Here is a 915,527-nt window from a genome sequence, read left to right as displayed (position 1 = left end):
AGCCCAGCGATCCGGCAGCGGTGAGGGAGATCGCCCACCCGTCGGTTTCCCGGCGGAGGCTGGCGCGGAGCATGAGCACTTCGCCGGCGACGATGAAGGCATCGAGCGTGGCGGGCCACGCCCATTGGCGGGTGGGGGAAGTCCCGAGGCCGTGACGCCCCGCAACTTCGGCGAGGTGGGCGTAGGAGAGCCAGAAACCCGCGGCGGTGAGAGTGACGATGACGCAGCCTGCGATAGCCAGGGCGTACCGCTCGGCGGTCTGCGTGCGGTGGGAGGTGGTGGTCAAGCGGGTGGTGCTCCAAAGGGTGGGGGCGTTCAAGCGGCGGGGGAATTGCGACGGCGGCGGTCGGGCCCGTCGAGGATGACCCGGTGGGTCATCTCGGAGAGGCGGGAGGCGACGCGGTCGCCGAGGGCGGTGCGGAGCTTGGGGATGGGGAGGTTCGTCGTGAGCAAGGTGGGGCGCAGGTACTCGTACCGGTGGTTGATCAGCCGGTAGGTCAGCTCCTCCGTCCACTCGCTGCCCTTGGCGGCGCCGAGGTCGTCCAGGACCAGCAGCGGGCAGCGGGCCAGGGTGTGCAGTTCACGTTCCGCGTCGAGTCCTGGGCGCGGCCTCAGGCGGGCGTACAGGTCGGCGGCGGTGACGGCTTCCCAGCGCAGGCGGACGCCGGCTGCGAGCAGGCTGCGGACGGCGCCGTAGGCCTGGTGGGTCTTGCCGGTGCCGGTGGGGCCGACGATCAGCAACGACGGGCCCTCTGCGATGCCCCGTGTGCCGGATGGGCCGGGGCGCCCGGCACACGCGATCTCGTCCACCCAGGCGGCGACCTCGGGGTGATCGGCGAGGGCCTGCCGGTAGCGCGGGGGGATGCGGGCGTCGGCCAGTTGCAGGGAGGTGACCGGTTGGGGCGCGGGGTCCGGTTCCTGCGAGTCCATGACGGACGGGTCCATGCCCCGGCGGCGCAGGATCCCCGCCATGGCCCGGACGACGTGGTCGGCGGGCTGCGGGAGGGCGGTGGTGATCAGAGGGAACCTCCGTAGGCGGCGGCGACGTCGGTGGGGTTGGTCCAGGGGCGGTGGGTGACGGTGGGTGCTGCGGGCTCCGCATTCATGACCTCGTGTACGAGGCTGGGCAGGGTCTTCGGGTGGAGGCCCTTGGCCCGGTGGCGGTCGAGACCGGCTCGTACGTGGGCGGGGTCGATGCCCTCGTCGAGGAGCTTCTTGGCCTCCTGCCCGAGTTGGCCTAGCACGGTGGAGGGAGGGCGGTGCTCGCAGGCCGCGGCGTACTCGGTGATGAGGTCCTTCGCCGAGACGGTCTGGGGCGCGGGGGCGCTCGCGCCCCCCAACGGAGTAGTTCCTAGATCCCTGTTCCTAGGTCCTAGATCCGGACGCTGAGGGCTCACGTCAGGTTCGGTGAGCCCTCCCGCAACCGGCTGTGAGGACTCACTGAACTGCCTTTGACCTGCGGAGTCCCTGCTCATGGCGGCCTCACTGCATGCTGCCTGACCCCTCCTGGAGGCCTCCGTGACGGTTCCGTGTACCGGCGGTGAGGGCTCACGCGGGACGCCGAGGTCGTGGTGCGGGCAGGACGGGATCCTGCTGATGCTGGGGCGGTTGATCTTCTGGTGGAGGGCGAACGCTACGACGTGCAGGTACTGCCTTCCGTCCCCGCCCTCGTAGCGGCAGATCAGGCCGGCGGCGTCGAGCTGCGTCAGGTCGTCCTCGACCTCCACCGGGCCGTGTTCGCGGCGCAGTGACCACAACTGTCCGGCGATGACGGCGGACTGGTCGCGGATGCGGCCCTTATCGTCGGCTTGGGTGAGCAGGCCGAAGAAGGTCCGCTCGGCGCTCAGCGACACGGCCGCCAGGGACTCGGAGGCGAAGGCCTCGGGCTTGATGGTGCGGATACGGGCGATGGAGGTCGACCGCCTTTCGAAATCGGGGTAGGGAAACCGACGGGGCCGGGGTGCGTGGACAACACAGCCACACCCCGGGTCCAGAAGTCCAGGCCTGACTCAAGCGGCCGTGAAAGGTCTTCCGGACGCACGACCGTAAACCCGAAACCCCGGTCGGTGAAATCGCCCGCGATATTCGATGTCGGGCCGGGATCGCTCACAGCAGACGGGGAATCCCTTCCCTAGCCTCCTGCGGGCAAGCTACAACACACCAATGCCGCCACGCCCTCTCGAAATCGGACCCGCCGGACGCGCCGCCGCCCACGCCATCGAACGCACCCGCGTGGCCCGTGGCTACTCCCAGCGCCAGCTCGCCGCCCGGGTCACCGCACTTGGTCGCCCCATGACCTTCACCGCGCTCTCCCGCATCGAACGCACGGTACGCCGCTGCGACATCGACGACCTCGTCGCCATCGCCGCAGCCCTCGGAGCGCCGCCGCACGCGCTTCTCGCTGCTTCGTCGAGCCACCCCGAGTCGCTGAGGGTGGGCGGAATATAGCCGACGATCCCCGGTTTCCGAAACCGGGGATTCTCCGCACCATTGGTGGTCCCTGGAGGCCGCTGCGCCCGTGCGTGGCCAGTGGTCTATTTCCCCGTCCCCTTCGTAAGGAACTTCGCTTGTCCGTCGTCGATCCGATTTCCTCTGTCGGTTCCCCCGAATTTCGCCACCGTTCCACCGTCGGCCGTGCGTTTCTCGGGGTCCAGGAAACGGCCGCGTATCTCGGCATTTCACCCAAGACGCTTTACGTCTGGCGTCACCGACGGCAGGGGCCGCCCAGCTTCCGGATGGGCGCCCGCGGGCGGGTGACGTACAGGGTCGACGCGCTCGACGCGTGGATACGTGCGCAGGAGCAGGCGGACTCCCGCTCCAACCCCGACCTCAACCCCGTGAGCGCCGCACCGCAGCGGCGCGCTGCCTACTCGGTAACCGTCTGACGGCTTCCGGCCGACCGTCCCGAACCCCTAGCTGCAAGGAAACACTTGGCCGGCTATATCGAAGACCGCTGGATCAACAAGAAGAAGGACCCCGTCACCGGCAAGCGCGAGCGCACCGCCCGGTACGGCAAGGGCAGCCGCTACCGGGTCGCGGGCATCCCGGGTGTCCGGGGCATGTCGTTCGACACGCTGGAGGACGCCAAGGCGTGGCTCCGCAGGGCCGGCACCGACAGCGAACGGGGCGAGTTCGTCGACCCGCGCGACGGCTCCATCACCGTCGCCGACTACATCGCGCGCCACTGGCAGGCGGGCGTGCGAGGAGCACCGGGCACGGTCAAGCGGGTGGACGAGCGTGTGCGCCTCCACGTACTCCCGCACATCGGTGACGTCGCGCTGCGGGACGTCACCGCATCGGTCCTGCGCGGCTACGTCGCCACGCTCGAAGCCGAGTGCGCACCGCGCTACGCCCGGCAGATCCTCACCACCCTCTCGAACGTCTTCGAGACGGCGATCGACGACAAGCGCCTGGTCCGCAACCCGATGCGTGCCAAGTCCGTGCGCTGGCCCAAGGCCCCGGAGGACCAACGGGAGGCTTGGCCGCTGGAGACCGCGCAACGGGTGCGGGGCGTCATCAACCAGCGGTACCAGATCGCCGTCGTCGTCGCCCTCGGGTGCGGGCTGCGTCAGGGGGAAGTCTTCGGGCTGTCGCCGATGGACGTCGACTTCGGGCGCGGCCTCATCCGCGTCCGCCGACAGGTCCAGCTCCTGTACGGCCGCCTGTACTTCACTCTCCCCAAGGGCGGTAAGACCCGGGTCGTCGACATGCCGCCTTCGGTGGCCGCCGAGCTGCGCGCACACTTCCTGCAACACACGGCCGTCGAAGTCGAGCTGCCCTGGGGCGGCCCCGAACCCGACCGGGAGAAGCGCTCCTACCCGCTGGTCCTGACCACGACCTACGGCAACGCGATCCGCGCCAACGTCTTCAACGACGAGGTGTGGAAGCCCGCCCTCGCGAAGGCCGGCGTGATCCCCCTGAGGGAGAAGGGCCAGCGCTGGAAGGCCTCCCGCAAGGACGGCTTCCACGTACTCCGACACACCTACGCCTCCGTGATCCTCGAGGCGGGTGAATCCGTCGTCACCCTCGCCCGATGGCTCGGCCACTCCAGCCCGACCATCACCCTCGACCACTACGCCCACTTCATGCCCGAGGCCGGCGGCAAGGGCCGCGCGGCAGTCGATGCGCTGCTCGGTGTGGCCCCTCAGTACGTCCCAGACGACCTTGCCCTTGCTTGAGAACGGGTGGCACAGCTCATGCTGTGCCACCCGTTCTCGTTGGTGGGTCAGGATCTGCGTCTCATGCCGCTCGACGCCAGGGCAGGCGGGGGCGCCGCGAGGGCAGTCTGAGCAGTTCGTGCAGGGCCTTGCCCTTGTGGGCCCATTGGTCGAGTCGGTCGCGGTCGACCCAGTGGACTCCGTGGCGGTCGCCCCAGGCCATGGCGTCGCGCGTGAAGGAGCCGTTGGTGACGACGACCGCGTGGTCCGCCCTGTGCGCGGGGCCTGCCGTGCCCTTCACCTCGTACATCACCGACGAGCCGACCTTGCCGCCGACGCGGGTGTGCTTCGCCTGCACCACGATCCGGCCGAGGGGGATCAGGACGCCGATCACGTCCGCGGCCTGGTCTCCGCCCCGGCCCACTTTCGTGGCCGCCCAGCCGTCGCGGACGAGGAGATCGCGCAGCGCGTACTCGAACTGCTGGTCGTCCATTTCGTCCAACTCGGCCAAGGTGATGCGCAGACGAGCCAGCCTCTCGCTGTCCGCGCGGTTCCGGCGGGAGCGCCGTAGCCCGAGGCAGACCAAGCCGGTGGCGAGGGCCAGACCGATCAGGATCAGCAGCGGCCAGCTCTCGGCGGCCCTCGCAAGGAGGCGCGATGCGGCCTGTGCCAGGGCGACTGCGAGAGCGAGGGCAACGGCTGCCGCACCCAGGACGTCTGCGGTACTGCGCGGTCGCCACCGGATGCTTCGCCGCCGCCGGGCCGTCACTGCCCGCCCGCCGGCGCGGAGACGCCGGGCTTCGGCACGGGCTGCTGCTCGGCGGAGCTGTCGCCGAACCCGAAGATCTGGCCCCAGAGCCACACCACCGCACACAGGCCGGCGATGGCCCAGACGCTCAGGCCCTTGGCGGACTTCGGGCCCGGCTTGCGGCGGAGGTGGCTTCGTACGCGCACGTATCCGTCCGGAACCTTCGGCATGCCGAATCCCTCCCCATCGGTCCGCGCCGTGCGGACCTCCAGATCGGTTGTAGCGGCGGCCACTGAGAGAAACTGATGCACCGTCATGATCGTGTGGGTGACAAGAGTGCAAGTCGGCCATGTCTTCGGGAATGTCCGGCCGGCTGCACAGCCTGCTGGCCTGCGCCGCAGCTTTTCGGTCGTGTGCCACGCTGTGGAATCGCAGGGTGTGCCGAATGGCCATTTCCCGCGGAGCGCGGTCAGCGATGACTGCGCCGGGCGCCGCCCCCGTTGAGGTGACGACGCCGAGTCCGGGCGACCCCTTGCCGCACATTCTCCCCAGATTCTCCCCACGGTGCCTCTGGGGACGTCATTCGAGGTTCGCTTGCGCTAAGTCGATCAAGCTCGTGCAGTGGTTCGCTACAGCCAGTCGCGCTTCTTGAAGATGACGTACAGGCTCGTACAGACCACCGCCATCAGCATGATCGCGAAAGGGTAGCCCGCTGCCCAGTGCAGTTCCGGCATGGTCTCGAAGTTCATGCCGTAGATGGTTCCCACCAATGTGGGAGCAAACAAAATGGCAGCCCATGAGGAGATCTTCTTGATCTCCTCGTTCTGTTCGAAGCCGGCTTCGGCCAGGGCGCGCATTTCGGCGTTCTGTTGTTGGGAGACCAGGGTGGCGTTGACCGTCAGGATGTCCGTCAGGGCCTGGCGGAAGCCGTCGACGCGTTCGCTGGTGTGGGTGACGTGGTCGGCCACGTCGCGGAGGTAGCGCTGGAGTTCCTCGTCCGTGCCGTACTTCGCGAAGCCGGCCATCAGGCCGTGGAGCATGCCGACCAGGGGGCGGGTGGCGCGCTGGAACTCGACCATTTCGCGGGAGAGTTCGTAGATGCGGCGGGAGACCTCCGGTTCGCCGCGGAAGACCTCCGTCTCGATCTCGTCCATGTCGTTCTGGACGCCCGCGACCACCGGCGCGTAGCCGTCGACCACCGCGTCGAGGATCGCGTACAGGGCGGCCTCGGGACCGAGGGAGAGGAGCTCCGGGGTCTCTTCCATGCGCCGGCGGACCGCGGAGAGGTCCGGGGCGGCGCCGTGGCGGACCGTGATCAGGAAGTCCGGGCCGACGAAGATGTGCAGCTCGCCGAACTCGACCTCCTCCGGGGCGTCGAGGTAGCGCGCAGCACGCAGGACGACGAAGAGGGTGTCGCCGTAGCGTTCCAGCTTGGGGCGCTGGTGGGCCTCGAGGGCGTCCTCGACGGCGAGCTCGTGGAGGTTGAACTCGGCGGCGAGGGAGTGGAGCTCGGGCTCGGTGGGGCGGTGCAGGCCGATCCAGGCCATGCCGTCGGGCTGGTCGCGCAGCTGGCGGAACGTCTCCGCGAGGGTCGCGGGGGAGGCGATGCGCCGGCCGTCGCGGTAGACGGCGGAGTCGATCACGCTGCGGTGGTTCGGAGGAGGGGCCGGCGCCGGCGCGGGTTTCGGGCCGGCCGGCGGGGAGGCGGGTGGCGTGGCGGGCGGGGGAGTGGGGCGGCGCCATCCAGGGCGTTTCCCGGACGGCGAGGGGCGGCGGTCTGGGCGCTCCGACATCGCAGGTCAGCTCCCGGTCGAAGGTGTCTGTCGCACGTGTTGTCGAGCGTGTTGTCGAGCGTGCATTTCGGGCGATCGAAGGATATCGGGCCCCTTGTCGAGGACCGTATCTGTCCGCAACCGGGGGTAGCTTGCTGTCCATGGCCTCCCGGACCGCGCATCCCGTACTCGGCACCCGTTCCGTCAACCGTGCCACGCTCGCCCGCCAGTTGCTCCTGAGCCGCGCCGCAACGTCCGCGCAGGACGCCGTCGCGCACCTGCTCGGGCTCCAGGCGCAGAACGTGAAGCCGCCCTACTTCCAGCTGCACGCCCGGCTCGCCGGATTCCGGCCCGCCGAGCTCGCGGAGCTGATGGAGTCCCGGCAGGTGGTCCGGATGGTCACCATGCGGTCCACCATCCACACCCACACCGCGCACGACGCGCTGACCCTGCGGCCGCTGGTCCAGGGCGCCCGGGACCAGGAGGTCAACTACTTCCGCAAGGGCCTCGTCGGAGTGGACCTGGAGCGGCTCGGCGAGCTCGCGCGGGCGTTCGTCGAGGCCGAACCCCGCACGATGGGCGAGATCCGCGAGGAGCTGCTCACGCAGTGGCCGGACGCCGATCCGCAGGCCCTGGCCGTTGCCGCGCGGTGCCGGCTCCCGCTCGTCCAGGTCACGCCCCGGGGGGTGTGGGGACGCAGCGGGCAGGTACGGCTCACCACCGTGGAGCAGTGGCTCGACACGCCCGCTGCACCCGCCGCAGCGGCCCCGCAGGCCGTGGACGACGTCGTACTGCGCTACCTCGGCGCCTTCGGGCCCGCCTCCGTCAAGGACATGCAGGTCTGGGCCGGGCTGACCCGGCTGAAGGAGGCCTTCGAGCGGCTGCGCCCGCAGCTGGCCGTCTTCCGCGACGTGAACGGCGTCGAGCTGTTCGACCTGCCCGACGCGCCCCGGCCCGACGCCGACACGCCGGCACCGCCCCGCTTCCTCCCGGAGTTCGACAACCTGCTGCTCTCCCACGCCGACCGCACCCGCGTGGTCGCCCCCGAGATCAAGGGGCGCACCTGGACCGGGAACCAGTCCCACTGCACCCTCCTCGTCGACGGGTTCCTCGCCGGGCTGTGGCGGCTCGAGGAGGGGACGCTGACCGTCGAGCTCTTCGGGAAGGCGTCGAAGGAGGACAAGGAAGAGATCGTGGCCGAGGGGGAGCGGTTGATCGCCGACATGACGGACCACGGCGGCCGCGCGTCCGTGCGCTTCGGGTCAATCAGCGGCTGACGCCGCTCTGGTGGGGCGTACGACAGGCACGGCACGATGCCTCCCATGACGCACAACAGCCCCGAAAGCCCCGAGAACGCCGGCACCGGCTTCATCAACAGCGACGCCACCGCCGCGTTCCTGGCCGCACGCGACTTCCTGCTCGAACGCCGCGGCGACTACGAAGCCGCCCACGCCGGCTTCACCTGGCCGCGGCCCGAGCGCTTCAACTGGGCCCTGGACTGGTTCGACCGCATCGCCACCGGCAACGCCGCCGACGCCCTGCGCATCGTCGAGGAGGACGGCACCAGCCGGTCCGTCTCCTTCGGGGAGCTGGCCGTACGGTCCGACTCCGCCGCCAACTGGCTGCGCGACCAGGGCGTCGCGGCCGGCGACCGCGTCCTGGTCATGCTCGGCAACCAGCGCGAGCTGTGGGAGGTCATGCTCGGCGCGATGAAGCTGCGCGCCGTCGTCATCCCCGCCACCCCGCTGCTCGGCGCGGCGGACCTGCGCGACCGCATCGAACGCGGCCACGTACGGCACGTCGTCGTGCGCGCCGAGGACGCCGGCAAGTTCGACGAGGTCCCCGGCACCTACACCCGGATCGCCGCCGGAGCGGACGTACCCACCGGCTGGCGCCGGCTCGAGGACATGTACGGGGCCGACGCGCACTTCCGGCCGGACGGCGAGACGCTCTCCACCGACCCGCTGATGCTCTACTTCACCTCCGGGACCACCGCCCGCCCCAAGCTCGTCGAGCACACGCACGCCTCGTACCCCATCGGGCACCTCTCCACCATGTACTGGCTCGGGCTGCGCCCCGGCGACGTGCACCTGAACATCGCCTCGCCCGGCTGGGCCAAGCACGCCTGGTCCAACCTCTTCGCCCCGTGGAACGCCGGCGCCACCGTGTTCGTGCACAACTACACCCGCTTCGACGCCGAGCGGCTGATGGCCGAAATGGACCGGCACGGCGTGACCACCTTCTGCGCCCCGCCCACCGTCTGGCGGATGCTGATCCAGTCCGACCTCACCAAGCTCCGCACCCCTCCGCGCGAGGCCGTCGCCGCGGGCGAGCCGCTCAATCCCGAGGTCATCGAGAAGGTACGCGAGGCCTGGGGCGTCACCATCCGCGACGGTTTCGGCCAGACCGAGACCACCCTGCAGGTCGGCAACTTCCCGGGGGTCCCCGTCAAGCCCGGCTCGATGGGGCGCCCGGCGCCCGGGTACGAGATCGTGCTCCTCGACCCCGTCACCGGCAAGGAGTCCCCCGACGAGGGCGAACTCTGCGTGGACCTGCGCAGCCGGCCCGCCGGGGTGATGACCGGCTACCGGGACGACCCGGAGCGCACCGCCGAGGCCATGGCGGACGGGCTCTACCGCACCGGCGACATCGCCTCGCGCGACGAAGCCGGGTACCTCACCTACGTCGGGCGCTCGGACGACGTCTTCAAGGCCTCCGACTACAAGATCAGCCCGTTCGAGCTGGAGAGCGCCCTGCTCGAGCACGAGGCCGTCGCCGAAGCCGCCGTCGTCCCGGCCCCCGACCCGCTGCGGCTGGCCGTACCGAAGGCGTACATCGCGCTCGCCGCAGGCTGGGAGCCCGGGCCGGAGACCGCACGGGCGCTGTTCGCGCACTCCCGCGCGGTGCTGTCCCCGTACAAGCGGATCCGCCGGATCGAGTTCGCGGAGCTGCCGAAGACCGTGTCGGGCAAGATCCGCCGGGTGGAGCTGCGGGAGCTCACCGCGGCCGGCTCGGGCGCGGAGTACGACGAGGCCGAGCTCGGCTGAGCCCGGCCCTCGTACCGCCGGGGGCGGCCGACCACGGGTCGGGCCGCCCTCCGTACGGTCGGAGCTAGGCCGGCAGCTGCGCCTCGATCGCGGCGATGACCTCGGGGGACTCGGGCTCGGTGCGCGGACGGAAGCGCGCCACGACCTCGCCGGCGGGGGAGATCAGGAACTTCTCGAAGTTCCACTGGATGTCGCCCGTCTCGCCGTCGGCGTCCGGGGTCTTCACCAGCTCCTGGTACAGCGGGTGCCGGTTCTCGCCGTTGACCTCGGTCTTCTCCAGCATCGGGAAGGTCACGCCGAAACCGGCCGCGCAGAAGGTCGCGATGTCCTCGGCGTTGCCGGGCTCCTGTTCGCCGAACTGGTTGCAGGGCACGCCGACGACGGTGAAGCCCTTCTCCTCGTACTTGAACTGCAGCCGGGCCAGTCCCGAGTACTGCGGGGTGAGACCGCACTGCGAAGCGGTGTTCACCAGCAGGATCGCCTTGCCCTTGTGGGCCGCCAGGCTGGTGGGCTCGTCGGACAGGGTGGTCAGCGGGATGTCGTACAGGCTCATCGGGCTCTCCTCGGCAGGGAAAGGGGCAGGCCCGCAGGCAGGCAAGCGGGCACGCACGCAAGCAACCAACGGATACGGATGTGTGTTCCGAGCCTACGTCCTGCCCGTGCAGGGCTGATCGGCAAGCCGCCCCATGCCGGGCCCCTGGCTGGGTACCTGACTGCGGCCCTGACTGCGTCCCTGACTAGGCCCCCGAACCCACCAGCCGGTCCGCCGGGTCGTTGACCGGCTGCGGCATGCCCGTGAGATCCATGACGAAGAGCGGTATCCCGAGGTCGTCCGCGCGCGAGCGGGCGTCCTCCGTATACCCCGCGAGCGCGAAGTAGACGCTGGTCGCGGAGGCCGTCAGGCCGTTCAGCCAGACGCACTCCACGGCCCGCAGTCCGGCCGGAGCGGTGGTCGGGTCCACCTGCGCCACCAGCCCGGGGGCCCGCAGGTCCACGGCCGCGGAGGGGATGGGCCGACCGTCGGGCTGGCGGACGTCCTGGAAGCCGAGCCACCGCAGGTACAGCGCGGCCGCGGTCACCGCGTCCCGGGCGGTACGGATGGTCACCGGGCGGAACGCCGGCCGCGGCACCGGCGCCGCCGAAGGCTGCCCGGGGGCCGGGTCCGACCCGGCCGCCCCGTCGCCCCGGGCCGACCCCTCCCGGCCCGGTGCGCCCGGTGCGCCTGCCGTGCCCGGCCGCCCCGGACCCGCCTCCCGGGCGTCCCCACGTGCGCCGGGCCGCGGAGGCAGCCCGTCCCGCAGGCCGGTCCCGGGCGCGAACCCGCGCCACGGCCCCGTCTCCCTTCCCGTCTCGGGCTCCACCGGGTGCACCGGGATCCGCACCACCGTCCCGCACGAGGCGCATCCCAGCTCGGGATGCGGCCACTCGCTCACCCGCCCGCACGCCGTGCACCGCACCGCCGCCCAGCTCTCCGACCAGGTGCGGTGCGTCAGCGGCACCGGCGGCGCCGCGAGGTCCAGGGGCGGGGTGACCGGGCTTCCGCAGGCGCACGGGAAGACCGGGGCGGCGTAGCCGTTCTCGCGCAGGCACGCCGGGCAGCGCACCGGTACCGCTTCCGCCATGAGTGCTGCGCCCCCTCCGTCGCTGTGCGTAGGTCCATGCTCCACCACCTGCCACCGGCGGGCGGGCCTGCCCTCGATTTTCCCCCGAGATTCGGCCGGGTCCCGGTGGTTCGTACAACTCGCTTGTGCGAGACGCGGCATTTGGTGTGTTCCGGGGTGCGGAAGCTCCTTGACGTGCGGGGACTGGCCGCTTAGCTTGTTCCGTATAGCAGAACAAAACTTCCGGATTGTGGAAACGCCCCCGGGAAACAGTCTGACCGCCAGACCCGCAGGAGAACTCGATGCCTCGTATGACAGCCGCCGCCGCTGCAGTGGAGATCCTCAAGCGCGAGGGCGTTTCGCAAGCGTTCGGCGTGCCCGGCGCTGCGATCAACCCGTTCTACCGCGAGCTCAAGAACGTGGGCGGCATCAACCACACCCTCGCCCGCCACGTCGAGGGCGCCTCGCACATGGCCGAGGGCTACACCCGCACCAACGCGGGCAACATCGGTGTCTGCATCGGTACGTCCGGCCCCGCCGGCACCGACATGATCACCGGCCTGTACTCGGCCATTGCGGACTCCATCCCGATCCTGTGCATCACCGGTCAGGCTCCGGTCGCGAAGCTCCACAAGGAGGACTTCCAGGCCGTCGACATCGCCTCGATCGCCAAGCCGGTCACCAAGGCCGCGACCACGGTCCTCGAGGCCGCGCAGGTCCCCGGCGTCTTCCAGCAGGCGTTCTACCTGATGCGCTCCGGCCGTCCGGGCCCGGTCCTGATCGACCTCCCGATCGACGTCCAGCTGACCGAGATCGAGTTCGACCCCGACCTGTACGAGCCGCTGCCCGTCCACAAGCCGGCCGCCACGCGGAAGCAGGCCGAGAAGGCCCTCCAGTTCCTGCTGGAGTCCGAGCGTCCGCTGATCGTCGCCGGCGGCGGCATCATCAACGCCGACGCCTCCGACCTGCTGGTCGAGTTCGCCGAGCTGACCGGCGTCCCGGTCATCTCCACGCTGATGGGCTGGGGCACCATCCCCGACGACCACGAGCTCGCCGCCGGCATGGTCGGTGTCCAGACCTCGCACCGCTACGGCAACGCGACGTTCCTCGAGTCGGACTTCGTCCTCGGCATCGGCAACCGCTGGGCCAACCGCCACACCGGTTACAACCTGGACGCGTACCTCGGCGACCGCAAGTTCGTCCACGTCGACATCGAGCCCACCCAGCTCGGCAAGATCTTCGCCCCCGACCTCGGCATCGCCTCCGACGCCAAGGCCGCGCTGGAGATTTTCATCGAGGTCGCCAAGGAGCTCAAGGCCGAGGGCAAGCTGCCCGACTTCAGCGCCTGGGTCGCCTCGCACCTGGAGCGCAAGGCCACGCTGCAGCGCCGTACGCACTTCGACAACATCCCCATGAAGCCGCAGCGCGTCTACGAGGAGATGAACAAGGCCTTCGGCCCGGAGACGCGTTACGTCACCACCATCGGCCTTTCCCAGATCGCCGGCGCGCAGATGCTGCACGTCTTCAAGCCGCGCCACTGGATCAACTGCGGCCAGGCCGGCCCGCTCGGCTGGACCATCCCGGCCGCGCTGGGTGTCGCCACCGCCGACCCGCAGACCCCCGTCGTCGCCCTCTCCGGCGACTACGACTTCCAGTTCATGCTGGAGGAGCTGGCGGTCGGCGCGCAGCACAAGATCCCGTACGTCCACGTCCTGGTGAACAACGCCTACCTCGGCCTGATCCGTCAGGCGCAGGGCGGCCTCGGCATCAACTTCGAGGTCAACCTGGAGTTCGAGAACATCAACACCCCGGAGCTGGGTGTCTACGGCGTCGACCACGTCAAGGTCGTCGAGGGTCTCGGCTGCAAGGCGATCCGCGTCACCGACCCGAACGAGCTGGGCGCCGCCTTCGAGGAGGCCAAGAAGCTCGCCGCCGAGTACAGCGTCCCGGTGGTCGTCGAGGCCATCCTGGAGCGCGTCACCAACATCTCGATGAGCAAGACGGTCGACATGAGCGACGTCACCGAGTTCGAGGAGCTCGCGACCGAGCCGGGCCACGCCCCGACCGCGATCCGCCCGCTGGCGGTCTGAGCCCCAGGCCCACAGTAGCGGCTGCACGTTACGGCCCCCGTCCCTCCACGAGGAGGAACGGGGGCCGTTCTGCATGCCCCACGGGGCCGCCCCTGGCCTCCGTACCCTCCGTGCTGCTGCTGCCGCAGGGCTTCGGCATGCCGGCTTTTCCGATGGACGGATCAAGGGCCTCGTGGCGCAGCACGACGCACGACCGGGCAGGGTCCGTGGACGCCGGCCATGCCGGCCATCGTGCTCACATCCGCGAGAACCAGGCCCTGTTCGCCCCGGCGGGCTTGCCCACCTGATCCTCGAAGTCGTCGCGTACGCGGCCGACGAGGCGCAGTGCACCGGCGGGGCGTCGTACGGTCTACGGTCACGCTCCACGGCCGACGGCTCGGTGTCAGTGGCGGACGAGGGCCGGGGCACCGACACCCGGCTCGACGCGCACGGCCGGCCGGTCAGGAAGCCGATCACGGCGACGAAGGACCTCCGGTTCTTCGCTCACCCCGACGGGCAGATCCTGCCCGCCGGACGCCCGCGGCGCGGCATGTCCGTCGTCGCGGCGCTCAGCCGGACCCGCCTCGGACGGACTGGCCGCGCTCACCACGCACTCGCCACGCACCGGCCGTACCTGTCGGTCCCCATCATCGACCACCGGGCATGACAAAGCGCCGAGTCACGGGACCGTCCGTGACTCGGCGCTTTGGGTTTGACCGCCCGACGGTACGAGGCTGGCGCGACAGGACATTCGCATCGCCGGGCGGAGTTGGAGTGGCCTCGGGCAGAGCCCGACGGCCGGAGGCCGGCGCAGCCGGCCCGATGCCCGCGCAGCGGTGCGAGGACGGCGTCCAGAAGAGGACATTCGCATCGCCGGGCGGAGTCGTTGGGGAGGCTGTCCTCATATACAGGGGACCCTGTGCGTGGCCCCTGTGTATGAGGAGTGGCTGGGACCGCGACGGGCGGTGACGAGAGCTTCGGCTTCGTCTCCCTCAGGTCAAGAGACGGGCCTCGGCCCCCATTACCACCGCACTGGCTCACACGCCCGTCGCGGTCCTCGTCCGGCCCTTACCGCGTACCACCCCTCATCCGGGTCCGCGGTTCGGGCTCGGCACCCGGGACCTGACCTCCCGCCAGGTCCCCGGTGCAGCTATGGGCTCAGGCGTCGCGCAGGGCGCGGACGGCCTCCTCGACGCGCTTGCCGTAATCGGCGTCCGCGGCGTGGAAGTGAGCCAGGTTCTTCTCGATGACGTCCTCGAGGGTGACCTGAGACAGGCCGCCGGCGATGTTCGCCACCAGACGCTGCTTCTCGGCCTCCGACATCAGGCGGTAGAGCTCACCGGCCTGGAAGAAGTCGTCGTCCTTGGTGTGGGCCGGGGCCTCGTGGGTGCCCGTGTAGCCGGAGACGGCCTTCGGGGCGCCCAGCGCCAGACCGGTCTCGGCCGGACCCTGGTACGAGTTGGGCTCGTAGTTCTTGTCGTGGCGCGAGCCGTTGCGCAGCGCCATGACGCCGTCGCGGCCGTAGTTCTCGGCCTTCGTCGCCTTCGGGGCGTTGACCGGCAGCAGGGTGTGGTTCACACCGAGGCGGTAGCGCTGGGCGTCGGCGTACGCGAACAGGCGGCCCTGGAGCATCTTGTCCGGCGAGGCGGTGATGCCCGGGACGAAGTTGTTCGGGGAGAACGCAGACTGCTCGACCTCGGCGAAGACGTTGTCCGGGTTGCGGTCGAGGACCAGGCGGCCCACGCGCTGCAGCGGGTAGTCGCTGTGCGGCCACACCTTGGTCAGGTCGAACGGGTTGAAGCGGTACTCCGCGGCCTCGGCGGCCGGCATGATCTGGACGTACAGGGTCCAGCTCGGGTTCACACCGCGCTCGATCGCCTGGAGCAGGTCGGTCTGGTGGCTGTTGCCGTCCTTGCCCGCGAGCTCGGCGGCCTGCTCGGACGACAGGCAGCGGATGCCCTGGTTCGTCTTGAAGTGGTACTTGACGAAGAAGGCCTCGCCCTGCTCGTTCGTCCACTGGTACGTGTGGGAGCCGTAGCCGTTCATGTGCCGGTACGAGGCGGGTATGCCGCGGTCACCCATCAGCCAGGTGATCTGGTGCGTCGCCTCGGGGGCGTGCGCCCAGAAGTCCCAGACGTTGTCCGGCTCCTGCTTGCCCGTGAACGGGTCGCGCTTCTGGGAGTGGATGAAGTCGGGGAACTTGATCGGGTCCTTGATGAAGAACACCGGGGTGTTGTTGCCGACGAGGTCGTAGTTGCCCTCTTCGGTGTAGAACTTCAGCGCGAAGCCGCGCGGGTCGCGGACCGCGTCCGCGCCACCCAGCGAGTCGGCCACGGTGGAGAACCGCAGGAAGGTCTCGGTCTTCTTGCCGACCGTGTTCAGGAACGCGGCGCTGGTGTACGCGGTGACGTCGTCGGTCACCTCGAAGTAGCCGTACGCGGCCGAGCCGCGGGCGTGCACCACGCGCTCCGGGATGCGCTCCCGGTTGAAGCGGGCAAGCTTCTCGAGCAGCTGCTGGTCCTGGATCAGCAGCGGGCCACCGACGCCGGCGGTGGCGGAGTTCTGGTTGTCGGCGACCGGGGCGCCGGACTCGGTCGTCAGCGTGCGCTTCGACATGGTGACCTTCCGTACGGGAACCTGCTGACGGAAAGCGTCTCCCGTCATGCGGAACAGCCTAATTTCAGGCCGAACGCAGCGTCAACAGTTTGTTGAACAAAGATGGAGAGAGGTGATCCGGACGGTGCCGGCGCTTGGGCGCGACAGGACAGGTGTCAGCACCGGCACCATCCGGAAACTCAGGCCCCCCGGAGGGGGAGGAGCGGCGGCCCGGCGAGCGGGCCGCGGGCTCAGATCTGGGCGCCGGAGAGGCGCTCGACCGCACGCAGCAGGGCCGAGTGGTCCAGGCCGCCGTCACCCTGGGCGCGCAGCGAGGCGACCAGCTGGGCGACGACCGCGCCGACCGGGAGGGCCGCACCGACGTTGCGGGCGGCGTCGGTGACGATGCCCATGTCCTTGTGGTGCAGGTCGATGCGGAAGCCGGGCTTGAAGTCGCGGTTCAGGAAGTTGTCCTTCTTGCGGGTCAGGACCGTGGAGCCGGCCAGACCGCCGTTGAGGACGTCCAGGGCGGCCTGGAGGTTCACGCCCGACTTCTCGAGGAAGACCACGGCCTCGGCGCACGCCTGGATGTTCACCGCGACGATGAGCTGGTTGGCGGCCTTCACCGTCTGGCCGGAGCCGTGCGGACCGCACAGGACGATGACCTTGCCGAGCGCCTCGAGGATCGGCAGCGCCGCGTCGAAGTCGGCCTTCTCGCCACCCACCATGATCGACAGGACGGCCTCGATGGCGCCGGCCTCGCCGCCGGACACCGGGGCGTCGATGACGCGGATGCCCTTCTCGGCAGCGTTCTTGGCGAGGTCGATCGAGGTCTGCGGGGTGATCGACGACATGTCGATGATCAGCGCGCCGGACTTCGCGTTCTCGAGGATGCCGTTCTCGCCGTACGAGATGGCCTCGACCTGCGGGGAGGCGGGCACCATCGTGATGATGACGTCGGCGTCCTTGACGGCCTCGGCGATCGAGCCGGCGGCGGTGCCGCCGGCGGCGGCCAGGCGGTCCAGCTTGTCCTGCTCCAGCGTGAAGCCGGTGACCGAGTAGCCGGCCTTCAGGAGGTTCTCGGCCATGGGGGAGCCCATGATGCCGAGCCCGATCCAGGCGATCGACGGGAGCGCAGTGGGGTTGCTCATGATGAGGGTCCTTCTCTTAATGCTTTGTACGAAAAGTGCGTGACGTGCCTGGCTGATCGCCTGGACTTTGTCCGCCTACTGGGCGGCGCGGGCCTCGGCCGGCAGCCACGCGAAGGAAGCGGCGGCGTCGGCGGCCTTGTACTCCAGGCCTACGTAGCCCTCGTATCCGGCCTTCTTCAGCTGGTCGAGCAGCTCCTCGAGGGGCAGCTCGCCGGTGCCGGGGGCACCGCGTCCGGGCTTGTCCGCGATCTGGACGTGCCCGGTCTTGGCGGCGTACTTTTCGATGACCTCGGAGAGGTCCTCATCGTTCATCGCCAGGTGGTACAGGTCGAGCAGGAACTTGGCGTTCCCGAGGCCGGTGGCCTCGTTCACCTTGTCCACTACCTCGATGCCGGCCGGGGCGCTCACCAGCGGGTAGAGCGGCGACTCGGGCTTGTTGAGGGTCTCGATCAGGAGGATCGCGCCGACGCGGTCCGCGGCCCGGGCCGCCACGACCAGGTTCTTCAGGGCGAGCTCGTCCTGGACGGCCGGGTCCACACCCTCGACGCGGTTGCCGTAGAGGGCGTTCAGCGCCTTGCAGCCGACCGAGGCGGCGAAGTCCGCAGCCACGTTGATGTTGGCGTTGAAGCGCTCCGACTCCTCACCGGGAACCGATACCGCACCGCGGTCCGGGCCCGGCAGCTGGCCGGCGTAGAAGTTCAGGCCCACCAGCTGGGTCCCGGCGTCCTCAAGAGCCTTCTTGAGGGCGTCGAGCTCCGCCTGAGCGGGGGTGGGGGTCTCGATCCAGGGCCACCACAGCTCGACCGCCGTGAAGCCCGCCGCGGCGGCAGCCGCGGGACGCTCCAGAAGCGGGAGTTCCGTGAAGAGGATCGAAAGGTTCACATCGAAGCGCTGGTCCGTGTATCCCATGAGGGGTGTGCGCTCCTTCCGTATTGCGGAAGTTAGTTTCTGCTTGATGGAAGACTGCATGGGGCTTGTCGCAGATGTCAAGTGCGAACTGCCGAAAAAAGCCGACTGGGAGGTAGCTTGACCAGCGTGCGATTGAGAGTGGAGTTCACGACCGAGCCCTTCGATCTCGAAGAGGCCCCTGCCCATGCCGTGGCCGCTCGCGAGGTCATCCAGAAGGCCCAGCTGGACGCGGTGGACGTCGGTCCGTTCGGCAATACCGCCGAGGGTGACGCCGACGAGGTGCTGGCCGCGGTGGCCGCGCTGCTGCGCGACTCGCTGGAGTCCGGGGCCACGCGCGTCTCGCTCCAGGTCAACGTGATCGGGGAGGACACCCCATGACCGAGCCCCGCGACCACCCGTTCGTCACCGCGGTCAAGCCGTTGGTCGACGCGATGGGTGGCGAGCTGATGGATCCGGCCCAGGCGCTGCCCGACGATGTCGTGCTCAGCTGGGAGGGTGAGGACCTGCTGGCCGTGCGCCTGCCCCAGTTGTCCGACTCGCTGGACCACATCCTCGCGGCGCTGGAGCGCCGCCACGGCGTACCGTTGTCACAGCTCGACCGGAAGTCCAAGCAGGACATCGTCCGGATACTGGAAGCGCGCGGCGCCTTCTCCGTCCGGCACGGCGTGGAGACGGTCGCGGGCGCCCTGGGCGTAAGCCGCTTCACGGTCTACAACTATCTGAACAGGGAAAACCCCAACAAGAACAGCAAGGCGTGAAGCCTGCTTGACCCGCTGTGACGAGCCGCCGCCCAATTCACCCGGGCGGCGGCTTTTGTGTACGGGAAGTTTCAACAAAGTGTTGACGCCGTGTTGTCGAGGGCGTTAGCTATGCGCAGCCCGTCAAAGCAACAACAGGCCACGGAGGCCTACCGTGACTTCGAGTCCGACCCCGGGTCTCACCCGGTTCAACGCCTTGGACGACAGCGCGGCCACGGCCGAGCTGCACGAGGTGTGCGCCAGTTCGGCATGGGGGAGCAAGCTGCTCGCCCAGCGCCCCTTCGCCACCGCCGACTCCCTGTTCTCCGCGAACGAGGCCGCCATGGCCGAGCTCACCGCCGAGGACCTGGCCGAAGCGATGGCAGGCCACGCGCCGATCGGCCGGCCGAAGCCGGGAGACCCGACCTCCGCCCGCGAGCAGCGCGGCATGGCCGGAGCCTCGGAGGAGCTCAAGAACGAGCTCCTCGAACTGAACCTGGCGTACCAGGAGAAGTTCGGCCACGTCTTCCTCATCTGCGCCACCGGTGCGACCGGTGAGTTCATGCGGGACGCGGTCAAGGTCCGGATCGACAATTCGCCGGAGCAGGAGCGGGAGATCGCCCGCGGCGAGCTCGTGAAGATCAACCGGATCCGTCTGACCCGCCTCGTCGAACTCGCAGAAGAAGGAGCGTGAGCATGAGCACCGCGACCACCGCGTCGGTGTCCACGCACATCCTGGACACCAGCATCGGACGCCCCGCCGAGGGCGTCGCCATCTCCCTGTCCGCCCGTGCCGGGCTGGACGGCGAGTGGGCGGCCCTGGGCGGCTCCGCCACCGATGCGGACGGGCGCTGCAAGGACCTGCCGGCGCTGCCGGAGGGCACCACCCACGTACGTCTCGACTTCGAGACCGAGACGTACTTCGAGAAGAAGCAAGCCGAGGCGCAGCAGGACGCCCCCCGCGTAAGGGACAGCGGTGCGTTCTTCCCCGAGGTCACCATCACCTTCGCGGTGAACCCGGGCGAGCACTACCACGTACCGCTGCTGCTCAACCCGTTCGGCTACTCCGTTTACCGAGGGAGCTAGCATGGCCACGATTCTGGGCCAGAACCAGTACGGCAAGGCAGAGAACCGCGTCGTCAAGATCACGCGGGACGGCGACACCCACCACATCAAGGACCTGAACGTCTCGGTCGCCCTCTCCGGCGACATGGACGACGTCCACTACTCCGGCTCGAACGCCAACGTCCTTCCGACGGACACCACCAAGAACACGGTGTACGCGTTCGCCAAGGAGTACGGCATCGAGTCCGCCGAGCAGTTCGGCATCCACCTGGCGCGCTGGTTCGTGAACAGCCAGGAGCCGATCCAGCGTGCGCGCATCCGGATCGAGGAGTACGCCTGGGACCGGATCGCCACCTCGGACGCCAACTCCAAGTTCATCGGCTCCGACGAGGTGAACCACTCCTTCGTCCGCAAGGGCATGGAGACCCGCGTCACCCAGATCACGTACGACGGCCAGAACTGGGAGGTCATCTCCGGCCTCAAGGACCTGATCGTCATGAACTCCACGAACTCGGAGTTCTGGGGTTACGTGAAGGACAAGTACACGACCCTGCAGGAGGCGTACGACCGCATCCTGGCCACCCAGGTGTCGGGCCGCTGGCGCTTCAACTGGTCGGACGACGAGCAGCGGATGCCCAACTGGGAGAAGTCCTACGCCGAGACCAAGAAGCACATGCTCCAGGCGTTCGCGGAGACCTACTCCCTCTCGCTGCAGCAGACCCTGTACCAGATGGGTTCGCGCATCATCAACCACCGCTCGGAGATCGACGAGGTCCGCTTCTCGCTCCCGAACAAGCACCACTTCCTCGTCGACCTCGAGCCGTTCGGGCTCAAGAACGACAACGAGGTCTACTTCGCCGCGGACCGCCCGTACGGTCTGATCGAGGCCACGATCCTTCGGGACGGCGCTGACGCCCGCATCCCCGTGGACATGACCAACCTCTGACACGGCACGCGCGTCCCGGGGCTCCGCAGTGGCCCCGGGACCGCGCGACACGCTTCAACTTCCTGAATCGGCACCCGGACGCACAACGAGGGACGGCAGTACTGTCAGCTGTCGAGGTCCCCCGCCTCCGGCACTCAAATCCCCTGGGTCCTGCCGTGCCCCCACCGCCACTGAAAGCACGAGGAAGTCCCATGGCAGCATCGGCAGCGCATGACGGCGCCGTAGAGCGCATCGTCATCGAGAACTGTGCGATTGCGACCGTCGACGCGAACGACACCGAGTACGCCTCGGGCCACGTTGTCGTCGCCGGCAACAAGATCGAGTCCATCGGTGCGGGCAAAGCCCCCGAGAACCTCGACAATGTGGTCCGCCGCATCGACGGCACGGGTCACCTCGTCACCCCGGGTCTGGTCAACACGCACCACCACTTCTACCAGTGGATCACCCGCGGTCTGGCCACCGACCACAACCTCTTCAACTGGCTCGTCGCGCTGTACCCGACGTGGGCGCGCATCGACGAGCAGATGGCCTACACGGCCGCCCAGGGCTCCCTGGCGATGATGGCCAAGGGCGGCGTCACCACCGCCATGGACCACCACTACGTCTACCCCAAGGGCTCCGGCGACCTCTCCGGCGCGATCATCCGCGCCGCGTCCGAGATGGGCGTCCGCTTCACCCTCGCCCGCGGCTCCATGGACCGCAGCAAGAAGGACGGCGGCCTGCCCCCGGACCACGCCGTCGAGACCCTCGAGGGTGCGCTCGCCGACACCGAGGCGACGGTCAAGAAGCACCACGACCACTCCTTCGACGCGATGACCCAGGTCGCCGTCGCCCCCTGCTCCCCCTTCTCGGTCTCCACCGAGCTGCTCAAGCAGGGCGCCGAGCTGGCCCGCCGCCTCGGTGTGCGCATGCACACGCACGGCTCCGAGACCGTCGAGGAAGAGCAGTTCTGCAAGGAACTGTTCGGCATGGGCCCGACCGACTACTTCGAGTCGACCGGCTGGCTCGGCGAGGACGTGTGGATGGCGCACAGCGTCCACATGAACGACTCCGACATCGCCGCGTTCGCCCGCACCAAGACCGGCGTCGCGCACTGCCCGTCCTCCAACGCCCGTCTGGCCGCCGGCATCGCCCGCGTCCCGGACATGCTCGCCGCCGGCGTCCCGGTCGGCCTCGGCGTGGACGGCACCGCCTCGAACGAGTCCGGTGAGCTGCACACCGAGCTGCGCAACGCGCTGCTGATCAACCGGCTGAACCCGGTCCACCGCGAGGCCGCCCTCAACGCGCGCCAGGCCCTGCGCCTCGGTACGTACGGCGGCGCCCAGGTCCTCGGCCGCGCCGACAACATCGGCTCGCTCGAGGTCGGTAAGTGCGCCGACCTGGTGATGTGGAACCTGAGCACCCTGGCCCACTCGTCCATCGCCGACCCGGTCACCGCGCTGGTCTTCGGCGCGGCCGCCCCGGTCACCCTCTCCCTGGTCAACGGCAAGCAGATCGTCGAGAACAACCGACTGCTCTTCGCCGACGAGGACGCCATCGCGGTGTCGACCCGGGAAGAGGCCCAGCGCCTCGCGCGGATCTCCGCGCAGGGCTGATCCCCACGGAGTCCGGCCGGGGGGGACGGCCCCCGGCCGGCGGTCGCGGACCCGAGCGGGGTCCGCGGCAGCCGTTCCCGGGAAGCGCCCGAGGATTTCCGAGGGCGCCCCCGGGGGCGGTGACTCGTGCCACTGCTTCTGGAACGAATCGGGCGAATCGTTTCTGCATGCCTTCACACAACTGAACACGAGATCGACTCGCACAGCTTTCGCACCACCTCCAAGACACCCACGTCCCTGCCGACGTGTTACCCGACCGGAGGAAGCCGTGGCCAAGACGCCCAGGTTTCGAACAGATGCTGTCGCAGTACCGGAGGAGAAGCACCCGGTCGACGAGACCCTGCCTCCGCTGAAAATGTTCACGAGCGGCCTCCAGCACGTGGCCGCCATGTACGCGGGTGTCGTCGCCCCGCCCATGATCGTCGGCCCTGCCGTCGGACTCTCCGCCACCGAGACCGCGTTCCTGATGGGCGCCTCGCTCTTCACCGCCGGCCTCGCCACCCTCCTCCAGACCCTCGGCTTCTGGAAGGTCGGCGCCAAACTCCCCTTCGTCAACGGCGTCTCGTTCGCCGGTGTGACCCCGATGATCGCCATCGGCAAGGGTGAGGGCGCGGACGCCGTCCCCATAATCTTCGGCGCGATCATCGTCGCCGGGCTCGTCGGGTTCCTCGCCGCCCCGTACTTCGGGAAACTCGTCCGGTTCTTCCCGCCGGTCGTCACCGGCACGGTCATCACCCTGATCGGCGTGTCCCTGCTGCCGGTGGCCTTCAACTGGTCACAGGGCGGCAACCGCACCGCCACCGACTACGGCTCGATGAAGAACATCGGCATGGCCGCCGTCACCCTCGTGATCGTGCTGCTGATGCGCAAGTTCCTGCGCGGCTTCCTCCAGCAGATCTCCATCCTGCTCGGCCTGGTCGCGGGTACGCTGATCGCCCTCCCGCTCGGTATGACCAGCTTCGACGCCGTCAGGAACGCCTCCCTCGTGGGCTTCCCGACCCCGTTCCACTTCGGCGCCCCGCAGTTCCAGGCCGCCGCCATCGTCTCCATGTGCATCGTCATGCTCGTCTGCATGACCGAGTCCACCGCCGACATCCTGGCGCTGGGCAAGATCGTCGGCCGCCCGGCGGATGCGAAGACCATCGAGGGCGGGCTGCGCGCCGACACCCTCGGCAGCGCGCTCAGCCCGCTGTTCAACGGCTTCATGTGCAGCGCCTTCGCGCAGAACATCGGGCTCGTGGCGATGACCAAGGTGCGCAGCCGGTTCGTCGTCGCCGCCGGCGGCGGCATCCTGATCCTGCTGGGCCTGTGCCCGATCGCCGCCTCCGTCATCGGCGTGGTCCCGCTGCCGGTCCTCGGCGGCGCCGGCATCGTGCTGTTCGGCTCGGTCGCGGCCAGCGGGATCCAGACCCTGGCCGGCGCGGCCATGGAGAAGGGCGAGAACGCCCTGATCGTCGCCGCCTCGGTGGGCATCGGCCTGATCCCGATCGCGGCACCGGACTTCTACCACGCGTTCCCGAAGGACCTGCTGGTCGTCCTGGACTCGGGCATCAGCACGGGCTGCGTGGTGGCCATCGCGCTCAACCTGGCCTTCAACCACTTCGGCGCCCGGCGCGGCGCGGCTGCCGCTCCGGAACCGGTGGCGGTGCACTGACCCTACGGAGGGCCGGCCCACTACGGCGGTGCGTACGCCACCCACTGCGGGTGTGGCGTACGCACCGGCCGTCTTTCCCCACCCGCCCGGGCGGGGGAGTCAGCCGGCGGCGCCGGGGGCCGGGGGTGTCCAGAGCATCAGGTTGCTCATCAGCTCGGCCTGCTCGATCGCGTCGTCGAGCGCGTGGTGGGTGTGCCGGCGGCGGGAAAGCAGCTGCTTCGGCATCCGCCCCTTGACGGCTGCGCGCAGCGGCACCTGCGCCTTCGCCGCGTACAGGGTCTTCATGTCGAGGCAGCCGGAGTGCCCGAAGGGGCTGTCGCCGCCGAACCGGATCAAGTACCAGTACAGGAAGGTCCAGTCGAAGGAGGCCGGGTAGCCGCACATCACGGGCTGGGCCCCCGTCTCCGCGGCGACCTCGCGCACCCAGGCGCGGAACTCGGCCATGGCCGCCGCGGGTTCGGCGCCCTCCCGCACCAGCCGGTCCCGGTCGAGGCCGCTGACGGCCAGCGCCTCGGGGACGTACGCGTCGCTGATCGGCCGGAGTTCGCGGTAGAAGGTGTGCTGCTCGGGGTCGGCGGCCGTATACGAACCGCCGTCCTGCCGCCCCGCGACGGCGGCCCCGAAGCTGATCATCGAGTACGGGCCGGGGATCGGGCCGTCGGCCTCGATGTCGACGGAGATGTAGAGGCTGGGACGTACGGTACGGGTCGGCATGATCCGGGATCATGCCAGCCCGCGGCGCTGTGATCATCCGGATTTTCGGTGTCCAGGTTGCCGGGTGGCCAGGTGGCCGGCGGGCCGCGGGGCGGGGGTCGTGCCAGGTCCAGGGGGTTCGGGGCATGTCACGAGAATGCGTGGCATGCCCCGGGGGCCGGGGCCCGGCGCAATGGAGGGCATGAACCGGGCGGACCCGCCGTCCGGAATTCCGGAAGCAGGACAGCCATGGCTGCCCTGAACCCCCTGCGCAAGGCGATCCTGGTCGCGGTTTCCGCCGCGGCCGTGCTGATCGGTGGCGGATCGGCCTACGCCGCATCCAGTGCCGCCTCCCTGGCCGACGACCCCTCGGGAGCGAAGCTCCTGCGGAACACGTCGAGGCCGTGGCGAAGGAGGCGCTCCGGCTCTACCCGCCGTTGTGGCTGCTCGAGCGGACCGTCGACCGGCCCACCCGGCTCGCCGGCTACCCGCTGCGCCCCGGCCAGCGGGTGGCCGTCAGCCCCTTCGTGCTCCAGCGGGACCCGCGCCACTACGACCGGCCGGCGGCGTTCCGCCCCGAGCGCTGGACGGAGCGCCCCGCCACCCCGTTGCCCAAGTACGCCTTCATGCCCTTCGGCGGCGGACCGCGCACCTGCCTGGGCGCTCACTTCGCGATGGTCGCGATGGTCACCGCCACCGCCACCGCCACCGTCGTCGCCCGGCACCGGGTCACCCGTGCCGAGGGCACCACGCCCGTGTTCAGCACGCGCACCATCCTGCAGCCCGGCGGCCTCACCCTCGACGTCGCGGCCCGCACCCCGGTCCGCCACCCCCAGGGGGTGTCCGGCTAGCGCGGCCTGGTCATGCGGGCCACGATCCGTACGACCGTGCGGCGGCTCGCGAACCGCCCGCTGAGGGTCATGATCCGGTTCAGGGCCCCGGAGACCACGCTCGGCGGCGGGTTCTTGCGGTCCAGCGCCTTCAGCGCGGTGCGTACGACCTCCTCGGAGGTCTGCATCTTGGTGCCGCTGGCGGCGTCCTCGGTGCCGACCACGTCGAAGAACTCCGTCCGGGTCGCGCCCGGTGACAGCGCCAGCACGCGCAGCCCGTTGCCCCGGGACTCCTGCCAGAGGGCCTCGGTGAAGCTGAGCACGAAGGCCTTGGTGGCGCCGTAGACGGCCATGTTCGGGACGGGCTGGTAGGCGGCCGAGCTGGCGACGTTGACCAGTACGCCCTCGCCGCGGCGGCGCAGCGTGCCGATGAAGGCCCGGCTGATGTCGACGACGGCCATCACGTCGAGGCCCACTTCCTGGCGGAGCCGCTGCGGGTCCTCCTCGTGGAAGGGCCCGTACGTGCCGAATCCGGCGTTGTTGATGACGCTGGAGACCGTGATCCCGCGCCGTTCCACCTCGGCGGCCAGCAGTTCACCGCACCCTTCGACGGCCAGGTCCATGGCGATCACTTCGACGCTGACGCCGTGCGCCGCCGACAGTTCACCGGCGAGCGCCTTCAGCCGGTCCTCCCGGCGGGCGACGAGCACGAGGTCGGAGCCCCGTGCGGCCAGCCGGCGCGCGAACTCGGCGCCCAGGCCCGAGCTGGCGCCGGTGATCAGGGTGGTCCGGTCTCGGTAATCGACCGCGTTCACAGTGGCTCCTGCTCATGGGGGGACATCGTCTTGCCATCACTGTATGCCCGCTTGGCAGTGACTGCCAAGCGGGCAGTGGGAGCAAGGCTGGCGGTCCGCCTATATGCTGGGCGGATGGTGACCACCGCAACGCAGCCGAGCCTGTGGGACCGCTCCCGGCAGGCCGTGGTCGCGAGCATCTTCGGCACGGCCATGCGGCTCTTCGCCGAGCAGGGCTACGAGGCCACGACGATCGCGCAGATCGCCAAGGAAGCGGGCATCTCCCAGCGTTCGCTGTTCCGGTACTTCGGTACCAAGGAGGACATCGTCTGCGGCGAGCAGGAAGAGCTCGGCGAGCTGCTGCGCGCGACGGTGGAGGCCCAGCCCGCCACCGCCACTGCGTGGGAGGCCCTGCGAGCCGGTTTCGAAGTGCTCGTGGACGCGCACGGCGACCCCGCGCAGCTGCTGGAGATCACGGCACTGATCTTCGACACCCCGTCGCTGCGCGCCCGGTACACCCAGAAGCGGCTGCGCTGGCAGGAGCTGGTGCTGCCCGCCGTCACGGCCCGCATGGCGGAAGGGGAGGGCCTGGTCCCCGGCGTACGCGCCGCGGCGGTCGTCGCGACCGTCTTCGCCTGCGTGGACGCCGCCACCGAAGCCTGGGTCCGCAGTGGCGGCAGCGCCGACCTGGCGGCCCTGTACGACGAGGCACTGGCCGCCGTACGGGGCTGATCGAACGCGAAAGGGCGCCCGCGGAGCTCTCCGCGGACGCCCCGCACGGCACGCATGTCCCCGTCAGGGGGTGGGCGTCAGGAACATGCCCGTCTGGTCCGCTCCGGCGGTGTTCTTGCAGCCGGCGGCGGAGTTCGCGGGCTGGGCGACCGCCAGGGCCAGGCAGCGGCCGACGGCCAGCTGGCCGAAGTAGTTCGGGTGCATGGACTCCTGGACCGGCCCCTGCGTCTCGCTGCTGTCGATCCAGCGCGCCCACTCGCTCGTCTTCGCCGAGGCGGGAGCCGAGGTGGTCACCTGCTGGCTGGCCTTCGCGCACACCTCACGGCCCTGCATCATGTCCCGCAGGTCCAGGAACTGCACGCCCTTGGCGGCGGCAACCCCCTTGAGGCGACCGGCGATCTGCGGCACGAGCGAGTCGCGCGCCCAGTCGGAGTCCCGGTTCCAGAAGGGGCAGCCGCCGGTGTTGAGGCGGCTCCAGTCGCTCTGCGTGTACCGGTTCTCGGCGCCGCGCGGGATGGGTGACGGGTAGGACTGCAGCACGATCCGGTACGAGGAGTCGGTGTACCCGGCGGTCCGCATCACGGCGCGGATCTCGTCCACGGACTTGCCGACGTTCGCCATGACGCCGTCGATCTTCTGGTCGACCCCGTACTGCTGGTCGTCGTAGCAGTACGAGTTCCAGATGACGAAGTCGAGGGCGCAGTCCTTGATGATGTCGGCGAAGCCGAGGTCGTTGCCGCCGATGGACAGCGCGATGACCTTGACGTTGTTGGCGGCGGCCACGGCGGCCAGCTGATCGGCCTGCGGGGCCTCGCCCTTGAAGGGCACGCCGCCGTTGGAGGCGCGGAAGACGTTCTCGGAAATCGCCCCGGAGCAGGCCAGGTTCACGGCCACGTCGGCGATCGCCCCGGCGCTCTTGACCTCGGCGGAGTCGGAGCGGTGGCACCCGCCGGCGGTGGTGCCGTACACCTTGGCGGGGTCGTAGGTGCTCCCGGAGACCCACGCGCGGTCGGTCCCGGTCCGGTTCCCGCTGTTGGTCAGGCTGTTGCCCTTCCAGCGGCCGGCCTCGCCGGAGATGTAGCTGTCGCCCATGGAGACCACGGCGGTGGGCCCGGTCCCGGGACTGGCCACGGAGGTCCCGGCGGAGCCGGCGACCAGCGCACTGACGGTGAGCGGCAGAACCAACCCGCCCCCGGCGAGTCGTCGCACTCGACTGCGGGCTGGGTCCTTGCTGGCGTTGCGGAATCCGATCACGGCGGAACTCCTGCGGTCGGCCATGGCGAAGCCGGAGCGAACTCCGGCGCATGGCTGGGGAAGTGGGGGTACCGCCGGCCGGTGGCATCGGAAAGGTGACACGGCGCGCGTTGTTACCGCTAGGTACAGGAAAGTTACGATGGAGTAACAACCGATCGATCGGTCGGCCCGTCAGCCGCCGCGCCGCCCCGTCCCGCCCCTGGCCGGATTGCGCCGTTCCCTCGGCGGCCGTTCACGCTCACCCTGTGAACAGAAGCGCAACCAAGGCGGTCAACGGGGGAGCCACCATGGTCGAGCCGCTCTACGTACCCGTCCTGCCGATGCGCCGCGGCCCGCTCGCGGCGTACTCCCGGCTGGCGCCGTTCCTGCAGGCGGCCGTCTCACCGCTGTGGACGATCCCGCTGCGTACGAATCCGGCCGGACCGCCCGGACCGCCCGGCGCCGTCGTCGCCGCCCAACGGGCCACGCCCGCCTGGGTGGACGCCCGGCACCTCGAGGGTGCGCCGCGCGCCGTCACGGAGGGGCTCTGGCCGTACCTGCTCCACACGCCGCTCCGGCCGGTCACCGGCCCGGGCCGGCCCGACTGGCAGCAGTCCGGTTGCGCGGACTTCGCCCGGGCCTGCGGGAACGGCCTCGGGCTGCGGGTCCGTGCGGCCGACGCCTCCACGGAGCAGGGTGCCGAGGAGGTGCGCCGGCTCGTCGAGCGCCTGGCCGGTTGGGACCTCGCCCGGGACCTGCCGGTGGACCTGCTGCTGGACCTGGAGGCGGTCACCGAGGAGGACCACCAGGCGGACAAGTGCGCCCTGCGCGCCCTGGAATTGCTCGGCCCGCTCACCCGATGGCGCTCGATCGTGCTTCTGGCCGGTTCCTTTCCGCCCACCACGCCCGAGCCGTCGGGGTGGGGGCCGATCGAGGCGCAGCGACACGACTGGGACGTCTGGCACATGGTCCGCCACGCCCGGCCGGAGCTCCCCGTCGACGTCACCTACGGGGACTACGGCGCCCACCACGCCTTCGCGGCCGACGCCGGCGCGGGCGGCGGCGCGCCCTGGGGCGTCCTGCGCTACACGACGGACCGTACGTTCCTGCTGGCCAAGGCGCCCACGATCGGGGACGGGCATGCCGAAGAGGTACGGGAGATCGCCCGCCGGATGATCGCCGAGCCCGAGTTCCGCGGAGCCGGGTTCAGTGAGGGTGACCGCTGGCTGCACGCGTGCGCCACGGGTACGGGAACCCCCGGCGTCGGCAACGCCGAGTCGTGGATCCGGGCGGGCCACAGCCAGCACCTCGCCTACGCGGCATGGCGATTGAGCGCCTGAGGCACGAAACGGCTCCGCCCCCGGGCCTGGTGTGGCGCGGAGGCGGAGTGGGGTCGGCTGCTGTGCGAATCAGTCGACTTCCGGGGTCAGCCCACGAGCTGGTCGTAGGCCGGGAGGGTGAGGAAGTCCGCGTAGTCCGCGTCCAGGGAGACCTGGAGGAGGAGGTCGTGGGCCTGCTGCCACTTGCCGGCCGCGAAGGCCTCCTCGCCGATCTCGGCGCGGATCGCGGCCAGTTCCTCGGCGGCGATCTTGCGGGTGAGGTCGGCGGTGGCCGCCTCGCCGTTCTCGAAGACGACGCCCGCGTTGATCCACTGCCAGATCTGCGAGCGCGAGATCTCGGCGGTGGCCGCGTCCTCCATCAGGCCGAAGATGCCGACCGCGCCCAGGCCGCGCAGCCAGGCCTCGATGTAGCGGATGCCGACCTGGACCGCGTTGCGCAGGCCCTCGTACGTCGGTCGGGCGTCCAGGGAGTCGATCGCGATCAGCTCGCCGGGGGCGACGGAGACGTCCTCGCGCAGGCGGTCCTTCTGGTTCGGCTTCTCGCCGAGCACCGCGTCGAAGGACGCCATCGCGATCGGGACCAGGTCGGGGTGGGCGACCCACGAGCCGTCGAAGCCGTCGCCCGCCTCGCGGTCCTTGTCGGCCTTGACCTTGTCGAACGCGACCTTGTTGGCCTCCGCGTCCTTGCGGGACGGGATGAAGGCGGCCATGCCGCCGATGGCGTGCGCGCCGCGCTTGTGGCAGGTGCGGACCAGGAGTTCGGTGTACGCCCGCATGAACGGGGCCGTCATCGTCACCGCGTTGCGGTCCGGCAGGACGAACTTCTCGCCGCCGTCACGGAAGTTCTTCACGATGGAGAAGAGGTAGTCCCAGCGGCCCGCGTTCAGGCCCGCCGCGTGGTCGCGCAGCTCGTAGAGGATCTCCTCCATCTCGTACGCGGCCGTGATGGTCTCGATCAGGACGGTCGCGCGGACCGTGCCCTGCGGGATGCCGACGTAGTCCTGCGCGAAGACGAAGATCTCGTTCCAGAGGCGCGCCTCCAGGTGCGACTCCGTCTTCGGCAGGTAGAAGTACGGGCCCTTGCCGAGCGAGATGAGGCGCTTGGCGTTGTGGAAGAAGTACAGGCCGAAGTCGACCAGGGCGCCGGGGACCGGACGGCCCTCGACCTGGAGGTGGCGCTCCACCAGGTGCCAGCCGCGCGGGCGCATCACGACGGTCGCCAGCTGCTCGGCGGGCTTCAGGGCGTACGACTTGCCCGTGCGCGGGTCCGTGAAGTCGATGCGGCGCTCGTAGGCGTCGATGAGGTTGAGCTGGCCGAGGACGACGTTCTCCCAGGTGGGGGCCGAGGCGTCCTCGAAGTCGGCGAGCCAGACCTTGGCGCCCGAGTTCAGGGCGTTGATGGTCATCTTGCGGTCGGTCGGACCGGTGATCTCCACACGGCGGTCGTTCAGCGCGGCCGGGGCCGGCGCGACCTTCCAGTCGCCCTCGCGGACCTGTGCGGTGTCCGGGAGGAAGTCGAGGTGGGAGGTGCGGGCGATTTCGGCGCGGCGCTCTGCGCGACGGGCGAGGAGCTCGTCACGGCGGGGCGTGAACCGCCGGTGGAGCTCGGCCACGAACGCGAGGGCCGCCTCGGTCAGGACTTCGTCCTGCCGGGGCAGGGGCTCGGCGTCGACGATGGCCAGCGATGACGGCGCTGGTGCGGACATATCTGTCACTCCTTCAGCGGCGGTGCCTGGCGGCCGCGGGGAATGCTCGCGCAGGACGGCACGCAGTGCCGCCGGGTGTGGAGAGTTCCGGGATACGGTCGCGGGCGCCGTCTGGGGGTTCAGGGCGCTTCTGACCAGTGGATAGTAATTTCCTTATGGTGGAAGTTCAATGGTTTGTTGATGTCGAGATTCTCCGAGTCGACAGACTCTGGCGCCCGGTGGCCCTCAGTGCCACCTTCGTCACTGCCCGCTCAACTGCTGCTCGACCTCCGCTCAAGCCAGTCGTGCCAGGTCGGGCGGGGTGTCGATGTCGAAGGCCTCGGCGACGTCCCCGCACTCCACCAGCGTGAGCTCGTTCGCGTGTTCTGTCAGATGGACCCGCGCGCCCTTGTCTCCCGTCGCCGTCGCCGCGATGTCCGCCCAGCGGTCCGCTCCGAAGAGCACCGGATGGCCGCGCTCCCCGCCGTAGGCCGCCGCGACCAGGCTCGCGGGGGAGCGGTACGCCTCCCGGACCCGCGCCACCGCCGAGGGGCCGATGCCCGGCTGGTCCACCAGCGAGACGAGGGCCGCCGAGGCGCCCGTACCGGCGAGCGAGGCGAGCCCGACGCGCAGGGAGGAGCCCATGCCCTCCGCCCAGTCGGGGTTGTCCACGACCACGCAGCCGGTCAGGTCCGCCTGCTCGCGGACCTCGCGGGCGCCGGCGCCGAGCACCACGTGCAGCGGACCGCAGCCCGCCTCGCGCAGCACCCGTACCGCGTTCTCCACGAGCGGGCGCCCGCGGTACGTGAGCAGGGCCTTGGGGCGCCCGCCCAGGCGGCGCCCGCCGCCGGCCGCGAGGAGCAGGCCCGCGATCACGGGGTCAGGGGTCCGGGGGGTTGAGGTCGAGTCTGCGTGGGTCGGCATGTCAGCGATTCTCGCCCCTGCGGGCCGGTGCGTGGCCGCCGCGCCAGCAGGCGTCGTACGGAGGCCAGGGCGGGCCCGAGGCGCAGCGGCTCGGAGATCCGGTTCTCCAAGGCAGCCGCCAGGGCGCGTTCGGCGCGGTCGGTCAGTGGGGTCGGCGTGCTCGGCATGGGTGGTCTCCTTGCCAATCGGGGGCCAATACCGCGAGTCTGGACCCTGATTGGCCTGGCAGGCAGAGCCAATCAGGGGAGGTTGGCATGGCAAACGGGCGAGTCGTCCGGACGGCGGACAGAACCATCGGCAGCCGCCAGCTCGCGGCCCTGCTGCCTTCCGAGGTGCTGGCGCGCCCCGGCTACCGGTCCCTCGCCGACGCCGTGCGGACCCTGATCCTCGACGGCCGGATCGCCCTGCACGTACGGCTGCCCGCCGAGCGCGAGCTCGCCGAGGCACTCGGCGCCAGCCGTGCCACCGTCACCGGGGCCTACGACCTGCTGCGCGAGAGCGGTTACGTCCGCAGCCGGCGCGGATCCGGCACCTGGACCGAACTCCCCGAGGGCCACGGCCCGGTCGGCGCGCACCTGCTGGTCGGCTCCGGCGGCTACATCGCCGACGGCGATCCGGGGATCGACCTGGCCATCGCCGCCCTGGGCGCCCCCGAGGAAGCCCTCGGCGAGGCCCTCGCGTGGGCCGCGCCCCGGCTGCCGGGCCTCGCCCGGAGCCCCGGCTACAACCCCTTCGGGCTGCCCGACCTGCGCAGCGCCGTCGCCGAGCGGTTCACCCGGCGCGGGCTGGCGACCCGGCCCGAGCAGATCCTGGTCACGGCCGGTGCGCAGCAGGCGTTCTCGCTGGTCGTGAGCCTGTTGTGCCGGCCCGGGGACCGGGTGGTGACCGAGAACCCCACGTACGCGAACGCCCTCGACGCCCTGCGGCACGCCCGGCTGCGCACCGGGTCGATCGCCGTCTCCGACGCGGGCTGGGACATGGAGATCGCCGAGTCCACGCTGCGCCAGACCGTGCCGAGGCTGGCGTACGTGATCCCGGACTTCCACAACCCGACGGGCCTGCTCATGCCTCAGGAGCAGCGGCTGCGGCTGCTGTCGGCGACGCGGCGGACCGGGACCTGGCTCGTGGTCGACGAGACCATCGCCGACATCGCCCTGGACGCGCCGTCGCCGCCACCGCTGGCCTCGCTGGCATCGGGGGGCGGGGCGGACCACGTGGTGACGATCGGCTCGCTCAGCAAGACGCACTGGGGCGGGCTGCGCGTGGGGTGGGTACGGGCCACCGCGAAGATGATCACCGAGCTGACGGCGGTGAAGGTGGCCGCGGACATGACGGGGTCGGTGCTGGACCAGCTGGTGGCGCTGCCGCTGCTGGAGGGGCTGGAGCGGACCCTGCCGGCGCGGCTCGCGCAGTTGCGGGGGCAGCGGGAGGCGCTGGTCGCTGCGCTCGAGCGGCACACTCCGGAGTGGTCGTGGCAGGTGCCGCCGGGTGGGCTGTCGCTGTGGGTGGACCTGGGGGAGCCGGTGAGCTCGGCGCTGGCGGAGCGGGCCGGTGCCTGCGGCGTGCACATCGGGCGGGGGGCGCGGTTCGGGGTGGCCCCCGGGACGTTCGAGCACCGGCTGCGGATTCCGTACACGTTGTCCGCGGACCGGCTGGACGAGGCCGTGCGGCGGCTGGCGGCCGCGTTCCATGACGGGGTTCCGCTGGCCCCGGCGGTGGAGCGGCCGCACTGGGTGGCCTAGGGGGTGTCTGACGGATCAGGGTCGGACGGCCCGGGCCGGCTTGCGGAAGCTCCGGAACCAGGCGTTGGACGCCGGGCGGAACATCAGGAACACGGCCGTGAGGACGGCCGCCACGTGGACGGCCCGGCTGGCGCCGAAGACCAGGTCGAGGGCGTCGGCCCCGTCGAGCGCAGCCGCGACGGATCCGCCGTCGAGGAGGTGCCCGAGGGGCTGGGCGACCATGGAGGCGGTGCCGAGGACACCGAGGCCGACGGCGAGGGTGATCCGGGCCCAGCGGGCGCCGGTGCGCATACGGCGGGCGATGAGGACGGCGGCGGTGAACACGGTGAGGCGGACGGCGAGCCCGACGCCGATCCCGGCGGCTCTCTGGTCGGCAGTCGGTACCCCGTATGCAACCGGGCGGACACACCGGGCACCCGCCTGCCGTCCGGTGTATCCGCCCGGGGGAAGGCCCCACCCGCCCCACCCCGCTCCACCCCACCCCGCCGGGTCCCGCCGGGCGGGGGGCCGGCGGGGTGGCTACGGGGTGCGGATCAGGCGGCGGGTCGCGGCCGTGGCCACTGCTGACGTGCGGGAGTCGACGCCGAGCTTTGCGTAGATGTGGACCAGGTGGGATTTGACCGTGGCCTGGCTCAGGAAGAGCTTCTTCGAGATCTGCTGGTTCGACAGGCCGTCGGCGACCAGCTGGAGCACCTCCAGCTCCCGCTTCGTCAGCGCCTCCGCGGGGGTGCGCATGCGGTCCATCAGGCGCAGCGCGACCGCCGGGGCCAGCGCCGACTGGCCCGCCGCCGCGGTGCGGACCGCCGCCGCCAGCTCCTCCGGCGGGGCGTCCTTCAGCAGGTAGCCCGAGGCGCCCGCCTCCACCGCCGCCAGGATGTCCGCGTCCGTGTCGTACGTGGTCAGGACCAGGACCCGGGGGGCTCCGGGCCGGCCGGTGATCGCCGCCGTCGCCGCCGAGCCGTGCATGCCCGTACCGAACTGGAGGTCCATCAGGACCACGTCCACCGGTTCCGAGGCGGCCAGTTCCACCGCCCGCTCGGCGGTGGCGGCCTCCGCGACCACCGCGAAGTCCGGCTCGGTGTCGAGCACCGCGCGCAGCCCGGCCCGGACCACCGGGTGGTCGTCGGCCAGCAGCAGGCGGATCGTCATCAGGATGCCTCCAGGGGCAGCGGCAGGGTGACGGCCACGGCGGTGCCCTGGCCGGGGGAGGACTCGACCGTGAACAGGCCGCCGAGGGTCTCGGCGCGCGAGCGCATGGCGGGGAGGCCGAACCCGCCCTCGCCGGTGGGGGCGCAGGAGGGGTCGAAGCCGGTGCCGTCGTCCACGACGTCCAGGGTCACCGAGGCGTCCATGAAGGTCAGGGTGATCTCGGCCCGGTCCGCGCGGGCGTGGCGCACCACGTTGGCCAGCGCCGACTGCGCGATGCGGAGCAGGGCGACTTCGTACGGGGTGGGCAGGACCCGGGGCGCGCCGCTCAGGCAGAACCGCACGCGCGGCCCCGGCGCGGCCGTGCACAGCCGCTCCAGCGCGGCGGCGAGGGAGCCGTGTTCCAGGTCGGGAGGGGTGAGCGCCCGTACGAAACGACGCGCCTCGGCGAGGTTCTCCTGAGCCGCCTCCCGGGCCCGGCCGATGTGTTCCAGGGCCGGGGCGTCCTGCGGAAGCGACCGCTCCGCCGCGCGCAGCAGGAGCTGGATCGAGGACAGGCCCTGCGCCAGGGTGTCGTGGATCTCCCGGGCCAGGCGTTCCCGCTCCGCCAGGATCCCCGCGTCCCGCTCGGCCGCGGCCAGCTCGGCGCGGGTGGCGATGAGCTCCTCGATCAGCTCGCGGCGGCGTTCGCTCTCGCGGTACAGCGCCTGGTAGCCCAGTACGGTCGCCACCGCCACGGCCCCGCCGAGCAGCGGCCCGAGGAAGGCCCCGGGCGACACCGCGCCGCTCTGCGCGTGCGCCAGGAAACCGCCGATCGCCGCGCACGCCGTCACCGCGACGGCGGCGACGCCCCAGCGCAGCCGTAGCAGGTGCAGCTCCAGGAAGTACAGCGGGAACGCGATCCACAGCCCGTCGGGGGAGACCACCAGCAGCGTCGCCCAGGCCGCGCCCAGCCCGGCCAGCCACACCGCCCCGGCGCGCTGCGAGCGGTGCACCGCGGGGGTCAGTACGCCGGCCGCGTACACGGCGGCCAGCACCGCGCAGGCGGCGACCACCCAGCCGGCCCGCGGCGCGGAGTCGGTGACGGCCCGCCCGGCGGCCAGCGCGAGCAGCCCGAACAGCAGCGCGTGCAGGCACAGGCGCAGGATGCGCGAGACGGGGGTGAGAGGGCGCGGAGCGGGGGATCGCGGAGGAGCAGCCATGGCCCGACCAGCCTAAGCGCGGCCCTGCGCCTCCCGGTCAATCGAAAGTTTGATGTCCGGATGCGTCGTTCGATACCAGGATCACTACCGTGGCGCGATGCCCCGGGCCCGCGCCGGAGACCAGGGTGGGGATCATGTTCGTCGCATGGAGAGATCTACGGTTCGCCAAGGGCCGCTTCGCCCTCATGGGCTCGGTCGTACTGCTGATCACGCTGCTGGTCGGCCTGTTGTCCGGGCTCACCGCCGGCCTGGCCCGGGAGAACGTCTCGGCCGTCACCGGCCTGCCCGCCACCCACCTGGCCTTCGCCGCGCCGACGGGGGAGCAGAAGGTGTCCTTCACCAACTCCCAGGTGCCCGAGAAGGCCTGGCAGGCCTGGCGGGCGCAGCCCGGTGTGAAGTCGGCGCAGCCGCTCGGCATCCGCACCACCAACGCGGCGGCGGGTGAGCGCACCGCCGCCGTCTCCGTGTTCGGCGTCGACCCGGCCGGCCCCCTCCCGCCGCGCGGCAGCGGCCTCGCCCAGGGGCAGGTGGTCCTCACCGAGAAGGCCGCGAAGGAACTCGGCGGCCTCGCCGCCGGCGGCAAGCTGAAGATCGGCCCGCTCGATTTGACCGTGGCCGCCGTCTCCGGCACCGCCGCCTACAGCCACACCCCCGTCGTTTGGGCGGACCTGGGTGACTGGCAGCGCATCGGCAACCCCGGCACCTCCCTCGACACCCTCGCCACCGTGGTCGCGCTCGACCTCGCCGGGCCGGCGGACCTCGCCGCCGGTGACGCGGCGGCCGCCACCAAGGCCAAGACCATTGACGAGGCGCTCGGCGCCATAGGGTCCTACCAGGCCGAGAACGGCTCGCTCCAGCTGATGCGCGGCTTCCTCTTCGTCATCTCGGCCCTGGTCATAGGGGCCTTCTTCACCGTGTGGACGATCCAGCGCAGCGGGGACGTCGCCGTGCTGAAGGCGCTGGGCGCCTCCACGCCGTACCTGCTGAAGGACGCGCTCGGCCAGGCCGTGATCATGCTCGCGATCGGCACCGGCCTCGGCACGGCGCTGGCCGCCGGGTTCGGCGCGCTGATCAGCGGGGGCGACGTGCCCTTCGTCCTCGACACCGCGACCGTCCTCGTGCCGGCCGCGATCATGATCGTGCTCGGTGCGCTGGGTGCGGCCCTGTCCATCCGGCGGATCACCGCCGTCGACCCCCTGACCGCCCTAGGGAGCGCCCGATGACCCTCCTCGTGCACGACGTCACGCTCACCTATCCGGACGGCGAGAGCCGGCTCACCGCCCTCGACCGGGTCCGGCTGGACGTACCCGCGGGCACGCTGACCGCGGTGATCGGACCCTCCGGTTCCGGCAAGTCCAGTCTGCTGGCGGTCGCGGCCACGCTGGTCACCCCGGACTCCGGGCAGGTGGTGGTGGCCGGCCAGGACACCGCGCGGCTGAGCGCGGCCGAGAAGTCGGCCCTGCGCCGCGAGAAGATCGGCATCGTCTTCCAGCAGCCGAACCTGCTGGCCTCGCTCACCGCCGCCGAGCAGCTCCAGGTGATGGCGCACCTGTCGGGCCGCCCGTCGCGGACGCTGCGCCGCCGTGCGCTGGAACTGCTGGACGCGGTGGGCCTGGCCGACAAGGCCGACAAGCGCCCCCACCAGCTCTCCGGCGGCCAGCGCCAGCGCATCAACATCGCCCGTGCGCTGATGAACGAGCCTGCCGTGCTCCTGGTCGACGAGCCCACGAGCGCCCTGGACCACGAGCGCGGGGCGGCCGTGCTCGACCTGCTGGTCACGCTGACCCGCGAGCGCTCCACCGCGACCGTCCTGGTCACCCACGACCACGCGCACCTGGAGCGGATGGACCGGACGGCGACGATGACGGACGGCCGCCTGACGGAGTCCGAGACCGAGACGGTCCCGGCCGCCTGAGCCGCTCCGTACGCCAAGGCCCCGGCCCCGCGCATCAGCGGGGGCCGGGGCCTTGGCGTACGTACGGGGGGACTCCCGCGCCGGAACCTACGCGGGGTTCTGGCTCTGCAGGGCCACGGACAGGTCGGCGGCGACGTTCTGCAGGATCGGCACGAACGACTCGGCCACGGCCTCGGTCACCCGGCCGGCCGGACCCGAGATGGAGATCGCTGCGGCGGTCGGCGAGTTCGGCACCGACACGGCCAGGCAGCGGACTCCTATCTCCTGCTCGTTGTCGTCGACCGCGTAGCCCACCTTGCGGACCTGCTCCAGGGCCTCCAGGAAGCCCTCCGGCGTGGTGATGGTCTTCTCGGTCGCGGCCGGCATCCCGGTGCGCGCCAGCAGCGCCCGTACCTCTTCCGCGGGGGTGTACGCGAGCAGCGCCTTGCCCACACCGGTGGAGTGCGGCAGCACGCGGCGGCCGACCTCGGTGAACATGCGCATGGAGTGCTTGGACGGCACCTGGGCGACGTAGACGATCTCGTCCCCGTCGAGCAGGGCCATGTTCGCCGTCTCGCCGGTCTCCTCGACCAGGCGGGCGAGGTACGGCCGGGCCCAGGTCCCCAGCAGGCGCGACGCGGACTCGCCGAGGCGGATCAGCCGGGGCCCGAGGGAGTACCGTCGATTGGGCTGCTGCCGGACGTAGCCGCATGCCACCAGGGTGCGCATGAGGCGGTGGATGGTCGGCAGCGGCAGACCGCTGGCGGTGGAGAGCTCGCTGAGGCCGACCTCGCCCCCGGCATCGGCCATGCGTTCGAGCAGATCGAAGGCGCGCTCAAGGGACTGAACGCCACCGCTGGCGGCGGTGGGCTTCGCGGAAGCGTCGGTGGTGCTGGCGCTGGACGTCGGCACGGCGCGGTCCTTTCGGTGCTGGCAGGCAAGGAAGCAGCCTACCGGTCGGTCGGCGTCGGCCCTAGAGCCGGGTCGAAGCCGTCCCCGCCGGTCAGAGGGGGTTTGTCCGGGTGGCGGACGTCCTCGGGAAGTTACCCGACCGCCCCCGGTGGTGATAGCTACATTCTGGATAGTGAAATCTTAATTCCATCCTGTGGAAACATCCAATTGCGACACCGGTGTGTCAGTGCTCTGTCCGGGCGCTCTTGACTGGCTCCGGATCGGCGGCGAGACTCCGTCAACAGAACGTTGAATTTCGCTCTGTGGAAGTAGATGGGGAGGTTCCGGCGTGTCCGACGACGTGGAACTGGTACTGCGCTCGACTCGCGTCATCACCCCCGGGGGGACGCGCGCCGCTTCGGTCGCCGTCGCCGCCGGGAAGATCGTCGCCGTACTGCCGCACGACGCCGAGGTGCCGGCCGGCGCCCGGCTCGAGGACTTCGGCGACGACGTCCTGCTCCCCGGCCTGGTCGACACCCACGTGCACGTGAACGACCCGGGCCGCACCGAGTGGGAGGGCTTCTGGACGGCCACCCGCGCCGCCGCGGCCGGAGGCGTCACGACGATCCTCGACATGCCGCTGAACTCCCTGCCGCCGACCACCACGGTCGACCACCTCCGCGTCAAGCAGGAGGTCGCCCGCACCAAGGCGCACGTGGACGTCGGCTTCTGGGGCGGCGCCCTGCCGGACAACGTCAAGGACTTGGCGCCGCTGCACGACGCCGGCGTGTACGGCTTCAAGTGCTTCCTGTCGCCCTCCGGCGTCGACGAGTTCCCCGAGCTCGACCAGGAGCAGCTGGCCACCTCCCTCGCCGAGATCACCGGCTTCGGCGGCCTGATGATCGTGCACGCCGAGGACCCGCACCACCTCGACTCCGCGCCGGCCGTCCCCGGGCCCAAGTACGCCGACTTCCTCGCCTCCCGCCCGCGCGACGCCGAGAACACCGCGATCGGGAACCTGATCGCCCAGGCGAAGCGGCTGAACGCGCGCGTCCACGTCCTGCACCTGTCGTCCTCCGACGCGCTGCCGCTGATCGCCGCCGCCAAGGCCGAGGGCGTCAAGATCACCGTCGAGTCCTGCCCGCACTACCTCACCCTCACCGCCGAGGAAGTGCCCGACGGCGCCAGCGAGTTCAAGTGCTGCCCGCCCATCCGCGAGGCCGCCAACCAGGACCTCCTGTGGGACGCGCTCGCCGACGGCACCATCGACTGCATCGTCTCCGACCACTCGCCCTCCACGGCGGACCTGAAGACGGACGACTTCGCCACCGCGTGGGGCGGCATCTCCTCCCTGCAGCTCGGCCTGCCGGCGATCTGGACCGAGGCCCGGCGCCGCGGACGCACCCTCGAGGACGTCGTGCGCTGGATGTCCGCCGCCCCGGCCGCCCTCGCGGGCCTCGCCGACAAGGGCGCGATCGAGGCCGGCCGCGACGCCGACTTCGCCGTGCTGGCCCCCGAAGAGACCTTCACCGTGGATCCCGCGGAACTGCACCACCGCAACCGGGTCACGGCGTACGCGGGCAAGACCCTGCACGGCGTCGTGAAGTCCACCTGGCTGCGCGGTACGCAGATCGCCGACCACGGCACCCCGACCGAGCCCACGGGCCGACTCCTCGAAAGGCAGAACTGACCAGTGGCGATTGAATCCTTCACCGGTAACGCGAACCCGTACGGAGGCGGCGACCCGTACGCGGACTACCGCACCGCGGACTTCCCGTTCACCCAGTACGCGAACCTCGCCGCCCGTGAGCTGGGCGCCGGTGTCACCTTCGCCAACGACGAGTTCTTCGCGCAGCGCGAGAACCTGCTCATCGCCGAGGCCGCGCACTTCGACCCGGAGCACTTCGGCCACAAGGGCAAGATCATGGACGGCTGGGAGACCCGCCGCCGCCGCGGCGTCTCCGCCACCCAGCCCTGGCCCACCCCCGAGGACCACGACTACGCGCTGGTCCGCCTCGGCGCCCCCGGCGTGATCCGCGGCATCGTCGTCGACACCGCCCACTTCCGCGGCAACATGCCGCAGGCCGTCTCCATCGAGGGCACCAACTGGGAAGGCGCCCTCGCGCCCACCCCGGAGGAGCTCCTCGGCGGCGACGTCAAGTGGACGACCCTGGTCGCGCGCACCCCGGTCGGCGGCCACGCGGCCAACGGCTTCGAGGTCACCGCCGAGCAGCGCTTCACGCACCTGCGCGTCAACCAGCACCCCGACGGCGGCATCGCCCGCCTGCGCGTGTACGGCGAGGTCGTACCGGACCCGGCGTGGCTGGCCACCCTCGGCACCTTCGACGTCGTCGCCCTGGAGAACGGCGGCTCCGTCCAGGACGCCTCCAACCGCTTCTACTCCCCGCCGACCAACACCATCAACCCGGGCCGCTCCCGCAAGATGGACGACGGCTGGGAGACCGCGCGGCGCCGCGACAACGGCAACGACTGGATCCGCTACCAGCTGGTGGCCGACTCCGAGATCCGCGCCGTCGAGATCGACACCGCCTACCTCAAGGGCAACTCGGCCGGCTGGGCCTCGCTGTCCGTCAAGTCCGGCGAGGAGGGCGAGTGGACGGAGTTCCTGCCGCGCACCCGGCTGCAGCCCGACACCAACCACCGCTTCGTGCTGGACACCCCGGCGGTCGGGACCCACGTCCGGATCGACATCTTCCCGGACGGCGGCTTCTCCCGCCTGCGCCTGTACGGCTCGCTGACGGAGGCCGGCGCGGCCGCGCTGACCGCCCGCCACCAGGAGCTGGGCGGCTGACGCCGTCCCCGTGACTGCCCCGGGGGCCGACACCCCCGGGGCCCGCACGGCCCGATGGGGCGCACCGCAATCGGTGCGCCCCATCGGCGTATCCCGTGGGCGTCACGCCGCGTGGCCGCCGTCCACCGCGAACTCGGCGCCCGTCACATAGGCGGCGTCCGGGCCCGCGAGGAAGGACACCAGCCCCGCCACCTCCGGCGCGCTGCCGAAGCGGCCGAGGGCCGTCAGTGCGCTCTGCGCGGCGGCGTGGGGGCCGTCCGCCGGGTTCATGTCGGTGTCCACCGGGCCCGGATGCACGAGGTTCGCGGTGATGCCGCGCCCGCCGAGCTCCCGCGCCAGCGCCTTGTTCAGGCCGGTCAGCGCGGCCTTGCTCATCGCGTACAGGGTGCCGCCCGGACCGGGGACCCGCGCGGCCATGCAGCTGCCGATGGTGACGATCCGGCCGCCGGGGCCCATGCGTGCGGCCGCGGCCTGGGTGGTCAGGAACACGCCGCGCACGTTGACCGCCAGTACCCGGTCCACATCGGCCAGGGTCAGGGCGTCCAGCGGCCCGAGTACGCCGATGCCCGCGTTGTTGACGAGTGCGTCGATCCGCCCGAGGCCCCGTACGGTCTCCTCCACCGCGGCGACCGCCTGCGCCGGGTCGCCCACGTCGGCCCGGACCGCCAGGGCGCGGCGGCCGAGCGCCTCGATCTCGCCCACGACCTCGGCCGCGGCCTCCGCGCCGCTGACGTAGGTCAGCGCGACGTCGATGCCGTCCTGCGCCAGCCGCAGGGCAGTGGCCGCCCCGATGCCGCGGCTGCCGCCGGTCACCAGTGCCACCACCGCGTCGTTGGTGCCCATGGTCTTCTCCCTCGTCTCGGTCCGATAAGTCGTTGCGGGTTCAATGAAATAGGGGGAGGGGTGCGGGCGCTGGCGGGAATCGGACCTCGCGTTCGCGCGCGCCGCCCCGATGAGTTCCGGGGCTGCCGGGAGTCTGAACCCGTGCAGGGGAACCCGCACAGGAGAGACCGGACGCAAGGAGCGCAAAGTCATGGGCAAGCTGACCCTCACCACCTTCGTGACCCTCGACGGAGTGATGCAGGCCCCCGGCGGGCCCGAGGAGGACCCCGGCGGCGGGTTCGCGTACGGCGGCTGGCTGACCCCGTTCTACGACGAGGGCGTGGGCGCGTTCACCACCGAGCTGTTCGACCGGGCCGGGGCCTTCCTGCTCGGGCGCCGGACGTACGAGATCTTCGCCGACTACTGGCCGAAGAGGACCGACCCCACCGACCCGATCGCGAGCCGGCTGAACGGCCTGCCCAAGTACGTGGCCTCCACCACGCTCAAGGAGCCGGCCTGGGCGGGGACCACCGTCATCGACGGCGAGCAGCTCCAGAGCGAGATCGTGCGGATCAAGGACGGGCTGGAGGGGCACCGCGAGCTCCAGGTCCACGGGAGCGGGCAGTTGGCCCAGTGGCTGCTGGTGCGGGACCTCGTGGACGAGCTGAACCTGGAGGTGTACCCCGTGTTCCTGGGCGCCGGGCGGCGGCTGTTCCCGACGGGCGGGCTGCCGACGGCCTACGAATTGACCGCCTCGCGCACGACGCCGAACGGCGCCGCCATCCTCACGTACCGCCCGACGGGCCGGGCCACCTTCGCCGCCTTCGACTGATCCCGCCCGCGCCGGCCGGGGCCCGGGCGGGCCCCCGGTGCAGCCCGCGTGAAACCGCTCGACCGCCATGATCGGCTCGGGTACGGTGAGCCGCGCCCGAGGGAGCCGCCGCAGTCTCCACCCGCTTCACGCCGATGGAGAGTCCCTGGTGAGCTCGTCCGCCCTCCTTGCACGCACTGCCGCCCCCCGCCGGGCCTGGTTCGCCGATCTGCCCGTCCTGGCCGTCGCCGTCGTCTGGGGCGGCAGCTATCTCGCCGCCAAGGGCATCACCACGGGCCACACCGTGATCGCCGTCCTCGTCCTGCGCTTCGCGGTCGTGCTGCCCGTGCTCGCCGTCGCCGGGTGGCAGCGGCTGCGGGCGCTCACCGCCGGGCAGCTGCGCGGCGCGGGCCTGCTGGGGCTCGTACTCGGCGGGATCTTCCTGCTGGAGACCTACGGGGTCGTCCACACCTCCGCCACCAACGCCGGGCTGATCATCAGCCTGACCATGATCTTCACCCCGCTCGCCGAGGCCGCCGTACGGCGCAAGGCCCCGTCGGGCGCCTTCCTCGCGGGCGCCGCGGCCTCCGTCGCCGGGGTCGTCCTGCTCACCCAGGGCGCCGGGTTCACCGTCCCCGGCCTCGGCGACCTGCTCATCCTCGGCGCGGCGCTCGCCCGGACCCTGCACGTCCTGCTGATGGCGCGGATCAAGGCCGTCCAGGACGCCGACTCGCTGTCGCTGACCACCGTTCAGTTCGGCGGCGCCGTCCTCGTCTTCGCCGTGCTGGCCGCCGTGCCCGGCACCGGGGACGGCCCCTGGGCGGCCGCCGCCGGATTCGGGGCCGCCGAATGGGCGGGGCTCGCCTTCCTCTCCGTCTTCTGCACGCTCTTCGCCTTCTTCGTGCAGATGTGGGCCGTACGCCGCTCCTCGCCCTCCCGGGTCAGCCTGCTGCTCGGCACCGAACCCCTGTGGGCGGCCGCGGCCGGCATCGCCATCGGCGGCGAACACCTCGGCCCGGCCGGCCTCGCAGGCGCCGCCCTCGTCCTCGGAGGCACCGCCTGGGGCCGCCGTGCCGTGACCGGATGATCCGGCACGCGTGACCGGAAATCGCCGGGCCCCGTACTGAGCAGTCACATTAATGTGACTGCATGCCACAACCGGACATCAGCGTGAGCGACGCAGACTTCCACGCGGACCCCTACTCCTTCTACGCCCGGCTGCGCGCGGCGGGACCGGTGCACCAAGTCGAGGTCACGGCCCCCGAGTACGCGCCCACCTTCCTGGTCGTCGGCTACGAAGAGGCCCGCCACGCCCTCAACCACCCGGGTCTGTCGAAGAACTGGATCAGCAGCGCAGTCCTGCCGGGTGTCGCGACCACCCCCGCCAACAGCAACATGCTGGAGGCCGACCCGCCGCACCACACCCGGCTGCGCCGCCTGGTCGCCCGCGAGTTCACCGCCCGCCGCGTGCAGGCCATGCGCCCCCGCGTCCAGCAGATCACCGACGATCTGCTCGACGCGATGGCGGACCGCCCGCAGCGCACCGCCGACCTGATCAAGGCCCTGGCCTTCCCGCTGCCCATGACCGTCATCGGTGAACTCCTCGGCGTCCCCGACCTGGACCGCGAGCGCTTCAGCTACTGGTCCAAGGAGGTCCTCGCGCCCACCTCCGTCAACCCGAGCACCACCGCGCACCAGAAACTCGGCGACTACCTCGCGGAGCTCGTCGAGGCCAAGGCCAAGGACCCCGGCGAGGACCTGCTCAGCGCGCTCATCCGGACCCGGGACGAGGACGGCGACGCGCTGTCGCCCGACGAGCTGATCGGCATGGCCTTCCTGCTGCTCATTGCCGGCCACGAGACCACCGTCAACCTCATCTCCAACGGCACGCGCGCCCTGCTGGCCCACCCGGACCAGCTGGCCGCCCTGCGCGCCGACTACGACGGCCTGCTCGACGGCGCGATCGAGGAGATGCTCCGCTACGACGGCCCGGTGCAGAACACCACCTACCGCTACGCCCGCGAGGACATGGAGATAGGCGGCACCGCCGTCCCGGCCGGGGCCACCGTCCTCGTCTCGCTGGCCGGCGCGGACCGCGACCCCGTGCGGTACGAGGCCCCCGACACGTTCGACGTCCGGCGCGCCCCGCAGGGCCACCTCGCCTTCGGGCACGGACTGCACTTCTGCATCGGCGCCCCGCTCGCCCGGATGGAGGGCCGCATCGCGATCCGCGGCCTGCTGGAGCGCTTCCCGGACCTCGCCGAGGACCCGGCCGGGGAGGCCCCGACGTACATCGGGGGCAGTCTGATCCGGGGCGTGACCCGGCTGCCGGTGCGCTGGTAGCCGCCGTCCGTGTCCGATTCCCTCCCGCACCCCTGCCCGGGGGGCCTACAGGTCCGGGAGCTCCGTCATCCGGACCGGGCGGCGCTCCCGGCGCGACAGCTCGCAGGCCTCCGCGATCCGCAGCGCGGCGAGCGCCTCCCGGCCGTCGCACGGGTTGGGGCCCTCCCCGCGCACCAGCCGGACGAAGGCCGCCAGCTCCGCCTCGTACGCAGGGCCGAACCGCTCCAGGAACCCCGTCCACGGCTTGCTCGCCGGGGGCGGTCCCTGCGGTTCGGTCGAGGCGATCGGCGTACGGTCGTCCAGCCCGGAGGAGACCTGGTCGAGCTCCCCGGCCAGCTCCATCCGCACGTCGTATCCGGCGCCGTTGCACCGGGTGCCCGTACAGGTGGCCAGGGTCCCGTCGTCCAGGGTGAGGACGGCGACGGCGGTGTCCACGTCGCCGACCTCGCGGAACATCGCCGGACCCGCGTCGGAGCCGGTCGCGTAGACCTCCGCCACCTCGTGCCCGGTCACCCAGCGGACCATGTCGAAGTCGTGCACCAGGCAGTCCCGGTACAGGCCTCCGGACGTCGCCAGGTACGCGGCGGGCGGCGGCGCCGGATCGGCGGTCATCGTCCGTACGGTGTGCAGCCGGCCCAGGGCTCCGGAGCGCACCAGCTCGCGCGCGGTGCGGCAGCCCGCGTCGAAGCGGCGCATGAAGCCCAGCTGGAGCACCCCGTCCACGGCCGTCACCTCGCGCAGCACGGCCAGCGTCCGCGCGAGGTCGGTGGCCAGGGGCTTCTCGCAGAACACGGGGAGTCCGCCGCGGACCGCCCGCAGGACCAGCTCCGCGTGCCCGTCGGTGGCGCAGGCCACGACCACGGCGTCCACGCCCCACTTGAAGACCTGCTCCACGGAGGGCGCGGCGGTCGCCCCCAGCCGGTCGGCGACGCGCGCCGCCCGCGCGGGATCGGCGTCGGCGAGCAGCAGCGAGCCGGCGTCCGGGTGGCGGGCCAGTGCCGCCGCGTGGAAGGAGCCGATCCGGCCCGTTCCGATCACCCCGATGCGCATGCACTCAACCTGACCCCGTCAGGGGTGGCTGTCAATCTGCCCGGAGGGGCCATCGATGGCAAAGTTGGCCCAGATCGCCTGGAAGGCCCCGATGACCGCACATGGTCCACTGTGGCGGATACTGAGCGGCTGGAACCGTAATGACCGCTTTGACAGCAGCAGACCGCAGATGACACAGCACGAGGGAAGGGCACGCAGACGTGGCTAGGGTTCGGACAGGGGTACGCGTCGTGGGCGCCGTGCTCGCGACGGTACTGGGAGCCTCCCTCGTGGGCTGCAGCAGTACGGGCGGCAAGCGTGCCGAGGAGCGGGCGAAGGCCGCCCAGGCGGGCCGGCCCGCGGTGTCCACCCCGCGCTGGACCTTCGCGATGGTCACCCACGCGGGCGACGGCGACACCTTCTGGGACATCGTCCAGAAGGGCGCCAAGGAAGCCGCGGCGAAGGACAACATCAACTTCGTCTACGCCCACGACGACCAGGCACAGCAGCAGGCCCAGTTCGTGCAGAACGCCATCGACCAGAAGGTCGACGGGATCGTGGTGAGCCTGGCCAAGCCCGAGGCGCTCAAGGACGTCGTCGCCAAGGCCGTCAAGGCCGGCATCCCGGTGATCACGGTCAACTCCGGGTCCGAGCAGTCCGGCGCGTACGGGGCCCTGACCCACATCGGCCAGGACGAGACGATCGCCGGCGAGGCGGTCGGCACCGAGCTGACCAAGCGCGGCAAGAAGAAGGCCGTCTGCGTCCTGCACGAGCAGGGCAACGTCGGCCACGAGCAGCGCTGCGCCGGGGCGAAGAAGACCTTCGGCGGGGTCATGGAGAACCTGTACGTCGAGGGCACCAACATGCCCTCCGTCCAGGCGGCAGTCCAGGCGAAGCTCCAGGCCGACCCGTCCGTCGACGCGATCGTCACCCTCGGCGCCCCCTTCGCCCCGACCGCGATCAAGGCGAAGGACGCGGCGGGCAGCAAGGCCGAGGTCGACACCTTCGACCTCAACGCGTCCGTCGCCCGAGACCTCAAGTCCGGCGCCCTCGGGTTCGCCGTCGACCAGCAGCCCTACCTCCAGGGCTACGAGGCCATCGACCTGCTCTGGCTGTACCGCTACAACGCGAACGTGCTCGGCGGCGGCCGCCCCGTACTCACCGGACCGCAGATCGTGACGGCCGACGAGGCCGCCAAGCTGGAGGAGTTCATCAAGCGGGGCAGCCGATGAGCACGGCAACGGCCGTCGACGAGCGGCTCGCCCCGACCTCCCTGGTCCGCAAGCTGCTCGGCCGCCCCGAGCTGGGCGCGGTCGTCGGCGCGGCCGCCGTCTTCGTCTTCTTCTCCTTCGCCGCGCCCAGCTTCCTGCAGGCCTCCAGCCTGAGCACGATCCTGTACTCGGCCTCCACCATCGGGATCATGGCCTGCCCGGTGGCGCTGCTGATGATCGGCGGCGAGTTCGACCTCTCCGCCGGCGTCATGGTCACCACCTCGGCGCTGGTCAGCTCGATGTTCAGCTACCAGATGACCGCCAACGTGTGGGTGGGCGTCGGGGTGTCCCTGCTGGTCACCCTGGCCATCGGTTTCTTCAACGGGTTCATGCTGACCCGCACCAAGCTGCCGAGCTTCATCATCACGCTCGGCACCTTCCTGATGCTGACGGGCCTGAACCTCGGCTTCACCAAGCTGATCAGCGGCTCCGTCTCGACCAAGACCATCGCCGACATGGAGGGCTTCTCCTCCGCCCGCGCGCTCTTCGCCTCGCAGTGGAACATCGGCTCGGTCACGCTGAAAGTCACCATCCTGTGGTGGCTGGCCCTGGTCGCCGTCGCCACCTGGATCCTGCTGCGCACCCGCGCCGGAAACTGGATCTTCGCGGTCGGCGGCGGGGCGGACGCGGCCCGCGCGACCGGCGTCCCGGTCGTCAAGACCCGTATCGGCCTCTACATGGGCGTCGCCCTGTGCGCCTGGATCTCCGGGCAGCACATCCTCTTCTCGTTCGACGTGGTCCAGTCGGGCGAGGGCGTGGGCAACGAGTTCCTCTACATCATCGCCGCCGTCATCGGCGGCTGTCTGATGACCGGCGGCTACGGCTCGGCCGTCGGCTCGGCCGTCGGCGCCTTCATCTTCGGCATGACCAGCAACGGCATCGTGTACGCCCAGTGGAACCCGGACTGGTTCAAGTTCTTCCTCGGCGCGATGCTCCTGCTGGCCACGCTGCTCAACGCATGGGTCCGCAAGCGGGCGGAGGCGAAGTGATGACCCAGACCGTGTCCAAGACCGCGGGCGGCGAGGCTCCCGCGTCGGCGCTCGTGAAGATGACCGACGTCAGCAAGTACTACGGGAACATCCGCGCGCTCCAGGGGGTCTCCCTGGAGGTCCACGCCGGCGAGATCACCTGTGTCCTCGGCGACAACGGCGCCGGCAAGTCCACCCTCATCAAGATCATCGCAGGGCTGCACCGGCACGACGCCGGCAGCTTCGAGATCGAGGGCGAGGAGACGGCGCTCGCCAACCCGCGCGCCGCCCTCGACCACGGCATCGCCACCGTCTACCAGGACCTGGCCGTCGTCCCGCTCATGCCCGTGTGGCGGAACTTCTTCCTCGGCTCCGAGCCCACCAAGGGCCGCGGCCCCCTGCGCCGCCTCGACGTGGAGTTCATGCGCGAGACCACCCGCGCCGAGCTGCTGCGCATGGGGATCGACCTGCGCGACGTCGACCAGCCGATCGGCACCCTGTCCGGCGGCGAGCGGCAGTGCGTGGCCATCGCCCGCGCCGTCTACTTCGGCGCGAAGGTCCTCGTCCTCGACGAGCCCACCGCCGCCCTCGGCGTGAAGCAGTCCGGCGTGGTCCTCAAGTACGTCGCCGCCGCCCGTGACGAAGGCCTCGGCGTGGTCCTCATCACCCACAACCCGCACCACGCCTACCTGGTCGGGGACCGTTTCGTGCTGCTCAAGCGCGGCGCCATGGCCGGCAGCCACACCCGCGACTCGATCACCCTGGACGAGCTCACCCGGCAGATGGCGGGCGGCTCCGAGCTGGACGAGCTGAGCCACGAACTGGAGCGGGTGGCAGAATCAGGACCGGACCACCCGTCCGGAGCAGCCGATCCGGCGTCCGGCACCACCGCACCCTGAGGGACGACACGACTCGATGAGCACGTACCGGGACTTCACGCTCACCCACCGGGGGTCCGCGCGAGGCACCGTCCTGCGGACCATCGGGACCCGTGAGCGCCGGTCGCACCTGACCGCCCCGCGCGTCCCGACCGTCGGCATCGACATCGGCGGCACCAAGGTGATGGCCGGCGTCGTCGACGCCGACGGGATCATCCTCGAGAAGATCCGCACCGAGACCCCGGACAAGTCCAAGAGCCCCAAGGTCGTCGAGGACACCATCGTCGAGCTGGTGCTCGACCTGTCCGACCGGCACGACGTCCACGCCGTGGGCATCGGCGCGGCCGGCTGGGTCGACGCCGACCGCTCCCGGGTGCTGTTCGCACCCCACCTGGCCTGGCGCGACGAGCCGCTGCGCGACGCGCTGCAGTCCCGGCTCGCCGTCCCGGTCATGGTGGACAACGATGCCAACACCGCTGCCTGGGCCGAGTGGCGCTTCGGGGCCGGGCGCGGCGAGGACCACCTCGTCATGATCACCCTCGGCACCGGCATCGGCGGCGCGATCCTCGAGGGCGGCCAGGTCAAGCGCGGCCGCTTCGGGGTCGCCGGCGAGTTCGGCCACATGCAGGTGGTCCCCGGCGGCCACCGCTGCCCGTGCGGCAACCGCGGCTGCTGGGAGCAGTACAGCTCCGGCAACGCCCTGGTGCGCGAGGCCCGCGAGCTGGCCGCCGCCGACTCCCCGGTCGCGCACGAGATCATCGCCAGGGTCGGCGGCAACGTCTCGGAGATCACCGGGCCGCTCATCACCGAGCTGGCCCGCGAGGGCGACGCCATGTGCGTCGAGCTCCTCGAGGACATCGGTCAGTGGCTCGGCGTCGGCATCGCCAACCTCGCCGCCGCCCTCGACCCCTCCTGCTTCGTCATCGGCGGCGGCGTCAGCGCCGCCGACGACCTGCTGATCGGCCCCGCCCGGGACGCCTTCCGGCGCCACCTCACCGGCCGCGGCTACCGCCCCGAGGCCCGGATCGCCAAGGCCCAGCTCGGCCCCGAGGCCGGCATGGTCGGAGCCGCCGACCTGGCCCGGCTCGTCGCGCGCCGCTTCCGCCGCGCCACGCGCCGGCGCGTCGAGCGGTACGAGCGCTATGCGCAGTGGGGCCTGATCGACTCCCCGGCCACGGCGGAGCGCAGGGCGGCCGAGGCCAAGGCCGCCGAGGCCGAGGCCGCGGATCTCAAGGCCTCGGATCCCCAGGCCGCGGACCTCCCCGAGGGGGGCGCGCAGTGACCCCGCCCTCCCTGCCCCGCCAGGCGCCGGCCCCCGACGAGGGCGGCACCCCCGCCGCCCCCCTGCCGGTGGAGGACCGGCGGCACGTCGTCCGGCGCCGCTGGATCACGGCGATCATCATCCTGCTGCTGGTCGGCGTGCCCGCCGGCTACCTCGCCGTGTCCGCGCAGCAGAGCCGCGAGAGCGGCCGCGACAAGGCCGCCAAGGTCGGCGCGACCAAGGTGCGCCCCGGCTGGCCGTCCAAGGTGCAGCGCAGCATCTACGAGGTGCCGATCCCGCCGAAGGCCTGGCGGGTCGGGTTCCTCGAGACCAACAACTGGCGCACCAGCCGGCTGTACGTGCAGTTCGCGGTCACCCCTGCCGACCTGGACGCCTTCCTCGCCGAGGTCGGCACCAGCCGCGCCGAGCTGAGCCGCGAGGTATCCGTCGGGGCGCACGACGCCGCGGTCGCGGGCTGGAGCTGGGGCCCGCAGAACTCCTGGTACGGCACCACCCTGGAGCAGCCGAACCCGCGCCCGACCCGGGACGTCACGGTCGACCTCACGGACCCGGAGAAGCCCCGTGTCTACGTGGTGTCCACGGCGACCCCGTAGCCTGACTAGCCTGCTCCCATGAAGCTCACCAAGCGGCTGCACTCCTGTGTCCAACTGGAGAAGGACGGGCGCGTGCTCGTCATCGACCCGGGCGCGTTCAGCGAGCCCGACGCGGGGCTCGGGGCGGACGCCCTGCTCGTCACGCACGAGCACCCCGACCACTTCGACGAGGGCCGGCTGCGGGCGGCGCTCGACGCGAACCCGGCCGCCGCGCTGTGGACCCTGCGCAGCGTCGCGGAGCGGCTGGCCCCGGCGTACCCCGGCCGCGTGCACACCGTCGGTCACGGGGACGCCTTCAGCGCCGCCGGGTTCGAGGTCCAGGTGCACGGCGAGCTGCACGCCGTGATCCACCCGGACATCCCGCAGGTCACCAATGTCGGCTACCTGGTGGAGGGTTCGCTCTTCCACCCCGGCGACGCGCTGACCGTGCCCGAGGTTCCCGTGGACACCCTGATGCTGCCGGTGCACGCGCCCTGGAACAAGGTCGCCGAGGTGATCGACTACCTGCGCGAGGTCAAGCCGCGCCGGGCCATCGACATCCACGACGCCTACCTCTCGGACATCGCCCGGCCGATCTACGACCACGCCCTGGCGGCCCTGGGCGGCACCCACCACGGGCGGCTCGCCGCCGGGGACGCCGCCGAACTGTGACTGTCGGAGCCGGGCGGTAGGTTGGACGGCATGCGTATCGCCACGTTCAACGTCAACTCGATCACCGCCCGGCTGCCGCGCCTGCTGGCCTGGCTGGAGAGCTCCGGCACGGATGTCGTGTGCATCCAGGAGACCAAGTGCTCCGAGGCGCAGTTCCCGTACGAGCAGCTGCGCGAGCTGGGCTACGAGGCGGCCGTCAACGCCACCGGCAGGTGGAACGGGGTGGCCCTGATCTCCAAGGCCGGCCTGGACGACGTGGTCATGGGCCTGCCCGGCGGCCCCGACTACGAGGGCGTCCAGGAGCCCCGGGCGATCTCCGCCACCTGCGGCGGGGTGCGCCTGTGGTCGGTGTACGTGCCGAACGGCCGCGAGGTCGAGCACGACCACTACGGCTACAAGCTGGACTGGTTCCGCGCGCTGGCCACGGCCGTCGCCGAAGACGCGGCCGGCCCGCGCCCGTTCGCCGTGCTCGGCGACTTCAACGTGGCCCCCACCGACGAGGACGTCTACGACCCGGCGGTCTTCGCGGGCCTGACCCACGTGACCCCCGCCGAGCGCGCCGCCCTGGAGGCACTGCGTGCCGCGGGGCTCTCCGACGTGCTGCCGCGCCCGCTCAAGTACGACCGCCCGTACACGTACTGGGACTACCGCCAGCTCGCCTTCCCCAAGAACCGCGGCATGCGCATCGACCTGGTCTACGGGAACGAGCCCTTCACCAAGGCCGTCACCGATGCCTACGTCGACCGCGAGGAGCGCAAGGGCAAGGGCGCCTCGGACCACGCCCCCGTGGTCGTGGACCTGGCGCTGGACGCCTAGGCGGACGGATCCCGCGCGCCCTGTGGCCAGCGCGGGATCCTGGTGCCAGGCTGGGCGGTATGAACATCCCCTTCCTGGACAACTGGCTGAACCGGCACGAAACGGAACGGGGTGCGGGGCTCGCCGCCGCCCTCGCGGAGGACCCCGAGGGCGTCAACGAGTTGTTCTCGGAGTGCGAGATGCTGCGCGTCCACGCGCGGGCGGCCGGGCTGGAACTCGACGAGAGCCCGGCCTCGTTGGAGGCGCTCGACCAGCTGATGCCCCGCTGGCGCCGGGACCCGTTGGTCGTGCCCTGGCTCGGCAACGACGCGGGCCTCTACCTCGGGACGGTGATCATCCGGACCAAGCTGGGCTCCGCCTGGCAGGTGTGGCCCAACGGCCAGCCGGTGATCCGCCTGGCGTCGGGCCGCGAGCTGAACGTGGTGGAGTCGGGGGTCTCCTGGGCGATGACGGGATCCCCCGAGCTCTCCCAGGCCTACGCCGAAGCCACCGAGGGCTGAGCCCTTCCGCGGGATCCGTGGTCTGTTTCATCACCGCGTGGGCTTTATGCCGTCTTTAGGCGTGTCGAGGCGAAGTGCTCTTCAGCGGCTGGATAGTTTGCGCTGACCTCGAGATTCCGACAGGTGGGCAGGGCAGCGCATGGCCGTCGATCCGTTGATCGAGCTGCGGGACGTCAACAAGCACTACGGAGCGTTGCACGTTCTCCAGGACATCAACCTCACCGTCGGCCGCGGGGAGGTGGTGGTGATCATCGGCCCGTCCGGTTCCGGGAAGTCGACCCTGTGCCGGACCATCAACCGCCTGGAGACCATCGAGTCGGGCACGATCAGGCTCGAGGGCAAGCCGCTGCCCGACGAGGGCAAGGAGCTGGCCGCGCTCCGCGCCGACGTCGGGATGGTCTTCCAGTCCTTCAACCTCTTCGCGCACAAGACCGTCCTCGCCAACGTCTCGCTCGCGCAGGTGAAGGTCAGGAAGCGCAAGAAGGACGAGGCCGACCAGCGCTCCCGGGAGCTGCTCGCCCGCGTCGGCCTCGCCGACCAGGCGCCGAAGTACCCCGCCCAGCTCTCCGGCGGCCAGCAGCAGCGCGTCGCCATCGCCCGCGCCCTGGCCATGAACCCCAAGGCACTGCTCTTCGACGAGCCCACCTCCGCCCTCGACCCCGAAATGATCAACGAGGTGCTGGAGGTCATGCAGCAGCTCGCCGCCGACGGCATGACCATGGTCGTCGTCACCCACGAGATGGGCTTCGCCCGCTCCGCCGCCAACCGCGTCGTGTTCATGGCCGACGGCAGGATCGTCGAGGACCGGACACCGGAGGCCTTCTTCACCGCCCCGGAGAGCGAACGGGCCAAGGACTTCCTCTCCAAGATCCTCAAGCACTGAGGGCGGGCCGATGAAGGGAACCCGCGGCGCGCGGCCGCGCGCCCGCCTCCTGCTCCTCGTCGCCGCCCTGCTGGCGGTCACGATCAGCGACAACCGCAAGAAGCAGGTCGGCTTCGCCGGCCCGTACTTCACGGCCGGCCAGTCCCTGCTCGTCCGCAAGGACGAGAAGGACATCAAGGGGCCCGAGGGCCTCGCCGGCAGGAAGGTCTGCTCCGCCGCCGGCTCCATCCTCCTCGGCTACGCGGCCAAGGTCCCCGACGAGCTCAAGGTGGTCGGCAGGCCCTTCTCCCAGGAGCCCTACGGGATCGGCGTCCCGCGCCGTGACGGCGCCCTGCGCTTCGCCCTCGACGACGCCCTGGAGGCGAACGAGAAGAACGGCAACTGGAAGAAGGCGTACGAGGAGTTCCTGCACGCGGGCAAGCTGATCGCCTCGAACCTCGACTACGATCTCCCGTTCATCCCGGTCGTGATGATCATCTCCCCGATCTACATCGGGATGTGCATGCTGCTCTCCTGGTTCGCCGGCTGGGTGGCGCGGTTCGAGCGGCGCAGCCTGAAGACCGAGGTGGTCGACGTCGCCGAGGCCGAACCCGGAACGGTGCTGCCGGGCGGTCCACGGTAGCTCCGAAGAGCCGCCCCGTCCGGCAGCAGCCGCAGATCACTGCTCGCGCAGAGGTACCGAGACGTACGAGGGATCGGTGCGCGGCGAGGAGAAGGTCAGCTGTGCGCCGGTGGGGTTGTGCTCGATGTAGAGGGGGTCGACGGTGTCGATCACGAGGGCGAGCCGGTGGCCCCCGGGCACGTCGCAGGCGGTGGAGAACAGCTCCAGGTCCACGCCGAAGGCCTGGCCCCGGGGCTTGTCGTGGAAGGTGTACGGGGCGTTGCTGACGAGCTTGCCGATGCCGAGCGGGCCGACGTCGTAGAGGTACGCGACGAAGGTGCCGTTCGAGGCGGTGGGGGTGACGGTGGTGTGCAGCTTCACCGTTCCGCGGATGCGGCGGTCCGCGTCGTGGCGCGGCGACTGCCAGACGGCGGCGAAGGCGCGGGGCAGCAGCGGGATGGAGGCGGTCGGGGGCGCCTTGACGAACTGGTCGAGGATGCTGGAGAGGAAGATGACGCCGCCGTCGGCGCCCGAGTCGACGCCCGCGAAGAGGTGCTCGCCGTCGGCGAGCGCGAGCTTCTCGACGCCGCCGGAGCCGACCGACTTCCAGTCGGGGTAACCCTCGTAGCCGTCGTTGCTGCGGGACTTGATCTGCACCGGGGCCTCGGTGTCGACACCGTTGCGCTCGCCCTTGAGGTAGCGGTCGAACCAGCGGTGGGCGTTGGTCCACGTGTCGTTGGGCAGCCCGAGCAGGCCGGTTCCCTCGGCGGTGGCGTGGTCTCCGGGCCGGAACTCCAGGCGCTTGGGGCCGGTCAGCTTCTCGTAGAAGGCCGCGTACTGGTTGGGCGGGAAGATGGTGTCGCCCCAGGCGTTGCCGAGCATGATCGCGGCGCCGTTGGCGTTGATCTCGTCGATCTGCTCCACGGCCGAGCGCTTCTTGCCCCACTCGATCATCTGCGCCTCCCGGTCCAGCCGGGAGCCGAGGAAGTCGCCCAGGACCTGCCGGAGTTCGGGGCCCGGACGGCCGGTGAGGTAGCCGGCGCCGCCGAGCATCGCGGCGGCCTGGAGGTGCTGGGTGCGGCCCGAGTAGATCGACTCGATGAGGTCGGCCCAGCCGCTGAGCGCGACCACGGCCTTGATCCGGGGGTCGTGCGCCGAGGCCAGCAGGCTGATGCCCGCGCCGTACGAGACCCCGCCCAGGCCGATGTGGGCGGCGTCGGCAGGGGTGTTGGCCAGCGCCCAGTCGATGACGGCGGAGACGTCGGCGGTGTCCGGCGGGCCGGCCACCTCGATCTCGCCACCGGAGAGCCAGAAGCCGCGGGAGGTGTAACTGACCACCACGTAGCCGTCGTCGGCGAGTTTCCTGGCCTGCGCGATGTATTCGATCTGCGGCATGCCCCAGCTGGTGGGGAGTACGACCAGCGGGTATTTCCGGCCGGGCTGGGCGCCCGCCGGGGTGAACACGTTGCCCTTGAGGGTGATCCCGCCGGAGCCGGGGATGTCGTGGAAACGCAGCTCCGTCGAGGCGTCGGCCGCGGCTGCGGCAGCAGGTGCGGGCGCCGCCTGGGCCTGGTGGGGGGCCAGGCCCAGGGCGGTCGCCGCCAGTACGGCCACCACGGCAGCCGCGGCGGGGGTGGTGCGGACGGTACGGACCATCAATCGCTCCTCGCGTGCGCCGGTGTCAAAGTGACCCGACGGTAACGGAGGGGCTTACCGGAGGTAACCCATCGGTAAGTTACGCGGTGGTAACGATTGAATATGTGTCAAGTGCGGGGATCAGCCGTTCTGGGGAGTGCCGCCCGCGCCGCCGGCCAGGGCGCTCTTGGCCTTCCACTCGTCCCAGGACAGGTTCCACTCGCCGTAGCCGTTGCCGATCTCGGCCTTGCCCTTGGAGCCGTCGCCGGTGACCTCGACCAGGTCGCCGACCTGGGCCATGGCGAAGAGTGCCTTCGCGTCGGAGTCGCTCATCCCCACGCAGCCGGAACTGGCGTTGGCCCGGCCGAAGTTGCCCGCGTTCCACGGTGCGGCGTGGATGTACATGCCCGACCAGGTCACCCGCATCGAGTAGTCGACCATCTTGTCGTAGGAGTCGCCCAGGCCCACCGTCTGGGAGTCCATCCGGATGGTGCCCTCCTTGGACATCAGCACCATCTTCCCGGACCAGGAGGCCTTCTGGCCGCCGGGCGTGCCCGCCGAGACCGGGATGGTCTTCACTGCCTGGCCGTCCTCGGTCACCGTCATCTTCTTGGTGTCGAGGTTCACCTCGAGCCGGCGGTCCTTGCCGATCTTGAATGCGGTGTCGTAGTCCTTGACGAACATCCCGCCGCCCTGGCCCGAGTCCACCCCGTTGAGGTTCATCTCGACCTTGACGTCGGTCCCGGACTTCCAGTACTCCTTCGGCCGCCAGTCCACCCGGTCGTTGCCGGTGTAGTCCTTGAACCAGCCCCAGGAGCCCTCGGTGTTGTTCGAGGTGGTGACCTTCAGGTGCTTCTCGACCTCGGCCTTGTTCTTCACCGGGTTGTCGAACACGATCGAGATCGGCTGGGCGACGCCCACCACCCCATTGGCCTTGCCCGGGTTGATCGTGACCTTGTTCACCTTGTCCGCGGCGGTCGTCTTGAACTGGGCGCTCGCGCTCTGGCTGTCCGTGTTCTGCGCCTCGACCTTGTAGTCCGTGCCCGGCGAGGCGTTGCGCTCCGACGTCCACGACTTGCCGTCGTCGGCTATCTTCCCGGGCAGTTCACCGCCCTTGCCGTCGGACACCTTCACCAGGGACAGCTTCCCCTCGGCGAGGGTCACCTTCACCGGCTCGCCGGGCTTGGCCTGATCGCCCGTGAGGTTCACGGATATCGCCATGTCCGGCTTCTTCTTCATCTCCGCCGCGCCGGACCCGCTCCCGCCGTCCTTCCCGCTGCCCGAGCCGCCCCCGCAGGCGGTCAGCGCGGCGGCCATGAGTGCGGTCCCGGCCAGCATGGCGTGGCGACTGCGTGCGATACGGCGTGTGCGGCTCAACGAAACCCCTCCAAGTAATGATCGTCCGCAAAAGGAGATGCGAACGGCACGACTGTAGGTTGCGTAATCCGCCGAAAAGATCCGACTTTCGGTTGTGACGTGCACCGCAGCGAAACGGTCATCGTCCGGTCACAATCGCCGCGCGCTTCGGTCATGGACACCTGTGAGAGTCCTGTGCATCCCGCATCCGCATCCGCATCCCGGGTTCCCGGACGTACAGGAAGGCCGATCCGTCGTGTGCGCACTGCTCGTGACCCCCGCCCAGCGACACCAGTCCCCGGACCAGGAGCTGAGCGTGCGTCCGCTGTCCGTTCCGGAATACCAGGCCTTCCTTTCCAAGAACCGGAACGCGAGCTTTCTCCAGTACCCGTCCTGGGCCGGGGTGAAGGACCTTTGGCGCTCGGAAAGGGTCGGATGGCACTACCCCGACGGGGAAATAGCCGGTGCCGGGCAGGTCCTGTACCGGCAATTCCCGGGCACCCGCAAATACTTCGCCTACCTCCCCGAGGGCCCCGTCGCGGACTGGTCCGACCCGGACGTCGACCGGTGGCTGGACCCCTTCAAGCGCCATCTGCGCGCGGCCGGCGCCTTCGCCGTCCGGATCGGGCCCACGCCCGCCTACCGCCGCTGGGACGCCGCCGCCGTCAAGTCCGGCACCGGAGCGGGCCGGCAGATCTCCGACGTGCTCGCCACCGAGGTCGACCCGGTCGGCGCCGCCCTCGCCGATCGGCTGCGCACCCGCGGCTGGAAGCGCTGCGGCGGCGAGGACGACGGCGACGCCCAGCCGCGCCACGTCTTCCGCGTGCCCCTCGCCGGCCGCTCCGTCGACGAGCTGTGGTCGGGCCTCAACCAGGAGTGGCGGCGCAACGTGCGCAAGGCCGAGAAGTGCGGCGTGGAGACGATCCTCGGCACCGCCGCCGACCTGCCCGACTTCTACCGGCTGCTGCGCATCACCGAGGAGCGCGACGGCTTCCGGCTCGGCCGCTCACTCGCGTACTACCAGCAGCAGTACGAGGTCCTCAACGCCGAGTCGCCCGGCCGGATGCGCCTCTACCTGGGCATCCACCAGGGCGAGATCCTCGCCGCGCACACCATGATCGTGGCCGGGCGCCGGGTCTGGTACCAGACCGGCGCCTCCGCCGACCACCGCCGCGAGGTCCGCCCCAGCAACGCCCTGCAGTGGCGCATGATGCGGGACGCCCACATCCTCGGAGCGGACGAATACGACATGCGCGGGGTACCCTCCACCCTTGACCCCGGCGAACGTTCTTTCGGGCTGCTGCGCTGGAAGCTCGGCACCGGCGGGCAGGTCGTCGAAACGCTCGGCGAGTGGGAGATCCCGATGGACGGATACGCCAACACGGCGCTCCACAAGGCGTTCCAGGCCTACCTGGCCCGCCGGTGACGGCCACCGACACGAGAACGGCCCCCGGCCCGTCCGCCGACGCCGCGCCCCGGCCGGCACCGGCGAAGACCTCCGTGCTGCGCAGCGGTGCGCTCATGGCGGCCGGCTCGATCGTCTCCCGCGCCACCGGCTTCGTCCGTTCCGCCGTCGTCGTCGCCGCGCTCGGCACCGAGCTGCTCGGGGACGGCTACGCCGTCGCCAACACCGTCCCGAACATCCTGTACATGCTGCTCATCGGGGGCGCGCTCAACGCCGTCTTCGTTCCCGAGCTGGTCCGGGCCGCCAAGGAGCACGAGGACGGCGGGGCCGCGTACACCGACCGGCTGCTGACCGCCTGCACCGCGGCGCTCGTCGTCCTGACCGCCGTCGCCGTGCTGGCCGCACCGCTGATCGTGTCCACGTACACGCCCTACACCGGGGCCCAGGCGAGCACCACCGTGGCTCTGGCCCGGTACTGCCTCCCGCAGATCCTCTTCTACGGGCTGTTCACCCTGCTCGGCCAGGTCCTGAACGCCCGCGGCCGGTTCGGCGCGATGATGTGGACCCCCGTCCTCAACAACTTTGTGATCATCGGCGTCTTCGGGCTCTTCCTCTACGTGTCACACGGCTCCGCCGCCGGTCTCACCGCAAGCGAGACCCGGCTGTTGGGCCTCGGCACCACCGCCGGCATCGTCGTCCAGGCCCTCGCCCTGCTCCCCTCGCTGCGCGCTGCCCGCTTCCGCTGGCGCCCCCGCTTCGACTGGCGGGGCCAGGGCCTCGCCCGTCCGCTGCGCAACGCGGGCTGGCTGGTCATGCTCGTCTTCACCAACCAGATCGCCTACTGGGTCGTCACCCGGCTCTCCACCGCCATCGGGTACCGCGCCGTGCTGGCCGGCCTCGCGGGCGGCGCCGGGTACAACGCCTACAGCAACGCCTACCAGCTGTGGATCGTCCCGCAGGGCATCGTCACCGTCTCGCTCGTCACCGCCCTGATGCCCCGGATGAGCTCCGCGGCCTCCGACGGCGACCTCTCCGGCGTGCGCCGCGACGTCTCGTACGCGCTGCGCTCCAGCGCGGCCCTCGTCGTCCCCGCCGCCGCGCTGTTCGCCGCGCTCGCCCCCTGGATCGTGGGCAGCGTCTTCGGGTACGGGCGTACCGGCGCCGCCGACATCGAGGTCATGGCGGGCATGCTCGTCGCCTTCGCGCCCGGCCTGATCGCCTTCTCCGGGCAGTACGTCCTCTCGCGCGCCTTCTACGCCCTCTCCGACACCCGGACCCCGTTCTTCCTGAACCTGGTCATCGCCGGCCTGTGGGCCGCACTGTCGGCCGCCGCCTACGTCCTGCTGCCGCTGCGCTGGGCCGTCACCGGCATGGCGGGCGCCTACTCCGTCGCCTTGTTCGCGGGCCTCGCGGTCACCGCGTACACCCTCGCCCGGCGGCTCGGCCCGCGCGCGGGAACCCGTACCGAGCGGCGAACCACCGCGGTCCGCACCCACCTGCGGCTGCTGGCCGCCTGCCTGCCGGCGGCCGCCGCCGGATACGCGGCCGCCCGGGCCGCCGACGGCCTCGGCGACTTCGCCGCGGTCGGCGCGGGAACCGCGGCGCTCGCGCTCGTCGTCGTCCTGCTCGCCAGGCCGCTGCGCCTCACGGAAATCACCGACCTGCTGGACTCCCTGCGGCGGAAAACCGCCCGTTAGCAGGAGAGCAACCCCTCAACCACCTTGGACGACGACCGGATGCCACGCGTACTGCTGATCGAGGACGACCCTTCCGTCAGGGAAGGAGTGGGCCTCGGCCTGCGCCGCCGCGGCCACGAGGTGAGCGCCGCCGAGACCGGCGAGGCGGGCCTCGCGCTGATGGGCAGCTTCCTCCCGGAGCTGGTACTCCTCGACCTCATGCTGCCCGGGATGAACGGCGTGCAGGTCTGCCGCCGCATCCGCGAGACCAGCCAGCTCCCGATCATCATGCTGACCGCCCGCGGCGACGACTTCGACATAGTCGTCGGCCTCGAGGCCGGCGCCGACGACTACATCGTCAAACCCGCCCGCACCGAGGTCATCGAGGCGCGCATCAAGGCCGTGCTGCGCCGGCTCGGCGCCCCTTCGGGCAGCCGTCCCGAGGTCGAGTTCCACGGCGAGCTCGCCATCGACCGCGCCGGCCTGACCGTCGCCAAGAACGGCGAACGCGTCCCCCTCGCCCCCAGCGAGATCAAACTCCTGCTGCACCTGTCGGCCTCCCCCGAGCAGGTCTTCTCCCGCCAACAGCTCCTCGAGTACGTGTGGGACCACAGCTACCACGCCGACGCCCGGCTCGTGGACGCCTGCGTACGCCGGCTGCGCACCAAGGTCGAGGACCCCGACGGCAGCCCCCGCTACATCCAGACCGTGCGCGGCTTCGGCTACCGCTTCGGACCGCTGTGAGGCGCATCGCGCCGCTCGGGCTGCGCACCCGGCTGATCGCGGCCTTCCTGCTGGTCGCCGCGATCAGCGCGGTGACCACGGCCGCGCTGACCTACCAGCAGGCCCGCACGGCGGTCCTCAAGCAGAGCCAGGACACCGCGGTCATCACCCTGCGCGATCTCGTGGGCACCCAGCCCCTCGACCTGCCGCTGGACCAGGCGCAGCTCCAGCGCATCGTCAACGAGGTGGGCAAAAAGGGCAAACCGAATCCGTGGAACGTCTTCGCCGAGTACGGCACCCTGCGGGCCTCCAGCACCACCGCGCCCACCTCCACCGTGGTGACCGAGCAGCTCCGCCGCCAGGTGACGGCCCATCCGCACGGCGCCTTCCAGCGCGTGACCGACTCCTCCGGCACCCCCTACCTCACCGTCGGCATGCCGGCCGTCTTCCTCCACAACGAGACCCGGGAACCCACCGGCCTGGTCATCTTCGCGACGATGCGCCTGACCACCGAGGGGAAGACGGTCGACGCCATGGTCGAAGCCGCCAAGCGCGGCGCCGTCCCCGGCCTGGCCATCGCCGTCGTCCCCGCCCTGCTCGCCGCGCGCAGCGTGCTGCGTCCCGTACGGGACATGCGGCGCGCCGCCCAGCACCTGGGCCACGGCCGGCTCGACACCCGCATCGAGGTCCGCGGCGCCGACGAGCTCGCCGGACTCGCCCGTACCTTCAACGAGACCGCCCGCGCCCTCGAACAGTCCGTGAACGAACTGCGGGAGGCCGAGATCCGGGCCCGCCGCTTCGCCTCCGACGTCTCCCACGAGCTGCGCACCCCGCTGTCGGGGATGCTCGCCGTCACCGAGGTCCTGGACGAGGACGCCGAGCGGCTGGACCCCGACACGGCCGCCGCCGTGCGCCTGGTCAGCGCCGAAACCGGCAAGCTCGCCGTCCTCGTCGAGGACCTCATGGAGATCTCCCGCTTCGACGCCCGCGCCGCCGAGCTCAACCTCGACGACGTGGACATCGCCGAGGCCGTGCGCAAGACCCTCGAGCTGCGCCACTGGGACGACGAGCGGGTGGTCACCGACCTGCCGTCGCAGGTCCGCGCCCGGCTCGACCCGCGCCGCTTCGACGTGGTCCTCGCCAACCTCGTCGGCAACGCCCTCAGGCACGGCGGCGCCCCGGTCCACGTCGGTGTGCGCACCGAACGGCGGCCCGGCGGCCCCCGGCTCCTGATCGAAGTCGCCGACAGCGGGCCCGGCATCGCCCCCGACGTGCTGCCGCACATCTTCGACCGGTTCTTCAAGGCCGACGCCGCCCGTACCCGCTCCGCGGGCAGCGGCCTCGGCCTCGCCATCAGCCTGGAGAACGTCCGGCTGCACGGCGGTACCCTGCGCGCCGCGAACGGGCCCGCCGGGGGAGCGGTGTTCACCCTCGACATGCCCCTGGAGGCCGGCGCATGACCCGGGTGCGGACGGCCGCGGCCGCCGGCGCCGCCCTGCTGCTGGGCGGACTGCTGCTCACCGGCTGCGGGATCAAGCCCACCGGGGTCATCGAGAGCGGCGACGCCGCGAAGGTGGTCTTCCCCGACCCCCACACCAAGGGGACGGTGTACTTCGTGACGTCCGACGGGCGGCTCTTCCCCGTACCCGAGCGGGAGCAGCCCGCGGAGTCGCCCGTATCCGTCCTCATGCGGCTGCTCATCGGCCCCCTCGACAAGGAGAAGGCCGCAGGCCTGGAGACCCGGGTGCCCGCGCCGGCCGACAGGAAACCCCCCTTCGGCCTCTCGTCGAGCATCGTGTCCGAGGAGGTCATGGAGGTCCGGCTGCCGTTCGCGGTCGCCGGCCTGTCCGAGACGGCCCGCCGCCAGCTCGTCTGCACGGCGGCCTCCGTCGACCCGCAGTACGCGGTGGTCCTGCGCGGCCCGGACACCTCGGTCGGACCCGCCCGCTGCAACCTCGGGAACTGACCACCCCCTTGCGGCGGGGCGGGTGCTCCCGCCACCGTGGCCCCATGGATCCCGCCGCGTACGTGCCCGACGTCTTCGACCCCCGGATCTACGGCGCCGGGATCCCGTACGAGAGCTACCGGCTGCTGCGGGACCGGCACCCGGTCGCCTGGCAGCCCGAGCCGGAGATCCAGGGCTGGCCCGCCGGCCCCGGCTTCTGGGCCGTCACCCGGCACGCCGACGTGGTCCGGGTGCTGCGCGACCACGCCACGTACTCCTCCTGGCTCGGCGCGACCCAGATCCGCGACCCCGACCCGGCCGACCTGCCGTTCTTGCGGCGCACCATGCTCAACCAGGACCCGCGGCGCAGCGCCGGCGACCACGGGCGGCTGCGCCGGCTGGTCTCCCGCGCCTTCACCCCCGCCCGTGTCGACGCCTTCGCCGGCCGGGTCCGCGAACGGGCCCGCACCCTGCTCGCCACCGCCCGCGCGAAGGCCGAGGACGGCGCCGCCGACCTGGTCCGCACGGTCACCGACGAGTACGCGCTGCTCAACCTGACCGACCTGCTGGGCGTCCCGGCCGCCGACCGGGGCCTGCTGCTGGAGTGGACCGTACGGATCATCGGCTACCAGGACCCCGAGGACGCGCCCGCGCCCCTGCTCGGCCCCGACGGAAAACCCCTCAACCCGCGCTCCCCGGCGCTGCTCGGCGAGATGTTCTCGTACGCCCGGGAACTGGCCGCCCACAAGCGCGCGCACCCCGGCGACGACGTCATGACCGCGCTCGCCGAGGCCGGACTGGACCCGGCCGAGCTGGAGATGTTCTTCTTCCTGCTCACCGTCGCCGGCAACGACACCGTACGCAGCGCCGCCCCCGGCGGGCTGCTGGCCCTGGCCCGCGACCCGGGCGCGTACCGGCTGCTCGCCGAGGGCCGGACCCCGCTGCACACCGCGGTGGACGAACTGCTGCGCGTCCACCCGCCGGTGCTCAGCTTCCGCCGCACGGCCGCCGTCGACACCGAGCTCGCCGGGCAGCCGATCCGCGCCGGGGACAAGGTGGTGGTCTTCCACGCCTCCGCCAACCACGACGAGCGCGCCTTCACCGACCCCGGACGCCTCGACCTCGCCCGGACGCCCAACCCGCACGTCTCCTTCGGGGACGGCCCGCACGTCTGCCTCGGCGCCCACTTCGCCCGGCTCCAGCTGCGCGTGCTCTACGAGGAGTGGCGCGCGGCCATGCCGGCCCCGGAACTCGCGGGCCCGCCGCGCCGGCTGGTGTCGAACTTCATCAACGGGATCACGCGGCTGCCGCTGCGGGTGTCCGGGCCGGCCGGGTGACGTCCGCCAGCAGCTCGACCACGTCCGGGCCGTACGCGTCGGAGTTGTTGACCTTCAGCACCACGCAGAAGGAGTCCCCGCGGTAGCGGCGCGCCAAGTCCTTGTGGTGGCGGGCCAGGTAGCGGGCGCCCGCCTGGTTGCTGATCGCGGTCTGCCCGGAGACCAGGAACACCGGCCGGCTCCCGGGTCCGGTCGTCAGCCGGGCCAGCAGCACGTGGTCGATCTGGCCCTTCTGCCAGCGGTACGTCTCCTCGCCGACGCGGATCGCCCCGCGGTCCGGACCCGGCTCGGTGGACACGTCGACACGGACGCCCGGCAGCATGGAGGCCAGGTGCGCCGCCGTCCGGGCATTGGACACCGGCCCGCCCACGCAGAACTCGGCGCGCTCGCCGAAGCCTTGCCGGACGGAGTCGTGCGAGACGATCTGGAGATTGGCCCCGCAGTCCTTGATCAGGGCGGATATCTCCAGCAGCGCGAACGCGTCGTTGCGGTGCACCGACCCTTCGGTGCCACCCATCTGCCGGTTGACGACGAAGAGGCAGTCGGAGCCGGTGGGCAGGCCGAAGAAGGCCTGCTTGCGGCGCAGCGTACGGCGCCACAGATAGGTCCGGGTGAACCAGCCGAAGCCGCCGCTGATGGCGGTGGCCACCACGCCGAGCACGATGTTGCGCACGTCTTCGTTCATGGGCCGGATGCTAGCCCGCACCGGGTCTTCCTGACGCGGGGGGTGCGGTGAAGTTACAGTGCCGAGTTCAGGCCTGTCCGGTGGGGTCCGACAGGCCGTCTACTGGAGGTTCGGATGCGTCGTCCCGCCACACGTCAGTTAGCGCTCGTCGCCCTCGCCGCAGCGCTGGTGTCCACCGGCGCCGCCGCCCCGCCGTCAGAGGCGGCGGCGTCCGCGGGGGGCACCCCCGCCAAGGTCCCGGTCGCCGCCGGCTACGGCGGGGCCGTCGCCAGTGTCGACGCCGACGCCTCCGCCGCCGGCATCGCGGTCCTGCGATCCGGCGGCAACGCCGTGGACGCCGCCGTCGCGACCGCGGCCGCGCTCGGGGTGACCGAGCCGTACTCGGCAGGCATCGGCGGAGGCGGCTACTTCGTCTACTACGACGCCAAGTCCCGCCGTGTGCAGACCATCGACGGCCGCGAGACCGCCCCCGCCACGGCCACCGCCGGCCTCTTCCAGGAGAACGGCGTCCCCATCCCCTTCGAGCAGGGCCAGACCAGCGGCCGCTCCGTCGGCGTCCCCGGCACCCCGGCCACCTGGAAGAGCGCCCTCGACGCCTGGGGCACCCGCCCGCTCGGCCAGCTCCTGAAGCCCGCCGAGAAGCTGGCGCGCGACGGGTTCACCGTCGACCCGACCTTCCGGGCCCAGACGGAGCTCAACCAGGACCGCTTCAAGGACTTCCCCGACACCAGGAAGCTCTTCCTGCCGGGCGGCGACCTGCCGGTGGTCGGCTCCACCTTCAAGAACCCCGACCTGGCGGCCACGTACGCGGAACTCGCCCGCAAGGGCACGGGTGCGCTGTACCGGGGCCCGATCGCCGAGGACATCGTCCGGGCCGTCCGCAAGCCCCCCGTGGACCCGGCCGCCACCCGGATCGTCCGCTCGGGCGATCTGACCACCGGCGACCTGCGCGCGTACGAGACCAAGCGCCAGGCCCCGACGCAGGTGAGCTACCGGGGCCTCGACGTGTACAGCATGGCGCCCTCGTCCTCGGGCGGGACCACCGTCGGCGAGGCGCTCAACATCCTCGAGCGCACCGACCTGTCGAAGCTGTCCGAGACCCAGTACCTGCACCGGTTCATCGAGGCCTCGCGGATCTCGTTCGCCGACCGCGGCCGCTGGGTCGGCGACCCGGCCGCCCAGAACGTGCCCACGCGGGAGCTGCTCTCGCAGCGGTTCGCCGACTCGCGCGGCTGCCTGATCGCCCCGGACCGGACGCTGACCAGCCCGCTGGCCCCCGGCGACCCGCGTCACCCGGCGGCCTGCGGGGGCTCCGGCCAGGCCGCCCCGACCACCTACGAGGGGGAGAACACCACGCACCTGACGGTCGCCGACCGCTGGGGCAACGTCGTCTCGTACACCCTGACCATCGAGTCCACCGGCGGCAGCGCGATCACCGTCCCGGGCCGCGGGTTCCTGCTGAACAACGAGCTGACCGACTTCTCCTTCGCCCCGGCGGCCCCCGGCGTCCCGGACCCGAACCTGCCCGGCCCCGGCAAGCGGCCGCGCTCGTCCATGTCCCCGACCATCGTGCTGGAGCACGGGCGTCCGGTGCTCGCGGTGGGCTCCCCGGGCGGGGCCACCATCATCACCACCGTCCTGCAGACCCTGACCGGGCACCTGGACCGGGGGCTGCCGCTGGTCGACGCCATCGCGGCGCCGCGGGCCAGCCAGCGCAACCAGACCACCACGGAGCTGGAGCCGGGTCTGTGGAACAGCCCGCTGCGCGCCGGGCTGGAGGCGCTGGGCCAGCGGTTCCGGCAGAACCCGGAGATCGGCGCGGCAACCGGGGTCCAGCGGCTCCCGGACGGGCGCTGGCTGGCCGCCGCCGAGACGAGCCGGCGGGGCGGGGGCTCGGCGATGGTGGTCCACCCGCACGGCAAACCGTAGGCGTCACAGAGCGGTGAGGATCCTCGGGCCGTCGGCGGTGATCGCGACCGTGTGCTCCGCATGTGCGGCGCGGCTGCCGTCGACGCTCCGCAGGGTCCAGCCGTCCCCGTCGCACCGGTAGTCGTCCGTACCGCCCGCGATCAGCATCGGCTCGATCGCGAGCACCATGCCGGGTCGCAGCTTCATACCGCGCCCCGGCCGGCCCTCGTTGGGCACGCCGGGGTCCTCGTGCATGCTGCGGCCGATGCCGTGGCCGCCGAACCCGTCCGGGACGCCGTAGCCGGCGGAGCGGCACACGGTGCCGACGGCGTACGCGATGTCCCCGATCCGGTTGCCGGGCCGTGCGGCGGCGATGCCGGCCGCGAGGGCCGCCTCGGCGGTCTCGATCAGCCGCAGGTCCGCCGGGCGCGGCCGGCCGACGGTGAAGCTGACCGCCGCGTCCCCGACCCAGCCGCCGAGCTTCGCCCCGCAGTCGATGCTGACCAGGTCCCCGTCGCGGAGCCGGTAGCCGCCGGGGACGCCGTGCACGATCGCGTCGTTGACCGAGGTGCAGATCACCCCCGGGAAGGGCACCGGCGCGAACTCCGGCCGGTAGCCCAGGAACGGCGAGCTCGCGCCGGCCCCGTCCAGTACCCCGCGGGCGACCTTGTCCAAGTCCAGCAGGGACACCCCCACCCGGGCGGCCTGCCGTACTGCGGCCAGGGCCTGGGCGACGACCCGGCCCGGGGCGCGCATTGCTTCGATCGACTCTTCCGTCTTCAGTTCCACCATGCCAATAACTATACCGGTATATCTATCCCGGTATAACTTTCACGGGATAGTTATTGGGGGAGCGGGTAGGATGCGGGCATGGTCCGCACCCCCCTCACCCCCGAAGAGCGCGAGCGCGGCGAGCGCCTGGGCGCACTGCTGCGCGAGGCCCGCGGCGGCCGCAGCATGGTCGAGGTCGCGGCGAGCGCCGGGCTGTCCGCCGAGACCCTCCGCAAGATCGAGACCGGCCGGGCGCCGACCCCGGCGTTCTTCACCGTGGCCGCCGTGGCCGAGGCGCTCGGGCTGTCCCTGGACGAGGTGCTGCGCCGCTGCGCGTTCGTCCCCGCCTGACACCTTTTCCGGCCTTCCTCGGCCTCCTCGGCCCGCGGACCTGCGGGTTCTTTCGGGCGGGCCCGGCGGGCCGAACGGCCCAATCGGTGGTGGGAGCGGTCGGGCGCGGGGCAAGCGTGAAGGCGTGTCAGCCTCGAACGCTTCCACACGACTCGTTTTCGGACTCCTGGGCACCCTGCTGGCGGCGGGTCTGCTGCTCGCCGTCTGCGCAGCGCCGCAGGGCCGGGCCGATGCCAGTTTCCGGCTGACGCGACCCTCCGCGACGACGGCGCCGGACAGCCCTTAGGCTCCGCGGATGACTCTCGATGAGCTGGACCGGGGCAAGTACGTCAGCCTCACCACGTTCCGCAAGGACGGCACGCCCGTCGCGACGCCCGTGTGGGCGGTGGCGGACGGCGGTGAGCTGTACGTCTGGACGCGCACCGACTCGTGGAAGGTGAAGCGGATCCGCAACAACGGGCGGGTCACGGTCAGCCCCTGCGACGTGCGGGGACGGGTCGCGCAGGGGGCGCCCGTGCTGGAGGGCGAGGCGCGGCTGCTGGACGAGGCCGGGCTGAAGCGGGTGCGCAAGCTGATGCTGCGGAAGTACACCTGGCAGTTCTGGGGGCTGGACGTGCCGGCGGCGGTGTTCCGGCTCGGGAAGCGCCCGCACACCGCGATCGCCGTCAAGCTTTGAGATTCCCGTAGCCCGCCCGTAACACCGGTGGGATCCAATGCCGGCATGGAGACCGCGACTTCGCTGGTGATCGGTCAACTCTCGGGCTACTTGCGCGGGTTGACGCAGAGGCTCGATCCGGGGGCAGGTTGGTACGGGGAGTTCCTGCGCCGGGATCCGGAGGGTCTGCGGGCCTGTCTGGACGGGGCCGCGATGCCGCCGTGGGACGTGGTGGAATCGCTGCTCGGCGACCTCGCGGAGGCCAGGGGCGCCGAGTCCGCGCAGCGGGAGACGCAGTACGCGGCCCGGCTGCGGGCCGCGGCCGTCGCGGTGTGGGACCGGCTGCCGGGCGGCGCGGAGGAACTGCGGACCCTGCTGGCCTCGGCCGCCGACCAGCGGGCCGTCTCGGAGGCGGCGACCCGCACCCTGACGGCCCGCCTGGCGACGACGACGGACCGCACCGAGGCGGAAACGCTGACCCGGGAACTCGCCTGGACCCGCGACGACGCAGCCAGGGCGGCCGCCCGCCAGCAGGACCTGACCTCCCGCCTGACGGCCTTGTCGACGCCCGCCCCCGACCCCGCCCCGTCCGGGCAGCCCGCCTCCGGCCGGGGCGGCGGCGGCCGGTCCGTCGAAGCCGCAGCCGAAGCCGAAGCCACGGGTCCGGGCCAGGCGCCCGAGGCATGGGCCGGGGTCGGGGACGGCGGGCCGTTGCCCGGGGTGCCGCGACAGCGGGAGGCGGGGGAGGACCGGGAGGCGGAGCCGCCCGTCGGGAGGGCCGAGGGGCGGTGGCTGCGCGGGGCACGGCGGGCCGGCGGCGCCCGCTACGCGGGCGCCGCGGCCCCCGCCGCCTCCACCCCGCCCGCCGTGCTCCCCGACACGGCCGCCGTGCCACCCCGCGGCGCCCGCTTCGGCCGCCCCGACCCCGGGCCCCACGCTCCCCGTGGCACCATCGGCCGAGCCCGGTTCGCCCCGCCGCGGCCGGATGCACCGTCCGTCGGCGAGGACCCCTTCGGCCAGGACCCCTTCGGCCAGGGCCCCTTCGGCCAGGGCCCCTTCGGCCAGGGCCCCTTCGGCCAGGGCCCCTTTGCGCCGACCGGTCCCGACGTGCAGCCGCCCGACCTCGCAGACCGCCCCGCGCCGCCGGAGCGGGAGGCGCAGTCCGCCGCGCCGGAGGCGGCCCTGCAAGGCGGTGGGATCGCGGGCGTGGTCGGGCAGTTGGGGGCCCTGCGGGCCCAGGGGCGCAGTGGCGAGGCGCATGCGGTGCTCTGCGAGGCCGCCGCCGGGCCCGCCGAGTGGCTGCCCCGGTTGGCCGCGGAGCTGGTGCGCGCCGGGCTCGGTGCGGACTGGGCCACGCTGCTGTGGGAGGCGGCCTCGCTCCCGCCCGAGCGGCTCGCCGCGGCCGCCGCCGCCCTCGGCGAGGCCGGCCGGCACGCCGACTGCGAGACCCTGCTGCGCCAGGGCGCGGCCCGCCCCGCCGCCGAGATCGCCGACGCCGCCCTGGCCCTGGCCGCCGCCGGCCGGATCCACGAGGCCGACGCCCTGCTCGGCGCCTTCGTCAAGGTCCGTACCGCGGAGGAGGCGGTCCGGCTCGCCCGCCGCGATCCGCAGTGGTTCACCCCCCGGCTGCTCCGGGCCGCCGAGGCCCTCTCCGCCGCGCATCACCGTGACCTCGTACACGCCCTGCGGGTTGCGAAACCGCCCGCCCACTGAGCGGATTCGACCGTTCGCTGTCCTAGCTTGATCGACTCACCCAACCGTGCACGGCGGTCTTGCCCCACGGTGTGACGAGGCCTACGTTCTACTCCCTACGCATATCGTCTACGTGCGTAGAACTCGGCGTTCCCGTCGCGAGGAGCAGCTCATGGCCCAAGTCGTCCGCGCCGCACTCGTCCAGGCCACCTGGACCGGAGACACCGAGTCGATGATCGCCAAACACGAGGAGCACGCCCGCCGGGCCGCCGCCCAGGGCGCGCAGATCATCGGCTTCCAGGAGGTGTTCAACGCCCCGTACTTCTGCCAGGTCCAGGATCCCGAGCACTACCGCTGGGCCGAGCCCGTCCCCGACGGCCCCACCGTCCGGCGCATGCAGGCGCTCGCCCGCGAGACCGGCATGGTCATCGTCGTACCGGTCTTCGAGCTCGAGTCCGAGGGCTTCTACTACAACACCGCCGCCGTCATCGACGCCGACGGCAGCTACCTCGGCAAGTACCGCAAACACCACATCCCCCAGGTCAAGGGCTTCTGGGAGAAGTACTACTTCCGCCCGGGCAACCTCGGCTGGCCCGTCTTCGACACCGCCGTCGGCCGCGTCGGCGTCTACATCTGCTACGACCGCCACTTCCCCGAGGGCTGGCGCGCCCTGGGCCTGGCCGGGGCCCAGCTGGTCTACAACCCCTCCGCCACCCACCGCGGCCTGTCCTCCTACCTCTGGAAGCTGGAACAGCCCGCCGCGGCCGTCGCCAACGAGTACTTCGTCGCCGCGATCAACCGCGTCGGCCAGGAGGAGTACGGCGACAACGACTTCTACGGCACCAGCTACTTCGTCGACCCCCGCGGCCAGTTCGTCGGAGAGGTCGCCAGCGGCAAGGACGAGGAACTCCTCGTCCGGGAGCTCGACTTCGACCTGATCAAGGAGGTCCGCGACCAGTGGGCCTTCTACCGCGACCGCCGCCCCGACGCCTACGGAGGGCTCGTACAGCCGTGACCGACCCGATCCCCCTGCACAGCCGCCACCAGGCCGTCATGCCCGACTGGCTCGCCCTCTACTACCGCCGCCCCCTCGAGCTCACGCACGGCGAGGGCCGCCACGTCTGGGACGCCGACGGCAACCGCTACCTCGACTTCTTCGGCGGCATCCTCACCACGATGACCGCCCACGCCCTGCCCGAGGTCACCAAGGCCGTCTCCGAGCAGGCCGGCCGGCTCATCCACTCCTCCACCCTGTACCTCAACCGCCCGATGATCGAGCTGGCCGAGCGGGTCGCCGCCCTGTCCGGCATCCCCGAGGCACGGGTCTTCTTCACCACCTCCGGCACCGAGGCCAACGACACCGCCCTGCTGCTCGCGACCGCGTACCGCCGCTCCAACCAGATCCTGGCGATGCGCAACAGCTACCACGGCCGGTCCTTCTCCGCCGTCGGCATCACCGGCAACCGCGGCTGGTCCCCGACCAGCCTCTCGCCGCTCCAGACGTACTACGTCCAGGGCGCCGTGCGCACCCGCGGACCCTTCGCGCACCTGAACGACGCCGAGTTCACCGCGGCCGCCGTCGCCGACCTCGAGGACGTGCTCGGCCAGGCCCGCGGAGGCGTCGCCGCCCTCATCGCGGAGCCCATCCAGGGCGTCGGTGGGTTCACCGCCCCGCCCGACGGGCTGTACGGGGCCTTCCGCCGGGTCCTCGACCGGCACGGCATCCTCTGGATCAGCGACGAGGTGCAGACCGGGTGGGGCCGCACGGGCGACCACTTCTGGGGCTGGCAGGCCCACGCCCAGAACGGGCCGCCGGACATCCTCACCTTCGCCAAGGGCATCGGCAACGGCATGTCCATCGGCGGGGTCGTGGCCCGCGCCGAGGTGATGAACTGCATCGACACCAACTCCATCTCCACCTTCGGCGGCTCCCCGGTCACCATGGCGGCCGGCGTGGCCAACCTGGCGTACCTGCTGGAGCACGACCTCCAGGGCAACGCCCGCCGCGTCGGCGGCCTGCTCCTGGAGCGGCTGCGCGCCATCGCCGCCACCGTGCCCGCCGTACGGGAGGTCCGCGGCCGAGGTCTGATGGCCGGGCTGGAGCTGACGAAACCCGGCACCGACGAGGCCGACCCGGACGGGGCCTCCGCCGTCTTGGAGGCCGCCCGCGAAGGCGGCCTGCTGCTCGGCAAGGGCGGCGGGTACAACACCAGCGTGCTGCGCATCGCGCCGCCGCTGTCCCTCACCGTCGCCGAGGCGGAAGAGGGCGCCGAGATCCTCGAACGGGCCCTGCACAGCATCGTGTGACCGGGAGGCGCCGCACATGTCCATCCGCACCCTCATCCGCGGCGGCCTCGTCATCACGGCCGCCGACGAGCTCCATGCCGACGTCCTGGTCGAGGACGGCCGGGTGGCCGCCCTCGCGGCCCACGGCTCGGCGGCCGCCGAGGCCTGGACCGCCGAACGCACGATCGACGCGAGCGGGAAGTACGTCATCCCCGGCGGGGTCGACGCCCACACCCACATGGAGCTGCCCTTCGGCGGGACCGCCGCCTCGGACACCTTCGAGACCGGCACCCGGGCCGCCGCCTGGGGCGGCACCACCACCATCGTCGACTTCGCCGTGCAGAGCATGGGCCAGGCCCTGCGCCAGGGGCTCGACACCTGGTACGACAAGGCCGACGGCAAGTGCTCCATCGACTACGCCTTCCACATGATCCTCTCGGACGTCAACGAGGGGACCCTGAAGGAGATGGACCACCTGATCGGGGAGGGCGTCACCTCCTTCAAGCTGTTCATGGCCTACCCCGGCGTCTTCTACAGCGACGACGGGCAGATCCTGCGCGCCATGCAGCGGGCCTCCGGCAACGGCGGGCTGATCATGATGCACGCCGAGAACGGCATCGCGATCGACGTCCTGGTCGAACAGGCCCTGGCCCGCGGGGAGACCGATCCCCGCCACCACGGCGAGGTCCGCAAGGTCCTCCTCGAAGCCGAGGCCACGCACCGGGCGATCCAGCTCGCGCGCGTGGCCGGCTCCCCGCTGTACGTGGTCCACGTCTCGGCCGAGGAGGCGGTCGCCGAGCTCGCCGCCGCCCGCGACAAGGGCCTGCCGGTGTTCGGGGAGACCTGCCCGCAGTACCTGTTCCTGTCCACCGACAACCTCGAAGAGCCCGATTTCCAGGGCGCCAAGTACGTCTGCTCCACCCCGCTGCGGCCACGCGAGCACCAGGCCGCCCTCTGGCGGGGCCTGCGGACCGACGACCTCCAGGTGGTCTCCACCGACCACTGCCCGTTCTGCTTCCGCGGCCAGAAGGAGCTCGGCCGCGGCGACTTCTCGAAGATCCCGAACGGGCTGCCGGGCGTGGAGAACCGGATGGATCTCCTCCACCAGGCCGTCCTGGACGGGCACATCAGCCGCCGCCGCTGGATCGAGATCGCCTGCGCGGCCCCGGCCCGGATGTTCGGCCTCTACCCCCAGAAGGGCACCATCGCGCCGGGTTCCGACGCCGACATCGTCCTCTACGATCCGCACGCCGAGCAGGTCATCTCCGCCGAGACGCACCACATGAACGTGGACTACTCGGCGTACGAGGGCAAGCGGATCACCGGGCGCGTCGACACCGTGCTCTCGCGCGGCGAACTCGTCATCGACCGGCGCGAGTACACCGGCCGGGCCGGCCACGGGGTGTACATCCCCCGCTCCACCTGCCAGTACCTCTAAGGAACCGTGATGGACTTCGGCCTCGTCCTCCAGACCGACCCGCCCGCCTCGCAGGTGATCAGCCTCATGAAGCGGGCCGAGCGCAACGGCTTCCGCTACGGCTGGACCTTCGACTCCGCCGTGCTGTGGCAGGAACCGTTCGTCATCTACAGCCAGATCCTCGCGAACACGCAGAAGCTGCACATCGGCCCGATGGTCACCAACCCGGGCACCCGCACCTGGGAGGTGACCGCCTCCACCTTCGCCACCCTCAACGACATGTACGGCAACCGCACGGTGTGCGGGATCGGCCGCGGCGACTCCGCGATGCGGGTCGCCGGGCGCAAACCGAACACCCTGGCCCGGCTCGGCGAGGCCATCGACGTCATCCGCGACCTCGCGGAGGGCCGGGAGGCCGAGGTCGACGGCAACCCGCTGCGCCTGCCCTGGATCCGGGACGGGAAGCTCCCCGTCTGGATGGCCGCGTACGGGCCGAAGGCGCTGGCCCTGGCCGGCGAGAAGGCCGACGGGTTCATCCTCCAGCTCGCCGACCCCTACCTCACCGAGTGGATGGTCGGCGCGGTCCGCGAGGCCGCCGAACGGGCCGGCCGCGACCCGGACGCGGTCACCATCTGCGTGGCGGCGCCGGCGTACGTGGGCGAGGACCTGGCCCACGCCCGTGACCAGTGCCGCTGGTTCGGCGGGATGGTCGGCAACCACGTCGCCGACCTGGTCGGCCGCTACGGCGAGCACTCCGGCATGGTGCCGGACGCCCTCACCGAGTACATCAAGGCCCGCCAGGGCTACGACTACAGCCACCACGGCCGCGCCGGGAACCCGTCCGCCGACTTCGTGCCGGACGAGATCGTGGACCGCTTCTGCCTGCTCGGCCCGCCCGAGGCCCACATCGAGAAGCTGCGGACCCTGCGCGACCTGGGCGTCGACCAGTTCGCCGTGTACGACATGCACGACGCGAAGGAGGCCACCATCGACGCGTACGGGCAGCACGTGATCCCGGCGATCAACGGCTGACGGATTTCCGGCCCGCGCCGGGGGAGCCACCAGGAACGCCCCCTGCACCGCTGACGGTGCAGGGGGCGCCGTCATGTGTGAAGCGCACGACAATTGCTTTGTACTCGAGAGCGCCTGGATGTTTGATCACTCAGACGAGTGATCCGGTCCCGGGCGACCCCCGGGACGCTTCCGGGAGGAAACTTGAGTACAGCCACCGAGCCCCGCCACCGCACGGGCTTAGGCACGGACGGCATCCGTTACGTCCACACGCTCGGCCCGCAGGGGACGAACCTCGAAGCCGCCGCCCATGAATGGCTGCGCCGCCGGGGCATCGCGGGGGAGGTCGCACTCCACGCGTCGCTCGAGGAAGCCCTCGAAGCGGTGCCCGACGACGGGGAGCACGCGCTCGCCGCCTGCGCCGTCTATCCGGCGTTGCACACCCTGACCTTCGGCAACCTGCACCGGCTGCACATGGTCGACAGCTTCATCATGCCGACGCACAACATGGTCCTGGCCAGCACGGGAACGGACGCTCCGCTGACCGTCTCCACGCACCCCGCCCCGGTGGGACTGGTCCCGCCGCAGGCCGAGTCCCGGCTGGTGCTCAGCAATTCCCAGGCGGCCATCGACTGCGCCGCCGGCCTGAGCGAGGGCTGCATCACCACGATCGTCGCGGCCGAGCGGCACGGGATGCGCGTGTTGCGGGACTTCGGCCCGGTGCCCATGGTCTTCACCATCCACCAGGTGCTCGCAGCGGGCGCGCGGCCGGACACCGCGGGAGCAGCGCTGTGACGACCAGTGCCCCGCTGAGTGCCCCGATCGGTGCCGCCTCGCGCAACGAGGCGAAGGACCTCACCGGATCCCTCATCCCCAAGGTCAACCGGTTCCGCCTCCGCCAGGCCGACGACGGCACGGTGACGGCCCCTCAGGCAGCCGATCGCGCACTTCTCGCCGAGATCCGCGACGAGGCGAACGCCTGGTACGCCCGTAACGGGCGGGCCCGCCAGGGCGAAGCCCTCGTGGCGGACGTGGACGGCTGGATCGCCGCGGGCCTGGACACCGTGCCCGACTTCGCCCGCTCCCGGGACGCGCTCGAGCCGCCCGCGGACGGTGAGCACGTGTTCTTCCTGGCTCCCGCGCAGACCACCAACAGCGTGCCGCCCGTCGGCAAGCGCCTGGACTGCTTCTTCGCACTGCGCAGGGAACCCGCCGCGCTGCCGCAGCTGGCCACGTCCTTCCCGCATCCCAGGAACAACTGCCAGTCCCTGGTGCTCATCGCGGGCAGCCACGGCTTCGCGCACGGCAACTGCATCGTGTTCTTCCCCGAGAACGTGGCCGCGTCCGACAAGGTCGAAGAGCAGCCGTACGCGATGTTCTTCTACAACAAGATGCGGAAGATCCACGAGACCTACGCCCTGCCGGGAGCCGAGGCGGTCCTCACCGCCGAGTCCGTCCCGCGCGCCTCGTCCGGCCTGGCCCCGGACGTCTGCTTCGAGGCCCGTGCGATCTGGGGATATCTGCACGACTCCATGCACTACCAGGGCCGCTGGCCGTTCGACCAGCACATCACTCTGAAGATGAACTGGTTCGTCGGGCTCCTGGAGGAGACCAAGGTCGACGCCAAGACCGCCCTCGCCTGCGCGGACGGCGGGGTCCCGTTCGCTCGGGAACAGATCGCCATGATCCTGCTGGAGCGCGTCTTCCGGTACCCGCAGGCCGACGACGCGACGCGCAACTTCGACTCGGGCACCGGCGTCTTCCTCTACTCCTGGCTGCGCGCCCACGACGCGCTGACCGGGTCGCCCGAGGCCGGCGGCCTGCTCCACCTGGACTGGGACAAGACCCTCCACGCCCTGCGGGAGTACGTCGCCACCGTCGAGCGGCTCGAGGACCACGTACGCACCGACGACGAGTACCGGGCCGCGGCCAGGGAACTCGTCCGTGCGTACCTGCCCGCGGGCGAGGCCAAGCAGCGGTTCCGCTTCACCGAGGACCAGAGCGTCCTGCTGCGGGCCAAGCAGACGCTGGCCGGGCTGCCGCCGCTGCGGTTCGCGGACGCGGAGTGGTGAGTCTGCGTCATGAGCGGTGAGCGTCGTGGGAGGGGCCGCCTCGGTACCCCTGCCCTGTCCTGCCTGATGGTGCTGCTGCTGGCGACGGGATGGGTGGTCTCCGGCAAGCTGGTCAGCGACACCCCGCCGCTCGCGGTGGCGGCCGGCCGCACCGCGGCGAGCTTCCTCGTCATCAGCGCGATCTCCGCGCTGCGGCCCCGGACATGGACCGCGATCCGGGTCACCGGCGGCCGCCGCGGGGCCGTGGTGCTGCTCGCGTTCCTGGGCTTCTTCGCCTACTACACGGGCACCCTGCTGGGCATCGACCGGATGGGTGCCTCCAGGGTCGGCCTCGTGGTGTCCCTCCTCCCCTGCATCACCTTCGTGATCGGCATCGTCGCGTTCCGGGAACAGGCGGGCACCCGCCGGGTCCTGGGAACGCTGCTCGCCGTCGCGGCGGCCCTCGGCTACGCGCTGGAAGACGGCCCGGCGCGCGGCGACGCCGGAACCGGAGTACTCGTCGCCGGGGTCCTCTTCGCCCTCGCCGGCACGTTCGCGTACGCCCTGTACGGCTACGTCTACCGCAAGCACATGTCCGACGTCCCGCCGCTGGCCGCCCTTCCGGCGGTCACCGGCGCGGGCACGGTCATGCTCGGGGCGGCCGCGGCCGTATGGGTCCCACTGGGCGACATCAGCGCCGCCCAGTGGGCCGGGGTCGCCGTGCTGGGCGCGGTACTGACGGCGCCCGTCTTCGTCATCTCCCATGAACTGATCCTCCGCAAGGGCCCCCTGTTCACCTCCTCCGTCGCACTGGTGGTGCCGTTCCTGGTGCGCCTGGGGGAGTGGGCGTGGGGTGAGGCGGACGCTCCCGGCCCCGCCTCGATCCTCTTCCTCGCACTCTGCTCGGCGGGCGTGTGGATGACCGTCGCCCCGGTCCGCGTGCAGGCCGTGGAGGAAGACCGGCCCCTGAGCCCGACCCAGACCGAAAGAAGCACATCGTGACAGAGCCACACCCCCCACGCCCCACCGTCGTCCTGGTCTACCAGCGCACCTCGCTGCCCTGGATCTTCGAGGGCGCGCAACGGGCCGGGATCGACATCGTCCTGGTCCCGCGCCCCGACGAGTCCGTCTCCCCGGACCGTCTGCCGCCCGCCGTGGTGGAACTGCTCCCGCTGGACGTGGAGGGGGATCCCGCCAAGGCCCTCAGCGTCCTGAAGCAACGCCACGAGAGCGCCCCGTTCGACGGCATCACGACGCTCTACGACCCCGCGGTGCCCTTCGTCGCCGACGTGGCCGAGGCCCTCGGCCTTCCGGGTCTGGGCCGCGAGACGGCCCGGGCCGTGCAGGACAAGCGGATCATGCGCCGCCGGCTGGCCGAAGCGGGCCTGAACGTACCCGGCTTCGTCACCGTGGACGACCCGGGCACGTGGACCGACGCCACCCGCCTCACGTTCCCGGTGGTGGTCAAGCCGGCCAACGGCTTCTCCAGCCTCGGGGTGACCAAGGCCGACAGCCCGGAGCAGCTCGCCGCCGTGGTGGACGAGGTGTGGGAGGTCTGCCGGAACAGTCTGAACCGCGTCGCGGGGCTCGTCGTCGAGGAGTACCTGGACGGCCCGGAATTCGCCGTGGAGTCCCTCGCGCACCGCGGCGAGGTCCAGGTGCTGTCCATCGGCTACAAGGGCGAGCCGACCGGCCCGCACTTCGAAGAGGGCGTCTACCGGGCGCCGGCCGCGCTGGCGCCCCACGTCCAGGAGGCCGTGGTGCGCGAGGTCGTCGCCGCCCACTCGGCCCTCGGGGTGAGCGACGGGCCGACCCACACCGAACTGCGGCTGCGCGGCGGCGAGCGTCCCTACCTGCTGGAACTCGGCGCCCGCATCGGCGGCTCCGGCGTCTCCCACTACATCGCCGGACACGTCACCGGAGCCGATCTGGCCGCGGACGCCCTGCGCGTCGCCGCCGGGCTCGGCCCCGCCCCCCTGCCCGGACCGCCGGCGCAGCCGGCCCGGGCCACCGGTGCGGCCGCCAACTACATCGTGCCCTGCGGTGGCTCCGGACGGATCACCGCCATCCACGGCCTGGACGAACTGGCCGCGGACCCCCGGGTGGACCACATCGTCCAGATGCTGCATCCGGGTGACGTCGTACGGCCCTACCCCGAGTTCACCGGCTATCCGGCGTTCGTCCTCTCCCACCACCCCTCCACCGAGGACGCCGAGGCGTTCCACCGCACCATCGAGGAGATCGTCCGCATCGAATACGCACCGGTGGAGGGCGCGCAGTGAGCGCTCCGGCTCTCGACGACCGTGACGGTCACATCTGGCTGGACGGCCGGTTCGTCCCCTGGCGGGACGCCCGCCTGCACGTGCTCAGCCACGGTCTCCACTACGGCGGCGGTGTCTTCGAAGGAGAACGCGTCTACGACGGTCACGTCTTCAAACTGACCGAGCACTCGCAGCGGCTGCACGACTCGGCGCGTGAACTGGGCTTCGACATCCCCTTCTCCGTCGCCGAGCTGGACGAGGCGACGCTCGAACTCGTCGCCCGGCAGGGCATCGGCGACGGCTACGTCCGGCCGGTGGCATGGCGGGGCAGCGAGCAGATCAGCGTGGCCGGTGCGGGCACCTCCGTCCATGTCGCGATCGCCACGTGGGAGTGGCCGCACGTCTTCTCCGCCGGGGCCAGGAACAGCGGCATCCGGCTGGGGACCTCGCGCTGGCGGCGCCCGGCGCCGGACACCGCGCCCGTCCGGGCCAAAGCGGCCTCCCTGTACAACATCTGCACCCTGGCACGGGACGCCGCCGACGCCGCCGGCTTCGACGACGCGCTGCTCCTGGACTACCGGGGACTCGTCGCGGAGGCCACGGGAGCCAACCTCTTCCTCGTGGCGGGGGACGAGCTGCACACCCCCACCGCGGACTGCTTCCTCGCGGGCATCACCCGGGCGACCGTGCTCGATCTCGCGCGCGAGGCCGGAATCCGCGTCGTCGAACGTCATGTCCGGCCCGAGGAGCTGGGCGGGTTCGACGAGTGCTTCCTCACCGGCACGGCCTACGAGGTGCAGCCCGTCCGGTCGATCGACGCGCACGAGTACCGGGTGGGCAGGACGACGACCGCCCTGATGGAGGCGTACACCGAGCTGGTCCACTCGGCCGGCCGGGCCGCCGCTCTGCGCTGAGTGCTGCCGGGGCCGGCCGGGCAAGGTCCGGCCCCGGCGAGCCCGCCGCCCGAGCGGCGCGCGCCGCGTCCCGTCCGGTCACGATCACCTCCGTGCGCTGCGTCCTCGACGAGAGCGGCGTGCCAAAACGCGGCAGGTGGACCCGCATGGGCCACACTCGAGGGCGCACGGGCCCGAATACATCAAGCCCCGCAGGGGGTATGACTACAGCCACCGCGGGGCGCGTGACCCGGATCCCCACCGACCTGAAGGGGCGTGCGCACATGCCGGACCACACGAGCGGCGACACCGCGGACCGCGTCGAGCTCGCTCCCGGCGAGGTCCCCTCCGACGGCCGCTTCGCCAATCCCGACCTGCTGCCCGTACCCGTCGAGGCCAGGCGCTGGACGACGTACAACTTCACGGCCCTGTGGGTCGGCATGGCGCACAACATCCCCTCCTGGCTGCTCGCCTCCGGGCTGGTGGCCCTGGGGATGGACTGGAAGCAGGCCGTCTTCACCATCGCGCTGGCCAACCTCATCGTGCTGGTCCCGATGCTGCTGACCGGGCACGCCGGCCCCAAGTACGGGATCCCGTTCCCGGTGCTGGCCCGGGCCTCGTTCGGGGTGCGCGGGGCCAATCTGGCCGCGCTGATCCGGGCCGCCGTGGCCTGCGCCTGGTTCGGGATCCAGACCTGGATCGGCGGGTCGGGGATCTACGTCCTGCTCGGCGAGATCTTCGGGGGCTGGTCGGAGGCGGAGAAGATCGCCGGGCAGCCCTGGCCGCTGTGGCTGTGCTTCATCCTCTTCTGGGCCCTCGAACTCGCGATCATCTACCGCGGGATGGAGACCCTGCGGCGCTTCGAGAACTGGGCCGCGCCCTTCGTCATCGTCGGCGCGCTCGTGCTGCTGGTGTGGATCGGTGTGAAGGCGGGCGGGTTCGGCGAGCTGCTCGACCAGCCGTCCAAGCTCGGCTGGGGCGAGGACTTCTGGCCGGTCTTCTTCCCGTCGCTGATGGGGATGATCGCCTTCTGGTCCACGCTCTCGCTCAACATCCCGGACTTCACCCGCTTCGGTGCCGGCCAGCGCTCCCAGATCCTCGGACAGACGCTGGGGCTGCCGACGACGATGACCCTCTTCGCACTGCTGTCGGTATTCGTCACCTCCGGCTCGGAGGCGGTGTACGGGACCCCGATCTGGGACCCGGTGGAGCTGGTCGCCAAGGCGGACAGCACCTTCGGGCTGCTGTACGCCCTGGTCACGGTGCTCGTGGCGACGATCTCGGTGAACATCGCGGCCAACGTCGTCTCCCCGGCGTACGACCTGGCCAACCTGGCCCCCCGCGTGATCAACTTCCGCAGGGGTGCGCTGATCACGGGCGTGGTCGGCGTACTGATCATGCCGTGGAAGCTGACCTCCACCCCCGAGCTGTACATCTTCACCTGGCTCGGCCTGGTCGGCGGCCTGCTCGGCACGGTCGCCGGCATCCTCATCGCGGACTACTGGATCGTGCGGCGCACCCGGCTCGCGCTGCCCGACCTGTACCGGGAGGGCGGCCCGTACTGGTACACGGGCGGCTGGAACTTCCGGGCGCTGGCGGCCTTCGCGGTCGGCGGGGTGCTGGCCATCGGCGGTTCCCACTCCGCCCCCGGCAAGGGACCCTTCCCCGAGGAAGGCCTGATCCCCCTCCTGAAGCCGCTCGCGGACTACGGCTGGGCGGTGGGCGTGGCCTCGTCCCTCCTCCTGTACACGGCCCTCATGCCCAGGGAACACCCCGACCGCTGACGCCCCGCCCCTTGCCCGTGGCACCCCGAGTCCACCTGGAGTCCAGCCGGCGGACGCCGATTGTCGGTGGGGTTTGTCAGCCGGGCGTGGTGTGATGGGGGCATGATCGAAGAGTTCCTGGCCCAAGACCTGTCCGCAGTGGAAGAAGCGGTCCGCAAGGCGGCGGCGGTCGAGATCATGCCGAGATTCCGGCAGCTCGCCGAGCACGAGGTGGACCAGAAGAGCGGTCCGCACGACCTGGTGACCGTCGCCGACCGCAAGGCCGAGGAGCACCTCACGGCCTCGCTGACGCACCTGCTGCCCGGCTCCGCCGTGGTCGGCGAGGAGGCCGTGCACGCCGACCCGACCGTGTACGGGGCGCTGCGCGCCGACGCGCCGGTCTGGATCGTCGACCCCGTCGACGGCACCCGGCAGTTCGTCGCCGGCGACCCGGCCTTCTGCACCCTGGTGGCCCTGGCCCACCGCGGGGAGATCCTCGCCTCCTGGACCTTCGCCCCGGCGCTGGACGAGCTGGCGACCGCCGTGCGCGGGCAGGGCGCGTACGTCAACGGCGAGCGGATCCACAGCGGTTCGCCGGAGCCGGGCGCCGCGCTGCGCGTCGCCATGGCCCACCCGCTGTACACCTCCGACCAGGACAAGCGGACCCTGGCCCGCCTCGACGTGCCCGGGGTCGCCGCCCGGCCCTGCGGCTCCGCCGGTCTGGAGTACCTGAAGGTGGCCCGCGGCGAGATGGACGGCCTCGCCTTCACCTGGCCCTCGGCGTGGGACCACGCGGCCGGCCTGTTGCTGGTCGCCGAGGCGGGCGGCGCGCAGAGCACCGTCGCCGGGGTCCCCTTCCGGGTGGACCGGGACAACGAGCTGCCGTTCGCCGTGGGGCGCGACGAGGCCACGACCGCACGGATCCGCGACCTGCTGCGCGGGGCGTAGCACGGTCCGACCGGGCCGCGGCCGGGGCCCTGGTGGACGGGCCGAATATCCTGGAGGCGCAGCCGCCGCCGGACGAAGGAGTCTCAAGGTGCCGTCGATTCTCGATGCGGTCGTGGTGGGGGCGGGGCCCAACGGGCTGACGGCCGCCGTCGAGCTGGCCCGGCGCGGCTTCTCGGTGGCCGTGTTCGAGGCCGCGGAGACGGTCGGCGGCGGGGCCCGTACCGAGGAGCTCACCCTCCCGGGCTTCCGGCACGACCCCTGCTCGGCCGTGCACCCGCTCGGCATCGGCTCGCCGGTGTTCGCCACCATGCCGCTGAAGCGGTACGGCCTGGAGTGGCTGCACGCCCCGCTGCCCATGGCGCACCCGTTCGACGACGGCACGGCAGCCGTGCTCTCCCGCTCCGTCTCCGAGACGGCGGCCTCCTTCGGGCCGCGCGATGCGGGCACGTACCGGCGGCTGGTGCAGCCGTTCCTCGGCAAGTGGGACACCCTCGCCCGGGACTTCATGTCCCTGCCCTCGACCGCCCTGCCCCGGGACCCCGTCACCCTGGCCCGCTTCGGGCTCGCCGGACTGCCGCCCTCCACCTGGCTGCTGAACCGCTTCCAGGACGAGCGGGCGCGGGCGCTGCTCGCCGGGCTCGTCGCGCACGTCATCGCCCCGCTGGGCGGGATCGCCACGAGCGCCGTCGGCCTGGTCTTCGCCCTGGCCGCACACGCCAACGGCTGGCCGATGCCGCGCGGCGGCTCGCAGGCGGTCCCGGACGCCCTCGCCGGATACCTGCGCGACCTCGGCGGCACGATCCACACCGGCTTCGAGGTCAAACGCCTCGACGACCTGCCGCCGGCCCGGGCGTACGTCTTCGACACCTCGCCGACCGCGCTCGCCCGGATCGCCCGGCTGGGGCGCGTGTACGACGGCTACCGGTACGGCGCCGGCGTCTTCAAGATCGACTACGCCCTGTCCGGGCCCGTGCCCTGGACCGCCGAGGCGCCGCGCCGGGCCGGCACCGTCCAGATCGGCCCGCGCGCCCGCGACATCGACGCCGCCCTCCAGCTCGCCACGGGCGGGCGCGCCCCCCGCAACCCCTTCCTGATCACCGCCCAGCCCAGCCTGGCCGACCCCGGCCGGGCGCCCGAGGGCAAGCACGTGTTCTGGGCGTACGGGCACGTCCCCGCGGGCTGGGGCGGCAACCTCACCGACGCCGTGGAGCGCCAGATCGAGCGCTTCGCCCCCGGCTTCCGCGACCTGGTGCTGGCCCGCGCCACCGCCGGCCCGCCGGAACTGGCCGCCCGCAACCCCAACTACATCGGCGGAGACATCGCCTGCGGCGCCGCCTCCGGGATCCAGCTGCTGCTGCGGCCCAAGCTGTCCCTGTTCCCGTACACGACGGCCCACCCGGCCGTCTTCCTCTGCTCCTCGGCGACCCCGCCCGGCCCCGGCGTGCACGGCATGTCCGGGCACAACGCGGCCAAGGCGGTGTGGCGCCACCTGCGAAAGGCCTCCTGATGGTGCGCATCACCCTCGTCCAGGGCGACATCACCGCCGAGCACGCGGACGCGATCGTCAACGCGGCGAACTCCTCGTTGCTCGGCGGCGGGGGCGTGGACGGCGCCATCCACCGGCGTGGCGGCCCGGAGATCCTGGACGCGTGCCGGGCGCTGCGCGCCTCCCAGTACGGCAAGGGCCTCCCGACGGGCCGGGCCGTGGCCACGACGGCGGGCCGGCTCCCGGCCGACTGGGTGATCCACACGGTGGGCCCGGTCTGGTCCCGGGAGGAGGACCGCTCGGAGCTGCTGGTCTCCTGCTACCGCGAGTCCCTGCGGGTCGCGGCCGAGCTGGGCGCCCGTACGGTCGCCTTCCCGGCGATCTCGACCGGCATCTTCGGCTGGCCGATGGACGACGGCGCCCGGATCGCAGTGGAAACGGCCCGCGCAGCCGCGGCGCCGCCCGTGGAGGAGGTCCGCTTCGTCCTCTTCGACGAGAAGGCGTACGCGACTTTCGAGGCGGCCCTGGGGTAGGCGGGCTTCCTCCGGCGGAAGTGGCCGGGGGTGTCGGTGGAGGTCGCTAGGCTTCTGGGATGAGCCTTGTCGACGCGCCCACCGAGACCCCCGATGCCCTGCAGGTGCTGCACCGCGTCTTCGGATACGACTCCTTCCGCGGTGAGCAGCAGCAGATCATCGAGCACGTGGCCGGTGGTGGCGACGCGCTGGTGCTGATGCCGACCGGCGGCGGCAAATCGCTCTGCTACCAGATCCCGGCGCTGGTCAGAGCCGGTACGGGCGTGGTGATCTCGCCGCTGATCGCGCTCATGCAGGACCAGGTGGACGCCCTGACCGCCCTCGGGGTGCGGGCAGGGTTCCTCAACTCGACGCAGGACCCGTACGAGCGGCAGGCCGTCGAGCAGGCCTTCCTCGCCGGCGAGCTGGACCTCCTCTACCTGGCCCCCGAGCGGCTGCGGACCGAGGGCACGCAGCGGCTGCTCGACCGGGGCACGGTGTCCCTCTTCGCGATCGACGAGGCGCACTGCGTCGCCCAGTGGGGCCACGACTTCCGGCCCGACTACCTCGCGCTGTCCATGCTGCACGAGCGCTGGCCCAAGGTGCCGCGGATCGCGCTGACCGCGACGGCGACCGAGGCCACGCACGCCGAGATCGCGGCCCGGCTGGGCCTGGCGGAGGGGGACGCCCGGCACTTCGTGGCCAGCTTCGACCGGCCGAACATCCAGTACCGGATCGCTCCCAAGAACAACCCGACGCGGCAGCTGCTGGAGCTGATCCGCTCCGAGCACGACGGGGACGCCGGGGTCGTCTACTGCCTCTCGCGCGCCTCCGTGGAGAAGACGGCCGCGTTCCTGGTGGAGAACGGCATCGACGCGGTCGCGTACCACGCGGGCATGGACGCCCGTACGCGCGCGGCGAACCAGGCGCGCTTCCTGCGGGAGGACGGCGTCGTGGTGGTGGCCACGATCGCGTTCGGCATGGGCATCGACAAGCCGGACGTGCGCTTCGTGGCCCACCTGGACCTGCCCAAGTCGGTCGAGGGCTACTACCAGGAGACCGGCCGCGCCGGCCGTGACGGCGAGCCGGCCACGGCCTGGCTCGCGTACGGCCTCCAGGACGTGGTGCAGCAGCGCAAGATGATCGAGGGCTCCGAGGGAGACGAGACGCACCGCCGCTCGCTGGCCGCGCACCTCGACGCGATGCTCGCGCTCTGCGAGACGGTCGAGTGCCGCCGGGTGCGGCTGCTGGCGTACTTCGGGCAGGCGGCGGCCGGGCCGTGCGGGAACTGCGACACGTGCCTGACGCCGGCCGAGTCCTGGGACGGCACGGTCGCGGCGCAGAAGCTGCTGTCCACGGTGTGGCGGCTGGCCAAGGAGCGCCGGCAGAAGTTCGGTGCCGGTCAGATCATCGACATCCTCCAGGGCAAGAAGACGGCCAAGGTCATCCAGTTCGACCACGACGGCCTGTCGGTCTTCGGGGTGGGGGCGGATATGAGCACGGCGGAATGGCGCGGTGTCGTACGCCAGCTGCTGGCCTCGGGGCTGCTGGCGGTCGAGGGGGACTACGGGACGCTGGTGCTCACGGACGCCAGCGGCGAGGTGCTGGGCGGCCGCCGCAGCGTGCCGATGCGCAAGGAGGCGGCGCCGGCCGCGGCGTCCCGCAAGTCCTCCGGCTCGGGCTCCGGCTCCGGGAAGGCCGGGCGGGTCCCGGTCGACCTGCCGGCGGCGGCCGTGCCGGTCTTCGAGGCCCTGCGCGCCTGGCGGGGCGCGACGGCGAAGGAGCAGGGCGTGCCGGCGTACGTGGTCTTCCACGACGCGACGCTGCGGGAGATCGCGACCCGGCTGCCCGCCACCGCCGAGGAGCTGGGCACGATCAGCGGCGTGGGCGAGGCGAAGCTCGCCAAGTACGCCGAGGGGATCCTCGACACCCTGGCCGAGAGCGGTGCCACCGCGGCCCCGTCGTCCCCGCCCCCGCCCCGGGCGGCAGCGCCGGAGCCCGCAGCCCCGCACGCCGACGAGGAACCGCCCTTCGACTTCGACGAGACGGACCCGCCCTGGGACGACTGGGAGTAGCCCGAGCCGCAGGCCGCGGGAGGGGGAGCCGGTCTGAGGATCACGCCGCGTCGGCGGTGCCGTCCTCGTCCGGGTCCTCGTCCTCGGCCTCCTCGGCGTGCGCGGGGCACGGGGGGCACAGGCGCGCGTACTCCGCCATCACCTCCTCGACCGTCTCCCTCTGCTTGCGCTCGCACGCCTTCCTGCGCATCTCCTCCTTGCAGACGAGCTCGGCGCGGGCGCCCTACAGTACGGCGATCGCCTGCCAGCCCTTGAGCACGCACAGCAGCGCCCGGCACAGGCAGTCGACGAACTCGGAGACCGTCTCGAAGCCCCGCCACGCCTCCGTGATGCGGCGCAGCAGCACCAGCAGGCGCGCGTAGAGGCGTACGACGTCCTTGCCCAGGACCGCGTCGCAGACGTCCGCCAGCAGCTGGGCCGCCTCGGTCCTGATCTTCGCGGCGCGTTCGGGCAGCGCCGTCAGCTCGCCGTCCAGGGCGGTGAAGCAGGCCGCGGCCTTCAGGGTGTCCGCCGTGTACCGGGCGATGCGTGCCGAGAGCGTCGCGACCGTGTCGTCCCGCCCGACCGTGTCGTCGAACTCGCACCCGCAGTCGTCCACGCAGCAGCCCCAGCCGCCCTGGCACCTGCGGATGTCGTCGAAGACCTTGTCGACGGCCTGCTGCAGACAGTGGCGCTGCTCGTGGGTGACCCGGCAGCGGATCTGCTCACGGACCTTGCCGAGCGTCGCCGCCGCCTCGTCCAGATCGGTCTTCGCGGCCAGCCGGGCCGTCGTGTACTGGGTCCGGGCGCTGTTGAACTTCTCCTGGAACTCCCGCAGCTGGGGCAGGTGTTCCTGGGTGACCTCGGCCCGGCGCTGGATGCCCGCGGCGACGCAGGCGAGTTCGTCGATCGCGCCGGGATCGCAGCCGCCGGTGCCGGTCGGGGGGTGGTGCGCGGTGCTGCTCATGGTGGGCTCTCCTGGGTGAGGGGGCAGGCGCACCCGAGTGTGGGCCGGGCGGTGTCACCGGTTCGTCGCCCGGCCATCGCCGCCGCCGGCCCGCGCAACGCCCCCGTGACGGGAGGGGCCGCAGCATCGGCCCATGGCTGGATACCGGGCACTCGCCGCCGTGGGGCGCAGCGTCGTCGCGCTGCTCAACCGGCGCTTCGCCGAGGAGATCCCCGCGGGGCGCCGCCCGGAGGCCGTCCTCGCCGGGCCCGTCGACTTCGACAAGGTGGACACCCCGGGCTCCGTCATCCGCAACCCGGCGGTGTCCGTCTACTGCTACCGGCTGAGCATCGACCGCGAGACCCGGCCCGCGCTGGCGGCGATGGCGGCCCAGGACGGGCTGCCCCGGCTGCCGTTGCGGATGCACCTGATGATCGCCGCCTGGGACCAGTTCGTGGAGGCGGAGCTCGAATGGCTGGGGCTGGTCGCCCGGGTCCTGGAGAGCGAGGGCCTGCTGACCGGGCCGCTGCTGCACCCGAGCGGGGACTGGCTGGCCGGGGACTCGGTGCAGATCGTCCCCGACGAACTGGCGATGGACTCGATGAGCGAGGCCTTCCAGGCGATGACCACCGACTACCGGCTCTGTCTGCCGTACGTCGCCCGGGTCATCCGGATCGACGGGCCGGCCGGGACCGCCGCGGGCGAGGTCACCGTCGTCACCGCCGGGACGGCGCCGGAGCCGCTCCGATGACGCCGGGAACCGGCGGTTCCGGCGGGCCGGACCGGCGGATCACCGTGGAGGCGGGCCGGGTCGACGTACTGCACCGGCTCGCGCTGGCCGTCCGGCCGCTCGACGCCAGGAGCCGCGCCGCCGCCGGGCCGGGACTGCGCGTGGGGTACGAGGACCACCCCGCCCCCGGGCGCCGACAGCGCGGGGAGGACCTCGTCCGGCCGCTCGAAGGGCACGGCGCCACCGGATTCGTGCTGCGCCACGCCACCGCGGGCAGCCTTCCCGCCGCCGTCACCGTACGCGTCGACGACCCCGCGCGCCGCTGGATACCGCGCCGTTTCGCCGTACCACTGTGGACCCGGGCCGAACTCTCCGGCTCCGACGAGCAGCCGCCCACCGCACCCCATGTCCGCGCCGACGCCCGGCTGCTGGTCCCCTGGCTGCTGCCCGGCCCCGGCTACCCCGTACCGGAGGGCACGACCGGGCTGCGGTTCCGCGTCACCCGCCCGGACCCCGGCGGGACCCCCGTGCGCTGGCCGCGGGTGGACGCCTTCGGGCCCGGGGGCGTCCCGCTCGGCTGGGCCCACGGGGACGAGCACGGCCAGGTGCTGCTGCTGATCGACGGGGTCGGCGTGCTCACGTACCCGGCGCCCTCCCGGTTCGCCGTCGCGCTGCGCACGCACGCCCCGGACCCGCCGGCCGACCCCGGCACGGATCCGGCGGCCGGTCCGCCGGCCGATGCGCTGGCCGGACTCGTCGCCGAGCCCGTCGTCCGCAGTGCCAACCCGCCCCGCCCGCAGGACCTCGACAACGAGGTGCTCCGCGGCACCACCCGCCCCGCCGGGTACCGCACCGCCGCCGCGGACACCGTCCGCACCCTCACCGTCGGCCGGGTGGTCCGCGCCGCCGACCTGCCGCACACCCCCGCCTGACCCGTGACCGAGGAGACCCGTACATGCCCGAGTACCTGACCCCCGGCGTCTACGTCGAGGAGACCAGCTTCCGCTCACGGTCCGTCGAGGGCGTGCCGACCAGCACGTTCGCCATGGCGGGGCGCACCGCCTACGGCCCCGTCCCGTACATCCTGCCGGGCGGTCCCACCGTGCTGCCCGGGCCGGCGCTGGTCACCAGCTTCACCGAGTACGAACGGGCCTTCGGCGGGCTGAAGATCGGCGAAGACGACTGCCAACTCGCCCTCGCCGCCCGCGCCTTCTTCGCCAACGGTGGGCGCAGGCTCTACGTGTCCCGGGTCTTCCCCTTCGTCCGTACGAGCGCCGCCGAGGACGCACCCCCCGCCGTCGACGCCAACTTCGCCTCCCTGGCCGTCCCCGCACAGGGCACCCCACTGCTGTACTGGCGGGCCCGCTGGCCGGGCTCGGCAGGCGCCAGGATCTCCGTCACGGTGACCTTCCGGCGCGGCAAGAACATCCTCGTCGCCGGCAGCGACGGAGCGCCCCGGCTCACCGGCGTGCAGCAGGGCGCCGCCGTGGAGGTCGTCCAGCTGAGCGGCGGGACGGTGCCGTCCCCCGCCGACGACACACCGCCGGTGCCCGACAAGGTCAGGACCGTCATCCGGCGCGCCGACGGAGTCCTCGGGTACCTGAAGGGACGCAGCGAGTTCGAGCCCGTCGCCGCCGGAACCGCCGCCTTCCACCTGACGCTCGCCGTCACCGTACGCCTGGACGACCGCGTCGACGTCTACAACGAGCTGGAGCTCGACGACCGGCACCCGCGCTCGGTGGGCCACGTACTCCAGGCCGCCGACCCGGCCGACGAGTTCTCCCTCGTCTGGCTGGACACCGTGCAGCCCGCGCCCGGAGCGCCCCCGCCGACCCCCGGCGCCCGGCTCGCCGCCCTCCTCACCCTCGGGCAGCCCGGCGCCCACCTGACCCAGGGCGGCGACGGGCTCGAGCTTTCGGCGCAGGACCTGGGCGGCAAGGAGGCCAACCCGGACAGCCTCACCGACCCCGCGCGCGGGCTCGGTGCCCTCGCCGAGATCGACGACATCGCCATCGTCGCCCTCCCGGACACCGTCAGCCTGAAGGCCGACGCCCAGAAGACCGCGGTGGACCTCCTCATCGGACACTGCGAGCGGCTGCGCTACCGGATGGCGATCGTCGACCCGCCCCGCGACAGCTCGATCTCCGAAGTGCGCCGGTTCCGCGCCCAGTTCGACACCAAGTACGCCGCCCTCTACTACCCCTGGGTCCGGATCACCGACCCGAGCCGCCGTCCCGACCCGGGCGCACCGTCGCCGGTCCTGGAGGTACCGCCCTGCGGGTACGTCGCCGGCATCTACGCCCGCAGCGACGTCGAGCGCGGTGTGCACAAGGCCCCGGCCAACGAAGTCCTCCTCGGCGTCAACGACTTCACCGCGAACGTGACCTACGACCGGCAGGCCGTCCTCAACCCGGAGGGCATCAACGCCCTGCGCTTCTTCGAGGGCCGGGCCCGGCGCGTGTGGGGCGCCCGGACGATGAGTTCGGACCCGGAGTGGAAGTACGTCAACGTGCGCCGGCTCTTCATCTACCTGGAGCACTCCATCGAGAAGTCCACCCAGTGGGCGGTGTTCGAGCCGAACAACGAGCGGCTGTGGGCCTCCGTCCGGCAGACCGTCGAGGACTTCCTGATCGCCGTCTGGCGGACCGGCGCCCTGATCGGCACCAAGCCCGAGGAGGCCTTCTTCGTCCGCTGCGACCGCACCACCATGACCCAGAACGACCTCGACAACGGGCGGCTGATCTGCCTGATCGGCGTGGCACCCACCTACCCCGCCGAGTTCGTCGTGTTCCGCATCGGACAGTTCACGGCCGACGCGCAGCGCAGCTGACGCCGACCCCGGCACTGACGGGCCCAGAAGAGCGGGAGAGCACGCATGGCCACGCGCAACAACCCCTACGGAGCCTTCAACTTCCTCGTCAAACTCGGCGACACCGCCGGCGAGGACCAGATCGCCGGCGGCTTCTCCGACTTCAGCGGAGCCGGCAACGAGGTGAAGTTCTCCGAGTACCGCAACGGCAACGACCCCGAGAACCACGTCCGCAAGATCGCCAACACCAATACGACGAACGACGTCACCGTCAAGCGCGGCATCATCGGCGACCTGCGCCTCTTCAACTGGATCAAGGCCACCCGCGAGGGCGCGTACGACGCCCGCACCGTCACCGTCACCCTGCACGACGAGGGACGCCGGCCGGTCTGCGCCTGGGTGCTGCGCGCCGCCCAGCCAAAGAAGTGGGTCGGCCCCACCCTCACGGGGAAGGGCGGCGGGGAGGTCGCGATGGAGGAGCTCCACCTCGTCGCCGAGCGCATCGACTTCCAGTCCCTGTGAGCCCCGCCGGATTCGCCGGACTGCGCCTCGGGGCGCCCGGGGTGTACCGCGACGCGCGCCGGGCGGCGGCCTCCTTCCGGCCGGTGCGGCTGGACGTCGCCGGGTTCGTCGGCGTGGCACCCCGCGGGCCCGTCGACGAGCCCGTCGCCGTCGCCCGCTGGAGCGACTACCAGCAGTACTTCGGCGGCTTCGAGGGGCCCGGGCTGCTGCCCCACGCGGTACGGGCCTTCTTCGCGCAGGGCGGGGTGCGGGCCCACGTCCTGCGGGTGGCGCCGCTGCCGCGGGCTCCGCATCCCGCCGCCGAGGAGGCCTGCGCCCTGCACCGGATCACGCTGGCCCGCGCGGACGCCCCCGGCGCCGGCCCCGGCAGCGCGACGCCCTGCGAGATCGGGCTGCGCGCCCGGAACGAGGGGAGCTGGGGCGGGCGGCTCTCGGTGCGCTGGGAGTTCACCGGCGCCGGGCAGTTCGAAGCCGCGGTCACCGGCCGGGACCTGGCCCTGCCCGAGGGGCGCACCCCGCCGGCCGGCTCCGTACTGCGCGTACGGGGCGCCGGGCTGCCGCCCGCCGGGAGGTTCTTCCGCATCCTCGAACTGGCCGAGCGCCAGGACGCGTCGGGGCAGCGCCGCCGGGTCGCGGTCCTGGACCGGCCGCCGGGCGGTGACGGCGGCGTGGTCGGAGCCCGGCCGCCGACCGTCGAGGCCGAGCCCGTCACCGCCACCGTCACCGTGGCCGACGGCGACCCCGCCCACCCCCGCCGGGAGCGGTTCGCGGAGCTCGGGCTGGGCCCCGCGCACCCCCGGTACGCCGCCTCCGTACTGGCCGCCGAATCCCTGCTGGTGGCCCCCGACGGGCCGTGGCCCGCAGCACTGCTCCCGCCGGACGCCTTCCTCGGCTCCGCCCTCTCCCGCCCCGTCCGCCCGGGCGCCGATCGCTACGAGGGCATCGGCGCGGACAGCTTCGAGGGGCCGGTCCCCGTCGAACTGCTGCCCGTCGGCGGCGCCGAGAGCGTCGAGGACCCCGGATCCCCCGTGGCCTTCGGCACGGACCGGATGGCACTCGTCCCCGAGGTCGGGCTGCTCTGCGTACCCGATCTGCTGTGGCAGTACGGCGAGGCCCTCCCCACCACCGAGACCCCGCCGCGGGACGTCGGAGCCCGCTTCGCGCCCTGCCCGCCGACGTCCGCCCCCATGACCCTGCACCCGGCGCGCCCGCGCGGCCTGCTCCTGGACAGTGCCGCCCAGCTGCCCGAGATCATCCGGCGCCAGCAGCGGCTCGTCGCCCTCGCGGAGCGCCAACGGCGGTTCGTCGCCCTCCTCGACGTGCCGCCGGGTCTCCCCGTCCGCGCCGTCGCCCGCTGGCGCGCCGCCTTCGACAGCTCGTACGCCGCCGCGTACCACCCCTGGCTCGGCGTCGTCGAGCCCGACGACCCGGACCGCCTGGCCGTGCAGGTCCCGCCCTCCGGGTTCGCCGCCGGGATCATCGCCGCGCGCGAGCGGAGCCTCGGACTGCCCTGGGGCCCGGCCAACGCACTCGCCGCCGGCGCCGTGACGGCGGTGCAGCGGCTCGGCGACGCCGACTGCGACGAGCTGCACCCGCTCGGCATCGACGTGTTCCGCGCCGAACGCGACGGCTACCGGCTCGCCTCGGCCCGCACCCTCTCCCGGGACCCCGACTACGTGCAGCTCAGCGTGCGCCGGCTGATGACCATGCTCCGGCTCGTCCTGGACCGGCAGGCGCAGGGGCTGGCCTTCGAACCCCACACCCCGCAGCTGCGCGAGGAACTGCGCGGAGCCGTCGTCCGGCTGCTGCGCGGCCTGTACCGGAACGGGGCGTTCGCAGGCGACAGCGAGGACGAGGCCTTCTTCGTACGCTGCGACGAACGCCTCAACCCCGGCTGGTCGCAAGGGCTCGGACGGCTGGTCGCCGAGATCGGCGTGGCCCCCGCGCACCCCCTGGAATACCTCGTCCTGCGGATCGCACAGGACGCCGACGGCGCCGTGGCGGTGACATGAGGTGAGCGTGCCCGAGCTCGTGCAGACCTTCAGGTTCCGGGTGCGCCTCACGCGCAGCGCCACGCCCGGCCGGACCGCCGAGCCCCCTCCCGTCATCCCCCGGCCGCCCTCCGAGGCCGCCGCGCCCGGTCCCGCGGCGGTCGGCCCCGGCACGGCGGACCGGGCCCCCGACCGGCTCGGCGACGGCGGGTTCCAGGAATGCGCCGGACTGGCCCTGGAGGCGGACGTACGCGAGTACCTGCAAGGCGGCGCGAACGACGAAGTGGTGCGCCGGGTGGGGCGGGTCAGGCTCCAGCCGCTCGTCCTCAAACGGGGCATGCTCATCGCCGCCGACGGGGGGAGCGCCGACACGAGCCTGTGGGACTGGCTGCACGGCATGGTCGCCGGCGGCGCCCCGGTCCCGCGGTACGACGGCGACGTGGAGGTGCTCGACCCCGCGGGCCGACGGGTCGTCGCGCACTGGACGTTCGTCCGGGGCCTGCCGCTGAAGATCACCGGACCGACGCTCAACGCCCGTACGGGGGAGATAGCCGTGGAGGAACTGCACATCGCCCACGAGGGCCTGCGCCTGGAGCGGACCCCGTGACGGCCCTGGTCCACGCCACCCTGCAGCGGCTCACGGTCACGGCCCAGCCGGGGAAGGACCAGCCGCCGCTCGTCAAGGAGGCGGCGGACAGCCGGCCCCTCGCCGTCCAGTTCAACCCGGCCACCCTGCGGATCAGCCGCAACAACAACGTGGACCGGGGCGGGGCGACGACGAGGAACCAGAAGGTCCAGCATCCCGCGCAGGAGGGCTCGACCCTCACCTTCGACCTCGAATTCGACACCGCCGAACAGCGCGGCGGCGGACAGTACGTCGACGTACGCCGCTGGACCGCCCTGGTACGGCAGTTCGTCGAACCCCCGGCGAAGACCTCCGACCCGCCGCCCGCCGTCCGGTTCGTCTGGGGCACGCTCCGCTACAACGGCATCGTCACGCAGGTCACCGAGGAGCTCGACCACTTCGCGCCCGACGGGACCCCGCTGCGGGCCAAGGTCGGGGTGACGATCGTCGAGCAGAACTTCGCGTACCAGGCGCACGACGAGGGCCCCGGCACCCGCGACGCCCGGACCGCCACCGAGGCCGGCGAGGGGCGCACCGGAGCCGCGCCCGGTACGTCCGGCACCAGCCGGCCCCGGCAGGTCGTCCAGGCCCAGGAGGGGGAGTCCGCCCAGCAGCTGCTGTCCCGGCTCGGGCTGGACCCGGCCGCCTGGCGCGGCGCGATGAGCGGGCTCGACAGTCCGCTGACCCTGGCGGCGGGTGCCGCCGTCCAGCTGGGCGCGGAGGTCTCGGCGGGATTCGCCGCAGCGGCCGGGATCAGCCTCTCGGCAGGCTTCGCCGGGGACGCCGCGCCGACCTCCGCCGGGGGCCTGGCCGCGGCCCTGGGCGCCGGCGGCGGGTCCGGGGCGGATCCGGCGCCGGCCGGGTTCGTCCTCAGCGCCGGGGGCGGGATCGCCGCGTCGGCGGACATCGTGGCGGGCGCCCGAGTGGACTCCGCCACCGCGCGGGCCCGGCAGAGCTTCGAGGTGCCGACCGCGGCAGCGGGCCCTCCCGTACGCGAACCGACCCGCCCCGGACCGGCCCGGTACGCCCCGCCACCGGTCCCCGACCGGCGCTCCCTCGGCTACGGCCGGGGCATACCGCTGCGGGCCCGCGCCGACCCCGCGACCCTCGCGGAGGTCCGGGCCGGCGGCGCCCGCAGCCTCGCCGACCGGGCCCGGCGCGAGGAGATCCCGCCGCCCGACCCCGCAGCCGCCCCCTGGGAGCGGCTGCCGCCCGCCGCACCCGGCCGGGCCGCCGCCGACTGCGACACTCCCCGGCAACGCGGCCGTGACGCGGGCCCGACCACCCTGAGGTGGACACCGCGAGGAGGCCCGCCATGAGCGTGTACATCGGAGAGCTGCACACCGACGTCGTGCCCGCGGGCGGCGCCGCCCCGCCGGCCCCCGCTGCGGACCGGGCCGGCGGCACGTGGGCGGCCGCCGAGCACCACCGCGAGGCCTGCGAACGGGCCGCCTGGCTCGCCGCCCGCGTCGCCGCAGAGGGCTTCGATGACTGAGCCGGCGATCGCGGTCGTCTCGCCCGTCTTCGAGGTGGGCGGCGCACTCGTCAGGGACCTCGCGCGGGACTGCGTACGCCTGGAGGTCGCCGAAGGCGTCGAGGGACTGCGCACGCTGCGCGCGCACTTCCTCGCCGTCGGCGCCGGGGCCAAGGGCCCGCAGGACAGGCTGCGGCACCTCGACGGGTCCACGGTCGGCCTCGGCAGCGCCCTCAGGGTCGCCCTCGGCCCGCCCTCGCGCCAGCGGTACGTCTTCGAAGGCGTCGTCTCCGGCCTGGAACTCCTCCTCGGCGACGGAGAACCGCCGCTCGTCCTCGTCCACGCCGAGGACGCGCTGATGCGGCTGCGGATGACCCGCCGGATGCGCACGTACCACGACACCACCGACGCGGGAGTCGCCGAGGAGGTGGCGCGCGAGCACGGGCTCGGCGCCGACGCGGACGTCCCCGGCCCCCGCTACGACGTCGTACAGCAGCTCAACCAGAGCGATCTGGCCTTCCTGCGGGAGCGGGCCCGGCTCGTCCAGGCCGAACTGTGGGCCAGCGGCCGGACCCTGCACTTCCGCCCCCGCGGCAGCCGCGGTTCGACCCCGCAGACCCTCGTCTACGGCAGCGAGCTGATGTCGGTCCGGCTCGCCGCCGACCTGGCCCACCAGCGCAGCGAGGTCGTCGTCACCGGCTACGACGCCGACCGCCGCGAGGTCGTCGACGAACGGGCCGGCCCCGAGGTCGTCGAGGCGGAGACCGCCGCAGGCCGCACCGGGGCCGGACTCCTGGCCCGGGCACTGGGGCCCGGCACCAGCCTGCGCGTCCGGGAGGCCGCCCTGACCGCCGAGGAGGCCGGAACCTGGGCGCGCGCCGAAATGCTGCGCCGCGGCCGCCGGTTCGTGACCGTCGCGGGCACCACCAACGGCAGCCCCGATCTCGTCGTCGGGGGCAGGCTCACCCTGCGCTCGGTCGGCGCGCCGTTCGAAGGGGACGGGTACTACGTCACCCGGATCCGGCACACCTTCGACGCGGACCGCGGTTTCCGCACCCGCTTCGACGCCGAACGCTCCAGCCTGAACGAGGTGGTGTGATGTCCCTGCCCGCTCCCGCGGACGGTTCCGCCCCCGGATACTTCGGCGTCTACCCGGCGTTCGTCACCGACATCGTGGACGAGAGGCGGCTCGGCCGGGTCGAGGTGCGCTTCCCCTGGCTCGGCAGGGACGGCGACCGCGACGTACGCGCCTGGGCCACGCTCTGCTCCCCGTACGCCGACGACGAGCAGGGCCTGCTGGTGCTGCCCGAGGTGGGCAGCCAGGTCGTCGTCGCGTTCGAGGCGGGCAACCCGCGCCGCCCGTACGTACTCGGCGCGGCCTGGAACGGCCGCACCGCGCTGCCGCACGGGCCGGAGGACGCCAACAACCTGCGCGCCCTGCGGTCGAGGGCCGGCAGCCGGCTGGAGTTCGACGACTCCCGGGGCGCGGCCAAGGTGCGGATCACCATGGCGTCCGGCCACGAGGTGACCCTCGACGACGCCACCCAGCAGGTGACGATCCGGCACAGCGGCGGCTGCGTGGTGCGGCTGACGCCGACCGCCGTGGAGGTCCAGGCGAACGTGTCCGTCGACGTCAAGGCGCCCGTGGTGGCGGTCAATGCCCCGCTGGCCACCTTCAGCGGCCTGGTGAAATGCGGAACGCTGGTCACCGAGCAAGTGGTGATCTCCCCGGCCTACACCCCCGGCGCCGGGAACATCTGGTGAGCGCCGCAGCCGCAGCCGCGGCCGCAGCCCCCGACGGGCACGGCTTCAAGGTCCTCGCTCCCTGGTACGCCTGCGAGCGCGGGCACTTCGACCGCTTCGACCCCTCCGCGCACCCCCCGGCGCTGCAGAAGTACGCCTCCGCCGAGTTCGTCCGGGCGCTCGTGGCGGATCCGCGCGACTCGCTGCAGTTCGACCCCGAGGAGGACGTCTGGTCGTACCCGGTGCCCGTCGCCCTCGCCGACCGCGGCCCGGGCCGGGCCCGGTTCGCCACCCATCAGCTGGTCCGCACCCGGCTGCGCAAGCTCTACCAGCCCAGCCACGAGCGGTTCTACGCCGTCGTCGTCGAGCTCTTCTGCGACCGGCCCGGGCTGCCGCGCCCGCAGTCCGCGCAAGGCCTCGAGGTGGGGTTCGTGATGCGCCGGCGGCACGTGGAGATGAGCGCGCCGCCGAAGGTGCTGCGCACGCTCTCCCGCAGGCTGACGTCCGAGCTGCTGGCGGCCGGAGGGCAGGCGGGCTCGGACACGGGCCCGTACCTGTCGCAGGCGCAGGACGTGCTGTGGGCCGACCTGGCGCACCGTACGGCCTTCGAGGAGGAGAACCGCGAACTCCTGGCCCGGGTCGACCTGGAGAAGGAGACCCAGGCGTGGATGGCCGGGGCCGCGGGCGGGCAGTGGCGCAGGCTCGGCGAGCCGCCGCCTTCGGGCCGGCCGGACGACCGGGAACAGGAGCTGCCCATGTGGCGGCTGCCCGCCCGCTCGGGCGACTGCCGGCACGGAGCGCCGCCGCCGGAGCGGTCGCTGTGGTTCGGGGTGGTGCCGACCGCGTCCGCAGACCACGACGACCGCGGCGCCCCCAAGCTCGACGACCGCTCCGTCTACGAACTGCACTGCTTCGTACGGCGCACCCCGCGGCCCGGCCACGAGCACTGTCCGCCGCAGATCTCCTGGAGCAAGCCCACCGAGCCCTTCCGGCTCGCCTCGTTCTTCGACCCCGAGGGCACCAAGAACCGGAAGATCTCCATCACCATGCCCGACTTGCGGGCGGTGGCCGCCCGGGCGGCCGCACCGCCCGGCGCCGGCGGGGTCGCGATCACCAGCCCGCCCGGCTCGCAGCTGTCCTTCGATCCGGGCGGCGGCACGCCGAGCGGCGGCTCGGTGGCCGGCACCGTCCCGCGGACCTGCACGTTCGCCCTCGAGATCTTCATGATCGTGGCGTTCTTCGTGTTCAGCATGTTCCTGCCGATCGTGGTGTTCCTCTTCCAGCTGTGGTGGCTGCTCGCCCTGCGTTTTTGCCTGCCGCCCTCGCTGGAGGCGGCCGCCGCGCTGAAGGCCTTCTTCGACGGCACCAGGACCCTGGCCGACATGGGGCGGGCGGAGACGGACGCCTTCGACGAACTCCTCGGTGCCAAGGGCGCGGGCGCCCGCCTCAAGGACGCGAGCGACGCCTTCGCCCAGGACGACCTCGACGACCTGGTGGACCTGGTCACCCCGCCCGCCACCGCTCCCGTCCCGGCAGCGCCCCGACCGCTGCCGCCGGTCGACGACCCGCTGTGCGAGGGGGGATGAGATGGCCGCTCCGGCGCCCGCGGCCCGGGAACCGGCCCGCGCTCCCGTCCCCGCTGCGCCCGCACCTGCACCCGCGGGGCCCGCGCCCGCGACCGCCCCCGGAAAGCTCGCGGACGAGCTGTCCCGCGTGGTCGCCGCGCCCGACGTCCCCAAGGAGGAACTGGCCCTGCAGGGCGGGGCGCCGCTCGCCGTGCCCGCACCGGTCGAGGAGTACCTGGACCGCAAGGGGGCCGCGGGCGGGCCCGTACGCGTCCGCCTCGGCCACATCGCGGCCGGGGCCGTCCACCTCCGCAAGACCGGCCAGGGGATCGTCACCGGTCCCGGGAGCGGCTTCCAGCCGGTCCCGCTGCTGCACCCGCTGCTGCTGCCGCTGCGCACCCGGGGCATCGAGCCGGTGCTCGCGCTGCGCGTCCGCGACGGCGTACCGGAGGGGCACGCCTCGGCGAAGGTGCAGGGCATGACCCTCGACGGCGCCCGGGGCCTGTTCGACACCCTGCAGGGCTCCGCCGAGGCACTGGGCTGGCACGGCGTGGGCGGTCTGCGCCTGACGGGGGTGGAGAACGAACTGCGGGGCGCGACGCTCGTCGTGAGGGCCGGCGGGATGTCCTTCACGCTGGGAGGCTTCCTCAGCGCCTCCGGGAGCCTCGGCCTCGCGAACGAGCTGGTCACGTTCGATGCCGTCGCGAAGGGAACGGTGGCCGGGCTCGGCTCGGTGGAGGTGCCCGTGCTGCGGGGGCCGGACGGGGCGCTGTCCGGGAAGGCGCTCGTGGACGTGGCGCTGCGCGGGTTCACGGGGCAGGTGACGGCCGCCTTCGCGGCGGGGATCGTCGACGTACGCGGAACCGTGCGGTACGCCAACGACCGGTTCGACGGCCAGGTGACGCTGCTGGCCACCGACGCCAAGGCGGCGAAGGAGCTGACGGACAGCCAACTCCCCGCGCAGGTCACGTCCGCGAAGGGGGTGACCGGTGAGGCGGCCGGTCCGGACGCGACGCAACCCGCGGGCCCGCGCCCCGGCCCCCGGGTGGTGGCGGGCTGGGGAACCGTCCACGTCCGGCTGGCGGACTGGCTGAGCGGCGAGGCACTGGTGGTCGTCGACCACCACGGCGACGTCACCGTCGTGGGCAAGATCCTGCCGAAGATGGACAAGCCGCTCTTCGAGCAGAGGGACTTCCTCAAACAGCTCGCGAAGTTCGAGGTCCGCGCGGCCTACGGCATCCCGCTGGTCGGGAACGTCTTCCTGTTCGCCGGCATCGGCCTCGAAGCGATCGCGAAGATCGGCCCCGCGACACTCGACAAGTTGGAGCTGACCGGCACCTGGTCGACCAGGCCGGAGGTGCTCAAGAGCTTCGGCCTGACCGGCACCCTCAACATCTCCGCCTACGCGGGCCTGCGGCTCAAGGCCGAGGGTGGCGCGGGCGTACAGCTCGTGGGCCACGACATCAAGGCGGGCATTGCGCTCACCGCACTCGCCGGAGTGCGCGGCTACGTCGAAGCCACCCCGGTGATCGGCTACCGGGAGGTCGCCGATCCGAAGGCGGGCAAGCACGGGGAGTTCTTCCTGGCCGGGCACATGGAGATCGCGGCCCAGCCCTTCCTGGGGCTCGGCGGCGAGCTCTTCGTCGAACTCGACAGTCCGTGGTGGTCCCCGGCGCCGGACAAGCGCTGGAACTGGCCGCTGGCCCAGCTGGAATACCCGCTGCCGGGGGAGTTCGGCGTCGGGGCGGACGTCGAGCACGTCCTGGGCTCGGGGAAGGTCCCCGAGATCACCTTCGGCGAGGTGGACTTCAGCCCGGACAAGTTCCTGACGGACCTGGTCGGCGACCACGTCCCGGCCAAGTCGGCCAAGGACGAGCAGAAGAAGGGCGTCTGGAAGGACCCCGGCACCCCGACGGCCCCCGCCAAAGCCCTGGCCAAGGCCCCCGCCAAAGCCCCCGCGAAGGCGGCCCCCACTCCCGCCCCGGCCAAGGACCAGCCGGCCAAGGACGGCCACGCGGTTCCGCCACCGGACAAGAAGGACCGCTGGCTGACGGGCCTGCAGGCGCTGGGCACCCTCGCCGAGCGCTCGCACAAGGACCCGTACGACGAGACCGAGCTGCGGGACGCGCTGGCCGGGATCAGGAAGAAGCACGGCTTCACCGTCCTCGACGCCGAGTTGGAGGCGGACAAGTGGCAGGTCACGGCCGGGATGAGTCCCAAGGTGAAGGCGGCGAAGGTCGACGCCGCGCCGAAGAAGGCGAAAGAGCCCGGGGAGGAAGGCGTCGACCGACGCGTGCAGAGCAAGAGCCACCCCCTGTACAAGGACGAGTACCTGCCCGCGTTCAAGGGAGGCCGGCACCAGGAGTTGAAGAACGGCAAGAGGAACTTCGCCGGCACGGAGATCAACCACATTCCGCCGTACGGCGTCTACTCGAAGATCAGCGACCTCTCGTTCGGCCAGGGCCCGGCGATCCAGATGGACAAGATGGACCATCGAGGGCTGAGGGACCGCTGGGGCAACTGGTTCCATCCCCGGGTCGCGAGCACCGGCTCCTGGGACGAGGCCAAGGATCACCGGGCCGACCAGCTGCGTCTGATGAAGCGCAAGAAGTTCAACGCCGCCGTGGAGAAGGACATCGACGACATCGAGTCGAAGTTCGGCAAGAAGTACGACAGTGCCATCGCGCAGCTGAAGCCGAAACTCCGCGAGGAGGGCTGGTGGAAGTGACCCCTGCCAGGGAGACGCCCCGGTGACGGTCCCTGCGGACCATGGACGCCATGGCAGCATCTGACGCCCTGACATCCCTCCCCGGCGGCCGCGGCCCGGCGGCCCTGTCCGCCGGCGAGGCCCGGCTCGGGACCGGGGTGCGGTTCCCGTTCCGGCCCGGAAACGGCGGCGGAAGCGGAGGCGGAAGCGCCGGCGGGCTCGGGTGGGTCGCGGGGGCCGCCGCCGTCCGGCAGTCCGTCGAGACGATCCTCGACACCGAGCCCGGGGAGCGCATCATGCGCCCCACGTTCGGCTGTGGACTGCGACGCCACCTCATGGCCCCCAACACCCCCGCCACCCGCACCGCGATCGCCGCCGAGATCGCCGAGGCGCTCACCGCCTGGGAGCCCCGGATCCGGGTCACCGAGGTCGCCGTGACCCCGGGGGAGGAGCCGGCCCTGGTGTGGATCGACATCGCCTACGTACACCTGCTCGACCTGAGCCCGGCCAACCTCGTCTACCCCTTCTACCTGCGGTAGAGGCCGGGTGACGACGGTATGCCGCTGATCGGCCCCATCCTCGACGACCGCACCTTCCAACAGCTCCGGGACGAGCTGGTCAAGCGGATCCCGGTCTACGCACCCGAGTGGACCGACCACAACGCGGGCGATCCCGGCATCGCCCTGCTCGAACTCTTCGCGCACCTCGGCGAGTCACTGCTCTTCCGCTTCAACCAGATCCCCGACGCCACCAAGGCCGCCTTCCTGCGCCTGCTCGGCGTCCGCCCGCGCCCCGCGCTCACCGCCCGCACCCTCCTCGTCCTGCAGACCGAGCGCCCCGAGGGCGTCCAGGTGCTGCGCGGCGCCGAGGCCCGGGCCGGTGCGGTGGCCTTCGAGACCGACAACGAGGTCGTCGCCTGGCCCCTGGAGACCCTCGCCGTCGGCAAGACGCCCGCCCCCGGGGCCTCCGGCTCCGCCGAGAGCCGGCGCCGGCAGAACGCCGTCGCGGCCCTGCCGAAGGACGAGCGCAAGCGGGTGGCCTCCGGGGCTGCCGTCTCCTTCTACGTCACCACCGCCGTCCCCACCGACCCTCTGGACCCCGACCAGCCGCCTCTCGACGTCAGCACCACCCTCGACCGGTCCCTGTGGATCGCCCTGCTCGCCAAGGACACCACCGACCCCCGTCTGCTGGCCGGCCGGACCGTCTTCGTGGGCGTGGTCCCCGACGAGCGACTCCCGCGCCCCTACGACCTGCGCGCCCGTGACCCCCACGACCCCACCCGGCTGCGGGCCGGCGACCTCGTGAGCGCCCCGCCCGGCTTCCTCTGGGAGCTGTGGAACGGCCCCGCAGCCCCCACCGCCTTCACCCCCCTCGCCGTGCTCGGCGACACCAGCCGCGGTCTCACCACCACCGGCGTGGTCTCCGTCGCCCTGCCCGCCGCCTTCCCCGCCCACCCCCGGGGCCGCGCCGGCAGCGGCGGCCTGCACAGCCCGCCGCCGCTCGACGACGAGAAGACCGCCGGCCGGGTCCTGGGCTGGCTGCGCGTCCGCCGCCCCGCAGGCGAGAACGACGCCATCCACCGCATCCGCTGGGTCGGCGTCAACGCCGTCGGCGCCGTCCAGGCCCGCACCGCCGCACCCGAACTCCTCGGCACCGGGACCGCCGACGCCGGCCAGGTCCTGCGCCTCACGCAGCGCCCCGTCCTCGCGGGCAGCGTCCGGCTGGAGGTCGAGGAGGCAGACGGCTGGCAGCCCTGGACCGAGGTCGAGGACTTCGCGGGCAGCGGCCCCTTCGACCGGCACTACACCCTCGACGCCGACGCCGGACTCGTCCGCTTCGGCACCCGCTGCCGGCTGCCCCAGATCGGCGAACGCATCCGCGTCCTCGCCTACCGGCACGGCGGCGGCTCCGCCGGAAACGTCCCGGCGGGCGCGATCGGCGCGCTCACCGGCGTCGCCGGGATCAAGGTCACCAACCCGCTCCCGGCGGCCGGCGGCGCCGACGCGGCCTCCCTCGCCGACGCCCTCGACGCCCTGCCCGCCGAGGTGCACCGCCGCGACCGGGCCGTCACCTCCGACGACTTCCGCTCCCTCGCCCTCGAAGTCCCCGGCGTACGGCGCGCCGAGACGCTGCCCCTGCTGCACCCCGACACGCCCACCCAGCCCGCCGCGGGCGTCGTCAGCGTGCTCGTCTTCCCCGCCGAGGACCTGCGCGACCCCGGCGCCCCGCTGCCCGACCTCGCCCTGCTGCGCCAGGTGGCCGCGTACCTCTCCCCCCGGCGCCTGGTCACCACCGAGCTGTACGTCATCCCGCCCACCTACGTGGACATCGCCGTGTCCGTGGGCATCCGGACCCGGGACGGCTACCAGCCCGACGCGGTGCGCCGATGGGTCGAGCTGATCCTGCGCCAGTACCTCGCCCCGCTGCCGCCGTACGGGCCGGAGGGCGCGGGCTGGCCCCTGGGCAGGGCCGTGCGGCGCGCCGAACTCGAGGCCGTCGCCGCCCAGGTGGAGGGCCTGGAGTACCTGGAGGACGAACTGCTGCTGGCCCGGCGGACCGGTACCGCGTGGACCCCGCTGCCGCTCGTCCCGCTGAACCCGTGGGAGGTGCCCCGGCTCGCCGAGATCACCGTCGTCACCGGCAGCCCGCTGCCCGTCGGCGCCGGCTACGGCTCCCCGCCACCGCCCCCCGGCGACCCCGTCGTCGTACCGCTGCCCCCGGAGGTGTGCTGATGTACGGCGACCGCGCGATCGGCGTCCTGGCCGACCCGGACCAGTGGCTGCGCTGCCGCCACGAGTCCACCGCCCTCCTCGACGAGGGCGGGGTCGGCCTCGCCTGGGAACCCGAGCCGGAGTCCGGGCCCGACCCGGGGACGGCCGTCCACGGACCCGCCGGGCTCGCCCTCGACCGCTGGGGCCGCGCCTACCGCTCGTACCCGCGCGCGGGACGCGTGGAGGTCCTTCCGCCCGGTGGCGGCGAGGGCGCGCCCCACCACCGGCCGGGCACCCTCTGCGTTCCGCGCGGCCTCGCCGTGGACGGCGCCCAGCGGCTGTTCATCGCCGAATCCGGCGCCGGCGCCGTCCACGTGGTCGACCTGTGGGGGGAGCGGCTGCTGCGCCGGGTCCCCGTCCGCAGCGCGGACCGGCCGCACCGCCGCCCCCTCGACGTCACCGCCCACTGCGGGGCGGTGGCCGTCCTCGTCACCCGGCCCGCCGGAATCGTGCTGCTCCAGGGGCGCCGCGGCCCGCTGCGCGGACCCGTGCTGCACCCCCCGCCCGGCAGCGACGGCCTGCGCCCCACCCGGATCGCCGACCACGCCGGACACCTCCACGTGCTGTGGACCGGCGCGGCCGGCGGGCACGCCGTCGTCGCCCGCGCCGACGGCACCCGGCCGCTCGTCGTCGGTGACGCCACCGACCTCGATCTGACGGCCGACGGGGCGCTGGTGGTGGCCCGGGCCCCCGGGCAGCCGTTCCGGCGGTTCCGTACGGCCGGCGGCGCCTGGGCCGAGATCGAGCCCCTGCGGGCCCCCGGCTACGACGGCGGCGCCGTGACCGTCGACCCCCAGGGCCGCGTCGCGTTCACCACCGCCGACGGCCTCGCCCGCACCGCCGGTCCCGCCGCCCGGTACACGCCCGCCGGGAGCGTCATCGGCTACCGCCTCGACGCGGGCGAGTACCGCACCCGCTGGGGCCGGCTGTTCCTCGACGCCTGCATCCCCCCCGGCACCGAGGTCCGCGTCAGCTTCCTGACCACCGACGAGGACGGCGTCCCCGACCCGCTGCCCTGGTCTGCGCCCGTCCGCGGCCCGCGCTCCGTGCGCCATGCCGACCAGACCCCGCCCCTGCCCTCCCGCGCCCTCTACGCCGAACGGCTGCCGCCCTCCGCGCCGCTGTTCCGGCGACCGACCGGCCGCGAACTGCCCTGGGCGCAGATCGACCCCGAGGACGGGTTCGAGACGTACGAGGCCCCCGTACAGGCCCCGCCCGGCCGCTACCTGTGGATCGTGCTCCGGCTCGCCGGCACCCTGCGGCTGAGCCCCCGCATCCGGGGCCTGCGCGTGGAGCGGCCCGGACACCGCCTGTCCGCGGCGCTCCCCAGGGCCTGGAGCCGGGACGAGGCCGACGCCGCGTTCCTGCAGCGCTTCCTCGCCCCCGCCGAAGGCCTGCTGCACGACCTGGACTCGCGCGCCGCCCTGCGCACCCTGCTGCTCGACCCGCGGGCCACCCCGCAGGAGGCCCTCGGCTGGCTGGCCGGGCTGCTCGGCCTGGCCCTGGACCGGCGCTGGCCGGTGGGCGCCCGGCGCGAGCTGATCGCCCAGGCGTACGACCTGTTCCGCATCCGCGGCACCGTCGCCTGCCTCGAACGCATCCTGCGGCTCTACCTCCCGCTGCCCATCAGCGTGGTGGAGCACTGGCGGCTGCGCGGACTCGGCGGAGCCGTGCTCGGCGCCGGACCCGGCGGGGCCCCCGCACCGGCCGTGGGCGGAGCGGCTCGTACCTCCGGGGCGCTGGGCAGGTTCACCGTCGGCGGCACCCGGCCCGGAGAGGACGGCTACACCGCCACCGCACACCGGTTCAGCGTGCTCATCCCCGCCGATCCGAGCCCGGTCCAGCTCGACGTGGTCCGCGCCATCGTGGAGGCCCACAAACCGGCCCACACCCTCGTCGACATCTGCCCGCTCGGCGCGGGCATGCGGATCGGCCGCACCCTGCACCTCGGGCTCACCTCCGTCGTCGGGCCGGGCGCTGCCTGGGGGCCCGCCGTCGTCGGCCGGGTCCGCGTCGGCGAGGACGGCATCGTGGGCGTGCCCGCCGCCGGCTCCCGCGTCGGCGAGAGCACCATCGCCGGGGCGGTGCGCGTCGGATGAACGGCCCCACCGTGGTCATCGACCGGCTGTCGGCGACCCTGCGCCCCGACCCCGCCGAGGCGCCGCCCGCAGCGGACCGGCTGCGCGGACCGCTGCGGCACGCGGTCGGCGGCGCCCTGGAGACGGCCCTGCGCGGCCTGGCCCTGCCGCCCGGGCACTGGTGCCTGGCCCGGCTCGACCTGACCCTGGACCTCGACCTGGCCCGCCCCGATCCGGCGCTCGCACGGGACTGGTCCGAGGCGGTCGCCGCCGCGATCGAACGGACCGTACGCGAGGGCCGCGCGGCCGCGCCGGGCGCTCTCGTGCACTACCGGCACGACGTGGAACTGCTCGCCGACGCGGTCGCCGGCCTCGCCGCCGGGCGCCGCGAACGGCTGTGGGCCTGGCGGCAGACCGGCATCCTCCGCCCCGGCGACCCCGCCCCGGAGGCGGCGCCCGGCCCGGCGCTGCTGGCCGCCCTGGAACGCCACCCGCAGCATGCCGCGGCCGCAGTGCTCCGCGCCGCCGAGGACTGCGGGCTCGCCGCGCTGGACCGGGCCTGGGGGCAGGACGGCTGGCAGCGTCTGGCCGCCCTCGTCGCCGGCCGGGACCCTGCCGCGCAGGAGCCCGCCGGCCCGGCGCCCGACCCCGGGACCCGCGCGCTCGCCCGGGCCCTGCTCGCCGGATCGCGGCTGGCCGCGCTGGTCCGCGAGAGCCGGCTGCGCCCCGCCGCACCGGTCTCGGCCGCATGGGCCGTACTGCTCCTCGCCGAAACCGACCCGGCATCGCTGCACCGGCCCTCGGCCCGCCCCGGGCTGTGCGGGCTGCTGGCGGACGGCCTGCGGACCCTCGGCGGCGGCCCCGCCCACACCGGCCCCGAACCGGCGCTGCGGTCACGGGACGTGCCGGAGGCCGCCGAGCCCGCCGGGTCCGGTGAGCAGGCCCCGGCGCTGCCCATCGACGGCCCCGAGTCCCCGCCCGGCCGGGACGCGCCGCAGGAGCCGCCCGCCGCCGCCCCGCGCCGCGTCGATGCGGCAGGGACTGCCCCTGTGCCGGACGCCCCCGCGGCCGGTGGCCCCGATGCGCAGGGCCCCGTACGGGTACCCCGGCAGGAGGGTGCGCCGGCGCAGGAGCCGGCCGCCGATCCGGTGGGCGGCGCGGCCACCGGCTGGGCCGGGCTGCTGTTCCTGCTCGCCGCGGCGGCCGAGACCGGACTCCCGGACCGCGTCCTCGACGAACCGGCCCTGGCCGCCCGGCCGTTGCCCTGGGTGCTGCATGCCACCGCCCGCGCCCTGAGCGGCCTCGCACCCGCGGACCCCGCCGCCCTCGCCCTCGCCGGGCTCGGCCCCGGCCGGGCCGCCGGGCTCCTGCGCGCCGCCCCGGCAACCCCGCCCGAACAGGCCGCCGTGGACGCTCTCGCCGCCGACTGGGCCCGGGCCACCGCCGCCCGCCTCGGCGACGGGCAGTACGCGGACGACCCGTTCGGCGCCGTCGCCGCGGTCGCCCGCCGCCCCGGCCGGATCACCGCCGAGACCGGCTGGATCGAGGCCGAACTCGCCGTCGCCGACACCGACCTGGCCGTCCGACGCGCCGGGCTGGACCTCGACCCGGGCTGGGTCGGCTGGCTCGGCGTGGTGGTGAGGTACCGCTATGTCTGAGCGCATCAGCCGCGACCTCTCCCGCCGGGCCGCCACCGTCGCCGTCCGGGTGGCCGAGCTGCTCGAAACCCTGTGCAGCGAGGAGGCGGCCGGCGGGTCCGCCGCGTTCCTGCGCGACTGGGCCGCGAGCGCCGCGCACCGCGCCGCAGCCGCCCCCGGCACGCGCCCCCCGGCCTTCACCCCGCTCGACCGGCTCGTGCACCGGTTCGGGCTCGGCTCCCTGGAGACCGAGCTCGTCCTGTTCGCCGGGCTCCCCGAGGAACACGAGGGCCTGGCCCGGACGTTCCGCACCATGAACCCCGGCGGCGCCCCGCACCCCAGCGTGGGCCTCGCGGGCCTGCTGATCGACTGCGCGGCCCGTACCGGAGCCGAAGGCGGGGTACAGAGCCACGCGCCGGACCGGGTCGCCCTGCGCCGCCTGCTCCACGAAGGCCCGGCCGTACGGGCGGGCGTGCTCGCCCTCACCGGCGACGGCCCCTTCCACGAACGCTCCCTGACCCTGGCTGACGGCCTGTGGGAGGCCCTCCACGGCTACCCCGCCCGGCCCGCGGCGCTGGAGGAGGCCGATCCCGGCCCGCCGGTCGCCGGCCTCGACTGCTGGCTCGACCTCCCCGAAACCGTCGGGGCCGTCGCCGCCCTGCGCTCGCGCGAGCCCCGCATGCTGCTGGTCGCCGCCCGTGACGAGACCGTTGCCCTCAGCCGCTGCGCCGCCCTCGCCCGCGCCGCCGGACTCGGCCTGTTCGCCGCCCGGACCCGCCCCGAAGACCCCGGCGCCATGGGGCTGCTGGGCCTGCACGCCGCCGTACGGGACGCCGTGCCGCTGCTGGTGGTGCCCGCCCCGACGGGCGGGGCGGGCCCGGTCACCCCCGCCGCCGGCCGGATCCCCGGCCCGCTGCTGGTCTGCGCCGCGCCGGGCACCGTACGGCCCGGGCCGCAGCGGCCCGTACTCACCGTGCCGGTCGGGCCGATCGGCACGGCGGACCGGCGCACCGCCTGGCGGGCGGCGCTGCCCGGAGCACCGGAGCGCGCCCCCGAACTGGCGGCGCGCCATCCGCTCGACCCGGCGCTCACGGCCCAGGTGGCCCTCGATGTGCGCAGCCGCGCCGGGCTGGCCCCCGACACCGAGGAGGCCGGGGCCGGCCCGGACGTCTCCGGCGCCATCCGGGCCCGCGCCGGAGCGCTGCTGCCCTCGGGCGTCGACCTGGTCAGCCCGGACGCCCGCTGGCCGCGGCTCGTCCTCGGCGGCGAGGCCGACGGCCAGCTGCGCGACGCGGTGGCGCGGCTGCGTCACCAGGCGCTGGTCCTGGACGACTGGCGGCTGCGGGAGGCCGCCCGGGCCGCCCGCGGCGTACGGCTCCTGCTCACCGGGCCGCCCGGGACCGGCAAGTCGCTGGCCGCCGAGGTGCTGGCGACCGAGGCGGGCCGGGACCTGCTGGTGGTCGACGGCTCCGAGCTGGTCTCGAAGTACATCGGGGAGACGGAGAAGAACCTCGCCGCCTGCTTCGAAGTGGCCGAGCGCACGCAGGCGGTGTTCCTCCTCGACGAGGCCGACGCCCTGTTCGCCACCCGTACGGAGGTCTCCGAGGCCAACGACCGGTTCGCGAACATGGAGACCGCCTACCTGCTCCAGCGGCTCGACCGGTTCGACGGGCTGGCCGTGCTCACGACCAACCTGCGGCAGAACATCGACGCCGCGTTCATCCGCCGGATGGACTTCGTCGTGGAGTTCCCGCTCCCCGACGAGGCCGGCCGGTACCGGATGTGGGAGCTGCACCTGCCCCGCGCCCTGCTGCACCCCGACGTGGACCTCGCGGGGCTCGCGCAGTACTACCCGGTGCCCGGCGGCTGGATCCGCAACGCCGCGATCGGCGCGGCCTTCCGGGCGGCGGACGACGGGGGAGCGGTCCGCCAGGGCCACCTCGTCGAAGCGATGCGGCGCGAGTACGGGAAGGCGGGCCGCCCCTTCCCCGGGGAACCGGCCGTCCCGGGCGGCGCCGCCGCGGACCGGCGGGCCGCGCGGGCCCTCGGTTCGGCCCGCGACCCCGCCCCGGACTCGGTGCACGACTTCCCCGCCCCGGCGTTCGACCGGCGTACCCAGAAGGAGAGCTCATGACGGCGCTCGGCTCCGGCAGCACCCCGTGCGGCTGCGGCGGCGGGTCCGCCCCGGACCTGCCCACCGGCCCCGGGCACGGAGGCGGGCCGTGCGACCCCGGCCCCTGCGGCGGGGACGAGCTGCCCGTCAACCCGTTCCTCGCGCTGCGCGTGGCCTTCGGGATGCTGCTCGGCGAGGACGACTTCCGCGTCCTGATGGGCAATCCGCGCGGCAAGCTGATGCTGCACAACGCCTGGCTGCACGGCCCCGGTGTCGTCCGGGGGCTCGGGATCGCCCGCGACGGCGACGAGCTCAGGGTGCTCCCCGGGCTGGCCGTCGACGGGCTCGGCCGTGAGCTCACGCTGGAAGCGGCCTGGTGCGTCTCGCTGACGGCATGGGCGCGGGACTGGATCGAGGCGAACCCGCCGCAGGACGATCACCCGCCCCGCGGAACACCTGCGGACGCCGAGCCCGACCCACCCCGGCGGCGCACCGTCGAGGCCTGGATCCTCGCGGAGTTCGCGTCGTGCCCGGACCGGCCGGTGCCCGCGCTGGCCGACCCGTGCGACGTCACGCGCCGGCACGACGACTTCTCCCGGATCGTCGAAACCGCGCGGATCACCATCCGCTCCACCGCCCCCGCACCGTGGCGTCCGTACCACCGCGTACGGGTCCTCCTCGGCCTCGACGAGGCCGCCCCGGGGGACACCGCCGGCCGGGAGGCGCTGCGGGAGGCCGCCGAGGTGGCCCGGGTCCCGGCGCACCTGCGGGCGCCGGCCCTCCTCGCCGCGTTCCGCCGGCTGGCCGCCGCCGATGCCACCGCACTGGAGCCGGAGCGGGCGGAGGGCGACATGTGCCCGCCGTGGGCGCCGGTGACGGAGGACCACGCCCCCGTCGTCCTCGCCCGCCTCACCGTCGAACTCACCGAGTACGACGGGTGCGTACGGGTCGAGCAGGTGCGCGCCGACCCGTCCGCACGGACCGCGGTCCTGCCCACCACCACCGTCCAGGAGCTGGTGTGCGGCCTGGCGCCCGGGATCATCGGCGCCGCCGCCGAGGCGGATGCGGGAGGCCCGCGCCTGATCCGCGGGTCCCTCGCCTGGAGCCGCGAGTACACCGTGCTGAGCTTCGAGGTCACCGCTCCGCTCGCGCAGGGCTCCGCCGAACCGGAGGGCATCGAGATCACCTCGCTCTCCGACGCCGGACGGGGCTGGGCGACGGACGAGGTCGCAGGGATCCGTGTGTCGGCCGACGGCCGCCGGGTCAAGGTGGACCTCGACCAGCGGCCCGCGTACGAGACGGTCCGCATCCGCGTCCGCGGCACCGGGCCCAAGCCGCTGTACGGCGTGCACCCGCGCGCGCCCTTCGCGGGCCTGGAAGGCGGCCCGCCGGGCACCGCCGACGAGGGGAACGACGCCGTCGTCACCGTCCATCTGCCGCGCCAGGCGGCCCCCGGGAGGACCGAGGAATGACGATCAGCGAAGGCACCGCCGCGCCGGCCCCGCCCGCCGGCCCACCGACCGCGCCGCCCGCCACCCCGTCCGCCACCGCCGACGGCGGGATCGACCGCCTGGACGCCTTCGACGGGCTGTTCCTGCGCGCCGAACACCTGGGCCGCATGCAGGACTACGCCCGCGAACTCGCCCTGGCCGTGGGCGCGGCCGGCGGCCCCGGAGTGGTCGAGGGCTACGAGGTCAGCGTGCAGGACGGCACCCTCCGTGTCGGTGGCGGCCTCGCCGTCTCCCCGGAGGGGCGCCCGCTGCGCTCGGAACGCCTCGTCACGCTCCCGCTCACCGGTCTGAAACCCGGCCTCGACGGGTTCTGGTGGGTCGAGGTGGCCCCCGACTCCCGGCCCTACGGCGACGCCCCGGTGCAGGGCGGCTACTGCGACGACCCGTGCGCGGGTACGGGCACCACCCGGCGCCCGTACGTCTCGGAAGGGGTGCGGATCCGGCTGACGGAGGGCACCGAGCGGGGCCTGGACAACCAACTGCCCGCCTCCCGGCGCAACTTCCTCGCCTCGCGGATCTTCGCGGCCGAGCGTACGGCGCACTCCCCGTGGCCGTACGGGACCGGCAGCGCACATCTGCCGCTCTCCTGGACCCCGCCCTCCGCGAGCCCCGGACTGCCGAAGACCGTCCGGCTCGCGGTGCTCCTGCGCGACCCCGGCAGGCCCGACGGGTGGGAGGTCGACATCTGGGCCGCCCGTCGCGACCGGGCCGCGGCGCCGCCGTACCGGTACTGGCAGTCACGGCTCGGCATGCGGCCCTGGGACGCGTACACGGCCCAGATCCTCCAGTTCCAGGACCAGTTGGTGCAGGTGCTGGGCGCTGCGCAGGCGCCCGCGGCCGATCTGGGGGCGCTGCTGGAGCAGTTGGCCCTCATCGGCGAAGAGCAGTTCCTCAAGAGCCACACCAAGGACCAGCTCGGCCAGGAGGTCGCGCGGCTCATCACGGGCCTCGGCGAGGGCGCCCTGATCAGGCCGGCGGCCGCGGGCGCGGGCCCGTACACCCTGGAGCAGCTGGGCATCGCGGAACTGCCGCCCGCCGGGTACCTGCCGTTCACGCCCGAGCCGGAGCAGCGCGCCGCCGTCGGCGGGATCCGCGCGCTCCTGGGGCAGCAGGTGGACCTGAGGTACTGCTCGTGCGCGCTCGCCGATGTCGCGCAGGCCGTGGAGGAGGCGCAGCACCGCGACCGCATCCGGCTGGCCGAGCCCGTCGGCGTGGACGTCCTGCTGCCCGTCGACGACCGGCAGGTCCCGGTCGGGAACTGGGTCGCGTTCGTCAGGAGGGAACAGCGCCACTGCTACGACCCCGGGGGCGGCAGCGACCGGCGGGGCGGGGAGAGCGCAGTGAACGCGGAGAGCGAGGAGACGGATGAAAAATAGCACTCGGTGACTGCTCGGTGACGGTGCGCGCATAGCATATGCGTCGGACTTCTATGCAGGAGGACCGCCTATGAACCAGCAGTTCCTCGAGTCACCGGTCCGTGTCCCCGGGCAGGGGGAGGCGCCCACCCTCCACCTCCTCGGCGGCCCGCGCGTCGTCCATCAGGGGAGATGGCTGGACGTGCCGGAAGGCGGCAAGCGACTGCTCGCGTTCGTCGCGCTCAACGGCGGCCGGGTCGAGCGCCGCCATGCCGCGGGCACGCTGTGGCCCTCCGGCGACGACCTGAGGGCTGCGGGGAACCTGCGGTCCGCGCTGTGGCGGCTCAAGGCCGCAGGCATCGACCTGCTCGACTCCGACAAGTGCTCGCTCGCCGTGCGCGAGCACACGGTGGTCGACCTGTACGTGCTGTACGGCTGGGCCGGGCGGCTCATCGGCGGCACCGCCACCAGCCAGGACCTCTCGGTGCTGAAATGGCGTACCGACGCGCTCGATCTGCTGCCCGGCTGGTACGACGACTGGGTGCTGCTGGAACGCGAACGGGTCCGCCAGCGGCTGCTGCACGCACTGGAGGCGCTGAGCCGTGAACTGGCCCGCGTCGGCCGCCACGCCGAAGCGGTGGAGTCCGCGCTGGTCGCGGTGAGCGCCGAACCGCTGCGCGAAAGCGCCCAGCGGGCCCTGATCGAGGCCCACTTGGCGGAGGGCAACCTGATCGAGGCGATGCGCACCTACGACACGTACCGCGACCTCGTGAAACGCGAACTGGCCGTGGAGCCGGGATGCGAACTCTCCGGCCTGATACGCAACTTCTGCCGCTCCGCCACCCGCACCCGCGAGGCGGTGGCCGCCCGGGTGCGCCACGCCTGATCCAGGGCCAAGCTGGAGGCATGAGCGACGACCGGCCCGGCCGGCGCAGTACGGAACTGCGGCTGGCCCTCGCGATGCGCGGCGGGGTCAGTTGCGCCGTATGGACGGGCGGGGCCTGTTGCGAGACGGCGGCGCTCCGGGCGGCGGCCGGGCGGCAGCCCGCCCCGGAATCGGGCGTCTACGCAGGGCTGCTGGACTCGTGCGGATACGAGGACGTCGACATCGACGTCCTCGTCGGAACCGGCGCAGGGGGGATCAACGGCGTCCTGCTGGCCTGCCACCTCGTGTACGGAATGCCCTTCGGCCGGGGCGTACGGGACCTGTGGCTGCGCCTGGGCGACCTCGAAGGACTGCTGCGCCGCTCCACCCCCTTCCACGTGCCGGCCTCGCTGATGCGGGGCGACGAGGTCCTCTACAAGGAGCTGCGCGGTGCGCTGGGCCGGCTCGTCGACGAGGCCCCGCAGGACCGGCGGCCGCCCGCCTCGCTGAGGCTCGTCCTGACGGCCACCCGGCTGCGGCCGCGCCGCGACCTGCTCCGGCCCGCCCTCGGACGGCCGCTTCCGGTCGGGCGCTCCCAGGCCTGGTTCCGCTTCCGGCACCGCGGCGCCCTGACGGACTTCCCCGACGACGTCACGGGCGCGGCCCGGGAGACGGCGCTGGACCGGCTGGCGTACGCGGCGCGGACCTCCGCCTCGTTCCCGGGCGCCTTCGAACCGGGCCGGGTGTACGTCGGGAACGGCGCCCAGCCCTTCGAGGACCCGCCCCGGGTGGACATGCGCGGTGTCAGCAGCGAGAGCGGCCACCCCGACGAGGACCTGAACGGCTGCGCCGAACTCGTGGACGGCGGGCTGCTGGAGAACATGCCCCTCGCCTGGGCCGTACGGGCGGTCGCCGGGGCCCCGGCGGCCCGCAAGGCCGACCGCCGGCTGCTGTTCCTCCGGCCGGTGCCCCCGTTCCCGCCGCCTCCCGGACCGGCCGGCGGCCGGGGCTTCACCCGGCTGGTGCGGACGGCCGCGAAGTCCCTGGCCGTGAAGGCCGGCTCGGAGTCCCTGCGCGAGGACGCCCTCGCACTGCGGGCCGCCGAGGCCGAGGCCGAGCAGCAGCGGGCCGTCCTCGCCGTTCTGCCCCCGACCCTCACCGAGCTGTACCACGCGGCGATGGCCCGGCTGGACCCGTACGCCCGCGCGGCCGGCCGGGCGGAGGCGCAGCGCCTGATCCGGCTGCTGGCGGACCCGGCGGAGGTGACCGGCCCGGACGAGCTGCCGCTGCCCGTGGGCCCGGGGCCGCTGGAGGCGCTGGACGGCAGCGCCGCGGAGGGCCCGGCGGCTCTCTTCGCCCGGCTGCGCCGGGCGTCGGACGGCCTGGCGGTGGCGCCCGGCACGCTGCCCGGCCCGGGGTACTCGCCGCTGGCCCTCGCGCGTACCGTACGGCTGCTCACGGACTGGCTGACGGCCTACGAGTCCGGTGCCGGCCCGGTGTACGCAGAGCTGGTCGAGGCGTACCGGACACAGCTCTTCGCCTGCCGCTCCGCCGTCGCCGCCCTGACCGCCGCCCGGGACCGGCTGCTGCTCGGCCGCTACCGGGCCGCCCTGTCCCCGGGGCTGATGCCCAGCGATCCCGCCGCCGCGTACGGCGAGGCGACCCGCCTGCTGGGCGCCCTCATGCCACCCGTGCCCCCGCCCGGGGCCGCGCCCGCACACTGGGAGACCTGGACGGCGAACCTGGCGACGGCGGTCTGCGCCGGCTCCCTGCCCGAGGTCCCCGCGACCGGTCCTGCGGCGGTCCCCGAGGGCTTCGGACACCTGTGGGAGCGCCTGGCGGACCTGGGCCAGGAGATCGGCCTGGACCTGAGCCCCGACGTCGACGGCTACGAGGCGCTCCACGCCGCCGCCCGCGGCGCCGGCCCGCCGATGGCCGAGGCGCTGGCGTACGCCGAAGTGCTGCTCGGCCCGCTGCGCCCCGACCCGCTCGCCGGGGGCGCCGACATCGGCTTCCACACCGTCTCGGCGGCCGAGCCCAGCTGGGCCACGCGCACGGTACTGCCGCAGGTGGCCCCGGACTGCCCGCAGGACCTCGTCGGTGCCAAGCCCAGCGGCAATCGGCCGAACGACCTCGCCACGCTCCTCAGCGCCCGCCGGCGGATGAGCGACTGGACCTGGGGCCGCCTCGACGGGGCCGCCGCCCTCGTGTCGGTCGTCGCCACCGACGAGCGCCTCCACGACGCCTTCGGGGACCCCGCGGACCTCACGGCCCTCGGCGAGGAGATCGCCGGGGAGATGGCACTCGGCCCGCCTTTCACGGAGCTCTGGGCGCAGGACGTCACCGCCCGGCCGGACGTGGCCCCCTGGGACCGGGTACGGGACGTGCTCACCGCGGTCCGCCAGCACGAGGTCCTCGACGAGGAACTGCCGCTCCTCGCCGAGCTGCACCGCAAGGGCTTCCGGGGCGGCAACCGGCCCCCGGACTCCCCGCCGAACCCGCCGGGCCTGCCCACACGGGCCGCGTTCGACGCAGCCCTGGCGTCCTTGCGCGAGATCGGCGCCGAGGACGCGGGCCGGCTGCTCCGGGCACGGGATCCGCGGCGGGCGGTCCTGCGCACCGGGCTCGTCGCCTGGCAGGCCCTCCAGCCCACGGGCCGGGCCGGGGCCCGCCTGGTGCAGGGCATCCTCGGCGTGCTGAAACCGCTGGTCTGCCTCCCGGTGCTGGTCGGGGTGCTCGCACCCGTACCGGCCCTGGGCGCGGCCGTGCTGCTGTGGACGGGCGTCGCCTTCTCCACGGGCCACTGGTCCTCGCTCCCGGGCCACGTCCCGGTCTGTCTGTACGCCATGGTCGCCCTGGCGGCACTCGTCCGGCAGCGCATCCGGCCCGCCCCGCTGCGCGTCCCCGCCCTCCTGGTCGCGCTGGCGGGACCGCCCGTCGCCCTGTGGCAGCTACGCGGCCTGCACACCCCGGACGTGGGCGACGGCGCCCGCACCCTGATCGTCGGGGCCGCGTTCGCCCTCGCCGCCGCGGCCGTGCTGTACGTCGGCACGGACCGGTGGGCGTTGCTGCCCGGGGCCGCCGCCGTCGCGGGAGTGATCGCCGGCCTCGTCCAGTTCGGCCGCCCCGGCCTCGGCGGCTGGTGGGCCGCCCTCATCCTCTGCGCCGTCCTGTCCTGGGTCACCTTCGTCCTTCCGTGGCTGTACCCGCGGCCGCCCCTGGCCGGATCCGGGTCCGCGGGCCTGCACACCGGCCGACGCAGCGCCCCGCGCCGATCGCTCGGATAGGGTGAATCGGTAGGAATCAGGCCCCCCGGGGTGAGGTCGGTGCGGTGGACACATACCAGTCGACGAGCGAGGTCCCGGATCAGCCGGCCGCGGCTGTCGGGTACGCCGGTGTGCTCCGGGAGCTGCTGCCGATCGCCCTGTGGCGGGAGGACGCCGACGGACTCATCGTCGAATGGTCGCTCGCCGCCCAGGACCTGCTCGGCCACCGCCCCGAGGACATCCTCGGCCTCCCCGGCACCTCCGTCCTCGTCCCCGAGACCAACCACGACCTCGCCGACGACCTGACCCGGCGCGTCCAGGCGGGTGAGACCGTGGTCGGCACCCTCCCCGTGCGCCACCGCGACGGACACCGCGTCACGATGGAGATGTGGATCGTCCCCGCCATCGACCCGCAGGGCCGTACGGGGGCCATGCTGATCGCCGTGGAGACCTCCGAGGTCCTGCGCATGCGGGACTCGCTCGCCGCCCTCCAGAGCCTGTTCACCCAGTCGCCCATCGGCCTCGCCACCCTCGGCCCCGACCTGCGCTTCCTGCGCGTCAACGACGCACTGGCCCGGATGAACGGCGTCTCCGCCGCCGATCACCTCGGCAAACGGCTCACCGAGGTCGTGCCCGGCGTCAACGCCGTCGCGCTCGAGGCGACGATGCAGCAGGTCATGGACCGGGGCACCGCCGTCGTCGACGTCCGCCGCACCGGCCGCACCCCGGCCGACCCCGAGCACGACCACACCTGGTCCTGTTCCTACGCGCCGCTCCTCGACGGCTCCGGACGCCCGCTCGGCGTGATCGCCTCCCTCATCGACATCACCGACAGCCAGCAGGCCCAGGTCGACGCCGAGCGGGCCCGCCGCCGCTTCGCCCTCCTCGCCGAGGCCGGCACCCGCATCGGCACCACCCTCGACCTGGACCAGACCGCCCGGGAGGTCGTGCAGGTCCTCGTACCCCAGCTGGCCGACTCGGCCGACGTACAGCTGCTGGAGGCCGTCCTCGCGCCCGACGACGCCGCGGCCACCCACCAGGGCATGCTGCGCCGCATCGCGGTCGAGTTCCCCGACCCGGACGCCCCCACCGCCCGGCTGGCGCCCGGCCAGACCTTCCAGATCCCCTCGGAGTCCGTCTACGAGCAGGTCATCGCCGAGGGGCGGCCCATGAACCTGTACTTGTCCGACGTGCACGCGCTGCTCCCCGACCCGCGCGCCACGGAACTGCGCGACTACCTCGCCACCCTCGGCTCCGCCCGGCTGATCCCGCTCGTCGCCCGCGGCACCGTGCTCGGCGCGGTCACCGTGACACGGGTGCGCGGCCGCGAGCCCTTCGACGAGCAGGACTGCGTACTCCTCGACGAGGTGGTCGCCCGCGCGGCGCTCAACATCGACAACGCCCGGATGTACACCAACCAGCGGCGGGCCGCCCTGACCCTCCAGCGCAGCCTGAGCAACAGCGCCCTGCCCGAGGTCACCGGCCTCGAACTCACCGGCCGCTACCTGCCGGCCAGCGACCACGACGTCGGCGGCGACTGGTTCGACGTCATCCAGCTGCCCGGCGGCCGCACCGGCCTGGTCATCGGGGACGTCATGGGCCACGGGATCCACGCCGCCGCCGTCATGGGGCAGCTGCGCACGGCCGTACGCACCCTCGCCCGCCACGACGTCTCCCCGACCCGGCTGCTGCGCTCGCTCGACGCCGCGGTCGCCGACCTCGGCGAGGACGAGATGGCGACCTGTGTCTACGCCGTCCACGACCCGGCCACCGGCGGCTGCACCATCGCCCGCGCCGGACACCCGCCGCCCGCCGTGGCCACGGCCGCCGGGGAGGTCACCTTCCTCGACGGCCCTCCCGGCACCCCGCTGGGCACGGGCGGGCAGGAGTTCCGCACCGAGGAGGTCGCCCTGCCGCCCGGGAGCCTGCTCGTCCTGTACACCGACGGGCTCATCGAGGCCCGCGACCGCGACCTCGACCAGGGCATGGCCCAGCTGGGATGGGCGCTGCGCGACGCCGGGCAGCCGCTGGACCGCCTGTGCGACGGGATCCTGGCACGCCTGCTGCAGGGGGCCCCGCAGGACGACGTGGCGGTCCTGCTCGCCCGTACGGCGGCCTCCCGGCCCCGCTGACCGGCCGCCGTACCCGGCCGGAGCCGGAGCCGGAGCGCCCGCGCCCGGGTCACCAGGCCAGGTCCTCCAGCGACTCCAGGTCCATCACCGGCGCCGCGGGATCCGGACCGCCGGTCAGCGGAAGCTCGGCCCAGATGACCTTGCCGCGCTCGGTGTACCGGGTGCCCCAGCGCTCGGCGTACTGCGCGACCAGGAACAGGCCGCGGCCGCCCTCGTCGGTGGTGGCCGCGTACCGCAGGTGCGGGGAGGTGCTGCTGCCGTCGGAAACCTCGCAGATGAGGTTGCGGTCGCGCAGCAGCCGCACCCGGATGGGCGGGGTCCCGTACCGGATGGCGTTGGTGATGAGCTCGCTGAGGATCAGCTCGGCCGTGAACGCGATGTCTCCCAGCCCCCAGGCGGCGAGCTGCGCCGAGCCCGCATTGCGCACCCGGGAGACCGCAGCCGGGTCGGCGGGAACCTCCCACTCCGCGATCCGGTCCGCCTCCAGCCGCCGGGTGTCGGCGATCAGCAGGGCGATGTCGTCGCTCGGGGACGGGAACAGCAGCGCGGCCAGCACGTCCGCGCAGACCTGCTCGGGGCTGCGGCCGGGCTGGGCGAGCGTCCGGGCCAGCAGGTCGAGGCCCGTGTCGAAATCCCGGTCGCGGTCCTCCAGGAGGCCGTCCGTGAACAGCACGAGCCGGCTCGACTCCGGCAGCAGCAGCTCGGTGGCCTCGAAGGGCATGCCGCCCACTCCGAGCGGCAGCCCGGCGGGCAGCTCCGGGAACTCCACGCCCCCGTCGGGCCGGACCAGGGCCGGTCCGGGGTGCCCCGCGCTCGCCATCGTGCAGAGCCCCGAGACCGGGTCGTAGACCGCGTACAGGCAGGTGGCGCCCGTGACGCCGGCCGGCTCGCCCGCCCCGTCCCCGGCGGCCCCGGCGGCCCCGGACTCGTTCTGGTCGATCCGGTGGATCAGCTCGTCCAGGTGCCCCAGCAGCTCGTCGGGCGGCATGTCCAGGGTGGAGAAGTTGTGCACGGCGGTCCGCAGCCGGCCCATCGTGGCCGCCGCGTGCACCCCGTGCCCGACGACGTCCCCGACGATCAGTGCCACGCGGGCGCCGGCGAGCGGGATCACGTCGAACCAGTCCCCGCCCACCCCCGCTTTTGCGGGCAGGTACCGGAAGGCCACCTCCACCGCGCTCTGGTCCGGCAGCACCCGGGGCAGCAGGCTCCGCTGGAGGGCCACGGCCGTCGCGTGCTCCCGGGTGAAGCGGCGGGCGTTGTCGATGGAGACGGCCGCCCGCGCCCCCAGCTCCTCCGCGAACGAAAGGTCCTCGTCGTCGAAGGGCTCCGGGGTGTCGGCGGCCCGCCAGAAGTTCGCCATGCCGAGGACCACGCCGCGGGCCTGGAGCGGCACCGAGATCAGCGAGTGCAGCCCGTATCCCAGCGCCTGGCGGGTTCCGGCCTCGTCCTGCGCCCGCCAGCCCATCGCCGCGTTCAGATCGGCCGCGAGGACCGCGTGCCCGGCGTCCAGGGCCGCCGCCATCGGAGCCGTGGGCACCTCGAAGCGGATGACGTCGCCGACCGGCTGCAGGGGCTGGTCCGTGCGGACCCCGCTCATCGCCGCCCTGCGCATCTGCGAGTACATGCCGGTGGCCGGTGAGGGCTCCTCGCCCTTCAGCACCGGCTCCAGCAGTTCCACGGTGACGAAGTCGGCGAACCGGGGGACGGCCACCTCCGACAGCTCCTCGGCGGTCCGCACCACGTCCAGCGTGGTCCCGATCCGCACCCCCGCGTCGTAGAGCAGCTGGAGCCGCTCCCGGGCCACTTCGGCGCGGCCGGAGAGCGAGGCGAGCTCGGTGGTGTCGCGCAGGGTCATGACGCTGCCGGACGGGTGCCCTCCGTACGGCTTGGTCGGGCGGACGTTGACGGCGAGGAGCCGGTCGCCCGCCAGGTGCACCTCGTCCGTCGCGACCCGCCCCGACACCAGCAGCGAGGTGGTGCGCGGGTCGAGGCCCAGCTCCCCCACATGGCGCCGCTCGGCGTCGGGCGGCAGGTTCAGCAGCCGCCGGGCCTCGTCGTTGGCGAGCAGCAGCCGCTGGTCGGCGCCGATGATCAGGACGCCTTCGCGCACCGCGTGCAGGACCGCCTCGTGGTGTTCGTTCATCCGGGCCATCTCGAGCTCGCCCAGGCCGCGGGTCTGGCGCCGCAGCCGCCGGCTGACCAGGGCCGCGCCGCCCGTGCCGAGCAGCAGGGCGCCCACCGCCGCGCCGAGCAGCAGCGGCAGCTGGCCCTCGACCACATCGGTGACGTTGGCGACCTCGATGCCGGTGCCGACCAGGCCGACGACCGCCCCGCTCGCATCCCGTACGGGGACCACGGCGCGGACCGCGTCGCTCGGCGAACCCTTGAACATCTCGGTGAAGGAACGCCCGCCGACGGCCCGCGAGAGGTCACCGGTGGCCCGTTTGCCGATCAGCTCAGGCCGGGAGTCGGTGTAGCGGACCCCGTCGGGTGTCATCACGGCGATGAAGTCGACGCCCGCGGCCCGCCGGGCGGAATCCGCCAGGGGCTGCAGCTCGGCCGTCGGGTCCGCGCTCTTCAGGGCCTCGGGAAGGCCCGGGGCGTGCGCGAAGGCCTCCGCGGCCGCGAGGGAGCGGTGGCGCGCATCGCGCTCGGTGTCGTACCGCTCTTGGAACACGAGGGCCAGTGAGGCGGCGGCGATCAGCAGCACCACGATGACCGCCTGGAGCGCGAAGACCTGACCGGCGACGCTGCGGGCCCCCAGGGAGAGGCGCGGCGGCAGGCCCGGGTCGCGCCCGGTCGGCTGCCGGGGCGGGGATCCCCTGGGTCGACCCAAACGTCCGGTCATGAGCCATTTCTAACACTGTCACCGGGATTTGGGCGGTGCTGCTGCTGTGGCGGTCGCCGCACTGCGGTACGCACGGGGGCTGAGGCCCACGTACGAGGTGAAGTGCTGGCGGAACGTGACCTCGCTGGCGAAGCCCGCGCGCCGGGCCACTTCCGCAACCGGATGGTCCGTGCGCTCCAGGAGCTTGCGGGCCTCGTCCAGGCGGTGGCCGAGGAGCCAGCGGTGCGGGGTGGTGCCCGTGGCGGCGACGAAATGCCGGGCGAAGGACCGCGGCGACATCCCCGCCCAGCCCGCCAGCGTGGCCACGGACAGCGGCTCGCACAGATGGCGCAGGGCCCGCTCCCGTACGGCCGCCAGGGCCTCGGCGGTCCGGTCCGCCGCCGGGGTGGGCCGGTCCAGGTACTGGGCGTGGCCGCCGGTGCGGAACGGGCCCGTCACCATGGACCGGGCGATGGCGGCGGCGGCCTCCGCGCCGTGGGCCTCCCGTACGAGGTGCAGGCAGAGGTCGATCCCGGAGGCCACCCCCGCGGAGGTCCACAGCCCGCCGTCCTCCACGTACAGCGGGGCATCCTCGACCAGCACGGAGGGATGGCGCGCGGCGAGCTGCGGAGCCAGCCACCAGTGGGTCACGGCCCGGCGGCCCGCCAGCAGGCCCGCCTCCGCCAGGATGAACGCCCCGGCGCACAGTGCGGCGACCGGCACGCCCCGGGCGTGCGCGTCCCGCAGGGCGGCGAGGAGCGGCTCGGGCGTCGGGGCGGCGGGATCGTCCAGCGCCGGGACGACGACGAGATCGGCCTCGGCGAGCCAGTCGAGCCGCCGGTCCGGGGCCAGGGTGAGCCCGCCGGGCAGCGTGATCGGCCCGGTGTCCACTGCACACCGGCGCAGCTCGAAGCGGGGCACGCCGAGATGGCTGCGGTCGGGGCCCCAGACCTCGGTGATGACGGCGAGGTCGAAGCTGCGGATCCCGGGCTGGACGACGACGGCGACACGATGCATGCTGCCATTCTGGCAGGATCCCATCGGTTCGGGTCCCGGTTGCCGCTGTCGGCGCGACGGCGGGCCGAAGACCATGGAGCCATGACGAAGAACGAGACCGCACTCGCCCCGAACGCCGCCCTCCTGGTCATCGACGTACAGAAGGGCTTCGACGACGCCTCCTTCTGGGGCCCGCGCAACAACCCGGCCGCCGAGGCCAACATCGCCCGCCTGATGGACGCCTGGCAGGAATCCGGCCGCCCGGTGGTGCTCGTCCAGCACGCCTCGCGGTCGGCCGGCTCGGTCCTGGCCGCCGACCGGCCCGGCCACGCCTTCAAGGACTTCGTGGCCGACCGGGCGGGCCGGGCGTCCCTGCTGGTCACCAAGACCGTGAACACCTCCTTCTACGGCACCCCGGACCTGGCAGCGTGGCTCACCGCCCAGGGCATCGGCCAGCTCGTGGTCTCCGGGATCCAGACCAACATGTGCGTCGAGACCACCGCGCGGATGGCCGGGAACCTGGGCTACGACGTGCTCGTCCCGCTGGACGCCACCCACACCTTCGACCTCGAGGGCCCGGACGGGCTCCGGCTGACGGCCGAGGAGCTGGCGACCGCCACCGCCGTCAACCTCCAGGGCGGCGGCTTCGCCCGCGTGGTGACCACCGCTCAGCTGCTCGCCGCCTCCGGGGCGCCGGCCCAGGTCACGGCGTAGTACCGCAGCCGCTCGTCCTCGGCGACGAGCCGCATCCCGGCCGCGGCCATGACCCGGTGCGAGGCGGCGTTCTCCCGGTCGGCATCGCCCGCCGCCCCGGCGGCCCCGTGGGCGCGGGCATGCTCCAGCAGCGTCCGCAGGGCCTCGGCGGCGTAGCCGCGACCGCGGGCGCCCGGGACCAGCCCGTACCCGACGGTCACCACTCCGGCCGCGTCGGCGGGGCCGTGGAACCCGGCGCCGCCGATGACCAGCCCGTCGCCACGCCGCCGGATCTCGTACGCACCGAACGGCGCGGGATCCCCGCTCTCCGCCAGCACCCGCAGATACCGCCGGGCCCCGGCCCGGTCCCCGTCACCGGGATACCCCTGCGCCCACCGGCACCCACGCTCCGGCACCCCGGCCAACACCCCCAGGGCCCGTGCCGCATCCAGAGCCACCAGCACGAGCCGCTCACTCACCAGCTGATCCATTCCCCACGGATTACCACCCCGGCCACTCGCCCCGCACGCGGGTTTCCGGGTCCGGGGCGGAGCCCCGGCAGCGGCGCCGCACCGGCATCCCCGCACGGCACCCCCGCACCGGCGCAGGCCGGAAACGCCGAGGCCCGGCGCCCCCACTCGGGGGCCGCCGGGCCTCGCGTGGCCGACCGCAGGTCAGAGGACCTCGGCGGCAATATTGGCCGCGACCCGCTCCAGCAGCGGACCCGCGTTCGGGATGGACTTGGCCGGGTCGGGCTCCAGGTCCGTCAGCGCGTACGCCTTGCGGATGCCGGCCGCCTCCAGGGCCTCCTGGCCCAGCAGCAGCCGCCCGCACACCGCCACGACCGGCTTCCCCGCCGCCCGGGCCGCCGCCGCGACACCGGCCGGGGCCTTGCCGTGCAGGGTCTGCTCGTCCAGCGAGCCCTCACCGGTGATCACCAGCGTCGCCCGCTCCAGCGCCGGAGCGAACCCCAGCACCTCCAGCATCAGCTCGATACCGGGCCGGAACGACGCGCCGATCAGCAGCGCCCCGTACCCGATGCCGCCCGCACCACCCGCACCCGGGGCGGCGGCCAGCCGGCCGGCCTTCTCGCCGATCGACTTCTCCAGCACCACCGCGAAGTGCGCCAGCGCAGCGTCCAGCGTCGCCACGTCCTGCGGCGACGCCCCCTTCTGCGGGCCGTAGACCGCGGGAGCGCCCTTCGGTCCCGTCAGCGGGTTGTCCACGTCGCTCGCCAGGACGAGGTCGACCTCCGCGAAGCGCGGGTCGATCCCGGACAGGTCGGCGGACGCCAGATCCGCGAGCGCGCCGCCGCCCGGACCGACCGGTTCACCGTTCGCGTCCAGGAACACCGCACCCAGTGCGGCCAGCATCCCCGCACCGCCGTCGGTGGTGGCGCTGCCGCCCACACCGAACACGATCGAGCGCGCCCCCGCGTCCAGCGCGGCCTTCAGCAGCTCGCCCGAGCCGTACGTGGTCGCCGTCAGCGGGGCGAACACACCCGCCGGCAGCAGCTGCAGCCCGGAGGCCTCCGCCATCTCGACCACGGCGGTGCCGTCGCGCAGCGCGAAAGCGGCCGTGACCTGCTCGCCGAGCGGCCCGGTGACCCGTACCTCCCGGCGCTCGAACCCGGCCGCCACGGCGGCCGCGACCGTGCCGTCGCCGCCGTCCGCGACGGGGAGGGTCTCGATCTCCACGCCCGGTACGGCCTTGCGGAGGCCCGCCGTCACCCGCTCCGCGACCTGAACGGCCGTGAGCGAGCCCTTGAATTTGTCCGCGGCGATGAGCACGCGCGCGGTCTCAGTTACTGCTCCGTCCGTCACCTTGCTAATCCCTTGCTATCGAACAGTGCAGTCGCGCCCCCATGAGCGTATCCGGAGGATCCTCCTATGCCCATGGGTGGCCTGGGTCACGCCCGGCACGCCATGCCCCTAAATACGGATATACGCCTGCATAGTGTGGCCGCATCGGCGCGGATTCACTGGAAGACGCCCCTCCGGAAGGTCCGGACCGCGGACCGGACCGCGCCGTCGTCACCATCGGGGTGATCGCCGTGCCGCCCGTCGTCGCCTGGGCAGCGCTGGGCCAAGGACTCCTTCGACACGGCTCCGAGCACCGCGCCGGCCTGGGTGCCGGCGGACCTCGCCGGGCTGTTCGTGCCCGCCGCCGACGATTCCGAGCCCGAGTTCACGAACCTCGCGTCCGCGAGCGGCATCGCCGGCCTCGCCCTCGCCTACGCCGCCTTCCGCAAGCGCAGCGGGACGCGGTGAAGGCCATGGTCGGCGACGCCGTCACCGAACGGGGCCCGTCCCGCCACCCCGCCTCCGCCGCATCGCCGACTCCGGAGGCGTGATCCGGGGTGGGCGGCGGCCCGGGTCACGGCAGCCGGTAGACGGCGGTCGTGCCGTTGTCGAACACCTGCCGGGCCAGCTCGCGCAGACGCGGTGACTCGTAGCCCGTCGGCCGGTGGACCACCACGTAGCGGACGTGGTACCGGTCGTGCAGCGTGCGGAGCTTCGCCTCCGTGGGGCGGTAGACGGCGTCCTCGTTGAGGGCGAACAGCTCCTGGTCCCAGAACGGGCCGTCGTAGGCCGTCCCGCCCCTGGTCAGTGCGACGGCACGCGGCGCGTACGCCCAGCCCTCGATCAGCACCGAACGTTCCGAGTAGCCGCTGAGCCACTGGGACCGCTTGTTGTCGCAGGCGGACCCGTTCGCGTAGTTGTCGAACTCCCAGCAGTGGCTGTTGGTGACCAGCACGTCCGAGGGGTCGCTGTGCGCGCGGATCCAGCGCGCCGCCTCGACCTGTGTGCGGGGCAGCACCCAGGAGCCCACCCAGGCGACCTCCCTGGACTGCAGGACATCATGGGCGAGACCGGGAGCGCCCGCAGCGAGGGCTGCGGTCAGCAGGACGATGCCGCCCCGGCCGCGCAGCGCGGGCCGGGCTCTGCCGACGAGCCACCACAGGGCGCCGCAGACCAGCGCGATCAGAGCCAGTGCGGCGGCCGCACCGAGGGCGGCGAGCAACAGGGAGTACGACGTGGTGGCGCCGCTGTCACCGCAGAGGCGCTGGACGTATCCCGCCCAGGCGTCCGAGTAGCGGTAGATCGCGACGGTGAGCAGGGCGATGAAGGCCGACGTGCCGACAGCGAGCGCGACCTTGGCGCGGGGGGACAGCGCGGCCCGCTCGAACGACTCGCAGTAGCCCCAGGCGGAGAGCATGACGCCGAAGGGCAGGGCGGCGATGGTGAAGTAGCTGGAGTTGTAGCCGTTGACGGTGAGATACGCAGCCGGCCCGGCGACCGCGGCACCCAACAGGAACCATTGCACCGGTTCCAGCCCGAACTTGCGGCGCCGGAGCAGCGGGATCATGCCCAGCAGCTTCACGTGGTGGTTCAGCACGAAGGCGCCGAGGGTGGCCGCGACGACGAGCGCCTGGAACGCCATCGGGCGGGCGTGGTCCGGGTCGGCCCAGTAGCTCTGGACATTGCCGAACGGATCGATCTCGAGGCCGTAGCTCTCGAAGTTGAAGATGACCGCCGTGGCGAAGACCTGGGCACCGGCGAGAATCGCGCCCAGTCCGACCACGGTCCACGGGATGCGGCGGGTGCCGATCAGCATCGTGAGTCCGGCGACGGTGAGTCCGGCGAGGGTGACGGGCAGCGTGCTCGCCTTGGACGCGCTGGACGCGAGGGCGAACAGTGCGGTCAGGATGAACACTCCCGGACCGAACAGCGGGGCCGAGCCGCGGGCTCTCGCGTCGGCTCCGTCTTGGCCGTTCTCGTTCCGACGCAGTGCGTCGCCGACGACCCCCAGCAGCGCGATCAGGAGCGGCTGGCTGTACGCCAGGGAGATGCTCGACCAGAACATCAGCCGCACCGCCGGAGCCCCGAAGGTCCACGTGTTCACGTTGTTCGGGTACATCGCCGTGAACTCGCCGACAGCGAAGACCAGGACCGCGGCCAGCGGGCCGGCCCAGGCGCGGCCCGTGAGGCGCCGGGCAACCACGGCGGTGATCACCATGGAGAGCGCGGCCAGCGCGGGAACCACGAGCCGTGACTCGACCACCGGCAGGTCGATGTGTCCGACCATGTCGGTCATCGCCATGTGGGCGAACGAGAACCAGTGGTAGTACAGCGGTTCGCCGGCGGCCTGCGGCACGGTCAGCGGGGCGTGCTGCTTCGCGTTCGCGGCGAGCGACAGCATGTACGGCATGTCGCCGAAGATCCGGGTGGTCTCGCCGGTCGGCAGGACCGGGAACCGCGACAGGAACACCTGGTGGAAGTACGCACTGCTGAGCATGACGGCCCCGGCGACCGACCAGGACCAGCCGAGGGAGGCGGTCCGGTAGCCGCGCGGCCGCCAGTGCCGCCGCAGCCGCGGTACCGCCGCGAAGGGGATCACCACGGCGAGCGGCCAGGCGACGGCGATCGACTGGGCTCCGAGGGTGACGAGGAGAAACCACGCGACGAGTTCCAGGACCAGGCCGGTAACGGCTCCGTACGCGAGGTCCTCGAGCAGACTGAACGGCCGCCGGCGCAGCGCCCGGAACACGAGGGTGCCGGGGAGCAGCACGCCCCAGAGCGCGTAGCCGGTGTAGCGCGCGACATCGCCGACCGAGGTGTCGGCGATCAGCAGGAGCACGACCAGGAACAGATAGGCGGCCGTTCCCGGCAGGAACCGCCAGAACGCGTGTACGGCCGCCCGATCGCCCCCGTCCGGTGGGGTGGATCCGCCGGGCTGCCGCCCCGAGAAGGCGAGCCGCTCGGGTGCAGCGCTGTCGGTTGTTCCCATGCCGTTGGTATTCCTGCCTGCTGTGCGTCGGCTGAGCGGCCGTGGATCAGGCCGCGTACTCGGAGGTCCGGGGGGTCGGCGCGGAGGCACTGTCCTCGGCCGAGTCGTAGCCGACGAAGTACGCGGGCCGGGCCTGGACGGCCGAGTAGATCCGACCGATGTACTCACCGAGCAGGCCCACGCAGATGAGTTGGACGCCGCCGATGAAGAGCATGCCGATGAACAGCGACGACCAGCCGGGCACGGTCGAGCCGAACGTGTACTGCAGGGTGGTGTAGATCGCCAGGCCGAAGCAGACGAGGAAGCTCATCAGGCCGAGCCAGGTCGCGAGCCGCAGGGGGCTGGCCGAGAAGTTGGTGATGCTGTCGAGAGCGAGCCGGACCATCTTGGACAGCGGGTAGTGGGTGCTGCCGGCGACCCGCTCCTCGCGGACGTAGACGACCTCGCCGCTGCTGAACCCGAGCCACGGCACGAGGAGACGGTAGACCGGCTGGTGCTCGGGCAGGGACTTCAGTGCGTCGACGGCGGCCCGGCTGAGCAGGCGGAAGTCACCGGCCTGATTGGGCATGTTCTTGCCGACGAGCTTGCGCATCAGCCAGTAGTAGGCGCCGGCCGTGCGCCGCTTGAAGAAGGTGTCGGTGCCGCGGTCGCCGCGCACGCCGTAGACGATGTCCAGGCCCTTCTCGCGGGCGAGCGCGAACATCTCGGAGATCTTCTCCGGAGGGTCCTGGAGGTCGGCGTCGATGCTGACCACGTAGTCGCCGAGGGCCCGGTGGATTCCCGCCGTCAGTGCGGCCTGGTGTCCGGAATTGCGGGCGAAACGCACGATGCGCAGCTCAGGCCAGTCCTGGCGTATCTTCTGCATGATCACCGGGGTGGCATCGGTGCTGCCGTCGTCGATGCCAACCACCTCGTAGCTGACGCCGAGACCGTCCAGAATCGGACGCAGGCGTGCCACGGTCAGCGGCAGTGCCTCCTGCTCGTTGTAGATCGGGATCACGACCGACAACACGGGAGCCGGAGTGGTGACCTCGTCGCGTGCCGAGGCTGCTGCGTTGTGCATGGCTGTTCGCCTGTCCCCAATATCTGAGAGCGAAAGATCGTCGGCGTCACGCCGACGATCTGACCGGTCGAAATGCGGCCGGTCGCAAAGTACGGCCGGACCGGAGGGTTGCACACCGGCTCCCGGCGTGCCCCCGGGGCCGCCGGTACTGAGACGCAAGGAACCCGGATGAGCGGCCAGAATATCAGCTAAGTGCGACCATCATTTGACCGCCTGTATGCCGGATGATTGCCCAAATGCCAGGGGCGGTCACGGGATTTCCCGGCATCCCCGGGCCCTCGCCGAGATGATCCGGGTGGGCGGGGCGGCTGGGTAGGGTGGCGTCGTGACCACCACGGATGACTACGCCACGTACATCGCGAGCCTGCCCCGGGTGCTGGCCGGGGCCGCCGCGCTCTACCGGGACGCCGAGGGGCGGGTGCTGCTCGTCGAGCCGAACTACCGTGAGGGCTGGGCCCTGCCCGGCGGCACCATCGAGTCGGACCTCGGCGAGTCCCCGCGGGCGGCCGCGCGGCGCGAGAGCGCCGAGGAGATCGGCCTCGACCTGCCGCTCGGCCGGCTGCTCGCCGTCGACTGGACGCTCGGCGAGGGCCGCCCGCCGCTGGTCGCGTACGTGTACGACGGCGGAGTCCTGGACGAGGCGCAGCTCGCCTCGATCAAGCTCCAGGAGGAGGAACTGCTCTCCTGGCGGCTGGTCGAGCCCGCCGAACTCACCACGTACCTCCTCGGATCGCTCGGCCGGCGCACCCGAGAGGCCTACCGGGTCCTCGAGTCCGGCGAGGGCGCCGCGGAGCTGGAGAACGGCACGCGCCCGGTCTCCCCGTGACACCGGGCTTACTTCGAGCAGGACAGAATCCTCTGATGATCACGATGTACGCCTGGCCCAGCACCGCCGACGGGCCCGACGCCCTGCCCATGGTCCACTTCACCACGGAACAGCAGGAGGGCGGCGAGGTCACCGCCGAGGGGACGCCGGTGTGGCTGTTCGACACCGCGATACGCGAGGGCGGCTGGGCCCAGTTCACCGATTTCGAGGGCTGGTCCGTCCCCGCCGCCGGCTGGCAGGCTTTCTACCGCCGTGAGGACGACCTCCTCGCCGTGACCGGCCCCGGCGCCTGCGAGGGCTGGTACCAGGGCAACCTCGGCGCCGACGCCGACTGGGTGGCGGCGGCCACCGCCCAGCAGAGCGTGGTCCTGCTCGCCGCCCCCGTCCAGCACCCCTCGCTCTACGGCTACGCGGTGGAGGCGGGCGCCGCGTTCGCCCTGCTCGTCCCGCTCGCGCTGGTCTGATCCACGCCGGTCCGGTCTACAGCGTCGTCGCGCCGGCCTCGAAGGCCAGCAGCTGCACCTTGCGCTCGACGCCGCCGCCGTAGCCGGTCATGCTGCCCGAGGCGCCGATCACCCGGTGGCACGGCACGATGATGCTGACCGGGTTCTTCCCGTTGGCCAGGCCCACCGCGCGCGAGGCGTTCGGCTTGCCGAGCCTGGCCGCCAGCTCCCCGTACGACCAGGTCTCGCCGTACGGGATCCGTACGAGCTGGTCCCACACGCTGCGCTGGAACGCGGTGCCCTCCAGCCGGACGGGCACGTCGAACTCGGTGAGCTCCCCGGCGAAGTACGCGGTCAGCTGCCGTGCCACCTCCGGGAACGGCTCCTCGGTCGCGGCGACCCGCTCCCCGAAGGACTCCTCGGCGGGCCGGTGCCGCTGCCCGGTCATGTACAGGCCACTGAGGACGCCGCCCGTGGCGACCAGGGTGAGCGGGCCGTAGGGGCTCTCGACGACGGTGTGCTGCTTGGTGCTCATGGCCTTCATGGTGTTCGTGGTGCTCATGACCGGATGCACTCCTCAGACGGGCAGGTGGTTGATGGGGTGGGCGTCGGTGGCCCACAGGTACTGCACGGCGTACGCGCGCCAGGGCCGCCAGCCGGCCGCCCGGGCGGTGAGCGCCACGGGCGTGGACGGCAGCCCGAGCTCCTTCGCGGCCCGCCGGACCCCGAGGTCGGACGGCAGGAAGGCGTCGGGGTCGCCCAGCGCCCGCATCGCGATCACCTCGGTGGTCCACGGGCCGAACCCGGGCATCGCGTTCAGCTGCGCGCGGGCCGCCTCCCAGTCGCTGTCGATGCCGAGCGGGAGGGAACCGTCGGCCAAAGCGCCGACGAGGGTGGTGAGGGTGGTGCGCCGGCTGGCCGGCAGGGCCAGGGACTCCGGATCCAGCAAGGTCAGTGCCTGCGGTGACGGGAAGAGGTGGGTCAGCCCGCCCTCGGGATCGGGGTCGGCCACCGGCTCCCCGTACGAGGTGACCAGCCGGGCGGCGTGCGTACGGGCCGCCGCGGTGGACACCTGCTGGCCGAGCACCGCCCGTACGGCGAACTCCGCCGCGTCGACGGTACGGGGCACCCGGCGCCCGGGGGCCTTGTCGACGAGCGGGGCCAGCAGCGGGTCGGAGCGCAGCTGGTCGTCGACGGCCTCGGGGTCGGCGTCGAGGTCGAGCATCCAGCGGCAGCGGCTGATGGCGATGGTGAGGTCGCGCAGGTCGGTGAGGGCGAGCTGGCAGCCGATATGGTCGGGCTGCGGGGTCAGTGTGACGACCCCGGTGCCGTACGGGAGCCGCAGCGTCCGGCGGTACGCGCCGGAGCGCCACTCCTCGACGCCGGGGACGGCGGTCGCGGCGAGGTGGCCGAAGAGGTTGTCGGGGTTGAGCGGGGCCCGGAACGGCAGGCGCAGGCTGATGGTCCCGGGGACCCGGGGGACGTGCCGGTTCGCCTTCCCCGCCCGCAGGCGCAGCTCGCCGGGGGAGAGGGCGAAGACCTCGCGGACGGTCTCGTTGAAGGTCCGGATGGAGGAGAACCCGGCGGCGAAGGCGACGTCGCCCATGGGCAGCCCGGAGGTCTCGATGAGCAGCCGGGCGGTCTGGGCGCGCTGCGCCCGGGCCAGGGCGAGGGGCCCGGCGCCGAGCTCGGCACGCAGCTGCCGCTCGACCTGGCGGGTGGAATACCCCAGCCGCGCCGCGAGCCCGGGCACGCCCTCGCGGTCCACGACGCCGTCCTGGATGAGCCGCATGGCCCGGGCGACGGCGTCGGCGCGGGCGTTCCACTCGGGGGAGCCGGGTGAGGTGTCGGGCCGGCACCGCTTGCAGGCCCGGAACCCGGCCTGCTGGCAGGCGGCGGCGCTGGGCAGGAAGGTCATGTTCTCGACCTTGGGCGGCACGGCGGGGCAGCTGGGGCGGCAGTAGATCCCGGTGGTCCGCACGGCGGTGAAGAACCACCCGTCGAAGCGGGCGTCCTTCGACTGCACGGCCCTGACGCAGCGCTCGGTGTCGGTGTACATGGATCCAGGATTCCGGCCCGCTCCCTGCGGGGCTGGCGATTTTCCGACATCAAGCGTATCCGTCACCGCTGGGTCACCACTCCCGTCCCCGCCCCGCGCGCCCGGCGGGGCGGGGACGGACGCCGCGCAGCGGTGCAGGCGGCCGGGCTCCGGGGATGCGGAAGGGCCCCCGGGGTGTGTACCCCGGGGGCCCTTCCGAAAAGCAGCGGTCGGCGCTACGGCAGTTGCGACGCCGCCCGCGCCTCGCGGCGGTTGTGGCGGAACGTGTTCGCGCGACGGGTCGTCGCGAACAGCGGAATCGTGGCCGCCAGGGCGATCTGCAGCGCGCAGCCCGCCTGGAGCAGCAGCTGCCCGCCCGGGGCGTCGAACGCCCAGGCCGCCAGCAGGCCCATGGCCCCGATGATCCAGCTCAGCATCGCCACCGCGAGGACACCCCGCGGCTTCGGGTACTCGACCCGGCTCACCATCAGCCACGCCACCCCGATGATCGCCAGCAGCGTCGGGACGAACGGCAGCTCGAGCAGCACGATCGAGACGACCGTCAGCGCGCCGAAGGGGCTCGGCATGCCCTGGAACATGCCGTCCTTCATCGTCACGCAGCTGAATCTCGCGAGTCTGAGCACCACGGCCAGCAGTACCACGATCGCCGCCAGCGCCGACATCTTCTGCACCGCGTCGTCGGCGACCATGCCGTACACCAGCACGAAGTACGCCGGCGCCAGCCCGAAGCTGATCAGGTCGGACAGGTTGTCGAGCTCCGCGCCCATCGGCGAGCTGCGCAGCTTGCGGGCCACGATGCCGTCGAAGAGGTCGAAGACCGCGGCGAGCAGCATCAGTATCACTGCCGTCGCGGCGCTGTTGCGGGCCATGCCCGACTCGCCGCTGCCGGTGAGGTGCGGGATGAGGATCCCGGTGGTGGTGAAGTACACCGCCATGAATCCGCAGGTCGCGTTGCCGAGGGTGAGGGTGTCCGCTATCGACAGCCGCAGCGAGAGCGGCATGTCGTCCTCGGCGGACTCCTCCTCGGCGGCCTCGGGTACCCACCCACCCGACGGTGTGGTGGGAGTCTCAGGGTCAGTCACGGTCAATTCGGGTCACCCCCGCGGTGGTGGCCTGCCCGACCTCGACCGCGACCTCGACACCCTCGGGGAGGTAGATGTCGACACGGGAGCCGAAGCGGATCAGACCGATGCGTTCGCCCTGCTCCACCTTGGTGCCGGCCGGCAGGTACGGGACGATGCGGCGTGCGACGGCGCCGGCGATCTGCACCATCTCGATGTCGCCGAGCTCGGTGTCGAAGTGCCAGACAACGCGCTCGTTGTTCTCGCTCTCCTTGTTGAACGCCGGGACGAACCCGCCGGGGACGTGCTCCACGGACGTCACCGTGCCCGCGAGGGGCGCGCGGTTGACGTGGACGTTCAGCGGGCTCATGAAGATCGCGACCCGGGTCCGTCCGTCCTTCCACGGCATGATGCTCTGCACCACACCGTCGGCGGGCGAGATGACACGGCCCTGAGCGATCTCGCGCTCGGGGTCGCGGAAGAACCACAGCATGCCCGCCGCGAGAGCGGTGGTGGGCACGGCCACTGCCGCCCAGCGCCCGGACTTGCGGGCCCGGGTGAGGCTGAGCGCAGCGGTGGCGACGGTCGGCAGAAGCCACGGCGATGCTCCGCGTGCGAGACGTCCACCGAGGATGCCGACGCGAGGTGCAGAGGTTTGGCTGTGGGGCATGGATGACCTTCGTAGCGGGTGATTGCCGCGCCGCAAACAGGGGGACGGGACGGCGGCTTTACTGGAATGCTATCGGTTGCACGCAACAACTGGGCAAGCCAGAAGCCGAGTCGATGGCCGCAGGCCAGTGACTGCCAGTGATTCTTTTGCGACGAGCCCATGGAGGATCCGCCGCAAAAGGGACTTTCAGCCCTGGAGTCGGTACTCCTCGAGAAGGCGCCGTCCGATGATCATTTTCTGGATCTCGGCCGTCCCTTCACCGATCAGCAGCATCGGTGCCTCGCGGTAGAGGCGCTCGATCTCGTACTCCTTCGAGAATCCGTAGCCGCCATGGATACGGAAGGCGTCCTCCACCACCTCTTTGCAGTATTCGGAGGCGAGGTACTTCGCCATCCCTGCTTCGAGGTCGTTTCGTTCCCCGGAGTCCTTTTTGCGTGCTGCGTTCACCATCATCGCATGGGCGGCCTCGACCTTGGTAGCCATCTCGGCCAGCTTGAACTGGATGGCCTGGTGCTCGGCGATCGCCTTGCCGAAAGTGTGACGTTGCTGGGCATACGAGACACCCAGCTCGAACGCACGCTGAGCGACACCGCAGCCACGCGCCGCCACGTTGACGCGGCCGACCTCGACCCCGTCCATCATTTGGTAAAACCCTCGGCCGGTCTGGCCTCCGAGGACCCGATTGGCCGGAATGCGCAGTCCGTCCATGATGAGCTCGGTCGTGTCGACGCCCTTGTAGCCCATCTTGTCGATCTTGCCCGGGATGGTCAGGCCCGGACGGACCTCACCGAAGCCCGGCTCCTTCTCGACGAGGAAGGTCGTCATCGACTTGTGCGGGGCCGTGCCCTCGGGGTGGCCTTCGTCACTTCGCACGAGGACCGCCACCAGCGTGGAGCTGCCGCCGTTCGTGAGCCACATCTTCTGGCCGTTCAGGACGTACTCGTCGCCGTCCTTCACCGCCTTCGACGTGATCGCCGACACATCGGAGCCCAGCCCCGGCTCGGACATCGAGAACGCGCCGCGCACCTCGCCCAGCGCCATGCGGGGGAGGAAGTGGTCCTTCTGCTCCTGCGTGCCGTGCTGCTTGAGCATGTACGCCACGATGAAGTGGGTGTTGATGATGCCCGAGACGGACATCCAGCCCCGCGCTATCTCCTCCACGCACAGTGCGTAGGTGAGCAGCGACTCACCCAGGCCGCCGTACTCCTCGGGGATCATCAGCCCGAAGAGGCCGAGCTCCTTGAGGCCGTCGACGATCTGCTGCGGGTACTCGTCACGGTGTTCGAGCTCCGTCGCGACCGGGATGATCTCCTTGTCGACGAACTCCCGGACGGTCTTGAGGATCTCCCGCTGGACGTCGGTGAGCCCGGCGGTCTGGGCGAGTCGGGCCATGGCTACTTCCCCTGTTCCTTCAGCTGCGGGCGGCCGGGCTGCTCGCCGCCGCGCTCCTTGATGTACGTCTCGGTCGGGACCATCACCTTGCGCCGGAAGACGCAGACGAGGGTGCCGTCCTGCTTGTAGCCCTTGGTCTCCACGTAGACGATGCCTCGGTCGTTCTTCGACTTCGACGGGGTCTTGTCGAGGACCGTGGTCTCGCCGTAGATGGTGTCGCCGTGGAAGGTCGGCGCCACGTGCCGCAGGGACTCGATCTCCAGGTTGGCGATGGCCTTCCCGGAGACGTCCGGCACGGACATGCCGAGCAGCAGCGAGTAGATGTAGTTGCCCACGACGACGTTCTTGCCGAAGTCGGTGGTGTTCTCGGCGTAATTGCTGTCCATGTGGAGCGGGTGGTGGTTCATGGTCAGCAGACAGAAGAGGTGGTCGTCGTACTCGGTGACCGTCTTTCCGGGCCAGTGCTTGTAGACCGCCCCGACCTCGAACTCTTCGTACGTGCGTCCGAACTGCATCGGGATCAGGCCTCCGGAATCTCGAACTTGGTGGTGCGCTGCATGCCCGCCGCGCGGCCCTTGCCCGCGATGACCAGGGCCATCTTTCGGCTGGCCTCGTCGATCATCTCGTCGCCGAGCATGGCCGAGCCCTTCTTGCCGCCGGCCTCGGAGGTGCACCAGTCGTACGCGTCGAGGATCAGCTCGGAGTGGTCGTAGTCCTCCTGGGAGGGGGAGAAGACCTCGTTCGCCGCGTCGACCTGGCCCGGGTGCAGCACCCACTTGCCGTCGAAGCCCAGCGCCGCCGCCCGGCCCGCCACCTCGCGGTACGCGTCCACGTCGCGGATCTGGAGGAAGGGGCCGTCGATCGCCTGGAGGTTGTGCATGCGGGCCGCCATCAGGATCCGCATCAGGATGTAGTGGTACGCGTCCGCCGGGTAGCCGGGCGGCTGCATGCCCACGACCAGGGACTTCATGTTGATCGAGGCCATGAAGTCGGCCGGGCCGAAGATGATGGTCTCCAGCCGCGGCGAGGCGGCGGCGATCTCGTCGACGTTGACCAGGCCCTTGGCGTTCTCGATCTGCGCCTCGATGCCGATCTTGCCGACCTCGAAGCCCATGGTCTTCTCGATCTGGGTCAGCAGCAGGTCCAGCGCCACGACCTGCTGGGCGTCCTGGACCTTCGGCAGCATGATGCAGTCGAGGTTCTGGCCCGCGCCCTCCACGACCGTGATGACGTCGCGGTACGTCCAGTGCGTGGTCCAGTCGTTGACGCGCACGACCCGGGTCTTGCCCGTCCAGTCGCCGTTGTTCAGCGCGTCCACGATCGTGTGGCGGGCGCCTTCCTTGGCGAGCGGGGCGCAGGCGTCCTCCAGGTCGAGGAAGACCTGGTCGGCCGGCAGGCCCTGGGCCTTCTCCAGGAAGCGCGGGTTCGAGCCCGGCACCGCGAGGCAGGAGCGGCGCGGCCGAAGGCGGTTCACGGGAGACGTGGGCGTGGTCATGCGGGGACCTCCAGAGGGTCGAGCTTGTTCGCTTTCCGGATCTCGTCGACGATACGGCCGATGATCTCCGTGATACCGAAGTCCTTGGGTGTGAAGACGGCGGCGACTCCGGCCGCCTTGAGGGCGATGGCATCGGCGTTCGGAATGATGCCGCCGAGCACGACGGGGATGTCACCCGCCCCCGCCGTACGGAGGCGTTCCAGCACGTCCGGCACGAGCGCGCTGTGCGAACCGGACAGGATGGACAGTCCCACGCAGTGCACGTCCTCGGCCAGCGCTGCCGACGAGATCTCCTCGGGCGTCAGCCGGATGCCCTGGTAGACCACCTCGAACCCGGCGTCGCGGGCCCGTACGGCGATCTGCTCGGCGCCGTTCGAGTGCCCGTCCAGGCCGGGCTTGCCGACCAGCAGGCGCAGCCGTCCGGAGCCCAGGTCCTCGGCGGTACGGGCGACCTTCTCGCGGACGAGGGCCATCGGCGTGCCCTCCTCGGCGGTCACGGCCACCGGGGCCGAGGAGACCCCGGTCGGGGCGCGGAACTCGCCGAACACCTCGCGCAGCGCATTCGCCCACTCGCCGGTGGTGACACCGGCACGAGCGCACTCCAGCGTGGCCTCCATCAGGTTCTCGGTCCCGGCCGCGGCCTCCTTCAGCCGGTCCAGGGCCTGCATCACCGTCGGGAAGACGAACGGGTCGCCGTTCCCCTGGCGGTCCGAGGACTCCTGCCGCTCCTCGCGCCAGCGGACGATCCGCTCCACGGTCAGCGCCTCGACGGCCGGGTCGACCGTCATGATGGCGCCGTCCAGATCGGCCGTGAGCGGGTTCGGCTCGGTCTGCTCGTAGCAGTTGACGCCGACGATCTTGTCCTCGCCGGCCTCGATCCGGGCCCGCCGCTCGGCGTGCGAGGAGACGAGCTGGGACTTCAGGTACCCGGACTCGACGGCGGCCATCGCGCCGCCCATCTCCTGGATCCGGTCGATCTCGGCCAGGCAGTCGGCGACCAGGGAGTCGACTTTGGCCTCGATGACGTGGGATCCGGCGAAGATGTCCTCGTACTCCAGCAGGTCGCTCTCGTGCGCCAGGACCTGCTGGATGCGCAGCGACCACTGCTGGTCCCAGGGCCGGGGCAGGCCCAGCGCCTCGTTCCAGGCCGGCAGCTGCACCGCGCGGGCCCGGGCGTCCTTGGAGAGGGTGACCGCCAGCATCTCCAGCACGATGCGCTGGACGTTGTTCTCCGGCTGCGCCTCGGTCAGCCCCAGGGAGTTGACCTGGACGCCGTAACGGAAGCGGCGCTGCTTCGCGTTCTCGATGCCGTAGCGCTCCTGGGTGACCTTGTCCCAGATGCGGCCGAAGGCGCGCATCTTGCACATCTCCTCGACGAAGCGGACACCCGCGTTCACGAAGAACGAGATACGGGCGACCACTTCGCCGAAACGATCCTCCGGGACCTGGCCCGAGTCGCGCACCGAGTCCAGCACGGCGATCGCGGTCGACATCGCGTACGAGATCTCCTGGACCGGAGTGGCCCCGGCCTCCTGGAGGTGGTACGAGCAGATGTTGATCGGGTTCCACTTCGGGATGTGGTTGACCGTGTACGCGATCATGTCCGTCGTCAGGCGGAGCGAGGGCCCGGGCGGGAAGACGTGCGTCCCGCGCGAGAGGTACTCCTTGACGATGTCGTTCTGGGTGGTGCCCTGGAGCAGGGCGATGTCCGCGCCCTGCTCCTCGGCGGCCACCTGGTAGAGCGCCAGCAGCCACATGGCGGTGGCGTTGATCGTCATCGAGGTGTTCATCTGCTCCAGGGGGATGTCCTGGAACAGCCGCCGCATGTCGCCCAGATGGGAGACCGGGACCCCGACCCGGCCCACCTCGCCGCGGGCGAGGATGTGGTCGGGGTCGTAGCCGGTCTGCGTCGGAAGGTCGAACGCGACCGACAGGCCGGTCTGGCCCTTGGCGAGGTTGCGGCGGTACAGCTCGTTGGACGCCTCGGCCGTGGAGTGGCCGGCGTACGTCCGCATGAGCCACGGACGGTCTTTCTGGCGCTCTGTCATCTCAGGCTGTCCCTTTGGCCCTTGAACGATCTCAGACGGGTCGGGCGAATCAGATGTTGCGGAAGCGGTTGATGGCTTCCAGGTGCGTCGCGCGCATCTCGTGGTCGCGCACGCCCAGGCCCTCCTCGGGGGCGAGGGCGAGGACGCCGACCTTGCCCTGGTGGAGGTTGCGGTGGACGTCGTACGCAGCCTGGCCCGTCTCCTCGAGGGAGTAGACCTTGGACAGCGTGGGGTGGATCTTGCCCTTGGCCACCAGGCGGTTGGCCTCCCAGGCCTCGCGGTAGTTCGCGAAATGCGAGCCGATGATCCGCTTGAGCGACATCCACAGGTAGCGGTTGTCGTACTCGTGCATGTACCCCGAGGTCGAGGCGCAGGTGGTGATGGTGCCGCCCTTGCGGGTGACGTACACGCTCGCGCCGAAGGTCTCGCGGCCGGGGTGCTCGAAGACGATGTCGATGTCCTCGCCGCCGGTCAGCTCGCGGATGCGCTTGCCGAAGCGCTTCCACTCCTTGGGGTCCTGGGTGTGCTCGTCCTTCCAGAACTTGTAGCCCTCGGCACTGCGGTCGATGATCGAGGTCGCGCCCATCGCCCGGCAGATCTCCGCCTTCTGCGCGCTGGAGACCACGCAGATCGGGTTGGCGCCGCCGGCCAGCGCGAACTGGGTGGCGTACGAGCCGAGTCCGCCGCTGGCGCCCCAGATCAGGACGTTGTCGCCCTGCTTCATGCCGGCGCCGTTGCGGGAGACCAGCTGGCGGTAGGCGGTGGAGTTGACCAGGCCGGGGGAGGCGGCCTCCTCCCAGCTCAGGTGGCCGGGCTTGGGCATCAGCTGGTTGGACTTGACGAGTGCGATCTCGGCGAGGCCGCCGAAGTTCGTCTCGAAGCCCCAGATGCGCTGCTCGGGGTCGAGCATCGTGTCGTTGTGGCCGTCCGAGGACTCCAGCTCGACCGACAGGCAGTGCGCGACGACCTCGTCGCCGGGCTTCCAGGAGTTGACGCCCGGTCCGGTGCGCAGCACGACGCCCGCGAGGTCGGAGCCGATGACGTGGTACGGGAGGTCGTGGCGCTTGCTCAGGTCGCTGAGCTTGCCGTAACGCTCCAGGAAGCTGAAGGTCGACACCGGCTCGAAGATCGACGTCCAGACCGAGTTGTAGTTGACCGAGGAGGCCATGACGGCCACCAGGGCCTCGCCCGGGCCGAGCTCCGGCACCGGGACCTGGTCGAGGTGCAGGGACTTGCGCGGGTCCTTCTCGCGGGTGGTGAGCCCCGCGAACATCTCCGCCTCGTCCTTGTGCACGGTGATCGCGCGGTACGAGTCGGGGAGCGGCAGGGCCGCGAAGTCGGCGGCCGTTGCGGCCTGCGACTGGATCGCGTCCAGGATGTCCTTCACGGTGTGCCTCCGGCGAGCGCTGAGGGTGCGCTGAGGGATACGCGGGTGCGTGGAACGGGTGTGGTGTGAGGTGGTGCTGGTGTTGCGAATGCCGTCGGTCCGGCGGAGCTGTGGTGCTGGCGACGCCCGTGGTGGGGCGTGCGGTGCCTGGTGACGCAGGCATCCGGGGCGCGGTTCGTGCCGAGTGGGCGTGGACCGCGGGGACATCCGGACGAGATTCAACGTATGGCACCCCGTGTCACTCAGCAAGGCACCGCGTGCCAAAACTTTCTCTCATTTGCCTATTGACCTGCGCAGATGAGCGATGATCGATCAGAGTTACCGATGAGTAGGGGCAAGTCGGACAAACAAAAGCGGCCGCCCCCGGAACGGGGACGGCCACTGTGATGTGTGTGACTCGGAGGATGTGACTACTGCTTGTTTCTCAGTGCTTCCTCGATGGTCCGCATGACCTCGTCGAGCGGGGCGTCCGTACGGGCCACCGCCACCAGCACCTCGCCCTGCGTACGGACCTCCGCCGGCGCGGCCGGGGCCGGCGCCGTGCTCAGGGTCCGGCCCGCGCCGATCCCCGTGCCGAAGGTCTTCCGCACGATAGAGAAGGCGTGGTCCAGCTGCGCCTCCACGTCCCCCTGGCCGCCGGCCCGCAGCCAGCGCCGCAGCACGTGGTTGTGGGCCGTGACGACCGCCGAGGCGGCCACCTCGGCCAGCAGCGGGTCGTCGTTGCCGTCGTGGTGGTCGGTCTCGTCGAAGTGGGCCAGCAGATAGCGGGTGAACAGCCGCTCGTAGCGGGCCACCGAGGCGATCTCCCGCTCCCGCAGAGCCGGCACCTCGCGGGTCAGCCGGTAGCGCTCCACCGACACCGCCGGCGAGGCGGCGTACATCTTCATGACTTCCTTGATCCCGCGGCACACCGTGTCGAGCGGGTGCTCGTGCGCCGGGGCCACGTCCAGTACCGCCTCGGCCCTGGTCAGGGTGTCGTCGTGGTCCGGGAAGATCGCCTCTTCCTTGGACCGGAAGTGCCGGAAGAAGGTCCGGCGCGCCACCCCCGCGGTCGCGGCGATCTCGTCGACCGTCGTCGCCTCGTACCCCTTGGTCGCGAACAGCTCCATCGCGGCGGCCGCGAGCTCACGGCGCATCTTGAGCCGCTGCGCGGCCGCCTTGGTGCCGGCCGTGCTCTCCGGGTTGTCGGAGGCCGTGGCGGTGCGGGGCGAGGTCTTGGCGGGCTGGGACATGGATCGAAAGTACTTCATTTGCGCAGGGGAGCGCGCCTGAGGGGGGTGGGACGGGGGTGGATGCGGGGGAGAGCCCGCACTGGGCTCGGAAGGTACGGCCTGCCGTGAGGGTCCGGCAGACCCGAGCAGCCCTCCCCACGCATCCGGCTCTTGGGGCACCTGGCCAGGGCGCTGCTTACCGGCGGGCGTACTCACGGAATCCGCGGCCGGTCTTCCGGCCCAGGCAGCCCGCCGCCACCAGGTGCTCCAGCAGCGGGGACGGGGCCAGTCCCGGGTCGCGGAACTCCTTGTGCAGGACCTTCTCGATCGCGAGCGAGACGTCCAGGCCGACGACGTCGAGGAGCTCGAACGGCCCCATCGGGTAGCCGCCGCCCAGCTTCATGGCGGCGTCGATGTCGTCGAGGCTGGCGTAGTGCTGCTCGACCATCTTCACGGCGTTGTTCAAGTAGGGGAACAGCAGCGCGTTCACGATGAAGCCGGCCCGGTCCCCGCAGTCCACCGGGTGCTTGCGCACCTTCGTGCAGATCTCGCGGACCGTGGCGTGCACGTCGTCGGAGGTCAGGACGGTCCGGACGACCTCGACCAGCTTCATCGCCGGCGCCGGGTTGAAGAAGTGCATGCCGATCACGTCCTGCGGACGCGAGGTCACGCGGGCGACCGCGATCACCGGCAGCGAGGAGGTGGTGGTGGCCAGCACCGCGCCCGGCTTGCACACCTTGTCCAGGGCCGCGAACAGCTCCTGCTTGACCGCCAGGTCCTCCGCGACGGCCTCGACGGCCAGGTCCACGTCGGCGAACGCGTCCAGCGAGCCCGCCGGGGTGATCAGGGCCAGCGTCTGCGCGGCGCCGTCCTCGGTCAGCCGGCCCTTGGACACCGCACGGCCCAAGGACTTGCCGATCGCGGCCTTCGCGGCGTCCGCCTTCTCCTGGCTGCGGGCGGCGAGCACCACCGCGAAGCCGGCCTGCGCGAAGACCTGCGCGATACCGCTCGCCATGGTGCCGGAGCCGGCCACGCCGACCGAGCTGACGGGACGGCCCTCGCCGAGCCGGGCCCCGTCCAGCGGGGTCTGCGCGTCACGGACGATCGTGGAGCTGCCCGGCTCCTCGTACGTGTAGAACCCGCGCCCGGACTTCTGCCCGGTCAGGCCGGCCTCGGCGAGGTGGCCCAGGATCGGGGCAGGCGCGTGCAGCCGGTCGCCGGAGGAGGAGTACATGGCCTCCAGGACGGTCCGGGCGGTGTCCACGCCGATCAGGTCGAGCAGCGCGAGCGGGCCCATGGGCAGACCGCAGCCGAGCCGCATCGCCGCGTCGATGTCCTCGCGGGAGGCGTACTTCGACTCGTACATCGCGGCGGCCTGGTTGAGGTAGCCGAAGAGCAGGCCGTCCGCCACGAAGCCGGGGCGGTCGCCGACCGAGACGGGCTCCTTGCCGAGCTCGCGGGCCAGCACGGTGACCGCCTCGACGGCGGTCGGGGCGGTGAGGACGCTGGAGACGACCTCGACCAGCTTCATCGCCGGCGCCGGGTTGAAGAAGTGCAGACCGAGGACGCGCTCCGGGCGCTGCGACTCGGCCGCGAGCCGGGTCACCGACAGGGCGTTGGTGCCGGTCGCCAGGATCGTGTCGGGCCGGACGATCGCGTCGAGCTCGCGGAAGAGGCGCTGCTTGAGCTCGTAGTCCTCCGGGACGACCTCGATGACGAGATCGGCGTCGGCGGCGGCGGTCAGCTCGGTGAAGGTGCGGAAACGGGCCAGGACGCCCTCCCGCTCCTGCTCGGTGATGCGCTCGCGGGTCACCGAACGGGCCGTGGCGGCCGCGAGGGAGGCGGTGGCCCGGCGGGTGGCGGTGTCGCTGATGTCGATGCCGATGACCTCGCGGCCGGCCCGGGCGAGGACCTCGGCGATGCCGGTGCCCATCGTGCCGAGGCCGACGACGGCGATGGTCTGGAGGGTGTACTGACTGGACGTGGACGGAAGGTCCATCGCGGGACTCCAGTGGAAGAGGGTGACGACTGAGGGCGGCGCGCGGCGCACGACGCGCGGCAGGGATCCCGGCCCCGGGGAAAAGCGGGGCGTAGGGAGCGGCGGACCCTGTCCCGGGGCCACGCCGTACACGAGAAGCATTCGAGGCGGCCGGGGTGCACGAGGTAGGTGCCGTGCCCGGAGTGCCCGATGTGCCTGAAGTACCCGACTGGGGTACTGAACTGCGGTACTGAACCGACTGGTACGGGGCGGCTGCGTCACCAGGCCGGCCTCGTACGTTGAAGGGAGCGTAACCCGCCGGTAACTGGCGCGCCAGAGCGCGGAGATGTGACCTGTACCGCCCAAATGTACCGATCATCGATCATCGATCAGCCATCTCCGGAAACCCGCCCCGGCGGCGCCCCCAACCGCCCTAGGGTGGCCTGGTGAACGACGTGCTGGAGCGCCTGCGAACGGAATCCGGGCAGTCCCCTCCGTACGAGGAGCTGCTCGCGGCCGACCCCGACGCGCTGGCGGCCTCCCTGACCTCCGCCGGGCTGCCCCTGTGGGCCCGCGAGCTGGCCGCGTACCGCCTCGGCCTGGCCGGGGACCGGCGGGCCTTCGAGCCGCTGGTGCTGCTCCTCAACCACCGGGACCCGCCGCGCTGCGCGGCCGCCGCCGAGGCCCTCGCCGTACTGGGGGACCCGCGCACCGCCCGCGCGGCGGCCGCCCTCGCGACCAACACCCTGCGCACGGCCTACGCCCTCCAGCCCGTACGGCTGCTCACGGCGCTGCGCGCCCCCGAGTCGGCGCCGGTCCTGATGGCCACCCTGGCCCGGCTGCTGTCCCCGCACGACCCCTACTGGCGGGTGGCCCTGGCCTGTGTCGAGGGGCTCGGCGCCCTCGCCGACCCCCGGTCCCGCGAGGTGCTGACCCGGGCCCAGTCCCATCCGCGCCTCGCCGTGGCGGCGACGGCCGCGCTGCGCGCGCTCGGCTGACATGATCGACCGTATGAGCGAGCGCAACGACCACCACATCACCCGCCTGGCCGCACCGGAGGGTGTCCACCCCGGTACGGGCTACAGCCATGTCGCCTGGGGCACCGGGCGGTTCATCGCCGTCTCCGGACAGTGCGCCTTCGACGAGCAGGGCGAGGTCGTCGGGCCGGGCGACGCCTCCGCGCAGGCCCGCCAGGTGTTCGAGAACCTACGGCGCTGCCTGGCCGCGGCCGGGGCGACCTTCGACGACGTCGTCAAGCTGACCTACTTCGTCACGGACGTCGCCCACCTCCCGGCGGTACGGGAGGCACGCGACGCCGTCATCCCCGGCGACCGGCAGCCGGCCTCCTCGGCCGTCCAGGTCGCCGCCCTCTTCCGGCCCGAACTCCTGCTGGAGGTGGAGGCCTTCGCGGTGCTGCCGGTGCCTGCGGCCCGGCAGGCCGGGTCAGCGGGCTGAAGACGGTTCGTCGTGCACGCGGAGGGCGGCCTCGCGGCCCGCGAGGTCCGGCTGCCGGGGCACCAGGATCACCTCGGGCCCGGCCGAGGCCGTGGCCGGCGCGGCCGGGGTGTCCGGCGCGGCCGGGATGGCAGGCGTGGCCGGCGTGGAGGGCCGGCGGCGCTCCGCCGCCTGCTGGACCCGCCGGCCGAGACGCTGCGCCGGCAGCTCCACCAGGCGGTACATCAGATGGCTCGCGGCCAGCAGCACGGCGAGGAAGATCCCCGTCCAGGCGAACTTCCCGAGCGTCGACGAGGGCATCGGGGGAACCCCGAGCAGCGGCCCGAGGGTACGCAGCAGCGGGAAGTGCAGCAGGTACAGCGAGAAGCTGATCGCGCCGAGCCAGGTCAGCACCTTCGGGAAGCGCCGGTTGCGCAGGAGGAAGCCGAGGCCGAACAGGACCCAGGCCGCGAGGTACGAGAGCGAGAAGGCCTTCCAGCCCGAGGTCCAGGTGTGCGCCTGGATCCCGTTCCGGTTGTACAGCCATCCGACGAGCACGCCCGCGGCGACCACGAACCCGCAGGCGATCAGGGCCGGGGCCCGGCGGAGCTGGCCGTGCTGCGCCCGGTAGAGGGCGGTGCCGGCGAACATCGTCGCGGGGATCAGCAAGGTCTCGAACGTCACCGCCCGGCTGTTCAGCGTGAGCAGCACCAGGCCGAGCCCACCGAGCAGCAGTGCGCCCGCCCCGGTCAGCTTCCGGTTGCCGCTGAGCACACCCCAGAAGCCCAGGAGGAAGACCGGGGTGACGATCAGCAGGAGCTGCCGGACCGAGCCGAGCTCCGTCAGCAGCAGCTGCGGGGCCAGGGCCGTGCCGATCGCCAGCGCGGCGCCGGCGAAGGCCGCCGCGATCACGCCGCTGTGCCGGTGCAGGCCACGGGTGAACAGCATGGTGACGAGGAAGTAGAAGACCATCTCGTAGCAGAGCGTCCAGGTGACGTTCATGCCGTTGCGGACGCCGAGCAGGTCCTGCAGCATCATGCCGTTCGCGACCAGTGAGGCGAGGTCGTCACCGGTGCGCAGCAGCGAGGTCGAGCCGTCTGCGGCCGGCAGCATCGCGATCGAGGCCGCCAGGGCGACGATGAGGGCCGGGTAGATCCGGAAGATCCGGCCGATCCAGAAGGCCCGGACGTCGCCCCGGCGCTCCAGCGAGGCCGGGATGATGTAGCCGCTGACGATGAAGAAGAGCATGACCCCGAACACGCCGAGGTCGAAGTTCCGCCGGATCAGCCCGCCGAACGGCAGCATCCGCAGTACGTCGAAGTGGTGCATGGCCACGACCAGGGCGGCGAAGCCGCGCAGCGCGTCGAGCCAGCCGAGCCGCGCACCGGTGGCGGCCGGAGCCTGGGTGGTCTTCCGCCGGGCGAGGAGGGGTATGTGCTGCTTCACCGCAGGCACCCTAGCTCATCCCCGGCCGGCCCGTCCCCGTTCACCTCGGCGTCGGGGACTGGCCGGGCGGTGCCGGGACGGATCCATGATGAACTCGGGCGAATCGGCGCCCTGGTGCTCAGACGGATCGGTGGACCGGCCGGCCCGCGACCCGGCCGGTCCGCGACCCGGCCGGTCCGCGACCCGGCCGGTCCGCGACCCGGCCGGTCCGCGACCCGGCCGGTCCGTATGCCGCCGCTAGCCGCGGAAGCCCAGCAGGCCGTGCAGCGCCGTGCCGCCCGCCGACGGGGGCACCGCGCGGGTGGCCGTGGTCGGCTTCGGAGCCGGCTGGGCGGGGCAGGTCGCGTCCGCGACGCCGCCCGTCCGCAGGTACGCCGCCACCTTCTCGTCCAGGCACTTGTTGCCGCTGAGCGCGACCCCGTGGTTGCCGCCGCCCTCCTCGACCACCAGTGCCGAGCCCTTCAGCTTCCCCTTCATGCTCAGAGCTCCCCCGAACGGGGTCGCCGCGTCGTCCGTCGCCTGGAGGAGCAGGGCCGGCGGGAGGTCGGCGTTGGTCACGTCCGGTGCCACCAGGGGCTCCGTCTGCCAGAACGCGCACGGCGCGTTGTACCAGGCGTTGTTCCAGGTCATGAACGGCGCCTTCGCATGCGTGCGCCACATGTCCGTGCGCCACTGGTTCCAGTCCTTCGGCCAGGCCGAGTCGCGGCACTGCACCGCCGTGTACACGCTGTAGCTGTTGCCCGCGGACGGCTCCACCGCCCCGAACCGCTCGTACGCCGCCACCAGCGGCTTCGGGTCCCCGGCCACCGCGTACGCCGAGAAGGCCTCGGCGAGGACCGGCCAGTAGCCGTTGTAGTAGCCGCCCGGCATGAAGGTGTCCTCCAGCTCCGACGGGCCCACCTTGGCACCCGCCGGTGTCGCACGCAGGGCGTCCCGCATCGCGTACCAGCGCTCCTCGACCCCCGCCGGGTCACTGCCCAGCTTGTACTTCTCGTCGTACTGGGCCACCCAGGCCAGGAAGGCCTTGTGGCGGGCGTCGAAGGCCTGGTCCTGCGCGAGGTTGTCCTCGTACCAGACCCCGCCCGGGTCGACCACGGAGTCCAGGACGAGGCGGTGCACCCGGTCCGGGTGGAGTTTGGCGTACACCGCGCCCAGGTAGGTCCCGTACGAGTAGCCGAAGTAGCTGACCTTCGTCGCGGCGAGGGCGGTGCGCAGCACCTCGATGTCACGGGCGGCCGAGACGGTGCCGATGTAGGGGAGCACGTCCGCGTGCTTGGTCTGGCAGGACTCGGCGAAGGACTTCACCCGCTCCAGGTTGGCCTGCTCGGTCTGCAGGTCGCGCGGGACGGAGTCCGGGCGTACGGGGGTGAAGTGGCCGGGCCCGCAGTCGAGGGTGGGCTCGCTCTTGCCGACGCCCCGGGGGTCGAAGCCGATCACGTCGTACTGCGCGGCCACGTCCTTGGGCAGCGCGGAGGCGATGAACCCGGCCAGGGCCCGGCCGCTGCCGCCGGGCCCGCCGGGGTTGACCAGCAGCGGGCCCTGGGACTTGGCGGCGGTGTGCGGGACCCGGGTCAGGGCCAGGGAGATCTGGCGGCCCGCGGGGTGCTCGTGGTCCAGCGGGACCTTGAGGGAGGCGCACTGCAGCGTGGGGTAGCGCTGGGTCGCACAGCCGGTCCAGCGCAGCGCGGTGGGAGCGGCGGCGGCGCGGGCCGGTGCCGCGGCCGTCGGCGTGGCGCCGGCGGGGCTCGTGACGACGGCGGCCACGGTCGCGGTGGCGATCGAGAGCAGGACGGCGGCGCGCTTCGTGAAGGGGCCGCGCTTCTTCGCGGGGTGCAGCATGGGGCCTCCCAGCCGAGGGTTCTGGGCGGAATCGTCCCGGAAACCGTGCCTGGAAGGCGGGATTGGGCTGCTGATTGGCCCGATGTGATGAGCTTTCAGCGGCCGTACGAGGTCACAGCAGGCTGAGCTGCGTGGGAACGGCGGGCGCGGGCTCGGCCGGACGTTCGGGAACGGCGATCCTGCGGGCTGCGGCCGGCCGGGAGGGGCCGATGCCGAATTCCGCCGCGAGCTCGTGGACTTGCCGGGTGATCTGCCGCTGGTACCAGGTGGGCGCGTACGAACCGCCGGCGTACATCCGCTCGTACCGTTCGACCAGGTGGGGATGGTGGGCCCGCAGCCATGCCGTGAACCACTCGCGGGCGCCCGGCCGCAGATGGAGTACCAGGGGTGTCACGGAGGTCGCCCCGGACCCGGCGACCGCCCGCACGGTGGCCCGCAGCTGCTCGGGGGAGTCCCCGAGGAAGGGAATCACCGGGGCCATCAGCACCCCGCACTCGATCCCGGCGTCGGTGAGGGCCCGTACGGCGGCCAGCCGGGCGGCGGGGGAGGGCGTGCCGGGTTCGACGGTCCGCCACAGGGCGGTGTCGGTGAAGCCGACGGATACGGAGATGCCGATGTCGGTGATCCCGGCGGCCCGCTGCAGGAGGGGGAGGTCGCGCAGGATCAGCGTCCCCTTGGTCAGGATGGAGAAGGGGTTGGCCCGCTCGGTCAGGGCCTCGATGATCCCGGGCATCAGCCGGTAGCGGCCCTCGGCGCGCTGGTAGCAGTCGACGTTGGTGCCCATGGCGATGTGCGCACCGCTCCACCGGTTCGAGCCGAGTTCGCGGCGCAGCACCTCGGGGGCGTTGGTCTTGACGACTATCTGGGAGTCGAAGCCGAGCCCGGTGTCGAGGTCGAGGTAGCTGTGGGTCTTGCGGGCGAAGCAGTACACGCATGCGTGGCTGCAGCCGCGGTACGGGTTGACCGTCCACTCGAACGGCATCCGCGAGGCCCGGGCACCCGGTTGAGCACCGAGCGGGCGCGGACCTCGTGGAAGGTGATCCCGCGGAACTCGGGGGTGTCGAAGGTCCGCGTGACGACGGAGCCGGCCCCGAAGAGCGCCCCTGCGTTCGCCGTGGTCCCGGATCCGTCGGTCAGATTGTCCCAGCGCATGCGCGCCTCCCTCGGTAGCTCGGCCCGAGAATAGAACAAACGTTCCCATGATCGTGCGGACGTCGCAGCGGGCGGTCCGTGCCACGGGTGGCGGGGACGCCACCCCGGTCCTGGTGTTCCGGACGGGTGGGCCCGTCCGGCTCCTCGGGGAAGTGCGGACAGCGCGCAGTGCGATGCCGTCCGGCAGGCCCGGAGCTCCTGCGGGACGGCATCGTTGTCACAGGGGCGTGGAAAAGATCAGGGCTACGCCCACTTCTTGTCCACCTTGATGGTTCCGTCCGCTCGCTTCACGGCCTTCCAGCCGTCGACGTGCTCGCCCTTGTCGGGGCGGTTCTTGTTGCTGTGCGGGGTGGCGTCGAAGTCGTCGTTGAACGTGACCTCGGCGCCGACCGGCTCGTTCTTCAGCAGTTTCTCCGCGACCTGCTTTGCCTCGTAGGAATTCATGTGGGTTCCCTTTCGTTGGCGGATCACGTCGGCGGGCGTCGGCTACTGGTTCGCGAGCCTGAATTGCAGCTCTCGGATTTCTGGGAACAATTCCTTGTTCATGCGGTTGAGCGCCTGCAGGGCGAGTGAATTTCGCTGCAGACTCCTCACCTGGTCGGCGCGCGTGTCCGGGGGGTCCGGCTTGTTGCGCCGGAACATCCCCCGGGGCTCCGGAGCGGGCGGAAGGAGCCTGGCGACAGCCGCGGCGATGCTGCTCTCGTCATCGTGATCGCCGCGCTCGACGGCGGCGACGAAGGTCGGCGCCAGGGCATTCGGAGTTGCGGCGCCATAAGCGCCGGAATCGGCTGGCCCATCGGAAACGCCCGTGCCGTCTGCTCCTTCTTGCGGCGCGCAGGGTGTGTGCGGCGACCGGCGAACGGGCGGCCTACGTCGGCGGGCGCATGCGGAAGTTGTACGACGGGGGGAGCGGGCGGTCCGTCACCCGGGTCCAGACCTCCGAGAGGATCTCGTCGCCCTCGCGGAGGTCGGGCAGTTCGAAGCCCTCCTCGAACACCCGGCGGGCCGCGCCCACATGGCCCTCCGCCGCCAGCAGGCGGGCGGCCAGCAGGCGGAACCGGCCCTCCTCGCGGAGCGCCGGCCGCAGCCGGTCCCACACCGCCCGCGCCGCCGGCAGGCGGCCGGCGGCCAGCTGGGCCGTCATCGCCTCTCGCCCCAGCGCGGACTCCGCGGCCGTCCACGGCTCGCCGCCCCGGCTCTCCTCGGCCAGGTCCGCGAAGGCCTCGGCGAACCGCTGCGCCGCCCGCGCCGGGTCGCCGGCCAGCGCGTCCGCCACCGCCAGGCAGCGCAGCAGCGGCCACCGCGAGGGTGCCAGCGCCAGCCCGCGCTCCCAGCTGCGCACCGCCTGGGCCACATCGCCCGCATGCCACTGCGCCACGCCCAGGTGGTACTCGGTCACCGGATCCGCCGGGGCGGTCTCCAGCATGTCCCGCCAGTGCGGGGCGACCAGGCTGGGCCCCGGCGGCGCCACCCGTCGCGGGGCGGGGAAGACCCCGGTGCGCCACAGCTCCAGCCAGGGCGCCTGCGCCTCGCCGAGCCCCGCCTCCTCGAACGGGGTGCCGGGCAGCTTGTGCCCGCCGCACAGCACCTCCAGCGCGCCCCACCCCGAGCCCGCGGCCAGCCGTTCCCCCGGTTCGGTGTCGGCCGCCCGGCGCCACGCCTCGTACGCCTCCTCGACCCGCTCCCGGGGGAGGGCCGTCGACAGGGCCTTCTCGGCGGAGGACCGGGCCGCCGCCCAGTCGGGGCCGTGCACCGACGCCGGGTCCGCGGCCAGCGGCCCGTACGCCTCCAGCCAGCTGAACTCCGCCCCGGCCTCGAGCCGTACGTGCTCCAGCTGGGTCCGGGCGAGGCCTGCCTGGATCTCGGCGTAGCCGCCGGTCCCGGGCTCGGTCAGCCACTCCTGCCAGCGCCGGCCGCCCTCCCCGGCGCCCCAGACGAACAGCTTGCGTCCGCGCAGCCGGGCCGTGGACGTCTGGACGAGCCCGCGCCCCTCCGCGTCCAGCGAGGCGATCCAGGGCCGGGCCTCGTCCGGGACCTCGTAGAAGAAGTCGGCCGGGTACGTGCTGCGCAGCGGGTACGTGCGGTCCTCGCCCTCCCATTGCGGTACGGGGATCCGCCGCAGGGCCCGCTCGTACCCGAAGTGCCAGGCTTCGTCGGCGGGGGCGAGCACCCGTGTGCCGGGGTCCTCCGGGACGGCGATGTTGGACCACCAGTACACGGGCGCGGGCCGCTCGTGCGGATTGCGGATGCGGACGCCGACGTACAGGAACTCCGATTCCGCCGGCAGCCACAGGTCCACCTGGAACGGCAGGTCGCGCAGCCGCTCCCACTCCCACAGCCGGACCATCACGCCCCCGTCGGGGGCCGGTACGAGCGCGGCGTGCAGCGGGGCGCAGGAGAGGGTGGTGTGGCCGGTCGCGCCGATGTTCCACTCGATGCCGCCCGAGAACCAGGCGCCGTTGAGGGCGAAGTTCGCGGGCTGGAACACCGGGTTGCGGTACAGCAGTTCACGGCCGGTGGGCAGGTGCACGACGGAGTGGACGCGGCCGCCGAGTCCGGGCAGCACGGTGACCCGCAGGTGGGCGTTCTCGATGACGACGGCCTCGAACTCGCGTTCCTGCCTGCGCCGTTGGTATCCGTCCAGCAGACGTACGGGCAGCAGTGAGCGCAGCGGCTCGTAGCCGATCTGCCGGGCCATGTCGCGCGGCAGTCCCTCGCGCGAACGCTCGTCCAACGCGTGCGCGTCGGCGGGGGCGCGCAGGACGGGCAGCGGGTTCTCGGGCCCCAGGGAGGCTGCGGGCAGGGTCAGTACGGCGCGGCGGACGGTGGTGGCCATGCAGGAAATGGAACACGCCACGGCGGCCGGTGCACAGGGGTTCCGCGGATCACCACCGGTCAGGATTGCGCAAAGCCCTGGCCGGAGCGTTACCCGAACGCCCCCACGACGAGGTCGGCGAGCAGCGCCCCCGCCCGCAGGCCCGGATCCAGGTCCGGGTCGTAGATCGTGACGTTGAGCCCGACGCACCGCGGGGATCCCACCAACACGGCGAGCAGCTCGGCCAGTCGCCGGGGGCCAGTCCGCCGGGATCGGGGCTGTCGACGGCCGGCATCACGTCAGGATCCAGTACGTCGGCGTCCAGGTGGACCCAGAACCCGGAGGTGTCCGGCGGATGCAGCCCGTCCAGCGCGGCGCGCGCCACCGGGGCGGCGCCGCGTGCCCGGATGTCCCCCACCGTGGCCGCGGAGATCCCCGCCGCGCGCAGCTCCGGCAGGTCCTGGTCGCCGTCCCGCAGCCCGAAGAGCCGTACGTCCTCGTCCCGGAGGTAGGGGCCGAGCCCCTCCAGGTCGGCGAGACCGGCCTGGCCGCGGCCGGTGGCGAGGGCGAGCTCCTCCCCGGCGGCCGCCCCGACGGGCCCGTTGACGGCCTCGTTGCCGGGGTGGCGGAAGTCGGCGGAGCCGTCGATCGCGGCCAGCCCGTACCGGCCGAGGCGGCGCATGGCGAGAGAGGCGCCGAGCTGGATCGAGCAGTCCCCGCCGAGGACGACGGGGAACTCCCCGTCGCGCAAGTGCGTTTCGATCCGGTCGGCGAGGGCGACGGTGTACGCGGCGAGGGGGCCGGCGTGGAAGACCCCGTCGCCCTCCTTCCAGCTGCCGCGGTCGTAGCGCGGCGGCACCACGACCCCGCCCTCCCGCGCGCCGAGCCGGCTCAGCAGGCCCTGGTCGCGCAGGGCGCCCGCCAGTTTGTAGACACCGGGGACGGTGCCGGGCGCGGACGGGCGCAGACCCAGGTTGGACGGGGCGTCGAGGAGCACCAGGCTTCGCATGCCTTCATCCTGCGCGATCGGCGTCCGGACCACACATTTCGGCGGTGATCGCCCAGCGCTCGTGGTCGCGCCAGGCCCCTTCGACGAAGAGGAAGTCCGGCGAGAACCCCTCCAGCCGGAACCCGGCCCCGCGCACCAGCGCGAGGGAGGCGGCGTTGCCCGGCTGGATGTTGGCCTCCAGCCGGTGCAGTCCCAGGCCGCCCTCGTCCTCGGGGGTGAAGGCGTACCCCACGACCAGCCCCAGCGCCTCCCGGAACAGCCCGCGCCCGGCGGCGTGCGCGAAGGCGCCGTAGCCGAGCGCCCCGCAGTCGAAGGCGCCGCGGACGATGTTGTTGACGTTGACGAACCCGGCGATGGCCCCGGTGGCGCGCTCGCAGACCAGGAACCCCGCCCTGCTCCCGCCCTCGATCAGGCGCGTCGCGTACGGCTCGTACTCCTCGATCGTCGCGGGCGGTGACAGCCACGGGCGGTGGAGGTGCCGGCTCTCGTGCACGTGTGCGGTGAACTCGGGGCCGTCGGCGAGCCGGAACGGCCGCAGGCCGACGTGCTCGCCCTCGCGGAGGTACGCGGAATATGACATCCGCCCAGGCTATGAGGTGTGACAGGATCCCCGGCGTGATCACCGACACGGACACCGAAGAACTGCTGCGCGCGGCGGTACGCAACAACGCCGAGTGGTGCGCGGCGGTCAGCGGTGGCGGCTCGTTCGCGGCCGGCGCATGGACCAGTGCGCGCCGCACCCCGCCCTACTACCCCGACGGCATGACCCTGACCCGGGAGGCCTCGGGGGACGCGCTGCTGGCCGCGATGGACACCGACTCCCCCGGCTGCTCGGTCAAGGACAGCTTCGCCGATCTCGACCTGGCCCCGGCGGGCTTCGAGGTCCTGTTCGGAGCCGAGTGGATCCACCGCCCGCCGGCCGCCCCAGCTCCCGGGGCCTGCGCCCTGACCTGGTCCCGCGTCGCCGACGCCGGGGAGCTGGCCGCCTGGGAGGCGGCCTGGGGCGGCGGGGAGAGCAGCGGCCTGTTCCACCCGGGCCTGCTCACCGAGGAGATCGCCTTCTTCGCCGGCCGGTCCGCCGAGGGCCGCATCGTCGCCGGCGCCGCGGCCAACCGGACGGGCGCCGACAGGACTGGCACGGTCGTCGGCCTCTCCAACGTGTTCACCGCGGACGGCACCCCGGACGACGAGGCCTGGGCGGGCGCCCTCACCACCGTCGCGGACCTCTGGCCCGGCCTTCCGGTCGTCGGCTACGAGTCAGGTGAGGACCTGGCCACCGCCGTCCGCCACGGCTTCGCCCCGCTCGGCCCGCTCCGCGTCTGGCTGCACACGGCGTAGCCCTCCGGCCCTGCCGAAATGGTCGATTCCGCCCGTGCCGGCACCCTGCATCCCTCGCGGCACGGCTGAAGGGACCGGCGCTTCAGCTGGAGGACCGGCGCCTCGGCTTGTGTCGCAAACTCGCCCCCCGACCTCTCCCTGGTGTCGAACTCGCCATGTCACCCTACGAGTTGCGACCCGTCACACCAACGGGAGTCAGCCGAGCCGGGGGGTAGGCCATGGACGAACGCACGTACAGACGTGACGCTTTCATCTCGTACAGCCATCAGCAGGACGTTCCACTCGCCGAGGCGCTGCAACGGGGCCTGCACCGGCTCGCCCGCCCCTGGACGCGCCGGCAGATCGTCAGCGTGTTCCGTGACACCACCAGTCTGGCCGCCGCCAGCGACCTCGGTGCAGCCATCCTCCACGAGCTGGGCCAGTCCAGGTACTTCGTCTACATCGCCTCGCCGGCGGCCGCACAGTCGCGCTGGGTACGCGCCGAGATCGAGTTCTGGCTGGAACACCGCCCCATGGACCACTTCCTCATCGCGGTCAGCGACGGGACGATCGCCTGGGACCCGGACGCCGGCGACTGGGACTGGTCGCGTACGACCTGCCTCCCGGACGTGCTGAGGCGAAAATTCGCCAAAGAGCCGCTCTGGGTGGACCTCACGGCCATCCGCAAGGCCGAGAGGTACTCCTTACGCGACGCCCCGTTCCGTGACACCGTCGCCGCCCTCCTGGCCCGCATCCGGGGGCTCAGCAAGGACGAGGTCGACAGCGAGGACCTCCGTCAGCGCCGCACCGCGGTCCGCATGCTCCGCGGCGCGGTCACGACCCTCTCCTTCCTCCTGGTGACCTCACTGATCGCCGGGCTCTTCGCCTGGCAGCAACGCAACGAGGCCCTGGCCCGCGCCCGTACCTCGGCCTCCCTGGCCCTCGCCGCCCGTGCGCTGGAGATGGCGGCCACCGACCCGCGCAGGGCCGCGCAGTACGCGCTGTACTCCTACGAGACCGAACCGACCGGCGAGGCCGCCCAGGCCCTGGCCCGGGCGGTCGCCGCCAACGACAAGGTGTCGCAGCACATGCAGGGCGGGAACGGCGCCGTGGCCGACTGGCGGGGCGCGGGCAGCATTCCCGCGACCAAGGTCGCGGTGAGCCGGGACGGAAGCACGATGGCCTACTACTCGGCCTTCGACCCCGACGAGAAGGGAGTGGGGGACCGGCACGTCCACCTCTACGACATCCGGGCCCACAAGCCCCTCACGATCATCGACGGCGAGGACTGGCCGAACAGTGGCGGCCCGCTCGAACTGAGCGCCGACGGCCGGCTGCTCGCCAAGGCGGTCTGGCCGAACCGGATAGAGCTGTGGGGCGTGCCCGAAGGCCGGCTGCTGCGGACGATCGCCGCAGGCAACCCCGACGGACTGCCCAACGCCCAGATGGGCTTCCGGGCCTTCGCGCTGTCCCCGGACGGCCGCAGGCTGGCCGCCGCCTTCCACTCCATGCCCGTGGGAGATGACGTGCGCATCACCGTCTGGGACACCGGCACCGGCGCTCCCGTCAGTGAAGGGCGCGCCGCCACCGTCTGGGCCGAGCTCGCCTTCCGCGACGCGAACGAGCTCGTCTACGTCGACGGTGGCGCGAAGACGGTGCGCACGCTCGCCCAGGACGGCAACGCCTGGAGTGAACCGCGCGAACTCGCCGGATACCCCACGACCGAAGCACGCGAGAACGGGGTCCGCCTCACCATCCTCTCGCGGGACGGGGACATGGCCTACGTGGCAGGCGACGACGGCTGGGTCATGGGGGCGAAGGACGGGGACACGGACGAGCTCTGGGACCTGGCCGGCGGCCGGAGGCTGGCGGCCGTCCCCATGGGCGACATCCGGATGACCGACCTGCCCCGGGACAACAACGCGATGGTGGTGGGAGACACCAAGCGGGGAGTCGCCCTGTACGACGCCGCCCTGCGCCAGCGGCGCGTCCTCGGCTCCTTCGCGTTCCCGGCCCTCAGCATCTCGACGTCCGGCGACGGGACCTGGGTGGCCGCGGGCACCCAGGACGGGGCGGTATCCCTGTTCTCCACCGCGAGCCTCCAGGGTGGCGTCGACGTGCCCAACGACGACCGGATCAAGGCCGACGAGCTCACCCCGGACAAGCACCTCGCCTTCCGGAGCAAGGAGGGCGGTACGGACCTCTGGTCGGTCACGGAGGCGGGCGTGCAACGGCTCGGACACATCAACACCTCCGTCGTCCGGGACAAGACCACCAACGACTCCGTGATCGCCAACGGCGACGGCACCCGGGTCGTGGTGGAGAAGGCGGGCACCCTGACCCTCTGGGACCCCAAGACCGGACTCCAGATCGGCCCGCCGGTGACGGACAGCCCGGTGAACCTGCCGCTGTACTTCCTCCCCGACGGCATCCACCTCGTGGGCGCGGGCAACGGGGCGGTCACCGTGACCGACACCAGAACCTGGAAGGTCGTCCAGGAACTCCCCGGCACCAGCGGTGCCGGTGACATCACGTTCAGCGGGGACCGTACGACCCTGGTCATCGGCGACACCAGAGAAGTCACCGTCTTCCGGGTATCCAAGGGGAACCGCCTCAAGAAGGTGCGGAAGACGGCCGCGGTGATGAAGGGCAGCGCCGTCGTCAGCCGGCGCGGGGACAAGGTCGCCACCATCGACGGCGACAACCGCATCACCATCCTGGACGTCGCATCCGGCCGGGTGGTCCAGAGCAGCGCGGTCGCCATCAAGGGCGGTCAGCGGAGCATCGTGTTCAACGGCGACGCCCGCTTCGTCGTCCAGGTCGTCGGCACGGGAAGGGACGCCACCTTCCAGTTCTGGGACGCGCAGACCGGGGAGTCGCGCGGTACCTGGGCCGTGGAGACACAGGTCGTCGGCGACAAGGACACCGTGGAGATGTTCACCGCCTCCGAGGGCGGGATCCTCACCTTCGGCGCCGACGGATCCCTCATGCGCCGCACGATCGACATCGCGGCGTGGCGCCAGGTCCTGTGCAAACTCGTCGCCGACCCCCTCCCCGGGCCCGAGTACGACCGCTACCTCAAGGGGCTGGACGTCACCCTGCCGTGTGGCCGCCACGCCGAGGCATGAGCATCCGGGGAGACTGCCGGTTCCATGCCGTTCAGCGGTCTCCCCGGGCCCGTCCGAGTCCCGCGCCGGGCTTCAGCACCAGCTTCGGTACGTCCGTCCGGTCGATGCCGAACACCTGGACGTACAGGGAGAGTTCCGCCTCCAGTGCCCGGATCATGGTGTCCGCCCGCCGGAAGCCGTGGCCCTCGCCCTCGAAGGCGACGTACGCGTGCGGGACCGGGCGCCCCCGGAGGGCGGCCAGGAAGCGCTCCGCCTGGGCCGGCGGGCAGACCGGGTCCTCCAGTCCCTGGAGCAGCACGAAGGGCGCGGTGATCCGCCCGGCGCGGGCCACCGGTGAGCGCTCGCGGCAGCGTACGGGCAGGGTCTGCGGGGGGCCGGCCAGGCCGTCGATGTAGCGGGACTCCAGGTCGTGGGTCTCCTCGGCGAAGCCCAGCAGGTCCAGCACGGGGTAGATGATCGTCCCGCAGGCGTACAGGTCGGTGGCGGCCAGCGAGGCCGCCGCCGTCCAGCCGCCCGCGCTGGCGCCCCGGATGGCGAGCCGGTCCGGGTCGGCGGTGCCCTCGGCGGCCAGCGCCCGGGCCACCGCCGCACAGTCCTCCACGTCGACGACGCCCCACTGCTCGCGCAGCCGCTCGCGGTAGGCGCGTCCGTAGCCGCTGGAGCCGCCGTAGTTCACCTCGGCCACGCCGATGCCGCGCGAGGTGAAGTAGGCGATGTGCAGGTCGAGTACGGGCGGCACGTGGTCGGTGGGGCCGCCGTGCGCCCACACCACGTACGGGGGCAGTTCGTCGGCCGGGGCCCGGCGCGCGGGGTGGTGCGGCGGGTAGACGTGGGCGTGGATCTCCCGGCCGCCCGGGCCGAGGAAGGTGCGGCTCTGCGGTTCCGGGTAGTACGAGGGGTCCACCGGGTCCACCCCGGCCGCGCCGACCACCCGGGCGTGCCCGTCCCCGGTGTCGAGTTCCACCACCTCGTAGGCGCTGCGCGGGCTGGCGGCGACCCCGTAGACGCGGCTGCCGTGCGCGGCGAGCGTCGGCTGCCAGGCCGTCCACGGCCCTGCGGCGTCCACGAGGTCGCCGCTCTCCGGATCGAGGATGCCGAGCACCGAGGAGCCCTGGCCGTGCAGGACGGCGAGGAGCCCTCCCGGAAGCGGGGCCAGCCAGCTCAGCCCGGGCTTCCACAGCGGGCCGCCGAACTCCTCCTCCCGCGGGCACAGGTTGACGGCCTCGCCGGTCGCCGGATCCACCCGGTACGGGTTCCACCAGCCGCTGCGGTCGCTCACGGCGAGCAGGGCCCCGCCGGGGGTCCACTCCACCTGGGCCACGGACTCCTCGGGACCGCCGAGCACGGTACGGGCCCCGGTCAGCGTCCCGTCGGCCGCGATGCCGGCGAGGCGCACCTCGGTGCCGTCCCACGGCATCCGGGGGTGGTCCCACACCAGCCAGGCGGCGTGCAGCCCGTCGGGGGACAGCCGGGGTCCGGTGGTGAACCGGTGCCGGTCGTCGGTGAGTTCGCGTACGAGGGACCGGTCCTCGGCGGCCGAGCCGTCGAGCGGTACGGATGCCAGCACCCGGCGCACGTCGGTCGGCGCAGGGCCGGTGAACTCCTCGAGCACGCACCAGACCTCACCGCCGCGCAGCACGGGGTCGGCCCAGCGCAGCCCACCGCCGACCGCGGAGACGGGAGTGAGGGGCCGCGGGGCGGGGCCGCCGGGCGCGTCGGGCTCGTACCCGTACATCCGCTGGTCGGCGAAGTGGACGAACACCACCAGGGGCCCGCCCGCGGGCCGTTCGGTGCCCGCCCAGGGCCGGCCGCCGTACTCGGTGACGCGGCTGCGGACGTTCCAGGGGGCGGGCAGCACCGAGGCCTCGGGGCCGCCGTCGGCGGGCCGGCGCACCAGGGTGCGGCGGCCTCCCTCGGCCGGCCGGGGCTCGGTCCACCACACCTCGGGGCCGATGGTTCCGAGGTACTCGGGCCGCCCGTCGAGCGAGGCGGCGACCGCCGCGTCGATGGGCGAGGGCCAGCTGCCGTAGGGTCCGGTCGGGACCGCCATCACCGGCTCCCCCTCACAGGGTCCGCAGGGCGTGGTCGAGGACGCGCACGCCGAAGTGCAGGGCATCGACGGGGACCCGCTCGTCCACGCCGTGGAAGAGGGCCCAGTAGTCGAAGCCGGGCGGAAGCTTCAGCGGGGAGAAGCCGTACCCGGTGATCCCGAGGCGGGAGAACTGCTTGGCGTCGGTGCCGCCCGCCATGCAGAACGGCACCACGTGGCCTTCGGGGTCGAAGCGCTCCACGGACTCGCGCAGGACGGCGAAGGTACGTCCGTCCACGGGGGCTTCGAGGGCCGCCTCGCGGTGGTGGAACTCCCAGGTGACGTCGGGGCCGGTGAGTTCGTCGAGGGTGGCGATGAACTCGGCCTCGCTGCCGGGCAGCATCCGGCCGTCCACGTAGGCGGTGGCCGTTCCCGGGATGACGTTGAGCTTGTAACCGGCGCTGAGCATGGTCGGGTTGGCGCTGTTGCGTACGGTCGCCTCGACGAGGAGGCCGGCCGGGCCGAGCTTGCCGAGGACGGCGTCGAGGTCGAAGCCGCGGGCGCGGGGGTCGACCGACAGGCCCTGGAGGGCGGCGAGCTGGGTGATGCAGGCGGCGACGGTGGCGGTGAGCCGGACGGGCCAGCGGTATTCGCCGATCCGGCCCACGGCGGCGGCGAGCCGGCTGACGGCATTGGCCCGGTTGGGCTTGGAGCCGTGGCCGGTCGTGCCGTGGGCGGTCAACTTCAGCCAGGCGGTGCCGCGTTCGCCGGCCGCGATCGGGTAGAGGGCCTGACCGGGGCCGTTGTGCAGGGTGAAGGCGCCGGACTCGCTCAGGCCCTCCGTGCAGCCCTCGAAGAGGTGCGGGTGCCGGTCGGCGAGGAATCCCGAGCCGTCGACCGCGCTGTCCTCCTCGTCCGCGGTGTAGGCGATCACGATGTCGCGGCGCGGCCGCCAGTGCTGCCCTCTCTCGGCTGCGCGCGCCCAGGCGCGTACGACGGCCAGCACCATCGCGTCCATGTTCTTCATGTCGACGGCGCCGCGGCCCCAGACCACCCCGTCGCGGATCTCGCCGGAGAAGGGGTCCACGCTCCAGTCGGCGGCCTCGGCGGGGACCACGTCGAGGTGGCCGTGGACGAGCAGGGCCTCGGCGGCGGGGTCGGTGCCCTCGATCCGGGCCACCACGTTGGTGCGGCCGGGTGTGCGTTCGAGCAGGACCGGCTCGAGGCCGGCTGCGGCGAGCCGCTCGGCGACGTACTCGGCGGCGGGGCGCTCGCGGCAGTCGCCGCCGCCGCGGTTCGTGGTGTCGATGCGGATCAGGTCGGAGGTGAACTCGACGGCTTCGTCGAGTGCCACCCGGTCGACGGGGGACTCGTCGGCGGAGGGCTCCCCGGTGGGGCTCTCCCCGGCCGGGCGCTGGGGGGTGACTGCGGGCATGTCAGCCATACTGCTCCTCCACGGCTGCCGAGACGACCGTCGTGACCGCCTTGAAGGTCCGGATCCCCTCGTACATCGTCTCGCTGGTGTACGCGACCCTGCGTTCCCCGGAGCGTTCGACGCCCGGGACGACGGTGGCGGCCATCGCCAGGTGCTCGGCGTCGAACTCCAGCTCCACGGTGTACGGCCCGCCGGGCACGGGTTCCCGGCGTACGGCGAGGGCCGCGGCCTCCTTGGCGGCGGCCCGGATGTCGGCGGCGGTACGGGCCGGGGTGCGGCAGACGGCGGCGTAGCGGGAGACGTGGTCCTTGACGGCGACCTTCACCGCGTCCGGCGCGTAGCCGTCGGCGTCGACGCAGGTCAGGTCGTCGCCGGTGACGAGGACAACCGGTACTCCGTACTCGGCGACGACGTGGGCGTTGAGCAGTCCCTCGCCGGCGCGGGTCCCGTTCAGCCAGACCCCGGTGATGGAGTTGGCGAGGTAGGTGTGGGCGAGGACGCCCGGCGTTCCGGCGCCGGTGTGGTAGCCGACGAACGCGATGCCGTCGACGTCGCCGTGCTGGACGCCCTCGACCATGGTGAGGGACTTGTGGCGGCCCGTGAGCATCTCGGCGCGCTCGTCGAGCTGTTCGAGCAGCAGGTTGCGCATGGTCCAGTGGGCCTCGTTGACGAGGACCTGGTCGGCGCCGCCGTCGAAGAAGCCGAGTACGGCCGCGTTCACGTCGGAGGTGAACAGGTGGCGGCAGCGCTCCCACTCGGGTGTGCCGGGCAGGACGTCGGCGGGCCAGGTGACGCCCGTGGCGCCTTCCATGTCGGCGGAGACGAGGATCTTCATCGGGCCCCCCGGGCGGTCGGCTGCCACGGCGCGGCCGACACGGACGGAGCCGTCCACGCAGGCTTCCACCCTAGCCGCCCGGGCCCGCTCCGGCCGGGGGCCACGCCCGGGCGCCGGCCCCCCGGTGACATCGGGCGACGCCCGGAGGGTCCCCGGCGCCGCCGCCGGGAGGTCACGCCGGGGCCGGGGGCTCACCTCCGCCGGGAAATCCACCCGATCCGGTGAGCCCCCCGGCGTGGCCGGCGGGGCAACGGCCTTGCTCAGCCCTCGACTTCGGCGGCCAGGTTGGCCAGCAGGGTGTCGTAGATCCGGCCGAGGCCCTTGGGGGCGAAGGTGCGCTCGAAGAAGCCTCCGATGCCGCCGGCGCCGTTCCAGACGGTGGTGACCACGGCCTTGGACTTGCCCTCGCCGGCCGGGGTGACGACCCAGGTGGTGACCATGGTGGAGTTGCGGTCCTTCTCCACGAGCTGGCCGTCGGTGGGCTCGGTGACCTCCAGCAGGCAGTCGCGCACGCGCTTGCTGGTGGCCTGGAGCTTCCAGTGGACGAGGGTGCCCTCGCCGTCGCCGCCCTCGCGCACCTCGTACTCGCTGAAGTGCTCGGGCAGCAGCTTCCCCCGGGTCCCGGTGTAGTCCGCCAGCGCGTCGAACACGGTCTCCGCGTCGGCCGCGATGATCCGCTCCGTGGTGGCCTCGACCTGCGCCATAGCTGTTCCTCCAGCAGTTGTGTCCGCTCTTCGCGGCAAGCCAACCACCTCCGGGGCAACGGCCCAAATCCGGGTCAGAGGTGACGATCAGGCACGGGCCAGGATTTCGCCGTTCAGGACCGAGAACCAGGCGTCCGGGGCCGTGCCCCAGCGCTGCCAGGCCTCGGAGATGGCGGACAGTTCGGCCGCGGTCGCGTGGCCGCCGCCCGTCGCGCGGGAGGCGTACGCCGAGGCCGTCGTACGGTCCGCCCACAGCGAGGACCACCACGCCGTCTCCTCGGGAGTGGCGTAGCACCAGGCCGTCGCCGACGAGGACACCTCCGTGAAGCCCGCCGCCCTGGCCCAGGACAGCAGGCGGCGCCCGGCGTCCGGTTCGCCGCCGTTCGCGCGGGCCACCCGGCGGAACAGGCCCTGCCACTGGTCCAGGCCCGGCTCCGCCGGGTACCAGGTCATCGCCGCGTAGTCCGCGTCGCGGGCGGCCACGATGCCGCCCGGCCGGCACACCCGCCGCATCTCGCGCAGCGCCTGCACCGGGTCGCCGACGTGCTGCAGCACCTGGTGGGCGTGGACCACGTCGAACGAGTCGTCCGGGAAGTCCAGCGCGTGGACGTCCGCGACGGCGAAGGTGACCGCCCCGGCCAGGCCGCGCTGCGCCACGTACTCCGCGGCCTGCTCCAGGACGTCCTGCGCGGCGTCGACCGCCGTCACCCGGCCGCCCGGCGCGACCAGTTCCGCCAGGTCCGCCGTGATCGTGCCCGGGCCGCAGCCCACGTCCAGGACCGACATCCCCGGCCGCAGCTCGCCGATCAGGTAGGCCGCCGAGTTCGCGGCGGTGCGCCAGCGGTGCGAGCGCAGAACGGATTCGTGGTGCCCGTGCGTGTAGACAGCTGTTTCCCTGGCACTCATGACCCGACTCCTCCTCGTCGTTGAAGCGATGTGATCACCGTAGGGGATGGGTTCGGGATATGAGACCTGTGTTTTGACATGTGGACAACCCTCTTGTGCTGCAAGGGAACCGGGCGGGACAGTGGCAGGGAAATGCAGGTGCGAGGACAGTGGGCTCCAGGGGAGGGATCCTCTGGCCGAGGACGGTGGGAGCCATGCCGGACACGCTGCTCGAGCACCACGCCGAGGCCCTGCGGCTCTTCGGCGAGCGGGTGCGCGCCGTCGCGGACGGCCAATGGGACGCCCCGACCCCCTGCACGGAATGGACCGTGCGCGACCTGGTCAACCACGTCACCGGCGAGCAGCTCTGGATCCCGCCGATGGTCACCGACGGGCGCACGGTCGAGGAGATCGGCGACGCGTTCTCCGGCGACGTGCTCGGCGAGGACCCGGCCGGCGCATGGGAGCGGGCGGCGGGCGCCGCGCACGCCGCATTCACCGCGCCCGGCGCGCTGGACCGCACGGTCAGGCTCTCGTACGGGCCCGCGCCGGGCCGGGCCTACTGCGCGGAGCTGACCGCCGACTGCGTCGTGCACACCTGGGACCTGTCGCGGGGCATCGGTGCCGACGACCGGCTCCCGGACGGCCTGGTCGAGTTCGCCCTCAAGGAGGTCATGCCGTACGCCGACGGGCTCGCGGCCGGCGGGATGTTCGCCGCGCCGCTGGACGTGCCGGCGGGCGCGGACGCCCAGACCCGCCTACTGGCCCTGGTGGGCCGAGAGGGCTGAGCCTCCGCGTCGCCCGCCGTCGCCCTCCGGCCCCCGGCGGGCGACAACAGGCGTAGCCCCGCAAATAACCGTATAAAGGGCATGGTCGGTCGGCGGGACGTACGGAGTCGGCAGCACGTACGGAACGGGGAAGGCAGGGCGGCGAGGTGTCGGGGATGCAGCGCACGGCGGAGGGCCGGGGTCCGGTCCGGTACGGGCCGCCCGCGCCCCAGCCCGGCCTGCCCGTGCTGCCCGAGCTGACCGCCGTGATCGCCGCGGCCGCCGAACGGTCCGCCCCCGAACCCCCGGGCGGCGGCGAGCCCGTACGCGAGGCCGCGTGCCGGCACTGGGGAAGGCGAGGGCTGCCCACCGAGCCGGAGAACGTGGCCGCCGGGCCCGGCGCACCCGCCCTGCTGCTGGCGCTGCTCGGCGCGTACGGGGGCGACGTCATGCTGCCCCGGCCGTGTCCCGCCTGGTGGACACCGCAGGTCCGGCTGCTGGGACGGCGGGCCTACCACGTGCCGACCCCGGCCGAGTGCGGGGGCATCCCGGATCCGTACGCCCTGCTGGAGACCGTACGGCGGGTGCGCGTCGAGGGCGGCGACCCGCGGGTGCTGCTGCTGTCAGTCGCCGACGACCCGACGGCGACCGTGCCCCCGCCCGAAATGCTGCGCGAGGCCTGCGAGGCCGCCGGGGACGCCGGGCTGTTCGTCGTCAGCGACGAGAGCTGGCGCGACACCGTCCACCGGCCGCACGACACCTTCGTCCTGAGCCCGGCCGAGATGCTGCCCGACTCGGCCGCCGTGCTCCTCGACCTGTCCGGTGCGCTGCTGCCCGCAGGGTGGCCCGCCGCCGTGGCCCGCTTCCCCGGCACCCCGCGCGGCACCTGGCTGCGGGCACGCACCCTCGACATCCTCACCGCGACCGGAGCCCTGGTCGCGGGCCCGGTCGCCGGGGCCGCGGCGCACGCGCTCGACGAGCCCGACGCGGTCGCCGGGCGCGCCCATGCCGCGGCCACGCTGCACGGGGTGGTCGCCGCCGCGGCCCACCGGGAGCTGCTGGCCGTCGGGGCCCTCGCGCGGCCGCCGCAGGCCGGGCGGCACCTGTACGCCGACCTGACCCCGCTGCGCGCCGGGCTGGCGCGCCGCGGGGTCCGCGACGCCATGGAACTGGAGGACTACCTGGGAGGCCGGCTCGGCGCACCCACCCCCGGCGGACAGCGCTTCGCGGACGACCTGGGCGCGCTGCGGGTCCGCCTGTCGACCGGTCCGCTGCTCGGCGCCACCCCGCAGGAGCGGCTCGCCGCACTCACCGCGCGCGACCCCCTCGCGCTCCCGCACATACGGCGCTCCCTGGACCTCCTCGGATCGGTCCTGGCCGGGCTGGCTTCCTGACCGACTTGCGCCGACCGACGCGACGAGCCCGCTGTGCGGTGAACGGAGAGCTCTTGATGAGGGACGAGACGCACACCCCGACGGCCCCCGGCCGGGCAGACCCCGCGGCGAGCGCCCGGGCTGCCGCGGTACGGCCCGGCCCCGCCGCCCCGCGGCCGGCGCCCCGGCCCGCGTCCCGGGGGAGCTCAGCCCCCGGCTCCGGTTCCGGAGATCGCGGTGTGCCGCGGGCGTTGGGGGAGGTACGCAGCTGGCCGCGCTCCTTCGCCGATCGGCTGACCACGCCGCTGCCCGGGGTGCGGGCCTTCGCCCGCCTCGCGCGCGAGGGCGCGTTCCGGCCCGGCCCCGACGGGCTGCGGGGCATCCCCGACCTCCCGTACGCCCCCGCCCCGCTGCCCGCGGCCGGCGCCGGGACGCTCTGCGCCACCTGGGCGGGACATGCCAGCTGGGTGCTGCGGGTCGGCGGGCTGACCGTACTGACCGACCCCGTCTGGTCCCGGCGCATCCTCGGCACGCCGGCGCGGATGACCCCGGTCGGGGTCCGCTGGGAGGAACTGCCGCCGGTGGACGCGGTGGTGATCAGCCACAACCACTACGACCACCTCGACGCCCCCACCCTCAAGCGGCTGCCCCGGCACACCCCGCTCTTCGTCCCGGCCGGTCTGGCCCGCTGGTGCCGGCGGCGCGGCTTCACCCGGGTCACGGAGCTCGACTGGTGGGAGTGCGCGGAACTGGGCGGCGTACGTTTCGACTTCGTCCCGGCGCACCACTGGTCCAAGCGGTCGCTGCTCGACACCTGCCGGACGCTGTGGGGCGGCTGGGTGCTGACCGACACGCGGGCCGCGACGCCGAGGAGCGTGTACTTCGCGGGCGACACGGGGTACGGGCACTGGTTCGGGGAGATCGGGCGGCGTCATCCGGGGATCGACCTGGCCCTGTTGCCGATCGGCGCGTACGCGCCGAGGTGGTGGCTGAGCGATGTCCATGCGGATCCGGAGGAGGCGGTTCAGGCTTGCCTGGACGTGGGGGCGCGGCGGATGGCGCCGATGCACTGGGGGACGTTCGTGCTTTCCGCCGAGCCGGTGATGGAGCCGTTGCAGCGGGTGCGGGAGGCGTGGGGCCGGGCCGGGCTGGCTCGGGCGGACCTGTGGGACCTGCCGATCGGGGGCTCCCGGGCCCTCTAGCCCGGCAGGCTGCAGAGGGCGGTCAATGGCTGCGCAACCGGCGCCAGAGAGCGGGAGCCGTGCTGATCAGGAGGGTGAGGGCCACCGCCAGGGCCACGCCCTTCCAGGGTTCCGAGAACAGGGAGCCGCCCAGGATGCCGATCAGGCCGTACGTCGCCGCCCAGGCCAGGCACGCCGGGGCGTCGCCGCGGGCGAACCGGCGCAGGGGGAGGCGGGCCAGCAGGCAGGCCAGCATCACAGGGATGCGGCCCGCCGGTACCAGCCGGGAGACCACCAGGACCAGGACCCCGTGTTCGTCCAGCTTGCGCTGCGCCTGCGCAAGGCGCTCGGGCGTCGCCCGCCCGCGCAGCGTCTCCAGCCAGCGCGAGCCGTTGCGGGACGCCACGCCCCGCTGCCCCAGCCAGTACAGGGCCACGTCCCCGGTGAACGCGGCCACCGCCGCCACCGCGAACACCAGCAACAGCCCGAAGGGCAGTGACTGGTGATGGAACGCCACCACCGCTGCCGTGCTCACCAGCGCCCCCGTCGGGATCACCGGCACCAGCGCCCCCAGTGCCACCAGTACGAACAGCGCCGGGTAGCCCACCGCCTGCTGCGTCGTCTCCGGCGGTACCTGGCCGGCCCCGGCCCCGGCCCCGGCCCCCACCCCCGCCGCCACCAGCTCGCGCCACGTCACGGCAGCCGCACCCGCTCGCCGTGGTCCGGCACCCGTACCGTCACCTTCGGTGCCAGCTGCCGGGCCCGCCGTACGAACTCCTCGCCCGGCGCGTGGAATTCGTGCGGCCGCACCGCGTCCAGTCCGATGGGCCAGTACGTCCCGTAGTGCACCGGCACCGCCGCCGCCGGGGCCAGCGCGGCCAGTGCCTGCGCCGCCCGGCCCGCGTCCAGGTGCCCCGGCCCCAGGTACGGGCCCCAGCCGCCGACCGGCAGCAGCGCCACGTCCACCGGCCCGACCTCCTCGGCCATTGCGTCGAACAGCCCGGTGTCCCCGGCGAAGTACGTCCGCGCCGCGCCCTGGACCACGTACCCGAGCGCCGGCGTGAGATGCGGCCCGAACGGCAGCCGCCGCCCGTCGTGCCGCGCACTGACCGCCCGCACCCGTACGCCTGCCCGTACGCCGACCTCGTCGCCCGGAGCCATCTCCGTGACCGCCAGCCCGCGCACCCCCGCGACCCGCGCCAGCCCCGGCACGGCCCGGGGCGCCCCGCGCGGCACCAGCAGCCTGGTCCCGGGCGCCAGCCGGGCCAGCGACGGCAGGTGCAGATGGTCGGCATGCAGGTGGGACACCAGCACCGCGTCCGCCTCGGCCGCCTCCGGCGGGGGCGGCGCCCCGCGCCGTCGCCGCAGATGCGCCAGCCGCCGGGCGAACAGCGGATCCGTCAGCAGCCGCACCCCGGAGTCCTCGACCGTGCACGTGGCATGCCCCCACCAGGTGATCTCCACCGGCACCCGGCCTCCCCGTCGCTCGTGCGTAACCGGCCCCTTGGAGCCTAGATCCTGCCCCGCCCCCGCGCCCGGAACCGGAGGCCGCCGCCCCCTCCTCCCGGGCGGCGGATCGGAGTAGGGTCGGGCGGCATGGATGAGCTGCGCGTGGCCGCGATCGCCAGCCTGGCCCCGCTCGAGGATCTGGACACCGACCCCTTCGCCGTCGACACCCGGAGCCAGCACGCCATGTGCGCCCGCTGGGCCGCCGGCCAGGGCTACGTCGTGACGAGGGAGCTGCTCTTCTACGGGCTGCGCGCCGACCACTGCGGGCTCTGGTGCGACGTCGAAGCCGGCCAGGTCGACCTGTTCGTCGCCCCCAACCACCGGGTCCTGGCCCGCGCGCTGCGCTCCGTCGAGGAGTTCACCGCCGAGTGCGAGCGGCGCGGAGTACGGCTCGAGACCGCCGGGCTCGCCGAGCCGCAGTACACCTCCGCCATGAAGGCCGAGGTGCACCGCCGGCTGTCCATGCCGACCGCCGGCTACGACGGCACGTAGGCTCCCGCCCGACGGCCGCGCGCCCCGGCTCCCGGCGCCGTGCGTTCCGTACGTCCGTGCGCCACCCCCGTCATCCGGCCCCCGCCGCCGCCCTGTGCGACGCTGGAGGGTGCGGCGCGGACCGCGGGTCCGGGGGAGACACGAGGCGGTACGGCGTGGGGCGAGGACGGTGGCGGACCACGGGCAGCGCCCTGGCACGGGTGATCACCGTCTGGGCGGTGTCCACCCTGACGATGCTCGCGCTGGCCGGCATCCTCCCCGACTTCCGGCTGCAGTCCGGCGACGGCGACAGCCTCACCGAGATCGGTCTGACCGCCGCCTGGGGCGCCGGGGCCTTCGGCCTGCTCAGCGCGCTCGTGTGGCCGGTGCTCGTCCGGGCCCTGCTGCTGGTGCCCGCGCTGGTGCTCGGCCTGCTCGTCTTCTTCCTCAACGGCTCGCTGCTGCTGCTCGCCCTCAGCCTGATCCCGTCCGGCCGCGGCGAAGTGGCCCCGGAGACCGCCGTGGTGGTGGCCGCGGTGATGTCCGCCGTCGCCTCGGCGACCTCGACCGCGCTCGCGGTGCGCGACGACGAGGCGTACCGGCGCAGGCTCTACCGGCTCGCCGACCGCCGCCGTCGGCGTACGCGGCACGACGGTGCGCCCGGCGCGGTCGCGGCCGCCCCCGGACTGGTCTTCCTCCAGCTCGACGGCGTCGGGTACGAGGCCCTGCGCCGCGCCGCGGGCAGCGCCCTGATGCCCACGGTGGCCGGCTGGCTGGAGGGCAGCCACCGACTCACGTCCTGGCGCACCGACTGGTCCAGCCAGACCGGCGCCAGCCAGCTCGGCATCCTGCACGGCTCCAGCTTCGACGTGCCCGCCTTCCGCTGGTACGAGAAGGACACCGGCGAGGTGATGGTCTGCAACCGGCCCACCAGCGCCGCCGAACTCCAGCGCCGGGCCATCGCCCGCACCGGGGACGGCGGGCTGCTGACCCTCGACGGGGCGAGCCGGGGCAACCTGTTCAGCGGCGGCGCCGACCAGCTGGCCCTCGTCCTGTCGGTCTCGGCGCGGCGGGGCCGGGCGAACCGTTCCCGCGCCGGCTACTTCGCGTACTTCTCCGACCCGGCCAATGCCGTCCGCACCGCGCTCTCCTTCGTCGCCGAGGTCGTCCGGGAGATCTGCCAGTCGCTGCGGGCCCGGCTGCGGGGGGAGCGGCCGAGGGTGGCCCGGGGCGGCCTGTACCCGCTGATCCGGGCCTTCGCGACGGTGGTCGAACGGGACGTCGTCGTGGCGGCGGTGATCGGCGACATGCTCGCGGGGCGCGCCGCGATCTACGCGGACCTGGTCGCCTACGACGAGGTCGCGCACCATTCGGGGCCGCACGGCCGGGACACCGACCGGGTGCTGGCCCGGCTCGACCGGAGCCTCGCGCTGATCGCGCGGGTCGCCGAGCACGCACCCCGGGAGTACCGGATCGTGCTGCTGTCGGACCACGGCCAGAGCCCGGGGGAGACCTTCCTGAGCCGGTACGGGCTGACGCTGAAGGACCTGGTCCGCGCGGGCTGCGGGCTGCCGGTCTCCCGCCGGGCCGGCCGCACCCGCAGCGGCGCCGAGGCCCGCGCGGCGGTGCTCGCTGCCCTGCACCGGCCGGTGGAGGAGGGCGCCGAGGCCCACCCCGGGCGGGGCCCGGACCCGGTGGTGCTGGCCTCCGGCAACCTCGGGCTGATCTCCTTCCCGGACGTACCGGGCCGGGCCTCGCGGGAGCGGATCGAGCGGGCGCACCCCGCCCTGCTGGCGACCCTGGCCAACCACCCGGGCATCGGGTTCCTGCTGGTGGACGGGGAGGTGCTGGGCCCGGGCGGGGCGGTGGCCCGCCTCGACGAGCCCGGCGCGGCGCAGGAGCTGCTGGCCCGGTTCGGACCGGGCGCGGCGCAGGCGGTCCGCCGGACCGACGCCTTCCCGCACGCGGCCGACGTGATGGTGAACTCGGCGTACGACCCGCGGACCGGGTCGGTGCACGCCTTCGAGGAGCAGATCGGCTCGCACGGAGGCCTGGGCGGGGAGCAGGGGCACCCGTTCCTGATGTGGCCGACGCAGCTGTCGGAGCCGGACCCCGACCTGGTGGGTGCGGAGGCGGTGCACGAGGTACTGCGGCGCTGGCTGCGGGAGGCGGACGGGCCCCAGGTGCCGCTGACCGCATCCGCGGAGGATCCACGGCCGGAGGCCGGTTCGAGCGGAACCTTTCCTTCCGCAAGGGCCTCCGTGCAGGACGAAAACCATTGATTTGGTGCGGCTTTGGGCTTGCCCGACGATATGTCGACCTGTCCAGCATATGAAACACCCGAGGCGTACCACCCGTGAGCTCCACCCTGCGCGCCCCCGCACCCGCCCCTGCCGCGACACCCGCACCGGCCGAGGAGGCGGCGAGCCCCCACGCCCGGCGCTTCGGCCTCCCGGTCGCGACCTGCCTGGTCATGGGCAACATCGTCGGCGGCGGGATCTTCCTGCTGCCCGCCTCCGTGGCGCCGTTCGGCACGATCAGCCTGGTCGCCTTCGGCGTGCTCACCGCCGGCGCGATCGCCCTCGCCCTCGTCTTCGGCCGGCTCGCGCAGCGGCTCCCGCAGACCGGCGGCCCGTACGTCTACGCCCGCGCCGCGTTCGGTGACTTCGCCGGCTTCCTCGCGGCCTGGAGCTACTGGATCACCGCCTGGGTCTCGAACGCGGCCCTCGCCGTGGCGGCCGTCGGCTACCTCGCCGTGCTCTTCCCGGCCATCGGGGACCACAAGGCGGCGATGTGCCTGGCCGCCCTCCTCGTGCAGTGGCTCCCGGCGCTCGCCAACCTGGCCGGCACCCGGTACGTCGGCACCGTCCAACTGGTCGCCACCGTGCTGAAGTTCGCCCCGCTGCTGCTGGTCGCGGTGGGCGGGCTGTTCTTCTTCGACCCGGCGAACCTCGGGCCCTTCCAGGCCACCGGCCAGAGCCCCGTCGGCGCGGTCTCCGCCGCCGCGGCGATCCTCCTCTTCAGCTACCTCGGCGTCGAGTCGGCTGCCGTCAGCGCGGGCGAGGTCCGCGACCCGGCCCGCAACGTCGGCCGGGCCACCATCCTGGGCACCGCCGGAGCGGCCGTCGTCTACCTGCTGGGCACCCTCTCCGTCTTCGGCCTGGTCTCCCACGAGAAGCTGGTCTCCTCCGAGGCCCCCTTCACCGACGCCGTCAACGCGATGTTTTCTGCAGACGGAGGGGCCGGGGGTACGTGGGGCGGCACCCTCGTCGCCTGCGCGGCCGTGATCTCGATGCTCGGCGCCCTCAACGGCTGGACCCTGCTCAGCGCCCAGACCCCGTACGCCGCCGCCCGCGACGGGCTCTTCCCGAAGGTCTTCGAGACGAAGAAGCGGGGCGTCCCCGTGGCCGGCGTGCTCGTCACCGCCGTCCTCGCCTCCGGCCTGACGATCTACAACTACACGCTGGGCTCGGACGGGGTCTTCGAGGTCCTGGTCCTGGTCACCACCTTCACGGCGACCGTCCCGTACCTGCTCGCCACCGCCGCGCAGATCTACTTCCTGCTCTCCGGGCAGTCCGAGCGCGTCCACCGCGGCCGCCTGGTCCGCGACGGCGTCCTCGCCGGCCTGGCCTTCGCCTTCTCGATGTGGCTGGTCGCCGGCTCCGGCTACGCGGCCGTCTACCAGGGCGTCCTGTTCCTCTTCGCGGGTGTCCTCGTCTACGCGGCGATGTCCGCGCGAAAGCACCGAGCCGGGCACCGGGTCACCGCCTGACCTGCGCGGTAGTTTGGAATGAGAGAAGAAGACGAGGACAAGCAGGGGGCAGTGAAGGGGTCGCCATGTCCGCGATCAGAGAAAGCATCGACATCTCCCGCAGTCCCGAAGACGTCTTCGACTACGTGACGGACCCCACGCATCTGCCGGAGTGGCAGAGCAGCGCCGTCTCCGCCCGCCCGCTCGACGGCGCTCCGCTCCACGTCGGTTCGAAGGTCAGGGTCACCCGGCGCATGGGCAAGCGCAGGTTCCCGATGACCATGGAGGTCAAGGAGCTCGACCCGCCGCGCAGCTGGCGCCTCCAAGGTGTCGACGGACCCGTACGCGGCGATGTACGCGGGACCATCGAACCCCTTGACGGCGGAAGGCGCTCGCGCGTGACCCTCGACCTCGACTTCGAGGGCCACGGCATCGGCAGGGTCATGGCGCCGCTCGTGGTCAAGCCGTACGCCCGCAAGGAGATGCCGCGCAACGAGGAGAAGCTGAAGCACCTGCTGGAGAACTGAGACACCCGGCCACCGCCCCGCGGCGGAAAACCGGATGCTTCGGGGTACGTGGTGCGCCCACACTGGGCGCGCCACGTACCCCACCCCTGAGGACCGCTTCTCGTGCAGGCCGCCGTCACCGTCACCCCCGCCCAGATCCCCGAACTGCTGCTGGGCCTCGCCACCGTGCGGCCCGTGTTCCTGTGGGGGGCACCCGGAATCGGCAAGTCCTCGCTGGTGCGGAAGTTCGCCGACTCCCTCGGCCTCGAGTGCGTCAGCCTGCTCGGCACGCAGCTCGCGCCCGAGGACCTGATCGGCGTACCGCAGATCCGTGACGGCCGGTCCGTGTTCTGCCCGCCCGAGGCCATCGCCCGCGACGAGCCGTACTGCCTGTTCCTCGACGAGCTCAACGCCGCGACGCCGGACGTCCAGAAGGCCTTCTACTCCCTCATCCTCGACCGCCGGATCGGCAGTTACGAGCTTCCCGCCGGCTCCATCGTGATCGGCGCGGGCAACCGGGCCACCGACAACGCGCTGGCCCGGCCCATCGCCTCCGCGCTGGTCAACCGGCTCAGCCACGTACACCTGCAGGCCTCCGCGCAGGACTGGCTGGTCTGGGCCGGGGAGAACGGCATCCACCCGTGGATCACCGACTACCTCACCGACCGCCCCGACCACCTGTGGTCCGCGCCGCCCAAGACCGAGGAGCCCTTCTCCACCCCGCGTTCCTGGCACATGCTCTCCGACGCCCTGCACTCCTTCGGGACCGGCCTGGACGAGCAGACCCTCAAGGTCGTCGCCCACGGCACCCTCACCCCGGCGCACGCCGTCTCCTTCTGCGGCTACGCCAAGATCGTCCGCCACACCTTCGGCATCGAGGCGATCATCAAGGGCGATGCCTCCTGGCCCACCCGCCCCGCCGACCGTGATCTGCTCTACTACCTCGCCGAGGCCTTCCGGGGCCGCCTGGTCAAGGAGCTCCCGGAACGCAAGGAGCACGTCTCGCCCGCCGTCCGGCAGACCGCGTACCGCGCGAAATCCCTGCTCGTACAGCTCGCCGAGATCTCCGTGGAGGTCGCCCAGACCGTCATCGCCGACGACGCCGACGGCCTGCCGGTGCTGCCCGCCTGGTTCCTGGTGGAGGCCGCCCGCGACATGCCGCGGCTGGTCGCGGCGCGCCGGTGAGCCGGTGAGCCGTACGAGCCCGCCCCGAACCCCCGTGGGCGCGCCCGCGCCCGAAGCGAGCCCGGAAGTGATCCACCTGTGACCCGCAGGAAGAAGCCCGCCGCCCCCGACCCGGCCACCCTCGCCTACGAGGCCGGACGGGCCGCGATCCGGCAGAACCCGGCCCTGGGCGCCCTCTCCGCCACCCACTGCCGCGACCCCCGGTGCGCCTCGTGCACCTCCGCCGGGCTCGCCCTCGTCACCTCCAACGGGGTGGTCCACGCCCATCCCACCCGCCGCGCAGAACCGCAGGAGTGGGCCTGGGCACTGGCCCACTGCCTGCTCCACCTCGGCTTCGGCCACGTACCCGCCGCCAAGGGGGAGGACCGCCCGCAGCCCGCCCCCGCCGAACTCGCCGCCCGGTGCGTCGTCGTCAACCGCTTCCTGCTGACGTTCCCCGTGGGCCGCGCCCCCGACCACCTCCCCGCCGAGTACCCCGGCGGGGACGAGGAGCAGCTCGCCGCCCGCTGGCGCCGCGACGGCGTCCCCGCCGCGTACGCGGACTGCGGGACCTCCGGCGGGCAGCCCGACCAGGTCCTGGTCGGCTGGCGCACCCTGACCACCGACGTTCCCGACTGGGAGACCTCGTTCGCGCACGCCCTGACCCGCAGCGTCTCCGCCGCCATGGACGTGGCGGGCGGCCGCCGCGACCGGATCACCGGGGAGCGGGTCCGGCAGCACCCGTGGGACCGGGCCCTGAACTGGTTCGTCTCCTCGTACCCGCTGCTCGGCGGGCTCGCCGCCGGCCTGCGGATCGTCGCCGACGCCGAGCTCGCGCGCGCCCAGGACATCGCCGTCGCGGCCGTGAGCGCTAGCGCCGGGGAGATCTACGTCAACCCGCTGCGTACGTTCACCGACCCGGAGTGGCGCTTCGTCCTGGCGCACGAGATGCTGCACGCCGCCCTGCGCCACGGGGAGCGCTGCGGAGCCCGCGACCCGTACCTGCACAACGTGGCCGCCGACTACGTGGTCAACGGCTGGCTCGTGGAGATGGGCGTGGGCGAGATGCCCGAGGGGCTGCTGTACGACCCGGAGCTGAAGGACCTCTGCGTCGAGGAGGTCTACGACCGCATCACGACCGACCTGCGCCGGCTGCGCCGGCTGTCGACCCTGCGCGGCAAGGGCCTCGGAGACGTCCTGGGCGAGGCGCTGCCCCACGCGGGCAGCCTCCCGTACACCGATCTGGACGATTTCTACCGGCGCGGCCTCGTCCAGGGCTTCGACCTGCACACCTACGGGGAGCGCGGACTGCTGCCCGCCGGGCTGGTCCAGGAGATCCGGGCGCTGGCCCATCCGCCCGTCCCCTGGGACGCGCAGCTCGCCCGCTGGTTCGACGAGTACGTGCCGAGGCCCGAGCCCGTACGGACCTACGCGCGCCCGGCACGCCGCCAGGCCTCCACCCCGGACATCCCCCGGGCGGGCCGGTACTTCCCGCCCGAGGAGATCGCCCGCTGCACCTTCGGCGTGGTCCTCGACACCTCGGGGTCGATGCCCGCCGCCCTGCTCGGCAAGGCGCTCGGCGCCGTCGCCTCGTACGCGGAAGCCCGCGACGTACCGGCGGCACGCGTCGTGTTCTGCGACGCGGCGCCGTACGACGCGGGCTATCTGCCCCCGACCGACATCGCGGGCCGGGTGAAGGTGCGCGGGCGGGGCGGAACCGTGCTCCAGCCCGCGATCGACCTGCTCCAGCGCGCGGAGGACTTCCCTCCGCAGGCCCCGGTGCTGGTGATCACGGACGGGTGGTGCGACACCCTGCGGATCCGGCGCGAGCACGCCTATCTGGTTCCGCAGGGTGCGTCCCTGCCGTTCACGCCCAAGGGGCCGGTCTTCCGACTGGTTTAGTCGAGGTAGTCGCGCAGCACCTGCGAACGCGACGGGTGGCGCAGCTTCGACATGGTCTTGGACTCGATCTGGCGGATGCGCTCACGGGTGACCCCGTACACGCGGCCGATCTCGTCCAGGGTCTTCGGCTGGCCGTCGTTCAGGCCGTAACGCATCGAGACGACGCCCGCCTCACGCTCGGAGAGCGTGCCCAGGATCGACTGCAGCTGCTCCTGGAGGAAGGTGAAGCTGACCGCGTCGGCCGGAACGACCGCCTCGGAGTCCTCGATGAGGTCACCGAACTCGCTGTCGCCCTCCTCACCCAGGGGGGTGTGCAGGGAGATCGGCTCGCGGCCGTACTTCTGGACCTCGATGACCTTCTCGGGGGTCATGTCGAGTTCCTTGCCCAGCTCCTCCGGAGTGGGCTCACGGCCGAGGTCCTGGAGCATCTGGCGCTGGACGCGCGCCAGCTTGTTGATGATCTCGACCATGTGGACGGGGATGCGGATGGTGCGCGACTGGTCGGCCATGGCACGCGTGATCGCCTGCCGGATCCACCAGGTCGCGTACGTGGAGAACTTGAAGCCCTTGGTGTAGTCGAACTTCTCCACGGCGCGGATCAGGCCGACGTTGCCCTCCTGGATCAGGTCCAGGAAGAGCATGCCGCGGCCGGTGTAGCGCTTGGCCAGCGAGACCACGAGGCGGAGGTTGGCCTCCAGCAGGTGGTTCTTGGCGCGGCGGCCGTCCTCGACCAGGATCTCCAGCTCGCGCTTGAAGGCGGGCTTGTGGTCCTCCTCCTCTTCGAGCTTGTACTCGGAGAAGAGGCCCGCCTCGATGCGCTTGGCGAGCTCGACCTCCTGCTCGGCGTTGAGGAGCGGCACCTTGCCGATGAGCTTGAGGTAGTCCTTGACGGGGTCGGCGGTGGCGCCGGCCACCATGACCGTCTGCGCCGGGGCGTCGTCCTCGTCGTCGTCGGACAGGACGAAGCCCTGGGCGCCGCCGGCCTTGGGGGCCTCCTCCTCGACGTCGTCGACGAGGTCCTCGGCGGCCCAGTCCTCGCCCTCGGCGGCCGGGGTCTCGCCCTCGTCGGCATCCTTGGCGCTGGTCTTCTTGGCCGCGGCGGTCTTCTTCACCGCGGTCTTCTTCGCGGCGGTCTTCTTGACCGTCCGCTTCTTCGGCTCGGCGGCGGCGTCGGCCGTCACCTCGTCCTCGGCGGCCGCGGCCGGCGAAGCGGATATCGCCGCCGCGGTGGCGGTGGCCGGGCTGGTGGCCGAGGCCTTGCGCGCACCGATGGGGCGCGGCGCGGCGGCCGCCTTCTTGGTCACGGTGCGGGCAGGCGCGGCGGCCGCCTTGCGGGGCTTCTTCGCGGCAGCCTTCGTGGCGGGGGCGGCGCTGACGTGCAGCGCGACACCCTCCTCGTCCAGGACCTGGTTCAGGCTGCGCAGGACCCGCTTCCACTGGTCCACCGGGATGCGGCCGGCCTCGAAGGCCTGGCGCACGTCGTCACCGTTGATGTGACCCTGCTCGCGGCCGCGCTCGACGAGCGCGACGAGGGCCTCCGATTCGGCGATCTCCGGAGGGAACGTACGGGACGGGCTGAGCGACACAAGGAGCCTCTCGTTGCGAACAGATAAGGAGTGGGCGGGACATCATCGCGCGGACTCGGGAAACAGACCCGAGGGGGGTCTGTATTCCGGGGCCGCGCGAGGACACCTGTCGGTTCATCGCATGCCCGAGTCGATTCGTTACGCGCTGAATTGAGTGACCTGCGCCACGCTGTGGGCGCGCAACCATTCGACCGTGGATCCGTCCGCGCCCGCGCACCCCTCCCGTCAGCCCGTTTTGCGGGCTTCGATGAGGAAACGGGCGGTGTGCGCCACGAACGGACCGTCACGTTCGATCTGTTCGTGGAGCTCGCGCAGCCGGTCCCGGTACTGCCCGACCGTGAAGCCGGGCACCATCCAGATCACCTTCCGGAGAAAGTAGATCACGGCTCCGATGTCGTGGAACTCCGTACGCAGTCTTTCCGACCGCAGATCGACGACCTCGAGGCCGGCCTTGCCGGCGTCCGAGACGGCATCGTCGGGGTGCCGGCCGCGCCGGACCTCCTCCGGCTGGGGCCCGAGGAAGTACTCGACGAGCTCGAAGACGCTCGCCGGCCCGACCTGCTGCGAGAGGTACGTACCGCCAGGACGCAGGACCCGGGCGATCTCCTCCCACCAGATGGTCACCGGGTGCCGGCTGGTGACCAGCTCGAAGGCCTCGTCGCCGAAGGGCAGCGGCGGCTCGTCGGCGTCCGCGACCACCACCGCGCCGAGCGGGTGCAGCAGCCGGGTCGCCTTCGCGATGTTCGGTGGCCAGGACTCGGTGGCGACCATCAGCCGGGGCAGGGTCCCCGCCCCGGCGAGCACCTCCCCGCCGCCGGTCTGGATGTCGAGGGCGGAGGCGACGCGGGCCAGACGCTCGCCCATGAGTCTCTGGTAGCCCCAGGAGGGGCGCTGCTCGGTGGCCCGGCCGTCGAGCCAGGAGAAGTCCCAGCCGTCGACGGAGACGGACTCGGCTTCGGCGACGAGATGGTCGAAGGTGCGCGTCATGTCTCGATCGTCCCAGGCCTGGCGCCGGTGATCCACCGGTTTGACCGGATCTCGGGCCCCCGGGGCCGCCGTGCACTGCGGACACGCCGACCAGGTCCATTAGAGTGGGGACGGGCCGTGACTGGCGTTCGGGTGGATCACCACCGGGGAGCGGCCCGGCGCACCTCCCGTGCGCCCGGCGTACCGCGGGTACGCCGACGTGCCGCGCGCCTGGGCGAACCGCGATTCCGCAGCGACGCTCAGGAGACCCCATGACGACTGCCCAGACTGCCACCGCACCCGCCCGGCTCATGGACGGCACCGCCCTCGCCCGCCGCATCTCGGAGCGGACCGCCGTCCTCGCGGCGAAGATCACCGAGCGCACCGGTACCGCTCCCTGCCTCGCGACCGTGCTGGTCGGCGAGGACCCGGCGTCCGTCACGTACGTACGGATGAAGCAGAACCGCTGCGCCAAGGCCGGGATCACCTCCCGCCACGTCGAGCTGCCGGCCGAGACCACCACCGAGGAGCTCGTCGCCGCCCTCACCGCCCTGTCCGAGGACCCGGAGATCAGCGGCATCCTGCTGCAGCACCCGGTCCCGCACCACATCGACGAGCGCGCCGCCTTCGAGGCCATCGCCCCCGGCAAGGACGTCGACGGTGTCACCATGCACTCCTTCGCCGCCATGGGCTTCGGACTGCCGGGCTTCGTCTCCTGCACCCCCGGCGGGATCATGCGCCTCCTCGCCGAGTACGACGTGGACCTGACCGGCAAGCACGCCGTCGTCGTCGGCCGCAGCGCGATCCTGGGCAAGCCGGCCGGCATGCTGCTGCTGGAGCAGAACGCCACCGTCACCTACTGCCACTCCCGCACCGTCGACCTGCCCTCGATCGTGCGCCAGGCCGACGTGCTGGTCGCCGCCGTCGGCAAGGCCGAGTTCATCCGCGGCGAGGACATCAAGCCGGGCGCCGTCGTCCTGGACGCCGGCTACAACGAGGGCAACGTCGGCGACGTCCACTTCGAGTCGGCCGCCGCCCGCGCCTCGCTGATCACCCCGGTCCCCGGCGGCGTCGGCCCGATGACGATCGCCGTCCTGCTGGAGCAGACCGTCCAGGCGGCTGCGGCACAGGCCGGACTGGCGCTCGCGGAGCTCTGACCACCGGATACGGGAACGCGCCGTACGGGAGACGCCCCGGGCCCTTCGGCCCGGGGCGTTCCGCGTTCCGGCGGTGTCCGGATTCCTGCGGCCGGAGCCTGCCGGGCTCCGGGGAACGGGCGGTATCTTTTTGCGCCGGGGCGCGCGATGACACGTGCAACACGTTTCCTGGGGGAACTGCCGATGGACCTGTTCACGCCACTGGAGCTGCCCAACGGCACCGCCCTGCCGAACCGCTTGGCGAAGGCGGCCATGGAGGAGAGCCTCGCCGGGTCCGGCCAGCTGCCGGACGAGCGCATCGAACGGCTCTACCGCCGCTGGGCCGGGGGCGGCGCCGGACTGCTGATCACCGGGAACGTGATGGTCGACCGCCGGGCGCTGACCGCGCCGGGGACGATCGTCCTCGACGCCCGCTCCCCGCTCGAGCCCTTCCGGCGCTGGGCCGCGGCCGCGTCCTGCGGCGGCGGCCGGGTCTGGATGCAGATCAACCACCCCGGCCGGCAGGTCGGCTCGGAGATGCCCGGCACGGCCTGGGCGCCCTCCGACATAGGGGTGAGCCTCGGCAAGCACACCAAGCGCTTCGCCCGGCCCACCGCGATGACCGAGGCCGACATCGAGGCCACCGTCGCCCGGTTCGCGGTCACGGCCCGGCGGGCCGAGGAGGCCGGCTTCCACGGGGTGCAGATCCACGCCGCGCACGGCTACCTCCTCAGCCAGTTCCTCTCCCCGCTCGTCAACCGGCGCACCGACCGCTGGGGCGGCAGCCTGGAGAACCGGGTCCGGCTGCTCACCGAGGTCGTCGGCGCCGTCCGCGCGCAGGTGGGCCCCGGCTTCGCGGTCGGGGTCAAGCTCAACACCGCCGACTTCCAGCGCGGCGGCTTCGACACCGAGGAGGCGGCGCAGGTCCTCGCGGTCCTCGGCGGCCTCGGCGTCGACCTGGTCGAACTGTCCGGCGGCAGCGTCGAGAGCCCCGCGACCCTGGGCCGCACCGCCGATCTGCGGACCCTCGAACGGGAGGCGTACTTCCTCTCCTTCGCCGAGCAGTTCCTGGGTGCGGCCACGATGCCGCTGATGCTGACCGGCGGGATAGGCCGCCGGGAGACCGCGCAGAAGGTCCTGCAGCGCGGTGTGTCCGTCGTGGGGCTCGCCTCGGCCCTGGCGTTCCGCCCCGACCTGCCGGCCCGCTGGCGCGCCGGGGAGGACGTACGGGTGATCGTGGAGCGGCTGCGCTGGAAGGACCGGGACCTGGCCGGCGCCGGGCTGCTGGCCTTCGTACGCTTCCAGCTGCACCGGCTGGCCCGCGGTCTGGAACCGCGCCCGGAGGCCTCCCCGCGGGCGGCGTTCGCCCTCGAGCAGCTCCAGCACTGGCGCCGGGTGCGGGCGTACGGGGCCTGGCTCGCCCGCAACCCCGAGCCCGAGGACGCCCTCGCCGGCTGAGCCGGCCGCCCGCGCCGACCGCTCACAGGCGTGCCGGGTCCCGTCGTACGGCCGCCACGATGGGGGAGGCGCGGAACTCCCGGGCCAGCGCCGCGAGCGGCCGGGAGTCCAGCCGGTACGGCTCGGGCAGTCCCTGATCCGCCCCGGCCGGGTGCTCCCCGGCGCCGTCCGTGACCGCCGGGCCGAGCGCCTCCGCGGCTTCGGCGGCCTCGGCCGCCTCCCGGCGCCGGCAGGCCGCGGCGAGCATGGCCGCGTCGGCCACGACCGAAGCCTGCGACGCGCACATGCCCTGGCCGAGCGCCTCCTCGTACGCGGCGCCCCGTACGGCCGGGTCGAACCAGCGGCCCAGCGCCAGGATGCCGTCGTCGATCACCGACTCGCGGTGGATCAGCCGGATCCCGATCGGCGACCACCAGGTCAGCGGCACGGTCGTCACGCTCGACGCGGCGAAGCCGCGCAGCGCCTTCCACAGCGGGTGCAGCCGCCGGTACCGGCTGAAGTCCCGCCAGGCCGCCGAGCCGCCGACCAGCGGCACGATGAACCCCGACCCCACCATCAGGGCCGCCGCGGAGGCGAACGGCGGGGCCACGTACGTGGACAGGCCGTCCCAGTCGCGGCCCGCCCAGCGGGCGCCCACCGCCGCCCACTTCGTGACCAGGTAGCCAAGGTCCAGCACCCCGCCGAGCACGATCAGGGCCAGTCCGGTGCGCAGCGGACGCAGCGAGGGGCGCACGCGCAGCAGCCACTTCCAGCACAGCACGGTGAGCGTCGAACTGCCCACGGTGTGCGCGAGCAGGTAGCAGACGATCATCTCGCGCAGCCAGGGCGTGTTGGCGTAGTACGTGTCCAGGTCGCGCAGCCGCTCCACCGGCGCGTCGCCGATGGCGAAGAGGACGACGATGAGCAGCGTGACGGCCCCGAACGCGGCCACCGTCAGCCGGGTCGCCCGGCGCACGACCGCCGGCGGGCCGCCGCCCCACTGCAGGACCAGGACGATGCACGACCCCGAGAACGCGGTCAGCACGCTGTACACCAGCGGGGCCGAGAAGTTGACGATTCCGGTGAGCCGGTTGACCGCGGCGATGGTCGGCGGAGCCGCCAGGAACATGACCATGCAGCCGACGACGAGCAGGGTGCACACGGCCCGCATGAGCGGCTGGTCCCAGCCCCGGCGCAGGGTCGGCGCCTTGATCAGCAGCGCCAGGATCATCACCGACCCCGGTACGTACAAGATGAGACCGTCGGTCATCGCGCCTGGCCGACGGGACCGACCGGGCCGACGGGACCGACCGGGCCCGCCGGGCCGACCGGGTCGACCGGGCCGGATCCCTGGTCGAGCCCCGCGACGGCCCGCTCGGCCGCGGTCAGCGGCGGTGCCTTCAGTGCGCCCCGGTCCGAGGCGCGCAGCACGTGCCAGACCACCGAGGGCCGCAGCCAGTACGTGGGCGGGCTGCTCATGGTGATGACCTGGAGGAACGCGGCGGTCAGTGCCTCGCGCGTGGTGGCCCCGGTCATCAGCCGGCTCACGTATGCGTTGAGCAGCCCGGCGCCGGCCCGCGGCTTCATGCCGGTGGCCCCGGGGTACAGGATGTCCTGCGAGGTGGCGAGCTCCCAGGCGGTGGCCACCTGCGGGACCAGCGCGCGCTGCGCCTCGCGGCCGAAGCCGGGATGCGCGAGGCCCTTGGCGCGCATCAGGGCGCGTACGGCCAGCAGGCCCTGGGCGGCGACCGTCATGCCCTGTCCGTACAGCGGATTGAAGGTGGCGACGGAATCGCCGACGGCGAAGAAGCCGTCGGGCAGGTCCGCCTTCTCGAAGTAGACCCTGCGGTTGGCGGTGCCCTGGGTGACGGCGACGTCGGTGAGGGGCTTCCTGCCCTCGAGGAGCTCGCCGACCACGGGATCGCGGATGCCCTTGGCGAACGGGATGAACTGCTCGGGGTCGCCGGTCGGCTGGCCGCCCCGGGTGCCGGACAGGGTGGCCTGCCACTGGCCGTTCTCGATGGGCACGATCGTCGCCGTCTGGCCGGGTACACAGACCCGCGGATCGGACTGCACGTTGACGATCGGGAAGCCCATCTCGTGGGCTCCCGCGGGGGCTTGGAAGATCCGCGTCGCGTACACCAGGCCGGAGTCGACCTGAGCCTGTCTGATCCCGCCGACCCCGAGCTCGTGCAGCCAGGCCCGGGCCCGGGAGCCGCGCCCGCTCGCGTCCACCACGAGGTCGGCGGTCAGCAGCCGGCCCGCGCCGTCGGGGGTGTCGACGCGGACGCCGGTGACGCGGGCCGCCGTACCCTCCAGGGCCTGTACGCGGCTCTGCTGGAGCGTGGTGACCCCGGGCAGGCCGGTCACCCGGGCGCGGACCACCGCGTCGAGGAGGTCGCGGCTGCACGAGATGTTGAACTGCTTCTCCCCGCAGCGCGGGATCCAGCCCTGGGCGGTCTTGGTGACCAGGTCGGTGGGCAGGCTGCGGCGGATCGCGCCCGCCGCCGTCCAGTCGTCGGTGATGCCGGGGAGTATCTTCTCGATGGCGCGGGCCCCGCCCGACCACATGACGTGGACGTGCCGGGCCTGCGGGAGTCCGCGCCGCGACGCCGGGCTGTCGGGCAGCGTGTCGGCGTCGATGATCGTGACCGTCGCGTGCTCGGCGAGCACGGCCGCAGCGAGCAGGCCGGCCATGCTGCCGCCCACGACGACTGCGTGGCGGGGCGGGGAAGAGTGGGTCATCGTGGTGCTCTCTGTCAGGGCCGTGCGGGGGCAGCGGCACGTGAGGTGCATCGACGGGGAAGGCGGTGATCACCGGGGCGTCATCGGTACGCCGCTGGGGCGTGCACTCAACGGCCCCAGCCGAGCGAGGACTTGATGCGCTCGATCGCCTCGGGGAACCGTTCCTCGCGGGGTCCCGGCAGGTACGCCTTCAGGACCTGGCCGAGGTACAGGCCGAAGGTCTCGGCCCGGATCTCCGCCGGATCCTCCCGGTCGGCGCGGGCGGCCGCCTGCCGGACCACGCTGCCCAGTCCGGCCTCCGAGTGCAGCAGCTCGGCGAGATCTCCCCGGTGCCCCGTGAGGCGGGCCGCCACGGCCATGCCCGGACCGTGGCTGTCACACGTGCCTTCCTCCAAGTGCCATAACTCGTGGCAGGCGATGACGAGTTGGTGCTCCGGCCGGGTGCGCTCCTCGATGACGAGCAGGTCGCGCTCTTCCATCTCCAGCCACAGCCCGCTGGCCGTGTCGGGCGGGAACCCGGCGAAGCGGAACTCCACCGGCCGGCCGCCGCGCCGGCGGCCGTACGCGGCGCACAGGCCCCCGATGATCTCGGCGGCATCGGCCGGCCGCGCCAGGCGCGCATCCGCCAGCAGATCTCCGCCGAGTTTCCGCATGGTCCGTGTGGTCCTCATGGCGCTCCCCCCTCGGCAGCCTTACGGTCGTCGGGCACCGCCGCGTGGAGCGGGCGTTCGCCGCCCGCGCCCGGGCGCCCCAGCCGGCCCTCGCGGGCCAGCAGGTCGTCGAGGTGGTCGGCCAGCGACTTCCAGCCCGCCGGAGAGAGCCGTCCGGCCCGCGTGACGATGCTCCGTACATCGTGCGCCCGCAGGACGGCGAGCATCGGGTTTTCGGCGTTCTGTCCGGCGGTTTCCAGCTCGTGCTCGATCTCGGAGAGTGCGGTGGTGAGCGCCTCGGTGTCGTCGGCTAGTAAGAAGCCGCCGTCGACCCCGTAGAAGCGCTGGATCCCGGCGGCCGCCGCGAGGTTGGGCAGGCCCTCACCGCGCGCGACACGGGTCAGCGACTGCCCGGAAGCGTCGAAGGAGTGGGCGATGGCCGCGAGGGAGTGGGCCTGGCCGTCAGCGCGCAGCCGGGTGCGCCGCAGGTGCTCGAACCGCTGGTGCACCTGGGCCTTCAGCGGGAGGCGGGGAGGTGCGCCGTCGAGGGTGAGCCGGATGTCGTGCGGGGTCATGCCCGTCAGGTACGAGAGGTGCTCGAGGTCGGCCGCGGCGGCCGCGCCGGTGGTGGCGAGGGCGTGTTCCACCGCGCACTGGCTGTCGGCGAGGAGGAAGCCGGCGTAGACCCCGAAGAACCGCTGCACGCCCGCCGCGTGGCCCAGCCGGGGCATCCCGGTGCCGGCGTTGAGGGGGCCCAGCGAGGCGCCGGGCGCCTGGAAGTCCTCCGCGATGGCGGCGAGGGACCACTCCCGGCCGTGCTTGTCGCGGCGGGTGGCCCGTAACCGCAGGAAGCGCCGGTGCACCCGCCGGCACAGCGGCACTTCGGGCGCGGTTCCGGCCACGACCCGGGGGACGAGCGCGGGTTCGACCCCGCAGAGGCGGCTCAGCCGCTCCGGGGACAGCACCTCGGCCGGGTCCCGGCCGCTGCGCTCCGCCAACCCCGCGACGCGCGCCCAGGCCGAGGCCAGGTCGGGTCGGGCGGCGGCTGACACCGTGAGGTTCTCCGTATGTCGACAGGACGTTCGAGAGCTTCAGCTCTGTGCAGCGTAGCCCGCAGCCCCCCGGCGAAACAGGCGATCCCCCACCTTTCTTGCGATGTGAGTCAAAGAAGGTTGGCACGACCGCCGCCGGGACCGGCATGACCCCGGAGGTAATCGACTCCGGTGCGGGCCGCGGAGGAGAGTGGAGCCATCGGGTTCCGGGGCCGCGCACTCGGCCTCGGAACCCGTCTCCACCAGCGCATTCGCGTGCGCGGCAGCTCGGCCGCGCCCCGCTCCCGACCCTCGACGGAGGCTGATCCGCCATGTCCGCAACCCTGCTCGGCAGCGTCGCCCGCACCACCGTCCCGCAGACGGCGCTGCGCCGCTTCCTCGCCCTCGACTCCGTGGTCACCACGGCGAACGGCCTCGCGTACGCCGCCTTCTCCGCCCCGCTCGGCCGGTTGCTCGGCGTCGGCCAGGCCACCCTGCTCGAACTCGGCCTGTTCCTGACCCTCTACGGGGCCGGCGTCGGCTGGCTGGCTTCGCGCCGCCGTCCGCCGGTCTTGGCGGTGAAGGGCGTCATCGAGGCCAACTGCGCCTGGGTGGCCCTCAGCCTGGTCTCGCTCTTCCTCTGGGAGGCCCCCACCACGGCCGGCCTGGTGTGGATCCCGGCGCAGGCCCTGACCGTCGCGGGCTTCGCCCTCCTCCAGCAGCTGGCACTGCGGCAGACGGCCTCAGGGCCCCAGTGAGCGCAGGTACTTCACCGTCGCCGCGTCGGCCGGCAGCAGGGTCTCGATGGCCAGCTCGGCGACGGTCACGTCCATCGGCGTGTTGAACGTCGCGATCGAGGACACGAAGGACAGCAGGTGCCCGTCGTGCTCGATCACCAGCGGCAGCGCGATGTACGGGACGGCCTCCTCGGGAGCGACGTCCCCCGGCCGGTCGGCGACCGGGTAGGCGGACACCTCCTCGTACAGCGCGCGCAGCGGCGCGGAGCGGGCCAGCGCGATCTGCCGCTCCATCTGCGCCAGCAGATGCCCGCGCCACTCCGCGAGGTTGCGGATCCTGGGGGCCAGGCCCTCCGGGTGCAGGGTGATCCGCATGGCGTTCAGGGGCGGGGTCAGCAGGTGCTCCGGCAGGCCGTCCAGCAGCATCGCGATGCCGCGGTTGGCGGCGACGACCTGGTAGGTGGCGTCCACGACCAGCGCCGGATACGGCTCGTAACCGGTCAGCAGCCGCTCCATGCCCTCGCGCAGCCCCGCCATGGAGGGGTCGTCCAGCGGGGTCTGCCCGTAGTGCGGGGCGTAACCCGCCGCGAGCAGCAGGGCGTTGCGCTCGCGCACCGGCACGTCGAGGCGGTCCGCGAGGCGCAGGAGCATCTCCTCGCTCGGCCGGGACCGGCCGGTCTCGATGAAGCTGATGTGGCGGGAGGAGGAGTCGGCGCGGCCGGCCAGCTCCAGCTGGCTGATGCCGCGCCGCTCGCGCCAGGTACGCAGGAGGGCTCCGACGGGCGGGGTGGTGGTCATGCCCACGACGGTAGCCCAGAGGGGTCAGCCCAGGTCGAAGGCGTTGCGCAGGCCGAGCCGGTAGCGCCACAGGTCGTGCCGCTTGAAGGACTCCACCTCCGGAGCCCGGTACATCGGCAGGACTGCGCACCGCTCGGCCTTCGAACCGTCCCTGTCCAGGAGGGCGTTGACCGCGGCCCGGGCCGAGGCGTTGGCGCCCTCCATCGTCGCCAGGTCGATGTCGACGGCCACGTAGTCCCCGCTGAGGAAGAAGTTGGGGACCCGGGTGTCCGCGCTCGGCCGGTTGTGGAAGGTGCCGGTGGGGTGGATCAGCAACTGGTCCTGGTTGGTCGGGTTCGGGGTGCCGAGTCCGTCCACCCCCGGGTCCAGGAACCAGGAGTGCAGGGTGCGGTCCGTCAGCAGCGTCCTCCCGGTGTCGTTGAGGGAGGCCTTCAGCTGCGCCCACACCTCGCGGGCGACCTCGTCGCGGGTGCACTGCTTGGCCGTCTTCCCGTACAGGATCCCCTGCTTGTCCCAGTCCGAGATGTCCACCGACAGGCAGTCCACCGCCACCCCGTCGCCGTAGTCGGCCGGGAAGTCGCGGGCCGGCCAGTGCTCGGCCTGCTGGATCGCCGTCAAGGACCAGGGTGAATCGATGCAGTTGAGGTGCCCGTGGACGAGGGGTGCGCGCTCGGTGAGGTAGAACTGGATGCCGGTCATCCAGTCGGTCTCCAGCCGGTCGCAGCGGCCCAGCATCGGGTCCGCGGCCCGCAGCCCCGCACTCCAGGTGCGCCGGGCGTGCTCGACCGGCAGCGCGCTGACGTAGTGGTCGGCGGTGACGGTCTGCCGGGCCCCCGCCGGGTCCAGGACGGCGACCCCGCTCACGCGGCCGTTCCCGTACTGCACCTCCTGCACAGTCCAGCCGATCCTGAACTGCACACCGAGGGAGCGCAGATGGGCCTCCCACGGGTCGATCCACGCCTCGTTGGTCGGCAGGTTGAGGATCCGGTCCGGCGGCCCGTCCGCGCCGCGCCCCAGGGCGTTGAAGACGAAGGCCTCGCCCAGGGCGCCGACGGTACGGGTGGACGCCTCCTCGGCCTTGGTCGCGACGATGTTGCGGGTGATGCCCACGGCGAGGATGCGCTGGTACTCGTTCGACATCCGGGCGGCCCGTACGAACTCCCACCAGGGGGTGTGCTCCCAGACCTCGTTGCGGCGCTCGTCGCAGCTGGTGAGGAAGACCAGCACGCGGTCGACGAAGTACGCGGTCTCGTGCGGCGGCAGCCGGACGAGTGACTGCAGGATGCCGGTCAGGGCGCGGCGGATCTCGTCGGGCGTCAGCTCGGCGGGGGAGTGGCCGGGCCAGGGGATGGGCGCGCGCAGGTCCTCGCGGCCGCCGGCCCGGGCGAACATCATCTCGGGCGGGGCGACGAGGTTGTCCCACACGCCGTGGGCGTTGCCCGGGAAGGGGATGCGCCGCATGGTGTCGGGCAGGTTGTGGTAGATGCCCGGGATGAAGCGGAAGCCGTGCTCCGCGGGCAGCGGCCGGCGCCCGCCGCGGGCGCTGCCGGGGACGTCCATGCTGCGGGCCTTGCCGCCGAGCGCGCGGCGCTCGTAGACGGTGACGGCGTAGCCGCGCTCGGCGAGTTCGTGGGCCGCGGTGAGCCCGGCGACCCCGCCGCCGAGGACGGCGACGCGGCGGCCGGTGGCCTTCGGTGCGGGGGACTGGGCCTGGGCCTGGGCCCGGGCGGGAGCGGCCAGGGCCCCGGATGCCCCCAGCGCCCCGGCGGTGGCCGCCGCCCCCGCGCCCGCGATGAACGTGCGCCTCGAACTGCCCGTGCGCGTCATGAGGAAGCCCCTTCGGATTCGTCGGCAGGCTGTGCAATACCGGCGGTTGCATTACCGGCGGTAACAGTCACGTCCGGCGCAGGAGCATAAGGGCGACGCCGTGGACCCGGAAGGCGCTGAAATACCCACACGCACTATGGCGCGAAACGTTTCCTCCGGTGTGCGCTGTGGGAACCTTGACCCCACGTCAGAAGTCGGGCCCGAACGGTGAAGGAGCATGCCGATGGCAGACGAGCCGCTTTCGCAGAAGGAGATCGAGGACCGGTTGCGGGAACTCCCCGGCTGGGCCTTCGAGGACGACCGGATCAGCCGCACCTACCGGCTGGGCACCCACTTCGCGGCGAGCGCCCTCGTCGCCCACATCGCCGCGGTCCAGGACGAGTTGAACCACCACTCCGACCTCACCCTGGGCTACAACACGGTCCGGGTGTCGGTGAACACGCACAGCGCCGGCGACTCCGTCACCGGCGCCGACTTCGCGCTCGCCGAGCGGGTCGAAGCCCTGGCCCCCGCCCACGGCGCGAGCTGACACCGGCGGCCGGGGGTCACGGGCGTGTGCCCGTGCCGGGGAGGACCGGCTCCAGGCGCCACCACTGCGACGGCGAATCGGTGTCCTCGCACTGGCGGGCCCGGCCCTCCTCGTCCCCCTCCAGCGGCAGCCCGCTGATACAGGCGATCAGGGACACCACACCGGGATCGTCGAGGTGCTCCTCGACGATCCACTCCTGCGCGCCGAACGCGTTCGGCCGCCACACCTGGACCCGGGTGCCGCTCTCCGTCGACGCGTTCGCGACGTCGAGCCGCTTGTCGTTGTGCACGCTGACGACGTGGACGATCCCGCCGCCGCTGTGCACGGGCGAGATCCGCCACTGCCGGGCGGCCGGGGGCGCGGCCGGATCCTCGGGCCCCAGGTGCACCCGCGTGCCGCCCTCCAGCTGGAGCAGCAGACCGCTGGCGACGTTACGGATCAGGTAGACCCCGTCGGGCAGGCTCATCCGCGGCTCAGACGTCGAAGACGGCCGGGTCCGGCCCGATCCGCCCGGCCGAGGAACCCCTGCCCAGCGCGTCCAGCGCGGCGAGATCGTCGGCGTCCAGCTCGAAGCCGAAGACGTCCAGGTTCTCCCTGATCCGCGACGGGGTCACCGACTTCGGGATCACGATGTTCCCGAGCTGCAGGTGCCAGCGCAGTACCACCTGGGCGGGGGAGCGCCCGTGCCGGGCGGCGGCCTCGGCGACGGCCGGAAGCGTCAGCAGCTCCTTGCCCTGGCCGAGCGGGGACCAGGCCTCGGTCGCGATGCCGAGCCGGGAGTGCAGGGCGCGCAGCTCGGGCTGCGGGAAGAGCGGGTGCAGCTCGATCTGGTTCACGGCCGGGACCAGCGCACTCTCGGCGCCGAGCCGCTCCAGGTCGGCCGGGCGGAAGTTCGACACGCCGACTGCGCGGGAGCGGCCGCTCTCCGCGATCTCCTCGAAGGTCTTCCAGATCGTGAGGAAGTCGTCGCGCATCGGGCGCGGCCAGTGGATCAGGTACAGGTCGAGGTGGTCGAGGCCGAGCTTGGCGAGGGAGTCGTCGAGCGCGCGCAGCACGTCGTCCCGCTTCCAGGTCCGGGAACGCCCGTTCCACAGCTTGGTGGTGACGAAGAGCTCCTCGCGCGGTACCCCGGAGGCGGCGATCGCCTCGCCGGTGCCGGTCTCGTTGCCGTAGGCGGCCGCCGTGTCGATGCTCCGGTACCCCGCCTCCAGCGCGGCCCCGACCGCCTGCGCGGCCTCGGAGTCCGGGATCTGGAAGACTCCGTACCCGAGCTGGGGCATGAGCGTGCCGTTGTTGAGCCGGATGGCGGGGACGTCGTTCACGTCTGGCTGTTCCCTCGGATCGACGGACTGGGTACGAGGGGCGACAACCCGCCGCCCCGGCGAGCGTATTCCCGCCGTGGCGGCGCACCGGGGCCGGACACACCGTCAGGACGTCCCCAGATAGGCCTCCCGGACGAGCGGATCGGCACGGACCTCGGCGGGGGTGCCCTCGGCGAGGACCGTGCCGAGGTCCAGGACGACCACCCGGGTGCACAGGTCCATCACGAAGGCCACGTCGTGCTCCACCAGCAGCACCGCGCACCCCTCCTGCCCGGCCAGCCGCCGCACGACCGCCGCGAGCTGCTCGCGCTCGGGCGCCGACAGCCCGGACGCGGGCTCGTCCAGCAGCAGCACGCGCGGCGGATCCGCCACGGCGCGGGCCAGCTCGACCATCCGGGCCTGACCGACCGGCAGCCCGCCCGCGTACGCCGCTCCCAGCGCGCCGATCCCGCAGGAGACGAGCACCTGCTCGCCCTGCTCTCGACGCTCCCGCTCCCGGCGGCGCCGGGCCGGGGAGCCGAGGAGGTCGGCGGCGATCCCGCCCCCGCCCCCGCGCCACTCCTGCGCGACGAGCACGTTGTCGGCCACGCTGAGCTGCCCGAACAGCTGCTGCCGCTGAAAGGTCCGGCGCATCCCGTGCCGGGCCCGCCAGACCGGGGAGCGCCGGGTGATGTCCGCCCCCTCGAGCAGCATCCGCCCCTGGTCGGGCCGCCGGATCCCGGACAGCACGTCGAACAGCGTGGTCTTCCCGGCCCCGTTCGGCCCGATCAGCCCGCACACCTCGCCGGCACGGACCCCGAGGTCCACCCCGGTGAGCGCCTTCACGCCGCCGAACCGGACGCTGATCCCGGCGCCCTCCAGGACGTAAGGCCCCGTCATCGCGCCATCCCCAGATAGGCCGCGGTGAGCCGGTCGGCCTCCACCTCGGCGCGCGGACCGCACCAGGACACCCGGCCCTGGGAGAGGTACGCGACGGTGTCGGCGACACCGAGGATCCCGGCGGCCTTCTCCTCGACCAGCAGCAGTGCGGTCCCGGCGTCCCGCAACTCGGTCAGCAGCGCGTACACCTCCTCCACGACGCGGGGAGCGAGCCCCAGCGAGGGCTCGTCGGCGATCAGCACCTCGGGCGGGCGCTGCAGCAGCGGCGCGAGGGCCAGCATCTGCTGCTCCCCGCCGGACAGCGCCCCGGCGGGGACGCCCCGCCGCTCCCCGAGCCGGGGGAACCGGTCGTAGACGGCGGTCCGCGCGTCCGCCTCGCGGAGGTACAGGGCGAGGTTCTCCTCGATGGTCAGCGCCGGGAAGATGCCCCGCCCTTCGGGGGCGAGCAGCACCCCGGACCGGGCGCGCCCCACGGCCCGCTCGCGGGTGACGTCCCGCCCGCGTACGAGGACCGCTCCGTTCACGGCGTCGACCAACCCGGCGGCGACGCGGCACGCGGTGCTCTTCCCGGCCCCGTTCGGCCCCAGCACGGCGAGGATCTCGCCCTTCCGGACGGCGAGATCGACCCCGTGCAGTACGAGGCCCCCGTCGTACCCGGCGGTGATCCCGCGCAGCTCGAGGGCGGCCGCCGCCCGGTCGTGCCCTGCGGGGCCTTCCCCCACCCCGCCCCGGACCCCGTACGTGCGCTGCGCGCCCACGGCCTCGGACGCAGCCCCGGCGGCTCCCACGGGCTCGGCGACACCGGCACTCCCCGCGGGCTCGGCAGCACCGGCCGCCCCGTCACCCCCGCCGGAGGCACCGGCCCGCCGCTTCGCCAGCCGCACCGGAACGGCGGCGCAATACCCGTCCGGATCGTTGGCCAAGGCCAACCCCGCCAGGCCGAACAGGATCACCGGCAGGTGCGCGGACTGCGTCACGTAGTCGGACAGCAGCCGCGGGGCCACCGCGAACACCACCCCGGCCACCACCACGTACTGCGGCCGGCGAACCCCCGCGGCCACCGCCACCGCCAGCCACACCAGCCCGGTCATCGCCGTGAAGTCCGTCGCCGTGATCCGGGTGTTGTACGACGCCACCAGCACGCCCCCGAACCCGGCCAGCCCCGCCGACAGCGTGAACAGGAGCAGCTTCGTACGCAGTACGGACACCCCCGAGGCCAGCGCCGCCGCCGGCGCCGAGCGCACGGCCAGCGCCGCCCGCCCCGACGGCGAGTTCCGCAGGGCGCTCAGCCCGGCCGCGCACACCGCGACGACCACCACCAGCGCCACCCCCAACGCCCGGTCGTCCCCCAGGTCCACCGGTCCGAACACCGGCCGCGGGACCGACCACCCGGAGTCCCCGTTCCGCAGCCACCGCAGCTGGAACAGCACCTGGTCCGCGAGGAACGCCAGCGCCAGCGTCGCCAGGGCCAGCGTCCGTCCGCCCAGTCGCAGCGCCGGCAGTGCGACCAGCGCCCCGAGCACCGCAGCCACGCACGTCCCCACCGCCAGCGCCGCCACGAACGGCCAGCCCCGGCTCATCAGCAGCCCCGCCACCAGCGCGGCCCCCGTCACGAACGTGCCCTGCGCGAGCGACACCATCGCCCCGAGCCCGGTCACCACGGTGAAGGACATGAACACCAGCCCGAGGGCCAGCCCCTGCGCGAGCAGTCCGCTCCAGAACGGGGTCGTCACCGTGTAGAAGGCCACGCACAACACCCCTGCGGCCGCTGCCCACACCCCCCAGCGCCGTCCCCACGAGGCCCCCGCCAGATGGTCCACGGGCGCCGGGTCCACGGCCGCGGTCCCCGCCGTACGGGTCCGCCGGGTCAGTACGAGCAGCCCGCCGAACAGGATCAGGAACGGCACCGCCGTCCGGAACCCGGTGATCCCCTCGGCGAACGACGCGTACCCGGCCACCAGGTTCTGCAGGACCCCCAGCCCCAGGCCGCCCGCGAACGCGAGCGGTACGGACGCGAACCGCCCGAGCACCGCCGCCGTCGCCGAGACGAACAGGAACAGGGTGAAGTCGTGCGCCGACAGCCCCAGCAGCGGCGTCGCCAGGACCCCCGCCAGCCCCGCCAGCGCGGAGGCGATCATCCACGCCGCCGACGACAGCCGGTCTGCGCTGATCCCGCGCAGCTCGGTCAGCGAGCGGTTGTCGACGGCCGCCCGCAGCTGCAGCCCCAGCCGTGTGTGCCGCATCAGCACCCACAGGGCCACGGCCACGACCGCCGTCACCACCCAGGTGATCAGCTGGTCGGAGTCGATGCCGACGCCCTCCGCGAGCTGCCAGGATTTCGCCGGGCTCGGCCCCACGCCGGGCAGCCCGAACTGGTTCTCCGCGGGTTCCACGGGCGCGCCCGCATCCCCCAGCAGCTCGACGGCCCACAGCCCGGCCGCCGGCAGCGCGACCAGCAGCCCGATCGTGGCCACGATCTGCGCGGTCTCGCCGACCTGCGCCAGCCGCCGGAACATCAGCCGGTCCAGCCCCCACCCGAGCCCGGGGGCCAGCACGCACACCACCAGCAGGGCCGCGGGGACCGCCGGCCACCCCAGCCCGGAGTGCACCTCGTAGAAGGTCAGCGCGCACAGGTAGGCGGTGGCCCCGTGCGCGAAGTTGAACAGCCCGGACGCCGAGTACGACAGCACCAGCCCGGTGGCGAGCAGTGCGTACAGGGCTCCGGAGACCAGACCGCTCAGGACGAAGACGAGTAGATCTCCCATGGGACCGGGCCTACTTGAAGGGGATCGGCGCGTGGCACTTGAACGGTACGGAGACCTCGTACGCCCCGTTCTTCAGCTGGACCAGTGCGCCGCAGCCGAAGCTGTCCTTCTGCCCCTTGGGCTCGGCCCGGTCGCCGACGAGGGTGCCGGTGTCGGAGAAGCTCTGCGCGGCGTTCTGGAAGTGCGTGACGGTGAGGTCCTTGCCCGCCTTCTGCGCGATGGACACGAACAGGTCGGCGGACATGTACCCGGTCAACATGTGCATGTTCAGGGGCACTTCCTGGCCACCCGAGGCGGCCTTGATGTCCGCCTTGAACTGGGCCATGGCCGGGCTCGCCGACTCGAAGGGCTCGAACTGGAGCAGGACGTGCACCCCCTCGAGGGCCTGCTTGGTGGCGTCCTTGGCGAGCAGCCCCGGGTCGTAGTCGGTGGGGTCGGAGAGCAGGCCCTTGTACCCGGCGCGCTTGAGCGCGGTGAACAAGCCGATGTTGTTGGGCGTCTGCATGACCGAGACGACGGCGTCGGGCGCCTTGCCGTCGTTGCCGGCGAGGATCTCCTTCACGTACGCCGACCAGTCGCTCGGCACCGCCGTCGCGGGTACCGAGGCCTTGGCGTAGGAGACCGTGAACCCCGCGCTCGTGAAGCCCTGCTGGAAGGTGCGGATGCCGAACTTCCCGGCGTCGCTGTCGGTGGCGATGACCGCGACCGACTTGCCCTTGGCCCCGCCGAGGATCCGGGCGATGCCCTCGGGCCAGGTCTGGTTCAGGGTGCCGCCGGGGGAGGGGACCAGGCAGCCGTTGAACCCGTAGATGTACTTGGGACCACAGAAGGAGGGCAGGGTGCCCCAGCCGAAGGTGGGGACCTTCTCCTGCTCCAGGAAGTCGGCGCCGGAAAAGGTGACCGAGCTCATCGGGGAGATCGCGAAGACCTTGTCCTGCTGGACGAGCTTGCGGGCGGCCGCCATGTTCTTGGCGGGGTCCTGGCCGTCGTCCTCCGCGCCCAGGTACTCGATCGTGCGCCCGTGGATCCCGCCCTCGGCGTTGGCCCTCAGGTACCGGGCCTTGGCCCCGAGGTCGGTGTCCTTCTTGCTGTAGCCGCTGGCGCTGGTCATGGAGACGATGCCGCCGACCTTGATCGACCGGTCGGTCACCCCGCGGAAGTTGGCGGCAGTGCCCGCGTCGGGCTTGCCGGGGGAGCTGCTGTTGGAGGCGGAGTTGCAGGCGGAGACGAGCGCCAGGGCCGCCGCCGCGGCGGCCAGGGTGCGGATCGGTCGCAACATGTGTGGGATCCCCTCCGGTCGGAATCCCCGCATTCTGTGGGCGACCTGACGGATCGTCAATATTGCTGACGAAGTGAAGTGACGCATCGTCAGTCAACTGGTGCCGGGCCCGTCAGGGCTGGTAGAGGGCCGCCACCTCCATCGCGTACGCCTTCTCGATCGCCCGCCGCTTCAGCTTCAACGAGGGCGTCAGCAGTCCCTGTTCCTCCGTGAACTGCTCCGCCAGCACCCGGAAGGTGCGGATCGCCTCGGCCTGCGAGACCAGGGTGTTCGCAGCCACCACCGCCCGCCTGACCTCCGCCGTCAGATCCGGGTCGTGGACCAGCTGCGCCGCGGGCATCTGCGGGCGGCCGCGCATCGACAGCCAGTGCGCGATCCCCTCCATGTCCAGTGTGAGCAGGGCGGCCACGTACGGCCGGTCGTTGCCCACCAGCACGCACTGCGCGACCAGCGGATGCGAACGCACCCGCTCCTCGAGCGCGGTCGGCGAGACGCTCTTGCCGTTGGAGGTCACCAGGATCTCCTTCTTGCGCCCGGTGATGGTGAGGTACCCGTCCTCGTCCAGCCGCCCCAGGTCGCCGGTCGCCAGCCAGCCGCCGCGGAGTACCTCCTCCGTCGAGCGCGGGTCGTTGAGGTACCCGCTGAAGATGTGGCCGCCGTGCAGCCAGACCTCCCCGTCGTCGGCGATGTGCACCGTGCTGCCCGGGATCGGCCGGCCCACCGTGCCGTACTTCGTCGCGCCCGGCGGGTTCGCGGTCGCCGCCGCACAGGACTCGGTCAGCCCGTAGCCCTCGAACACCGTGATCCCGGCCCCGTCGAAGAACAGCCCGAGCCGGCGCGACATCGCCGACCCGCCCGACATGGCGTGCCTGACGCGGCCGCCCATCGCCTCGCGGACCTTCCCGTACACGAGCTTCTCGAAGAGCTGGTGCTCCATGCGCAGCGCCGCCGAAGGGCCCGGCCCGGTGCCGAACGCCTTCTGCTCGCGCGCCTCCGCGTACCGCACGGCCGCCTCGACGGCCCGGTCGAAGGGGCCCGTGCGCCCCTCCGCCTCCGCCTTGCGGCGAGCCGCCGCGAAGACCTTCTCGAAGACGTACGGGACCCCCAGTACGAACGTCGGCCGGAACGCGGCGAGGTCCGGCAGCAACTCGGCCGCCGCCAGCACCGGCTGGTGCCCGAGCTTCACCCGCGCCCGGACGGCCGCCACCTCCACCATCCGCCCGAAGACGTGGGCGAGCGGCAGGAACAGCAGCGTGGAGGGCTGCTCACCCGGCCCGGCCTGGAAGACCGACTCCCAGCGGGCCACCATCGTGTCGGCCTCGTACATGAAATTGCCGTGGGTGAGCACGCAGCCCTTGGGGCGCCCGGTGGTCCCCGAGGTGTAGATCACCGTGGCGACGGCGTCGGGCGTGACCGCGGCACGGTGCCGGTGCACCAGGTCCTCGGCGACCCCGCGGCCGTCCGCCACGAGCGCCTCGACGGCCCCGGCGTCGAGCTGCCACAGCCGCCGCAGGTGCGGGAGCCGCTCGATGACGGACCCGACCGTCATGGCCTGGTCCTCGTCCTCGACGACGCAGGCGGTGCAGTCGGAGTCCTGCAGGATCCAGTGCACCTGCTCGACGGAGGAGGTCGGGTAGACGGGGACCGGCTGGGCGCCGATCGCCCACAGGGCGAAGTCGAACAGCGTCCACTCGTACCGGGTCCGGGACATGACGGCGACCCGCTCCCCGAACCGGACCCCCTGGGCCAGCAACCCCTTCGCCAGCGCGAGCACCTCGGCGGCGAACTCCGCGGACGTCACGTCCCGCCAGACCCCGTCGGTCTTGCGCCCGAGCACCACCCGGCCGGGATCCTCGAGGGCATGCCGGAAGACGGCGTCGGCGAGCCCGCCGACGGGCGCCGCAACAACGACTGGTGGGACGGTGATCTCGCGCATGCCCCGCTCCTCTCCGCGCAGCGCGGCGACGCTACCCCCACGCCTCCCCACGGTTGATCACCGTGAGAAGACCTCCACAAGACCTCCCCAGGGAGGTGGGGAAGGGCCGGCCGGAGGTGCGGAAGGGGCGTCAGGGGGAGACACTCCCCGCGGCGACGGCCCGGAAACGCGCAGCGCCCCGCCGATCGTGCACCGGACGGGAGACGGCGGGACGGGAGACGGCGGGACAGGAGGCAGCGGGGCGGTCCTCAGCGGTTCTCGGCTGCCGGCCCGCCCGGGACGAAGGAGTCCAGCGCCGCGTCGAAGTGGCTCCGCGCCTCCGCGAGCCGGCCGACGGGCGCGGACACCCACACGTCGTACATGCGCCCGTTCTCGTCCCAGCAGACGTCGAAGGTGTGCCGGGCGCCTTCGGCAGCGGTGAACCCGTTCCAGGTGAACTCCCAGAGGGCGGCGGGCAGTCCGTTGTGGGTGGTCGGGACGACCGTGCCGTCGCGGTAGCCGGGGTTGGTGGCCGGGCCGCTCGCGTGCGAGAGCCGCATGACGGCGACCGGCCCGTCGGACACCGCCGGCTTCACCTTGACGCCGATCCGGAACGCCCCGTCCGGCGACGTGTAGAAGACCCGCTCGGCATCGGTGGAGCGCTGGAAGCCCTCGGGCACGGCGAGGCCGAAGCCCGCAGGGTCGGACACCGACCGGTACCCGGCGGGCGCGGGCCTGGCGGCCGCGGGCACCGACGGGGGCGCAGTACGGGCGGGGGCCGCCGTCGGCGAGAGGGTCTGCGCGGGCTTGGCGTCGGCGGCGCCGGCGGAAGCCCGGCTCCATCCGGAGGCGGTGGCGGCGGGCGCCGCCTCCCCTCCGCCGTCCGCCGACCGTCCGCCGAGCTGCGAGGTGACGGCCACGGCGCCGGCGACCGCGACGGCGAACAGCGCGGCGAACAGCCCCGCCCGCAGAGCGGGCCGGGCCCGCCGGGCCGGGGCGGCCGACTGCGGGACGTGCTCGGTCGGCGAGTAGCCGACCGCGGCGCCCCCGCCGGATGCGCGCCCGGTCGGCGGCGCGGTCACCGGACCCGGTGCCGGTACCCGGTCGGCGACGACGACGGGGACCTTGCCCGTGCTCACGTACGCCGACAGCAGCCGCTCGGCCTCCGCCGCCCCCATCCGCCGTTCCGGGAGGCGTTCCAGCAGGCCGCGGATGACCGGAACCAGCGGCCCCGCCTGCGCCGGCGGCCGGATCTCGTCGTACACGACGGCGTGCAGGACCCCGCCGAGCGAATCGCGGTGGAAGGGCGAGCGACCGGTCAGCGCCGCGCACAACAAGGCGCCGAGCGACCACAGGTCGGACTCGGGTCCCGCGACGGCTCCCTGCATGCGCTCGGGCGAGGTGTACTCGGGCGAGCCGACGAACGCGCCGGTCTCGCTGATGGTGGTGGACCCGGCGAGCCGTGCGATGCCGAAGTCGGTGAGCACCACCCGCCCGGTCCCGGCCTCCATGAGGACGTTGGCCGGCTTGACGTCCCGGTGGAGCACCCCGCGCGCGTGCGCCGCGGTCAGGGCGCCGAGCAGGGCCAGGCCGGTCCGCGCGGTCTCGGCGGGGTCCAGCGGGCCTTCGGCGCCGAGCCGGTCGGCCAGCGAACCGCCCTCGACGAGTTCCATGACGATGTGGGGGCGCCCTTCGTGCTCCACGACGTCGTGCACGACGACGACGTGCGGATGCCTGACCTGCGCGACGGTCCGGGCCTCCCGCAGGGCGGCCCTGGAGTCCGCGCCCCCGTCGACGTGGAGCTCCTTGACGGCGACGGGACGCCCGAGGAGCTCGTCGCAGGCCCGCCAGACGGTCCCCATGCCGCCTCTGCCCAATCGCTTCTCCAGGCGGTACCGCCCGGCGATCACGATGCTGCTGTCCGGTCCGTCGTGCGACACGTTGCTTCCCCTCCGACCCCGTGGCGCCCCATGATGCCGCACCACCGGATCCGCCCCCGCCGCCCGAGCCGGACGACGCGGAGCCACCGCACCCCCAACGCAAAAAACCCCACCTAAGTGGGGTTCTTGCTCTGTGTCCGAGGGGGGACTTGAACCCCCACGCCCGATAAAGGGCACTAGCACCTCAAGCTAGCGCGTCTGCCATTCCGCCACCCGGACCGGTGGTCGGCCCCGGTTTCCCGCGGCGACAAGGACAACAATAGCAAAGGATCGGGGTGCTTCCGACCAGGTATTCGGGCCCGGGCCGCTCGCTGACCTGCAGGCATGTCCCCGAGGGGGTGGCGAGACTGCGCGTCTCGCGGGTCAGCGGGCCGCCGCGGTGCGCTCGGCCCTCAGCCAGTCGTCGTTGTGCTGCCACGCGTAGAGGGTGGTGCCGTCCATGTAGGCGTAGTACAGACCGCAGCGCGCGGTGGCCTTCTCCCGGGCGTCCTTCGGGAACCAGTCCTCCGCGAACGGGACCTCCTGCGCGTGCGGCCGCGGCTCCGTCGTGCACGGGGTCGGGAGCCGCTCGTCCGGCAGGGTCGCCGTCAGCAGGCGGTCGCCGCCCGTCGTCTTCATCGCGTACTGCACCGACGTCGCGTCGTCCGCCAGCCAGCGCGGGACCGAGGCCCGTGCCGTCTTCGCCTCGGCGCCCGTCGCGTACGTGCCCGTCTCCTGGTGGCGGTTCCCGTACCAGTCGGCCGCGGCCGGGAGGGCGACCACGGTCGCGAGCCCCACGGCCGTGACGACTGCGGCGGTGGTCAGGATGACGGACCTGCGGATCATGCGGCGTTCGCTTCCCTCGGCGGCGGATGGCGTGCGTGCCTTCATCCTCCGGCCCCGCCCCGGGCCGGCGCGTCCCTCCACCGGGCGGGATCCGCGTACGTCTCAGGTCGTACGGGCCCCGGCGCGCCCGGATGCCGATACGCGCTGGACACCACGGGCCCCGAGGCGGTCGGATGAGCGCCGCACGTCTGCATCCAGGGGGGTCACGCATGGAAACACCGCACCGCGTCAGCACGTTGGAGCTCTTCTTCGACCTGGTCTTCGTCTTCACCATCACCCAGCTGACGGTGCTGCTGGCCGACGACATCAGCTTCCGGGGCGCCGGCCAGGTTCTGGTGATCTTCACCGTGCTGTTCTGGATGTACGGGGGCTACGCGCACCTGACCAACCAGGTGCCGCCCGACCGCACCGTGCGCAGGGTCCTGCTGATGCTGGCCATGGGGGCGTTCCTGGTGTGCGCGCTGGCGGTGCCGACCGCGTTCGGGGCCGGCGGGGTCGCGTTCGGCCTGGGGTACGTGTTCGTCGTCCTCGTGCACAGCGCCCTGTACACGCAGGCCCACGGCTCCGGCGTGCTCTGGTTCGCGTTGCCCAACCTGCTGTGTGCGCTGTCCGTGCTGGCGGCCGGGTTCTTCGACGGGCCGCCCGCCTGGGGGCTGTGGGTGCTCGCCCTGCTGATCCAGTTCGCCGTGCCGCAGCTTGTGCAGAGGGTGGCGGCGAGCGGGGCGGAGCCCGCCGAGGCCGCGTCCGCGGTGACGACGGTCAGCGACCAGCTGGGCGGCATGAGCGCGGAGCACCTCGTGGAGCGGCACGGACTGCTGCTGATCATCGTCTTCGGCGAGTCCGTGATCGCGATCGGCATCGGGACCGGCTCGCTGCCCCTGTCCGTGGGGATCGCCGGGGGTGCCTTCCTCGCGCTCGCCGTCGCGTCGGCGCTGTGGTGGATGTACTTCGTCCGCGACGAGGGCCGGGCCGAGGAGGTCTTCGCCGAGACGGCCCCGGAGAAGCGTTTCAAGCTGGCGATGCTCGCGTACTACTACGCCTTCCTGCCCATGCTGCTCGGCATCGCCGCCTTCGCGGCCGGCGTCAAGAAGACCATCGGACACCTGGGCGAGCACCTGCACACCGGCCCGGCGCTCGCCCTGGCCGGCGGGATCGCCCTCTACCTGGCCGGGGACCTGGCCTTCCGGGCCGTGCTCGGGATCGGCCCGGCCCGGTTCCGGGCGGCGGCGCTGGTACTCGTCCTGGCCACCGTCCCGGTCGGCACGGCCACCGCCGGGCTCTGGCAGCTGCTCGCCCTGGTCGTCGTACTCCTGGCAGCGCTGGGAGCCGAGGTCCGCTGGACCCCGGGCTGCCCGGCGGGGGCCGGACGGCCTACGGGCAGCGGATGACCTGGCCCGCGTACGAGAGGTTGCCGCCGAAGCCGAACAGGAGGACCGGAGCGCCGGTGGGGATCTCGCCTCGCTGGACCAGCTTCGAGAGCGCCATCGGGATGCTGGCGGCCGAGGTGTTGCCGGAGTCCACGACATCGCGGGCGACGACCGCGTTGACGGCGCCGATCTTCGCGGCGAGCGGCTCGATGATCCGCAGGTTCGCCTGGTGCAGGACGACGGCGGCCAGCTCCTCGGGAGCGACCCCGGCCTTCTCGCACACCTTGCGGGCCAGCGGCGGGAGCTGGCTGGTGGTCCAGCGGTAGACGGACTGGCCCTCCTGGGCGAACACCGGCGGGGAGCCCTCGATCCGCACCGCGTGGCCCATCTCCGGGAGCGAACCCCACAGGACCGGGCCGATGCCGGGCTCCTCGCAGGCCTCGACCACGGCCGCGCCCGCACCGTCGCCGGTCAGCACGCAGGTGGTGCGGTCGCTCCAGTCGGTGATCTCGGTCATCTTGTCGGCGCCGATGACCAGGGCGCGGGTGGCCGAACCGGCCCGGATCGCGTGGTCGGCGGTGGCCAGGGCGTGCGTGAACCCCGAACAGACCACGTTGAGGTCCATGACGGCCGGGCTGCCGCCCATGCCGAGCTTGGCGGCGACGCGGGCGGCCATGTTGGGCGAACGGTCGATCGCGGTGGAGGTGGCCACCAGGACGAGGTCGATGTCGTCGGGGGACAGACCGGCGCCGGCGAGGGCCTTGCCCGCGGCCTGGAAGGCCAGCTCGTCCACCGGTTCGTCGGGGCCCGCCATGTGCCGGGTCTTGATGCCGACCCGGGAGCGGATCCACTCGTCGTTGGTGTCGACCATCGCCGCGAGGTCCTCGTTGGTGATCACTTTCGCGGGCTGGTAGTGCCCTAGCGCCACCACGCGTGAACCGGTCATGGGCGGGGTCCCCCCTACGTCGGAAGTCAGGATCACCCAGCTTGACCTGCTACTGGTGGGTACATGTGCACGTGACCCAACAGGATTACCTGCCCTGAATTTGGAGATTCCGGAGGATCTTCCTGCCGGGAGCGCCGCAGAACGCCGATCCGGGAGAATGGGCTCGTCAGCTGCACGACGAGGTGCGCGACGAGGACAGAACGGGCGGGCTGATCACCATGGGACGGGTCACCGAGCGCCGTCGTGTCATCCGGGTGCGGAACGGGGTGACCGGGGTCCGCCCGGACACGCTGGTCGCCGAGGAGCCGCTGGAGATACGGCTGAACGGCAAGCCGCTGGCCATCACGATGCGCACCCCCGGCGACGATTTCGCGCTGGCGGCGGGCTTCCTGGTGAGCGAGGGGGTGCTCGGTTCCGCGTCGGACGTACGGGCCGTGACCTACTGCGAGGGGGCGGCGGAGGACGGCTCGAACACCTACAACGTCGTCAACGTGCAGCTCGCGCCCGGGGTCCCGGTGCCGGACATCACGCTCGAACGGAACGTCTACACCACCTCCTCCTGCGGTCTGTGCGGAAAGGCCAGCCTCGACGCGGTGCGCACGGCGACCCGCTTCCCCCTCCGGCGGAGCGCGGCCGAGGACACCGTACGGATTCCCGCCGAGCTCCTCTGCGAGCTGCCGGACCGGCTCCGCGCGGCGCAGAAGGTGTTCGACCGCACCGGCGGCCTCCACGCGGCGGGGCTGTTCTCCCCACAGGGCGAGCTGCTGGACCTGCGGGAGGACGTGGGCCGGCACAACGCCGTCGACAAGATCGTCGGCCGGGCCTTCCAGGCAGGCCTGCTCCCGCTGGCGGGCGCGGTCCTGCTGGTGTCCGGCCGGGCTTCCTTCGAGCTCGCGCAGAAGACGGTGATGGCGGGCATCCCGATCCTGGCCGCCGTCTCGGCGCCGTCCTCGCTGGCGGTGGACCTGGCGCTGGAGTCGGACCTGACGCTGGTCGGCTTCCTGCGCGGGCAGAACATGAACATCTACGCGGGCGAGGAACGGATCACGCTGTAGCGGTTCCCCGGGCGCTCCCGCGGCCCGCCCCGTCCTGCGATCCGGTGCCCTGCGGTCAGCGGCCCCGGCGGGTGCGGCGCTTCGCTTCCGGCCTGGGCGCGGGCTCGGGCGGGTCGATGCGGTGCAGGTCCAGGGTCGCCGGGAGCGGGGTGACGCCCGGGCCGCCGGATTCCGCCCAGGCGATGACCTCGTCGGTCGCGGTGTCGTCCAGGGCCCAGCCGAACCAGGTCGCCCGGGCGCCCCGGCGGCGGGCCTCGGTGGTGGGCTGGACCACGATGACGTTGGCCTGCGCGCACGGCCCGAGGCAGTCGCTCGTACGGACGGCCAGCCGGCCCCCCGACGCCGCCGCGGCCTCGCGCAGCCGGGCCAGCTGGCCCGCGTGGTCCGAGCCGGGGTTCTTGCGGGGGTCCCCGCAGCAGCAGCCCCGGCAGACCACGAGGGTGCAGGGGCGTTCGGCGTGGGCGGCGAGCGGGCGTATCCAGGTCACCGCCGCACGTTACCGGCCCTGCGGCGCGGGGTGTTGGAGCGTCGGCGAGACCTCCACCACATGTCCGGCGGGCAGTTCGGCGCCCTCCGCGGACTCCGGGTCCCGGGCGCGGCGGCGCGCCAGCACCGCGCACACCATCAGCTGCATCTGGTGGAACAGCATCAGCGGCAGCACCGCGAGGCTCGCCTGCGCCCCGAACAGCACGCTGGCCATGGGCAGTCCGGCCGCGAGGCTCTTCTTCGACCCGGCGAACTGGATGGCGATCCGGTCCGCGCGGCCGAACCCGAGCCGCTTCGCCCCGTACCAGCTGACCAGGAGCATGACGGCGAGCAGTACGGCCTCCACCGCCAGCAGGGCGCCCAGGCGCGGGACGCTGACCTGGTGCCAGATCCCGGCGGCCATGCCCGCGCTGAAGGCGGCGTAGACGACGAGCAGGATCGAGCCGCGGTCGACGAAGCCGAGCGCCTTCTTGTTCCGGACCAGGTAACCGCCGACCCAGGGGCGGAGTACCTGGCCCAGCAGGAACGGCAGCAGGAGCTGCAGGACGATCTTGAGGAGGGAGTCGAGGGAGAACCCGCCCGCGCTGTTGCCGAGCAGGCCGGCGGCGAGGAGCGGGGTGAGGAGGATGCCGGCGAGGCTGGAGAACGAGCCCGCGCAGATCGCCGCGGGGACGTTGCCGCGGGCGATCGAGGTGAAGGCGATCGAGGACTGGATGGTCGAGGGGACCAGGCACAGGAAGAGCAGCCCGCTGTGGAGCGGGGGCGTCAGGAGGGTGGGGACCAACCCGCGGGCGGCCAGGCCGAGCAGCGGGAAGAGGACGAACGTGCAGGTCAGCACGGTCAGGTGGAGCCGCCAGTGGCGCAGACCGTCGAGGGCCTCGCGGGTGGACAGCCGGGCACCGTAGAGGAAGAAGAGCAGGGCCACGGCCCCGGTGGCGGCGCCCTCGGCGACGGAGCCGGCCGGCCCGCGGGCGGGCAGCAGCGCGGCGAGGCCGACGGTGGCGAGGAGGGCCAGGACGTACGGGTCCAGGGGCAGCCGGGTAGGTATCTGCGGGCGGCGCATGTACGGGCTCTCTTGCTGTCGTGGTGGCGGCGGGGCGGGAGCGTGTCCCGGTGCCCGCTCATCGTGACGCTCCCGGTGGTGATCGGGAAACCCGTACACCGCACTGACTGTCATTTCGGATCGTGATGGCCGTGGCAGCATGGAGCCATGCCCGCCATGTACGACCCCGTCCAGTTGCGCACGTTCCTCACGGTGGCCCAGACGCTCAGCTTCACCCAGGCCGCCGGGCGGCTCGGCGTCCGGCAGTCCACGGTCAGCCAGCACGTACGGCGGCTGGAGGAGGCGACGGGGCGGCAGCTCTTCCTGCGGGACACGCACAGCGTGGAGCTGACGGAGGACGGCGAGGCGCTGCTGGGCTTCGCCCGCACCATCCTGGAGGCGCACGAGCGGGCGGCGGCCTACTTCACCGGGACGCGGCTGCGGGGGCGGCTGCGGTTCGGGGCGTCGGAGGACTTCGTGCTGACCAGGCTGCCGGAGATCCTCGAGGGCTTCCGGCACGAGCATCCGGAGGTGGAGCTGGAGCTGTCGGTCGAACTGTCCGGGACCCTGCACGAACGGCTGGACGCGGGACGGCTCGACCTCGTCCTGGCGAAGCGGCGCGGGCCTGGGGACGAGCGGGGCCGGCTGGTGTGGCGGGACCGGATGGTGTGGATCGGGGCGGAGGGGCTGCGGGTGGACCCGGACCGGCCCGTGCCGCTGATCGTCTTCCCGCCGCCGGGGATCACCCGCGCCCGGGCGCTGGAGGTGCTGGAGCGGGACGGGCGGGGGTGGCGGATCGCGTGCACGAGCGGCAGCCTGAGCGGGCTGGTCGCCGCGGCGCGGGCGGGGCTGGGCGTGATGGCGCACACGCGGGGGCTGATCCCGCCGGGGCTGGTGCGGGTGCCGGGGCTGCCGGAGCTGGGGGCGGTGGAGTTCGCGCTGCTGCGGGGCGGGCGGAGCTCGCAGGCGGCGGAGGCGCTGGCGGCCGCGATCCTCTCGGGCGCGGACCGCCTGACCCGCCCCGCCTGACCCGCCCCGCCTGACCGGGGGCCGGCCCCCCGGACCCCCGCGCCTCGCACGCCGCCGGGGCCGAGAACGAGCCGCCCGGACCGCGGGTCAGGTGCCCAGGACCAGGAGGCCTTCCGACTGGGGGAGGACCCCCGGGGTGAGGGGGGCGAAGGTGAGGGGGAGGGCCAGGCGGGGTGGGCCGGATTCCGGGAGCGGGTCGAAGAAGTAGGCCGCCTCCGCCGCGGTGTCGCTGACCAGGTGCGGACCGGCCGGGGACGGCGTGGCGCGGCTCAGCGGGGTGCGGAAGAGGCTGCGGAGGTGGCGGAGGGTCTCCGGAGTGACGTGCGGCGGACGGGGGAGGGGGGCGGGGGCCGGCGGGATGTCCTCGGCGTCCGGGGCCCGCGCGGCAGCCGGCGCGTCCGGGGGGATCGCTCCCGACAGGAGCAGCGCCAGGAGCACCGGGACGGCCTTGCGGCGCAGGGCCTCCGTGGCCTCGGGCAGCCGGTGGGCGCGGTTCGCGGGCAGGGAGAGTGCGAGGCTGCCCGCCGCGTCGCCGGTGGCGATCGGGACGGCCGAGCAGACGACCCCCGGGGAGTACTCGCGCAGGTCGAAGACCGGCGCGCCCGGAGCCAGCGCGTCGAGCGCGCTGAACAGCACCCGGCTGTCGGTGATCGTCTGCGCGGTGAGCCGGGCCGGCCGGTACCGGGCGACATGGTCGCGGCGGCGGTCGTGGTCGAGCTGCGTCAGCAGGCACTTGCCGACGGCGCTGGCGTGCGCCGCCGCCTTGAAGTCCACCCACTCCTGCACCGGCGGAGCCCCCGGCCCGTCGGCCATCTGGGTGATCCTGACCTCCCCCTCGGCATACCGGCTCAGGTACACCGCGGCGCCCGCGCTGTCCCGGGCCAGGGCCAGCGTGCGCTGCAGCTGACCTGCCAGCCCGCTGCCGCCGGGGGCGGCGAGCCGGTCGAGGGCGGGCCCGCGCGCGTACACGCCCGCGCCCGGGCGGTACGCGTACTCCTCCTCGCACAGCATCGCCAGCAGCGGCCGCAGTTCCGCCTCCGCCAGACCGGCCTCCCGCCCCAGCTGGCCCGCCCGTACCCCCAGCGGATGCTTCTCGAGGACCCGTACGACGGCCAGCGCGCGCCGCGCCTGCGCCAGGGCCTCGCTCGTCCCGGCCCGGACGCGGCCGTCGCGCCCCGCCGACGCCAGCGCAGGATGCCGCAGCGGGCCGGCCCCCAGCCGGGTCCGCGCCGGCGACTGCGCCACCACCGGCGGCGCGGGCCGGAACGCGTCCAGCGCCGACGGCAGTCCCGGCCTCGGCAGCGGCACCGGGCCCAGATCGGGATCGTCGAGCTGGTCGACGTAACGCAGGACCGTCGCCTGCGCGCACAGCCGCACCTCGCGCAGATCCCGCCGGCCGCCCGGCCGGAAGCCGCGCCGGCCCAGCTCCCGCGCCCAGACCCGGGCGTCGTGGTGCTCCCCGCGCCGGGAGTGGTCGAGGAACAGGCAGTACGCGGCCGACGCGGTCCGCGCCCGCCCGGAACCGGCGGCGAACTGCCACCAGAAGCGGGCCCCTTCGCGCAGCCCGGCCAGGTGCAGCAGGCAGCCGAAGACGACCGCCCCGGCCAGATCGGTGTGCCCGCTCTCGACGAAGGCCTTGAGCTGCGCCTCGGCCTTCGGGGTGCACACGGCGGCCAGGCAGACGGCCTTCAGATCGCGCCGGGCCCGTTCGGAGTCGAGCGGGCAGTCCCGCGCGGGGTCGCTCCATCCGTACGCCCGGCGCCGGGAGGGCGCCGCGGCGGCCTGCCCCCGGGCGGCGCGCAGCAGCCGCGCCTCGGCCGCGCCCAGGTCGTAGTGCGGGTACCGGTCGCGGACCCCGGCCCGGGTCAGGAACTCGGCCAGGGAGCGGCGGGTGGCGTCGCCGCCGCGCTCCTCCTTGCCCTCGCGCCGCCTCATGATTCGGCGGAGGTGTCGAGCAGGCGGGCGAGCCGCCGGTGGGCCTGGCCGAGCTGCGAGCGGACGGTGGCCTCGTCGACGCCCATCACGGAGGCGGCCTCCCTGGGGGTGCACTGGAGCCCGTAGCGCAACAGCACGGCGTCGCGCTGGCGCTCGGCGAGCCGGGACACGGCGGAGTAGAAGCGGATGGTGTCGGTCAGCACCTCGTACTGGTCGGAGTGGGCCTCCTTGAGGGCGGCTTCGAAGGCGCTGATGTCCATCGGTTCGGGCCAGGTGCGGCGCCGCTGCTGCCGGTCGACCAGCCGTTGCTTGAGGATGGTCCAGGCGTAGGCGTCGAGCCGGTCCATGTGGAGCATGCGTAACCACTCGTTCATGATCGAGTCGAAGGTGGCGTCCACCGCGTCCTCGGCAGCCGTGTCGGAGCCCAGCTGCAGGTACGCGAAACGCATGTACGAGGGCCGCCGGTTGGCGTGGAAGGCCCAGTACGACAGGCGTGCCGTCGGATCCCACTGACTCATGGGCGTCGGCCGCCGCCGCCGGCTGGGCAGTCCCACGGCCCCACCGGACTCCTCTGGTCCGCCATCGCTCACCGTTCCACCTCACCTCATCCCCTGTGCGCGGACAGCCTGGCAGTTCGGGCGCACCCGGGGGGCGCAGAAGAAAGACGTCGAAGGATTACGTTCGGTGATGATCGGCGCGTGACCGACTTCGACCGCCCGCGGGCCCACTGCGCGCGTACGCATATGCCGGGGCCAAGCCGGTCCGCCATGCACCGGCGTACGCCCCGTGACCAGCCCGGACGACCGTCCCGGCGGGCCCTCCCGGCCGAACCACGGACACCGGTCCGCGGTGATCCGGTCCGGCTGTAGCATGGGCCCACTGCGAGGGCCGTGACGGAGAGGTCACTTCCCTCGCTTTTGCGTTACGTCCACCCCGAAGAAATGCGGCCCGTGGCCTTTCGGCGGTTCGATACGATGAACCGCATCACAATCCGTCACGTCACGTTGTCACCGCATAGATGAAATGGAGCATCCGAGGATGGCTCGACACCTGATCACCAGCGCGCTTCCCTACATCAACGGGATCAAGCACCTGGGCAACATGGTCGGGTCGATGCTTCCGGCGGATGTGTACTCCCGGTACCTCCGCCAGCGCGGCCACGACGTCCTCTACATCTGCGCCACCGACGAGCACGGCACCCCCGCCGAGCTCGCCGCCAAGGAGGCCGGCGTCTCGGTCGCCGAGTTCTGCGCGCAGGCGCACGACGCGCAGAAGGCGGTCTACGACGGCTTCGAGCTGTCCTTCGACTACTTCGGCCGCAGCTCCTCGCAGCAGAACGCCGAGATCACCCAGCACTTCGCGCGGCAGCTGCAGGAGAACGGCTTCATCGAGGAGCGCGCGATCCGGCAGGTCTACTCGCCGGTCGACGGCCGCTTCCTGCCGGACCGCTACGTCGAGGGCACCTGCCCGCACTGCGGCTACGACAAGGCCCGCGGCGACCAGTGCGAGAACTGCACCCGCGTCCTGGACCCCACCGACCTGATCGAGCCCCGTTCGGCCATCTCCGGCTCCACCGAGCTCGAGGTCCGCGAGACCAAGCACCTCTTCCTCCTCCAGTCCAAGCTCCAGCACGAGGTCGAGGCCTGGGTCGCGGAGCACGAGGAGGAGTGGCCGCAGCTGGCGTCCTCCATCGCCCGCAAGTGGCTGACCGAGGGCCTGCACGACCGCGCGATCACCCGCGACCTCGACTGGGGCGTCCCGGTCCCGGCCGACACCTGGCCCGAACTGGCGGCCGACGGCAAGGTCTTCTACGTCTGGTTCGACGCCCCGATCGAGTACATCGCCTCCACCAAGGAGTGGGCCGACGCCGACCCGGCGAACCGCGACTACAAGTCCTGGTGGTACGAGGCCGAGGACGTGCGCTACACGCAGTTCATGGCCAAGGACAACGTCCCGTTCCACACGGTGATGTTCCCCGCCACCGAGCTCGGCACCCGCGAGCCCTGGAAGAAGGTCGACTACGTCAAGGCCTTCAACTGGCTGACGTACTACGGCGGCAAGTTCTCCACCTCGCAGAAGCGAGGCGTCTTCACCGACCAGGCGCTGGAGATCCTCCCGGCCGACTTCTGGCGCTACTTCCTCATCGCCAACGCGCCCGAGTCCGACGACTCGTCGTTCACGTGGGAGCACTTCGCCGCCACCGTCAACAAGGACCTCGGCGGCACGCTCGGCAACTTCGTCAACCGCGTGCTGACCTTCTCCCGCAAGAAGTTCGGCGACGAGGTCCCGGCGGGCAGCCCGGCCGGCGAGGCCGAGGCCAAGCTGGGCCGGCAGATCGCCGAGCTCCTGGCCGAGTACGAGGGGCACATGGAGTCCCTCCAGTACCGCAAGGCCGCGGCCGCGCTGCGCGCCCTGTGGTCGGCGGGCAACGCGTACCTCGACGAGAAGGCCCCCTGGCTGGAGGTCAAGACCGACCTGGAGGGCGCTGCGCTCACGCTGCGCACCGCGATGAACCTGATCCACCTCTACTCGGTGGTCTCCGAGCCGTTCATCCCGGCCTCGGCGCGCGCCATGCGCTCCTCGTTCGCGCTGGCCGACGACACGGCCACGTGGGTCACCCCGGAGCAGGCCGAGTCGCTGGACGCGGTCCCGGCGGGCACGCCGTTCACCGTGCCGCCGGTGCTCTTCGCGCGGGTCACCGAGGAGGACCTGGAGTCCTACCGCGAGCGCTTCGGCGGTACCGAGGCCGGCTGACCTCCCCGTCCGAGCCGAGGGGCGCGACCTTCCGGGGCCGCGCCCCTTCGCCGTACCCGTGCCCCGTACGCGGGGCGGTAGGGGAAACCCGACCCCGAACTGTCCACCTGGGTGGGCAGACCCGGCCGGGTGCGCGCGGCTGGAATGGGCCCATGACCCCTTCCCGTAGTGTCCGCACCGCCCTTCAGGCGACCGGCTGGCTCGTGGCGGCCGCCTGGGCGCTGTCCTTCCCGCTCTTCTCCTCACTGGAGCCGCACCGGCTGTGGGGCTGGTGCGCTGCGGCCGGCTACCTGTGCGCCGCGGCGCTCGCCGTCCGGCGGCCGCGGGCCGCCGTCACGGCCGCCCTCCTGGGAGCCGTCGCGGTCCCGCTGCTCTGGCTGGTGCTGACCGGCCGGGGGCAGTCCGAGGTGATGGTCGTCGAACGCTCAGGACGGCTGCTGCTGGAGACCGGGCGGATGTACGTGGACCGGCCCGCGGCAGTGGACGAGTACACGCCGTACCTGCCGGGCATGGCGGCCCTCGGCATCCCGCACACGGTGCTGGGACGGCTGGGCGACGCCCGGATCTGGTGCGCGGCGGTCCTGTTCGGCGGGATGTGGGCGGGGCGCCGCCTGCTCGGCGGGGCGCGGTCGCCCCTGCTGCCCGTGCTGGTGGCCTCGCCGGTGGTGGCGCTGCCGCTGGCGGTGAGCGGCGTGGACCTGCCGCTGGCCGGGCTGTGCTGCCTGGCGCTGGCGGCGGCCGCGGCGGGGCGGCCGGTCCTGGCGGGAGCGGCCCTCGCCGGGGCGTGCGCGCTGAAGTGGACGGCGCTGCCGGCGGTCGCCGTGGCGGTGGCCCTGCTCGCGGCCTGCCGGGGCGGCCGGGCGGCGGTGCGCTGCGCTGCGGTGGCGGTCCTGGGCACGGCCGCGCTGGTGCTGCCGAGCGCTCTGCTCCAGCCGGCGGAGACGGTGCGTCAGGTGTTCGCCTTCCCTACCGGGCGTGCGGAGGTGCCCACCCCGGCGAGCAGCCCGCTGCCGGGACATCTGCTGGCCGAACTGGGCACCTGGGGCTGGTGGCTGACGGTGGCTCTGCTCGCGGTGGGCGGCCTGGCGGTTGCGCTCTCGCTGGCGGTGCGGCCGCCGCGCACGCTGGTGGCGGCAGCCGACCGCCTCGCGATCGGCCTCACGCTGGCCTTCCTGCTGGCCCCGGCCGGGCGCTTCGGCTATCTGGCGCTGCCGGTGCTGCTGGTGGTCTGGGCGCGGTCGGTGACCGCCCCGGGGTTCTCCCGCATCGTGGCCGGCTCCGCGGGGCAGTACGTCAGGAGCGGAGCCGAGGCGAAGTCCGCGAACGCGTAGTTCCTTCCGCCCCGGAGGGTCAGCCCTCCGCGCCGCGCAGGTGGGCCAGCACCGCCAGCACGCGCCGGTTGCCCTCGGTCGGGTCGAGGTCCAGCTTCATGAAGATGCTGCTCGCGTGTTTGACGACGGCCGCCTCCGTGACGAACAGCCGGGCCGCCAAGGCCTGGTTGTTGAAGCCCTCGGCCATCAGGGCCAGCACCTCGCGTTCGCGCGGGGTGAGCCGGGCGAGGGGCCGGTCCGCCGCCTGCCGGCCCAGCAGGACCCGGACCACCTCGGGGTCGATGACCGTCTGGCCCCCCGCGACCCGTTCGAGGGCGTCGAGGAACTCCGCCACCTCGCCGACGCGGTCCTTGAGCAGGTAGCCCAGCCCGGCCGGGCCGCCCGCCGCCGTGCCTGCGGTGAGCAGCTGGGTCGCGTACGCCGTGGCGACGTACTGCGAGAGGACGAGCACCGGCAACGAGCCGTCCCGGGAGCGCAGTTCGAGGGCGGCGCGCAGGCCCTCGTCACGGAAGCCGGGCGGCATCCGGACATCGGTGACGACCGCGTCGGGCCGTTCGGCCTCCACCGCCCGGATCAGCTCCTCGGCGTCCCCGACGGCGGCGAGGACGCGGTGGCCGCTGCGGGTGAGGAGTTCCGTCAGCCCGGCCCGCAACAGGACGGAGTCCTCCGCGAGGATCAGCCGGAGCACGGCACCTCCACCCGGAGTTCGGTCGGACCGCCCACCGGACTGGACACCACCAGCCTGCCCTGCAACATCGCCACCCTGTCCGCGAGACCCGCCAGGCCCGCTCCCGCGCCGGGATCCGCCCCGCCGCGGCCGTCGTCGGTGACGGAGAGAGTCAGCCGGCCCCCGTCGACCTTACCGGCGATCCCGATGTGCGAGGCGCCGCTGTGCTTCGCCGCGTTGGCCAGGGCCTCGGTGACGGTGAAGTACGCCGTGATCTCGACCGGTTCGGGCAGCCGGGGCACGTCCAGGTCCACCGTCACCGGCACGGGGTGGCGCAGCGCGACCTCCGCGACGGCCGCCCCGAGCCCGTGGTCGGTGAGCACCTGCGGGTGGATCCCCCGTACGAGGTCCCGCAGTTGCTCCAGGGCCAGCCGCGCCTCGCCGCGGCCCCGGGCCACCAGCTCGGCCGCGTCGGCGGCCTGCGGCACCCTGCGCAGCTCCAGCTCTGCGAGACCGAGGGTCATGCTGAGGGCGACCAGCTGCTGCTGGGCGCCGTCGTGCAGATCCCGCTCGATCCGCCGCCGTTCGGCCTCGAAGGCGTCCACGAGGCGGACCCGGGAGCGGGTCAGCTCCAGTACCCGGGCGTCCTCCTCGCGCGCCCCGAGCAGCAGCCGCGCGGTCTTCACCTGGGCTCCCGCGAGGAGCGCTCCCGCGTACGCGGCCAGCACGAGCCCGGCCAGTCCGACGGCGGTACCGCCCAGGGCTTCCAGCGGGCCGGAGACCGGCCTGCCCGGGATCAGCATCACGGTTTCGGGGGCGAGGGCCCACACGACGACGGGGCTCGACACGAGGATCAGCGAGAAGGCGAGCAGCGTGACGACCCCGAAGCCGGCCGCGGCGAACACCGGTCCGAGCAGGGCCGCGTAGCCGAGCTCCCGCCACGTGGCCCGCTCGCGCAGCCGGGTCCGCAGCCAGGCGGCGGCGGCCGCCCCGGCGAGCGAGACGTGCGGATCCGGCACGGGGGCGGGCTCCACCCACCGCAGCCGCCACCGCTCGAACTGCCCGAGCGGCACTGCGCCGGCCACGGCGCCGAGCAGCAGGAGCAACCCGATCCCGGCGACGGCCAGCAGCACCCCCAGCCCGAGGAGCAGCGCCAGCGCGAGGAGGACCCCGTACCCGAGGAGGATCCCGCTGCCGAGGTACGACCAGCAGCGCCACGGCCACCAGGAACCGAGGAAGCGGACCGGCCGCTTCAGCGCCACCCAGACGGCGACCGGCGGCTCGGCGGCGGTTTCGGACACGCGGGACATGCGGTCAGCGTAGGGGGTCTCGCGGGTGCAGTGGCGGAACGGGCCGGGCGGGTGAATGATCTTATGGGGGCAGGAGCCCGTACGCGGACGCCTGGCGCCCTACGGAGGTCATCATGGATGTGCTCGTGCTCATCGGCCGTCTGCTGTTCATCGGCCTCTTCGCCTCTTCCGCGGTGAACCACCTGACGAACACGAAGGCGATGGCCGGATACACCGCGTCGCGCGGAGTGCCGTTCCCCGCTCTCGCCGTCGTCGTCAGCGGGCTGGTCCTGCTGGTCGGCTCGGTGAGCGTGGCAGTCGGCCTGTGGGCCGACATCGGGATGCTCCTGCTCGCCGCGTTCTGCTTCCCGACGGCCGTTCTGATGCACGGCTTCTGGGCCGAGAAGGACCCGCAGGCCAAGATGATGGATCAGGTCCACTTCTTCAAGGACGTGGCACTGGGCGGCGCGGCCCTCGTCATGTTCGCGTTCTTCGCCTACGCCGGCCACGACCTCGGGCTCATGGTCACCGGCCCGGCCCTCTCCATCGGCTGAACCGGCCGGCAGGTCCGCCGAGCGCGCTTTCGACGGCGGGCCGTCACCCGTGTCTCGGCGATCTTGACGCGTCTGCGGCGTGTCGAAGCGCCGTTGTGATCGTTTCTTCAGCCGAGACCCTCACAACGGGAGGACGCGCGGTGACCGCTTGGCAGTACTTCGCCGGAGCAGGCCTGGTGGCGGCCCTCTGCCCGCTGCAGGGCCAGGTGGCGGTCGCCGATGTCGGCACAGGCATCGCCCAGGGGCACGGCACCACCGCCGGTGTCGGCCAGGCCGACGGCGACGGCGCCGGCGGCCCCGTCGCCACCGGCACCGGCGACGGGGTTCCGCGCGACGCCTGCGTTCCGGCCGGGCAGCCGCGCCCGCCCGCCGCCACGCCCCCCACCGCCCCGCCGGCCGCGGTCCGGCCTCCCGTACGGGCCGTCCTGCCCGGGGCCGCGCGGCCGACCGTGCACCACCCGGGGCAGGGCCCCGCGCCGGCGGTCCCCGCCCCCGCGCCGGCGGTCCCCGCCCCCGCGCCGGCGGTCCCCGCCCCCGCGCCGGCGGAGTCGCCCCCGCCGGCGGCGGAGGCAAGGGCCGCGGCGGCGGAGCCTGCGCCGCCCGCGCCGGGTCCCGGGGAGGTGGCGGAGCCGGCGCCGGCCGGAGCACCTGCCCCGCCCCGGGCCGCAGCCGTGGCCGCGCCCGTGAGCGCCTTCCACGTGCGTCCGTACCACTCGATCGCCCTGGAGCGGCGCGGCCCGGGCGGCATGTCCACCGTGATGCTCATGGTCGTCGTCACCACCCCGGCCGTGCTCGCCGCCGCCGCACTGCGGCCGCGTTCCAAGAGCCGCGGCTGACCCCGCCGCCCTGCACCCACCCACCGATCCACCAACGGGAGAACCCTCGTGTCCGAATGGCTGGTCCTGGCCGTCGCCATGGCGCTCGTCTGCGCCCTCGTCCTCGCCTGCACCGCGTTCCGGCACCGCCGGGTCGCGGAGGACGAGGACACCAGCGAAACCCCCGACGTCATCGAGTACATGACGATGATGGTGGGCGTGGTCTACGCGATCGTGCTCGGCCTGGCCATCGCCGGCGTCTGGGAGGCCCGCGGCGCCGCCGAGGACAGCGTGCGCCGCGAGGCCCAGTCGCTGTACGAGGTCACCCAGCGCGCCGACGTCTACCCGGCCCCGGTCCGCGACCGGATCCGCGGCGAGGTGGACGCGTACGTCTCCCACACCGTCGCCGTGGACTGGCCGCTGCTGACCTCGGGCGAAGGCGCCTCGCCGCAGGGCGCCGCGCTGCTCGGCAAGCTGCGCACCGACGTCACGCACCAGAGCCCGGCGAACGAGCTGCAGGCGCAGGCCTACCAGCCGCTGCTGGACCACATCGCGGCCGCCGACGACGCCCGCCACTCGCGCATGCAGGCCGACGAGTCGACCCTGCCGAGCGTGGTCTGGTTCGGGCTGCTGGTCGGCGGGGTGGTCACCGTGGGGCTGATCTTCACCCTGCAGATCCGCAGGTCCGGACGGGAGCTGCTGCTGGCCGGTCTGTTCAGCGCGCTGATCGTGTTCCTGCTGTTCATGGTGTGGAGCTTCGACGCACCCTACGGCCGGGAGGGAATCGATTCCGCGGGCCCGTTCCAGGACCTGTTCCCGAAGGTGGCGCTGGCCGCGGCCGAGCGCTGACGCCGCCGGCCGGAAACGGGCGGGCCGGCTCAGGCCGGTCCGCCCCCCGTCAGCGCGACCTGTCGGCGTACGGCCGCCACCACCGGCGAATGCCGCAGCGCGTGGGAGATCCGTACGAGGTCGCGCGCGCTGCCGAGGGTGTCGAGGACGCTCTCCTCGCTGGCCCCGATGACCGCACCCTCCGGGTCCGCCGAGCGGGCCTGGACGGCGGCCGCGACCATCGCCGCGTCGGCGACGGCGCGGGCCGTCTCCTCGTCCGTGCCGTCCGCGAGGGCCCGCGCGTACGCCTCCTCGCGACGGCTCAGGTCGAAGTACGGGCCGAGGTGCAGGAATCCGTCGTGGATGTCCGACTCGCGCTGGATCACCCGCAGTTCGGCCGGGGCCCACCAGGACATCTGCACGCAGGGCGTGCCGCTGGGGGCGCCGATCTGCACCTCGTGCCAGAGCGCGCCGAGCCGCCGGTACGTCGTCCAGGTCTGCCAGCTGTCGGAGAGCCGCTGGCACAGCAGGGGCAGTACGAAGCCGATCGCGCTGATCAGCGCGCCGATGGAGGCGAGCGGCGGGGCGATGAAGGTGCTCAGGCCGTCGAGGTCGTGGCCGGCCCAGCGGGCGACGACCGCGGAGATCTTGGTGGCGTCGTAGCTGAGGTTGAAGATGTAGCCCGAGACGATGATCATCAGGCCGATCCGCAGCCAGCCGTGCACCTGGAGGGACCAGCGCCAGCACATGGCCACCATCACGACGGCCGCCACGAGGTGGGCCGTCAGGTAGAGGGCGATCATCTGCCGGATGTACGGGGTGTTGGCGTAGTAGGTGTCGAAGTCGCGCAGCCGCTCGACCGGGGTCTCACCGAGCAGGAAGAGCACCACCAGCACCACGACGACCGCGGCGTAGCCGAGCATCCAGCGGCGCGAGATGCGCCGGGTCACTTCGGCCGGGCCGCCGCGCCAGTTCACGATCAGCACCAGGCAGGCGGCGCTGAACAGGGTGATCAGGCAGTAGACGAGCGGTGCGGAGAAGTTGGCGACGCCGGTCCAGCGGTTGACCGCCTCGATGGTGGGCGGAGCGGCGAAGGTGAACACCGATCCGGCCAGGATCAGCAGGGCACAGACCGACCGCAGAAGCGGGTCGCGCCAGTTGTGCCGCAGCGCCGGCAGCTTGAAGGCGAGTGAGACCGCCAGGGCGGCTGCCGGTATGTAGTAGTCCTGGCCGTTCAACGGTCGTTCCTGTGCCCCCGGTATCCGAGCGAGGCCTCGATGCGGCCCGCCAACTGGTCACGCTGTGCGGGCGCCCGATGGCTCGCGGAACCGGCGAGCCAGGTCCGACAGCGGCTGCCCAGCAGTAAACCGAACGTCTCCGCCTCGGTCTCCTCCGAGACGTCGGCGCGCGTGCGCGCGGCGACGCGCCGGACCGTCTCCCCGAGGTCGGCCCCGTCGCTCAGCAGCCGGGCGGCGACGGCGGCTCCGTCGACGTGGTGGCTGCAGTGGCCGGCCTTCATGTGCCACAGCTCGTGGCCCAGGATGACCAGCTGGTGGTCCGGTGCGGTGCGTTCCTCGATGACCACCAGATCGCGGTCCGCCATGTCGAGCCACAGGCCGCTGGCCGTCCCCGGCGGGAACGAGGCCATCCGGAAGTCCACCCGGCGGCCGCGGTGCCGGCTCATGCCCTCGCAGAGGGCGGCGTAGAGGTCCACGGGTTCCACGGGCGCGGTCAGCCGGAGCCCGGCCACCAGTTCGCCGCACAACCGGCGCTGCTCTCTGCCTATGCTCACCGTTCTCCCCGTCGGCGCGGATCCGGATCAGGACTCAAGGATCAGACCCAGACTCTCGACTGGGTCATCATTCATTCGGTTTGACGCTTTCGAGAAGCATGTCCAGCCATTCGGTCACCTTGTCCCGGTGCTTGTCGCTGGGCAGTTGGGCGGCGCGCCAGGCGATGCCCCGGACGCCGTGGTTCTGAAGGAGTCTTGCCAGTGGATCGCCGGTCGAAGCCGCCGGGGCGGGTACGGTTTCGCGAGCACGGCCCGCGTAGTCCTGGAGCAGCTGCTGCTCGGTGCGCTGGAGCGCGTCGGTGAGGGCGTCGGCGTCGTGCGCGGTGAGGAACCCGGCGTGGACGCCGAAGAAGCGCTGGATCGCGTCGCAGTGCTCCATGGTGGGCCTGCGGTCACCGTTGATCAGGGCGCCGGCCTGCTGCCGGGACATGCCGGCGCCGTCCGCGATCTCCTGCTGCGTGTAGCGGCGTCCGTTGGGTTTCAGCCGGGTGCGCCGGAGCAGGTCGAGGCGCTGGAGGAAGCGGGTCTGCAGGCAGGGCTCGCCGGCGGGACGGCCGTCCAGCAGGGTCCTGACCACGTCGGCGGGGACGCCGGAGGCCTCCGAGAGGCGGCGAAGATCGAAGACCTTGTTGAGGTCACGGCCCATCTTGCCCGCGAGTTCGGCGACGCGCGTGACGGTGGCTGCCAGGGGCGCGTTGGCCACTGCGACGGGAGCCGGGAAGCCGTCTGTCACCAGTGGTTCTCCTAGATCGCGGCGGGTCGGTGCGGGCACATGGTCGGCTTTTGGAATCTAGCCGAGGAGCCGCCGCAGGGCCAGAACTTGCCACAGCTGTGGCGGGAATGAGCTGTCAAGAGGCTGGAATTGCCACGATAGTTGACACTCGAATGAAGTCGGTAGCAGGATCGCCACAGGCAATTGAAGATCCAGACCGTGAAGAGGGGGAGCTCTCGGTGCCACATCTCGCAGCGGTGGGCCCGTCCGATGGCCTCGCCCGAGCCGGTGAGGAGCGCCTGGCGGGCGAGGAGTCCGCACGCGGCGCAGTGCGGTCGGAGCGACGCAAGGAGATTTTGCGCCAGCGGCGCGAGGAGCTCGGCCTGAGCCAGGAAGACCTCGCCGCCCGGCTCCGTATCAGCGTCCGCGCCTACGGCAACTGGGAGCGCGGCCTGGTCAAGGAGTGGACGGACCGTAAACTGCTCGCCCTGGCCGAGGCCTTGGAGATGAGCGAGCGGCAGTGCTTCTGGCTCTTCCGCGTCATGGTCGACCGCGACCCGCCGCCGACCTGGCGGGCGGCCGAGGAGAGCCGGCTGCCCCAGGACCCCGCCCAGCGCGACTACCTGTGCGACTACGCGGCCCTCATGGAAGCCGTGCCCTACCCGAGCTTCCTGGTGGACCACCGCTGGGACGTGGCGCTCACCAACTCGGCGTTCGACAAGCTCTTCCAGTCGGTGCGCCCCCACCCGACCGCCCTGCCGGACGACAACTTCCTGCGCTTCGTGCTGTTCCACCCGGACGCCGCAGCCGTGCTGGAGGACCACGAACCCGCCTGGTGCGTCCCGCTGCTGGCCCAGTTCGCGAACGCGCTCGCCGCCGCTCCGGAGGACGAGGGCCTGAGCAGCATCCGCCAGGAGGTGGCCCGCGACCCGTTCATGGAAGCGGCCTACCGCTACGGGGTGCCGCACTGGCTGAGCACCCACGGGGCCGACGCCGCCGAGCGCGACGGGGCCGTACGGACCGTGCGCCACTGGGACCCGCGCTGGGGGCACGTACGCTGCCGGCTCGTGGCCGAATCCAGCCGGATGCTCGACGGGATGGGCCTCACCCGGATCACCATGATCCTGTCGGCGCCGCAGGGCGCCGCGGCGGGCCCGGTCCCGGGCGCCGCCGCCCCGCTCCACCAGGGGCCCCGGCTGCGCGCCGTCCCGTCGCTGGAGGACTGAGCCCCCGCCGCGCCGCCCGGCAGGGGACACTGGAGCCCTCCAACAGGTGTCGATCACGTGTCGCGGAGCGGATGCCACGGATCGTGGCACCGATCGTGGCACGGGTGAAGGGCGGTAGGGCGTGCGGCTGACCATCCTCGGCGGGGGCGGATTCCGGGTGCCGCTCGTTTACGGTGCACTGCTCGGCGACCACGCCGAGGGCCGGGTCACCCAGGTGACGCTGTACGACGAGGACCCCTCCCGGCTCGGCGCCATGGCCCGGGTGCTCGCCGACCAGGCGGCCGCCACCGGAGCGCCCGACGCCCCGGCCGTCACCGCCACCGGGGACCTCGACGAGGCCCTGCGCGGGGCCGACTTCGTCTTCTCCGCCATCCGCGTCGGCGGCCTCGAGGGGCGCGCCGCGGACGAGCGGGTCGCCCTGGCCGAGGGCGTGCTGGGCCAGGAGACGGTCGGCGCGGGCGGGATCGCGTACGGCCTGCGGACGGTACCGGTCGCCCGGGAGATCGCCCGCAGGATCGCCCGCAGCGCCCCCGAGGCCTGGGTCATCAACTTCACCAACCCGGCGGGGCTGGTCACCGAGGCCATGGCCGAGGAGCTCGGCGACCGGGTGATCGGGATCTGCGACTCCCCGGTGGGGCTCGGCCGGCGCGTCGCCCGGCTGCTCGGCGCCCGCCCCGAGGACGCCTGGATCGACTACGTCGGCCTCAACCACCTGGGCTGGCTCCGCGGACTGCGCATCGGCGGCCGTGACGAGCTGCCCCGGCTGCTGGCCGACACCGGGGCGCTGGAGTCCTTCGAGGAGGGCCGGCTGTTCGGGGCCGAGTGGCTGCGCTCGCTCGGCGCGATCCCCAACGAGTACCTGCACTACTACTACTTCAACCGTGACACAGTACGGGCGTACACGGAGGCCCAGCAGACCCGCGGCGCGTTCCTGCGCGACCAGCAGCGCGGCTTCTACGCCGAGGCGGGCCGCGCGGACCGGCCGGCCGGGGCGGCGCTGGCCGCCTGGGACCGGACCAGGGCCGAGCGGGAAGCCACGTACATGGCCGAGAACCGCGAGGCGGCGGGCACGGGCGAGCGCGACGAGAGCGATCTGGAGTCCGGCGGGTACGAGAAGGTCGCGCTCGCGCTCATGCGGGCCATCGCCCGGGACGAGCGGGCCACGCTGATCCTCAACGTCCGCAACCGCTCGACCCTGTCCGTGCTCGACGCGCAGGCGGTCATCGAGGTGCCCTGCCTGGTCGACGCGAACGGCGCCCACCCGGTGGCCGTGGACCCGCTGCCGCTGCACGCGGTGGGCCTGGTGACCTCGGTCAAGGCGGTCGAGCGGGAGGTCCTCGCGGCCGCCGCGAGCGGCTCCCGGGCCGAGGCCGTCAAGGCCTTCGCGCTGCACCCGCTGGTGGACTCGGTCGGGGTGGCGCGCCGGCTCCTGGACGGCTACGCGGCGGAGCACCCGGGGCTCTCCTACCTGCGCTGATCCCGCGTTCGGGAGCGCGCCGGAGGTCCCCCGTACGGCCCAGTGCGCATGCGGGCGGGTGGGGGCGCTGTGAGAGTGCGAGATGTGACCACTGCCCCCGCCGAAGCCTCCGCCGCAGTCGCGGCGCCTCCTGAGCTCGACCGGCGCCGGCGCAACGTCGTCTTCGGCACGATCATGCTGGGCGTGCTGCTCGCGGCCCTCGACCAGACGATCGTCGGCACCGCTCTGCCCACGATCGTGGCGGATCTGGGCGGCGGGGACCACATGTCGTGGGTGGTGACCTCGTACCTGCTCGCGGAGACCGTCGCGACGGTGCTCGTGGGCAAGTTCGGCGACCTCTTCGGCCGGAAACTGATCTTCCAGATCTCGGCGATCGTCTTCATCACCGGCTCGTTCCTGTGCGGCCTGGCGAGCAACATGTCCCTGCTGATCCTGTGGCGGGGCGTCCAGGGCGTCGGCGCAGGCGGCCTCATGGTCACCTCCATGGCCCTGATCGCCGACGTGGTCCCCTTGCGCGAACGCGGCAAGTACCAGGGCGCGATCGGCGCCGTCTTCGGGGTCGCGACCGTCATCGGGCCCCTGCTCGGCGGCCTGTTCACCGACCACCTGTCCTGGCGGTGGGCGTTCTACGTGAACGTCCCGATCGCGATCCTGGTCGTGATCGCGGCGGCCCGGACGATCCCCTCGGTCCGGGCCGCCGGGGGGACCCGCATCGACTACCTGGGCATCGCCCTGGTCGCGGTGGGCTCCAGCGCGCTGATCCTGGCCACCAGCTGGGGCGGGAACGAGTACGCCTGGGGCTCCGCGACGATCATCGGGCTCTTCGTGCTCGGCGTGCTGGCCCTGGCCCTGTTCTGCCTGGCCGAGACGCGGGCGGCGGAACCGATGCTGCCGATGCGGCTGTTCCGGAACCCGGTCTTCACGGTCTGCTCGGTGCTCAGCTTCGTGGTCGGCTTCGCGATGCTCGGCGCGATGACGTTCCTGCCGACGTACCTGCAGTTCGTGGACGGGGATTCGGCCACGGTCTCGGGCGTACGGACCCTGCCGCTGGTGATCGGCCTGCTGATCGCGTCCGTCTTCAGCGGCAACGTCACCAGCAAGACCGGGCGGTACCGGATCTTCCCCATCGTGGGCTGCCTGGTGATGGGGATCGGCCTCTACCTGCTGTCCCGGATGGGTCCGCAGACCGGGGCCTGGCTGGAATCCCTGTACATGTTCGTGCTCGGCACCGGGATCGGCCTGTGCATGCAGGTCCTCACGATCGCCGTCCAGAACACCGTGGACTACGCCGACCTCGGCACCGCCACCTCGGGCGTCACGTTCTTCCGTACGCTCGGCAGCTCGTTCGGCACCGCCGTCTTCGGCACGATCTACGCCAACACCCTGGGCCCCGAACTGGAGAAGGCCGTCGCCGAGGCCGCCCGTGCCACCGGGGGCGATCCGGCGCAGCTGGCGGAGGCGGCCCAGAGCCCCAAGGGCGTCCACGGGCTCGACCCGGCGGCGGCCGGGCCGATCGTCGAGGCGTACGCGCAGACGCTGCACACGGTGTTCCTGTGGACCGTGCCGGTGGCCGGGATCGGCTTCGTCGTCGCGCTCTTCCTCAAACAGGTCCGGCTGCGCGACACCGTCCGCGCGGCGTCCACGGACATGGGCGACGGCTTCGCCTCACCGGCCACGGCCTCCGGCGACTCGGCCAAACTGCTGGAGCTGGCGGTCGGCAAACTCGTCCGGAACATGGGCCCGGAGACGGCGCGGGCGATCGTGAACGCCTCGGACACCCGGCTGGACGTGGCGGGTGCCTGGGCGGTGATGCAGGTGGAGCTCATGACCCGCACCGTCGGGCACGCCAGCCTCGGGCTCGTCGCCTCGCGCCGCTCGGTGCCGCCGGAGGTCCTGCTGCCCGTCTTCGACCGGATGATCGAGGAGGGCTACCTGACCCGCGAGGGCACCTTCTTCACGCTCACGGCGGCGGGGGAGCGGGAGGCGGCGACCATCTCCAAGGCGTGGGGCGACTGGCTCGGCGACCAGCTGGAGAAGGACCGCGGCCGCCCGCGGAGCGAGGAACTGCGGGCGGCGGCCGACGCGATCGCGAAGCGGCTGCTGGCCGAGGACCTGCGCGAGGGCCACTTCGCGCGGAAGGCCCCGGCGGGGGTGTGATCCGTTGCCTCCTCCGGCAGCGGGGTGAACGCCCCGTTCAGAGCCCGGTGCGTCCGCTGGTGATGCGGCTCCACAGGGAACGGGTCGCGCCGAAACCGCTCTCGTGCACCCAGACGTGCGTGCAGGACGGGCACTGCAGGTGCAGCAGGCTGCCCGTGTTGGACAGCAGGTAGCGCCAGTGGTCGGAGCACGTGCGTTGCTGCTCGCACGGGGCGCACCCGCGACTGTCGTCGCAGCTCGGACAGGTCACCCACGCGCGGCGCCCGAGGTCCGCCTGCGGGTCAAGCGGCAGCATGGCCGCCCCCGCGCGAGGGCAGTACGCCGGCCGCGACCAGGTCGTCGTACACGCGCTGCTGCTCCTCGTCGAGGCCGGAGTACAGCAGGTCGTACGCCGCCTCCTCGCCGCGCAGTACCTCGATCGGGTCCCAGTCGGAGCCGAGGGCTTCCATGACCTGGGCCCGTCGGAGCACCTCCTGCGCGGTGAGGTCGACGGTGAAGTCGACCAGCGCCGGGGTGCCCGGGCCGGTGGGGGGTGTGGGGTGGTGTGGGGCCATACGTCTGAACTTAGGTTTGCCTTCTTTCTTGTGGCAAGAGGGGGTGGGAGATGTCACAGCAGGTCGCCGGGCCCTGCGGGCGGGTCCTACGCCGTCGGGCCCTGTGCCGTCGGGTAGTCGTACGACGGGACGGGCGGCAGGGTCGGCCCCAGTTCGGGGCGCCAGGCGCGCAGGACCGCGGTCGAGGGCGCGTACAGGGCGTCCGGGATCCCGTCCGGGGCGAACCACTGCCAGTGCAGGATCTTGTGCGGCTCCGTGACCCTGGGGGTGCCCTGGGCGGCGGTGGTGACGGCCCCGGCGGTCAGGCGGGTGACCCCGGCCCTCGGGGAGAGCTGGACGGTCAGGATCCGGATGTCCTCGGGAGCCACCCGCAGATCCGTCTCTTCGGCCAGTTCCCGGGCGGCGGCCTGCTCGAAGCTCTCCCCGGGGTCGACCTTCCCGCCGGGCAGCTCCCAGCGGCCGTCGTGCGCCTGCCCGAGGAGCACCCGGCCCTCGGGGTCGGCCACGACCAGCCCGACGCCGACGACGGCATTGGGCTGCGGGACGGCCCGTGCGGGGCCGTCGGGCCGGTCGTTCGGCGTCGTCATCACTCTGCTCCGGTTTCCTGCTGCGGTGGGGTGGTGGGTCTGGCGCGTACGTGCATCCGCTCGCCCTGGGGTCCGAAGAGGCTCAGGAACTCGGCGGGCTGCGGACCCGCGTTGAAGAAGGCGTGCGGGGTGCGGGTGTCGAATTCGGCGGCCTCCCCGGCGCCGAGCACGAGGTCGTGCTCGCCGAGCAGCAGCCGCACTTGCCCCGAGAGCACGTACAGCCACTCGTAGCCCTCGTGGACCTGCAGCTGCGGGTCCACGAGCGGCCCCGGCAGGGGCGGCAGGATCTGCTTGAACGCGTGCACGCCGCCGAAATTGCGGGTGAGCGGCACGTACGTACAGCCGTGCCGGACGAAGGGGCGCGGACGGATCCGCGGATCGCCCGTCTCCGGGGCGCCGACCAGCTCGTCCAGGGCGACGCGGTGCGCCTTGGCCAGGGGAAGCAGCAGCTCCAGGGTCGGCCGGCGCTGCCCGGACTCCAGCCGGGAGAGGGTGGACAGCGAGATTCCGGTGGCCTCGGCGAGCTGGGCGAGGGTGCTGCCGCGCTGCAGGCGCAGGGCGCGCAGCCGTGGCCCTACGGCGTTCAGCACGTCCGCGAGTTCCTCGTCGTCCTGCTGCCGCTGGTCGTCCCGCCCGCGGTGCGGCTGTTCCTCGGTGGCCATGACTCAATTTGCCGGTTCGGCAAGAGCATTTGTCAAGCGGGCGGGTCCGGCCACACCCTCACCGGTATGGACGAAGCAACCGGGAGAGACGTGCAGACGAGCTTCTTCGACGTGGTGGTCGTGGGCGGCGGCACCGCCGGACTCGCAGGGGCGCTGACCCTGGCCCGCGCCCGCCGGTCGGTGCTCGTGCTCGACTCCGGCAGCCCCCGCAACGCCCCGGCCGCCCACCTGCACGGATACCTGGGCCGGGACGGCGCGAGCCCGGCGGAGCTGCTGGCCGTGGGGCGGTCGGAGGTCGCCGGGTACGGGGGCCGGATCCGGTCCGGGACGGCCGGCACCGTACTCGCCGCCGACCGGCTGCCCGGGGGCGGCTTCCTGGTCCGGTGCGCCGACGGGGCGGCGGTCCGGGCCGGCCGGCTGCTGATCGCCACCGGTCTGGTGGACGAGCTGCCGGAGATCGCGGGGCTCCGGGAGCGCTGGGGGCGGGACGTGCTGCACTGCCCGTACTGCCACGGCTGGGAGGTGCGCGACGAGCCGCTCGCGGTGCTGGCCACCGGCCCCGTCGCGGTGCACCAGGCGCAGATGTGGCGGAACTGGAGCGACCGGGTCACCCTGCTGTCCCACACCTGGCCGCTCACCGGCGAGGACCGGGAGCTGCTGGCCGCCCTCGGCATCGCGGTGGCGGAAGGCGAGGTGACCGGCCTCGAGATCGCGGACGGCCGGCTGGCCGGGGTGGCCCTGGCCGACGGAGGCACCGTGGCGTGCACGGCCCTCGTGGTGGGGCCGCGGTTCACCGCCCGCGCCGGGGTGGCGGCGAGCCTGGGACTGCCCGTCGCCACCGTGGAGCGGTCCGGGGTGGCGGTCGGCACCTGCCTGGAAGCGGATCCGGCGACCGGGGCCACCGCGCTGCGGGGCGTCTGGGCGGCCGGGAACGTGGCCGGTCCGATGGAGCAGCTGGCCGGCGCGGCCGCGGCCGGCGTGCGTGCGGCCGTGGCGATCAACACCGACCTGATCGAGGAGGAGACCCGGCGGGCCCTCGAGGCCCACCGCGCGGGCCGGAGCGTGGGCGGGGCGTAGCGCATCGGACAGGTGTGCGGGTTTCGGTCAGGGCCCGTCCGTGCAAGCTCTGAGCGGTCTGATCTTCGTACCGTTCATCGGCTCAGAGGCTCGGGGGGCACGCAATGGCACATGTGCTGGTCATCGGCGGAGGTGTCGGAGGGCTGGCGACCGCGCTGCTCGCGGCGCGGCACGGACACACCGCCGAACTGTTCGAACGGGACACGCGCGCCCCCGGAGCCGCACTCGACCGGGACTTCTTCGGCTGGCACCGGCCCGGCGTCCCGCAGGCCACCCAGCCGCACGCCCTGCTCGGCGCGGCCCGCACCGTGCTCCGGGACGAACTGCCCGACGTCCACGCGGAGATGCTGCGGCTCGGCGCCCGCGAACGGCACGAGCTGGACTGGTTCGAGGTCCGCCCGCCCGAGCGGCCCGGCGACGAGGACCTCGTGATGCTGCAGGCCCGGCGCATCGTGCTGGAGAGCGCGCTGGCCACGGCCCTGCGCGCCGAACCGGGGGCCGTCATGCACCACGGGGAGCCGGTGACCGGGCTGACGACGACCGGGCCGGCGACGACCGAACCGGCGACGACCGGGCCCGGAGCTGCGGCGGTCCGGGTGACGGGCGTGACCACGCAGGCCGGTGCATACGCGGCGGACCTCGTCGTGGACGCGGCCGGCCGGCGCGGCGGCGTCGAACGGCTGCTGGCCGCGGCGGGCTGCCGCCCGGCCCTCGTGGAGCGGCACCGTACGGGGCTGGCGTACTTCTGCCGCTGGTACCGGCTGCCCGGGGGGCTGGAGGAGGGGCCGCGCCGGCCCTGGGCGGTGACCGGCGGCACCTTCGCCGGGTGCGCGGTCTTCCCGGCCGACAACCGGGTGTTCGCCGTGACCCTGTTCGTCCACACCCGGGACACCACCCGCTCGGCGCTGCGCGACCCCGCCGTCTTCGAGGCCGCCGCCCGGGCCTTCCCGCCCGGTGCGGCCTGGCTCGACCTGGGCGCCGAACCGCTGTCCGGCGTACTGGCCACGGCGAGCCTGGACAACCGGTGGAGCGCGCTCGTCGACGAGCAGGGGCCGGTGGCCACCGGACTCGTACCCGTCGGGGACGCGATCACGCACACCAACCCGACGCTGGGGCAGGGCACCTCGCTCGCGCTGTGGGCGGCGCGCAGGGTGGCCCGTACGGCGCACCAGGACCCGGGGTCGGCGCGCTTCGCCGCCGAGTACCACGCATGGGCGGTGCGCACCCTGAAGCCGTGGTTCGACTTCCAGGTGGTGGCCGACGCGGCCATCGGCGAACGGTTCGCGACCCGGGCGGGGCGGACGGGGACGGCCCGCGAGGTCGCCGCGCTGTTCGAGTGCGCCCTGGAGGATCCGGAGGTGATGCGGGCCCGGGCGCGGGTCCGGCACCTGGCCGAGCCGCCGGAGCGGGCGTACGCGGACCCGGAGGTCCGGGCCCGGGTGGCGCGCTGGCTGGCGGCGCGGCCGCACTACGCACCGCACGCGGTGGGCCCGGACCGGGAGGAGTGGGAGAAGCTGACGGCGGGGTCCTGAGGGGGCCCCGGCGCCGGGAGAGGGGAGGCCTACGCGCCGGCGGCCGGGCCGAGGACCTCGGCGAGGTCGTAGCCGACGACCTCCTCGAGCTGGGCGTACGTACAGCTCTCCGGTACGCGGTCGGGCCGCCAGCGGCGGAACTGGGCGGTGTGCCGGAAGCGGTCGCCCTCCATGTGGTCGTACGCCACCTCGCAGACGCGTTCGGGGCGCAGCGGCACCCAGGACAGGTCCTTCTTGCCGGTCCAGCGGCTCTGTGCGCCGGGCAGCCGGGCGCTCTCGTGGGCGGACTCCTCGGCCCAGGCGGCCCACGGGTGACCGGTGGCGTCGTCCATCCGCAGCGGGGCGAGCTCGTCCACCAGCTCGGCGCGGCGCTTCATGGGGAAGGCGGCGCAGACCCCCACGTGCTGGAGGGCGCCGCCGGTGTCGTACAGGCCCAGGAGCAGCGATCCGACGATCGGACCGCTCTTGTGGAAACGCAGACCCGCGATGACGACGTCGGCCGTACGCTCGTGCTTGATCTTGAACATGAGACGGGCATCGGGCCGGTAGGGGAGATCGAGCGGCTTGGCGATCACCCCGTCGAGCCCGGCGCCCTCGAACCGCTCGAACCACTCCTGCGCGAGCGAGGGGTCGGTGGTCGCGGGCGCGAGATGAACGGGGGGCCGAGCGGTGGACAGGGCGTCGGTGAGGGCGGTGCGGCGGTCGGTGAGCGGGGTGTCCAGGAGCGCCTCGTCGCCGAGCGCGAGCAGGTCGAAGGCGACGAAGCTGGCGGGGGTCGTCCGCGCCAGCATGTCAACACGGGACTGCGCGGGATGGATCCGCTCGGTCAGCCGGTCGAAGTCGAGCCGCCCGCCCTGAACGATGACGATCTCGCCGTCCACCACGCAGCGGGGCGGCAGGCTCTCCTTGAGTGCGGTCACCAGCTCGGGAAAGTACCGGGTCAGGGTCTTGCCGGTGCGGCTGCCGATCTCCACCTCGTCGCCGTCACGGTGCACGATGGCGCGGAAGCCGTCCCACTTGGCCTCGTACTGCATGCCCGGCGGGATCTTGGCCACCGACTTGGCGAGCATCGGCTTCACGGGCGGCATCACGGGCAGATCCATGTCTTAGATTCTGCGGTGGTACGCCCCGGCCCGCCCGGTATGCGCACCTGGCCGGGCCCGCCTACCGTGGCGCACATGGGTGCATCCGGTAATGCGATCGAGCTGGACGCGGGCGGTCGGACGGTGCGGCTGTCCAGCCCGGACAAGGTGTACTTCCCCGAGCGGGGCCTGACGAAGCTGGACGTGGCGCAGTACTACCTGGCCGTGGGCGACGGGATCACGCGCGCCCTGCGCAACCGGCCCACCACCCTGGAGCGCTACCCCGAGGGGGTGCAGGGCGAGTCCTTCTTCCAGAAGCGCGCCCCGAAGAACCTGCCCGACTGGATCCCCACCGCCCACATCGAATTCCCCTCCGGGCGGACGGCCGACGAGATCTGCCCGACCGAGCCCGCAGCCGTGCTGTGGGCGGCCAACCTGGGCTGCCTGACCTTCCACCCCTGGCCGGTGCGCCGCGAGGACACCGACCGGCCCGACGAGCTGCGCATCGACCTGGACCCGCAGCCGGGCACCGACTACCACCACGCGGTGATCTGCGCCCACGAGCTGCGCGACGTACTGGAGGACCTGGGCCTGCGCGGCTGGCCCAAGACCTCGGGCGGGCGCGGCCTGCACGTCTTCGTTCCGATCGAGCCGCGCTGGACCTTCACCGAGGTCCGGCGCTGTGCGATCGCGATCGGCCGGGAGCTGGAACAGCGGATGCCCGGGAAGGTGACCACGGCGTGGTGGAAGGAGGAGCGCGGCGAGCGGATCTTCGTCGACTACAACCAGACCGCCCGCGACCGCACCATCGCCTCCGCCTACTCCGTACGCCCCCGCCCGCACGCCCCGGTCTCGGCCCCGCTGCGCTGGGACGAGATCGACTCCGCCGAGCCCCGCGACTTCGACATCACCACCATGCCCGCGCGCTACGCCGAACTCGGCGACCTGCACGCGGACATGGACGACCACGCCTTCGCCCTGGACGCCGCCCTGGAACTGGCCGACCGCCACGAACACGACCACGGCCTGGGCGACATGCCGTACCCGCCGGACTACCCGAAGATGCCGGGCGAACCGAAGCGCGTCCAGCCGAGCCGTGCGAAGCACGAGGACTGAGCCCGCTGTCAGAGGCGGGTGCCATGCTCGTAGTGAGGACGGAAGGAGTACGGGTCATGCTCACGACGGACTACAAAGACGGCTCCCCGAACTGGGTCGACCTCGGCACGCCCCACCTCGACGGCGCCGCCGGGTTCTACACCGGGCTGTTCGGCTGGGACTTCCGGCCGGGCGGCGAGGAAGCCGGCGGATACGCGATGTTCCACCTCGGCGGCAAGACGGTGGCGGGCGCCATGGCCGTCGCGCCGGAGGAGGTCCGGTCGGCCTGGACGCTGTACTTCCAGAGCTCCGACGCCGACGCCACTGCGGCCGCCGTGGTCGAGGCGGGCGGCACGGTCGCGGTCGAACCCAGGGACGTCATGGGCCTCGGCCGGATGGCGATCTTCGCCGACCCTGCGGGGGTCACGTTCTCGATCTGGCAGCCGGGCAGGATCGAGGGCCTCGGCGCGGTGACCGACGTCGGCACCCTGTGCTGGACCGAGCTGTACACGGCCGACGTGCAGGCGGCCGCGGCCTTCTACGGCTCGGTCTTCGGCTGGGAGATCAGCGAGATGCCCTTCGAAGGCGGCTCGTACACGGTGGTCAAGGCGGCCGGCACGCCCGACGAGGCGGCCTTCGGCGGCCTGGTCCCGATCGGCTCGGACCCGGTGGAGGACGCCGAACGCCCCTACTGGACCCCGTACTTCGAGGTGGTCGACTGCGATGTGACGGCGGCCAGGGCCGAGGAGTCGGGCGGCAAGGTCCGGCTGTCGCCGGTGTTCATGGAGGGTGTCGGCCGCTTCGCGAAGCTGGCGGACCCCTACGGTGCGCGGTTCGCGGTCATTGCCAGCGCTCCTGCGACAGGGGCCTGAGGCCCTGCGGAGGTCCCGGAGCGAGCCGGTGTTGATCAGGCGTTGATCGGACGTCCATCGGCGGCCGTGAGGATCTCCGGCATGTCGATGAACACCGCTACCGCCACCACCGCCACCACCGCGCCCGCCTGGTACGACCTCGCCCTCTGCGCCCAGACGGGCCCGGGCTTCTTCTTCCCGGAGCCCGGCTCGTCCCTGAGGGACGCGAAGCGGCTGTGCGGGGCGTGCGAGGGCCGTGTGGCATGCCTGGAGTACGCCCTGGCCAACGACGAGCGCTTCGGCGTCTGGGGCGGCCTCTCGGAGTCGGAGCGCCTCGCCCTGCGCCCGCGCAGCTGACCGTGCGCGAGGGCTGCACAGGCCCGACGGCCGGGCAGCACGAAACCCGGGCAGCACGAAACCCTGGCAGAGTACGGCTCTGCCAGGGTTTCGGTGACGGGCTGAGGGCCCTGGGCCGTCAGGCCTTGCGGGCCGCGATGCGGGCCGCGCGGGCGGCAAGGCGCTCGTCGAACTTGCGGGCCTCGGAGTCCAGGCCGTTCATGAACAGCCCGAGCTCCTCCTGGGCCTTCTGGCCCTCGGGGCCGAGACCGTCGATGTCCATGATCTTCAGGAAGCGGATCACGGGGCTCAGCACGTCGTCGTGGTGGATCCGCAGGTTGTAGACCCCGCCGATCGCCATCTGGGCGGCCATGCGCTCGAAGCCGGGCATGCCGTGTCCGGGCATCCGGAAGTTGACCACGACGTCGCGCACGGCCTGCATCGTCAGGTCCGGGGCGATCTCGAAGGCGGCGCCCAGCAGGTTCCGGTAGAAGATCATGTGCAGGTTCTCGTCCTGCGCGATGCGGGCCAGCATCCGGTCGCAGACCGGGTCACCGGACTGGTGGCCGGTGTTGCGGTGCGAGATGCGGGTCGCGAGCTCCTGGAAGGCCACGTACGCCACCGAGTGCAGCATCGAGTGCCGGTTGTCGGACTCGAAGCCCTCCGACATGTGCTGCATGCGGAACGCTTCGAGCTTGTCCGGGTCCACGGCGCGCGAGGCCAGCAGGTAGTCACGCATCACGATGCCGTGGCGGCCCTCCTCGGCCGTCCAGCGGTGCACCCAGGTGCCCCAGGCGCCGTTGCGCCCGAAGAGCGTGGCGATCTCGTGGTGGTAGCTGGGGAGGTTGTCCTCGGTCAGCAGGTTCACGACCAGCGCGATCTTGCCGATGTCGGTGACCTTGGACTGCTCCGGGTCCCAGGCCTCGCCGTCCTCGAAGAAGCCCGGGAAGTTCCGGCCGTCGCTCCACGGGACGTACTCGTGGGGCATCCAGTCCTTGGTGACCTTCAGATGGCGGTTGAGTTCCTTCTCGACCACCTCTTCCAGCGCGTACAGCAGCTTGGCGTCTGTCCACGCCTCCGAGCTGCCGAGGTGGGGAGAGGTGATCGTCACGGGTGCTCCTGGGGACAAAGCGAATTACCTACGGTTCCGTAGCCTACGAATCCGTAGGTTAAGCGGAGCGTGAGGAGCCGCCAAGCCCCAGGCGTTCATATGCCCGGTTACATCCGGTTATCTATGCAGTTTGTAGGCGTGCTGGAAGGGCGCCGGGGAGCGAAAGTCACGCCGACAGGTGGTCCCCGGCACCTTCCTTGACGGCGGGGACCACCGCGCCCGTCACTCGTGCCAGAGCGTCTCCCGCACCTCCTCGGCCGTGGTCGGCCGCATCTCGCCGTCCAGCAGCAGCCACCGCGTGATCCCGATCGACTCCAGGAACGGCACGTCGTGGCTCGCGACCAGCAGTGCGCCCTCGTACGACTCCAGCGCGCCCGCCAGCTGCCGCACGCTCGCCAGGTCCAGGTTGTTCGTCGGCTCGTCCAGCATCAGCAGCTGCGGAGCCGGCTCCGCCAGCAGCAGCGCCGCCAGCGCCGCCCGGAAGCGCTCGCCGCCCGACAGGGTGCCCGCCGGCCGGTCCGCCCGGGCGCCCCGGAACAGGAAGTGCGCGAGCCGCGCCCGGATCAGGTTGTTCGAGGCCTGCGGCGCGAACCGCGCCACGTTCTCCACCACCGAACGGCTCTCGTCGAGCACGTCCAGCCGCTGCGGCAGGAACCGCGTCGGCACATGGGTCAGCGCCTCGCCGGACGCAGGCGCGAGCAGGCCCGCGATCGTGCGCAGCAGGGTCGTCTTGCCCGAACCGTTGCGGCCCACCAGCGCGATCCGCTCCGGACCGCGCAGCTCCCACTCACCGGCAGCCCTGGCCCCGTGCACCAGGTGCACATCGCTCAGGGTCAGGACCCGGCGTCCCGGCGGGACCTGTGTGGCGGGCAGCTTGATCCGGATCTCGTCGTCGTCCCGGACTGCCTCCACCGCCTGGTCCAGCCGCTCCTTCGCCTGAGCCAGCTTCTCGGTGTGCATGATGCGGTGCTTGCCGGCCGACTCCTGGGCAGCGCGCTTGCGGGCGCCCATGACGATCTTCGGCTCGCGCTTCGAGTCGTACATCTTCTGGCCGTACCGCTTGCGCCGCGCCAACTTCATGTGCGCGTCGGACAGTTCCCGCTTCTGCCGCTGTACGTCGGCCTCCGCGACCCGGACCATCCGCTCGGCCGCGTCCTGCTCGGCGGCGAGCTGCTCCTCGTACGCCGTGAAGTTCCCTCCGTACCAGCGGACTTCGCCGTCGTGCAGGTCGGCGATCTGGTCGACCCGCTCCAGCAGCTCCCGGTCGTGGCTGACCAGGAGCAGCACCCCGGACCAGGACTCGACCGCCGCGTACAGGCGGCGCCGGGCGCGCAGGTCGAGGTTGTTCGTCGGCTCGTCCAGCAGCAGGACGTCGGGCCGGGCGAGAAGCAGGGCCGCGAGGCGCAGCAACACGCATTCACCGCCGGAGAGTTCGCCGACCGTACGGTCCAGGCCGATCCGGGCGAGGCCGAGCTGGTCGAGCAGGGCCAGGGCCCGCTCCTCGACGTCCCAGTCGTCGCCCACCGTGGTGAAGTTCGCCTCGGTGGCCTCGCCCGCCTCGATGGCGTGCAGGGCGGTGCGGACGGCGCGGATGCCGAGCGCCTCGTCGACGCGCAGGGCGGTGTCGAGGGTGACGCTCTGGGGGAGGTGGCCGATGGTGCCGGCCACGGACAACTGGCCGTCGGACGGGGTCAGTTCACCCGCGACGAGCTTCAGCAGGGTGGACTTCCCGCAGCCGTTGAGCCCGATGAGGCCGGTACGGCCAGGGCCGACGGCCAGGTCGAAGCCCTCGAAGACGGGGGTGCCGTCGGGCCAGTCGAAGGACAGGGCGGAACACGTGATGAAAGCAGGGGTATGGGACACGGAGGCCTCCAGGTTGCGTGAGTGGTGCGTGCAACGCGGGGAGACAGCCGACGGCCGGGTGGGTCGGTGTCTCGGACCTCAGAAGTCCAATGTCCTGCTCCGTTTCGACGGCGATGGGGCGTCTACGAAGCTACGGGCGGCCTGAGCCGCCCGCAAACGAATTAAGCGCGGGGGAGCGGGCGGGGAGGAGGCGTGGGCCGGCCGGCCCTCAGTGCGGGTCGCGCATCAGCTCGGCCAGGCTGTGGTCCATGTCGAGGTACAGGTGCTCCAGACCCGGCGGGACGACCGTCGCGGCCCGTTCCAGGAACCGGTGCAGTTCGGCCGTCAGCATCAGCACGATCGCCACGCCCTCGGGCGCGTGGAACTCGATCGTGGTCCGGTCGATGTCGTACGGCCGCACCCGCACGTCGCCGCACCCCGTCGGGCGGTCCAGCCCCGATTCGAGGAGCTCGCGGGCGAAGGTCCACGAGACCTCGATGCCCTCGAGGGTGGCGGGGGCGGGGAAGGCCATGCGCACGGCGAAGGGATCCGCACGGTCGTAGCAGAGCGTGACGGGTACGGTCTCGACCTTCGGGGCGGTGGCGACCAGACGGGCCTGCACGGCCTGCTCGATAACAGTGATCAAGGCTCGCTCCCTTGCGGCGGATCTGCTGCCGGGCGTGGGTGGAACCCGGCAACCGGATAGACGCCGGAATCGGCAAATCCGTGCACGCGAACTGACGTGAGCTGTGTCACCGATTGGCTGGAACGCGTCCGTTTGATTGCACAGAGTGACGGCGTGGGTCGGTGGGAGCGGGTGCGCGCCAAGGGGACTCAGTCGCTGCCGCACGCTCCGGAGTGGTCGCAGAACGGCTGGTTCCCGCTCACTCCACAGGCGCAAAGCATGGCCCTGGTCTCCCTGCGGACGCTCCCGTCGGGCGTCGTCACGCGCAGATCGCCGCGCATCACGAGCTGGCCGGCGGGCGACCGTACGACGGTGGTCGGCCGGTCCGGCTCCTCGGCCGGCCCGTCGTCCGCGAACCGGTACTGCAGCGCGCCCGAGGGGCAGCGGCGGATCACCTCGGCCACCCGCTCCGGCTCGGCCCCGTCGGGCTGCACCCACGGACGCTTCCCCGAGTCGAACACCTCGGGCAGTCCGCCCACGCACTCGGCGGCGTGCAGACACCGGCCGGTGTCGTACGTGACGGTGATGCGCTTGCCGTCGTAGGCCTTGGGTTCCTTGGATGGCATGGCCCCAGCCTAGGAACGCGGCGGCCCGGACGCACCCTGGACGCCGGATCCGGGGTGCATTAGCTTCCGGCGCCATGAGACTTCTGGGAGTTGGCATGGCCACGGCGGCTCTGACGGTGGGGCTGCTGGCCGGCCCCGCGTACGCGCAGGACGTGCAGGAAGTGCAGGGGTACGGCGTGGAGGGGTACGGCGTGCAGGGGCACGACGGGCAAGGGTTACGGGGCGTGGGCTGGGCGCTGAAGGAGACCGGCAAGGACTCCCGCTTCCGCGGCCTGGCGGCGGTCAGCCGCTCCACGGCCTGGGTGGCCGGCTCCAAGGGCACGGTGCTGCGCACCGTGGACGGCGGCCGCAGCTGGCGCGACGTCTCACCGCCGGGCGCGGTCGCGGAAGGCCTGGAGCTGCGCGACATCGAGGCCTTCGACGCACGGCGTGCGGTGGCCCTGTCCATCGGGGAGGGCGAGGCGTCACGGGTGCTGCGCACCGAGGACGGCGGCGCCACCTGGACCGAGACCTTCCGCAGTCCCGACCCGCGCGCCTTCTACGACTGCCTCACCTTCTTCGACTCCCGGCACGGGCTGGCCGTGAGCGACCCGGTGGACGGCAGGTTCCGGATCCTGTCGACGGACGACGGCGGCCGGAACTGGTCGGTGCTGCCGAGTACGGGCATGCCGGAGGCCCTGCCGGGCGAGGCGGGCTTCGCCGCGAGCGGCCAGTGCCTGGTGAGCGCGGGGTCGCGCGACGTCTGGCTGGCCACGGGCGGCGGCGCGGCCGCCCGGATCCTGCACTCGGCGGACCGCGGCCGCACCTGGCGGGTCGCCGAATCGGGCATCCCGGCGGGCGACCCGGCCAAGGGGGTCTTCGCGCTGGCCTTCCGCGACCGTACGAAGGGCTTCGCTGTCGGCGGCGACTACCGCACCGGCGAAGCCTCCCCGCAGGCCGCGGCCGTCTCGGCGGACGCGGGCCGCACCTGGCGCCCGGCCCCCACCCCGCCGCCCGCATACCGCTCGGGCGCGGCCTGGCTCCCGCACCTGCACGACGCGGCCCTGGCGGTGGGCCCGACCGGCACGGACGTCACGACGGACGGCGGCAGGAGCTGGCGGCCGCTCGCGGCCGGCTCGTTCGACACCGTCGACTGCACGGGTGACGGGGGCTGCTGGGCGGCGGGGGAGAAGGGGAGGGTGGGGAGGCTGGAGGTCGGGCTTTGAGCCCGACCTCCGAGTCGGGCGGGGAGCCCGGCTTCGAGTCCGGCAAGGAGTCCGGCTGGAAGTCCGGCTGGAAGTCCGGCTGAAAAGGGTTCTGACGGTTGATCAGGGGTGTTGGGGGTTCCGCGGGTTGTCCTGCGCAGTGTCCTGGGGAGTGGTGAACAGGTCCATTCCCGGGTACTGGCCGGTGACGAAGCCCGCTGCCTTGTACACGGGTTCGCCGTCGGAGCTTGCGTGCAGCTGGATGTAGTGGATCCCGTTGCCGTTCAGCCAGGCGGTGAGCCCGTCGACTATCCGCCGGCCGTGGCCCTGACCGCGGGCGCCTTCGTCGGTGACGATCCCGTCGAGGTAGCCGCGCCGCCCGTCGGTCCACCGGGGACTGGGCAGGTGGTACGTGATCCAGGCCATGCCGGTGGCCAGCAGGGGCTCGCCGGGTGCTCCGCCGACGACCAGGCAGTGCACGTCTGGGCGTTCGCTGATCCGCTCGAGGAACCACCCGCGGGCAACATCCCGCCAGGCGGCATCGAACGGCCCGGGGTCAACCCCGAGGGCGGCAAGAGCCACGGCCCGAAGCCGGACCAGCTCGGGTACGTCGGCGGGGGCGGCGGGGCGGGGTGCGTGGGGTGCATGGTGCATGGGTGGCTCCAGGGGTTGTCGGGGTTCGTGCGCTCGGGGTCGGAGGGAGTCGATCGGGATGGGGGCGTGGGGCGGGGTCTGCCGACTCGGGGTCGGTGTGGGTACGGGGGCGTCCCGTCAGTCCACTGTCCTTCCGTGTCGTGCCGGTCCCTCAAGGGCGCTCCTCCTTCGTCGTCGCGTCGCTTCGCGATGGCCTTCGGCCACCCTTGACCGACCGACCCGCCCCGGAATGCCAACAGACTGCCGGGACGCCCCCGAAGGATGGCCGGGGGGTTCGGATACGGATGAGGGCCCCTCAGAGATGCCGAGCAGGAGCCCCTGTCCATCCGCACCCCATTCCCCCGGACCACCGAGGTGGAGCGGGATGGGGCCAGGGGGAGGCCACAGTCCCTGAAGGGCCCATAGACACCCTTTCCGGACCCGGGCAGGGTCAACCTGCACCAGACAGCGGCCAGATGACCACGCCGGTAGGAGTGGGCCCGCAGGCGCCCCAGATCGCTACGCGCTCCTCATCTCTCGGCGTCCGGCGGCCGTCTGGGGTTGGGACTGCAACGGAGCGGGGGTGCGGTCGGTCTGCGCCGAACGGGTCGACGATGTGGTGGGACGACGTTGCGGCCTGGGCATTTCGGGCGAGCGCCATAGGGTGGCCGTCGTTTGCAGGGGACGGAAGAACGGACGTTCATGGCGTACGAACTGCGGGATCGCGCGATCTTTCGTGCCACCTCGACGTCTGGCACCACCGCCACTCACGACCTCGGCCTGCTCGTGCTGCGGCTCGTCGTCGGCCTCACCATGGTCGGCCACGGCACCCAGAAGCTCTTCGGCTGGTTCAAGGGCCCGGGCCTCACCGCGACCGGCAAGGGCTTCTCGATGAGCGGCTATCCCGCCGGGGATGCCATGGCCGTCATCGCCAGCCTCTCCGAGATCCTGGGTGGCCTCGGGCTCGCCCTGGGTCTGCTCACTCCGCTCGCCGGCGCGGCTTTGACCGGTACCTTCATCAACATCCTCGCCGTCCGGGGCTTGAGTGCCTACTTCCCCCCCAAGGGTGTGGAACTCGAGTCGGTGCTCTTCGCCGGGGTCGTCGCCCTCACCCTCACCGGGCCGGGCCGCTTCTCCGTCGACCACTTCCTCCCCGTCCTACGCGAGTCGCGGCCCCGGTACTCCGTCCTCGGACTGCTGCTGGGAGCCGTAGTGGGTTTCGTCGTCCTCCTCATCCGCGACTGACCCCAAGGCGTCGGACGGAGTCTGCTGCCGGATTCCTCAACCTCCTACTCCGGCACGCGCCCATTCGGCTCTCGACCAGCCCGCCAAATTGGAACAAACAGCCCATAGTCGCCCCTCCAGGGAACAGGTGCCGGTCCTGGGCGGCGTATGGCAGCCCAGACGGCCGCCGGACGCCGAGAGATGAGGAGCGCGTAGCGATCTGGGGCGCCTGCGGGCCCACACCTACCGGCCTGGTCATCTGGCCGCTGTCTGGTGCAGGTTGACCCCGCCCGGGTCCGGAAAGGGCTTCCTTTGGGCCCTTCAGGGACCATGGCCTCCCCCTGGCCCCATCCTGCTCTTGCTCGGTGGTCCCGGGGAATGGGGTGCGGATGGACAGGGGCTCCTGCTCGGCATCTCTGATCTGGGTAGGTCGGAACCCGAACCCCCCGGCCATCCTTCGGGGGCGTCCCGGCAGTCTGTTGGCATTCCGGGGCGGGTCGGTCGGTCAAGGGTGGCCGAAGGCCATCGCGAAGCGACGCGACGACGAAGGAGGAGCGCCCTTGAGGGACCGGCACGACACGGAAGGACAGTGGACTGACGGGACGCCCCCGTACCCACACCGACACCGAGTCGGCAGACCCCGCCAGACCTCGCTCCCGATGGGCCCTATGACGCCGACCAGGCGCCGCCCCGCCCAACCCCTAACCCCTAACCCCAACCCCAACCCCAACCCCCAACCCCAAAACCCTTAAACCACCGGATTCTCCCGAACCCCCGCCAGGTCCCCCGACGTCCTCGTCGCGATGAACTCCGTGATGCTGTACTCGCAGACGCCGGCCAGCGTGAAGGGGTCCTCTGCCGCGATGCGTTCGATCTCCGCGCGCGAGACCCCGGCTGCCAGGATGATGCCGCCGTCGCGCGGGACCTTGCGGCCCGAGGCGAGGAAGACGCCCGATGCGTAGTAGCCGTCCAGCCAGGCGATGTGCGCGTCCATCTCCTCTTCGACGGCTTCGACGGGTGCGGTGTAGGTGAGTTCCATGACGAACATGATCGCCAGGCTACTCTCGAACCATCATGACGAGCGTGAAGACCCCCGCCGACGAGGCCGAGGCCCGGGCGATACAAGACGAACTCCGCCATCACGTCGTGCTCGACGAGCCCGGTCCGCCGCCCGGACGCGGGCTCGTCGCGGGCGTGGACGTCGCCTACGACGACGAGCGCGACCTGGTCGCCGCCGCGGCCGTCGTCCTCGACGCCGCCACCCTCGAGGTCGTCGAGGAGGCGACCGCCGTCGGGCACGTCAGCTTCCCCTACGTGCCCGGGCTCCTCGCCTTCCGGGAGCTGCCCACCGTGCTGGCCGCGCTGGATGCCCTCACCGCCGCCCCCGACCTCGTCGTCTGCGACGGTTACGGGCTCGCCCACCCCCGCGGCTTCGGCCTCGCCTGCCACCTCGGGGTGGTCACCGGGCTGCCGAGCATGGGCGTCGCGAAGAACCCGTTCACGTTCACCTACGAGGAGCCGGGCGCCCTCCGCGGCGACGCCGCGCCGCTGCTCGCGGCCGACGGCGCCGTCGTCGGGCGGGCGCTGCGGACGCAGGACCGGATCAAGCCGGTGTACGTTTCCGTCGGCCACCGGGTCTCGCTGGACAACGCCTGCGCCCACGCCCTCGCGCTGAGCCCCCGATTCCGGATCCCGGAGTCCACCCGCCACGCCGACTCCCTCTGCCGACGGGCCCTGCGCGAAGCCGCCTGACCCCCGACACCCCCCGACACCCCCCGCCCCCCGCCCCCCGACACCACCCCGACCCCGCCCCCCGGCCGGCTCAGCGCACCGCGGCCACCCGGAACCGGATGCCCGCCTTCTGGAGCCGGTCCAGCAGGGCGTCGCCCATCGCCACCGCCGTGGTGAGCTGGCCGGCCCGTTCGGGCAGGGCGTCGTACGCGAGGCACAGCGCCGACTCCGCCAGCATCTTGGCGGTCTCGCCGTAGCCCGGGTCGCCGCCCGAGACCTCGGTGAACACGCGGCGGCCGCCGCCCTCGCCCACGAAGCGGACCGTGAACCAGCTGCGCGCCCGGCGCTCCGCGTCCGGGCCGCGGCCCGGCTCCCAGCGGCTCATCAGCCACCGCCGCGCCGCCGGGAGCTGGGCCAGGGCCACCGTCGCGCCGATCGCCGCCGTACCGCCCACGGCGACCGGGAGGTGCTTCACCGAGGCGTACTGCCGGTAGCGGAAGTCCGGCCCGTACCGCTCCAGCGCGGCCGCCGAGCGGGTCACGATCCGGGCGTCCAGGGTCGGCAGCGGCAGCGCCCACGCCCCGGTCTCCCGGCTGAACCGCGGGGCGCCCAGGGGTCCCCGTACGCGCCGTTCCAGCAGCCGGGGCTCGTGCAGCCGGCGCTCGTGCGCCGCGGCCAGGGTCTGCGGCCCGCGGCCCATGATGGTGAGGGCCGAGGCCAGGGTGCCGCCGGAGAAGACCGCGTTGGACCGCATGAACCCGTCCACCCGCAGCGGCACGCCCTGCGGGAGCTGTCCCACCGTGAAGTACGCGCCGAGGTCGGCCGGGATCGAGTCGAAGCCGCAGGCGTGCACCAGCCGCGCACCGGTCTCCCGGGCCCGGGTGTCGTGCTCGACGTACGTCCGGTCCACGAACTCCGGCTCGCCGGTGAGGTCCACGTAGTCCGTGCCCTCCGCGGCGCAGGCGGCGACCAGCTCCGCCCCGTACAGGACGTACGGCCCGACCGTCGTGGCCAGGACCCGCGTGGAGGCGGCCAGTTCCCGTACGGCCCGTGCGTCCCCGGCGTCCGCGCGGAGCAGCGGCAGCGACGCGCAGCCCGGGTCGAGCGCGGTCAGCCGCTCGCGCAGCCGCTCCAGCTTGCCGAGGTCGCGGCCCGCGAGGGCCCACCGGCAGCCGGCGGGGGCGTGCGCGGCGAGGTACTCGGCGGTCAGTGCCCCGACGAACCCGGTCGCACCGAAGAGCACCACGTCATAGGCCCGGTCGCGCAGGCGCTCACTGCCCGCGGCCTCGTCGGCCTGCCGAACCACTTCGTTCATCACGGCTCCTCTCCGTTCCCCCGCTCGTGTCGGTCGCTGAGGCTAGCGCGCGGCGAGGGTACGAAGAACAGCGCCCCGGGGGCGGCCTGGACGGCCGATCCCGGGGCGCTGCGCCCTGCGCACGAACGGCGGGTCAGTTGTCCTGGTACATGCCGAAGACGTCGACGATGAGGTCGGTGTCGCCGTCGCTCTGGTTCCAGAAGTCGACGACGCCGGTGCCGCCGGTGCTTGCCTGGACCAGGTTCGGGACGGTCTTGCCGGTCGTCCAGTTCAGGGTCGAGGAGGTGGGTGGTGCCGGCTGGCCCGCCGCGTTGTTGTCGTACTCGTCCAGTGTGTTCGGGTCCGGGGCGACGGCGAGGAAGCCGCTGTCCCTGGTGTTGGTCACCGTGGCGTTCAGCACGAAGCCGGTGACGCCGGAACCGGGTTCGGACATGCCCGCGTAGATGTAGTCACGGCCGGCCAGGGGGCCGTGGGCCGGGTCCTGGGGGTCGCGGGTGTCGATCATCCGCTCCGGAGCGAAGGGCAGGTAGGAGCCCTTGCTCTGCGGGCTGTAGTAGCCGACGACGTCGACGATGACGTCGGCCGGGTTCCAGCCGCCGTTGCGGACGTTGATCCTGCCGTCGGGGCCGACCGGGACGATCACCGAGTTGGCGATGGTCTGACCGGTCGTGAAGTTCACGTTGGACGCGGTCGGGGCCTGCTGGCCGCTCGGGTAGACGGTCAGGTGGCCGTCGCTGCGCGGGTTGGTGACGGTCACGTTGAGCGCCACGGCGGTGACGCCGGAGGCCGGCACCTTGCCCAGGCCGGTGATCTGGGTGCCGAAGGACCCGTATCCGGCGAGCTGGCCCTTGGCGGTGCCGGTGCCGCTGCGGGTGTCGACGAAGCGCTGCGGCGCCAGCGGGGTGTAGCCGCTGGAGGCGGTCTGCGTGAAGTAGCCGGTGACGTCGGCGATGAGGTCGACCGGCTCCCAGCCGCCGTTGTACAGGTTGACGTAGCCGTTCTCGCCGACCGGCACGATGACCAGGTTCGGGACCGTCTGGCCCGGGACGAAGTTGACGTTCGAGGTGCTCGGCTTCTCGTCGCCGTCGGCGAAGGCGGTGACGTGGCCGCCGCTGGTGGTGCCGGTGACGGTGACGTTGAGGACCACCGCGGTGACGCCGGCGGGGATGGAGCCGTTCCCGCCGATCTTCAGGTGGGCGGAGGTGTACGGGGCGACCTTGGCGGCCTTCGCGGCGCCGGTGCCGTTGCGGGTGTCCAGCAGACGGGTCGGGCCGTACGGGGTGTAGTCCGAGCCCGCGGTCGTGAACGCCACCTCGTTGGTGACCGAGGTGTTGGCGGCCTGGTCCGTCACGGTGACCTTGACGGTGTAGGTGCCGAGCTCCGCGTAGGTGTGTTCGGAGGCCACGAGCTGGGTGCCGGAGGCCGAGGCGGTGGTGGTGGCCCCGTCGCCCCAGGCGATGGTGATGTCGAGCGGCGTGGTGGCGCTGGTGACGGAGCTGTCCAGCTCGATCGCGTGCGCGGAGGTGGCGAACGCTTCCAGGCCGACCGCGAGGGTCGGGTTGGCGGCGTCGGCGGTCTCCGCCATGGCAGCGGCCGCGAGCTTGCTCTTGGGGCTCGGTGCGCTCTGCCGGATCGACCGGTCGGCCGGGCTGGAGAACTTGGCGGTGTTCTTCAGGCCGGCCTGCGCCAGGTCGGGCTGGCTGATGCCCTGGGTATCGCCGGAGTCGGTGCCGGCGGCGTGGGCCATGCCCGGTATGAGAGAAATGCCGGCCGCGAAGACGGCGGCGGATGCTGCGAGTCGGCGGTAGGACACCGAGCCCCCTAGGTTCCGTGAGCCCTTGGCCAGGGCTGAAAGCTCGCTCAGATTACATAGCTCGTCGGCTTCCGCTTAATGCCCCCCATCCTTGTCTTCCCGCGCCTGCGGCAAGAGTTTCGAAAGCGGCACGGAAGGTGCATTTGGCTACTGTGATCAGGCGTTTTATGTTCTCCGGCCAGTTGTCCGGGTAGGCCCCGAAAAGGCCGACGGCGGGACTGATGTCGTCGTCATTCCGGTTCCGGTAACCGATGGCGCCGACGGGGGATCCGATGGCGCCCGTGCGAAGGCCGTGGTCCACTTCCCGGTCCGTGTCGGGGGGCGGCGCTAGCGTGAAGGCCGAGTGTCCGTGCGAGCGGGCGGCTGCGGTGACGGGAGGCGTCGATGAAGGCTGCGGTGCGCAAGTGGGAGGCGGTGCGGGAGTTTGCCCGCGGGCTGCCGGAGGCCGTGGAGGAGTTTCCCTGGGGTCCGGAGGACTGTGTGGTGAAGGTCAACAAGAAGATCTTCGTCTTCCTGGGCAACGCGGACGGCCCGCAGCCGCCCGGGCTCTCCGTGAAGCTCAAGGACGAGGCGCTGCACGGCCACGCCATGACCGCGCCCGGGGCGGAGCCGACCGGGTACGGGCTGGGGAAGGCGGGCTGGGTCTCCCTGCCGCTGGGGGAGCAGGGGGCGCCCTCGCTCGAGGTGCTGTGCGAATGGGTGGAGGAGAGCTACCGGACGGTCGCCCTGAAGCGGCATCTGAAGGAGCTCGACGCGCGAAACGAGTCAACCGGCTAAGCGCTTGCTCTTGTGCTGAGTGGAACGCGTTCCTAGCATCACTGGTGTTACATCAGTTGTGTCACACAGTTGGCGGCAGTGGCGGCAGTGGCGGCAGTGGCGGCAGTGGCGCCAGGGATGCTGGGGGCTCGATGGCAGTGACAGGGAACGTGCCCGGCAACGGCCCGCTCGCGGGCGTGCGCGTCGTCGAACTGGCGGGCATCGGCCCGGGCCCGTTCGCCGCCATGCTCCTCGCCGATCTCGGTGCGGACGTCGTACGGGTGGACCGTCCCGGCGGCGGCGGGCTCGCGGTCGACCCCGCGTACGACATCACCAACCGCGGCAAGCGGTCCGTTCTGGTCGACCTGAAGTCCGCCGAGGGCCCCGCCCTCGTGCTGGACCTGGTCGAGCGGGCCGACGTGCTCATCGAGGGCTTCCGCCCCGGGGTCGCCGAGCGGCTCGGCGTCGGCCCCGCCGACTGCCACGCCCGCAATCCGAAGCTCGTCTACGGCCGGATGACCGGCTGGGGCCAGGACGGCCCGCTCGCGCACACCGCCGGGCACGACATCGCGTACATCGCCGTCACCGGCGCCCTCGGCATGATCGGGAACCCGGGCGAGCCCCCGGCCGTCCCCGCCAACCTCGTCGGGGACTACGCGGGCGGCTCGCTCTACCTCGTCATCGGGGTCCTCGCGGCCCTGCAGCACGCCCGTACCCCGGGCGGCACCGGCCAGGTCGTGGACGCGGCCATCGTCGACGGCACCGCCCACCTCACCGCCATGATCCACGGGATGATGGCGGCCGGCGGCTGGCAGGACCGGCGCGGGGCCAACCTCCTCGACGGCGGCTGCCCCTTCTACGGCACGTACGAGACCTCCGACGGCCAGTACATGGCGGTCGGAGCGCTCGAGCAGCAGTTCTACGACACCTTCGTGGAGCTGCTCGGCATCGAGGACGGGGCCCCGGCCCGCAAGGACACGGCCCGCTGGGGCGAGCTCCGCGAGACCGTCGCCGCCCGCTTCAAGTCCCGTACTCGGGAGGAGTGGACGGCCGTCTTCGAGGGCTCCGACGCCTGCGTCGCGCCCGTACTGTCCCTGCGCGAGGCCCCGCAGCACCCGCACCTCGCCGCTCGCGCCACTTTCACCGACTTCGGCGGGATCACCCAGCCCGCCCCCGCGCCCCGGTTCTCGGCCACGCCGGTCGCGGTGGCCTCGGGCCCGGCGCAGCCGGGGGCCGACACCGGATCAGTGGCCCGCGACTGGGACGTGCCGGGCCTGACCGCGAAGGGCGAGGGCGCCTGATGGAACTCTCCATGATGCTCGACTACTCCGGGGACCCGCGCCGGGCCGCCGACGAGGCGGCGGCGCTGGAGGCGGCCGGGCTCGACGCCGTGTGGGTCGCCGAGGCCTGGGGCTTCGACTCCCCGACGATCATGGGCTATCTGGCGGCCCGCACCGAGCGGATGAAGATCGGCTCCGCCATCCTGAACGTCTACTCCCGCACCCCCGCCCTCGTCGCCCAGACGGCGGCCGGGCTCGACGCCATGTCCGGCGGCCGGGCGCTGCTGGGCCTCGGCGCCTCCGGCCCGCAGGTCGTCGAGGGCTGGCACGGCAAGCCGTACGACAAGCCGCTCGGCCGGACCCGCGAGACCGTCGAGCTGTGCCGGCGGATCTGGCGCCGCGAGACGATCGACCACCACGGCATCACCGACATGCCGCTGCCGCCCGAGAAGGGCGGCCGGCACGGCAAGCCGCTGAAGATCCTCACCCGGCCGGTCCGCGACGCGATCCCCGTGTACATCGCGTCGCTCGGCCCCGCGAACGTACGGATGACCGCCGAGATCGCCGACGGCTGGCTGCCGACCCTGTTCCTCCCGGAGAAGGCCCACGCGGTGTGGGGGAGCGCCCTCGCCGAGGGCGCGGCCCTGCGCGCCCCGGAGCTCGGCCCGCTGCAGACCGTGGCGGGCGGGCTGCTCGCGATCGGCGAGGACGCGGCCGCCGTACGGGACCTGGCGCGCCCGCAGATCGCGCTGTACGTCGGCGGGATGGGCGCGGTCGGCAAGAACTTCTACAACGACCTCGCCGTCGCCTACGGCTACGAGGAGGAGGCCCGCAAGATCCAGGAGCTCTACCTCTCCGGCCGCAAGCGCGATGCGGCGGCCGCCGTCCCGGACGAGTTCTGCGAGCTCATGACGTTGTGCGGGCCGGAGGGTTACGTACGCGAGCGGGTCGAGGCCTTCCGGGAGGCGGGCGTCACGATGCTCAACGTCACACCCGTCGGTGCCGAGCCGGCCCGGCTGATCGAAACCGTCAAGAGCTGGCTCTAGGGGGCCCCGATGCAACGCCGCATCTTCGACGCCGACCACGAGGCGTTCCGCGAAACGGTCCGCACCTTCCTCACCAAGGAGGTGCTGCCGCACTACGAGCAGTGGGAGAAGGACGGCATCGTCAGCCGTGAGGCCTGGCGGGCCGCCGGCCGGCAGGGCCTGCTGGGCCTGGCCGTCCCGGAGGAGTACGGGGGCGGCGGGAACACCGACTTCCGCTACGCGGCCGTGATCGCCGAGGAGTTCACCCGGGCCGGGGCGGCGGGGCTCGCGATCGGCCTGCACAACGACATCATCGGCCCGTACCTGACCTCGCTGGCCACGGAGGAGCAGAAGCGGCGCTGGCTGCCCGGCTTCTGTTCCGGCGAGACGATCACGGCGATCGCGATGACCGAGCCCGGCGCGGGCTCCGACCTGCAGGGGATCCGGACCGGCGCCGAGGACCGGGGCGACCACTGGGTGCTCAACGGCTCCAAGACCTTCATCTCCAACGGCATCCTGGCCGACCTGGTGGTCGTGGTCGCCAGGACCACCCCCGAGGGCGGGGCGCACGGCCTGTCGCTGCTGGTGGTCGAGCGCGGCACGGAGGGCTTCGAGCGCGGCCGCAACCTCGACAAGATCGGCCAGAAGGCGCAGGACACCGCCGAGCTGTTCTTCCATGACGTACGCGTCCCCAAGGAGAACCTGCTCGGCGAGCTCAACGGCGCGTTCGGCCACCTGATGACCAACCTCGCGCAGGAGCGGATGGGCATCGCGATGGCCGGCATCGCCGCCGCCGAGCACCTGCTGGAGATCACCACTGCGTACGTGAAGGAGCGCGAGGCCTTCGGGCGGCCGCTCTCCAAGCTCCAGCACATCCGCTTCGAGATCGCGGAGATGGCCACCGAGTGCGCCGTCACCCGCACCTTCCTGGACCGCTGCATAGTCGACCACTCCAACGGCGAGCTGGACCACGTCCACGCCTCGATGGCCAAGTGGTGGGCGACCGAGCTCCAGAAGCGCGTCGCCGACCGGTGTCTGCAACTGCACGGCGGATACGGCTACATGAGCGAATACCGGGTCGCCCGGGCCTTCACCGACGGCCGCATCCAGACCATCTACGGCGGCACGACCGAGATCATGAAAGAGATCATCGGCCGCTCCCTCCTCGGCTAATGCACGGACCCCTCCCCGAAAGGCTTGACCAGTGAGCACCGAAGCTTACGTATACGACGCGATCCGCACCCCGCGCGGCCGCGGCAAGTCCAACGGCGCCCTGCACGGCACCAAGCCGATCGACCTGGTCGTCGGCCTCATCCACGCCCTGCGCGAGCGCAACCCCGGCCTGGACCCGGCCACCATCGACGACATCGTCCTCGGCGTCGTCGGCCCGGTCGGCGACCAGGGCTCCGACATCGCCCGGATCGCGGCCATCGCCGCGGGACTCCCGGACACGGTGGCCGGCGTACAGGAGAACCGCTTCTGCGCCTCCGGCCTGGAGGCCGTGAACCTGGCCGCCGCCAAGGTCCGCTCCGGCTGGGAGGACCTGGTCCTCGCCGGCGGCGTGGAGTCCATGTCCCGCGTGCCGATGGCCTCCGACGGCGGCGCCTGGTTCAACGACCCGATGACCAACTGGGACACCGGCTTCGTCCCGCAGGGCATCGGCGCCGACCTGATCGCCACCATCGAGGGCTTCTCCCGGCGCGACGTCGACGAGTACGCCGCCCTCTCCCAGGAGCGCGCGGCCACCGCCATCAAGGAGGGCCGCTTCGCGAAGTCCGTCGTCCCGGTGACCGACCGCAACGGCCTGGTCGTCCTGGACCACGAGGAGTTCGTCCGCCCGGGCACCACCGCCGACACCCTGGCCAAGCTCAAGCCGTCCTTCGCGGACATCGGCGACCTCGGCGGCTTCGACGCCGTGGCCCTGCAGAAGTACCACTGGGTCGAGAAGATCGACCACGTCCACCACGCGGGCAACTCCTCCGGCATCGTCGACGGCGCCTCGCTCGTCGCCATCGGCACCCGCGAGGCGGGCGAGCGAAACGGCCTGGCGCCCCGCGCCCGGATCGTCTCCGCCGCCGTCTCCGGTTCCGAGCCCACCATCATGCTCACCGGACCCGCCCCGGCCACCCGCAAGGCCCTCGCCAAGGCCGGCCTGACCATCGACGACATCGACCTGATCGAGATGAACGAGGCCTTCGCCGGCGTCGTGCTCCGTTTCGTCAAGGACATGGGCATCTCCCTCGACAAGGTCAACGTCAACGGCGGCGCCATCGCGCTCGGCCACCCGCTCGGCGCCACCGGCGCCATGCTGCTCGGCACCGTCATCGACGAACTGGAGCGCCAGGACAAGCGCTACGGCCTCGTCACCCTCTGCGTCGGCGGCGGCATGGGCGTCGCCACCGTCGTCGAGCGTCTCTGAACCCCGTCCTGCATCCCCCAGACCTCCTCCCCGACACGGAAGCAGCGAGAAAAATGAGCGAGTCCACCACGATCCGCTGGGAACAGGACGAGACCGGCGTCGTCACCCTGACCCTCGACGACCCGAACCAGTCCGCCAACACGATGAACCAGGCCTTCAAGGACTCCATCGCGGCGATCGCCGACCGCGCCGAGGCCGAGAAGGACTCGATCCGCGGCATCATCTACACCTCCGCCAAGAAGACCTTCTTCGCGGGCGGCGACCTCAAGGACATGATCCGGCTGCGTCCCGCCGACGCGCAGATCGCCTTCGACACCGGCACCGAGATCAAGCGCTCGCTGCGCCGCATCGAGACCCTCGGCAAGCCCGTCGTCGCCGCCATCAACGGCGCGGCCCTCGGCGGCGGTTACGAGATCTGCCTCGCCTCCCACCACCGCGTCGCCCTCGACGCCCCGGGCTCCAAGATCGGCCTGCCCGAGGTCACCCTCGGCCTGCTCCCGGCCGGCGGCGGCCTCACCCGCACCGTGCGCCTGATGGGCATCGCCGACGCGCTGCTCAAGGTCCTGCTCCAGGGCACCCAGTACAACCCGCAGCGCGCCCTGGACAACGGCCTCGTGCACGAACTGGCCGCCACCCCCGAGGAGATGCTGGCCAAGGCCCGCGCCTTCATCGACGCCAACCCCGAGTCGAAGCAGCCGTGGGACCAGCCCGGCTACAAGATCCCGGGCGGTACGCCGTCCAACCCGCGCTTCGCCGCCAACCTCCCGGCGTTCCCCGCGAACCTCAGGAAGCAGCTGAACGGGGCCCCGTACCCGGCCCCGCGCAACATCCTGGCGTGCGCCGTCGAGGGCGCCCAGGTGGACTTCGAGACCGCGCTGACGATCGAGGCCCGCTACTTCACCGAGCTGGTCACCGGACAGACCGCCAAGAACATGATCCAGGCGTTCTTCTTCGACCTCCAGGCCGTCAACACCGGCCGCAGCCGCCCGCAGGGCATCGAGCCCCGCAAGGTCACCAAGGTCGCCGTCCTCGGCGCAGGCATGATGGGCGCGGGCATCGCGTACTCCTGCGCCCGCGCGGGCATCGACGTGGTGCTGAAGGACGTCACCGCCGAGGCCGCCGCGAAGGGCAAGGCGTACTCCGAGAAGCTGCTCGACAAGGCCGTCTCCCGCGGCCGCAGCACCGAGGCCCAGCGCGCCGAGCTGCTCGCCCGGATCACCCCGACCGCCGATGCGGCCGACCTGGCCGGCTGCGACGCCGTCATCGAGGCCGTCTTCGAGGACACCTCCCTCAAGCACAAGGTGTTCCAGGAGATCCAGGACGTCATCGCCCCCGACGCGCTGCTCTGCTCCAACACCTCCACGCTGCCCATCACGGGCCTCGCGGAAGGGGTTGCGCGCCCCGAGGACTTCATCGGACTGCACTTCTTCTCGCCCGTCGACAAGATGCCGCTGGTGGAGATCATCAAGGGGGAGCGCACCGGCGACGAGGCGATCGCCCGCGCCTTCGACCTCGTACGGCAGATCAACAAGACCCCGATCGTCGTCAACGACTCGCGCGGCTTCTTCACCTCGCGCGTCATCGGCCAGTTCATCAACGAGGGCGTGGCGATGGTCGGCGAGGGCGTCGAGCCCGCCTCCGTCGAGCAGGCCGCGGCCCAGGCCGGGTACCCGGCCAAGGTGCTGTCCCTGATGGACGAGCTGACCCTCACCCTCCCGCGCAAGATCCGCAACGAGACCCGCAAGGCCTTCGAGGCCGAGGGCCGCGCCTGGACCGCTCACCCCGCGGACACGGTCATCGACCGGATGGTCGACGAGTTCGGCCGCCCGGGCCGCAGCGGCGGGGCGGGCTTCTACGAGTACGACGAGAGCGGCAAGCGCGCCGGCATCTGGCCGGGCCTGCGCGAGCACTTCGCCAAGCCGGACGCGGAGATCCCGTTCGAGGACATGAAGGAGCGGATGCTCTTCTCCGAGGCCCTGGACACCGTGCGCTGCCTCGACGAGGGCGTCCTGACCTCGATCGCCGACGCCAACATCGGCTCCATCATGGGCATCGGCTTCCCGGCCTGGACCGGCGGCGTGATCCAGTACATCAACGGCTACGAGGGCGGCCTGTCGGGCTTCGTCGCCCGCTCACGCGAGCTGGCCGCCCAGTACGGCGAGCGCTTCACCCCGCCGGCCTCCCTGGTCGAGAAGGCCGAGCGCGGCGAGACGTACAGCGACTAGTAGGGCTTGGTCAGGTCGGGGCTGGGGTGGGTATGCCGCGTTGACAGGTGGGGCAGACGCCGGTCCATGTCGCGAGGAGGGTCTGTAGCTCGCGGACGATTCGGTAGAGGCTCAGGCCGGCGCCGTGTCTTTTGGGGCTTGGGCCAGTCGTTGCAGGGTGCAGAAGGCATGCGCGACGGAGACGAGGGTGACGTGATGGTGCCAGCCGTTCCAGGTGCGGCCCTCGAAATGGGCCAGGCCCAAGGCCTGCTTCATCTCGCGGTAGTCGTGCTCGATGCGCCAGCGGAGCTTGGCCAGGCGGACCAGGGTGGTCAGCGGGGTGTCTGCGGGCAGGTCGGACAGCCAGAACTGGACCGGCTCGGCCTGGCCGGCGGGCCATTCGGCCAGCAGCCAGCACTCGGGCAGTTCCGGGCCGTCAACGGCCTGCCGGGTCTGGCGCCCGGCAGGCCGGATCCGCAAGGTGACGAACCGCGAGTACATCCGCTTGAAGCCACTGCGGCCCGTGCCGGGCCGGGAGCCCTCACGCCACTGCACCGGTTTCGCTGCCTTCCGGCCCGCCGCGATGACGAGCTGTTTCACCGACCGCGGCGGGTCGGGGTACTTCGCCACCGGCGGGCGCCCGGTCCCGGAGTACGGTTCGGCGACTGGCACGGCTTCGCCGGGCTGGGCGGAGAGGGTGGTGGAGATGCCCACCACGTAGTTGAGGCCGCGGGCCTGCACGCCGTGCCGGAACGCCGCCGCGTCACCGTATCCGGCGTCCGCGATGGCCAGCGGCACCTCGATGCCCCACGAGCGGGTCTCGTCGAGCATGTCGAGTGCGAGCTGCCACTTCTCCACGTGCCCGATGTCGTCGGGAATGCCGCAGGCGGCGCGGCGGGCGACCTTGTCCGGGTCCGCCTTCACGGACTCGGGCGCCCAGTTTTCGGGCAGGAAGAGCCGCCAGTCGACCGCCGCTGAGGCATGGTCGGAGGCCAGGTGCAGGGACACGCCCACCTGGCAGTTGGTGACCTTGCCGGCAGTGCCGGTGTACTGCCGGGACACACACGCCGAGGCGTTGCCGTCCTTGAGGAACCCGGTGTCGTCGACGACCACCGCGGTGGGTCGGATCGCCTTTTCCATCCTCCAGGCCAGCCGGGCCCGCACATGCGCCGGATCCCAGGGGCTCGTAGTCACGAAGTGGGCCAGCGCCTGCCGGTTCCCGTCCTCACCCAGCCGGGCAGCCATCGGCTCGACCGACTTACGCTGCCCGTCAGTGAGCAGACCCCGCAGGTAGACCTGCCCCCACCGACGCTGGTCGTTTCTCGCGAACGGCTCGAAGACCTCTGCCGCGAAGTCCTCCAACTCGGCACGTACGGATGCGATTTCCTCCGGTGTCACACGTCCTCAACGCCACACCAAACCCCCAGGACACGCAACACCAGCCCCGACCTGACCAAGCCCTACTAGTGCGGTGACGCGGAAGGCGGGCCGGTTCCTTCCCGGCCCGCCTTCCCCGCCGCGGCAGCGGTTCAGGGCAGGGTCCAGAACTGCCGCGTCACGAGGTAGAAGACGAGGGCCCAGAAACCGAGCGCCGCCGCGACGGTGCCGAGGCCGACGAGGTTGGTCCGCAGCGGCGGCGCGTCAGGTGCGGGCCACAGCCACCGCTTCAGCAGCCGGTTCACGTAGTACGGCATCGTGAAGAAGCTCATGGCGACGCTCGACAGCAGGTTGCCCACGAGCAGCCCGATCCAGATCGGCAGTTTCAGCGGGGACAGGGCGAGCGCCAGTAGCACGACGGTCGGGTAGAGGCCCACCCAGACCGCTATGGCGGTCTTCGTCTCCGATGGCGGCGGCGCTTCCCTGCCGTTCTCCTCGAACGCGAACCAGCTGCCGAACGAGTTCTCGATCGTGCGCAGCTTGAAGTCGCTGAACTTCTCCCCCTCGGCAAGCATCTGCCGCCGCTCCTGCGACGTCAGCCAGGCCTCGAGGTGTTCGGCGTTGTCGTACCGGTACAGCGTGGTCCATTCGTCCTGGAGGCCCTCGATCGGGCGGAAGATCTCCGTGCCGCGGAAGCCCGGGAACTTGCCCTCCTCCTCGCTCATGGCGCGCTGCCACCGGAGGAAGTCCTCGACGTGGTCCGGGTGGACCCGGTGGGTCACCACGACGGTCACGAGCTGGTCCGTGGGCTGGGTGCCGCCGCTGATCACCTGCTGGGTCCCGGGGCCGTCGAAGAACTTCCGGCCGGCGTCGAGGAGCCGTTGCCGGGTCGCGCCGTTGATCCACGCCTGCAGATGGGCCAGGGAGTCGAACCGGTAGACGACGACCCAGTCGGGCTGCAGGTCCGTCGGCGGGGTCACCTCGGCGCCCAGGTGCCCGGCGTACCGTGAGGCGGCGGCGTTGACGTCCTCCTGCCACTTTTCGTACTCCTGGTCCATGCCGGGCCGGACCTTGTGGCCGATGATGACCGTGGCCGCGGCCTCCGTCTGCTGTCCGGTGGTCATCGTCTCGGGCCCGGCCGGGCCGACTGGCTCTCACCCAGCCGGCTGTAGATCCGCTCCGGAGTGAGGGGCAGCTCGCGGTAGCGGACGCCCGTGGCATCGCGGAGCGCGTTCGCCAGCGCGGGCGCCACCGGGTTGATGCAGCACTCCGCCATCCCCTTCGAGTGCATGGCCCCGACGGAGTCGGCGGAACTCACCAGGAGCAGGTCGGTGCGCGGTACGTCGGCATAGGTGGGGATCCGGTAGTTGCGCAGGTTCGGGTTGACCATGACCCCGTCCGCGTCGACGCGGAAGTTCTCCGTCAGGGCGAATCCGATGCCCTGGGCGACACCCCCGTCCACCTGCCCGCGTACCTGCTCGGGGTTGATGAGTACGCCGGCGTCGGCCGCGTGGACGCTGTAGAGGATGCGGATCTCCCCCGTCACCCGGTGGACGGCGATGCGGAACCCGTGGGTGTTGGAGGTGACGCTGCGCGGTGACCCGTAGGCCTTCCGGGCGGCGGTGAACCGGATGCCGCGGGCCCGGGCCAGGGCGACGAGCTCGGCCAGGGGGACGCGGTCGTCCCCGCAGACGACGTGCTCGTCGTCCATCGAGCACATCACGACGTGGACACCCGTGTGCGCGGCGGCGAACTCCAGGATGCGGTCGCGCACGGCGTTGGCCGCCCGCAGGACGGCGTTGCCCGCCACGAAGAGTCCCGCGCTCGCGAAGGCACCGGTGTCGAATCCCGTGCGGTCGGTGTCCGACTGCACCAGGCGGATCCGCGACGGTGTGGTGACCAGCTGGTTGGCTGCGATCTGGACGTGCGCGGTCGAGGTGCCCTCGCCGAACTCGACGGTGCCGATGGCGAGTTCGTAGACCAGGTCGTCGCCGAGCGTGAGCCAGGCCTCGGAGATGTGCTCGGTCGGAGGCGCGGTCTCGTGCAGGGAACTCGCCACGCCGGTGCCCACGAGCCACCCGGGGCCGGGGGAGGGCCGGTCGGCCGTCCGGGCGAGCGCGCCGGCCACGAGGTCGATGCACTTGGCGAGCCCGTCCTCGTTGAACATCACGTCGTCGGGGCCGTCGTGCAGGGCGACGAGCGGATCGCCGGGGCGCACGATGTTGAGACGGCGCAGTTCGAGCGGATCCATGTGCAGGGCGATGGCCAGTTCGTCCATCGCGCACTCCACCGCGAAGGCCGGCTGGGTCATTCCGTACCCCCGCAGGGCGCCGCTCGGCACGGTGTTCGTGTAGACGGAGAAGGCGTCGTACTTCTTGTTGGGGCAACGGTAGATCATGACGGCGGAGCCGCCCGCGTACAGGGTCTCCCCGCCGTGGTTGCCGTAGGCGCCCGTATCGGAGACGTTGCGGACCTGGAGCGCGGTGAGCGTGCCGTCGTTCTTCGCGCCGAGCTTGACCGTCAGCTTCATCGGGTGCCGGGGCGAGGCCGTGGTGAACTCCTCCTCGCGCGTGAACTCGAAGCAGGCGGGCCGCCCGGTGTCCAGGGTGGCGAGGGCGACCAGGTCCTCGGAGATGACCTCCTGCTTGCCGCCGAAACCACCGCCGACGCGCTTGCAGAACACGCGGAGCTGGTCCGGGCGCAGCGCGAACAGGTAGGCCAGTTTGACCTTCGCGATCGACGGCGACTGCGAACTGGTGCGGACGTTCAGCCGGCCGTCCTCCATCCAGGCGATCGAGCCGTGGGTCTCCAGGTGCGCGTGCTGCACGCGCGGTGAGAAGTAGGTGCCCTCGTGGATCACGTCGGCCGCCGCGAACCCCGCATCGACGTCACCGATGTGCGAGTGCATCTCCAGCAGGAGGTTGTGCACGGAATCCCGGACGAACGGATCCTCCGAGCCGTGCAGTTGGGGCGCCCCGTCGGTCATGGCCTCCTCGGGGTCGAAGACCGCGGGCAGCACCTCGTACGCGACCTCCAGCCTGCGGCAGCCCTCCTCGGCCGCCCCGACCGTGTCGGCGAGGACGACGGCGACGCGCTGTCCGACGAAGCGGACGGTGTCGTCGAGGATGTAGGTGTCGTCCGGATCGACGAGGTGGTCGGTGTGGATCGCCGTGGTGAACCGTCTGCGCGGTACGTCCTGCCAGGTGTAGACGCGTTGCACGCCGGGGACCGCGAGCGCCGCGGTCTTGTCGATCGAGACGATCCGGGCGTGGGCGTGGGGCGAGTGCAGCACCTTGAGGTGCAGCATTCCTTCCATGGCGGTGTCCATCGTGAACTCGGCCCGACCGGTCACCACATCCTCGGCCGCGGGCGCGCCGACGCTCGTTCCCACGGCCTTGCCGGGAGCTGCCGTCTGCACGTTGGTGACGCCCTTGACGGCGTCCTCGATCCCCCGATAGCCGGTGCAGCGGCAGAGGTTGCCCTTCAGGGCCCGGGGCAGGTCCGCCTTCTGCTCCTCCGTGAAGGTTGCCGATGTCATGATCATTCCTGCGGTGCAGAAGCCGCACTGGAAGCCGGGGGCGTCCCGGAACCCGCGTTGCACGGGATGCAGGTCGCCCGGGGATCCGAGACCCTCGATCGTGGTCACCTCGTGGCCTTCCGCGCGGAAGGCCGGGGTGATGCAGCTGTGCACCGCAGTGCCGTCCAGCCATACGGTGCACGCACCGCAGTCGCCCGCGTCGCAACCCTTCTTGACGCCGAAGTGTCCGAGCGTGCGCAGGAAGGTGCGCAGGCACTGGCCGGGTGCCGGTTCGGCGTCGAAGCTCCGTCCGTTCACGAGGTAGGTCATGCCGGGCCCCCAGCGATGAGTTCGCCGCGGATCTCTTCGGCGAAGTGACGTGTCAGGTGGCGGCGGTGGTCGGGTGTCCCGTTGGGGTCGTCGAACCACACGTCGGCGGGGACGGCGTCGATGCTCTGCCGCAGGGTGTGGGCATCGGGCATGGTTTCGAAGGCGAACCGCACCGGCCGCGTGGTGCCCGCGGTGACGGTGAGCAGCAGATCGCTCCTTCCGGGCGTGTTGGTGCCGATGAGGAACACGGTCGAACGGCCGAGGCGGGTCAGTGCGAAGCGGCGGTGCGCGGGCCGTTTGCGCAAGGCGTGCGCCGGGACGTCGATCCGGCGCAGTACCTCCCCGGGCGCGAGGACGTTGCGGTTGTTCCCGGTCACGAAGTCGAGGGCGTCGACCGTGCGTACGGACCCGTCGGGGGCCCACAACTCGTACCGCGCCTCCAGCGCCACCGTGAGCGTGATCATCGGACCGGCCGGCAGTGACATGCAGATGTTTCCGCCCACGGTAGCCGCGTTCCAGACCTTGAACGAGGACAGGAACGCCTCACAGGCCGTCGGGATGAGGGTGCCGGCGGTCCATTCGGCCGGGGCTGCGAAGGCGTACAGGTCGCGGATGGTGCACGTAGCACCGATCTCGAGGCCCGCGTCGCTCGGGACGAGGGGCTCCCAGGGCAGCGACGTCAGGTCGATCAGGCGGCGCAGGCCGGGCTGCTCCGCGGAGTACAGCCAGGTGCCGCCCGCGAGCCAGGCGTCCCCGTCGCGCCAGTCGGAACCCGGCTGGTCGGACGGCCGCCGCACGACTTCGGTGATGGTGTTGAGGTCCACGGGAACAGAGCTCCCTCACGAAGACGATCGTGAACTGCTCACGGGTGGACCGGCCCGGCACGGAGCTTCTCTTTCCACCGTACCCACAGCGGACCGGACCCGCTCGGCGGGGCCCGGTCATCCGGGGTGCACTACGCGCGGGGCTGCTCGTCCGAGACGAACGCCGCCCGCAGTTCCTCCTTCAGCGACCGCTGGAACGCGGTCACCAGCGCCTGCACCACCATCGGCTGCATGTGCGCCGACAGCGCCTTCATCGACTCCACCCGCTCCGGATCGCTCTCGCCCTCCGTGAACGGCCCCCACACCTCGTCCCGGAACAGCGCCGTCAGCTGGTGCGCCGCCGTCCGGGCGTGCTCCAGCAGCACCTTGCGCGCCACCAGGATCGTCTCGTGCGAGATCGGCACGTCGAGCAGCGCGACCCCGAGCCGCAGCAGCCCCACGTCCACCCGGAAGCCCACCGGGGCCGGCGCCAGCACGTTCATCGCCGTCAGCCGCCGGATGTCCGTGTCCGTCAACGTACGCCCGGTCCGCTTCTCCAGCTCCTCCCGCGACACCTCCTGGGGCGCGTCCGGAGCCCAACTGGACACCATCGCGCGGTGGATGGCCAGGTCGTGCGCGCTCAGGTCGTCGGGCAGCGCGTCCAGATAGCGCTCGATGGCGGACAAGGTCATGCCCTGGTGCTGCAGTTCCTCGATCAGCGCCAGCCGGGACAGGTGTTCCGGCCCGTAGTGCCCCACCCGACGAGGGCCGATCACGGGAGGGGGCAAAAGCCCGCGCGTGCTGTAGAAACGAACGGTGCGCACGGTGACGCCCGCCCTGGCCGCCAGCTCGTCGACTGTGAGCATCGGCTCGGGTGCCTGGTCGGCCATCGTCTGCGCCTCGCTCTCTGCTCCACAGCTTGGGTTCAACAGTATTGCTGTCGCACCAACGATGTGAAACGGCCAGGAGCTGCCCATGACCACGAAACTGCGACTGCCCGGACGACCCGAAGAGCTCACCCTCCCCGCGCTGCTGGCACGCAACGCCGCCGAGTACGGGGATCTCCCCGCCCTCTCCTGGCGCGAGGGCGACGGCTGGACGACCCTCAGCTGGACCGAGGTCCGCCGCAAGGTAGCCGTCCTCGCCTCCGGATACGCCGCCCTCGGCGTCGAACGCGGCGAACACGTCCTGATCATGATGGGCAACCGCCCCGAGCACTGGCTCAGCGACCTCGCCCTCGTCCACCTCGGCGCCGTCCCCGTCACCGTGTACGGGACCTCCGCGCCCGAGCAGATCGCCCACATCGCCCGCCACAGCCGGGCCCGGGTCGCCGTCCTCGAGGGCGCCCGCGAGCTGGCCCGGTGGGAACCGCTGCTCGCCGACGGGCAGGTGCCCCTGGAGCGGCTGGTCGTGGCCGAGGCCGCCGATGCGGGTACGCACCACACGTACGGCTCCCTGCACGCGAGCGGCGCCCGTACGCACCACCCCGACGCCTTCGAGAAGGCCTGGCAGGAGACCCGCCCCGAGGACCCGCTGACCGTCGTCTACACCTCCGGCACCACCGGAGACCCCAAGGGCGTCCGGCTGACCCACCGCAACATCATGCTCCAGTCCGTCCGCCTCGACCGGCGCGTTGACCTGCCCGAGCACGCCGAGCACATCTGCTACCTGCCGTTCGCGCACATCGCCGAGCGGATCCTCGGCCTCTACCTGCCGCTGCTGCGGGCCGCCCACGTCCGGCTCGTCGCCGACCCCGCCGCCGTGGGGAGTGCCGTGCGCGAGCTGCACCCCGTGCAGTTCTTCGGCGTGCCCCGGGTGTGGGAGAAGCTCGCCGCGTCCGTACGGGCCGTGCTCGCGCAGCTTCCGGCCGCGCAGCGGGACGCCATCGAGGCCGCGAACGACCTCGCCCGCGCCCGGGCCGGCCACCGCGAGCGCGGCGAGCAGATCCCGGCGGCGCTCGAAGCCTCGTACGCCCGGGCCAAGGAGCAGGTGCTGGACCCGCTGCTGGGCCTGGCCGGGCTGGACCGGCTGCAGTGGACGGCCAGCGCCACCGCGCCGATGCCGATCGACGTGGTGCGGTTCTGGGCGGGCTGGGGGATCACCATCATGGACGCCTGGGGGCTCACCGAGACCTCGGGTGTGTGCACGGTCAACAGCCCGGACGGGTTCCGGCTGGGCTCGGTGGGACGCCCGATCGAGGGGCTGGAGCTGCGGCTCGCGCAGGACGGGGAGATCCTCACGCGGGGCGGGACCGTCTTCGGCGGCTACCTGCGGCCCGACGGTTCGGTGGAGAGCGCGCACGACGCCGAGGGCTGGTTCCCGACCGGGGACATCGGCCGGCTCGACGAGGAGGGGTTCCTCTGGCTGACCGACCGCAAGAAGGAACTCATCATCACCTCGAACGGCAAGAACGTCTCGCCGGCGCTGGTGGAGAACACCGTCAAGGAGCATCCGCTGATCGGCCAGGCCCTGGTGCACGGCGACGGCCGCTCCTACCTCGTCGCCCTGCTGGTGCTTGACGGCGAGCTGGCCCCGGCGTGGGCGGCGGCCCGCGGCATCGAGGCCGGCCCGCTCGCCGATCTCGCGGTCCACCCGGCCGTACGGGAGGAGATCGCCCGCGCGGTCGCGGCGGCCAACGCCCGGCTCAACCGGACCGAGCAGATCAAGCGGTACCGGCTGCTGACCGAGGAGTGGGGCCCCGAGTCCGGGGAGCTCACCCCGTCGCTGAAGCTGCGCCGCCGAGTGGTCCGGGAGAAGTACGGCGCCCTGATCGACGGGCTGTACGAGGAGCCGTACGAGGAGCCGTACGCGGACGCCCACGAGGGCCCGTCCGCGGGCTCGCCGGACACCGCGTAGCCCGCGTGGCCCCGTCCGGTGGGCGCAGCGCCGCCCACCGGACGGGGGCGGGAGGATGCCGGAGCCGCCTCGCGACGACCGGGCTGCGTACGGAGGCGGACCCGCGGGTGCCCGTCGCGCGGGGGCACCCGCGGAGCGCGGAACTACCGGCCGATCAGCGGGTAGTGGTCGGAGAGGTTGGTGTACGTGTACGAGGTGCCCCAGCTGGAGACCGTCCAGGGCGCCGACTGCTCCTTGACCACGTTGTTCTCCCAGCCCGCCGGGCGGGCGTTGCCCTTGCGGTAGAGGACGTAGTCCAGGTCCTCGCGCGGGTCGGTCGGGTAGCGGTAGTTCGCGATGGAGTTCAGCGCGGTGTCGAAGGAGTACGGGTGACCCGTGCGCGAGTCGGAGTTCGCCAGGTCGGCATTGGCGAGCATCGACGCGAACTCGGGGGTGCGGGAGTCGACGTTCATGTCCCCGGCGACGATGACCTGCTCGTTCGCAGGGATGTTCTTGCCGTCCAGGAAGGCGTCCATCGCCTTGAACTGGCGGGCGCGCATGTCCGCCGCCTCGCCCGCGCCGCAGCCCGGGTCGGTGGACTGCGCGTGGGTGCCGACCACGTGGACCTTGGTGCCGTTGACGTCCAGCACGACGTAGGCGAAGCCCTTGTTGGACCACCAGTCGGCGCCGCAGGCGTCCTTGTAGACGACCTGCTCCTTGCGGATGATCGGCCACTTGCTCAGGATCGTGACGCCGCCGTCCTCGGGGGTGGTGGAGGAGTAGGCGCCGCCCGTGGCGTCCCAGCCGCTCTTGCTGCGGCCGACGACCGGGGTCTGGTACGGGTACTGCGCCGAGGCGTTGGACTTCAGGGCGTCCGAGGCGCCGTTGTCGAAGGCTTCCTGGAGCACGACCACGTCGTGGCCCTGGAAGTAGGACGCCTTGGGGATCTCCGAAGCGCGGTGGTCCTGACCCCAGTTGGGGTAGAGGTTCTTGCTCATCAGGAACACGTTGTACGTGAGGACGCTGAGCCGCGGGGCCGCGGCGCTCTCCGCGGCCGAGGCGGCCGGCGCGCTGGTGGCGGCCAGCGCGCCGACGGCGATCGCCGCAACGGCCGTGGCGGCGGCCCGATTGCGGCGGAGCTTTGTGTGCAGCATGAGGTCTCCATCATTCCTGCAGGGGGAGATCGACTCCGTCATCCAAGCAGCCGCGGTTACCTCTGGGTAACACCCGTGACAAGACTTTCTGTCCGGGAGCGGACGTCTGGCCTCGCATACTGGAACCATGAGAGAAAAGCGCCCCGATCCCGTGCCGCCGGCGCCCGGCGGGGTGCTCTGGACCATCTCCGGCGACGTCCGGGCCCTGCTGATGCTGCCCGCCGCCTTCACCATGCAGGTCGCCCACCCCGCGATCGGGGCCGGCGTCGACGAGCACTCGGTCTTCCGCACCGACCCCTGGGGGCGCGGCGAGCGCTCGCTGCGCTCCGTCCAGCTGTGGGTGTACGGCGGGGAGGAGGCCGCCGAGGAGGGCCGCCGGGTGCGCCGCCTGCACAAGGAGATCCAGGGCGTCGACACCCGGGGCCGGCCCTACCACTCCCTCGACCCCGCCTGCTACTCCTGGGTGCACGCCACCGGTTTCCCGATCTACCTGTACGCGGGGCGCTACCTGCTGCGCCGCTTCACCCCCGCCCAGGAGCGGCAGCTGTACCGGGAGTGGCTCCAGGTGGGCCGGATCCTCGGGGTCCGTGACCGGGACATGCCGCAGAGCATCGAGGAGTACTGGGTCTACTACCGCCGGATGCTGGCCGAGGAGATCGAGCCGACCAAGGTCGCCCGCGAGCTGGTCGCCACGGACGTGCCGCTGCCCCGGCCCACGGGCGGCTCCCTGCCGGTGCGGCTGCTGCTGCGGCTCGCCTGGCCGGTGCTCCGGGCGGCGTTCCTGCACTTCCGGGCCTTCGTCACCGTCGGGTACATGCCGCCGGACGCGCGCGCCGCCATCGGGCTGGAGTGGAGCCCGGCCCAGGAGCGCAGGCTCCGGCGGTTCAGCACGGCCGTACGGCTCCTCGTACCGCTGCTGCCGGAACGGCTGCGGTACCTGCCGGTCGCGCGGGCGGCGCGGGAGCGGTGGCGCGCCGGCACCCTGTGACGGGTACCGGCGCGCGGGTCCCCGTACGACCGCGAACCGTCGTACGGCCTGGAATCAGTGCTCGTGGATCGTGTTCGTCTCGGCGATCTTCTTCCAGGACTTCGGCTCCACCTGCTTCGCGGCGGGGGCCGTGAGGGACCGGGCGGCCGAGGGCGAGGCGGCCGCGGGCGCGGCGAAGGCCGGCTTGCCCGGGGTGTACAGCCAGGTCTCGAACAGCTGGGCCAGCGGCTTGTCCGACACCTTCTCCGCGTACCGGACGAAGTCCCCGACCTTGGCGTTGCCGTAGGCCCGCTCGGTCGGCCAGCCCTTGAGGATCCGGAAGAACTTCTCGTCGCCGATCTCGTTGCGCAGCGCCTGCAGGGCGATCGCGCCGCGGTCGTAGACGGCTCCGTGGAACTGGTTGTCCGGGCCCGGGTCGCCCGGCTTGACCTGCCAGAACGGGTCGTCCGCCGCGCGCAGCCCGTACGCCCAGTCGGCGAGCTCCTGCGCGGTGCCCTCGCCCTCCTTCTCCGACCACAGCCACTGGCTGTAGCGGGCGAAGCCCTCGTTGATCCAGATGTCCTTCCAGCCGTCGACGGACACGCTGTCGCCATACCACTGGTGGGCCAGCTCGTGCACGACCACCGAGACGTTGGCGCCGTTCGAGAACTGCTTCGGGCTGTAGAACGGCCGGGTCTGCGTCTCCAGCGCGAAGCTCGACGGCACGTTCGGCACGTAGCCGCCCAGCGCGTTGAAGGGGTACGGCCCGAAGACCCCCTCCAGCCACTCGGCCACCTCGCCGGTCCGCTCCACGCTCGCGCGGGCCGCGCCCGCGTTGTCGCCGAGGTCCTTGCTGTACGCGTTGAGGATGGGCAGGCCGCTCGCCGTCTTGTCGGTGGTGACGTCGAACTTGCCGATGGCGAGGGTGGCGAGGTACGTGGCCTGCGGCTTGTTCGAGCGCCAGTTGTACCGGGTCCAGCCGAGCCGGGAACTCTGCGACTGGAGCACGCCGTTGCTGATGGCCTGGGTGCCGTCGGGGACGTTGACCGAGATGTCGAACGTGGCCTTGTCGAGCGGGTGGTCGTTGCTCGGGAACCACCAGACGGCCGAGTCGGGCTCCTGCGCCGCGACACCGCCGTCCGGGGTGCGCTGCCAGGCCGACCAGCCGTCGATCTTGAACTCCGAGGGCTTTCCTGCGTACTTGACGACGACGCTCGCCGGCTTGTCCTTCTGCAGCGGCTGGGCGGGGGTCACCTCCAGCTCGTGGTCCCCGGAGGTGGCGAACTTCGCCTTGGTGCCGTTGACCCGGATCTCGCTGACCTTCAGGCCGAAGTCCAGGTTGAAGCGGGAGAGGTCCTGCCGGGCGGTGGTCAGCAGGGTGGCGGTGCCCTCCAGCAGGTCCGTCTTCGGCTGGTACTGCAGGCGCAGGTCGTAGTGGGACACGTCGTATCCGCTGTTGCCGCTGGCCGGGTAGTAGGGATCACCGATACCCGGGGCCCCTTGGACCGAACTCGCCGCCGACGCCGGGATCACCAGCAGGAGGGAAGCGGCGAGCACGCTCGGGGCGATGACTTTGCGGTGCACGAAGAGCTCCAAGTGGTAGGGAGTCAGTTCCGATCAAGGCCTTGTCGTCCGACCGTATTCACGCCTGACCCCCCACGTCATGTCCATGGCCCCTGCTGTCACACGATCGCCATTCGGCCGTCACGGACCGGCGGCCCCACCGGGCCCGGGCGGTGGCGCAGCCGGGTCCCACCGTCCCCGAAGAGCCGGATCGGGGTGCGCGAACCGCCGGTTCCCGGGGCGGCGAAGTGCCGAAGAAAGGCCAGAAAGTGCATGCGGCCGGATGCCGTTCGGCCCCTAGAGGCCGTTCAGCTTCGACGGTGTCGCGAGGAACTGGTTGCCGATGCCGGTGTCGTTGCGGGCGAAGAGGCCCGAGGCGCCGCGCAGTGCGGTCTTCTCCGCTGCCAGGCGGCCCATCAGGTTCTTCACCTGCTGGTCCCAGGTGTCCGCCACCTTCTTCAGGCCGGCGGCCGTCTCCCAGCCCTCGAAACCCTTCTGGGCGGTGCCGGTGTCCGCGTCCGCGTGCTCGGCGGCCTTCTTGGTGTTCGGCTCCAGCTCGGTCTCGATCGTGCCCGCCGCGGCCTTCTTCTGGGCCGGCGTCGAAGCGAAGTCCCCGGACCCGCCCGGAACGAACGGCCCCATCGGCCCCTTCGGCCCCTTCGGCGCGGCCGGTCCCGCCGGCGTCCCCGGCTCGACCGGCACGTGGTTCAACCGCATGCCGACCTGAAGGTCCGCCACCTGGTCCCCGTCAACTGACATGTTCACGCCTCCCCGTTGGCATCGGCTCGATCTTATGCACGGCAGCCGTCCACCGGCCATGCGCCCCTTTCCGCCCGCACGTTTCCTTCACGGTCCGGCGGGCGACCCGGGCTACCCGACATACTGAGCGGTCGGTAACCTGACCCGTATGACGATTCCTGCGCGCGCCGCCCGCACCTGCTGGCATACGGCGATCAACCCGCTGCACGCGACCATCTACTTCTCGCCCGACCTGGGCAAGGAGTTCGCCGCCCTCGGTGTCACCGAGCGGTCCGCCGTGAATCTCGCCTCGCGGTCCGCCGCCATGGGCGCCGTCGGGGCCGGGACGGTCACCGCCACCTTCTACAACTACCGCCACGACTTCGTCGCCCGGCACCTGCCCGCCGTCTGGGACACGATCACCCCCGGGCAGGCCCTCGACGCCCGGCTGCGCGCCGCCGACAGCACCCTGCGCCGGCTGCTCGGCGACGAGACCGTCGAGTCCCCCGAGATCGCCGAGGCCGCCGACCTCGCCCTGCGCGCCACCGAGGGCTGCAGCCGGCACGCCCGGACCCTCTACGCCGCCCACGCCGACCTCCCCGTACCCGAGGAGCCGCACCTGCGCCTGTGGCACGCCACCACCCTGCTGCGCGAGCACCGCGGGGACGGCCACCTCGCCGCCCTGCTCCTCGCCGGGCTGGACCCGCTGGAGGCCCTGGTCAGCCACACCGCCACCGGCCGCGGCATGACCCCGAAGTGGATCAAGGCGATCCGCGGCTGGGAGCAGTCCGACCTCGACGCCGCCGCCGACCGGCTGCGCGGGCGCGGGATCCTCGACGCCGACGGTGAGCTCACCGAGGAGGGCAAGGCCGTACGCGAGCGCCTCGAGACCGACACCGATCGCCTCGACGCAGCCCCGTACGAGCACCTCGGCGCGGACGGCCTCGCCCGGCTCGCCGAACTCGGCGGCGGATTCGTCATGAAGGCCTTCGCCGCCGGCGCCTTCCCCGCCGACGCCTTCGGCAAGGCCTGAGGGAGCGGGGCGCGGGCCCGGGCGCGGGGCTCCCGGACCCCGTCACCGCCACCTGCCACAATTGGCAGCCTTCCAGTGCAAACGAAGGCAGGCGGGACCCGATCGTGACGATGTCCATCGAAGGCAGGATCGCCGAGGAGCTCGGCGTACGGGAGCGGCAGGTCAAGGCCGCCGTCGAGCTGCTCGACGGCGGCTCCACCGTGCCGTTCATCGCGCGCTACCGCAAGGAAGCGACCGAGATGCTCGACGACGCCCAGCTGCGCACCCTCGAGGAGCGGCTGCGGTATCTGCGCGAGCTCGAGGACCGGCGCGCCGCGATCCTGGACTCCGTACGGGAGCAGGGCAAGCTCGACGCCGAGCTGGAGGCCCGGATCAACGCGGCCGACACCAAGGCGCGGCTGGAGGACATCTACCTCCCGTTCAAACCCAAGCGGCGCACCAAGGCGCAGATCGCCCGCGAGGCGGGCCTCGAGCCGCTCGCCGAGGGCCTGCTGGCCGACCCGTCGGTGGAGCCGGCCGCCGCCGCGGCCGCGTTCGTGGACGCCGCCAAGGGCGTCGCGGACCCGGCAGCCGCCCTGGAGGGCGCCCGCGCCATCCTCACCGAGCGGTTCGCGGAGGACGCCGACCTGATCGGCGAGCTGCGCGAGCGCATGTGGGGCCGCGGCCGGCTCGCCGCGAAGGTCCGCGAGGGCAAGGAGGAGGCGGGCGCGAAGTTCGCCGACTACTTCGACTTCGCCGAGCCCTTCACCGCGCTGCCCTCGCACCGCGTCCTCGCCATGCTGCGCGGCGAGAAGGAGGACGTCCTCGACCTCACGCTGGAGCCCGAGGACCCCGAAGACGCGGCGACGCCCGGACCGTCCGCGTACGAGGGCATGGTCGCGCGCCGCTTCGGCGTTGCCGACCGCGGCCGCCCCGGCGACAAGTGGCTGGCCGACACCGTCCGCTGGGCCTGGCGTACGAAGATCCAGGTACACCTCGGCATCGACCTGCGGATGCGGCTGCGCGCCGCCGCCGAGGACGAGGCCGTCCGGGTCTTCGCCGCCAACCTGCGGGACCTGCTGCTCGCGGCCCCGGCCGGCACGCGGGCCACGCTCGGCCTCGACCCGGGCTTCCGTACCGGCGTGAAGGTCGCCGTCGTGGACGCCACCGGCAAGGTCGTGGCCACGGACGTGATCTACCCGCACGTCCCCGCCAACAAGTGGGACGAGTCCCTCGCCAAGCTGGCCCGCCTCGCGAAGGAGCACGCGGTCGAGCTGATCGCCATCGGCAACGGCACCGCCTCGCGCGAGACCGACAAGCTCGCCGGGGACCTGATCACCCGCCACCCCGAGCTGAAGCTCACCAAGGTGATGGTGTCCGAGGCGGGCGCCTCCGTGTATTCGGCCTCCGCCTTCGCCTCGCAGGAACTCCCGGGCATGGACGTGTCGCTGCGCGGCGCTGTCTCCATCGCCCGCCGCCTCCAGGACCCGCTCGCCGAGCTCGTCAAGATCGACCCCAAGTCGATCGGCGTCGGCCAGTACCAGCACGACCTCTCCGAGGTGAAGCTCTCGCGCTCGCTCGACGCGGTCGTCGAGGACTGCGTGAACGGCGTCGGCGTGGACGTCAACACCGCCTCCGCGCCCCTGCTCTCGCGGGTGTCCGGCATCAGCGGCGGACTCGCCGAGAACATCGTGGCCCACCGCGACGCCAACGGCCCCTTCCGCAGCCGCAAGGCGCTCAAGGACGTGCCCCGGCTCGGCCCGAAGGCGTACGAACAGTGCGCGGGCTTCCTGCGGATCCGCGGCGGGGACGACCCGCTGGACTTCTCCAGCGTGCACCCCGAGTCGTACCCGCTGGTCCGGGGCATGGCGAAGACGGCCGGCAGCGAGGTGGCGTCCCTGATCGGCAACACCGGCGTACTGCGCTCGCTGCGGCCGGAGCAGTTCGTCACCGAGGCCTTCGGCCTGCCGACCGTGACGGACATCCTGCGCGAGCTGGAGAAGCCGGGCCGCGACCCGCGGCCGGCCTTCAAGACGGCCACCTTCAAGGAGGGCGTCGAGAAGATCGGCGACCTGGCGCCCGGGATGATCCTGGAGGGCGTGGTCACGAACGTGGCGGCGTTCGGCGCGTTCATCGACATCGGCGTCCACCAGGACGGGCTGGCCCACGTCTCGGCGCTGTCGAAGAACTTCGTCAAGGACCCGCGGGACGTGGTCAAGCCGGGCGACATCGTCCGCGTGAAGGTCCTGGACGTGGACATCCCGCGCAAGCGGATCTCGCTGACCCTGCGGCTGGAGGACGAGGCCGACGGCTCGGCGGGCGCACCCCGCCAGCGCGAGGACCGCCAGGACCGGCGCGGCGGCGGCCGTCCCCCGCAGCAGCGCGGAGGCGGCCAGGGCGGCGGCCAGCGCCAGGGCGGCGGCGGCCAAGGCGGCCAGGGCGGCCAGCGTCAGGCCGGCGGCCAGCGTCAGGGCGGTCAGCGTCAGGGCGGCAGCGGCTCCCCGGCCCCGGCCAACAGCGCGATGGCGGACGCCCTCCGCCGCGCCGGCCTCACCGGCGCCCCGGAGGACCGCCGCAAGCGGTAGACCGGCGCCCGGCTCCCCCGGCCGTTGCGCCGGGGGAGCCGCGGTGCGGACTTCCCGCAGATCGTCAACTCCGGGCCACCGCGCGGGAAATATGGGATTCTGCGATCCCAGACCATCCGCGAGCGGGGGAGTGGCACGGACGGATGAAGCAATGGCTGGCCGACCGGGGCGTCCACTACCTGTTCCTGCTCTTCTCCGCAGTCCTCGGTGTGGCCGTCGCCGTCGTCTCCGTATGGGCGGACGGGGCCCAGGGGGCCGACAAGCGGCAGTGGGCCCTCATAGCCGGCGTCTCCGCCTTCGGCGTCGTCCTGATCACCCACTTCGAGAAGCGCCTGGTGGAGAGGGGCAAGAAGCGGGCCGAGGACCGGGCCATCCGGGCGGAGGCGGGGATGGCGCAGCTGTACACGACGACGCTGCGCCCCTTGAGCGAGAAGATCAAGGCACTGGCGGAGTCGTACGCGGACGCGGCCCCGCTTCCGTCCTCCCTGCCCTCGCAGACGGTCTCCGACCTGGACGACCTGCGCAAGGACGTCCTCGACGAGGTCCTGGCAGGAGCGGTCGACCTCACGGCTCCTCCGCTGGGGCCGAGCTTCCTCCCCCGCGCGCGGTGCAGTTTCTACCTGTACGACGCCGCCACGGGCGGTTTCACGCTGGAGGCCAGCTATCCCGGGTACCGGCCGCCCAGGAACGTCATCGACCCGGTCGGCGCCGCGCACATGAAGAACGAGATCCTCGGGGGCGGCGGCAAGACCTTCAGGATCGACGGCGACCAGGTGACGCGGTCCTACCTCATCCCCGCAGGCACGGGATACGAAGCGGTCATCGCCGTCCCCGTCATTCACGGCACCCGGGAGATAGGCGTACTCTCGGTCGACGCACCCCGCTTCGCGGACTTCATCGATCCGCACGTGACGCTCATGGAAGCGCTCGCCCGCATCCTCGCCGCCTCCTACGCACTGAAGTAAGGGAGGCTTCCGATGGTCTCGCCGGATCCAGGCGAATCCCGCCGGGCGCCGACGCCAGCACCCGGGCGGTCCGACGAACACCCCATGCCCCCGCACCTGGAGGGCGTCGGTTCCGAGAACTGGCAGCGGCTGCTGGAGAACGAGCGCGTCCGCCGAGCCGCCCTCGACGCGGCACGCCGTCACGTGGAGGCCGAACTGGCCCGTCCGCGCGAGCGCAACCTGTCGAACCTCTGCGTCACCGCCGTCGCGGCGGTCGTGTTCGGCGTCATCGCCGTCGCCCTGTTCGCCACGGGCTTCGGGCAGTGGAGCATCTTGCCCCTGGCCCTGCTCGTACCGGCGTTCCTGCTGGCCCTGCGCTACGCCCTGCTGGTGCTCCGCGCCGGCACGCAGGGCCAGCCCTAGGGGGTTTTGCAGACAACGGCGGGCGCCGGACCGGGTTCCGGGGTGGCCGAATCGGCACCCCACCAGGGCAGCTGCCTTGCGAACTCCCGTACAAGATCTGTAGGCATGGTGGAACGCCCGTTCGCCGACTGGTGAGCGGGCTTCCGTTTCTCCCCTCAGGACCCCACTCCCAGAGGCCGCCTTGAAGGCACAGGACGCCATGCCCATGCCCACGCACGCCTACCGACGCTGCCCGCGAAAGGGTCCGAAGAGGGATCACATGCCCCACTCGCAACCCAGCCTCCGTAAACGCTGCGAGAAGATTCTCGGCCATCTGGATCTGACGCATCCGTTCTCCCTCGAAGGGCTGTGCAACCGGATCGCCGAGCAGCGGGGCCGCCCCATCCGCCTGCACCCGCTCCCCAAGGAGGCGGCGGAATCCGGGGTCTGCGGGCTGTGGGTGGGCACCGCCACCGTCGACTACGTCTTCTACGAGGCCCAGACCACCCCGCTCCACCGCGAGCACATCGTGCTCCACGAGCTCGGGCACATCCTGTTCGGCCACCACTCCCTGGAGGCGGAGGACACCGACGGGCAGGCCCCGGTCGTCCTCGGCCGCACCAACTACACCACCAGCCAGGAGCGGGAGGCGGAGCTGCTCGCCAGCATGATCCGCATCCGCACGACGGGCCCCTGCCCGCAGTCCGCAGCCGCCCCCCGCGGCACCCTCGCCCGGCTGGAATCCGCCATGGGCTACGGGCGGGGGGACCGTGGGCGCCGCTGAACTCACCGCCGTCGGCGACTGGCTCGCCGTACCCAGCGTGGTGTGCCTGTGGATCGCGGTCCTGCTGCGCGCCCCGGCCGCCCTGCGCTCCCCGCAGCAGCGCGGCCTGTGGCTCGCCGTCGCCACCGCCGCCGCGGCGATGACCCTGAACCTCCCGGACGTCGTCACGTACGCGATGCGCGACCCGCACTACGCGCACACCGTCGGCCTCGTCCGCAACCTCATCGGCGTGCTCTCCGCGGGCACCGTGCTCTACTTCGTCGCCGCCGCCACCCGCGGCCGGGTCCTCCAACTCGCCGCCTGGACGGGCACGGCGGGCTGGCTCACCGTCCTCGTGGTGCTGGACACCGCCGCACCCGCGCACGGCACGCACACCATCCCGCCGCAGGGCGATCCCGTCCCCTCCCTGGCGTACTGGCTGTTGCTGATCTCCGCGCACCTGCTCGCCAACACCACCTGCGTCTCCCTCTGCTGGCGCTACAGCCGCCGCAGCGAGAGCAGGGGTCTCGCCGCCGGGCTGCGGCTGTTCGGCCTCGGCACCGCGCTCGCCGGCCTGTTCTGGTTCGTGTACCTCCTGAAGGCCCTGTTCGGCAGCACCTGGGCGATGCCCGCCCTGCCGCTGATGATGAACCTGCACGGCCTGCTGCGCGCCGCCGCGATCCTCGTGCCGACCCTGTTCGTCCTGCGCCGCACGAGCGCCGACATCGCCACCGCCTGGCGGCTGTGGCCGCTGTGGCACGACCTGGTCCAGGCCGTCCCGCACGTCGCCCTCACCAAGCCGCGGGCCGGCCGGGTCGTGGAGCTGCTGTGGCCGCCGGTCCCGCGCAACCTGCTGGTGTACCGCAAGGTGATCGAGACCCGCGACGCGATCCTGATCCTCGGCGAGTACGTCGCCCCGGGCGTCCCGGAGCTCGCCCGCAGCCATGTCACCGGGCACGGCATCCCCGAGCAGCGGCGCACCGCGGCCGCGCTGGCCTGCGTACTGAAGGAGGCGCGGCAGGCGAAGCTCGCCGGACGGCCCGGACAGCCGGGCCAGGACGCGGACTGGGAGCTGCCGGCCGCGATGCAGACCTCCGCCGAGGGCGGCGACCTGGACGAAGAGGCCCGGTTCCTGGTCGACGTGGCGCAGGCCTACGGCTCTGCGGCGACCACGGACTTCACCGCGGAACGCCTGAACCCCGTGTAGGGCCTCAGGACTTGAGGCGCTGGACCCTGGACCCTGGACCGGACCCCGGACCCCGGACCCCGGACTCCGGACCCCGGACCCCGGACAACCGTAGGAAGTGACGTTCTCTTGACCACCGTTCTGATCACCGGGGCCAGTGCCGGACTCGGCGCCGCCTTCGCCCGCGGATTCGCGGCCAAAGGCTGCGACCTCGTCCTGGTCGCCCGCGACAAGGACCGCCTCGAAGCCGTGGCCCGCGAGCTCGGCCGGGAGTTCGGCACGAACAGCGAGGTGCTGCCCGCCGATCTGCTGGACGAGGCGGACTGCACGGCCGTCGCCGAGCGGCTGGCCGACCACGACCGGCCCGTGGACATCCTGGTCAACAACGCGGGCTTCGGGCTCCCCGCGCCGTTCCCGTACAGCCCGGTCGAGGACGAGGAGCGGATGCTGGACCTGCTGGTGAAGGTCCCGCTGCGGCTCACCCACGCCGTGCTGCCCCGGCTGCGCGAGCGCCGCCGGGGTGCGGTGGTGAACGTCTCCTCGGTGGCCGGACTGCTGCCGACCGGGACGTACGGGGCCGCCAAGGCCTGGGTCACCGCGTTCAGCGAGTCCCTGCGGGTGGACATGGCGCCCTACGGGGTCCGGGTGCTCGCGGTGGTCCCCGGGTTCACCCGCACCGAGTTCCAGGCGCGGGCCGGGATGGACGTCAGCGCCCTGCGCGAGGCGGTGTGGCTCGAGCCCGAGGCCGTGGTGGCCAAGGCCCTGCGGGACCTGGCCCTGCGCCGGCCGGTGAGCATCACCGGCCGCCGCTACCGGGCGTACGCGCTCGCCGCCCGGCACCTGCCGCGCGGCTTCGTCGCCGAGAGGCTGCCCCGAAAGCGCCGGGCGCCGCAGCAGTAGGGACGCCCTAGAGCTCGGTGACCTTGCCGTCCGCGACCTCCAGGCGGCGGGTCACGTGCACCGCGTCCAGCATCCGGCGGTCGTGCGTGACCAGCAGCAGGGTGCCCTCGTACGCCTCCAGGGCCGACTCCAGCTGTTCGATCGCCGGAAGGTCCAGGTGGTTCGTGGGCTCGTCCAGCACCAGCAGGTTCACCCCGCGGCCCTGGAGCAGCGCCAGGGCCGCCCGGGTGCGCTCGCCGGGGGACAGCGTCGCCGCCGGGCGCAGCACGTGCACGGCCTTCAGGCCGAACTTGGCCAGCAGGGTCCGGACTTCGGCCGGCTCGGTGTCCGGGACGGCCGCGCAGAAGGCCTCCAGCAGCGGCTCGTCCCCGAGGAAGAGCCCGCGCGCCTGGTCCACCTCGCCGATCAGCACACCCGAACCGAGCGTGGCCGCACCCGAGTCGGGCGCCAGCCGGCCGAGCAGGACGGCGAGCAGCGTGGACTTGCCCGCGCCGTTGGCGCCGGTGATCGCCACCCGGTCCGCCCAGTCGATCTGCAGGCTGGCCGGGCCGAAGGTGAAGTCCCCGCGCCGGACGGCCGCCTCGTTCAGGGTGGCGACGACCGAGCCGGAGCGCGGAGCCGCCGCGATCTCCATGCGCAGCTCCCACTCCTTGCGGGGCTCGTCGACGACCTCGAGCCGCTCGATGGCGCGCTGCGTCTGGCGGGCCTTGGCGGCCTGCTTCTCGCTGGACTCGCCGCGCAGGTTCTTGCCGATCTTGTCGTTGTCGCTCGCCTTGCGGCGGGCGTTGCGGACGCCCTTGTCCATCCAGTTGCGCTGCATCTGGGCGCGGCCCTCCAGGGCCGCCTTCTTGCCCGCGTACTCGTCGTAGTCCTCGCGGGCGTGCGTACGGGCCCGCTCGCGCTCCTCCAGGTACGCGTCGTAGCCGCCGCCGTAGAGGTTGATCTGCTGCTGGGCCAGGTCCAGTTCGAGGACCTTGGTGACGGTCCGGGTCAGGAACTCGCGGTCGTGGCTGATCACGACCGTGCCGGCGCGCAGGCCCTTCACGAACTGTTCGAGGCGCTCCAGACCCTCCAGGTCCAGGTCGTTCGTCGGCTCGTCGAGCAGGAAGACGTCGTAGCGGGAGAGCAGCAGCGAGGCGAGGCCCGCGCGGGCCGCCTGGCCGCCGGACAGCGCGGTCATCGGCAGGTCGAGGCTGACGGCGAGCCCGAGCTCGTCGGCGACCTCCTGGGCCCGCTCGTCGAGGTCGGCGCCGCCGAGGTCCAGCCACTGGTCCAGCGTCGTCGCGTACGCGTCGTCCGCGCCCGGGGTCCCGTCGACCAGGCCCTGGGTCGCCGCGTCCAGCGCCGCCTGGGCGGCGGCGACGCCGGTACGCCGGGCCAGGAATTCCCGTACGGACTCCTCGGGGCGCCGTTCCGGCTCCTGGGGCAGGTGGCCGACGGCGGCCGTGGGCGGGGAGAGCCGCAGCTCACCGGTCTCGGGCGTGTCCAGTCCGGCGAGCAGGCGCAGCAGGGTGGACTTCCCGGCGCCGTTGACGCCGACGAGGCCGATGACGTCGCCGGGCGCGACGACGAGGTCGAGATCGGCGAAGAGCGTGCGCTCACCGTGCGCGGCGGTGAGGTTCTTGGCGACGAGGGTTGCAGTCATGGTCCGTCGATCCTATCCGCGCCCCTCCGCGCCGCCGGACCGTGGCCGTAAAGGTGGGATGGACGTCATTGCGGCCATCGGCCCGGGCGTCACACCATGGGGTCATGTCGTTGCGAAACGTGCTCGTCGTCCTCTACGACGGCGTGCAGAGCCTGGACGTGACCGGGCCCGTGGAGGTGTTCGCCGCCGTCGCCCGCTTCCCGGGGCGGGCGGGTGACGGGTATGCGATCCGCACGGTGTCCCCGGACGGGGCGCCCGTACGGACGAGCAGTGGGCTCACGCTGGTGCCGGACGGGGACCTGGCGAGCGCGAGGCCGGGGCCGGGGACCACCGTGCTGGTGCCGGGAGGCCAGTACCGCGGGGATTTCGAGCCGCGGCTCACCGCATGGCTGCGCGCGCACGGGGGAGGCGCGGAGCGGCTGGTCTCCGTCTGTACGGGCGGGCTGCTGCTGGCCGAGGCAGGGCTGCTGGACGGGCTGCGGGCCACGACGCACTGGTACGTGTGCGAGCAGATGGCCCGGGACTACCCGAAGGTGACGGTCGAACCGGATCCGATCTACGTACGGGACGGCCGCGTGGCCACCTCGGCCGGGGTCACGGCGGGGATCGACCTCGCGCTGGCGCTGGTGGAGGAGGACCACGGCCGGGAGCTCGCGCTGGACATCGCGCGGCACCTGGTGGTGTTCCTGCGCAGGCCCGGGAACCAGGCGCAGTTCAGCGCGCAGCTGGCGGCGCAGACCGCGCAGCGGGATCCGTTGCGGGAGGTGCAGCAGTGGATCACGGAGCATCCGGGCGCGGACCTGAGCGTGGAGTCCCTGGCGGCGCGGGCGCGGCTCTCGCCGCGGCACTTCGCGCGGGCCTTCCAGGCGGAGACGGGGGTCACGCCCGGCCGCTACGTGGAGCGGGTGCGCGTGGAGCATGCGCGGCGCCTCCTGGAGGACACGGGGGACGGGGTGGCCCAGATCTCCCGCGCCTGCGGCTACGGCACCCCGGAGGCCTTGCGCCGGGCGTTCGTGAAAGCCCTGGGCCAGCCCCCGGCCGAATACCGCCGCCGCTTCGGTCCCGACCACACGTAGATCACCGCTCGGCAGGTACGCCGCCGCCCAGCAGCTACGCCGCCACGCAGCAGCTACGGCACCACGCAGCAGGTACACCACCACCCAGGAGGAAACATGCAGATCGCAGTCCTGCTCTACGACCGGTTCACCGCGCTCGACGCCATCGGGCCCTTCGACACCCTCGGGAGGCATCCCGACGCCGAGGTCGTGTTCGTCTCCGAGCGGCCCGGCCCGGTGCGGACCGACAACGGGGCGCTCGCGCTCGTCGCCGACAAGGGGCTCGACGAGGTGACCCGGCCCGACATCGTCATCGTGCCCGGCGGGCCCCACCCCGAGCTGCAGATGGAGAACGCGGCCGTCGTCGACTGGCTGCGCACCGTCGACGCCGCCACCACCTGGACGACCTCCGTCTGCACCGGCTCGCTCCTGCTGGCCGCCGCCGGGCTGCTCGAGGGGCGGCGGGCCGCAAGCCACTGGCTCTACCTGGACCGGCTGCCCGCCTTCGGCGCCGAGCCCACCGGCGAGCGCGTCGTGTACGACGGGAAGTACGTCACCGCCGCCGGGGTGTCCTCCGGCATCGACATGGGCCTCGGCCTCCTCGGCCGCATCGCCGGGGACGAGTACGCCCAGACCGTCCAGCTCATGACCGAGTACGACCCCCAGCCGCCCTACGACGCCGGCTCGCCGGACAAGGCCCCGGCCGAGATCGTGGCGCGGCTGCGCGCGGTCAACCCGCTCTACCCCCGGTAGTCCAGCCGAACGACGGGGTGCGGCGTTCCAGGAACGCGGCGACGCCCTCCGCGGTGTCGCCGCTTCCGGCCGCCTGCTGCGCCCAGTACGCGTCCCGGTCCGTCCGCCCGTCCGCGAACTCCTTGGCCGCGGCCTGGGTCAGCTGCGAGCGGGTGGTCAGGATGCGGGCGAAGTCCGCGACGCGCTTGTCCAGTTGCCCGGCCGGCAGCAGCTCGTTCAGGAAGCCCGCGCGCAACGCGTGCTCGGCGTCGATCAACTCGGCCGAGAAGAGCAGGTACTTGGCCACCGCCGGGCCGACGAGCGCAGCCAGCCGGCGGGTCGAGGACGCGGGGTAGACGATGCCCAGCCTCGCCGGGGTCACCCCGAACGACGCCCCTTCCTCGGCGAAGCGCAGATCGCAGGCCGCAGCCAGCTGGCTGCCGCCGCCCACGCAGAATCCGCGGATCGCCGCGAGCGTCGGCTTCGGGAAGGCGGCCAGGGCCTCCTCCGCCGCCACGGCCAGCGCCTGCGGGTCCTCGTCCCCGGCGAGTGAGGAGATGTCGGCCCCCGCGCAGAAGGTCGGGCCGGCCCCGGTCAGGACGAGCACACGTACGGCCGGGTCGGCCGCGAGCCCGTCCAGCAGCTCGGGGAGGGCCCGCCACATCGCCGCGGTCATGGCGTTGCGCTTGGCGGGATGCGAGATGACGACCGTGGCGACCCCGTCGGCGACCGTGTGCAAGAGCGCTGCGTCCATGCGCCGGATGCTATCCCGGTGGGCCGAACCTATGATCAAGGGGAGTCCGTCCAGAGAGTGCTGAGAGGTGGCACGACCATGGGCGCAGACCGTTCCGCGGCCGGGACCGGCGCCGAGGCCAAGGACAAGAAGCAGCTCGAGCGCAGTTTCGGGCTGCTGGCCGTGCTCGGGGTGCTCTTGGTGGTGGCCGGGCTGGTGGGTCCGTGCTACGCCGCCTTCGCCACCCTGACCACGATGTTCCTCTTCGGCTGGCCGGGCAACAGTCTCTACGTGATCGGAACGTTCTTCTCCCTCGCCCTCCTGTTCGACGGGCTGAGCCTGCTGGTCCTGGGCATGAGCGCCCGGCGCATTCTGGGCTTGGTCAGGGAAGACGAGGTCCTGGCGGCCGCGGGCGGGGTGGGTGTCGCGGCCGAGAAGGGTCCCGCAGAAGATCAGGAACAGTCGCACAACTGACGCTGTCATACGCCAACGGTCAGAAAGCGTCCGATTGGCGCTGACTTCTGGTCAGGGGTCCGGTCCGGACCAGCCCGTTCCCCACTCTGGACGCGTGGAGACGATCGAGCGTGAAGACGGGGGCCGGAAGATGGATGTCAGCGGGAGCGTCCCGCCAGCCAAGGAGGGCGAGCCGGGGGCCCCGGCCGGCCCCCTCGCGTACGAAGGCGTGTGGCGGTTCACCGTGCCCGCTGTAGAAGAATCCGTTCCCCAGGCCCGTCGCGCCGTCCGCGACCTGCTCGGCCGCCAGGGCGTCCCGGCCCACCGGGACCTGGTGTACTCCCTGCTGCTGATCGTCTCCGAGCTGGTGACGAACTCGGTCCGGCACGCGGCCCTGCTCTCGCCGGAGGTCGCGGTCGAGGTCGCCATCGGCCGGGAGTGGGTGCGGGTGGCCGTCGAGGACAACCACCCGTACCGCCCCAAGGCGCTGGAGGCGGATTTCGGCCAGACCGGCGGCCGGGGCCTGCTCCTGGTGCGCGAGGTCACGCGTGAGTCCGGCGGGGTCTGCGACGTCGAGCACACCTCGACGGGCGGCAAGGTCATCTGGGCGGCCCTCCCGCTCACCACGCCGACCACGCCGGCTGCGCGGACCCCCTCGGTCTGAGCCGCCCCGAGGCCGGGACCCCGGGGTCCGGGGCCGGCCGTCGCCGCGGCGTACGGGCTACCAGCCCGCGGCCTCACCGGTCAGTTCCCGGATCGCGGGCCGGGCCGCATCCAGCACGGTCATGAACCAGGCGGAGAAGGGCGCTTCGGCGTGCCGCTTGGCCAGCTCCTCGGCGGTGACGAACGCGGTGTCGCCGACCTCCTCGGGGTCCGGCTGCAGCTGCGCCTGTGCCAGTCCCACGAACAGGTGGTTGTACTCCTGCTCCACGAGACCCGACGCGGGGTCCGGGTGGTTGTAGCGGACGGTCCCCGCCTCCGCGAGCAGCGAGGGCGACAGGCCCAGCTCCTCGTGGGTCCGCCGGGCCGCCGCCGCGAACGGCGACTCCCCGGGGTAGGGATGGCCGCAACAGGTGTTCGACCAGACGCCGGGGGAGTGGTACTTCCCGAGGGCGCGCTGCTGAAGCAGCAGGCGGCCCTGCTCGTCGAAGAGGAACACGGAGAAGGCCCGGTGCAGCAGACCGGGCGCCTGATGGGCGGAGAGCTTCTCCGCCGTGCCGATGGTGTTGCCGGACTCATCGACCAGTTCGAGCATGATCGGTTCCTGAGTGCCGGTGCCGGGGGACGCGGTGTTCGCGGCGGTGGCTGGTGTGGTCGGCATACCCATCCTTCGCTTCGGACTTCGGCCTTCAGTCTGCCGTACAAAAGAGGCTTGTCCCCACTTCGGCGATCCGCGCATGTCTGCCCCCGCCGCGTGGTAAGCGGCGAGAGGCAGATCACACGAGCGGTCAGATCCCGAAGGGTGCCGGGTACGCGATCGTGCCCTGCGGGACGCGCGCGGATGCGTCCAGCACCAGCGCCATCATCGCCTCGTCGGGAACCTCGAACGGCGCCCGGATCCCGTACCGCGAAGCCGGTACGAAGCCGAAGCGCGGGTAGTACGCGGGGTGCCCGAGGACCAGGACCAGCGCCTCCCCCCGCTCCTTCGCCGCCGCGAGCAGAGCCCGGACGACGGAGCTGCCGGCGCCCGAGCGCTGGTGCTCGGGACGGGCCGCGACCGGAGCCAGGGCGAGGGCCGGGACCCCGTCGACCTCGCAGCGGGTCAGCAGGGCGTGCGCCGCCACCGAGCCGTCCGGGCCCTCGGCCACGTACGAGAGTCCCGGCAGCCAGGAGGAGTCCGTGCGCAGCGCGTCGACGAGATCCGCCTCCAGCGGGGTCTCGAACGCCGCCAGGTTGACGGAGCGTACGGCGGCCGCGTCGGCCGCGGTCTCGGGCCGGGTGCGCCAGACGCTGTCTGTCCTCTCGGTGCTGTCGGTGTTGTTCTTGTCACCGTGGTTCTTGTCACCAGTGGTGTCGGTCAACGTGAACCCTTGGGGAAGGGGCTCCGGCGGACGCGGCGGATCGGTGTGATCGGGCCTGGCCGGACGCCCGGCGGTTTGTGGTATCTGGACGTGATCGTCAATGATGATCGCGCCAGGGCCCGAGGCCCCGGATTATTCGGCTTATCGGGGAGTAAACGGGTGGTGAACCCCGGCTTCCTCTCATCCGATAGCCTCTGCCGACGTGCCGCCGCCCCCAACAGGCGGCCGTCCAGTGTTCGCTGCAAGGAGTGAGTTCGTCTGTCGACCGTCATCCTCACCGGCCTGCCGGTCCCCGGATCACCGCTCACGGACGAGCTGCGCTCCCTCGGCTTCGACGTCCGCCCGGCCGCCGGCCCTGAAGACACCGCCACGGTGCTGGCCGGCGTACCCGCCGACCAGCGCGTCGCCGTCGTCGACAGTGCCTTCGTCGGGCACGTCCACGCGCTGCGGCTCGCGCTGACCGACCCGCGCTTCGACGCCTGTGCCGTGACCGGCGCCCTCGCCGTCCAGCCGGGCGCCCGGGCGGCCCTGGACAAGGCAGCCTCCCTCCCGGCGGAGGGCGACGGCCCGTACGCGGACCGGCTCGCCGCCGCCGTCGAGGCCGCCGGGACCACCGTCCAGCGCCCCGAGCTCGGCACTCTGGTCGCCGCCGTCCCCGCCACCGACGCGGAGCGCGCCGCGGCGGACGCCGCCGTCGCCGCCGTCGACGACGAGGCCGTGCGCCTGCGCACCGCCGTGAAGTCCCGCGACGGGTTCTTCACCACCTTCTTCATCAGCCCGTACTCGCGCTACATCGCCCGCTGGTGCGCGCGCCGCGGTCTGACCCCGAACCAGGTCACCACCGCCTCCCTGATCACCGCGCTGATCGCGGCCGGCTGCGCCGCCACCGGCGAGCGCTGGGGCTACGTCGCCGCCGGCGTGCTCCTCCTCGTCTCCTTCGTCCTGGACTGCACGGACGGGCAGCTCGCCCGCTACTCGCTGCAGTACTCGACGATGGGCGCCTGGCTCGACGCGACCTTCGACCGCGCGAAGGAGTACTCCTTCTACGCGGGCCTCGCCCTCGGCGCGGCCAGGAACGGCGACGACGTCTGGGCCCTCGCGCTCGGCGCGATGATCCTCATGACCTGCCGCCATGTCGTGGACTTCTCCTTCAACGAGGCCAACCACGACGCCACGGCCAATACGAGTCCCACCGCGGCCCTGTCCGACAAGCTCGACAGCGTCGGCTGGACGGTCTGGGTCCGGCGGATGATCATCCTGCCGATCGGCGAGCGCTGGGCCATGATCGCGGTGCTCACCGCGGCCACCAGCCCCCGGATCGTGTTCTACGCCCTGCTCGTCGGCTGCGCCTTCGGCGCCCTCTACACCACCGCGGGCCGGGTGCTCCGCTCGCTGACCCGCAAGGCCAGGCGCACCGACCGGGCCGCCCAGGCGCTGGCCGACCTCGCCGACTCCGGCCCGCTGGCCTCGGTCGCCGCAGCGCTGGCCAAGGGACGTCCCGTCGCCCCGCTGCTGATGACCCTCGCCGCCGCCGTGCTGATCGTCGGCGGCGCCCTGCGCAGCGGGTTCGGCGCGCCCTGGCTCGTCGGGACCGCGGTGTTCTACGCCATAGCCACCGGCGCGGCCGTCTCCCGCCCCCTCAAGGGGGCACTGGACTGGCTCGTCCCGCCGCTGCTGCGGTGCGCCGAGTACGTGACCGTCCTGGTGCTCGCTGTCAAGGCGGACGTCCCCGGAGCCCTTCCGGCTGCATTCGGACTGGTCGCGGCGGTCGCCTACCATCACTACGACACGGTCTACCGCATCCGCGGCGGCTCCGGCGCACCGCCGAGGTGGCTGGTGTGGACGATCGGCGGACATGAGGGCCGGGTCCTGCTGACCGTGGTCCTGGCCGCCGTCCTGCCCCGTGACGCGTTCCCCGTCGCGCTCACGGCCCTGGCCGTGTTCGTGGCACTCGTGGTGCTCGTGGAGAGCATCCGCTTCTGGGTCTCCTCCGGGGCACCCGCCGTACATGACGAAGGAGAACCAGCATGATCGGCCTTGTACTCGCTGCCGGTGCCGGACGCCGCCTGCGTCCCTACACCGACACCCTGCCCAAGGCCCTCGTGCCCGTCGGCCCCGAAGGCGACGAGGAAAGCCTGACCGTGCTGGACCTCACCCTCGGCAACTTCGCCGAGGTCGGCCTCACCGAGGTCGCGATCGTCGTCGGCTACCGCAAGGAAGCCGTCTACGCGCGCCGGGAGGCCCTGGAGGCCAAGTACGGCGTCAAGATCACGCTGATCGACAACGACAAGGCCGAGGAGTGGAACAACGCCTACTCCCTGTGGTGCGCGCGTGACGTCCTGAAGCAGGGCGTGATCCTCGCCAACGGCGACACCGTCCACCCGGTCTCCGTCGAGCGGACGCTGCTCGACGCCCGCGGCAACGGCCAGAAGATCATCCTCGCCCTCGACACGGTCAAGAACCTGGCCGACGAGGAGATGAAGGTCGTCGTCGACGGCGCCAAGGGCGTGCAGAAGATCACCAAGCTCATGGAGCCGTCCGACGCCACCGGCGAGTACATCGGCGTCACGCTCATCGAGCCGGAGGCCGCCGAGGCGCTGGCCGAGGCGCTGAAGACCACGTTCGAGCGCGACCCCGACCTGTACTACGAGGACGGCTACCAGCAGCTCGTCAACGACGGCTTCGTCATCGACGTGGCCCCCATCGGCGACGTCAAGTGGGTCGAGATCGACAACCACGACGACCTCGCCAAGGGCCGGACGATCGCATGCCAGTACTGACGAGGCTCATCCCCTCCCCGGTCGTCGTCGACATCACCCGCGGCGCCATGGACGACCTGGCCGGCCTCCTGGCCGACCAGCGGATCTCGGCGTCCGGGAAGCTGGCGATCGCGATCAGCGGCGGCTCCGGCCAGGTGCTGCGCACCAAGCTGGAACCCGTACTGCCGCACGCCGACTGGTACCCGGTCGTCGACGGCACCATCGATTCCGCCGTCAAGCTCGCCGACGACATAAAGGGCCGTCGCTACGACGCCGTCGTCGGCCTGGGCGGCGGCAAGATCATCGACGTGGCCAAGTACGCCGCGGCGCGGGTCGGGCTGCCCATGGTGGCCGTCGCCACCAACCTGGCCCACGACGGCATCTGCTCGCCGGTGGCCACGCTCGACAACGACAACGGCCGCGGCTCCTACGGCGTGCCCACGCCGATCGCGATGGTCATCGACCTCGACGTGATCCGCGAGGCCCCGGTGCGGTTCGTCCGCTCCGGCATCGGTGACGCGCTTTCCAACATCTCGGCCATCGCCGACTGGGAGCTCTCGCACAAGATCACCGGGGAGCCCGTGGACGGCCTGGCCGCCGCCATGGCCCGTACGGCCGGCGAGGCCGTCCTGCGCCACCCCGGCGGCTGCGGCGACGACGACTTCCTCACGGTCCTCGCAGAGTCCCTGGTGCTCACCGGCATCGCCATGTCGATCAGCGGCGACACCCGGCCGGCGTCCGGCGCCTGCCACGAGATCAGCCACGCCTTCGACCTGCTCTACCCCGGACGCTCCGCGCTCCACGGCGAGCAGGTCGGCATCGGCGCCGCCTTCGCGATGTACCTGCGCGGCGCCAAGGAACAGTCCGGGCTCTTCGTCGAGTCGATGCGCGGCCACGGGCTGCCCGTGCTGCCCGCCGAGATCGGGTTCAGCGTGGACGAGTTCGTCGCGGCCGTCGAGTACGCCCCCCAGACCCGTCCGGGACGCTTCACGATCCTGGAGCACCTCAATCTGTCCGCAGCCGAGATCAGGGACGCTTACGCCGACTATGCCAAGACCATCCGTAGCTGAACTCCGGCCCGTCGTTCACCCGCCGGGCGTCAAGGACCGGCGCAGTGGCGAGCACTGGGGCGGTCGCCTGTACATGCGCGAGATCTCCCTGCGCATCACCCGCGTCCTGGTGAACACCAAGGTCACGCCCAACCAGCTGACCTACGTGATGACCCTCGCCGGTGTCCTGGCCGCCCCGGCGCTGCTCGTGCCGGGCATCTGGGGCGCCGTCCTCGGCGTGGTCTGCGTCCAGATGTACCTGCTGCTCGACTGCGTCGACGGCGAGGTCGCCCGCTGGAAGAAGCAGTTCTCGCTCTCCGGGGTCTACCTGGACCGGGTGGGCGCGTACCTCTGCGACGCAGCGGTCCTCGTCGGCTTCGGCCTGCGCGCCTGCGACTTGTGGGGCACCGGGCGGATCGACTGGCTGTGGGCCTTCCTGGGCACCCTCGCGGCCCTCGGCGCCATCCTGATCAAGGCCGAGACCGACCTGGTCGGCGTCGCCCGCCACCAGACCGGCAAGGAGCCCGTCGCGGAGGCCGCCGCCGAGCCGCGCTCCTCCGGCATGGCGCTCGCCCGCCGGGCGGCGTCCGCGCTGAAGTTCCACCGGCTCGTCCTCGGCATCGAGGCCTCGCTGCTCATCCTGGTGCTGGCCGTCCTGGACCAGATGCGGGGCGACCTGTTCTTCTCCCGGCTCGGCGTCGCCGTGCTCGCCGGCATCGCCATGCTCCAGACGGTGCTGCACCTGGTGTCGATCCTGGCCTCCAGCAGGCTCAAGTGACGACGCCGATGCGGCTGGGCGCCGTGATCATCACCATGGGCAACCGGCCCGACGAGCTGAAGGCGCTCCTCGACTCGGTGGCCCGCCAGGAGGGCGACCCGATCGAGGTCGTCGTCGTGGGCCAGGGCGTCCAGGTCACCGGGCTGGCCGACCTGCCGCCGGGTGTGCGCACCGTGGACCTGCCCGAGAACCTGGGCATCCCCGGCGGCCGCAACGTCGGCATCGAGGCCTTCGGCCCCGGCGGCCGCGAGGTCGACGCCCTGCTCTTCCTCGACGACGACGGGCTGCTGGAGCGCACCGACACCGCCGAGCTGTGCCGCCAGGCCTTCGCCGAGGACCCCCGGCTCGGGATCATCAGCTTCCGGATCGCCGATCCGGAGTCCGGCGAGACCCAGCGCCGGCACGTGCCGCGGCTGCGCGCCGCGGACCCGATGCGCTCCTCCCGCGTGACCACCTTCCTGGGCGGCGCCAACGCCGTCCGCACGGAGGTGTTCGAGCAGGTCGGGGCGCTGCCGGACGAGTTCTTCTACGCGCACGAGGAGACCGATCTCGCCTGGCGTGCCCTCGACGCAGGGTGGCTGATCGACTACCGGGCGGACATGGTGCTCCTGCATCCGACGACCGCCCCCTCCCGGCACGCGGTCTACCACCGTATGGTGGCCCGTAACCGGGTGTGGCTCGCCCGCCGTAACCTGCCTGCCCCGCTGGTCCCGGTCTACCTGGGCGTCTGGCTCCTGCTGACGCTCCTGCGCAGACCGTCGGTGCCCGCGCTCAAGGCCTGGTTCGGTGGGTTCAAGGAGGGATGGACCACTCCCTGCGGCCCCCGGCGCCCCATGAAGTGGCGTACGGTCTGGCGGCTGACCCGGCTGGGCCGACCGCCTGTCATCTGACGCGCTCGCGTCTGAGAACATACGTGGTCACGGAACACGCGTGCCCCCGGAACATGCATGATCACGGGCCGAGCGCCCCAGGCCCGATGCCACCTTCTGCCGCATCTTGAAGACGGAAAGTTTCAACTTGTGAGTGACACAACCCAGGATGGCGCCCTCGCCACGAGCAAGCCGCCGTCCGAAGACGCGGGGCTGACCCCCGCGGAGCTCGCCAGGAAGTACGGTCTGTCCGTCAGCGGTGCCCGGCCGTCCCTGGTCGAGTACGTGCGGCAGCTCTGGGACCGGCGCCACTTCATCATGGCGTTCTCCCGGGCCAAGCTGATGGCCCAGTACAGCGAGGCGAGGCTCGGCCAGATCTGGCAGGTTGCTACTCCGCTGCTCAACGCGCTGGTGTACTACCTGATCTTCGGTCTGATCATGAACGCGGGCCGGGGCATGGAGAAGGGGGTCTACATCCCCTTCCTGGTGACGGGCATCTTCGTCTTCACCTTCACCCAGAGCTCGCTGATGGCGGGAGTCCGGGCCATCCCCGGCAACCTCGGCCTCGTCCGCGCCCTGCACTTCCCGCGCGCCTCCCTGCCGATCTCCTTCTCGATGCAGCAGCTCCAGCAGCTGCTGTACTCGATGATCGTGGTGCTGGTCGTCACGGTCGGCTTCGGCAACTACCCGAGGCTGTCGTGGCTGCTGGTCATCCCGACCCTGGCGCTCCAGTTCGTGTTCAACACCGGCCTCGCGCTGGTCTTCGGGCGGATGGGTTCCAAGACCCCGGACCTCGCGCAGCTGATGCCGTTCATCACGCGTACGTGGATGTACGCCTCGGGCGTCATGTTCTCGATCAGCGGGGCGCTCGAGGACAGGCACGTGCCCGCGTGGGTCACGGACGTGCTCCAGTGGAACCCGGCAGCGATCTACATGGACCTGGTCCGGTTCGCGCTGATCGACGACTACGGGCGGGAGAACCTGCCGCCGCACGTCTGGGCCTTCGCCGTCGGCTGGGCCGTCGTGATCGGCCTCGGCGGTTTCGTGTACTTCTGGAAGGCTGAGGAGCGTTACGGCCGTGGCTGAGATCAACCGGGGCAACGTCCCCACCGTCATCGCCGACGACGTGCACATCGTCTACCGCGTCAACACCGGCAGCGCCGGCAAGGGCAGCGCCACTGCGGCGCTGAGCAAGATAATGCGCCGGGGCAAGGGCGATGCGCCGGGCGTCCGCCGGGTGCACGCCGTGCGCGGCGTCAGCTTCACCGCGTACCGCGGCGAGGCCATCGGCGTCATCGGCTCCAACGGCTCCGGCAAGTCCACCCTGCTGCGCGCCATCGCGGGCCTGCTGCCCTGCGAGTCCGGCAAGGTCTACACCGACGGCCAGCCCTCGCTGCTGGGTGTCAACGCCGCACTGATGAACGACCTCACCGGTGAGCGCAACGTGGTCCTCGGCGGTCTCGCGATGGGAATGAGCCGCGAGCAGATCCGGGAGCGGTACGACGACATCGTCGACTTCTCGGGCATCAACGACAAGGGCGATTTCATCTCCCTTCCGATGCGCACGTACTCCTCCGGTATGGCCGCGCGCCTCCGCTTTTCCATTGCGGCGGCGAAGGACCACGACGTTCTGATGATCGACGAGGCCCTGGCCACCGGTGACCGCAAGTTCCAGGTGCGTTCCGAGGACCGCATCCGCGAACTGCGCAAGCATGCCGGAACCGTTTTCCTGGTGAGCCACAACAACAAGTCCATCCGCGACACCTGCAGCCGTGTGCTGTGGCTGGAGAAGGGTGAACTGCTGATGGACGGGCCCACGGAGGAAGTCGTCTCGGCCTACGAGAAGGCGACCAGCGCCTGACCGTGCTCTTCGCCGGCCCCCGTCGCCCACGGCGGCGGGGGCTTCGCCATGCTGGGAAGCCCGAAGCCGACATTCGGTAGCGGAGTGAATACCCGAGAGGCTGCCGCGGCGTTGTACAGCGTAAGCTGGAGCAGGCCTCAATCGCGGTCAGAGGGGACGATTCCCCGCAGGTGAACGGCCTGGGGTACCCCGGGGAAAGTCCGGCGGCGTGTCCGAAATAGGATGTATTGCGTCGGCAGTGTAGAACGGGAGACGTGACGGCAATGGCTACGGGAATTCTCCGGCCCCCAGGCATTACGGCCGTCTCCCGCGCGGGCGGCGGGCGGTGACCCCCGGGCACGGTATCCGGCCACGGCGGGACGCGGCCCCCACAGCCCTCGACGCCCACGCGCGCGCCACACTCGGCAAGGCACGGACGGAGAACTTCCCCGTCGCCCCGTCCTTCCTCCCGCGCGCCTGGCGCGACGGCCTGACGGCGGTGTACGGGTACGCCCGCCTGGTCGACGACATCGGCGACGGCGACCTCGCCCCCGGCGGCCACGACGCCGCGCTCCTCGGCCTCGACCCGGCCGCGGCGGACGACCGGCTCGCGATGCTCGACGCCTTCGAGGCGGACCTGCGGCGCGTCTTCGGCGGCTCCGACGGCCCGCCGCGCCACCCCCTGCTGCAGGGCCTGCGGCCCGTGGTACGCGCCCACGGCCTCACCCCGGAGCCCTTCCTCGGGCTCATCGAGGCCAACCGCCAGGACCAGCGCGTCACGCGCTACGAGACGTACGGCGACCTGCTCGCGTACTGCGAGCTCTCCGCGAACCCCGTCGGCCGCCTCGTGCTGTCCCTCACCGGCACCAGCACCCCCGAGCGGATCCGTCGCTCCGACGCGATCTGCACCGCCCTGCAGATCGTCGAACACGTACAGGACGTCGCCGAAGACCTCGGCCGGGGCAGGATCTACCTCCCGGCCGAGGACATGCGCCGCTTCCACGTGGCCGAGGCCGACCTCAAGGCCCACCACGCCGGGGCGTCCGTACGGTCCCTGGTCGCGTTCGAAGCCGAACGCGCCCTCGGCCTCCTGAATGAAGGCACCCCGCTCGTGGGTAGCGTGCACGGCAGGCTCCGGCTGTTGCTCGCGGGCTTCGTGGGAGGAGGGCGCGCCGCCCTGCGAGCCGTCACCGCCGCCGGCTTCGACGTACTCCCCGGCCCGCCCAAGTCCACCAGGAGCGGCCTGCTCCGCGAGGTGGCCGCCGTCCTGCGCCAAGCGCCGAGAAAGGGGTGAGCCCGACCGTGGAGGGTTCCGCACACACGTCCGCACCGTCCGCACCGGTCCTGGCGGCCTACAGCTACTGCGAGGCCGTCACCGGTTCGCAGGCGCGCAACTTCGCGTACGGCATCCGGCTGCTGCCCTCCGACAAGCGGCAGGCGATGTCCGCGCTCTACGCCTTCTCCCGGCGGGTCGACGACATCGGCGACGGCACGCTGGCCCCCGAGGCCAAGCTCGTCCGGCTCGGGGAGACCCGCGCGCTGCTCGGCCGGATCCGGGCCGAGGAGATCGGCGAGGACGACACCGACCCGGTCGCCGTCGCCCTCGCCCACGCGGCACGCCGCTTCCCGATCCCGCTCGGCGGCCTCGACGAGCTCATCGACGGCGTCCTGATGGACGTCCGCGGCGAGACGTACGAGACCTGGGACGACCTCAAGGCCTACTGCCGTTGCGTGGCCGGAGCCATCGGGCGGCTCTCGCTCGGCGTGTTCGGCACGGTGGACACCGGAGGCCTCGGCGCAGCCGACGCGGCGCGCGCCGACGAGTACGCCGACACCCTCGGCCTCGCCCTCCAGCTCACCAACATCCTGCGCGACGTCCGCGAGGACGCCGCCAACGGGCGCACCTACCTGCCCGCCGAGGACCTCGCCAAGTTCGGCTGCTCGGACGGGTTCGGGAGCGACCGGATGCCCGCCGGGGCCGACTTCCCCGGCCTCGTCCACCACGAAGTCCGGCGCGCCCGCGCCCTGTTCGTCGAGGGCTACCGGCTGCTGCCCATGCTCGACCGGCGCAGCGGCGCCTGCGTCGCCGCCATGGCCGGCATCTACCGGCGCCTCCTCGACCGGATCGAGCGGGAGCCCGAGGCGGTGCTCCGCGGCCGCGTCTCGCTGCCCACGCACGAGAAGGCGTACGTCGCCGTGCGCGGCCTGTCCGGCCTCGACGCGCGGACCATCTCGCGCCAGAGCACGCGGAGGCGCGCGTGACCCGGCCGATGCCCTCGCCCGCCGCGCCCGTCGCGGACGCAACCCCCGTCCGGGCGGCCGCGTCCCTCCGGGCGGGCACCGCAGGCCACGACACCGGGGAGGGCTCATGAACGGCAGCGACAACCGCGCCGTCGTCATCGGAGGCGGCCTCGCCGGAGTGACGGCAGCCCTCGAACTCGCCGACGCGGGAGTGCAGGTCACCCTGCTCGAAGGCCGGCCGCGGCTCGGCGGGCTCGCGTTCTCCTTCAAGCGCGGCGAGCTCACCGTCGACAACGGCCAGCACGTCTACCTGCGCTGCTGCACCGCCTACCGGTGGTTCCTCGACCGCGTCGAGGGCGCCGCCCTCGCACCGCTGCAGAACCGGCTCGACGTACCCGTGCTCGACGTCGCCCACCCCGGCGGACCGCGCCTGGGCCGGCTGCGCCGCGCCGCCCTGCCCGTACCCCTGCACCTGGCGGGCTCCCTGGCCCGCTACCCGCACCTCTCGCTCGCCGAGCGCGTGAGCGTCGGCCGCGCCGCCCTCGCGCTGCGCCGGCTCGACCCCGCCGACCCGGCGCTGGACGGCCTGGACTTCGCGACCTGGCTCGGCCGGTACGGCCAGAGCCCGCGCACCATCGAGGCCCTGTGGGACCTCGTCGGCATCGCCACGCTCAACGCCACCGCCGACCGGTCCTCGCTGGGCCTGGCCGCCATGGTCTTCAAGACCGGCCTGCTCTCCGAGAACGGCGCCGCCGACATCGGCTGGGCGTCGGTCCCGCTCGGCGACCTGCACGACACCCTCGCCCGCAAGCAGCTCGACGCCGCCGGCGTACGCACCGAACTGCGCACCCGCGTGACCGCCATCTCCCGTACGCAGGACGGGAACTGGCGCGTCGACACCGAGGGCGAGTCCCTCGACGCGGGCACCGTCGTCCTCGCCGTCCCGCAGCGCGAGGCCCACGGACTGCTGCCGCCCGGCGCGCTCGCCGACCCGGACAAGCTCCTCGACATCGGCACCGCGCCCATCCTCAACGTCCACGTCGTCTACGACCGCAAGGTGCTCAAGCAGCCCTTCTTCGCCGCGCTCGGCTCCCCGGTCCAGTGGGTCTTCGACCGGACCGACGCCTCCGGGCTGCCCGACGGCGGCCAGTACCTGGCCCTGTCCCAGTCGGCCGCCCAGGACGACATCGACGAGCCCGTCTCGGTGCTGCGCACCAAGTACCTGCCCGAGCTGGAACGGCTGCTGCCGGCCGCGCGGGGCGCCAAGGTACGGGACTTCTTCGTCACCCGGGAGCGGACGGCCACGTTCGCCCCCACCCCCGGCGTCGGCCGGCTGCGCCCCGGTGCGCGGACCGACACGCCGGGCCTCTACCTCGCCGGTGCGTGGACCGCCACCGGTTGGCCCGCGACCATGGAGGGCGCTGTCCGCAGTGGACTGAGCGCGGCGCACGCCGCGCTCGCCGCACTCGGCCGCCACCGGGAGCACCCCCTGCAGGAGGCGGCATGACGACCACCAGCACGACCCCAGCAGCACGTACAGGAACCAGAGGAGAGCCAGTGAACCCGGGGAACCCGGCTGTCGAGAACACGGATGCCGGCAACGGCGCAGCCGGAGGGGGCGTGGAGAAGGCGGACACGCTCGCACTCCTGGAGCGCGGCCGCGCGCTGTCGACCCCCGTGCTCCGCGCCGCGGTCGACCGGCTCGCGGCGCCCATGGACACCGTCGCCGCGTACCACTTCGGCTGGATCGACGCCCAGGGCAACGCGGCCGACGGCGACGGCGGCAAGGCCGTCCGCCCCGCCCTCGCGCTGCTCTCCGCCGAGGCCGCGGGAGCCGCGGCCGAGGTCGGCATCCCCGGCGCGGTCGCCGTCGAGCTCGTCCACAACTTCTCGCTGCTGCACGACGACCTGATGGACGGTGACGAGCAGCGCCGCCACCGCGACACGGTGTGGAAGGTGCACGGCCCGGCCCTCGCGATCCTGGTCGGCGACGCGCTGTTCGCCCTCGCCAACGAGGTCCTGCTGGAACTCGGCACCGTCGAGGCGGGCCGCGCCGCGCGCCGGCTGACCACCGCCAGCCGCAAGCTCATCGACGGCCAGGCCCAGGACATCTCCTACGAGCACCGCGAGCGCGTCAGCGTCGAGGAGTGCCTGGAGATGGAGGGCAACAAGACCGGCGCCCTGCTCGCCTGCGCGGTCTCCATCGGCGCCGTCCTCGGCGGCGCCGACGACCGTACGGCCGACAAGCTGGAGGAGTACGGCTACCACCTCGGCCTCGCCTTCCAGGCCGTCGACGACCTCCTCGGCATCTGGGGCGACCCGGAGGCCACCGGCAAGCAGACCTGGAGCGACCTGCGCCAGCGCAAGAAGTCCCTGCCGGTCGTCGCCGCCCTGGCCGCGGGCGGACCCGCGTGCGAGGAGCTCGCGAAGCTGCTCGCCGCCGACGCCAAGAGCAACGATTTCGAGAACTTCTCGGAGGAGGAGTTCGCGGCCCGCGCCGCGCTCATCGAGGCCGCGGGCGGGCGCGAGTGGACCGCCGAGGAGGCCCGCCGCCAGCACGCGATCGCCATCCGCGCGCTGGACGACGTGGACATGCCGCAGCGGGTGCGCGAACAGCTCGTCGCCCTCGCCGACTTCGTCGTCGTGCGCAAGAGGTGATCGCCACCCGAGCAGGGATATGACTCGCGAGTCGCCGGCCGGCGCCAGCTGACAGCAGCGCCCGGCCGACGGCATACCCCAGCACAGCAGAGGACAACTGCCACGTAAGGGGAAGCCATGACAGCGACGACCGACGGCGCCGGTACCCCCGGCGCCGACCCGGGTTCCACCACGCCGGACACGGTGCAAGGTGCGCAGGAGGCCGCTGCGCGGGCCACCCGGCACCTGCTGGCGCGCCAGGACGCGGCCGGGTGGTGGAAGGGCGACCTGGAGACCAACGTCACCATGGACGCCGAGGACCTGCTGCTGCGGCAGTTCCTCGGGATCCGCGACGAGGCGACCACACAGGCCGCCGCCCTCTTCATCCGGGGCGAGCAGCGCGAGGACGGCACCTGGGCCACCTTCCACGGCGGACCGCCCGAACTCTCCGCCACCATCGAGGCGTACGTCGCCCTGCGGCTCGCCGGCGATGCGCCCGACGCCCCGCACATGGCCCGCGCCTCGGCCTGGGTCCGGGCCCACGGCGGGATCGCCGCCGCCCGCGTCTTCACCCGGATCTGGCTGGCCCTGTTCGGCTGGTGGAGCTGGGACCACCTGCCCGAACTCCCGCCCGAGCTGGTCTTCCTGCCGCCGTGGGTGCCGCTGAACATCTACGACTTCGGCTGCTGGGCCCGCCAGACCATCGTGCCGCTGACCGTGGTCTCCGCCAAGCGCCCCGTCCGCCCCGCCCCGTTCGCCCTCGACGAGCTGCACACCGATGCGCGCCGGCCGTATCCCCCCGTCAACCGTCCGGCCCCGCTGGTGAGTTGGGAGGGCCTGTTCCAGCGGATGGACAAGGCCCTGCACGTCTACCGGCGGTTCGCCCCGCGCCGGCTGCGCAAGGCCGCGATGGACACCGCCGCCCGCTGGATCATCGAACGCCAGGAGAGCGACGGCTGCTGGGGCGGGATCCAGCCGCCCGCCGTGTACTCCGTCATCGCCCTGCACCTGCTCGGCTACGACCTCGCGCACCCGGTGATGCGGGCCGGCCTGGAGTCCCTGGACCGGTTCGCGGTGTGGCGTGAGGACGGCGCCCGGATGGTCGAAGCCTGCCAGTCCCCGGTCTGGGACACCTGCCTCGCCGCCATCGCCCTGGCCGACGCGGGCCTCGCGCCCGACCACCCCGCCCTGGTGAAGGCCGCCGACTGGATGCTCGGCGAGGAGATCGTCCGCACCGGCGACTGGGCGGTCCGCAGGCCCGGACTCGCCCCCGGCGGCTGGGCGTTCGAGTTCCACAACGACACCTACCCCGACATCGACGACACCGCCGAGGTGGTCCTCGCCCTGCGCCGGATCCGGCACCCGGAGCCGGCCAGGGTGGAGGCGGCCATCGCCCGCGGGGTCTCCTGGAACCTGGGCATGCAGTCCGGGAACGGGGCCTGGGGCGCCTTCGACGCCGACAACACCAGTCCCTTCCCGAACCGGCTGCCGTTCTGCGACTTCGGCGAGGTCATCGACCCGCCGTCGGCGGACGTCACCGCCCACGTGGTGGAGATGCTCGCCGTCGAGGGCAAGGCCGCCGATCCGCGGACCCGGCGCGGCATCGCCTGGCTGCTCGCCGAACAGGAGCCCGGCGGCGCCTGGTTCGGCCGCTGGGGCACCAATTACGTGTACGGCACCGGGTCGGTGGTCCCGGCCCTGACGGCCGCGGGCTTCGCCCCGGGGCATCCCGCGATCCGGCGGGCCGTGCGCTGGCTGGAATCCGTACAGAACGAGGACGGCGGGTGGGGCGAGGACCAGCGCTCCTACAAGGACCCGGAGTGGGCCGGGAAGGGGGCCTCGACCGCTTCGCAGACCGCCTGGGCGCTCATGGCGCTGCTCTCGGCGGGGGAGCGGCACGGCAAGGCCGTCGAGCGCGGCATCGGGTACCTGGTGGAGACCCAGCGGGAGGACGGCTCCTGGGACGAGCCGTACTTCACCGGCACCGGCTTCCCCTGGGACTTCTCCATCAACTACCACCTGTACCGGCAGGTGTTCCCGCTCACCGCGCTCGGCCGCTACCTGTACGGAGAACCCTTCGCGCCCGGGGAGGCCTGATGGCCTCCGCCGACCGGGCCGACGGGCCGCTCGACCCCGAGCCCCCGCCCGAGCCGCCGCCCGCAGAGCCGCCCGCCCCGCTGCTGGTCGCCTGCGCGCTGCGCATCGAGCAGGCGGCGCTGCGCAGCGGCGGCGGCCGCGGGGCGGCCCGCCCCGAACCGGGCTACGACGTGCTGCGTACGGGCATGGGCCCGCGCGCCGCCGAGCGGGCCGTCGGCCGGGCCCTCGCCGAGCCGGGGCTGCGCCGGGCCCCCGTCCTCGCCACCGGGTTCTGCGCCGGGCTGGTCCCCGGCATGAGCCCCGGCGACCTGGTCGTCGCCGAGGAGACCCGGGATCCGCGGGGCACCGTCGGCTGCGCCGGCACCGCCCTGCTCGCCGAGGCACTGGCCCGGGCCGTTCCCGGCCGGACCGTGCACACCGGCGCACTGACCGGATCCGACCATGTCGTCCGCGGCCAGGAACGCGCCCAGCTGCGCGCAACCGGCGCCGTCGCGGTCGACATGGAGTCCGCGGCCACCCTGTGGACGGCCACCCGGGCCGCCGAAGATGGCTGGAACCGTCCGGTTGCGGCCGTCCGGGTGATCGTGGACGCTCCGGAGCATGAGCTCGTCCGTATCGGCACGTTCCGCGGTGGAATATCGGCCTTCCGCGTACTGCGTGCCCTACTGCCCGCGTTTCATGACTGGCACCGTTCTTTGCTGCTCCCCAGGAGGTGAGCCAGATGGCCATGCCACTGCGACAGTCCATCAGGGTCGGGACGTATCTTCTCGAACAGAAGCTCCGCAAGCGTGAGAAGTTCCCGCTGATCGTCGAGCTGGAACCGCTCTACGCCTGCAACCTGGCCTGTGAGGGGTGCGGGAAGATCCAGCACCCGGCCGGCGTGCTCAAGCAGCGCATGCCGGTCGCCCAGGCCGTCGGCGCCGTCCTGGAGTCGGGCGCGCCCATGGTGTCCATCGCGGGCGGCGAGCCCCTGATGCACCCGCAGATCCACGAGATCGTGCGGCAGTTGGTGGCCAAGCGGAAGTACGTTTTCCTGTGCACCAACGCGATGCTGCTGCGCAAGAAGATCGAGAAGTTCACCCCGTCCCCGTACTTCGCCTTCGCCGTGCACATCGACGGGCTGCGCGAACGGCACGACGAGTCGGTCGCCAAGGAAGGCGTCTTCGACGAGGCGGTCGCCGCCATCAAGGAGGCGAAGCGCCGCGGGTTCCGGGTCACCACCAACTCCACCTTCTTCAACACCGACACTCCGCAGACGATCATCGAGGTGCTCAACTACCTCAATGACGACCTCAAGGTCGACGAAATGATGATCTCGCCCGCCTACGCCTACGAAAAGGCCCCCGACCAGGAGCACTTCCTGGGCGTCGAACAGACCAGGGAACTCTTCAAGAAGGCATTCGCCGGCGGAAACCGGGGGCGCTGGCGGCTCAACCACTCCCCGCTCTTCCTCGACTTCCTGGAAGGCAAGGTCGATTTCCCCTGCACCGCCTGGGCCATTCCCAATTACTCCCTCTTCGGCTGGCAGCGCCCCTGCTACCTGATGAGCGACGGCTACGTGCCGACGTACCGGGAACTGGTCGAGGAGACCGACTGGAGCAAGTACGGCCGCGGAAAGGACCCGCGCTGCGCGAATTGCATGGCGCACTGCGGCTACGAGCCCACCGCCGTCCTCGCCACCATGGGCTCCCTGAAGGAATCCCTGCGTGCGGCCCGGGAGACCGTCTCGGGGAACCGGGAGAAGAAGTGACCGGGTTCGACCTCCGCGCCCTGCTGGACCAGCGGGGCGGGGAACGGTACGAGCTGCACACCAAGCACCTCAACCACCAGCTGCCGCGGATGCTGCACACGATCGGCTTCGACAAGGTCTACGTACGGGCCGAGGGCGCGCACTTCTGGGACGCCGACGGGAACGACTACCTGGACATGCTGGCCGGGTTCGGCGTCATGGGCCTGGGCCGCCACCACCCGGTGGTCCGCCAGGCCCTGCACGACGTCCTGGACGCGCAGCTCGCCGACCTGACCCGGTTCGACTGCCAGCCGCTGCCGGGGCTGCTGGCGGAGAAGCTGCTCTCGTACAGCCCGCACCTGGACCGGGTCTTCTTCGGCAACAGCGGCACCGAGGCCGTGGAGACCGCCCTGAAGTTCGCCCGGTACGCCACCGGGCGACCGAGGGTCCTCTACTGCGACCACGCCTTCCACGGGCTGACCGCGGGTTCGCTCTCGGTCAACGGGGAGGGCGGGTTCCGCGACGGCTTCGCGCCGTTGCTGCCCGATACGAAGATCGCGCTGGGGGACCTGGCCGCCCTGGAGCGGGAGCTGAAGCGGGGCGACGTCGCCGCCTTCGTCGTCGAGCCGATCCAGGGCAAGGGCGTGCTCGCGGCCCCGCCCGGGTTCCTGCTCGCGGCGCAGGAGCTGCTGCACCGGCACAAGGCGCTGCTGATCGCGGACGAGGTGCAGACGGGGCTCGGCCGGACGGGAGATTTCTACGCGTACCAGAACGAGCCGGGCGTGGAGCCGGACCTGGTGTGCGTGGCCAAGGCCCTCTCGGGCGGCTATGTGCCGGTCGGTGCGACCCTGGGCAAGGAATGGATCTTCAGGAAGGTCTATTCGTCCATGGACCGGGTACTGGTGCACTCCGCCAGCTTCGGGTCCAACGCGCAGGCGATGGCCGCCGGGCTGGCGGTGCTCTCCGTCATGGAGGACGAGTCGGTGGTCGTCAACGCCCGCGCGATGGGCGACCGGCTGCGCGGGCGGCTCGCGGCGCTCGTGGACGAGTACGAGCTGCTCCACGAGGTACGGGGGCGCGGCCTGATGATCGGCATCGAGTTCGGGCGGCCGTCCTCGCTGGGGCTGCGCAGCCGGTGGACCATGCTCCAGGCGGCCCGCAAGGGGCTCTTCGCGCAGATGGTCGTGGTGCCGCTGCTGCAGAAGCACCGGATCCTGACGCAGGTGTCCGGCGACCATCTGGAGGTCATCAAGCTCATCCCGCCGCTGATCGTGGACGAGGGTGACGTCGACCGGTTCGTCGGCGCCTTCCGCGCGGTCATGGACGAGGCGCACGGCGGGGGCGCCCTGATGTGGGACTTCGGCAGGACGCTGGTGAAGCAGGCCGTCGCCGGCGGCTGACGGCCTGCTCCACGGCCGGTTCGGGCCGTCAGTCGAGCAGCTGCTCCCGCAGCCGGCCGAGGGTCTCGGACGAGAGTCCGAGGCCCTCGGCGAGGTACCGGTCGACCCCGCCCCAGTGCGCGTCGATGGTGTCGAAGGCGGCCGTGAGGTACTCGGCGCGGGCGTCGAAGAGCGGGGCGAGCAGCTCCATCACCTCGGGGGAACGGGCCTCGGGGGTGTCGCCGGTCCGGCGCACCCGGTAGCGGCGGTGCGGAGCGTTGGACTCCAGGTAGTCCGCCACGATCGCCTCGCGCTCGACGCCCAGCGCGAGCAGGGTGACGGCGATCGAGAGGCCGGCCCGGTCCTTGCCGGCCGCGCAGTGCATGAGCGCCGGAATGCTGTCCTCGGCGAGGGCGTGCACGACCCGGCCGTGCTCGGCGGTGCGGTGCTCGACCATCGAGCGGTACGAGTTGGTCATCCGGGCGGCGGCCTTCCCCTCGCCCAGGATTCCCCGGAGCTGCTCGAGGTTGCCGGCCCGAACCATCTTCCAGAATTCTTTCCCGTCGGCCGGATCCGACAGCGGGATGTTGACGTTCCGCACGCCGGGAAGCTCGACGTCGAGTCCCTCCAGGGCGTGGTCGGCGCCGTTGCGGAAGTCGAAAATCGTGTGGAGGCCGAGCGATGCGAGGAATTCTGCATCGGTTTCGGTGGCATGTGCCAGATGTCCGCTACGGAACAGTTTTCCCGGCTTGACCCTCCGCCCGTCGATGGTCGGCAAGCCGCCCACGTCGCGGAAGTTGCGCACTCCGGCCAGCTCGGGCTCCGGTACGGGCTCCGTCCGCGGGAACTGGGGTATCTGCTGGGTCACGGGAACTCCTCCGCGTCGTCGTGGGATGTCCGAATTACGCTGCTTGGGAGCAACTTGCCATAGCTGGATGCGAGATCGGGCGCAGCCCCGTGAGCCAGATCATACGGTGACCGTGAGTGCCTGATCGCCGAAGTCGAATGGCCCGGCCGGAGCGGTTGTTGGCGGCCGGTAATGGACGCAGGGTGACCGGAATTCCCTCGAACTCCCCGGTCTGTGAATCCGTGGGGAAATTCGTGGCTTGTTCGGGATGGCTCAACTCGATTACCTTCGCGATCGATCCGGATGGACCGCCGAATCCTGCCGCCGTCCGGAAACCGCACCCGACTATTCACGCGCGCGGCAGGAGCGGGGGAACCAGGTAAGCCGCTGTTCCCGATCTTTGTATCGGCGCAGCTCGGGGTGAAGCCGTGCATGTTCCGTTCATGTGCTGCCGGACATCTCCAGTCCGAACCCGACAGCTCACCTCGCAGGCGACGGAGAGGAATTCGCCATGCCTGCAAAGGGTAAGCACCGCCGTCCCAAGTCCCGTTCCGTGGCGCGCGGCTTCGCCGTCGCAGGCACCGGCGGTGCGGCCCTCGCGCTGCCGCTGCTGGGCGCCGCCGGGGCTCAGGCGGCCGGCGCCCCGGCCGCCGCCCCCGCCTCGGCTCCCGTGCAGGCACCGCAGGTTTCGGCGGCGCTGCAGGCCGCGCCCGCTGCCGCCGCGCAGTCCGCGCCGGCCGTCTACACCGTCGTGCCCGGCGACTACCTCTCCAAGATCGCCCACGACCGCCACCTCCCGGGCGGCTGGCAGCAGCTGTACGCCGACAACCGCGAGGCCGTGGGCACCGACCCGTCGCTGATCCACCCCGGGCTGAAGCTGACCCTCGGTGCGCGGGGCGAGGCGGCGCCGGCCGCGCAGGCTCCGGCCCGGGAGTCCGCCCCGGCCCCGGCGAAGAAGTCCTCGGCCCCGGACTCGGCCTCGTCCTCCGCCGGCAAGGGCTCCGCGGACGCCGCACCGGCCCCCGCCGCCCCCGCGGCCGCGGCCGCCGCCGCACCCGCCAAGAAGAGCACGGCCGCCGGGTCCGCCGCCGGTACGGTCACGGCCGCCGGCTTCGTCGCCCCCGTCGGCGGCGGGATATCGACCCAGTACAAGACCCCCGGCGCCATGTGGTCCAGCGGCTACCACACCGGTGTCGACTTCATCGCGAGCTCCGGCACCACCGTCCGGGCCGTGGGTGCGGGCACCGTGGTCTCCGCCGGCTGGGCCGGCGCGTACGGCAACGAGGTCGTCATCCGGCACGCGGACGGCAAGTACTCCCAGTACGGCCACCTGTCCCAGCTCTCCGTCTCGGCCGGCCAGAGCGTCACCGCCGGCCAGACCATCGGCCTCTCCGGCTCCACCGGCAACTCGACCGGCCCGCACCTGCACTTCGAGATCCGCACCGGCCCGTCCTACGGCTCGGACATCGACCCGCTGGCCTACCTCCGCACCAAGGGTGTGAGCATCTGACGGCTCCCGCCGTCGGAGAGAGGCAGCCGGACTCGTGAGGCCGGGACCCGAGGGGGGTCCCGGCCTCACGCTTTGCTATTCCGCACCGACCAGGTGGTATAGATCACGGTCCGTCAACCCCTTCCTACGATGGCGTAGGTCACGCCCTGGGGTGAAGGATGTGTTCTCGTGGCAGCGACGAAGACGACACTCAAGACCATCGGCTCGTACGCGGCGATCGGGGACAGCTTCACCGAGGGTGTGGGGGACCCGGGGCCCGGCGAGACCTTTCTCGGCTGGGCGGACCGGCTGGCCGTACTCCTGGCCGATCAGCGCGAGGAACACGAATTCCGGTACGCGAACCTGGCCGTGCGGGGGCGCCTCCTCGACCAGATCGTGGCCGAACAGGTCCCGCGGGCCAAGGAGCTCGCACCGGACCTGGTGAGCTTCTGCGCCGGCGGCAACGACATCATCCGGCCCGGCAGTGACCCCGACGACGTGGCGGAGCGGTTCGAGGCGGCCGTCGCCGACCTCACGGGAGCCGTCGGCCACGTCATGATCACCACCGGCTTCGACACCCGCGGCGTGCCGGTCCTCAAGCACCTCCGGGGCAAGGTGGCCACGTACAGCGCCCATGTGCGCGCCATCGCCGACCGCTACGACTGCCCGGTGCTCGACCTCTGGTCGCTGAAGTCCGTACAGGACCGGCGCGCTTGGGACGACGACCGGCTGCACCTCTCGCCCGAGGGGCACACCCGGGTCGCGCTGCGCGCCGCCCAGGTGCTGGGGCTCGAGGTGCCGGCCGACCCCGACCAGCCGTGGCCGCCGCAACAGCCGCGCGGCTCCGTGGACGTGACGCGGGACAACATCCAGTGGGCGCGGGAGCATCTGGTGCCGTGGATCGGGCGGCGACTGCGCGGGGAGTCCTCCGGGGACCACGTGGAGGCCAAGCGTCCGGACCTGCTGCCGCTCTAGGCTCCAGAGCGGTGCGGGAGGGGCGGAGCAGTGGAAAAGGGGCAGGGGCGGAACAGGGGAGAGGGAGGGGCGGGAGGACCGGGTAGGAGGAGGGGAACGCGCGGCGGAATCCTTCGGGGCCGGTGCGCGTTGGCATGGTGATAGACCGGAAACCAGTACGGCCTCTCTCAGGCCGTCCGCCCCATCCGCCCCACCCTCCCAGGAGGCGCCTTGACCGGCTCCCGTCCCCTGCGTCCACGGCTGCGCGCCCTGCGGCCCGAAGCCTTCGGCGCGGATGCGTCCGGCGCACGCCTGGAGCGGATCCACCGCTCGCCGAACTTCGCCGACGGTGTCTTCCAGAACCCGGTCGGGGCCCGGACCAGGCCCTCCGGCTCCATGCTGGAGTTCGCCAAGATCTACTTCCGCAAGGAGCAGCGGATCCGGCGGAACCCCGGAGCTCCCATCCCGGTCTACCCGACGACCCTCGCCGAGCTGGCGAAGCCGCCGGTCAGCGGGCTGCGCCTGACCTGGATGGGGCACTCCGGCGTACTCGCGGAGATCGACGGGCGCCGGGTGCTGTTCGACCCGGTCTGGGGTGAGCGGTGCTCGCCCTTCCCGTTCGCCGGGCCCAAGCGGCTGCACCCCGTACCCGTACCGCTGGCCTCGCTGGGGCCGGTCGACGTCGTGGTGATCTCGCACGACCACTACGACCACCTCGACCTGCCGACCATCAAGGAGCTGGCCGGTACGGACACCGTCTTCGCCGTCCCGCTCGGCGTCGGCGCCCACCTGGAGCGCTGGGGGGTGTCGCCGGACCGGCTGCGCGAGCTCGACTGGAACGAGAGCACCAAGGTCGCGGGGCTCTCGCTGACGGCCACCCCGGCCCGGCACTTCTGCGGGCGAGGTCTGCGCAACCAGCAGAACACCCTGTGGGCCTCGTGGGTCGTCGCGGGCGACGAGCACCGGATCTTCCACAGCGGCGACACCGGCTACTTCCCCGGGTTCGGGGAGATCGGCGCCGAGCACGGCCCCTTCGACGCCACGATGATCCAGATCGGGGCCTACTCGGAATACTGGCCCGACATCCACATGACCCCCGAGGAGGGCATGCGCGCCCACCTCGACCTCCAGGGCGGGATCCCGCACGGCACGATGCTGCCGATCCACTGGGGCACCTTCAACCTGGCCCCGCATCCGTGGGACGAGCCCGGCGAGGGCACCGTGGCCGCGGCCGAGGCCATGGGGGCGGCGATCGCGCTGCCGATCCCGGGCCAGCCGTTCGAGCCGGGCGCGGCCGGTGTACCCGCCGAACCGTGGTGGCGGCCCTTCGTCCTCGGCGCATCGCCGGCCGGGCCGGTCGACGGTCCTGCGGCCATGCCCCGGCTCGAGGCGGGGGGAGCGACAGCGGCAGCCGCACGGGTGACATCGGCGGCGGTCGACGGCCAGGAGAAGCCGGAGTCCGTCGGCTCGTAACGAACCACATCGAGCGGTGGCACGGCCGTCGCGGAGGACAGCGGGGTGGTGCGTCGCAGGCGGTGGTCGGGAACGTGCGCCCCCGGCGGATTCGGGCTGTCGTACGAGCGCTCCATCGGGAGCGGGAAGCAGGCCGGTCAAGTTCCCCAACTGGCTGTCAGGGGCGGGATCGTGCGGTCTAGCGTGGGTATCCGGTGATCAACGCCGGGCCCCGGAACCCCGTGGGGCCCGGGCCCCACGTAGAGGACGCCGATGTCCGGACTCCGCGCCGCCCGCCACGCCCCGTCGAGATACGCCGTCACCGGTCCCGGCCGGCAGATACGCCCCCAGCTGGTCCGCGCTGCCCTGCTGCCGACGCTCGCCGCAGCGCTCAGCGGAGCCGCCGCGGTGATCTTCACGCTGCAGCTCGGCGGGGGCGCGGGGGAGCGGGACGCCCGGCTGTGGCCGGTCCTGGCCGGCTGCGCCCTGCTCGTCGTCGGCGCGCTGGCCGCCGCCCTGCTCGGGGCCCAGCGCTCCGCCAAGGCCGTCCGGGACCGCTGCGAGGCCCTGCGCCGCTCCAGCGTGCGCGGCCGCCAGGAGCTGCGGACCGCCGCCGAGCGGCTGGAGCGGGGCGAGCCGCCGGTCCGCCAGGTCCGCGGCGGCCCGACGGGACCGCCGCCCGGCAGCGACCCGGCCCGGGTGGACGAGTTCTGGCTGCTCTCCCAGGAGCTGCGGGGCGCCCGAGAACAGGCGCACACGACCCTCGTACGGCTGGCCGGCCCGGCCGCGCCGTCCGACAGCGACCGCAAGGTCGAGGTCTTCGTCAACCTCGCGCGCCGGCTGCAGTCGCTCGTGCACCGGGAGATCTCGCTGCTCGACGAGCTCGAGGACACGGTCGAGGACCCCGACCTCCTCAGGGAGCTCTTCCACGTGGACCACCTCGCCACCCGGATCCGCCGCCACGCGGAGAACCTGGCCGTGCTCGGCGGCGCCGCCTCCCGGCGCCAGTGGACCCGGCCCATCGACCTGAGCGAGGTGCTGCGCTCCTCCGTCGCGGAGGTCGAGCAGTACACGCGGGTCAAGGTGGTGCCCCCGGCGGGCGGCACCGTACGCGGCCACGCCGTCGCCGACGTCGTGCACCTGCTGGCCGAACTCGTCGAGAACGCCACCGTGTTCTCCGCCCCCGACACCGACGTGGTGGTGCGCGCCGAGCGGGTCACCGCGGGCATCGCCGTCGAGGTCGAGGACCGCGGGCTGGGCATGCCGGCCGCGGAGCAGCACCGGATGAACGCGCTGCTCGTCGACCCCGACCAGATCAGCGTCCGGCACCTGCTGGCGGACGGGCGGATCGGCCTGTTCGTGGTCTCGGCGCTGGCCCGCCGGCACGGGATCGCCGTCGAGCTCAAGTCCAACATCTACGGCGGCGTGCTCGCCGTGCTCGTGCTGCCCCAGGAACTGCTGGGGGCGGAGGCGCCCAGCGCCGCCGACGCGCTCGGCGGCTCCCGTGCCACCTCGTGGGGGACCGGGGAAGGGGGCGGCATGCCCCCGCTGGAGCCCGTACGGGTGGCCGTGCCACAGCCGAAGCCGGAGCGGCAGGCGCCCCCGGAACCGGAACCGGAGCCGGGGCTCGAGCCGGCACGGCAGCCGCGACGCGAGCCGGCCCCGCGACGGGAGCCGCAGCCGCAGCCCGGGCGGGCGCCCGAGCCGGCTGCCGCCCGGCCCCCGCAGGCCGCACCGACGTGGGCGGCTCCGCCCGCGCCGCGCCCGGACACGCGTTCGCGGCCCGGGACGGTGCGGCAGGAGACGGAGCGCTGGGAGCCGGGGGAGACTCCGGCCGCAGAGACGACCCTGGGCCTGGACCTGGGTCTGGCGCCGCCGGCACGGGTCCGGGCACCGGTCCAAGGACCCGTCCCGGCACCGGTCCAAGGACCCGTCCCGGCACCGGTCCCGGCCCCCGCCCCCGTGGTCCCGTCGCCCGTGCCCGTGCCCGTGACGGTGTCCGTACCGGCCGCCCGGGCGGACCCGGACCGGCCGCCCCTGCCCCGCCGCCGGGCCCAGCACCACCTAGCCCCGCAGCTGCGGGACGCACCCGCCCCGCGGCGGGCCGACCCACCCGAACAACCCGTGCACGACCCGGGTCTGATGGCCGCCTTCCAACGGGGCTTCGGCCTCGCCCGGTCGGAGAACCAGCCATGACCCCGACCTCTCACCTCGGCAAGGAGCGCACCACCATGGGCGGCGAAGCGGCGACGAAGACCAGCCGGCTCTCGGATCTCGACTGGCTGCTCAGCGGCCTGGTCCAGCGGGTCCCGTACACGCGCAGCGCGGTGCTCCTCACCGCGGACGGCCTCGTCACCTGCGTCCACGGCCTCGACAACGACAGCGCCGACCACCTGGCGGCACTGGCGTCCGGGCTGTACTCGCTCGGGCGGAGCGCCGGATCCCGGTTCGGGGACGGCGCGGAGGTCCGGCAGGTCGTGGTCGAGCTCGACACCGCGCTCGTGTTCGTGTCGGCCGCCGGGGCCGGCACCTGCCTGGCGGTCCTGGCCGACCGGGAGGCCGACGCGGGAGTGCTCGGCTACGAGATGGCGATGCTGGTCAAGAGCGTCCGGCCGTACCTGGCGGTCCCGCCGCGGCGGCCCGCCGGCGACCCGGAGTGATGCGCGCCGCCCGCGCCGCGTACGGCATGGGGGCCCCGCGCGACACGCCCTGGCTCGACGACTCGGCGGGCCGGGTGATGCGCCCGTACACGGCCAGCGGCGGACGGACCCGCTCCGCCGTCGCACTCGACCTGCTGTCCCTGGTGACCGCGACGGGGGTGCGCCCGCGCGGCCCCCTCGGCACGGAGCACACCCTGGCGCTGCGCCTTTGCGCGGGCTCCGCGGCCGTCACCGTCGCCGAGGTGGCCGGACAGCTGCGGCTGCCGGCGGTGGTGGTGAAGGTGCTGTTGTCCGACCTGATGGAATACGGGGCCGTCACGGCGCAGGCGCCGCGGTTCCCTGGCGGCGGATACCTCGCCGCCGACGACCAGAACCTGCTCCGGGCGGTGCTCGATGGCCTACGCCGAAGACTGTGACACCCGTCCCGCGCCCGTCCTGCCCGCGACGCTGAAGATCCTGGTCGCGGGCGGGTTCGGGGCGGGCAAGACGACCTTCGTGGGCGCGGTGAGCGAGATCGAACCGCTGTGCACGGAGGAACTGCTCAGCGGGCTGAGCGAGGGCCCCGACCCGCTCGACGGGATCGAGGCGAAGACGACGACGACCGTCGCGCTCGACTTCGGCCGGATCACACTGGACGAGCGGCACGTGCTGTACCTCTTCGGTACGCCCGGGCAGCAGCGCTTCTGGTTCCTGTGGGAGGAGCTGTGCGCGGGCGCGCTCGGGGCGGTGGTGCTCGCGGACACCCGCCGGCTCGCCGACTGCTTCGCGGCCGTGGACTTCTTCGAGCGGCGCGGCATCGGGTTCATCGTCGCCGTCAACGAGTTCGACGAAGGCCACCGCTACACCGCCGACGAGGTCCGCGAGGCGGTGGGGCTCGGGCCCGACGTGCCCGTCGTACGGTGCGACGCGCGGCTGCCGAGCTCCGGGACGGGGACCCTGGCCGCGCTGGTCCACCACCTGCTCTTCACGGCGGCGACCGACAGGTCGGCCAAGTCAGCGATTTCAGCGAATTCTTGGGATGGGGGGAACCCGCGATGACGTACTACGAGTCGACCGGACACCTGCTGCTCACGCCGGTGGACCGGGAGGCGCCCGTCCGCACCGTCCGGCTGCGCGAACTGGGCCTGGGGGAACGGGCGGACACGGAGCTCGACGCCTTCGCCCGGCAGATCGCCGACGTACTGCAGGCCCCGTACGCGGGGGTCAACTTCATCGGGGAGGAACGGCAGTTCTTCGCCGGTCTGCACCACGCTCCGGACGCCCCCGCGAGCGGGTACCCGGCGCGGGTGCTGCCCCGGGACCACGGGTACTGCCCGCATGTGGTGGTGCGGCGCCGGGCGCTGGCCCTGGAGGACGTACGGGACTTCGCGCGCTTCGCGGGCAACGCGGTCGTGGACGAGAGCGGGGTGCGCTCCTATCTGGGTGCGCCGCTGACGGACCGGCAGGGGATCGTCCTGGGCACGGTGTGCGCCGTTGACCTGGAGCCGCGCAGGTGGGGGACGGCGGGTCTGGCGACCGCCAAGTCGCTGGCGGCCGAGCTGCTGGAGATCATCCACACACGCGAGGACGGCCTGCGGGCGGGGTAGGGATCCTGCGGCCCGGGGCGGCTGTCAGTGGCGGGCGCTACGGTCGACGACATCGGTATCGGTATCGGTATCGGCGTCGGCGTCGGCGTCGGCGTCGGCCCGGGGGCCGGACCGGTGGCCGGAGAGGAGTCCAGGGATGTCCGTGACCGCGGAGGACGTCCGTACCACCGCGCTGTCGCTCCCCGACAGCAGCGAGAAGCTCGCCTGGGGCATGCCCACCTTCCGGGTGGGCGGCAGGATATTCGCCGCCCTCGGCGAGGACGACACCTCGATCGGGGTGAAGTGCCCGAAGGAGGACCGCGCGGAGCTGATCGCCGCCGAGCCGGAGAAGTTCTTCCTCCGGGAGGGCCACGACGACAACTACGCCTGGCTCCGCGTCCGCCTGGCAGCGGTGGAGGGCGCCGCCGAGCTGCGCGCGATCCTGGTCGACTCCTGGCTCCAGGCGGCCCCCCGACGCCTGGCCGCGGCCCACCCGGAACTGGCGGTGGACTGACGCGGGACTGCCGGGGGCCTCACCGGAGGAAGGCGCTGATCCGCTCGCGGAGGGAGTGCGGATCCAGGCCGTGCGCGGCGGTGTGCTCCTCGAGCGTGCCGTAGCGGCGGAGCTCGGCGCGGCCGACGCCGAGGCCGAGGACCCGGTGCGGGACGTCCGAGAGGGCCTGGGCCGCGGCTGCGGTAGAAGTGCCCGCCAGGTACGGCTCGACGAGGACGACGTCGGTCGTGGCGCGGCCGACGGCCTCGCGCAGGGCCGCGTCGTCGAAGGGCCGCACGGTGGTGGCGTACAGCACGGTCACGTCCAGGCCCGCCGTCGCGGCGAGGACGTTGTCCAGCAGCGGGCCGACCGCGACGACGACACCGGCCTCGGCACTGCCCTCCCGTACGGTCCGCAGCCGCAGGCCGTCCACCGGGCGCGGGGCGGCGTTCGACTGCTGGGAGAGCCGGACGTACACCTTGTCGTCCCCGGCGGCGTACGCGTGGCGCAGCAGCGCCTCGGCCTCGTCCGGGTGCCCCGGCACGTGGACGGTCCAGCCGTCGAGGGTGTCCAGCAGGGCCACGTCCCCCGGCGCCATGTGGGTGAACCCGCCGGCCGGCCAGTCGTAGCTGGCGCTCGCGCTGACCAGGACCCCACCGGTGCCCTGGTGCCCGAAGTCCAGCTTGACCTGCTCGAACGGCCGTTCCACCAGGAAGCTGGCGAAGGTGTGCATGATCGGCCGCAGCCCGGTGAGGGCCAGCCCGCCGCCCACTCCAATGAGCAGCTGCTCCCTGATCCCCACGTTGATCACCCGTTCCGGGTGGCGCTGCCGGTCGGGCCGGAACCCGTCCATGGTGATCTCGGCGAGCACGAGCGCCAGCCGAGGATCCTCGTCGAGCGCGCGCGAAGTGACGGAGACGAACCGCTCCCGCATGGTGTCCACGAATGGCCCCTTCTACTGCTTCTTCTCGACCCGGGCGATGACGGCGTGCGGCCGGCCCGGATGCGGTGTGGTGAAGGCGGCGTGCAGCGCCGCGTGGTCCCGGCCGTCGACGGTCACCGCGGACCAGCCGGCGGCCTCGAAGCGGGAGGCGATCCCGCCGCGCCAGCCGTGGGTCGCGGAATCGTTGTCGATCACCACGGTGTGCAGCTGCTCCAGCCCGGCCGCTCCGGCGTACGCGAGGGCCTCGTGGTTGCTGCCCTCGTCGAGCTCGGCGTCCCCGATCAGCACCCACACCGCCGGCTCGTCCAGCCCCTGTGCCCGCAGCCCGAGCGTGCTGCCGACGGCGAGCGGCAGCCCGTGCCCCAGCGAGCCGCTGCCGATCTCCACTCCGGGGATCAGGGTGCGGTCCGGGTGGTGCCCCAGGGGGGACTCGTACGCACCGAAGCCGCTCAGCCAGTCCACCGGGAAGAAGCCCTTGGCGGCGAGTACGGCGTAGTACGCCATCGGCCCGTGCCCCTTGGAGAGCAGGAACCGGTCCCGCCCGGGCTCCTCGGCGCTCGCCGGCCCGACGCGGAGCACCCGGTCGTAGAGCACCCAGAGCACGTCGAGGGTGGAGGTGGCGGCGGGCCCGTGCTTCTCGGCCCCGGTCATGAGCGCCATGAGCCGGCTCAGATCCTCGTAGCGGAACCCCGTGTCCGCGGTTGCCTGTGTCATGCACCGATCGTGCAACCTCAAGTCAGGTTGAGGTCAAGCGGCTCCTCGGCGCGACCGGGCCGCCGGTAAACCTGCGCGACCACCCCGCGAAGTGCGGTATTGTTCTCCTGCGCGTTCAACCAGGGGAAACCCCAGGTCAGCGGGCATCGGGACGTGGCGCAGCTTGGTAGCGCACTTGACTGGGGGTCAAGGGGTCGCAGGTTCAAATCCTGTCGTCCCGACCATGCTTTAAGCAGGTCGGAGGCCGTTCTCTCATCCATGAGAGGACGGCCTTTCGTGCGTCCGGAGCCATGGTGGTCGCAGTGTGGTCGCACACCCGGTTCGGGGTTGGTTCGCCATGATGCTGTACGCGGGCGGGACGGGGAACCGGAGCCAGTGGAGGGCTTCGCGGAGGCGCTGGATGTGGTCGCGTGGTGGTCGCAACCATGCCGGGCGGTCTGCACGCGTGCTGGCCTTCTCGGCTCCGGTCAGCGTGTGGTCGATGGTGTCGACGGCTTCGCGGGCTGCCTGCAGGGTGAGGTGGCTGTAGATGTTCGCGGTCGTCGACAGGGTGGAATGCCGCAGCGTCTTGGAGACCACGGTCAGAGGCACGCCCGCGGTGCCGGCGGCGGGCACGACGGGAATCGGGATCTCGAAGCGGACCGTCCCGTAGGTGCTGACAATCGCCTCCGACATCGAGGTGCTGGCGCGGTTCGGCCGCGCCCTCGCCGACCCGATCCGCTGCCGCATCCTGCTCGCCCTGTGTCAGGCTCCGGCCCATCCCGCCGAGCTGGCCGACGCGCTGGGCATCTCCCGGACCCGGCTGTCGAACCACCTGGCCTGCCTGCGCGAGCGTTTGGTCCCGAGGCCGTCGACGATCACCGTCTCCGGTCGTCTCGCCGGTACAGCGGCCAGGTCCGGCTCCGCCTACCCCGCGCAGCGGTACTCGCAGCGGGCCGGCGGCACCAGCTCAAGGCCCCGGGCCGTCGCCTCGGTCTACGGACGGCCGTGGCGCTCGACGGGTTGCGGGTGTGGCCGCCGTCTGTTCGTCGGTCAGGCGGGCCCGCCAGTCGCTGACGTAGTCGTCGGGCATGGACGCCAGGCGGGCAATTTCCCCGTCGCTGCGCCCATCGGACCAGGCCAGGATCCGTGTCACGGTGCGGTTCCGTGCCGCGCGGAAGTCCTTGAGCATGTTCTCGAGGCGTTCGACTTCCTCGGCTTCGCGGACGAGCTGCTGGTCGATGGCGGAGCGTTCCTCGGCGCGCAACCGGCGCAGATGGGCGTCCAGGCCCGTCAGGACCAGACCCTCCTGGTGCGCGGAGTTCTGGAACCCTTCGGCCAAGGCCGCCAGCACGCAGTCGGGGACGTCGGCGAGGGTGGCCCCGGGGGGCTTGGCCGCCTCCCAGGTGCCCCGACCCGCCTCTGTCGTCTCCAGCCAGACGCGGGCGTCTGTCGGAACACGGTCGCCGCACGCCTGCGCGCGGTAGGCGTACAGGGCGGCACGGTGGCCGTAGAAAGTGAAACCGTCCTCGATCTGCCGGTCGGCGGCGCGGCACATCCGCCCCGGTACACCGCCATAGCCGCTCTCGGGACTGTAGTCGGCGTAGGCATCGAGTTCCGCGTCCGTGGCCAGGCCCCAGGAGGGATCGCACAGACCGGGGTTCATGGCGAGGAACGCGCCGACCTCGACACGCCAGGCAGGGATCGGTGTCGTGCGCAGCCTCGGCCAGCGGAGATCGCCGGAGGGATCGAAGGTGTGGGTCGCGGCCTGCTCGATGTCGTCCCAGGCGGTGGCGGCCTCGGCCGACCACTCCAGTTCGTCGCCCGGTCCGATGCGGTGGATGGAGTCCACGAGCCGCTGCACGGCGGGGAGTATGCGCAGGGCGAGCGCGTGCAGTTCCTCAGCGGTGAAGAAGCGCCAGGAGCAGCCGCGCTGTTCGTCATGGGCCAGGTGGCCGAGCAGCTGCACCATTATTCCGGAGGCCGGGACGGCCCCGTCGCCGAGTGCCCTGCGGGGGAGGCCGGGGAGCTGGCTGCCGAGGTCTTCGGACGGGGCCCGCCAGTCGATGTCGCCGAACCATACGGCGCCGTCGCGTGCGTCCACTGCCAGCCACTGGTGGTAGCCCGCACCCGGGCCGTAGCGCTGCTCCTGCTGCTCGGCGTGCTCGTCGTGCCATACGTACTCGCCCGGAGGCGGGTCCAGCTCCACGGCCATGAAGCCGTCCTCGGGGCGGTAGCCGGTGAGGACGCGGGCCGTTCGCGGCGCACTGTCGGCGGCGGTCATGAGGGGTTTCCTCTCGCTGGAACGTCAACCGCCGCAAACGTAGGCCGCCCGTCACACAATAGTTTAACTTTCAGCCACCGCGTCCGGTAGTCGGACAAGCCGGGAGACCTGGCGTCGCCACCCGGTCTACGCGCGTGCGGCCGCCGTCAACTTGGCGCATTTCACGTGGGTTCACGCTCCGTTCGCCTCCGGTAGCCGCCCGCCGCAGCCTCATGCGAGCGCGGCCAGCGCTTGCGCGGCGAGCATCTGCTCCAGGTCCAGGACGGCGCGCGGGGCGTGCCGGGTGTCGATGCGGACGGCGTAGATGAAGCGCGTCAACTGCGGCTCGGCCAGGGGGCGGGCCACGACCTGGGTGTTGGCGCGGGGCAGGGCGAGTTGCGGCATGACGGCCACGCACAGGCCTGCGGCCACGAAGCCGAGCACGGTGTTGAAGTCGTCCCCCTCGTATTGCAGGCGGGCCTGGAAGCCAGGCGTCTTGGCCATCTGGGAAAGCAGTTCCAGGCGCAGTGCGGCCTCCGGAGCCGCGATCCAGGTCTCGGACGCGAGGCTGGCCAGGTCGATGACCTCCCTGTCGGCCAGGCGGTGGTGTGCCGGGACCACGGCCACCACCGGATCCCGTGCGACCAGCGTCCGGCGCAGCATCCGGGGTGGCGGGACGGGGATGAAGTCGTAGTCGTAGCTGAGGGCCAGGTCCATGTCCCCCCGCTTGAGCCGGTTGTAGCAGGCCTCGGGTTCCAGTTGGCCGAGGCTGACCTGCAGGTGGGGGTAGGCCGCGTGGAGTTGGGCCAGCGCTTGCGGAACGATGCTGGTGGCGGCCGAGGCGAAGGCGCCGAGGCGGATCCGTCCGGCCGTACCCGCGCGCATGGCGTCGAGTTCCACCGATGCCGTCGCCAACGCGTTGCGGACGCCCTGCTCGGCGTCGAGAAGGACTTCGCCGGCCGGTGTGGCGCGCACGGGCCGGCGCTCCAGCACTCTCAGGCCCGCGCGGCGTTCGAGTTCGGCGATCTGCTGGGAGACCGCGGGCGCGCTGTAGCCGAGCTCGCGTGCGGCGGCGTTGAAGGAGCCGTGCCGCACGACGGCTTCGAGGGTGGCGAGCAGGCGGGGGTCGAGTCCGTGCACGGAGTTAAGGCTCACTTATCTGTCGCGAAGATGTGTTTTCTTGTGATTGCGGATGAACGCCAGCAGGATTCTGCTCGCGGCAAGAAAAACGCAAGCCCACGTTGCCGGGGCGTGACCGCCGCTCCCCTCGCCGTCGCGGTGCCCCTCCGCCAGTGCCCCGTCCGTCTTCTGCCGCAGCCCGCCGCGGCCGGGGACGTCTGCCGGCGCGGGTGTGGATCCGGCCGTCGACGATCACCTCGCATGCCCTGAAAGGAAGTGGTATGCCCCAGCCACCACTCATCGGACTCACCACCTACCTGGCCGACGCCCAGTGGGGCGAGTGGGACCTGCCCGCCGCGGTGCTGCCCGCGGCCTACGTCGGCTGTCTCCGGGCGGCGGGCGGCCGCGCCGTTCTGCTGCCGCCGGACGCGCCGGAGGCCGCGGCCGATGTGGTCGAGCGTCTGGACGCGGTCATCCTGACGGGCGGTGAGGACCTGGATCCCGCCCTGTACGGTGCGCTGCCCCACCCGCGCACGGGGCCGCCGGTCCGCGAGCGCGACCGGTGGGAACGCGCTGTGCTGGTCGCCTGCCTCGCCCGCGACACACCCGTGCTCGGAGTATGCCGGGGAATGCAGCTGATGAACGTGCACGCGGGCGGCACCCTCATCCAGCACCTGCCCGACAGCGTAGGACACGACGGCCACAACCCCTACCGGGGCCACTTCTGCGCCCACGCCGTCACCACCGTGCCGGGGACCCGGATCGGCGCCCTCCTGCCGGGGACCCGCGAGGTCGCCACGCATCATCATCAGGCGGTGGATCGCCTGGGCGCCGGGTTCATCGTGGCCGCCCGTGCGGCGGACGGCACCGTCGAGGCGATCGAGAGCTCCCGGCACCGCTTCGCCGTGGGCGTCCAGTGGCACCCGGAGATGGGTGTCGACGCGCCGGTCGTGCACGCCTTGGTGGCGGCTGCGAGTTCCGCCGCGAGCGCCGAGCCAGCTCGGGTGGCCGGCCGGAAGGTGCGCCCGGTACGAAGCCCGCCGGGCCCGATTTTCCCGACACAGGTGTCTTGACACCCTCCTGGCGCAGCCCGCAAGATCGCAGCGTGAACCTGTCAGACAGCCAGACAGGTGGCGTACCGCGGCGCGTAAGCGCGATGGAAGCGGTCTACGGCCACCTGCGCAGCGCCATCGAGCGCGGTCAGTACGTCGTGGGCGACAAGCTCCCCTCCGAAGCCGAGTTGTGCCGGAGCCTCGAGGTCAGCCGGCCCGTGTTGCGGGAGGCGCTCCGAGCTCTCCAGGCCATGGGCCTGACCGTCTCCAGGAGCGGCAAGGGCACGTTCGTCCTGGCGAACACGGTCGAGGACCCCACCTTCGGCGACTACGCCGCAAGCGACCTGCTCGAGGTGCGCCGGCACGTCGAGATTCCGGTCGCCGGGTACGCCGCGCTGCGCCGCACCCCGGAGGACCTGGACCATCTGGGCCACCTGCTCGACCGGATGGAGCAGGAGACCGACACCACCGCGTGGGTGGCGATGGACACCGTCTTCCACCTGGCGGTGGCCGAGGCATCCCGCAACCCCGTCTTCCGCCGCGTCATCGAGGAGATCCGCGACGCGCTGGCGCGTCAGTCGACCTTCCTCAACGAGCTCGGCGGCCGGCGCGAGCAGTCCAACTGCGAGCACCGGGCCATCCTCGAAGCGCTGGTCGACGGTTCCGAGCACGACGCGGTGGAGGCCATGTCCCACCACCTGCTGCGGGTCGAGACGACCCTCACCGACATCGTGCGCCCCCAGCGCACGGACACTTCCACGGAAGGCAGACCCGAGGCGTGAGCGAGCAGTTCCTCAAAGACGAGAAGCGCCCCACGGCCCGTCATGTCGACGCCGGGGACACCGGCTACAGCAAGTCCTTGAAACCCCGGCACGTCAACATGATCGCCATCGGGGGTGCGATCGGCACCGGGCTGTTCCTCGGCGCGGGCGGGCGCCTCGCCGAGGCCGGGCCCTCCCTGTTCGTCGCCTACGCCGTCTGCGGCGTGTTCGCGTTCCTCGTCGTGCGCGCGCTCGGCGAGCTCGTCCTGTACCGGCCGTCCTCCGGCGCCTTCGTGTCGTACGCCCGGGAGTTCCTCGGGGAGAAGGGCGCGTACACCGCGGGCTGGATGTACTTCCTCAACTGGGCGACCACCGGCATCGCCGACATCACGGCCGTCGCCACGTACACCCACTACTGGCACCTGTTCTCCGATGTCCCCCAGTGGGTGATCGCCCTCATAGCCCTGGCCGTGGTCCTCACCGTGAACCTCATCTCGGTGCGGATCTTCGGCGAACTGGAGTTCTGGTTCGCCATCGTCAAGGTCAGCGCGCTGGTGGTCTTCATGGGGATCGGGATCTTCCTCCTGGTCACCCGGCATCCCGTCGACGGCGCCGTCCCCGGCTCTGCTCTGATCACCGGCAACGGCGGGATCTTCCCCAACGGCCTGCTGCCCATGCTGCTGATCATCCAGGGGGTCGTCTTCGCCTACGCCTCCGTCGAGCTGGTCGGCGTCACGGCCGGTGAGACCGAGAACCCCGAGGAGATCATGCCGAAGGCGATCAACTCGATCATGTGGCGTGTGGGCCTCTTCTACGTCGGCTCGGTCGTCCTGCTGTCGATGCTGATGCCGTGGAGCAGCTACAGCGCCGGCCAGAGCCCGTTCGTGACCGTGCTCTCCCACATCGGTGTGCCGGCGGCCGGCGGCGTGATGAACCTGGTCGTCCTCACCGCCGCCATGTCCTCGCTCAACTCCGGCCTCTACTCCACCGGCCGCATCCTGCGCTCGATGGCCGTCAACGGCTCCGCCCCGCGCTTCACCGCCCGGCTCAGCCGCACCCAGGTGCCCTACGGCGGCATCCTGCTCACCAGCGGCATGTGCGTCCTCGGCGTCGGGCTCAACTTCGTCGTTCCGGCGGATGCGTTCGAGATCGTGCTCAACCTCGCGGCCATCGGCATCCTCGCCACCTGGGGCATGATCATGGTCTGCCACCTCTTCTTCTGGCGGAAGACCCGTGACGGCGAACTGACCCGTCCCTCCTACCGCCTGCCCGGGTCCCCGTGGACCGAACTCGTGACACTGGCCTTCCTCGCCTCCGTCCTGGTCCTGATGTACGCCGACGGAGGAGCGGCGCGCACCACCGTGCTGTGCGTGCCACTGATCGCCGCGGCGCTGGTCGCCGGCTGGTACGCCGTCCGCGGCCGCGTGGCGCGCGCCGCCGCGAAGAGCGAGGGCTGAGCCGGGCGGCGGACGCGGCCCGTCCCCCGGGCCGGGCCTGCCGCCGGCCACCCCGGTCAGCAGCAACCCACCACCACACGAGGCAGTGATGCGCAGCAGTCTCCTCGCGGACGCGCCCGCGATGCGCGAGCCCCAGCATGCACCCGTCGCCCACGTCACCCGGGGCGGCGTGATCGAGGGAGTCCACTACGGATCCGTCGTCGTCCTCGGCGGTCATGGCGACGTCCGGTTGAGCATCGGAGACATCGAGGCCGCCTGCTACCCGCGCTCAGCCCTCAAGCCGGTCCAGGCCCTCGCCATGGTGCGGGCCGGGCTGCCGCTCGACGGCGCCCTGCTCTCCCTCTCGATGGGCAGCCACTCCGGCGAGGCGCACCACCTCGCAGGTACCCGGCTGATCCTCGAACTGGCCGGCCTCACCGAGGACGACCTGCGCAACGTCCCCGACATGCCGTACGCCCCCGCGGTCCGGGATGCCTGGGTGCGCGAGGGCCGCGGGCCTTCCCGGCTCGCCCAGAACTGCTCCGGCAAGCACGCGGCGATGCTGTACCTGTGCAAGCTGGCCGGCTGGCCCCTGGAGAGCTACCTCGACCCGGGCCACCCGCTACAGAGGGCGATCGCCGAGGTCGTCGAGGAACTCACCGGCCAGCACATCGCGAACGTCACCGTCGACGGCTGCGGAGCCCCGCTGTTCGCAGTGTCCCTGCACGGCCTGGCCCGCGCCGCCGCCCGCATCGCCACGGCCGGTCCGGACACCGCCGGGCGCCGGGTGGCGGACGCGCTGCGCGTCCACCCGGAGATGGCCTCCGGCACACGGCGAGACACGGCCCAGCTGATGCGCGCGGTGCCCGGGCTGCTGGCCAAGGACGGCTTCGAGGGCGTCCAGGTGGCCGCGCTGCCCGACGGCCGGGCCGTCGCAGTGAAGATCGCCGACGGGGCGGACCGGGCGCGCATCCCGGTCACGGCCGCAGCCCTCGCCCGGGCGGGAGTCGACCCGCGGCTGCTCGCCGGGTTCGAGGGCGAGCCGATGACCGGCGCGGCCGACCCGTCGGCGGCATCCAGCCGGTGGCGGCGCTGAACCCGCCCAGCGTCCCCGCCACCGCCTGACTCCAACCCCTTTCACCACTTTGACCCACACACCTCAGGAAGAGGGCCGCACACCCATGACCGCCGCCACCCGCAGCGAACACGACCTGCTCGGAGACCGCGAAGTCCCCGCCGACGCCTACTGGGGCGTCCACACCCTGCGCGCCACCGAGAACTTCCCCATCACCGGGACGCCCATCTCCGCCTACCCGCACCTGATCGACGCCCTCGCCGCCGTCAAGGAGGCCGCAGCCCTCGCCAACGAGGAACTCGGCCTGCTGGAGCCCGCGAAGGCAGCCGTGATCGTCGCCGCCTGCCAGGAGATACGCGGCGGCAAGCTCCACGACCAGTTCGTCGTCGATGTCATCCAGGGCGGCGCCGGCACCTCGACCAACATGAACGCCAACGAGGTCATCGCCAACCGGGCGCTGGAGCTGCTGGGCCACGCCAGGGGCGAGTACCGGCACCTGCACCCCAACGAGGACGTCAACCTCGGCCAGTCCACCAACGACGTCTACCCGACCGCCGTGCGGATCGCGACCGTCTCCGCGGTGCGCGGCCTGCTGGACGCCATGGCCGTCCTCCAGGCCGCCTTCGCCCGCAAGGCCGCCGAGTTCCACGACGTGCTGAAGATGGGCCGCACCCAGCTGCAGGACGCCGTGCCGATGACGCTCGGGCAGGAGTTCTCCGCCTTCGCCGTCATGCTCGACGAGGACCGCAGCCGGCTCGCCGAGGCCGTCGAGCTGATCCTTGAGATCAACCTCGGCGCGACCGCGATCGGCACCGGCCTCAACGCCCCCGCCGGATACGCCGAATCGGCCCGCCGCCACCTTGCCGACATCACCGGGCTGCCCCTGGTCACCGCGGCCAACCTGGTCGAAGCCACCCAGGACTGCGGCGCGTTCGTCCAGATGTCCGGTGTACTCAAGCGCATCGCCGTCAAACTGTCCAAGACCTGCAACGACCTGCGCCTGCTGTCCTCCGGGCCGCGCGCGGGCTTCGGCGAGATCAACCTGCCGCCGGTGCAGGCGGGTTCGAGCATCATGCCCGGCAAGGTCAACCCGGTGATCCCGGAGGTCGTCAACCAGGTCGCCTTCGAGGTGATCGGCAACGACATCACCATCACCATGGCCGCCGAAGCCGGACAGCTCCAGCTCAACGCCTTCGAGCCGGTCATCCTGCACTCTCTGTCGAAGTCCATAACCCACCTGCGCGCGGCCTGCCTCACCCTCGCCGAGCGCTGCGTGGCCGGCATCACCGCCAACACCGAGGTGCTGCGCGCCACCGTAGAGAACTCCATCGGCCTGGTGACCGCCCTGAACCCGCACATCGGGTACACGGCCGCCACCGACATCGCCAAGGAAGCCCTTGCCAGTGGCCGGGGTGTGGCCGAGCTGGTCCTGGAGAGGGGCCTGCTGCCGGCCGAGAGGCTCGCCGCCCTGCTGCGGCCCGAGGTGATCGCGGGAACCGGCGCGGCTATGGCCTGACACGGGTCCGCTGTCGGCTTACCGGCCGCGTGCGACTCCGGCGCTGCTCCTCACTCCGGCCGTGCCCAGCCGTGGTGCGGAGGGCGGCGGTGGCGGGATGGTGGCCGTTCCCGCTCCACGGCGATGCGCTGGGCGCGGCCGCCTGCGGGTGCGCGGACTCGTCCGAGCGGACGGCGACGACGTAGTCCAGCCCGCGTTCCGTGGATCTCGGCTTCCCGCAGTCGGGCCTGCAGTGCGTCGATCTCGGTGCGGAGGTCCTCGGCCAGGCCCGGGCGGCGTCCTGCTGGATGCCGAGCGCGTCGAGCAGGGGGTCGATGTTCACGCTGCCATCGCCTGCGCATCGCGCCAGGTGGGGGTGTTCGCGTCGGTGAGCCGGCGGGCCATGACGTGGGTCATGGCCCAGTAGACGCGGGAGGCGAAGGAAGCCGGGCGGTGCTCGTAGTCGCGGACCAGGCGCAGGTGCAGTATCAGGATCCCGTAGGTCTGCTCAACCCTCCACCGCTTCGGCTGCGGAACGAACCCTGTCTCCTGCGGGTTGCGTTCGACGATCTCGACATCGATGCCCATGCCGGATCCGTGCGCGACGACCTGGTTCTTGAAGCCCTGGTCGACCAGGGCCTTGCGGACGGTGCCGCCAGCGTGCTCGGCAACCCGGTCCAGCAGGGCGATGCCCACGGCGTTGTCGTGAGCGTTCGCGGCCAGCACGATGACGGCGATGACCAGCCCGAGCACGTCCACGGCCAGTCCCCGCTTGCGGCCCGGCACCCGCTTCGCCGGATCCCGGCCGGTCGTGGTGGCGGGGACCCCGGCAGCCGCACGGACACTCTGCGTGTCCAGAACCACCAGGGTCGGGTCCTCTAATCGATAAGTCGCTCGGGTGCGACTTGCGTTCACTCACCCCGCCACCCCAGCAGACCACCGGCTGCGGACCAGCGCCTGGTTCTGAGGCGAGCCAGTGGACTAGACCCCTTGAAGAAGAACTTCTGCTTGATGGTCTCCAGGGATGCTGCAACCACCCTGCGGAGTGCCGGCCAGCACACATGCCACGACTGCCGCGACGACGTCCCGGCGCACAGCGCGCTGCAGGGGGAAGCCAAGGGCTGCTGCGTCTGTCCCCAGTCTGACGAGGCCATGCGTACTGCAGCTGTGCCCTCGTGCCACGTCGGGAGGCAACGCCTTGTACGCGTCTGCCGTGGCTCATGACTACGATGACCGCCGGGCCCGTGCCGGTATGGACGCCGGACTCGAACCTGCGACGCCAGGGCAAAGGGTATTGCCCCCTGTGCCGGTGAAGACGGGCGACCGGGGCCTCGAGGCGAGCGACGACCTCTTGACCGTGGCGGACCTGCCGGCCCGCGACGACTTCGACTGGTGGGGCAAGTGCGGGCGACTGTGCCGCACGCCGGCTGCCGACAGTCAGCTCTCCGACCACCGCCCTGCCCGCCGGCTGCACGACATGGCACGGCAGCTCGACGACGAGTGTGCACACCCGCCCCCGGTCGACGCGGAAACCCTGACCGAGCGCCTGGAAGGGCTCGCGGACCGGGAGCCAGACGGGCATGGAGCCTGCGACTGGGACGGCTCCTGGCTTCGACGGCAAGCCGGCGAGGCCGCCCCGGACCGGGTCAGGACTTCGGCACGGTGTTGATGTAGTCGGTGCCGGCGCTGTAGAAGCCGTCCACCGTTTTCTGGACGTCCGCCTGGGACACGGCCTCACCGGCCTTGTAGTAGAACCAATTGATCTTCATTTCCCAGGCGCGCGGACCACCGGTGAAGGCGTGATCGATGAACCAATTGCTGAAGTGCACGTCCATCTTCTCGCGCGGGACGTACTTGCCGGAGCTGGTGAACAACTCCTTGCCGTCCAGGGAATAGATGACCTTTCCGTTCACGGCGGTGATCATCATGATGTGCCAGCCCTCGAGGCTTTGCTTGAGCGTGTGGCTGACCCGGTCCGGCGGATCGGCCTTGTACCAGCTGACGGTGTCGAGTTGTGAACCCACCGAACCCCAGCCGCCGTTGGGGAGGTACTCGAAGTCGAGTTCGCTGTAGTCGGCCGAGGAGTCCGACGGGGAAATCGGAAAGAAGGTCTGCACGACGTGGTCGCCGTTGCGACCGCTCGTGGGCTTGTTGCTGAAGTGGACCCGGGCGGCGAAGGTCCCCGTGAAGAGGTTCTTGCCGGTGCTCTGCACCTCGACCTGCCGGGTGCCCTGCTTGGTGCCGTCGGTGGAGGCCTCCAGCCGCATGGCCCTGCCCCCCTGGGCGGTCGTGTCGGAGAGGAAGCCGGCGCCGGCGGTGGACCAGGTGTCCTTGATCCCCGGGCCGCCCCCACCAGTGCGGACCTCCCAGCCGTGGGCGGTGAGCGCGGGGTCGTCGGGGCCGCTGTAGTGGAAGTTGTCGAACAGGGTTCCCGGCGGTCCGGACGGGGTCGGCGAGGCGCTGGGGGCGGGCGCGGCGGCATCGTCCCCGGGACCGCCGGAACACGCGGCGAGTACGCACAGGAGGGCGGGCAGCGTGAGCGCGGTCCACGCGCGGCGACGAGGACTACGGCGGGGCTGGCTCACACGGGCTCCTTGGGGCGTAGAGGCGGTACCCGGACACGCCCTTTGCGCAAAGATCAATTGCTGATCGGATCAGGGGGCCATCCTAAGGTCATCAATAGTCGGCAGACGCGGACAGGACTACCGGCGGGTACTGCCAATTGTCATTTCGATCCGATCACGGTGCCTGGGCAGATCGCGCCAAATGCATATATCGAGCCCAAGTCGATTCGCGCCGGTGCACTAGCGTTCGCCCTGCCATCCCGCGGTCTACGTACCCTGCACTGAAAGGCTTCGCAAGGTGCGCCCAGTCATCACTTCCATCGAACGCGGATCGGCGCACCAGGCACAGCCCGAAATGTTCGAGTCGAGCTTTGAGGAGCCCGCTCCCGCACCGGTGTTCGTCGACCAGTCGGGTCTGCGCGGCCGTTTGCTGCGGGGCTTCGGCTGGCCGGTCTCCGTGATCGGCGCGGTCCTGGCGGTCGCCATGGGCAGCAGTCTGATCGGTGTGCAGGCGGACGCCCCGGCGATGGGCATACCCGCGCAGCCGTCGCGGCCGCCCGCCCCGTCGCCCTCACCCGTGCCGTCGCAGTCGCCCACTCCGTCGTCCGCGTCGTCCTCCCCCCGGACGGCCACGCGGTCTGCGACACCCCGGACGAAGACCCCGGCCGCCACATCGGGCCGCACCTCCACGCCGTCCCCATCGAAGCCCATGACCAACACGCCGCGTGGGGCAAAGGCTTCGGGCCAGCCGGCCAAGCACCCCTGATCGTCCGCACCACCCATCTCCAGGAGCGTCATTGTCCCGCCACCAGCGCCGCCGGCAGTCCCTGCTGAGGCCGCGCCGACTGGCCGCGCCGCCGCTGCGCTTCTTCATGCCGCTGTCCCTGCTGGCCTGCCTGCTCGCGCTCCTCGTCCTGCGCGGCCTCGCCACCAACGAAGCGTTCCACGACTCCCGGATCGCGATCTCGGTCGACAAGACGACCGTGCCGGGCAACCTGCTCAAGGGTGGTCCGATCATCGACGCGCGGGGCACCAAGAACGCGCAACCCGTGAGCCATCACATCCCCGACCGCACCGCGGTCCTGAGCTTCGACGACGGCCCCTCGCCGGAGTGGACTCCGAAGATCCTGGAGGTGCTCGCCGCCCGCAACGTCCGTGCGGACTTCTTCGTGACCGGCGCCATGACCACGCGCAACCCGGAGCTGATCCGGCAGATCGTCGCGGGCGGCCATGAACTCGGCGTGCACACCTTCACCCACCCCGATCTGGTGTACCAGTCCCACGCCCGGATCAGCTGGGAGCTGGCGCAGACGCAGCTGGCGCTGGCCGGCGTCGCGGGCGTCCACAGCGCGCTGTTCCGGCCGCCGTACTCCTCCGACGCCTCCGCGATGGACGACTGGAACTACCCGGTGATCAAGTACGTGGGCGCGCGCGGCTACCTCACCGCGTTCATCGACCGCGACACCGACGACTGGAAGCGTCCCGGCGTCGAGGCGATCGTCAAGGCGGCGATGCCGCCCAAGCCCGGTGCGGGCACGCTGATCCTGCTGCACGACGCGGGTGGCGACCGCACCCAGACCATCACCGCCCTCGGGCAGATCATCGACAGGCTGCAGGCCCAGGGCTACCGCTTCACCACCATCTCCGACGCACTCGGCGCCTCCCGCGCCACCGTGCCGGTGCACGGGTTCCAGCTGTGGGCGGGCAAGGGATTCATCTGGGCCACCCAGGTCGCCGTGCTCACCCTGCCGGTGCTGGTCTGGCTGCTGGCCCTCGTCGGCTTCCTCAACTTCGGCCGGTTCGCACTGATGCTCGTTCTCGCACCGATCCATGCCCGCCGCTCCAAGCGGCGGGACGCCTGGGGGCCGCCCGTGACCGAGCCGGTCACCGTACTGGTCCCGGCCTACAACGAGCGCGAGTGCATAGCCAACACCCTCAACTCGCTGGCCGCCAGTGACCACCCGATCGAGGTGATCGTCATCGACGACGGCTCCACGGACGGCACCGCGGACATCGTCGAGGAGATGGACCTGCCGTTCGTCCGGCTGATCCGCCAGGTCAACGGCGGCAAGTCCAGCGCCCTCAACACCGGCATCGCGGCCGCCTCGCACGACATCATCGTGATGATGGACGGCGACACCGTCTTCGAGCCGTCCACCGTGCGCGAGCTGGTCCAGCCCTTCGGCGACCCGGGGATCGGCGCCGTGGCGGGCAACGCCAAGGTCGGCAACCGCGACAGCCTGATCGGTGCCTGGCAGCACATCGAGTACGTCCTCGGCCACAACCTGGACCGCCGGATGTACGACATGCTGGGCGTCATCCCGACCATCCCCGGCGCGGTCGGCGCCTTCCGCAGGGAGGCCCTGCACGGGGTCGGCGGCATGAGCGACGACACCCTCGCCGAGGACACCGACATCACCATCGCGGTGCTGTGCGACGGCTGGCGGATCGTCTACGCCGAGCGCGCCCGTGCCTGGACCGAGGCTCCCGCCAGCCTCCAGCAGCTCTGGTCCCAGCGGTACCGCTGGAGCTACGGCAGCATGCAGGCGATGTGGAAGCACCGCGGCGCGGTGACCTCCCGCGGCCCGGCCGGGCGCTTCGGCCGGCTCGGGCTTCCGCTCGTCGTGCTGTTCGGCGTGATCGCCCCGCTGCTGGCGCCGCTGGTCGACCTGTTCCTGCTGTACGGCGTGCTGTTCGGGGACGCCCCGATCACCCTCACCAGCTGGGGCGGCTTCATCCTGCTCCAGGCCGCACTGTCCTGGTACGCCTTCCGGCTCGACCACGAGAAGCCCTGGCACCTGATCAGCCTGCCGATCCAGCAGCTGGTCTACCGGCAGCTGATGTACGTCGTCCTGCTGCAGTCCGCGATCACGGCGATGACCGGTGGCCGACTGCGCTGGCAGAAGCTGCGGCGCACCGGCGAGGTCGCCTCTGCACCCGTGGAGGCCTGACCATGACCGCATCCGTCGAGTCCGGGCGCTCCTACGACACCGTCCAGTTGAGAGTCCCCGCCGTTCTGCGACAGGAGCCGCAGCAGGAGCCGGAGCCGGAGGCACCGTCCGAGCGCAAGGGCGGCCGGGACCGCTATTTCGACCTGCTGCGCGCGCTGGCGCTGGTCCGCGTGGTGTTCTACCACAACTTCGGCTGGTTCTGGCTGCCCCTCGTCTTCCCGTCGATGGGCGTGATGTTCGCGCTGGCCGGCGCGCTGATGACCCGCTCGCTCAGCCGTCCCGCCCTCGGAGTGATCCGCGGGCGACTGCGCCGCCTGCTGCCGCCGATGTGGCTGTTCGGCGCGATCATGATCACCCTCCAGATAGTCGACGGCTGGGGCCCCGACTCCGAGGGCCACCCCAACTGGTGGTGGAGCAAGCTGGCGTTCTGGATCCTGCCGCTGAGCACCCCGCCGTACGGGGAGGAGCTCGCCGGTTTCTCCGGTCTCCAGCACCACGTGGAACAGACCTGGGCCGCGCAGGTCATCGTCCCGCTCTGGTACCTCCGGGCGTACCTGTGGTACGTCCTGTTCTCGCCGCTGATGCTCTGGGCCCTGCGCAAGTTCCCGGTGGTGACGCTGTTCACGCCGCTGGCGGTGGTGATCGTCATGAACACGTTCTTCGTCGACCAGGACTTCCTCTACGGCCGGGTCTGGGAGACCGCCAACGACTTCACCATGTTCGGCTCCTGCTGGATCCTCGGCATGGCCCACCAGGAGGGGCTCCTCAAGAAGATCCCTCAGTACGTGGTGCCGTCCATCGCGCCGCTGATCATGGTGGCCGGATTCTGGTACCTGCAGAGCCGGCCGGTCGATCCGACCGAACCGACCGACATCGAGGCCTGGCCGATCGCCCAGGCCCTGTGGTCTCTCGGCTTCGTTGCCATCCTGCTCCACGTCAGCCCGTCCTGGAAGCAGTGGCCCAGGCCGCTGGAACGCTGGAACGGCCTGGTCAGCCTGCTCAACGCACGCGCTGTCAGCGTCTACCTCTGGCACCAGGTCGCGCTGGTGGTCGCCGTCCCGCTGATCGACCCGCTCTGGGGCGTCCCCTTCGTCTACAGGAACCTCCAGTGGCTGCTGGCCAGCCAGTGGTTCACGCTGCTGGTGGCGATCCCGCTGGTCGGCCTGCTGGTGCTGACCTTCGGCTGGGTCGAGGACGTGGCCGCCAAACGCTCGCCGCGGCTCTTGCCGTACCCGCGCCGTCAACGGGGCAGGCGCCGCGCCGCCGACTGACGCGGGCTGCGCCCGCGGCACGAGGAGTCCGCGGAGGCCGTTCTCCGATTCCCGGGAGGACGGCCTCTTCGTGTTCCCGGTGCGCGGGGTCAGGCGCGGATCTCGAAGCCTTCCAGGGCCTCGGGCTGTTCCTCGTGGCGCTGGACGCGGGTCACGTCGGCGCCGTTCGGGCCTCGGTGGGCCCACTCGAGCATGCGGGCGACGGCGGCCTCGGGGCCCTCGAACACCGCCTCGACGGTCCCGTCGGGGAGGTTGCGCACCCAGCCGGCGACCCCGAGGCCGAGGGCGGTGCGGCGGCAGGTGTCGCGGAAGAAGACGCCCTGCACCACGCCGTGGACGATCACTCGGCTGCGCACTCGTTCCATGGGCCGACCATAGCCGTGAGGGCGCCGATCGGCACGGAACGTGGTCGGGACGTCACCCAGTGGCGCTCCCGCAAATCTTCACGCGGTGAAAGTGGAGGGGGTGGCTCCCGTTACATCCCCACCCGATGCGGGGGGCGCGGCCTCCGCGAACGGTGATGGTTTGGGTGGGTTCGGGGTGTGGGGGTGAGGGGGCGTTTCGTTTTGTTACTCGATCTTGTGGAGAACCCGTGACGATCCGTCGAATCAATCGGAAAGCCCGCCGAGTGAACGGTCACCTGACGCGAGACGGGGCGTCAACGCGGTTGGCCGGGTGACCCGTTCGCGTGCTTACATCTGCCCACCGAAGTGAAGTTCGGGAGTGGTCGGACCGCCTTGTCGCAGACCGCCCACGCCATTTGAGAAAAATTCAGACAACTGAAGGGTGCGCACATCATGCGTAACGACATCGAGACCCGTGAGATCGCCGACGACGAACTGGACGCGGTTTCCGGCGGTGTCAGCATTTCCGGTGGCCTCCTCGGCGCCGTCACCGGCGACGTCTTCCACGTCGTGAACACCGTGACCTCGCTGGACACGGTCCACGGCGCGCTGGCCCTGCCCGGCCAGGTCGAGGGCATCGTCGGCGTTCGCGCCGGTGTCGCCGGCCTCTGAGCCGAGCCGGCCGGAAGTGCGCGTGAACCCCGGGACGTCATCGTTCCGGGGTTCACGGGTGCCCGTTGGAAAACGCAGAACGCAAACGCAGGACACAGAACACAGAATGCGCAACGCAGGCGAGGGATAGGTCGTGCAGTTCCGTCAAAAGGCGCTCTCCAAGCTGCAATCGCCCGAAGAACTCGATCTGCCCGTACGTTTCGCCCGCCCGCAGGGCCGACTCGTTCTCGCCGTCACCGTCGTCGTCATGGCTGCCGCGGCATTCTGGGCATTGACCGGATCGGTCTCCTCCAAGCTGAGCGCACCCGGCATCCTCACGCATGCCGAGGGCAGTTATCTGCTGCAGAGTCCGTTCGCCGGACAGGTCACCCATGTGCTCGCCCAAGAAGGCCAGTTGCTGTCCCCCGGCGCGCCGCTGCTCCAGCTCACCACGGACCAGGGGGAGCGGACCGTACGCGTGGTCGCCGGAGGGCGGGTGACGACCCTGGTCGCCAAGACCGGCTCGGTCGTCACGACGGGCGCGGACGTCGCGACCGTGGAACGCGTCAAGAGCGCGGACGACCCGCTGGTGGCCGTGCTCTACCTGACCGGTGGCAGCGGAGCGGAGATCCGCGTGGGCGCCCCGGTCGACCTGACCGTCCAGTCCGCCCCCCAGCAGCAGTTCGGCGTGCTGCGCGGCCGCGTCAAGGAAGTCGGCCGCGCGCCCCAGACGCAGGCGCAGATCGCCGGCTTCCTCGGCGATCCCCGCCTCGCCGCCCAGTTCGCCGGCCAGGGCAACCCCGTCGCCTTGCTCGTGCAGCTCGAACGCTCGTCCGCGACCACCTCCGGCTACCGGTGGTCCTCCGCGGGCGGGCCCCCGTACCCCGTCGACTCCACGACACCGGTCACCGGAGCCGTCCACCTCGCCGCACAGCGCCCCGTCGATTGGCTGCTCCCGTGACCGTGCCGCAGCACACCTCCCCGAACCGGCCCCGCTCCCGGCCCCCGGCCACCCGGGTCCCGGCGGGCGGCCGGCGGCGCCGCCGGCCGGCCGTCCCCAAGGGCCGCACGCCCCGTACCGTACGCACGCCCACCGTGCTGCAGATGGAGGCGGTGGAGTGCGGCGCCGCCGCGCTGGCCATGGTGCTCGGTCACTTCGGCCGCTTCGTGCCCCTGGAGGAGCTGCGCATCGCCTGCGGGGTGTCCCGGGACGGCTCCCGCGCCGGCAACCTCCTCAAAGCCGCCCGCGGTTACGGGCTGACGGCCAAGGGCATGCAGATGGACCTGGCCGCGCTCGCCGGGGTGAACCCGCCGGCCATCCTCTTCTGGGAGTTCAACCACTACGTCGTCTACGAGGGCATGGCCCGCCGCCTCGGCCGCCGCGGCGTGTACATCAACGACCCGGGCAAGGGCCGCCGGTTCGTCCCCATGGAGGAATTCGACACCGGCTTCACCGGCATCGCGCTCGTCTTCGAGCCCGGCCCGGGCTTCCGCCGCACCGGCCGCAAGCAAGGCGTCATGAGCGCGATGCCGGCCCGTCTGCGCGGCATGTCGGGCACGATGCTCGCCGCCGTGGTCTCCAGCCTCCTGCTGGTGGCCGTCGGTGCGACGGTGCCCGCGCTGAGCCGTACGTACATCGACATGTTCCTCATCGGCGAGCAGACGTCCCTGCTGGGCGTGCTGTTCGCCTCGATGGCGGCGGCCCTGGTGCTCACGGCCGTGCTCACCTTCGTGCAGCAGGCCAACCTGCTGCGCGGCCGCATCATCTCCTCGACGCTCGGCAGCGCCCGCTTCCTGCGCCACCTGCTCCGGCTCCCCGTCAGCTTCTTCAGCCAGCGCAACCCGGCCGACCTGGTCCAGCGCCTCCAGTCCAACGACACCGTCGCCGAGACCCTCGCCCGGGACCTCGCCGCCGCGGGCGTCGACGCCGTGGTGGTCGTGCTCTACGCGGTGTTGCTGTGGACGTACGATCCGCAGCTCACCGGCATCGGAGTGCTCATCGCGCTGCTCAACATCGCGGCCGTGCGGATCGTGATGCGGGTACGGGCCACCGGCACGCAGAAGCTGCGCGCCGAGAGCGCCCGGCTCACCAACACCTCCTACAGCGGCCTCCAGCTCATCGAGACGATGAAGGCCACCGGCGGGGAGAACGGCTTCTTCCGCCGCTGGGCCGGCCAGCACGCGGTCACCCTCGACGTGCAGCAGCGGCTCGGCGTCCCCAGCGCCTGGCTGGCCGTCGTCGCGCCGACGCTGGCCGCGCTCAACAGCGCGCTGATCCTGATGATCGGCGGCCTGCGGGCGGTGGAGGGGCACCTCTCGGTCGGCCTGCTCGTCGCCTTCCAGGCCCTCGTGACCAGCTTCACCGCGCCGATCACCCGCCTGGGCGGCGTGGCCGGCCGGATCCAGGACTTCGCCGCCGACGTCGCCCGCCTGAAGGACGTCGAGAACTTCCCCGTCGACCCGCTCTACCTCCGGCACGCGCGGGGCGAAGCCGCCGCCGGTACGCGCCGGCTCAAGGGGCACGTGGAGCTGGACGGCATCACCTTCGGCTACAGCCCGCTGGACGCACCCCTGCTGAAGGACGTCTCGCTCGCGGTCGGCCCCGGGCAGCAGGTCGCGCTCGTCGGCGGCTCCGGCAGCGGCAAATCCACCGTCTCCCGGCTGATTTCCGGCCTGTACACCCCCTGGGCGGGCGCCATCCGCATCGACGGGATGCGGCTGGAGGACATCCCGCGCGGCGCGCTGGCCGCCTCCGTGTCCTTCGTGGACCAGGACGTCTTCCTCTTCGAGGGGACCGTCCGCGACAACGTCGCGCTGTGGGACCCCTCCATCCCGGACGAGGCCGTCATCGCCGCGCTCCAGGACGCCGCCGTGTACGACGTGGTGGCGCGCCGCGCCGGCGGCATCCACAGCCGCGTCGAGCAAGACGGCCGCAACTTCTCCGGCGGCCAGCGCCAGCGCCTGGAGATCGCCCGCGCCCTGGTGCGCCGTCCCAGCGTCATGATCCTGGACGAGGTGACCAGCGCCCTGGACGCGGCGACCGAGCAGATCGTCATCGACAACCTGCGGCGCCGCGGCTGCGCCTGCGTGGTGATCGCCCACCGGCTGAGCACCGTGCGCGACAGCGACGAGATCGTCGTGCTCGACCGGGGCACGGTCGTGGAACGCGGCCGGCACGAGCACCTGATCGCCGCGCAGGGCGCGTACGCCCGACTGGTGAAGGAGCACTGAGGTGACATCCCCGCACCAGACCCACCAGACCTACCAGACGTACGAGCCCCACCAGACGTACGAGCCCCACCCGGCCCCCGTGCCGCCCGCACCCGATCCGGTCGTGGCGGCCCTCGGCGGCCTCGGCACGCCGGTCGACTGCACGGGCCTGCGCAGCCTGTCGCTGGAAGGCCCGCTCGTGCTGTGGCTCGTCGTGCGGGGCGAGCTGGACCTGTTCGCCGTCGATGCAGCCCAGGCGGGCCACTGGCACTTCCTGGGCCGGCTCGGGTCGGGCACGCTGCTCCTGGGCCCCGCCGAGGGCCCCGCCCACACGCTGACCGGGCGCCCGCTGCAGGGCTGCGTACTGCGCCGCATCGAGCTGCGCGAGCTGTACCGCCCCGAGTACGGAGCCCACGGGGCTCCCGTGGGCGGATCCTGGGGGTGGCACGCCGATCCCTGGCAGAACGGGTTCGCCGAGGCGGCGCCCAGCCCCCTCGAGGACGCCTTCGCCCGCGGCATCGGCCGCGGTCTGCACGTGCTGTACCAGGCGCCGCTGGGGGGTCGCGCCACCGCGGTCCCCGGCGGGCCCGACGAGGACATCCTGTGGATGCAGATCCCACCGGGCAGCGTGCAGTACGGCGCCGTGTACGAGACCCACGACGGCTCGGCCGGCATGTCCGCACCCGCCGGCACGCTCCTCGTCGACGGGGCCGTGTGGCAGGGCATGGTGGACCAGCAGTACCGGCTGCTGGACGCCCTGGACCGCTGGATCGAGCAGGACGAGCGCGCCCACGAGGACCGCACGGCCGCCGGCATCGAGGCCGGAGAGGCCGCCCGCACCCAGGCGGACCGCACCCTGCTCGCCTCCATCGGCCGCTCCCGCAGGGGCTCCGGCCGCGATGCCGGCCACGACGCGACGTTCGCCGTGTGCCGCCTTGTCGCGGCCGAGGCCGGCATCGCGCTGACCGAGCCGACCGGCGGCGGCGCCGCGGCCGCCGAGCGGACGGACCCCGTCGAACGCATCGCGCTGGCCTCCCGGATCCGCACCCGCGCCGTCCAGCTCGGCGGGCGCTGGTGGCGGGAGAACAGCGGACCCCTGGTGGGCCGGCGCGCGGACGACGGGACCCCCGTCGCACTGCTGTGGCGGCGCGGCCGGTACGAGGCCGTCGACCCCGCCACCGGCGCGCGCGAACGCCTCGGCCAGGGCAGCGCGGACGCCCTCGAGCCGCACGCCGTCATGTTCTACCGCCCGCTGCCCGACCGGAAGCCCGGCCTGCTGCACCTGCTGCGCTTCAGCGTGCGCGGCAGCGGCGCGGACCTGCGCAGCCTCGTCGTGGGCGGGCTGGGCGCGGTCGGCCTCGGCGCGGTCGTCCCCGTGGCCACCGGCCGCGTGCTCGGCTCGTACGTCCCGCACGCCGAGGAGAGCCTCATCGTGCAGACCGCTCTGGCGCTCATCGCGACCAGTGTGGTCTCGGCCGCCTTCATGCTGCTGCAGAACATCTCCCTCCTGCGCACGGAGGGCCGTATCGAGGCCACCTTGCAGCCGGCCGTATGGGACCGGTTGCTCCGGCTGCCGGTGACGTTCTTCGCCGGCCGCTCCACCGGGGAACTGGCCGGCGCGGCCATGGGCATCAGCTCCATCCGCACCGTGCTGTCCGGCATCGTCTCGGTGTCCCTGCAGGCGGGCACCGTCGGCACGATCAACCTCGTGCTGCTGCTTGTCTACAGCGTGCCGCTGGCGCTGGCCGCCGTCGCCATGCTGCTCGGCATCGCCGTCGTCTTCCTGGGCCTGGGGCTGTGGCAGCTCCGCTACCAGCGGCAGCTGATCAGGATCGGCAACAAGCTCGACAACCAGGCGTTCCAGACCCTGCGCGGGCTGCCCAAACTGCGCGTGGCCGCTGCCGAGAGCTTCGCGTACGCCGCGTGGGCGCGGGAGTTCGCCCGTACCCGCGAACTGCAGCAGCGCATCGGCCGGATCAAGAACGTCGTCACGGTGCTCAACGCGGTCTATCTGCCGCTGTGCACACTCGTGATGTTCATGCTGCTGGCCGGACCGGCCCGCGGCAGCATGTCCGCCGGCGAGTTCCTGACGTTCAGCACCGCCGTGACGATGATGCTGTCCTCGGCCACCCAGCTGACCGGCGCCCTCCTCTCGGCCGCCGCCGTGCAGCCGATGTTCGAGCAGGTCAAGCCGCTCCTCGCGGCGACCCCCGAGGTACGCGGCGCCAGCATCCGGCCGGGCGAGCTCAGCGGCGCCGTCGAGGTCAAGAACCTGTCCTACCGGTACGCCGAGGACGGACCGCTCGTCCTGGACGACGTGTCCTTCCAGGTGCGGCCCGGTGAGTTCGTCGCGGTCGTCGGGGCCAGCGGCTGCGGCAAGTCGACCCTGCTCCGACTGCTCATCGGTTTCGACCGGCCCGCCTCCGGCAGCGTGCTGTACGACGGCCAGGACCTGGCCGCACTGGACCAGGCAGCCGTGCGCCGCCAGTGCGGTGTCGTCCTGCAGAACGCGCAGCCGTTCTCCGGCTCGATCCTCGACTGCATCCGCGGCTCCGGCGCGTACTCCCTCGAGGAGGCGGCGGAGGCCGCCGCTCTGGCGGGCCTCGCCGAGGACATCAAGGCCATGCCCATGGGCATGCACACCGTGCTGTCCGACGGCGGCGGCACCGTTTCGGGCGGCCAGCGCCAGCGGCTGATGATCGCGCAGGCGCTCATCGGCAAACCGCGCATCCTCTTCCTGGACGAGGCCACCAGCGCGCTGGACAACGAGGCCCAGCGCGTGGTCATCGAGTCCACGCGCGCCCTGCGCGCGACCCGCATCGTGATCGCCCACCGGCTGTCCACCGTCATGGACGCCGACCGCGTGATCGTGTTGTCGGACGGACGGGTCGCCCAGCAGGGTCCGCCCGCCGAGCTGCTCGCCGATACGGCGGGCCTGTTCCACGAGCTGGTCCGCCGCCAGGTGGGGTGACCGTCGGGCCGGGTGCCCGGATCCACGGTCAGCCCTGTGCCGGAGCCCGGGCGGCAGCCGGTGCGGGCGCCGCAGCTGCGGCCCGGGCCGGATCGGCCGCGTGCGCCGGAGCTGCATCCGGGGACCGTGCTCCGGCCCGATCGCCGGCCGCCGGGAAGCCGGCCTCCCCGGGCAGGGCGAAGACGCGCAGGAAGACCTGCGAGAGCGGACCGATGGCCAGTGCGTAGGCCACGGTGCCCACGCCGGCCGTGCCGCCCAGCAGGACACCTGCCGCGAGGACCGTGAGCTCGATCCCGGTCCGCACCAGCCGCAGCGACCGCCCGGTCCGCCGGTGCAGTCCGGTCATGAGGCCGTCGCGGGGCCCCGGCCCGAAGCGGGCGGCGATGTAGAGGCCGGTCGCGACACCGTTGAGGACGATGCCCGCCGTCAGTACGGCGGCCTGCGCGAGCGCGGCGTGCAGGTCCGGCATCATCGCGAGCGTGGCGTCCATGGACAGGCCGACGGCGAACACGTTCGAGACGGTGCCCAGCCCCGGCCGCTGCCGCAGGGGCACCCACAGCAGCAGGACCAGCGCCCCGACGGCCACGGACACCGTGCCGATGCTCCACCCGGTGAGCTCGGCGAGCCCCTGGTGGAAGACGTCCCACGGGTCCAGCCCCAGACCGGCGCGGACCAGGAGCGCCGAGCTCGCGCCGTACAGCGCGAGCCCGACGTAGAGCTGCAGGAGTCGACGCGTGAGACGCCGCGCGGGGCGGGCGGGGGCGAGGGACACCGGTGGAGCCTTTCCGGGAGCCAAAGACCGAACAGGCCTCACGATGTGGCATCCCCCGAGCGGCCGGACAGGGCCAATCCAACCTAAGTGGCCTTACTTGGGTGGCTTCGGTTCCGGTGCCCTGCCGACCGGTCCCCCTCGTGAGAACAGGCACATTTTTGCCCCGGTTAGTCCGAATTGGTGAATGCTGGTTCCCGGTCCACCCCGACGTACCAGCGCCACCGGCACCGGCAGAGACGAGAGACATGCGACGCGTACACCGCCTCACGATCAACCGGCGGACAGCCCTCCCCCTCGTGGGCGGCGCTGCCGTCCTCGGCTTCGGCGGCCTCTACCTCACCGGTCTGGCCGTGGCGGGCGACGCCATCGCCGACGGCACCCACGTACGAGGGATCGACATCGGCGGCATGAGCCGTACGGAGGCCCAGGCGGCCCTCGACCGCACGCTCGGCCAGGCCGCTGCCGCCCCGATCGAGCTGCGGATCGGCGACCGCACCGAGAAGGCCGCCCCCGCCGCCTTCGGGCTGTCCCTGGACACCGCCGCCACCGTCGACCGCGCCGCGCAGGCCGGAGCGGACCCCGTCACCGTGATCGGGCGGCTGCTCACCCCGGCCGAGGACCGCGAGGTCGAGCCCGTGATCCGTACGGACGGCCCGACGAGCCCGGCCGACGTCGACCGGATCGCCGCCGCCGGACGGCAGGCCCGTGACGGCGACGTCACCTTCGAGGGCGGCACCGCCAAGGCCACCGCCCCCGTCACCGGAATCGCCGTGCGCGCCGACCAGGCGGCCGACACCGTCCGCGCCGCCTATCTGCGCCCGCAGGGCGGTCCGGTCGCGCTCCCCGTGGACCAGAAGCCGCCCGCGGTGGGTCAGCAGGAGACCGCACGGGCCCTGAAGGAGTTCGCCGAGCCCGCGATGTCCGGCCCGATCACCCTCACCGTGGCCCAAAAGCCCGTGATCCTCACCCCCGCCGTGCTCGGCCGGCACCTCGCGGTCGAGCCCGACGCCCGCGGACGGCTGGTTCCCAAGCTCGACGCCAAGGGGCTGCTGGCCGAGCCCGCGGTCGCCCGGCAGGTGGCCGCGGCCACCAGTCCGTCCCGCGGGGCCACCTTCCGCGTCGATTCCGCCGGCCGGGCGGTCGTCGCCCAGGACGGGCGCTCGGGGATCCAGGTCACCGAGAAGGCGTTCGCCGACGCCGTCGTCCCGCTGCTGACGCGCTCGGGCGCCGCCCGGAGCGGTGTGGTCGCCGTGAAGACGGTCCAGCCGCGGCTGACCGCCGAGAACGCACAGCGCCTCGGCATCAAGGAGAAGGTCTCGTCCTTCACCGTCAACTTCCCCGCCGCCCCGTACCGCACCACCAACATCGGCCGCGCCGTGGAGCTGATCAACGGATCCGTCGTACTGCCGGGCGAGACGTGGAGCTTCAACAAGACGGTCGGTGAGCGGACCAAGGAGAACGGCTTCGTCGACGGCATCATGATCAACGACGGCCAGTTCGTGAAGTCGCCCGGCGGCGGGGTCTCGGCGGTCGCGACGACCATGTACAACGCCATGTTCTTCGCGGGCGTCAAGCCGCTGGAGCACGGGGCCCACTCCTTCTACATCGAGCGGTACCCCGAGGGCCGCGAGGCCACCGTCGCCTGGGGCACCCTCGACCTGCGCTGGAAGAACGACTCCGGCCACGCGATCTACGTGCAGGCCGAGTCCACCGACACCTCGGTCACCATCAGCCTGCTCGGCACGAAGAAGTACGACGAGATTCGCGCCACCCACGGCCCGCGGACGAACGTCACCCCGCCGGCCAAGCGCACGGGCTCCGGTCCGACCTGCGAGGTGCAGACCCCGCTGGAGGGCTTCGACGTCGCCGTCGACCGGGTCTTCGTCCAGGGCGGGCAGGAGGTCAAGCGGGAGACCTACCGTACGCACTACACCCCGCGCGACGAGGTCACCTGCGATCCGCAGACCCCGGCGAGCCCGGCCGCCCCGACGCCCCCGGCCGCCCCGACGCCCCCGGCCGGCCAGGCGACCGCGACCCCGGCCCCGGCCGCGCCGAAGCCGGCCCGCGCCTGACGGACCGCCGCCGACGGGGCCCGGACGGCCGGGCCCCGTCGGCGCCGCCGTGCCCCCGCTAGACGAGGGGGGAGGCCGGGCGGGCGCGCCACGACTGCGCGGGATGGTGCACGACCGACGGCAGGTTGCGGTCCCAGTGGGCCCGCCGGTGCCGGGCGGAGTGCGGAGCCCGGGGCACGTGGGCCGTGCGCGCCAGGATGACCAGGGCGGCCGTGAGGGCCGCCAGTTCTATGTGGTCCGGGGTGCCCCGGACCACCCTTATCCGGTGCCGGCGTATCACCAGGACACCGGAAGGGTCTTGGGCCCGCGGATCAGCGCGCCGGCCTGCCATTCGATCTGCTCGCGCGGCACGGCCAGGGCCAGGCGCGGGTAGCGGTCGAGCAGCGTGGTGACGATGATCTCGGACTCCATACGGGCCAGCATCGAGCCGACGCAGTGGTGGGGCCCGTTCCCGAAGGCCATGTGGGCGATGGGACCGCGGTCGAAGTCCAGCGTGTCGGGGTTCGGGAAGACCTCGGGGTCGCGGTTGGCCGCCAGGTACGAGGAGTACACCGTCTCGCCCGCCTTGACCGTGACGCCGGCGATGTCCACGTCCCGCGTGGCGATCCGCGGGAGGCCCACTCCGCTGCGGTGCGGGATGAAGCGCAGCAGCTCGTCGACGGCCTGGGGGATCAGCTCCGGCTCCCTGCGCAGCCGTTCGAGGTGCTCCGGATGGGTGAGCAGGGCGAAGACCATGTTGGCGCTGTTGTTGCGTACCGCGTGCGCACCGCTCACCAGGATCGCGGTGGCGATGGAGACGGCCTCCGGATCGGTGATCTCACCGGCGTCGGCGGCCGCGGCGAGGACCCCGGCGAGGTCGTCGCTCTGCTTCTCCCGCCGCATGGCGAGCAGCGCGACGACGCACTCGCGCACCGTCTTCAGGGCGTCGGTGCTCTTGTCGGGCGCCGGGCCGGGGGTCATGATCACGTTCGCCCACGAGGTCATGTTCTTGCGCATGTCCTGCGGCATCCCCAGCAGGTCGGCGACGGCCGCGAGCGGGAACGGGCCGTGCAGGTGCTCGACCAGGTCCGCCGGCGAGCCGTGCCGCTCCATGCCGTCCAGCAGGCTGTCGGCGGTCCGCTGCACGGTCGGCCGCAGCTTCTGCATGCTCTTGCCGGTGAAGGCCCGTGCGACCACGCGGCGCATGTCGTTGAGGCGCGGCGGGTCGGCGTAGTTCATGGACGCCTGCTGCGAGGCGATGGCGTGCGGGGAGGAGGCGGTGATCGTGCGGCCGACCAGTTCCTGCCTGCTGAAGCGCGGGTCGGTGGTGGCCGCCTTCACGTCGGCGTAGCGGGACATCAGCCAGGCGCTGCCCTGGCCGTACGGCAGCTGGATCCGGGCGGCGCGTTTGTCCCGCAGGCGGTCGTGCAGGAACGGGTCGAAGTCGAGCGCCTCGAAGTCGTCCAGGTTCCAGCAGTGCACCGGTTCGCCCGAGACCGGGTCCGTGTCCGGATCGAGGGCCGTGTGCGGGTCTGACGTCATGGTTCATCTCCCTGCGTGGATGTCACCCCCCAAGGCGCGATTCCGCGGGAAATCGGCACAGCCATCCCTTCCCTCTCGTCACACGCTCCGCTGCCTCCACGGCGCAGCGTCACCGGATTGGCTCATGTCCCCAACGCCGTAGTCCCGCGCGCGCATCGGCCAAAGGTCCGTGAGGCTGTGTCAGACACGAAAGGAGAGCCACCCATGGCGACTCTGTGCAGGCCAACGGTGTGCGTGCCCGAGCACGTGATCACGATGGAGCAGACCCTGGATCTGTGCCGTTCGGTGCACGCGGACCATCCGCAGCTCGACCTGGCGCTGCGTCTGATCCGCAACACCGGCGTCGCGAAGCGGCACATCGTGCGCCCCATCGAGGAGACCCTCAAGCACCCCGGTTTCGAATCGCGCAACGCGGTGTACGAGGTCGAGGCCAAGGAACGGGTCCCGGCGGTGGTGCGGCAGGCGCTGGAGGACGCGCAGCTGCGTGCGAAGGACATCGACATGATCATCTACGTGTCGTGCACGGGCTTCATGATGCCCTCGCTGACCGCTTGGATGATCAACGCGATGGGCTTCAGGACGGACACCAAACAGCTTCCCATCGCCCAGCTGGGCTGTGCGGCGGGCGGGGCGGCGGTCAACCGGGCCCACGACTTCTGCACCGCCTACCCCGAGGCGAACGCGCTGATCGTGTCCTGCGAGTTCTGCTCGCTCTGCTACCAGCCCAGTGACCTGGAGGTCGGCAACCTGCTCTCCAACGGCCTGTTCGGCGACGGCGTCGGCGCCGCCGTGGTCCGCGGCAAGGGCGGCACCGGCATGGAACTGCACCGCAACAGCTCGTACATCATCCCCCAGACAGAGGACTGGATCATGTACGACGTCAAGTCCACCGGGTTCCACTTCAAGCTCGACCGGCGGGTGCCCGGGACCATGGAACCGCTCGCCCCCTCCCTCAAGGAGCTCGCGAAAGCCCATGGGTGGGACGCCGCCGCACTGGATTTCTACATCATCCACGCCGGTGGGCCCCGCATCCTGGATGACCTGAGCAAGTACCTCGGTGTGGCACCCGAGGCATTCCGCTTCAGCCGGGCCACACTGACCGAGTACGGCAACATCGCCAGCGCCGTCGTCCTGGACGCACTGCGCCGAATGTTCGACGAGAACGCCACCGCCGACGCCGCGCGGGGCCTGCTGGCCGGTTTCGGCCCGGGCATCACCGCAGAGATCTCGCTGGGCAGCTGGACCTCGGAACGAGGGACCGGGTGAGGGAGGAATCCGAAGAATGCTGAAGGACGGCCCCGCAACCTCAAGGCCACCCATCACGCACTGGCCCACCCCGGCTCTGGACGGGGTCGACTTCGACCCCGTCCTCGCCGAACTGATGCAGGCGGGTCCGATCACCCGGATCCGCCTGCCGAACGGAAGCGGCTGGGCCTGGCTCGTCTGCCGGTACGACGACGTGCGCATGGTGGCCAACGATCCCCGGTTCAGCCGCAAGCTCGTCGCGGAACACGATGTCACCCGGCTGGCCCCCCACTTCATCCCCGCACCGGGCGCGGTCGGGTTCGAGGACCCGCCCGACCACACCCGGCTGCGGCGCACCGTCGCCGCGGCCTTCACCACCAGCGGGGTGGAGTCCCTGCGCACCCGGGCCAAGGAGATGCTCGACGCCCTCGTCGACGGGATCCTGCGCGACGGCCCGCCCGTGGACCTGACCGAGCGCCTGCTCGCGCCCTTCCCGCTCGCCGTCGTGTGCGAGCTGATGGGCGTCCCGGAGGCCGACCGGCCCATGGTCCACGAATGGACCAGCCTGATCCTCTCCTCGGCCCAGGGCGCCGAACGCAGCGAACAGGCGAAGAACGACATGTGCGCCTACCTGGGCGGGCGCATGCGCAGCGGGGAAGTGGCCGGCGGTGACAGCGTCATCGGGCTCCTCGTCAAGGCCGTCGAAGCCGGCGAGGTCACCGCCGAGGAGGCCACCGGACTCGCCCTGCTCATCCAGATCGGGGGCGAGGCCGTCACCAACAACGTCGGCAACATGGTCTACATCCTCCTCACCCGGCCGGACCTGATGGAACGGATGCGGAGCGAGCCCGGCCTGCGGCCCTCGGCGCTCAACGAGCTGCTGCGCTACATCCCGCACCGCAACGCCGTCGGCCTCTCCCGGATCGCCCTCGAGGACGTCACCGTGGCCGGCCAGCTCATCCGGGCGGGCGAAGCCATCTACGTCTCCTACCTCGCGGCCAACCGCGACCCGGAGGTCTTCCCCGACCCCCACGAGCTGCACCTGGACCGCAACCCCAACCCGCACGTCTCCTTCGGGTACGGACCCCACTTCTGCCCCGGGAACATGCTGGCCCGCCTCGAGTCCGAACTGCTCGTGGACGCACTGCTCGACCGCTTCGCGGACCTGCGCCTCAGCGTCCCCCCGAGCGAGCTGGGCTGGCGGCCCGGTGCCCTCATCCGCGGGCCCGAAGGTCTGCCCGTGACCTGGTCATGACCGCGCACATCGCCCGCGACGGGCTGCTCGTCCCACCGGGTCACGGCCGCAAGCTGCACACCGACGCCCAGCAGGTCACGTTCAAGGTCACCGGGGAGCACTCCTCGGTGGCCTCGAGCTTCGAGGTCGTCGTACCGCCCGGTTTCGACGTCGGGGCACACCTGCACACCCGGAGCGAAGAACTGTTCTACGTCCTGGAGGGTGAACTCGACGTCATGGCCTTCGAGCCGCGCGTGCGTTCCGGGGACGACTGGAGACACTGGGAAGCGCTCGACGGACGTCAGGTCGTCCGTGCCACGCCCGGAACCGTCATCGTGGTTCCGCCCGGTTGTCCGCATGCCTTCGCGAACCCCACCGGCGAACCGGCCCGGATGTTCTTCCAGGCCTCACCGCCGCCCGATCACGAGCGGTACTTCGAGGAGCTCCTCGAGCTGCTCGACACGAGCGCCACCCCGGATCCCGCAGCGGTCCGCGAACTGCGGATGCGCTACGACATCGAACAGCTCACGCCCCTGCGCCACGAGCTGTCCTGACGACCGACCCCGCACGACATTCCCACCCAACACCATGCTCGGGAGCAAAATCGATGCTGCGCACTCGCCGCACCCTACGCACCGCCTCGTACACCCTGGCCGGCACGATCGCCGTCGCCGCCTCGTTCGTGACGGGCCCGGCCCAGGCGGCCGAACCCCTGCCGTCCCACTGGTGCTACGTCAACGGTGTCGAGGCCCCGCCCGGACAGGAGGTACGCGGCACGTCGGCCGACGACACCATCCTGTGCGAGAACGACGTCGAGAACGCGATCATCTACGGCGGTGGCGGCAACGACAACATCCGGGTCAAGGGCATGCTCATCGACGCCCAGGTGCTCGGCGGCGAGGGTGACGACACGCTCCAGGTCAACAACCTCTCCCCGCGCAACGGCAACGCGTCGGTGCGCGGCGGTGCGGGCAACGACACCATCATCACCGCCCTCGTGGTGGGCACGGCGGCGCACGGGGCCTCCGTCTACGGCGACCACGGCGACGACAAGATCACCACGGGCAGCGTCATGGGCCAGCCGGGCGAGTACGAGCGCGGCGGCGGCCAGGTCTTCGGCAACGACGGCAACGACCTGATCCGCACGGGCAACATCGACCTCGGCGGCCGGGTCCTCGGCGGCAGCGAGAACGACATCATCGAGCCCAAGTCGGTGGGCGCGGAGTCCGCGGGCATCGTCCAGGGCGGTCCCGGCAACGACACGGTCCGCGGCCTGAACGACAGCGTCCTGACGATCGGCCCGGGCTACGGCCAGGTCGACGGCGGGATCGGGACCAACTCCTGCCGGGTGAAGCACTTCTCGACCGGCGACCGGGTCCGTAGCTCGATGGCCAACTGCCTGATGGCCGACGGCACCCCCGTGGCCCCGGTCACTCCCGCCAAGCCGGCCTCGCAGGCGGCTCCCGTGGCCCCCGCCAAGCCGGCCTCCCCGGCGGCTCCCATGGCCCCCGCCAAGCCCGCCTCCCCGGCGGCTCCCGCGGCCCCCGGCGCCCACTCACCGCGCTGACGGGCGGCGGCCCCCGGGCGCGCCGTGTGCCCGCTCCATGGACAGGCCGCCGGGAAGCAGGAGCAGGGTCAGCACCGCGCCGACGACGAAGATCGCCGCCGATGCCGTGAAGACCGTGCGGTAACCCTCCAGGGCAGCCCGCGCCATCAACTCCGGCGCGGGCTGCCGGCCCGCCAGGGAGCGGGTGACGGCTCCGGCGGCAAGGGTGCTCATCAGCGCCGTGCCGACGGAGCCGCCCGTCTGCCGCATGGCGTTGACCGTCGCGGAGCCGACACCGGCGTCCCGCGGGTCGATGCCCGCCGTGCCGAGGTTCATCGCGGCGGCCGTGATCAGGCCCATGCCCAGCCCCGTCGCCACTTGGCCCGGCAGGACGTCGACGACGTAGGAGCCGGTCGCCGTCAGGTTCGCCAGCCAGGCCATGCCGCACGCCGACAGCAGCATCCCGGTGACGATGCGCGGACGCCCGCCGATCCTGCCGAGCAGCCCCATGTTGCTGCCGATCGCGCCGATCATGGTGCAGCCGGACATCGGCATGAAGGCCAGGCCGGTCAGGGCCGGGCTGTAACCGCGGGTGTGCTGCAGGTAGTACGTGAGGAACAGGAACACCCCGAACATGCCGACCCCGGTGATGAACACGGACGCGAGCGCCGTGCCCCGGACCCGGTCGAGCACGATACGCAGCGGCAGCAGCGGGTGTGCACTGCGGCCCTGCCACCAGACGAACGCGGTGAGCAGGACGGCGCCGGTGGCCAGGAAACCCAGGGTGTGCACGGACTGCCAGCCGTGGGAGCCGGGCTTGGCCAGGCCGTAGACCAGGCAGAACAGCCCGGACGAAGCCAGCAGCGTGCCGGGCAGGTCCAGTCGGGGAGGGGTGGTCGGGGCCGGCCGCTTGAGCAGCAGCACACCGCCGACGACGGCGACGGCGGCGAAGAGCAGGTTCACGTACATCGTCGCGCGCCAGCTCAGGTGCTCGGTGAGGAATCCGCCCAGCAGCAGCCCCACGGCGCCCCCGGACGCGGCGAGCGATCCGAACACGCCGAAGGCCTTGCCGCGTTCGGCGGGGGCGGAGAACGTGGTGGTGAGCAGCGAGAGCGCGGCCGGAGCCAGCAGCGCCGCGAACACGCCTTGCAGGGCGCGGGCCGTGACGAGGACCCCGAACGTGGCGGCGGCCCCCCCGAGGGCGGAGGCCGCGGCGAATCCGATCTGCCCGAGGAGGAAGGCCCGCCGCCGCCCGAACTTGTCGGCGAGCCGCCCGCCGAGCAGCAGCAGGCTGCCGAAGGTGATCGCGTACGAGGTCACCACCCACTGCCGCTGGTCGTCGGAGAACCCGAGGCCGGCCTGGGCCGAGGGCAGGGCGATGTTCACGATGGTGGCGTCGAGGACGACCATGAGCTGGGCGAGGCCGATGACGCCGAGGATCCACCACCGGCGCGGATCGGGCTGTGCGGCGGCGTCGGCGACGGCTGGAGTGGTACTGGTACCGGGGCGGGTCGGCTCTGCGGACATGGTGGTGCTCCATGGGTTCCGCTCGTTCTCGCTGGCGAGAGTGCGTGCGCGTATGCGTGTGCGTGGACTGTCTGGTTCGACGATGCGCGAGCCGGCCCCGTCGCCCACGCGCCACGCCACGATGCCGTCCGGATGGAGCAGCGAGCGTTCGTTTCTGCTAGGCCTTCTCCGGCTTGCCGGAGGGATCCTTCTTCCTCTTCCGCGGGGTGCCGGCGGGGCGGCCGGCGTGGAGTTCCAGCGGGCCCGTGCCCTCGGTGCGGGCGCGCAGGCAGGCCTCGATCTGGCGGCGCAGGGACGGTTTGACCAGGGCGCGCAGCTCCCCGGCCGGCACCGCTCGCCAGCGGAGCAGCTCGAAGGGGGCGAGCCGGATCCGGCCCAGGGCGGCGCCGTCCAGGACCCCGCCGTCGTAGAGGAAGCGGATGCGGGCCGGATAGCCGGGCTTGTGCGCCCAGTTCACGCCGAGCAGCCGGCCCGGCTCGAGGTCGAGGCCGAGTTCCTCGTGCACCTCCCGGCGGGCGGCGGCCCGCGGGGTCTCGCCCAGGTCGCTGTCGATCCCGCCGCCCGGCAGGTTCCAGCGGCCCGGCCTGCCGTACGAGGGCTCCACCAGCAGGATCCGGCCGGCGGAATCGGTGAACAGCACGCTCGCCGCGGTGAGGGCCTTGGGGCGGGCGGCCCGGTGGCTCGCGGCGTCGAAGGAACCGGCGTGTTCGAGGGCCGTACGCCGCGCCGGGTCCAGCCCCGCCGACGAGCCGGGCTGGGCCACGCCGTCGACGAGGTGCGCGAGGGAGCCGGAGTGGAGGGCGTCCAGGCCGGCGCGCAGCCGGGGCGCGATCCGGGCGGGCAGCGCCGCGTACGCCTCCTGCGGGGGGAGCCAGCGGGCGGCGGCGATCTCGCCGTCCGCGAAGGAGATCGCGGCGGCCTGCTCCGGCGAGAGCGGCCCGACGAGGTGGACGTGGGCGATCAGGGAGCGGCCGAGGGAGCCGGGCCGCCGGGAGTCCACGGCCAGCAGCCGGCCGACCGGCACGGAGAGGTCCAGCTCCTCCTTCAGCTCGCGGGCCAGCCCCTCCTCCGGGGTCTCGGTGTCCTCGACCGTGCCGCCCGGCAGTTCCAGGTCCGCCTTGTACGAGGGCGTCAGTACGAGGACCCGCCCGTCGGTGTCCAGCACGATGCCGGTGGCGGCGACGAGCGGGGACGGCCGGGCGGCGTAGTACGCGCGCACCGCATCGGGGGAGGGGTGGTCGGACGGGCGGTCGGGCACGGCGGGCTCCTGTGGTCGCGCGGAGGTACGGGGGGATCCGTGCCCCGCGCGCAGGCCCGCCGCAGTCCGCGGTCAGGCCCGGGCCAGGAGCATCCCGCCCATCGTGACCATGGTCGCCGCGACGAGCCCGTCCAGCACCCGCCAGGCCGAGGGGCGCGCCAGCAGACCGCCGAGCAGCCGGGCGCCGTAGCCGAGCGTGCCGAACCAGATCAGGCTGGCCAGCCCGGCCCCGATGCCGAAGGCCCAGCGCAGGTCGCCGCGGTCGGCGGCGAGGGATCCGAGCAGCAGCACGGTGTCCAGGTAGACGTGCGGGTTGAGCCAGGTCATGGCCAGGCAGGTCAGCACGGCCCGGCGGCGGGACCCGGCGGTGGCGCCGCCGGTGTCCAGTGCGGCGCCCGGGGTGGGGCGGAGCACCCGGCGGGCGGCGAGGAACCCGTAGCAGATGAGGAACCCGCCGCCGGCGATGGCGACCGCGGTCAGGGCGGCCGGCCAGGCGGTGACGAAGGCGCCGACGCCCGCGACGCCGAGGGCGATGAGGACCGCATCGGAGAGCGCGCAGATCGCGACCACGGCGAGGACGGCCTGCCGACGGGCCCCCTGTCGCAGGACGAAGGCGTTCTGTGCGCCGATGGCGACGATGAGGGAGAGTCCGGTGCCGAAGCCGGCGAGGGCCGCCGCGATGATGCCGTGTGTCATGTCTTCGACCGTAGGCAGCGGCATGGTTTCAGTACAGCTAAAGATTTTTACGTACCCTTAGCGCTCGTGATGGACGAGCTTCCCCTGGACCAGGTACGGACCCTCCTCGCCGTCGTGGACGAGGGCACCTTCGATGCGGCTGCCGCTGCCCTGCACGTGACCCCGTCCGCCGTCAGCCAGCGGGTCAAGGCGCTGGAGCAGCGGACCGGGCGGGTGCTGCTGATGCGGACGAAGCCGGTCCGGGCGACCGAGTCCGGACAGGTGGTGGTCCGGTTCGCCCGGCAGCTCGCCCGGCTGGAGCGGGACGCGCGGGCCGAGCTCGGGATGGCGCAGGAGTCGGGCGGCCCGGTGCGGCTGCCGATCGCGGTCAACGCGGACTCGCTCGCGACCTGGTTCCTGCCGGCGCTCACGCAGGTGCCGCAGGATCCGCCGGTCTTCTTCGAACTGCACCGGGAGGACGAGTCGCACACGACGGCGCTGCTGCGGGAGGGCCAGGTCATGGCGGCGGTCACCTCCTCGCCGGACCCGGTGGCGGGGTGCACCGTACGCAGGCTCGGACTGGCGCGGTACCTGCCGGTGGCGAGCCCCGGGTTCGTGGCGCGCCACCTCGCGGCCGGGTCGCTCGAGGACGGTCTGCGGGAGGCACCGGTGATCGTGTTCGACCGGCGGGACGTGCTCCAGGACGTGTTCGTACGGTCGCTGACCGGCGATCAGGACGCCGGGGCCGGGCCGCTGCGCCACCACGTGCCGACCTCGGAGGGGTTCTGCGACGCGGTGGCGGCCGGGCTGGGCTGGGGACTGGTGCCCGAGCCGCAGGCGGAGCCGCTGGTGCGCGCGGGCGGGCTGGTGCTGCTGGTGCCGGGGCGGCCGCTGGACGTGCCCCTGTACTGGCAGCAGTGGAAGCTCGACTCCCCGGCGCTGTCGACGGTGGCGGAGGTGATCGCGGCCTCGGCGGCCGAGGCACTGCGCCAGGACGGGACGCGGCACCCGTAAGCTGCGGCCATGGAGTCCTACACGATCGGCCAGGCTGCGCGGCTGCTCGGCGTGAGCGTCGACACCGCCCGGCGCTGGGCGGATGCCGAGCGGTTCCCCACCCGCCGGGAGGGCACGCGGCGGATGGTGGACGGGCCGGACCTGGCCGCGTTCTGCGTGGAGGCCGCCCAGGAGGGCGCCGACGCCGAGGACGCCCCGTACACCTCGGCGCGCAACGCCTTCCCGGGCATCGTCACCGCCGTCAAGCTCGGTACCGTCGACGCCCAGGTCGAGATCCAGGCGGGTCCCCACCGCGTCGTGTCGCTGCTGACCCGGGAGGCGGTGGAGGAACTCGGCCTCGAGGTGGGGGCGCGGGCCGTGGCCCGGGTGAAGTCGACGAGCGTGTTCATCGACAGGGTCTGACGGGGCCCGATCGGCGACGGTGGCAGACTGGCCGCTGATCCGCCGAAGGGAAGTACCCCGTTGTCCATGTTCAGCAACTTGCGCCGGGCCGTGCGTCGCGGCTACAGGCGGGCCGTCGACCTGAGCCACCCGTCCCGCTCCCCGCTCGGCAGCGCGGTGGTCAACTGCGTGGTCTACGTGGACGGTGCACGGCAGGACGGCTGCGCCGAGGCCGAGGAAGCGCTGCGACGGGTCCGCAAGACGGGCGACGGGTTCGTCTGGATCGGCCTGCACGAACCGGCGAAGGAGGAACTCGCCGGGCTCGCCGAGCTGTTCGGCCTGCACCCCCTCGCCGTCGAGGACGCCGTGAACGCGCACCAGCGCCCCAAGGTGGAGCGGTACGACGACATACTGTTCTCCGTCTTCAAGACGGTGCGTTACGTGGAGCACGAGGAGCTCACCGCCACGAGCGAGGTCGTGGAGACGGGCGAGCTGATGGCGTTCACCGGCGACGACTTCGTCATCACCATCCGGCACGGCGGCCACGGCACGCTCGGCCCCGTCCGCGAGAGCCTGGAGGCGACGCCGGAGCAACTGGCCAAGGGCCCGTCGTCCGTTCTGCACGCCATCGCCGACCACGTCGTCGACGACTACGTGGCCGTCACGGACGCGGTGCAGAACGACATCGACGCCGTCGAGACCGCCGTCTTCAGCGAGTACGGTGGCCGCGGCGACGCCGGCCGCATCTATCAGCTCAAGCGCGAACTGCTGGAACTGCGCCGGGCGGTGGCCCCGCTGAGCCGGCCGCTCCAGCACCTGGCCACACAGCCGATACCGGTCATCCCGCCGGACGTCCGCGCGTACTTCCGTGACGTCGCGGACCACCTGACCCGGGCCACCGACCAGATCGGCGCGTACGACGGCCTGCTCGACTCCATCCTGCAGGCGCACCTCGCGCAGGTGACCGTCGCGCAGAACGAGGACATGCGCAAGATCACGGCGTGGGCGGCCATCGTCGCCGTGCCGACCATGGTCTGCGGGGTCTACGGCATGAACTTCGACAACATGCCCGAGCTGCACTGGACGTACGGCTATCCGATCGTGGTCGGCGTCATGGCCCTCGCCTGCTACGCCATTCACCGGGGCTTCCGCCGCAACGGCTGGCTCTGAGCCGCGGGTTGACCACCGGCCCCCTCCGCACGCGTGGCGTGCACGGGTATTGAGCTGTCCCGAGCTCTGGTAGTAAAGTTTCCTAACGAAGTTGGGTAAGCCTCAACTCCCCCATGGAGGCCTTGTGTTCACCCCCCACCGCAAGAGAATGGCCATCGGCGCCCTGCTCGGCAGCGCCCTGCTCGCCGTACCGGTGACCGCCCACGCCACCGCGGCACCCGCCCCCGCTTCCGCCCCTGCTTCCGCCGCCGTGTCGGCCGCGGCCGTCGGACTCGACGATCCGGCGAAGAAGGACATCGCCATGCAGATCGTCTCCAGCGCGGAGAACTCCTCGCTGGACTGGAAGGCGCAGTACAAGTACATAGAGGACATAGACGACGGCCGCGGCTACACGGCCGGCATCATCGGCTTCTGTTCCGGCACCGGCGACATGCTCGACCTCGTCGAGTACTACACCGACGTCAAGCCGGGCAATGTGCTCGCCAAGTACCTTCCGGCCCTCCGTCAGGTCGACGGCACCGACTCGCACAAGGGCCTCGACCCGAACTTCACCAAGGACTGGGCGAAGGCGGCCCAGGACGGCGAGTTCAAGAAGGCCCAGGACCACGAGCGCGACCGGGTCTACTTCAACCCCGCCGTCAAGCAGGGCAAGTCCGACGGGGTCGGCACGCTCGGCCAGTTCATCTACTACGACGCCATCGTCATGCACGGCGACGGCACCGACTCCACCAGCTTCCGCAACATCCGCAAGCGGGCCCTGTCCAAGGCCAAGCCCCCGGCGCAGGGCGGCAACGAGACGACCTGGCTCAACGCCTTCCTCGACGCCCGCGTCTGGGCGATGAAGCAGGAGGAGGCGCACAGCGACACCAGCCGTGTCGACACCGCGCAGCGGGTCTTCCTCAAGAAGGGCAACCTGAACCTCAACACCCCGCTCGACTGGAAGGTCTACGGGGACCCGTTCCACATCGGCTGAACCGGTCGGTGCGTCCACGGCGTCCACGTCCCGTGCCCGGCCCCCGGCCGGCGCGGGACGTCCGCGCGTGCGGCGGCCGGTTCAGGTCGCAGAGCCGTAACGATGTGGGCGCGGGCGGGCCCGCTCCGGGAGTTGCGGGGCCCCGCGCGTGCCGGCCCGGAGCGGATCAGGGGACTCTCCAACCTCACAAATAGGGCCCCGTCACCCCTGTTTCGTCACCCCGTGTGACCTGACACGACCAGTGGGTCCCCAATGGCTCCCGGTACCGGTGTTTTTGGTCGATGGACCCCAGGAAAGCGGTACTTCCGGCGACTTGAGAACTGGCTTGACCGCCACATAAGCGGGGCATAAGTTCTGCCTCGGCTTGCTCCAGCAGGACGGGCCGACGAACCGTCCTCAGGGGGGACCCATGCACTACTACACCGACGTCCTGAAGAAGTACACCGTCTTCTCCGGCCGCGCCCGCCGGCAGGAGTACTGGATGTTCACCCTCTTCAACCTGATCGCCCTGATCATCGTCGCCGTCCTCGACAACGCGATCGGCACCTACCCGCTCCTCTACGCGATCTACGCGCTGGCCGTCTTCCTCCCGGGCCTGGCCGTGGGTGTCCGCCGCCTGCACGACACCGGCAAGTCCGGCTGGTGGATGTTCATCGCCCTCGTCCCGCTGATCGGCGGCATCTGGCTCCTCGTCCTCATGGCGACCGAGGGCCAGCCGCAGCCGAACCAGTACGGCCAGAACCCGAAGGCCGTCCAGGCCTGACCAGGCCCGCAAGCCTGAGCGTCTGAATCACCCGAGCGCCGCCCCCGGCTGGAAACAGCCGGAGGCGGCGTTTCGCCGTTCCGCGGGGTCGCGGAGGACCGGGGTGACGCGCGTCTCCTCGAGAACTCGGGGAGGGGGCTGTCCGGACCGGCCCGATCACGAGATATCTTGATGTCGAGCAATGTTGCAGACGAGAGACGCAGACTGTGGAGCGGAGCATCCGGTGACTGACTCGACCATCATCTACACGCACACTGACGAGGCCCCGGCCCTCGCGACGTATTCCTTCCTGCCTGTGATCCAGGCCTACGCGTCGACGGCCGGTGTGAATGTCGAGACCCGTGACATCTCCCTGGCCGGTCGCATCATCGCCAGCTTCCCGGAGCACCTCGAGGAGGGCCAGCGGATCGCCGATGCCCTCGCCGAGCTCGGCGAGCTGGCGAAGACGCCGGAAGCGAACATCATCAAGCTGCCCAACATCTCGGCTTCGATCCCGCAGCTGAAGGCCGCGGTCGCCGAGCTCCAGGGCCAGGGCTACGCGCTCCCGGACTACCCGGACGACCCGAAGACCGACGAGGAGCGCGAGATCCGCGCCCGCTACGACAAGGTCAAGGGCAGCGCCGTCAACCCGGTCCTGCGTGAGGGCAACTCCGACCGCCGCGCCCCCGCCTCGGTCAAGAACTACGCCAAGGCCCACCCGCACCGCATGGGCGCCTGGAGCCCCGAGTCGAAGACGAACGTCGCCACCATGGGCGAGAACGACTTCCGCTCCACCGAGAAGTCCGCCGTGATCGCCGAGGCCGGCACGCTCCGCATCGAGCACGTCGCCGCCGACGGCGCGACGACCGTCCTGCGTGAGTCCGTACCGGTCCTGGCCGGCGAGGTCGTGGACGCGTCCGTCCTGCACGTCGACGCGCTGCGCACCTTCCTGGACGCGCAGATCGCCCGCGCCAAGGCCGAGGACGTCCTGTTCTCCGTCCACCTCAAGGCCACGATGATGAAGGTCTCCGACCCGATCGTCTTCGGCCACGTGGTCCGCGCGTTCTTCCCGAAGACCTTCGCGAAGTACGGCGAGGTCCTGGTCGCCGCCGGCCTGTCCCCGAACGACGGCCTCGGCACCATCCTCAACGGCCTCGACGGCGTCCCGCACATCGGCGCCGAGATCAAGGCCTCCTTCGAGGCCGAGATCGCCGAGGGCCCGGCCCTCGCGATGGTCGACTCGGACAAGGGCATCACCAACCTGCACGTCCCGTCCGACGTCATCGTCGACGCCTCCATGCCGGCCATGATCCGTACCTCCGGCCACATGTGGGGCCCGGACGGCAACGAGGCCGACACCCTCGCGGTCCTCCCGGACAGCAGCTACGCGGGCGTCTACCAGGCCGTCATCGACGACTGCCGCGCGCACGGCGCCTTCGACCCGTCCACCATGGGCTCGGTGCCGAACGTCGGCCTCATGGCCCAGAAGGCCGAGGAGTACGGCAGCCACGACAAGACCTTCGAGATCGCCGCCGCGGGCACCGTCCGCGTCGTCGACGCCGCGGGCAACACGGTCCTGGAGCAGGAGGTCGCCGCCGGCGACATCTTCCGCGCCTGCCAGACCAAGGACGCGCCGATCCAGGACTGGGTCAAGCTCGCCGTCACCCGCGCCCGCGCCACCGGCGTCCCGGCCGTCTTCTGGCTCGACGAGGGCCGCGCGCACGACGCGCAGCTGATCGCCAAGGTCAAGACGTACCTCGCCGACCACGACACCGACGGTCTCACCATCGAGATCCTCTCCCCGGTCAAGGCCACCGCGTACTCCCTGGAGCGCATCCGCCGCGGCGAGGACACCATCTCGGTGACCGGCAACGTCCTGCGCGACTACCTGACCGACCTGTTCCCGATCCTGGAGCTGGGCACCAGCGCCAAGATGCTGTCGGTCGTCCCGCTGATGAACGGCGGCGGCCTCTTCGAGACGGGCGCCGGCGGCTCCGCCCCGAAGCACGTCCAGCAGCTCGTCAAGGAGAACTACCTGCGCTGGGACTCCCTCGGTGAGTTCCTCGCGCTGGCCGTCTCCTTCGAGCACCTCGCGACCACCACCGGCAACGCCCGCGCCCAGGTGCTGGCCGACACCCTGGACCGCGCGACCGGCACCTTCCTCAACGAGGACAAGTCGCCGAGCCGCAAGCTGGGCGGCATCGACAACCGCGGCAGCCACTTCTACCTCGCCCTGTACTGGGCGCAGGAGCTGGCCAAGCAGACCGACGACGCCGCGCTGGCCACCGCGTTCGAGGCGCTCGCCAAGACGCTGGGCGAGCAGGAGGAGACCATCGTCGGCGAGCTCATCGCCGTCCAGGGCTCCCCGGCCGACATCGGCGGCTACTACCAGCCCGACGCCGCGAAGGCCTCGGCGGTCATGCGGCCGTCCGCGACCTTCAACCAGGCGATCGCGACCCTCGCGTAAGGCCCGGATGTCCTGACGGGTCCGCCCCGGTCGGCAGTCGCCGACCGGGGCGGACCCGTCTGCGGACCCGGCCGGTGGAGGAGTGGAAGCGGGTGGCCTGGCCCCCTGGGGGCCGTCCGGATCAGAGGCGGTGGACGCGTTCCCCCTCGAAGGCCAGCGGCGAGCGCCCCGCGGCCAGGATGCGCAGCCCCGGGGCGGCCGTGAGCAGGCGCCGCAGCCAGGCCAGCGCCTCCGGTGCGAGGTGTTCGGTGCCGTCCAGGACCAGCAGCATGTCCCGCTCCGCGAGCCACGAGACGGCGTCCGTCGTCCCGTAGGGCAGGAACGGCATGCCCGGCACGCAGCCCAGCGCGGCCGTCAGTTCGCGGACGCCGAAGGGCCGGCACAGCATGACGACGGCCGCGCCGTCGCAGAAGTTGGACGAGAGCCGCTCGGCGATCTCCCGCACCAGCCGGCTCCGCGGCTCCCGGAACCGCCCGGTGATGGTCAGCAACCGCCCCCGCCGGACGGCGGTCAGCAGCTGCGACAGCTCGTCGGACGTCGCTGGAAGCGTGCCGGTCCGGCCTGGATCCCTCATCGGCACGATGCCCCCCATTGCATGCGTGTCCCATGCGCGGCCAAGGGTTCATTCGCGCCGCGTAGCGATGATTATGCGCCAGTTCTGCCGGATGGCCAGGGGAATGTCGGATTCCGGATAAGTTGTACACGCGGCGCGCTTTTGTCCATACAGCCAGGTGGGGCCCCGTGACGAGCGCCGACGACCGTCCTGTGGTCGGATGCTGATCATGGGTCATGACCACGGAGCTCCCCCGGCGACCGCCGGAACCGTCAGCGGGACCTTCCGGACCCGCCTGCTCTGGACCATCGGCATCAGCGCCACGATCACCCTGATCCAGGTCGTCGGCTCCGTGCTCTCCGGCAGCCTGGCCCTGCTCGCCGACGCCGCGCACAGCCTCACCGACGCCGTCGGCGTCTCCCTGGCGCTCGGCGCCGTCACCCTCGCCCAGCGCGCCCCGACCCCGCGCCGCACCTTCGGCTTCTACCGGGTCGAGATCTTCTCGGCCGTCCTGAACGCCGTACTGCTCCTCGCCATCTTCGTCTGGGTCCTCTACACCGCCGTTCGCCGCTTCAGCGAACCCGTCGAGGTCAAGGGCGGGCTGATGTTCGGCGTCGCCGTTCTGGGCCTGGCCGCCAACGGCGTCGGCCTGTGGCTGCTGCGCGACGCCAAGGAACACAGCCTCAACCTGCGCGGCGCCTACCTCGAGGTGCTCGGCGACGCCCTGGGCTCCGTGGCCGTGATCATCGGCGGCCTCGTCATCCTGCTCACCGGATGGCAGGCCGCCGACCCCATCGCCTCCATCGTCATCGGCCTGCTCATCGTCCCGCGCGCCTACGGACTGCTGCGCGACGCCGCCCACGTCCTGCTGGAGGCCACCCCGCAGGACATGGACCTCGCCGACGTCCGCCGGCACCTCCTGGCGGAGCCGGGCGTACTGGAGGTGCACGATCTGCACGCCTGGACCGTGACCTCCGGCATGCCCGTCCTGACCGCGCACGTCGTGGTCGCCGCCGAGACCCTGCGCGGCGAGGAGCACGGGCGGCTGCTCGCCCGGCTGCAGGCCTGCGTCGGCGACCACTTCGACGTGGCCCACTCCACCCTCCAGCTGGAACCGGAGGGACACGCGGAAGACGAACGGGCCGTGCACACCTGACCGCAGCCGTCCTCACGCCCACCCGGCCCGGTGCGGTGCCCGGGGCAGCGCACCGGCGCCCGCCGCCACCACCGGATCGGTCCGCCGCGCGTGGTGCCGTTTCAAGTCCTCCTCCCGGTAGCGCCGGGTCTCCGCGTGCCAGGTGGAGATCCCGGCGATCCACTGCTTGAGCTCGTCCGCGTACCGGTCCAGTGCCTCCCGCGCCGCCGCGTCCAGCCCGAAGTCCCGGTACATGGCGGGGAACTCCTTCTCCAGCACGTGCTCGAACTGCTTCATCCGCGAGGTCATCAGATCGTTCACGACCCCGAGCGCCGTCCGGTAGTCGCAGCCGAAGAAGGTCTCCGTGACGACCAGCATGTTGAGCAGCTCGCCCTCGTACTCCACCTCCTTCTGGTACGAGTACACGTCGTTCATCAGCGCCGAGTAGTCGAAGGCCGCCGCCTCCAGCGACTGCATCGCGGCGCTCCCGTAGACCTCCTGCGGTACGACGTCCATGTGGGCCATCCGGGCCAGCGAGGCCGTCATGGGAGAGCCGAAGGTCACCCGGCGCATCTCCAGGTAGTCCACCGGGTCCGGCACCCGGTGGGCCGCCTGGTTCTCCACCTCCCACAGCCAGCTGTCGAGCACGGCGTCCATCGCCGCCCGGAACATGCGCCGCCCGGCCGGCGCCATCGGCGTGATCGTGCGCAGCCAGACGTCGGCGAGCCCCCGTTCCAGCGCGTTCACCGGGGGAGCGGTGGGCACCCCGGGCTCCAGCGGCATGAGCGCGCGCAGCCGGGCGTCCTGGGCCCGGGCCCCGGCCAGGTCGCGGGTGGCGCCGAAGCGGATCGGGTAGAGGTCGTCCGCGTACGTGCCCCAGCTCAGCCAGGCCGCGCTGACATCGAGGTCCGCGGCCGAGGCCTTCGGGTCGATGCCCGCCGAGCAGAGCGCGAAGTCGAAGTCGACGGCCTTGTCCTCCCACCACAGGCCCTCGTCGAACATCCCCATCGCACGGTTCCACTCCACCAGCCGCCCGCGGGCGCCCTCCAGGTGCGGGTTGAGCCGGTTCGGGTACGGCAGGTAGAACTCCGGGATCACGGACGGGCCCACCGGGTGCGGGGTGCGGGTGTGCCGCCGGAGTCGGTCCGCGCCGCCGGTGATGCCCAGCAGCGCCTTGAGGCCGGAGGTGGCGCTGCCCAGCCCGGAGGGTCCGGCGGGCAGGCCGGACCGCCGGTTCATGTAGCGGCTGGAGCGCAGGTGCCATTCGTGGCCGCCGGACTGCCAGTCCTGCAGCCCGCGGGCGTACGTGAGCACCGCCGCGACCTGTTCCGGGGTCAGGCCGGCCCGCGCGAACATCGGGGGCAGCTCGGCGAAGAAGGTGTGCTCGAACTGCTGGAGGCGTGAGGTGAGCAGCCGGTTCAGCTGATCGGCCGCCTCCTGGGTGGTGCACCCGAAGAAGGTCTCCAGCACCAGCACCCCGTTGCTGAGTTCGCCCTCCTTGCCCACCTCCCGCTCGTACGAGAACAGGTCGTTGCGGAAGTGCACCGAGTCCGCGAAGCAGTCGCGCAGCACGCGCAGCGGCCGCTCGGCGGAGACGGCGGCGGGCACTTCGGCGCCCACGGCGTGCTCGACGAGCCCCGCCGACCAGGGCGCGCCGCCGACCTTGCGGCGCTGTTCGACGTACTCGACCGGATTGGCGACCCGGCCGATGCTGATGTTGTCGAGCTCCCACAGGGACTCCACGAGGAGATTGCGGGTGCTGGTCGAGAAACGGGCGATCCAGTCCGGCGAATGCCCGGGCACGGTCCGGGCCCACAGGTCGGCGAGCCCCGCCTCCACCGGGTTGCGGGGCTCGGGGGCCCGCGCGTTCACGTCGTGTCCGGGTGGGCCGTCGGGCATGAACAGGGCCAGCCGTTCCAGCGCGGTGTGCCCGCCCGCCCGGTCGCCGGGGCGCTTGAAGACCTCCAGGAACCAGTCGTCGAAGAAGAACACCCACACGTACCAGTCGGTGACGAGCGAAAGCATCGAAGCATCGCACTCGGGGTGGGTGTAGGCGCACAGCAGTGCGTAGTCGTGCGCCTCCAGGTCGGCCTGCTCCCATACGCCGGAGCCCTCCAGCATGCCCATGCCGCGGGCCCAGTCGAGGGCGTGCGCGCGGGCGCGGGCCAGGTGCGGATTGAGGCGGGCGGGGTGCGGGACGTAGAACTCGGGCAGTTCGAAGGGCTGCGCGCTCCCTGTGCTGCTCATGCGGCCGCCGCCCTCAGTCGTCGAAGCGCGAGATCTCTACGTTCTCCAGCACCCCGACGGCGTCGGGCACCAGAATGGCCGCCGAGTAGTACGCGGTGACCAGGTAGGAGACGATCGCCTGCTCGTTGATGCTCATGAACCGGACGGACAGGCCCGGCTGGTACTCGTCCGGCAGGCCCAGCTGGTGCAGACCGATGACCCCCTCGTTGTCCTCGCCGGTACGCATGACCAGGATCGAGCTGGTCCGCTCCTTCGTGACCGGGATCTTGTTGCAGGGCAGCAGCGGCACCCCGCGCCACGAGGGCATCGAGTGCCCCTGGAACTCGACGGAGGCCGGGTACAGCCCGCGCCGGCTGCACTCGCGGCCGAACGCGGCGATCGTGCGCGGGTGCGCGAGGAAGTACTGGGAGCCGCGCCGCCGGCTGAGCAGCTCGTCCATGTCGTCCGGGGTGGGCGGGCCCGTGCGGGCGTAGATCCGCTGCTCGTAGTCGGCGTTGTGCAGCAGCCCGAACTCCGGGTGGTTGACCAGCTCGCTCTCCTGGCGCTCCTTGAGGGCCTCGATCGTCAGCCGCAGCTGCTGCTCCGACTGGTTCATCGGCTGGTTGTAGAGGTCGGCGACGCGCGTGTGGACCCGCAGCACGGTCTGGGCGACGCTCAGTTCGTACTCGCGGGGGCTCAGGTCGTAGTCGACGTACGTGCCGGGCAGCATGACCTCGCCGGTGTGGCCGGCGGACAGGTCCACCGCCTCGCTGCCCTTGCGGCCCACGCGCTCCGCCTCCAGGTAGGCCTCGGCGTGCCGGCGCAGGGCGGGGGAGCGGTTCAGCGCCTCGTCCCAGTCACCGCGGTTGTACGTCATGGTCACCACGTCCGTCTGGGCGCGGGCGGTGAACTCCCAGCGGGCGTCCGGCAGCGGGTGGTGGCCGAAGTGGTCGCCGTCGCTCAGGACGCCGAGGCTCGCCTCCTCCCCGTACGCGCTCTCGCCGAGCCGCTCGATGCGGCCGTGGGCGATGAGGTAGATCTTGTCGACGGGTTCGCCGCGGCGGACGATCACGTCGCCCTTGCGGAACTCCTCCTTGACGAACCGGTCCGCGATCGACTTGACGACCGCGTCGTCGGGGAAGTGCCGGAGCATGCCGAGCTCGCGCAGCATGGGCGGGATGACCCGGAGTTCGGTTCCGGTCTTGACGAAGCTGATGCGCCCGTCGCCGAGGGTGTAGCTGACCGTGCGGTTGACCCGGTAGGTGCCGCCGCTGGTCTGGACCCACGGGAGGATCTTCAGCAGCCAGCGGGAGCTGATGCCCTGCATCTGCGGGGCGGACTTGGTGGTGGTGGCGAGATTCCGCGCCGCATCGGTGCTGAGGCTCTGGCGGGCGTTGCGGTTCGGGTGTGCGGCGGCGCTCTCTTCGGTCGTCGGGTCGACAGACATGACGGAACGTCCTCTCGGTCGGTCTTCCTGGCTCCGGATGCGGCGTCGGTGACTGTCCTGCGCAGCGGCCCGGGTGAGGGTCGCGCACGTCGCGTACGTCGCGTACGGGGGCGATCGGAAGGAGTGATCCCGCTTGTGCGTGATCCGCTGTGCTCCCGCACGCCACGCACACCCGGTGTGACCGGGTGCCACCGTGTGCACACGTCTTAGTTAGAGGCAGGGCGGCCCCACCCGGTACACGGGCCCCTGTCCCACCCTGTTGAATCTCCGACCGTGTTGAAGCGCTGGACACACGTACGAGTTGGGCGGTTCTGGATGGCGAAGCGTGAACCCAACGGACAACTCCGCACCCTCCTCATCGAAGCCCGCTGGAGCGGGCAGGACTTCGCACGGGCCGTCAACGGCATCGCAGCCGAGGCCGGCCTCACCCTCAGCTACGACCGGACCTCCGTCTCCCACTGGCTCGCGGGCACCAGGCCGCCCGCCCACGTCGTCGACCTCGCCGCCGAGGCGCTGAGCCGGCGCACCGGGCGCCGGATCGCCGCCGCCGACACCGGGCTCGCCCGGCCCGCCGGGGCGAGGGCGCGGGAACGCCCCGGCGGGGGGACGCACGCGGACGTCCTCGGCGCGGCCGCGCTGGCCGGGGCGGAACCGCCGCACTGCGGGCCGGACCTCGGGGTCGGTGCGCTGGGCGAGATCCCGGTCTACTCCTCCGCGTGGCGGCCGCCGGAGGAGCAGCAGCCGGCCCGTCCGGGGCGGACCGGCTCGCGGGCCGGGGTACGGACCGGGGCGCGGGGCGGGGTACGGATCGGGCAGGACCACGTACGCGCCGCCGAGGCGGTGCTCCCGGTCTTCCGCAACGCCGACATGATGTTCGGCAGCGGGCTCGCCCGGCCCGCCCTGACCGCCTACCTCGCCACCACCGTCGCCCCGTGGCTGCGCGCCGAAGCGCCGCCCTCCGTACGCCACCTGCTGCTCGGCGCCACCTCCCGGCTGGCCTACACCGCCGGGTTCCTGTGCTTCGACAGCAACCAGCACGGGGTGGCCCAGGCCTACTACCGGGCGGCGTTGCGGCTGGGCCGTGAGGCCGGAGACCCGCAGTGCCACGCGCCCGTGCTGCGGGCGATGAGCGTGCAGGCCCACCACCTCGGCCACCGCACGCAGGCACTGGAGCTCGCGGAGGCGGCCGCGCGGGAGGCGGGGCGGCTGCCGACGCTCCAGGCGGCGTTCGTCACCGGGCAGCTCGCCGTGGCGGAGGCCGCCTGCGGGGACCGGCGGGCCGCCGTCTCCCATCTGGCCGGCGCCCAGCGGCTGCTGGACCGCTCGGAGGGGCAGAGTGCGCCGATCGGCGACTACCACCAGGCCGCGCTGTGCCACCAGCAGGCGGAGGCGCTGGCCGCGCTGGGCGACGGCCGGGGAGCCATCGCCGCGCTCGGCGCCTCGCTGCGCCACCGGCCGGCGGCGGAGCGCCGCGCGCGGGCGGTCACGGCGGCCCGGCTCGCCGAACTCCACCTGGGCCAGGGGCACCTGGAGCGGGCCTGCGCCGCCTGGCACGAGGTCCTGGACGTCGTACCGCAGCTGGAGTCGGCCCGGGTGACGGACGCGTTGCGCCGGATGCGGGGGCGGCTGCGGGCCGTGCGCGCGAGCGGGGTCGTACGGCCGCTGCTGGAGCGGGTGGCCGCGGGAACGTGACGGGGGCCTCCTCGTACATCCGTTCAGAGCTTCAACCGCGTCGGATTTTCAACAGGGCCGGCGCCGGGGCGGCTACCCGTGCGCCGGGCCCGCATCGCACTGTCATGCCATGCAGAAGCATCCGCCCGCTGCCGACCCCGCCCACCCGCCCGACCTGTCCGCCCTGGCCGACCGGTCCGCCCTGCCCGTCCTGTCCGCCCCTCCCGTACCGTCGCGTGCGGCACTGCTGGCCCGGCTGCGCGGGGGGCCGGGCGGCCCCGGCACCAGCACCCTGCGCATCCGTCCCGCCCTCCCGCCCCCGGCGCCGGCCGCCGTGCCCTTTCCGACTCCCGCAGCGGCAGCGACCCCCGCGGCGCCCGGGCGGTCGCGGGGGAACCCCGCCGTCCCCGAGCTGTACTGCCCGCCCCCGCAGCGCGACGACCCGGCCCTCGCCGAGACGGTCGAGGACCGGCTCATCGCCTGGGCCGAGGAGACCGGGATCTACGCCGGCCGGCTGGACGACGTACGGGAGCTCTCGCTCGGCCGGTACACGATGCTCACGTACGCCCACGTCGAGGACCCGGACCGGCTGCTCGCCCCCGCCAAGTGCACCCTCGCCCAGTGGGCCACCGACGACTACTACTGCGACGACGAGAGCGCCGGCGCCGTCCCTCTGCAGATCGCCACCCACCTGTCCCAGGCCCTGGCCGCCATCGACCCGGCCCATCTGCCGGCCCGCTACGCACCCCGGCTGGAGCAGGCCATGCGCGCCGACCCGGTCCTCGTCGCGCTGCGCTCCAGCACCGCGCACCTGTCCCGGTACGCCACCCGCTCCCAGCTCACCCGCTACCGGCACGAGATGGCCGCGCTGTTCTCCGGCTACACCGCCGAGGCGGGCTGGCGGGTCTCCGGGCGCACCCCGCCCGTCTGGGAGTTCCTCGCCGTCCGCCAGGACAACAGCTTCATGCCCACCATGGTGATGCTCGACCCGGCCGGCGGCTACGAGCTGCCCGTCGAGGCGTACGCCGACCCGCGCGTGCGCGGCGCGGTCCTCAAGGCCGCCTCCGCCAGCGTCATCGTCAACGACCTCTACTCCATGCACCGCGAGGACGAGAGCGCGGCCGTCAACTACAACCTGCCCGCGCTGATCGAGGCCGAGGAGGGCTGTTCGCGGGCCGAGGCGGTCCGCCGCTCCGCCGACCTCCACGACGAGCTCGTACGCGCCTTCGAGGAGGAGTCGGCCCTCCTCGCCGCGGCCGGATTCCCGCCGCTGATCCGCTTCCTGGCCGACGTATGGGCCTGGCTCGGCGGAAATCTGGAATGGCACCGCACCACCGCCCGCTACAACTCCGCGGGCCGCGACCCGGCCCGGGACGACAGCCCGACGCACGGTCAGGAGCACGGCCCGACGCACGGCCCGACGCACGGCCCGACGCACGGCCCGACGCACGGCCCGACGCACGGAGGGACCCCGGCATGACCACCCCCGAAGCCCCCACCCCCGAGGCCGAAGCGGCGGCCCGGCAGGCCGCCCTCAGCACCGCGGCCGCCCGAAACCTCGCGACCACCACCAAGTCCGTCCCCCAGATGCAGGGCATCAGCTCCCGCTGGCTGCTGCGCGTACTGCCCTGGGTGGACGTCACCGCGGGCACCTACCGCGTCAACCGGCGCCTGAGCCACGCCGTGGGCCGCGGCCGGGTCTCCTTCGTGCAGACCGGCGCCGACGACGTGCGCATCCTCGCGCCCACCCTGGGTGAACTCCCCACCCTCAAGGGCTTCCAGGACCAGGAGGTCCTCGAGGACCTCGCCGTCCGCTTCGTGAAACGGGACCTGCGCGCAGGCGACACCCTGGTCGAGGAGGGCGCGCCCGTGGAGGAGGTCTTCGTCATCGCCCACGGCCGCCTCGAGAAGCGCGCCCAGGGCAAGTACGGTGCGCCGGACGTCCTCGGCGTCGTCGCCGACGGCGACCAGCTCGGCGACGACGCCCTCGGCCGGCCCGAACCGCGCTGGGACTACTCCGTACGGGCCGCCACCGCCGGAACCGTGATGGTGCTGCGCTGGCGCGCCTTTCAGGAGGTACTGGAGCGCTCCGCCGCCCTGCGCACCCACCTCGAACAGTACGTGGAGAACGGCCGCCGCCCGGTCAACCGGCGCGGGGAGGCCGACATCGAGCTCGCTTCCAGCCACGCGGGCGAGGCCCTGCTGCCCGGCACCTTCGTCGACTACGACCTCAGCCCGCGCGAGTACGAACTCTCCCTCGCCCAGACCGTCCTGCAGATCCACACCCGCGTCGCCGACCTCTACAACGATCCTATGAACCAGTTCGAGCAGCAACTGCGCCTGACCGTCGAGGCGTTGCGCGAGCGCCAGGAGTGGGAGCTCGTCAACAACCGGGAGTTCGGGCTGCTCCACAACGCCGCGTACGAGCAGCGCATCAACACCTGGTCCGGGCCGCCCACCCCCGACGACCTCGACGAGCTGGTCACCATGCGCCGCGGCACCAAGGTGCTGCTGGCCCACCCCAAGGCCATCGCCGCCTTCTTCCGCGAGTGCAACAAGCGCGGGCTCGTCCCCGACTCCGCCGAGGTCCAGGGCAAGTCGGTGCCCGCCTGGCGCGGGATCCCGCTGCTGCCCTGCGGCAAGATCCCGATCGTCGGCGGCCACACCAGTTCGATCCTCGCGCTGCGGACCGGCGAGGAGCAGGAGGGCGTCATCGGCCTGCGCCCGACCGCGATCCCCGAGGAGTACGAACCCGGCCTGAACGTCCGCTACATGGGCATCGACCAGCGCTCGATCATGTCCTACCTGGTCAGCGCCTACTACTCGGCGACCGTCCTCGTCCCCGACGCCCTCGGAATCCTGGAGAACGTGAACGTCGCCGCCGCCCGTTCCTGACCTCCGGCCGGCCCGGGGCCGGTTGCCGCCCCGTGCCCCTGCGAACGGTTGTCCGGAAGCCGCCGATCGGCTCTACTGCTGTGCAGGTCCCGCAACCGGGGCACAGTGCAGGGGGAGGGCATCCACGATGAGTTCGCACCGCCGCCGCCGGGGGTTCCGGGGCCGGCCGCTGCTGACCCTGCTCGCCGCCGCCTTCCTGCTCGTCGGCGTCTGCGCCGCCACCGGCATCGCCTGGGACCCGTTCGCCCGTGCCTCCGGCCAGGACGGCGCCGCCGCTTCCGCGATCGGCACGCCCTGGTCCGCCGGCACCGGCACCGGCTCCGGGAGCCCCACGCCGGACGCCACCGGCCAGGCCCCGCCCGCCCCCGGCGGCAGCCCGGGCGGTGAGGACCAGAGCCCGGGCAGCGCTGCCGGCGCGGGGGACGCCGACGGTCAACGGCCCGCCGGAGCCCTGCCCTTCGACCTGCCCGCACCGGCCGCCCTGCGTACCGGCGGCGCGGGCAGGAAACTGGTGTTCGCGCACTACTTCACCCCGTACCCGCTCTCGCTGGACAACGCGAGCGCCGACGCCGACTACTACACCCGCAACTACCTGGACCCGGGCGGGGAGAACGGCAAGCACGAGCGGTACGGCGGCCTGCTGCGCGACCGGCCGCTGCCCGTACGGCCCAAGGGCGGCAACTGGGAGCGTGCCAACCTCGAGCAGGAGGTGCGCACCGCCCGCGCCGCCGGGCTCGACGGGTTCACGCTCGACATGCTCTCCCTGTCCGGGCCGAACCGGGACCGCGCCCACCTCCTGATGGAGGCCGCCCATGCGGTCGACCCCGCGTTCAAGATCATGCTGATGCCGGACATGACCTCGCTGAACACCGACGATCCCGGCGTGCTGGCCGACGCCGTCGCCGCCCTCGGCAAGGCCCCCGCCGCGCACCGCCTCGGCGACGGCCGGCTCGTCGTCTCCCCGTTCAAGGCGGAGGCGAAGGACGTCGCCTGGTGGACGAAGGTCCTCGACCTCCTCAAGAGCCGGCACGGCATCCGCACCGCCTTCGTCCCGACGTTCCTCGACTTCGACGCCAACAGTGCACGGTTCGCGCCGATCAGCCACGGCTTCTCCGAGTGGGGCAGCCGCAGCTACGTCGGCCAGGACAGCGCCACCCGCGACGTGCAGCGGGCCCACGGCATGGGCAAGATCTGGATGCAGCCCGTGTCGGTCCAGGACGCCCGCCCCAACCAGGGCATCTACGACGAGGCCGGCAACACCGCCACGCTGCGCTCCACCTGGACGCACGCCATCGACGACGGCGCCGACTGGGTGCAGCTCACCACCTGGAACGACTACTCGGAAGGCAGCCAGTTCGCGCCCTCGCTGCACAACGGGTACGCCTACCTGGACCTTTCCTCGTACTACCTGACCAAGTTCAAGACGGGCAGCTGGCCGGAGATCGTCCGCGACACGCTGTACGTCTCCGCGCGCACCCAGTTCGCCGCGGCCGACCCCACGGGCAGCCAGTCGCTGGTGATGTCCCTGCGCAAGGGCAGCGCCGCACCCCGCGACACGGTGGAGGTGCTCAGCTTCCTGACTGCCCCGGCGACCGTCCGTACGGCGGTGGGCACGGCCCGGGACGAGCACGAGGCTCCGGCGGGCATCCATTCCGCGCTGCTCCCGCTGCGCCCGGGCACCAGCTCGGCGGTGGTGGTCCGCGACGGCAAGCCCGGCGCGGAGGTGAAACTGCCCTACGCGGCGGACCGCACGGTGAAGGTCCAGGACCTGCAGTATTACGCCGTCACCAGCGGGCGGGACTAGGGCGGAACGAGCGGGTACCGGCCACCTTCACGGTATTGGCCCTTCCGGGCGTCCGGGGGCGGCCCGCATCATGCGGGCAACCGCACACCACCCCTCGGAGGATCCGTGACCGACCCGACCACCCCCGCCGCGCCGTTGCGTCCTGCCGGGCCCGCCGTGTTCCCGGGGGGACCCGGGCTGTTCCGGCTGGACCCGGAGATCGCCCACCTCAACCACGGGTCGTTCGGCGCGGTGCCGATCCCCGTGCAGGAGGCCCAGGCCGCCCTGCGCGAGGAGGCGCACGCCGATCCCGACGCCTTCTTCATCGGAGCCGCGGACCGGATCGCCGGGGCCCGCGCCCGCATCGCACGGCACTTCGGCGCCGACCCCGACGGCATCGCCTTCATCGCCAACGCCACCGAGGGCGCCAACCTCGCCCTCGACGCCGTCCCGTTCGCCGACGGCGACGAGATCCTGGTCACCGACCACGGCTACGGCACCGTCGTCGCGGCCGCCGCCCGCCGCGCCCGGGTCACCACCGTCGCCCTGGACCCGAACCTGCCCGACGAGGACGCCGTACGCGAGACCGTGCTGGCCGGGCTGACGCCCCGTACCAAGGTGGCGCTGTTCGACCACATCAGCTCGCCCACCGCCCGGCTCATCGCCTCGCCCCGGCTGCTCGCCGACCTGGCCGCCCGCGGGGTCACCACCGTCGTGGACGGGGCGCACGCCCCCGGCATGGTCGCGGACCCCCTCGCCGGGGGCGCCGACTTCTGGTTCGGCAACCTGCACAAGTGGGGGTACGCACCCTCCGGCAGCGCCGTCCTCGCCGTCGCCCCCGGACACCGGAGCCGGGTCCGGGCGCTCGTGCCCTCCTGGGAGGACGCGGACGGGTTCCCCCGCTCCGTCGAGAACCGCGCCACCGCCGACTACACCGGCTGGCTCGCCGCCCCCGAGGGCCTGGACCTCCTCGACCGGCTCGACGCCGCGAAGGTGCGGGCCCACAACAGCGCACTGGCCGCCCACGGCGCGGCCCTGCTCGCCGAGATCCCCGGGATCACCCCGCTCCCGTACACCGAGGGCCTCGCCATGCGTTCCCTGCGGCTCCCGCCCGGCACCGCCGAGACCTACGAGGGCGCGCGCGCCCTGCGCGAGCGGATCGCGGCGGACCTGGGCATCCGGGTCCTGATCTGGCCGTGGCCGGGCGGCGGAGGCGTCCGCGTCTGCGGGCAGGTCTACAACCGGCCCGAGGAGTACGAACGCCTCGCCGCCGAGCTTCCGGCCTACCTGTAGGGGTGCTCAGCCGCGCCGGAGCAGATACGTGTCCATGATCCAGCCCTTGCGGGCGCGGGCCTCGGTCCGGAGTTCCTCGATCCGGCCGGAGACCTCCGCCAGCTTCCCCGAGACCAGGATCTCGTCCGGGGTGCCGACGTAGGCGCCCCAGTAGATGAAGAGGTCCTGGTCGAGGTGGGCCGTGAAGGCGTGGCGCGCGTCCAGCATCACCACCACGTCGTCCACGTCCTGCGGCCAGCCCTCGGCCAGCCGCCGCCCGGTGGTGATCTGGACCGGCCGGCCGACCCGGTTCAGGTTGGTCCGGTGCCGGGCCAGCAGCGAGGAGATGCTGCTGATGCCGGGCACGACCTCGTGCTCGAACGCCACCCGGCCCCGCTCCAGCACCTCGTCCAGGATGGCGAGCGTGGAGTCGTACAGCGAGGGGTCGCCCCAGACCAGGAACGCCCCGGTCTCGCCCTCCGCCAGGTCCTCGGCGATGAACCGCTCGAAGATCTCGGCCCGCGCGCTGCGCCAGCCGTCCACCGTCGGCGCGTACTGGTCCGGGGTCCGGTCCCGGTCCGGGTCGCGGCCCTCCACGAGCCGGTGGCCGGGGCGGGCGTGCTCGTCGAGCATCGCGCGCCGCAGCCCGGTCAGATCCGCCTTCTCCTCGCCCTTCTCCAGGATGAGGAATGCGTCCGCCGCGCCGATCGCCTTGACCGCCTGGAGGGTCAGGTGGTCCGGGTCGCCCGCGCCTATGCCGATCACTGAGAACTTCTTCACGCCGCTATTCTGCCCGTCATGCGTGCCGCCCTGTTCGTCACCTGCGTCAACGACGCGCTGTACCCCCGGACCGGCATCGCCGTCGTACGCCTGCTGGAGCGGCTCGGCGTCGGCGTGGACTTCCCGGCGGCCCAGAGCTGCTGCGGCCAGCCGCAGTACAACACCGGCTACCGGCGCGAGAGCGAACCGCTGCTGCGGCGCACCGCCGCGGCCTTCGCGGGGTACCCGTACGTGGTCACCCCGTCGGGTTCCTGCGCCGCGATGGTCCGCGCCCACTACCCGCGCATCGCCCGCCTGGCGGAGCAGGAGGGGCGGGGCTCCGGGCTGGTGGCGCAGGCGGAGGACCTCGTACCGCGCGTCTACGAGCTGACCGAGTTCCTGGTCGATGTACTCGGGGTGACCGATGTGGGCGCGTACTTCCCGCACGCCGTCACCTATCACCCCTCTTGTCATGGCTTGCGGGGGCTCGGGCTGGGGGACCGCCCGCGGCGGCTGCTGGCCGCCGTCAAGGGCCTGGACCTGGTCGAGCTGCCCGGCGCCGAGGAGTGCTGCGGCTTCGGCGGCACCTTCGCCGTGAAGAACCCGGACGTGTCGGCGGCGATGGGCACCGACAAGATCGACAGTGCGGTGGGGACGGGCGCGGACGTGCTGTGCGGCGCCGACAATTCCTGCCTGGCCCATCTCGGCGGGATCCTGCACCGCAGGGGGGACGCGATGCGCGCCCTGCACCTCGCCGAGATCCTGGCCTCGACGGAGGAGGAACCGCTGCGATGACGGGCACGTTCGTGGGGATGCCATCGTTCCCCGCCTTCCCCGCCTTCCCGGAGGCGGCGCGGGAGGCCGTCGGGGACGGGGTGCTGCGCGCCAACCTCCGGCACGCCACCCACACCATCCGCGACAAACGGGCCCGGGCGGTCGCCGAGCTGGCCGACTGGGACCGGCTGCGCGCGGCGGGCAAGGCCGTCAAGGACCACACCCTGCGCCATCTCGACCGCTACCTGCTCCAGCTGGAGGAGTCCGTGACGGCCGCCGGCGGCACCGTCCACTGGGCGGCCGACGCGGACGAGGCCAACCGGATCGTGACCGGGCTGGTGCTGGCCACCGGCCACCGGGAGGTGGTCAAGGTCAAGTCCATGGCCACCCAGGAGATCGGCCTCAACGAGGCCCTCGAGGCGGCGGGGATCGCCGCGTACGAGACCGACCTGGCCGAGCTCATCGTGCAGCTCGGCCACGACCGCCCCTCGCACATCCTCGTCCCGGCCATCCACCGCAACCGGGCCGAGATCCGGGAGATCTTCGCGGCGGAGATGGGCCGCTGGGGCCGCCCCGCGCCCGATGGCCTCGGCGACGACCCGCGCGAGCTCGCCGAGGCCGCCCGCCTCCACCTGCGCGAGAAGTTCCTGCGCGCGAAGGTCGCGGTCTCCGGCGCCAACTTCATGGTCGCCGAGACGGGCACCATGGTCGTCTTCGAATCCGAGGGCAACGGCCGGATGTGCCTCACGCTGCCCGAGACCCTCATCTCGGTGGTCGGCATCGAGAAGGTGGTGCCGACCTTCCGGGACCTGGAGATCTTCCTCCAGACGCTGCCGCGCTCGTCCACGGCCGAGCGGATGAACCCGTACACGACGATGTGGACGGGGCTGGGCCCTTCGAGAGGGGCGGACGGCGACGGCCCCTCCGCCTTCCACCTCGTCCTCCTCGACAACGGCCGCACCGACACCCTCGCCGACGAGGTGGGCCGCCAGGCGCTGCGCTGCATCCGTTGCTCCGCGTGCCTGAACGTCTGCCCGGTGTACGAGCGCGCCGGCGGCCATGCGTACGGCTCGGTCTACCCCGGGCCGATCGGCGCCATCCTCAGCCCCCAACTGCGGGGTACGGGCAGTGAGATCGACGCCTCGCTGCCGTACGCGTCCACCCTGTGCGGGGCCTGCTACGAGGTCTGCCCGGTCGCCATCGACATCCCCGAGGTCCTCGTCCACCTGCGCGAACGGGTGGCCCAGGGCGGCCCGGTGACCCGCGAGGGCGTCCGCGTGCGGATCCGCCCCGCGCACGGCCACACCGCCGAACGGGCCGCGATGCGGGCCGCCCGCCTGCTCCTGGACCGCCCGGCCGCGCTGCGCGCGGGGGAGCGCCTCCTGGCCCGGGCCCGGCGGCTGCGGCCGCGCCGGCTGCCGGGCCCCGGCCGTGCATGGACGGACGCCCGGGACCTCCCCGAGCTCCCGCCGGAGCCGTTCCGCGACTGGTGGGCGCGGGAGCGGGGAGGGCGGGCATGAGCAGCAGGGACCGCATCCTGGGCCGGATCCGCCGGGCCGTGGCGGACGGCGCCCCGGACCCCGCCGTCCCCCGGGACTACTTCCAGGTCCACGGCACCCGTACGCCGGCGCAGACGGCGGACCTCCTCGCCGCGAACCTCGCCGAGTACCGCGCGAAGGTCCACCGGGTGGACGAGGACGGCCTCGCGCCGCTCCTGATGCGACTGCTGGCCGCGCGGGGCGCACAGACCGTGCTCGTGCCGCCGGCCCTGCCCCCGTACTGGCTCTCGGCAGCCGACCCGACCCGCATCCACGACCGGGCCGTGTCCACGGCGGGCGAACTGGACAGGGTGGACAGTGTGGTGACCGGCTGCGCGCTGGCGATCGCCGAGACCGGCACGATCGTCCTCGACGGCGGCCCCGAGCAGGGCCGTCGCCGCATCACCCTCGTCCCCGACCACCACATCTGCGTGGTCCGGGTGCCCGGCCAGGTGGTCGACTCGGTCCCGCAGGCCCTGCGCCGCCTCGACCCGACGCGGCCGCTGACCTGGATCTCCGGACCCTCCGCCACCAGCGACATCGAGCTCGACCGGGTGGAAGGTGTGCACGGCCCGCGCACCCTGGAGGTGGTCCTGCTGACCGGACCAGCAGAATGAGTCCCATGCCCGCTTACATCGCCCTCACCGCGCTCGTCGTCCACGACTACGACGAGGCCATCGACTTCTACACCCGCGCCCTCGGCTTCACCCTCGTCGAGGACACCGCCCGCCCGGACGGCTCCCGCTGGGTCGTGGTCCGCCCGAACGGTGCCACCGAGGCGGCACTGCTGCTGGCCCGCGCCAAGGACGAGGCCCAGCGCTCCCGGGTCGGGGACCAGACGGGCGGCCGGGTCGGCTTCTTCCTGTACACGGACGACTTCGCCCGGGACCACACCCGGATGACGGCGGAGGGCGTCCGCTTCCTGGAGGAGCCGCGCCACGAGACGTACGGCTCGGTGGCCGTCTTCGAGGACCTCTACGGCAACCGCTGGGACCTCCTCGAGCCGGCGTAGCCGTCGCCGGGCCCCGGCCGCCCGCAGCGGCACCACCGGCGAGCCCGGCCGGGGTCAGACAGGGTCCGGGCCGTCCGGCGGCGCGGCGAGCCGCGGGGCCTCGGCCGCCGCATCGACGGCCGGCCCGGCCTCAACCCGCCCGGCCAACTCCCGGGCCCAGCGGACCAGCCCCGGCACGTCGATCCCGTAGGGCTCCCGCGCCCGGCCGACTCCGGCGCTCGACCCCGCCCCGTCCCCCGTGTCGGGCCCGGCCAGGGCAGTGGCCCCGCGGCGCAACAGGCGGGCGCCGCCGACGGCGTTTCCGCGTGCGGCGTGCGTGAGGCCGACCGCCAGCTGCGCCAGAGCCCGCCACAGCGGTGCCTCGGCCGGCGGGCCGGACTTCCAGGCGTCCTCGAACACCTCGTGCGCATGGAACGGCATCCCGCCGTCCAGCAGCCGCTGCGCCTCGACCAGCGTCTCGGCGGGCGTCCGCACGACCCCCTCGGGCTGCCGCTCCACCCCCTGCGCCCCGTAGGGCAGCGGCCGCCCCAGCCCGTCCCGGGGCCGCGCGCTCCGCGCCCGCCCCTCACCGTCCCGATCCCGTCCGTTCACCGGGCCATCCTCCCTCCCGCCGGAAACCGGTGCATGCGCACCCCTCCACGTGGGGTAATGTTCTGCATGTGCCGCAGGGACGGGGGAAACCCCAGATCAACAGCACAACGGGACGTGGCGCAGCTTGGTAGCGCACTTGACTGGGGGTCAAGGGGTCGCAGGTTCAAATCCTGTCGTCCCGACCAGAGGTTCGCCTCGTGGTCGCATTTCGGAGCCCTGTCTCACTACGGTGAGGCAGGGCTCTTGCGCGTTCTCTGCGGCTGTCGTATCACCTTTCGTCACAGACCGGGAAGCGCTCAGCCAGGCTGACGGGGACGGCCTTGGGCGGGCTTGGGCGCTCGGCCCGCAGCGCCGACCGTCTCCACGTGCGGAGGTACTCCCCGGCCGGCCGGGGTGGCTTAGGGGGTGTCGTCAAAGTCCCTCCCCCAGCTACCGCTGGGAGGTGCCCCCAGGCCGGCGGGGTCTGGCACGCGCGCTCGCGGCGTTGTCGTCGGTCGACGACGCGAGCGTCGCCTCCTCCCCCTGCCTTCGGCGGGGGGACCCCCACCTCCGCCTTGCGATCACACGCACCAGACCCCGCCGGCCCCGCCCTCACGGGCGGACGACGCTACTTTGACGACACCCCCTAGGACGGTCCCGACGCGGTCCCGGTACCCGCCGGGGAATCGGCCTGGTGCGGCACCCGCACGGTGATCAGGTCGCCTGCCCCCGCCACCTCGTTCAACGCCTGGGCCAGCGACAGCAGCACCTTGCGCACGGACTCGATCTCCGCCCGCAGTTCGGCAGCCCGCCCCCACCGGCGCTCGTGCGCGACCGGATCGACATGGCTGCCACGCCCCGCCTCGTGCGCGGTGAGCAGCGGGTGCCACTTGCTGAGTAATGGCCTGATGGACAAGTTCAGGACATTCACCGCCAGCGCTCCGAAGGTCACCTTGCCAGGTGCCACGCGGGGTGCCACCGCCGGCCCGTACCGGCGCAGGATCTCTCGTGTCGTCGCGAAGACCGTGTACAGCGACGACAGCGCCTCCCGCAGCAGCCCTTCGTCTTCGCCGAGCTCAACGACGGAGATACGGGTGGCCAGTTCGACGTACAGCTCCCAGGCGGCCTGCCGTTCGAGGTCCACGGGTTCCCACACGCCGCTGATCTCGCCGACGAACGGGATGGTGAGCTTGACCGTGATCTCCTGCGGCGCGAACCCGCCACCACCGCGCCGCCGCCCCAACCTCTGTCGCAAACCCATCCCCGCAACCTTCCCGTGGCAAGAACTCCGCATGCCACTCTACGAGTTGCGAGGTCGAGTGCGGGGCGTCAGGGGGGGGACGATCTTGAAGTGCGATGCCTTCGTCTCCCACAGCCATCGGGCGGACGTTCCGCTGGCGGAGGCACTCCAGAAGGGACCGCACGGCATCCTCAAGGGCCTGGACATCACCGCGCCCTGCAGCCCCCACAAGGAATGAGTACATGCAACGCGACGCCTTCATCTCGTACAGCCACAAGGCCGACGTCCCCCTGGCCGCTTCCGTCCACAAGGGACTGCACAAGATCGGCCGTCCCTGGCAGAGCCTGCGTGCGCTCAACGTCTTCCGGGACACCGACAGCCTGGGCGCGAGCACCGATCTCCCGGGTTCCATCCTGAAAGAGCTGGAGCGGTCCCGGTACTTCATCTACATCGCCTCTCCCGAGGCGGCGGCCTCGCGCTGGGTCCGCGAGGAGCTCGTCTTCTGGCGTGACCACCCCGAGGCCGAAGCCCGTGGCCGGTTCCTGATCGCGCTCAGTGACGGCGAGATCCATTGGGACGAGGCAGCCGGCGACTTCGACTGGGTTCGCACGACCGCCATTCCCGCCGAGGTATTGCGTGGCGTGTTTCGCACCGAGCCGCTGTGGGTGGACCTACGGAGGTTTCGCGCGAGCGAGCCGGCCGAACGTGCCTTGAAGCCGGGTGAGTTCCGCGGCAAGGTGGCCACCCTCGCGGCCGCGGTCCATGGCTGCACCAAGGACGAGCTGGAAAGCGAGGACCTGCGCCAGCAGCGCAGGAGGAACCGCACCAAGAACGCGGCGCTGGCCCTGCTGGCGGCCCTCGCCGTAGCCACCACGAGCGCCTTCTTCTACGCAACTGCGAAACGCGAAGAGGCCCTCGCCCGCGCCCGTACCTCCGCCTCCCAGGCCCTCTCGGCCCGTGCGGTGCAGATCGCTGACATCGACCCGCGCAAGTCCGCCCAGTACGCCCTCTACGCCGACCAGGTCAAGCCGACCAGCGAGTCCGCCCAGGCCCTGGCCCGGGCGGTGGAGGCCAACGCCAACGCGGCCCGGCACTTCCAAGGCGGCTCGGGCGTTGCCGCCGACTTCGTCGGGTCCGGCGGCAGCAGCAGCCCGACGCGGGTGGCGGTGAGCCGCGACGGCAGCACGTTCGCCTACTGCACAGGATGGGACGCCGACGCCCCGAAGGGTGAGCAGCAGCACATCCACCTCTTCGACATTCGCTCCGGCAAGGACCTGCCGGTGCTGCAGGCGAAGGGCTTACCACTCGGTGGCGGTGTCTTCGAACTCAGCGCCGACGGCGGGCTGCTCTTCATGGAGCGCTCGTTCAACGTGATCGACGTGTGGGACGTACGACGGGGGAAGCTGCTCCGCGAGATCGTCGCGAGCAAGGGCGAGGACCTCGCAGGCGCCTTCATGCACCTGAAGGCCTTCGCGCTGTCCCGTGACGGGAGCCGGATGGCCGCGGCCTTCCACGAGCCGAACGTCGACGCTCTGCGCATGGCGGTCTGGGACACGGCATCCGGCGCCGAGCTCAGCCGTTCCGACGCCGGCTCGGATGCCGTCACGCTCTCCTTCGACGACGCCGGCAAGCTGCACGCCTCCCCCAGGGCCGAGCCCCCGACGTCCGGTGCAGCCCTGATCACCGCCCCGACGCCCGACAACCGCCAGATCCTGATCGGCGCCGAGAACGCGACCGTCGCCGTCTACGACACCCAGCGCCGCAAGCAGCGCACCCTCGGTTCGTTCGGCTTCCAGGTGCAGAGCCTCTCCGCTTCCGGAGACGGCATGTGGGTTGCCGCCGGATCCGACGACGGCGCGGTGTCCCTCTTCCGCGGGAGCGCCCCGACCGTCCGAACGCTCCCCAATGACGACGGACTCAGGCCCGCCGAGCTGTCCGATGACGGCCGGGTCGGCTTCCGCAAGAACGCACAGGGCGGTACTGATATTTGGCTGCTCACCGATCCGAATACCGGCCCGATCAAGGCCGGCAGCCTCCTCCACGGGGCCGAGGCCTTCACGGCTTCTCGTGACGGCCGCCGCGTCGTGTTCGCGGACAGCGCGGGCAGCCTCTCCGTCTGGGACGGCCCCACCAGCGGGAGCAAGGAGCGCACGCTCAGCGCCAAGGGCCCCTACCTCTACAACGGCAAGGGAACGCACACCATCGAGACGGTGGGCGACGACCAGCATGTCGTGGGCGTCTGGCCCCAGGGGGTCATGGTGGTCGACCTGCGCACCATGGAGGTCAGCCAGGTGCTGACGGACAAGAAGGGCATCGACCGGCTCGCGGTCAGCAAGGACGCCAGGGTGCTGGCAGCCACCGACGTCTTCGGCACGGCCACCGTGTGGCGCTGGACCGCAGACGGCAAGCTGCGGCACGTCCGCGAGACGAAGGTCACCGGCCAGAGGATCGACGATGTCGTGGTGAGCGACGACGGGTCGAAGGTGGCGGTGGTCGACAGCGACTCCCGCACCTCCGTCCTCGACGTGTCCGACGGCACTGTTGTCACCGCTTCCGTCGTGGCCCGAAACGCCCACACTCGCGCCGTGTTCAGCCCGGACTCCCGGCTCGTCATGCAGGCCTCCGACACCGACACGGAGAGCCGCCTGAACTTCTGGGACGCGGCGACCGGCGACACGCTCGGCTCCTGGCCGCTGGGCGGACCCGGTTTCGTGCGGATCTTCCCCGTCCCCGACGGCGGCCTGCTCACCCTCACCGCCGACGGCTCCCTCACCTGGCGCGGCATCGACATCACCACCTGGCGCCGCACCCTGTGCGCCCTGGTCCCGGACGAGCTCTCCGGGCCCGAGTACGAGCGCTACCTGAGCGACCTGGACGTCAGTGCCCCCTGCCGCCGCTAGGCACGATGCCCTGCGATGCCACTTACGTGAGGGAGGAGTTCGCGGGAGACCGTCGTCGCCCGGGTCGCGTCCTGGCCGCATGACGAGCGGGCGATGAGCCGCTTGGCCGGCGGTGGTGGGATTCGGCCGTTCCCTGGGTGGCGGGTCAGGGGCTTCGGGTGGGTGGTGGTGGGGGCGGACGCGTGCGCGGACTGGGGTGGCGGGGGCTGCTCGGGGCACGTGGGATTGGTGACGGGGCTGCGGGTTTCGGCCAGATCGGGGAGGGCCAACCCGCCTGCTGCGTCCGGATCATGACCTGCTGTCAAGAGCCGTGCACATAGACGCTAAGATTCCGGGCCGTTGTCATATGATCATTCGCTTTCGATCGTTTGAGGGTTCTGATGGTTCGCGTGGGATCGTCGCCCGGAAGTCCAGGGCCCACCTCACCCGTCGCATGGGCGCTGCCCGCCCTGCTGACCGCCGCTGCTGCGGCGATCGCCGTGGCGCAGGTGTCCGCACCTGCCCGCACCCCCGTCGCCTGGATCGGCGCCGTGGCCTTCGTGGCCGTTGCCCTGTCCTGCGGTGAGGCCGCCCGGCGCGGCAAGGCGGTGGCCGCGCTGCGGCTGACGGTCGCCGCGCACGAGGCGGCCCTGCACCGGCAGCAGGCCGAGACCGTGCGGCTGGCGCAGGAGCTGCTGCCCGATGTCGTGGAGCGGCTGCGCAAGGGGGAGTTCCCCGAGGAGGTGCTCGCCTCCCTGGAGGAGCCCGACATCCACGGGCCCGGCCTGACGCCGGAGTTCAGGGCGGCGCACCACGCCGTGCTGCGCTCGGTGCTCGACGCCGTCGTCGCCGAGGAGGACCTGCGCGACTCCGCGCAGCGGGCCTTCGTCAACATCGCCCGCCGCGTCCAGGCCATCGTGCACCAACAGGCCCAGGAACTGCGGGAGATGGAGGACCGGCACGGCCGCAGCCCGGAGGTGTTCGGCGACCTGCTGCGGCTCGACCACGGCACGGCCCTCATCGGCCGTCTCGCCGACTCCATCGCCGTACTCGGCGGTGCGCGGCCCGGCCGCCAGTGGAGCAAGGCCGTCCCGCTGTACAGCGTGCTGCGCGGTGCCATGTCGCGGATCATCGACTACCAGCGCGTCGAGCTCCACTCGGTCTCGCAGGTCGCCGTCGTCGGACCGGCCGTCGAGCCGCTCATCCACGCGCTCGCCGAGCTTCTGGACAACGCCACCCGCTACTCGCCGCCGCAGACCAAGGTCCATCTGACCGCCGTGGACGTGAACTCGGGCATCGCCGTCGAGATCGAGGACGGCGGCGTGAGCATGAGCGAGGAGGCCCGCAAGCGGGCCGAGCGCATGCTCCGCCAGGCGCAGCAGGGCATCGACCTCACCGACCTCGGGGAGACCCCGCGCCTGGGCCTCGCCGTGGTCGGCCGGCTCTCGCAGGCGTACGACTTCCAGGTCTCGCTGCGCGCGTCGGCGTACGGCGGCGTACGGGCCGTGCTCGTCATCCCGCAACAGCTGATCACCACCGCGTCCGCCGCGACCGGCGTCGCCCACGGCATCGGCACCGCCTCGGGCCCCCGCGCCGCCCTCCCGCCGGCGCCGGCCGGCGCAGCCGTGACCGGGGCAGCGGTCGCAGACTCCGGAGTACCGGCTGCCCGCCCGGTCACCGGCCCCCGGATGCCGGCAGCCGCCGACGAGGTGCCCGCCGTGACCGAGCGGACCCCGAACGGCCTGCCGCAGCGCCGCCGCAAGACCCGCGCCGTGGCGCCGGAGCCGATCGCCACCGGGGACCGGATCACGGCAGCGGCCGAGGCGGCCGCGGACCGCGCCGGATACGGGTACGGAGCCGTGCCCGCGCCCGCGCCCGACCCCCAGCCCGAGGTACAGCCCGGGATGTGGCTCGCCGCCTTCCAGGGCGGCCTGTCGGGGGACAGCCAGACCGCCGCGAGCCAGACCACCGCGAGCCAGACCACCGCGAGCCAGACCACCGCGAGCCGGAGCGGCGCAGCAAGCCAGAACACAGACGCCTCGCCGGCCTCGGCGAGCAAGGGGGAACAGCCATGAGTCAGCAGCAGACCAATATGGACTGGATGCTCAAGGACCTGGCCGAGAGCGTTCCGCAGACCCGCCACGTCGTCGTCCTCTCCGCCGACGGCCTGCGCATGGCGCAGTACGGCGCGGAGACCGACACCGCCGACCGGCTCGCCGCAGCCTGCGCCGGACTGCAGAGCCTCGCCGGAGCCGTCGCCTCCGAACTCCCGGGCAGCAGCGGGCGGATGCGGCTCGTCGTCATCGAGATGGACGGCGGCTTCTTCTACCTGATGGCGGCCGGTGCCGGCGCCTTCCTCGCCGTGCTGGCCGACGAAGGCGTCGACGCGGGCCTGATGGGCCAGCGCATGCGCGACCTCGTCGCCCGGATCGGAGAACACCTGAGCAGCCCGCCGCGCCGCGACGGGCAGCCGGCGTGAGCAACCCCGGCGGGGACTGGGAGGACGGCACTCCCGAGCGGCTCTACGTGATCACCGGCGGCCGCAGTGGGGGGTTAGTCCCCACCCACGTCGACCTCGTCACGCTGATCATCGCCAAGTCGGGTCCCAGGCCCGGGATGCAGCCGGAGCACGCGGCGATCATGCGGCTGTGCCAGTCGCCGCTCTCGGTGGCCGAGATCTCCGCGTATCTCGGCCTGCCGGTGAGCGTGGTCACCGTACTCCTCGGTGACCTGCTCGCCGCCAAGCACGTGCTCTCCCGCCCACCCGTCGCACCCGCCAAACTCCCGGACCTGGCACTGATTGAGGCAGTCATCGATGGACTTCGAAAGCTCTGACCGGGCCACCGCGCCCCGGCGCGAGGACGCGCTGCCGGCCACGGCCGCCGCCGCAGTCAAGGTGGTGATCGTGGGCGGCTTCGGGGTCGGCAAGACGACCCTCGTCGGCTCGGTCAGCGAGATCCGGCCGCTCACCACCGAGGAGACGATGACCCAGGCCGGGGTCGGCGTCGACGACACGGCGGGGGTGGAACGCAAGACCTCCACCACCGTGGCCATGGACTTCGGCCGCATCAGCATCAACGAGGAGCTGGTGCTCTACCTCTTCGGCACGCCGGGCCAGGAGCGCTTCTGGTTCCTGTGGCGCGGCCTGTTCGAGGGCGCGCTCGGCGCGGTGGTCCTGGTCGACACCCGCAGGCTGGAGGTCAGCTTCGACGTGATCGGCCGGCTGGAAGAGCGCGGAGTACCGTTCGTGGTCGCCGTCAACTCCTTCCCCGACGCGCCCGAGCACCCCCTGGAGGAGCTGCGCGCCGCCCTCGACCTGCCCGCGTCTGTACCGCTCGTCTTCTGTGACGCCCGGCGGCGCGACTCCAGCCGCGACGTCCTGATGACGCTGATGCGCTACCTGCACTCCCTCGCCGCGACCCCGGAGGCACTGTGAGCACCACCCCCGTCCCCCAGCCGGGTGCGGCCGCCCCGCCGCCCGGCTGCCCGGCCCACCGGCTCTACGGGCCCGAGGCCGAGGCCGACCCCATGGGCCTGTACGAGAAGCTGCGCGCCGAGTACGGCGCGGTGGCGCCCGTCCTCGTCCAGGGCGACCTCCCGGCCTGGCTGGTGCTGGGCCACCGCGAGAACCTGGACGTGGCGCGCACCCCGTCCCGGTTCGCCCGCGACCCGCGCCACTGGCGGGACCAGCAGGAGGGAAACGTTCCGGCCGACCACCCCCTGACGCCGATGACCGCATGGCAGCCCGTGTGTCACTTCGTCGACGGCGTCGAGCACGAGCGGCTGCGCGGAGCGATCACCGAGTCCCTGGAGCGCTTCGACCGCCGCGGCGTCCGCCGGTACGTGAAGCGCTTCGCCGACCAGCTGATCGACGCCTTCGTCGAGTCCGGGAAGGGTGACCTGGTCGCCGCCTTCGCCGAGCCGTTGCCGATGCTGGTGATGACCCAGCTCGTCGGGGCGCCGGAGTCCTACGGCCCGCGTCTCGTCGAGGCGGCCCGCGACATGATCCAGGGCACCGAGACGGCCGTCGCGAGCTTCGAGTACATCTCGGTCACCCTCCGGGAACTCGTTGCACGCAAGCGGGAGGTGCCCGGCCGGGACTTCACCACCTGGTTGCTGGAGCACCCCACGGCGCTCGGCGACGAGGAGATCGTGGAGCACCTGCGGCTGGTGCTGATCGCGGCCTTCGAGACGACCGCCAACCTGATCGCGAACACCCTGCGCGTGGTGCTCACGGACCGCCGCTTCCGCGCGAACCTCTCCGGCGGGCACATGACGCTGCCGGACGCGCTGGAGCAGGTCCTGTGGGACGAGCCTCCGCTCATGACGGTCCTCGGACGCTGGGCCACCGGTGACACGGAGCTGGCCGGAACCCGGATCAAGGCCGGGGACATGCTGCTGCTCGGCCTGGGGGCGGGCAACGTCGACCCCGAGATCCGGCCCGACGCGACCGAGCCCGTTCACGGCAACCGCTCCCACCTGGCCTTCAGCAGCGGCCCGCACGAGTGTCCCGGGCAGGACATCGGCCGGGCCATCGCGGACACCGGCATCGACACCCTGCTGACCCGGCTGCCTGACCTGGAGCTGGCCGTCCCCGAGGACGAGCTCCAGTGGAAGTCCTCGCTCATGTCCCGCCACCTGGTGGCGCTGCCCGTACGGTTCACCCCGCGCGGCAGCACCGTCACCGGGTCCACGCCGGTACCCCGGCCGGCCGCCCAGCCGCCCCGGACGGCGCCGACGGCCGTCCCCGCCGCGGGGGAGCGGCCGGCGGGCCGGGCCTCCTGGTGGGCGCGCCTGCGCCGCCGCCGCTGACTTCAGCGCGACGAGTCGTCGAGCTGCTGCCACCACCAGGCGAGAGCCGGGATCGGCAGCGGCTCGGTGCTCGGGTCGCTGGGCGTGTCGCTCCAGGTGATGTCGAACGAGGCCCCCTCGACGGGAAGCGCGTTGCGGTTGCGCGGACTGGCGTATCGTGGCGCCCGGTTGTGGTACTCGGTGTCCCCCGACACCCAGTGCTCCACGGAGACGAGGTGGCGCGCGAGCTGCTCGTCGGCGTTGCGTGCCAGCTGCTCGCGCAGTCGGACGAACAGCGTCACGGACCGGTCCCGTAGCGCATACGCGGCGGGCAGCGCCTCGGCGGGCGTACAGCCGTGGTGCCGGGCCAGTACGTTGAGCAGGTTCTGCTCCAGCGGCTGGTGGTGGTCGTCCTTGTTGTACGAGAACACGTCGTTGTCGCAGGCGACGATGAACCCGGCGGCGTCGGTCAGAGCCTGGACGGGCGCGGAGTACAGCACGTCACCCGGTACGTGGATCCCGTTCGCCACATCGCACCAGGTCAGCAGGAACCGGGTCGCGCCGACCGATATGCGTGTCGATGCGAAGTCGTTGAGGCTCGGCATAATGCCTCGCTCATCGGTCGCCGTCTGCGCGGCGGCGCCGAAAATCCAGTCCCGCAGGCCCTCGGTGAGGCGGTGGAGCTGCTCCGAGGTGAGTATCGACCGGGTGCGTGCGACCAGGTCGTCCAGTGCGGCCGTGTGCGGTCCCGGCGCAAGGAGGCCGGAGCCGGGCACCTCGAGCGTACGGATCAGCCGGGCCCCGTGGTCGGCGACGGCCGCCGTACGAGCGGCACCGGTGTCCGAGTCCTGCCAGTCGTCGGCGGCGAAGGCCCAGTAGCTCCACTGGGCGAAGAGCAGCATCGTCTCCACGTCGCCGTAGGGGAGGATCCGGCTGACGAGGTCGGAGCTGCGCGTGGCCAGTCCCCAGGCGCGCTCGGTGGCGTCCGGGTAGAGGCCGAAAGCGTCGATCCAGGCGATGGAGCGCTCTTCGAGCTCGGCCGCCTTGGGGTGGATCAGGCCCCTCTCGAACGGCCAGTAGAACGGCGGCAGCTGCCAGCCGATGCGGGAGGGGCGGGTGTTCTCGCCGTACGCGGGTGCCATCGTCAGCTGCCCCCGCCGAGACGGAACAGCAGGAGCCGGGTCTCCAGCGCGTGGTCGCGCCAGATGCGGAACAGCTTGCCGTGTGTGATGGCGGACTCCCGGAGCCGCTCGCACGACCAGTGGGACGGGGTGCCGCAGCCTTCCGCACGGTCCAGTTCGGCGGTGTTCCAGGCCATGGACTGGACCCAGAACTCGGCGACGCGGTCGGTGACGTCCTCGTCCTGCTCCAGTTCAAAACCGGCCGCCTCGGCGGCGGCCAGGTACTCGGTGAGGGTGCCGAGGCGCGTCTTGTAGTAGCCGTCGATGAACTCGGTCCACTCGGGCCGGCAGATGAAGTGCTCCTGGATGCCGAACCAGCCGCCGGGCTTCAGCGACCGGGCCACGACCTGGAAGAGCCGCTCGCGGTCCATGTAGCCGGAGCTCTCGTTGGCGTACGCGGCGTCGTACTTCCGGTCGGCGGTGAACGCGTGCACGTCGGCCAGGAGGGGGGTGACGCGGTCGCCCACGCCCGCCTGGCGGGCGAAGTCCTCGATCACGGGTATGTGATCGGCCGCGACGGTGAGCCCTGTGACCGTCGCACCGTGCTCCTGGGCCCAGTAGAGCGACCCGCCGCCGACTCCGCAGCCGATGTCGAGGACGCTGCCGGGGGGTGTGGTGTACGCCCCCCAGCTGCGGGCGGCGTGCTCGACGATGGCCTCCTGGGACTCCACGATGCGGCGCTTGAGCACGCGTTGGGTGACCGTGGTGTTCGGCGTCGCCCCGGGGGCGAAGAGGCCCATGTGGAAATGGACCCTTGGTCCGGGGCCGTACTTGTGGAGGATTTCCACGGTCTTGCGGCTGTAGTAGAGCGGAACTTGGCTCTCGTCGAACTCCTGGCCACCAGCGGGGGTCTGGATGACAAGGTTGCGGTCCATCGGTTCTCCGGTCATGCGGTCGCGTGGGGGTGTCAATCGGCCGCCCCACTCTGCCCATAAGCGATCGATAAAAGTCCTCGTTCACTTGGGTGATGAGCATAACCACAGCTGAAACGGCACCAATTCAGGCCATTTGATGTCACGTCAGATCATGACCACGCGTGAATGGCCGGATATCGTCAGGCGTTCAGCGCGGCGATGATCTCCGCGGTCGTGCTGACCTTGCCGATGCGCGGGAAGATCTTGCCGAACGAATGGGCGTGGGACGCGGGGTCCGTGTCGGCCGTGGCGTCCTCGGCGAAGACCAGGGAATAGCTGTGCTCCCAGGCCGTACGCGCGGTGGACTCGACGCCGACGCTGGTGGAGATGCCGGCCAGGACGATCCGGTGGATGCCGCGGCGGCGCAGCTGGAGGTCGAGCTCGGTCCCGGTGAAGGCGCCCCAGTGGCGCTTGGTCACGACGACGTCGCCGAGGGCGGCGAGCTCGGCCGGGATCTCCGAGAAGGCGGCGGGCGGCGCGGTGGCCGGGCCCGGGCGGTCGACGTCGGTGGTGGGCAGGTCGCCGCCATCGGGCGACCAGGCGACCCTGACCAGCACCACCGGGAGCTTCCGGGCGCGGAACGCTTCGGCGAGAGTGATGCCGTTCGCGAGGATCTCGGCGGCGGGCCGGGTGGTGGGCAGCGCCAGGATGCCCTGCTGGAGGTCGATCAGGACCAGGGCGGTGCCGTCGTCGAGGGTCGGGCGGGTGCGGTCGGCTGTGGCGGTCACGGGATCTCCTCGGGTGGATCCGGGCGTCACGGGTCAGGCCCATGAAACCCGGGTCGCACCTTCCCGGCCGCCTGGTCCGTGCCGACCGGCGTGGCGGCGGCCGGGCGGTCCCCGCCCCTAAAATGGGAACATGAGTACGAATGCCGGGGAGTCCCGGCCCTCCCTGACCCCGGCGCTGACCGGGGCGGAGCTGACGCGCTGGTACTGGACGCTGGCCGAACTGTCCTCGCTCGCGCGAGAGATGGGCCTTTCCGCTGGGGGTGGAAAGGTCGCGCTGACGGCCCGGCTGGCCGCGGCGCTCGACGGGCTCCGGCCGCCGGAACCGGTCCGGGCCCGGCGCCGCAGCACAGGGCGGCAGCTCACGGCCCCCGTCGACGGGGACACCGTGATCCCGGAGGGCCAGCGGTGCAGCCAGGTGCTCCGGGAGTACTTCGTCCGGGAGATCGGGCCCGGATTCCATTTCGACGCCTTCATGCGGGACTACGTCGCCCGGCACGCGGGACACACCCTCGCCGAGGCCGTCGCCCACTGGCACGGCACCCGGGCCCGGGCGGCCGAACCCCAGGAGGTCGCCGCCCAGTTCGAGTTCAACCGCTTCCTGCGCGACTGGCACGCCCGCCACCCGGAGGGCACCCGGCCGCAGGCCCTGGCCGCCTGGCAGGCCCACCGCGCCCTCCCGAAGGGCTGACCCCGGGCGGCCGGGCCGCCCTTCAGGGGCCCGGCCGCCCTTCAGGCGCCCGGCGCGGGTTCCGGCAGCCGCCGGGCCAGGGCCCAGGCCAGCAGCGGGAGAACGGCCAGGGGGAGCAGGGCCGTCCGTACGGAGGTGGCGTCCGCGAGGGCGCCGATGAAGGGGCTCGCCACGCCGCCCACGCTGACCGTCAGGCCGAGGGTGACCCCGCTCGCCGTGCCCATGCGGGCCGGCAGGTAGTCCTGGCCCAGTGTGACCTGGAGCGAGAACGGCACGTACAGGGCGGCGGCCGCCAGTGCCGCGCAGACGTACACCAGGGGCAGCGGCAGGAAGAGCACGCCCGCGACGGCGGGGGCGGCCGCCGCGTACGCCCGGCGGACGGTGGTGACCCGCCCCCAGCGGGAGGCCAGCCGGCCGCCGAGCAGGGTGCCGCCAGCGCTGCCGGCGAAGAGGGCGAACAGGGCCACCGCCCCCGCGGTTTCACCACCGCCGCGCTCGCGTACGTACAAGGCGATGAACGTGCTCAGCCCGATGAACGCGACGGACCGGACGACCACCACGAGGGAGAGCCGCAGGAAGGCCCGGCGGTCCTCGGGCCCGGCCGACGCGTGCGCGCCTCCCGCCGCCTGCGATGCCTCCGGTCCGGCCGTACGGTCCGGCGCCGGCCGGGGGAGGTTCAGTACGACTCCGAGCGCCGCGGGGACGGCCAGTAGCCACCAGCCCGCCGGGCCGGGCACCGACAGGGCCCCCACGACGAGCAGCGGCGCACACGCGAAGCCGATGTTGCCGCCGAGCGCGAACCAGCTCATCGCCGCGTGCCCGGGGCCGCCCGCGCTCGTGCGGACCAGCCGGGCGGCCGCCGGGTGGTACGCGGCCACACCCAGCCCGGACAGGGCGACCGCGGCGACGGTGGCCGGATAGCCGGCGTCCGCGCCGACCAGGGCGATGCCCAGCCCGGCGGCGGCGGTGCTCAGCGGGATCAGCCACGGCATCGGGCGGCGGTCGGTCAGCGCCCCGAACAGCGGCTGGACCACGGAGGACAGCAGCGAGGCGGCCAGCACGACGCCGGAGGCGGCGGCGTAGCCGTACGCGCGCTCCGAGACCAGGAAGGGGACCAGGGCCGCGACGGCGCCCTGGTAGACGTCCACGCAGGAATGCCCGGCCGCGTGGGCGGCGATGCGGCGCCGCCGTGCCGGAGCGGTCCCGGCGGCGGTTCGTCCGGTGGTTGCGGTGAGCTGCCCTGCAGCGCTTTTCGATGGGTTCACCGGTCGAGAATCTCCGGTGTCGGGGGCGGCCCGCTTCCGATAAATTGCCGGGTGATGCAGAAAATCCGCCACACTCCCCGGGCCGCGACCAGCATCCGCGAGCTCGACACGGGCGTCGGGATCGACCCGCACCGGCACGACGACCACCAGATCGCCTACGCCGGTTCCGGCGTGCTGTCCATCACCACCGACGCCGGTACGTGGGTGGCGCCCACGACCCGCGCGCTGTGGATCCCGGCCGGGACGGTGCACGAGCACCGTGCGTACGGGCGGACCGACCTGCACTCCGTCGGGCTGCCGACCCACCTCAACCCGCTGTCCCTCGACACCCCCGCCGTGATCGCCGTCGGACCGCTGCTGCGGGAGCTGATCCTGGCCTACACGCGGGCCCCCGAGGACGGCAGCCCCCAGCGCCGCCGGATGCTCGGGGTGCTGCTCGACCAGCTGCGGGCCTCGCCGCTGCAGCCGCTGCACCTGCCCGCGCCCGCCGATCCCCGGCTGGCGGCGGTGTGCGCCCTGCTGCACGCCGATCCGGCGGACTCCCGCGGCCTGGCCGCGCTGAGCGCCGCGGCGGGCGCCGGGGCGGGCGAGCGGACGCTGAGCCGGCTGTTCCGCGCCGAGCTGGGCATGACCTTCCCGCAGTGGCGCACCCAGCTGCGGCTGCACCGGGCGCTGCGGCTGCTGGCCGTCGGCACCCCGGTCACCGCGGTCGCGCACCGCTGCGGCTGGTCCTCCGCGAGCGCCTTCATCGACGTCTTCCGGCGGGCCTTCGGCCACACGCCGGGAGCGCACCCGCGCGGGCTGTGAGCGCGGGGTGTACTACGCGCGCCCGTACCGGAGCCGTACGACGCCGAAGCCTTCGAGGGAGACCGAACTCATCAGAATGATCTTCCGCATGCCCGCCCACGCTCCATACTGGCCGGTGTGAAGACCGAAGAAGCCGTCGATGACACGGTCCTGCTCGCCACCGATGGCCGGACGGGGCTGATCACACTCAACCGTCCCAGGGCCCTCAACGCCCTCACCCACCCCATGGTGCTGCGGATCGACGAGGCCCTGCGCGCCTGGGAGCAGGACCCCGGCGTCGACCAGGTCCTGATCCGCGGCGCCGGCGAACGCGGCCTGTGCGCCGGCGGGGACATCCGGGCCATACACGACGACGCCAAGGCCGGAACCACCGCTTCCGCAGACTTCTGGCGCGACGAGTACCGGCTCAACGCCCGGATCGCCCGCTACCCCAAGCCGTACGTCGCCCTCATGGACGGCATCGTGATGGGCGGCGGCGTCGGCGTCTCGGCCCACGGCAGCGTCCGCGTCGTCACCGAGCGCTCCCGCGTCGCCATGCCCGAGACGGGCATCGGCTTCGTCCCGGACGTCGGCGGCACCTACCTGCTCGGCCGCGCCCCCGGCCTGCTCGGCACCCACCTCGCGCTCACCGGAACGGCCGTGGGCGCCGCCGACGCGCTGCTGTGCGGACTCGCCGACCACTTCGTGCCCGCCGGCCGGCTCCCGGAACTGACTGGGGCCCTCTCCGGAGCGCCCGCGGGCGAGGTGCTGGCGCAGTACTCCGGGACCCCCGCCCCCGGGGAACTGGCCGACCGGCGCGACTGGATCGACCGCTGCTACGCGGCGGACACCGTCGAGGAGATCGTCGAACGGCTGCTGGCCGAGGGCGATCCGGCCGCCAAGGAGGCCGCCGAGACGCTCCTGGCCAAGTCCCCGACCTCCCTCAAGGTCACCCTCGCCGCGGTCCGCCGGGCCCGCGCCCTGGGCCCGCTGGAGCAGGTGCTGGTCCAGGAGTACCGGGTGTCCTGCAACGCCCTGCGCGCGCCCGACCTGGTGGAGGGCATCCGGGCCCAGGTCGTCGACAAGGACCGCAACCCCCGGTGGTCCCCGTCCGCGCTCGCCGATGTCTCCGACGCCGACGTGGAGCGGTTCTTCGCCCCGCTCGGCGCCGCCCGCGAACTCCGGCTGCCCTGAAGGCCGTCGGAGCGGGCCTGACCGGCCGGCGCGCTCAGCGGTATCCGGTCACGTCCGCCGGGAGGCCCGGGTCCTGGACCTCGACCAGATACCGCCAGGCGTCCGGCCGGCTCCCGTCGAGGTCCGTGAACCCGTAGACCCGGGCCAGCTGCCCGCTGGAGAGCGACTGCCCGTTCCAGCGGGAGACCTCCGGGTCCGCGGCCAGCGCCGCGACCGCCCGCCCGACGTACGACGGGGTCTCGGAGATGGCGAAGTGCGGGACCTTGGCCAGCGCGTCCCGCCAATTCGCTTCGCTCACGCCGAAGTTGTCCAGCATCATCTCCGAGCGCAGCCAGCCCGGCGTCAGTGCCACCGCCGTCGCGCCACGCGTCCCCAGCTCGTGCCCGAGGGCGAACGCCATCCGCAGGACGGCCGACTTGGCGAGGTCGTAGAAGAACGAGACGCGGTAGTTCGCCGCGTTGTACCCGGCCGTGCCGTCCGTCATCTCCACCACCAGCCCGCCCGGCGTGCGCAGCATCAGAGGCAGCGCGAAATGGCTGGTGACGGCGTGGGTCTCCACCGCGAGCCGCAGGATGCGCAGCCCGTTGTCCAGGTCGTGCTCCCACACCGTGCTGTCCCACTCGAAGAGCCGCTCGCCGCCCCAGATGTCGTTCACCAGCACGTCCAGGCGCCCCTGCTCGGCGTCGATCCGCCCGACCAGCGCCTCCACCTGCGCCGGCACCAGGTGGTCCGCGACCACGGCGATGCCCTGCCCGCCCGCCGCCGTGACCAGCTCCGCCGTCTCCTCGACGGTCTCCGGCCGGTCGTACTCCGAACGGCTGCCGCGCGTACTGCGCCCCGTCACGTACACCGTCGCGCCCTGCGCGCCCAGCTGGACCGCGGTGCCCCGGCCCGCGCCCCGCGTCGCCCCGGCCACCAGGGCGACCTTGCCTTCGAGAGTCCGCCGTGCCTCCGCCATGGGCCGACCCTACGCCGCGACGGCCCGCCGGGCACGGAAGCGCGGACGCGTGCCGCTGGCCGGATCGGCGGCCTTTCGGGCACCTCGTCCGGCGGGATACGACTGAGCCGCCGAGCCACGTCCTGGACCAGGGAGACGTCCGACCGATGACCACAGCAGACATGACCAGCTTCGACGACGTCTACGTGCTCCCGGACCCCCGCGGTTACTTCACCGCTCTCGGGCCGTACGGATACCAGACACCCGCCCACGCCCAGCCGGTGTTCCGCGCCCTGGCCGGCGAACTGGAGGCCGGACGGCGGACGATGCTCGACCTGTGCTGCTCGTACGGGATCAACGCGGCCCTCGTGAACCACGACGTGACCCTGCCGGCGCTGTACGCGCACTACACCTCGCCCGAGGCGGCAGGCCTGACCACCGCCGAACTCATCAGCCGAGACCGCGACTTCTACGCCGCCCGACGCCGTCCCGAGACCGTGCGGGCCATCGGCATCGACGTCTCGCGCCCCGCCGTGGACTACGCGGTGGCCGCCGGCCTGCTCGACGAGGGGTACTGCGTGAACCTGGAGAGCGCGGAGCCGGGGGACCGGCTGCGGCGCTCCGCGCCCGGCGTCGGCCTGATCACCATCACCGGAGGCACCAGCTTCCTCACCGAGCGCACGTTCGCCCGGCTGCTCACCGCCGTCGGCCGGCCGGTGCCGGTGGCCGCCTTCGTCCTGCGCACCCACGACTACCGGGCGATCGCCGCCTGCCTGGAGTCCTACGGGCTCACCGTGGAGCGCGCCGAGCGCACGAACCCCCAGCGGCGCTTCACGGATCCCGGAGAGCAGCAGCGTGCGGTCGCCGCCGTCACGGCACTGGGCGAGGACCCGGCCGGGAAGGAGTCGGCGGGCAGCTTCCACACCCGCTTGCACCTCGCCCGGCCGGTGTCCGCGCCGGTCAGAACCAGGTGAGGGTCAGCGCGAACGTGGTGCTCGCGCTCGCCCCGGCCGAGTCGGTGGCGGTGGCCGTCACCTGCACGGTGCCGCTCGCCCACGGCTTGCCGCTGATGCGGCCGGTGTCCGCGTCGATGGTCAGTCCCCACGGCAGACCGGTGGCGGAGTACCGGATCGGCGGCCTGCCGCCGCTCGCGGTGAGCCGGATGGTGCAGGACTGGTTGAACTTGCAGCTTTGCGGGCCGGGGTCGGCGAGCTGCAGGGCGCCGGCCGTCGGAGTGGGCGTCGGGGTCGGGGTCGGAGTGGGCGTGGGCGTCGGTGTGGGCGTCGGTGTGGGCGTGGGTGTGGGGTCCGTGGAACCGGCGAACACCTCGCTGATCGGCTGCACGTTCGCCGCGTTCCCCGCGTGCGTCGCCGTACCGAACAGGTCCTCGAAGGTGCGCAGCAGATGGTGGTGGCTGTAGGCGGTGGCGTACTTGCCGGCCTTGACGTTCGCCCCGGAGAACACGGTCGCGATCTGGTTGGAGCCGAGGTAGTTGTCCTCGTCCCACGTCAGCACCAGCAGGCTGTTGTTGGCCTTCGCCCACTGGGCGTAGGCGTCGATGTTGTTCTTCGTCCAGGTGTCTCCCGTGTTGACCGAGCACGAGTGCATGTCGTTGCACTGGTTCGGGACGACGAACGACAGGTTGGGCAGCGCCGCGAAGTTGTTCTGCGGGAACTGCGCCCAGGTCTTGCCGGTGCCCAGCGGAACGTTCTTGAAGGCGAACCACGGATTGTGCTTCTGCGCGTACTGGCCGTTCGTGCAGGCCGTGGACCCCTCGGCCGGCAGGTCCTCGTTGTACGTCGCGAAGGTCTTCCCGGCCGCGATCAGCTCCTGGCCGAGGTTCGCGGCGGTCATCGACTGCGGGGTGTAGCAGCCGTCCCCGGTGATGCCCTGGGTGGCGCCGGAGAACAGGTTGAAGTAGTTCGGCTGGCTGGGGTGAGTCAGCGCCTTCATGCCGGTCAGACTCGCGCCGCCGTTCGCCAGCTGGTTGATGTACGGGGCGTTCGCGCTGCCGATGATCTCGCCGTACTGCTTGTTCTCGTAGACGACGACCACCACGTGGTCGTACGCCGGCAGCCCCGCGGCGGCGGTCGCCGGCCGGGTCGTCTGCGTACTGCCGTCCGCCGCCTGCGAGTTGGCCACGGTGAACGCGCCCAGCAGGCCGAGCGCGCCGAGTGCGGCCACGAGAGCGGACCTGCGGGTCCTTCGTCTCGCGACGGCCTTGGGTGAGGGCATGAGCGGTTCCTCCTCGGGATCGGTGGTTCATTCCTCCCGCCGGGCCGCACCGGCCACGGCGATGTTCAGGAAGCGGGGTACCGGCCGTCCCCGGCCGCGGAAGTCCTCCGCGACCGCGGCCCGCACGGCCGCCAGACGCTCTTCGGGCAGCAGCACCAGGACGCTCCGCCCCGGCCGCGGCCCGGGCGGCCCCGGGGACCAGGCGCTCAGCGCCCCCGCCCGGCTGGCGCAGGCCACCGCCTCAGCCAGCGCCGCCCGCAGGTCCGGGTGGTGCGGATCCGTGCGTACGGCCAGCAGCACCAGCCGCGCGTTCGAAGCCGCCGGGTCGAAGGCGACGTACCGGTGCGGCCGCGCCGGATCCCGGCCCGCCAGCAGCGCCTCGCCCGGCCGGGCGAAGAACACCGCCCGGCGCAGCGCCTCGTCGCCGTCCGGCAGCGCGCCCGCCAGCAGCCGGGCCAGCTGCGCACGGTCCGGGTCCGTGCCCGGCGGCGTGTGGGCGTCGACCACCGCGAGCGCCACCGCGCAGTCGGCCGGCTCCGCGGTGGCCAGCCCGGCGGCGGCCGTGAGGGAGCCCTGCACGTGCAGATCGGTCCCGCCGCGGCCGTACCCGGCCCGGGCCAGAGCCCGCAGCACCGTGTACGGCCGGGCGGCCCAGGCGGGCATCGAGGGCGCCGGCCCGGACAGCACCAGAGGAACGTCGCAGCTGTCGGCGGGGTGCCCCAGGGAGCTGAGCCGCACCAGGCCGTCGCTGCGCGGCGCCGCGGCGACCGCCACCGGCCAGCCGGCCGCCGCCACCAGCCCCGGCGATCCGAGGCGGAAGGCGTACGGGGCGCTCCAGACGGCCGCCGGGGGCCGTCCGTGAGCGGCCTCCAGAGCGTAGGCGACGAGCCGGAACAGCGGGTCGGCGGTGGCCCGCCGGGCGATGTCCTGTCCGGCGACGTCCTGGCCGGCGGGGGCGCCGGTTCCGGCCTGCCCGCCCGGTCCGTCGGTGCGGGCGGGGGCCGCGGTCACGGTCCCTCCCTGCGGGCCAGCATCCGGTAGGCGTTCCCGCCGTCCGTGCGGCGGACCGCGGCCGTGCGCAGCGCGTCGAGCACCGCCGCGCCGGCGAAGCAGGGCAGCGCCGCCACCCGTACGGCACCGGCCAGGGCCCGGCTGCGCGGCGTGGCGGGGGGACCCCACGGGCGGTCCGGATCCGGGGCCAGCCGCGTCGCGGTCAGCGCCACCGCGCCGAAGAAGTCGTTGCCCTGGTGGGCCGCGCCGTGCTCCTCGGCCAGGACGGTGAACCCCCGGTCGGCCAGCGCCTCCCGCAGGTTCGCGGCAGGGATCAGGTGCTGGTGCTGCGGCTGGAACCAGGGCAGCCAGGCCGGTCCCAGCAGCCGCGCCATCCGCGAATCCGGATCGGGGAGTTCGATGGCCAGGTGCCCGCCGGGGGCCAGCACCTCGGCCGCCGTGTCCAGTTCGGCGAGCGGGTCCCGGGTGTGCTCCAGGTAGTGGTACATGCTGACCACCTCGTACCGGCCGGCCAGCTTCGCCGCGAACTCCGGGAACTGGCCCTGGAATCCGGTGGCCACCCAGCCGCGCCGCTCGGCCTCGAGCACCCCGTCGCCCATGTCCAGCCCGTCGAAGCGGGTACCGGGCCACACGGCCCGGGCGGCGTTGCAGAAGTGCCCGTGCCCGGTGCCGACGTCCAACCAGGAAGCAGGAGCCCCGTACGGGCGGAGCATCTCGGCGCGCGCCCGGTACGACGCGCCGAGCCGGCCGAAGACCGTGCCCGCGCCCTCCCCGCCGCGTCCGTCGTAGAAATCGCGGTAGTAGAACTCCAGTCCCTCCAGCGTCAGTCGGGGGTTCTGGAAGACGTGCCCGCAGTCCCCGCACTGCTCCAGGGCGAACCGGCCGGGCTTGCCCTGGAGCAGGTCGGGCACCCGGACCCGGACGGTGAGCTGCCGGGACCCGCACCAGGGGCAGTCCGGGCGGCGCGGTTCGAAGAACCGGTCGGTCCCGTCGGCCAGTTCGGCCCGGTACGAGGCCGCCCGCGCGGTGTCCGCCGCGCCGCGCGGCGTACGGGCGGCCGCGGCGGCCGTACGCAGGCCGGCTGCGAGGGAGTGCACCGGCCGGGCGGCGGTCGCCCGGGCCAGGTCGGCGGGGCGCAGCGGGGCGCCGCGCCCGCCGAGGGTGAGGTACGGCTGGAGCCAGTACAGCCCGGCCGCCGCCGCGCCCCAGCGGCCCTGGCGCAGTACCGCACCCGCCAGCACCGCCAGCCCGGCGAGCTGGGCGGCGGCCAGCGCACCCGGCGGCAGCCCCTGGGCCCGCAGCTCGGCGACCCGGCCCTGGCCGGTGGTGTCGCGGCCGGGGCGCCCGGAGCTCAGTGCCGGGGCGACCGCCAGGCCGGTGGCGTCGGCCGCGAACTCCTTCAAGCGGCGCACGAGCGCCTGGAGTTCCGCAGGATCGCGCCGGGGCGTGTCGGGATCCACCCCGGCCCGCGCGAGCACCTCCTCGGCCACGAGCAGCGCATACCCGGCGCCCCGCCCCTCGCCGAGCCGGTCCTGCCGGTAGCCGGCCGGGTCGACCAGGCGCAGCAGCCCCAGGGCGCGCTCGGCGGCGAGATCGGCCGGCATCAGGTCCAGCACCCGCAGCCCCTCCCGGTCGGCGTACGCACAGGCGGTCAGGAACGTCGCCGCATCGGGTTCCACGCCCTGCGCGGTCAGCAGCCGCCACCCGGCGGCACGCGGCAGACCGGCCGATGCGGCCGGGGCGATCGGGGGCGCGGGCAGCACCGGGAGGGCCCGCAGCCGCCGCCGGGCGCGTACGGTGCCCGCACCGAGCGCGGCCAGCAGCACGGCGGAGGTCCACGGGACCCCGCGGAGGGCGAGCCGTGGCGTCGGCACCGGGGTCGTCGGACGGATCAGGGATGTCACAGCAGCTTCTCCAACCGGTCGGCCGCGGCGGAGGCTCCGCCCGCCGCGGCGAAGGAGGCCTGGATCCGCCGGGCGGCCCGGCGGGGGCCGGGGTAGTCCAGCACGGCCGTGAGCGCGTCCCGCAGTTCCTCGCTACGGGTCCTGCCGAAGCGGACCCGCACCCCGGCCCCGGCCCCGACGACCTGCCGGGCCACGATCGGCTGGTCGTCCCGGATCGGCGCGACCACCAGCGGAAGCCCGTACGCGAGCGCCTCGCAGACGGTGTTGTGGCCGCCGTGGCAGACCACCGCGTCCAGGTGGGGGAGCAGGTCCAGCTGCGGCACCCGCTCCATCAGCAGCACGTTCCCGGGCACGGCCCCGATCAGGGCCGCGGGCGCCACGAGCACCAGCTGCACCTCGTCCGCCAGCCGCTCGGCGGCGCCCAGCACCGCCCCGTAGAACCGGCCGCCGGCTTCCTGGTTGAGGGTGCCCAGCGACACCAGGACCCGGCGGCGCTCCGGGTCGAGCCGCTGCCAGGGGAAACCGGGCGGGTGCGGCCGGGTCCCGAAGGCGGGGCCGACGAACGCGTAGTGCGGCGGGAAGCCGTCCTGCGTGCCGATGAGCTCGGGGGTCGAGAACACCAGGACGAGGCGTTCGGAGAACCGCGGGTCCCAGCCCGCCCCGTCCTCCCCCTCGGCTCCGTTCGCGCCCGCCTCGGCCTCCGCCTCCGCCCCGCACTCGGTGAGGAACCCCGAGATCTGCTCGTCGACCCACTCCCCGACCTTCGGGAAGTCCGCGAACGGCCGGGTCAGCTCGGCGGAGGTGCTCGCGGAGGTGACCCAGGGGATCCCGAGCCGGCGCGCGACCACCGGCCCGGCGAGGGCCTGTTGATCGGCGACCATCAGGTCCGGCGCGAAACCGCGCACCGCATCCGTCACCCCCGGCACCATCGCCCGGGCCAGCGGCACCAGCGCCTCCTCCCACAGGAAGCGCAGCGCCCCCACCCCGCGCAGATCCCGCCAGCGGTCGTGCAGCGCCGCATAGCCGCCGCCCGTCTCCTCGCCGGCCGGCAGGATCCGGGCGTGCGCGGGCAGCAGCCGGGCCAGCGCCCCGGCCGGCCCGGCCCAGGCGACCTGGTGCCCCCGGGCGGCGAGTTCGGCCCCGACGGCCACGGTCGGATTGACGTGTCCGGCCAGCGGCGGCACCGTGAAGAGCACCCTCATGGCACCAGCGCTCCCGCCCGCGCGGCCGTCACCGCGGCCGTGGCTCCGAGATGGGCCAGCACGGCCTGACGCAGGGCCCCGCTGCTCTCCTTCAGTACGTCGTGCCCCAGCCCCGGCAGGATCCGCAGTGTGGTGCTCGCCTGCGTCGCGTGCCGGGCCAACTCCTTTGCTCCCGGGACGAGTTCGGAGTGCTCCCCGCATACGATCAGGAGTGGGCAGCGCAGCCGGGCGTAGTCGGCGGGAGTGAAGGTGCGGCTGGCCGCGATGTCGTCGATCAGGCTCGTCCGGTTGAGGAGCTCGTCGGCGATCGCCGTCAGATGGGCGGCCTTGCGCAGCCTGAGGCCGAGCAGCTCGGTGGGTACCGCACTGCCCTCCAGGCTCAGGGCGGCTGCGGACAGCGTGTCCACCATGTTCTCCACCCAGGCCCCGCTGAGCGGGGGCTCGAGCAGGGTCAGCCCGGCGACCAGGTCCGGCCGGTCGAGCGCGGCGTGCAGGGCGAGCGTGCCGCCGTGGCTGTTGCCGACCAGGTGCACGCGACGGTGACCCAGTCCCAGCGCGCCGAGCAGCGCGAGGAGGTCCCGTACGGCGGTGCGGCTGTCGTAGCCGGTGGCGGGGCGTTCGGTGCGGCCGTGGCCGCGCAGGTCGTAGAGGACCACCTCGTGGCCCGCACGGGCCGTGGGGAGGGCGAGGGGGCAGTAGAAGGAGGAGAGGTTGTCGACGACCAGTCCGTGCAGGAACACGACGACGGGCTCATCGGAGCGGTCGGTACGGTCGCTGCGGGTCCCGTCCGGGCCGGCGGCCGGGAGTCGCTGGACGTGGAAGCGGAGCGAGTGCGCGTGGACGAAGGCCATGGCGGGCTCAGCCGGCCGAGGCGGTCGGCGCGGCCGCCGCCCGGGCGAGTGAGGCATGGGTGACCCGGCCTATGTGCGTGACCAGTTCACCGACCGACATGGCGAGGATGGCGTCCATGTCCTTCTCGGCGAGGAAGCCCATGAGGTCGACCTCGGCGCCGTAGCGATGGTGGAGCAGCTCGGCGAGGGCGACGAACTCGATGCTCTCCAGGGCGAGATCCTCGTTGAACCTGGTCTTCATCGTGACCTCCTCGGCAAGCAGGAACTCGTCGCCGACGATCTCCACGAGCATGCCGGTGATCTCGGCGAGGATGTCAGTGGCCATGGCTGGTCTCCGTGAGGGTGATGGGGACGGGGGTGCGGCCGGGCGCCGCGGGGTGGGCGGTCCAGGCGACGACGTGGCCGTCGGGCAGGAGGGACGTACGGACGGCGTACGGATGCCCGTCGGGGGACAGCACCCGCAGCCCGCCGGAGCCGGGGTCGTCCACCGTCCGCCAGGCGCGCGGACGGCCTCCGAGGCCGCTGCCCGCAGCCTTGGCCGCGGCCTCCTTGGCGCACCACAGAGCGGTGAGCGCGCCCGGCAGGCCGGTGCCCTCGCGGGCGGACAGGGTCTCGGCCAGGGCGAGTTCGTCCGGGGCGAGTGCGATCCGGATCAGGGCGTCGGGGTCGGCGGTCACCGGCTCCACGTCGATCCCCACCGCCAGGGAGCGGTGGGCGACGGCGACGGCGATCCGGTCCTTGTGGGCGAGGGAGAGCCGGAAGCCGCGGGCCAGGGCACCCCCGGGCACCGGTCGCCCGTGGGCGTCGTTCCCGACGGGGACTTCGGCCGGGAACACCGGCCCCGCACCGCCGTCCCACAGCAGCTGCCGCAGCGCGTCCTTGGCCGCGATCCGGCCAAGGAGCCACGGCGCCCGGGCACGGGGAGGCAGCTGCTCGTACGCCGCCCGCTCGGCGGCACCGAGGTAGCGGCGCATGACCAGTTCCTGCGACGCGGGGTCGGTCCACCGGCGCCGGGTCAGGCACCATCCGGCGGGCTGCGGTTCGCCGATGCCGCACACCTCGGGGGTGAACTTCATCGGCCAGACGCGCTCGTCGGCGCCGAAGCGGCGGTACGTCCAGCCCTCGATCCGGGCCCACACCTCACCCGTGGTGCGGCTGAGCTCGAGGTCGCCGCGCACGGTGACGTCGCGCACCTCGCGGATCCGGGCGGTGGCGGAGACCAGCTCGCCGGCGGCGGGCGGTGGCCCGAAGAACCGGATGCGGTCGACGGTGGCGGGGAACACCAGTCTGTCCACGGGCAGTTCGAGCTGCATCCAGTGTCCGAACAGCTGACCGGCGGCGTCCAGCAGCGCCCCCGGGTCGGGCAGGGCCCGCAGCACGCCGCGGATCCCGTCGGCGCCGACGGTCCGGACCTCTTGGACGCCCGCGAAGCGGGGGCCGTGGAACATCCACCGGTCCCGGTACAGGGCCTCGGCGCTGACGGGCGCGGGGCGCGGATCCTGCAGCGGGGTGGTGTCGGGCGGGGGCGGCTGCCCGTGGCCCGGACCGAGCAGGACGACGACGGAGGCGTACGGGCCGAGTCCGATCCGGATCCGCCCGGGCCCTTCGCCGCGCACGCTGACCTCGACGTCGACGGCCGGTGCGGCGGGGAGCCACCGCAGGGCCCGTACGTCGTCGTAGCCGACGAGGGCGGCGCCGGGCGGGGCGTGCCGGCGGGCCGCGTCGGCGGCCAGCTCCAGCATGGTCGTCATGGGCACGACGGGGAACCGGTCGGAGTCCTCGGGCCAGCCGTCGGGCTGCAGGTACACGCAGTGGTCGCGGACGTAGGGCAGGGCGTCGAGGGACACCCGGAGCCGGTCGTTCCCCGAACCGGCGGCGGACCCCCCGCGCGGGACGGGCACGGCCGTGCCCTGACGCATCCCGGGCAGCGGGCCCGAGGCCTGCGGGGCGGGGGGCCCGGGCGGCGGACCGGCAGCGGTGCTGCGGGCCGACCCGCGTACGGTCGACCACGCCTCGGTGACGGCCTGCGCGGCCGCGCGGGTGTCGGCGAGGACGGTGTCCAGCGCGGACAGCATCACCGGCCGATCGACCCCCACCGGCCGATCGACCCCCTCCGGCCGGGCAGCCAGACCGCCCAGGGCGATGCGGGCCCGCTCGCCGAGCCGGACCAACGGCGACCCGAGGTCCAGCGCGACGGCCCGGCCCGCGGCGGGCCGGCCCGGGGCGGTCCGTGTTGCGGCGGCCGGGTCCGGAGACAGGCTGCCCCAGTGCGGGGCGTGGCCCTCGGTCCAGAGTGCGGCGCACATGCGGCGCAGGGCGGGCAGGCCCGCGAGCCGCGGGGAGGAGGTGGCCACCGACAGGTGGGGGCGGTCCCGGAGGGTGTCCTCGACGAAGCCGGGCAGGCTGCCCGGGCCCAGCGCGACGAAACTCCGGACGCCCGCGTCCTCGTACAGCCGCAGCGTCAGCTCCCGGAAGCGGACCGGCTCCAGGAGGTGCCGCACGACCAGGTCCCGGACGGCGTCCGCGCCGGCGGGGAAGGGCGCGAGCGTCGTCGCCGACCACACCGCCGCCGCCCCCGCCCGCACCGGCAGCCGGTCGAACGCGGAGCGGACCTGCCCGAGGTACGGCTCCCACATAGGCGTGTGGAAGCCGGAACGGAACGGCAGTTCCTGGCCGAGCACGCCCTGCGAGCGCAGCCGTTCCAGAACCCGGCCCACCCCGGCGGGATCCCCGCAGACCACCGACTGGTGGGGGCAGTTGTCATGGCTGACCACCACCCCCGCCACGCCGTGCAGCGCCGCCTCCGCGCGCGCCGCCCCACACCCGAGCGCCGCGTAGACGAGGTCGGGGACCTCGAGCGAATCCGGCCGCAGCGAATCCAGGAAGGAGTCCGCCGCGTCCTGCGGGTACATGCCGGCAGCCACCATCGCCGCCCACTCGCCCAGGCTGTGGCCCGCCAGCACATCGGCCTCGATGCCCAGTTCCGCCAGGACCCGGGCGAAGAAGCGCCCCGCGGCGATCGCGTCGAGGGCGCGCTCCATCAGCTCCCCGCCCCGATTCAGGCGTGGCGCGGGGAGGCCGAGCCGCTCCGCGACATCGTCCACGACCGGCGCGAACTCCGGTTCCAGGCCCGGGAACAGGAAGGCCACCCGGCCGCCCAGGGGCTCCGGTGTGAACCAGACGTCCCCGCGGCCCCGCCAGGCCCGGCCGCGGGCCACCGCCTTCGCAGCCAGCGCGAGCCGCTGCGGTGTCGGCCCGACCACGGCCAGCCGGCACGGCCCGTCACCCGCGGGTCCGGCTCCTGCAGCTGCGGCCCCCGCCCCCGCGGCGAGCAGCTCCGCCAGCTCCGCCGGACCCTGCGCCGCGAGCAGGAGTACGTCGTCCCGCCCGCCCGGGGCGACCACCGGCGCGGCCGCGGCGCCCAGCGGCAGGAAGCGGCGTACCGGTGGTGCCGGGCGGGCGGCACCCGGAGCCTCCTCCAGCAACACGTGCGCGTTGATCCCGCCGAAGCCGAACGCGTTGACCCCCGCCCGGCGCGGCTCCGGCCCGCGCTCCCACGGCTCCGCCCGCGTGATCGGACGCATCCGGGTCCGGGCCAGGTCCGGGTGCGGATCCGTCAGGTGCAGGGTCGGCGGCAGCGTTCCCTCGTACACCGCGAGCGCCGCTTTGATGAGCCCGGCCATGCCGGAGGCCTGCATCGTGTGCCCGAGCATCGACTTCACCGAGCCGAACCCGACACCGCCCGGCCCGGCGGTCTCCGGCGGACCGAACACCTCGGCCAGGGTGTCCAGTTCGGCGGCATCACCGACCGGGGTCCCCGTGCCGTGCGCCTCCAGCAGGCCCAGCGCACCGGGCGCCCGCGGGTCCAGACCGGCCTCGCGCCAGGCCCGCTCCAGGGCCCGTACCTGGCCGGCGACCAGCGGGCTCATCAGGCTCGCGGCCCGGCCGTCCCCGGCCACGCCCGTACCGCGGATCACCGCGTAGATCCGGTCGCCGTCCCGTTCCGCGTCCGCCAGCCGCTTCAGCAGCACCACCCCGGTCCCCTCGGAGAGCAGGGTCCCGTCGGCCAGCCGGTCGAACGGCCGGATCCGCTCGCTCGGGCTGAGTGCCCGCAGCTGGGTGAACACGCTCCACAGCGTGGCGATGTGGCAGTGGTGCACGGCCCCCGCGACCACCGCGTCGCAGCGCCCGCCGGCCAGCAGCCCCACCGCCTGGTCCACCGCCAGCAGCGAGGAGGCGCAGGCCGCGTCGAGCGTGTAGGCGGGGCCGCTGAAGTCGAGCCGGTTCGCCGTCCGGGCGGCGGTGAAGCTCGGCACCAGCCCGATCGAGGCGTCGGGCCGCTCGGGTCCCAGGGCGTCCTGGAAGGCGGCGCGCACCGCGGCGATCCGCTGCTCGCCCAGGTCGGGCGCCAGCTCGCGGAGGGTCTGCGCCAACTGGTGCGCGGTACGGACCCGTTGGTCCAGCCGGGCGGTGGCCACGCCCATGAACCCGCCGCGCCCCAGCACCACGCCGATCCGCGAGCGGTCGGCGGGCAGCCGGTCCTCGCCGCCCGCGTCGGCGATCGCCTCGGCCGTCGCGTGCAGGGCCAGCATCTGGTCCGGCTCGGCCCCCTCCACGGCGGCCGGCATGATCCCGAACCGGGTCGGGTCGAAGGCGGCCAGGCCGTCGATGAAACCGCCCCGCCGGCAGTAGAACCGGTCGCCGGCCGCGGGGCCGGCCGAGCTGCCCGGGTCGTAGTACACCTCCGGATCCCAGCGCCCGGGCGGTACCTCGCCGATGGCATCCGTACCGGCCAGCAGATTGCGGCGGTACGCGGCCAGGTCCGGTGCGCCCGGGAACACCGCGCCCATCCCGACGATCGCCGCGTCGGTCGGCCGCGGGCCCCGCCCCGCCCCGTGCGTGCGCTCACTCATCGCCCTCGCCCTCCCGGGCCGTCAGGACCACCTGTACGTCGGTTCCGTGCGCCAGCTCGGCGAGGAACGCGGCGGTGGCGGCCTCCGCGGAGAGCAGTGGGACCCCGCGCCGGGCGTACGCGCGCTCCAGCTCCGGCGTGACCATCCCGCCCGCCTCCGCGGCCCAGGGGCCCCAGTCGACGGACAGCACCCGGCCCGGCAGGAACGCCGACCAGGCGTGCGCCAGCGAGTCGAGGGCGTCGTTGGCCGCGGCGTAGTCCGTCTGGCCGCGGTTGCCGTACACCCCGGAGACACTGCCGAACAGGGCCAGGAACCGCGGCGCGGGCCCCGGTCCGTGCTCGGCGGCCGCGGCCGCGAGGTTGCGGGCGCCGGTCACCTTCGTGGTGAACACCTCGGCGAAGGCGGCCGGCTGCTTGTCGCGCAGGAGCCCGTCGTGCAGCACCCCGGCGCCGTGCACGATGCCGTCGAGCCGGCCGTGCCTCTCCCGTACGTCGGCCACGACGGCCCGTACAGCCTGCTCGTCGGTGACGTCGGCGCGGTGGTAGCGGACGGAGGCCGCCACGGCGTCGAGTGCGGACAGGGTGGCCCGTACCTCGCGCTCGGCGAGGATCCGCGAGGCCGCGGCCTCGATCTCGGCGGGCTTGCGCAGGCCGTCGGCGATGAGGGCGGCGCGCAGCGCGACGCGGTCGGTCGCCTGGGCGAAGCGGTCCGCCCCGGCGGCGGGCAGCGGTGTACGTCCGACCAGCTCGACGTGGCATCCGGTGGCGCGGGCCAGCGCGAGGGCGGTCCGGGCGGTGATCCCGCGGGCCCCGCCGGTCAGCAGGACCACGGACCGGGCGTCGAGCGGCGGCGCCCCGTCGCCGGAGGCGGCGGCCAGGGGAGCGGGCACCGGGCGGCGGGTGATCCGGACCCCGTCGGCGGTGTAGCCCACGGAGGAGCCGTCGCCGTGCACGTCGCCCAGCTCGGCCAGGAGCTGCGCGGCGACCCGCTCGGGGTCCTCCTTGGCGCCGACCTCCACGGCGCGGATCAGGCTGCCCGGGAACTCGAGGGCCGCGCTGCGGGCGAAGCCGTGCAGACCGGCGCCGGGGGTTCCGCCGGGTGTGGTGGCGAGCACGAGCCGGCGGACCCCGCCGGTCAGTGCGCGCTGCAGTGCGGGGAACGCGCCGGGCAGCACCGGCTCTGCGCCGGCCCGCAGCCCGGAGAGGTCGACGATCCCGTCGAGCCCGGCAGCGCCCTCGGCGTCCGCCTCGGCGAGGACGCGCACCTCGGCGCCGTGCCCCCGCAATGCCGTGCCGAGCGCGGCCGACACCCCCTGTCCGTCGTCGACCACCCCGACCCGCAACCCCCGCAGCGCCTCCGGCTCCACGACCACACCGGCCACGGTCACGTCCTCCACCCGCAACCGCCGCACCGCGCCCGCCGCGGGGCCTGCGGCGGCCCGGCCCCCCGGGTCCCCGTGGCCGGGCCCCCTGCCCGCCACCGGCCCGCTCACCCCGGCCGCGATCCCGCGGGCGGCGGACCCTCCGGAACCGGCCGGGCCGGCCCCGGTCCGCCCGTGGGCGGCGGAACCTGCGGGTGCGTGTGCGCCGCCCGTCACGGGCTCGCCGGACCGCGGTGCACCCGCCATGCCGTGCGCCGCCGAACCGGCGGGCTCGGCCGCGCCGGAGAGGGCGCCGGCTGTGGGCCCGGCCGGTCCGGATGCCGCCGGCGCGTGGCCGCCGCCGTCCACGCCCGCCCGCTCGGCGGCGCTGCCCGCGCGGCCGTGGGGCGGATCCGCCGCGGGCTCCCGGGCGGCCGCCGGGCCGGCTGCACCCGCCGTGAGGCCGTCGGCCGGGGCTGCCGTGCGGGACGTGACCCAGTCGACGATGCCGCTCAGGGTCTTGAGGCGGGAGAGTTCCTCGACGGCGGACTCGGCGGAGCCGTCGGGGTCCTGCGGGAGTCCGATCCGGTCGGCCAGGGCGCCGATGATCTCGACGCGCTTGATGGAGTCGATGGACAGGTCCGCCTCCAGATCCAACTCGGGGCCGAGCATGTCGTGCGGGTAGCCGGTGCGGGTGTGCACGATGTCCAGGACCACGTCCATCACCTCCTCGGCGGACCTGGGCCCGGCATCCGATCCGGCGTCGTGGGCCAGCTGACCGCCCGCGGCGGCCCGGCCGTTGGCCGCCGGCACCGGAGCTGCGCCCGCGTCGGCCCGGAGCCCCGGGGCGGCCCGGCCGGGCAACCCCGTGCCGTGCGCGGGAAGCGCGTCCAGCGCGGCCGGCCACGGGCGCTCGGGAGCCTCGGCCGGCGGCCGTGGCGCAGGCGAGCCGGCGCCCAGGAAGCCCAGCAGGACGTCCCGTTGGGCCTCGACGAGCTCCCGGGAGCCGCGCAGGTACGCGAGGACCGCCTCCTCGCGGCGGTCCGCCGGGGCCGGGGCCGGCGCCGCCGGGGCCACCCGACGGGCCGGCTGCAGGCCACCCGGCACCGGGGTGCCGTCCGCGGTGCGGACGAGATGGCCGTCGACCAGCCAGCCCGGCCGCCGCGGGGCCCGCTCCGGCAGGCGCGTGCCGCGGCCGCGGAACAGGGCCTCGGGGGCCACCGGCACGCCCGCCGCAGCCAGTTCCGCCAGCGCGGTGACCAGCCGGGACAGCCCGTGCTCGCCCGGCACGTCCAGCGGGACCACCGTGTGCGGCCGGTCGCGCAGGATCCGGCCCAGCAGGCCGGAAAGGACCCGCCCGGGCCCCGCTTCCACGAACGTCCGGACACCGGACGCGTACATGGCCTCCACCTGCTCCACGAACCGGACCGGCTCCGCGACCTGGCGCGCGGCAAGGCTTCGTACCGCCTCGGCGCCGGCGGGGTACGGCCCTGCCGTGGTGTTCGACCAGACCGGGACGGCGGCGTCGGCAACCGCCGTCCCGGCCAGCTCTGCGGCCAGTGCGGCGGCCGCCCCCGCGACCACCGGGCTGTGGAACGCGCACGCCACCTCGATCGGCTCCGCCGAGAGCCCTGCCGCCCGCAGCGCCGCCACCGCCTCGGCCACGCAGTCCGCCGGGCCCGAGATCGCGCACTGCCGCGGCGCGTTGTGGTTCGCGACCACGCACCCGGACCGCTCCGCGATCTCCCGTACCTCCTCCGGCGCTGCCGTGACCGCCGCCATGGACCCCGGATCCGCCCCCGCGGCCGCGAGGATCGCCTCGGCCCGGCGCGTGCTCAGCCGCAGCAGGCTCTCCGTGTCGTACACCCCGGCCGCCCACAGCGCGGTGAGCTCCCCGTACGAGTGCCCGGCCACGCACTCCGGCCGTACCCCGAGCGCCCCGAGCAGCAGGTGCGCCGCCGCCCCGGCCAGCCCGAGGGCCGGCTGGGCGACCCGGGTGTCGGTGACCGCCGCCCGCTGCGCCGCCCGCTCCGCGGCACCGAACGCGCCCGGCGGGAACACCGCCGAGACCACGGACCGCGGAGCCGTCTCCAGCAGCTCCCGCAGCGCCGGGAACGCGATGAACAACTCAGCCAGCATTCCGGGGCGTTGGCTGCCCTGTCCGGGGAACAGGAACGCCACCTTTCCCGGATCGGCCGCGTCCTCCCGTACGTGGACCCCCTCGCCCGCGGTGAAGCCCCGGGCCCGCTCCAGCCGGGCCACGAGCTCGTCCAGGTCCCCGGCCACCACCGCCACCCGCACCGGGCCCGAGCCCTGCCCCTCGGCGGCGGTTTCCGCCGCGAGGTCCCGCAGGGCCCACGGCCGCCCGGCCGCCTCGTTCTCCTCCAGCCGGGCCGCGAGCCGGGCCATCGCCCGCCCCGCCGCCCGCCGGTCCTCGCCGCGGAAGCAGAACAACTCGGCGGGCCACTCCTCCAGCCCGTGCGCGGCCTCCTCGGCGCCCCCGTAACCGGCCAGCACCGCGTGGTAGTTGGTGCCGCCGAAGCCGAAGGCGCTGACCCCGGCGATCCGCCGCTCGGCGGGAACCGCCCACGGCCGTGCCTCGGTGGGGAAGGCGAAGGGGCTGCTGTCCGCCTGCCAGGCCGGGTTCGGCGTGTCGATGTGCAGGGTCGGCGGCCGGACACCCGTGTGGACGGCCCGGGCGGCCTTGATCAGCCCGGCCAGCCCCGCCGCGCACTTGGTGTGCCCGAGCTGCGATTTCACCGAGCCCAGCGCACACGATCCCGGGGCCGCACCGGATGCGGCGAACAGCTCGGTCAGTACGGTCAGTTCGGTGCTGTCGCCGACCACAGTGCCGGTGCCGTGCGCCTCGATCAGCCCCACCTCGCCGGGGGTGATGCCCGCCCGTGCGTAGGCCCGCTCCAAGGCCCGCCGCTGGCCCTCCGGCCGGGGCGCGGTCAGGCCGAGGGAGCGCCCGTCGCTGGCCGCCCCGACCGCCTTGATCACTGCGTAGACGCGGTCGCCGTCGCGCTCCGCGTCGGCGAGCCGCTTGAGGACCAGTGCGCCCACGCCCTCGCCGAGCGCGATCCCGTCGGCAGACGCGTCGAAGGGCCGGCAGCGCCCGCTCGGGGACAGCGCCCGCACCGAGGAGAACATCAGGTAGTCGTTGATCCCGTTGTGCACGTCGGCGCCGCCGCACAGCACCATGTCGCTGTCACCGTCGCGAAGTTGGCGGCAGGCCAGGTCCAGCGCGGCCAGCGAGGAGGCGCAGGCGGCGTCGACGGTGCAGTTCGCGCCGCCGAGGTCGAGCCGGTTGGCGACCCGGCCCGCGATCACGTTGGCGAGGATGCCGGGGAAGGAGTCCTCGGTGAGCCGGGGCAGCTGCTCGTCCAGTCCGGGCGGGAGCTCGCCCAGGTAGGCGGGGTGCAGGGCGCGCAGCCCGTACGCCCCTGCCAGCTCGGTACCGGCCTCGGCGCCGAAGACCACCGAGGTCCTGGAGCGGTCGAACTCCCGGTCCCGGCCGTACCCCGCGTCCCCGAGGGCCCGCGCGGAGATCTCCAGGGCCAGCAGCTGGACCGGCTCGACGGCGGCGAGCGAGGCCGGCGGGATGCCGTGCGCGAGGGCGTCGAACGGCACCGGGTCGAGGAAGCCGCCCCAGCGCGAGGGGGTGCGCTCGCCGGCCCGCGCCGGGTCGGCGTCGTAGTACAGCGCCGGGTCCCAGCGCTCGGGCGGCACCTCGGTCACCGCGTCCTTCCCGGCGAGGATCCGGGCCCAGTAGGCGGCGAGATCCGGGGCTCCCGGGTAGGCGCATGCCATGCCGACGATCGCGATGTCCAGCGGATCGGCGGCGGGCTCCCCGGGAGCCGTGCCACCCTGCCCGGCGGCCGCCAGCTCGGCGGCGCGCCGCTCCAGCAGCTCGGTCGCCCCCTCGGTGACCTGGGCGTGCAGGGCGGCGACCGTGGTGGTCCCGGTCCGCAGGGTCGCCGCCTGGCCGAGCATGAACAGCCCTTCCGCGTACTGCTGTTGTTCGTCGACCCGCTCCAGTGGCGCCGGAGCCGCCGCGCCCCGCCGCAGCCCCTTGCTCGCGATCCGCAGCCGCCCCAGGTTCAGCCGCTCCAGCTCCTCCCACACGACGCGCGCCTCGGTCCCGCCCTCCACGAGCCGCTGCCGGGTCGCCTCGAAGGCCTCGGCGTACGGAGTGGCCGCGCAGCGCGTGGCGTGCCCGGGCGCCGTGTGCAGCAGGACCGTCTCCGTGCACTCGACCGCGGCCCGCTGGAAGCCCGGCAGCACCGCGCCCGCAGCCACCGCCTCCTCCGTGAACAGGTAAGCGGTCCCCATCAGCACCCCGATACGCGCCCCCCGCCCGGCCAGCGGCGCGGCGGCCGCCACCGCCATCGCCGCGGAGCGCGCGTCGTGGATGCCGCCCGCGAACAGCACGTCCAGGGCAGCCGGTTCGGGACATCCCAGGAGCAGCTCGATCTGCTCCTCCCACAGCGCGAACGAGGTGCGCGGCCCGACGTGGCCGCCGCATTCCAGCCCCTCGAACACGAACCGCCGCGCCCCTTCGGCGAGATACCGCTCCAGCAGCCCCGGCGAGGGCACGTGCAGATGCGTCGTGGTCCCGGCCGCCTCCAGCGGCGCCGCCTGGGCCGGGGTGCCGCCGGCGATGATCGCGTGCGGCGGCCGGACCTCGGCCACGGCCGCCAGCTGCTCGCGGCGCAGCTCGGGCGGGGCGAAGCCGAGCAGTCCCACGCCCCAGGGGCGGTCCCCGAGCCGCTCGGCCGTCTCGGCGAGCAGTTTGCGTACGTCCGCGCCGTCCATCACCGCGAGCGCCAGGTACGGGACCCCGCCCTCGGCGGCCACCGCCTCGGCGAAGGCGGCCTGGTCGCTGACCCGGGTCATGGGCCCCTGGGCGACGGGGCGCGGCCGCAGCAGCGGCCGGGTGCGCACCGCGGCCCCCAGATGCCCGGTGACGGCCGCCCGTACGGCCTGGAGCACCCCGCCCGTCGTCCGGTACCGCGCGGCCAGCCGGGCCGCCGAGGCGCCGTCCTGGCCGACGGGCAGCAGCTGGGTCCGCAGGTCCCGGGCTCCGAGCAGGGCGGCGGCAGGCCCCTCGGGCGGGGTCAGATCGGGCCGCGCGTACACCCGGTGCCCGTCGTGCAGCCGGGTCTCGGAGCCGTCCATCGCCCGAAGCGCGGCGGCCACTTCGGCGGGCAGCGCGGCCTCGCCCTCGGCGGTCAGGGCCAGTTGTACGTCGACCAGCACGCCTGCGGCTCCGCCCGCGACGGCCGCGGCCGCCGTGTGCGGCCCGATGCCGCCCCGGGCGAGCACGGGCACCCCGAGTCCGGGCCCGGGGCCGGCCAGCAGCTGCTGGAGCAGGACGAAGGTGGTGGCCCCGCCCACCCGGCCGCCGGCCTCGTGCCCCTTGGCGACGAGCGCCTCCGCCCCGGCGGCCACCGCGATCAGGGCCTCCGCCCGGCCGGTGACCTCGGCCCAGGCGCGCCGCCGCCCGCCCTCGGACCACGCGGCCATCTGCTCCGGGGTGTGCTGTGCGGGGTCGGCGAGGAGCACCGTGTCCACCTCGTCCGGCAGTTCCTCGGGCCCGAGCGGGCATCCGGCGGGCACCCGCACCCCGTACGGGCGCCGGCCGCCGAGCCGGCGGGCGAGCTCCGCGAAGCCACGGCGGGCGGCATCGGGATTCCGGCCGAGGTCGAGCAGTCCGAGGGCCCCGGCCCGTTCGGCGGCGATCACGATCCGCGGATGCGGTTCCTCGAACGGGCTGACCGCGACGACCAGGTCACGGGTGGCGGCGGATCGCGGGGGCTGGGGGGTCACGAGCGCTCCTCTGGTCGGTGCTGTGTGACATGTCGCAATGCGGGTCAGTGCACTCCGGCGCACATCAGCGTGCCCGCGGGGCGCACGGGGAGCGCACGGAGGGCGCACAGGGGCCGGACGGGGCCCGACGCGGCGGTACGGGGGAGTGCGGGGGGTGCGGGCAGTACGGGGAGTGCGGGGCGCGTGCGCTGGTCGTGCCGTGGGGGGGCGTGCGCGGGCGGGGGTCTCCCGCCGGGTGGCGGTGGTCGGGCCGCCCGGGCGACCCGACCACCTGCACAGGCGGGTTTGAACAGTGGTCAACTTCCCTGATGCCGCGATGCATCGTGCGGTGGCCGCCGTGCACTGTCAACGGTCATGCGGAGTGCGCCGTTTCGCCCCTTCGGCCCCGACGGCCACCCCGGAACGCGGCCCGGCCGGTCCCACGGCGACCCCGCCGGGGCCGGTGGCCTGCGCCGATCCCGCTCGCGCGGGGCCGACCCCGGCGCGCCCGCCGACGTACCGCACCGGGCCGGGCTCATGCCGCACCGGCATACCTTGACGCCGACCGTGCATGAAACCGGCCACGGGGGTGGGCATTTGTTCACCCCTGCAACCCTTACGGGTGAGGCATGGCGAGGTTACCGTCCGGTCATGACCCCCACCCTCGCGCAGCTTCGCTACTTGGTGGCCGTCGCGGACTGCCGTTCCATCACCGGCGCTGCCGCCTCGGTCTTCGTCGCCCAATCCGCCCTGTCGCGGGCCATCCAGGCCATGGAACGCGACCTCGGAGTCGAACTCCTCGCCCGTCGGGGCAGGGGCGTGGACCTCACGCCGGAAGGGGCCCGGGCCGTGCGGCTCGCCCGTACCGTCCTCGACGCGGTGGAGGCGATCGACGACATCGGGACCGCGCACGGCGGCGGCGTCCGGGTCGTCCTGACCCTCGTCACCACCCCCACCCTGGCCCTGGACCTGGCCGCGGACCTCGTGCCGGCCTTCACCGAACGGCACGCCGGAGTGGACATCCGGCTCCAGCAGCACGACAGCCGGGAGGCCCTCGTCCAGGAAATCACCACGGGAAGGGCCGAGTTGGCCCTGGTGGACCTGCCGGTGGACAAGGAGCTGTCCACGCACCACATCCAGGAGCGCGAGGTGGTGCTGATCTCCCCGATCGGCTGCAGACTGCCCGACCCGATGCCCTTCAGGCTGCTCGACGGCCTTCCCATGGTGCTGCCGACCCCGGGCGCCGGCCGGCGCACCGAGATGGAGGCCATGTTCAGCTGCCTCGGAGTGCGCCCCGTGCCGTCCCTCGAGGCCGACGAACGGCTCGCCTGGGTGACGGGCGTGACGGACGGCCGCGGCTCCGTCATCTGGTACCGGGACGTGGCCGTGCGCGCCTTCGGCGACCGCGCGGAGATCCGCTCCTTCTCCCCGCCCCTGCTGCGCCCGGTGGGGCTCGCGCACGCCCGGCGGCCGCTGAGCCGCGCGGCCCGGGCGTTCATCGCGCACGCCCGGCACAACTCGCCCGTACGGGAGCCCGCGCGCTGACCGAAAACCACCGTCAGGTGTCGGCAGCCATGCCCGCTCGGCATTGAACCATGTTCAAAGAGGTGTCCGCCGGCCCTGGCGGCACTGCCTGACGTCCCATCACATTGTGTGCATGTCCCGACTCCTCACGCCCCCACGGGCCGCCGCCCTCGCGACCGCGGCCCTCGCCACGCTCCTCCCGACGGCCGTCTGGATGGCCGGTGCCGCGGCCGCCCCGGCCGGCCTGCCCGCATCCGTGTCCGGGCCCGCTCCCGCCGCGGCCCTGGCTCCGGAGAAGAAGTGCACGCTCCCCGCCGGCCTGGCCGAGCTCAGCGGACTCGCCATGAGCCGCAAGCACCCCGGCGTGTTCTACGCCGTCAACGACAGCGGCAACACCAACCAGGTCTTCGCCGTCGACTGCACCACGGCGACCGGCCGGCTCCGGGCCACGTACACCGTCTCCGGCGTCGGCAACACCGACTGGGAAGGGCTGGCCCTCGGCAGGGACGCGGCCGGTCTTCCGGCGATCCTGGTCGGCGACATCGGCGACAACTTCAGCGGGCGCGCCGAGATCACCGTGCACGCCTTCGCCGAGCCCGACCAGCTCGCCGATGCGACCGTCACGCCGGTGACGTACCGCTTCGCCTACGCGGACGGCAGGCACGACGCCGAGTCGCTGCTGGCCGACCCCGTCACCGGCCGGCTCTACGTCGCGAGCAAACTGATCGGCGCAGCCGGTCAGTTGTACAAGGCCCCGCTGCCCCCGCTGACCGGTCAGGTCAACACCCTCACCGCGGTCCGCCCGGGGCCGGTCTTCGCCACCGACGGCGCGTTCTCGCCGTCCGGTGCCTCGTACACCCTGCGCAGCGGCGGGCCGCTCGGCGCCAACACCGCGAGCGTGTACGACACCGCGGGCGCCAAGCTCGCGGACGTCGCCCTGCCCGCCCAGTCCCAGGGCGAGACCGTCACGTACGCGGACTGCACCAGCCTGCTCGTCGGGTCGGAGAACGACACCCAGATCTGGCGCGTCCCGCTGCCCCCGGAGGCCACCCCCGGCTGCGGCACCATGCCGACGCCCACCCCCACCCCCACGCCGACTCCGACTCCGACGCCCACCCCCACCATGACCCCCACCCCGACGCCCACCCCCACGTCCGGTCCGGGCGATCTGAAGCTCGCCGACCCCGGCCCGCAGACCTGCAAGTTCAACCAGTCCTGCACCATCCGGCTCACCGCCACCGGCGGCAAGCCGCCCGTCCGCTTCACCGCCGCCGGCCTCCCGTTCGGTCTGGCCCTCGACGCCGCCTCCGGCCGTATCACCGGCAAGCCCTGGGGCAGCGGCACCGTACAGGTCACGGTGACCGCCACCGACTCCGGCGGAGCCACCGCGAGCGCCGCTTTCCCCCTCACCCTCACCTGGTTCTGACCCCGGAACCCGGACGGAGCGGACTTGTACAACCCGGTCCGCAGGCCGCACTGTTGGCCGAGTTTCGTCCATACGGTCAGGAGAGCCAGCTTGTCACCCGACAACGCACCCACGCCCGCGTACGTCATCGACCCCGCCGGCGGCTGCCCGCACGCCCTCAACGCCCGGCTGCGCGCCCAGGGCAGCGTGGCGGACGTCGTCCTGCCCGGCGGGGTACCCGGTGCGGTCGTCCTCGGACACGAAGCGCTGAAGGAGTTCCTCGCCCACCCCGACGCGGCCAAGGACGCCCGGCACTTCCCCTCCCTGCACGACGGCACCATCCCCGCGCACTGGCCGCTGCGGGCTTTCGCCAACGCCCAGGGCATGCACACCTCCGACGGCGCCGACCACCGCCGGCTGCGCTCCCTGGTCGGCAACGCCTTCACGGCCCGCCAGGTGGAGCGGCTGCGGCCGCGCATCGAGGAGCTGACCGCCGGACTCCTCGACGACCTCGGCCGTGCGGCGGCCGAGGCCCCCGACGGTGTCGCGGACCTGCGCACCCACTTCGCCCTGCCGCTGCCGATGAGCGTCATCTGCGAGCTGCTCGGCGTGGACCCCGAGCACCGTGGCCGGCTGCACCACCTGTCCCACATGGTGATCATCGCCACCGACACCACCCCCGCCGAGGCGATGGCCGCCGTACGGGAACTCGTCGAGCTGATGGGCACGATAGCCGCCGCCCGCCGCGAGACGCCGGGCGACGACCTGACCAGCGCGCTGATCGCCGCCCGCGAGGGCGACGGCGACCGGCTCAGCGAGGCCGAACTCATCGGCACCATGCGCCTGATGCTCGTCGCCGGCCACGAGACCACCCTCAACCTGATCAGCAACGCCGTGCGCGCCCTGTGCACCCACCGCGACCAGCTCGCACTGGTGCAGGAGGGGAAGGCCACCTGGTCCGACGTGGTGGACGAGACCCTGCGCTGGGACGGGCCCGTCAGCTGGTTCCCGTTCCGGTACCCCGTCCGCGACCTCACCGTCGACGGGACCGTGATCCCGCAGGGCACCCCGGTCCTCGCCGGCTACACCGCGGCCGGCCGCGACCGGGCCGTCCACGGCCCGGACGCAGACCGCTTCGACATCACCCGCCCCACCGCCGCCCGCAACCTCTCCTTCGGGCACGGCGCGCACTACTGCGTAGGCGCCCCGCTCGCCCGACTCGAGGCCGTCATCGCCCTGGAGCGGCTCTTCACCCGCTTCCCGGACCTCGACCTCGCCGTCCCCGAGCCCGAACTCCCGCACCAGCGCAGCTTCATCGGCAACAGCGTCGACTCCCTGCCCGTCCGCCTGACCAGGGGGTAGCTACCGGCCGTCGCCGGGCGGCGGGAGCTCCGCGCTCAGCCAGCCCAGCGCATCCGGGTACATCCCGGTCCAGGTCTGGAAGTTGTGGCCGCCGGCCGGGCGGACCAGGGTCCTCACCCGGACCCCGCTGCCCGCCGCGGCCCGGCCGAAGGCCTCCAGCTGCTGCGGCGGGCTGTCCTTGTCCTGCGCCGAGGTGGCCAGGAACAGCCCGACGTCGGCCCCCTTGGCATGCCGGACCAGCCACAGGGGGCTGTTGCGCTCGCGCAGGGCCGGGTCGGCCAGCACCTCCGGATCCCCGGCCAGCGGATCCGGGTCCAGGGCCGCGCCCGCCCGGAACACCTTCGGGTACTGCAACGGCAGCTTGGCCGCGCAGAACCCCCCGGTCGACACTCCCATCACCCCCCACCCGTGGGGCTCGCGCAGGGCACGGAAGTTCTTCGCGACCAGGTCCGTCACGTCCTCCGCGAGCCAGCTGGCCACCTTCCGCGTCGGCGTGTTGCTGCAGTCCGTGTTCACCCCGCCCGGGTAGATCTCCGGGACCACGACGATGAACGGGTGCGCCGCGCCCAGCCGGACCAGCTGCTCCAGCGCGCCCGGCATGCCGCCCAGGTCGAGCCAGGTCCGGGGCGAGCCCGGATACCCGTGCAGCAGCATCAGCACCGGGAAACGGGTCTTCTCCGCACCCCGGGCCCGGTACTCGGGCGGAGTCCACACGATCACCTGCCCGGCGAGTTTCGAATGCGAGCCGCGGAAGTAGGTGGTCTGCGTGCCGTCGGCGCCCTGCGTGAACTTGGCCCGGCCCAGCGGCGGCCCGGTCATTGCCGAGGAGTCCTGCACGTTCTCCGTGCCCAGCAGGTCGTTCCAGGAGGAGTAGAGCCCGTAACTGCCGTTGATCCAGGTCGCGATCACCGCGATGGAGGTCAGCTGGCACAGCGCGATCATCAGCACCCGCACGGGCCACCGCACCCACCCCGGCCCCGGGACCCGGTTCCACAGCAACAGTGCGGCCAGCATGGCGAGCGCGGTGACGGCGATCAGAGTGACGAGGAACGACGGACTGGTCAGCTCCACGAGGGCCGGCTCCTGACGTGCGGATCGGTCTCCCGGGATGTCGTTTCCCGGGATGTCCGCATCATGCCTTCCTCCCCGGCCCCGGCCGGACACGCACCGACACCGAGTGCCACCCGGTCGCCCCGTCGGGAACGGTCCCTGCGCGCACGCCCGTCTGGACGGCGCCCGTTCCGTCCGTGCAGCGGACCTCCAGCGTGTGCCGGCCGGGCGTCGCCTCCCACACCCACACCCACTGCCGCCAGGTGTCCTTGCCGTCCGCCGCCCCCAGCCGGGCCTCCTGCCACGGGCCCGCGTCCACCCGTACCTCGACCCGCGAGATCCCGCGGTGCTGCGCCCACGCCACCCCGGCCACCGCCACCCGCCCCTCCTCCGGCTCGGCGGACGGGCGCGGGGTGTCGATCCGGGACTGCGTCTTGACCGGGGCCTGCTGCGCCCAGGACCGGCGCACCCAGTACGCGTCGTACGCCGCGAACGTCGTCAGCTCCAGGTCGCGCAGCCACTTGCACGCTGAGACGTACCCGTACAGGCCCGGTACGACCATCCGTACCGGGAAGCCGTGCGCGAAGGGCAGCGGCTCGCCGTTCATCCCGACGGCGAGCAGCGCGTCCCGGCCGTCCATGACCGTCTCGACGGGCGTGCCGATCGTCATCCCGTCCACCGACCGCGCCACCAGCTGGTCGGCCGGGCCGCCCTGCGAGGGCGGCCGCACCCCCGCCTCGCGCAGCAGGTCGGCCAGGCGTGCGCCGAGCCAGCGGGCATTGCCCGCGTACGGGCCCCCGACCTCGTTCGACACGCAGCACAGGGTGATGTCGTGCTCGACGAGGGGGCGGGCCAGCAGCTCCCGCAGCCCGAATTCGAGCGGGGTGGAGACGCCGTCCCCGTGGATGCGCAGCCGCCAGGTGTCCGCGTCCACCCGGGGGACGACCAAGGCGGTGTCCACCCGGTAGAAGTCCCGGTTGGGTGTGATGAACCGGGAGATCCCGGGCACCCGCAGGTCCGCGCCCGGCGGGACGGGCGGCGCGGGCACGGCCGGCTTCGGCAGGACCAGGTCCGCCCGGGACGCCGTGGCCCCCGCCGAGCCGTACGCGCCGAGCCGGCGTCCCGCGTACCCGATCCCGGCCGAGGCCACGAGGGCCGCGGCGACCAGCCGGCCGAAACCGCGCCGGTCCATCGACCAGGCCCCGCCCGGCGGCGCGCCCACCGGACGGGGTCTGGTCAGCGCGCGGACCAGCAGCAACAGCACCCCGGCGGCGGCCAGTCCGCCCACCAGCGACGGCAGCGCATCGCGCCAGGTCGCCTCCGGCCGGCTGAGCGCGGCCACCGCGCCGACCAGCCCGAAACAGCCGGCGAGCGCGATACCGGCGGGCAGGTGCCGTACGGCGAGCACCCCGGCCAGGGCGGCGACCGCACCCAGCACGACGACGATCCCGAGGGCCAGCAGCAGTTTGTCGGAGGTGCCGAACTCCCGGATCGCCCATTCCTTGACGCCGACCGGCGTACGGTCGACGACGGCTCCGCCGACCGCGGTGACCGGCGAGGCCTCCGGCCGGACGGCCGCCGAAGCCAGCTCCGTCACGGCCAGTCCCGCGCAGGCGGCGACCAGCCCGCAGACGGCCCCGCCCAGGATGCGGCGGCGCCGCCCCAGGTCTGCCTTCACACGGGTCATGCGCAGTCACCGTCCGCCGCGAAGCCGGATGCCGGGTGCCGGACACCGGGTGCCGGGTGCCGGTACGGGAGGGGCCCCGCCCGCCGGTTCCAGTGTCACTCCGACCCGGGCGGTCCTGCGCCCGGCCGCGCCCGTTCGGCCCCGTTCGGGTCAGTGCACCGGCGCCGGCGGCACCCAGCGCCCGGTGCGCGGCGCCTTCACCCCGTACTCCGCCTTCAGCTCCGCCGGGATGGCGTGGTGCATGACCCGGCCCCGGGTCAGCGCGGACAGCTCGAAACCGGCGAGCAGCGAGCCCGCCTTGTCGAGCGCCCATTCCGCGAAGGGGCTGCTGTCCTCGATGCTCTCCAGCAGCCCCAGGAACACCGGGACGGCCTTGGCCGCCGAGTCCCAGGGGCTGCGCGGGACCTCCAGCCAGTCGCCGATGGTGTCGCCGACCAGGTAGCGGACGGTGGCCGGGACCATGGGGTCGAAGAGCGTGCCGGGGACCACGTCCTCGTACAGCCGCAGCAGCTGCGCGTTCAGGGCGGCGCCCTCGGGGGAGGGGCCCAGATGGCGCAGGAGGTAGAGGTCGCAGTACGCGCGGGCCTCGGCGAGGTTCTCCGGTACGGCAGACATGTCGCAGCCCAGCAGCGCGGCCACGACCCGCCAGGCGTAGTGGTACGCCTCCGCGCCCTCCTCGCTCATGTGGATGCCGAGCCGGTGCATGGCGTCGAGCACCAGCAGCGAGAAGAACGTATGCCCGGCGATCATGTCCTCCTGGCAGATCGGCAGGCCGTCCCGCTCGACGTCCCAGTGGCCGCCGTGGCGCAGGTGGTGGCGCACCGCCGCGTGCAGCAGCCGGACCTTCTGCGCGGCCGGGATGAACTTGCTGCCCTCCGCGAAGGAGTCGGTCCGCATGAGGTACGTGACGAACTGGCCGGTGTTGGCCATCCGCCGGGAGGGGTACGCGAGCGAGTGCGTCGAGGAGAGCAGCCGGGCCATCCGGGGGACGGCGTAGCTGACGGGCATCGCGGCGAAGGACAGGCCGGTGTTGATGTGGGCGGCGTTGTCCATGAAGAACAGCCGGGCCTGTTCCATGACGTCCCAGTCGACCCACGCCGGGGGCACGGCGGTGGCCTCGAAATAGGCGCGCGCGGAGGCCGGGAGCCGCTCGGGGAGCGGGTCCCCGGCAGTGGTGAAGAACCGCATGAGCGTGTTGAAGTCGCCCACCTCGCCCCGGTGGAACAGGGCGGCGACGGTCTCGTCGGCAAGCGGATCGCCCTGCACGGACAGGGCGTCGAGGGCGGCGTCGTCGTAACGGGGCCACGGTGAGGCGGTGTTGGGGGTGGTCACTTCACTGGTCCTTCTGGTCGGTTCGGGAGCGCGCGCTACAGCGAGCGCTACAGCGAGCGCTACAGCGAGCGCTCGGCGGCGGTACCGGCCAGCTCGCACAGCGCGGACCGCGCCTCCGCGGGCATCGGTACGGCGTCCAGGGCGGCGGCGGCCCGGGCGATGCGCTCCCGGATCATGTCCTCGACCTGTCGGCGGGCCCCGCAGCGGTCCATCAACTCACGTACGGAAGCCGCCTCTTCCTCGCCGAGATCGGGCCGGCCGACCAGCTTGGCGAGCAGCCGCCGGTCGTCGGCTCCGGCCGCCGCGAGGGTCAGGGCGAGCAGCGCGGTCGGTTTGCCGTCCCGCAGGTCGTCGACGTTCGACTTGCCGGTCCTGGCCGGGTCGCCGAAGGTGCCCAGCAGGTCGTCGCGCAGCTGGAAGGCCTCGCCGAGCGGCAGCCCGTACGCGGAGAAGGCGTCCAGCAGGGCGCGGGAGCCCCCGCCGAGGGTGGCGCCCAGGTGCAGCGGCCGCTCGACGGTGTACTTGGCCGTCTTGAAGCGGGCCACCTCCAGCGACTCCGCCACCTGCGGCTCCCGGGCCGGCTGCGCCCGGGTGCGCAGCACCTCGAGGAACTCGCCCGCCATCGTCTCGCGCAGCAGCGTGGACCAGAGCGGCACGGTCCGGGCCAGATAGGCGCCGGGCAGCCCGCAGGAGCTGAAGACGTGTGCGGCGTATCCCATCAGCAGGTCGCCGAGGATCATCGCGAGGGCGGTGGAGCGCTGTCCCGCGGCGGCGAAGGCGGCGTGCGCGGTGAGCCGGCCGTGCCGCATCAGGCTGTCGTCGATGATGTCGTCGTGGGTGCAGGCCGCCGCGTGGACGAGCTCCATCGCGGCCGCGGCCCGGATCACGCCCTCGCAGTCGGGCTGTCCCGCCGCCCGCCACCCCCAGTACAGGTACGCGGCCCGGATCCGCTTGCCGCTCGCCAGCGAGCGGCGCAACTGCTCGGACAGCGGGAAGAGCTCGACGTGCAGCCCGAGCAGCGCCTGCTCCTCTTCGTCGGCCAGCCGGACCAGCACCTCGTCGATGCGCTCCTTGAAGCCGGTGTGGTCATGCACGGGGGTGGCCCTCGCCGGCGACCCGCTCGGCGGCCCGCCGGGCCATGGTCTCCAGGTGGTTCTCCGCTCCCGCGCCCGACCGGCGGGTGGCCAGCTCGCCGCGCTTGCGCAGCTCCACGACCCCGTCGGTGAGCAGGTCCCGCAGGTCGGCCCGGCGCAGTACGTCCTGGGCCCGCTCGGCGGACTGCCGTAACTGGTCGAGGGCCAGATCGGCGACCCCGGCGGCGAGGAGCGTCAGCAGCTCGAGGGTCACGGGCGGGGTGCCGGGCGCGGGGTTCTCCGGTCCGGGCGCTGACGGCTCCGCCGGCTGAGCGGGCCGCCCGGGCTGTGCGGGATGCCCGGTCTGTCCGGGCCGTTCGTGTCCGGTCTGGGACATGCGCGGTGCACTCCTGCTGGCGTCGGGCCGTCACGGCGTCGGAAGGGGCGGCCGCCGGATGCTCCGACGGCCGCCCCTGATCGTTCCGGGCCAGTCAACCGAGTGCCCGTCCCGTGCGTCGAACCGCAGGAGGATTTCTCCCTCGCACGAGTACCGGGATTCCCACGGGCGGGTGATGATCAGCGCATGATCCGACCGTCACCGAGCCGGGTGGTGTAGCCGGTCACCGGGCGGCCCCCTCCCAGGACTTCAGGGCGGCCGAGACGGCCGTGGCCAGGGTGTGCGGATCCCCGCTCGGGCCGTTCGCCCCGCTCGGGTGGCGGGTGGTGCGCCGGGCCCAGTCCTCCTCGTACGCGTGCCAGTCGATCTCCCGCGGCACCGCCCGCCGGACCAGCGACTCCTCGAGCGTCTCGAAGTAGGCCGCCCAGCGGGGCGCGTACAACTCCCCGATCAGCCCGTTCCATTCGCGGTTCGCGTAATCGTGCAGGAAACCGCCCTCGCTGGTGCTGCGCCGGCCCCACACGCTCAGGATCGAGCGGGCGTCGTACTCGTACCGGTCCTGCTCGGCCTCGTCAGCGCCCCAGGAGCGGGCCGCGGACAGCCAGTTGCCGAGCAGGAAGTTCGGATCGGAGCCGGTGACCGCATCCAGCTGCCGCTCTCCCTCGGCCCATTGGCGGGTCAGCTCGCGGAACCGGGTCAGGTCCTTGTCCTCGTAGGCTGCCTTGATCTTCGGCAGCAGTACCCGAGAGTGGTTGGCGAGGGCCTGCCGGGCGGTGTCCACCAGGTCGAAGCGGTAGGCGCTCGAGCCCCGCAGCTTCGGATCCACCTCGAGCAGGTGGTCCAGGGCCCGGCGGACCGAATCGGCCGGGTAGCGCATCGACTTGGGGCTCCAGTACGCCGCCCCCACCGCGCTCAGGCCGGGCCGGGCGGTGAACAGGCTGTCCTGGGACTCCGACCACAGGCCCGAGGACGTGCTGTACGGACCCGTACGCAGCTCCTCCCAGGCGGCCGCGGCCGCCTTGTCGGGCCGCCCGTACCGGCGGCCCGCGAAATCGGCGAACCACGTGCGCTGGTCGATCGCCCCGGGCTCCCAGGCGAGGTCCGTGAACAGGTCGAAGGCGGCCGGGTTGGTGCCGGTGGCCTCCGGCAGGTAGGCGATGCCCTTCAGCGCGCTGTTCGGCTTGGCCCGCCAGGGGCCGAACCGCTCGATCCACACCGAGGAGTTGGCGCCGATCGTGGTGTGGCCGCCGAAGTTGTAGATCGTGCCCATCGCGTACGGGGCGCCGCCCCAGCGGGCCTCGCGGTCCAGGCGGTTGTACCGGTCGGACAGCCCGTCGAGGATCAGCAGCTTCGAGGTGTCCACCCCGGCGAGCAGCTCCGCCTTCGGGCTGTCCTGCCAGCCCAGCACCGCCCACATCGCGTCCGGGTGCGCGGCGTGCAGCGCCGACTGGACGGCGCCGGCCGCCGCCTTCACGTCGACCCCGCCCGTCTTCCCGCCCTCGTGCAGCGGGCTCATCCGGTACATCGTGCTGTCCCCGAACACGGCACGCTGCTCCGCGTAGTACGCGGCGGCCAGCTTCGCGAACACCGGCGAGGACGGGTCCAGCCAGTCTGGCCGGTCGAAGCCGGCCCAGTCGCCCTGGGCCACCGTCGTCGCGCCCGGGTTGCGGGCGGCGAACCCCGGCGGCACCGTGCCGAAGTAGCCGGGCAGGACCGGGGTCATGCCGAGCCCGCGCAGCTGCTCGGCGATCTTCCCGCCGAGCTCGGCACGCTCCTGCATCAGCCGCTCGGAGACCGGGCCGCCGAAACCGGACAGGTTCTGCAGCAGCCACCAGCTCTGGTGGCCGGGGGCGGGGATCCACTCGCGCAGCTCGGCGGCGGAGTAGCCGAAGTCCTGGAGCGCCCGGTAGTAGGGGTACTCGGCGCCGGCCTGGACGAACACCTCGTTGATGCCGTGCAGGGCGAGCAGGTCGATCTGCCGCTGGTGCTGCTCGAAGGTGCGGTACGCGCCGGAGTAGCCGTCGTCGGTGTCGTTGAGGGCGTACCGGTGCGGGACGAGGGCGCTGCGGGTGACCGGCGCGGGCACGGCGGGCAGCCGCGCCGGCAGCATGCCGATGCTGTCGCCGGGCCAGCCGATGTCGGCCCCGGCGACGTGCTGGAGGTACCAGCCGACGCCGGTCAGCAGGGTGGCGCCGGTGGACCCGCGTACGGTGATCGCGCCGGCCGGCCCGGACACGGTGAACGTGTCGGCTCCGCCGGCCGGATCGGGCACGAGGGTGAACTGGCCGGCGTGGCGCGGCAGCAGCCGTTCCAGCGCGGCCCGCGCGGGCCCCGCGTCGAAGGGCCGGGGCTTCGGCGCGCCGGGGGAGCCTCGGTGTGCCGAAGCCCCGCGCGCATGGTCCGGTACGGGGGCCGACGCACCGGTCAGGCCGTCCGGTACCGGCGCGCGGCCTCGTACGCCGGCCACGTCGGCCGTCCCGGCCAGTGCGGGGGAGCCGGCGCCGAGCAGGGCCACCAGGGTGGCGAGGGCGACTCGACGGCGCAGCTGTGCGCGCCGCCGGTGCCGGGGCGGGGAGTTGGTCATCCGATGAGTCACCGATCCGTGGTCTGGTCCGGGTCTGATCCGGGCTCCGTCCCGTGCCGGGTCCCGTGGGTCCGGTCGTGCTGCGTGCCGCGGCGTGGGCCGGCGGCCCGGTGGGTGGTCGGGGCAGCCGACCGGGTGGGTCCCCGGACGGCAGCCCCGACGGGTCGTCAGACCGGCAGGGACCAGGCCTGGTCGACCCGGTGGTCGCCGCAGTCGGTCAGCCGCAGCCGCTCGGCCGGGGCGTCCGGGGTGGCGGCCGCGGCGGGAGCCGTCAGGCACATCCCGCTCACGTCCTCGACGAGGGCTCCGTCCCGGCGTTGCGTCCAGCGCTGGCCCGGCTCCCCGGGCGCGCAGCCGGCCAGTTCGACCAGGCCTTCCTCGCCCGCCGACAGGCACTTGCCGGTCAGGCGCACGCTCGCCTCCGGCCCGAGCACCCAGCGCTGGTCGGCGCCCGCGGTGCACGGAGCCAGGACCACCGCGCCGACTCCGCTGGTGTTGGCCCCGTCGGCGCACTTGGCGCCGTCACCGGTGATCTGCCCGGTGGGCGCGGCGGCTGCGCAGCCGTCGTGCGGGGTGAGCCGCCAGACCGCGGTGTCGTGCGCGGCCAGCGTCCCGGTCAGCGAGGTCGAGACCTCGGTGGTCCTGCCGCTCCACAGGTCCTTGGCGTCGACCGTGCAGGAGTACAGGCCGATGTCGGAGAGCGGTACGGAGATGTCCCGGGTGCTGCCGGACCGGTTGAGCACGGCGACGGCGCGGTCGCCGTTCGCCAGCGGCCGGGCGAGCACCTCGAAGGTGGCGTTGGCGGAGAGCACCGCACCCTGGCGGCCCATGGGGTCCTGGTCGAGTGCGATCAGGTCGGTGTTGCCCAGGGCGGCCAGCCCGGCCGGGGTGAGCTTCGAGACGTCGGAGGACAGGATGAACGGGGCCGCCATCATCGCCCACAGGCCCACCTGGCTGCGGCTCTCGGCCTCGGTGAGCCCGGGGGCTCCCGCGAGCAGGAAGTCGGGGTCGTTCCAGTTCCCGGGGCTCGCGTACCGGCCGAGCCAGCGGTTGTATCCGTAGTTGCCCAGCACCGAGCTCCACCGGGAGGTTGCCGGAGCGGCCGCGTTGTAGACCTTGATGTCCTTGCCCTCGCGCCACAGCTGGCCGGTCTCGCCGACCCAGCCGAGGACCTTGTGCCAGTCGGAGCCGCCCCATTCGCCCTGCTGGAAGTAGGCGGGGGCGGAAGCCGAGAGCACCATGTCCCGGCCGCTCGCGCGCAGTCCTTCGGCGACGGCGTTGTACGCGTCGCGGTACGCCTGCTCCTTGGTCTTCCCGGGCGGCACCCACAGGTTGCAGCCGTCCATCTTGACGTAGTCGACCTTCCACGACGCGAACTGCCGGGCGTCCTGGGCGTAGTGGTCCGGGCCGCCGCCGTCGGGGGAGCCGCTGCCGGGGTAGCGCTCGCAGGTGAGGGAGCCGGCGTCCTCGTAGATGCCGAACTTGAGCCCCTTGGCGTGCAGGTACTCGCCGAGCCAGGCCATGCCGTGCGGGAACTTCTGCGTGTCGACGACCAGGCTGCCGTCCGCGTCCCTGCTCCTGGTCATCCAGCAGTCGTCGACGGTCACCGTGTCGTAGCCCTTGGCGGCGAGGCCGCTGGACACGAGTGCGTCGGCGTTCGCGACCACCTTGGCCTCGTCGATGTCGCACATGTAGTGCGCCCAGTTGTTCCAGCCCATGGGCGGGGTGAGTGCGAGCGGGCTGTCCGAGGTCGCGTAGGGCTCGGCCGCCGCGGGGGCGGGGGCGAGGCAGAGGGCGAGCAGGGCGGCCGCGGTCAGGCAGGGGAGCGACGCACGCAGGCGAGGCGGCACGGAGACTCCTTGAGGTGGGCTGCAGTGCGCTCAGTGCAGCGGTGCGACTACCCGCTGTCAACATAAGTCGATGGTTATGGCTCAATGACCAGCAATATGGCCGTAGTCGACGTCACACGATCGGGGAGGGGTGGCGGCGATACGCTGTATGTTCCACCGTCTGATACGATGTATCTCATGCCGAGGAGATCAGCCGCCCTGGACCGCGCGACACCCGAGGCGATCGCCGTCGCCGCCCTGCGCCTCCTCGACGAGGAGGGGCCGGACGCGCTGAGCTTCCGTGCCCTGGCCGACCGGCTCGAGGTGTCGCACGCCACCGTCCAGCGCCGGTGCACCGACCTCGCCGGACTGCTCGACCTGTGCACCGAGCACCTCGCCGGGCAGCTGCCCGAGATCCCGGCCGGGACGGGCTGGGCCGAGGCCGCCGAGGCGCGCTTCACCGCCCTGTACCGGCTGCTCGTCGCGCACCCCGGGCTGCTCGTGCTCCGCGGCGGCCGCCCCTGGCTCGGCCGCCGGCTGCTGGCCCGGCTGGTCGAGCCCGCGCTCGCCGACAGTGTGGCCGCCGGGATGACCGCCGCCGAGGCGATGACCGCCTACCGCCGCATGTACCTGCTCACCCTCGGCAGCGCCGCCTTCGTGGACCACCGGGATCCGGCCGGAGCCACGGCCGCATCGCGGGCGGCCCTGGCAGCGCTGGATCCGGAGCGGTTCCCCGTGCTCTCGGGCGGGCTGGCCGACGTACTGCCCGCCCTGACCGACCACGAGGTGTACTACGGCGCCCTGCGCCAGCTGATCGAGGCCAACCGGCCCGCCGCCGTCTGAAGGGGACCCCCGTCATGCAACAGCAGCTCGACTACGCCGCCGTACGCGCCGCCGCCGACCGGATAGCCGGGTCGGTCCGGCCGGTCGGCGTCGTACCCGCCACCGAGGGCCTCTGGTACGCGCTGGAGTACCTCCAGCACACCGGGTCCTTCAAGGCCCGCGGCGCCCGCAACTTCCTGGCCGCCCACCGCGAGGCCGGCACCCTCCCGGACGCGGGCGTCACCATTGCCTCCGGCGGCAACGCGGGCCTCGCCTGCGCCTGGGCGGCCCGCGCGCAGTCCGTCCCCGCGACGGTGTTCCTGCCCGCCAACGCGCCCCGCGTGAAGGTGGAGCGGCTGCGCGGCTACGGGGCCGAGGTGCGGTTCCACGGCGACCGGTACGCCGAAGCGCTGGCCGCGTGCGAGGAGTTCGCGGCTGCCAGTGGCGCCCTGAGCAGCCACGCGTACGACCACCCGCTGATCGCGGCGGGCGCGGGGACCCTGCTGGACGAGATCCGGGCCGGGCTGCCCGGGCTCGACACCGTGGTCGTCGCGGTGGGCGGCGGCGGGCTGTTCGCGGGGGTCGCGGCCGCGGCGCGCGAGCACGGCGTACGGGTGATCGCGGCCGAGCCGGAGAACTGCCGGGCCCTGAACGCGGCGTTGGAGGCGGGCCGTCTCGTCGACGTCGCCGTGGACTCGGTCGCCGCGGACTCCCTGGGCGCCACCCGGGTCTCGGCTGCTGCGCTGGCCGCCGCGCAGGAGAAGAACGTACGGTCCGTCCTGGTCCCGGACGCGGCGATCACCGGGGCCCGGCGCGCGCTGTGGGAGGAGCACCGGATCGTGGTGGAGGCGGGCGCGGCCACGGCCCTGGCGGCCGTACGGAACGCGCCGGAGGCGATGGGCGAGCGGGTGGCCGTCGTCCTGTGCGGCGCCAACACCGACCCCGGGGACCTGACGGCCCCCGCGGAGTGACGGCCGGGGAGCCGGCTGGCCGGCGGGCCGGGGGGCATACACGGGTGACGGGGCCGACCTCGAACGACGATCGTTGTGAACGCCGAAGACTTTGGAGGACAGCGCACGGTCCCCGTGGCTTGCGAAGGTCTGGGTGTCAAGAAGACCGGCAAGGTACGGAGGAACGGACGTGGCACAGCGCAAGGGCTGTCTGATCGGCTGCGGAGTGGTGCTGGTGCTCGGCCTCGCGGCCGTTGCGGCACTCGTCTTCGGCGTCGGGAAGGTCGTCGACGCCGCCGGCAGGACGATGCTCGAACCCGGCGTCTACCAGTCGGTGAACGTCGGCGACCCGGAGGACGCGGTCCGCGCCAAGATGCCGTCCGGCGAGAGCTTCATCAAGGGCGCCCTGAAGTCCGGCGGCCCGGCCGAACCCGAGGGCGCCGTCTGCTCCTGGTACATATCGGCCGCAGAGAGCAAGGGCGGCGAAGAGACCGTGTTCCGCTTCTGCTTCAAGGACGGAAAACTCGCCGAAAAGGTCGAGTACCGGATGAAGTAGGGGGAACGACGCCACCGGAGCCGCCACCGGAGCCGCCGCCGGGGCCCGGTGGCGCTCCGATTTTGGCGAGCCCGTTGGTAAACCGCATTAGTGCGCCGTCTCTCGAACCGCCGATAAGAAGTCAACATCTGACGTCGGAGCAGGTTCGTTATCGAATCGATATCGCCCTGGGCCGGTTAATGACTAAAGCGCATTAGCCCAGGCCGTTGGGGTGTTGACTTCGTGACTTCCGTCTGCCTGCCGGGTCGCCGGCACGATTGCGGACCTACGGGTACCCGCCCATCGGGACATTGGCCGCATTGACGCGATCGCGATGTGGGGTCAGCGTGGGCTGCGCGCTCCGGCAGTGAGGCCGGAACTCCCCCTGAAGGTGGCGACGATGACCCGTTCGAACGCGACCCGTACAGCCATCGCCACGCTCGTGGCCGGCGCGCTCCTCTCGGTCTGCGGCTGCGGCGTGAGCGGAGGGGCCGCAGATGTGCCGGAGGCGAAGAAGAGCGGCAAGGTGGCCGGCGAGATCGCCTTCCGCACCCTCCAGCTGAAGCCCAAGTTCACGGCGTACGTCCAGGGCGTCATCGACGCCTTCGAGAAGAAGTACCCCGAGGTCAAGGTCAGATGGGAGGACGTGCCCGGCGACGGCTACAACGAGAAGCTCGTCGCGGACGCCCAGGCCGGGGCCCTTCCCGACGTGGTCAACCTCTCCACCGACTCCTTCCAGCTCCTCGGCGACCGCGGCCTGCTCGCCGACGTCGCCAAGCTCGACCCCGAGGTCGCCAAGGAGTACGTCCCCGGGGCGTGGGAGCAGTTCAAACTCCCGGGGAAGGGCGACGGCGTGTACGCGTATCCCTGGTACGTGACCCCGGAGATCCTCACGTACAACAAGGACCTCTTCGAGAGGTCCGGACTGGACCCCGCACAACCGCCCACGAGCGTCGAGCAGTTCTTCGACTACGCCGACAAGATCGCCGCCGCGTCGGGCGGCCGGTACTCCGCCTTCATGGCCGACCCCAAGGGCCGGCTGCCCGGGGACTGGCAGAAGATGGGCGTGCCGATCCTGAACGAGAAGCAGGACGGGTTCGTGTTCGACACGCCCAAGGCGGTCGAGTGGGTCGAGCGGATGAAGGACCTGTACGCCAAGGGCGCCATGCCCAAGGAGTCCCTCCTCAAGTCCGACGACATCAACCAGCTCTACGGCGGCGGCAAGCTCGTCTTCGGCCCCGGCTCCCCGGGCTTCGTCAAGGACATCAAGCAGAACGCCCCGCAGGTCTACGCCGGCACGCAGGTCGCGGGGGCCGTCACGGGCAAGCTCGGCCACATCGGCATCTACGCCCAGTCGCTCGGCATCAGGAAGGACACCGAACACCTCGATGCGGCGAGCGAGTTCGCCAAGTGGGTGACCAACGGCCCCAACCAGGTGGAGTTCTCCAAGAACGCGACCATCTACCCGTCCAACGCCCAGGGCCTCGCCGATCCGCGCTTCGCGGACCGGGGCGACGGCAAGGACGCCGAGACGGTCGCCCGCGCGGTCGGCGCCGAGCAGCTGAAGAGCGCCGCCCTCGACGCCAACACCCCGGTCCAGTGGACGAACCAGGTCGGTGACGCGGTCGTCCGAGAGGTGCAGAAAGCGATCCAGGGCGAGCAGGACCCGAAGACGGCCGTGCGCAAGGCCCAGGAGGAGGCGAACCAGCTGCTCGCCAAGTCGGCGCAGAAATGACGCGCACCGCCAGGGCGCGCCGCAAGGCCCTCGCGGCCATGGAAGTGGAGACCGGGCTGGTCCACCGCACCTGGTGGACCCCCTACCTCTTCCTCGCCCCCGGCCTGCTGATGGTGGCGCTGTTCAGCCTCTGGCCGTTCGTCAACACCGTCATCCTCTCCTTCACCGACGCCCAGATCCTGCGGGGCGGCACCTTCGTCGGCTTCGACAACTACACCCGCGCGTTCGCCGACCCCGACTTCTGGACCGCCACCGGCAACAGCGTGCTGTACCTGGTCGTCGTCGTACCCTGCCTGGTCCTGCTGCCGCTCGCGCTGGCGGTCCTCGTCCAGGCGAAGATCCCCGGCATCGGGCTCTTCCGCTCCGCCTTCTACACCCCGGTGATCGCCTCGGCCGTGGTCGTCGGCCTGATCTGGCAGTGGGTGCTGCGCAGCGACGGGCTCGTCAACACCGTGTTCCGCAATCTCAGCATCGTCTCGGAGCCGATCCCGTTCCTGACGGACAGCACCATGCTGCTCGTCTCCGCGATGATCGTGACCGTGTGGAAGGGCCTCGGCTACTACATGGTGTTCTACCTCGCCGCCCTCGGGAACGTGTCGCCGTCGCTTCACGAAGCGGCCGCACTCGACGGGGCCGGCCCCGTCCGCCGGTTCTTCAGCATCACCGTCCCGCAGGTGAAGCCGATGATGCTGCTGGTCGCCACCCTGTCGGCCATCTCCGCGCTGCGCGTCTTCACCGAGATCTACATCCTGGGCGGCGAGAGCGGCGGCCCCGGAGGAGGCGCCCGTACCCTGCCGTTCCTCATCCGGCAGGTCGGCCTCGGGTTCTCCGGAGAGACGGGCTACGCCTCCGCCATCTCGATCCTGCTCTTCCTGCTGACCCTGGTCTTCAGTCTGCTGGGCCGCCGCCTGTCGAAGGGGGACGAGAGTTGAGCGCCCCGGCACGCACCGGCGCCGACCGCAGGCGCCGGCGGCTCGGGCTCGCCGCCCGGTACGCCACGCTGGTCCTGATGCTCGTCGTGATGCTCGGCCCGATCGTCTGGCAGTTCCTGACCTCGATCCGCGGCCGTACCGAGAACGTGTACGACGGGGTGCTGCCCTCGCAGCCCACCCTCGACAACTACGTCCTCGTCGCCCACTCGTTCCCGCTGCTCCAGTACGTCGGCAACACCCTCGTGGTGGCCGCCCTCGCCATCACCTCGAACGTGCTGTTCGCCGCCATGGGCGGGTACGCCCTCTCCCGGGCCGGGTGGAAGGGCCGCAAGAGCGTCTTCACGGTGCTGGTGGCCACGCTCATGTTCCCCTTCGAGTCCGTGATGATCTCGATGTTCCTGACCGTCCGCGAGATGGGCCTGGTCGACACCCTCGTCGGCGTGTGGCTGCCCGGCGCCGTCTCCGTCCTCAACATCATGGTCATGCGCTCGGCGTTCCTCGCCGTGCCCAAGGAGCTGGAGGAGTCCGCCGTCCTGGACGGCGCCAACGAGTGGACCCGGTTCACCCGGCTCTTCCTCCCCGCCGCGAAGGGGGCCCTGGCCGTCGTCTGCATCACCAGCTTCATGGGCGCCTGGGACGACTTCCTCTGGCCCCTCCTGGTCCTCACCAACAGCGACCACTACACGCTCCAGCTCGGCCTGAAGACCCTGGCCGGTGCCAGCACCACCAACGACCAGCGGATCATCGCCGCCGGCGCGATGGCGGCGCTCCTGCCGATGATGCTGCTCTTCTTCGCCCTCCAGCGTTTCTTCTTCAAGGGAGTGGGCGAGGGAGCCGTCAAGACCTGATTCCTGCCGTCACGCGACCGACCTGCCGTCACACGACCCCTCCCTCCTTTGGAGCAGCCGTCATGCACGACGACCGCAGCATCACCGAACACCGCTTGCGCCGGGTCCTCAAGGAGCGCATCAAGCCCGCCGTCCACTCCCGTGCGGTCCCGCTGGAGATCGGGCGCTGGGAGGCCCCGGGCGAGCCCGTGCCGGTCGCCGAGGGTCTGGCGGCCCCGTACGGGCCCTGCTCGATCGGTGAAACGTGGGGCCCGGCCTGGGGCACCACCTGGTTCAAGGTCACCGGCTGCGTCCCGGCCGACTGGGCGGGCCGTACGGTCGAGGCCGTCCTCGACCTCGGCTTCGACCGGATGATGCCCGGCTTCCAGTGCGAGGGACTCGTCCACCGGGCCGACGGGAGCGAGGTCAAGGCCCTCAACCCCTACAACGACTGGGTGCGCCTCGCCGACTCCGCGGCCGGCGGCGAGCAGGTCGAGTGGTACGTCGAGGCCGCCTCCAACCCCGTCCTCGTCGACCACTCGGTGACGTACGAGGGCGACCGGCAGACCAGCGGCGAGCAGCCCCTCTACCGGCTCGCCCGGATGGACCTCGCCGTCTTCGAGACCGAGGTCTGGGAACTCGTCCAGGACCTGGAGGTCCTCTACGACCTGATGATGCAGCTCGGCGAGGCCGACGCCCGGCGGTACGAGATCCTGCGCGCCGTCGATGCCGCCCTCGACGCGGTGGACCTGGGGGACGTCCCCGGGACGGCGGCCGCCGCCCGCGCCCGGCTCGCCGGGGTGCTCGCGGCTCCGGCCAACGCCTCCGCGCACCGGATCAGCGCGGTCGGCCACGCCCACATCGACTCCGCCTGGCTGTGGCCGCTGCGCGAGACGGTCCGCAAGGTCTCGCGCACCGCGTCCAACATGGTCAACCTGATGGACGGGCACCCCGAGTTCGTCTTCGCCATGTCGCAGGCGCAGCAGCTCGACTGGATCAAGACCCAGCGGCCCGAGCTCTTCGAGCGGGTCAAGAAGAAGATCGCGGACGGGCAGTTCGTGCCGGTCGGCGGCATGTGGGTGGAGTCCGACACCAACATGGTCGGCGGCGAGGCGATGGCCCGCCAGTTCCTGTACGGGAAGAAGTTCTTCCTGGACGAGTTCGGCATCGAGACCCGCATCGTCTGGCTGCCCGACTCCTTCGGGTACACGGCCGCGATGCCGCAGATCGTCAAGCTCTCCGGTTCGAAGTGGTTCCTGACGCAGAAGATCTCCTGGTCGCAGGTGAACAAGTTCCCGCACCACACCTTCTGGTGGGAGGGCATCGACGGCACCCGCGTCTTCACCCACTTCCCGCCCGTCGACACGTACAACAGCGACCTCGGCGGTGCCCAGCTGGCCCACGCCGCCGGCAACTACCGGGAGAAGGGGCGTGGTTCACGCTCCCTGGCCCCCTTCGGCTGGGGCGACGGCGGCGGCGGCCCCACCCGTGAGCACCTGGCCCGGGCCAGGCGGCAGCGCGACCTCGAAGGCTCCCCGCGCGTGGAGATCGAGCGGCCGGACGCCTTCTTCGAGAAGGCGCACGCCGAGTACGCGGACGCGCCCGTGTGGGCCGGCGAGCTGTACCTGGAGCTGCACCGCGGCACCTACACCTCGCAGGCCAAGACCAAGCAGGGCAACCGGCGCAGCGAATCGCTGTTGCGCGAGGCCGAGTTGTGGGCGGCCACCGCCGCGGTGCGGGTGCCGGGGTACGGGTATCCGTACGAGGACCTGGAGCGGATCTGGAAGACCGTGCTGCTCCACCAGTTCCACGACATCCTGCCCGGATCGTCCATCGCCTGGGTGCACCGGGAGGCGCGCGCCACGTACGCGGCTGTACGCGAGGAACTGCGCGGGATCACCCTGGCGGCGCAGCTGGCCCTGGCGGGGAACGGCACGGCGGAGCTCGTCTTCAACTGCGCCCCGCACGCCCGGCGCGGCATCCCCGCGGGCGGCGCCGGTCTGCCGGAGGCGGCGGGGCAGCCCGTCACCGTGGAGGAGCGGCACGGCGGCGGCCATGTCCTCGCCAACGGGCGGCTGTTGGTGGAGATCGACGGCCGCGGACTGATCGTGTCGGCGTACGACCTGGAGGAGAGGCGGGAGGCGGTGGCTCCGGGGCAGGCCGCGAACCTGCTCCAGATCCACCCCGACTTCCCGAACATGTGGGACGCGTGGGACATCGACGCGTTCTACCGCAACAGCGTGACCGACCTGGTGGCGCTGGACGCGCTGGAGGTGGTGGAGGCAGGGCCGGAGGCGGTCACGGTCCGGGTATCCCGCTCCTTCGGCCGCTCGGAGGCGGTCCAGTCGATCACCCTGCGGGCCGGGGCCAAGACGGTGGACATGGTCACGGAGGTGGACTGGCACGAGACGGAGAAGTTCCTCAAGGCCGCGTTCCCGCTGGACGTGAAGGCCGAACGGTCCGCCTCGGAGACCCAGTTCGGGCACGTGTACCGGGCCACCCACACGAACACCTCGTGGGAGGCGGCCAAGTTCGAGATCTGTGCGCACCGGTGGATCCGCGTGGCGGAGCCGGGGTGGGGCGCCGCGGTCCTCAACGACTCCACGTACGGCCACGACGTGACCCGCGACGTGCGGCCGGACGGCGGCCAGACCACCACGGTCCGCCTCTCCCTCCTGCGGGCTCCGCGCTACCCGGACCCGGAGACCGATCAGGGCGCCCACACCCTGAGGTTCTCGCTCGCGCCGGGGGCGGAGATCGGGGACGCGGTGCGCGAGGGCCATGCGCTCAACCTGCCGGAGCGGGTGGTGTCCGGGGCGGGCCCGGTCGCCCCGCTGCTCACACTGGACAACGACGCGGTGGTGATCGAGGCGGTCAAACTGGCCGAGGACCGCAGCGGCGACGTGGTCGTCCGCCTCTACGAGTCCCTCGGGGGCCGGGCGACGGCCGTCCTGACGGCGGACTTCCCGCTCTCGGCTGCGGTCGAGAGCGACCTCCTGGAACGCCCCCTGTCGGGCACTGCGGTCGGCGCCCCCACCCGGGCGGGCGCGGTCCCCCTGACCCTGCGCCCGTTCCAGATCGTCACGGTCCGCCTCCACCGCCGCTGATCCGCACCGGGCCCCGGTCCGCTCACCCGGCCCGGGACCCGGCCGCCCAGTCCCCGGCGATGCGCGCCGGGTCCCGCTTCCCGCCTCATGCGGTGAGGAAGGCGGCGACGGTCGAGGTGAACTCCTCGGGCGCCGCCGCGTGGATGAGGTGGCCGTACGGGAGGGTGATCAGGCGGGCGTCGGGGATGCGGGCGGTGATCTCGTCGAAAGAGGCGGCCGCGAGGTGGCTCGTGGGGCCGCCGTAGATGACGAGCGTGGAGGCGGTGATCCGCTCCAGGCCGGCCAGCCACGCCGGATCGGGCCGGTCCAGCTCCGCTCTGACGGCGAGCACCATCGCCCAGTCGAAGTCCAGCTCCCCTTCGGGCCGTACGGGGGCGGCGGACTCGCGGGGGAGCGGCGCGGGGGCGTCCTCCAGTACGAGCCGGCCGACCCGGTGCGGCTGCTCCGCGGCCACCAGGTACGCGACGACGCCGCCCAGCGAATGCCCGACCAGGTCCACCCGGTCCAGCCCCAGGGCGTCCAGGAAGCCCAGGACGTCGTCCCGCATCAGCTCCGGCGAGTACTGCGCCGGCCGGTCGCTCAGGCCGTGCCCGCGCAGGTCGAGCGCGTACACAGGCCGGTCCTGCGCGAGTGCGTCCCGTACGCGCGCCCAGTCCGCGGCGCGCTCGCCGAGCGCGTGCAGCAGGACCACGGGCGGGGCGGCCCCCGCCCCCGCCGCCTCGTAGGCCAGCCGGACTCCGTTCACCGTCACGGTGAGGTGTTCTGCCATCCGGCCGAGGGTACGGGCGACCGCGCGCAGCGGCGTGGACGGGGTCGCCTTCCCACGGAGGCCCTCGGCGCTGCGGTCGCGGGCGTGAACTGCGCCACAGCCCTCGCCGTGCCGGGCCCCCGACCCCGGGAAATTCCGGCCCGGCAGGCGCACCGCAGGCCCCCACCCGGTTATGCACCTAGTTGCAAAACCCTGGCCTCCTCGCTAGAACAGGTTCATCACCCCCGCGCGAGGAGGCACACCCCGATGAGTCCGCAGAGTTCCCAGAGCCGGTACCCGCACCTGCTGAGCCCCCTGGACCTCGGCTTCACCACCCTGCCGAACCGCGTGATCATGGGCTCGATGCACACCGGCCTCGAGGAGCACGAGGGCGGCTTCGAGCGCCTCGCCGCCTTCTACGCCGAGCGCGCCCGCGGCGGCGCCGGTCTGATCGTCACCGGCGGCATCGCCCCGAACGACGCCGGCCGCCCCTTCGAGGGGGGATCGCGCCTCACCACCGAGGAGGAGGCCGCCGAGCACCGGGTGATCACCGAGGCCGTGCACGCCGAGGGCGGGAAGATCGCCATGCAGATCCTCCACTTCGGCCGCTACGCCTACCACAAGGACCTGGTCGCCCCCAGCGCCCTCCAGGCCCCCATCAGCCCCTTCGTCCCGAACGAGCTGAGCGACGTCCAGGTCGAGCGCACCGTCGAGGACTTCGTCCGCGCCGCCCGCCTCGCGAAGCTCGCCGGTTACGACGGCGTCGAGATCATGGGCTCCGAGGGCTACCTCATCAACGAGTTCATCGCCGCCGCCACCAACAAGCGCACCGACCGCTGGGGCGGCGCGTACGAGAACCGCGTGCGCTTCCCGCTGGAGATCGTCCGCCGTACCCGCGCGGCCGTGGGCGAGGACTTCATCCTCATCTACCGCCTCTCCATGCTCGACCTGATCCCCGGCGGCTCCACCCTCGACGAGGTCGTCCGCCTCGCCAAGGAGATCGAGGCGGCCGGCGCCACCATCATCAACACCGGCATCGGCTGGCACGAGGCCCGCATCCCCACCATCGCGACCTCCGTCCCGCGCGGCGCCTACACCTGGGTCACCAAGCGGCTGATGGGCGCGGTGAGCATCCCGCTCGTCACCAGCAACCGCATCAACACCCCGGAGATCGCCGAGGAGCTGCTCGCCGACGGCCGCGCCGACCTGGTCTCGCTGGCCCGCCCCTTCCTCGCCGACGCCGACTTCGTCGCCAAGGCCGCCGCCGGCCGCTCCGAGACCATCAACACCTGCATCGGCTGCAACCAGGCCTGCCTCGACCACACCTTCAGCGGCAAGATCACCAGCTGCCTCGTCAACCCGCGCGCCTGCCACGAGACCGAGCTCGTGCTCTCGCCCACGCAGCTGAAGAAGCGCGTCGCCGTCGTCGGCGCCGGCCCGGCCGGACTCGCCTGCGCGGTCTCCGCCGCCGAACGCGGCCACGCCGTCACCCTGTTCGAGGCCTCCGGCCACATCGGCGGACAGCTCGACATCGCCCGCCGCATCCCCGGCAAGGAGGAGTTCGAGGAGACCATCCGCTACTTCGGCACCCAGCTCGCCGCACGCGCCGTCGACGTCCGGCTGAACACCCGCGCCGACGTCGAAACCCTCCAGGGCTACGACGAGGTCGTCATCGCCACCGGCGTCACCCCGCGCACCCCCGACATCGAGGGCGTCGACCACCCCAACGTCGTCAGCTACCTCGACGTGCTGCGCGACGGCGCCCCCGTCGGCGAGCGCGTCGCCGTCGTCGGCGCCGGCGGCATCGGCTTCGACGTCGCCGAGTTCCTCACCGACAGCGGCGAGGGCGCCTCCCAGGACCCCGAGACGTACTTCCGCCACTGGGGCGTCGACACCTCGTACACCGGCCCGGGCGGCCTCACCGCCCCCGAGCGGCCGGCGCCCCCGCGCCAGGTCCACCTCCTCCAGCGCAAGACCACCAAGGTCGGCGCCGGTCTCGGCACCACCACCGGCTGGATCCACCGCGCGGAGCTCAAGCACCGCGGTGTCGTCTCGGTCGCGGGCGCCACGTACGACCGGATCGACGACGAGGGGCTGCACATCACCGTCGGCGAGGAGCAGCGGCTCGTCCCCGCCGACACGGTGGTGCTCTGCACCGGCCAGGAGCCGCGCCGCGACCTGTACGAGGCGCTGCTCGCGGCCGGCGGCAGGCCGCACCTGATCGGCGGCGCCGACGTGGCCGCCGAGCTGGACGCCAAGCGGGCGATCCGCCAGGGCACCGAACTGGCCGCCGGTCTCTGACCAAAAGGGATTGTGGCGGTCCGGCCGGACCGCCACAATCGCCCGGTGACGATCTCACCCGCAGACGCAGACAAGATCCTTTCCGACAACTTCGCGCCCTGGGTGCTCGCCCTCGGACTGACCGTCCATGAGACCGGCGAGCGGCACGCCGTACTGCGGCTGCCCTGGTCCGAGGCGCTGGCCCGGGACGGCGGCGGCCTGTCCGGGCAGGCCCTGATGGCTGCCGCCGACACCGCCACCGTCATCGCGATCTCCGCCGCGCGCGGGGCGTACGGGCCGATGACCACCGTCCAGCAGTCGACCAGCTTCCAGCGGCCGGTCCTCGGTACGGACGTGCTGATCGAGGTACGGGTGACCAAGCTCGGCAAGCGGATGGCGTTCGCCGACATCACCATGACGCCCGAGGGCGCGCCCGAGCCGGCCGCCACGGCTTCCACGGTCTACGCCCTGCTGGGCTGAGCCGGGGTGCCGGCCCCGGTCCACCACCCCTCGCTCTGGCGCAACCGCGATTTCAACATCTTCTGGCTCGGTCAGGCGCTGTCCGTCCTCGGCGGATCGATCTCGTTGCTCGCGCTGCCCCTGCTGGTCCTCGAAGCCACCGGATCCGTGGTCCAGATGGGCCTGATCACGGTCATCTCGGGGGTCGGCTCCATCGCGACCGGCCTGTTCGCCGGGTACGTCGTGGACCGGACGGACCGGCGCCGCCTGATGATCGCCTGCGATCTCGTACGGGCGCTGCTGCTGGGCGCGGTCCCGCTGATCTGGCTGGCCGGGCCGCGGATCTGGGTGCTGTACGTACTGACGGCGCTGGTCACCGTCCTGAAGACGCTGTTCGACGTGGCGTACGTGACGGCGGTGCCGAACCTGGTGCCCGCCGAGCACCTGACCGCCGCCAACGGGCGGCTGACGGCGGCCTTCGCCTTCGGGACCCTGTGCGGGCCGGCGGCGGCGGGGTTCATCGCCGCCGCGGTGGGCCCGGACTGGGCGCTCGGCGTGGACGGGCTGACCTTCCTGGTCTCGGCCGTGAGCCTGCGGTGGGTGGCCCTCGGCCGGGACGGGGCCGGCCCGTCGCGGGCCTCCGGGCCGGCGGCCGGGAAGCTGCGCGAGATGTTCGCCGAAGGGTTCCGCTTCCTGTGGGCCCACCCCGTGCTGCGGGCGCTGACCGTGCTGCTCACGCTGCTGACCTTCGTCACCGTGGGCGCCACCGACCTGCTGATCTTCCGGGTCCAGGAGGAGCTCGGCCAGAGCAAGGCCACCGTCGGCTTCGTCATCGCGCTGAGCGGGCTGGGCGTCGTCGGCGCGGCCCTCGCCGCCGCGCCGCTGCGCCGGGCCCTCGGCTTCGGAGCCTGCTGGCTGGGCTCGACCGCCCTGGTCGGCGGGGCGGTGGTGGTCACCGGCGTGAGCCGGAGCCTGCCGGTGATCACCGTGGCGGCCGCGGTGTTCATGTTCGGGCTCACCCTCGGCGCGGTCTGCTCCCTGACCCTGCGCCAGGAGGTGACCCCCGACGCCTTGCTGGGGCGGGTCACGTCCGCGTTCTGGACCGTGCACGGCGCCTCGGGTCCGGTGGGCGCGGCCGTCCTCACGGTGCTGGCCGCCCGGCACGGGGTGCCGGCGGTCAGTGTGGGCGCCGGCGTGTTCTGCCTGCTCATCGTCGGGACGGGGCTGCTGACACCGCTACGGGGGAGCCGGGTCGGGGGCGTCCCCGCCGGGGATGCCGTCGCCGGATCCGCCGCACGGCCGGTCAGCGGCCCGCGGCGGTCGCGGCGGCCGTGACGCCGGTGAGCCGTTGCGCCACGTCCCACAGCCGGGCGTTGGCCGTGCGGTCCAGGGCCCGACGGGTGATGCGTGCCTCGGCGGTCGGTCCGACCAGGCCGAAGCGGCCGCCAGGGCCGTAGTAGCCGCCCGCGGCCGCATCCGGGCTGGTGGCGGCGTACAACAGCGGTTCGGTGCCCTGCCCGACCTCCTGCTTGGGCAGGAAGTCGAGGGCGCTCATGAGCCGGTGCGTCCGCGAGGGCCGGCCGGTCACGAGGCTCGCTCCGGCGGTCTGGAGGTTGGTACTGGTGTATCCGGGGTGGCCGAGCGGGCGGACCGGCTCGCGGGCTGCCTCGCCCGGGCCCTGGCCGAGCGCCCCGTCCTGTGCGACCTGATCAGCGCACAGGACGCCGTCCTGGAACGGAACGTCTCGCCCCAGGTCGCCGTGCAGTACAAGCGGGCCGCCATCGCCAACGCGCAGGCCCTGGCGGGCCGTGTCGCCGCGCACCTGCCGGAACTGGGGGCGGAGGGTGCCTTCCGCTTCATCGCGGGCACGATCATGGTCACCGGCGCCGTCTGGGCGCACGCCCACCCGTCCGCCGCGATGCTCGCCGCCTACGAGCAGGATCCGTCGCCGGCCGCGCTGCGCCTGGATTTCACCACCACGCTGCGCGAGACGCTGGAGGTACTGCTGGCCCGAGCGGCGCGCGCGTAGGGCGCGGGTCTGCGATCGTGGATCGGGGGAATCGCACGGAGGAGCAGCGATGTCCGGACAGTTCGAGGCGACCGTCGAGATCGACCGGCCCGTCGGGGAGGTCTTCGCCTACCTGGCCGACGGCCGCAACGACCCGCAATTCAGCCCGCGGGTCCAGGAGATCACCCGGACGCCGGACGGCGCGACCGGTGTGGGCACGGTCTTCCGCAGCACGGTGAAGGACGCCGGGATGAAGACCGCCCGGGAGTTCCGCATCACCGGCTTCGATCCGCCGCGGCGGATCCGCTGGACGGAGCAGAGCAAGAACCTGGTCACGGCCGAGGGCGGGTACGACTTCGAGGCCCTGCCCGGCGACCGCACCCGGGTCCGCATCTTCAACACCCTCGAGGGGCACGGACTCGGGAAGCTGCTGGTGGGCCTCGCGGTGGGCGCGGCACGCAAGGACGCCCCCGACTTCGGCCGCCGGATCAAGGCCGCCGTGGAGGCGTCCTGAGCGGCGGCCGAAGCCTGCGGGGTCAAAACCCCTGCGGGGTCAGAACCTCCGGTCGGAGAGGACCGGGAAGCGCTGCGGCGACTGCGGGGCGATCTCCGAGCGGCGCTCCGCCGAGCCCGGGGTCGTCCGGCAGGTCACGTCCTGGGCGGGCAGCTTGCCCGTCGTCAGGTAGGAGTTGACCGTCGCGTTGGCGCAGGAGTTCGGGTCCACGAGGTACACGCCGTGGCCCTCACCGCCCATCGCGAGCACCATCCGCGACCCCTTGAGCGCCTTGTGCAGGCCCTGGCCGCTGACCAGCGGGGTCTGGGAGTCCCACTCGTTCTGCACCGTCAGCACGTCGGTCTTCGTCTTCATCGGCGTCGCGGGCTCGATCGGCCGCCGCCAGTCGGAGCAGGGCTTGATGTTGGAGGCGAAGTCCCCGTACAGCGGGTACTTGGCCTTGTCCTTGGCGGCCTCCCGTGCGTACTGCTCCGGGTAGCGGGGCCATTCCGTGTCCCCGCACACCACGGCAAGGAACACGGCCGTGCCGTTGTCCGACGCCGGCGCCGCGGAGGGCTTCAGCCACTTCAGCTGGGGCGCCGCCGGCTTGACGGGCTTTCCGTCCGCAGCGTCCTTGAGCGCCCTGACGAGCGGCGCCGCCTGCGAGGGGTAGAAGAACACTCCGCGCGCGGTGCGGATGTCGTCGCCCGTGAGCTTGATGCCGTCGAACTCGATCGGCTGCTTGTCCGCCCGGGCCACCAGGTCCCAGAAGGTCCTGGAGACCGCGTCCGGGGTGTCGCCGAGCTGGAACTCCGCCGCCCGCTCGGCCGTCCACTGCGTCCACCGCACGAACGCCGGCTCCGCCTCGGTCGCCCACACCTGGATCATGCCGCGCCACGCGCGCTGCGGGTCCACGCCGCTGTCGAGCACGAAGCGGTCGCTGCGGTTCGGGAACATCTGCGTGTACACGGCGCCCAGGTACGTGCCGTACGAGTATCCGACGTACGAGATCTTCTTCTCGCCCAGCGCGGAGCGGATCGCGTCCATGTCGCGCGCGGTGTTGCGGGTGGTGATGAACGGCAGCACCGAGCCCGCCTTCTCGCGGCACTTCTCGGCGACCGTACGCGCCCAGGTCACGTCCGCCTGGAACGTCTCCTCCTTGTACGGCCGGTCGATGTTCTGCTCGGCGTCGGTCAGCCCGCAGGTGATCGGGCTGGAGGCGCCGACGCCGCGCGGGTCGAAGCCGATCAGGTCGTACTGGTCGCGTACGTCCTTGGGCATCACCTCGTTCATCATCAGCGGCAGATCGAGCCCTGAACCGCCCGGCCCGCCCGGGTTGAGCAGCATGGCACCGTGCCGCTTGGCCGGGTTCTCGCTCTTCATCCGCGATATCGCGAGGTCGATCGTGGCGCCCTGGGGGCGCCGGTAGTCGAGCGGGACCTTGAGGGTCGCGCACTCGTACGAGGCCGGCTGGTCGGTGCTGCAGCGCTGCCACGCGGGCTTCTGCGGGGTGTACTCGGCGGTCGTGGCGGCGACCGCCCCGGTCGCGGAGAGCAGGGGGATCGTGGTCGCGACCAGACCGGCTGCGGCGAGCATCGGTGCGAGGCGTTTCATGTTCACGAAGAGCCGTTTCCTTCCGTGAATTCGATGGCCTCATCACCTTGTTGCACGCGGGCTCCGGGCGAATCATCCCGAAGGGCCGGTCCGTATGCTCCTCACGAACGAGCTCAAATCCGGACAACTGGCCGACACGCGGAAGGAGTAGATGCCGACGGGCCCGTCCGCGGGCAGCGCGCGGCGGGCGGGAGCGGCGGAGCAGCGGAGCGGCGGGAGCAGAACCGGGCGGGGGAGGGCTGCCGGGTCAGGAGGAGCGGCCGGTGACGCGTTCGATGGCGACCATCGCCGCGTCGTCGCCCAGGCTGCCGCCCGGGGAGTGGGCCAGCAGGTCCGCGCACAGGTGGCCCAGCAGGGCGTCCGGGCCGTCGCCCGGCCAGTCCGCGACGCGCTCCGTCAGGGGGTAGAACTCGCCGGCGGCGTCGCGGGCCTCGATGACGCCGTCCGTGTACAGGAGGATGACGTCGCCCGGCTCGAAGGAGAAGGACTGTGCGGCGAAGCCGGTGTCCACGTACTGCGTCAGGCCCAGTGGCGGCGCCGGGTGGTCCACCTCGAGGGGAACGACCCGGCCACCGCGCAGCAGCAGCGGCGGCGGGTGCCCGCAGCTGATGAGCCGTACGGTCATCTCCTGATCGGGGATGTCCAGTACCGCCGCCGTGGTGAACGCCTCGCCGGGGTCGCCGGCCGGCTCGCCCGTGCCGTCCGGGTCCGCCGCCACGGCGGCCTCCAGGTAGGCGACGAGGGTGGGCAGGTCCGCCTCCTGGTGGGCGGCGGCCCGGAACGCGCCGAGGACCAGCGCGGCGTCCCCGACCGCCTCCAGGCCCTTGCCGCGGACGTCGCCGATGATCAGCCGGGTGCCGTGCGGGGTGCGGGTGGCGGCGTACAGGTCCCCGCCGATCTGGGCCTCGGCCTCCGCGGCCAGGTAGACGGAGGCCAGCCGCAGCGGACCCATCCGGTCGCGGAGCGGCCGCAGGACCACCTCCTGGGCGGCCTCGGCGACCGAGCGCAACTGGATCAGCTGTTTCTCGTGGACCTCGCGCAGATGTGCGAAGAGGGTCACGAAGACCGAGATCAGGACCAGGGCAATGATCTGGAAGGTGTGGTTCAGATCGGTGACGGTGGTCCGCGTCACGGCGACCGACACCTGGGCCAGGACGGCCACCGCGCCGACGAATCCCGTCATCCGCGGCCCGGCGAAGGAGGCGGTGAGGGCCGGGGCCGCGACCAGGAAGGGACCCAGGTGGACATCGGGCGGCGCGAGGACGTCGACCACCGTGACGACCGCGATCAGCGCGAACGGAACCGCCAGCAGGGGCAGGCGCGGTTCGCCGACCTGGCGGTGGCTCGGATGCGGCGGCCGGTGGTCCATGACTCCTGAATACACCGCGCCCCCTCTTCGCGCGCTCCGTCGTCCGGCCGCGCGCTCCGTCGTACGGCCCCATCGGGATGCGGCTGCGCTGCCGGTGCGGGGGAGTGGAGAGAGGATGGGAAACACCCCGCGGCGCGGACCCGGGGCGCGGAGAACGAACGGGCCGATGTACCGCCCCTGGGCAGCGGACGGGAAGGAGCGGCCGGCATGAATACGACGGACGCCTTCCCGGCCGGTGCGGAACCGGCGCACATCGGCCCCTCCACCGGGCCGGGCCTGCTCGACGTGCTCGGAGTCGCGGCGGTGGTCCTCGACGCGGAGGGGCGGATCACGCTCTGGAGCCCGCAGGCCGAGGAGCTGTTCGGCTACACCGCCGACGAGGCGCTCGGCCGGTTCGCGGCGCAGCTGCTCGTCGACGACGAGCACCTGGGGCTGGTCCTCTCCCTCTTCGAGAAGGTGATGGCCGGCGGAGAGCCCTGGGCCGGGGCGTTCCCCGTCGTGCACAAGGACGGCAGCAGCCGGGTGGCGGAATTCCGCAACATGCGGCTCGAGGACAGCCAGGGCCGGCTCTACGCCCTCGGCATCGCCTCCGACCAGGCCACCCTGCGGCGTGTGGAGCGCGACCTGGCCCTGTCGATGCGGCTGGTCGCCCAGTCCCCGATCGGCCTGGCCGTCCTGGACTCCGAGCTGCGCTACGTCCTGGTCAATCCGGCCCTGGAGAGCATCAACGGCCTGCCCGCCGCCGAGCACATCGGCCGCCAGGTCCATGAGGTGCTGCCCCGTTTGGACGCAGCGTCCATCGAGGAATCGATGCGGGCGGTCCTGTCCACGGGCAGGCCCCAGCTGGACCGGTTCACCGTCGGCCGTACGCCCGCGGATCCCGACCAGGACCACACCTGGTCCGTCTCCCTCTACCGGCTCGACGACCCGGCCGGGCGGCCGATCGGGGTCGCCGCGTCCGTCGTCGACGTCACCGAGCAGCACAAGACCTCGGTGGCCGTCGCCCTGGCCCGCCAGCGGCTCGCCCTGATCGCCGACGCCTCCGTACGCATCGGCACCACCCTCGACCTGTGGGTCACGGCGCGCGAGCTCGGCGACATCGCCGTGCCGCACCTGGCCGACGTGGCGACGGTCGACGTCGTCGACGCCGTGCTGACGGGCGACCACCCGCCCGGGGACCCGACGGACGAGACCGTGCGCTTCCGTGCCCTCGCCGTCAAGGCCGCGCGCCCCACCCCCGCCACCCTCGCGGCCGACCCGGTCGGCTCGATCGCCCGCTACGACGCCACCCGGGTGGTCACCCGGTGCGTACAGTCCGCCCGCCCCGTGCTCCTGGCGGACCTGACGAAGGGCGACCTCCCCAGCGTCGCCCGGGACGCCGCGGCCGCCACCCTGCTCGCCGAGGCCGGCCTCCACTCGTACCTCGCGGTGCCGCTGATCGCCCGCGGCGAGGTCATCGGGGCCCTCGGCCTCCAACGCACCGACAACCCACTGCCGTTCGACCAGGACGACGTCCTGCTCGCCAGTGAACTGGCGGCCCGCGCCGCCGTCTGCATCGACAACGCCCGCTGGTACCAGAAGCAGCGCCGGACCGCCCTTACCCTCCAGCGTCATCTGCTGCCGCACCAACCCACTCCCACCCCGGGCCTGGAGATCGCCTACCGCTACCAGCCCGCCGGGGCCGCCGGCGAAGTCGGCGGAGACTGGTTCGACGTCATCCCGCTGCCCGACGACAAGACCGCCCTCGTGGTCGGGGACGTCATGGGGAGCGGCATCAACGCCGCCGCCACCATGGGCCAACTGCGCACGGCCGCCCGCACACTGGCCGAGCTCGACCTCGACCCGGCCACCGTCCTGGCCCGGCTCGACCACACCACCACCGGGCTCGGGCACACCATGGCCACCTGCGTGATCGTCGTCTACGACCCCCACCGCAACCGGTGCCGCATCGCGACCGCCGGCCACCTGCCGCCCGTACGGACGAGCCCCGGGCGCCCGCCCGAGCTCCTCGACCTGCCGACCGGGGCGCCCCTGGGGGTCGGCGGCGTACCCTTCGAAGCCACTGCCCTCGACCTGGGCGTCGGCGACGAGCTCGTCCTGTACACCGACGGGCTCGTCGAGACCCGCGACCAGGACATCGACACTCGCCTGCAGGCGCTCACTTCGCTGCTCGGCGACCCGGGCCGTCCCCTCGAGGAGACCTGTGACCTGCTGCTGCGTGAACTGCGGCAGCCGGACGAGCGCGACGACGTGGCCCTGCTCATCGCCCGGACCCGCCCGCTGTCCGAGGCACCGGGGCAGTAGCGCCCGCACGGTACCAGCCTTTCGAGGCGTTGCCCGGATGTTTGTCCATTCGTGATGGTCCTTCCAAACAGGCACCACAACTGGCACTAGCGTCCCGTGGCACCCGGGGAGCGCGGGTGCCACGGCACGGTCAACTGCCGTAGCCCGAGCGGCCGCAGCCCCTCCCGGTCCACGCAGCAAGGAGGCACAGTGCTGTCTTTCCGTCGGTCGGCCGTCGGCAGCATGTCGGTAGCTTCGAGACACGTGATGGCTACGGGCGTCGTCATCGGCGCCCTCGCCTTCACCCTGATCGCGTTGCTGATCCCCGTGCAGAAGTTCGGCGGGAGGAACGCCGCGGCCGCCACGGCGCCGGCGGCCGAGGACGACGGCGCCGGTATCCAGAGCACGGCCTTCGGGCCGCTCACCCCCCAGGACCGGGACTTCGTCCGCAAGGTGCGGCTCGCCGGCCTGTGGGAGCTGCCCGCAGGGCGCCAAGCCCTGCAGCGCGGCACACGGCCCGCGATCCGCACCGCCGGGGAGCACCTCATCGACGGCCACACCGAACTGGACCGCAGGGTCCTGGAGGTGGGGCAGGCACTCGGCATGGAACTCCCCAGCAGACCCAGCGCACAGCAGCAGGGCTGGCTCGACCAGATGGACCAGGCCCAAGGACCCCAGTACGAACAGCTGTTCGTCCAGCTGCTGCGCAGGGCCCACGGCAAGGTGTTCACCCTCGTGGCCCAGATCCGGGCACAAACCCGCAATTCCATGGTCCGGGCCCTGGCCACGGACGCCAACAACACCGTCCTGGACCACATCTCGGTCCTCGAGGCCAGTGGGCTGGTCGACTTCGACGGCCTCGCGGACGCCCCGCCGGGCACCCCCTCCGCGCCGCCCCCCGCCTTCTCCCCCAATTCCCGACCGACGAAGTGAAGTGATCGCATGAGTCAAAAGGGCCACAAACGCCGTCTGCGGCCGAAGCACAAGATCCTCGCCGCGATGTCCGCCCTGGTCCTGGGCGGCGGTGGGGTCGTGTTCGTCTCGCAGGGCGCCTTCGCAGGGCAGGATTCCCGAAACGCGCCCGTGACGGCCACCATCGACTGCCCGGACGTGGGCGACAAGCTCGAGAGCGTCCCCGACCAGGCCCGCAACGAGGTGGACGCGAACCTCGCGCAGCTCGACACCCAGGTCGCCGACGCCTACAAGCAGCTCTCCTCCGGCCAGGCCAATCGCAAGGCGCTGCTCGGCGGACTGAAGCAGCAGCGCGACAAGACCATCACCAACCTGTCCGACACGCTCGGGAAGGCGGGCCAGAAGCCCGCCGGACTGCAAGGGCTCAGCGGGTGCGTGATGAAGGAGGCTGCGGCCGCCGACCCGGCGGACGAGCCGGCCGCCGCCGACGGCGCCCAGGACGCCGCGAAGCAGAGCGCACCGCAACAGCAACAACAGCAACAGCAACAGCAGCAGCAGGCCAAGGGCGGACCTGCCCGCAGCGACTTCGTCGCCATCGGCAACGTGAAGCCCAACGTGCGCAAGCCCGCCGCCCGCGGGGGCGCCTCCACCGGATCCTTCGCCGTGCAGTGCGGGCGCAACGAGAACGGCCACTTCAACCCGGACAACGTCATCGTCGCGCCGGGTGTGAGCAACGGCGCCCACCACATGCACGACTACGTGGGCAACAAGACCACCGACGCCTTCTCCACCAACAACAGCCTCGCCCAGTCCGGGACCACCTGCACCAACGGCGACCAGTCGACGTACTACTGGCCCGTGCTGCGCCTGCGCGACGGCAAGGCGGAGAAGGACGCCAAGGCGCCCGGCGGCGGCCAGGACGCGAACGTCGGCACGATCCTGAAGCCGAAGCAGGTGACCATCGAGTTCAAGGGCAGCCCCGTGAGCAAGGTCGCGGCGATGCCCCGCTTCCTGCGGATCATCACCGGCGACGCCAAGGCCCTCACCAACGGCAACGCCAACGCGAACGCGTCGTGGAGCTGCACCGGCTTCGAGAACCGCCAGCTGAAGGACAAGTACCCGGTGTGCCCCAAGGGCAGTGACGTCGTACGGACGTTCAACTTCCAGAGCTGCTGGGACGGCAAGAACATCGACAGCGCCAACCACCGCACCCACGTGGCCTTCGCCGACGCCAACGGCAACTGCAAGAAGGGCTTCAAGGCCATCCCGCAGCTGGTGCAGCGGATCGTCTACAGCGTTCCGCCCGGCTCCCGGTTCGCCGTGGACAGCTTCCCCGAACAGATCCACAAGCCGGTGACCGACCACGGAGACTTCATCAACGTCATGTCGAACGGCCTGATGGCCGGTGCAGTGCGCTGCATCAACGACGGGCGCGCCTGCCGCTGAGTCCCTCGGGGCGATGCTCCCCCTCCCACCTCCCCAGCGTCGCCCCGAGAGCGGTGCCGGACCGAAGCCGACTTCGGGCCGGCACCGCGTTCGCGCTCGTGCCACTGCCCGAAGGGGCCCGCGGTCCCTGAGACCCACACGAGGAGTGCCATGTCCGGCTCTCGTCACACCACGCCCGGTCCGCAACGCGAGTCCGGGCCCGAGCCAGAGCCCTCCGACCACGACCTCATACAGCAGCTCAGAACGGCATACGCGGCAGGCGACGGGGATCCAGCCGTCTGCGAGCTCCTGTACCGGCGGCACAGTGCCGCCGCTTTTGCATGTGCGCGCCGCTGCTGCCGCACTCCGCAGGACGCCGAGGACCTCGTCTCTGAGGCGTTCATCCGCACCCTGCAAGCCGTCCGCTCCGGCGCCGGGCCCCGCGACCACTGGCGCCCGTACCTCCTGTCGGTGGTCCGCCACACGGCCCTCGAGTGGCGGGACGGCGCCGGCCGGACCCTCCTGACGCCCGACGTCGAGGCCTGGTGCAGCCCCGGACCCGACGGGGACGACCCGCAGCGCCGGCTCCTGGACAGCGAGGACCGCCGGCTCGTCGCCCGCTCCTTCCAGGCCCTGCCCGAACGCTGGAAGGCCGTCCTCTGGCACACCCTCGTCGAGGACGACTGCCCGCACCACGTCCCCCTGCTGCTCGGCATCACCCCCAGCGCCGTGACCTCGCTGGCCTTCCGGGCCCGCGAAGGACTGCGCGAGGCGTACCTGCGCGCGCATCTGGACACGGCTGCCGACGAGCGGTGCCGCCACTACGGCCGGGTGCTCGGGGCGGTGATCAGGCGTCGCGGAGCGCCTCGGGGCCGCGGCCTCGCCCGTCATCTGGCGGGCTGCCGGTCCTGTTCCCGCGCGTACGCCGAACTCCTCGACCTCAATGCCGCGCTGCGGGCGGGGGCGTCGGGGGTGCTCGTCGGCCCGTGACACGCGGTGGCCCCGGTCCTCCTGCTCCGCGTGGGCGGGGAGGGGACCGGGGCCGAATGCTTGCTGCGGGGGTTCCGGGGGTTCCGGGGATTCCGGGGAGTCGAGGGTTGAGGGGGTTTGAGGGTTCGGGGGTTTGAGGGTTCGGGGGTTCGAGGGTGGGGAGGCCGGGGTGTTACAGGCCGTTGACGCGGGCCATGCGGCCCACGCCCAGCGGCCGGAAGTCCGTCGTGGCGACCCGTACCTTGCGGCTCACCCGGGAGTTCTGGCGGCGTACCTGGGCCATGAGGCGCCGGCTGCGCAGGGCCATCTCGAGCTCGAAGCGCGTACGCGGGTCCCGCAGTCCGGGACCGAAGAGCTTCTCGAGCTGCCGCATGCGGTAGCGCACGGTCTGGGGGTGCACGCTCAGCGCCTTCGCGGCCTCGGGGGCGCCGCCGCCCTCCAGCCAGGCCAGCAGGGTCACTTCGAGCCGTTCGCTCTGGCGGGGGGTCAGGTTGGCCAGCGGCCGCAGCCAGCGTGCGGCCAGTGCGTGCGCCAGGGGCTCGTCCTGGAGCAGCAGGAGGGTCGAGAGGTGGTCGTCGACGAACAGGGCCCGCGCCTCCAGGCCGGGGCGGTTCGGGGTCAGGGACAGCAGCCGCAGGGCCCACCGCAGGGAGGAGGCGGTGTCGCGGGGGGCGACGGGGTGGCCCACGGCGGCGAACCGGCCGCGGAGCAGGGCCTCCAGGGCGGCGCGGGTCTCCGGGTCGGGACTCGGGACCAGCAGGCACGGCTGGCCGCCGACCATGCCGGCGAGTCCGTCGTCCAGGACGGCCGCGAGTTGCTGGGTCTCGCCCGGTGTGGCCAGGGCGATGGCGCGTATCTCGGCCGGGAGGGGCCAGTCGGCCGCGGCGGCCAGCTCGGAGAGGGCTATTTCAGCCATGGGCATGTCACTCGTAAGAGCGGAGAACAGCTCACGCCGAGCGCGTTCGGAGGGGGTTGCGAACCCTTCGGGAGGGACGACCTTCAGGGGCGCCAACTGCCTTCGGCGGCCGGGGTCGCGGAGCCGGGGCGGGCCGCGGTGCTCCTCTTCCTCCTCTTCCACCTCATCGTCGGGGCGGTCGAGCTCGGCTGCGTAGTCGTGCTCGTCCTCCTCCTCGTCCCGGACCGGGTCCGAGTCGGAGTCGAGGTCGGGATCCGGACCGGAGTCCAGGTCGCAGTCAGGATTGGGGCCGGGATGCGGGGCCGCCGGCCGCGCCTGTTTATGCGGCGCGGGCTCGCGGTACCCGAGGGCGGTGAGCAGGGCCACTTCGAGCCGTTGTCTGACCACCTCCTCGTCGAGGTCGTCGACCAAGGCGGAGAACCCGGGGAGCTCCTCCCTCAGCTCCTCCACCATCCCTGCGGCCAGCGCGGGGAGTTCCCTGCGCACGACCCGGGTCCATTCGCCTCGGGGACGGGCCCAGATGCGGTTCAGAAGTTCGCACATTGTTACCTCGTTCATGCCGGGGTACGGCCTGCCCCGTGGGAGGGTGACAAGCCTGCCGAGCCGCCTCCCTCCCCGTCGGCGCCAGTGCGGACGGGTGAGTTGAGCGCCTCGTACACCCTCCAGGAGAGTGCCATCCACTTGCAGTCCCGCGGCTTTGCTTTCATTTTGCCGTCGGGGAGGTGTGGTGGCGGACGAAACGTCTAGGGGGTGCCACCGCACCGGTTGGAAGGGAATCTTCCGCGGACGTTCGGTGTGACGATGCCACGCGCGCAAGAACTTGTCACGATTAGATAAATACTGTGGAGGCGTTGCGAAGCTCCACGATGCTTCTGCACTCCGGCCCCCGCTCCCGGTCGGTGAGACCTGAGACCTCATCTCCCGCCCACCGCGGAGCAGTTCCGTCGACTACCCCGGGCGCCGAGTGCGCGGTGGAGTGCCTCGGGCCTGGGCGTATGGGAGAACTAGATGCCCCTGTCCCCAGCCCGTACGCCCCGCTCACACCGGGCCAGCCGCACCAGACGCCATGCCGGCGTGGCCGCTGCCGCGGCCGCCGGCCGGCGGGCCGTCCGGAGGCCGCCCCTGCTGTCCCCGGCCGGAGGCGTGCGCCCCGCCACCCTCGTCACCGCCGCCCTCGCGGGCCTGCTCGCCCTGGCCGTGGCGGCCCGGGCCGGCGTCACCCTGACCAACCTCTGGGACTTCCTGGACTTCGGCGCGGGCGTCCTCTCGCTCGTCTCGCTCACCTCCGCCGTCCTGTGGGGGCTCGCGGCCACGGACCGTACGGTGCTCACCTCCGGGCACCGGCTCGTCGCCCAGGGGGCCCACCGCGGCCTCGCCGTCGCGGGGCTGGGCTTCCTCCTCCTGCACATATGGGTCAAGGTCGCCGAGTCGCAGACGGGGGTCGCCTCCGCCTTCATACCGTTCACCGATGACGACCGGCCGGTCCTCATCGGCCTCGGCACCCTGGCCGGATACGTCTTCGTCTCCACGGCGGTCTCCGGCGCGGTCCGCAGCGCCTTCGCCACCAAGGGCCGCTCCGTGTGGTGGCGCGCCCTGCACGTGGGCGCGTACCCGGCGTGGGGCGCGTCCCTGGTGCACGGGCTGAAGTCCGGCCGCGCCGCCAGCGGATGGGTGACCGTGGCGTACGCCCTCTGCCTGATCGGGGTCGCCGGCGTGCTCGCCGTCCGGCTCCGGGCCAGGCTGCGCGCGACGCCGCCGCGCCCGGTCGCCGCAGCGGCGTCCGCCCCCCAGACGGCGCCGCCCCGGCCCAGGACGGCACCTCAGCGGTTCGTCCGGCAGCCCGCCGAATGGGCCGCCGAACGGCTGACGGCGCGCCTCGCCCGGCAGTCGGGCCGTCGGGCCGCCGGGCAGGAGCCGGACCCGGTCCGCGCCCCGGCGGGCCTGGGCCCCGTGCCCTCGCCCCGGCAGTCCCTGGAGGCCACGACCGAGATCCTGCCGCCGTACGGATCGGCGCCGTACGCCGCGCCGTACGGCGCCGATCCGTACGACACGGTGTTCATCCCCAGCGTCATCGGGGCCGGGCCGGCCACGGACCGGTTCGGTGAGCCGCTCGACGGGATGCGGGGCCGGCAGTGACCTCGATCGTCGATCCCGCCCTCGGGTGCGTCGGCCAGCCCAGGCTGCTGGCAGGACTCGACGCGCTGCCGCGGCTCGATCGCGCCAACCACCTGGTGGTGCACGGCCCGGTGCCGCAGTACAACTCGGACGATCTCGTGGAGCTCGCCGAGGGCATAGACCTGCGGGGCCGCGGGGGAGCGGGGTTTCCGTTCGCCCGCAAGCTCAAAGCCGTCATCCGGTCCGCCCGGACGAAGGAGGGGCGGACCGCCGTCGTCGTGAACGGCACGGAGGGCGAGCCGAGTTGCCTCAAGGACGCCGCCATGCTGCTGCACTCCCCGCACCTCGTGCTCGACGGCGCGCTGCTGGCGGCCGACGCGATCGGGGCCGAGGAAGTGGCCATCGGAGTGACCAGGGACGACGTGGAGCGGTCACTGCGGGCCGCCGTCGCCGAGCGCGGCCTGGCCGGCAGCCGCGTCCGCGTCGGCAGGCTCCCCGAGCGCTTCGTCACCGGAGAGGGAACCTCCCTCGTGAACGGCCTCAACGGGGGGGCCGCCGTCCCGAACGGTCAGAAGGTCCGGACCAGCGAGCGGGGCCTGAGCGGTCTGCCGACCCTGCTCTCCAACACCGAGACGTACGCCCAACTCGCCGTCGCGGCCCGGCTCGGGGTGGCGGGATTCCGCTCGGTCGGCCTGCCGACCGAGCCGGGTACCGTCATGTTGACGATCAGCGGTTCGACGGTCGTCGAGGCGCCGCTCGGGACGTCCCTGGCGTACGTCCTGGACCTGTGCGGCTCGTCCCCCGGCCAGGGAGTCCTGGTCGGCGGGTACCACGGCAAATGGCTGACGGCGGCGGCGGCGCGGACGGCACTGCTCTCCCGGGAGTCCCTGACCTCGTACAAGGCCACGCTGGGGGCGGGCGCGGTCCTGCCGCTGCCCGAGGACACCTGCCCGGCCGGCGAAGTGGCCCGCGTGATGCGCTGGATGGCGGACGAGACCGCCGGGCAGTGCGGTCCGTGCGTCAGAGGGCTGCCCTCGCTCGCCGACGCCGTGGAGGCGCTGGTGGCCGGGGGAGGCCGGTCCGCCCTGGAGGCGGTCGAGGTGCGGATGCGGGGGGTGTTGCGCCGCGGTGCGTGCAGCCATCCCGACGGCACCTCGGCCTTCATGGCCTCCGCGCTCGCGGTCTTCCCCGACGAGATGCGCGACCACGCCCTCGGCAGCGGCTGCGGGCGCCGTGTCCTCGGGGCACTGCCCCTGCCCGAGGACGAGAACCCCGAACGGCTCGTCGTGGACTGGACGCTGTGCAAGGGCCACGGGCTCTGCGTGGACGTGCTGCCCGACGTGGTGCGCCTCGACCGGGACGGCTACCCGGCCGAGGCCGTCATGACGGTCCCCGGAAGACTGCGGCCGAAGGCCCTCCGCGCGGTGCGGCGCTGTCCCGCGCTCGCCCTGCGCATTCAGGAATGAGCCCGCGGTAAACGACTGCCGGCGGCGGGAGTTCAAGCGTTAGCGTCATCTGACAAATTCCCGTTCATTCGAATTCGGCGCCCATCTCAGGCCTTATGAATAAGGCAGTAGACGAACCCCCCGGGTTCAACCCGAAGGAGTGATCGTGAACAAGATGCGTCGTATGACAACTGTCGGATCGGTGGCCGCGGTTCTGTTGCTGGCGGCGGGTTGCGGAAGCGGCGACAATACTGCGCGCAACTCGAACTCCGTACAGCCGGCCGGGGCCGGCAAGCCCCTCGGAGGCGCATACGACACGGGCTACGGCGGCGCGGGCGGCTACGGGGCGGACGCCGCCGCCGGCTCCGGGTCGGGCTCGGACGTCGGCTCGGGCTCGGGTGCCGGCTCAGGCTCCGGCTCCGCCAAGGCCGGGCCGGCAGGGCAGCTGTCCGTACGCGACATCGCGAGCGTGGGCAGCGTGGTCACCGACAGCGCCGGAATGGCCCTCTACCGCTTCGACAAGGACACGCCCCAGCCCCCCAAGTCCAACTGCGAGGGGGACTGCGCCACCGCGTGGCCCGCCGTCCCGGCCGACGACGCGTCGGCCGCCGCCGGGATAGACGCCTCCCTCCTCGGCTCCGTCGCCCGGGCCGACGGCAGCAAGCAGCTGACCCTCGCCGGCTGGCCCGTGTACCGCTACGCGAAGGACACCAAGGCGGGCGAGGCGAAGGGCGAGGGCGTCGGCGGCACCTGGCACGCACTGGCACCGGACGGCAAGAAGGCGATCGACAAGAAACAGAAGACCGACGGCGGCGGCGGAATGGGAGGGATGGACATGAAGGCGGGCACGGAACTCTCCGTGGCCGACAACGAGAAACTCGGCAAGATCCTGGTGGACGGGAAATGGCGCACGCTCTACCGATTCGACAAGGACAGCGCGTGGCCCATGAAGTTCGGCTGCCTCGGCGCCTGCCTGGACACGTGGAAGCCCGCCCCCGCCGTGGACAAGGCGAAGGCCGAGGGAATTGCCGGAAAACTGGTCGGATCGGTGAAGCGGCCCGACGGCAGCGAGCAGCTGACGATCGACTGCTGGCCGGTCTACACGTTCACCGGCGACACCGAGCCCGGCCAGACGAACGGACACAACAAGCAGGGGCTCTGGTTCGCCGTCACCCCCGAGGGCAAGAAGGTGCCCCCGACGGCGTGACGAGCCCCGGGCCGTCGTGTCCCGCGCCGCAGGCCCCGATCCCGCCCCGACCCCTGTGAGGCAGCCAGCCATGCCCCGTTCACCCCGTACCGCCGCTGCCGCCGCGCTGCTCGCGACGCTGCTGTGCGGCGGCTGCGCCGCCCGGGTGGCCGCCGGTCCGCAGGATCCCGCCGCGAGCTCGTCCGCCCCGGCCTCGTCCGCCCGCCCCGCCCCGCTCCAGGAGATCGCCGCCGCCCTCGGCTGCACGCCCGAGATCACGGTCGACGCGGAGGAACTCCGGGAGGGGGCGTGCGGGGCGGGCCAGGAAGGCTTCCGGATGGCCACCTTCACCACCGAGCAGGGCCGGCAGTCCTGGCTGACGGAGGCGCAGATGTACGGCGGCACCTACCTCGTCGGGCCCACCTGGGTCGTCACGGCGGCATCCGCCGAGGCCCTGGCCCCCGCCCGCACCCGCCTCGGCGGAACCATCGAGACCGCTCCGGGCCACGGCGGCGCCGCACACGAGGCCGGCCCCGGCGCCAGTCCCGGCGCGTCCCCCGATGCCCCGCACGACGCTCCCCACGGCTCCTCCCACACCGGCGGGCACGACTCCCCGCGTCCCGCCGCCTCCTGAGGGGGCGTCCGGCCCGGCACCGTTAATTGCGGTGCCGGGCCGCTGCCGTGTCCCTACACTCGCTCTCATGCCGCCACGGGACGTGGTGTGCGATTCGTCGATCGAGGGGAGCCGGGCCGTGTGTCACCGCATCGCCGTCTTCGTTCCCCGGTCCCGGTACGACGTGATCCTGGTGTCTTCGCCTTCCCGATGACGGCTGCGCGGCCGCCATCGGATGTCCGCGACGAATGACACGACCTTTTGACCGGCAGGCGTGCCGGCCCCGTGTGCCCGGGCTTGCCCGGGCCGTGGTCAGGCCCTGTCCCGGTCCGTACGTCCTCGTACTTCCTTCGTCCGGAAATCGCGCTGCCCTCTTCTCGACCCAGCAGAAAGACCCCGGGCCATGCGCACCGACCAGAACACCTCGACCACCGTCCGCAACCTCGGCATCCTCGCGCACGTCGACGCCGGGAAGACCACCGTCACCGAGCGGATCCTCTACGCCACCGGGGCCACCCACAAACGCGGCGAGGTCCACAAGGGCACGACCGTCACCGACTACGACCCCCAGGAGCGCGACCGTGGCATCACCATCTTCGCCGCCGCCGTCAGCTGTACGTGGGACGGCCACCGCATCAACCTGATCGACACACCGGGACACGTCGACTTCTCCGACGAAGTGGAACGCTCGCTGCGCGTACTGGACGGGGCGGTCGCGGTGTTCGACGCCGTCGCCGGCGTCGAACCGCAGAGCGAGTCGGTATGGCGACAGGCCGACCGGCACGGCGTGCCGCGCCTCGTGTTCGTCAACAAGATGGACCGTGTCGGCGCCGATCTCGACCAGGCGGTCGCGTCCGTACGGGAGCGGCTGCACGTGGTCCCGCTGGTCGTCCAGCTGCCCATCGGGCAGGAGGACGGCTTCACCGGGGCGGTGGACCTCGTCCACATGCGTGCGCTGGTCTGGGGGGAGGGGCCCGAACCGTTCGTGACGGGCGCCGTACCCGAGGCCCTGTGCGACGAGGCACGCCGCCGGCGACGGCTGCTGGAGGAGCGGGTGGCGGAGCTCCATCCGGCCGCCCTGGAGGAGTACTGCGCCACCTCGGCGCTCTCCGCCTCCACGCTGACCGCCGCGCTGCGCGACCTGACCCGCAGCGGTGAAGGCGTCGTCGTGCTGTGCGGCTCGGCGTACCGCAACCGCGGGATCGAGCCGCTGCTCGACGCCGTCGTGTCCTACCTCCCCTCGCCGGCCGACATGCCTCCGGTACGGGGGACCAGCGGCGCGGCGGTGGAGGAACGGGCCGCCGACCCTTCGGCGCCCTTCGCCGCGCTGGCCTTCAAGGTGAGCGCGACGGCGACCGGCCGGCTGACCTGCCTGCGGGTCTATTCGGGAACGATGAGGAAGGGGGACACCGTGCTCGACGCGGGCACCGGCCGGACCGAGCGGATCGGACGGATCCTGCACGTGCAGGCCGACCGGCACGCCGAGGCGGACCGGGCCGTGGCCGGAGACATCGTCGCCGTGGTCGGCCTCAAGGGCACCCGCGCCGGCTCCACGCTGTGCGCACCGGACGCTCCGCTCGTCCTGGAACCGCCGAAGGCCGCCGCACCGGTGGTGTCCGTGGCGGTGGAGGCTGCCCACAGCACCGAGACGGCGCGTCTGTCCTCGGCACTGGCCGGGCTGGTCGAGGAGGACCCGTCGCTCGTGGTCCGGACGGATCCCGAGACGGGCCAGACGGTCCTGTCGGGGATGGGCGAGCTGCACCTGGAGGTGGCGGTGGAGAAGATCCGCCGCAGCCACGGGCTGCACATCGCGGTGGGCCGCCCGCGCGTGGCGTACCGGGAGACGGTGGCGCGCGGCGTGACGGGTCTGGTGTACCGGCACGTCAAACAGGACGGCGGCGCCGGTCAGTTCGCCCATGTGGTCCTCGACGTCGAGCCCGTGGAGGAGCGGGACGCCGGCAGCGGCGAGGCCGGCGGTGACGGCGCGTTCGAGTTCCGGTCGGCCGTCGTCGGCGGACGGGTACCGCAGGAGTACGTCCGCGCGGTGGAGTCGGGCTGCCGGGACGCGCTCGCCGAGGGCCCCCTCGGCGGCCATCCGGTGACCGGGCTGCGGGTCACCCTGACCGACGGGGCCACCCATCCCAAGGACTCCTCGGAGATGGCGTTCCGGGCGGCGGGCAGGTTCGCGCTGCGCGAGGCCCTGCGCGCCGCCCAGATGGAGCTGCTGGAGCCGGTGGTCGAGGTCGTGGTGACCGTGCCCGACGACGCCGTCGGCGGAGTGCTCGGCGATCTGGCCGCCCGGCGCGGACGGGTCTCGGGCTCGGCCGCGAGGACGGGGACCACGGCGGTCACCGCCACCGTGCCGCTGGCCGAACTCTTCGGCTACGCGTCCCGGTTGCGCAGCCGCAGCCAGGGCCGGGGCACGTTCACCACCCGCCCCACGGGCTACGCGCCCGTCCCGGCGGCGGCGTACCAGCAGGCCCTGTCCGGCTAGTGCGAGGCACGACGCTCAACCATTCCTGGAGGAGGCATCCGCCTCCTCCAGGAACCCTTCGGGGAAGGGCTGTTCGGCCCAGATGGTCTTGCCGCGGGCGTGGTAGCGGGTGCCCCAGAGCTGGGCGAGCTGCGCCACCATGAACAGCCCGCGCCCTCCCTCGTCGGTCTCCTGCGCGCGCCGTACGTGCGGGGAGGTGCTGCTGCCGTCCGAGACCTCGCAGATCAGCTCGCGGTCGCGGATCATGCGCAGCTGGATCGGCGGACTCCCGTAGCGGATCGCGTTGGTGACCAGCTCGCTGACCACCAGCTCGGTGGTGAACTCCAGTTCCTCCAGCCCCCATACGGTCAGCTGGCGCGTCGCGAGCGTACGGGCCCGGGCGACGACCTCGGGCTCGGCGGGCAGGTCCCATGTGACGTGGTGGCCCGCGTCCAGCTCGTGGAGGCGCACCATCAGCACCGCCACGTCGTCCTGCGGGAGCACCGGCAGCAGCCGGCCGATCACCGCGTCACAGGCCTGGCCCAGCCCGTTCCCACGGCGCCCGGGTCCGGACGGCGCGGCGAGCGGGATGCCCGCCAGCGCCTCCGGGATCCGTTCGAGGCCGAGGTCGACGCTCCGGTCGGGCGCCGCGACCAGGCCGTGCGTGTACAGCACCAGTACGTCCCCGTCGTCCAGCGTCAGCTCGGCGCTCTCGAACGGCGATCCGCCGAAGCCCAGGGGAGGCCCGGCGGGCAGTGCGACGAGGGCGGGCTCCCCGCCCACCGGGGCGAGCACCGGCGGCGGATGTCCCGCGCAGGCCACGGCGCACTGCCGCGAGATCGGATCGAAGACCGCGTACACACAGGTCGTCCCGGCCGCCCCGCCGGGGCGCGGGCCGCTGAACTCGTCCTGGCCGTGCTCGTCCACGAACCGGTGGATCTGGTCGTCCATGTACGAGAGCAGCTCGTCGGGGGAGAGGTCGAGGTCCGCGAGGGTCCGTACGGCGGTACGCAGCCGGCCCATGGTCACCGCGGCGTTCAGGCCGTGCCCCTGCGCATCGCCCACCACCAGCGCCACCCGGGCGCCCGACAGGGGGATCACGTCGTACCAAGCCCCGCCCAGCTCCGCGTGGCCGTGCGCCGGCAGGTAGCGGGTCACCGCCTCCAGGGCGCCGAGGACGGGCAGCCGCTGGGGCAGCAGGCTGCGCCGCAGGGCCAGGGAGGCCGTCCGCTCCCGCGTGTAGCGGCTGGCGTTGTCGATGCACACCGCCGCGCGGGCCGCGATCTCCTCGGCCAGCAGCACGTCGTCCGGCTCGAACCCGTGGGCGCGGGCGTGGCGTACGAAGACCGCGGCGCCGAGCACCGCCCCGCGGGCGGACATCGGTACGAGCAGCCAGGAGTGGACTCCGTACGCACGGACCCGCTCGGCCTGCCGGGGGTCGACGGGCGTGAGCTCCGCGATCAGTTCCTCGCCCGTCAGCAGCAGTGGTTCGCCGCTGGCCATGGCCCGGGTGAACAGGGAGCCCGGCCCGGTGGTGAAAGGGTCGGGATCGCCCGTTGCGACCGCCGCCTTCACCATGGTCCCGGGTGCGGAGGAAGTCGCCGCGCGCAGCAGCGTCTCGGCCTCGCCCACCGGGCCGACGAGCGGCTCCACGCCGCCGAAGACCTGGGCGGGGAGGTTGACGTAGGCGTGGTCGGCGAACTCCGGGACGGCCACGTCGACGAGCTCCTGCGCGGTGTGCAGGACGTCCAGCGTGGTGCCGATGCGCGTGCTCGCGTCGTTGATCAGGGCCAACCGCTCGCGGGCCCGGGCCCGTTCGGTCACGTCGGCCACGGCGTGCGCGAGCGCGATCAGCTCGCCTGAGCTGCTGCGCAGCGGCAGGATGGTCTCGGACCAGACGTGCTGCCGGTCGGGATCACCCCGCAGCAGGCCCCGTACCTCGGTCTGGACCAGAGCCTCACCGGTCTCCAGGACACGGCGCTGCCGCGCCTCGAGGGCCTCCATGTCCAGCAGATCGGGCGGCGCCACCTCGGACATGGTCCGCCCGACGAACTCCTCGTTCGCGAACCCCCCGCCGCGCCGCAGGGCGTCGTTCTGCGCGATGAAGCGCAGCTGCGTGTCGAAGACGTCGATGAGGAAAGGGGACTCGGTGAACAGCCCCCTGATCAGGGCCTCGCTCAGCTCGTGCCGGCGCGTGGCGTCGGTGTCGGTCGCCTGGATCAGCCACTGCCGGTCACCGGTCGTGGACTCCATGGGACGCGCGTGCAGCGCCACCTCGACCCCGCGCCCGCTCCGGTGCCGCAGGACGGCGTGCCCGAGCTCCGTCCGCCTGACCAGCAGATCCGACCCGCGCCACCCGTGCACCTCCCGGGCGGTGTACCCGAGCAGCCGCTCCGCCCCCGGGCCCCAGCCGATGACCACGCCGCGCGCGTCGAGGAGCGCGTAGGTGTCTTCGTCCGCATCCGAAAGCGCGCCGGAGGCATCGCGGAACACCGGGTCGTGCATCGCTGCGCCCCACTTCCGGATCTGCGGAACGACTCCTGCCCTACCCGTGCAATTATCGCTCTGCGTCACCGCTTGTGCAGCGTGGGTCGGGACCTCAGCCGGAGACGGCCTTGGCCCAGCCGCGGTTGACGGTGTCCCGCGCCTTCTCCGTCTGCGCCTCCGTCGGAAACGACGGGGTGCCTTCGACCGTCGGCAGTTTCTCCGCGGCGGCCTTGTCGAGGGTGCCGTCCTTCTTCATCGCGTCCATCAGGACGGGGCGGGCATAGGCGCCGAGGCGGATGTTCTGGCCTTCCGGGCTGAAGACGTACTCCTGCCACAGACGTGCCGCCGCGGGGTGCGGGGCGTCTTTGTTCACCCCGTTGGCGTAGTACTCGGCGAAGCTGCCGTCGAAGGGGATGGCGGTCCGCCAGTCGACGTCCGCGCCCTTCTCGCGGAATGCGTCGGCGTACCCGAGGTTGAGGAAGTCCCAGTCGATGCTGATCGGGGTCCGGCCCGCCGCGATCGTGGCCGGCGACGATTCGACCGGGATGAAGTTGCCCTTCTTGCTGAGCTCGGCGAAGAAGTCGATACCGGGCTGGATGTCGTCGAAGGACCCCCCGTTCGCCAGGGCCGCCGCGTACACGCCGGCGAAGGCGGAGCCGGACTTGGTGGGGTCGCCGTTGAGCGCGACCTGGCCCTTGTACTCGGGCTTGCGCAGATCGGCGAAGGTCGAGGGGCAGGTCTTGACGCGCTTGGCATCACAGCCGATCGAGACGTAGCCGCCGTAGTTGTTGTACCAGCGCGCCTGCGGGTCCTTCTGTTCCTCGGGGATCTGGTCGTACGCGGCGACCTTGTACGGAGCGAGCAGGCCCTGCCGAGCCGCGGACTGCGCGAACGGGCCCCCCACGTCGATCACGTCGGGGGCGCGGCCTTCGCCCCTGCGCTCCTTCAGGGCGTTGACCTCGTCCTGGCTGGTCCCCTCCGGGTTCTCCGCCGTGACCTTGATCCCGTACTTCCTCTCGAAGCCGTCGATCAGCGCGCCGTAGTTGGCCCAGTCCCTCGGGAGCGCGATCGTGTTGAGTGCGCCCTCCTTCTTCGCTGCTGCGGTCAGTGCCGCCATGCCGCCGGCGTCTGCCGCGGAGGTGGCCACCGCGGGTGTTCTGGGCACGGCGGCGGGCTTGTCTCCGCAGCCACCGAGGGCCGTCGCCGTGAGGGCCAGGCAGGCGGCGACGGAGGCTGTACGGAGACGGGGTGCGGGCACAGAGGCTCCATAACGGGCGGTCGCGTACTGATCGAGGCCAGCGTACGGGCGGCGGCCTCGGCAGCGCAGTCCCAGACGGTGGTGTCCGCCGTCTTGTCCGCGGCTGCCGTACCGGCGCGTCCTCAGAGCCCCTCGTCGTCCCACCCCTCCAGGAGCGCCTTCCCGAGAGCCATCCCGGTCGGTGCAGCCCCGTCGTGGAGGGCCTGCTCGCTCCAGATGATCTTGCCGCGGGCGGTGTAGCGGGTGCCCCAGCGCTCGGCGAACTGCGCGACGAGGAACAGGCCGCGGCCGCCCTCGTCGGTGTCCGCGGCCCGGCGCAGGTGCGGGGACGTGCTGGACCCGTCGGAGACCTCGCAGACCAGGCAGCGGTCGTACAGCAGCCTCACCCGGATGGGCTCGGTGCCGTAGCGGATCGCGTTCGTCATCAGCTCGCTGAGGATGAGTTCCGTGGTGAACGCGATGTCCTCCAGGCCCCAGTCCGCCAGCCGGCGGGCGCACGCGTTGCGCACCGGGGACACCGCCGCAGGTTCGGGGGACAGGTCCCACTCGGCGATCCGCGCCGGGTCCAGCAGGCGGGTGCGGGCCACCAGCAGCGCGACGTCGTCGCTCGGCCTGGTGGGCAGCATCGCGTCGATCACCGCGGTGCAGGTTTCCTCCGGGGTGCGGGCGGGCCCGGCCAGGGCGGCGCGCAGCGCTGCCAGGCCGGCGTCCGGATCGCGGTCGCGGCTCTCGATCAGCCCGTCGGTGAACAGCGCCAGCCGCGAGCCCTCGGGCACCGTGAGCGTCATGGTCTCCATCGGCAGACCAGCGCCCAGGCCCAGCGGCGGGGAGACCGGCACGTCGGGGAAGGACACGGTTCCGTCGGGGTGGACCAGCCCGGGGCCCGGATGCCCGGCGGTGGCCGCGGTCACCTGCCCCGAGACGGGATCGTAGATGGCGCACAGGCAGGTGGCTCCGGTGATCCCCTGCCACTCCTGCTCGTCGGCGTCGATGTGGGCGACCAGCTCGTCCAGGTGGCTCAGGAGCTCGTCCGGGGGCAGGTCGAGGGTCGAGAAGTTGTACACGGCGGTGCGCAGGCGGCCCATGGTGGCGGCGGCGTGGAGACCGTGCCCGACGACGTCGCCGACCACCAGGGCCACCCGGGTGCCCGGCAGCGGGATGACGTCGAACCAGTCACCGCCCACCCCGGCCTGGGCGGCCAGATAGCGGTGCGCGACCTCGACGGCGGACTGCTCCGGCACGCCCCGGGGCAGCAGGCTGCGCTGCAGCGTGACGGCCATGGTGTGCTCGCGGGTGTAGCGGCGGGCATTGTCGACGGACACCGCCGCCCGGGCGGTCAGCTCCTCGGCGAAGGACACGTCCTCCTCGTCGAACGGCGGGGAGTCCTGACCCCGCCAGTACCCGGCCATCCCCAGCACCACGCCCCGGGCCCGCAGGGGCACGACGATCAGGGAGTGGATGCCGCGGTCCAGGATCTGCAGGGCGTTGGCCTGGTGCTGGGCCCGCCAGCGGTGGGTGGCGCGCAGGTCGGCCTCCAGGACCGCGTGGCCGCCGGCCAGCGCGGCGGCCATGGGACCGGCGGGGGCGAACCAGATCAGCTCGCCGACCGGGGTGAGCGGGTGGTCGCCCCGCAGGCCGACGACGGCGGTGCGGCGCATCTCCGTGTTCGCCTCGGGCGGCTCCTCGCCGCGCAGCACCGGGTCCAGCAGGTCGACCGTGACCACGTCGGCGAACCGCGGGACCGCCACTTCCGCCAGCTCCTGCGCGGTGCGCTCCACGTTCAGCGTCGTTCCGACCTGCACCCCCGCGTCGTAGAGCAGCTTCAGCCGCTCCCGGGCCACCTCCGCCCTGCCGGAGAGCGCCCGCAGCTCGGTGGTGTCCCGCAGCGTGACGACGGTCCCGGCCTGACCGTAGGGGGCCGTGGGCCGGATGTTCACCGCCAGCAGCCGATCGGCTGCCATGTGCAGCTCGTCGGTCGCGGAACGGCCCGATGCGATCGTATCGGCGATCCCCTCCTCCAGGCCCAGGTCCTCGACGGGTCGCCCTTCCGCGTCCACCGGGAGATCCAGCAGCCGCCGCGCCTCGTCATTGGCCAGCAGCAGCCGTCCGCCGCCGCCGACGATCAGTACGCCCTCTCGCACCGCGTGCAGCACCGCGTCGTGGTGCTCGTACATCCTCGTCATCTCGGCCGGTCCCAGGCCATGGGTCCGGCGCAGCAGCCGGCGGCTCACCAGAGCCGTCCCGCCCGCGGACAGGGCGAGCACCGTGGCCGCGCTGCCCAGGACCACCGGCAGCTGCCGGTTCACCATGGTCTGGACGTTCTGGACGGTGACCGGGGAGGAGACGACGGCGATGACGGAGCCGTGGGAGTCCTTGACGGGCACCACGGAGACCACGGACCGCCCCAGGGACCCTTCGAACGTCTCGGTGGAGGACTTGCCGGCCGCCGCCCCGGCGAAGGGGCCGACGACGCGTTTCCCGATCTGTTTCGGGTCGCTGTGGGCGACGGTGACCCCGTCGAGCGTGTACACGTTGATGCCGTCGACCTCGGCGATCTTCCGGGCCGCCTCGGCGCTCGGCTGCAGCACCGCGCTCGGGTGGGGGCTGCGCAGGGCCGCGACGATTCCCGGGGACTCCGCGAACGTCCCGGCGGCGGCGAGCGTACGGTGCCGGGCGTCCAGCATGGCCGCGCTCCGGGCCTGCACCACGAGGGCCGCCACCGCTGCGGCGACGAGGAGCACCACGACGGCCAGCTGCAGGAGGAACACCTCGCCGGCCACGCTGCGCACGCTCAGCAGGGAGGACAGACGCTGCGGCCGCCGTGCCCTGCCCTCGGGGGGCCGGGCGTGCTCCTGGTGCTCCTGGTGGCGTCCTGAGCGGGGACGCCGAGGGGGAGGGGAAGAGCTCGTGGTCGAACCGAGCAGCCACCGCCGGAAAGGTCCCAGGAGGTTGCTCATAGTCCATTCTCTAACCTCTGCGGGCTGTCGGCAGCGGGAGAGGCGATGGCCGCCGTGCAGCAGCCCGCGCGGCCGCCGTACGACGAAGGCCCCGACCGGTGTGTGCCGGTCGGGGCCTTCGGTGCCGTTCTGCCGCTCAGACGGAGACGGGGGTGCCGAGCATCGCGGACGCCTGCTGGAGCGGGCTCAGGGCCGCCGCGGGCGCCTCGGGCAACCCGCGGACGACGAAGCCGAGCTGGGCCATGGCCCGGATGACCTCGCCGGCGCTGAAGTCGCGGCGGTCCTGGCGGGTGATGACCTGTCCCACCTGCATGACGGGGTAGGTGCGTCGGCCGATGACGACCGATTCACCCACGACGGTTTCGGGCTTGACGCCCTTCATCGATTCCTGCACGCCGGCCTTGGTGAGGTCGAACGGGAACCGGGCGATGACACAGCGCATGATGCCTCACTCACGGGAAGAGGGGGAAGTGCGGAAGGGGGGGCTGACCCGGGGCTGACCGACCTGGGCGCGCCGGAGCTAGGCCGCAGCGTCGAACGTGCCCTGGCGTCGGCCGCCGCTGCGCGAGGCTTGCGACGGGCGGCCGCGCCGGCCGCGCGAGGAGGCGCTGCGCTTGGGGCGCTCGCTCACCGGCGCCGTGATGACGACGGGGATGCCGGACGGGGTCCGGGCGCCGGTGATGCGCTGCAACTCGGCCTCACCGGAGCGGACCTGAGTGGTCTGCGGGGTGATGCCGGCGGTGGCCATGAGGCGGGTCATGTCGCGTCGCTGGTTGGGGGTGACGAGGGTGACGACGCTGCCGGACTCGCCCGCGCGGGCGGTGCGTCCGCCGCGGTGGAGGTAGTCCTTGTGGTCGGTGGGCGGGTCCACGTTGACCACGAGGTCCAGGTTGTCGACGTGGATGCCGCGGGCGGCGACGTTGGTGGCCACCAGCACCGTCACGTGCCCGGTCTTGAACTGGGCCAGGGTGCGGGTGCGCTGGGGCTGCGACTTGCCGCCGTGCAGGGCCGCGGCCCGTACGCCGCTGTCGAGGAGGTTCTGGGTCAGCCGGTCGACGGCGTGCTTGGTGTCCAGGAACATGATCACGCGGCCCTCGCGGGCGGCGATCTCCGTGGTCGTGGCGTGCTTGTCGGCGCCCTGCACGTGCAGCACGTGGTGTTCCATCGTGGTGACCGCGCCGGCCGAGGGGTCCACGGAGTGGACGACGGGGTCGCTCAGGTAGCGGCGCACGAGCCGGTCCACGTTGCGGTCGAGGGTCGCGGAGAACAGCATCCGCTGGCCGCCCGGGCGCACCTGGTCGAGCAGGGCGGTGACCTGCGGCATGAAGCCCATGTCGGCCATCTGGTCGGCCTCGTCGAGCACGGTGATGTCAACCTGGTCGAGCCGGCAGTCGCCGCGCTCGATGAGGTCCGCGAGGCGTCCGGGGGTCGCGATGACCACCTCGGCGCCACCGCGGAGCGCACCGGACTGCTTGCCGATCGACACGCCGCCGACGACCGTGGCCAACCGCAGCTTCACGGAGCGGGCGTAGGGGGTGAGGGCGTCGGTGACCTGCTGGGCGAGCTCGCGGGTGGGGACGAGTACCAGGGCCAGCGGCTGGCGGGGCTCCGCCCGCCGTCCTGCGGTACGGGCGAGCAGCGCGAGGCCGAAGGCGAGGGTCTTGCCGGAACCGGTGCGCCCGCGGCCGAGCGCGTCGCGGCCCGCGAGGGTGTTCGGCAGGGTCGCGGCCTGGATCGGGAACGGGACGCTCACGCCCTCCGTGCCGAGCGCGGCGAGCAGCGGGGCGGGCATGTCGAGCTCGGCGAACGCCTCCACGGCGGGCAGCGCGGGGGTGATCGTCCGGGGGAGGGCGAACTCCCCCTGCACGGCGGCGGGCCGGCGGCCGGGGCCGCCGGAACGGGACGGACCACTCGAACGGCCGACGGCCGCCGGGACGAACCGGCTCCCGCCCGTGCGGGAGGCGGAGGAGCGATTTTTCGTACGGGTGCGGTTCATGCGGAACCTTCCTCGAATGCGGCGCATATCAAGGAATTCCCGCAGCAGCGAGTGCACGGAGAATTGCGAGAATGGGCCGGATGGAACGTGAAAGCGAAATCTGGCCGGCAAAAGACGGTGCGGGCTCAGGCGCTGGAAACGGGGACGCGGTGCGGCTGCCCCCGGGTGATGATCCTCGAACGGAGGGCCGCGGAATCCTCGGATCGTCCCGCAGGTGGACTCACTGCGGGGAAAACGCGCAGCTGGGGCCCGCACCCCGAGGGATGCGGGCCCCAGCTGCGAAGTACGCGTCAGCGTCAGGCGGGAACGATGTTCTCGGCCGTCGGGCCCTTCTGGCCCTGCGCGATGTCGAAGCTGACCTTCTGGCCTTCCTGCAGCTCGCGGAAGCCCTGGGCGGCGATGTTCGAGTAGTGGGCGAACACGTCAGCGCCGCCACCCTCCTGCTCGATGAAGCCGAAACCCTTTTCCGCGTTGAACCACTTCACGGTACCAGTAGCCATGTCAAATCTCCTTTGGGGCAGTACAACGGGATCCGCAACGTGCGGACCTCGTGTCGCCGCGATGATTGCCCCGCCGGATCAGAAGACCGGAAATACACAAGCGCTCACAGTGGACGCGAAGTCCGACTGGGTGCCTGAAATTTTGGGAACCACAACTGCAACTGAGATCGACATTAGCACGGCACGGTGGCCCGCGCCGTAAATATCGGCGCCCTCTTTTGGAGTCGTAAAAATCCTCAGTGCGCGGTTCGCTAAATCCTCATCTCGCGAACACAGGTGTTCCCACCTGGGGCGCAGCGTTTCCCGCACCCGCAGGGCAGGCCCCCCGCGCCCGCAGCGGCCGAGCGCCGAAGAGTGCACCGTCACTCCGATTCCGCCATCGTCTCGACGAGCTCGGGCAGTTCGCGCAGGCGGGCCACCGTCTGGTTGATGCGGCGTACAGCCGCGTCGGCCCGGCCACGGGTGAGGGGCGGGGACGCCGCGGCACCGTCCGCCCGGTTCTTCAGCTCGTGGAGCAGCTGGCGGATCTCGGTCGATCCTTCACTGACACCGTGGATCAGTTCCTCGATCCTCACCATCAGGGCGTCCGGAGCAGGCGGACCAGGGGGAGGGCTCGCCGGGATCGCAGGCTGCGCCGGGTGCGCAGCCGGCGCCCCCTGGGCGGGAAGGACGGCGGCTGGGCCAGTGGCTCCGGTGAGTGCGGGCGGCTCGGTCTCCGCCCGGGCCCCGACCTGCTCCCTGGCAGGGGTCGTGGCCCGTGGGGCGGAGGTGGTGGGCGGCGCGGCAGGCGGGGGCACGGGCGCCCTGCGAGGCCGCGTGCCCATCTCTTTCGGGAACTCCATGTCGAACCAGACGGGCGTCATCGCACGGCCCGGAAGCTGCGTCCCATTGCTGCTGACCCGCCACGGACTGCGGTCCCCGTCGTCCATCGCCGCGGCCAGCTCCCTGAGGACGCCGACCGCCATCATCCGCTTCTTCTCGTGGCGCAGCGCTTGTAGGACGTTCGTCACCGTCCGCCGCTCCCGGGCCACGCGCCCGCCCGCGTCGTCGATCGCCTCCTGGCCGTCCAGCGAACCGCGGTCGGGTTCCACCAGGGCGAAGGAAGCCAGCCAGTGCGCCGCACGGTACGAGACCAACTCCTCGAAGGCCTCGTTGTCGGTGTTCGCGGCCGCCAGCAGATCAGGCAGCCGACGTCCGGAGAGGACCACGCCGTCCCTGATCTTGGTGGTGAAGATCTCGCCGATCCTCGGATTCCACGGCTTCGGGTAGCTCTCGGACGTGAGGGCCGACCAGGCCCGGGCACGCTGGTGGATCTCGCTCGCCTTCAGCTGGGACGGCGGATTCTCACTGAGTGCCCGCTGGAGGAGGTGACGCTTGAGCGGGTCGACGGGGAACAGAGCTCGTAGCAGTGCCATGGAACGCCGATCACGCAACTCCGAGACCGACATGTCCGATGAGATGTCGGGGAGTTCACGGATGGGTGCCAGCCCGGACAGCACCTCCGCGGTCTTCTCGTCCATGAGCTGTCGTGCGACGTACATCCCCAGCACACCACGCCCGAGGGCGCGGGAACGGCCGACGGCATCGAACTCCAGCGGGGGGTTCACGTGGTCGCGGCGGTTGCTCATCTGGACGATGCGGTAGAGGCGCTGCGGGGTCGGGGTGCCGATGACGAGATGCGCTTCCACGATGGCGATGGCCGCGGCGCGGTGCGCCCGCGCGCCGGTCTTCGGGTCCAAGTCCTCATCTGATTCGGCGAATTCCCGGTTGAGGAGATGGGAGAATTCGGCGAGCCACACCTGCGGATCGCAGACGACGCCGCCTTCGGTCCGCCCCAGCTTCTCGGCCGGGACGCCCGCGAGCACCTCCCCGGAACTCAGACGGAAGATCGATTGACGCTTCTGTGTTCGATTATTTCCGCGGACCGCCATCCATCCCCAATACGCGTCCGGATAGAGGGGGTTTCCATCCCCGTCCACCTCCGGATTGTCCTGCAACCGAATGTACTGTGGAACGTACATTCCGGGCTCTTGCTGCCCGTTGAGGACCAGATCCTCGCCGAGGTCGTACTTCCGCAGCCGGTCGTACTTCAACAGAGCATCCGCAGCATCCTCGGCATCCATGATCAAGGCCTGCCGGTTCGGTACGGAAGTCTCCAGGGCCGCGAGGGAGTGTTCGCGCCCATCGTCATCGATGCAACTCCAGGGACGGACCGAAGCCAGCGTCTTCTCGGTTCCGTGCGCCACCGTCGGGTCTGCGACGGAACGCCAGATCGAGCTGATGCGCTCATTGTGGCTCCACAGCACTCCTCCGACACCGTGCATGCGGACGACCGCCACCAGCATCTCACCGGCATCCGTGCGGATACGGCGTACCGTGCCGCCCTTGAGCCTGCGGACGCCGTCGGAGTCCGGGGGGCCGATCATTTCCCCAGGGGCGGCGATGAAGGGCGCCACGTTTTCCAGCGCACCGCGGGGAAGGTTGACCCCGTCTGTGGCCAACACGGCCTCGATCCAGTCCTCTTGGTCCTCCTTGGGCGCGGGCAACGGAAACGGACCTTTGATGACGGCTTCAGACATGTGCAACCTCACATCACTCGGAGTCCCGGACGTCGCCAGCCACCCAGACGGCGATCCTGTGCGCTGCGCGCACGGCGGGGTTGTCGGTGAACAACCCGAGGCCCACAAGAACGAACCTGGCGACATTGATCCAAATGCCGATCCGGCAATGAGAATGGCACTTCATCCGATCTTCACTCGAACGAGGAGGTTCCGTAGGAGAATCCATGACCGAGGCCCTTCAGGAGAGACGCGGCAGCATCGACCCACCGGTCAACTCCCCTACCGCCTGAGCTTGTTAAGCAGACGATCGGAATCGTGGCACCTCGCCAACGCCATCGGGAACCTGGCTAGGAGGCCTTCACTCTCACGGAGTCGCCGTCGAACTTGTGAGTCGATGTAGGGAGTTAGGAAAAACAATCCACGCATCGCCAGAATGCTTTCACTCGATCTGACGAATTTGATTGCAGTAGCTGCTGATCAATGTTATGGCGCGTGGGGGTGTGTGTACCGCGAGGGTGGCGAGGGGGATCGCCACAGCAGGAGATGGGTATCCGAACGTTTCCACAGGTCAGGGCCGTGCAGGCCGAGGTGAGGTCAGCAAGTGGTCAGCATCAGCCCTGATTGAGTGCGGCCGACTTTGGTCGCTGCCGCCGCGGGCGCGCTGGTGCCGGCAGTGACACCGGGCCGCCCCGAACCGTGTGATCGGAGCCGGTGGAAGGTAAATGCGTCGACAGTGCCCCTCGGTACCCGGCAAGGTGGCCCCCCGTGACGAGCAGTGAGCTGTGGACCCGCGCGACCGCCGACCGCTACGACGCCGAGGAGGCCGAGTCGTCCTCGGCTGCCGTTCTCGGACCGACTCTCGCCTTCCTCGCCGAGCTCGCCGGAGACGGCCGGGCACTGGAGTTCGCCATCGGGACCGGACGAGTGGGCGTCCCGCTCCGGGAACGCGGCGTGCCGGTAGTGGGCATCGAACTGTCCGAGCACATGGCAGCGGTGCTGCGGCGCAAGATCGACGAGGACACGCTCCCGGTAGTCATCGGGGACATGGCCACCACCGTCGTTCCCGGCGAGTTCACCCTGGTCTATCTCGTCTACAACACCATCACGAACCTGCTCACGCAGGACGAGCAGGTCGAGTGCTTCCGCAACGCCGCACGCCATCTGGAGCCCGGCGGCCGATTCGTCATCGAGCTGGGCGTGCCGCCGCTGCGGTTCCTGCCGCCCGGCCAGGTCGCGGTGCCGTTCGACATCTCTGAGCAGCATCTCGGCTTCGACACCTTCGACCTCGTCGAGCAAATTCTCCTCTCGCACCACTTCACCCGCGACGGCGACGACGGCCGCTACCGCCGCGAAAACTCCCGGCACCGCTACGCCTGGCCGGCAGAGCTCGACCTGATGGCACGGATCGCTGGGCTCGAGCTGGAACGTCGCGTCGCGGACTGGGACGGGTCTCCGTTCACCCAGGACTCCGCGAAGCACATCTCCGTGTGGCGCAAGCCAACCTGAGGCCGGCCACCGGGCCGTCAACGTAAGCCGTGCCTGTCTTGGACTCCTACCAGGAGTTCAGGCGTCGCCGGCAGATCAGTGGGCATCCGAGGGCGAGGAAGGCTTCGTGGATGTCGTCGCGTGTCTCCCAGCGGATCCGCCGGCGGCGGAAACAGTGCGGGTGGGCGAATGCTCGCTCCACGACCCGGCGTTGGGCGCCGAGTCCGGAGCCATCTCGGTGCCGTGGCGGGCGATAAGCGGCTTTACACCGCGATCCCGGACGAGGCGGCGGTACTTGTCGTGGTCGTAGCCGCGGTCGCCCAGCACGATGTCCGGGCGGTGCCGGGGCCGGCCTCGCTTGCCCCGCACCGGCGGTACCGCCTGAAGCAGCGGGATCAGCTGGGTGACGTCGTTGCGGTTGCCGCCGGTCAAGGTGCGAGCGGGATACCAGTGGCGTCGGTGATCAGGTGATGCTTGCTGCCCGTCCTGCCCCGGTCAACAGGGCTTCGTCCCGTCTTGGAGCCCCCTTCAACGCCCGTATGTGGGAGTCGTCGACGGCCGCCCGGGAGAAGTCCAGGGCGCTCGCGCTGCGAAGCTTGGCCAGCAGGACCCCGTGCAGCCGGGGCCGGACTCCAGCCTCGATCCACTTGGCCAAGCGGCGCCAGCAGGTCATACCCGAGCCGGAGCCGAGCTCCTGCGGCAGATGTTCCCAGGTGATCCCGGTGTGTAGGACGAACAGGATGCCCTGGAACACCGGCCGGTCCGGATGCCGCTTGCGCCCGGGGTGCCGGGGCCGCCGCTCCACCTTCGGTAGCAGCGGCTCGATCACCGCCCACAGCCCGTCATCGACTTCCCACGGCTTCGGCCGAGCCACCCCACACCCCCAGATCATCAGTCCCGGAGTGATCCAACCACCTTGAAGATCATTTCGTTAGGAGTTCTTGGTCCTGGCCAACCGGGTGGCCGTGGCCGGAGCGGCGAGACCACCGTCCGACTCGTTGACACCCTGCTCGCACGCCCGATCACACCTGCGTTCGGAGACCTCATGTCGCCCTGGCGCCATCCGCACCCGTTCTGTCACGGGTGATGCAAGGCGGAACGCGACGCCAGAGCGGGCAAGGCCGCAGATACGGCGGACGCCGTACGTCCGTTCACCACGAGCCGGCGCGAAGGCCGGACCCAGCCTGCCTTCGGCAAGACGTACGAGGACTTGGCAGAGGCCCAAGTCAAACATCGGAGCACGGCGGGCGAGACGGCGCGGTACCGCTCAGAGTCCGTGCAGGTCGAGAGTCGCCATCAGCTTCCGCTTGCGTTTCTGGTCGGCGCGCAGGGAGGCCAGGTAGGTGGCGAACTCGGCCTCGGTGCCGAGTGTGCGGTGGCAGGAGCGGGCGTTGAGCAGCAGCTCCGCCATGCGTTCGTACGTGCTGTCACCGGTCTGCTTGCGCAGCGGCTCGATCCAGCACAGGTAGACGGTCAGCGCGTCGGCCGGTTTCTTGTCGCGGATCCGGTCGGCAAGGGCCAGCCACTGCCGCTGGTCCGCGTACCCGTCGGCGGCCGCTTGCCAGGCGGCTTCGAGGTCGGCGTCGTCCATGAGCGCGTCGACCAGCACGGAGGCGCCGTACCAGCGGCCGTCTTTGGGCTGGGCGGCCGCCTTCAGTACCTCCAGGGCGCCCGCGCGCTCGGAGCCCTCCCAGGCGTTGGCCGCCCGGGCCGCTGTACGCAGATGCTGGTAGGCGGCCAACGAGGGGCGGGCCTGCAGCAGGTCCCGGCGGATCGCGACCACGCCCGCGAGGCGGTCGGCCCGCGCGTACCGTTCGCAGACGAAGGTGACCAGCTCGTCGTCCGGCCCCCAGTCGGACTCGGCCTCCCGCAGACCGCGTTCGGCCCACTTCAGGGCCTCGGCCGCACGGCCCGCCGCTTCCAGCTCCTTGGCGATCACCAGGTGGGTGTGGCCGTTCGGGGCGAGGTCTGCCGCGTGGACGGCGACCAGCGCGTCCACGCTGCTGCCATCCGCTTTCAGGAGGCGCTCCATGAGGAACTTCTCCGGCCACCCCTTGGGGTTGGCCCGCCAGGCGGCCACCACCAGTTCGCGCGCCCGGATCATGCCCGGCTCACCCAGGGCCTCCCGGTAGTCGAAGAGGTCGATGTCTGTGGCGTCGTTCTCTTCATCCAGCAGGTGGTGCACCAGCCACTCGGCGGTCTCCACCGGGTCGGGGCGGGCGGACAGGCAGGCCTCCAGGTGGGCCTCGGCCAGCCCGGTGGCGACTTCCCCGATCAGGCCGTCCGAGTCGTCGATCTCCCCGTAGGTGCGGCCCAAAGCCTGGAGAGCTTCGCGGGCCACCTTCACGGCGTCTGCCGACCGGCCGCTTGAGGTCATGGCCCGCAGGGCGGTGACCGCCTCTGCCGCCTGCTGCCCGTAGGCGTGGGCGTCTGCGTACTCGACGTATCCGTAGCGGGCGAAGGGGCGGGTGTCGAGGAGGCTCAGGATGCGCTCCCGGGCGATGCCGGTGTCCTCTCCGGCGGTGGCCGCGCGGAGCTCAAGGCGGCGGCGCAGGTCGCGGTCTTCGGAGAGCTGTTCCCGTACCAGGACGAGCAGTTCCTCGCGGGTGCGGGACTCCAGCCAGGTATCCAGCAGTCGGGTGCGCGAGGCGGCGGCCGCCCGCTGCCGCGGTACGGATTCGGCCTGCCGCAGTACGGTCAGGCCCACTGCCACGCAGTGCTTGCAGAAGTTGCCCTCCCGCCCGTACGGGCAGTCGCACCAGCCGGTGAGCCCACCGTCCTCGCGCTCGGCCAGCTCGACCTCGTAGGCGTCGGTGCCGTCCACGGTCGCGGTGATCGTCTCGTCCCCGATCTCCAGCCGGGACACCGCGGACAGGTAGCCGACCCCCCGCTCGAAGGAGCGCGCCCCTGCCATCCGGCGCAGGTCTTTCTCGGCGAAACCCAGAGCATGTGTCACGCCATTCATTCAACCGGATGGGCACGCCCGTCCGCTGGGCTCTGAGGATGACGCCGACCCAGGCCGGGTTTCGTCGACCACGGCAGCGCCGGCACGGGGGAGCCTGCGGCCGCGCTGCTTCGGCCCCGGAAAGCGGGGAGCAACACCGCAGCCGACTCCCTCAGCACGTACAGGTCAGAGTCGTGCTGTTGGGGTCCGGGTCAGCAAGTGGTCAGCATCGGTCCCGGTCATGTCCCGCCGTTGCCGACCTCGGAGACGGCGGTGGGGGAGAGTCGGCGGCCTCCCGCCCTGCACCGGATACTTGGCTCTTGCGCTGCAGCACCCGCTGGCGCAGGAGACCGTGCACGCCAGCTGCTCTGACCAGGTGCGACATGCCGCCTCTGGCGTAATCGGCTCTTTGGGCCGGTTGGCGGTGTCAGGCTGTGCGGGTTGATCACTGTCGTGCGAGAAGCCCCGAGTGTACGGGCCGTGTGAGCGGCTCGAGTGGAGACCTCGGTGACCGCCGGATGGATCCGATGGTGCTGGGGTGTGCGTCGGGTCCGTGGCACGGTGAGCCGGGATACGTGGCCGGGGCGTTGAAGCCACCAGTGCCGAGGGGATGGGAGAGTCGATCCCCATCCTGACGGGAACCGCCACGACCGGTGCCTGGCCACCTCGGCCGAGCACGAGGCCGCCGGGCGCGCACCTCGGGAAGACATCCACCCAGTGGGTTTCCCGAGGCAGCGGGACGAAGGGATGCAAGCAGCGATGACCGAAGGCGGGCGGAAGTCGGGCGAGTTCGGAGTGGACCGGTCGGAGGGGTTCGGCGAGCGGCTGCTGGGCGTGTTGCTGGACCGGGCGCACGAGATGCCGCCGCAGTTGATCGCCCCGCTCGTTGCGGAAGAGGTGGCCAGGGTCGGCGGCCGGGACCTCTCGATCCTCTTGCAGGACTACGAACAGATGCTGCTGGTGCCGCTGCCAGGCCGGCGGCTGACGGTCGGGGACCCCGAACCGGTCGAGGGCTCTCCTGCGGGCGCGTCGTTCCTGAGCCGCAGAACGGTAGAGGTGCCGCAGGACGGCAGTGTGCGGATGTATCTGCCGCTACTGGACGGCAGTGACCAGGTCGGGGTGATGGCCCTCACGCTGGACAGCGTCGATGACGACGACCGGCGGCTGTTGCGCAGACTCGCCGGTCTGGTCGCAGACATGATCGTCACCAAGGATGCGTACACCGACCTGTTCTTTCAGGCCCGCCGCCGCGCCCCGATGAGCGTGGCCGCCGAGATCCAATGGTCGCTGCTGCCCCCGCTGTCGATGACCGTCCCGCAGGTTGAGGTGGCCGGAATCCTGGAGCCCGCGTACAAAGCGGCTGGGGACAGTTTCGACTACGCCCTCAACGACGACATCCTTCATGTGGCCATGATCGATGCAATGGGCCACGGCCTGGACGCGGCGACCATGGCGACGGTGGCCATCGGCGCCTATCGCCACACGCGACGGGCCGACACCGGTCTGTCCCAGGTGTATGCGTTCATGGACCAGGCCATCAATGAGCAGTTCGGCCACGAACACTTCGTCACCGCGCAGATGATGTGTCTGAACATCACGACGGGTCGGCTGCAATGGGTCAATGCAGGTCACCCGGCACCGCTGCTGATCCGTGACCGCGCCGTCGTGGACCGGCTGGAGAGCCCGACCACATTGCCGGTCGGCTTCGGCGGTGAGCAGCCGGAAGTCAGCGAGCGGATGCTGCAACCCGGAGACCGGTTGCTGTGTTTCACCGACGGCCTGATCGAGGAGCACCAAGCCGGCGGGGAACAGTTCGGCGAGGAGCAACTCATCGAGTGGACCAACCGCGTCGTCCGTGACCACACCGGAGTACGGCCGGTGGTGCGCGCGCTCTCCCATGCGCTGAAACAGGAACGAGGCGGCATCACCAGCGACGACGCGACCATCTTCCTCATCGAGTGGCGCGGGGGCGACGCCGACCATCTCGCCACCCTTGACTGAGCCGCGTTCGCCGAGGCGGCGTAGCCGGGCAGGCGGCGCGGCCCCGGCTGGTCCGCCTCGGAAACGGTTTGGTGGACCTTCGCGCGAAGGACAGAGTGGTGCCGACGAGGCTGGCGGTGACGATGCGCTTGAGGGAACCGGGGGAGGCCATGAACACCCCTTCCAGGCGGTGGGCGGGGACGTTCCGTGTCGGCACAAAGTAGAAGGCCCCAAGGCTGCCCGAGCCCGCCAGGTGAGAGACAACGGGACCTTGGCGGGGACGGGTGGTCATGCCCGCTCTGGAAGCCCGGTGCGCGCGGTGATCTGTGTCGTGGGCAGCCCTGACCGTGGCACCGTGCGGCTACAGGCGGTCGATCCGGTCTCCCCGGCAGCGGTTGCGGGCGTCGAAGACGTACGACGCATGGCGTTCCACCAGACCGTAGTCGAGGCAGTCGTGGTCGGTCAGGACAGCGACTGCGTCTGTAGTCGCGATCTCCGCCTCGGTCAGCTCGACGCACAGCACCCCGGGCGGCAGCAACTGGGCATCGGCGTACGGCTCCACGGCCCGGACGCGCGCGCCGCGCGCCATCAGCAGCTCGGCGACGGTGGCGGCGGGGGACTCCCGTACATCCCCGGTGTTCTTCTTGTACGCGAGCCCGAGCACCAGCACCCGTGCCTCGGCCAGCGGTCGGCCAAGCCTGGCGAGACCGCCTTCGATGCGCCCCACCACGTACTCGGGCATGCGTTCGTTGATCTCGTGGGCGAGCGAAACGAAGCGCACATCGTGCTGGAGCTTCTGCCGTACCTGCCAGGAGAGGTACGAGGGGTCCACCGGCAGGCAGTGACCGCCCACCCCGGGTCCGGGCGTGAAGGGCATGAAGCCGAACGGCTTGGTGGCGGCCGCGTCCACCGCTTCCCAGATGTCGACGCCGAGGGGCCGGGCGCACATCGCGAGTTCGTTGACGAGCGCGATGTTCACCTGCCGGAAGGTGTTCTCCAGCAGCTTGGTCAGCTCGGCGGTGCGCGGGGAGGAGACCGGCACGGTCCGGGTCACGATCCGGTCGTAGAACTCCGTGACGGCTTCGAGGGAGGCGTCGTCGATGCCGGAGACGACCTTGGGAGTGTTCTCCAGCTGCCAACGGGCGTTGCCCGGGTCGATGCGTTCCGGGCTGTAACCGAGCCGGAATCCGTCGCCGGCCCGCAGCCCGCTGCCCACCTCCAGGATCGGCAGCAGGATCTCCTCGGTGGTGCCGGGGTACGTCGTCGACTCCAGCACCACGACCGCACCCGGACGCATGAGCGGGGCGACCGACCGCCCCGCGCTTTCGACGCACCGCAGGTCCGGGGCGCCGTCGCGCAGGGGAGTGGGCACGGTGATCACGCAGACGTCGAAGGTGCCCGCGTCGGCGTAGTCGGTGCTGACCCTCAGCCGCCCGGAATCGAGCAGTGGCAGTAGTCGTTCGTCCGGGATGTCCTCGATATACGAGTCGGCGGCCTCCAGCCGCTTGACGCGGTGCTCGTCGGTGTCCAGGCCGGTGACGCGGAAGCCCGCCTCCGCAGCACGCACCGCCAGCGGCAGCCCCACGTATCCCAGTCCAACTACCAGAACGTTCCGTCGTACTGAGGTCCCTGCTGGTCCCATCTGACGTTTCTCCGATCTACGTGCGATGTGAGCCGTGTTGTTCGTTACAGATTGTGACAAGACGGGCTATTTTGTCAGCGGCATATAACGGATGCCGTTCCGCATCACTCGGATACCGCAACCGAACAGGCGGCATATGAATCCCTCGACGTACTTGATCACTGGCGGTGCCGGCTTCATCGGCTCACATCTCACCGACGCCCTGCTCTCGCAGGGCCATGCGGTCGTCGTGCTCGACAACCTCGCCACCGGAAGCGAGAGGAACCTGGAAGAGGCCCGACGGAATCCACGCTTCCGATTCGTCCACGGCTCCGTACTCGACCAGCTGCTCGTGGACGAATGGGTCCGCCGGTGCGACACGGTGATCCATCTGGCCGCCGCCGTCGGCGTCCGGCTGATCGTGGAGCGACCTCTCCAGTCCTTCACCACCAACCTCCGCGGTACCGAGACCGTCATCGAGGCGGCCCACCGCTACCGCCGCAAAGTGCTCGTCGCCTCCACCTCGGAGATCTACGGCAAGAACTCCTCGGGACCACTCGCCGAGGGCTCCGACCGGATCCTCGGCAGCACGAGCGTGGCGCGCTGGTCGTACTCCACCGCCAAGGCCGTCGATGAGATCCTCGCCTTCGCCTACCACCGCGAACTGGGCCTGCCCACCATCGTGGTACGGCTGTTCAACACGGTCGGACCGCGGCAGAGCCCCGCGTACGGGATGGTCGTGCCCCGGTTGGTGCGCCAGGCCGTCGAGGGGGAACCGCTCACCGTGCACGGCGACGGCACGCAGCGGCGCTGTTTCGCGCACGTCGCCGATGTCGTCGACGCGCTGCTGCGGCTGCTTGCCCACCCGGACGCGGTCGGCAAGGTCTTCAACATCGGTACGAACGATGAGACCACCATCGCCGGGCTGGCCGCCCGCGTCGTCGCACGCAGCGCCAGCAACTCGGACATCCGGCTGGTCCCCTACCACCAGGCGTACGGCGAGGGTTTCGAGGACATGGAGCGCCGGCTGCCCGACACCGCACGCATCCGCACCCTCACCGGCTGGCGGCCGCAGCGCACCCTCGACGACATCCTCGACGCGACCATCGCCGAGGCGCGTGCCGAGCGCGTGCCGCTGCCGGCCTGACCTGCTCTGAGAGGACCTTCACCGTGCCCTACGCGCTTGCGGTCGCAGCGGCTGCCCTGCTGCTCACCGCCGTGCTGACCGAACTCCTACGTGCCCTCGCGCTGCGGTGGCGACACGCCTGTGCCGGTCTCCTGGACCGGCCCGGAGCCCACAAGGCGCACACCCGCCCCACCCCCCATCTGGGCGGGGTCGCGGTGGTCGCGGGAACCCTCGCCGCGGCCACCTCGGGACTGTGGACCGGGCGGGCGCCGCTGGGCCCCGAGGTCGGCACGCTGCTCGCGGTCGCAGCGGCCGTCGCCATGCTCGGACTGCTCGACGACCTGCGGCCGCTGGGGCCCCGGGCGCGACTCGTCGTCGAGACGGGTGCCGCGGGTGCCGTCGCGTACGGCAGCGGACTGGGGCTGCTGACCGGGGTCCTCGCCGTGTTGTGGATCGTCTTCGTCACCAACGCTTTCAATTTGCTGGACAACTCCGACGGAGCAATGGGGACGGTCGCTGCCGTCACCGCGCTGGGGCTCGCCATCTGCGCGATCATCGAGGGCCGTACCGGTCTCGCCCTGCTGCTCTGGGTACTGGCCGCCGCCCTCACCGGCTTCCTGCTACACAACTGGCATCCTGCCCGGATCTTCCTCGGCGACTGCGGCTCCCTGTTCACCGGTTTCGTGCTCTCCTCCGCCGCTGTACTGCTGCACACCGGCGACACCCCGGCCCGCACCATGGGCGCGGTGCTCGCCTTCACCCTCGTCGTCACCGCCGACACCGCGCTCGTCCTCGTCTCCCGGCGCCGGGCCGGCCGCCGGCTGCTACTCGGCGGCACCGACCACATCGCGCACCGGCTCCAGCGGCTCGGGCTGACGGTGCAGGGAACGGCCGTGATACTGGGCGTCACCGCGTTCGTCGGGACGGTCATCGGGCTGCTGATCCACCACGCCTGGCTGCCGCCCTCCGTCGTACTGCCGGTGGCGGTCGCCGCGCTTCTGGCCCTCGGCGGACTGCTCAGGGTGCCGGTGTACGAGGCCGGCCGGGTTGGCCGGCCCAGGCGCCGGGGCCGCCGGACCGTTGGCAGACCCCGTGCTGCCAGGGCGATCGATACGGCAAGCAGGTGACGGGCAGGGACGTGCGGCTGCCGGCCACAACGCGCACGGACGTGTCCACCGGCCTGACCACCGTCCTGTGCGCCGGGGTTCCTGTGGCCGCTGCGACTCCGGCCGCCGCGGCCGCCGCGGTCGTCCGGCTCGCAACCGAGGGTGTGGCGGCCGACGTCCACCTCTGCAACGCGTACACCCTCGCCCTCGCCGACCGGGACCCGCGACTGGGTCAGGTGCTGCGGACCGCGACGCTCAACCTCCCCGACGGACAAGGGGTGGTGTGGGCCAACCGCATCGTCCACCGGAGCCGCTCCTTGCCGCCGATGCGGGTGTACGGCCCCGACCTCTTCCTGGACGTCTTCCAAACCGGACAGGATGTGGGCCTGCGCCACTACCTCCTCGGCTCCACCCCGGCGGTACTGGAACAGCTGGGCGCCGAGCTGCTCGCCCGCTTCCCGCGCGCCCTGATCGTAGCCGCCGAGTCGCCGCCGTTCCGCGAACCGACCGACGGGGAACGGCAGTCGCAGCTCGACCGGATCCGCGCGAGCGGCGCCCAGATCGTCTGGCTCGGCCTCGGCACTCCCAAACAGGACTACGAGGCCGCCCGGCTCGCCGCCGCGCACCCCGCGGTGTTCGCCGCCGTCGGCGCCGCCTTCGACTTTGTCTCCGGCAACAAGCCGCAGGCCCCGCTGTGGATGCAGCGACACGGCCTGGAATGGCTCTTCCGCCTCTGCAGCGAACCGCGCCGGCTGTGGCGCCGGGTGTTGTGGGGGCATCCCCGTTTCCTCTGGGCAGCATACAAAGGAGCACGACAGTGACCCTCCTTCACCGTGCGCGCAGCGCCATGCAGCGCCTCGGCATCGACATCGCCCGCTATCCGGCAAGCTGGAGCGGTCGGCAACTCGTGCAGTTGCTCCGAAAGTTCGATGTCGGCCTCGTCATTGACGCGGGTGCACACGCCGGCGGCTACGGCACGATGCTCCGCCACTCCGGCTACCGCGGCCGTATCGTCTCCTTCGAGCCGCTCACCGGCCCGCGCACGGAGCTCCAGCGCAGGGCGGCGTCCGACCCGGCCTGGACGGTCCTGCCGTACGCGCTCGGCGACCACTCCGGCACCGTTGTCATGAACGTCTCGGGCAACGCGGGTGCGAGCAGCTCCGTCCTTCCCATGCTCGAACGCCACCGAGCGGCCGCCCCGCACGCCGCCTACCTGAGCCGACAGACCGCCGAGATCCGCCGCCTCGACGAACTGTGGGAGCAGATCGTCGCCCCGGGCGAGCGGGTGTTCCTCAAGATGGACGTGCAGGGGTACGAGGCGCATGTGCTGCGCGGCGCCGGTCGGTACGCGAGCGAGTGCGCCGGCATCCAGACCGAGACGTCCTTCGTGCCCCTGTACCGGGACGGCCTGCTCTTCGACGACGCCCTCGCCCTCACCCAGGGCGAGTTGGGCCTCACCCTGATGTCCGTCGTGCCCGGGTTCACCGACCCGTGCACCGGCCAGATGCTCCAGTGCGACTTGGTGCTCTTCCGCGCGGACACCGCCCCCAAGGACGGGCGCATGCCGACTCAGGTGGCGCGGGCGGCCCGGTGAGAAGAGCCGTCGTCGTCCAGCAGTACGTGCCGGGCTACCGCCTCGCGTTCTACGAACGCCTGACCCGCGAACTCGCCCGCCGAGACATCGAGCTGACCATCGCCCACGGCCGACCCTGGGGTAAGGACATCCGGCGCGCCGACGCCTGCGCCCTTGCCGGAACGGTCCTACTGCCGCAGCGCACCTTCCGCCTCGCCGGCCGCCATCTCGTCTGGCGGGGCCTGGGCTCCCTTGCCCGCGACTGCGACGCCCTGGTCCTCGGCCAGTCCCTGCACAGCCTGGAGAACTACCGCGCACTGCTGAGCCGTGGCGGCTCACCCGTCGGGCTGTGGGGCCACGGCGGGACCTACACGCGCAGCGACCCGGCCCCGCTGCGCGCAGCCAAGCGCGCTCTGACCCAGCGGGCCCGCTGGTTCTTCGCCTATACGGAGAAGGGCGCCCGGCACGTCATCGCCGAGGGCTTCCCCGAACAGCGGGTCACGACGGTCCGCAACACTGTGGACACCAGGGCTCTGGTCGCAGCCCGTTCCCGTATCCCCGCCACCGAACTCTCCGCCCTGCGGCAGTCGTACGCGCTGCGCCCCGGCCGCACCGCCCTGTACGTCGGCGGCCTCGACGCCGCCAAACGTATCCCGTTCCTGCTGGCGGCGGCCGGCCGGGTTGCCCAACTGCTGCCCGGCTTCAGGCTGCTGGTCGCGGGCGACGGGGCGCAGCGCCACCTGGTGGAGGAAGTCCAGCGTGTGGGCGGTCCCGTCGTGTACGTGGGGACGGCCACTGCTGAGGAGAAGGCCCGGCTCGGCGCTGTCGCCGACGTCCTGCTGGTGCCCGGCGCGGTGGGGCTGGCTGCGGTTGACTCCTTCGCGCTGGACACGCCCCTGGTCACCACCACCCACGCCGCGCACGGGCCCGAGTTCGAGTACCTGCAGCACGGTCGCAATGCCCTCGTCGTGGATGGCGGCCTGGACGCGTACAGCGCGGCCGTCACGGATCTGCTCACCCGGCCCGCCCTCTACGACAGACTGCTTTCCGCCTGCCGGACGGATGCCGAGCTGTACACGGTCGAGTCAATGGCACAGCGATTTGCCGACGGGGTGGAAGGCCTGATCCATGCCGGTACCTGAGAGCTGGTGGCGCAGTCGCAAGGTCCTGAGACGGCTCGGTATCGGCGCCGTCCTGCTGTTCGCGGTGACGGCGGGTGCCGGCTGGCTGCTCTACCAGCGGCTTGACGGCAACATCCGCACCGACAAGGCCGCGGCCCGGGCCCTCGCCGCCGACCACGGCAAGCGGCCCCGCCCCGCGCCCGGCAAGGCCCAGAACATCCTGGTGCTCGGCTCGGACAAGGAAGCGAACTGGGGCAGCGAACGCTCCGACACCGCCATGCTGATCCACCTCTCCGCGGACCGAAGCCGGGCTTCCGTGGTCAGCATGCCGCGCGACCTGATGGTGGACATCCCCAGCTGCCTGCAGCCGGACGGCTCCCGCAGCACTGCCCAGCACGCCCCGTTCAACTGGGCCTTCCAGTTTGGCAGGGCCGCCTGTGCGGTCCGTACCTTCGAGGACCTCTCCGGCATCCCGGTCGACCACCATCTCGTCGTCGACTTCTCCGGCTTCAAAAGGGTCGTCGACGCTGTTGGGGGCGTGGAGGTGAACGTGTCCGAGAAGATCCGTGAGCCTGAGTACAACATCACGCTCCAGCCCGGCAGGCAGCTGCTGCGCGGACAACGGGCACTCGTGTTCGTACGCACGAGGGTGGGAGTCGGGGATGGCAGCGACCTCCAACGGGTGGAGCGGCAGAAGCAGTTCATTCGGCAGTTGTTGAAGAAAGCACAGAGCGACGGCGTGCTGACCAACCCCACCAAGCTGTATCCGCTGCTGGACGCGGCGACGTCCTCGCTGGTGGCAGACCCCGGCCTCGACTCGCTGGACGAGCTCTACCGGCTGGTGAACAGCGCGCGGACGATCCCGGCGAGCGCCACGCAGATCCTGACCGTTCCGAGCGTGGAGCACCCCGATCAGCGGGGCCGTTACACGATGGTCGAGGATCAAGCCGAGGCCTTGTTCCGGGCGATCCGCGACGACCGGCCGCTGCCGAAGGTCTACAACGCGTACGAGAAGGACCCGTCCGGCCGGTCCTTTCTGGACGGCTCCGACTCCTAGCAGTCCAGGGCGGCGAGCCCGGCCCACGGGTCGGTGGGAGGGGCGGGCAGCAGCGGGATGTACGGCGAGAGCATGTGTAGCAGGGCTTGGCGCTCGGTCAGCCGGGCACGGGCCCACTCGCTCATCCACCGTCCCTGCACGAGCAGTTCCTCAGGATCGCGGCGAAGCAGTTCGCGGACCCGCCCGGCCGCGGCGCGCGGGGTGTCCATCAGGTGCAGGCCGCGGTCGGGACCCGGTAGCCAGCCGAGTCCCGGCTGGCGGGAGGTGACATGGACCCGGCCCGCGCACATCGCGATCGGCAGCCGGTCGGAGAAGTAGCCGGTGAGTTTGCGATAGCGGTCCCAGCCCGCGCTGATCAACGCCCCTTCCATGACGGTCAGCTGCTCAGGGAACGGGACGGGGCCGCGTGCGAAGGGGCCTCGCCATCCCGTGCCGTACACCGCGAGCCGCGCTCCCGCGACCTTGTGCAACTCAGTGACAAACAAAGCCCGCTCGCGATCATCGGGGATCAGTTCGATTCCTAGGTATGTGAGCCGCTTGCCGACCAGCGTCACTCCGCCCGCGGCCGGCTCCGGGCCGCGCGGTGCGGCGAGCAGATGCAGCGGCGCGACGTGCGGCACGTACCGCACCGGCCGGCCGCAGACCCGACGCAGCATCGCGGCCTGGCCGCCCGCGGCGACGCTGAAGACTTCTTCCGCGGCCCGCATCCACGCCAGGTTCCGCTCGCGCAACGGCTTGGTGAGCCCTCCCCACGCGTCGCCCTCCCACACCACGACCGGCGGTTCCCCAGCGGTCCGCAACCACTTCCGGACCTGCCGGTTCGTCCACGGGTACGACTGGGGGGACTGGACGAAGACCAGGTCCGGACGGGAGGAAGGCAGTTGGTCCCCGGCGGCAGGGACGGCGCACGCGTACCGCAGGAGGCCCGCATCGGCGAGGTCCTCGAAGGCACGCGCGAAGCGGGTGCGCGGGCCGGAGGGCTCAGGTTCATTGCTGATCTGCAGTACGAGGGGCGTGGTGGTCATGGGCGGCTGCCTTCCGTGGTGAACCAGCGTGTGTACGCGGCGGCCACGTCCCGCAGCTCGAAGCGGCCTGCCGTCCGCTGGCGCCCCGCCGTCGCGAGCCGGGCCCGCAACTGCGGGTCGCGGGCCAGCCGGATCATGGCGTCGGCCAGCGTCCGGGGCGAGTCGATGTCCACGGCGAGGCCGCCGTCCCCGGCGACCCAGGGCACCGCCCCACTGCGTTCACCCACGATGACGGGGAGCCCCATGCCCATCGCCTCGGCTGTGATCATCGAGAACGACTCGATACGGGACGGGTGGACCAGAACGTGGGCCTCGGCGGCGATCCGGCGCAACAAGGTGTCGTGCGCCAGCGGGCCGGCGAATTCGACCCCCGCGGTGAGCCCGTGTACGGCGGCCCACTGCCGGGCCGGTCCCCCCGCGTCGTGTCCGTCGCCACACAGCAGCAGCCGAGCGTGAGGGAGTTCGATTCGTAGGAGCGCGAAGGCGCGAAGCAGCGTGGCCGTGTTCTTGAGCGGCCCCCAGCCCTGGACGGCGGTGGCGAACACCGGGGCGGCGTCGGGCGACGCCATGGCGCTGGGCAGATGCTCCATCCGCACCCCGTTGGGGATGACCTCGATGGGCCGTCGTACACCCAGCACCCGGCGCAGATGCTGTGCGGTGTAGGGGCTGTTGGCGCTGAGCGCGGTGGCGCGGTGGACGGCCGGAAGGGCCATGGAGTGGCGCAGCCAGCGGTAGGCGCTGCGCATCTCCCAGGCGTAGCGCAATGGGGTGTCGTGTGCAGTGACGAAGGAGGGCAGGCCGCTGGCGATCGCGGCCAGCGCGAACTCGTACGTCCAGTGGGCGCTGACCAGGTCGGCGGGGTGAGCCCGCATCGCGGCAGCGAGCCCTCGGCGCTCAGCGCGGAACAAGTCCTTGAGCCGGTGTCTGGCCCGCGCCCGCTGCGGTACGACGACGAGGTCGATGCCCTTGCCGCTGTACACCTGCCGCCCGGCGACGGCGCCGCTCAGGGCGTACACCGTCAGTCGGTGCCCCTGCTCCAGCCAGGTCCTGGCGAGCCAGCCGGTGCACGGTCCACTGTAGACGGCGGGTAGCCGCGCGGGCAGCAGGTGCTGGAGGGGGGTCAGATCGACGGGGCCTGCGAGGCCGATGTGCATGGGTGGCTCCTCGGATGGGATCTGACGAGACCGTGGCGGCGAGCCGTGGCATAGACGGGCAGACGCGTGCGGAGCACAGCGCAGGCGAGGGCCACCGGGAGCATGGCGCCGAGGCCCAGCAGCAGCCCGTAGTGGGGGGGATGGGAGCGCAGGCCGAGCGCGGCCGAGAGACCGAGTGCCGTGCCGACCGCCGCGTGCACGGCGTGCGCGAAGAGCAGCGGACGTACACCGAGGACCTTGGCGGTATGCCAGTGGGCGAGCTGGACGAGATGACCGGCCAGCGGGGCGACCACGGTGGCGCAGGCGGCGAGCAACAGGCTCTGGTACGCCCAGGCGAAGCAGAGCATCAGCGCGGTCGCGCCGATGGCGGCGAGCTGGGCACGCAGCAGGGCTCTGGTGTCCCTGCGGACGGTGTCGACGGAGCTGGCGGTGGAGCAGAGCATCCACAGTGCGGCCCCGGCTGCGAGCACCGGAACCAGGCTCGAGGCCGTCTCCCAGGTCGGCCCCAGCAGAAGGAGCAGCGCGGCCGGCCCGAGACCGGCGAGGGCGCCCAGGCCCATCAGTCCCACGGCGGATGCCGAGCACAGCACGTCATGCACCGCCTGCGGAGGAATCCTCCCGGCCGCGCGGGCGTCGGCCAGCGCCGGGGTGACGGCCCGGTGGAGGCCCTGCGCGAGGACGGTCAGCGGGATACCGGTCAGGAGTGCGGCACGCGAGTAGTGACCGGCCGCGGTGGCGCCGAGGGTGGCGCCCGCCAGCCACAGTGGGGCGTTGTTGGTCGCGGACTGTACCAAGCCGTACCCGGTGAAGAAGCCGGAGGAGCGGAGAAGTTCGCGGGCCGGAACGGGAAGGCCGACGGGCAGCCGTGCGGGCGCAGCGGGCACCGACGGTGCGCCGTGCTCCGTCGGCGCCTGCGCCGCGGACGCCGGGCGCGGACGGCGGCGCCACGGCCGTGCGTCGGCCGGGGAGCGGCGTCGTTCGGGTAGCACTGCGCAGGCGGCCAGGGCCAGGGTGCAGGCCGCGGACAGCGGGAACGCGGTGGCCAGGGCGTAAGGGTTCCAGCCCGCCAGCAGTAGCGTCAGTGCCAGGGCCGATCCCGTGACCTGGCCGGCCAGTTCGGCGCGTACCGCCGTACGAGGACGCTCCAGCCTGCGCAGTGCAGCGACCGCCGCCAGCGCAGCCGGCTGGACCAGGAACTGCGCCGCCAGCACGCGCAGCATCCCGGCCGTCTGCGGGCCCTCCCAGACCGCTGTGAGTAGCGGGGCGGCGAGCAGCGCGGTGCAGAAACAGATGAGCCCGAAGGCAGCGGCGAGTGTGAAGACGGTACGCAACAGGCACCTGGTGAGCTGCTCGGCGCGCAGCACACAGGTGGCCAGGCCGGAGTTGGCGACGTAGCCGAGCAGGACGGTGACACTGCACGCGGTGGCGTACGCGCCGAAGTGGTCGGGGGACACCAGGCGCGCGGCGATCGCCGTGTAGCCGAGCTGGAACAGCATTCCCAGCGCGGAGCCGCCGTAGTTCCAGCCGAGGCTGCGCGTGACTGCGCTCATACGCTGACGGCGTCCATCGCGGCGATCTCCTGCCAGGGGTCGGCGCGCGGTGCGGGCACGGAAGCCAGGTGGCGGGTGAGCATGTGCCGCAGCGCGTTGGTCTCGGTGAGCCGGGTACGGACCCACGTGTGCCCGGCGAGTCCGGCGGCATGCAGCTGTGCGGGGTCGGCGCGGAGCAGTTCGGTGACCCGGTCGACCGCTTGGGCGGGGGAGTCCACCAGGTGCAGGCCGCACTCCGGGCCCGGCAGCCAATCGGTGTTCAGGGGCCTGGTCGTGACGTGCGGGCGTCCCGCGAACAGACTGATCGGCAGCCGGTTGGAGAAGTAGCCGTCGCGGCCGGGGAAGTGGTCCCAGTTGGCGCTGATCCGGGTGGTGCGCAGGGCGTCCACCTGATGGTCGAACGGGACGGGTCCGAGCGCGCCCCGGCCGCGCCAGCCGTGGCCGTGCACGGCGAACCGGCAACCGGGCAGCCGCTGCAGGGACCGTACGAACCGCTGGCGCTCCCGAGCGCCGTCGATCCGCTCGAACACCCCGAAGCGCACGAAGCAGCTGCCGATGTGCATCACGTCGTGTGCCGTTGCGTCGACGCCCGGGACGGGCCCGTCGTCCCAGAGGCGATGGGGCACGGTCTGCGGGATGTACCGCACTGGCCGCCGGGTGTACCTGCCCAGGAGAAGGGCCTGGATGCCGAGGCCCGGAGTGAAGACGGTGTCCGCGTACCGCAACCAGGGCTCCATGGAAGGCAGGACGGGTTTGCGCCCGCCCCACGGGTCGCCCTCCCACATCACGACGATCGGTGAGCCGAGGCGCCGCAGGAGGTCCGCTACATCCGCCTCGGTCCAGGGGAAGTTGCCCGGTGTCTGGACGAACAGGACTTCAGGTCGGGCCCGTTCGGCGGCCCGGCGGATTTCGGCCAACGCGGCCGCGCGGCCTGCCGCCAGCAGTGCCGCGGGGGCGAGCGGCACATGAGTGAGCGCGCCGTCGACGGCCAGGGCACGGAACGCGCCGCCGAAGCTCAGTCCCGGGCCTGGCGGTTCGCGGTCGTTGGTGAGGTGGAGGACGGTCGGCGAGCTCACAGGGCCACCTGCCCCTCGGGCAGTTGCGCGCCCAGCTCGGCGTCGGTCATGAGACGGGCCAGGTCGGGGGTCAGCACGGTCGGCCGCCAGCCCAGCTCGTGTTCCGCCTTCGACGCGTCGCCGATCAGGTCCGGTACCTCGGAGGGCCTCAAGTAACGCTCGTCGAACCGTACGTGGCGCTCCCAGTCGAGGCCCGCGCGCTCGAAGCAGAAGGTGAGGAAGTCCCGGACGCTGTAGCTGGTGCCCGTGGCCACCACGTAGTCGTCCGGCCGGTCGCACTGGAGCATCCGCCACATCGCGTCCACGTATTCGGGGGCGTAACCCCAGTCGCGGCGGGCCTCCAGATTGCCGAGGTGCAGGAACTCCTGCTCGCCGCGGGCGATCCGGGCCGCGGCCCGGGCGATTTTTCGGGTCACGAAGGTCTCGCCGCGCCGCGGGGACTCATGGTTGAAGAGGATGCCGTTGACCGCGTGAATTCCGTACGCCTCACGGTAGTTGCGGGTGATCCAGTACGCGTACACCTTGGCGGCGGCGTACGGGGAGCGCGGGTGGAAGGGCGTCGTCTCGGACTGGGGCGGCGCCGTGATCCCGTACATCTCCGAACTGGAGGCCTGGTAGAAACGGCACGGCAGCCCGGTCATCCGGATGGCCTCCAGCAGCCGGGTGGTGCCGAGACCCGTGGTGGTGCCGGTGAACTCGGGCTCGTCGAAGGAGACGCGGACGTGCGACTGGGCAGCCAGGTGGTAGACCTCGTCGGGCTGGATGTGCTCCAGGAGGGCGGCGATCCGGGAGCCGTCGGCCAGGTCCCCGTAGTGCAGGCGGAGTCGGGCGTCCGGCTCGTGCGGGTCCTGGTAGAGGTGGTCGATCCGCTGGGTGGTGAAGGTGGACGAGCGGCGGATCAGGCCGTGCACCAGATAGTCCTTGGAGAGCAGGAGTTCGGCGAGATACGAGCCGTCCTGTCCGGTGATGCCGGTGATCAGCGCGGTTCTACGGGACATCTGACGGCTCCTGGGTTGCGGAGGTGGGGAAGGGGGTTCCGTGGAGCAGAACGCACCACACCACGGTGAGCAGCAGAATGGGGGCGGACAGTCCGCCGAGAGCACGCAACGGAGCCTCGGTGGTGCACGCCACGATCAGCAGGGTCACCAGCGCGGTCGAGAGGCCGCTGGTGTGCGCGGAGGCCCGCCGGGCCTGTACGACCAGGGAGCTCACCAGTAGACACAGCCCGGCGAACCCGATCAGACCGGTGGCCCCGAGCGTTTGCATGACCTGGCTGTGCGCCTGGCCGATCCAGTGGTCCGTGGTGCCGAAGAGCTCCAGTCGGTGGGCCGGGCTGAACAGAGTGGGCCCGTAACCGAACAGCGGATTGCGTTCGAACTCGGTGTAGGCGAGCCGCCAGGCAAGGGTGCGTCCGTTGAAGTCCCCGTACATCGGATCGGCGGCGAGCCGGGCGAGCGCGGCCTGTACGGGGGCCGCCATCAGCACCATCAGGGCGGCGGCGCCCCCGAAGACGGTGAGCAGCTGCCTGCGGAGCACGGTCCGGCCCCATGCGCCGTGCACGAAGAGCACCGAGGCGGCACAGATCCAGCCCGTTCTGGACTGGGTGAGCGTCAGCGCGAGGAGCGCAACAGCCGCATGGATCGCACGGCCGCGCCACCGCCCCACCGGGGTGACTTCGAGGAGCAGTGCCGCGGCCATCAGGGGCGCCAGATGGTTCGGGTTGGGGGCAAGGCCCATGAACTGGCCCCAGCCGAGGCCGAGGAAGTCCCGCCCCCCGTCGCCGTGGGCGGGCAACAGGAAGGCCCAGCCCGGTGCGACCAGGATGCTGAGCAAGCTGCACCAGACGTAACAGCGCAAGATGAACCGGAGTTGGCGCAGCACCTCGGAGAAGGGGCGGCGTGGGCATAGGTAGAGGGCGGCGAACAGCAGCGGCGCGAACACCACGGTCGCGTCCAGGGCGCCGTGCTCGCCGAACACGGCCGACAGGACGGGACCCGCAGCGAACGCGACGGCGGCCCAGGCGAGCCCCTGGCCGGTCCTGGATGGGCGTGCACCGGCTCTCGCGCCCTGGAACACACCGCGGGTCACCAGGGCTGCCGCCAGGACGGACACCAGCAAGATCACGCCCTGGGAGAAGAGCAGTTGCAGGCCGGAGAGGGGTTCGCCGGCTGCCGTGCCGATCCCGTGATAGAGATGGGGGACCAGGGGGGCCACCGCAAGGGTGCCGAGGCCGGTGATCCACAGCAGCAGGGCGCCGCCCCTGCCGACCGGTGCGATCGGCCCGGTCACCGCGGGTACTCCCCGCCCCCCACGCGTCGCCCGGCCAGAGCCAGCGCCACCGTCTTCAGGTACGGCGAGACCATCAGCAACGGTGCCCATGGCCATGCGTGCCGTCGGCAGTACACCCACCACTGGCGGGGCGGCAGTTCGCGCTGCGAGGTGACGCGGCGCAGTGCCTCACGCACCCCGATGCCCGGTTCGCGAGAGCCGGTGTCCGGCGGGTTGCGGTCGCAGCTGCCCACGTGGCGTGGGCTCACATAGGCGGGGATGCCGGCCCGACGGGCGCGGAAGCCGTGGTCGTAGTCACCCATGCCGTGCCGGAAGACCTTGTCGATGTCGCCGATTCGTACATGTACTGCGCGGGGCAGGAGCACCACGTTGCCGTTGTATGTGTCACAGGGTTCGGGCCGTCCTGTGGGCTCGACCAGGGTGAGTGCGCGGCCGCTCCGTCCGGAGTACGTCGTATGGGCGCCGTTTCGCGCGCGCACCGCGCCGACGACGACGGCGCCGGGCCCGACGGTCCGTGCGGTGTCGAGCAGGACGGCGAGGGCGTCCCGGTCCAGCACCACGTCATCGTTGAGCCAGAGCTGGTACTCCCAGGGCGGCAGGCCCGCGGCGTGGCTGTTGCGGCTTGCGATGCGCATGCCCTGGCCCCAGTAGACGTCGTCGCCGACCGTCACCACCTCGACCCGCGGGTGCGCCGCGCGGACCGCCTCGGGTGTGCCGTCGGTACTGCCCGCATCCACGAGGTGGATCCGCACCTCGGTGTCCTCGGGCAATCCGCGCTGCACGTGCAGGGCAGCGAGGGCGGACAGTGTCTTCTCGCGGCGGTTGTGACTGGTGATCAGCACGGCGATGTGGGCTGGCAGCACGAAGGACTCCTCCGGTCAGGCCCCCATGGTTGCCAGACAAGCCCGACAAATTAGTCTAACCTGGCCGGGCGCGCTGCCCGAACGACCCGATGAGGTGCACATCTTGGAACTTCGCAGGATCCTGAGAGTGCTGGCCAGGAGCTGGCTTGTCGTGATCGTCTGCATCCTGCTCGGGGTTTCTGGTGGCTGGGCGGCCACTGCGCTCTCGACCCCCGTCTACCAGGCACACGCCCAGCTGTTCGTCTCCGCCCAGTCCGGTGGCGAAACCAGCGAGCTCCAGCAGGGCAACAGCTTCTCGCTGGCCCGGGTCCAGTCGTACGCATCGATCGTGACCAGTCGTCAGGTCACCGGGCACGTCGTCTCCTCCCTCGGCCTCGACACCACGCCAGACGAACTCGCCGGCCGGATCACCGCGGAAGCACCGATCGGCACCGTGCTGGTCAACATCACGGTCAGGGACACCGAGCCGCGTCGCGCGGCGGCCGTCGCAGATGCGGTTGCCTACCGCTTCAGCGATGTCGTCGAGCGCCTGGAGACCCTCGACGCCCCGTCCCCCAACAGGGTGGCCAAGTCCCCGGTGAAACTGGGCGTCACCCAGACCGCCTCGGTCCCCTCGGCCCCGGTCAGCCCGCGTCCTGCTCTCAACCTTGCCGCGGGCCTGATCGCCGGTCTTTTGCTGGGCGCAGGGGCCGCCCTGCTCCGGGAAACCCTCGACGCCACCCTCAAGACCGCAGACGACCTGGCTGCCCTCACCAGCCTGCCCGTACTCAGCTCCATTCCCTTCGACAGGAACAGCCCGCAGCAGCCGCTCGCCGCGGGTGCCGCCAGGCACTCGGCGCGGGCCGAGGCCTTCCGTCATCTGCGGACCAACCTGCAGTTCGCCCAGATCGGCGACCGGCCTCGGGTCATCGTGGTCACCAGTTCGCTACCCGGCGAAGGCAAGACCAGCACCGCGGTCAACCTCGCCTTCTCGCTCACCGAAGCCGGAACCTCCACCTGCCTCGTCGACGCCGACCTGCGCCGCCCCTGCGTGGCACCCACCCTCGGGCTCGTCCAGGACGCCGGCCTCACCAGCGTGCTGATCGGCCAGGCGCGGATCGGAGATGTGATGCAGACGGCGGGCAGGCTCTCCGTCCTGACCAGCGGCCCCGTCCCCCCCAACCCCACCGAGCTGCTCGCCTCCGACCGGATGGCGGAATTGCTGCGCGAACTCGCCGCTGGCTACGAGGCCGTGATCGTCGACACTGCCCCGCTGTTGCCCGTGGCCGACACGGTGGCCCTCGCCACTCTCGCCCACGGCGCACTCCTGGTCGTACGGGCCGGAAAGACCCCGCGCGACCGGGTCGCAGCGGCGACCGAAGTCCTGCGTACGGTGGGGGCGCGGACCCTCGGCACGGTCTTCAGCATGAGCCCGAAGCCGAGGCAGGGGGGATACGGATACGGATACGGCGACCCGTCAGCCGCGCAGACCCCGCCACCGCGTTCATGCGCCGAGGATGAGCTGCTCCGCGGGGCGAGGCTGCTGAGAGGTGGGGGCAATGGACGCTGATCCAGTCCGCGGGCTGGAAGCCGAAGACCGGACTGCGCGAGGGTATCGAGGAGACGTACCCAGGGCTGACGCCCCGGCTCGGCTGACCATCCTCTTCATCTGCACCGGCAATGTGCACCGCTCCCCGCTGGCCGAGCGGCTGCTGGCTGGCAGGCTCCCGGAAGCGCGGGTGGGCAGTGCGGGCACCAGGGCCCAGCACATCGCGGGCATGCATCCGGCGACCGGTTCGGTGCTGAAGCAGCTGGGCGGGAACCGTGCCGGGTTCACGTCCCGGCTGTTGAGGCCTGAGCTGGTCGCGGAGGCTGATCTCGTACTGGGTCTCGAGCGGGAGCACCGGGAGACGGCCGTACGGCTGTGGCCGGTGGCCCTGCGCAAGTGTTTCACGGTCAGGGAGTTCTTGCGTCTGGCGCAGGGGGAGGTGGCCCCACCCCGGGAAATGATCGCCCGGGCCGCGGCCGCCCGCGGCAGTCTGGCGCCGGTGGAGCGGGCCGCAGACGGGATCGCAGATCCCTGGGGTGCTTCGTACGACGTACTGCTGACGTGCGGGCGGGAGATCGACGAGGCGGCCGCGGAGCTGGCCGGGCTGCTGGCGGAGGGACAGCCAGTAAGGCCAACTATCGGTTGTGACTGATTCCCAATCGTCGTTGTCAAGCGGGCAACCACCCCCGCGTGTGTGGGGACCACCTCGCGGGCCTGGCCTCACCGGGGACCTCGGCGAACCTGCCGCACCTCACGCGAAGGTGCCCGCCACCGGCATGGCGCGTCCCTCACGCCACAGAGGGTCGCGATGTGTGACATAAAGTGATTAGATGGGCACGCGATGTCATCGTTTCAGTCGCGTGCACATACCTGGAGCCCGCCATGGCCCGGATCACCTTCAACGGTGTCACCATCGATCCGCTGAGGCAGTCCCACGAGCTGGCCAGCGCGTCGCTGGTCTCGGAGGACGCGTCCGCCTCCGACCATCTCCTCGTCCGGACCACCCGTATCCCCTCGGTGCAGGAGAAGGAGCAGCTCGCGGAGCTGGGCGTACTGGTCCATGAGTACGTACCGGAGAGCACCTATCTGTGCGGGTACCGGCCTGCCGACCTCGGTGCCGTCCGGGCCTCGCCCTTCGTGGCCTGGGCGGATGTCCATCTGGAGGGCTTCGAGATCGCCCCTTCGATTCGGCCAGGCGGGTTGCACTCCGATCTGGCCGATGACGTCCAGCTCACGAGGAACAGGATGCGTCTCACGCTTTCAGGAGACCACCTCGGCGCGCTGCGCTGCACTGGTGCACCCCACACGCTCCGCTCGGCCATACCCGGCTGGAGGCAGCCATGCGTCTGCTCAGATTGCTGATCGCCACCGCGTGCGCGGTGTTCGCACTGGCGATACCCGGCGTCGGCCCCGCCCAGGCGGCGGCCGCCGGGCCGCCGCAGACCATACCAGCGCTGCGTCAATGGACGGCGGGCACCGGTACGTACACCTTCACCGACGCCACCCGCGTCGTCGTCGACCCCGCGCACACCGCCCAACTGGCCGACGAGGCAGCCACGTTCGCCCAGGAACTGGGCGCGCTGGCCGGGCGCAGCGTGGCCGTCGTCACCGGGAGCGCGGCGACCGGTGACATCGGGCTCAGCCTAGGCGGCGCCGCCCTGCCCACCGAGGGCTACCGGATGACGGTTGCGGGCTCCCTCACCATCCAGGCCGGGACCGACACCGGCGCGTTCTACGGCACCCGCAGCGTCCTCCAGCTTCTGCACCAGTCCACCGCCGTGCCGGCCGGCACGGCGGTGGACTGGCCCGCCAAGGCCGAGCGCGGGCTCATGGTCGACCAGGGGCGGAAGTTCTTCACCGTCGACTGGCTCGAGCAGCACATCAAGGAGCTGGCGTACCTCAAGCTCAACTACTTCCACTTCCACCTGTCGGACACCTTCGGATTCCGTCTGGAGAGCTCCACGCACCCGGAGATCGTCTCCGCCGACCACTACTCCAAGCAGGACATCGCCGACCTGGTCGAGCTCGGCCGCAAGTACCACGTCACGATCGTCCCGGAGATAGACACCCCCGGTCACATGAACGCGGTCCTGGCCGCGCACCCCGAGCTCAAGCTCGAGAGCAGCTCGGGCGCGGTCAGCAACGACTTCATCGACCTCTCGCTGCCCGGCTCGTACGCGCTGATCGAGGACCTGATCAACGAGTACCTGCCGCTGTTCCCGGCCCTGTACTGGCACATCGGCGCGGACGAGTACGTCGCCGACTACGGCAAGTACCCGCAGTTGCTCAGCTACGCCCGCGCCCACTACGGCGCGAACGCCACCGCCAAGGACACCTACTACGGGTTCGTCAACTGGGCGGACGACCTGGTGCGGGCGGGCGGCAAGACCACCCGGATGTGGAACGACGGCATCAAGTCCGGCGACGGGACCCTCCGTCCCCATCCCGGCATCGTCGTCGAGTACTGGTACACCTACGGCCTCACCCCCCAGCAGCTGGCCGACGCCGGGCACATCGTGGCCAACGAGTCCTGGACCCCCACCTATTACGTGCTCGGGGGCCCGAAGCCCGACACCAAGTGGATGTACGAGACCTGGACCCCGGACCGCTTCGAGGGCGGCAACACCCTGTCCGACCCCGCGAAGAACCCCGGTTCGCTGATCCACGTCTGGTGCGACATCCCCACCGCCGAGACCGAGGAACAGATAGCCACCGGAATCATGTACCCGCTGCGCGCACTGGCCCAGCAGACCTGGGGATCACCGAAGCCCGCGGCGACGTACGCCGCGTTCACCCCCCTCGTCGCGGCCGTCGGGCACAACCCCGCCTGGCCCGGCCTCGCCCAGCCGGGGAACCTGGCCCTGGGCCGTCCGACCACCGCCTCCAGCACGGAGACGGCGAACTTTCCGGCGGCAGCTGCCACCGACGGCGACCCCGCCACCCGCTGGTCCAGCGCCTACAGCCACCCGCAGTGGCTCCAGGTCGACCTCGGATCCACCCAGAACGTCAGCCGCGCCGTACTGCGCTGGGACGGTCCCGCCCGAGCTCTGCCCCGGCCCAGGCCCTGACCGGCGGATCGCAGCCGGACGGCCGAGGGGCCCAACCCGTGCGGTTGGCCGGGCCGTTGGCGTAACGATTCGCACTGACCGCCTCTGATCTGATCCGCAGAACATATGTCAGGAACGGCAGTAGCATGCGTCACAGGAGCCGGGACCGACGGTGGGGGGTACATGTCCGTACAACGGGGCACGGCGTGTGTCGTTTTCGATGTCGAGGGGCTAGGGGGCGGACCACCGCCGACTGACTGGACGGAGGGTCCCCTGCCGGTGCGCTTAGCCGCAGGAGTGGCCGATCGGGAACGGCGGATGACGTACTTCGAGCCGCGCGTCGGAGAGTCCCTCTACGGGGCGACCGGCCACCCTTCCCGCTGGCACCGTTCCATTGCCCCTCTCCCTCATACCCCCGGCGGGACGCCCGCCGCGCCGGTGGTGGAGGCGATGGAGATGCTGCGCCTGCCTCCGGTCCTGGCCTCGGACGCGCCACGGCGGGCCGTCGTCGTCCTGCACGTGCGGCTGTCCGGCGATCCGCTGAACGACCTTCCGCGGCTCCGCGACCTGACGGCGATGAGCGCAGAGTACGCGGGACTGCTGCCCGCCGGGGTCCGGCCCCTCGAATCCGAGCGCAAGGCATGGGTCCTGTCGCACGTCACGTTCGACGACGGAGCCCTGCCCGAAGTGATGCCGCCGCCGTACGCGGGGTGGGGCGCCCGCGACCAATGGCTGTGGCTGTCGGCGTCCGCTACGCCGGTCGATCACTTCCCGCCCGATCCGGAGGACGACGGGCTGTTCGCCGGGAGGGTCCGGCTCTCCGCGGACTGGCAGGCGCTGGTTTTACGGGACGGCGCGGCCTTCGTCGGCACGTCACCGGACTCAGGCGACGACGCCGGCTTCCACCCCACGGCCGCGTCGCTCGTCCACACCGTCTACCTCGATGCGTTCCTCCTCGGGCGTTGGCAGGTGCTGGGCGTCAACTTCCTGGCCAATTCCCTGGCCCGGCTGCCAGCGCGGCCGGCGGAGGCCCGTCGCCTGCTCGACCTGGAGCGCAAGCAGATCGAACTGCGGCGGGCGCTGTGGTCCTCACACATCACCGTGCACGGCAACGCCAACACGCTCCTGGAGCGCTTCCAGGAACAGCACCGGCTCCCCGGACTCCTCGCACAGGCCGGGACGGCGCTCGCCGACGCAGCCCGCTACGTGGAGACCGCCCGTGCCCGGCGCAGCGGCCTCGCCGTCGGGCTGCTTTCCACCATAGGGCTGCCGTTCGCCGTCGCCTATGCGGCCGGGGCGCTGTGGGGGGAGCCCGGGCCGAAGACGCTGCTGTTCAGCACGCTCGCGGCGCTCGCGATAACGGTCGTGCTGTTCCTCGCGATCCCCGCCGTGCGCGGGCTCGCGTCCGCCGAACTTCGAAGGCCGGAGGACTGATTTCCCGTGCTCGTCACGCTTTACCGTTCGGGACCGCTGAGGCAGCGGTTGGCCAAGGGGTACACGGTGATCGGCCGGTCCCGCGACCGGGACCGGTACGGGCTGGAGACCCGGGCGGCGATCACGGCACGGGTGCTGGCCAAGCCGCCACGCTTACCCGTCCTGCCCACCGGTGTGCCCTTGACTCTGCGTCCTGTCCCGCGGGCCGCGACCGCGGTGTGGATCGACACGGGGCAGGTCGTGCTGCACGACCAGGCCATGCGCAGGGCCGTGGCCGGGGCGTTGGCCGAGGCCGTCGCCGTCGTGGCCGGAGAGACGCAGAAGGCCGGCGGTCTCCTGGTGCCGAGCGGATGGGTTCCCGGCGGAGGTGACGATCCGGCGGGAGGGCTGTGTGCGGACCTGCATTCCCTTGAGGTGGTCAGTGACGTGCAGCGCGAACTCCTCTGCAACCTGGTCCGCGAGTACTCGCCTTCCTTGATCTCCCTGACCGCACGCCAGCTCCACGGTCCCGCGTACGCCTCGGCCCGGGGTTCCGCCCGCCTCTCCCGGGCCACCGACCAGGTCGCGACGCGCTACATCGCCTCCTTCTCCCCTCAGCACCTCGACCGTGTGCGGGCGGCGCTGAAGCGCAACGAGCGGCTGGCCCGGCTTGAGGCGATGGACGTCAACCCGCTGGGTGAGGCGAGCCTGGCGGCGGAGGGCGACGTGGCCCTCCGTCTCTTGGACGCCCAGATGTCCATCTCCTCGGCCATGACACACGCGCTCGTCGTGCAGGCGATCGCCATGCGGGTCCGGGACCTGGAACGAACGGGCCAGCGGGTGCGCTCCGTCCCACAGCCCGTACTGGAGCGCAACCGCTCACGGGCGATCGCCCACGGTCTGGCGGCACAGTTCGACGTCGAGCAGCGGTCGTCGGCCGGCGGACCGGCGAAGCCGAACGGTGCTCGGACGAGCACGACCACCATGGTCACGGCAGGGCAGGCGGTGTCGGCGATGCTCGCCGAACTCCTTCCGTACTTCCGCCAGCTCGACGCGCACCCCGACGAGCTCTCCCAGATCTTCCTGGGTCTGGAACTCACCGCCGACGCCTCTTCCGACGGCTTCGTGCGCAACGAGAACGACCTCCTCGCCAGGTGGCACGAGCAGGACACCGGCCTGCTCACGGCCGACCGGCTGGCGCAGGGGCTGAGGTCACCCGAGTGGCTGATCAAGGATCATGTCAGCGCCGCCAACCTGGAGCGTGCGGCGGGCAGTACCTCGGCCGCCCGCGTCTGGCTGGCCGGACAGCTGGCCCCCGCACGGGCCGTGCCGGGCCGGCAGAACGCCACCGGGACGCCGGGGCAGCGCCGGACGGCCGCGGCGGCCGGCCGCCCGGCACCCCGTTCGGACGGACGCCGCGGACCCCACGCCGGTCTGTCCGCCGACCGGCTCCTCGACCTGGTGGCGGGTGAGGACAGGACACCCGCCGAGATCGTCGAGGCGCTGCGCGCGTACTGCCGCTCGGCCACCGAGGCCGACCTCACCCGGCCGTTGCAGCAGCGGGACCGCGAGGAGGCGAAGGCCCTGCGTCGTGTGCTGCGCCCGCGGCGCGCCCAGCAGGTCAGCTGCGACACCCCGTTGTCGTCGTGGGACGAACCCGCTGCCGGTCGTGCGCTGAACAGCGCAGGCGAGTCGGGTCTCGCGCTCCTGCACTGGGACGTGTCCGAAGCCGACCGCCCGCGGGTACGGGCGGGACTCCGGGCTCTCGGCCGGCCGCCGGGCGGCGTCAGATCCGTCCTGCTCACCGACACCACGTACACCGGAAAGGCGAAGGAACGCCGCGGCACGGTGGAGCTCCTGCTGGTCGCACCGGCGGGAGACGACAGGACCGACGCCACCGAGGAGGCCACCCGATGACCACGGCACATGTCGCGGCCGCCGTGCCCGTCATGCTGGATCTGCGCGCCCACCGGAAGGTGCCCGGATCGCCCGATGGCTACATGGCGTTGTGGGGGCTGCTGGAGCCCGTCCTGGTGACGCTCGATCCCCGGTCGGGACCGCGGGTGCGGCTCGACCTCGGGGAGGAGGGAGAGGTCGGGGTCTGGTTCCTCAGCCCGGCTACGGCACCCGTGCCCTTCAGCGCGGCGACCCCCTTCGCAGTACGCGGAGTTCTGGAGCCGCCGAGGGTCAGGTACGTCTGCGACACGTGCCGGGCCTCCGGAACGACCACCTATGCCCCGTTCACCTGCACCGGCTGCGGCACCAAGGAGAAGCCCGGCCGGGTATGCGACGCTCACGCGGTCTTCCTGGAAGGCAGCCTCCGGGCGTCCTGCGTCCGGCACGAACCCACCTGCCGGTGCGGCCGGCCGGGCCGCGGCTGGTGCGGGGGCCCGCGCTGCCGTTCGGGGCGGGCGTGGTGCGACGACCACCTCGTGCCGCACCCCGGGGATGCCTCGCTGGCCTACTGCGTGGACTGCCACGCCGACCGTTTCCCCGCCTGCGAACGGCCCGGTTGCCCGTCCACGGGGCACATCCGCTGCGAGCACCTCGGCCTGGACGACGCGCGCGCCTGCGGCCGTCGCGTCTGTGGCGAGCACGTCATGCGGTGGCAGATCTACGGATCCCGGAGCAAGGGGCTCGCGCTGTGCGGCCGGCACCACAGGGACTTGCGCGGTTCCGCTCCCGAGGCCCTGGTCGCCCTCATCGTGGCGGGTACCGTGGCGCGTTCCCAGGCTCGCCGTGGCAACCGGTTCGGTGGACGCAGGGCGGCGTTCCTGCCGCGGATCGGCATCGTCCGGCACATCTTCATCAACACCTGCCAGCGCGTCCTCGACATGGGGGCCGTTGACGCCCTGTTCGTACGGCTCCAGGACGATCTGCGGCGCCGCGGCGGCCGGGACGGCGGCAACCTCGTACAGACAGCTCTGCGCCTGCTCGACGAACAGGCGGCGTCACGCCGCGAGGACGTGCAGCGGTTCCGCGACAGCCACGAAGAAGGACGGGGGCACTTCGCACGGCTGCGGACGCTGCTGCAGCAGTCCGGGAAGCACGAGCTCGCGGATGCCGTCACGTTCTCCGACTACAGGCGCAAGAGCAACATCCTCTTCGTACGGGTCCCCCAGGAAATGCGCAGCCGGTTCATCGGCACCGGCGGCGCGGTGGTTCAGGAACTGCGGACGCGGCTCGGTATCAACATCCAATTGGAGCGGGAATGAGTCTCCCCGGTTTTGCGCCGGACAACACGCGGCTGATCACGGCGACCGGGCAGGGGCTCGTGGCAGGCAACCGGCTGGCCCTGTCCGTGCGCCGGCTCCCGGCGGAGACCGCGGGTGTGCTGCTGGTGCGCGGCGTCGGCTCCGACCGGTCCGTGGCCGTACGGCTGGTGCCCGTCCCCCAGCTGCCCGAGGACGTACTGGTCGTTCCGGAACAGCTGGCCCTGGAGTACGGGCTGGCGGAGGCGCCGTGGAAACTGAGGCCCGTGGAAGCGGCGGTGCCGGCGACGGTGGAGCTGGAGTCACCAGCCGAACTTTCCCTGGACGAAGCCACCCGACGCGTACAGAACTCGACGCTGCTGTCCGGCCACGTCTTCGTGCACGGGGACGGTCAGGGACGCGCGGACGAGTGGATCGACGTCGACGGGCACCCCTTCCGGGTGCGCTCCGTTGCCGATCGGTCCGGTCAGGCGCTGAACGGACTGGTCAGCATCGGCGCGCAGACGAGGATCAGCGTGTTCGCCCCGGGGGTGCGGAGCGCTGTCGACATCGTGGTGCTGGCCGACTGCAGCGGCTCCATGGGGGCCAACGACATCCCCGACGCGCGGGAAGGCTTCCGCATCCGCAGGGACCTCCGAGTGACCCGGATGGAAGCACTCAAGAGGGCCCTGCGCACCATGATCGACGCGCGGGCTCAGGTGGACGGCCTGGTCACGCGGTTCGCCCTCGTGCGGTTCGACCTCACCACCCAGGTGCTCTTCCCCGGCCGGGACGGCATGGCCGAGGTGACGACCGCTCCCGGCGACCGCAGTCTGGAGCAGCTGCGCGGTGCCGTCACCCTACTCAAACACGGTGACCAGCCCACCGACATCGGAAAGGCCCTGCACCGGGCCGGGGAGCTGCTCTACCGCCACGGCGTCCCCGACAACGACAAGCTCATCGTCCTCGTGAGCGACGGTGCGCACTGGGCGCCGATGAGCGAGGACCGCAGCGGCGAGTCGGTCGTCGGTACGGAAGACCCGGTGTCGACGATGGAGGAACTCCACACGGAGCTCGGTATCCGGCTCCACGCGGTGGGGATCAGCGACCAAACGCTCTTCGGCCGTTGGTGGGAGGACTACTGCAAGCAGCAGAAGGTACGTGTCGAGCCGCCCCAGCACCTGGTCCCCAACCACGAACTGCTCCAGCAGCTGGCCGACGTCGCCGGCGGCGACCGGCACCGCATCGGCGGGGTGGAAGTGCTGGAGGAGTACTTCGCGGAGCTGGGCAGCGGCATCGTCAGGTCGGTCGGCTCCCCGGCGCAGAGACGGCTGCCCACGCTACAGCTCGACCCCGGCGCCGTCGCCGCCGCGCCCGGCCGGCCGATGGTCGCCCCCTCCCGGCGGGAGCGCTGGGAGGCGCGGGTGGAGACCGTCCTCGGGCTCTACTCGGAGATCTGCGCGGCGTCGGTGCCCCGGCTCGGTTACGCGCTGTTCGACGCGGCGCCGCCGGTCGATCTGCAGCGGCTGCGCCGGATCACCGTGAGCCACATGGACTTCACCGCTTGGCTGGCGGCCGCCGACAAGGTGTTCCACGAGCGCATCCACACATCCGTCCGTTTCCCCAAGCAGGACCCGAAGTACGTGGCGAAACTCCCCTTGCCCGCCCTCGCGGAGCCTTTGTGGGACGGGCGGTTGGGAGAAGTACACGGACTGCGCAACTTCTTCCTCCACACCCCGGAACACGAGAAGCGGACGGAGGAGAAGAACCGCCAGGTCGGCGAAGTGCTCTTGAAACACACAGGGATGTACGCGGTGGGCGAGGAGGACGCCGAGGGCTGGCAGCGGCTGCAGGGAGGCCTCCTCGGCAACCTGGAGGGGATGCTGAGCGAAGTCCTCGAACTGCTGGTCTCCCCGCCGCCCGGCCAGGGGGAGCCCGCTCCCTCCCCCGTCGGGCCGGCCGCCCCTGCGTCGTCCGCGCCAGCGGGCGTACTTGGTGTCGTACAGCAGGGCTGGTGACTTGACCGACCGCCACCGGTCGAGCGGACTCGCCTAAGGGCTGTCCCGTAATCCCCGGCGGGCGCACGACGACAGCTACGGCGCCTCGCTGCGTTGTCGGAACATCCGCATACGCCCAGTATGCGGACGCCCCTCCGCCTTGCGATGCACCGCATCTGACGCCGTGCGCTGATCCGCCAGGGATTACGGGACAGCCCTTAGGCTCGCTGCCGGAACAGCGCCACGACCCAGCGCAGGAGCCGCCGCCACGTCGACCGTCCGTCTCCCGCGCCGAGCACGGGAGACGTCGCGGCGGTCTCCCGCTGTGCCCGCTCCGTCCTCCTCAGCCGCCTGGCGCGGTACAACTCCCTGTCCGCTGCCACCTTGTACGAGGTGTACTGCAGGACTCGGGCCACCTCCTCGTCCATCCGGGCAGTCGCGTGACCGTACGGGAGGACAGCGGTCGCGGAGCGGAGCAGCTCGGCGTCCCTGCTCCGCTGTTTCCGCCGCAGCTGCCGGAGGATGTCCGGCAGGCGTCCGGGGCGCCCTTCCACGGCGGCGAAGAGCACTGCGACGGCGCAGTGTTCCAGGCTGCGCACGCGGAGATGGTCGTAGAGGTCCAGCGCCCCGTCGAGGTCTTCGGCGGCCTGGTGGACGGTCGATACGAGCAGTTGGCGGTCCTGCCGGGTCCGGAGGTTCTTCATGACCTTCGCGGTCCGCGCGGGCCCGCTTCTGAAGAGTCGCGAGATGTCACGCCGCAGCAGTTGCCGGTTGCCCTCCCGCATGACGCTCCGCAGGTGCTCCGCCTGGTCGATGGCCGAGCCCGGGAGGGGTGTGCGATGGACGGGCACGCTCGAAGGTGCCTTGGGTGCGGGCGGGCGCGGCGTCTCCTTCTTCGGGCGGACGCCTTCCGTCTGCTTCTGGAGTGGCTTGCCCGGTGGGAGCGGGTTCTCCTGCAGGGGCCGGATCTTCTGCGGCGCCGGCACCTCGGTACGGGGCCGGGGGCCCGGCGATGCGGGGGTGGCGGGCGAGCCGCCGCCCGACGGCGTGGCTCCACGCTCGACGGGCAGGATGATTCTGTCCACCGGGTGCTGCGTTCCAGACTTCCGCGGCTTTCGCGCCATGAAGCCTCGTCCTTCCCGTTCCGTTCCGAAGGTTGCCGCCGTGCACCCCTCATGATGCCCAAGAGAGCCCGCGGGTGAGATGGGGTTGCTCCCGCGGTGCGACGCCGGCTGTCGGTGTCCCCACCCACCGTCCAGGACGTTGGCACCGCAGTGGCCTGACGGAACGTACGTCAGGCCCTCTCCGACGCAGACCCTTGCGTGCGCACGGCACTGGCAAACGCGAAGGAGGAAGGGCCAGCCCCGCTGCGTCGTGGAGCAGACCTTTGCCCTGATCCACCAGTTCAAAACGACTCGCCATCCGATGGGAACGCAGAGTCGACGCGAAGCTGCTCCCATTTCGCGCAGCCACTTTGTGCCGAAATCGCTCGCCGCGAACGGACGAGGCCGACTGACGAGCGTTGGTTGATCATGGCTAGCTTTGGGATCGAATTTGAGCCAAGTTGACCCGGAAGGATCGTTTCATTCCACGCGAACCGGCCTCAATCGCAGGCCGAGGATGGCTACGCGGGGTTGCGGATTGGCCGGGGTGGGCGCACGTTTTGGAGCACCAAAGGGTGGGAAGGGTTCGGCGTCCGTCCCCGTCTCAGTAGTGGATCGTCAGCCTGTAGGCCGTCTCGGAGGGAGAAACCATGCCCCAGGAACCGACATTCGCGATCCTCGTCCAGTCCCTGATCAAGGGGTATGGCCCGGACGCGCCAGAGACCCGCCACGGGTTGAACTCGAGCTCGTGACGGGGCGTCACCGGTTCGCATTGCGCGATGTCGGGACTCTGGTGGTCTGCTCGCGGTGCTCGCGCAACATCCGCATGTCCCGGTCACACAGACGCCGCCGCGTGACCATGGGCATGCACGCCGCAGAGCTGCTGCGGACGTGGCGAGTACGTGGGAACCAAGGCGGCATGGGCGATGCGCAATGCGCCCTCACGAGGTGCCCTATGTGCTGCACGTTCGCTTCCTCGCCCACTGCACGCGGCTTCTGCCGGCCCCTGCATCTGCTCAGGGCGCGCGGGGGCGACACGCAGCACCGATGCACGCCGGAAGGGAAGCGGGGATCTCATGACAGTGCACGCCATCAAGCTGCCCATACTGCGGATGCCGTACCCGGTGCGGGTGAATCCGTACCTGCTGGCCCTGCGCGAGGAGACCGAGACGTGGGCGCGAGAGATGGGCATGCTGGACAGCGGCGAAGCACCGTCGGCCCGCCGGGCAATCTGGACCCTGAACCAGTTCCACGCCATGGCCGTTGACCAGCTGACCGCCTGGGCTCTTCCTGACGCCTCACTCACCGACCTCCGGCTCAATCACCGGCTCAACCTCTGGGCTCTGGCCTGGGACGACTACTTCGCCTCCGCCTTCAAACGGACGGGCGACCTCACAGGCGCACAAGCCTTCACCGCCCGCCTCCATGCCTTCCTGCCGCCGGAGCCGGGCGCCCGGTTGCCGGAGCCGACCAATGCCGTCGAAAGGGGCATGGCCTACCTCCAGCAACGGCTGTTCCCCCCGAGAATGGCGCACTGGCAGCAGGGACTCAACCGTGCCCTGGCAAGGTACATCGACGCGGGAGTTCAGGAACTGGCCAACAGCCGTGCCGGGCGTGTCCCGGACCTCATAGAATATGCCCAGTTCCGCCGTGAAAGCTTTGCCGCCTATACCGCCCCGTACTCCGTCGAACTCTCCACTGGTGCACGGATCCCTGAGCAAATCCGGCACAGCCGAGCCTTCTGCGCATTGCTCGACGCCTTCATGGACTACATGGGAATGGCGAACGACATTGCTTCCTATCAGCGAGAAGTCCATGACGAACACGACGTCAACAACCTCGTCATAGTCCTCCAAACATCCCTGCGCATCACCGTCCAGGAGGCGATGCGTGCGGCCGCCGATCTGGTGACCGCCCGACTGCGCCACTTCGAGCACCTCATACGGAGCGAACTGCCCCCGGTCGTCCAGCGAGCCAGGTTGAACCACGGCGAACGGATCGAGCTGGAGGCGTGGCTCCGGGGAGCCTGCAGTTTCCTGTCCGGCCTCCATGCGTGGTACGCCGGGGCGCCCCGCTACGCCCCCGCAGACGGTCCGTTTCAAGAGCAACGGACTTCCACTGCCGCCGTGCCCGTCGGCGAGCAGTGCGTCTCAGCGTCATGAGGCCTCACGACCCCGACGCACGATTGATGGGCGCCTTACGACGAGCCCGGCCCGGCCGCAGACGCCGAACGCCTGGGTCGGGGGCTGCGGACGACCTGCTCTTCCTGCACAGCCTGCCGGCTCAGGAGTCACACCCGACGGTACGAGGACTCGGTTGGTGCCCGTCCAGCTGTGGGGAGGCTGCCGACCCGTGCCGTCCGGCAGCCTCCTCGGCTGTAGTGCTCGGCTCTTGATGTGAGCTGCGAGACCTACAGCCTCCGCAGAAACTGCTTAAGCCGCGCCCGCCACGAGGTGCGGGATTCGGTCGGGCGCAACAACGCGGGCTCGGATAGCGGCCCTTGGGGCGCCGTCGGCATACCGATACTCGGCGGGGGCGCGGCCGGCAGCGGTGTCAGCACATCATGGGCTTCCGGGCTGCGGGACGCGAACTTCACGGGCAGCGCCGTCAGATGCCGCGACCAGGTGGAGGAGCGCCAGGTGAGCTCTTCCGCGGGCACGGCCAGGCTGATGTCGGGAAGCCGGGTGAGCAGGATGTCGATGCCGGTGTCGGCGATGACACGGCCGATGTCCTGGCCGGGGCACTCATGGGCGCCGGCGCTGAAGGACAGGTGGGCGCGGTTGTGGTGCACGCGGGTCGAGGGGTTCGGGCGGACCGCCTTGTCGACGTTCCCGGCGGCCAGGCCCAACAGGAGCATGTCTCCTGCCTTGATCTCCTGTCCTCCGAGGGAGGTGTCACCGGTGGCCCAGCGGCCCGGGCACACCATCAGCGGTGGCTCGTCCCAGAGCACTTGCTCCACTGCTTCCGGCAAGGTCATCTGGCCGCCGGCCAACGACCCGCGGAACCGCGGGTCGGTGACCACCATGCGGAGCACGTTGGACATGAGATTGGCGGTCGTCTCATAGCCCGCGAGCAGGATGAGGCGCAGGTGGTGCTGCACCTCCTCGTCCGTGAGGCCGGCCGGGTGGGCCATCAGTACGGATGCGATGTCCTGCCCGGGCAGGGCGCGCTTGGCGACGACAAGCTGCTCGAGGGTCTCCAGCACATAGGCGTTGCTCGCGAGCGACGTTTCGGTGCCCTTGAAGAGGTCCCGGGCGGCGTGCACGAGCTTGGGGCCGTACTCGTCCGGCATTCCGAGCAGGTGGGTGAGCACGAGCATGGGCAGGTGCTCGGTGAACTGACCGACCAGCTCCGCGTTGCCCGTTTCGCAGAACTCATCGACCAGCTGGTGCGCGAAGCGGGTGATGTGGCGGCGGATTCCGCGTTGGTCGAACTGGTTGAGGCCGGCCGTGACCGCGCCGCGCAGGCGCTGGTGCTCTTCGCCGTCCGCACATACGCAGTCGGGTCGCCAGCCGATCATCGGCACCAGCGGCGAGGTGGTGGCGTCGATCTCTCCACTCTTCCAGCCGTGCCAGGTGCGGGGGTCGCGGGAGAACTGGGTGGAGCGGCTGGCCACATCACGGTTCTCGAGGTATCCGAGGACGAGCCAGGCCCGTACGTCCCCGTCGAGCAGGACGGGCGCCACCGGACCGTGGGCGGCACGCAACTTTTCGTACAGGCCCATGGGGTCGGTCTCGGCAGCGGCGCCCCAGAGCGGGGTCGCTGCGTCGAGTCCCGTGGCGGTGTGGGCCGGACAACCCGGGGGCGGGGTGAGCCCTGGTTCCGTACTGGTGTGGTCGGCGGGCGGGACGGTCATACGGTCTCCTGAGCGGCGGCGAGGGTGCACAGGTAGCCCATCAGCGAGAGCAGCGCGTCGCGGCTGGACGACCGGTCGCGTGCGTCACAGGTGATGATGGGCACCGATTCGTTGAGCGCCAGAGCAGTACGCAGGGCTGGTACCGGGTGCTGCGGCGCCTCGGGGAAGGTGTTGACGGCCACGACGAAGGGGACGCGGCGGTCTTCCAGACGGGTGATGATCTCGAAACAGACTTCGATCCTCCGGGTGTCGACGAGGACCACGGCACCGAGCGCACCTTCGAAGATGCCGTTCCACAGGAACCAGAAGCGCTCCTGTCCCGGTGTTCCGAAGAGATAGAGGATCAGGTCCTCGTTGATGCTGATGCGGCCGAAATCCAGAGCAACGGTCGTGGTGTTCTTACCTTCCGCACCGGGATTGTGGTCGATCCCGACGCCGGCCTGAGTCATGGTTTCTTCGGTGGTCAGGGGCGGGATCTCGCTCACCGCCCCGACCATGGTGGTCTTGCCCACCCCGAAGCCGCCGACAATCACGACCTTGACTCCCCTGGCGCCGTGCGGCAGCAGCACGTCCGAGCGGCGGGGGCCGGCGGCGGGTGCATCAGAGCCTGCGTAGTCCATGGATCACCGCCTCCAGAAGGCCAAGTTCGGGGACCGCCGCGACAGGAACGGGAGCAGTGGCCTGAACTCGCTCGTTGTCCACGAGCTTGGAGAGCAGCACCGTGATGACGCTGAACGGCAGGCTGATATACGCGGAAATCTCGGCCACCGACAGCGGGTATTGGCACATGGTGAGGATGGCTGCCTGCTCGGGCTGCATACCGGGTTCGGGTGCGGACCTCGATGTGATGAGGGTGACCAGGTTGAAGGCTTTGGCTGAGGAACCCGGGCCACCGGAGATGACATAAAGCGGCACGGGACTGCCTTCGTCCCATGCGTTCTGGTTCTGTGACGTCACATCGCCTGCCCGACGTCCTCACGAGGCGGGCTGGTCATGTGCTGGCCGATCCGGACCACCAGCGTACGCATGCGGTCGCCCAGCAGCCCCGCGTCCACCTCCGCATCGGCCAGCACCGCGAGATAGGCCCCGGGTCCGGCCGCCATGAGGGAGAAGTATCCGCCGTCGACTTCGATCCCGACCATGTGGGTCGAGCCGTCTCCGTGCGGGAACTTCTGTGCGATGGCCTTCGCCAGGCTCTGGATGCCCGAGCAGGCAGCGGCGATCGCGTCAGCGGTGTCGGGCTCCGTGTTCGCTTGACCGATGCACAGACCGTCCGATGACAACACGACCACGTGTCGCACGTACGGGACGCTGGCTGCGAGCTCCTTGAGCATCCAGTCCATGTTGGGCAGTGGCGGCACGGTTACTCACCCTCGTCTGATGGCTCGTTGGTTCGAATGGAAGGTCCCGTACTCGGTCTCTTTTCGCCGCTGAACGCCTCCCACATCAGGCCCGGCTGCCGAGGCGCGTCGGCCTTTCCCGGGGTGGCGGCCGGAGCGGCGGGGGGATGGGGGGCCGTGCGGACGACCGGTGTCGGGACGGGCGACTCGCGTCGCCGTTGAGGCAGTCCGTTCACCGTCTTTTCGGCCTCGACGGAATCTGCTGCGGCGTCGCGCGTCATCGTCGGCCTCGGTACGGTCGGTGCGCCCGTGGGCCTCGCCGCGAACTGTTGGACTTTCGAGTCAGGCTGCTGAACCGTGGTGATCAGGCGCCGCGGAACGAGCACGACGGCCCGCACGCCTCCGTACGCGGAGGTGCGCAAGTCGACGTCGAGGCCGTGCTCGCGGGCCAGTCTGCTGACGACGGGCAGGCCGAGCTGCGTTGCCTCGCCCAGGTCGGCCAGATCCATGCCGTTTGATGTCTGAGCCATGACGCGGTCGATGCGCTGGCGGGCCTCTTCGGTGAGCCCGACCCCACGGTCCTCGATCTCGATCGCCACACCAGAGGGCACCTCGCTCGCGGTCACCTCGACCGGGGCGTGCGGCGGTGAGAAGGTCGTGGCGTTGTCGAGCAGCTCGGCGAGCAGGTGGATCAGTGGCTCGGCGCCCCGGCCGATCACAGCGACTTCTGTCACCGACTGCAGCTTCACGCGGGGATAGTCCACGATGCGTGACATGGCCCCTCGCACGATGTCGTAGAGAGGGATCGCCTTCGACCACTGACGCCCGGGCCGGGCGTCACCCAGTACGGCGATGCTGGCCGCAAGGCGCCCGATCAGGGCGTTGCGATGGTCGATGTCCTGCAGGCCATGGGAGACCACTACATCGGTACCGTGCAGGATCTGCATGTCGCGCAGGTCCTTGGCGAGTTGATGCACGATCGCCTGGACCCGCCGGGCGATCGCCACCAGTGCCCGCTGCGACGAGTCCCGTGTGCGTTCCTCGGCATCCACGGCTTCCAGGAGCGTCCGCAGAGCTGCCCGGAGCGCTTCGGCGAACTCGCTGTCGAGATGTTCCCCGAAGGGGACGGACTGCAGGACTTCCGAAGGGGGCTCCCCCTTCTGCAAGCGGGCGACAGCCGCGGGGAGGAGCTCTTCGGCGAGCCATACAGTGGTGGCCCGCTGATCGGACAGGCGCGCGCGCAGCACGGTCTCGCGCTGCGCGTAGTACCGCTGTACCTCGGCATTCGCCCGCGAGTAACGGGCCGCCTCTGCCGAGCGCGTCCGGCGTGCCGTCTCAGCCGAAGTGATGGCCGTCAGGACGACCGCGACGAGGCCGCACCAGGCAACCGGGGTGCGTATCTGCGCGGAAACATAGATCAGCGCCACGACGCAGGCCCCAGCCAGGACACCAGGGGGGATTAGCCATGCTGGAGCCAATGCACGTGGCAGCGCTCTAGGGGTTGAACCTGCACGAACCATCGAAGGGTCCCTAAACAGTCTGGAATTAGTGGACTGGGCGTGATGCGGTGCGACGACAAGAACGGTCGGGACTTCGCTCGGCCGGGCAAAAATGTTCTAATGGGTGTGCCCGACGGGCCGGTTCGAGATCGCATTGGTGGTCACGCCTCTCTGCGGCCGGGCTCCGTCTGCGCGCAATGCGACGTTCGACTCGCGGTGAGTGCAGCGCAACACGCCAGGCGAGCATAGTCAGTTCGGGTACGCCAGGTGGCCTTGACTGGAGTGAAAAGCTCCGTTGATCGATCTGGACCCATAATTGATCGATCTCCGCCATGACGCACACTGCAAATGGATGGAATCGACTGCATCCAGCAGCCTGCTGCTCATGGCTCCAGCTCCGGCCTGCGCCGACTCTGGGCCCGTGCGTGCCATGGAGCAAGGACGCCTCTGCAGGCACGGCATTGGCGTCGTCGTACGTCAGCGCTGTCTGTCGGGTGGCCATTCGCCACGCCAAGGAGCCTTGCAGCTGCGGTCTGGTGGCACGCCTGCAGAGGAGCGCGAAGGGGGCGGTCAGTGTGCCCATTGCGCGCCGGTCAGGCCGACCGCCGCTGCCAGTGCGGCGGCTGCGGCGATCAGGCCGGCGAGTGCGGCGGTCAGGTCGAGCCAGTGGTTCGAGCCGCGGCATTCGCTCCGCCCCTCACCACCAGAGACACGGCGCCACCGCTTACGTGGCGCACGATCTCCTCGGCGGAACAGGCCCTCGGCAGAGCGCCGCGCCCCCGGAAGTTGCACCGGCGCCGGCCCACATATCCCTGTGGACCGACGCCGGGTGGATCTGTGCGGTTAGCGCACGGCGGCGGCCGGGCGTCGGCGGCGCGCGTAAACCACCGCACCGGCGATTGCCGCCAGGGCTGCGGCCCCGGTGGCGGAGATCGGCTGCCAGGACGCCTCCGTCTCCGGTTTCCCGGATGCGGCGGCGACCTGCTCCGGCTGGTCCTCCACGAGCCCGCCGTACCCGCCGGCCAGGCCCTTGCGGTCGTACTCCGAGCCGGGCATCTTGTCGCCGTAGCGGGCGGTGACCAGCTTCTGGTAGGCGGCGAGGGTGATGCCGCGCTTTCCGCCGAGGCCGCTGTTCGCCTCCTCGTTGAGCGGCTCGACCATGCCTTCGGCGGTGAGCCGGTACCAGGCGTGGATCTGTGGCTCCGTGAAGGTACGGGCCTGTGGAGTGCCGCGCTCGGCGAAGCCGACGTCGGCGTCCCCGTCCCGGATGCCGGCCAGCTGCCAGCCCTCGGCGCCGACGTTCTGCGGGCTGCTTCCGGTGGTAGGGGTGTTCCCCTTGGGTGCGAGCAGTACGGCGGCGTTCTTGCCGTCGGAGGCGGTCACCCGGGAGGCCAGGTAGGAGAGCCGGATCGCGGTCTGCGCAGTCGCCTGGGTCTTGCCGGTCACGAACTCGGGGCTGATCTCGAACATCGGCACCGGGTCCTTGAGATCGAACCCGGGCGGCGCGGCGACCGCGGCGGGTGCGTTGCCGGGGGTGCCGACGGTGCCGCCGTCCGCGCCGGGGCTCGTGCCGTGCTGCCGGGCCGAAACCAGGAAGCGGGAGACCGTGTCGCGGAGTTGGTCGCTTCGGACGGCCTGCTGGGCGGACGGGTAGCCCGCGATGCCGTCGCCCTCCGCAGCCTGTGCGGGAACGATTCCGCTCAGGGCGGCGGCGAGCGCGGCCGTGGCGAGGACGGCGGCCCGGACTGCCGTGTGCTTGGTGTCTCGCGTGGTCTGCATGGTCGGTCTTCTCCTCAGCCCTGGATCCCGATGCGGGAGTGGGTCCACTGGAACGAGTTGTTGTTCACGTAAGTGGCGTGGTTCCACCAGGTGTAGGTCTGGGTGGTCTGCCACGGGTCCCCGACCGCGACCATGTTGGTGGCGCTGTCGTAGCCGTAGATGACGTTCATGTGACCACCGCCGGTGCGCCAGCCGATCCGGACGGCGAACGGCCGGCCTGCGGCTATCTCGGCGGCCGACTCGCTGAACGAGGCGTTGCGATACAGGCTGCGGCCGCTGTTGCTCAGCCCCAGCCTGGCCAGGCCGTTGGCCATGTCTTCCAGCGTCGCGGGCTGGTTGTTGCAGTTCACCCAGGAGCCCTGGGCGGCGAGTTGGCAGAACTGCTCCTGGCTGACGGAGAAGCCCCAGTGTTTGGCGATGGTCACGCCGGAGGCGTCCCAGCACCACTGGGTCCTGACCTGCTTCTGCATGTCGATCTTGAGCGTCTTCGCGGTCGTCGGGGCAGGGGTGGGGGTGGGTTTCGGGTTCGGGCTCGAACCGCAGACCGGCAGGGGGGTGGTGTTCTCTTTGATGAAGGTGTCGGCGATGTAGTACGAGCCGGTGAAGATCCACCGCGGGTTGTTCTCCACGGTGTCGCCGGTGGTCCGGCAGGACATCTGGATCCTGTCGCCTACCTTTGAGGAGCCGTTCACCTGGGCCGAGAGGGACGGCTTGGCCCGGTGGTTGATGGTCCTGTAATTGCTCTGCCCGCCGATGACCGTGCCGCTGACCGCATCGGCCTGGGCGAGGGCATTGAAACCGAACAGCAGACCGCCGGCGAGTGAGGCGGTGCTCGCGGCGATCAGAGCTTTCTTGCGGCGGGACGCGCGACGTTTGTGCATCATGCTCCTTGGTCTGAGAAATGCGTGAACTTGCTTGACCGGCAACCTGGTCGTCCGGTGTGCGGGACACATACCGGGGGCGCGGCTGCGGCCCCTGGCTCGGCGGCCCCGCACTCCGTCGGGTGGTTACTTCGGGCCGAAGGTGAGGATGCTGCGGGGTGGCGTCCGTAGCCGTTGATTCCTTGGACCAGATCCGCAGCGGGTCGGTGCCCGTGCTGGTCAGGGCCGTGCTGTAGCTGGTGCCCAGTGACGCGGAGGGTGTGGCAGTGGCCAGCTGGGCGCTGTGGACGGCTGAGCCGTTGGGGATGGCCGCGAACGTGCCGAGCGGTGTGGTGTCTAGGGTGGGCTTGGTGGTGAATGTCGTGCCCGCGCTGCTCCAGGTCCCGGTGACCAGACTGGGGAGACGGTGTCGGCCGTGCCGACGCCCGTCTGGGTCGAGGTCTTGACCTGGAGTGCGGCGGCCTTCAGGGCCTGGCCGGCCGGGGCGGCCGGCAGGTTGAAGCGCAGGTGGGTCTCGTACGCCGGGTTGCCGCGGACGGCAAGCGAGGGGACGTGCCGATAGTGGCGTGGCGCTCGGGGTGACCTGGTCGGTATAGGTGTTCTCGGCCACGGTGGCCTTGGTGAGCGTGGCCGAGGGGCCTTGACCACGTTGTAGTGGTTCTGGGATCTGGGCCTGGGCCAGCCCCGACGGGTAGAGGGCCGTCTCGTCGATCTGGCCGGCGAAGAAGTTGCTCGTCGGACGGTCCGGCCACCAGTACAGCTCGTCGCCCGATATGCCAGTAGCCCGCGTACGGCTGGATGCCGCTGGTGTTGCCGCTGACGGAGGAGTCGGCCACGTACGGGCTGGTGGAACGCAGGCCTGGGCCACACGACGGCCCGGTTACCGACCGCTTCACCCGTCGCCCCGCGCCTGCCTGCGGGCTCGGGCCCGGCGGACCAGCAGCATCCCGCCGGCGGCCCCCGCTAGGGCGGCCACGGCCACGCCCGCCGTGGTCCACGAGAAGGTGCTGCCGCCGCCGGCCGGGGCGGGCGATGCGGATGCGGCGGCCGAGGGCACGGCCGTGGCCGAGGGGCTCGCAGGAGCGGGAGCGGTGGGCGCGGCGGAAGTACTGGGTGGCGCCGGGTCGACGACCGGTACGGAGACCTCGCGTTCGGCGTGTCCCAGTGAGGGGAACCCGACGTGGACGTGCACCTTCCAGGTACCGGCCGGCAGGACCTCGGCCGTGCTCCAGCCGGTGCGCGTGCCCGCGTCCCGGACCAGCTTCCAGGGGCCCATCGCGCGGCTGCCGTCCGCGCTGGTCGCGTTCACCGTGGCGGCGACCGCCTCCTCGATGGCGTCCCCGTCGTTCTCCCAGGTGATGTCGGTGGTGAGGTGGCCCTCCCGCTGCCCGTTGATCACGACCTTGACGGTGTCGCCGTGGGCCTGGGCCGGGGTCGCCAGGGCCACGGCCTGGGCGAGGAGGAGGAACAGGACCCCGCGTCCGGTACGGGCGGGGAAGCTGTGGCGTGTACGCATCGTTGTGGTGCTCCCTGGTGCGGTGGGATGCGAGTGGCCGCCACCGCTGCGGTGCGGCGGAGGTGCGGTGCCGTGAGGGACCCGGCGGACGGCCGCATGGGGAGTACAGCCGTCCGCCGACGGTTGATCAGACGGTCGAAGGTCAGCCGACCTTCTGGACCGTCCAGACCTGGGACGCGCGCCCGTCGGCACGCTGGAGGTCGAGCAGCCAGTCCCCGTAGTACGGCCGGTTGCTCACGGTGAGGGCGTAGCCGCCGCTCGCGTCGGTAATGGGGGTGGTGCCGGAGCGTGAGTTCAGCTTCCACTGCTGGGTGGGGGCGTTGCCGCACGCCTGCTGGGCGATCCACATGCCAGCGGCGGGGGCGCCGCCCGCCTGCAGGCACTTGCCCGAGACCGCGGACTTGATACGGACCAGGCCGCCGCCCGCGTCCTCGAACAGCCACTGCTGCTGCGCGTAGCCGTTGGCCCGCGCGCCCACGAGGAGGGTGCCGTCGGCGGCGCGGCCGCCCCACAGCTCGGCGGCCATGCCGGTACTGCCGTTGCTGAAGGTGTGGCGGGTGCCGGGGGTCGTGGTGCCGCCGCCGGCGCTGGTAGTGCGGAAGGTGGTGACGCTGCCGGGGCCGCTGTCACGGCCGGCTGCGTCGCGCACCGAGACAGCGACTTTGTACTCCGTGCCGGACTGGAGGTTGTAGATGTTCAGCGTCTGGGACTGGACCCAGGTGAGGTGCTTGCCGTTGAGGAGCACCTGGTACCAGGCGGCGCCGTCGACCTTGGGCCAGCTTGCCACCGCGGAGCTGGACCGGACCTGGCCGACGGTCACGGCCGGCCCGCCACCGGGCTTCTTGGTCGGGGTGGGGGTGGGCTTCGTGGTGGGCTGCGGGTTGGGGTCGGGGTTCGGGTTGCCGCCCTTGCCCTTCATCAGGAACTGGTTGTCGGCGATGTTCCAGTGCGTGGCCAGGTAGCTTCCGGCCTTGGGGTTGGTGTGGAAGTAGTCGTCGTGGTTGCAGTCCAGGATGTTTTCGGCGGCCTGGTTGGTGCACACGTTGCGCATCTGCGGGTAGTACGGGGTGTCCGAGTAGCACATGACGTCCCACTCGTCCGTGCAGTGGGCGCCGCGGCTGGTGTTGGGGGCGCTGTTGTTCACCGCGCCGAGGTTGTGGCCGAGTTCGTGCGCGGCGGTGTGGCCGCCCCAGCAGCCGGAGTCCGTACGGCCGTAGGAGGGGCCGAAGTTGCTCTGGTTGTTCTGACCCGGACGCTCGTCGCCCGCGAAGGTGCCGATGCCGCAGTAGACCTGGGTGTCCGAGAAGATCATGTACTTGCGGTCGCGGCGGTCGAGGCCCTTGGCGGCCAGCGCGTTGTTGGTGGCGCTGAACTCAGCGAGCGCCGAGGCGGGGAGCTCGATGTTGAGCACGGTCGGCGTGCAGTCCGCGGCCGTCACGTAGCGGATGTGGCGGACGCCGCCGGTCTCCTGGGCGCTCGTGGAGTAGATGAGGTCTGCGTCGGCGGCCCACTTGCGGAACGAGGCGACGTATTCGGAGTAGCGGTCGCGGTCGGGGCCGTGGACGTACACGACCTGGACGCGGTTGCCGGTGCTGCCGTCGCCGTCGCACTGGACGGTCTGCCCCGAGGGCCCGGCGGCCACGGTCTGGCCGCTGCCGCCAGCGGGTGCCGGCGCCTTCGACGCCGGGGCCTTGGCGGTGGCCGCGTCGGCGGCGGGCGCGTCCTGAGGACGCCCGCTGCCTGCAGCGGCAGCTGCTTCGCCGGACTCCGGGCGGGCCGGATCGGCGGCCACGGCCTTGGTCTTGACCGCAGGGGCGACGTCAACCTTGATGTCGACGTCCTTCGGCGGGGCGTCGGGACCGTGGCTGCAGAGCCCGGCTTCCGTGCGGTAGACGCCGACGCACTTGTCGCCCTTCGGCGCGGCCTTGAGGCCGTCGAAGACCATGCCGCGCGCGGTGTCGTTGGCGGGCGCGTCAGGGATGGCCGCGGGCTCCGCATCGCGGACTGGTGCGGCGGCCGGTACGAGGGTGTCCGCGGCTGCGTCGGCCTGAGTGGTGGTCCCCGCCTGGGCGTTGTCGCCCAGTCCGGAGTAGGCGATGCCCCCCGCTATCACTGCCGCCGATGCCATGGCGGCAGTGAGGAGTATCAACCGGCGCGGTTTGCGCCGGTGTTCACGTTTCTTTCGACGGCTACCCGTCATGCGCACCTCAAATCCTTGGTCGGAGGAGTGGGTGCACGAAACCCTGCCAGACGGGCGGCGTGGAGAATTCGGACAAACAGGAATGGGCTTTGAGGTATCTGACCGTTACCTTGGCGGTCAAATTTGATGATCTGTCAACTCTCTTTAAAAGTAAGCTAGTTATGCGTGTAGACCAGGAAAGGTCCGGGCTTTTTCGATGGCGTCGTTATGGAATCGAGATAATTGAAGAGGCTTGTTGACGGTAATTCAGTCAGCGATTCACCTATTTACTACCGGCCGAATTCCTCCTGTTACGAGCAGTGAGGAATCCCTCCGTTCCGCCTGAGGATGACGACTCGGCGATGCGGAGGCCTTGATGCGTGACGGGTCCAGTTGCCGACGGGTTGTGCAGCCTGGGCCCGAACTGACCTCCTATGCCCGGATCTTCGTCTCGTATCCCGTCGCACTCACGCCCCCTGCAGGGGTGATCGGCACACACCGGACCGTGTGTCACTGGTGGACCCTTCGGCCTCCTCGCCCTCCTGGCCCGGGTTGGCCGTGATCGACTGGGCGGCGTGCGGGTGGAAGCGGAGGTGCATGCGATGGAGTGCGGCCGTGCATGGCCCGGATCTTCTCTATGAAGCGGGATATCGGAGGCGAATGAACTCTCGAAGCACCCGACTTCGGTAGCTGTACTGACCAGGGAGCGGTGCCTGACGGGGCGTTTACGCAGGTCAGGCACCGTTCTCAAGCTTTAGGAGAAGCCCAGCTTCTTGGGGGAGTTGAGGTTGTTCCCCGGTCCAGCGGCGTCCGTGGAGCAACTCGCGCTTGAGGCCCTGGAAAAGCGGGTTGTTCCCCGGTCCAGCGGCGTCCGTGGAGCAACTCGCGCTTGAGGCCCTGGAAAAGCGACTCGGCGAGGCGTTGTCGTAACTTGAGCCGACCCGGCCCATGCTGCGGCCTATGCCATGCAGGCGGCAGACCTCAACGAAAGCGGCCGCGCTGTACTGGGCGCCCCTGTCGGTATGGAAGACGACGCCGTGGACCCGGCCGCCGCGGGCGGCGACTGCCATCTCGATCGCGTCGGTGACCAGCGAGGTGCGCATGTGCTCCGCGACAGGTGCCGGCCGGCGAGTGGTTGATCCGCATCAGCCGGGTGACGCGCTTGCGGTTGATCCTGCGCCCTCTCGCCCGCAGCTCAGAAAGACCTGGGGACAGCTGACCGAACATGCGAATCGTTGTAGGCTCCGGAGACCGCCCTTGACCTGCGTGAAGCAGGCAGGGAGCAGACATATCGGGAGTATTCGCATGCTTCGTACCATGTTCAAGTCCAAGATCCACCGTGCCACGGTCACCCAGGCCGACCTGCACTACGTCGGGTCCGTGACCATCGACGCCGATCTGCTCGATGCGGCCGATCTGCTGCCCGGGGAGCTCGTCCACATCGTGGACATCACCAACGGGGCACGGCTGGAGACGTACGTCATCGAGGGCGAGCGCGGTTCCGGGGTCATCGGGATCAACGGCGCCGCCGCGCACCTCGTGCACCCTGGGGACCTCGTCATCCTGATCAGCTACGCACAGGTCGAGGACGCCGAGGCGCGGGTGTTGAAGCCCCGCGTCGTGCACGTCGACGCGGACAACCGCATCATCGAACTGGGCGCGGACCCGTCCGCCCCGGTGCCGGGAACGGACCAGGAGCGCAGCCCCCACGCGGTGGCTGTCTGAGGGAGTCGGGGACCATGTCGCAGACCGGGGCCATCGAGTTCAAGGACGATCGCAAGGCCGGACGGCTGCTCGCCGTCGAGGACGGGGAGGTGGTCGGCCTCATCGCGTACTTCGTGCTCGACGCGGCGCCCCACGCCCTGGTGGCGGTGCACACCATCGTCGAGCCGGGGCACGAGGGGCGGGGGATCGCCGGGGACCTGGTGAAGGGGTTCTACGGGATCGCCGCCGCCGAGGGGGTGCCGGTGGTTCCGCTGTGCCCGTACGCGGCGAGCTGGGCCGCCCGCCACCCCGACCAGGCGCCCGAGGCGCCGGCCGGCGTCGTCGCGGCGGCGAAGGCGCAGCTCGACGCGAGCCCCGACCTCTGGTGACGAGCCTGACGCTGCTGCACACCTCACCGGTCCACGTGCCGGTCTTCGACGCCCTGCGGGACCGGCACCACCCCGGCGCCGTGCTGCGTCACCTCGTGCTGCCGGAGCTGCTGGACCGGGCCCGTACGGAGGGCCCGGACGCGGTGTCCCCGGACCTGCGGGCCCTGCTGGCCGGCTCCGACGGCCCGGTCCTCGTCACCTGCTCGAGCATCGGCGGCGTCGCGGAATCCCTGGCCCCCGAGCTGGGTGTCCCGGTGCTCCGCGTCGACCGCCCGATGGCCGCCGAGGCCGTCCGGACGGGCCCGCGCATCGTGGTCCTGGCCACCGTGGAGTCGACGCTGGCCCCGACGGCCGCCCTCGTGGCGGAGGAGGCCGAGCGGGCCGGCCGCCCGGTGTCGGTCCGTACGCACCTGGTCGCCGGGGCCTGGGACCGCTTCGCGGCCGGGGACACCGCCGGCTCCCTCGACCTCGTGGCCGAGGCGGCCGACGCCGTCACGGACGCGGACGTCATCGTCCTGGCCCAGGCCTCGATGGCCGGCGCGGGAGCCCTGACCACGACGCCCACGCCGACCCTCTCGAGCCCGGCCCCGGGCCTCGCGGCGGCGCTCCTCGCGCAGCCCGCGTGACCTGACGGCGGCGCTCGCCCGGGTGGCCTCGTACCCCCGGGAACGAGGCCACCGGGCGTACGCGGCCGGATCCGGGGAAGGTGGGGCGTATGGTGCGAAACGAAGAACAGACGCAGCCGCCCGTCCCCGGGCCGGATCCTGTGCCGCCCACGCCCGAGCCGCATCCCTTCCCCGACCCCGAGCCCATCCCGCGGCCGGCGCCGCCCGTACCCGCGCCGGTGCCCGAGCCCGATCCGGTACCTCCGCCGCCCGGGCCCGCGCCGGTCCCGCAGCCCGGCCCGCTCAGCCGGGACCGGGCGCGGGGCCACCTGGCCCGGGGCAGGGCCGTACTGAGCCCGGCCGTGCGGAGCTAGGCCGTACGGACCTCCGAGCGGTCGCCGCTCCAGAGGGTGTGGAACGAGCCCTCGCGGTCGGTGCGCCGGTAGGTGTGCGCCCCGAAGAAGTCCCGCTGCCCCTGGGTGAGGGCCGCCGGGAGCCGCTCCGCGCGCAGCGCGTCGTAGTACGCCAGTGAGGCCGCGAACGCCGGGGCCGGGATGCCGTGGCGCACCGCCGCCGCCAGGACCTCCCGCCAGTCGTCCTGCGCCGCGCCGATCTCCTGGGCGAAGCCCGCGTCCGCCAGCAGGCTCGGCAGGTCCGGCTGCGCGTCGTAGGCCGTGCGGATCCGGTCCAGGAACGCCGCCCGGATGATGCAGCCGCCCCGCCACAGCGAGGCCACCGCGCCCGGGTCCACGCCCCAGCCGTACTCCTCGCTGCCCGCCAGGATCTGGTGGAAGCCCTGGGTGTACGAGACGATCTTCGAGGCGTACAGGGCCTGCTCCACCCGGGCGGCGAACGCCTCCGCCGCCTCCGCCGACAGCGGCGCCGCCGCCGGGCCGGCGAGCCCTCGGGCGGCCGTTCGCAGCTCCGCGTGGCCCGAGACCGAACGGGCGAAGACCGCCTCGGCGATCCCCGACACCGGCACGCCCAGGTCCAGCGCGATCTGCACGGTCCAGCGGCCGGTGCCCTTCTGCTCGGCCGCGTCGGCCACGACGTCGACGAACGGCTGCCCGGTCTCGGCGTCCGTGTGGGCGAGCACCTCCGCCGTGATCTCGATCAGGTACGAGTCCAGCCGGCCCCGGTTCCACTCCCGGAAGGTCTCCGCGATCTTCGCGGGGGAGTAGCCGGCGACCTCGCGCAGCAGGTGGTAGGCCTCGGCGATGAGCTGCATGTCGGCGTACTCGATGCCGTTGTGCACCATCTTGACGAAGTGTCCGGCGCCGTCGGGGCCGACGTGCGAGACGCACGGCGTACCGTCCTTGGCCTTCGCCGAGATCTTCTCCAGCATCGGACCGAGGGACGCGTACGACTCGGCCGAGCCGCCCGGCATGATGCTCGGGCCGAGCAGCGCACCCTCCTCGCCGCCCGAGATGCCCGCACCCACGAAGTGGATGCCCTGCTCGCGCAGTTCCTTCTCGCGCCGCCGGGTGTCCTCGAAGTGCGCGTTGCCGCCGTCGATGACGATGTCGCCCGGCTCCAGCAGCGGGGCGAACTCGCGGATCACCGCATCCGTCGGATCCCCGGCCTTCACCATGATGATCAGACGGCGCGGCCGCTCCAGCGCGTCCACGAATTCCTTGGCGGACTCGGCGGCGACGAAGCTCCCCTCGTGCCCGAACTCCTCCACCAGTGCGGTGGTCTTCGCGGCCGTGCGGTTGTGGACGGCGACGGTGTAGCCGTTGCGGGCGAAGTTCCGGGCGAGGTTGCTTCCCATCACCGCGAGCCCGGTGACGCCGATCTGGGCCGTGCTGCTCATGCGTGCGCTCCTGAGTGCTTCGATGTGCGGGTGGAAGCGACGCTACATGGGCAGAGATGCCCGGAGATCTCACGCCATGCGAAAGAATGTCAACTTCCTTGAACATGAGCCCTGTTGCGCCCCTTGTCATGCCCTGATCGCGCCGTTAAGTTGTGCGGTTCCTGATGTCTTCAATGGGGGCTCCCATGGGTGTACGGGGTCGGCACCGCCGGTACCAGCCGAGCAGCATCAACCGCGCCTCGCTCGTCGTCACCGCCGGTGGCGCCGGGCTCGCACTCCCTCTGATCGGTGCCGGAAACGCCCACGCCGCCTCGGTGGACACCTGGAACAAGGTCGCCGACTGCGAGTCCACCAACAACTGGCACATCAACACCGGCAACGGCTACTACGGCGGACTCCAGTTCAGCCAGAGCACCTGGCGAGCCTTCGGCGGCACCGCGTACGCCGCCCGCGCCGACCAGGCCACCAAGGACCAGCAGATCGCCGTCGCCGAGAAGGTCCTCAAGGGACAGGGCCCGCAGGCCTGGCCGGTCTGCGGGAAGCAGGCCGGGCTCTCGCGCAGCGGCCCGGCGCCCGCCGTCTCCCCGCAGGGCCAGGGCCAGGGCGTGAAGGTCCAGGTCAAGGTCCAGGAGGCGAAGCCCGCCGCCCCGCAGACCAGCACACCCCGCCCGACCGGGACTTCGGTCCTGCCCAACCCGTACGTCGTCGCGCCCGGCGACTCCCTCTCGGCGATCGCCACGAGCCAGCACGTCGAGGGCGGCTGGCAGGCGCTGTACGAGACCAACCGGGCCACCGTGGGCAGCAATCCGAACCTGATCTTCCCCGGTCAGCGGCTCACCCTGCGCATCACCGCCGCTCCCGCCCCGCCCACGGCCCCGCCCGTGCAGAACCCCGAGAAGCCGCCGCGGACGGCCGAGCCGGTCAAGCCCGTGGAGCCGAACGCGCAGAAGCCGGCGGAGAAGCCCGCGGAAAAACCGGCGGAGAAGCCTGCCGCGAAGCCCGCCGAAAAACCCGCCCCCGCCCCCGCCTCAGTGCAGCAGAAGCCCGCTTCGGGCGGCTTCGTCGCCCCCGTGGACGCCGCCGTCGGCACTTCGTACCACGTCGCGGGTTCCTCCTGGTCCAGCGGCTACCACACGGGCGTCGACTTCCCGGTGGCCACCGGGACCTCCGTCAAGGCCGTCGGCCCCGGCGACGTGGTCTCCGCCGGCTGGGCCGGTGCGTACGGATACCAGGTCGTCATCCGGCATGCCGACGGCCGCTACTCCCAGTACGCGCACCTGTCGGCGCTCGGGGTCAAGGCCGGGCAGCAGGTCTCGGGCGGCCAGCGGATCGGCCGCTCCGGCTCCACCGGCAACACCAGCGGACCGCACCTCCACTTCGAGATGCGCACGTCCCCCGGCTACGGCTCCGACATCGACCCGCTGAAGTACCTCCGCGGCCGCGGCGTCAGCATCTGACCCCCGTGCGTGCGGCGGAACGACCATGAGCAGGATCAGGCCGGCCGCCGCCAGCACGGCACTCGCCAGTGCCGCCGCCGTACCCGCCGCCCCGTACCGGAAGCCCTCGTCGAACACGGAGATGCCCACAGCCGCCGCGACCACCGGGTTCACCACCGTCACCGTCGCCAGCGGAGCGGTCAGCCCCGCGCCCCGGTAGGCCGCCTGCGACAGCAGCAGTCCGCCGGACGCCAGGACGGCGATCGCCGCCAGATCGGGCCACAGCGAGCCGAGCGCGCCCGGGGAGAAGTCCTCGGCCACCGCCTTGGTGAACACGGAGGCCATGCCGAAGGCCGTACCCGCCGCGGCCGCCAGCAGCACGCTGCGCACCACCGGCCGGTGCATCCGGTGCGCCGCCGTGAAGAGCACGGCCACCCCGGCCCCGGTGACGATCAGCAGCAGGCTCCGCTCCCCGCCCGCCAGGGGCTGCTCCGTATCCCGGTCCCCGCCCGTCAGCGCCAGCAGCCCGGCCAGCCCCACCGTGGCCAGCACCGCGCCCCGCCAGGCCGCCGCACCCGTCCGCCGGTGCACGAGGACCGCCGCCATCGGCAGGGCGAAGACGATGGTCAGCGCGCCGAGCGGCTGCACCAGGCTCAGCGGTCCGTACGCGAGGGCCACCACGTGCAGCAGCGCGCCGAGGCCGTTGAGCCCGACCGCGCACCACCAGCCGGCCCGGCGCAGCGGCGCGTACGGGCGGTCCGGGGTGCTCGCCGCGACCTGTTCCTGGACGATCGCGCCGCCCGCGTACGCGACGGCGGACACCAGGCAGAGCAGGACCGACAGCGCTAGGGCACTCATGAATTCCACAATGCCCGACCTGAGCTGCGTATTCCTCCTCCTACAGGTGGTCATCAGTCATACCTCGGGCATACTCCGGAAGGAGTACACGGCCCCTCGGGCCCTGCCCAAGGTGACGGCCCGGTCGCGGTGCGTGAGACGCGGGAGAACGGGTTTGGTTCCGGGCGCGTCGGATCCGTACAGTGGCGGTTTTGGGGACTTCCGCAGCAGGCGGTTGCGGACGAGTGATCAAGGAACGGCAGCGGCCATGACGGTGACCGAAGACAACCACGTGACCGGGGACGACCAGGGCTACGGGCCGGGCATCGACCCGGACCGCATGGCCGTCTGCCTCAGCGTGCTCGACGAGCTCGACCAGCTCGACGTCGACCACCCGGACGCCATCACCGTACGCCGTGCCACCGCGGGCATCTACCGCACGGTCAAGCAGCGCCGCCGCCAGGAGCGCCGCGCCGCCAAGACCGCCAACGACAAGGCCGTCACCGAGGCCACCGCGACGGGTTCCGCCGAGCGCATCGACGACGAGACCGAGGGCATCCTGCCCTCCTCGGTCACGGAGGCCGGCCGGATCGCCGGGATACTCCAGCGCCCGCGCTCCTGCTACGTCTGCAAGACGCGCTACGTCGAGGTCGACTACTTCTACCACCAGCTCTGCCAGGAGTGCGCCGCCCAGAACCGCGCCAAGCGCGAGGCCCGCGCCGACCTCACCGGCAAGCGCGCGCTGCTCACCGGCGGCCGGGCCAAGATCGGCATGTACATCGCGCTGCGGCTGCTGCGCGACGGCGCCCACACGACGATCACCACCCGCTTCCCCAAGGACGCCATCCGCCGCTTCAAGGCGATGGACGACTCGGCGGAGTGGATGCACCGCCTGGAGGTCGTCGGACTCGACCTGCGCGACCCGGGCCAGGCCGTGGCGCTCGCCGACCAGGTGGCCGAGGCAGGCCCGCTCGACATCCTGATCAACAACGCGACGCAGACCGTCCGCCGCCTGCCCAGCGCGTACGCCGCGCTGGTCGAGGGGGAGAGCGCCCCGCTGCCGGCCGGCGAGCTCCCCGCCCACCACGTCATCGGCGCGTTCAACTCCGGTGCGGTCGACGGCCTGGCGGCGCTGCCCGTCGGCGTGAGCGGGCTCGACGCGCAGAAGGTCGCCGACCTCGCCCTGGTCGCGGGCAACGCCAGCATCGAACGGCACCTCGACGGCACCGCCATCGACGCGGGCGGCCTGCTGCCCGACGTCGTCCAGACCAACACCTGGGTACAGACCATCGACCAGATCTCCCCGGTGGAGCTGCTCGAGACCCAGCTGTGCAATTACACGTCGCCGTTCATCCTGATCAGCGCGCTGCGGCCGTCGATGGCCGAGGCCGCCCGCAAGGCGTCCAGCGGGCGGGCGTACGTGGTCAACGTGTCGGCGATGGAGGGCGTGTTCAGTCGCGGTTACAAGGGCGCGGGGCACCCGAACACCAATGCCGCCAAGGCAGCGATGAACATGGTGACGCGGACCAGCGGCCAGGAGATGTTCGAGACCGACCGCATCCTCATGACCTCGGTCGACACCGGCTGGATCACCGACGAGCGCCCGCACTTCGACAAGCTGCGCCTGGCCGAGGAGGGCTTCCACGCCCCGCTCGACCTGGTCGACGGTGCGGCCCGGGTCTACGACCCCGTCGTCCGCGGCGAGGCCGGCCAGGACCTGTACGGTGTCTTCCTCAAGGACTACGCGCCGGCCAACTGGTAGGCCGGCCGTCCCGTGCCCCGGTCCCTCTCGAGGGGGCCGGGGCACGGTCGTTTCACGGCGTGCGCTCGTACGCCCCGGCCGCCACCAGCTCGAGTACCGGACGCCAGTCCTCCATCACGCCCGCGTCGAGCCCGACGACCTTGCCCGCGTCATCCGCTTGGCGCAACGTCACGGCAGCCTCTGCATCGGGGTCGGCCGCGAAGGCGCGGACCTCCGCCTCGTCCATCAGCCCGCCCTGCGCGCGCAGCGTCAGCGCGCTCTGCGGGGACAGTGCCCGACCGGGCTCCACGGCTGCCAGATAGCGCTTGGCCGGGACGTGCAGCCGCACCAGCCGGGCCACCCGTTCCCCGAGGAGCGGACGGATCGCCTCCGCCGCATGGTCGGCGTGGCCCGCGTCGTCTCCGGGGAAGAGCAGATGGCCGAGGTCGTGGACGAGTCCGGCGACTTGGAGCTCCTTGTCGAACGGATGCGAGCGGCGCAGCAGTGCAGCAGTCTGGAGCCCATGATCGTGCAGATCGACCGGGTCTCCGCTGCGGTCGGGCGTGTCCCACGCCCCTCGGCACGCGAGCAGCAGCTCCATCAGCTCCTCGACGCTGTCGACCCTCGGCACCTCCGGCACTCCGGACCTCGCCACCGCCGCTCCTTCCGCCGCCCGCACTCGGGTCCTGCTGCTCCGGTCGAGCAGACCACCCGTCACGGGCACACCGGCGTACGACTTCCTGAACTCGCGGAGAAATCAAGCCGTCGAGTGGATTTTGCCAGTCTATTGAGCAGGGAGGCGCTCATATGTGTACTCTGAGTGGCACAAGACGGCCGCATCCAGGCCACGCTCCACCAAGGCGCCACCGCGTCCGGAAACCCTTTATCCCTTGTGCCCGGCGCGCGGCTCGCGCTCCGGGTTACGCGACACAAAGGAGTGCGCGGTGACAGACACGACGACGAAGTCCGACAAGACGCTGGGAGAGCGCCCCGCAGGGCGGGTCCGCCCCCACACCGACGAGCTCGGCAGCCTCGAAGTCTGGGCCCGGTCCGCTCCCATCCGGCTCGCGGGCTACGAGGACGACCTGGCGGAGTCCCACATCCTGCGCGGCATCGACTAGTCCCACGACGTCCGGTCCCCAGGACGTCGCACAGCGCCCCCGAGCCGAACCGCGACGGGGGCGCGGTGCTGAGCCCGATCGTGGCGCCGGCCCCGAACGCGAGGCGGCGCTACTCGGGCTCTGACCAGGACGCTTCGGTGAGGCGGGTCGGCGGGAGGTATTCGCGCAGCAGTCTGCGGTGCCACCAGGCGCCCGTCTCGCGCAGCTCCCGCCAGGTGGTGAACCGGTAGCGGTACAGCCTGGCCCGCACGTACACCGGCGGGGCGTCCGGGAAGGGGTTGTGGCGGATCAGCCGCAGCGTGTCCCGGTCGCCCGCCAGCAGCCTTTCGACGAACGGCCCGAACCAGTCCCGCGCATAGCCGGGAGAGAGCGCCGCGAACCACATCAGCCAGTCCAGCCGCAGATGGTACGGGGCGAACTGGCGCGGCATCCGGCGCAGATCACCCGGTTTGCCCCTGAACCCGTACTCCCGCCACGCGCCGTCCTCCCGCGGGACCCGGTCCGCGGTGCCCTCGACCACCACCTCGTCCCGGATCCGGCCGACCGTGCCGAAGGCCCCGTACGTGTTGACCAGGTGCAGGGGGTCGAAGGACCGGTTCATCACCTGGCGCCGCGAGACCATGTTGAGCACCGGATGCCGGCTCAGCACCAGCACCAGCACGGTCACCGCACACACCAGGACCGCGTACCAGACGGGCGCCGGGCGGGACGCGGCGGCCGGCGGCGGCCCCGCGAGCCCCGTGAAGTCGACCGCCGGCAGGGCCGCCGTGATGGTGATCCAGTTCAGCCAGGCGAAGTTGCCCGACAGCACCAGCCACAGCTGCGTCGCCACGATGATCCCGGCGGCGTACGAGGCCACCGGCTGCGGAGTGAACAGCAGCACCGGGACCACCAGTTGGGTCACGTGGTTGGCTGCGCACTCCACCCGGTGCAGCGGCTTCGGCAGGTGGTGGAAGAACCAGCTCAGCGGCCCCGGCATCGGCTGCGTCTCGTGGTGGTAGTAGAGGCAGGTCAGCTTGCGCCAGCACGCGTCCCCGCGCATCTTGATCAGCCCCGCGCCGAACTCCACCCGGAACACCACCCAGCGCAGCAGCCACAGCACCAGAACCGGCGGCCCGACCTGCGCATTGCCGAGGAAGACCGCGAGGAAGCCCACCTCCAGCAGCAGTGACTCCCAGCCGAAGGAGTACCAGGTCTGCCCCACGTTCACGATCGACAGGTACAGCAGCCACAGCAGCGCCCACATCCCCATGGCCGCGCCCAGCGGAACGATGTCCCCCGCCCCCGCGGCCAGGGCCGCGGCCACCGCGGCCCCCGCCCAGGCGCAGCAGGCGAAGAGCCGGTCCGAGTAGCGCAGTTGGAACAGGCTCGGGGCGCGTTTGAACGGCACGTACCGCACGTAGCGCGGCACGGGCAGCATGCCGTGCGCCCCGATCAGTGCCCGGAACTGCAGGGCGGCCGCGACGAAGGCGAAGAGGTAGACGCCGGCGAGGGCCCGCTGGAAGACCAGCCGGCCGAGCCAGTAGCCGGGCGCCGTGAACCAGTCCATCCCCTCCAGTATCGGGCGGATCAGCCCGCGGCGGCCAGCCTGCGCACGGTACGGCCCAGCCGGCGGGCGTAGCACTGCTGGAGGAAGGGGATCACGGGGTCCGCGAGCCGGGTGTACCAGACGGCGGGCCGGCTGAAGGCGGTGACCTCGAACCACACCGTGCCGTCCGGGTCCTGGTGCACCATGAAGGACTCCTCCCCGCACTCCGGGTGGCCGGCGAGCGTCCCGTACGCGAAACCGGCCCGGTGGGGTTCGTACGCGGTCCAGATCACCTCGCACGGGGCGTCGATCCGCAGCGGTCCGAAGCCGATCCCGACCACCACCCGGCTCCCGGGCTGCACGGCGCCGTGCTCGGCCCGGACCAGCATGCCCGAGGCCCGGTGGGCTGCGAAGGTGGTGACGGCGGCCCCGGCGGCCTCGAAGACGGCCTGCCCGTGGCCGATCCGGGTGCGGTGGTGCAGGTGGTGGTATCCGGCGGGCAGCGGGCGCCCCCGCGTCGCACCTCGGTCGGGGTAGTTGAAGGTGTCACGGCCGGTGCTGATGAGGCGGGTCATGGGGTGATCTCCATTCGGTCGACGGTCAGCCGGCGCCAGGCCAGCACCGAGCACAGGGCGAAACCGAGCGCATTGCCGAGGCCGTGGGTGGCGGCCATCCAGGTCAGGGTGGGGTGCGTGATCCCGGTCGCCTCGCCGAGCGCCCACCACAGCGCGAGCAGCATCGTGGCCACCAGGACCGCGGCCGAGGTCGCGAGCATCGCCCCGGTGGTGCGGTCCCCGGCGGCGGGCCGGATCTCCCGCCAGGTCAGCAGCGCCACCGCCCACATCCCGCCGGTGAGCACGACCGCGCCCGCCAGCTCCGCCCAGTCGTCGACGAAGTAGCCGAGGAGGACGAGCAGGGTCCCGGCGGGGACGCTGTACGCCGCCCAGCGCGACAGTGCCGTGCCGTGCGCGGGCGAGGCGGCCCGGCACACCAGCCCGGCGACCAGGGCGGCCGTGAACCCGGCGAAGTGGAAGTGCGGCACGGTCAGCGCCAGGATGTCCAGGTCGAAGCCGAACAGCCGGTACCCGGCGCGCTCGGCGACGAGGGCGGTCCCGGCGACCGAGGGCGAGACCAGCGCGGTGAACACGGCGATCTCGGCCGGCGCGGGCGTGCGCCTTCCGGCGGCCGGCATCCGCAGGGCCCGCAGCAGCCGGGCCGGGGCCCGGGCGGCGAGCGCCAGGGCGGCCGCGGCGTACAGAGCGGCGAGCACCGTCGCGGCTGCGCCGCGCGGCAGCCAGAGGCACAGGGCCCCGGGGGCGGCGAGCAGCGGCCAGATCCGCGCGATCCCGCGCAGCCCGGCCGGGTCGATCAGGCGGAGGCCGGCGGGGACGACGTAGAGCATGCCGAGCGTGACGATCAGATGCACCAGTACCGTCACCGTGGACTCCCCTCCGGACGCGGCCGAACGCTTTGAACACGTTCAACTCACGGTCGTGACCCTACGAGGTTCCTTGAACATGTTCAAGACCTCGCCCTGCCTCCGTCCCGACGCTCCGGTTGCGGCCGTCCCGTACATGCGGCAGACAAGAGGGAGCAACCGGGGCGAAAAGGGAGATTCAAAGTGCACGTACGGACACCCCGTCAGGCGCCGCGTCGTCATACACCGGCCCGCGCAGCCCTCTTCACCCTCCTCGGTCTGCTCGCCGCGGCCTGCGGCAGCACCGAGGAGCCCAAGAGCGCGCCCGGACCCGAGAGCCAAGAGGTCCTGCTCCAGCCCGTGGCCATGGCCGGGCCCGACCCCTTCACCACCTCGTCCGCCACCCGCGAGTCCGCCCCCGCGCAGCCCCCGCTGCCCAACCCGACCGGCCAGGGCATCCGGACCGTCAACGCGGCCACCCCCGGCCTGTACGGCGGCACCCAGCGGCTGGGCAGCTGCGACGTGGAACAGCAGCTGCGCACCCTCACCGAGGACGACACCAAGGCGAAGGCCTTCGCCCAGGCCGCCTCCATCGAGACGTCGAAGATCCCGGAGTTCCTGCGCAGCCTCACCCCGGTCGTGCTCCGCGCCGACACCCGGGTCACGAGCCACGCCTTCCGCGACGGCCGCGCGGCCGGCTTCCAGTCCGTCCTGCAGGCCGGCACCGCCGTCCTCGTCGACGACCACGGCATGCCGCGCGTCCGGTGCGCCTGCGGCAATCCGCTGCTCGCGCCGCGCGCCCCCAAGGGCTCCCCGGTGGTCAAGGGGGACCAGTGGAGCGGCTACCAGACCCAGCAGGTCATCGTCATCGAACCGACCCCGAACCCGGTCAAGAGCCTGGTCATCGCCAACATCGCCGACAACACCTGGCTCGAGCGCAAGACCGGCGACAACGGGGCCCAGGACCGCACCCCGCAGGTCGTGCCCGCGTACAACCCGGCGGACGGCATCCCCGCAGGCCCCCTGTCGCCGGCAGCCGCCTCGCCGGAGCCGTGTGCGCCGCCCGAGACGGACACCGGCGCGAACGCGGGCACGAACGGCCTGGCCCGGACCGCGCCGCCCGCGCCGCCGGCCCCGCCGAAGCCGCCGGGCGGTCCCGCCGGCGTCCCGGCCCCCCAGGCCACGGACTGCGTACCGCAGGGGGAGCAGGCCGGGCCGGACCGGCCGGACGCGGGCAGGCAGCCGGCCCCGCAGCGGCAGCAGCCCGCGCAGCCGCCGGCGCGTCCGCGGCCCGATGCCCCCGGTAACCTGCCGGGCGACGTCCCCCCGGACGCCCTCTCGGACGTCCCCTCCGACCTGTCTCCGCAGGTCCCGGGCGACCCGGGGATCCCGCCGGACTCCGGCGGCCCGATGCAGCCGCCGAACGCCCCGTACGACACCGACGACCCGTTCGCCCCGCGCGACCCCTTCGGCGGCCCGGACCTGCGCAAGCCGCTCGCGGACGCCGCCCGCTCGCTGGAGAGCGCCTGACCGGCCCGTGTGTCATGGTGGATCGGTGCCGACCACCGTATCGCTGCCGGACGACTGGCCCGCACACCCGGACCGGTCGCTCTCGCTGAACCGCATGGGCAGTTTCGACTGGGACCTGGACACCGGTCTCCTGCACATGGACGCAGCAGCCCTCGACGTCTACGACATGACGCCCGAGGAATACGACGGACGGCCCGAATCCCTCGCCCCGCGCGTCCCGCACAGCGAGGCGACCCGGCTCGACGCCCTCGTCTCCAGCGCACTCAAGAGCGCCGAGGACAACTACGGCGCCTACTTCCGGATCCGCTGCCAGGACGGCCGGCTGCGCTGGACGCACACCCAGGGCCGGGTCATGCGCGGCCCCGACGGCCGCCCGTTCCGGATCATCGGCATCGTCCGCGACGCCACCGAGGAGCTCAGCCACTCGGCGGAACGCCTCGGCCTCGACGAGGAACGGCGCCGCCAGACCTCGGTCGTCGAGAGCACCACCGCCGCGCTCGCCCACGCCCGGACGGTGCGGGACGTCATCGACGTCATCGGCGACGCCCACGGCCTGGAGCGGCTCGGCTCCATGGGCATGGTCATGGGCCTGGTCGAGGCCGGGCGGATCCACCTCGTGGCCGAGGGACCGCAGGACAGTTTCGTACCCGGAACCCGGTACACCCGGATCGACGAGCAGTACCCGATGAGCGAGGTCGTCCGCTCGCTGCAACCGCGGTTCCTCGACTCCGCGAAGGAGTTCGCCGAGGGCTATCCCGAGCTGTGGTCGAAGATCTCCTCCATGGACATCTCGGCGGCCGCCTACCTGCCGCTGATCGCCCAGGCCCGCCCCATCGGCGCGATCGGACTGCTCTACCAGGACAAGGACGGCTTCACCCAGGAAGAGCGGAACCTGCTGGTCGCACTGGGCAGCAGCATCGCGCAGAGCCTCCAGCGGGCGATGCTGCTGGAACAGGAGCACGACCTGGCGGAAGGCCTCCAGCAGGCGATGCTCCCGCGCCGGATCCCCTCCGTGCCGGGCGGGGAGATCGCCGTACGGTACCGCTCCGCCCGGATGGGCCAGGACATCGGCGGCGACTGGTACGACGTCGTCCCGCTGCCGGGAGGCCGGGTCGGGGCGGTCATCGGCGACGTCCAGGGCCACGACACGCACGCGGCGGCGGTCATGGGCCAACTGCGGATCGTGCTGCGCGCGTACGCAGCAGAAGGCCACTCGCCGGGCACCGTCATGGCCCGGGCCTCGGTCTTCCTGCACGAACTCGACACCGACCGCTTCGCGACCTGCACGTACGTGGAGGCCGACCTCACCACGGGCGTGCTGCAGCTGGTCCGGGCCGGGCACATCGACCCGCTGCTGCGCACCCGGGACGGGGACTGCCGGAGGCTGCCGGTGGAGGGCGGGATGCCGCTGGGCCTCTCGGCGGAGTTCGGCCGCCTGGAGTACCCGGTGACCACCCTGGAACTGGACCCGGGGGAAACGCTCCTGCTCTGCACGGACGGCCTGGTGGAACACCCCGGCGCCGACCTGGACGACGGGATCCAGCTGCTGACCGCGCTCGTCCGGAGCGGACCGGCGGACCTGCCACGGCTGGCGGACCGGCTGTGCGGGGTGATCGACGAGCGGGGCGGCGACGACGACATGGCGCTGCTCCTGCTGCGCCGCCAGGCGGAGGAGGCCCCGGGGGGCGGCGGCCGCCTGCAGCAGCACGTGGCCCCGGGAGACCCGGAAGCCCTGGTCGCGGCCCGCCACATGATCGGCGCGGCGGTCCGTTCGTGGGGCGCGCGGGAACGGTCCGACGAGATCGAACTCGTCGCGGACGAGCTCATCGTGAACGCCCTGATGCACACGGACGGCCCGGCGATCGTGACCCTCCGGGTCCTGCCGGGCGCGCAGCGCAGGCTCCGCGTCGAGGTCGAGGACCGCTCCAGTGCCCTGCCCCGACGCCGCGAGGCAGGCGAATCGGGCGTGTCGGGCCGCGGCCTGATGCTGGTGGACCGCCTGGCGGACGTCTGGGGCGTGGAACCCCGGGGCAGCGGCAAATGCGTCTGGTGCGAGTTCGTCATGTCCTGACCCGCGTCGCGAGGTTCCGACCGGCACGAAATGCGTTGCTGCGGGGCGCGGCGATGCCGGACGATCATCGTGATGACCCAGATGACTGATGACGTCCGCCGGCTGATCAAGGCCGGAGATCTTCCCGGGGCCGTACGGAGCCTGCGACCGCACGCGGAGACCGCGCCCCTGGCCGACCTCGCGAAGGCGGCGAAATACCTGGCCGAAGCAGCCGGGTTCGACGATCTCGCGAAGGCCGCGAAGGCCGCCGCCAAGAAGCCCCGGAGCCCCCAGGCGCTCTACGACTTCGGCTACGGCTGCGTCGAGCGCGGGATCCCCTTCCTCGCCGTGGCCCCGCTGCGCCAGGCGCTCGCCCTGGTACCCGATTCCCGGCGGCTGCTCCAGGAGCTGGTCTCCGCCCTCGAGGACGAGCAGCGGCACGGCGAGGCCGCCGCGCTGCTCGCGGGGCGCGGGCCCGGGCTGGCGCCCTGGCCCGAGGGGTACCTGCTCGTCCACAACGCCCTCTTCGCGGGCGACCTCGACACCGCGCGCCGGACGGCCGCGGGCCTTGCGGACCCCGAGGACCCCATGTGGCTCGGCGCCCGGGCCCGCCAGCGGCGGATCCTCTCCCGGGCCGCTCTCGCCGAGGCGGCCGGCGGCCTCGGCGGTCAGGACCTGCGCGGCTGGCACTTCGCCCTGACCGGCGGCCTCCTGGCCACCCTCTCCCCGTACGGCTTCGACGCCGGCATGACCGGCCGCTACGCCTACCTCGGCGACGACCCCGCCCTCTGCCGTCGCGGCATCGACCGGCTCGGGCTCGTCCTGGACGCGGCCGGCCGTCGTCCCGCCAGCGTGTCGATCCTGCCAGGCCGGGCCTGCACGGTCATCGGGCTGGCGGCCGCCGAACTGCTCGGGCTGCCCGCCGTACCCTACGATCCGGCGCGCCCGGACACCCTCGTCGTCGCGTACGATCTGAACGCACACGACCCCGAGCTGCTGTTCAGCCTGCACGAGCGCACGGACGGCCACGTGCTGTACGAGCACGCCACCTGCTGGACCGACCCGCCGGCGGTGACCGCCGACGTCAGCGGCCTGCTGGCCCAGCACACCGTGGCACCGTGGGCGGAGAACGGGCAGCGGCCCGCCGACACCCGGCCCGTCGAGGAGATCGCCCGCGACATCGTCACCGCCGACCCGGCCCCGGACGGGGGCGACGGGCAGACCCCCGCCGACCCCGACGAGGCGCTGCGCGGCTTCACCGCCGCCGTCGCCGCGGGATGGCTCGACGGTCCGCGCGACCGTGTCCGCTCCTGCGGTCCGGTACGCAGTTCCCGCTTCGGGTAGCCGGGGCGGGGCTCGCGCGGCAGGCTGGGGGCATGCCCGAGTTGCCCGAGGTCGAGGCCCTGCGGGAGTTCCTCGACGAACACCTCGCCGGGCGGGTGGTGGAGCGCGTCCTCCCGCTGGCCGTCAGCGTGCTCAAGACGTACGACCCGCCGCTGAGCGCCCTCGAAGGGCAGCCGGCCGGGGCCACCGCCCGGTACGGCAAGTTCCTGGCGATCCGGATCGGTGAGCTCCACCTCGTCACCCACCTGGCCCGGGCCGGCTGGCTCCGCTGGCAGGACACGCTGCCCGAGCGGCCCCCGCGCCCCGGCAAGGGGCCGCTCGCGCTGCGCGTCGTCCTGGAGGGCGGCGGCGGCTTCGACCTCACCGAGGCGGGCACCCAAAAGCGCCTCGCGGTGTACGTCGTGCGCGACCCCCAGGAGGTCCCCGGCATCGCCCGCCTCGGCCCGGACCCGCTCGCCGAGGGCTTCGACCGGGACGCGTTCGCCGCGCTCCTCGCCGGGGAGCGGCGGCAGATCAAGGGCGTGCTGCGCGATCAGGGCGTCATCGCGGGCATCGGGAACGCCTACAGCGACGAGATCCTGCACGCGGCCAAGGTCTCGCCCTTCAAGCTGGCCGCCTCCTTCGACGAGGAGCAGGTCACCCACTTGTACGAGGCCGTCCGGCGGACCTTGCGCGAGGCCGTCGACCGCGCGCACGGCGTGGCCGCCGGCCACCTCAAGGCCGAGAAGAAGAGCGGACTGCAGGTGCACGGCCGGGACGGGGAGCCGTGCCCGGTGTGCGGGGACACCGTCCGCTCGGTCTCGTTCGCCGACTCCTCGCTCCAGTACTGCCCGACCTGCCAGACCGGCGGCAAGCCGCTCGCCGACCGGAGGCTGTCCCGTCTCCTCAAATGACGTCCCCCTGCGTAGACTCCGGCCCCATGGCCGAGCCGCAGCCGCAGCACCAGCAGCCGCCCTCGCCCCGGCGGGAGATCGTCACGGGCGTGCCCCGGGGCACCCGCCGCCGCCCGCCCGCGCACACCCCGGCCCGTTCGGAGATCTCCGAGCAGACCACCCTCGGTGCCACCTACGTACGGGCCCTCATGCGCAGCCAGCTCAGGGCCGGGCTCGGCGCGCTGGGCGCCCTCGCCCTGCTCGTCGGGACGCTGCCGGTGCTGTTCGCGCTGCCGCGCTCCGCGTCGGGGCCGCTGGTCTGGGTGGCGCTCGGCCTGGTGGTGTACCCGGTGATGTGGCTGATCGCCCGGTGGTACGTCACCCGGGCCGAGCGCAACGAGGCCGATTTCACCGGCCTGGTGATGGATCCGGCCGAGGCGCCGGGTTCGCATCAACGGCCCGGTTGAGTCCGCCCCCCCGGGGGCCCGCGTCAGAACAGGTGCATCGCCAAGTGGCCCAGCGGCAGCCCGAGCTGCCACGCCGGGGTCCACACCCGCGCGTTCTCGTCCAGGCCCGTCGGGGTCTCGGCGTGGCCGTGCCGGCCCGGGTCGAGGTTGGTGGCGAACAGTTCGGTGCGGTCCAGCCAGCGCCAGGCCGCCCGGGCCAGTTCGAGGTCCGGGTCCTCACCGCGGCCGTGTTCCCGCGCGTCCTCACCCAGCGCGAGGAACCGGGTGTGCACCCAGTCGCGCCAGGGGTGCCCGTACGCCGTCAGCGACAGCCATTCGTCGAGCTGCGAGACCACCCGGATCCCGGAGAGCTCGCCGGCCGCGTCGGAGAGGTAGATCGTCAGCGCGAGCGTGTCCCGCCCGGCGCGGAACTCCAGGGTACTGACCGGGATCAGCCGGCCCGTGCGCAGCAGTTCGTCGGCGATGTACTCCGCATAGAGCCATGCCATGGGCACCGCGAGCCCGCCGTCACTGGTGCCGTTCGTACCCTCGGGCTGCACCGTTCCACCTTCTCCCGCGCGTCGAGCTTCCCGTCGTCAGCCATGAGCCTTCACCGAGCGACGCGCGGAACGGGGGATGTTTACCCAACTTGAACGCTCTGAGGCCGATTTCGATGTGCTTTGTGTCCGATCCGCGTGCATTCGGTTCGTTCGCTGCGTGGTTCCCCCCGGTACTCAGGCGCCGAGACCGTACCCGTACCCCTGGAGTCCCTTCTTGAGGGCGCGCAGCGCGTAGTACGTACGGGATTTGACCGTTCCTGCCGGAATCCCGAGTTCTGCCGCCGCCTCGGCCACCGAGCGGTCCTGGAAGTAGACCTGCATCAGCACCTCGCGGTGCTCCGGCCCGAGCGAGCCCACCGCCCGCCGGACATCGATCGCCGTGACCGAGCCGGCCACCGCGTCCTCGGGCGCGGGCGCCTGCTCCAGCCCCTCCGGGTCCACCTCTTGCGGCCGTGACAGCCGCGCCCGCCGGGCGTCGATCGCCAGCCGCCGCGCCACGGTGAACAGCCAGGGGCGCATGGATTCGTGGTCGCTCTCCCACACCTCCGGGTGCTGCCACGCCCGGACCAGGGTCTCCTGCACGAGGTCCTCGGCGCGCTGGGAGTCCCCGGCCGTGAGGCCGAGCAGAAAACCGAACAGGGCCCGCCCGTGGTCGCGCTGGAGTTCGGCCAGTGCCTCGGGATCCGTGCGCAGGAGGGTGGGGGAGAGGGGCACGGGTGGCTCCTTCCTGGGGTCCGTTCGGGTCCGACGGACCCACCCTCACCTGCACGGAGCGCCCCGGGAACCGTCCTGTCCCGGCGTTGCGCCCAAGCACCCCGGTCGTCCGGTGGGCGGGCGCGCCCGGCGGTGAACGGTCGAACGGCGCGGCGAACGGCCGCCCGGGTGGGGCCGGGTGGCCCCGGAGCCGTTCCCCGACTGGTGACGTCCATCTCTATGGATTACAGATGGTCAGATAGTCCTACTAATGAGAGCTGGCCCAGATGACCAAGCACGCCCGGCAGGCCCTCGCACTCCTGTCGGCTGCCCTCCTGGCGGCGGCCGCCGCGGGATGTTCCGCCGGGAAGGAGCCCGCCCCGGCCCGCCTCGGCAACTCCCGCGCCCCGGCGCCGTCCAGCGGCCCCGGGTCCCCCGCGGCCCCGGACGGCGCCGCGAAGGGCTTCACCCTGGTCGCGACCGGTGACGTGCTGCCGCACGACTCCGTCATCAAGCGGGCGGCGGCCGACGCGGACGGCGACGGCCACGACTTCAGGCCGATGTTCTCCCTGGTCAAGCCGGTGGTCTCGACCGCCGACCTGGCCATCTGCCACATGGAGACCGTGTACGGGGAGGACGGCGGGCCGTTCACCGGCTATCCCGCCTTCCAGTCCCCGCCCGAGGTGGCCGAAGGGCTCAAGGACGCCGGGTACGACGGCTGTTCCACGGCCTCGAACCACACCCTGGACGCCGGGGCCGACGGTCTGAAGCGCACCCTCGACACGTTCGACAAGACCGGGCTGAAGCACGCGGGTTCGGCCCGTACGGCGACCGAGGCGGCCACGCCGACCCTGTACACGGCGGGCTCCGCGAAGGTCGCGCACCTGGCGTACACGTACGACACGAACGGCTATCCGCTGCCGGAGGGCCAGCCCTGGGCCGTCAACCTGATGGAGAAGGACAAGATCATCGCGGATGCGCGGGCCGCCCGGAAGGCGGGCGCGGACGTGGTCCTGGTGAGCGTGCACTGGGGTACGGAGTGGCAGACCGAGCCGGACGAGAAGCAGCTCGCGCTCGGCAAGGCGCTGACGGCCTCGCAGACCGGCGCCCGCCCCGACATCGACATGATCCTGGGCACCCATGCGCACATCCCGCAGGCCTACGAGAAGGTCAACGGGACGTGGATCATCTACGGCATGGGCGACCAGGTCGCCGGCGAGATGTTCAACTACTCCGGCGCGCGGGACATGCGCGGCAACTACGGCTCGATCGGCCGCTTCACCTTCGCCCCGCCGGCCGCCGCGGGCGGGCGCTGGCAGGTCACCAAGGCCGAGTTCATCCCGCAGATGATGGACCTGTCCGCCGGCAAGGTCGTCAACCTGCCCGCCGCCCTGGCGCGGTCCTCGGACGGGGACTACGAGGAGGCGCAGGACGCCATCAGCGAGGCCGTCCTCAGCCGCGGCGCGGCCAAGGACGGCCTGACGATGGCCAAGTAGCCCGCCGCCGCCCCTGGCTCCTCCCGCCGCCGGCCCGTCACGGGACCACCGTGACGGGCCAGCGGCCGGCCTTGACCAGGCGGACCGCAACCGAGCCGACGATGCGGTGCCCGGCCTGCTCGGAGGCGCCGACCACCACCGCGTCCGCCGTCAGCTCCTCCGCCGCGCTCACCAGGCCCGCGTACGGGTCGCCGCGGAAGGTGTGGAACTGCCAGCGCACCTCGTAGATGCCCTTGAGCCGCTCCGCCGCGTCCCGGATCTCGGCCACCAGCCCCTCCGCGATCTCCCCGGTGGTGTCGGCCACCGGCGCCCCCAGCGAGGCCCCGGCCGGCATCACGGGCTGGACGTACACCAGCGCCAGCAGCGCGTTCTGCCGCCGGGCCAGCCCCGCCGCGTACGCGGCCGCCCGCAGCGAGGACTCCGACCCGTCCACCCCGGCGAGGATCACCTTGGGGCCGTCCGTACCGCGTTCGAATCCCGTGTTCACGTGCTCAGTCACCTTTCCGAGCTTAAGGGCTGTCCCGTAATCCCCGGCGGATCAGCGCACGGCGTCAGATGCGGTGCATCGCAAGGCGGAGGGGCGTCCGCATACTGGGCGTATGCGGACGTTCCGACAACGCGGCGAGGCGCCGTAGCTGTCGTCGTGCGCCCGCCGGGGATTACGGCACAGCCCTTAAGGGGTGCCCGACTCGCCGCGCGGAGCGGCGTCGGCCTCCCTACAGTGCGAACCATGAGTGCCACCGTGGAGGAGACCCGGGGCACCCGGAACCGCTTCCTGAACCGGGTGCCCGATGCATTCGCCGCGTTCTTCGGAGCGCTCGGACTGCTGTGCGCCGTACTGGCGCTCTCCCCGACGCTGCGGCACCTCCTGCGGCACATCGTGCGGTTCCTCGACGAGATCGTGGTGCCCGTCAGCGCCAACCTCGCCTACGCCGTTTTCCTCTTCCTGCTCGCCGCCGCCCTCGGCACCCGCAAGAGGGTCGCCTGGTGGATCGTCGTCACCTATCTGGCCCTGCTCGTCCTGGTCGACCTCCTGATCATCGCCGACGACTACTACTGGATCGGCGGCCCCTCGATGGCCATCGCCCTCGCCGCCCTCGGGGTCCTGGTCGCCGCCCGCAAGGAGTTCTACGCCGCCTCCCGGCCCGGCGCGTTCTGGCGGGCCCTGCTCGTCCTGGGCCTCGGCCTGCTCGCCGCCGTGATCCTCGGCTGGGGCCTGGTCGCCCTGTTCCCCGGCACCCTGCCCAAGGAGCAGTGGCTGGACTGGGCCGCCCGGCAGGTCTTCGGCGGCCTCGTCTCGCCCCGCCAGTTCGACGGCCACCCGCCCCGCCCCCTCTACTTCTTCCTCGGCCTCTTCGGCGCCCTCGCCCTGCTGAACGCCGCCACGACCCTCTTCCGCTCCCAGCGGCTGACCGCCGCCCTGCACGGGGACGAGGAGCCCCGCATCCGCGCCCTGCTCGGCGCCTACGGCCGCGGCGACTCCCTCGGCTACTTCGCCACCCGCCGCGACAAGGCCGTCGTCTTCGCCCCCAACGGTCGGGCCGGCGTCACCTACCGTGTCGAGGCCGGCGTCTGCCTCGCCAGCGGCGACCCGGTCGGCGACCCCGCCGCCTGGACCCCCGCCGTCGACGCCTGGCTCACCGTCGCCCGCCGACACGGCTGGCAGCCCGCCGTGATGGGCGCCTCCGAGGAGGGGGCCACCGCGTACGCCCGCTCCGGGCTCAGCGCCCTCCAGCTCGGCGACGAGGCGATCCTGCACGTCGCCCACTTCGACCTCGACGGCCGCGACATGCGCGTCACCCGCCAGGCCGTCAACCGCGTCAAGCGCACCGGAGCCACCACCGTCATCCGCCGCCACTCCGCCCTCAGCGAGGAGGAGATGCAGCGGATCATCGAGCGCGCCGACACCTGGCGCGACACCGAGACCGAGCGCGGGTTCTCCATGGCCCTGGACCGGCTCGGCGACCCCGCCGACGGGGACTGCCTGCTCGTCGAGGCCTTCGACGCCCAGGGCGAGCTGATCGCCCTGCTGTCCTTCGTCCCCTGGGGCAAGGACGGCATCTCCCTCGACCTGATGCGCCGCGACCGCACCGCCCCCAACGGCGTCATGGAGTTCATGGTCGCCGAGCTGTGCGCCGCCGCGCCCGGTCTCGGCGTGCGCCGGATCTCCCTCAACTTCGCCGTCTTCCGCTCCGCCTTCGAGGAGGGCGGCCGGATCGGCGCCGGCCCCGTCCTCAAGCTGTGGCGCAAACTGCTGCTGTTCTTCTCCCGCTGGTGGCAGCTGGAGGCCCTGTACCGCTCGAACGTCAAGTACGGGCCCGAGTGGTACCCGCGGTTCCTCTGCTACCAGGACGCCGGCTCGCTGGCCCGGGTCAGCCTCGCCTCCGGCATCGCCGAGGGCTTCGTCTCCGTACCCAGCCTGCGCAAACTCTGGGGCAACGCGCACACCAGGGGGCTCACCGCGCCCGCCTCGACCGAGGGGCTGCCCCCGCTCGACTCCCTCGGCCTGGACCTCGTGGGGCAGGAGGCCGCAGGCGCCGCGCGTGCCGAGCGGCTGCCCGACCAGGTCCGGGTCCGCCACGCCAAGATGGAGCGGATCCGGGCGGCCGGCACCGACCCGTACCCGGTCGGCATCCGCCAGCGCACCCACACCGTGGCCGATCTGCTGGCCGCACGCCAGGCCCACCCGCCCGGAGCCCGCTCCGGGGAGCAGGCCACGCTCGCCGGCCGCGTGATGCTCGTACGCGACCTCGGCGGAGTGGTCTTCGCCGTCCTGCGTGACTGGTCCGGGGACATCCAGCTGGTGTTCACCCGCGACGAGAGCGGCGCCGGCGTACTGGACTCCTTCACCTCCCAGGTCGACTTCGGCGACCACGTGGTGGCGAGCGGCGAGATCGGCGCCAGCCGCAGCGGCGAGCCGTCCCTCGTGGTCTCCTCCTGGCAGCTCACCGGCAAATGCCTGCGCCCGCTCCCCGACAAGCGCAAGGGCCTCGCCGACCCCGAGGCCCGCGTCCGGCGCCGCTACCTCGACCTGGTCGCGAGCCCCGAGGCGCGGGACGTCGTACGGGCCCGCTCCTCGGCCGTCCAGGCACTGCGCCAGGGGCTCCTGGACCGCGGCTACCTCGAGGTCGAGACCCCGATGCTCCAGCAGATCCACGGCGGCGCCAACGCCCGGCCCTTCCGGACCCACATCAACGCCTACGACCTCGACCTGTACCTGCGCATCGCCCCCGAGCTGTACCTGAAGCGGCTGTGCGTCGGCGGCCTGGAGAAGGTCTTCGAGATGGGCCGCACCTTCCGCAACGAGGGCGTTTCGTACAAGCACAACCCCGAGTTCACGATGCTGGAGGCCTACCAGGCCTTCGCCGACTACGACGTGATGCTCGACCTCACGCGCGAGCTGATCCAGGGCGCCGCGACCGCCGCCTTCGGCTCGCCGATCGCCCACAAGGCCGGCCCGGACGGACAGCTCGTCGTCCACGACATCTCCGGGATCTGGCCGGTCAAGACGATGTACGGGGCGATCAGCGAGGCGCTCGGCGAGGAGGTCGACGCGGACACCGAGGAACCGGTGCTGCGCCGGCTCTGCGACCGGGCCGGCGTACCGCACGCGCGTGAGGACACCCGCGGCGACGTGGTGCTGGAGATGTACGAGCGGCTGGTGGAGGAGAAGACCAAGCTGCCGACCTTCTACAAGGACTTCCCCACCGACGTCTCCCCCCTCACCCGGCAGCACCGGGGGGACCCGCGCCTCGCCGAGCGCTGGGACCTGGTGGCGTTCGGAACGGAACTGGGCACCGCGTACTCCGAGCTCACCGACCCGGTGGAGCAGCGGCGCCGGCTCACCGCCCAGTCGCTGCTCGCGGCGGGCGGCGACCCGGAGGCGATGGAACTCGACGAAGACTTCCTGGACGCCCTGGAGTACGCCATGCCGCCGACCGGCGGTCTGGGCATCGGCGTCGACCGGCTGGTCATGTTCCTCACGGGCCTGACGATCCGCGAGACGCTGCCGTTCCCCCTGGTGAGGCGCGGCTGATCGGGTGAGGGGAAGCCCGCGCGTTCGCGCCTCTCGACATCTGCCAGGATGTCGTTGATACGTAGTAATAATGAAAAATGACGAGCCGACAGTAGGGCGACGCATGCTCCTGCGTACCGCCGTCTTCCTCGGAGTCGCCGCCGCCTCCGGACTCCTCACCGGTGGCGAGACCGGATCACCCGGACAGAACACGGCGGGCGGCGACCCGGGTGCAGGCCTCGGAGCCGGCCCCGTCGGCGGCCCGGCCGTAGGACAGCCGGGACCCGGCGGAGCCGCCGGACCGGGCGGAGTCCGCGCCCTGCAGCCCCAGGCGCCCGGGCAGGCCGCGTACCGGCTGAGCCCCATGACCTCCGAGACCCCCTTGCGCCCGCCCGCCGCGAGGCCCGCCGTACGGACCCGGCCCATTCTGGAACTGCCGCCCGACGCGAGCACGGCCAGCGCCATGGTGCTCACCTTCGACGACGGGCCCGACCCCCGCTACACCCCCGCCATCCTGGACACCCTCGCCCGGTACGGTGTCCGCGCCATGTTCTTCGTCTGCGGGGAGATGGCCACCGACAACCGGGACCTGCTGCGCCGGATGAGTGCCGAGGGCCACGTCATCGGCAACCACACCTGGACCCATCCGCTCATCCCCACGCTCAGCCGGCCCGACCTCGCCTCCGAGATCTCCCGCACCAGCGAGGTCGTACAACAGGCAGTGGGGGAGGCGCCCCTGTGGTTCCGGGCGCCGTACGGGGCGTGGAACCGGGCCGCGTTCGAGATCGGGGCCGAGCTCGGCATGGAACCGCTCGCCTGGACCGTGGACACGCTGGACTGGAAGGAGCCGGGCACCACCACGATCGTCTCGCGCGTCCTCAAGGGCGCGGCGCCCGGCGTGATCGTGCTGAACCACGACGCGGGCGGCGACCGCTCGCAGAGCGTCCACGCGGTGAGCACCTACCTGCCCCAACTCCTCGCCCGGGGCTACCGGATGACGCTGCCGGCGCTGCCGCCCCGCTGAGGGGCCCCTCCCCGGCGGGGCGGGGCCCCGGGCCGTCCGGCGGGGCGGTGCGCAAGCCGCTCAGCGCGTCGCCACCATCCGGGCGAAGACGACGACGTTGCCGTCGTAGCCCCGCGCCTTGGAGTAGCCGCCGCCGCAGGTGATCACCCGGAGCTCCGCGTGCCCGGTGTCCCCGTACACCCGGGCTCCGGGGAAGGTCTCCTTCGAGAACACCTCCACCCCGTACACCTCGAACACCGCCGTGCGTCCGTCGTACCGCTCCACCTCGATGTGGTTGCCCTTGTGCAGCGAACCCAGGCCGTAGAAGACCGCCGGGCCGTGCGCGTTGTCGACGTGGCCCACGATCACCGCCGAGCCGCGCTGGCCGGGCGAGATGCCGTTCAGGTACCAGCCGGCCAGATTCGGGTCCTGCGGCGGCGGGGCCTCGATCCAGCCCTGCGGGTCCAGCCCGACCGTCATCGTCGGCGCGTCCACCCGGATGTCGGGGATCCGGATGCGCTGGACCGACGAGTGCTCGAGCGGCTCCACCTCCACCGGCGGCGCGGGCTGGTGCTGCATGGGCTGCTCGCCCTGCCCCGGCGGATACGCCGGCAGCTGCTCGGCAGGCACCCCGACCGCGGCGGCGGCCGTCGGCTGCGGCGGCCCGTCGCCGACCTCCGCCCCGTTGCGCATCATGGCGAGGCCGCTGAGCATGACCAGTGCGAGCACGCCCCAGGGGGATCGTCTTCTCGGTGGCTGCTCGCTCTCGTCCTCGGTCATGGCTCTCCCTTCCCGACGCGGGGGTCCCGACCCGCGTTCTTGTCCCACCCCTGTACGCCCTTCTCCAGGCACGCTAAGGCTGCGTGCGCAAGACGGCGATCGGTGAGGGGCGAACGGGTGGCGGGGCCGGAAGGGGTGCGCCCATCCAGGTATTCGTCACATAAATGCCTGACGGGTCGTGACCTGCGGCTCCGTCAGCCGCGCCGCGCGCGCCTCGGCGTGTCGCTCAACCTTGCGGCCCAAAGCCGGAAATGCGCTGGTTGCGAGCCGCCCCGAGGGTTCGTCGTGGGAGGCGTTCTCGTCGATCTTCCCGGGCGACCGCTCCGGGGCGCTTCCCGCTGGAGGTTCCACCATGCGTGTTCTGCGCGCCCTCACCGTGGCCGCGGCGGCCTTCGTCGCCGTCGGGCTCAGTACCCCGTTCGCCGCCGCGAACCCGCCGGACCCGCTGGGCGGATCTCCGTCGGGCCAGGGCGGCGACGGGGGCAACAGCGGCAACGGACCGAGCAATGTCACCGTCAACCCGTACTCCGTGCACCAGGGATCGACGATGCAGGTCAGCGCGGCCGGCTGCCGCCACGGCGGCACCGTCTGGTCGGCCGGCAACTTTCCCCAGACGAACCTCTCGGCCGGCTCCATCGGGTTCGCCACCGTCCGGATCTTCAACCACGCCACGCCCGGCAACCACACGCTGTCGGTCAAGTGCCACGACAACAGCCTGGTCGCCACGCACCGGTTCACGATCCTGCGGGGCAACGGCGCACAGGGCGGTATCGGCGGCTCGTTCGGCCCGTCCACCGCCGAGACCGCCATCGGGGCGAGCCTCGTCGGCGCTTCGGCGCTGGGCGCGGGCGTCCACGTGATGCGCCGGCGCCGTCCCCTCCGCGGACGGGCCTGACGACGCGGCCGCCCCGGTCGCGGCCCGGGAACCGCCGGTCGCCCCGAATCCTCGGCCAGGACTCGGGGCGACCGGCGCTCGGTGCTCTGTGGTGGTGTGGTGCGGGGGTGTACGGCTGAGGACGCTCAGGTGTGCTGCAGGGCGTGGCCGAGGACGCTCAGTGGCCGCGTGCGGAGCGGCGGCGGAGCGCGTACGCCGTACCGCCGGCGGCCGCGAGGAAGAGCCCGGCGCCCGCGCCGAGCTCCCGGGTGTCCATCCCGGCCACACTGCCGCCCAGGCCGCCGCGGACTCCGAGGGAGGCGCCGCCGGTGGAGGTGGAGGTGACGGACGTGTTGGACCTCGCAGTGGCCGTTGACGTGGAACTGGTGGTGGGACGGGTGGTACCGCCGGTGATGGTGAGGTCGGCCGAACCGGTCTCCCCGTTGCAGGTGAAGGACACGGAGTACACGGCTCCGCGCCGGGCGTCGCGATCGACGGTCACGCGCGCGGTCTGGCCGCGCGCGATGCTCACGGTGTCGAAGACCCCGGAGGAGACGGTGGCGTAGGCGGCGTTGCAGCCGGTGACCGAGAGCACCGTCCGGCCGCCCGGGGCAACCGTCGACGGGGTGATGGCGAAGCCGAACGAGGTGATGGGCTGGGCCTCGGCCGCGGTCGCGGAGGGCGCGCCGAGGACGCCGAGCGCGAGTACGGCGCCTGTGGCGCCGGCGCTCAGCAGGGCTGTGGCGTTGGTACGTATCGCACCCATGGTTGTTCTCCGGATCCCCGAGGAGCAGCCGCGGAACGGTTTCCGCACGTGGGGGGTCGTGCGCCTCGATGCCCGCCACGCTAGGCGCGGCCACGGTGACCCGCGATCAGGAACGGGCGAATGGGGCACGGGGATGGGCCGAACCGGGGACGGGAGGCCCGTCCCCGGTTTGCCGGGCGGCTGCGGGGGGCACGCCGGGCCCCCGGTGCCGCCGACGCCTCGGTCACCTCAGTCGCCGAGTCCCAGATGCGGGAACTGTGCGAGGAAGGGTTCGGCGGTCGCCGCGATGCCCCGCCCGAACGGCGCGTCGAAGTCCCAGATCAGGAACAGCAGGAAGGCGATCAGCGCGCTGAACAGGCCCGCCAGCAGAAGCTCCCGGAACGAGCGGCGGATCTGCAGGGTGAAGACCAGGCCCACCGTCACCAGGGCGCCGGCGATCAGCCCGAACCACACGACCCCCGGCATCGTCGCCCCCGCGCTCTGGCCACGGGCGCTGCGGGCGTCGTCCACCAGGGCGACCTGGTCCACCAGCGGCTGATACGCCTGCCCCTCGTGGTCGGTCTGCGGTTCGTAGTCCGTCACGTCCCGGCGGATGCGGTCCAGCAGCTCCCCGCTGTGATCAGTGAGATTGCCGTTGTCGGCCATCTCCTTCCACTCCGTGTCCACCACGTACGTCACGTACGCGTCGACGTCGGACCTGATCTTCTTGCGCACCTCGGCCGGGTAGACCTCGGAACGGATGCTGATCTCGTGCAGGGCCTGGGCCTCCTGGCGGACGTACTCCTGGGCGGCCCCGCGGCCCTCCCAGACGCCGGCGATCGCCAGGCCCAGCACGATCGCGTAGATCACCCCGATCATCATCGTCATGTACTCGATGACGTCCGGGGTCTCGTTGGGATCGTCGTCGTCGCCGATCCGGCGGTGGTTGAAGAAGGCGATGGACAGCACCACGGCGCATGCCGCGGCCATCGCGAGGGACAGGACGAGCCATTCCGACAAGATGACTCCCGATCGGTCACGAGGGGGGTGTGCGGTGTGTGCGGGCGGTCTAGGGGGTGTCGTCAAAGTCCCGTCTGGCCGGCGGGGCCCCGCCCTCGCGGGCGGACGACGCTACTTTGACGACACCCCCTAGCGCGGGCGCAGCGCGACGATCGCGAGCACCGCGGGAGCCGCGGTCATCAAGGTGAAGGTCACTGGTGAGATGTGGTGCTCGGGCCGTTTGGCGGCTGCCGTGCGGTAGGCCGGCCTGGCCACCGGCTTCTTCGGAGGCGGGGCCGGGGGCGTTACCGCGGGGGCCGGCGCCTTCACCTCGAGCGGCGGGGGCGGTACCGGCTTCGGCGGCGCCGGCGCGGGCGGCTTCGGCTTCGCCCGCGGAGCGGGCGGCGGCGGGGGAGTGGGCTTCGGGGCCGGCGCAGGAGGCGGCGCGGGCGGCGGAGTCGGCTTCGGGGGCGGCTTCGGCACCGGGGGCGGCGGTGGGGTCGGCGTCGGCGGGGGAGGCGGCTTCGGCGGGCACGGCGGGGGAGGCGGCGGCGGCGGGCAGTGGTGCCCCCCGTGGCCGCCGTGCCCGCCGTGTCCGCCGTGTCCGCCGCTGCCGTGGTGGCCGCCGTGGCCGTTGCCGTGCGTGTTCCCGCGGCCGCCGCCCTGGCCGCCGGGGGTCCCGTCGCCGTGATGTCCGCCACCCCGGCCGCTCGCGGCCGCACTGCTTCCGGCGGCCGCGACCAGCCGGAGGGCGGCCGCGCCGTCTCCGGTGTCGATCGTCGCGTAGGCGCAGCTATCAGCCACGGCCGGTGTGGCGGACAGTGCCGCCCACAGCAGGACCGGGACCACCAGCAGACGTCTGGTACAGGCTCTGTTCACCCGGGGAGCATGGGCTCACGTGCGCTCGCGCACGCGGGGCTCGGCCGTGGTTCGCCTGAACGGGTGGAGCACAGACCATAGAGGTTTGAGCCACGGAACGATGCAGTCCGGTCACGTACCTGCACATTCCCATAAGCGACTTGTCGGTTTCGGTCATTCGCTGCGGGAGAGGCCGTCGAGGCCTTTGGTGTGTGATGAAGAACGGATCACCAATTTCCGCTTTTGCTCGCTCCGTTGGGCAATGATCAGTACATTCGGCTCGGACAGGCGTCCGACCCCGGACGACCGCGCAGGACTACGGCTTGGAGACCGCGATGGAGCGCCCCGCCTGGGCCCCGCCAGGTATCGACATATCGGTGCCGAGCGTGTCCCGCATCTACGACTACTACCTGGGCGGCTCCCACAACTTCGAGGTCGACCGCCAGGCCGCCCGCCGCGCCATGGAGTTCCTGCCGGGCCTGCCCAAGATCATGCAGGCCAACCGCGCCTTCATGCGCCGCGCCGTCCGCTACGCCGTGGCCCAGGGCGTCACCCAGTTCCTCGACATCGGCTCCGGCATCCCGACCTTCGGCAACGTCCACGAGATCGCCCAGGCCGCCAGCCCCGAGGCCCGCGTGGTCTACGTGGACCACGACCCGGTCGCCGTCGCGCACAGCCGCGCCGTCCTGGTCGGCGACGACCGCACCGGCATCGTCGCCGCCGACCTGCGCAAGCCGCGGGACATCCTCGCCGCCCCCGAGGTCGGGCAGCTGCTGGACCTCGAACGCCCGGTCGCCCTGCTGCTCGTCGCCGTCCTGCACTTCCTGGAGGACGCGGACGACCCGTACGCCGCCGTCGCCGAACTGCGCGACGCACTGGCCCCCGGCAGCCTCCTGGTGCTCACGCACGCCTCCTACGAGGGCATCCCGCTCACCCAGGAGGTCGCGGGCGGGATGGTCGGCGTCTACCGGGACATCCGCAACCCGCTCGTCATGCGCAGCGGTGAGCAGATCACCCGCTTCTTCGACGGGTTCGAACTGGTCGGTCCCGGTGTCGTGTCGATGCCGCTGTGGCAGCCCGAGGGCACCGAGGACCCGGAGGACGGCGAGGCGCCCGAGGACCCGTACGCGTTCTCGGGCTTCGGCGGAGTGGGACGCAAGGCGTGAGATCCCCGGCCGCGGTGCCTTCCGGCACACCGACCCCGAAGAAGGCAGCACCCGCGCAGGCTGCCGAGCCCGCGCAGGGAGCAGAGCCTCCGTCCGCGTCCACAGGCCCGTCGGCTCCGGCGGGCCTGTCGGCGGGTCCCGCCGCCTTGCGGAGCGGGCTGGAGGACCGGATCGGGCGCTTCGCGACCATCTGGGGACGGGCGATCTTCCCCGTCACGGCGACCTCGCTGACCCGCGTCGAGTTCGAGCAGCACCTCATTCCGCTGGCCCGAACCCTTGCCGAGGCCCTGCACGCCCGGCCCTTCGACGCGGGCGTCGCCCAGCGCGTGGGGGCCGAGCTCGTCGCCGTGCACTGCACCGACCCCGAGGCGCTGGCCGGTACGCTCGGCGTGGTCGAGTCGTACCTGGTGCTCTACTGCGGACCCGACGGCGTGGGCGTGGAGGGCACCGAGGAGTACCGGTCCCGCTGCGCCCGGCTGCAGCACGGGATCGCGGCGGGATTCGCCCGCGCCCTGCGCGAGCGGACCCTCAAGGAGCAGGAGGCCATCGCCCGCTCCGCGCTGACGGCCCGCATCGACGCCCAGCAGGCCCTGCACGCGAGCGAGGAGCGCTTCAAGGCGGTCTTCGAGGGCGCGGCCATCGGCATCGGCATAGCCGACCTCGAGGGCAACGTCCTCGAGGTCAACGACGCGCTGCTGCAGATGTTCGGCGGGATGGGCGGGCACGTCCGGGGCCGCAACGTCAGCGAGTGGGGTCACCCCGACGACGCCCCGCACGTCTGGCGGATGTACGGGGAACTCGTGCGCGGCGAGCGCGAGAGCTACCGCGTCGAGAAGCCGTACTACCGCCACGACGGGACCGTGCTGTGGACCAACCTGACCGTGTCGCTGCTGCGCGACGCCGAGGGTGTGCCGCAGTACCAGCTGGCGCTGATGGAGGACACCACCGAGCGGCGGCTGCTGAACCTGCGGCTCCGCTACGAGGCCACCCATGACGCCCTGACCGGGCTGCCGAACCGGACGCTGTTCTTCGAACGCCTGGAGAAGGCCTTGAGCGGGGCCGGCGGCAGCCGCTTCGGCCTGTGCTACCTGGACCTCGACGGGTTCAAGGCGGTCAACGACAGCCTCGGCCACTCGGCGGGCGACCGGCTCCTGGTGGAGGTCGCCGACCGGCTGCAGAGCTGCGCGACGGGCCCCGGGGAGGTCGTCGCCCGACTCGGCGGCGACGAGTTCGTGGCGCTGACCACCGGCTCGGACACCGAGGAGAAGGTGACCGAACTCGCCGTCCGGATCCTGTCCGCCCTGTCGGTGCCCATCCGGATCGAGGGCCGCGAGCTGTCGGTCCGCGGCAGCATCGGCATCGTGGAGGGCCCGGCCCGGGAGCGCACCGCGGCGGAGGTGCTGCGCAGCGCCGACATCACCATGTACCGGGCCAAGGCGGCCGGAGGCAACCGCTTCGAGTTCGCCGACGCCGAGGCCGACGCCCGCGCCATCACCCGGCACGGCCTGACCAACGCCCTCCCGGCGGCGCTGGAACGCGGCGAGTTCTTCATCGAGTACCAGCCGCTGGTCCACATGCACGACGGCAGCGTCCACGGCGCCGAGGCGCTGGTGCGCTGGTCGCACCCGCAGTACGGGGTACTCGGGCCGGACCGCTTCATCCCGCTCGCCGAACGGACCGGGCTGATCGTTCCGCTCGGCCGCTGGGTCCTGGAGGAGGCCGTCCGCCAGGCCCGCAACTGGCAGCGCCAGCACGGCGGCTCGGCCCTGCGGATCAACGTCAACCTCTCGCCGACCCAGCTGCACCACCCCGGCCTGGTCGCCGACACCGTCGCGGTGCTGGAGAACTCGGGCCTCGCCCCGGGTGCCCTGTGCCTGGAGGTCACCGAATCGGCCCTGATCGGCGCCGACGACGAACTCCTGGAACCCCTGCGCAGGCTCGCCGCCCTCGGCGTGGACATCGCGCTCGACGACTTCGGCACGGGCTACTCGAACCTGGCGAACCTGCGCCGCCTCCCGGTCAGCGTCCTGAAGCTGGACCGCTCCTTCACCAAGGGGATGCAGCAGCAGCCCGCCAACCCGGTCGACGTCAAGATCGTGGAGGGCATCGTCGCGCTGGCCCACAGCCTCGAACTCGCCGTCACGGTCGAGGGCGTGGAGACCGGAGCCCAGGCCGCCCAGCTGCGCGACCTCGGCTGCGACACCGCCCAGGGCTGGTACTACGCCCGCCCCGGCGCCCCCGACCGCATCCACACCCTCTCGCTGTCGGACGCCGTGCCCACACCCTCCTGACGCCACCGCGCCGCACGACCGGAGCCGGATCCGGAGCCCGCCGCGGCCGACGGAGGCCCGGCCGGGCCGGTCAGTCCAGGCCGGCCTCCGTTCCCCGGCCGGGAGTCCGGACGGCAGCCATGACCCGCTCGTACCGCCGTGACGTGTCGGCCAGGACCTCGGCGGCCACCGGCAGCCGCTCCGCCTCGTACGCGTCGAGCACCCCCTCACCGGCCCGCCCGGCCAGGGCCGCGGCCAGCGTCCGGCTGAGGGCGGCCGCGTCCTGGATGCCGGTGTTCATGCCGAGCCCGCCGGCTATGGGGTGGACATGCGCGGCGTCCCCGGCGAGGAACACCCGGCCCTCCCGTATCCGGGTGGCCATGCGGACGTTGACCCGCCAGGCGGAGAGCCAGGTGGCATCCGCGAGCCGGATCCCCGGCATCCGGGCATGGCGGTCGAACAGTCGCTGGAAACTCTCCAGCGAGGGCGGCAGCAGTCCGCCCCGCTCGTCCTGCTCGGGTGGGGCCTGCAGCTGGAAGGTGTCCGTCCCCGGCATCGGACAGAGCAGTATCCCGCCGCCTTCCGAGGTGAACCACTGGTGCCAGAAGTCCCGGCTGAGCCCCGGGGCCCGGACGTCCCCGATGACCATCGCGGGCTCCTCCTCCCCACTGCCCTCGAAGGGGATGCCGAGGAGCTTGCGGGTGGTGCTGCGCCCGCCGTCGCACCCGGCGAGATAGCGGGCCCCGATCACGGTGCCGTCCGCCAGCTCCGCGCGGACCCCGGCCGCGTCCTGGGCGATCCCGGCGAGCCGGGACCCGTACTCGACCCGCACTCCCAGGCCGGCGAGCCGGTCGCGCAGCGCCTCTTGGATCTGCCACTGCCCTATCAGCAGGCCGCTGCCGGGCATGGGGGTGTCGTTGACGTGCGCCCCGTCGAAGTACTTGCGCAGGACCACCTCACTGCTGCCGACGGCCCTCAGGGGCTCGGCCACGCCGAGCCCTTCCAAGACCTCGAGGCTGCTCGGCCAGAGCCCCTTTCCACGGGACTCGCGGTGCGGTGCGGTGCGTCCCTCGATGACGCGGACGGAGGCTCCGCCGAGGGCGAGTTCACAGGCCAGGGTCAGTCCCGTGGGGCCGGAGCCCACGATCAGTACGTCGGTCATCGGATGTCCTTTCCTCATCGATCTGTGTCGATGTGCTGCTCGTCGATGTGCTCGTCGATGTGCTCCTCGACGTCTCAAGGAAAGCGGCTCCCGACGGAAAATGCAACCTGGTCAAGAAAATTACCGGGTCACGAATTTGTGGTATGCTGGGCGCATGGAGAACACGACGGGTCTGCGCGAGAACAAGAAGCTCCGTACGCGTCGCCAGCTGGCGGCAACGGCGCTGGAACTCTTCCTGGAGCGGGGCTTCGATGCCGTGTCGGTGGCAGATGTCGCCGCCGCGGCCGAGGTCTCCAAGCCCACCCTCTTCCGGTACTTCCCGAGCAAGGAGGACCTGGTCCTCGACCGGTTCGCCGACCATCAGGACGAGGCGGCCCGCATCGTGCGCGAGCGCCCTGCCGGTCAGACGCCGGTGGGCGCGGTGCGTGCGCACTTCCTGGCGGCCCTCGCCGAACGGGACCCGATCACCGGGCTGTGCGACCATCCCGGGGTGCTCGCGTTCCAGCGGCTGCTCTACTCCACCGCCAGCCTGGAGAGCCGGATGGCCCACTACACCGACCGTGAGGTGGAGCTGCTCGCCGCCGTGCTCGAGGCGGAGTCGGTCCCGCCGCTCATCGCCCGGCTGGCGGCGGTGCACCTGGTGGCGGTCCGCCACGAGCTGGGCCGGGAGAACTATCGCCGCATGGATGCGGGCCAGAGCGCCGACGAGGCCCACCCGGCGGCCGTGGCCGACGCCGACCAGGCCTTCGCGATGCTGGCCGACGGCCTCGACCAGACCCTCCCCGCGGCCCCGGCGCGGCCTTGACGGAGGGCCTGACGCCGCCCTGGGCGAGGCGCGACCGGCTCAGCCCAGCAGGATGCGCTTCAGCTCGCGGGCCGCGCGTGGGGGAGCGACGTCCGTGCGGTGGGCCAGGGCGATCGTGCGGCGCAGCGGGGAGCCCGCCAGGGGGGTGGCGCGCAGCCCCGGGCCGGCATGGTCGACGACCATCGCCGGAACCACCGCGAGGCCAAGCCCTGCGCGGACGAAGCCCAGGATCGCGTCCATCTCCCCGCCCTCCACCGTGAACACGGGCTCGAAGCCCTCCGCCCTGCAGGCGGCCACCGTCAGGTCCCGCAGGTCGTAGCCGTGGCGGAACATCACCATCGGCTCGTCGCGCAGCGCGGACACCGTGAGCGGGTCACCGCCCGCCGGAGGCGGCAGCTCCGCCGAGGAGACCACCACCAGGTCCTCCGTCAGCAGCTCCACCGTGGTCAGAGCCGGAGCCGAGGGCGGCAGCGGCAGCGCGATCAGCGCCAAGTCCAGGGCCCCGCGCGCGAGTTCCCGTACGAGGTCCAGCGAGCCGCTCTCCTCGATCAGCAGCTCGATCCCCGGATGGGCGGTGTGGAAAGCCCGGAGCACATGCGGCAGCAGGCCCGTGCACACGCTCGGCGTGGCCCCCAGCCGGACCCGCCCGCGCCGCAGCTGCGCCAGTTCCTGCACCTCGAGCCGTGCGGTGTCCGCGTCGGCCAGGATCCGCCGGGCCAGCGGCAGGAGCGCCTCGCCCGCGTCGGTGAGCGCGATGTTGCCCCGCGCCCGGCTGAAGAGCTCCGCCCCCAGCTCCCGTTCGAGCGCCTTGATCTGCTGCGAGAGCGACGGCTGGGCGACGTGGACCCGCTCCGCGGCCCGTGTGAAGTGCCGGGTCTCGGCGACGGCCACGAAGTACAGGAGCTGCTGGAACTGCATCCCCCCAGGATACGCCCTACATAGGGACCCTCTATCGAGATCAGCGCCATCATGTCTTGGACCTCTTGGGACTTGGTCCTTACCGTCTGTGACATGGCTCTGGCAACGCGGACGGGCCGACGACCGTCCACCACGCGCACGCTCTGGGACTCCACCGTCGGCAAGAAGTCCGTGATGGCGGTGTCCGGGCTGATCATGCTCGGCTATCTGGTCGTCCACATGATCGGCAACCTCAAGATCTTCTTCGGCCCGGGGGATTTCAACGGGTACGCGCACTGGCTCCGCCACATGGGCGAGCCCTTCCTGCACAGCCACTGGGGCCTGTGGGCGGCCCGCGTCATCCTGCTCGCCGCCGTCGTCGCACACGCCGTGTCCGCGTACCAGCTCAGCCGCCGCGACATCAAGGCCCGCCCGGTCAGGTACGCCCACAAGCGCCGCCGCGCGAGCTACGCCACGCGCACCATGCGCTGGGGCGGCGTCATCCTCGCCCTGTTCATCGTCTGGCACCTGCTCGACCTCACCACGCTCACCGTCAACGAGCGCGCATGGGCCGGCCACCCCTACGAGAACGTCCTCGCCACCTTCTCCACCTGGTACGGGAACACCATCTACATCGTGGCGATGGCCGCGCTCGCGATGCACGTCCGGCACGGCTTCTGGAGCGCTGCCCAGACCCTCGGCGCGGGCAACGCCCGCCGCGACCGGGCGCTGAAGCTCCTCGCCAACGCCCTGGCCCTCGTCCTCTTCGCGGGCTTCGTCTCCGTACCCGTCGCCGTCATGACCGGAGTGGTGAGCTGACATGAGCAACGACCACGCGCACACCGACTACACCCACTACGGCACCGGCGAGCCGATCGCCGACACCAAGGCCCCCGCAGGACCCATCGCCGAACGCTGGGACCGCCGCCGCTTCGAGGCCAAGCTCGTCAACCCGGCCAACCGCCGCAAGCACACCGTGATCGTCGTAGGTACCGGCCTGGCCGGCGGGGCAGCCGGCGCCACCCTCGCCGAACAGGGCTACCACGTCGTCCAGTTCTGCTTCTCCGACTCCCCGCGCCGGGCCCATTCCATCGCCGCGCAGGGGGGCATCAACGCCGCCAAGAACTACCGCAACGACGGCGACTCGGTGCACCGCCTCTTCTACGACACCGTCAAGGGCGGCGACTTCCGCGCCCGCGAGTCAAACGTCCACCGTCTCGCCCAGATCTCCGTCGAGATCATCGACCAGTGCGTGGCCCAGGGCGTCCCCTTCGCCCGCGAGTACGGCGGCCTCCTCGACACTCGCTCCTTCGGCGGCGTCCAGGTCTCCCGTACCTTCTACGCCCGCGGCCAGACGGGCCAGCAGCTCCTCCTCGGCGCCTACCAGGCGCTGTCCCGGCAGATCGCCGCCGGCAACGTCGAGATGCACGCCCGCACCGAGATGCTCGACCTGATCACGGTCGACGGTGTGGCCCGCGGCATCGTCGCCCGCGACCTGGTCACCGGCAGCATCGACACGTACTACGCCGACGCCGTCGTCCTGGCCAGCGGCGGATACGGCAACGTCTTCTACCTCTCCACCAACGCCATGAACTCCAACGCGACCGCCATCTGGCGGGCGCACCGGCGCGGCGCGTACTTCGCCAATCCCTGCTTCACCCAGATCCACCCCACCTGCATCCCGCGCACCGGCGACCACCAGTCCAAGCTCACGCTGATGAGCGAGTCCCTGCGCAACGACGGCCGCATCTGGGTCCCCAAGGCCCAGGGCGACACCCGCCCCGCCGCCGAGATCCCCGAGGCGGAGCGCGACTACTACCTGGAGCGGATCTACCCCTCCTTCGGCAACCTCGTGCCCCGCGACATCGCCTCGCGCGCCGCCAAGAACGTCTGCGACGAGGGCCGCGGCGTCGGCCCCGGCGGCCAGGGCGTCTACCTCGACTTCGCCGACGCCATCCGCCGCATGGGCCGGGACGAGGTCGCCGAGAAGTACGGCAACCTCTTCGAGATGTACGAGCGGATCACCGCGGAGAACCCGTACGAGGTCCCCATGCGGATCTACCCCGCCGTGCACTACACGATGGGCGGCCTGTGGGTCGACTACGACCTCCAGACCACCGTCCCGGGCCTCTTCGCGATCGGCGAGGCCAACTTCTCCGACCACGGGGCCAACCGCCTCGGCGCCTCCGCCCTGATGCAGGGCCTCGGCGACGGCTACTTCGTCCTCCCCTCCACCATCAACGACTACCTGGCCCGCCACCCGCACCGGGAAGCCGTCGACGACAGCCACCCCGAGGCCGCGGCCGCGATCCGCGAGACCCGCGACTGCCTCGCCAAGCTGCTCGCCGTCGACGGCGACCGCACCCCCGACTCCTTCCACCGCGAGATCGGCGAGCTCATGTGGGAGTACTGCGGCATGTCCCGCACCGAGGAGGGCCTGCGCAAGGCGCTGGAGCGGATCCCGCACATCCGCGAGGAGTTCTGGAAGCGGATCAAGGTCCCGGGCAGCGGCGAGGAGTTCAACCAGTCCCTCGAGAAGGCCAACCGCATCGTCGACTACCTGGAGCTCGCCGAGCTGATGTGCCTCGACGCCCTGCACCGCGCCGAGTCCTGCGGCGGCCACTTCCGCGAGGAGTCCCAAACCCCGGACGGCGAGGCCGCCCGCCGCGACGAGGAGTTCGGCTACGTCGCCGCCTGGCAATACCAGGGCACCGGCGCGGCCCCCGTCCTGCACAAGGAAGACCTCGTCTTCGAGTACGTCCACCCCACCCAGCGGAGCTACGCATGAGGCTCAACCTGCGCGTCTGGCGCCAGCAGAACCCCGACACCCCCGGCGCCATGGTCACGTACGAGGTCGACGGCATATCCCGCGACATGTCGTTCCTGGAGATGCTCGACACCCTCAACGAGGACCTCATCCTGCGCGGCGAGGACCCGGTCGCCTTCGACCACGACTGCCGCGAGGGCATCTGCGGCGCGTGCAGCCTCGTGATCAACGGCGACGCCCACGGTCCCGAGCGCACCACCACCTGCCAGCTCCACATGCGGTCCTTCGCCGACGGCGACACCATCGACGTCGAGCCCTGGCGGGCCGCCGCCTTCCCCGTGGTCAAGGACCTCGTCGTGGACCGCAGCGCCTTCGACCGGATCATCCAGGCAGGCGGCTACGTCACCGCCCCGACCGGATCGGCCCCCGAGGCGCACGCCACCGCCGTGCCCAAGGCCGACGCCGACTTCGCGTTCGAGCACGCCGAGTGCATCGGCTGCGGGGCCTGCGTGGCGGCCTGCCCCAACGGTTCCGCGATGCTCTTCACCTCCGCCAAGGTCAACCATCTGAACGTGCTGCCGCAGGGCTCGCCCGAGCGGGAGACCCGCGTACTGGACATGGTGGCCCAGATGGACGGCGAGGGTTTCGGCGGCTGCACCCTCACCGGGGAGTGCGCCACGGCCTGCCCCAAGGGCATCCCGCTGCCGTCCATCGCCGCCATGAACCGCGAGTGGCTGCGGGCGGTCCGCAAGAACGGAGCATGAGGCTCCACGAGCACCGAGGATGACGCAGGCGCACCGGGAGCGCCGCATCTGAGAAGTCCCTGTGAGATGCGGACAAAGGGACTCCAGACACTTGCGTGAAAAATGAACGACGGGAAAGGTGGAGGTGAACGAGGCATCCGCCCCTGCCTGCCGGACGGCACCGCACCCCCTCACGCCGGGTGCCGCCCGCATCCTCGGGTGCCGCACACCGGCGCCGTCTCGCGAGGTCGTATATGCAGGGCCCTTCCCGTATCCCCTTTCCCGTCGGCCTGCGCCGGATCGCACGGACGCTGCGCCGGCCCGGCGGCGTACCGAAACAGCCGGACGCCGCCCAGCGGGAGCGCACCGGGAGCGGGGGCCAGGCGCCGCCCCCGGCCGGCCGGACCCGCGAGGACGAACTGCTGGAGCGAACGCCGGGCCTGGTCCGGCACCGCGGCCGGCTCGCCCGGGTCCGCGACGACCTGCTGCCCGCCGGCGCCCGGGACGCCGGCCTGAACGCGGTCGCCGAGGCACTCGAAGCGGCGGCCGTCCCGTACGGACTGGTCCCCGACGGCGGGCTGCGGCACCGGGTGGCCATCGCCCCGGACGACCGCGCCGCCGCCCTGAAGGCATGCGCCGCGGCCTTCACCGGGCTCCCGGTGTACGCCCTGCTCCTCGGCGACGGCGACGGCGACGGCGGGGAAGCGGGGGAGGTCCTCGCCGAGGCACTCCCCGAAGCGGTCGCGGCCCGCGAGTCCGGGCCCGCCGACCCGCCGCACCCGAAGATCAAGGGCGTCCGCCTCTTCCAGCCGGTCGTCACCTCCGGCCGGACCCTGGCCTACGGCCCCGACACCGGCTGCGACCTGGAGTTCTGGGAAGCCGCAGATTCCGGCATCGGCGCGATCGCCGGCCTGCGCGAGACCCCGTACGGCTGGTGGGTGCCGACGCTCGAAGCCACCGCCACCCTCCGCGTCGGCGACCGCGACCACCCCGTCGTCGACGCCTTCGCAGGCCGCTTCCCCGACGACATCGACTTCCCCGTCGACGCCGTGATCACCTGGGTCGACGCCGCCGACCCCGCCTGGCGCCGCCGCCGGGACCATGCCGCCGCGGCCGAGGCCGGCACCCGTGGCCACGCCCTCGTCGACCACGCCGAGAACCGCTACCGCGACCGTGGCGAACTCCGCTACTGCCTGCGCTCCATCGCCGCCCACGCGCCCTGGATCCGCCGCGTCTTCATCGTCACCGACGAACAGACCCCGCCCTGGCTCGCCACCGACCACCCCCGGCTGACCGTCGTCGACCACCGCGAGCTGTTCGCCGACCCCGCCGGCCTCCCGGTGTTCAACTCCCACGCCATCGAGAGCCAGCTCCACCGCATCCCCGGCCTCGCCGAGCACTTCCTCTACTTCAACGACGACATCTTCCTCGGCCGCCCCCAGTGCCCGCAGAACTACTTCCTCTCCTCCGGACTGCCCAAGGTCTTCCACGACCGGCGGGCCGTGGCCCCCGACGCCCCGAGCGATGACGACGACGTCTTCACCGCCTCCCAGAAGGCCACCCGCCGCGCGGTGGAACAGGCCGTGGGCCGCACCTACCCGCACATCCTGGCCCACACCCCGTACCCGCTCAGCCGCTCCCTCTTCGCCCACGTCGAGGAACGGCTGCCCGGCCGGCTCACCACCACCAGCCGCTCCGTCTTCCGCAGCGCTGAGGACCTCGCGCCCGTCACCCTCGCCTCCCACCTCGCCCTCGCCGACGCCCGCGCGGTCGAGGGCGAACTGGTCCACGCGTACATCAGCACGGGCCGGGCCGACGAGATCGACCGGCTGCCCGGCCTCGCCGCCGACCGCTCGGCCGACGCGTTCTGCCTCGCCGACGACGACGCCGGACCCGGCCTGTCGCCCCGGGAGCAGCAGCGCGCGGTCACCGCGTTCCTGGAGGCGTACTTCCCGGTGCCCTCCCCGTACGAGAAGCCCCGGCCGACCGGCTGACCCGACGGGCTGACCCGACGGGCCGACCCGGCGCGCTGACCCGATCGGCGGATGTGATCGGCCGACCGGGCGCTCGTGGCCGCCGTACGACGCGCCGCACCCCGCCCGCGTCCGGCCCGTGGGGGACAGTGGGCCCCATGCCACAAGCCCCCGCCGGGTCCGGACCGCGCCGCCGCACCCTCCTGGCGGCCGCCGCCCTCGCCCCGCTCGCGATGGCCGGCTGCTCCGCGCAGGACCCGTCGGGCACCTCGGCCCACGGCCCGAAACCCGCACCGAAGGACGCCCTCGTCATGGTGATCCGGCACGCGGAGAAGCCGTACGCGGGGGACCTGGGCGAAGACGAGGACGGCAACGAGCACCCCGGATCCCTCGCCGGGCGCGGCCGCCGGCGCGCCGAGGAACTGCACCGCCTCTTCCCGCCGGCCGGCGGTTCCACGCTGCCCCGCCCCGCGGTCGTCTTCGCGGCCGGCGGCCCGGCCGGAGCCCCCGACCGCTGCCGCCAGACGGTCGAGCCGCTGGCCGCGACCCTGCGCACCCCGCTGCGCGCCGAGTTCGCCGTCGGAGCCGAACCGGCCCTGGCCCAGGCCGTGCTGGCCGCCCGTATGCCCGTACTCGTCTGCTGGGAGCACACCGGCGTCCCCCGCCTGATCCGCTCCCTCGGCGCCCACCAGGTGCTCGGCATCCCCGCCGCCTGGCCCGACCGCTACGACCTGGTCTGGCTGTTCACCCGCCGGCAGGGCCGGTGGAGCTTCCGCGAACTTCCGCAGCACCTGCTGCCGGGGGATGCGTAGCCCGTCAGGCCCAGGCCGACGTGGTCCGAGCGTCGTCGTCCGACCGGCAGAGAAGGGTGCAGGGACATGCACGGTGGCGAGCCGGCAGCGCCGGTCGGCAGGCGGGACCGGCGCGGCATGCTGATGTGGTGGGGGCCGCGGGCGCTGTTCGTCGTGGGCGCCGTGGTGCTCGTCGTGGAGTCCAGCCGCGGAGTACCGCTCCTCGAGCTGTATGCGGCTCTGGGTTTCTTCGGGGTCTGCAGTGCCGTCTTCGTCGGACGGCAGCTGGGCTCAGGTCACGAGCCGGGCCCCGGCGGGCGCGTCCCGCGCTGGCTGCTCCGGGCGGGCGGCCTGCTGACCACGTCCGGAGTGGTGGTACTCGTCCTCCACCTGGCGGGAGTGGAGGGGGACGCCCTGCCGCTCGTCGGGTCGGTGCTCCTGCTGCTCGGTCTGGGCTGGTTCATCGAAGCGTGGCGCGGAGTCGAACCGGGCCGGCCGAGGAGGGCGCTGCTGCTGTGGGGCGCGGCCCTCATGGCCTTGACCGCGGTGGTGGCGGTCATCGCGGCCCTCGTGCTGCCCGAGGCCAAGGGCGGTCTCTACGTCGGCCTGCTCATCGGCCTCGGCGCGGCCCTCTTCGTGTGCCTCCCGCTGAGCCTCAACCTCCTGTCCGAGTGGGGCGTGCGCCTCCTGCGGGCGCGGCGCTCCGCCGCGGGGCCCGGGGCCGGTGTGGGGGTCATCGGGATCCTCGGCCTCGTCGTCACCGCCGCAGTCGTCCTGTGCTGCCTGTGGCTCGTGCAGCGGGACTGGGTGCTGAGTGCGGTGCTCGTCGCGGCGGCGCTGTTCCTGCTGGCGGCCATCGTCTCCAACACGCACGCCGACGTCGCCCTCGTCCTCGCGGGGCTGTGCCTCCTCGCGGCGGCGCCCCCGGAGCACCGCCACCCCCAGGCCCTCGACCCCGCAGGCGGACAGCGCGTCCTCGTGGCCCTGGGCGACTCCTACATGTCGGGCGAGGGCGCGAGCAGCTACTTCGAGGGAACCGACGACGGCGGCCGCAACGAATGCCGGCGCTCGCCCTCCGCCTACGCGGTCGGACTCGTCGCCGCCGGCCCGCGGTTCGACCGCGTGCTGTTCCTCGCCTGCTCCGGCGCGCGGACCTACAACGTCAACCCCCGCTCCGGAGCCGGCCGCTCCCGCGTGCAGCCGGGCGAACCGGGGACCCAGATCGACCAGTTGAAAGGCGTGGTGTCCTCGTTCCACCCGGCCCTCGTCATCGTCGCGCTGGGCGGCAACGACGCCGGGTTCGCCATCCTCGGGGAGGCGTGCCTCGCGCCCGGCGACTGCGAGACCCGCAGGTCCCTGTTCCTGAACAACCTGCCGAAGGTCCGCCAGGACCTCATCGCGACCTACCGCTCCCTGCGGCAGGCCGTGCCCGCCGACGTGCCCATCGTGGCCGTGCCCTACCCGCAGCCGATCGCCGCAGCCGGCCGCTGCAGCGGAGTGGCCCTGACGAAGGCCGAGCGCGATTTCATCCGCACGTTCGTGGAACAGATCGACACCACGATGCGCCAGGCGGCCGACACGGCGGGCATCACCTACATGGCCGAGATGAAGGACAGCTTCGCCACGCACCGGCTCCAGCTGTGCGAGCGCAGAAAGGGCGCAGCCGGAGTCAACTTCCTGGACATCGAGACGGTCAACGGGCTCGCCGCACAGCGCTTCAGCCCCGCCAAGTGGCTCCACAACAGCCTGCACCCGAACGAACGCGGCCACGCAGCCATGCGCGACACCTTCACCGCCTGGCTCGACGCCCACCCCGAACTCCTCCCGCCCGCCCCCGCGGGCCAGGCACAGGCGACGGTCCTCCCCGCGGCCGAACCCGAGCCGCTGTGCGGCATGACCGACGACGCGGTGAACGCGCACTGCAGGGTGCAGCTGCGGGCCTGGGAGCTGGAACAGGTCCGGGGCGGCTGGCCGTGGCTGCTGCTCGTGCTGTTCGGACTGGCCGTGGTGTGGGCCGCGTGCATCGCCGTCTTCGGCCTGCTCCCCGGATCCGGGGGGTCCTACCGGGATCCCCGCTCCAGCGCGCGGGCCAGGTAAGGGGCGGTGCGGCTCGCCGCCGTGCGGGCCACCCGAGCGGGCGGGCCCGACGCGACGATCCGGCCGCCGTCGGCGCCGCCGCCCGGACCCAGGTCGATCACCCAGTCCGCGCCCGCCACCACCTCCATGTCGTGTTCGACGACCACCACCGAGTGCCCGGCCTCCACCAGCCCGTGCAACTGCCGCAGCAGCACCTGCACATCGGCCGGATGCAGCCCCGTCGTCGGCTCGTCCAGTACGTACAGGGTGTGGTCGCGGCGCTGCCGCTGGAGTTCCGTGGCCAGCTTGATCCGCTGCGCCTCGCCGCCCGACAGCTCCGTGGCCGGCTGCCCCAGCCGCAGATAGCCCAGCCCGATGTCCTCCAGCGCCCGCAGGCTGCGCGAAGCCGCCGGGACCTGCGCGAAGAACGAGGCCGCGGACTCCACCGTCAGCGCCAGCACCTCCGCGATGTCGAGCCCCTCGTACCGCACCTGCAGGGTCTCGGTGTTGTAGCGGGCCCCGGCGCACTCCGGGCACGGCGCGTACGTACTCGGCAGGAACAGCAGCTCCACCGAGACGAATCCCTCGCCCGTGCAGGTCTCGCACCGGCCGCCCGGCACGTTGAAGGAGAACCGGCCCGCCTTCCAGCCGCGCGCCCGTGCCTGCGGAGCCGCCGTGAACAGCTTGCGCACCACGTCGAACAGCCCCGTGTACGTGGCCAGGTTGGACCGCGGCGTCCGGCCGATCGGCTTCTGGTCCACCTCCACCAGCCGACGCACCGGGTACCCCGGATCCGTGAGCCGCTCGCCGACCTCCCGGGCGAGCACCTGGCCCACCAGCGTGGACTTGCCGGACCCCGACACCCCCGTCACGGCGGTGAACACCCCGAGCGGGAACTCGGCGTCCACGCCCTGCAGGTTGTGCCGGTCTACACCGGTGAGCCGCACCGAACCGGTCGCCTCCCGAACCTCCCGCACCGGCCCTGCCCCCGGCTCGGCGAACAGGTGGCGGGCCGTCGCCGACGCCGCCACACCGGCCAGCTCCTGCGGCGGCCCGCTGTACAGCACCCGCCCGCCGTGCTCCCCGGCCAGCGGACCCACGTCCACCAGCCAGTCCGCATGCCGCACCACATCCAGGTGGTGCTCCACCACGAACACCGTGTTCCCCGCCGCCTTGAGCCGGTCCAGCACGCCGAGCAGCGCCTCCGTGTCGGCCGGGTGCAGCCCCGCCGACGGCTCGTCCAGTACGTACACCACCCCGAACAGCCCGGACCGCAGCTGCGTCGCCAGCCTCAGCCGCTGCAGCTCGCCCGCCGACAGGGTGGGTGCGGTGCGGTCCAGGCTCAGGTACCCGAGCCCGAGCTCCACGACGGGCCCGATGCGGGACCGCAGGTCCTCGGCGAGCACCCGGGACGCTTCGCCGTCCGGGGCCGCGGTGGCCAGTACGCCGTCCAGGGCGGTCAGCGGCAGCGCCGCCAGCTCCGCGATGGTGCGGCCCGCGAACGTCACGGCCAGTGCCTCGGGCCGCAGCCGCCGCCCCGCGCACACCGGGCACGGGGAATCGGCGAGGAACCGCTCGGCGCGGGCGCGCAGCGTGGCGCTCTTGCTGTCCGAGAAGGTCCGCATCACATAGCGGTGGGCGCTCATGTACGTGCCCTGGTAGGGCCGCTGGATCCGGTCCGCGTCCCGCACCGGGTGCACGGTGACCACCGGCTGCTCGTCGGTGAACAGGATCCACTCGCGGTCCTTCGCCGCCAACTCCCGCCAGGGCGCGTCCACGTCGTACCCGAGCACCTCCAGGATGTCCCGGAGGTTCTTGCCCTGCCAGGCGCCGGGCCAGGCCGCGATGGCACCCTGGCGGATCGACAGCCCCGGGTCCGGAACGAGGAGTTCCTCGCTGGTGCGGTGGATGCTGCCGAGGCCGTGGCAGGACGGGCAGGCCCCGGCGGCGGTGTTGGGGGAGAAGGCGTCGGAGTCGAGCCGTTCGGCACCCGGAGGATAGGTCCCGGCGCGGGAGTACAGCATGCGCAGGGAGTTGGACAGCAGGGTCACCGTCCCGACCGAGGACCGCGAGCCGGGGGAGGAGCGCCGCTGCTCCAGCGAGACGGCGGGCGGCAGCCCGGTGACGGAATCCACCTTCGGGGCGCCGACCTGGTGGATCAGGCGGCGGGCGTACGGGGCCACCGACTCGAAGTACCGGCGCTGGGCCTCGGCGTAGAGCGTGCCGAAGGCCAGCGAGCTCTTGCCGGAGCCGGAGACGCCGGTGAACACGGTCAGCGCGTCGCGCGGAATGTCCACGTCGACGCCGCGCAGGTTGTGCTCCCGGGCACCCCTCACCCGTACGAAGGAGTCGTGGTGGGCCTGGGGTTCGGTGGCGGTGGAGTGGTGCATTCGTCCCAGTTTACGGGGCCCCCGCGCGGGCGGCGCGCACGGGCCGCTTCGACGGTCCGCCCCGGATCACAGCCCCGCCACCCGGGCCAGCCGCTCGAACGAGTCCAGCAGCGCCACGCGGTCGTACGTGGACGTGGTGACCAGCAGCTCGTCCGCGCCGGTCAGCTCGGCCACCTCGGCGAGCTGCGCCGCGACCTGCTCCTCGGTGCCGTGGATGTGCCCGGCGAGCCCGCCCTCGTACAGCTCCCGTTCCTTCGGGGTCATGGCCATGGCCTCGATCTCCTGCGCCGGGCGCAGCGGCGGGAAGCTGCCACGGGTGCGGGAGTACGCGAGGGACCACGCCTCCGGGACCAGGATGCGCCGGGCCTCCTCCGGGGTCGGCGCCACGGCCACCGTCCCGGAGACCATCACGTACGGCTCGGAGCCGCCGGCCGAGGGGCGGAACTCCTCGCGGTAGCGCCCGATGATCTCCGTGATCCGGCCCCGGGCCCGCAGGTCACCCACCACCAGCGGCAGTCCGGCCCGGGCCGCGATCCCGGCGCCCTCGCCGGTGGCCAGCACGTACGCCGGGATCCGCAGCCCCTCCGCCGGGCGCGCGTGCACCTCGGGGTGCGCCCGCTGGGTGCCGTCGAGCCAGCCCAGCAGCTCCGCCAGCTGCTCCTCGAACCGGTCGGCGTCCCCGGTGTCCCGGCCCAGCGCCCGGCGGATCCCGCCGGTGAAGCCGACCGAGCGGCCGAGCCCCATGTCGATCCGGCCCGGGAACAGCGACTCCAGGACCCCGAACTGCTCGGCGACCACCAGCGGTTGGTGGTTGGGCAGCATCACCCCGCCGGTGCCGACCCGGATCCGTCGGGTGGCCCCGGCGACGGCCGCGGCCAGGACGGTGGGCGCGGAGCCCGCGACTCCGGGGACGCTGTGGTGCTCGGACACCCAGAAGCGGTGGTAGCCGAGCCGCTCCGCCGCACGGGCGAGCTCCACGGTGTCGCGCAGGGCCTGCGGGGCGGGGTGCCCCTCGCGGGTGCGGGACCGGTCGAGGATGGAGAGTTTCCGGATCACGCAAGGTTGTAACGCACACGCGCCGAAACGATTCCCTGCCTACTCTGGCCTGCATGAGTGACAGCAACCACCGTCCGCCGCTGGCCGTCTTCGACATCGACAACACCCTGGCCGACACCGACCACCGCCAGCACTTCCTGGAGCGCCGCCCCCGGGACTGGGACGGCTTCTTCGGCGCGGCCCCGGCCGACCCGCCGCTCGCGCGCGGGGTGGCACTGGCGGTCGGGCAGGCGGCCGACTGCGAGGTCGTGTACCTGACCGGGCGCCCGGAGCGGTGCCGCGCGGACACGGAGGAGTGGCTGGACCGGCACGGGCTGCCGGAGGGGCGGGTGTGGATGCGCGGGAACCAGGACCGCAGGCCGGCCCGGACCACCAAGCTGGAGGTGCTGCGGCGGATCGCCCGGGGCCGCGAGGTGCGGATGCTCGTGGACGACGACGAGCTCGTCTGCCAGGCGGCGCGCGCCGCGGGCTTCAAGGTGGTCCTGGCGGACTGGGCCGCGAAGGCGCCGGAGCTCGAGTCCGCCCAGGAGGGCGAAGGCCGCACCTGACGCGGCGCTCACGGTCTTTCCGCGGCACCGTCACGGGTGCCGCCCTCGCGCCGTCGGTGCCTGCCGCCTTGCTGTCGGTGCCCGCCGTCTATCGGACCAGCGCGAAGGTACCGGCTGCGACGGCCGCGCCCACGGCAGCGCCCGCGAGGACCTGGGCCAGGGTGTGGTCCTCGAGCTCGACCCGGGACCAGCCGACGACGGCGACCACCGGGTAGGCGAGGAGCACCCAGGGCCCGTACGTCATGGCGAGCATCGCGACGCTTCCGGAGGAGACGGCGGCATGCACGCTGATCTTCCAGGCAGGGGTCACCGCGAGGAGGACCGCCAGCGTGACCAGCATCGCCGCGATCAGCGCAATCATGGTCCGGGGGGCGCTGAAGGCCCACAGCAACGCGATACCGGTGGCGACCGACCCGCTGACGAAGGTCATCACGATGATGCGCTGCGGCCGTGGGCCGACGTGCCGGTCGGCCCAGCGGCCGCGGCGGATGCCGTACTTGATGAAGGCCAGCGGAATGACCGCGGCGAACAGGCAGCCGAGGAGGCCCCATCCGATCCCGGCGAAGCGGCCGGTGTGCCAGCCGATGAGGACGGTGTCGGCGATGATCCAGGTCTTGGGATCGAGACCGTCGGTGATCAGGCGTGCGGCCCGGGACTCGTCGGGCCGGGTGACCGGGGTGATCGTGGTCGTCACGCCGTTGCCTCCTTGCTGGTCGTGCTGAGGAATGCGTCGGCCACGGGGGAGTGGTAGACCCGGGCGAGCTGGATGAGCCGCGCAACCTCGGTGGCGAAGTCGAGGTCGTCGATTCCGACGCTGCCGGGCTCCTGGGTGCTTCCTGCGGGCAGGGCGCCGCGGGCCTTGCCCTCGCGTGCTGCCCGCATCCAGAGGGCTTCGGCCGCCGGACTCGTCGCCGGGTCGAACCCTGCCCGCCGCGCGGCGCGCTGCGCCCGCTCGCGTACGCCGCCGTCGGCGTAGGCGTCCAGGGCCAGGGCGGCGTCGCGTATCTCGATCACCCGCCGGTACAGCCGCAGGCGCGGGCTGCGCAGGAGCCCGGCCTTGAGGACGATGTCGGGAGTGACCGCGGTCAGGTCCTGCCACAGCGGCTGGAGCTGCCGGTGGTGCCGGCCGTCCTGGACGGTGCGCCAGGCCACGCCGAACGCGGGGATGCTGCTTCCGACGAGGATGAAGCCGATCGCGACGTACTTCAGGGCGTCGGTGGCGTCCTCGACCGCGATGTCGCCGGTGCTGTCCGTGAGGCCGACGAGACGGCTCGTCAAGTACCCGGACCGCACCAGGGTGTAGAGGACGCCGACGGCGGTTCCGATGCCCATGAGGCGTACGCCGGTCCGCAGCCATCGGGCACTGGCGTGCCGCGCGCTCCCCCAGAAGAGCCAGGTGGCGGTGGCCATCGCGATGCCGAGGTAGGTGACGAAGACGAGGTAGTAGGCCGTGGCCCAGCCGTTGCCCGCGCTCTCCTCGAAGAATTCGGTCATCTCGTGGGGCCGCGGCACGAAGAAGACGAAGAGCACCGCCATGGCCGTCATCGCGGTCAGGGCGACGTAGTGGCGGGCTCGCAGCCGACGGCCGCTGCCGGTCTCCGGCCGGGCGATGGCGACGACGAAGTCGACGACTGCGCCGGCCGCGATCACGCCCAGCCAGTGTTTGACGAGGGTGGACAGGTTGTTGACTCCCGCCCGGTCGTCCAAGGCGTGCATCAGCCCGGGGAGACGGAGCGTCATGGAGAGGGCCAGGGCGGCGAACGCCATCCACAGAGCGCGTTGCTTGACGGTGCGGACGGCTGAGGGGGCCCGCCAGACCGTCACCGCCCAGAGCATGATCAAGACGGCGATTTCGAGGTGCTTCACTTCACGACCACGTGTTTCGAACGGGGTGCCCGAGGGCGTCATGGAGGCGTACGAGACGGTCCTCGGCCTCGCTGGAGGTCGACTGCGTCGTGTAGCGGCCGGCCCGCTCGTGGATGAGCGTGGCCAGGGTCTCTGCCTGTCGCTCCTGCGGGCTCGCGAACTTGCTCCGCCCCATGAGGTGCGCCAGGCGGTCGATGTCGAGGCCGAGTTGCTCGTCGATCGATTCGGTCATGCGGGCCACGCTCCTGATCCGGGCCGCCTCGGCGCGGATGATCGAGGCCACGGGGAGATCGGGGCGGTCGAGACCGGAGACGGTCGTCCGGGTGCGCGCCAGCAGGTGGTGGAAGTGCTCGGAGGCGCGGGCGATCTCGCCCTCGGACGGCTGTGCCGGCAGGTCGAGTTCGGGAGCGACATGACCGAGCAGCATGTGGGAGATCTCGTGGAGGACGATCTGCACCTTGAGGATCTCGGCCGCGACGGCGTCGTAGAAGACGAGGTCCGCGACCTCCAGGCCGAGCCAGATCCCGCACGGCAGGGCCGGGTCGGGAGGCCCGTCGAGAGGGAGCAGGATCAGTGGCCGGCCGCGCTGTTCGGCTATGCCTGCGCAGAAGACCTCGAGGTCGAACGGCTGGGGGATGACGAGTTGGTCGGCAACGGCGGTGCACTCCGCATCGGCGCGCTTCCACCACCGCCGCATAGCCGCACTCCCCGCCCGTCAGCTCTCTCCGGTGTGGAGCTCAACTGCTCCATGCCGTTCGCCTGTTTCGCACTCCTGATCGGCTTGAGGGTAGCCGGAAGCATGCGGTGGCGGAAAAAGGGCGTATCGACAGACCGAAACACGCTTGTTTACGCGGGTCGTGTGGCTGAATCGCGTCTCACGATTCCTTGGGGCGCCGACGGCGGGGCTTCACGTCCGGCAGCCCTTCGGCCTTCCGGAGCTGCTTGATCAGACCGGTGACGGACCTCATGGACCCGGCGGACAGCCCATTGAGGCGGAAGGCCGCGGCCTTGACCTGCTCGTCTTCCAGGACCTGGGCGAACTCGTCGGCCGCGGCGGCCTTGCCCATCTCCTCGCGGAGCCGCGAGATCCTCTCCTCGATCCGCTGCTCGATCGCGTCGGCGTTCTCGCCGTCGGCGAGGTATCCGACGGTGACGCCGAAGAAGTTGGCGATCGCGCGGATCGAGTCGATACCGGGGTTCGGATTGTTGTTCAAGCGGATGGTCTGGACCGTGCCGTGCGAGACGGAGGGGCCGGGCAGCTGCTTCGTGCCGTCGGCGATCTCTTGGTACGTGTACGGACCGCGGCCCGCCGGGTGGATCGTCTCGATCAAGAAACCGAGGCGGTCGCCCATGGTGTCTCGCCGGCCGGTGGGGGTCTCCTCACCCATCACCGTCACTGCTCCCGTCTCCTGCTGGATCCCCTGGTCCACTGCTGGACCACCATCCGCATTATCTACCGGCCTAGATGGATCTCGCCACACAGTGCAACGAAGTCCGTCTACCCGGCTAGCGGACACCGGGGAAAGTGACCCACGCCACGTCGGCCCACACGCGCCTCGTCAGTCGCTTGACAGGGCGTATGTGGGACGACGTATGTTCATCCAGCCATCTAGTCCGCTAGATGCATCGTGGCTCAATAGCTCGACGCTTCACGTCTAGCTCGCTGAGCCGCCGTCGCGCCCCCTGCCGGGGGCGCGATGCGCCGGGAGCTGGACCGCCCCGGCCGTGGGCTGGGGGACGGGGGTCCGCAGCCCACGCGGGGCGGTCGGCTTGCCGGTGGGGGCAAGGGTTCACCGCAGGGTGAGCGGGGTCTCGGACTCGACGCGGGACAGCTTCTCCGGGTTGCGGACGTAGTAGAGGCCGGTGATGCGGGCGTCCTCGACACGGATCGCCAGGATGCCGTCGATCTCGCCGTTCAGGCGCAGGACGAGTGCCGGGTTGCCGTTGACCACGGTGGGGTCGCTGGTGAGCGCGGCTCCGTTCTTGGCGGCGCCGCCGAGGATGAAGCGGGCCACCTTGTCACCGCTGATGATCGGCCGCGGCGCGGCCTGCTTGATGCCGCCGCCGTCGCTCACCAGGACGGCCTCAGGGGCGAGTACGTCGAGGAGGCCCTGCAGGTCCCCGGTGTCGAGCGCACGCCGGAACGACTCCAGGACCGCCCGGGTCTGGCTCGGGGAGACCACCTCGCGAGGGCGGCGTGCATCGACGTGCCGGCGGGCGCGGTGCGCGATCTGGCGGACGGCCGCCGGGCTCTTGTCGACGGCCGCCGCGATCTCCTCGTAGCTGACGTCGAAGGCCTCGCGCAGTACGAAGACGGCGCGCTCCGTCGGCGACAGCGTCTCGAGGACGAGCATCATCGCCATCGACACGCTCTCGGCGAGCTCGGCGTCCTCGGCCACGTCCGGCGCGGTGAGCAGCGGCTCGGGCAGCCAGGGGCCGACGTACGCCTCCTTGCGGCGGCTCATCGTACGCAGCCGGTTGAGCGCCTGCCGGGTCGTGATCCGGACCAGGTACGCGCGCTGGTCGCGTACCTGCTCCAAGTCGACCTCGACCCACCGCAGCCAGGTCTCCTGGAGGACGTCTTCCGCGTCGGTCGCCGATCCGAGCATCTCGTAGGCGACGGTGAAGAGCAGGTTGCGGTGGGCGACGAACGTCTCGGTCGCCGGGTCGGGGGCGTGGTCGCTCATGTCTCGCTCTCTCGTTCGTGGGCAGGCGTGCGATCTGATCATCCGTCCGGTCAGCGGGTGGTCAGTGCCTCGCTCCGCCTGGCCTCCAGCACGGACTGACGCTTGTCGTCCTTGGCCCAGGCCCACTTGAACGAACCTGGCTTGCTCGCCTCGCTGGCCAGCTGCTTGACGGTGCCCCGGCAGATCAACTCCTTGAGCTTCGCGGCAGGGCGACCGTCGAGGTGGAGCCCCATCGCGCTGTCGTTCCTGCGTGCGACCTGGAAGATGCCGGTCCGGCGGCCCAGACTGATGCACTGGCCGACGAACCCCACTGCGAGCGGCGCAGGCTGCTCACCCGCGATCCGGTTGAGCACCGTGTCGGCGGCGTGTCCGCCCAGCGGCTCGGCGGCCTGGCAGCTCATCCGGAACGGCAGGTCCGACGGCGCCGCCGAATCCCCGGCCGCAACGATGCGTACGTCGTCCACGCTCGTCAGGGTCTCGTCCGTGAGCAGCCGGCCCAGGGCGTCGGTGCTCAGCCCGCTGCGCGCAGCCAGGTCCGGCACGCCGAACCCGGCGGTCCAGATGGTCACCGTGCTCGGGAGCCTGCGGCCGTCGGCGAGTTCCACGGCATCGCTCGTCACCGCCGTCACCTTTGCACCGGGGCCTTCGATCACGGTCACACGGAGTGCGGCCAGCCGCTCGGCGACCGAGCGCCGGCCCCGCGGGTGCAGGTACGGGCCCAGTACGTCGCCGCAGACCAGGGTCACGGTCCGGCCCGCCTCCGCCAGCTCGGCGGCGGTCTCGATGCCCGTCGGACCGGCTCCGACGACGGTCATGGGAGCCGTGGCGGGAGCGGCGTCGACGATCTGCCGCAGCTGCCGTGCCTCCTCGAGATCGGCAAGGGGGTGGGCGAACTCGGCCGCTCCGGGCACGTGCGGGTCGGCGCTGCCGCTGCCCACCGCGTAGATGAGGTAGTCGTAGCCGACCGCACCGCCGCTCGCCAGCGTCACGCGGCGCCCGGCCGCGTCGATCCGCGTCACGGTGTCGACCACCAGGGCGATGCCCTCGGCCAGCACGTCCCGGTAGTCGACGACCGCGTCGTGGGACCCGCCCACCACCTGGTGCAGGCGGATCCGCTCGACGAAGGTCGGGCGCGGGTTGATCAGAGTGACGCTCACGTCGTCGCGCTGCGTCAGTCGATTGGCCGCCATGACCCCGGCGTATCCGCCGCCGATCACGATCACTTCGGTGTTCCCGGTCCCGGTCACGGTGTCTCCTTCGTTTTTTGGCTTCGGCATCAAGACACCGCGCGATCGATCGCTGTGACAGGGTGTGAGCCGGATCACTCCACCGTCCCGGGAGCCCCTGAACGATCACTGGCGCCGGCCGGCGTACGTCATCGTCATCGGGACCGATGAGTTTCTCCGCGACCCGCAGTCATAGACCATGGACGGTGCGCCGGAGCCGCGAGTGCGGTTGCAGCTGCACCCGACGTGACCTGCCGAGAACCAGACACGAGACACCGAGGAACCTGACATGCGTACCCTGATCAGCACCGCCTTCATCTCGCTCGACGGCGTCGTGGAGGCCCCGGGCGGCGAGCCCGGATACCGGAACTCCGGGTGGACCTTCAAGGACATCGAGTTCCTGCCCGAGGCGTTCGAGATCAAGGGCCGCGAGCAGAAGGAAGCCACCGCGATGATGCTGGGCCGGACCAGCTACGAGGCCTTCAGCCCGGTGTGGCCCGGCATGGCGGACTTCGCCGACTACAAGGTGATGCCCAAGTACGTCGTCTCCACCACGCTCACCGAGGACGACCTGGTGACGAACTGGGGCGAGACCACGATCCTGCGCTCGCTCGACGAGGTCGCCGCGCTGAAGGAGACCGACGGCGGCCCGATCATCGTGCACGGCAGCGCCTCCCTGAACCGGAGCCTTTCGGACGCCGGCCTGATCGACCGCTACCACCTGCTCGTCTTCCCGCTCCTGCTCGGCGCGGGCAAGCGTCTGTTCAGCGCCACGGACAAGGACGCCCAGAAGCTGAAGCTGGTCGAGCACGAGGCCTACGCCAACGGCCTGCAGAAGAACGTCTTCGACGTCGTCCGCTGACGAGCCCCGCATCCGCTGGCCCGCGGCCGCAGGACGAGGACCGTCGAAGCGACGGGCCCCGCCCCGTCTGATGCGGTTAGCGGTGCGAGGACGGCCTCACTGGCCCACCCTGCCGTCGACGCACTCGCGCAACAGGTCGGCGTGCCCGGCGTGACGGGCGTACTCGTCGATCCGGTGCACCATCAGCTCCCGGACTGCGATCCCGTCCTTGCCCACACGCCGGCCCAGGTCCGGATGCTCGGCCAGCGCGGCGTCGGTGGCGGCCTGCTCGCGCTCCAGGTCCACGTACGCGGCGTCGACGACGGCCTGTTCGGCGACCGCCCCGTGGAAGTCCGCATCCTTCTCGCCGTACAGCTTCGGCAGCGGGTCACCGTCGCTGATCCAGTTGCGCCAGTCCCGTTCCACTTCGGCGAGGTGCCGGATCAGGCCGAGGAGCGACATCGTCGACGGCGGGACCGACCTGCGGGCCAGTTGCTCCGCGTCCAGACCTTCGCACTTCATCCGTAGGGTGATGCGGTAGTTCGTCAGGAAGTCCTGCAGCGTGGCGAGTTCGCCCTCCGGACTGTCCTCGTTGTTGCGGAGGTCGTCGTCCGGGTCGGCCCACATGTCGGGGTAGACGGTTGCCTGGGTCCATCGCGCGGGTTGGCTGCTCATGGACTGCATGTTCGTCTGCGGCGGCCCGAGTTCGCCACCGAGTTCCTGCCCCGGGCCGGTTCTGCGGCTGCCGTTAGTGGCTCCGGGACATGTGGGCGAGGACCTGGGCGGCACTGTCGGGCGCGAAGGCGCTGTCGATTCCCTCGGCGGCGCCTTCGGCCGCTTCCCTGGAGCGGGGCAGCAGGAGGTCCTCGTAGGCGCGGACGGCGTCGTCGACGGCGGCGTTGTCGATGAGGGCGCGGGCGAGGTCGGCGCCGTCGAGCATGGCGAGGTTGGCGCCCATGCCGGAGAACGGCGACATGAGGTGGGCGGCGTCGCCGAGGAGGGTGAGGCCGGGCGTGTGCTGCCAGGTGTGCGGGACGGGCAGTGCGTACAGCGGCCGGTTGACGTACCCGGTGTCGGTGTCGGTGATGAAGCCGAGCAGGTCGGGGCTCCAGCCGGTGAACTCCTGGAGCAGCGCTCCGCGTACGGCGCCTTCGTCGGCCAGGTCGAGATCGGCCTCCCGATACCAGTCCTGTCCGGTGCGCATGCCGATGTAGACGCGGATGTGCTGGTGGCTGTTGCGCTGGGCGACGAAGCCCCGGTTGTCGTCGAGAGCCATCATGGTGCCGTCGCCGGTGAGGGAGGCGAGTGCGGGGTGGCGGGTGTCGGCGTCGTCGAGTCCGGTTTCGACGAAGGTGACGCCGGTGTAGACCGGTGCTGCGCCGGAGAGCAGGCGGCGGGCGTGCGACCAGGCGCCGTCGGCTCCGACGACGAGGTCGGCCTCGGTGGCGGTGCCGTCGGCGAAATGCAGCCGGTGGGTGCCTCCGGTGAGGGGTTCGGCGTGTGCGAGCTTGTGGTTCCAGCGCACGGTGTCGGGCTCGAGTGAGTCCAGCAGCAGGTCGCGGAGCTGGCCGCGGTCGATTTCCGGGTTGCCGTCTTCGGCAGGGGTGCCGGCTTCGGCTGCGGGCGGTATGACGTCGAGCAGGACGCGTCCGTCACGGCCGACCAGGCGCATCTGCCGGCCTTCGGGCCGGGCCAGTGCCAGGAACTCCTCCAGCAGGCCGGCTTCGCGCAGGGCGGCCTGACCGGAGTCGGGGTGCATGTCGAGGGTGCCGCCCTGATCGCGGGCGGAGCGGGAGGTGTCCCGTTCGTGGACGGTGACGGCCATGCCGTGCTGCTGGAGGATCCGGGCGCAGGTCAGGCCGCCGGGGCCGCCGCCGATGACCGCGATGCGGGGCGTGGTGGGGCTGTTCATGGTGGTGCTCCGTTCTGGGAGGGCTCGGCAGACAGGAGAAGGGGACGCTGCGGCCGGGGAGTGCCACGCGGCCGGGCCGTTCCAGAAGAGCACGCTCGATCCAAAAGTGCAACAACTCAACTTTTGAAGCTGCTCAACCGAAGGTGTAGGGTCGAGGCATGAGCGAGACGACCGCGAACCACATGCCGCCGGGGCGCCGCGAGCGCAAGAAGGCGGCCACCCGGCAATCCCTGGCCGATGCCGCTCTGCGCCTCTTCCTCGAACGCGGCTACGACCAGGTCGGCATCCGCGACATCGCCGACGCGGCAGACGTGTCCACCACCACCCTCTTCAAGCACTTCCCCGTGAAAGAGGCCCTCGTCTTCGACGAGGACGCCGACCAGGAAGCCCGGCTACTGGCCGCCGTACGCGAAAGGCCCCAGGGCCAGTCCGTACTCGCGGCCCTGCGCGAGCACGCACTGCGCCACCGGGTCGGCGCCCGGGACGGCGACGCGGACTTCGCCGCCTTCGTCGAACTCGTGGAGGGCACCCCCGCCTTGCGGGACTACGCCCAGCGCATGTGGCTGCGCCACGAAACCGCGCTCGCACACGCCATCGCCGAGGCGACCGGAGCCCCCGCCGACGATCCGCACTGCGCGGCGCTCGCCCACTTCGTCCTGGAAGCCCCCCGCACGGCCCGCGGACGCGCCGACGACCGCGAAAGGGTGGCCCGCGCCTTCGACCTCCTCGAGCGGGGTTGGAGCGGCGTCGGTCCCGGAGCCTGACGCGCAAACGGCGTGTTGACGGTTTCCGTGTCGGCAGCCGGTCGTTAGGGGGAGAGGAAGGAGGTCCGACATGCCAGCACAGGGACCTGCGAAGCACCCCACGGCCGAGCTCGACGCCCGCTACAGCTCCGCGGTCAATCCCCGCCCGGGTGCCGCGGACGTCACCGCGACGGAATGGGCCGAGGCGCAGCGGCAGTTGGAGGCCGCCGAGATCTTCTGGGTGTCCACGGTACGACCCGACGGCCGGCTGCACGTCACCCCCGTGATCGCCGCCTGGCGCGACGGAGTGCTGTACTTCTCGACCGGCGCGGGGGAGCAGAAGGCGAAGAACCTCGCGCATGACGGGCACTGTGCGCTGACCACCGGCGGAAACTCCCTCACCGAAGGGCTCGACCTCGTGGTCGAGGGCACGGCCGGGCCGGTCGCCGATCCGGCGGTGCTGGAGGAGGTGATCGCGGCGTACGAGGCGAAGTACGGGGCCCACATCACCTCGCCCGAGGGCACGTTCCACGGGCTCGGGGATGCGTTCCGGAAGGGCGACGCGGTGGTCTTCGCGGTGACCCCGACCACTGCGTACGGCTTCGGCCGGGACGACGGCGTGTACAGCCATACGCGATGGGCGTTCTGAGCAGCGGGGCCCGACGGAGCTGAAGGCCGGTCTCCCGGCAGGGCGGAGAACCGGTTCCTACGTCGTACGGGCGAAGGCGCGGCGGTAGGCACGGGGCGGGACGCCGCGGCGGCGTACGAATTGTTCGCGCAGCACCGCGGCGCTCCCGTATCCGACCCGGCGGGCGATCTCCTCGACCGGGAGGTCGGTGGTTTCGAGGAGTTCCTCGGCTCTGCTCAGTCGCAGGGTCCGCAGCCAGGCGTGCGGGGTGGTTCCGGTCGCGGCGTTGAAGCGGCGGGCGAAGGAACGTTTGCTCATCATCGCGCGGCGGGCCAGTTCCGTGACGGGCAGGGGCTCGTGGAGGTGTGCGCGGGCCCAGCCGAGGACTGCGGCGAGCCGCTCGTCCCGGCCGTCCTCGGGGACCGGCGCGGCCAGGTACTGGGCCTGCCCGCCGTCGCGGTGGGACGGCAGCACCATGTCCCGGGCGACGCCGTTGGCCAGCGCGGAACCGTGCTCCCGCCGCAGCAGGTGCAGGCACAGGTCGAAGCCCGCGGCGGCTCCCGCGCCCGTGACGATGCTCCCTTCGTCGATGTACAGCGCGTCGGGTTCCACGGTGATCTCCGGGTGGCGATCGGCGAGGAGCCCGGCGAACCGCCAGTGCGTGGTCGCCCTCCGGCCGTCGAGCAGTCCCGCGGCGGCGAGCGCGAAGGTGCCGACGCAGTGGGCCGCGACCACGGCGCCGCGCCCGTGCGCGGCCCTCAGCGCGTCGAGTACGGCGGGACCGGGTGGGGTACGGAATTCTGCCCCGGGCAGGACGATCAGCAGATCGGCGCCCGCGAGCCGGTCCAGTCCGTGCGTGACGGAGACCGGGACGCCGCAGTCCGTGGGCACCGGGCCGGGCCGGTCGGCGCACAGGGCGAGGTCGAAACCGGGCAGCGCCGCTCCGTGGGGACCGAACACCTCGGTGACGATGCCGACGGCGAGCATGCCGGCACCGGGAGGGACGTACGCGGCAACGGTCTTGAAAGGCGGCACGGTCGCAGTGTGGCACATGGCTGGCACGAATCCTGCGATCAGAGGCAGCAGTGCCACTCGTGAACTCCCGCCGTGCTCGGCAGGATTGAGGACATGACAGACGCACCGCTCGGCCGCAGCGCCGCATACAAGGTCCTGACCACTGGCTACGTGGGCTCCACCGGCCCCGGAGTGGCCGCGACCGTCTCCTACGTACACGATGCAGGACGGCACGTGATCTTCGACCCGGGCATGGTGGCGAGCCACGACGACATCCTTGCCCCGCTCGCGGAACTGGGCCTCGGGCCCGAGGACATCACCGACGTGGTGCTCAGCCACCACCACCCGGACAACACCATGAACGTGGGCCTCTTCGGCCGTGCCCGGGTGCACGACCACAAGGTGGAGTACCGGGGTGACCAGTGGATGAACCGCGACGCGGAGGGCTACGAACTCACCCCGTCGCTACGGCTGATCCGCACCCCCGGCCACAGCCACGAGGACATCACGCTGCTGGCGGGCACGGACTCGGGCGTGGTGGCCTTCGCCGGCGACCTGTGGTGGCACGCCAACGGCCCGGCGGACGATCCGGTGGCCCCGGACCGCGAGGTGCTGCGCGCCTCCCGACTGCGGGTGCTCGCCGCGGCGGACCTGATCGTGCCCGGCCACGGCGAGCCGTTCAAGGGGGACGAGACCACCCCGCGGTAGGGCGGTGCGGTGCTGCGTCGGCAGCCGGTCAGGGGCAGCTGATGCGGATGTCGCCCGGGTCGGTGGTGCAGGTGTCGGTGCCGGCTGAGCCGTTGGCGGTGTCGTTGCCCGAGACGGCATCGGTGGTGGTGAGGCGGTCGTTCCCGTAGTTGCCGGTCAGGGTGTCGTTGCCCGGTCCGCCGTTCAGGGAGTCGTCGCCGAAGCCGCCGTCGATGTCGTCGTTGCCGTAGCCGCCGTGGACGGTGTCGTTGCCGTAGCTCGCGCGGACGGTGTCGTTGCCGCCGAGGGCGCAGATCACGTCGTTGCCGTAGCCGCCGGTCAGCGTGTCCGCGCCGGTGGTGCCGACGATCGTGCAGCCGCGGGCGTTGTTCACCGAAGTGGTCGCGGTGGCCTGGTTGTCGGTGGTCGACGGGTCCTGCTGCGAGGCGCTGACGTTCGCCGTGTTCGTGAGCGTGCCCGTGGCGCGGGGTTCGGCCGTCACCGTGACCGTCGCGCTCGCACCCGGCGCCAGCGAGCCGAGGGCGCAGTTGGCCCCGGTAGCGGTGGTCGTACACGTGCCTTGCGAGGCAGCGGCCGAGGTGAGGCCCGCACCGGCGCCGGACAGCGTGTCCGTCAGCGTGACGCCGGTGGCGGTGGCGGTGGAGGCCGCCGAGTTGGAGACCGTCACCGTGTACGAGGCGCGGTCCCCGATGCTCACGGTGGCCGTACCCGACTTCGTCACCGACAGGTCCGCTCTCGCCGGGGGCGGGGGCGGCGGGGTGCCGTCGCCGCCCTCGTAGCGGGCGAGGGCGAAGGCGTGGCCCGCCCCGTAGCCCGCCGCGACGATGTTCCCGTCCGGTTGTACGAGCACCCCGCGGGCCTCGTCGAAGTCCCCGAAGCCGGTGACGACGAAGCCGTCGCCGCCGAAGCCGGTGTCCACCGTGCCGTTGGCGTTGAAGCGGACCAGCCCGAAGTCGTTGGCCTCGGAGCTGTTCGGGTCGTCGGCCTGGCCGGCGAGGACGATCTTGCCGTTCTGCTGGAGCGCCATGGCGTTCGCGGTTCCGCGGTCGCCGGGGAAGCTGACGGAGGTGCGCCCGCCGGTGCCGAACCCGGTGTCAGGGCTGCCATTGGCGTTGTAGCGCAGGAGGGCGACGCCGGTGTCGCGGGAACCCGCGGCGACGATCTTGCCGTCCGGCTGCACCGCCACGGCGTTGCCGAACTCGGTGCCGCCGAAGTCCGCGGTCACCATGCCGTCACCGCTGAAGGCGGGGTCGAGGCTGCCGTTGGGGAGGTACCGGGCCACGCCGATGTCGAAGGCGGTGTTGCCCACGTAGCCGACCGAGAGGATCTTGCCGTCCGGCTGGAGGGCCATGCCGCGGGCGATGCCGCCGGCGTCCTGGGGCGAGGCGGGCGTGAACCCCGCGACCACCGCGCCGTCGCCGCCGAGGCTCGGGTCCAGGTTTCCGCCGGTGTCGAGGCGGACCAGCGCAAAGCCTCCGCCTCCGCCCTTGCCCGCGGCGATGATCTTGCCGTCGGGCTGCACCGCCACGTCCGCGCCGTCCGCGGAGCCGCCGAACTCGTCGACCCGAACGAGACCGTCGTCGCCGAAGCCCGTGTCCGGGCTGCCGTCGGGGTTGTAGCGGGCCACGGAGAAGAAGCAGCAGCCGCCGCCCTCCTCCGCGATCACCTCGGTGGTGCCCGCCACGACGATCTTCCCGTCCGAGGGCTGGATCGCCACCGCATTGGCCGAGTGGCTGCCGCCGCCGAAGTCGCTGGTGACCGTACCGTCCCCGGCGAAGGCGGGGTCGAGGCTGCCGTTGGTGCCGTAGCGGGCGAGCGCGAAACCGCCCTCGCTCTGCCCCACCACGACCAGCTTGCCGTCGGCCTGCCGCGCGATGTCGTGGCCCTCCGCGAAGCCGGGGAACGAGGTGACCACCCGGCCGTCGGACCCGAACGCCGGATCCGGATCGCCGGGTGCGGCCGCCGCGGTGCCGGGCAGCGCGAGTACGAGCGCCACACCGAGCGCGGCGGCAAGTGCGCCGGTCTTGCTGCCCGGCCTACGGCGCCGCCGTTGCGCCGGTGTCAGCTGTGCGTGGGTCATGGGCGTACGGACCTCCGGGCTCGCGGGGTGCAGGGAGCAGCGCACAGCTTCGTACTGCACCCCGCCCACACCCCCACGAGCCGTGCCGCACTGCGCCCACTGGGCCCCGGGAACCACCCCGGCGGGGGAGCGCACGGGTGCGATCGGGGTCCGCGTGCCCGTTGCCCCGCACTACGCGGGCGGCCCCGCCCACCGGGGCCGGGCCTTTGCCCTGGCCCGGCCCCGGTGGTCGGGGCCATTGCGTTCCCGCCGCGCTCAGTCCTCGCCGTCCAGGCGGAAGCCGACCTTCAGGCCTACCTGGTAGTGGGCCACCGCGCCGTTCTCGATGTGGCCGCGTACCTGTGTGACCTCGAACCAGTCCAGGTTGCGCAGGGTCTGGCCCGCCCGGGTGATCCCGTTGCGGATGGCCTGGTCGATGCCCTCGGGGGAGGTGCCGACGATCTCGGTCACCCGGTAGGTGTGGTTGGACATGGAGTCTCCCGACGGTGGGTGCTTGTGCCTCGTTCTACGGTGCCCCAGTAAGTCCGCCTCCGCGAACTTTGCGTGAACAGTCCCGGGCGAAAGGCCCTTGACCCGCCCATTGGTCTATGCCAATTTCAAGCCATCTGAGATCCGTCTGAGATCGATCCCCAGAAGGTGACCCCTCGTGAAGATGCGCCTCCTCACCGTGTGCACCACCCTCGTCGCCGCGACCGCCCTCACCGGATGCAGCCGGCTCGAAGGACCGGCCGAAGGGACGCAGAAGGTGACGCTCTGGCTGATGAAGGGCAGCGCGTCGCAGGACTTCATCACGAAGTTCACCGCCTCCTTCGAGAAGGACCACCCCGGCGTCGACCTCGACGTCAAGATCCAGGAATGGACGGGCATCGGCGAGAAGGTCAACGCCGTGCTCGCCGGCAGGAGCAGCGAGAGCGCCGACGTCATCGAGGTCGGCAACACGCAGGTCGCCCAGTACATCGAGGCCGGAGGCCTGTCCGAACTCACCCTCGAGGGTCTGCGCGAGTGGGGCAACACGGACTGGCTCAAGGGCCTCTCCGACCCGGGAAGCATCAACGGGGCCCAGTACGGAATCCCCTGGTACGCCGCCAACCGGGTGGTGATCTACAACAAGGACCTCTTCGCGAACGCCGGGATCAAGACCCCGCCCAGGAACCGGCAGGACTGGATCCAGGCCACCCAGAAGCTCGACAAGGGCGACCAGCAGGGCATCTACCTGGCCGGGCAGAACTGGTACGTCCTCGCCGGCTTCATCTGGGACGAGGGCGGCGACCTCGCCGTCGAGACCAGCGGACAGTGGGCCGGCACCCTGGGCGACGAGAAGGCCCTGGCCGGCATGGAGTTCTACAAGCAGCTGCAGGCCCTCGGCGACGGGCCCAAGGACGCCGACGAGGAGACGCCCCCGCAGTCCGAGGTCTTCGCCCGCGGCCGGGTCGCCCAGATCATCGCCCCGCCCGGCCAGGCCGCCGCGATCGAAGCCGCCAACCCCGCGCTCAAGGGCAAGCTCGGCTTCTTCCCGATCCCCGGAAAGACCTCCGACAAGCCCGGCGCCGTCTTCACCGGCGGCTCGGACCTGATCATCCCGGAACGGACGAAGCAGCGGGCCCACGCCGTCGACGTGATCACCGCGCTGGTCAGCGAAACCTGGCAGACCGAGCTCGCCCGCACGATGAGCTACGTACCGAACAAGACCACCCTCGCGCACGTGGTCGACGGCAACGAGGGCGCCGCGAGCATGGCGCCCGGAGCCGCCCAGGGCCGGGCCACCCCGAAGTCCGCCCGCTGGGCCCAGGTCGAGGCCCAGAACCCGATCAAGCCCTACATGACGGCCGTACTCACCGGCCAGGACCCCCGGCGGGCCGCCGAGGCGGCCTCGGACGCGATCACCAAGGTCCTGGGCGCCGACCGCTGAGCCCGCCGAGTTCAGCGTCCGCACATCCAAGTGCCGCTGAGCGGTCATGTCGAATCCAGCCGGTCACGGAAGAAGTAAAGGAGCCAGGCCACCACACCTGCCGGCCTGGCTTCCGTGCCCGGATCAGGAGCCGCCATGACCATCGCCCCCCTGTCCCCGTCCACCCTTCCCCCCACCGTGACGCCCACCGTCACCACCGCGGCCGTCCCCGCCGCCGTCGCCCCGGCCGCGTCCGTCGCGGCACCCGCCGACCTCACCGCCACCCCCCGCTACGCCGTCCGCCTCGCCCGCAACGAGGACGAGGTGCGCGCCGCCCAGCGGCTGCGCCACCAGGTCTTCGCCGGCGAGCTCGGCGCCCGCCTCGACGGACCCGAGCCCGGCCTGGACTCCGACGCCTTCGACGCGTACTGCGACCACCTCCTCGTCGTCGAGGAGGAGACCGAGCAGGTCGTCGGCACCTACCGGCTGCTGCCCCCGGAGCGCGCCGCCGTCGCCGGCCGGCTCTATTCCGAGAGCGAGTTCGACCTCTCCGCCCTCGCCCCGGTCCGCCCCGACCTCGTCGAGGTCGGCCGCTCCTGCGTCCACCCCCACCACCGCAACGGCGCCGTCATCGCCCTGATCTGGGCCGGCCTCGCCCGCTACATGGACAGCTCCGGCCACAACTGGCTCGCCGGCTGCTGCTCGATACCGCTCGCCGACGGCGGGGTCCTGGCCGCCGCCACCCGCGCGAACGTCCTCACCCGCAACCTCGCCCCCGAGGAGTACCGGGTCACCCCCCACCTGCCCTGGAACCCGGACGGCATCACCTTCCCGGCGCGCACGGAGCTGCCCCCGCTGCTGCGCGGCTACCTGCGCCTGGGCGCCTGGGTCTGCGGCGAGCCCGCCCTCGACGCCGAGTTCGGCTGCGCCGACCTCTACGTCCTGCTCTCCCTGCGGCGCACCAACCCGCGCTACCTCAAGCACTTCCTCTCGCTCGCCCCGGCCGCATGAGCGTCTGGCTGCCCACCTCGCCCTGTACCCCCCAGGCCTGCGCCGGCCACGAGGGGGACAGAGCGAGCACTGCCCGCGCGGTGCTCCGGCTCACCGCCGCCGTCGCCCTGATCCTGCTCGGGATCCTGGGCGCCCCGCCGGTCCGGCTGCTTCCCGCCCGCCCCCGCCACGCGCTGGTGCGGGCCTGGGCGACCGCCCTGGTCCGGGCCTTCGGCATACGGGTCACCGTGCACGGGAGTCCCGGCCCGGACGGCGGCCGCCTGATCGTCGCCAACCACATCTCCTGGCTGGACATACCGCTCGTCGCCGCCGCCCTGCCCTGCCGGATGCTGGCCAAGAGCGACATCCGCGACTGGCCGGTGCTCGGCCCGCTCTCCCGGCAGAGCGGAACCCTGTTCATCGAGCGGGACCGGATCCGCGCCCTCCCCGACACCGTCGACACCATCACCCGCGCCCTGCTGGCCGGCGACCGCGTCACCGTCTTCCCCGAGGGCAGCACCTGGTGCGGGCGCGCCCAGGGCCCCTTCCGGAGGGCCGCCTTCCAGTCCGCCCTGGACGCCCGGGTGCCCGTACAGCCCGTCCGGCTCGCGTACCGGCTGCCGGACGGGAGCCTCGCCGCTGCGCCCGCCTTCGTCGGGGACGACACGCTGACCGCCTCCCTGTGGCGGATCGCGAAGGCCCGCGGGGTGCGGGCCGAGGTCCGGCTGCTGCCGCGGATCCCGCCGGGCCGTCACACGGACCGGCGGGAGCTCGCGGCCGCGGCTCAGGCGGCGCTCGCCTCCGGCTCCGTCCCCGCCTCCTCACTGCTCGCAGGGGTGCCGGCCCAGCCGGCCCCGCCGTCGGCCACCGCCAGGGACAGTGCGAAGCGGCCCTCGGCGTCCGTCCACCACTGCGTCAACTCCAGCCCCGCCTCGGCGAGTTCCTTCCGTACACCTTCCTGACGGAACTTCGCGGAGACCTCCGTCAGGATCTCCTCACCCGCCGCGAACGGCACCACCAGATCCAGCGCCCGGACCTTCACCACCAGTTCGGACCGGGCCCGCAGCCGCATCTCGATCCACTCGTGCTCCCGATTCCACACCGCGACGTGCGCGAAGTCGTCCGTGTGGAAATCCGCGCCCAGCTCCCGGTTGACGACGGCCAGGACGTTCTTGTTGAACTCGGCCGTCACCCCCTGCGCGTCGTCGTACGCCGCCACCAGGACCGCCTCGTCCTTCACCAGGTCCGTCCCCACCAGCAGGGCGTCGCCGGGCGACAGCATCGCCCGTACGGAGGCCAGGAACGCGGCACGCTCCGGAGGCAGCAGATTGCCGATCGTGCCGCCCAGGAACACCACCAGCCGCGGCCCGGGAGACGGCGGGAGCTGCAGCGGCTTCGTGAAGTCGGCCACCAGCGCGTGCACCCGCAGTCCCGGGTGCTCCGCCAGCAGGGTCTCGGCCGCCCCCTCCAGGGCGCTCCCGCTCACGTCCACCGGGATGTACGTGTCCAGCACGGGCATCGCCTCGATCAGGTGCCGGGTCTTCTCCGAGGAGCCGGAACCCAGCTCCACCAGCGTGCGCGCCCCGCTCGCCGAGGCGATCTCCCCGGCCCGCGCCAGCAGGATCTCCCGCTCGGCGCGCGTCGGATAGTACTCCGGCAACCGGGTTATCTCCTCGAAGAGTTCACTGCCCTTGGCGTCGTAGAACCACTTGGGCGGCAGCACCTTGGGGGACACCGTCAGTCCGTGCAGGACGTCCGCGCGCAGCGCGGTCTCGGCGGCGTGCTCGTCGAGGGTGCGGGTCAACTGGAAGTCGCTCACTGGGAGGTCTCCTTCAGCGGGGTCAGGACGACGCGTGTGCCATGGGTGGTCAGCAGGGTCCGGTCGGGTACTTCGCACCAGCGGGGGTCGTCGTCGTACGGCTCGGACGCCACCACGATGCGCTCCGCCGCGGTGTCGGGGGGATGCGCCGTGTCGGTCGGACGTGCCGCACCGCCGGGACGCGCCCCGTCGGCCGGATGCACCGTGTCGGCCAGGTACCAGAGCGAATCGCCCCAGGCCGTCGCGGCGATACCGGTGCCGTCGGTCAGCAGCAGGTTCAGCCGGGAGTCGGGCGAGGCCGCCGCGACCTCCCGCACCGGCTCGGCGAGCGCCGTGCCGAGGTCGTCCCCCCGCTGCAGCCGGTGCAGCACCAGCGCCCAGATCAGCGCCGAGTCCGTGCCCGCGGCCAGCGACAGCAGCTCCTCGGGCCCCAGGACGGCCGTGAGCGGCGCCGCCGCCTCGGGCCAGCCGCGCACCGCACCGTTGTGGCTGAACAGCCACGGCCCGGACGCGAACGGCGCCGCCGCGGCCTCCCCGTCCGCCCCGAACACGGTGGCGTCCCGTACCGCGGCCAGCGCGGCCCGGGTCCGTACCACGCGGGCCAGATCGGCGAAGTTCAGGTCGCCCCAGATCGGCCCGGCCCGCCGGTAGCGGGCGGGGACCGGGTCGCCCTCCGCGTACCAGCCGACGCCGAAGCCGTCCGCGTTGACCGTGCCGTGGCGCTGCCGGCGCGGCTCCCAGGACTGCCGCACGAGGGAGTGCTCCGGCTCGCTCAGCAGCCGGGCCAGGGGCGCCTCCGGCCCCAGGAACGCGATATGCCGGCACATCAGACGTCCCTCGCGGTCCGGAAGCCGGAGAAGATCTGCCGGCGCACCGGCAGGTCCCAGTTGCGGAACGTGCCCCGGCAGGCCACCGGGTCCACGGCGAACGAGCCGCCGCGCAGCACCTTGTGCTCCGGGCCGAAGAACACCTCCGAGTACTCGCGGTACGGGAACGCCCGGAACCCCGGGTACGGCAGGAAGTCGGAGGAGGTCCACTCCCACACGTCGCCGATCAGCTGGCGCACCCCGAGCGGGGACGCCCCGGCCGGGTAGCTGCCCGCCGGCGCCGGACGCAGATGCCGCTGCCCGAGGTTGGCGTGCGCGGGGGTCGGGTCCTCGTCACCCCAGGGGTAGCGGGTGGAGCGGCCGGTGGCGGGGTCGTGCCGGGCGGCCTTCTCCCACTCCGCCTCCGAGGGCAGCCGCCGCCCCGCCCAGCGGGCGTACGCGTCCGCCTCGTACCAGCTGACGTGCAGCACGGGCTCGTCGGCGGGCACCTGCTCGGTCACGCCGAAGCGGCGGCGCAGCCACTGCCCGGCCTCCCGGCGCCAGAACAGCGGCGCCTCGATCCCGTGCCGGCGTATCTGGTCCCAGCCTTCGGCGGCCCACCAGCGCTCGTCCCGGTAGCCGCCGTCCGCGATGAACGCCTGGTACGCGGCATTGGTCACCGGCACCGTGTCGATCCAGAACGGCCCGGTGTCCCGGGTGTGCGCGGGCCGCTCGTTGTCCAGCGACCACGGCTCGGCCGACGTGCCCATCGTGAACGGGCCGCCGGGGACCAGGACCTCGGGTGCGGGCGGGGCCGCGCCCTGTGGCGGATCCGGATCCGGGGCGGTGAGCACCGGCCCGCCCCGGCGCAGCTGATGGGTGATCAGCATGGTCTCGTCGTGCTGCTGTTCGTGCTGGGCGATCATCCCGAAGGCGAAGCCGTCGTCCAGCAGCGCGGAGCCCTCCAGCGCGGTGCGCTCCAGCAGGTGGAAGACCCGGTCGCGCACCTCGGCCGTGTAGCGCCGGGCCTCGGCAGGGCCCAGCAGGGGCAGCTTCGGCCGCTCCGCGCGCGGATGCCGGAAGGCGTCGTAGAGGGGGTCGATCTCCGGGTGCAGGGACTCGTGCCCCGCCACGTTGCGCAGCAGCCAGAGCTCCTCCTGGTTCCCGATGTGCGCCAGGTCCCACACCAGCGGGGACATCAGCGGGGAGTGCTGTTCGGTGAGGTCCCGGTCGCTCACCGCATCGGTGAGCAGCGCCGTACGGGCGCGGGCGGCGGTGAGGGCCGCGAAGGCGCGCTCGCGCAGGTCCGCGGGCGTCCTGTCCGCCGGCGCCGGGCCCCTGTGTGTCCGGTCCGCGGAATCAGCGGAAGGCGATGCGGTCATGAGCGGGCCCCCGTCCCGGTGAGCTGAAGGAATCCGTCGTCGGCCGGGCAGCGGCCGCGGAGTACGAAGCGTTCCGTGAACGCGCCGACCACGTCCTGGACGTGACGGCTCGCGCCGAGCCGCGGCAGCGCCTCGGCAGCGGCCCGGAAACAGGCGGCCGCGGCCGTGCGCAGCTCCGGATCGGCCAGGCCGTGCTGCGCGGCGGACTGCCACAGAGGGTTGCGCGGAGCGGGCCGCGAACCGTGCGTGTCGGCCAGCGCCTTCGCCACCCGGTACGCGCTCTCGGCGGCCTCCGGGTCGTCGAACAGGGCGTGCACGACCGCCACCGGGACCAGCCAGCCGTCGTCGCCGGGCTGGGCGTCGATCATCCGGAACTCCAGGTGGCCGCGCGGGCGCACCGGCGGGAACAGTGTGGTCAGGTGGTACTCCAGGTCCTCGGCGGTGGGCGGCCGCAGGCCGTCCGGGCTCCGGGTGCCGTTCGGGCTCCGGGTGTCGTTCGGGCCGAGGGCGCCGTCGGCGCCCGCGCCGGCCCGGATCCAGTCGCGGAAGGTCAGCCCGCGCGGTGCCGCCCAGGGCCCGCCGTCGTGCGACCGTACGCACATCACCTCGGTGTCCAGCGCGTGCCGGGTCCACCCGGCCCGCGGTTCGGCGTCCGGCGGCGGGGCGAGCGCCCGCCGGGCGTCGATGTCCCGCCAGATCCCCTGGCGGGCGCACCGCCAGCCGGCGTACGGGCCTTCGTGCGCGGGGGAGTTGGCGAAGGCGGCCACGAACACGGCGCCCAGCAGATGAGCCAGCCGCCAGCGCCTGCCGTACCCGAGGGGGCCGGGCTCCTCGTACCCCGCGTCCACGCAGACCTGCACGGAGGCGGAGGAACACATCATGGCGCGGCCGGCCGGGCCGGTGCGGTCGAAGTGGATCTCCATCGCGTCGTAGCGCGGGCTGGACAGCAGCCGGCGCAGTGGCAGACGCGGATCCCGGCCGGTCCCGTGGAGGACCAGGCCCTGGGACCTCAGGGCGGATCGGACGGCGGTCAGATCGGCCTGCAGGCCGTCCAGGCAGCCGGAGAGGGAGGGGGCGGGGGCCGAGCTGAGCTCCAGCTGGCCGCCGGGCTCGATGCTGAGCCGGGAATTCAGGGACAGGGCGCGGGCCGCGTCGTGCGCGGCGGTCAGCCGCTCGGGCGGCAATATCCGACCGGGCCGCTCGGCATCCAGTACGAGCCATTCGAGCTCGGCACCGATTGTGCGGGGCGGGCCGGTCTTGAAACAGATGCCGTGGATCAGATCCTCGGCGGCGGTCTCGCTGAGCGCGGTTGAGGCGCCTGCTGTCTGGGGGGCCGGTGGTGCAGGTGAGTCCTGAGGCATGGACGGGTCTCCTGTCCAGTGGTGTGACTTGTCCATGCCTACCCGTCCTTGTCGGCCTGAAAGGTGGGAACGGGCCACCGCGCAGAAAAATCTCTGGCCGCGGGTGGACCGCACTGCCGATGATGGCGACGTGAGCAGCAGATTGCGCGAGATCGCGCGGGAAAACGCGACCATCGTGGCGGCCGGCGGGTACCGGACGCGGTCGGGGCGGCAGGTCTCCCTCGCCGCCGCCCTGACGGAAGCCAGGGCCGGAACCAGAATATATGGGCCAGACCAGGTCATTCCAGACAAGAACCTTCCCGCCGAGCGCTGCGAAACGGCCGTCGAGGTCACCGGGGAGAGCAGCACGGTCGCAGCCCGTAGGCTCGCGGCAGACGCTCCGGCGACGGTCTGCGGGGCTGCGGTGGCCGTCCTGAACTTCGCCTCGGCCCGTAATCCCGGGGGCGGCTACGTCCGGGGGGCCAAGGCCCAGGAGGAGGCGCTGTGCCGCGCCTCGGCCCTGTACGAGACCCTGCTGGAGGCCCCCGAGTACTACGAGATCCACCGCGCGGGGACCAGCACCTTCTACACCGACCGGGTGATTCACTCGCCCGGGGTGCCCGTCTTCCGCGACGACCGCGGCGAACTGCTCGACACCCCCTTCCGGGCGGGCTTCCTCACTTCCCCGGCACCGAACGCGGGCACCATCCGCCGCCAGGAGCCGGAGCGCGCCGCCGAGATCCCGGCGGCGCTGGCCCGGCGCGCGGAGCGCGTCCTGGAGACGGCGACGCTGCACGGGTATCCGCGGCTGGTGCTGGGGGCGTGGGGATGCGGGGTGTTCCAGAACGACCCCGCGGAGGTCGCGGAGGCCTTCCGGGCACTGCTGGCGGGGCGCTTCGCGGGGGTCTTCGAACGGGTGGTGTTCGGGGTGCTGGACCGCGATCCCGGACCCCGGGAGGCGTTCGAGCGGGCTTTCGCGGGGTTCGGAGGGTAGGGGGCGGGGTCGGCCGAGCGGGTGAAGGGGACGGCGGGGGAGGGCGGGCAGGGTCTTGCCGGGCCGGGACTGCCGGGCTGATGCCGGTGGGGGCCGCCATACTCGTCGTGTGACCGACCCCGACACGCTGTTCGACCACATCGCCGCCGACCTCGCGCCGCGCGGCGTCACCGCGGGTGCCATGTTCGGCGCCCGCGCCCTCAAGGCCCACGGGAAGGTCTTCGCCTGCCTCAACGGCGATGCCCTCGCCGTGAAACTCGGCGTGGGCACCCCGGCACACACCGAGGCGCTGTCCCTGCCCGGCTCCGAACTCTTCGACCCCTCCGGGGCGGGGCGCCCCTTCAAGGACTGGGTCGCCCTGCCCGCTGCACAGGCCGGAACCTGGCCGCACTACGCCGAGACCGGCCTGGCCGGCCTCGGCGGCTGATCAGCCGCCGAGGCAGCGACTGCGGCCGGCCGGCTACCGCCAGCCGTAGCGCTCGCGGAGCCGGTTCACGACCAGCTGGAACCGGCCCCGGTCCAGGGCGCACGCCTCACGCCGCATGCCCGCCTCGTGCACGCGCAGCACCCGGTCCACGTCGACCCAGGACTCCCGCCCGGCACCGTCCCACGGCCCGGTCCCGATCGGCACCCACTCCCGGTCGTTGTCGTGCCGCTTGCTGGACAGCTGTACGGCCAGCAGCGTCCGCCCGCCCGCCTCCCGGGCGACGACCAGCACCGGGCGGTCCTTGCCGCGGCCGTCGTTCTCCTCGTAGGGGACCCAGGTCCAGACGATCTCGCCGGGGTCGGGGTCACCGTCCTTGTCGGGCGCGTACTCGGTGCGCACCGGCCCGATGGCATGCGGATCGGCCTCGGTGGTGGCGGTGGCCCCGCCGCGCCCGGGCTGCTCGATGGGGTCGGAACCGTGGTGGGAAAGTGCCGTCATTCGGGTGAGGTTACTGGTTCGAGCCCCCTCGGCGCGGCAGCGCCGGTCAGTCGGTGACCAGGGCGAGGACGAAACCGTCGTAGCCCTTGCTGCCGACGGTCTGGAGGGCGGTCGCCGTCAGCCTCGGGTGCTCGGCGATGAGTTCGGTGAACCGGCGGACGCCCTGCACGCGCGGGTCGGTGCTGTCGGGGTCGACGACGGCGCCGTCGCGGACGACGTTGTCGCCGACGATGATGCTGCCGGGACGGGTGAGCTCGAGGGCCCACTCGAGGTAGTCCGGGTTCGACGGCTTGTCGGCGTCGATGAAGACGAGGTCGAACGGGGCCTGGTCCCTGAGCCCGGGCAGCAGGTCGACGGCCCGGCCGCGCCGGATCTCGACGACCTCGTCCAGCCCCGCCCGGGCGATGTTCGCGGCGGCGACGTCGGCGCAGTGCTCGTCGACCTCGAGCGTGACGAGCCGCCCGCCGGCGGGCAGGGCCCGGGCCAGCCAGATGGTGCTGTAGCCGCCGAGCGTGCCGATCTCGAGGATGGTGCGGGCGCCGTGGATGCGCGCGAGGAGGTTGAGCAGCTTCCCCTGATTCGGAGCCACTTGATGCGCGGGCAGCCCCGCGGCATCGGAGTCGACGTTCGCGGCGGCCAACGCCTCGTCCTCCTCGACGAGCAGCCCGTCGAAGTAATCGTCGACGGCGGTCCACGTCTGCTGATGCTGAGCCATGTGTGCTCCCGCTCCCCTTTGTTGTCATGCTCGCTGGCAGTTAGTTCCCAAGAGAAACTTACTGCAGACCGGGGATCTTTCAACGGGTTGTTGAGGGGCGGGGAGTGGTGTGGCGGACGGGGGCGGGAGGGGTGGCGGCCGGGGGTCAGGGGGCGGGGTGTGAGCGGTGTCGGGAGGGGCGGGCGGGACGCGGGGCGGGGTCGCGGGGGCGGCGGCGGAAAGGTCAGCCGGGGCGTGGGGGGCGGGGTGACGGGGGCGGCGGCGGAAAGGTCGGCCGGGGCGTGGGGGCGGGGTATGTGTGAGCGGTGTCGGAGGAGTGTCCGGGGGCGTCCCGTCAGTCCACTGTCCTTCCGGGGCGGTCCGGGCCGTCAAGGGCGCTCCTCCTTCGTCGTCGCGTCGCTTCGCGATGGCCTTCGGCCACCCTTGACTGCCCGGCCCACCCCGGAAAGACAACAGACTGCCGGGACGCCCCCGAAGGATGGCCGGGGGGTTCGGATTCCGACCAGCCCCGATCAGAGATGCCGAGCAGGAGCCCCTGTCCATCCGGAGTCAGTGCCCAGGACCGCCGAGCCGGAGCAGGATGGGGCCAGGGGGAGGCCAAGGTCCCCTGAAGGGCCCATAGGAAGCACTTTCCGCACCCAGGCAGGGTCAACCTGCACCAGACAGCGACCAGATGCCCCTGCCGGTAGGAGTGGGCCCGCGGACGCATCAATTCGCTACGCGCTCCTCCCGGCTTGGCGGCTGACGGCCGTCTGGGGCTGGACATAGACCGCCAACCGCCGGCACGGTCCGGCGTGGGATGCGACTGCGCGTTGTTTGTCCCATTTTGGTGCCCGGTTGAGATGTGAGTGGGCGCTTGTCGGAGTGAGGGGTTGAAAAATCCGGCATCAGGCTCCTTCTCGCCCGCTTTTCGCCCCAAATGGCGTGCAGACGCCCGAAAACCCGCCCGGGTAGGTGTCTGGGCGGCTTGTGTCCAGCCCCAGACGGCCGGCGGACGCCGAGCCGGGCGGAGCGCGTAGCGATTTGGGGCGTCCACGGCCGGACAGGCACTGCAGCGTCATCTCATCGCTGTCTGGTGCGGGTTGACCCTGCCCGGGTCCGGAAAAGGGCTTCCTTTGGGCCCTTCAGAGGACTGTGGCCTCCCCCTGGCCCCATCCTGCTCTTGATCGGTGGTCCCGGGGAATGGGGTGCGGATGGACAGGGGCCCCTGCTCGGCATCTCTGAGGGGCCCTCATCGGAACATGAACCCCCTGGCCATCCTTCGGGGGCTTCCCGGCAGTCTTATGGCATTCCGGGGCGGGTCGGTCGGTCAAGGGTGGAGCGCAGCGACATCGCGAAGCGACGCGACGAAGGAGCGCCCTTGAGGGACCGGCACGACACGGAAGGACAGTGGACTGACGGGACGCCCCCGGACACTCCTCCGACGCCGCTCACGCATACCCCGCCCCCCGGCCCCCGATCCACCCTCCCGACGCCGCCTACACAGACCCCGCCCCCCGTCATCCCGATGCACGCTCCGGACGCCGCCCATGCAGACCCCGCCCCCCGTCATCCCGATCCACTCTCCCGACCCCGAGCACGCAGACCCCGACGGACTCCGTCCCGGCCGGCCTCTCCGGCGCCGAGTGGTCGGCCTCGCTCCTGGCTCGCGGTCAGCTCATCCGACGCCGAGCACGCGGACCCCGAGCTGCCCCCGCTCCGCCCCGCTCCGCCCCCGCCCCTTCATCCCCGCCCCTTCACCCCCCGCCCGGCCACCTCTGCACCCACGCCCCCGCCGCCTCCGCCTGTGCTGCCAGGCTCAGCAGCAGCGGTTCCGCGCCCTCCGGGCCCAGGAGTTGGGCTCCCATCGGGAGGCCCGTCTTCGTGAGGCCCGCCGGGATGTTGACCCCCGGCCAGCCCAGGACGTTCCACGTCCAGGCGTACGGGCAGGCCGCGATCATCGCCCGGTCCGTGGCCATCGCCCCGAGTCCGGACAGGGCCCCGATCCGCAGCGGTGGAGTGGCCGTCGTCGGGGTCAGGACCACGTCGAACCTGCCGAAGATCTCCCCGATCCGCCGCCGCAGCAGCACTTCCGCCCGGCGGGACACCCGTAGCGGCAGCCCGCCCAGGATGCGGCCCGTGCGCATCGCCTCGTGCGTGCGCGGGTCCAGCAGGGCGGGGTCCGGCACCCGCGAAGCCCAGTCCCGTACGCCCCGGGTCGCCCGGGGGACGAAGGTCAGGCCGATCTGCCCGTAGCGCGGGTCCGCCGGGACCACCTCGTGGCCCAGCGACTCCAGCCGCCCGGCCAGTCGCTCCACGGCCGAACGGACCTCCGGATCCAGGGACTTCGGCGTCGCCGTGAAGGCCATCGCGAACGACAGGGCGATGCGCAGCCGGCGCGGAGTGCGGCGGGTCGCCTCGAGGGCCGAGACGGGTGCCGGGTGGTGGCGGTCCCCGGGGTGCTGGCCGCTCGCGGCGTCCAGCAGGAGCGCCGCGTCGGCGACCGTGCGGGCCAGCACGCCGTTGACCGTCAGTCCGTGGAACGACTCCGGCTCCGGCCAGGTGGAGATGCGTCCCCGCTGCGGTTTGACCCCCACCAGATGCGTCCAGGCCGCGGGGATCCGTACCGAACCCGCCCCGTCGGACCCGAGCGCCGCGGGGACCAGCCCCGCGGCCACGGCGGCCGCCGAGCCGCCGGAGGAACCGCCGGGCGTGTGGGCCGGGTTCCACGGATTGCGGGTCTCGCCGAACGCCGGGCCCTCGGTGAAGGGCCACTGCCCCAGCTCCGGCGTCTGGGTCTTGCCGACGATGACCGCGCCGGCCGCGCGCAGCCTCCGTACGGCCTCGCTGTCGGCGGTCTTCGGCGGGAACTCCCCGGCGCAGCCGAACGCGGTCGGCTCCCCGGCCACGTCCATGTCGTCCTTGACGGCGACCGGTACGCCGAGCAGCGGGAGCCGCTCGCCCGCGGCCAGCCGCCGGTCGGCCGCGTCCGCCTCGGCGAGCGCGGCCTCGGTCCGTACGATCCGGAAGGCGTTGAGCTCGGGCTGCGCGGCCGCGATCCGCTCCAGCGCCTCCTCGGTCAACCGGCGTGCGCAGACGCCTTCTTCGGCGAGTGCCTTCGCCGTGTCCGCCAAACCGGAACAGACAGAAGGCACAGTCGAAGCATTCGCACCTGACGTCACCGACATCGGACCTCCCCGTTACCGCTCGGTAGGGCCGACGGTAACGGGGAGGGGCCGAAGGTGGCTAGAGCGGTTGGACCCAGCCTTCCAGCGAGGCCATGAAGCCGTCGAAGTCGTCCCGGTGGATGGTGTGTCCGGCGCCGGCGACGGACCGCACCTCGAAGCCGCGCTCCTCGAGGAGCGCGGCGCGCTCCGGGGAGATGAGGAAGCTCGGGTCGGCGAGCTGTACGAGGGAGGGAACCACCGGCGCCGCCGGCAGCAGGTCCGTGCCGAACAGCGGGGCCAGGCTCAGCGCCGTCGACTCGTCCCACAGGGCCAGGGTCTTCACCTCGACGTCGACGTCCGCCTCCTCCCAGCGCGGGTTCATCGCCCGGATCTGCTCCCTGGGCGCGGACTTGAACTGCGCGAACGCCTCCGGACCCAGCCCCTCGGCCGGGCTGGCCAGGTGCCAGGCCGGGTCGGAGAACACCGCCCGCTCGGGCTTCAGCCGGTCCGCTGCGAGGGAGAGGGTCAGCCCGCCCAGCGAGTGTCCCACGGCGAGGTCGGCGCCGGTCGGCAGGGTTTCGACCACGTCGTCCGCGAAGAGCTCAGGGCTGTACTCGCCGCGCCCGCTGGCGCCGTGGCCCCGTAGGTCCACGGCGATGACGCGGTACCCGCGCTCGGCGAGCGCGGGGCCCACCCGGCGCCAGGTCCGGTGGTCGGCCATCATGCCGTGGATCAGGAGCGCGACGCGGTCGCCCTCGCCCCAGGTGTGGGTGTGCAGTTGCACGCTGAATGCCTTTCTCGGGAAAAGAGAGTGCACGACAGAAGCGGGGGAGGGCCGGTAGCCGGGAGGGCGAGTGTCGAGGAGCCCCGGAACCGACAGCGGCGGTTGCCCGCCGGCCCTCACCGCACGCTGCGGATCGGCTTCACCGCCAGCGCGCCCGCCACCGACAGGACCGCCGCGACGACGAACAGCGCGGTGTAGCCGCCGCTCAGCGAGACGATCACCGAGGCGACGAACGGGGCGATGATCTGCGGACCCGCGTTGGCGATGTTGAGCACGCCCATGTCGCGGGCCGCGTCCTGCGCCTTCGGGAGCACCATCGTCACCAGCGCCGTGTCCACGGCCATGTAGCAGCCGAAGGCGAGCCCGTTGACGACCGCGAAGGCCAGCATCGCCGCCCAGCTCGTCGACACGGCCGGGATCACGAGGGCGACGGCCGACAGCAGCGCGGCGGCGCCCACGAAGAGCTTGCGGCGGTCGAACCGGTCGGAGAGGTAGCCGCCGAGGACCGTGGAGACGACCATCGCCACGCTGGTCAGCGGCATCAGCACAGCCACCGCGGCCTCCGGCTCCATGCCGTCGGGCAGCGCCGTGTGGTCCTGGAGGATGTACAGCTGGTAGCCGCTGACCGCGAAGTACCCGAGGACGAGCAGCGCCCGCCCGATGAAGGCCCATCGGAAGTCGTGGTCCCGCAGGGCGCCGGTGAACGCGGCGAGCTGCGCCTTCACGGGCATCGGAGCGCGCGCCGGGAGCCGCACCTCGCGCGAGCAGGCGGTGAACAGGACCGCGGCGCCCGCCACGATCGCGCCGAAGACGAGGTACCCGGTGCGGTAGTCCTCCGAGAAGGCGGCGCCGAGCAGCGCGCCCAGGGTGGAGCCGAAGGGCAGGCCGAGCCCGACGGCCGCGGAGGCCTTGCCACGGGCGGACTTCGGGACCCGGTCGGGGACCACGGAGGTGATGGCGGCCTGGTAGACGTTCATGACGGCCTGGCCGAGGCACCAGGCGATCGTGATCAGCAGGATCGTGTCGGCGAAGCCGAGCAGGAACATCGCCGGTACGGCGGCGAGTCCGCCGCCGAGGATCCAGGGATTGCGCCGTCCGCTGCGGTCGGACAGCGCGCCGGCGACCGGGTTGAAGACCGTGGCGAAGATCGCCGAGACCCCTGCGATCAGGCCGAAGTTGGAGACCTTGTTCGCCGGGTCGACGTCTTCGACCTGCAGGGCGAGCAGGACACCGGCGACGCCGATGTAGAGCGCGTACATCGCGCTGTTGCCGACGAGCAGCAACGCGAACAGGCCGCGTCCGGGACCGCGCGGGGCGGTAGCGGCGGGTGCGGCGGAGGCGTCGTCGGGGGTGGCTCCGGCGGTGCCGGCGCCAGGGGAGGAAAGGGCCACGGTGCCCTCCTGGGCGGGTTCTTCGGGCGGACGAGGGTGGGTGAGGGTGGGGCGCGAGGAACGGGGGAGGCGTGTGGGGGAGGCGGGGAGGAGGGGCGCAGAGGGGTGCTCGGAGGCAGTGCAGAGGGAGTGCGGAGAGGGTGCGCGCCGCCCTGGCGTGACGGCGGGGGTGCGACGGAACACGACAGGGCGACGGCACGGCGGGACACGGTCGGACACGTGGTGCGCGGCCCCGGGGAACGGGATGTGGAACCCGGGTTACACGTGTCAATGAATCGTGTAACCACTGTGTAGCATTCGTTTCCGGCCATCCGCTAGCCCTCGGGTGCAACCGGTCTGGAAAGATGCCACGGCAATGTCACAGTCATCGAAATCGCCGAAGCCGGCCCCCGTGCCGACCAGCGCCGACGTGGCCCGGCTCGCCGGTGTGTCGCGCGCGACGGTCTCGTACGTCCTGAACAACGCGGAAGCCGTACGCATCAGCGAACCGACCCGCCGCAAGGTCCGCCAGGCCGCCGAGGAACTCGGGTACGTGCCGCACGCCGCCGCCCGCAGCCTGCGCGCCGGGCACACCCGGATCGTGCTGCTGCCCACCTCGCACGTCCCGATCGGCCCGCTCTACAGCGCCTTCCTCAACGAGCTCCAGTGGTCGCTGCGCCGCCTTGACTACACCGTGGTCCAGTACGGCAGCCTCGGCCTCAGCGGCGACGAGGCCGCGCGCGCCTGGGCCGAGCTGCGCCCGGTCGCAGTGATCTCCCTCGGCGAGATCACCCTGTCCGCGCACAACGTGGCCACGCTCAAGCGGGCCGGCGCCCGCGCGGTGATAACGATGGGCCCGGTCGGTGTCCCCGGGGCCCACGCCCTGGTCATGGACCAGCGCGAGGTCGGCGCCCGGGCCGCCGCCCACCTCGTCGGGCGGGGCCACCGGCGGATCGGCGTCGTCGTCCCCGAGGAGGAGGGGCTGGAGCTCTTCTCCGCGCCCCGGCTGGAGGGTGCCCGCTCGATCGGGGCCGCCGCGATCGAGCCCCTCCCGATGGCCTACTCGGAGGAGTCGGCCGCCGCCCTGGCCTCCCGCTGGCGCTCCCTCGGCCTGGACGCGGTGTTCGCGTACAACGACGAGTACGCGATGCTGCTGATGCGCGCCCTGCTCGACGAGGGCCTGCGGGTCCCCGAGGACGTCGCGGTCATGGGCGCGGACGACCTGCTCATCGGCCGGCTGCTGCGGCCCCGGCTGAGCACCGTGCAGATCGAGCTGCCGACCGGGGACCACCTGGCCGCGCTGGTGGACCAGGCGGTGCGCGAGCCGTCCGAGATCACGCAGCGGCACGACCTGATCGCCGCCGTGGCCGTCCACCGGGAGTCGACCTGACGGCGGGCCCGCGGCGGCAGGCCGGTGACAGCGGGCGGTGACGGCCGGCTCGTCACGGCGGGCCCACGGCGGCGGGCCCACGGCGGCACGCCCGTGACCGCAGCCCCGTGACCGTCCGCCCCGCCTCGCCGAGGCCGTCCGCCCATGGCCGGCGGAGGGCCGTTGACAGGCGGTGACCTGCGGACGGAGACTGCGGGCGCGCCCCACCGGGCGCGCCCGGCGCCGTACCGGGTGCCGACCCCGGCACCGCCCCGGCGCCGCCCGTACGGATCCGCCCAGGAGAGCCCCGATGAGCATCCGCACCGCCCGCGACGGACGCAGCGTCCGCGACGTGTACGTCGTCGACGCCGTCCGCACCCCGATCGGCAAGTTCGGCGGCGCCTACGCCGGGGTCCGCCCGGACGACCTCGCCGCGCACGTCGTGCGGGCGCTGGTGGACCGTACGCCCGACCTCGACCCCGCGCAGATCGACGACGTCGTCTTCGGCGACGCCAACGGTGCGGGCGAGGACAACCGGGACGTGGCCCGGATGGCCGTCCTGCTCGCCGGGCTCCCGGTGTCCGTCCCCGGGGTCACCGTCAACCGGCTCTGCGGTTCGGGTCTCGAAGCGGTGATCCAGGCTGCCCGGGCGATCGCGCTGGGCGACGCCTCCGTCGCCATCGCGGGCGGCGTGGAGTCGATGAGCCGCGCCCCCTGGGTGGTGCAGAAGCCGGAACGGGCCTTCCCGGCCGGCCACCAGCAGATGTGGTCCACCACCCTCGGCTGGCGGATGACCAACCCCCGCATGCCCGCGGAGTGGACGGGCTCGCTCGGCGAGGGCGCCGAACTCATCGCCGAGAAGCACGGCATCACCCGCGAGGCCCAGGACCTGTTCGCCCTGGAGAGCCACCGCAAGGCCGCGGCCGCCTGGACCGCCGGGCTGTACGACGACGAGGTCGTCCCGTACCCCGGTGTGGACCTCGTACGCGACGAATGCATCCGCGAGGGCTCCACCCCCGAGGCGCTGGCCCGCCTGAGGCCCGCCTTCCGGACGGACGGCACGGGTACGGTCACGGCGGCCAACGCCTCCCCGCTCAACGACGGCGCGGCGGCGCTGCTGCTGACGGACGAGGAGGGGCTGGCGGCCACCGGCCGGGAGCCGCTCGCCCGGATCAGTGCCTCCGCGGTCACCGGCATCGAGCCGCAGCTGTTCGGCCTGGGCCCGGTCGACGCCGTGCAGCGGGCGCTCGCCAAGGCGGGCCGCAGCCTGGCCGATCTCACCGCCCTCGAGCTCAACGAGGCTTTCGCCGCACAGGCGTTGGGCTGCCTCGCGGCCTGGCCGGAGCTGGACCCGGCCGTGGTCAATCCGCGCGGTGGTGCCATTGCGATCGGCCACCCGCTCGGTGCGTCCGGGGCGCGGCTGGCCGGCTCGGTGGCGCACCAGCTGGCCGCAGCCGGCTCGGGCACCGGCATGGCGACGCTGTGCATCGGGGTCGGGCAGGGCATCGCGCTCGTCCTGGAGCGCTGAACGCCCGCCTGAACTCGCTCACGGCGCCTGGCTGTTCGATCGTTTCCGGTCACGACGGTCCGTCAACTGCCCAATAACTGAACAGATGTGGTGCCTCCGGTCTGGCACGATGGCGCGTGCTGCCGCCCCCCGCCCCGCCCATCCCCACCGGAGGCCCCGCGCCATGCCGCTCCTCGAACCGACGCTCTGGCAGGACGGACTGCCCCTGACCGGGGGCGCCGCCCCGGTCGTCGAACCCGCCACCGGCCTGACCCTCGCCACCGTCCGGCTGGCCGCCCCCGCCGATGTCTCGGAGGCCGCCGTACGGGCCCGGGCCGCCCAGGAGGACTGGGCGCGGGCCTCCCACCCGGAGCGGGCCGCCGTCCTGCGCCGGGCCGGCGACCTGTTCGCCGCCCACGCCGAGGAGCTGCGGGACTGGCTGGTGCGGGAGTCGGGCTCCATACCCGGCAAGGCCGACTTCGAGCTGCACGTCGCCGCCCAGGAGTGCTACGAGGCCGCAGCGCTGGCTTCCCGTCCCGCCGGGCAGGTGCTGCCGAGCGAGGCACCGCGGCTGTCCTTCACCCGCCGGGTCCCGGCCGGGGTGGTGGGCGTGGTGGCCCCGTTCAACGCCCCGCTGATCCTGGCGATCCGCTCGGTCGCCCCGGCGCTCGCCCTCGGCAACGCGGTGCTGCTCAAGCCGGACCGGCGGACCGCCGTATGCGGCGGCCTCGCGCTCGCCGCCGTCTTCGCCGCGGCAGGGCTGCCGGCCGGGCTGCTGCACGTGCTGCCCGGGGGCGCCGAGACCGGGGCCGCGGTGGTCGCCGATCCGCTGGTCCGGGTGGTGTCGTTCACCGGGTCCACCGCCGCCGGGCGGGTCGTCGGCGAGCTGGCGGGCCGTCATCTCAAGCGAGCGCACCTGGAGTTGGGCGGGAACTCAGCCCTCGTCGTCCTCCGGGACGCCGATGTCGGGGCCGCGGTCGCGCAGGCTTCGTGGGGCTCGTTCTTCCACCAGGGCCAGATCTGCATGACGGCGGGCCGGCACCTCGTCCACGCCTCGCTGTACGACGAGTACGTCGAGCGGCTCGCCGCGCGGGTCGAGGCACTGGTGGTGGGGGACCCGTACCGCGACCGGGTCCACCTGGGCCCGCTGATCGACCGCGGCCAGCTGGAGCGGGTCCGCGGCCTGGTCGAGGCCAGTACGGAGCAGGGCGCGAAGCTCGTCGCCGGGGGCACCCACGAGGGGCTGTTCTACCGGCCGACGGTGCTGGCGGGCGTCGGCGATGACACCCCCGCCTATGCGGAGGAGGTCTTCGGCCCGGTGGCGCCCGTACGGTCCTTCGCGACGGAGGAGGAGGCGGTCGCCCTGGCGTCGGCCGGCCCGTACGGACTCTCCCTCGGGATCGTGACCCGGGACGCGGCGCGCGGGCTCGAGCTGGCGGGGCGGATCCCGACCGGGATCGCGCACGTCAACGACCAGACGGTGAACGACGAGGCGGTGGCCCCCTTCGGCGGTGTCGGCGCCTCCGGCACCGGAGCCCGGTTCGGCGGCGAGGCGAACCTGGACGCCTTCACGGAGCTGCGCTGGACCACGGTCCGCTCGACCCCGGCGCGGCACCCCTTCTGAGGGCGGTCCGGGCCCCGGCGGGCCCGGGCCCCGGCGGCCCGGGCCCCGCGGGCGGAATGCGCGGGGCCGGCCGATCGTTCAAGCTGCATACGAACCACTCAGGAGGTCTGGAAGCCGTGGCTACTGTCGAGCTCACCAAGGACAACTTCGACCAGACGGTCAGCGAGAACCCGTTCGTGCTGATCGACTTCTGGGCGGGCTGGTGCCGGCCGTGCCTGCAGTTCGCCCCGGTCTACGAGAAGGCCGCCGAGGCCAACCCCGACCTGGTCTTCGCCAAGGTGGACACGGAGGCGCAGCAGGAGCTGGCCGCCGCCTTCCAGATCACCTCGATCCCGACGCTGATGATCGTCCGGGACCAGGTCGCCGTCTTCGCGCAGCCCGGCGCGCTGCCCGAGGCCGCACTGACGGACCTCATCGGGCAGGCGCGGCAGCTGGACATGGACGAGGTGCGCGCGAAGATCGCCGCGTCGCAGCAGGGCGGCCAGGGCCAGGCAGACTCCGCCGGTACCGCGGAAGCCTGAGCTCCGACCCGCTGCCGCGCGTCTCCCGCGCCACACGCGGTCCCCACGTAAGGTGACAGGGACATGAGCCCCTGGAACCACGGACGGTGACTGTGTCGGAAGCGGTGGAGTACGACGTCGTGGTGCTCGGCGCGGGACCGGCCGGCGAGAACGTCGTGGACCGGACCCGCGCCGCCGGGCTGACCACGGCCCTGGTGGAGGCCGAGCTCGTCGGCGGCGAGTGCTCGTACTGGGCCTGCGTCCCGAGCAAGGCGCTGCTGCGCCCGGCGCTGGCCAGGGCCGACGCCCGCCGGGTGCCCGGCCTCGCGGGTTCGGTCGGGGGGCCGCTCGATGCGTCGGCCGTGTTCGCGCACCGCGACTACTGGACCGGCAGCTGGAAGGACGACGGCCAGGTCGACTGGGTCGACTCGATCGGCGCCCACCTCTACCGGGGCCACGGCCGCCTGTACGGCGTGCGCAAGGTCGCCGTCACCAGTCCCGAGGGGGAGCACCACGTGCTCGCCGCCCGGCACGCGGTGGTGGTCGCCACCGGCACCCGGGCCATGGTCCCGGACGTGCCCGGGCTCGCCGGGGCGCGGCCGTGGACCAGCCGCGAGGCCACCTCCGCCCGGCAGGTGCCGGGCCGGCTGCTGATCGTGGGCGGCTCGGTGGTGGCCGCCGAGATGGCCACGGCCTGGCAGGCCCTCGGCTCGCAGGTCACGCTCCTCGTCCGCGGCTCCGGGCTGCTGCCGCGGATGGAGCCGTTCGCCGGAGAACTGGTGGCCGAGGCGCTGCGGGAGGCCGGTGCGGTGGTCCGTACGGACGTCTCCGTCGAGGCGGTCGTACGGGACGGTTCGACCGGGCCCGTCCAGGTCGTACTGGAGGGCGGCGAGATCCTGGAGGGCGACGAGCTGCTGATGGCGACCGGGCGCTCGCCGCATACCGAGGACATCGGACTGGAGACCGTCGGGCTGACGCCCGGGGGCTGGATCCCGGTCGACGAGAGCTGCCGGGTCGAAGGCCACGACTGGCTGTACGCGGTCGGCGATGTGAACCACCGCGCGCTGCTGACCCACCAGGGCAAGTACCAGGGCCGGATCGCGGGCGCCGCCATCGCGGCCCGCGCGGCGGGCGCCGAGCTCGACACCGGCCGCTGGGGCGCGCACGCGGCGACCGCCGATACGCAGGCCCTGCCGCAGGCGGTGTTCACCGACCCGGAGGCGGCGGCGGTGGGCCTGACCCTCGCCGAGGCCGAGCGGGCCGGCCACCGGGTGCGTGCCGTCGACTACGACCTGGGCAAGGTCTCGGGCGCGGGCCTGTACGCCGACGGGTACCGCGGCAGGGCCCGGATGGTCGTCGACCTGGACCGGGAGGTACTCCTCGGGGTCACCTTCGTCGGCCCGGGCGCCGCAGAGCTCGTGCACGCGGCCACCGTCGCGGTCGCGGGGGAGGTCCCGATCGACCGGCTGTGGCACGCGGTCCCGTCGTTCCCGACGATCAGCGAGATCTGGCTCAGGCTGCTGGAGACGTACCGGGGATAGGCGGGTCCACGATGTCGGCCCGGCGGTAGCTGCTGCCGTCCCGGGTGCGGGTCAGCAGGCCCGAGGTGATCAGGTACCGACGCAGCGCCGAGCAGTCCTCGTGCACGGTGCGCAGTGCGTCGTTCACCTCGGGCTCGGTGTACGCCCGGCCCTCTGCGAAGAGGGTTTCGGCGAGGTGGGCGAGCAACTGCTCGCGGCGGGCGGTCTTGCGCGGGATGGCGGTGAGCCGGCCACCGGAGAACAGGTCGGCGAGCGTGCGTGGGGACATCGCGGTCTGAGACATGGCAGGAGCGTGTCCGACACCGCGCAATTCCGGCAACGGATTTATCCACTCGACGCCGACGCCGGGCGTCAATTGAAAAGTGACGGTCATTCATCTTACTGAGCGGTAGTCCCGCCAGTACCCTCCCCCGTGACGTTCCTGCCCCCCACGGAGGAGCACGTATGCGACGTCCCACCGCTCGCCTGAGAACTGCCGTCGCCGCCGGGGTGATCGCCCTCGGTGCCGCTCTGCTCTCCCCGCTCGCCCCCGCGGCGGCTGCCGCCGACCCCGTGCCGCTTCCCATCGCCGACCACTGCGGCGGCCAGTGCGCGGACATCCTGCCGCCCGGCCAGAACGGCAACGCGACCCTCGCCCAGATCCTCCTGCACAAGGTGTTCGGCACCATGCCCGCCCACGCCTCCGACCAACTGGCCCGCTACGACGCACTGGTGGCCGGATACCCCGGCCTCACCGATGCCAAGGTCAACGACTTCTTCAACGACGCCTCCTTCGGCGTCCCCGCCGACCAGGTCGAGTCGACCTCCAGCCCGCGCTCCGACGTCACCATCACCCGCGACAAGAAGACCGGCGTCCCCCACATCAAGGGCACCACGCGCTACGGCACTTCCTTCGGAGCGGGCTTCGCCGCCGCCCAGGACCGGCTCTGGCAGATGGACCTCTTCCGCCACGTCGGCCGCGGCGACCTGACCCCGTTCGCCGGCGGCGCCCTCGCCAACCAGGGCCTGGAGCAGCAGTTCTGGCCGCAGGCCCCGTACACCGAGGCCGATCTCCAGGCGCAGGTGGACCGGATCCGCACCACCGAGGGCGAACGCGGCCGCCTCGCGATGGAGGACGCGCAGGCGTACGTCGACGGGATCAACGCCTACCGCGTGCAGTCGAAGGACGGCCGCTACTTCCCCGGGGAGTACGTGCTCACCGGCCACATCGACTCGATCACCAACGCCGGCGAGATACAGCCCTTCAAGATCACCGACCTGATCGCCCTCGCCTCCGTCGTGGGCGGTCTGTTCGGCGGCGGAGGCGGAGGCGAGGTGCAAGCCGCGCTCTCCCTGCTCTCCGCCCAGCAGAAGTACGGCCTCGAGGAGGGCACCCGGGTCTGGGAGTCCTTCCGCGAGCGCAACGACCCCGAGGCCGTGCTGACCGTCCACGACGGCACGAGCTTCCCGTACGCGCAGAAGCCCGCGAACCCCCAGGGCGCCGCGCTCCCGGACCCCGGCTCGGTCACCGCCGAGCAGCTGGTCTTCGACCGTACGGGCGCCGCGGCCACCGCAGCCGCCGCCGATCCGCCGAAGCCGGTCAAGCAGAGCATGTCCAACGCCCTGCTCGTCTCGGGGGCGAAGACCGCGAGCGGCCATCCCGTCGCCGTCTTCGGGCCGCAGACCGGCTACCTCGCTCCCCAACTCCTCATGCTCCAGGAGCTCCAGGGCCCCGGCATCAGCGCCCGCGGCGCCTCCTTCGCCGGCGTGAGCATGTACGTCCAGCTCGGCCGCGGCCAGGACTACGCCTGGAGCGCCACCTCCGCCGGGCAGGACATCACGGACACCTTCGCCGTCGAGCTGTGCGAGCCCGGGGGCGGCGCCCCGACCACGGCCAGCGCCTCGTACCTCTACCGCGGCACCTGCACCCCGATGGAGAAGCTGGAGCGCACCAACGCCTGGAAGTCCTCGGTGGCCGACCCGACGCCGAACGGCTCGTACCGGATGCGGGTCTGGCGGACGAACTACGGCATCGTCACCCACCGCGCCACCGTCGCGGGCAGGCCCGTGGCCTACACCGCGCTGCGCTCCACGTACCGCCACGAGGCCGACTCGATCATCGGCTTCCAGATGCTGAACGACCCCTCGTACGTCAAGGACGCCCGTACGTTCCAGCAGGCGGCCCAGCACATCGGCTACGCCTTCAACTGGTTCTACGCGGACTCGCGCGAAGCGGCGTACTACAACAGCGGGCTGAACCCGGTCCGCCCGGCCGGGGTCGACGCCGCGCTGCCCGTGCACGGCCGGCAGCAGTACGAGTGGCTGGGCTTCGACCCGGCGGCCAACACCGCCGCCTACACGCCGCCCGCCGAACACCCGCAGTCCATCGGGCAGGACTACTACATCAGTTGGAACAACAAGCAGGCCGAGGGTTACAGTGCGGCCGGCTTCGGGATGGGCTCCGTGCACCGCGGTGACCTCCTCGACCAGCGGGTCGAACCACTCGTCGCCGCGGGTGGGGTCACGCGCGCCAAGCTCACCCAGGCCATGGCGGACGCGGCCGTCACCGACCTGCGGGCCGAGAACCTGCTGCCCGAGCTGCTCGCCGTACTGCGCAGTGCGCCGGTCACCGATCCGGTGGTGGCGGCCGCGGTCGACAAGCTCGCCGCCTGGCAGGCGGCGGGGACCGAGCGCAAGGAGACCGCGCAGGGCTCGAAGACGTACGCGCACGCGGACGCCATCCGGATCATGGACGCCTGGTGGCCGTTGCTGATCGAGGCCGAGTTCAGACCGGGGCTCGGGGCGCCGCTGTACGACGCCCTGCGCGCCTCCCTCACCGTCGACGAGGCGCCCAACGCGGGGCACGGGCCCACCGGTTCACATGCCGGGTCGGCGTTCCAGTACGGCTGGTGGAGCTACGCGGACAAGGACCTGCGCACGGTGCTCGGGCGCCCGGTCGCAGGTCCGCTGGCCCGGACGTACTGCGGCGGCGGTTCGCTGTCCGCGTGCCGTGACACCGTGGCGGCCACGCTGGGGCAGGCGGCCGCCGCCACCCCGGCGGCCGTCTACCCGGCCGACGGGACCTGCGCGGCCGGCAACCAGTGGTGCGCGGACGCGATCGTGCAGCGTCCGGTGGGCGGGCTGAGCCACCCGCAGATCAACTGGCAGAACCGGCCCACGTACCAGCAGGTGGTGGAGTTCCCGTCCCACCGCTGACGTCCGGTGGGCCGCGCACGCGGAAGGCCCGCCGGTCCCGGATCGCTCCCGGGGCCGGCGGGCCTCCTCGTAGGCGGACCGTCGCGGTCAGGGGCCGACGGTGATCTGCTGCGCCGGGTCGGTCGTGTCGGTGACCTTGTACACGGCGTTGAAGACGGACGAGGTGGCGCTGGTCGGGCAGCCGAACCCGCCGGTGACCGTGACCGGCACGGAGGCGTTGGTGAAGGTCAGGCTCGGCGGTGCGCCGTTCGCCCAGGTCCCGGCGACGTTCGCCGGGGCGGAGGGGGCCGCGGTGACCGTACAGGTGGCCAGGCCGGACGTCTGCACGACGAGCCCGCCCGCTGGGACGGTCATGGTGGCGGTGATCGGGGAGCCGTCCTGCATCGACACCGACCAGGAACCGCTGGTGGTGACCGTCGGAGTCACACCCCAGACGCTGGACGTGCAGGAGCTGTACGTCGGCGGCGAGATCGGCGACGAGACGGGCCCGGAGGGGTTCTGGTTCCCGGGGGCGGCCGGGACCGTGCCGGTGGAGACGGAGACCGTACAAGTCACCGTGACCGAACCGGCCTTGAGGGTGGCCTTCCCGCTGAGGGTGGCCTTGAACGAGTGTCCGGCCGGGGTGACGGTGGTCGACCCGGCCAGGGGTGAGGGCGCGGCGGTGGCGGTGACCGAGGCCACCGACAGCGCTCCGGCGGCGGCCAACCCGAGGACGAGCGCGGTACGCGTGCGGCTCATGGCTGTGCTCCTTGGGGATCGGGGTGCGCAGTGGTGCCGGTTGGGGTGGGGGACTGCGGGGCCGCGGCGTGCGGCTGCCAGGCGAACATCAGCCCGCCGCCGAGGATCCCGAGCAGGGTGCCGATCAGGAACCCGCCGAGGTTCGACAGGACGAGCGCGGCGGTCGCGATGAGCGTGGTGAGCACTCCGGCGAGGCTGCGCTGTGCGGGCGAGAACCAGGCGGTGAGGCCGAGCACGATCATGACGACGCCCATCAGGACGGACGGGATGCCCGCGATGCCCTGCTGGAGCATCACCTTCAGCGGTGCCAGCGGCAGGGCGCAGATCTCGGCCCCGGCGAGGACGGCGAAGAGCCCTCCCCAGAACGGCCTGCCCCGCCGCCACCGCCGCCAGCGGCTCAGAAGCATTCCTTCTTGCCCTTGCTGATGTTCATGCTGAGCCCGGAGAGCTTGAAGGTGCCGGCGTTCGTGGCCCAGGCCGTCTGCTGCAGATCGGTGATGCTGACGGTGTCCGCCTGCTGGGCGAACAGGTCCTGCATGCCCACGGCCTCCGTCGGCCCCTTGTCGAGGGTCGAGGCGTCGCGGCCGATCTCGATGTTGGTGAAGACGGCGTTGCCGGAGAGCTGGGTGGCGTCGACGAACAGGTTGCTGGCCTCGACGGGGGACTTCTTGCCCGCGGTGAGGTTGAGCGAGATGTCGCCGACGACCGGGAGGGTGGTCACCACCGACTGGCAGAGGCTGTGGAGCTTGGCCTCCTTGATGGCGGTGACCGCCACCGGGATGAGTTCTTCGCGGGCGTTGACGTCGATGCTGCCGTACTGGGCGAAGCCCTCGCCCTCCAGGCTCGTCGCCGACACCTTGAACTGCTGGCCCGACACGGCGAAGGAGGCGGCGAGCGCGCCCTGCGCGAGGGCGATGCCGAGGCCCGCGGTCACGGCGATCGCGGGGACGGTGAGGACGGCGAAACGGCGCCAGCGGACGCGGCCGCCTCCCTCGTCGTCTCTGCCGGGCGGGGCGGGGGAATCCGATAAGTTGGGGGAATCTGCCATGAGATCGTCCCTTATTTCGGCTGTGCACCGTTGTTACCGACGAGTTGAATGTAAGAGTGCCAATGGGGGTTGGCAAGGTTGTTCGACCGCACCTTTTCGGCCGACTCCTACTGATCGGTTACGGCTTCTTCCGCATCCTTGCGGAGCAGTTCGGCGACCTCCGTCTCCATCCGCCGGGCCATCGCCCGGGCGAACTCCGCGGCCACGACCTCGCCCGCCACCGGCCGCAGCACCCCTGCCGCGTCCGAGATGTGATCCAGTTGGCTGGCCGAAAGCTGTTCCAGCCCGTCGGGGCCGATCACATGCCGCCGGAACAGTCCGACGAACCGGTCGGCGAGCGCAGCCGCCTGCGTCTGCACGAAGTCCCCGGCATCGAGGATCTCCGCCAGCGGCACGCCCTGCCGTACGAGCGTGAGCGTCGCCTCCAGCAGCCTCCCGCTCCGGTGCGTGACCCGGTCGCCCTCGATCCGTACGTACCCCAACTGCGCGGCCCGCCGGGTGTCCTCGGCCGTCGCGGCCGGGCCGAACAGCTCGCGCAGCTCGGCCAAGGTCATGGTGACCGGCTCCTCCTGGACCCAGTCCCGGGTCATCGCCCGCTCCAGGCCCAGGAGTTGGGACAGGCCGCCGCCCGCCTCCCAGGCGTGCAGCAGCTCGGCGATGCCGTTGACGGTGTATCCGCGGCCCAGCAGATCGCTGATCAGCCGCAGCCGGGTCAGGTGGTCCGCCGAGTACCAGGCGATTCGGCCCTCGCGGCGCGGCGGCGGGAGCAGCCCGCGCTCCTGGTAGTAGCGCAGGTTGCGCACCTTGACGCCGGCCGCGGCGGCCAGGTCCTCCCGGCGGTAGCGCTCGCCGCTCGGACCGGCGCCCGTACCGCCGCCTGCGCGGTCGCGCGAACCGCCGTCCGAACCGCCGTCCGCGCGGTCGTCCGTACCGTCTTGTCGCACCAGGCTGTTCACGCGGCCGAGTGTAGGACGTACCGCGGACTGTACCGACGGGTATACCAGCAGGTCACATGGGGCGCGGCCGCATCTCCTGCTTGACCGCCCGCAGTACGACGAACTTCGGCTCGCTCGCGACGACTTCGCTGTTGCCGAAGAGGCGGCGCAGATGCGTGTGGTAGCCCATGTGGCGGTTGGCGATCACCCACAGCTCACCGCCCGGACGCAGCACCTTGCGCGACTGCGCGAACATGCGCAGCGCCGTCGCGTCCGTCGTCGCCTGGTGGGAGTGGAACGGCGGGTTGCACAGCACCAGGTCGACCGAGGCCGGGTCCAGCATCGACACGCCGTCGCCGACGAGGAAGTCGGCCCGCTCGCGCTCGCGCTGGACGTTGGCACGGAACGTGGCCTTCGCCGAGGCGACCGCCTGGTACGACTCGTCGGTGAACACGATCTCGGCCTTGGGGTCCGCGACCGCGACCGCCGTGCCGACGATGCCGTTGCCGCAGCCGAGGTCCACGACCCGGGCGCCGTTCGTGTTGTTCGGGATGCTCTGGAGGAAGAAGCGGGTGCCGACGTCGAGCCGGTCCGCGCAGAAGATCCCGGCGTGGTTGACGGCGGTCAGGCCGGCGCCCGAGCCCGCTTCCGCGTCCAGCGTGTACGTCACCGGCCAGGGGTCGACGGCCCGCGTCGACGTGGCGCCGGGCGTGCAGAAGATCAGGCGGGCTTTCTTCTCGGCGAGCGAGGTCTTCGTCGGGCCGAGGATCTTTTCGAAGAGCTTCAGCGTGGAGGTGTGGATCTCCTTCACCATGCCCGTGCCGACGATGACGGTACCCGCGTGCACGTGCGGGGCCAGCCGGTACAGCTGGTCCTCGAGCAGCGCCAGGCTCTTCGGCACCCGGACGAGGAGTACGTCGATCCGCTCGGGCGGCGCGTCCTGCGTGGTCAGCAGCCGCACCGTGGTCTTGGCGGTGCCGATCCCGGCGCGGTCCAGGTTGGCCGCGGTGCCGGCCCGGGCGAGGTAGGAGTCGGTGATCTGCGTCGGGTGGTACGCGGCGAGTGCCGTCGTGAGCGCACCCCAGCGGTCCCCGAGGATGGTGATCTGCCCGGCGCCGGCCAGGTCCACCGGGCCGTGTTCCCCCGTACCGGATTCGAGGTGGCGCAGCAGGTACTCGTCGGCGGCGTCCCAGGCGCGGAGCTGGTCGCGCGGGTCTTCGGGGAAGCGGGTGAGCTCGTAGGAGCCGAAAGGCGTGGTCAGACGGTTCATCGTGCCCCCAGGCTAACCGAGGCGGCCGCCCGGCCCCGCATGCACGGGGCCGGCGGGTGCGCCAGCGGGTGCGCTACTCGGGGAAGTCGCCGGCCATCGCGGCGGCCATCCGCAGGTGGGGGCGGGCTTCGGTGGCCCGGCCCTGGCGCTCCAGGGTCCGGCCGAGCATCAGCCGGGCGTAGTCCTCCACGGGCCAGCGCTCGAGGATGGCGCGGAGCTCGTGCTCGGCGCGCGAGAGCTGGGCGGAGTGGTAGTAGGCGCGGGCCAGCAGCAGCCGGGGGGCCAGCTGCTCGGGGGCCTCGTCGGCCAGGGCGGCCAGGATGTGCGCGGCCGTCGCGTACTCCTTCGCGTCGAAGAAGAGCCGGGCCCGGTCCCAGCGCTCGGCTGCCGTCCCGTGCTCGAAATACTCCGTCGGCGCGTTCATCGCGTCCCTTCCGCCGTTCGGGTGGTGCGTCCGCCCCCTCCAACACGTGACGGCAGCCGGACATTCCACCGAACGCGGCGCCGGTGGCGGTACTAAGTTGTGCGGCATGAGCAATCTCGATCGCCAGCCCGCTCTCTCCGCCTGCGGCGGCCGCGGCTTCGTCGTGGCCGAACCCGTCCGCGAGCTCCTCAGCCCGCGCACGGTCAAGCTCGGGGAATCCACCGAGGTCCGCCGACTCCTGCCCAACCTGGGACGCCGCATGGTGGGCGCCTGGTGCTTCGTCGACCACTACGGCCCGGACGACATCGCCGGCGAGCCCGGCATGCAGGTCCCCCCGCACCCGCACTCCGGGCTCCAGACCGTGAGCTGGCTGCACGACGGCGAGGTGCTGCACCGCGACAGCGTGGGCAGCCTCGAGACGATCCGCCCGCGCGAGCTCGGCCTGATGACCTCGGGCCGCGGCATCAGCCACTCCGAGGAGAGCCCCCGCTCGCACGGCCGCCTCCTGCACGGCGCCCAGCTGTGGGTGGCCCTCCCGGAGGCCCACCGCCATGTGGAACCCCATTTCCAGCACCACGCGGAGCTCCCGCACGTCACCGCCCCGGGCCTGACCGCCACGGTCATCCTGGGCACCCTGGACACGGCGACCTCGCCGGGCACGGCGTACAGCCCGATCGTCGGCGCGGACCTGGCGCTGGCGGCGGGCACGGAGACCCGGCTCCCGCTGAACCCGGACTTCGAGTACGCGGTCCTGTCGATGTCGGGCGAGGCCCACGTGGACGGCGTCCCGGTCCTCCCGGGCTCGATGCTCTACCTCGGCTGCGGCCGCACCGAACTCCCCCTGCGCGCGACCTCGGACGCCGGCCTGATGCTCCTGGGCGGCGAGCCGTTCGAGGAGGAGATCGTGATGTTCTGGAACTGGATCGGACGGTCACACGATGATATCGCGCAGGCCCGCGAGGACTGGATGAATGGGTCCCGATTCGGCGAGGTCAAGGGCTACGACGGCCCTCCGATTCCGGCCCCCGAGCTCCCGCCGACGCACCTGAAAGCCAGGGGAAGGGTGCGTTGACCTGCCATTTCATTCCGCCCCCGGCCGGGCGCAGCGCGCGTGGCACCCTTTCCGCTTCTTGTTGCCGAAGAGGGGTCGTCGGACATTGTCCGACGGCCTTCGGGGTGCGCGATCGAGTCTCAGGTGTTGCAGGCTGTAATCAGCTCTGGTTGGACGAATGCTGACCTTTTGCTGACTTTGCTGACGAGTAGTCAGATCGGCCCTAGGTTTGCGTCGGATTGCCTTGCCTGCAAAGGAGGGCGGATGCTGCCGTTGCCTCGTCGGCTCCGACGGCCTTGTCGGCGGAGCTGGCCAAGGTGTTCGATCTGTCACCGGAGTGGGCGCGCGGGCATGTGGTGGACCTTGTGGACAAGTGACAACAGCCTCGCTGCTCCGGTCCCGCCCACCAGCCACTGGCGGGAGACTGTGCGGGTGCTGGAGGTTGCGCCTCCGGGCAGACCAGACGTAGCTGCTGCTCGGCGAGGAACGATGTGCTGATCGCGTAGGCGATCGAGGCCCGGACGGTGCGCGCTTGCTGCGTAATCACCGGCGGTGTGTGCTGAATCTTTGAAGTCAGGGTATGACGCCGCCGTTGCAGAAAATGTCGCTGCTCGCCAGAGTCCGGTAAGTGACTCCTTCCCAGCCGTTGGGGCGGTCAGCGAGGCGTGTGGCGGCCTCCTCCGCCAAGTAGTTGCGCACTTCCTGGGCCCCACCGGTGTGACGCAGAGCGGTGAGCAGGCTGAGGATGCTGCTCAGGGTGCGGTTCGCTTGGATGGCGAAGAGACTGGACAGTCCAAAAAGTCCGAAGTGGTACCGAACTCGGTCAGCGAGGACTTGATCCCAGGATGGCGAGGGGCTGACGAAGAATTCGAGCCAAAGAGGGCTGTCGTCCACGATCCTCGCGTCGAGCCAGTGGTCATCGTCGATGCGGTCGAGGTAGGGGTGCAGGGGAGTCGTCTCAAGACTCGTCGGGAGGGCGTCGCCCTTGGCGTGGTTGCAGTCGGCGCAGGCGGGCACCAGATTCAAGGGATCGACGCACAAGGCAGGGAACGACTTCTTTGGCAGGACGTGGTCAAGGGTTCTGACGACCCCGTGTCCGCACAAGGGGCAACGATCATGTTGCGGGGCTGTCCTCAGCTGCTCGTAGATGACTCGACCGTTCTTTGTACCGAGCATGCCGTTCTCGTAGATCCACGCCACGGCTTCGGCCGCTGAGATATTCGGTAGAGCGAAGGCCGCGCACTCCAGGGTGTGCAGGGAGCCTTGCTGGGCCGCGCACCGGAATTGCTCGCCCGCTTCCTCGATGCTGTCAGTGGCGGCCAGAAGTCGTGCCTGGCGGGACGCGTTCCTGGTGCCGGCCACACACGCCTCGTAACTTTGACGGGCGGTGACCCTAGGCGGCTCCAGCGGCCACATCAGCGGCGCCCCTGCGACGTTTGGTAGGCGAGCAAGATCCGTGCGAGGCCCTTCGCCTCCCCGCCGAGCTGTCCGCCGAATCGGGCCAGGACCTGCTCGTACGTGCCCAGTTCCCGGACTGCCTTCTCGATCTCGGCGTGAAACCCGGACCGCCGGACTTCGAGGCCGAATATCTCGTGGGTGAGAACCCCGACGTTCTCGCCGTAGGTCTCGATCGATGGCCGCTCCGGCTGCATGGTGCCCTGGCGGCTGACCTTCCAGACACAGGAGCGCGGGACCTCCTGCAGGACCACCGGCGAGTGGGTGCCCAGGACTGCGACCGCATTGCGGTCGGTGAGCAGGTCGGACAGGGCCCTGACGAAGGACGCCAGAAGCGGGGGATGTAGATGTCCTTCAGGCTCGTCGAGGAGCACCAGCGACCGCTCGGCGACGGTTTCCACCAGACGCGTCATCGTCAGCAGGACAATCGCATGCCCCGAGCTGAGACTGGAAAAGATCTCCAAAGCAGTGTCACGGTCGCTCGTTCGGCCAAACACGCCTCGGTCCAGGAGAGCCTGCGCGAAGGAGCGGACCGGAGATTCGAAGAAGTACGGGTCGCTACCCAACGCCTCTAGCGCCTTGATCCAACTGTGGACTCGGCCGGCAGCAACAACCTCCTCCACGCTCTTGGCGAACTCCTTGCTTAGGTCAAGGCGCGTCTTGCGCTCCCGAGTCGGGCGCCCCAGCTCATCCACCTTGGCAAGGCCCACATACCTGTAGGAGACACCCGCAACGTTGTCCTCGGCCGCGGGAGGTGGTTGGCCGTCGGCAACGTCCAGCGCACCGTCCCAGCCTTCCAGCTCACCCTGTTCAGCAGCGCCCTGTTCCGACTCGAACTGCTCCTGAGCCGGGTCGAAGGCGCTGAAGGTCACGCAGACCACGTTAACGAAGGAGCCGGGTCCATCCTCGCCCCAGATGAGACGCCCGACGGCATCGCTGTCCTCTTCCGGATGTACGACGGCCCTGGTGATGTCGCCGAGCACCGTGGTCTTTCCGACCCCGTTCCGACCGATCAGCACGTGAATGTTAGTGGGGGGCTGTGCATGCGGCTCGACTGAAAAGGAGAGGTGCCAGGGTTTCGTGGTACTGCCGTCCGAGCTGCCGTGCCTGGCGGGGCCCAGGTAGTCGAAGCGGTACTCCGTGAGCCGGGGGCCGCCCTGCGCGATGCGCCGGAACTGGGCTGCCACCGTCCGTGACTCGAGGCTGCGCAGCAGCGATGTGTGTGTGACGTCCCATTGCATGGCGGTCGCGAAGACCGAGGGGTCGAGCGCCATATCGCACAGACCGCTCAAGACCGCGCGCCGCGTCTCACTACCAAGCTTGCGGATGTTCTCGTAATAAAGGTCGCTCTGCCCCACGGAAAACCAGTACAGGCGCTGATCAAGTCCTGTGAGCGTGGAGAACGATCCTGCCTCGAGAGGTCTCTCGCCCCGAATGAGGTCGGCATACCCGATCTTTACCGCACCCAACTCGATGAGCGATCCGTGGTTACGGAACCACAGTTGGTAGAGGGTCATGTACTCATCGTCCGCTGCATAGCTGTCAGGCCCTGGATCGCCACGTGGCGCCAGCAAGCAGGCGCGAGGACCGTCGTCCGTGGGACCGTCTCGATCGAGCACGATGAAGCGCAGTTTGTCCTCCTGGGCAACGTAAACGTGGAGCGGGTCACCGGCCCAGGCCGTGGTCTGTTGTCTCGCCTGAACCAAGCAGTCACCGGGACTCGCGGCACAACGCGGGCGGTCAGAACTTGGGACCGTCTCATCGCCAGCGACTCATGGTAGGCCGCACAACACTGCTGCCTCTTGCGATTCAAAAACTCTTGCACCTTCGCAGTTGGCGATGTGCGCGCTGCTGTACCTCCATGAGATGGAGCTGGCGGGCACCCTCAGCCTGCGACTACACGCGACCACCATGGCCTGGCGGGCAGTGACCGGCGGCTTTCCCTTGTCAGCACGCCAAGGCGGCGCCTCGGACCAGTCCTGCAGACGACCAGCAGGTTCTTCGTCTGCTGGTGGTATGCAGGCGGTGAACTGGTTTGACCTGCGGAAACGACTGCCCCGGACCTTCGTGAACGTGGGATGGTCCGGGAATGGACCGGATCTTGGTTGCGCCCGGCAGTCAGAGGCTTTGCCATGCCGCCCGCGACCGTATTGACATGGGTGCTCTCCTCCGGGGTCACGGTCGGGCGATAGGCAGGTCGTCCGGGAGCGCCGCTCTGAGCACTCCCGAAGGGCACGACCGTGCAATTCATGTCGGAGCAGCGCCTCGACGACGGCGTTCTCGAGCGCGGATTCACCCTCGGCGAGATCCTCGGCACCCTGTGGACGCCTGAATCCGCCGTACCGGTCCCACTGATCCTGATGGCCCACAACAACAACGGTCTGCCCAAGGTGGGCTTGATCCGCTTTGACGGACATTCGAGATCTGGGGTTCGTCCCCGGGAGGATGTCCATCATGGAGAGCATGGGGAAGAAGAAGCCTCGCCCTCGCCGTTCGTTCACGTCGGAGTTCAAGGCCGAGATCGTCGAGCTGTGCCGGCGCGGTGACCGCTCGGTCGGTCAGATAGCCAAGGACTTCGATCTGACCGAGACCGCGGTGCGGGACTGGGTCAAGCAGGCCGAGGTCGACGCGGGCGAGCGAGACGGGCTGACCAGCAGCGAGCGTGAGGAGCTGGCCGCGCTGCGGCGGGAGAACCGCCGCCTGCGCGAGGACGTCGACATCCTCAAGCGGGCCACGGCTTTCTTCGCGAAGGAGACCCGGTGACGGTGCACCCGTTCATCGAGGCGGAGAAGCAGAGCAACCACAACGTCAAGCGCGCGTGTGAACTGCTCAAGGTCTCCCGCACCGCCTTCTATGCCCGCCGCAACGGAACTCCCGGCCCCCGCGCGGTCCGCGACCTGGAGCTGACCGAGAAGATCACCGAGGCCCACGAGCACTCCCGTGGCACCTACGGGACCCCACGCCTCCACGCCGTTCTGCAACGCGAGGGCGAAAGATGCGGACGGCGCCGCGTGGCCAGACTGATGCGGGACGCCGGACTCGAAGGCCGGCACCGCAGGCGGCGACACGTGACCACCGTCCCCGACCCGCGGGCCGCCGCGAGGCCCGACCTCATCGGGCGCGACTTCGCACCCGACCCGGCCGCACTCGACGTCCGCTGGTGCGGCGACATCACGTATATCCCGACCGATCAGGGCTGGCTCTACCTGGCCACCGTCATCGACATCGCCTCCCGCCGTGTCGTCGGCTGGGCAACCGCCGATCATCTGCGGACCGACCTGGTCGCCGAAGCCCTTACGACCGCCTGCCGGCGGCGCCGCCCCACCCGGCCGGTGATCTTCCACTCGGACCGCGGATGCCAGTACACCAGCCAGCAATTCGCGTCCCTGGCAGGTGAGTTCGACGTCCAGCTATCGGTCGGCCGCACCGGACAGTGCTGGGACAACGCCCTCGCCGAGTCCTTCTTCGCGACGATCAAACGGGAACTGCTCGGCACGAAACCCTGGCCCAGCAGGGCTCTCGCCCGCACTGCGATCTTCGAGTGGATCGAGAGCTGGTACAACTTGCAGCGGCTACACAGCAGCCTCGGCTACCGAAGTCCCGCCGAATACGAGACCGTACTCGCGGCCTGACCACCACACCAATGGTGTCCGTCAAAGCGGAGCAAGCTCAAGGGGGCGGCCCGGCTGGTGGCCCAAGCCCGGCACTCTGCGGCGTCCGGCTACGTGGTGGCCAGCATCGACGCCTCCGGGTGCGGTGACCCGCCCCGTTCCGCCGCCGACGAGCAGGCCCGCGCCGACCTCCGCCGGGCGATGCAGGCCAGCGAGCCGGGCGAGGAGATCTTCGAGTCCTTCATCGGCCCGCTGGTCGAAAAGGCGGTCCCGGAATGGCGGACCACCCTGGACGCCCACCTTGCGCTGCCCGGGATCGGCGGCCCGGTCGGGTAGTCAGGGTGGACCGCCGTCGGCATCCGCCTTGCGGTGGCCGAGCCGCGCATCGCGGCCGCCGGCTTCTTCGCCGGGGGTTACGTGCCCCGTGCCCAGCGCGAGGAGGCCCGGCAGGTCACCGTTCCCCTGCTGTTCCTGCTGCAGTGGGACGACGAAAGGAATTCCCGGCAACGGGCCCTGGACCTGTTCGACGCCTTCGGCACCACGGAGAAGACGCTGCACGCCAATCTGGGCGGACACGGCTTGACCCCGCCCTGCTGGACCGCATCGAAAGCCTGAACCAACAGGCCGGCCGCGGCTACACACCCACCGGTAACGCTCGGGTCGACGACAAGTTGGAGTCTCTGCTCGCAGTCCTCAAGCGCAGCCCGGCGTGGCAAGCGCCGGACAGCACTCACTACACCGTGCTGCTCGAACACTTCCTGCGCTTCCTGCACGACCGGTTCGACGGACAGGCCGACCTGTACGGCGACCGGACCGCCTATCTGGGGCCTGCGCCCGACAAGAACGACGGTTCGCCCGGAGCATGGCCGGAGAAGGCTGTCCAGGACGATATCCACCAGCACCTCAGCGGGGTACTCACCCCGGGCACTGTCCAGCGGGAAGTCGTCGACGTGGCCTCCGGGCGCACCGACGTCACCTACACGCCGTAGCCTGGGCGGCGGTTCGTGATCGAGGTTAAACGCCGCAAGACCAAGGCGCCCCCAGAGCTCGTGCAGCGGGACTACCTCGCTCAGGCTGCCAACTACACTGCCACCGGGCCACCGTTCGGCATGCTCCTGGTCGGCGACCACAGCAACCATCGAGGCGGATACTCCGACTTCGATGACCGGGTATGGATCACCAGCTTCGCTCGAAGCGCCACCGAAGTACCCCGCCTGATCGTGATTGGCGTCTTGCCGATTGGCCGTCCCACGCCTTCGGCTCCTCGCATGCCAACGAGCTGATCTCACGGGGCCCTCGCGGCGTGTCGGGTGCAGGTCCACTGATGCAGTCGGCTGCTGTGGGCGGGCACTGTCTTGCACAGCGTAAGCATGGAGTAGTGAGGGTGCGGCTTCAACCTGGTGGCGATGACCCACCACGTGGAGTGCGTGGCGATCCTGGAGCCCGCCGAAAAGGGTCGCTGACCGGTGAGTTCGACGAGTGTGCGTTATGTGCACCACGTGCGTTACAGGCGATATCTTGACGCATGTTCGACGCACGTGACGCACGTTTGACGCACGACTGACACGGTTTCTGGCGTGACGTCATTTGGGGTTGGCTGCCTGGGACGGAGCGCCAATCCGTGTGGAGGAGGGGTCCCGGAACGGGCGGAGGTGGCCGCCGCCCGTTGGCTCACCCCCGCCGAACCGCTTCCCGGCGATGACGTTCTGTGGCACGGGGCCGGGTGCCAGGCGAGCGCCGGGTCAGGGCCCGAAGGGAGCCCCTCGCCGATGCGAGGGGCGTCAGCCCACCGGTGTGACAGGGGCGATGACGCAGCTGGTGTTGCCTCCCTGGATGCTGCCCAGGGATCCGGCGATCACCTCGTGGGGAACTCCGAGGGGCACCGCGCTGACTTCCGACAGGCGGGCGAACTGCTCGGGGGTCAGCTGGATGTCCAGAGCGCCCAGGTAGTGATCGAGCTGGGTGAGGTTGCGCGGCCCGATGACCGGGATGAGCGAGGTCGCGGCCCGGGCGGCACGCTCCCGCACCCAGGCCACCGACACCTGGGCCGGCGTTACGCCGATCTCCTCGGCGATGGCCAGGACGGCATCTACGACGGCGGTCTTCTGGTCGGTGCTCTCCGTGTGGATGACCGCCCCCAGGTCGGTGAGGCGCCCCTTGGCGCTGCGGCGGTACTTTCCGGTGAGCAGTCCGCCGCCGAGCGGGGACCACAGGGCGGCGCCGAGTCCGAGGCTCTCGGCCATCGGCAGCAGCTCGCGGTCGGCGGTCCGCTCGACGAGGCTGTACTCGTTCTGGATTCCCACAATTGGTGCCCAGTGCTTCAGGTCCGCGAGGGTCACCGCCCGGGAGGCACGCCAGGCGGGGAAGTTGGACAGGGCGGCATGGTGGATCTCGCCGGACCGCACCAGGTCGTCGAGCCCACGCAGAATCTCGTCCATGGGCGTGAGCTCGTCGGGGAAGTGCACCCAGAGCAGGTCGATGTAGTCGGTACCCAGGCGTTTCAGGCTGGCCTGCACCGACGCGACCATGTTCTTGCGGCTGTTGCCCGTCTTGGAGACACTCGGCTGCGGCGCGGCGCCGAGGGTGAACTTGGTGGCCAGGACGAAGTGGTCCCGGTCGGCGGAGATGAACTTCCCTGTCAGCTCTTCCGACTCGCCGAACTGGTAGGTGTCCGCGGTGTCGAGGAATGTGCCGCCCGCTTCGGCGAATCGGTCGAATATGCGGCGTGCCTCGTCCGGCTCGGCGCCGGCGCCCCAGCGGGTCCCGAAGTTCGCCGTGCCGAGCGCGTACTCGGACACGCGCAGTCCGGTCCGGTGTCCGAAGGTCGTGTAACGCATCAGATGTCCTTACTCAAGGGTCGGTAGGGGCAAGTGGTGGTGCGGCGGGGCGTGCCTCACGCCGCATTCGGCGAAGCGGCCAGGCTCTGCCTGGCGTACCGGCTGGTCTCATCGGCGAGGATCTCGGGCAGGCCCGTCTCGATGGCCTACAGGGCCTGCGCGGCGACATCGGCGGGATCGGCCCTCGGGGATCCGGCGGCACGGCGGCGCTCACGGTCTTCGGTCCAGGGCTTGGGCAGGTAGAGCTCGCGGTCGACCAGAGCGTGGCCGCGCGCGGTGGCGCAGGCGGCGAGGACGCCGATCTGACAGTTCTCGGTTCGCCCGGCAGTGCCGGAGTACTGGCGCTGGACCCCGGCAGAGGTGATGCTCTTCTTCACAAAGTCCCGTATCCGACGCCTGGCCTCCACTCTGGCGAAACGGGCTCCGGTCCGCAGAAAGAGTTCTTTGAGTTCTTGTTCCCAGGCGTTCGTCGGCATGTCGTAGATCACGACGACGGATGCTCACGACACTGTCTTTACATGCGTCGCGGCCACACGTTCGCGGGACGACCCCGGCATGACCATCCCGCGACCGCCGCACACTCACTACGCTCCCCACCTCCAGACCGTTGACCAGGCAAGACACTGAACTCCGGCCGCAGTGTCAGCCTGTGGCAGTCGCCAGGAGAAGGTCCTCGTAGATCGTCGGGTCGTCGGATTCGATCACCGGGAAGCCGACGCCGTAGGAGCCTTCCCAGCGCACGTCGATCCCGGGGTTGGCACAGTCGCTGCCGTCGGGCAGGAACAGGTGCGGGCTGCACCTGACCGCCTCGGTACGGGCGACAGCGGTCTGGCCGGAGAGGGTGCTGCGGGCACGGCCGTCGTCCAGGGCCTCCGCCAGCGCCGTCACGTCGACGACGCCGGTCTGCGCGGCCACGTCCAGGATGACCTTGCGGTGGCTGACGGACCGCGACTCGGCCCAGAATGCCTTCCGCAGGCCGAGGTCGAGCTGTTCGGACGCCGCGAGGGACTGCTCCTTGGCGGCCTGGATCGCCTCCAGCGCGGGCAGCATGGTGGAGGGGTAGAGCCAGTCCTTGGCCTGCCAGAGCTGCCAGCCGGCCGCCGGCTCCAGACTGGCCATCCGGCCCACCTCGCTGTCGGTTCCGGGGCGGGGGCTGGGCGCGTCGTTGAGGAGCTCAAGGGGGAAGGCCCGCAGGTCGAAGCTGACTTGGGTTTCGAGTCCGAGCCGCTTGCGCGTGGCGTGCAGACGGTGGATGGCGATGTGCGCGAACGAACACCAGATGTCCGAGAAGACGGTGATGATGCCCGGCGGCGGTGTCAGGGGTGCGGTGGTCAACGGTGGCTCCGAGGGGTGTCGAGGAAGTGGTGGAGTGGTGGTTCAGGGCTCAGCAGTTGCTGAGGTTCGAGAGCTGAACGGTGGCTGAGAGCCGAGGGCCCGGACAGTCAGGGGGCGGCTCGGGCGCCGTGCGCGTCCAAGGCGGCTTCGAGGTCGACGTCGGCGCCCGGAAGCCACGCCGGCAGAACGGGATGCGGGCCATGGCCTCCATCAGGAAGGCGACCATCCGGCCCTCCACCGTCGGCCCGTGGGCGGACAGCAGCCGGGACGGGGAGAGGAAGGACACCGCCTGGACGGTGCGGAGGAACTTCTCCGCGTCGACGAGGGCCGTCCATGGGGCGATCGCCCGGTTCAGGACGTCGAAGCCTTCGAAGAATTCCTTTTCGTCGGCATCACCGAAGTGCTGCACGGTTTCAGGTATGACGGTGCCGAAACTGTCCGAGCTGAAGAGCGTGCCGGCCTCGTGGTCGAAGATCGCGAGCGTGCCCGGCGAGTCGAACGTGGGCGGCCGGTGGAAGCTGAGAGTCCGGTCACCGATCGACATCCGGCTCCCGGGGTTCACCGTCACCACCCGCTCGCGCGGGATGTCGAATTCCTCGGACAGCCGAGTGAGCGATATCCCGTTGGTGACGACCTTGGCGCCGGGAGCGCGGGCAAGCGTGCGCACCAGGCTCCCGGTGTGGTCCCGGTCGTCATGGGTGAGGGCGATCCACCGCAGATCCACGGGGTCCACCAGGGACCACAGGGCCTCCTCGAACGCGTCCCGGTCCACGGGCATGCCCGTGTCCACCAGCATCGGCTGCTCACCGCGCAGCAGGTAGGCGTTGACCGGTTGCCGGCCCAAGCCTGGTATCGGCAGTTCAGAGGGCAGGACGTGCAGTTCGGACCCTACGGCGTAGGTCTCCACGAGGAACAGCCTTCTCTCTCAGGGTCGTAAGAGCGCGAGCTCAGACGAGTTGGATGGCCAGCGATCCGGCGAGCAGCAGGCCGAGTCCCGTCAGACGCGGCACGCTCAGCAGGCGGGTCGGCAGCCGGAACATGCCCCGGTGGTCGATCAGGGCGGAGGTCAGCTGCTGGCCGGTCACAGTCAGCCCGACGGTCACCGCAGCGCCGATCTCGGGGATCAGGAGAAACGTGCCGGTGACGTAGCCCGCGGCGCAGGCTCCGCCGAGCCAGCCCCACCAGGGCATCGCCTTCAGCGGGGCCAGCTGCGGCTCGGGGGTCTTGCCCGTCAGGCGCAGCACCAGCAGTACGACGGCGATGGTGAGCGTGGCCACCGTGAAACTGAAGGCCGCCACTGTGATCGGGGCGCCCAGACCGTGCCGGAGCTCGGCGTTGACCGCGCCCTGAACCGGGAGCACACCGCCGGCGATGACGCCGAGGGCGATCCATCCGATCCGGCCCGGGCCCGACATCGCCGGGGCTCCGGGCGGGGCGGTCGCCTGCTGTCCCCGGATGATCACGATGATGCCGGCGAGGACCGCGAAGGCACCGAGCGCGATGCCCGGGCTCAGGCCCTTCTTCTCCAGCCCGAAGAGGCCGCCCAGGTCGAGGACCAGTGAGGAGAACATCTGCCCCGTGACGAACAGCCCGACCGAGGCCAGGGCTCCCAGCCGGGGGAAGAGCAGGATGCCACCGGTGATGTAGAGGGGACTGGCCAGGCCCCCCAGCAGATGCCACCACTCGACGTCGGGGATCTTCCCGAGTGCGCCGAATGAGCCGGTCATCGCCGCCAGGACCACCAGGAGTCCGGTGGCCACGCCCAGTTGGACCGTGGAGGCGCCGTAAGGGGTTCCCACGGCCTTGTTCAGTTGCAGGTTGACCGACGCCTGGACGGCCAGAAGGCAGCCGACCAGCAGGGCTGCCGCGAGCAGCGCAGCGTTCATCTTGTTCCCCCACACATCAAACGGACGGACGTCTCACTTAACATAGACCTCGGGATGTCAAACGGACAAGCTGTCCACTTAGAGTTTCGGGAAGTAGGGTGGCCCGCATGAGTAACGGCGACGAGCGTCCCGCCCCGCCCCCGGTCCTGCGTGGTGATCTCCAAGCGGTGCCCCGAGGCGCCACCGCACCCCGGCAGCGCGCCGACGCGGTGCGCAATCGCGCGCAGATCCTCTCCGCCGCCGAACTGCTCTTCACCGCGCACGATCCGAGCACCGTGACGATGGAGCAGATCGCGAAGGCCGCAGGCGTCGGCCGCGCGACCCTCTACCGCTCGTTCCCCGACCCGCCCTCCGTCGCCACCGCCCTCCTGGACGAGCACGAACGTCGGCTACAGGGCCAGATGATCTACGGCCCGCCGCCGCTGGGGCCGGAGGCACCCCCCGCCGAGCGCCTGGCCGCGTTCTACATCGCCTACCTGGACCTTCTCCAGCGGCATCTGCCCCTCGCATTGGGCGCGGAGACCGGGCCCGCTCGCTACGCCACCGGCGCCTACGCCTTCTGGCGCCTCCACGTACGCACCCTGCTCGTCGCCGGCGGCGCCCCGGACCCCGACGCCCTCGCCGACCTCGCCCTCGGCCCCCTGGCCCCGCAGCTCTACCACCATCAGCGCAACAACCTGGGCATCCCCCACGAGCGCATCGCCCAGGCCCTCTGCGTGTTCGCCCGGCGCCTTCTGGACCCCGGCCGACCCTGAACCCGGACTGCCCACCGCCAGGCCGCTGACAAGGCAAAACACCGAACTGTGGCTGGAGAATTACATGGCTCGCCTCCCGGAGTACTGCTCTACGGGTGCGTGATGGGCCAAACTGACCAGAGGTCGAACCGGGGACCGTCCGAATCTTCAGTCGGATGCTCTCCTCGTGAGCTACCCGCCTGGCGACCGGATGCATGCGGCATCCGCCCTGGGGAACGTCGGGGAGCGAGCAGTGGGCGCCTTGGCCGACTCCGGGCTGTCCGACTTCTTGTGACGCCGCCTCTCGTCACTTCTCTTCGGTACCGGTCCCGGCATCGCCGATCACCTTCTGCCAACATCCGCACGCCCTTGTTCAAGTTGCACCGCAAGTGCGCACGTCGCGTTCGACGGAGATCTTTAATCCGGTGTTCGAAATACTGTGTGCCCCCTACAGTGAAGCCCAATGACACTCCTACAAGTTCATGACTATGGGGGCGATGGCCCTCAACTGGTTCTACTGCACGGTTACGGACGGTCGTTCGCCGACTGGGACGCCTCGGCTGTCCTCCTCAACGCCGGGCACCGTGTCCTCGCCGTCGACCTTCCCGGGCACGGCCACTCTCCCGGTATCTCCCCCTGGACCATCCCCGCCGTGGTGCGGCACATCGCGCACGCACTCGACGCGCATGGCGTGCCGGAGGCTGTTGTGGTGGGCCATTCCCTCGGCGGAGTGGTCGCGGTCGAGTACGCCCGAGCGAACCCGGGCCGTGCCCGTGCCGCCGTGAATCTCGACGGCTTCTGGTGGGGACGCGAGTACCCCGGCGCCGACCGGGTGAGTGAGGGGCTGCTGGCGTCGGCCGGGACCATCGCGCCACCCGAGTACATCGACGAGAAGGTCATCAACTCCGCCCGGTTCGGGATTCCCGCCGACCGTGCGGCGGCCGCCGCACGCGCGGCCGCACGCCCGTTGCCCGACGGCACGTGGCAGACGCTGCCGGAACGGGCGGAGGCGCTGGAGATCTTCGACGAACTCCACAGGATCTTCGCGCTCGGTGTCACCCCATGGCTGGACGGGGTCGACTTCCCCCTGCTGCTGGTCCAGGCCGGCCGACAGCTACCGCCTGCGCCTGGCATGGAGTGGTTCGGCGAATTCAGCGCCCGGTTCGCACAAGGGGTATCCGAGGAGCTGGCCACGCTCACCCGCACCCGGCCGACGATCATCGTCAACCGGATCGATGCCACCCATCTCATGAACATGGAGACTCCAGAAGCGGTGGCGACGCTGGTCGCCGGGTTCGTTCGAGGGCTGCCCGGCTAAAGAATCCGGCACGGCTCACGCACCCGTTTTCGCCTGGTTTCCCACCGCTCGAATGCGGACTCGAAGAAGCCCCGTTGACCTGTCTGCGCAGATCAACGGGGCCTCTGCCGTGAACTTGCTGTCTATGGACGGGGGGTCGCGGACCTTGGAACCTCCGCAGAATCAGAGCTGGTCTACGCTTGCGATCCCCGACCAAGATTGCAGGGGTCTTCCACCGCAGGTCAGAGGCTTGAAGGGCGCGGAGGTTGCGGGCGTCGACGCGCCGGCCGACTCACGGGCCGGGCAGACAAGCGCACACCATCGGGTTGAGTGCCTCGATCCGTGACGCGACGACGTTTTGCCTACTCATAGGCCGCCCGATGCTGCTCGCCTACTGGCTGCCTTCGCGGAGGCGTCGGGGGGTCATCGGCCAGTTGATCGCGGGGCGACCTCACCAAATGGCTGGCCGCCCTCGCTTCCTAAAGCAGCTATCTAGGGGATGAGGACGACCTTGCCGAGGTTACGGCGCTGTTCGATGAGGGTGTGGGCTCGGGCTGCTTCGCCGAGGGGGATCTCCTCGTGTACGGCGGTGCGCAGGGTGCCCGCGTCGCGCATCTGCCAGAGCTCGCGAAGCCAGCGGTCGTAGAGTTCAGGGTTGCCGAAGGCGATGGCCCGCATCTGGAAGCCGATCATCGAGGCGCCGCGGACCAGGAGTTCGTACGCCTCCACCGTGCCGCCGCCGGAGCTGAAGGCCACCAGCCGGCCACCCGTCGCCAGAGCCCGCACGGCCGGGCCCAGCAGGTCGCCGCCGACGCCGTCGAGGATCACGTCGTACGGGGCGCCCCAGTCGACGTCCTCGTACAGGACGACCTCGTCGGCGCCCAGCCCTCGGACGAAGTCGGCCTTGTCGGCGCTGCTGACGGCGGCGACGACGCGTGCTGCCCCACCGGCCTTCGCGTACTGGAGGGCGAGCGTGCCCACTGCGCCGGCCGCCGCCGTGACCAGCACCGACTCGCCGGGCTCCATGCGCGCGGCCTCGTAGGCACCGCGCGCCACCAGCCCGCTGCGGACCAGCGCGACCGCCTCCACGGAACTCGCACCGTCCGGGATCCGGGAAGTCATGGCGGTGGTCAAGACCGCGAACTCGGCGTAGGCGTCGGCGAAGCACAGCCCGGTGACGCGATCTCCGACGCCGAAGGCGGTGACTCCCGCACCTGCGGCGACGATCTCCCCGGCGACCTCGCCGCCGAACGAGATCGGCTCGCTGCCTTCCCGCACCTTGCGCACAGTGGGCAGGGTCACCCCGACCGCCTCGACCCGGATCAGCACCTCCCGGGCTCTCACCTCGGGTCGGTCGACCTCCTCGGCGAACAGCACCTCGGGTCCACCGTTGACCTCATGGCGAATGCGCAGCACAGGACCTCCCCGATCCATTTCATTGGGCATCCCAACGATAAGCGGAAAGTCATGGGGGAGTCCAACGAATTTTGGTTAGGCTGACTGCATGACCTCAGCCCTCGAGTACATCCAGTCCCTGCCGACCTGGCTCGTCGGCCGCGTCGCGGCGCGCGGCCGGGGCCTGGTTTCCGACGCGATCGCGGGGGAGGGGCTGAAGCTCATGCACCACGCGGTGCTGGCTGCGACCGCCGAGTACGGCCCCGTCGCCCAGGCCGACCTAGGTCGCAGACTCGCCGTCGACCCCAAGGACATGGTCGGCATCCTCAACCACCTCCAGGAGGCGGGCCTCGTCCTGCGCACCCCGGACCCCGCCGATCGCCGCAAGAACGCCGTCACCGTCACGCCGGAGGGCGCGGCCCTCCTCGGTCGCTGCGCAGCTCTGGCCAAAGCCGCCAACGCCGAGCTGCTGGCACCACTCAACCCGGATGAGCAGAACCAGCTGATGGCCCTATTGACTCGGCTCCACGAAGCGCCGTAGAGCCCGGCGTGATCCGAAACCGCTCCAGCTCCTCACGGCGCGGGCGCCCAGCGCTCACGCAGTCATTACGGCTGTCAGTGCCTGCGACGTTGCCTGCGGGTGATCAATCACTGGCGGCCAGTGTTGAGGCAAGTCGTTCGAGCAGGCAGGCGAGCTGAGTTTGCTCGTCTCTGCTGAGCCCGGCGAGGAGTCGGCGCTGGTTGTCCAGGTGGACGGCGATGAGCTCGTCGGTCAGTTCGACGCCCTCGGTGGTGAGGGTGATGAGACGTCCGCGCGAATCGGTCTCGGCGACGGATCTGCTGACCAGGCCACGGGCTTCGAGTCGGTCGACTCGCTTGGTGACCGCGCCGGTGGTGACCAGGACGGTGCGGCTGAGCTCGCCTGCGGACAGGGCAAAGGGCGCCCCGGAACGTCGAAGCGCCGCAAGTACGTCGAAGTCGCCGCTTCCCAGATCTGCGGCGGCGAAGGGCGGGCGCAGTCGGTGGTCCAGTGCGTCGGTAAGCCGGAAGAGCCGGCCGGTGACGAGGATTGGTGTCGCATCGAGATCGGGCCTCTCGCGTTTCCACTGTTCGACGATGGCGGCGATGGAGTCGGGCTGCATGGCTTCCAGTATATCTTCCACGGATGATAATTTACCTTCCATGGAAGACACTATTGCTCCTCAAGCCGCCTCGGCGGTTGTCTGCTACTTCGACCCCACCTGCCCCTTCGTCTGGGTCACCTCCCGGTGGCTGCTCGAAGTCGAACGCCTTCAGCCGATCGACCTGCGCTTCCGGATCATGAGCCTGTCCGTGCTCAACGAGCACCGCGAACTCGAGCCTTGGTACCGCGAGTTCAATGACCGGGCCTGGGGCCCGGCCCGGGTGTGCGCGGCCGCCGAAGCCCTCCACGGCAACGCGGTCCTGCGCGACCTCTACACCGCGCTCGGCAGCCGCTTCCACGTGGAGCGCAACAAGGACTACGACGCAGTCATCAACGAATCCCTCGACGAGCTGGGGCTGCCCGCGTCCCTGGCCAAGGCCGCTCACACCGACGCATTCGACACGACCCTGCGCGCCAGCCACCAGGCCGGACAGGAAGCGGTCGGCGAAGAGGCCGGGACACCCGTCGTCACCGTGGATGGCGCAGGCTTCTTCGGCCCCGTCCTCACCTCCATACCCAAAGGCGAGGAGGCGATCCGGCTGTTCCAGGCCACTCGTACCCTGGCCGGGATGGGAGCGTTCGCCGAGCTGAAGCGGGGACGCGGTGCGCTCGACCTCCGCTGAACCCGGCGTTCGCACCCGCCGCCGCCTCATCGCCGCGAGCCTGGTCAGCTCGATCGGCGACGGCATCTACGTGCCGCTGACGATGCTGTTCGTCCACTCGCTCACCGGCCTGTCCCTGACGTCGACCGGCGCGGGACTCACGGTCGCCGGGCTCTGCGCGTTGGCGTTCATGCCGGCCGCAGGCGTCCTCATCGACCGATTCGGCGGCCGACGGGTACTCATCGGCGTGCTCGCGCTGCGCGCGATCGGGTTCGCCGCCTACCCGTTCGCCGACTCCTTCCCCGCATTCCTGGCGATCGCCCTAGTGGTCGCGGTCGGTATGTGGGCCTCATCGCCGAGCCAGCACACTCTCATCGGTGAGATCGCCGAAGGCGCCGAACGGGACCGTCTCCTGGCGTGGGACCGCAGCCTGCGCAACGCCGGGATGGGATGCGGCAGCCTGGCGGCAGCGGGCATGCTGATGCTGAACGGCAGCGCCGGCTTCATCGCCGCCGCTGAAGTTCTGGCTATGGTCTTCGCTGTCGCCGCGGTACTGGTGGCCCGGATCCCGAACGTCCGCAGCGACGTCAAGCGGCCGGAGAGAACACGGGACGGTTACCGGCAGGTGCTCGCCGACCGGCCCTACCTGCTCATCACGGCGGCAAATTTCCTGATCGCCTTCGGCTACACCACCCAGGCCATGGCCCTGCCGGTCTTCCTCACCCGCGATGTCGGCATGCCCGATGCCCTGGCCGGGGCCGTCTTCGCGGTCAACACCGCTCTGGTCGCCGCGCTCGGCGTCCCCGCCGCCCGCCTGGCCTTGCGCGGCAGACGTCCACGTGCGGCCGCGCTCGGCGCGGCGATCTTCGCTCTCTCCTTCGCCGCCTTCGCAGTCCTTCCTCAGTTCGTCAGCGGTCCGGATGCCATCGTCGCCGTCTTGGCGGTCGCGGTGCTCTACACCGTCGGCGAACTCGTCCACTCCGCGCCCTCGCAGGGCCTGTCGGTCCAGGCTGCCCCCGATCACCTGCGGGGACGGTACCTCTCGGTCTACCAGCTGTCCTGGTCGGTCTGCCGCACCATCGCGCCCATGCTGCTGGGATTTCTGCTCGACGCCGGACAATGGCAACTGTGGACGTTTCTCGCTCTGTTGGTCCTGACCGGCGCGGCGATCCTCCTGTACGCCGAGCGGTCGCTGCCGGCACACGCGGTCAGCACCAGCCAAGCCCCTACCACCACCGCTTCCCAGGGGGCCACGGCCTGATGGCCGAGAACCCGCACGAGATGCTCCGGTCCTTCCCGGTCCTCCCCGCCGACATGCCGTCCTTCGACGACGCGACGACTCCGCGCGACCCGGTACCTGTGTTCGAGCGCTGGCTGAAGGAGACGATCGAGGCACAGGCCCCCGAACCCCACATCATGACGCTGTCCACCACCGATTCCGATGGACGCCCCTCCTCCCGCGCACTCGTCGGCACGGACGTATCACCTGCCGGTGGCCCGGTCGAGCTTGAAGGCCCCCAGCAGGGGACCCCGTATGCGCGGTCAGGCGACCGCGATGCCCAGCCGGTGGAGGCTCCCGGGGTGCGCCCGACGACTCGTAGGCAGCCGCCGGGCCGCGCTGACCGAAGGGCGGGAAGAGCCTGATGGGTCAGCGGGCTGCCCACCGCGCGGTCATTTCGGTTCGGTTGGCGTATCCGAGCTTGGTGAGGATGCTGCGGACGTGGCTTTCCACCGTACGTTCGGAAATGATCAGCTCGTCGGCGATCTGACGGTTCGTGCGCGCCCGGACGACGAGTTCGGCGATCTGTCGCTCGCGCGGGGTGAGCGGCCCAGTGTCGTCGCGCCGGGCGGCGATCTCGCCGATGAGGTGTGCGGCGGCGGAGGGGCCGGGCAGGTCCAGCCGGTCGGCGATCGCCGCGGCCTCCCTGGCGAAGGCGGCCGCATCGGCGAGGGCGCCTTTGTCGCGTTCTACGGTGGCGAGGTTCAGGCAGGTCAGCGCCACGTATGGTCTCGCGCCGAGGGCCCGGTTGCGGATCAGCGCTTCACGGAGCAGTTCCTCGGCCTGTGCCGGTCGGCCGGTGGTGAGGGCGAGGCGGCCGAGGTCGCGGCTGACCGTGCCGGCGAAGTACGCCGTGGGTGTGCCGAGCGCTCCAGGGTACGGCCTGAACAGCGCGAGCTGGTCGTACACCAACCGTGCGGCGGCGGCGTCACCGGCCAGCTCGATCAGGTCGACCAGGTTCAGCAGCACCGCGGGCCACGTCGGGTTCGCCGTCGGGATCGGAAGCAGCGGGCGTAGCTGGTCATAGGCGTCCAGTGCTTCGTCCGGCTGCCCGGCGACGAACAGCGCCCGTGCCCGCATGGACTGGATCAGCGGGTTCTTGGGCGCGCGGTCGAGGTCGCGCCACATCTCTTCGCACAGTTCTGCGGCGTCGCCGCGCACCAGGGCAAGCTGTTGCTGCAGGACGTAGCTCATTGCGATCGCGTACTGGTCTCCGCCGGCCCGGGCGAGTCCGGTGGCGTCCTCGTTGCAGCGGCGGGCCTCGGCGAACCGTCCTTCCTGCACTGCCCGGGCCGCGCTGACGCGCAGTTGGTGCCAGCGGGTCAGCGGCAGCTTCGAGCGGTCCGCGATCGCCTCGATGCCGCGGATCGCGTCGTCCACCAGGTCGATTCGGCCCAGCAGGTAACCGGCTTGAACGCGCCACTGGTGGCCCAGGACGGCGGCCATCGGGTCACCGAGCCGCTCGGCCCTGGACACGGCCAACGCGCCCAGGCGCAGGCGTTCGGCGGTGTCGTCAGGATGGGCCAGGACCATCTGCAACGCCCGGGCGGCGTCGAGTTCGGCCCGGGCATCACCGGTGGCCTCGGCCAATTCGAGGGCGGCGCGGGCCTGCTCGGCGGCCTCTTCGAGTGAACCCAGATCGGCCGAGACGGTGGCGAGCTGAGCGAGCACCCGGGGGCGCATCGCGTCGTGCAGGTCCTCGACGGCCAGGGCCGTCTTGCACAGCCGGGTGATGGCCTGTGAGGCATGGGGGTACGTGACGCCCTGCACCACCAGGGCGGCCTCGGCGAGCAGCGCGGGTCGGCGCTTCGCCTTCGCCGCGTCGGAGGCTTCGTCGCAGTGACGCAGGCTGGCGTCGTAGTCCCCGACCAGGTACTCGGCGCGGGCCAGGTCGATGAGCGCCGACGCCCGCTGCGGGTCCGCCGCGTCGAGGACGGCGGCGGCGTCCGCCAGATGCCGGACGGCGTCCGCATAGGCGTGCCGCTCGCGGGCCAGCTCGGCGGCGGTCCGGGACCAGTGTGCTGCGGCGGCGCGGTGCGCGGGCTCCGTGCCGGAGTGCCGCCAGTGTGCCGCGATACGGGCTGCCTCGCCCGGGTTCCCGGCCTGCTCCAGTGCCCGCGCAGCCGCTTGGTGCAGAGCACGGGAGGCGGACGTGGTGGTTCGGGCGAGTACCTCCTCGCGTACCAGGTCGTGGGTGAAGCGGTAGGTGCGTCCGGTGTCGGCGCCGTTCTCCGCGGTGAGGATCCCGGCGTGCCAGGCCGCTTCCAGCGCCCGAGTGACGGCAGTAGAGCCGAGCTGCGGCAGGACCGGGGTGAGCAGATCTGTGTCCAGCGGTTCGCCGAGTACGGCCGCCGCCCGTACTACGTCTTTCTGCTCGCTGGTGAGCCCGGTCAGCAGGCCGCTGACGACGGTGCCGAGGCTGCCTGCACGGATGCGCAGTGCACTGACGAGAAGCGGCAGCCCACCCGTCCTTCGGTAGCACTGCGCCGCGTCCGCCTCCCCGACGCACTGGGCGACTTCTGCCAGTGTGAAGGGCGCCAGGCGCAGCGTCTCGGCACCGCAGCGGCCCAGTTCCGCGAGCGCCCCGGCGGGTTCCTCGGGGGCTGGTTCGCGGAATGTGCCGACAACGAGCAGTCCGCGGTCGGTGACCTCACCGGTCAGCTGCCGCAACAGATCGAGGCTGGCGGTGTCGGCCCAGTGCAAATCCTCCAGCAGAACGACGAGGGCGCGTTCGGTGGCCGCCGCGGCCAGCGCCTCACTCATCAGGGCCAGCTCCAAGAACCGCGCCGCCGCCGCGTCGGTCGGCTCCGTCGCACTCCACTGATGCTGCCGCGCCACGGCCCCGGCCCCAGTCGGCTCGGCGCTTCGCCGTCCGGGGAACCCGAGGGTGACTCCCGCCAAGCGCAGTGCGTGCTGCCACGGCCACAGGGGTGGTGCCACCGTGCCCCGGGGACAGCGGCCCCGCACGACGGTGACACGTTCACGGTCGGCGTGACGGCGCAGCGCCTCGGCCGCGAGAGTGCTCTTGCCGACGCCCGCCGGCCCCGCGAGCAGCACCACGGATCCGGAGCCCCGCGCCGTCGCCTCGACCCGCTGGGCAAGGACCGCCAACTCGGATGCCCTGCCGATGAGTTCACTTCCCACCCCGGCAGTATCCCGCAGACGCACTCGACGAGGGCCCGCGGCGACTGCGTACCACGGTTCAGTGGCAGCACTGATGCCCCGGGCGACCTGCGCACGCCACTGTTGTCGGCACACACACCCGGAGGCGGCTCGGGATCGCACCCGACTCGACCGGACACCCACCTTGCGACACCCAGGGAGAGAACATGATGGGAGCACGCCGGGCCGCCGTCGTCACGGCCGCGGCTTCGGCCGTTGCCGGCCACGGCGACACGTTCGAGGAAGGTTCCGCTCCGAACGGGCTGGACCATCCCTCGTTGCGCTCCGAAAGCCCGAGCCCCCTCGCCCCGCAGTCGCCCCCCGTACGTGGTGCCCGTGCATCGCTGCCGGCAACCCCGAGTGGCCGGTGGGCGTGGACGGCCGCGACGATGGCGGTCGTCGTCGCACTGACGGGTGTGTCATGCGCGCAGCCGAACCCCGGGTCGGACCACGGTGGCGGGCAGCAGCAGCCCAATGCGGCGCCCCCCGACCCGAAGCCCTCGGCCGGGGCCGGCCGGAGCGGCGGCGCCGCCAGTACCAAGAAGCCGACCTGCCCCACCCCCGGGCCCCTCACCAGGTCCCAGCTCCCCGCCTTCCCGTCGGCGGACAAGGTCAGCAGGATCAATCAGAACCCGTGTCTTCCCCTCGCCCCGCTGGCCGACCAGACCCTCGGCTTCGTCCCCAAGAGCGGCAGCCCGAAGTACATGAGCTTCCGCAACGGGCTCGGCCAGTTCGTCGGGAAGCTGAACGCGGCCAACGACCTCGCGGAGTGCGCCTACGAGACCGACCGCCTAGCCGTCGGGGTGTACCAGCACGACAGCACACCCTGGTCGATCGGCATGGTGGCGGTCGTCCGCAAGGACCTCAAGGGGATCGTCGACATCGGGGCCTGCTGGCTGCCCAAGCGGCTGCCGTTCCCGCTGTCGACCCAAGGCATCGCACCCGACGAGATCAAGCCGGACTACTGCGCCGACGCCGTGACCAGGAAGAGCAACGGCTACACCTTCACGATCATGTGGATCGGCTCCTCCAACGTGATGTGCGGCAGCCTCGACCACATCTACAAGAAAGCACCGTCCCAGGCGCTCCCGAAGGACCCGCCGTCCCGGCGGGGGCAGAATCGACTGGGAGGTCCCGGGAGCCTCTCCCGGCCGGCGTGAACGTCAACTCCTGTGCGGGGAGCCCGTCGTACTCGGTGCTCGCCGAACCGCCCTGGTGCTGGCTGCCTGCTGGGCGCCACCGACATCCCCGCGATCCTGATCTACAGGGCCTCGACCACAGCACGCCGGGGCCGCCGGTGACGGTCTCGGTCGCCGACACCGTGCTCGGCGCCGCCACGCTCGCCGCCGCGGTGTGGACCTGGCGCACCGGCAGTCGCACCCCCGCCCGCCTGGTCACCGCCTCCCGCATCCGATCCCTGCTCAGCGCCCTGCACGCGTTCCTGACCGTCGGTGTCCCGAACGACTTGCGGCGGGCGCGGCGCTGCAGGTGGCCGTCACGTTCGTCGCCGCGGCCCTCATGCTGGCCCGGCCGGCCCCGGCCCCGGCTCCGGACTCCCCACTCACCCGGAAGGAAACCGTCGTGAAGAACTTCCTAGCCTTTCTCGCGGCCCTGCTGCTCGCCGTCCTCGCTTTCACCGCAGTGCAAAACGGCACCCTCGCCCTGCCGCGGCAGGGCGAGGGTGCCGGTTCGGGCAACGGCAGTTCAGGGAATAGCGGCAACAGCGGCAACAGCGGTTTCGGGAAGGGGGGTGATGCCAAGGGCGGCATCACCCCCAAGCCGGGCAAGGACAGCAGTCCCAAGCCCCCGGTCAGTCCGGCCCGACTCGTTCCGAACGGGCTGCCGTGCAGCAATGGGGCGAGCTGCGGCGTGTACGGCAGCGGGTTCGCGCCCGGCGAGCTGGTCGACCTGTACTACACCTGGCCCGACAGCCGCGGCGAGACGAAATACGGCCCGAGGCAGGCCGATGACGGCGGCAGGGTCGATTACAGCGTCTTGCGCGCCATCCAGAGCGGCAACACCATCCACGTCCGGGCGGTCGGCCGGACCTCCGGGCTCACCGCGACCACCAGCTACCACGACTCTGGCCCCAACTGACCGCCTTTTTCGGCGCGGTGACCTCCCTCGAATTCCGGCTCAGCCCCGTCAAGGACATCTACGGCGGGCCGATCCTCTTCGAGCTGGACAGCGCCGGCACAGCCCTGCGCTCCTTCCGGGACTTCATCGCCGACGCGCCGGAGCAGCTCGGCGGGTTCCCGGCCTTCCAGATCGCTCCGCCGCTGCCGTTCATCCCTGAAGACCGGCACGGCGAGCCCTTCGTCCTGATCGTGTCGTGCTGGGCGGGTCTGCCGGAGGAGGGCGAGCGGGCGCTCCAGCCCTTCCACGACTTCGCCCCAGTGGTCGCGGAGCACGTCGGCGTCATGCCGTACCCGGCGCTCAACAGCGCCTTCGACGCGCTCGTGCCGCCCGGTCTCCAGCACTACTGGAAGGCCAACTTCGTGACGGAGCTGAGCGACGCCGCGATCGAAGCGCACCTGGTGCACGGCCCGCGCCTGCCCGCCGTGAACTCGACGGTCCACATCTACCCGATCAACGGCGCCTGCCACAGGGTCGCCCCGGATGCGACGGCCTTTCGCCTACCGGGACGCCTCCTTCGCCACCGTCATCGCAGGCATGTGGCCGGACCCCGCCGACAATGAGGCCAACACCGCCTGGGTCCGCGACTACTACGAGGCCACCGCCCCGCACTCGGAGGAGGGCGGCTACGTCAACTTCATGGCCGACGACGACCAGGACCGCATCCGCGCCAACTACAAGGGCAACTACGACCGCCTGGTCGAGGTCAAGCGCACGTACGACCCGGGGAACCTCTTCCACCTGAACCAGAACATCAAGCCTTGGCCTCGCCGTTTCGGTTGGGCGTGGCGGTTGTCGAGGCGGAAACGCGAAAGCGCCTTCCTGCCCAGGTGGCCCTTACGGGATCGTCTGGAGGTTCCCGGGCCGGGGCGGCTTGACCAGCAGGATTCGTCTGGCTTGCGACGCGAGGGCTGCCTCCCCGACGGCCTCCAGGCCCTTGCCCCGTACGTCGCCGATGATCAACCGGGTCCCTTGCGCGGGGCGGGCGGCGGCATACAGGTCACCGCCGATCTGAGCCTCGGCGACGGCGGACAGGTACGTGGAGGCGATGCGCAGCGGGCCGATCCGTTCACGCAGTGGCCGCGGCACCACTTGTTGCGCGGTCTCGGTCACTGAACGCAATTGGATCATCTCCTCGGTGGGCGCGGTATGGAGGAATTACGAAACGATTCCGCACAAGCTGGCGGGGAGGTGGACGGGGCTTCCGATTCCGCGATCTACGAGGCATTGGGCGGTTGCGGCTTCAGCGGGACCCGGAGCCGCCCCGGCGTCGCCCGGGGCCCTCCTCATGCGAGGAACCTCTTCGACCGGGGGTGACATCGGTCCGTGCTGAGGCCTGGGGCGGGTCTGGCCACGGCGGATGTGCGGCCCGCATTGGATCTCGTCTTGGCCGGTGCTCTCGGCCGGGCTGCGAGGGGGCGGGGGCCCGTGCATGCTGGTTTGAGGCGGTGAGTGTCGGGCCCGCCGGGCCGGCCGCCCGGGATGAGGGTGAACGCCGGTGTGGGGCGAAGGGGAAGCGTACGAGCCCTACATCGGGCGGTGGAGCCGGCAGGCGGCGGTGGAGTGCGTCCGCCGGCTGGACGTTGCGGAGGGCAGCGACTGGCGGGACATCGGCTGCGGGACGGGTGCCGTCACGCGAGCGGTCCTGGACGTGGCCGGCGCCCAGCGGGTGGTGGGAGTCGAGCCGTCGGACAGCTACGTCCGGTACGCCCGGCAGCACGTCACGGATTCCCGGGCCCAGTTCGTACGCGGCGACGCGATGAGGCTGCCGTTCCCGGATGGCCGGGCGTCGGTGGCGATCAGCGGCCTGGTCCTCAACTTCGTCCCTGCTCCTGAGCGGGCCGTCGCAGAGATGGCCCGCATCATACGCCCCGGCGGCACGCTCGCCGCGTACCTCTGGGACTACACCCAGGGAGGCATGGAACTCATCCGCTACTTCTGGGAAGCCGCCGTCTCCCTGGACGAGGGCAGCCGGGAGCTGGACGAAGCCCTCCGGTTCCCCCTGTGCGCGCCCGGTCCGTTGGAAGAGCTGCTGCGAGCGGCCGGCCTGGCGGACGTGGAGGTCGACGAGATCAACATCCCCACACGCTTCAGGGATTTCGACGACTACTGGGCCCCGTTCCTGGGCGGGCAAGGGCCTGCCCCGTCGTACCTCGCTTCACTGCCGCCGAAGGGGCAGGAGGCGTTGCGCGAGCGTCTGCGCGCTCGCCTACCCATCGAGGCCGACGGTTCGATCGCCCTCACCGCTCGCGCCTGGAACGGCCGGGGAAGACGTCCGACCCGCTGACGTCAGGCCATAGCCCCCTCTCTGGCCGCACGCAGGTATCTGGCGGGTGACGCCCGCGAGGGGAGGCTGCCGTATACGTGGCGTAACCCGGGGGAGTCTCATAAGTTGATCACGGCATGGCGCCCGAGGGCTCCGTCGGCGGTGGACGGGCCGGATTTTGGTTGGGCACCGGCCGGTCTGCCGCCCCTCGTCGGCTTGGCCGGAGACTGGACGCCCGGCTGGCCGCGTCAGTGCGTGCGGTGAGATCGCAGTTGCACGGGGGCTGCCCGTGGCTACAGTCCTCTGTCTGGTGGGCCCCGCTCCGGTTACGGGCCTAACGGCCTTCGGGGAGGGTGCAGAAAGGCCGGGACAGACGATTCGGCCTGCCGTACCTAGGGCGGAGTGGGTTGGGGTGTAACCCGACCCACTCCGTATGCGCCGTGCCAGCCGGCCGCGACGTGGTACCAAGCGACGTTCCCGTTGCATGCGCGGTCCTGGACCGTACGGGGCAGGCGGTCAGCATGAGCGGGTCGGGTCAGCCCTGTGCCTTGATGTGGTCGATGACGGTGGTGAACGCTTCGGTGGGCGAGAAGTCCACGTATTCGCAGTCCGCGAGCGCCACGGGGGCGTGCCCGGGCGGCCAGTAGAAGGCCTGGCCCGCTTCGTAGATCTCCTCCCCTTCCTTCGTCACCATCTTCAGCCGCCCTTTTAGCATGTAGCCCCAGTGCGGGCAGGCACAGAGGCCGTCGGGCAGGCCGGTCAGGGCCGGCCTCATATCGGTGCCCTTCGGGAACCGGACGAAGGCCACGGACAGGTCTTCGCCGATCGCTTGCGTACGGAGTTCGACGCCTCCGCCTTCGATCACGACCGGTGTGTCTTCCCGCGTCGTCGCCGCCATGGCCGTCTCCATTCGCAAGGGTTACGGGGAGGGTCCTTCTTCCAGGCTGGCCCCGGCGGCCGGATCGTGCCACGTCGGCGTGGCCGGTCGGTCCGGGCGCCGGTCGGCCCAGGGGCGGGCGTGTTCGAGCTGGGCTGCGAGGCGGAGGAGGGTTGCCTCGTCGCCGACGCGGCCGAGGAAGTGGACGCCGATGGGCAGGCCGCTGCCGGACCAGTACAGGGGTACGGACATGGCGGGGACGCCGGTGATGTTGGCGACGACGGCGGGGAAGGCGACGAAGGGGGCGCTCCGCTCGGCGGCGCGCAGTGGTTCGTCCTCTGTCGAGGTCATCTCGCCCAGGAGGAGCGGTGGTTGGGCCAGAGTCGGAGTGAGCCAGGTGTCGAAGGGGCTGAGGAACCGGGCGGTGGTGCGGGCGAAGTGCTGGAGTGTGGTGACGGCGAGGAGGTAGTCGCCGCCGGTGAGGCGCAGGCCGTGTTCCCAGTACGCCCGGGTGAGGGGTTCGCGGCCGAGTTCGCGGATCCAGTAGGCGAGGATCCAGGACACGTAGGCGCCGTATGCGGTGCCGATGGCGTCGCCGACGTCCGGTGTGAGGCCGGGCAGGTCGGCTTCGACGAGCTCGTGGCCCAGCCCGGCGAGGAGCCCGACGGCGTCGTCCAGGGCCGCGAGGCAGTCGGCGTGCACGCGGTGGCCGTCCGCCGGGCGCCTGCTGAACGCGATCCGCAGTCGCCCCGGCTCGTGGCGGACCTGGTCGGCGAACGATCCCGGCATGGTCGGCGCCGGGTAGGTCGCCCGGCTCGGGCCCGGCGACGGCGTCCAGCAGTGCGGCGGAGTCCCGTACCGAGCGGGTCAGGGCGTGTTCGCAGGCTCAGCCGCCGAAGGCGTCCCCGTAGGCGGCGCCGAGCGGCACCCGGGCGCGGCTGGGTTTGAGGCCGAACAGCCCGCAGCAGGAGGCGGGGAACCGGATGGAGCCGCCGACGTCGTTGCCGTGCGCTGCGGGGACCATCCGGGCCGCGACGGCGGCCGCGGATCCGCCGCTGGAGCCGCCGGTGGTCCGAGTGGTGTCCCACGGATTGCGGGTCGGCCCGTACAGGACGGACTCGCAGGTCGGGCTCATGCCGAATTCCGGTGTGGCGGTCTTGCCGAGGATGACGAGTCCGGCGGCGCGCAGCCTTCGTACGAGCTCCTGGTCGTGCTGTGAGACGTGGTCGCGCAGGAAGACCGATCCCTCGCGGAAACGGACGCCCTCCTGCTCGGTGATGAGGTCCTTGAGCAGGTATGGGACTCCGGTGAACGGGCCGTCCGGGAGACCGGCCTTGACCTGGTCCAGGGCCTGCTCGAATACCGGCGTGACGACGGCGTTCAGGTGCGGGTTGAGGTCTTCGACGCGGGTGATGGCCGCGGTGACGAGGTCCTCGGAGGTGGCTGCTCCGGTCCTGACGAGCTGCGCCTGGCCGGTGGCGTCGAGCGCGGTCAGGGCTTCCACGTCTCCGGGGCTGAGGGCCGTCATGGCCCTGGGCCGATGGCGCGGGCCGCTGCCGCCAGCGCCGCCTCGGCTTCCTTTACGGTCCGGCGGACGATCTCGCCGGCGGGCAGGATCTCGTGCACGAGGGCGGTCGACTGGCCGGTGAAGGGGAGGTATTCTTCGCCGCCGCCGGACCGGATCGCGGCCATCACGCGGGGCACGGTCTCTGCGGGGTCCACCTCTTCAGGGTGCTCGCGCAGGGCGTCCACCAGGGGGGTGCGAAGGCAGCGCGGTACCCCGGCACTGCCGGGGCGGTTGAACGGCGGCAGGATCCGCTCGCTGCCCACGGCCTTCACCGCGTCCGCGGCGGCGGACTCGACGATCCGGCTCTTCCATGCCTGCGAGACGCTCATCTCCTCCGATGCGAGGAAGCGTGTCCCCATCAGCACACCCTGTGCGCCCAGTGTCAGCGCCGCGGCCAGGCCGCGGCCGTCGGCGATCCCGCCGGCCGCGAGGACGGGTGTCTCGCCCGCCATGTCGACGATGTCGGGGACCATCACCATCGTGCCGACGTCCCCGCCCTGCCCGCCGGCTTCGCCGCCCTGCGCGACGATCACGTCGGCTCCGGCCCGGAGGGCCTCTTCGCCCTGGCTGCGGCTGGAGACCTGCTGGATCCAGAGGATGCCGGCATCGTGCGCCCGGGCGATCAGGTCGGGCGGCACCGCCAGGTGGAAGGAGATCGCTTTCGGCCGCTCCTCGATCGTGGCCTGGAACGCTTCCTCGTCGAGGGGGCGGCTCGTGTGGTTGATCGCGAACGGCCGGTCCGTCAGCCGCCGCAGCCGGGCCCACTGCTCCCTCAGTTCCGGGAGGGGCCGTACCGCCGTGCCGAGGCTGCCGAGCCCACCGACCTGGCACACTGCGGCCGCGAGATCTATCTCGTCCCAGGGGCCGAAGGCCGCGCAGACGACCGGGGCATCGATCCCTAGAAGGCGGCATACGGGGGTGGTCAGCATCGGGACCTCCAGCGGGCTCGCGACAGCCCTGCGGCGAGCGGCCATGGCACATGCCTCTCAGTCCCATGATTCCGTACACCGCCGTCGCGGGCCTCATGAAGGACCCCAGTCATGATCGGCCGGACGAGTCCGCTGCCCGGTACGTCGCTGTCAGCGGGGCGCCGCGGGTTGCCGGGCGGGGAGAGCCGGGCTCCGTCCCCGCAGTTTCGGCGCCCGGGATCCGACCGCGGCTCGAACCATGACCTTGGGGTTCAGCAGTACCGATGGGGGCGCTGCCCGCATCGCGAACGCCGCGAGTCGGCGGGAGATGTCGGGGTCGGACACGGCTGCTGTGCGGATCGCCCGCTGGAGCGAGCTGGGCGGCCTGGCGAGTGCCTCTCGTCGGCCGAGAGCGTCGTACGTGTCGATGAACCGGTGTGCCCGGCGGTAGCCGCGCAGCGCGCGGTGCAGGTCCCGGCCGTGGGCCAAGGGCTCGGCGGTCGCGTCGGCCAGCCACGCGGCACTGCGGAACGCCCAGCCGCAGCCCACGGCCGGAACCGGGTCCGAGGAGGTGGCGGCATCGCCGATCAGGACCAGCCCGGGCCGCGGTGTGGGGTCTCGGCGTATGCACGGGTAGTCGGTGGTGCCGATGAGGTTCGACACCCGCCGGGCGCCGACGAGGGAGGGCCCGTCCGGCAGGCACCCGACGAACCGGTCGAACGCGCCTTGCCGCTCCGCAGTGAACTCGGGCAGCCTGTCCTTCGCCGGGAAGACACCCACCTGGGTGAGCCCGTCGTCGACCCGGATACAGACGGCGACGTCCCGGCCCACCGGCCAGACCTGGCCGTCCCCGGGGCCGTTCATCGTCGCGCCCTCGTAGTAGGTCCAGAACAGGAAGCGCTCGTTCGGGGCCTGGTCCTCGGGGACCTCCGCGAGCCGGGCGACGGTGGAGTGGTGGCCGTCCGCGCCGACGACCAGGCGGGCGCGGAGTTCGGTGCGCTCGGCCTGGCCGTTCGCGGTGACCACACCCCGTACGCCGCCGGCGTGGTCCTGGAGGAGGCATACGACGCGGTGTCCCAGCATGAGGTCCACGCCCAGGGTCGCAGCGGCGATCTCGCGCAGCAGAGGGTCCAGCTTGCTGCGGCGCAGGCTGATCGCCGGCGGAACCGCACTGTCCGGCCGGGGGACGATCCAGCCGTGCTCCGTCCACACGCCGAGTCCGCTGGTCACGGCCGCACCGTGCGTGACCATGGGCTGCCAGAAGTCCAGTCGCTGCAGGACGTCGTGCGTGCCGCCGAGCACGAAGTGGCCGCACAGGGTCTTGTGCGCCTGGGGGCTGCGATGCCGTTCGACGAGTGCCACGCGCAGCCCGGCCCGGCCGTAGGCCGTGGCCGCGGTGCAGCCCGCGATGCTCGCGCCGACAATGATCACGTCGTAGTCGTCCATGACTGCCTCCGCTGCCGCGTTCCGTTCCTTCGGTCATGACGCAGCATGCGCAGCCGGGCCGGTCGCGGACATCGGTAGTCGATACCCAACCTTGTGGCGGCAGCCTGCCTACCATGGACAAGGTGACGGTCGGCCCCTGCACGCTCGAGGAACGGGACGGCGAGATCGTGTCGCTGACCCGCTGGTGGCGTGAGGCGTGTGCCGGCACGGGACGGCTCGTTCTCGTCGGCGGTGACGCGGGGGCGGGCAAGACCGTCCTGGTCGAGGAGTTCGGCCGGAGGCTGGGCGATGTGCGCCTGCTCCGTGGCAGCTGCGAACCCCTCACCACGCCGATTGCGCTCGGTCCGCTGCGCGACATGGCCCACAGCTTGTCGCCGACGCTGCGCCGGAAACTCACCGGCCCGGCCGATCCGGCGGAGGCACGCCGCCTGATGCTCGACGAGTTGCGGGGCGGCGCCGACCCCACCCTCGTGGTGCTCGACGACGCGCACTGGGCCGACGAGGCCACGCTGGACCTGCTGCGTTTCCTGGGCCGCCGCATCGAGGCCTGCCCGGCCATGCTCGTCGTGGCCTACCGGCAGGACGAGGTGGGGGCACGCCACCCCCTGCGCGTCCTGGCCGGGGACCTTGCGGCCCTTCCCGTCGTACGCCGGCTGACCGTGCCGATGCTGTCCGAGGAGGCCGTGGCACGGCTTGCGGCGGGAACGGACATCGACCCGGCCGAGCTGTACCGGCGCACGGGCGGCAACGCGTTCTTCGTGACCCAGGTCCTGGGGGATGGCCGGGCCACCGTTCCCCCCACGGTCCGGGACGCGGTGCTCGCTCGCGCCGCCCGCCTGGAGCCGGGTGCGCGGGAGGCCCTCGATGCCCTCGCCTGTCTCGGGACCCGGGCGGCCCCATGGCTGGTGGAGGCGGTTTCGGGCCGGGCGGCCGAGGACGTCGACGCCTGCCTGGACCGCGGGCTGGTCGCCGCCGATGACGGAGCGGTTGCATTCCGGCACGAGCTGGTCCGTGTCGCGATCATGGAGGCGATCCCGCCGGGACGCGCGGCGGCCCTGCACCGGCGGGCACTGGCCGTACTCGGTACACGGCCGCCCGGCGAAGTGGAACCGGCGCGGCTCGCCGATCACGCGGAGCGTGCCGACGACCGGGCCGCCGTGCTCGTCTACGCGCCCCTCGCGGCACAGCGGGCATCCGGGCTGGGGGCTCACACGGAGGCCGCGGCGCACCTTCGCCGCGCGCTCGCCGTCCTCCGGGGCAGGCTGGACGCGGACCGGGCCGGGCTCCTGGAGGAACTCGGTCGGCAGTGTCATCTCGCGGATGACCTCGACGGCGCCCTGCGCGCCCGGCAGGAGGCCGTCGAGGCGTGGCGGGAGGTCGGCGACGACCGTCGGCGGGGCGGGGCGCTGGTCGGGCTGGCGATCACCGCGGCGCACCTGGCCCGGGACATCCCGCTCGGGGAGAAGGCCTGCGACGAGGCACTCGCGCTGCTGGCGGGGCAGCCACCAGGACCCGAGTACGCACTCGCCTGCGCCATCCGCGCGAAGCTCTCCGGAATGGCGTTCCGCAACGCTGACGCGGTCACTTGGGGCGAGCGGCTCCTCGCCACGGCCGACGAGGACACCGGACCGCTGGATCGGGCGCTCGCGCTGTTGTCGATCGGCATCGGCCGCGCGCAGGACGGCGACGTGGCCGGCCTCGACCTGATCGCGGAGAGCGTCCGACTGGCGAACGAGGCATCCGCACACGATCAGGCCGGACTCGGCTACTTCTGGCTCCAGCTGATCTGCGTGACCCGCCGCTGGTACCAGCAGGCCGAGCGGTGGTACGGGGAGGCTCTCTCCTTCAGCGACGATCACGGGCAGGAGGTATGGCGCCAGTGGCTGCGTGCCTTCCGGTCACGGGCGCTGCTCGACCAGGGCCGATGGGACGAAGCCGAGGCGCTCGCCTCCGAGGTGCTGCGCACAGCGGGCGTGGACGACGGACGCAGGATGCTCGCCATGGTGGTGCTGGGCCGGCTGCGCTCCCGCCGAGGTGACTCCGATCCCCGCCCGCTGCTGCACCGGGTCCGCTCGGTCATGGTCACCGCCGAGCCGACCGTCGGCTGGATCATCGGTTCCACTCCGGCGCTGGCCGAAGCCGCGGCGTACACCGGCGACCTCGACCAGGTACGCACGGTGGTCACCCCGGCCCTGGCCGCCGCCGCGGCGCAGGGTGAGCCGTGGCTTCTCGGCGAGCTGGTCTACTGGCTCTCGCGCGCCGACGGACCGGCCGCAGTCCCGGAGCGGGCCGCAGAACCGTACCGGCTCCAACTGTCGGGCCGCCCGCGCGAGTCGGCGGAGCGTTGGCAGGAGATCGGCTGCCCCTACGAGGCCGCGCTAGCCCTCGCCGACACCACTGACGAAGGGATGCTGCGAGAGGCACTCGCGGCCTTCGACCGCCTCGGAGCACGACCAATGCGCGACATCACAGCCCGGCGCCTGCGCCGGCTCGGGGTGCGCGACATCCCCAGACGCCCTTCCCACAGCACCGGCCCCGATGGACTCAGCGCCCGTGAGCAGGAGGTGCTCGCCCTGCTTGCCAATGGCCTCCGCAATGCCGAGATCGCCGACGAGCTGTTCCTGTCGCGACGCACCGTAGAGCACCACGTCGCCGCCGTGCTGCACAAGCTCGGCAGCAAGAACCGGTCGGAAGCGGCTCGATACGCCCGGCGCAACGGCGTGTAGGTGGCGGCGCCGTCCTGCTGAGGGGGCCGTTCGATTGTCGAAGTCCCCCATTCGCCTCCCTGGCCGCCAGTCTGGTGAGCGGGGTGCCGGGATGTAGGGGAGCGGCGCGGTCTCGTTGTCCGGCGCGGCCGCGGCCGGATGCGGCACGTCGGGTCGCCGTCCTCCATAGCACGCCGTACCTGACGTGGCCTCGGCATGACGGCGGGCGGTTCGCCCGATGTCGCTTCGAGGTACGCAGTGTGATCGGCAGTGGGGGTCCAGAACTCGAACGCCGTCTGCTTCACCTTGACGATTTACCGTCCGGGACGGCGATGTCGGCGAGCCGCGAGACCTGGGGGACTTCGGGGATGGTGGCGTAGGGCTGCTTCCATCGAACCTTCAAGAGGTACTGGGCGACGGCGCTGACCATGTCCGCATGCGCATGTTCAGCATGCTGGTCCCCAAGGACCCCGCCGAGCGCCTGGCCCGCAACTTCCTCCTGCGCGAGCAGACCATCCGCTACAAGCACCCGCTCGAGACCTGGGAGACCCCGGTCCGCATCGAAGCCTGGGTGACCGACGTCAAGCGGGTCTCCCTCACCTTCCACTTTGAGGTGAAAGACGACGAGCGCGTCTACGCCACCGCGACCTCCGTCGTGGCTGGCTACGACTCCATCCGGAGTGGCATCCGCCGTTTCGAGCAGGACGAGCTCGACGTGTTCAACAGCTACGCCGACAGCACGCAGGACGCGGGCAACTGATCCACTTCGGGCCGGCCCATGGCTCATTCCCTGCCTTGCCAGGGGCTGGCAGACTGGCTTGCCGATCGGAGGTCAGCGCGCTCGGGCGAGGGCTGCGATCTCTGACATCCTCGGCCGAAGGGGGCAACTCTGACCCCAAACGGTCCGGAACGGTGGTGGCGCCGGCTTGGAGGCGGTGGCTACCGAAACTGGTCGATTCCACCGACCGGCGTACAGGCCATGAGCGGGTGCGCGGCGGCGCCGACGATCATCTTGAGGGCCAGGTCGATGTCGGAGCCGGTGGTTGTGCGGCCGAGGCCGAGGCGGAGGGTCCGGCGGGCTGCGGCCCGGGACAGGCCGATCGCGGTGAGGACGTGGGAAGGTTCGGCGGAGCCGGTGTTGCAGGCGGAGCCCGTGGAGGCGGCGAGGGTCGGCATGTGGTCTAGGAGGTCGGCGGCTTCCACGGCCGGGAGGGTGATGCTCAGGTTGCCCGGCAGCCGGCGCCGAGGGTGGCCGTTGACGGTGGAGCCCGGGATCGCGTCACAGAGCCGCTGTGCGAGGCGGTCACGCAGCGCCCGGATCTCTCCATTGGGGGTGACGGTGTCGGTCGTGATCAGCGCTGCGGCGGCGCCGAAGCCGACGATGGCGGGAACGTTGAGGGTGCCCGCGCGTAGCCCCCGCTCCTGCCCTCCGCCGGTCTGGAGGGCGGTAAGGCGGGTGCGGCCGCGGACGAACAGTGCTCCGATGCCCTTCGGCCCGTAGAGCTTGTGGGCGGATAGCGAGACGAAGTCGGCGTCGAGCCCGGAAGTGTCGATGAGGCCGTAGCCAGCGCTTTGTGCGGCGTCGGTGTGCATCAGGATTCGGCGGTGGTGGACGACCTCGGCGATGGCTTCGATCCGCTGGATGGTGCCGATCTCGTTGTTGGCGTGCATGACCGACACCATGACGGTGTCCGGCTTGAGTGCGGCGATGACGTCGTCGGGCCGGACGCTGCCGTGGCTGTCCACGTCGACGCGGGTGCAGGTGTAGCCGTGGTGGTCGACGAGGTACTGGCAGGCGGCGAGGACTGCCTTGTGCTCGATGGCGGTGGTAACGACGTGCCCGCCGTGGGGCCGGGCGGCCAGGGAACCGCCGACGATCGCGAGGTGGTTGGCCTCGGTGGCACCGGAGGTGAACACGATCTCGACGGGGTTCTTCGCACCGATGAGGTGGGCGACGTGCCGGCGGGCGGCGCTGACCGCCCGGGATGCGGCCTGGCCGTAGGCGTGGGCGCTACCGGGGTTTCCGAACTGGTCGGTGAGGAAGGGCATCATCGAGTCGAGCACGCGAGGGTCGAGCGGGGTGGTGGCCTGGTGGTCGAGGTAGATCGGCCGGTCGGTCATGCGGCCGCTCCCTTCGCTCGGCGGGTGGGGGCCGCAGCCGCAGCGTACTTGCGCTCGCCGTCGACGAGGTCCCAGTAGACGGTGCGCGCGTCGGCGAAGACGCTGAAGGCGGTGCCCAGGCAGCGCCAGTTGCGGTTGGGCTGGGCGCGAGTCAGGACGAAGGAGTCCTCAAACAGCCTGCCCGCGCGGCGCATCATGGCCGGCTGGGGGCTCTGGGGGCCGAAGAGGTGGAGGAAGCCGCGTCCGCGGAGCCAGGCTTCGGCGTTCTCGGCGCTAGGCGTTCCGGAGAGCTGGCCGCCGTCGCTGAGGGTCTGGGAGGCGAGGCGCTCCAGGCGGCGCCGTCGGCGGGCGTCTTCGCCGCCGGGGCACCGGTCGCCGGTGATGGTCCACTCGTGCCAGCGGGGGGTGCCGTAGGTGTCCCAGTCGACGTCGTTGAGCTGGGCGGTGACCTGCGGGGGGAGCTCACCGCGTGTGAGGTCGGCGACGTCGTAGCCGGGGCCGAGTCCTTCGAGGGTGAAGGTGCCCGGCTGGCCCGGGCCCGGGCGGTCCATACGGACCATCACGGTGAGCTTGTTGGTGAAGCGGTTGGTGGGGCCGGCGAGGATGACCGCGCGCCCGGCGTCCAGGAGCGGTGCAGCGCGCTGGGCGATGTCGGCGACGGGGAAGGTGTTGCCGCCGCGGTAGTACTGCTTGCGTTCGACGCCGCCGTCGGAGCGGATCATCAGGCGGTCGGTGTCGAGGGCGGCCGCGAGGACGCGGGCAGCGGTACAGATCTCGGTGGGGGTCTGGCCGGGGCGTAAGAGAGTTGCGTTGAGTGTGGGCAGGCCGACGCTGTGCAGGACGGCCATGGTGGCCCACTTCGGCCACCGGCGGTCGCGCGCGGCGCGGTCGAGTTCCTGGTGGCCGAGGCTGTGGAGCGGGCGGGGCAGGGTAGTGGTCACAGGGTGTCCCCCTCTGCGTCGTCAGGCGCCGGTGGCAAGGGCCGCGGTCAGGGTGTCGAACGTGAGCTGCCGGTGGTCGCTGAAGGGGTGGTCGCGCCAGTCGTACTGCTCGGGAATGCCGAGCTGGTCGGCGACCACGCGGCGGACGAACTGGCGCTGGAAGCGGCCGTCGGCCGGCCAGTAGTGGTGTTCGCCCGGGCGGGGCGAGAGATAGAGGTAGGAGCTCTCCGCGGCGGCCGGGAGGTCGGTGAGGGAGTCCAGCCGCCGGCCCGGGCCGCCGACCTCCTCGTACGCGGTGAGGATGGCGTCGGCGTCCTTGACGGGGATGATGTGGAGGTGGACGTGGCTGCAGCACGACGCGCCGCGCTCGCAGTCCCGCGGGCCGTGCTCGGCGACGATGGCCGGCCCGAAGTGGCTCTGGACCAGGGCGCGCATCGTCTCCAGGCCGACCTCGACCTTGTGGAGGTCGGTGGCGGGGAAGTCGGCGGCCGCGTCGAGGTGCTCCAGCGGCATGAAGAGGGTGTAGCCCGGGGTGAGGCAGCCGATGGTGGGCAGCAGCACCCAGCCGTCGGCCTCGGTGATGATGCGGGTCTTGGGCGCTCGCTCGTTGAACTCGGTGCAGAACTGGCAGTCGTCCATGGGTCTCACCTCTCGGACGGGCCGGCGAAGAACTCGTCGGCGTAGCGGCTTTTCAGGTGGGTGGGGTCGCCATAGAAGGGGTGCGCGGAGGGGACGGGGCCGCCGCCACGGGGGAGGAGGAGGCGGGCGACCGGCATGTCCGCGTGCAGGCGGAGGGTGGCCGGGCCGTGGTTGACGAGCTCCAGGGCCAGGTGGCCGGACCAGCCGGGCAGGACGTACGGGCTGGTGATGTGGACGGCCAGCCCGACGCGGGCCAGGTGGCTGAGGCCTCCGATCACCCCGTACACGTCGGGGCCGAGGGTGAGCGGCTGCGCGACGGGGACGATGACCATTTGCTGGGGGCGGAGGTTGTAGGTGATCCAGTTGTCGATCTGCACGCCGTAGAGGGCGTCGATGCTGGCCTGGTCGGCCAGGTCGACGATGCCGTAGCGGGGTTCGTGCAGGGGCTGGATCACGTTGCCCAGCGTCAGCAGCAGGCCGTCGCCTCGGAGTTCCCCGGGCCAGGTCACCCCTCCCGTTTCGGCGAGGTGCTTGATCGACTCGGCTGAGAGCATGGGGCACCCCTGGGCGTGAGGCAGTGGAGTGGAAGGGCGCCATCGGATCGAAGGCGTCTGAGAAAATGTTCCCTTGGTTAGCTCGCCATGTCTCCATGTCCGACCGAACATTTAGAGGTTTTCTGGGCGTGAAATGCGGTGAAGTCCACTACTCATGTCCGCTCGGACAGTGCAAGCTATGGGTGCTTGGCGGCGCCGCCGTCACGCAGGGGAGGGAAGCATGAGCTCGTTACCGTCCGGACCGCTGACCGTGCCCGGACCTGAGGGGTTCAGAGGCGATCTGCTGGGCTGCTCACCGCACTTGTTGGATCTGACCTGGGACCAGATGCGCACGCTGGTCGTCGTCCACGAGGAGGGCACCGCGCTGGCCGCAGCCCGGATCCTCGGGCGGGAGCAGTCCAGCGTCCAGAAGCAGCTGGACATCCTCAACCGCAACTTCCAGGCACTCACGGGAGAGTTGCTCGTGATCAAGCAGGGCCGGGGCCGCGAGCTGCTGTTCACCCCGACCGGGCTCGAGGTCGTCGACCGCATCCGGGCCACATTCTCCGACTGGCTCCAGGGCATCGCGGCGTCCCGCCGGCGGCTCGGCAGCCAGCTGACCGTGGGCACGACGGAGTTCACCCTGGGGTTCCTCGGGCGGGTGTGGGAGCGTATCGAGCCGGAGTTCATGGAGCGCGAGGTGGAGCTCAAGGTGGTCCACGTGCGCACCCGCGACTTCCGGCAGCGGCTGGACTCCAACCAGGTGGACCTGCTCTGCGGAGGGATGGCGGCGCCGGCCGACGGCGGGCTCGTCGCCCCGGAGTACGACTTCTTGGAGTGGCACCGTGAGGGCCTGGCCCTGCTGACCAACCTGCCCGTGCGCGAACTGCCGGCCCGGAAGGTCGGCGTGGAACGGCTGCGCAACCTCCCGCTGGTCATCCCCTCCCGCGGGGTGATCGCGGACTTCGTCGAGCACTGGTACGGCCCGGACTTTCGCGCGCACCTGCAGATCGTCGCCGAGATCGACGACATTTACTACGGACTGGCACTGTTGCGGTCCGGCATGACCTACGGCTGCATGCTCTGCGCCCGGTCTATAGGCGAAGCCGCCGTCCAAGGCCGGCTGCCCGGCGGCGAGGGCTTCCGCCTGGTCGAATTCGCCGACGACTTCGACCCCGTGCTGGAGCTGGTAAGCGGGGTGTTCGCGCGCAAGGGTGAGCGGGACTCCTACGACGCCTCCCACCCGCTGAACATCCTGTGGGAGGCCTTCCGCGAAGAGGCCGCCTCCGGCCGGCCGCTGCCCCTGTGACCCGAAGGAGCCCTTCATGCTGCTCGCCTCGATCAACCTGAACAAGCGCCTGGGCGCGGACGGGGCCCGGGCCCGCCTCGCGGCCTGGCTGCGGTCCCGCGATGTTGCGGTCGTCGTTGCTCAGGAGCCGTACAAGCCGGCCGACCGGCGGCCGCCGGTTCTGCCGGGCTACGTCTTCGCCGGCGGCGACGGCCACCTCGCCGCCTGGGTGCGCGAGGACGTCCGCGTGCCGGTCGTGTCGGCGCCGACGCATTGGGCCCAGCGCCTGGAGCTGGGCTGGCTTACCGTCGTGCAGGTCCATCTCGACGCGTACACGAGCGCTGCGCGCGCGTCTCAGCTCATCGACCTCGCGTCGATGGCCGCTGGCGAGAAAGGGCGGCCGTTGCTGATCTGCGGGGACTTCAACCTGGCGCCCCGGCCGGAGGATGGCGTCTACGGCGACGAAGTCAGCGGTTTCACGGCCGACGCCGAGCGCAAGGCCCTGGAGCAACTGCTCGACTCCGCTGGCCTGGTGGACACCACAAAGGGCGAGGGCGACCCGACGTTCACCTTCGAGCGCACGTTCTCCGGCCGGCTCAGCCGATTCCGGTGCGATCTGGCCCTACTCAGCGACCACCTGGCGCCCGAGACCCCAGTCACCACGGACGGCACGGTGCGGACCGGAGAGCGGGCGTTCACGGACCACTCCGCACTGCTACTCGATCTCCCGGTCACGCCCGACGCGGCGGATCCGCCGGAAGACGTCCTGTTCTCGATCGGGGAGCTGACCGGTGCCGATCCGGCTCCCGGTGTGCACCGGGCTTACCAGCCGCACAAGACAGCCATGAGCCGCCAGGGCCCGTCTCCTGCTGCCCGGGCCGTGACGGCCACCCTGACCGGCCCGCTCGGAGTGTCGACGCTGCTGGACCACGGGTGCGGACGGGGAGCGGACGTGGCGCACTACCGGTCCGCCGGGCTGGAAGCGGACGGCTACGACCCTCATGCGGACTTCGGGTGGCCGCGGCCCGAGCGCGGCGGGTACGACCTGGTGACCCAGGCGTTTGTCCTGAACGTGTTGCCTAACCCCTGGGAACGCGTTCGTGCCCTCCAGGACGCCGCATCGTTCGTACGGCCTGGAGGGCACGTGTTGGTGGTGACTCGCTCACCCGAGGAGATCACGAAGGCGGCGGCCGCCGGGGGCTGGGCCCGACACCATGACGGCTTCTGGTCCAGCGAGGGCAAGGGGACCTTCCAGCGCGGGATCAGCGCCGAGGAGGGGGTGCTGCTTGGCCGGCACGCAGGGCTTGCGCCCGCGGGGAATTCGGCGCCGAGGCTCTCGCTGTCCGGGGTGAGCTATGTGCTGCTAGGCAGGGTGGCGGGCTAGATGCCGGTCTGGGCCGGCGGCTGCTCGATCAGCGGTTGCCGGTCCAGACGATGCGGTCGGCGAAGCCTCCGCGCTGGTCGGCCTTGTCCTGGCGGATCTTCTCCAGCTGCTGCTGGTCGATGCCGTAGTCGGCGGCCAGGGCGTAGACGACCTCCATTACGTCGGCGAGCTCCTCCGGGGCTGTGGTCGCGTCCGCCTCCTGGACTTCGCGGACCTCCTCGGTCAGCTTCGCGTGGAGGCGGGCCCGGTATTCCGTCGGCTCCGCCACGTAGACCTTGGGCTCAAATCCGTCTTCGCGGATGATCTCCGGAATTCGGTCCCGGACCAGCTTGCCTTCGAGCAGCACGTTCTCTCCCGCACCAGTTCGCCTGTGGCAGGCAGCTTGCCCACCGTCGTGTTGTTGGAGCCTAGAGACGGCGCCTCGTGCGCCGCCGTGAAAACCACAAATCCCACCCGATGCATTCACCCGGGCGCTCACTCGCCGGCGGCAGAGCTCACCTGCCGCAGCGTGCCTTCGGCCCACAGCTCCGTTCCCGTGGCGACCATCAGGTCGAAGTGGTCGATGTGGTCCGGTGCGCGCTGAAGACAGGTGAGCACTCCGCTCGGATCCTGGCGCCGTCGTACGGCCGCCCAGCCACACGTCCTTTCGAGGTACCACGCGACATTCATGTCGCGGACCGAGCACCTGATCCACGCGGGTGGCTGGTCCTGGCGGGCGGCGTAGTCGCCGGCCCACAGCGTGATCAGCCGCCCAAGGCGCCGGTGTTCCGGGTGCGTATGGACCAGGCGGAGCGCCCAGCTGGGCTCGGCGCGCTCGTCATCGGTCCAGGCACCGCCAGGGTCGCCGTGCTGCAGAGCGAGGGCGGCAACGAGCTGCTCGTCCTCCCACATACCGACGAGCTGGGTAGCCGGGTCGGGGGCGGACAGGAGGCGGAGAAGGACGCTGCCGTCGTCCCAGGTGGGCCTGCCTTCTCTCTCGTCGTGGTCCTGGCGGTCACGGATGAGACGGGAGACGGGCTCCCGGTCCTCGTTGGTCAACTGCTGCATCAGGTACATGGTGGTCGTCTTCTTCTAGGCGGAGGGCTTGATGGCGACTCCGGCGTAGCCGGCGGAGTGGAAGTCGGGGGCTTTCGATTCGTGGTGGCCGGGCTGGTGCCGCGCAGTGGGGATGACACGCACGGGACCGCCGTATAGGTCCTCCCAGTCCCCGAACAGGTCTGTGGCGAAGCCGTGGCCGCGGGGGCGGAAGGAGAGGCCTGCCTCGGCGTACACGCCCGTGAGCCGCTGGATCCAGGTCGGGGTCATGTCAGCGGTTGCATGCGTGATGGACAGGGCGCTGCCGGGTGGCAGCCACTCACGTAGGGAGGCGACGCAGCGGCGTATGGCGTCGTCGTCCGGGATCCACGGGAAGACGTCGTGGGCAAGGACGGCGACCGGGCGGTCTCGGGTCACCGCGGCTTCCCGCGTGAGCTGCTCGAGGAGGTCGACCGTGTCCGTGATGTCTGCGAGGAGCGTTCGAGTGCGGGTCTGACTGGCGGTGGCCGCGATCTCGGTGCGCCGGGCGTTGACGACGTCGGGGTCGTTGTCGACGTAGGTGACGGACGCGGCATGCCAGCGCCGTTGCACGACCTCGTGGGTGTTCTGGGACAGGAGCGGATCGGCGGCTCCGTGCTGGCCATTCGCCGGATACCCACACCCGAGGTCCAGGATCTGAGTGATCCCTCGCTGGGCGAAGGTGTCGGTGATGAGCAGGTGGTGCTCACGGTTGATCCTGGCTGCCGCGGGTTGGCGAGGGAAGACGTTCCTGACGGCGCGTGCGACGTCCTGATCGCCTTGGTGGGGGCTTCGTGTCCCGAGCCAGATAGCGGACAGTCTGGAGGAGCTGGTCTGCAGGGGAACCGGTTTCGCCATGGGTAGACGTTCATCGGCGAGGCTCACGCCGTCGTCCTCTCGCAGGTGCGGTCGGGTCTGGGGCCGGCTCGTCCCCCGCAATAGCCGCCGGGACGTAGTAGCCCGGACCGTAAGGTCCATGTGCGTCGAAGCGGAGGGTCCCCTCGGCCGTGAGGAACCTCAGCGCGCGCTGTACGTGGTGCGGAAGAAGTCCGAACTCTGCGCCGAGCAGACCAGTAGGCAGAGCCTGCTCCGGCACGTAGTGGCCGGCGCGTATCCGGTCGCGGACGGCACCGTGTAGAGCCCGGTCGCGGGGGTGCGGTTCCCGTGGGCGCAGTCGTACCGGCAGAGTCCCGGTGTGCAGGGCGATCTCGCCCCGGGCGTCCAGGCGCAGGAGACCTTGGAGCACATGCTTCTCCGGCAGCCCCAGGGCCCTGGCCAATTGCTTGGTGCTCGGGAGAGATGCGCCTGGCGGGTACGTGGTGGTGACGTGCCGGTGCACGATGACGCAGGCGCGGTCCAGGACCCGCATGCTCTCAGGCCTCGGCGCAGCGGATGGAGCGGTGTTCATACCGAGGCCGCTGGAGGTGTGACAACGGCGGGCCCTCTGGACCGTTGCCTGGCCCACCTGGTTGGAGCGAAGCCGACTGACGTCTCGTCGGTGGTCGGCGCCGGGGTCGTGTCCGAGGGAGCCGGGTCCAGGACCTCGTCAACGACCTCTCCCGTCATCCAGGCCAGTCGGCGCAGGAGGCCAAGGTCCTGGGTGTCGAGGCGCAGCCGGTCGTGGACCTCGCGAAGGAGGAAGCGTGCTCGCGACCGAGTCTGTTCGGTGAGCCCCGTCCGGATCTGGCGGGAGGCGCGGTCCGTGAGCGAGCCGAGGGCCACCGCCATGCTGGCGGTCAGCGGCCGGACGTCGCGCGGGTCGAGGGCGTCGTCGAGGACACGATTGAGGGTGTCCCACAGCCGACTGTCCTCGCCGGTGATGTCCTCGTATCGCGAGACTGCGAGGGCGCGCAGCAGACGCCAGGCCATCGCTTCCGCCTCAGGGGCGGTGTGAAGGGTCCCGGCGTGCGCCCCAGTGCCCGGCCATGGAGGCGGAGAGGGTAAGCAGGCTTGCGGTGAGGGGATCGGTAGCGACAGACCCACGGAAACTCCTTGGGCAGAAATGGATGTCGGGTGCCAGCAATGGGTAGGGGAGCCGGCCGTCACCAGGCGCGGGGTGCGGTGTGAGGCCCCGCCGTGCCGCACGGTCTCGTGCCGGGTCTCGACCGCCCCCCCACGGGGCATGGCCGTGGAGTGTCCGGGACGTCACCCGGCGGCGCATTGCGTACCGTGTGACTGAACAAGGAGCCGCGTACCAGTTCCGCCTCAGAGTCTTCGAGTCCGGTCCAGTGGACCTGATCGTCAAAGTCGGGCAGCGTCACGAGCGATCGGTCCTGGCGCGTGCGATCGGGCAAGTGCTTCCGGTGCGAGCTGCGCAGGCAGGCTGTTCGGCGATCAGTAGGTAGGCGCTGATGACCTTCCCCTTCCCGTCGGGTCTGGGGGAGGCACTCCAGTGGGCGGTCAACTGCGTGACGATGGACAGCCCGCGGCCGTGCTCCGCCAGGGTGCCCGGGAAGGTGGCCTTTGGAATCGGGGGCGCGGGATGAGGGTCCGCTACCTGGGTGATCAGAGCTTCTCCGGGGACCAGGGTGAGCGCGACCATGCATTCGCTCGTTGAAGGGTCCGGATTGGCGTGCGTGACGGCATTGGTGACCAGCTCACTGCAGACCAGCGTGGCAGCGTCTTCCAAGTCCGGATGGCCCCACCAGGCCAACTGGTCCGCGACGAAGTCCCGTGCGGTTTTCACGGATTCAGGGCGGCTGGGCAGATTCATACAGGCCGAGACGGCGGTGGGTGAGGCCAGTGCCTTGAGCATGTTGTCGCGCGTGATCTGGTGGGGGTTCATCGTTTCACCTCGTTCCTCTTCCGCGGTCGTGGACGGTCTTGCAGATTGCTCGGGTGGACGCCGGGGATGCCCGAACTGCAGCCAACGAAGTGGCTCTTGCGGCTACCGTTACGCTCAGCGAACCGTGATTCACTCGGCGTGGGTATCCCGTGGAGGGTGCGGTACCGCGTAAGGCACGTAAAGATCGTTTCGTGGACGGGGGCTTCCGGTGCCGCGTGAGCGCAACATCCTGCTGGAGGGCGTGCTGAGGCACCTGAGCTGGTCGCAGGCAACGACCGCCCGGCATCTGCAGCGTGTGGCGGCCGAGGTCGGTGCCGACGACTTGAAAGCGGTGTCGGCCTCGCATGTAAACCAGTGGGTTCGCGGATCGCACCCTGAGGCGTCGGCGACCCGTATCTTGTGCGAAGCGTTGTCGCGAGGGCTGAGCAGCCGAGGGACCCATCGGGTCGTCACGGCAGCCGACATCGGGCTCAAAGACCCTGATGAGAAGGCAGGTTCCGCAACCCGGGACAGCGACTCGATCGCACAGCTCGTCGATCTCGGGGGGACCGACTTGGACCTGGAGCGCCGCCGCACCCTGAAGGGTGCAGCCTTCTCTCTCGCGGGGATGTTCCTGCCGTCCGACCGATGGTGGCAGGACACCGTCACTGCAGCTCAGTCGCGGAAGCCGTCGGACGCATGGCAGGTCGGCCCGGACGACGTGGCCGCCGTACGGGAAATGACGCAGCTGCTTTCCCAGCGTGAACAGCGCCGCGGCGGCCAGGACGGCCGCTCCGCCCTCGTGGCCTATCTCCGGACCGACGTCGCCAATTACCTCGGCGGCCGATTCCCGGACCACCGCACACGGCAGGAGATGTTCACTGCTGCTGGCGAACTGGCATACCTGGCTGGCTGGACCGCTTTCGACTCCTCCGAACACGCACTCGCCCAGAAGTGGCTCGGTGTTGCCCTTCGTCTGGCCGCCGAAGCCGACGACGCTCCCCTGGCCGGACACATCCTCCGAGCTCAGGCGCACCAGACCCTAGACCTCGGTCATCCCACCCAAGCCCTCCGACTGGCCGAGGCCTCCGTTGCCCACCGCCGCTACACGGATGCGAGCCCGCGCGAACGCTCCCTCCTGGGGGTCGTTCATGCAAGAAGCCTGGCGGCAGCCGGTCACAAGCAGCAGGCCATCGCCGCTCTGCTGCGTGCAGAAGACGACCTGCGCCATGCTGAAAGCGGAGACGGCGAGCCTGCCCGAGTCTTCTTCTTCTCCGAGGCGAGCCTCGCGCACGAAACGGCCCGCACCCTGCAGGGCCTCGGAGATCTCCGCGGAGCTGAACGTGAGTTCCAGCGCAGCGTCCGCACCCGCCGAGCCCAGTCTTTTGCCCGCACCCACGCGGTCACCCTCGGCCTCCTGGGCGCGGTGCAGATACAGCGCGGAGCTGTCGATGCGGCCTGTGCCACCTGGTCCCAAGCCCTGGACACCATGCAGGGAGTCCAGTCAGGCCGGGCCCTGGACACCGTGGTCCAGATGCGCCGATCCCTGTCTCCTTACCGAGGCCGCGGAGGAACGTCGCTGGCCCAACTGGACGATCGTGCCCGCCTGGTGATCAGCCGGGTACGCTGACCGCGCCATCACAGCACCGGCCCGGACCGGGGAACACCCAGCCCGTGCTGGTAGTCGTAGGGGAGGATTTCGTGGACGACCCGATCACGTTGGAGGCCGTTGCCCATGTCGTCGGCGGCCACGAGAAGCCGGCCGATGACTACCAGGGGGGAGCCGAATCGATCATCCGCCTTCGCCCGGACTTCCCGCTGGACACCTTGCAGGGCCTTGAGGAGTTCTCCCACCTGATCGTCACCTGGCGCTTCCACCTGGGATCCGATGCCGACCTCCACCTCGGAGCCCGCAGCCCCCGGAACAACCCGGAGTGGGAGCCCACCGGCACCTTCGTGCACCGAAACCACCGGCGCCCCAACCGTATGGCTACCAGCTTTCCCCGGCTGCTCAAGGTCGAAGGACGGGATCTGCACGTCACCGACCTTGACGCTGTCAACGGCACCCCGATCTACGATCTCGGCCCCTACTTCGAGCAGATGGGACCCCGCGGCCCCATCACCGCCCCGGCCTGGCCGGCGGTGATGCTGGAGCACTACTGGGACCCTGCTGCCGAGCGACCCTGACCTTGGGAAGGGGCGGAGGACGGTGCCTGCTGGGCCTCCATGCCCCTGCGTGGCGGGTGGTTGGTCGTGCTGGACAACGTTGACGACCCGGGTGTGGTGGGACCTGGTCGTGAGCCGGTGGCGGGTTACCTGGGGTGAACGCCCCGGGCCTTACCCACCCACGCCAGATCGGCGCGGGCTGAGCAGGACCCTAGCTCGATCAGCATCCCCGCGGGGCAAAACCTCCGGCGGGCGCATGGGCTGATCGATACGCTTCGCAGATCACCAACGTCGCTCCTGAAGCGACGTGCACACCGTGCGGGGGGCAACATGGCGATCACCTTCGCTGTCACCGAGATCATGCTCAATACGGGCCTCACAGTGGAGCCGCCGCAGGACGGCATGACGCTCTTCATCGGCTCCAACAACAGCGGCAAGTCGCTCCTGCTTCGTGAACTCGACGCTCAGATCGAGCTCCCCGGTACGACAGCCGGCAGGACCACCCGGTGGATCCGACAAGCCCTCCCACGGCACAACGGGAGCAGCGAGGAGTTCACGGCCTGGCTGGAGGAGCGCGGATACCGGAGCTGGACACCCAGTACGGCTGAGCACTACGTCTCTCCGAACGGGGACAGGATCCTCAAGGACTCCATCCCGCACCGCTGGCCGTCTTTCACGCTCGCGGAGCTCGCGCCCTTCCTCAAGCAGACGCTGTGGACCGACAATCGCCTGCAGGTCGAAGCTGAGGTGGACCACTGGGACTCTTTGCTGCCACCAGAGTCCAAGCTCCAGTACCTGTACGAAGACCGGGCAGCAGAGTCGCGTTTCTCCGAATCGGTGCATCGAGCGTTTGGCCACCACGTCTGTGTAGACCGCTACGACGAGCGGATCAGACTCCGCGTTGGCCAGCCCCACCCCGACCTGCGGGACGCCCTCCCGGGGGCGGCGCGAGAAGTCGCCGCAGCGTACCGGGCCCTGCCCTTGGTGTCGGAACAGGGCGACGGGTTCCGCAGCTTCGTGCAGATCCTGCTTCAGGTGATGGTGCGGCCCGCGCCCCTTGTCATCATCGACGAGCCCGAGGCATTTCTGCACCCGCCGCAAGCGCGCCTCCTCGGCCGTCTTCTGGCTGGCCTCCAGGGGCAGACTCAGCTGTTCGTCGCAACGCACAGCGCCGACTTCCTCGCCGGAGTCCTTGAAGCGGAACAGGCCCGCCCGGTGTCGATCGTCCGTCTCGACCGGTCATCAGGCACCCCTGCCGCCCGGCTGCTCAACCCGGACGCCGTGCAGGGCCTGCTGCGCACTCCCCTGCTGCGGTACTCGAACCTGTCCTCCGGTCTGTTCTACGACCGGGTCGTGCTCTGCGAAGCCGCCGGTGACTGCCAGTTCTACGCCGCAGCCTTTGACGCCACCAAGGATGCATCGGCCGCACACGACAACACCCTCTTCCTCCACACCAGTGGCAAAGCGCCTCTGGCCGACACCGCGCGGCGGCTACGTCAGTGCGGTATCCCCACCGCGGTCATCGCCGACTTCGACTACCTCCGGTCTGGTCTCGCCCAGGCCGTCACAAGCCTCGCCGGCGTCACCGAGCACCTGGACGCGGACCTCAAATGTCTCCGGGAGCATGCGGCCGGATCCCGGAGCGAGACCTCCGCAGGCGGCTTCAAGACCGAGATGAACGCGCTCCTGAAGGGCGTCAGGGCCAGCGACCCGCTCCCGGATCGGGTCCTCGGTGAGCTCACCAAGCTGGCCAAGGGCGGTGACCGGTGGGGGGACCTCAAAAAGTCCGGCCTGGCCGGCCTTCAGGGCGATCCGTACAACGCTGCGGAGCGCCTGCTGCAGGCGGCTGCCGACTTCGGCCTGTTCGTGGTGCCCTGCGGCGAGCTGGAGTCCTGGGTGCGTCAGGTGCCCCGAGGCGACAAGGGGCTCTGGTCTCAGAAGGTCTTCAATGAGGGATGGCACGCAAAGCCGACCGGCGAGCTGAAGGCCTTCTGCAGCAGCATCCGCGCGTACCTCAGGGACGGAGCGGCGGACTACACCCGAGCCGCAGCACAGGCCCTCCAGGTCAGCTCCCGCCTCGACCGCGAGCACGCTGTCGTGACCAACCGCAGCGACGCCCCCCTGACGGAAGTGCGGGTGATTCGCGCCACCCATACCCACGACGGCCGCCATCACATCCAACCGCTCTGGGGCACACCCAAGAGCAAGTCCTCCGGTGTCCTGTCGGCGGGAGACGAGTTCTCCGTGCCGCTGTTCCTGATGAGCGACGGCGAGGGATACGAAGGGTTCCTCCCGCAGGGCTCCACGGACCAGGAGCTCATGGTTCACTTCCGAGACCGTGCCGGCCTGTGGTGGGAACGCATCGGCGACAAACCCCCCGTCCCGCTGCCCTCCGGCCCTTCCGAACCCGACCTCGCGCCGCAATAACCGGCCACGGCCCCACCTCGGCCCTCGGGAAGTGGAAGTCACCGGCTTCGGCTTCCACCGCAGAACGAGTACAGCGGATGCGAACGACGTCACCAGCGCTCTCCTGTGGCCGGAGCGCCAGTCTGCAGGTCTGTTTCCGTAGGCCAGCCCGGTTGTGAGTTCAAGCTGCCAGGCCAAGGTCGAGGAGCTTGGCGGCTTGTCCGAGGGTGCCGGGCATGAGGTGTCGGTAGGTCTTGAAGGTGATCTCGATGCTTTTGTGCCCCATCCACTCGGCTACATCCGTGATTGCAATGCCGTGACTTAGGCAGTTCGACGCGAAGAAGTGGCGCATGCTGTAGATGACCATGCCGTCGGGTATGTCGAGATCGCCCCGTCGTTTCATTCGCTGCCATTGGTTCTGCAGCAGGTAGGGCTGGAAAGGCCGTGTGGGGTCACGGGGGTGGCGAAGCAGGTAGCCGTCGACGTTGCCGTACGTATCGGCGTACCACTCGATGGTGTTTCTCGTCCTTGCTGGCAGCGGGACGTCGCGGTACTCGCCAGTCTTCCGGTGCTTCAGGCGGTCGTAGGTCTTCGTGGTCTGGTTGACCTGCTCCGTCACGCGGTAGACGTCGTCGGCCACGAGGTTCCGGAGATTGACTGCGGCCGCTTCGCCGTTGCGGAGGCCGCAGCCGCTCATCAGGTCCACCAGGAGCATCAGGGTGTCGTCGCCTGCGACGCGAACGGCCTGGAGTTGCTCCGGGGAGGGGATCACGGCGCGCTTGGGGTCGTACTGGGGAGGCTTGACTCCCGAGAGCGGGTTGTCGTCAAAGAGTCCCAGGCGATGTGCGTCGAGGAGGATCGCCTTCAACTTGTCGTAGGCATTGGACTGGGCTGCCAGGCCGACACCGTTCCGCTCCATGGTGCGGATGAACCCGTCGACGACCTTGTGGTCGAAGCTGCTCATCCTGCGGCTGCCGAGGGCCGGGAAGATGTGGTGCTGCAGGAGCGAGTCCAGGTGACTGAGGGACGCCGGCGCCAGGTGTCGCTGGCCGTCCTTCCACTCCGCCGTGTACTCCCGCAGCTGCATGGGACCGTACTCCGCGATGCGCTCGGCCTTGGCGTTTTGCCTCGGAGCGGCCTTCCTGGCCTTGTAGAGAGTGGTCAAACGGTTGATCGCCTCGTCCTCGGTGGCGAACCCCGACTCCTCGGCCTGTCTGCCGCCGGCGTTCCTGTAGCGGACCTTGTAGGGGTGGGGGCACTTGGCCCACCGGGAGGGGGAGTGCTCGCACTCCTTGAAGAAGCTGCCCATGCCTCGTGGGAGCGTCTTGGCGGCCATCGCTGAGGCCTCCTCGGATTCCGATGCTGACAGTTTGCTGACCGTCAGCGATCCGGAACCCATTTGACCTGCGAAAACGTTGTGCTGCACCGAGATGTTCTGGAACTGGATCGGGCGCAGCAACGAGGAGATCGTACAAGCCCGCAAGGACTGGATGGAGGGCACCCGCTACGGGCGAAGTGAAGGGCTACGACGGCCCCCCGATCCCCGCTCCGCCGCTCCCGCCGGGGCCGCTGAAGGCGCGCGGACGGGTGCGCTGACCTGCATGTTTTAAGATCGGTCCGATCGGCCCGAGGCCAGCCGGAGCGAAGCTGACGCCTCGCGGAGATCCTTCCGGAGGGGCCCGCGGCAGGGGCTCCCGGAACCCGATTTCGCGGCTCCGTGCTTTCCCATGAGTTCGAAGCCGGACGCTGCTCGGTACAACGCGTTGTACCGAGCAGCGGGTCGCGGGTTTCCCCCGAGCGCGGCCATCGGGTGGGCACCGGTCCGGGCGTGCGGCGGGAACCTGTACACCCTCGGCGGGCGCGTCTAGCCTTGAAGGAGATGAACTCCCGGGGGCTGGACATCTGCCGTGGAGTCGGTCGGCCATGGAGACTTGCGTCGCACGGCAGGGCAGCGGGGCGCCTCATGCCGCCGTTGCCCGGAGCAGATGCGCGTCTCTGTGTTCCGGTGTGTTTGCTCCGCCGGCCGCGCGCTCCCCACCCGTCGCATTCGATGCCGGCGTCGCCCGCGATGTCGGACGACGGCAATTGTCAAGCGATCGGGAGTAGTCATGACGTGGAGTATCTCCGGCAATTACCTGGCCGGTTGCTCGTGTGCGGTGGTGTGCGGCTGCGCCGTCGATGCGATGCCGCACGACCCGCAGGGGCTTGAGGAATGCCTCGGGTGCGCCGCCTTCCATGTGGAAGAAGGGCGCTTGGACGATGTGAACCTGTCCGGGGTGGATTTCGTCCTCTACAACCACTTCCCCTCCAACCTGACCTCCGGCAACTGGAAGGTCGGCCTGGTCATCGACGAGGGGGCCACCGACGAACAGACGGATGCGGTGACGCGCATCGTGTCCGGGAGCGAGGGTGGTGCGTTCGGTGAACTCTCGCAGTTCTACGGCGAGAATCTGGGCGTGGAGCGGGCGAGCGTCTCCCTGACCGACGGAGAGAAGCCCCGGCTGAGCGTCGGAGGGAAGACCGAGCTGGAATTCGAACCCCTGAGGGGGCCCGATGGCGGGCCCACGACGATGAAGAACGCGATGTTCGGGTTCGCTCCGGAATTCACTCTGGGCCGCACCGCCGGCAGTTCAAATGCATTCGGGCTGTCGTTCGAGGGTGCGTATGGCGAGGTATCCGATTACGTCTTCTCAAGCGAACAGCCCGAGGGCGCGCCCACCGGACGGGGTTGAGTCAGGCGCGCAACAGTTGCTTTCGTTTGAATGCGGGAGGGCACGGCGACCTCTCATCCTGTCCACCCGGTCATCTGCTCCATGGGCGGACCCGATGGGTCCAGGCCGGGCAAGAGCCAGTCCTGGAAGGGGGCGAGTACGGCCAGGATGAGGAACGCGAGGCCGACGGCCCAGGTCAGCCAGGGTCCCTGCCGCCACAGCTTCTCCAGGAAGATGACGGCCGCCAGTGCGGCCATCGCGGCCACGTTCATGACGCCGAGGGGAATCAGGACCAACATCAGACCCCAGCAGCATCCGACGCAGTAGAGCCCGTGGTGCGCGCCCACCCGCAGGTCCTTCGCCCAGGGCCGGAAGCGCGAGTACTGGAGCAGCTGGAACATCGGGTTGCGGCAGTGCCGCAGGCAGATTCGCTTCAGTGGCCCGAACTGCTGGGCCGCCGCGAGGAGGAACACGGCGGCGCCGATCCAGCGGCCCGTCGTGGGGTCGCGGTCCACGAGGTGTCCGGTCACGGCCAGGGCGCCGTACGCGACCAGCCCGAAGGCGGTCCAGGCGAGGAGATAGCCGCTGACGAATTCGGCGATCCGCAGGGCACGGGCGGGTCCGGCCGAACGGCGGTTGATCCCGCGTACCCAGGTGATGGCCACGGGTGCGACGGACGGCAGCATCATCGCCGCCATCATGACCACCCACAGCAGCAGGAAGAGGGGCAGCGCCAGGCCCATGGTGCCGGGCTCCATCCCCATGTGGCGGGACTGCCCGATGGTGAGCACCCACGCCAGGGCGGCCAGCAGGACCATCAGGATCCATGCGACCGCCAGGTCACGCGCGGGCAGGAGGACACCGGGCTGCGTGGGGGCCGGCGGGGCCAGCCGGAGGTGCGGCATGGAACGCCTCCCAGGGATGCGAGCTGCCCTCTCCAGCAGATCACAGAACTCGAAGGCCCAAAACCTGGGAGCCGGCCGACAACGGGTCAGCCGATCCCTGTCGACCCGGGCCCCCCGGATCAGCGGTGCAGCGGCCGGAAACGACGCAGTCGCGGGCTGTTGGAGACGACGAATGCCGAGGAGGAGGCCATCGCGGCCCCGGCGATCGCGGCGTCGGTACCGGTGCCCATGGCCAGGCCGAGGTCGGCCTGGGCCAGAGCGGCCGCCCGGATCACTCCTGAGCTGCGGGCCCCCACCCGGAGACGGGAGGTCCGGTCAGGCCTTCGACTTGGCGTCGATCTCGGCGATCAGGCCCTCGATGAGGCCCTTGATCTCGTCGCGGATGGGGCGGACGGCCTCGACGCCCTGGCCGGCCGGGTCCTCGAGCTGCCAGTCGAGGTAGGTCTTGCCGGGGAAGTACGGGCAGGCGTCGCCGCAGCCCATCGTGATGATGTAGTCGGAGGCCTGCGCGGCCTCGGGGGTGAGGACCTTCGGCTTCTGGTCGGAGATGTCGATCCCGAGCTCGGCCATGGCGGCCACGGCGGACGGGTTGATCTGATCGCCGGGCACGGAACCGGCGGAGCGGACCTCGACACGGTCCCCGGCGAGGTGCCGCAGGAATCCGGCCGCCATCTGGGAACGGCCCGCGTTGTGGATGCAGACGAAGAGGACGGACGCGGCAGGGGTGGAGGACATCTGTTCTTCCTTGGGGATCGGGCAACTGCGGGGATTGGGGTGTCCGTCGGGTTCGGGGACGGGCCAGTCGAGGTAGCGACGGCCGGGCACGACGGGGCAGGCGTCGCCGCAGCCCATGGTGATCACGACGTCGGCGGCCTGGACGACTTCCTCCGTCAGCGGCTTCGGGTAGGCATCCGTGACGTCGCCCCCGGTCCGAAGTGCCCGGCGTACCGGGAGGCGAGACGGGCGGCCCCCGCAGCCAGACGTTCGTCCGGCAGAAGGGGCGAGGAAGACGTGGACATGGCGTTCCCGTTCAAAGGAGCCAATAGGGTCAGCTCGGGCTGGTGTCAGCCTCAGCTGATGTGACAGTATCAGCACATGATGACGTCAGTCGACACTGAACTGATCCGGGTGCTGGCCGACCCGCTCAGGTTCCGGATCGTGACCCTGCTCGCCCGCGAGACGCTCTGCACCACCCACCTCGTGGAGGAGACGGGTGCCAAGCAGACGAACCTCTCCAACCACCTGAAGGTGCTGCGCGAGGCCGGGGTCGTGGAGACGGAGCCATGCGGCCGGTACACCTACTACCGCCTGCGCCCGGAAGTCATCGAAGCACTCGCCGGTCAGTTCGCCGACCTCGCCCAGACCGCGCGTGCCACCGCCGAAGCGAACCTCAAGCGGTCCTGCCCATAGCCTTCCGCGCTTTGCCTCACCTGCCCGAGGAGAACCAGCCTTGACCGCCACCGAGCCCGTCGGCGCCGCCCCCACGGAGTCCGTCATAGCCGCCGACGCGCCCCAGCCCGCACCTGGCGCCACCCCGCCCCGCACCCCGCTGATTGCTCGTGCTGCCGCCGAGCTCGTCGGCACCGCCGCCCTGGTGGCGATCGTCGTGGGATCCGGTATCCAGGCCACCGAACTCACCCAAGACGTCGCCCTCCAACTGCTGGCCAACTCCACGGCCACCGTCTTCGGTCTCGGCGTGCTGATCGCGCTCCTCGGTCCGGTGTCCGGTGCGCACTTCAACCCGGCCGTCACCCTCGCCGAGTGGTGGACTGCCCGCCGTGGCGGCGCGGGCGTGAACGCCCGTGAGCTGGCCGTGTACGTGCCCTCCCAGATCGTCGGCGCCATCGCGGGTGCGATCCTGGCCGACGCGATGTTCGGCCGGCCGCTGGTGAAGTGGTCCACCCACGACCGCTCCGCCGGGAACCTCCTCCTCGGCGAGGTCGTCGCCACCGCGGGCCTGATCCTGCTGATCTTCGGCCTGGCCCGCACCGACCGCCTCCGCTTCGCACCCGTCGCGGTCGCCTCGTACATCGGCGCGGCGTACTGGTTCACCTCGTCGACCTCGTTCGCGAACCCGGCCGTCACCATCGGCCGTGCCTTCACCGACACCTTCGCCGGTATCGCCCCGGCTTCGGTGCCCGGCTTCGTCGGCATGCAGCTGGCCGGAACCGTGGTGGGCCTGTCGCTGGTGGCAGTCATCTTCATGCGCGGCAAAACCGAGCAGGGTCACGCCACGGCATGACGCAGCGCACGGATGTGGTGGTGATCGGCGGCGGACAAGCAGGGCTCGCCGTCGGCTACCACCTGCGCCGCCTGGGCATCGAGTTCGTCATCCTCGACGCCCGGGCCGCACCCGGCGGAGCCTGGCAGCACACCTGGGACTCCCTGCGCCTCTTCTCCCCGGCCGCGTACTCCTCCCTGCCCGGTCGGCTCATGCCCGTCCAGGCCGGCGAGACGTACCCGGACGCGGCGCACGTCGTCTCGTACCTCGCCGACTACGAAAAGCGGTACGGACTGCCCGTCCAGCGCGGGGTGCGGGTGGAGGCGGTCCACCGCGACGGCGCCCTCCTGCGCGTCGAAACCGACTGCGGCGACTGGCGGGCCCGCGCGGTCGTCAGCGCCACCGGCACCTGGACCCGGCCCTTCCTGCCCGCCGTCCCCGGCCGTCGGGACTTCACCGGCCGTCAGCTCCACACCGTGCAGTACCGGAATCCGCAGGAGTTCGCCGGACAGCGGGTGATCGTGGTGGGCGGCGGAAATTCCGGCGCTCAGATCGCCGCCGACCTTGCCGGCACGGCAGCACTGACGTGGGTGACGCAGCGCCCGCCGCGCTACCTCGCCGACGACATCGACGGCCGCGCCCTCTTCGACCACGCCACCGCCCGGCGCCGCGCCCTCGACGAAGGCCGCACCGACAACGGCGGCGTCGCCTCCCTCGGCGACATCGTCGCCGTCCCGCCCGTACGAACCGCCCGCGACGCCGGACTCCTGACGGCCACCCCCCTGTTCACCCACCTCACCGAGGACGGCGTGGCGTGGGCCGATGGTACGACCGCACAGGCTGAGGCCATCATCTGGTGCACCGGCTTCCGCCCGGCCCTGGCCCACTTCGCCTCGCTCAAGCTGCGAGGTACCCACGGGCACATCGCAACGGCAGGCACGCGCGCCGCCGACGAGCCCCGCCTGCATCTGCTCGGCTACGGAGACTGGACCGGCCCGGCCTCCGCCACCCTCATCGGCGTCGGCAGGCCCGCCAGGGACGCCGCCCGCGAGATCGCGGAGCTGCTGCGGGCTTGAGCTTCGAGTCGGGTCGAAGATTTACGTTAGAGGCATGAGCCCACTGCGTATCTCACAACTGGCCGGCCTTTCGGGCGTTCCGGCCGCGACGCTGCGGCTCTACGAGACGGCCGGGCCATGATGAACGCGACCGCGATGGACCGGCAGGCCGTGTACGAGGATTACGAGCGAGCCCGCCGCACCTTCCACCAACCGCTGGACTCCGCCTCCAAGGCGGACCTTGCGCGGTCCACCCGCGGTACCGAGTGGACCAACGGGCAGCTGCTGTGGCACATGCTCTTCGGCTACATGGTCGTGCGGGCCCTGCTGGGCCTGGTCCGTGTCCTCGGGCGGCTTCCACGCGGCGCCGGCAAGGCGTTCGCCCGGCTTCTGAACGCGGGAACCGTGCCGTTCGACTGGGTCAATTACGCGGGTCCACGAGGGGCCGTGAAGGTCTACGGGCCGCGCCGGATGGGCGCTGCCTTCGACCGAGTCCTCGACTCCCTCCAGCGCCGGCTGGCCACCGAGTCCGATGCCGACCTGGCCCGCGGTATGCACTACCCCGTCCGCTGGGACCCCTTCTTCAAGGACTTCATGACGCTTGCGGACATCTACCGCTACCCGACGCAGCACTTCGACTTCCACCACCGCCAGCTCACCCTGAACAGCGGCGACGTGCGTCGAGGGGAAGGCTGAGGTCAGCTGATCCGTGGGCTGCGGCGTTCCAGCAGGACCACGTCGCGCCACACGCCGTGGTGGCGGCCGATGCGCTCGCGGGTGCCGATGACCCGGAAGCCGGCCCGCTGGTGGAGGGCGAGGCTCGCACGGTTCTCGGGGAAGATCCCGGACTGGATCGTCCAGATCCCCGCCGCCTCCGTCGAGCCGATCAGTGCGGTGAGGAGCTGCATGGCGACACCTTGCCCACGGGCGGCAGGGTGGACATACACGGAGTGCTCGACGACGCCCGCGTACGCGCACCGGTCCGAAACCGCGCTCGCCGCGACCCAGCCCAGTACCTTGCCGTCCTCGCCGACGGCGGCGAATCGGTGATCCGGCAGCTTGCCCGCCTCGAACACCTGCCAGGTGGGGGTGGTGGTCTCGAAGGTGGCGTTGCCCTCGTCGATCCCCGCCTGGTAGATCGCCAGGACCTCATCCGCGTGCCCTTCGGTCAGCGGCCTGATGGTGATGCTCATGCGGCGGCCGCGCGGGTCAGGAGCTGTCCCATGGCGGCGAGCACCGCGGGCTCGACCCGGTAGTACACCCAGGTGCCGCGCCGCTCGGAGGACAGCAGCCCCGCCTCCCGCAGCTTCTTCAGGTGATGGGAGACCGTCGGCTGGGAGACGCCCACGTCGGAGATGTCGCACACGCATGCCTCGCCGCCCTCGTGCGAGGCGACCAGCGAGAACAGCCGCAGGCGGACCGGGTCGCCCAGTGCCTTGAACATGACGGCTGTCCGCTCGGCCTCCTCGGCCGTCAGCGGGCGCTCGGACAGTGGCGGGCAGCACGCCGCCATGGCCTCCGGCTCCAGCAGCGGCAACACCTTCGTAGTCATGGCCCCATCATCCGCCAAATTTCGACAGCTGTCTATGTTGACGAACGTCGATCCAAGGTCCACTCTGGAGGCGTCAGGACATCGACAGACGTCGAATCAACTGGGGAGCCCGCCGTGAACGCATCCACCGAAGCCCTGCCCGTCGTCGTGATCGGCGCCGGCCCGATCGGACTCGCCGCGGCCGCCCGCCTCATCGAGCGGGACATCGAGCCCCTGGTCCTGGAGGCCGGCCCGGCCGCCGCGTCCGCGGTGCGCGACTGGTCGCACGTACGCCTCTTCTCCACCTGGTCCGAGGTCGTCGACCCCGAGGCCGAGAAGCTCCTCGCCCCCACCGGCTGGGTGAAGCCGGACGGTGCCACCTACCCCTCCGGCGGCGACTGGGCCGAGCTCTACCTCCAGCCCCTGGCCGACGTCCTCGGCGACCGGGTCCGCTACAACGCGACCGTCACCGGTGTCTCGCGCGCCGGCCGCGACCGCATCGTCGACGCCGACCGTGAGAGCCAGCCCTTCGTCGTTCACCTCACCAGCCTCGAGGGCCGCGAGGAGAGGATCTTCGCCCGCGCCGTCATCGACGCCTCCGGAACCTGGTCCACCCCCAGCCCGGCCGGCGGCAGCGGCCTGCACGCACTCGGCGAGAAGAGCGCGGTCGACCGCATCACGTACCGCGTCCCCGACCTCAAGGACCCCGCCGTCCGCACCCGCTACGCCGGCAAGCGCACCGCCGTCATCGGCTCCGGTGCCTCCGCCTTCACCGCTCTGGCCTACCTCGCCGACCTCGCCAAGAACGAAGCCGACGGGGCCGGGACACACGCGACCTGGATCCTCCGGCGCGGGATCAGCGGCTCCACCTTCGGCGGCGGCACCGCCGACCAGCTCCCCGCCCGCGGCGCCCTCGGCCTCGCCGCCAAGGCCGCTGTCGACGGCGGCCACGCCGACGCGGTCACCGGCTTCCGCACCGACGCCATCGAGAAGGCCGAGGACGGCCGCCTGGTCCTCGTCGGCGAAGACGGCCGCCGACCGGACCCGGTCGACGAGGTCGTCGTCCTCACCGGCTTCCGCCCTGACCTGTCCTTCCTGGACGAGCTCCGCCTCGGCCTCGACGAGCGCCTCCAGGCCCCGACCGCGCTCGCCCCGCTGATCGACCCCAACCAGCACTCCTGCGGCACCGTCTACCCCCACGGCGCGGGCGAGCTCTCGCACCCGGAGAAGGACATCTACCTCGTCGGCATGAAGTCCTACGGCCGCGCCCCGACCTTCCTCGCCATGACCGGCTACGAGCAGGTCCGCTCCATCGCCGCCCACCTCGCCGGTGACCGCGAGGCCGCCGAGCGCGTCGAACTCACCCTTCCCGAGACCGGAGTGTGCGGCGGGGCCGGCCTGTTCGACCAGCCCGAGGCCGCCGAAGAGACCGGCGGGGGCTGCTGCGCAGCCCCGGCGACCCTCACCATCGGAGCCCCCGCCTCCTCTGGCGGCTGCTGACCATCGTGCCCAGCATCCAGGCCGGCGCGGCCGTGACCGGAACGGGGGTTCGGTCACGGCCACGCGCCGTGCTCCCCGCCCTGTGCGCCACGCAGATCACCAGCTGGGGCATCGTCTACTACGCCTTCCCCGTACTCCTCCCACGCCTGACGGCCGACACCGGTTGGTCCGCCAACGCGGCCACGGGCGCGTTCTCCCTCGCCCTGCTCGTCTCCGCCCTGGTAGGAATCCCTGTGGGCCGGATACTCGACCGCCGAGGTCCCCGGGCGGTGATGACCGCCGGATCCGTCATCGGCGTACTCGCCGTCCTGACCATCGCGGCTGCTCCCGACCTGCCCGTGTTCTTCCTCGGCTGGATCCTGGCCGGGATCGCGATGGCGGCCACCTTCTATCCGCCCGCCTTCGCGGCGATCACCCGCTGGTGGGGACCGGACAGGGTCCGGGCGCTGACCATCGTCACCCTGGCCGGCGGCCTGGCCTCCACGGTCTTCGCCCCGCTCACCGCCACCCTCGCGGAGCACCTCAGCTGGCGGCAGACGTACGCCGTCCTCGCCCTCATCCTGGCCGCGATCACCGTCCCGGGCCACGCCCTGGCCCTGCGAGTCCCCTGGTCCCCAGCGCCTGCGGCCCCGCACGCCGCCGACCGTACCCCGGTAGCCAGGACCCGCCCCTTCGTAGTCCTGGCGGCGGCCTTCACCCTCTCCGGCTTCGCCATGTACGCCGTCGTCATCGGCCTCATCCCGCTCCTCACCGAACGCGGCGCCGACGCCACGACCGCCGCATGGGCCCTGGGACTCGGCGGCGCCGGACAGACCCTCGGCCGCACCCTCTACTCGGGCCTGGCAGCCCACACCACGGTCACCGCCCGCACGTTCGCCCTCATCGTCCTCGGCGGTGTGACCACGGCAGCGCTCGCCCTCATCCCGGGTCCGCTGCCCCTGCTCGTCGTCCTCGCTGTCCTGGCAGGAGTCGTCCGAGGCAATCTCACCCTCCTCCAGGCCACCGCCGTCACCGACCGGTGGGGCGCCACCCACTACGGCCGCCTCTCCGGACTCCTCGGCGCCCCCGCCCACATCGCCGCTGCCCTCGCCCCCTGGGCCGGCGCCGCCCTGGCCGGCCCACTCGGTGGCTACCCCCGGCTCTTCGGGCTGCTCGCGGTGCTCTCCGCCGTGGCTGCGTGCCTCGCCGTGTGGGGGCGGAGTGACGCGGCATCTGCTCCGTGAGTCAGGAGGGGCATGATGCGAGCATCGCGACGCCCTGTATTTTGCCCGGGAAGGCTTCACCGTCCAGGCCGCCGACGTCTCGGCCACCGGCCTTCAGCAGCTACGGGAAGCCGCCCGAGCCTTCCGTTGACGCGGTCTTCGCGCACATGCTCCTGTGCGTGGCGCTGTCCGCCTTCAGGGGCCGGTGTTCCCCTCGCGTACGGCGGTGACCAGCCATGAGCTGCTGCGCAGCCACACGGCTCCGGCCTCCTCGTAGGGGCGTAGCGCGTCGGTCAGTGCCCGTCGGGCCTGCTCCTGGGTGGCGGGTGCGACCTGGCCGAGCAGGTGGCGGCCGGGGCCGGAGTCGAGGAGGAAGGCCGCGGCGTCCTCGGCGTCCTTCCCCCAGTTCCCGGCGGCCTCCACGCGCTCGACGCGGGCGTTCTCGAAGCCCGCGGAAGCCAGGAGGGCGAGCGTGTGGTCGGGGTCGGTGAGCGAGAACATGCCCGGCCCGCCGGGCACGCCGAAGCCTCCGAGCGGCAGGATCTCCTTCAGTGAGGCCAGCGCCTGGAGCCATTCGTTGGCCTCGGCCTCCGCCGCGCAGATGAACGCCAGTCGTCCACGCGGGCGCAGTGCGCGCCCGATGTTGGCGAAGGCGGCGACCGGATCTGCGAAGAACGTCATGCCGTAACGGCTGATGGCCGCGTCGAAAACCTCGGGCTCGAACGGATGCGCCTGTGCGTCGCCTTGGACGAAGGACGCGTTGCGCACCCCCTCGCGTTCCGCGCTCGCCCCGGCCCGCTCGAGCATCGGACCCGACAGGTCCAGCCCCAGGGCCCGGCCCTCACCCGCCCGTTGGGCGGCCAGTCGTGTCGTGCGGCCGGCTCCGCAGCCGATGTCCAGTACGTGATCGGTTGCCGAGATGGCCGCGGCGTCCAGGAGGGGCTGGTTGAAGCCGTCGTTGACGGCGTCCCAGCGTTCCTGGCTGCGGGCCCACTGCTCGCCCTCGTAGCCGTTCCACGCCTCTGCCTGTGCGGTGTTGATGAATTGACCCATGGGTGAACTCCCTCCCGCCGGAGCGCGGCACAGCCCTCCGGCCCTAGTATGGGCAAGTGCCCAAACAATATGGGCGATCGCCCATACTTTCAATGGGCTTGAAGAAAGGGGCCGTTGTGTCACCTCGTGGAGTGGCGATTCCCGACTTGCGCGAGCGGCTGTTCGCGGCCGCGGAGCGCGTGGTGGCCCGCGACGGCGCCGCAGCCCTGACCAGCCGCGCGATCACCACGGAGGCGGAGTGCGGCAAAGGCGTCCTGCACACGCACTTCGCCGGCCTGGACGAGTTCGTCGCCGAGCTGGTCCTGGACCGGTTCGCGCGCAGCGCCCGCCGGGCCGAGGCGCTGGAGGCCAAGGTGGGGCGGGCCACGGTGGCGGCCAATCTTCAGGACATCGCTCTCACCCTGCTGGAGGCCCTGCCTCCGGCGGTGGTGGGGCTGGCGATGACCCGCCCGGCGGCCGCGCTGCACACCCGGGAGGGTTTTCAGGCCGGCGCGCCCGCCTTCGACGCGATTCAGCACGCCTTCACCGCTTACCTGCAGGCGGAGCAGCGCGGCGGCCGGCTGCCCGCCGGTGCCGACGCTGCCACCATCGCGCTCGCGCTCGTCGGCACGATTCACCACCTGCTGATGACACGCGTTCCCGGACGCGGAGACGATCCGAAGGCGATCACAGGGCGGCTGCTGGCCGTTCTGCTCGGTGGTGCCGGGCAGCCGCCGGTGGTGTGATCCGCGGGGTCAGTGCCCTGTGCTCGTGTGGCCCGGCCGGTGCACGACGGTCCATGTGCGGCCGCCGTCCTGGGACTCGTAGACGGAGTCGTTCGTGTCGGCGGCCGGCAGGTGCGCGGGGCTTGCCGCAGTCAGTACGGCGGGCTGCGCGCCCTGGGGGAGGTGGCCGCGTTCGGTCCAGGACGTGCCGTCCCCGCCGGCCAGGACCTTCCCGTTGGCCGCGAGGGCGATCAGCTGGTCGGGGGCGGCCGCTCCACGGCTGCCAGGGCGGGGGCTCCGGTTACGGGCCGGAAGCTTGTGCCCCCGTCGGTGCTGTGCAGCAGCCCGTCGGGGGTGGTCGCCCACACTTCCTGCGGTGCCTCCGGGTGGGCGGCGAGATCGCCGCCCGGGATCTTCGCGCGCCGCTCCCAGGTGGCGCCGGCGTCCTTGCTGGCCCGGATCTGCGAGGTCTGGCTGTCGAGGCCGTAGACGATTTCACCGGCCTGCTGGAGCGAGTGGAAGTCGGCGTCGCCTCCGGCGGAGACGGTGGTCCAGGTCTGTCCCGCATCGGTGCTGCGGATCAGGCCCAGATGCGGTGAGGTCGCCGTCGGGTCGGTGGGTGAGGGGTGGCCACTGCCGAGGAAGGTGCGTGGGCCGGCGGGGGTGCGGGCAGTCGTTGCCGGCTGCCCGCACCGGCGTGCTGATGCGGGTCAGCTCTTGCCGAGGAGGGTGTTCATCCGGGCGATCTCCGCGCTCTGGGAGGTGATGATCGCTCCGGCCATGTCCTTGGCGGGCTGGTACGTCCCGTCGGACTGCTCGGTCTTGGCCATGGCGACGGCGCCCTCGTGGTGCTTGACCATCATCGTCAGGAAGGCGGTGTCGAACGCCTTGCCGGAGGAGGATTCCAGCTGCCGCATCTCCTCGGCCGACATCATCCCGGACATGTCGTGCCCGCCGTGGCCCTGGCCCTGGCCCTCGGCCGGGAGCTGCTCGCCCCACGAGGTGAGCCAGCCGGAGAGGGTCTTGATCTCCGGGTCCTGGGCCTTCTTGATCTCGCTGGCGAGCTTCTTCACTTCGGCGGACTCGGCGCGGGTCGCGGCGAGATCGGCCATCTCGATGGCCTGGCGGTGGTGGGGGATCATCCCCTGGGCGAACGCGACGTCGGCCGCGTTGTGGTCGCCCTGCTGCGCCGGCGCGGAGGCGGACGGCGAGGCGGCGTTGTGGCCGTTGTGCGTCGAGCTGTTGTCGTCGCCGTTGCCGCCGCAGGCGGCAAGGACGAGGGCGGCGGTGGCGGCCGCGGCCACTGCGGTGGCGCGGCGGATCAGGGAACGCTTGGTGGTCATGGTGGTGCAACTCCTGCTGTGAGGCACGCGCGCATGCGGACGTACTGAGGAAAGGCGGGGCTGAGGGGCGATGTCACCGGCCGCGTGAGGCCGGGTATGCCGGGGCCGCCCTATATGCGCAGGAGTTGCAGTTCGCTCAGTGACGGCGGGGCCCGCCCGCAAGCCGTGGCGTCGGGGACGATCCCGTGAGCGAGGACCGCCTCGGTGTCGGTGATGCCGGGCAGGACCGCAGGCGCGGGCAGGACCGGTGCGCCGGCCGTGCCGGTGGCCGCGCACGTCGCATCGGCGTGCTCGGCATGCCCGCCGCGTCCGTCGTCGATCGGATCGCCGGCGTGAACGCAGCCGTCGTGGCACGGAGCATCGGAGGCGATCTTTCCGTGGCCGGCGGCCGACGCGTGGTGGGAACCGGCCGCCGCGTGGGCGCCCGCCGGGACGGAAGCGCCAGGCCCCAGGCCATGCATGGCCACCAGCCCCGCGAGTACGGCGAGGACGAGGAGCAGGTACGAGCGCAGCCCGAGGGGCTTCTTCGCTCGCTTCACCTGGACGTGCATGTCCGCATCGTAAGCGGCCTCATCCGCGGGTGGCGAGGCGACGTCGACTGGCCCTACTGATGAATACCCATAGGGGGTGTAGCTGATGGACAAGAACTGGCCGGGCGCGGACGGTGCGGTCGGCGATGCTCCGCCGACCTCACCGCAACCTGTACGCCTGTGCGGCGCGGCCTGCGTCAGCATGCGAGCCGCGGCAGGGGGCGGCTGTGGCCGTCGGCACCCTGTCCGTACGTCCCGGCTCCGGTCAGGCGGCTACGGGTTGACGTCCTCCTTCGGCTTGGGCAGGTGACAGCCGACCCGTACGGTGCAGCGCGTAGAGCGCCGCCGCGCAGGCCAGGCCGAGCAGCCCCAACGCCGCCCAGGGGAGTGCCGGCACCCCGGCGCTGCGTGCGGCGTCCAGTGCCACTCCGGTGAGCAGGTTGCACACCGTTATGCCGATTCCGCAGATGTGTACAGCTCACTCTGGCGGGCCTGCGCGATCCCCGCTGAGCACGGCCGATTGCATCCCGTCCCATGGCCGGGCACAGTGCGCATCATTCGGCCCGGCAGTGGGCCGGGCTGCTCGTGCTGCTCGCGCTCGCCGGCGCGGCCGCGCCCGCCACCGGCGGGCGCCCACGGCGAGCCTTATGCCGAGTCTCGGCAACGTCACTTGTGACGGGCGAGCTTTGCCGCGGAAACAAGCAGGATCAGGGCCAGCGCGGGGATGAGTACCAGGTCCGGGAACACCTCGAGGAGCAGGCCGCCCATCACCGCACCGGCCACCGATCCAGAGGCCATGATCACGGTGAAGCGGAGGTTCGCGCCGAGCACCGCGAAACTGCCGTCACGGCTGTAGCGGGCGAAGGCCACGAGCATCGTCGGCAGGGACACCAACAGGGAGAGGCTTCCGGCGGTCTTGATGTCGACCCCGAACAGCAGCACGATCGTCGGGATCAGCAGCTCGCCCCCGGCCACGCCCATGATCGCCGCGACGACCCCGATGCCGAACCCGGCCACGACCCCGCAGGGCACCTGCGCCCACAGCGGCAGCGCGAGCGTGTCCAGGGTGGTCGTGTGCGTGACCAGCAGCGCGGCCGCCATGAGCACCATCAGGGCGGCCAGCACCTTGTAGAGGGTGGAGCTGCGCATCCGTACCGCCCAAGACGCTCCGGCCCAGGCCCCCAGCAGGCTGCCGGCCAGCAGGTTGACCGCGACCGGCCAGCGCGCGGCCACCTCGGCGGCCGGCACCGCCGCCAGCCGGGCCGGCAGGGCGACCAGGACCACCACCAGGCTCATCGCCTTGTTCAGGATGACCGCCGAGAGCGCGGCGAACCCGAAGACGCCGATCAGCAGCGGCAGCCGGAACTCCGCGCCACCCAACCCGATCATCCCGCCCAGAACCCCGATGGCCGCCCCCGCACCGAACACCACAGGCGCTGCGTGCGTCGAGCGGAGGGGAACGAGGTTCTGGTCCGTGGTCATGACGGGCATCCTCGCCGGGGGCCGCGCCCGCCTGCTACGGCACGACCCCACCTTCGGGGAAAGGCACCGGGTGGCCGCTCAGGATTCGTCCGGATCTCTGAGCGCAGGCATGGATCCCCGGGGCTCGCGCGCCCCAAAACCGCAGCCAGGGCCTGATGCTTACGGGATTCGACGGCAACCGGCGTCGCTCGGTGACCGTTCTCGCTGGTCGCAGCGTTGCGGTGCGCCGTAAGAGGGCCGGTGTGATCCTGGCCCTAGGACGCCGTACGGCTTCGTCGAAGGCGCACCTCACCTCCGGTCGGCGGCGGGAAAGTGAGGGCCGTCGTCATGAACGCGCCCGTCAAAGACATGCTGCACAGCTACCCGGCCGACCTCGGCAACGTCGACCAGGACAAGCTCGCCCGCTGCATCGAGGAATGCCTCGCCTGCGCCCAGGCGTGCACGGCCTGCGCAGACGCCTGTCTCTCCGAGGGGATGGTGGGCGACCTCACCAAGTGCATCCGCACCGACATGGACTGCGCCGACATCTGCACCGCGACCGCCGCCGTCCTCTCCCGGCACACCGGGTACGACGCCAACATCACCCGAGCCCTCCTCACCGCCTGCGCCGTCGCCTGCAAGGCGTGTGCGGACGAATGCGCCTCCCACGCGGACATGCACGAACACTGCCGCATCTGCGCCGAGGCGTGCCGCTCGTGCGAACAGGCGTGCAACGACCTCATGGCTTCCCTCGGCTGACGGCGTCGCCGGCAGAAATGAGCGAGGTAGCCCAGGGGGTCACCCGCATCCGGGCTGGGGGGAGCCCGGTTTGGGAACCGGCGCCGGACGCACGCATGCTCGGCGTGGGAGTGCGAACAGGCCGAACGTCCGGCGGGGTCGTTCAGCAGACTGCGGTGATGCCGTGGGCGGCCAGCTGTTCCGGCAGATCGGCCAGCTGCCACCACGACTCGGAAGGCCGGGAGTGGGTGGTCATCCTCCGGGTTTCGGGGTGGAGGCGCCGCCGGCCGTCGAAACATCCGGTGGGGCCTGGTCGAACGCGGCAGCGCAGTGGCCGGAGCAGAAGTAGTAGATGCCCGTACTGGTGGCCCTGTGTTCCGCAGCATGGGCCGGATCCAGGTGCATGCCGCACACGGGGTCCACGACCTCGTGGGCCGACCGGCCCGAGTCTGGATGCTGGTGCTGCCCGCCGCCAGGTGCCTGATGGGGCGGGGATTCCGAAGGGCCGCCGGCCACCTGGTGGTCGGCCGGGGTTTCGACGCGGGGCTGGGTGCGGGCCGGAGCGGAGTGCGGGAGCGGGGTGATGTGCCAACGGCGCAGGCGGGAGGAGTTGGTGACGACGGACAGGGAGGACAGCGCCATGGCCGCGGCGGCGATGATCGGGCTGAGGCGGATGCCCCACAGGGGGTAGAGGAGTCCGGCGGCGAGGGGGATGCCGACGGCGTTGTAGATCAGCGCGAAGAACAGGTTCTGCCGGATGTTGCGCATGGTGGCGCGGGACAGGCGGATCGCCGTGACGACTCCGGTGAGGGAGCCGGAGATGAGGGTGATGTCGGCGGCTTCGATGGCGACATCGGTGCCGGTTCCGATCGCGAGGCCGACGTCGGCGGCGGCCAGTGCCGGGGCGTCGTTGATGCCGTCGCCGACCATGCCGACGGTCCGGCCTTCGTCCTGCAGGCGGCGGATCTCGTCGGACTTGTGCTCGGGCAGCACCTCGGCGAGCACGCGGGTGATGCCGACCTCGGAGGCGATCGCGTCGGCGGTGCGGGCGTTGTCGCCGGTGAGCATGACGACCTCGATGCCGAGGCGTTGCAAGGCCGCGATGGCGGCCGCGGAGTCGTCTTTCACGGTGTCGGCGACGGCGAGGACTCCGGCGGGGCGGCCGTCGATTCCGGCGAGCACCGGTGTCTTGCCCTCGGCGGAGAGCCGAGTGAGGTGCGGGGCCAGCGGGGTGGTGTCGATGCCGGCGTCCGCCAGGAGCAGCCGGGTTCCGACGAGGACGGTGCGGCCGTCGAGTTCGGCCCGTACGCCTTTGCCGGTGACGGAGTCGAAGCCGGTCGAGGCCGGCCAGGTCAGCCCGCGCTCGCGGGCTCCGGTGACGACGGCTTGGGCCAGGGGGTGTTCGCTCACCTCCTCGGCGGCGGCCACCAGGCGCAGCAGCTCGCTCTCGCTGAAGCCGTCTGCGGTGTGGATGTCGGTGAGGACCGGTCGGCCTTCGGTGACGGTGCCGGTCTTGTCGAGTACGACCGTGTCGAGCGTGTGGGCGGTCTCCAGGGCTTCGGCGGAGCGGATGAGGATGCCGGCCTGGGCGCCCTTGCCGGTGCCGACCATCACCGACAGCGGTGTGGCGAGCCCTAGAGCGCAGGGGCAGGCGATGATCAGTACGGCAACCGCGGAGACCAGGGCCAGGGTGAGGGCCGGGGCCGGGCCGAGGGTGAACCAGATGGCGAACGTGGCGATCGCGATGGCGATGACGGCGGGCACGAAGTAGGCGGAAACCGCATCGGCGAGGCGCTGGATGGGGGCCTTGGACGCCTGCGCGGCCTGGACGAGGCGGACGATCTGGGCGAGCATCGTGTCCGCGCCGACCTTGGCCGCCCGTACGCGCAGGGACCCCGTGCCGTTGACGGTGGCCCCGATGACGGTGTCCCCGGCCCGTTTGGTCACCGGCATGGGCTCACCGGTGACCATCGACTCGTCCACGGCGGAGGAGCCGGACAGGACCTCGGCGTCGACGGGGATCTTCTCGCCGGGCCGGATGACGACCTCGTCGCCGACCGCCACCTCTTCGACCGGGATCTCGGTCTCTTCGCCGTCCCGGACGACGCGGGCGGTGCGGGCCTGCAGGCCCAGCAGGGCGCGGATGGCCTCACCGGTGCCGGCCTTCGCACGGGCCTCAAGGAGCCGGCCGAGCAGGATCAGCGTCAGGATCACGCCGACCGCTTCGAAGTAGACCTCGCGCACGTCCTCGGGCAGGACGGCGGGCGCGGCGGTGACCAGGAGGCTGTAGCCGTAGGCGGCGCTCGTACCGAGGGTGATCAGGGAGTTCATGTCGGCGGCCCGGTGGCGCAGGGTCAGCCAGCCGGTCACGTGGATCGGCCGGCCGGTGTAGAACATCACCGGGGTGATCAGTGCCAGCTGCACCCAGTGGTCCAGCATCCAGCCCGGCACCCAGTCGGCCCCGAACAGCTCGTGGGCCATCACGGCGAACAGCACCGGGGCGGTCAGCACCGCCCCGACGGCGACCCGGCGGGTCAGATCCTTGATCTCCGCCCGGCGCTCGGCGATGTCCGCCGCCTCCGCCTCGGCCGCCGACCGCTCCGGTCCCGACGGCGGCGTCTCGCGCGCTGGTCGGCTCAGGTGCGGAGCAGCGGTGCCGGGGCCGCCAGGGTGCGGCGCATCGGCCGTGGCCAACCCTTGGGCAGGCTCGACGAGCAGCGTTCCGTGGATCATGTTCATGCCGCAGGCGAAGCCGAATGTCCCGGGCCGGTCCGGAGTCAGGCGCAGGGTGGTGCGTGTGTGGGCGGGCAGCCCGGCGCTGACCTTCAGATCCGGGAAGACCACCCGGGATGTGCACTCACCGGATTCCTGCCGGTCGAAGACCAGCTCCAGCGGCGTACCCTGGCGGACCTTGATCAGATTCGGGCTGTAGCCGCCCCGGACGGTCACGTCCACCCGCTGCAGACCGCCCTCCAGCCGGGCCGTCCCGGCGCGGCGCGGGCCGAAGAAGTACCAGCCCAGACCGCCGATCAACACCACGGCGGCCACGACCACGGTGACATCGACGGCGCCCATGGGCCCTCGCCTCCCTGCTCGGCATCGTCCCTTCCAGCATGCGCCCACCCCGTGCGGCGGTCAGCAGGGACCACCTGGCCGCAGCGAGGGTCCACTCGCTACCGGCGCCGCCTGGCCGCCCTCCGCACCAGCCCGCCGAACGCCCCGTAACCGGCCCGCCCAGACCGGGGGTCACCATGCGTAGTGATGGGTGATGCACTGTTATGGCTTCGCGATCGGCGTGGGCGTCGGCGCGCCGCTGCCGGCCGCCATGCCTCTGCGGCTGCCCGCAAGACCATCCTGGCCAGACTGATCACCGTGTTCGGCCCCGGCCTCGGCCAGGCCGCGGGTGCGCCCCCCGCTCGCTGGTATCGCGGCGTCGAGGCTCCTGCTGGTCGGGCTCGCGCCGCGCCGCGCGCGTACGGTGGACGTAGGGCGACGGGTAACGCCTGTGCAGGCACTGACGGCAGCCGCCGCGGGCGACCGTCCGCCGCGATGCGGTGTTCTGCTCCCGCACAGGAGGGAAAGGCAATGCCCGAGCACAAGGTCGGTACACAGGAGGAATTCGAGGCAGCCCGAGCGGAGCTGCTCGTGGAGGAGAAGAAGCTCACCCGACGTGGCGACGAGCTGGCGCGGAAGCGGCGGGAGCTTCCCTGGGTACCGGTCGAAAAGGACTACCGCTTCGAAACCCGGGACGGGACCGAGTCGCTCGCGGACCTCTTCGACGGGCGCTCGCAACTGCTCGTCTACCACTTCATGTTCGGGCCGCCGTACGAGGCCGGATGCCCGGTCTGCTCCTCGATCGCGGACACCCTCGACCCCAATGCGGTCCACCTCAAGGCCCGCGACGTGACGCTGATCTGCTCCTCGCGGGCGCCGGTCGACAAGCTCCTCGCCTACCGGGAGCGGATGGGCTGGAGCTTCGGCTGGGTCTCCGCCGGCGGCAGCGACTTCCACCGCGACCTCGGCTTCACGTACACGGAGGAGGAGTTGGGGCCCTTCCTGGAGGGCGGTGTCCCGCCGACCGTGCGTCAGATGGCGGAGGCGTGCGGCACGGACGTGCTCGGGTACGTCACCGAGGGACCCGGGCTGAGCTGCTACGCGCTGTCGGACGGTACCGTCTACCGGACGTACGCCACCACCGCGCGCGGCCTCGAGCCCGCCATGGCCTACTACGGCCTCCTCGACCGGACACCGCTGGGCCGCCACGAAGAAGGCGAGGAGGCGCATTGGCTGCGCCGCCACGACGAATACGAGAAGACCTGAGGGAATGCGGCACGGACCGCACATGCGTCCTGATCGACCCCGTCGGAGTCCACGTCGGCGTCTGGCAGAAGCCGGGCACCTGGCGCCCTCAGCTCGTGGTGGTCAACCTCGGCACCAACGACTTCTCGACCGCCGTCAATCCCGGGGAGCCGTGGACGCCCGACAGCCTGGCAGCCGGCTACCGCAGCGCCTACGGCGACTTCCTCCAGAAGCTGCGCACGCGCTACGGGGCCGGGACGACCATCGTGGCAGTAGGCGCCGGCCCGTACGCCGGCCATGTCCAGCAGGTGGTCAAGGCACGCAACGACGCCGACGACAGCGGAGTCCGCTACTGGTTCCTCGACGACTTGGGCCTGGACTTCCTCGGCTGTGACGGGCACTACTCGGCCCATGACGACCGACTCATCGCCGACCGGCTCACCTCGTTCATCGCCGGTCTGCCGACGGGCTGGTGAGCCGCAGCGAGATCATCTCGCGGTGAGCCGGTGGTGACTGACGGAACAACAACCCTTAGTTGATGATTTCGGCGCGGTCATCCGTACGGATCGCGGCCAGCCGGTCCCGCCACATCTGGAGAGCTTCGGGTGTCAGTCGCGTCCAGTCGGTGACCTCCCCAACGATGCGGAGCGGTCCCCGGCTGCGATAGGAGCGGGTGGGATTGCCGGGGAACTTCCTGTCGGTGACGTTCGGGTCGTTCTCGAACTCTCCGGTCGGTTCGACGACGTACACTCGCGGGGCCCCGTCGCCGGCGGCGAGTTCGGCGGCGAGTCCCGCACCGTCGCGCAACGCGGTGAAGTAGATGTGGTTCATCACGGTCTCGGGCCGGTAGTTGGAACGGAAGCCGGCGGTGAGGTGATCTCCGACCCGCAGGTCGGCCTTTGTGCCGTGGAAGAACGGCCCCTCGTCCAATGCCTCGCCCACCGCCACAGGCTATCAAACCGACCTGTCGTGACGGCGAGCCATCCAGACGGGACACCGGCCGGTCCGCGCCGTCCGGTGCGCGCCCCGGTCACGATTCGTATCGGGTTCCGAGCAGTAGATGACCGGGGCCCGGTCACAGCCCCTGTGCCAGCCGGTGGTACGCCTGGTTCCAGCGGAGATCGCGCCGGAACTGCTTCGGGGTGGTGGTCTGGTCGATGAGGGCGAGTTCCAGGCGGAGCATCTCCGCCAGGTCGTCGAGGTGGTCGGAGGTCAGGGCGGTGCTGAGGACGGTGTGGTGCGGTCCTCCGGCCGTCAGCCAGGATTCGGTGGAGGTCCGCAGGTCGGGGTGGGGCCGCCAGACCGCGCGGGCAACGGGCAGTGCGGGCAGCGGGTGAGGGGGCGCCACCACGTCGATGTCGTTGGCGATCAGGCGGAAGCGGTCGCCGAGGTCGGCGAGGCCGACCACCACGGCCGGGCCGGGGGCGGCGTCGAACACCAGGCGCACCGGGTCCTCCCGCCCGCCGATACCGAGGGGGTGGATCTCGCAGCTGGGCCTGGCGGCCGCGATGGTGGGGCAGACTTCCAGCATGTGTGCGCCGAGGATGAGCTGGTTGCCCGCTGTCAGGTCGTAGGTGTAGTCCTCCATGAAGGAGGTGCCGCCCGGGAGGCCGGTTGCGGCTACCTTGAGGGCGCGCAGCAGGACGGCGGTCTTCCAGTCGCCCTCTCCTCCGAAGCCGTGCCCCTGGGCCATGAGCCGCTGGACCGCGAGGCCGGGCAGCTGGCGCAGTCCGCCCAGGTCCTCGAAGTTGGTGGTGAAGGCCCCGAAGCCGCCCGTTTCGAGGAAGGTGCGCAGGCCGGCTTCGATGCGGGCCGCGTAACGCAGCGCGTCGTGCCGTTCGCCGCCGGGCCGCAGTTCCGGCGTCAGGTGGTACAGGTCCTCGTACTCCTTGACGAGGGAAGCCACCTCGGTCTCGTCCGCGCCGTCGACGACCTCCACCAGGTCGTTGACGCCGTAGGTGTTGACGGAGACGCCGAAGCGCAGCTGGGCCTCGACCTTGTCGCCCTCGGTGACGGCCACGTCGCGCATGTTGTCGCCGAAGCGGGCGACCTTGAGGGTGGCCAGTTCGGATCGTGCGGCGGCCGCCCGCGCCCAGACCGCGATGCGTTCGGTCGTCACCGGGTCGGTGACGTGGCCGGCCACGGTCTTGCGGGGTACGCCGACACGGGCCTGGATGTGCCCGAACTCGCGGTCTCCGTGGGCGGCTTGATTGAGGTTCATGAAGTCCATGTCGATGGTGTCCCAGGGGAGGGCGACGTTCGACTGGGTGTGGAGGTGCAGCAACGGCTTGCGCAGCGCGTCCAGTCCGGCGATCCACATCTTGGCCGGCGAGAAGGTGTGCATCCAGGCGATGAGCCCGATGCACCGGTCGTCGGCGTTGGCGTCGAGGCACACCCGGCGGATGGCGTCGGCGTCGGTCAGTACCGGCTTCCACACCACGCGCGCGGGAATGCCGGAGGAGGCCTCGGCCAGGGCGGCGGCGATCTGCCGCGACTGGTCGGCGACCTGCTTCAGCGTCTCCTCTCCGTACAGGCCTTGGCTGCCGGTGAGGAACCAGAGCTCCTGGGCGGGGGATGTTCGGCTGGGCACATGGACTCCTGAAGGTGACGTCCCGCAACGGTGGTGCGGGCGGCGGGCGGGTGGGGAAGCGGGAACGGACAGCGGGGCGGGGTCAGCCCGCGGTGTGGGACGTGTCGCGCATGTTCCTCAGGCGGTGCAGCAGGCCACCGGTGCCGAAGTGGTCGTGCAGGAGCCGGTACTCGGCGAAGAGGGCGTCGTAGGCGTCGGCCCGGGAGGCGTCGGGCGTGTAGACGGCAGGCCGTCGGCGGCCCATGGCGGCGGTGGCCGCTCGTACGTCGGTGTGTGCGCCGGCGGCCACGGCGGCGTGGATGGCCGACCCGAGGGCGGGGCCCTGGTCGGACGCGGCGAGGGAGACGGGGCGGCGCAGCACGTCGGAGTAGATCTGCATCAGCAGTTCGTTCCTGGCCAGTCCGCCGGCGACGATGAACTCGTGCACCGGTACACCCCCCGCCTCCAGCGCCTCCACGATGACGCGGGTGCCGAACGCGGTGGCTTCGAGCAGCGCGCGGTAGACGTCCTCGGGGCGGGTCGCGAGGGTGAGACCCACGATGACCCCGGAGAGGTGGTGGTCGACGAGGACCGAACGGTTGCCGTTCAGCCAGTCGAGGGCGACCAGACCGTGGCCGCCGACCGGTTGACGGGCGGCTTTCCGGGTCAGCAGGGTGTGCAGGTCCTCGCCGCGGTCGGCGGCCTCGGAGAGGTAGTCCGACGGGACGCCTTGGTCCAGTACCCAGGCGAAGATGTCCCCGACCGCGCTCTGGCCGGCCTCGTAGCCGTAGGTTCCCTCGACGATCCCGCCGCTCACGACACCGCAGATGCCGGGGACGTCGGCGAGGACGGGAGCGTTCACGACGTGGCAGGTGGAGGTGCCCATGATGGCGAGCAGTTGACCGTCCTCGACGGCCTGGGCCGCCGCTGCGGTGACGTGGGCGTCGACGTTGCCCGCGGCGACGGCGATGCCGGGGCGCAGCCCTGTCCAAGCTGCTGCCCCGGTACTGAGCGAGCCCACGCGTGAGCCCAGCGCAGAGAGGGGGAACTCGAGGCGCGTACGTGCGAAGTCGGCGAACCGGGGGTTCAGCGCGGCCAGGTACTCCTCGCTCGGGTAGGCGCCGTCCTGGTGGATGCCCTTGTATCCGGCCGTGCAGGCGTTGCGGGACTCGGTTCCGGTGAGCTGCCACACGATCCAGTCGGCGGCCTCGATCCACCGCGCGCAGGTGTCGTAGACGAGCGGATCCTCCTCCAAGACCTGGAGGGCCTTTGCGAACTGCCACTCGGAGGAGATCCGGCCGCCGTAGCGGGCGATCCACTTCTCCCCGCGGGCGTGGGCGAGTTCGTTGATGCGGTCGGCATGCGACTGGGCCGCGTGGTGCTTCCAGAGCTTGGGCCACGCGTGCGGCCGCCCGGCGAGCTCCGTCTCGGCGAGGGGAGTCCCGTCGGCCAGGGTGGGCAGGACGGTGCACGCGGTGAAGTCGGTGGCGATGCCGATCACCGCGGCAGGATCGACCCCGGCCGCCGCCACGGCCTCGGGGACGGCGCGACGCAGTACGTCCCGCCAGTCCTGGGGGTGTTGCAGGGCCCAGTCCGGAGGCAGTTGCGCACCGCCGTGCGGCAGGTGCCGGTCGATGACGCCGTGCCGGTAGACGTGGACCGCCGCGGCCAGCTCCTTACCGTCGCGAACCCGCACCACCACGGCGCGGCCCGACAGTGTGCCGAAGTCGACGCCGACCGTGTACTGCTCCGATTCCTCGGAATCCGGGGCGGGCGCGAGGGGATGGGGTGACGTCAACAGAGTGCCTTTCGAAGGAGCCGTGGGGCAGCAAGCGGCCCGGCATGCGGAGTTGCCGCCCGCGATCCTGACGGTCGGGCGGTGATCCCACCGTAGTGTGAGCGCTAACAATGTCCCGAGGCAAGAGGCCGACCTCGTTGCCCGCACCTGCCACGGTAACGGACAGGAAACGTGCGCACGGGGGTTGAGAACGGTGCTTGTTAACGCTCACAATGCGTCAGCGTCCGCTTGGGCAAAGCCCGGCCCCGGCCCCGCGGCGCCTCTTCCGTACGTCCCGAAAGGACATCGACATGGCCCGCAGAGCAGCTCTCGTCCTCACCGCCGCCCTTCTCGTCTCCTCGGCGCTGACCGCCTGCTCGACCAAGAGCCCCGCCCCCGGCCCCTCCTCGGCGGCCAAGGGAGGAGGCTCCGGCGGCACGATCACCCTCGGCTTCGCCCAGGTCGGCGCCGAGAGCGGCTGGCGTACCGCGAACACCAAGTCCGTCCAGGAGGCGGCGAAGAAGGCCGGGATCACCCTCAAGTTCTCCGACGGACAGCAGAAGCAGGAGAACCAGATCAAGGCGATCCGCACCTTCATTCAGCAGAAGGTCGACGTCATCGCCTTCTCGCCGGTCGTGGAGTCCGGTTGGGACACGGTGCTGAAGGAGGCCAAGGACGCGGGCATCCCGGTGATCCTCACCGACCGCGCCGTGGACACCAAGGACACCTCCCTCTACAAGACCTTCCTGGGCTCCGACTTCGTCAAGGAGGGCAAGTCCGCGGGCGAGTGGCTGACCGGTGCGTACGCGAACGAGCAGGGCCCGGTCAACATCGTCGAGCTCCAGGGCACCACGGGCTCCGCACCCGCCAACGACCGCAAGGCGGGCTTCGCCGACGCCATCCGCGCCGACGGCAAGTTCAAGATCGTTGCCTCGCAGTCGGGCGACTTCACCCGCGCCAAGGGCAAGGAGGTCATGCAGGCGTTCCTGAAGTCCCAGAACCACATCGACGTCCTCTACGCCCACAACGACGACATGGCCCTCGGCGCCATCCAGGCCATCGAGGAGTCCGGCAAGAAGCCCGGGACGGACATCAAGGTGATCTCGGTGGACGGGATCAAGGACGCCTTCGTCGCGATGACCGAAGGCAAGATCAACGTCGTGGTGGAGTGCAACCCGATGCTCGGCGACCAGCTGATGGAGCTGACCAGGAAGGTTGCGGCGGGGGAGAGCGTGCCGGCTCGTGTCGAGACCGTGGAGGGTGTCTTCCCGCAGGACAAGGCCGCGGCCGCGCTGCCGTCCCGGAACTACTGAAACCGCACGTGCCGGTTCCGGAGGAGGCTGAGCGGCCTCGGGGCAGTGGGGCACGTCCGGAGCCCGTTCCACCACCCCACCCATGAAAGGAGGCCGGATGGCATCCCCGTCCACCCCGCGGCCCACGGACGACGGCGGCCCGCGGCCGGTCCTGGAAGCCCGGGACATCCGCAAGCAGTTCCCGGGCGTGCTCGCCCTCGACGGAGTCGCCCTGCGGCTCTTCCCCGGTGAGGTGCACGCCCTGATGGGCGAGAACGGCGCCGGGAAGTCCACCTTGATCAAGGTGCTCACCGGGGTCCACCCCGTCGACGGCGGCACCCTCCTCGTCGACGGCCGGCCCCACACCTTCGCAGACCCCCTCCAGGCGCAGCAGGCCGGAATCAGCACCGTCTACCAGGAGGTCAACCTCTGCCCGAACCTCTCGGTCGCCGAGAACATCCTCATCGGGCGGGAGCCGCGCCGGTTCGGTCTCATCCACTGGTCCGCGATGCGGCAGCGGGCGGCAGAGCTGCTGACGGAACTGGACCTCGACCTCGACGTCACCGGTCTGCTCGGCTCGCACTCCCTGGCGGTGCAGCAACTGGTCGCCATCGTCCGGGCGGTGGACGTCTCGGCGAAGGTGCTCGTGCTGGACGAACCCACCTCCAGCCTGGATCGCGAGGAGGTCGCCCAGCTCTTCACCCTGGTGCGGCGCCTGCGGGACCGCGGTGCGGCCATCCTGTTCGTCACGCACTTCCTCGACCAGGTATTCGATCTCTGCGACCGCGTCACCATCCTGCGCAACGGCCACCTGGAAGGCGAGTACCCCATCGGCGAACTCACTCCGGTGACGCTGGTCCAGCGCATGATCGGCGGAGAACTGGCCACCCTCGACCAGCTGTCCGAACGTGCCCACGAGGAAGCGGCCGATCGGGAGACCAGCGAGCCGTTCCTCCAGGCACGACAACTGACCCGCACGGGCTCGATCGAACCGTACGACCTCGACGTCCATGCCGGTGAGGTCATCGGACTGGCCGGCCTCCTGGGCTCGGGCCGTACCGAGGTGGCACGCCTCCTGTTCGGCGCGGACAGCGCGGACGGCGGAGAGGTGAGCATCGAGGGCAAGAAGGTGCTCCTGCGCACCCCCCGGCACGCCATCGCCCGAGGCATCGCGTTCTGCTCCGAGAACCGCAAGTCCGAGGGACTGGTGGGCGAGCTCACGGTCCGCGAGAACATCATCCTCGCTCTGCAGGCCGCCCGCGGCTGGACCAGGCCGCTGGCCCGTGCGAAACAGGACGAACTGGCACGGCACTGGATCGAAGCCCTGGACATCCGCCCCGCCGACCCCGAAGCGCAGGTACGCCACCTCAGCGGAGGCAACCAGCAGAAAGTGCTCCTCGCGCGCTGGCTGCTGACCGAACCCCGGCTCCTGATCCTCGACGAACCCACCCGGGGCATCGACATCGGGGCCAAGGCGGAGATCCAGAAACTCGTGGCCCGCCTGGCGGACGAAGGAACCGCGGTGCTGTTCATCTCGGCGGAACTCGAAGAGGTCCTGCGCCTGAGCCACCACATCGCCGTGCTCCGCGACCACCGCATGGTGGCCACCCTCACGAACGACGACAGTGTCACGCCCGAACGCATCCTCACCACCATCGCCACCGGAACGGACTCATGACCCCCCAACCCGCCCAGTCCAAGGCGGCCGGCGGAATCGGGAGACGACTGGCCGGGCACCGCCTGCTGTGGCCGACGCTCGCCCTGCTCGCCCTGCTCCTCGGCAACCTCGCGTTCCACCACGACTTCTTCTCCGTCCGCGTACGCGACGGCCACCTCTACGGCAGCCTCATCGACATCCTCCAGTTCGGCGCGCCCCTCACCCTGGTGGCGCTCGGCATGACCCTCGTCATCGCCACCCGCGGCATCGACCTCTCGGTGGGTTCCACCGTCGCCATCGCCGGCGCCCTCGCCTGTGGGTACATCTCGACCGCCGCACATCCCGGCAGCATCGCCACCATGCTCACGGCCGCCGCCCTCGCGCTCGGCGTCGCCCTCGTGCTGGGCCTCGCCAACGGCTTCCTCGTGTCCGGGCTGGGGGTGCAGCCCATCGTGGCCACCTTGATCCTCATGGTCGCGGGCCGCGGCGTCGCCCAGCTGATCACCGACGGCCAGATCATCACGGTGACCAGCGCCCCCTACAAGATGATCGGAGGCGGCTACTGGCTGACCATGCCGTTCGCCGTCCTCTTGGCAGCCGCCCTCGTCGCGCTCACCGCCTTCATCACCCGTCGCAGCGCACTCGGCATGCTGATCGAGTCCGTGGGCGGCAACCCGGCCGCCAGCCGCCTGGTCGGCATCCGCGCCGGCGGGCTGCTCGCCCTCGTCTACGTCTTCAGCGCGCTGTGCGCCGCCATCGCGGGGCTGATGATCAGTTCCAACGTCTCCAGTGCCGACGGCAACAACGCCGGCCTGTGGATCGAACTCGACACGATCCTCGCCGTCGTCATCGGCGGCACCGCCCTGACCGGAGGACGCTTCTCCCTCGGCGGCACCGTCCTGGGCGCCCTGATCATCCAGACCCTCTCCACCACCGTCTACACCCTCGGCGTCCCACCCGAGACCACCCTCGTCTTCAAGGCCTTCGTCGTCATCGTCGTCTGCCTCGTGCAGTCCCCGGCATTCCGGGCCAAGGTCCTGCGCCGCCGCAGGACGACCGGTCCCCGATCCCACCCATCGGCGGGCGCCGCCCCGCAGCAGCAGGAGGTACGCGCATGAGTACCGGCATCGCCAGCGCCGCCGCTGGGCTCACCCGCCCCTTCGCGACCGTGTCCCCGCGCACCCGCACCCGTATCCCACTGATCGTCACGGCCGTCCTGCTGGTCGTCATGTTCAGCGTCGGATCGGTGCGCTACGAGGGCTTCCTCTCCGCGCAAGTCCTGCTGAACCTGCTGATCGACAACGGATTCCTCCTGGTCGTCGCAGTCGGGGCGACCTTCGTCATCCTCACCGGCGGCATCGATCTGTCCGTCGGCTCCATGGTGGCCCTGTCGACCATGCTCACCGCCTGGCTGGTCGAGTCGCACGGCTGGCCCCTGGCCACCGTCATCCCACTGGTCCTGCTGGTCGGCGCCGCGAGCGGGGCGCTCATGGGCTGGATCATCCACACCTTCGAGATCCAGCCGTTCATCGTCACCCTGGCCGGCATGTTCCTCGCCCGCGGCCTCTGCTACACGATCAGCACCGAATCCATCACGATCGGCGACCCCGCCACGGCGGGAATCGCGCAGACCCGGCTGTACGGCCCGGGGGGACTGTTCGTATCGATCCCGGTGGTCATCGCCCTGGCCGTGCTGGTGATCGCCTTCGTCGTACTGCACCACACGCGCTTCGGCCGCAATGTGTACGCGCTGGGCGGCAATGAGCCTTCCGCACGCCTGATGGGCCTTCCGGTAGGCTCCACGAAGATCGCCGTATACGCCGTCAGCGGCCTGTGCTCCGCACTCGGCGGCCTGTTGCTGACCTTCTACATGCTCTCCGGCTACGCCCTCCACGCCATGGGCATGGAACTCGACGCGATCGCCGCCACCGTGATCGGCGGCACGCTGCTGACCGGAGGGTCCGGCTTCGTCCTGGGCACCGCCCTCGGCGTGCTCGTCCTCGGCGTGATCCAGACGGTCGTCAACTTCCAGGGCACGCTCAGCTCCTGGTGGACCCGGATCGTCATCGGCGCCCTGCTGCTCGTGTTCATCGTGCTGCAACGTCTGATGAGCGGCCGCCGCCCCGCCGCCGACTGACTCCCGGCTCCTGCGAGAGGTGGCGGTTCGGCTTCCCCGGGCCGGGCCGTGCGGAGGTCCGCGCGCGCGGCCGTCCCGTCGTCGACGGCGTCACCCGCCGTCCCCCGGGCGGTGGGGGTCATCCCCCGAGGGGAGAGTTCCTGCGGGCCGTACTGGCGCGCACGATGAGCTCGGGCGCCACCACCAGGTGCGTCGACTGGTCAGTCCGGCCTTCGATGTGGTCCAGGAGCAGCCCGATGCTGTCGCGGCCGATCGAGGCGAAGTCCTGACGGATCGTCGTCAGCGGGGGCGGGAAGAACTCCGCCTCGGGGATGTCGTCGAAGCCGGCGACCGCCACGTCCTCCGGGGTGCGCAGGCCCGCTTCCCGCAGGGCCCGCAGCACACCGAGCGCCATCTGGTCGTTGGCGACGAACACCGCGGTGAGTCCCGCTCCCCGCCCTCGTGACGCCCGGACCCGACCCGCGAGCTGCTGGCCGGCCTGGTATCCCGACAGCGGGCTCCAGTCGCCGCGCAGCAGGGGTGGCACCTCGGCGCCGGCCTCTCGGAGCGCGTCCTCCCACCCCTGCGTGCGGGCCTCGCTCTCGAGCCAGTCGGGCGGGCCTGCGACATGCCACACGGTGGCGTGGCCCGACGCGAGGAGATGTTCCGTGATCATGCGGGCGCCGAGGTGCTGGTCCAGCGACACCCCTGGCAGGTCCAGGGTGTGGCCGCCTTCCACGGTGACCACCGGGCACGGTGCTTCCAATGCCGCCAAGGCCCTCACGGCGTCGCGTTGGGGAGTGACGGCGACGATCCCCTCCACGCCCCACCCGGCGAGGTGCTGCATGGCTTCGGCGAGGGCTGTCTGCGTGGCGGTCCGGAGCGTGACGGCGGACGTCAGGTAGCCGCGGTCCCGAGCCGCCTCTTGGACTCCCGCCACGGTGCTGGCGGGACCGTGCAGGGTGGTGTTCACGGCGATGACGCCCAGCGTGTGGGTCCGGCGAGTGGCCAGAGCCCGGGCCGCCGAGTTGCGGCGGTACCCCAGCTGCTCGATGACCTGTGTCACCGCGGCCCGGGTCTTGGCGCTGACGTTCGGGTGGCCGCTGAGCACCCGTGAAACAGTCTGGTGGGACACGCCGGCGACGCGCGCGACGTCCGTCATCGTGGGCGCTCGCGAGACGTCCGGTAGCTGGGTCAACGCTCTTCCTCTCCTTGTCGAGCGGCCTTCCCTCAAGGTACCGAAGCAGCCGCGGCCCGCACACATCTCGGACCGGCCGGGAGATTGTCGACGGGTATCGATGTTGGCGTTCACATTATGCAGCGAGGACCGCATGTTGTGGACATGAATCTGCACGTACATCTTGAGATCTCTGGTTGTTAGCGTTCACAATCTGACGGGGGGCAGCTGCGGTCGTGCAGCCGCGATGCCCAGCGGGGCCCCCGGTCAGTCCAGCCCATTCATGCGCGATTGCAGGGCCTGCCGGACTCCGGTCCGGGAAACCGCCGCGCATGCCGGAGAGACGGTGAGAGCGCAGTGAGCGAGACCAACCTCAAGGACCTCCGTCGCGAGGTCCTCGCGGCCAACCTGGGCATCCCGCAGGCCGGTCTGGCCACCCTCACCTGGGGAAACGTCAGCGGAGTGGACCGAGACGCCGGCGTCTTCGTCATCAAGCCGTCCGGGGTCTCGTACGCCGACCTCACCGAGGAGGACCTGGTCGCGGTGGCGCTGGAGGACGGGCGGATCGTCGACGGGCACCTCAGGCCTTCCACCGACACCGAAACCCATCGGTGCCTCTACCGGGCGTTCCCCTCCATCGGCGGCGTCACCCACACGCACTCGGCGCACGCCGTCGCCTTCGCCCAGGCCCGCCGCCCGATCCCCGTGCTCGGCACGACACACGCCGACACCTTCAACGGGCCCGTCCCCGTGACGGCGGACCTCACCGCCGAGCAGTGCGCGCAGGACTACGAGTACAACACCGGACAGGTGATCGTTGCCCGGCTCGACGGCGACCCCCGTCGGGCCGAGGAGGTCCCCGGGGCGCTCGTCTCACGGCACGGCCCCTTCACCTGGGGCGCCACCGCGAAGGCTGCGCTGGAGAACGCGATCGTCTGCGAGGCCGTGGCGGAGATGGCGCTGCACACGCTGGCGCTCGGCTCCCGCCTCGGGGAGGCCTCCGAACCGCCCAGGCATCTGCTGGAGCGGCACTTCACCCGCAAGCACGGACCGGACGCCTACTACGGCAACACCCCTCACGCCCCGGGCCTCTGATGCCTTTGCCGTCCATGCGAGGCGTTCGGCCTTGAGCCCGGCTGTTTCGGCTTCTTCGGCTGGGAGCCTAGCCGTGCGGGGTGAGCCGTACGCGGATGCCCAGCGTCCCGTCCGCTCCGCCGCTCAGCCGGCTGTGAAGAATCATGAGGCGGCCGAGGATGCCGTACTTGCCGGCGCCGAGCCGCTCCAGCGGCGTGTCGTCCATGATGCGCTTCTGCTCCTTGTCGTTGCGTTCGTGGTCGTTGGTCACTCGAGCGTCGTACTCCTTGCCCGTCTCGGAGTCGGCAACGGGGATGGCGTTCAAACCTGTTCGGTGGGGCGTACGAGCATCTCGTTGACGGCCACGTGCCGGGGGCGGGTGGCGATGTAGCCGATGGCGTCGGCGACGTCCTGGCTCTGCAGCCGCTCGATGTCGCCGAGGCCGGCGACGATCAGCTGCTGGACGACTTCCGAGTTGTGGGTGCGCAGTTCGGTGTCGACGCTGCCCGGCTCGACGACGGACACGCGGACGTGCTGGCGTCCCAGTTCCTGGCGCAGTGCCTCGCTGAAGCCTCCGACGCCGAACTTGGTGGCGCTGTACACGGCGGACATGGCGAAGGCGGTGCGGCCGTTCACCGAGCTGATGTTGATGATGTCGGCGACCTGGCGCGGACCGTCCGTGGCGGCCTTGACCAGGTGGGGGACGGCCGCATGGGTGGTGTACATCAGGCCCATGAGGTTGATGTCGATCATGCGCTGCCAGTCGTTCAGGTCTGCGCCGGGGGTGGGTCCGAGCAGCATGAGGCCGGCGTTGTTGACCAGGATGTCCAGTCGGCCCAGGCCCTCGACGGTCCGCTCGACCGCTTCTGTGGCGGCCTGGGCGGTGGTGATGTCGGCAGGCACGACCAGAGCCTTTCCGCCCGCCTCGGCGATCTCCGCGGCGAGGCCGGTGAGCCGGTCCTCGCGCCGGCCGACCACGGCCACGGAAGCGCCCTCGCGGGCGAGCTCCAGCGCGGTGGCGCGGCCGATGCCGCTGGACGCCCCGGTGACCAGGGCGACGGTTCGTTCGAGACGGCGATTCATGGTTCAAGCCTTTCGATGAACGGCCGCGGCGTTGCGGGCCGGGCCGTACGGGACATGGGGGACTGAGGAGGTAGGAAGACCGGTCGTTCTACCTCCCGACGATAACCCCGCAGACGCCCTCGCGCCAGCGCACGAACGGCGTGTGGGATCCCTCACGGGCCGCGCTGCCGTCATCGGGGCGGATCTGGTGGGAGACCTGGCCGGGGCCGAGGGCACAATGGGGAGGTGATCAGCACTGGGCAGAAGAACACCGACGCCAGGCATCGGGAGACCGCGATCGAGGCAGACCTGCCCCCTCGCGAACGCCTGGTCCGGGCCGCATCGCGACTGTTCTACTACGAGGGCGTACGCGCGATCGGCGTGGAGCGGCTGATCGCCGAAGCCGGGGTGACCAAGGCGACCTTCTACCGGCACTTCGCCGCCAAGGACGACCTGGTCGTGGCCTATCTGCTGACCAAGGACGCCTACTACAAGGACGTGGCCGAACCACTGGCCGCGGGCCATCCGCCCGCGGAAGCGATCGACCTGATCTTCGACGCGATCGCCGAGCACGCCCGCGAGCGCGGCTTTCGCGGATCGCCGTTCATGAACGCCGCCGCCGAGTACCCGGACGCCACGCACCCCGTCCGCGGCCTGGTGGCGACCCATCGGCACTGGATCCGCACCCTCTTCCAGGACCTGCTCGCCCAGCTCGGCCACACCGACCCCGCGTCGGCCGCCGGTGCCCTGCTGATGCTGTACGACGGCGCGATGGCAGCCGGCTACCTGGACGACTCGACGGCCGCCCACAAGACCCTGCTGGACGCGGTCCGGCTGATCCGATCGGGAGGATCGGGAGGCTGACCCGGTCGAGGGCGGGGGAACCCCGGCAGAACGTCCCCCCCGCCCCGCCCGGCGCCCGGTGGACGCCGGACCGTCAGCCGCCCGTGTAGACGTCCTCCACGTAGCGGCCGTCCGCCACCAGCCCCCGGAGCCACTCCGAGGCAGTCGACCCCTCCTTCCCGCTGTACCGGACGTACAGCCGCCGGAAGGCTTCGCGGACGCCCGGGGCCATGCGGGAGCCGTCACCGCAGACGTGGATGCGGGCGCCCGCCTCGGTCAGCCGCCAGACCTCCTCACCCTCCGCCTCGATCCGGTGCTGTACGAAGCGGACCTCGCCTTCGGGTGCCAGCGAGAAGGCGGGACGCAGGGACACGGCGCCCTCGCGCTCGGCGTCCTCCAGCTCCGCCCGGTGGAGGTAGTCCACATCCGGGTGGTCGCAGCCGAAGTAGCACAGGGCGGGCGCCAGTTCGGCTCCCGAGGCGCGCAGCGCGCGACGGTCGGCGATCGCCCCCCGGAAGGGTGCGAGGCCGGTACCCGCGCCGATCATGATGACCGGCGTCCGCTCGTCGTGCGGAATGCGGAAGGCCTCCCGGCACGGCTGTACCCGGGCGAGGATCGTGTCGCCGGGACGTACCCGGTGCAGGTACGAAGAGCCCACTCCGCGGAACACGCCGTCCCGGCCGGAGCGGTGGGGGGCTTCCAGGAGCGAGATCATCAGGTCCGCCCGCCCCGGACCTGCCGACGGGGACGAGGAGATGGAGTAGTGGCGGGGCCGCAGGGGCTCCAGCAGTTCCAGCAGTACGGGCCACGGCAGACGGCCCTGGAGCGCGGGGTGCTCCTCGACGAGGTCCACGAGGCTGCCCGGGCGGGCTCCGTCGGCGCCCGCGGCCTGTGCCGCGATCCGCTCCAGCGCGGCCTTCTCCGGCGGGCACGGGTTGTGCGCCGCGAGGACGGCCGCCTTCTCGGCCGTCACGGGGGCCTGGAGCTCGACGTACCGGGCGAGCAGTTCGCGTACGGCGACGGGGCGGTCGAGCGGCAGGGTGGTCCGGCCGGGGCGGTGGGCCCGGATGTTCAGCACCGTGCCCAGGTCGGCACCGAGGACCCGGGCTGCCCGCTCCACCTGATCGGGGTCGTTGGCCGGGAGGACGGCGAGGTGGTCGGCGGTGCGGTAGCGGACCCCCTGGGGAAGCCTGACGCGCAGGAAGCGCTTCGACCTGCCCGCCGGGTGTCCGAGGTCGGCGAGGTCCCCGGTGTGGGTCACCGTCATCGGCTGGAGGTCGTGTCGCCGGGCCAGTGCGTCGAGCGGTTCACCTGCGATCTCGACGACGTCGTACGCCGGGCCGCCGCGTGACTGCGACTCCCGTGCGGGGGCCACGGACGCCGGGTCGCCGTAGCGCTCCAGCAGGGTGCGGAGCAGGGCGGCGGTGAAGCCGCGTACCGCTCCCGCGAGGTCCCCGGAGGCGTCGGCCTCGGCACGGTCCATCAGCCGCGCCGCACCCGCCGCGGCGAGGCGGCCGTCGATGAGCGCGGGTACCTGCTGGTAGGTGGCGGCCCAGTTGCGGTCCCCGACGCCCAGGACGGCGTAGTGCACGCCTTCTGCGGCACCGGAGCCCGCCTGCGTCAGCCAGGAGACGAATCCGGCCGCGTCGTCGGTGGGCCGGCCGTTGTACGACGCGGCGACGACGACCAGCGGACCGTCGGTCGGCAGCCGGCCGTCACGGTGGTCGTCGAGGGGCGCGACACGCGTCTCGAAGCCCAGTTCCGCTGCCGTTTCGGCCAGGTCTTGCGCGTACGTGCGGCAGGTGCCGAAGTTGGATCCGTGCAGCAGCGTCAGCCTCGTACCGGGAACGGCCCGGGTGGGGGATGCCTCCGTGGCCGGCGCCGCCGTTTCGTCCCCGGGGCCGGCCGGGAGGACCGCCCCGAGGGCCGCACGGTTGCGGGAGCGGTCGGCCGGGGTGCGCCGGCCCAGGGCCAGCGTGAACCCGTCGGGCTTGAGCGTGAGCGTCTCCTTGATGCGCAGCTCGTACCGCCCGTGGTCGATGAAGCGGTAGCGGTGAACGAGCATGCCCAGCAGCATCGTTGCCTCGTGCAGGGCGAACTGCCGTCCGATGCAGGCACGTTCCCCGGTCCCGAACGGCTTGTACGCGTGCGGGGAACGGGCCGCCTCCGCCTCGGCGGAGAACCGGTTCGGGTCGAACTCCTCCACGTTGTCGCCCCACACCGGGTCGCGGTGCAGCATTGGGGTCAGCACGAGCATCCGCTGCCCGGCCTTGACCGGGTGGCGGCCGCCGATCACGGTGTCGGCGCGCGCCTCGCGCGCGAACGCGGCGGCGGTCGGCCACAGTCGCAGCGTCTCGCTCAGGACCTGGCGTACGTAGCGCAGCCTGCCGATGTCCTCGAAGGCGGGCTCGGGGTCCGGTTCGTCGCCCCACAGCGCGTCGGTCTCGGCCTGGGCCAGGTGCAGCACCGCCGGGTTCTTCATCAGGTGGTACAGCGCGAACGAAAGGGCGCCCGACGTCGTCTCGTGGCCCGCGATCAGGAACGTGATCACCTGGTTCCTGATGTTCTCCTCGTCGAGCACCTCGCCGGACCGGGGGTGCGGGGAGCCCAGCATCAGGCCCAGCAGATCGTCGGTCGAGGTGTCCCCCGAGGCTTTGCGCTGCTCGATCACCTCGTCGACGACCCGGGCCAGGTAGGCGGCGTCCGTGGCGAACGCCACGTCCTCGGCGGTGTGGTCCGCCCCGGGCACCCGGCCGAGCTTGGCCTGGCTGTGGGCGAGGGCCCGGACGAGGGCCTGGACGAACGGGTGCGCCTGCTCGCGCTCGAAGGACGCGAAGTCGTAGCCGAAGCCGGACAGGCCGATGGTGTCCAGGGTCATCCGCGTCATGTCCTCGGCGACGTCGACCGGGGCCGACACGCCGGCGCCCGCGGTGAACCGCGCGTCCCAGGAGCCGATGAGCCGCTTGGCGACCCGCAGCATGTGCGGGTGGTAGGTGCGCATCGAGGTGAGGGCGAAGGCCGGGAGCAGGATGTCGTGCGCCTTGGCCCAGTTGGGCTCGTCGTTGTACGCGGTGAACAGTCCGTCGGCGGCGACCTCGCGTACGTTTTCCAACGCCGGGCCGATGCCCTTGACGAAGCGCTGCTCGTCGGAGAGTTCCTCCACCAGCGCTGCCGAACTCACGAACACGGTCTCCCGGTCGTGGAAGCGCTGGACGAAGACCGGACCGAGCCGGCGCGCGTGGCCCATGGCCGTCTGCAGCGGGGTGCCGGTCATCCCCGAGTCGCTCACGTCGACGACCGGCACGTGCGCGTCGTCGTCGAGGGGTCCGGTGCCGGTGGTGTGCGATTCATTCATGGCGTCTGCCTCTTCTGGTCACGTCAGCCGTGTTGGGTCCACGGTGACGCGGCCGCCGGGGCGATCGCGGACGACGACTACCTATTCTTGTAGGGGTGTTTTCCGTTCCGGGCCTTGATCGGGGGCAGTCGCCGTGGCAGAGGGAGAGGGCGTGACTCAGCCGTCACGGCATGCGTTGGGCGAGGCGGCGGCGGCCTGGCGGTCGCGTTTCGTCAGCCTGTTCGACAGGGCGCCCGTGGCACTGGCGATCAGCGACGCGTACGGCCTGATCCTCGGCGCGAACCCCGCGTTCGCCTCCGCATGGCGGCTCCAGCCGGGAAAGCTGGAAGGTCGCCGGCTCCTCGACATCCTCACTCCGACCAACGACCGGCAGCTGCGCAGACTGGACGAGGCCCTGCGCTCGCGCCGCAGGTCCCGCTACCCGGTCGAGGTGAGCTGGCAGGTCCGCGGGACGGCCCGCCACGGCCGGGTCACCGTCGAACCGGTCTCCGACCCGCAGGACGACATCCCCCGCTTGCTGGTCTCGCTGACGGAGGAGACGAGCGGAGGCCGGCCCGCGCTGCCGGCGGAGGACGCGGCCGATGGCCTGAGCCCCCAGGAGGCGCGCATCCTGCCGCTCGTTGCGGCGGGGGCGTCGGGATCGGCCATCGCCCGCGAGGTGGGCCTCACCGTGGACGGGGTCAACTACCATGTGACCCGCCTCTGCCGACGGCTCGGCGTACCCAACCGCCCCGCCCTGATCGCCCGCGCCTACGTCCTGGGCCTGCTGGACCCCACGGCGTGGCCTGCGCGTGCGGCGGCGGCCGGTCCGGAGCGGCGCTGAGGCAGCGCCTGCGTGCCGTGCCGCGCACCTCAGGTGCCGGGGGCGCGGCCCTTGGGCTGGCGGGGTTCGGGGGAGTCGGGCGCGGGCGGGACGGTCAGGTCCGTCGGCGTGTCCAGGGTGAGTGCGACCCGGTTGCCGTGGTGCATCACGGTGAGGGGCGCTCCGGACAGGAGCGTGTAGCGGGCCGTCGACTGGTTCATGTCGATGCGCAGCAGCCGCTCCTGGACACGGACGTTGAAGGCCAGCCGGGTCAGCGAAGGTGGCAGACGCGGTGCGAAGCGCACCGGGGCTTGCGGTTCCCCGGCCTGCGCGGTCCCGGACGGCTGGTCCTGCGCGGTTGCGGTCGGAGCCTGTTGGAAGCGGCGCAACCCGCCGAGGCCCTGGACCAGCGCGATCCAGGTGCCGGCGAGCGAGGCCATGTGGAGGCCGTCCCGCGTGTTGTGTTCGAGGTCGTCCAGGTCCATCAGCGCCGCCTCGCGGGTATAGGCCCAGGCGAGGCGCAGGTGGCCGGTCTCGGCGGCGAGCACGGCCTGGCAGCAGGCGGAGAGGGAGGAGTCCCTGACCGTCAGCTGCTCGTAGTAGGCGAAGTTGCGGACCTTCTCCTCGGCGGTGAACTCGTCCGGGCACGTGAACATGGCCAGGACCAGATCCGCCTGTTTGACGACCTGCTTGCGGTACAGGTCGAAGTACGGGAAGTGCAGCAGCAGCGGGTACTGGTCCTCGGAGGTGCCGTCGAAGTCCCAGGGTTCCTGGTCGGTGAAGCCGTCGGCCTGCTCGTGCACCTGGAGCCGCCGGTTGTAGGGGATGGCCGTCCGCGCGGCGGTGTTGCGCCAGTCCGCGATCTCCTCGGCGCTGACGCCGAGGTCCGGTGCCCGGTCCGGGTGGCGCGAGACGGCGTCCGCCGCGGCGAGGAGGTTCCGCCGGGCCATGGCGTTGGTGTAGAGGTTGTCGCGTGCGATGGCGCTGTACTCGTCGGGGCCGGTGACCCCGTCGATGTGGAAGACGCCGTCGGCGTCGAAGTGGCCCAGCGAGCGCCAGAGCCGGGCGGTGTGCACCAGCAGGTCGAGTCCGGGGCCGCGGTAGAACTCCCGGTCACCGGTGGCGAACACGTACCGCTCGACGGCCGCGGCGATGTCGGCGTTGACGTGGAAGGCGACGGTCCCGGCGGGCCAGTAGCCGGAACACTCGGCGCCGTTGATCGTACGCCAGGGGAAGGCCGCCCCTTCCAGGCCGAGTTGACGGGCGCGTTCCAGCGCGCGGGGGAGCGTGGAATGCCGCCAGGCGAGGGCGGAGGCGACGGTGTACGGCGCGGTGTGCGTGAGGACGGGCAGGACGAAGGACTCGGTGTCCCAGAAGGCGTGGCCGTCGTAGCCGGTGCCCGTGAGGCCCTTGGCCGGGATGGGGCGCCGCTCGCCGCGCGCGGAGGCCTGGTAGAGGTGGAAGAGGCCGAACCGGACGGCCTGCTGGACCTCTTCGTCGCCCTCCACCTCGACGTCGGCACTGGACCAGAACTCGTCCAGGCAGGCCCGCTGTGCGTCGAGCAGCCCCTGCCACCCGGTGGTGCGGGCCCCCGCCAGGCCGCCCTCCACCTGGTCGCGTACGGCGGGCAGGGAGCGCTGCGCGGACCAGCCGTAGGTCACGAACTTGACGAGTTCGAGCCGTTGCCCGGGTTCGAGGGTGGCGGTCACGGTCAGGCGGGCGACGTCCGGTTCGCTCTCGGCGGACCATGCGGTGCCGTCGGGGCCCTCCACGATGTGGTCGGCCGCCACCGCGACGCGCTGCCCGCTGGTGGCCGTGCAGTGGATGAGGCGCAGCCGCGTGCCGTGCGCGTAGTGCTCCTCGGGGAGCAGCGGGGAGTCGATGGCGGCGGCCATGCGCGGGTCGCCGGAGGCCGTGGGCAGCTGCTCGTTGGCGACGAGCTCGGACTGCACGGCGATGGTGGCCGGACCGTTGACGGTCTCGACGCTGTACGAGATCGCCGCGACGGCCCGCTGCGCGAGGGAGACCACGCGGTGCGAGGTCAGGCGTACCGTCCGGCCGGAGGGCGTGGTCCACTCCGCGGACCGGCTCAGGACACCGGTGCGGAAGTCCAGGACGCGTTCGTGCGAGAGGAGTTCGCCGTAGCGCAGGTCGAAGGGGTGGTCGTCGACGAGCAGCCGGATGACCTTGCCGTCGGTGACGTTGACGATCGTCTGCCCGGACTCGGGATACCCGTACCCGGCCTCGGCGTAGGGCAGCGGGTGGCTCGCGTAGACGCTGTTGAGGTAGGAGCCCGGCAGGCCGTGGGGCTCGCCCTCGTCGAGGTTGCCGCGCCAGCCGAGATGGCCGTTGGACTGGGCGAACACGGATTCGCTCTGCGCGAGGACGTCGAGGTCGAGGGTCGTCTCACGCAGCTGCCAGGGCTCGGTCGCGAAGTTCTCGTGAGTGATCATCCGCGGTCCAGCAGCTCGGAGAGATCGGTGACGACGACATCGGCCCCGTGCGCACGCAGTTCGGCCGCCTGGCCGGTGCGGTCGACGCCGACGACGAAACCGAAGCCGCCCGCCCGGCCGGCGGCCACACCGGCCAGCGCGTCCTCGAACACGGCGGCATCGCGCGGGTCGGCGGCGAAGAGCCGGGCGGCCGCCAGGTAGCTGTCGGGGGAGGGCTTGCCGCGCAGTCCCTGCTCGGCGATGGTGATGCCGTCGACACGGTCTTCGAAGAGGTCCTCGATGCCGGCGGCTACCAGTACGTCGCGGCAGTTGGCACTGGAGGAGACGACGGCGCGGCGCAGGCCCGCGTCGCGTACGGCGCGCACGTAGGCCACGGAGCCCTCGTAGGACTCCACCCCCTGCTCGTGGATCGCACGGAGCACCAGGTCGTTCTTGCGCGTGCCCAGGCCGTGGACCGTCTCCTGCCCGGGGCCGTCACTCGCCGTGCCCTCGGGCAGCGTGATGTCACGGGAGGCGAGGAAGGTGCGTACGCCGTCCTCGCGTGGGCGGCCGTCCACGTACTCGTCGTAGTCGTGCACGGCGTCGAAGGGCACGAAGGGCGACCCGTCGCGGTCGGCCCGCCGGCGCAGGTAGTCGTCGAACATCGTTTTCCAGGCGGCCGCGTGGACCTTCGCGGTCCGGGTGAGCACGCCGTCGAGGTCGAAGAGGCAGGCGCGGACGTGGTCGGGGAGTCCCAGCATGCCGTCGAGGCTAGGAGGATGCGGCCGCCGGCGGGCAGTACGGCGCTCGTGGGACGGGCGCCGTACCCCGCGCGGCTGAGGGGGTGTGGCGTTCGGAGCAACGCGCCCGTCGCCTCACCGGCCGCCGGACCGGTGCCGTTCGGGCAGGTGCCACCGGTAGGGGGCGACGAGGGAGGTGATGGCCTCGGGCCCCCAGGATCCGGGAGCGTACGGGACGACGGGTGGAGGCGCGTCCAGCAGCGGCGAGGAGACCTCCCACAGGCGTTCGATGCCGTCGGAGCGGGTGAACAGGGACTGGTCGCCGAGCATGGCCTGGAGGATGAGGTGCTCGTACGCCTCGAGGGCGTTCTCGGTGGTGAAGGAGCTGCGGTAGGTGAAGACCATGTCGGCTTCCGCGAGCTGCATGGCGGGGCCGGGTTCCTTGGCGAGGAAACGGGCGGTGATGGAGCCGGGGTCGTCGAAGTCGATGACGAGCTCGTTGGCGCGGCCGTCCGCCGCCTCCCGGGCGTCCAGGGGGAACATGCTCAGTACGGGCTCGCGCAGGCCCAGGGTGACGACGTGCCGGCCCTCGGCCAGCGCCTTGCCCGAGCGCAGGTGGAAGGGGACGCCGGCCCACCGCCAGTTGTCGATGTCGACGCGCAGCGCGACGAAGGTCTCGGTGTCCGAGTCCGGATCGACCCCCGGCTCGACGCGGTAGCCGGTGTACTGGCCGCGTACGACCTGGGCGGGGTCCAGGAGCCGCATGCTGCGGAACACCTTGACCTGCTCGTCCCGCAGCGACTGCGCTTCGAGGGCGACGGGCGGTTCCATCGCCACGAACCCGAGCAGCTGGAACAGGTGCGTGACGACCATGTCGCGGAAGGTCCCGGTGCCCTCGAAGAAATGGGCGCGGCCCTGGATGTCGATCTGCTCGGGCACGTCGATCTGCACGTGACTGATGTGCTCGCGGTTCCAGAGCGGCTCGACGAGACCGTTGGCGAACCGCAGGGCGAGGATGTTGTCCACCGCCTCCTTGCCGAGGAAGTGGTCGATGCGGAACACCCGGGACTCGTCGAACACGGCGTGGACGGCCGCGTTGAGCGCGCGGGCGGACGCGAGGTCCGTCCCGAACGGCTTCTCGACGATCACACGCGCGTCCCGGGCCAGCCCCGTGGCCCCCAGCAGCGCGATGACGGACGTGAACGCCACGGGTGGGACGGCGAGGTGGAACAGCCGCCGCGGAGTGCCGCCGACGGCCCGCTCGGCCTCGCGCACCGCCGTCACCAGTGGCTCGGTCGCGTCCGTGTCGGCCGCACCGAAGGACAGCGCGGCCTCGAACGCCTGCCACGCGGGGCCCTCGGGGCGCGAGCGGCCGAACTCCGCCACGGCCTGGCGCGCGTGGGCGCGGAACTGCTCGTCGCTCAGGGCCTCGGCCGCCGGGGCCGAGCCGACGATGCGGTAGCGGTCCGGCAGCAGCCCCGCCTGGGCGAGGTGGAACAGGCCCGGCAGCAGTTTGCGCCTGGCCAGGTCACCCGTCGCGCCGAAGAGGACGACGACGTGGTCCGCCGGGCGCGGCCCGGGCTGCGGAGTGCCGGACTCGGAATCCCGGTCCATGGCGGGCCCCCTCACGCGTCCGCGCCGGGGCGCTTCTCGGCGTGGCCGCCGAACTCGCTGCGCATCGCGGACAGCACCTTGGCGGTGAACTCGCCGAGCCCCCTGGACTCGTAGCGCTCGTAGAGGGAGGCGCTGATCACCGGGGCGGGCACGCTCTCCTCGATGGCCGCCAGCACGGTCCAGCGCCCTTCCCCGGAGTCGGACACGCGGCCCGAGAAGTCGTCCAGCTGCGGGGAGCGGGCCAGGGCGTCGGCGGTGAGGTCGACCAGCCACGAGCCGACGACCGAACCGCGGCGCCACACCTCGGCGACTTCGGCCACGTCGATCTCGTACCGGTAGGCCTCGGGATCGGACAGGGGAGCGGTCTCGGCATCGGCGGTACGCGTACGAAGGCCCGCGTCGGCGTGCTTGATGATGGCGAGGCCCTCGGCGATGGCGGCCATCATCCCGTACTCCACGCCGTTGTGGACCATCTTCACGAAGTGACCGGCGCCGCTGGGCCCGCAGTGGAGGTAGCCGTGCGGCGCGGTTCCGTCGGTCCGGGTCCGGCTGGGGGTGGGCTCGGCGCTGCCGGTGCCGGGCGCGATGGTGCGGAAGATGGGGGCGAGCCGTTCCACGGGACCCCGCTCGCCGCCGATCATGAGGCAGTAGCCGCGCTCCAGGCCCCAGACACCGCCCGAGGTGCCGCAGTCGACGTAGTGGATGCCGTGCGCGGTGAGGTCCCGGGCCCGGGCGATGTCGTCCCGGTAGTAGGAGTTGCCCCCGTCGATGACCGTGTCGTCGGGGTCCAGGAGCCCGACCAGCCGGTCCAGGGTCTCCTGGACCACGCCCGCCGGCACCATGAGCCACACGGCGCGGGGCCGTTCCAGCCGCTCGACGAGCTCCTCCAGCGAGAAGGCCGGCGTCGCACCCTCCCCCTCCAGCGCCCGCACGGCGTCGGGGCTGACGTCGTTGACGACGCAGCGGTGACCGTCCTGCATGAGCCGGCGCACCAGGTTGGCACCCATCCGGCCCAGTCCGACCATTCCGAGCTGCATGGGTGCGTCCGATGCCATCGCCGTGCTCCCGTTCTCGCGTTCCTCGGCCACGAGCCCGCACCACGCAGCACGCGCCCGCCGCGTGCGCGGCACGCCCGCGCCACTTTCCCCGCTCCGCGCCCACTGTGCCCGCCCCCCACGACCCCGGCACCCGGGACTCCGCCACTCGGCCCTGCCGGTGCTCTCGGGGGGCGGTCCGCTGTGCTCCGTCCGGGAGGTCAGCGCGTGACGCGGAGGGTCGTGCCCACGGTGACCTGGTCGATGTCCGTCGTGCGGATCGTGACGTCCAGGTTCCACGTGCCGGCCATGGGGAGCCGGAGGTCGTACGTGGCCCAATAGCCCTGCCGGTTCGTGAGCTTGGCGTCGAGGGGGCCGATTCCCCGGTCGCGCTGGGTGAGGGCGAGCCGTAGCTCGGGGACGCTGGAGATGCCGCCGTCCGGGGTGAAGACCACCGCTTCCACCGTGTTCTCGCCGACGTGGCCCGGCGCCAGCGTGATCTGCACCGTGCCCCGGTGGTTCGCCGTCCCCATGTCGAACGGGACCGTGACCACCTTCACCGCCGGTTCCTGCGCGGCGGGTGCGGCGGTGGTCCCGGCGGCGCGGCTCGGCTGGGTACCGGTGAGCAGGGTGGAGATCACCAGGACGACGGCACCGACGGCGGCCTCGACCCCCACGGTGCGGCGCAGGCGACGGCGACACCCCGAGGCGTCGACGGCCGCAGGCTCGCTGTCGATGCGAGTGGCCGTAGCGCGAGAGGCCGTAGCCTCCTCGCCGCTGCCCGTGCCGGCTTCGTTCGGTGCACTCGGTGCGCCCACGGTCTGCGGGACGCGCACCTGCTCGAGTTCGATGGCAGCCGGCGACCCCTCGCCCGTCAGGCGGGCGGTCCACCGTCGGGAGAGAGCCGCCACGCACAGCACCAGGACCACTGCGGCGACCTTGAGGACGAGGGTCCTGCCGTACGACGTGGTGGAGAGGGCCGTCCAGGAGCCCACCTGCCGCCAGGACTGGTAGACCCCGGTGCCGACCAGAACCACCACGGCGGCGAAGGCCAGCGATGAGAAGCGCCGGACGGCGGAAGCCGGGATCTCACGGCTGTCGGGCCCCCGGTTGCGCAGGGCGGTCAACAGAGTGATCAGGCCGCCCAGCCACACGGCCATGGCCAGCAGGTGCAGCACGGCGACGGGGATGGCGAGGGGGACCTGGATGCCGGCGGATGCGTGCTCGGCGGCAGCCCAGGTGAGGGCCGAGCCCAGGGCGAGGGCCGATGCGGCGACGAGCCGCGGGCGGACGCCGAGTCGTACGGGCTTCTGCCGCATCAGCACGGCGGCGAGGGCGAGCAGTACGAGGCGTGCGGCCAGGGCGGTCCCCGGTCTCCCCGTGAGCGTCCGGCCCAGCAGGGACAGGTCGAGCGCCGACGACAGGGGCCCGCCCGTCTCGTACGGGCCGCGCAGCAGGAGCAGGGCCACCGTCGACGCCGCCAGGGCCGCCCAGCCGGCACCCACCAGCCGGCGCAGCGGACGGTCTCCGCTCGCCGCCGGCCAGCAGACGAGGGCGAACGCCGTGGCTCCGACGAGCAGCGCCAGGCCGCTGTAGGCGACGTAGCGGAAGAAGCCGTACAGGCGGCTGGCCGCTGTGTCGTCCGGGGAGGTCTTCGCCACCACCGCGGTGGTGGCGGACGGCTTCCCGACGGAGAAGGTGAAAGCGCCGGAGATGGGGTGGCCGTCGGCGGAGACCACCCGCCAGGCCACGGTGTAGGTGCCCTGCGCCAGGTTCCCCGGCAGCTCCACCCGGGCCGTGTTCTCCCGGTCGTCCGCATGCTGCGCGGGGCGCGGGTTCACGCGGTCACTGGCGGGCGACAGTACGCGCAGGGATCCGTCGGGGAAGCTGACGGACTCGGTGAACGTGAGCGTGACCTGCTTCGGTGCGGCGTTGAGCACGGCGCCGTCCGCGGGGTCGGAGCCGCTGAGGCCGGCATGCGCGAGGGCGGGCGCGGCACCGCCGAGGACCAGGGCGCACAGGGCGGAGAGAAGCGTCAGGACGGTTGCGGACATCCTCGCGAGGCTCGCTCCGCTGGGCATGAAGGGCGGCCTCCGGGTCGGTCGTCAACGGCGGCATCGCCGCCCGCACCGGGCAGGGACGGGGCCCTGCCGCAGTGGTGGACGATAGACCGGCTGACCAGGAGGCAGCCCGGGTTGCGCAACTTCCGCTAAAGGCCGCCGCCTTGCGTGCGGCCGGAGCCCGCCTCCTGTAGGGGTCCGGCCGGCCGCGGCCGTCTCCTTCCGTGTCAGGCCGTGGCCGGCGCAGTGGTCTCCGGAGGCTCAGGGGCCTCGCCGGGGAGCGCGGCCCCGGTTTCGGCGCCGGGAAGGGGGATGCGGTGCAGCCCCCTGCGGTCGTAGAGGCGCGTGACGGCGAAGCCGAAGACCAGCGCGGCGACGAGGGCGACGCCCATCGAGGCCCAGGCCCGGGCCAGGCCCGCGTCGGCCTGGGCTCCGTAGTAGAGGAGGGAGCGCAGACCCTCGGTGATCTGGCGCAGCGGCTCGAACTCGGCGAGCGCGCGGAAGAACCCGGGCAGCGCCTGGACGGGCACGGTGGCGCCGGAGGAGGGTACCGCCATCGCGACGAAGACGATGGTGGCCAGCAGCATGCCGGGCGTGCCGAAGGCGGCGAACAGGGCCAGGCTTCCGATGCCGACCACCGCGATGGTGGCGACCGAGTACAGCCACAGCAGGCCGAGGTGGGAGGCGTCCATGTCGAGGATGCCGACCGTGGCGACCTCGACCAGGGTGCCCATCACCAGTGACAGGCCGAGCATGAGTGCCATGCCGATGGCCAGGGTGCGCACGCGGCTGGTGTGCTGAACGGGTTCGCGCTTGCGGAAGGGGCCGAAGTCGGTGTGCAGGTAGCCGAGCGCGGTGTCGACCTGGGAGTTGACCACGTTGGCGCCGAGCATGCCGCAGACGACCAGGACCAGTGCGTAGTAGAAGGCGCTCAGGCCCATGGCGCTGCGGGAGCCGACGGGGTGGCCGTCGGCGACGTTCACGGTCACCGGGTCGGCCAGCTTGAGCTGGGCAGCCGTCGGGAGCGGGGTCTTCTGGGCTCCGGCCTGCTTGAGGAGTTCCTGCCCGAGCTGGGCGGAGGCGGCGTGGGCGGCCTTCTGGGCGGCCTGGGAGGACATGGAGGAGCCGATGCTGCCCGCTGCCTGGTTGGTCAGCACGGTCAGGGTCGGCGGGGCGGCCTTGCCCGGGGACGCGGGCTGCGGGGCGGTGAGCCCGGCCACCGTGGCGGAGTAGTCGCTCGGTATGACGAGGGCGCCGAAGACCTTGCCCCGGCCCAGGCGCCTGTCGGCCTCCTCACGGCTGACGACCTGCCAGTCGATGCTCTTGTCGCCCTTGGCGGCCTTCTGGATGCCGGAGACGATCTGCTCGCCCAGGTTGACGCGGCGGCCGTTGACGTCCGCGCCGCTGTCGGTGTTGACGAGGGCCACGGGCAGGTCGCGCAGGTTGCCCCTGGGGTTGACGTTGCCGCCGACGTAGAGCAGGGCGAACAGCATCGAGACCACCGCGGCGATGAGTCCCGTTCCGATCCACAGCTGGGGTCGGCGGAGCACGGAGGGGGGTGTGGGCTGAGGCATCGATTCTCCGGTGCGGCTGCGTTCCTAAGCTGGATACTTATGGTATCCAGCTACTGGATAGTGGCAGTATCTTGCTGTGGTGTCCAATCGCCGATGACGGATACCGGACCGCATGACCAGCAGGGAAGCCGCATGAAGATCTCGGAGCTCAGCCGGCGGACCGGCGTGCCGGTCGCCAGCATCAAGTACTTCCTTCGGCAGGGACTGCTGCCCGCAGGGCGGGCGACGGCCGCGACCCTGGCCGAGTACGGGGAGGAGCACGTGCAGCGGCTGCGGCTGATCAAGGCGCTGACCACGCTCGGCGGCCTCTCCATCGCCGCCACCCGTGAGGTGCTCGGGGCGGTCGACCAGGCCCACAGTTCCGAGAGCGCCCTCGGAGCGGTCAGCTACGCGCTCCCGGTGCCGGTGGCGGCCCAGCGCGCCGCGGGCCACGACGAGGAGGCCGGGGCCGACGCGGCCGCCGGTGCCGAGGTGGCGGAGCTGCTCGCGACCCTGGACTGGCAGGCGCCCGTCACCTCACCGCACGTGAAGGGGCTGACGGCGGCGCTGGAGGAGCTGCGCCGGCTGGACGCCCAGTACGCCCCGGGCGAACTCGCCGCCTACGCGCGACTGGCCGAGTCGGTGGCCCGCCTGGACCTGGAGCGCGCAGCCGGCCTCGACGACCCGGTGGCCCTGGCCGAGCGGGCGGTCATCGTCTTCGCGATCTGCGCCCCGGTCTTCGAGCTGCTGCGGCGTCTCGCCCAGGAGGACCAGGTCCGGCGCCGGGTCGCGGGCGGTGCCGGCGACGGCGGCGGTGGGGACGTGGCGCCACGGTAGCGTTCACCGGCTCACGAGGGGCCGTCGCCGGCCTGGAGCAGGACCGTCGTCCAGACGTACGGGCCCACGGACCGGACCTGGCCCCGGACGGTGCATCCGTCGGGGAGGAGTCCCGGAGCGGGCGTCAGACACAGCCCGCTGCCGTTGCCGGGCCCGGGTTCCGGGACGACCTCCAGGTCGTGGAAGACGGGCTCGCGGGAGAGGGCCAGGGCGGTGGCCGCCTTGTAGAAGGCCTCCTTCGCCGAGAACATCACCGTGAGGAGCCGTCCGCCCGCGTCGCCGGCGGCCACCAGGGCGCGCTCCGGTGGTGTGCAGACGAGCCCGGCGGTCTCCGGTGACAGCCGGCCGACGCGTTCGATGTCCACGCCCACGGCGAACACGTCCGTCCGGGTGGTGGCCAGGCAGGTGGCGACCGCGCCGCGGCAGTGGCTGATGGAACCCCGCACCCCCGCCGGGAAGCGGGGGCGCCGGGCCTCGCGCAGCACCGGCCCCGACCGGCCCAGCAGCCGCAGGGCGTCGGCCGCCGCGGCGCGCCCCGCGGCGAAGTCGCGGCAGCGGGCCGGTGAGCCACCCCGCATCAGGGCCCGCTCCGCCGGGTGCATGCCGCCCCCGTCCCTGTCCCCGTACGCATGCCCGTACCCTTCCGCGCCCGACAGGCGCAGGACGGCGATCACGTCCCGCGCGGGGCGCACCGCCAGGACCGGGGGCCGCGTGTTCCTCAAGGAGGGGCCGCCCGTGCCTCCAAAGTGACAAATTCCGTCCATCCGGCAGTCCCTCCCCTCGCTTTTATCGGGCTTTCATGGCGGCGCCCCACCATCAGGACTCCAGGCAGAGCGAGGAGGAGGTCCATGTCCAGAGGGTGCACGATCCCATCACGCAGGCACGCTCCACGACGGACCGTCGGCGGGTTCGAGCCCGAGCTCGTCCCGGAGCATGGCCGTGAGCGCCTGGAAGGCGCTGCGCGCCTCACCGCGTCGACCCGACTCCCGCAGGGACTCGATCAGCGAGTGGTGGAACCACTCGTTGAAGGGGTGCGCGGCGACCAGGTCCCGCAGTTCGGGTACGAGGTGGATGTGGCGGCCGCGCCGCATCTCCGCCTCGACGCGCACCTGGTGGGCCCGTACGCGCAGCTCTTCCAGGTACTGGACGTGACCGGTGAGGACCCGCCCCGGCCGCACCGTCGCCAGGGCGCGGCCCTGCCACAGCGCCAGCCCCTCACGGCAGGCTGCGGCGGCCTCGTCCGGCCGGTCCCGGGCGAGCAGCCGTTCGCTTTCCCGCAGGAGCCGGGTGAACCGTGTGGCGTCCAGCTGCTCGGGGTCGATGTCCAGGAGATAGCCGGACCGGCCGGTGCGCAACAGCCGTTGGGCGGGGAACTCCAGGACCTCGTCGAGCTGGCGGCGCAGATGGTAGACGTGCGTGCGCAGGGTGCTGAGCGCCCAGCGCGGGGGCCGCTCCTCCCACAGCTCGTCGACGAACGTGTCGACCTCCACCACCTGGCCCGCTCGCAGCAGGAGCAGGGCCATCACCTTGTTCACCATCGGGCCGCGCAGGGTGTGAGGGGTGGTGCCCGTGGAGACGCCGAGAGCTCCGAGCACCGAGAAACAGATCTGGCCGGCCACTGCTGCCCGCACCTCCGTCAGTCCGCCGGCGACACCGTGCGCATCGCCGTTCACCGGCTGGAATACAAGCACGCACGCGGGTCGTGTCCGGCGGCTCTGTCCCGCAAGAAGCGCATGGCTGCGCCTAAAGAGACATCCGTACAGAAGGTGGAATCATGACCGAATCGTCGCAGGTGCTCATCGTCGGAGCGGGCCCGGTGGGGCTCGTGACGGGGATCGAACTCCTCAGGCGCGGTGTGCCGGTGCGCGTCGTCGACCGCTCCGAGCGCCCCAACCCCCACTCCAAGGCGATCGCTCTGTGGCCACGGGGCATCGAGGCCCTGGCCCGCTTCGGTGCCGCGGACGAACTGCACCGGCGCGGCGTGGTGTTGCGCGCACAGAACTACCACTCGCAGGGGGAGCGGGTCGCCCGTCTGGCGTTCGGCGGAATGCGCCGCACGCGCTACCCGTACGCCCTGTCGATTCCGCAGCAGGAGACGGAGGCGGTCCTGCGGGACACCTTCCGAGGGCTGGGCGGGACGATCGAGTTCGGGACGTCCCTGACCTCCTTCACCCAGGACGGCGCCGGGGTGAACGCCGAGCTGGAGACGGCGCAGGGCCGGGTGACGGAACGCGTCGGCTGGCTCGTCGGCTGCGACGGCGCGCACAGCAGGGTGCGCGAGGTGCTGGGAGTGCCCTTCCGGGGCAGTTCGTACCCGCAGCAGTTCCTGCTCACGGACGGTCCGGTCCGTACCTCGCTGGCCCACGACGAGGTCCACTACTTCATGTCGGCCGCCGGCGTGCTGGTGGTGGTGGGGCTGCCGAACGGCATGTACCGCACGTTCGTGAGCGCAGCGCCCGACCTTGCGGTGGACGACGCCCGGGATGCCGTGCAGCGCGCCGCCTCCGAGCGGTGCCCGGTGCCGATCGAGCTCCTCGGTGAGCAGCGCGCCGGGGTCTTCCGGGTGCACCGCAAGGTGGCCGACCGGCTGCGGGCCGGCCGGGTGCTGCTGGCGGGTGACGCCGCGCACATCCACAGCCCGGCGGGCGGTCAGGGCCTGAACACCGGTATCGAGGACGCGGCTTCACTGGCCTGGCGCCTCGCAGGGGTGCGCGAGGGCCGGTGGGGCGATGAGGCGCTGGCGCAGTGGGAGGAGGAGCGGCTCAGGGTCGCGCGGGCCGTGGTCGGCGACACCGACCTGCAGACGCGGATGTGGATGATGAGCGGCTGGCGTGCGCGGGCCCGGGACGCGGCGCTGGGGGCCGCGGGACGCAGCGGTGTCCTGAACCGGGTCGTGGTACCGCGCCAGGCGCAGTTGTCGTTCGCCCACCCGGGGCCGCGGCAGCAGGCCGGCCATCTGCGGACCGGGATGCGGCTGCCGGACGTACCGCTCGACGCGGAGCGTGGGCGCTGGCTGCGGGACGAGCTGGGCGCCCCGGCGCCGCTGCTGCTGCTGTTCCCCGGAACGGGCAGGCACCGCAGGGACGTCCAGGGCGTGGCCGACATCTTTCGGAAGGCGCACGAAAGCCTTCGCGTCACGGTGATTTCCGATACGAACAATATCGGCCACTCGTTGTTGCGGCTGAGTCGCCCGTGTGCCGTTCTCGTACGGCCCGACGGGACGGTCGCTGCGCTGGTCGATCCGTTCCGTGACGAACTCCACTCCGAAGTCCGGCATTTGACCGGGCAAACCGCCGCGGTGCGGTAGTTAGGATGACACGGTGCTTCTTTCAGAGTTTTCGCAATTACCGCTCCCTGCCGTTCTGTTCGCCGACGGAGTATTCGCCCATCCCGAGGGGAAGACCGTCCAGGGGGTGATCCGGCACAGTACGGTGCTCCGCCCCGTGGCGGTCGTCGACCGCTCCCACCCCCACCCGACCTCGGCATCCGTACTGCCGGGTACCGACATCCCGGTCGTCGGGTCGGTCGCCGAGGCCATGAAATACGGCCCCGAGGCGCTGGTGGTGGCGCTGACCGAGTCCGATTTCGGTGAGTCGCTGGACGGCAAGTTCCTGCACACGCCGAGAGATCCCGGCGACCTGCCGGACCTCTGGTGGGACGAGATACGCACCGCTGTTCGCGGTGGCCTCCACGTCATTTCCTGTCTCCATGTGCAGCTGCTCGAAACGGAACTTGCCGGGATGCTCTCGGAAGGGCAGCGCATTGTCGACGTGAGGCGTCCGCACGACGTGCTGCCCAAGTATTCCGGACGGGTCGCCCGGAGACGCGCCAAACTGATTCACGTCGCGGGCAGCGACTGTGTCGTCGGAAAGCGCACCACCGCTCTCCAGATACACCGGGAAGCCCTTTCCCGCAAGATCGACTCCGGCTATGTGGGAACCGGTCAGACCTGCCTGCTCGCCGGATGCACCGAAGGCGCGATCATCGACCGGACACCGGTCTTCCAGGCGGCCGGTCTCGTCGAGCATCTGGTCCAGCAGGCGGACGCCCGCCACGATCTGCTGATCATCAAGGGCCAGGCGTCCGTCATGCACCCGGCGTTCGGCGGTCTGGCGAGCGCGATCCTCCAGGGTTCACAGCCCGACGCGGTCGTGTTCGCGCACGACGCCGAGCGCGCGTCGCGCTACCACTGGGACCATCTGCCCCTGGCCGACCTGGAGACGGAGATCCGCACGGTGGAAGCCCTCGGCCGCGCCCCCGTCGTGGCCATCGCCACCCGCGGCCGGGACAGCGTGCGCCGGCTCCGCCATCTGGGACTCCCCGTCGCCGACGTCCTCGACGGTGACGGTGCGGCGGTCCTGCTGGACGCGGCCGAGGCCGTGTGGTCCGGTCCCCAGGGCGCCGACAGGGCGGGGGCGGTGCGGTGAGCGTGGAGGTGGTGCTGCGCGCGGTGGCCGCCTTCGCCGAGTGCCCGACCTGGGACACGGCCGACGGAACGCTGCTGTGGGTCGACATGAACCGCAGCGAGGTGCACCGGTTGCGCCCCTCGGACGGCGCCGACACGGTCCTCCGCTTCGAACAGCCCGTCGCCGCCGCCAAACCCCGGGCCGGCGGCGGCCTGGTACTCAGCATGCGCGACGGGGTGGCGGCGTGCGAGCCTGACGGTTCGCTGCGCCCGCTCGCCGACTGGTCGGCCGAAGGGGTACGGGGCAACGACGCCGGCGTCGATGCGCGCGGCCGCCTCTGGGTCGGCACCATGGCGGGGCCGTCCGCTCCGGGCTGGCTGGGCCGGGTCTCCCTCCAGGGCGTGACGCACCGGGCCCTCTCGGGCACCCGCCTGAGCAACGGCATCGCCTGGAGCCCGGACGGCCGGCGGATGTACTTCGTCGACACCCCCACGTGCCGCATCGACGTGCTCGACTACGACCTGTCCACGGGGGAGGCCTCCAGCGCGCGTCCGTTCGCCGAACTGACCGGCACGGCAGGCGTGCCCGACGGGCTGTGCGTCGACACCGACGGCGGCGTGTGGGTGGCCCTCTTCCGCGGCGGCGCGGTCCGCCGCTACACGCCCCGGGGCACGCTCGACCGGGAGATCCGTTTCCCCGCCGCGCTCACCACGGCGTGCGGCTTCGGCGGGACGGACCTGACCGACCTCTACGTCACCACGGCGCGGCGTGCGCCCGAACACGACGAACCGCTCGCAGGCAGCGTCTTCGTCGTGCCCGGTGCCGGCCAGGGGCTTCCGCCCACGGCGTTCGCCGGCTGAGGACGCTCACGGGGCGGCCGTCGTACGGCCGGGCTCCGTCCGCGCGCCGGCTGCGGCGGCCGCGCCGGGCGAGAGGGCGAAGGCCTGGGAGACCTGGACCAGCCACCGCACATCGGCGGAGAAGTCCAGGTCGTCCGGGCTCATCACCGGCACGGGTACGGCGTCGTCCGCCCGGTCCTCGCTCCCGTCGTGCCCGGGCCGCGCCGCGAGGGCGGCCGCGATGCGCGCCGCCTCCCACCGCGCCCGCTCCTCCTCGCTCCCGTCGGGCCCCGGAGCGGGAGCCAGTGCGGGGGAGACCTGCCCGCCCAGGGCCAGGCAGCCGTCCCTGATCTCGATCACCCGCCGGTGCAGGCGGAATCGCAGGTCCCAGAGGGCGAACAGGTCGCTGCGGGGAGCGGGCTGCAGGGACGTCTCGGGATGGGCCCGGTACAGGGCGTACCAGAGCGGGCGCAGCCGGCGGAAGCGGCGGTAGTCGGCCCACCAGGCCTGTACCGCCTGCACCCGCGGGCCCCACAACGGCGCCGTCCATCCGATGGTGTTCAGGGTCAGCCCCACCGTCAGGCAGGTCCGGGTGACGTTCGCCCAGGCGGACGGGTCCCATCCGCGGTGCACGAGGAACACGTCGGCGAACCGCCCCAGGGAGTAGACGAGGTCGAGGCACGCACCGACCGCCGCGGTCCGCAGTCCGCGCCGTACCCAGACGTCCTCGGTCAGCCGGGCGTAGAACCAGCACGCCTTCGCCACCACGGCCTTCCCGAGGGCGAAGGCCGTGAGGTAGACGACCTGGTAGGCCACGAAGTACGGCTGTTCCCGCGGGTGTACGAAATTGTTCCGGGGGTGCCCGTGCAGCAGGGCGAGCTCGAACAGGACGGCCATCGCCAACGGCACGCAGGCCAGCAGGGCCAGCCGGCGGCGCGCGCGGACGCGCGCCTCTTCCCTCGGGTGCAGCCAGTGGATGAGCAGCACCTGCTGGCAGGCGATCGCCGCGATGATCCACATCTGGACGGACACGTTGTACCAGGTGACCGTGCCGAAGAGCTTTCCGGTCAGGTGGGCGGGGGTGGACATGGCGAGGTACATGCCCTGGCAGCCGAACGACGCGCACAGGGCGACGAGCGCCGGTTCCCGTCCGCGCCGCAGGACCGGCGGGAGGGTACGGGCGAACGCCAGCCAGCAGACCAGCGCGCCCAGCGGGTAGCGGAGACTGTTCACGTCCGGTCCCGGCGGCGCCAGTCGAGGGAGCCCTGGATGCGGCCGAGCACCCCGTCCGCCTCGGCGGCGGCGGTTCCGGGCTGCGAGCGCAGGCCTTCACCGAGGAGGAAAGCCATCACCTCCGCCTCCCGCTCCTGGGTGTCGGAGTAGTTGTCCCGGCACAGCAGGTCCTGTACCAGCGAGGGGTCGAGGTCCGGGAAGAGCGTGGCGACGGCCGGCGAGTCGGCGGCGCCGCTGCGGTGGCCGCACAGCATGTGCGCCAGCTCGTGGGCGATGATGTGCTCCTGGTGGTGCCGGCTGGTGTGCTGCTCGTAGACGACGTAGTCGGCGTCCGAGAAGGCCAGCCACAGCCCGCACGGACCGGACGCGTCCAGGGGCATGGGCAGGAGGTGGATGGGCCGGCCCCGGGAGCCGCTGAGGTGGTCGCACAGGGTCATGAGGTCGTAGGACCCGGGCAGTCCGAAGGAGGCCAGGCGCTGCCGGCTCTCGCGGCGCAGTGCCTGGAGGTCGGAGCGGCGCCGGTGTCGCTGCAGGAATCGCATGGGCGGTCTATTCCCCGGCACCCGCCGTGCCGCCGGTGTCTCTGCCCTCCGGGTCTTCCGTGGTCGCGTCGCCGCGGCCCGCCTGTCCGCGGGAGGAAGCCGCGGAGTGCAGCAGACTGACCTCGCGGATGATGCGGGCCAGGTGCTTGCGGCCGGAGTCGTCCATGCTCATGGCCCGCAGCGCGATGTCACGGACCTCGGCGTTGCCCATGGCCGAGGCGATGGCGAGCTGTGCGTCGACCCGCTCGGCGGTGTCGTCGTCGAAGAAGTACGCGGCAGGCACGCGGAAGAACGCCGCCAGCGCCTCCAGATGCCGCTTGGTGGGGTTGTCGCGCTGTCCGGTGCGCAGCTGCCAGACGTACGTCTTGGAGAACGTGCCGCCGCTCAGTTCGCTGCAGCCGCGCGCGACCTCCTCGTACGTGTACTCCCGGCCGTTGGTGCGGATGGTCCTGAAGAGTTTGTCGACCTTGTCGGCCAAGGGGGGCATCAACACTCCTTCTCGTCCGCCAGCGTGAACCAGCAGGGTGATGGCGCCCCATCGTAGTTGACAGCCCGCAGGCCCGCACCTACGGTCGGATCGTTAGCTGAGATGAACAAGCGGGTGCATGCCGGCAGCCGTCAGCAGTCGGCCGGTCGGTACGGGGGCCCGATTCGGGGAGGCTTGGGTGGGAAACATCTCTGTGCGGGACCACGGCCATGCGCACCGTGCGCCGGACTGCGCGGATCCCGCGCCGGACGGGCCCGGTCCACGGCTGCGCAGTGCGGCCGCCGACGTCCTGGCCCGCTACGCAGAAGCCCTGAAGGCCGAGGGCCATCCGCTCGTGGAGCTCCCCGAACTGTGGCGGGACACCCGGGCCCGGGCCGCGCTGCTCCTCGCGGAGTGCGCCGGCGCCCTCGACGCGACCGCCCGGCCCCGTACGTGCGGACATCTGGACCGTGTACGGCCGGCGGAGGCGTCCTTCCACGAGCTCGGCGCCCGGTGGGCCGCGGCGGAGATCGGGCTCGCCGACTGCCTGTCCGCCCTGGACCGGCTCACGGAAGCCCTCGTCGCCGCCGTGGCCACAGCGGGCCGGGAGCCCGGCGCCGCACACGCGCAGGACATCGTGCGCCGGGTGTCCGCCCGCCACACCCGGGCCGCGGCGCACGGCTACGAGACCCGGCTGCGGGCACACCGGCCGGCCCCCGGCGACGACTGCTGCGGCCGTCTGGCCCGCGACGTCCACGACCACCTGGGCGGCAGCCTCGCCCTGGCCTTCCGTCACCTGGAGCTCCACCGGCTCAAGGCCCGGACCGCAGGCGCGGACGATCCGGGAACGGAGCGGCACCTCGCGGCGATCCACGACGCACTGCAGGAGGCCACCGCCCTCACCCGCGGCCTGGTGACCGGACTGCGCGACACCCACAGCACCGCGCAGGACGGCCTCGAGGAATCGCTGCGCCGGCACGCGGACCGGCTCAACCTGGCCGGCCTTCCCCTGCGGCTGACGGTGGAGGGCGACGCGACGCGGGTGCCGCCCGCCCACCGCCGGGAGATCGTCCTCGTCGTCGGGGAGTTCCTGCGCAACTCCTTCGCCCACGCCGATCCGCAGGCCGTCACGATCGGTGTACGGATCTCACGCCACCGCGTCGAGGTCCAGGCCACCGACGACGGGCGCGGCTTCCGGTACGACGTGCACCGCGAACACCGGGGCGGGCTGACGGCCATGCGCGAGCGGGTGGCACAGATGGGCGGGCGCAGCCTGCTGCTCAGCGCTCCGCGAAAGGGCACCCGGCTGCTGCTGTGGGTGCCGCTGACCAGCGGCCACGGGCCGCACCCGGGGGAGACATGGAACTCATTCGCATCCTGATAGCCGACGATCACACCCTGCTGCGTGACGCGCTGGCGGAACTCCTCGACGCAGAGGACGACTTCGACGTGGTGGCCGTGGCCGGCAACGCCGCCGAGACCGTGCGGCTGGCCGCCGAACTCCGGCCCCACGTACTCCTCCTGGACATCGAAATGCCGGGCAACCAGGACCCGGCCACCACCGTCCGGCACCTGCGCCGGGCCGCGCCCGAGACCCACGTGATGGTGCTGACCATGCACGACGACCCGGGGCTGGTCCAGGCGCTGCTGCCGCTCGGCATCCGCGGTTTCCTGCACAAGACCGTGAGCCACCAGTCGCTGGCCGGCACGGTGCGCGACGTGTGCGCCGGCGGCAGCCGGGTCACCATCTCGCTCTCCGCCCGGAGTCTGGCCGCTCCCGCACCCGTGGACAACGCGCCGCTGTCGGTCCGTGAGACGCAGGTCATGGAGCTCGCCGCCAGCGGACTGAGCAACTACCGCATCGCGCGCCGGCTCGACATCGCCGAGGGGACCGTGAAGCGCCACATGCGCAACATCTTCGACAAGCTGGACGCGGGGTCCCGCGTGGAGGCGGCCAACAAGGCGGTGGAGCGCGGCCTGATCGCTCCTCCCGTGACCGCTCCCCGCGGCGGGGTACGGGACACCCGCCGCCTGCCGGACGTCGTACTGCGGGGCGCGCACGGCCTGCCGGAAGCCGCCCTGCGGTAGATCCGGGCCGGTTGCCGGTTGCCGGTCGCCGGTCGCCGGCAGCCCGCCCCGGGCGCCGGACGCGCACCGGACACCGGGCGGCGCGCGCCGCCTCCGCGGCCGCGCGCCCGGCACGGCCGCGGAAAGGCACACGCGAGCGCCGCGGACGGCTCAGATGCCCATGCCGATGCCGCCGCCCACGGGCAGGACCGCGCCGGTCACGTACCCGGCCTGCTCCGAGGCGAGGAAGCGGACCGCCGCGGCGACCTCTTCGGCCGTACCGGGCCGGCCGAGCGGAGTCATCCCCATGACCTCCTTCATCCGCCGCTCGGTCAGCCCGCTCGTCATGTCCGTGTCGATGATCCCCGGCGCGACCAGGTTCACGGTGATGCCACGGGAGCCCAGTTCCCAGGCCACCGAGCGGGCGAAGCCCAGCAGTGCGGTCTTCGCCGCGGCGTAGTTGGTCTGCCCCGGGGAGCCCAGGAACCCCAGCGCGGACGACACCAGCACGATCCGGCCCCGGCGGGCGGCGAGCATGCCGCTCGCCGCGGCCCGCACCGTACGGAACACGCCCTTCAGGTTCGTCTCCAGCACCTCGTCGAACGTGGCGTCGTCCATGCGCAGCAGCAGGGTGTCCCGGGTGATGCCCGCATTGGCCACCAGCACCTCCACGGGACCCTGTTGCTGCGCGACGGCGGCGAAGGCGGCCCTGACCGAGGCCTCGTCGGTCACGTCGCAGCGCACCCCGAGAAGGCCGTCCGGTGGCGTCCCGGTCCGGTGGCCGACCGCCACCCGGTCGCCGTCGGCGGCCAGGGCCCGCGCCACGGCCAGACCGATCCCCCTGTTGCCGCCAGTGACGAAGACGGAACGTGACATGTGTTTTTCTCCTTCTGGGACACCGGGCGCCCGCCCGGTCTCGTGAACGGCGCGAAGGTCATCGCGCCGGGGACTCCACCAGCAGGCACGACCAGGTGAAGCCGGCCCCCGCGCTGAAGACGAGGGCGCTGGACCCGGGCTCGGGCAGGCCCCGGGCCACCAGGTCGGCGAGTCCCGCGACCGCGTCGCCCGCACCCAGATGTCCGGTCTCCCGGCCGAGGTCGAGCAGTTGTGCCCCGCCCACCAGCTCCGCCAGGACCGGGATCCACGACTCGGCCAGCGTCTTGGCACCGAACCGGGGCAGCACGACATGGGTCAGACGCGGGTCGCGTCCGTCCATGCCGCCGTCGGCCAGCGCCTGCGAGACGACCGTGCGGATGGCCCGGCGGTTGGAGGAGGTGAACGGCAGCGTTCCGTAAGTGCGCAGGTAGGCCCGTTTGGTGGCGCGCATGTCGACCTGGTCGCGATGTCCGCGGGCGACCGGCGAGAAGGGGTCCGTACCGCGGTGCATCTCCTCCAGCAGGGGGTCCGCGATCGTCGCGACCGACCGCAGCAGCAGCACGTCGCCGTCCGCCGCAGGCCGGCGGAGCAGCACGGCCGTACCCGCGTCGCCGTACGCCACCCCGAAGTCGCCCGCCCAGCGGTCGAAGCCGGGCTCGGCGAAGCGGTCTCCCGTCGTCACCAAGCCCAGCCGTGGCCGCGCCGCGGGGGCGGGGTCCGACGAGGCCAGCCACGCCATCACCAGCCCCATGGCGGCGGCGCCGCCGTTGCACACCTGCTGGATGCCCACCGGCAGGGCCCGCAGGGCGTCGAGGCGGCGGGCGACGTAGTGGGCGGGCGACCACAGGTCGTGCCCCTGGTAGTACATCCACGCGTGCGCCAGCACATCCAGCTCGTCCGCTTCCAGGCCCGCCGCCTCCAACACCCCGCGGGCCGCGAGGACCGCGGCGTCGGGCGGGGCGACGGCCCGCGCGTCCGGAACGCTCTCATGGCCGAGGGCCGCCGCGTCGCGCTCGCGCAACCGCCCCGCGGCGACCGCGTCCGAGGCGCGGGACCGCCCCTCGGGCAGCCACAGCCCGGCCGTCACTATCCCCACCGGCTCGGTCGGTCTCATCCCCCGCACCACCTGTCCGCACATCGGGTCGTCTTCATCGCCGGAATGCTCGGGCGCCCCGATGAAAGTGCGGGCAAAAACCGGCCGGAAACCTCCGCATCCGCTGCGGAACACCTCCATGGGCAGACGGCACGGACCCGGCGGAGGCACCGCCCATGTCACTTTCGGAGTGCTTGCCGCTGCCTCCGGCCCTGGGATTGGCTGGTTCAAGCCGCACCGGGGATACGCAGACATCCCGGCTCCGGCCCCACAACCAGCGAATCGAAGGGCCATCAGATGAGTGACACCGCAATATCCGAGGAGCGGCGCGCACAGGTGCGGGCCATCGTGGCGGACGTCCTCGAAGTGGACGTGGACGCCCTGACCGACGAGAGCAGCTTCGCCGACGACTTCGACGCGGACTCGCTGCTGATCATCGAGATCTTCTCGCGCTTCGAGCGCGACCTCGGCATCCGGATCCCGCAGGAGGACCTCACCGAGCTCGACGAACTGCCGAGCGCCTACCTCTTGGTCGAGAAGCACAGCACCCCGGAGGCGCTGGGTGTCTGACGAGGCCTCCGCCACCGGGCGCCGGGTCGTCGTCACCGGACTCGGCGCAGTGAGCAGCCTCGGGCTCGGCGCCCGCGCACTCACCGCGGCGATCCGGGCCGGGCGCAGCGGCATCGGCCCGATCGGACAGTTCGACGCCACGGGCTTCGATCGCGTCCTGGCCGGTGAAGTACGCGGCTTCCACGCGGAGATGCACCTGCGGGGAACCGATCCCACGCAGTGGGGGCGCAGTGGACGCTTCGCCGCCGCAGCAGCACGGATGGCGGTCGCGGACGCAGGATTGAATCCGGCCGCACTGTCCGCGGCAAACACGGCGAGCTGCTTCGGGACGACCAACGGCGAGTCGCAGGTGCTGGAAGAACTGACCCGGCAATGGGTCGACGACGGCCTCGCTGCGCTCGACCCGGTGCTCGCCGGTCAGGCCGACGCCGGCCGGATCGCCGCCGCGGTCAGCGCCGAACTCGACCTGAGCGGCGAGTCCATCACGCTCGGCACCGCCTGCGCCGCCGGCAACTACGCCATCGGCTACGGCTACGACCTGGTCCGCACGGGAGAGGCGGACGCGGCACTGTGCGGCGGCGCCGATGCCTCCAACCGGGCCACCCACGCCGGCTTCCACCGCCTCGGGGCCCTCGCCGCCGACGTCCCCCGCCCCTTCGACGAACACCGCGACGGCATCGTCACCGCGGAGGGCAGCGCGGCACTGCTCCTGGAACCCCTCGACACGGCGCTGGCCCGCGGGGCCCGGATCTACGCCGAGGTCCTCGGGTACGGCATGACCTGCGACGCGAGCCACATGACCAACCCGGACGCCGCTTCGATCGCCGAGTGCATCCGGCGCGCCCACCGCCACGCAGGCATCAAACCCGGCGACGTGGACTACATCTGCGCACACGGTACGGGTACCAAGGCGAACGACTCCACGGAGACGGCCGCCGTGCGCGAGGTGTTCACCGACGGCCCTCCGCCGATCAGCTCGATCAAGTCCATGCTCGGGCACACGATGGGAGCGGCAGCCGGCTTCGGAGCCCTGGTGTGCTGCGCCGCCCTGTCCGAGGGCTTCCTCCCGCCGAGCGCCACGCTCCGCCAGGTGGACCCGGCGCTGGGACCGGGACTCGACTGCGTTCAGGGGCGGGGCCGGGACGCCCGGCCGCGCATCGTACAGAACCACGGCTTCGCCTTCGGCGGGAACAACGCCGTAACGATCTTCGGAGAGTTCACCGTATGAGCATCGTGGACGATCAACGGCGTCCGGCCGCCACCTCGCGGACGGTGGTCCCCTTGGCACTGGACACCGCCGGCGTGGTCAGCGCAGCCGGCCCCGGACTGCACGCTCTCGCCGACGCCCTGCGGCGGGGCGCGGCGGGCGGCGGACAGCCGCCGGCCGCCCACGAGGCAGAGGCCTACCCGCCCCTCGCCCTGCGCCCGGCCGACTTCGAGGCCGCCGACCTCCTCGGCAGCAAGGGACTGAACCGGCTCACGCGCGCCGAACAACTGGGCATGGCCGCGTGCACCCTGGCGCTCGGACCGGACTCCGACCGCTCCGGGACCGGCGTGGTCCTCGGCAGCGCCGTCGGCAGCAGCGGCGGTGTCGGCCGCTTCACCCGGGACACCTTCGTCCGGGAACGCCCGTACATGGTGAACCCGTCGGCCTTCCCGGGCACCCTGATGAACGCGGTGGCAGGCCGCACGGCCATCCGCCACGGGCTCACCGACGCGAACGCCACCGTCTCCGGCGGCCCGCTGGCCTCACTGCACGCACTGCGTTTCGCCCGCAACACCCTGGTGGCCGGCCATGCACGCCGGCTGCTGACCGGAGGCGTGGAGGAGCTGTCGCCCCAGAGCGCCTGGGCCTGGCACCGGGCCGGAACGCTCGCACCCGGCACCGCACTCGGCGAAGGCGCAGCGGTGTTCGGCCTGCGGACCGTCCCGGACGGCGCCCCCGGCGAGAACCCCCTCGCCCTCGTCATGGCCGTCGAGACCGGGTTCGCCGCAGGCGGCCCCCTCGCCGTCGCCCGCCGTCTCACCACCTGCGTACGCAGCGCGCTCGCCCGCAGCGGCGTCGGCGCCGCCGACATCGCCGTGCTCGCACCCGGTGCGGCCGGCCGGCGAGGCTGGGCGGCCGTGGAGGAACGCGCCCTGCGCGCAGCGCTCGACGGCCCGTGCGACCGGCACGTGTTGCGCGTACAGGAGGTGCTCGGCGAGACCCACGGTGCGGGCGCCGCCCTCCAGGTCGCCGCCGTCGTCGCCCGCTGGCACGACCCCCACCTCGACACCCGCGGTGAGCGGGCCGGCCTGGTCACCTCCGTCGGACCGGACGGCTCGGTCGGCTGCGCCGTCCTGCTGCACCCGCACGCCGCGGTCTGAGACGCCCCGCCCAGACACCCGCCCACCGATCCACCACCACGTAAGGACATCCCCTCCCCATGCGTTACCGCTATCTCGGCCGAACCGGCCTCCAGGTCTCCGAGCTGTCCTTCGGGGCGGCCACCCTCGGCACCCCCGGTGCGTTCGGCGGGCTGCCCGGTGCGAACTGGTCCCAGTTCGGCGTCAACGCGGGCGACGACGCCGTCCGCCTCGTCCACGCCTGCCACGACGCAGGCGTCAACTTCTTCGACACCGCCGACGTCTACCGGGACGGCGAGTGCGAGGAACTGCTCGGCCTGGCGCTCAAGGACCGCCGGGACAAGGCCGTCATCGCCACGAAGGCCCGCTTCCGCACCGACCCCGACGACATCAACGCGGCCGGTTCCTCCCGGCACCACCTGGTGCGCGCGGTCGAGGCCAGCCTCCGCCGCCTCGGCACCGACTACATCGACGTCCTCTACCTCCACGGCACCGACCCGCGGACGTCCCTCGAGGAGACCCTCGGGGCCCTCGACGACCTGGTGCGCGCCGGAAAACTGCGCTACATCGGCTGCTCGAACTTCCCCGGCTGGCAGCTGATGAAGGCACTCGACATCTCCGACCACCGCAATCTCGCCCGCTTCGCCGCCTACCAGGGCTACTACAACCTGGGCGCCCGTGAGCTGGAACACGAGATCGTGCCCGCCGCCGCCGACCAGGGCGTGGGCATCACCGTCTGGAGCCCGCTGGCGGGCGGGTTCTTCAGCGGCAAGTACCGGCGCGGGCAGGAGGTCTCCGCGGACTTCCGTCTGGCACACGAGGGCCCCGCCTCCATCGCCCCCCTCACCGATCGCGAGCAGGCGTACGACGTGGTGGAGGTGCTCGACGGCATCGCCCGCGAGCGCGGCGTCTCGATCGCCCAGGTCGCCCTCAACTGGGTGCTGAGCAAGCCCGCCGTGACGTCCGTGGTCTTCGGCGCCAGCCGCCCCGGCCAGCTCCAGGACAACCTCGGCACGGTCGAGTGGGAGCTCACCACCGAGGAGCGGCAGCACCTGGACGCGGTCAGCGACCGGCCCGCGCCCTACCCGTACTGGCACATGCGCGCGATCGCCGGCGACCGGAACCTGCCGGGAGACATCCAGCCCTGACCGCGGCCCGCGCCCACCCCCACAGTTCTGCAGAAGCCCAACCCAGGAGCACAGCCGTGCCCATTGCCGTCATCGCCCTGTCCCTCAGCGGTTTCGCCATCGGAGTCGCCGAGTTCATCATCGCGGGGATCCTCCCCGACATCGGAACCGACCTCTCCGTCTCCATCCCCACCGCGGGACTTCTGGTGTCCGGGTACGCGCTCGGCGTCGTCATCGGCGCCCCCGGCCTCACCGTTCTCTGCGCCCGCACCGAACGCAGGAGCCTGCTGATCCGGCTCATGCTGCTCTTCCTCGCCGGAACGGTGCTCTCCGCCCTCGCCCCCGGCTACGGGCTGCTCATGGCGGGGCGGGTGCTGTCCGCCCTCGCCCACGGCGCGTTCTTCGGTGTCGCGATGGTGGTCGCCTCCGATCTCGTTCCCGAAGACCGCAAGGGCCGCGCCGTGTCGATGGTCGCCGCGGGTCTCACCCTCTCCACGATCCTCGGCGTCCCGGCCGGCACCTTCATCGGCCAGCACTTCGGCTGGCGCTGGGCGTTCTGGATGGTCGCCCTCTTCGCCACCGTGGGCCTGGCGGGCATCGCCTCGCTCGTGCCCCGGACCCCGGCGCCTGAGGGAACCGGGCTGCGCTCCGAACTGAGGGTGCTGCGCCGCCCGCAGGTGCTGCTCGTCCTGCTCACCACCGTGCTCGGCTTCGGTGGTGTCATGACCTCGTACACCTACATCGCCGAAATGGTCACCCGCGTCACCGGTTTCACCGACGACGCCGTCACCCTGATCATGGTGCTCTTCGGCGTCGGCATGTTCGTCGGCAACCTGGTCAGCGGCCGGATCGCGGACCGCGCCCCCAAGAGCGCCCTGTGCGGTGCGCTGGCCCTGCTCACCCTCGTCCTCGGTGCGTTCACCTTCACGGTGCACGACAAGGCGGCCACCTGCGTGACCGTCTTCCTCTTCGGCGCGGCCACCTTCGCCACCATCGCCCCGCTCCAGATGCGGATCATGGCCAAGGCCGACGGCGCCCCCACGCTCGCCTCGGCGTCGAACATCGCGGCCTTCAACCTCGCCAACGCCGCCGGCCCACTCCTCGGCGGCAGGATCATCGCCGGCGGCCTCGGCTACCCCGCCCTCAACTGGGCCGGGGCCCTCGTCACCCTCGCAGGACTCCTCCTCGCCGGCCTTGGCGTGGCGGCGGAGCGCAAGGAGGACCGCGCCGCCAGGGCCACGGTCACCGCACCCGGCGGCAGCGCCGCCGCCCTCTGAACACCCTTGACACGAAAGGAAGCCACCGTGGAAGCATCCGTCCTCGACGCGCCCCGCAGCCCCACCACCCCCGCCTACGACCGGACCGTGTCCCGCTCGCTCGTCCACCGCTGGGCCCTGTCCGAGGTGTTCCTCACCGATTCGGTCGCCACCGGCGAGGGCCTCTTCAGGGCCGCCGCTCAACTGCCTCTCTCTCACCAGTACTTCCGCGACCACGTACCGGGACGGAGCTTCCACGACCCGCTGCTCGTCCTGGAGAGCTGCCGCCAGGCAGTCACCTACGCCTCACACCTCTACGAGGCGGTGCCGCGCGACACCACGTTCATGGTCACGTCCTGGACGCTCGACATCACCGAGCCGGAGGCGCTCCGATGCGGCGAACGGCCCGGGGAACTGCGCATGGACGCAGAGGTCACCCAGCGCGCCCGCCGCGGCGGACGGCTGCGCCGACTGGCCTTCGCCATGGACCTCACGCTCGACGGCCGCGCCCTGGGCCGGCTCACCATGGACATCAACTGCACCCCCACCGACCAGTACCACGCACTGCGCCGCATGCAGCGCGGGACCACCGTCCCGACGGCGTTCACCCTGCCGGCCGAGCCCGATGGAGCACCGGTCGACCCGGCAAGGGTACGCCGGCTCGACCCGGCGAACGCCGTCCTCGACGCGGTGCACGTGGACCCGGCCGCCCTCGCCGCCCGGCTCAGCCCCCGTACGTACCGCAACCGCAGCATGTACGACCACCCCTACGACCACGTCCCGGCCATGGTCTTCAGCGAGGCGGCGCGCCAGTGCGCCCTGCTGCTCGGCCCGGAGGACACCGCCGCCGCGGAGGCCGACACCGCACGCGTGCTGCGGCTGCACGGCCGCTTCCTGAAGTTCGCGGAACTGGACGACGAGGTGCGTCTGACCGCCGTGCGCGAGGAAGACGGCGGCCCGGGCGCCTTCCGCATGAGCGCCGTCCAGCAGGACGAGACGGTGGCCGAGGTACGCGTGGCGCTGGGCTGAGCCCTCCGTATGCGGGCTTTCCCCTCCCGTCCCCTCTTCCCTTTCCCCTCTCCCTTCTCGCCTCCGGAGTTCTCCGTGACCACGGCACTGCCGAGCACCACGCACGCCGTCGCATTCTTCGACGTCGACGAGACGCTCACCACCGTCAAGACCATGTTCGACTTCTACGACTTCTTTCTGGAAGCCGTCGGGCACACCCCGCAGGAGCAGGAAAGGCTCCGCCGGGACGCCCGCGACCTGCTGCGCCCCGGCTTGCCCCGGGAACAGGGCAACCGGCTCTTCTACCGGCGGTTCGCCGGCTACGCGGCCGAGCAGACGCAGGCGGTCGGCCGCGCGTGGTTCGCGCAGCACCTGCGACAGGGCGGCTTCTTCCACCAGGACGTCCTTGCAGCGCTCACGGCGCACCGGGAGCGGGGGCTGGCCACCGTCCTCGTCTCCGGTTCCTTCCCCGCCGCTCTGGACCCGGTGGCCGCCCACGTCGGAGCCGACATCGTGCTGTGCACCCGCCCGGAGATCCGGGACGGGGTGTACACCGGGGAAGTACTGGCGACCATGATCGGTGACGCCAAGGCCCGGGCCGCCCGCGAGCTCCTGTCCGAGCGCGGCATCGGCCCTGAGGAGTGTCACGCCTACGGCGACCACGTCTCCGACCTGGGGCTTCTCCGCCTCGTCGGCCACCCGGTCGTCGTCGGCGACCACCCGGACCTGCTGGCGGAGGCCGGCCTGCGCGGTTGGCACCACCTGGCGGGCGTCCCGGCCGGCGGGCCGCACGGAAGGCAGCCTTAGGTCGGGCATTCCCTTTGATTTCTACCTAAATCAGACATCCGGTCGGGCTTCTCGAAGGTGTACGAGCGATGACGTTCGGTGAGATCGGGGTGCTCTGGGGGTGAGCCGCCCCATAGGGCCCACGTCACACACGAACGCGGGTAGTAGCTGCCTGAGGGCCCGCTGCCGCCCACCTCGTGCCGTCCGATCTGCAGGGTTCCGTCCCGGAAGGTTCGGGAGTGGTAGACCCTCGCTGCGAGGGCGGCTAGTAGGAGGGGTCGTTGCCAGGGGGTCGGGACGTGCGTAGAACTGGATGTGTCGCCGGGCGGCACGGGTGCTTCACCCGCTGCCGGTGAATCCCTCTCCTCCGTGTGAGTGGCTCACGCATGTCTTCGGCATGCCCGCGACCGTCCCTGTCGCCTTCGGAAGGTTCATCCGTGTCCCACGCTGTCATCCGCCGCATCGCCGCTTCCAAGAAGACCCTCGCCGGCTCCATCGTCGCCCTGGGCGTCGCCGGCTCGATGCTCGCCACGGTTCCCGCCCAGGCGGCCCCGACGAGCGCCAAGGCGATCGCCCAGCAGATGATCAAGGACCCGGCGCAGTTCGCGGCGTTCAACAACATCGTTTCCCGTGAGAGCGGCTGGGACCACACCGCCACCAACGCCTCCTCGGGCGCCTACGGCCTGGTCCAGGCCCTGCCGGCCTCGAAGATGGCCTCCGCGGGTGCCGACTGGAAGACCAACCCGGCCACCCAGATCAAGTGGGGCCTGGACTACATGAACTCCCGCTACGGCAGCCCCGTCGGTGCCTGGAACTTCTGGCAGACCCACCACTGGTACTGAGCCACCAGCAGGCAGCAGACACGCGAAGACGCCCGGCCGGGACCTCCCGGCCGGGCGTCTTCGCGTACGCGCCCGTCCGCCGCGCACGGCGCCGGCCGCGACCGGAGTTTGGCGTGCTGGTCGAGCTGCCCCGACCCCTTGATGTCCGCGCTCACCAGCCGGTGCACGGCCGCTTCATGAAGCATGTAGCCGTTTACACACGCGGCCGCGGTGCGGGCGGCCCGCCGCCGGCGAGCAGCCGCAGCGGTTCGAGGTCGGTGACGACCAGCTGGCGGGATCCGGTGCGGACGATGCCCGCTCGCGCAGTGCGATGGGCAGGCCGTGCGGGGGTGGCGCTCGTAGCCTGAAGGGGGTGCCCGACTGCTGACCGGCAGCCGGTGACCGGTGAAGCGGCGGGAGGTTGTCCCATGAGCAGGCGGTGGACCGCGCGCCTGGCCCTGGTGACGGGCCTGGCGGCGCTCGCGGTGCTGGTGGTGTTCGGCGGCCTCGCGAGCCTCGTGCTGATGGCGCTGGGGTGGGCGGGACTGGTCCTCACGGCGGCTGGCGTGTGGTGGATGCTCACCCACACCGGCTGGATCAGGGTGCTCGCCGGGCTGCTGGTGGTCCTCGCGCCGGTCGCCGTCCTGCTGCTGTACTCGGCCGCCGGGCTGCTGTGGGTCGTCCTGGCCTCCCTCGCCCTGTGGGCGCTGGCCGTGGCAGCGGGCAGCGCCGCCCTTGCCGGGGACTCCGCGCCGGGCATGCCGGAGCGCTCCGTCGTCCGGGCCGAGCGGCCGTTCGTGATCATGAATCCGCGCTCGGGTGGCGGAAAGGTCGGGAAGTTCCGCCTGGCGGAGCGGGCCAGGGACCTCGGTGCCGAGGTCGTCGTACTCGATCCGGACCACCGGCAGGACGTGGCCGAGCTGGCGCGGCAGGCCGTCGAGGGCGGGGCCGACCTGCTGGGTGTCGCAGGCGGCGACGGTACGCAGGCCCTGGTCGCCGCCGTGGCCGTGGAGTACGACATTCCGTTCATGGTGATCAGCGCGGGCACGCGCAACCACTTCGCGATGGACCTGGGCCTCGACCGGCAGGATCCCTCCCGGTGTCTGGAGGCACTGACCGACGGCGTCGAACTGCGCGTCGACCTCGGGTACCTCCACGAGGGAGAACCGGCGGCCGGGAACCCGGGCCGCGTCTTCGTCAACAGCGCCTCGTTCGGCGTGTACGCGGAGGTCGTGCAGAGTCCGGCCTACCGTGACGACAAGGCCCGCACCATGCTCGAGATGCTGCCGGCCCTGCTGACCCACGCCACTGGCGCGCGGCTGAGCGTCCGTGCGGATGCCCTGGCCCTGGACGGCCCCCAGGCCGTGCTGGTGAGCAACAACCCCTATCGGAGAGGGGATCCGGCGGGGGTCGGGCGCCGGGAGCGACTGGACTCCGGCGAGCTGGGGGTGCTCGGCGTGGACGTCGCGAGCGCCGCCGAAGCGGCCGGGCTGCTGCTGCACGGCAGGCAGGACCGCGGGCTGACCGCCGTCACCACCCGTGAGGTCGTCGTCGACTCCGACGCTCCCGCCATCCCCGTCGGCGTCGACGGGGAGGCCCTGGTGCTGTCCACTCCCGTGCGCTGCCGCATCGCGTCCGGCGCCCTGCGCGTGCGGGTGCCCCGGCACCGTCCCGGCGTGCCGCGCGCCGCGCCGCCGATGGACTGGCGCCGGGTGCGGCGGCTGGCGCTGACCATGGGGCGGACCGCCGCGGGACGCGACCCCGCCTGAGCGGCGCACCGCGCCGGCGCCGGGGGCGGGCGGTCACTTGCCGTCGGCGGGCGGGGGCGGGCCGGCCCCGGGCCCGGGTGACCATTGCGCCCCGGTGCGCAGGCGGAAGGCGGCGACGGCGGTCTCGACGGTGGGGTAGAAGTGCGCGGGGTCGATGGTCCGGGTGAGTTCGTACCGCTCGATCTTCCGCCGCACCGGGTCCTTGAGCTCGGCGAACACGAGGTGGATGTCATCCGCGTTGAGCGCCTCGTCGAGCTCTTCCAGGACGTCGGCGGCGGTGGTGTCCACGTCGGTCATGGGCTCCGCCGCGATCACGATCCAGCTCGGCCGCGGGTCCGCGCCGGCCAGTCGCCTGACCTCGTCCCGGAAGGCCCTGGCGTTGGCGAAGAACAGCGGGGCGTCGAACCGGTAGATCACCAGGCCCGGCAGCTGCTCGGCCTGCGGGTAGGAGCGGATGTCGTGGTAGCCCTCCAGGCCCTGCACCCGCCCCAGTACGGTGTCGTACGGCCACCAGGCGCGCCGGAAGACGTTGAGTACGGACAGGCCCACGGCGACGGCGATCCCGGGCAGCACACCGAGCAGGGCCACGCCGGCGAAGGCCGCGAAGCACAGCAGGAACTCCGCCCGGTCCTGCCGCCACAGCCGTACGGCCCCGGGGATGTCGGCCAGCGACAGCGACGCGGTGATGACCACGGCGGCCAGGGCCGGCTGGGGCAGGTTGCGGAACAGGCCCGGAGCCAGCACGAGCATGAGGACGATGAGCGCCGCTCCGACGACCCCGGTGAGCTGGCTCCTGGCGCCCGCCCGCTCCGCCACCGCCGTCCGGGACCCGCTGGTGCTGACGGGGAAGCCCTGGAAGAGGGCGGCCGCCAGGTTGGCCGCACCGACGCCCGCCATCTCCTGGTTGCCGCGGACCTCCTGGCCCGTACGCGCCGCGAAGGCGGACGCGTTGGAGATCGTGTCGGCCAAGGACACCAGGGCGATGCCCAGTGCACCCCCGAGCAGCGGCGCCAGGTCGGCGAGCCGCACTTCGGGGATCGTGAACGGCGGGAAGCCCTCGGGCAGTACCCCGACCAGGCCGACGCCGTGCTCGTCCAGGTCGAAGGCGGCGGTCGCGCCGATGGCCAGGACCACCATCACGAGCACTGCGGGGATCTTCGGCAGGAAACGCTGCAGGACCAGGATCAGGGCGATCCCGCCGAGGCCCACGGCGGCGGAGGCCGGTACCACCGCCCCGTCGGCGATTTTCCGCACGAGGCCGGCGCACTCGCCGATCAGGTTGTCCGCCTCCACCTTGAAGCCGAGCAGCTTGGGCAGCTGGCCGATCAGGATGGTCAGCGCCAGACCGTTCATGTAGCCGATCATCGTCGGTTTGGAGATCAGGTCGGCGATGAAGCCGAGCTTCGCCACCGAGGCCAGGATCATGATCGCCGCCACCATGACCGCGAGCATCGACGCCAGCGCGACGGCCCGGTCGGGATCCCCGCCGGCGGCCACCAGGGGCAGCACGGTGGCGGCGATCATCGGCCCCAGCGAGGAGTCCGGGCCGAGCACCAGGATCCGGGAGGGGCCGAACACCGCGTATCCGAGCAGGCAGAGGATCGTCGTGTACAGGCCGGTGATGGCCGGCAGGCCCGCCAGCTCGGCGTACGCCATGCCCTGCGGCACCAGCAGCGTGGTCAGGACGACTCCCGCGACCAGGTCCTTGACGAGCCACTCCCGCCGGTAGGCCGAGACCGCGCGGATCCCGGGAACCGCCCGGAAGCGGGAGAGGACCCCGTGGCCGTGGTGCCGGGTGGTCACTTGCGCGCCTTTCTCACGCGGCCCTCGACCGGCGGGCCACGAGCTTGCCCAGTTCCCATACGAGCAGCAGTGCCAGTGCGGCCAGCAGCGCCCAGCCGAACTGCCTCGCGTCGATGTCGGTCGTCCCGAGCAGGCGCTGGAAGCCGTCCATCTGGGTCACCAGTACGGAGAGGACGAACTGGGCCAGGGCGACCCAGTTCATCTGCTTGCTGTCGAACGTGGAGGTCGTCAGCACGGATTCCGTCTCGCTGCGGCATTCGAAGGCGGCCACGATCAGGCAGAGCGAGAAGGCCGTGAACGCGATCGACCGGCCCGTCGCGATGCTGTCGTAGCGGGCTTCGCCGAGCTGGATCAGGCCGAGCAGCAGGACGGTGATCGCCAGCCCGCCCAGCCCGACCGTGACCAGCACGGGCCGCGTGAGCACCGATTCCCCGCGCGGACGCGGCCGGCGCCGCATGAGTCCGGCGCTCTCCCGGTCGAAACCGAGCGCGAAGCCGAAGGAGGCGTTGACGACGAAGTGGATCCAGAGCACCTGCGGCGGGGTGAACGGTTCACCGGCGGCGATGTTGAAGACCGTGGCGCCGAGGAACGTCAGCACGAAGGTGACCAGCAGGAGCAGCACGAACCGGATGTACTTGGTGAGGTTGTCGTAGATCGTCCGGCCCTGCTCCACGGCGTAGACGATGGTGGCGAAGTTGTCGTCGGAGAGGATCATGCGTCCGGCGTTCTTCGCCACGTCCGTGCCGCTGCCCATGGCGATACCGATGTCGGCGGCCTTGATGGCGGGAGCGTCGTTGACGCCGTCCCCGGTCATCGCCACGACCTCGCCCCTCTTCTTGAGCGTGTTCGCGAGCAGGACCTTGTGCTCCGGCGCGACCCGCCCCACCACGCCGATCCCCTCGATACGGGCGAGCTGTTCCTCCTCGCCCATGGCGGCGAAGTCGGCGCCGAGCACCGCCTCGCCGGGGATGCCGATCTGCCGGGCGATCGCCGCCCCCGTGGTGACGTCGTCCCCGGTCACCAGGCGCACCCTGATGTGCGCCGCCCGGGCGGCGGCCACCGCGGCCCTGGCCTCCTCGCGGGGCGGATCGACCATGCCGACGAGACTGGTCATCCGCAGCTCGGTGACGTACGCGAGCAGGTCGCCCTCCGGATCGAAGCCGGCCGGGTCCAGGTCACGGGTGGCCGCGGCCATCACCCGGCGCCCCTCGCCGCCCATCCGCTCGCTCTGGGCCTCGGCCCGGCGGAGCAGATCGGCGTCCCACGGGACGCTTTCGCCCGCCGCGAGCGCGGTGGAGGCCCGCGCCATGACCGCCGGGGCCGCCCCTTTCACGAAGCAGCGCACGACCTGCCGCCCGGAGGCGTCGGCCGCCGAATGGAACGTGGCCATCAGCTTGTACCCGGGGTCGAACGGGAGGGTGGCGAGCCGGGGAAGCGCGTCCCTGGTGGCGTCGGTGTCCAGGCCGGCCTTGTGCGCGAGCACCAGCAGCGCGCCCTCGGTGGGATCGCCCACCACCTCGCCGTCCACCAGCTTGGCGTCGCTGGCCACCACGTACGGCAGGATCGCGTCCTCGATCCCGGCGCCGGACCCGGCAGCGTGGTGGATCCTGCCTTCGAGTCCGTAGCCGGTGCCCGACACGGTGTACCGGTCGGTGGGGCTCAGCACTTCGACGGCGGTCATCTGGTTCATCGTCAGGGTGCCGGTCTTGTCCGAGTTGATCGCGGAGGTGAACGCCAGCGTCTCGACCGACGGCAGTTCCTTCACGATGGCGTGCCGCTTCGCCAGGTTCAGGCTCCCGACGGAAAGGATCGCCTGGGTCACGGTCGGCAGGGCCTCGGGGATGGCCGCGATGGCCAGCGAGACCGCGCTGACGAACAGGACGTCCCAGGCCTGGTCCCGCTGGCGCCCCAGGGCGAACATCACGATCATGGTGAGGCCCGCCGCCCCCGTGATCCACAGGGTCAGCCGGTCGAGCTCCTTGGTGAGCGGCGGCACCTCCTTCTCGGTGGCCGACAGCATGCCCGAGATCTTGCCGAGCTCGGTGTCCGCGCCGGTCGCGGTGACGACCATGACGCCGCTGCCGTGGGTGACCGGAGTGTTCATGAACGCGGTATTGGTCTGGTCGCCGGGCGACAGCCGGCTGCCGGCCAGCGGGCCGGTGTCCTTCGCGGCGGGAACGCTTTCCCCGGTGAGTGCCGACTCGTCGATCTGCAGGGCGCTGGCCTTGATGAGCCGTCCGTCCGCGGGCACCTGGTCCCCGGCGGAGATGAGCACGACATCGCCGTCGACGAGCTGTTCCGCGGGGATCTCGGCCTCCGTACCGTCCCTGCGCACCCGTGCCGTCGCCTTCATCATCGACTTCAGCGCGTTCATGGCGCTCTCGGCCTTGCCCTCCTGGCGCAGGCCCACGACCGCGTTCAGCAGCGTCAGCACGACCAGCAGGATCCCGGTGGTCCACTCGTGGATGACCAGCGAGACGATCGCCGCGGCCACCAGGACGATCTGCATGTAACTGCGGTACTGCGCGAGGAACCGCCGCCAGGCGGGAGTCCGCTGCTCCTCGGGCAGCGCGTTCGGACCGTGTGCGGTCAGGAGTTCGGCGGCCCGCGCCGCGGACAGACCGACCGCGGGATCGACACCGAACGCCGCCACGACCTGCTCGGGAGAGCGCGTGTACCAGCCGTCCCCGCCAGCCCGGGGCTGTTCTGCCACAGAGTCCGACCGCATAGTCATGGTTCTGCCTCCGATACGGGGCCGCGGACGCGTCCGGGCCGTTCGCGCGCCGTCCGAGGGTCGCTAGCCGCGCTTCTTCCCCCGCCCCTTGCGTCCCTTGCGGTGCCCGTGTCCCGCCGACGGGTGCCGGGTGGTGTACGGATCGGCCACGGCCCCGGCGGGGGCCTCGCGCTCCAGCCCCCGTTTGGTGACGAGGAGGTCCTTGCGTGCCTCTTCCCCCACATCGGGGTACTGGGGATCGATCTCCATCAGGGTGTGCGCGAGGACCGCCGCCGCGCAGATCCGCGCGAACCACTTCCGGTCCGCCGGTACGACGTACCACGGAGCCCACCGCGTACTCGTGGCGGACAGCATCTCGGAGAACGCTTCCTGGTAGTCGTCCCACCGGCGCCGCTCCCGGACGTCGGCGGCGGAGAACTTCCAGTTCTTCTCCGGCAGGTCGATCCGCTTCAGGAAGCGGGTGCGCTGCTCCTCCTTGGACAGGTTGAGGAAGATCTTCACCACCTTGAACCCGTTGTCCGTGAGGTACCGCTCCCAGCGGTTGATCTCCCGGTAACGCCGGTCCCAGATGCCCGGTCCGAACGAGCCCTCCGGCAGCTTCTGCCGGACGAGGTTCTCGGGGTGGACCCGTACCACGAGGACTTCCTCGTAGTGCGAGCGGTTGAAGATGGCGATCTCGCCGCGCGCTGGCAGCCGCTGGGCGTAGCGCCACAGGTAGTCGTGGTCGAGCTCCTCGGAGGACGGCACCTTGAAGCTGCTGACGCGTACGCCCTGGGGATTGACCCCGCTCATCACGTGGCGGATCGTCCCGTCCTTGCCTCCGGCGTCGAGTGCCTGGAGACAGAGCACCACCCCGTACGTGTGCTGGGCGGCCAGCCGCTCCTGGTACTCGGCGAGCAAGGACACGCCGGCCTGCAGCAGCTCGACCGCGTTCCGCTTCTTGACACCGGCCTTGTAGCGGGGATCGAAGTCCCGCTCCAGGTGCACCTTCGACCCCGGTCGCACCCGTAGCGGCTCGATGAAATCCGCGATGCGTTCGGCTCTCTCGTCCGACATCACCCGTCACCTCGCGTGAGGACGTTCCGCATGGTCATTCCATGCTCGGTTGGACACGGCCGGCCACCGGGCGCGGCTTCTTCGGAAGGAGTACCGCGGCAGCGAGTCCGGCGAGTCCGATCACGGCCAGCGTGATCATCGCGGCCGCGTAGGCGCCGCTGGTCAGGCCCGAGACGAGGATGGTGCCGGCGACTGCCGTGCCGAGCGAGGACCCGAGGTTCGACACGCTGCGGGAGAGGCCGGAGATCTCGCCCTGCCGCTCCTCGGGGAAGCTCGACTGGACGACGTTGACCGAGGGGGTCAGCATCACGCCGAGGCCCAGTCCGATCAGCAGGAGTCCGGGGGTGAGGGCCCAAGGGTTCGGGGAGCCGCCGGCCAGGGCGATCAGGACGACGATGCCGGCGAGGGTGACGATGAAGCCGGTCATGATGAGGGTCCGCTGGGGCCACCGCTTCGCGAGGCGTTCGGCGGCGAGCGAGGACACGAGCAGGCCGAGCGTGGCGGCGGTGAAGATGACGCCGGTCTGGACGGCGTCGTAGCCGCGCACCACCTGGAGGTAGGCCGCGATGGTGAACGAGGAACCCATCAGCAGCAGCCACTGAACGTTCTGCGTGACGAGGCCCAGGTTGGAGGTGCGGTCACGGAACAGGCTGGTGGACAGCAGGGGTTCCTTGCCGGCCCGCTCCTTGGCCCGTACGGAGCGGAAGAACCACAGGAGCACGAGGGCGCCCAGCACGAGCAGGCCGATCATGAGCCAGACGTTGTTGTCGGCGGCGAGGATGCCCATGACGACCAGGATGAGGCCGGCGGCCGAGAGGACCGCTCCGGTGGTGTCGAACGAGCGCGTCGGATCGGGCGGCAGCGGGTCCTCGAGGCTCCGGCTCAGCACGATGATCACCAGGATGACCAGGGTCTGGAATACGAAGGCCGCCCGCCAGCTCAGCCACGAGGTGATGAGCCCGCCGATCAGCGGCCCGGCGGCGGCGCCGATGCCGCCCAGCGCCATGATGGCGCCGAAGGCGCGGGCCCGTGAGGTCAGGTCCGTGAAGATGAGCGTCGTGAGGATGTAGACGGGCGGGATGAGCAGGGCCGTTCCGATCCCCTCCAGGATCGAGTTCCCGAGGATCAGTACGCCCAGCCCCGGGGCGGCGGCGCTCAGCAGGGCGCCGATGCCGTAGACGACGAGGCCGACCATGAGACAGCGCTTGCGGCCGTAGCGGTCGGTCAGCTTGCCGCCGGGGATCATCAGCGCGGCCATGACCAGGAGGAAGATCGTGATGGCGATCTGCACCCCCTGGACGGTGGTGTCCAGGTCCTCGCTGATGTCGTTGATCATCACGTTCATGTTGGACCCGGCGAAGCTGCAGATGAACTGCGCGAGGGCCAGGGGGGCGAGGACGCGCCGCTGAGCGCTGGACGGCCGCTGCGGGGTTCGTGTACCGGCCACCGCCATCACCTCCGCACGTCGGCCCGGCGGACGGTCACGCCCCGCCCCGGGCGGTTTCGGACTCGGGCCTGCTCTCCGTCCGGTCGAGGCACGCCTCTCGGCGCTGCGCACCCACGCTCCAGCGTGCCCCGCATCCGGGCCCGGCGCATGCCGGAGCCGGCAGGGCCCCGGCGCTCGCGCGGCCCGGCCTACCGTCCGCGCGGGCGGGTCGGGCGGCGGCGGGAGATGCGGGGCCTGCGGCTGGACGGGGCCGGTGGGGCCAGGGCGAACGTCACGGTGATGTGCGCGCCCCCCAGCGGGCCGCGGCCGATGCGCATGGAGCCGCCCGTGGCGCTCGCGGCCCGTTGCGCGATGTCGAGACCCAGCCCCGTGGAACCGGTGCTGCTCCCGCGGGAGAGGGCCCGGTCCGGGTCGGGGATGCCCGGTCCGCCGTCCTCCACCACCAGCTCCACGGCCTGTGCCGTACGTACGACGTGGACGGCGAACGGGGTCCCGGGTGCGGTGTGGCGGAAGATGTTGCCGATGAGCGCGTCCACCACGGCGGCGACGTCGTCGTCGGACAGGGCGATGGACGTGGGTTCCTGGGTGAGGTCGAGTGAGCAGGAGCGGTTCTGCTGCTCGGCCAGGACCGTCCAGAAGGCGGTGCGGCGCCGGACGACCTCGGCCGTCTCGCAGCGGGGGCCGGACGCCCCCGCGCCGACGGAGTGACGGTCTGCGGGCGCTTCCGTACCGAGCAGGCCCTGGGCCATGGGGCCCACGGCGAGCGGGGTGCGCGCCGCAGCGATGATGGCCCGGAGCTCGGCCTCCAGTTCGCCGACCGCCGCCTCGACCCTGGCCGACTCCGGTGTGCCGGCCATGCGCTCGGACGCCAGGTGCAGGGCGGTCAGCGGGGTGCGCAGCCGGTGGGACAGATCGGCGACGAGTTCGCGTTCGACGGCGAGCAGCTCCGTCATCCGGTGGGCCATCGCGTTGAAGGCGACGCCCGCGTCGCGCAGCTCCCTGGGACCCATGGGGTCCACGCGGGTGTCCAGGTCGCCCTGGCCGAGGGCGTGCGAGGCCCGCGCGAGCCTCTTCGAGGACCGGACGACCTTCGCGCCGAGGCGGTCGGCGACCAGTACGGAACCGCCGACCAGCCCCACGGCCAGGAAGGCCATGACCGCCCAGGACTCCTTGACCCCGCGGGTCAGTTCCGCGTCGGGGACGAAGTTCTCGATGACGGCGACCCGGTCACCGGGGAGCACCACCGGCTGCAGGCATATCCAGCCGCCCGGGATCTCCTGGGAGATGGACTCGCGTGCCTGCTGGGCCCGTTCGAGCAGGTTCACCGGCGCCTTCGAGCTGCCGAGGGGCCCCGAGTCCGGCAGGTGCACGACCAGGTCCTCGGCCGCGTCCAGGCTCGCGACGGATTCCCGCAGGGCGTCCGGATCCGTGGTCAGGGTGAGGACGGGGGCCAGGGCGGCGGCACGCTGCTCGGCCGCGGTGACGCCCTGTTCCTTGACGAGCGACATCACCAGCGCGGCCAGCGGTATGAGGAAGGAGAGGGCGACCATGGAGGTCACGGCGAGCGCCACTCCGGCCAGCGAGCGTCTCAACGCGGTGCCACCAGCTTGATGCCGACGCCCCGGACGGTCAGCAGGTAGCGCGGGGCCGCCGCGCGTTCGCCGAGCTTGCGGCGCAGGGACGACAGGTGCACGTCGACGGTCTGGTCGTCCACGTACGGCTCGCGCCAGACCTCGGTCAGCAGACGGCGTTTGGAGACGACCTGGCCGCAGTGGTGGGCGAGGAACGCCAGGAGGTCGAACTCGCGGCGGGTGAGACGGAGCTCCCGGCCGGCCAGGTACGCGGTGCGCGCGCCCGGGTCCACCGCCAGCTCGCCCACGGTGGTGGCGCGCAGCGGCTCGCTCGCCGCCGCCACCGGTGCGCCCGCCGGGGTACCGGCAGGGGGGACGTGGCTGGTGCGCCGCAGGACGGCGGAGAGGCGCGCGATGAGCTGCCCCCCGGAGAAGGGCTTGACCAGGTAGTCGTCGGCGCCCGCGTTGAGGAGCTTGATGATCTCCCTCTCGTCGTCGCGGGCGGTGGCCACCAGCACGGGTACGGAGGAAATGCCCCGGATCATGCGCAGGGCGTCCCCTCCGTCGAGATCGGGCAGTCCCAGGTCGAGGACCACGGCGTCGACGGGGGCCTGGGTGACCTCCCGCAGCGCGCCGAACCCGTCGGCAGCGCTGCGCACGGCATAACCGTGTTCCGTCAGCACCTCGATGAGTGACTGGCGGATGCTGGGGTCGTCTTCCACGATCAGGACGCTCGGCATGGGGACACCTTAGGGGGCGGCGTCGAACGCCGGTCCGTCGCCGGTGATGCGCAGGTGCACGGGGTGGTCGGACACCGGGATGGTGCAGCCGTCCCGAGTGCTGCAGCTCGCGTAGCCGAACAGCACCGTCGCGTCCCCGCCGGCGTCGGCGCGGACGGGCAGGGTGGTGGTGACCGGGCCGTCCGGGTAGACGGGGACCGGGGCGTCGACTCCGGGCACGCTGATCGACCGTACGTCCGCCGCGGCCGTCAGCCTGCCCTGCGCCTTCAGGGCGCCGGTGACGGCCATCGCGGTCGGTCTGCCCACGCCCTCGATGCCGTTGGGCGGCAGATCGGCGCTGTAGAGGTGGAACCCCTTGGCCTCGGGCGTGAAGACCGCGGTGAGGGTGCCCTGCGAGGCGTGCCAGTCGGACACCGAGAGCGTGACGGTGACCCCGTTCTCGGTGAAGCGCGTCGTCCGGGTCGCGGGTGGCGGGGAGTCGCCTGCGCCCTCGGCGGGCTGCCCGCCGCAGGCCGCGAGTGCAGCGAGGGAGACGAAGGAGAGCAGGGCGGCCGTGACGGGGGCCGTCCGGGAAGGCCTCGTATGCGTCGAAGGGTTCACATGTACCTCTGTGTCGTGTGTCGGGGAGAGAAAGGGGGACTTCGACCTGGAGCGAACGGCCGCCCTAGAAGACGGTGGTGGAGTTGGCGCTCCACAACTGCAGGGCGTACACCAGGTCGTTCCACACACCGGTGGCCAGCAGCACGCCGACGAGTACGAGCATCCCCCCGCCGAGCCGCAGGACCGCCGGGTAGTGGCGCTTGACCAGGCCGAAGGCGCCCAGGGCCCGCCGGAAGGCCAGCGCGGCCACGATGAACGGCAGGCCCAGCCCGAGGCAGTAGGCGGCCATCAGCGTCCAGGCGAGCGCCTGGACGGCGGCCAGCGTCGGGCCGATGCACGGGGTCCAGCCGACCGCGAACACCGCGCCGAGCAGAGGCGCCCCGGCGAGCCCCAGCGCGGGGCGCCGGTGGCTGCGGAACTCCCGCTGCGCGAAGCCCGGCAGGAACCCCATGAAGGACAGCCCCATGAGCACGGTGAAGACCCCGAGCACCTGGGTGACCGCCTCCTGGTGGGCCACGAAGAGACGGCCGGCGTGGCCGAACAGGGCGCCTCCGGAGACGAGGACCGCCGTGAAGCCCAGGACGAACAGCAGCGCGCCCGCCGCCATCCGGCTGCGGCGCCCGCCGTCCGCGTCCGCCAGGTCGGCGACCGACAGACTGGTCACGTAGCTGAGGTAGCCCGGTACGAGCGGCAGTACGCACGGCGAGAGGAAGGAGACGAGCCCCGCCGCGAACGCCACGGGAGCTGCGATCGCGAGGGTTCCGTTCACGAGGGAAGGGGCGTCCGCGGCGGCGAGCGCCCAGTGCGTGGCCGTCGTCATGACTCCTCCTCCACCACGCGCGTGAGTAGGGGGCGCAGCTGCTCCTCGGTGACGGCGCCCCCGATGCCGACGGCGATGCGTCCGCGGCGGTCGATCACGAGGGTCGAGGGAATCGCCTGCGGGTTGAGCAGCGAGGGAGGGAAGCGGAGCAGGAGTTCACCGGTGGGGTCGTACAGGCTGGGGAAGCCCAGGGCGTGCGCCCGGACGAAGGACCGGGCCGCGGCCCGGTCCCGGTCCCGCGTGTTGATCCCGAGGAACCGGACCCCGTCACCCCGGGTCTGCCGGCTGAGCCGCTCCAGGCCGTCGGCCTCGGCCCGGCAGGGTCCGCACCAGGAACCCCAGACGTTGAGGACGACGACCTGGCCCCGGAACCCGGCGAGGTCGACGGGCTTCCCGTCCAGGTCGTCGCCGGCCAGTGCGGGCGCCTCCTCGCGGGCACCGGGATCCACGACCGTCGCCCCGGCCGCGGCCCGTACGGCGCTCACCCGCCCGTCCGGCGCCCCACCGGCGGTACCGCCGACGGCGAGGACACCGCCGACCGCGGCCGCCACCGCGACCGTCAGGCCGGCCCCGGCGAGGACGGCGGCGGAGCGCCGCCGGCGCCCCGGGACCTGCGGGGCGGGTCGTCTCACGACGCCCACTGGCGCAGGAAGGCGTTGATGCCCTCCGAAGTCAGGGACGGGTTGCCCGTGACATGGGTGTCGGTGCGCACCGTGCCGGAGGGGGAGACCACGACCAGTACGGGCATCGTGTAGGTCCCGCCCGACGGGCTGTACTTGCGCAGCAGCGCGGAGTTGGCGGAGCTGTTGCCGCCGATGTCGACCTTGACCAGGTGGTACGAGGCCCCCAGGATCGCGGCGGTCTGCGACTGGCCGAACACCTTGTCGGCGGCCTTGCAGTTGCCGCACCAGTTCGCGCCGAAGTCGAGCAGCACCGTACGCCCGTCCGCCTTGGCCGCGCGCAGCGCCGCGTCGATCTGCTTCTGCGCATCGGCCGAACTGTCGTAGCCGGGACCGGGTATTTTCGCCGGCTCGGGCGCGGCGGACGTACGGGGCGGCTTGGCCGGCGTCGCGGAGCCGCTCCGGGCGCCCGTCGGGGGAGTCGGCGACGAGCTGGGCAGGACGGTGGCCGACGCGGACGGCGAGGCAGACGCGGTCGGCGACGCCTCGGGGGACCCGGTCGCGGACAGCGTCCCGGAGGCGAGGGCCTGCGAGGACTGTCCGAGGGCGGACGGCGCGGCGGATCCGGCGGGCTGGGAGGACGGCCCGCAGGCGGCCGTCAGGCCCGCCGCGACCACGGCCGCGGCCACCAGCGGCAGCCGCGCCCCCAGCGGCGCGGGGGAGCGGTGCGGGCTCGTACGGCGGTCGGCACGGACGGATCGGAGCATGTCAGGACTCATGGTGAAGACACCCCAGGGCACGGTTCGGACTGCGGGAGGGCAGAACGCCCCCTCGGCTCGGTGAAGTCGGCGGCCCCGAGGTCCGCCGGGGTGTCACGCCCCGGCGCCGAAGGCCGCTCGGCTGACGCGAGCATAGGACCGCGACGGGCGGCCGGAACCGTATCGGCGCGATCTTGAGGTTGCCCTAAGGTGCCCTAAGGAAGAGCTCACCTTCCGCTTCGCCGGAACCCGGTCCATCAGCCCGTACAACGTGGTGAAATGCGCGAAAGGGACCAGAAGGGCCCCGTCGTGCGGATCGGTCGGGACGGCCGAGGGGACCGGGCCTCAGAGCGACGATTCGCGGACGCTGGCCCTCGCCCCCGGGTCGACCGTCGCCGTGATGACCGACCGGTGGTCGGCACTGGTGAACGTGACCGTGAGGGTGTCGTCCGCGTTCTGCGAGGTGGTGGCTTTGAACCCGAGGGCGGGGATCGCGGAGATGAGGCACACGCCCCGGCTCCCGTACCGCACGGTGGCCTTGCCGCCCTGCGAGGGGACGGTGTGCAGGCCCGCTCCGCCGTCCTCGCAGTCCACGGCGGGCTTCGGTGTGCTGGGCCGGGGGGTCTTCGAGGCCTTCGCGGGGGTGGGGGCCGTGGCCGAGGGGGAGGGCCGCTGCGACACCGTGGGCGAGGGGCTCGTGGACGCGGTCGGGGACGGCGGGCTCTGGCCCGCCTGCCAGGCCGGCGGCGTTTCGATGACCGTCGGGGCGGACCGCGCGACCGGGGGCGTGTGCCTGGTCGTGCCGACCACGAACTGGACCGTGAGGAGTACGGCAGTCACGCTCGTGGCCGTGCACGACAGCCATATGAACAGGTAGCGCGGAATTCGAGGCACGGCCCCATAGTGGCCGACGCGCCGGCCGACCTGTCACCCGTCCCCCCGAGGGGCGGCCGGGACCTCCCGCCGGAGCAACGCCGACGTCCTCCGCACCCGCGTACGGGTCGGAGGACGTGGACGCCCGCTCGGCGGCCGGTGGGGGGTCGTTCATGCGGCCGGCGGGGGTCTGTTCGCAAGGCGGGGCCGGCTGCCCCGGGGTCGGCTACCTCGGGGTCCCGAAGTCCTGCGTCCACCACGGGCCGCCGTCGCCCTTGTGGACGCCTATGCCGATCTCCTTGAAGGAGCAGTTGAGGATGTTCGCCCTGTGACCGGAGCTGTTCATCCACGCCTTCATGACCGCGTCGGCGTCGGCCTGGCCGCGGGCTATGTTCTCGCCCAGGCCGGACCACGCGTACCCGGCGGCCTCGACGCGGCTGGTCATGGTGGATCCGTCGGGTCCGGTGTGGGACATGACGCCGCTGCGGGCCATCGTGTCGCTGTACGTGCGCGCGGCGGTGCTCAGCTTGGCGTTCATGGCCAGCGGGCCGCATCCGGCAGCGGCCCGCTCCTTGTTGACCAGGGCCAGAACCGCGGACTCGGAGTTGCCGTCGACGGTGCCGGAACCGCCCGAACCGCCGGAGCCACCCGAGCCGCCGGACCCGCCGCCCGTCGTGGTACCGGGCTTCCGCGTGGCCTTGCCGCCCTCGCCCGACGCCGACTTGGCCGCAATGCTGCTCTGCGCCGCCTCGGGCTTCGTCGGAGCGGCGGATCCCGACGCCTCGGCACCGGGCGTACCGGACGGACTCGGGCTCGCCGACGCCGAGGCGTCGGCGGTGGGTGTGGAGGCGGCAGGGGTGGGGGTTCCCGTCGCGTCACCGGTGCCCGCCGACGGGGACGCCGTACCGGCCGCGCCGTCGGCCCGCCGGTCCGCGCGGGCATCGCCGTCGGAGTCGGCCACCGCGACGCCGACCGCCACCGCCGCAGCCGCCGCGGTGACGGACAGGACGATGCGCGTACGCACCGTCTTCCTCCGCCGAGCCTCGACGCGGGACGGCGTTTCGGGACCGGGAGTTCGGCTGCGGCTCATGCCGGTAACACCTCACAGGAGAGGGGGAGGAGGGGAGTCCGCTCGAGCCTAGGCCGGTGATCAGCGAAAAGGGCCGCCGGGAGGGGTTCTTCAAGTTCCCTTAAGGAAGCCCGCAGGATCGACACAGGGACGAGCCCGGCATTCCGCCCGACTTCGGCCGAACCGGCCGACGGCCCGGCGGGAGTCCGCCGGGCCGTGGGGGAGTTCGGTGGTCAGGCCACGAGGTGCTTCCGGGGGGAGCTGTTCGAGGGCGTTGTGGGCCGGTGCGTCAGGTTCCCGCCCTCGACGTCGATGTTCGGCAGCAGGCGGTCCAGCCATTTCGGCAGCCACCAGGCGGACTTGCCGAGGAGGGCGAACAGCGCCGGCACGATGGCCATGCGGACCACGAAGGCATCGAACAGGACGACACCCCCTAGACCGAAGCCGATCATCTTGACGAAGTCGTCGTCCTCCACGATGAAGCCGGAGAAGACACTGGTCATGATTGATCGCCGCAGCGCTGACGACCCGGCCGCCGTACCGGAAGCCGGTGACGCCTCGGGCACGCCCCCGCTGTCAGCCGTGCAGCCGGCTCGTCCAGTCCTGCGGAACCCGGCCGACCGGTCCCGGGACCGGCTGGTCCGCCGGGTGGGCGGCCGGAGGCGTCAGCTCGGGCCCGGACTCGTACAGCTCATTGGTGTCGTAGTCCCAGAACCACTCCTCGCCCGGCTCGAAGCTCTGCACCAGGGGATGGCCGGCGGACTTCCAGTGCGCGGTGGCGTGCTGGGCCGGCGAGGAGTCGCAGCAGCCGATGTGGCCGCACTGGGCGCAGCGCCGCAGGTGGAACCACCAGCCGCCCACCGCGTCGCACTCGGCGCAGCCGGTTCCGGTGGGCGGGACGCTCGGGTCGATTCCGTTGATGTCGGTCATGCCGGCTCCTCGGCGGTCTCGGATGCGGGGGAGTGCTCGGGGGAGGGCTCGGGGGCGGTCAGCGGAAGCAGCACCTGGAACCGCGTGTCGCCCGGTGCGGACTCGACCTGGAGGCTGCCGTGGTGCTTGCTGACCACGATCCGCCAGGAGATGTCGAGGCCGAGGCCGGTGCCCTCGCCGACCGGCTTGGTGGTGAAGAAGGGATCGAAGATGCGGCTGCGGATGTCCGGCGGGATGCCGGGCCCGGTGTCGCGGAACTCCACCAGCAGCCGGTCGCCTTCCCGCGCGGTGCGGACCGTCAGCGTGCCCTCGCCGCCGGTGCTCCCGATGGCGAAGACGGCGTTGTCGATGAGGTTCGTCCAGACCTGGTTGAGCTCCGCCGGGTACGCGGGCACGTCCGGCACCGAGCGGTCGTACTCCTTGACCACCCGCACCCGGGAGCCGATCTTGCCGGACAGCATCAGCAGCGTGCTGTCGAGGAGTTCATGGACGTCGACGACCCGGTGCGGCGCACGGTCCAGTTGCGAGTACTGCTTGGCCGCGTCCACGAGGTGGGAGATGCGGGTGGTGGAGTCGTCGATCTCGTCCATCAGCAGCTCGGTCTCGACCGTGTAGTTGAGCCAGCCGATGGCCGACGGCAGGATCTCCTCGGCCACGGTCGCCGCGACCTGCTCCAGCCAGTCCGTGTCCAGCCCCGCCTGCACGAAGGTCGGCGCGATCCGCCAGCCCTCCGCAATGCCGTGGTCGTCGAGCCAGTCGGCGAGTTCGTCCTCCCGGTCGGAGGCCTCCAGCGGGCTGAGCGCCGTTGCCTTCGCCACGCGCTCGACGGTGCGCTCCTGGATCTCGATGAGATCGGCGATCACCTCGCGCGAGTACTGGCCCTGGGAGATGTGGGCCAGCTTGTGCCGCATCTTGCCGACCCGTTCCCGCAGCGTCGCGGTGGCCCGGACGGCAGCCGCGGCCGGGTTGTTGAGCTCGTGGGTGAGCCCGGCGGACAACGACCCCAGCGCCAGCAGCCGTTCGCGCTGCCCGATGGCCCGCTGGGTGTTCCTCGAACCGAAGAACAGCCCCTCCAGCAGGTGCGCCGCCATCGGGAACCAGTCCCGCATGATGTCCGCGAAGGACTGCGCGGGCAGCACGAAGAACCGGGTCGGCTCCGTCACCCGCATCGAGTTGTTGTACGTCTGCGGCACGCGGTCGCCCAAGTACGCCTGCATGGCACCCGCGTACACACCGCGCTGCGAGGTGCGGCTCACCTCGACGTCGTCGCCGCCGACCCGGCGCGACAGTACGACGGTGCCCTCGATCATCACGTAGAAGCAGGTGGCCGGGTCGCCCTCGGTGTACACCGGGCCGGCTTCGAAGCGCTCCACCCGCCCCTCGCCGCACAGCCGCCCGAGCTGCTCCGGGGAGAGCTTCTCGAACAGGAACAGCGAGGCGATCTCCTGCGGGCTGCACGGCATGGGCTGCCCGCTCATGACTGCTCCAGGTACCGGTGGACGAGCATCACGGCCATGGCTCCCTCTCCTACGGCGGACGCGACGCGCTTCGCGGACCGGGCGCGCGCGTCGCCCGCCACGAATACGCCGGGAATGTTGGTCTCCAGGTGGTAGGGCGGCCGGTCCAGCTCCCACTCGGCCGGCGGCCGCCCGTCCGGCGTGAGGTCCGGCCCGGCCAGGATGAAACCGTGCTCGTCGCGCAGTACCGTGCCGTCCAGCCAGTCCGTCAGCGGGGCCGCGCCGATGAAGACGAACATCCACTGGGCGTCGACGAGTTCGGTCGCACCGCTGTCCACGTCCCGCAGGGTGAGCTGCTCCAGGTGTCCCTCGCCGTGCGCCGCCTCGACCTCGGTCCGGGTCCGCACCGTGATGTTCGGCGCCTCCTCGATCTGCTGGACCAGGTAGTACGACATCGACGCCCTCAGGGACGCCCCGCGCACCAGCAGCGTCACCGACTTCGCACCCCGCGCCAGGTACATCGCCGCCTGCCCCGCCGAGTTGGCGCCGCCCACGATGTACACGTCCTCCCCCTGGCAGGAGGAGGCCTCGGTGAGCGAGGAGCCGTAGTACACCCCGCAGCCGGTCAGGTCGTCGCAGCCCGGAGCCCGGAGCTGCCGGTACGTCACACCGGTCGCCAGGATGACGCTCTGCGCGGCGACCGCCGACCCGTCGGAGAAGCGGACGACACGTGCCGCCCCGTTGACCTCCAGCCCCGTGACCTCGCGCGCCGTGAGGATCTCGGCACCGAACCGGCCGGCCTGGCGGCGGGCGCGCTCCGTGAGCTGGCCACCCGACACGCCGTCCGGGAAGCCGAGGTAGTTCTCGATGCGGGAACTCTGCCCGGCCTGCCCGCCCGTCGCCGACCTCTCGACCAGTACGGTCCGCAGCCCCTCGGAGGCCCCGTACACCGCGGCGCCGAGCCCGGCCGGGCCGCCGCCGATCACGACGAGGTCGTAGAAGTCGGCCGTCGGCGTCGTCGCGAGCCCCACGTGGGCGGCCAGTTCGGGCGCATCCGGCTCGACCAGCACGGTGCCGCCCGGTGTGACCACCAGGGGCAGCCGCTGCCCGTCGGCGCCGGCGGCCTCCAGCAGCCGCCGTCCCTCGGGCTCGTCGGAGGAGTACCAGCGGTACGGCACCTGGTTGCGGGCCAGGAACTCCCGCACGTACGAGGAACGCGCCGACCAGCGGTGCCCGACCACCTTGGTGGCGGGCACCGGCCGGTAGTCGCTGGAACGCCAGGCCGTGAGCAGATCGTCCAGGACCGGGTAGAGCTTCTCCTCCGGCGGGTCCCACGGCTTGAGCAGGTAGTGGTCGAGGTCGACGACGTTGATCGCGTCGATCGCCGCGTTGGTGTCGGCGTACGCGGTCAGCAGCACGCGCCGCGCGCCCGGGTACACGCCGAGGGCCTGCTCGAGGAACTCGATGCCGTTCATCTGCGGCATGCGGTAGTCGGCGAGGATCACCGCCACCAGGTCGCCCCGCAGCTTCAGCTCGCGCAGCGCCTCCAGCGCGGACTCGCCGGACTCGGCGCGCACGATCCGGTACCCGGCGCCGTAGTGGCGCCGCAGGTCACGGGCGATGGCCCGGGAGACTCCCGGGTCGTCGTCCACGGTCAGGATGACGGTCCGCGCTGTGTCGGCGGGCTGTGCCATACGTCTCCACCCCGAGTGGTCTGGGCGGGCGGCCCGGCGGGGCGCCCGCGCCGGTTCCCGCCCATCGTATGTTCGATCGTCCGGGACCGCCCCGGGGACGCCGGGGCCGTGCGCTCCGGGTACCCGCCCGGTCGCTCCAGGTCAGCGGATGGTCGTCCCCGCCTTGACCCATCCGTCGCCGCCGAGGGGGAACTCGTAGCCGGGCCGCCCGCCGCGGCCGCTGGTGCGGAACGGTTTGCCGTTGTGGTCGATGGTGAGGGTGCCGTGGCGGGAGCCGCTGGACCAGGAAAGCTCCAGGTACCAGTTCACGTCGTACGCGGAGGCGCCCGCCTTGATGTGGAACACCTCCGGTTCGGACTCGCTCACCTTGAACGGGAAGTCCGGCTGACCTTCCTCGGGCACGACGGCCGGGCGTGCGGCGTCGAGGGCCACGGTGAACGAGCGGGTCGGAACGCCGGCCCCGCAGCCGACCCCCGGGTAGCCCATGGCGTAGTCGTTCCAGGCCAGGGGCGTGCGCTTGCCGGCGGTGCGGACGGTCAGGCTGTCAAGGACCACCGTGTCCTTGCCGGCGCCCTGAAGGGTGAGCGTGACGTACTGCTCGCCCGCGGACACCGCTCCGGACGCCGCGACCCATGCCGGCGCGTCCCGCTCCACGGGCGGCGGGCCCACCTGGGCCGGAGGCTTGTCGATCAGGTAGTGCTGGCCGCAGGGCGCCTCCCAGGTGTAGGGCTGGGTGGTCACCTTCACCGGCGTACCGGGCGCGGGGTCTTCGCCACGGCCGGGGGGTGACGGTGTCGAGGCGGCGCCGGTACCGGCCGTTTCGGGACCGGCCCCGGCTCCGTCGGCGGGGGATGCGGAGTCCGACGGGGACGCAGCGGACTCAGCCGCGGAGGCCGTACTGCCCTGCGTACGTCCCCCCTCGCCGTGTGCGGCGGTTGCGGCGCCGACGGGGCTGTCGCGGACGCCGGCGTCCCGTCCCGCCAGGCTCGCGGTGAACGCGACCGCCCCGGTGACGGCGGCCACGGCGATCCCGGCGAGAACGGCCCGGCGCAGACGGCGCCGTGCCTTCGGCGCGGGCGGGTCCGAAGGGACGGCCGCGCCGGCCGGAAGGATCCCGTTCCCCGCCGGCGCCTGCGCGGCCGGCCCGGGCTCCGTCTCCGAAGCGCGGGGCCCGGCGGTCACCGTGGCGGCCGCGGGCTGCGCCTTGGCTCCGCCGCCGGCGCCCTTGCGGCTGCGGTTGGTGTCCGCCAGCACCCAACTCCGGTGCAGGGCCACGAGTTCTTCGGGCGATGCCTTGCAGAGGCGGGCCAGCCATTCGACGGGTGCGTACTCGGTGGGGACGACATCGCCGTTGCAGTACCGGTGCAGCGTCGACGTACTCATGTGGAGCCGCTTGGCGAGCATCCCGTAGCTGTGGCCGGACCGGTCCTTCAACTCCCGCAGCAGCCGGGCGAACTCGGTCTCGGCAGTGTCTTCCGACACCGTTCCTCCCACCCCGTGTCCCGTCCCGCGTCCCAGGAACAGGTTGTTTCAGCAGCTCAGCGCCTGTTTCGGCGTTCCAGCGTCCCTGACCGCCCGTCGTGTGTGGCGGCCGGGACGGATCACCGCACAGCCTTGAGTCATCCAAGCACACCGCTCGTGGCGACCGGCCTCCACCGGCCGCCGCAGCCACGTCGTATGAGAGGCCGTCAGCCATGTCCGCATCACACAGCACCCCCACCACGAACAGCGCTCGCCCGTCCCGGGCCCGTGCCCGACGCCGGCTCGTGAGTGCAGCCGCCGTCGCCCTCGCCGCGCTCGCCCTCACGGCGTGCCAGGACGGGACGGGCGTCAAGGACGGGGGAGCCGCGGCCGCATCGGACTCCACCGCGGCCACTCCCTCGGCGACGGGCGGTACGGACAGCGCCCAGGGCACCCCGGCCCCGGGCACCCCGGCCCCGGGGGCCCCGCGGCTCCGACCGGCGGGGCGAAGGCGACCGGGGGTGCGAAGACCGGCGGCGGCCAGGGGGGCGCGAAGGGTTCGACGGACCCGTCCGCCGCGGGGAACCGCGTCCTGTGCAACGGCTCCAACACCGAGGTCACCGTCCGGACGGTCCCCCGTCCGCTCAACCACATGCTGATCACGGTGAAGAACACCGGCTCGAAGGTCTGCGACCTGCCGTACCACCCGCAGCTCCGCTTCGACGAGATGCAGTGGGCGCCGACCGCGCAGGAGGGGACCCGGCCCCAGGCGGTGGTGTCCCTCGCGCCCGGCGAGTCGGGCTACGCGGCGGCCGTGCTGTCGGCGGCCGACGGCAGCGGCGAGGGCGGTACGACCGCACACCGGCTCACGATCGCCTTCCAGGGCCGCACGCCCCACAGCAGCGGCGGCGCGTCCGCCACCCCGTCCCTGCCGGCCGCCGGTGTGTACTACGACAGCTCGCTGACGGTCACCTACTGGCAGCAGGACATCGGGGACGCACTCGGCGCGTGACGGGGATCACCATCGCCGCATCGCATAGGCGGCAAAACGGGCAAGTGGTGCATTGTTCGCATTCAACTTGGTTCCAGTCATATGCCTCTTGAGGGTGTGTCAGCCGCAAACCCGCGAGGCATAATCGGCCCCGGTCGTCTCCGGGAGCAGTGGAGCCATCGGGACATCGACCGACCTCCCAGGCGGAACTCCGCACCGGACCGACCCTCAAGGCGCCGTACATGTCCCTGGCCAGCCGCACCCGCATCGCGGCCCTGCTCGCCGCGGCCTCCGTGGGCATCGCCGGCGTGACGACCTGGGCCTACGGATACGGGACCGACCGGCAGCAGGCGGCCCCCGAGGCGTTCGTCAGGCCGAGCGTGACCGAGGGCTCGGCCCTCCAGGTCGTCGCACACCCCGACGACGACCTCTTCTTCATGAACCCCGACCTGAGCCGCTCCATATCGACGGGCATCAAGGTCACCACCGTCTACCTGACCTCCGGCGAGTCCGATGGCAGGAACGAGGCCCACAGCCCTCACCTCGAGGACGCCGCCGGGCCCGCCGACCGCGCCGCCTACGCGGAGGCCCGGCAGAACGGCATCCGCGGCGCCTACGCCCAGATGGCCACCGGCGACCGCACCAGCGCCTGGCAGCGGAAGTCCGTACCCACCGCCGGCGGGGGCAGCGCCGAGGTGGACGTCCTCGTCGCCAGGCCCGAGGTCAACCTGGTGTGGATGCAGCTCCGCGAGGCCCGCAGCATCTCCGGCGACAATCCGGACAGCATGCGCGGTCTGTGGGACGGCCGGATACCCGCCCTGGGCGCCCAGCTGACCTCCGGGACGCCGGTCAGGCAGGCGTTCTCCTACACCAAGGACCAGGCGATAGCCGCCATCGCGGACGTGTTCGCGCTCTACCGGCCGACGACGATACGGACGCAGGACCCGACCCCCGGCAGGTCGGAGGGCGGCACCTTCCTCGACCACCAGGACCACATGTACGGCGCCCGCTTCGTCCAGGCCGCCGCCGAACGCTACGCGCAGTCCACGGACCGGCCGCACTTCTCGGTCCAGAACTACATGAGCTACCCGAACAGCTCGCTGCCGCCGACGCTCGACCCGCAGACGGCCGAGGAGAAGCTCGGCTACCTCAAGACCTACGCCTGGACTGACCACGAGGACTGGTGCGGCAGCCCCGCCGGCTGCGGCGACCGCAAGACCGCGACCAGGCCCACCGGCGCCGGCTGGAGCCAGACCATCCGCTACAGCCGGGGTGACGGCACCTCCTGGATGACCGAAGGCGTCTCCGGACGGCTCTGGGCCTTCGCCGTGCTGGACGGCCGGATGGCGTACTGGTCGCGCAGCGGCCCGCAGGCCCCCTGGCAGGGCCCCCGGTTCCTGCCCGACGCCGGACCCGGCACCGGGATAGACGCCGGCGCGACGGCGGTCCGGCTCCCCGACGGCAGGGTCGCGGTGTTCGCCAACCGCACCACCCTGGGCACGAAACCCCAGGACTACGGCCGGGACATCGTCTACGCAGTCCAGACCAAGGCCGACGGCGCATTCGGCCCGTGGCAGTCGCTGGGCACCCCGGACACCACCGACAGGTCCGTCACCTCGGCGATCAGCGGACCGGCCGTCGCCGTGGACCTGGCCGGCCGGATGGCGGTGTACGTGCGCGACTCCAGGCGTACGCTGCGCGCCCGGACCCAGACGGCCCCGGACGGCGCCTTCGGCGCATGGCAGGCCCTGGGCGGCGCCGGCCTCCTGGGCGATCCGGTCACCGCGACCGACGGCTCGGGGCGGCGGCACGTGTACGCGGCGACGGCCGGCTCCGTGCTGGCCTGGGTCCAGCCGACGCCGGGTGCCCCGTTCGGCGGCCCCTTCCCGACCGGGCTGCCCCAGACGACGGGCGTGCTCTCGGTGCGCCCGGAGGGCGACGGGGTCCGGCTCTTCTTCCGCCGCCCCGGCACGGGCGCCGTCGGTACGAGCCTGGCCGCCGCGGGCGGGCCCGCGCCGCAGTTCTCCCGGGTCGCCGCGGCCGGCGGTCTCGGCGGGTACGGCGCGGTGGGCGTCGCGGGCCACGTGCTCGCGGGCCGCGCGGGCACGGGGACGGTGGGCGTGGCGGGCGCGGACGGCCCGCAGTCCTGGCAGGAGTCCCAGATGCTGTACACGGGTGCCCCGGCGGGCGTGGCCGACTGGGGGGCCGGTACGGCCGTCGCGGCGGCCCTCGGCCTGGACGCCGATCTGCACGTCGTCACGACGCTTCCCGCGGCCGGATCCGAGCAGATCGCAGGCCGGACCCCCACCCCGTGGCACCGGGCGGTCCAGCCCCCGACCCTTGCGCAGGCCGGGGGCCGGCCGCGGCAGTGACCTGCGCCGCACCGTGCACCCGCGGCCCCTGGGCCGCCGGGTGGCAGCGCGGATCGGGGCGGGTGAGGATGGCGGCCAGGGCCACCTCGCCGGGCGGTGGCGTGTACACCGCCTCGCCGGCGACGGCGGCCGCACTCCGACCCTCGGGCGATCGGGGCTCACATGGCTCCTCTCTTCCTCTCGCACAGCCGCATACGGATACGCACGGGCACCCGCATGCGCGGGGGAGGGGGAACGGTCCGCGCCGTGGCCGCGCTCACGGCCCTCACCGCCCTCGCGACCGGATGCAGGAACGACACGGCGCCCGCCTGGGAGTACCCGGAGCTCGGCACGGCCTTGAGATCGCTGTCCCACGACCTGGACGAGGACTGCGCCGAGACGGACCCGGCGAGATGCGTGGAAGGACTCGACCGGATCGGCGTGCTGGCGGACCGGGCCTTCGCCGAGGTCCTCGACCACAAGCTTCTCGACCGCGGATACGTGGCGGCGATGAACGACCTGGCCGGAGCGAGGCGGCTCCGCCTCGCCGCCGCGCACGAGGCGCGGGTACGGCGTGATCCGCACTACCTCCCCCTCAGGCGTGCGGTGCACGCGGAGCGGCTCGCGTACCGGCGCCTCCTCGCCGAGCTGGAAAGCCTCCGCACCGCTCCGCCCCCGGGTGACGGGACGCAGCCCGTCTGAGGCGGCGCGCAGAGCGCGTGACGGTCACCGGGCCCGCAAGGGTGGTGTGGGGAGGGGCTTGCCGTCGAGTGCCACCAGGGCGAGGACGGTGATCGAGCCCGTCCAGGCCAGCGGTGCGACCGACGAGGGCCGCCCCGCCCGGTTCACCTTCTCGGGCAGCTCCCCGAGCGAGTTCCGTTTGGAGAGGACCCAGTCCAGGACCTGCCCGGCCTTCGCCGTCTGCCCCGTCCCGGCCCATGCGAGGGCGAAGAACGAGGTACTGGGCGTCCACGCGTTCCCGCCCCAGGGCGCGGTGGGATCGTTCCCGGGCGTGAGTCCGCCGTTGGGCAGGAGCAGCGCCCTGTGCGTGGCGTCGAGTGCCCGGGGCAGGTCGGCGGGGGCGGCGTTGAAAGGCGGCGCCATGAACGCCACCGCGCTGTCGTGTCCGTGCTGTCCGTCGACGGTGCGCTGGTAACCGAGGGGTGCGAACCTTCTGGATATCCCGGACGAGAGCCGGCCGGCGGCAGCGGTCCAGCGTGCCGCATCGTCCGGGCGGTCCAGTGCCCGTGCGAGGTCCGCGGAGGCGTTGAGCCCGGCGAGCAGGGGCGCTGCCGTACCGATGTTCGGCGTGGTCGTCATCAGCTCCCAGTAGTCCGGGGAGGCCGGCGGCAGGCCGTCCGCCCCCAGGGAGGCCGCCGCGCGGTCGGCCGCCTTGCGGACCATCGGGTAGAGGCCGGCCAGCCGGGCGTGCCGGGTGGTGCGGGGCGCGGTCTGGTACCACTGCCAAGTCGCCCAGGGGACCCAGCCGTTGGCGTCGAGTTGCGAGGGCCTGCCGTCCGGCGGTCCGGAGCCGTCGAGTTTGGTCCGCGCCTCCCAGGTGCCGTCCTTCCGCTGGGTCGCGGCGCTGTAGCGGAGGATCCGGTACGCCTCGGCCTCGTGGCCGGTGTGCGCGAACGCGGCGGAGGCGAAGCTGGAGTCACGCGGCCAGGAGTACATCCAGCCGGGCGTCCACCCCGCCGCCATGGCGCCGTTCGGCCGGAGCAGTGCACGCATGGTCAGCAGGGCCCGTTCGGCCGCCGCACGCTGTGCGGGCGAGCCGCCCGGGATCCGGCCGGCCGCCAGCCAGGCGCGGCTCTGCGCGATCTGCTGCCGGGCCGTCGGATCGTCGAGGGCCACCACGGCCGACGCCGTCCGGCCGGCGGGCAGGTACTTCCACCGGCCGGACGGCAACCGCAGTACGTTGCTCCGCTCGACGTACCGTGCGCCCTGGGCGACGGCCGGTGTGACGCCCTCGGTGGCGGTCGTGTTGGAGAGGAGCCCGACCGTGGGGGCGGCGAGGACCGACAGGGGCGCGTAGTTGCCCTCGGCGTCGCCACGGCTGTGGTGTCCCGGCGGCCTGACCAGGAACACCGGCCGTTCTTCGCCGGCGGGCCGGCCGGCAGGGGCTCCGGCGACGCAGACGGGAAGGGCGACGCTCGCGAGGGACGCCGTGACGACCGCCCAGCGAACGAGCCGGACAGCAGGCATCGCCACTCCCTCCGTCGGGCTTCCGTGAGCCTCGGCGCGTCTCCGTGCGTACCCGTGCACGTGCGTGTGCGCGGAACTCCGGAATTCCCATCGTGGCCGACCGCTCCGGAGCCCGCCACGACACGCCCGCCGCCCGGGTGACCGGGAGAGCCCGCGACACCACGCGTCATCGCATGGCGTAACAGCCGTCGCGGGGACGCGGGCCGCCGCAAAGGATGGGTGGATGAGCACTGCTCCGCTGCTGTCCGAGGGCGAGGGCCGTCGAACGCGTTCCCCCGGAGCGGACGTCCGGGGAAGCCGCCGTCGCCCGCCGGCCCGCAGGCTCCTGCTGGGCGCGGGCGGGACCCTCGTGGCGGCGGCCGGGGCCCTGGTCGCCGTCGGGTGCTTCCTCGGGCTCTACGTACGGCCCACATCGGACGACTGGTGCGCCGCCTGGAAATCCCGTGACCTGGGGGTCCTCGGCATCACGTCCGACTTCTACACGACCCAGAACGGCCGGATCGCCAATGCCTTCCTGAGCGGCGTCATCTATGGCGACGGCCTCGGCGGGGTCAAGGTCCTGCCGACCGTCATGGCCGTGACGTTCACGGTCGGTCTGGTGCTGCTCGGCTGCCGGTTCGTGCGGTCAATCGGTGGAAGACCGCCGATATTGGCCCTGTTCGCCTGCTCCCTGGCCATCCAGGCACTGCTCTACTACGCCGGAACGCGCAGTTATCAAGTCCTGCTGTGGGCTCCTGCCACCATTTCCCACACCATTCCCAGCGTCATCGGGGTGTGGGCGCTCCTGCTGGCCATCTGGACCGTCCGCCAACCCCGTACCGCCGTACGCGCAGGGGGATGTGCCGCCGCGTTTCTCATCGCGTTCGGTCTCGGCACCCTGAGCGAACCGTTCGCCCTCGTCAGCGGTCTGCTCGCGGCCGGGGTCGCCCTGCTGGCCCTGCCCCGCCTCAAACTGGCGCAGACCTGGCACCCGTTCACCTGGTGCGCGCTGTGGTGCGCCGGACTCCTCTGCGGTCTGGTCGTGCTCTACACCTCGCCCGGCGCCCGGTGGCGCCGCGCCCAGCAGCCGGACGGGGAGTCCGTGCTCTCCGCGGGCGAACTCAGGGCCACCTTCCGGGACTGGCTGCACATGTGGGACACCGTCACGGGTCAGTGGGCCTACCTCGGAGCGGCCGCCGTCGGCGTCCTCCTCGGCTGGGCAGTCGGCCTGCGGGCACCTGCACCCGGGCCGCGGCAGTGGCAATGGCGCCGGGCCACCCCGCGGAAGATGCAGATCGCCGTGTTGCTGCTCCCCGTGCCGGTGGTCGTCCTGGGGTCGTTCGCCGTGGTGCTGGGCCTGCGCAGCGGCTACGGCCCGAGCGGGTGGACCTACGCCCGCACCTGGACGAACTACCTCGTACCGATGGAACTGGCCCTGTGCGCCTACGGAGCCCTGCTGGGGGAGTGGGCCGGCCGCTCCCTGGCCCGCCGACGCGCCTCGGCCGTGGTCGTCCCGGCCGGCATCGTGGGCGCGGGCGGCCTGGCGCTGGCAGCGCTGGCGGTACTCGTCCCGAGTGTCCAGCAGCTCACCACGGCCACGGTCACCCGTGCCGCTGCCTGGGACGCACAGAACTCCCGCATCCGGACCGCCGCCGCGCAGGGCGTCACCGATGTCGGATACCGGCCCCTGTACATCGGGGGCCTGGCCGAGCCCTTCTTCACGTCCGACCACACCCGGGACTGGGTCGCCGGCTGCGTCTCGAAGTGGTACGGGGTCGACCGGATCCACCGCCTCTGAGCCGGTCTCCTGCGCAGGCCGGACGGGCAGTACGCCGGTTCCGTACCGGGCGGCAACCGGCCCCGGGGCACCCGTTGGAGTGATCACCGGGGTGTCCGCGTGTCAGGGCGCGGCAGGGTCGCCAAGGATGCGGGCATGCCTCTTTCCCTCTCCTCCTCCCGCCGCGCCCTCCTCCCGTTCGTGGCCGCCGTCGCCCTGATGGCCGCCGCCTCCTCGTCGGTGGCCGGCGCGGCCGAAGCGTGCGGTTCGATCATCACCGCGCCGCTCGCCCGCCCCGTCCCCGCCGACGACCCGTGCCCCAGCACCGACCCCGTCGTGTGCCGCATCCGCGTCCTGCCGATGGACGAGAAGGTCGAGGCCCAGCGGACCCGGATGAGCTACCACGGGCTCCTCGAGGACATGCACCGTACGGAGGCCGACATGCGCGCGGCCGGGGCCACCGACGAGGAGATCGCCCGGGAGCTGGTCGACATGCGCAACCAGGCCAAGGCGATCACCCGGGCCGGCATGACCCCGGAGGAGGTCCGCATCCTGGAGGACCGGAACACCGCCAAGTACGGCAACCCGCTCGGCCCCACCGCGGACCAGCTCTACGCCAAGTACGGCTCCTGGCAGCAGGTCATCGACGCCTCGATGCGGACCAGTTACGCCGTCGACCGCGAACTCAGCCTCGAGTACCGGCCCTGCCCGGTCCAGGGGGTGTCGTCGAAGTAGAAGCCACGGGCGATCACGCGCAGCGCCGCCCGGTGGACCCGTGGAACCGGGCGGGCCCGTTCTCCCTCTCAGAGGGCGGACACGCAGGAGGCGCGCAGTTGCGACGGCCACGCTGCCGTCGCAAGGAGCCGACGGCGCCGCGCGCCAACTCGCCCTGTCGGGCGAGGTCCTGACCGTGGCCCTGGCGGCCTGGCTTGCCGTGGGGGTGAGGATGCGGGCGGGCCGCGGCTGGGCCCGTACGGTCCTCGCGATCGCCGGCGCCGGATCCCTGCTCTTCGTGGCCACCGACCTCGGCATGGACGGGCTGTGGCCCGGCGCCTGGCCGGTCCTGGCCGCCGTCCCCGACCTGCTCACGGCCGCCGCCGTGGTCCCGCTGTACCTGCCCGCGGCCGGCGCCCACTTCCCGGGCCGTTCGCGCCGGACCTGACCCGGCCGCGGGGGCCCGTCAGTGCCGGCGTGCGGGGCCGGGGCTGACGGGCGCCGGGGTGGTCAGCGCGGTTGCGGGGCCTCCGTGTTCTGGGCCTGGGGCGGCCGGGCCTGCTGGCCGGGGCCGCCCTGGGGGGCGACGAAGTCCTTGCTGCGGATGAGGGCGAACGCCAGGACGCCGCCGACCAGCGCCACGATGCCGCTCGCGACCAGCAGGTCGTTCATCGACGTGGCGAAGCCGGCCTGGACCGCGTGCTGGACCTCTCCCCGGAACTCCGCCGGGGCCGAGGCGATCGCCTGCCCGGGAGAGCCCATGCGGATGGAGTCGGCGATCTGATCGCTCTGCCCCTGCAGTGCCGGGATGTTCGCGAGCCGCTCCCTCAGGGCGTCGTGCAGCGACGCGGTGAAGAGCGAGCCGTACACGGCGATGCCGACGGCGATGCCCACCTGCCGGAAGGTCTGGTTCACGCCGGACGCCATTCCGGCGCGCCACACCGGGACGACACCGATCGCGGTGGAGGCCAGCGGCGGGTTGACCATGCCGGCCCCGATGCCCGTGACGATGAAGCCCGGGATGAGGTGGGTCCAGTCGGAGTCGGCGGAGACCCCCGTCATGAGCAGGAGGCCGATGCCCACGATGACCAGGCCGGGGCCGATCAGCCACCGGGTCGGGACCTTGCTCATGAGGCGGCCGGCCGCCATGGCGGCGACGAGCGTGCAGCCGGAGCTCACCAGGAGCCGGGCGCCGGTGCCCATCGCGCTGTAGCCGAGGTCGTTCTGCAGGTACAGCACGAGGTAGATGAACATCGCGAACAGGGAGGCGTTCATGGCGAAGGCGGCGATCGAGCCGCCCAGGAAGGTCGGGGTGCGCAGCAGCTTCAGGTCGAACATCGGCTCGGAAACACGCGATTCGATCACCGCGAACGCCACGAGGAACACCGCTGCCAGACCGAAGCAGATCAGCACGCCCTGCTCGCCCCATGCCGTGTCGCTCGCCCTGATGAGGGCGTACACCAGGCTGAACAAGCCCGCCGTGAGCGGCACGATGCCCAGCCAGTCGATCTTGGAGGCGCGCGGCGGACGGGACTCGTCGACGAGGCGCAGCGTGATGAAGATCGCGGCGATGCCGATCGGCAGGTTCACCAGGAAGATGCCGCGCCAGCTGATCCCGCTGGTGATCACACCGCCGAGCACCGGGCCGAGCGCGGTGGCGACACCGGCGACGGCGCCCCAGATGCCGAAGGCCGAGCCCCGCTCCCTGCCCTGGAACGTGCCGGCGAGCAGCGCCAGGGAGGTGGCGAACAGGATCGCGCCGCCGATTCCCTGCACCGCGCGGGACAGGATCAGCATCAGCTGGTCCTGCGCGATGCCGCACAGCAGCGATCCTGCGGTGAAGACCGCCAGTCCGATGACGAACAGGCGCCGCCTGCCGTACAGGTCGGCCAGGGAGCCCGAGGTGAGCAGGAGCGCCGCCAGGCTTAACGCGTAGGCATCCGTCGTCCATTGCAGGCCGCTGAAGCTCGCGTCCAGCGAGTGCTGGATGTCGGGGAGCGCGACCGCGACGATCGTGACGTCCAGCAGCAGCATGAACGTGGCGGCGCACACCACCAGCAGCGTCCACCATTGGCGTTTCATTGTTGGGATTCCTCCTCGGTTCGTAACTCTTGTTCGATCGGCCCTAGTTGGACGAGCGGACGGATGCTAGCATCCTAGTATGCGTGCAGAAGTAAAGCAGTTCAACGTCTACTTGCCGGTGGAACTCATCCGGCAGATCAAGCACCATGCAATCGAGAACGAGTCGTCGCTCTCGGCCCTGGTCGCCGAGGCGTTGCGCACGTATCTCGCCGTCCACGAGCAGGAACCGCGGAAAGGAAAGCAGGCATGAGCACCGAAGGCGTCGAAGGCGTGTACCTCGAGACCCATAACTGGGGCAAGGCGGCCAAGTTCTTCCAGTCGCTGGGCTACAACGTCGAGTTCGCGACCGAGGAGGGCTCGGGGATGCTCCGCAACGGGGACGGCCCCTACCTGCTGCTCGCCGAGATCCCCGAGGACCAGAAGCCCGACTTCCAGGTCGTCCTGCGGGTGGGGGACGCCGGCGAGTTCGCGGTCGACCCGTCCGTCGAGGTGGTCACGCCGTTCGAGGAGACCCACTACGGAACGCAGGAGATGAAGGTGCGCGACCCCGACGGGCGCGTCTGGAGCCTCCAGGCGCCGCTCAAGAAGTAGGTGCGGGGCAGCTGTCCTCATGTGCGACATGGTCCGCCTCTTCGGCGCAGCAGCCGACGAAGAGGCGGACTGTTCGTCAACTCGGGGGAGGGGCGGCCCGTTGACCTGACAGACCCGCGCCATTTTCCCCGTACGGCTCCGCGTCGGCTTCCATGCTGCACTCCGTCGGCCACACCACCACTCGGCATACTCGGCTGTTCGAATTCCGGGCCGACGCGGGCAGGCCACGTTACGGAGATTGCGGATGTCTGAGCAGAAGAACACGGCGGAATTGCTGGTCATCGGTACCGGAGTGATCGCGATGTCCGTTGCATACCACTGCGCGGAAGCGGGCGTCGACGTCGTCGTGCTGGGACGGGATCAGCCCGGTGCCACCGCGACACAGACCGCAGGCGCTTTCCGCACCTATTTTCCCGGGCGCGTGTACGACTCCGAACTGGTCGCGCGCAGCCTGGCCGATTTCCGTTCGTTCGGTGCCACCACCGGCGCCGAACTCGAGGTGACGCAGACCGGGATGCTCGTGGTGGCGGCCAGCGCGGACGAGGCGGCCGAGCTGCTGGCGGAGGTGCCCGCCCAGCGGGATGCCGGTGTGCAGCTGGAGCTGCTGACCGCGGCGCAGGCCGTCGAGCGCAATCCCTGGCTGGACCCGGCCGGTGTCGAAGCGGCGCTCTGGTGCCCGCAGATGATCCGCCTCAGGGCGGACGAGGTGCTCCGGGGCTACACCGAAGGCGCGCAGAAGCACGGCGCGCGCCTGGTCACCGGCGCCACCGTGACGGGGCTGGACGCGTCCGGCGGCCGGGTCGCCACCACGGCCGGTGATTTCACCGCGGAGGCGATCGTTCTCGCGGACGAGTCCGGCAGCGGTGACATCGCCGCGCTGGCCGGCTTCGAGCTCCCCGTGTGGGGCCAGTTCGCCGAACTGTTCCACACCGACCCGATAGGCGACGGCGACGTCGCGTCGCCGTTCACCTTCCACCCCGCGGCCGGACTGAAGACGATGGGGATGGGGCCGTCCTTCCTGGTGGGCCTCGAACGCTTCTCCCGGAAGCCGGGCATGCGCGACATCTGGCACGAGGCGGCCATGGACGGGGTGGCGCAGCGGTACCCGCGCCTGCGGGACGTCACGCTGCACAGCGCATGGACCGGAACCCTCGACGTCACGCCCTCCAGGAGCGCCCTGATCGGCAGGGCGGGCGGCCCGCACGAACGCATCCTGTTCGCCGCCGGCTTCACCGGTCACGAACTCGGCCAGGCACCCGCCACCGGCAAGATCATTCGGGACCTCCACCTCGGCCGGCACCCCGGCGTCGACATCACGCCGTTCTCGCTCGCCCGCAACGGGGCCTGATCCGCCAGGACTTCACCCCCGTGCCGCTGCCGGCCCGGGGTCTGCGCCCACATGGCCGCCGCACTGTCCACAGTGCGGCGGCCATGTGTTTTTCACGAGAATCCGGGAATTCTGCATTTCTGGAATCGGAATTCCGAATTCCCGGGAATCGGCGGGGTCGTGCGAAGTGACAGGGAATCGGCAATGTGACAGAAAAGCGCCCCCTGTCGGCCGATCGAATGTCGCCATTCGTATATTCGATTTGCGACGGCAGCGTGGCCGTCGCTCGTATTCCAACCGCGATTAGAGGTAGGAGCACAATGCGGCAAATCGAGATTTCCTGGGAGCCGATCGGCGCCAAGGTTCGCGTCACCCTCCTCGAGGGGCGCAACGCCGAACTTGTGGAGCCGTTGTGGGCGGCTCTGCCGTACACCACCCTCCAGGGGCATGCGCTCGTGGCCGGCGATTGCATGTACCACGTGCCGCCGGCGCACGACTTGCTGCACGCGGTTCCGGATTACAAGGTGAATCGCAAGATCCAGCCCAATGGCACGGTGTTCCTTTCCCCCGTGCAGCACCTGACCATCAAGTACGGCGAGCTCACCGAGCCGATGCCGACCTCGCCGATCGGCCACGTCGTGCCGGAGGACGTCGACATGCTGCCGAAGATCGGTCAGCTGGTCTGGGAATCCGTCCACGGCAACGGCGTGCCCGTGATCGCCCACGTGCGCCGGGTGGACGGGCCGGCCGGCCAGGGCGTGCAGCGGCTCGCCGCCGAGTCCGAGCTGGTCCGCGAGCTGATCGAGAAGATCGCCGCGGAGACCGAGCGGGTGCTGGTCGACCCGACCGACGAGCTGGTGGACATCCACGAGGGCAAGTCGCGGGGCACCTCCGGCGCCGGGACGAAGAACTCGGTCCTCACGACCCTGGTCGCCGTGAACGGCGAGACGCGGCCGCTCGGTTACGTGAACTACACCACCCTGGTGCGGGCCGGCCGGAAGATCGACATGCCGTTCCCGTCGCTGGTCGAGCTGGCCAAGATCCTGCTGGTGAAGCCCACCGAGTTCCTGGGCTACTGCGGAATGAACACCCTCTGGGACATCACCAAGGAGGTGGTGGCCGCACTCGACGTCATCACCACCCGGGAAGAATTCGTCGCTCTGATGGCGCAGATGGCGACGTACGTCAACGCCCTCGGTGCGTGGAATCTGCAGCTGTTCCCGTGGGATCTCACGGGAGACGAATGGACCTACCGTCCGAACGTTGCGAGGAGCACGAATGTCTGAGCAGAAGAACACGGCGGAAATGCTGGTCATCGGCGGAGGGGTGATCGGCACTTCCATCGCCTACCACGCGGCGAAGGCGGGCATCGACGTCGTCCTCGTGGAGAAGAACCAGTTCGGTGCCGCGACCACTTCGCAGACCGCGCGCGCATTCCGTACCTATTTCCCCCGCAAGCCGCACGACTCCGAGATGGCGACGCGCAGCCTCGCCGAGTACAAGCAGTTCTCCGAGACCATGGGCGTCGACCTCGGGCTGGAGAACCTGGGCCTGCTGACGATCCTGACCAGCCCGCAGCAGGTGGCCGAGCTGGAAGCGGACCTGGCGGACCACCGCGAGGCCGGAGCGGCCGTCGAAATGGTCACCGCCGCGCAGGCGGTCGAGCTCAACCCCTGGCTGGACCCCGACACGATCGAGGCCGCGGTCTGGAACCCGGCCACCTACCGCATCAAGCCGGAGGCGATCGTCCAGGGCTACGTCGAGGGCGCGAGGCGGCACGGAGCACGACTCTTCTCCAACGTCGCCGTGACCGGGCTGGACAGCGACAGCGGCGTGGTCAGCACGACGGCGGGCGACTTCACCGCCCAGTCGATCGTCATCGCGGCCGGACCGCTGAGCGGCGACGTCGCCAAGCTGGCCGGCCTGGACCTGCCGGTGTGGGGGCAGTTCGCCGAGCTGCTGCACTCCGACGCGATCCGCACCGACCGTGACGTGCACAACCTGCCGTTCACCTTCCACCCCGTGTCGGGGCTGAAGACGATGGGCATGGGCAAGGCCTTCCTCGTCGGCCTGGAGCGCATCTCCAAGCAGGACGGGCTGCGGGACATCTGGTACCAGGCGGCCGTCGACGAGCTGCCGAAGTGGTACCCGGAGCTCGAGGGCGTCAAGCTCTACAGCGCGTGGACCGGAAGTCTGGACGTCACGCCGACGAAGTCGGCCATCATCGGCAAGGGCACCGGCAAGCACGAGCGGGTCCTCTTCGCCGCCGGCTTCACCGGCCACGGACTGGCACAGGCACCCCTCGCCGGCCAGATCATCCGTGACCTCTACCTCGGCCACAACCCGAACGTCGATCTCACCCCGTACTCGCTGGGCCTCAACCTGGCCCGGCTCGAGGCCTTCTGACCAGGTCAGTCTCGCGGCGGGCGGCGCCCCCACGGCCCGCCCGCCGCATTTCCGAGAGGTGTAGACGATGCCGCCGGTAGACACATCGACCGCACAATGGCTCGGCGAGGCGCCGACGCCACTGAACCCCGACACCGCTTTCAACGGCTTCATCTGCGCGCACGTGCTGCACGCACTGGAGCGCCTCGGCCTGTTCCGCACACTGCAGGACGACGGCTCCGCCGACGTGGCCCCGTTCTGCCGGGAGAACGGCCTGGACGAGGCCGTCTTCCGCTCCCTGATCCGCGCCGCGGAGTCCTTCGGGTACGTCGAGGCGCACGGCGACCGCGTCCGGGCGACCCGGACCGGTGAGGAGGCCCGCCAGAAGCTGGGCTTCTTCACCTGGGGCGTCGGCGGCTACCACGACGTGTTCGCGAACGCCGCCTCCGTCGCCCGCGGGGAGCGCCGCTTCGGCGTCGACCTCCACCGCGACGAGGGGATGGTGGCCCTCGGCTCGGCGCAGGCGGACACCGCCCTCATGCGGCACATCCTGGACGACGAGATCTCCAGGCTCGACTTCACGACCCTCGTCGACCTCGGCGCCGGCGTCAGCGAGCGGGTCTCCCGGCTGGTCAAGGCCCGCCCGGGAAGCCGCGGACTCGGTATCGACATCAGCAAGTCCGCCACCGAACTCGGGGCCGACACCGTCGACCGGTACGGCCTCAAGGGCACCGTCGAGCCGGTGTGCGCGGACGTACTCGACATCCTGTTCAACGGGCAGCGGGTCGAGGGCGCCGACGAGGCCGACGTCGTGATGAGCTTCATGTTCCTGCACGACCTGCTGGTCGACCCGACCCGCCGCGACGAGGTGATCCCCCGGCTGCGTGCGGCCTTCCCCAAGGCCAACACGTTCCTGCTGGGCGACACCACGGTGCGGCCGCGGGGCGGCGAGAGCACGCTGCCGGTGTTCTCCAGCGGGTTCGAACTGGCCCACGCCCTGATGGGCGTCCCCATCTACACGCGCGAGCAGTACGAGGAACTCTTCGACAAGGGAGGCATGCATCTGCGACGCGCGGTGCCCTTCGGTGCGCCGCACACCTATCTCTTCGTGCTGGAGGCAGCGTGAGCCGCACAGCCGCCCCCGAGATCGTCTCCGACCTTCCCATCCCGCTCGCGGTGGCGGGGCACCACCAGCCCGCGCCCTTCTACCTCACGGCGGACATGTTCGGCGGGATGCCGGTGCAGATTGCGGGCGGTGAGCTCAGCACGCTCGTGGACAAGCCGGTGGCCGCACCGCACACCCACGAGGTCGACGAGATCTACTTCCTCGTCTCGCCGCTCCCCGGCCAGGCGCGCATCGAGGTCCATCTCGACGGGGTCCTTCACGAACTGACCTCGCCGGCCGTGATGCGCATCCCGGCGGGCAGCGAGCACTGCTTCGTCACCAAGGAAGCAGTGGTGGGCAGTTACTGCTTCGGGATCCTGTTGGGATCCCGGCTGTGAGTGCGCCCGCCCGGCCGGAGCCGAAGGTCTACAACACCAGCGTGCCGGATGCGGACACGATGGTGCGGTTGCACCTGAGCGAGAGCCCCTACGGGGCGAGCCCGGCGGCCGTCGCCGCGGCCGCCGGAGCACTGGGACGGGTCAACCGCTACCCCGCGCCGCAGCGGGAGGGCCTCGTCAAGGCCCTCGCCGGGCACTGGGGCGTGTCCGAGGACCAGATCGCCGTGGCCAACGGCAGCGACGAGCTGGTGCTGGCGACCGCGCTGACGCTCGGCGACCTCTCGCGGCCCGGTCTGGTCGCCGCCGGTACGTTCCCCGGCTACCCGGAATCCCTGGAACGCATCGGCCGAGGGGCCGTGGCCCTCCCCCTGCGGGACGGCGCCCTCGACGTCAAGGAGTTCGCGGACGCGCTGCCCGAGCACGGCATCGGGTACGTGTGCAATCCGCACAACCCCTCCGGAACCGCGCTTCATGAGGAGGCGTACGCCACTTTGATCGACGCCGCGCAGGCCGCCGGGGTACCGCTGGTCTTCGACGAGGCGTACCAGGAGTTCAGCGACCCGGGCCTGCCGCAGACGAGGGACTTCCTCGACCGCGGCGCCCCGGTGGTGGCGCTGCGCACCTTCTCCAAGGCGTACGGGCTGGCGGCCCTGCGGATCGGGTATGCCGTCGGCCGGGCCGATCTCATCGCCGAGGTCCGCCGGACGCTGAACGTCCTTCCGTTCAGCGTCAACCGCGTCGCACAGGCCGGCGCCCTGGCCGCACTCGCCGACCAGGAGTTCCTCGGCGAGATCCGCACGGGCACCGCGCAGCGGCGCGAGTGGTTCACCGCGGAGCTGGAGCGGCGCGGGTACCGGTACCTGCCGTCGGTGACGAACTTCGTTGCCGTCCGGGTCGACGCCTCCCGGGAGGCTCAGGACGCCCTGGCCAAGGAGTACGGGATTCTCGTGCGGGACACGGGCCTGTTCGGTTTCCCCGGCCACCTGCGCGTATCGCTCGGTACGGAGGAGGAGCTGCGCAGCTTCCTCGACGCACTCGACGAGCTCACCACCCGCAAGTAATCGAAGATCACGGAGGTCAAGAATGGTCAAAGCAATCCCGGACGGGTACGCGGAGCTGACGGCCTACCTGTCCGTCGACGGGGCGAGCGAGGCGATCGACTTCTACACCGAGGCCTTCGGTGCGAAGGAACTGGCCCGCTCCACCGCTCCCAACGGCAAGATCATGCACGCACAGATCCGGATCGGCGGCACGATCGTGATGCTGTCCGACGAGCTGCGGGAAGCCGGCCTGCTCGGCCCCCACTCCGTCGGCGGTACCCCGGTCACGCTGTACCTGTTCGTCGAGGACGTCGACGCCACCTTCGCCCGTGCCCTGCGGGCCGGCGCGAAGCAGCAGCGAGAAGTCCAGGACCACTTCTTCGGCGACCGGGCGGGGCAGGTCATCGACCCGTTCGGCCACCGGTGGACGATAGCCACCCACATCGAGGACGTGCCCCCGGAGGAGTTCGACCAGCGCGCCGAGGCGCACATGCGCAAGGCAGCCGGCTGACCGGCAGCGACGGGGCGAACCGGCCCTGCGCCGCACCCGCGGCGCAGGGCCGGACCCGCGTCAGGCGGAGGTCCGGCCGCGGTGCGCGGCCCCGCCGTTCGTGGGCGGGTACGCCGGCTTCGCCGGTGTCGCCAGCCGTGCGGGCGGCGACGGCAGCGACGGGAGGGCCGGTTCGTACAGCCAGCCCGAGAACAGGTCGTCCAGCGGCTCGCCCGCATAGCGGGCCACGTGCTGGGTGAAGCCCGCGGTGGTCACGACGCCGTGGCGGTGCACGGTGGCCCAGTCGCGGAGCATGCGGAAGAACGCCCCGTCCCCCAGGGCGCAGCGGACCGCGTGCAGGACGAGACCCCCGCGCTGGTACAGGCGGTCGTCGAACATCAGCTTGCGGCCCGGGTCGACGAGACGCAGATCCAGCGGCTGAGAGGCCAGCAGCCGGTGTGCGGCGGCGGCCAGCGCGTGTGCGGTGCGGCCGCCGGAGCGCTCCGACCAGAGCCACTCGGCGTACTTCGCGAAGCCCTCGTTCAGCCAGATGTGCCGCCAGTCGGCGATGCTCACGCTGTTGCCGAACCACTGGTGCGCGAGCTCGTGGGCGACGAGGCGCTCCGAACCGCGCCTGCCGTCCACGTGGTTGGCGCCGAACAGGGACAGCCCCTGTGCCTCCACCGGGACGTCGAGTTCCTCGTCGGCCACGACCACCGCGTACTCGCCGAACGGGTAGGGCCCGAACAGCTCCTCGAACAACTGCATCATGGCGGGCTGGCGGGCGAAGTCGCGGGAGAACTGCGGCAGCAGGTGTGCCGGTACGTGGGCGCTCTGCGGGACACCGCCGAGACCCGGGTCGCCGAGCAGCACCGTCTGGTACATGCCGATGGACAGCCCGACCAGATAGCTGGAGGTCGGCGCGGACTGCTCGTACACCCAGGTGGTCGTGCTGGCCTTCGTCGTCCGGGTGAGCAGGCGGCCGCCGGCCACCACCGTATAGGCGGACGGGGTGTTGACCGAGATCTGGTACGAGGCCTTGTCAGCGGGCCGGTCGTTGCACGGGTACCAGGAGGGCGCGCCGACCGGCTGGCTGGCCACCAGCGCGCCGTCACTCAGCTCCTCCCAGCCGAGACCGCCCCACGGGCTGCGGACCGGCTTCGGATTGCCCGCCCAGTGCACCTCCACCGTGAAGGCGGCGCCGGCGGGCAGCGGCTTGGCCGGCCGGATGCGGAGCTTTCCGCCCCGGTGGGTGTAGTGCGGGGCCCGGCCGTTCACCAGGATCCGGCCTATCTTGAACTCGGACAGGTTCAGGTGGAACTCGGTCAGGGGCGCCCGCCCGGCGATCGCACTGATCCGGGCCGTCCCGGCCAGCCGGTTGGGGCCGGGACGGTACTCCAGAGCGAGTTCGTACCGGTGCACGCGGTAACGGGAGTCGCCGTTGTCCGGGAAGTACGGGTCCGATGCCGCTGTTCTCTGGCCGCTCATTGCCGCTTCCGCTCCCTGCGCTGTGCCCGGGCCCTTGTCAGGTCCGCCATGCCTCGATCGGGTTGCCCAGCCAACGCGTGTCGGCGGGGACGGATTCCCCGGCCATCACGAGAGAGGCCGGACCCAGTGTGCTGTGGGCCCCGACCGTGGTTCCGGGCAGGACGATTCCGCCCGGGCCCAGGGTGGCGCCCTCACGGAGGACCACAGTATCCGTCCTCAAGATCCGGTCGTGGAAGAGGTGAGTCTGCAACACGCAGCCACGGTTCACGCTGACCGCGTCGCCCAGCACCACCAGGTCCGTCTCGGGCAGCCAGTAGCTCTCGCACCACACGCCCCGGCCGATCCGCGCCCCGAGCCCGCGCAGCCACAGGTTCAGCAGCGGGGTCCCGGGCACCGGACCGGCCAGCCACGGCACGGCCAGCACCTCGACGAAGGTGTCGGCCAGCTCGTTGCGCCATACGAAGCTGCTCCACAGCGGGTGCTCGCCCGCCCGGTGCCGGCCCACGAGCAGCCACTTCGCGGCCACGGACACCGCGCCCGCGGCCACACCGGCGCTCAGCAGCACCACTCCGGACAGCAGCGCCGCTTCCCAGGTCCCGAGCCGGCTCGCCGTGCCCAGCGCGCAGAGCGCCGCCACGGTCAGGACGGCCAGCGCGGCCGAGCAGAACACCGGGATCATCCGGCACAGCTCCACCAGCCCGCGCGCCCACAGCAGCCGCGCGGGCGGGTCGTACGTCCGGCTCTGGTCGGCGTCGGCCGCGGACCGCGGCAGCCGGACCGGCGGCAGGCCCAGGTACGAACTGCCCTTCTTGGCCTTCTTCGGGGTCGCCGACAGCACGCCGACCAGCCCGTCGTCCGGTACGGTGCGGCCCGGCGCGGTCATGCCGGAGTTGCCGAGGAACGCCCGGCGGCCGATCTGGGAGTGGCCGATCCGCATCCAGCCGCCGCCCAGCTCGTAGGGCGCGGTCAGGGTGTCGTCGGCGAGGAACGCGCCTTCGCCGACGGTGGTGAGGCTCGGCAGCGCGAGCACGGTCGACACCTCCGCGCCCCGGCCGATCTTCATGCCGAGCAGCCGCAGCCACACCGGTGTGATCAGCCCGGCGTACAGCGGGAAGAGCGTCTCGCGGGACAGGTCCATCAGCTGGGTGACGGTCCAGGCCTGCCAGCCGACCCGGCTGTGCGTCGGATGGGTCCCGGTGCGCAGCCCGAGGCTGAGCAGACGTACGGAGACCAGCAGGAGCAGCGCGTACGTGAACCCGTACGCGAGCGCCCCGGGCACCAGGGCGATCAGGGCTCCGCGCAGCGCCTCCACGAGCCCGGCGCCGGCGGGCACGAACCGGCTCACCACGAGCAGCGCCGGCACCGTGGCGAGCACCGGCAGCGCCGTCAGACCGAAGCCGGCCGCCCCGTACGCGGCCCGCCAGGGGAGCCCGCGCGGCGGGCGCTCCTTGGGCCAGTTCCGCTTGGCCCTGCCGAGCTTCACGGCGGGCGCGCCGGCCCAGCGCTGACCCGTCGGAATCTGCCCGACCACCGCGGACCCGGGGGCCACCTCGGCCCGCTTGCCGACCCGCGCACCGGGAAACAGCATGCTGCGGGTGCCGACCACCGCGCCCGCGCCGACCTTGACCGGGCCGATCTCGAGCCGGTCCCCGTCCAGCCAGTGCCCGCACAGGTCCACCTCGGACTCCACGGCGCTGCCGCGGCCGAGCTTGAGCATGCCGGTCACCGGCGGCAGCGAGTGCAGGTCCACCTCGGGGCCGATCTTGGCGCCGAGTGCCCGCGCGTACCGCTCCAGCCAGGAACCGGTGAGCGAGGTCGCGCCGACGTACTCGGCGAGCCGCTCGGCCGTCCACAGCCTCAGGTGCACGCTGCCCCCGCGCGGGTAGCGCCCCGCCTTCACCCCGCGCAGCAGAAGCCGCGCGCCGCCGGCCGCGATCGCGAGCCGGCCCGGCGGGCTGAAGAGCAGCGCCGCACCGGGGACGACGAGCCACCACGAGGCGGTCGGCGCCCACGGATACGCGCCGAACCAGTGCAGCGCGTTGCCGAGGGCCAGCAGCGCCACCGTCCAGCGCAGACCGACCAGGGTGAACAGCGGCAGCAGCAGGAGCGACTGCACCACCTTGGTCCGCAGCGGAACGGGCGCGACGGTCCGGGCCGCGTCGTCCTCCCGTACGGACTTCTCCAGCCGCCGGGCCAGCTTGCGCAGGGTCGGCTGCTGGTAGATGTCGAGGACGGCCGCCCGCGGGTAGCGGGTGCGCAGCCGGGTGGTGAGCTGTGCGGCGGCGAGGCTGCTGCCGCCGATCGCGAAGAAGTCGTCGGCGGCGCTCGTGACGGCCACCCCGAGGGTCTCGCTCCACTGCTCGGCGAGCCAGGCCTCGGTGCCGTACAGCTGCTCCGCCGGGCCCGTGGTCTCCAGCTCGGGCAGCGGCCAGGGCAGCGCGTCGCGGTCCACCTTGCCGGAGGTGCGGGTCGGCAGCTCCTCGACCGGTGCGAGCAGCGGTACGAGGGCCGCGGGCAGCTCGGCGCGCAGCCGCTCGACGGCCGCCGCGTGGTCCCAGCCCTCCTGGGCGACCAGGTAGCCGACGAGCAGCTGGTTGCCGCTGCGCGCCGTACGGACGGCCGCGGCGGCGCCGGCCACCCCCGGCAGGGCCTGGAGCGCGGCGTCCACCTCGCCCAGCTCGATCCGGCGGCCGCCGAGCTTGATCTGCTCGTCGCCGCGGCCGAGGAAGACGAGCCCCTCGGGCTCCGCGCGCACCAGGTCGCCGCTGCGGTAGGCGCGCTCCCAGCCGAGGGATTCCAGCGGGGCGTACTTCTCGGCGTCCTTCTCGGGGTCGAGGTAGCGGGCCAGGCCGACGCCGCCGATCACGAGCTGGCCGCTGCCGCCCATCGGCACCGGCTCGCCGGACTCGTCGACCACGGCCAGTTCCCAGCCGTTCAGCGGGAGGCCGATGCGGATCGGCTCCTCCCCGGTCAGGAGCGAGGCGCAGGCGACGACGGTGGCCTCGGTGGGGCCGTACGTGTTCCAGACCTCGCGGCCCTCGGTGACCAGGCGCTGGGTCAGCTCGGGCGGGCAGGCCTCACCGCCGAAGATCAGCAGCCGGACCTCGTTGAGGGCTTCGGGCTCCCAGAGCGCGGCCAGGGTCGGCACGGTGGAGACCACGGTGATCTCCTGGTCCACCAGCCAGGGGCCGAGGTCGGCGCCGCTGCGCACCTGAGAGCGGGGGACGGGCACCAGGCAGGCGCCGTAGCGCCAGGCCAGCCACATCTCCTCGCAGGAGGCGTCGAAGGCGACGGACAGGCCGGCCATGACCCGGTCGCCGGGGCCGATCGGCTCCTCGCTGAGGAACAGCGCGGCCTCGGCGTCCACGAACGCGGCGGCGCTGCGGTGGCTGACGGCGACGCCCTTGGGCTTGCCGGTGGACCCGGAGGTGAAGATGACCCACGCGTCGTGCTCGGGGCCGGGCCGCGCGGCCGGCACGGCGGCGTCCGCGGGGCCGGTGGCCTCGATGCGCCCTCCGGCACCCAGCACCGCCCGCACCCCTGCCTCGGCGAAGACCAGCTCGGCCCGCTCGTCCGGGTCCTCGGCATCGACGGGCACATAGGCGGCGCCGGCGGCGAGCACGGCGAGGATGGCCGCGTACAGCTCGTTGGTCCCGGACGGCACGCGTACGCCGACCCGGTCGCCGAGGCCCACCCCGGCGGCCTCGAGGGCGCGCCTGCGGCGTTCGACCTCGGCGGCCAGCGCCCGGTAGGTCAGCCGGGCGGTGCCGTCGTCCAGGGCGAGCTCGTCGGGGCAGGCCCGTACGGAGGCTTCGAAGATGTCCACGAGGGTGCGCGTCGGGGCGGCGGGCCCGGCCGAGAACCGGGCGGATTTGCCGGACTCGTCGAACGGGTCCCCGTCGTCGAGCAGGGTCATTTCACCGCGCTCAGGTGTGGCTGCCATCGGCCCTCGCGTCTCGGTCCCGGAAGGAGGTCCGGGTCGCTGGCGGAGCCCAGGTTTGCCCGGGTTGTTCCGGTCCAGCGCCAAACAACCGGCCAGTCTAGTGCGTCATCAAGGATTTTCCCGCTGAAGCCTTGCGGGTGGCGCAGAAGGGACGGTATAGCGGTGGCGTCCGTGACGGATGCGGCGAGTGACTGGCCTGCCGCGGTGCGGGGTACACACGCGGGGTACGCGGTCGCGCACATGGAGCAATTCGACGCCGGGGGGCGCTGATGGGCCGGGCACTGCGGGTGGGGATCCCCGTCCTTCTGTTGGGTCTGTTCTTCTGGTGGGCCTCGTACGCCACCACGATCATGGTCTGGGAACTCCGGAAGATCCTGTCGTGGCTGGCTGCGCCGCTGCTGACCGCCGTCCTCGTCACCGTGCTGTGGCTGGTGGTGAAGGTGCTCCGGGGCAAGCGCGACAGGCAGGGCGCCGCCGGCCGCGGGAGCGGGGGCGCGGCCGTGGCCCTCGGATGGCTGGCCGGCATCCTCGGGCTGGGCATCACGGTCTGGTGGCTGGTGTACGGCTCCTACCTCCAGGATCGCGCGTACATGCACAACGTGCAGATCGTGGCCGAGCCGGTGCCCGAGCTCGCGGCCCGGGCCCCCTACGTCGTCGGAAAGGCACAGGCCGCGCCGCACCTCGGCGATGTCACCGGCGAGATATCCGACATCACGTACCTGCCCGACTCGGACCGGTTCGCGACCCTGGTCGAACGACGGGGCTGGCTGTCCGGCTACGAGGTCGGCCTGGTGCAGGACATTCCGCTCGGCGGCAACAGCCGCAGCCGGCAACGCTGTTCGTTCGACGTGGAGAGGGCGGACGCACGGATCGGCGGCTGGTTCACCCACAATCTGGGCCGGAAGATCTCGGCACAGAAGCGCTGGCTGCGCTTCGAGGCCGACGACGCGTACGTGACCTGCTCGGGCGACACCCCGATCGTGGTCGTCCCCCTCAAGCGCCAGACCGGGATCCTGGTGGTGACGGAACGGCCCGCCGGGCTCGCGCTCTACGACGGGCGGACCGGGAAGCTCACCGTCACCGACGACACGGCCGCGGTACCCGGCCCGTCCTATCCGCTGAGCCTCGCGGCCCGGCAGCGGGAGGCAACGGCCGCGGTCGGCGGCTTCAGCGACTGGTGGTTCGAACGCAGTGGCTGGGACGCGTCCGAGGACGGCGCCAACGAGGGCAACGAGTCCGAGTTCGCCCTCCAGTACCGCGGCGCGACCGGAAGCAGCGCGTACGTCACCCCGCTCACCCCGCAGGGCGAGGCCAGCTCGGTGGTGGCCGTGTCGACCGTGCCGACCCGTCATCAGGGCGGCGGGCTCGCCCCGATGACCGTCCACCGGCTCAGTCCGACGTGGTCCTCGCCCAAGGCGCTCGTCGCGCTGATCAAGGCCGAGTACCGGGACGTCTGTTGCTACAACGACGACAGGGTCTTCGAGGTCGTCCCCACCGGCGGCAGCACCTGGACGGCGACGGTCGGCAGCGAGCAGAACATCCGCTACCGGGTGGAGGGCAGGGGCCTGCCGGACGGCCGCGAGGCGACCTGCCTGAAGGCCGCCGACGGAGCGCTCATCCGGTGCGCGTACGCGGCCCCCGGCTCGCCGGAGGAGCAGGAACTCCAGCGCAGGGAGCAGGAGAAACAGAAACAGAAGGACCAGGGCACGGGCGGCGCCGGGGCCCCGGGCGACCTCACCGCCTACACCCCCGAGCAACTCGCCGACCTCCAGCGGCGCGTGTCCGACGAGGTCGTCCGGCGGCTGAAGGGCGGGTAGGCGCCGGGAAGTCGGGCCGGGGCAGGCGCCTGCCCCGGCCGGTGGCGGTCAGGCGGCCGAAGCCGCGAGGGCCGGCGCTTCGGCGTCCGTGAGGAGCTCCATCAGCGACGTGCGGGCGCGGGCCACGCGGGAGCGGATCGTGCCGATCGGGCAGCCGAGGGCGGTCGCCGCCTCGGCGTACGGAAGGCCCAGGACCTGCGTGAGGACGAAGACGTCACGGCGTTCGGCGGGGATCGTGCCCAGCAGCTCGGCGAGGGCGATTCCGTCCTCGAACCCGGGCAGGCCGCGCGGCTGCGTCCGTTCGGCGGCGGTCTGCCAGTCGTCCCGGTCCGAGATCCTGGGACGGGCCGCCTTGTGGCGGAGGCTGTCGATGACGGTGCGCCGGGCGATGGACAGCAGCCAGGTGCGGGCGGAGGAGCGGCCCTCGAAGCGGTGCAGGCTGCCGAGGGCGCGCAGGAACGTCTCCTGCGTGAGGTCGTCCGCCGCCTGCGGATCGGCGCTGAGGTACGCGACGTAGCGCCGGACGTCACGGTGCAGGGCGCGTACGAAGCGGTCCACCGCATCGGGGTCGCCGTCGCGCGCGGCGAGCGCCAGCAGGGTGGTCGACTCGTCGGCACCGTCCGTACGGCGTGCGGGTGCCGTCGTCGTCTCGGCGGCGGTCGGACGGGGATGGAGGGCAGGGGTCATCGCCTGATGTCCTTCTGGGAATCCGGGATCCGGAGCCGGCGCCGCGCACGCACTGCGACAGCGGGGCGCGGCGGGCCGGTGAGCTGTACGGCCTGCCGGACGGCGAGGCCGATGACCGAGGCGGGCGGCGCAGCAGCGGCGCGCGCGTCGGTGAGCCGGCTGTCAGCTGACAGCGGTCCCGGGGGGCGGACCCCGTGAGGTGAGGGCGTGGACGAGCAGGAGCCCGCGCAGACGGCGCGGGCCGAGGCCGCGGCGGGGACGCAGGCGCGGCCGGTGAGGGGGCGCGGGCAGGCGCAGGGGCGGCCGCAGCGGTACGAGGAGCAGACCGGCCACGGCGCGCAGGACCCGGAACGCGCCCCGCTCCCCGTACGCGAGCCAGAGCCCGCAGAGCAGGGCGGCGAGCAGGTGCGCGGCCAGCATGCCGGTCGGTGACATGGAGCCCATGTCGTGCCCTGCGGGCAGAGCAGTCCGCACCGGCATCCGCACGGGCATCGGCATCTGCATCGGCATGTGCACGGCCATGCTGCCGTCGGTCATCGCGTGCGCGGCGTGATGCGCGTGGCCGGCGCCGCGCACCGGCGCGGACGGCTGAACGGCCGCCTGGGCCCGTGAGAACCCGGTGTGCAGTGCGGCCTGGACGGCGACCGTCGCCGAGATGACGGCCGGGAGGCCGCGTTCGCGCCCCGCGAGGAACCAGGCGAACGCACCGGTGGCGCCCGAGGCCGCCGCCACGGCCCACCAGGGGACCGCAGTCCCCGTCATGAGGATGTGGGCGAGGGAGGCGAGCAGCACGCAGGTGGCCGCGAACATCGCAGCCCGTACCGCGCGACAACATCGTCCCTGGGTCATGGCGGGCTCATCGTCGCATCCCTCTCGTGGCCGCTACAGAGGGGCGTCGGGAATTGGCATCACCGGACAAAACCATATGTGTCGCACGCCACAACAGGGGCTGGGAACCCGCCTGTTGGCCGTTCCGACTCCTGCCGTGGACCGAAATGACAGGTGTGGGATCGGAGTCTGCAGTGGCAGTACGGACGACCTCGGCGAAGGCGGCCGGGGCAGCGGCGGAGGGCCGCCTGACGGCGCTGCTGACCGCCGCCATGGCCTTCTCCATGCTGCAGCTGTTCCTGCTCGGCGCGCTCGGTCCGCGGCTCGTGGGCGAGTTGGGCGTCTCGCCCACCGCCCTCGGCCTGACGACGACGATCGGCTTCGCAACGGCGGCCGTTCTGTCACCGGTGGGCGGGCGCATGGTGGACCGGACGGGTCCGCGCCGCTCCCTCGTCGTCCTGCTGCTGGTGTCCGCGGCGGCGCTCGCGCTGATCGGCGCCGCGCCCGGGCCGGGGTTCCTCCTCGCCGCCGTCGCGCTGGGCGGACTGCCGCAGGCGCTCGCCAATCCCGCGACCAACAAGGCGGTCCTGGCCGCCGTTCCGCCTTCCCGGCGCGGGGCGGTGACCGGGATGAAGCAGTCCGGTGTGCAACTGGGCGCGTTCGCCGCCGGGTTGCCCCTGGCGGCGCTGGCCGGCGGGGTCGGCTGGCGCGGGGCGGTGTGGACGGCCTCCGCCGCGGCCGTCCTGGCCGCGCTCTGGGCGCATCGCGCCCTGCCCGCCGACCCGCCGGCCAGAGCGGCGGCGCCGCACCCGTCGCCGGTGCCGCGCGGCGCCATCGCCTGGCTGGCGGCCTTCTCCCTCTTCCTGGGCTGCGGAATCGCCTCGGTCAACACCTACGTGGCACTCTTCGGCGCCCAGCGGCTCGGCATGGGACCGACGGCGGCCGCAGCGCTGGTGGCGGTGCTCGGCATCGCGGGCATCGCCGGACGGGTGGGCTGGTCGAAGGCGGCCCGGCCGGGGCGCGCCGAGTGGCTGCCCGGCCTGCTGGCGGCCGGAGCGGTCCTCGCGGCCGGCCTGCTGGCCGCCGCACTGTACGTACGGCCGCTGGTCTGGATCGCGGCCGTCGCGGTCGGGGTGTTCGCCGTCTCCGGCAACGCCGTCTCGATGGTGCTGGTGATGCAGCGGGCCGCTCCCGGCCGGGCCGGGCAGGACTCCGCGCTGGTGGCGGCCGGCTTCTTCGCCGGGTTCGCGGTCGGTCCGCCGCTGTTCGGACGGCTGGCGGAAGCGGGCCGGTACGGGCCGGGCTGGCTGCTGGTCGCCGCCGAGTTCGGCGTGGCGTGCGCCGTCGCAACGACCTGGGCCCTACGCGAACGGAGGCGCGGCACGCGTACGGAGGTCCCGGCGTGACCACCCCGTCGAGCTGGGCCGGGCGGGCGCTGGCCGACGTACTCGACCGGGCTGCCGTCACCCGCGCCGAGACCGGTGACCGGTTCCCGCTGTACGCCGACCCGGACACCGGCCGCTGGACGACCACCGGCCGCGGCGCGTGGACCGGCGGGTTCTGGGCGGGGCTGCTGTGGCTGCGGGCCCGGCACACCGGCGGCGCGCAGGACCGGGCGGCCGCTTCCGCCTGCACCGCACGGCTGGCCGAGTGGGTGGAGGCCGACACCGCCACGCGCGGGCTGATCCTCTGGTACGGGACGGCGCTCGCAGACGCAGACACCGGGGCGCGGGAGCTGCGGACCCGGGCGGCCAAGGCCGCTCTCGCCGCGCTGGACCCCGAACTCGGGCTGGTGCCCTGGGGATCGGCGTTCGGCGGCCCCCGGCTGCTGGCCCGGGCCGACGGCGTACCGGGCATGGTGGCGCTGCTCGCCGCCGGGGGCCCGCAGGGCGCCCGGGCCGCCGCGTCGCACCTGCACCGGCACCTCGACCTGTGCCTCGGCGGAGGCGGACGCGTCGTACCGGCCCGGGAGTTCACGGCAGAGGTGGGCTGGCAGGCGTGCGAGGAGCCTGCGTCCGGCTGGAGCCGGGGCAGCGCGTGGCTGCTGCTGGCCGTGGCCGACGCCCTGCACCGCCCCGAGGTCGCCCGCAGCGCCCCGGAGCGGCTGGCGGCCGTCGCGGAGCGACTGGCCGACGCGTGGACGCGGCCCGGCACCCCGCTCGTCCCCCTGGCCGACGAGGCGCAGCCCGCGGGCCCGCTGGACACCTCCGCCGCCGCCATCGCGGCGGTGGCGCTGCTGAAACTCGCCCGCGTACCGGGCTGCCGGGCCGCGCAGTACGCGTACAGGGCGGCGGCGATCCTGGAGCGCCTGGTGGGCGAGCACCTGACCCGGGGCATGCTGCTGGACGGCTGCTACGACGCGGGCCAGGGTGTCGCGGTGAGGCACGAGCTGATCTGGGGCGACTTCTTCCTGGCGCTCGGCCTGTCCGCGCTGACCGGACTGGTCGGGATCCGGGACGTCTAGCTCGTCTCGTGGCTCTCGTACGTACGCAGCACCCGGCGGGCCACCGAGGTGAGGTGGAGCTCGTCCGGGCCGTCGAGGATGCGGGCCGCGCGGCCGGTGCGCAGGAGCGCGGGCAGTGGGGTGTCGGGGCCGAGACCCGCCGCGCCGTGAACCTGGACGGCCGCGTCCGCGACCTGCTGGAGCATGCGGGCCGCGGCGACCTTGGCCAGTCCCACCTCCACGTGCGCGTCCTCGCCCGCTCCGATCTTGGCCGCGGCTTCGTGGACCAGCGGCCGGGTGGTCCGCAGTGCGAGCAGCGCCTCGAAGACGTGCTGCTGCACGAGCTGATGGCCGGCGAGCGGACCGCGGGACCCCGTACGGGAGTTGGCGCGCTCGCACATGAGGTCGAAGGCGCGCTGGGCCTGGCCCAGCCAGCGCAGGCAGCGCAGGGTGCGGCCCAGCCGGAGGCGTTCCGCGGCGATGGCCAGGGCCTGCCCGCGTCTGCCGAGGAGGTGGTCGGCGGGTACGGCGACGTGCTCGAACTCGATCTCCCACTGCCCGGTCGCCCCGAACACGGGCAGTTCGCGTACGACGCGGAAGCCGGGGGAGCCGGTCGGCACCACCAGGAGGGAGAGGCCCTCGCGGTCGCCGGGCTCCCCGTCGGTCCGTGCGAGGACGGTGACCAGATCGGCCCCGGCCGCCCCCGAGATGAACCACTTGCGGCCGCTGACGAGCCAACTGCCGTCCGGCTGTTCCTCGGCGCAGGTCGCCGTGCGCAGCGGATCCGTGCCCGGGACGTCCGGTTCGGTCATCGCGTAACAGGCGCGCAGCTCCGCGGCGGCCAGCCGCCCGGGGTACAGGCCGCGGACCCGGTCGCTGCCGTGGTTGCGCAGCATGGTCGCGTCGAGCAGGGACGCGGAGCCGAGGGCCGCCGGTCCGTGGTCGCTGGCTCCTTCGGCCTCGGCGATGCGGGCGTACCGGGCCAGGGGGAGCCCCTGGCCGCCCAGTTCGATGCCGAGCGGCAGGGCCCACAGGCCCTCCTCCTTCGCCTGCGCCTGCAACTCCCGCAGGGCTGCGGCTGCCTGGGGGCCGCCCGCGTCGAGTACGGGCTCGCAGGGCATGACCCGGCTCCGGACGAACTCCGCCACCCGGTCCCGCAACTCGGCCTCCTCCGAGGGCGGTCCGGGTCGGGCGTGACCCGTAGCTCCTTGGTTCTGCACCACTTTCCTCCAGCCTGCCGGGAACCCGTGGGAACGACAGTCCGACTGCCTTCCCGAGGAACTGGTCGGGTGCGCACCCTCCCGGGTTCCCGCGTTCCCGCACGTCCGGGGCGCCGGCCACCGCCGCGCCCCAGGAGAAGAGGAGAGGCATGGCGTCACCAGCCGTCACCCGAACCGCCCGGCCGCTCGAAGGACTGCACCTCGCCGCCTCGGGTCCGCCCGGGCTGACCGGCCTGGTCGTGGAGCACCTCACGCTCCTCGGCGCGGGCGCCGGAGCCCGTACGGGCGGGCCGGAGCCGGGCGACGGCCGCGCGGCGCTCATCGCCGTGTCCGGCAGGGGATTCGACCGGCAGGACGCGTCCCTGAGCTGGGCGGCGCATCCGGCGGGCGGTATGACGGACGAGGCCACCGTGCAGGCGGCCACCGGCATCATGTCCGTGCACGGGCGCCGCGACGGCGCTCCGCGCGGCCTCGCGGTCGACTATGCCGCCACCGCAACGGGCGTACTGGCCGTGCAGGGGCTGCTCGCCGGGCTGCTGGCCCAGGCCAGGGGCGGCGTGGCAGGCCGGGTGGACACGAGCGCCGACCGGGCCGGGCTGCTGGCCGTCTCCCAGTACCTCGCCGCCGCCGGGGCCGATGAGGGCGAGGCCGCCGAAACGGCCCCCGGCGGACCGCCGTTCACGTCCGCCGACGGCGTCCTCTTCGAGCTGGAGACGCTGGACCCGGGCGCCTGGGCCGCGTTCTGGCGGGTCCTGGAGGCACCCTTCGAGGCCATCCGGGCCGGCTGGCGGCCGTTCCAGTTCCGGTACGCCACGGCCTGCGCCCCCTTCCCGCGGGCCCTGCACACCACGGCGCGCCGGCACACCTGGCAGCGGATCGGGGCGGCGGCCGCGACGGCGGGCGCCGAGGTCTGCCGGCTGCGGACCCTCGCCGAGCGCGCCGCCGAACACGACGGCGCCGCGCCCTGGTCCCTGGCACCGTACGGATCCGGCCACCGCCCCCTCGCCGCACCCCCCGCCGCCGCCCGGCCGCTGGCCGGGCTGACCGTGCTCGAGGCGGGCCGCCGGATCCAGGCGCCCCTCGCCGCCCACCTGCTGCGCCTGCTCGGCGCCGATGTCGTCCGGATCGAACCGCCGGGCGGCGACCCGCTGCGCGGAATGCCCCCGGCCTGCTGCGGGATCTCCGCCCGCTGGCTCGCCCTGAACCGGGGCAAGCAGGCCGTGGAGGTGGACATCAAGTCCCCCGCAGACCGGCGCCGGCTGCGCGAGATGGCCGCCGGGGCCGACGTGTTCCTGCACAACTGGGCCCCCGGCAAGGCGGCCGCACTGGGACTCGACTCGGCCGACCTGGCCGCCGTGAACCCCGCCCTCGTCTACGCGTACACGGGCGGCTGGGCGGGCCGGATCCCCGGCGCCCCGATGGGTACGGACTTCATGGTCCAGGCCCGCACCGGCGTCGGCGAAGCCGCACGTCCGCGGGACGAGCCCCCTGCACCGTCCCTCATGACCCTCGTCGACGTACTGGGCGGGCTCATGGGAACCGAGGCCGTACTGGCCGGACTGCTCCTGCGCGAGCGCACCGGAGCGGGTGTCCGCGTCGACTCCTCGCTGCTCGGGGCCGCCGACACGCTCACCGCCCCCGCCCTGCGCCGGGCGCGCCGCGGGGCGGATCCGCGCCGGCCCGCCGGATTCCGCCGACCGCTGCGCACCGCCGACGGCTGGATCGCCCCCACCGACACCTGCGCGCCCGCGGCCGCCGCGTACGACCTGCGCGAGCTGCCCACCGTCGAGGCCCTGGCCCAATTGCGCAGCCACGGCCTGTCCGCGACCGCGGTCACCACCGATCCGGCCGACCTGCTGCACCACGACCCGCGTTTCACCGGCTCGATCAGCCGCGATGCGCACGGTGCCCCCGCCGTTCCCGACCCCTGGAGCTTCGTATGACCGTCGCCCTGCACGACCTGCTGCCCGCCGGCCTGCGCCGCACCTGGGCGGTCGACGGGACCTGCCCCGACCTCGACCTCTACAGCCTCTTCCGGGCCCGGCAGATCGCCGACCTGCACGCCACGGCCGTCATCGACGCCCGGGGCGAGCTCTGCTACACCGCGCTGGACCGCAAGGTGCGCGCTCTCGCCACCGGGCTCAGGGACCTCGCCGTACGCCCCGGTGACGTGGTCGGCGTCCAGCTCCCGAACGGCCGGGGGGCGGTCATCGCCGAACTGGCCCTCGCCGCCCTCGGCGCGGTGGCCCTCTCCTTCCCCGTCGGCCGGGGCATCCGGGAGGCCGCGTCGCTGCTGCGCACGGCTGAGGCCGTCGCGGTCATCGCGGCCGTCGAGCACCGCGGCGACCACCACGCCGCCGGCCTGCGGGCCCTGCTGCCCGCCCTGCCGGCGCTGCGCCACGTCATCGCCGCCGGGCGGGTGGGCACCGCACCTGAAGGAACGATTCCGCTGTCCGCGCTGCTGCGTTCCGACCCGGCTGCGTTCGTGCCCGCCCGGCCCGACCCGGACAGCGCGGCCCGCATCCTGGTGTCCTCCGGCTCCGAGGCGGAGCCCAAGATGGTGGCGTACTCCCACAACGCGCTCGCCGGGGGCCGGGGCAACTTCCTCGCCTCGCTCATGCCCGACGGGACCCCGCCGCGCTGCCTGTTCCTCGTACCGCTCGGGTCCGCGTTCGGGTCCAACGGCACGGCCGTCACGCTCGCCCGGCACGGCGGGACACTGATCCTGCTCGACCACTTCACCCCCGAGGCGGCGCTCGCCGCCGTGCGCGAGCACCGTCCCACGCACGTCCTGGGCGTCCCCACGATGGTCCGCATGATGCTGGACCGGCTGGAACACCCCGGTCCCGACGGGGGTGAACTGCCCCCGCCCACGGCCCTGGTCCTCGGCGGCTCGGCCCTGGACGCGACCACGGCGGAGGACGCCGCCCGCGCCTTCGGCTGTCCGGTCGTCAACCTCTACGGCTCGGCCGACGGCGTCAACTGCCACACCGGACTCGGCGCCGAGGCCCCGGAGGCCGACGGCACGGGGATCGTGGCCGGCCGACCCGACCCACGCGTCGCCGACATCCGCATCACCGACCCGGACACGCACGAACAGCTCCCCGACGGCGAGATCGGCGAGATCGTCGCCCGCGGCCCGATGACCCCCATGTGCTACGTCGCCGCCCCGGACCTGGACGCCCGCTACCGCACCCCCGAGGGCTGGGTCCGTACGGGAGACCTCGGTCTGATCGACGCGGACGGCGTCCTGCACCTCGTGGGCCGCCTCAAGGACATCGTCATCCGCGGCGGGGCCAACATCAGCCCCGCGGAGGTCGAGCGGGAACTCGCCTCTCACCCCCGGGTGCGGGACGTGGTGTGCGTCGGCATCCCGGACGAGCTGATGGGCGAACGCCTCGCGGCCTGCGTCGTACCGCGCGGCCCCGAGGCCCCCACGCTCGCCTCGCTGGGCGCACACCTCACCCGGCGGGGGCTCGAACAGCGCAAGCACCCCGAGCGGCTGCTGGTACTGGCAGAACTTCCGCTCACCCCGGCCGGCAAGCCCGACCGCGCCGCCCTGCGCGAGCGGCTGGGGCAGCAGGCGGCCCTCGCACCTCCGCTCGCCCACGCGGGCTGACCGAACCGATGCAGCACGGCACGGCGCAGCGCACGACAGAACAGAACAGCACAGGACAGGACAGGACAGGACAGGACCGTCGGATGAACCGCAGGAACCTCCTCCGAGCCTCGACCGCGATCGGCGCCGCGGCCACGATGGCGGGCACCGCCACGGCGCAGGCCGCCGCAGCGCCCCCGCGATCCGCCGCGAAGGCGGCGGGACCGCTGCGCGTGCACGTCGTCATGTACGACGGAGTGGAGGAGCTCGACTTCGCCGCCCCCTACGAGGTCTTCTCCGCCGCCCGCTTCTTCACGGACCGCGCGGTCGACGTCCGCTACGTCACCACCACCGGCCCGGGAGTCGTGACCGCCGCCTACGGGACCCGGGTCGAGGTCGAGCACGCCTGGGCCCCGCGCTCGGCGGACATCCTCCTCGTACCGGGCGGCGGTTACGGGCGCCAGGACGGCCCCGGCGTATGGGCCGAGATCCGGGGCGGCACGCTTCCCCGGAACCTGGCCGCAGCAGTACGCCCCGGCCTCACCGTCAGCGCCGTCTGCACGGGCGCCATGCTGCTGGCCGCCGCCGGCCTGACCGGGAACCGCCCCTGCACCACCCACCACAAGGCGCGCCCCGACCTCGAGAAGCAGGGCGGCCTGCTGAAGAACGCCCGTGTGGTGGACGACGGCGACCTGGTCACCGCCGGCGGCATCACCTCCGGCCTGGAGCTCGCCCTGTGGCTCGTACGCCGGGAGCTCGGCGCCGACGCGGCGACGGGTGTGGAGGCCATGCTCGAGTACGAGGCACGCGGCACGGTGTGGACACCGCCTGCGGCCGGGTGCCCGTAAACGCAGGAAGGGCGGGGAGCACGGTCGTTGCTCCCCGCCCTTTCGCATGCCGGGTCAGGAGCCGCCCATGGCCTTCTTCAGCTCGGCCGCCGCGTTGCGGTAGACCGGCAGCAGATCGAGGTCCGTGCCCGGATAGTTGACGATCTCGACCTGTCGGGCCCCCGAGTCGGGCAGGACGGTCCCGGTGGACATGTGGGCGTTGTCCAGGACCAGGGCCGGCTTCTTCCCCGAGAGCTCGGCGAGCTGCGCCGGGGTGACCGCCTCGGGACCGTACGTGCCGACCGGGGCGGCACCGGCCAGCCTCGCGGACCAGCCGGTGAACGCCTGGGTCACCACCGCCGGGCTCTTCCCGCCGGGCCAGGAACCCTGGACGTCCTTCGACAGCTTCGCGTACTCGGTGTCGAACGACGCCGTCCACCGCGCGGCGGCCGCCTCGGTGCCGAACAGCTTGCCCAGCCTGGCCACTTCGGCCTTGACCTTGTCGGCGTCGTTGTCGAGGTTCACCTCGACCAGCTCGGCCTTCGAGCCGGCGGCCTCCTTGATCTTGGCCGCGTAGGGCTCGAAGGGGGCGTAGAGGACGAAGTCGGCCTTGCCGACGGCGGCGAGGTCGGAGGGCTTGGGATCGTAGTCCGGGGCGTGGTGCACCGACTGGGGCACGATCACCTTGACGTCCTCGGCTCCGGCGGCTTTGGCGAAGGCGCCCTCCCAGGTGGTGGTGACGACGACGACCGGTTTCCCGCCGGGCGGGCCGTCCTTCGAGGCGGTGTTGCCGTTGCCGCAGCCGGTGACGAGGGCCAGTGCCGCGCTCAGTGCGAGGAGGGAAGCGAGTCGGACGCGGGTGCGCGCCATGAGCTGATGCTCCGTTCGGGAACGAGATGGACCGCGAGGACGAGCGCCCCCGCGGTGAGGACGAGGACCGGCCCCGGGGGCCAGTCGAGGCGCAGGGCGAGCAGGAAACCGGTCAGGTTCACGACCACGCCGATGCCGACCGCCCAGAGGGTGATGGACCGCAGCGAGGTGCCCAGGCGGCGGGCGGCGAGCGCCGGGAGCAGGGTCAGGGCGTCGACCAGCAGTGCGCCGGTGAGCTTGATCGCCCCGGCGACCGCCACCGCGACCAGGACCAGCAGCACCACGGTCAGCGCCCCGACCGGGACGCCGGAACACTGGGCGAGCTCACGGTCGTACAGCAGCAGCGCCACATCGCGCCGCCGCCACCAGAACAGGCCCGGTACGAGGACCGCGAGCGCACCGAGCACCACGAGATCGGCGGTGCCCACGGACAGGATCGAGCCCCACAGCAGCGCGAACGCACCGGAGGCGTTGACCCCCGACACGGCCAGGACGAGCAGCGCGGCGGCGATGGCCAGGCTCATCAGCAGGCCCATGGCCCCGGACAGCCCGTCCGGGGTACGGGCCAGCGGGGCCACCCCCGCACCGGCCAGGGCGCAGGCCACCAGCGCGCAGAGCATCGGGTCGAGCCCGGTCAGCAGCCCGACCGCGATCCCCAGCAGGGCGACGTGCATCATCGCGAAGCGCACCGGCATGATGTCGAGGCCGACGACGACCACCCCGATCACCGGCAGTCCGACCGCCGCCAGCAGCAGGGCGAAGCCGGCCCGCTGTACGGGGACCAGCTGGAGCAGTTCGCCGAGACCTGCGGTCGCGAGGATCACCCGATCTCCCGCAGCCGGCCCGCGGCCATCTCCAGCACGCGGTCACAGCGCTCCGCGAGCGCCCGGTCGTGCGTCACGACGACGAGGGTCACCGGCAGCCCGGCCAGTACCTCGGCCGCCTCCTCCTGGCCGCCGAAATCCAGTGCGGCGGTCGGCTCGTCGGCCAGCAGCACCTCGGCTCCCGCGGCCACCGAGCCGATCGCCCGGGCCAGGTACATGCGCTGCAGCTGGCCGCCGGACAGCGTGTGCAGCGGCCGTCCGAGCAGCGCGCCGACCCCCAGTTTCCGTGCCGCTTCGGCGGCCTCGGCCGGTGCGCCGCCGCTGGCCAGCAGTTCGTCGCCGAGCAGCGGGAACCGGCCGGTCGCCGGCTTCTGCGGGATCCAGGCGCAGGACCGCCGCCGCCAGGCCCACTCGGCGGCCGAACCGGTGCCCCGGCCGCCGACCAGGATGCTCCCGGACACCTGGCGGTGCAGCCCCAGGACCGCACGCAGCAGCGTGGTCTTGCCCGAGCCGTTGGTGCCGGTCAGCGCGACGCGCTCGCCCGCCGCGATCTCCAGATCCACGTCGGCGACCGCCTCGACCCGGCCGTGGCGGCAGGCGACCCCCCGCATGCGTACGTCCAGCCCGCCCATCCGTCGCCCTCCCGTCGTCCGGTGCCGGGGGTTCCCGGCACTCGGAGTTGGTCGGACGCGGGCCCCTTCCGGTTCCGGCGGGCGGCGGATCCGGTTCGGCCGGTTCAGGTCCAGTGAGGGGCGGGTGGAGCGGCCGGGGCCGGGGTCGCGGCCGGCGCGGGTGCCGGGTCGTCGCCGCCCTGGTCGAGCCGGAACGGCGGGTACTCGTCCGTCATGAGCGCGGCGTACGCGGCGACGCGCAGCACCCACCGGTGCAGTCCCACGATCAGGTCGAAGACGTCGCGCGGGTACTTGGCGGTGAAGGCGAGCACCACGGCCGCGATGATCGCCAGCAGCGTGATCAGACCGCCACCGCCGCACCAGCCGTGACGCATGCCGCCGGTGAAGAAGGCGATGACCAGGTAGTGGGGGATCGCGAAGAGCCACCACTTCACCAGGACCAGCGGCCGCGACAGGTGCTCCGGGTAGGCGATCTCGAGGCGCGCCGGATAGCCGGGCTCGGGGCCGAGGCTGAAAGGCGGGTACCGGTCGGTGGCGAGGGCCCCGTACGCGTAGTACGAGACCCGCCACGACCAGCGGAGCACGCCGACGTTGAAGTCGAACAGTCCGCGCGGGTAGCGCCCGGTGAACAGGATCGCGAAGAAGGCGATCACGCTGACCAGGACGAAGACGATCCACAGGAACAGCAGCACGATGTAGTGCGGGATCGCCAGGATCCACTTGACCAGCCACAGCCAGCGCGACAGCGGGCTGTCCAGGTCGGCGCTCACCCTGACCGAGCGATAGGGAGAATCGTTCGCGGACATGATTGCGTCACCGTCCCGTGTCCGGCGTCGTGAGCCCCCGGACCTCGTGCCCCTCCATCATCCGCGCCGCACGGGGCATGCTCCAGTCGGCGCCCCTGCTGTCCGGATGTGACAGACAAGCGTCATTGCGGACATGAGGCCGCGCGGCCAGGATGGACGCATGTCCACGCCCCACCGCGTCGTGATCGCGGTCTTCCCCGATGTCGACCTGCTCGACGTCACCGGCCCCGCCGAGGTCTTCGCCCTGGCGAGCCGGGAGGCGGGGCGCAGGCTGTACGACGTACGCCTGGCGGGCCCGGACGGCGGACACGTCACCACGTCGGCCGGCGTCCGGCTGGTCACCGATCTCTCCTTCGCCGAGGTCGGCGCCGCCGTGGACACCCTCGTGGTGCCCGGCGCCGTCGAGCCGGGGGAGGACGGCCCGGTCGCCCGCGTCGACGACGAGGTGGTCCGGTGGATCGCCGCCACCGCCCCGCACGCCCGGCGCGTGGCGTCGGTGTGCGTCGGCGCGCACCTGCTGGCCTCGGCCGGCCTGCTGGACGGGCGCAGGGCCACCACCCACTGGTCCACCGCCGCCCAGCTGGCAGCCGACCACCCGCAGGTCGAGGTCGATCCGGACCCGATCTTCGTCCGGTCGGGCCGGGTGTGGACCGGGGCCGGGATCAGCGCCTGCATGGACCTGACGCTGGCCCTGGTGGCCGAGGACCACGGGGAGGAACTCGCCCTCGTGGTCGCCCGGCAGCTGGTGATGTACCTCAAGAGGCAGGGCGGCCAGAGCCAGTTCAGCGTTCCGCTCAGCCGCCCGGCCGCCTCCCGCAGGGACATCGACGCACTGCGGGTCTTCATCACCGAACACCTCGGCGAGGACCTCTCCGCGGCCGCCCTCGCGGCCCGGATGTCCGTGAGCGAGCGCCATTTCGCCCGGATCTTCCGCAAGGAGCTGGGCACCAGCCCCGCCGCCTACGTGGAGGCGGTACGGGTGGAAGGCGCCCGCCGGCTGCTCGAGACCACCGACCAGCCCCTGGAACAGGTCGCCGCGGCCGCCGGCCTGGGCTCGGTGGAGACCCTGCACCGCGCCTTCCGCAAGCAGATCGCCACGACCCCGGCCGCGTACCGCCGCCGTTTCCGCACCGCCAACTGACCGTTTCCACCCATCCCTTGCCCGGCGCAACCCGCGCCGGGGCCGCGGCTTCGCCGTGCCCGTTTCCGATCCGAAGGACGGTTCACCCATGTCTGCATCCACCGCGTCCGCCACCCTGCGCGATGTCTTCGGCCTCCCGGGCACGCTGCCCCGCCTGGCCGAGTCCACCCTGATCATGGTCGACTTCCAGAACACCTACCGGTCCGGTGTGATGGCCCTGGAAGGCGCGCAGCAGGCCCTGGCGGCGGGCGCGCGCCTGCTGGCCGCGGCCCGGGCCGCCGGCGCGCCGGTCGTACACGTCGTCAACGACGGCGGCGAGGGGACCCCGTACGACATCCGGGCCGAGATCGGTGCCATCAGCGCCGAGGTCGCGCCGCTCGACGGGGAACCGGTCGTGGTCAAGCAGGTCCCGAACGCCTTCCACGCCACCGAGCTGGAGAAGACCCTGCGGGAGCTCGGCGCCGGACCGGACCTGGTGATCGCCGGGTTCATGACCCACATGTGCATCACCTTCACGGCCCAGGGCGCCTTCAACCTGGGCTTCCGCCCGACCGTCGTGGCCGAGGCCACCGCGACGCGCACGCTCACGGCGCCCGACGGCAAGCCGATCCCGGCGGCCGCCCTCCAGTCGGCGAGCCTCACCACGATCGCCGACCTCTTCGGGACGGTGGCACCCACGGTCGCAGCCCTGACGCCGTGACGGCCGCGCGGGTCAGTGGATGACGCTGAAGCTGCGCCAGGGGAGGCTGACCGGGGCCGTCACGTTCGAGAGCGTGGTGGCCACGTAGATGCCGTCGCCGCCGTCGAGCTTCTTGCAGTCCTCCGTCCGGTACAGGACGACGTCGACGAGGGTGTTGTTCTCGACGTGGGTGGCGCCCTTCGGGAGGGCGATCTTGTGGCATCCGTTCACCGACGTGTTGGAGTAGCTCAGCTCGACCGGCGAGTCGTGGCCGCGGAAGGTGAGCATGCCGACGGTGCTCCGGCCCAGGCCCGAGCAGGCGGTGGCGGTCAGCAGAATTGCTGCGGCCGCGGTGATGACGCCGATACGCCGGCTGTGGGACATGGCGCGGTCCTCGTCTGTGCGGGGGTGGCTGGCCTTGCCCACAGCCTGCCCCGGCGGGGCACGGGCGGCATCCGGTGCTCCGCCGGGCGGATGAACGCGGCCGGGACGGGAAGGGAGTCGGCCATGACTGACCTTCGTATCGGCGTCCTCGGATTCGGGCTGCGCGGCAGCATCGCGCGCACGGCGCACCGGCCCGGCCGCGGGTCGGCGGTCACCGCCGTCGCGGACCCCGATCCGCGGGCCCGGGCGGATGCCGCCGCGGCCTTCCCGGGCGCGTACGTCACCGCCGACCACCGGGCGGTGATCGACGACCCCGAGGTCGACGCCGTCCTCGTGCTGACCCCCGACCACACCCACGCCGACCTGGCCCGCCAGGCACTCGTCGCCCGCAAGCCCGTATTCGTCGAGAAGCCGCTCGACATCTCGGTGGACCGCTGCGACGAGATCCTGCGCACCGCCCGCGAGACGGGCACCCGCCTGTACGTCGGGCACAACATGCGGCACATGCCCGTGGTGCGGACGATGCGCGCGTTGATCGCGGCCGGCGAGATCGGCCGGGTCAGGACGGTCTGGGTCCGGCACTTCGTGGGCTACGGCGGCGACTGGTACTTCAAGGACTGGCACGCCGAGCGCCGGTACACCACCGGCCTGCTGCTCCAGAAGGCCGCGCACGACATCGACGTCCTGCACTGGCTGGCCGGCGCCTACACCGACGACGTCCAGGCGATGGGCGACCTGATGGTCTACGGGGACAACCCGCACCGCCGCGCGCCCGGCGAGCCCAAGGGCGAGGACTGGTACACGGAAGACGGCCACTGGCCCCCGCACACCCAGCGCGGCCTCAACCCGGTCATCGACGTCGAAGACGTCTCGCTGCTCAACCTCCGCCTCGCCAACGGCGTGCTCGCCGCCTACCAGCAGTGCCATTTCAGCCCCGACTACTGGCGCAACTACACCGTCATCGGGGATGCCGGGCGCCTGGAGAACTTCGGCGACGGCCCCGGCGGCGAGGTCCGGGTGTGGAACGCCCGGCGCTCCGGGTACCGGGCCGAGCCGGACGCCTCCCACACCGTCCCGGACGCGGCGGCCGCGGGCGGGCACGGCGGCGCCGATCCGCTCCTGATCGACGAGTTCCTGCGCTTCGTACGCCACGGGGGAGCCACGGACACCTCGCCGGTCGCGGCCCGTATGGCGGTCGCGGTGGGCTGCCTGGCGACCGAATCCCTACGCGCCGGCGGCACGCCCCGCCGGGTACCGCCGCTCGACCCGGACCTGGTGGCGTACTTCGACCGCGGCCAGCAGCCCGCCGGGCCCCGGTGAACGGCCCGTGGGCGAAACGGCCCCGCTGTTTGCCCAAGAGTTCCCCAAGGGCGGGCCTGCCTCCGGGCCCCGGCCCTGCAGGGCCCTACCTTGGGCCCGCATGAGCGTCCTTGCTGAGCGTCACCGGGCCGAGGGCATTCCCGGGCGGCGCGGCCTCGTGCGGGGCGCCCTGACCGGTGCCGTGGCCCTGTGCGCCGGGCTGGCGTCCGGGGCCGGCTCCACGGCGCGCAGCACCCGTACCGGTCTGCACGGCCCGCGGCCCGCCACGCCCGAGGCGGCGCTGCGCGAGCTGTCGGCAGGCAACGTCCGCTGGCGGACGTTCCACGAGGCCCATCCCGACGCCACCCGGACCGTACGGCAGGCGCTGGTCGGGGGACAGCACCCGTTCGCCGTCATCCTGGGCTGCGTGGACTCCCGCGTCCCGCCGGAGCTGGTCTTCGACCAGGGGCTCGGCGATCTGATGACCGTACGGTCGGCCGGCGAGGTCCTCGACGACGCGGTGCTCGGAAGCATCGCGTTCGGGGTCGTGGAGCTGGCGATCCCGCTGGTCGTGGTGCTCGGGCACCAGTCCTGCGGGGCCGTGACCGCCGCGGTCCGCGCCGCCGAGGGACTGGAGCAACTGCCCGGACACCTGCGTTACCTGGCCCAGCAGATCCGTCCGGCCGTCGACCGCAGCCTGCGCCGGGAGGCCCGAGTCGATGCGGCGGTCACCGAGAACGTACGGCTCGTACGCTCCCGGCTGGCGGCGGAACCCGATCTGGCCGCCCGGGTCACGGCCGGGAAGCTGGCCGTGGTCGGCGCCCGGTACGAGCTCACCACCCAGCGGGTGCGCCGGATCCGCTGAGGCACGCACCTCGCGGACCGCCCGAGAACCGGCCGGGGGTCAGGTCTCCTCGGGTTCGGGCAGGGGCTGCTCGGACCAGATGACCTTGCCCTCCGGGGTGTACCTGGCGCCCCAGCGGCGGCTGATCTGGGCCACCAGGAAGAGGCCGCGGCCGCCCTCGTCCGTGGTCTTCGCGTAGTGCAGCCGCGGCGAGCTGCTGCTGCCGTCGAAGACCTCGCAGGTCAGCATCCGGTCGTGCAGGAGCCGTACGCGGACCGGTTCGGCGCCGTGCCGGATCGCGTTGGTGATGAGCTCGCTCAGCACCAGCTCCGTCCCGAAGGCGAGCTCCGACAGGCCCCATTCCTCCAGCTTCGCCACGGCGACGGCCCGCATCGCCCCGACCGCGCTCGGCTCGAACGGCACGTCCCATTCGGCGATGCGGTCCGCCGGCAGCGCCGACGTCCGCGCGACCAGCAGGGCCACGTCGTCGCGCGGGCGCACCGGCAGCAGCTCCGCGAGGACCGCCCGGCAGGTCTCCTCGGGCCTGCGGTCGGCGTGGGCCAGGGCCGAACGGAGCAGCGCGAGGCCCTCGTCGATGTCGCGGGTGCGCTCCTCGATCAGCCCGTCGGTGTACAGCACCAGCTGGCTGCCCTCGCTCAGGTCCAGCTCCGCCGACTCGAAGGGGAACCCTCCGAGCCCCAGCGGCGCCCCCGCGGGCAGCTCCGGGATCTCCACCGTGCCGTCCGGGCGCACCACCGCCGGCGGCATGTGGCCGGCCCGGGCCACCGTGCAGTGCTGGGTCACCGCGTCGTACACGGCGTACAGGCAGGTCGCGCCGATCAGGCCGCCCTCGCCGCCGCCGCCGTCCACGCTCTGGTCGATGTACTGGACGAGGTCGTCGAGGCGGGCGAGGAGTTCGTCGGGCGGCAGGTCCAGGGACGAGAAGTTCAGTACGGCCGTACGCAGCCGGCCCATGGCGGCGGCGGCGTGCAGCCCGTGCCCGACGACGTCGCCGACGACGAGGGCGACACGGCTGCCCGGGAGCGGGATCACGTCGAACCAGTCGCCGCCCACCCCGGACTGCGCGGGCAGGTAGTAGTGCGCGACCTCCACGGCGCTCTGCTCGGGCAGATCGCGCGGCAGGAGGCTGCGCTGGAGGGTCACGGCCAGGGCGTGCTCGCGGGTGTAGCGGCGCGCGTTGTCGATGGTGACCCCGGCCCGGGCGACGAGTTCCTCCGCCAGCGAGACGTCCTCCTCGTCGAACGGCTCCTTCTCCGCCCGCCAGAAGTTGACCACGCCGAGGGCGACCCCGCGGGCCTTGAGGGGCGCCGTGATCAGGGAGCGGACGCCGTAGTCGATGATGGCCTGCGCCCGGGGCGGGTCCTGGGCCTGCCAGCCCGGCGCGTCCGCAAGATCGCTCACCAGCTCGGCCCGGCCGCTGTTGAGCCCGCGTGCTTGCGGCGTCGAGGGCAGGAAGTCGATCAGCCGGCCCTTCGGGTAGAGCGGGACGTCGTCCCGGATGCCGCTGACCCCGGTGCGGCGCAGGTCGGCGGTGACGGCGGTGGGCTCGTCGCCCAGGAGTACGGGCTCCGCCAGGTCGACGGTCACGAAGTCCGCGAACCGGGGCACGGCGACGTCCGCGAGCTCCTGGGCCGTGCGCTGCACGTCCATCGTGGTGCCGACGCCCACGCCCGCGTCGTACAGCAGCCTGAGCCGTTTGCGGGCCGCCTCGGCCCGGGTGCTGAGCACCTGCATCTCGGTGGAGTCCCGGATGGTGACGGCCATGCCCTCGGGCCTGCCGCGGGGCCGGGTCGGGCGCTGGTTGACGACCAGCAGCCGGTCCCCGGCCTCGTGCACCTCGTCGGTGGCCACCCGGCCGGACAGCAGGAGGTCGGCCATCTTCCGGTCGAGCCCGGACAGCTCCCGGATGTGCTGGCCCTCCGCGTCGGGCGGGAGCCGCAGCAGCCGTTTCGCCTCGTCGTTGGCGAGGAGGAGGCGGCCGCCGCCGTCGGTGATCAGCACCCCCTCGCGTACGGAGTGCAGCACCGCGTCATGGTGCTCGTACATGCGGGTCATCTCGAGCGGGCCGAGCCCGCGGGTCTGCCGGTTCAGGCGCCGGCTGATCAGGGCCGCGCCCGCGGTGGCCAGGGCGAGGGCCGCCGCGCTGGTGCCGAGGATGACGGGGAGTTGCCGGCCGGCCAAACCGGTGACGTTCTTCACCGTGAGGCCTGCCGACACCAGCGCCACGACGGGGCCGCCGTCCTTGTAGGGATCGACGAAGACGGGGACCACGGCCTGGATCTCCTGGCCCAGGGGGCCCTTCACGCTCTCGGTGTACACCTGGCCTGCCAGTGAGGGCGCGATGGTGCCCACGAACTGTTTGCCGATCCGGTCGGGGAGCGGATGGGTGTAGCGGATCCCCTGGTCGTTCATCACGACGATGAAGTCCACTCCGGCGTCCCTGCGCGTCACCTCGGTGAGCGGCTGGAGGATCTTGGAGGGATCGGGGGAACGGAGCGCCTCGCGGAGCCCGAGACCGTGCGCGAACGTCTGCGCGACCGCCACCGAGCGGGAGCGGGCCTCGCGGTCGACGTCGTGCCGCGACTGGAGGACGAGCGCCAGTACCGCACCGGCAGCGAGCAGCACCACGATCGCCACCTGGAGGACGAATACCTGTCGGGCGACGCTGCGCGGGCGCTTTTTGCTCAGTGACCGCACCGACGTCCCCGGCACGGGTTGCAAGGATGGGTCACGAACCATTTGTAGCACTGTCGGTGGTCCGCAGCCGTGAGAGCCGCGAGTGCCGTCCGGGCGCGCCGTCAGTCGGTGCGGCTCTCCCGCCAGGTTTTGAGCACCTCGTCGACGTCGAATTCGGTGAGCTGGAGGGGCGGCCCCGGCGGCGGCCTGCGCAGGGCTGCGCGGATCTTCTCGTTGATCTCGGCGAGGACGGCCCGCACCCGGCGCTCCGAGGGCGCCGTCCGGGCCGCCTCCAGGGCGTCCTCGGCCTCTTTGCGCAGGGCGAGCGCCGGCGGCAGGGCGGCGAACCCCTCGCGGTGCATCTTGTCCCGGATCCACCACAGCTCGTCGTACGGGGCGTCGATCGAGGCCAGCGGCTTGCCGTAGCCGGGCAGTTTCTCGAACTCGCCGCGCTCGGCGGCCTCCCTGATCTGCCGGTCCACCCAGGACTCGAAACTGACGCCCGGTGGCTTGCGCTCGGTCACGGTTTCCTCCTCGACAGCCCCTGCCGATCAGCGTATCGCCGGGCCGGCGGCAGGAGGTCGCCCGCGGTCGATCACCGCAAGAATTATCTTGACGTCAAGATTAACCTCGGGCAGGCTACCACGAAGTATCTCGATATCGAGATACTTCGGCGGGGGATGCGGAGGCCCGGGATGATCTGGCGGCGCGGTGCGGGGAACCGGCAGGACCGGCGGGACGGAGCCGGGCTGCTGGCGCAGTTGCGCCGCCCGCCCGGCGGCCGGGACGCCCGCATCATGCTGTTCGCCCAGCTGCTGGACCGCACCGGGACCGGGGTCTGGGCCGCGTCCTGCGTCCTCTTCTTCACCTTCGTGGTCGGACTGGACGCCCGCCAGCTGGGCCTGCTGCTGGGCGCCGCAGGCGTGGCGGGCATCGCCGGGTCCCCGCTGGCCGGCCACCTGGCCGACCGCTTCCCCGTACGCACGCTGCTGATCGGCAGTCACCTGCTGCGCCTCGGGACGGTCTGCGCGATGCTCGTGATCACCCGCTTCGAGGTACTGCTGCTCGTGGTCGCCGTCACCTCCCTCGGCGAGCGCGCGTCCAAGATGCTGGAGATGCTCTTCGCCACGCGGGCGGCGGGCGAGCAGCGCGCCACGTACCAGGCGCTCTCGCGCAGCGCGGCGAACGCCGGCTACGCGCTCGGCGCGGGCATCGCCGCCATCGGTCTGGCCGTGGGCACCCGCGAGGCGTACCACGCCCTCATCCTCGGCAACGCGCTGTCGTTCCTCGCGGCCGCGGCGCTGGTGTGGCGCACGCGGGAGCAGGACGGGCACGGCCACCGCCCCGGCCACCGGAGTGCCCGGGTGGCCGGCGGGACCGGGGACGCGGCCGCGACGGGCCCGACGGCCGCAGCGAACCCGTGGCGGGACCGCGGCTACCTCAGGTTCGTCCTGCTGGACATCCCGATGTGCCTGGACGACTCGATCCTGGGCGTCGGGCTGCCGCTGTGGCTGGTCGACCACACCGACGCACCGCACGCCGTGGTGCCCGCCTTCCTCTTCGTCAACACCGTCCTCGTCGTGGCCCTGCAGCTGACCGTGTCGGCGCGGGTCCGGCTGCCGCGCCAGGCCGCCCGGGCGGTCGGCCTGTACGGACTGACGACGCTCGCGTGCTGCACGCTCCTGGCCCTCACCCCCGAACACGGGGCCTGGGCCGCCTCGGTCACCCTGCTGGCCGCGGCCGTGCTGGTCACCGCGGCCGAGCTGATCCGCTCGGTGAGCTCCTGGGAGCTGGCCGTCTCCCTCGCTCCGCAGGAGGCGAGGGCCTCGTACCTGGGGGTGGCGGGCATGTCCCAGTCCATCCAGAAGTCCGCCGGGCCGCTGCTGCTGACCGGCGCGGTGATGGCGGCCGGGCCGACGGGCTGGCTGGCGCTCGGGGCGGCGGTCGCGGGGCTGGCCGTCGTCCAACGGCGGGCCGGCCTGCGGCGGCTGGACGCCCTGCAGGCCGCCGCTCCCGTTTGACGGGACCCGTCTTTCCCCTCCCAGATTCCCCAGTCGACGGGAGAAGTTCCCCTATCTCTCGGGAACGGCAGAAATCTAGCCTCGCTACTGCCTGTCCGCGACTGGGATCACTGCGATCGAGGGGGAAGTGTGACTGTTCGGGAGGTCGGTGTTCTGGCGATCGGCGCGGGTCCGGCGAATCTGGCCCTGGCGGTGGCCATCGAGGAGTCGGGTTCGGCCGAATTGGCGGACGGGACCCTGCTGTTGGAGCAGAGTCCGGACGTCACATGGCAACGTGATCTGCTGATGCCGTGGGCGCGCAGCCAGGTGTCCTTCCTGAAGGACCTGGTGACGCTCCGCAATCCGTCGAGCAGGTTCACGTTCCTCAATTTCCTGCACGAACAGGGGCGGTTGGACGAGTTCGTGAACCTGGGAACGTTCCACCCGTTCCGGTGGGAGTTCTCGGACTACCTGCAGTGGGTCGCGAAGTCGCTGGAGCGGGTGGAGATCCGCTACGGGGCGCGGGCGGCGCAGGTGGATCCGGTGTGCGGGCCGGACGGCTCCGTCTCCGGGTGGAGCGTGCTGCTGACGGACGGGGACGAGATCCGCTGCCGGGACCTCGTCGTCGGCGGAGGCCGCGACCCGCGCGTACCGGAGGTGTTCTCCGGACTACCGCACGACCGGCTGATTCACAGTGCGCAGTACCGGACGCGGATTGCGAAGATTCCCCGGGACGAGCCGGTCCGGGCCGTGGTGGTCGGCGGGGCGCAGAGCGCCGCGGAAATGTTCTACGCGCTGCACGAAAACCTGCCGCAGAGTCAAGTGACAATGCTGGTACGGTCGATCGGCCTGCAGACGTACCAGACCAGCAAATTCGTGAACGAGTTGTTCTTCCCTTCCTTCGTGGACGAGTTCTACGAAAGTCCGGCGGAGGTCAGGGCGCAGCTGCTGGACGAAATGCGCTTCACGAATTACGCCGGTCTGGCGCCGCCGTTCCTCGACGAGCTGTACACGATGCTCTACCGGCAGAAGGCGCTCGGTCCGCAGCGTTCCGAGGTGCGGGCGATGACCGAGGTCGTGGGCGCCCGGCTCGAGGACGGGGACGTCGTGCTCGACCTGCGGGACCGGATGAGCGGCAAGACCGAGCCGCTGCGCTGTGACCTCGTGCTGCTGGGCACCGGCTACGACCCCCGCAAGCCCGCCCTCGTACGGGAGCTGGCGGCCCGGGTCGGCATCGGCGAGGTCACGGTCAGCCGCGCCCACCGGGTCGAACTCGGCGAGTCGGCACGGGGAGCCGTCTACCTCCAGGGCGTCAACGAGGAGACCCACGGCATCGCCGACTCCCTCATCAGCGTCCTCGCCCACCGCTCCCAGGACATCCTCACCGACCTGCTCTCCCGCCGCGCCGGCGCCGAATCGAGGAGCGTCTGATGCAGCGGACACTGGTGATCGCCCCAGGCCCGACCGCGAACGGCGATCTGCACCTGGGCCATCTGGCCGGCCCGTTCCTGGCCGCCGACGTCTGCGCGAGGTACGCACGCGCCGCGGGCCACGACGTGCTGTTCGGCACGGGCGTGCACTTCACGCAGAACTACATCGTGACCACCGCCAGCAGGCTGGGCGTACCCCCCGAAGAACTGCGCGTCCGGTCGGCGGGCCAGGTGGAGCAGACCCTCGCGGCCATGGGCATCCGGCCGGACGGGTTCGTCCGGTTCGGCGACCGGTACGTCAAAACCGTCCGCACCTTCTTCGAGCGCCTGCACAGCAGCGGCGCACTCCGGCTGCGGGGCCTCAGGTTCCCCTACGCGCCGCGCACCGGCGAGTACCTCACCGACGCCTACGTACGCGGCGGCTGTCCGGTGTGCCTCGCCGACGGGTGCGCCGGCCTCTGCGAGAACTGCGGGCACTGGATCGCGTCCGGCGACCTGATCGACCCGCGCTCCACCCTGCACCCCGACGACCCGGTGGAACTGCGCGAGCAGCAGGTCCTGGTGCTGCCGCTCGAGGAGCACCGAGAGGCGCTCGTCGCCTACTTCGCCCGGCAGAGCGCGACGATGCGCCCGCGCCTGGCGCAGATGATCGAGGAGATCCTCGCCCGGCCGCTCCCGGACTATCCCGTGACCCTCCCCATCGCCTGGGGCATCCCCGCACCCTTCCCGGAGGTCGCGGACCAGGTGATCTACGCGGATGCCGAGACCATCGCGTGGAGCATGCACTGCACCGCGCTCGCCGCCGAGGAGCGCGGCGAAGTGCTCGCCGCCGACGACGAGTTGTGGTTCTCCGAGACCGGCAACAAGGTCGTCTACTTCTTCGGGTCGGACGCCGGTTTCGCCTTCGCGGTCGTCGGGGCGGCCATGCTGGAGGCGCTGGGCGGCTACACCCTGCCCGAGCACTTCGTCACCAACGAGTTCTACGAGCTGGACCACGACAAGTTCTCCACCAGCCGCGGCCATGTCGTGTCGGGCCGGGAGCTGGCCGCCGAGGTGCCCAGGGACGTCATCCGCTTCTACCTCGCCGCGACCAGCCCCGACTTCCAGCGCACCAACTTCACGCGCGAGGCCTTGGCCCGGGTGGCCGGCGAACGGCTCGTCCAGCCGTGGAACCGGGTCGCGGGCAAGGCCGGCAGCTGGGCCGGCCAGGGGCCGTTGCCGGTGTCCGGGCGGTCGCGGGAGGCGGCCGCGCGCCTCCTGGAGCGCTTCGCCGCCGCCTACGACGTCCGCCGCTTCAGCCTGACCTCGGCCGCCTTCACGCTGTCCGAGCAGCTGGCACGGCTCGACCGGTGGGAGGTGGGCCCGGCCGATGCCGGTGACTTCTGCCACGAGGTCGACGTCTTCCTGCGCTGCGCTGCGCCGCTGCTGATCGACCTGGCCGAGGCGGGCCTCCCCGACCGTGCGATCCCCCCCGAGCCGCACGCCACGGAGTTCACGCCCGTACGGCTGCCGCTCCTGGCGGAGCCGGGACGGTGAGCGCGGCGGCGGTCGTGGTCGTGGGAGCGGGCGTCACCGGGCTGCTGACCGCCGTGGAGTGCGCGCTGGCCGGCCACCCCGTGGCCGTGCTGGACAGGGGTCCGATCCCCAACCCGCACGCCAGCTCCTTTGACCAGCACCGGGTCGTCCGCACGTTCAGCCCGGACGATCCGGACGCCACCCGGCGGATGACCGCCGCCCGCCGCCGGTGGCAGGACCTGGAGGCGCTGCTCGGGACCCGCTTCCACCGGCGGGTCGGAGTGGTCACCGCCTGGCCCCGGGAACGCCTCACCGCGCTGGCCGCGTCGGCCGCCGAGGCGGGGGTCTCCGTACGGACGGTGGAACCGCAGACGCTGCCGCACCTGGAGTTCCCGCCGGACTCGGCGGGCCTCCTGGACGTGGACGGCGGGGTGCTGCTCGCGGAACGGGTCCTGCACGCCGCAGCCCGCCGGCTCGCCGGGCATCCGGCGGTGACCTTGCGTCCGTACACCGCGGTGACCGGGATCGACACGGACTCCGGGAAGGTGCAACTGGCCGACGGCGAACGGCTGGGCGCCGACCTGGTCCTGGTCGCGGCCGGACCGTGGACCCGCGAGCTGGTCGGGCAGCCGGTCGTCCTGCACCGCCAGACCATGGTCTACCTGCATCCGCCGGCCGACGCGGCGCGGTGGTGGGCGCAGGCACCCGCGGCCGGCGGGCTCGGCGCGGACGGCCGGGCCTGGGCGGTGCCGCCCGGGGACGGCACGCTCCTGAAGATCAGCTCCGATGCGGTGTGCCGGGTGGTGGACACCACCGCGGACTGCGCCGCCGAGGACCAGGGGCCCTGGGCCGAGCGGCTCGCCGCGGCGCCGCCGCTGACCGGCCTGAACCGCTACACCGTGGCCGCGGTGAAGGCCTGCCACTACGCGGCCGACGCGGAGACCGGCGGCGCGCTGCTCGCCCGCGAGGGTCCCGCCGTCTGGTCGCGGGCTGCGTGCGGCGGATCCGGATTCAGTGCGGCCCCGCTGGTCGCGGACCGCATCGTCGATGTCTTGAGGGAAGGGGCGGCATGACGGAGGATGCTCCGGTCCGGGTGTTCGACGCGCTGAAGGCGACTCCGACACCGGTCCGATATCTTCTCGGCGGCGTACTGGTCAACCAACTCGGCGCGTTCGTCCAGACGTTCCTCGTGCTGTACCTGACCTACCGCGGCGCGTCGGTCAGCGTGGCGGGCCTCTCGCTCGTCGCGTACAGCATCGGTTCGGTCTTCGGCACGATGCTGGGCGCCGAGATCACCCACCGGTTCGGCCCGCGGGCCACCATCATGGCGGCCATGGGGGCCTCCGCCCCGCTGGTGGCGTCGATCTCTTGGCTGAGCGGGCCGGGGATGCTGTGGGCGCTGCTGGTCGTGGTCGGGCTCGCAGGCCTGTTCACCCAGGCGTACCGGCCGGCGGCCGCCGTGATGCTCAGCGACCTGATGCCGGAGCGGTACCAGGTCATGGCGTTCTCGATGATGCGGATCGCGCTGAACATCGGCGCCGCCCTGGCCCCGCTGATCGCAGCGGTGGTCATCCTGGTCGATTGGGACCTGCTGTTCTGGATCGACGGCGGGACGGCGCTCGTCTACGCCCTGCTGGCGTTCGCCCTGCTCCCGAAGAAGGCCGTGGAAGGGGAGGCGGAGCAGGGAGCCGAGGCCGCAGCCGCACCCGAAGCCGGGACGTCCGGCCAGGCCGCAGGCGGCCGTTCGGCGTACGCCACGATGCTCCGCGACCGGAAGTACATGCTCTTCCTGGGCGCCATCCTGCTCGGCTCGCTCACCTACGCGCAGGGCCACATCGCCCTCCCGCTGGAGCTCGCCGAAGACGACTATCCGACCAGCTTCTACAGCACCGTGCTCACGGTGTCCTCCGTCGTGCTGATCACCTGTGAGCTCAAGATCACGGCCTACCTGAGCAGGCTGCCGAAGCACGTGCGGGTGATCACCGGCCACCTGGTGGAGGCCGTCGGCCTCGCGGTCTACGGGCTGACCTCCCGGTCCGGTGCGTTCACCATCACCGGTGCGGTCCTGGTCGTCTGCGGGATCATGATTGCCGCGCCGAGCATGTTCGCCCACCCGGCGACGTTCCCCGCTGCGGTCAAGGCCCGCTACATCGGCACCATGCAGGCCGTCGGCGGAGCCGCCTCGGCGCTCGCGCCGCTGTTCGGCGTCTTCCTCTGGACCAGGCTCGGGGGCGGGTTCTGGCTGCTGTGCGGCGTCGTGACCGCCGTGGCCGGGCTGCTCGCCCTGGCCGGTGTGAAACAGCCGCCCGAACCGGCCCCGGCGAAGGACGCGGACGCCGGCACCGAAGGAACGCCCGAAGTCGTCGGAGGCACGTCATGAACGAGCAGCAGCAGCCCGGCGCCGCCTCCGGGCCGGTCCTGATCGTCGGGTTCGTCGGCGTCACGCTCGCCGCCATCGGGGAGTTCCAGCCGGACGACTCGGTGATCTACATCGAGGAGCCCGACGTCGTCCGCAAGCGGCACGTGCACGAGCAGCTCGACGGGGTGGCGTTCGTCCGCGGTCTGATCGAGTGGGAGTACCACCTCGCGGGCAAGGCCGACGAGTTCCACAACGCCCACCCCGACCTCGCACCCGTCGCGGTCGTCCCGGCGATCGAGTACGCGACCCCGTTCGCCGCGCGCCTCGCGGAGCGCTACGGCCTGCCCGGCGCCGGCCTCGGGGCCGCCCAGATCCTCCGCGACAAGGCCCTGCTGCGGCAGGTCAGCGCCGCTGCCGGGATCGCCAACCCTGCCAGTGTCCGCGTGGAAGGCCCCGCCGGCGTACGGGACTTCCTGCGCGGCCTTGGCGGCCCCGTCGTACTCAAGCCCGCCAACCGCCAGGCCGCCGTGGGCACCCGGGTGATCCACCACGCGGCCGAGGTCGAGCAGGCATGGGCGGACTGCCTGGTCCAGGACGAGGGCGTCTTCGTGCCCGACCGGCCCATGGAACTGTCCATGCTCGCCGAACAGTACGTCGAGGGGCCCGAGTTCAGTGTCGAGATGCTGGTACGGGACGGGCGCGCGCTGTTCGTCAACGTCACCGGCAAACAGCTCTTCCCCGGGCCCCACCCGGTGGAGATGGCGCACACCGTGCCGGCCGACATCCCCGAGGACCTCGCGGAGACGCTCGGCGCACAGACGGCGCGCGTGGTCCGGGCCGTCGGCTTCCGCGACGGGATCGTGCACTGCGAATGGATCGTCTCGAACGGTGTGCCGTACCTCGTGGAATGCGCGGGCCGGCTCGCCGGCGGCGGCATCGTCGACACCATCCAACTCGCCTACCCGGTCCAGCTCATGCGCAGCTACTACGCGGTGATGAAGGGCGAGGAGCCGCCGGCCGAACTGCCCCGGCGGGCCAAGGGCGGAGCGGCCGTACGGTTCCTGGCCACCGGGGCGGGACGGGTCACGGCCGTGCACGGCGTCGAGGCCGCCCGGCAGGTCGACGGCGTGTTCCTGGTCGCGGTCACCGCCGGGCCGGGCGACCGGTTCACCGGGCTGCGCCACTCCTGGGACCGCGCGGGGATCGTCATGGCCACCGCGGACAGCTCCACCGAGGCACTGCGGCGGGCCGAAGCCGCCGCGGCCGCAGTCCGGATCGACATCGAGGGGGAAGCATGACGGTACGGGAAGTCGGTGTCCTGGCGATCGGCGCCGGTCCGGCGAATCTGGCGCTCGCGGTGGCCATCGAGGAATCCGGCTCGGCCGAACTTGCGGACGGCACCCTGCTGTTGGAGCAGAGCCCGGACGTCAAATGGCAGCGCGACCTGCTCATGCCGTGGGCGCGCAGCCAGGTGTCCTTCCTGAAGGACCTGGTGACGCTGCGCAACCCGTCCAGCAGGTTCACGTTCCTCAACTTCCTGCACGAGCAGGGGCGCTTGGACGAGTTCATCAACCTGGGCACCTTCCACCCGTTCCGGTGGGAGTTCTCCGACTACCTCCAATGGGTCGCCTCCTCGCTGCAGCGGGTCCGGATCCGGTACGGGGTCCGCGCCGCGCAGGTCGACCCGGTCGTGGCAGCGGACGGTTCCGTCTCCGGGTGGAGCGTGCTGCTGACGGACGGGGACGAGATCCGCTGCCGGGACCTCGTCGTCGGCGGAGGCCGCGACCCGCGGGTGCCGGACGTCTTCGCCGGCCTGCCCGCCGACCGGCTGATCCACAGCGCCCAGTACCGGACCCGGATGGGGGAGATCCCGAAGGACGAGCCGGTCCGGGCCGTGGTGGTCGGCGGGGCGCAGAGCGCCGCGGAGATGTTCTACGCGCTGCACGAGAACCTGCCGCAGAGCCGCGTGACCATGGTCGTACGGTCGGTCGGCCTGCAGAACTACCAGACGAGCAAGTTCGTGAACGAGCGGTTCTTCCCCTCGTTCGTGGACGAGTTCTACGACAGCCCCGCAGAGGTCCGGGCGCAGGTCCTGGACGAGATGCGGCTGACGAACTACGCCGGTCTGGCGCCGCCGTTCCTCGACGAGCTGTACACGATGCTCTACCGGCAGAAGGCGCTCGGTCCGCAGCGCTCCGAGGTGCGGGCGATGACCGAGGTCGTGGGCGCCCGGCTCGAGGACGGGGACGTCGTGCTCGACCTGCGGGACCGGATGAGCGGCAAGACCGAGCCGCTGCGCTGTGACCTCGTGCTGCTGGGCACCGGCTACGACCCCCGCAAGCCCGCCCTCGTACGGGAGCTGGCGGCCCGGGTCGGCATCGGCGAGGTCACGGTCAGCCGCGCCCACCGGGTCGAACTCGGCGAGTCGGCACGGGGAGCCGTCTACCTCCAGGGCGTCAACGAGGAGACCCACGGCATCGCCGACTCCCTCATCAGCGTCCTCGCACACCGCTCCCAGGACATCCTCACCGACCTGCTCTCCCGCCGCGCGGCCGCTGCCGAAACCGGGAGGCCGTGATGACCGACGACCTGATGACGAGCGACGTGATGACGAGCGACGTGATGGCCGCCGACAAGGGAAGCCTGCTGGTCATCGGCAGCGGGCTGAAGGTGTACCGGGAGTACCTCGTCGCGCCGATCCGCCGCCGGGCCCGTGCGGCCGGCCTGGACATGGTGCTGCTCAACAACCTCAACCCCACCTGGCAGCACGAGTACTTCGACGAGATCATCGTCGCCAACGTCTTCGACTCCGAGGCGATGGGCGCGGCGGCCCGCGAAGTCGCCGCCCGCCGCCGCATCGTCGGCCTGATGTGCTGGGACGAGCCGCTGGTCCTGGACGCCGGGCTCCTCGCTGCCGAGTTCGGTGTGCCGGGGCTGTCGGTACCCGGCGTACGCGGCTGCCGGGACAAGCAGCTCACCCGGGCCGAACTCACCGCGGCGGGCCTCTGCCAGCCGGGGTTCGAGCTGACCACCACCGTGGAGCAGGCCAGGGCGGCCGCCGCGCGGATCGGCTATCCCGTCGTGATCAAGCCGCGTGCGATGGGCGCCAGCATCGGCGTCGTGTTCGCGGCCGACGAGAGCGAGCTGGACGCCGCGTTCCGGATCGCCCTGTCCGCGAGCGAGGTCGACCCGGGCCCGTACCGGGCGAGCGCCATCGTCGAGGGGTACGCGCCCGGGCCGGAGATCAGCATCGACGGCGCCGTGCACAAGGGCGAGTACCTGCCGATGTTCGTGGCCCGCAAACACAGCAGCGACCAGCCGTACTTCGAGGAGGTCGGGCACCTCGTCGACGCGGCCGACCCGCTGATGGCGGACCCCGGGCTGATGCGCACCCTCGCCCGGGCGCACCAGGTGCTCGGCATCGAGGACGGCATCACGCACAGCGAGGTCCGGCTGACCGGCCGCGGGCCGCTGATCATCGAGATCAACGGCCGCCTCGGCGGGGACCTGATCCCCTTCCTCGGCAGGACCGCCACCGGCATCGAGCCCGGCGAGGTGCTGTTCGACGTGGCCACCGGGCAGCGGCCGGACACCCGGCCGACCCGGCGGGCCGTCGCCGGCATCCGGTTCGGCTACCCGGAGCGGGACTGCCTGCTGCGGTCGGTCGCCGTACCGGCCGAGGCTCCGGGCCTGGTCGCCGCCGCGCCGATGGCCGAGCCCGGGACCACGCTGCGTCTGCCCCCGGGCGGCTACCTGGCACGCCACTCCTTCGTGGTGTGCCAGGCCGACGACAACCGGACCTGCCTGGAGCGGCTGGACGCGGCGGCCGCGCTCGTCGCACTGGACGCGGAGCCGATCGGCCCGCCGGATCCGGACGCACCGTTCGAGATGCCGGCCGGCCTGCTCGACGTGGACGAATGACCGGCACACACCATCACCTGAGGGGGAACGCATGAGCACGACCCGGAACCCGGGCACCGAAGCACCCACGACCGCAGCAGAGATCCTGGAGCGTGCCAGGGCACTGGCTCCGCGGCTGCGGGAGCGGTCGGCGGAGATCGAGCAGGCCCGGCAACTCCCTGCGGACGTCGTGGACATGCTGCGCGGCACCGGAGTGTTCCGGATGTGCTTCGGGCCCGAGTGGGGCGGCCCCGAGCTGACGTCGATGCAGCAGGCCGAGGTCGTGGAGACACTGGCCTACGGGGACGCCTCGGCCGGCTGGTGCGCGGCGATCGGCGCGATGACCGGGGCGATCAGCAACTTCCTGGACCCCGCCGTGGTCAAGGAGGTGTTCCCGAGCCTGGACATGATCACTGCCGGGCTGATCGCGCCGGCCGGGCACGCCGAGCGGGTTCCGGGCGGCTTCCGGCTGAGCGGCCGGTGGTCGTTCGGCAGTGGGATCACCCATGCCGACTGGGTGACCTCCGGGGCGTTCATCTACCAGGACGGCAAGCCCTGGGCGAGTCCGGACGGCAGCAACGCGCACGCGTCGCGCCAGTTCCTGGTGCCGGCCCACGAGGTCGAGGTCGTCGGGAACTGGGACACCACCGGCCTGTGCGGCAGCGGGAGCAGCGACTACACGATCACCGACGTGTTCGTGCCCGAGGAACACACCTACACCTTCTACAAGGTACGGGGCCGCACGGACACCCCCATCGCCCAGCCCGACTCCTTCATGCGCAGCCTGTGCGCGGTGCCGCTCGGGGTGGCCAGGGCCGCCCTGGACCACGCCCGGGAGACCGCGCTCACCCGGGTGGACAAGATGACCAACACGCCGTGGGCGGACACCTTCCGCGTGCAGGTCACCCTGGCCGAGTGCGAGGCGGAGTTCAACGCCGCCCGCAGTGGCGTCCACAGCAGCTCACAGCGGCACTGGGACGTACTGGCCGGCGGCGGCACCCTGGACGATCTCACCGCCACCGAGCGGGCCGCTTCCTCGCTCGCCTGGGTGCACGCCTTCCGCACCTCGCGGGCGATCGTGAACCGGCTCTACGACCTGCTCCAGGCGTGGTCGATCAACCGGTCCTCGCCGATGGACCGCTGGATGCGCGACACCGCGACCATGTGCCAGCACGTCGCCGCCTCGGACCTGATCCTCGAATCCGGCGGGGCCTACCTGCTGGGCCGGCCGCCCAAGTTCCGGATGAGCCTCGGCATCGTCAAGTAGGGCCAAGTGAAAGGCGATCACATGAGCATGACCCGGAACCCGGGGGCCGAGGTGCCTGCCACCGCGGCGGAACTCCTCGCCCGTGCGAAGGAGCTGGCGCCGCTGCTGCGGGAGCGGTCGGCGGAGATCGAAGAGGCGCGGCGGCTGCCGGCGGACGTGGTGGACATGCTGCGCGACGCCGGGGTGTTCCGAATGGCCTTCGGCCGGGAGCTGGGCGGCCTGGCGCTGACCACGATGGAGCAGACGGAAGTCGTCGAGACGCTGGCGCACGGGGACGCCTCCGCGGCCTGGTGCACCGTGATGGGCGCGAGCAGCGGCATCTTCAGCGCCTTCCTCGACGAGACGGTGGCCAAGGAGATCTTCCCGACCCCGGACACGATCACGGCCGGGCTGCTGCAGCCGACGGGTCACGCCGAGCGGGTCCCCGGCGGTTTCCGGCTCTCCGGCCGCTGGTCCTTCGGCAGCGGCATCACCCACTGCGACTGGGTGACCTCGGGTGCGTTCGTCTACCAGGACGGCGAGCCGTACGCGAGCCCGGACGGCAGCAACCCGCACGAGTCGCGGCAGTTCCTGGTGCCCCGGGCCCAGGTGGAGGTCATCGACAACTGGCACACCCTGGGCATGCGCGGCACCGGCAGCTGCGACTACACCATGGACGGTGTCTTCGTCCCCGAGGAGCACACGTACAGCTTCGGCAAGGTGCGCGGCCGCCCAGGCCCGCTCGCCCAGCCGGACGCGTTCACGCGCAGCATGTGCGGCGTGGCGCTCGGGGTGGCCCGGGCCGCCCTGGACCATGCGCGCGAGATCGCCCGGACCCGGGTCGACCGGATGACCGGGGTCGCGTGGAAGGACCACTTCCGGGCCCAGGTCACGCTCGCCGAGTGCGAGGCGGACTACCTCGCCACCCGGGGCGGGGTGTACGGGAGCCAGCGGCGCCAGTGGGAGGTGCTGGCCGCCGGGGGAACCCTGGACGACCTCACTCCCGAGGAGCGCGCCGCGTCGCCGCTCGCCTGGGTGCACGCCTTCCGCACCTCCAGGTCGATCGTCAGCCGGCTCTTCGACCTGCTCCAGACCTGGTCGATCCACCAGTCGTCGCCGATGGACCGCTGGATGCGCGACACCACCACCATGTGCCAGCACGCCACCGCCCAGGACCGCATTCTCCAGTCGGCCGGCGCCCATCTGCTGGGAGGTAAACCCGAGTTCGGGATCTGCCTCGGCATCGTCAGATAACGCAATTCGCCTGCGTGCAGGCCAGGGGGGAGAAAGTCCGATGGGCCGAGGCCTGGTGCTTTTGGTCAATCCCAACAAGGTGCACCCACCGATCGCGCCCTATGCGCTCGATGTGCTCACGACCTCGTTGGAGGCCGCCGACTTCGAGGTCGAGGTGGTGGACCTCACGTTCCACCGGGAGGACTGGAAGTCCTGCCTCTCCGAATACTTCGGAGCGCGCAGTCCGGTCCTCGTCGGTGTCACGATCCGCAACACCGACACCGTCTACGCCTTCGAGCAGCGCCCCTTCATCGGGGAGCACAAGGAGATCATCACCGAGATCAAACGCCTCACGGACGCGCCCATCGTCGGCGGCGGCATCGGCTTCTCCTCCATGCCCTTCGCGCTGGTCGACTACTTCGGCATCGACTTCGGCGTCAAGGGCCCCGGCGAGCAGATCATCTGCGACCTCGCCGACGCGCTGGTCACCGGGCGCGACCCGCGCACGGTGTCCGGTCTGCTGTGCAACACGGGCGAGGGGGTCGTGCGGGTACCGCCGCCGGCGCTCTCCCTGACGCCCCGGCGCGCCGTGGCACCGCCGTCCGCAGGGCAGTTCGAGGACCGGGTGTGGCAGGTGGACCAGGCCGGAACGTACCTGCGCCGCTCCGGCTCGCCGCACAAGGTGGACAACCTGCTCTACTACCAGCGCGGCGGGCTGGCCGGCATCCTCACCAAGAACGGCTGCACCTACCGCTGCTCGCACTGCGTCGAACCCGATGCGAAGGGCATCCGGTTCGGCCGGCGGGACGTCGCCGCCGTGGTCGACGAGATGCAGTCCCTCGCCGCGCAGGGGATCCTCGACCAGCACACCACCGACAGCGAGTTCAACCTGTCCATATCCCACGCGAAGCAGCTGCTGCGCGAGATCGTCCGCCGCAGGCACGCAGACTCCGGCAATCCGCTGAACGACTTGCGGCTGTGGGTCTACTGCCAGCCTTCGCCGTTCGACGAGGAGTTCGCCGGGTTGCTCGCCGCCGCGGGCTGCCGCGGGGTGAACGTCGGCTCCGACCACGTACGGGCGGACATGCTGCGCGGCTGGAAGGTCACCGGGAAGGGCACCACGTACTACTCCTTCGCCGACACCGAGAGACTGGTCCGGCTCTGCCACGCCAACGGCATGCTGACCATGGTCGAGGCGCTGTTCGGAATGCCGGGCGAGACGCCGCAGACCATGCGCGAATGCGTCGAGGCGTTCATGGCACTGGACGCCACCGTGACCGGGTTCTCGCTGGGGCTGAGGCTCTTCCCCCACACGCCGCTCGGCATCGCGATGGCCGAGCAGTGCGACGGGGTGCGCACGGTGCCCGGACTGCAGTCGAACACGGCCACCGGCCCGATCGTGCTGAAGCCACCGGCCCGGTGCTCGGGCCCGGTCGAGTACGAGCGGCAGTTCATGTTCGACGAGTCGGGCAACTTCCGGCTCGTCTGCTACTTCTCGCCGGATCTCCTCGAGGACGCCGGAACGGTCGATGACCCCTCCGGACGGTGGAGCCGGTCCGTGGAACTGCTCTGGGATCTCGTCGACCCCGCCGACCACCACCGGGTCATGCTGCCGACGCTGGCAGGCATGAGCGAGCACGACAACAACTACGCGGACAATCCCTTCCTGACGAGTCTCAGCGGACTCGGGTACACCGGAGCATTCTGGGCGCATTGGCGAGACCGGGAGGCAATTCTCCGGCAGGCGCAAGAGGTAGGAATGGCAGAGTCCGCAGAAAACTGACATGGACGGATGTGAATGTCGTTGCCCACACGATGATCGCGCCGCGCGGATATCCCCCCGACCGTTGCGGTAAGACTGGCCCGTGCACCATTCTGGTGGCGGCCGGTCGGCCTGGGCCGCCGTAAAAGATCGATTCGGGGGGAAGGTAGAAATGCATCAGACGACAAACATCAAGGGGCTGCTCTGGCCGCTCTCGTCACAGGGTGATGCGCAAAGGGAGTTCACGGGCCGACGGCCCGACGGTGATCTCGCGGTGGTCGCCAGACCCCTCGCCACCGTCACCGTCGTGCTCGCCGACGCGCAGCCCGCGATACGCCACGGAGTCCGTTCCGTCCTGGAACGGTCCGGGGGGATATCCGTCGTCGGCGAGGCCGCCACGGCGGACGAGGTGATCGCGGAGACCTCCCGCTGCCGGCCCCACGTCCTCGTGGTCGACCCGCTCATGGACGAACGGGCCGGTATGCGGGTGATATCCGAAGTGCTGAGATTATGGCCCGAAACGGGCATCCTCGTCTTCAGCTCGGTCGACGACGACCGGGTCGTCACCGCGGCGCTCCAGGCCGGTGCCCGCGGCTATCTGTTCAAGCGGGCCGACGCGGACCAGATCCTGCGCGGTATCCAGGCCGTCGCGGCCGGGGAGGGAATCGTCGACAAGTCGATCGCCAACCGGCTCGGAGCCCTCCTGTGCCCGTCGTCGACCGGGCAGTATTACTACCCCTTCCCGCAGTTGACCAACCGGGAGCGGGACGTTCTGGAACGTATCGCGGCGGGCAAGTCGAATGCGGCCATTGCCCGTGAGCTCGTGCTCGCATCGAAGACCATCAGCAACCGAGTCTCCACGATATTCGGAAAACTCGGCGTGGCCGATCGGTCCCAGGCCATCGTGCTGGCCCGCGACGCGGGTCTGGGGCACAGCTGATCCGCCGATATCGCCCCGTGTGACAGCCTGCGGAAGATTCCCTTTCGGCAAGGGAACAATTCCCCTGTCGAAAGGGAGCCGCCCTCTCCTAGCCTGATCGGTGTCATCCGCCCGCCGGAGAAGCCGGAAAAGCCGGAATGTCGCAATGCTGCAATGCCGCAATGCCGGAATACCGCAATCAAAGACGTCGATCGGAGCGGAACGTTGACCGACCAGGAACAACCCGACGTGGAGATCCGCACCGCGGAGCCCGACCACCTGCTCCGGGAACACGGCCTGGACCTCAAGCTGCTGTACCCCTGGCCGGGACTGGAAGCGCCGTTCCGCGGGGCGTGGTGCGTCCTGCGCCCCGGCGACGTGTCGGAGGCGCACGCCCACCGCGAACGCGAGATGTTCATCGCCATGGCCGGACGCGCCGCCGTGGTCTGCAACGGCCGCCGGTGGGAGCTCGCGGCGGGGGACATCGCGCTCATGAAGGGCGGCGCCGAGCACCACGTCGTCAACGAGCACGACACGGACTTCTCCTACTACGCGATCTGGTGGGGCCGGAGCATGTCGGCCGAGTTCCTCGCCGGCCGGCCCGCGCAGAACACGGAAGCGGACACGGCCACGTGATCAACTACGACGGCCGCAGGTTCCGCAAACCGCAGGGCGACGTCCGCACCGTCGCCGTCTACCACCAGCAGGGCGACCTGGTCTGGGGCGAGGTCGTCGGCGGCGAGGTCCGGCGCGGGTGGACCGTCGGCACCTGCACGCCGGACGGCACCCTGTCCATGGGCTACACCCTCGTGTTCGCGACCGGCGAGGTGGTCTGCGGGCGCACCGTCAACACACCCGAGGTGGCCGAGGACGGCCGCCTGCGGCTGCGCGAGGTCTGGGAGCGCTACGGCCCGCACGCCGCGACGGGAATCTCCTACATCGAAGAGGTGCAGTGAACGGCGCATCCGAGGCGGACTGGCAGCGGCTGGAGAAGACGGTCGCGGGCCGTGTACGGCGACCCGGCGACGCCGGTTTCCGCGAGTCCAGCACCCCGTTCAACACCCGCTACGCCGCGACCACGCCGAACGGCGTCGTGACGGCGGCGAACCACGGCGACGTACTGCACGCCGTCGAGTGGGCCCGCGACACGGGCGTCCGCCTCGTCGCCCGCAGCGGTGGCCACAGTTACGCGGGCCACTCGGTCAACACCGGCCTCGTCCTCGACCTCAGCGCGCTGAACACCGTCGTCGCCGACGGCTCCACCGGGCTCGTCACGGCCGCCGGCGGGGCCCGCATGGCCGACGTCTACGCGGCGATCCAGCCCCACGGGATGGCGTTCGCGCTGGGCAACGGAGCATCGGTCGGCATCGCCGGCCTCACGCTCGGCGGCGGCTCCTCCTCCACCTCGCGCAAGCTCGGACTCACCGCGGACGCCCTCGTCCGGACCACCCTCATGACCGCCGGGGGCGAGGTGCTGACCTGCGACGCCCAGGAGAACCCGGACCTGTACTGGGCCTGCCGCGGCGGCGGAGGCGGGAACTTCGGCATCAACCTGTCCTTCACCTTCCAGGCCACCGCGGTGCCGGACGTCTCCACCTGCCTGCTCCTGTGGGACGGGGCCAACGCCCCCGAGGTCTTCGCGGCGGTGCAGGAGGCCACCCGGCACGCACCGGACGAGTTCTCGCTCCGCCTCGGCGTCGCCGCCGCCGACGGCGACCCCGTGGTGTCGGCCGTCGGACTCCACCTCGGACCCGCGAGCGAGCTGCGGGAGATGCTCGCCCCGGTCCTCGCGACGACCCGGCCCGTGCGCGAGGACATCGCCGACCGCACGTTCTGGGAGGCCAAGGACTACCTGCTGCACGAGACCTCCGCCGGGGCGTTCGCCGTACGGACCAACTTCGCCGCAGAGCCGCTGCCCCCCGAGGCCGTGGCCGCCGTCATGTCCCGGCTCGCCCGCCGGCCGGGCAGCCGCAACCCGGACGGCTGCGGCCTCGCCCTGTACACCTGGGGCGGAGCGATCAACCGGGTGGCCCCGGCCGACACCGCGTTCGTCCACCGCGACGCACGGTTCCTCGTCAGCATGGACACCTCCTGGACCGGAGAGGACGGTCCGGACACCGTGGAGGCGAACCTGCACTGGCTGGCCGGTCTGCAGGAAGAGGTCGCGCCGTACGTGGGCCGGGGCGCGTACCAGAACTTCATCGACCCGGACCTGCCGGACTGGCGCACCGCGTACTACGGCGCCAACTATCCGCGGCTCGTGGAGATCAAGAAGCGGGTGGACCCGGACGGCTTCTTCACGTTCGGTCAGGCCATCGGATCGTGACGGGACCCTGCCGGCCCCACCGGTAGCCGGGCGCACCCTGCGCATCTTCTGCACCGGCATGGGTAGGCGGCTCCCATGAGCGAGGAGACCCGCACGCTGCTCCTCGGCGGCGGGACGCACGGAGCCGTCACCCGGTGCCGGGACTTCACGCGCCACGCGCTGACCGAGTGGCGCTGGATCACCGACGAGCCCACCGGAGGGCCGGGCGCGCAGCATCCGTACGACCCGGACCGGCAGGAGGCCGCCGAGGACGTCCTGCTGCTGGTATCCGAGCTGGTGAGCAACGCGTGCATCCACGGTGGCGGGCCCCGCGCGCTGGTGCTGCGCCGCAACCCCGCGCGGCTGCGGATCGAGGTCGGCGACGGGAGCCCCGAGCACCCCCGTCGCCTGCGGAGGACCGGTTCCGCCCTGCCGGGCGGGCACGGCCTGCTCGTCCTGGACCGGCTCGCCCGGAGCTGGGGCTGGGAGCCCTACGCCGACGGGCAGACCGGCAAGACGGTGTGGGCGGAAGTCCCGGCGCCGCTCACGGCTCCGGTGCCCCGTCCTCCAGCAGGCCTGCCCGCAGAGCGGTCAGCGTCCGGTTGAGCAGCCGCGATACGTGCATCTGCGACAGCCCCAGCCGCTCGCCGATCTCCGACTGCGTCAGCCCGTGGCCGAAGCGCAGCGACAGCAGCGTGCGCTCCCGCGCCGGAAGTTCCGCCAGCATCGGCTTGAGCGACTCCAGACACTCGATCGTGTCGTACGCCGCCTCCTCCTCGCCGAGCGAGGGCCGGTCGGCGTACGCGTTCCGGTCGCCGTCTTCCTGTGCCGGTGCGTCCAGGGAGCGCGCGGAGTACGCGTGCGCCGCCTTCTGCCCCTCCACGAGCTCCTCGGGCGTGACGTGCAGCCGCCCCGCCAGCTCGGCGTCCGTGGGCTCGCGGCCGAGGTCCTGCTCCAGCGCGTCGTGCGCCTTGGCGGCGTCGATCCGCAGCTCCTGAAGCCGCCGGGGCACCTTGACGGCCCAGCTCGTGTCGCGGAAGAACCGTTTGATCTCGCCGACGATGGTCGGCATCGCGAAGGTGGTGAACTCCACCCCGCGCTCCGGGTCGAACCGGTTGATGGCCTTGATCAGGCCGATCGTGCCGACCTGGACGATGTCCTCCATCGGCTCGCTCCGGCCGCGGAACCGGCGGGCGGCGAACTTCACCAGGCTGAGGTTGAGCTCGACCAGGGTGTTGCGTACGTAGGAATACTCGGCACTGCCCTCGTCGAGGGCCCGCAGCCGGTGGAACAGCGCCCCCGACAGCGTCCGGGCCTCACCGGTGCTCACACTCAGTGTGTCCTGCGGAATGCCCTCGGTGATTTCTGCGTACGGCATCTCGGCTCCTCCGACGGGTGGTCGTGACGCAGCGGTCTGGGGCACGGCCGTCTCGTGAGCTGTCCCGGGGGTTATACCCCCGTCCGGGTGACATGAAGCGGTGCATTGTGAAGCCGCAGCTCAGGGCCCTGCCTGCGGAGAGCGCAGGGCCTGGCGCACCGACCAGACGACCGAGACCAGGGGCACCGCGACCACCGCGCCCAGCACGCCCGCGGCGATGGCCCCCGCCACCACCGACAGGGCCACGACCACCGGGTGCAGCCGCACCGCCCAGCTCATCAGCATCGGGTGCAGCACGTGCCCCTCGATCTGCCCGATGATCACGATCAGGCAGACCACCAGAGCCGCGACCAGCGGCCCCTTGGCGGCCAGCGCGACCACCACGGCCACCGCGAGGGCCACCGGCGAGCCGATCAGCGGGACGAACGCCGCGAAGAACTCCAACAGCGCGAGCGGCACCGCCAGCGGGACGCCCAGCGCGAACAGTGCGATCCCCACCAGGATCGCGTTGGTCGCGGCGACGAGCACGATGCCGTGCGTGTACCCGGTGAACGTCCGCCACGCGGCCCGGCCGGCGACCGAGATGCGCTGCTGCGCACCGTGCGGGAACTGCGAGCACAGCCAGCGCCACTGCCTGTCACCCGAGTAGATGAAGAAGACCGAGCAGAACACCGACAGGGCCACCACGGTCAGGGCCTGCACCAGCCGCCCGGCGCCGGTCACGGCCGTGCTGAGCAGGGTCGCGCGATGGCTGGAGAGGTACGCGCCGATCCGGTCCCGCAGGTCGCCCAGCGCATGCGGGCTCAGCCGCAGGGGCGGCCGTTCCAGCAGCGGCTCGAGCCGGTCCAGCCCCTCCCGGAACTCCGCCACCAGCGAGTTCCACTCCGCCGCCACCGTCTCGCCGACGAACGCGAGCGCACCCAGCGCGAGCACGATGCTGCCGACGAGTGAGCAGGCCACCGCCAGGGAGCGGGGGATCCAACGGGCCAGCAGATCGGTCACCGGGCGCAGCAGCGCGGTGGCGACCAGGCCGAGGAAGACGGCCACGCCGACCTCGTGGAACCGCCCCAGCACGATGAACACCGTGTACACGACGGCGCCCACCACCAGCAGCCGCCAGGAGTAGTCCGCGGCCGTCCGCAGCGGGGGCGACACCGAGGACACGTACGGCGTCCCGGCGGGCCTCCCGCCCGGGCGGCGGCCGCGGGCCCGGGCGCGGCGGGCGGCCACCCGGCCGCGCGGGCCCTCCGTACGAGACCCCTCCGTACGAGACCCCTCCGTACCCGCCCGGGCCGGGCGGGACTCCGGCCGCCTCGCGGATCGCCTGGTCATGTACCGCCTCTGCCGGTGGCCCGATGGGTGCATTTCCCTGTGAACTGCCACGCTGGATCCGGTACCCCACGCACCCGGAGCCAGATTCGCCCGAAGGAACCGCCGAATGCCCGCCCCGCGAGGCGGGGGCCGCCTCTCCTGCTTGAGGCGCTCCCCGCGGGGCAGGAGCAGGCCGGCGGGACCGCGGACGGAGGGCGCCGACCGTCTCGGGGGCCTTGGGTACGCGAGGAGGTGAACCCGGTGGGCATCGCCCTTCCGACGGCGTCACAGGCGTCGAGGAGCCCGAAGAGAGCAGGAGTCCGGCGCGACATGATCACGGTCGGGGTTGAGGAAGAGTACGTCCTGCTGGATCCCGTCACCCATCTGCCCGTGGCGCGGGCGGAGGAGGTGCGGGCCGCGGCGGGACTCGTCTCATGGGTGGGCGAGGGCGAGGTGCAGAACGAGCTCCTCCAGGCCCAGGTCGAGGTCGCCACACCGGTCTGTACGGACCTGGACGAGGTCGCGGGCCACCTGCTGCGGCTGCGGCACGCGCTCGGTTCCGCCGCCGAGGAGTACGGCTGCCGTCTCGCCAGCTCCGCAGCGGCGCCCCTGCGCGACGCGGTGCCGGTCCCGGTCACCCAGAAGCCGCGGTACCTCAAGATGCGGGACGAGGCCTGCCGGCTGGTCGACGAGCAGCTGATCAACGGCATGCACGTGCACGTGGCGGTGCCCGACCGGGAGATGGGCGTGGCGGCCCTGAACCGGCTGCGCGTCTGGCTCCCGACGCTGCTGGCCATGTCGTCGAACTCGCCGCTGTGGGACGGGTGCGACACCGGATTCGCGAGCTGGCGCACGATCGTCTTCGGCCGCTGGCCGGTCAGCGGCCCGACCCCGTTCTTCCGTACGCTCGCCGACTACGAGGAGCGCGTCGAGGCGCTGCTGGAGGCAGGGCTGATCGCCGACCGGGGTCAGCTCTACTGGCAGGCCAGGCTGTCCGAGCGCTACCCCACCCTGGAGGTGCGGTGCCTGGACGTGCAGCTCGATGCGAGCGACGCGGTGCTGCTCGCCGGGATCGCCCGTGCGCTGGTCAGCACCGCGATCGCCGAGGAGAAGGCCGGAATCGCACCCCCCGACTGCTCGCAAGAGCTGCTCCAGGCGGCCATGTGGCATGCGGCCCGGCACGGCCTGGACAGCACCCTCATGGACCCGAAGGGCCACCGGCTGCGCAGCGCCGGCGACGTGCTGTCGCTGCTGATGCAGTACATCACCCCCGCCCTGGAAGAGGCCGGGGACGAGCGCGAGGTGGGCTCCCTCCTGCACCGCCTGCTGCGCCGGGGCACCCCCGCGGACCGGCAGCGCCGGGCGCTCGCGGACGGGGGCATGACGGCCCTCGTCGACCTGATCACCGGGCAGGGCGCCGTGACAGGGGGCTGACCCCTGCCCGGCGACCCCTCGCCGACGTGCGGGGCAGCCGCCGGGACGCGAGGATGAGCGGGACGACGGACGGAGCGTGAGCGGTGGAGATTTCTACGAGGGAGGTCTTCGGCGCCCCGTGCTGGGTCAGCCTGATGGCCCGCGATCTCCAGGGGAGCCAGCAGTTCTACGGCGCGGTCCTCGGCTGGAAATTCCGGCCCGCGCGGCTCGGCGAGGGGTGGACGGTCGCCGAGCTGGACGGAGTGCCGGTCGCCGGCATCGGGACGCTGACCGCGGACCTGCCGGTCGCCGTGGCGTGGACCCCGTACTTCGCGGTCGACGACGCCGACGTGGCCGCGGACCGCATCCGCGAGCGCAGCGGCACCGTCGCGGTGGGTCCGGTCTCCTTCCCCTCGGGCGGCCGCGGCGCGCTGGTCGCCGACCGGGACGGCGCGGTCTTCGGCATCTGGGCCGGCGGGGTGTCGGCCGACTGGCGCGTGGGCCGCGGCCCGGCGCCCGCCTGGCTGGAGCTGCGGACGAGGGACGCCTTCGAGGCGGCGATCTTCTACGGCGAGGTGCTGGAGTGGGCCACCGGCCGTGCCGGATGCTGCGAGGTCTCCTACGAGAACGACCAGGTCGTCCTGCGGCAGGCGGGCGAGCCCGTCGCCCGCCTGGACGGCGGGATCAGCGAGACGGCGGCGCACGCACCGGAGACCAGGCCCCGCTGGCACGTCTACTTCCGCGTCCCGGACCTCGACGAGGCCATCGAGGCGGCCACCGCGGCCGGCGGTACCCCCCTGTCGACGGTCGTCTCGAGCGCCACCGACCGCTGGGTCACCCTGCGCGACCCCGAAGGGGCGATGTTCACCGTCACGGCCGCCCGGGAGGAGCCCTGGACGCCCTGAGCACGGGCGGCGCGGTGAATCGTGCGAGTCCTGCGGCGGGTGCGCGTCGTGCGGTGGGTCAGACCTGGGCGGCTCCGCCGTCCACGAACAGCTCGATGCCGGTGATGTAGCTGCTCTCCTCCGAGGCGAGGAACAGGGCCGCCGCGGCCACTTCCTCCGGGCGGCCGGTCCGGCCCAGCGGCACCCCGGACGTCACCTCCTCCAGGATGGCGGCGGGCGCCCGGCCCAGAGCGGGAGTGTCGATCGGACCGGGGCTGAGCGCGTTCACCCGGATCCCGCGCCCCGCGAGCTCCAGCGCCAGGCTGCGCGCCATCGACCGTACGGCCGCCTTCGCGGCGCCGTAGACGCCGAACCGGGTGGACCCCGCCGAGCCCGCGGTCGAGCCGACCAGGATGACCGAACCGCGCTCCCCGAACAGCGGCAGCGCCCGCTGCACGGTGAAGAAGGGCGCGCGGAAGTTCAGGTCCGAGACGGTGTCGAACTGCTCCTGCGTGAACTCGGCGACGCCGCCCGCCTTCCCGCCGCCCGCGTTCGCCACCAGGACGTCGATCGCCCGGCCTTCGGCCGCGACCGCCGCGAACAGCCGGTCGAGGTCCGCCGCCTTGGTGACGTCACCCGGCACGCCTACGGCTCCACTCCCCAACTCCTCCACGGCCGCCGCGAGTTCGGCCTCGCGACGCCCGGAGACGAACACCCGGGCACCCTCCCGCACGAACCGGTGCGCCGTCGCCAGTCCGATGCCGGCCGACCCGCCCGTGATCACCGCGACCTTGCCGTCGAGCTGTCCCATGAGCGCAGAGAGTCCGGCAGCCGCCCGGGGAAGTCAAGGGCCGCGCACGCCCCGCCCGCGGGCCGGATCGCGTCCGGCCCGCGCGGCCCTGTGGGCCCAATGGCCCACCGCGCTCGCGGGCCGCGGGCGGCCGGTGTCCGCTGGCAGGGTGAACCAGGTGTTCCCCCTGCCCGGCCGCCGATGCTGGACGGGACTGCCGCCGGCCGCGGGCGCCGCCGTCCTGGCCGCCGGCATCCTCTCCGTCGGCCTGCACCTGATCGGGGCCGAAGCGCTGTCCCTGGCCGCGCTGGTCCTCACCGCGGCGCTGTGGCTCGTACTCGCCGCCGGCTTCACCACCCGGCTCGTGGGCGATCGGGGCCGCTTCCGGGCCGAGGCGGACACCCCGGCCGCCCTGACGGCCGTGGCCGCAACGACCGTACTCGGCTGCCGTTTCTCCCTGCTGGGGTGGCAGGGCCTCGCCGCCGCCCTGCTGGTGCTCGCCACGGTGCTGTGGCCCTGGCTGCTGCTCGCCGTCGTACTGCACTGGAAACACCGGATGCCCGGGGCCGCGTTCCTCGTCTGCGTGGCCACCCAGGGGATCGCCGTCCTGTCGGCGATCCTCGCCGCCGCCGTCCACCGCGACTGGCTCGCCCGGGCGGCGCTGGCCGCCTTCTGCCTCGGCCTGCTGCTGTACGCGGTGGCCCTCTTCCACTTCGACTTCCGCGAGGTGGTGCGGGGCGCGGGCGACCACTGGGTGGCCGGCGGCGCACTGGCCATCTCGGCGCTGGCGGGATCGAAGCTCACGGCCTCACCCGTGTGGACCGGTTCGGCCCACGCGGCGCTGCGTACGGCCACGCTGGTGACGCTCGCCCTGTCCCTCTGCTGGTACGTGCTCCTGCTGGCCGCCGAACTGCGCCGGTGGCGGCCGCATTACGACATCCGGCGCTGGGCGACCGTCTTCCCCCTCGGAATGACGGCCACCGCCTGCCTCTCGGCGGCCGGCCCCACCGGGGTGGGACGGCTGCAGCCGCTGGGCGAGGTCCTGCTCTGGATCGCCGTGGGCGCATGGCTGCTGACCTGCGCCGCCCTGGTGTTCACCCACTCCGGCACCCGGCGGGAGCGCTAACGGCCCTCGGGGCCCGCCCGCTCGGCGGCCGTCACCGCGCCCGCCGCCGCGATCGAGAGGAGCAGCGCCACCGCCAGCGCCAGGGCCCAGTGGGATCCGTGGTGGAGCGTCAGCAGCCCGCCCGCCAGGGCCCCGCAGAACAGCACCGCCACCGACACGAGCCGTCGTACGGCGCTCCGGTCCCATGGCTCGGCGGCCAGGCCCGTCAGCGTCCGGGTGACGACGGTGGTTGTCAGGTCGGGCACGGCCAGCCTCAGCACGACGGCGTTCTGCAGGCCCATGCCGAGCGCGAGCAGCCCCACGACCGGCAGCGGCCCGGACCCGCCCGCCGTCAGCGCGAGCGCCGCGGCCATCAGTACGGCCTGCACCGCCACCAGTGGCGCGAACATCCGCACCGGCTCCCGGCCGCGGCGCAGCCGCCCGGCGGCCGTCGCACCGGCCAGGAAGGCGGCGAGGGCCAGCAGGGAGGCGGTGGCCGACAGCTCGCGGTCCCCGGCGAGCGCGAACCCGAGGAAGGCCACGTTGCCGGTCATGTTGGCGACGAAGACGTGGTCGAGCCCGAGGAAGGTCACCGCGTCGACCACCCCGCTCACGAAGGTCAGCCCGACCAGGAGCGTCGGCAGCACCCCGTGCGGCCCGCTCCCGCCCTCCGGCCCCGGCGGGAAGAGCAGCGCGGCCAGCGGCCGCAGGAACCCGCGCCGGGCGGCGGCCCTCACTGCGGCGCACCCTCCGCCTCCGGACCGGCGGCGGTATGCGCCAGGAGCGCGAGCTGCAGCCGGTTCGCGGCGTCCAGCTCGGCCAGCATCAGGCCGATCCGGTCCTTCACCTCCTCCTGCGCCAGCTGCAGCCGCTCGCCGATCTCGCGGTTCGTCAACCCCTCGGCGACCAGGCCCAGCACTTCGGCCTCCCGCGCCGACAGGACGTCCAGCCGCTCCCGCGCCTGCCGGCGCTGCGCCGCGGCGGGGGTGCCCAGGGCGTCCAGAACGTGCCGCAGCACCTGCGGGGACAGCGCGGCATCGCCCTCCTGCACCGCGCGCAGGGCGGCGAGCACTTCCTCCCGCGGGGCGCCCTTGGGGAGGAAGGCGTCCGCGCCGAGCGCCAGGGCCTGCTCCACGTCCGCGTCCAGCCCGACGCCCGTCGTGACGACGATGTGCACGACGGCACCCGAATCGGGTGAGCGCAGCGCCGCCGTCGCCTCCGGCCCGCTCATCCGCGGCATGTGGATGTCCAGCAGCAGGATGTCCGGCAGATGGGTCCGTACGGCCTCGACGGCCTCGTGCCCGTCGGCGGCCTCGGCCACCACATGGAATTCACCGGTCGATTCCACGGACGTCCGCAGCCCCCTGCGGACCACGGGCTCGTCGTCGGCGACGACCACCCGCCCCACGTGGCCGAATTCCATGCGCGAACCCCGTTCGGAAAGGGACTTCCGGCAGAAACCGTACCCGCCGCAGGAGCGGCATCGACCGAACGACCCGGGTCGACGACACTCCCTTGCCGCGTGGCGACTGTCAGTGGCCGTCAGTAGGGTCGCCCCATGGCATACACGTTCCAGGTGACCATCGATTCCGCCGACCCGCATGCGCTCGCCGACTGGTGGGCCGACGCCCTCGGCTGGGAAGTGGAGCCGATCGACGAAGAGTTCATCCGCAAGATGGTCGCCGAAGGCCAGGCCACCGAGGACGACACCACCACCCACCGCGGAGCCCTCGTCTGGAAGGCCGGCGCCGGCATCCGCCACCCCGACGGGATCGAGCGCGCACCCCGCGTCCTCTTCCAGCTCGTCCCCGAGCCGAAGAAGGTCAAGAACCGCGTCCACCTGGACGTCCGCACCGGCTCCGACAACCCGCAGGAGGTCGTGCAGCGCCTGATCGCCAAGGGCGCCCGGCACCTGCACGACGGTCGTCAGGGCCCCTACACCTGGACCACGATCGCCGATCCGGAAGGCAATGAGCTCTGCGTCTCGCACTAGAGAGCCCTAGGCTGCGCACGTGAACGTCATCCTCTTCGGCGGAACCGGAATGCTGGGCCGGGGTGTTCTGCGTGAGTGCCTGCGCGACGACACCGTCACGGCCGTCCTGTCCGTCGGCCGCACCCCGCTCGGTGTCTCCCACCCCAAACTGCGCGAGCGCATCCAGGACGACCCGTCCGACCTCTCGGCGCCGGACCTGGACCTGGCCTCCTACGACGCCTGCTTCTTCTGTCTCGGCGTCTCCGCCGTCGGCATGAAGGAGCAGGAGTACCGCCGCATCACCCACGACCTCACCCTCGCCGCGGCCCGCCCGCTCGCCGCCGCCAACCCCCGGCTGACCTTCGCCTACGTCTCCGGGGAGGGCACGGACAGCACCGAGCAGAGCCGCTCCATGTGGGCCCGCGTCAAGGGGGAGACGGAGAACGACCTGCTCCAGCTGCCGTTCCAGGCCTACATGTTCCGCCCCGGTCTCGTGCAGCCCGTCCGCGGCATGCCCTCCAAGACCCTCCTCTACCGCGCCGCCTACCTGGTCACCGCGCCGCTCTTCCCGCTGCTCCGCCGCTTCGCGCCGAACCTCGTCACCACCACCGAGGCGCTGGGCCGCGCGATGATCAACGTGGCGAGGCCCGGAGCCGACGTCCGTACCCGCATCCTGCGGCCCCAGGACATCAACCGCCTGGCCCTGAGCCCTCCGGACCAGCGATAATTCGGTACCGGGCACATCCTCCCGCACGTGAGAATGAACCATCTCGAACCGGGAGGAACCCATGGGCCACAACCAGGCCTACCCGACGCTGCACGACCTGCTGCCGCAGCAGGAGCTGGCGGCAGCCATCGACGCCGGGCACGTCACCCGCAAGCCGCACCCCGAACTGCCGCTGTCCATCTACACGTACACGCGGACGGCACAGTACGGGCGCGTCTGGAACCAGGTGACCACGCGCTGCCGGGGGCTCGTCGCCGACGACGTCACCGGCGCGATCGTCGCGCTGCCGCTGCCGAAGTTCTTCAACGTCGGGGAGCACGAGGCCGGCCAGCCGTACGCACCGGCCCTGCCCGACGAGCCGTTCGAGGTGTACGACAAGGTCGACGGCAGCCTCGCCGTGGTCTTCCACTACGCGGGCAGCTGGCGCGTCGCGTCCAAGGGATCCTTCATCAGCACCCAGGCCACCTGGGGCCAGCGCCACCTCGACGGCCGCGACACCTCGGCCCTCGTCCCCGGCGTGACCTACCTCGCGGAGATCCTGTACCCGCAGAACCGTATCGTCGTCGACTACGGCGACCGGCGGGACCTGGTGCTCCTCGCCGCGTTCGCCCTGGACGGCACCGAGGTCCCGCTCGCCGAGGCCGCGGTCCACTGGCAGGGGATCGGATCCGTCGTCACGGTCTGGCCCGCCATGCCGCTCGCCGAGCTGCTGGCGCTGGCCGAGTCGAACACGCTGCCCGGCGGTGAGAACGCCGCCGGCACCGACGCCGAGGGCTTCGTGCTGCGGTTCGCCTCCGGCGTGCGCGCCAAGGCCAAGCTGTCCGAGTACGTACGCCTCCACAAGCTGGTCACCGGCGTCACCGAGCGGGACATCTGGCGCAGCCACGGCATCGAGCGGTTCGCGGACCTGCCCGTCAAGGAGCTGGCGCAGGGCCTGCACTGCACCGTCGCCGACATCGAGGCGTCGGGCGGCAAGCCGCTCGAGGCGCTGCTGGAGCAGGTGCCGGACGAGTTCGACAGCTGGGTGCGCGAGGTGGTCGCCCGCCTCGAGGACGCGGCGGCGCAGCGCGAGCGCGCCATCGACGAGGCGTTCGCAGGGCTCGCCCCGCTGGCCGGCGACCGGGGCGCGTTCGCGCGCGCCGTGCGGGCCCTGCCCGACCGCCGGATCCGTCCCGCGATGTTCCTGCGCCTGGACGGCCGGTCCACCGAGCTCGTCGTATGGCGGGACGTGCGGCCGGAGGCGTCCGACCCCTTCACCACCGATGAGGAGAACTGACCAGTGTCCGAAGACCCCGCCCGCCCCGTCGTCCACGTCATGACGGGGCTGCCGGCCTCGGGGAAGACGACGGCCGCGCGCGCCCTGCAGGCCGAGGCCTCGGGCCGGATGCGCCGCGTCAACCTGGACGACCTGCGGGCCATGCTCGACCTGCCCGACCCGGAGCGCAGCCGCTCGTACCGGCACGAGCAGACCGTCCTGGCCGTCCAGGACGCGGCGGTGCGCGCGGCCGTCGACGACGGCTTCGACGTGGTCGTCGACAACACGCACCTGACCTCGCACATCCCCAAGCGGCTCAAGGCGGCGGTGGCCGGACGGGCCACCTTCGTCGTGCACGACTTCACCGACGTGCCGGTGGAGGAGTGCCTGCGCCGGGACGCCGCGCGGGAGCGGCCGGTCGGCGAGGAGATCATCCGGATACTCAACGACAAGCACATGAGCGCGAAGAGGGGCGGCTGGCGGCTCACCGAGGAGTGGCTCAACGACCAGCCCACGGTCGAGCCGTACGTGGCCGACCCGGCGCTGCCCCCGGCGGTGATGTGCGACATCGACGGCACGCTCGCGCTGACCGGCGACCGCAGCCCGTACGACTTCTCGCGCTGCGAGATCGACGCGCTCAACGAGCCGGTGCGCTACGCGCTGGACGCCTTCCGGCGCGCCGACGGCGACACCATCGTGCTGCTGTCCGGGCGCGGTGAGGAGCACCGGCCGCAGACGGAGGCCTGGCTGCAGCGGCACCAGGTGCCGTACGACGAGCTGTGGATGCGCCCGCTCGGCGACACGCGCCGCGACGACGTGGTGAAGGCGGAGCTGTTCGACGCGCACGTGCGCCACCGGTACGCGGTACGGGTGTCGCTGGACGACCGGGACCGCGTGGTCGCGGTCTGGCGCCGGATGGGCCTGCCCACCTGGCAGGTCAACTACGGCGACTTCTAGGCGCCGCCGCGGGCGCGAGAGCGCAGGCGGTCGCCGGTCCCGCCCATACTGGGGCCATGAGCGTGTTGATCGTGGACGCCGCGAACGTCGTCGGTTCCGTACCGGACGGCTGGTGGCGGGACCGGCGGGGCGCCGCCGAGCGGCTGCGCGACCGCCTCGCGGAGCGGGCCCCGATCGAGGGGATCGGGGCAGTCGAGGAGATCGTCCTCGTCGTCGAGGGCGCCGCCCGGGGCGTCGAGTCCGTGCCCGGAGTACGGGTGGACCCGGCGCCGGGGAGCGGTGACGACCGGATCGTGGAACTGGCCGCCTCCTTCGCGGAACGCGGCTGTGTCGTGGTCACGGCGGACCGGGAACTGCGCGAGCGGGTCCGGGCGTACGGGGCGCAGTGCCTGGGGCCGCGTACCGTACGCCCGGCGGACTGACCGGGAGGGTCAGTCACACCACTTCACGTGGTCCAGGTTCTTGACGTAACGGGCGGTGATCCAGGCCTTCTTGTGTTCCTTGCCGTCCTTGTGGTCCTTGCCGGCCTGCCTGCTGCGCCGGTCGTCCCCGCCCTGCCCGTCCTGCCGTCCGTCGTGCTCACCGCGCCCGCTGTCTTCATCGCGGCCGCTGTCTTCATCGCGCCCGCTGTCTTCGTCGCGGCCGCTGTCTTCATCGCGCCCGCTGTCTTCGTCGCGGCCGCTGTCTTCATCGCGCCCGCTGTCTTCGTCGCGGCCGTCCTGCGAGTCGTGGTCGTCCTTGATGTGAAGGAGGTACCAGATGTTGTTGCCGTCGATCGACTCGCCGTACGTCTTGCACACGATGGCGACCTTGTGGCCCGGCTTGGCGTGGCCCACGACGTCGGCACGGGTGTTCGGCTTGCTGCGGATCTTCAGCGTGCCCTGCGAGATGACCTTGCCGACGGTGTACCTCTTGTCGTTGTAGGTGCCGGACTGGTCGCTCATCGGCTCGAGAAGGACGGCATGGTGTGACGGCGTGCGGGCCATCGGGCCCCCGTCCGCGGCGGCGGTGCCCGCGCCGACCAAGCCGAGCACCAGGCTTCCGGCGGCGAGAGCGAGGACGGTCCTGGTGGGCTTCTGCATGTGCAGGCTCCTCTACGAAGACATCCGCCCGGCCGCGGTCTGCCGCGGTCCGGGGCGGCAACCAGTCGGTCGCCACGGTCGACTATGGCGAGGGAGGGTCGTGCCGACCCGGTGACGCACCGTCGTTTAGCCCGAAATGGCCAATAAGTTCCCCTCGGGGCCCGCAGTCGGAGTACCGGGACGCCGCTCGGCCGAGGCACCCGTTCGAGGGACTCCGGTGTCCCCTACATCTGGCTAGCATTTCTGTCAGTGCTCGTCGTGCGGTACCACACGGGTTCGCACGGTCGTGCGCGTCCGACGAGGAGGGGTCCGATCATGCAGGTGAAAAACGGCGTGGTGGCGAGCGAGATTCCCGGCGCGGTATGGGTGAAGAGCAGTGCCAGCGTGGGCAACGGCAACTGCGTGGAGGTCGCTGCCCTGGCGGGTGGCGCCGTGGCGATGCGGAATTCGCGCTTCCCCGACGGTCCGGCCCTGGTGTTCACGACTGCCGAGATCGAGGCGTTCATCGACGGCGCCAAACATGCGGAATTCGACCATCTGACCGGATGACGCCTCAAGCCGAGGCCACGACTTGAGGGGCGGAGGGGGGCGGCCCATGCTGTGACGGACCATTGCCCCAGTCATAGGGAGTCCTGATGCCCGCCCTCCCTGAGCCGCTGCCCGAGCCGGTCGCTCCCGTCCTGCCGATGGGAAACGATCCGGCCCGGGCGGCGGCCGACCGCTTGCTGGGGCGGGAACTGCGCAGATGCCGCGAGGCCCGCGGCCTGACCCTGCGCCAGGTCGCACCCGTCATCCGCGGATCGGTGTCGAAGATCAGCCGGCTGGAGCGCGGCGAGAGCTCGCCGAAGCCGCGCGACGTACGGGATCTCGCCCGGTACTACGGCGTCGACGCCGAAGAGATGCGGGCGATCGAACGGCTCCTGGAACACGCACAGGACGCGGAGTGGTACGAGCAGTTCAGCGACGTCACCCCCGACTTCCTCAAACGCCTGATCCAGCTGGAGGGCGACGCCGAGGAAATCTGCGTCTACGAGAACCTCGTCGTCCCCGGCATCCTCCAGACCCGCGACTACGCCCGGTACATGGTCCGGGCGGTCATGCCCAGCGCCGACCCCGAGGAGGTCGAACGGGTGGTCGAGCTGCGCGCCGAACGGCAGCTGCGGCTGATGGACGGCCCGCTGCCCCGGGTGACCGCCCTGCTCGAGGAGGGCGTACTGCACCGCCGCTGCGGGAACGCGGCCGTGATGCACGAGCAGCTGGACCACCTGCTGCGCGCCGCAGACACCGACAAGGTGAGCATCCGCATCCTCCGGATGACCCGTGAGTACGGGGCCACACCGCCCTACCCGATCACGCACCTGAAGTTCCGCGACGGGGAGCACGCCGAGCTGGCGTACGTGGAGCACATCAACGGCGCGAACTACGTGACGAGGCCGCGGGCTCTCGACGACTACCGCAACGCCCTCAGCAACCTGCGGAACGTGGCCGCCTCCAAGGACGAGAGCGTCGGCCTGATCCTCGAGGCGAAGCGTCAGTTCGGCGACGGCGACGGCGGCGACAGCAGCGCGGGCTAGGAGGCCGGCACGGGAGCCGCCGGGCGGGCTCAGAGGCGGCCGACCCCGCCCCACTCCACCCAGTCCCGCGGCCGGTTCCCCGGGGGTGGCGGCGGGGTGTCCGGCCGCCAGTCGACCACGTCGACGAGCCCCGGCCCGAGGATCTCCAGGCCGTCGAAGTACCGGCGCACCTCGTGGCTCTCCCGAACCCGCCCCCAGGTGCCGTGCGTGGTCACGTCCATGAGCCGCGTCACGTCGCGCCGGACGACCGGATCGTCGCTCACGAGCTGGCAGATCACCATGAAGCTGCCCGGCGGCAGCTGCGCGGCGGTGTTCCGTACGACCGCCGCGGGATCGTTCTCGTCGTCCGTGTCCCGCAGGCAGTGCAGCACGGAGACGAACAGCGCCGCGATGGGACGGTCCCAGTCCAGGAAGAGGTCCGTGTCCTGGCGGATCTGCCGGGTCAGGCGCAGGTCCTTGGACAGCACGAGCGTGCGGCCGTCCTCGTGCAGGGTCGTCTGGGCGTGCGCCAGGACCATGGGGTCGTTGTCGATGTACGCGACCTTGCAGCCGGGATCGGCCCGCTGCGCCACCTCGTGCACGTTGTCCTGCGTGGGCAGCCCGGAGCCGTGGTCGAGGAACTGCCGGATCCCGTACTCCTCGACCAGGATGCGCACGACGCGCCGCAGGAACGCCCGGTTGTTGCGGGCCAGGAGCTGGGTGCTGGGGGCGATCTCCAGCAGCCGCGCGCAGGCCTCGCGGTCGCTCGCGTAGTTCTCCACCCCGCCCAGCAGCCAGTCGTACATCCGGGCGACGCTCGGGGTGTGCATGTCGATGAGGGGGGTCTGCGGGTGTGCGGGCGGGTGTCCCGACGGGTTCTGCGGCGACTCCACGGGCGCTCTCCCTCCGGCTGAGGTGACCGCCCATGGTAGGCAGTCGGCCGCGCGCAGGCCACCACCCGTAGAGGGCACGCGGCCGTGCCCGCCCCCGAACGGGCACGGCCGCGCGGCGGGGCCCCGGGGGGCGGGGCCGGTGCCGGCTTGGTCCGGCTCAGGGAAATCTACGCGCGGGGTCCGCCGGGCTCGCCCCTCCACAGGGTGAAATCCGCCTACCCCGTTGGGGGGTCACCCTGTACAACCAGGGGTGTACTCATGGGGGGTGACGTGCAGTTGTCCGCACATCCGGCGGTGGCCCGGCTCCGCGCCGCGCTGCCGGCCGTCGGCGAGATCGTGTACGCCATCGGCTCGCTCTGGATCTCGACCACCATGCTCCGCAACTGGCCCGACCCCGACGGCTACTGGCGGGACACCGACGCCCGGGCCTACGGCCTGCTCGCCGCGATCTACCTGCCGCTCGTGCTCCGCCGCCGCTTCCCGGTCGCCGTCCTGATCAGCACCGCGCTCTGCACCGGCTGCTACTTCACCCTCGGCTACTACCACGCCGTCGCCGTGTGCGGCCTCGCGCTCGCGCTGTACACCGTCGCCTCGCTCCGTGAGCGCCGAGTTTCGGCCAGATGTGCGGTCGGTGCACTGCTCGTCCTGCTCTGGGGGACCCGGCTCGCCGAGCCCGGCATCGGCCCGCTCAGCGTCGGCTTCGTGACCGTCACCACCATCGTCTGCTGGGTGACCGGCGACGGCGCCCGGCGGCTGCGCGAGCTCACCCGGCAACTGCGCCGGGAACAGGAGGAGAAGGCCCGGCGGGCCGTCATGGAGGAGCGCATCCAGATCGCCCGCGAGCTGCACGACGTCATCGCCCACCACGTCTCGGTGATCTCCGTCCAGACCGGCCTCGCCGGGTACGTGTTCGCCTCCGACCCGCCGACCGCCCGCCGGGCGCTGGACACCATCGGGGACAGCGCCCACGAGGCCCTGGCGGAGATGCGCCGGATGCTCCTCGTACTCCGTGAGGACGGCCGCGCGCCCGCCGAGGAGGAGCCGCCCCGGGTGTCCGGGCTCGGGCGCCTCGACGAACTGGTCAAGCGGGTCGCCGGGGCCGGCGTGCCCGTCGACGTACGGATCACGGGGACGGCGTACGCGCTGGCGCCCGGGATCGACCTGTGCGCGTACCGCGTCGCCCCAGCAGGGGATCATCGCCGCGTACGCCGCCCCGGTCGCCCGGGACCCGCACCCCGGGCTGGACGCCCTCACCCCGCGCGAGCGCGAGGTGCTCGGCATGGTCGGAGCGGGCCTGTCCAACACCGACACGCCGAGCGGCTCGTCCTCAGCGCCGCCACCGTCAAGACGCACGTGCACCGCTGCCTGAGCAAGCTCGGCGTGTCCAGCCGCGCCAGGCCGTGGTCCTGGCCCACGAGTCCGGCCTCGTCGCCCGGCTGCCCTGACCCCGGTCGCCGGCGGGTCGGCCGGATCGGACCCCCTCCGGATGCGGGGGCCCGGGCCCGCCGCCAGAGTGGGTCCCATGGGTATCGATGACTACAGCGGCGGCCCGGCGGCCCAGCAGACCGGCGTCCTCGTCGTGACGACGAACGACGTCCCCGGCTACCGGGTCGAGCAGGTCATCGGTGAGGTCTTCGGCCTCACCGTCCGCTCCCGCCACCTCGGCAGCCAGATCGGCGCAGGCCTGAAGTCGATGATCGGCGGCGAACTCAAGGGCCTGACCAAGACCCTGGTGGAGACCCGCAACCAGGCCATGGAGCGGCTCATCGAGGCAGCGAAGGCCCGCGGCGGGAACGCGGTCCTGGCGATGCGCTTCGACGTGACCGAAGCCGCCGACGTCGGGACCGAGGTGTGTGCGTACGGGACGGCCGTCGTGATCACGCCCGCCTCCACCTGACGTCTCATCCGCCACGTAAGTCCAGGACGGGGCTCTGCTTTGTCCATGGGCCTGCGGTGGTGCGGTCCGCAAGCTGACAGGTCAGTGAGCGGACCGCGGGCCTCCGTGCCGTGCGGTCTTCCGCCAAGGAAGCGCCGACTCCCGGAGGCCCGATGCGTACCCCCCTCTGGCCGACCGCAGCAGCCGCGGTCGCCGGTCTCCTCGCCACCCTGGTCGTCTCCGTGCCCGCGCCCGACGCCGCGGCGGCGGACAGCGCACCCGTGACGATCGGCTCGAGCGAGCTGTCCGTCACCGTGGACAGCGCCTTCCCCCGGGTCGTCAGCTACACCCGGCGGGCCACCGGGGACGTGCTGAACGGCAACGAGGACGCCCTCTCCGCGATCGTCGTCAACGGCACCGCGTACACCCCGGCCGTGACCGCCACCCCGTCCGCCTCCGCGGTGGACTACGCGCTGTCGTTCTCCGGGGTGACCGTCAGGTCCCGCCTCTCGGTGACCGGTTCCGTCGTCGAGTTCAAGGTCACGGCGATCGAGGACACCCCCGCCCTGCGCGTCCGCACGCTCGCCATCCCCGACCACACCCTCGTCAGCGTCCGCAGCGACCAGCCCGGCGCCGCTCTGGCCACGGCGAACATGCACACCGCCACCACCGGCACCGGGGACACCTTCACCCCCGTCACCGCGAGCACCCCCGTGGACCCCGCCGCGACGACCGTGATGTACGGGCTCGCCAGCACCGCCAGGCTCGCCGCGGCCATCGACTCCAACTCCCTCTACGACACCCCCTCCGGCGGCACTGCCCGGGAGAACGGCCGGATCAGCAAGCGGATCACCGACAAGGGGGGCTACCGCCGCGCCGGACTGTGGAGCGGAGCCTGGCTCTACCGGGCCGCAGGCGCCGCCGACACCGAAACCGAGCCGCTCCCGTACGCGCGGATCGCGATCACCGGGGACCGCAACGGCGACGCGACCGTCGACTGGCAGGACGCCGCCGTCGCCTACCGCGACATCTGGACCCCGCCCACCGGATGGCAGCGGACCGCCGACCGGGTCGTACAGCGCATCCCCTTCAACTTCGCCTCCCAGGCCACGCACCCCTTCGCCGAGACCCTCGACGAGACCAAGCGGGTCAGCCTCGCCACCGACGGCCTCGGCCAGTTCGTCCTCCTCAAGGGGTACGCCTCGGAGGGCCACGACTCCGCGCACATGGACTACAAGAACATCGGCTCCAGGCTCGGCGGCGCCACCGGCCTGAACGCCCTCACCACCGCCGGCCACGCCTACAACGCCGACTTCGGCGTCCACATCAACGCCACCGAGGAGTACCCGGTCTCCGCGACCTTCGACCCGGCCCACCAGAGCGGCGGACTCGGCTGGGACTGGCTCGACCAGTCGTACTACGTGGACACGCGGAAGGACGGCCAGTCCGGCGAGCGGCTGAAGCGGCTCCAGGACCTCAAGACGGCCGCGCCGGGGCTCGACTTCCTGTACGTGGACGTCTGGTACGGGGACGGGTACGTGTCGCGCAAACTCCAGCGGGAGATCGGCGGGCTCGGCCTCCAGCTCGCCACCGAGTTCCCCAACACCCTGACCGAGCAGTCCCTCTGGCACCACTGGGCGGCCGACGTCGGCTACGGCGGCAGCGACCTCAAGGGCATCAACTCCACCATCGCCCGGTTCATCGCCAACCACGCCAAGGACGACTGGATCGCCGGGAACCCGCTCCTCGGCGGCGCCGAACTCACCGCGTACGAGGGCTGGCAGGGCAAGAAGGACTACACCGCCTTCCTGAACACCACCTTCGCCGTCAACCTGCCGACCAAGTACCTCCAGGAATCCCCGATCGTGAAGTGGACCGCGAACTCGGTCACCCTCGCGAACGGCACCACCGCCACCACCGCCGGCAACACCCGGAAGATCACCACCGGCGGGCGCACCGTGCTCAGCGGCGGCAGCTACCTGCTCCCGCGCGACGGCAAGCTGTACCACTGGAACGACAAGGGCGGCTCCACGACCTGGACCCTGCCCGCAGGCTGGTCCGCGCCCAAGCTCTACCAGCTGACCGACACCGGTCGCCGGCTCGTCGGCGACCTCGCCGTCACCGGCGGCCAGATCACCGTCAACGCCGCCGCGAAGACCGCCTACGTGATCACCGACGGCGACGCGCCCGCCCAGGCCGACCCGAAGTGGGGCGAGGGCACCCCGGTCAAGGACCCCTCCTTCTACGCGGGCAACCTGAACGCCTGGACGGTCGCCGGGACCGGGGCCGCGGTCGCCCGCAACGCCCAGGGCCAGAACGAGCTCACCTTCGCCGCCGGGACCGCACCCGCCGTCTCCCAGCAGCTCACCGGTCTGACGCCCGGCACCTACGCCGCCTCCGTCTGGGTATCCACCCCGGCCGGCCGGGCCGCCACCCTCACCGTCACCCCCTCAGGGGGCGGCGCGGCCTCCGTGTACGCCGACTCCTCGCCCCTGGCGAACAACCTGGGCGGCAGCGAGAAGAACGGCACCAGGATGCAGCGCATGGAGGTGCTCTTCGACGTCCCGGCCGGCCAGTCCACCGCCACCCTGAAGCTCTCCGCCGCGGCCGGGTCCGGCACCGTCCAACTGGACGACGTACGCGTGGTCCGCTCCGCCCGCACCCCGCTCGGCGGCCACACCTTCGCCGAGGACTTCGAGAACGCCGACGCCGGCTGGGGCCCCTTCGTCTTCGGCGGCGCGGGCGGCTCCGCCACCGACCCGCGCACCCACCTGGCCCAGCGCAACGCCCCGTACACGCAGGCCGGCTGGAACGGGAAGCTCGTCGACGACGTGATCGGCGGGCAGAACTCCCTCAAATCGCACGAGGAGCGCACCGGACTGGTCTACCGCACCCTGCCCCAGACACTGCGGCTGACCCCGGGGCACGCATACAAGGTCGCCTTCCGCTACGAGAGCGGCTTCGACGGGGACTACCGGTTCGTCACCGGCTCGGGCAGCACCGAGACTGTTACCGCGCTGAACCAGGCCCGTACGCCCACCGACTTCAGCACCACGTTCACCGCCGGAGCCGACGCCTGGATCGGCGTACGGAAGGTGACTGCGGAGGACTCGCACAACGAGGCCGACCTGATCCTCGACGACCTGACGGTGGACGACCTCGGACCGGCAGGCGGAGGTGAACTCCTCGTACCCCAGTCGCAGATGAGCGTGAAGGCCGTCGACAGCCAGGAGACCGCCGGCGAGAACGGCGCCGCCGCCAACGTCCTTGACGGCGACGCCTCCACCATCTGGCACACCCAGTGGTACGCGGCCACCGCGCCGATGCCGCACGAGATCACCCTCGACCTGGGCGCCTCGTACGACGTCTCGGCGCTGCACTGCCTGCCCCGGCAGACGCAGAGCAACGGCCGCATCGCCGGCTACCAGGTGTTCACCTCCACGGACGGGGTGAACTGGGGGACGGCGGCCGCCGCCGGGACCTTCCCGAACACGACGGCCCAGCAGGACGTCACGTTCACGCCCCGCACCGCGCGCTACGTGAGGCTCAAGGCCACGAGCGAGGTGGCCGGCAACCCGTGGACGTCGGTCGCGGAGCTCAACGTGGGGTACCGGCCCCAGTCGTTCACCGCTTCCACGGCGTCACTCCGGTGAGGCACGCCGGGGCCTTGTACCTGCACGCGGCGTCAGCGGACCGGGCCCCGCACGGACTGCTGGGCGCGGAAGCGGACCGGAGCCATGCCCACCCGGCGGCTGAACAGCCTGCTGAAGTACGCGGGATCCTCGTAACCGACCCGCCGCGCGACCCCGGCGACCGGCAGGTCGGTCCGGGCCAGCAGCTCCTTCGCCCGGCTCAGCCTGATCCCGAGGAGGTACTCCTTGACCCCCTCCCCGGTGCTGCGCCGTACGGCCCCGCGAAGTTCGGGCAGCGGGATCCCGAGTCGGGCCGCGTGCTCGGCCACCGAGATGGGCAGCAGTGCGTCCCGGGCCAGGGCGTCCATCACCGCGTCCCCGTGCCGGGACACCTCGGCGCGGGCGTAGCGCAGCGCCACGAGCAGTCCGTGCACGGCCGCGGCGGCCTCCACCTCCAGCAGCGGGCCGCCGCGCCGGGCCGCCCGGACGATCCCGTCGACCACGTGCCGTACCCCCTCCGTCCCGCTCAGCGGTACCAGCGGGCGGTCGGGGGTGATGTAGCCGAGGTCGGTGTACGCCTCCACGCTGCGGCCCGCGAAGTCCACGAAGCACTCGTCCCAGCCGGTCTCCGGATCGGGCCCGTAGTGGTGTTCCACCCCCGGCACCAGCCACAGCAGTGCGGGCGCGCACACCGGCTGCGGCGGGCGCCCGCCGTGGCTGAACCAGCCCCGCCCCCGCGTGACGACCACGGCGACGTGGTGGTCCAGGGCGCGCGGTCCGACCACCGGAAGCAGGCCCTGCTGGATCCCGACGCCGAGACAGACCAGGCCGAGCCGCCGGTGGTTGGCGGTGGGGGAGAAGTACCGCATCCAACTGCTGTACGGGGGGCTGCTGGAGGGGACACTGGGGTGCGGGGGCGTCGGCATCTGCGGATTGTGATCCACCGGGCCGGGAGCCCTCAAGGGGACGCGGGCGCCCCAGTAGGCCGGTGCGTGTCCTTCCGGGGCCGTGGCTCCTTGCGTACGGGCGGCCCCGGCTGCGGGCTGCGCAGCCCGCCCGCCAGTCCGGCGACCACCACGAGCAGGCCGGTCCACACCGGCAGGCCCGGCATCCCGCCGCCCGAGAGCGCGCCGATGGCGGCCGCGGCGAGGGGCGCGACCCCGGTCAGCAGCCCGGCCCGGCCCGCGCCGACGGCGGCCACCGTGCGGTACCAGAGGAGGAACGCCACCGCGGTCACCATGACGGCGAGGTACCCGACCGCCGCCCACTGGGCCGGACCGACGGCCGCCGGAGAGGCCGGACGCCCGGTGAGCAGTGTCAGCACCCCCAGCATCACGGCCCCCAGCCACACCGCGTGCACGGAGACCCCCCACGGTCCGTGCCGCCGCAGCACGGGAACGGCGAGCAGGGTGAACGCGGCCTCGCAGGCGAGCGCGAGCGCGGCCCAGGCCACCCCGGCGGCGTCGGTCCGGCCGGTCCCCTCCACGAGGACGGCCCCGGCAACGACCACCACGGCCGCCACCAGGATCCTTCGGCTGGGTCGACGGCCCTCCAGCAGCGGGCCGAGCAGCCCGAGGAGGACCGGTACGGAGGCCACCGCGACGGCGATCACGGCCGGTTCGGCATGCGCGACGCCGCGTACGACGGCCACGTTGAACAGCACGAGCCCGGTGGCCGCGATCCCGGCCAGCCACAGCCATTCGCGGCCGCGAGGCCGCAGGACCGGCACCCGGGCGACCCGGGCGAACGCGAGGAGGAGCAGGGTGGCGGCCGCGTAGCGGACGGCCTGCGTGGCGAACAGCGGGGCGTGGACCAGGGAACGCGAGACGGTGACGCTGCTGCCGACCAGCACCATGCCGATGGTGCCGGGGGCGAGGTCGCGCAGCGCGCCGGGGGAGGTGTTCATACGGCACAGGCTCTGCCAGCATTGGACCCATGGACAGTGCCGAAGTGCATCGATCCAAGGGGTCCAAAAGGGCGATGTCCGTCGGCGGCTCGGACTTCCTGCAGCTGGACGTCGGCCAGGCGCCGCCGGGCGGCCGTACGGAGTGGCTGACGGCCCGCATCCGCGCCGCCATCGCCGACGGCACGCTGCCGGTGGGCAGCAGGCTCCCGGCGGGCCGCGTGCTCGCGGCGGAACTCGGTGTCTCCCGCGGCCTGGTCACCGAGGCCTACCAGCGACTGGCCGACGCGGGCCAGGTGCTCGGCCGCGGCCGGGCCGGCACGACCGTGGTCGCCGCCCCGCCGGCCACGACGGCCCGGCGTGCCCCGGAGCCGTCCGCCCCGGCCGGTGCGTTCGGGCCCGCCGGCCTGCTCGGGTCAGCCGGCCCCCTCGGCTCCGGCGGGCCGCCCGGACCGTTCGGGCCGCAGGCCGACGGGCCGCTCGTCGATGCGCTGCGGGGTGTGCCCTGCCGGATCGACCTCTCGCCCGGGGTGCCCGACCTCACCGCCTTTCCGCGTACGGCCTGGCTGCAGGCGGAGCGTCGCGTGCTGGCCGGCCTGACCTCCGCCGACTTCGGCTACGGCAACCCCCAGGGCACGCCCGCCCTCCGGGCGGCGGTCGCCGGCTGGCTGGCCCGCAACCGCGGGATTCGCGCCGACCCCGACGAGGTAGTCGTCGTCGCGGGAGTCGCCCAGGCGCTGGGCCTGCTGGCCCACGTGCTGCGCGAGGACGGCGTACGGCGCGTCGCGGTGGAGGACCCCGGCTCGCTCGGCGCACGGCAGCAGCTGGAGTACGGGCGGCTGGAGACGGTGCCCGTACCGGTGGACGGGAGCGGGCTCGACACCGCCGCGCTCCGGGCGAGCGGAGCCGGGGCGGTGCTGCTGACCCCGGCGCACCAGTTCCCGACCGGGGTCGTGCTCGACGGGGAGCGCCGCCGGGAACTGCTCGGCTGGGCGGCGGCCGGGGGACTGGTCATCGAGGACGACTACGACGCCGAGCACCGCTACGACCGCGCACCGGTCCCCGCACTGCGCGCCCTGCTCCCCGAAGGCGTCTGCTACGCCGGGAGCGTGTCCAAACTGCTCGCCCCCGCGCTGCGCCTGGGCTGGCTGCTGGTCCCGCCGCGCCTGCGCGACGCCGTGGTCGCCGCGAAACGCTACGCCGACCTCGGCAATCCGGTCCTCGCCCAGCTGGTGCTGGCCCGGCTGATGGAATCGGGCGAACTGGAGCGCCACCTGCGCTTCGTCCGGCGCCGCCACCGCCGCCGACGCGACGCCATGCTCCGGGCGGTCGACGCGCACCTGCCGGGCGCCCGGGTCCACGGCGCGGCGGCGGGCCTGCACCTGATGGTCACCTTCGACGGCGCGGCCTTCGAGGACACCGCCCTCGCGGCGGCGGCCCTGGCCCTCGGGGTCAAGGCCCACCCGCTGTTCTGGCACCGCATCCGGCCGGGCTCCCCGGGGCTGGTCCTCGGCTATGCGGCGGGCCCGCCGGGCGAGCTGGAGGAGGGCGTCGCCCTCCTCGGCCGGGCCCTCGACCGGCTCCGCTGAGCACCCCCTGCTGCGGGGCGGCGCCTCCCGCCCGGCCTGCCGCGGACACCGCCTCCGAAGGTGCCGGGGGCGAACTTTATGCTCGGGTGCATGCACCACGCGTCCGTCCCCGACATATCCGTGATCATCGCCGTCTACAACGCGATGCCTTACCTGAACGAGTGCCTCGACTCGGTGCTCGGACAGACCCTGGGGGCCGACCGCCTGGAGGTCGTCGCGGTCGACGACGGTTCCACCGACGGCAGCGGCGCCGAACTGGACCGCTACGCCGCCCGGTACCCGCAGCTGCGCGTCCTGCACCAGCCGAACTCCGGCGGCCCCGGCGGGCCCCGCAACCGGGCCCTGGACCTGGCCCGCGGCCGGTACGTCTTCGTCCTCGACGCCGACGACTACCTGGGCCCCGAGGCACTCGAGCGGCTGCTGGACATGGCCGAGTCCCAGGGCAGCGACGTCGTGCTCGCCAAGCAGGTCGGACTCGGCCGGACGGTGTCGGACAAGGCCCACCGGCACGCCGAGGAGGCCGACCTCTACACCTCGGAGGTCTACCGTTCGCTCCACTCGGCCAAGCTGATACGCCGCCAGGTCATCGAGGACGCGCAGCTGCGCTACCCGGACGACCTCTGGTACGGCGAGGACCAGGTCTTCGTGACCGGGGTGTTCCTGGCCGCCGGGAAGATCTCGGTCGTCGGCGACTACGACTGCTACTTCCTGCGCCTGCGCGACGACGGGCAGAACATCACCGCCCGCGCCCGCACCGCGGGCGAGACGGTGGCGCACATCGAGCGCGTCATGGCCCTGGTGGCCGAGCGGGTGCAGGACCCGGTGGGACGGCGCCGCATGCTCGGCCGGCATTTCCGCAGCCTGCTGCGCACGGCGCTGCGGCCGGCCGTCGAGGCCCGCCACGAGAACCCCGGCTTCACGGCCGAGGTGTACGACCGGGCGCGGACGCTGGTGCAGACGTACTGGAAGCCGGACATGGGCGGCGAACTGCCGCGGATCGACTGGATCCGGCTCTACGCGTTCGCCTGCGGCCCGCTGGCCGCCTTCGAGCAGCTGATGGAGTACGACCCGGCGAAGGAACCGGCGCCGCACGAGATCGTCGAGGACGGCCGCGTCTACCGCTGCTACCCGCTGTTCCGCGATCCGGCGGCGGGCCTGCCGGACGTGCTCTTCGACGTGACCGAGAAGCTCAGGACACAGCACCGGCTGGACACGCTGACCTGGCAGGGCGGCCGCGTACGGCTGACCGGCCACGCGTACATCCAGACGCTCGGGACCGGCCGGATGGAGAGCGAACTCGTACTGCGGGCGCGGGAGACGGGCAGCGAGCACCTCGTCCCGGTCCAGGCCCGCCCCGCGCCGGAGCTCACGGAGCTGGATCCGGAGCTGGCGATGGCCGGCTTCCTGGCGGAGCTCGACCTGACCACGGTGGCCGGGGGCGGGCCGATCCCGCCGGGCACCTGGGACTGTTTCCTGAACGTGCGGGCCGACGGGGTCACGCGCACCGTCCGGCTGGGCCGCCGGCACGCGCCGGAGCTGGACCGGACGGCCCGCCGGGCCAAGGTCCTCGCCCGCGACCCGGGCGGTGCCACCGAACTCGCGGCCGCCGCCTTCTTCACCGCGTACGGGAACCTCAGCTTCGAGGTGGTCCGCAGGATCCCGCTGCCCGCGGCCTGACAGTCCGCACGAAAGTTTTTCTCAATCGGCGGCAACCTCCCCGGGGGTCGCGCGTCGTGCGGGGGTGAAGGGCGGCATTCCGCGTCCTCGCACCGACCGTGACCCGACCGTGGAGAACCACTGTGATGAACCTGAAGCGCGTCCCCCTGACCGTCCGCCGGGCGGCCGTCACCGCTGCCGCCGCCGGGGCGGTCGTCGCGCTCGCCGGGCCCGCCCTCGCCGCACAGGGGGCCTCGGCCACCCCGTCGCCCGCCCCCAGCGCGCCGTCGAGCGCGATGCCGAGCGCCGCGCCCACCCCTTCGCGCAGCGTCCCGCCGACGGTGGCGCCGAGCGCCCAGCCGACGCCGTCGCGCAGCCTGCCGCCGACGTCCGCACCGAGCGTCCAGCCCACGGCCCGGCCCAGCGCGGTGCCCACGGCGGCTCCCTCGCCGGCCGGGGACGAGCTCGCGCAGACCGGCTCCTCCGCCACCACCGCCGCCATCGGCGCCGGTGCCGCCACGCTCATCGCCGCCGGCGCCGGCACCCTCTACGCCGTCCGCCGCCGCGCCAACGGCTAGGAATCCGGGAACACCGTGCTCCACCTCGCTCCACCCGTACCGTCCGCACGCCCCCTCACGCCCGGCCTCGGCCGGGCGTGGCGGGGCTTGTGGTCGTTGCTGCTGCGCCGCGAGCGCGCCACCCCGCCGTCGTCGGCGCATCCGTACGTTCCCGGGTACCACGGGACCGGGTCCGGGCCGGCGTACGAAGCCGCCCTGCGCGGGGACGCGCCGCAGCCCACCGTCACCGAGCTCTACCACGCGCACCGGCTGCGCATGGTCCGGCTGGCCGTGCTGCTCGTCGACGACCTGGCCACGGCCGAGGACGTGGTCCAGGACGCCTTCACGGCCCTGTACCGGCGCCACGGGGAGCAGATCAGCGAGGTCGACAACGCGCTCGGCTATCTGCGCACGGCCGTCGTCAACACCTCCCGGTCGGTCCTGCGCCGCCGCCGCACGGCCCGCGCATGGACCCCGCCCGCGGCGGCCGACATCCCGTCGGCGGAGGACCACGTCGTCCTCGACGAGGCACACCGCGAGGTGCTCGCCGCACTCGGCCGGCTGACCCCGCGCCGCCGGCAGGTCCTCGTACTGCGCTACTGGGCCGAGCTCAGCGAGGCCGAGATAGCGACCACCCTCGGGATCAGCCGGGGCGCGGTGAAGTCGAACGCGAGCCGCGCCCTGGACGCGCTGGAGCGGATTCTGGAGGGACGGATATGACGCACGGCGAACGCCCCGTCGAACGCAGGCTGCGCCAGGCCCTCGACGCCCGCGCGGGCGGGATCACCGTCCGCGAGCTGCGCCCCGCGGATCCGCCGGGTCCGCACCTGCGGCGGCTGCCGGCCGCGCGGCTGCGGCTGAACCTGCGCCGGTTCGCGCTGCCGCTGGCGGGACTGGCCGCGGCTGCCGCCGCCGTGGCCGGGTACCTCGTACTGGCCCCGGACCCCGTCCCGCCCCGCCCGGTGCCGCCGGCCTCGCCGCCCGAGATCACCGGACCCGGGCCGACACCGGACTCCCGTACGGGAACCGGCAGTCCGCATCCGTCGGTGGCGCCGTCCCCCCGGCCGTCCACCGCCCCCGGGACCCGCTCGGCGCAGCCGCCCGGGCCGACTCCGACCCCGTCGGGCGCGCGTTCAGCGGCCTCGCCGTCGAGGTCCGTGCCCCCGCCCGCCGTGCCGTCGTCCACGCCCGTGTCGTCCTCACCGCCCCCGAGCGCGGGACCCTCTAACAACCCCTAACGAAATGATCTTCGGGCTGGTTGGATGTCCCTGAGAACGTTGATCTGGGGGTGTGGGGTGGCTCGGCGGAAGCCGTGGGAAGTGGACGATGAACTCTGGGCGGTGATCGAATCGCTCCTGCCGAGGGTGGAGCGACGGACTCGTCATCCTGGTCGGAAGCGGCATCCGGACCGGCTGGTGTTCCAGGGCATCCTGTTCGTTCTGCACACCGGGATCGCGTGGGAACACCTCCCGCAGGAACTGGGGTTCGGATCGGGCATGACCTGCTGGCGGCGCCTGGCTGAGTGGACCGAGGCCGACGTCTGGCCGCGGCTGCACGAGACCCTTCTGGCCCGGCTCCGCGGGGCCGGCGCTCTGGACTTCTCGCGGGCCGTGGTCGACGGCTCACACATACGCGCGTTAAAGGGGGCTCCAAAACAGGGCGAAGCCCCGTTGACCGGGGCAGGAATGGCAGCAAGCACCACCTGATCACCGATGCCACCGGCATTCCGCTTGCCGCCATCCTGACTGGCGGCAACCGCAACGACGTCACCCAGTTCATGCCCCTCCTCCAGGCCGTCCCACCGGTTCGCGGCAAGCGCGGCCGGCCCCGTCGGCGGCCCGACACGGTGCTCGGGGACCGCGGCTACGACCATGACAAGTACCGACGCCTGGCCTGGGCCCTGGGCGTGAAACCCGTCATCGCCCGACGCGGCGTCCCACACGGCTCCGGCCTCGGCACCGAACGCTGGGTTGTCGAGCGGGCCTTCGCCCACCTCCACTGGTTCCGCCGATTGCGGATCCGCTGGGAAGTCCGCGACGACATCCACGAAGCCTTCCTCAGCCTCGCTTGCTCACTCATCTGCTGGCGACGCCTGAAGTCATTCCGATAGCAGTTCTAAGAGCTAGAGCGGGTGTTCTCCACGGCTGCGACCAGCGGGGCGAGTTCGGGGTTGCGCGCCGCCTCGTCCAGCGCCTCGCGCAGCGCCGTGTCGTTGGTCGGCCGGGCGGCGGCCAGCAGGGCCAGGCCGGCCTCGCTCACGTCGGTGTAGATGCCCCGCCGGTCCGTGTCGCAGATGTAGCGGTTCAGCAGCCCGCGGTCCTCGAGCCGGCTGACCAGCCGGGTCGTCGCGCTCTGGCTGAGCACCACCGAGTCGGCCACCTGGTGCATCCGCAGGTGGCCGCCCGGGCCGCTGTGCTGGCGGCTCAGGACGTCCAGCAGTGAGTACTCGCGCACGCTCAGGCCGTGTCCGGCCTGCAGGGCCCGCTCGATGTGCGCCTCGATCCGCCCGTGCAGCAGGGAGAGGGCGCACCAGCCCTGGGCGAGGCCGGTCAGTGCGCTGTCGGTGGCCGTCATGGGCTGCTCTCCTTCGAACCGTGTCCCGTTGCCCGGACTCCCTGTGTCCTACAGGTGTCCTCCCAGGATAGGCCACTGCTGCAATAGCCCGCGCTTGCAAATATCACGCGTCTGCAATTAATGTGGACGCAAGTAAGCGGCGACGGCAAGCGCCACCCGCGACTGCACCGGCATCACCGCACCACCACCTCCCCCCTTGAAGGGCACCCTCATGCCTCTCGCACTCCTCGCCCTGGCCATCGGGGCCTTCGGGATCGGCACCACCGAATTCGTGATCATGGGCCTGCTCCCCGAGGTCGCCGCCGACTACGGCGTCTCGATCCCCACCGCAGGCTTCCTGGTCACCGGATACGCCCTCGGCGTCGTCCTCGGCGCCCCGCTCATGACCGTCCTCGGCACCCGCATCCCCCGCAAGCGCATGCTGATGCTGCTCATGGGCCTGTTCATCGCGGGCAACGTGCTCTCCGCGTTCGCCCCCGCCTTCGGCGTCATGCTCGCCGGCCGTGTCGTCGCCTCCCTCGCCCACGGCGCCTTCTTCGGCATCGGCTCCGTGGTCGCCGCCGGGCTGGTCGCGCCCGAGAAGAAGGCCGGCGCGATCGCCATGATGTTCACCGGCCTGACCGTGGCCAACGTCGTCGGTGTCCCGCTCGGCACCCTCGTCGGGCAGACCCTGGGCTGGCGCATCACCTTCCTGATCGTCGCCGCCCTCGGCGTGCTCGGCCTGCTCGGCATCGCCAGGCTGGTCCCCGAGCTGCCCCGGCCCGAGGGCGTCCGGATCCGCCACGAGCTGGCCGCCTTCCGCAACGTCCAGGTGCTGCTCGCCATGGCGATGACCGTCCTCGGCTTCGGCGGCGTCTTCGCCGCGATCACCTACATCACGCCGATGATGACCGACGTCGCCGGCTTCGCCGACACCTCCGTGACCTGGCTCCTCGTCCTGTTCGGCCTCGGCATGGTCGCCGGCAACCTCATCGGCGGCCGGTTCGCCGACCGCGCGCTGATGCCGATGCTCTACGTCTCCCTGGGTGCCCTGGCCGTCGTCCTGGCCGTCTTCACCCTCACCGCCCACACCAAGACCGGCGCCGCCGCCACGATCGTGCTGATCGGCGCGCTGGGCTTCGCGACCGTGCCGCCGCTGCAGAAGCGGGTCCTCGACCAGGCCGCCGGCGCCCCCACCCTGGCCTCCGCCGTCAACATCGGCGCCTTCAACCTCGGCAACGCGCTCGCCGCCTGGCTCGGCGGGCTCGTCATCGCCGCCGGGCTCGGCTGGACCGCCCCGAACTGGGTCGGCGCCGCCCTGGCCGCCTCCGCCCTGGTCCTCGCCCTCGTCTCCGGCGGGCTGGAGCGGCGAACCGCCGCCCGCCCCGACGGCGGCCGGGTCGTCGCGGCCGGAGCCCCGGCCGCCGTACCCGTCCCCGCCCCCGCCCCCGCCCACCACTGATCCACGACACCCCTCGTACCCCGTGCACCCCGACCCAGGAGAACCCCGCATGTCCAGCGCCCCCGCCCCCGCCCGTACCGCCGTCGCCCCGCTGACCACCGAGGACGCCGAGCTCCTGGTCTCCGCCGCCCGCACCGCCGCCGAGCAGGCCGGGGTCACGGTCAGCGTGACCGTCCTCGACGCCGGCGGGCACCCGCTCGCCTTCCGCCGCGACGACCGGGCAGTGCTGATCTCGGGCGAGACCAGCACCCGCAAGGCCTTCACCGCCCTCCAGCTCGACGCCCCGACCGCCGACCTCGTCGACGCCGTCCAGCCGGGCGGGCCGTTCCACACTCTGCCCACCGCCCTCGACCGGCCGCTGCTGTTCATCGCGGGCGGGCTGCCCGTCCACCGCGACGGCCGGCTCATCGGCGCCATCGGAGTGGGCGGCGGCGCCCCCGACCAGGACCACGCCTTCGCCGCGGCCGCCCTCGGCGCGCTTCTCTGACGCTCCCGCCCGGGTCTTCCGGGTCGCGCGCCCGTGTCCCCCGTGCCACGTTGGTACGGGGGACAGGGGTGCATGATGCGACAGTCCAGGCAGATCCGGTCCAGGCAGCTCAGGAAGGGCCACGTGCTCGCGACGGCAGCCGTCGCCGCGCTGGTCACCCTTGCCGTGCCCGGCTGCACGGCCGCCTCCGACGGGGCCCGCAGCCCCGCCGGCGAGGGCACCACGGGCTCCGCCGCCGGTGCCGCCACCGCCTCGGCGCAGGCCACCTCCGCGCCGACCACCTCGGCCGCTGCCCCCTCGCCGACCCCCTCGTACGCGCTGTCCACCGCCCCGCGCACCATTCCGGCCGTACGGGAGCACATCCCGGCCCGCGGCCCCGGCTGGAAGCCGGCCGCCGCCGCGCGGGTCGTCGTACCGCCCGCGAACGCCGCGGCCCTCGCCGACGAGGGGAGGCTGCTCGCCGGCGAGCTGCGCATGGGCTTCGCCGAGACGGCGGATGCGCGCCCCGGTGACGTGGAACTCGCCCTCGGCCCCAAGAGCTCCGGAGCGCCCGAGTCGTACACCCTCACCGTCCGGGGCGGCCGGGTCCGGGTCACCGGACCGGACGAGGCCGGGGTTTTCTACGGCACCCGCACCCTCAAACAAGCGGTGAAGTCCGCCGGTTCGGCCCCCGAGGGGATCGTGCGCGACGCCCCGGCCAAGCCCCAGCGCGGCCTGAACCTCGACATAGCCCGCAAGAACTTCACCGTGGGCTGGATCGAGGACCAGCTGCGCCGGATGGCCGACCTCAAGCTCAACCAGCTCGGCCTGCACTTCTCCGACGACCAGGCCTTCCGGATCCAGTCCGACACCCACCCCGAGATCGTCTCCACGCCCCACCTCACCAAGGCCCAGGTCCGGCAGATCAACGCCCTCGCCGCCCGCCTGCACATCACGGTCGTCCCCGAACTCGACTCCCCGGGCCACCTGGGCGCCGTGCTGCGCGCCCACCCCGCCCTCCAGCTGCGCGACGTACAGGGCCGGGCCGTGAAGGGCGCCGTGGACATATCGAACCCGGCCTCGGCCAAGCTCATCGACGAACTGCTCCGCGAGTACCTGCCGTTGTTCCCCGGCGCGTTCTGGCACCTGGGCGCCGACGAGTACCAGGCGCTGGTCTACCGCGACCCGCAGGCCTCCTTCCCGCAGCTCGCGCGGGCGGCGCAGCAGAAGTACGGACCCTCGGCGCGCATCCAGGACCTGGCGGAGGGATGGCTCAACGACCGGGCGGACGTGGTGCGTCCGGCCGGCAAGGTGCCCAAGGCGTGGAACGACGGCTTCTTCACCGGAGGCGTGGTCCAGGCGGCCAAGGACATCCAGGTCGAGTACTGGACGGGCAAGGAGCTCGGGGCCCGGCCGCCACTGGAGTACCTGCGCGAGGGCCGCAAGGTCGTCAACCTCAACGACGAGTACCTCTACTACGTGCTCGGCCAGCCCAACCAGTTCACGTACCCCACCGGCAAGCGGATCTACGAGCAGTGGACCCCGCTCGTACTGCGCGGCAGCACCGCTGTGCCCGCCCGCTACGCGGCGCAGATACTCGGCGCGCGGCTCGCCGTGTGGTGCGACCTGGCCGGCGCCCAGACCCAGGCCCAGGTCGCCGAGGGGATCCGGCTGCCCCTGGCGGCACTGTCCCAGAAGGTCTGGGACAGCCGCCCGCCGCAGCCCGCCTGGGCCGACTTCAAGGCCCTCGCCGACCGGCTCCAGCCTCCGGGGTGACCCGTACGGGCGCAGGCGCCGCTACGGGCGGCCCGTGCGCTGCCAGCGGCGCCGGATCCACTGGCCGAGCAGCGGCAGGGCAAGGATCACGGTCAGGGTCCAGGCCGCGGCGAAACCCCAGATCAGCGGTAGTGAGACGGTGACCGAGGCCGCGACCAGCAGGGCCAGCGTCACCGCACCGAGAAGGCAGGCGGCCAGGGTGCGGTGACGCGGGCGTGCGTGCGCGGAGCGCAGGATCCGGACGAGGGAGCGGTCACCCTTGAGATCGGCCTCGATCGCGGAGAGCGCGCGCCGCTCGCGGTCGGACAGTCCGGCTCCGTCCATGACGACCTCCATCGGCTGCCGTCGCCGGGCGGCGCGCACCGCAGCCTCTGGCCTGCGAATACCCGACCTGGCGCGGCCCAACCCTCGCAGGCCGCCACCCGGCCGGGCGGCGGCCTGCGGGCTGGGGTTCCCGGCAGGGTCACCAGATGGAGTTGACCCACTCCGGGTGGTCGATGAACGGGTTCCGGTTGTGCTGGAACGTGTCGAATATGACCTGGTTGCGGCGCTGCTCGAAGGCGTCCGGCGGGTCCTGCTGGTTCCACTGCTTCAGCAGGGAGATGCGGCCGAAGAGCGGGGCGGTGCCGTTGTTGACCTTGTCGTTCATCTCGAGGTCCGCGAAGCCGTCGCCGCCCTCGTAGCGCACGGCCATGTAGAGCAGCATGCGGGCGACGTCGCCCTTGACCGCGTCGCGCGGCTCGAAGGAGTCGGAGTCGGTGAAGCTGCCGGGGGCCTCCGAGACCGGGCTGCCGCCGTTGTCGAAGTCCTTGTTGCCGCGCGTGCTGTTGACCGTGACGTCCTCGGGGCGCAGGTGGTGCAGATCCGTGCCCGGGCCGGTCGCGGTGCCGAAGTCGCCGTGGCTCTTGGCCCAGACGTGCTCGCGGTTCCAGTCGTTGACGCCGCCGCCGTTGGTGGACTTGGACTGGGAGCGGCCCGAGTAGACGAGGATGACGTTGTTCGGGTTCGCCGGGTCCTGGTCGGTCACCTTCAGCGCGTTCCACACGCCGTCGTAGGTCACCTTGGACTGGTTCTTGATGATGTCGTGGAGCGCGGTCTTCAGCGCGGCTCCGGTCTTGCCCTCGGCGGCCGCGTAGTACGAGTCGGCCGAGGTTGCGGTGGCGGTGGTGGCGGCCGCGTCGGCGTGGGGCGCCGCAGTCCGCTGCGAGCCGGCCGACGCAGTGGCCGGAATGAGGACCAGGGCCGCTACGGCGAGCCCGGCGGCCCAGGGCGTGCGTGGGGAGATTTTCATGGTGTGGGGGATACCTCTTCGCAGGCACCGCCCCCGCCATGGCAGTTGGCGGGGCATCAGGTGGCAGAGCCGAGGCTCACATTGTCATGTGCCCTTCAGGTTAAATCCATGTGTCGGAAGGCTGGATTCTGCCCCTGGTGACCGCTGGGCCGAACGGGTGAGTACCTCTTGGCAGAACGCGCCGCTGCGGGCACGGTGGCGGGGGCCCCGGCCGGGGCCGCGCGGACGTGCACACCGTGAACCTGCCTACCGGGAGCAGCCCATGGCACCGAAGATCCTGATCGTGACCGGCGACGCGGCGGAGTCGCTCGAGGTCCTCTACCCGTACCAGCGCCTGCGCGAGGAGGGGTACGAGGTGCACATCGCGGCGCAGTCGGTGAAGAAACTGCGGTTCGTGGTGCACGACTTCGAGGACGGCTTCGACACCTACACCGAGAAGCCCGGCTACACCTGGCCCGCCGACGTGGCGTTCGCCGACGTGGTTCCCGAGGAGTACGCGGCCGTGGTCGTCCCGGGCGGCCGCGCGCCGGAGTACCTGCGCAACGATCCCGAGGTGCGGCGGATCCTGGCCGCCTTCACCGGCTCCGACAAGCCGATCGCCCAGATCTGCCACGGCCCGCTCATCACGGCCGCGAGCGGCGGGCTGGACGGCCGCCGGGTGACCGCGTACCCGGCGCTGGAACTCGACATGAAGGCCGCGGGGGCGGCGTACGAGGACTCCGAAGCCGTGGTCGACGGCACCCTGGTCTCGGCGCGCGCCTGGCCCGACCACTCGGCCTGGATGCGGGAGTTCCTGAAGGTGCTCGGCGCCAAGGCGCCGCTGGCCTGACGTACCCGGAGGGGCGGTGAAGGGGAGGCTCCCCATTCCCTTGTGAAAGGTCCGGGCCCGGGGCGGACCGGACGGCTGTCGTGTGCTGAGGTGGGAGGGTCAACCGACGCGTTGCAACCACCGCTGTTCACAAGGCGGTCGAAAGGACACCACCGTGACGGGACCCTTGGGCCGGCGCAGTTTCCTCGGCGCGGCCGCAGCTCTCGGCGGCGCCGCGCTCGTGGGGCCGCTCGCACCGCTCGCCCGGGCCCGGACCACCGCGTCCCGGCCGGACACCCTTCCCACCCCGCCCGGATTCCAGCCCGAGGGCATCGCCGTCTCGCCGGGCGGGCTCGCCTACACGGGGTCGCTGATCGACGGTGCGATCTACCGCGTGGACCTCGCCACCGGGGCCGGGCGGATCCTGACCGGGGGGCAGGGCCCGGGTGCGATGTCCGTCGGACTCAAGCTGGACGGGCACGGCCGGCTGCTCGTCGCCGGCGGTGCGGACGGCCGGATCCGCGTCGTGCACGCCGGGGACGGCCGGGTACTGGCCACCCACCAGGCGGCCACCGGGACCGCCTTCGTCAACGACGTCGTCGTCGGCTGCGGGGGAGCCTGGTTCACCGACTCCTTCAACGACGTGCTGTACTTCCTGCCCGCCGGTTCGGGCTCCGGTTCCGGCCGGGCCCCGCGTGCCGTGGCGCTCACGGGTGACTGGGCCCCGACCCCGCCCGGCGGCCAGGTCTGGGGCTCCAACGGCATCGAGCGGACCCCGGACGGCCGGGCGCTGCTGGTGGTCAACGACAACGTGAAGGCGCTGTTCCGTGTCGACCCGCGCACCGGCGCCGCCGCCAGGGTCCCGCTCGACGGGGGATCGGTGGCCAACGGCGACGGGCTCGTGGTGCAGGGGCGCACGCTGTACGTCGTCCGCAACTGGGACTACGCCGTCGACGTGTTCACGCTCAGCGCGGACGGCCGCCGGGGCCGGTTCGTCAAGCAGATCACCGATCCGCGCTTCGACGAGCCGACGACGGCGGCGGTCCACGGCGGACGCCTCTACGTGGTGAACGCCGCCTTCGACTCCGACTGGTCGGATCCGGCCACCGCGTCGGCGATCGTCAGCTGCCCGTCGTGATCACGGGGGCGGGCTCGTTCCTGTAGTTGGGGCCGAAGTTCTTCTTCACGGCCGCCTCCCAGGACCCGTCCTGGACCATCTTCTTCAGGGCGGCGTTGATCTTGCCCTGGAGCTCCTTGTCGCCCTTCTTGACGCCGATGCCGTAGCTCTCGTTGCTCAGGCTCAGCCCGACCAGCTTGAACTTGCCCGCGTTGATCTTCTGTGCGGCGTAGCCGGCCAGGATGGAGTTGTCGGTGGTCATGGCGTCGACCACGCCGTCCTGGAGCGCGATGACGCAGTCCGAGTAGCCGTCTTGCTCCAGGAGGCTCGCCTTGGGAGCCAGCTTCTCCTTGACGTTCTGCGCCGAGGTGGAGCCGGTGACCGAGCAGAGCTTCTTGTTGTTGAGGTCCTCGGCCTTGGTGATCGTGGTGTCGTCGGCGCGGACCAGCAGGTCCTGGTGCGCGAGGAAGTAGGGGCCGGCGAAGTCGACCTTCTCCTTGCGCTTGTCGTTGATCGAGTAGCTGGCCGCGACGAACTCGACCTCGTTGTACTGGAGCAGCAGTTCGCGGTCGGAGCTGTCGACCTTCTTGAACTCGATCTGCTCGGGCTTGTAGCCCAGCTCCTTGGCGATGTACGTCGAGACGTCCACGTCGAAGCCGGAGAAGACCCCGCCCTGCTCGCGCAGCCCCACACCCGGCTGGTCGAACTTGATGCCGATGGAGAGGTTCCCCTTGGGGCCGCTGTCACCGCCGCAGCCTGTGGCGGTCAGGGCGAGGCCGATCACTGCGGCCAAAGCACCGGCCTGGGGAACCTTCATGCTGCACTCTTTCCTCGGGTACGCGGGACCCGCCGGCGGGATCGCCGGCAGCGGGTGGAACCGCGGGTACGTACGAAGCGTCAAGACGCGTGTACGAGGAAGCTAGGAAGACGGTGGGCGCGGTGTCACTGGAATTGAGCAAAGCTTGAGGTAACGATCCGGTGCGACCGGCGTTCCTATGGCGCATTGTGCTTCGAACGGGATAAACGGGGCCCGGCGCGGGCGGCGTCCGGAGCGGATCTGTCACGGAGCGTGATCGACCCGGCCGGGGCGGATGCCCTGCGGTCGCCGGTGCGGCCGGAGGTCGTACACGTCGGGCCCGGGTCCTCGGGGAAGCGGCCCAAACTGGCCGGGAACGTACGCTCGTCCGGACCGGCAGGGCCGCGGCATGAAAGCATGGCCGGGCAACACCGGCGAGCGGAGGGGGAGTTCGGTGAGCACGTCGACGACGAGCGGAGTGCGCAAGAGCCTGGCCAAGGTGGAGATCGCCCTGCGGTGGGATCCGAGCCCCTCGGGCACGCCCGCCCATGACCTGGACATCATCGCGGCGGTGTACGGTGCCGCGGACCCCCACGGGGAGCCGGTCCACCTCGTGCACTTCGGCAGCCGTTCGCCCGACGGCACCATCACGCTGAACCGCGACAGCCACACCGGTCAGGGGTTCGGGTTCGACGAGGTCATGACCCTCGAACTGAACCGGATGGCGCCCGCGCTGGGGCGGGTGGTGGTGGGCGTGGTCATCCAGGAGGCCGGCCCGCCCGGCGCCCGTACGAAGACCTTCGCGGTCATAGGCGGTACGGGGGTCCGGATCCGGGAGGGCTACACCGATCTCGCGGTGAGCGATTTCGCGGGGGTCCCGGCGGCCACCGCGGCCACGGTCGCGGAGTTCACACGCGACGCCTCGGGGGTCTGGTCGCTGGACGCCGCCGTACGGGGCTTCGACGCCGACCCGGAGGAGTTCACCCGGGTCATGGGCGCCCTGCGGTCCTGACGGCGTTGACGCTGTGGCTTTGACCTTGGACCTGTTGCTCCTGTGGCTTTGGCGTGCGGCTTTGACGTGAGGCCGCACAGACCGGGCGGTGGTCACTCCCTCGAGTGAGTGACCACCGCCCCGTCCGGGTGGCGCGCTGCCGCCGTCCCCACGAGGCAGCGCGGGCGGATCGCCGTCAGGTCATCGCGACGGCGGCCCACCGGTTCAGGGGGCCGGGGCCCGGTTCCCGTCCGGGACGGGGATCGGGGCCAGGCCCAGGGCGGGCAACAGGGCCCCGTCGACGAACCGGACCAGGTAGTCGGCATCGGCGTACCGCCCCTCCAGCACCGGCCGGATCCGCAGCACGCCCATCAGCTGGGCCGGCAGGAACTCCAGGGCCGGATGGTCCGCCGCGACCTCGCCTCGCGCCACGGCCCGCGCCACCATCGCGTCGAACGCGGCGAGCTCCGGCTCGACCAGCGCCTCGCGCAGAGCCGCCTGCAGCTCCTCGTCGCTGAGCACGGCATGCCCGAGGGCCTGGGTGAGGCGGGTGTCGCGCCCCGAGTTGCCGGCCGCGATCCGGGCCGCCTCGCGCAGGTCGCCGGCGAGCGTGCCGGTGTCCACGGCGACCAGCGTGCCCTGCCGGTGTGCGCGCAGGGCGGCCGCGACCAGCTGGGGCTTGGTCTTCCACTGCCGGTAGAGCGTCGACTTCCCGCAGCAGGCACGGGCGGCGACGCCCTCCATGGTCAGGGCCTCGTATCCGTGCTCGCGCAGCTGCTCCAGGACGGCGTCGTAGAACTCCTGCACCCGCTCCGGGGTGATCTTGGAGCGGCGCGCGGCGGGCGGCGTCGACGTCATGGTGAGCGGCTCTCCTCGGGGGTTCCGCGGTGGTTGGTTCCGTAAGGAAAGTGTACGGGAACGCGAGCGTATCGGTACACCAGCGTATCGATACGCGAATGTATCGATACACTGGCGTGTCGATGTGCTCGCGACCGGCTCCGGCCGCCGTACACCGGCGCACCAGCGCGTGACCATCCGCACGACGCACCATCCGCGTTCAAGCGGCGCGCGAGTACAGGAAGAGAGAGTTGGGGGAATGAGCTCCCACACGACACCTGGCGGGCCGGCCGACGGCCCGGCAACCGGGCAGCGGCGACGCCTCATACGTGAGCTGCTGCTCGTCGCGGGTCTGTTCGCCGTCTACAAGGCGGGCCGGATGCTCTCCACGGACCGCACCGACGAGGCCTTCCGCGACGCCGGCCGGATCTGGGACGCCGAACGCAGCCTGCACCTGCCCGGCGAGGGCGCGGTCCAGCGGCTGCTCCTGCACGGGGACGCCCTCGTGCACACCGCGAACACGTACTACGCGGCCGTGCACTTCCCCGCGACCGCCGCCTTCCTGATCTGGCTGTACCTGCGCAGACCCGGCCACTACCTGTGGGCCCGGCGCGTACTCGCCGTCCTGACCGGCGCGGCCCTGGCGCTGCACCTCGCCTTCCCGCTCGCGCCACCGCGGATGCTCGGCGCCGCGCACCTGGTGGACACCGGGCAGGTCTACGGGCCCTCGGTCTACCGTGCCGCGCCCGCCGCCGACACCATGGCCAACCAGTTCGCCGCGATGCCCTCGCTGCACTTCGGGTGGGCGCTGATGCTGGCGCTCGGCATGATCGCCGCCACCCGCTCCCGCCGGCGCGTGCTGTGGCTGCTGCACCCGCTGCTGACGCTGCTCGTGGTCGTCGGCACCGCCAACCACTACTGGCTCGACGCGATCGTCGCGACCGTGCTGCTCGGCGGCGCGCTGCTGGTCGTCCCGCGCCCGCAGGCGCGTACCGGCTCGCTGCCCGTCGTACGGCACCTGCCGCGCCCGCGGAACGCCGCGGGGGCGGACGCTGCGTCCCGGGAGGCCCCGGCCGAGGTCGCAGGGGCCGGTTCCCAGGTCGTGGGGGCCGGTTCCGAGGCCGTGGGGGTCGCCCGATGAACGCCACCGTCCTCGCCGTCGCGCTCTGCCTCGCCTCCGCCGTGGCCTACGCCTCCGCCGCCGTGGCCCAGGAGCGGCTCGCCCGGGCCGCGGTCGCCCGCAGCGCCGGCGCCCTGTTCGGCAACGGGGCCTGGTGGTGGTCGGCCGGGCTGAACGCGGGCGCCGCGCTGCTGCACGCGGCCGCCCTTCGCTACGGCCCGCTCACCCTGGTCCAGCCGCTCGGCGCGCTGACCCTGGTCGCCGCCGTCCCGCTCGGGGCCCGCGGAGCCGGCCGCCGGGTCGCGGCCACCGAGTGGCGGGGCACCCTGGCCACCGTCGTCGGGCTCGGCCTGCTGCTGCTCCCGGCCTCCGGACCGGCCCCCGACGACACCCTCACCCTGGCCGAGGCACTCGGCGTGTCCGGGGTGACCGCCATCGCGATCGTCCTGCTGACCGCACGCCGGGACGTGAGCTCGGGGCTGCGGCACGCGACGGCGTCCGGGCTGGCCTCCGCCGTGGCCTCCGCCCTGACCCAGACGGTGGCCGTCGCGGGCGGCCGCGGCGGGGCCCTGCTCAGCGTGCGGGTCGTCTCCGTGGCCCTGCTCGTCGTGGTGTTCGCGGTCGGCGGGATGCTGCTGTCCCAGCGGGCCTACCGGGGCGGGCTCGGGGCGCCGCTTGCCGTCGTGAACCTGGCCAACCCGCTGGCCGCGGCCGCGATCGGCATGGTCCTGCTGGGCGAACGCCTCCAGGGCGGCGCGATGGGGATCCTGCTCGCCACCGCCGGCGCGCTCGCGGCCGCGCGCGGGGTACTGCTGCTGACGCGGACGGCCCCGACCGCGGCCCCGGTTCCCGCACCCGCACCTGCACCCGCGCCGGCAGCCGCCGTGGCGATCACACGTGTGCCAGCATGACGGGTATGGCTGACGGATCGTTCCTCTCGCTCTGGTCCAAGAATTCGGTGCTGTCCATCGGTTCGGTCGGCTCGGTGCTCTGCATCGGCTCCGCCGGCAGCGTGCTGTCGGTCGGGTCCGTGGGCTCCGCGCTCTCGATCGGTTCCGCGGGGTCCTGGCTGAGCTCGGGCTCCGTGCTCAGCGCGCTGTCGAGCCGCTCCGTGCTCTCCTTCCGGTCCACCCGGGCGGTGCTCGGAAGAGGGCCCCGCGCAGGGCTCGCGACCGCCGCGGTGGCGTCGGCGGCAGCGGCCGCCGGGGTCGCGCTCGTACGGACCCGCCGCAGCTGAGAACCGTTTCGCCGGTGTTCGCGTCCTCCCCCGTGAACGCGAACACGCATGCACGACGAAGCGGAGTGAACACACATGGGGATCGTGAGCTGGATCGTCCTGGGACTGCTGGCCGGCTTCATAGCCAAGGTCCTGCTGCCCGGCCGCGACCCCGGCGGCCTGATCGGGACCACCCTCATCGGCATCGCCGGAGCCTTCGTCGGCGGCTGGCTCTCCGCGAAGTTCCTGGACAAGCCGATCGCCAACGAGTTCTACGACCCTGCCACCTGGGGCTCCGCGATCGCGGGCTCGCTGGTCCTGCTGATCGGCTACCGGATCCTGTTCGGCAACTCCCGCGACTGAGTGGCGCCGGGAGCACTGCTTAGGCTGGGGCCGCACGGCGCGACGTACGAGCTGCGAGGAGCCCCGAGTCATATGAGCGTCACTCCCGACACTCCCATCACGCCCGTCCCCACGAGCGACCTGTACGACGAGTACGGCGAGGGCCTCGCCATCTGCACCACGCCGTTCCGCCAGTTCGGCGGGCGCCGGCTCTTCGCGGGCCCGGTGCGGACCGTCACCTGTCACGAGGACAACGCGCTGCTGCGCGAACTGGTCAACACCCCGGGCGAGGGCGCGGTCCTCGTCGTGGACGGCGGCGGATCCCTGCGCACGGCCCTCACCGGCGACCTCATCGCCGCAGCCGCGCAGCGCAACGGCTGGGCGGGCCTGATCGTCAACGGCGCGGTCCGCGACAGCGTGGCCCTGGGCGGACTCGACCTCGGCATCAAGGCACTGGGCACGGTCCCCCGCAAGAGCGGCAAGACGGGCGCGGGCACGGTGGACGAGCCGGTCACGATCGGCGAAGCCACGTTCCGCCCGGGGGACACGGTCCACGCGGACGACGACGGCACGGTCGTCCTGCGCACCGTGTAACCGCGCGCAACCCGTAGCCAGGGGCGAGATTCGGCCAGGGGCGGGGCAGGAGCCCTGGTGTCCACCCGGTCGGGCGGGATTCACTGCGGGGCCATGAGACGACACAGGATCATGGGCCTGCTCGGCGCACTCGCGCTCGCCGCGGGCACCCTGGCCGCCGCCGCGGGACCCGCGGCAGCGGCCGACACCACCGCACGCGCGGGCGGCGCCCCCCGCGCCGCCGAAGCGGTCCCGCAGGACCCGGCAGCCGGTTCGGCCGCGCCCCGACCCGGCGCCGGCGCCGAGCCGCCCCCCGAGTTCGGCACCGACTGGCACGACCCCCTCACCGCCGCCCCGCCCGTCGCCCGCCCCGCGACCCGGTCCTGCGAGGTGACCGTCGCCGAGGCCCAGTTCCGCGACTACACGCCCTACCTGGGGAACTACACGCCCCCGGCAGCATGCGGCAGCGGCGCCTGGGCCAAAGTCGTCCTGCGCCTCGACGGCAAGGTCAAGGGCCGTCAGTACGACCGCCTCGGCCACCTCTCCCTCGGCGGCATCGAGATCCTGCGCACCTCCACCCCCGAGCCCTCGCCCGACGGCATCACCTGGTCCGTCGAGAAGGACGTCACCCGCTACCGCGACACCCTCAGCCGGCCGCAGCCCGTCGAGATGCTGATCGGCAACGTCGTCAACGAGACCTACACCGGCGTCATCGACGTCAAGGTCACACTCACCTTCTACGCCGCCGACGGGGACCGGCATGCCCCCGCCCCCGACACCCCCGACCGCGTCCTCCCGCTCACCACCCCCTCCGTCACCACCCCGCGCAACACCGAGCGGCTCCTCGCCGAGGTGTACGCCACCGGCTCCGGCGGCGGCTGCGAGGAGTACTGGTACATGACCACCCCCGACGCCGCCCCGTACTCCTGCAAGGCCGCCGAAGGCCCCTACCGCGAGGTCCGGATCTCCGTCGACGGACAGCTCGCCGGCATCGCGGCCCCCTTCCCGACCGTGTGGACCGGCGGCTGGTCGAACCCCTTCCTCTGGTACGTCACCCCTGCGCCCCGCGCCTTCGACGTCCAGCCGATCGTCTACGACCTCACCCCCTACGCCGCCCTCCTCAACGACGGCCGCCCGCACCGGATCGAGGTGTCCGTCGCCGGCGTCCCGGCCGGGCAGAGCGGCTGGAGCACCCCGGTGAACCTCCTCCTGTGGCAGGACGAAGGGCGCACGGTGGTCACCGGCTCCCTCACCCGGCACGAGGAGGGCGAGCCGGCCAACTCCACCCGCTGGACGCCCGCCACACCCGGCACCCCTGCTGCACAGCACCGCCTCGACACCGAGGGCGGCCACCGCCTCACCGTCGCCGGCCGGCTCGACACCTCCCACGGCCGGGTCACCACCACCGTCACCCGCGCCGTCCACAACACCTCCGTGCACCGCTGGACGGAGGGCGAGAACCAGGACGCGCTGACCGCCACGTGGACCGACGAGGAGAGCGTCACCCGCGGCGCCACCACCGTCCGCACCGCACGCACGTACGCGATGGACGGCGAGACCACCCTCGGCGCCGGGGACCGGCTGCGCACCGTCATCGCACTCGGCGACCGCGCCGAGACGACCACCCTGCGTGGCGGCCGGACCGTGGACCGGACCCGGCTCGACGACCGGTACACGGGCGACGCCGCCTACACCGCGAACGTCCCGCGCGAGCAGCGGCACGCGGTCGGCACCAGCTCCGAGCGCTACCAGCTGTACGGGGCGGACACCGGGCGCGGCTGCTACGACCGCACGCTGACCACCGTCCAGGGCACGGTGACGGTGGACCGCCGACGCTGCTGACACCGGCTGCCCCTACGATGACCGGCCATGGACATGAGTGAGGCCGGCAGACAGCTGGTCGACGGCCGCTTCGAACTGATCGCGCCGCTGGGCGCCGGCGGTATGGGCACGGTGTGGCGCGCCCACGACATCGCACTGCACCGCGACGTCGCCCTGAAAGAGGTGCGCCCGCCGGACCCGGCGACCGCCGCCGCCCAGCCCGGACTCACCGTCCAGCTGCGCGAGCGCGCCATCCGCGAGGCCCGGGCGCTCGCCCGGCTGGCGCACCCGCACGTGGTGACGATCCACCACATCGTCGAGCCCGCGGCCGGTACCGACGGGCACCCGTGGATCGTGATGGAGCTGGTCAAGGGCGGCTCCCTGCACGACAGGCTGGAGTCGGGGCCGATGCCCGTCGCCGACGTGCTGCGGCTCGGCCTCGACGTGCTGTCCGCGCTGCGCGCCGCCCACGCCGAAGGGGTGCTCCACCGCGATGTGAAGCCGGCCAACGTGCTGCTGCGCCCCGACGGCTCGGCCGTGCTGACCGACTTCGGCATCGCGGCCCTGCACGGTTCGACCGCCCTCACCTCCACGGGCGTGCTCATCGGCTCGCCGGAGTACATCGCCCCGGAGCGGGCCCGCGGCGAGGAGGGCCTGGCCGCCTCCGACCTGTGGTCGCTCGGCATGCTGCTCTACGTCGCCGCGGAGGGGACCCACCCGCTGCGCCGGGCCACCACCCTGGCCACGGTCGTCGCCGTGCTCGACGAGCCGATCCCGGCTCCGGTGCGCTCCGGCCCGCTGGGGCCCGTACTGGAACGGCTCCTCGTACGGGACCTGTCCGTACGGCCCGACGCGGCGCAGCTGGAACAACTGCTCCGGGACGCCAGCACTGCTCTCGCCGGCGGTGCCCCGCCGACCGCTTCGCCCACGGCTCTGGGCCAGTTCGGGCCGCCGAGCCCGCAGCCGGGGATCGGCACCGGCCAGACCCGGCCCGTGCAGCCGCAGATCCCGCAGCCCTATGCGCCGGCGGCGCCCTTCACCCCCGGGGGCGGGTCCCCGTACTCGGTCACCGCGCCCGTCCCGGCGGCACACGCCCCGCGCCGCCGCCCGGTACTGCTCGGCGGCCTCCTCGCACTGGTCCTGGCAGGCGGCGTGATCGGGCTCGTCAAGTGGCTCCCCGACGGCGAAGGCGGCAGCGGCTCCGCGAAGGGCGGTGACACCGTCGCCAGTACGGGCCCCTCCACCGCCGCCAGCCCCAAGGCGAGCCTCCCCAAGCCGGTCGGCAGCCCGGTCGCCGCCCCCAAGGGCAGCCTGCTCACCCCCGCCAACGTGCGCACCGCGCTCGAGGCGCTCAAGCAGAAGTCCGGCACGACCGAGTTCGTGGAGATGACGGTCTACGAGGAGTACGTGCTCGCCTCCGTCCCCACCGGCCCGGGAGCCAAGACCTACGACCGCTACCAGTACCGGGACGGCGAGGCGAAGCGCACCGGCCCCGGCGGCACCGTCAAGCCGGACGAGCCGCTGATCGACATGGCGGCCGTCAACTGGGACGCGCTGCCCGGCCTCCTCGACCGGGCCAAGCAGGAGCTCGGCGTGGCCAACCCGACCTCCCGCTACGTCATCGTCGAGCCCTGGCTCTTCGACCAGAGCCCGTCCATGCGGCCCTACCTCAGCGACGAGTACGGGCAGGGCGGCTACGTCTACGCCGACACCCAGGGCAACGTGAAGAAGGTCTACCGCTCCTGACATCGTGTACCCGTACGCATGCCGCACTTGCGTACGGCCCTTCACGGTTCGAGGAGTACGACCACCATGCCCAGTTGGCGCACCACCCTGACGGCGGCCGGAATCCAGGACCCCCGGCTGCGCGACGACTACACCTACGTCGCCCGCCGGGTCCTGCGCCGCGAACCGGCCCCGTACCTGACGCTGCGCCTGCTCGCCGCGCCGCCGCTGGTGCCCTGGCTGGCGGCGGGGGTGGGCTTCATGAACCTCGTCGACGACGTGGCGGAGACCGGCACCCCGCAGGAACGATCCGCCGGTCTGGCCGCGCTCGCCGGGCAGGTGGAGGCGGCCCTGAAGACCGGCGACAGCCGCGACCCGCTGCTGCGCGCGTACGCCCACGCCGTCGCGTCCCGCGGCCTGCCCGAGCACTGGGTCTCGCGGTTCCTGGCGGGCGCCGCCACCGCCGAGGCCTGCTTCGACGGCTTCGAGACCGACGAGGACTTCCAGGCCTACCTCGACGCCTACGCCTGGCCCGGGGTGCTGGTCTTCACCGGACTCCAGTACCAGGGTGGCCCCGACGAGGAACAGGCCGCCGCGTGGCGGCGGTTCGTCGACGCCGCCCAGCGGGTCGACTTCCTCGCCGACCTCGCCGGAGACCTCGCGGAGGGCCGGCTCTGCCTCCCGCGGGCCCGCCTCGCCGAGCACTCCGTCACCCGGGCCGACCTCGAACAGGCCCGCGACACCCCGGCCGTACGCGCACTCCTCGCCGCCGAAACCCGGCTCGCCAGGGCCGCCCTGGACGCCACCGACGGCATCCTCGACCTGGTCGAGCCGGGCCTGCGCCCGGTGATCGCCACCATGACCGAACTCATGGGGCACCAGCTGACCGCGGTGGAACGGGCCGGTGTCGGGTCCCTGCGCAAGGACGTCGGCTACGGCCTGGTGGCCCCCGTCCGCACCCTGATGCGCGCCCGGGCCGGCCGGTCCCGTCTCCGGCCGGGCGTCGCCTAGGGGGTCCGCGGTCATCCCGTCGGGACATTTGTACTGGTGGGGTGCGTACATGCGCATCTGCCGGGGGACCCCGCCCGGTCCCTAGCGTGAGGGGCATGACGCAGACGACGCCCACCCCACGGCCGACGCGGCCGACACGGACCGCGAAGCCGCCGAACGCCGAGCCGGCGATCCGCTTCCGGCACGCCGCCAAGTCCTTCGGCACCGTCCACGCCGTGGCGGGCATCGACCTCGACGTCCGGCGCGGCGAGACGGTCGCCCTGCTCGGCCGCAACGGCGCCGGGAAGTCCACCGCCATCAGCCTGCTGCTCGGCCTGAACGAGCCCGACGCCGGCAGCGTCCGGCTCTTCGGACAGACCCCCGCGCAGGCGGTGCAGGGCGGCCGGGTGGGCGCGATGCTCCAGGAGGGGCGCGCCGTACCGCGGATCACCGTGCGCGAGCTCATCGGCTTCGTCGCGCGGACCTACCCGGCCCCCCTTCCCGTGGCCGAGGCCCTGGAGCTCGCCGGGCTCACGGAACTCGCCGGCCGGCGCATCGACCGGCTCTCCGGCGGCCAGGCCCAGCGCGTCCGCTTCGCCGTCGCCCTCGCCGGCAACCCGGAGCTGATCGTGCTCGACGAGCCGACCGCCGCCCTCGACGTGGAAGCGCGCCGCGCCTTCTGGGAGTCCATGCGCAGTTATGCCCGGCGCGGCAACACCGTCCTGTTCTCCACGCACTACCTGGAGGAGGCCGACGCCCACGCCGACCGGATCGTGGTCCTCGACGGCGGCCGGATCGTCGCCGACGGCACGGGCGAGCAGCTGCGCCGCGCCGCCGGCCGGTCACTGGTCTGCGTCGACCTGGCCGGACGCCCCACCGAGGGCCTCGGCGAACTGCCCGGGGTGGTCTCCGTAGAGGTACGGGCAGACCGTGCGCGGCTGCGTACGGAGGACCCGGACGCCACGGTCGTCGCCCTCGCCGCCCTCGGCGCAGTCCGCGGGATCGAGGTCACCGCGCCCTCGCTCGACGACGCCTTCCTCGCCCTCACCGAGACCCACACCCACACCCCCACGCACCTCCACACCGCTGCTGCCGGGAGCGCCCGATGATCACCGCCTACGTCCGCCTGGAAGTCCGCCGTACCCTGCGCGACACCGGCTTCGTCGTCTTCGGCATCGGCATGCCGGTGCTGATGTACCTGCTCTTCACCAACCTCGGCACCGACGGCGGCGCCGGCGAGTGGAAGACGGCCTCCATGGTGGCCATGGCCGCCTACGGGGCCCTGGGCGCGGCCCTGTCGACCGGGAACGGCGTCGCCGAGGACAAGGGCATCGGCTGGCTGCGCCAGCTGCGGGTCACCCCGATGACCCCACGCCAGGTGGTGGCCGGCCGGGCCCTGACCGGCTCGGTGATCGTGCTGCCGGCCCTCGCCGCCGTGCTCGCGGCCGGGGCGTTCGTCAACGGAGTCCGGCTCGAGGCCTGGCAGTGGGCCGCCGTCACCCTCGTCCTGTGGCTCGGTGCGCTCCCCTTCACCCTGCTCGGCATCGGCAACGGCTACCGGCTCACCGCCCAGACGACCGGTGTGGTCAACGTGGGGTGCAGCCTCGCGCTCTCCGTCGTCGGCGGACTCTGGTTCCCGGTCGAGCTGTTCCCGGACTGGCTGAGCTCCCTGTCCGGCTTCACCCCGACGCGCCGGTTCGCCGAGATCGGACAGTCCCTCGCCGCCGGGGCGGCCCCCGGCCCGGCCGCGGTCGCCGTGCTCGCCGTATGGGCCCTGCTGTTCGGCTCGTACGCGGTGCTCTCGTACCGTCGGTCCGCGAGGACGGTGTGACGCATGAAGCGGGGAACCAGCATGAAACTGCAGGACAGGCGCAGGAACAGGGAGGCCCGGAAGGCGGACTGGGCGGTCCGCAAAGCCGAATGGCGAGCGCGGGAGAAGCGCCGCAAGGCGAGTGGCGAGGCCCCCGATCACGGCTGCGGCCCGATGGCCCCGTCCAACGCCTTCGCGCTGCTGCCCTGGCTGCTGCTCGGCATGGGAGCCATCTCCAACGTCATCAAGGGGGAGACCCCCAACCCCTGGATCGGCGCCCTCGGCCTGCTGCTCTTCAACTCCCTGTACGTCACCCTGGTGTTCCGCGCCTTCGACCGGCGGGCCCGGGAGGCGGCCGGTACCCGCTGGTGCCTGGCCGCCCTCGGCGCCGTCACCTGCGCCCTCGCCCTGGGGTACGGGGGCAACTGGCTGCTGTTCTTCCCGCTGTGGGGCCTGGCCACCGGCGCGGTGCTCCGGGGCCGCAAGCTCGGCCCGGTGATGTTCGTCGTCACCGCCCTCGCCGGGGCGATCGCGGGACTGGACGAGGGCTGGGACACCCTCGGCATCGCCTACGGGACGCTCGTGTCCGGCATGGTCACCGCGGCCATCCTCGCCCTGTCCGAGACGGTCAAGGAACTGCGCGAGACACGGCAGGAGCTGGCCCGGGCCGCCGTGGACCAGGAGCGGCTGCGCTTCTCCCGCGATCTGCACGACCTGCTCGGCCACACCCTCTCGGTGATCGTCGTGAAATCGGAGGCGGCCCGCCGGATCGCCCCCCGGGACATGGACGCGGCCCTCGGCCAGATCGCGGACATCGAGTCCGTCGGGCGCCAGGCGCTCACCGAGATCCGCGAGGCCGTCACCGGATACCGCGAGGCCAGCCTCGCGGCCGAACTCGACCGGGCCCGGGACGCGCTGACCGCCGCCGGGATCGAGCCCGTCGTACGGCAGTCCGGGCCCCCGCTGCCTCCGCAGGCGGCGGCCCTGCTGGGCTGGGTGGTCCGCGAGGCCGCCACCAACGCGATCCGGCACAGTGGCGCGACGACCTGCGAGATCGAGGTACGGAGCTCCGCGGAACGGGTCGGCCTGGTGATCACCGATGACGGGAACGGCGTAGGCTCGACCCCGCCGGGCAGCGGACTGACCGGCCTGGCCGAAAGGCTCGCAGCGGCGGGCGGCACCCTCGTCGGCGGCCCGGTCCCGGGCCCGCGTCGCGGCTTCCGGGTCACCGCCGAACTCCCGGTGGAGCCGGCCGGACCGGAGGGCGTGGGGAGCGCGGAGCGCCCGGAGCGCCCGGAGCGCCCGGGGATCCGGGAGAACGAGGAGAGTCGATGATCAAGGTCCTGCTCGCGGAGGACCAGGGCATGATGCGCGGCGCGCTGGCGCTGCTGCTCGGCCTGGAGGAGGACATCGAGGTCGTGGCGCAGGTCGGCGCCGGGGACGAGATCGTGCCCGCCGCGATCGCGACGCGGCCGGACGTGGCCCTGCTCGACATCGAACTCCCGGGGCTCAGCGGACTCAACGCCGCCGCCGAGCTGCGCACGCGCTGCCCCGACTGCCGGGTGCTGATCCTGACCACCTTCGGACGCCCCGGCTATCTGCGCCGGGCGATGGAGGCGGGGGCCGCCGGGTTCCTGGTCAAGGACGGGCCGGTGGAGGAACTGGCCGCCGCGGTACGCCGGGTGCTCGCCGGGGAGACCGTGATCGACCCCTCGCTCGCGGCGGCCGCGCTCAGCGCCGGCCCCAATCCGCTGACCGCGCGCGAGGTCGACGTGCTGAACGCCGCGGTCGACGGGGCCACCGTGGCGGACATCGCGGCCCGGGTCCACCTGTCCGAGTCGACGGTACGGAACTACCTGTCCTCGGCCATCGGCAAGACCGGCACCCGCAACCGCATGGAGGCCGTCCGCGCGGCCCGCCGCCAGGGCTGGCTCTGACGGCGCGGACGGGGTGGGAGACCTACGGAGGGGCTGCGGGGGCCGCTGGGTTCTCGAGCGGTGCGGCCCCTGCCTGCTGACGGGTCAGTACGGGCCGTTGACGTTGTCGATCGAGCCGTAGCGGGCGGCCGCGTAGTTGCAGGCGGCCGTGATGTTGGCGACCGGGTCGTACGAGTCGTTGGACGTGCCGGGCACGTGGTAGGCCCGGAAGGTCGGGTCGATGACCTGGAGCAGGCCCTTGGAGGGGATGCCGGCCGCGGCGTTGGAGTCCCAGTTGTTGATGGCCAGCGGGTTGCCGGAGGACTCCCGCATCACGTTGCGGTGAATTCCGTTGTAGCTGCCGGGGATTCCGTGCTGGGCCATGATGTCCAGCGACTGCCGGATCCAGCCGTCGAGGTTGTTCGCGTACGTGGTGGCGGGCTTGGCCGCCGCTGCGGTCGTCGCCTTCGCAGCCGTCGCCTTGGCGACGGCTGCCTTCGCCGCCGCGCCGAGGCTCAGCTTGAGCCCGGGGCGAATGATCGAGGGGTTGCCGCCGATGGCGTTCCGGTTGGCCTCGTAGAGGGCCTGCCAGCCGCCGTTCACCGAATGCTCGACGGCGATCTTCGAAAGCGTGTCGCCTACGGTCACCGAATAGGTCAGCGGAGCCGCTGCCTTTTCCGCCGCCGGTTTGACGGCGGGCAGCGTCCGGGTCGTCGCGGCGGGCGCCGAAGCCGGCTGCGCCACGGCCGCTCCGGCCGTGGTCGCGCTGATCAGCGGCAGGGCGAGGGCGGCGCCGCCGGTGCCGGCGAAGGCCAGCTTGCGGGCGATCGGGCGCTGCTTCGGCCGACGGTGCTTTCCGAGTCCGGGCATGGCGGAATTCCTCACGTGCGGAGTGCGGGGGATCCCTGGCGGCTACCGGTTTAGGAAGCTGCCCGCTGGGAACGACGTGACCGTAAGCGAGCCCGCCGGGCCGGAACAAGGCTTGAATTCCACCGGGTGATCGACTTGCCCGTGCCGGGGTCGGAAATGACCTTGGGGGCACCTTCCGGGAATGGCGAAATTCCTTTCCGGGAAAAGGGAATAGCCGCCTCCGGATAAATGATGTTGCCCCTATTCGAGTGACTCACATCACGAGCTCCCGAAGCCTTCCGAGGAAACGGACAAGTCGCCCATAGTCGTGTCCGATTCGGGCATCTCGCCCGTTGTTTGTTAATCGCCCATGCGGGGCTCTTCCCGGCATGCCCGTCATGGTCCGAGGTGCTCCTAGAGCCGCGTCAGCTCCGTCAGCTCCGCCAGCTGTACCAGGGCCGCCGCCACCGCCTCCTCGCCCGCCGGCAGCAGCGGGAGCCGTACGTCGGGCGTGGGGATCCGGCCCCGGGCGTGGAGCACCGCCTTGACCACCGCCGGATTGGGCTCGGCGAAGAGCGCCGCCGACAGCCGGGCCAGGCCGTGGCCCAGGGCGCGCGCCCGCGGCACGTCACCGGCCTGCCAGGCCGCCATCAGCTCCGTGTACCGGGCCGTCGCCACGTGCGCCGAGGCCAGGATCCCGCCCGTCGCGCCCAGCGCCAGCAGCGGAGACAGGTACACGTCGTCGCCCGCCAGCACCGAGAACCCGGCCGGCGGCCGGCCGAGCAGCGCCACCGCCTCCTCGCCGATGCCGCCGCCCGCGTACTTCATCCCGGCCACCCCGGGCAGCTCCCCGAGCGCCCGCAGCGCGGCCACGTCCAGCGGCTGCCCGGTCCGGTACGGGATGTGGTAGACGACCAGCGGTACGGGGCTCACCTCGGCCAGCCGCGCGAAATGTGCCAGCACCCCCGCCGCCGCGGGCCGCACGAACGACGGCACCGTCACCAGCGCCGCCCGCACCTCGGGCCACCTCGCCAGCCGGGCGAGCGTCGCCTCGGCGGCCCGGGTGCCGCTCGCCCCGGCGCCCACGGTCAGCATCGCGCCGCGCTCCCGGCAGACCCGGGCGCAGACGTCGGTGACGAGGTCGCGCTCCGCCTCGTCGAGGGCGGCGGGCTCGCCGGTGGTGCCGAGGGCGACGATCCCGGTGGCGCCCTCGTCGAGCACCGCGTGGGCGAGTGCCTCCAGGGCGTCGGCGGCGACGTCCCCGGCGCGGGTGAAGGGGGTGACGAGCGATACGTGAATCCCGTGGAGGGAGAGGTCGTGTGTCATGCCCACGAGCTTCATCTGCCCGGAGCATCAAATCCAGTTCGCGTTTCTTACCCGAAGCGTAAGCTGAGCCGATGCTCGACGTACGACGCCTGCGCCTGCTGCGCGAACTCGCCCGCCGCGGGACGATCGCCGCCGTGGCCGAGGCCCTGGCCTTCAGTCCTTCGGCGGTGTCCCAGCAACTCGGCGTCCTCGAGCGCGAGGCGGGCCTGCCGCTGCTCGAACGCACCGGCCGCCGGGTCCGGCTCACGCCCGCCGGGCAGAACCTGGTCCGGCACGCCGAGGCCGTGCTGGAACGGCTCGAACAGGCCGACGCCGAACTCGCCGAGGCGCGCAGCGGCCTGGCCGGCGCCCTGCGCATCGGGGCCTTCCCCACCGCCATCCGGGCCATCGTCCCGGCCGCCCTGGTCGCACTGGCCCGGCGCCATCCGGGGCTGGAGCCGATGGTGTCGGAGACCGACCCGGCCGCGGTCGCGCACGCGCTGCGCGCCGGGGACCTGGACGTGGCCCTGATCCACGAGTACGACTTCGTCCCCGCGCAGAAGGAGCCGGGGCTCGCCACCGAACCGCTGTACCGGGAGGCGATGTACCTGGCGGCCCCGACGGGAACGACGGCGGAGGACGCCGCCCCGGGCGACCCGCGCCCCGACCGGATCCCCCGTCAGGGCCCCGACCAGGGTTCCGTGCTGCGGGCCCACGCCGACGCACCCTGGATCACCGCCACCCCCGGCACCCTCTGCCACGCCATGGCCCTGCGGGCCTGCCAGGCCGCCGGCTTCACCCCGCGGATCCGCCACCAGGTCGACGAGTTCCCCACCGTGCTCGCCCTGGTCGCGGCCGGGCAGGGCGTCGCGGTGGTCCCGCAGCTCGGGGTCATGGGGCCCACCGACCCGGCCGTCTGCCTCACGCGTCTCCTGATGGAGCGCCGCACCAAGGTCGCCTTCCGCAGCGGCGCCGCCACCCACCCGGCCGTGGCCGCCTTCGGGGCGGCACTTCGCGCCGCCGTGCCACCGGAACTCGCCACTCCGACTTCCGCCGCGTGACGCAACTCCCCTCCGCCGCCGCGTCCGTGTACGTTCGTTGATCCAGACAGATCCGACCAGAGCGGGGTACGACGTGACGCATCGCGTACGAGGGGTCATCGCCCGGAGCAAGGGCGCACCGGTGGAGACGACGACGATCCTCGTGCCCGACCCCGGGCCCGGCGAGGCCCTGGTCAAGGTGCAGGCCTGCGGGGTCTGCCACACCGACCTCCACTACCGCGAGGGCGGCATCAACGACGAGTTCCCCTTCCTGCTCGGCCACGAGGCCGCAGGGATCGTCGAATCCGTCGGCCCGGACGTCACCTCGGTCGCCCCCGGTGACTTCGTGATCCTCAACTGGCGTGCGGTCTGCGGCACCTGCCGCGCCTGCAAGCGCGGCCGCCCCTGGTACTGCTTCAACACGCACAACGCCACGCAGCCCATGACCCTCGAGGACGGCACCCCGCTCTCGCCGGCGCTCGGCATCGGCGCGTTCGCCGAGAAGACCCTGGTCGCGGCCGGCCAGTGCACCAAGGTCGACCCGGCCGCCGCGCCGGCCGCCGCCGGACTCCTCGGCTGCGGGGTGATGGCCGGCCTCGGCGCCGCCCTGAACACCGGAAACGTCGGACGGGGCGACTCGGTCGCCGTCATCGGCTGTGGGGGAGTGGGCAACGCAGCCGTCGCCGGCGCCCGCCTCGCCGGAGCCGCCCGGATCATCGCCGTCGACCTCGACGACCGGAAGCTGGAGTGGGCGCGGGGCCTCGGGGCCACCCACACCGTCAACGGCCGTACCGAGGACGTGGTCAAGGCCATCCAGGGGCTCACCGGCGGGAACGGCGCGGACGTGGTCATCGACGCCGTGGGCCGCCCCGAGACCTACCAGCAGGCCTTCTACGCCCGCGACCTGGCCGGGACCGTGGTCCTGGTCGGCGTGCCGACGCCGGAGATGAAGCTCGAACTCCCGCTCCTCGACGTCTTCGGCCGCGGCGGCGCCCTCAAGTCCTCCTGGTACGGGGACTGCCTGCCCGAGCGCGACTTCCCCCTCCTCATCGACCTCTACCTCCAGGGCCGCCTCGACCTTGACGCCTTCGTGTCCGAGACGATCCCGCTCGACGGCGTCGAAGCCGCCTTCGCCCGGATGGAGCGCGGCGAGGTCCTCCGCTCGGTGGTCGAGTTCTAGACCCACCCCCGTCCCACCCGACCCGTCCCACCCGACCCGTCCGACCCGACCCGTCCGACCCGACCCACCGGCCCCGGCGCTCACGCGCCGGGGCCGGTGCCGTTTCCCCGGTTGCCCGCCTCCGCCCGCCGTCGTCCGTTCCGGTCCGGCCGGGCACGCGGCGTCAAGGGATCGTGCACGCCATGCCAAGGCCCCGGGGACCGGGGCGCGCCCATACTCGTGACCAGGAGCCACCGCCCGCCGACGGCCGCACGCCGAGGCGGAGCACAGCACTCGCGCAAGCACCGGCGTTTTTCACGGCTCACCCTCACGTTCGCGCTTCCTCGGGCATCGCACGCCCGAAAACAGGAAGGAACAGCTGAATGTTCAAGAAGGCGGCACTCATGGGAGCAGCCCTCGGGCTGGTCCTCGCGTCGATGGCGGGCACCGCCTCGGCCGAGCCCGTCCGATCCGACCCCCTCTCGGCCGTCGCGCCGCGTCCGGACGGCGCACTGGGCCCGTCCGCGGCAGCCGGTCTCTCCTGCGGATGGGGCTACGACTGTGACGACAAGGATCCGGGCGACTACTCCTGGGACGCCAAGGACACCGACGACCGGGCGAGCGACCCCGGCTGCTGATCCTGCGCGGATCCATGCAGGTGTCCCAGGCGGACCGGCAAGCACGGCTCGAGGCCGGGGACTTCAACCTGTGGAGCTCCTCCTTCCCCTCCGGGAGCCGGTCCGCCGGCGGCCGGGAGGGCGCTCCCGCCGCCCCCTCCGACGCCCTCATCCTGCACCTGCCGCGCACCCTCGTACCGCTGCCGGAGGCCAAGGTGAACCGGCTGCTCGCGCGCGGCCTGCCCGCCGGCACCGGTGTCGCGGCGATCCTCGCCCGCCACCTCACGTCCGTCGTCGAAGAGGCGGAGCACCTGGACGAGGGCGACGGCAACCGTCTCGGTGCCCTGACGTCGGACCTGGCCACGGCCTTCCTCGCACGGCACCTCGACGCCGCGGACCTGCTGCCGCCGCACACCCGCCAACAGGTGCTGCTCAGCCGCATCGACACCTTCATCGAGGACAACCTCGCCGATCCGGAACTCTCCCCGCGGACCGTCGCCGCCCGCCATCACATCTCCGTACGGCTCCTGCACCGGCTCTTCGCCGCGCGGGAGGAATCGGTGTCCGCGACGATCCGCAGACTCCGGCTGGAGCGCTGCTCGGCCGACCTCCTCGACCCCCGGCTCGTCGGCACGCCCGTGCACGCCGTGGGGGCGCGATGGGGTTTCGCCGACGCCGCGGCGTTCAGCCGCACCTTTCGCGCCGCCTACGGGATTTCGCCGCGGGACCACCGGCACGGCGCGCCCACGGCCCGTGTCGGCCGGACACGCCCGGCAGGGCAGACCGTCGGCCACCGCCGGTAAGGTGCGGGGCGGCCCGGGGGTCCGTACTACACTCGGCCGGGCCGCCACACCCGTGACCCGGTCGCGATCCGCCCGGGGCAGCCGCACACCCAGGGGCCGTTCGTGACCGTCGACCGAAGCTACCGCCAGCCCGGTGTCGTCCTCACCGACCACCGCTTCACCGTCCCGCTCGACCACACCCGCCCGGACGGCGAGCACATCGAGCTGTACGCCCGCGAGGCCGTCGCCACCGGCAAGGACCCCGAGACCCTGCCCTGGCTGCTCTACCTGGAGGGCGGCCCCGGCTTCGGCGCCCGCCGCTTCACCGGCCGGCAGGCCTGGCTGGAACGGGCCCTCACCGAGTACCGCGTGCTCCTGCTCGACCAGCGAGGCACCGGCCGCTCCACCCCGGTCAACCGGCAGACCCTGCCCCTGCGCGGCACCCCCGCGCAGCAGGCGGAGTACCTCGCCCACTTCCGCGCCGATTCCATCGTGCGCGACGCCGAGGCCATCCGCCCCGGCCTGACCGGCGGTGCGCCCTGGACCGTACTCGGGCAGAGCTTCGGCGGCTTCTGCACCACCCACTACCTCTCCACCGCCCCCGAGGGCCTGACCGCCGCCCTGATCACCGGCGGCCTCCCGTCCCTGACCGCCACCGCCGACGAGGTGTACGAGGCCGCGTACCCCCGCATCGAGCGGAAGAACCTGGCCCACTACGCCCGCTACCCGATGGACGTCGAGCGCGCCCGGCGCATCGCCGCCCACCTCGTGGAGCGCCCGGCCGAACTCCCCGGCGGCTACCGCCTCACCGCCACGGCCTTCCAGTCCCTCGGCATCCTGCTCGGCACCGGCGACGGCAGCCACCAGCTGCACTACCTCCTCGAGGACGCCTTCGTCCCGACCCCGTCGGGCCCCGCCCTCTCCGACGCCTTCCTGGAAGTCGTCCGCGGACTGCTCTCCTTCGCCGCGCACCCCCTCTACGCCCTGCTCCACGAGCCGATCTACGCCCAGGACCCGGCCGCGCCCACCGCCTGGGCCGCCGAACGGGTCCGCGCCGGCCGGCCCGGCTTCGACGCCGAGAAGGCCCTCGCGGGGGACGGGCCCCTGCTCTTCAGCGGCGAGACCATCCACCCCTGGCACTTCACCGCCGACCCCGCCCTGGCCCCGCTGCGCGAGACCGCCGAGCTGCTGGCCGCCCGTACCGGATGGCAGCCCCTGTACGACCCGGCCCGACTGGCCGCCAACGAGGTGCCGGTGGCCGCCGCGGTCTACCACGACGACATGTACGTGGACACCGCGCACTCCCTGCAGACCGCGCGGGCCATCCGGGGCCTGCGCACCTGGGTGACGGACGAGTTCGAGCACGACGGCGTCCGCGCCGGCGGCCCCCGCGTCCTCGACCGCCTCCTGGCCCTCGTGCACGACGAGGTCTAGAACCCCGCTTCCGGTGCGCAGGGTGCGTCTATTGTGCGACGCATGACCGAACAACTGGATCAGCCCGCGCCCCTGGAGCCCATGCCCACCGACTGGCAGCGCGCCCTCGCGGTGGTCGCCCACCCCGACGATCTGGAGTACGGCGGCGCCGCGGCGATCGCCGACTGGACGGACGGCGGCCGCGAGGTCGTCTACCTCCTGGCCACGCGCGGCGAGGCCGGCATCGACACGATCCCGCCCGAGGAGTGCGCCCCTCTGCGCGAGGCCGAGCAGCGCGCGAGCGCCGCCGTCGTCGGGGTCTCCACCGTGGAGTTCCTCGACTACCGCGACGGCATCGTCGAGTACGGCCTCGACCTGCGCCGGGACATCGCGGCCGCCATCCGCCGGCACCGCCCCGAACTGCTCATCACCCTCAACCACCGCGACACCTGGGGCGGCCAGGGCGGCGGGGGCTACTGGAACACCCCCGACCACAAGGCCGTCGGCCGGGCCACCCTGGACGCCGCCGCCGACGCCGGCAACCGGTGGATCTTCCCCGAGCTCCTCTCCGAGCAGGGGCTGGAGCCCTGGAACGGGGTGCGCTGGGTCGCGGTCGCCGGGTCCTCGACGCCGACACACGCGGCGGACGCGGGGCCCGGCCTGGAACGCTCGATCAAGTCGCTGATGGAGCACAAGGCGTACATCGAGGTGCTCACCGACCAGGACCCGGAGGAGTACTGCCGGAACTTCCTCACCGGCTTCGCCCAGCAGGCGTCGGTGCGCTTCGGCGGCCGCCCGGCGGTGACGTTCGAGGTCTTCTCGCGCTGAGCCCACGCCCCTAAACTGACGGCACATCAGTTTTCGTCAGGGGGGCGGGCCGGCTCGTTGATCGACACCATCGGCAACGACATCGCGGAGGGTGAGGAGCGCATCCGTCTGGAGGTCGCGGACGGGATCGCGGTCCTCACCCTCTGCCGCCCCGACCGGCTCAACGGCTGGAGCTGGGAGTCCACCCGCCAGCTGGGCCTCCTCGCGGACCGGATCCGCTTCGACCCGGCCGTACGCGTGGTCCTGCTGCGCGCCGAGGGCCGGGCGTTCTGCGCGGGCATCGACGTGGCCGCCCCCGGCGGCGACATCACGGGGGCGACGGCCGCGGAGCGGACCCGCAACTACTACGAGGGCATCCGCTGGGTCCACGAGCGCTTCGCCGTGCTCTCGCGGCTCCCGCAGCCGGTGGTGGCCGCCGTACAGGGCTACTGCCTCGGCTTCGGCTTCGAGCTGGCCCTGATGGCCGACCTCCGCATCGCCGCCGAGGACGCCGTCTTCGCCCTGCCGGAGGCGCAGCTCGGCGTGGCGGTGGACGCGGGGGGCGACCTGAGGATCGCCCGCGAGGCGGGCGCCGGCTGGGCCAAGTTCCTGGCGCTGACCGGCCGCCGCATCGACGCCGCGACGGCGCACCGCCTGAACCTGGTCCAACTGCTCGTCCCCCCGGCCGAACTGGACGCCGCGGCCCGTGCACTCGCGGCCGAGATCGCGGCCAACGCCCCCCTCGCCGTCCAGGGCATCAAGCGCGCGATCGACGCCTACGCGGACGCCGCCCTGGCCCCGGCGCTCGACCGCGTGGCGATGACGGCGGCCCTCACCCTCACCTCCGAGGACTGCCGCGAGGGCTACACCGCCAAGGCGGCCCGCCGCCCTCCGCACTTCAGCGGAGGCTGAACACAGGGCGGGTCGAGAAGCCCTCGTACATGCCCTCGCCGTCCGGTCCGTACGCGAACTCCGCCATGGACGGGTTGCGGTTGGCGGTGGCCAGTGGCAGCCACGCGAGCAGGTCGCCGTATCCGCCGCAGACGGCCTCGCCGCCGTCACCGCCGTGTGCCGCGGCCGGGTCGGTGCTCAGCTCCGTGCCGTAGCTGTCGTACGCGATGTGCAGCCCGAAGGCGTTGGGTTCGTGCCGCAGGCCGCCGCCACCGTAGGACGGCTCGCCCAGGGGGCACTCGTTCCCCCACCGGAACAGGGTGCCGGCCCCGGCCCCGCACGCATGCTCCCACTCGTCGGCGCTCGGCATCCGCAGCCCGCGCACCGCGAGCGCCGCCGGCGTCCCGGCCGGGCACTCGGTCAGGGCCTCGTCCTCCACGGCCATGAGCACGGTGGCCAGTGTCGCGGTACGGACCGGGCTGAGCACCTCGGCGAGATAGTCCTTCAGGTCGAGCTCGTACCCGTACCCCTCCGCCCGGCTCTCCTCGTAGTCGGCGACCTGCGCGGGTGTGGGCACCCAGGCGTCGAGATCGAACCCGAGCCGCACCGCTCCGCCGGGTACGAGGGCGAACTCCTGCCCCTCGCGCTCGATGCGTACGCGGTGCAGCGGCCCGCCCAGGTGCTCGACGGTGTCGAGCAGCACCACCCGGCCGCCCGCCTGCGCGGCGGCCTCGTGGGCGATGCGCCCGGCGGCGGCCCGGTCGAGCGAACGCCAGTGGGCGAAGGTCAGATCGGCGAGAGACATGGAGGGATCCTCGCAGCAGCCACTGACAACCACCGCTCAGGGGGTGAACGGGCCGCGGCCCAGCTGGGTGCGGACCGGCACCACCTCGGGGTTGACCAGGGCGCGGCGCTGCCAGTTCGCGCCGTCGACCACCAGGGTGTGGCCGGTGATGAACCGGGCGAAGGGGGAGGCCAGGAAGGTGGCGGCCCAGCCGAGTTCGCGCGGAGCGCCGACGCGCAGGGCGGGCTGGCGGGAGCCGCGGTCGTCGGGCGCGGCGCGTTCCAGGCCGTCGCGTATGTCCTCGGTCATGTCGGCGTGCGGGAACAGGCCGGGGACCAGGCCGTTGACCTGGATGCCGTACGGGCCCCACTCGACGGCGAGCGTCTCCACCAGGTTCTTCACCCCCGCCTTGGCGGCCGCGCTGTGGGCGAAGCCCGGGCCGCCGGTCCAGGCGTACGAGGCACCGATGTTGACGATGGAGCCGGCCGTCGCGGCGGCGAGGTGGCGGCGGCCGAACTCGCGGGTCATGAACCAGGTGCCGGTCAGGGTGATGTCGACGACCGCCCGCCATGCGCCCGGGGACAGCTCCTCCGCCGGGGAGGGGAAATTGGCGGCCGCGTTGTTGACCAGGACGTCCGGCAGGCCGAGGGCCGCCTGCGCCGCATCGAAGACCTCGGCGATCCGCTCCGGGTCCCTGATGTCGCAGACGGCGGCCGTCACCCGGCCCGCGCCGGGAACGGCCGCCAGCTCCTCCTGCGCCGTCTTCAGCTGCTCGGCACGCCGTCCTGCGATCACCAGGTCCGCGCCGAGCCGCGCGAACTCGGCGGCGATGGCCTTGCCCAGCCCGGTCCCGCCGCCGGTCACGAGGACCACCCGCCCCCCGTACGTTCCGGGGGGCAGGGCGGCCGTGCCGAGCGGCGGGGGCGCGGGCAGCCCGCGCGGGGTCTCGTCCGTCATGGGGGCATCGATAGCGCGCGGGCGCCGAGATCACCATGCCCGCGACGGGGTCAACTCTGCGGCGCGTACGCCTGCTTGCTCGCGCAGGTCCAGATCACGGCGCTGCCCTTCATCGTCTCCCAGTCGTAGAACGTGCCGCCCACCCGGTCGTCGTCCGAGGCCGCGTACGCCGAGCTGCGCGAGTCCGGGCCGGTGCCGGCGGGGTGGGGGAGGGCCAGAGGGGCTCCCGTGCCCGGCCAGTACGCGGCGTGGAGGAAGTTGGGGTATCCGTCGACGAAGGTGACGGCCGAGCCGACGGCCACGTTCGTGGCCGGGCTGAGCCCGTCGAGGGTGACGTGGTCGTAGCCCTCGACCCGGCCGGGGTCGTTCGGCAGGGCGTCGTAGGGCTTCTTCCAGACGGCCGGCTTGCGCTCCTGCCAGTCGCGGTGGCTGCGGTCCTCGTGGCCGACGACCCGGCCGCGGTCGTCGATGCCGGCCGCGGCCGTCCGGACCGTCGGGTCGTCCTCGGTCCACACCTGCAGGCTGTACGGCGGGTATCCGCCCCCGGCAGGCCAGACGACCGGGAAGGTCTTCCCCCTGGGCTGGTCGTCCTCCTCGTAGGACGTCTGCGCCGTGCCGACGATGTCCCCGCGCGCGTTGATCCCGTTCACCGAGACGATCCTGGTGCTCGGGTGGGCGTCCGCGGGCACGGGCAGCTCGCGCACCACGGCGCCGTTCAGCCATTCCTTGGCGACGCCGCCCTCCATGCCGACGGAGCGGCCCGAGTCGTTGACGTCCGTCACCGCGCTCGAAGCGCTTCCGCCGCCGATCAGCCGGACCGCCGCCGCACCCTTCTGGTACGTGAATCCGTACGGTGTGTCGGGCGCACCGGCTCGCCGGAGGGTGCCCACCATCAGGCCCTTGGCGTTCACCGCGAGGACCTCGCCGGACACGAAGCCCTCGGGCAGCGGGACGGCGTGCACCGCGTGGTCGGCCGTCCAGTAGGCGGGCAGTCCGACGCTTTCGCCGGCCACCAGGCCGCCGGCCCCGAAGGCCCGTACGGATCCGTAGGCGGGCGAGGGGCCCGCCGCGAGGGCCGGCAGCCGCAGGACGTCCGGCGTGCACGCGGCGCCGGCCGCCGCGGCCGGGGCGGCCGCCGTGATCAGGCCGGCCAGAACGACGGCGGCGGCGGCCGCGGACATGCTTCTTCTCATGTGGTGGTCCCCCCTGGACTCAAGTCATGACGAGTGCACGCCACATGCTGCCTGACCGGGGGCTGAAGTGGCCGGATTGACGCGTGGTGTTTCGGACCGGCCCGCAATCCGCTCCACCGACGGTTCCCAGAGTGACAAGCGACCGCTTAGTATGCCGCGGAGCGTGGTTCCTCGACGGCGGCTGGAGGCCCCGGATGCAGGCATGGCGAGTACATACCCCCGGCGAACCCCGAGAGGCCCTGCGCCTCGAGGAGATTCCCGAACCAGTCCCCGGCGAGGGCGAGGTGCGACTGCAGGTCCTCGCGGCGAACCTCAACTTCCCCGACGCGCTGCTCGTCCGCGGCCAGTACCAGATCCGCCCGCCGCTGCCCTTCACCCCCGGCGTCGAGATCTGCGGCCTCACGGACGACGGCCGCCGCGTCATCGCCACCCCGAGCCTGCCGCACGGCGGCTTCGCCGAGTACGTGATCGCGTCCGAACGGAACCTGCTCCCGGCCCCGGAGAGCCTCGACGACGCCGAGGCCGCTGCCCTGCACATCGGCTACCAGACCGGCTGGTTCGGCCTGCACCGGCGGGCCCGCCTCCAAGCCGGCGAGACCCTGCTCGTGCACGCCGCCGCCGGCGGGGTCGGCAGCGCCGCGGTCCAGCTCGGCAAGGCCGCCGGGGCCACCGTCATCGGGGTCGTCGGGGGCAAGCCCAAGGCGCGTACCGCCGAGGAACTCGGCTGCGACCTGGTGATCGACCGTACGACCGAGGACGTCGTCGCCCGGGTGAAGGAGTTCACCGGCGGGCGCGGAGCCGACGTGGTCTACGACCCCGTGGGCGGCGATTCCTACACCGCCTCCGCCAAGTGCGTGGCCTTCGAGGGCCGGATCGTCGTCGTCGGCTTCGCGAGCGGCACCATCCCCGCCCCCGCCCTGAACCACGCCCTCGTCAAGAACTACTCGATCCTCGGCCTCCACTGGGGCCTCTACGCGGCCAAGGACCCGGGCGCGATCCCGGCCTGCCACACCGAACTCACCCGCCTCGCCGCCGAAGGCGCCATCAAGCCCCTGATCAGTGAACGCATCGCCCTCCCCGCGGTGGCCGATGCCGTGCAGCGCCTCGCCGACGGCGCCACGACCGGCCGGGTCGTCCTGGCCATGCCCCGGCAGCCGGGAGCGGCCCGATGACCGCGATCACCGCCGACCACCTGGTCACGCGCATCCGGGACCTGCTCGCCGCGCACCCGCCCGCCGACACCGACCGCACCGACTTCCTGCGCGCCCGCTTCGATGCCGGACTCGCCTGGGTGCACTACCCCGAGGGCCTCGGCGGACTCGGTGCGCCCCGCTCCCTCCAGGCCGTCGTCGACGCCGAACTCGAGGCGGCCGGCGCCCCCGACAACGACCCGCGCCGGATCGGCATCGGCCTCGGCATGGCCGCCCCCACGATCCTCGCGTACGGCACCGACGAGCAGAAGCAGCGCTTCCTGCGCCCCCTGTGGGTCGGCGAGGAGGTCTGGTGCCAGCTCTTCAGCGAGCCCGGCGCCGGCTCCGACCTCGCCGCGCTCGGCACCCGCGCGGTCCGCGAGAGCGGCTCCGGCGACTGGATCGTCGACGGACAGAAGGTGTGGACCTCCAGCGCCCACACCGCCCGCTGGGCCATCCTGATCGCCCGCACCGACCCGGCGCTGCCCAAGCACCAGGGCATCACCTACTTCCTGTGCGACATGCACGCCCCCGGCGTCGAGGTCCGGCCGCTGCGCCAGATCACCGGCGAGGCCGAGTTCAACGAGGTCTTCCTGACCGGCGTCCGCATTCCCGACAGCCACCGGCTCGGCGCCGTCGGCCAGGGCTGGGCGGTCGCCCGCACCACCCTCATGAACGAGCGCGTCTCCATCGGCGGCATGCGGATCCCGCGCGAGGGCGGCATGATCGCGCCCGTCGCCGCGGCCTGGCGCGAGCGGCCCGCCCTGCGTACCCACGCACTGCACCAGCGGCTGCTCCAGCTCTGGGTCCAGGCCGAGGTCGCCCGGCTCACCGCCGAGCGACTGCGCCAGCAGCTCGCCGCCGGGCAGCCCGGCCCGGAGGGGTCCGGCATGAAGCTCACCTTCGCCCGCCTCAACCAGGAGATCAGCGGCCTGGAGGTGGAACTCCTCGGCGAGGAGGGCCTGCTGTACGAGGACTGGACGATGCGCCGGCCCGAGCTCGTCGACTTCACCGGCCGCGACGCCGGCTACCGCTACCTGCGCGCCAAGGGCAACAGCATCGAGGGCGGCACCAGCGAAATCCTCCTCAACATCGTCGCCGAACGCGTCCTCGGCCTGCCCCCCGAGCCGCGCGACGACAAGGACCTCGCCTGGAAGGACCTGGCCCGATGAGCGATGCCTTCGACCTGCTGTACTCCGAGACGGAGGAAGAGCTCCGGTCCGCCGTACGGGCACTGCTCGCCGACCGGTGCACACCGGCACAGGTGCTCGCCCGGGCGGAGACCGGCCGGCCGCACGACCCGGAACTGTGGCACACGCTCGCCGCGGAGATCGGCACGGCCGGGCTGCTCGTACCGGAGAAGCTCGGCGGCCAGGGCGCGGGCCACCGGGAGGCGGCCGTGGTCCTGGAGGAGCTGGGGCGGGCCGTGGCGCCGGTGCCGTACCTGACGAGCGCAGTACTGGCGACGGAGATCCTGCTCGGGCTCGGCTGCGAGGCGCCGGAAGTGGCGCTCCTGCTGGCCGAGTTGGCCGCCGGCCGACAGGTGTGCGCCCCCGCGCTTCCGCTGACCCAGGCCCCGGGCGCGCCACTGCCGGGCGCCGTACGGGACACCGGGGGCGGGGCCTTGACGGGCACCGTGGGCTCGGTGGCGGACGCGGTGGCCGCCGATGTGCTGCTGGTCCTCGCGGACACGGGGCTGTACGCGGTCCCGGCCGCGGAGGCCGCGCTGAGCCCGCTCGTCCCGCTGGACCTGACCCGCCCGCTCGCCACGGTGACGCTGGAGGGGGCTGCGGGGACCCGCCTCGCCGACCCGGCGACGGCCCGCGCGGCGATCGCCGGAGCACTGCTGTCGGGCGCCGGACTCCTGGCCTCCGAGCAGGTCGGGCTCGCAGAATGGTGCCTGACGGAGACGGTGCGGCACGTACGCGGCCGCCACCAGTTCAACCGGCCGGTCGGCTCCTTCCAGGCACTGAAGCACCGTCTGGCGCAGCTCTGGCTGGACGTCGCCTCGGCCCGGGCGGCGGCCCGCGCCGCCGCGGACGCGCTGGCCACCGGAGCCCCCGACGCCCCGCTCACGGTGGCGGTCGCCCAGGCGTACTGCTCCGGGGTCGCGGTCCGCGCGGCCGAGGAGTGCGTACAGCTGCACGGCGGGATCGGCATGACGTGGGAGCACCCGGCGCACCTGTACCTGAAGCGCGCCAAGGCCGGTTCGCTGGCGCTCGGGACCCCGGGCCACCACCACGCCCTGGTGGCGGACTTCGCCGAACTCCCGTCCCCCTAGCGCCGGTCTCCCGGGCGATCGGGTTCGTACCGCGGCCGGTTGGGGAGGGATGCGGGACGGCGACCGCGCCCCACGGCGCGTCGCCGTCGTTGCCGTCCCCGCCGCCGTGGGTGCGGTATACGTCCTGTGGGGCTTGCCCGATGCCGGCGAAGGGAGTGGTTGCCGTGGAGCGTACGGCCTGCTGTGTGGTGGGAGGCGGGCCCGCCGGGATGGTGCTGGCCCTGCTGCTGGCCCGGGCCGGGGTGGAGGTGACCGTCCTGGAGAAACACGGCGACTTCCTGCGCGACTTCCGCGGCGACACCGTGCACCCGTCCACCCTGTCGCTGCTGGACGACATCGGCCTCGCCGAACGGTTCGCCCGGCTGCCGCAGCGGCGGGTGACCTCCGTGCAGCTGCCCATCGGGCCGGACCGGTCCCTCGTCACGGTCGGCAACATCGGGGCGCTGCACGGGAAGTACAACTACATCGCGATGGTGCCGCAGTGGGACCTGCTCGACCTGCTCGCCGACGAAGCGGGCAAGGAGCCTTCCTTCCGGCTGCGCATGGACACCGAGGCGACGTCCTTCCTGATGGAGCGCGGCAGGGTCGCGGGCGTGCGGTACCGCACGGCGGACGGCACCACGGGTGAGCTCAGGGCCACGCTGACCGTGGCCTGCGACGGCCGCGGATCCTTCGCCAGGGTGCTGCCCGAGCTCGGCCTGGAGGGCTTCCCGTGCCCGATGGACGCCTGGTGGTTCCGGCTGCCGCGCCACGAGGACGACCCCAGCGGCCTCGTGGGAGGCCTGGGCGAGCGGTTCTTCAGCGCGCTCATCGACCGCGGCGACTACTGGCAGTGCGCGGGGCTCATCCCCAAGGGGACCGATGCCGAACGCCGCGCCGAGGGCCTGGACCACTTCATGGCCCAGTTCACCGACGCCGTTCCCTGGCTGGCCGACCGGGCCCACGCCCTCACCTCCTGGGACGAGGTCAAGCTGCTCGACGTGCGGCTGGACCGGCTGCGCCGCTGGCACCGGCCGGGGCTGCTGTGCATCGGCGACGCCGCGCACGCCATGTCACCGGTCTTCGGCATCGGCATCAACCTCGCCGTGCAGGACGCGGTGGCCGCCGCCCGCTACCTCGTCCGCCCGCTGCTCGAGGGGACCGTGGGGCTGCACGACGTACGCCGCGTACAGCGCCGCCGCATGCCCACGACGGTGGCGACCCAGGGCATGCAGCGCCTGGCCCACGCCCAGGTCATCGAGCCGCTGCTGGCCGGCCGCACCGCGTTCGGCCATCCCCGGCGGGCCAAACGGCTGACCGAGCTCGTCACCGACTCGCGGTGGCTGAACCGGGTGCCGGCCTACTTCATCGGGTACGGGGCGCTGCGCGAGCGGCCCCCGAAGGAATCGCTCCGCTGAAACGGCATCCCGGATACTGGGACATATACGCTCATTCTCCACAGAGAGGACGATCCGCTTCGGGAGGCGACATGAGCGAGCAGCCGGTCCTTCTGCCCTATGCCGACCCGGCCTTCCTCGCGGACCCCTTCCCGCTGTACCGGCAACTGCGCGAAGACGGCCCCGTGCGCCGCACCGTCATCGCGGGCGGCCTGGAGGCCTGGCTCGTCACCCGCTACGAAGACGGACTCGCGGCCCTGTCCGACTCCCGCCTCAGCAGCGACGTGCGCGACGCCTCGGACACCCGCCTCCTGCGCCAGCTGCCGGCGACGGAGCGCGAGTCGATGCTGAGCAACATGCTCCGCAGCGACCCGCCCGACCACACCCGCCTGCGCCGGCTGGTCTCCAAGGCGTTCACCGCCCACCGCGTGGCCGCGATGCGGCCGCGGATCCAGGCGATCACCGACCGGCTGCTGGACGCGGTCGTCCCGGCCGGCCACGCCGACCTCGTCGCGGACTTCGCGCTGCCGCTCCCGGTCACGGTGATCAGCGAACTGCTCGGGGTGCCGGTGGACGAGCGGCACGCATTCCAGCACTGGACCGACCGCATGATCATGCGGGGCCCGGAGCTGCCGGATCCGGCCGTCGTGAACGAGGCGTGGCAGCACATGCGCGCGTACGTCACCGAGCTCATCCGGGACAAACGGGCAGCCCCCGGCGACGACCTGCTCAGCGCCCTCATCACCGCCCGCGACGAGGAACAGCAGCTGACCGAGGACGAGCTGGTCGCCATGGTGTTCCTGCTGCTGGCCGCCGGATACATCACCACGGTCAACCTGATCGGCGGCGGCATCGCCATGCTGCTCGCCCACCCCGGCCAGCTCGACCTGCTGCGCTCCGACCCGGAACTGCTGCCGGGCGCGATCGAGGAGTTCCTGCGCTACGACGGCCCGGTCAGCCCCGGCATCGCGCGGTTCGCGCGCGAGGACGTCGAGATCGCGGGCGTGACCATCCCGCGCGGCGCGACCGTGCTCATCGGCTCTGCCGTCGCCGACCGCGACCCGGCACGGTTCCCCGACCCCGACCGGCTGGACATCACCCGGCAGGACAACGCCCACCTCGCGTTCGGGCACGGCATCCACTACTGCCTGGGTGCGCCACTGGCCCGGATGGAGGGGCAGATCGCCGTCGGCACCGCCCTGCGCCGCCTCCCCGGACTCGCCCTCGCCGTACCGCCGGCGGAGATCCCCTGGCGCCCCGGCGGACTGCGCGGCCCGCAGAGCCTGCCGGTGACCTTCACCCCCGGCGACCCCGACCTGTCCCGGGGAACGTAGCTCCGCGTCCAGGCCGGCGCCGGGCCGAGCGGGTCTGCCGCTCAGCCGGGTGGACCGGTCCCGACCACGCCACCGCCCGGCCGTCCGCCCGCACCCCACCACCCTCTTCTCCAAGCAGCCTGAGCAGCCGAGGTGACCTCGCCCGCCGCGCCGCGTTAGACCCCATAGCGCGGACCACCGAGCGAGGGAGACCGTATGTACGCCACACCCGCCCCTGCAGCACCGTCCCGCCGCATGTTTCTTCGTACGGCCTTCACCGCGGCGGTGCTCGCCGGCACCGCCGCGGCCCTGGCGCCCGTACTGCGTGCCCGCCGGCCCCGGCAGACCGTCACCCCGGCGCCCCTCACCGAGGAGACGTACCGCGGCCGGCACATCGCCGTCGACCTCGCCGGGGTCCGTATCGACGGCCGCCCCCTGCACGTCATGCGCCGGGCCGACGGCAGCTACCTCAGCCAGATCAACCACTTCCAGTCCTTCGAGACCCCGCTGGAACTCGCCCGCGCGGCCGTCGACGAGCTCGGCACCAACCAGCTCGCCCTCGCGGCCCCGCACCACGGCTGACGGACGGCCGGGACAGCGCAGAACGGAACGGGAGGAGCCCCGCATGTACATCCGGCAGAACCAGAGGAACCTGAACAGCGCCCAGAAGAAGCGCTTCACGGCGGCCGTGCTGGAGCTCAAGCGCAACGGCACGTACGACGAACTGGTCCGTACCCACGGCAAGTACTTCGTGCCGGACAAGGACAGCAAGCTCCGCGTCGGGCACATGTCCCCGTCCTTCTTCCCCTGGCACCGGCGCTACCTGCTCCAGTTCGAGCGGCTGCTGCAGGGCGTCGACCCGGGCGTCTCGGTCCCGTACTGGGACTGGACCACGGACAGCAGCCCGGTCTCCTCCCTCTGGGCCGAGGACTTCCTGGGCGGCACCGGCCGGGAGAAGGACCGCCGGGTGATGACCGGCCCCTTCGCCTACGAGAAGGGCAACTGGGAGATCACCGTGGGCGTCACGGACGCCCGCTTCCTCACCCGCAACCTCGGACGGCCGCAGAACCCGATCGCCCTGCCCACCGCGGCCGAGCTCCAGTGGGCGCTCGACGACCCGGCGTACGACACCTCGCCCTGGGACTCCACGGCGAAGGGCGGCGGCTTCCGCAACAAGCTGGAGGGCTGGGCCGCGCCGAAGAGCGAGCGCTGGCGCAACCACAACAAGGTGCACCAGTGGATCGGCGGCCACATGACGGGCGGTACGGCCCCCAACGACCCGGCGTTCTGGCTGCACCACGCCTTCGTGGACCTGCTCTGGGACCGCTGGCAGCTGAAGCACCCCGCCTCCGGCTACCTGCCCTCGGCCCCGCTCGAACTGGGCGACCTCCAGCGCGGCCGGGTGATCTCCCTCGACGAGCCGATGCCGCCGTGGAACATCACCCCGCGCGACATGCTCAGCCACCAGGGCATCTACCGCTACGAATGAGATTCCGGCCGTCCCGGCAATTTCAGCCGGACGGCTGACGGCTGAACAGGAAAAGGGCCCCCGCCGTACGGCGGGGGCCCTCAGTCCTCGGTCCAACCGGTCAAGCCGGCCGACAGGCGCAGGCGATCAGCCGCCGTAGCCCTCGGTGTGGTGCTCGCCACCGCCCGACGCGTTGACGCAGGTGTTGCCGAACGCGGGGTTCAGCAGGGCGATCACGTTCACGGTGTTGCCGCAGACGTTGACCGGGATGTGCACCGGAACCTGGACCAGGTTGCCCGACAGGACACCGGGGGAGCCGACCGCCGCACCGTGCGCTCCGGCATCGGCGACGGCCAGACCGGCACCGGCGGCCAGGGCGCTACCGGCAACAGCGGTGACGGCGACTGCCTTCGCGATACGCGACATCAAGATCTCCTCGTGAGATTGGGGTGCCACAGCCCGAGCTGCGGCATTTGACATGGCATACAACGCAGCGGGAGCCCAGCGGTCACGGCCGCTGGGCCTTAGTGATGAAGGAAAATCGCACGGAGGCGAAATACGGCTCGATCTGGCCGCCGGCACCCGGCTGCAGGACCGCCACGACGTCACCCGTGCAGCCCGGCCCGGTGTAGAGGGTCGCGGTGCTGCGGGTGGTGTTGGTGACGGCCTTCTGACCGCCGCCCTTGGCCCCGACGCAGCCCTGGGGGTCGGTCAGCCCGTGGACCCTGTCGTCCCGGCCGACGTACTGGAAGTCGGGTCCTGCGGCCTGCGCCGTGCCCGCGGCCACGAGCAGGAGCAGGGGGACCGCGCCGGCCCGGGCGAAGCCGCGGACGCCGGGGTGGATACGCATGGATCGCATGCCCGGTCCAACCCGGCCCGCCCCCGGCCGGGTCACGCCTTGTCACCCGTCGCAGGCCTGTGCGACCGTGCCCGGTAGGCGGAACAGTGGATTCGGTGGATTCGGTGGATGCACCGGAGTCGGTGGAGGAGCGGAGACCGATGAGCACAGCGGGCGGCAGCGGCCGGCCCCGGGTCAGGACCGGGTACGGCGTGGTCGAGGGCCGGACCGGGCCGGACGGCATCGCCGCCTTCCGGGGCATCCCGTACGCTGCCGCGCCCGTCGGCGCGCTCCGCTTCGGCGCGCCCGAGCCCCCGGCCGCCTGGGACGGCGTACGCGACGCCGGCGCGTTCGGGCCCACCGCGCCCAAGGTGCCCTACCCGCCGAAGTTCGCCGCGCTGCTGCCCGACCCGGACGTCCCCGGGGACGGCTGCCTGAACCTCAACGTGTGGACCCCGGCCCCGGCCCCCGGAGCCCGGCTGCCCGTCATGGTGTGGCTGCACGGCGGGGCGCTCACCCGCGGCTCCTCTGCCGTCCCCGTCTACGACGGCGCAGCCTTCGCCCGCGACGGGGTCGTGCTCGTCTCCGTCAACTACCGCCTCGGCGTCCTCGGCTACGGGCTCTTCCCGGATGCCCCCGCCAACCGAGGCCTGCTCGACCAGATCGCCGCCCTGACCTGGGTCCGGGAGAACATCGAGGCCTTCGGCGGGGACCCCGGCCGCGTCACCGTCTTCGGCGAATCCGCCGGAGCCATCAGCGTCGGAGCCCTGCTCGGCGCCCCGCGGGCCGCCGGGCTCTTCGCCGGGGCCGTCCTGCAGAGCGGCGCCCCCGAGGTGCTGGCGCGCGAGAAGGTACGCACGATGGTCCGGCGGATGGCCTCCCTCCTGAAGGTGCCGGCGACCGCGAAGGCATTCGCCGCCACCGCCCTGCCCGACCTGCTCGCCGCGCAGGCCGCCGTGCTGCGCCGCTCCGGCCCGATCACCGGAGGACCCGCGTTCGGCCTGGTCGCCGACCCGGACACGCTTCCGGGCGACGACCCGCTCGAGGCCGCGGCGGCGACGGAGGTGCCACTGCTGCTGGGCTGGACCACCGAGGAGTACCGGCTCTGGCTGGCCCCCACCGGCGCGCTGCGGGTCATGGACCGGCTCGGCCCGCTCACCGTGGCTCTGGCCCGTGCCCGCAGCGGCAAGGACCGGGCCGCCGTACGGGCGCTGCGCGCCGTCCTGCCCGGGGCGGGCCCGGCCGAGCTCGCGGGGCAGCTGCTGACCGACCGGCTGCTGCGCGACCCGCTGCGCAGGCTCGCCGGGGCGCGGCGGAGCGCCCCGAGCTTCCTGTACGAGTTCGGCTGGCCCTCCGGCGTCCCGGGGCTCGGCGCGTGCCACGCCCTGGAACTGGGCTTCGTCTTCGACACGCTCGACGTGCCGGAGGCCTCCTGGCTGGCCGGGCCGGACGCCCCGCAGGAACTGGCCGACCGGATGCACGCGGCCTGGGTGCGCTTCGCCGTGACCGGGAACCCGGGCTGGGCGGCCTGGGACGGCAACGGCCCGCCGATGGTGTTCGGCGGGCCGCAGCGCGTGGAGTCGGTCGAACCGGCGGTTACACCGCCCGTTACTCCACCGGTCCTTCCATGACCTTGCTGATGAACTGGATCGGGCCCTCGCCCATGTTCGGCACGTAGGTCTTGGCGTTGTGCTGGCCGCCGGGGATGACCCTCAGGCTGGTGTGGATCGGCCCCTTGCCGTACGTCGCGACGAACTTCTGCACATCGGGCAGCGTCTTCTTGTTGTTCTCGTTGTCGCCGACCTGGAAGGCGAGGTAGACGTCCGGAGCGCCCTTCTTGTCGATCATGGCCTTCGCCAGCAACTCCGGGTTGTTCTCGGCCTTCTCCTTCTCGTGGCCCTTCCACAGCGAGGAGTCGGGGACGATGTCCGGGCCGGAGCAGATCGCGGCCTTGAACTTGTCCGGGTGCTTGAGCACCGCCTTCAGGCTCGCGAAGCCGCCGGTGGAGGAGCCCATGTAGGCCCAGCCGTCACGGGACTTGACGGTGCGGAAGTTCGCCTTCATCAGGTCCGGGACGTCCTCGGTCAGCCAGGTGCCCATCTTGGGCTGGTCGGGGATGTCGGAGCCGTCCCAGTAGATGCCCTTGTCGTCCGGGCCCGGGTTCAGCACCGGCATGGCGAGGATGAACGGCTTGCTCTTGCCCTCGGCGTACCACTTGCTGATGCTGGTCTGGAGCCCCAGGTCGGTGCCCATCCAGTAGTTGCTCGGGTAGCCGGCGCCGCCGGGCAGGGCGATCATGACCGGGAAGCCGCTCTTGGCGAACTTCGGGTCGTTGTACTCCTTGGGCGCCCAGACCCACACCTTGCCCTTGAAGCCGGACTTCTTGCCGTCCAGCGTGGTGACGGCCACGTGCGTGCCGTCGGCCAGGGTCATCGAGTTCTTGAACTCGGCCTTCGGGCCGGTGGGCATCAGGGCCTTGGAGTTGGCCGCCTGCTTCGCGGAGCCGTCGGCGCCGCCCGCCTGGCCACCGCCCGCGGCCGGCTGGCCGAAGGAGATGTCCTTGCCCTTGTCGGTGAAGGGGGGTATCTCGAAGTGGTACATCACCCCGGCGGCTATGCCGGCGAGCGCGAGGACGGAGACACCCGCGATCAGCCAGCGCCTGCCCCGGCGCGGCCGGCGCCGGTCGTCCTCGGGCTCCTCGTACCCGCCGTACGGCGGCTGCGGTGGCCCGTACGGGGGCTCGTGGTGCTGTTGGGGTTCGTACGGCTGCGCGTACGAAGTGCCGTAGGGCTGCTGCTGGTACTGCCCTTCCGACCGGTACGGCTGGTGCTGTCCGTCGGGTGAGTACGACATGTGCGGTTGCTCTCCGGCTGGTGCTGCCCCGTCGGGGGGTGGTCTCTTCTGTTCGAAGGATGAGCCTACGTGCTCCGTGGTTCCCGTTTTTCCCTGCTCTTGGGTTGACCGAGGGCTGCCCGTTGCCGAACACCCGGAAGGCCACCGGAGTTCCCGGTCTGTTCGCCGCACGTCCCTGGCCCATGCACATGCCCCTGGGTATGGTGCGTCCGCGCCGCCACCAGACCCCCCCTGCCCGGAGGTATTTTCCGTGTTTGGCATGACCTCGTCACGGTCCCGCCGCAAGACCGCCCTTGCCACCGCCTTCGGCCTCACCGCCGCCGGTACGGCCCTGTGGGCCGGCATCGGCGCCGCCTCGCCCGCCCACGCGGCCGGCCTGCCGGCCCCCGACCACGTCGTCGTCGTGGTGTTCGAGAACCACGCCTACAGCCAGGTCATCGGCAGCTCCAGCGCCCCGTACATCAACTCCCTCAAGAGCGGCGGCGCCAACCTCACGCAGTCGTACGGCATCACCCACCCCAGCCAGCCCAACTACCTCCAGTTGTTCTCCGGCTCCAACCAGGGCGTCACCGGCGACAGCTGCTACACGCCGGGCTTCAGCTCCGCGCCCAACCTGGCCTCCGAGCTGCTGGCCGCCGGCAAGACCTGGGCCAGCTACAACGAGACCCTCCCCAGCCAGGGCTCCACCACGTGCAGCAGCGGCACGTACGCGCGCAAGCACAACCCCTGGTTCGCCTTCTCCAACGTGCCCACCAGCACGGCCAAGACCATGACCCAGTTCCCGACGGACTACACCACCCTCCCCAAGGTGTCCTTCGTCGTCCCGAACCTGTGTAACGACATGCACGACTGCTCCGTCGGCACCGGCGACACCTGGCTCAAGAACAACCTCAAGGCCTACGCGGACTGGGCCAAGACCCACAACAGCCTGCTCGTGGTCACCTTCGACGAGGACAACCGGCTCGCCGGCAACAAGATCCCGACCGTCCTCTACGGCCAGCCCGTCACCCCCGGCAGCACGTCGGGCACCACGTACAACCACTACGACATGCTGCGCACCCTGGAAGGCCTGGCCGGCCTGACCACCCACGCGGGGAACGCGGCCACCGCCAAGGACATCACGGGTATCTGGGCCTCCTGACCATGTACGTTGCGGACAGTCGCGGTACTCCCGCGCCCGCCGTGACCCCCGAGCCGCAGGCCGTCGCCCCGGGCACCACCCCGGGGCGGCGGGCGGCGCTCGCCCCCACGGTGCTCGCCCTCGGCGCGGTCAGCCTGATCACCGACGTCTCCTCCGAGATGGTCACGGCCGTGCTCCCCCTCTACCTCGTCGCGGGCCTCGGCCTCTCCCCGCTCGGCTTCGGGCTGCTCGACGGGCTCTACAACGGCATCAGCGCGCTGGTCCGGCTCACCGGAGGCCACCTCGGCGACCGCTTCGGCCGCCACAAGGCCCTCGCCGGCCTCGGCTACGGCTTGTCGGCCCTGTGCAAACCGCTGCTGCTGCTCGCCCACACCCTGCCCGCCATCGGCGCGGTGCTCGCCCTCGACCGCACGGGCAAGGGCCTGCGCACCGCCCCGCGCGACGCGCTGATCTCCCTGGCCGCCGCCCCCGAGGACCGCGGCCGGGCCTTCGGGGTCCACCGGGCGATGGACACCGCCGGCGCGCTGATCGGTCCGATCCTCGCCTTCCTGATCCTGCGCGGCGCCGCCGACGGCTACGACGCCGTCTTCACGGTCAGTGCCTGCGTCGCCGCCCTCGGCGTGCTCGTGCTCGTCCTCTTCGTCCCCGGCCGCCGCACCGAGCCCGCCCCCGGCGCGGAGCCCGTCTCGCTGCGCGCCGCCCTCGGGCTGCTGGGCCGCAGGGACCTGCGCCGGATCAGCCTGTGCGCGCTGCTGCTCGGGCTGTGCACCGTCAGCGACGCCTTCGTCTTCCTGCTGCTCCAGCGCGCCACCGGGATCGCCGACCGCTGGTTCGCGCTGCTGCCGCTGGGCACCGCCGCCGCGTTCTTCCTGCTCGCGCTGCCGCTCGGCCGGCTCGCCGACCGGATCGGCCGTTGGCGCGTCTTCCTCGGCGGCCACCTCGCTCTGCTCCTCGCGTACGGGCTCCTGCTGGCGGGCGGCGCGGGCCACGCCTACGGCACCGTCCTGCCGTACGCCGTGCTCCTGCTGCACGGCGGCTTCTACGCGGCCACCGACGGCGTCCTGATGGCCGCGGCCGCCGGAGCCGTGCCCGAAGAGCACCGCGGCGGCGGCCTCGCCCTCGTCCAGACCGGCCAGGCCCTCGCCCGGTTCGCCGCCTCGCTGGGATTCGGCGCCGCCTGGACCGTCTGGGGCCCGCGCCCGGCCCTCGCCGTCGCGGGCGTGCTGCTGGCGGCCGCGGCCGGCGTCTGCACCCGGCTCCGGCCGGCGGACGCGCCGGCCGCCGGGTCCGCCGCCGAGGCGCGGGCCGGCTGAGCCCGCTCAGCCGCCTCCGAAGTTCCCCCACATCCCCGAAAGGCCCCCATGACCCTCCAACGCCGGATCCTGATCCTCGTCTCCGCCGTCGTACTGCTCGCCGCGGTGGGGGTGCTCGCCGTCGTACGGGCCTCCTCGCGGGCCGAGGAGAAGAACCAGACCCAGGCGGGCGGCCCGCAGATCAGCCGGGGCGAGGTGTCCCTGGCCCCGGGTGGGGCCGGGCGGCGGATCGTGTTCCGGAACATGGCGTGGGGCCCGCACCGCGACGAGCTCGCCACCGTCCCCGCCGCCGCGCCCCAGGGCCCGCGTACCGCCTCCGGCGTGAGCTGCCTGCGTTTCCACGCGGCGGCGGGAACCGGGATCTGCCTCCAGGCCGACAAGGGCGGGGTCCAGGAGAGCTACCGGGCCGTCGTCCTCGACGCCCGCCTCAAGGAGGTCTCGGCACACCCGCTGGCCGGCATACCCACCCGCGCCCGGGTTTCGCCCGGCGGACACCTCGCCGCCTGGACGGTCTTCGTCGGCGGGGACTCGTACGCCGGGACGAACTTCTCCACCCGCACCTCGCTGCTCGACCTGCGCACCGGCAAGCTCGAGGCCTCGCTGGAGGACTTCGCGATCCGCAAGGACGGCAAGGCGTACCGCAACGCCGACGTCAACTTCTGGGGCGTGACCTTCGCCGCCGACGAGCGCACCTTCTACGCGACGCTCGCCACCGGCGGCCGGACCCACCTGGTCCGCGGTGACCTCGTCGAACGCACCGTGACCGCGCTCCGCGAGAACCTGGAGTGTCCGTCCCTGTCGCCCGACGGGACCCGGCTCGTGTTCAAGAAGCGGGTGCCCGGCCTGTCGCCCGACGCCCCGTGGCGGCTGTACGCCCTGGACCTGGCCTCGATGCAGGAGACCCCGCTCGCCGAGGAGCGCAGCGTGGACGACCAGGTGGTGTGGACGGACGACAAGACGGTCGTCTACTCCCTGCCCGGCGACTTCGGCGCCGACCTGTACGCCCTGCCGGCCGACGGCAGCGGCGCCCCCACCCCGCTGATGACCTCGGCCCTCGCCCCGGCCTTCCTCGGCTGACGCCGGGAGGAAGGGCCGGGGCGGGGCCGCTGCCGCACGCGCTGGGCCGATGCGGAGGACGGTTGCGCCGAATGCAGGTCCGTTACGCCGGGATCAGCGTCTTGCGCCGCCGCTTGCGCTGAGCCCCCGCGGACAGCCTCAGCTCGATGATCGACCGCACGGCCGGCCACTCCTCGTCGAGGATCGAGTAGAAGGCGGTACTGCGCACGGCCCCGTCGAGCCCCCTGGAATGGGCCCGGCGGACCCCCTCGCAGGTGAACCCGAGCCGCTCCATCGCCGCGCGCGAGCGTCCGTTGCGGGCGTCGGCGCGCAGCGAGATGCGGCGGACGCCCCAGGTCTCGAAGGCATGGCGGAGCATGAGCAGCTTCGCCTCGGTGTTGATGCCCGTCCCCTGGGCGCCCGGGGACAGCCAGGTATTCCCGATCTCGGCGGCATCGGGGATCGCCGTCGCCGGATCACCGAACGGGACGCCCGGCACCGCGGGCCACACGAGCGGTCCCTGCCAGTAGTCGAGTTCCAGGAACCGGGTCGAACCGACGACCCGGCCGTCGGTGGCTCTGACCACCGCGAAGGGGAGCGATCGACCCGCCGCCTGATCTGCGAGGGCGCGGTCGATGTACTCGTGGGACGCCTGCACCCCATGGGGTACGGGGGTGAAGGCGTAAGTCGTACGATCCTCGGCCCCGGCCACGGCCAAGGCCTCGGTGTGGCGGGGGGCGAGGGGCTCGAGCCGCACGGTGCGGCCGGCGAGGAGTACGGGTACGGGCACGGAGCCTTCGGTCCTTCTGGGCGGTGGGGTGGTTGCACAGTGTGCGCTTCTGACGTCGCCCCCCGTGCAAAACACGAGTGAAAGGCAACGGGCTGTCAGGTGAACGCGAGTGGCTCAATGTAGCTCGTAAATCTCCTCTCATGAACCCCCAAATTGGCAACGTCGCGGCCATCTTTTTCGATGACTTTGGTCCCCGGCCCGGAGCACCCGTAATCCTGATCCGCGGACATCCGTCCCACCACCCGGCGAGGGCCCCCCGGACGGCGGTCCAAAGACCCTCCAACTGTCCTACAAACCGCCTCTGACCTGCGAGGACGCGAGGGTTCCCGGACGTACCCGCGGAAGGCCGCGCCGGTCGGCCGGGCGGATGATCTCGGGCCCCTCCCCGACTGCGCGGACATCGAACGGACGGCCGTCGGGGACGTGTCCGTGGGCGGGTGCCGGGGCGGCGGCGGGCGGGGCTCGGCGGCCCGTGTGAAGTGGCCCGGCAGACAGCGGTCACATCGCATCGATTCGTTGGGCCATTCGGCTGGTCCGCTCCGTCGGGGACGGCGGCTACTACGTGTGTTCGATCCTCTGCTTCACCCGGGTGGTCGGTCTTTCGCCCGGACCGGCCCGACGGCTCCCGCGGCGTACGCCCTCCCGACGCTGCCGGGGGGCCGGCCCGGGGGCGGTCGTCAACTTGGGGGGCGTCGGCAACCCTGCCTTCCTCGCGGCGGGCCGCGCCTGCGCTCCGGCGGCCCGCGTGCTCTTCCGCTGGGCGTTCGTGACGTTCGGCCCGGCGACCGCGGGCCGGGAGGGCGCGCGGGGCGCGGTGGACGGCGCCCGATACCGCCGCCTGCCCCCTACCGTCCCCAACACATCGTTCCCGCACAGAGCTTCACGGAAAGACGAGACACCCCCCACCATGTCCGGATCCCGCATCACGTTCCTCGAGGGCCAGGCCGGCCAGGGCGCCGCCCTCGCCCGGATCGCCGACCGCGTCCGCAGCCAGCTGGCGTCCCCGGAGCGCGCCGCGCTGCGCAACGCCCGGCGCCCCCTGTTCACCGGCATGGGCGCCTCGTACGCCGCCCTCGCCGTCCCCGTACAGCAGTTGCGGACGGCCGGGTTCGTCACCCAGCGCGTCCTGTCCAGCGAGATCGAGAGCGGCACCGCCGGCTTCGACACGGACTGCCTGATCGCCGTCTCCCAGGGCGGCCGCAGCAGCGAGACCATCGCCGCCTGCCGGTCCGCCGCCCCGGGCATCACGAGGGCGGCGCTGCTCAACGTCTTACCGTCGCGGCTCGGCGAGCTCGCCGACGTGACCGTGGGCCTCGGCAACGAGCCCGACTCGTACGCCTCGACCATCGGCTACGCCGGGACGGTCGTCGCCCTCGACCTGATCGCCGGGGCCATCGCGGGCCGCGCGCAGGATCCCTGGGGCGGCATCGCCGAGCACACCGCCGCGGTCCACCGGCAGGCCGCCAGGGTGGTCGCGGGCCTGCGCGAGCGCGGCGCCCGCTGCATCGCCTCCGACACGGTGGCGGCCGGGGCCTCGTGCGCCTCGGCGGAGGAGGGTGCGCTGCTGCTGCGCGAGGTGGTCCGGATGACCGCGGCCGCCTCGGCGACCCGCAACTACCTGCACGGGGAGATGGAGTCGGCGGGCAACACCCTCCACCTGGTGTTCGGCGACGGCCGCGAGATCGAGCTGGCCCGCTCGCTGGCCGGCGCCGGGCACCTCACGCTGCTGCTGACGACCGCCCGGGTCGAGCCGGCGGACAGCCTGTCGGTGATCCGCCTCCCCGAGGTCCCGGACGCCGTGCGCGTCGTGCTGGAGACGGTGGTCCTGCAGGAGCTGGTGGCCCGGCTCAGCGCCGAGCGGGGCGTGCCGATCGAGTCGTTCGTCTTCGCCAACGACGACACGAAGGAAGGCGGCCTCGACAGGTCCCGGTTGGCCGTGGCCGCCCGCGGCCCGGCGAGCGACGGCTCCCGGGCCGCGGGCCCCTGATGAGATCATGGGGCCGCACCGGTTCCCGCACGGGAGCCGGGAGTACGGATACGGATACGGATACGGAGCCCGAGGTGGAGGACGTACTGCGCCGGCTGGCCGCCGTCGGGCCCTTCTTCGCCGTGCCGTACGGGAAGGAGCCGCCGGGGGACGGCTTCCGGCCGCTCGGCGAGCTGTACGGGGCACGGCTCGAGCCGTACGTCGCCGAGGTGGGGCGGCGGATCCGGAGCGGCCCCGGCCGGGTCGCGGCGTCGACCGCGCAGTTCGGGATCGCCTCGCGGCTGTGGTCGCTCGGGCTGGGCTGCGCCGCGCTGGGCGGGCGGATCCCCGACCTGGGGGTCGACCGGGTGTGGTGGCGGCTGCCCGCGGCGGGGTCGCTGGAACTGTGGCTGCCCGAGCCCGGTGCGGGGGCGCTGCCGGCCGAGTCGCTCGGGCAGAGCGTGCTCGGCAACCTCGGGGTCCTGGACGCGCGCCTGCGGGAGCGGTACGGGGTGTCGCCGAAGGTGCTGCGCGGCAACGCCGCGTCGGGGCTGGTCGGGGCGCTGCGGGTGCTGATCGAGCGGGTTCCGGGCGGCCCGGCGGTGTCCTTGGCCGCGGAGCTGCTGGCCGGGGGCGGCGCGCTCGGCGGGACCGGCACCTTCATCCACGAAGAAGGGCTCGGGGTGGCCTTCGTACGGCGCAGCTGCTGCCTCTACTACCAGGTGCCGGGCGGCGGACTCTGCGGGGACTGCGTGCTGCGGACCAGGTGATGACGGAGGCCACCGGGGCGCAGTTGCACTGCTCCCCGATGGCCCCGCAGCAGCACTGCGACGTCGTCTTCGACTGGCTCGCCGACGTCCTGCAGCGTTGGTGCTTCAGCCCGACAGCCGTCAGAACGTGAGGTTCCAGGCGTCGATCTTGCCCGTGTCCGCATTGGCGTTGTCGTTCACCCGGAGCTTCCAGACACCGTTCGCGACCTCGGAGGACGCATTGACGGTGAAGCTCTGGACGATGTTGTCGGTGCCGCCGCCGGCCCGGTTGCTCAGGGTGTAGACGGTGCCGTCGGGAGCCACGAGGTCGACCTTGAGGTCACCGATGTAGGTGTGCTTGATGTCCACGCCCACCTTGAGGGTGGCCGGCGCGTTGCCGGTCACCCCGCTGACGGTGATGGGGCTCTCCACGGTGGCGTTGTCGTTGATCGCGAAGTCGCCGAGGTTCTCGAAGTACTTCCCGGGCGGCGGGGTGGACCCGACCGCCTTCAGCGCGTCGACCTGGCCCTCGCCGAAGAACGAGTTGTTGGCCGCGGTGCCGGTGCAGCGGTTGTCCGACGGGCAGGCGATGTCGTTGGCCTGCGTGGCCAGCTTGTCGCGCAGCTGCGCCGGGGTGATGCCGGGGTTGGTGCTGGCGAGCAGCGCCGCGACGCCCACCACGTGCGGGGTGGCCATCGACGTGCCGCTCTTGCTGCCGTACTTGCCGCCCGGGATGGTGGAGTAGACGTCGCTGCCCGGGGCCGCCACGTCGATGACGCCCGAGCCGAAGTTCGAGAACGAGGCCTTCGTGGTGCCCGTCCCGTTCGCCGCGACCGTGACCACGCCCGGGAGCTCGGTCGGGATGTCGAGGCAGGCGTTGGTGATGGTGCGGGTGACCGGCGTCGAGTCGTTCGGGCTCGCGGAGTCGGTCGTCTTGTGGGCGAGGTCGTAGTTCTCGTTGCCCGCCGCGGCGACCTGGAGGGAGCCCTTGCCCTCGGCGTACTCCTGGGCGCGCTTGACGCCCTCGATGATGGCGGCCTGGTCGATGTTGTCCGGGCAGTTGAACTGCCACGGGTCCGTGTAGTAGCTGTTGTTGGTGACCTTGAAGCCGTGGTCACCGGCCCACACGAAGCCGCAGATGGTGTTCTCGGCGAAGAAGAACGAGTTGCCCGGCTCGGCGACGCGGACCGCGGAGATCTTCACGCCCGGGGCCACGCCGACGACGCCCTTGCCGTTCTTGGCGGCCGCGATGGTGCCCGCGACGTGGGTGCCGTGGCTGTCCACGTCCCGCCAGGCGCCCGTACGGGTGTCGGGCTTGCCGTAGGCGCAGGAGACGGAGTCCGCCGCGTTGAAGTTCGGCGCCAGGTCCTGGTGCTGGTCGTCCACACCGGTGTCCAGGATGCCGACCTTGACGGACGCGGAGCCGGTGGTGACGGCCCAGGCCTGGTCCGCCTTGATCTGGCTCATGTCGGCGCGGACGGGCTCGCCGGCCGGGGTCGTCGACTGGGCCGGGTTGGCGGGCAGCGCCGGATTGTAGGCGTCGGCCGGAACGTCCGAGGTACGGGTGGCCCCGACCTGCTGGACCCCGCTGACCCCGCGCATCGCCGTGGCGAAGCCGGCGGAGGAGGAGTGGGCGACGATCACCCCGATGGCGTCGAAGTTCGAGAAGACGGTGCCGCCGTTGGCGGCGACGGCGGCACGGACCGCCGAGCTGTCACCGGGGGCGGTGATCACCAAGTACGCGCGCGTGCCGGCAACCCAGGTCGCACTCTGGGAGGCCGGCGCCGCGGCCGCGGCCTTGGCGGGGGCGGACTGGGCGGTCTGGCCGGACGGGGAGACCGGGGCGGTGCCGGCGAGCGCGGCGGGTGCCCCGAAGGCGAGTGCCGCGCCGAGCGTGGCGGCGAGCACGAGAGTGCGTCGAGGTCGGCTGGATATGTGGGGTATCAATGCGTCCTCCGAAGACGGCCCGGTGGTGCTCATGGCACCTACCGGGCCGTACGAAACGAGTGGTGGACGCAAGATGTCAGACGCGTGCCCCGGTATGGAAGTACCTTTTACCGCACGACACTTCACAGCCCCATGGCCGAAAATCGACCATGGGGCTGCGTGAGGGCCGACCGGGCTGGGCACCATGGGGGCGAGCCCTGCCCGGCCGGCCCCTGACGGGGCGCTGCCGGTTACGCCGGCACGCCCTCCTTCGCGTCGGCCGGCGACGGGCCGGGCACGGTGGGGAGCTCCGTGCCGTGGCCGTCGTCGACCAGGGTGGTCTCGTCGAACTCCAGGCGTCCCGCGAGGACTTCGGCGGCCCGCTCGCGGTCGAACTCCTTGGTCCAGGTGCCGATGAGCACCGTCGCCACGGCGTTGCCCGCGAAGTTCGTCAGCGCCCGGGCCTCGCTCATGAAGCGGTCGATGCCCACGATCAGCCCGACGCCGTCGACGAGTTCCGGCCGGTGCGACTGGAGCCCGCCCGCCAGCGTCGCCAGCCCCGCGCCGGTCACGCCGGCCGCGCCCTTCGAAGCCACGATCATGAACAGCAGCAGCGAGATCTGCTCGCCGATGGCCAGCGGCTTGCCCATCGCCTCCGCGATGAACAGCGAGGACATCGTCAGGTAGATCGCGGTCCCGTCCAGGTTGAACGAGTAGCCCGTCGGCACCGTGATGCCGACCACCGGCTTGGAGACGCCCAGGTGCTCCATCTTCGCGATCAGCCGGGGCAGCGCCGACTCCGAGGAGGAGGTGGAGAGGATCAGCAGGAACTCGCGGCCCAGGTAGCGCAGCAGCGAGAAGACGTTGAGCCCGGTGCACACCCGCAGCAGGGTGCCGAGGACCACGAACACGAACAGCAGACAGGTCGTGTAGAAGCCGATCATGATGACGGCGAGCGACTTCAGTGCGTCGATCCCGGTCGCGCCGACCACCGCCGCGATGGCGCCGAACGCGCCCACCGGAGCCGCCCACATGATCATCGCGAGTATCCGGAAGACCAGCTTCTGCACATGGCCGATCCCGCGCAGCAGCGGCTCGCCCGCCGGGCCCATGGCCTGGAGCGCGAACCCGCACAGCAGCGCCACGAGCAGCGTCTGGAGCACCTGGCCGCCGGTGAACGCGGAGACGAGGGTGGTCGGGATGATCCCCAGCAGGAACTCGGGAGTGGTCTGCGCCCCGCCCGCCTTGGCCTGCGCCTCTCCCGCGTGCTTGACGGCCTCGGTCAGGTGCAGTCCGCTGCCGGGCTCGAGCAGGTTACCGACGAGGAGTCCGATGGCCAGCGCCACGGTGGACATGATCATGAAGTAGCCGAGGGCGAGGCCGCCCACGGCGCCGACCTTCGCGGCCTTGCGCACCGACCCGATGCCCAGCACGATCGTGCAGAAGATCACCGGCGAGATCATCATCTTGATGAGGTTGACGAAGCCGGTGCCCAGCGGCTTGAGCTCCACGGCCGCGTCCGGTGCGGCGAAGCCGACCGCGATGCCGAGGAGTACCGCGGCGATCACCGCGATGTACAGGTAATGGGTCTTGTCGCGTCTGCCGGCCACGGCTCGCCTCCTGGTGGTGAATACGTCCCGGGAGGACCATCGCGCGAGGCTGTGACCCCGGTCACCCTTGCGTTCATTGAGTTCACGGCCGGGTGACACTGAACGCCATGTTCCGGTTCCCTCGCCCCCCGCGCAGCCTCGCCGGCCAGCTCTTCGCCATGCAGGTGCTGCTGGTCGCCGTGGTCGTCGCCGGCTGCGCGGTCTTCGCGTACGCCACCGCCCGCGGGCAGGCCGAGGAGTCCGCCCGGCGCCAGGCGGGGGCCGTGGCCCGCGCGGTCGCCGACTCCCCGTCCGTCCGCGAGGCCGTACGCGGCGCGGCGCGGGGCGCCGACCCCTCGGCCGCGCTCCAGCCCTACGCCGAGCGGGTCCGCGTCGACTCCGGGGTGGACTTCGTGACGATCATGGCCCCGGACGGGCGGCGCTGGACCCACCCCGACCCCCGCCGCATCGGCGAGCCCTTCATGGGGAACACCGGCCCCGCCCTGCGCGGCCAGACCTTCAGCGAGACCTACACCGGCACCCTCGGGCCGTCCATCCGCGTCGTCACCCCGCTCATGGACGACGGCAAGGTCGTCGGCATGGTCAGCTCCGGCATCACCGTCCGCGCGATCAGCGCCCGGCTCGCGGAGCAGCTCACCGCCCTCGCCTGGGTCGCGGCCGGCGCGCTCGCCCTCGGCGGAGTCGGCACGTACGTGGTCAACGCCCGGCTGCGCCGGCACACGCACGGGATGAACGCGGCCGAGCTCAGCCGGATGTACGACTACCACCAGGCGGCCCTGCACGGCGTCCGCGAGGGCCTGCTGATGCTCGACGGTCAGCGCCGGATCACCCTGATCAACGATGCCGGGCGCGAACTGCTGGGCCTGCAGGGGGACGTCAGGGGAACCGGCGCCGCCGACCTCGGACTGCCCGCACCGCTCACCGGCGCCCTGCTCGCCGACCGGCCCCGGGTGGACGAGGTGCACCTGACCGCGGAGCGGGTACTCGTCCTCAACAGCTCGCCCGTCGCGGGCGGCGGCCGCCGCGGCACCGTGGTCACCCTGCGCGACCACACCGAACTCCAGTCGCTCACCGGTGAGCTGGACCAGGAGCGCGGGTTCACCGAGGCGCTGCGGTCCCAGGCCCACGAGGCGGCCAACCGGCTGCACACCGTGGTCTCCCTCATCGAACTCGGCCGCGCGGACGAGGCGGTGGAATTCGCCACCGCCGAACTGGAGCTGGCCCAGGCCCTCACCGACGAGGTGGTCACCGGCGTCGGAGAACCCGTCCTGGTGGCGCTGCTGCTGGGCAAGGCCGCCCAGGCGCACGAGCGGGGCGTCGAGCTGGTCCTCACCCCTGACAGCCGCGCCGTCGACGGCCGGACCGGAAGCGTCCCGGCCCGGGACCTCGTCACCGTGCTCGGCAACCTCCTCGACAACGCCGTCGACGCCCTCACCGGCGTCCCCGCCGCCAGGATCGCGGTCACCGTCCGGCCCGAGGAGGACGCACTGCTGCTCCGCGTCACCGACAACGGCCCCGGCCTGCCCACGGGCGCCGCCGCCGATGTGTTCCTGCGCGGCTGGTCGGGCAAGGGAGAGGGGCGCGGCCTCGGCCTTGCCCTGGTCCGCCAGGTGGCCCACCGGCACGGAGGCAGCGCGGTCGCCGCCGAAGTGCCGGACGGGGGAGCCGAGTTCACCGTACGACTGCCCGTGCGAAGGGAGCCCACGCCATGAGCGACGCACGCGAGGCGCCCGCGGTGTCGGGGGTGCGGGTGCTGGTGGTCGAGGACGACCCCGTCGCCGCCGACGCGCACGCCCTGTACGTCGGCCGGGTGCCCGGCTTCACCGCCGTCGGCGCCGTCCACTCGCTCGCCGAGGCCACCCGGGTCCTGGAGCGGACCCGGGTGGACCTGCTGTTGCTCGACCTCACCCTGCCCGACGGACACGGGCTGCGCTTCGCCCGCCGGCTGCGGGCGTCCGGGCATCCCGTGGACGTGATCGTGGTGACCTCGGCGCGGGACCTGGCCGTGGTCCGCGAAAGCGTCTCGCTCGGCGTGGTCCAGTACGTACTGAAGCCGTTCGCCTTCCCGACGCTGCGCGAACGGCTGCTGCGCTACGCCGAGTTCCGCGCGACGGCGGGGGAGGCGGCCGGCCAGGACGACGTGGACCGGGCGCTCGCCGCCCTGCGCGCCCCGGGCCCCGCCGAGCTCCCGAAAGGGCTCAGCGCGCCGACCCTGGACCGGGTCGGCGCGCTGCTGCGGGCGGCACCCGAGGGGCTGACCGCCGCGGGGGCGGCCGAGGCGGCCGGGATCTCCCGGATCACCGCCCGCCGCTACCTGGAGCACCTGGTGGACACCGGGCGGGCGGACCGCACCCCCCGGTACGGCCAGGTCGGCCGCCCCGAACTGCACTACCGCTGGCTGGCGGCGGCCGGGACCGGCTCGGTGTCGAAGGTGTAGAACTTCCGGTGGTCCAGCAGGTCCGCCGGGGTCACGTCGTTCCACGGCCGCATGGTGTCGTGCAGGTCGACGACGTTCGCGGTGCCCCCGGCCGGCAGGTACGCGGACTTCGGGTTGCGGGCCTGCCATTCGGCCCACAGCTTGTCGACGAAGGCGTGGTGCATCCAGAACACCGGGTCGTTGGGGGAGACCCCGGTGGCCATCTGGCCGCCGACCCACACGTGCACCCGGTTGTGCAGGTTGGCGCCGCGCCAGCCCTCCAGGTGGTTGCGGAAGCCGTTCGAGGAGCTGTTCCAGGGGGCCATGTCGTACACCGGCATGTTGAGCACGGCGTCCACCTCGGCCTTCGTCGGCAGCTCGGCCACCCCGGCGCCGAGCGCCCGGCGCAGGTACGCGCGCCCGTCCACCCGTACGTTTATCGACCACTTGCCGTTGGCGGCCGCGAACGGCCCGTCGAGGACCTGTCCGTCGCGGGCCCGGCCGGTGCCGCCGAGGAAGTCGGCGGCCCAGAGGGAGGAGCGGGTGGTGCGGTCCGCGCTCCAGTCCCAGTACGGGAGCGAAACCTTCGGGTCCACTTTCTGCAGCTCGGCCTCGAACTCCAGCAGGAAGCGGCGGTGCCAGGGCAGGAACGAGGGCGAGCGGTGGCCGACCCGGTCGCCCGAGTCGGTGTCGCCCATGATGAACCCGTTGTGGGTGGTGACGAACCGGTCGTAGGTACCGGTGCGCTTGAGCTCCAGCAGCGCATTGGTGAAGGCTCGCTTCTCCTCGGCGGTGAGGGCGGCCTGGTTCTTGCGGACGGTCATGCCGTGCCTCCCATGGGCGAGAACGGGGCGAGGGTGGCGCCCTGCAGCTCGCGCACGGCGGCGCGGGCGAGCGAGGCCGGGTCGGGGTAGGTCTCGTAGTGGTTGACCACGCTGATCCAGGTGCCGTCGGCATTGCGCATGACGTGCAGTTCGCGGCCGTCTATCCGGACGGTGGGCAGGCCGTCGTGGCCGCCCCCGTGGTGGCCGCCGTGGTGGCCGCCCCCGGTCGAGGCCGGGGTGATCTGGATGCGGCGGCCCTGGTACACCTCGTCGACCGCGCCGGAGGGTAGGGAGGCGCGGGAGTCGGCGGCGGCTGCGTGCGCGGTGGCGCCGGCTATGCCGAGGGCGGAGAGTGCGCCGGCGGTGGTGCCCAAGGCCTGCCGGCGGGTGATCTTGTTCATGAGTCGAAGAAGTACCAGGAAGGCAAAGGCCGTTAACCGATATCCGGACATGCATGGATAAGTTGCCCGTAGAACCAGTTGGTCGATCTTCCCGTCCGGGCCGGTTGGAGCGGCCCGGACGGGAAGATCTTCGAACGGAAGCCTACTCGACAGTAAGTTGTCCTGTCGTACACGTCCCCTATGGAGGGGGTCACATGGCGGAGTCGGCCGGAAGCTCTCGGTGTCGGCGCCCGAATCCTCCCCCAAGGGGGTCGAAGCCGTCTTTGTGATGATCAGTCACCTATAGTCCGGATATGGCTCTTCATGAGGCGAAAGACGTGCCCGCCGGTGACACCGACACGGACGTGTTCACGTCCGCACTGAGCGGCCAGATCCTCCCCAAGCACCGGATGCCCGACGAGCACTCACCCACCGAGGTGGTCTACGAGCTGCTCAGCAACGAGCTCCTCCTCGACGGCAACGCGGCCCAGAACCTGGCCACGTTCTGCACCACCTGGTCCGACGACGGCGTGCACCGCCTGATGAACGAGTGCCTCGACAAGAACATGATCGACAAGGACGAGTACCCGCAGACCGCCGAGATCGAGGCCCGCTGCGTCAACATGCTGGCCGAGCTGTGGAACGCACCGGCCGGCGGCGCGGCCACCGGCTGCTCCACGACCGGTTCCAGCGAGGCCGCCATGCTCGGCGGCCTCGCCCTCAAATTTCGCTGGCGCGCCCGCCGCCAGGCCCAGGGCCTTCCCGCCGACCGGCCCAACCTGGTGTGCGGGCCGGTCCAGATCTGCTGGGAGAAGTTCGCCCGCTACTTCGACGTCGAACTGCGCCAGGTCCCGCTCGAGCCCGACGCCACCGGCCTGCGACCCCACCAGCTCGCCGAGTACGTCGACGAGAACACCATCGGCGTCGTCGCCATCCTCGGCGTCACCTACACCTGCGACTACGAGCCCGTCGCCGAGATCGCCGCCGAACTCGACCGGATCCAGGCCGAGCACGGCTGGGACATCCCGGTCCACGTGGACGGGGCCAGCGGCGGCTTCGTCGCCCCCTTCCTCCACCCCGACGTGGTGTGGGACTTCCGGCTGCCGCGCGTCGCCTCCGTCAACGCCTCCGGGCACAAGTACGGGCTCGCGCCCCTCGGCGTCGGCTGGATCGTGTGGCGCACCGCCGACCTGCTGCCCAAGGAGCTCGTCTTCGACGTGGCCTACCTCGGCGGCGACATGCCGACCTTCGCCCTGAACTTCTCCCGCCCCGGCGGCGAGGTCATCGCCCAGTACTACCTGTTCCTCAGGCTCGGCCGCGGCGGCTACCGGCGCGTCCACGAGGCCTGCCTCGCCACCGCCCAGTACCTGGCCGGGGAGATCGCCGCCATGGGCCCGTTCACCCTGCTCTACGACGGCCTCGGCGGCCTCCCCGCCGTCTCCTACCGGCTCACCGACCAGGCCGCCGCCGGGTTCACCCTGTACGACCTCTCCGAACGGCTGCGGATGCGCGGCTGGCAGGTGCCCTCGTACCCGCTGCCGGCAGCCCGCGACGACACCGTCATCCAGCGCGTGCTGATCCGGCACGGAGTGACCCGCGACCAGATCGCCCTGCTCGTCTCGGACCTGCGCCATGCGGTGGACCACCTCACCGCCACACCCCCGCCGGCCCCGACGACCGAGCCCCGCTCGGGCTTCCACCACTAGGGGGTACCGACGGGCGGGGCGCTCGCCGTCGACCCCGTGCACGGCCAGTCGAAGATCGTCGTCGTCCACGGGGTCCGTGCCCTGCGCTCCGAGGGGCGGGCGGACGAGGCGGAGACCCTGGAATCGGCCACCGCCGCGGCCAACCCGACCTTCGTCCTGATGCACGGGCGGAACGGGGCCGAGGCCGTTCCGGACGAGCACTGATGACGCGTCCCGGCTGCTGCCCAGCCGCTCAGGCGGATGCCGACCAGCGCATGTCGAGCGCGTCGAGGGCCGCGACCCGGTCCGGGGCCAGGGCCGATGCGCGGGAGCGCTGGTTGGCGATCCAGGCTCCCAGCCTCAGCTCCTGGCCCCCGACCCGTTCCACGTGCTTGCGGGGGACCCGGAGGTGCTGCTCGCGGGTGTGGAACTGGCGGGCCGCGGCCAGGTGTTCCGCCCACTTCTCGGCCTGCGTGCGCCGCGGCCGCGGGCGCTCGGACGCGCTCGCCCCGGTCACGCCCAGCGTGTGCTCCAGCAGCCAGCGCTGCGCCCAGGCCAGCTGCTCCCAGGCCAGCCGCTGGGTGCGGACCCACCGGCCCAGGTCCTCGCCCTGTACGACCACCTCGCCCGGGGTGAGCGGCAGACCGCCGCCCGCGTCGAGGTGGACGCGGGTCAGGTGAAAGGCACGCTGCCAGGAGATCTCCCAGGCCGGGCACCAGGACGCGTCGATGGCCTCCAGCGCCTCCCGGCGCTCCTCGGGCAGGGCACCGGGGCCCTCGCGGCGGGCGGCGGCCCGCTGGTTCTTGACCCACACCCCGACCGGCGCGCCGCGCCAGGTGGCCTCCACGGGCGGCAGCAGGTGGCCGTGTTCCGCCGCCCAGCCGCGGGCCGCCGCGAGGCCCTCCTCGAAGGCCACGTCGAAGTGGCTCCACACCATGCCGAGTTCGTCGAGCTGCGCGACCCGCTCCCGGCCGAGGGCGCCCCGGCGGTGGGTGCGCCGCACGTCCGCGATCCACTGGCCCAGCGGGAACCGGGCCAGCCCGGGCGGCCAGGCCTCGGCGGCCGGCTGCGGAGCGGCCGGCCGGGCCGCCTTCGGCACCCTGAAGGCGAACGGCACCCGCAGGTCCCCGGCCCTGGCCGCGTAGATCCGGGCGGCCTCCACCCCGCGCCGCCAGTGCTCGCGCTCCGGGTGCAGCACGCGCAGCCGGATGAACGCCGCCAGCAGCGCCGGATCCCGCGGTGTGGAGAAGCTCAGCAGGGCCTGCGCCCCCGTCCGCATGCCCGCGCCCGTCACCGCCTCGGTTCCGGATTCCACCCGCGGCCGGCTCGGCGCCTGCGGCTGGGCCAGCGCTTCGACGAGCCGGGTGTCGTGCGCCCGCAGCGCCTCCAGCAGCCGAGCGAGGTCCCCGTACGATCGCGAGGTCAGCATCGACTCGGGCGTCTCGCCCGGCCCCAGCAGCACCGGGACCACCAGCGAGGCGACCTTGCCCTCGCCGGGGTGGATCCGCAGCGCCCGCCCTACGGCCTGGACCAGGTCGGGCATGGAACCCCGTACGTCGGCCCAGAAGACGGAGTCGCACTCCTTGGTGTCCACGCCCTCGCCCAGCACCCGGACACTGCCGAGGAAGGCCTTGTCGGCGACCCCGTCCGCGGCGAACGCGTCCAGCACCCGCCGCCGGTGCACCGCCGTGTGCTGCCCGCACAGCCAGTCCGCCCAGAGCGTACGGGGATACGCCGGCCCCGGCGTGTCACGCGGCGCGGCCCGCAGCCGCTCCCCCACCGCCGGCAGCCCGGCCGCGAAGGCCTCGGCCTCCCTGGTCAGGTGGTGGAAGACGAGGGTCCGCCGGAAACCCTGGTCGGCGGCGGCCTTGATCAGCGCAGTCTGCAGCGCCGCCAGCCGGGCCCCGCGCACGGCGTCCGAGCGCCCGTCGGCGCCCAGCAGCACCGCCGCCTGGAACCCCGGATCGCTGACGTCCACGCACACCACCCGGTACGGGGCGCAGATGCCGCGGTCGATGGCCTCCGCGAGGGAGAGGGTGTGACAGCGCGCGCCGAACGGCCCGTCCGCATCGTCCTCCATGGACGCGACGAGATCGCCCCGCCCGCGGCCGACCTCCTCGGACGCTTCGGACTCCTCGGACGCCTGGCCCTCCTCCGGCTCCGCGCCGTCCTGCCAGACCCGCGGCGTGGCCGTCATGTACAGCCGCCGGACGGAGGGGATCCGGGTGTTGTCGTGCACCACGGCCCACGGTTTGCCGATCCGCCCGGACGTACGGTGCGCCTCGTCGACCACCACCAGGTCCCAGCCCGGCAGCCCGGCGAGGTGGGCGCGCTCGATCGTGCCGAGGCCCAGCGAGGCGTACGTGGCGAACACCGTCAGCCGGTCCGCCGACCGGCCGGCCCAGCGGGCCAGTTCGGCCGGATCGGTGGTGGCCGGTACGCCCGCGTCCTCGGCGCGCAGCGAGCACACGGCGAGGGCGCTCCCGGTCCGGCCGCCCTCCCGCCACGCCGTCACCGTCTGTACCAGCAGGTCCAGCGAGGGCACGAGGACCAGGACCCGCCCGGCCCGCAGTTCCTCGGCGGAGCGCACGGCGACCAGGGACTTCCCGGAGCCGGTCGCCATGATCACCTGGGTCCGGAGCCCGCCTTCGGGCACCCGGCCGCCGGCCGGCAGTTCGAGCGCCCGCAGTACGGCGTCGACGGCCTCGCGCTGGTGCGGCCGGAGCTCCTTCTTCGCCATGCGCCGTACTCCGTCCGTCCGCCCTGATCAGCCTCTTCGGCTCCAGTCTCCATCCTGCACCGAATTTGAAGCACGTGGGGCCTGCTCGGGCGGAGTGTCCGGGTCACATCTTGGCGCCGAAGTTCTGCGTCCACCAAGGGCCGCCCGGGCCCGTGTGGATGCCCACGCCGATGTCCTTGAAGGAGCAGTTGAGGATGTTGGCGCGGTGGCCCGGGCTCTTCATCCAGGAGTCCATGACCGAGGCCGCGGTCTGCTGGCCCTTCGCGATGTTCTCCCCGTACGTCGACCAGCGGTACCCGGAGGCCGTCGTGCGCTTCCCCGGGTCGGCGCCGTCGGGGTTGGTGTGCGCGAAGAAGTCCCGGGCCGCCATGTCGTCGGAGTGCCCCTGGGCGGCCTCCCGCAGCTGCGGGTCCTCCTTCAGCGGGCCGCAGCCGGCCGCCGCACGCTCGGAGTTGACCAGTGCGATGACCTGGCCCGCGACCCCCGCCGGGGCGGGCGCCGGAGCCGGCGCGGGCGGAGGCGACGCCGGCGCCTTGGACTTGGTCGGAGACGGGCTCGGACTCGGGCTCTCTGCGGACGGGCTCGGCGAGGCGGAGGCCGAGGGCGAAGGGGAGGCGGACGCGGAGGGCGAGGCCGAGTCCGAGGGCGGGGCCGAGCCGGCATCGGGCGCCGACAGTGCGGAGACCGGGGTTGCGGGTGCGGCGGCGGTCTCCTCGTCGTTCGAGCCGGGGAAGCCGCCGAGGTAGGCGAGCCCGCCGCCCGCGACGCACGCGGCGAGCACCGCGCCGCCGATCGCGCGGCGGCGGCTCCGGCGGCGCTTGCGCAGGACGCTGCGGCCGCCGCCGGCTCCGGCGTCCGGTATGCCGCCCTGACCGGAGACGGTGGGGGTGAGCTGGGTCGCGGCGTCGGAGAGGTCCGCGCCGTCGAATCCCGTGCCGCCGAAGTCCCGGCCGTCGAATCCGGTGCCGTTGAATCCTGTGCTGCCGAGGTCCGTGCCGTCGAAGCCCGGGCCCGTGCCCGTCGCCGGGCCGCCGAGGCCGCCCGCGTGGGCGCCCGCGCCGCCGTCGTAGGCGTACGCCGCGCCCGCCGGGACGATGCCGCCCGCCGCGGCCGCCCGTACGCCGGCCAGCAGCGCCACCGAGACCGGGACCAGGGCCAGACCGGCCAACAGCCCCTCCGCCGGGAGCAGTCCGCCCCACAGTCCTGCGCACTGCACGCACTCGCGCGCGTGCCGGGCTATTCGCTTGCGCCACAGGGTCGACGGCAGACCGTCCCAGCCGGCGGTCACCGTCCGCAGCGCCTCGCACGGGGGCTGCGTGCCGAGCGCCCGCTCCACCACCCGGGCCGACTCCAGCTGCGCCTTCATCCGCTGCACCCGTACCGCCGTGTGCTGCGGGGAGAGTTCGAGGGCAGCTGCCACCTCGGCACGGGTCAGCTCACCGGCGCACTCCAGCCACCACAGCGACAGCAGCGCCCGGTCGTCGGTCTCCAGCCAGCGGGTGGCGCGGGCCGTCTCCCGCTGCTGGCCTTCGAGCTGGAGCCGCAGGACCGTCAGGTCGACGAAATCGGCGCCCGGGTCGGCCAGCTCCCAGGCGGCCTCGAGTCCGCTCTCGCCGGGGGCGCTGTGCCGGGCCTGCCAGTGCGCCCGGACCCGGTTCATGGCGATGGCCACCAGCCAGGACCGGAAACTCTCGTCCGACCGCAGGGTGCCGAGCCCGTCGAGCGCCCGCAGCATCGTGTCCTGCACCACGTCGTCCACGTCGCAGGAGCCGTTCAGAGCGCGCCCGACGATGTTGTAGACGAGCGGCAGATAGGTGCTGACCAGCTCGTCCTGCGCGCGGGCATCGCCCGCGCGGGCGGCTGCCACCAGCGCTGCCGTGTGCTGTGTAGTCATGTGAGGTTCCCTGTCCGTACCGGCGGTCGATGATGCCCGATACCTGGGAGACCGTCGAGCGCGGCCCGGATAACGGTTATCCGGAAGAAGAACCCGGAGAACTTTCCGGAGGGCTGCTGCCGGCGGGCCGCGCAGTCCGCTCGCGCCTTGTTCTACAGCAGCGGAGCCAGCCCTTCCGTGGCCGCGCGCAGGGCGGGCGCGTACGCCTCGATCTCCTCGCGGGAGACGAGCAACGTGACGGTGGTGACGCTGACCCCGCCGACCGGCCGGCCGGCCGGACCCGGGATCGCGGCGCCGATGCACCGGATCGCCGGCTCGTTCTCCTCGTCGTCCACGGCGAAGCCCCGGGCCCTGACCTCCTCCAGCTCCGCCAGCAGTGACTCCGGGTCGGTCAGGGTCCGCGGCGTGCGGCGCGGCAGCCCCGCGCCCGCGATCAGCGCCCGGACCTCCTCCTCGGGCAGGTGCGCCAGGATGGCCTTGCCGATGGCAGTGCTGTGCAGCGGCATGCGCATCCCGACCCGGGAGGCCGTCCGGAAGGGCTGGTCGCTCTCCAGCTTCCGGATGTAGGTGAGCGTCTCCCCGCTGTGCAGGGCGAGATGGACCGTCTGGCCGGTGGCCCCGCGCAGCTCGCCGAGGATCCGCCCGATGCTCGGCGGCTCGCTGCCGGTGACCAGCGCGGACAGCCCGCGCAGCCGGGGGCCCACCCCGTACCGCGATTCGCTTTCCGGGCGTACGAAGCCCTGCTCGATCAGCGAGGCGAGGATCCGGAAGGTGCTCGACTTCGGCACGGCCGCGGCCGCCACCACATCGGTGAGCCGGTGCGGTCCGCCGGGCGCGGCCACGGCCTCCAGGATCCGCATCGACTTCTCCAGCGCCGTACCGGCCGCCGAGGTCCGGCCACCGCGCGCGGGGCCCCCGGACTCGTCCGTCGTCTCCCCGTCGTCGGGCATGCGCTCTCCAGAGTCAGGGCGGGTGGGGGTAGGGTCAGCGGGAAGCGTTCCGTTAAACGGTACAGCGTGCCATTACGTGGAACAACTTTTCCGCGTCGGTGGAAACCGCTGCCGGGAACAGAGGGAGGGGTCCCGTTGTCCTGTCACCCGTACGACGCCATGGCCGCCCAGTGCCTGCTGCCGGTGCTGCGCAACGCCGACGCGGACGAAGCGGTCCGCCGGACCACCGCCCTGCTGGCCGCCGGCTGCCGCACGGTCGAGCTGACCACCTCCACCCCCCGCTGGGCCGAGGCCGTCGCCCGGACCGCCCCGCTCGCCGACGCGTACGACCGGCCCGCCCTGATCGGCGTCGGCACCGTCACCACCGCCACCGACGCCGAGACCGCCCTCGATGCGGGCGCGGCCTTCCTGATCTCCCCCTACCCGGCCCCCGAGGTCCGCGCCGTCGCCGCCCGCCGCGGCGCGGTCTTCGTCGAGGGCGGCTTCACCCCGGGCGAGATCGCCTCCGCCGTCAGGTCCGCGGGCGCCGCCAAGGTGTTCCCGGCGCACGTCGGCGGCCCCCGGTTCATCCGCTCCCTCAAGGCGGTCCTGCCCGGGGCGCTGTTCATCCCGACCGGTGGGATCCGGCCCGGCGAGATCCCGGAGTGGCTCGCCGCCGGGGCGGCCGCCGTGGGCATCGGCAGCGGCCTGCCCGACGATCCGGGCGAACTGGCCGCCGTCTTCGCGGCGCTGGCACGGCCGTGCTGCTCCCGCTGCACCGCCGAGGGATGCTGAGCATGGCGCCCGCGTCCGGGCCCCGTACCGGCTACGACGTACTCGTCCTCGGCGAGGTCCTCGTCGAGATCCACGCCGACAGCGCCCTGGGCGAAGCCGCCAACGGCACCGGGGCCCGGATCTCCTACTCCGGCGACGCCCTCAACGCGGCGGCCGCCGCCGCGGCCGCCGGAGCCCGGACCGCCCTGCTCACCGTCGTCGGCGACGATGAGCTCAGCCTCCCGCTGCTCCGGCGCGCGGCCGAGCTCGGCGTGGACGTCTCGCACGTACGCCGCGCCCCGCGCCCCAACGGCGCCTACCTGCTCGGCGCCGACACCGAAGGCGACCGGGCCTTCGTCTACTGGCGCACCCACAGCGCCGGTTCCACCCTGTCCACCCGGCACATCGAGTCCTGGCGGGACCTGCTGACCGGCGCCAAGGCCCTCGTCACCAGCGGGATCACCGGTGCACTGTCCCCGAGCAGCCGCGACGCCGTGGTGGCCGCCGCCGAGGCCGTGCACGCCGCCGGCGGTCACGTCTCGTACGACCCCAACTTCCGCTCCCGCCTGACCGGTCGGGCCGAGGCCCGGGAGCTGCTGGCCCGGATCGCCCCGCTGACCGGACTGCTGAAGGCCTCCTGCCCGGCGGACGCACAGGCCCTGGTCGGCACCGGCGATCCGCGGACCGCCGCCGCCCGCTGGCGCGCCCTCGGCGCCCGTACGGTCGTCGTCACCGCGGGCGCCGACCGGCTGCTGCTCGACGACGGCACGCGGGCGGGGTACCACGCCGTACCCGTCAACCCGGCTCCGGTCGACGCGACCGGAGCCGGGGACTGCTTCACGGGCACGGCCACGGCCCGGCTCGCCCTGGGCGACCCCCTCGCCGAGGCCGTCGCCCGCGGCATGGCGGCCGCCTCCCTCTCGGTGTCCGGCCGTGGCGGCACGGGCCACGTCCCCGCGTTCCCCGAAACGGCGGCCCTGGCCGCCGCCCACCCACTAAGAGGCTTCGAGTAGCGCGATCTCCTCCGGGGACAGCGTCAGCGCCCCGGTGGCGATGTTCTCGACCAGGTGGTCGGGGTTCCCGGTGCCGGGGATGGCCAGGACGTGCGGGCCCCGGTTCAGGGTCCAGGCGAGCCGCAGCTGCGCCGCCGACACGCCGTGGGCCTCGGCGACGGCCCGTACCTGCTCGGCGCCCTCCGCGACGAGCCCGGCCTCCTTGCCCGCGCCGGCGATCGCGAAGAACGGCACGAAGGCGATGCCCTGCTGCCCGCACGCGTCGAGGAAGGCGTGGTCCTCGGCCGGGGAGCCGATCCCGTACGGGTTCTGCACGCACACGACCGGTGCGATGGCCTGCGCCTCGGCGAGGTGGTCGGGCCGGACGTTGGACACCCCGAGATGGCGGATGAGCCCGGCCGTACGCAGCTCGGCGAGGGCGCTGAAGTGCTCGGCGATCGAACCGGTCGTCTCGCGGCGCGGTACCCGCAGGTTGACCACGTCGAGGTGGTCCCGGCCCAGCTGGCGCAGGTTCTCCTCGACCTGCCCGCGCAGCTGTTCGGGGGTGGCCCACCACCATTCCCCGGCGGAGTTCCGGCCCGGCCCCACCTTGGTGGTGATGACGAGGTCGTCGGCGTACGGGGCCAGGGCCCGGTTGATCAGCTCGTTGGCGGAGCGCAGCGCAGAGAAGTAGAAGGCCGCGGTGTCGATGTGGTTCACGCCGAGCTCGACGGCCCGGCGCAGTACGGAAGTCACCCGCTCACGGTCACTGGGGGAGCCGTCGGCGAGATGCGTCAGGCGCATGGCGCCGAAGCCGATGCGGCGGACGGTGAGGTCGCCGAGCCGCCATGTGCCGGATGCTGCCGCGGTGATCGTTTCGGAGGTCATGGCGTGAGGGTAACCGGCTCGGCGACCCATCCCGCGGCGAGCACCAGCCGGGAGGTGCGGTGGACGGCGAGGAAGCCGAAGGGGCGGTGGAAGGACACCTGGGCGTGGCGGACCCGGTACCGGTACCGGGGGAGGGCGCAGCCCGCGACCAGATCGACGGCGGTCACGGCGGCGGCTTCGAAGCCTTCGGCGTGGAAGCGGGCCGTCGCCGACTGCCGGGCGGATCCGACGGCGAGGGGTTCGGAGCCGATCCCGGGGAAATGACCGGACCGGGTGTCCGCGGCGGCGTGCAGGCCGAACAGCCGGGCGTGGTCGAGGAGATCGTGGTCCGCGCCGACTTCGAAGGCCACCGTCCCGACGCGCAGGAGGGGTTCACGGCCCGCCGACCGGACCGTCCCGATGTGCAGCCCCGGCCCCGGGTTTCCCTCGGGAAGCAGGCTCGCGCCCGTCGACGGCACGGCCCGGGTGACGGCGGCGGCGCCGGCGGAGAGGACCTCCCCCGGGCGGGCGTCGGGTTCGCCCAGCACCAGGTGGACGTCCACCCCGCGGTCGCCCACGACTTCGAGCAGCGTCACCGGGCCTGTCGGCGTCTGCGTCACGCGGACGCGGTCCAGGAGGGAGGTGCTGCGGTACAGCGCGAGCGCCGACCGCCCGGCCCACGGGCCCTCGGACAGATCGACGGTTCCGGTTCGGAAGGGCTGGATCCACTTCAGCCGCAGTGCGAGCGCCGAGGCGAGGACCAGCCGGGTGTCCTTCCTCAGCGGGGCGGGCATGCGCTCGATCAGCCCGCCGGTCCGGTCCGCCGCCCACCCGTCGAGGGCCTTGCGGTCGGTGTCCTCGTCGCCGGTCAGGGTGCCGCGGGCGCCCTCCGGGAGTCCCGTCAGCCAGGATCCGTGCAGGGAGAGGTCCGCCTTGGTCCACAGCCCGGTGGCCGCCTGGAGGCCTCGTACGCCGGCCAGGTCGGCCAGCAGCTCCCGGGCGGCCGCGGTCGCGGACTCGGCGGGTATCCCGAGGGCTTCGGCGAGTTCGGCGCGGGCCGGGCCGCCCGCGCCGTCGGCGAGGAACGCCAGCAGGGGCCAGACCCCGGCCGCCGTGAGGACGGTGCCGTGTTCGCCGGTCACCGCCTGCCGCGCCCAGCGCGTGGTGAGTCGGTTGACCGCTCGTACCGTCGTGTTCCTCATGGCGGTGAGCGTACGTGGTGGGGCGCCGCCGGGCCGGGTCATTTCCGCGGCCCGGAGGCGCCGGTATCGTGGCCGGTCAGCGGCCGCCCAGGCCCCGGTCGACGGCCGTCATCAGCTCGCCGTCGGCGGTGTCCGCGTCCAGCGACCAGAACATCGCACCGCCCAGGCCGTTCTCGCGGATGTACGCGGCCTTGTTCCGCAGCACCTGCGGGTCGTCGTACGTCCACAGGGTGCTGCCGTCGAACAGCCAGGCGTGGCCGCCGCGCCGGTCGCGGTAGATCTTGTACGCGCCCGAATCGGCCAGCTTCTTCAGCGCCTTGTAGTCCTCGTGCCCGGCCGCCCAGGTCGCCGGGGCCGGGCCCGTCGCCGGCTGCCCCATGCCGTCCCCGCCGCCGCTGACGCCGGTCCAGCCCTGCCCGTAGAACGGCATGCCCGTCACCAGCTTGTGCGCCGGCGCCCCGCGGTGGCGCCAGGCCTCCACCGTGCCGGCCACGCTGAAGTCGCCGCGGGCGCGGAGCGCGGACTGCTGGGCGGTGGTGGGCTCGCCGGAGACGTGGAAGTCGTAGCCCTGGAGGGTCACGAAGTCGAGGTCGCGCATGATGCGGCGGACGTCGAAGCCCGCGTCGATCTTGGCGGGGGCGGTCGGGACGAAGGCCGTGAGCTCGTACTTCTCCTTCCGCTTCTGGCTGCGTGCGTACGCGTCGAGCTGCGTACGGAACTCCTTCACCAGCGCCGTGAAGTTCTGCTTGTCCTCCGGCCGGAACTTCGTGTCCGTGTCACCCGCCGAGCCGGGCCACTCCCAGTCGAGGTCGATCCCGTCGAAGACGCCGGCCGCCGCGCCGGCGCCGCCACGGGCGCCGTCCTGCGGCAGGTTGCCCTTGATGTAGAGGTCGATGCAGGACTCTACGAGCGCCTTGCGGGAGGCCGGGGTGAGCGTGGCGTCCGAGAAGTGCGTGGACCAGCTCCAACCGCCCAGGGAGAGCAGGACCTTGAGGCCCGGGTGCTTGGCCTTGAGCTCGTGCAGCTGATTGAAGTTGCCGGCGAGCGGCTGCTCGGCGCCGTCGGCGACCCCGTCGACGGAGTTCGCGGCGTCGAGCGGGCGCACGTAGTCGGCCCAGGCGTCGGCCTCACCCGGCACGTTCCCGGTGAAGCACGTGCCGTCCGCGCTGATGTTGCCGAAGGCGTAGTTGATGTGGGTGAGCTTGCCGGCGGTGCCGCTCGTCTCGAGGTCTTGGACCTGGAAGTCCCGTCCGTAGACGCCCCATTGGGTGAAGTACCCGACCCGCTTGTACGAGCGGTCGTGACCGCCGTCGCCCTGCGCGGCGGCGGACGGTGCGAGGGCGGTGAGCAGGGAGAGGGAACAGGCGGCGACGGCCAGCCTGCCGAGCATGCTGCGGCGCATGGGCTTCCTTTGCGGATGCGGGAGCGGTGCGGGGACGCGTGCGCGGTGCATGCCGGAAACTATTGGTCTGGACCAGAGCGGTCAAGGGGGCGTCCGGAACTCGGGCCGAAGGGCTCAGGGCTCAGGAGAGGCTCCAGTGGCCGACGTCGTCGGCGAGGCCGGAGTTCAGCGCGAACTGGACCGCGGCGAGGGCGGCGTGGTTCGGCAGGCGGAAGGTGACGAAGCCGAACGCCGAGCCGCCGGGGGCGAGGGAGACGGTCTCGGGGAACGCGGGACCGGCGGCGGTCGTGGTGTTGGAGCCGGTGACGCTCGCCGACGACCTCGGCAGTGCCTTCCGGTCCGCCTGCCACGGAGGTCAACTCCCGGCCGCCCCGTACCTCCTGTCTCACCGGGTGGACGTCGACCGGGTCGGGCCCGACGGCCGACCCCGCTGGGCGTCGCTCTGACCAGCGGAAACCAAACCCCGACCGACTGGCTTCGGACCGTCGGCGCACACGCGTGAGCCGAACTTCCACCCGCATGACCCATAAATCCATTTGGATCTTCGCTGCGCTCCGTGTCAGAGTTGGTCTCACCGAAGGGGTGTAGCTCAGCTGGTCAGAGCGCTGGTCTCCAAAACCAGATGTCGCAGGTTCGAATCCTGCCGCCCCTGCAAGCAGTACGCGCCGTCGGGCCCGTCCCCTCCACAGGGGCCGGGCCCGACGGCGTTCGCACACCTGATCAGAAGGCTAGGCCGTGGGTTCCGTGTAGCCGTACGGGCGGGTGATGATCTCCATGCCGTGGCCCGACGGGTCGAGGAAGTAGACGCCGCGGCCGCCGTCGTTGTGGTTGATCTCGCCGGGCTGCTTCATGTGCGGGTCGGCGAAGTACGGGACCCCGCCTGCCCGGATCTTGCCGAACGAGACGTCGAATTCCTCCTCGGAGACGAGGAATGCGTAGTGCTGGACGGTGATGGACTCGGCCGGGGCGGTCGCGAAGTCGAGGGTGACGCCGTTGGCGGTTTCGACGGGGACGAACGGGCCCCACTCGGTCCCGACCTCGAGGCCGAGGATGTCCGCCAGGAACTCGGCGGCCTTCCGGTTGTCACGGGAGTGGACGATCGTGTGGTTGAGCTGTACCGACATGAGTGAATGCCTCCGCAAGGCACATCACGGGCACCTCCATGCCTCACCCGGTCGGTGACCGACACGCGATGCCGTGATCACGATCCTAAAGGCCGCTTCCGGGTCGAGTCCACCGCAATCCGGTCATGGCGAACCCCCGTACACCGCCTTGACATTGTCCTGGGCGGGATGGGTCCGCCCCGCCGGGCCCGCCGCGAAGGCCCGCAGCAGGTTCTCCGTCACCCGGGTGGTCAGCGCCCCCGCCTTCGCGTCGAGGCCGTGATTCGCCCCGCTGCGGCCGTCGCCGGTGGCGTCCAGCGCCTCCACCCAGCGCATGGTCCCCGTCGCGAACACGCCCGCACCGCTCGGCACCGTGTAGTAAGCCGTGTCCTGGTGGCTGGGACGGCCCTCGCACACCACGGGGGAGTGAGCCAGGATCTCGATCGGACGGGGCGTCGGAAAACCTGTGTTGATCTTGTCGTACTCCACGCCCACCAGGTGCGCGAAGCGGTCGCCCGCCTTGACGCCGGTGCCCTCGAACAGCCAGTGGCCGGGATGGGTCACCACGTACGGGGCGTCCACCGGGTAGCCGTCGTAGATCACGCCGAGCAGCGAGCTCTCCGGATCGGCGCCGGGCGCCGAGCGGAAGTCGACGGTGGCGGGGTGGCCCCGCTTGAAACCGGGATCCTGGTCGTAGGAGGACTTGTAGCAGACCACCGTACGGTCCGGCCCGAAGTCGGAGGGCTCCAGCCGGATCCGGCGGAAGCAGCAGTTCGCCCCCAGGACCGCGATGTTGGTCCCGGCGTCCCGGGCGGCGGTGAAGTGGGCCCGCTGCTCGGGCGACCAGTACTCGTCGTGGCCGAGGGACAGCACCGCAGCGGCCCCTTCCAGCAGCCGCTTCTCCCGCGCCACGTCGGTGGTCGTCGCGTAGGCCAGCGGTATGCCGAGCCGTTCGGCGAGGGCGAGCAGCGGGGCCTCGTACACCAGGAACAGGCCCGCGCCGTCGTCGTACTCGTACGGCCGGTCGAACGTGACGGAGAGGGAGCGCGACGCGTAGCCGCCGCTGGGGCCGTCATAGCTGCCGTACCCGCCCCACCGGTTGTACGCCTGCCAGGTCGCCACCGCGTTCACGACGACCGTACGGCCGGCGCTCGCCGCCGAGCGCACGGTGACCGGGACGAAACGCTGGCCCTCGCCGCCCTGCGCGTCCAGCCGCAGCAGGTAGCAGCCCTCCGGCCAGTCCTTGGTGTCGACGGTGGTCGTACGGGGCCACCGGGTGCGGACCATCCGGGTCGCGGAGTCCACCGTGTGCTCGGGCTGGCGTACGCCGGGCAGGGCCTCGGACCGCCACACCAGCCGGGCCCGGGCGCCGCCGTACCAGCCCATCCGGTAGGCGGAGACGGTGAACCGGGGCGCGGTGGTGGACACGTGCAGGCCGAAGGACTCGCCGGGCAGGACGCTGACCTTGTCGGCGAACCCCTCGATGGCCCGCGCCGGTCCGGCCTTGGTCACGTGCCAGTCGCCGTTCCCGGGCTTGGCGTTCTCGGCCTTGACGTCGAAACCGGCCGGCCCGCCCTTCCCCGCCGCCCCGCCGGGCGCCGGCCCCTTGGCCTCACCGTTCGCCGCCGCCCCCTCGCCGGTTCCGTTCGCGCAGCCCGCCACGGCCCCGAGCCCGGCGGCGGTCGCCGCGCCCGTCGCGATCGCGAGGAACCGCCGCCTGCCCGCGCCTTCGCCGTTCCCGGCCCCGGCTATGTGCTCCTGATCCATGGAGGGCACGTTATGTCACGCTTGACGCCCCTCTGCTACCGGCCCGGCCGTCCTCCCGGACGGCCCGCCCCGCACCGTCTCCCGGCTCACCCCAGCCGCACCACCACCTGCTGTACGGCCCCCGCCGCCGTGGTGAGATCCCCGAAGCCGAGCCGCAGCCGGCCGCCGGTGGCCTCCGAGACCAGGCTCGGCGGCCTCGTCAGCACGGCGGCGACGGGGCGGTTCCAGACCAGGATCAGTGAGGTCAGGGCGCGGGCCGGGTCCGAGACGCACACCGCGGCCGTACCGTCGGGTCTCTCCCGCACCGTCACCGAACAGGGTGCTTCGGCTCCCAGCGGGCCGACCGACCCGGCCTGCCAGAAGTTGACCCCGGTGAAGCCCAGCGAGGGCACCGAGACGCCCTGGGCCGTCTCCGAGTTGGCGAGCACGGACAGCCAGCCCGGAGCGGCGGCCCGGGCGGCCGTCCGGGCCGCCGTCGCCCCCGGCATGATCTGGTGGACGTACCCGGCGCCGGCCGGGGCCGTGCCGTGGTCGTACCAGAGGGTGAGGTAGCGCCGGGTCAGGGCCGTCGTGGAGCCGCCCCGGTTGATGTCGCTCCACCGGCCGGTGCGCGCCTCCCGCAGGGCCTTGAACGACCCGGAGCCCGACATCACGTACCCGCCGAACCCGGCCAGGTGCGCCCAGCCGGGGGAGGCGAAGGCCGCCGACCAGCCGAGGGCGGCCGGCTGGACCGTGCCGCCCACGGTCAGGGCATGCGTACCGGAAGCGCCCAGATTGCGGTTGTCGACGACCGTCTCGACCGCGGTCCCGTCCGAGCAGCGGATCCCGGCCCCCAGGCAGACGATCGTGTCGTCGAGGAAGAACCAGGACGTGCGGGCCGTGAGCGTGCTGCCGAGCCCGCGCAGGTGCTGGCCCAGCGAGGCGAACTCCCCGTCGGTCGACCCGCCCACCCAGGCCGCGTCGGGCCGGGACGCGCCCCAGTCACCGCCCGCCCCGTCGGCGAGCACCTTCCGAGACACGGTGGTCCCCGGCAGCCGGTACGGGTCCACCGTGGGCCAGAAGGCGTCCGAGTACTGGCCGTTGCCGTACGTGGCCCCCCACCAGGAGAGCATCCCGCTCCCGGTGTGCCAGCCGCGCAGGTTCTCCCCGTTGCCCGTCTCGTAGTGGGCGATCCGCTTCGAGGCCATGGACAGCGAGGCCGCCCAGTTGGGCCGCCGGTGGGTGGTCCGGTCCATGGACGCGAACAGCCGGTGCCCGACCGGCTCGGGCAGCGCCGTGACCGACGTGTCGGACTCGACCTCCGCCAGCCGGGCGAGGGAGGACAGCGCGAGCGCCGTGTCCGCGAGGGGGCGGCTGTAGTAGTCCCGGGCCATCCACCCCTTCACCAGCCCCCGCCAGCGGGCCCGCTCGGCGGCGCTCGCACCCTCCGCGAGCAGCAGGATCGCGGCGAGCACCGCATGCCCCCGGGCGTGGTCGTCCTGCTGGACCTGCCGAGGGTCGGCGACCAGCAGACCCCGGCTCACCGCCCGCCCCGACACGCAGTCCATGACCAGCCCGTTGAACAGGAACGGCGCCCAGGCCCGCTCGACCGCGTCGAAGGCGATCTGCGCCCCGGGGTCCGTGACCTGCCACGGAGTGCCCTTCAGCAGAGCGAACAGCAACCCCAGCCCGCCGAGCAGCACCGCCCCGTACGTCCCGGTGTACGGAACCCAGGTGTGCTGGACGAACGACCCGTCCCGGTAGAGACCGTCGCCCGCGGTGACGTACGGGAACACCGGCGCGAGCGCGTCCCGGGCCAGGGCGATCCTCGCCGAGTCCCCGCCGACCACCCCGCGCAGCGCCAGCACCCGGCACAGGTCCACCCGGTTCGCCCCGGTGCTGGTCCCGGTGTACGAGCCGACGGCCGAATCCGGGACGAAGTGGTCGACGGCCGCGCAGAAATCGGTGATCCGGGCGGCCGGCAACTCCCCGTACAGCAGCACGCACAGGTCCAGCAGGGCCTGCGGGGCGCCGATCTGCCAGCAGTACCAGTTGCCGTACCGCACCTGGCCGGCGTGGTACACGTCCGCGTGCAGATGGTCCAGCCCGGTCAGCAGGGCCGAGCGCAGCGCACCGTCCCCGGTGAGCCCGGTTCCGGGCCGGACGTAGGCCTCGGCCATCGTCCGCAGCCGGTAGCAGCTCTGCATCATCATCTCGGGGTCGCCGGCGTACCCGAGGTCGGGCCAGAGCGAGCCGGCCGCCGGAGCCATGGCGGAGCGCCATCCGCTGGCCAGGACGCCGAGGTCGGCGAGTCTCGAACGGAACGGCTCGGCCGCGGCCGGGATCTCACCGCCCAGGAAGAGGCCGCGCCACACCGCCCTCATGGCGTCGTGGACCTCGCCCCCCGGCGCAGCCCCCGCCCGCGCGGCGGGCGCCCCCAGCAGGAGCGCACCCCCACCGGCTGCGGAGAGGAAGGTGCGCCGACTCCACACGTCTGTCATCGCTTGCTCCTTGTCCGATCCCGTACCGATTCCCGTACCGATGTCCGTACCGGCCCCTCACCCGCCCCGCTCGGCCTGCCTCACGCCACGTGCTCGCGGTAGCGGTCGATCACCTCCCCCAGCACCTCGGAGCCGTCCCGTGCCCACAGCCCCGGATGGAAGATCTCCACCTCCACCGGGCCCCGGTAACCGGCCCCGTCGGCCAGCTCCCGGAACGCCCGCAGATCGATGCAGCCGTCGCCCAGCTGCCCCCGGCCGAGCAGCACTCCCTCGGGGAGCGGGGTCACCCAGTCGGCGACCTGGACCGACACGATCCGCCCGCCCGCACCCGCCCGGCGCAGATCGGCCGGCAGCCGTTCGTCCCACCACAGGTGGTACGCATCGGCGACCACTCCCACCTGCCGCGCCGGGAACTGCTCGGCGATGTCCAGCGCCTGGCCGAGGGTGGAGACCACACAGCGGTCCGCGGCGAACATCGGATGCAGGGGCTCGATCCCCAGCCGTACCCCGTGCGCGGCGGCCCACGGGGCGAGTTCGCCCAGGATGTCGGCGATCCGCCGCCGTGCCCCCACCAGGTCCCGGTCGCCGGCGGGCAAGCCCCCCGAGACCAGGACCAGCGCGTCGGCGCCCAGTTCGGCCGCCTCCTCCACGGCCCGGCGGTTGTCCTCGAGGGCCGCCGCACGCCCCGCCGGATCGGCGGCGGTGAAGAACCCGCCGCGGCACAGCGAGCTGACCCGCAGTCCGGCCCCGGCGATCAGCTTCGCCGTCTCGCGCAGCCCGAACTCCCGGACCGGATCCCGCCACAGCCCGACAGCGCCCACCCCGGCCTCCGCGCACCCGGCGACCAGCTCGGGCATCGACCACTGCCGGACCGTCTCCTGGTTGAGGCTGAACCGGGCCGGCGCCGGCCGCCGGCTCACGACGCCACCCCATAGACCGCGAGGAGCTGCCGCATCCGCGCCTCGGCGAGCTCCGGATCGGGGAACAGACCCAGCAGATCGGCCTGTTCGTACGCTGTGGCCAGATGGGGGAGCGGCCGGGCCGACTGCAGCCCGCCCACCATCGTGAAGTGCTCCTGGTACCCCGCCAGCCAGGCCAGCAGCACCACCCCCGTCTTGTAGTGGCGGGTCGGCGGGGCGAACAGGTGTCGGGACAGCTCCACCGTCGGATCCAGCAGCTCCCGGAACCCCGCAGCATCGCCGCGGTCGAGGGCGAGCGCCGCACGGGCGGCCAGCGGGGCGATCGGGTCGAAGACGCCCAGCAGCGCGTCGCTGCCGGGCTCCCCGTCGGTGGCCCCGTCCCCGCCCCCGGCGATCAGTTCCGGATAGTGGTAGTCGTCGCCGGTGTAGCAGCGCACGCCCGGCGGGAGTCTGCGCCGGATGTCCCGCTCCCGCTCCGCGTCCAGCAGCGAGACCTTGACCCCGGCCACCCTTTCCGGGCAGTCGGCGATGATCTTCAGGAGCACCTCGGTGGCCGCGTCGAGGTCGGCGTGGCCCCAATACCCGGCCAGCTCCGGGTCGAACATCGGGCCGAGCCAGTGCAGTACGACCGGCCGGGCGCTCTGCCGCAGCAGCCGCCCGTACACCTGCAGGTAGTCCTCCGGCCCGCGTGCCGCGGCCGCCAGGGCGCGGGAGGCCATCAGGACGGCCCCCGCCCCGCACGCCTCGATGTGCGCGAGCTGTTCCTCGTACGCCGCGGTGACGGCGGCCGGCGCGTGCCCGCCGCCCGGGGCCAGCTGGTCGGTGCCCGCGCCGCAGACGATCCGGCCGCCCACCGCCCGGGCCTCGGCGGCGGACCGGCGGATCAGCTCCGCCGCGGCCGGCCACTCCAGGCCCATCCCGCGCTGCGCCGTGTCCATGGCCTCCGCGACCCCGAGGCCCTGTGCCCACAGCCGGTGCCGGAACGCCAGCGTCGCCTCCCAGTCCACCACCCGACCGGTCTGCCCCGAGCCGCCCGCCGAGGCTGCGAGCGGATCCGCGACCACATGCGCGGCCGCATAGAACCTGCGGCTGCGCGCCGGACCGCAGACCAGAGCAGGAAGCGGATTGCCACACGGCCGGTGCAGGCGGTACCCGCCGTCCGCCGAGGGGAGCCGGATGCTCACAGGACCACCTCCGGCACGGGCAGCCGCCGGCCCTCCGCCGAGGACCGCAGCCCCAGTTCGGCGAGCTGTACCCCGCGCGCACCGGCCAGCAGGTCCCACTGCCAGGGCTCGTCGAGTACGACATGGCGCAGGAACAGCTCCCACTGCGCCTTGAAGCCGTTGTCGAACGGGACGTTGTCCGGGACCTCCTGCCACTGGGTGCGGAAAGCCTCCGTCTGCGGCAGATCGGGGTTCCACACCGGCTTGGGCGTCGCCCCGCGGTGCTGGATGCGGCAGCCGCGCAGCCCGGCCACCGCCGACCCGTGCGTCCCGTCCACCTGGAACTCCACCAGCTCGTCACGGTGGACCCGCACCGCCCAGGAGGAGTTGATCTGCGCGACGGCACCGCCCTCGAGCTCGAACACGCCGTACGCGGCGTCGTCCGCCGTCGCCTCGTACGGTTTGCCCTCCTCGTCCCAGCGGCGGCCGATGTGCGTGCGGGCCAGGGCCTGCACCGTGCGGATCCGGCCGAACAGCTCGTGCAGCAGGTACTCCCAGTGCGGGAACATGTCGGCGACGATGCCCCCGCCGTCCTGGGCCCGGTAGTTCCACGACGGCCGCTGGGCCGGCTGCCAGTCCCCCTCGAAGACCCAGTACCCGAACTCCCCGCGCACGGAGAGGATCTCGCCGAAGAAGCCGCCCTCGATCAGCCGTTTCAGTTTCAGCAGGCCCGGCAGGAACAGCTTGTCCTGGACCACGCCGTGCTTCACCCCGGCTGCCGAGGCCAGGCGGGCCAGTTCGAGCGAGGACGCGAAGGTCAGGGCGGTCGGCTTCTCGCAGTACACGTGTTTGCCCGCCGCCACGGCCTGCCGGACCGCGGCCTCGCGGGCACCGGTGACCTGGGCGTCGAAGTAGATCTCGACCTCGGGGTCGGCCAGCACGGCCGCCAGGTCCGTGCTGACGTGCTCCAGTCCGTGCTCCTCGGCGATGGCCCGCAGCGCCGGCTCCCGGCGCCCGACCAGCACCGGCTCGGGCCACAGCACCCGGCCGTCGCCCAGGTCCAGCCCGCCCTGCTCGCGCAGGGCGAGCAGCGAGCGGACCAGATGCTGGCGGTATCCCATCCGCCCGGTCACGCCGTTCATGGCGATCCTGATCGTCCTGCGCTCCACGGTGTCCCCTCCTTCGGGGCCTTCGGGCCGGCTCTTGGTCTTCTTCGTGCTCGGTCGTGCGTCGCGCTGGAAAGCCTCGATAGAAAGCGCTTTCACTCCCATCAGGCTAGGGCCGGGAATCCTCGCCGCGCAACGCTCATTCGGGTGATGGAAAGCGCTTTCTCCATCAGAGAGCATGG

Annotated in this window: 792 protein-coding genes, 4 tRNA genes, 20 pseudogenes and 1 riboswitch (1 of these 817 only partly in view); of the genes and pseudogenes, 458 read left to right on the top strand and 358 right to left on the bottom strand. The window is 72.2% G+C overall.

Going from position 1 to position 915,527, the window contains the following annotated elements; all coding sequences use genetic code 11:
• The 3 genes in view from AB5J51_RS10450 to AB5J51_RS10440 are tightly spaced (at most 44 nt apart) and all read right to left on the bottom strand, a layout consistent with a single transcriptional unit that may run on beyond the window.
• Positions 1-286, bottom strand: partial view of a DUF2637 domain-containing protein gene (locus AB5J51_RS10450; protein ID WP_369777517.1) — the start only. The gene continues 578 nt to the left of window position 1, outside the view; only the first 286 of its 864 coding nucleotides appear in the window; the start codon lies at positions 284-286; its stop codon lies beyond the left edge, outside the window.
• 29 nt (positions 287-315) lie between these two features.
• Positions 316-972, bottom strand: coding sequence for an ATP-binding protein (locus AB5J51_RS10445; protein ID WP_327738260.1), 657 nt, complete (start codon positions 970-972; stop codon positions 316-318).
• A 44-nt stretch (positions 973-1,016) separates the two neighbouring features.
• Positions 1,017-1,862, bottom strand: coding sequence for a hypothetical protein (locus AB5J51_RS10440; RefSeq protein ID WP_369780242.1), 846 nt, complete (start codon positions 1,860-1,862; stop codon positions 1,017-1,019).
• Between AB5J51_RS10440 and AB5J51_RS10435 the strand changes: the two genes are divergently transcribed.
• The 4 genes from AB5J51_RS10435 (at position 1,813) to AB5J51_RS10420 (ending at position 4,178) form a co-directional block, all read left to right on the top strand.
• Positions 1,813-1,941 (top strand): hypothetical protein, encoded by a 129-nt coding sequence (locus AB5J51_RS10435; RefSeq protein WP_369777516.1) that lies wholly within the window; start codon positions 1,813-1,815, stop codon positions 1,939-1,941. The two genes, AB5J51_RS10440 and AB5J51_RS10435, sit on opposite strands and share 50 nt — an antisense overlap.
• 222 nt (positions 1,942-2,163) lie before the next feature.
• On the top strand, positions 2,164-2,448 hold the full coding sequence (locus AB5J51_RS10430) for a helix-turn-helix domain-containing protein (RefSeq protein WP_369777515.1): 285 nt from the start codon (positions 2,164-2,166) through the stop codon (positions 2,446-2,448).
• Between the two features lie 119 nt (positions 2,449-2,567).
• Entirely contained in the window at positions 2,568-2,885 is a 318-nt protein-coding gene (locus AB5J51_RS10425; protein ID WP_327738263.1) for a helix-turn-helix domain-containing protein, read from the top strand.
• Between the two features lie 45 nt (positions 2,886-2,930).
• Positions 2,931-4,178, top strand: coding sequence for a tyrosine-type recombinase/integrase (locus AB5J51_RS10420; RefSeq protein WP_369777514.1), 1,248 nt, complete (start codon positions 2,931-2,933; stop codon positions 4,176-4,178).
• A 61-nt stretch (positions 4,179-4,239) separates the two neighbouring features.
• Here AB5J51_RS10420 and AB5J51_RS10415 read toward each other — a convergent pair whose 3' ends face one another.
• The 3 genes from AB5J51_RS10415 to AB5J51_RS10405 form a co-directional block, all read right to left on the bottom strand.
• The gene (locus tag AB5J51_RS10415; RefSeq protein ID WP_327740304.1) at positions 4,240-4,869 is read right to left on the bottom strand and encodes a restriction endonuclease; all 630 of its coding nucleotides are present in this window, start codon (positions 4,867-4,869) and stop codon (positions 4,240-4,242) included.
• A gap of 53 nt (positions 4,870-4,922) precedes the next feature.
• Positions 4,923-5,135, bottom strand: a complete 213-nt coding sequence (locus tag AB5J51_RS10410) for a hypothetical protein (RefSeq protein ID WP_327738265.1) — start codon at positions 5,133-5,135, stop codon at positions 4,923-4,925.
• Between the two features lie 399 nt (positions 5,136-5,534).
• Entirely contained in the window at positions 5,535-6,698 is a 1,164-nt protein-coding gene (locus AB5J51_RS10405; protein WP_369777513.1) for a magnesium and cobalt transport protein CorA, read from the bottom strand.
• Positions 6,699-6,838: 140 nt separating this feature from the next.
• On the opposite strand from AB5J51_RS10405, the gene AB5J51_RS10400 reads away from it, so the two are divergent.
• Positions 6,839-7,954 (top strand): winged helix DNA-binding domain-containing protein, encoded by a 1,116-nt coding sequence (locus AB5J51_RS10400; RefSeq protein WP_369777511.1) that lies wholly within the window; start codon positions 6,839-6,841, stop codon positions 7,952-7,954.
• Between the two features lie 45 nt (positions 7,955-7,999).
• The gene (locus tag AB5J51_RS10395) at positions 8,000-9,724 is read left to right on the top strand and encodes an AMP-binding protein (RefSeq protein WP_369777510.1); all 1,725 of its coding nucleotides are present in this window, start codon (positions 8,000-8,002) and stop codon (positions 9,722-9,724) included.
• 64 nt (positions 9,725-9,788) lie between these two features.
• On the opposite strand, the gene AB5J51_RS10390 is transcribed toward AB5J51_RS10395, so the two are convergent.
• A complete protein-coding gene (locus AB5J51_RS10390; RefSeq protein WP_133896499.1) occupies positions 9,789-10,277 on the bottom strand; it encodes a glutathione peroxidase in 489 nt (162 codons plus the stop codon).
• Positions 10,278-10,461: 184 nt separating this feature from the next.
• Positions 10,462-11,346: a hypothetical protein gene (locus AB5J51_RS10385; protein ID WP_369777509.1), complete on the bottom strand. Its 885-nt coding sequence runs from the start codon at positions 11,344-11,346 to the stop codon at positions 10,462-10,464.
• Positions 11,347-11,627: 281 nt separating this feature from the next.
• Between AB5J51_RS10385 and gcl the strand changes: the two genes are divergently transcribed.
• Positions 11,628-13,415, top strand: coding sequence for a glyoxylate carboligase (gene gcl, locus AB5J51_RS10380; RefSeq protein WP_078987221.1), 1,788 nt, complete (start codon positions 11,628-11,630; stop codon positions 13,413-13,415).
• A 385-nt stretch (positions 13,416-13,800) separates the two neighbouring features.
• Positions 13,801-14,061 (top strand): hypothetical protein, encoded by a 261-nt coding sequence (locus AB5J51_RS10375; protein WP_369777508.1) that lies wholly within the window; start codon positions 13,801-13,803, stop codon positions 14,059-14,061.
• Positions 14,062-14,552: 491 nt separating this feature from the next.
• Here the strand turns inward: AB5J51_RS10375 and AB5J51_RS10370 are convergent, their stop codons facing one another.
• The 3 genes from AB5J51_RS10370 to AB5J51_RS10360 all read right to left on the bottom strand — a co-directional run bounded on the left by AB5J51_RS10370 (position 14,553) and on the right by AB5J51_RS10360 (position 18,049).
• The gene (locus AB5J51_RS10370; RefSeq protein ID WP_053785700.1) at positions 14,553-16,010 is read right to left on the bottom strand and encodes a catalase; all 1,458 of its coding nucleotides are present in this window, start codon (positions 16,008-16,010) and stop codon (positions 14,553-14,555) included.
• A gap of 230 nt (positions 16,011-16,240) precedes the next feature.
• Positions 16,241-17,140, bottom strand: a complete 900-nt coding sequence (locus AB5J51_RS10365; RefSeq protein WP_369777507.1) for a 2-hydroxy-3-oxopropionate reductase — start codon at positions 17,138-17,140, stop codon at positions 16,241-16,243.
• A 75-nt stretch (positions 17,141-17,215) separates the two neighbouring features.
• A complete protein-coding gene (locus AB5J51_RS10360) occupies positions 17,216-18,049 on the bottom strand; it encodes a TIM barrel protein (RefSeq protein ID WP_053785702.1) in 834 nt (277 codons plus the stop codon).
• 126 nt (positions 18,050-18,175) lie between these two features.
• Here AB5J51_RS10360 and AB5J51_RS10355 point away from each other — a divergent pair, with 126 nt between their 5' ends.
• From AB5J51_RS10355 to AB5J51_RS10325, 7 genes are all read left to right on the top strand, one after another.
• On the top strand, positions 18,176-18,427 hold the full coding sequence (locus AB5J51_RS10355; protein WP_053785703.1) for a thiamine-binding protein: 252 nt from the start codon (positions 18,176-18,178) through the stop codon (positions 18,425-18,427).
• Positions 18,424-18,807 (top strand): helix-turn-helix domain-containing protein, encoded by a 384-nt coding sequence (locus AB5J51_RS10350; RefSeq protein WP_030293103.1) that lies wholly within the window; start codon positions 18,424-18,426, stop codon positions 18,805-18,807. Before AB5J51_RS10355 ends, AB5J51_RS10350 begins: the two co-directional genes overlap by 4 nt.
• A 154-nt stretch (positions 18,808-18,961) precedes the next feature.
• Positions 18,962-19,480 (top strand): 2-oxo-4-hydroxy-4-carboxy-5-ureidoimidazoline decarboxylase, encoded by a 519-nt coding sequence (gene uraD, locus AB5J51_RS10345; protein WP_053785704.1) that lies wholly within the window; start codon positions 18,962-18,964, stop codon positions 19,478-19,480.
• A gap of 2 nt (positions 19,481-19,482) precedes the next feature.
• The gene (uraH, locus tag AB5J51_RS10340; protein ID WP_053785705.1) at positions 19,483-19,872 is read left to right on the top strand and encodes a hydroxyisourate hydrolase; all 390 of its coding nucleotides are present in this window, start codon (positions 19,483-19,485) and stop codon (positions 19,870-19,872) included.
• Between the two features lies 1 nt (position 19,873).
• Positions 19,874-20,797: a factor-independent urate hydroxylase gene (pucL, locus tag AB5J51_RS10335; protein ID WP_030293098.1), complete on the top strand. Its 924-nt coding sequence runs from the start codon at positions 19,874-19,876 to the stop codon at positions 20,795-20,797.
• A gap of 191 nt (positions 20,798-20,988) precedes the next feature.
• Positions 20,989-22,392 (top strand): 8-oxoguanine deaminase, encoded by a 1,404-nt coding sequence (locus AB5J51_RS10330; RefSeq protein ID WP_053785706.1) that lies wholly within the window; start codon positions 20,989-20,991, stop codon positions 22,390-22,392.
• Positions 22,393-22,660: 268 nt separating this feature from the next.
• Positions 22,661-24,046, top strand: coding sequence for a nucleobase:cation symporter-2 family protein (locus AB5J51_RS10325; RefSeq protein ID WP_369777505.1), 1,386 nt, complete (start codon positions 22,661-22,663; stop codon positions 24,044-24,046).
• Between the two features lie 99 nt (positions 24,047-24,145).
• Here AB5J51_RS10325 and AB5J51_RS10320 read toward each other — a convergent pair whose 3' ends face one another.
• Positions 24,146-24,760, bottom strand: coding sequence for a 3'-5' exonuclease (locus AB5J51_RS10320; protein ID WP_133896494.1), 615 nt, complete (start codon positions 24,758-24,760; stop codon positions 24,146-24,148).
• A 383-nt stretch (positions 24,761-25,143) separates the two neighbouring features.
• Here AB5J51_RS10320 and AB5J51_RS10315 point away from each other — a divergent pair, with 383 nt between their 5' ends.
• On the top strand, positions 25,144-25,590 hold the full coding sequence (locus AB5J51_RS10315) for a cytochrome P450 (protein ID WP_369777504.1): 447 nt from the start codon (positions 25,144-25,146) through the stop codon (positions 25,588-25,590).
• Here the strand turns inward: AB5J51_RS10315 and AB5J51_RS10310 are convergent.
• Entirely contained in the window at positions 25,587-26,384 is a 798-nt protein-coding gene (locus AB5J51_RS10310) for an SDR family NAD(P)-dependent oxidoreductase (RefSeq protein ID WP_369777503.1), read from the bottom strand. The two genes, AB5J51_RS10315 and AB5J51_RS10310, sit on opposite strands and share 4 nt — an antisense overlap.
• A 114-nt stretch (positions 26,385-26,498) precedes the next feature.
• On the opposite strand from AB5J51_RS10310, the gene AB5J51_RS10305 reads away from it, so the two are divergent.
• Complete coding sequence (locus AB5J51_RS10305) at positions 26,499-27,095, top strand: TetR/AcrR family transcriptional regulator (RefSeq protein WP_053785710.1); 597 nt, start codon at positions 26,499-26,501, stop codon at positions 27,093-27,095.
• A gap of 63 nt (positions 27,096-27,158) precedes the next feature.
• Here the strand turns inward: AB5J51_RS10305 and AB5J51_RS10300 are convergent, their stop codons facing one another.
• On the bottom strand, positions 27,159-28,349 hold the full coding sequence (locus AB5J51_RS10300; protein ID WP_369777501.1) for a hypothetical protein: 1,191 nt from the start codon (positions 28,347-28,349) through the stop codon (positions 27,159-27,161).
• Positions 28,350-28,594: 245 nt separating this feature from the next.
• Here AB5J51_RS10300 and AB5J51_RS10295 point away from each other — a divergent pair, with 245 nt between their 5' ends.
• Complete coding sequence (locus AB5J51_RS10295) at positions 28,595-29,668, top strand: hypothetical protein (RefSeq protein WP_369777500.1); 1,074 nt, start codon at positions 28,595-28,597, stop codon at positions 29,666-29,668.
• 86 nt (positions 29,669-29,754) lie between these two features.
• Here AB5J51_RS10295 and aceB read toward each other — a convergent pair whose 3' ends face one another.
• Together aceB and AB5J51_RS10285 are read right to left on the bottom strand one after the other, a co-directional pair.
• Positions 29,755-31,374: a malate synthase A gene (gene aceB, locus AB5J51_RS10290; RefSeq protein WP_053785712.1), complete on the bottom strand. Its 1,620-nt coding sequence runs from the start codon at positions 31,372-31,374 to the stop codon at positions 29,755-29,757.
• A 273-nt stretch (positions 31,375-31,647) separates the two neighbouring features.
• Positions 31,648-32,277 (bottom strand): NTP transferase domain-containing protein, encoded by a 630-nt coding sequence (locus AB5J51_RS10285; protein WP_369777498.1) that lies wholly within the window; start codon positions 32,275-32,277, stop codon positions 31,648-31,650.
• A gap of 254 nt (positions 32,278-32,531) precedes the next feature.
• On the opposite strand from AB5J51_RS10285, the gene AB5J51_RS10280 reads away from it, so the two are divergent.
• Entirely contained in the window at positions 32,532-34,019 is a 1,488-nt protein-coding gene (locus tag AB5J51_RS10280; protein ID WP_369777497.1) for a PLP-dependent aminotransferase family protein, read from the top strand.
• 15 nt (positions 34,020-34,034) lie between these two features.
• Here AB5J51_RS10280 and AB5J51_RS10275 read toward each other — a convergent pair whose 3' ends face one another.
• The 3 genes from AB5J51_RS10275 to AB5J51_RS10265 form a co-directional block, all read right to left on the bottom strand.
• Positions 34,035-34,343, bottom strand: a complete 309-nt coding sequence (locus AB5J51_RS10275; RefSeq protein ID WP_136224470.1) for a hypothetical protein — start codon at positions 34,341-34,343, stop codon at positions 34,035-34,037.
• A gap of 195 nt (positions 34,344-34,538) precedes the next feature.
• Complete coding sequence (locus AB5J51_RS10270; protein WP_136224469.1) at positions 34,539-35,168, bottom strand: response regulator transcription factor; 630 nt, start codon at positions 35,166-35,168, stop codon at positions 34,539-34,541.
• Positions 35,168-36,367 carry a sensor histidine kinase gene (locus tag AB5J51_RS10265; protein ID WP_133896487.1) on the bottom strand — a complete coding sequence of 400 codons (1,200 nt, stop codon included), beginning with the start codon at positions 36,365-36,367 and terminating at the stop codon, positions 35,168-35,170. Before AB5J51_RS10265 ends, AB5J51_RS10270 begins: the two co-directional genes overlap by 1 nt.
• Before the next feature lie 134 nt (positions 36,368-36,501).
• On the opposite strand from AB5J51_RS10265, the gene AB5J51_RS10260 reads away from it, so the two are divergent.
• Positions 36,502-37,590 carry an ABC transporter permease gene (locus AB5J51_RS10260; RefSeq protein WP_369777496.1) on the top strand — a complete coding sequence of 363 codons (1,089 nt, stop codon included), beginning with the start codon at positions 36,502-36,504 and terminating at the stop codon, positions 37,588-37,590.
• Positions 37,587-38,282: an ABC transporter ATP-binding protein gene (locus AB5J51_RS10255; protein WP_053786677.1), complete on the top strand. Its 696-nt coding sequence runs from the start codon at positions 37,587-37,589 to the stop codon at positions 38,280-38,282. Before AB5J51_RS10260 ends, AB5J51_RS10255 begins: the two co-directional genes overlap by 4 nt.
• 87 nt (positions 38,283-38,369) lie before the next feature.
• Here the strand turns inward: AB5J51_RS10255 and AB5J51_RS10250 are convergent, their stop codons facing one another.
• On the bottom strand, positions 38,370-39,173 hold the full coding sequence (locus AB5J51_RS10250) for an IclR family transcriptional regulator (RefSeq protein WP_030293066.1): 804 nt from the start codon (positions 39,171-39,173) through the stop codon (positions 38,370-38,372).
• Between the two features lie 328 nt (positions 39,174-39,501).
• Between AB5J51_RS10250 and allB the strand changes: the two genes are divergently transcribed.
• A complete protein-coding gene (allB, locus tag AB5J51_RS10245) occupies positions 39,502-40,842 on the top strand; it encodes an allantoinase AllB (RefSeq protein WP_133896484.1) in 1,341 nt (446 codons plus the stop codon).
• Between the two features lie 3 nt (positions 40,843-40,845).
• On the top strand, positions 40,846-41,964 hold the full coding sequence (gene alc / locus AB5J51_RS10240; protein WP_053786675.1) for an allantoicase: 1,119 nt from the start codon (positions 40,846-40,848) through the stop codon (positions 41,962-41,964).
• Positions 41,965-42,066: 102 nt separating this feature from the next.
• On the opposite strand, the gene AB5J51_RS10235 is transcribed toward alc, so the two are convergent.
• A complete protein-coding gene (locus AB5J51_RS10235) occupies positions 42,067-42,807 on the bottom strand; it encodes a 3-oxoacyl-ACP reductase family protein (protein ID WP_369777494.1) in 741 nt (246 codons plus the stop codon).
• A 190-nt stretch (positions 42,808-42,997) separates the two neighbouring features.
• On the opposite strand from AB5J51_RS10235, the gene AB5J51_RS10230 reads away from it, so the two are divergent.
• The 3 genes from AB5J51_RS10230 (at position 42,998) to AB5J51_RS10220 (ending at position 45,940) form a co-directional block, all read left to right on the top strand.
• The gene (locus AB5J51_RS10230; protein WP_133896482.1) at positions 42,998-43,618 is read left to right on the top strand and encodes a dihydrofolate reductase family protein; all 621 of its coding nucleotides are present in this window, start codon (positions 42,998-43,000) and stop codon (positions 43,616-43,618) included.
• 148 nt (positions 43,619-43,766) lie between these two features.
• Positions 43,767-44,684, top strand: a complete 918-nt coding sequence (locus AB5J51_RS10225; protein WP_369777492.1) for a DMT family transporter — start codon at positions 43,767-43,769, stop codon at positions 44,682-44,684.
• 62 nt (positions 44,685-44,746) lie between these two features.
• On the top strand, positions 44,747-45,940 hold the full coding sequence (locus tag AB5J51_RS10220) for a cytochrome P450 (protein WP_107093500.1): 1,194 nt from the start codon (positions 44,747-44,749) through the stop codon (positions 45,938-45,940).
• Between the two features lie 45 nt (positions 45,941-45,985).
• Here the strand turns inward: AB5J51_RS10220 and AB5J51_RS10215 are convergent, their stop codons facing one another.
• On the bottom strand, positions 45,986-46,990 hold the full coding sequence (locus AB5J51_RS10215; protein ID WP_053786671.1) for a Gfo/Idh/MocA family oxidoreductase: 1,005 nt from the start codon (positions 46,988-46,990) through the stop codon (positions 45,986-45,988).
• Positions 46,991-47,190: 200 nt separating this feature from the next.
• Here AB5J51_RS10215 and AB5J51_RS10210 point away from each other — a divergent pair, with 200 nt between their 5' ends.
• The 10 genes and pseudogenes from AB5J51_RS10210 to AB5J51_RS10165 all read left to right on the top strand — a co-directional run.
• A complete protein-coding gene (locus AB5J51_RS10210) occupies positions 47,191-48,201 on the top strand; it encodes a sugar ABC transporter substrate-binding protein (RefSeq protein ID WP_369777491.1) in 1,011 nt (336 codons plus the stop codon).
• Positions 48,198-49,229: an ABC transporter permease gene (locus AB5J51_RS10205; protein ID WP_136224465.1), complete on the top strand. Its 1,032-nt coding sequence runs from the start codon at positions 48,198-48,200 to the stop codon at positions 49,227-49,229. Before AB5J51_RS10210 ends, AB5J51_RS10205 begins: the two co-directional genes overlap by 4 nt.
• Complete coding sequence (locus tag AB5J51_RS10200; RefSeq protein WP_053786669.1) at positions 49,229-50,107, top strand: ATP-binding cassette domain-containing protein; 879 nt, start codon at positions 49,229-49,231, stop codon at positions 50,105-50,107. The genes AB5J51_RS10205 and AB5J51_RS10200 overlap by 1 nt, the downstream gene beginning before the upstream one ends.
• A 16-nt stretch (positions 50,108-50,123) precedes the next feature.
• On the top strand, positions 50,124-51,368 hold the full coding sequence (locus AB5J51_RS10195; RefSeq protein ID WP_234382083.1) for an ROK family glucokinase: 1,245 nt from the start codon (positions 50,124-50,126) through the stop codon (positions 51,366-51,368).
• A complete protein-coding gene (locus AB5J51_RS10190; RefSeq protein ID WP_053786668.1) occupies positions 51,365-51,961 on the top strand; it encodes a hypothetical protein in 597 nt (198 codons plus the stop codon). The genes AB5J51_RS10195 and AB5J51_RS10190 overlap by 4 nt, the downstream gene beginning before the upstream one ends.
• Positions 51,962-51,979: 18 nt before the next feature.
• Positions 51,980-52,612: an MBL fold metallo-hydrolase gene (locus AB5J51_RS10185; protein ID WP_030293041.1), complete on the top strand. Its 633-nt coding sequence runs from the start codon at positions 51,980-51,982 to the stop codon at positions 52,610-52,612.
• Positions 52,613-52,642: 30 nt separating this feature from the next.
• Positions 52,643-53,428 (top strand): exodeoxyribonuclease III, encoded by a 786-nt coding sequence (locus AB5J51_RS10180; RefSeq protein WP_053786689.1) that lies wholly within the window; start codon positions 52,643-52,645, stop codon positions 53,426-53,428.
• A 59-nt stretch (positions 53,429-53,487) separates the two neighbouring features.
• A complete protein-coding gene (locus tag AB5J51_RS10175; RefSeq protein WP_053786667.1) occupies positions 53,488-53,928 on the top strand; it encodes a DUF6278 family protein in 441 nt (146 codons plus the stop codon).
• A 139-nt stretch (positions 53,929-54,067) separates the two neighbouring features.
• Positions 54,068-54,811, top strand: a complete 744-nt coding sequence (locus tag AB5J51_RS10170) for an amino acid ABC transporter ATP-binding protein (RefSeq protein ID WP_053786666.1) — start codon at positions 54,068-54,070, stop codon at positions 54,809-54,811.
• A gap of 79 nt (positions 54,812-54,890) precedes the next feature.
• Positions 54,891-55,433, top strand: a pseudogene (locus AB5J51_RS10165) (transporter substrate-binding domain-containing protein); the annotation flags it as partial.
• A 36-nt stretch (positions 55,434-55,469) separates the two neighbouring features.
• Here the strand turns inward: AB5J51_RS10165 and AB5J51_RS10160 are convergent.
• Together AB5J51_RS10160 and AB5J51_RS10155 are read right to left on the bottom strand one after the other, a co-directional pair.
• Entirely contained in the window at positions 55,470-57,068 is a 1,599-nt protein-coding gene (locus AB5J51_RS10160; protein ID WP_369777490.1) for a CocE/NonD family hydrolase, read from the bottom strand.
• Positions 57,069-57,188: 120 nt separating this feature from the next.
• Positions 57,189-58,424 carry an Ig-like domain-containing protein gene (locus AB5J51_RS10155; RefSeq protein WP_369777489.1) on the bottom strand — a complete coding sequence of 412 codons (1,236 nt, stop codon included), beginning with the start codon at positions 58,422-58,424 and terminating at the stop codon, positions 57,189-57,191.
• A 289-nt stretch (positions 58,425-58,713) separates the two neighbouring features.
• On the opposite strand from AB5J51_RS10155, the gene AB5J51_RS10150 reads away from it, so the two are divergent.
• The 6 genes from AB5J51_RS10150 to AB5J51_RS10125 are packed head-to-tail and all read left to right on the top strand — an operon-like array spanning position 58,714 to position 65,489.
• The gene (locus AB5J51_RS10150) at positions 58,714-59,829 is read left to right on the top strand and encodes a lipid II:glycine glycyltransferase FemX (RefSeq protein WP_369780241.1); all 1,116 of its coding nucleotides are present in this window, start codon (positions 58,714-58,716) and stop codon (positions 59,827-59,829) included.
• Positions 59,826-61,505: a murein biosynthesis integral membrane protein MurJ gene (murJ, locus tag AB5J51_RS10145; RefSeq protein ID WP_369777488.1), complete on the top strand. Its 1,680-nt coding sequence runs from the start codon at positions 59,826-59,828 to the stop codon at positions 61,503-61,505. The genes AB5J51_RS10150 and murJ overlap by 4 nt, the downstream gene beginning before the upstream one ends.
• Before the next feature lie 39 nt (positions 61,506-61,544).
• Positions 61,545-62,228, top strand: a complete 684-nt coding sequence (locus AB5J51_RS10140) for a response regulator transcription factor (RefSeq protein ID WP_133896474.1) — start codon at positions 61,545-61,547, stop codon at positions 62,226-62,228.
• Entirely contained in the window at positions 62,225-63,667 is a 1,443-nt protein-coding gene (locus tag AB5J51_RS10135; protein ID WP_136224461.1) for a HAMP domain-containing sensor histidine kinase, read from the top strand. Before AB5J51_RS10140 ends, AB5J51_RS10135 begins: the two co-directional genes overlap by 4 nt.
• Positions 63,664-64,173, top strand: coding sequence for a hypothetical protein (locus AB5J51_RS10130; RefSeq protein ID WP_053786659.1), 510 nt, complete (start codon positions 63,664-63,666; stop codon positions 64,171-64,173). Before AB5J51_RS10135 ends, AB5J51_RS10130 begins: the two co-directional genes overlap by 4 nt.
• 44 nt (positions 64,174-64,217) lie before the next feature.
• Positions 64,218-65,489, top strand: coding sequence for a cytochrome P450 (locus AB5J51_RS10125; protein WP_369777487.1), 1,272 nt, complete (start codon positions 64,218-64,220; stop codon positions 65,487-65,489).
• On the opposite strand, the gene AB5J51_RS10120 is transcribed toward AB5J51_RS10125, so the two are convergent.
• Entirely contained in the window at positions 65,449-66,174 is a 726-nt protein-coding gene (locus AB5J51_RS10120; RefSeq protein ID WP_030293015.1) for a hypothetical protein, read from the bottom strand. The two genes, AB5J51_RS10125 and AB5J51_RS10120, sit on opposite strands and share 41 nt — an antisense overlap.
• A gap of 114 nt (positions 66,175-66,288) precedes the next feature.
• Between AB5J51_RS10120 and ggt the strand changes: the two genes are divergently transcribed.
• Positions 66,289-68,103: a gamma-glutamyltransferase gene (ggt, locus tag AB5J51_RS10115; protein ID WP_136224459.1), complete on the top strand. Its 1,815-nt coding sequence runs from the start codon at positions 66,289-66,291 to the stop codon at positions 68,101-68,103.
• Positions 68,104-68,106: 3 nt separating this feature from the next.
• On the opposite strand, the gene map is transcribed toward ggt, so the two are convergent.
• Positions 68,107-68,874: a type I methionyl aminopeptidase gene (gene map, locus AB5J51_RS10110; protein ID WP_369777486.1), complete on the bottom strand. Its 768-nt coding sequence runs from the start codon at positions 68,872-68,874 to the stop codon at positions 68,107-68,109.
• Between the two features lie 78 nt (positions 68,875-68,952).
• Between map and AB5J51_RS10105 the strand changes: the two genes are divergently transcribed.
• From AB5J51_RS10105 to recQ, 17 genes are all read left to right on the top strand, one after another.
• The gene (locus tag AB5J51_RS10105; RefSeq protein WP_053786654.1) at positions 68,953-69,204 is read left to right on the top strand and encodes a helix-turn-helix domain-containing protein; all 252 of its coding nucleotides are present in this window, start codon (positions 68,953-68,955) and stop codon (positions 69,202-69,204) included.
• A gap of 295 nt (positions 69,205-69,499) precedes the next feature.
• Positions 69,500-69,880, top strand: a complete 381-nt coding sequence (locus tag AB5J51_RS10100) for a PPOX class F420-dependent oxidoreductase (RefSeq protein WP_053786653.1) — start codon at positions 69,500-69,502, stop codon at positions 69,878-69,880.
• 45 nt (positions 69,881-69,925) lie between these two features.
• The gene (locus tag AB5J51_RS10095; RefSeq protein ID WP_369777485.1) at positions 69,926-71,572 is read left to right on the top strand and encodes a hypothetical protein; all 1,647 of its coding nucleotides are present in this window, start codon (positions 69,926-69,928) and stop codon (positions 71,570-71,572) included.
• A 151-nt stretch (positions 71,573-71,723) separates the two neighbouring features.
• Positions 71,724-72,566, top strand: coding sequence for a nitrilase-related carbon-nitrogen hydrolase (locus AB5J51_RS10090; RefSeq protein WP_053786651.1), 843 nt, complete (start codon positions 71,724-71,726; stop codon positions 72,564-72,566).
• 38 nt (positions 72,567-72,604) lie between these two features.
• Positions 72,605-73,858 carry an aspartate aminotransferase family protein gene (locus tag AB5J51_RS10085; RefSeq protein ID WP_369780240.1) on the top strand — a complete coding sequence of 418 codons (1,254 nt, stop codon included), beginning with the start codon at positions 72,605-72,607 and terminating at the stop codon, positions 73,856-73,858.
• A gap of 16 nt (positions 73,859-73,874) precedes the next feature.
• Positions 73,875-75,275 (top strand): dihydropyrimidinase, encoded by a 1,401-nt coding sequence (gene hydA / locus AB5J51_RS10080; protein ID WP_136224455.1) that lies wholly within the window; start codon positions 73,875-73,877, stop codon positions 75,273-75,275.
• A gap of 9 nt (positions 75,276-75,284) precedes the next feature.
• Positions 75,285-76,286, top strand: coding sequence for a TIGR03842 family LLM class F420-dependent oxidoreductase (locus AB5J51_RS10075; RefSeq protein ID WP_053786649.1), 1,002 nt, complete (start codon positions 75,285-75,287; stop codon positions 76,284-76,286).
• Positions 76,287-76,469: 183 nt separating this feature from the next.
• Positions 76,470-77,060, top strand: a complete 591-nt coding sequence (locus AB5J51_RS10070; protein ID WP_199828038.1) for a bacilysin biosynthesis protein BacA — start codon at positions 76,470-76,472, stop codon at positions 77,058-77,060.
• Positions 77,057-78,337 carry a DUF6421 family protein gene (locus tag AB5J51_RS10065; RefSeq protein WP_369777482.1) on the top strand — a complete coding sequence of 427 codons (1,281 nt, stop codon included), beginning with the start codon at positions 77,057-77,059 and terminating at the stop codon, positions 78,335-78,337. Before AB5J51_RS10070 ends, AB5J51_RS10065 begins: the two co-directional genes overlap by 4 nt.
• Positions 78,338-78,346: 9 nt before the next feature.
• Positions 78,347-79,318 carry a DMT family transporter gene (locus AB5J51_RS10060; protein WP_369777481.1) on the top strand — a complete coding sequence of 324 codons (972 nt, stop codon included), beginning with the start codon at positions 78,347-78,349 and terminating at the stop codon, positions 79,316-79,318.
• Entirely contained in the window at positions 79,315-80,598 is a 1,284-nt protein-coding gene (locus tag AB5J51_RS10055) for an ATP-grasp domain-containing protein (RefSeq protein WP_369777480.1), read from the top strand. The genes AB5J51_RS10060 and AB5J51_RS10055 overlap by 4 nt, the downstream gene beginning before the upstream one ends.
• Entirely contained in the window at positions 80,595-81,491 is an 897-nt protein-coding gene (locus AB5J51_RS10050) for a branched-chain amino acid aminotransferase (RefSeq protein WP_369777478.1), read from the top strand. Before AB5J51_RS10055 ends, AB5J51_RS10050 begins: the two co-directional genes overlap by 4 nt.
• 263 nt (positions 81,492-81,754) lie before the next feature.
• Positions 81,755-83,254 carry an NCS1 family nucleobase:cation symporter-1 gene (locus tag AB5J51_RS10045; protein WP_053786684.1) on the top strand — a complete coding sequence of 500 codons (1,500 nt, stop codon included), beginning with the start codon at positions 81,755-81,757 and terminating at the stop codon, positions 83,252-83,254.
• 102 nt (positions 83,255-83,356) lie between these two features.
• Positions 83,357-84,181 (top strand): inositol monophosphatase, encoded by an 825-nt coding sequence (locus AB5J51_RS10040; protein WP_030292987.1) that lies wholly within the window; start codon positions 83,357-83,359, stop codon positions 84,179-84,181.
• An 88-nt stretch (positions 84,182-84,269) separates the two neighbouring features.
• Entirely contained in the window at positions 84,270-85,688 is a 1,419-nt protein-coding gene (locus tag AB5J51_RS10035; protein ID WP_053786644.1) for an NAD(P)/FAD-dependent oxidoreductase, read from the top strand.
• Positions 85,688-86,200 (top strand): O-acetyl-ADP-ribose deacetylase, encoded by a 513-nt coding sequence (locus tag AB5J51_RS10030; protein WP_107093499.1) that lies wholly within the window; start codon positions 85,688-85,690, stop codon positions 86,198-86,200. Before AB5J51_RS10035 ends, AB5J51_RS10030 begins: the two co-directional genes overlap by 1 nt.
• A 59-nt stretch (positions 86,201-86,259) precedes the next feature.
• Positions 86,260-88,254, top strand: coding sequence for a DNA helicase RecQ (gene recQ, locus AB5J51_RS10025; RefSeq protein ID WP_136224450.1), 1,995 nt, complete (start codon positions 86,260-86,262; stop codon positions 88,252-88,254).
• A gap of 40 nt (positions 88,255-88,294) precedes the next feature.
• Here the strand turns inward: recQ and AB5J51_RS10020 are convergent, their stop codons facing one another.
• A complete protein-coding gene (locus AB5J51_RS10020) occupies positions 88,295-88,444 on the bottom strand; it encodes a hypothetical protein (RefSeq protein WP_369777477.1) in 150 nt (49 codons plus the stop codon).
• A gap of 33 nt (positions 88,445-88,477) precedes the next feature.
• Entirely contained in the window at positions 88,478-89,200 is a 723-nt protein-coding gene (locus AB5J51_RS10015; RefSeq protein WP_369777476.1) for a hypothetical protein, read from the bottom strand.
• A 133-nt stretch (positions 89,201-89,333) separates the two neighbouring features.
• Between AB5J51_RS10015 and AB5J51_RS10010 the strand changes: the two genes are divergently transcribed.
• The 22 genes from AB5J51_RS10010 (at position 89,334) to AB5J51_RS09905 (ending at position 121,073) form a co-directional block, all read left to right on the top strand.
• Complete coding sequence (locus tag AB5J51_RS10010; protein WP_136224449.1) at positions 89,334-89,930, top strand: DUF4255 domain-containing protein; 597 nt, start codon at positions 89,334-89,336, stop codon at positions 89,928-89,930.
• Positions 89,927-90,841, top strand: a complete 915-nt coding sequence (locus tag AB5J51_RS10005) for a hypothetical protein (protein ID WP_369777475.1) — start codon at positions 89,927-89,929, stop codon at positions 90,839-90,841. Before AB5J51_RS10010 ends, AB5J51_RS10005 begins: the two co-directional genes overlap by 4 nt.
• A 23-nt stretch (positions 90,842-90,864) precedes the next feature.
• Positions 90,865-92,739: a phage tail sheath family protein gene (locus AB5J51_RS10000; RefSeq protein ID WP_369777474.1), complete on the top strand. Its 1,875-nt coding sequence runs from the start codon at positions 90,865-90,867 to the stop codon at positions 92,737-92,739.
• Positions 92,740-92,784: 45 nt separating this feature from the next.
• Positions 92,785-93,240 (top strand): phage tail protein, encoded by a 456-nt coding sequence (locus AB5J51_RS09995; protein ID WP_369777472.1) that lies wholly within the window; start codon positions 92,785-92,787, stop codon positions 93,238-93,240.
• The gene (locus AB5J51_RS09990) at positions 93,237-95,252 is read left to right on the top strand and encodes a phage tail sheath subtilisin-like domain-containing protein (RefSeq protein ID WP_369777471.1); all 2,016 of its coding nucleotides are present in this window, start codon (positions 93,237-93,239) and stop codon (positions 95,250-95,252) included. The genes AB5J51_RS09995 and AB5J51_RS09990 overlap by 4 nt, the downstream gene beginning before the upstream one ends.
• A 7-nt stretch (positions 95,253-95,259) precedes the next feature.
• Complete coding sequence (locus AB5J51_RS09985) at positions 95,260-95,838, top strand: phage tail protein (RefSeq protein ID WP_369777470.1); 579 nt, start codon at positions 95,260-95,262, stop codon at positions 95,836-95,838.
• Complete coding sequence (locus tag AB5J51_RS09980) at positions 95,835-97,175, top strand: hypothetical protein (protein ID WP_168724239.1); 1,341 nt, start codon at positions 95,835-95,837, stop codon at positions 97,173-97,175. The genes AB5J51_RS09985 and AB5J51_RS09980 overlap by 4 nt, the downstream gene beginning before the upstream one ends.
• Positions 97,172-97,351 carry a hypothetical protein gene (locus AB5J51_RS09975; protein ID WP_369777469.1) on the top strand — a complete coding sequence of 60 codons (180 nt, stop codon included), beginning with the start codon at positions 97,172-97,174 and terminating at the stop codon, positions 97,349-97,351. The genes AB5J51_RS09980 and AB5J51_RS09975 overlap by 4 nt, the downstream gene beginning before the upstream one ends.
• Positions 97,344-98,429: a phage late control D family protein gene (locus AB5J51_RS09970; protein ID WP_136224443.1), complete on the top strand. Its 1,086-nt coding sequence runs from the start codon at positions 97,344-97,346 to the stop codon at positions 98,427-98,429. The genes AB5J51_RS09975 and AB5J51_RS09970 overlap by 8 nt, the downstream gene beginning before the upstream one ends.
• Positions 98,429-99,094 carry a phage baseplate assembly protein V gene (locus tag AB5J51_RS09965; RefSeq protein WP_369777468.1) on the top strand — a complete coding sequence of 222 codons (666 nt, stop codon included), beginning with the start codon at positions 98,429-98,431 and terminating at the stop codon, positions 99,092-99,094. Before AB5J51_RS09970 ends, AB5J51_RS09965 begins: the two co-directional genes overlap by 1 nt.
• Complete coding sequence (locus tag AB5J51_RS09960) at positions 99,091-100,659, top strand: hypothetical protein (RefSeq protein ID WP_369777467.1); 1,569 nt, start codon at positions 99,091-99,093, stop codon at positions 100,657-100,659. Before AB5J51_RS09965 ends, AB5J51_RS09960 begins: the two co-directional genes overlap by 4 nt.
• A 1-nt stretch (position 100,660) precedes the next feature.
• The gene (locus AB5J51_RS09955) at positions 100,661-103,366 is read left to right on the top strand and encodes a hypothetical protein (protein WP_369777466.1); all 2,706 of its coding nucleotides are present in this window, start codon (positions 100,661-100,663) and stop codon (positions 103,364-103,366) included.
• A gap of 50 nt (positions 103,367-103,416) precedes the next feature.
• Positions 103,417-103,884 (top strand): GPW/gp25 family protein, encoded by a 468-nt coding sequence (locus tag AB5J51_RS09950; RefSeq protein WP_206310694.1) that lies wholly within the window; start codon positions 103,417-103,419, stop codon positions 103,882-103,884.
• A gap of 18 nt (positions 103,885-103,902) precedes the next feature.
• The gene (locus AB5J51_RS09945; RefSeq protein WP_369777465.1) at positions 103,903-106,077 is read left to right on the top strand and encodes a putative baseplate assembly protein; all 2,175 of its coding nucleotides are present in this window, start codon (positions 103,903-103,905) and stop codon (positions 106,075-106,077) included.
• Positions 106,077-108,215 (top strand): phage tail protein, encoded by a 2,139-nt coding sequence (locus tag AB5J51_RS09940; protein WP_369777464.1) that lies wholly within the window; start codon positions 106,077-106,079, stop codon positions 108,213-108,215. The genes AB5J51_RS09945 and AB5J51_RS09940 overlap by 1 nt, the downstream gene beginning before the upstream one ends.
• Complete coding sequence (locus AB5J51_RS09935) at positions 108,212-109,852, top strand: hypothetical protein (protein ID WP_369777463.1); 1,641 nt, start codon at positions 108,212-108,214, stop codon at positions 109,850-109,852. The genes AB5J51_RS09940 and AB5J51_RS09935 overlap by 4 nt, the downstream gene beginning before the upstream one ends.
• The gene (locus AB5J51_RS09930; RefSeq protein WP_369777462.1) at positions 109,845-111,965 is read left to right on the top strand and encodes an ATP-binding protein; all 2,121 of its coding nucleotides are present in this window, start codon (positions 109,845-109,847) and stop codon (positions 111,963-111,965) included. The genes AB5J51_RS09935 and AB5J51_RS09930 overlap by 8 nt, the downstream gene beginning before the upstream one ends.
• Positions 111,962-113,416, top strand: coding sequence for a hypothetical protein (locus AB5J51_RS09925; protein WP_369777461.1), 1,455 nt, complete (start codon positions 111,962-111,964; stop codon positions 113,414-113,416). The genes AB5J51_RS09930 and AB5J51_RS09925 overlap by 4 nt, the downstream gene beginning before the upstream one ends.
• Positions 113,413-114,831, top strand: a complete 1,419-nt coding sequence (locus AB5J51_RS09920; RefSeq protein ID WP_369777460.1) for a hypothetical protein — start codon at positions 113,413-113,415, stop codon at positions 114,829-114,831. Before AB5J51_RS09925 ends, AB5J51_RS09920 begins: the two co-directional genes overlap by 4 nt.
• Before the next feature lie 70 nt (positions 114,832-114,901).
• Positions 114,902-115,696: a BTAD domain-containing putative transcriptional regulator gene (locus tag AB5J51_RS09915; RefSeq protein WP_136224433.1), complete on the top strand. Its 795-nt coding sequence runs from the start codon at positions 114,902-114,904 to the stop codon at positions 115,694-115,696.
• 20 nt (positions 115,697-115,716) lie between these two features.
• A complete protein-coding gene (locus tag AB5J51_RS09910) occupies positions 115,717-118,962 on the top strand; it encodes a patatin-like phospholipase family protein (RefSeq protein WP_369777459.1) in 3,246 nt (1,081 codons plus the stop codon).
• 44 nt (positions 118,963-119,006) lie between these two features.
• Complete coding sequence (locus AB5J51_RS09905) at positions 119,007-121,073, top strand: SpoIIE family protein phosphatase (protein WP_369777458.1); 2,067 nt, start codon at positions 119,007-119,009, stop codon at positions 121,071-121,073.
• Between the two features lie 49 nt (positions 121,074-121,122).
• Here the strand turns inward: AB5J51_RS09905 and AB5J51_RS09900 are convergent, their stop codons facing one another.
• A complete protein-coding gene (locus tag AB5J51_RS09900) occupies positions 121,123-123,921 on the bottom strand; it encodes a SpoIIE family protein phosphatase (RefSeq protein WP_136224430.1) in 2,799 nt (932 codons plus the stop codon).
• Between the two features lie 18 nt (positions 123,922-123,939).
• On the bottom strand, positions 123,940-124,917 hold the full coding sequence (locus AB5J51_RS09895; protein ID WP_240805312.1) for a GlxA family transcriptional regulator: 978 nt from the start codon (positions 124,915-124,917) through the stop codon (positions 123,940-123,942).
• An 81-nt stretch (positions 124,918-124,998) separates the two neighbouring features.
• Here AB5J51_RS09895 and AB5J51_RS09890 point away from each other — a divergent pair, with 81 nt between their 5' ends.
• A complete protein-coding gene (locus AB5J51_RS09890; protein WP_369777457.1) occupies positions 124,999-125,610 on the top strand; it encodes a cysteine hydrolase family protein in 612 nt (203 codons plus the stop codon).
• Here AB5J51_RS09890 and AB5J51_RS09885 read toward each other — a convergent pair.
• A complete protein-coding gene (locus AB5J51_RS09885) occupies positions 125,565-126,068 on the bottom strand; it encodes a GNAT family N-acetyltransferase (protein ID WP_346766466.1) in 504 nt (167 codons plus the stop codon). The genes AB5J51_RS09890 and AB5J51_RS09885 overlap by 46 nt on opposite strands.
• A 195-nt stretch (positions 126,069-126,263) precedes the next feature.
• Entirely contained in the window at positions 126,264-127,412 is a 1,149-nt protein-coding gene (locus AB5J51_RS09880; protein WP_369777456.1) for a glycerate kinase, read from the bottom strand.
• Between the two features lie 306 nt (positions 127,413-127,718).
• On the opposite strand from AB5J51_RS09880, the gene AB5J51_RS09875 reads away from it, so the two are divergent.
• Positions 127,719-127,859 carry a hypothetical protein gene (locus AB5J51_RS09875; RefSeq protein ID WP_168724237.1) on the top strand — a complete coding sequence of 47 codons (141 nt, stop codon included), beginning with the start codon at positions 127,719-127,721 and terminating at the stop codon, positions 127,857-127,859.
• A 106-nt stretch (positions 127,860-127,965) separates the two neighbouring features.
• Here the strand turns inward: AB5J51_RS09875 and AB5J51_RS09870 are convergent, their stop codons facing one another.
• Complete coding sequence (locus AB5J51_RS09870; protein WP_369777455.1) at positions 127,966-130,380, bottom strand: hypothetical protein; 2,415 nt, start codon at positions 130,378-130,380, stop codon at positions 127,966-127,968.
• Between the two features lie 46 nt (positions 130,381-130,426).
• A complete protein-coding gene (locus tag AB5J51_RS09865; RefSeq protein WP_369777454.1) occupies positions 130,427-131,443 on the bottom strand; it encodes a glycosyltransferase family 2 protein in 1,017 nt (338 codons plus the stop codon).
• A gap of 325 nt (positions 131,444-131,768) precedes the next feature.
• Between AB5J51_RS09865 and AB5J51_RS09860 the strand changes: the two genes are divergently transcribed.
• Entirely contained in the window at positions 131,769-132,269 is a 501-nt protein-coding gene (locus tag AB5J51_RS09860) for an NUDIX hydrolase (protein WP_053786631.1), read from the top strand.
• Positions 132,270-132,304: 35 nt separating this feature from the next.
• Positions 132,305-132,733: a hypothetical protein gene (locus AB5J51_RS09855; RefSeq protein WP_053786630.1), complete on the top strand. Its 429-nt coding sequence runs from the start codon at positions 132,305-132,307 to the stop codon at positions 132,731-132,733.
• Between the two features lie 16 nt (positions 132,734-132,749).
• On the opposite strand, the gene AB5J51_RS09850 is transcribed toward AB5J51_RS09855, so the two are convergent.
• From AB5J51_RS09850 to AB5J51_RS09800, 11 genes are all read right to left on the bottom strand, one after another.
• Complete coding sequence (locus AB5J51_RS09850; RefSeq protein WP_053786629.1) at positions 132,750-133,274, bottom strand: methylated-DNA--[protein]-cysteine S-methyltransferase; 525 nt, start codon at positions 133,272-133,274, stop codon at positions 132,750-132,752.
• 15 nt (positions 133,275-133,289) lie between these two features.
• Positions 133,290-134,771, bottom strand: coding sequence for an AlkA N-terminal domain-containing protein (locus AB5J51_RS09845; protein ID WP_369777453.1), 1,482 nt, complete (start codon positions 134,769-134,771; stop codon positions 133,290-133,292).
• A 215-nt stretch (positions 134,772-134,986) separates the two neighbouring features.
• Entirely contained in the window at positions 134,987-135,772 is a 786-nt protein-coding gene (gene pssA / locus AB5J51_RS09840) for a CDP-diacylglycerol--serine O-phosphatidyltransferase (RefSeq protein ID WP_053786627.1), read from the bottom strand.
• A gap of 73 nt (positions 135,773-135,845) precedes the next feature.
• Positions 135,846-136,502, bottom strand: a complete 657-nt coding sequence (locus tag AB5J51_RS09835) for a phosphatidylserine decarboxylase (RefSeq protein ID WP_030292960.1) — start codon at positions 136,500-136,502, stop codon at positions 135,846-135,848.
• Between the two features lie 186 nt (positions 136,503-136,688).
• Positions 136,689-137,894, bottom strand: a complete 1,206-nt coding sequence (locus AB5J51_RS09830) for an acyl-CoA dehydrogenase family protein (RefSeq protein WP_030868030.1) — start codon at positions 137,892-137,894, stop codon at positions 136,689-136,691.
• 2 nt (positions 137,895-137,896) lie between these two features.
• Positions 137,897-138,409, bottom strand: a complete 513-nt coding sequence (locus tag AB5J51_RS09825; RefSeq protein WP_030155134.1) for a MaoC family dehydratase — start codon at positions 138,407-138,409, stop codon at positions 137,897-137,899.
• 5 nt (positions 138,410-138,414) lie between these two features.
• On the bottom strand, positions 138,415-139,389 hold the full coding sequence (locus tag AB5J51_RS09820; RefSeq protein WP_030292956.1) for a CoA ester lyase: 975 nt from the start codon (positions 139,387-139,389) through the stop codon (positions 138,415-138,417).
• Positions 139,386-141,437, bottom strand: a complete 2,052-nt coding sequence (locus AB5J51_RS09815) for a protein meaA (RefSeq protein ID WP_369777452.1) — start codon at positions 141,435-141,437, stop codon at positions 139,386-139,388. The genes AB5J51_RS09820 and AB5J51_RS09815 overlap by 4 nt, the downstream gene beginning before the upstream one ends.
• Before the next feature lie 49 nt (positions 141,438-141,486).
• Positions 141,487-142,824, bottom strand: a complete 1,338-nt coding sequence (gene ccrA / locus AB5J51_RS09810; protein ID WP_136224421.1) for a crotonyl-CoA carboxylase/reductase — start codon at positions 142,822-142,824, stop codon at positions 141,487-141,489.
• 410 nt (positions 142,825-143,234) lie between these two features.
• Positions 143,235-144,056 carry a TetR family transcriptional regulator gene (locus AB5J51_RS09805; protein WP_053786624.1) on the bottom strand — a complete coding sequence of 274 codons (822 nt, stop codon included), beginning with the start codon at positions 144,054-144,056 and terminating at the stop codon, positions 143,235-143,237.
• 175 nt (positions 144,057-144,231) lie between these two features.
• Positions 144,232-146,034 carry a 3-hydroxyacyl-CoA dehydrogenase family protein gene (locus tag AB5J51_RS09800; RefSeq protein ID WP_369777451.1) on the bottom strand — a complete coding sequence of 601 codons (1,803 nt, stop codon included), beginning with the start codon at positions 146,032-146,034 and terminating at the stop codon, positions 144,232-144,234.
• Positions 146,035-146,459: 425 nt separating this feature from the next.
• On the opposite strand from AB5J51_RS09800, the gene AB5J51_RS09795 reads away from it, so the two are divergent.
• Positions 146,460-147,011: an adenylosuccinate lyase gene (locus AB5J51_RS09795; protein WP_053786622.1), complete on the top strand. Its 552-nt coding sequence runs from the start codon at positions 146,460-146,462 to the stop codon at positions 147,009-147,011.
• A 13-nt stretch (positions 147,012-147,024) separates the two neighbouring features.
• Positions 147,025-147,468 carry a RidA family protein gene (locus tag AB5J51_RS09790; RefSeq protein WP_369777450.1) on the top strand — a complete coding sequence of 148 codons (444 nt, stop codon included), beginning with the start codon at positions 147,025-147,027 and terminating at the stop codon, positions 147,466-147,468.
• Here the strand turns inward: AB5J51_RS09790 and AB5J51_RS09785 are convergent.
• From AB5J51_RS09785 to AB5J51_RS09755, 7 genes and pseudogenes are all read right to left on the bottom strand, one after another.
• Positions 147,457-148,893 carry an acyltransferase family protein gene (locus AB5J51_RS09785; RefSeq protein ID WP_369777449.1) on the bottom strand — a complete coding sequence of 479 codons (1,437 nt, stop codon included), beginning with the start codon at positions 148,891-148,893 and terminating at the stop codon, positions 147,457-147,459. The genes AB5J51_RS09790 and AB5J51_RS09785 overlap by 12 nt on opposite strands.
• Before the next feature lie 237 nt (positions 148,894-149,130).
• The gene (locus AB5J51_RS09780; RefSeq protein ID WP_053786619.1) at positions 149,131-150,732 is read right to left on the bottom strand and encodes an alpha/beta hydrolase; all 1,602 of its coding nucleotides are present in this window, start codon (positions 150,730-150,732) and stop codon (positions 149,131-149,133) included.
• 112 nt (positions 150,733-150,844) lie between these two features.
• Positions 150,845-151,884 (bottom strand): annotated as a pseudogene (locus AB5J51_RS09775) (Rv2578c family radical SAM protein).
• 243 nt (positions 151,885-152,127) lie between these two features.
• Complete coding sequence (locus tag AB5J51_RS09770; RefSeq protein ID WP_133896442.1) at positions 152,128-152,328, bottom strand: hypothetical protein; 201 nt, start codon at positions 152,326-152,328, stop codon at positions 152,128-152,130.
• 424 nt (positions 152,329-152,752) lie between these two features.
• On the bottom strand, positions 152,753-154,720 hold the full coding sequence (locus tag AB5J51_RS09765) for a DUF5107 domain-containing protein (protein WP_369777448.1): 1,968 nt from the start codon (positions 154,718-154,720) through the stop codon (positions 152,753-152,755).
• An 89-nt stretch (positions 154,721-154,809) separates the two neighbouring features.
• Positions 154,810-155,708 (bottom strand): annotated as a pseudogene (locus tag AB5J51_RS09760) (arginase family protein).
• 4 nt (positions 155,709-155,712) lie between these two features.
• On the bottom strand, positions 155,713-156,288 hold the full coding sequence (locus tag AB5J51_RS09755) for a GNAT family N-acetyltransferase (RefSeq protein WP_053786613.1): 576 nt from the start codon (positions 156,286-156,288) through the stop codon (positions 155,713-155,715).
• A gap of 11 nt (positions 156,289-156,299) precedes the next feature.
• Here AB5J51_RS09755 and AB5J51_RS09750 point away from each other — a divergent pair, with 11 nt between their 5' ends.
• Together AB5J51_RS09750 and AB5J51_RS09745 are read left to right on the top strand one after the other, a co-directional pair.
• The gene (locus tag AB5J51_RS09750; RefSeq protein WP_369777447.1) at positions 156,300-157,046 is read left to right on the top strand and encodes a hypothetical protein; all 747 of its coding nucleotides are present in this window, start codon (positions 156,300-156,302) and stop codon (positions 157,044-157,046) included.
• Between the two features lie 218 nt (positions 157,047-157,264).
• Positions 157,265-160,153, top strand: coding sequence for a toll/interleukin-1 receptor domain-containing protein (locus AB5J51_RS09745; RefSeq protein ID WP_369777446.1), 2,889 nt, complete (start codon positions 157,265-157,267; stop codon positions 160,151-160,153).
• Positions 160,154-160,184: 31 nt separating this feature from the next.
• Here AB5J51_RS09745 and AB5J51_RS09740 read toward each other — a convergent pair whose 3' ends face one another.
• From AB5J51_RS09740 to AB5J51_RS09720, 5 genes are all read right to left on the bottom strand, one after another.
• Entirely contained in the window at positions 160,185-162,203 is a 2,019-nt protein-coding gene (locus AB5J51_RS09740) for a prolyl oligopeptidase family serine peptidase (protein WP_369777445.1), read from the bottom strand.
• A gap of 13 nt (positions 162,204-162,216) precedes the next feature.
• Positions 162,217-163,617: a M20/M25/M40 family metallo-hydrolase gene (locus tag AB5J51_RS09735; protein WP_053786609.1), complete on the bottom strand. Its 1,401-nt coding sequence runs from the start codon at positions 163,615-163,617 to the stop codon at positions 162,217-162,219.
• 1 nt (position 163,618) lies between these two features.
• Positions 163,619-164,452, bottom strand: a complete 834-nt coding sequence (locus AB5J51_RS09730; protein WP_136224511.1) for a M55 family metallopeptidase — start codon at positions 164,450-164,452, stop codon at positions 163,619-163,621.
• A 260-nt stretch (positions 164,453-164,712) separates the two neighbouring features.
• Positions 164,713-165,156 carry an SRPBCC family protein gene (locus AB5J51_RS09725; protein WP_053689660.1) on the bottom strand — a complete coding sequence of 148 codons (444 nt, stop codon included), beginning with the start codon at positions 165,154-165,156 and terminating at the stop codon, positions 164,713-164,715.
• 87 nt (positions 165,157-165,243) lie between these two features.
• Positions 165,244-166,062 (bottom strand): class I SAM-dependent methyltransferase, encoded by an 819-nt coding sequence (locus AB5J51_RS09720; protein ID WP_369777444.1) that lies wholly within the window; start codon positions 166,060-166,062, stop codon positions 165,244-165,246.
• 194 nt (positions 166,063-166,256) lie between these two features.
• Here AB5J51_RS09720 and AB5J51_RS09715 point away from each other — a divergent pair, with 194 nt between their 5' ends.
• The 3 genes from AB5J51_RS09715 to AB5J51_RS09705 all read left to right on the top strand — a co-directional run bounded on the left by AB5J51_RS09715 (position 166,257) and on the right by AB5J51_RS09705 (position 169,383).
• A complete protein-coding gene (locus AB5J51_RS09715) occupies positions 166,257-166,829 on the top strand; it encodes a TIGR03086 family metal-binding protein (RefSeq protein WP_136224409.1) in 573 nt (190 codons plus the stop codon).
• Positions 166,830-166,984: 155 nt separating this feature from the next.
• Positions 166,985-168,202, top strand: coding sequence for an aminotransferase class I/II-fold pyridoxal phosphate-dependent enzyme (locus AB5J51_RS09710; RefSeq protein ID WP_369777443.1), 1,218 nt, complete (start codon positions 166,985-166,987; stop codon positions 168,200-168,202).
• Positions 168,203-168,258: 56 nt separating this feature from the next.
• Complete coding sequence (locus tag AB5J51_RS09705) at positions 168,259-169,383, top strand: MBL fold metallo-hydrolase (protein WP_369777442.1); 1,125 nt, start codon at positions 168,259-168,261, stop codon at positions 169,381-169,383.
• A gap of 22 nt (positions 169,384-169,405) precedes the next feature.
• Here the strand turns inward: AB5J51_RS09705 and AB5J51_RS09700 are convergent, their stop codons facing one another.
• Both AB5J51_RS09700 and AB5J51_RS09695 read right to left on the bottom strand, forming a co-directional pair.
• A complete protein-coding gene (locus AB5J51_RS09700) occupies positions 169,406-170,029 on the bottom strand; it encodes a DedA family protein (protein WP_133899661.1) in 624 nt (207 codons plus the stop codon).
• Positions 170,030-170,055: 26 nt separating this feature from the next.
• Positions 170,056-170,832: an MBL fold metallo-hydrolase gene (locus AB5J51_RS09695; RefSeq protein ID WP_369777441.1), complete on the bottom strand. Its 777-nt coding sequence runs from the start codon at positions 170,830-170,832 to the stop codon at positions 170,056-170,058.
• A 126-nt stretch (positions 170,833-170,958) separates the two neighbouring features.
• Here AB5J51_RS09695 and AB5J51_RS09690 point away from each other — a divergent pair, with 126 nt between their 5' ends.
• From AB5J51_RS09690 to AB5J51_RS09665, 6 genes are all read left to right on the top strand, one after another.
• A complete protein-coding gene (locus AB5J51_RS09690; RefSeq protein WP_133896430.1) occupies positions 170,959-171,363 on the top strand; it encodes a hypothetical protein in 405 nt (134 codons plus the stop codon).
• A 155-nt stretch (positions 171,364-171,518) separates the two neighbouring features.
• On the top strand, positions 171,519-173,624 hold the full coding sequence (locus AB5J51_RS09685; RefSeq protein ID WP_369777440.1) for a phage holin family protein: 2,106 nt from the start codon (positions 171,519-171,521) through the stop codon (positions 173,622-173,624).
• Between the two features lie 74 nt (positions 173,625-173,698).
• A complete protein-coding gene (locus AB5J51_RS09680) occupies positions 173,699-175,114 on the top strand; it encodes an amino acid permease (RefSeq protein ID WP_053786602.1) in 1,416 nt (471 codons plus the stop codon).
• A 65-nt stretch (positions 175,115-175,179) separates the two neighbouring features.
• Positions 175,180-175,620, top strand: a complete 441-nt coding sequence (locus AB5J51_RS09675) for an SRPBCC family protein (RefSeq protein WP_053786601.1) — start codon at positions 175,180-175,182, stop codon at positions 175,618-175,620.
• A gap of 102 nt (positions 175,621-175,722) precedes the next feature.
• Positions 175,723-176,784: an ATP-binding protein gene (locus AB5J51_RS09670; RefSeq protein ID WP_136224406.1), complete on the top strand. Its 1,062-nt coding sequence runs from the start codon at positions 175,723-175,725 to the stop codon at positions 176,782-176,784.
• Positions 176,785-176,862: 78 nt separating this feature from the next.
• Positions 176,863-178,665, top strand: a complete 1,803-nt coding sequence (locus AB5J51_RS09665; RefSeq protein ID WP_136224405.1) for a hypothetical protein — start codon at positions 176,863-176,865, stop codon at positions 178,663-178,665.
• On the opposite strand, the gene AB5J51_RS09660 is transcribed toward AB5J51_RS09665, so the two are convergent.
• Complete coding sequence (locus AB5J51_RS09660) at positions 178,662-180,251, bottom strand: RNA polymerase sigma factor (protein WP_030292906.1); 1,590 nt, start codon at positions 180,249-180,251, stop codon at positions 178,662-178,664. The two genes, AB5J51_RS09665 and AB5J51_RS09660, sit on opposite strands and share 4 nt — an antisense overlap.
• Before the next feature lie 225 nt (positions 180,252-180,476).
• Complete coding sequence (locus tag AB5J51_RS09655; RefSeq protein ID WP_053786598.1) at positions 180,477-181,238, bottom strand: class I SAM-dependent methyltransferase; 762 nt, start codon at positions 181,236-181,238, stop codon at positions 180,477-180,479.
• 251 nt (positions 181,239-181,489) lie between these two features.
• Here AB5J51_RS09655 and AB5J51_RS09650 point away from each other — a divergent pair, with 251 nt between their 5' ends.
• Complete coding sequence (locus AB5J51_RS09650) at positions 181,490-182,374, top strand: bifunctional 5,10-methylenetetrahydrofolate dehydrogenase/5,10-methenyltetrahydrofolate cyclohydrolase (RefSeq protein WP_053786597.1); 885 nt, start codon at positions 181,490-181,492, stop codon at positions 182,372-182,374.
• Between the two features lie 147 nt (positions 182,375-182,521).
• Positions 182,522-183,811, top strand: a complete 1,290-nt coding sequence (locus AB5J51_RS09645; RefSeq protein WP_234382073.1) for an NADH:flavin oxidoreductase/NADH oxidase family protein — start codon at positions 182,522-182,524, stop codon at positions 183,809-183,811.
• Positions 183,812-183,833: 22 nt separating this feature from the next.
• Here the strand turns inward: AB5J51_RS09645 and AB5J51_RS09640 are convergent, their stop codons facing one another.
• The 4 genes from AB5J51_RS09640 to AB5J51_RS09625 form a co-directional block, all read right to left on the bottom strand.
• Complete coding sequence (locus tag AB5J51_RS09640) at positions 183,834-185,060, bottom strand: MAB_1171c family putative transporter (RefSeq protein ID WP_369777439.1); 1,227 nt, start codon at positions 185,058-185,060, stop codon at positions 183,834-183,836.
• The gene (locus tag AB5J51_RS09635) at positions 185,057-186,535 is read right to left on the bottom strand and encodes an NAD(P)/FAD-dependent oxidoreductase (RefSeq protein WP_369777438.1); all 1,479 of its coding nucleotides are present in this window, start codon (positions 186,533-186,535) and stop codon (positions 185,057-185,059) included. The genes AB5J51_RS09640 and AB5J51_RS09635 overlap by 4 nt, the downstream gene beginning before the upstream one ends.
• Positions 186,536-186,642: 107 nt before the next feature.
• A complete protein-coding gene (locus AB5J51_RS09630; RefSeq protein WP_234382072.1) occupies positions 186,643-187,206 on the bottom strand; it encodes a toxin-antitoxin system, toxin component in 564 nt (187 codons plus the stop codon).
• Positions 187,203-188,237 (bottom strand): hypothetical protein, encoded by a 1,035-nt coding sequence (locus tag AB5J51_RS09625; RefSeq protein WP_136224403.1) that lies wholly within the window; start codon positions 188,235-188,237, stop codon positions 187,203-187,205. Before AB5J51_RS09625 ends, AB5J51_RS09630 begins: the two co-directional genes overlap by 4 nt.
• A 311-nt stretch (positions 188,238-188,548) precedes the next feature.
• Here AB5J51_RS09625 and AB5J51_RS09620 point away from each other — a divergent pair, with 311 nt between their 5' ends.
• Positions 188,549-188,974 (top strand): hypothetical protein, encoded by a 426-nt coding sequence (locus tag AB5J51_RS09620; RefSeq protein WP_369777437.1) that lies wholly within the window; start codon positions 188,549-188,551, stop codon positions 188,972-188,974.
• Here AB5J51_RS09620 and AB5J51_RS09615 read toward each other — a convergent pair.
• Both AB5J51_RS09615 and AB5J51_RS09610 read right to left on the bottom strand, forming a co-directional pair.
• Entirely contained in the window at positions 188,960-189,751 is a 792-nt protein-coding gene (locus AB5J51_RS09615) for a helix-turn-helix domain-containing protein (protein WP_053786591.1), read from the bottom strand. The genes AB5J51_RS09620 and AB5J51_RS09615 overlap by 15 nt on opposite strands.
• Positions 189,752-189,775: 24 nt before the next feature.
• Positions 189,776-191,578 (bottom strand): FAD-dependent oxidoreductase, encoded by a 1,803-nt coding sequence (locus AB5J51_RS09610; protein ID WP_369777436.1) that lies wholly within the window; start codon positions 191,576-191,578, stop codon positions 189,776-189,778.
• Positions 191,579-191,801: 223 nt separating this feature from the next.
• Here AB5J51_RS09610 and AB5J51_RS09605 point away from each other — a divergent pair, with 223 nt between their 5' ends.
• Positions 191,802-192,107, top strand: coding sequence for a 4a-hydroxytetrahydrobiopterin dehydratase (locus tag AB5J51_RS09605; RefSeq protein ID WP_053786589.1), 306 nt, complete (start codon positions 191,802-191,804; stop codon positions 192,105-192,107).
• Positions 192,108-192,123: 16 nt separating this feature from the next.
• Here AB5J51_RS09605 and AB5J51_RS09600 read toward each other — a convergent pair whose 3' ends face one another.
• From AB5J51_RS09600 to AB5J51_RS09560, 9 genes are all read right to left on the bottom strand, one after another.
• The gene (locus AB5J51_RS09600; RefSeq protein ID WP_053786588.1) at positions 192,124-192,573 is read right to left on the bottom strand and encodes an RICIN domain-containing protein; all 450 of its coding nucleotides are present in this window, start codon (positions 192,571-192,573) and stop codon (positions 192,124-192,126) included.
• Between the two features lie 7 nt (positions 192,574-192,580).
• Positions 192,581-193,429 (bottom strand): aldo/keto reductase, encoded by an 849-nt coding sequence (locus AB5J51_RS09595; protein ID WP_133896420.1) that lies wholly within the window; start codon positions 193,427-193,429, stop codon positions 192,581-192,583.
• A gap of 105 nt (positions 193,430-193,534) precedes the next feature.
• Positions 193,535-194,308: an ABC transporter ATP-binding protein gene (locus AB5J51_RS09590; RefSeq protein ID WP_369777435.1), complete on the bottom strand. Its 774-nt coding sequence runs from the start codon at positions 194,306-194,308 to the stop codon at positions 193,535-193,537.
• Positions 194,305-197,073 carry an ATP-binding cassette domain-containing protein gene (locus AB5J51_RS09585; protein ID WP_369777434.1) on the bottom strand — a complete coding sequence of 923 codons (2,769 nt, stop codon included), beginning with the start codon at positions 197,071-197,073 and terminating at the stop codon, positions 194,305-194,307. The genes AB5J51_RS09590 and AB5J51_RS09585 overlap by 4 nt, the downstream gene beginning before the upstream one ends.
• 10 nt (positions 197,074-197,083) lie before the next feature.
• Complete coding sequence (locus AB5J51_RS09580; protein WP_369777433.1) at positions 197,084-198,352, bottom strand: ABC transporter substrate-binding protein; 1,269 nt, start codon at positions 198,350-198,352, stop codon at positions 197,084-197,086.
• Between the two features lie 112 nt (positions 198,353-198,464).
• Positions 198,465-200,288: a long-chain fatty acid--CoA ligase gene (locus AB5J51_RS09575; RefSeq protein ID WP_369777432.1), complete on the bottom strand. Its 1,824-nt coding sequence runs from the start codon at positions 200,286-200,288 to the stop codon at positions 198,465-198,467.
• A gap of 248 nt (positions 200,289-200,536) precedes the next feature.
• Positions 200,537-202,129, bottom strand: coding sequence for a serine/threonine-protein kinase (locus AB5J51_RS09570; RefSeq protein WP_243879260.1), 1,593 nt, complete (start codon positions 202,127-202,129; stop codon positions 200,537-200,539).
• A 212-nt stretch (positions 202,130-202,341) separates the two neighbouring features.
• A tRNA-Leu gene (locus AB5J51_RS09565) sits at positions 202,342-202,426 on the bottom strand.
• A 144-nt stretch (positions 202,427-202,570) separates the two neighbouring features.
• Positions 202,571-203,032 carry a hypothetical protein gene (locus AB5J51_RS09560; RefSeq protein ID WP_369777431.1) on the bottom strand — a complete coding sequence of 154 codons (462 nt, stop codon included), beginning with the start codon at positions 203,030-203,032 and terminating at the stop codon, positions 202,571-202,573.
• A 209-nt stretch (positions 203,033-203,241) separates the two neighbouring features.
• Between AB5J51_RS09560 and AB5J51_RS09555 the strand changes: the two genes are divergently transcribed.
• The gene (locus tag AB5J51_RS09555) at positions 203,242-204,420 is read left to right on the top strand and encodes a low temperature requirement protein A (RefSeq protein ID WP_053784951.1); all 1,179 of its coding nucleotides are present in this window, start codon (positions 203,242-203,244) and stop codon (positions 204,418-204,420) included.
• Here AB5J51_RS09555 and AB5J51_RS09550 read toward each other — a convergent pair.
• Positions 204,404-205,345, bottom strand: a complete 942-nt coding sequence (locus AB5J51_RS09550) for a beta-ketoacyl-ACP synthase III (RefSeq protein ID WP_369777430.1) — start codon at positions 205,343-205,345, stop codon at positions 204,404-204,406. The genes AB5J51_RS09555 and AB5J51_RS09550 overlap by 17 nt on opposite strands.
• 218 nt (positions 205,346-205,563) lie before the next feature.
• Here AB5J51_RS09550 and fdhD point away from each other — a divergent pair, with 218 nt between their 5' ends.
• On the top strand, positions 205,564-206,400 hold the full coding sequence (gene fdhD, locus AB5J51_RS09545) for a formate dehydrogenase accessory sulfurtransferase FdhD (protein WP_136224505.1): 837 nt from the start codon (positions 205,564-205,566) through the stop codon (positions 206,398-206,400).
• 55 nt (positions 206,401-206,455) lie between these two features.
• Here the strand turns inward: fdhD and AB5J51_RS09540 are convergent, their stop codons facing one another.
• Both AB5J51_RS09540 and AB5J51_RS09535 read right to left on the bottom strand, forming a co-directional pair.
• On the bottom strand, positions 206,456-206,887 hold the full coding sequence (locus tag AB5J51_RS09540; RefSeq protein ID WP_107093417.1) for a hypothetical protein: 432 nt from the start codon (positions 206,885-206,887) through the stop codon (positions 206,456-206,458).
• A gap of 9 nt (positions 206,888-206,896) precedes the next feature.
• Positions 206,897-207,949, bottom strand: a complete 1,053-nt coding sequence (locus AB5J51_RS09535; protein ID WP_053784953.1) for a bile acid:sodium symporter family protein — start codon at positions 207,947-207,949, stop codon at positions 206,897-206,899.
• A 156-nt stretch (positions 207,950-208,105) separates the two neighbouring features.
• On the opposite strand from AB5J51_RS09535, the gene AB5J51_RS09530 reads away from it, so the two are divergent.
• Entirely contained in the window at positions 208,106-208,957 is an 852-nt protein-coding gene (locus AB5J51_RS09530) for a LysR substrate-binding domain-containing protein (RefSeq protein ID WP_369780239.1), read from the top strand.
• 417 nt (positions 208,958-209,374) lie between these two features.
• Here AB5J51_RS09530 and AB5J51_RS09525 read toward each other — a convergent pair.
• Positions 209,375-210,094 (bottom strand): annotated as a pseudogene (locus tag AB5J51_RS09525) (IclR family transcriptional regulator C-terminal domain-containing protein); the annotation flags it as partial.
• Positions 210,095-210,888: 794 nt separating this feature from the next.
• Positions 210,889-211,410 (bottom strand): RNA polymerase sigma factor, encoded by a 522-nt coding sequence (locus tag AB5J51_RS09520; RefSeq protein WP_240805308.1) that lies wholly within the window; start codon positions 211,408-211,410, stop codon positions 210,889-210,891.
• A gap of 520 nt (positions 211,411-211,930) precedes the next feature.
• On the opposite strand from AB5J51_RS09520, the gene metG reads away from it, so the two are divergent.
• Together metG and AB5J51_RS09510 are read left to right on the top strand one after the other, a co-directional pair.
• The gene (gene metG / locus AB5J51_RS09515; protein WP_053790283.1) at positions 211,931-213,646 is read left to right on the top strand and encodes a methionine--tRNA ligase; all 1,716 of its coding nucleotides are present in this window, start codon (positions 211,931-211,933) and stop codon (positions 213,644-213,646) included.
• A 152-nt stretch (positions 213,647-213,798) separates the two neighbouring features.
• Positions 213,799-214,977 carry a glycosyltransferase 87 family protein gene (locus AB5J51_RS09510; RefSeq protein WP_369777429.1) on the top strand — a complete coding sequence of 393 codons (1,179 nt, stop codon included), beginning with the start codon at positions 213,799-213,801 and terminating at the stop codon, positions 214,975-214,977.
• Between the two features lie 19 nt (positions 214,978-214,996).
• Here AB5J51_RS09510 and AB5J51_RS09505 read toward each other — a convergent pair whose 3' ends face one another.
• Both AB5J51_RS09505 and AB5J51_RS09500 read right to left on the bottom strand, forming a co-directional pair.
• Positions 214,997-215,665, bottom strand: coding sequence for a response regulator transcription factor (locus tag AB5J51_RS09505; protein ID WP_053790282.1), 669 nt, complete (start codon positions 215,663-215,665; stop codon positions 214,997-214,999).
• Entirely contained in the window at positions 215,653-216,954 is a 1,302-nt protein-coding gene (locus AB5J51_RS09500; RefSeq protein ID WP_053790281.1) for a sensor histidine kinase, read from the bottom strand. The genes AB5J51_RS09505 and AB5J51_RS09500 overlap by 13 nt, the downstream gene beginning before the upstream one ends.
• Before the next feature lie 113 nt (positions 216,955-217,067).
• Between AB5J51_RS09500 and AB5J51_RS09495 the strand changes: the two genes are divergently transcribed.
• The 3 genes from AB5J51_RS09495 (at position 217,068) to AB5J51_RS09485 (ending at position 219,151) form a co-directional block, all read left to right on the top strand.
• Positions 217,068-217,487 (top strand): DoxX family protein, encoded by a 420-nt coding sequence (locus AB5J51_RS09495; protein ID WP_136224392.1) that lies wholly within the window; start codon positions 217,068-217,070, stop codon positions 217,485-217,487.
• Positions 217,488-217,627: 140 nt separating this feature from the next.
• Entirely contained in the window at positions 217,628-218,323 is a 696-nt protein-coding gene (locus AB5J51_RS09490; protein ID WP_369777428.1) for a hypothetical protein, read from the top strand.
• 48 nt (positions 218,324-218,371) lie between these two features.
• On the top strand, positions 218,372-219,151 hold the full coding sequence (locus tag AB5J51_RS09485; RefSeq protein WP_053790279.1) for a DUF4239 domain-containing protein: 780 nt from the start codon (positions 218,372-218,374) through the stop codon (positions 219,149-219,151).
• Positions 219,152-219,180: 29 nt separating this feature from the next.
• Here AB5J51_RS09485 and AB5J51_RS09480 read toward each other — a convergent pair whose 3' ends face one another.
• From AB5J51_RS09480 to AB5J51_RS09470, 3 genes are all read right to left on the bottom strand, one after another.
• Positions 219,181-220,368, bottom strand: a complete 1,188-nt coding sequence (locus AB5J51_RS09480; protein WP_053790278.1) for an MAB_1171c family putative transporter — start codon at positions 220,366-220,368, stop codon at positions 219,181-219,183.
• Positions 220,365-220,922, bottom strand: a complete 558-nt coding sequence (locus AB5J51_RS09475) for a hypothetical protein (protein ID WP_053790277.1) — start codon at positions 220,920-220,922, stop codon at positions 220,365-220,367. The genes AB5J51_RS09480 and AB5J51_RS09475 overlap by 4 nt, the downstream gene beginning before the upstream one ends.
• Positions 220,923-220,989: 67 nt before the next feature.
• Entirely contained in the window at positions 220,990-221,655 is a 666-nt protein-coding gene (locus AB5J51_RS09470; RefSeq protein ID WP_030292841.1) for a helix-turn-helix transcriptional regulator, read from the bottom strand.
• A gap of 218 nt (positions 221,656-221,873) precedes the next feature.
• Between AB5J51_RS09470 and AB5J51_RS09465 the strand changes: the two genes are divergently transcribed.
• From AB5J51_RS09465 to AB5J51_RS09455, 3 genes are all read left to right on the top strand, one after another.
• Entirely contained in the window at positions 221,874-222,860 is a 987-nt protein-coding gene (locus tag AB5J51_RS09465) for a helix-turn-helix domain-containing protein (RefSeq protein WP_234382837.1), read from the top strand.
• 121 nt (positions 222,861-222,981) lie between these two features.
• Positions 222,982-224,337 (top strand): 6-phospho-beta-glucosidase, encoded by a 1,356-nt coding sequence (locus AB5J51_RS09460; protein ID WP_168724234.1) that lies wholly within the window; start codon positions 222,982-222,984, stop codon positions 224,335-224,337.
• An 84-nt stretch (positions 224,338-224,421) separates the two neighbouring features.
• Positions 224,422-226,494: an MDR family MFS transporter gene (locus AB5J51_RS09455; RefSeq protein WP_369777427.1), complete on the top strand. Its 2,073-nt coding sequence runs from the start codon at positions 224,422-224,424 to the stop codon at positions 226,492-226,494.
• Positions 226,495-226,531: 37 nt separating this feature from the next.
• On the opposite strand, the gene AB5J51_RS09450 is transcribed toward AB5J51_RS09455, so the two are convergent.
• From AB5J51_RS09450 to AB5J51_RS09435, 4 genes are all read right to left on the bottom strand, one after another.
• Complete coding sequence (locus tag AB5J51_RS09450; RefSeq protein ID WP_053790274.1) at positions 226,532-226,789, bottom strand: hypothetical protein; 258 nt, start codon at positions 226,787-226,789, stop codon at positions 226,532-226,534.
• On the bottom strand, positions 226,776-227,048 hold the full coding sequence (locus AB5J51_RS09445; protein ID WP_030292833.1) for a DUF6400 family protein: 273 nt from the start codon (positions 227,046-227,048) through the stop codon (positions 226,776-226,778). The genes AB5J51_RS09450 and AB5J51_RS09445 overlap by 14 nt, the downstream gene beginning before the upstream one ends.
• Before the next feature lie 86 nt (positions 227,049-227,134).
• Positions 227,135-227,635 (bottom strand): NUDIX hydrolase, encoded by a 501-nt coding sequence (locus AB5J51_RS09440; protein WP_136224389.1) that lies wholly within the window; start codon positions 227,633-227,635, stop codon positions 227,135-227,137.
• Positions 227,635-228,297 carry a helix-turn-helix domain-containing protein gene (locus AB5J51_RS09435; RefSeq protein ID WP_133896407.1) on the bottom strand — a complete coding sequence of 221 codons (663 nt, stop codon included), beginning with the start codon at positions 228,295-228,297 and terminating at the stop codon, positions 227,635-227,637. The genes AB5J51_RS09440 and AB5J51_RS09435 overlap by 1 nt, the downstream gene beginning before the upstream one ends.
• A 66-nt stretch (positions 228,298-228,363) precedes the next feature.
• On the opposite strand from AB5J51_RS09435, the gene AB5J51_RS09430 reads away from it, so the two are divergent.
• On the top strand, positions 228,364-229,374 hold the full coding sequence (locus tag AB5J51_RS09430; protein ID WP_369777426.1) for an NAD(P)/FAD-dependent oxidoreductase: 1,011 nt from the start codon (positions 228,364-228,366) through the stop codon (positions 229,372-229,374).
• Positions 229,375-229,478: 104 nt separating this feature from the next.
• Positions 229,479-230,906, top strand: coding sequence for an NAD(P)/FAD-dependent oxidoreductase (locus AB5J51_RS09425; RefSeq protein ID WP_136224387.1), 1,428 nt, complete (start codon positions 229,479-229,481; stop codon positions 230,904-230,906).
• Positions 230,907-230,935: 29 nt separating this feature from the next.
• Here the strand turns inward: AB5J51_RS09425 and AB5J51_RS09420 are convergent, their stop codons facing one another.
• A complete protein-coding gene (locus AB5J51_RS09420; protein WP_369777425.1) occupies positions 230,936-232,009 on the bottom strand; it encodes an ATP-dependent DNA ligase in 1,074 nt (357 codons plus the stop codon).
• Between the two features lie 75 nt (positions 232,010-232,084).
• On the opposite strand from AB5J51_RS09420, the gene ligD reads away from it, so the two are divergent.
• The 3 genes from ligD (at position 232,085) to AB5J51_RS09405 (ending at position 234,291) form a co-directional block, all read left to right on the top strand.
• The gene (gene ligD / locus AB5J51_RS09415) at positions 232,085-233,104 is read left to right on the top strand and encodes a non-homologous end-joining DNA ligase (protein ID WP_053790268.1); all 1,020 of its coding nucleotides are present in this window, start codon (positions 232,085-232,087) and stop codon (positions 233,102-233,104) included.
• 56 nt (positions 233,105-233,160) lie between these two features.
• Complete coding sequence (locus AB5J51_RS09410) at positions 233,161-233,955, top strand: VOC family protein (protein ID WP_133896404.1); 795 nt, start codon at positions 233,161-233,163, stop codon at positions 233,953-233,955.
• Positions 233,956-234,036: 81 nt separating this feature from the next.
• Positions 234,037-234,291 (top strand): WhiB family transcriptional regulator, encoded by a 255-nt coding sequence (locus AB5J51_RS09405; RefSeq protein WP_053790266.1) that lies wholly within the window; start codon positions 234,037-234,039, stop codon positions 234,289-234,291.
• Between the two features lie 118 nt (positions 234,292-234,409).
• Here the strand turns inward: AB5J51_RS09405 and AB5J51_RS09400 are convergent, their stop codons facing one another.
• The 4 genes from AB5J51_RS09400 to AB5J51_RS09385 form a co-directional block, all read right to left on the bottom strand.
• Positions 234,410-235,381 carry an acyl-ACP desaturase gene (locus tag AB5J51_RS09400; protein WP_053790265.1) on the bottom strand — a complete coding sequence of 324 codons (972 nt, stop codon included), beginning with the start codon at positions 235,379-235,381 and terminating at the stop codon, positions 234,410-234,412.
• Positions 235,382-235,603: 222 nt separating this feature from the next.
• Positions 235,604-237,244, bottom strand: a complete 1,641-nt coding sequence (locus AB5J51_RS09395) for an ABC-F family ATP-binding cassette domain-containing protein (protein ID WP_369777424.1) — start codon at positions 237,242-237,244, stop codon at positions 235,604-235,606.
• A gap of 208 nt (positions 237,245-237,452) precedes the next feature.
• Complete coding sequence (locus tag AB5J51_RS09390; protein WP_053790264.1) at positions 237,453-237,869, bottom strand: SsgA family sporulation/cell division regulator; 417 nt, start codon at positions 237,867-237,869, stop codon at positions 237,453-237,455.
• 188 nt (positions 237,870-238,057) lie between these two features.
• A complete protein-coding gene (locus AB5J51_RS09385) occupies positions 238,058-238,474 on the bottom strand; it encodes a (4Fe-4S)-binding protein (protein ID WP_133896402.1) in 417 nt (138 codons plus the stop codon).
• Positions 238,475-238,569: 95 nt separating this feature from the next.
• Here AB5J51_RS09385 and AB5J51_RS09380 point away from each other — a divergent pair, with 95 nt between their 5' ends.
• Positions 238,570-239,679: a WD40/YVTN/BNR-like repeat-containing protein gene (locus AB5J51_RS09380; protein ID WP_369777423.1), complete on the top strand. Its 1,110-nt coding sequence runs from the start codon at positions 238,570-238,572 to the stop codon at positions 239,677-239,679.
• Positions 239,680-239,781: 102 nt separating this feature from the next.
• Here AB5J51_RS09380 and AB5J51_RS09375 read toward each other — a convergent pair whose 3' ends face one another.
• On the bottom strand, positions 239,782-240,312 hold the full coding sequence (locus AB5J51_RS09375) for a GNAT family N-acetyltransferase (protein WP_369777422.1): 531 nt from the start codon (positions 240,310-240,312) through the stop codon (positions 239,782-239,784).
• A 681-nt stretch (positions 240,313-240,993) separates the two neighbouring features.
• On the opposite strand from AB5J51_RS09375, the gene AB5J51_RS09370 reads away from it, so the two are divergent.
• Positions 240,994-241,536, top strand: coding sequence for a DoxX family protein (locus AB5J51_RS09370; RefSeq protein ID WP_053785391.1), 543 nt, complete (start codon positions 240,994-240,996; stop codon positions 241,534-241,536).
• A 727-nt stretch (positions 241,537-242,263) separates the two neighbouring features.
• On the opposite strand, the gene AB5J51_RS09365 is transcribed toward AB5J51_RS09370, so the two are convergent.
• The gene (locus AB5J51_RS09365; RefSeq protein WP_053785509.1) at positions 242,264-242,563 is read right to left on the bottom strand and encodes a YciI family protein; all 300 of its coding nucleotides are present in this window, start codon (positions 242,561-242,563) and stop codon (positions 242,264-242,266) included.
• 26 nt (positions 242,564-242,589) lie between these two features.
• Here AB5J51_RS09365 and AB5J51_RS09360 point away from each other — a divergent pair, with 26 nt between their 5' ends.
• Positions 242,590-243,267, top strand: coding sequence for an endonuclease V (locus tag AB5J51_RS09360; protein WP_053785508.1), 678 nt, complete (start codon positions 242,590-242,592; stop codon positions 243,265-243,267).
• Positions 243,268-243,337: 70 nt separating this feature from the next.
• Here AB5J51_RS09360 and AB5J51_RS09355 read toward each other — a convergent pair whose 3' ends face one another.
• Positions 243,338-244,561 carry a trans-acting enoyl reductase family protein gene (locus AB5J51_RS09355; protein ID WP_136224382.1) on the bottom strand — a complete coding sequence of 408 codons (1,224 nt, stop codon included), beginning with the start codon at positions 244,559-244,561 and terminating at the stop codon, positions 243,338-243,340.
• Positions 244,562-244,694: 133 nt separating this feature from the next.
• A complete protein-coding gene (locus AB5J51_RS09350; RefSeq protein WP_369777421.1) occupies positions 244,695-246,308 on the bottom strand; it encodes a PKD domain-containing protein in 1,614 nt (537 codons plus the stop codon).
• Positions 246,309-246,758: 450 nt separating this feature from the next.
• On the opposite strand from AB5J51_RS09350, the gene AB5J51_RS09345 reads away from it, so the two are divergent.
• The 6 genes from AB5J51_RS09345 (at position 246,759) to AB5J51_RS09320 (ending at position 254,079) form a co-directional block, all read left to right on the top strand.
• A complete protein-coding gene (locus tag AB5J51_RS09345; protein ID WP_053788661.1) occupies positions 246,759-247,151 on the top strand; it encodes an MmcQ/YjbR family DNA-binding protein in 393 nt (130 codons plus the stop codon).
• A 131-nt stretch (positions 247,152-247,282) separates the two neighbouring features.
• The gene (locus AB5J51_RS09340; RefSeq protein ID WP_369777420.1) at positions 247,283-248,431 is read left to right on the top strand and encodes a CaiB/BaiF CoA transferase family protein; all 1,149 of its coding nucleotides are present in this window, start codon (positions 247,283-247,285) and stop codon (positions 248,429-248,431) included.
• On the top strand, positions 248,431-249,456 hold the full coding sequence (locus AB5J51_RS09335; RefSeq protein ID WP_136224379.1) for an LLM class F420-dependent oxidoreductase: 1,026 nt from the start codon (positions 248,431-248,433) through the stop codon (positions 249,454-249,456). Before AB5J51_RS09340 ends, AB5J51_RS09335 begins: the two co-directional genes overlap by 1 nt.
• Before the next feature lie 9 nt (positions 249,457-249,465).
• Positions 249,466-250,608 (top strand): acyl-CoA dehydrogenase family protein, encoded by a 1,143-nt coding sequence (locus AB5J51_RS09330; RefSeq protein WP_136224378.1) that lies wholly within the window; start codon positions 249,466-249,468, stop codon positions 250,606-250,608.
• Between the two features lie 31 nt (positions 250,609-250,639).
• Positions 250,640-251,854: an acetyl-CoA C-acetyltransferase gene (locus AB5J51_RS09325; protein WP_053788657.1), complete on the top strand. Its 1,215-nt coding sequence runs from the start codon at positions 250,640-250,642 to the stop codon at positions 251,852-251,854.
• Between the two features lie 53 nt (positions 251,855-251,907).
• Complete coding sequence (locus AB5J51_RS09320; protein WP_369777419.1) at positions 251,908-254,079, top strand: 3-hydroxyacyl-CoA dehydrogenase NAD-binding domain-containing protein; 2,172 nt, start codon at positions 251,908-251,910, stop codon at positions 254,077-254,079.
• A gap of 111 nt (positions 254,080-254,190) precedes the next feature.
• Here the strand turns inward: AB5J51_RS09320 and AB5J51_RS09315 are convergent, their stop codons facing one another.
• The 5 genes from AB5J51_RS09315 to AB5J51_RS09295 all read right to left on the bottom strand — a co-directional run bounded on the left by AB5J51_RS09315 (position 254,191) and on the right by AB5J51_RS09295 (position 260,975).
• Positions 254,191-255,456, bottom strand: coding sequence for an IS701 family transposase (locus AB5J51_RS09315; protein ID WP_369776581.1), 1,266 nt, complete (start codon positions 255,454-255,456; stop codon positions 254,191-254,193).
• Positions 255,457-255,587: 131 nt separating this feature from the next.
• Entirely contained in the window at positions 255,588-256,559 is a 972-nt protein-coding gene (locus AB5J51_RS09310) for an antibiotic biosynthesis monooxygenase (RefSeq protein WP_136224377.1), read from the bottom strand.
• Positions 256,556-259,282, bottom strand: coding sequence for a molybdopterin-dependent oxidoreductase (locus AB5J51_RS09305; RefSeq protein WP_369777418.1), 2,727 nt, complete (start codon positions 259,280-259,282; stop codon positions 256,556-256,558). Before AB5J51_RS09305 ends, AB5J51_RS09310 begins: the two co-directional genes overlap by 4 nt.
• Positions 259,279-260,106, bottom strand: a complete 828-nt coding sequence (locus AB5J51_RS09300) for an FAD binding domain-containing protein (protein ID WP_369777417.1) — start codon at positions 260,104-260,106, stop codon at positions 259,279-259,281. Before AB5J51_RS09300 ends, AB5J51_RS09305 begins: the two co-directional genes overlap by 4 nt.
• Positions 260,107-260,237: 131 nt before the next feature.
• Positions 260,238-260,975, bottom strand: coding sequence for a MerR family transcriptional regulator (locus AB5J51_RS09295; RefSeq protein ID WP_369777416.1), 738 nt, complete (start codon positions 260,973-260,975; stop codon positions 260,238-260,240).
• 85 nt (positions 260,976-261,060) lie between these two features.
• Between AB5J51_RS09295 and AB5J51_RS09290 the strand changes: the two genes are divergently transcribed.
• Complete coding sequence (locus AB5J51_RS09290) at positions 261,061-262,941, top strand: long-chain fatty acid--CoA ligase (RefSeq protein ID WP_369777415.1); 1,881 nt, start codon at positions 261,061-261,063, stop codon at positions 262,939-262,941.
• A gap of 143 nt (positions 262,942-263,084) precedes the next feature.
• On the opposite strand, the gene sph is transcribed toward AB5J51_RS09290, so the two are convergent.
• Complete coding sequence (gene sph / locus AB5J51_RS09285) at positions 263,085-264,074, bottom strand: sphingomyelin phosphodiesterase (RefSeq protein ID WP_053788651.1); 990 nt, start codon at positions 264,072-264,074, stop codon at positions 263,085-263,087.
• A 127-nt stretch (positions 264,075-264,201) separates the two neighbouring features.
• Between sph and AB5J51_RS09280 the strand changes: the two genes are divergently transcribed.
• Complete coding sequence (locus AB5J51_RS09280) at positions 264,202-265,062, top strand: oxygenase MpaB family protein (protein ID WP_136224373.1); 861 nt, start codon at positions 264,202-264,204, stop codon at positions 265,060-265,062.
• 54 nt (positions 265,063-265,116) lie between these two features.
• Here AB5J51_RS09280 and AB5J51_RS09275 read toward each other — a convergent pair whose 3' ends face one another.
• A complete protein-coding gene (locus AB5J51_RS09275; protein WP_369777414.1) occupies positions 265,117-266,625 on the bottom strand; it encodes a M1 family metallopeptidase in 1,509 nt (502 codons plus the stop codon).
• A gap of 276 nt (positions 266,626-266,901) precedes the next feature.
• Complete coding sequence (locus AB5J51_RS09270) at positions 266,902-267,363, bottom strand: hypothetical protein (RefSeq protein ID WP_369777413.1); 462 nt, start codon at positions 267,361-267,363, stop codon at positions 266,902-266,904.
• Positions 267,364-267,511: 148 nt separating this feature from the next.
• Between AB5J51_RS09270 and AB5J51_RS09265 the strand changes: the two genes are divergently transcribed.
• The 7 genes from AB5J51_RS09265 (at position 267,512) to AB5J51_RS09235 (ending at position 275,134) form a co-directional block, all read left to right on the top strand.
• Positions 267,512-268,375 carry a hypothetical protein gene (locus AB5J51_RS09265; protein WP_369777412.1) on the top strand — a complete coding sequence of 288 codons (864 nt, stop codon included), beginning with the start codon at positions 267,512-267,514 and terminating at the stop codon, positions 268,373-268,375.
• Positions 268,376-268,479: 104 nt separating this feature from the next.
• Positions 268,480-270,939: a Tex family protein gene (locus tag AB5J51_RS09260; RefSeq protein WP_369777411.1), complete on the top strand. Its 2,460-nt coding sequence runs from the start codon at positions 268,480-268,482 to the stop codon at positions 270,937-270,939.
• 143 nt (positions 270,940-271,082) lie between these two features.
• Positions 271,083-271,904 carry a hypothetical protein gene (locus tag AB5J51_RS09255; protein WP_369777410.1) on the top strand — a complete coding sequence of 274 codons (822 nt, stop codon included), beginning with the start codon at positions 271,083-271,085 and terminating at the stop codon, positions 271,902-271,904.
• 84 nt (positions 271,905-271,988) lie between these two features.
• A complete protein-coding gene (locus AB5J51_RS09250; protein ID WP_369777409.1) occupies positions 271,989-272,306 on the top strand; it encodes a hypothetical protein in 318 nt (105 codons plus the stop codon).
• A 259-nt stretch (positions 272,307-272,565) separates the two neighbouring features.
• Positions 272,566-273,069, top strand: a complete 504-nt coding sequence (locus AB5J51_RS09245) for an ImmA/IrrE family metallo-endopeptidase (RefSeq protein ID WP_136226725.1) — start codon at positions 272,566-272,568, stop codon at positions 273,067-273,069.
• Positions 273,056-274,255 carry an MAB_1171c family putative transporter gene (locus AB5J51_RS09240; protein ID WP_369777408.1) on the top strand — a complete coding sequence of 400 codons (1,200 nt, stop codon included), beginning with the start codon at positions 273,056-273,058 and terminating at the stop codon, positions 274,253-274,255. The genes AB5J51_RS09245 and AB5J51_RS09240 overlap by 14 nt, the downstream gene beginning before the upstream one ends.
• A gap of 108 nt (positions 274,256-274,363) precedes the next feature.
• The gene (locus AB5J51_RS09235; protein ID WP_369777407.1) at positions 274,364-275,134 is read left to right on the top strand and encodes an SDR family NAD(P)-dependent oxidoreductase; all 771 of its coding nucleotides are present in this window, start codon (positions 274,364-274,366) and stop codon (positions 275,132-275,134) included.
• A 7-nt stretch (positions 275,135-275,141) separates the two neighbouring features.
• Here AB5J51_RS09235 and abc-f read toward each other — a convergent pair whose 3' ends face one another.
• Complete coding sequence (gene abc-f / locus AB5J51_RS09230) at positions 275,142-276,779, bottom strand: ribosomal protection-like ABC-F family protein (protein WP_053788644.1); 1,638 nt, start codon at positions 276,777-276,779, stop codon at positions 275,142-275,144.
• A gap of 104 nt (positions 276,780-276,883) precedes the next feature.
• Between abc-f and AB5J51_RS09225 the strand changes: the two genes are divergently transcribed.
• Complete coding sequence (locus AB5J51_RS09225) at positions 276,884-277,855, top strand: GlxA family transcriptional regulator (RefSeq protein ID WP_136226723.1); 972 nt, start codon at positions 276,884-276,886, stop codon at positions 277,853-277,855.
• A gap of 96 nt (positions 277,856-277,951) precedes the next feature.
• Positions 277,952-278,587 carry a DJ-1/PfpI family protein gene (locus AB5J51_RS09220; RefSeq protein ID WP_136226722.1) on the top strand — a complete coding sequence of 212 codons (636 nt, stop codon included), beginning with the start codon at positions 277,952-277,954 and terminating at the stop codon, positions 278,585-278,587.
• On the opposite strand, the gene AB5J51_RS09215 is transcribed toward AB5J51_RS09220, so the two are convergent.
• Positions 278,565-279,320, bottom strand: a complete 756-nt coding sequence (locus AB5J51_RS09215; RefSeq protein WP_369777406.1) for an enoyl-CoA hydratase/isomerase family protein — start codon at positions 279,318-279,320, stop codon at positions 278,565-278,567. The two genes, AB5J51_RS09220 and AB5J51_RS09215, sit on opposite strands and share 23 nt — an antisense overlap.
• 78 nt (positions 279,321-279,398) lie before the next feature.
• Here AB5J51_RS09215 and AB5J51_RS09210 point away from each other — a divergent pair, with 78 nt between their 5' ends.
• Positions 279,399-279,773 (top strand): hypothetical protein, encoded by a 375-nt coding sequence (locus tag AB5J51_RS09210; protein ID WP_369777405.1) that lies wholly within the window; start codon positions 279,399-279,401, stop codon positions 279,771-279,773.
• 94 nt (positions 279,774-279,867) lie between these two features.
• A complete protein-coding gene (locus AB5J51_RS09205) occupies positions 279,868-280,416 on the top strand; it encodes an ATP-binding protein (RefSeq protein ID WP_136226719.1) in 549 nt (182 codons plus the stop codon).
• A 57-nt stretch (positions 280,417-280,473) separates the two neighbouring features.
• Here AB5J51_RS09205 and idi read toward each other — a convergent pair whose 3' ends face one another.
• Both idi and AB5J51_RS09195 read right to left on the bottom strand, forming a co-directional pair.
• Positions 280,474-281,073, bottom strand: coding sequence for an isopentenyl-diphosphate Delta-isomerase (gene idi, locus AB5J51_RS09200; protein WP_053788639.1), 600 nt, complete (start codon positions 281,071-281,073; stop codon positions 280,474-280,476).
• 127 nt (positions 281,074-281,200) lie between these two features.
• Positions 281,201-281,773 carry a GNAT family N-acetyltransferase gene (locus AB5J51_RS09195; protein ID WP_369777404.1) on the bottom strand — a complete coding sequence of 191 codons (573 nt, stop codon included), beginning with the start codon at positions 281,771-281,773 and terminating at the stop codon, positions 281,201-281,203.
• Between the two features lie 258 nt (positions 281,774-282,031).
• Between AB5J51_RS09195 and AB5J51_RS09190 the strand changes: the two genes are divergently transcribed.
• The 15 genes from AB5J51_RS09190 to AB5J51_RS09120 all read left to right on the top strand — a co-directional run bounded on the left by AB5J51_RS09190 (position 282,032) and on the right by AB5J51_RS09120 (position 299,172).
• Positions 282,032-283,804 carry a DUF5941 domain-containing protein gene (locus AB5J51_RS09190; RefSeq protein WP_136226717.1) on the top strand — a complete coding sequence of 591 codons (1,773 nt, stop codon included), beginning with the start codon at positions 282,032-282,034 and terminating at the stop codon, positions 283,802-283,804.
• Positions 283,801-284,553 carry a sugar phosphate nucleotidyltransferase gene (locus tag AB5J51_RS09185; RefSeq protein ID WP_053788637.1) on the top strand — a complete coding sequence of 251 codons (753 nt, stop codon included), beginning with the start codon at positions 283,801-283,803 and terminating at the stop codon, positions 284,551-284,553. Before AB5J51_RS09190 ends, AB5J51_RS09185 begins: the two co-directional genes overlap by 4 nt.
• Positions 284,541-285,602 carry an iron-containing alcohol dehydrogenase family protein gene (locus tag AB5J51_RS09180; RefSeq protein ID WP_053788636.1) on the top strand — a complete coding sequence of 354 codons (1,062 nt, stop codon included), beginning with the start codon at positions 284,541-284,543 and terminating at the stop codon, positions 285,600-285,602. Before AB5J51_RS09185 ends, AB5J51_RS09180 begins: the two co-directional genes overlap by 13 nt.
• Positions 285,580-286,359, top strand: a complete 780-nt coding sequence (locus AB5J51_RS09175; RefSeq protein ID WP_078987624.1) for a CDP-alcohol phosphatidyltransferase family protein — start codon at positions 285,580-285,582, stop codon at positions 286,357-286,359. The genes AB5J51_RS09180 and AB5J51_RS09175 overlap by 23 nt, the downstream gene beginning before the upstream one ends.
• Positions 286,360-286,367: 8 nt before the next feature.
• A complete protein-coding gene (locus AB5J51_RS09170) occupies positions 286,368-287,249 on the top strand; it encodes a glycosyltransferase family 2 protein (RefSeq protein WP_369780238.1) in 882 nt (293 codons plus the stop codon).
• 129 nt (positions 287,250-287,378) lie between these two features.
• Complete coding sequence (locus AB5J51_RS09165; RefSeq protein ID WP_030297464.1) at positions 287,379-288,314, top strand: ABC transporter permease; 936 nt, start codon at positions 287,379-287,381, stop codon at positions 288,312-288,314.
• Positions 288,307-289,089: an ABC transporter ATP-binding protein gene (locus AB5J51_RS09160; protein ID WP_053788633.1), complete on the top strand. Its 783-nt coding sequence runs from the start codon at positions 288,307-288,309 to the stop codon at positions 289,087-289,089. Before AB5J51_RS09165 ends, AB5J51_RS09160 begins: the two co-directional genes overlap by 8 nt.
• A 343-nt stretch (positions 289,090-289,432) precedes the next feature.
• Positions 289,433-290,362, top strand: a complete 930-nt coding sequence (hpnC, locus tag AB5J51_RS09155; RefSeq protein WP_369780237.1) for a squalene synthase HpnC — start codon at positions 289,433-289,435, stop codon at positions 290,360-290,362.
• Positions 290,359-291,330, top strand: a complete 972-nt coding sequence (hpnD, locus tag AB5J51_RS09150; protein ID WP_369777403.1) for a presqualene diphosphate synthase HpnD — start codon at positions 290,359-290,361, stop codon at positions 291,328-291,330. Before hpnC ends, hpnD begins: the two co-directional genes overlap by 4 nt.
• Before the next feature lie 106 nt (positions 291,331-291,436).
• Positions 291,437-292,816 carry a hydroxysqualene dehydroxylase HpnE gene (gene hpnE, locus AB5J51_RS09145; RefSeq protein ID WP_053788632.1) on the top strand — a complete coding sequence of 460 codons (1,380 nt, stop codon included), beginning with the start codon at positions 291,437-291,439 and terminating at the stop codon, positions 292,814-292,816.
• 50 nt (positions 292,817-292,866) lie between these two features.
• Positions 292,867-293,967: a polyprenyl synthetase family protein gene (locus tag AB5J51_RS09140; protein ID WP_369777402.1), complete on the top strand. Its 1,101-nt coding sequence runs from the start codon at positions 292,867-292,869 to the stop codon at positions 293,965-293,967.
• A gap of 117 nt (positions 293,968-294,084) precedes the next feature.
• Positions 294,085-296,043, top strand: coding sequence for a squalene--hopene cyclase (gene shc, locus AB5J51_RS09135; protein ID WP_369777401.1), 1,959 nt, complete (start codon positions 294,085-294,087; stop codon positions 296,041-296,043).
• A complete protein-coding gene (locus tag AB5J51_RS09130) occupies positions 296,043-296,759 on the top strand; it encodes a 1-hydroxy-2-methyl-2-butenyl 4-diphosphate reductase (protein WP_369777400.1) in 717 nt (238 codons plus the stop codon). The genes shc and AB5J51_RS09130 overlap by 1 nt, the downstream gene beginning before the upstream one ends.
• Positions 296,760-296,764: 5 nt before the next feature.
• A complete protein-coding gene (gene hpnH, locus AB5J51_RS09125) occupies positions 296,765-297,793 on the top strand; it encodes an adenosyl-hopene transferase HpnH (protein ID WP_053788630.1) in 1,029 nt (342 codons plus the stop codon).
• Positions 297,790-299,172, top strand: coding sequence for an aspartate aminotransferase family protein (locus AB5J51_RS09120; RefSeq protein WP_369777399.1), 1,383 nt, complete (start codon positions 297,790-297,792; stop codon positions 299,170-299,172). Before hpnH ends, AB5J51_RS09120 begins: the two co-directional genes overlap by 4 nt.
• Positions 299,173-299,200: 28 nt before the next feature.
• Here the strand turns inward: AB5J51_RS09120 and AB5J51_RS09115 are convergent, their stop codons facing one another.
• Entirely contained in the window at positions 299,201-300,019 is an 819-nt protein-coding gene (locus AB5J51_RS09115; protein ID WP_168724391.1) for a tyrosine-protein phosphatase, read from the bottom strand.
• A gap of 278 nt (positions 300,020-300,297) precedes the next feature.
• A riboswitch (cyclic di-AMP (ydaO/yuaA leader) is annotated at positions 300,298-300,505 on the top strand.
• A 4-nt stretch (positions 300,506-300,509) separates the two neighbouring features.
• On the opposite strand from AB5J51_RS09115, the gene AB5J51_RS09110 reads away from it, so the two are divergent.
• From AB5J51_RS09110 to AB5J51_RS09070, 9 genes are all read left to right on the top strand, one after another.
• Entirely contained in the window at positions 300,510-301,508 is a 999-nt protein-coding gene (locus AB5J51_RS09110) for a peptidoglycan DD-metalloendopeptidase family protein (protein ID WP_369777398.1), read from the top strand.
• A 168-nt stretch (positions 301,509-301,676) separates the two neighbouring features.
• Entirely contained in the window at positions 301,677-302,462 is a 786-nt protein-coding gene (locus tag AB5J51_RS09105) for an SGNH/GDSL hydrolase family protein (protein WP_030297484.1), read from the top strand.
• 210 nt (positions 302,463-302,672) lie between these two features.
• Positions 302,673-303,914: an MBL fold metallo-hydrolase gene (locus tag AB5J51_RS09100; protein ID WP_136226709.1), complete on the top strand. Its 1,242-nt coding sequence runs from the start codon at positions 302,673-302,675 to the stop codon at positions 303,912-303,914.
• A 252-nt stretch (positions 303,915-304,166) separates the two neighbouring features.
• Entirely contained in the window at positions 304,167-306,089 is a 1,923-nt protein-coding gene (locus AB5J51_RS09095) for a sensor histidine kinase (protein WP_369777397.1), read from the top strand.
• A 35-nt stretch (positions 306,090-306,124) separates the two neighbouring features.
• Positions 306,125-306,553 (top strand): roadblock/LC7 domain-containing protein, encoded by a 429-nt coding sequence (locus AB5J51_RS09090; RefSeq protein WP_053788675.1) that lies wholly within the window; start codon positions 306,125-306,127, stop codon positions 306,551-306,553.
• A 26-nt stretch (positions 306,554-306,579) separates the two neighbouring features.
• On the top strand, positions 306,580-306,969 hold the full coding sequence (locus tag AB5J51_RS09085) for a DUF742 domain-containing protein (protein ID WP_053788674.1): 390 nt from the start codon (positions 306,580-306,582) through the stop codon (positions 306,967-306,969).
• Positions 306,947-307,591: an ATP/GTP-binding protein gene (locus AB5J51_RS09080; protein WP_053788625.1), complete on the top strand. Its 645-nt coding sequence runs from the start codon at positions 306,947-306,949 to the stop codon at positions 307,589-307,591. Before AB5J51_RS09085 ends, AB5J51_RS09080 begins: the two co-directional genes overlap by 23 nt.
• Positions 307,588-308,139 carry a GAF domain-containing protein gene (locus AB5J51_RS09075; RefSeq protein ID WP_053788624.1) on the top strand — a complete coding sequence of 184 codons (552 nt, stop codon included), beginning with the start codon at positions 307,588-307,590 and terminating at the stop codon, positions 308,137-308,139. Before AB5J51_RS09080 ends, AB5J51_RS09075 begins: the two co-directional genes overlap by 4 nt.
• Before the next feature lie 136 nt (positions 308,140-308,275).
• On the top strand, positions 308,276-308,632 hold the full coding sequence (locus tag AB5J51_RS09070; protein ID WP_369777396.1) for an MmcQ/YjbR family DNA-binding protein: 357 nt from the start codon (positions 308,276-308,278) through the stop codon (positions 308,630-308,632).
• A gap of 19 nt (positions 308,633-308,651) precedes the next feature.
• Here the strand turns inward: AB5J51_RS09070 and AB5J51_RS09065 are convergent, their stop codons facing one another.
• Entirely contained in the window at positions 308,652-309,554 is a 903-nt protein-coding gene (locus AB5J51_RS09065; RefSeq protein ID WP_053788622.1) for a transketolase family protein, read from the bottom strand.
• Between the two features lie 12 nt (positions 309,555-309,566).
• On the bottom strand, positions 309,567-310,268 hold the full coding sequence (locus AB5J51_RS09060) for a transketolase (protein WP_133896361.1): 702 nt from the start codon (positions 310,266-310,268) through the stop codon (positions 309,567-309,569).
• 147 nt (positions 310,269-310,415) lie between these two features.
• On the opposite strand from AB5J51_RS09060, the gene AB5J51_RS09055 reads away from it, so the two are divergent.
• Positions 310,416-310,492: transfer RNA gene (locus AB5J51_RS09055), tRNA-Pro, on the top strand.
• 28 nt (positions 310,493-310,520) lie between these two features.
• Here AB5J51_RS09055 and AB5J51_RS09050 read toward each other — a convergent pair.
• Positions 310,521-310,943: a hypothetical protein gene (locus AB5J51_RS09050; protein WP_369777395.1), complete on the bottom strand. Its 423-nt coding sequence runs from the start codon at positions 310,941-310,943 to the stop codon at positions 310,521-310,523.
• On the opposite strand from AB5J51_RS09050, the pseudogene AB5J51_RS09045 reads away from it, so the two are divergent.
• Positions 310,921-311,100 (top strand): annotated as a pseudogene (locus AB5J51_RS09045) (ArsR family transcriptional regulator); the annotation flags it as partial. The gene AB5J51_RS09050 and the pseudogene AB5J51_RS09045 sit on opposite strands and share 23 nt — an antisense overlap.
• A 117-nt stretch (positions 311,101-311,217) precedes the next feature.
• Here the strand turns inward: AB5J51_RS09045 and AB5J51_RS09040 are convergent.
• Both AB5J51_RS09040 and AB5J51_RS09035 read right to left on the bottom strand, forming a co-directional pair.
• Positions 311,218-312,531, bottom strand: coding sequence for a hypothetical protein (locus tag AB5J51_RS09040; protein ID WP_369780418.1), 1,314 nt, complete (start codon positions 312,529-312,531; stop codon positions 311,218-311,220).
• Between the two features lie 210 nt (positions 312,532-312,741).
• Positions 312,742-313,650, bottom strand: coding sequence for a LysR family transcriptional regulator (locus tag AB5J51_RS09035; RefSeq protein WP_369777394.1), 909 nt, complete (start codon positions 313,648-313,650; stop codon positions 312,742-312,744).
• Positions 313,651-313,910: 260 nt separating this feature from the next.
• On the opposite strand from AB5J51_RS09035, the gene AB5J51_RS09030 reads away from it, so the two are divergent.
• The 5 genes and pseudogenes from AB5J51_RS09030 to aspA all read left to right on the top strand — a co-directional run bounded on the left by AB5J51_RS09030 (position 313,911) and on the right by aspA (position 319,469).
• Positions 313,911-314,702 carry a gamma-glutamyl-gamma-aminobutyrate hydrolase family protein gene (locus tag AB5J51_RS09030; RefSeq protein WP_369777393.1) on the top strand — a complete coding sequence of 264 codons (792 nt, stop codon included), beginning with the start codon at positions 313,911-313,913 and terminating at the stop codon, positions 314,700-314,702.
• A gap of 32 nt (positions 314,703-314,734) precedes the next feature.
• The gene (locus AB5J51_RS09025) at positions 314,735-315,463 is read left to right on the top strand and encodes a FadR/GntR family transcriptional regulator (protein WP_136226690.1); all 729 of its coding nucleotides are present in this window, start codon (positions 314,735-314,737) and stop codon (positions 315,461-315,463) included.
• On the top strand, positions 315,460-316,899 hold the full coding sequence (locus AB5J51_RS09020) for an amino acid permease (RefSeq protein WP_119094869.1): 1,440 nt from the start codon (positions 315,460-315,462) through the stop codon (positions 316,897-316,899). The genes AB5J51_RS09025 and AB5J51_RS09020 overlap by 4 nt, the downstream gene beginning before the upstream one ends.
• 88 nt (positions 316,900-316,987) lie before the next feature.
• A pseudogene (locus tag AB5J51_RS09015) lies at positions 316,988-318,003 on the top strand (asparaginase).
• Between the two features lie 56 nt (positions 318,004-318,059).
• Positions 318,060-319,469, top strand: coding sequence for an aspartate ammonia-lyase (gene aspA, locus AB5J51_RS09010; RefSeq protein WP_369777392.1), 1,410 nt, complete (start codon positions 318,060-318,062; stop codon positions 319,467-319,469).
• Between the two features lie 318 nt (positions 319,470-319,787).
• On the opposite strand, the pseudogene AB5J51_RS09005 reads toward aspA, so the two are convergent.
• Positions 319,788-320,333, bottom strand: a pseudogene (locus tag AB5J51_RS09005) (transposase); the annotation flags it as partial.
• Between the two features lie 418 nt (positions 320,334-320,751).
• Between AB5J51_RS09005 and AB5J51_RS09000 the strand changes: the two are divergent.
• Positions 320,752-321,117, top strand: coding sequence for a hypothetical protein (locus AB5J51_RS09000; RefSeq protein ID WP_369777391.1), 366 nt, complete (start codon positions 320,752-320,754; stop codon positions 321,115-321,117).
• Here AB5J51_RS09000 and AB5J51_RS08995 read toward each other — a convergent pair.
• Together AB5J51_RS08995 and AB5J51_RS08990 are read right to left on the bottom strand one after the other, a co-directional pair.
• A complete protein-coding gene (locus tag AB5J51_RS08995) occupies positions 321,095-322,033 on the bottom strand; it encodes a glycoside hydrolase family 16 protein (protein WP_136226686.1) in 939 nt (312 codons plus the stop codon). The genes AB5J51_RS09000 and AB5J51_RS08995 overlap by 23 nt on opposite strands.
• 246 nt (positions 322,034-322,279) lie before the next feature.
• The gene (locus AB5J51_RS08990; protein WP_136226685.1) at positions 322,280-322,810 is read right to left on the bottom strand and encodes a hypothetical protein; all 531 of its coding nucleotides are present in this window, start codon (positions 322,808-322,810) and stop codon (positions 322,280-322,282) included.
• Between the two features lie 62 nt (positions 322,811-322,872).
• On the opposite strand from AB5J51_RS08990, the gene AB5J51_RS08985 reads away from it, so the two are divergent.
• Both AB5J51_RS08985 and AB5J51_RS08980 read left to right on the top strand, forming a co-directional pair.
• Positions 322,873-324,963 (top strand): bifunctional polysaccharide deacetylase/glycosyltransferase family 2 protein, encoded by a 2,091-nt coding sequence (locus AB5J51_RS08985; RefSeq protein WP_369780236.1) that lies wholly within the window; start codon positions 322,873-322,875, stop codon positions 324,961-324,963.
• A 2-nt stretch (positions 324,964-324,965) separates the two neighbouring features.
• Positions 324,966-326,234 (top strand): acyltransferase, encoded by a 1,269-nt coding sequence (locus AB5J51_RS08980; protein ID WP_369777390.1) that lies wholly within the window; start codon positions 324,966-324,968, stop codon positions 326,232-326,234.
• A gap of 89 nt (positions 326,235-326,323) precedes the next feature.
• Here AB5J51_RS08980 and AB5J51_RS08975 read toward each other — a convergent pair whose 3' ends face one another.
• Complete coding sequence (locus tag AB5J51_RS08975; RefSeq protein ID WP_078987612.1) at positions 326,324-326,599, bottom strand: acylphosphatase; 276 nt, start codon at positions 326,597-326,599, stop codon at positions 326,324-326,326.
• 432 nt (positions 326,600-327,031) lie between these two features.
• On the opposite strand from AB5J51_RS08975, the gene AB5J51_RS08970 reads away from it, so the two are divergent.
• From AB5J51_RS08970 to AB5J51_RS08955, 4 genes are all read left to right on the top strand, one after another.
• Positions 327,032-327,250, top strand: coding sequence for a hypothetical protein (locus tag AB5J51_RS08970; protein WP_053788601.1), 219 nt, complete (start codon positions 327,032-327,034; stop codon positions 327,248-327,250).
• A gap of 133 nt (positions 327,251-327,383) precedes the next feature.
• The gene (locus AB5J51_RS08965; protein ID WP_369777389.1) at positions 327,384-328,190 is read left to right on the top strand and encodes an HlyD family efflux transporter periplasmic adaptor subunit; all 807 of its coding nucleotides are present in this window, start codon (positions 327,384-327,386) and stop codon (positions 328,188-328,190) included.
• Positions 328,187-330,460, top strand: coding sequence for an NHLP family bacteriocin export ABC transporter peptidase/permease/ATPase subunit (locus tag AB5J51_RS08960; RefSeq protein WP_078987611.1), 2,274 nt, complete (start codon positions 328,187-328,189; stop codon positions 330,458-330,460). The genes AB5J51_RS08965 and AB5J51_RS08960 overlap by 4 nt, the downstream gene beginning before the upstream one ends.
• A 79-nt stretch (positions 330,461-330,539) precedes the next feature.
• The gene (locus AB5J51_RS08955; protein WP_369780235.1) at positions 330,540-333,410 is read left to right on the top strand and encodes an NHLP bacteriocin export ABC transporter permease/ATPase subunit; all 2,871 of its coding nucleotides are present in this window, start codon (positions 330,540-330,542) and stop codon (positions 333,408-333,410) included.
• 28 nt (positions 333,411-333,438) lie between these two features.
• Here the strand turns inward: AB5J51_RS08955 and AB5J51_RS08950 are convergent, their stop codons facing one another.
• On the bottom strand, positions 333,439-334,182 hold the full coding sequence (locus AB5J51_RS08950; RefSeq protein WP_369777388.1) for a YitT family protein: 744 nt from the start codon (positions 334,180-334,182) through the stop codon (positions 333,439-333,441).
• Between the two features lie 245 nt (positions 334,183-334,427).
• Between AB5J51_RS08950 and AB5J51_RS08945 the strand changes: the two genes are divergently transcribed.
• Positions 334,428-336,254 carry a VanW family protein gene (locus AB5J51_RS08945; protein WP_369777387.1) on the top strand — a complete coding sequence of 609 codons (1,827 nt, stop codon included), beginning with the start codon at positions 334,428-334,430 and terminating at the stop codon, positions 336,252-336,254.
• 58 nt (positions 336,255-336,312) lie between these two features.
• Here the strand turns inward: AB5J51_RS08945 and AB5J51_RS08940 are convergent, their stop codons facing one another.
• Complete coding sequence (locus tag AB5J51_RS08940) at positions 336,313-336,534, bottom strand: acyl-CoA carboxylase epsilon subunit (protein WP_369777386.1); 222 nt, start codon at positions 336,532-336,534, stop codon at positions 336,313-336,315.
• The gene (locus AB5J51_RS08935; protein ID WP_136225183.1) at positions 336,531-337,775 is read right to left on the bottom strand and encodes a cytochrome P450; all 1,245 of its coding nucleotides are present in this window, start codon (positions 337,773-337,775) and stop codon (positions 336,531-336,533) included. The genes AB5J51_RS08940 and AB5J51_RS08935 overlap by 4 nt, the downstream gene beginning before the upstream one ends.
• Before the next feature lie 204 nt (positions 337,776-337,979).
• On the opposite strand from AB5J51_RS08935, the gene AB5J51_RS08930 reads away from it, so the two are divergent.
• The 4 genes from AB5J51_RS08930 to AB5J51_RS08915 are packed head-to-tail and all read left to right on the top strand — an operon-like array spanning position 337,980 to position 341,821.
• A complete protein-coding gene (locus AB5J51_RS08930; RefSeq protein ID WP_078987609.1) occupies positions 337,980-339,041 on the top strand; it encodes a type III polyketide synthase in 1,062 nt (353 codons plus the stop codon).
• 16 nt (positions 339,042-339,057) lie between these two features.
• Positions 339,058-340,275: a cytochrome P450 gene (locus tag AB5J51_RS08925; RefSeq protein ID WP_053788595.1), complete on the top strand. Its 1,218-nt coding sequence runs from the start codon at positions 339,058-339,060 to the stop codon at positions 340,273-340,275.
• Entirely contained in the window at positions 340,272-340,808 is a 537-nt protein-coding gene (locus AB5J51_RS08920; RefSeq protein WP_053788594.1) for a cupin domain-containing protein, read from the top strand. Before AB5J51_RS08925 ends, AB5J51_RS08920 begins: the two co-directional genes overlap by 4 nt.
• Positions 340,809-340,861: 53 nt before the next feature.
• Positions 340,862-341,821, top strand: coding sequence for a hypothetical protein (locus tag AB5J51_RS08915; RefSeq protein WP_369777385.1), 960 nt, complete (start codon positions 340,862-340,864; stop codon positions 341,819-341,821).
• Here AB5J51_RS08915 and AB5J51_RS08910 read toward each other — a convergent pair.
• The 3 genes from AB5J51_RS08910 to AB5J51_RS08900 form a co-directional block, all read right to left on the bottom strand.
• Positions 341,810-343,327, bottom strand: a complete 1,518-nt coding sequence (locus AB5J51_RS08910; RefSeq protein WP_133896335.1) for a DHA2 family efflux MFS transporter permease subunit — start codon at positions 343,325-343,327, stop codon at positions 341,810-341,812. The two genes, AB5J51_RS08915 and AB5J51_RS08910, sit on opposite strands and share 12 nt — an antisense overlap.
• A gap of 157 nt (positions 343,328-343,484) precedes the next feature.
• Complete coding sequence (locus tag AB5J51_RS08905) at positions 343,485-344,585, bottom strand: NUDIX hydrolase (RefSeq protein WP_078987608.1); 1,101 nt, start codon at positions 344,583-344,585, stop codon at positions 343,485-343,487.
• A 72-nt stretch (positions 344,586-344,657) separates the two neighbouring features.
• On the bottom strand, positions 344,658-345,281 hold the full coding sequence (locus AB5J51_RS08900) for a LysE/ArgO family amino acid transporter (RefSeq protein WP_053788590.1): 624 nt from the start codon (positions 345,279-345,281) through the stop codon (positions 344,658-344,660).
• 69 nt (positions 345,282-345,350) lie between these two features.
• Here AB5J51_RS08900 and AB5J51_RS08895 point away from each other — a divergent pair, with 69 nt between their 5' ends.
• The 6 genes from AB5J51_RS08895 (at position 345,351) to AB5J51_RS08870 (ending at position 352,007) form a co-directional block, all read left to right on the top strand.
• The gene (locus AB5J51_RS08895; protein WP_369777384.1) at positions 345,351-346,274 is read left to right on the top strand and encodes a LysR family transcriptional regulator ArgP; all 924 of its coding nucleotides are present in this window, start codon (positions 345,351-345,353) and stop codon (positions 346,272-346,274) included.
• Positions 346,275-346,283: 9 nt separating this feature from the next.
• The gene (locus AB5J51_RS08890; protein ID WP_053788588.1) at positions 346,284-346,676 is read left to right on the top strand and encodes a molybdopterin-binding protein; all 393 of its coding nucleotides are present in this window, start codon (positions 346,284-346,286) and stop codon (positions 346,674-346,676) included.
• A 66-nt stretch (positions 346,677-346,742) separates the two neighbouring features.
• On the top strand, positions 346,743-347,825 hold the full coding sequence (gene corA, locus AB5J51_RS08885) for a magnesium/cobalt transporter CorA (protein ID WP_136225177.1): 1,083 nt from the start codon (positions 346,743-346,745) through the stop codon (positions 347,823-347,825).
• Between the two features lie 148 nt (positions 347,826-347,973).
• Positions 347,974-348,798 (top strand): chitosanase, encoded by an 825-nt coding sequence (locus AB5J51_RS08880; RefSeq protein WP_369780234.1) that lies wholly within the window; start codon positions 347,974-347,976, stop codon positions 348,796-348,798.
• A gap of 409 nt (positions 348,799-349,207) precedes the next feature.
• Positions 349,208-349,561: a DUF805 domain-containing protein gene (locus AB5J51_RS08875; protein WP_030297604.1), complete on the top strand. Its 354-nt coding sequence runs from the start codon at positions 349,208-349,210 to the stop codon at positions 349,559-349,561.
• A gap of 223 nt (positions 349,562-349,784) precedes the next feature.
• A complete protein-coding gene (locus tag AB5J51_RS08870; protein WP_053788586.1) occupies positions 349,785-352,007 on the top strand; it encodes an NADP-dependent isocitrate dehydrogenase in 2,223 nt (740 codons plus the stop codon).
• A 121-nt stretch (positions 352,008-352,128) separates the two neighbouring features.
• Here the strand turns inward: AB5J51_RS08870 and AB5J51_RS08865 are convergent, their stop codons facing one another.
• Entirely contained in the window at positions 352,129-352,581 is a 453-nt protein-coding gene (locus tag AB5J51_RS08865; RefSeq protein WP_136225176.1) for a hypothetical protein, read from the bottom strand.
• Between the two features lie 199 nt (positions 352,582-352,780).
• Between AB5J51_RS08865 and AB5J51_RS08860 the strand changes: the two genes are divergently transcribed.
• Entirely contained in the window at positions 352,781-353,716 is a 936-nt protein-coding gene (locus AB5J51_RS08860) for a cation diffusion facilitator family transporter (RefSeq protein WP_369777383.1), read from the top strand.
• A gap of 12 nt (positions 353,717-353,728) precedes the next feature.
• Here AB5J51_RS08860 and AB5J51_RS08855 read toward each other — a convergent pair whose 3' ends face one another.
• Complete coding sequence (locus AB5J51_RS08855) at positions 353,729-355,942, bottom strand: germacradienol/geosmin synthase (protein ID WP_369777382.1); 2,214 nt, start codon at positions 355,940-355,942, stop codon at positions 353,729-353,731.
• A 13-nt stretch (positions 355,943-355,955) separates the two neighbouring features.
• Positions 355,956-357,368 (bottom strand): family 2B encapsulin nanocompartment shell protein, encoded by a 1,413-nt coding sequence (locus AB5J51_RS08850; protein ID WP_053788584.1) that lies wholly within the window; start codon positions 357,366-357,368, stop codon positions 355,956-355,958.
• Between the two features lie 315 nt (positions 357,369-357,683).
• Here AB5J51_RS08850 and AB5J51_RS08845 point away from each other — a divergent pair, with 315 nt between their 5' ends.
• From AB5J51_RS08845 to AB5J51_RS08825, 5 genes are all read left to right on the top strand, one after another.
• Complete coding sequence (locus AB5J51_RS08845; protein ID WP_369777381.1) at positions 357,684-359,060, top strand: hypothetical protein; 1,377 nt, start codon at positions 357,684-357,686, stop codon at positions 359,058-359,060.
• A 109-nt stretch (positions 359,061-359,169) separates the two neighbouring features.
• Complete coding sequence (locus tag AB5J51_RS08840) at positions 359,170-360,519, top strand: family 2 encapsulin nanocompartment cargo protein terpene cyclase (RefSeq protein ID WP_369777380.1); 1,350 nt, start codon at positions 359,170-359,172, stop codon at positions 360,517-360,519.
• Positions 360,516-361,934 carry a family 2B encapsulin nanocompartment shell protein gene (locus tag AB5J51_RS08835; RefSeq protein WP_369777379.1) on the top strand — a complete coding sequence of 473 codons (1,419 nt, stop codon included), beginning with the start codon at positions 360,516-360,518 and terminating at the stop codon, positions 361,932-361,934. Before AB5J51_RS08840 ends, AB5J51_RS08835 begins: the two co-directional genes overlap by 4 nt.
• A gap of 127 nt (positions 361,935-362,061) precedes the next feature.
• Positions 362,062-363,738 carry a glycoside hydrolase family 71 protein gene (locus tag AB5J51_RS08830; RefSeq protein ID WP_053790026.1) on the top strand — a complete coding sequence of 559 codons (1,677 nt, stop codon included), beginning with the start codon at positions 362,062-362,064 and terminating at the stop codon, positions 363,736-363,738.
• A 105-nt stretch (positions 363,739-363,843) separates the two neighbouring features.
• The gene (locus AB5J51_RS08825) at positions 363,844-365,010 is read left to right on the top strand and encodes an aminotransferase class V-fold PLP-dependent enzyme (protein ID WP_369777378.1); all 1,167 of its coding nucleotides are present in this window, start codon (positions 363,844-363,846) and stop codon (positions 365,008-365,010) included.
• A gap of 6 nt (positions 365,011-365,016) precedes the next feature.
• Here the strand turns inward: AB5J51_RS08825 and cobF are convergent, their stop codons facing one another.
• On the bottom strand, positions 365,017-365,769 hold the full coding sequence (gene cobF, locus AB5J51_RS08820; RefSeq protein ID WP_030297624.1) for a precorrin-6A synthase (deacetylating): 753 nt from the start codon (positions 365,767-365,769) through the stop codon (positions 365,017-365,019).
• 18 nt (positions 365,770-365,787) lie between these two features.
• On the opposite strand from cobF, the gene AB5J51_RS08815 reads away from it, so the two are divergent.
• Genes AB5J51_RS08815 through AB5J51_RS08800 form a run of 4 tightly spaced genes read left to right on the top strand, consistent with a single transcriptional unit; the run spans position 365,788 to position 369,072 of the window.
• The gene (locus AB5J51_RS08815; RefSeq protein ID WP_136225172.1) at positions 365,788-366,543 is read left to right on the top strand and encodes a (Fe-S)-binding protein; all 756 of its coding nucleotides are present in this window, start codon (positions 365,788-365,790) and stop codon (positions 366,541-366,543) included.
• A complete protein-coding gene (locus AB5J51_RS08810) occupies positions 366,540-368,042 on the top strand; it encodes a lactate utilization protein B (protein WP_053790029.1) in 1,503 nt (500 codons plus the stop codon). The genes AB5J51_RS08815 and AB5J51_RS08810 overlap by 4 nt, the downstream gene beginning before the upstream one ends.
• The gene (locus tag AB5J51_RS08805) at positions 368,039-368,677 is read left to right on the top strand and encodes an LUD domain-containing protein (protein WP_053790030.1); all 639 of its coding nucleotides are present in this window, start codon (positions 368,039-368,041) and stop codon (positions 368,675-368,677) included. The genes AB5J51_RS08810 and AB5J51_RS08805 overlap by 4 nt, the downstream gene beginning before the upstream one ends.
• A gap of 5 nt (positions 368,678-368,682) precedes the next feature.
• Positions 368,683-369,072: a VOC family protein gene (locus AB5J51_RS08800; RefSeq protein WP_053790031.1), complete on the top strand. Its 390-nt coding sequence runs from the start codon at positions 368,683-368,685 to the stop codon at positions 369,070-369,072.
• A 54-nt stretch (positions 369,073-369,126) separates the two neighbouring features.
• On the opposite strand, the gene AB5J51_RS08795 is transcribed toward AB5J51_RS08800, so the two are convergent.
• Positions 369,127-369,663, bottom strand: a complete 537-nt coding sequence (locus AB5J51_RS08795; protein ID WP_369777377.1) for a DUF309 domain-containing protein — start codon at positions 369,661-369,663, stop codon at positions 369,127-369,129.
• A 108-nt stretch (positions 369,664-369,771) separates the two neighbouring features.
• Between AB5J51_RS08795 and AB5J51_RS08790 the strand changes: the two genes are divergently transcribed.
• Positions 369,772-369,848: transfer RNA gene (locus AB5J51_RS08790), tRNA-Pro, on the top strand.
• A 440-nt stretch (positions 369,849-370,288) separates the two neighbouring features.
• Here AB5J51_RS08790 and AB5J51_RS08785 read toward each other — a convergent pair.
• Positions 370,289-370,903 (bottom strand): hypothetical protein, encoded by a 615-nt coding sequence (locus AB5J51_RS08785; RefSeq protein ID WP_234382783.1) that lies wholly within the window; start codon positions 370,901-370,903, stop codon positions 370,289-370,291.
• A gap of 85 nt (positions 370,904-370,988) precedes the next feature.
• Here AB5J51_RS08785 and AB5J51_RS08780 point away from each other — a divergent pair, with 85 nt between their 5' ends.
• The 7 genes from AB5J51_RS08780 (at position 370,989) to AB5J51_RS08750 (ending at position 378,573) form a co-directional block, all read left to right on the top strand.
• Positions 370,989-371,120, top strand: coding sequence for a hypothetical protein (locus AB5J51_RS08780; protein ID WP_276611455.1), 132 nt, complete (start codon positions 370,989-370,991; stop codon positions 371,118-371,120).
• Between the two features lie 4 nt (positions 371,121-371,124).
• Positions 371,125-373,782 (top strand): TIR domain-containing protein, encoded by a 2,658-nt coding sequence (locus tag AB5J51_RS08775; RefSeq protein ID WP_369777376.1) that lies wholly within the window; start codon positions 371,125-371,127, stop codon positions 373,780-373,782.
• Positions 373,783-374,162: 380 nt separating this feature from the next.
• Complete coding sequence (locus AB5J51_RS08770) at positions 374,163-375,836, top strand: sensor histidine kinase (RefSeq protein ID WP_369777375.1); 1,674 nt, start codon at positions 374,163-374,165, stop codon at positions 375,834-375,836.
• A complete protein-coding gene (locus AB5J51_RS08765; RefSeq protein ID WP_053790034.1) occupies positions 375,833-376,240 on the top strand; it encodes a roadblock/LC7 domain-containing protein in 408 nt (135 codons plus the stop codon). The genes AB5J51_RS08770 and AB5J51_RS08765 overlap by 4 nt, the downstream gene beginning before the upstream one ends.
• Positions 376,237-376,596 carry a DUF742 domain-containing protein gene (locus AB5J51_RS08760; protein WP_030297640.1) on the top strand — a complete coding sequence of 120 codons (360 nt, stop codon included), beginning with the start codon at positions 376,237-376,239 and terminating at the stop codon, positions 376,594-376,596. The genes AB5J51_RS08765 and AB5J51_RS08760 overlap by 4 nt, the downstream gene beginning before the upstream one ends.
• Positions 376,577-377,197 carry an ATP/GTP-binding protein gene (locus AB5J51_RS08755; protein ID WP_030297642.1) on the top strand — a complete coding sequence of 207 codons (621 nt, stop codon included), beginning with the start codon at positions 376,577-376,579 and terminating at the stop codon, positions 377,195-377,197. Before AB5J51_RS08760 ends, AB5J51_RS08755 begins: the two co-directional genes overlap by 20 nt.
• Positions 377,194-378,573, top strand: a complete 1,380-nt coding sequence (locus AB5J51_RS08750; RefSeq protein WP_053790035.1) for a cytochrome P450 — start codon at positions 377,194-377,196, stop codon at positions 378,571-378,573. The genes AB5J51_RS08755 and AB5J51_RS08750 overlap by 4 nt, the downstream gene beginning before the upstream one ends.
• Before the next feature lie 2 nt (positions 378,574-378,575).
• On the opposite strand, the gene AB5J51_RS08745 is transcribed toward AB5J51_RS08750, so the two are convergent.
• The 3 genes from AB5J51_RS08745 to AB5J51_RS08735 all read right to left on the bottom strand — a co-directional run bounded on the left by AB5J51_RS08745 (position 378,576) and on the right by AB5J51_RS08735 (position 381,375).
• Positions 378,576-379,694 (bottom strand): hypothetical protein, encoded by a 1,119-nt coding sequence (locus tag AB5J51_RS08745; RefSeq protein WP_053790036.1) that lies wholly within the window; start codon positions 379,692-379,694, stop codon positions 378,576-378,578.
• 2 nt (positions 379,695-379,696) lie between these two features.
• Positions 379,697-380,608, bottom strand: coding sequence for a cyclopropane-fatty-acyl-phospholipid synthase family protein (locus AB5J51_RS08740; protein WP_369777374.1), 912 nt, complete (start codon positions 380,606-380,608; stop codon positions 379,697-379,699).
• 179 nt (positions 380,609-380,787) lie between these two features.
• Complete coding sequence (locus AB5J51_RS08735) at positions 380,788-381,375, bottom strand: hydrolase (protein WP_369777373.1); 588 nt, start codon at positions 381,373-381,375, stop codon at positions 380,788-380,790.
• 130 nt (positions 381,376-381,505) lie between these two features.
• On the opposite strand from AB5J51_RS08735, the gene AB5J51_RS08730 reads away from it, so the two are divergent.
• On the top strand, positions 381,506-382,063 hold the full coding sequence (locus AB5J51_RS08730) for a DUF6434 domain-containing protein (RefSeq protein WP_369777372.1): 558 nt from the start codon (positions 381,506-381,508) through the stop codon (positions 382,061-382,063).
• A 41-nt stretch (positions 382,064-382,104) separates the two neighbouring features.
• On the opposite strand, the gene AB5J51_RS08725 is transcribed toward AB5J51_RS08730, so the two are convergent.
• Positions 382,105-383,241: an MFS transporter gene (locus AB5J51_RS08725; protein ID WP_053790052.1), complete on the bottom strand. Its 1,137-nt coding sequence runs from the start codon at positions 383,239-383,241 to the stop codon at positions 382,105-382,107.
• 141 nt (positions 383,242-383,382) lie between these two features.
• Here AB5J51_RS08725 and AB5J51_RS08720 point away from each other — a divergent pair, with 141 nt between their 5' ends.
• Positions 383,383-384,135: a helix-turn-helix transcriptional regulator gene (locus AB5J51_RS08720; RefSeq protein ID WP_133896316.1), complete on the top strand. Its 753-nt coding sequence runs from the start codon at positions 383,383-383,385 to the stop codon at positions 384,133-384,135.
• A gap of 117 nt (positions 384,136-384,252) precedes the next feature.
• Positions 384,253-385,308 carry an enoyl-CoA hydratase/isomerase family protein gene (locus tag AB5J51_RS08715; RefSeq protein ID WP_206310731.1) on the top strand — a complete coding sequence of 352 codons (1,056 nt, stop codon included), beginning with the start codon at positions 384,253-384,255 and terminating at the stop codon, positions 385,306-385,308.
• 34 nt (positions 385,309-385,342) lie between these two features.
• On the opposite strand, the gene AB5J51_RS08710 is transcribed toward AB5J51_RS08715, so the two are convergent.
• Positions 385,343-386,266: an SDR family oxidoreductase gene (locus tag AB5J51_RS08710; RefSeq protein WP_369777371.1), complete on the bottom strand. Its 924-nt coding sequence runs from the start codon at positions 386,264-386,266 to the stop codon at positions 385,343-385,345.
• Between the two features lie 146 nt (positions 386,267-386,412).
• Between AB5J51_RS08710 and AB5J51_RS08705 the strand changes: the two genes are divergently transcribed.
• Positions 386,413-387,219, top strand: a complete 807-nt coding sequence (locus AB5J51_RS08705; protein ID WP_369777370.1) for a hypothetical protein — start codon at positions 386,413-386,415, stop codon at positions 387,217-387,219.
• On the opposite strand, the gene AB5J51_RS08700 is transcribed toward AB5J51_RS08705, so the two are convergent.
• The 8 genes from AB5J51_RS08700 to AB5J51_RS08665 are packed head-to-tail and all read right to left on the bottom strand — an operon-like array spanning position 387,206 to position 405,553.
• Positions 387,206-388,480: an alkaline phosphatase family protein gene (locus tag AB5J51_RS08700; RefSeq protein WP_369777369.1), complete on the bottom strand. Its 1,275-nt coding sequence runs from the start codon at positions 388,478-388,480 to the stop codon at positions 387,206-387,208. The genes AB5J51_RS08705 and AB5J51_RS08700 overlap by 14 nt on opposite strands.
• A gap of 27 nt (positions 388,481-388,507) precedes the next feature.
• Positions 388,508-389,491: a galactokinase gene (locus AB5J51_RS08695; RefSeq protein WP_369777368.1), complete on the bottom strand. Its 984-nt coding sequence runs from the start codon at positions 389,489-389,491 to the stop codon at positions 388,508-388,510.
• The gene (locus AB5J51_RS08690) at positions 389,488-391,395 is read right to left on the bottom strand and encodes a methyltransferase domain-containing protein (protein WP_369777367.1); all 1,908 of its coding nucleotides are present in this window, start codon (positions 391,393-391,395) and stop codon (positions 389,488-389,490) included. Before AB5J51_RS08690 ends, AB5J51_RS08695 begins: the two co-directional genes overlap by 4 nt.
• Positions 391,392-392,597: a glycosyltransferase gene (locus AB5J51_RS08685; RefSeq protein WP_369777366.1), complete on the bottom strand. Its 1,206-nt coding sequence runs from the start codon at positions 392,595-392,597 to the stop codon at positions 391,392-391,394. Before AB5J51_RS08685 ends, AB5J51_RS08690 begins: the two co-directional genes overlap by 4 nt.
• A complete protein-coding gene (locus AB5J51_RS08680) occupies positions 392,594-393,448 on the bottom strand; it encodes an alpha/beta fold hydrolase (protein WP_369777365.1) in 855 nt (284 codons plus the stop codon). The genes AB5J51_RS08685 and AB5J51_RS08680 overlap by 4 nt, the downstream gene beginning before the upstream one ends.
• Before the next feature lie 7 nt (positions 393,449-393,455).
• Positions 393,456-393,773 (bottom strand): hypothetical protein, encoded by a 318-nt coding sequence (locus AB5J51_RS08675; RefSeq protein WP_053790046.1) that lies wholly within the window; start codon positions 393,771-393,773, stop codon positions 393,456-393,458.
• Positions 393,763-398,361 (bottom strand): beta-ketoacyl synthase N-terminal-like domain-containing protein, encoded by a 4,599-nt coding sequence (locus AB5J51_RS08670; protein ID WP_369777364.1) that lies wholly within the window; start codon positions 398,359-398,361, stop codon positions 393,763-393,765. The genes AB5J51_RS08675 and AB5J51_RS08670 overlap by 11 nt, the downstream gene beginning before the upstream one ends.
• Positions 398,354-405,553, bottom strand: a complete 7,200-nt coding sequence (locus tag AB5J51_RS08665; RefSeq protein ID WP_369777363.1) for an SDR family NAD(P)-dependent oxidoreductase — start codon at positions 405,551-405,553, stop codon at positions 398,354-398,356. Before AB5J51_RS08665 ends, AB5J51_RS08670 begins: the two co-directional genes overlap by 8 nt.
• A gap of 630 nt (positions 405,554-406,183) precedes the next feature.
• Between AB5J51_RS08665 and AB5J51_RS08660 the strand changes: the two genes are divergently transcribed.
• From AB5J51_RS08660 to AB5J51_RS08650, 3 genes are all read left to right on the top strand, one after another.
• Positions 406,184-407,077, top strand: a complete 894-nt coding sequence (locus AB5J51_RS08660; protein WP_053790048.1) for a LysR family transcriptional regulator — start codon at positions 406,184-406,186, stop codon at positions 407,075-407,077.
• Positions 407,078-407,189: 112 nt separating this feature from the next.
• Positions 407,190-408,482, top strand: a complete 1,293-nt coding sequence (locus AB5J51_RS08655; RefSeq protein WP_369777362.1) for a putative Ig domain-containing protein — start codon at positions 407,190-407,192, stop codon at positions 408,480-408,482.
• 90 nt (positions 408,483-408,572) lie between these two features.
• Positions 408,573-409,823, top strand: a complete 1,251-nt coding sequence (locus AB5J51_RS08650) for a cytochrome P450 (RefSeq protein WP_369777361.1) — start codon at positions 408,573-408,575, stop codon at positions 409,821-409,823.
• Here AB5J51_RS08650 and AB5J51_RS08645 read toward each other — a convergent pair whose 3' ends face one another.
• The 7 genes from AB5J51_RS08645 to AB5J51_RS08615 all read right to left on the bottom strand — a co-directional run bounded on the left by AB5J51_RS08645 (position 409,824) and on the right by AB5J51_RS08615 (position 419,796).
• Complete coding sequence (locus AB5J51_RS08645; RefSeq protein ID WP_053788722.1) at positions 409,824-410,894, bottom strand: esterase family protein; 1,071 nt, start codon at positions 410,892-410,894, stop codon at positions 409,824-409,826. It abuts the gene before it with no gap.
• 61 nt (positions 410,895-410,955) lie between these two features.
• Positions 410,956-412,560, bottom strand: coding sequence for a molybdopterin-dependent oxidoreductase (locus AB5J51_RS08640; protein ID WP_369777360.1), 1,605 nt, complete (start codon positions 412,558-412,560; stop codon positions 410,956-410,958).
• Between the two features lie 150 nt (positions 412,561-412,710).
• A complete protein-coding gene (locus AB5J51_RS08635) occupies positions 412,711-413,892 on the bottom strand; it encodes an oxygenase MpaB family protein (protein ID WP_369777359.1) in 1,182 nt (393 codons plus the stop codon).
• A 59-nt stretch (positions 413,893-413,951) separates the two neighbouring features.
• Positions 413,952-414,986: a polyprenyl synthetase family protein gene (locus AB5J51_RS08630; protein ID WP_136225154.1), complete on the bottom strand. Its 1,035-nt coding sequence runs from the start codon at positions 414,984-414,986 to the stop codon at positions 413,952-413,954.
• The gene (locus AB5J51_RS08625; RefSeq protein ID WP_234382512.1) at positions 414,979-415,362 is read right to left on the bottom strand and encodes a hypothetical protein; all 384 of its coding nucleotides are present in this window, start codon (positions 415,360-415,362) and stop codon (positions 414,979-414,981) included. The genes AB5J51_RS08630 and AB5J51_RS08625 overlap by 8 nt, the downstream gene beginning before the upstream one ends.
• Before the next feature lie 223 nt (positions 415,363-415,585).
• Positions 415,586-417,946, bottom strand: coding sequence for an alpha-N-acetylglucosaminidase TIM-barrel domain-containing protein (locus tag AB5J51_RS08620; protein ID WP_369777358.1), 2,361 nt, complete (start codon positions 417,944-417,946; stop codon positions 415,586-415,588).
• Positions 417,947-418,113: 167 nt separating this feature from the next.
• Positions 418,114-419,796, bottom strand: a complete 1,683-nt coding sequence (locus tag AB5J51_RS08615; RefSeq protein WP_369777357.1) for a ricin-type beta-trefoil lectin domain protein — start codon at positions 419,794-419,796, stop codon at positions 418,114-418,116.
• 177 nt (positions 419,797-419,973) lie between these two features.
• Here AB5J51_RS08615 and AB5J51_RS08610 point away from each other — a divergent pair, with 177 nt between their 5' ends.
• The 7 genes from AB5J51_RS08610 (at position 419,974) to AB5J51_RS08580 (ending at position 428,683) form a co-directional block, all read left to right on the top strand.
• Entirely contained in the window at positions 419,974-420,618 is a 645-nt protein-coding gene (locus tag AB5J51_RS08610; protein ID WP_053788726.1) for a TetR/AcrR family transcriptional regulator, read from the top strand.
• Positions 420,619-420,632: 14 nt separating this feature from the next.
• Positions 420,633-421,568: a serine/threonine dehydratase gene (locus AB5J51_RS08605; RefSeq protein ID WP_369777356.1), complete on the top strand. Its 936-nt coding sequence runs from the start codon at positions 420,633-420,635 to the stop codon at positions 421,566-421,568.
• Between the two features lie 169 nt (positions 421,569-421,737).
• The gene (locus AB5J51_RS08600) at positions 421,738-422,103 is read left to right on the top strand and encodes a hypothetical protein (RefSeq protein WP_369777355.1); all 366 of its coding nucleotides are present in this window, start codon (positions 421,738-421,740) and stop codon (positions 422,101-422,103) included.
• 379 nt (positions 422,104-422,482) lie between these two features.
• On the top strand, positions 422,483-423,817 hold the full coding sequence (locus AB5J51_RS08595; RefSeq protein ID WP_369777354.1) for a sugar ABC transporter substrate-binding protein: 1,335 nt from the start codon (positions 422,483-422,485) through the stop codon (positions 423,815-423,817).
• Positions 423,814-424,749 (top strand): carbohydrate ABC transporter permease, encoded by a 936-nt coding sequence (locus AB5J51_RS08590; protein WP_369777353.1) that lies wholly within the window; start codon positions 423,814-423,816, stop codon positions 424,747-424,749. Before AB5J51_RS08595 ends, AB5J51_RS08590 begins: the two co-directional genes overlap by 4 nt.
• Complete coding sequence (locus AB5J51_RS08585) at positions 424,746-425,597, top strand: carbohydrate ABC transporter permease (RefSeq protein WP_369777352.1); 852 nt, start codon at positions 424,746-424,748, stop codon at positions 425,595-425,597. The genes AB5J51_RS08590 and AB5J51_RS08585 overlap by 4 nt, the downstream gene beginning before the upstream one ends.
• A gap of 62 nt (positions 425,598-425,659) precedes the next feature.
• Entirely contained in the window at positions 425,660-428,683 is a 3,024-nt protein-coding gene (locus tag AB5J51_RS08580) for an alpha-mannosidase (RefSeq protein ID WP_369777351.1), read from the top strand.
• Positions 428,684-428,768: 85 nt separating this feature from the next.
• On the opposite strand, the gene AB5J51_RS08575 is transcribed toward AB5J51_RS08580, so the two are convergent.
• A complete protein-coding gene (locus AB5J51_RS08575) occupies positions 428,769-429,452 on the bottom strand; it encodes an alpha/beta fold hydrolase (protein WP_369777350.1) in 684 nt (227 codons plus the stop codon).
• A gap of 246 nt (positions 429,453-429,698) precedes the next feature.
• Here AB5J51_RS08575 and AB5J51_RS08570 point away from each other — a divergent pair, with 246 nt between their 5' ends.
• The 3 genes from AB5J51_RS08570 to AB5J51_RS08560 are packed head-to-tail and all read left to right on the top strand — an operon-like array spanning position 429,699 to position 433,505.
• Complete coding sequence (locus AB5J51_RS08570) at positions 429,699-431,732, top strand: FAD-dependent oxidoreductase (RefSeq protein WP_369777349.1); 2,034 nt, start codon at positions 429,699-429,701, stop codon at positions 431,730-431,732.
• Between the two features lie 45 nt (positions 431,733-431,777).
• Complete coding sequence (locus tag AB5J51_RS08565; RefSeq protein WP_053788791.1) at positions 431,778-432,191, top strand: PaaI family thioesterase; 414 nt, start codon at positions 431,778-431,780, stop codon at positions 432,189-432,191.
• A 6-nt stretch (positions 432,192-432,197) separates the two neighbouring features.
• Positions 432,198-433,505, top strand: coding sequence for an MFS transporter (locus AB5J51_RS08560; protein WP_369777348.1), 1,308 nt, complete (start codon positions 432,198-432,200; stop codon positions 433,503-433,505).
• Here the strand turns inward: AB5J51_RS08560 and AB5J51_RS08555 are convergent.
• Positions 433,474-433,725 carry a hypothetical protein gene (locus tag AB5J51_RS08555; protein WP_369777347.1) on the bottom strand — a complete coding sequence of 84 codons (252 nt, stop codon included), beginning with the start codon at positions 433,723-433,725 and terminating at the stop codon, positions 433,474-433,476. The two genes, AB5J51_RS08560 and AB5J51_RS08555, sit on opposite strands and share 32 nt — an antisense overlap.
• A 78-nt stretch (positions 433,726-433,803) precedes the next feature.
• Between AB5J51_RS08555 and AB5J51_RS08550 the strand changes: the two genes are divergently transcribed.
• Both AB5J51_RS08550 and AB5J51_RS08545 read left to right on the top strand, forming a co-directional pair.
• On the top strand, positions 433,804-434,199 hold the full coding sequence (locus tag AB5J51_RS08550; protein ID WP_369777346.1) for a hypothetical protein: 396 nt from the start codon (positions 433,804-433,806) through the stop codon (positions 434,197-434,199).
• Between the two features lie 49 nt (positions 434,200-434,248).
• Complete coding sequence (locus AB5J51_RS08545) at positions 434,249-434,692, top strand: SRPBCC family protein (RefSeq protein WP_136225145.1); 444 nt, start codon at positions 434,249-434,251, stop codon at positions 434,690-434,692.
• Between the two features lie 39 nt (positions 434,693-434,731).
• Here the strand turns inward: AB5J51_RS08545 and AB5J51_RS08540 are convergent, their stop codons facing one another.
• Together AB5J51_RS08540 and AB5J51_RS08535 are read right to left on the bottom strand one after the other, a co-directional pair.
• Positions 434,732-436,285 carry an alpha/beta hydrolase gene (locus AB5J51_RS08540; protein WP_369780233.1) on the bottom strand — a complete coding sequence of 518 codons (1,554 nt, stop codon included), beginning with the start codon at positions 436,283-436,285 and terminating at the stop codon, positions 434,732-434,734.
• A gap of 247 nt (positions 436,286-436,532) precedes the next feature.
• Positions 436,533-437,654: a PP2C family protein-serine/threonine phosphatase gene (locus AB5J51_RS08535; protein ID WP_369777345.1), complete on the bottom strand. Its 1,122-nt coding sequence runs from the start codon at positions 437,652-437,654 to the stop codon at positions 436,533-436,535.
• A 207-nt stretch (positions 437,655-437,861) separates the two neighbouring features.
• Between AB5J51_RS08535 and AB5J51_RS08530 the strand changes: the two genes are divergently transcribed.
• From AB5J51_RS08530 to AB5J51_RS08515, 4 genes are all read left to right on the top strand, one after another.
• A complete protein-coding gene (locus AB5J51_RS08530) occupies positions 437,862-439,958 on the top strand; it encodes a SpoIIE family protein phosphatase (RefSeq protein ID WP_053788735.1) in 2,097 nt (698 codons plus the stop codon).
• A 246-nt stretch (positions 439,959-440,204) separates the two neighbouring features.
• On the top strand, positions 440,205-440,870 hold the full coding sequence (locus AB5J51_RS08525; RefSeq protein ID WP_234382518.1) for a DUF4142 domain-containing protein: 666 nt from the start codon (positions 440,205-440,207) through the stop codon (positions 440,868-440,870).
• A gap of 9 nt (positions 440,871-440,879) precedes the next feature.
• The gene (locus tag AB5J51_RS08520; protein WP_369777344.1) at positions 440,880-442,295 is read left to right on the top strand and encodes a DUF1996 domain-containing protein; all 1,416 of its coding nucleotides are present in this window, start codon (positions 440,880-440,882) and stop codon (positions 442,293-442,295) included.
• A 150-nt stretch (positions 442,296-442,445) separates the two neighbouring features.
• Positions 442,446-443,264, top strand: a complete 819-nt coding sequence (locus AB5J51_RS08515) for an RNA polymerase sigma factor (protein WP_053788737.1) — start codon at positions 442,446-442,448, stop codon at positions 443,262-443,264.
• A 172-nt stretch (positions 443,265-443,436) separates the two neighbouring features.
• Here the strand turns inward: AB5J51_RS08515 and AB5J51_RS08510 are convergent, their stop codons facing one another.
• Complete coding sequence (locus tag AB5J51_RS08510) at positions 443,437-444,666, bottom strand: PucR family transcriptional regulator (RefSeq protein WP_369777343.1); 1,230 nt, start codon at positions 444,664-444,666, stop codon at positions 443,437-443,439.
• A gap of 588 nt (positions 444,667-445,254) precedes the next feature.
• Between AB5J51_RS08510 and AB5J51_RS08505 the strand changes: the two genes are divergently transcribed.
• The 5 genes from AB5J51_RS08505 (at position 445,255) to fusA (ending at position 452,033) form a co-directional block, all read left to right on the top strand.
• A complete protein-coding gene (locus tag AB5J51_RS08505; protein ID WP_369777342.1) occupies positions 445,255-446,316 on the top strand; it encodes a hypothetical protein in 1,062 nt (353 codons plus the stop codon).
• Positions 446,313-447,761, top strand: a complete 1,449-nt coding sequence (locus AB5J51_RS08500; RefSeq protein ID WP_136225140.1) for an NADH-quinone oxidoreductase subunit NuoF family protein — start codon at positions 446,313-446,315, stop codon at positions 447,759-447,761. The genes AB5J51_RS08505 and AB5J51_RS08500 overlap by 4 nt, the downstream gene beginning before the upstream one ends.
• 163 nt (positions 447,762-447,924) lie before the next feature.
• Positions 447,925-448,947 (top strand): SCO0930 family lipoprotein, encoded by a 1,023-nt coding sequence (locus AB5J51_RS08495; RefSeq protein WP_369777341.1) that lies wholly within the window; start codon positions 447,925-447,927, stop codon positions 448,945-448,947.
• A 70-nt stretch (positions 448,948-449,017) separates the two neighbouring features.
• Positions 449,018-449,560 (top strand): hypothetical protein, encoded by a 543-nt coding sequence (locus tag AB5J51_RS08490; RefSeq protein ID WP_133896286.1) that lies wholly within the window; start codon positions 449,018-449,020, stop codon positions 449,558-449,560.
• A gap of 382 nt (positions 449,561-449,942) precedes the next feature.
• Positions 449,943-452,033 carry an elongation factor G gene (gene fusA / locus AB5J51_RS08485; RefSeq protein ID WP_369777340.1) on the top strand — a complete coding sequence of 697 codons (2,091 nt, stop codon included), beginning with the start codon at positions 449,943-449,945 and terminating at the stop codon, positions 452,031-452,033.
• 15 nt (positions 452,034-452,048) lie between these two features.
• Here the strand turns inward: fusA and AB5J51_RS08480 are convergent, their stop codons facing one another.
• The 7 genes from AB5J51_RS08480 to AB5J51_RS08450 form a co-directional block, all read right to left on the bottom strand.
• Positions 452,049-454,517, bottom strand: coding sequence for a SpoIIE family protein phosphatase (locus tag AB5J51_RS08480; RefSeq protein ID WP_369777339.1), 2,469 nt, complete (start codon positions 454,515-454,517; stop codon positions 452,049-452,051).
• 94 nt (positions 454,518-454,611) lie between these two features.
• Positions 454,612-455,757 (bottom strand): ABC transporter substrate-binding protein, encoded by a 1,146-nt coding sequence (locus AB5J51_RS08475; RefSeq protein WP_240805394.1) that lies wholly within the window; start codon positions 455,755-455,757, stop codon positions 454,612-454,614.
• 122 nt (positions 455,758-455,879) lie between these two features.
• Positions 455,880-458,546 (bottom strand): SpoIIE family protein phosphatase, encoded by a 2,667-nt coding sequence (locus tag AB5J51_RS08470; RefSeq protein ID WP_369777338.1) that lies wholly within the window; start codon positions 458,544-458,546, stop codon positions 455,880-455,882.
• A gap of 304 nt (positions 458,547-458,850) precedes the next feature.
• Positions 458,851-459,156, bottom strand: a complete 306-nt coding sequence (locus tag AB5J51_RS08465) for an SCO5918 family protein (protein WP_053788744.1) — start codon at positions 459,154-459,156, stop codon at positions 458,851-458,853.
• 78 nt (positions 459,157-459,234) lie between these two features.
• Positions 459,235-460,710 carry a DEAD/DEAH box helicase gene (locus AB5J51_RS08460; protein ID WP_136225135.1) on the bottom strand — a complete coding sequence of 492 codons (1,476 nt, stop codon included), beginning with the start codon at positions 460,708-460,710 and terminating at the stop codon, positions 459,235-459,237.
• A gap of 296 nt (positions 460,711-461,006) precedes the next feature.
• On the bottom strand, positions 461,007-461,210 hold the full coding sequence (locus AB5J51_RS08455; protein ID WP_030303079.1) for a cold-shock protein: 204 nt from the start codon (positions 461,208-461,210) through the stop codon (positions 461,007-461,009).
• A 362-nt stretch (positions 461,211-461,572) separates the two neighbouring features.
• Positions 461,573-463,915 (bottom strand): hypothetical protein, encoded by a 2,343-nt coding sequence (locus AB5J51_RS08450; protein WP_369777337.1) that lies wholly within the window; start codon positions 463,913-463,915, stop codon positions 461,573-461,575.
• Positions 463,916-464,536: 621 nt separating this feature from the next.
• Here AB5J51_RS08450 and AB5J51_RS08445 point away from each other — a divergent pair.
• The gene (locus AB5J51_RS08445; protein WP_369777336.1) at positions 464,537-465,277 is read left to right on the top strand and encodes a class I SAM-dependent methyltransferase; all 741 of its coding nucleotides are present in this window, start codon (positions 464,537-464,539) and stop codon (positions 465,275-465,277) included.
• A 46-nt stretch (positions 465,278-465,323) separates the two neighbouring features.
• On the opposite strand, the pseudogene AB5J51_RS08440 reads toward AB5J51_RS08445, so the two are convergent.
• Positions 465,324-466,148, bottom strand: a pseudogene (locus AB5J51_RS08440) (IS5 family transposase).
• Positions 466,149-466,523: 375 nt separating this feature from the next.
• Complete coding sequence (locus AB5J51_RS08435; protein ID WP_369777335.1) at positions 466,524-468,212, bottom strand: SWIM zinc finger domain-containing protein; 1,689 nt, start codon at positions 468,210-468,212, stop codon at positions 466,524-466,526.
• A gap of 747 nt (positions 468,213-468,959) precedes the next feature.
• Between AB5J51_RS08435 and AB5J51_RS08430 the strand changes: the two genes are divergently transcribed.
• Positions 468,960-470,201: a PP2C family protein-serine/threonine phosphatase gene (locus AB5J51_RS08430; RefSeq protein ID WP_369777334.1), complete on the top strand. Its 1,242-nt coding sequence runs from the start codon at positions 468,960-468,962 to the stop codon at positions 470,199-470,201.
• A 340-nt stretch (positions 470,202-470,541) separates the two neighbouring features.
• On the opposite strand, the gene AB5J51_RS08425 is transcribed toward AB5J51_RS08430, so the two are convergent.
• Positions 470,542-471,822: a nucleotide sugar dehydrogenase gene (locus AB5J51_RS08425; RefSeq protein WP_369777333.1), complete on the bottom strand. Its 1,281-nt coding sequence runs from the start codon at positions 471,820-471,822 to the stop codon at positions 470,542-470,544.
• 154 nt (positions 471,823-471,976) lie between these two features.
• Between AB5J51_RS08425 and AB5J51_RS08420 the strand changes: the two genes are divergently transcribed.
• Genes AB5J51_RS08420 through AB5J51_RS08395 form a run of 6 tightly spaced genes read left to right on the top strand, consistent with a single transcriptional unit; the run spans position 471,977 to position 477,784 of the window.
• Positions 471,977-472,948: an NAD-dependent epimerase/dehydratase family protein gene (locus AB5J51_RS08420; protein ID WP_369777332.1), complete on the top strand. Its 972-nt coding sequence runs from the start codon at positions 471,977-471,979 to the stop codon at positions 472,946-472,948.
• Between the two features lie 23 nt (positions 472,949-472,971).
• Positions 472,972-474,054 (top strand): MraY family glycosyltransferase, encoded by a 1,083-nt coding sequence (locus tag AB5J51_RS08415; RefSeq protein ID WP_369777331.1) that lies wholly within the window; start codon positions 472,972-472,974, stop codon positions 474,052-474,054.
• Positions 474,051-474,854, top strand: coding sequence for a WecB/TagA/CpsF family glycosyltransferase (locus AB5J51_RS08410; protein WP_369777330.1), 804 nt, complete (start codon positions 474,051-474,053; stop codon positions 474,852-474,854). The genes AB5J51_RS08415 and AB5J51_RS08410 overlap by 4 nt, the downstream gene beginning before the upstream one ends.
• Positions 474,851-475,627, top strand: a complete 777-nt coding sequence (locus tag AB5J51_RS08405) for an FkbM family methyltransferase (protein ID WP_369777329.1) — start codon at positions 474,851-474,853, stop codon at positions 475,625-475,627. The genes AB5J51_RS08410 and AB5J51_RS08405 overlap by 4 nt, the downstream gene beginning before the upstream one ends.
• On the top strand, positions 475,624-476,748 hold the full coding sequence (locus AB5J51_RS08400) for a glycosyltransferase family 4 protein (protein WP_369777328.1): 1,125 nt from the start codon (positions 475,624-475,626) through the stop codon (positions 476,746-476,748). Before AB5J51_RS08405 ends, AB5J51_RS08400 begins: the two co-directional genes overlap by 4 nt.
• Positions 476,735-477,784: an LCP family protein gene (locus AB5J51_RS08395; RefSeq protein ID WP_369777327.1), complete on the top strand. Its 1,050-nt coding sequence runs from the start codon at positions 476,735-476,737 to the stop codon at positions 477,782-477,784. The genes AB5J51_RS08400 and AB5J51_RS08395 overlap by 14 nt, the downstream gene beginning before the upstream one ends.
• On the opposite strand, the gene AB5J51_RS08390 is transcribed toward AB5J51_RS08395, so the two are convergent.
• From AB5J51_RS08390 to AB5J51_RS08360, 7 genes are read right to left on the bottom strand one after another with little or no spacing between them, the layout of a single operon-like run.
• On the bottom strand, positions 477,781-478,809 hold the full coding sequence (locus AB5J51_RS08390) for a hypothetical protein (protein ID WP_369777326.1): 1,029 nt from the start codon (positions 478,807-478,809) through the stop codon (positions 477,781-477,783). The two genes, AB5J51_RS08395 and AB5J51_RS08390, sit on opposite strands and share 4 nt — an antisense overlap.
• Entirely contained in the window at positions 478,806-479,963 is a 1,158-nt protein-coding gene (locus AB5J51_RS08385; protein WP_369777325.1) for a glycosyltransferase family 4 protein, read from the bottom strand. Before AB5J51_RS08385 ends, AB5J51_RS08390 begins: the two co-directional genes overlap by 4 nt.
• Positions 479,930-481,513, bottom strand: a complete 1,584-nt coding sequence (locus tag AB5J51_RS08380; protein ID WP_369777324.1) for an oligosaccharide flippase family protein — start codon at positions 481,511-481,513, stop codon at positions 479,930-479,932. Before AB5J51_RS08380 ends, AB5J51_RS08385 begins: the two co-directional genes overlap by 34 nt.
• On the bottom strand, positions 481,510-482,589 hold the full coding sequence (locus tag AB5J51_RS08375; protein WP_369777323.1) for a hypothetical protein: 1,080 nt from the start codon (positions 482,587-482,589) through the stop codon (positions 481,510-481,512). The genes AB5J51_RS08380 and AB5J51_RS08375 overlap by 4 nt, the downstream gene beginning before the upstream one ends.
• Positions 482,586-483,587: a GDP-mannose 4,6-dehydratase gene (gene gmd, locus AB5J51_RS08370; protein ID WP_369777322.1), complete on the bottom strand. Its 1,002-nt coding sequence runs from the start codon at positions 483,585-483,587 to the stop codon at positions 482,586-482,588. The genes AB5J51_RS08375 and gmd overlap by 4 nt, the downstream gene beginning before the upstream one ends.
• Positions 483,577-484,878 carry an O-antigen ligase family protein gene (locus tag AB5J51_RS08365; protein WP_369777321.1) on the bottom strand — a complete coding sequence of 434 codons (1,302 nt, stop codon included), beginning with the start codon at positions 484,876-484,878 and terminating at the stop codon, positions 483,577-483,579. The genes gmd and AB5J51_RS08365 overlap by 11 nt, the downstream gene beginning before the upstream one ends.
• Positions 484,875-485,741, bottom strand: coding sequence for a glycosyltransferase family 2 protein (locus AB5J51_RS08360; protein WP_369777320.1), 867 nt, complete (start codon positions 485,739-485,741; stop codon positions 484,875-484,877). The genes AB5J51_RS08365 and AB5J51_RS08360 overlap by 4 nt, the downstream gene beginning before the upstream one ends.
• Between AB5J51_RS08360 and AB5J51_RS08355 the strand changes: the two genes are divergently transcribed.
• From AB5J51_RS08355 to AB5J51_RS08320, 8 genes are all read left to right on the top strand, one after another.
• Positions 485,725-487,290, top strand: a complete 1,566-nt coding sequence (locus tag AB5J51_RS08355) for a polysaccharide biosynthesis tyrosine autokinase (RefSeq protein ID WP_369780232.1) — start codon at positions 485,725-485,727, stop codon at positions 487,288-487,290. The genes AB5J51_RS08360 and AB5J51_RS08355 overlap by 17 nt on opposite strands.
• Positions 487,280-487,921 carry a low molecular weight phosphatase family protein gene (locus AB5J51_RS08350; RefSeq protein WP_369777319.1) on the top strand — a complete coding sequence of 214 codons (642 nt, stop codon included), beginning with the start codon at positions 487,280-487,282 and terminating at the stop codon, positions 487,919-487,921. Before AB5J51_RS08355 ends, AB5J51_RS08350 begins: the two co-directional genes overlap by 11 nt.
• 230 nt (positions 487,922-488,151) lie before the next feature.
• Entirely contained in the window at positions 488,152-488,631 is a 480-nt protein-coding gene (locus tag AB5J51_RS08345) for a hypothetical protein (protein WP_369777318.1), read from the top strand.
• Positions 488,610-490,337 (top strand): family 20 glycosylhydrolase, encoded by a 1,728-nt coding sequence (locus AB5J51_RS08340; protein ID WP_369777317.1) that lies wholly within the window; start codon positions 488,610-488,612, stop codon positions 490,335-490,337. The genes AB5J51_RS08345 and AB5J51_RS08340 overlap by 22 nt, the downstream gene beginning before the upstream one ends.
• 297 nt (positions 490,338-490,634) lie before the next feature.
• Positions 490,635-491,750 (top strand): hypothetical protein, encoded by a 1,116-nt coding sequence (locus AB5J51_RS08335; RefSeq protein WP_369777316.1) that lies wholly within the window; start codon positions 490,635-490,637, stop codon positions 491,748-491,750.
• Between the two features lie 6 nt (positions 491,751-491,756).
• Positions 491,757-493,646, top strand: a complete 1,890-nt coding sequence (locus AB5J51_RS08330; protein ID WP_369777315.1) for a hypothetical protein — start codon at positions 491,757-491,759, stop codon at positions 493,644-493,646.
• A complete protein-coding gene (locus AB5J51_RS08325; RefSeq protein ID WP_369777314.1) occupies positions 493,643-494,944 on the top strand; it encodes a KH domain-containing protein in 1,302 nt (433 codons plus the stop codon). The genes AB5J51_RS08330 and AB5J51_RS08325 overlap by 4 nt, the downstream gene beginning before the upstream one ends.
• Positions 494,941-496,938 (top strand): VWA domain-containing protein, encoded by a 1,998-nt coding sequence (locus AB5J51_RS08320; RefSeq protein ID WP_369777313.1) that lies wholly within the window; start codon positions 494,941-494,943, stop codon positions 496,936-496,938. Before AB5J51_RS08325 ends, AB5J51_RS08320 begins: the two co-directional genes overlap by 4 nt.
• Before the next feature lie 197 nt (positions 496,939-497,135).
• On the opposite strand, the gene AB5J51_RS08315 is transcribed toward AB5J51_RS08320, so the two are convergent.
• Positions 497,136-498,002 carry a hypothetical protein gene (locus AB5J51_RS08315; protein WP_369777312.1) on the bottom strand — a complete coding sequence of 289 codons (867 nt, stop codon included), beginning with the start codon at positions 498,000-498,002 and terminating at the stop codon, positions 497,136-497,138.
• 1,094 nt (positions 498,003-499,096) lie between these two features.
• Between AB5J51_RS08315 and AB5J51_RS08310 the strand changes: the two genes are divergently transcribed.
• Entirely contained in the window at positions 499,097-500,182 is a 1,086-nt protein-coding gene (locus AB5J51_RS08310; RefSeq protein ID WP_369777311.1) for a hypothetical protein, read from the top strand.
• Between the two features lie 248 nt (positions 500,183-500,430).
• On the opposite strand, the gene AB5J51_RS08305 is transcribed toward AB5J51_RS08310, so the two are convergent.
• The 10 genes and pseudogenes from AB5J51_RS08305 to AB5J51_RS08260 form a co-directional block, all read right to left on the bottom strand.
• Positions 500,431-501,876, bottom strand: a complete 1,446-nt coding sequence (locus AB5J51_RS08305) for a cytochrome P450 (protein WP_369777310.1) — start codon at positions 501,874-501,876, stop codon at positions 500,431-500,433.
• Positions 501,873-502,496: an ATP/GTP-binding protein gene (locus tag AB5J51_RS08300; protein ID WP_133896277.1), complete on the bottom strand. Its 624-nt coding sequence runs from the start codon at positions 502,494-502,496 to the stop codon at positions 501,873-501,875. Before AB5J51_RS08300 ends, AB5J51_RS08305 begins: the two co-directional genes overlap by 4 nt.
• Positions 502,477-502,833, bottom strand: coding sequence for a DUF742 domain-containing protein (locus AB5J51_RS08295; RefSeq protein ID WP_136225127.1), 357 nt, complete (start codon positions 502,831-502,833; stop codon positions 502,477-502,479). The genes AB5J51_RS08300 and AB5J51_RS08295 overlap by 20 nt, the downstream gene beginning before the upstream one ends.
• A complete protein-coding gene (locus AB5J51_RS08290; RefSeq protein WP_053788756.1) occupies positions 502,830-503,219 on the bottom strand; it encodes a roadblock/LC7 domain-containing protein in 390 nt (129 codons plus the stop codon). The genes AB5J51_RS08295 and AB5J51_RS08290 overlap by 4 nt, the downstream gene beginning before the upstream one ends.
• A gap of 20 nt (positions 503,220-503,239) precedes the next feature.
• Entirely contained in the window at positions 503,240-504,643 is a 1,404-nt protein-coding gene (locus AB5J51_RS08285) for a sensor histidine kinase (RefSeq protein ID WP_369777309.1), read from the bottom strand.
• A gap of 915 nt (positions 504,644-505,558) precedes the next feature.
• The gene (locus AB5J51_RS08280) at positions 505,559-506,494 is read right to left on the bottom strand and encodes a hypothetical protein (RefSeq protein WP_369777308.1); all 936 of its coding nucleotides are present in this window, start codon (positions 506,492-506,494) and stop codon (positions 505,559-505,561) included.
• A 14-nt stretch (positions 506,495-506,508) separates the two neighbouring features.
• Positions 506,509-507,378, bottom strand: coding sequence for a papain-like cysteine protease family protein (locus AB5J51_RS08275; RefSeq protein ID WP_159047272.1), 870 nt, complete (start codon positions 507,376-507,378; stop codon positions 506,509-506,511).
• Between the two features lie 889 nt (positions 507,379-508,267).
• On the bottom strand, positions 508,268-508,891 hold the full coding sequence (locus tag AB5J51_RS08270; RefSeq protein WP_369777307.1) for a hypothetical protein: 624 nt from the start codon (positions 508,889-508,891) through the stop codon (positions 508,268-508,270).
• 142 nt (positions 508,892-509,033) lie between these two features.
• The gene (locus tag AB5J51_RS08265; RefSeq protein WP_369777306.1) at positions 509,034-511,019 is read right to left on the bottom strand and encodes an RICIN domain-containing protein; all 1,986 of its coding nucleotides are present in this window, start codon (positions 511,017-511,019) and stop codon (positions 509,034-509,036) included.
• Positions 511,020-511,913: 894 nt separating this feature from the next.
• Positions 511,914-512,270, bottom strand: a pseudogene (locus AB5J51_RS08260) (DDE-type integrase/transposase/recombinase); the annotation flags it as partial.
• A gap of 105 nt (positions 512,271-512,375) precedes the next feature.
• Here AB5J51_RS08260 and panD point away from each other — a divergent pair.
• The 3 genes from panD to AB5J51_RS08245 are packed head-to-tail and all read left to right on the top strand — an operon-like array spanning position 512,376 to position 513,789.
• Entirely contained in the window at positions 512,376-512,795 is a 420-nt protein-coding gene (gene panD / locus AB5J51_RS08255) for an aspartate 1-decarboxylase (RefSeq protein ID WP_053788764.1), read from the top strand.
• A gap of 14 nt (positions 512,796-512,809) precedes the next feature.
• Entirely contained in the window at positions 512,810-513,163 is a 354-nt protein-coding gene (locus AB5J51_RS08250) for a GNAT family N-acetyltransferase (RefSeq protein ID WP_053788765.1), read from the top strand.
• Positions 513,157-513,789, top strand: coding sequence for an aspartate/glutamate racemase family protein (locus tag AB5J51_RS08245; protein WP_053788799.1), 633 nt, complete (start codon positions 513,157-513,159; stop codon positions 513,787-513,789). The genes AB5J51_RS08250 and AB5J51_RS08245 overlap by 7 nt, the downstream gene beginning before the upstream one ends.
• 349 nt (positions 513,790-514,138) lie before the next feature.
• Here the strand turns inward: AB5J51_RS08245 and gndA are convergent, their stop codons facing one another.
• On the bottom strand, positions 514,139-515,581 hold the full coding sequence (gene gndA / locus AB5J51_RS08240) for an NADP-dependent phosphogluconate dehydrogenase (protein ID WP_136225117.1): 1,443 nt from the start codon (positions 515,579-515,581) through the stop codon (positions 514,139-514,141).
• Between the two features lie 185 nt (positions 515,582-515,766).
• Here gndA and AB5J51_RS08235 point away from each other — a divergent pair, with 185 nt between their 5' ends.
• Positions 515,767-517,038 (top strand): transglycosylase family protein, encoded by a 1,272-nt coding sequence (locus AB5J51_RS08235; protein WP_369777305.1) that lies wholly within the window; start codon positions 515,767-515,769, stop codon positions 517,036-517,038.
• Positions 517,039-517,143: 105 nt separating this feature from the next.
• On the opposite strand, the pseudogene AB5J51_RS08230 reads toward AB5J51_RS08235, so the two are convergent.
• Positions 517,144-517,875, bottom strand: a pseudogene (locus tag AB5J51_RS08230) (DMT family transporter); the annotation flags it as partial.
• A gap of 247 nt (positions 517,876-518,122) precedes the next feature.
• Here AB5J51_RS08230 and AB5J51_RS08225 point away from each other — a divergent pair.
• The gene (locus tag AB5J51_RS08225) at positions 518,123-519,616 is read left to right on the top strand and encodes an SDR family NAD(P)-dependent oxidoreductase (protein WP_369777304.1); all 1,494 of its coding nucleotides are present in this window, start codon (positions 518,123-518,125) and stop codon (positions 519,614-519,616) included.
• A gap of 52 nt (positions 519,617-519,668) precedes the next feature.
• On the opposite strand, the gene AB5J51_RS08220 is transcribed toward AB5J51_RS08225, so the two are convergent.
• A complete protein-coding gene (locus AB5J51_RS08220) occupies positions 519,669-520,196 on the bottom strand; it encodes an HD domain-containing protein (protein ID WP_136225188.1) in 528 nt (175 codons plus the stop codon).
• A 343-nt stretch (positions 520,197-520,539) separates the two neighbouring features.
• On the opposite strand from AB5J51_RS08220, the gene AB5J51_RS08215 reads away from it, so the two are divergent.
• Positions 520,540-520,716, top strand: coding sequence for a hypothetical protein (locus AB5J51_RS08215; protein WP_166663083.1), 177 nt, complete (start codon positions 520,540-520,542; stop codon positions 520,714-520,716).
• Positions 520,717-520,825: 109 nt separating this feature from the next.
• Here AB5J51_RS08215 and AB5J51_RS08210 read toward each other — a convergent pair whose 3' ends face one another.
• The 3 genes from AB5J51_RS08210 to AB5J51_RS08200 are packed head-to-tail and all read right to left on the bottom strand — an operon-like array spanning position 520,826 to position 523,682.
• Complete coding sequence (locus AB5J51_RS08210; protein ID WP_053788769.1) at positions 520,826-522,265, bottom strand: lipase maturation factor family protein; 1,440 nt, start codon at positions 522,263-522,265, stop codon at positions 520,826-520,828.
• Between the two features lie 20 nt (positions 522,266-522,285).
• A complete protein-coding gene (locus AB5J51_RS08205; protein WP_369777303.1) occupies positions 522,286-522,819 on the bottom strand; it encodes a DUF1990 family protein in 534 nt (177 codons plus the stop codon).
• Positions 522,816-523,682 carry a YndJ family protein gene (locus AB5J51_RS08200; protein WP_369777302.1) on the bottom strand — a complete coding sequence of 289 codons (867 nt, stop codon included), beginning with the start codon at positions 523,680-523,682 and terminating at the stop codon, positions 522,816-522,818. The genes AB5J51_RS08205 and AB5J51_RS08200 overlap by 4 nt, the downstream gene beginning before the upstream one ends.
• A gap of 183 nt (positions 523,683-523,865) precedes the next feature.
• On the opposite strand from AB5J51_RS08200, the gene AB5J51_RS08195 reads away from it, so the two are divergent.
• From AB5J51_RS08195 to AB5J51_RS08175, 5 genes are all read left to right on the top strand, one after another.
• Complete coding sequence (locus AB5J51_RS08195) at positions 523,866-525,191, top strand: DUF6777 domain-containing protein (RefSeq protein WP_369777301.1); 1,326 nt, start codon at positions 523,866-523,868, stop codon at positions 525,189-525,191.
• A gap of 7 nt (positions 525,192-525,198) precedes the next feature.
• On the top strand, positions 525,199-527,262 hold the full coding sequence (locus AB5J51_RS08190) for a SpoIIE family protein phosphatase (RefSeq protein ID WP_053788773.1): 2,064 nt from the start codon (positions 525,199-525,201) through the stop codon (positions 527,260-527,262).
• A 72-nt stretch (positions 527,263-527,334) separates the two neighbouring features.
• The gene (locus AB5J51_RS08185; RefSeq protein ID WP_369777300.1) at positions 527,335-528,585 is read left to right on the top strand and encodes a hypothetical protein; all 1,251 of its coding nucleotides are present in this window, start codon (positions 527,335-527,337) and stop codon (positions 528,583-528,585) included.
• 32 nt (positions 528,586-528,617) lie between these two features.
• Positions 528,618-529,478 (top strand): Fpg/Nei family DNA glycosylase, encoded by an 861-nt coding sequence (locus tag AB5J51_RS08180; protein ID WP_369777299.1) that lies wholly within the window; start codon positions 528,618-528,620, stop codon positions 529,476-529,478.
• 26 nt (positions 529,479-529,504) lie between these two features.
• A complete protein-coding gene (locus AB5J51_RS08175; protein ID WP_136225109.1) occupies positions 529,505-529,924 on the top strand; it encodes a hypothetical protein in 420 nt (139 codons plus the stop codon).
• A gap of 23 nt (positions 529,925-529,947) precedes the next feature.
• Here the strand turns inward: AB5J51_RS08175 and AB5J51_RS08170 are convergent, their stop codons facing one another.
• Together AB5J51_RS08170 and AB5J51_RS08165 are read right to left on the bottom strand one after the other, a co-directional pair.
• Positions 529,948-530,412, bottom strand: coding sequence for a hypothetical protein (locus AB5J51_RS08170; protein ID WP_053788801.1), 465 nt, complete (start codon positions 530,410-530,412; stop codon positions 529,948-529,950).
• A 225-nt stretch (positions 530,413-530,637) separates the two neighbouring features.
• On the bottom strand, positions 530,638-531,177 hold the full coding sequence (locus tag AB5J51_RS08165; protein ID WP_078987642.1) for a sigma-70 family RNA polymerase sigma factor: 540 nt from the start codon (positions 531,175-531,177) through the stop codon (positions 530,638-530,640).
• Positions 531,178-531,443: 266 nt separating this feature from the next.
• On the opposite strand from AB5J51_RS08165, the gene AB5J51_RS08160 reads away from it, so the two are divergent.
• Positions 531,444-532,652 (top strand): CapA family protein, encoded by a 1,209-nt coding sequence (locus AB5J51_RS08160; RefSeq protein ID WP_369777298.1) that lies wholly within the window; start codon positions 531,444-531,446, stop codon positions 532,650-532,652.
• A gap of 37 nt (positions 532,653-532,689) precedes the next feature.
• Here the strand turns inward: AB5J51_RS08160 and AB5J51_RS08155 are convergent, their stop codons facing one another.
• Positions 532,690-533,151 carry a universal stress protein gene (locus tag AB5J51_RS08155; RefSeq protein ID WP_053788778.1) on the bottom strand — a complete coding sequence of 154 codons (462 nt, stop codon included), beginning with the start codon at positions 533,149-533,151 and terminating at the stop codon, positions 532,690-532,692.
• Positions 533,152-533,382: 231 nt separating this feature from the next.
• On the opposite strand from AB5J51_RS08155, the gene lysX reads away from it, so the two are divergent.
• Positions 533,383-536,688 carry a bifunctional lysylphosphatidylglycerol synthetase/lysine--tRNA ligase LysX gene (gene lysX, locus AB5J51_RS08150; protein ID WP_369777297.1) on the top strand — a complete coding sequence of 1,102 codons (3,306 nt, stop codon included), beginning with the start codon at positions 533,383-533,385 and terminating at the stop codon, positions 536,686-536,688.
• 103 nt (positions 536,689-536,791) lie between these two features.
• Positions 536,792-537,691 (top strand): polysaccharide deacetylase family protein, encoded by a 900-nt coding sequence (locus AB5J51_RS08145; RefSeq protein ID WP_234382520.1) that lies wholly within the window; start codon positions 536,792-536,794, stop codon positions 537,689-537,691.
• 60 nt (positions 537,692-537,751) lie between these two features.
• Here AB5J51_RS08145 and AB5J51_RS08140 read toward each other — a convergent pair whose 3' ends face one another.
• Positions 537,752-538,450 carry a class F sortase gene (locus AB5J51_RS08140; RefSeq protein WP_053788781.1) on the bottom strand — a complete coding sequence of 233 codons (699 nt, stop codon included), beginning with the start codon at positions 538,448-538,450 and terminating at the stop codon, positions 537,752-537,754.
• A gap of 352 nt (positions 538,451-538,802) precedes the next feature.
• Here AB5J51_RS08140 and AB5J51_RS08135 point away from each other — a divergent pair, with 352 nt between their 5' ends.
• Positions 538,803-539,345 carry a hypothetical protein gene (locus AB5J51_RS08135; protein ID WP_053788782.1) on the top strand — a complete coding sequence of 181 codons (543 nt, stop codon included), beginning with the start codon at positions 538,803-538,805 and terminating at the stop codon, positions 539,343-539,345.
• A 157-nt stretch (positions 539,346-539,502) separates the two neighbouring features.
• On the opposite strand, the gene AB5J51_RS08130 is transcribed toward AB5J51_RS08135, so the two are convergent.
• The 3 genes from AB5J51_RS08130 to AB5J51_RS08120 all read right to left on the bottom strand — a co-directional run bounded on the left by AB5J51_RS08130 (position 539,503) and on the right by AB5J51_RS08120 (position 541,947).
• Positions 539,503-540,090 carry a hypothetical protein gene (locus tag AB5J51_RS08130; RefSeq protein ID WP_133896249.1) on the bottom strand — a complete coding sequence of 196 codons (588 nt, stop codon included), beginning with the start codon at positions 540,088-540,090 and terminating at the stop codon, positions 539,503-539,505.
• A 228-nt stretch (positions 540,091-540,318) separates the two neighbouring features.
• Positions 540,319-541,089, bottom strand: coding sequence for a DUF4239 domain-containing protein (locus AB5J51_RS08125; RefSeq protein ID WP_136225105.1), 771 nt, complete (start codon positions 541,087-541,089; stop codon positions 540,319-540,321).
• A gap of 129 nt (positions 541,090-541,218) precedes the next feature.
• Positions 541,219-541,947 (bottom strand): hypothetical protein, encoded by a 729-nt coding sequence (locus AB5J51_RS08120; protein ID WP_369777296.1) that lies wholly within the window; start codon positions 541,945-541,947, stop codon positions 541,219-541,221.
• Between the two features lie 314 nt (positions 541,948-542,261).
• Here AB5J51_RS08120 and AB5J51_RS08115 point away from each other — a divergent pair, with 314 nt between their 5' ends.
• Positions 542,262-543,092: an SAM-dependent methyltransferase gene (locus tag AB5J51_RS08115; RefSeq protein ID WP_133896247.1), complete on the top strand. Its 831-nt coding sequence runs from the start codon at positions 542,262-542,264 to the stop codon at positions 543,090-543,092.
• A gap of 125 nt (positions 543,093-543,217) precedes the next feature.
• On the top strand, positions 543,218-545,383 hold the full coding sequence (locus AB5J51_RS08110; protein ID WP_053789577.1) for a bifunctional diguanylate cyclase/phosphodiesterase: 2,166 nt from the start codon (positions 543,218-543,220) through the stop codon (positions 545,381-545,383).
• A gap of 70 nt (positions 545,384-545,453) precedes the next feature.
• Here AB5J51_RS08110 and AB5J51_RS08105 read toward each other — a convergent pair whose 3' ends face one another.
• The gene (locus AB5J51_RS08105; protein ID WP_136225103.1) at positions 545,454-546,524 is read right to left on the bottom strand and encodes an FAD-dependent monooxygenase; all 1,071 of its coding nucleotides are present in this window, start codon (positions 546,522-546,524) and stop codon (positions 545,454-545,456) included.
• A gap of 154 nt (positions 546,525-546,678) precedes the next feature.
• Between AB5J51_RS08105 and AB5J51_RS08100 the strand changes: the two genes are divergently transcribed.
• A complete protein-coding gene (locus AB5J51_RS08100) occupies positions 546,679-547,329 on the top strand; it encodes a TetR/AcrR family transcriptional regulator (protein ID WP_136225102.1) in 651 nt (216 codons plus the stop codon).
• A gap of 39 nt (positions 547,330-547,368) precedes the next feature.
• Here AB5J51_RS08100 and AB5J51_RS08095 read toward each other — a convergent pair whose 3' ends face one another.
• Complete coding sequence (locus AB5J51_RS08095) at positions 547,369-548,247, bottom strand: LysR family transcriptional regulator (RefSeq protein ID WP_053789571.1); 879 nt, start codon at positions 548,245-548,247, stop codon at positions 547,369-547,371.
• A 93-nt stretch (positions 548,248-548,340) separates the two neighbouring features.
• On the opposite strand from AB5J51_RS08095, the gene AB5J51_RS08090 reads away from it, so the two are divergent.
• From AB5J51_RS08090 to AB5J51_RS08065, 6 genes are all read left to right on the top strand, one after another.
• Positions 548,341-549,045: a succinate dehydrogenase cytochrome b subunit gene (locus AB5J51_RS08090; RefSeq protein WP_053789570.1), complete on the top strand. Its 705-nt coding sequence runs from the start codon at positions 548,341-548,343 to the stop codon at positions 549,043-549,045.
• A 1-nt stretch (position 549,046) separates the two neighbouring features.
• Entirely contained in the window at positions 549,047-551,014 is a 1,968-nt protein-coding gene (locus AB5J51_RS08085; RefSeq protein WP_133896243.1) for a fumarate reductase/succinate dehydrogenase flavoprotein subunit, read from the top strand.
• Positions 551,011-551,757, top strand: a complete 747-nt coding sequence (locus tag AB5J51_RS08080) for a succinate dehydrogenase/fumarate reductase iron-sulfur subunit (RefSeq protein ID WP_030301212.1) — start codon at positions 551,011-551,013, stop codon at positions 551,755-551,757. Before AB5J51_RS08085 ends, AB5J51_RS08080 begins: the two co-directional genes overlap by 4 nt.
• A 233-nt stretch (positions 551,758-551,990) precedes the next feature.
• Positions 551,991-553,730: a stealth conserved region 3 domain-containing protein gene (locus AB5J51_RS08075; protein WP_369777295.1), complete on the top strand. Its 1,740-nt coding sequence runs from the start codon at positions 551,991-551,993 to the stop codon at positions 553,728-553,730.
• A gap of 137 nt (positions 553,731-553,867) precedes the next feature.
• Positions 553,868-554,521 (top strand): hypothetical protein, encoded by a 654-nt coding sequence (locus tag AB5J51_RS08070; RefSeq protein WP_243878841.1) that lies wholly within the window; start codon positions 553,868-553,870, stop codon positions 554,519-554,521.
• A gap of 66 nt (positions 554,522-554,587) precedes the next feature.
• Positions 554,588-556,597 (top strand): SGNH/GDSL hydrolase family protein, encoded by a 2,010-nt coding sequence (locus AB5J51_RS08065; RefSeq protein ID WP_369777294.1) that lies wholly within the window; start codon positions 554,588-554,590, stop codon positions 556,595-556,597.
• Here the strand turns inward: AB5J51_RS08065 and AB5J51_RS08060 are convergent.
• Both AB5J51_RS08060 and AB5J51_RS08055 read right to left on the bottom strand, forming a co-directional pair.
• On the bottom strand, positions 556,561-558,966 hold the full coding sequence (locus tag AB5J51_RS08060) for an excinuclease ABC subunit UvrA (RefSeq protein ID WP_053789566.1): 2,406 nt from the start codon (positions 558,964-558,966) through the stop codon (positions 556,561-556,563). The genes AB5J51_RS08065 and AB5J51_RS08060 overlap by 37 nt on opposite strands.
• A 66-nt stretch (positions 558,967-559,032) precedes the next feature.
• On the bottom strand, positions 559,033-560,022 hold the full coding sequence (locus AB5J51_RS08055) for an LLM class flavin-dependent oxidoreductase (protein WP_369777293.1): 990 nt from the start codon (positions 560,020-560,022) through the stop codon (positions 559,033-559,035).
• 53 nt (positions 560,023-560,075) lie between these two features.
• Between AB5J51_RS08055 and AB5J51_RS08050 the strand changes: the two genes are divergently transcribed.
• The gene (locus tag AB5J51_RS08050; protein ID WP_053789564.1) at positions 560,076-560,570 is read left to right on the top strand and encodes a nucleotidase; all 495 of its coding nucleotides are present in this window, start codon (positions 560,076-560,078) and stop codon (positions 560,568-560,570) included.
• Between the two features lie 88 nt (positions 560,571-560,658).
• Here AB5J51_RS08050 and AB5J51_RS08045 read toward each other — a convergent pair whose 3' ends face one another.
• The 6 genes from AB5J51_RS08045 to AB5J51_RS08020 form a co-directional block, all read right to left on the bottom strand.
• Positions 560,659-561,264, bottom strand: a complete 606-nt coding sequence (locus tag AB5J51_RS08045; RefSeq protein WP_133896237.1) for a hypothetical protein — start codon at positions 561,262-561,264, stop codon at positions 560,659-560,661.
• Positions 561,261-562,436 carry an MAB_1171c family putative transporter gene (locus AB5J51_RS08040; RefSeq protein ID WP_136225096.1) on the bottom strand — a complete coding sequence of 392 codons (1,176 nt, stop codon included), beginning with the start codon at positions 562,434-562,436 and terminating at the stop codon, positions 561,261-561,263. The genes AB5J51_RS08045 and AB5J51_RS08040 overlap by 4 nt, the downstream gene beginning before the upstream one ends.
• A 1-nt stretch (position 562,437) precedes the next feature.
• Positions 562,438-563,133, bottom strand: a complete 696-nt coding sequence (locus tag AB5J51_RS08035; protein ID WP_136225095.1) for a hypothetical protein — start codon at positions 563,131-563,133, stop codon at positions 562,438-562,440.
• A 178-nt stretch (positions 563,134-563,311) separates the two neighbouring features.
• Complete coding sequence (locus AB5J51_RS08030; RefSeq protein WP_369777292.1) at positions 563,312-563,866, bottom strand: XRE family transcriptional regulator; 555 nt, start codon at positions 563,864-563,866, stop codon at positions 563,312-563,314.
• 360 nt (positions 563,867-564,226) lie between these two features.
• The gene (locus AB5J51_RS08025; RefSeq protein WP_369777291.1) at positions 564,227-565,123 is read right to left on the bottom strand and encodes an RNA polymerase sigma-70 factor; all 897 of its coding nucleotides are present in this window, start codon (positions 565,121-565,123) and stop codon (positions 564,227-564,229) included.
• A 50-nt stretch (positions 565,124-565,173) separates the two neighbouring features.
• A complete protein-coding gene (locus tag AB5J51_RS08020) occupies positions 565,174-566,313 on the bottom strand; it encodes an NAD(P)/FAD-dependent oxidoreductase (RefSeq protein WP_369780231.1) in 1,140 nt (379 codons plus the stop codon).
• Between the two features lie 325 nt (positions 566,314-566,638).
• On the opposite strand from AB5J51_RS08020, the gene AB5J51_RS08015 reads away from it, so the two are divergent.
• Positions 566,639-567,211, top strand: coding sequence for a dihydrofolate reductase family protein (locus AB5J51_RS08015; protein WP_136225092.1), 573 nt, complete (start codon positions 566,639-566,641; stop codon positions 567,209-567,211).
• A 96-nt stretch (positions 567,212-567,307) separates the two neighbouring features.
• On the opposite strand, the gene AB5J51_RS08010 is transcribed toward AB5J51_RS08015, so the two are convergent.
• Both AB5J51_RS08010 and AB5J51_RS08005 read right to left on the bottom strand, forming a co-directional pair.
• Positions 567,308-567,874, bottom strand: coding sequence for a DinB family protein (locus AB5J51_RS08010; protein WP_136225091.1), 567 nt, complete (start codon positions 567,872-567,874; stop codon positions 567,308-567,310).
• Positions 567,875-567,938: 64 nt separating this feature from the next.
• Complete coding sequence (locus tag AB5J51_RS08005) at positions 567,939-569,102, bottom strand: FAD-dependent oxidoreductase (RefSeq protein WP_369777290.1); 1,164 nt, start codon at positions 569,100-569,102, stop codon at positions 567,939-567,941.
• Positions 569,103-569,260: 158 nt separating this feature from the next.
• Here AB5J51_RS08005 and AB5J51_RS08000 point away from each other — a divergent pair, with 158 nt between their 5' ends.
• Positions 569,261-569,866: a TetR/AcrR family transcriptional regulator gene (locus tag AB5J51_RS08000; protein WP_136225089.1), complete on the top strand. Its 606-nt coding sequence runs from the start codon at positions 569,261-569,263 to the stop codon at positions 569,864-569,866.
• A gap of 70 nt (positions 569,867-569,936) precedes the next feature.
• Positions 569,937-570,494, top strand: coding sequence for a pyridoxamine 5'-phosphate oxidase family protein (locus AB5J51_RS07995; protein ID WP_136225088.1), 558 nt, complete (start codon positions 569,937-569,939; stop codon positions 570,492-570,494).
• Positions 570,495-570,551: 57 nt separating this feature from the next.
• On the opposite strand, the gene AB5J51_RS07990 is transcribed toward AB5J51_RS07995, so the two are convergent.
• Positions 570,552-571,460: a GlxA family transcriptional regulator gene (locus tag AB5J51_RS07990; RefSeq protein ID WP_133899632.1), complete on the bottom strand. Its 909-nt coding sequence runs from the start codon at positions 571,458-571,460 to the stop codon at positions 570,552-570,554.
• Positions 571,461-571,601: 141 nt separating this feature from the next.
• On the opposite strand from AB5J51_RS07990, the gene AB5J51_RS07985 reads away from it, so the two are divergent.
• Positions 571,602-572,195 carry an MBL fold metallo-hydrolase gene (locus AB5J51_RS07985; RefSeq protein ID WP_369777289.1) on the top strand — a complete coding sequence of 198 codons (594 nt, stop codon included), beginning with the start codon at positions 571,602-571,604 and terminating at the stop codon, positions 572,193-572,195.
• Positions 572,196-572,223: 28 nt separating this feature from the next.
• Here the strand turns inward: AB5J51_RS07985 and AB5J51_RS07980 are convergent, their stop codons facing one another.
• Both AB5J51_RS07980 and AB5J51_RS07975 read right to left on the bottom strand, forming a co-directional pair.
• The gene (locus tag AB5J51_RS07980; RefSeq protein ID WP_369777288.1) at positions 572,224-574,335 is read right to left on the bottom strand and encodes a calcium-binding protein; all 2,112 of its coding nucleotides are present in this window, start codon (positions 574,333-574,335) and stop codon (positions 572,224-572,226) included.
• Positions 574,336-574,530: 195 nt separating this feature from the next.
• Positions 574,531-574,746 (bottom strand): dodecin, encoded by a 216-nt coding sequence (locus tag AB5J51_RS07975; RefSeq protein ID WP_030301252.1) that lies wholly within the window; start codon positions 574,744-574,746, stop codon positions 574,531-574,533.
• A 175-nt stretch (positions 574,747-574,921) separates the two neighbouring features.
• On the opposite strand from AB5J51_RS07975, the gene AB5J51_RS07970 reads away from it, so the two are divergent.
• From AB5J51_RS07970 to AB5J51_RS07960, 3 genes and pseudogenes are all read left to right on the top strand, one after another.
• Entirely contained in the window at positions 574,922-576,184 is a 1,263-nt protein-coding gene (locus AB5J51_RS07970; protein ID WP_369777287.1) for an extracellular solute-binding protein, read from the top strand.
• 135 nt (positions 576,185-576,319) lie between these two features.
• Complete coding sequence (locus AB5J51_RS07965; RefSeq protein ID WP_369777286.1) at positions 576,320-577,174, top strand: GNAT family N-acetyltransferase; 855 nt, start codon at positions 576,320-576,322, stop codon at positions 577,172-577,174.
• Positions 577,171-577,698: pseudogene (locus AB5J51_RS07960) on the top strand (lysophospholipid acyltransferase family protein); the annotation flags it as partial. The gene AB5J51_RS07965 and the pseudogene AB5J51_RS07960, both read left to right, overlap by 4 nt.
• A gap of 239 nt (positions 577,699-577,937) precedes the next feature.
• On the opposite strand, the gene egtD reads toward AB5J51_RS07960, so the two are convergent.
• From egtD to egtA, 4 genes are read right to left on the bottom strand one after another with little or no spacing between them, the layout of a single operon-like run.
• The gene (egtD, locus tag AB5J51_RS07955; RefSeq protein ID WP_369777285.1) at positions 577,938-578,972 is read right to left on the bottom strand and encodes an L-histidine N(alpha)-methyltransferase; all 1,035 of its coding nucleotides are present in this window, start codon (positions 578,970-578,972) and stop codon (positions 577,938-577,940) included.
• Positions 578,969-579,799 (bottom strand): ergothioneine biosynthesis protein EgtC, encoded by an 831-nt coding sequence (gene egtC / locus AB5J51_RS07950; protein WP_053789548.1) that lies wholly within the window; start codon positions 579,797-579,799, stop codon positions 578,969-578,971. Before egtC ends, egtD begins: the two co-directional genes overlap by 4 nt.
• On the bottom strand, positions 579,799-581,160 hold the full coding sequence (egtB, locus tag AB5J51_RS07945; protein WP_053789547.1) for an ergothioneine biosynthesis protein EgtB: 1,362 nt from the start codon (positions 581,158-581,160) through the stop codon (positions 579,799-579,801). The genes egtC and egtB overlap by 1 nt, the downstream gene beginning before the upstream one ends.
• Positions 581,157-582,521: an ergothioneine biosynthesis glutamate--cysteine ligase EgtA gene (egtA, locus tag AB5J51_RS07940; protein ID WP_369777284.1), complete on the bottom strand. Its 1,365-nt coding sequence runs from the start codon at positions 582,519-582,521 to the stop codon at positions 581,157-581,159. The genes egtB and egtA overlap by 4 nt, the downstream gene beginning before the upstream one ends.
• A 130-nt stretch (positions 582,522-582,651) precedes the next feature.
• On the opposite strand from egtA, the gene AB5J51_RS07935 reads away from it, so the two are divergent.
• Positions 582,652-583,494 (top strand): TIGR02452 family protein, encoded by an 843-nt coding sequence (locus tag AB5J51_RS07935; protein WP_369777283.1) that lies wholly within the window; start codon positions 582,652-582,654, stop codon positions 583,492-583,494.
• Positions 583,495-583,603: 109 nt separating this feature from the next.
• The gene (locus tag AB5J51_RS07930; RefSeq protein ID WP_133896224.1) at positions 583,604-583,921 is read left to right on the top strand and encodes a hypothetical protein; all 318 of its coding nucleotides are present in this window, start codon (positions 583,604-583,606) and stop codon (positions 583,919-583,921) included.
• 33 nt (positions 583,922-583,954) lie between these two features.
• Here AB5J51_RS07930 and AB5J51_RS07925 read toward each other — a convergent pair whose 3' ends face one another.
• The 5 genes from AB5J51_RS07925 to AB5J51_RS07905 form a co-directional block, all read right to left on the bottom strand.
• Positions 583,955-584,419 carry a type II toxin-antitoxin system PemK/MazF family toxin gene (locus tag AB5J51_RS07925; protein ID WP_362625913.1) on the bottom strand — a complete coding sequence of 155 codons (465 nt, stop codon included), beginning with the start codon at positions 584,417-584,419 and terminating at the stop codon, positions 583,955-583,957.
• A 46-nt stretch (positions 584,420-584,465) separates the two neighbouring features.
• Positions 584,466-585,134: an O-methyltransferase gene (locus AB5J51_RS07920; protein ID WP_369777282.1), complete on the bottom strand. Its 669-nt coding sequence runs from the start codon at positions 585,132-585,134 to the stop codon at positions 584,466-584,468.
• A gap of 1,736 nt (positions 585,135-586,870) precedes the next feature.
• Entirely contained in the window at positions 586,871-588,301 is a 1,431-nt protein-coding gene (locus AB5J51_RS07915; RefSeq protein WP_369777281.1) for an amidase, read from the bottom strand.
• 58 nt (positions 588,302-588,359) lie between these two features.
• Positions 588,360-589,064, bottom strand: coding sequence for an alpha/beta fold hydrolase (locus AB5J51_RS07910; protein ID WP_136226455.1), 705 nt, complete (start codon positions 589,062-589,064; stop codon positions 588,360-588,362).
• 116 nt (positions 589,065-589,180) lie between these two features.
• Positions 589,181-590,455 carry an MFS transporter gene (locus AB5J51_RS07905; RefSeq protein ID WP_369777280.1) on the bottom strand — a complete coding sequence of 425 codons (1,275 nt, stop codon included), beginning with the start codon at positions 590,453-590,455 and terminating at the stop codon, positions 589,181-589,183.
• Positions 590,456-590,810: 355 nt separating this feature from the next.
• Between AB5J51_RS07905 and AB5J51_RS07900 the strand changes: the two genes are divergently transcribed.
• The 5 genes from AB5J51_RS07900 to AB5J51_RS07880 all read left to right on the top strand — a co-directional run bounded on the left by AB5J51_RS07900 (position 590,811) and on the right by AB5J51_RS07880 (position 596,975).
• On the top strand, positions 590,811-591,824 hold the full coding sequence (locus AB5J51_RS07900) for a LacI family DNA-binding transcriptional regulator (protein WP_133896218.1): 1,014 nt from the start codon (positions 590,811-590,813) through the stop codon (positions 591,822-591,824).
• 289 nt (positions 591,825-592,113) lie between these two features.
• A complete protein-coding gene (locus AB5J51_RS07895) occupies positions 592,114-593,331 on the top strand; it encodes a thiolase family protein (RefSeq protein WP_053790464.1) in 1,218 nt (405 codons plus the stop codon).
• A 163-nt stretch (positions 593,332-593,494) separates the two neighbouring features.
• Complete coding sequence (locus AB5J51_RS07890; protein WP_369777279.1) at positions 593,495-594,934, top strand: aldehyde dehydrogenase family protein; 1,440 nt, start codon at positions 593,495-593,497, stop codon at positions 594,932-594,934.
• Positions 594,935-595,050: 116 nt separating this feature from the next.
• Positions 595,051-595,455, top strand: coding sequence for a co-chaperone YbbN (locus AB5J51_RS07885; RefSeq protein ID WP_136226452.1), 405 nt, complete (start codon positions 595,051-595,053; stop codon positions 595,453-595,455).
• A gap of 92 nt (positions 595,456-595,547) precedes the next feature.
• Positions 595,548-596,975 carry an NAD(P)/FAD-dependent oxidoreductase gene (locus AB5J51_RS07880; RefSeq protein WP_133899630.1) on the top strand — a complete coding sequence of 476 codons (1,428 nt, stop codon included), beginning with the start codon at positions 595,548-595,550 and terminating at the stop codon, positions 596,973-596,975.
• Here the strand turns inward: AB5J51_RS07880 and AB5J51_RS07875 are convergent.
• A complete protein-coding gene (locus AB5J51_RS07875; RefSeq protein ID WP_053790460.1) occupies positions 596,947-597,258 on the bottom strand; it encodes a DUF2087 domain-containing protein in 312 nt (103 codons plus the stop codon). The genes AB5J51_RS07880 and AB5J51_RS07875 overlap by 29 nt on opposite strands.
• Before the next feature lie 161 nt (positions 597,259-597,419).
• On the opposite strand from AB5J51_RS07875, the gene AB5J51_RS07870 reads away from it, so the two are divergent.
• Entirely contained in the window at positions 597,420-600,170 is a 2,751-nt protein-coding gene (locus AB5J51_RS07870; RefSeq protein ID WP_369777278.1) for a penicillin acylase family protein, read from the top strand.
• 87 nt (positions 600,171-600,257) lie between these two features.
• Here the strand turns inward: AB5J51_RS07870 and AB5J51_RS07865 are convergent, their stop codons facing one another.
• The 6 genes from AB5J51_RS07865 to AB5J51_RS07840 all read right to left on the bottom strand — a co-directional run bounded on the left by AB5J51_RS07865 (position 600,258) and on the right by AB5J51_RS07840 (position 604,585).
• Complete coding sequence (locus AB5J51_RS07865; protein ID WP_053790458.1) at positions 600,258-600,908, bottom strand: hypothetical protein; 651 nt, start codon at positions 600,906-600,908, stop codon at positions 600,258-600,260.
• On the bottom strand, positions 600,905-601,315 hold the full coding sequence (locus AB5J51_RS07860; RefSeq protein WP_133896215.1) for a DUF6114 domain-containing protein: 411 nt from the start codon (positions 601,313-601,315) through the stop codon (positions 600,905-600,907). Before AB5J51_RS07860 ends, AB5J51_RS07865 begins: the two co-directional genes overlap by 4 nt.
• Positions 601,306-601,956: a DUF6230 family protein gene (locus AB5J51_RS07855; RefSeq protein ID WP_234321275.1), complete on the bottom strand. Its 651-nt coding sequence runs from the start codon at positions 601,954-601,956 to the stop codon at positions 601,306-601,308. The genes AB5J51_RS07860 and AB5J51_RS07855 overlap by 10 nt, the downstream gene beginning before the upstream one ends.
• 107 nt (positions 601,957-602,063) lie before the next feature.
• Entirely contained in the window at positions 602,064-602,912 is an 849-nt protein-coding gene (locus AB5J51_RS07850; RefSeq protein WP_369777277.1) for a MerR family transcriptional regulator, read from the bottom strand.
• A 52-nt stretch (positions 602,913-602,964) separates the two neighbouring features.
• Positions 602,965-604,161, bottom strand: a complete 1,197-nt coding sequence (locus AB5J51_RS07845; protein ID WP_369777276.1) for a methyltransferase — start codon at positions 604,159-604,161, stop codon at positions 602,965-602,967.
• A 73-nt stretch (positions 604,162-604,234) separates the two neighbouring features.
• Positions 604,235-604,585 carry a tetratricopeptide repeat protein gene (locus AB5J51_RS07840; protein WP_053790455.1) on the bottom strand — a complete coding sequence of 117 codons (351 nt, stop codon included), beginning with the start codon at positions 604,583-604,585 and terminating at the stop codon, positions 604,235-604,237.
• A gap of 106 nt (positions 604,586-604,691) precedes the next feature.
• Here AB5J51_RS07840 and AB5J51_RS07835 point away from each other — a divergent pair, with 106 nt between their 5' ends.
• Complete coding sequence (locus AB5J51_RS07835; protein ID WP_369777275.1) at positions 604,692-605,657, top strand: pirin family protein; 966 nt, start codon at positions 604,692-604,694, stop codon at positions 605,655-605,657.
• Between the two features lie 552 nt (positions 605,658-606,209).
• Here the strand turns inward: AB5J51_RS07835 and AB5J51_RS07830 are convergent.
• Together AB5J51_RS07830 and AB5J51_RS07825 are read right to left on the bottom strand one after the other, a co-directional pair.
• Positions 606,210-606,998, bottom strand: a complete 789-nt coding sequence (locus AB5J51_RS07830) for an HNH endonuclease (RefSeq protein WP_369777274.1) — start codon at positions 606,996-606,998, stop codon at positions 606,210-606,212.
• A gap of 53 nt (positions 606,999-607,051) precedes the next feature.
• Positions 607,052-608,608, bottom strand: coding sequence for an AAA family ATPase (locus tag AB5J51_RS07825; RefSeq protein WP_369777273.1), 1,557 nt, complete (start codon positions 608,606-608,608; stop codon positions 607,052-607,054).
• Positions 608,609-609,331: 723 nt separating this feature from the next.
• On the opposite strand from AB5J51_RS07825, the pseudogene AB5J51_RS07820 reads away from it, so the two are divergent.
• The 5 genes and pseudogenes from AB5J51_RS07820 to AB5J51_RS07800 form a co-directional block, all read left to right on the top strand.
• Positions 609,332-609,481 (top strand): annotated as a pseudogene (locus tag AB5J51_RS07820) (alpha/beta hydrolase); the annotation flags it as partial.
• A gap of 64 nt (positions 609,482-609,545) precedes the next feature.
• Positions 609,546-609,854 (top strand): IS3 family transposase, encoded by a 309-nt coding sequence (locus AB5J51_RS07815; protein WP_032759650.1) that lies wholly within the window; start codon positions 609,546-609,548, stop codon positions 609,852-609,854.
• Positions 609,851-610,723 (top strand): IS3 family transposase, encoded by an 873-nt coding sequence (locus AB5J51_RS07810; protein ID WP_369777272.1) that lies wholly within the window; start codon positions 609,851-609,853, stop codon positions 610,721-610,723. The genes AB5J51_RS07815 and AB5J51_RS07810 overlap by 4 nt, the downstream gene beginning before the upstream one ends.
• A 39-nt stretch (positions 610,724-610,762) precedes the next feature.
• Positions 610,763-611,317, top strand: a pseudogene (locus AB5J51_RS07805) (alpha/beta hydrolase); the annotation flags it as partial.
• A 125-nt stretch (positions 611,318-611,442) separates the two neighbouring features.
• Positions 611,443-611,691: a hypothetical protein gene (locus AB5J51_RS07800; RefSeq protein WP_369777271.1), complete on the top strand. Its 249-nt coding sequence runs from the start codon at positions 611,443-611,445 to the stop codon at positions 611,689-611,691.
• A gap of 792 nt (positions 611,692-612,483) precedes the next feature.
• Here AB5J51_RS07800 and AB5J51_RS07795 read toward each other — a convergent pair.
• The 5 genes and pseudogenes from AB5J51_RS07795 to AB5J51_RS07775 all read right to left on the bottom strand — a co-directional run bounded on the left by AB5J51_RS07795 (position 612,484) and on the right by AB5J51_RS07775 (position 616,760).
• Positions 612,484-613,539 (bottom strand): aldo/keto reductase, encoded by a 1,056-nt coding sequence (locus AB5J51_RS07795; protein WP_369777270.1) that lies wholly within the window; start codon positions 613,537-613,539, stop codon positions 612,484-612,486.
• Between the two features lie 191 nt (positions 613,540-613,730).
• Positions 613,731-614,015: pseudogene (locus AB5J51_RS07790) on the bottom strand (transposase); the annotation flags it as partial.
• 166 nt (positions 614,016-614,181) lie between these two features.
• On the bottom strand, positions 614,182-614,874 hold the full coding sequence (locus AB5J51_RS07785; RefSeq protein WP_369777269.1) for a DsbA family protein: 693 nt from the start codon (positions 614,872-614,874) through the stop codon (positions 614,182-614,184).
• A 49-nt stretch (positions 614,875-614,923) separates the two neighbouring features.
• Positions 614,924-615,718, bottom strand: coding sequence for an MBL fold metallo-hydrolase (locus tag AB5J51_RS07780; RefSeq protein ID WP_369777268.1), 795 nt, complete (start codon positions 615,716-615,718; stop codon positions 614,924-614,926).
• Between the two features lie 103 nt (positions 615,719-615,821).
• Positions 615,822-616,760 carry a DMT family transporter gene (locus AB5J51_RS07775; protein WP_369777267.1) on the bottom strand — a complete coding sequence of 313 codons (939 nt, stop codon included), beginning with the start codon at positions 616,758-616,760 and terminating at the stop codon, positions 615,822-615,824.
• Between the two features lie 107 nt (positions 616,761-616,867).
• Here AB5J51_RS07775 and AB5J51_RS07770 point away from each other — a divergent pair, with 107 nt between their 5' ends.
• Positions 616,868-617,515 (top strand): TetR/AcrR family transcriptional regulator, encoded by a 648-nt coding sequence (locus AB5J51_RS07770; RefSeq protein ID WP_369777266.1) that lies wholly within the window; start codon positions 616,868-616,870, stop codon positions 617,513-617,515.
• Between the two features lie 442 nt (positions 617,516-617,957).
• Positions 617,958-618,812, top strand: a complete 855-nt coding sequence (locus AB5J51_RS07765) for an alpha/beta fold hydrolase (RefSeq protein ID WP_369777265.1) — start codon at positions 617,958-617,960, stop codon at positions 618,810-618,812.
• A gap of 471 nt (positions 618,813-619,283) precedes the next feature.
• Here AB5J51_RS07765 and AB5J51_RS07760 read toward each other — a convergent pair whose 3' ends face one another.
• A complete protein-coding gene (locus AB5J51_RS07760; protein WP_369777264.1) occupies positions 619,284-620,207 on the bottom strand; it encodes a zinc-binding alcohol dehydrogenase family protein in 924 nt (307 codons plus the stop codon).
• Between the two features lie 88 nt (positions 620,208-620,295).
• Here AB5J51_RS07760 and AB5J51_RS07755 point away from each other — a divergent pair, with 88 nt between their 5' ends.
• Entirely contained in the window at positions 620,296-620,727 is a 432-nt protein-coding gene (locus tag AB5J51_RS07755; RefSeq protein ID WP_369777263.1) for a MarR family winged helix-turn-helix transcriptional regulator, read from the top strand.
• 103 nt (positions 620,728-620,830) lie between these two features.
• Here the strand turns inward: AB5J51_RS07755 and AB5J51_RS07750 are convergent, their stop codons facing one another.
• The gene (locus AB5J51_RS07750) at positions 620,831-621,349 is read right to left on the bottom strand and encodes a MarR family winged helix-turn-helix transcriptional regulator (protein ID WP_369777262.1); all 519 of its coding nucleotides are present in this window, start codon (positions 621,347-621,349) and stop codon (positions 620,831-620,833) included.
• Between the two features lie 19 nt (positions 621,350-621,368).
• Between AB5J51_RS07750 and AB5J51_RS07745 the strand changes: the two genes are divergently transcribed.
• Positions 621,369-621,992: a disulfide bond formation protein DsbA gene (locus tag AB5J51_RS07745; RefSeq protein WP_369777261.1), complete on the top strand. Its 624-nt coding sequence runs from the start codon at positions 621,369-621,371 to the stop codon at positions 621,990-621,992.
• Entirely contained in the window at positions 621,973-623,232 is a 1,260-nt protein-coding gene (locus AB5J51_RS07740) for an MFS transporter (protein ID WP_369777260.1), read from the top strand. Before AB5J51_RS07745 ends, AB5J51_RS07740 begins: the two co-directional genes overlap by 20 nt.
• Before the next feature lie 387 nt (positions 623,233-623,619).
• Here the strand turns inward: AB5J51_RS07740 and AB5J51_RS07735 are convergent, their stop codons facing one another.
• Positions 623,620-626,394 carry an AAA family ATPase gene (locus tag AB5J51_RS07735; RefSeq protein ID WP_369777259.1) on the bottom strand — a complete coding sequence of 925 codons (2,775 nt, stop codon included), beginning with the start codon at positions 626,392-626,394 and terminating at the stop codon, positions 623,620-623,622.
• 185 nt (positions 626,395-626,579) lie between these two features.
• Between AB5J51_RS07735 and AB5J51_RS07730 the strand changes: the two genes are divergently transcribed.
• The 4 genes and pseudogenes from AB5J51_RS07730 to AB5J51_RS07715 form a co-directional block, all read left to right on the top strand.
• Positions 626,580-627,572, top strand: a complete 993-nt coding sequence (locus tag AB5J51_RS07730; protein ID WP_369777258.1) for a hypothetical protein — start codon at positions 626,580-626,582, stop codon at positions 627,570-627,572.
• Positions 627,573-627,993: 421 nt separating this feature from the next.
• Positions 627,994-628,509 (top strand): hypothetical protein, encoded by a 516-nt coding sequence (locus AB5J51_RS07725; RefSeq protein WP_369777257.1) that lies wholly within the window; start codon positions 627,994-627,996, stop codon positions 628,507-628,509.
• Positions 628,510-628,526: 17 nt separating this feature from the next.
• Positions 628,527-629,111: a hypothetical protein gene (locus AB5J51_RS07720; RefSeq protein WP_369777256.1), complete on the top strand. Its 585-nt coding sequence runs from the start codon at positions 628,527-628,529 to the stop codon at positions 629,109-629,111.
• A pseudogene (locus tag AB5J51_RS07715) lies at positions 629,032-629,247 on the top strand (oxidoreductase); the annotation flags it as partial. The gene AB5J51_RS07720 and the pseudogene AB5J51_RS07715, both read left to right, overlap by 80 nt.
• A gap of 189 nt (positions 629,248-629,436) precedes the next feature.
• Here the strand turns inward: AB5J51_RS07715 and AB5J51_RS07710 are convergent.
• Positions 629,437-629,685, bottom strand: a pseudogene (locus AB5J51_RS07710) (serine/threonine-protein phosphatase); the annotation flags it as partial.
• Between the two features lie 361 nt (positions 629,686-630,046).
• Between AB5J51_RS07710 and AB5J51_RS07705 the strand changes: the two are divergent.
• Positions 630,047-630,835: a class I SAM-dependent methyltransferase gene (locus AB5J51_RS07705; RefSeq protein WP_369777255.1), complete on the top strand. Its 789-nt coding sequence runs from the start codon at positions 630,047-630,049 to the stop codon at positions 630,833-630,835.
• Between the two features lie 514 nt (positions 630,836-631,349).
• Here AB5J51_RS07705 and AB5J51_RS07700 read toward each other — a convergent pair.
• The 5 genes from AB5J51_RS07700 to AB5J51_RS07680 form a co-directional block, all read right to left on the bottom strand.
• Positions 631,350-631,712, bottom strand: coding sequence for a hypothetical protein (locus AB5J51_RS07700; RefSeq protein WP_369777254.1), 363 nt, complete (start codon positions 631,710-631,712; stop codon positions 631,350-631,352).
• A gap of 21 nt (positions 631,713-631,733) precedes the next feature.
• A complete protein-coding gene (locus tag AB5J51_RS07695; RefSeq protein ID WP_369777253.1) occupies positions 631,734-632,480 on the bottom strand; it encodes an amidase family protein in 747 nt (248 codons plus the stop codon).
• A 97-nt stretch (positions 632,481-632,577) separates the two neighbouring features.
• Positions 632,578-633,219, bottom strand: coding sequence for an amidase (locus AB5J51_RS07690; RefSeq protein ID WP_369777252.1), 642 nt, complete (start codon positions 633,217-633,219; stop codon positions 632,578-632,580).
• On the bottom strand, positions 633,216-634,232 hold the full coding sequence (locus AB5J51_RS07685) for an NAD(P)H-dependent flavin oxidoreductase (RefSeq protein ID WP_369777251.1): 1,017 nt from the start codon (positions 634,230-634,232) through the stop codon (positions 633,216-633,218). Before AB5J51_RS07685 ends, AB5J51_RS07690 begins: the two co-directional genes overlap by 4 nt.
• A gap of 105 nt (positions 634,233-634,337) precedes the next feature.
• Entirely contained in the window at positions 634,338-635,612 is a 1,275-nt protein-coding gene (locus AB5J51_RS07680) for an FAD-dependent oxidoreductase (protein ID WP_369777250.1), read from the bottom strand.
• Between the two features lie 113 nt (positions 635,613-635,725).
• On the opposite strand from AB5J51_RS07680, the gene AB5J51_RS07675 reads away from it, so the two are divergent.
• The gene (locus tag AB5J51_RS07675) at positions 635,726-638,338 is read left to right on the top strand and encodes an AAA family ATPase (protein ID WP_369777249.1); all 2,613 of its coding nucleotides are present in this window, start codon (positions 635,726-635,728) and stop codon (positions 638,336-638,338) included.
• A 331-nt stretch (positions 638,339-638,669) separates the two neighbouring features.
• On the top strand, positions 638,670-639,077 hold the full coding sequence (locus AB5J51_RS07670; protein ID WP_369780230.1) for an acyl-CoA thioesterase: 408 nt from the start codon (positions 638,670-638,672) through the stop codon (positions 639,075-639,077).
• Positions 639,078-639,256: 179 nt separating this feature from the next.
• Here AB5J51_RS07670 and AB5J51_RS07665 read toward each other — a convergent pair whose 3' ends face one another.
• From AB5J51_RS07665 to AB5J51_RS07650, 4 genes are read right to left on the bottom strand one after another with little or no spacing between them, the layout of a single operon-like run.
• On the bottom strand, positions 639,257-640,438 hold the full coding sequence (locus AB5J51_RS07665) for a cysteine desulfurase family protein (RefSeq protein WP_363124976.1): 1,182 nt from the start codon (positions 640,436-640,438) through the stop codon (positions 639,257-639,259).
• Positions 640,435-641,379: a hypothetical protein gene (locus tag AB5J51_RS07660; protein ID WP_369777248.1), complete on the bottom strand. Its 945-nt coding sequence runs from the start codon at positions 641,377-641,379 to the stop codon at positions 640,435-640,437. Before AB5J51_RS07660 ends, AB5J51_RS07665 begins: the two co-directional genes overlap by 4 nt.
• 21 nt (positions 641,380-641,400) lie before the next feature.
• Positions 641,401-642,018: a hypothetical protein gene (locus AB5J51_RS07655; RefSeq protein ID WP_369777247.1), complete on the bottom strand. Its 618-nt coding sequence runs from the start codon at positions 642,016-642,018 to the stop codon at positions 641,401-641,403.
• A 5-nt stretch (positions 642,019-642,023) separates the two neighbouring features.
• Complete coding sequence (locus AB5J51_RS07650; protein WP_369777246.1) at positions 642,024-642,572, bottom strand: hypothetical protein; 549 nt, start codon at positions 642,570-642,572, stop codon at positions 642,024-642,026.
• A gap of 220 nt (positions 642,573-642,792) precedes the next feature.
• Here AB5J51_RS07650 and AB5J51_RS07645 point away from each other — a divergent pair, with 220 nt between their 5' ends.
• Together AB5J51_RS07645 and AB5J51_RS07640 are read left to right on the top strand one after the other, a co-directional pair.
• Positions 642,793-643,860, top strand: coding sequence for a LysR family transcriptional regulator (locus AB5J51_RS07645; RefSeq protein ID WP_369777245.1), 1,068 nt, complete (start codon positions 642,793-642,795; stop codon positions 643,858-643,860).
• A 16-nt stretch (positions 643,861-643,876) separates the two neighbouring features.
• Entirely contained in the window at positions 643,877-645,223 is a 1,347-nt protein-coding gene (locus tag AB5J51_RS07640) for a methyltransferase domain-containing protein (RefSeq protein WP_369777244.1), read from the top strand.
• A 28-nt stretch (positions 645,224-645,251) separates the two neighbouring features.
• Here AB5J51_RS07640 and AB5J51_RS07635 read toward each other — a convergent pair whose 3' ends face one another.
• The 3 genes from AB5J51_RS07635 to AB5J51_RS07625 form a co-directional block, all read right to left on the bottom strand.
• The gene (locus AB5J51_RS07635) at positions 645,252-645,569 is read right to left on the bottom strand and encodes a nucleoside triphosphate pyrophosphohydrolase (RefSeq protein ID WP_369777243.1); all 318 of its coding nucleotides are present in this window, start codon (positions 645,567-645,569) and stop codon (positions 645,252-645,254) included.
• Between the two features lie 128 nt (positions 645,570-645,697).
• Complete coding sequence (locus AB5J51_RS07630; RefSeq protein WP_369777242.1) at positions 645,698-646,270, bottom strand: hypothetical protein; 573 nt, start codon at positions 646,268-646,270, stop codon at positions 645,698-645,700.
• 24 nt (positions 646,271-646,294) lie between these two features.
• Positions 646,295-647,134, bottom strand: a complete 840-nt coding sequence (locus tag AB5J51_RS07625) for an SAM-dependent methyltransferase (protein ID WP_369777241.1) — start codon at positions 647,132-647,134, stop codon at positions 646,295-646,297.
• Between the two features lie 118 nt (positions 647,135-647,252).
• Here AB5J51_RS07625 and AB5J51_RS07620 point away from each other — a divergent pair, with 118 nt between their 5' ends.
• Positions 647,253-647,414 carry a hypothetical protein gene (locus AB5J51_RS07620; protein ID WP_369777240.1) on the top strand — a complete coding sequence of 54 codons (162 nt, stop codon included), beginning with the start codon at positions 647,253-647,255 and terminating at the stop codon, positions 647,412-647,414.
• 266 nt (positions 647,415-647,680) lie between these two features.
• On the opposite strand, the gene AB5J51_RS07615 is transcribed toward AB5J51_RS07620, so the two are convergent.
• Positions 647,681-648,145, bottom strand: coding sequence for a hypothetical protein (locus AB5J51_RS07615; RefSeq protein ID WP_369777239.1), 465 nt, complete (start codon positions 648,143-648,145; stop codon positions 647,681-647,683).
• A 388-nt stretch (positions 648,146-648,533) separates the two neighbouring features.
• Complete coding sequence (locus AB5J51_RS07610; protein ID WP_369777238.1) at positions 648,534-649,061, bottom strand: ATP-binding protein; 528 nt, start codon at positions 649,059-649,061, stop codon at positions 648,534-648,536.
• A 208-nt stretch (positions 649,062-649,269) separates the two neighbouring features.
• On the opposite strand from AB5J51_RS07610, the gene AB5J51_RS07605 reads away from it, so the two are divergent.
• The 3 genes from AB5J51_RS07605 to AB5J51_RS07595 all read left to right on the top strand — a co-directional run bounded on the left by AB5J51_RS07605 (position 649,270) and on the right by AB5J51_RS07595 (position 653,633).
• The gene (locus tag AB5J51_RS07605; protein ID WP_369777237.1) at positions 649,270-650,670 is read left to right on the top strand and encodes a Tat pathway signal protein; all 1,401 of its coding nucleotides are present in this window, start codon (positions 649,270-649,272) and stop codon (positions 650,668-650,670) included.
• Positions 650,671-650,741: 71 nt separating this feature from the next.
• On the top strand, positions 650,742-651,227 hold the full coding sequence (locus tag AB5J51_RS07600; RefSeq protein ID WP_369777236.1) for an SAM-dependent methyltransferase: 486 nt from the start codon (positions 650,742-650,744) through the stop codon (positions 651,225-651,227).
• A gap of 309 nt (positions 651,228-651,536) precedes the next feature.
• Positions 651,537-653,633, top strand: coding sequence for an ATP-dependent endonuclease (locus AB5J51_RS07595; protein WP_369777235.1), 2,097 nt, complete (start codon positions 651,537-651,539; stop codon positions 653,631-653,633).
• Between the two features lie 160 nt (positions 653,634-653,793).
• On the opposite strand, the gene AB5J51_RS07590 is transcribed toward AB5J51_RS07595, so the two are convergent.
• Positions 653,794-655,071, bottom strand: coding sequence for a tyrosine-type recombinase/integrase (locus tag AB5J51_RS07590; RefSeq protein ID WP_369777234.1), 1,278 nt, complete (start codon positions 655,069-655,071; stop codon positions 653,794-653,796).
• Here AB5J51_RS07590 and AB5J51_RS07585 point away from each other — a divergent pair.
• Together AB5J51_RS07585 and AB5J51_RS07580 are read left to right on the top strand one after the other, a co-directional pair.
• A pseudogene (locus AB5J51_RS07585) lies at positions 655,043-655,208 on the top strand (pirin); the annotation flags it as partial. The gene AB5J51_RS07590 and the pseudogene AB5J51_RS07585 sit on opposite strands and share 29 nt — an antisense overlap.
• Before the next feature lie 512 nt (positions 655,209-655,720).
• Positions 655,721-656,344 (top strand): DUF1326 domain-containing protein, encoded by a 624-nt coding sequence (locus AB5J51_RS07580; RefSeq protein ID WP_053790352.1) that lies wholly within the window; start codon positions 655,721-655,723, stop codon positions 656,342-656,344.
• A 53-nt stretch (positions 656,345-656,397) separates the two neighbouring features.
• Here the strand turns inward: AB5J51_RS07580 and AB5J51_RS07575 are convergent, their stop codons facing one another.
• The 3 genes and pseudogenes from AB5J51_RS07575 to AB5J51_RS07565 all read right to left on the bottom strand — a co-directional run bounded on the left by AB5J51_RS07575 (position 656,398) and on the right by AB5J51_RS07565 (position 657,963).
• On the bottom strand, positions 656,398-657,228 hold the full coding sequence (locus AB5J51_RS07575; RefSeq protein WP_369777233.1) for a DUF2182 domain-containing protein: 831 nt from the start codon (positions 657,226-657,228) through the stop codon (positions 656,398-656,400).
• Positions 657,229-657,347: 119 nt separating this feature from the next.
• Positions 657,348-657,560, bottom strand: a pseudogene (locus tag AB5J51_RS07570) (hypothetical protein); the annotation flags it as partial.
• The gene (locus tag AB5J51_RS07565; protein ID WP_053790350.1) at positions 657,544-657,963 is read right to left on the bottom strand and encodes an arsenate reductase ArsC; all 420 of its coding nucleotides are present in this window, start codon (positions 657,961-657,963) and stop codon (positions 657,544-657,546) included. The gene AB5J51_RS07565 and the pseudogene AB5J51_RS07570, both read right to left, overlap by 17 nt.
• Positions 657,964-658,323: 360 nt before the next feature.
• Between AB5J51_RS07565 and AB5J51_RS07560 the strand changes: the two genes are divergently transcribed.
• From AB5J51_RS07560 to AB5J51_RS07545, 4 genes are all read left to right on the top strand, one after another.
• Positions 658,324-658,638: an ArsR/SmtB family transcription factor gene (locus AB5J51_RS07560; protein WP_369777232.1), complete on the top strand. Its 315-nt coding sequence runs from the start codon at positions 658,324-658,326 to the stop codon at positions 658,636-658,638.
• 40 nt (positions 658,639-658,678) lie between these two features.
• The gene (locus AB5J51_RS07555; protein ID WP_369777231.1) at positions 658,679-659,470 is read left to right on the top strand and encodes an aquaporin; all 792 of its coding nucleotides are present in this window, start codon (positions 658,679-658,681) and stop codon (positions 659,468-659,470) included.
• A complete protein-coding gene (locus tag AB5J51_RS07550) occupies positions 659,467-660,525 on the top strand; it encodes an ArsO family NAD(P)H-dependent flavin-containing monooxygenase (RefSeq protein ID WP_369777230.1) in 1,059 nt (352 codons plus the stop codon). Before AB5J51_RS07555 ends, AB5J51_RS07550 begins: the two co-directional genes overlap by 4 nt.
• A gap of 117 nt (positions 660,526-660,642) precedes the next feature.
• On the top strand, positions 660,643-661,200 hold the full coding sequence (locus tag AB5J51_RS07545; protein ID WP_369777229.1) for a DinB family protein: 558 nt from the start codon (positions 660,643-660,645) through the stop codon (positions 661,198-661,200).
• Positions 661,201-661,202: 2 nt separating this feature from the next.
• On the opposite strand, the gene AB5J51_RS07540 is transcribed toward AB5J51_RS07545, so the two are convergent.
• Positions 661,203-661,697: an N-acetyltransferase family protein gene (locus AB5J51_RS07540; protein WP_369777228.1), complete on the bottom strand. Its 495-nt coding sequence runs from the start codon at positions 661,695-661,697 to the stop codon at positions 661,203-661,205.
• On the bottom strand, positions 661,694-662,056 hold the full coding sequence (locus tag AB5J51_RS07535; RefSeq protein WP_369777227.1) for an ArsR/SmtB family transcription factor: 363 nt from the start codon (positions 662,054-662,056) through the stop codon (positions 661,694-661,696). The genes AB5J51_RS07540 and AB5J51_RS07535 overlap by 4 nt, the downstream gene beginning before the upstream one ends.
• A 114-nt stretch (positions 662,057-662,170) precedes the next feature.
• Between AB5J51_RS07535 and AB5J51_RS07530 the strand changes: the two genes are divergently transcribed.
• Together AB5J51_RS07530 and AB5J51_RS07525 are read left to right on the top strand one after the other, a co-directional pair.
• Complete coding sequence (locus tag AB5J51_RS07530; RefSeq protein ID WP_369777226.1) at positions 662,171-663,535, top strand: NAD(P)-binding domain-containing protein; 1,365 nt, start codon at positions 662,171-662,173, stop codon at positions 663,533-663,535.
• Positions 663,532-664,758: an MFS transporter gene (locus tag AB5J51_RS07525; RefSeq protein WP_369780229.1), complete on the top strand. Its 1,227-nt coding sequence runs from the start codon at positions 663,532-663,534 to the stop codon at positions 664,756-664,758. The genes AB5J51_RS07530 and AB5J51_RS07525 overlap by 4 nt, the downstream gene beginning before the upstream one ends.
• A gap of 174 nt (positions 664,759-664,932) precedes the next feature.
• Here the strand turns inward: AB5J51_RS07525 and AB5J51_RS07520 are convergent, their stop codons facing one another.
• Positions 664,933-665,790 (bottom strand): class I SAM-dependent methyltransferase, encoded by an 858-nt coding sequence (locus AB5J51_RS07520; RefSeq protein ID WP_369777225.1) that lies wholly within the window; start codon positions 665,788-665,790, stop codon positions 664,933-664,935.
• A 116-nt stretch (positions 665,791-665,906) separates the two neighbouring features.
• Here AB5J51_RS07520 and AB5J51_RS07515 point away from each other — a divergent pair, with 116 nt between their 5' ends.
• Positions 665,907-666,515, top strand: a complete 609-nt coding sequence (locus AB5J51_RS07515; protein ID WP_369780228.1) for a TetR/AcrR family transcriptional regulator — start codon at positions 665,907-665,909, stop codon at positions 666,513-666,515.
• Between the two features lie 9 nt (positions 666,516-666,524).
• On the opposite strand, the gene AB5J51_RS07510 is transcribed toward AB5J51_RS07515, so the two are convergent.
• The 5 genes and pseudogenes from AB5J51_RS07510 to AB5J51_RS07490 form a co-directional block, all read right to left on the bottom strand.
• A complete protein-coding gene (locus AB5J51_RS07510; protein WP_369777224.1) occupies positions 666,525-666,860 on the bottom strand; it encodes a hypothetical protein in 336 nt (111 codons plus the stop codon).
• 344 nt (positions 666,861-667,204) lie between these two features.
• The gene (locus AB5J51_RS07505) at positions 667,205-667,837 is read right to left on the bottom strand and encodes a DUF305 domain-containing protein (RefSeq protein WP_369777223.1); all 633 of its coding nucleotides are present in this window, start codon (positions 667,835-667,837) and stop codon (positions 667,205-667,207) included.
• A gap of 110 nt (positions 667,838-667,947) precedes the next feature.
• Entirely contained in the window at positions 667,948-668,388 is a 441-nt protein-coding gene (locus tag AB5J51_RS07500) for a DUF6153 family protein (RefSeq protein WP_369777222.1), read from the bottom strand.
• Positions 668,389-668,632: 244 nt separating this feature from the next.
• A pseudogene (locus AB5J51_RS07495) lies at positions 668,633-668,836 on the bottom strand (MFS transporter); the annotation flags it as partial.
• Positions 668,837-669,033: 197 nt separating this feature from the next.
• Positions 669,034-669,849, bottom strand: a complete 816-nt coding sequence (locus AB5J51_RS07490) for a sulfite exporter TauE/SafE family protein (protein WP_369777221.1) — start codon at positions 669,847-669,849, stop codon at positions 669,034-669,036.
• Between the two features lie 327 nt (positions 669,850-670,176).
• Here AB5J51_RS07490 and AB5J51_RS07485 point away from each other — a divergent pair, with 327 nt between their 5' ends.
• Complete coding sequence (locus tag AB5J51_RS07485) at positions 670,177-670,587, top strand: four-helix bundle copper-binding protein (protein WP_053790338.1); 411 nt, start codon at positions 670,177-670,179, stop codon at positions 670,585-670,587.
• Between the two features lie 231 nt (positions 670,588-670,818).
• On the opposite strand, the gene AB5J51_RS07480 is transcribed toward AB5J51_RS07485, so the two are convergent.
• Positions 670,819-673,641, bottom strand: a complete 2,823-nt coding sequence (locus AB5J51_RS07480) for a heavy metal translocating P-type ATPase (RefSeq protein WP_369777220.1) — start codon at positions 673,639-673,641, stop codon at positions 670,819-670,821.
• A gap of 510 nt (positions 673,642-674,151) precedes the next feature.
• On the opposite strand from AB5J51_RS07480, the gene AB5J51_RS07475 reads away from it, so the two are divergent.
• A complete protein-coding gene (locus AB5J51_RS07475; protein ID WP_136226417.1) occupies positions 674,152-674,886 on the top strand; it encodes a DUF899 domain-containing protein in 735 nt (244 codons plus the stop codon).
• On the top strand, positions 674,850-675,341 hold the full coding sequence (locus AB5J51_RS07470; protein ID WP_369777219.1) for a hypothetical protein: 492 nt from the start codon (positions 674,850-674,852) through the stop codon (positions 675,339-675,341). The genes AB5J51_RS07475 and AB5J51_RS07470 overlap by 37 nt, the downstream gene beginning before the upstream one ends.
• Before the next feature lie 55 nt (positions 675,342-675,396).
• On the opposite strand, the gene arr is transcribed toward AB5J51_RS07470, so the two are convergent.
• The 3 genes from arr to araB form a co-directional block, all read right to left on the bottom strand.
• Complete coding sequence (gene arr, locus AB5J51_RS07465) at positions 675,397-675,807, bottom strand: NAD(+)--rifampin ADP-ribosyltransferase (protein ID WP_053790468.1); 411 nt, start codon at positions 675,805-675,807, stop codon at positions 675,397-675,399.
• Between the two features lie 133 nt (positions 675,808-675,940).
• Positions 675,941-677,455, bottom strand: a complete 1,515-nt coding sequence (gene araA, locus AB5J51_RS07460) for an L-arabinose isomerase (protein WP_369777218.1) — start codon at positions 677,453-677,455, stop codon at positions 675,941-675,943.
• A gap of 82 nt (positions 677,456-677,537) precedes the next feature.
• Entirely contained in the window at positions 677,538-679,232 is a 1,695-nt protein-coding gene (gene araB / locus AB5J51_RS07455; RefSeq protein WP_053790334.1) for a ribulokinase, read from the bottom strand.
• Positions 679,233-679,522: 290 nt separating this feature from the next.
• Between araB and AB5J51_RS07450 the strand changes: the two genes are divergently transcribed.
• From AB5J51_RS07450 to yjfF, 4 genes are all read left to right on the top strand, one after another.
• A complete protein-coding gene (locus AB5J51_RS07450; RefSeq protein WP_078987983.1) occupies positions 679,523-680,524 on the top strand; it encodes an ABC transporter substrate-binding protein in 1,002 nt (333 codons plus the stop codon).
• A gap of 97 nt (positions 680,525-680,621) precedes the next feature.
• The gene (locus AB5J51_RS07445; RefSeq protein WP_136226415.1) at positions 680,622-682,181 is read left to right on the top strand and encodes a sugar ABC transporter ATP-binding protein; all 1,560 of its coding nucleotides are present in this window, start codon (positions 680,622-680,624) and stop codon (positions 682,179-682,181) included.
• Positions 682,178-683,278 carry an ABC transporter permease gene (locus tag AB5J51_RS07440; protein WP_369777217.1) on the top strand — a complete coding sequence of 367 codons (1,101 nt, stop codon included), beginning with the start codon at positions 682,178-682,180 and terminating at the stop codon, positions 683,276-683,278. Before AB5J51_RS07445 ends, AB5J51_RS07440 begins: the two co-directional genes overlap by 4 nt.
• Complete coding sequence (gene yjfF / locus AB5J51_RS07435; RefSeq protein ID WP_369777216.1) at positions 683,275-684,297, top strand: galactofuranose ABC transporter, permease protein YjfF; 1,023 nt, start codon at positions 683,275-683,277, stop codon at positions 684,295-684,297. Before AB5J51_RS07440 ends, yjfF begins: the two co-directional genes overlap by 4 nt.
• A 118-nt stretch (positions 684,298-684,415) precedes the next feature.
• Here the strand turns inward: yjfF and AB5J51_RS07430 are convergent, their stop codons facing one another.
• Positions 684,416-685,438, bottom strand: a complete 1,023-nt coding sequence (locus AB5J51_RS07430) for a LacI family DNA-binding transcriptional regulator (protein WP_369780227.1) — start codon at positions 685,436-685,438, stop codon at positions 684,416-684,418.
• Positions 685,439-685,810: 372 nt separating this feature from the next.
• Between AB5J51_RS07430 and araD the strand changes: the two genes are divergently transcribed.
• Positions 685,811-686,548 carry an L-ribulose-5-phosphate 4-epimerase AraD gene (gene araD / locus AB5J51_RS07425; RefSeq protein ID WP_369777215.1) on the top strand — a complete coding sequence of 246 codons (738 nt, stop codon included), beginning with the start codon at positions 685,811-685,813 and terminating at the stop codon, positions 686,546-686,548.
• Between the two features lie 67 nt (positions 686,549-686,615).
• On the opposite strand, the gene AB5J51_RS07420 is transcribed toward araD, so the two are convergent.
• The gene (locus tag AB5J51_RS07420; RefSeq protein ID WP_136226411.1) at positions 686,616-686,852 is read right to left on the bottom strand and encodes a hypothetical protein; all 237 of its coding nucleotides are present in this window, start codon (positions 686,850-686,852) and stop codon (positions 686,616-686,618) included.
• Positions 686,849-687,610: an SDR family NAD(P)-dependent oxidoreductase gene (locus AB5J51_RS07415; RefSeq protein ID WP_369777214.1), complete on the bottom strand. Its 762-nt coding sequence runs from the start codon at positions 687,608-687,610 to the stop codon at positions 686,849-686,851. Before AB5J51_RS07415 ends, AB5J51_RS07420 begins: the two co-directional genes overlap by 4 nt.
• Positions 687,611-687,835: 225 nt before the next feature.
• Here AB5J51_RS07415 and AB5J51_RS07410 point away from each other — a divergent pair, with 225 nt between their 5' ends.
• Positions 687,836-688,453, top strand: a complete 618-nt coding sequence (locus AB5J51_RS07410; RefSeq protein ID WP_369777213.1) for a TetR/AcrR family transcriptional regulator — start codon at positions 687,836-687,838, stop codon at positions 688,451-688,453.
• A gap of 73 nt (positions 688,454-688,526) precedes the next feature.
• Here the strand turns inward: AB5J51_RS07410 and AB5J51_RS07405 are convergent, their stop codons facing one another.
• Positions 688,527-691,787: a cytochrome P450 gene (locus AB5J51_RS07405; RefSeq protein ID WP_369777212.1), complete on the bottom strand. Its 3,261-nt coding sequence runs from the start codon at positions 691,785-691,787 to the stop codon at positions 688,527-688,529.
• A gap of 151 nt (positions 691,788-691,938) precedes the next feature.
• Between AB5J51_RS07405 and AB5J51_RS07400 the strand changes: the two genes are divergently transcribed.
• On the top strand, positions 691,939-692,610 hold the full coding sequence (locus AB5J51_RS07400; protein ID WP_369777211.1) for a LuxR C-terminal-related transcriptional regulator: 672 nt from the start codon (positions 691,939-691,941) through the stop codon (positions 692,608-692,610).
• A 29-nt stretch (positions 692,611-692,639) separates the two neighbouring features.
• Here AB5J51_RS07400 and AB5J51_RS07395 read toward each other — a convergent pair whose 3' ends face one another.
• The 6 genes from AB5J51_RS07395 to AB5J51_RS07370 form a co-directional block, all read right to left on the bottom strand.
• The gene (locus AB5J51_RS07395) at positions 692,640-695,042 is read right to left on the bottom strand and encodes a glycoside hydrolase family 65 protein (RefSeq protein ID WP_369777210.1); all 2,403 of its coding nucleotides are present in this window, start codon (positions 695,040-695,042) and stop codon (positions 692,640-692,642) included.
• Entirely contained in the window at positions 695,039-695,782 is a 744-nt protein-coding gene (locus tag AB5J51_RS07390) for a beta-phosphoglucomutase family hydrolase (RefSeq protein ID WP_136226406.1), read from the bottom strand. Before AB5J51_RS07390 ends, AB5J51_RS07395 begins: the two co-directional genes overlap by 4 nt.
• Positions 695,783-695,896: 114 nt before the next feature.
• Positions 695,897-697,375 carry a glucose-6-phosphate dehydrogenase gene (gene zwf / locus AB5J51_RS07385; protein WP_369777209.1) on the bottom strand — a complete coding sequence of 493 codons (1,479 nt, stop codon included), beginning with the start codon at positions 697,373-697,375 and terminating at the stop codon, positions 695,897-695,899.
• 11 nt (positions 697,376-697,386) lie between these two features.
• Positions 697,387-698,430: a phosphogluconate dehydrogenase (NAD(+)-dependent, decarboxylating) gene (gene gnd / locus AB5J51_RS07380; protein ID WP_053790145.1), complete on the bottom strand. Its 1,044-nt coding sequence runs from the start codon at positions 698,428-698,430 to the stop codon at positions 697,387-697,389.
• Positions 698,431-698,630: 200 nt separating this feature from the next.
• Positions 698,631-700,463: a copper resistance CopC/CopD family protein gene (locus tag AB5J51_RS07375; RefSeq protein WP_369777208.1), complete on the bottom strand. Its 1,833-nt coding sequence runs from the start codon at positions 700,461-700,463 to the stop codon at positions 698,631-698,633.
• A 233-nt stretch (positions 700,464-700,696) separates the two neighbouring features.
• On the bottom strand, positions 700,697-702,043 hold the full coding sequence (locus AB5J51_RS07370) for a YhgE/Pip domain-containing protein (protein WP_369777207.1): 1,347 nt from the start codon (positions 702,041-702,043) through the stop codon (positions 700,697-700,699).
• Between the two features lie 132 nt (positions 702,044-702,175).
• Here AB5J51_RS07370 and AB5J51_RS07365 point away from each other — a divergent pair, with 132 nt between their 5' ends.
• Positions 702,176-702,859, top strand: a complete 684-nt coding sequence (locus AB5J51_RS07365; RefSeq protein WP_369777206.1) for a MerR family transcriptional regulator — start codon at positions 702,176-702,178, stop codon at positions 702,857-702,859.
• An 11-nt stretch (positions 702,860-702,870) separates the two neighbouring features.
• Here the strand turns inward: AB5J51_RS07365 and AB5J51_RS07360 are convergent, their stop codons facing one another.
• Both AB5J51_RS07360 and AB5J51_RS07355 read right to left on the bottom strand, forming a co-directional pair.
• Positions 702,871-703,581: a 4'-phosphopantetheinyl transferase superfamily protein gene (locus AB5J51_RS07360; protein ID WP_369777205.1), complete on the bottom strand. Its 711-nt coding sequence runs from the start codon at positions 703,579-703,581 to the stop codon at positions 702,871-702,873.
• Between the two features lie 150 nt (positions 703,582-703,731).
• Positions 703,732-704,532: a BTAD domain-containing putative transcriptional regulator gene (locus tag AB5J51_RS07355; RefSeq protein WP_369777204.1), complete on the bottom strand. Its 801-nt coding sequence runs from the start codon at positions 704,530-704,532 to the stop codon at positions 703,732-703,734.
• A 101-nt stretch (positions 704,533-704,633) separates the two neighbouring features.
• Between AB5J51_RS07355 and AB5J51_RS07350 the strand changes: the two genes are divergently transcribed.
• Genes AB5J51_RS07350 through AB5J51_RS07340 form a run of 3 tightly spaced genes read left to right on the top strand, consistent with a single transcriptional unit; the run spans position 704,634 to position 708,125 of the window.
• Positions 704,634-706,166 carry an FAD-dependent oxidoreductase gene (locus AB5J51_RS07350; RefSeq protein ID WP_369777203.1) on the top strand — a complete coding sequence of 511 codons (1,533 nt, stop codon included), beginning with the start codon at positions 704,634-704,636 and terminating at the stop codon, positions 706,164-706,166.
• A gap of 13 nt (positions 706,167-706,179) precedes the next feature.
• Positions 706,180-707,286 carry a DUF1611 domain-containing protein gene (locus AB5J51_RS07345; protein WP_369777202.1) on the top strand — a complete coding sequence of 369 codons (1,107 nt, stop codon included), beginning with the start codon at positions 706,180-706,182 and terminating at the stop codon, positions 707,284-707,286.
• The gene (locus tag AB5J51_RS07340; RefSeq protein ID WP_053790129.1) at positions 707,283-708,125 is read left to right on the top strand and encodes an SMP-30/gluconolactonase/LRE family protein; all 843 of its coding nucleotides are present in this window, start codon (positions 707,283-707,285) and stop codon (positions 708,123-708,125) included. Before AB5J51_RS07345 ends, AB5J51_RS07340 begins: the two co-directional genes overlap by 4 nt.
• A gap of 6 nt (positions 708,126-708,131) precedes the next feature.
• Here the strand turns inward: AB5J51_RS07340 and AB5J51_RS07335 are convergent, their stop codons facing one another.
• Genes AB5J51_RS07335 through AB5J51_RS07325 form a run of 3 tightly spaced genes read right to left on the bottom strand, consistent with a single transcriptional unit; the run spans position 708,132 to position 710,366 of the window.
• Positions 708,132-709,337 carry an MAB_1171c family putative transporter gene (locus AB5J51_RS07335; protein WP_136226399.1) on the bottom strand — a complete coding sequence of 402 codons (1,206 nt, stop codon included), beginning with the start codon at positions 709,335-709,337 and terminating at the stop codon, positions 708,132-708,134.
• The gene (locus AB5J51_RS07330; RefSeq protein WP_053790127.1) at positions 709,334-709,879 is read right to left on the bottom strand and encodes a toxin; all 546 of its coding nucleotides are present in this window, start codon (positions 709,877-709,879) and stop codon (positions 709,334-709,336) included. Before AB5J51_RS07330 ends, AB5J51_RS07335 begins: the two co-directional genes overlap by 4 nt.
• A 7-nt stretch (positions 709,880-709,886) precedes the next feature.
• Positions 709,887-710,366, bottom strand: coding sequence for a helix-turn-helix domain-containing protein (locus AB5J51_RS07325; RefSeq protein WP_053790126.1), 480 nt, complete (start codon positions 710,364-710,366; stop codon positions 709,887-709,889).
• A gap of 178 nt (positions 710,367-710,544) precedes the next feature.
• Here AB5J51_RS07325 and AB5J51_RS07320 point away from each other — a divergent pair, with 178 nt between their 5' ends.
• Both AB5J51_RS07320 and AB5J51_RS07315 read left to right on the top strand, forming a co-directional pair.
• Complete coding sequence (locus tag AB5J51_RS07320; protein ID WP_369777201.1) at positions 710,545-711,726, top strand: sensor histidine kinase; 1,182 nt, start codon at positions 710,545-710,547, stop codon at positions 711,724-711,726.
• Positions 711,705-712,433 carry a response regulator gene (locus AB5J51_RS07315; RefSeq protein WP_369777200.1) on the top strand — a complete coding sequence of 243 codons (729 nt, stop codon included), beginning with the start codon at positions 711,705-711,707 and terminating at the stop codon, positions 712,431-712,433. The genes AB5J51_RS07320 and AB5J51_RS07315 overlap by 22 nt, the downstream gene beginning before the upstream one ends.
• A gap of 150 nt (positions 712,434-712,583) precedes the next feature.
• Here AB5J51_RS07315 and fabG read toward each other — a convergent pair whose 3' ends face one another.
• Together fabG and AB5J51_RS07305 are read right to left on the bottom strand one after the other, a co-directional pair.
• On the bottom strand, positions 712,584-713,288 hold the full coding sequence (gene fabG / locus AB5J51_RS07310) for a 3-oxoacyl-ACP reductase FabG (protein ID WP_053790124.1): 705 nt from the start codon (positions 713,286-713,288) through the stop codon (positions 712,584-712,586).
• 58 nt (positions 713,289-713,346) lie between these two features.
• Positions 713,347-714,402: a ketoacyl-ACP synthase III family protein gene (locus AB5J51_RS07305; RefSeq protein ID WP_136226396.1), complete on the bottom strand. Its 1,056-nt coding sequence runs from the start codon at positions 714,400-714,402 to the stop codon at positions 713,347-713,349.
• Between the two features lie 276 nt (positions 714,403-714,678).
• On the opposite strand from AB5J51_RS07305, the gene AB5J51_RS07300 reads away from it, so the two are divergent.
• The 9 genes from AB5J51_RS07300 to AB5J51_RS07260 all read left to right on the top strand — a co-directional run bounded on the left by AB5J51_RS07300 (position 714,679) and on the right by AB5J51_RS07260 (position 724,064).
• On the top strand, positions 714,679-714,951 hold the full coding sequence (locus AB5J51_RS07300; RefSeq protein ID WP_053790122.1) for an acyl carrier protein: 273 nt from the start codon (positions 714,679-714,681) through the stop codon (positions 714,949-714,951).
• The gene (locus AB5J51_RS07295) at positions 714,944-716,179 is read left to right on the top strand and encodes a beta-ketoacyl synthase (protein WP_369777199.1); all 1,236 of its coding nucleotides are present in this window, start codon (positions 714,944-714,946) and stop codon (positions 716,177-716,179) included. The genes AB5J51_RS07300 and AB5J51_RS07295 overlap by 8 nt, the downstream gene beginning before the upstream one ends.
• Positions 716,176-717,318 carry a beta-ketoacyl synthase N-terminal-like domain-containing protein gene (locus AB5J51_RS07290; RefSeq protein ID WP_369777198.1) on the top strand — a complete coding sequence of 381 codons (1,143 nt, stop codon included), beginning with the start codon at positions 716,176-716,178 and terminating at the stop codon, positions 717,316-717,318. The genes AB5J51_RS07295 and AB5J51_RS07290 overlap by 4 nt, the downstream gene beginning before the upstream one ends.
• A gap of 59 nt (positions 717,319-717,377) precedes the next feature.
• Positions 717,378-718,445, top strand: a complete 1,068-nt coding sequence (locus tag AB5J51_RS07285; protein ID WP_053790119.1) for an aldo/keto reductase — start codon at positions 717,378-717,380, stop codon at positions 718,443-718,445.
• Between the two features lie 56 nt (positions 718,446-718,501).
• Complete coding sequence (locus tag AB5J51_RS07280; RefSeq protein WP_369777197.1) at positions 718,502-719,701, top strand: MFS transporter; 1,200 nt, start codon at positions 718,502-718,504, stop codon at positions 719,699-719,701.
• A 27-nt stretch (positions 719,702-719,728) separates the two neighbouring features.
• Positions 719,729-720,709: an AfsA-related hotdog domain-containing protein gene (locus AB5J51_RS07275; protein WP_136226392.1), complete on the top strand. Its 981-nt coding sequence runs from the start codon at positions 719,729-719,731 to the stop codon at positions 720,707-720,709.
• A gap of 75 nt (positions 720,710-720,784) precedes the next feature.
• Positions 720,785-721,495 (top strand): HAD family phosphatase, encoded by a 711-nt coding sequence (locus tag AB5J51_RS07270; RefSeq protein WP_206310789.1) that lies wholly within the window; start codon positions 720,785-720,787, stop codon positions 721,493-721,495.
• A 365-nt stretch (positions 721,496-721,860) separates the two neighbouring features.
• The gene (locus AB5J51_RS07265) at positions 721,861-722,316 is read left to right on the top strand and encodes a transglycosylase SLT domain-containing protein (RefSeq protein ID WP_369776816.1); all 456 of its coding nucleotides are present in this window, start codon (positions 721,861-721,863) and stop codon (positions 722,314-722,316) included.
• Positions 722,317-722,723: 407 nt separating this feature from the next.
• Entirely contained in the window at positions 722,724-724,064 is a 1,341-nt protein-coding gene (locus AB5J51_RS07260; RefSeq protein ID WP_369777196.1) for a diacylglycerol kinase family protein, read from the top strand.
• Between the two features lie 33 nt (positions 724,065-724,097).
• Here the strand turns inward: AB5J51_RS07260 and AB5J51_RS07255 are convergent, their stop codons facing one another.
• The 17 genes and pseudogenes from AB5J51_RS07255 to AB5J51_RS07175 form a co-directional block, all read right to left on the bottom strand.
• On the bottom strand, positions 724,098-725,867 hold the full coding sequence (locus AB5J51_RS07255) for a SulP family inorganic anion transporter (protein WP_136226065.1): 1,770 nt from the start codon (positions 725,865-725,867) through the stop codon (positions 724,098-724,100).
• 13 nt (positions 725,868-725,880) lie between these two features.
• The gene (locus AB5J51_RS07250; protein WP_369777195.1) at positions 725,881-728,601 is read right to left on the bottom strand and encodes a cation-translocating P-type ATPase; all 2,721 of its coding nucleotides are present in this window, start codon (positions 728,599-728,601) and stop codon (positions 725,881-725,883) included.
• Between the two features lie 63 nt (positions 728,602-728,664).
• Positions 728,665-729,657 carry a polyphosphate kinase 2 family protein gene (locus AB5J51_RS07245; protein ID WP_136226067.1) on the bottom strand — a complete coding sequence of 331 codons (993 nt, stop codon included), beginning with the start codon at positions 729,655-729,657 and terminating at the stop codon, positions 728,665-728,667.
• Between the two features lie 34 nt (positions 729,658-729,691).
• Entirely contained in the window at positions 729,692-731,104 is a 1,413-nt protein-coding gene (locus AB5J51_RS07240) for an MFS transporter (protein ID WP_369777194.1), read from the bottom strand.
• A 188-nt stretch (positions 731,105-731,292) separates the two neighbouring features.
• Positions 731,293-732,696: an ATP-binding protein gene (locus tag AB5J51_RS07235; protein ID WP_369777193.1), complete on the bottom strand. Its 1,404-nt coding sequence runs from the start codon at positions 732,694-732,696 to the stop codon at positions 731,293-731,295.
• Positions 732,693-733,415: a response regulator transcription factor gene (locus tag AB5J51_RS07230; protein ID WP_053788065.1), complete on the bottom strand. Its 723-nt coding sequence runs from the start codon at positions 733,413-733,415 to the stop codon at positions 732,693-732,695. The genes AB5J51_RS07235 and AB5J51_RS07230 overlap by 4 nt, the downstream gene beginning before the upstream one ends.
• A 9-nt stretch (positions 733,416-733,424) precedes the next feature.
• On the bottom strand, positions 733,425-734,015 hold the full coding sequence (locus AB5J51_RS07225) for a hypothetical protein (RefSeq protein WP_369777192.1): 591 nt from the start codon (positions 734,013-734,015) through the stop codon (positions 733,425-733,427).
• A 64-nt stretch (positions 734,016-734,079) separates the two neighbouring features.
• Complete coding sequence (locus tag AB5J51_RS07220) at positions 734,080-734,835, bottom strand: cytochrome c biogenesis CcdA family protein (protein ID WP_369777191.1); 756 nt, start codon at positions 734,833-734,835, stop codon at positions 734,080-734,082.
• Entirely contained in the window at positions 734,832-735,467 is a 636-nt protein-coding gene (locus AB5J51_RS07215) for a TlpA family protein disulfide reductase (protein ID WP_369777190.1), read from the bottom strand. Before AB5J51_RS07215 ends, AB5J51_RS07220 begins: the two co-directional genes overlap by 4 nt.
• Positions 735,464-736,222 (bottom strand): thioredoxin family protein, encoded by a 759-nt coding sequence (locus AB5J51_RS07210; protein WP_369777189.1) that lies wholly within the window; start codon positions 736,220-736,222, stop codon positions 735,464-735,466. The genes AB5J51_RS07215 and AB5J51_RS07210 overlap by 4 nt, the downstream gene beginning before the upstream one ends.
• Before the next feature lie 336 nt (positions 736,223-736,558).
• The gene (locus AB5J51_RS07205) at positions 736,559-737,107 is read right to left on the bottom strand and encodes a hypothetical protein (RefSeq protein ID WP_234382363.1); all 549 of its coding nucleotides are present in this window, start codon (positions 737,105-737,107) and stop codon (positions 736,559-736,561) included.
• 205 nt (positions 737,108-737,312) lie between these two features.
• Positions 737,313-738,110: a CAP domain-containing protein gene (locus AB5J51_RS07200; protein ID WP_346766488.1), complete on the bottom strand. Its 798-nt coding sequence runs from the start codon at positions 738,108-738,110 to the stop codon at positions 737,313-737,315.
• A gap of 278 nt (positions 738,111-738,388) precedes the next feature.
• Positions 738,389-738,710 (bottom strand): annotated as a pseudogene (locus AB5J51_RS07195) (MMPL family transporter); the annotation flags it as partial.
• A gap of 21 nt (positions 738,711-738,731) precedes the next feature.
• Entirely contained in the window at positions 738,732-739,085 is a 354-nt protein-coding gene (locus AB5J51_RS07190) for a UBP-type zinc finger domain-containing protein (protein WP_053788059.1), read from the bottom strand.
• Positions 739,082-740,563, bottom strand: coding sequence for an ATP-binding protein (locus AB5J51_RS07185; protein WP_133896105.1), 1,482 nt, complete (start codon positions 740,561-740,563; stop codon positions 739,082-739,084). Before AB5J51_RS07185 ends, AB5J51_RS07190 begins: the two co-directional genes overlap by 4 nt.
• Complete coding sequence (locus AB5J51_RS07180; protein WP_369777188.1) at positions 740,560-742,236, bottom strand: FAD-dependent oxidoreductase; 1,677 nt, start codon at positions 742,234-742,236, stop codon at positions 740,560-740,562. Before AB5J51_RS07180 ends, AB5J51_RS07185 begins: the two co-directional genes overlap by 4 nt.
• Before the next feature lie 141 nt (positions 742,237-742,377).
• A complete protein-coding gene (locus tag AB5J51_RS07175; protein WP_369777187.1) occupies positions 742,378-743,718 on the bottom strand; it encodes a helix-turn-helix domain-containing protein in 1,341 nt (446 codons plus the stop codon).
• Positions 743,719-744,046: 328 nt separating this feature from the next.
• On the opposite strand from AB5J51_RS07175, the gene AB5J51_RS07170 reads away from it, so the two are divergent.
• The 3 genes from AB5J51_RS07170 to AB5J51_RS07160 all read left to right on the top strand — a co-directional run bounded on the left by AB5J51_RS07170 (position 744,047) and on the right by AB5J51_RS07160 (position 747,741).
• A complete protein-coding gene (locus tag AB5J51_RS07170; protein WP_369777186.1) occupies positions 744,047-744,709 on the top strand; it encodes a DUF4232 domain-containing protein in 663 nt (220 codons plus the stop codon).
• A gap of 221 nt (positions 744,710-744,930) precedes the next feature.
• A complete protein-coding gene (locus AB5J51_RS07165; protein WP_369777185.1) occupies positions 744,931-747,060 on the top strand; it encodes a PIG-L family deacetylase in 2,130 nt (709 codons plus the stop codon).
• Between the two features lie 162 nt (positions 747,061-747,222).
• Positions 747,223-747,741: a hypothetical protein gene (locus tag AB5J51_RS07160; RefSeq protein ID WP_369777184.1), complete on the top strand. Its 519-nt coding sequence runs from the start codon at positions 747,223-747,225 to the stop codon at positions 747,739-747,741.
• Between the two features lie 24 nt (positions 747,742-747,765).
• On the opposite strand, the gene AB5J51_RS07155 is transcribed toward AB5J51_RS07160, so the two are convergent.
• Entirely contained in the window at positions 747,766-749,247 is a 1,482-nt protein-coding gene (locus AB5J51_RS07155; RefSeq protein ID WP_369777183.1) for a hypothetical protein, read from the bottom strand.
• A gap of 223 nt (positions 749,248-749,470) precedes the next feature.
• Here AB5J51_RS07155 and AB5J51_RS07150 point away from each other — a divergent pair, with 223 nt between their 5' ends.
• From AB5J51_RS07150 to AB5J51_RS07140, 3 genes are all read left to right on the top strand, one after another.
• Complete coding sequence (locus AB5J51_RS07150) at positions 749,471-751,024, top strand: DUF6056 family protein (RefSeq protein WP_369777182.1); 1,554 nt, start codon at positions 749,471-749,473, stop codon at positions 751,022-751,024.
• Positions 751,025-751,159: 135 nt separating this feature from the next.
• On the top strand, positions 751,160-751,738 hold the full coding sequence (locus AB5J51_RS07145; RefSeq protein WP_369777181.1) for a hypothetical protein: 579 nt from the start codon (positions 751,160-751,162) through the stop codon (positions 751,736-751,738).
• Positions 751,739-751,949: 211 nt separating this feature from the next.
• Positions 751,950-752,165, top strand: a complete 216-nt coding sequence (locus tag AB5J51_RS07140; RefSeq protein WP_369777180.1) for a hypothetical protein — start codon at positions 751,950-751,952, stop codon at positions 752,163-752,165.
• Between the two features lie 62 nt (positions 752,166-752,227).
• On the opposite strand, the gene AB5J51_RS07135 is transcribed toward AB5J51_RS07140, so the two are convergent.
• Positions 752,228-753,799, bottom strand: coding sequence for an MFS transporter (locus AB5J51_RS07135; protein WP_053788047.1), 1,572 nt, complete (start codon positions 753,797-753,799; stop codon positions 752,228-752,230).
• Between the two features lie 79 nt (positions 753,800-753,878).
• Between AB5J51_RS07135 and AB5J51_RS07130 the strand changes: the two genes are divergently transcribed.
• The 9 genes from AB5J51_RS07130 (at position 753,879) to AB5J51_RS07090 (ending at position 761,156) form a co-directional block, all read left to right on the top strand.
• Positions 753,879-754,049 (top strand): CopG family transcriptional regulator, encoded by a 171-nt coding sequence (locus AB5J51_RS07130; RefSeq protein WP_030301855.1) that lies wholly within the window; start codon positions 753,879-753,881, stop codon positions 754,047-754,049.
• Positions 754,046-754,390, top strand: coding sequence for a glyoxalase/bleomycin resistance/extradiol dioxygenase family protein (locus tag AB5J51_RS07125; protein ID WP_053788046.1), 345 nt, complete (start codon positions 754,046-754,048; stop codon positions 754,388-754,390). Before AB5J51_RS07130 ends, AB5J51_RS07125 begins: the two co-directional genes overlap by 4 nt.
• Before the next feature lie 244 nt (positions 754,391-754,634).
• Positions 754,635-755,738 (top strand): NAD(P)/FAD-dependent oxidoreductase, encoded by a 1,104-nt coding sequence (locus tag AB5J51_RS07120; protein ID WP_369777179.1) that lies wholly within the window; start codon positions 754,635-754,637, stop codon positions 755,736-755,738.
• A gap of 185 nt (positions 755,739-755,923) precedes the next feature.
• A complete protein-coding gene (locus AB5J51_RS07115) occupies positions 755,924-757,003 on the top strand; it encodes a hypothetical protein (protein ID WP_206310768.1) in 1,080 nt (359 codons plus the stop codon).
• On the top strand, positions 756,996-758,123 hold the full coding sequence (locus tag AB5J51_RS07110; RefSeq protein ID WP_053788044.1) for an FAD-binding oxidoreductase: 1,128 nt from the start codon (positions 756,996-756,998) through the stop codon (positions 758,121-758,123). The genes AB5J51_RS07115 and AB5J51_RS07110 overlap by 8 nt, the downstream gene beginning before the upstream one ends.
• A gap of 67 nt (positions 758,124-758,190) precedes the next feature.
• The gene (locus AB5J51_RS07105; RefSeq protein ID WP_030301845.1) at positions 758,191-759,228 is read left to right on the top strand and encodes a class I SAM-dependent methyltransferase; all 1,038 of its coding nucleotides are present in this window, start codon (positions 758,191-758,193) and stop codon (positions 759,226-759,228) included.
• Entirely contained in the window at positions 759,225-759,605 is a 381-nt protein-coding gene (locus tag AB5J51_RS07100; protein ID WP_369777178.1) for a cupin domain-containing protein, read from the top strand. Before AB5J51_RS07105 ends, AB5J51_RS07100 begins: the two co-directional genes overlap by 4 nt.
• Complete coding sequence (locus AB5J51_RS07095) at positions 759,602-760,666, top strand: histidinol-phosphate transaminase (RefSeq protein ID WP_369777177.1); 1,065 nt, start codon at positions 759,602-759,604, stop codon at positions 760,664-760,666. Before AB5J51_RS07100 ends, AB5J51_RS07095 begins: the two co-directional genes overlap by 4 nt.
• A gap of 22 nt (positions 760,667-760,688) precedes the next feature.
• Positions 760,689-761,156 (top strand): VOC family protein, encoded by a 468-nt coding sequence (locus AB5J51_RS07090; protein ID WP_053788041.1) that lies wholly within the window; start codon positions 760,689-760,691, stop codon positions 761,154-761,156.
• 60 nt (positions 761,157-761,216) lie between these two features.
• On the opposite strand, the gene AB5J51_RS07085 is transcribed toward AB5J51_RS07090, so the two are convergent.
• Entirely contained in the window at positions 761,217-762,623 is a 1,407-nt protein-coding gene (locus AB5J51_RS07085) for a M1 family metallopeptidase (RefSeq protein WP_053788040.1), read from the bottom strand.
• A gap of 37 nt (positions 762,624-762,660) precedes the next feature.
• The gene (locus AB5J51_RS07080) at positions 762,661-766,566 is read right to left on the bottom strand and encodes a Pls/PosA family non-ribosomal peptide synthetase (protein ID WP_136226087.1); all 3,906 of its coding nucleotides are present in this window, start codon (positions 766,564-766,566) and stop codon (positions 762,661-762,663) included.
• A gap of 269 nt (positions 766,567-766,835) precedes the next feature.
• On the opposite strand from AB5J51_RS07080, the gene AB5J51_RS07075 reads away from it, so the two are divergent.
• Complete coding sequence (locus AB5J51_RS07075) at positions 766,836-768,383, top strand: hypothetical protein (RefSeq protein ID WP_136226088.1); 1,548 nt, start codon at positions 766,836-766,838, stop codon at positions 768,381-768,383.
• 48 nt (positions 768,384-768,431) lie between these two features.
• Here the strand turns inward: AB5J51_RS07075 and AB5J51_RS07070 are convergent, their stop codons facing one another.
• Positions 768,432-769,070 carry a sigma-70 family RNA polymerase sigma factor gene (locus tag AB5J51_RS07070; protein WP_053788037.1) on the bottom strand — a complete coding sequence of 213 codons (639 nt, stop codon included), beginning with the start codon at positions 769,068-769,070 and terminating at the stop codon, positions 768,432-768,434.
• Between the two features lie 162 nt (positions 769,071-769,232).
• Positions 769,233-769,880, bottom strand: a complete 648-nt coding sequence (locus AB5J51_RS07065) for a hypothetical protein (protein ID WP_369777176.1) — start codon at positions 769,878-769,880, stop codon at positions 769,233-769,235.
• 212 nt (positions 769,881-770,092) lie between these two features.
• Between AB5J51_RS07065 and AB5J51_RS07060 the strand changes: the two genes are divergently transcribed.
• Positions 770,093-771,304 (top strand): MFS transporter, encoded by a 1,212-nt coding sequence (locus AB5J51_RS07060; RefSeq protein WP_369777175.1) that lies wholly within the window; start codon positions 770,093-770,095, stop codon positions 771,302-771,304.
• Entirely contained in the window at positions 771,301-772,362 is a 1,062-nt protein-coding gene (locus AB5J51_RS07055; RefSeq protein WP_369777174.1) for a sugar ABC transporter permease, read from the top strand. Before AB5J51_RS07060 ends, AB5J51_RS07055 begins: the two co-directional genes overlap by 4 nt.
• Here AB5J51_RS07055 and AB5J51_RS07050 read toward each other — a convergent pair.
• Positions 772,359-773,561, bottom strand: a complete 1,203-nt coding sequence (locus AB5J51_RS07050; RefSeq protein WP_369777173.1) for an acyl-CoA dehydrogenase family protein — start codon at positions 773,559-773,561, stop codon at positions 772,359-772,361. The two genes, AB5J51_RS07055 and AB5J51_RS07050, sit on opposite strands and share 4 nt — an antisense overlap.
• 149 nt (positions 773,562-773,710) lie before the next feature.
• Between AB5J51_RS07050 and AB5J51_RS07045 the strand changes: the two genes are divergently transcribed.
• The 3 genes from AB5J51_RS07045 to AB5J51_RS07035 all read left to right on the top strand — a co-directional run bounded on the left by AB5J51_RS07045 (position 773,711) and on the right by AB5J51_RS07035 (position 778,007).
• Positions 773,711-775,504, top strand: coding sequence for a CoA transferase (locus AB5J51_RS07045; protein ID WP_369777172.1), 1,794 nt, complete (start codon positions 773,711-773,713; stop codon positions 775,502-775,504).
• Positions 775,501-777,180 (top strand): class I adenylate-forming enzyme family protein, encoded by a 1,680-nt coding sequence (locus AB5J51_RS07040; RefSeq protein ID WP_369777171.1) that lies wholly within the window; start codon positions 775,501-775,503, stop codon positions 777,178-777,180. Before AB5J51_RS07045 ends, AB5J51_RS07040 begins: the two co-directional genes overlap by 4 nt.
• 83 nt (positions 777,181-777,263) lie before the next feature.
• Positions 777,264-778,007 carry a DJ-1/PfpI family protein gene (locus tag AB5J51_RS07035; protein ID WP_053788031.1) on the top strand — a complete coding sequence of 248 codons (744 nt, stop codon included), beginning with the start codon at positions 777,264-777,266 and terminating at the stop codon, positions 778,005-778,007.
• 54 nt (positions 778,008-778,061) lie between these two features.
• Here the strand turns inward: AB5J51_RS07035 and AB5J51_RS07030 are convergent, their stop codons facing one another.
• From AB5J51_RS07030 to AB5J51_RS07015, 4 genes are all read right to left on the bottom strand, one after another.
• Positions 778,062-778,856 carry a metal ABC transporter solute-binding protein, Zn/Mn family gene (locus AB5J51_RS07030; RefSeq protein ID WP_136226094.1) on the bottom strand — a complete coding sequence of 265 codons (795 nt, stop codon included), beginning with the start codon at positions 778,854-778,856 and terminating at the stop codon, positions 778,062-778,064.
• Positions 778,814-779,680: a metal ABC transporter permease gene (locus AB5J51_RS07025; protein ID WP_136226095.1), complete on the bottom strand. Its 867-nt coding sequence runs from the start codon at positions 779,678-779,680 to the stop codon at positions 778,814-778,816. Before AB5J51_RS07025 ends, AB5J51_RS07030 begins: the two co-directional genes overlap by 43 nt.
• Positions 779,677-780,312 carry a metal ABC transporter ATP-binding protein gene (locus tag AB5J51_RS07020; protein WP_053788028.1) on the bottom strand — a complete coding sequence of 212 codons (636 nt, stop codon included), beginning with the start codon at positions 780,310-780,312 and terminating at the stop codon, positions 779,677-779,679. The genes AB5J51_RS07025 and AB5J51_RS07020 overlap by 4 nt, the downstream gene beginning before the upstream one ends.
• Before the next feature lie 104 nt (positions 780,313-780,416).
• Entirely contained in the window at positions 780,417-781,118 is a 702-nt protein-coding gene (locus tag AB5J51_RS07015) for a DUF4389 domain-containing protein (RefSeq protein ID WP_369777170.1), read from the bottom strand.
• A 160-nt stretch (positions 781,119-781,278) separates the two neighbouring features.
• On the opposite strand from AB5J51_RS07015, the gene AB5J51_RS07010 reads away from it, so the two are divergent.
• Both AB5J51_RS07010 and AB5J51_RS07005 read left to right on the top strand, forming a co-directional pair.
• Positions 781,279-782,259 carry a GlxA family transcriptional regulator gene (locus AB5J51_RS07010; RefSeq protein WP_369777169.1) on the top strand — a complete coding sequence of 327 codons (981 nt, stop codon included), beginning with the start codon at positions 781,279-781,281 and terminating at the stop codon, positions 782,257-782,259.
• Between the two features lie 88 nt (positions 782,260-782,347).
• The gene (locus AB5J51_RS07005; RefSeq protein WP_053788025.1) at positions 782,348-782,959 is read left to right on the top strand and encodes an isochorismatase family protein; all 612 of its coding nucleotides are present in this window, start codon (positions 782,348-782,350) and stop codon (positions 782,957-782,959) included.
• A 12-nt stretch (positions 782,960-782,971) separates the two neighbouring features.
• Here the strand turns inward: AB5J51_RS07005 and AB5J51_RS07000 are convergent, their stop codons facing one another.
• On the bottom strand, positions 782,972-783,322 hold the full coding sequence (locus tag AB5J51_RS07000) for a hypothetical protein (RefSeq protein WP_053788073.1): 351 nt from the start codon (positions 783,320-783,322) through the stop codon (positions 782,972-782,974).
• Between the two features lie 123 nt (positions 783,323-783,445).
• On the opposite strand from AB5J51_RS07000, the gene AB5J51_RS06995 reads away from it, so the two are divergent.
• The gene (locus AB5J51_RS06995) at positions 783,446-784,642 is read left to right on the top strand and encodes a Gfo/Idh/MocA family protein (RefSeq protein WP_369777168.1); all 1,197 of its coding nucleotides are present in this window, start codon (positions 783,446-783,448) and stop codon (positions 784,640-784,642) included.
• 100 nt (positions 784,643-784,742) lie between these two features.
• Positions 784,743-785,486 (top strand): carbonic anhydrase, encoded by a 744-nt coding sequence (locus AB5J51_RS06990; protein WP_136226099.1) that lies wholly within the window; start codon positions 784,743-784,745, stop codon positions 785,484-785,486.
• A 39-nt stretch (positions 785,487-785,525) separates the two neighbouring features.
• Here the strand turns inward: AB5J51_RS06990 and AB5J51_RS06985 are convergent, their stop codons facing one another.
• Both AB5J51_RS06985 and AB5J51_RS06980 read right to left on the bottom strand, forming a co-directional pair.
• Entirely contained in the window at positions 785,526-788,225 is a 2,700-nt protein-coding gene (locus AB5J51_RS06985; protein WP_136226100.1) for a SpoIIE family protein phosphatase/ATP-binding protein, read from the bottom strand.
• A gap of 59 nt (positions 788,226-788,284) precedes the next feature.
• Entirely contained in the window at positions 788,285-788,686 is a 402-nt protein-coding gene (locus AB5J51_RS06980) for a DUF1992 domain-containing protein (RefSeq protein ID WP_053788021.1), read from the bottom strand.
• Between the two features lie 171 nt (positions 788,687-788,857).
• Between AB5J51_RS06980 and AB5J51_RS06975 the strand changes: the two genes are divergently transcribed.
• The 16 genes from AB5J51_RS06975 to AB5J51_RS06900 all read left to right on the top strand — a co-directional run bounded on the left by AB5J51_RS06975 (position 788,858) and on the right by AB5J51_RS06900 (position 807,437).
• Entirely contained in the window at positions 788,858-790,183 is a 1,326-nt protein-coding gene (locus AB5J51_RS06975) for an MFS transporter (RefSeq protein ID WP_369777167.1), read from the top strand.
• 129 nt (positions 790,184-790,312) lie between these two features.
• Positions 790,313-791,593: a lysine N(6)-hydroxylase/L-ornithine N(5)-oxygenase family protein gene (locus tag AB5J51_RS06970; RefSeq protein WP_133896074.1), complete on the top strand. Its 1,281-nt coding sequence runs from the start codon at positions 790,313-790,315 to the stop codon at positions 791,591-791,593.
• Positions 791,593-793,128 (top strand): class I tRNA ligase family protein, encoded by a 1,536-nt coding sequence (locus tag AB5J51_RS06965; protein WP_240805482.1) that lies wholly within the window; start codon positions 791,593-791,595, stop codon positions 793,126-793,128. Before AB5J51_RS06970 ends, AB5J51_RS06965 begins: the two co-directional genes overlap by 1 nt.
• Positions 793,125-794,180, top strand: a complete 1,056-nt coding sequence (locus AB5J51_RS06960; protein WP_369777166.1) for an NAD(P)/FAD-dependent oxidoreductase — start codon at positions 793,125-793,127, stop codon at positions 794,178-794,180. The genes AB5J51_RS06965 and AB5J51_RS06960 overlap by 4 nt, the downstream gene beginning before the upstream one ends.
• Positions 794,177-795,487 carry an MFS transporter gene (locus AB5J51_RS06955; RefSeq protein WP_369777165.1) on the top strand — a complete coding sequence of 437 codons (1,311 nt, stop codon included), beginning with the start codon at positions 794,177-794,179 and terminating at the stop codon, positions 795,485-795,487. The genes AB5J51_RS06960 and AB5J51_RS06955 overlap by 4 nt, the downstream gene beginning before the upstream one ends.
• Positions 795,484-796,764, top strand: coding sequence for an ATP-grasp domain-containing protein (locus AB5J51_RS06950; RefSeq protein ID WP_136226104.1), 1,281 nt, complete (start codon positions 795,484-795,486; stop codon positions 796,762-796,764). The genes AB5J51_RS06955 and AB5J51_RS06950 overlap by 4 nt, the downstream gene beginning before the upstream one ends.
• Positions 796,761-798,044 (top strand): lysine N(6)-hydroxylase/L-ornithine N(5)-oxygenase family protein, encoded by a 1,284-nt coding sequence (locus AB5J51_RS06945; protein WP_133896070.1) that lies wholly within the window; start codon positions 796,761-796,763, stop codon positions 798,042-798,044. The genes AB5J51_RS06950 and AB5J51_RS06945 overlap by 4 nt, the downstream gene beginning before the upstream one ends.
• Complete coding sequence (locus AB5J51_RS06940; protein ID WP_369777164.1) at positions 798,044-799,387, top strand: acetyl-CoA carboxylase biotin carboxylase subunit family protein; 1,344 nt, start codon at positions 798,044-798,046, stop codon at positions 799,385-799,387. The genes AB5J51_RS06945 and AB5J51_RS06940 overlap by 1 nt, the downstream gene beginning before the upstream one ends.
• Before the next feature lie 31 nt (positions 799,388-799,418).
• Positions 799,419-800,633: an acyl-CoA dehydrogenase family protein gene (locus AB5J51_RS06935; RefSeq protein WP_133896069.1), complete on the top strand. Its 1,215-nt coding sequence runs from the start codon at positions 799,419-799,421 to the stop codon at positions 800,631-800,633.
• Positions 800,634-800,654: 21 nt separating this feature from the next.
• Positions 800,655-801,866: an acyl-CoA dehydrogenase family protein gene (locus tag AB5J51_RS06930; protein ID WP_369777163.1), complete on the top strand. Its 1,212-nt coding sequence runs from the start codon at positions 800,655-800,657 to the stop codon at positions 801,864-801,866.
• A 40-nt stretch (positions 801,867-801,906) separates the two neighbouring features.
• A complete protein-coding gene (gene tsrT / locus AB5J51_RS06925; RefSeq protein ID WP_369777162.1) occupies positions 801,907-803,628 on the top strand; it encodes a tryptophan 2-C-methyltransferase in 1,722 nt (573 codons plus the stop codon).
• A 151-nt stretch (positions 803,629-803,779) separates the two neighbouring features.
• Positions 803,780-804,547, top strand: coding sequence for a response regulator (locus AB5J51_RS06920; RefSeq protein WP_369777161.1), 768 nt, complete (start codon positions 803,780-803,782; stop codon positions 804,545-804,547).
• Positions 804,548-804,751: 204 nt separating this feature from the next.
• Positions 804,752-805,162: a cupin domain-containing protein gene (locus tag AB5J51_RS06915; RefSeq protein WP_053789815.1), complete on the top strand. Its 411-nt coding sequence runs from the start codon at positions 804,752-804,754 to the stop codon at positions 805,160-805,162.
• Positions 805,159-805,482 (top strand): hypothetical protein, encoded by a 324-nt coding sequence (locus AB5J51_RS06910; protein WP_053789816.1) that lies wholly within the window; start codon positions 805,159-805,161, stop codon positions 805,480-805,482. Before AB5J51_RS06915 ends, AB5J51_RS06910 begins: the two co-directional genes overlap by 4 nt.
• Positions 805,479-806,852 (top strand): FAD-binding oxidoreductase, encoded by a 1,374-nt coding sequence (locus tag AB5J51_RS06905; protein ID WP_369777160.1) that lies wholly within the window; start codon positions 805,479-805,481, stop codon positions 806,850-806,852. The genes AB5J51_RS06910 and AB5J51_RS06905 overlap by 4 nt, the downstream gene beginning before the upstream one ends.
• A gap of 75 nt (positions 806,853-806,927) precedes the next feature.
• A complete protein-coding gene (locus AB5J51_RS06900; RefSeq protein WP_369777159.1) occupies positions 806,928-807,437 on the top strand; it encodes an ATP-binding protein in 510 nt (169 codons plus the stop codon).
• Here the strand turns inward: AB5J51_RS06900 and AB5J51_RS06895 are convergent.
• Positions 807,376-808,209: an RNA polymerase sigma factor SigF gene (locus AB5J51_RS06895; protein WP_136226110.1), complete on the bottom strand. Its 834-nt coding sequence runs from the start codon at positions 808,207-808,209 to the stop codon at positions 807,376-807,378. The genes AB5J51_RS06900 and AB5J51_RS06895 overlap by 62 nt on opposite strands.
• 120 nt (positions 808,210-808,329) lie before the next feature.
• Positions 808,330-809,541, bottom strand: coding sequence for an AI-2E family transporter (locus AB5J51_RS06890; RefSeq protein ID WP_369777158.1), 1,212 nt, complete (start codon positions 809,539-809,541; stop codon positions 808,330-808,332).
• A 309-nt stretch (positions 809,542-809,850) separates the two neighbouring features.
• Here AB5J51_RS06890 and AB5J51_RS06885 point away from each other — a divergent pair, with 309 nt between their 5' ends.
• Positions 809,851-810,954, top strand: a complete 1,104-nt coding sequence (locus AB5J51_RS06885) for a glutamate--cysteine ligase (protein WP_053789820.1) — start codon at positions 809,851-809,853, stop codon at positions 810,952-810,954.
• 134 nt (positions 810,955-811,088) lie between these two features.
• Entirely contained in the window at positions 811,089-811,838 is a 750-nt protein-coding gene (locus AB5J51_RS06880) for a VOC family protein (protein ID WP_136226141.1), read from the top strand.
• A gap of 58 nt (positions 811,839-811,896) precedes the next feature.
• Here AB5J51_RS06880 and AB5J51_RS06875 read toward each other — a convergent pair whose 3' ends face one another.
• Positions 811,897-812,628: an SDR family NAD(P)-dependent oxidoreductase gene (locus AB5J51_RS06875; RefSeq protein ID WP_133896061.1), complete on the bottom strand. Its 732-nt coding sequence runs from the start codon at positions 812,626-812,628 to the stop codon at positions 811,897-811,899.
• 148 nt (positions 812,629-812,776) lie between these two features.
• Between AB5J51_RS06875 and AB5J51_RS06870 the strand changes: the two genes are divergently transcribed.
• Entirely contained in the window at positions 812,777-813,733 is a 957-nt protein-coding gene (locus tag AB5J51_RS06870) for a tellurite resistance/C4-dicarboxylate transporter family protein (RefSeq protein ID WP_053789823.1), read from the top strand.
• On the opposite strand, the gene AB5J51_RS06865 is transcribed toward AB5J51_RS06870, so the two are convergent.
• Positions 813,730-814,449 carry a YoaK family protein gene (locus AB5J51_RS06865; protein ID WP_369777157.1) on the bottom strand — a complete coding sequence of 240 codons (720 nt, stop codon included), beginning with the start codon at positions 814,447-814,449 and terminating at the stop codon, positions 813,730-813,732. The two genes, AB5J51_RS06870 and AB5J51_RS06865, sit on opposite strands and share 4 nt — an antisense overlap.
• Positions 814,446-815,135 carry a response regulator gene (locus tag AB5J51_RS06860; RefSeq protein ID WP_369777156.1) on the bottom strand — a complete coding sequence of 230 codons (690 nt, stop codon included), beginning with the start codon at positions 815,133-815,135 and terminating at the stop codon, positions 814,446-814,448. Before AB5J51_RS06860 ends, AB5J51_RS06865 begins: the two co-directional genes overlap by 4 nt.
• A gap of 135 nt (positions 815,136-815,270) precedes the next feature.
• Here AB5J51_RS06860 and AB5J51_RS06855 point away from each other — a divergent pair, with 135 nt between their 5' ends.
• From AB5J51_RS06855 to AB5J51_RS06835, 5 genes are all read left to right on the top strand, one after another.
• A complete protein-coding gene (locus AB5J51_RS06855; protein ID WP_369777155.1) occupies positions 815,271-815,705 on the top strand; it encodes a VOC family protein in 435 nt (144 codons plus the stop codon).
• Positions 815,706-815,724: 19 nt separating this feature from the next.
• The gene (locus AB5J51_RS06850; RefSeq protein ID WP_053789826.1) at positions 815,725-816,411 is read left to right on the top strand and encodes an epimerase; all 687 of its coding nucleotides are present in this window, start codon (positions 815,725-815,727) and stop codon (positions 816,409-816,411) included.
• Between the two features lie 61 nt (positions 816,412-816,472).
• Complete coding sequence (locus tag AB5J51_RS06845; RefSeq protein ID WP_136226114.1) at positions 816,473-817,687, top strand: RNA ligase; 1,215 nt, start codon at positions 816,473-816,475, stop codon at positions 817,685-817,687.
• A 3-nt stretch (positions 817,688-817,690) separates the two neighbouring features.
• The gene (locus tag AB5J51_RS06840; RefSeq protein WP_240805486.1) at positions 817,691-818,623 is read left to right on the top strand and encodes an AAA family ATPase; all 933 of its coding nucleotides are present in this window, start codon (positions 817,691-817,693) and stop codon (positions 818,621-818,623) included.
• A gap of 56 nt (positions 818,624-818,679) precedes the next feature.
• A complete protein-coding gene (locus AB5J51_RS06835; protein WP_053789828.1) occupies positions 818,680-819,045 on the top strand; it encodes an NTP pyrophosphohydrolase in 366 nt (121 codons plus the stop codon).
• 9 nt (positions 819,046-819,054) lie between these two features.
• Here the strand turns inward: AB5J51_RS06835 and AB5J51_RS06830 are convergent, their stop codons facing one another.
• Entirely contained in the window at positions 819,055-819,705 is a 651-nt protein-coding gene (locus AB5J51_RS06830; RefSeq protein ID WP_369777154.1) for a hypothetical protein, read from the bottom strand.
• Positions 819,706-820,020: 315 nt separating this feature from the next.
• Between AB5J51_RS06830 and AB5J51_RS06825 the strand changes: the two genes are divergently transcribed.
• Both AB5J51_RS06825 and AB5J51_RS06820 read left to right on the top strand, forming a co-directional pair.
• Positions 820,021-820,254, top strand: a complete 234-nt coding sequence (locus AB5J51_RS06825; protein WP_053789830.1) for a DUF397 domain-containing protein — start codon at positions 820,021-820,023, stop codon at positions 820,252-820,254.
• A gap of 86 nt (positions 820,255-820,340) precedes the next feature.
• Positions 820,341-821,279 carry a helix-turn-helix transcriptional regulator gene (locus AB5J51_RS06820; RefSeq protein ID WP_136226116.1) on the top strand — a complete coding sequence of 313 codons (939 nt, stop codon included), beginning with the start codon at positions 820,341-820,343 and terminating at the stop codon, positions 821,277-821,279.
• A 29-nt stretch (positions 821,280-821,308) separates the two neighbouring features.
• On the opposite strand, the gene AB5J51_RS06815 is transcribed toward AB5J51_RS06820, so the two are convergent.
• On the bottom strand, positions 821,309-822,151 hold the full coding sequence (locus tag AB5J51_RS06815) for an SAM-dependent methyltransferase (protein ID WP_369777153.1): 843 nt from the start codon (positions 822,149-822,151) through the stop codon (positions 821,309-821,311).
• 258 nt (positions 822,152-822,409) lie between these two features.
• Between AB5J51_RS06815 and AB5J51_RS06810 the strand changes: the two genes are divergently transcribed.
• From AB5J51_RS06810 to AB5J51_RS06800, 3 genes are all read left to right on the top strand, one after another.
• The gene (locus tag AB5J51_RS06810; protein ID WP_369777152.1) at positions 822,410-823,687 is read left to right on the top strand and encodes a histidine kinase; all 1,278 of its coding nucleotides are present in this window, start codon (positions 822,410-822,412) and stop codon (positions 823,685-823,687) included.
• Positions 823,674-824,048, top strand: a complete 375-nt coding sequence (locus AB5J51_RS06805) for a YbjQ family protein (RefSeq protein WP_053789834.1) — start codon at positions 823,674-823,676, stop codon at positions 824,046-824,048. Before AB5J51_RS06810 ends, AB5J51_RS06805 begins: the two co-directional genes overlap by 14 nt.
• 152 nt (positions 824,049-824,200) lie before the next feature.
• A complete protein-coding gene (locus tag AB5J51_RS06800) occupies positions 824,201-827,680 on the top strand; it encodes an endo-alpha-N-acetylgalactosaminidase family protein (RefSeq protein WP_369777151.1) in 3,480 nt (1,159 codons plus the stop codon).
• Positions 827,681-827,712: 32 nt separating this feature from the next.
• Here the strand turns inward: AB5J51_RS06800 and AB5J51_RS06795 are convergent, their stop codons facing one another.
• Together AB5J51_RS06795 and AB5J51_RS06790 are read right to left on the bottom strand one after the other, a co-directional pair.
• Positions 827,713-828,585 carry an AraC family transcriptional regulator gene (locus tag AB5J51_RS06795; protein ID WP_053789836.1) on the bottom strand — a complete coding sequence of 291 codons (873 nt, stop codon included), beginning with the start codon at positions 828,583-828,585 and terminating at the stop codon, positions 827,713-827,715.
• 32 nt (positions 828,586-828,617) lie between these two features.
• A complete protein-coding gene (locus tag AB5J51_RS06790) occupies positions 828,618-829,565 on the bottom strand; it encodes a DMT family transporter (RefSeq protein ID WP_136226120.1) in 948 nt (315 codons plus the stop codon).
• Between the two features lie 29 nt (positions 829,566-829,594).
• Between AB5J51_RS06790 and AB5J51_RS06785 the strand changes: the two genes are divergently transcribed.
• The 6 genes from AB5J51_RS06785 to AB5J51_RS06760 all read left to right on the top strand — a co-directional run bounded on the left by AB5J51_RS06785 (position 829,595) and on the right by AB5J51_RS06760 (position 835,474).
• Positions 829,595-831,151, top strand: a complete 1,557-nt coding sequence (locus AB5J51_RS06785; protein ID WP_369777150.1) for a PLP-dependent aminotransferase family protein — start codon at positions 829,595-829,597, stop codon at positions 831,149-831,151.
• Positions 831,152-831,241: 90 nt separating this feature from the next.
• Positions 831,242-832,828 carry a glycosyltransferase family 2 protein gene (locus AB5J51_RS06780; protein WP_369777149.1) on the top strand — a complete coding sequence of 529 codons (1,587 nt, stop codon included), beginning with the start codon at positions 831,242-831,244 and terminating at the stop codon, positions 832,826-832,828.
• A gap of 125 nt (positions 832,829-832,953) precedes the next feature.
• A complete protein-coding gene (locus tag AB5J51_RS06775; RefSeq protein WP_053789839.1) occupies positions 832,954-833,385 on the top strand; it encodes an LAETG motif-containing sortase-dependent surface protein in 432 nt (143 codons plus the stop codon).
• Positions 833,386-833,400: 15 nt separating this feature from the next.
• Entirely contained in the window at positions 833,401-834,084 is a 684-nt protein-coding gene (locus AB5J51_RS06770) for an RNA polymerase sigma factor (protein ID WP_243878827.1), read from the top strand.
• A complete protein-coding gene (locus tag AB5J51_RS06765; protein ID WP_369777148.1) occupies positions 834,081-834,602 on the top strand; it encodes a hypothetical protein in 522 nt (173 codons plus the stop codon). The genes AB5J51_RS06770 and AB5J51_RS06765 overlap by 4 nt, the downstream gene beginning before the upstream one ends.
• 24 nt (positions 834,603-834,626) lie before the next feature.
• Positions 834,627-835,474 (top strand): IS5 family transposase gene (locus tag AB5J51_RS06760; RefSeq protein ID WP_369777147.1). Its coding sequence is split into 2 segments (ribosomal slippage): positions 834,627-835,002 and positions 835,002-835,474, totalling 849 coding nucleotides; the frame shifts between segments, so codons are not numbered across the junction.
• A 5-nt stretch (positions 835,475-835,479) separates the two neighbouring features.
• Here AB5J51_RS06760 and AB5J51_RS06755 read toward each other — a convergent pair.
• Entirely contained in the window at positions 835,480-835,938 is a 459-nt protein-coding gene (locus tag AB5J51_RS06755) for a MarR family winged helix-turn-helix transcriptional regulator (RefSeq protein ID WP_133896042.1), read from the bottom strand.
• A gap of 211 nt (positions 835,939-836,149) precedes the next feature.
• On the opposite strand from AB5J51_RS06755, the gene AB5J51_RS06750 reads away from it, so the two are divergent.
• From AB5J51_RS06750 to AB5J51_RS06740, 3 genes are all read left to right on the top strand, one after another.
• Positions 836,150-837,379: an MFS transporter gene (locus AB5J51_RS06750; RefSeq protein ID WP_369777146.1), complete on the top strand. Its 1,230-nt coding sequence runs from the start codon at positions 836,150-836,152 to the stop codon at positions 837,377-837,379.
• A 49-nt stretch (positions 837,380-837,428) separates the two neighbouring features.
• The gene (locus tag AB5J51_RS06745) at positions 837,429-837,866 is read left to right on the top strand and encodes a heme-binding protein (RefSeq protein WP_053789844.1); all 438 of its coding nucleotides are present in this window, start codon (positions 837,429-837,431) and stop codon (positions 837,864-837,866) included.
• A 72-nt stretch (positions 837,867-837,938) separates the two neighbouring features.
• Positions 837,939-839,621, top strand: a complete 1,683-nt coding sequence (locus tag AB5J51_RS06740; RefSeq protein ID WP_369777145.1) for a glycoside hydrolase family 20 protein — start codon at positions 837,939-837,941, stop codon at positions 839,619-839,621.
• 21 nt (positions 839,622-839,642) lie between these two features.
• On the opposite strand, the gene AB5J51_RS06735 is transcribed toward AB5J51_RS06740, so the two are convergent.
• Both AB5J51_RS06735 and AB5J51_RS06730 read right to left on the bottom strand, forming a co-directional pair.
• On the bottom strand, positions 839,643-839,945 hold the full coding sequence (locus AB5J51_RS06735; RefSeq protein WP_053789846.1) for a DUF3040 domain-containing protein: 303 nt from the start codon (positions 839,943-839,945) through the stop codon (positions 839,643-839,645).
• A gap of 139 nt (positions 839,946-840,084) precedes the next feature.
• Positions 840,085-840,912 carry an endonuclease I family protein gene (locus AB5J51_RS06730; protein ID WP_369777144.1) on the bottom strand — a complete coding sequence of 276 codons (828 nt, stop codon included), beginning with the start codon at positions 840,910-840,912 and terminating at the stop codon, positions 840,085-840,087.
• 262 nt (positions 840,913-841,174) lie between these two features.
• Here AB5J51_RS06730 and AB5J51_RS06725 point away from each other — a divergent pair, with 262 nt between their 5' ends.
• Positions 841,175-841,741 (top strand): DJ-1/PfpI family protein, encoded by a 567-nt coding sequence (locus AB5J51_RS06725; RefSeq protein ID WP_053789848.1) that lies wholly within the window; start codon positions 841,175-841,177, stop codon positions 841,739-841,741.
• Between the two features lie 154 nt (positions 841,742-841,895).
• Positions 841,896-842,858 carry an SMP-30/gluconolactonase/LRE family protein gene (locus AB5J51_RS06720; protein ID WP_053789849.1) on the top strand — a complete coding sequence of 321 codons (963 nt, stop codon included), beginning with the start codon at positions 841,896-841,898 and terminating at the stop codon, positions 842,856-842,858.
• Here AB5J51_RS06720 and AB5J51_RS06715 read toward each other — a convergent pair.
• Positions 842,842-843,654, bottom strand: coding sequence for a glutamate ABC transporter substrate-binding protein (locus AB5J51_RS06715; protein ID WP_053789850.1), 813 nt, complete (start codon positions 843,652-843,654; stop codon positions 842,842-842,844). The genes AB5J51_RS06720 and AB5J51_RS06715 overlap by 17 nt on opposite strands.
• 433 nt (positions 843,655-844,087) lie before the next feature.
• Here AB5J51_RS06715 and AB5J51_RS06710 point away from each other — a divergent pair, with 433 nt between their 5' ends.
• A complete protein-coding gene (locus AB5J51_RS06710) occupies positions 844,088-844,645 on the top strand; it encodes a TerD family protein (RefSeq protein ID WP_240805489.1) in 558 nt (185 codons plus the stop codon).
• Positions 844,646-844,849: 204 nt separating this feature from the next.
• Here AB5J51_RS06710 and AB5J51_RS06705 read toward each other — a convergent pair whose 3' ends face one another.
• Positions 844,850-845,482, bottom strand: a complete 633-nt coding sequence (locus AB5J51_RS06705; RefSeq protein WP_053789852.1) for a TetR/AcrR family transcriptional regulator — start codon at positions 845,480-845,482, stop codon at positions 844,850-844,852.
• A 238-nt stretch (positions 845,483-845,720) separates the two neighbouring features.
• On the opposite strand from AB5J51_RS06705, the gene AB5J51_RS06700 reads away from it, so the two are divergent.
• The 12 genes from AB5J51_RS06700 (at position 845,721) to AB5J51_RS06645 (ending at position 856,995) form a co-directional block, all read left to right on the top strand.
• Positions 845,721-846,602: a phosphatase PAP2 family protein gene (locus tag AB5J51_RS06700; protein WP_369777143.1), complete on the top strand. Its 882-nt coding sequence runs from the start codon at positions 845,721-845,723 to the stop codon at positions 846,600-846,602.
• Entirely contained in the window at positions 846,599-847,492 is an 894-nt protein-coding gene (locus tag AB5J51_RS06695; RefSeq protein WP_369777142.1) for a hypothetical protein, read from the top strand. The genes AB5J51_RS06700 and AB5J51_RS06695 overlap by 4 nt, the downstream gene beginning before the upstream one ends.
• Before the next feature lie 5 nt (positions 847,493-847,497).
• A complete protein-coding gene (locus AB5J51_RS06690; RefSeq protein ID WP_369777141.1) occupies positions 847,498-847,818 on the top strand; it encodes a hypothetical protein in 321 nt (106 codons plus the stop codon).
• A gap of 75 nt (positions 847,819-847,893) precedes the next feature.
• Positions 847,894-848,160 carry a GlsB/YeaQ/YmgE family stress response membrane protein gene (locus AB5J51_RS06685; RefSeq protein ID WP_053789855.1) on the top strand — a complete coding sequence of 89 codons (267 nt, stop codon included), beginning with the start codon at positions 847,894-847,896 and terminating at the stop codon, positions 848,158-848,160.
• A gap of 72 nt (positions 848,161-848,232) precedes the next feature.
• Positions 848,233-848,733, top strand: a complete 501-nt coding sequence (gene rraA / locus AB5J51_RS06680; RefSeq protein ID WP_136226132.1) for a ribonuclease E activity regulator RraA — start codon at positions 848,233-848,235, stop codon at positions 848,731-848,733.
• 93 nt (positions 848,734-848,826) lie between these two features.
• Positions 848,827-850,554: a peptide-N4-asparagine amidase gene (locus AB5J51_RS06675; protein ID WP_369777140.1), complete on the top strand. Its 1,728-nt coding sequence runs from the start codon at positions 848,827-848,829 to the stop codon at positions 850,552-850,554.
• A gap of 27 nt (positions 850,555-850,581) precedes the next feature.
• Positions 850,582-852,279: a protein kinase gene (locus tag AB5J51_RS06670; protein WP_369777139.1), complete on the top strand. Its 1,698-nt coding sequence runs from the start codon at positions 850,582-850,584 to the stop codon at positions 852,277-852,279.
• A gap of 66 nt (positions 852,280-852,345) precedes the next feature.
• Positions 852,346-853,269, top strand: a complete 924-nt coding sequence (locus AB5J51_RS06665; protein WP_369777138.1) for a squalene/phytoene synthase family protein — start codon at positions 852,346-852,348, stop codon at positions 853,267-853,269.
• Between the two features lie 95 nt (positions 853,270-853,364).
• The gene (locus AB5J51_RS06660; protein ID WP_369777137.1) at positions 853,365-854,357 is read left to right on the top strand and encodes an ATP-binding cassette domain-containing protein; all 993 of its coding nucleotides are present in this window, start codon (positions 853,365-853,367) and stop codon (positions 854,355-854,357) included.
• Positions 854,357-855,079 (top strand): ABC transporter permease, encoded by a 723-nt coding sequence (locus AB5J51_RS06655; protein ID WP_107093671.1) that lies wholly within the window; start codon positions 854,357-854,359, stop codon positions 855,077-855,079. Before AB5J51_RS06660 ends, AB5J51_RS06655 begins: the two co-directional genes overlap by 1 nt.
• A gap of 21 nt (positions 855,080-855,100) precedes the next feature.
• Entirely contained in the window at positions 855,101-856,393 is a 1,293-nt protein-coding gene (locus AB5J51_RS06650; RefSeq protein WP_369777136.1) for a sensor histidine kinase, read from the top strand.
• Entirely contained in the window at positions 856,390-856,995 is a 606-nt protein-coding gene (locus tag AB5J51_RS06645) for a response regulator (protein WP_369777135.1), read from the top strand. The genes AB5J51_RS06650 and AB5J51_RS06645 overlap by 4 nt, the downstream gene beginning before the upstream one ends.
• Positions 856,996-857,079: 84 nt before the next feature.
• On the opposite strand, the gene AB5J51_RS06640 is transcribed toward AB5J51_RS06645, so the two are convergent.
• Together AB5J51_RS06640 and AB5J51_RS06635 are read right to left on the bottom strand one after the other, a co-directional pair.
• Positions 857,080-857,844 carry a transglycosylase SLT domain-containing protein gene (locus tag AB5J51_RS06640; RefSeq protein WP_136226136.1) on the bottom strand — a complete coding sequence of 255 codons (765 nt, stop codon included), beginning with the start codon at positions 857,842-857,844 and terminating at the stop codon, positions 857,080-857,082.
• A gap of 393 nt (positions 857,845-858,237) precedes the next feature.
• Positions 858,238-859,149 carry a dihydrodipicolinate synthase family protein gene (locus AB5J51_RS06635; RefSeq protein WP_369777134.1) on the bottom strand — a complete coding sequence of 304 codons (912 nt, stop codon included), beginning with the start codon at positions 859,147-859,149 and terminating at the stop codon, positions 858,238-858,240.
• Between the two features lie 71 nt (positions 859,150-859,220).
• On the opposite strand from AB5J51_RS06635, the gene AB5J51_RS06630 reads away from it, so the two are divergent.
• The 7 genes from AB5J51_RS06630 (at position 859,221) to AB5J51_RS06600 (ending at position 865,858) form a co-directional block, all read left to right on the top strand.
• Positions 859,221-860,189, top strand: a complete 969-nt coding sequence (locus AB5J51_RS06630) for a LysR family transcriptional regulator (RefSeq protein ID WP_053789864.1) — start codon at positions 859,221-859,223, stop codon at positions 860,187-860,189.
• Between the two features lie 73 nt (positions 860,190-860,262).
• A complete protein-coding gene (locus tag AB5J51_RS06625; RefSeq protein WP_030296560.1) occupies positions 860,263-861,348 on the top strand; it encodes an S-(hydroxymethyl)mycothiol dehydrogenase in 1,086 nt (361 codons plus the stop codon).
• Between the two features lie 362 nt (positions 861,349-861,710).
• Entirely contained in the window at positions 861,711-861,965 is a 255-nt protein-coding gene (locus AB5J51_RS06620; protein WP_136223739.1) for a hypothetical protein, read from the top strand.
• Between the two features lie 14 nt (positions 861,966-861,979).
• On the top strand, positions 861,980-862,747 hold the full coding sequence (locus AB5J51_RS06615) for a helix-turn-helix domain-containing protein (RefSeq protein ID WP_369777133.1): 768 nt from the start codon (positions 861,980-861,982) through the stop codon (positions 862,745-862,747).
• Positions 862,748-862,849: 102 nt separating this feature from the next.
• Entirely contained in the window at positions 862,850-864,160 is a 1,311-nt protein-coding gene (locus AB5J51_RS06610; RefSeq protein WP_369777132.1) for an alpha/beta fold hydrolase, read from the top strand.
• A 42-nt stretch (positions 864,161-864,202) separates the two neighbouring features.
• Positions 864,203-864,967 (top strand): PIG-L deacetylase family protein, encoded by a 765-nt coding sequence (locus tag AB5J51_RS06605; protein ID WP_053789870.1) that lies wholly within the window; start codon positions 864,203-864,205, stop codon positions 864,965-864,967.
• 57 nt (positions 864,968-865,024) lie between these two features.
• The gene (locus AB5J51_RS06600; protein WP_136223741.1) at positions 865,025-865,858 is read left to right on the top strand and encodes an enoyl-CoA hydratase/isomerase family protein; all 834 of its coding nucleotides are present in this window, start codon (positions 865,025-865,027) and stop codon (positions 865,856-865,858) included.
• On the opposite strand, the gene AB5J51_RS06595 is transcribed toward AB5J51_RS06600, so the two are convergent.
• From AB5J51_RS06595 to AB5J51_RS06585, 3 genes are read right to left on the bottom strand one after another with little or no spacing between them, the layout of a single operon-like run.
• Positions 865,845-866,642: a hypothetical protein gene (locus AB5J51_RS06595; protein WP_369777131.1), complete on the bottom strand. Its 798-nt coding sequence runs from the start codon at positions 866,640-866,642 to the stop codon at positions 865,845-865,847. The genes AB5J51_RS06600 and AB5J51_RS06595 overlap by 14 nt on opposite strands.
• A 36-nt stretch (positions 866,643-866,678) precedes the next feature.
• On the bottom strand, positions 866,679-867,578 hold the full coding sequence (locus AB5J51_RS06590) for an SDR family oxidoreductase (protein ID WP_133896022.1): 900 nt from the start codon (positions 867,576-867,578) through the stop codon (positions 866,679-866,681).
• Positions 867,579-867,628: 50 nt separating this feature from the next.
• Positions 867,629-868,771, bottom strand: coding sequence for a hypothetical protein (locus AB5J51_RS06585; RefSeq protein ID WP_369777130.1), 1,143 nt, complete (start codon positions 868,769-868,771; stop codon positions 867,629-867,631).
• A gap of 194 nt (positions 868,772-868,965) precedes the next feature.
• Between AB5J51_RS06585 and AB5J51_RS06580 the strand changes: the two genes are divergently transcribed.
• The 7 genes from AB5J51_RS06580 to AB5J51_RS06550 all read left to right on the top strand — a co-directional run bounded on the left by AB5J51_RS06580 (position 868,966) and on the right by AB5J51_RS06550 (position 876,420).
• Positions 868,966-869,943, top strand: a complete 978-nt coding sequence (locus AB5J51_RS06580; RefSeq protein WP_369777129.1) for an NADPH:quinone oxidoreductase family protein — start codon at positions 868,966-868,968, stop codon at positions 869,941-869,943.
• On the top strand, positions 869,940-871,133 hold the full coding sequence (locus AB5J51_RS06575; protein WP_053789876.1) for an acyl-CoA dehydrogenase family protein: 1,194 nt from the start codon (positions 869,940-869,942) through the stop codon (positions 871,131-871,133). The genes AB5J51_RS06580 and AB5J51_RS06575 overlap by 4 nt, the downstream gene beginning before the upstream one ends.
• Positions 871,130-872,242: an acyl-CoA dehydrogenase family protein gene (locus AB5J51_RS06570; protein WP_053789877.1), complete on the top strand. Its 1,113-nt coding sequence runs from the start codon at positions 871,130-871,132 to the stop codon at positions 872,240-872,242. The genes AB5J51_RS06575 and AB5J51_RS06570 overlap by 4 nt, the downstream gene beginning before the upstream one ends.
• Positions 872,243-872,406: 164 nt before the next feature.
• Positions 872,407-873,639: an FAD-dependent oxidoreductase gene (locus AB5J51_RS06565; protein ID WP_053789878.1), complete on the top strand. Its 1,233-nt coding sequence runs from the start codon at positions 872,407-872,409 to the stop codon at positions 873,637-873,639.
• 71 nt (positions 873,640-873,710) lie between these two features.
• Positions 873,711-874,952 (top strand): cytochrome P450, encoded by a 1,242-nt coding sequence (locus AB5J51_RS06560; RefSeq protein ID WP_369777128.1) that lies wholly within the window; start codon positions 873,711-873,713, stop codon positions 874,950-874,952.
• A gap of 195 nt (positions 874,953-875,147) precedes the next feature.
• Positions 875,148-875,513 (top strand): tyrosinase family oxidase copper chaperone, encoded by a 366-nt coding sequence (locus AB5J51_RS06555; RefSeq protein ID WP_053789880.1) that lies wholly within the window; start codon positions 875,148-875,150, stop codon positions 875,511-875,513.
• Between the two features lie 43 nt (positions 875,514-875,556).
• Complete coding sequence (locus AB5J51_RS06550) at positions 875,557-876,420, top strand: tyrosinase family protein (protein ID WP_369777127.1); 864 nt, start codon at positions 875,557-875,559, stop codon at positions 876,418-876,420.
• 126 nt (positions 876,421-876,546) lie between these two features.
• Here the strand turns inward: AB5J51_RS06550 and AB5J51_RS06545 are convergent, their stop codons facing one another.
• Positions 876,547-876,825, bottom strand: coding sequence for a chaplin (locus tag AB5J51_RS06545; RefSeq protein ID WP_053789882.1), 279 nt, complete (start codon positions 876,823-876,825; stop codon positions 876,547-876,549).
• A gap of 82 nt (positions 876,826-876,907) precedes the next feature.
• Positions 876,908-877,249 (bottom strand): hypothetical protein, encoded by a 342-nt coding sequence (locus AB5J51_RS06540; protein WP_053789883.1) that lies wholly within the window; start codon positions 877,247-877,249, stop codon positions 876,908-876,910.
• 149 nt (positions 877,250-877,398) lie between these two features.
• Between AB5J51_RS06540 and AB5J51_RS06535 the strand changes: the two genes are divergently transcribed.
• Entirely contained in the window at positions 877,399-878,868 is a 1,470-nt protein-coding gene (locus AB5J51_RS06535) for a carboxylesterase/lipase family protein (protein ID WP_369777126.1), read from the top strand.
• Here AB5J51_RS06535 and AB5J51_RS06530 read toward each other — a convergent pair.
• Entirely contained in the window at positions 878,846-880,090 is a 1,245-nt protein-coding gene (locus AB5J51_RS06530; protein WP_133896015.1) for an esterase family protein, read from the bottom strand. The genes AB5J51_RS06535 and AB5J51_RS06530 overlap by 23 nt on opposite strands.
• Positions 880,091-880,349: 259 nt before the next feature.
• Here AB5J51_RS06530 and AB5J51_RS06525 point away from each other — a divergent pair, with 259 nt between their 5' ends.
• The 3 genes from AB5J51_RS06525 to AB5J51_RS06515 are packed head-to-tail and all read left to right on the top strand — an operon-like array spanning position 880,350 to position 883,621.
• Positions 880,350-881,231, top strand: a complete 882-nt coding sequence (locus AB5J51_RS06525) for an alkaline phosphatase family protein (protein ID WP_053789885.1) — start codon at positions 880,350-880,352, stop codon at positions 881,229-881,231.
• A 2-nt stretch (positions 881,232-881,233) separates the two neighbouring features.
• The gene (locus tag AB5J51_RS06520; protein WP_369777125.1) at positions 881,234-882,544 is read left to right on the top strand and encodes an MFS transporter; all 1,311 of its coding nucleotides are present in this window, start codon (positions 881,234-881,236) and stop codon (positions 882,542-882,544) included.
• A gap of 48 nt (positions 882,545-882,592) precedes the next feature.
• Entirely contained in the window at positions 882,593-883,621 is a 1,029-nt protein-coding gene (locus AB5J51_RS06515) for a TolB family protein (RefSeq protein WP_369777124.1), read from the top strand.
• Between the two features lie 82 nt (positions 883,622-883,703).
• Here the strand turns inward: AB5J51_RS06515 and AB5J51_RS06510 are convergent, their stop codons facing one another.
• Complete coding sequence (locus AB5J51_RS06510) at positions 883,704-884,390, bottom strand: GNAT family N-acetyltransferase (protein ID WP_136223766.1); 687 nt, start codon at positions 884,388-884,390, stop codon at positions 883,704-883,706.
• Between the two features lie 907 nt (positions 884,391-885,297).
• Here AB5J51_RS06510 and AB5J51_RS06505 point away from each other — a divergent pair.
• From AB5J51_RS06505 to AB5J51_RS06495, 3 genes are all read left to right on the top strand, one after another.
• Positions 885,298-886,377 carry an SIS domain-containing protein gene (locus AB5J51_RS06505; RefSeq protein ID WP_369777123.1) on the top strand — a complete coding sequence of 360 codons (1,080 nt, stop codon included), beginning with the start codon at positions 885,298-885,300 and terminating at the stop codon, positions 886,375-886,377.
• Between the two features lie 74 nt (positions 886,378-886,451).
• Entirely contained in the window at positions 886,452-887,126 is a 675-nt protein-coding gene (locus AB5J51_RS06500; RefSeq protein WP_240805219.1) for a (2Fe-2S)-binding protein, read from the top strand.
• Positions 887,126-887,257, top strand: a complete 132-nt coding sequence (locus tag AB5J51_RS06495; protein ID WP_267887522.1) for a hypothetical protein — start codon at positions 887,126-887,128, stop codon at positions 887,255-887,257. The genes AB5J51_RS06500 and AB5J51_RS06495 overlap by 1 nt, the downstream gene beginning before the upstream one ends.
• Here the strand turns inward: AB5J51_RS06495 and AB5J51_RS06490 are convergent.
• A complete protein-coding gene (locus AB5J51_RS06490) occupies positions 887,247-889,013 on the bottom strand; it encodes a S8 family serine peptidase (RefSeq protein WP_136223956.1) in 1,767 nt (588 codons plus the stop codon). The genes AB5J51_RS06495 and AB5J51_RS06490 overlap by 11 nt on opposite strands.
• A 269-nt stretch (positions 889,014-889,282) precedes the next feature.
• Positions 889,283-890,641, bottom strand: a complete 1,359-nt coding sequence (locus AB5J51_RS06485; protein ID WP_053789891.1) for a cation:dicarboxylate symporter family transporter — start codon at positions 890,639-890,641, stop codon at positions 889,283-889,285.
• A gap of 107 nt (positions 890,642-890,748) precedes the next feature.
• Here AB5J51_RS06485 and AB5J51_RS06480 point away from each other — a divergent pair, with 107 nt between their 5' ends.
• Both AB5J51_RS06480 and AB5J51_RS06475 read left to right on the top strand, forming a co-directional pair.
• Positions 890,749-892,353, top strand: a complete 1,605-nt coding sequence (locus AB5J51_RS06480) for a sensor histidine kinase (RefSeq protein ID WP_053790001.1) — start codon at positions 890,749-890,751, stop codon at positions 892,351-892,353.
• Positions 892,350-893,078, top strand: coding sequence for a response regulator (locus AB5J51_RS06475; protein ID WP_053789892.1), 729 nt, complete (start codon positions 892,350-892,352; stop codon positions 893,076-893,078). Before AB5J51_RS06480 ends, AB5J51_RS06475 begins: the two co-directional genes overlap by 4 nt.
• Here the strand turns inward: AB5J51_RS06475 and AB5J51_RS06470 are convergent.
• Complete coding sequence (locus AB5J51_RS06470) at positions 893,030-893,881, bottom strand: tyrosinase family protein (protein ID WP_369777122.1); 852 nt, start codon at positions 893,879-893,881, stop codon at positions 893,030-893,032. The two genes, AB5J51_RS06475 and AB5J51_RS06470, sit on opposite strands and share 49 nt — an antisense overlap.
• Positions 893,878-894,282, bottom strand: a complete 405-nt coding sequence (locus AB5J51_RS06465) for a tyrosinase family oxidase copper chaperone (protein WP_136223778.1) — start codon at positions 894,280-894,282, stop codon at positions 893,878-893,880. Before AB5J51_RS06465 ends, AB5J51_RS06470 begins: the two co-directional genes overlap by 4 nt.
• A 293-nt stretch (positions 894,283-894,575) precedes the next feature.
• Here AB5J51_RS06465 and AB5J51_RS06460 point away from each other — a divergent pair, with 293 nt between their 5' ends.
• The gene (locus AB5J51_RS06460) at positions 894,576-895,967 is read left to right on the top strand and encodes a glutamate decarboxylase (protein ID WP_369777121.1); all 1,392 of its coding nucleotides are present in this window, start codon (positions 894,576-894,578) and stop codon (positions 895,965-895,967) included.
• A 36-nt stretch (positions 895,968-896,003) separates the two neighbouring features.
• Complete coding sequence (locus AB5J51_RS06455; RefSeq protein ID WP_168724202.1) at positions 896,004-896,171, top strand: hypothetical protein; 168 nt, start codon at positions 896,004-896,006, stop codon at positions 896,169-896,171.
• Between the two features lie 28 nt (positions 896,172-896,199).
• On the opposite strand, the gene AB5J51_RS06450 is transcribed toward AB5J51_RS06455, so the two are convergent.
• The 3 genes from AB5J51_RS06450 to AB5J51_RS06440 all read right to left on the bottom strand — a co-directional run bounded on the left by AB5J51_RS06450 (position 896,200) and on the right by AB5J51_RS06440 (position 901,530).
• A complete protein-coding gene (locus tag AB5J51_RS06450) occupies positions 896,200-898,686 on the bottom strand; it encodes a Helicase associated domain protein (protein WP_369777120.1) in 2,487 nt (828 codons plus the stop codon).
• 103 nt (positions 898,687-898,789) lie between these two features.
• The gene (locus tag AB5J51_RS06445) at positions 898,790-900,580 is read right to left on the bottom strand and encodes a sigma-70 family RNA polymerase sigma factor (RefSeq protein ID WP_369777119.1); all 1,791 of its coding nucleotides are present in this window, start codon (positions 900,578-900,580) and stop codon (positions 898,790-898,792) included.
• A gap of 152 nt (positions 900,581-900,732) precedes the next feature.
• Positions 900,733-901,530, bottom strand: a complete 798-nt coding sequence (locus tag AB5J51_RS06440) for an IclR family transcriptional regulator (protein WP_369777118.1) — start codon at positions 901,528-901,530, stop codon at positions 900,733-900,735.
• Positions 901,531-901,665: 135 nt separating this feature from the next.
• On the opposite strand from AB5J51_RS06440, the gene AB5J51_RS06435 reads away from it, so the two are divergent.
• Both AB5J51_RS06435 and AB5J51_RS06430 read left to right on the top strand, forming a co-directional pair.
• The gene (locus AB5J51_RS06435; RefSeq protein ID WP_369777117.1) at positions 901,666-902,304 is read left to right on the top strand and encodes a bifunctional 4-hydroxy-2-oxoglutarate aldolase/2-dehydro-3-deoxy-phosphogluconate aldolase; all 639 of its coding nucleotides are present in this window, start codon (positions 901,666-901,668) and stop codon (positions 902,302-902,304) included.
• 2 nt (positions 902,305-902,306) lie between these two features.
• Positions 902,307-903,296 carry a sugar kinase gene (locus AB5J51_RS06430; protein ID WP_369777116.1) on the top strand — a complete coding sequence of 330 codons (990 nt, stop codon included), beginning with the start codon at positions 902,307-902,309 and terminating at the stop codon, positions 903,294-903,296.
• Here AB5J51_RS06430 and AB5J51_RS06425 read toward each other — a convergent pair.
• From AB5J51_RS06425 to AB5J51_RS06415, 3 genes are all read right to left on the bottom strand, one after another.
• The gene (locus AB5J51_RS06425) at positions 903,279-904,163 is read right to left on the bottom strand and encodes an aldo/keto reductase (protein ID WP_369777115.1); all 885 of its coding nucleotides are present in this window, start codon (positions 904,161-904,163) and stop codon (positions 903,279-903,281) included. The two genes, AB5J51_RS06430 and AB5J51_RS06425, sit on opposite strands and share 18 nt — an antisense overlap.
• Complete coding sequence (locus tag AB5J51_RS06420; protein ID WP_369777114.1) at positions 904,160-905,344, bottom strand: serpin family protein; 1,185 nt, start codon at positions 905,342-905,344, stop codon at positions 904,160-904,162. The genes AB5J51_RS06425 and AB5J51_RS06420 overlap by 4 nt, the downstream gene beginning before the upstream one ends.
• A gap of 76 nt (positions 905,345-905,420) precedes the next feature.
• On the bottom strand, positions 905,421-906,746 hold the full coding sequence (locus tag AB5J51_RS06415) for a glycoside hydrolase family 18 protein (protein ID WP_369777113.1): 1,326 nt from the start codon (positions 906,744-906,746) through the stop codon (positions 905,421-905,423).
• Positions 906,747-906,961: 215 nt separating this feature from the next.
• Between AB5J51_RS06415 and AB5J51_RS06410 the strand changes: the two genes are divergently transcribed.
• Both AB5J51_RS06410 and AB5J51_RS06405 read left to right on the top strand, forming a co-directional pair.
• Positions 906,962-907,192: a hypothetical protein gene (locus AB5J51_RS06410; RefSeq protein WP_369777112.1), complete on the top strand. Its 231-nt coding sequence runs from the start codon at positions 906,962-906,964 to the stop codon at positions 907,190-907,192.
• Between the two features lie 132 nt (positions 907,193-907,324).
• Positions 907,325-907,398 (top strand) — tRNA-Trp (locus tag AB5J51_RS06405).
• Between the two features lie 76 nt (positions 907,399-907,474).
• Here AB5J51_RS06405 and AB5J51_RS06400 read toward each other — a convergent pair.
• The 6 genes from AB5J51_RS06400 to AB5J51_RS06375 all read right to left on the bottom strand — a co-directional run bounded on the left by AB5J51_RS06400 (position 907,475) and on the right by AB5J51_RS06375 (position 915,348).
• Positions 907,475-907,870, bottom strand: coding sequence for a VOC family protein (locus tag AB5J51_RS06400; RefSeq protein WP_053789905.1), 396 nt, complete (start codon positions 907,868-907,870; stop codon positions 907,475-907,477).
• 123 nt (positions 907,871-907,993) lie between these two features.
• Positions 907,994-909,616, bottom strand: coding sequence for a N,N-dimethylformamidase beta subunit family domain-containing protein (locus AB5J51_RS06395; protein ID WP_369777111.1), 1,623 nt, complete (start codon positions 909,614-909,616; stop codon positions 907,994-907,996).
• An 86-nt stretch (positions 909,617-909,702) separates the two neighbouring features.
• Positions 909,703-912,096 (bottom strand): polysaccharide lyase 8 family protein, encoded by a 2,394-nt coding sequence (locus tag AB5J51_RS06390; RefSeq protein ID WP_369777110.1) that lies wholly within the window; start codon positions 912,094-912,096, stop codon positions 909,703-909,705.
• An 80-nt stretch (positions 912,097-912,176) separates the two neighbouring features.
• On the bottom strand, positions 912,177-912,953 hold the full coding sequence (locus AB5J51_RS06385; RefSeq protein WP_136223958.1) for a sugar phosphate isomerase/epimerase: 777 nt from the start codon (positions 912,951-912,953) through the stop codon (positions 912,177-912,179).
• A 59-nt stretch (positions 912,954-913,012) separates the two neighbouring features.
• Positions 913,013-914,200, bottom strand: coding sequence for a dihydrodipicolinate synthase family protein (locus AB5J51_RS06380; RefSeq protein ID WP_369777109.1), 1,188 nt, complete (start codon positions 914,198-914,200; stop codon positions 913,013-913,015).
• Positions 914,197-915,348: a Gfo/Idh/MocA family protein gene (locus tag AB5J51_RS06375; protein ID WP_053789910.1), complete on the bottom strand. Its 1,152-nt coding sequence runs from the start codon at positions 915,346-915,348 to the stop codon at positions 914,197-914,199. Before AB5J51_RS06375 ends, AB5J51_RS06380 begins: the two co-directional genes overlap by 4 nt.
• Positions 915,349-915,527: the final 179 nt, after the last annotated feature.

It is taken from the genome of Streptomyces sp. R33 (genome assembly GCF_041200175.1).
Taxonomy (GTDB): domain Bacteria; phylum Actinomycetota; class Actinomycetes; order Streptomycetales; family Streptomycetaceae; genus Streptomyces; species Streptomyces katrae_B.
Note: the sequence above shows the minus strand (reverse complement) of the source record. Positions and strands in the feature narration are given on the sequence as shown.

Excerpts from the sequence above, each read along its gene's own strand:
- AB5J51_RS06475 (WP_053789892.1), top strand. The coding sequence starts at position 892,350 with ATGAGCGACGCACGCGAGGCGCCCGCGGTGTCGGGGGTGCGGGTGCTG.
- AB5J51_RS09495 (WP_136224392.1), top strand. The coding sequence starts at position 217,068 with ATGGATGTGCTCGTGCTCATCGGCCGTCTGCTGTTCATCGGCCTCTTC.
- AB5J51_RS06595 (WP_369777131.1), bottom strand. The coding sequence starts at position 866,642 with ATGTCTCTCGCCGATCTGACCTTCGCCCACTGGCGTTCGCTCGACCGG.
- AB5J51_RS10095 (WP_369777485.1), top strand. The coding sequence starts at position 69,926 with ATGGAGACCGCGACTTCGCTGGTGATCGGTCAACTCTCGGGCTACTTG.
- AB5J51_RS06415 (WP_369777113.1), bottom strand. The coding sequence starts at position 906,746 with ATGCGCCGCAGCATGCTCGGCAGGCTGGCCGTCGCCGCCTGTTCCCTC.
- AB5J51_RS08860 (WP_369777383.1), top strand. The coding sequence starts at position 352,781 with ATGCTGATCATGGGTCATGACCACGGAGCTCCCCCGGCGACCGCCGGA.
- yjfF (WP_369777216.1), top strand. The coding sequence starts at position 683,275 with ATGAGTACCGGCATCGCCAGCGCCGCCGCTGGGCTCACCCGCCCCTTC.
- AB5J51_RS06615 (WP_369777133.1), top strand. The coding sequence starts at position 861,980 with ATGCAGGTGTCCCAGGCGGACCGGCAAGCACGGCTCGAGGCCGGGGAC.
- fabG (WP_053790124.1), bottom strand. The coding sequence starts at position 713,288 with ATGTCACGTTCCGTCTTCGTCACTGGCGGCAACAGGGGGATCGGTCTG.
- AB5J51_RS10365 (WP_369777507.1), bottom strand. The coding sequence starts at position 17,140 with ATGAGCAACCCCACTGCGCTCCCGTCGATCGCCTGGATCGGGCTCGGC.
- AB5J51_RS06835 (WP_053789828.1), top strand. The coding sequence starts at position 818,680 with ATGAGCGTGTTGATCGTGGACGCCGCGAACGTCGTCGGTTCCGTACCG.
- AB5J51_RS10405 (WP_369777513.1), bottom strand. The coding sequence starts at position 6,698 with ATGTCGGAGCGCCCAGACCGCCGCCCCTCGCCGTCCGGGAAACGCCCT.
- AB5J51_RS08300 (WP_133896277.1), bottom strand. The coding sequence starts at position 502,496 with ATGGACTACGCAGGCTCTGATGCACCCGCCGCCGGCCCCCGCCGCTCG.
- AB5J51_RS07160 (WP_369777184.1), top strand. The coding sequence starts at position 747,223 with ATGGCTCCTCTCTTCCTCTCGCACAGCCGCATACGGATACGCACGGGC.
- AB5J51_RS07490 (WP_369777221.1), bottom strand. The coding sequence starts at position 669,849 with ATGACCACGGACCAGAACCTCGTTCCCCTCCGCTCGACGCACGCAGCG.
- AB5J51_RS07440 (WP_369777217.1), top strand. The coding sequence starts at position 682,178 with ATGACCCCCCAACCCGCCCAGTCCAAGGCGGCCGGCGGAATCGGGAGA.
- AB5J51_RS08130 (WP_133896249.1), bottom strand. The coding sequence starts at position 540,090 with ATGGGTGCGATACGTACCAACGCCACAGCCCTGCTGAGCGCCGGCGCC.
- AB5J51_RS08540 (WP_369780233.1), bottom strand. The coding sequence starts at position 436,285 with ATGAAACGCCTCGCACCGATGCTCGCCGCAGCCGGTCTGGTCGCGACC.
- AB5J51_RS10170 (WP_053786666.1), top strand. The coding sequence starts at position 54,068 with ATGGCCGTCGATCCGTTGATCGAGCTGCGGGACGTCAACAAGCACTAC.
- AB5J51_RS09345 (WP_053788661.1), top strand. The coding sequence starts at position 246,759 with ATGAAGGCTGCGGTGCGCAAGTGGGAGGCGGTGCGGGAGTTTGCCCGC.
- AB5J51_RS06535 (WP_369777126.1), top strand. The coding sequence starts at position 877,399 with ATGAGCACAGCGGGCGGCAGCGGCCGGCCCCGGGTCAGGACCGGGTAC.
- AB5J51_RS06920 (WP_369777161.1), top strand. The coding sequence starts at position 803,780 with ATGCATCAGACGACAAACATCAAGGGGCTGCTCTGGCCGCTCTCGTCA.
- AB5J51_RS08520 (WP_369777344.1), top strand. The coding sequence starts at position 440,880 with ATGAGTCAAAAGGGCCACAAACGCCGTCTGCGGCCGAAGCACAAGATC.
- AB5J51_RS08670 (WP_369777364.1), bottom strand. The coding sequence starts at position 398,361 with ATGAGTGAGCGCACGCACGGGGCGGGGCGGGGCCCGCGGCCGACCGAC.
- AB5J51_RS08580 (WP_369777351.1), top strand. The coding sequence starts at position 425,660 with ATGCACGACGACCGCAGCATCACCGAACACCGCTTGCGCCGGGTCCTC.
- AB5J51_RS08740 (WP_369777374.1), bottom strand. The coding sequence starts at position 380,608 with ATGGACCGCAACCTTGTCATCCAGACCCCCGCTGGTGGCCAGGAGTTC.
- AB5J51_RS09740 (WP_369777445.1), bottom strand. The coding sequence starts at position 162,203 with ATGGCGGTCCCGACCGGACCCTACGGCAGCTGGCCCTCGCCCATCGAC.
- AB5J51_RS09850 (WP_053786629.1), bottom strand. The coding sequence starts at position 133,274 with ATGAGCACCACGAACACCATGAAGGCCATGAGCACCAAGCAGCACACC.
- AB5J51_RS09645 (WP_234382073.1), top strand. The coding sequence starts at position 182,522 with ATGACACGTGCAACACGTTTCCTGGGGGAACTGCCGATGGACCTGTTC.
- AB5J51_RS08605 (WP_369777356.1), top strand. The coding sequence starts at position 420,633 with ATGCAACAGCAGCTCGACTACGCCGCCGTACGCGCCGCCGCCGACCGG.
- AB5J51_RS07265 (WP_369776816.1), top strand. The coding sequence starts at position 721,861 with ATGTCTTCGGCATGCCCGCGACCGTCCCTGTCGCCTTCGGAAGGTTCA.
- AB5J51_RS06590 (WP_133896022.1), bottom strand. The coding sequence starts at position 867,578 with ATGACGGACGAGACCCCGCGCGGGCTGCCCGCGCCCCCGCCGCTCGGC.
- AB5J51_RS09605 (WP_053786589.1), top strand. The coding sequence starts at position 191,802 with ATGGCAGACGAGCCGCTTTCGCAGAAGGAGATCGAGGACCGGTTGCGG.
- AB5J51_RS06810 (WP_369777152.1), top strand. The coding sequence starts at position 822,410 with ATGGGGGGTGACGTGCAGTTGTCCGCACATCCGGCGGTGGCCCGGCTC.
- AB5J51_RS09730 (WP_136224511.1), bottom strand. The coding sequence starts at position 164,452 with ATGAAGATCCTCGTCTCCGCCGACATGGAAGGCGCCACGGGCGTCACC.
- AB5J51_RS07845 (WP_369777276.1), bottom strand. The coding sequence starts at position 604,161 with ATGAACCGTCTGACCACGCCTTTCGGCTCCTACGAGCTCACCCGCTTC.
- AB5J51_RS07250 (WP_369777195.1), bottom strand. The coding sequence starts at position 728,601 with ATGACTATGCGGTCGGACTCTGTGGCAGAACAGCCCCGGGCTGGCGGG.
- abc-f (WP_053788644.1), bottom strand. The coding sequence starts at position 276,779 with ATGACTGCAACCCTCGTCGCCAAGAACCTCACCGCCGCGCACGGTGAG.
- AB5J51_RS07565 (WP_053790350.1), bottom strand. The coding sequence starts at position 657,963 with ATGTCCTCCACCCCTGCCGCGTCCGTCCTCTTCGTCTGCATCCACAAC.
- AB5J51_RS07535 (WP_369777227.1), bottom strand. The coding sequence starts at position 662,056 with ATGACTACGAAGGTGTTGCCGCTGCTGGAGCCGGAGGCCATGGCGGCG.
- AB5J51_RS07140 (WP_369777180.1), top strand. The coding sequence starts at position 751,950 with ATGCGGGCGGGCCGCGGCTGGGCCCGTACGGTCCTCGCGATCGCCGGC.
- AB5J51_RS08890 (WP_053788588.1), top strand. The coding sequence starts at position 346,284 with ATGGAGTCCTACACGATCGGCCAGGCTGCGCGGCTGCTCGGCGTGAGC.
- AB5J51_RS07685 (WP_369777251.1), bottom strand. The coding sequence starts at position 634,232 with ATGGCCGCTCGCCGCAGGGCTGTCGCGAGCCCGCTGGAGGTCCCGATG.
- AB5J51_RS09365 (WP_053785509.1), bottom strand. The coding sequence starts at position 242,563 with ATGTTCGTCATGGAACTCACCTACACCGCACCCGTCGAAGCCGTCGAA.
- AB5J51_RS08525 (WP_234382518.1), top strand. The coding sequence starts at position 440,205 with ATGGCTACGGGCGTCGTCATCGGCGCCCTCGCCTTCACCCTGATCGCG.
- AB5J51_RS10125 (WP_369777487.1), top strand. The coding sequence starts at position 64,218 with ATGGATCCCGCCGCGTACGTGCCCGACGTCTTCGACCCCCGGATCTAC.
- AB5J51_RS09750 (WP_369777447.1), top strand. The coding sequence starts at position 156,300 with ATGAGGTGTGACAGGATCCCCGGCGTGATCACCGACACGGACACCGAA.
- AB5J51_RS09830 (WP_030868030.1), bottom strand. The coding sequence starts at position 137,894 with ATGGCCCGACTCGCCCAGACCGCCGGGCTCACCGACGTCCAGCGGGAG.
- AB5J51_RS06930 (WP_369777163.1), top strand. The coding sequence starts at position 800,655 with ATGAGCATGACCCGGAACCCGGGGGCCGAGGTGCCTGCCACCGCGGCG.
- AB5J51_RS07730 (WP_369777258.1), top strand. The coding sequence starts at position 626,580 with ATGATGGGAGCACGCCGGGCCGCCGTCGTCACGGCCGCGGCTTCGGCC.
- AB5J51_RS10220 (WP_107093500.1), top strand. The coding sequence starts at position 44,747 with ATGCCACAACCGGACATCAGCGTGAGCGACGCAGACTTCCACGCGGAC.
- AB5J51_RS07815 (WP_032759650.1), top strand. The coding sequence starts at position 609,546 with ATGGAGAGCATGGGGAAGAAGAAGCCTCGCCCTCGCCGTTCGTTCACG.
- AB5J51_RS10085 (WP_369780240.1), top strand. The coding sequence starts at position 72,605 with ATGCCCGACTGGCTCGCCCTCTACTACCGCCGCCCCCTCGAGCTCACG.
- AB5J51_RS07655 (WP_369777247.1), bottom strand. The coding sequence starts at position 642,018 with ATGGACGACTGCCAGTTCTGCACCGAGTTCAACGAGCGAGCGCCCAAG.
- AB5J51_RS07080 (WP_136226087.1), bottom strand. The coding sequence starts at position 766,566 with ATGGCAGCCACACCTGAGCGCGGTGAAATGACCCTGCTCGACGACGGG.
- AB5J51_RS09500 (WP_053790281.1), bottom strand. The coding sequence starts at position 216,954 with ATGTCCCGCGTGTCCGAAACCGCCGCCGAGCCGCCGGTCGCCGTCTGG.
- AB5J51_RS07650 (WP_369777246.1), bottom strand. The coding sequence starts at position 642,572 with ATGCTCTCAGCCGAGTCGATCAAGCACCTCGCCGAAACGGGAGGGGTG.
- AB5J51_RS06990 (WP_136226099.1), top strand. The coding sequence starts at position 784,743 with ATGAGCGTCCTTGCTGAGCGTCACCGGGCCGAGGGCATTCCCGGGCGG.
- AB5J51_RS07325 (WP_053790126.1), bottom strand. The coding sequence starts at position 710,366 with ATGCCCCCCTTGGCCGACAAGGTCGACAAACTCTTCAGGACCATCCGC.
- AB5J51_RS09280 (WP_136224373.1), top strand. The coding sequence starts at position 264,202 with ATGAGAGAAAAGCGCCCCGATCCCGTGCCGCCGGCGCCCGGCGGGGTG.
- AB5J51_RS10330 (WP_053785706.1), top strand. The coding sequence starts at position 20,989 with ATGGCAGCATCGGCAGCGCATGACGGCGCCGTAGAGCGCATCGTCATC.
- AB5J51_RS09825 (WP_030155134.1), bottom strand. The coding sequence starts at position 138,409 with ATGCAGTTCGGACGCACGTACGAAGAGTTCGAGGTCGGGGCGGTCTAC.
- AB5J51_RS07630 (WP_369777242.1), bottom strand. The coding sequence starts at position 646,270 with ATGCAGCAGTTGACCAACGAGGACCGGGAGCCCGTCTCCCGTCTCATC.
- AB5J51_RS08785 (WP_234382783.1), bottom strand. The coding sequence starts at position 370,903 with ATGGGTTTGCGACAGAGGTTGGGGCGGCGGCGCGGTGGTGGCGGGTTC.
- AB5J51_RS09245 (WP_136226725.1), top strand. The coding sequence starts at position 272,566 with ATGCCCCACTCGCAACCCAGCCTCCGTAAACGCTGCGAGAAGATTCTC.
- AB5J51_RS06515 (WP_369777124.1), top strand. The coding sequence starts at position 882,593 with ATGACCCTCCAACGCCGGATCCTGATCCTCGTCTCCGCCGTCGTACTG.
- AB5J51_RS08160 (WP_369777298.1), top strand. The coding sequence starts at position 531,444 with ATGACCAAGCACGCCCGGCAGGCCCTCGCACTCCTGTCGGCTGCCCTC.
- AB5J51_RS09940 (WP_369777464.1), top strand. The coding sequence starts at position 106,077 with ATGTACGGCGACCGCGCGATCGGCGTCCTGGCCGACCCGGACCAGTGG.
- AB5J51_RS09050 (WP_369777395.1), bottom strand. The coding sequence starts at position 310,943 with ATGTCGGAGGCGATTGTCAGCACCTACGGGACGGTCCGCTTCGAGATC.
- AB5J51_RS07475 (WP_136226417.1), top strand. The coding sequence starts at position 674,152 with ATGCCCGAGCACAAGGTCGGTACACAGGAGGAATTCGAGGCAGCCCGA.
- AB5J51_RS07870 (WP_369777278.1), top strand. The coding sequence starts at position 597,420 with ATGCGACGTCCCACCGCTCGCCTGAGAACTGCCGTCGCCGCCGGGGTG.
- AB5J51_RS08395 (WP_369777327.1), top strand. The coding sequence starts at position 476,735 with ATGCCGGTACCTGAGAGCTGGTGGCGCAGTCGCAAGGTCCTGAGACGG.
- AB5J51_RS08845 (WP_369777381.1), top strand. The coding sequence starts at position 357,684 with ATGGCGAAGCGTGAACCCAACGGACAACTCCGCACCCTCCTCATCGAA.
- AB5J51_RS07135 (WP_053788047.1), bottom strand. The coding sequence starts at position 753,799 with ATGAAACGCCAATGGTGGACGCTGCTGGTGGTGTGCGCCGCCACGTTC.
- AB5J51_RS09320 (WP_369777419.1), top strand. The coding sequence starts at position 251,908 with ATGAGCGAGTCCACCACGATCCGCTGGGAACAGGACGAGACCGGCGTC.
- AB5J51_RS08920 (WP_053788594.1), top strand. The coding sequence starts at position 340,272 with ATGACCGCGCACATCGCCCGCGACGGGCTGCTCGTCCCACCGGGTCAC.
- AB5J51_RS08305 (WP_369777310.1), bottom strand. The coding sequence starts at position 501,876 with ATGACCGTCCCGCCCGCCGACCACACCAGTACGGAACCAGGGCTCACC.
- panD (WP_053788764.1), top strand. The coding sequence starts at position 512,376 with ATGCTTCGTACCATGTTCAAGTCCAAGATCCACCGTGCCACGGTCACC.
- AB5J51_RS09800 (WP_369777451.1), bottom strand. The coding sequence starts at position 146,034 with ATGGACCTTCCGTCCACGTCCAGTCAGTACACCCTCCAGACCATCGCC.
- AB5J51_RS10400 (WP_369777511.1), top strand. The coding sequence starts at position 6,839 with ATGGCCTCCCGGACCGCGCATCCCGTACTCGGCACCCGTTCCGTCAAC.
- AB5J51_RS06690 (WP_369777141.1), top strand. The coding sequence starts at position 847,498 with ATGGCTGACGGATCGTTCCTCTCGCTCTGGTCCAAGAATTCGGTGCTG.
- AB5J51_RS09655 (WP_053786598.1), bottom strand. The coding sequence starts at position 181,238 with ATGACGCGCACCTTCGACCATCTCGTCGCCGAAGCCGAGTCCGTCTCC.
- AB5J51_RS06820 (WP_136226116.1), top strand. The coding sequence starts at position 820,341 with ATGCCCGCCCTCCCTGAGCCGCTGCCCGAGCCGGTCGCTCCCGTCCTG.
- recQ (WP_136224450.1), top strand. The coding sequence starts at position 86,260 with ATGAGCCTTGTCGACGCGCCCACCGAGACCCCCGATGCCCTGCAGGTG.
- AB5J51_RS08140 (WP_053788781.1), bottom strand. The coding sequence starts at position 538,450 with ATGACCGAGGACGAGAGCGAGCAGCCACCGAGAAGACGATCCCCCTGG.
- AB5J51_RS08095 (WP_053789571.1), bottom strand. The coding sequence starts at position 548,247 with ATGCAGTTCCAGCAGCTCCTGTACTTCGTGGCCGTCGCCGAGACCCGG.
- AB5J51_RS08270 (WP_369777307.1), bottom strand. The coding sequence starts at position 508,891 with ATGCGTACACGCCACAGCTTCCCCGCCCGTACCGGACGCGGGGTCCTG.
- AB5J51_RS08135 (WP_053788782.1), top strand. The coding sequence starts at position 538,803 with ATGCGTGTTCTGCGCGCCCTCACCGTGGCCGCGGCGGCCTTCGTCGCC.
- AB5J51_RS06440 (WP_369777118.1), bottom strand. The coding sequence starts at position 901,530 with ATGCCCGACGACGGGGAGACGACGGACGAGTCCGGGGGCCCCGCGCGC.
- AB5J51_RS08325 (WP_369777314.1), top strand. The coding sequence starts at position 493,643 with ATGACCACGGCACATGTCGCGGCCGCCGTGCCCGTCATGCTGGATCTG.
- pssA (WP_053786627.1), bottom strand. The coding sequence starts at position 135,772 with ATGCCGCTCTCGCTGCGGCTGTCGATAGCGGACACCCTCACCCTCGGC.
- AB5J51_RS09225 (WP_136226723.1), top strand. The coding sequence starts at position 276,884 with ATGTCGTTGCGAAACGTGCTCGTCGTCCTCTACGACGGCGTGCAGAGC.
- AB5J51_RS07070 (WP_053788037.1), bottom strand. The coding sequence starts at position 769,070 with ATGACCCCTGCCCTCCATCCCCGTCCGACCGCCGCCGAGACGACGACG.
- AB5J51_RS06670 (WP_369777139.1), top strand. The coding sequence starts at position 850,582 with ATGGACATGAGTGAGGCCGGCAGACAGCTGGTCGACGGCCGCTTCGAA.
- AB5J51_RS09690 (WP_133896430.1), top strand. The coding sequence starts at position 170,959 with ATGGATGAGCTGCGCGTGGCCGCGATCGCCAGCCTGGCCCCGCTCGAG.
- AB5J51_RS06630 (WP_053789864.1), top strand. The coding sequence starts at position 859,221 with ATGCTCGACGTACGACGCCTGCGCCTGCTGCGCGAACTCGCCCGCCGC.
- AB5J51_RS06675 (WP_369777140.1), top strand. The coding sequence starts at position 848,827 with ATGAGACGACACAGGATCATGGGCCTGCTCGGCGCACTCGCGCTCGCC.
- AB5J51_RS09955 (WP_369777466.1), top strand. The coding sequence starts at position 100,661 with ATGGCCGCTCCGGCGCCCGCGGCCCGGGAACCGGCCCGCGCTCCCGTC.
- AB5J51_RS09560 (WP_369777431.1), bottom strand. The coding sequence starts at position 203,032 with ATGATCCGCAGGTCCGTCATCCTGACCACCGCCGCAGTCGTCACGGCC.
- AB5J51_RS06520 (WP_369777125.1), top strand. The coding sequence starts at position 881,234 with ATGTACGTTGCGGACAGTCGCGGTACTCCCGCGCCCGCCGTGACCCCC.
- AB5J51_RS09845 (WP_369777453.1), bottom strand. The coding sequence starts at position 134,771 with ATGTACACCGACACCGAGCGCTGCGTCAGGGCCGTGCAGTCGAAGGAC.
- AB5J51_RS08720 (WP_133896316.1), top strand. The coding sequence starts at position 383,383 with ATGCAGAAAATCCGCCACACTCCCCGGGCCGCGACCAGCATCCGCGAG.
- AB5J51_RS09835 (WP_030292960.1), bottom strand. The coding sequence starts at position 136,502 with ATGCCCCACAGCCAAACCTCTGCACCTCGCGTCGGCATCCTCGGTGGA.
- AB5J51_RS08855 (WP_369777382.1), bottom strand. The coding sequence starts at position 355,942 with ATGAGCAGCACAGGGAGCGCGCAGCCCTTCGAACTGCCCGAGTTCTAC.
- gcl (WP_078987221.1), top strand. The coding sequence starts at position 11,628 with ATGCCTCGTATGACAGCCGCCGCCGCTGCAGTGGAGATCCTCAAGCGC.
- AB5J51_RS09110 (WP_369777398.1), top strand. The coding sequence starts at position 300,510 with ATGCCTGCAAAGGGTAAGCACCGCCGTCCCAAGTCCCGTTCCGTGGCG.
- AB5J51_RS09765 (WP_369777448.1), bottom strand. The coding sequence starts at position 154,720 with ATGGCCACCACCGTCCGCCGCGCCGTACTGACCCTGCCCGCAGCCTCC.
- AB5J51_RS08865 (WP_136225176.1), bottom strand. The coding sequence starts at position 352,581 with ATGAGGGATCCAGGCCGGACCGGCACGCTTCCAGCGACGTCCGACGAG.
- AB5J51_RS06575 (WP_053789876.1), top strand. The coding sequence starts at position 869,940 with ATGACCGCGATCACCGCCGACCACCTGGTCACGCGCATCCGGGACCTG.
- AB5J51_RS10005 (WP_369777475.1), top strand. The coding sequence starts at position 89,927 with ATGACGCCGGGAACCGGCGGTTCCGGCGGGCCGGACCGGCGGATCACC.
- AB5J51_RS09630 (WP_234382072.1), bottom strand. The coding sequence starts at position 187,206 with ATGAGGACCACACGGACCATGCGGAAACTCGGCGGAGATCTGCTGGCG.
- AB5J51_RS07185 (WP_133896105.1), bottom strand. The coding sequence starts at position 740,563 with ATGAGCGGGCAGCCCATGCCGTGCAGCCCGCAGGAGATCGCCTCGCTG.
- hydA (WP_136224455.1), top strand. The coding sequence starts at position 73,875 with ATGTCCATCCGCACCCTCATCCGCGGCGGCCTCGTCATCACGGCCGCC.
- AB5J51_RS08385 (WP_369777325.1), bottom strand. The coding sequence starts at position 479,963 with ATGCACATCGGCCTCGCAGGCCCCGTCGATCTGACCCCCCTCCAGCAC.
- AB5J51_RS09615 (WP_053786591.1), bottom strand. The coding sequence starts at position 189,751 with ATGACCACCACCCCGCCCGTCGGAGCCCTCCTGCGTACCTGGCGCGAG.
- AB5J51_RS06985 (WP_136226100.1), bottom strand. The coding sequence starts at position 788,225 with ATGGTTCGTGACCCATCCTTGCAACCCGTGCCGGGGACGTCGGTGCGG.
- AB5J51_RS06665 (WP_369777138.1), top strand. The coding sequence starts at position 852,346 with ATGCCCAGTTGGCGCACCACCCTGACGGCGGCCGGAATCCAGGACCCC.
- AB5J51_RS06650 (WP_369777136.1), top strand. The coding sequence starts at position 855,101 with ATGAAACTGCAGGACAGGCGCAGGAACAGGGAGGCCCGGAAGGCGGAC.
- AB5J51_RS09950 (WP_206310694.1), top strand. The coding sequence starts at position 103,417 with ATGGCAGCATCTGACGCCCTGACATCCCTCCCCGGCGGCCGCGGCCCG.
- AB5J51_RS07075 (WP_136226088.1), top strand. The coding sequence starts at position 766,836 with ATGGGCCGGGCACTGCGGGTGGGGATCCCCGTCCTTCTGTTGGGTCTG.
- AB5J51_RS10360 (WP_053785702.1), bottom strand. The coding sequence starts at position 18,049 with ATGGGATACACGGACCAGCGCTTCGATGTGAACCTTTCGATCCTCTTC.
- lysX (WP_369777297.1), top strand. The coding sequence starts at position 533,383 with ATGAGTGCCACCGTGGAGGAGACCCGGGGCACCCGGAACCGCTTCCTG.
- AB5J51_RS08085 (WP_133896243.1), top strand. The coding sequence starts at position 549,047 with ATGAGCAACGACCACGCGCACACCGACTACACCCACTACGGCACCGGC.
- AB5J51_RS07040 (WP_369777171.1), top strand. The coding sequence starts at position 775,501 with ATGACCGTCGCCCTGCACGACCTGCTGCCCGCCGGCCTGCGCCGCACC.
- AB5J51_RS08530 (WP_053788735.1), top strand. The coding sequence starts at position 437,862 with ATGAATACGACGGACGCCTTCCCGGCCGGTGCGGAACCGGCGCACATC.
- AB5J51_RS07695 (WP_369777253.1), bottom strand. The coding sequence starts at position 632,480 with ATGCCGGGATCGTTCGCCGACCAGGTCCGCCACGAGCCGGGGCGACTG.
- ggt (WP_136224459.1), top strand. The coding sequence starts at position 66,289 with ATGCGTCGTCCCGCCACACGTCAGTTAGCGCTCGTCGCCCTCGCCGCA.
- AB5J51_RS07975 (WP_030301252.1), bottom strand. The coding sequence starts at position 574,746 with ATGTCCAACCACACCTACCGGGTGACCGAGATCGTCGGCACCTCCCCC.
- AB5J51_RS06445 (WP_369777119.1), bottom strand. The coding sequence starts at position 900,580 with ATGACTACACAGCACACGGCAGCGCTGGTGGCAGCCGCCCGCGCGGGC.
- AB5J51_RS10215 (WP_053786671.1), bottom strand. The coding sequence starts at position 46,990 with ATGCGCATCGGGGTGATCGGAACGGGCCGGATCGGCTCCTTCCACGCG.
- AB5J51_RS09075 (WP_053788624.1), top strand. The coding sequence starts at position 307,588 with ATGACGTACTACGAGTCGACCGGACACCTGCTGCTCACGCCGGTGGAC.
- AB5J51_RS08455 (WP_030303079.1), bottom strand. The coding sequence starts at position 461,210 with ATGGCTACTGGTACCGTGAAGTGGTTCAACGCGGAAAAGGGTTTCGGC.
- AB5J51_RS07245 (WP_136226067.1), bottom strand. The coding sequence starts at position 729,657 with ATGTCGGACGAGAGAGCCGAACGCATCGCGGATTTCATCGAGCCGCTA.
- AB5J51_RS09550 (WP_369777430.1), bottom strand. The coding sequence starts at position 205,345 with ATGACCGGTTCACGCGTGGTGGCGCTAGGGCACTACCAGCCCGCGAAA.
- uraH (WP_053785705.1), top strand. The coding sequence starts at position 19,483 with ATGAGCACCGCGACCACCGCGTCGGTGTCCACGCACATCCTGGACACC.
- AB5J51_RS08835 (WP_369777379.1), top strand. The coding sequence starts at position 360,516 with ATGACCACCCCCGAAGCCCCCACCCCCGAGGCCGAAGCGGCGGCCCGG.
- AB5J51_RS09090 (WP_053788675.1), top strand. The coding sequence starts at position 306,125 with ATGGGCGGCGAAGCGGCGACGAAGACCAGCCGGCTCTCGGATCTCGAC.
- AB5J51_RS06790 (WP_136226120.1), bottom strand. The coding sequence starts at position 829,565 with ATGAACACCTCCCCCGGCGCGCTGCGCGACCTCGCCCCCGGCACCATC.
- AB5J51_RS07350 (WP_369777203.1), top strand. The coding sequence starts at position 704,634 with ATGACCGAATCGTCGCAGGTGCTCATCGTCGGAGCGGGCCCGGTGGGG.
- AB5J51_RS08655 (WP_369777362.1), top strand. The coding sequence starts at position 407,190 with ATGTCCCGACTCCTCACGCCCCCACGGGCCGCCGCCCTCGCGACCGCG.
- AB5J51_RS07165 (WP_369777185.1), top strand. The coding sequence starts at position 744,931 with ATGTCCCTGGCCAGCCGCACCCGCATCGCGGCCCTGCTCGCCGCGGCC.
- AB5J51_RS07450 (WP_078987983.1), top strand. The coding sequence starts at position 679,523 with ATGGCCCGCAGAGCAGCTCTCGTCCTCACCGCCGCCCTTCTCGTCTCC.
- AB5J51_RS09935 (WP_369777463.1), top strand. The coding sequence starts at position 108,212 with ATGAACGGCCCCACCGTGGTCATCGACCGGCTGTCGGCGACCCTGCGC.
- AB5J51_RS07285 (WP_053790119.1), top strand. The coding sequence starts at position 717,378 with ATGCGTTACCGCTATCTCGGCCGAACCGGCCTCCAGGTCTCCGAGCTG.
- AB5J51_RS07925 (WP_362625913.1), bottom strand. The coding sequence starts at position 584,419 with ATGACGGCACTTTCCCACCACGGTTCCGACCCCATCGAGCAGCCCGGG.
- AB5J51_RS06885 (WP_053789820.1), top strand. The coding sequence starts at position 809,851 with ATGATCACGGTCGGGGTTGAGGAAGAGTACGTCCTGCTGGATCCCGTC.
- egtB (WP_053789547.1), bottom strand. The coding sequence starts at position 581,160 with ATGACCGCATCGCCTTCCGCTGATTCCGCGGACCGGACACACAGGGGC.
- AB5J51_RS06860 (WP_369777156.1), bottom strand. The coding sequence starts at position 815,135 with ATGGAATTCGGCCACGTGGGGCGGGTGGTCGTCGCCGACGACGAGCCC.
- AB5J51_RS10430 (WP_369777515.1), top strand. The coding sequence starts at position 2,164 with ATGCCGCCACGCCCTCTCGAAATCGGACCCGCCGGACGCGCCGCCGCC.
- AB5J51_RS08425 (WP_369777333.1), bottom strand. The coding sequence starts at position 471,822 with ATGGGACCAGCAGGGACCTCAGTACGACGGAACGTTCTGGTAGTTGGA.
- AB5J51_RS06400 (WP_053789905.1), bottom strand. The coding sequence starts at position 907,870 with ATGTCGGTACAGCTCAACCACACGATCGTCCACTCCCGTGACAACCGG.
- AB5J51_RS06730 (WP_369777144.1), bottom strand. The coding sequence starts at position 840,912 with ATGAAAATCTCCCCACGCACGCCCTGGGCCGCCGGGCTCGCCGTAGCG.
- AB5J51_RS08685 (WP_369777366.1), bottom strand. The coding sequence starts at position 392,597 with ATGAGGGTGCTCTTCACGGTGCCGCCGCTGGCCGGACACGTCAATCCG.
- AB5J51_RS06900 (WP_369777159.1), top strand. The coding sequence starts at position 806,928 with ATGAGCGAGGAGACCCGCACGCTGCTCCTCGGCGGCGGGACGCACGGA.
- AB5J51_RS06750 (WP_369777146.1), top strand. The coding sequence starts at position 836,150 with ATGCCTCTCGCACTCCTCGCCCTGGCCATCGGGGCCTTCGGGATCGGC.
- egtA (WP_369777284.1), bottom strand. The coding sequence starts at position 582,521 with ATGCCTCAGGACTCACCTGCACCACCGGCCCCCCAGACAGCAGGCGCC.
- AB5J51_RS07010 (WP_369777169.1), top strand. The coding sequence starts at position 781,279 with ATGTCCACGCCCCACCGCGTCGTGATCGCGGTCTTCCCCGATGTCGAC.
- AB5J51_RS08390 (WP_369777326.1), bottom strand. The coding sequence starts at position 478,809 with ATGACCACCACGCCCCTCGTACTGCAGATCAGCAATGAACCTGAGCCC.
- metG (WP_053790283.1), top strand. The coding sequence starts at position 211,931 with ATGGCTCGACACCTGATCACCAGCGCGCTTCCCTACATCAACGGGATC.
- AB5J51_RS08460 (WP_136225135.1), bottom strand. The coding sequence starts at position 460,710 with ATGAACCGCACCCGTACGAAAAATCGCTCCTCCGCCTCCCGCACGGGC.
- AB5J51_RS06780 (WP_369777149.1), top strand. The coding sequence starts at position 831,242 with ATGCACCACGCGTCCGTCCCCGACATATCCGTGATCATCGCCGTCTAC.
- AB5J51_RS09770 (WP_133896442.1), bottom strand. The coding sequence starts at position 152,328 with ATGAATTCCTACGAGGCAAAGCAGGTCGCGGAGAAACTGCTGAAGAAC.
- AB5J51_RS08205 (WP_369777303.1), bottom strand. The coding sequence starts at position 522,819 with ATGACCCGCCTCATCAGCACCGGCCGTGACACCTTCAACTACCCCGAC.
- AB5J51_RS08100 (WP_136225102.1), top strand. The coding sequence starts at position 546,679 with ATGGAGAACACGACGGGTCTGCGCGAGAACAAGAAGCTCCGTACGCGT.
- AB5J51_RS08595 (WP_369777354.1), top strand. The coding sequence starts at position 422,483 with ATGACCCGTTCGAACGCGACCCGTACAGCCATCGCCACGCTCGTGGCC.
- AB5J51_RS08590 (WP_369777353.1), top strand. The coding sequence starts at position 423,814 with ATGACGCGCACCGCCAGGGCGCGCCGCAAGGCCCTCGCGGCCATGGAA.
- AB5J51_RS09295 (WP_369777416.1), bottom strand. The coding sequence starts at position 260,975 with ATGGCCGACCAGGCACCCGAGCCGATGCTCACAGTCGACGAGCTGGCG.
- AB5J51_RS07110 (WP_053788044.1), top strand. The coding sequence starts at position 756,996 with ATGTCTGAGCAGAAGAACACGGCGGAAATGCTGGTCATCGGCGGAGGG.
- AB5J51_RS09305 (WP_369777418.1), bottom strand. The coding sequence starts at position 259,282 with ATGACCTACCTCGTGAACGGACGGAGCTTCGACGCCGAACCGGCACCC.
- AB5J51_RS06755 (WP_133896042.1), bottom strand. The coding sequence starts at position 835,938 with ATGACGGCCACCGACAGCGCACTGACCGGCCTCGCCCAGGGCTGGTGC.
- AB5J51_RS09570 (WP_243879260.1), bottom strand. The coding sequence starts at position 202,129 with ATGGGGACCGTCTGGCGGGCCTGCGACGAGCTCCTCGGGCGTCCCGTC.
- AB5J51_RS08660 (WP_053790048.1), top strand. The coding sequence starts at position 406,184 with ATGACCCCCACCCTCGCGCAGCTTCGCTACTTGGTGGCCGTCGCGGAC.
- AB5J51_RS08705 (WP_369777370.1), top strand. The coding sequence starts at position 386,413 with ATGACCACAGCAGACATGACCAGCTTCGACGACGTCTACGTGCTCCCG.
- AB5J51_RS08050 (WP_053789564.1), top strand. The coding sequence starts at position 560,076 with ATGAGTGACAGCAACCACCGTCCGCCGCTGGCCGTCTTCGACATCGAC.
- AB5J51_RS08765 (WP_053790034.1), top strand. The coding sequence starts at position 375,833 with ATGAGTCAGCAGCAGACCAATATGGACTGGATGCTCAAGGACCTGGCC.
- AB5J51_RS10160 (WP_369777490.1), bottom strand. The coding sequence starts at position 57,068 with ATGGTCCGTACCGTCCGCACCACCCCCGCCGCGGCTGCCGTGGTGGCC.
- AB5J51_RS06800 (WP_369777151.1), top strand. The coding sequence starts at position 824,201 with ATGCGTACCCCCCTCTGGCCGACCGCAGCAGCCGCGGTCGCCGGTCTC.
- AB5J51_RS09085 (WP_053788674.1), top strand. The coding sequence starts at position 306,580 with ATGGGGGCCCCGCGCGACACGCCCTGGCTCGACGACTCGGCGGGCCGG.
- AB5J51_RS08185 (WP_369777300.1), top strand. The coding sequence starts at position 527,335 with ATGACCCAGATGACTGATGACGTCCGCCGGCTGATCAAGGCCGGAGAT.
- AB5J51_RS09715 (WP_136224409.1), top strand. The coding sequence starts at position 166,257 with ATGCCGGACACGCTGCTCGAGCACCACGCCGAGGCCCTGCGGCTCTTC.
- AB5J51_RS10320 (WP_133896494.1), bottom strand. The coding sequence starts at position 24,760 with ATGCCGACCCGTACCGTACGTCCCAGCCTCTACATCTCCGTCGACATC.
- AB5J51_RS08320 (WP_369777313.1), top strand. The coding sequence starts at position 494,941 with ATGAGTCTCCCCGGTTTTGCGCCGGACAACACGCGGCTGATCACGGCG.
- AB5J51_RS07520 (WP_369777225.1), bottom strand. The coding sequence starts at position 665,790 with ATGGGTCAATTCATCAACACCGCACAGGCAGAGGCGTGGAACGGCTAC.
- AB5J51_RS08220 (WP_136225188.1), bottom strand. The coding sequence starts at position 520,196 with ATGGAGCTGCTGCTCGCGTGCCGAGGGGCGTGGGACACGCCCGACCGC.
- AB5J51_RS06880 (WP_136226141.1), top strand. The coding sequence starts at position 811,089 with ATGGCCCGCGATCTCCAGGGGAGCCAGCAGTTCTACGGCGCGGTCCTC.
- AB5J51_RS06825 (WP_053789830.1), top strand. The coding sequence starts at position 820,021 with ATGCAGGTGAAAAACGGCGTGGTGGCGAGCGAGATTCCCGGCGCGGTA.
- AB5J51_RS09580 (WP_369777433.1), bottom strand. The coding sequence starts at position 198,352 with ATGTTGCGACCGATCCGCACCCTGGCCGCCGCGGCGGCGGCCCTGGCG.
- AB5J51_RS09895 (WP_240805312.1), bottom strand. The coding sequence starts at position 124,917 with ATGCATCGTGTCGCCGTCGTCGTCCAGCCCGGGATCCGCAGCTTCGAC.
- AB5J51_RS10390 (WP_133896499.1), bottom strand. The coding sequence starts at position 10,277 with ATGAGCCTGTACGACATCCCGCTGACCACCCTGTCCGACGAGCCCACC.
- AB5J51_RS10195 (WP_234382083.1), top strand. The coding sequence starts at position 50,124 with ATGAGCACGTACCGGGACTTCACGCTCACCCACCGGGGGTCCGCGCGA.
- gmd (WP_369777322.1), bottom strand. The coding sequence starts at position 483,587 with ATGTCCCGTAGAACCGCGCTGATCACCGGCATCACCGGACAGGACGGC.
- AB5J51_RS09650 (WP_053786597.1), top strand. The coding sequence starts at position 181,490 with ATGACGACTGCCCAGACTGCCACCGCACCCGCCCGGCTCATGGACGGC.
- AB5J51_RS08980 (WP_369777390.1), top strand. The coding sequence starts at position 324,966 with ATGACCGCATCCGTCGAGTCCGGGCGCTCCTACGACACCGTCCAGTTG.
- AB5J51_RS09965 (WP_369777468.1), top strand. The coding sequence starts at position 98,429 with ATGTCCCTGCCCGCTCCCGCGGACGGTTCCGCCCCCGGATACTTCGGC.
- AB5J51_RS10285 (WP_369777498.1), bottom strand. The coding sequence starts at position 32,277 with ATGCCGACCCACGCAGACTCGACCTCAACCCCCCGGACCCCTGACCCC.
- AB5J51_RS08035 (WP_136225095.1), bottom strand. The coding sequence starts at position 563,133 with ATGCGGCGGTGGTGGAAGCGCGCCGATGCGGAGTGCACCGCCGTTGCC.
- rraA (WP_136226132.1), top strand. The coding sequence starts at position 848,233 with ATGAGCGTCACTCCCGACACTCCCATCACGCCCGTCCCCACGAGCGAC.
- AB5J51_RS07795 (WP_369777270.1), bottom strand. The coding sequence starts at position 613,539 with ATGCGTTACACGACCTTCGGACACCGGACCGGACTGCGCGTGTCCGAG.
- AB5J51_RS08610 (WP_053788726.1), top strand. The coding sequence starts at position 419,974 with ATGCCGAGGAGATCAGCCGCCCTGGACCGCGCGACACCCGAGGCGATC.
- AB5J51_RS10280 (WP_369777497.1), top strand. The coding sequence starts at position 32,532 with ATGGCAAACGGGCGAGTCGTCCGGACGGCGGACAGAACCATCGGCAGC.
- AB5J51_RS08910 (WP_133896335.1), bottom strand. The coding sequence starts at position 343,327 with ATGTCCGCAGAGCCGACCCGCCCCGGTACCAGTACCACTCCAGCCGTC.
- AB5J51_RS10075 (WP_053786649.1), top strand. The coding sequence starts at position 75,285 with ATGGACTTCGGCCTCGTCCTCCAGACCGACCCGCCCGCCTCGCAGGTG.
- AB5J51_RS08815 (WP_136225172.1), top strand. The coding sequence starts at position 365,788 with ATGCGTGCCGCCCTGTTCGTCACCTGCGTCAACGACGCGCTGTACCCC.
- AB5J51_RS08755 (WP_030297642.1), top strand. The coding sequence starts at position 376,577 with ATGGACTTCGAAAGCTCTGACCGGGCCACCGCGCCCCGGCGCGAGGAC.
- AB5J51_RS06955 (WP_369777165.1), top strand. The coding sequence starts at position 794,177 with ATGACGGAGGATGCTCCGGTCCGGGTGTTCGACGCGCTGAAGGCGACT.
- AB5J51_RS07985 (WP_369777289.1), top strand. The coding sequence starts at position 571,602 with ATGACAGACGCACCGCTCGGCCGCAGCGCCGCATACAAGGTCCTGACC.
- AB5J51_RS06735 (WP_053789846.1), bottom strand. The coding sequence starts at position 839,945 with ATGGACGGAGCCGGACTGTCCGACCGCGAGCGGCGCGCGCTCTCCGCG.
- AB5J51_RS07755 (WP_369777263.1), top strand. The coding sequence starts at position 620,296 with ATGACCTCAGCCCTCGAGTACATCCAGTCCCTGCCGACCTGGCTCGTC.
- AB5J51_RS09340 (WP_369777420.1), top strand. The coding sequence starts at position 247,283 with ATGGCAGTGACAGGGAACGTGCCCGGCAACGGCCCGCTCGCGGGCGTG.
- AB5J51_RS07130 (WP_030301855.1), top strand. The coding sequence starts at position 753,879 with ATGCGTGCAGAAGTAAAGCAGTTCAACGTCTACTTGCCGGTGGAACTC.
- AB5J51_RS08830 (WP_053790026.1), top strand. The coding sequence starts at position 362,062 with ATGAGTTCGCACCGCCGCCGCCGGGGGTTCCGGGGCCGGCCGCTGCTG.
- AB5J51_RS09215 (WP_369777406.1), bottom strand. The coding sequence starts at position 279,320 with ATGGACGCAGCGCTCTTGCACACGGTCGCCGACGGGGTCGCCACGGTC.
- AB5J51_RS07875 (WP_053790460.1), bottom strand. The coding sequence starts at position 597,258 with ATGTCTCAGACCGCGATGTCCCCACGCACGCTCGCCGACCTGTTCTCC.
- AB5J51_RS06945 (WP_133896070.1), top strand. The coding sequence starts at position 796,761 with ATGACGGTACGGGAAGTCGGTGTCCTGGCGATCGGCGCCGGTCCGGCG.
- AB5J51_RS06465 (WP_136223778.1), bottom strand. The coding sequence starts at position 894,282 with ATGAACAAGATCACCCGCCGGCAGGCCTTGGGCACCACCGCCGGCGCA.
- AB5J51_RS08850 (WP_053788584.1), bottom strand. The coding sequence starts at position 357,368 with ATGTCTGTCGACCCGACGACCGAAGAGAGCGCCGCCGCACACCCGAAC.
- AB5J51_RS06965 (WP_240805482.1), top strand. The coding sequence starts at position 791,593 with ATGCAGCGGACACTGGTGATCGCCCCAGGCCCGACCGCGAACGGCGAT.
- AB5J51_RS07575 (WP_369777233.1), bottom strand. The coding sequence starts at position 657,228 with ATGCCGCACCTCCGGCTGGCCCCGCCGGCCCCCACGCAGCCCGGTGTC.
- AB5J51_RS07625 (WP_369777241.1), bottom strand. The coding sequence starts at position 647,134 with ATGGCGAAACCGGTTCCCCTGCAGACCAGCTCCTCCAGACTGTCCGCT.
- AB5J51_RS07680 (WP_369777250.1), bottom strand. The coding sequence starts at position 635,612 with ATGGACGACTACGACGTGATCATTGTCGGCGCGAGCATCGCGGGCTGC.
- AB5J51_RS06975 (WP_369777167.1), top strand. The coding sequence starts at position 788,858 with ATGATCTGGCGGCGCGGTGCGGGGAACCGGCAGGACCGGCGGGACGGA.
- AB5J51_RS08745 (WP_053790036.1), bottom strand. The coding sequence starts at position 379,694 with ATGGCACCCGCGTACGGCGAGAACACCCGCCCCTCCCGCATCGGCTGG.
- AB5J51_RS09970 (WP_136224443.1), top strand. The coding sequence starts at position 97,344 with ATGACTGAGCCGGCGATCGCGGTCGTCTCGCCCGTCTTCGAGGTGGGC.
- AB5J51_RS07895 (WP_053790464.1), top strand. The coding sequence starts at position 592,114 with ATGAGCATCCGCACCGCCCGCGACGGACGCAGCGTCCGCGACGTGTAC.
- AB5J51_RS06855 (WP_369777155.1), top strand. The coding sequence starts at position 815,271 with ATGGCATACACGTTCCAGGTGACCATCGATTCCGCCGACCCGCATGCG.
- AB5J51_RS09420 (WP_369777425.1), bottom strand. The coding sequence starts at position 232,009 with ATGGATCTGCCCGTGATGCCGCCCGTGAAGCCGATGCTCGCCAAGTCG.
- AB5J51_RS08065 (WP_369777294.1), top strand. The coding sequence starts at position 554,588 with ATGCACGGTGGCGAGCCGGCAGCGCCGGTCGGCAGGCGGGACCGGCGC.
- AB5J51_RS07825 (WP_369777273.1), bottom strand. The coding sequence starts at position 608,608 with ATGACCCTCTACCAACTGTGGTTCCGTAACCACGGATCGCTCATCGAG.
- AB5J51_RS06505 (WP_369777123.1), top strand. The coding sequence starts at position 885,298 with ATGTCCGGATCCCGCATCACGTTCCTCGAGGGCCAGGCCGGCCAGGGC.
- AB5J51_RS09435 (WP_133896407.1), bottom strand. The coding sequence starts at position 228,297 with ATGGCCACCGAGGAACAGCCGCACCGCGGGCGGGACGACCAGCGGCAG.
- AB5J51_RS09930 (WP_369777462.1), top strand. The coding sequence starts at position 109,845 with ATGTCTGAGCGCATCAGCCGCGACCTCTCCCGCCGGGCCGCCACCGTC.
- AB5J51_RS09780 (WP_053786619.1), bottom strand. The coding sequence starts at position 150,732 with ATGCTGCACCCCGCGAAGAAGCGCGGCCCCTTCACGAAGCGCGCCGCC.
- AB5J51_RS09265 (WP_369777412.1), top strand. The coding sequence starts at position 267,512 with ATGACGATTCCTGCGCGCGCCGCCCGCACCTGCTGGCATACGGCGATC.
- AB5J51_RS07855 (WP_234321275.1), bottom strand. The coding sequence starts at position 601,956 with ATGGCAGATTCCCCCAACTTATCGGATTCCCCCGCCCCGCCCGGCAGA.
- AB5J51_RS09975 (WP_369777469.1), top strand. The coding sequence starts at position 97,172 with ATGAGCGTGTACATCGGAGAGCTGCACACCGACGTCGTGCCCGCGGGC.
- AB5J51_RS09445 (WP_030292833.1), bottom strand. The coding sequence starts at position 227,048 with ATGGCCCCACACCACCCCACACCCCCCACCGGCCCGGGCACCCCGGCG.
- AB5J51_RS08570 (WP_369777349.1), top strand. The coding sequence starts at position 429,699 with ATGAGTCCGCAGAGTTCCCAGAGCCGGTACCCGCACCTGCTGAGCCCC.
- AB5J51_RS06560 (WP_369777128.1), top strand. The coding sequence starts at position 873,711 with ATGAGCGAGCAGCCGGTCCTTCTGCCCTATGCCGACCCGGCCTTCCTC.
- AB5J51_RS06845 (WP_136226114.1), top strand. The coding sequence starts at position 816,473 with ATGGGCCACAACCAGGCCTACCCGACGCTGCACGACCTGCTGCCGCAG.
- AB5J51_RS08090 (WP_053789570.1), top strand. The coding sequence starts at position 548,341 with ATGGCTCTGGCAACGCGGACGGGCCGACGACCGTCCACCACGCGCACG.
- AB5J51_RS10200 (WP_053786669.1), top strand. The coding sequence starts at position 49,229 with ATGACCCAGACCGTGTCCAAGACCGCGGGCGGCGAGGCTCCCGCGTCG.
- AB5J51_RS07085 (WP_053788040.1), bottom strand. The coding sequence starts at position 762,623 with ATGAGCGGCCAGAGAACAGCGGCATCGGACCCGTACTTCCCGGACAAC.
- AB5J51_RS09585 (WP_369777434.1), bottom strand. The coding sequence starts at position 197,073 with ATGGGAGATCTACTCGTCTTCGTCCTGAGCGGTCTGGTCTCCGGAGCC.
- AB5J51_RS09220 (WP_136226722.1), top strand. The coding sequence starts at position 277,952 with ATGCAGATCGCAGTCCTGCTCTACGACCGGTTCACCGCGCTCGACGCC.
- AB5J51_RS06470 (WP_369777122.1), bottom strand. The coding sequence starts at position 893,881 with ATGACCGTCCGCAAGAACCAGGCCGCCCTCACCGCCGAGGAGAAGCGA.
- AB5J51_RS07180 (WP_369777188.1), bottom strand. The coding sequence starts at position 742,236 with ATGGCACAGCCCGCCGACACAGCGCGGACCGTCATCCTGACCGTGGAC.
- AB5J51_RS07220 (WP_369777191.1), bottom strand. The coding sequence starts at position 734,835 with ATGACGACGGCCACGCACTGGGCGCTCGCCGCCGCGGACGCCCCTTCC.
- AB5J51_RS07675 (WP_369777249.1), top strand. The coding sequence starts at position 635,726 with ATGGACAAGGTGACGGTCGGCCCCTGCACGCTCGAGGAACGGGACGGC.
- AB5J51_RS09450 (WP_053790274.1), bottom strand. The coding sequence starts at position 226,789 with ATGCTGCCGCTTGACCCGCAGGCGGACCTCGGGCGCCGCGCGTGGGTG.
- AB5J51_RS06890 (WP_369777158.1), bottom strand. The coding sequence starts at position 809,541 with ATGACCAGGCGATCCGCGAGGCGGCCGGAGTCCCGCCCGGCCCGGGCG.
- AB5J51_RS09330 (WP_136224378.1), top strand. The coding sequence starts at position 249,466 with ATGCAACGCCGCATCTTCGACGCCGACCACGAGGCGTTCCGCGAAACG.
- AB5J51_RS07615 (WP_369777239.1), bottom strand. The coding sequence starts at position 648,145 with ATGGCCTGGCGTCTGCTGCGCGCCCTCGCAGTCTCGCGATACGAGGAC.
- AB5J51_RS10090 (WP_053786651.1), top strand. The coding sequence starts at position 71,724 with ATGGCCCAAGTCGTCCGCGCCGCACTCGTCCAGGCCACCTGGACCGGA.
- sph (WP_053788651.1), bottom strand. The coding sequence starts at position 264,074 with ATGCTGCACACAAAGCTCCGCCGCAATCGGGCCGCCGCCACGGCCGTT.
- AB5J51_RS09900 (WP_136224430.1), bottom strand. The coding sequence starts at position 123,921 with ATGACCGGACGTTTGGGTCGACCCAGGGGATCCCCGCCCCGGCAGCCG.
- AB5J51_RS06725 (WP_053789848.1), top strand. The coding sequence starts at position 841,175 with ATGGCACCGAAGATCCTGATCGTGACCGGCGACGCGGCGGAGTCGCTC.
- AB5J51_RS07550 (WP_369777230.1), top strand. The coding sequence starts at position 659,467 with ATGACGCAGCGCACGGATGTGGTGGTGATCGGCGGCGGACAAGCAGGG.
- AB5J51_RS10265 (WP_133896487.1), bottom strand. The coding sequence starts at position 36,367 with ATGGCTGCTCCTCCGCGATCCCCCGCTCCGCGCCCTCTCACCCCCGTC.
- AB5J51_RS09510 (WP_369777429.1), top strand. The coding sequence starts at position 213,799 with ATGACCCCTTCCCGTAGTGTCCGCACCGCCCTTCAGGCGACCGGCTGG.
- AB5J51_RS06805 (WP_053789834.1), top strand. The coding sequence starts at position 823,674 with ATGGGTATCGATGACTACAGCGGCGGCCCGGCGGCCCAGCAGACCGGC.
- AB5J51_RS08145 (WP_234382520.1), top strand. The coding sequence starts at position 536,792 with ATGCTCCTGCGTACCGCCGTCTTCCTCGGAGTCGCCGCCGCCTCCGGA.
- AB5J51_RS10230 (WP_133896482.1), top strand. The coding sequence starts at position 42,998 with ATGGGCAAGCTGACCCTCACCACCTTCGTGACCCTCGACGGAGTGATG.
- AB5J51_RS09370 (WP_053785391.1), top strand. The coding sequence starts at position 240,994 with ATGGCGTACGAACTGCGGGATCGCGCGATCTTTCGTGCCACCTCGACG.
- AB5J51_RS10175 (WP_053786667.1), top strand. The coding sequence starts at position 53,488 with ATGAACATCCCCTTCCTGGACAACTGGCTGAACCGGCACGAAACGGAA.
- AB5J51_RS09555 (WP_053784951.1), top strand. The coding sequence starts at position 203,242 with ATGGAAACACCGCACCGCGTCAGCACGTTGGAGCTCTTCTTCGACCTG.
- AB5J51_RS08080 (WP_030301212.1), top strand. The coding sequence starts at position 551,011 with ATGAGGCTCAACCTGCGCGTCTGGCGCCAGCAGAACCCCGACACCCCC.
- AB5J51_RS09600 (WP_053786588.1), bottom strand. The coding sequence starts at position 192,573 with ATGAGCCTGCCCGACGGGGTCTACCTGATCCGTAACGTCGCCAGCGGT.
- AB5J51_RS09610 (WP_369777436.1), bottom strand. The coding sequence starts at position 191,578 with ATGACGCGCACGGGCAGTTCGAGGCGCACGTTCATCGCGGGCGCGGGG.
- AB5J51_RS07330 (WP_053790127.1), bottom strand. The coding sequence starts at position 709,879 with ATGCGATTCCTGCAGCGACACCGGCGCCGCTCCGACCTCCAGGCACTG.
- AB5J51_RS07560 (WP_369777232.1), top strand. The coding sequence starts at position 658,324 with ATGATGACGTCAGTCGACACTGAACTGATCCGGGTGCTGGCCGACCCG.
- AB5J51_RS09635 (WP_369777438.1), bottom strand. The coding sequence starts at position 186,535 with ATGACCCACTCTTCCCCGCCCCGCCACGCAGTCGTCGTGGGCGGCAGC.
- AB5J51_RS09720 (WP_369777444.1), bottom strand. The coding sequence starts at position 166,062 with ATGAGTGCCAGGGAAACAGCTGTCTACACGCACGGGCACCACGAATCC.
- AB5J51_RS07090 (WP_053788041.1), top strand. The coding sequence starts at position 760,689 with ATGGTCAAAGCAATCCCGGACGGGTACGCGGAGCTGACGGCCTACCTG.
- AB5J51_RS09535 (WP_053784953.1), bottom strand. The coding sequence starts at position 207,949 with ATGCGCCGCCCGCAGATACCTACCCGGCTGCCCCTGGACCCGTACGTC.
- AB5J51_RS07665 (WP_363124976.1), bottom strand. The coding sequence starts at position 640,438 with ATGACCGACCGGCCGATCTACCTCGACCACCAGGCCACCACCCCGCTC.
- AB5J51_RS09870 (WP_369777455.1), bottom strand. The coding sequence starts at position 130,380 with ATGGGAACAACCGACAGCGCTGCACCCGAGCGGCTCGCCTTCTCGGGG.
- AB5J51_RS07745 (WP_369777261.1), top strand. The coding sequence starts at position 621,369 with ATGGAAGACACTATTGCTCCTCAAGCCGCCTCGGCGGTTGTCTGCTAC.
- AB5J51_RS08880 (WP_369780234.1), top strand. The coding sequence starts at position 347,974 with ATGGCCATCGGCGCCCTGCTCGGCAGCGCCCTGCTCGCCGTACCGGTG.
- AB5J51_RS09060 (WP_133896361.1), bottom strand. The coding sequence starts at position 310,268 with ATGACACAGGCAACCGCGGACACGGGGTTCCGCTACGAGGATCTGAGC.
- AB5J51_RS10185 (WP_030293041.1), top strand. The coding sequence starts at position 51,980 with ATGAAGCTCACCAAGCGGCTGCACTCCTGTGTCCAACTGGAGAAGGAC.
- AB5J51_RS10045 (WP_053786684.1), top strand. The coding sequence starts at position 81,755 with ATGCCGGACCACACGAGCGGCGACACCGCGGACCGCGTCGAGCTCGCT.
- AB5J51_RS10020 (WP_369777477.1), bottom strand. The coding sequence starts at position 88,444 with ATGCGCAGGAAGGCGTGCGAGCGCAAGCAGAGGGAGACGGTCGAGGAG.
- AB5J51_RS10395 (WP_369777510.1), top strand. The coding sequence starts at position 8,000 with ATGACGCACAACAGCCCCGAAAGCCCCGAGAACGCCGGCACCGGCTTC.
- AB5J51_RS07390 (WP_136226406.1), bottom strand. The coding sequence starts at position 695,782 with ATGCTGGGACTCCCCGACCACGTCCGCGCCTGCCTCTTCGACCTCGAC.
- AB5J51_RS06700 (WP_369777143.1), top strand. The coding sequence starts at position 845,721 with ATGAGCTCCCACACGACACCTGGCGGGCCGGCCGACGGCCCGGCAACC.
- AB5J51_RS08515 (WP_053788737.1), top strand. The coding sequence starts at position 442,446 with ATGTCCGGCTCTCGTCACACCACGCCCGGTCCGCAACGCGAGTCCGGG.
- AB5J51_RS07150 (WP_369777182.1), top strand. The coding sequence starts at position 749,471 with ATGAGCACTGCTCCGCTGCTGTCCGAGGGCGAGGGCCGTCGAACGCGT.
- AB5J51_RS08810 (WP_053790029.1), top strand. The coding sequence starts at position 366,540 with ATGACGGGCACGTTCGTGGGGATGCCATCGTTCCCCGCCTTCCCCGCC.
- AB5J51_RS08275 (WP_159047272.1), bottom strand. The coding sequence starts at position 507,378 with ATGATGCACAAACGTCGCGCGTCCCGCCGCAAGAAAGCTCTGATCGCC.
- gnd (WP_053790145.1), bottom strand. The coding sequence starts at position 698,430 with ATGGCATCGGACGCACCCATGCAGCTCGGAATGGTCGGACTGGGCCGG.
- AB5J51_RS08180 (WP_369777299.1), top strand. The coding sequence starts at position 528,618 with ATGCCCGAGTTGCCCGAGGTCGAGGCCCTGCGGGAGTTCCTCGACGAA.
- AB5J51_RS07015 (WP_369777170.1), bottom strand. The coding sequence starts at position 781,118 with ATGTCCGCGAACGATTCTCCCTATCGCTCGGTCAGGGTGAGCGCCGAC.
- AB5J51_RS06525 (WP_053789885.1), top strand. The coding sequence starts at position 880,350 with ATGACCTCGTCACGGTCCCGCCGCAAGACCGCCCTTGCCACCGCCTTC.
- AB5J51_RS09805 (WP_053786624.1), bottom strand. The coding sequence starts at position 144,056 with ATGTCCCAGCCCGCCAAGACCTCGCCCCGCACCGCCACGGCCTCCGAC.
- AB5J51_RS10270 (WP_136224469.1), bottom strand. The coding sequence starts at position 35,168 with ATGACGATCCGCCTGCTGCTGGCCGACGACCACCCGGTGGTCCGGGCC.
- AB5J51_RS09385 (WP_133896402.1), bottom strand. The coding sequence starts at position 238,474 with ATGCCATCCAAGGAACCCAAGGCCTACGACGGCAAGCGCATCACCGTC.
- AB5J51_RS08465 (WP_053788744.1), bottom strand. The coding sequence starts at position 459,156 with ATGCGCTGTGTCATCGCCCGGTTCCCGTTCGACCTCACCAAGGCCGGC.
- AB5J51_RS06705 (WP_053789852.1), bottom strand. The coding sequence starts at position 845,482 with ATGACGTCGACGCCGCCCGCCGCGCGCCGCTCCAAGATCACCCCGGAG.
- AB5J51_RS07840 (WP_053790455.1), bottom strand. The coding sequence starts at position 604,585 with ATGAACGCGCCGACGGAGTATTTCGAGCACGGGACGGCAGCCGAGCGC.
- AB5J51_RS07480 (WP_369777220.1), bottom strand. The coding sequence starts at position 673,641 with ATGGGCGCCGTCGATGTCACCGTGGTCGTGGCCGCCGTGGTGTTGATC.
- AB5J51_RS06995 (WP_369777168.1), top strand. The coding sequence starts at position 783,446 with ATGACTGACCTTCGTATCGGCGTCCTCGGATTCGGGCTGCGCGGCAGC.
- AB5J51_RS09620 (WP_369777437.1), top strand. The coding sequence starts at position 188,549 with ATGTCCGCAACCCTGCTCGGCAGCGTCGCCCGCACCACCGTCCCGCAG.
- AB5J51_RS08625 (WP_234382512.1), bottom strand. The coding sequence starts at position 415,362 with ATGTCCCAGACCGGACACGAACGGCCCGGACAGACCGGGCATCCCGCA.
- AB5J51_RS07290 (WP_369777198.1), top strand. The coding sequence starts at position 716,176 with ATGAGCATCGTGGACGATCAACGGCGTCCGGCCGCCACCTCGCGGACG.
- AB5J51_RS07505 (WP_369777223.1), bottom strand. The coding sequence starts at position 667,837 with ATGACCACCAAGCGTTCCCTGATCCGCCGCGCCACCGCAGTGGCCGCG.
- AB5J51_RS08700 (WP_369777369.1), bottom strand. The coding sequence starts at position 388,480 with ATGCCCTCACCCAAGGCCGTCGCGAGACGAAGGACCCGCAGGTCCGCT.
- AB5J51_RS07770 (WP_369777266.1), top strand. The coding sequence starts at position 616,868 with ATGAGTAACGGCGACGAGCGTCCCGCCCCGCCCCCGGTCCTGCGTGGT.
- AB5J51_RS06580 (WP_369777129.1), top strand. The coding sequence starts at position 868,966 with ATGCAGGCATGGCGAGTACATACCCCCGGCGAACCCCGAGAGGCCCTG.
- AB5J51_RS08430 (WP_369777334.1), top strand. The coding sequence starts at position 468,960 with ATGACCGAAGGCGGGCGGAAGTCGGGCGAGTTCGGAGTGGACCGGTCG.
- map (WP_369777486.1), bottom strand. The coding sequence starts at position 68,874 with ATGGTGGAACTGAAGACGGAAGAGTCGATCGAAGCAATGCGCGCCCCG.
- AB5J51_RS10015 (WP_369777476.1), bottom strand. The coding sequence starts at position 89,200 with ATGAGCAGCACCGCGCACCACCCCCCGACCGGCACCGGCGGCTGCGAT.
- AB5J51_RS08345 (WP_369777318.1), top strand. The coding sequence starts at position 488,152 with ATGGCCCGGATCACCTTCAACGGTGTCACCATCGATCCGCTGAGGCAG.
- AB5J51_RS07415 (WP_369777214.1), bottom strand. The coding sequence starts at position 687,610 with ATGAATCGCCGTCTCGAACGAACCGTCGCCCTGGTCACCGGGGCGTCC.
- AB5J51_RS09790 (WP_369777450.1), top strand. The coding sequence starts at position 147,025 with ATGAGCGAGCGCAACGACCACCACATCACCCGCCTGGCCGCACCGGAG.
- AB5J51_RS08250 (WP_053788765.1), top strand. The coding sequence starts at position 512,810 with ATGTCGCAGACCGGGGCCATCGAGTTCAAGGACGATCGCAAGGCCGGA.
- AB5J51_RS08680 (WP_369777365.1), bottom strand. The coding sequence starts at position 393,448 with ATGGCCTTCGTCCACGCGCACTCGCTCCGCTTCCACGTCCAGCGACTC.
- AB5J51_RS09440 (WP_136224389.1), bottom strand. The coding sequence starts at position 227,635 with ATGACGACGCCGAACGACCGGCCCGACGGCCCCGCACGGGCCGTCCCG.
- AB5J51_RS08310 (WP_369777311.1), top strand. The coding sequence starts at position 499,097 with ATGACAGTGCACGCCATCAAGCTGCCCATACTGCGGATGCCGTACCCG.
- zwf (WP_369777209.1), bottom strand. The coding sequence starts at position 697,375 with ATGGACCGGGATTCCGAGTCCGGCACTCCGCAGCCCGGGCCGCGCCCG.
- AB5J51_RS08555 (WP_369777347.1), bottom strand. The coding sequence starts at position 433,725 with ATGAGCGCCCTCGACTTCCTGCCCAAGCAGGAGGTCGGGCAGGGCACC.
- AB5J51_RS09710 (WP_369777443.1), top strand. The coding sequence starts at position 166,985 with ATGCAGCGCACGGCGGAGGGCCGGGGTCCGGTCCGGTACGGGCCGCCC.
- AB5J51_RS07765 (WP_369777265.1), top strand. The coding sequence starts at position 617,958 with ATGACACTCCTACAAGTTCATGACTATGGGGGCGATGGCCCTCAACTG.
- AB5J51_RS10350 (WP_030293103.1), top strand. The coding sequence starts at position 18,424 with ATGACCGAGCCCCGCGACCACCCGTTCGTCACCGCGGTCAAGCCGTTG.
- AB5J51_RS10030 (WP_107093499.1), top strand. The coding sequence starts at position 85,688 with ATGGTGCGCATCACCCTCGTCCAGGGCGACATCACCGCCGAGCACGCG.
- AB5J51_RS07645 (WP_369777245.1), top strand. The coding sequence starts at position 642,793 with ATGAGCTCGTTACCGTCCGGACCGCTGACCGTGCCCGGACCTGAGGGG.
- AB5J51_RS09945 (WP_369777465.1), top strand. The coding sequence starts at position 103,903 with ATGCCGCTGATCGGCCCCATCCTCGACGACCGCACCTTCCAACAGCTC.
- AB5J51_RS07610 (WP_369777238.1), bottom strand. The coding sequence starts at position 649,061 with ATGAACCCCCACCAGATCACGCGCGACAACATGCTCAAGGCACTGGCC.
- AB5J51_RS09735 (WP_053786609.1), bottom strand. The coding sequence starts at position 163,617 with ATGCCCGCAGTCACCCCCCAGCGCCCGGCCGGGGAGAGCCCCACCGGG.
- AB5J51_RS07545 (WP_369777229.1), top strand. The coding sequence starts at position 660,643 with ATGATGAACGCGACCGCGATGGACCGGCAGGCCGTGTACGAGGATTAC.
- AB5J51_RS08280 (WP_369777308.1), bottom strand. The coding sequence starts at position 506,494 with ATGCAGACCACGCGAGACACCAAGCACACGGCAGTCCGGGCCGCCGTC.
- AB5J51_RS08800 (WP_053790031.1), top strand. The coding sequence starts at position 368,683 with ATGCCCGCTTACATCGCCCTCACCGCGCTCGTCGTCCACGACTACGAC.
- AB5J51_RS09855 (WP_053786630.1), top strand. The coding sequence starts at position 132,305 with ATGATCACGATGTACGCCTGGCCCAGCACCGCCGACGGGCCCGACGCC.
- AB5J51_RS07260 (WP_369777196.1), top strand. The coding sequence starts at position 722,724 with ATGAGCAGGCGGTGGACCGCGCGCCTGGCCCTGGTGACGGGCCTGGCG.
- AB5J51_RS09425 (WP_136224387.1), top strand. The coding sequence starts at position 229,479 with ATGGCACATGTGCTGGTCATCGGCGGAGGTGTCGGAGGGCTGGCGACC.
- AB5J51_RS07690 (WP_369777252.1), bottom strand. The coding sequence starts at position 633,219 with ATGACGGCCCTCAGCCCCGGAGACGTGGAAGCCCTGACCGCGCTCGAC.
- ligD (WP_053790268.1), top strand. The coding sequence starts at position 232,085 with ATGGGTGCATCCGGTAATGCGATCGAGCTGGACGCGGGCGGTCGGACG.
- AB5J51_RS07500 (WP_369777222.1), bottom strand. The coding sequence starts at position 668,388 with ATGCACGTCCAGGTGAAGCGAGCGAAGAAGCCCCTCGGGCTGCGCTCG.
- AB5J51_RS09995 (WP_369777472.1), top strand. The coding sequence starts at position 92,785 with ATGGCCACGCGCAACAACCCCTACGGAGCCTTCAACTTCCTCGTCAAA.
- AB5J51_RS10105 (WP_053786654.1), top strand. The coding sequence starts at position 68,953 with ATGGTCCGCACCCCCCTCACCCCCGAAGAGCGCGAGCGCGGCGAGCGC.
- AB5J51_RS10120 (WP_030293015.1), bottom strand. The coding sequence starts at position 66,174 with ATGAACGAAGACGTGCGCAACATCGTGCTCGGCGTGGTGGCCACCGCC.
- AB5J51_RS07540 (WP_369777228.1), bottom strand. The coding sequence starts at position 661,697 with ATGAGCATCACCATCAGGCCGCTGACCGAAGGGCACGCGGATGAGGTC.
- AB5J51_RS08925 (WP_053788595.1), top strand. The coding sequence starts at position 339,058 with ATGCTGAAGGACGGCCCCGCAACCTCAAGGCCACCCATCACGCACTGG.
- AB5J51_RS08620 (WP_369777358.1), bottom strand. The coding sequence starts at position 417,946 with ATGACCAACTCCCCGCCCCGGCACCGGCGGCGCGCACAGCTGCGCCGT.
- tsrT (WP_369777162.1), top strand. The coding sequence starts at position 801,907 with ATGGGCCGAGGCCTGGTGCTTTTGGTCAATCCCAACAAGGTGCACCCA.
- AB5J51_RS07775 (WP_369777267.1), bottom strand. The coding sequence starts at position 616,760 with ATGAACGCTGCGCTGCTCGCGGCAGCCCTGCTGGTCGGCTGCCTTCTG.
- AB5J51_RS07860 (WP_133896215.1), bottom strand. The coding sequence starts at position 601,315 with ATGCTTCTGAGCCGCTGGCGGCGGTGGCGGCGGGGCAGGCCGTTCTGG.
- AB5J51_RS06395 (WP_369777111.1), bottom strand. The coding sequence starts at position 909,616 with ATGGATCAGGAGCACATAGCCGGGGCCGGGAACGGCGAAGGCGCGGGC.
- idi (WP_053788639.1), bottom strand. The coding sequence starts at position 281,073 with ATGCCGACCACACCAGCCACCGCCGCGAACACCGCGTCCCCCGGCACC.
- AB5J51_RS06950 (WP_136226104.1), top strand. The coding sequence starts at position 795,484 with ATGAACGAGCAGCAGCAGCCCGGCGCCGCCTCCGGGCCGGTCCTGATC.
- AB5J51_RS08900 (WP_053788590.1), bottom strand. The coding sequence starts at position 345,281 with ATGACACACGGCATCATCGCGGCGGCCCTCGCCGGCTTCGGCACCGGA.
- AB5J51_RS08975 (WP_078987612.1), bottom strand. The coding sequence starts at position 326,599 with ATGGAACGAGTGCGCAGCCGAGTGATCGTCCACGGCGTGGTGCAGGGC.
- AB5J51_RS08730 (WP_369777372.1), top strand. The coding sequence starts at position 381,506 with ATGAGTACGAATGCCGGGGAGTCCCGGCCCTCCCTGACCCCGGCGCTG.
- AB5J51_RS07900 (WP_133896218.1), top strand. The coding sequence starts at position 590,811 with ATGTCACAGTCATCGAAATCGCCGAAGCCGGCCCCCGTGCCGACCAGC.
- AB5J51_RS06785 (WP_369777150.1), top strand. The coding sequence starts at position 829,595 with ATGGACAGTGCCGAAGTGCATCGATCCAAGGGGTCCAAAAGGGCGATG.
- AB5J51_RS08340 (WP_369777317.1), top strand. The coding sequence starts at position 488,610 with ATGCGTCTGCTCAGATTGCTGATCGCCACCGCGTGCGCGGTGTTCGCA.
- AB5J51_RS09375 (WP_369777422.1), bottom strand. The coding sequence starts at position 240,312 with ATGCACCATGCACCCCACGCACCCCGCCCCGCCGCCCCCGCCGACGTA.
- AB5J51_RS06480 (WP_053790001.1), top strand. The coding sequence starts at position 890,749 with ATGTTCCGGTTCCCTCGCCCCCCGCGCAGCCTCGCCGGCCAGCTCTTC.
- AB5J51_RS06935 (WP_133896069.1), top strand. The coding sequence starts at position 799,419 with ATGAGCACGACCCGGAACCCGGGCACCGAAGCACCCACGACCGCAGCA.
- AB5J51_RS08675 (WP_053790046.1), bottom strand. The coding sequence starts at position 393,773 with ATGGCCACTGACATCCTCGCCGAGATCACCGGCATGCTCGTGGAGATC.
- AB5J51_RS09520 (WP_240805308.1), bottom strand. The coding sequence starts at position 211,410 with ATGAGTCAGTGGGATCCGACGGCACGCCTGTCGTACTGGGCCTTCCAC.
- AB5J51_RS06495 (WP_267887522.1), top strand. The coding sequence starts at position 887,126 with ATGACGGAGGCCACCGGGGCGCAGTTGCACTGCTCCCCGATGGCCCCG.
- AB5J51_RS08015 (WP_136225092.1), top strand. The coding sequence starts at position 566,639 with ATGCGTACCCTGATCAGCACCGCCTTCATCTCGCTCGACGGCGTCGTG.
- AB5J51_RS09530 (WP_369780239.1), top strand. The coding sequence starts at position 208,106 with ATGTACGACCCCGTCCAGTTGCGCACGTTCCTCACGGTGGCCCAGACG.
- AB5J51_RS09080 (WP_053788625.1), top strand. The coding sequence starts at position 306,947 with ATGGCCTACGCCGAAGACTGTGACACCCGTCCCGCGCCCGTCCTGCCC.
- AB5J51_RS06830 (WP_369777154.1), bottom strand. The coding sequence starts at position 819,705 with ATGCAGAAGCCCACCAGGACCGTCCTCGCTCTCGCCGCCGGAAGCCTG.
- AB5J51_RS07990 (WP_133899632.1), bottom strand. The coding sequence starts at position 571,460 with ATGCTCGCCGTCGGCATCGTCACCGAGGTGTTCGGTCCCCACGGAGCG.
- AB5J51_RS08350 (WP_369777319.1), top strand. The coding sequence starts at position 487,280 with ATGGACGCTGATCCAGTCCGCGGGCTGGAAGCCGAAGACCGGACTGCG.
- AB5J51_RS09410 (WP_133896404.1), top strand. The coding sequence starts at position 233,161 with ATGCTCACGACGGACTACAAAGACGGCTCCCCGAACTGGGTCGACCTC.
- AB5J51_RS10385 (WP_369777509.1), bottom strand. The coding sequence starts at position 11,346 with ATGGCGGAAGCGGTACCGGTGCGCTGCCCGGCGTGCCTGCGCGAGAAC.
- AB5J51_RS09310 (WP_136224377.1), bottom strand. The coding sequence starts at position 256,559 with ATGACCACCGGACAGCAGACGGAGGCCGCGGCCACGGTCATCATCGGC.
- AB5J51_RS08170 (WP_053788801.1), bottom strand. The coding sequence starts at position 530,412 with ATGGCATGGCTCTATGCGGAGTACATCGCCGACGAACTGCTGCGCACG.
- AB5J51_RS08875 (WP_030297604.1), top strand. The coding sequence starts at position 349,208 with ATGCACTACTACACCGACGTCCTGAAGAAGTACACCGTCTTCTCCGGC.
- AB5J51_RS09915 (WP_136224433.1), top strand. The coding sequence starts at position 114,902 with ATGAACCAGCAGTTCCTCGAGTCACCGGTCCGTGTCCCCGGGCAGGGG.
- AB5J51_RS07065 (WP_369777176.1), bottom strand. The coding sequence starts at position 769,880 with ATGTTCGCGGCCACCTGCGTGCTGCTCGCCTCCCTCGCCCACATCCTC.
- AB5J51_RS07370 (WP_369777207.1), bottom strand. The coding sequence starts at position 702,043 with ATGCCTCAGCCCACACCCCCCTCCGTGCTCCGCCGACCCCAGCTGTGG.
- AB5J51_RS10180 (WP_053786689.1), top strand. The coding sequence starts at position 52,643 with ATGCGTATCGCCACGTTCAACGTCAACTCGATCACCGCCCGGCTGCCG.
- AB5J51_RS07230 (WP_053788065.1), bottom strand. The coding sequence starts at position 733,415 with ATGCCGAGCGTCCTGATCGTGGAAGACGACCCCAGCATCCGCCAGTCA.
- aspA (WP_369777392.1), top strand. The coding sequence starts at position 318,060 with ATGACCGCCGCCACCCGCAGCGAACACGACCTGCTCGGAGACCGCGAA.
- AB5J51_RS10445 (WP_327738260.1), bottom strand. The coding sequence starts at position 972 with ATGGCGGGGATCCTGCGCCGCCGGGGCATGGACCCGTCCGTCATGGAC.
- AB5J51_RS06775 (WP_053789839.1), top strand. The coding sequence starts at position 832,954 with ATGAACCTGAAGCGCGTCCCCCTGACCGTCCGCCGGGCGGCCGTCACC.
- shc (WP_369777401.1), top strand. The coding sequence starts at position 294,085 with ATGACAGCGACGACCGACGGCGCCGGTACCCCCGGCGCCGACCCGGGT.
- AB5J51_RS09575 (WP_369777432.1), bottom strand. The coding sequence starts at position 200,288 with ATGCGCGAGATCACCGTCCCACCAGTCGTTGTTGCGGCGCCCGTCGGC.
- AB5J51_RS08060 (WP_053789566.1), bottom strand. The coding sequence starts at position 558,966 with ATGCACCACTCCACCGCCACCGAACCCCAGGCCCACCACGACTCCTTC.
- AB5J51_RS10010 (WP_136224449.1), top strand. The coding sequence starts at position 89,334 with ATGGCTGGATACCGGGCACTCGCCGCCGTGGGGCGCAGCGTCGTCGCG.
- AB5J51_RS06795 (WP_053789836.1), bottom strand. The coding sequence starts at position 828,585 with ATGCCGACGCCCCCGCACCCCAGTGTCCCCTCCAGCAGCCCCCCGTAC.
- AB5J51_RS08495 (WP_369777341.1), top strand. The coding sequence starts at position 447,925 with ATGACAACTGTCGGATCGGTGGCCGCGGTTCTGTTGCTGGCGGCGGGT.
- AB5J51_RS06695 (WP_369777142.1), top strand. The coding sequence starts at position 846,599 with ATGAACGCCACCGTCCTCGCCGTCGCGCTCTGCCTCGCCTCCGCCGTG.
- AB5J51_RS10000 (WP_369777474.1), top strand. The coding sequence starts at position 90,865 with ATGCCCGAGTACCTGACCCCCGGCGTCTACGTCGAGGAGACCAGCTTC.
- AB5J51_RS07395 (WP_369777210.1), bottom strand. The coding sequence starts at position 695,042 with ATGATCACTCACGAGAACTTCGCGACCGAGCCCTGGCAGCTGCGTGAG.
- AB5J51_RS08235 (WP_369777305.1), top strand. The coding sequence starts at position 515,767 with ATGGGTGTACGGGGTCGGCACCGCCGGTACCAGCCGAGCAGCATCAAC.
- AB5J51_RS07035 (WP_053788031.1), top strand. The coding sequence starts at position 777,264 with ATGAACCGCAGGAACCTCCTCCGAGCCTCGACCGCGATCGGCGCCGCG.
- AB5J51_RS07005 (WP_053788025.1), top strand. The coding sequence starts at position 782,348 with ATGTCTGCATCCACCGCGTCCGCCACCCTGCGCGATGTCTTCGGCCTC.
- AB5J51_RS08775 (WP_369777376.1), top strand. The coding sequence starts at position 371,125 with ATGCAACGCGACGCCTTCATCTCGTACAGCCACAAGGCCGACGTCCCC.
- hpnE (WP_053788632.1), top strand. The coding sequence starts at position 291,437 with ATGAACGGCAGCGACAACCGCGCCGTCGTCATCGGAGGCGGCCTCGCC.
- AB5J51_RS09380 (WP_369777423.1), top strand. The coding sequence starts at position 238,570 with ATGGCCACGGCGGCTCTGACGGTGGGGCTGCTGGCCGGCCCCGCGTAC.
- AB5J51_RS07995 (WP_136225088.1), top strand. The coding sequence starts at position 569,937 with ATGCCAGCACAGGGACCTGCGAAGCACCCCACGGCCGAGCTCGACGCC.
- AB5J51_RS08545 (WP_136225145.1), top strand. The coding sequence starts at position 434,249 with ATGTCCGGACAGTTCGAGGCGACCGTCGAGATCGACCGGCCCGTCGGG.
- AB5J51_RS06550 (WP_369777127.1), top strand. The coding sequence starts at position 875,557 with ATGTACATCCGGCAGAACCAGAGGAACCTGAACAGCGCCCAGAAGAAG.
- AB5J51_RS10410 (WP_327738265.1), bottom strand. The coding sequence starts at position 5,135 with ATGCCGAAGGTTCCGGACGGATACGTGCGCGTACGAAGCCACCTCCGC.
- AB5J51_RS09925 (WP_369777461.1), top strand. The coding sequence starts at position 111,962 with ATGACGGCGCTCGGCTCCGGCAGCACCCCGTGCGGCTGCGGCGGCGGG.
- AB5J51_RS07020 (WP_053788028.1), bottom strand. The coding sequence starts at position 780,312 with ATGGGCGGGCTGGACGTACGCATGCGGGGGGTCGCCTGCCGCCACGGC.
- AB5J51_RS10305 (WP_053785710.1), top strand. The coding sequence starts at position 26,499 with ATGGTGACCACCGCAACGCAGCCGAGCCTGTGGGACCGCTCCCGGCAG.
- AB5J51_RS06715 (WP_053789850.1), bottom strand. The coding sequence starts at position 843,654 with ATGAAGGTTCCCCAGGCCGGTGCTTTGGCCGCAGTGATCGGCCTCGCC.
- AB5J51_RS08945 (WP_369777387.1), top strand. The coding sequence starts at position 334,428 with ATGCGACGCGTACACCGCCTCACGATCAACCGGCGGACAGCCCTCCCC.
- AB5J51_RS07365 (WP_369777206.1), top strand. The coding sequence starts at position 702,176 with ATGAAGATCTCGGAGCTCAGCCGGCGGACCGGCGTGCCGGTCGCCAGC.
- AB5J51_RS07300 (WP_053790122.1), top strand. The coding sequence starts at position 714,679 with ATGAGTGACACCGCAATATCCGAGGAGCGGCGCGCACAGGTGCGGGCC.
- AB5J51_RS07920 (WP_369777282.1), bottom strand. The coding sequence starts at position 585,134 with ATGGCTCAGCATCAGCAGACGTGGACCGCCGTCGACGATTACTTCGAC.
- AB5J51_RS07445 (WP_136226415.1), top strand. The coding sequence starts at position 680,622 with ATGGCATCCCCGTCCACCCCGCGGCCCACGGACGACGGCGGCCCGCGG.
- AB5J51_RS09040 (WP_369780418.1), bottom strand. The coding sequence starts at position 312,531 with ATGACCGCCGCCGACAGTGCGCCGCGAACGGCCCGCGTCCTCACCGGC.
- gndA (WP_136225117.1), bottom strand. The coding sequence starts at position 515,581 with ATGAGCAGCACGGCCCAGATCGGCGTCACCGGGCTCGCGGTGATGGGA.
- AB5J51_RS06385 (WP_136223958.1), bottom strand. The coding sequence starts at position 912,953 with ATGCCCGAGCTGGTCGCCGGGTGCGCGGAGGCCGGGGTGGGCGCTGTC.
- AB5J51_RS10235 (WP_369777494.1), bottom strand. The coding sequence starts at position 42,807 with ATGGGCACCAACGACGCGGTGGTGGCACTGGTGACCGGCGGCAGCCGC.
- AB5J51_RS10140 (WP_133896474.1), top strand. The coding sequence starts at position 61,545 with ATGCCACGCGTACTGCTGATCGAGGACGACCCTTCCGTCAGGGAAGGA.
- AB5J51_RS06390 (WP_369777110.1), bottom strand. The coding sequence starts at position 912,096 with ATGACAGACGTGTGGAGTCGGCGCACCTTCCTCTCCGCAGCCGGTGGG.
- AB5J51_RS09335 (WP_136224379.1), top strand. The coding sequence starts at position 248,431 with ATGGAACTCTCCATGATGCTCGACTACTCCGGGGACCCGCGCCGGGCC.
- AB5J51_RS09350 (WP_369777421.1), bottom strand. The coding sequence starts at position 246,308 with ATGGCCCACGCCGCCGGCACCGACTCCGGCGATACCCAGGGCATCAGC.
- AB5J51_RS08915 (WP_369777385.1), top strand. The coding sequence starts at position 340,862 with ATGCTGCGCACTCGCCGCACCCTACGCACCGCCTCGTACACCCTGGCC.
- AB5J51_RS08020 (WP_369780231.1), bottom strand. The coding sequence starts at position 566,313 with ATGGCGGCCAATCGACTGACGCAGCGCGACGACGTGAGCGTCACTCTG.
- AB5J51_RS06640 (WP_136226136.1), bottom strand. The coding sequence starts at position 857,844 with ATGCCCGGACTCGGAAAGCACCGTCGGCCGAAGCAGCGCCCGATCGCC.
- AB5J51_RS09430 (WP_369777426.1), top strand. The coding sequence starts at position 228,364 with ATGGACGAAGCAACCGGGAGAGACGTGCAGACGAGCTTCTTCGACGTG.
- AB5J51_RS07305 (WP_136226396.1), bottom strand. The coding sequence starts at position 714,402 with ATGAGACCGACCGAGCCGGTGGGGATAGTGACGGCCGGGCTGTGGCTG.
- AB5J51_RS07700 (WP_369777254.1), bottom strand. The coding sequence starts at position 631,712 with ATGGCGGCGACGACGCGGGAAGACACACCGGTCGTGATCGAAGGCGGA.
- AB5J51_RS06875 (WP_133896061.1), bottom strand. The coding sequence starts at position 812,628 with ATGGGACAGCTCGACGGCAAGGTCGCGGTGATCACGGGCGGGTCGGCC.
- AB5J51_RS08010 (WP_136225091.1), bottom strand. The coding sequence starts at position 567,874 with ATGCAGTCCATGAGCAGCCAACCCGCGCGATGGACCCAGGCAACCGTC.
- AB5J51_RS08450 (WP_369777337.1), bottom strand. The coding sequence starts at position 463,915 with ATGTCGCCAGGTTCGTTCTTGTGGGCCTCGGGTTGTTCACCGACAACC.
- AB5J51_RS10370 (WP_053785700.1), bottom strand. The coding sequence starts at position 16,010 with ATGTCGAAGCGCACGCTGACGACCGAGTCCGGCGCCCCGGTCGCCGAC.
- AB5J51_RS08990 (WP_136226685.1), bottom strand. The coding sequence starts at position 322,810 with ATGACGCTCCTGGAGATGGGTGGTGCGGACGATCAGGGGTGCTTGGCC.
- AB5J51_RS09815 (WP_369777452.1), bottom strand. The coding sequence starts at position 141,437 with ATGACAGAGCGCCAGAAAGACCGTCCGTGGCTCATGCGGACGTACGCC.
- AB5J51_RS09910 (WP_369777459.1), top strand. The coding sequence starts at position 115,717 with ATGAGCGACGACCGGCCCGGCCGGCGCAGTACGGAACTGCGGCTGGCC.
- AB5J51_RS07030 (WP_136226094.1), bottom strand. The coding sequence starts at position 778,856 with ATGGCGCGCACCCGCGTCCGACTCGCTTCCCTCCTCGCACTGAGCGCG.
- AB5J51_RS06685 (WP_053789855.1), top strand. The coding sequence starts at position 847,894 with ATGGGGATCGTGAGCTGGATCGTCCTGGGACTGCTGGCCGGCTTCATA.
- AB5J51_RS08770 (WP_369777375.1), top strand. The coding sequence starts at position 374,163 with ATGGTTCGCGTGGGATCGTCGCCCGGAAGTCCAGGGCCCACCTCACCC.
- AB5J51_RS06605 (WP_053789870.1), top strand. The coding sequence starts at position 864,203 with ATGACCGAACAACTGGATCAGCCCGCGCCCCTGGAGCCCATGCCCACC.
- AB5J51_RS07120 (WP_369777179.1), top strand. The coding sequence starts at position 754,635 with ATGTCTGAGCAGAAGAACACGGCGGAATTGCTGGTCATCGGTACCGGA.
- AB5J51_RS09185 (WP_053788637.1), top strand. The coding sequence starts at position 283,801 with ATGATCGGCCTTGTACTCGCTGCCGGTGCCGGACGCCGCCTGCGTCCC.
- AB5J51_RS09095 (WP_369777397.1), top strand. The coding sequence starts at position 304,167 with ATGTCCGGACTCCGCGCCGCCCGCCACGCCCCGTCGAGATACGCCGTC.
- AB5J51_RS08070 (WP_243878841.1), top strand. The coding sequence starts at position 553,868 with ATGCCACAAGCCCCCGCCGGGTCCGGACCGCGCCGCCGCACCCTCCTG.
- AB5J51_RS06540 (WP_053789883.1), bottom strand. The coding sequence starts at position 877,249 with ATGCGTATCCACCCCGGCGTCCGCGGCTTCGCCCGGGCCGGCGCGGTC.
- AB5J51_RS09130 (WP_369777400.1), top strand. The coding sequence starts at position 296,043 with ATGGCCTCCGCCGACCGGGCCGACGGGCCGCTCGACCCCGAGCCCCCG.
- AB5J51_RS08175 (WP_136225109.1), top strand. The coding sequence starts at position 529,505 with ATGGCCGAGCCGCAGCCGCAGCACCAGCAGCCGCCCTCGCCCCGGCGG.
- AB5J51_RS09865 (WP_369777454.1), bottom strand. The coding sequence starts at position 131,443 with ATGCACAACGCAGCAGCCTCGGCACGCGACGAGGTCACCACTCCGGCT.
- AB5J51_RS09405 (WP_053790266.1), top strand. The coding sequence starts at position 234,037 with ATGTCGATGAACACCGCTACCGCCACCACCGCCACCACCGCGCCCGCC.
- AB5J51_RS07620 (WP_369777240.1), top strand. The coding sequence starts at position 647,253 with ATGTGCGTCGAAGCGGAGGGTCCCCTCGGCCGTGAGGAACCTCAGCGC.
- AB5J51_RS06940 (WP_369777164.1), top strand. The coding sequence starts at position 798,044 with ATGACCGACGACCTGATGACGAGCGACGTGATGACGAGCGACGTGATG.
- AB5J51_RS08575 (WP_369777350.1), bottom strand. The coding sequence starts at position 429,452 with ATGGCAGAACACCTCACCGTGACGGTGAACGGAGTCCGGCTGGCCTAC.
- AB5J51_RS08335 (WP_369777316.1), top strand. The coding sequence starts at position 490,635 with ATGACGTACTTCGAGCCGCGCGTCGGAGAGTCCCTCTACGGGGCGACC.
- AB5J51_RS06570 (WP_053789877.1), top strand. The coding sequence starts at position 871,130 with ATGAGCGATGCCTTCGACCTGCTGTACTCCGAGACGGAGGAAGAGCTC.
- AB5J51_RS09355 (WP_136224382.1), bottom strand. The coding sequence starts at position 244,561 with ATGAACGAAGTGGTTCGGCAGGCCGACGAGGCCGCGGGCAGTGAGCGC.
- AB5J51_RS08265 (WP_369777306.1), bottom strand. The coding sequence starts at position 511,019 with ATGGCATCGGCGGCAGTGATAGCGGGGGGCATCGCCTACTCCGGACTG.
- AB5J51_RS06425 (WP_369777115.1), bottom strand. The coding sequence starts at position 904,163 with ATGACCTCCGAAACGATCACCGCGGCAGCATCCGGCACATGGCGGCTC.
- AB5J51_RS06620 (WP_136223739.1), top strand. The coding sequence starts at position 861,711 with ATGTTCAAGAAGGCGGCACTCATGGGAGCAGCCCTCGGGCTGGTCCTC.
- AB5J51_RS07315 (WP_369777200.1), top strand. The coding sequence starts at position 711,705 with ATGGAACTCATTCGCATCCTGATAGCCGACGATCACACCCTGCTGCGT.
- fdhD (WP_136224505.1), top strand. The coding sequence starts at position 205,564 with ATGGGACGGGTCACCGAGCGCCGTCGTGTCATCCGGGTGCGGAACGGG.
- AB5J51_RS10255 (WP_053786677.1), top strand. The coding sequence starts at position 37,587 with ATGACCCTCCTCGTGCACGACGTCACGCTCACCTATCCGGACGGCGAG.
- AB5J51_RS08970 (WP_053788601.1), top strand. The coding sequence starts at position 327,032 with ATGCGTAACGACATCGAGACCCGTGAGATCGCCGACGACGAACTGGAC.
- AB5J51_RS06645 (WP_369777135.1), top strand. The coding sequence starts at position 856,390 with ATGATCAAGGTCCTGCTCGCGGAGGACCAGGGCATGATGCGCGGCGCG.
- AB5J51_RS09590 (WP_369777435.1), bottom strand. The coding sequence starts at position 194,308 with ATGACGGGGCCTTACGTCCTGGAGGGCGCCGGGATCAGCGTCCGGTTC.
- AB5J51_RS07000 (WP_053788073.1), bottom strand. The coding sequence starts at position 783,322 with ATGTCCCACAGCCGGCGTATCGGCGTCATCACCGCGGCCGCAGCAATT.
- AB5J51_RS09675 (WP_053786601.1), top strand. The coding sequence starts at position 175,180 with ATGTCCGCGATCAGAGAAAGCATCGACATCTCCCGCAGTCCCGAAGAC.
- AB5J51_RS09255 (WP_369777410.1), top strand. The coding sequence starts at position 271,083 with ATGAAGCAATGGCTGGCCGACCGGGGCGTCCACTACCTGTTCCTGCTC.
- AB5J51_RS06430 (WP_369777116.1), top strand. The coding sequence starts at position 902,307 with ATGGCGCCCGCGTCCGGGCCCCGTACCGGCTACGACGTACTCGTCCTC.
- AB5J51_RS06635 (WP_369777134.1), bottom strand. The coding sequence starts at position 859,149 with ATGACACACGACCTCTCCCTCCACGGGATTCACGTATCGCTCGTCACC.
- AB5J51_RS07125 (WP_053788046.1), top strand. The coding sequence starts at position 754,046 with ATGAGCACCGAAGGCGTCGAAGGCGTGTACCTCGAGACCCATAACTGG.
- AB5J51_RS08535 (WP_369777345.1), bottom strand. The coding sequence starts at position 437,654 with ATGGACCACCGGCCGCCGCATCCGAGCCACCGCCAGGTCGGCGAACCG.
- AB5J51_RS07430 (WP_369780227.1), bottom strand. The coding sequence starts at position 685,438 with ATGACGGACGTCGCGCGCGTCGCCGGCGTGTCCCACCAGACTGTTTCA.
- AB5J51_RS10040 (WP_030292987.1), top strand. The coding sequence starts at position 83,357 with ATGATCGAAGAGTTCCTGGCCCAAGACCTGTCCGCAGTGGAAGAAGCG.
- AB5J51_RS09360 (WP_053785508.1), top strand. The coding sequence starts at position 242,590 with ATGACGAGCGTGAAGACCCCCGCCGACGAGGCCGAGGCCCGGGCGATA.
- AB5J51_RS08005 (WP_369777290.1), bottom strand. The coding sequence starts at position 569,102 with ATGAACAGCCCCACCACGCCCCGCATCGCGGTCATCGGCGGCGGCCCC.
- AB5J51_RS06765 (WP_369777148.1), top strand. The coding sequence starts at position 834,081 with ATGACGCACGGCGAACGCCCCGTCGAACGCAGGCTGCGCCAGGCCCTC.
- AB5J51_RS06450 (WP_369777120.1), bottom strand. The coding sequence starts at position 898,686 with ATGGCGAAGAAGGAGCTCCGGCCGCACCAGCGCGAGGCCGTCGACGCC.
- aceB (WP_053785712.1), bottom strand. The coding sequence starts at position 31,374 with ATGTCCGCACCAGCGCCGTCATCGCTGGCCATCGTCGACGCCGAGCCC.
- AB5J51_RS09250 (WP_369777409.1), top strand. The coding sequence starts at position 271,989 with ATGCCCCCGCACCTGGAGGGCGTCGGTTCCGAGAACTGGCAGCGGCTG.
- AB5J51_RS08895 (WP_369777384.1), top strand. The coding sequence starts at position 345,351 with ATGGACGAGCTTCCCCTGGACCAGGTACGGACCCTCCTCGCCGTCGTG.
- AB5J51_RS07835 (WP_369777275.1), top strand. The coding sequence starts at position 604,692 with ATGAGCAATCTCGATCGCCAGCCCGCTCTCTCCGCCTGCGGCGGCCGC.
- AB5J51_RS06660 (WP_369777137.1), top strand. The coding sequence starts at position 853,365 with ATGACGCAGACGACGCCCACCCCACGGCCGACGCGGCCGACACGGACC.
- AB5J51_RS06895 (WP_136226110.1), bottom strand. The coding sequence starts at position 808,209 with ATGCCGTACGCAGAAATCACCGAGGGCATTCCGCAGGACACACTGAGT.
- corA (WP_136225177.1), top strand. The coding sequence starts at position 346,743 with ATGTTCAGCAACTTGCGCCGGGCCGTGCGTCGCGGCTACAGGCGGGCC.
- AB5J51_RS08115 (WP_133896247.1), top strand. The coding sequence starts at position 542,262 with ATGGAGCGCCCCGCCTGGGCCCCGCCAGGTATCGACATATCGGTGCCG.
- fusA (WP_369777340.1), top strand. The coding sequence starts at position 449,943 with ATGCGCACCGACCAGAACACCTCGACCACCGTCCGCAACCTCGGCATC.
- AB5J51_RS10100 (WP_053786653.1), top strand. The coding sequence starts at position 69,500 with ATGACTCTCGATGAGCTGGACCGGGGCAAGTACGTCAGCCTCACCACG.
- AB5J51_RS09890 (WP_369777457.1), top strand. The coding sequence starts at position 124,999 with ATGACGAAGAACGAGACCGCACTCGCCCCGAACGCCGCCCTCCTGGTC.
- AB5J51_RS08000 (WP_136225089.1), top strand. The coding sequence starts at position 569,261 with ATGAGCGAGACGACCGCGAACCACATGCCGCCGGGGCGCCGCGAGCGC.
- AB5J51_RS06460 (WP_369777121.1), top strand. The coding sequence starts at position 894,576 with ATGGCTCTTCATGAGGCGAAAGACGTGCCCGCCGGTGACACCGACACG.
- AB5J51_RS08025 (WP_369777291.1), bottom strand. The coding sequence starts at position 565,123 with ATGAGCGACCACGCCCCCGACCCGGCGACCGAGACGTTCGTCGCCCAC.
- AB5J51_RS09030 (WP_369777393.1), top strand. The coding sequence starts at position 313,911 with ATGCCCCAGCCACCACTCATCGGACTCACCACCTACCTGGCCGACGCC.
- AB5J51_RS07375 (WP_369777208.1), bottom strand. The coding sequence starts at position 700,463 with ATGTCCGCAACCGTCCTGACGCTTCTCTCCGCCCTGTGCGCCCTGGTC.
- AB5J51_RS09745 (WP_369777446.1), top strand. The coding sequence starts at position 157,265 with ATGGACGAACGCACGTACAGACGTGACGCTTTCATCTCGTACAGCCAT.
- AB5J51_RS07405 (WP_369777212.1), bottom strand. The coding sequence starts at position 691,787 with ATGAATGAATCGCACACCACCGGCACCGGACCCCTCGACGACGACGCG.
- AB5J51_RS06740 (WP_369777145.1), top strand. The coding sequence starts at position 837,939 with ATGATGCGACAGTCCAGGCAGATCCGGTCCAGGCAGCTCAGGAAGGGC.
- AB5J51_RS09820 (WP_030292956.1), bottom strand. The coding sequence starts at position 139,389 with ATGACCACGCCCACGTCTCCCGTGAACCGCCTTCGGCCGCGCCGCTCC.
- AB5J51_RS07485 (WP_053790338.1), top strand. The coding sequence starts at position 670,177 with ATGAACGCGCCCGTCAAAGACATGCTGCACAGCTACCCGGCCGACCTC.
- AB5J51_RS08710 (WP_369777371.1), bottom strand. The coding sequence starts at position 386,266 with ATGGCGGAGGCACGGCGGACTCTCGAAGGCAAGGTCGCCCTGGTGGCC.
- AB5J51_RS09180 (WP_053788636.1), top strand. The coding sequence starts at position 284,541 with ATGCCAGTACTGACGAGGCTCATCCCCTCCCCGGTCGTCGTCGACATC.
- AB5J51_RS08805 (WP_053790030.1), top strand. The coding sequence starts at position 368,039 with ATGAGCAGCAGGGACCGCATCCTGGGCCGGATCCGCCGGGCCGTGGCG.
- AB5J51_RS09175 (WP_078987624.1), top strand. The coding sequence starts at position 285,580 with ATGCCAAGACCATCCGTAGCTGAACTCCGGCCCGTCGTTCACCCGCCG.
- AB5J51_RS10260 (WP_369777496.1), top strand. The coding sequence starts at position 36,502 with ATGTTCGTCGCATGGAGAGATCTACGGTTCGCCAAGGGCCGCTTCGCC.
- AB5J51_RS10060 (WP_369777481.1), top strand. The coding sequence starts at position 78,347 with ATGAGCGGTGAGCGTCGTGGGAGGGGCCGCCTCGGTACCCCTGCCCTG.
- AB5J51_RS07210 (WP_369777189.1), bottom strand. The coding sequence starts at position 736,222 with ATGCTCCGATCCGTCCGTGCCGACCGCCGTACGAGCCCGCACCGCTCC.
- AB5J51_RS06545 (WP_053789882.1), bottom strand. The coding sequence starts at position 876,825 with ATGTCGCGTATCGCGAAGGCAGTCGCCGTCACCGCTGTTGCCGGTAGC.
- AB5J51_RS08225 (WP_369777304.1), top strand. The coding sequence starts at position 518,123 with ATGACGGTGACCGAAGACAACCACGTGACCGGGGACGACCAGGGCTAC.
- AB5J51_RS07155 (WP_369777183.1), bottom strand. The coding sequence starts at position 749,247 with ATGCCTGCTGTCCGGCTCGTTCGCTGGGCGGTCGTCACGGCGTCCCTC.
- AB5J51_RS09755 (WP_053786613.1), bottom strand. The coding sequence starts at position 156,288 with ATGTCATATTCCGCGTACCTCCGCGAGGGCGAGCACGTCGGCCTGCGG.
- egtC (WP_053789548.1), bottom strand. The coding sequence starts at position 579,799 with ATGTGCCGGCATATCGCGTTCCTGGGGCCGGAGGCGCCCCTGGCCCGG.
- AB5J51_RS10205 (WP_136224465.1), top strand. The coding sequence starts at position 48,198 with ATGAGCACGGCAACGGCCGTCGACGAGCGGCTCGCCCCGACCTCCCTG.
- AB5J51_RS06420 (WP_369777114.1), bottom strand. The coding sequence starts at position 905,344 with ATGAGGAACACGACGGTACGAGCGGTCAACCGACTCACCACGCGCTGG.
- AB5J51_RS07595 (WP_369777235.1), top strand. The coding sequence starts at position 651,537 with ATGGCGATCACCTTCGCTGTCACCGAGATCATGCTCAATACGGGCCTC.
- hpnH (WP_053788630.1), top strand. The coding sequence starts at position 296,765 with ATGGCCATGCCACTGCGACAGTCCATCAGGGTCGGGACGTATCTTCTC.
- AB5J51_RS07045 (WP_369777172.1), top strand. The coding sequence starts at position 773,711 with ATGGCGTCACCAGCCGTCACCCGAACCGCCCGGCCGCTCGAAGGACTG.
- AB5J51_RS08930 (WP_078987609.1), top strand. The coding sequence starts at position 337,980 with ATGGCGACTCTGTGCAGGCCAACGGTGTGCGTGCCCGAGCACGTGATC.
- pucL (WP_030293098.1), top strand. The coding sequence starts at position 19,874 with ATGGCCACGATTCTGGGCCAGAACCAGTACGGCAAGGCAGAGAACCGC.
- AB5J51_RS07580 (WP_053790352.1), top strand. The coding sequence starts at position 655,721 with ATGACGTGGAGTATCTCCGGCAATTACCTGGCCGGTTGCTCGTGTGCG.
- AB5J51_RS07865 (WP_053790458.1), bottom strand. The coding sequence starts at position 600,908 with ATGAGCCGCACGCGTACCGCGCTCGTCCTCGGGTTGGCCGCCGCCGGA.
- AB5J51_RS06585 (WP_369777130.1), bottom strand. The coding sequence starts at position 868,771 with ATGAGAAGAAGCATGTCCGCGGCCGCCGCCGCCGTCGTTCTGGCCGGC.
- AB5J51_RS08840 (WP_369777380.1), top strand. The coding sequence starts at position 359,170 with ATGCAGAAGCATCCGCCCGCTGCCGACCCCGCCCACCCGCCCGACCTG.
- AB5J51_RS07190 (WP_053788059.1), bottom strand. The coding sequence starts at position 739,085 with ATGACCGACATCAACGGAATCGACCCGAGCGTCCCGCCCACCGGAACC.
- AB5J51_RS08105 (WP_136225103.1), bottom strand. The coding sequence starts at position 546,524 with ATGACCGACGTACTGATCGTGGGCTCCGGCCCCACGGGACTGACCCTG.
- AB5J51_RS08490 (WP_133896286.1), top strand. The coding sequence starts at position 449,018 with ATGCCCCGTTCACCCCGTACCGCCGCTGCCGCCGCGCTGCTCGCGACG.
- AB5J51_RS08480 (WP_369777339.1), bottom strand. The coding sequence starts at position 454,517 with ATGCACGACCCGGTGTTCCGCGATGCCTCCGGCGCGCTTTCGGATGCG.
- AB5J51_RS09070 (WP_369777396.1), top strand. The coding sequence starts at position 308,276 with ATGTCCGTGACCGCGGAGGACGTCCGTACCACCGCGCTGTCGCTCCCC.
- AB5J51_RS09170 (WP_369780238.1), top strand. The coding sequence starts at position 286,368 with ATGCGGCTGGGCGCCGTGATCATCACCATGGGCAACCGGCCCGACGAG.
- AB5J51_RS06555 (WP_053789880.1), top strand. The coding sequence starts at position 875,148 with ATGTACGCCACACCCGCCCCTGCAGCACCGTCCCGCCGCATGTTTCTT.
- AB5J51_RS09920 (WP_369777460.1), top strand. The coding sequence starts at position 113,413 with ATGACGATCAGCGAAGGCACCGCCGCGCCGGCCCCGCCCGCCGGCCCA.
- AB5J51_RS07890 (WP_369777279.1), top strand. The coding sequence starts at position 593,495 with ATGCCGCTCCTCGAACCGACGCTCTGGCAGGACGGACTGCCCCTGACC.
- AB5J51_RS09210 (WP_369777405.1), top strand. The coding sequence starts at position 279,399 with ATGGGCGCAGACCGTTCCGCGGCCGGGACCGGCGCCGAGGCCAAGGAC.
- AB5J51_RS08380 (WP_369777324.1), bottom strand. The coding sequence starts at position 481,513 with ATGAGCGCAGTCACGCGCAGCCTCGGCTGGAACTACGGCGGCTCCGCG.
- AB5J51_RS10130 (WP_053786659.1), top strand. The coding sequence starts at position 63,664 with ATGACCCGGGTGCGGACGGCCGCGGCCGCCGGCGCCGCCCTGCTGCTG.
- AB5J51_RS09270 (WP_369777413.1), bottom strand. The coding sequence starts at position 267,363 with ATGTCAGTTGACGGGGACCAGGTGGCGGACCTTCAGGTCGGCATGCGG.
- AB5J51_RS07915 (WP_369777281.1), bottom strand. The coding sequence starts at position 588,301 with ATGTCGGTGACGTCAGGTGCGAATGCTTCGACTGTGCCTTCTGTCTGT.
- AB5J51_RS07640 (WP_369777244.1), top strand. The coding sequence starts at position 643,877 with ATGCTGCTCGCCTCGATCAACCTGAACAAGCGCCTGGGCGCGGACGGG.
- AB5J51_RS07145 (WP_369777181.1), top strand. The coding sequence starts at position 751,160 with ATGCCTCTTTCCCTCTCCTCCTCCCGCCGCGCCCTCCTCCCGTTCGTG.
- AB5J51_RS06530 (WP_133896015.1), bottom strand. The coding sequence starts at position 880,090 with ATGTCGTACTCACCCGACGGACAGCACCAGCCGTACCGGTCGGAAGGG.
- AB5J51_RS08935 (WP_136225183.1), bottom strand. The coding sequence starts at position 337,775 with ATGACGTCAGACCCGCACACGGCCCTCGATCCGGACACGGACCCGGTC.
- AB5J51_RS09290 (WP_369777415.1), top strand. The coding sequence starts at position 261,061 with ATGACCACGAAACTGCGACTGCCCGGACGACCCGAAGAGCTCACCCTC.
- AB5J51_RS08290 (WP_053788756.1), bottom strand. The coding sequence starts at position 503,219 with ATGGACTGGATGCTCAAGGAGCTCGCAGCCAGCGTCCCGTACGTGCGA.
- AB5J51_RS08075 (WP_369777295.1), top strand. The coding sequence starts at position 551,991 with ATGCAGGGCCCTTCCCGTATCCCCTTTCCCGTCGGCCTGCGCCGGATC.
- AB5J51_RS07105 (WP_030301845.1), top strand. The coding sequence starts at position 758,191 with ATGCCGCCGGTAGACACATCGACCGCACAATGGCTCGGCGAGGCGCCG.
- AB5J51_RS06745 (WP_053789844.1), top strand. The coding sequence starts at position 837,429 with ATGTCCAGCGCCCCCGCCCCCGCCCGTACCGCCGTCGCCCCGCTGACC.
- AB5J51_RS09640 (WP_369777439.1), bottom strand. The coding sequence starts at position 185,060 with ATGACCGACGGTCTCATCTTGTACGTACCGGGGTCGGTGATGATCCTG.
- AB5J51_RS08210 (WP_053788769.1), bottom strand. The coding sequence starts at position 522,265 with ATGGACTGGTTCACGGCGCCCGGCTACTGGCTCGGCCGGCTGGTCTTC.
- AB5J51_RS08355 (WP_369780232.1), top strand. The coding sequence starts at position 485,725 with ATGTGGGCTGGCAGCACGAAGGACTCCTCCGGTCAGGCCCCCATGGTT.
- AB5J51_RS08640 (WP_369777360.1), bottom strand. The coding sequence starts at position 412,560 with ATGACCCGTGTGAAGGCAGACCTGGGGCGGCGCCGCCGCATCCTGGGC.
- AB5J51_RS09725 (WP_053689660.1), bottom strand. The coding sequence starts at position 165,156 with ATGGCGCAGGTCGAGGCCACCACGGAGCGGATCATCGCGGCCGACGCG.
- AB5J51_RS09705 (WP_369777442.1), top strand. The coding sequence starts at position 168,259 with ATGAGGGACGAGACGCACACCCCGACGGCCCCCGGCCGGGCAGACCCC.
- AB5J51_RS07965 (WP_369777286.1), top strand. The coding sequence starts at position 576,320 with ATGACCATCGCCCCCCTGTCCCCGTCCACCCTTCCCCCCACCGTGACG.